Source organism: Cellvibrio sp. 25HG11W-0 (assembly GCF_057815475.1).
This window is the reverse complement of the sequence record NZ_CM174230.1, coordinates 461370-1384115: the sequence shown is the minus strand read 5'-3', so window position 1 is coordinate 1384115 and position 922746 is coordinate 461370. Positions and strand designations below refer to the sequence as shown.

Below are 922746 nucleotides of genomic sequence, written 5' to 3'. Positions count from 1 at the left end.
AGCAAAAACGATGATTAGCACCGAAAACTGATCGAGATCATACCGCCTCTGGGGTTTTCTGGCACACTTGACCCACAGTATTCACCCAATGCATTTGGCTTAGAATCATTATTATCCCAACTGATGGATCCCACACAAGGCCGCTTATGCTCAACTCAATTGTGAAGTCTCATTGCGCAGGCCCATGCTTCATAGTATGCCTACTGCTCGCACTGGTTAGTTGCGGCCAACAAACCCAGAGCCTTGCTCTAGGCACCCTCGAGCGCGACCGTGTTTTATTAAAAGCTACCGCCGCGGAAATTATTACTCAATTACCGATACAGGAAGGGCGCGACCTGCAAGCGGGCGAGCTGGTGGTACAACTCGACAATTATCGCCAGCAAGCCATGGTAGCGAAGGCCGAAGCGCAACTCGCCAGCGCGCAAGCCAGCTTACAAAAACTCCAACATGGCGCCCGCCCCGAGGATATTGCCGCCCTGCGCGCCCAGCTCAGCGGCGCTCAGGCGCAATTGGTCGAGGCGCAAAAAGCCTTCGCCCGCGCGGAAACTTTGGTGCGTAAAAAACTGGTGGGAGCAGCGGAGTTAGATAGCGCCCGCGCTAAGCGTGACTCGGCCCAAGCAGCCGTAACACAAAGCGAAGAGAACTTGTTAGTGCTTACCAACGGCAGCCGCAGCGAAGACCTGCAACAAGCCGAAGCGCAGGTAGCACTAGCGCAGGCAAGCCTGACCCTTGAGCAGCAAAACCTGCGCGAGCTGAGTATCATCGCCACCCAAGCGGGGCGGCTAGATCAGCTACCCAAAAATCTGGGCGAGCGCAGTAGCCTAGGTGAAGTGGTCGCGGTCATCCTGAGCAACGCCGCGCCTTACGCCCGCGTCTATGTACCCGAAACTCATCGCCTCAGACTCAAAGCAGGGCAAAGCCTCGCGATTCATATCGATGGTATTAACGCACCGCTGCAAGGCACCCTGCGCTGGGTTTCCCAAGACCCCGCGTTCACCCCCTACTTTGCCCTCAATTCCAACGACCGCGCGCGGCTGATGTACCTAGCGGAAATCGATTTGCCCGCCAGTGCTGCCGAGCTACCGAGCGGCATTCCGGTGCAAGTAGAGCTGCCCCATGATTGAGTCGCCCAAAAGCGCTACGGCCAATACCTTCGCGCTTGAAACCCCGACCTTCGCAATTGAGACCCAAGGCCTCACCCGTCGCTTTGGCGATTTTGTGGCGGTGGACAACCTCGACTTACAAATTCCCGCCGGCAGTATTTACGGCTTTCTCGGCCCCAATGGCTGCGGTAAATCCACCAGCATGCGCCTTATAACGGGGTTGCTCACCCCTAGCTGTGGCAGCGTGAAAGTGCTGGGCATGGATATTCCCGCACAGGCCGAATCCCTGCGTCGCAGGCTTGGCTATATGACGCAAAAGTTTTCCCTCTATGAGGATCTTACCGTCGCGGAGAACCTGAGTTTTATGGCGCAAATTTACAACTTGGACAAACACCGCGCCAAGTCGGTTATCGCACAACAGCTCGACCGCTACGGTCTCGACCAGCGCCGCGACCGCCTGGCCGCCAGCCTTAGCGGTGGCCAACGCCAGCGTTTGGGGCTTGCCGCCGCCACGCTGCATGAGCCAGAGCTGCTTATTTTGGACGAGCCAACCTCAGCGGTTGACCCAGAAAACCGCCGCGACTTTTGGGAGAAACTATTCGACTTGTGCGACAGCGGCACTACAATTTTGGTCTCTACCCACTATATGGATGAAGCCGAGCGCTGCCATGGCCTGGCGATTTTAGAGGCGGGGCAAAAACGCGCCGATGGTGCCCCCGCACAACTTATGCAAGAACTCGGCGCCAAGGTCGTGGAAATCGACGGGGTGAATTTACGCCAACTCAAACAGCAGCTCGGTCAATTTAAAGAAGTAGTCTCCACGGCGCAGCTGGGCACCCATTTGCGTGTGCTGATCAGCGACACCATTGACGACCCAGAGCAGTGGTTGCGCGCCCAGCACGGCGAATTGATGCAAGAGCGCAATATCCACGCGGTACGCCCCAGCCTTGAAGATGTATTTGTTCACTGCACTGGCATCTCCGAGGACTTGCGCCAATGATGCCTCCTCACCAAAGTCGCTGGCGCAACAGTCTGCAGCGCATAGGTGCTATCGTTTTTAAGGAGCTGCGCCAGCTGCGTCGCGACCGCCCGACATTTGGCATGATTGTCATGGTGCCTTTAATCCAGCTGCTGTTATTTGGCTTTGCCATCAATACCAATGTGCGCGATTTGCCCGTGGGCGTGGTGGACTTAAGCCACAGCCAAATGGGGCGCAGCTTAATTGCCGACGTCACCGCAACTCAGGTCGTCAAATTCACCCATACCTATCTAACTCCCAGCGCAGCTGAAGATGCGATCCGCCAAGGCAAGGTACATGCGGCTTTAGTTATACCGGTCGACCTCGGTCAGCGCGCGCAAGACGTGCGGCCCCTCGCGCAGTGGCTGATCGACGGCTCCGACTCTATGGTGAGCAGCGCCCTACTCGCGCTACAAAACATGCCGATCACCCAAGGGCTAGGCAGCTCAGGGCTAGTCGGCTTCCAAAGCAAAGCCGCCGCAACCTTTGAGAACGCGCTGTTTTTTAACCCCGCGCGTCGCTCCGCGATCAATATAGTGCCCGGCCTCGTCGCCATAGTGCTCACCATGACCATGGTGATGTTCACCGCTGCCGCACTGGTACGTGAGCGCGAGCGCGGCAATTTAGAGCTGCTGATCACCACCCCCATTCACTCCACTGAAATCATGGTGGGCAAAATCGTGCCTTATGTGTTTGTTGGGCTCATTCAAGTGGTGATTATCCTCGGACTCGGCCACCTTATATTCGATGTGCCCATGAATGGTCGCTTGGATCAACTCACTCTCGGCGTGTTTGCCTTTATCAGTGCCAGCCTCACCCTCGGCCTGCTGGTGTCTACGGTCGCGAGAACACAATTGCAGGCCATGCAAATCACCATGTTTTTATTGATTCCCTCAATTCTGCTCTCAGGCTTTATGTTCCCCTATGACGGCATGCCGATTGCGGCCCAATGGATTGCCGAGGCGCTACCCGCCACCCACTTCATTCGCATGGTGCGTGCCATAGTGCTGCGCGGTGCCACACTGCTGGATTTGCTGCCCGACCTTTTGTGGCTACTGGGTTTTACTTGCCTAGGGGTAGTGGCTGCCGCTAAACGTTTCAAAAAGCGATTAGATTAGTACTAAAAAGTGCCTTAAACCCAAAACAAGCGATATTTAAACGCCATTTTGGGACTTATTTGAACAGAAAATGAATGAAATGGAATATTCAGTTCTTTTTTTATCCCTTATTTCTTGTACATTTCCGTTTGCCTGCCTACACTGACAACAGAAAATATGAGAACTGGGTCACACTATGAAATTACAGATATCCGCTTTGCGCATCACCCTAAGCCTTAGCGTTTGGATGCTCGCCGTGGGCGCTCAAGCCAGCAGTATCAACATCGATTTAGGTGCTGCAACGGGCTATAACCTCTTTATCAAAGACACCTTCACCCAACCTGGTGCTGACTCCCAAGGCAAAATTGCCATTGGTGGCAATGCCAACCTTGGCCAATATGATGTAGGCGTAAATTATGAGCCGGGCAGCCACCGCGATGGCCTGCAGTTTTGGAGCGACGCGCGCCGCTATGAAGATGTATTGGTCGTTGGCGGCAACCTCACCACTAGCCCGTGGAGCTGGGGCAACATCAAGGGCAATGCCATTATCGGCGGCGAATTGACGCTGGGCTCCAACAGCCACTCAATTCAAGGCACCACCACCAAGGGCGCCCCCATAGATTTCACCAGCGCCTTCGAGCAACTCGCGCAGTTGTCTTTAGACTTAGCCGACCTTACCAATACGGCGGGTATTGAATTTAAATACAACAACTGGCTCAAGCTTGATGGCACCAGTGTAGATGGCCTCTATGTCACCAATATCACTGGCACCCAGCTCTACAATGCGACCGACTTATCAGCGCCAGGATTAAAGCAGGACGACACCCTCATCATCAATGTGAGCGGCAAGAATGTTGTATTTGACTCGCTCAACTATGGCGCGCGCGAAAGTCTCGCAGCCTTAAATCTCTCACCGAGTCACATCCTCTATAACTTTTATGAGGCAGATAACATCATTTTCAGCGGTGGGATTAAAGGCAACATTCTCGCCCCCCAAGCCAACTTCACCTTCTTACAAGGCGACCTGAGCGGCCAAATTATTGCCAAATCTTGGATTGGCGGCTGGGGTGCGCAAGCAAACCTCTGGGATGGCTTCTTTGTACCACCGGTTTACGATGCACCTGTAATACCTAAAACGGCAGGCGTTGGTGAACCCTCCACTTTTATTCTGTTTTTCTTAGGCTTAGGTGCACTCCTGTTGGTTCGCCGCAAAAATAATCACAAGGCTTAAACCTTAAAGCCATTTAAATACCTAAACCTACATACCCACATCAAAGCCGCTTCCTGTTTAAGGAAGCGGCTTTTTTTATCGCCGGCATTCTGTACACTGTATTGGTGCTTTTTTTATCTCCCCCAGTGAAAAACTGGATAACCACTTTAACTACAGGGAATTCTATGAAAGTCGATAATATCCTCCACACTATTGGCAACACCCCCCATGTGCGCATTAACCGTCTATTTCGCAACGACATAGAAGTTTGGATGAAAGTTGAACGTTTCAACCCCGGCAGCAGCATCAAAGACCGCATTGCCCTCGCCATGATTGAAGATGCCGAAGCCAAAGGCCTTATCAATAAAGACACCGTGATTATTGAGCCCACCTCTGGCAACACCGGTATCGGCCTCGCCTTAGTCTGCGCCGTAAAAGGCTACAAACTCATTCTCACCATGCCCGAATCTATGTCCATAGAGCGCCGCAAAAACATGGCAGCCCTAGGTGCAGAGTTAGTCTTAACCCCCAAAGAACTCGGCATGGGCGGCACCATCGCCAAAGCCAACGAACTGCTCTCCGAGCACCCCAACAGTTGGATGCCGCAACAATTTAACAACCCCGCTAATGTCGACATACATCGCACCACCACCGCGCGCGAAATTCTGGTCGACTTCCCTGATGGATTGGATTACATGATCACCGGTGTCGGCACTGGCGGCCACATCACCGGCTGCAGCGAAATACTCAAACAGGCCTATCCCAACTTTAAAACCTTCGCCGTAGAACCCGAAAAATCCCCCGTTATCAGCGGCGGCGCTAAAGGCCTCCATCGGCTGCAAGGTATAGGCGCAGGTTTCATTCCCGGTGTTTTAAATAGAGATGCACTCGACGGTACAATTTTGGTGAACGAAGCAGACTCATTTGAAATGGCCCGCCAATGCGCCCTGCAAGAAGGGATTTTTGTCGGCATATCATCCGGCGCAACACTTGCAGCGCTCGCACAAAAGCAAAATGAAATGGCCGCTGGCAGCCGAGTGATAATTTTTAGTTATGACTCAGGCGAGCGATATTTGTCGATTGAGGATTTGTTTTAAACATTGCGGAGACCGCAAAGAAAACGGCAAGTGAAGGCTTTCACTTGCCGTTTTTCTCTAAACCCTAAACCCCGAGTACAGGGTTCAATTTGCACACACCCGTATTACAACGCCCCGCCATCCACTAAGCTAAATAACCGCGTAACACTTACTCTGCAGTGTTTTCAACCACAAATGCATTAGGTTAATGCTGTCATTGGTGGGTGTCCTCTATATTGCTTTTGCTCATTTACACATAACGCCCGTGTATGCGGACGGAGTTGAAACGCGAAGTATTGGAACTTAGTTCCGACATAAGGCGCTTGCTAGAAAACACTTTAAATGACTTGACCCATTTGAAAAATAGGTAAGTACATAGCCACATAAAACAGAACGAAGCACAATATAGCGAGGTAAAAATTGTATTTAATTACTCTGAGACCTCTCTGAACGTACTGTTTTGAGAATAAATTTACAATTAAAAATGATGCCGGCGCAACGCTAGCCAGTGAAATCCAGAGGAATACTCCACTAAAACTCACAAAAAAATATGTGATTGCAGGAAGTTTAGTATTAAACGAATGGAACGTGATAGCGAATTGAGGGGCAAGATAATAAATGGCCCTATAGAGAATAGAGGTAATAACTACCATTAGAATTAATATAGCCTTTCGTTTAAATGGGACATTACCATTTTTTAAAATGCTTTTCCCTTCACTATTCATTTATGATTTTCTTCCTAATTGCTTTCTAACGAATGATATGGACCCACCCCTCTTAACAGCCAGCCCTGTGCTGGCGTAGAGTCTCGGTGCTGTCATAACCGCCGAGCTGGGGGAATAGGGTCGCGTCTTGACTTTTGCCCTTACAATTTAAATTATTCGCCTCTCCGGTAAAACACCCGCATTCCCAAGCCCACCCACGAGGCTAAGTGACGGTGCAACACCTACTCTGCCGTGTCTTCAACCACAAGCGCATCCAGTTCATTGTGAATAGCATGATGTACGAACATCAACTTATTGCGCACCGATTGGGTTAACACAAAGGGGTAGGCATCGGGCAAGCCCATGCTGCGGTTGAGCGAATTCAACATGATGGAGAAACTCACCCAGGCGTCAATAATACTGTGAAAGGATGTTTGGAAAATAAAGTTCTCTTGGTGCTGTGGCAAATTCAAACCACTGACCTCACTACCGCAGTGCGCCGTTTCGTTTTCTGTGAGCGTCATACCGTAATTCTTAGCCGTTTCGAGCGTATCAATAATGTGCATGTAGTGCGCCCAGGTTTCAGCCCAATCTTCCCAGGGGTGCATGCTGGCGTACTCGCTAATAAATTGTTCAGACCAGTCTTTAGGCGCACCATTTTTGTAATGCTTGTCCAATGCATCTTTGTAGCTGAGTTCGTGGTCACCGAAGTATTGCTTGCAGAGTTCGTTTTTTTCGGGATCATTTGCGATGAGTTGATCAAAATAATAGTGACCTAACTCATGGCGAAAATGCCCTAACAGAGTTCGGTAACGTTCGCCCATCGCCAAGCGTGTGACGGAGCGCGCTACATCATCGGCCTCTGAAAGATTCACGGTAATATGTCCACAATTGTGGCCCGTCATCACTGCAGGCTGGTCTTTTATTTTGGTGGCAAAATGATCTTTTACATCGCGGTCAGTGGTGAAGCTAAAACTTAACCCTGTTTCTGGATCCTGATCTAAATTTTTCAGCGGCAAAGGCAATGCGTTGAGGGTGTAGAGCGCGCGTCTTTTCGCGACTTCCACCTTTTTCCACAGCGGCAAATGGCCTTTTACGTTCAGATCGGGAATCACATCATTAAACCGGCACGCAAAACATAAAACATCATTTTCCACCTTCCCCGTGGATTTTTCAGACTTGATAGGTTCGGCAGAAGCAGCCTCATTCACATTAACTTCCACCATGCCGTTACACGCGTTGTGCAACTCATAGTTATGGCACTTTTTGTAGTATTTAAGCGGGTGCTCGGCCTGAGTGAAATGGCCTGTCGCGCTATCCACATCAAAAGTTTGCAGCAACTTAAAATCATCAATAAAACCTGTAACACGTTCACAGGCGAGACAACTAATATTTTCAAAGAATAAGGCGGGTTGCCCAGTACAAGTGCATTTAAAGGTTTTCATAGGCGTTCAAGTATCTAATTAAAAGGTGAGCCAGCAGCAAAGCGTTGCGATATAACTCAGCAGCTTAGCACGCCCGCTTAAGGTGCATTGTATTTTGATTACAAAGCCTAAATAACAGCTAAGCTCGATCTATAATGCCCTTGGGTAGCTAATTGGTGCATTGTCGTTAAATTAGGCATACGTTCAAAAGCCACCAAAAGCCAGAGCAAAGCGCCCAGCTCACTACAAAGCCTTCGCCAACCAACAACTCTTTAAATACCAAAAAACCTGTAAATCTTTACTTATTTTGTCTAAAAAACCGCCTGCTATTGCCTTGTGTTCCAATCTTGCAAAGTTTACCCTCAGACAACTTGCACACAAGTATGCAAAGGCAAGGTTGTATATTTTGGGTGCGGCTTAACCCCCCCCCCCAAAAAAATATAGCCGATAAAAAAATGACAATAAAAATCACAACACGAAGACTGGGAACATGAAACAAAAAATAATCACCGCACTAATGCGGCAAGGCGCTATTTTCTTGCTCTCCAGCGCAGTCTTGGGCTGCGGCAGTTCCGGCAGTAAACCTAATGCGAGTAGCCTGCCTGCAAGCTCTGTCAGCAGCACTGTTTCAGGTACTGTTATATCAAGCCAAACATCAAGCTCCGCGAGCAGCGGTGCAGGGCCTGCGTTAATTCTCGCGGTGAATGTAGGAGCTTATGCAGCGGCAAGTTATAAAGGTATTGAATACGAAAAGGATCGCCTCTCAACCGGCGGTGCACCCAATTCAACCAACAACGCAATTACCGGCGACCCTGAAGGCTCGCTATTTAAGACTGAGCGTTACGGATCCTATAGCTACCAAATTCCCGTCACGCAAGGCAGTTACGATGTTGAATTACACTTTGTAGAAATGTTTCAAACCAGTGTAGGCAAACGTTCCTTTGGTGTTTTAGTGGAAGATAAAACCCTATTTAATGCGCTCGATTTATTTGCCACTGCAGGACACAACAATGCCTACTCCCGCACCCTAAATGACGTTAAGGTCACCGACGGCTCTCTCACCATTACACTAGAATCTCTAATCGATAACGGCACCCTGAGCGGCTTTGCGATTTATTCCCGCGATGGAAAATTTATCCCACCCACTGTGGTTGAACCCGGCCCCGTAACACCGGGCGAGCCGGGCATCGCCAGCGCCGAAAATAAGGGCGCAGATTGCCCTGTACCCACGCTCGCGGATGCCAGTAAATTGCCCGCCAACACTAAACTGCCAGATCCCTTCACGACCGCAGCAGGTACGCGTATTACCACCAAAGATCAGTGGCGCTGCTTGCGGCAGGAAACCAACCTTGCATTACAACACTATGAAACAGGCACCAAACCCCCTAAGCCCGCGACTGTTGCCGGAAGCGTAACCACTCAAGCCATTACGGTAAATGTGGAGCATCAAGGCAAACAAATCAGTTTCAGCGCAACCGTCACCCTCCCCACGGCAGGCACAGCGCCCTACCCCGCGATCATCGGTGTAGGCGGCTCAAACCTCAATAACGCTTACCTCGCCAGTCAAGGCATTGCGGTGATTAATTTCAATAACAACCAGATGGGTGCGCAAGCCGGTGGCAATTCGCGCGGCACTGGGTTGTTCTTTGACCTCTATGGCCGCGATGCCTCTGCTAGTTCTATCACAGCATGGGCATGGGGTATTAGTCGTTTAATTGATGTGATCGATGCGGATAAGAATCTACTCATAGATGCAACCCGGCTCGGCGTTACCGGCTGCTCACGCAACGGCAAAGGCGCGCTGCTCGCAGGTGCAATGGATGAGCGAATTGCGCTGACGATTCCACAAGAATCTGGCGCAGGTGGTGCGGTAAGCTGGCGCGTCGCGCAGGTGTTGTCCGACAGCGGAATAGAAACACAAACCCTCGGTAGCGCTGCTGGCGAACAACCCTGGTTTCGCGCATCCTTCGGCCAAACCTTTGGCGGCCCAGTCAATGTTACCCACCTTCCGTTTGATCACCATCAATTATTGGGCATGGTAGCGCCGCGCGGCTTGCTGGTACTCGATAACGATATTGGCTGGCTCGGCCCACTGCCTGCGTTTATCGCCACTTCCGCAGCCAAAGAAATTTACCGCGCACTCGGCGTGCCGCAAAATATCGCCTATTCAGAAAATGGCAATCACGGCCACTGCCAATTCCCCGAGCATCAGCTCGATGTATTGAGTGCATTTGTGCAGCGCTTCTTACTCGGCAAGCAGGGTAATACCGAGGTGATGCGTTCGACCAAAGGTATGGCCAACGATGTGGAAAAATGGATAGATTGGAGCGCGCCTGTTTTGCAGTGATGAATTGCCACCAGTCAGGTTCGCTTGTCAGTGGCAAAATATTTAAATTTATAGGGCGCTAAAATAGAGAAGTCGCTATAGTACCCGCGAATAAGAGTATTAATTACTTACGAAGCAATGAAGGAATATCAATCACGCACCATGAATCAATCTCAACAACTTTTTGGCGCGCCTGCCGAACGCCCACGCAATAAAGTCCGGCCATTTATGCTGCCGTGGATTCAAGCGTTTATTCAACAGTCTCCCTTTATGGTGATGGCAACCAGCAATACGACAGGCCAGTGCGATGCTTCACCCAAAGGTGGCAAGCCGGGCTTTGTAAAAGTGCTAGATGACCGTCATTTGCTCATTCCCGATATAGCCGGTAATAAACTTTTCCAAAGCTATGAAAATATAGAGAGCAATCCGCAATTAGGATTGGTATTTTTTATACCCGCGATAGATGCTACGGCACGCGTGAATGGACGCGTGAAAGTGCTGCGCCAGGGTGACGATGAGTTTGAACGCTTAAGCCTTGACGTGTTTGATCAGGATGAAAAGGCGATTCTGCTCCAAGCTATTCTGCTCGAAGTAGAAGAATCATATAGCCACTGCCCGCGCGCCTTGAAATTTTCACAGCTATGGAATGAACAGACAATTGCGCAAAACCGACTAAATCCGCCCGTAGAAAAATGGGTAGCGGGGACTTAATTTGCCGGAGATTGGTGCATGCTCGGCATATTGGCATCGCGGCTGTATGAATAACTAGGCGCTTTCATCACTCCAATTGTCCTCAATGTGGGATAGATCAGCCCCCTCACACTAAGAACAAAAGTCGTCATACCCAACATCATTGCCAGCAAACTTAATGTAAAGATATATCGACACAACTCACTTGACATAACTGCAAGCCGAATACAGTTCGTCTTTAAAACGCCAATCGCCGCCTGAGTCGATACGCTCAGCATATCTCTACAGAAGCTATGCATATCGTAGTGGGCACAACCCATAAGCCCACCAAGCGAATACCATGCTACGAAGCCAGATAAAATGCTAAGGAGAAAATAGAATACTTGCCGCCTTGTAATCTTCAATTCTTGCCGCCTGCATTCCCTAAATATAATTTATTGCAACATCACTCAAGCAATAGGAAGATTCCAAACTCCTATTGCTTATCTTGCAGCCTTACCGCTCTGCTCTAACGCCCATTGATATAAAAAGTTCTTTTTCAAACCCGTCAACTTCGCGCCCATGGCCGCAGCCTGTTTGATCGGCAAGTCTTCCAACAAAATATGCATGACGCGAACTTGCTCTAGGGTTATGTCACCCACTTCTTGCGCGGCAGCGCCGTGTACTAACAGCACAATTTCACCGCGCTGTTGATTGCTATCGCCTTCAACCCACTCAGCAAGCTTGGCAACTTCATCGCCTTTTATGGTTTCAAAGGTTTTGCTTAGCTCGCGCGCCATGACTACTTCACGCTCAGGGCCAAATACCTTGGCCATATCCTGCAAGGTTTCGAGTATACGGTGAGGTGCCTCATAAAAAATGAGGGTGCGGGGGTCATTGGCGAGGCTTTGCAATTGGGTGCAGCGCGCGGTTTCTTTTGCGGGCAAAAAACCTTCAAAGGCGAAGCGATCTGACGGCAGGCCTGCGGCACTTAACGCGGCGATCAGAGCGCAGGCACCTGGGATGGGGATGACCTGCACGCCGGCCTGACGCGCACTGCGCACAAGGCGATAACCTGGGTCGGATACCAGTGGCGTACCCGCATCCGATATGAGTGCGATGGATTCACCTGCTTGCAAGCGCGCAATTAATTGCGCGGTGCGCTGCTCATCGCTGTGATCGTGATAGGCTACACAGGGTGTTTTGATGTCGAAGTGCGATAATAGACGCGCCGAGTGACGGGTATCTTCCGCTGCTATGAGCGCAACTGTTTGTAGTGTTTCTACCGCACGCGGTACCATATCGCCCAAATTGCCAATGGGCGTCGCCACGACATAGAGAATGCCGGGTGTTGTTCCTGAATGTGTCATACCGCTTTCCAAGAAATTTGAACGGAGCATGCGCTCCATAAACATGAAACGCGGCTAATTTATAAACTAATTTTCTGTGTGATGATTGAGGTTTTTATGTTTTACCGGCACCTTTTGCGCGGCTCATTATACCCTTCTTTTGTGGGCACAAACCTCCTGCGCTTAGCCCTCGCGGCGGCACTGAGTGTAACGCTAAGCAGTTGCGGCACCGCACCGACTAAAACCGAGCAAGCTCAGGCCAGCCAAAAGGCGCCGAGTATTAGCGCGGTGAAACTATTGAAAATGGCGGCGCAAGCGACGTCTCCCGAGCGCGAAAGCCTTGTACTCCAAGCGGCACAAGCCTATTTAGATACCGGTAAACTAAGCCGAGCGCGTTCGCTCTTAGGCACTATGGATGCGGATTATCTGCCCGACCATGCCTTTATCAAGCACACCGACCTACTCAGTACCATCGCCCTTAAGGATGAAGCTAACTTTTTAGCCTACAGCCTACTCACTAAGCCGCGCCTAGATGGCCTATGGCAACAAATGGAACCCGCCACGGAAATCAGCTTGCGCGAAAAGCGCGCGCGAGTATTTTCATTGCTGGGTGAAGCCGAGCGCGGCGTTAACGAACGCATCAACCTCTCTAGTTTGATCACGCAGGAAAAGCTCGACAACACCAATCAAGCAGCGCTCTGGCAAGATCTTATGAGCCTTCCGGTCAGCAAGCTCGAAACGCTCGCCGAAGAGCAACCCACCGACACAGCACGCGGCTGGTATAGCCTGGCGGCTCTGGCAAAAAACAACCAGAGCGATTTGGAGCATCAACAAAATCAATTGCAAGACTGGATGTACCGCTGGCCGCAACACCCTGCCCACGACAATCTGCCGAGTGACCTGCGCCTGTTGCAAAGCCTGATTGCCAAGCAGCCCAGAAAAATCGCGCTTTTACTCCCTATGGAGGGCAAGCTCGCCGAAGCGGGAGAGGCGGTGCGCGATGGTTTCTTCTCAGCTTATTACCAAGCCATGAAAAAGGGCCGCAACCTGCCCGAAGTGCGCCAATACGACAGCAGTGAAGACACCCTAAATGCATACAACCAAGCGGTTGCCGATGGTGCCGATTTAATTATTGGCCCCCTAGACAAAGAAAAAGTATCTGAACTGAGCTTATTACCCTCACTACCCGTGCCCTTACTCAGCCTAAATTATGCCGATTCCCCGCCTCCCAAACCCCTTAAGGGCTTCTACCAATTTGGCTTAGCTGTTGAAGATGAAGCGCGCCAAGTCGCCCGCCAAGGCTACCTTGAAGGCCATCGCCAAGCGATGATCATTATTCCCAACCAAGAGTGGAGCCAGCGCAGCGCGCGTGCCTTTAGTGAAGAATGGGAGCATTTAGGTGGCACCGTGGTGGCACTCAAAGAATTTAAGCCCAACACCAACTATTCAAGCTTGATCAAAGAAGCCATGCTGATTGAGCCCAGTTTGCAGCGCTCGCGTGAATTACAGGACTTTTTAGGTATCAAACTGGAAACGTCACCTCATAGACGCGCCGATGTGGACATGATTTTTTTAATCGCCAACCCCGCGCAAGCGCGCCAGATCAAACCCACCTTTGCCTTCCACTATGCGGGCAATATTCCCGTGTACGCGACCAGCCAAATTTATTCAGGCGAACCCAACGCCACCGCCGACCGCGACCTAAATGGCATTCGCTTTAACGGCATGCCCTGGATATTTGAAAGCAACCCAGAAAAAGAGGCGATTGCGCAATATACAAAATCCGCCGCTGTCTACGGCCGCCTGCACGCCCTGGGTGCCGATGCTTTCCGCCTTTACGCCCGCTTACCGCAACTAGCACAGGTGCCACAAATGCGTATTTACGGCGCAACGGGTTCACTCAAGATGCAGGCAGATGGACGTATAGAACGCGAACAAACCTGGGCGCGCTTTCGCAATGGCCTCGCCCAAGCACTGCCCACGGTTATTAATCAAAGCGACTTAGATCAATAAGGTTTAATTTACGCTAGGAGTGCAGACAAGATCATGTGGTTTAAACACAGCAAGGACGTTAACACCCCCACTAGGGGCGCAAGGGCAGAGGCACTTGCCGAGCAATATTTAACGTCCCAAGGCTTAGTCGCGCGCGCAAAAAACTATCGCTGTAAAGCCGGTGAAATTGATTTAATAATGTCTGAAGGCATGACCTTGGTATTTGTAGAAGTGCGCTTACGCAGCAATAGCCACTTCAGCTCCGCTGCCGAGTCAGTGAATTATCACAAGCAGCAAAAAATTATTAAGACGGCGCAGCAATTTTTATTGGATATGAATTTGATCGACAAGGTCGCCTGCCGCTTTGATGTGATTGCACTGGATCACTTAGCGAGTCAAGCCGGTGACGCCAAGCCCGACTGGATTAAGAACGCTTTCGGTGCTTAAGGACTTCATATTTAACAGGGCGCACAGCGCTTATTGAATACCTATAACTTGTCACACATATCATTTCTAATACGTTTTACCGTCTATAAATAGAAGCCATTGTTAGGCTCTCGCGCCTATTAATAGCAACAAATAGTAGCAACAAATAATAGCAACAAATAATAGCAACAAATATATAGCTGTCTGAACAAATCGACAGCAATCATTTACTGATATCACCTACTGACATCATTACAGGAATCACTTATGGACCAGCGGGTCATCACCCTGTTTCACGAAAGCATTGAAGCTAAAATGCACGTAGGCGAACAACTCGCACCACTCATTGCCAGTGCCAGCCAAATGATTGTGCAAGCACTCCTAAATGAAAAAAAAGTATTGAGCTGCGGCAATGGCATTAGCGCAGCGCAAGCGCAAATTTTTACCGCTAGCCTTATGACCCGCTTTGAACAAGAGCGCCCCAGTCTGCCCGCGCTCACATTAGGCACCGACTTCGCCACTCAAACCGCCATTGCCAGCGAAACCAGTTTTAGTGACATCTTCGCCAAGCAAATTCGCACCCTCGGCCAAGCAGGCGATGTACTGCTATTGCTCACCAGCAGTGGCAAAGCCAGTAACCTACTGCAAGCTATTAGCGCGGCACACGACAAAGAAATGCACGTTATTGCCTTCACCGCTGGCGATGGTGGCGACATTTCCGCACTGCTTGACACTCATGACCTTGAACTCCGCATTCCCTTAAGAGTCAAACCTCGCATTCACGAAGTGCATTTGTTAAGTTTATTTTGCATTTGCGATCTTATCGATCAACAACTCTTTGGAGGTTACTGTTAATGCACCGTGTTCTCACGCGCGCAGGTTTTAGCTGCTGGTTAGTGTTACTCATCTGCAGCCTGCAGCTACTTGGCTGCGCACAAATTATTAACGTCACCACCAGTGAACCGATTCAACTCAGCCCCTATAAACGTTCACTCGGCACTAAAATTGACGACATACAACTCGCCACGGTTGCACGCGTCAACCTAAAAAAGGCCAGCGATGAACTCGCTGAGGCGCGCATTAATATCGATTGCTTTAATGGCTATCTATTGTTAACCGGACAAGTGCCCAGTGTAGAACTGCGCGAACTGGCTACTACCACGCTGAGCACCATTCATGGTTTGCGTGAATTGCACAATCACTTGAGCGTCGCCCCCGACGTTAAAATAACCACCCTCAGCTACGACACTTGGCTCACCACCAAATTAAAAACCAAACTTATGGTCAACCGCCAAATTGACTCAGGCAGAATTCGCATAGTCACCGAGGCGAAAACGGTTTTTCTTATGGGGCTGGTATCACGCTATCAAGCTGAGCGCATCACGGAGATTGCGAGCACCACACGCGGCGTGGGTGCCGTGGTTAAGGTATTCGAATATGTAGATTAACAAGCCCTAGGATAAGGGCTCTGACATTTCCAATGATTGCTGCTAGTATTCCTTACTTCATCTTTCATCCTTAAAGGAATTGCGACTATGATTTCTACGATTGTGTTGCTCGTCATCATTGCCCTTGTAGTGCTCTATGTCATCGGTATTTACAACCAACTCGTCACCCTGCGCAATCGCTACCAAAATGCGTTTGCACAAATCGAAGTTCAACTAAAACGTCGCTATGACTTGATTCCCAATTTAGTCGAAACCGCAAAAGGCTATATCAAACACGAGCGCGAAACCCTTGAAGCGGTTATTAGTGCGCGCAACCAAGCCATGAATGGTTTGCAAACAGCAGCAGCGAACCCCGGTAACGCAGCGGCCATGAGTCAACTCGGCGGCGCCGAAGGTGCACTGACCAGTGCATTGGGCCGGTTAAATGTGGTGATGGAAGCCTACCCCGATTTAAAAGCATCGCAAAATATGCTGCAGGTTTCAGAAGAGCTTACCAGTACTGAAAATAAAGTCGCCTTCGCACGCCAGGCGTTCAACGATGGTGTCACCGCATACAACACCTACAAACAAAGCTTCCCGCCAGTATTTTTTGCCGCAAGTTTTGGCCACTCAAAAGACGCGAGCCTGCTCGAGTTTGCTGACAGCGCCGCCATTCAAGCAGCACCTAAAGTTCAGTTCTAATCTCTTCGCCTTGCACCAGCAACTACCTTGCTGGTGCAAGGCCTTTGCGCCGCGTCAGGATGCTCTATGAATTTTTTTGAACAACAGGATCAAGCTAAGCGCAACACCACACGCTTAATTTTACTGCTGGTGCTAGCAGTGTGTTCGCTCATTGCCATTACCACTCTGTTGTTTGCATTCTTCTTTTATTACCTACGCGAAAATTCTACTGGCCAACTCTACGAGCAAAATACTAGCGGGCTCTGGGCGGGGCTGCTGCAATCAGTGCCGCTTGAAACACTCGGTTGGGTTTCACTGGCAATCTGCACAGTCGTTCTTCTGGGCAGCGGCTATAAATATTTACAGCTGCAATCAGGCGGGCGGGCTGTCGCTCAAGCCATGGGAGGGCATTTACTTTTAGGCAATACCCAAGATGCCGACGAGCGCAAAATTCTCAATGTGGTAGAAGAAATGGCCATAGCCTCGGGCACCAGTGTGCCGTCGGTGTATGTGATTGAAGATCAAGCCATCAATGCCTTTGCCGCAGGCTTCACGCCACAAAATGCGGTTATAGGTATCACCCGCGGCTGCATCCAGCTACTCAACCGCGATGAACTACAGGGCGTAATCGCCCACGAATTCAGCCATATCTTTCACGGCGACATGCGCATTAATATGCGCTTAGTCGCCATATTGCACGGCATATTACTCCTGGGACTTATCGGAGAGTTTTTACTCTATTCGAATAGCCGGCGCGGCATGATTAGCAGCAATAAAAAAAATTCTCAGGGGGCCATTATGGGTTTTGGCCTTGGTTTAATCGTCGTTGGCTATGCGGGCACTTTCTTCGGCAATCTCATTAAATCCGCCGTCAGCCGTCAACGTGAATTTCTTGCTGACGCCTCAGCGGTGCAATTTACCCGCAACCCTGCGGGCATTAGCGGCGCCTTACAAAAAATTGGCGCTCACAGCCAAGGCTCAAAGCTATCGAATAACCATGCGGCAGAGTTTAGCCACATGTATTTCGGCCAAGGTATTTCTAGCGTCTTTCAACTCATGGCAACTCATCCACCACTGGCGACGCGCATTAAGCGCATTGATCCGCGCTGGGATGGTAGTTTTCCGGAAATTAAAATTGATAGCTATATAAAGGAAGAAGGATTATCGGCCGACACGAATGCAGCACAACAAAAAGCCAAGCAGGATGCAGCACTTGCCATAACAACCGCTGCAACCGTTTTAGCTGGCTCAGTAGGAAATTACTCAGCACAAACCACGCCTTATCAAAATGCTACTGCATTAGCATCTGAAAATATTACTGAGGATCAACTGGTCGACTCAGTGGCGACTCCCACACACGCGCACTTGGAATACGCGCGCGCGCGCTTGGAAGAAATTACACCTGAGTTAAAACTTGCGGCTCAACAACCACTTAAAGCGCGCGCTTTGGCATGGGGGCTATTGCTCGACCGCTCCACCGAGGCACAAACACATCAACTAAAACTACTCGAACAAAAATTGGGCTCTATGGAATTTGAGGCATCCACAGAAATTATGACCGCAGCAGCCAATGCAGCTGACAAATTGCGCCTACCGCTAATAGAGCTAGCCATTCCCTCACTCAAAACCTTAGCACCTGCGGTACTGACACAATTTTTACAATGTGTACAACTGCTGATTCGCGCGGATGACAAAATTAGCCTAAGCGAATGGGCCATTTACAGTATTTTGCTGCACAACACCACCAAGCCGGAGCGCCACTCCCGCCACAAAAAATTACACAGCCTGCAAAGTGAGAGCCATCTATTAGTGTCATTACTTGCACAAGCCGGTGCGGACAACAGCGCAGCAGCAACTCAAGCATTCGCACAAGCGCAAAGCATTCTTCAGTTTGAAAATACCAAAATACTGGCTAAGCGCGACATTAGTTTGGTACAGCTCGATAAAGCACTCATACAGCTCAACCAATTGGCGCCCTTACAAAAACCAAAATTACTTAAAGCCCTAGGGACGTGCGTGATAGCCGATGGCAAAATCACACTGGCAGAAGCGGAATTGTTGCGCGCTATTGCCGACTGTCTTGATTGCCCTATGCCGCCACTGCTAACAGCTAACAGCTAACGACACAGCGACAAGATCATAAAAACTTCACAGTGAAAATACTCGGGTAACCCGCTATAATAGCGCGCGCCTAATCCCGCCGATGTAATCTGTGCCAGTCCCAAAGGACTAGCTAAACAGATTAATAGACCACTCAAGCTTCAGATACAGCTTAATTTATTCGTTCACTAACCTAGATTGAGGTACTCGCTTTGCAACTGAATAACGCTTCAGCAGATCAATTGCGCCAATGGGAAAGCCAACTGGCCGCCGAATATCAAACTATTCTTGCCAAAAAACTCAATCTGGATGTGACCCGTGGCAAGCCTTCCGCCGAACAGCTAAACCTGTCCGATAAATTAGACGGCCTGCTGCAGGGAAACTACATCGCCGCCGATGGCACCGACACGCGCAACTATGGCGGCCTGGATGGTTTACCCGAAGCCAAACAACTGGGTGCCAATATTATGAGCGTGCCCGCAGCCAATGTATTGGTTGGCGGCAACAGCAGTTTAACGCTGATGTTTCAAGTCATGCTCGCCGCTTATCAATTCGGTTTGAAAGATGCAGCAAGCGCATGGAAAAATGAAGGCGAAGTGAAATTCCTTTGCCCCGTTCCCGGCTACGACCGCCACTACACCGTATGCGAACAACTCGGCATTAAAATGGTGACTGTTCCCATGACGGCGACCGGCCCAGACATGGATGCCGTTGAAGCCATGGTAAAAGCCGACACATCCATTAAAGGTATGTGGTGCGTTCCCAAGTATTCCAACCCTACCGGTGTGGTATACAGCAATGAAACGGTTGAACGTATTGCGCAGCTCGGAAAAATTGCCGGCGCTAACTTCCGCGTCTTCTGGGATAACGCCTATTCGGTACATGACTTAATTGCCAACCCACCGGTATTGGCCAGCATTCTTGAAGCGACCCAGCGTCACGGCACTGAAGATTCAGTGGTGCAATTTGCATCTACATCAAAAATTACCCACGCTGGTTCAGGCGTTGCCTTTATAGCCGCAAGCGCCGCCAACTTGGCAGGTATTAAAAAATTCTTAAATGCCTGCACAATCGGCCCAGATAAAGTGAATCAAATTCGTCACACACGCTTCCTGCCTGATCAAGCAGCACTTATGAGCCACATGGCAAAACATGCAGAGCTATTGAACCCACGCTTTGAGGCCGTATTGTCTGCACTGAGCAAAGCCTTTGATGGAACGGATCTGGGTGCTTGGGAAAAACCTGTAGGCGGCTACTTTGTCTCTTTCGACACCCGTGCCAATTGCGCAAAAGAAACTGTGCGTTTAGCTGCTGAAGCAGGCGTAAAATTAACACCTGCTGGCGCAACTTATCCCTACGGCAAAGATCCTGAAGATCGCAATATTCGCATTGCGCCTTCGGTCCCAACCGTACCTGAAGTGGTTGGTGCCATGGAAGTATTTGTTGTTTGCGTTAAATTAGCATCTGTTAGACAACAATTAGCAAATATTGGTTAATTGCATTAATTGCTATAAACACCATAAAAAATGCCGCTAACGTAGCGGCATTTTTTATGGTCGATCAACAAATAGAAAAATCTCTCATACCCAAGCATTCTAATAATGTAAGCGTCTAACCAACCACACCTAGATTTACTTGCCAAGGCATCAAATCTTCAAGTCCATCATCTGTATTGCGCTTAGGGATTTCTGTCAGCAAATGCTCAACATACTTTACCGGATTCAGACCATTTGCCTTAGCCGTTTCGATAATCGAATATAAAATCGCGCTGGCTCTCGCACCGCTGGCGGTGTTGCTAAACAGCCAGTTTTTGCGGCCGATCACAAAGGGTTTTACGGCGCGCTCCGCGCGATTATTGTCGATGCACAGTTGTCCGTGTTGTGTGTAGGTAGTGAGCTTTCTCCATTGTCGCAGCGTGTATGCGACCGCATGACCTAATGTGGATTTAGGGGGCGTCTGTTCCACTGATTTATCGAGCCATGCTTTAAATTCAGTGAGCAGCGGTACAGCATGCAACTGCCGCAGGGTATATTTTTCTTCCGGTGTTTTGTCGTTCAGTAGCGCTTCCACACGGTAGAGTTTCTGAATGTGCGCCACTGCCCAATCAGCACGGCCTACTTTGCCCTTTGGTTGTACTTTTTGCGCATCGGTAAATTTCCGGCGTGCATGAGCCATACAACCAGCCAGTGTTGCTTGAGTGCTTTCGTAAGCCGCATAACCATCAACCTGTAAATAGCCTTTATAGCCGCTTAGAAATTCTTTCGGGCAAGCAGCTGCGCGACTGGGTTGATAGTCGTAAATCACAATGTTGTTCGCGGAGCTGTTCGGATCAGGAGAATCTCTGCCGCTACAGTAGACCCACATGTAATTTTTTTTGTCATCCTGAAGCACTGTCACTGGCGTTTCATCTGCATGGATGGCGGTTTGTGTTAGCAGCGTTATTGTTAATCGCTGCAATAGCCTTTCAAGAACATCCGCACTACGCATTATCCAGTTGGACAGGGTGTTGCGATTGAGGTCGATATTCAGTTGCTTAAAAATAATTTCCTGGCGATACAGCGGCAGTGCCAATTGGTATTTATTGCCGATAATGTGTGCCAGCAAGCTGGGCGTGGCCATACTTTTGGGAATGGGGCTGGCTGGCACAGGGGCGATCACAATCGGCGTATTCGTATGGTTCTTTTCGCACTGACGACAGGCGTATTTCAGGCGCAGGGTTTCAATGACTTTTAAACTGGCGGGAATGTATTCTAGTTGTTCACTTTTTTCTTCGCCGATTTTGTGTAAGTCGCCATTACAGCAAGGGCACATTTTTTCTGTATCAGCGATATCAATTATGCGTGTTTCACGCGGCAAATCGGCGGGCAATGGTTTACGGCCGGTTTTCTTTTTAGTTGAAGTGGCGGCAGATGTGATATCCGCCGCTGTAGCGTCTGTTGTTATCTCTGCGTCACTGTCTGCACGGATTTCGTCTACTATTACTTCCGCTTCGTTAAATAACCAATCAAGTTGATCTGGGGATTTTTCTGAAGACGTGCCAAATTGGCGGCTTTGCGCCAGCTTGAATTGCTCACGCAGAAAACGAATTTCTTGCTCCAATATTTTATTTCGCTCTTTAAGCGAATCAATTTCGACAAGTAATTTATGAGAGTTTGGCATGGCCGTATTTTACTACGACCACCGAGGTTACATCAAAATAATTAACTGGCTTGCTGAAAAAATACCGGTTGATGCCCAATCACATCATAACCGCCTAGCAGCCACTGTAATTGTTGTTCACTCAAGGTAAGTGTTGCAGTTTGAATTTGTGTTGGCCACTTAAAGCGGGATTTTTCCAAACGTTTGTACCAGAGTACAAAGCCTGTAGCATCCCAATAAAGAATTTTCAGTTTATCGCGCGAGCGATTACAAAATACATACAGCGCAGGCTCAAATGCCGAGCGCTCCAACGCTTGCTCTATCACTACGACGAGGCCATTGATGGATTTGCGAAAATCGATAGCATCCTTGTACAGAAAAATAGCAGGCGGATCAACAAAGCAGCGCATTATGCAAGCGCCTTAATAACGTCCGCTAACCATTGCGCCGATACTCCCGTGGGCATACGCAGCTGTGTGGCACCGATGTGAAGCTGAATACTTTGGTTTTCGAGGGGTTTTGTCGTTATCGCAACAAAGCGATTTTCTGCGGGTTGCGTCGCCAATTGCTTTTTGCGTGTACTGAAATATTTATTATCAATCTCGCGCTCTGCGCAAAATGCCTTCGCGGTTTGTCCTGAGGCGGCTTGCTCCTTAATCAGTGCTCGCCATTGCTCTTGTGTTAATCTGGCCATCATCATTCCTCTGTTGAAAAAGGATTAGGCTAATGATTGGTGGCCAAAATGGGAATGTGTGCTTTATTGGACGCTTACCTAATAATCACAAAGCTATTCCAAAACTCTCGGTTTGTTACGTCAAATTCAACCTATACTCAGTAAGTGATGGTCATCTCGACACCACAAAACCCTCTTTGATTGGATTCAATTATTACATACAGGTAGTGTTTAACCCCTTTCTCTGCGCACTGCGCAACTGGAGACTTTTTATGGGCGTTGCTGCAACTGTAGAACGATATTTAAAAGCGAAACAAATCCAATTCACCTTACTGGAGCACGAATACTGCGAAGGCACCTACAACACCGCCAAAGTCGCGAAAATAGATGATCACTGCCTTGCTAAAGGCGTACTACTACGCGATGAAGATTTCCACTACGTCCTCTGCCTACTCCCCACTCGCAATAAAATTCTACGGCGCACGCTCAACGAAATATTTGACCGTCACATGGAATTAGTTGCCGAAGAAGAACTAGCCGAAATCTTTCAAGACTGTGCCACAGGCGCTATTCCCGCCCTAGGCGAGGCCTATGGCCTAGATATCATTTGGGATGATGCGCTATCAGGGGCCGAATCTGTTTATATTGAAGCAGGCGATCATCGTCATCTTATCTGTCTTAACCAACCTGACTTTGCACAATTGATGCAAAATAAACTTCACGAACATTTTAGCGCGGAGCGAACCCGCCAAAGCCGTTTACCTCGTAAATACCAACGACAAGAGTACGAACTCTAGACCTTGAGTTATGCCCACCCTCGCACTTACAGGCCTTAGATTCACAATCAGTAATTACAATCAGTAACTAAGGCCCATAAAAAAAGCCGCCAAGACATCAATCAAGGCGGCTTTTAAATACGCATACTACCTATTTATCGCTAGGAATCATCACCACATTAGGTGCAGCAGCCTGGCGTGCGGCATCAGCCACAGCAACGTAAGTACCGGTATTAGCCTTCACACTTGCTTGGATAATAACAGCTGCCTTAGGCAATTCAGCACGTTGACGCTCAATATTTGAACGAATAGCGCGAGCATCCACACGGCGCTCACCCTCTTTCTCCATAACCCAAATTTGATTATCAGCAGAAATACGCACCAAAATATTCTGTGGGGCTTCATCTGGTGGAGGATTCTTGTTGGGTTCAGGTACGTTAGGGTTGATACCTATCTCTTTTACAAATGATGCCGTAACAATAAAGAAGATCAACATGATAAACACAACGTCCAACATGGGCGTCAAATCGATCTCGTTGCCATCATCAGCACTATAGCCTTTTTTTCTGCGACTCACCCTGGGCACTCCTCTATGTTATATAACGTTCTGATAAGGGTAGTATAAAGCAGGCGATTCTAACAGTTTTGCGCGCCGAAAGACCAATGCTTTATTGGTATCATTTTAGCGATTTTATACCCCCAAACAAACTCACCCACAGAAAACAGCTCACTTATTAACCCACATAGAACAATTTAAGGTATGGGATATAACTCACTATTCCGCTTTTACGCCGAATTCATACCCCACCAAAGGCCATGCAGATACCACCATAAACGCTTTTCATGACCAAACATATCAACCACGCGCCCATATCAGGTCATAGATTCTGGCATCTCGACATTCCCAACATCGACAGAGCTACTAGGGCGACAATTTTTCTTGCTTGCAAGGTCGCATATACTGTCACTTAGTTTTTTGCATCCAATCTTAGTACGCCCTCTTACCCACAAAAGAAGCCACTCAATTAAAAAGATCCAATTGCACAAATGCCCTATCCTCACGTAAATCTACAAAGCGAACACCAACACCAAGGAGTCGCACAGGCAAATTAACCCGTTTAAATGCTTCAGCACATAATTCCTGTAAATCTTCCACCACCACATCGGACGCACTCCGCTCTATAGTGGTGGATGTAAAATTAGTGAACTTCATTTTAACAAACAGCTTTATTACACTGTAACCCTCTTCAAGTCGATGCAAGCGCGCGCTTAATTCTTTAGCCAACTCTGGTAGCCGCAACACACATTCAGCCACACCCGGAAGATCCTGCGGAAAAGTATGTTCGACACTCAAGGATTTTCGCCTGCGCCCAGCAACTACTTCGCGGTCATCCACACCTCGACTCAGCTCAAATAATCGCTTACCCATTTGCCCAAAACGCTGACTCAACTCAAATATGGAAAATTTTTGTAAGTCAGCGCACGTCTCCACCCCCAATTCACTCAGGCGCGCACTCAACGCTTGGCCGACGCCATAAATTTTTTTAACTGGCAACCGCGCCACAAATTCAGAAACATGACTTGGGGTTACTACGCACAACCCGTCCGGCTTATTCCAATCGCTCGCTATTTTGGCGATAAACTTATTCGGAGCTACACCCGCAGAAACACTTATTCCCACTTCACGCCGAATACGTGTACGAATTTCTTTTGCGATGAGTGTGGCGCTCCCCTGAAATACACAGGCATCACTCACATCCAAAAAAGCTTCATCAAGTGAAAGCGGCTCCACCAAATCTGTGAATTCATAAAAAATATGGCGCATTCTCAAAGATGCATCGCGATAAGCATCCATTCGATGCGGTAAAAGAATCAAGCCTGGGCACAACCGCTGTGCCGTTATCGCTGGCATAGCCGAGCGCACACCAAAACGACGAGCTTCATAGTTACACGTAGAAATAACCCCGCGCGCTGTAGCGCTGCCACCAACGGCAATTGGGCGCCCTCGCAGAGAAGTATCATCTCGCATCTCTACTGCAGCAAAGAAACAATCTGCATCACAATGAATTATTTTTCTCATAAACACACCAGCTGTATATGCAGACAGTATATCTACTTTGCAGACCATCTCAACCAAAGCCCCCAACTTTTGAAAAGAAACTGCCATGCAAAGCAAGCAACAACCAGAAAATGACAAAGTAAGCGAACAATAAAATCAATCAATCGCTAGGCGGTGCGTTTTTGCTGCTAACAATCTCACTTTGGATCAGCGCTTATTTGTTAGCCCTTAGTGATTACTAGAAATAGAGTGCAATACATTCATTACCTATAACCATTGCATATCCATCATAAAACGATGGAAAACCACAATTGTCCAATCTGTTATGTGTTGTACCATCCGCTTATTGAGTGACATATTCCCCAATGATAATCACCCATAAATACCTCTCGCTCACGAAGGCAGCCTCATCACGACCTAAAGATTAAAAATTGAAAAGCATTTCCCCTCCACCTAAATGACACTGCCACAAAAACTACCTGCACTTAGCGATCCTGACTCTAGCTATAACCACCCACTTAAAATCATTTACTTTGATTATCAAATTACTCATTATCGGCCACCACCTTCCCCTTTTAATAATTCATAAACTCATTATTTCAATCAACCAAAACTTAAAATGACAATTTTTTAAGGGCGCCAATAAAATGCGAATGCAGGATGTTTTTCTAGAAAAATTGTGTAAAAGACAATTTTCGATAGTTTTTTGTTAAAAACAACAAAAAAAACAGGTTTTTATTAAGTATTTGACGCAAAAAACTTGAATTTTTTTCATAAAGTTTTAACGTATACATGTTGGACTTTTAATCCATTTTTATACCTTTCAAAAATCATAAAGGAAGCACACCATGGCTGCACGTAAACAAACCTCAGTTAATCCTGTTGCAAGCTTGGAACAGCAATTGGCTCAACTTAAAACTCAACTGGCAAAAGCACGCGTAGCTCAATCTGCAGAAGCGGCTAAAGTAATCGCTGGCCTAGCTAAAGATGCGGCTAAAGCTGGCGCAACATTAAAAGCGGCACAAAGCAAATTAGCTGCAGCTGCCAAAAAGAAAACCCCAGCTGCAGCTAAACAAACTGCTGCTGCTAAAGTAGTTGTAGCAAGCGCTAAAAAAGTAGCTGACGCTGCAAAAGCAGCTGTTGCTTCCGCCAAAAAAGAAGCTGCAGCAGTTAAAGCAGCTAACAAACTTGCCGCGGCACACGACAAAGCCGTTGCAAAAGCAGAAGCTGCTGTCGCTAAGCGCCTGAAGGCTGCCGCCAAGAAAACTGCAGCAAAAGCTAAAGTCGCAGAGAAAAAAGCAGCACTCCGCGCTAAGCTAGCAGCCAAGAAGGCATCTTTGAGAGCTAAGCTTGCAGCCAAAAAAGCAGCTACCCGCGCTAAATTGGCAGCAAAAAAAGCAGCACTGAAAAAAAGAGCAACAGAGAAGAAGGCCGCAGCTAAAGCAAAAGTAGCCGCTAAAAAAGCAACTTTGAAAGCAAAAGCAGCCGCTAAAAAAACCGCTGTAGCAGCCAAGAAAGCAACCGCTAAAAAACCTGCCGCAGTTAAAAAGGCTCCAGTAGCCAAAAAAGCCCCTGCAAAAAAAGCAGCAGCCAAACCTGCCGCTAAAAAAGTAGCGCGCAAGCCAGCAGCTAAGAAGCCTGCCGGTACTGCAGCAACTAAACGTGGTCGCAAACCTAAGGCTCCAGCAGCAGTTACTGCCGTTTAACCCTTTCGCACCACCGACAATAAAAAAGAGGCGCCCAAAGGCGCCTCTTTTTTATTGTCGGTGGTTAACACTCTGTTCAATTTGGCCTTTAAACTCAAGCCCTCTATCCACCATTCAGGCATTAACTCTAAAAATAGCTAAAGTAAAATACACCTTAACGCCTTGCCATAAAATAAGCCTGTAATACTCATCTGCGAAGAACGAACCAATAACTGCATCAATTCAAAGAAATGAACATACCTTACGCCGCATGATCACACCGACCCGATTCCTGTAGGAGCCACCTCCGTCGACAACACACCAAACTCTTTATTCCACTCCAATAGAAGTAACGCAAGGGCTTGAGCTTGCTCATAAAGCGAAGACAGCTCACCAAAGGTATCCTTCGGGCCAGCATAAAGACGTACTTGCCGATGCTTACTCGCCAATTCATGATTCAAGTGTTGCGAGCGATAAACCTCTAACTTCCAACGCAAGTTATGAACCATATTTCGATAATAAATTAGCTTGGTTTGAAGGGAGATAGGGCTAACAGAGTTTAGCTGCCCGAATACAGTAAAATCTAACGATAGTACCAACGACTCCCGCGCGCTAGCATCAGCCGTAACGGTGGCTGTACGAGCTTGCCCTACCAACTGGGCAATATCACCAAAAACCTCACCTGGCGTTACATAGTTAACCAAATCACCTTTTGACGGATGATCAACATAAACAGCCAAGCGACCTTTTAATAAAAAAAACAGCCAATTGCCGCTATCCCCCTTTTGCAAAACAACTTCATCGGGCTTATAAGCGATAATTTTAGAAGCGTTGAGCAATAATTCCAGCTGCCGAAGATCTTGCTGCTTAACTGTTTTAAAAAAAGGGATACCCGCTAATAGGTGCTCCAGTGTATCTCGAGGGATTTTATGCAGCGATTTTGTTTCCATAGTCTACCCATAGGGATATTGTGTATAGAATTTAACAACTGAACTCGATAGAGTATGGCTTAAGCCCGCTAATACGATGCTAATTATTAAATTTATTATGGTCTATCCAATTAATTGTACTATGTTAGCAGATTTGAGCGATGCTATAAGCAATAGGTTCAATGGCTATTCAATGTCACACGTTCTATATTATATTCTGTACCATATTCAACGATAACTCTAAACCATATCACAGGGCGACTATTGCCTTGTACAGATGAGAGCAGCTTATATATGCAGGTTTACACTAATACCAAACGTCTTTTAGGGCTCGTTTTTTTTCTATGCTCTTTCCACGTGACGGCAGCCACTATGCTAAATGGCATAGGCATACACAAAGAGTTAGGCCAGGAATTATTCATGGGAGCACTCTATTCAGACTCTTTAAGTAATGATGCCAATACCCTAATGAGCTCTAAATTACCCATGCGCATGGAAATCAAAGTGCTGGCACACGATGGTATCGCGACTCGACGCTTTAGTCGCATGTGGATTGAAAGTATGGCTATTAACAGTAAAGCCGACTTTCTTACTGCCCAAGCCGACAATATGGTTACATTCGACAGCTTCTTCAAAGGACGAATTTTACCAAACGATCATATTGTCTTTACATCAAATCCAGGAAATGGCGTTGACGTATCTATCAACGGGGTAACCTTAGGCAATATTAAAGACAATCAATTTTTTACGATGCTCCTTTCGACGTGGATTGGCAGGGTTCCTTTAGCTGCAGACTTTAAAGATGATTTACTTAAAATGGGCGATGTAAATGCTAATTTACGCGCTCGTTACGAGCAGTTGCAAGCCAGTAGTTCACGCACCAAAGAAATCAATAACTGGGCATCTAAAACTGTTATTGCAGAAGAGACCAAAACACCACCTAAAAAAGAAGCTGAAAAAGTAGCTGCCATAAAAAATGAGCGCGAAGCCATAGCCAAAACCACTATCAAACCTGAATTGCCAGACCTTGCGCTCAATACACCTAAGATTGAAAGACCGAGCTTAGATGTCCCTAGACTGACCAACACGACAAAAGAAGCAGTTCCGCAGGCAAGCAGTACACCTATAGCTCAGCAACCTATACCGACAGCTAAGATTGCGCCATCTACGCCAGTTATTGCACATGAAGATGATGAAGACGACGAAGCGGGCCCTGCTCTTACGACTCAAAGCCTTCTCGCACGTCAATTTTATGTTTCTGATGCCCTGAAAAAGGTAACCGCAAAAATTAAATATCCGCAACGTGCACAAAGTCGAGGACAGGAAGGCAGTGTACGTATTGGCGTAGTGATTGATAGACAAGGTAATGTGCTGAGCACCAGCAGAGTGGAAGAAAGTAAGTATGAGGCTTTAACTAAAGAAGCTGAAAATGCAGTGAAACGCGCTGAGCCATTCCCTCCACTTCCTGCCGCGATTGCAGGAACAAAGTTTCAATTTACTATTCCGGTGAGATTCAACCTTTCATCAAGATAAGCATTACCTGTGCCCTAGGTTAATGACCTTGGGCACAGTATCATTTTTACTTTAGTGTACTAAGACGCTGCTCCACCACAGATTTTATCCCACTACGATCTAACACTGAATGATCCGTGAGCCGGTCCAGCAAGACCGCATGTAAATGCAAGCAAGGTGTACTCGCATTAAGCTCGCGCAAATCCCCCTTCATCAAAACCGGTAGAAAAGGCTTATTGGCTGGGCGCTGCTGTCGCACTATAGTAAGCCCCATTTGTAAGGGCACTGTTCTATATTTCACAGTACCGCTACGAAATGGAATACGCAGAAATAAGCAGGCTTTGTCTTTAAATATGCCGGGAATGATTTCCATACCGGTGGGAACAACTGCATTGGTGCTAATACCATTATAGGTGTCATGAGGCATATAGGGATTAGGAAGTATGACCAGCTTGCGTGCTTCTTCTTTTGGAAAAAATATATTGTAATTGGTATAGAGCTGATCGACCGAGCCGGAGTAGACACAAAGCTTATTCTCAAAGCCTAATACAAAATCTACCGCACGCTGTCGCTGATTAAAGGCATCCAGATCCCATATCAAATCCTTATTGTCTGATGCTGAAGTCACTGTAGCCCCTAGTTTTTATAAAAAGTGAAATAACCTATGCTGAGTATAGCCAGCCGCTGGGATTCAATCATCCAGTTTTTCAAGATCACCTAAGAGCGCTCGAATAGCCTCCAAACCCTTTTCCGTAAATAAGTAACCAGAGTTCGAGTGCCCGAGATACTCACAATCATCAAGGGCGATGCAGGCTTGTCGAATTTCTTCTAGATCCAATCTATGGCGAAATGAAGAGCCGAGAAAAATAGCCCAATCATTTTCACTGGCTTGCCCCACCAAGACATTCTGCAATAACTGACTGACTTCCGCCTTGGCAGGCATGTAATGGGGGGTACGCACCCATAACAATACCCCTAGCACGCCCACAAACATCAATAATGTAAATACAAAAACCAACAACACACTAGTGCTCACGCGTTGCACGAAAAACCACATCGGGGTGCCGCTCTTGTGTCAGCGACAAGTTCACACGCGAAGGAGCCAAATAGGTAAGGTGGCCGCCGCCATCAAGTGCTAGGTTTTCACCGCACTTATTTTTAAACTCTTCCAACTTTTTGCTATCTTTGCAATCACACCAACGTGCTGTAGTGACGCTCACTGGCTCGTATATAGCTTCAACCTTGTATTCATCTTTCAACCGATAGGTCACCACTTCAAACTGCAATACACCCACAGCCCCTACCACAATATCGTTGTTGTTGACGGGAAAGAAAACTTGTGTTGACCCTTCTTCTGAAAGCTGCTGCAAACCTTTCTGCAGCTGCTTCATTTTGAGCGGGTCTTTTAAACGAATACGCCGAAATAATTCAGGGGCAAAATGCGGGATACCCGTGAATTTCAAGTTCTCGCCTTCTGTAAAAGTATCGCCAATTTGAATGGTGCCGTGATTGTGTAAGCCGATAATATCGCCAGCCATTGCTTCTTCTACTGCACTGCGATCACCCGCCATAAAGGTCACGGCATCAGCAATTTTTATATCCTTACCAAGTCGCACATGACGCATTTTCATCCCTTGGGTATAAACCCCAGAGCAGACACGCATGAACGCAATGCGATCGCGATGCTTAGGATCCATGTTTGCCTGTATTTTAAAAATAAAACCGCTGAACTTAGTCTCGCTCGGTTTTACTTCGCGCTCATGCGTAGCCCTTGCGCGCGGCGTTGGTGCCCACTCCACAAAGCCATCGAGCATTTCGCGCACACCAAAGTTACCTAATGCCGTACCAAAAAATACCGGCGTCATACGCCCAGCCAAATATTCTTCTAAATTGAATTGATTCGTGGCGCCACGCACAAACTCAATTTCATCTCGCACATCACTCGCATAGCTGCCCAGCAACTTAGTCGCTTCCTCGCTCGCCAAGCCTTTAATTTGAATATCATCTGGGATGGTATGCCCCATACCCGATTGATACACATGAATTACATCAGTATAAAAGTTGTATACGCCAACAAAGTCTTTACCTGTGCCCAAAGGCCAGTTTATCGGTGCTGCATTGATTTTTAATACGCTTTCAATTTCATCTAGCAGCTCAACCGTGTCGCGACTTTCACGATCCATTTTGTTGAGGAACGTTAAAATAGGGGTATCCCGCAGACGGCAAACTTCCATTAGTTTGATGGTGCGATCTTCCACACCTTTTGCACCATCGATCATCATCAAGACCGAATCCACAGCGGTCAAGGTACGATAGGTATCTTCCGAAAAGTCTTCGTGGCCGGGAGTATCGAGCAAATTTACAACTCGCCCTTTATAGGGAAACTGCATTACCGAAGAGGTTACCGAAATCCCCCGCTCCTGCTCCATGCTCATCCAGTCAGATTTGGCATGAGGGCCACGCTTCCCTTTGACCGAACCAGCCAACTGAATCGCATTACCCCACAGCAACAATTTTTCAGTAACAGTCGTTTTACCCGCATCTGGGTGAGAAATAATGGCGAAGGTACGACGCTTGGCCAGTTCAGCAGTTAAATTAATCATAAACTTCAACAAAGTAAGATAATAAAAACTCCCCGTGAAGATCACAGGGAGCAAAGTAAATAACGCACAATTATACCTAAGCTAACACACCAGCCTCAGAGCACAGAGTTTCTAAGGAGAGCAGCTTGAGGTGCACTCTGGGCCAAATGTTTTTTGAGCCATAGCCACGCCCACAAACCCAAGCCTATATTTGCCAAGGCTGTGGCGACAAACAACCCCGTTAAACCCCACCAATGCTGGCCCAGCCACGCCAAAGGAAGATAAACATAGAGCACACGCCCGGCCGATAAAATCATCGCTGGCCAAGGGCGCCCCAACCCATTAAATGCCGCGTTAACTGACATAACTAGGCCATAGGCCCCATAACTTATAGGCACTATAGCTAAATAGGTTACGGCCACCTCAATCACTTGACCGTGATTACCGAAAACGCTGGCGATTTCGCGTCCAAACACCCCGAGTAACAAAGCAATGAGCACACCAAACACCAAGCAAAACCAGGTTAGATCGCGCTGCGCTTCATGCAAACGATCAAACTTAGTCGCCCCAAAATTTTGTCCAAAAAACGGCCCTATAACGCCGGATAAGGCATAAAACACTATAAGAGCTAATGGTTCTATACGCATAGCTATTCCTAGGCCTGCTACCGCATCTGTGCCATAACCGGCGGCCATGGCAACCACTATGGCGCTGGCAAATGGGATTATGACATTAGCAAACATGGCTGGTAAGCCGACCTCAACAATTCTGGCCCATGACACACGCAGCAGTGTCCAAGAGACAAATGGGTTGACCAACATGCGCACTCGGTAATGCAAAATATAAAGAGCGACCAGCAACATAAGCACACGGGTTAGCAGTGTCGCCAAGGCCGCGCCTTGTAGCCCTAACGCAGGAAATCCCCACAGACCAAAAATCAACAAGGGATCCAATGCGACATTTAGCAGCGCAGCGCCCCCCATCAAGTAACCCTGTACTTGGCTCATCCCCATCGCGCGCAATGCTGACAGACACACCATAGGCACCATAAGACAAGGCGCGCTGAAAAACCAAATTTCCATATAAGAGCGAATTAATGGCAGTAGCTCAGGTGTAGCGCCAAGCAATAAGAATAATGGCTCTAAGCACAACCAACCCAATATGCACACGCTGGCGGAAATTATAAACGTGAGACTCATGGCATCGGTCGCCAATCGGCGTGCTTTTTGTGCATCGCCCTCGCCTATAGCGCGCGCTACTGCTGAAGATGTTCCTGCTCCCATTCCAATACCAAGGCTGGTCAACACCATGATGACGGGGAACGTAAAACTCAGCGCCGTTAAGGGCGCGCGCCCCAATTGGGCGATAAAAAAAGTCTCTACGGCGTTGAGCGACATAGTCGCCATAAGCCCCCAGACTAAAGGCAGCGCTAAACTTTTCAGCTGAGAGGAGACTTTGCCCTCAATCAGAGTCGGTTCCAAAGAATGCGCCATAAGCCTGCAAAAAATCCGTTCAAAAAAAGGGCTGCAGTATACACCAGAGACAGCTCTCTTCCGGCGAAATCTACCTCAGGTGTGCGACAAAGTGTCGCACACTGGAAAAGCTCTTGGCCTCCATCCATTCGCATAACATGGCTATAATCGCCATTCATTTAAGGGTTATACCAATTATGTTCATCCCAGCCCCTTTTAGCTTGGCGACACACACACAGCACCTCAGCTACTGGGTTGTAATTCGCACCCTTGTGTTGCTCTGTCTTTGCAGCGCAACGCTTGGCTGCCTCTGGCAAGGAGCAATCAAATTACCCTACCAACCTATTCTCATAACACTTAGCCTAATGGCCGCGCTGAATTGGCTTACCTTTATTCGACTAAAACAGCCCTTGGCCGTAAGTTCGTTAGAATTTCTAATTCAGCTGGTGTTGGATATACTTGCCCTCAGTGTTCTTTTTTACTTTAGTGGCGGCGCTAACAATCCTTTTATTTCCTATTTTTTGGTTCCTATTTGTGTTGCTGCGGCAACGCTGAGCGGGCGCGCCACATTGCTCATTACTGCTATAGCTGCGGTGAGTTACTCCCTATTATTATTTTTCAATACCCCCCTTCCAGTACTCTCCCCTCACGCAGAACACATGCATAAGGCCTTAAGCCCACACATTCTCGGCATGTGGTTAAACTTTTTTATCAGCGCCGGCTTAATAACTTTCTTTGTTGTACGTATGGCGCGCGACCTCCGCGCACAAGAAGCGATTATTACGCGCAAACGGGAAGATGAGCTGCGCGATGAACAACTTATGGCAGTTGCCACACTTGCTGCTGGCACGGCCCATGAATTAGGTACGCCTCTCTCAACTATGAAGCTTTTACTTGGAGAGCTGCGCGATGAACACCAAGAACAAGCTAATTTACAGGCCGATTTAATATTACTAACGCAACAAGTTGAACAATGCGCAAGCATTTTGCGCAAACTTGTAAATAAAGCAGAGCAGACAAAAGATGGGCTAATCGCTGAAAAAACATTGCTCGATTACTGCAATGTTCTACTTGAAGGCTGGCAGATTTTGCGACCTGAGGTTAATGCGAAAATTCAATTCGATACACAATCACCCAGCACTCTCTGCCACTTTCATCCGACTATCGCACAGGCGTTAATCAACCTGCTGAACAACGCCGCTGACGCCAACCCAAACCACCTTGGTATCGAAATATCTTGGAGTAGTAATGAGCTCACATGGATTATTACCGACCAAGGGCATGGTATCCCTGAAGAAATAAATCCATATCTCGGCAAAAAAATTATCGAGAATAGACCTCAGGGTTTAGGTATTGGATTATTTCTTACCCAGGCCACAATCACACGTTATGGTGGTCAGGTTGAATACAGCAATGGCGTGCCTAAGGGCACAATTACCCGTGTTAGCCTTCCGTTAAGGTGTAATTGATGAAACGAGCTGTCATGGCATCACAACTTGATTTCTTAATTGTTGATGATGATCGAGTACACACGCAAATATTGGAACGCGCACTAACTCGGAGAGGCTTTAGTGTACAAACAGCTGCTGATTTAACTGAGGCTAAAGAATTAGCCCAGCGCTACAATTTTGCAAAAGCGATTGTCGACCTGAAGTTAGGTAGTGATTCTGGCTTGGCGTTAATTCACACACTCAAAACCCTACAGCCGGAATTACTTATTGTGATGCTTACCGGTTACTCCAGTATTTCTACTGCAGTTGATGCAATCAAGCTCGGCGCCACTCACTATCTGTGTAAACCTGCAGATGCAGATGAAATCCTTGCAGCGTTCTCTCATACACAGCAAGATGAAATCACTACAGCTGACTACACACCTATTTCGGTGGGGCGTTTAGAATGGGAACATATCCAAAAAATACTACAAGAAAATAATGGCAATATTTCAGCAACTGCCCGTAGTTTAGGTATGCACAGGCGCACGCTCCAGCGAAAACTGCAAAAGCGCCCGGTGCGAAATTAGCAGGGATTTTAAACGAATAGATCTTTAAGGCTTAAAGCTGCGCGGCCATTAAAATTGCATCTTCACGGCCATTCACCGTTGGATAGTAGTTTTTACGCACACCAAGTTCGAAAAAACCTTCTTTAGAATAAAGCTCAATCGCTTTGCGATTAGATTCACGTACCTCTAGAAAAAGCATATCAGCTTTATCTTTCACACAGGTTATCGCATGCTGGACTAAACAACTGCCAATGCCCTTACGCTGATACTTAGGTGCAACTGATATATTTAACAACTCTGAATCGCCACCACCCTGAGTCACCACCACATAGCCAACCAATATATTCCCATACTCAGCGAGCCAACACTTTTGTCGCCCCTTCAAGCAGTCTTCGAAGCTCGATTGACGCCAAGGGTGAGAATGCGCGCTGCGCTCCACTGCCATAACCAGCGGAATATCCTGTTCTTTCAGTAAACGCAGGGACAGTTCAAGCCCAGACTCACAGGTAATTGTCACTGCAGCTGTCTCAATTGTACTTAGAAAGTTAGTCATAAGATTTAAACATGCCGAATAAAAAAATTAACGCACGCAAGACCAAAGTTTCGCTTTTAGCAAAGGTGTCTGTAGTAGCTCATTTAAGCTGGGTAAAATAATGGCATTCAGTTGAGTATTAATCGATACCCCTTGCCAACGCAGCTCTTGCGGGCTTTGATCTGCGGCTAAAAAATAACGTGCTGCATTATCCCCCATCAACCAAAGTCTATTAATAGGACGCAATTCCGCTTCCACCGCCAACCAAGTTTGCAATTCACTACGTGCATCTTCAGCAGTTCGCGATACAAAACGATTCTCCACCATCGGCCAACTCAACACTTCTTCCGCCGGCCGAGCTTGTACGTCTTTGAATAAAACTCGCATTAGGTTGGATAGCAACATATCAGTAGGCAAGGCCAAGCGTGTATTGCGCGAATCAATAATTAAAAAGCCAGGTAAAGGTCGCCAAATACTCAATGAAAATGACGCTAATGCGACAACCTTTGGAGGAGTTTCAAACTGTTGAAGGATTGAAGCCGCAGAAATTGGCGCAGCCGTCACCGAGCTTACTTTAGGCGACCCCACCAAATCCGCCAATACATTCATGGCCGCTACAGGACTTGGAGTGCTTGATTGAATATTTCCCAGCACATCATCAGAGCGAATAACGGTATTAGAAACAATTCCCCTCGCTTTGCTTAATGAATCAGTCGCAACCAATTCCGGCATTTCACATGCAAAAGATTCTGGCGCTATAGGTAAGCGCCAGCGCGGCATATAATTTTCTATACCAAAAGCGGAAAGATAAGCTTGCCGATTCAATTCATGCATTAGATGTTAAATACCGCCGTGCTGTGGATGCGATTTGCTCGCGCGCGAAGCCAGTAAATTTAATGCGTGCAAATAAGCCTTAGCTGAAGCAGTCACTATATCGGTATCCGCCCCGACCCCATTCACTATGTGCCCATCTTTCTCCAAACGCACAGTGACATCACCGAGAGAATCCGTTCCCTTAGTAATAGCATTAACGGAATAGAGCAGTAAATTCGCTCCGCTTTGCGCGATAGTTTCAATCGCCTTAAACGTTGCATCCACTGGGCCAGAGCCTATGGCTTCGGCCTGCTTTTTCTCTCCATGATGACTTAATTCTATTTTTGCAAACGGACTCTGGCCCGTTTTACAAGCAACTTCCATTGCGCCTAAGGTATAAGCTTCGACAAATGTATGTGCATGGCTAACCAATGACTGTAAGTCCTCATCAAAAATCTCATGCTTTTTATCGGCTAAATCTTTAAATTTTGCAAAAGCTTCATTGAGCGCATTAGCATCTGCAAAAATTATCCCTAAAGCTTCAAAGCGCGCTTTAACCGCTGCGCGCCCAGAATGCTTACCCAAGACAAGCTTATTGGTATTCCAGCCGACATCTTCAGCGCGCATAATTTCATAGGTTTCGCGATGCTTAAGAATACCGTCCTGGTGAATACCTGATTCATGTGCAAAAGCATTAGCACCTACAATAGCTTTATTAGGCTGCACAGGAAAACCCGTAATACTCGATACCAAACGCGATGTAGGTACTATATGGCTGGTATCGATATAGGTCTCAACTGGCATAAGATCCTTGCGCGTCTTAACAGCCATCACAATCTCTTCTAGCGCTGCATTGCCCGCGCGCTCGCCCAATCCATTGATAGTACATTCGACTTGTCGCGCACCATGCATAACCGCCGATAAAGAGTTGGCTACTGCTAAACCTAAGTCGTTATGACAGTGAGTGGAGAAAATCGCTTTATCCGCGTTAGGAACATTTTCAATAAGGCGACGAAACATCAGGCCATACTCGCCGGGTTCGCCATAACCTACGGTATCAGGCAAGTTAATTGTGCGCGCTCCTGCGTCAATAACCGACTCAATAATACGGCACATAAATTCAAACTCAGAACGGCTAGCATCCTCAAGTGAAAACTCTACGTCGTCGGTAAAATTACGCGCGAGTTTAATGGCTGCTATCGCCTGCTCTAAAACTTTCGGTGGTTCCATTTGCAACTTGTACTTCATGTGAATTGGTGAAGTCGCAATGAACGTGTGAATTCGACCAGAGTTCGCAGGCTTTATAGCCTCTGCTGCACGCTCTATATCGCCTTTAACAGCACGAGCTAAACTACATACCGTCGAATCTTTAATGACCGAAGCTACAGCACGTATTGATTCAAAATCGCCTTGGCTCGCAATTGCAAAACCGGCTTCAATAACATCGACACGCATCTTTTCAAGCATCTTCGCAATACGCACCTTTTCATCCAGCGTCATTGACGCTCCAGGACTTTGTTCTCCATCGCGTAGCGTCGTATCAAAGATGACTAATTTGTCTTTCTGGCTCATGGTCATTACCCAATAAAAAAATATGCGCGAATTATAAAACAAGCAGATGAAAGAAAAGTGGTTTAAAACGAATTAATCAGACTAGCAACGGAAAAAGAGCATAAAAAAACGCCCTGCTGATGCCAGCAGGGCGTTTAGAGTTTAAGAGCTTGACGATGACCTACTCTCACATGGGGAAACCCCACACTACCATCGGCGCTAAGTCGTTTCACTTCTGAGTTCGGTATGGGATCAGGTGGTTCCAACTCGCTATGGTCGTCAAGCAATTCTGTATGTGTTCGGAGGTCTTAGGATGTTGTATGAACATCGGCCTCGATTGACACAAATAGGGTGGTGGCATGTAAAGTTAATATGGGTGGTACTTGCTGTATGAATGCCTGTGTTATCTGGACACAAAGTCCGGCAAACCTTTAACCGTAAACAGTCGATTCTGTTATATGGTCAAGCCGCACGAGCAATTAGTATTGGTTAGCTCAACGCATCGCTGCGCTTCCACACCCAACCTATCAACGTCGTAGTCTTCAACGGCTCTTTAGGGGACTTAAAGTCCCAGGGAGATCTCATCTTGAAGGAGGCTTCCCGCTTAGATGCTTTCAGCGGTTATCCCGTCCGAACATAGCTACCGGGCAGTGCCATTGGCATGACAACCCGAACACCAGAGGTTCGTTCATTCCGGTCCTCTCGTACTAGGAACAACTCTTCTCAAATCTCCAACGCCCACGGCAGATAGGGACCGAACTGTCTCACGACGTTCTAAACCCAGCTCGCGTACCACTTTAAATGGCGAACAGCCATACCCTTGGGACCGGCTTCAGCCCCAGGATGTGATGAGCCGACATCGAGGTGCCAAACACCGCCGTCGATGTGAACTCTTGGGCGGTATCAGCCTGTTATCCCCGGAGTACCTTTTATCCGTTGAGCGATGGCCCTTCCATACAGAACCACCGGATCACTAAGACCTACTTTCGTACCTGCTCGACATGTCTGTCTCGCAGTCAAGCGTGCTTTTGCCTTTACACTAACCTCATGATTTCCGACCATGATTAGCACACCTTCGTGCTCCTCCGTTACTCTTTGGGAGGAGACCGCCCCAGTCAAACTACCCACCATACACTGTCCGCAACCCCGATAAGGGGCCGGCGTTAGAACCTCAAATATACCAGGGTGGTATTTCAAGGACGGCTCCATCAAGACTAGCGTCATGACTTCAAAGCCTCCCACCTATCCTACACAGATAGATTCAAAGTTCAGTGCAAAGCTATAGTAAAGGTTCACGGGGTCTTTCCGTCTAGCCGCGGGTACACGGCATCTTAACCGCGATTTCAATTTCACTGAGTCTCGGGTGGAGACAGCGCCCCCATCATTACGCCATTCGTGCAGGTCGGAACTTACCCGACAAGGAATTTCGCTACCTTAGGACCGTTATAGTTACGGCCGCCGTTTACCGGGGCTTCGATCAAGAGCTTCGCTTACGCTAACCCCATCAATTAACCTTCCGGCACCGGGCAGGCGTCACACCCTATACGTCCACTTACGTGTTTGCAGAGTGCTGTGTTTTTAATAAACAGTTGCAGGGGCCTGGTATCTTCGACCGCCCTCAGCTTAGGGAGTAAATCCCATCACCAAAGGCGGTGCACCTTCTCCCGAAGTTACGGTGCCATTTTGCCTAGTTCCTTCACCCGAGTTCTCTCAAGCGCCTTGGTATTCTCTACCTGATCACCTGTGTCGGTTTGGAGTACGGTCTCTTTTTACCTGAAGCTTAGAGGCTTTTCTTGGAAGCATGGCATCAAGCACTTCATGTTCCGAGGAACACTCGTCATCAGTTCTCAGCCTTAGGCGCCCGGATTTACCTAAGCACCCAGCCTACGACCTTAAACACGGACAACCAACGCCGTGCTGCTCTAGCCTTCTCCGTCCCCCCATCGCAGTAAAAAGCGGTACAGGAATATTAACCTGTTTTCCATCGACTACGCGTTTCCGCCTCGCCTTAGGGGCCGACTAACCCTGTCCCGATTAACGTTGGACAGGAAACCTTGATCTTCCGGCGGGGGAGTTTTTCACTCCCCTTATCGTTACTCATGTCAGCATTCGCACTTCTGATACCTCCAGCAAGCTTCTCAACTCACCTTCAACGGCTTACAGAACGCTCCCCTACCATGCACAAAGTGCATCCGCAGCTTCGGTTGCTAGTTTTAGCCCCGTTACATCTTCCGCGCAGGCCGACTCGACTAGTGAGCTATTACGCTTTCTTTAAAGGGTGGCTGCTTCTAAGCCAACCTCCTAGCTGTCTAAGCCTTCCCACATCGTTTCCCACTTAACTAGCATTTGGGACCTTAGCTGGCGGTCTGGGTTGTTGCCCTCTTGACAACGGACGTTAGCACCCGCTGTCTGTCTGCCATGATTGCACTCCGCGGTATTCGTAGTTTGCATGGGGTTGGTAAGTCGGGATGACCCCCTAGCCCAAACAGTGCTCTACCCCCGCGGGTGAGACATGACGCACTACCTAAATAGTTTTCGGGGAGAACCAGCTATCTCCCGGCTTGATTAGCCTTTCACCCCTATCCACAAGTCATCCCCTAATTTTTCAACATTAGTGGGTTCGGACCTCCAGTCAGTGTTACCTAACCTTCATCCTGCCCATGGATAGATCGCCGGGTTTCGGGTCTATTGCCAGCGACTAGACGCCCTATTAAGACTCGCTTTCGCTACGGCTCCCCTATACGGTTAACCTTGCCACTGACAATAAGTCGCTGACCCATTATACAAAAGGTACGCAGTCACAGAACAAGTCTGCTCCTACTGCTTGTACGCACACGGTTTCAGGATCTATTTCACTCCCCTCACAGGGGTTCTTTTCGCCTTTCCCTCACGGTACTGGTTCACTATCGGTCAGTTGGGAGTATTTAGCCTTGGAGGATGGTCCCCCCATGTTCAAACAGGATATCACGTGTCCCGTCCTACTCGATTTCACTTATAAGGCCTTTTCGTGTACGGGGCTATCACCCTGTATCGCCGCACTTTCCAGAGCGTTCCACTAAAACCAAATAAGCTTAAGGGCTGCTCCCCTTTCGCTCGCCGCTACTAAGGGAATCTCGGTTGATTTCTTTTCCTCCGGGTACTTAGATGTTTCAGTTCCCCGGGTTCGCTTCGCATAGCTATGTATTCACTATGCGATACCTACCTTACGGTAAGTGGGTTTCCCCATTCGGACATGTTAGGATCAAAGCGTGTTTGCCAGCTCCCCTAACCTTTTCGCAGGCTCCTACGTCCTTCATCGCCTCCAACTGCCTAGGCATCCACCGTGTGCGCTTAGTCGCTTGACCATATAACACAAGCGACTGCTTTACGATTAACACTTAGTTCGATTTATCCCCGATAAAAGAATAAATCTCATGAGTATGATTCGCCGGACTTTTGTGTAGAGATACACAAGACATCCATAAATCAGCAATTATTAACTTTACATTCCACCTTGTTAAAGAGCATCTGGCGTAAAAACCAGTCAACTAAGTTCTTTCTTTTCTTTTTTTGCCTCAGACCTTTAGTGCATTCTTCTTTCGAAGTGCGGACCAAAGAGTCCAAAAAAAGAAAAAAATCAGTTGACTGACTTCTTCTAAATAACAGTGAAATTGGTGGAGCTATGCGGGATCGAACCGCAGACCTCCTGCGTGCAAGGCAGGCGCTCTCCCAGCTGAGCTATAACCCCGTGTTTGTAGAGATTGGTAGGCCTGGGCAGACTTGAACTGCCGACCTCACCCTTATCAGGGGTGCGCTCTAACCAGCTGAGCTACAGGCCTATAATCAGTAAGCGACAAGTTTAGCCTCAAGGTTGCTTGAGCTCCGCTTGTAGCTTATGGCTTGTAGCTTGCAGATGTTTTCACTGCTATTCCAGTTGATCAAGCAATGCGTGTGAGCACTTACAGAGATGTTGGCGAATCGTTTAAGGAGGTGATCCAGCCCCAGGTTCCCCTAGGGCTACCTTGTTACGACTTCACCCCAGTCATGAATCACACCGTGGTAACCGTCCCCCTTGCGGTTAGACTAGCTACTTCTGGTGCAACCCACTCCCATGGTGTGACGGGCGGTGTGTACAAGGCCCGGGAACGTATTCACCGTAACGTTCTGATTTACGATTACTAGCGATTCCGACTTCATGGAGTCGAGTTGCAGACTCCAATCCGGACTACGAGACGTTTTATGGGATTAGCTCCACCTCGCGGCTTGGCAACCCTTTGTACGCCCCATTGTAGCACGTGTGTAGCCCAGGTCGTAAGGGCCATGATGACTTGACGTCATCCCCACCTTCCTCCGGTTTGTCACCGGCAGTCCCCTTAGAGTTCCCGACATTACTCGCTGGCAACTAAGGGCAAGGGTTGCGCTCGTTACGGGACTTAACCCAACATCTCACGACACGAGCTGACGACAGCCATGCAGCACCTGTCTTAGAGTTCCCGAAGGCACCAATCCATCTCTGGAAAGTTCTCTAGATGTCAAGACCTGGTAAGGTTCTTCGCGTTGCGTCGAATTAAACCACATGCTCCACCGCTTGTGCGGGCCCCCGTCAATTCATTTGAGTTTTAATCTTGCGACCGTACTCCCCAGGCGGTCTACTTAGTGCGTTAGCTGCGCCACTAAGAGCTCAAGGCTCCCAACGGCTAGTAGACATCGTTTACGGCGTGGACTACCAGGGTATCTAATCCTGTTTGCTCCCCACGCTTTCGTACCTCAGTGTCAGTATGAGTCCAGGGTGTCGCCTTCGCCACTGATGTTCCTCCAGATATCTACGCATTTCACCGCTACACCTGGAATTCCACACCCCTCTACCCTACTCTAGCTTGCCAGTTCTAACTGCAATTCCCAGGTTGAGCCCGGGGATTTCACAGCTAGCTTAACAAACCACCTACGTACGCTTTACGCCCAGTAATTCCGATTAACGCTTGCACCCCTCGTATTACCGCGGCTGCTGGCACGAAGTTAGCCGGTGCTTCTTCTGTGGGTAACATCAATTGATTCACGTATTAAGTGAACCACCTTTCTCCCCACTGAAAGTGCTTTACAACCCTAAGGCCTTCTTCACACACGCGGCATGGCTGGATCAGGCTTGCGCCCATTGTCCAATATTCCCCACTGCTGCCTCCCGTAGGAGTCTGGACCGTGTCTCAGTTCCAGTGTGACTGATCATCCTCTCAGACCAGTTACGGATCGTAGCCTTGGTAGGCCTTTACCCCACCAACTAGCTAATCCGACGCGGGCTCATCCAATAGCGAGAGGTCCGAAGATCCCCCCCTTTCCCCCGTAGGGCGTATGCGGTATTAGCAGTCGTTTCCGACTGTTGTCCCCCACTACTGGGCAGATTCCCACGCGTTACTCACCCGTCCGCCGCTTTACTCAGTCCGAAAACCTTTCGCGCTCGACTTGCATGTGTTAGGCCTGCCGCCAGCGTTCAATCTGAGCCATGATCAAACTCTTCAGTTTAAAATCATTTGTTATCTTCTAGGCGAACCTATTAGACAACTAAAACTTTGCTCAGATGCTGACTCTCAAATTTACATTACTGTTTGTTTGCGAGCACTACATCTGATAATTGGTTCTCACCAATCACCTCCGCAAGTGCCCACACGCATTGCTTGATCTAGCTGTTAAAGAACCGGTGAGCGCTTGGCTCGAACCGTGGGAGGCGCATTCTACAGCATTCCTTCCCCTTGGCAAGCAGAATCTTCGATTCTTTTTGCTGCCACCCTTGATCAAAATCATAGGGTTACACTAATAGAAAAGCCCCACCAGCAGTCGCTGATGGGGCTTTAGAGTTTAAGAGCTTGACGATGACCTACTCTCACATGGGGAAACCCCACACTACCATCGGCGCTAAGTCGTTTCACTTCTGAGTTCGGTATGGGATCAGGTGGTTCCAACTCGCTATGGTCGTCAAGCAATTCTGTATGTGTTCGGAGGTCTTAGGATGTTGTATGAACATCGGCCTCGATTGACACAAATAGGGTGGTGGCATGTAAAGTTAATATGGGTGGTACTTGCTGTATGAATGCCTGTGTTATCTGGACACAAAGTCCGGCAAACCTTTAACCGTAAACAGTCGATTCTGTTATATGGTCAAGCCGCACGAGCAATTAGTATTGGTTAGCTCAACGCATCGCTGCGCTTCCACACCCAACCTATCAACGTCGTAGTCTTCAACGGCTCTTTAGGGGACTTAAAGTCCCAGGGAGATCTCATCTTGAAGGAGGCTTCCCGCTTAGATGCTTTCAGCGGTTATCCCGTCCGAACATAGCTACCGGGCAGTGCCATTGGCATGACAACCCGAACACCAGAGGTTCGTTCATTCCGGTCCTCTCGTACTAGGAACAACTCTTCTCAAATCTCCAACGCCCACGGCAGATAGGGACCGAACTGTCTCACGACGTTCTAAACCCAGCTCGCGTACCACTTTAAATGGCGAACAGCCATACCCTTGGGACCGGCTTCAGCCCCAGGATGTGATGAGCCGACATCGAGGTGCCAAACACCGCCGTCGATGTGAACTCTTGGGCGGTATCAGCCTGTTATCCCCGGAGTACCTTTTATCCGTTGAGCGATGGCCCTTCCATACAGAACCACCGGATCACTAAGACCTACTTTCGTACCTGCTCGACATGTCTGTCTCGCAGTCAAGCGTGCTTTTGCCTTTACACTAACCTCATGATTTCCGACCATGATTAGCACACCTTCGTGCTCCTCCGTTACTCTTTGGGAGGAGACCGCCCCAGTCAAACTACCCACCATACACTGTCCGCAACCCCGATAAGGGGCCGGCGTTAGAACCTCAAATATACCAGGGTGGTATTTCAAGGACGGCTCCATCAAGACTAGCGTCATGACTTCAAAGCCTCCCACCTATCCTACACAGATAGATTCAAAGTTCAGTGCAAAGCTATAGTAAAGGTTCACGGGGTCTTTCCGTCTAGCCGCGGGTACACGGCATCTTAACCGCGATTTCAATTTCACTGAGTCTCGGGTGGAGACAGCGCCCCCATCATTACGCCATTCGTGCAGGTCGGAACTTACCCGACAAGGAATTTCGCTACCTTAGGACCGTTATAGTTACGGCCGCCGTTTACCGGGGCTTCGATCAAGAGCTTCGCTTACGCTAACCCCATCAATTAACCTTCCGGCACCGGGCAGGCGTCACACCCTATACGTCCACTTACGTGTTTGCAGAGTGCTGTGTTTTTAATAAACAGTTGCAGGGGCCTGGTATCTTCGACCGCCCTCAGCTTAGGGAGTAAATCCCATCACCAAAGGCGGTGCACCTTCTCCCGAAGTTACGGTGCCATTTTGCCTAGTTCCTTCACCCGAGTTCTCTCAAGCGCCTTGGTATTCTCTACCTGATCACCTGTGTCGGTTTGGAGTACGGTCTCTTTTTACCTGAAGCTTAGAGGCTTTTCTTGGAAGCATGGCATCAAGCACTTCATGTTCCGAGGAACACTCGTCATCAGTTCTCAGCCTTAGGCGCCCGGATTTACCTAAGCACCCAGCCTACGACCTTAAACACGGACAACCAACGCCGTGCTGCTCTAGCCTTCTCCGTCCCCCCATCGCAGTAAAAAGCGGTACAGGAATATTAACCTGTTTTCCATCGACTACGCGTTTCCGCCTCGCCTTAGGGGCCGACTAACCCTGTCCCGATTAACGTTGGACAGGAAACCTTGATCTTCCGGCGGGGGAGTTTTTCACTCCCCTTATCGTTACTCATGTCAGCATTCGCACTTCTGATACCTCCAGCAAGCTTCTCAACTCACCTTCAACGGCTTACAGAACGCTCCCCTACCATGCACAAAGTGCATCCGCAGCTTCGGTTGCTAGTTTTAGCCCCGTTACATCTTCCGCGCAGGCCGACTCGACTAGTGAGCTATTACGCTTTCTTTAAAGGGTGGCTGCTTCTAAGCCAACCTCCTAGCTGTCTAAGCCTTCCCACATCGTTTCCCACTTAACTAGCATTTGGGACCTTAGCTGGCGGTCTGGGTTGTTGCCCTCTTGACAACGGACGTTAGCACCCGCTGTCTGTCTGCCATGATTGCACTCCGCGGTATTCGTAGTTTGCATGGGGTTGGTAAGTCGGGATGACCCCCTAGCCCAAACAGTGCTCTACCCCCGCGGGTGAGACATGACGCACTACCTAAATAGTTTTCGGGGAGAACCAGCTATCTCCCGGCTTGATTAGCCTTTCACCCCTATCCACAAGTCATCCCCTAATTTTTCAACATTAGTGGGTTCGGACCTCCAGTCAGTGTTACCTAACCTTCATCCTGCCCATGGATAGATCGCCGGGTTTCGGGTCTATTGCCAGCGACTAGACGCCCTATTAAGACTCGCTTTCGCTACGGCTCCCCTATACGGTTAACCTTGCCACTGACAATAAGTCGCTGACCCATTATACAAAAGGTACGCAGTCACAGAACAAGTCTGCTCCTACTGCTTGTACGCACACGGTTTCAGGATCTATTTCACTCCCCTCACAGGGGTTCTTTTCGCCTTTCCCTCACGGTACTGGTTCACTATCGGTCAGTTGGGAGTATTTAGCCTTGGAGGATGGTCCCCCCATGTTCAAACAGGATATCACGTGTCCCGTCCTACTCGATTTCACTTATAAGGCCTTTTCGTGTACGGGGCTATCACCCTGTATCGCCGCACTTTCCAGAGCGTTCCACTAAAACCAAATAAGCTTAAGGGCTGCTCCCCTTTCGCTCGCCGCTACTAAGGGAATCTCGGTTGATTTCTTTTCCTCCGGGTACTTAGATGTTTCAGTTCCCCGGGTTCGCTTCGCATAGCTATGTATTCACTATGCGATACCTACCTTACGGTAAGTGGGTTTCCCCATTCGGACATGTTAGGATCAAAGCGTGTTTGCCAGCTCCCCTAACCTTTTCGCAGGCTCCTACGTCCTTCATCGCCTCCAACTGCCTAGGCATCCACCGTGTGCGCTTAGTCGCTTGACCATATAACACAAGCGACTGCTTTACGATTAACACTTAGTTCGATTTATCCCCGATAAAAGAATAAATCTCATGAGTATGATTCGCCGGACTTTTGTGTAGAGATACACAAGACATCCATAAATCAGCAATTATTAACTTTACATTCCACCTTGTTAAAGAGCATCTGGCGTAAAAACCAGTCAACTAAGTTCTTTCTTTTCTTTTTTTGCCTCAGACCTTTAGTGCATTCTTCTTTCGAAGTGCGGACCAAAGAGTCCAAAAAAAGAAAAAAATCAGTTGACTGACTTCTTCTAAATAACAGTGAAATTGGTGGAGCTATGCGGGATCGAACCGCAGACCTCCTGCGTGCAAGGCAGGCGCTCTCCCAGCTGAGCTATAACCCCGTGTTTGTAGAGATTGGTAGGCCTGGGCAGACTTGAACTGCCGACCTCACCCTTATCAGGGGTGCGCTCTAACCAGCTGAGCTACAGGCCTATAATCAGTAAGCGACAAGTTTAGCCTCAAGGTTGCTTGAGCTCCGCTTGTAGCTTATGGCTTGTAGCTTGCAGATGTTTTCACTGCTATTCCAGTTGATCAAGCAATGCGTGTGAGCACTTACAGAGATGTTGGCGAATCGTTTAAGGAGGTGATCCAGCCCCAGGTTCCCCTAGGGCTACCTTGTTACGACTTCACCCCAGTCATGAATCACACCGTGGTAACCGTCCCCCTTGCGGTTAGACTAGCTACTTCTGGTGCAACCCACTCCCATGGTGTGACGGGCGGTGTGTACAAGGCCCGGGAACGTATTCACCGTAACGTTCTGATTTACGATTACTAGCGATTCCGACTTCATGGAGTCGAGTTGCAGACTCCAATCCGGACTACGAGACGTTTTATGGGATTAGCTCCACCTCGCGGCTTGGCAACCCTTTGTACGCCCCATTGTAGCACGTGTGTAGCCCAGGTCGTAAGGGCCATGATGACTTGACGTCATCCCCACCTTCCTCCGGTTTGTCACCGGCAGTCCCCTTAGAGTTCCCGACATTACTCGCTGGCAACTAAGGGCAAGGGTTGCGCTCGTTACGGGACTTAACCCAACATCTCACGACACGAGCTGACGACAGCCATGCAGCACCTGTCTTAGAGTTCCCGAAGGCACCAATCCATCTCTGGAAAGTTCTCTAGATGTCAAGACCTGGTAAGGTTCTTCGCGTTGCGTCGAATTAAACCACATGCTCCACCGCTTGTGCGGGCCCCCGTCAATTCATTTGAGTTTTAATCTTGCGACCGTACTCCCCAGGCGGTCTACTTAGTGCGTTAGCTGCGCCACTAAGAGCTCAAGGCTCCCAACGGCTAGTAGACATCGTTTACGGCGTGGACTACCAGGGTATCTAATCCTGTTTGCTCCCCACGCTTTCGTACCTCAGTGTCAGTATGAGTCCAGGGTGTCGCCTTCGCCACTGATGTTCCTCCAGATATCTACGCATTTCACCGCTACACCTGGAATTCCACACCCCTCTACCCTACTCTAGCTTGCCAGTTCTAACTGCAATTCCCAGGTTGAGCCCGGGGATTTCACAGCTAGCTTAACAAACCACCTACGTACGCTTTACGCCCAGTAATTCCGATTAACGCTTGCACCCCTCGTATTACCGCGGCTGCTGGCACGAAGTTAGCCGGTGCTTCTTCTGTGGGTAACATCAATTGATTCACGTATTAAGTGAACCACCTTTCTCCCCACTGAAAGTGCTTTACAACCCTAAGGCCTTCTTCACACACGCGGCATGGCTGGATCAGGCTTGCGCCCATTGTCCAATATTCCCCACTGCTGCCTCCCGTAGGAGTCTGGACCGTGTCTCAGTTCCAGTGTGACTGATCATCCTCTCAGACCAGTTACGGATCGTAGCCTTGGTAGGCCTTTACCCCACCAACTAGCTAATCCGACGCGGGCTCATCCAATAGCGAGAGGTCCGAAGATCCCCCCCTTTCCCCCGTAGGGCGTATGCGGTATTAGCAGTCGTTTCCGACTGTTGTCCCCCACTACTGGGCAGATTCCCACGCGTTACTCACCCGTCCGCCGCTTTACTCAGTCCGAAAACCTTTCGCGCTCGACTTGCATGTGTTAGGCCTGCCGCCAGCGTTCAATCTGAGCCATGATCAAACTCTTCAGTTTAAAATCATTTGTTATCTTCTAGGCGAACCTATTAGACAACTAAAACTTTGCTCAGATGCTGACTCTCAAATTTACATTACTGTTTGTTTGCGAGCACTACATCTGATAATTGGTTCTCACCAATCACCTCCGCAAGTGCCCACACGCATTGCTTGATCTAGCTGTTAAAGAACCGGTGAGCGCTTGGCTCGAACCGTGGGAGGCGCATTCTACAGCATTCCTTCCCCTTGGCAAGCAGAATCTTCGATTCTTTTTGCTGCCACCCTTGATCAAAATCATAGGGTTACACTAATAGAAAAGCCCCACCAGCAGTCGCTGATGGGGCTTTAGAGTTTAAGAGCTTGACGATGACCTACTCTCACATGGGGAAACCCCACACTACCATCGGCGCTAAGTCGTTTCACTTCTGAGTTCGGTATGGGATCAGGTGGTTCCAACTCGCTATGGTCGTCAAGCAATTCTGTATGTGTTCGGAGGTCTTAGGATGTTGTATGAACATCGGCCTCGATTGACACAAATAGGGTGGTGGCATGTAAAGTTAATATGGGTGGTACTTGCTGTATGAATGCCTGTGTTATCTGGACACAAAGTCCGGCAAACCTTTAACCGTAAACAGTCGATTCTGTTATATGGTCAAGCCGCACGAGCAATTAGTATTGGTTAGCTCAACGCATCGCTGCGCTTCCACACCCAACCTATCAACGTCGTAGTCTTCAACGGCTCTTTAGGGGACTTAAAGTCCCAGGGAGATCTCATCTTGAAGGAGGCTTCCCGCTTAGATGCTTTCAGCGGTTATCCCGTCCGAACATAGCTACCGGGCAGTGCCATTGGCATGACAACCCGAACACCAGAGGTTCGTTCATTCCGGTCCTCTCGTACTAGGAACAACTCTTCTCAAATCTCCAACGCCCACGGCAGATAGGGACCGAACTGTCTCACGACGTTCTAAACCCAGCTCGCGTACCACTTTAAATGGCGAACAGCCATACCCTTGGGACCGGCTTCAGCCCCAGGATGTGATGAGCCGACATCGAGGTGCCAAACACCGCCGTCGATGTGAACTCTTGGGCGGTATCAGCCTGTTATCCCCGGAGTACCTTTTATCCGTTGAGCGATGGCCCTTCCATACAGAACCACCGGATCACTAAGACCTACTTTCGTACCTGCTCGACATGTCTGTCTCGCAGTCAAGCGTGCTTTTGCCTTTACACTAACCTCATGATTTCCGACCATGATTAGCACACCTTCGTGCTCCTCCGTTACTCTTTGGGAGGAGACCGCCCCAGTCAAACTACCCACCATACACTGTCCGCAACCCCGATAAGGGGCCGGCGTTAGAACCTCAAATATACCAGGGTGGTATTTCAAGGACGGCTCCATCAAGACTAGCGTCATGACTTCAAAGCCTCCCACCTATCCTACACAGATAGATTCAAAGTTCAGTGCAAAGCTATAGTAAAGGTTCACGGGGTCTTTCCGTCTAGCCGCGGGTACACGGCATCTTAACCGCGATTTCAATTTCACTGAGTCTCGGGTGGAGACAGCGCCCCCATCATTACGCCATTCGTGCAGGTCGGAACTTACCCGACAAGGAATTTCGCTACCTTAGGACCGTTATAGTTACGGCCGCCGTTTACCGGGGCTTCGATCAAGAGCTTCGCTTACGCTAACCCCATCAATTAACCTTCCGGCACCGGGCAGGCGTCACACCCTATACGTCCACTTACGTGTTTGCAGAGTGCTGTGTTTTTAATAAACAGTTGCAGGGGCCTGGTATCTTCGACCGCCCTCAGCTTAGGGAGTAAATCCCATCACCAAAGGCGGTGCACCTTCTCCCGAAGTTACGGTGCCATTTTGCCTAGTTCCTTCACCCGAGTTCTCTCAAGCGCCTTGGTATTCTCTACCTGATCACCTGTGTCGGTTTGGAGTACGGTCTCTTTTTACCTGAAGCTTAGAGGCTTTTCTTGGAAGCATGGCATCAAGCACTTCATGTTCCGAGGAACACTCGTCATCAGTTCTCAGCCTTAGGCGCCCGGATTTACCTAAGCACCCAGCCTACGACCTTAAACACGGACAACCAACGCCGTGCTGCTCTAGCCTTCTCCGTCCCCCCATCGCAGTAAAAAGCGGTACAGGAATATTAACCTGTTTTCCATCGACTACGCGTTTCCGCCTCGCCTTAGGGGCCGACTAACCCTGTCCCGATTAACGTTGGACAGGAAACCTTGATCTTCCGGCGGGGGAGTTTTTCACTCCCCTTATCGTTACTCATGTCAGCATTCGCACTTCTGATACCTCCAGCAAGCTTCTCAACTCACCTTCAACGGCTTACAGAACGCTCCCCTACCATGCACAAAGTGCATCCGCAGCTTCGGTTGCTAGTTTTAGCCCCGTTACATCTTCCGCGCAGGCCGACTCGACTAGTGAGCTATTACGCTTTCTTTAAAGGGTGGCTGCTTCTAAGCCAACCTCCTAGCTGTCTAAGCCTTCCCACATCGTTTCCCACTTAACTAGCATTTGGGACCTTAGCTGGCGGTCTGGGTTGTTGCCCTCTTGACAACGGACGTTAGCACCCGCTGTCTGTCTGCCATGATTGCACTCCGCGGTATTCGTAGTTTGCATGGGGTTGGTAAGTCGGGATGACCCCCTAGCCCAAACAGTGCTCTACCCCCGCGGGTGAGACATGACGCACTACCTAAATAGTTTTCGGGGAGAACCAGCTATCTCCCGGCTTGATTAGCCTTTCACCCCTATCCACAAGTCATCCCCTAATTTTTCAACATTAGTGGGTTCGGACCTCCAGTCAGTGTTACCTAACCTTCATCCTGCCCATGGATAGATCGCCGGGTTTCGGGTCTATTGCCAGCGACTAGACGCCCTATTAAGACTCGCTTTCGCTACGGCTCCCCTATACGGTTAACCTTGCCACTGACAATAAGTCGCTGACCCATTATACAAAAGGTACGCAGTCACAGAACAAGTCTGCTCCTACTGCTTGTACGCACACGGTTTCAGGATCTATTTCACTCCCCTCACAGGGGTTCTTTTCGCCTTTCCCTCACGGTACTGGTTCACTATCGGTCAGTTGGGAGTATTTAGCCTTGGAGGATGGTCCCCCCATGTTCAAACAGGATATCACGTGTCCCGTCCTACTCGATTTCACTTATAAGGCCTTTTCGTGTACGGGGCTATCACCCTGTATCGCCGCACTTTCCAGAGCGTTCCACTAAAACCAAATAAGCTTAAGGGCTGCTCCCCTTTCGCTCGCCGCTACTAAGGGAATCTCGGTTGATTTCTTTTCCTCCGGGTACTTAGATGTTTCAGTTCCCCGGGTTCGCTTCGCATAGCTATGTATTCACTATGCGATACCTACCTTACGGTAAGTGGGTTTCCCCATTCGGACATGTTAGGATCAAAGCGTGTTTGCCAGCTCCCCTAACCTTTTCGCAGGCTCCTACGTCCTTCATCGCCTCCAACTGCCTAGGCATCCACCGTGTGCGCTTAGTCGCTTGACCATATAACACAAGCGACTGCTTTACGATTAACACTTAGTTCGATTTATCCCCGATAAAAGAATAAATCTCATGAGTATGATTCGCCGGACTTTTGTGTAGAGATACACAAGACATCCATAAATCAGCAATTATTAACTTTACATTCCACCTTGTTAAAGAGCATCTGGCGTAAAAACCAGTCAACTAAGTTCTTTCTTTTCTTTTTTTGCCTCAGACCTTTAGTGCATTCTTCTTTCGAAGTGCGGACCAAAGAGTCCAAAAAAAGAAAAAAATCAGTTGACTGACTTCTTCTAAATAACAGTGAAATTGGTGGAGCTATGCGGGATCGAACCGCAGACCTCCTGCGTGCAAGGCAGGCGCTCTCCCAGCTGAGCTATAACCCCGTGTTTGTAGAGATTGGTAGGCCTGGGCAGACTTGAACTGCCGACCTCACCCTTATCAGGGGTGCGCTCTAACCAGCTGAGCTACAGGCCTATAATCAGTAAGCGACAAGTTTAGCCTCAAGGTTGCTTGAGCTCCGCTTGTAGCTTATGGCTTGTAGCTTGCAGATGTTTTCACTGCTATTCCAGTTGATCAAGCAATGCGTGTGAGCACTTACAGAGATGTTGGCGAATCGTTTAAGGAGGTGATCCAGCCCCAGGTTCCCCTAGGGCTACCTTGTTACGACTTCACCCCAGTCATGAATCACACCGTGGTAACCGTCCCCCTTGCGGTTAGACTAGCTACTTCTGGTGCAACCCACTCCCATGGTGTGACGGGCGGTGTGTACAAGGCCCGGGAACGTATTCACCGTAACGTTCTGATTTACGATTACTAGCGATTCCGACTTCATGGAGTCGAGTTGCAGACTCCAATCCGGACTACGAGACGTTTTATGGGATTAGCTCCACCTCGCGGCTTGGCAACCCTTTGTACGCCCCATTGTAGCACGTGTGTAGCCCAGGTCGTAAGGGCCATGATGACTTGACGTCATCCCCACCTTCCTCCGGTTTGTCACCGGCAGTCCCCTTAGAGTTCCCGACATTACTCGCTGGCAACTAAGGGCAAGGGTTGCGCTCGTTACGGGACTTAACCCAACATCTCACGACACGAGCTGACGACAGCCATGCAGCACCTGTCTTAGAGTTCCCGAAGGCACCAATCCATCTCTGGAAAGTTCTCTAGATGTCAAGACCTGGTAAGGTTCTTCGCGTTGCGTCGAATTAAACCACATGCTCCACCGCTTGTGCGGGCCCCCGTCAATTCATTTGAGTTTTAATCTTGCGACCGTACTCCCCAGGCGGTCTACTTAGTGCGTTAGCTGCGCCACTAAGAGCTCAAGGCTCCCAACGGCTAGTAGACATCGTTTACGGCGTGGACTACCAGGGTATCTAATCCTGTTTGCTCCCCACGCTTTCGTACCTCAGTGTCAGTATGAGTCCAGGGTGTCGCCTTCGCCACTGATGTTCCTCCAGATATCTACGCATTTCACCGCTACACCTGGAATTCCACACCCCTCTACCCTACTCTAGCTTGCCAGTTCTAACTGCAATTCCCAGGTTGAGCCCGGGGATTTCACAGCTAGCTTAACAAACCACCTACGTACGCTTTACGCCCAGTAATTCCGATTAACGCTTGCACCCCTCGTATTACCGCGGCTGCTGGCACGAAGTTAGCCGGTGCTTCTTCTGTGGGTAACATCAATTGATTCACGTATTAAGTGAACCACCTTTCTCCCCACTGAAAGTGCTTTACAACCCTAAGGCCTTCTTCACACACGCGGCATGGCTGGATCAGGCTTGCGCCCATTGTCCAATATTCCCCACTGCTGCCTCCCGTAGGAGTCTGGACCGTGTCTCAGTTCCAGTGTGACTGATCATCCTCTCAGACCAGTTACGGATCGTAGCCTTGGTAGGCCTTTACCCCACCAACTAGCTAATCCGACGCGGGCTCATCCAATAGCGAGAGGTCCGAAGATCCCCCCCTTTCCCCCGTAGGGCGTATGCGGTATTAGCAGTCGTTTCCGACTGTTGTCCCCCACTACTGGGCAGATTCCCACGCGTTACTCACCCGTCCGCCGCTTTACTCAGTCCGAAAACCTTTCGCGCTCGACTTGCATGTGTTAGGCCTGCCGCCAGCGTTCAATCTGAGCCATGATCAAACTCTTCAGTTTAAAATCATTTGTTATCTTCTAGGCGAACCTATTAGACAACTAAAACTTTGCTCAGATGCTGACTCTCAAATTTACATTACTGTTTGTTTGCGAGCACTACATCTGATAATTGGTTCTCACCAATCACCTCCGCAAGTGCCCACACGCATTGCTTGATCTAGCTGTTAAAGAACCGGTGAGCGCTTGGCTCGAACCGTGGGAGGCGCATTCTACAGCATTCCTTCCCCTTGGCAAGCAGAATCTTCGATTCTTTTCGGCTTGCCGGTGAGTCATTATAGGCCGATAACCACAGCTACCTTTCTCTTCTGACTCACCCCTCACCCTTAGGCGAGGCGCGCATTATACGTATTTTTTTCTGCCTGTAAACACTTAATTTCATTCAGTTTTTACAGCTTTCTCACCAAACCCAGATCTTTCGATCCACCTGCTCGGCGAGGGCGCGAACTATAGGGCCACCCCCTCCTTCTAGCAAGCTTTTTCGTAAGATTTTTAGCTTTAAATGCCAATCAGTACAGCGAACAAACAGGGCGCCTAAAAATCAGACCGCACTGAACAAGTGATACTTCTTTTTGCCGAGCTTGACCAAAAAATAACAGCCATGAAAAGCATTTTCAGCCGCAAAACACTCCACCGCCTTCATGTTGTCATCCATAGATTTGGCAACGCCGTTGATAAACACTGCACTGCGCACCAAAGCATCCTTTATTTGCTTACCAGATGCCGCCATCCCCACATCAGCCAATATTTGCGTGAGCGGAAGCTCTTTTACATCAGCTAACGTCAGGGATGATGAGGGCAAACCATCTTGACTCAGCTGCCCGAAGTCGTTTTGACTTAAGCCCGCCAGCTCATCACTAAATAAAGCCTCGGTAATTCTCTGTGCCGCAGATAACCCCGCATCACCATGAACAAGGCGAGTCACCTCTTCTGCCAATATGCGCTGCGCTTCGGGCTTACCTTGACAAGCAGCATCTTCAGCTTCGATTTGCTTGATGCGATCAACGCTCAAGAAGGTAAAATAACCTAAAAATTTGTAGGCATCCGCATCAGACGTATTTAGCCAGAATTGATAGAAAGCATAGGGCGATGTCTTATTGGCATCAAGCCAAACGGTCCCCGTCTCTGTTTTACCAAACTTGGTGCCGTCGGACTTAGTCACTAAAGGCATGGTGAGACCAAAAACATGACCGCCTTTACTGCGTCGCGCTAACTCGATACCGCCAGTAATATTACCCCACTGATCACTACCGCCAATCTGCAAGCTACAGCCATTGCGCGCATACAGCTCAGCAAAGTCATAGGACTGCAGCAGCATATAGGTGAACTCGGTGAAAGAGATTCCCTCGCCCTCTCGCTCAATACGCTGCTTCACTGACTCCTTGTTAATCATATTGTTGATAGAGAAGTGCTTACCCACATCGCGCAGGAAGCTGAGTACATCCATATTGCCAACCCAGTCGAGATTGTTAACCACCTCAGCCGATAGCGGCCCGCAATCGAAATCAATAAACTGACTGACCTGAGCCCTCAACTTTTCAACCCAGTTAGCCACCACATCCGAGGTATTTAGCTTACGCTCCTGAGCCTTAAAGCTTGGATCACCGATTAAGCCCGTCGCGCCACCCACCAAAGCAATTGGTTTATGGCCTGCCAACTGAAAACGCTTAAGCATTAATAGCGGCACCAAACTTCCTATATGCAAGCTATCCGCAGTTGGATCAAATCCACAATAAAGAGTACGACTACCAGAATTGAGATGCTCGGCCAACGTCTCACCGCCCGTCATCTGCGCTATTAATCCGCGATCTTGCAACTCTTGTAGGAAATCTGTGTCAATAGACGTCATAAAGCACCAACTAAGCCATTTTAAAATTATGTCGATAAGTAATAAAAAGGCCGCAAAGATACCGGATCTTGTCTCAAATACAAGGCAAAAAGGCCAACATATGACAGTCGAGTGAATTTTGGGGTGTTAATGGCACTTTTTTCTGCTATAAATACTGGCTGTTGGAACACATATATATAAGTCGGGCATATCTCCCTATGGGATCCATAAAAAATTATTACCAATTCGTGCAGTCTGCTGTATTAGAGAATCTGCCACGCGGTCATTTGATCGCTATAGGTTCACTGGCCGCAGGCCTAGTGATCGCATCTTATGTAGGCACTGACTCCAAGCAAATTGCTAATACTGATGTAGGCGAAAGCGCTCAAATCATTGAGCCATTATCTATTCCAGGATTACAGCCAAGCGGCAGCGAGAATCAGAACCCCATAGCCGCGATACCAGGTGTCACCACCGCAACTAGCAAGCCACAAACGACTCGCTCTCAAGAAACCCAAGAACCAAAATCCCTGTGGAAAGACTTTACCGTGCAATCTGGCGATAACCTGTCGCTCATTTTCAAACGAGCAGGGTTAAATGATCGCGACATCTATGAATTATTTAGCGATGCGAAAGACGCCAAAGATCTTCGCAATATTCGCCCCGGACAAAAAATATCTTTTCTAGTTGAGAATAATAAACTGCAAGGCCTGACCTACGTCATTAGCAAACTTGATAGTGTGGAATTTGCGCGCACATCAAAAGGCTTTAACAGCAAGGAGATTTCCTTAGAGCCCGATATTAAAACCGCATTTCGCGAAGCCACTATCGACAGCTCACTATATATGGCAGCCAAACGCGCCGGTATATCCGGTTCGCTCACCATGGAGCTGGCCAATATTTTTGGTTGGGACATAGATTTCGCTCTCGACATTCACAAAGGCGACACCTTTAAAGTCATGTACGAAGAGCAGCATCTTGACGGCAAAAAAATCGGTACCGGCAAGATACTCGCAGCAGAATTCACCAACGGCGGCAAGACCTTCCAAGCCGTTCGCTATATGGATAAAGATGGCGTAGGCCGCTACTACACCCCAGACGGGCGCGGCATGCACAAAGCATTCTTACGCACCCCCATCGAATTTGCACGCATCAGCTCACATTTTAGCCTGAGCCGCAAACACCCCGTACTTCATATCATTCGCGCCCATAAGGGCACCGACTATGCAGCCAAAAAAGGTACCCCCATTCGCGCTACCGGCTCTGGCAAGATTGCCTTTGCAGGGCGGCGCGGCGGTTACGGTAATTGCGTTGTGATTAACCACGGACAAGGCTATGAAACACTCTATGGGCATATGAATGCCTTTGCGAAAGGCATGAGGAGCGGCAGCCGCGTTAGCCAAGGCGATATTATTGGTTATGTTGGCATGACCGGCTTGGCCTCTGGTCCTCACCTCCACTACGAATTTCATATGAATGGTCAGGTACGCAACCCTGTTACCGTGCCCCTGCCAAAAGCAATGGGCGTAGATAAAACAGAAATGGCTGCGTTTATGAGTAGCACCAAGCCATTAATCGCCAAACTTGATCAATTTAATTCAAATACTCGCTTAGCCTTGGCTAAAAGCGGCACAAAAAGCAACTAGCAGTCCTCGATGTCCAACACATCCTATTACATCGGCCTGATGTCAGGCACCAGTGCCGATGCAATAGATGCAGTTCTTGTTGATCTGTCACAACAGCCAAAACTCCTCGCACAGCACAGCCTTAAGCTATCTACTGATCTGCGCACCAGAATTCATGCGCTCTGCCTCCCCGGTGACAACGAAATTGAACGTATGGGCGCGCTTGATGTAGAGCTAGGGGAGCTTTTTGCTCAGGCTACACAGGAGCTGCTCGCATCCACAGCCATGCCACCTCAAAATATTATCGCCATCGGCAGTCACGGCCAAACCATTCGCCATAGACCACCAGGCACAAGCCTAGATACCCAGCGCCACTTTAGCCTACAAATTGGCGACCCCAATATCATTGCTCAGCAAACCGGTATCACCACAGTCGCAGATTTTCGCCGGCGCGACATGGCCGCAGGTGGTCAAGGGGCACCGCTAGTGCCTGCATTTCATCGCGCCATCTTCGCCCAACCTCAAGTAAATCGCGTCATTGTGAATATTGGTGGCATGGCTAACATTACTTGGCTCCCAAAAGAAGGGATTGCCTTGGGCTTTGATACTGGTCCGGGCAATGTGCTCATGGATAGCTGGATTCAAACCCACCTTGGGCTTGGATATGACAAGCAGGGCGACTGGGCAAAGAGCGGAAATTCAGATTCGGCGCTTGTCAAAACAATGCTGCAACATCCATTTTTCGCACAACAGGCCCCCAAAAGTACGGGGAGAGAAGCATTTAATGCAGAATGGTTACACGAAAACCTAATGCTATTAGAGCGCAGCCTTGCACCTGCAGATGTCCAAGCCAGCTTACTGGAACTCAGCGCGCAATCTATCGCTCAGGCAATCAACGGTTTGAGCACCGAACCTAAAGAGGTTTTAGTTTGTGGCGGGGGCGCTTACAACCAAGCGTTAATGTTGCGACTTGAACAGTGCCTAAACCGCGCGACGCTTGCGTCAACGGCCAGCTTGGGAATAGCACCAGAATGGATTGAGGCAATGGCTTTTGCGTGGTTGGCGCAGCAAACGCTGGCGCGTCAACCCGGCAATTTAGCCGCAGTGACAGGCGCGGCAAAAGAAGTGATACTCGGCGGCGTTTATTACGCCGGATGATGAATACAACTCACTGATTATAAAGAAATATTACATCGAGAAGGAAGAGCCACAACCACAGGTGCTGGCAGCATTGGGGTTTTGAATCACAAACTTAGAACCCTGCAAACCCTCTTCATAATCCACCTTGGCACCTACGAGATAGGGATAGCTCATGGCGTCTACAACAACTTTTACCCCTTCACGCTCCACCACTGAATCATCTTCAGCAACCGCCTCATCGAAGGTGAACCCATACTGAAAGCCGGAGCAACCGCCGCCAGTAACATAAACACGCAGCTTCAAATCCGCATTGCCTTCCTCTTCAACCAGACTCTTTACCTTGGCAATAGCGCTATCGCTAACCAGTACAACTTGGGGGATATAAACTTCAGCGGTAGACATACTTACTCCAAAAACGCAGACGCCTGCAACTGCAGGCGTCCTCATTATCTCTTTACCCAAGTAAAACAGTCAACTATTAGCCTTCGACATTCGCCTTTGAGTTGATACCTGTCGCACTGGCGACCACTGCTAAATCCGGAGCTTTGTTGCCAATCATATTGCCGTTCACTTGCGCACCTTTCACCATTTCAATAGATTCATAGTGCACCACGCCATTCACAACACCCTTGGCAGCCAACTCTAAATGCTTGGCGGAGTGTATGTTACCGAATATTTTGCCGTTAACGACGATCACAGGCGCGCGGATTTCGCCCTCAACTATGCCCGTATCCTCAATCACCACTTTTGCATCTTTGCCCTCTTCGGCAAAAATATTCCCTGTTACCTTACCCGCCACATAAAGCTCACCGGTGAAATGAACATCGCCCACGATCTTAGTTGCGCGCGAAATAAGCGTATTATTGTTTGAAAATGCCATAGTGAACTCCTGCCACAAATGTAAGCTAAGGGTGAATTATTTGGTCTCGGGCCAAGACAGCTGCCCGTCAATGACAGTGACATTGGGCTTAGCCTTAGTCGCAATGCGCAACTCCACGCGCAGGGGGCTAAAGTCGTCAGGTAAATGCAAGCTGGTTTCAATCTGTTGAAAAAACTTGAACTGCAGTGGAATTTTTTCAGCCAGCGCAGGCGCATCACCTTCCGTTACTGCCACTTGCTGTAAGGGGATTTTTTCCTCTTTACCCGCGCGCGTGCCCACAATATTAAACTCCAGCTGTCCGGAAAACTCCTTGTCGCCCTCCGCTAGTTTTTGCACGCTGAGTTTGAGCTTATAGGTAGCACTTGCCTCATCTGCCGTCACCGAGAAAACCCCAAAGCCAATACCCATAGGGTTGTTGTTGTTTTTGGAGGTCATCATCCGGTAGACGGCAACATCGCGCTTTAAAGCATCTATTTTTTGTCGCTGTGCCAGTGCCTGCTCACGAATATCTTTGCTCGCTTCGCGATCAACCTGAAGCGTGACTTCATATTTGGCGACCTGCTGACGCAACTCTTCTGCTTGCGCTTTAGCTTGCGCCATTTCAGCGCGCAACTGTGTCGCCTGATCGGGGCTCAGCATGATTTGCGCTGCTTGATGCAACGCAAAAAAGTAGCTGCCCGCTACAGCGGCGGCGGCAAGTGCAATCAATAAAGTATAAATAGCGAGCTTGCGTAGGGGGCGATGGGGCACCACAATCATGCGGTACTGGGGAGAACCTTTAACTTTAACCTTTTCCATATAGCCATCTTATTGTTGATTGTTATTAGGGTTATGGCTGCACAGCCGCCTGAAAGCCAAGCGTTGAACAGCCCAAAGTGTTAAAGCCTCCCTGCACCTTAAAATTGTAAAAGCCTAGCGCACCGCTAGGCGCCTACACGAATTAAGGGAGCAGCGCCACTACATCCAAACCAGCGGTTTCATCAAAACCAAACATGATATTCATGTTTTGAATCGCCTGACCTGACGCACCTTTAGTGAGGTTATCAATCACCGACAGTACCACGACAGTATCGCGCGCCTGCGGTTGGAAAACCGAGATGCGACAAACATTTGAGCCTTTTACTGTACGTGTTTGCGGAATGTCACCTGCTGGCAACACATCCACAAATGGCTCGTTGGCATAACGTTGTTCGTACAGCGCCTGCAGGTTTAGCGGCGCATTCACATCCAATAAGGTCGCATAGAGCGTCGCATGAATGCCGCGAATAATGGGCAGTAAATGCGGCACAAAGGTGAGCGACGCAGGTGTAACGCCTGCCGCTTGACGGTCGCGCAAGCCTTGCTCAATTTCCGGCAAGTGTCTGTGGCCAGCGACGCCATAAGCTTTAAAGCTGTCGCTGATTTCGGTAAGTAAATTGTCGATCTTACCCTGACGACCGGCACCACTCGCACCGCTGGCGGCATTTGCAATCAGACGCGCAGGGTCAACGAGGTTGTTTTCGATTAAAGGCAACAACCCCAATTGCGTTGCCGTGGGGTAACATCCTGGGCAAGCGATTAATTTTGCCGTGCGAATTGCGGCGCGATTGGTTTCGGGCAAACCGTATACTGCTTGAGGCACCAGCTCGGGGGCACCGTGAGTTTGGCCGTACCATTTCTCCCAGAGCGCGATGTCGCGAATTCTAAAATCTGCCGACAAATCGATAATACGGGTTTGGGTTTTCATCAAGGCGGGCATCATGTTTTGCGCTACGCCATGAGGCGTGGCAAAAAAGACGACATCCAACTCACCTAAAAGCGCTACATCGGGTTCAGTAAATGCCAAATCAATGTGGCCGCGCAGGCTGGGATAAAGCTCAGCCACCTTGACGCCCGCTTCAGCGCGCGACGTAATGACCGCCACTTCAACCTGTGGATGCTTAGACAGAAGGCGCAATAACTCAACGCCGGTATAACCTGTACCACCTACAATGCCTGCTCTAATCACGTCTATTCCCCTTTGCTAATTGCTTCATCTAGGCTGGCTGGGTATGGTGGGCAACCACAACCAACATGCATAATTCAAATCCTGCATCATTATTGCATCGCCAAGCTAAAGGCTTAGCAACGAATGAAGGATACGCACATAAGCTTCTAGTGAGCTAAGCCCACCAAAACCGCTGCGAAAGGCCGCTATCATAAAAGCCTTATTCATAAACCGAAAGGAAAAGCTGCCCCTAATATGAGCGAGATGCGCAATCCACTTCCCCCACTGAGTGCAATAAGCCCTAAATCTGCGCGTTTACTCGGGCGTCTGCGCCACTATGCGCAGCAGCAGGCAGAACATTGGCGCGACCAACTAGCGCAAGTTGAAGCCCTGCCGCAACTGACGCTGCTCGGCCTTATCACTGGCATTATGTCGGGGCTGATCATAGTGTTGTTTCGCTGGGTGGTAGAGATCCCCCTCGACTTATTGCTGCCCCATGATTTTGAATCTTTTGAGGCTATTAGCCGTAACACTCACTTTTGGCTGCCATTTATTGGCGCAAGCCTGCTCGGCCTAGCGATGCATTTTATCGACAAGCGCCACCACGCCACCGGTATCAGCCATGTCATAGACCGACTTGAAAACCACCAAGGGCGCATGCCCTTGGGGAATGTCATCAACCAGTTTGTAGGTGGGGCTGCATGCCTGTTGACCGGGCAATCTGTTGGCCGTGAAGGCCCCTCTGCACACATGGGCGCCGCGAGCGGTAGCTTGCTCGGCCAGTGGTTGCGCCTACCCAACAACAGCCTGCGCCCTCTTGCAGGTTGCGGTGTAGCAGCGGCCATAGCCGCCTGCTTTAACACACCCTTAGCGGGAGTTATTTTCGCGATGGAAGTGGTGATGATGGAATACACCATCGCAGGCTTTATTCCCGTCACCCTCGCCGCCGTAACAGGTGCCGGCATTACTCGCATCGCCTTCGGCCCCGAGATCGCCTTTATGGATGCACAAGCCGTTGTGGGCAATTGGTTAGAGCTGCCAATCATGGCCCTCGTAGGCGTGGTAGTAGCGGTATTTGCTGCGGGCTATATTCGCCTGCAAAGTCTTAGCTGTCGCTACAGCTTAAAAGTTCCCATCGCCCTGCGCTTTGCAGCAGCAGGCTTAATCACAGGGCTCTGCGCCCTGCTCACCCCACAAATCATGGGCGTAGGTTACGACACTATCGCCAGCGCTATAGCGGGTGAAATTGGTTTAGGGTTACTGCTGTTTATCGCCATCACCAAATTGCTCGCCACTGGCTGTAGCCTTGGTTTGGGCATGCCCGGCGGGGTTGTGGGGCCACTACTGTTTATAGGTGCCTGCGTGGGCGGCGCGCTCGGCGTGGCCGCACAAACCATCATGCCCCACTCAGCCAGCGCCATAGGCTTTTACGTAATCCTTGGTATGGGCGCCATGATGGGCGCGACACTTAACGCACCGCTCGCCGCCATGATGGCGATTTTGGAGCTCACCTATAACCCCAATATAATTTTCCCGAGCATGCTAGTGGTCATTGCCGCCTGCCTTATGACACGCTGGGCATTCAAGTGCGAAGGCTTATTTCAAACCCTGCTGATAATCCAAGGCAAGCAGCGATTGCGCGGCAAACTGGAAAGTAGCGACATAGTTGCCCAAGCCCTAAGCCGCACCGGTATCCGCAGCATTATGGATCGCCACCTCGTCTACAGTAACAACCTTATTAGTCAAGCTGACGCCAGTAAACTCCTCAGCAAGCGCCCGCGCTGGATCTTTCTGAGCGAGGCCAATCAACTGCTGCAACCGGCAGATCTCGCCGCCTGCATACCTTCATCAAAAACCGATGTACCAGACAATAAAACCGACGACCTTCAAACCGCAGACACAGTCATCAACCTGCTAGAAATACCCGCGCGCCGCTTTGATTTAGTGCACATCAGCGCCGACGCCAACTTGTTTGAAGCACTGCAACTGATGAATAGCGCACAAGTGGACGCACTTTGGGTAGAATCCCTCAGCGACGACCAGCGACCGCTGGGCATTATCAGCCGCACCAAAATCGACAACTACTACCGGGTCTAAGCAACCCGCCAATCGGAATCACCATGCTCTGGATCAAAGCCTTTCACATCATCGCCGTTATCACCTGGTTTGCCGCGCTGTTCTATTTGCCGCGCCTATTCGTATACCACGCCATGAGCGAGGACAGCATCAGCCGCGAGCGCTTTAAAATCATGGAGCGCAAACTCCTGCGCGGTATCGCCAACCCCTCCATGATCGCCGTGTTTATTCTCGGCGGCTGGATGAGCTGGCTAGGCTGGAGCTACTATTCCACTCAAGGCTGGTACTGGTGCAAGCTCGCCTTAGTGGCGCTAGTGACCATTTATCACCACGTCTGCATCTACCATTTCAAACAATTCCGCGATGACAAAAACACCAAAGGCCATGTCTACTTCCGCTGGTTTAATGAATTTCCGGTAGTGCTCTTGATTGGGATAGTTATACTCGTCGTCGTAAGGCCTTTTTAAATTAATGAAAAAAACTATGCCACAGCTCTACGCCATTACCGACACCCAACTTATGCCCGACGAAAAATTATTCGAAGGCGTTTTAGCTGCGCTTAAAGGCGGCTGTAAGTTGGTGCAATATCGCGATAAATCCACCGACCAAGCACGCCGGATGAGCGACGCAAAAACCCTGCTTAACCTCTGCCAACAACACCAAGCGCAGCTGATCATTAACGATGATGTCGCACTCGCCCAGCAAATTGGCGCCCAGGGCGTACACCTTGGCCAAGGCGACACGAGTGCACTGGCCGCTCGCTTAATTCTTGGCAGCAGCGCCATCATAGGCGTCACCTGTCACGACTCTATCGCGCTCGCTCAACAAGCAATCAAAGACACCGCCAACTACGTCGCCTTCGGCCGCTTCTTTCCCTCCGCCACCAAACCGGACGCCCGCCCTGCCTCCATCGAGTTAATTGGCGAGGCACGCAAAATCATTGGCGATGTGCCTATTGCAGTGATTGGCGGGATAACATTGGAAAACGCTGGGGAAATAATTGCAGCGGGGGCGGATTATTTGGCGGTCTGTAATGATTTGTTTGCTGCGGAAGACATAACCGCACAGGCCAGAAAATTTATCGAATTGTAGGTTGGCGGTGAGGAACGAACCCCAACACGCCAATCTTGCAGCGCAAACCAAAAGCCTAATGAATATCCACTTAGGCTTTTACTCAAGTTGATGCGATGGGCATGTTGGGGTTCGTTCCTCACCGCCAACCTACGGATCAATTTACACATCTATTTTATTATTTAAGGAAACCCAATGACTCGCTCCGAAGAACTTTTTGCTCAAGCTCAAAAAACCATACCCGGTGGTGTTAACTCCCCCGTGCGCGCTTTTAAGGCAGTGGGCGGTACGCCGATATTTTTTGAAAAGGCCGCCGGTGCCTATGCTTGGGACGCCGATGGCAAACGCTACATAGATTACGTTCAATCCTGGGGCCCAATGGTGCTCGGTCACGCGCACCCAGACGTCATCAATACCGTGATAGAAACCGCCAAACACGGTTTGAGTTTTGGTGCGCCCACCGAGCGCGAAACCACCTTGGCAGAAAAGCTCTGCAACTTAATTCCCAATATGGATATGGTGCGCTTTGTGAGCTCGGGCACCGAGGCAACCATGAGCGCCATTCGTTTAGCGCGTGCGTTTACACAGCGCGACAACATTGTGAAATTTGAAGGCTGCTACCACGGTCACTCGGATTCGCTGCTGATTAAAGCCGGCTCCGGCGCACTCACTCTAGGCGTACCCAGCTCGCCGGGCGTGCCTGCGGTGTTGGCCGATCACACCATCACCCTGGATTACAACAACATCGACCAACTGCGCGAATTTTTCGCCTACCAGGGCCACAGCGTGGCCTGCATTATTGTGGAGCCAGTGGTAGGCAATATGAATTGCGTACCGCCAATACCCGGCTTTTTGGAAGCGCTGCGCGAGGTGTGTGATGCAGCGGGAAGCCTGTTAATTTTTGATGAGGTGATGACCGGTTTCCGCGTTGGCCATAAAGGCGCACAGGGTCACTACAATGTTAAGGCCGATATTATTACCTTGGGTAAAGTGATTGGCGGCGGCATGCCCGTAGGTGCCTTTGGTGGTCGCCGCGATGTGATGCAAATGATCGCGCCTTCAGGCCCCGTGTACCAAGCCGGAACGCTTTCTGGAAACCCTGTGGCTATGGCCGCCGGTTTAAAAACCCTAGAGCTATTAGAGCAACCCGAGGTGTACCCCAACTTAATTGCGCGCACCAATCAATTGGTGGAAGGCTTACAAAAATTAGCCGACGAAGCGGGCATTCCCTTCACCACCAATCATGTGGGCAGCATGTTCGGTTTCTTTTTTACCAGCGAGCCCAAAATCACCAACTTTAAACAAGTGATGGCCTGCGATATTCCGCGTTTCAATAAATTCTTTCACGGCATGCTGGAGCGCGGTATTTATTTAGCACCGGCATCTTACGAGGCGGGTTTTATGTCAGCCGCGCACACAGAAGATGATATTGCCAATACCCTAAAGGCAGCGGCAGAAGTCTTTGCAACACTGAAATAATAGAGTCGATTCATGCAAAAAAAGCGCCACAAACGAGTTAAGTTTGTGGCGCAAAGCACGAGAGTAGACTCTCAACAAAGGTTACCTATTAATAAACACGCAGCTTAAGGTAAGCGCAATTATTTCCCACACTATTGGTGAAACTTAAAGTGCTGCCAGAAAAATTAGTCGCCGCCACATAATTGCTATCTATAGCGGCACTGCCCGAACTATTCACCGAGGTAACCGCACCGCGGAAGTCGCAGGAGTGAGTGTCACTATCCCAAAACTGCAGTGTGCCGCCCGCGAGGTTGCGATTGAAACGCAGACAAGTCGATGGCGTTAGGCTCACCTCAGTACGTTGCCCCCAAACCACATCAATATAGTTTGCACAACCACTCGGAATACTAGGCGCTGATGATGCCGCCTTACTCGATGCAACCTGACTAGAGGCTACTTTGCTAGAAGCGACCAAACTAGATGCAGCTTTACTGGATACCGCTTTGCTAGACGCCGCCAAACTTGAGGCTGCCTTACTGGAAGATGCAACAGCCGCCGCCTTGATATTTACTGTGATACCCTCAGAGGTTAAGCGCTTTCCGTCACGGGTAATGGCAATGGTATCTATAGTGTATTGACCAGCCGCTGCTGGAACCCATTCAACTGTGTAAGGTGCGCTATTGGTTTGCTTCAAAAATCCACCGTTTATACGGAAGTTCACTTGCACCACATCGTTATAACGGCTGCTCACCTTAGCTGCCAACTCAATAGCTTGACCTAGGGTGAATGTGCTTTTGTCATTAGGTGCAGTCACTGCAACAGTAAAATTTTGTACATCCACATCCTTCAATACAATGGTGCTCATTGAAAGTTTGGGAAGGGTAATTTGCCCAGCACCATCCTTAATCGTTGTTAAGGGGTCGGCATTAAGTGGCAACACTCGCTCGGCACCCATCGAATTAAATGACATAGCTTTGTGGGTAAAAGACCCGCCGTAAACTGAACCATCCAACTTCACGGAAAATGGCACGGCTTTATCGGTTAGGTTCAATACAAACACAATAGTCTTGCCATCTTTTACCACTGCACGCGCACTGACCGCATCCACACCCGCCATTAAGTCTGGGCTGTTCATACTGCTACCTAGGAGTGTGCTGTCTTCAAATACGCTGCGAATAATTTCGTAGCTAGAACCAACAGCAGTTTTCTCTAAAGGATATTTAATACGCGGCCGCATAGCGCCACTTGGGCTTTTGTACTCCTCCCAGACTAAAAAGGAATTTAACTGGCCATTCACACTGAACCAGTTGGCTCGGTCATAAATTTTTTGATTTTCGCTCATGAAAATATAAGCGTCCGCCATACCCAAGACTGACACCGCATTTGGGCCACCAGATTTAACGCCCCACTCGCTCAGCCAAACTGGCTTGTTGGGCGCTACTTTTTGTGAGTAATCATTCACTGAAGCTGCCAAGTAATAGCGCGCCGTTAAGGCTGTGCCATAAGCACCTGCGGGACTGTTGGCATCGTCTGGGTCAGAACCAACGTAGGTATGCACAGTCACCGCATCAAAATAAGACAAGTCTTTGGTTAAGTCTTTATTCCAATTAGGGTTAACTGCACTACCTCTGCGCAACAGAGGTACAGATACGCGAATAGTCGGGTCTTTAGCTTTCAAAGCTGCCGACATGGATTTAGCGCGCGCAATGTAATCACTAGCATTTGGAATAATGGAGCTGCGTTGACCTGGATAGAAATTCTCGTTACCCAATTCAATATCTTTGACTTCAAAACCGCGCCCCACTAAATCTTTATAACGCGCGACAGTTTCGGGGCTGCCATTATTAAAATTGGTGCCGTCTGCGCTCATGTTAAAAGTCCACAACATGTCAAAACCAGCGCCGGTCGCATCCTTTTTCTTAAGATTTAAAAAGGTTAAACCTTCAATACCAATTTTTTTATTTGAGCTATCCATCTGCTTAATATTCGATAAGAAATCAAGTTCTACGCTGCGCAACTTACCACTTGCATGCATGTACTCGAAACTATCTTCTCCAAACACGCGCGTGCCGTCTGTTCTCCAGTCATACCAGTTGGCCCACAAGCCGTGTGGAAAACGAACCGTTATTGGGCTGTAGTGATTGATTAAAGCCTGCTCTACGGCAGAGCTATAGCCAAAAATATTAGTGCCCAGCTGCTTGTTGTTGTAAATCTCCTGCGCCGAGGTGTTGATGCTAAAAGTTGCTGTCACGGTTGAGGGCAAGGCAAAGGGGTATTCCTCTGCCTGCGCGAGCTGAGTCGTCGCCAAACCCATCGCAGAGATGAGTAAGATAAGTTTTTTATTCATAGGGTGCCGCCATTGTTATCGGTTATTTGAAAGCCTACAACGCACACTACAGCTAGGCAGTATCTCCTGCTATTTCACCGCCCTAGTGTCGTTCAGGCAGCAGTCTCGGCCAATACAGTATTGCCGTCAAGTGGCCATACCAATTCAAGAATCGTTTTGTGACCACACACAAGCTTTAGGCTTTAACTAGCTCTCGTTTATAGAAAAGTAAAAGTAGTTCCACAGGCCATAAAAAAACCCTGCAATGGTTACTACAGCGGGTTTATGTTTAGAGGTGTAGTTCTGGGCTAGCTTAGTTGGCGATAAGTGTTTCTGACTTTCTCACCCAACGGGCAGCTTAGATAGCAGAGGACTTGTCGATATTTTGCTTTGCGGGCCCTGATATGTTGTTTTAATTGGGTATAAAACCGAGCACCGCACCTAGGCTGAAAACACCCTCATACATTGTCTTGTGTACCATATGCAGCGCCATTCTCAGCAGAACAAGAATTATCGTAAAGTGGCCATACCAATATGGAGCGCAACATGTGATGAAATGCAAATTTCACACGAAATGAGCCTCGTTTATGGGGCTATTAATAAGGGGGAGAAGGGAATGTATAAGTAGGCTTTTGATTTTCTTCAGAAATAGAATATTCAACCTAATAAAAATGGGAAGCTGCGCACTAAAACCACAGAGAAGGATAGGCATGAAACCAGAGGATAAGCTCATGAAAACTCAACGGCGAAGCGCGATAAGTAAGCGCTCCGCCAGAAAACACCGCTGCTGAAGTGACAACCATTGGTTGCAAAACGATTGCGCAGGCGTTATTACATCATCCACCACACTGGCCTAGATTAACCGAGAGTATATGAAGGCCCAAATCCAAAACTCCAAATTAATACGGTCAGCGCCATAACCGCAACTAACATCACCATACCTACGGTTAATACAGAACTGGCATAGACAAAACCTTCGCCTTCAGGAATTTTCATGAAAATTGAAATGCCCGCATAAAGTAAATACACCGTGTAAAACACCGCAGCTATGATGACCAACATAGCCAACACCACGTTAGGATAAAGCGCGGTTAACCCCGCAAAAAATAATGGCGTAGCAGTGTAAGCGGCAAAAACAATACAACGACTTAAACCAGGAGATGAATCATAAACCCGTGACATCCAATGAATGAACGCACCCATTACACCAACACCCAACAACAGCGCAATGTACATAAGTCCACTCATCAGCAGTGCGCTCGAAGGTGTCAGCAATACCGGCGCCCCATGTCCAATAGTCCAACCAATGCGCGTGGTACCAAAAAACATTGAAACGGCAGGTATAAGCGCTAGGAACAATACGTGGGCTAAGTAGAGATGCGTAACGCTTTCTTCCGTATCGCGAATTTCTTCCCACTCTTGGTGGGGATGGGTAAAGAGTCCAGCCACATGAGAAATCATATAACGCCTCCGATAAGCTGCAAGAGCCATACTAAAATTTATTGTACTGATACGTTTATTGTTAAGCATTTAGATGCATTGCAAAATTAATTATAGGCCGCTTAACCCCAGATGAATTAGACCAATTGGGGCTCAAAAAGTGAATCCCCATAACTACGACGTCTAATATAAAAAAACTTTACCTTATTTAGTGCATTAACAAGCGCATATCACTGACAATAGCTTCAACATTATGGGGTGGCTCAAATGAGCCAATCAACTCCGCCTTTGGGTTTACAATAAAAATGCGTGATGAATGGTTAACCTGATAATCGTCACCCGCATTGTCTGGCAATGCAAAGCCAGCAGGCACATTAAAATAATCATCCCCTCGTTTAAATGTACGACTATAAGCCGCGCCAAAAAAATCAGCCACCTGTGCAAGCTCTTGATTACTGCCACTCAGACCAATAAGTTGCGGGTGAAAAAAATTAACATAGGTGGCGCGTACACTATTCGTATCGCGTTCGGGGTCAAGGCTAATAAAAATTAATTGTAAAGTGCTAGCGTCACCAAGCAGGCGCTTAACACGCGCCATTTTTTGTAGCGCCATGGGGCATAAGTCTGGGCAGGAACTAAATCCAAAATAAATAAGACTCCAATATTGTTGGAGATTTTGAGGGGTAAATTCATGTTCCCGCTGATCCTGCAGCAAAAACTTTTGGAGTGGCTTGGCTTGCGGCAAGAATCGAACCCATTCAGCGTCGGGCGCCCCAGCAAATAGGCGCACACTCATATAAGCTCCAGCGCCAAGGCATATCATAACCATGATCGCAAAGTGAACGCGTCCTATATTCATGCATACCTCTCAGTTATTCATGCCCGCCCTATTGCCGCTCTACTCTTCCACTGTCAGGTTGCCTATTTTCAAGCTGACTCTTTTTACTCATGAGTAATTATTGCTATCAAGTGACGGCCATTATTTATCATTCTGCTATTACTCACTCATCAGCACGCACAACAGGCACACTCACACTCTGCTGGCCAGCACTGAAGCTAAATCTAATCAACACACTATCGCCTTCAATCAATGGAACTTTTGGCCCCATCAACATTAGGTGCATTTTGCCCGGTATTAATGTCAACGTTTCACCTGGTGCAATAGTCAGCGGCACTACCTGCTCCATCCAAGCCTGATGATTTTCATAGCGCGTGCGATGAAACATCGCCATAGCACAACAATCAGCACTCACCTCAGTAATAATAATCGGCTGCAGTTGGTGATTATCAATCGTCATATAGGCAGCCAATGCTTTCGCCCCCGGCGGGGCCAAATGTATAACTGCTTGCGAAATCACTAAGTCACTTGCAAGGGCGCGAAACGAAATTAGGATGAGCAGAATGACACAATAAATTCTAAGCACCCAAGAAACTCCATTTAATATAGTGGTCAACCAATAACACCAGAAATAAAAGCATCAGGTGCACTATTGAAAAACGAAAAGTCGCCATAGCTGATTCGGGTGTTGGCTTGTATTTTAAACGCAATGCATGCCATAAAAATACAGCATTTAAATAGCAGCTTCCCACTAAATAAATCAACCCCGACATGGCGACCAAATAAGGTAAAAGACAAACTAAAAACAAGAGCACGCAGTAAAATAATACCGCGGTTTTAGTAAACTCAACACCGTGGGTGACAGGCAACATAGGCACGTTGACTTTAGCGTAGTCGTGGCGACGATGGATGGCTAGCGCCCAAAAATGCGGAGGCGTCCAGGTAAATACAATCATCACCAACAACAAAGCATGTGCACTAACCTCGCCGCTTATCGCCGTCCAGCCCAGTAGTGGTGGCAGCGCGCCTGCAAGCCCCCCTATAACAATATTTTGAGGCGTAGCACGCTTAAGCAAGATGGTATAAATAACGGCATAGCCTAACAAACCAAAGAGAGTTAGGACTGCGGTTAAGGTATTCACCCAATTCACTAAAATAAAAAACCCTACAACAGCAATCGCACTAGCAAAAGTTAATGCCTGTCGATTACTCAAGCGGCCTTTCGGCAATGGCCGCATATAAGTGCGCGCCATCTGCGCATCAATTTTTTGATCTAGCACATGGTTAAAGGCAGCTGCAGCCGAAGAGACTAAACCTATACCCAAGCTCGCCATAAACATTAAACTCAGGTCCGGCACGCGCGGGGTGGCTAACATCATGCCAACCCATGCAGTTAACACCAACAACGCAACTACCTTAGGCTTAGTGAGCTGATAGTAATCGCGACTACGCGCTAAAATATTTTCAAAATATAAACTCTTAGCCGATAAGGTTCTCGCAATTTCCATAGTGCCTCCTAACAAGCTTATACGTTTACGGGGGGCGAATCTGCACGGTACAGTCGATACACCCAGAGCCACAAGACCATCAATAAATTTGCAGCAACAAGATTGTGTGCAACGGCATTCCACAGGGGTAAGAGTGATAGTATATTTATCAACCCCAAGGTTATTTGCAAAAGCAGTAAAAATAGTAACAATAAAATTTGTCTGCGTAGTTGTCGCTGTTGGGTGCTCCGCCATGCAAAATATCCAAACAATACAATAGTACACAAGGTCAGCAGCGCGCCCATACGATGGAGAACATGCACCGACATACGCCCCTCATAAGGCATAACCCCATATTCATAGGTTTCGTGGCCGAGCGGCAGATGAACTGCGGCTGCAAGCGAAAATTTTTCTTCCCATCCGGCTTCGCAAAAAGGTAGTTGATGGCATACCAATGCCGCATAGTTTGCTGATGTCCAACCGCCCATTAAAATTTGCAGTAGTAACACCGCCAGCGCTACGCTTGCTAAGGGGCGTAAACGAACTAACTGCGGCTCATAAATAGACGCTATTTTTTTGTTCAGATTTAAGCGCAATGTCATTAAGAGTGCAAAAATACTAAACCCACCGAACAAGTGCGCCACAACAACTAAGGGCAATAAATTAAAAGTAACTGTCCACATACCTAATGCCGCTTGAAATATTACTAATAACAATAACGCGCTACTCAACCAACGTTGTTGTTGCAACCACAAACTTAGGAAAAATATCGCAGCGATACATAATCCGAGACTACCAGCCAAGTAGCGATGCAACATTTCATTGCGCGCTTTATGTAGCTCTAATACCGAATTGGGAAAGTTTACTTGCGCCGCGGCGATATGTGCCTCGCTATGAGGTATGGTTAATGAGCCATAACAACCCGGCCAATCAGGGCAACCAAGCCCCGCATCTGTTAAGCGCGTATAGGCACCCAGTGCAATTACCACCAGCGCTAATAAAGCACTAATATTAATCAGCAGTCTAAAGGGTTTCACATACTACTCCGATCATAATTCATCAGCCGCAATAGATCGCTGCGAATATCGCGGGCAAGCGCAGGAATTTGCCCTGGAATTGTTGTCGGTAAATAGCGTAATATGGCTACGCCCTGTTGGTTTAGTAACAATATTTGTCCTTTTACTTCCGTACTTTCTACACTGGCCGAGCGCCATTTCAACGCGGGATACTCGGTCAATTGTGGTGGCTGTACGGTGGCAACAAGCAGTGGTTGTAAGCCCATTTGTTTGCGCCCAAGACCACTATAAAGTTGCTGCAAAATATAGAGTGAATATTCACACTCTATGGTGCAAGTATCGCCCTGCACATAGGCCAAATACCAATGAGGTGCTGAAGAAGATTCAACACGAATCAACGGAAAATCATGTTCGAGCCAAACACCTTTATTTGTATCGCCCCCCTTAAACCAACCCAGCGACAAACTCACTTTTGCCGCGATTATAGGTATGAGCGCGCAACTTACAAATAACAGTAAAAATTTATTTTTACTCACTTGCTACCCCTTCATCAGTCACTTTTTATCACAACCCTACTTTTGATTTTCACGTTTCTTGTGCTGCACATCGCTTTCACAACCCGCAATAAGAGGAACAACAAACGGCATCCGCTTATGTGCACTCGCTAGCATCGCAATCACAACAAATGCAAATGCCAATAGCGCCCATTGCAACGCATAGGCTCTATGGCGCTCCGGCGGGAGCACTACGGCTTGATAATGTGGTTTAAAGGGCGACGCTTCCTGTTGATAAATTAATGCAGGAAAAATAGGTTGCACCAACAAGGGGGCAAGCAGCGTTAAATCCACTTGCTGTATACGCATAGGCCAGCGCAGATTATTCTCTGTATTTTGGCCAAGTAAAATCCCCTTAAACTCAGTACGCAACACGCCTTGAATATGTAATTTTTGCGGGATATTAAGGCGCGGTAATAGTTCTCGGCGTGCCGGCGCAGCCACCCAGCCTAAATTAACCAATAGGAGCTGTTGCTGTTGTGGCAGCTGTAGGGGTACCACTACGTCATAACCCACCTGACCTTGATAGGTTTGATTATCCAGCAGCCAAACGATAGGAGCCAACCAACGCCCGTGAACATCAACATGCACACCATCGACCTCAGTAAGCGGAAAGGTAAACAGCTGCTTAATATTCAATGCACCACCTTGTTGAACTTGTTGTAAACGTGCAAGTAATTCAGTTTTAGTTTCGGCCCGCTGCAGCTGCCACAAGGATAGAATAACCAATACACTAAAACACATTGTGCAAAAAACTACCCAAGGCCACCGAATTATCCAGTAGTGATTAAATCCTGTAATGGTCATACTGAACCCCGCGCTTGGAGTTGCTGGTTTTTAGGCTGCGATGAAGAGCTTCATACAGCCTGCTATACTTCCAAAACACACTATTTAACAACCAAATGTATAACCCTTGGCGAGGACACTTATGCTCATTAAAATAATTTTGATCATATTCTTAGCATTGGTGATATTTAATTTATTTCACGCGCTTGTCGTCATGTTGCAAAATCGCGAAAAATCACCACCCATGTCAATCATGCTTGGCCGCCGCCTTATTTTTTCGGTTTTGATTATCCTTTTTATTATCGTATTAATGCTCACCGGTGTGATTAGCCCACATGAACGACCTTTCTGACAATCTATTGCACTCGCACCATCTAAAACTGCGATAGCCTTAAAGAACATACACAAAAATAAAAAGATTGAGCCAAACTACATCGACAAAATGCCAATACCAAGCTGCCGCCTGAAAAGCAAAGTGTTTATCTGGGGTGAAATGATTTTTGAATAGGATGCGCAACAAAACCACACTGAGGAATATTGCACCAAGCGTGACATGCAAACCATGAAATCCGGTAAGTAAAAAAAACGTATTGCCGTACAACCCAGAACTAAGGGTTAAGCCCAATTCAGTGTATGCATGCCGATATTCATAGATTTGAAAACCTAAAAAACAAAAACCTAAAGCAATCGTTGCGATCAATCCTATTTTTAACTGCAGGCGCTTGCCCTGCTCTAGGCCTAGATGCGCAATTTGTAAGGTTATGGATGACGCCAACAAAATCAAGGTGTTGTAGAGTGGTATCCCATCCCAAGGCATGACTTCGGTTTCTACGCCTGCGGGAGTTTTCAACAGTGGCCATATGGCAGAAAAATTAGGCCAGAGTATCTCTGCGGTCATGGCATTATTACCCGCACCACCCAACCACGGCAGTGCAATGATGCGCGCATAAAAAAGCGCACCGAAAAAAGCCATAAAAAACATTACTTCAGAAAAAATAAACCAACTCATTCCCTGCCGAAAAGAGCGATCCATTTGAGCGCTGTAAAGCCCATCCATGGACTCAAAAATTACCGTTTTAAACCACCCCACTAACATGATAAGCAGCAACCCCACACCAATGGGCAGCATATATACGCCCAGCCCCAAGCTTTGACTTTCGGGTGTATTAATCCAATGGGCAGCACCATAACCCATAAAAAACAGTGCGACCGCACCAACGATAGGCCATGAACTCTGTTGTGGCACATAGTAGTGCTGATACGTGTTTACAGGGCTTGAGTGGGAGCTATGCATATCATGATCTCCTCGAAAAAAAGCAATAATTGCCTATCAATCAACCATCTATTAACTATCTATTTAGCGCGCACTCAATTGATGAGCAATAACGTATTCAAGTATACGTTCTTCTATTACTGTTACATGGCCTGCGCTTGTGTCGACTGCACTTGATACATGCGATAAGAGAGCGTAATTCTCGTAGCCTCTGTTGGCAGTGCGCGGTCGAGATAAAACTGCACCGGCATCTGCTTACTTTCATGCGCAGCTAAGGGCTGCTGAACAAAACAAAAACACTCAATTTTCTTGAAGTACTCAGCATACTGCCCCGGTGAAACCGACGGCACCGCCTGAGCCACAATAAACTGCTCGCTAAGATTTTCGGCCACAAAATTAACTATTTTCATCTCACCTGGGTGCAAGCTGATACGATCAACTTCCGCAGCAAATCGCAATGGAAACTGTTGGGTATTGGTGGCAATAAACTCCACCTCTATAAGGCGCGTTTTATCTATCTTGCCCGAGGCTATAGCGGCAACCTTGGCTGTTTTGCCATTAATGCCGGTATAGCGACAAAACACATCATAGAGAGGCACTAGTGCAAAGCCGAATAAAAACATAGCCACGCATATAGCGACTAATTTTTTAACTAAAATACTATTGGCATTCGCTGCACTCACTTCAGTCGCTCCTACTTAGGATTTATCTATCACCTCACCTTCGGTGGAGTTTGAAAGCTGTGATAAGGCGCTGGCGATGGTATTTCCCACTCTAAACCTTCAGCCCCCTCCCATACCTGCGCAGTTGCGGCCTCTCCTTTTCGCCTCATGCAACGCACTACTCCCCAAACAAAAAGTAGTTGCGATAAACCAAACAGCAATGCGCCTATGCTGATAAAGGCATTCATATCCGCAAATTGCAAGGCATAGTCGGGAATGCGCCTCGGCATACCCGCGAGACCGACAAAGTGCATAGGGAAAAACAACATATTAACGGAGACCAGTGAACACCAAAAATGCCACTGCCCAAGTCGTTCGCTGTACATCACCCCAGTCCACTTTGGAATCCAAAAATAGACGCCTGATATAATTCCAAATAAAGCCCCGGTTACCAGTACATAGTGAAAATGAGCCACCACAAAATAGGTATCTTGATATTGAAAATCGGCAGGGATAATCGCCAACATCAAACCGGATAAACCACCAATGGTAAAAAGCACTATAAATGCCAACGCAAACATCATGGGCGTTTCAAACGTCATGGAACCGCGCCACATAGTCGCCACCCAATTAAATACTTTTACCCCCGTGGGAACGGCAATGAGCATTGTGCTGTACATAAAAAATAATTCAGCAGCCACAGGCATTCCCGTGGTAAACATGTGGTGCGCCCACACAATAAAAGATAGAAAGGCGATGCTCGCAGTGGCGATCACCATAGAGTCGTAACCAAACAGGGGCTTGCGTGCAAAAGCGGGCACGATGCTGGAGATAATACCGAAGGCGGGCAAAATCATAATGTACACCTCAGGGTGACCAAAAAACCAAAAAATGTGCTGAAACATCACCGGATCACCGCCACCTGCCGCATCAAAAAAGCTTGTGCCAAAATATTTATCCGTTAGCACCATAGTGACCACACCCGCCAACACAGGCATAACAGCAATTAGTAGAAATGCTGTTATCAGCCAGGTCCACACGAACAAAGGCAATTTCATCCACGTCATACCAGGCGCGCGTAAATTAAAAATTGTGACGATAATATTCATCGCCCCCATGATGGATGAAATACCCAAGAGGTGAACGGCGAATACAAAATAGGCTGTGCTATTTCCGCTGTAGGTAGTAGAGAGAGGTGCGTAAAATGTCCAGCCCGCAGCAGGGCCTCCACCTTCCATAAACAAGGTAGACAGTAAGATAAAAAATGAGAATGGTAGTATCCAAAAGCTCCAATTATTCATGCGCGGCAGTGCCATATCCGGAGCGCCAATCATCAATGGCACCATCCAATTTGCAAGGCCGACAAAGGCGGGCATAATCGCGCCAAACACCATAACCAATCCATGTACCGTCGTCATTTGATTAAAGAAATGTGGCTCGACCAACTGTAACCCGGGCTGAAATAATTCAGCGCGAATCACCATAGCCAAACTTCCACCAATAAAGAACATGAGCAGTGAAAACAATAAGTAAAGCGTGCCTATATCTTTATGATTGGTAGTATAAAGCCAGCGAGTAATCCCCTTTGCTTTATGCTCTGAATGATGCGCTGCTGAATTACTTTGTGCAGAATCAACAGTCTCAATGGTAGAAGAGTTTTTATTCATAACCTACTCCTTAAGCTCAAGGGCAGCAGCTACATTCGCGGCCTGAACTAGGTCGCCAGTATTATTCCCCCACGCATTACGCTCGTAGGTCACCACGGCTGCAAGTTCCGCGCTGCTTAGCTGCTTGGCAAAAGCCTGCATGGCAGTGCCCGCTTTTCCATGAAGCACTATGTGCAAATGTGTAGCGACATCCCCCAAGGCAATTGCACTGCCTTTTATCCCGGGAATTACCCCCGGCAAACCTTCACCTGAAACTTGATGGCAGGCGGCACAACGCGTGTCATAGACTTTTTTACCTGCTGCAATCAGTTCATCTAACCCCAAGGGTTTTAACGCGGCTTCTGCAGCGCGAGCGTCAACCTGCAATTGTTGTTGCTCTAGAAGCCACACGTCAAAGTCTTGTGCTGTTTTGGCTTCAACTACTATTGGCATAAAGCCATGGTCCTTACCGCACAATTCCGCACACTGTCCGCGATAAATTCCCGGCTCATCCACTTTGGTCCAAGTCTCATTGATAAAGCCTGGGTTCGCATCTTTTTTAATGGCAAAAGCAGGTACCCACCATGCGTGAATTACATCGTCGGAAGTCATAAGAAAGCGAATTTTTTTATCGATAGGAATGACCAGAGGGCGATCAACCTCACGTAAATAATGCTCGCCTTTTACATCCATATTATTTATTTGCTCACGCGGTGTGGCGAGCAGTGAGTAGAATTCAATCGGATATTCCAAATACTTGTAATGCCATTTCCACTGTGAACCTGTCACTAAAATAGTAAGATCTGCTTTTGATGCATCTTCCATGGCAATCAGTGTTTTACTGGCCGGAATAGCCATCACCACTAAAATTAATACCGGAATGGCAGTCCAGAGTATTTCTACTTTCAAGCTGCCATGAAATTGAGCGGGTATGGCTCCTTTGGATTTTCGATGACGTGCAATTGACCAAAACATCAAACCAAAAACCACTACGGCTATAGCACAACAAATGTAAAAAATCGTCATATGCAGGTGATAAACCTGATGACTAATATCAGTAACGCCTTGTGTCATATTCAACGAGGAACTCTGCGCCTGCACCCAGCCGCTCATGAAAAAAATCCCTGAGAAACCCAGCAATCGAGAAAGTAAAGTAGCCACGGGATAACTCCTTATTATTTGATACACACCAAATTCATGCAGAGTAATAATATTTTTTTGAGCATTTACAAAAAACAGCGACAGCCATCTAACAACTCAGAGAAGTTATAGACAATTGCATTCATCGCATCGGCATTGCCGATCAGAGATACCAGGTTTAATAGGCGCGACCTGATAAAGATAAGCTGATAAACAGCTCAATAGACTGGACTCACAAGCCAGAATACAGGACGTACCAGAACTAATGTAACCGGACCCTACATCTGAATCTAACGCCGCTTAAATGGCGCCAACATAGTTAACAACAGATTATGCCTTCAAAAGTGTTTTTAATAACCAAGTATCATTAAAGAACAACTCTAAACAAATCAGTAGCAGTAACTATAAACCCCAAGCGCTAAAAGGCAAACAAATAAGCCAAAGCACGTAAAGTTTAAACATGAATTTGAATCTTTACGCGCAATAATCCGCCAAGAGGTAAATCAGAATAAATCCACATCGCTGGAATATATTTCATTGTTCGCTAACTCGCCAGCTTCAGCGCAACATGAACCGCCCTGCATAATTTCCTGCGACATAAGCGCCTGACTTTCCTGCAATTGTACTAGTAAATCCTGCATAGATTGCAGTGCCTGCGGCAGTTGATTTTCTTGTGAAAGCTGCGCTATGCATTGCTCCTTGACGGCACTGACAAGCAATTGCTGCTGCGCTAAAGTGGCTTGAAGTTGGTGCTGATGGTTTAAAGCATAAACTTTTGCATCAGTAGCACCCAACACCCAAGGAATCGTATCTTTTATACGTCCATAGCGCTCAGGTTCATCTAATGGCATATTTTTTATTAACATAGAGACCAGTGAAAAATTGCAAAAAGTACGCTCACCATAATCGCAGAAGCGCCCTTCTTTATGACAGGCGATGAACATGGTTCTTTCCAAGGGTGAAATGGGAACACCTTTTTGGCCATAGAAAAGTTGCCCATTAGTACTCATAAACATAAGCGAAATACGCAAGCCGAACTCATTCATTGTCTGAATCAAACCCTCGGCCAATTTTTCAAAACTGGACATGGTATAGGTACGCTCGGCAAAGCGAAGCGAACGCCCCAAATCGGCACTTCCCGATAAAGCATCAAACGCGACAGCTTGGGCATTCTCTGCCAAAGCGCTTAACTGGTGGACCTGTTTAACCGCAGTTACGGCGCGCTGTATTTTAATTTTGAGCATATCGAGATTTTTAGACTTAAGCAGGTAATCTTCAGCACCTATTTCAAAACCAAATATTTTTTCTTCGAGTGAATCTTTGCCTGACAGAAAAATAATCGGTATTGCCGCAGTCGTTTCCGCCCCTTTGAGCTCACAACAAACGTCATAGCCATTTTTATCGGGCATAGCAATATCCAATAAAATGCAATCTGGGGCTTGAGTTTGAGCGAAGCGCAACCCTTCCGCACCATTTAGGGCAAATACAATCGAGGCAACATCTTCTAGGGCAACCGCCAAAAACTCACACCAACTACGATTGTCATCGATTACTAAAATATTGGGTTTCTTAGCTTCAGACTCCAGCGCCATAAATACTCCTCAGAAATAAGTGGCTACAAAACCTAAGTGTAGAAGGGAAGGCAGGAGCTGTAGAGAAGTTACTTAGAATTAGTTGAGGTAAGAATAAGCCCTTAAAGAAAAGGTGCGCCGGAGGTACAAGGCTTATGGATATGGCATCAAATGAGAGGCAAAAAAAAGCGGGCTAAAAAGCCCGCTAAAAATTCGGTGAGTTATCTAACCAATAGTCCGATTAAAGTTCACCATCACTCTTACACCCAGAGTTCCTATATTGACCCGAGAAGACTCGAGCCACAGGCAGCTAAATTGTTATGGTTTATGCCGCCTTAATTATTCTTATGTGGCGTCACTTAGCTGCTCACACGACTCAGTTACCTCTTGAGTCAAATCTATACTGATGGCTTATAGCACCCTCCCTAATTGCGCTGCACCCGCATAAAAACTGATAACGCAATCATAACACTCTCTCCAAATTAAAATCCACAACTTATACTAAAAAGACCTTATCTATTTTTAATAATGAGACACCTGTTCTATTTCGCCCAGGCTAATTCATGCATAAAAATAACAAAAAACTCAATAAAAACAATTAGATATAAAAAAACAATGAACCAAGAATTGTTAATGGCACGCTAAAGGACTACTGCAACTTCTATAACCATAAAGCAAAATTGTCGCCGCAAACATCATTTTTTGATCTATTTGGAATATTACAAAAGGATTCAATTACCTATAAAGATTGCGCTAACATAAAGTTAGCAACGCCACAGCGATCTCAACCATAAAACGAGGGATTTTTACAATAAATGTCGCCGGGATAGGAAAGTTAAAGCGGTATAAAACTAAGCAGAACTTAAAGTGAAGCGAAAAGAAAGTAAGCGGTCGCTTAGGCTCTTCGCCTCACTACAGCGCAGAAATATCACCAAAGCTGTGCAGGCTTATTAAGCCTCAACAAAGCCTCAGGCGAGACACTGACAGGAAAAGTAGGTTAAATCATCGAGGCGTAGCGCCGTTAATTCGCCACCCCATACACAACCGGTATCGAGTGCGTACACATTTGGGGTGCTGGTTTTGCCCTCCAAGGCAGCCCAGTGCCCGAAGAGTATTTTTTGATTCACGGTTTTCCGCTCAGGAAAAGAGAACCAAGGCGCATAACCTTCTGGAGCAGCGGCAGCGCTCTCTTTGGTTTGCAACTCAAGTTCGCCTTCAGCAGTGCAAAATCGCATACGGGTAAAATAGTTGGTAATCATGCGCAGGCGGTCATAACCAATCAATTTATTTTTCCACCGCTTAGGACTGTTGCCGTACATGTTGGTGAAAAAATCCTGCGCATATTGACTTTGCAATACCGCCTCAACTTCGCGTGCATAGGCTTGCGCCTGAACTAGGTCCCACTGCGGCGGTATGCCCGCATGAACCATGGTAAAACCTAAGGTAGCGTCGTGGTACAGCAGACGCTGCTGACACAACCAATGAACTAACTCCGCACAATCGGGAGCAGCTAAAAGCTCGTTTAAGGTGTCATATTGCCCAGGCTGACGCACACCGGCGGCTACCGCTAAAAAGTGTAAGTCGTGATTACCCAAAACCACACAGAGGGAATCGCGCATACCATAGAGAAAACGCAAAGTTGCAAGGGTATCGGGGCCGCGATTGATTAAATCACCAGCAAGCCAGAGCTTATCCCGAGCGGGGTCGAAGGCAATTTTGTCCAGTAGGCATTGCAGTGGCGCTAGGCAGCCCTGAATATCGCCGATTGCGTAAGTAGCCACTGCGCTTAGTGCATCGCGTGAGGTGGCACCAACGCGAAGGTTGGAATGGGTGCATCGAATAGCTCGCCATCATCTGCGCGCATTTGATAGGTGCCTTCCATCAGGCCCGTTTCCGTTTCTAATATAACGCCACTGGTGTAGGTATAACTTTCACCAGGGGCGATCAAGGGCTGCTCGCCAATAACGCCCATACCTTTTACTTCTTGCAAATGCTCATTGGCATCGGTAATGCGCCAATGGCGGCTAATAAGTTGTGCGGCCAGGTCACCCGCATTGGCAATAGTGATGGTGTAAGCATAGACATATCGCTGTTGCTGCGGAACGGATTGCGCAGCAACATAAGAAGTTTTAACACTGACAGCTATTGTTGACATAAATAACACAGAACTCTAATTAAAAATGGGTCAAAAAAGGCGTGTAAAAAGCAAATACTAGCGCTTACTTTTTACGCTTTGCTTTTGTTTTAAGCGCAGCTTGAACTTTCACTTCAGGCGCAATTTTTTGATAGTTATAAGCCCAGAAAAATACACCTGCGCCCACAAAAATCATTGGCAGGCTTAACATCTGCCCTGATGAAATAGTAATTCCCGCAAAACTCACCTCATAGTCAGGCGTGCGAAAGTATTCGGTAAAAAAACGTGCGCAGCCATAAAGCCCACAATAGAGTGCACCCACAGCCCAGCGCGGACGCTGCTTGCTGGCAAACAGCCACATGATGACAAACAACAAGAGTCCATCCACCAAAATTTGATAGATAGGTGATGGATGAACAAGATGATCTTCCCCTGGCCATCGCATAGCCCAAGGCAAGTCTGCACTAGCGATGCGCCCGGGCAGTTCGGCATTGATAAAGTTACCCAGACGACCTGCGGCATAACCTAGGGGTACCAGCGGTGCAATAAAATCGTAGACGTCGCCCAGATTTTTTTGCGCTTTGCGCGCCCAAAGCCACATGGCAATAACCACACCCAAAAAGCCGCCGTGATAAGACATGCCAGGGTGCCAGAGCATAAAAATTTCGAGCGGATTTGCAAAATAAAATTCTGGCCGATAAAAAAATACCTCGCCCAAGCGACCGCCGACAATAACGCCAATCATGCCGTAAAACACCATGTCGCCAACATGGTCCTTAGTCCAGCCTTGAGCCTGTAGGTGGGGCAGTTTAATGCGTTGATTGCCCAGCAGCATAAACTGCAAAAAAGCAAAACCATACATTAAGCCGTACCAGTGCACTGACCATGAGCCTATCGAAAAAGCCACGGGGTCTGGCATAGGATGAACAAGCATAAGAGTCCTTTGTGCCGATTAGTTAGTCGTTAAGTACGGGCGCGGCACCCGCACTTGGCAGGGTTAAATCGCCCAGTAAATTGCTGATTTCCACATACTCGCGCAAACTAATTTGCTCTGGGCGCAGCCCCAAATCAATGGGCAAACTTTCCAACTGCTCGAGCGTGAGCAATTGTTTCAGTGAATTGCGAATAGTTTTGCGGCGCTGTTGAAACGCCACATTTACTAACACCTCAAGGGTTTTAATATTGTTGGCGACAAAGGGCAAGGTTTTGTGGGGAATAAGACGCACTATGGCGGAATCGACTTTAGGTGCAGGGTCAAAGGCCGTAGGCGGCACTTCAAATAAATTTTCAACGGCGCAGTAGTACTGCACCATGATGCCTAAGCGTCCATAGGCGCTGTCGCCCGCCTGCGCTGCCATGCGTTTTACCACTTCTTTTTGCAACATGAAGTGCATGTCGCGCACCTGAGTTGAATAGCTCAGCAGGTGAAAAATAAGCGGCGTGGATATGTTGTAGGGCAAGTTGCCCACGATACGAATGGGCTGCTCGGCTTTAATCAACTGCGCAAAATCAAATTGCAACGCATCTGCTTGAAAGAGTTGAAAGTTGGCGTGACGCTCAAACTTCACTTTAAGCCAAGGCACTAAATCGCGATCCAACTCAATCACACTGATATTGTCACAGCTGTCGGCAAGCAGCTGAGTGATGGCGCCCTTGCCGGGGCCAATTTCAACAATTTGATCGTCGCGCTGCGGGTGAATGGAGCTCACTATGTCGCGAATAATGCCGTGATCGATTAAGAAGTTTTGGCCAAAACGCTTACGCGCTTTGTGTTGTGATTCTTGGTTCAACATTTTTTTCATAAATTTTTCAACAAATAGCGGCTCAGCGCTTAGGCTACTGAACAGAAAATAATAATTAACCGCGCGCGCTTTCTTTGGCGTGCACCATATCCAGGGCATAGGCCATAGCCGTGCGTAAACTACCCAAATCAGCGCGGCCCGTTCCCGCCAAATCGAGTGCAGTACCGTGATCGACCGAGGTGCGAATAATGGGCAAGCCCAAGGTGATATTTACCGCTTGACCAAAACCTTTGTATTTCAATACCGGCAAGCCCTGGTCGTGGTACATGGCCAAGACTGCATCAGCCTTATCTAAGTGTTTGGGGGTAAATAACGTATCTGCTGGCAGTGGGCCCACGAGATTCATACCCTCGGCGCGCAATATATTTAATACGGGTTCTATAGTCTCTATTTCTTCACGACCAAGATGCCCACCTTCACCTGCATGAGGATTCAAACCACACACCAAAATACGCGGCGCTGCTATGCCAAATTGCACTTGCATATCGCGCTGTAAAATACGAATAACTTGGGTTAATTCAGTGCGATTAATTGCCGCAGCCACATCTTTCAAGGGTAGATGTGTTGTCGCCAAGGCAACGCGCAAACCCTTGGTCGCCAACATCATCACAACCTTTTCAGTTGCCGTATGCTCAGCAAGGTATTCAGTGTGACCACTGAACGGAATGCCCGCATCGTTGATCACACTTTTTTGTACAGGGCCCGTCACCAGGGCCGCAAAATCGCCTTTCATGCAGCCTGCAATCGCCACATCTAGGGTTTGTAGAATATAGGAGGCATTCGCTGCATTAAGCTGCCCCGGCACTGAGGGCTGAGCCAATGGCACGGGCGCAATAGCTAACTCACCCGCCGCTAAGGGCTGTGGCGGGGCATTAAAATCCACCTTGCGCAAACGTAACTCCACACCGAGCAACTGGGCGCGGGCGCGCAATAATTCTGGGTCGGCTATAGCCACCAACTCATGGGCCTGCGCCTCTTGCACGAGCGCAATCAACAATTCAGGGCCTATACCAGCAGGTTCACCTGGGGTTATAGCAATTCTAAAGCAGGGGTTATTCATGGAGGACTCAAGTGGTGTTGATTTTCATGTATCACAAAGCACTGCGGCTAAAACCACTGGGGTTTTCACCCTCATGATTTTAGCCGCAGAGTTTACACCCTATAGAAAGGGCTCACTAGCAAAAGCCCAGCCAGCAGGCTGCTAGAGTTGAATTTCCACGTAGGCCTCTTCGCGAATTTGCGTCAACCACAGCTGAAACTCTTCATCAAAACGGCGCGAACGCAACATATTCGCAGCCTGATTGCGTTTCATTTTATCGCTCATATCTTCTTTGCGACGCTCTTGGACTTGCAAAATATGCCAACCGAACTGACTTTTAAAGGGGCGACTAACCGTGCCTATGGGCGTATTTGCCATAGCTTCTTCAAAAGCGGGTACAAACATTCCAGGCATGGACCAACCCAAATCGCCGCCGCCTAACATAGAGCCAGTATCCTCTGAGTTTTCGCGCGCGAGCTTGGCGAAGTCTTCACCTTTTTCTATGCGCGCTTTGAGCTTCAACAATTTTTCACGGGCCTGAGTGTCGTCCATAATTTCTGAGGTCTTCACCAAAATATGACGCGCATGGGTCTGCTCCACTAACTGTTCTCCGCCGCCGCGCTGCTCCATATTTTTAAGAATATGAAAACCAGCACCGCTGCGGAACGGCTTAGTCACCTGCCCCACACCTAAATCCAGCAGTTGATTGCCAAACAGTTCTGGCAACTGCGCCAATTTACGCCAGCCAATATCACCGCCCTCTAGCGCAGCTTGATCATTAGAGAAACTGATCGCCATTTGTGCGAAGTCTGAACCGGCTTTCAACTTCTTATAAACTTCATCGGCTTTTTTTTCTGCTGCGGCTACTGCATCCGCATCCGCTGAGCTCGATACTGCCAATAGAATATGGCCGATGTGGTAATCGGGAGAAGTAGCGTATTTGCCATCGCTGGATGCAAGGAAATTATCGATATCCTGCTCTGTGATTTTAATCCGGCCATTAACAACACCCTGCTGCAAACGATTGATTGCTAGGTCATTACGCAACTGCGTACGCAAGCCGCTAAGCCCCAAACCTTGGCGCACCAAATCGGCCTCTAGCGATGCTTGGCTCACATTATTTTTCTGCAAAATACGTTCAATGGCCTGATCGATTTCTGACTCATCAATCGCGATGTCATAGCGTTCAGCCATGGCCAGCTCAATGCGCTCCACGATCAACTGCTCAAGAATTTGTTTGTTGAGCACATCTTCCGGTGGCAATTGCTGATATTGGCCTTGTAGTCGCTCCAACACCGATGCCTTACGCGCACTTAATTCACTTTCCAGCACTACATCCTGATCCACAATCGCCACTACGCGATCCAGCGCTACCGTTTTAATCGGCACTTGCGCCATCGCCAGTTGACTACCCCACAGCACCAAACCACCAAGTATTAATGTCAAACTCAGCTGGGGCAAAGTGGATTTTTGCTTTCTCATACTCATAAGTCGGTTCACTGTTTTATTGTAAAGATTCTTCACGCTTGCTGAAGCCGTAAACGGCCTTATCCAGCAGACTGCTAATTCGTTGACTGATACTACCGAAGCCCTTGAGCTGCACCTCTAAAAAGATGCCGCGGTCATAATCATCGCTTTTTAAGTTTTGCAGGAAGTCAGCACTGAAATCGAAGTCGACCCACTGACGCGCCAATACCCGCACTCTATAGCAACAATCGTTGTATTCGAACCCAGCGAAAGCATCGAGTTCCGCATCAAAGTTAAAATCGTAATTCGCCCGCGCAATAAACGCCCATTGGCTCGCAAGCGGCCAAATTGTAGAAATATCAACCTGATTTAAGGTGGGCGCGACTACCGGGGTAGGATTTAGCGGGCTCAAGGATACAGGATCGCGGCTGTAGTGATAGCCCAAATTCAGAATCCTATACTGCTCATCCACATAGTGCAGGCTGCTGCTTAAACCATCGAGCCGCCCTTCGCGTTGGTCATAAAGCACATCATTGCTGAAGCGCAAATGATCGCCTACTTGCCCACTTACCTGCCCGGCTAAAGCGGAATTGCTGCGTGTGTTAGCAAAATCATCGGGGTTATTGAGAATGCTGACGGCGCGATCTTCAAAGTAAATAATTTGCCCGAGACTCAAACGCAAGCGCTCTATACCACTGCTACTGTCGACAAAACGACTCGACACACCCAGCGCGAGATGATTGGCATCATCAAGGCGATCGCCACCGGAAAAGCGCGAGTCGCGGAACAATTGCTGGTAGGTGAACTTCAAATCAGAGGTATCAAAATTTACATAGCTATTATTGGTCGTTAAGCCATACAAACTGCTTTGGTCCTCATGATCGCGATAGAGATAAAACGCCCGCGGCTCTAAGGTCTGGGTAAAGCTGCTGCCAAATCCCTGGGCTTCGCGTTCAAAATAGAGGCCCATATCCAGCGAGGCCTGCGGCGCAACAAAATGCGGATTACTCTCCGCATCTACTAGCAAGTTTGGCGCTTCCAGAGTGTAGCCAAGGGTTTTAACCGCCAAACCTGGTTTGATATAACCTGCTTGATATTCACGCGCCCATTCCACGCCGTAATCCGTGCGCAAGCGCTCACCGGTGATCAGGTTAGCTCTATCGCCCTCAAAGTAGCGATTGGCGCCAAAGTGGGTGTATTCATTGTCCAAATGCAACAGCCAGTCGCCAAGGCGATATTCACCATCGGCATGCAAGCGCGGCAATTCGCGATAGGGTAACTGGTTGCTGGTGAGCAAACGAAACTCTTCAGCCTTGGCCCCCAAATCCCAGTGCGGTGTATTGTAATTAGCGGCCACCATCTGGCGAATATACGCTTGGCGATTGATGTCGACCGAACCGCGGTCAATATCGCGAATGTAGTCGGTGTCGCTCACATCGGTATAGTCAATGCGTGTCGACCAGAGCTGATTGCGCCCGCCTTTTTGTGCAAAGTTATATTGCCAGCGATCCTCACCACGATAGGGATAGGCTTCAGCTTCGGTAATGGTTCCCGCTTCTAACTCGCGCTGTAGCTTTTCACTGATACCGCCGCGATCATTGCGCAGAGCGCTGCCACTAAAACGACTGTCGAAATATTCCGCCTTGTGGCGCAGCTCAGTTTCAAGCAGATAACCGTGATCAGCCAAATAACGCGGGGTGATAGTCGCGTCATAGTTGGGCGCAATGTTCCAGTAAAAAGGCAGTGAAAATTCGCCTATTCCTGAGCTGCTATCTAATCCCACCGAGGGGAAGAGAAAACCCGTGAGGCGATCTGGCCCTACGGGAAAGCGAAAATAAGGTGCATAGGCAACAGGCACATCTTTAATGTGTAAGCGCATATGGCGCGCAGTGCCATAGTGTTTATCGTTGTGAATGGTGATGTTGGCACCTTCAATCGACCAGGTATTATCGCCCGGTTCGCAGCCGCTGAACGAGCCGTTATCGAGGCTTACAATACTATCGCCAAACTTGCTTAAACTTTCAGCGCTGCCATGCACGCGCGTTTCATAGAGCGCAAAACGTGCATTATCTAAGCGCGCATCACCGGTATTAATATTGATGTGGGCCTTATCGGCTCGCAAAATAATCCCCGGCTCACGCACCTGAATATTGCCCGTTAACTCAGCTTCGCGCGTTTCCTTATCCAGAAAAAAACGGTCAGCACTGATGGTGCGGCGGCCCTGGATCAGGCGCACATCATCGGTCAGGGTGATTTTGGTTTGTTTTTCTGCCTCAGAATTATTGGCCGTACCAAACAGCTTGGCCTTTTCTGGATCGACATCGGCCTCGGCGTCATCGCGCGGAGGGGCGATGTAGGCACCGCAACAGGCAACCGGAATGGCTTGGCGCTGTTCCGGCGTTAACTCTTCCAGCGGCACCCAATCCAATTCACGCGCCTGAGTGGTATTGACCGACTCGGCCACAGCCATTGGCAACTGCAAGCCACCCACAAGGGCAAGGCTTAACAACTGTGCACGAATGGCAAGGGACAAGCGCGTGCGATTAAAAGTAGATGCCTTGACGCAGTGGCGGTGGGTAAAACTATCTGAAGCTGGGGGCATTAGTGGCAGCCATAAGTTGAAGTCATGAGCGAATCCCATCGACGGGTGTAGCCTTACAAAGGCTGACACCTAAAAAAGTGTAGCGATTCTACTGCAATCAGCCTGAGCAGGGAATGAATTGGGGTAAATGATTCAGCTAAGGTAGAATCGGTGCAGCGCCTTACTCTATAGGCACAGAATATTGACCTGTAACGCAGGCACCAGGCCTCGATGCATCATGAGCGAACACCGAAACACTGTATCGCTATAACAACCGTTTTTACTGAGTAGCTATTGCCTCCATGCATGACGACACCCGAAAGTTAGCACTTGCACACTGGATAAGCCAGATAGTGCAAGACCAACCGCAGCCCATCACCCTCACACCCATCGCCAGTGACGCGGGCTTTAGACGCTATTTCCGCTTCAGCGCCAGCACGCCCCTACTCGCCGTTGACGCACCTCCGCAAACCGAAGACACACGCCAATTTGTCGACTTAGCGCGCTTCTTCAGCACTCAAGGTATCAAAACACCCAACATCATTGCCTTTGATGAAGCGCAAGGTTTTCTGATCATTGAAGATTTTGGCGATTGCCAACTCTATAGTCAGCTGCAAAAGCCACCGACATCATTAGCGCAAGAAAATCCCTATAGTGCAGCGTTCAACACACTTTTAAGCCTGCAGCGCTGCAGCGATGAAGCGAGCCTCATTCCCCGCTACGACCGCGCACTGTTGCGCCGTGAATTAGCGATCTTCAGCGAATGGTTTGTGGGGGAAATGCTGGGCTGCACCCTCAACCCACAAGAGCAGGATCTGTTAAACAACGTCTTTGAACAGCTAGAAACCTCTGCCCTTGAGCAGCAGCAAACCTTAGTCCACCGCGACTTTCACTCGCGCAACCTCATGGTCTGCGCCAGTGGCGAATTAGGTGTTATTGATTTCCAAGGGGCACTTTGGGGCGCCGCCACTTACGATCTCGTCTCGCTCCTACGCGACTGCTACCTTCGCTGGCCAGCAGAACAGGTACGCAGCTGGGCACTCGATTATCACCACTTGGCGATAGCCAACAACCTGCTCCCAGACGTGAGTGAAACGCGCTTCTTGCGCTGGTTTGATTGGATGGGCCTGCAGCGCCACATCAAAGTGCTTGGCATATTTGCGCGCTTACAGTTGCGCGATGGCAAAAGCGGCTACCTCAAAGACCTGCCACTGGTTATCCGCTATTGCCTTGAGGTTGCCGAGCAATACCCTGAGCTGAGCGATTTTGCCGATTGGTTTAAAGCAACGCTGTTACCGCGCGCCGAAATGCAGCCTTGGTATAGCAACTATCGCCATGCGGGCGATTCACACATGCATCAAGGAGGATAAGCATGAAAGCCATGATTCTCGCCGCGGGGCTCGGCCAACGCATGCGCCCACTCACCGATCATCTGCCCAAGCCTATGCTGGCGGTGGGTGGCAAACCGCTGATGCAATATCACCTCGAAAACTTGCGCGCCGCCGCGATTGAAGAGGTGATTATCAACCTCGCCTATTTGGGCGATAAAATTCGTGAATTTGTGGGTGACGGCAGCCGCTTTGGGCTCAAGGTGAGCTACTCTCAAGAACCCGAGCCGCTAGAAACGGGCGGTGCACTCCTGCGCGCCCTGCCGCTGCTGGGCAATGAACCTTTCTTACTCCTAAATGGCGATGTCTGGTGCGACCTCGACCTAAAAAAATTCTGCCAACGCACCTTAAGCCAATGCGGCCATCTGCTATTGGTACCCAACCCCAGCTTTCACCCCCAGGGGGACTTTGCCTTAGCAGTCGCAGGGCAATTAGTAGAAGACAATGAAAAAAACCATCCTCATCGCTACACCTATGGCGGCATAGCCTTGCTGCATCCCGACATCATTCGGCTCTACCCAGAACAGCGCACCAAATTCCCCTTGGGCGAAGTACTCTTTAAAGCGGTAACTAAAAGAGAGTTATCCGGTGAAGTTTATGGCGGCCACTGGAGCGATGTGGGCACACCTGCGCGTTTGAATGATCTCGAATACTATTTACTAAGCCGCTAGTTTTATTGCATTCACAATTCATCATTAACACTTTCGATAATCACCTCAAAGGAACGGACCATGCTCTCGAACAACATCGCATCCCCCAACCCCATCAGCCTCACCAAGCTCATACCTGTAGGTATTATTCTGTTACTGCTCACGATTCTCTACGGCAGCTGGTACACCGTCGATCAAGGTGAGCGCGGCGTGCATTTGCGCAACGGAAAAATTGTTGGCACTGCAGCGCCAGGCTTGGGTTTTAAAATCCCCATTATTGATACGGTTGTAAAAATTTCCACGCAAACTCACACCACCAGCTACCAAGCACTGCAAGCCTACAGCCGCGACCAACAACCCGCGACCATTCGCGCCTCAGTTACGTTCAATGTACCCGCGGATAAAGTCGAAGAAGTCTATGAGAATTTTAAAAGTATTGACTCCATGATTGCGCGCTTGGTCGACCGCCAAGTGCCCACCCAAGTGGAAAACATTTTCGGAAAATACACCGCCATCTCAGTGGTACAGGAGCGGATCAAATTTGGCATAGATGTGACCGAGGCCATCACCAAAGCCATTAACGGCCCCATAGTGATTAACTCAGTACAAATTGAAAATATCGACTTTTCCGCCGCTTACGAAAAATCTGTAGAAGACCGCATGCGCGCCGAAGTAGAAGTGCAAACCCAAAAGCAAAACTTGGAAAAAGAGCGCGTCAGTGCCGACATAGCCGTCACCAAAGCGCAGGGTGAAGCCGACTCACAGCTGGCCCGCGCCAAAGCGGAAGCCGAAAGCATTCGCATTAAAGGCGATGCCGAAGCATCCGCCATTAAAAGCCGCGCTGAAGCCTTGGCGCAAAATCAAAACCTGATCGAACTCACCAAAGCCGAGCGCTGGGATGGAAAACTGCCTAGCACTATGTTGCCAAATAGCACCATACCTTTCTTGGATGTGAAAAAATAAACTGCAAACGGAAGCAATAAAAAGGGGAGCAAGCTGCTCCCCTTTTTATTAATCAAATTTTATGTGCAATTTAATTCAAGGCAACCAACTGATAACCCCCCAAAGACTCCACCTGCAACACCAACTGAATATCATTATTAGATGTTTCAGCGACCTGACCATTTAACAACAGCTCGGTTTTAATGGGATAAACGCCTTGGGGCAAACCCTCGGGTAAAGTGAAGGTGAACTCATTTTGATAGCGTCCACCGCTGGTGTTGTTTTTATTCACTTTTTTAGTAAGGCTTTTAAGCTCTTTGGTGTTGTCTTCATTATCAAAAATGGCCAAGCGCTCTTCGATCAAGGTTGTTTTACTTTGTGTACCTGGCACCACTACTATGTCCGACTGAATAACTACTTCTTGACCTGGCTCCACCACTTTTCCAGGCAGAGTATTCGTTGTGTATTCCGTCGCAAGAGGGTAGCGCGGCAAGGTTTTATTTTGCTTTTCGTAATCTGCAACCACCTGCTCTTCATCCACGACTTTCTTAGAACGCTGTTTTACCACCATATCGGCAATGAGCTTTACGGCCACGGCGACCGCCGCGATTTTGACAACTGCTTTAAGGTGTTCGCGATTCTTACAACCCTGATCACCTTTTTTACATTTATAGGACTTATCAAAAACCCGCGTCACATCGCCCAGCTTAAATGCCTGTGCCTGGGTCGCAAGTGCAAACGACAAAAGTAATATCACTATTTTTTTCATAGCCGTACTGCCTCATTTATTATTTGATGATCAAACCCGTTTCTTTAAGCTTGCGCTGCGTATCTTGCGCCTTTTGCTTAAGTGCGGCAGCGGCAATATTACCCGCATCCAAATCCAATGCCGATTCCGCCTTAGCCATGGCGCATGCATAATTCTTTTTACGCATACACTCATCGGCCTGCAGCAACAGCTTATCCACTTTACCCGCGAGAGTTTGGCGCTGCTGCTGCGCAAAGCTGGCGCGCTGTTTAATCTCTACCGCTTGCGCATTGGCTGCATCCAACCCTAATGCACGCACGGCTTGCGCACTGGCACAGGCAAAATCCTCGCGCGCTAAGCACGCTTGTGCTTGGGCCAGGTACGTATCCAATTCCCGCTGCTGCGCCTCTTCTAAACGGCGAGTTTGCTGCTGAGCCTGCTGCAATTTGCGTGCAAAGGCCTGGCCCTGTTCATTTTCTGGGTTAAGTTCATACACACGAAGGGCAAAACCCTGAGCACAATTAACATCACCTTGAGCGAAACAACTTTCACCCTGAGCCACTAGGGCCTGAATATTGCGTGCTTCTATGACCTGATTGGCTTGGGCCAACATATTTTTTGCATCGTTGTGCTGCGCGCTGAGGCTGATGACTTCGCGCGCTTTTACCTGCACACAAGCCCAATCTTCACTCAGGCTACACGCCTTAGCATCACGCATAAGTTGCACAATTTTTTCTTCGTCAGCGCGCTCTGCTTTGGCGATTTTGGCTTGCTGCAGCAATACTTGCGCTTGTTGATTCTCCGGCGCCATGTTAGCGGCAATTAAACTCTGCTCCAATGCGCAACTAAAATCGCTCTGCTGAAAACAAGCTTCGGCTGCCGCGAGTTTTTCCACCACTGCCTGCTGCCGCTCCTGTTCATTTTGGTATTCACTGTAACCAAACCAAGCCGCACCCAACAGCGACACCAAGGCCACCCCCAACGCGGCAGTAGCCAAGAGCGGATTGCGTTTGGGAAACAATTCATCGCAAAAAGCTTGAATGCTCGCTGTACGCTCAACCTTCCTCAGCGCCAAGGCATGCGATAAGGCTTTCCACTGGCGGTTGGTGAGCCCATCAATTTTTGCTGGTTTTAATTTTTGCTCGAACGCTTTTAACCCTGAACGATTATTAAAAGGATGGCGCCCCGTCAGCATTTCATAAACAACGCAGGCAAGTGCATAGACATCATCACTAAAACTTAAGGGTTCATCTTTGACCATTTCAATACTGGCGTAGGCCGGCGTCAACGCACCCAGTTGCCCCACATCGAACTTATGCTTTTGCGCCTCTTTTGAGGCGGCGCGAGCAATACCAAAATCCAACACCTTCGCACCAAACTCTTGGTTTATAAAAATATTGCCCGGTTTAAAGTCGGCGTGAATTAACTGCCGCTGATGGGCGTAAGCCAATGCCGCGCAGAGATCTTGGGTGATAGTCCACACCTGAGCCTGCGGCATGCCGTGCGGATATTTTTTTAACAAGGCATCAAGCGGCTCGCCTTCAAGCAGCTCCATGGTCATAAACAGGGTGTCACCGTCGCGATCAAAGTCATGCACGGTAACTATATTGGGGTGCGCTAAGGTCTGTGACTTCGCCGTTTCTTGTTGGAGCGTGACGAAGGCATCGGGGTGGTCTTTAAAATCTTGATTAAGCACCTTAGTGGCTATATAGGGATAGGGATCTTCCGCTTCCACCTTGCGTAAATCTTTGGTTTTATACACCGTACCCATGCCGCCGTGACCGAGCACTTCTTCCAACAAAAAACGTTTTTTTAACAATAAACCTTGCTCGCCCTTGAGCGACTGCTTCACCAGCGCCCGCGCTTGCGCAAATCCTGCAGAGTGATTGTGTCCGCCAGAGTACTGGGTAAATTGCGTGGCGGGGCTTACTGCTTGCACAGCGCTGTCGTGGCTTTCATCCCCCGCTAATAGCGTGGGCTGCTCTGCCGGTGTTGGTGCAGGGTGTTGGGAATTTTGTGGCAAGGCTTGTGGTGGATGCTCAGCTGCGCGTTGAACAGACAATTTTGAGGTGCCAGCGGGCGAATGCTCATGCACTTTGGTTTTTTTTATATCCTCTGAGTCAGTCACTGACCATTCCTCGTGAATTTATTATTCAACACAAGCCCTCGCCACTGTGACCCGTTCAATAGGGCCATACTCTATGGCGCATCGTAAAACGCGATCCTATCACGTTATGGCGCGTTTCGAAGTAAGCAGGGCCTTACAGCCGCATACTACACCTCGGCTCTTTCACGCCAGAGGCTCGACTCTCGTAGACTCCAACAACATCACACCTTTGGTTATCTTGCAGCAACACTTGTGCATGGGGTACGCCGAAGTTGGAGCAGCTGATAAACCGCTAAATTTTCGGCAAGCTGGCGACTTAGTGCACACAGCGGGTTGACAATTGAAAACAACAGGGCATAATGCTGCGTCCTTGAATCCGGTCAATTTCCGTCAGTTTTATACAGAATTAATATAGGAGCACCACGGTGGCAAACACACCCCAAGCTAAAAAACGCGCGCGTCAAAATGAAAAAGCTCGCAAGCACAACGCTAGCATGCGCTCTATGGGGCGTACCTACCTGAAGAAAGTGCTCAGCGCTATTCAAACAGGTGACAAAGCAACGGCTCAAACCGCTTATGTTTCAGCTGTATCTGTAATAGATCGCATTGCAGACAAAGGCCTTATTCATAAGAATAAAGCTGCTCGTCACAAGAGCCGTTTGAACGCTAAATTGAAAGCATTGAACACTGCCGCGTAATAGCAGCCTTCAATGCCGATTCTCGCCTAGTGCGAAAATCTAAAAACCGGCTTAGGCCGGTTTTTTTATGAGCGCTATTTGGCCATGAAAACTAAAAAATGGGCATAAAGCGTGTTTTTACACCTATACACTGTCACAAAAAGAGATTATCTTCGACACCAATTTCGCATCTATAGCTTCCGCATAAAAAGCACATAAGACGCGAAACATGGCCAAAAAGCGAACAAAACTACAAAAGAGTTCTCAGAAACCACCTGGGCCCAAGGATGTACAAAACTGCGACTGCCGCCATAACACTATGAACAGCGCCGCGAAATAGTTGTGCAACCCCCAAACCCGAGGACACAACATTCTAATAATGGAGATTGTCTATGTTGCCGCGCGAGCACTACTTGAAACAAAACTTTCAAGATAAAGCTAACTTTCCAGAAGGTTTTGAAAAAGGCGGACTGTCAGATATTCAGGCGCGACTGGTGCGCAAACAAGGCGCCCTTATCAGCGCGCTCATTATCGAAGAAGTATCCGACGCAACCCCAGACGACCTACATATCCTTAAGGTGATAAACAATCTAAGCGCCCCCAGAAGCCCCGCAGAACAAGCTTGGATGAAGTACCAGAGCATAGTCAAAGCCAAACAGGCTGCAGCCCCCGCCAAACCCACCAAGACACGCAGCGCTAAAGTCAAAACAACTGCCGACGAGCAATCCGACGCAACCACTGACACCCAAAAAAATGCGAAAACCGCAAAAGACAGCAAGCCAGTAAAAGAAGCTAAAACAGCCAAAGCAGGAACCACCAAGGCAACTACACCCGCAAAGAAAGCAGCCAAAAAAGTGAATGAAAAAGTCTAGTTTGCAAACATGTCAACCTAGGCCATCCACTTGCTCGCTGTTGTTCAGCAAGCGAAATCAACCCAAAAAAATGCCCCTTAGCAGCTCGCTAACGGGCATTTTTTGGTTAGAACTGACATATCTGTTAGGCAGGCAAAACCACCTCTAAGACATAATAACGCCCAGCCTCTATGTCTGTGACATGCTCGCCCGCCAACAACTGCCCATCGAGAGTCAGCGTTTTGCCAGCCACATCAGCACGCACAATGGTCACGTCAAAAGTTGCACCGCGGAACTGACGCACCGCTTTGGCCGATGGCCAGTGCGACGGCAGCTGCGGCGCCACATGCAAGCCCAAGGCATCGCCCTTAAGGCCGAATATACCCTCGATAACACAGCGATAGACCCAGGACACAGTGCCTGTATTGAACAACTGGCTTGAGCGCCCCGCCGTACGCGGATACTGATGATAAGCACCGCGATAATAATTAGGGATATAAACCGGCAACTGACCGCGCTGCAGATAATCCTGCTCATCCGGCCCCGGAATCATTTGGCGCAGCAATTTAAATGCGCGATCCTGCTCCGAAACGGTATAGAGGCTGTAAATATAGAACACCGCCGCATGGTTATAGACAGAACCATTTTCCGCCGAACCCGGGTGCTTTTGGGTTACACGCCCCACGTCGTCGCGCATGGCCGTAAACGCAGGCGCGAACATGGTAACGCCATAGGGGGTTTCCAATTGCTGCTCAATAGCTGCGAGCATCTGTGCGCGCTGCTGTTCATTAGCCGCACCACCCAAAATTGCCCAAGATTGCGGATTTAAGAAAATACGCCCTTCCTTATCCTTACTAATACCGAAAACAACATCATCATCGGTAATACCGCGCCCAAACCATTCGCCATCCCACAGGTACTTATTAACCGCAGCATTGACATGCCCAGCACCAGCGCGCAACTCCTGCTCCACATCAAGACGCGTTTGTTTGGCGCTGACATCAGCCCACAAATTAAGCGCGTAAGCGGTAGCCACGGACAACCAGCCAGATACACCCTTGCCCTTATAGCCCACCATATTCATCGGGTCGCACCAGTCGCCCTGCGCAATAAAGCTCAAGCCGCGATAGTCGCGCGCTTGCAACAGCCAACGCATGGCCGCCGTAATGCGCTCAAATACCGTCAAGACCTCACCGGAATCCGCATGGGCGACAGGTTCGTCGAGCAAGGCGTAATCATTGGTTTCATCAAGATAGGTTTTTAAACACACCGGCAACCACACACAGTGATCGGTGTGGGGGATTTGGTTGATGTACTTCAACTCTGCACCCTCGGCGAGCAAAATACCGTCAGGCATAGCACCTGAGGCTTCCTGCTGACTCAAGGCATGTAAAAAGGCCGCGCGGGTCACGCCGGGGCGAATAAACGTCATGCCCATATTATCTTGTAGATAATTGCGCGTTTGCGGATCGGTGGTTAAACGATTCACATCACCGTGATAGAACACTTGGCGCGGAAGCCAATTGTTGACGAAATTATCCAACTCGGGATCAGGAGTTTCTATTTGCAGACATCCGCTGCCTGCCGCCACATAGGCAGCGTATTCGGCTTTCGCCGCAGCAAAGCCTTCAGCACTGAGGAATTTTGCGCGCAGGTCTTTTATTTCTGCATCATCAAATGCGGGGCCAAAAATAAAACGATAATCACACTCGGCCTTGTCCAGCATTTCCACACGGTACTGCACTATGGCCGCAGGGGTTTCATAGCGGGCATCGCCGCCTGCCAAACTGTCTTCATGCAAAGCACTTGGGCTGTGCAATCCACCCTCGCCCTCAAACGTTTCCTGCTTGGCTTCCCACGCATCCGGCGCCTGCTCACACAAGAAAAAGGTCTTGTCTTTAAAGTTTTTGTTTTTGAAATGGTCCGCTACTTTCTGATAAGGCGTTACGCAGCTTGCAACTATGCCGCCCAAATCAGGGCGATATTCTGCCGACTGATTCATCCAAGACATATAACCTATGGGGAAGTAGGGATAAATACTCAGTTTGCGCGTGCGCCCAGAAACGTTGCGCACCTTACATTCCCATAACTCCACCACGTCTGCGGTGGGGAGCGATAAGGTTAAATCAACGTCAATGCCATTCCAACGCAAATGCCACTGCAAATCACTTTTGCCCACCGAGAAGGTGTAGCTCGATAACGCAGCGCGCACCGGCTCATAGGGCGCCGAAAAAAACTCACCCGTCTCTTCATCTTTAATATAAAAAAAACGACCTGGGTGATGAGCGTAATAGGGCTGCTCTGGCTGCATAAAGGTTTTAGCTTCTAGATTAGGCGCATAGGCGTACTTAGCGGGCTCTGGCTGCATAAATTGCGCAACTGCATAACCGCGGCAAGTGACCTGAATCATCATGCGCTGATTCCATAAAAAACCAGCTGCGCGCGGCATAGCCGTGGGAGAGTGCAAATCATAGCGTGCGCCAGCTTGGCTGGGGCTCAGTAAAGCGTGTGTCATGCAAGTGTCCTATGGATTAATCAAACCAGCTAGAAGTCAATAAAATAGAGATTAATAAAACAGTGGCGCCGCCAGACAGCGGCGCCGAGAGAGAGGAAAAATTAGGATTCGTAGCGCGCCTTAAGCTCCTGTTGCAACTGCTCCAGCTTGCTATCGCTGAGGTTATAAAAAATCAGCGTGAAGGCGGTAACCAGCGCAAACAAGCCGGGAATCAGTGTTTGCATATAGATAATACTATCGAGCGATGCACCATCCTGCATTTGCCCAGCCTGATAACCCATAGTTGCCAATACCGATAACATTAAGGCCGAGCCAGCCGCGCTGCCGATTTTCTGTGAAAAAGTCGTGGCGGCAAAGGTCATGCCCGTAGCGCGGCGACCATTTTTCCACTCGTTGTAGTCGGCAACATCTGCATACATAGACCAGGTGATGGGCGGCTTAAAGCCCAGCGCAATACTGATCAATATATTTAATGCAAACATCCAGATAATTTCTTTAGGTAGATCAGCACTGTCCTGCTGAGTGCCGTCGGCATGAGTGCGCACCACACTTAACAGCTCCCCCTTGGCATCATTCAATACCAAGTTCGCGCTGGTTTCCGCCAAGGGCACGCGATCTTCAATAATCCAGAAAATTTTCTCGTGGCGCAGCCATTCGTAGGTGTCGCCCTGTACATGAGGCTGACCGAGCAACTGGCTCGCATCCAGCTCAACACTGTCGCTGCTGATATCAAGCACGCCGTTGCTTTCCGGTTTAGGCACGAAGGTATAAGCGATAGACAAGGCGGCAACAAGACACAGCAACACCATCATCAGTTTGCGCTTATCAATGTATTTGGTGACGGTAGAGGCAAACATGGCGCCGACCATTAAGCCTGCCATTTGCAAACCTATGTAGTTGCCCAGCAAGTCAGGGCGCTCAACAAAGTAGCGGAAATAATAGGCGGATGAACTGCCACGCAGAGTCATAGTGGTCATAAACACCAGCGCCAACACAAATAGCACCAACCAAGGGCGACACACCAACAAGTCTTTTAGGTCATCCCATGGGTGAGTTTTCTCTTGCGATGCGGGCGGCTGAATACGCTCGCGGGTGGTTAAAAAAGTCACCAGAAACAGACAGGATGCAATACAGGCGTAGATCACCATAGTCATCTGCCAGCCGTGCGCACTGTAGCGATCGCCGTCACCGAAGTATTCCGCCAGCTCAGGCGTTGCGGCCCCCACTAAAATACTGCTCAAGTAAGCAAAGAAAAAACGCGTACTGTTAAGCTTGTTGCGCTCCTGGGTGTTAGCCGTCAATACCGCCGACAAGGAGTTATAGGGCATGTTAAGCAAGGTGTAACACAACATTAATAAGCTGTAGCTGGCATAGGCCCAAATCAGCTTACCCGTTTCATCCAAATCCGGCGTACTCATGGTAAGAATGCCCGCCCCCATCATCGGCAGCGCACCCCACAATAAATAGGGGCGGAATTTGCCCCAGCGCGTGCTAGTGCGATCTGCCATACCGCCAATAATAGGATCGGTAATCGCATCAATGACCTTGGTCACCGTAATCATGGTGGCGGCTGCGGCCGCACCTATACCAAAAACGTCGGTGTAAAAGAACACCAAGTAAGAACCAATAATTGCCCAGTAAAAATTAAAGCCTGCATCGCCTAAACCATAGCCGATACGTTCGCGCCAGCTGAGCTTGGCTAAACGATCATTATTATTCGTCACGCGGTTTACCTCTTAGAATTTTTATTATTTTGCACTAGTGGATTGGCGTACTTTAATTTCATAACCCAAATCGACAACTTTAGATTCAATTGGCCGATCTTTAAGCACACTGATGATCATCTCCGAGGCTTTTACCCCCATCGCATAACGCCCCACATAAACACTACTGAGAGATGGATTCACAAAAGCAGATGCCTCAATATCATTGAAGCCGCAAATAGCCAGATCCTCTGGCACGCGAATATTCATCCGCTGACTCTCAAACAACGCCCCCAAAGCCAAGTCGTCATTGACACAAAACACCGCATCTATGCTGCCGTTGGTAGACGCCATCAAGCTCTTAAACAACTCACCACCCAGCTCTATCGAGGAGGGCTCTGGGGTTGTCACCATCAGATTTTTATCGAATTTATCTAATTGCTCCAAGGCCAATTTATAGCCCTGCATACGCTGCTGCACCCGTGGATCCATGCGCGCACCGATAAAACCAATGCGCTCATAACCCTGCTCGATTAAATGTTTCACCACATCGTAGCCAGCGCGGCCATGCGCAAAGCCCACATTCATGTCGATGGGCTCAGCCAAAAGCTCCATCATCTGTACGATTGGAATATTCGCCTTGTGTAAAAAGTTTTGGCAGGCTTTGGTTTGGCTACCACCGGTAATGATCATGCCTTCAGGGGACTGACTCAGCAGCGTGCGAATCATCTTCTCTTCTTCTAAGGGTGAATAGTGGGTATCCACCAAGAGCACCTTGTAGCCCGCCGCCCCCATCACATCGTATATGCCGCGCAAAACATCACTAAAAACGATATTAGAAAGAGATGGGATTGCGACGCCAATAACATTAGACTTAGCAGATGCCAGCGAACTGGCATGTTGATTGGGGATATAGCCCAGCGCATCGACAGTTTTTTGCACCTGTTGACGTAATGCTTCGGACACTTTCTCTGGCTGATTGATAACGCGCGATACGGTAATAGCGCTAACACCAGCAGCCAGCGCAACATCCACCAGCGTTACCTTGCGGTCAGCGCCGCGCTTTTTTGCTTTTTTCATGTTCCCATCTCGCGGTCATTCGTCGTAAATTGGCACCTTATCATAGGTAAAATGATTGCGCTATCATTAATCAGCATGTTATGCTTCGGTTACTATTGCAGCAATCAAAGAGCTAATTGATATGCCCATGAAACGTGCCATCTCCAATCCGGGCGCCAATACCAACCTCATAATTGTAATGGGTGTGTCTGGTAGCGGCAAATCGACCGTGGCGCGCGCATTGGCGGAACGCTACGATTACCTCTATCTCGATGGCGACGATTTCCACAGCCAAGCATCGCGCGACCATATGGCAAAAGGGCTTCCCCTCACTGATGGCATGCGCCAGCCGTGGGTGATCAATATTCGCGACTACTTACGCATCGCCGCTAACAACAAACAAGATTGTGTTCTCGCCTTTTCTGGCCTCAAGCAACCGCATCGCAATGAACTTCGCAACGCGGGCTTACGCACCATTGTTTTACATCTACTGGGCGACAAAAACACTATTCAAGACCGCGTCAACAAACGTCCCGGCCACTTTATGGCCCCCTCATTGGTAGATAGCCAATTTGATAGCCTGCAGGACCCCAGTTTTGAGGCAGATGTGTTTGCGATCGATGTACGCCACAGTTTGGATCAAGTATTACATCTAGCAGCTGAACTCATAGACACTCACCTGCTGCTCGAAGACATCAAGATTCAAGCCTAAACTTTCCACCCCGCAAAGACCCTGCATACCTCACACAAGGCAACACTGCCTCACCTTTAATTTACCCAGAAGAATTATAATTACTAAAATTCGAACTTTTGCATAGCAAGACAATCCTAAACTCAAGAACGCGAACACGACGGCAAGCCGCTGGCGTCATATTTAACCTCGCGATTAGTTAATGCCATGAGCCTGCACCTAGGTTATGCTTTCTATCAACCCTGCCATAGAATACGTAAAACCGCAGAGGTAAATACCAAACTGTATCCATAACACCCACTGCGTAACTAAGTTCATTTTTAGAGGTTTAACATGCACCTGACTCGCACAACAACGAAATCTATTCTTTCATTCGCCGCATTGAGTTTCTTAGTGCTCGGCCTAAGTGCCTGCGCGGGCAAAACACAATTTCGCAGCGCTTGCGATAAAGAGCTTGATTCCGCCTGGAGTGAATTATCGATTGCCAAAGCAGATGGTTTTAGCGGCACTATCAGCTACACCAAGGCGCTCAGTTTAATTACCGCCGCGCGCACCATGCAAACCATTGAAAATTTTGACAGCTGCTACAATCAAGCAAAAGATGCGCGTTTTTACATTCGTCAGTCGCGTCAGGGGCAATAAACCGGTTCAACGCCCAATAAAAAACTCGCACACTTGGCGAATTTTTTATTGGGCGATATGCTCCCCCTAAATTAATTATTCGAAACCCAGTGACCGACCGTTATTGATGGATTGGTACTGACAACTTACTCGATACACCTAAGTTAAGCGCCTTGCGAATATCTCGCCAGGCAACGTATTTAAAATTCTGTGGTGTCTCAGGCATGACCTTGTGTCCATCCTGAACCACCAGCATCCCCTCCACGAAAGCGCCGCCAAAATTAAATGCACTCACATCCAATCCATCCGTTTCAGACACGCCATCTATACCCTTAACCGCATCTAAACCTACACGTACAACACCGCGCGCTTGGTAGGGCGCTTCAGCATCAACTATCAGATACGAATTATTACCTTGGCTAGAAATAATCAGATAAGGACTTTTTTCATCCTGATAAATAGCCAAGCCCTCAACATCATCTACCAGCGCAGCACCCAATTTGGCAATTAACTGCAATTTATCCGTCGCATCCGGCTCTGCACCAATGGTCCATACACCGACATCCTCCTCACCGACAAATAAACGCTGACGCAGATCATCCGCCACACAGCCCTCAGGTTGAGAGGCCACAGCAAAACGACGCACAAGCTCACCATGCCAAAGCCACTTATTTTTTTGCAGTGGATTCACTTGCGCACTGATACGAATTTGATGGAAGCTACCATCTTTACTATTGGCAATAGCGTAGAGTCCAGTGCTAGATTGATACATACAGAAGCCATAAATATCCTCAAGCTCCGTTGCTATAGCACCAATATATTCTACTTTTCCAGAGCGTGAATCTATGCTGTAAAGCACCAAGCTATTGTCATCGCGCCTGGTAGCAATGGCCAAATCCACGGTAGCCGCACCAAGGACAACACCCTGCCGAACATCCACGTTATTGAGCCTTCCTGAATTAAAATGCTGTACTTCTCGGCCCTGCATATCATAAACAAACAGACCCTGTTTTTTATTTGTACCTAAAACTAAACTTTTGCGTGTATTCTTTTTGTTAACCCAAATTGCCGGATCATCCGCTGCATCGCCAAAGCGTGCCATCACATCTGTCTGCACCTCAGGCTTCACCCACACAGTAGGCAGTAAAGCAGTGTTCACGACAGACTGCGCTGCTGAGGGCAATGACCAAGGTATTTGCACAGTAAAATGTTTTCCCTGAGCATCATCGAAAATAACTAACTGAATTACGCGAGTACCAACGTTATAAACCGCATGGATTGCCTCAGGCTTTTTAAGTGGCGCTAGTGATATACGCTGTATTAACTGCGCTGCATTTTTTTCAGTCGTGTAGATCAAGAGCTCCTTAGATTTTGGCACTACCGCCAGCAGTCCCTGTGGAACTAATGCTATAGCTTCAGCACCTGCGGCCAAATCACCAAAAGGCGCCACTAAATCGACCGGCTTACGCCCCGGCGCAGCCTCCATAGAGGCCGAGTAGCGCCAAATACCAACCGATTCTTCAACAATAAAAAGTGCCTCTTGTGCATCATCCACTTGGCAAGCTTTACTATTCGGCGGAATTGGCAAACGGCGCAAGAACTTTGCATGCGGCTGACCTGCCGCATCTAACAGCAGCCAATGCTCCGCGGTACCGCGCTCATCCAATAGATACAGCGACACATTATTCTCACCATCCCGACTCAAACAAATATTCTCAAGCGTAAAATCACGCACAGGCACTCGCACCAATTCAGTTGCGAGGTGCTGCGTTGGTGACAAACTTAATAACACGACCTGTTGCTCTGGCAATAACTGAGTAGCGACCAGTAAATTATTATTTTTATCAAGACGCCAATCTAAAAGCTCAGCGCCCTGTGAAAACTGTGCCAAAGTATCTCCAACACTATCTACCCATTTTATTCCCTGTGCCGCACTAACAATGAGCAAAGAACCATCTGGGAGATTAATCGGCGCCAAAGAATCTGCCATAAAAACTACGGCCTCTTGCACAGACAGCTGCTGCAATGTCGATCCAAAAAGCATTTTCTCCTTCTCATTTGCGAGCACCGACACAGTCAAAAAAATAAAACATATGAAACCAATCAATTTTGAAAAAAATATCTTCATATCATAAAACCGCTCTAAAATTCTAATTACATTGAGCGCTGAAAAACTGTAGCGCTCCTTTTCAATATTCGATCAAATAGGTACTGAACCCTCTCATTCAGATTAAAAATTCACCAATGTAATACCCAATTTATAGGTTGAACCGTAACTTTCATATTGGGCGTTGTAGCGAGGGCTGTAGATATAGGTGTAATAGACTTCGTTAGTCAAATTGAGCACCTCAAAGTGCAACTTAATGGCATCACTTATGTAATAGCGTAGAGAAAAATCTAGCTGCATTTGATCATCAACATAGGTGTCATAGTTGACTTCAAGCGGATTATCGACCTCTAACAAATACTCAGACTTATAATTAGCGGAAAGTCGCATACTAATCGCCTCAGTCTCATAGCCCAGCATTAAATTTGCAGACAAATCCGATTGACTCGGCATTGGTATATCACGCGCCTCAAACTCTCCATCGTCATAGCCGCCAATCTCTGCTGCAGAATCTACCAAAGTTGCATTGGCTCCTAGCAGTAAACCATCCCAAGGCGCAGGTAATTGCGTGAACTGTTTAGATGCGGCAAGCTCTAGTCCATATATTTTTGCCTGAGCGCCATTAACATAGGTCTCGGCTTTTTTAAATGTCTCATACCCTGAAGTCTCACCCAAATCTGTTTTATACACAAAGTTGTCAATTGACTTATGGAACAAGAAAGCCGATAGCACACTTGCCACACCTGGGTAATGTTCAATGCCCAAATCAATATTGCTCGACTCTAAAGATTTAAGCGCAGGATTACCAAATTCAGCTTCTATATCACCATCATCCTCTTCAAGCAAACGACCCGGTGAAAGCTGGCCAAAACTAGGACGCACGACAGAGTTGGTCCAAGCGGCGCGCAGCTGTGTTTTTTCATTAATGCTATAACGTAGATGAAGAGCTGGCAAAAAGTAATCATCAGAATTATCAAATATTTGTGCAGTCACTGTTTCAGCATCCGCATCAAAAGCAAAGCCATGAGCGCTAAAATCAGTTTTCTCATAGCGTACCCCTGCCATTATTCGCAGCGCATCAACATCTATACTGCCCATAACATAAGCTGCGCTGGTGTCTTCATTTATCAAAAAATCATTAATGCTGCTTTCTTCCACATCGAGTTCAGGCTGAGCTACTAGAGCCAGGACAGCGGCGGTATTTATTTCTTGTCCGAAATTTCCGAAGATATAATCCACACTGTTACCAGAAAAATTACTGAGCGAGGTAGCGTCCTCAAAATCTTCAGTAATAAAAATCTCAGTGTCATTGTCTTTTTCGCGTTCAGTACGTTTTATACCAAACTTAACTTTTGATGCGCGTCCCGACCAATCAAAATCGCGGGTTAAATCCAGCTTTAGGCTGGCACTTTTATCATTGGTGTTATTAGTCGCTAACTCCACTTCATCAAGCTTATAACTAGCAGCCTGATAATATGCGGTGGGCGCAACAAGGCTAATTTTTTTGCTGTTGCTATAAGCCAAATCAAGTAACTCATCGGCGACCACATCATCATCCAATTTGAATACTGCGGCGCCAAGGTGCTGCGGCTCATCCTCACCAGATTTGCTATAGGCCACACTGTAATCGAAGGTCCAGCGCTCAAAATGACTCTGTCCGCCAAGATTAGTAGAGAGGATTTTCTGTGTTTCAGTACGATTTTTTAATTCTCTCTGCACCTCTGCTGCACCCATCTCACCTTCGAGTAGCGCATCTTCAAACTCTATGACATTAGCCAATCTCACCTCAGCATCAGTATATTCACTGTAGAGGTTCCGCCAGTAAAGATCGGTGTTATCACTCGGTTTGTAATCTACATTTAAGGTAACTCCAAAGCGCTCTCGACGAATGCGGTAATCGCGCTGCTCTAATTCCTCCAAGCGTGCTGGTTCGTCAGCGCTGTCATCTTCAAACTGCCAGTGACCACCGGTCTCTACATTGTCAGAACCAAACTCACGCTTAAACGAACTGACGCCCGCTGCCACGCCAACATTATTTTCTCCTTCTCCCACACTAAATTGCTGGCTAGCAGTAGCGGCCAACTTAGGGCTTGTTTCTCCTGTATTGTCGTCGCGGCTTGCCTCAGCAGTAAATTGATAAAAAAAGCCATCGCGATCAAAAGCAGACAAGCTCTGCACATCAATACTGCCACCTAGTGAATTAGCATCCATATCTGGCGTCAAACTTTTGGTCACCACCAAACTTTCTAGCAAATCTGAAGGAATTACATCCAACGCCACTGCACGACGGTCGGCATCGGGACCGGGAACGCCTACACCATTAATAGTGACCGCATTAAAATCCGGCCCTATACCACGCACACGAACATAGCGCCCTTCACCTTGATCTCGCTCAATTGACAAGCCCGGCAAGCGCTGAAGCGATTCAGACACATTGGTATCGGGAAACTGACCAATAGCGTCAGCAGATACTGCCGTAATAATATTATCTGCCGCGCGCTGCTTATTAAGCGCCTTATTAATTCCTGCAGCCTGTCCAATTACAATAATATTTTCCACTTCGCCGGAAACGCCAACCAATTGGAAATTAGCTTTTGTCGTTTTTTCATCGCGAATTTCAATTTTTCGCCTGATCGCATCTGCACCGATATAGCTGGTCACTAAGGTATAGCTACCCGCTTTTACATCGAGAAATACATAACCACCGTCGCGCTGACTCACCGCTTCTCGCTGCAGCTCTTGAATACGTAAGCGCACCCCCTGAAGTGCAACGCCTTTTTCTGTGGCGGTAACTTCCCCTTCAAGGCGCCCCTCTGCAACTGCCTGTGCCGTTATAGCGGTTAAGGCCAGCGCGAATGTCGTGCGTGTAAAACAAGGTGAGGTTAGCGTACGAGCAATCGCTGATGCGCGCATTAAAACTGAATTCTTCACTGGTATTCCCCACAGAGGCTAGGCTAAATAGTCTGCAAGCACATCATTGTTAGACGACAGCTTGCGTTTCAAGGTCGCCAACCTAGTAGGTCTAAATGACAAAAATATGACGCATTATTTTCGTTGCGAAAATTTGCGCTATAGAGACAGAAAACAACACGAGTAACCACTTATATTGAGCCAAAATGACTCTTGCATATCGAAAAAAAAGTGGCTACAGAATATCTATTACGGACTAAATACAGCATTAAAATAACTTCAGTATGTCGCAATCGCGTTCTAAATAAAAAAGTCGCGTTTTTATTAAATTTTACGGAAATTACCCTGAGCTAATTTGCCCTTCCTATACGCGACTGAGGTGCAATAGGTAAATATAGCCAATTCACATAACTGTCACATTAAGCTGCTAAGAGTGCTTGCCTTGCACACCTCATTTCGCACTGGAAAACACAGATGCTTAGATTGCACAAATGGAAACTTATTCTTCTGGGACTATCTGCGAATTTTATTCTGCTGATTAATCTAGCCTCAGGCCAACTCAAACCACATGAGATACTCAATTGGCTAGATATATTCAGTGAGTGGGGTGCAGCGCTTCTGGTATTGGTTTGGCTATTACTGATTTTACAAAGCCGCCCCTCAGGGCGTGTCACGCAATTTTTAAGCCTAGGTCTAAGTGGGATTTTTTTAGCGAGCTTTCAAGATGGGCTTGATGAGTTCATCAAGCTGCCAGACACCATTGCGTGGGATCACTGGATAGAGTCAGGTTTCATGCCGCTTGGCTTAATGTTACTAACGGTGGGAATTTATCACTGGCATAAAGAGCAGCTTATTATTTCGCGTCAAATGCGCAAACGCGAACGATTATTTCGCGACCATAAAGCCATGGATTTTACCACCCCATTAAGCGATGCAACTTATTTACGCAAGCAACTTGCGCAGGCGCTAGCGAGTCATCGGGCTCAGTCCGAGCCCTTGGCGTTTCTGTTAATTGATATCAACGACTTCAGCGGTATTAATCGTCGCTATGGCTCCATAGAAGCAGATCGCTTGCTGGCAGCACTGAGCGAACTATTGCTGCTGAATATTCGCCACAAAGATTTACTCTGCCGCTACGCAGGGGATCGCTTTGCGCTTCTACTGCCTAACACCAACAAACTCAGCGCCGAAGGTATTGTCCACGAACTTAACAACGCTGTACGCAACTTTGCCTTTAAAACACAAGCACAAGGCGAAAGCCTATTCCATTCAGTTAGTATCGGCCTTGCACTTGCGCAAAATGACAATCCTGAAAGTTTGCTGGTACGTGCTAACAGTGCGCTACTGCTCGCCAAGGAAACTTCTCAACACAATATTCATCTGGCGGCTTAACGATGCACAAGCCCGCAGATAATGAACATTATTTACCAAAAAGATATTTTGAAATTGACAACGCTTTCATCGCTGCTCACAACTGGCCTGCTACCCTCATTGATTTGGCCTTGAATCGCGGTGCTGAAGAGCATACATTACTACGTGGTACCGGCATTTTTTATGCAGACCTATTGACCGGAAAGCAATTACTCAGCCCAGCTCAATGCCTGCGCTTAATTGACAATATCCAACACAAAGTGACGAGCAAGGACTTAAGCTTTTTATTGGGGCAACGACTTTATGCTGGCAATCAGCAGATGGCCAACAGCGCACTGATTCACGCGCGCGATTTGCGCGAAGCGCTGGATATTCTCTGTCAATTTCAAGTTCAATTAGCACCCTTGCTAAGCCCCAAAATTTCCTACCAAGATGAAAAAATTATTATTTACTGGCTGCCCAACTGCAGTGCATTGCAGCCAGCGCAAGAAATATTTTTAGTGGAAATGATGAGCTCTGCCTTAAACTCATTGTGCCGTTGGCTACAAGGCAAACAACTGCCTTGGACATTTTACTTTCGCCATACGCAACCAAATTATCCTGAGCAGTATCAGGTACACCTTAAAAGCACGACCAACTTTAATTGCCAGCACCATGCGATGGCTATTGCGCGTGAACATCTACACAGTATTTGGCAACTACACTCACCCAGCACACTAGCGCGTGCGCGACTGTGCGCAGAGCAAGAGTTAATCCAGTTGGACTTTACTCAGGGTTTTGTGCGCGAAGTTTATGAATACCTCGCACGCAACATCAACCACAACCCTAATCTTGAACGAACAGCCTGTGACTTTGCCATGAGCACCGCAAGCTTTAAGCGAAAACTACAAAAACACGGAACCAATTTTCAAGCACAATATGATGATGTGCGCCGCGATCTAGCGCTGCAATGGCTGCACGTACCCGATATCACCAACGAGCAAATAGCGACCCGCCTACACTTTCACGATGCCGCAAATCTACGCCGAGCGTTTAAAAAATGGACGGGATTAACACCCAGTGCTACGCGCAATGAATTTCTGCTTGGTCAAAAATAATACTATCTAAGAAGCCAATTATCACAAACATATATAAGCGCCGTTTAACATTCGTTTACACCCACTATGGCAACCGTCATTGACGTTAGTATCTTTTTATACCACCTACTCATACACCCAATAGCACCCAAGGTATAAATTTAACCGGCATCTCGCTGAAATACGCTACCCTAGGGACCATGATTAACACATTCAGAACATCAAACAGGAGATGACAATGAAAACTGCATTAATTACCGGTGCCAATCGCGGGATTGGCCTAGCACTTACTGAAGTCTATTTGAACCAAGGCTGGCAGGTTATTGCTGTTTGTCGCAGCAGCTCTATAAAGCTCAGCGCCACTAGCGCCGAAGTAATTGAGGGGATTGATGTCGCTAAACCCGAAGACGTAAAAATGCTCTGCTCAAAACTAGGTAACCGCACTATAGATTTATTGATTAACAACGCAGGGATTTTGCGTGGAGATCATCTCGGCAACATCAATTATGAGGATGTCACTCAACAACTAGAGATAAATGCTGTTGCCCCTATACGCATCGCTGAGGCGCTTCTAGACAATCTCGGCAAGGGCGGAAAAATTGCGCTGATCACCAGTCGCATGGGGTCGATTAGCGACAATAGCTCGGGCGGTTATTATGGTTATCGCATGTCTAAAGCAGCACTTAATGCAGGTGCCACATCACTCGCACTTGATGTAAAAAAACACGATATAGCCGTGGCCATTTTACACCCCGGTTATGTTCAAACAGCAATGGTGGGATTTGGCGGTGACATTACAGCCACCGAGGCAGCCACACGTTTAAGCCAGCGTATTGCAGAATTAAACATGCAAAATACCGGTGGCTTTTGGCACTCCAATGGCGAACAATTACCTTGGTAACCTTAGCCCCAAAGAAAACCTCTAAGAAACTGTAATCAACAAAGAACAGCCATTAAAAAAGGGGCCACAAAAAATAATTTTTTAGTGGCCCTTTTTATTGTCTAGCTCAAAGGTAATAGTCGCCTATTTTGAATAAATAACTCAGCTTCAAGCTCCCACTATATCTCTGAAGGAAACTGCAACATGCCAAGCACCCTTAAATACCTAATGCCCAGCTTATTATTCGCCAGCGTGTTAATGGCTTGCTCCCCTGCATCTGTTCCCCACCAAGAAGTCGCGAATGAATTAACCCACACAGAAATATGGAGCCTTAATTCTTTAACATCCCTCAATGGTTATAGTGTCAATGCATTCGGCAATCCAACACAAAAAAATACCAAGCTAGGTAATGTTGTTCACTTCGATGGTGACGGCGATCGCCTGTTGGTACATAACAATCCACTGGGGGCATCCACACGTTTTACGATTGAGGTTTTATTGAACCCTGCAGATGTGTTCCCCAACAATTGGGAGCCTCGTTTTTTTCATATAGAGGCTCTAGATAATCCCAATCGCCGCGTCACCATTGAGTTGCGCTTAAATGATCAGCAACAATGGTACTTAGATGCCTACATCAAATCAGAGCAAGGTCAGCTTGCGCTAATTGATTCCACCAAGGTTCACCCGGTCAACCAATGGGCCCATGTTGCTATCACTTACTCAGAAGGTGTTTTAACGACCTTTGTTAATGGTCGAAAAGAATTAAGCGGCGCCGTGGAGTACCTACCAATAGATACTCTTGCATTAACGTCAATCGGCGCAAGAATGAATCAAGTACATTGGTTTAATGGCGATATAGCGCAAATGGCCATAACACATAAGGCACTGAGACCAGAATATTTCAATTTATTACCAAAATTGTCGCAATAACAATAATTCGTACTGGGCTGAGCACGCCCTACACGTAAAAAATAATAAAAAACCCAGCAGCAAGCTACAGGGTATTAAGTGCATTCGTTCGCTTCGCATAGCTCAATAGCTTCTATCGTCCCAAGGGGCGGGGAATTAAATCCTTAACGATTAGAGACTATTACAGACGTAGGTACTAACGGGGATTACACCTTATTGCTAGCCTCTCTCCTTTTACTAGCTTCTCTCCTTTCAGCGCCCGAGTTGCTGAACGGCTTAAAGAATCGCTTAAAAGGCCCGGCACGAAGCCGGGCAAACCTCTAATGACATCAACTTACTTTTAGATTAAAACTGGCTAATAAATTTCCACGCCTCTTGTGGAATCCAACTTTCTGGTTGGCCTGCATCATGCTGTGACGGCCAGTGGCCACCATCAAATGCGCACCAACGTACTGGATAGCCTGTAGTACAATTTTGATAAGAAGTACAAATATGTGTGCCGCTGCCTCGTGCAGGTTCTAATGGATTTTGTGCGGTGCACTTGTTGTTTCTTACCGCACGATCCCGCAGTGAGCGACCTAGAGAAATACCCAATACATCATCGCCCAAACCGTGTGCTGCAAAAAATGGAATGGGCGCTGTACCACCATCGCAACCACTGAGTTGTGCACCCGAGTAAAGTGCTACACCGCGAAATACATTTGCGCGCGCGCAGGCTACCGCGTTGGACATACCGGCACCATAACTAAAACCGGTGGCGAAAATCCGGCTTTTGTCGATACAAAAATTGGATTGGACTTGGTTGAGAATGGAGTCAGTTAGTGCGAGATCGCGACCGCCGGAATTCGCCCAGCCTTTATCAATCCCTTCAGGGGCGATAAAGATGGTGCTGTTTTGTGCAAGATTCCAAAGACCGTAATATGGAGTTTCCGTTGCCGAACCATTACCACCATTAGCGACTTGTGCTGCGTCACCATTCAACCAGTGATAACCAACAATCAAGCGGTAGGGGTTTTGATTATTGTAATTGTCGGGCACACGCAAAATGTACGAGCGATTTAATCCATTTACATTAAGATTAATCCGGCCATTTTGCAAACTGCGTGCTTTACCACAACCGTCACTCGGCACCGCACCGTTAGGGTTTGTTGGTGTGGTGGGCGAATCAATCACACCGCTGTAGGGACCAATGTGAATCCAATCCAAATCGGCATAATCCGTTGCACCTACCGTCACGCGAATTTTTTGATACCCAGGTTTTAAACGCACTTTACCGGCTGAGTAAGTTTTAAATTCTCCCCAGGTAGTTACGCTTGGCACCTGAAAGGATTCAATCAGCGTGGTATTGCACTGTGAAATTTTAAATGTGCGCCCTGTGCCTACCGCGCCAGAGCGAATGGTTACATCGTAATCGCCTTCGGTTTCTACATAGACGGTATATTCCAACCACTCACCCGCCGTCATCCAACCCACTGCGTTGCCGTTGGTAATAGTTTTAATATCTACACCAGTATCGGTGCGATAAGCGTTGCCTTCATTTGCGCTAGTGCTATCGGAATAACCGGCGGGATCAAAATCTTCAGCTTGGATGCTGGCTGGAATTCGTGGCACCAGCATTTGGTACGCGTTTTCAACTCGGCTAGGACATGCATTAGTTGCAGCACTAGAGGCTACCGATGATGACAACTGAGAAGAGGATGAACTCACTCTTGATGATGAACTCACAATCACGGACGAACTTATACTGGATGACGAATTAATTTTTGAAGATGAAACAACAGCAGCCGATGAGCTGGAGCGAGCCGAGCTCACGGGCGGAGTTGTTCCACCACAGATGCTGCCGCTAATGGTTGGGCGCTCTGCACTGCCGCTATTTTTTTCACCTTGCAAACCAAATGAAACTGATTGGCCAACAGCAATATTTCCATTCCACGACATATTGGTTGCAGAGTAAGGATTACTGCCAGAAAAATTAGCATTCCAACCACCGCTCATACGGTTACTGGCATATTGCCAATTTACATTCCAATTATTAATCGGCGCACCTGTATCATTTTTAATTGTGATGCTGGCAGTAAAACCGTTTGGCCACTCACTATCAATTGTATAGCTACAACTGGCTGACGCTGTTTGTGCAACGGTTGCGAGCAAAAGTGCAGAACCTAAAAAAATTGCCGATTTTTGTAGCCTCGCAATTCGATTGAGGGAAGAATTTATTTTATACATTATTCACATCCTTAGTAGTGTATGAAAAATGCCGCCAACACTGTTGATGACTGACGGCACGCTCGGTGGCTTATTAATTTTCTTATTTTAAATTGCTAACGTTGAAAACGTATTTTTAATCAAGGTTTAGTCACGTCAAAAGAACTGATTCGCACCGAACCGCCTAATGATTGGGTTGTGTAATTGAGAATACCAAAGCGATATCCCAGGAAATAATTCCACTCACGTTTCATCGTGAATGTGCCACCCAATTGAGTAAAATGCGTGCCGTTAGTGCTGTAATAGAAACGCGCAGTACCACCACCATTGGTGGTGCGAACATCGGCATCAATACGCAACCAAATTTTTCCACCACTGATTGCTGCACTTGCAGACTCTGCTCCAACATTGCTGGTATTCCAACTTGAATCCAGCGTTGCACCGGTTGTGGTAACAACGCGTGTGGAACCGTTCGCCTTCTTCACACCAATCCACGCGGATGAATCGCGCAGTGCTGCCAAGCCACTTGCATCACCGTTTTGCATCGCGCTGTAATCCAATTCAATGGTGGCGATTGAACGCGGGCCTTCAATACGACGAGTAAGCGTATTGCGTGCGGCATATAAATCATTAGTAATGGTTGCCGTGCGCAGGATCAAACCGTTGCCAGCTGACCATTTGCTGTTGTCAGGATTGTGGTTCCATTCCCAGGCAGGATTAAGCGTGGCGCTGGTAAAAACATCTTTTACATTGCGTGGTTTTACTTTATCAGCACCGCAGGGCAAATTCGGAAAGGGATAAGAAGCGCCCCACTGACCATTGACTAATGTCACTGAAGGCCAACCGTTACTCCATGTCATAGGCGCCATTACTGGTAAACGCCCAGCGGGAAATGCATCATTAAAGGCGATATAATACCAATCGCCATTTTGTGTTTGTACTATGCCGCCTTGATGCGGCGCGCCACCAGAACCTACACCGGCATAAGGCAATTTAACGGCGAAGGGACGAATTTCATAAGGACCGAAGGGACCATTGGTAGAGCGCGCAACATATTCACCATTAGCGTATTGCGTCATGAAAATATAATAGTTTCCATTAATTTTATAGAAGCGCGAACCTTCGAGTGGGCCGGAAATATTGGCTGGAGTTTTAAATACTTCTTGCCGACGAACTTCGCGCAGTCCATCTGCACTCAGCTCTGCCACATTGATGGAATTATTGCCCCAAGCCACATACATTTTGTCGGTGTCTTTATCAACCAATAAACCCATATCGTAATAACACGCTTGGCTGTAATTTTTAGTCCAAGGGCCTTCCGGCGATTTGGCGGTAAATACATAACCACCGCCTTTATTGTGCATGCAGCCCATCCAATAAAATGTTTTATTGCTTTCGCGATACTGCAATGAAGAAGCCCAAATACCATTGACGTAGGAGCGGCTGCCGTTAAGGCTGTAGGAGCTATCAAAATCCAGCACGGGCACTGAGTGCGAAATGTATTCCCAATTCACTAAATCATAGGAGCGCAATACGGGTGCGCCGGGAGAGTGATGAAAAGTTGATGCGGTGTAGTAATAGGCATCTCCTACGCGAATCACTTCAGAATCCGGTAAGTCTTCCCACATCAAAGGATTTGAATAAGTGGATGGACAGGTCGATGTAGTGGGTGGCGGATTATCAGTGACGTTGCAATTACCCGTTGTCACATCTGCGCCCGATACAGTTAATGAATCTATATTTGGCAAGCCCTCCGCAGTTAATGCAGACAATTGCACAACATTATTGCCCTGCACTAAATCCACATCGATGGATGCCGTTTGCCAATTTGTCCAACTGCCAGTAGTCGGCAAACTTAAGGTGTAATTACCGTTGCTACCACCATTAATGACCAGCGTACCATTTCTATTCGTTGCCCCACCATTAGCAAAACGAAAACTCAAGGTTTGGCGGTTACTAGTTGAAGACTCCAATGCCCAAACAACGGCATTTCCCACTGCATTATTGGTGTTTGCAAATCCTGCTCCGGTAAACCCGGTATTGTTGCTATCGATAGTTCCATCAACACGACAGAATCCCGCTTGTGATTCCTGAATTAATAGAGAAAACGGTGCTGAAATACTTGAGCGAGATGATGAACTGATTACGGTGAGCGCAGATGAACTAGCGCGCGAAGAACTAACAACTGGTGGAGCGGACGAACTTGAACGCGCAGAGCTTGTAGGTGTTGTAGTTCCGCCACAAGCAGCCCCATTTATTATTGGGCGCTCTGCGGCAGCGCCATTTTTTTCACCTTGCACACCAAATGAAACCGATTGGCCCGCCGCAATACTCGCGTTCCAATTCATATTAGTGGCGGAGTATGGATTAGCGCCGGAAAAATTAGCATTCCAACCGCTCGTCATACGGTTACTGGCGTATTGCCAATTGACATTCCAATTATTAATTGGTGCATCAGTATCATTTTTAATGGTGACACTCGAGGTAAAACCATTCGACCATTCGCTATCGATGCTGTAAGTGCACGCTGCCATAGATGACGATGAAGCAAGAGCAATGAATGCGCTTAACCCCAAGCTAGCGCTCAGGAATTTTGAATTAAATGGGTTTGTGTTTGGCAACTTTTTATTTTTCATTATTATTTCCTCATCAAACATTAAGGTAATACTTAAGTGTTCTAGCGAAAAAAAGCCCAGTATTACACTAGGCTGAATCAAGGTATCCATGACTGCAGGGGACTTGCAAAATCAGCAGTGGCACAGTGAAGCCACTGCTGAGTTATTCCGCCAAGCTATTCGCATAGCAACTCGGCGGATTTTTAGCCGAAATTATTTTTTCAAACGCAGCAAACCTAGCTTATATGGAATGGTGTTGTAGTCAGAACTGGTGCCCGCTTGACCTTGATAGAGGAACTCTAGATTACAAGGATCAACAGTTAACCGCTCATCAAAACCCGAACGAACCAATTCACCATGGCTAATACCATCTGCCCATTTACCGCTCGGCCATTCCACATTGTTATTACCTGCAAATGGGTTGTCATTGGTGTCGGCTAATGGACTCCACGGGCCGTCTAAACTACTAGATGTCCATGAGCGGAACATACGTGGACCATTTGGATAAGCCTCAACCATTAACAAATATTTATTTTGTCCGTCCAATTTATAAACATTGGGAGCTTCAAATAAATATTGGTTGCCATTGCCGCGGTGATCTTCCATCACGATGGAGTAACCCGAGAAGTTGGGGAAATTTCCGATGGTGGTTTTGGATACATACAAAACACCGTCGTCACGCGAGAAATACAAGTAGCAGTGAGTCGCGTTACAAATCACCCAGAAATCTAACGAGTTAGTTGGCTCACCTTGCAGCAATTTCTTTTTAGCTGACCAGTTTGGCCTGCTAATATCATCAGTCGTTGCGTAGGCGCCGCCCCATTGTGTAATCAAATACCATTTGTTGTGCGGGCGGAAATAGAACACTTGTGGCGCAACGGCATTGCCCACTGTAGTTCCATTCATGGACGTGTGCGGAGCCTGCTGTGCGCTGTTCCAATCAGTAAAACTTGTGTACATCGATTTGTAGGAAGTATCGTAATAAGTTGCGTACACATGATAAGTGCCGTTGTATTTCACCACAGAAGGATCTTTAATCGATTTCCAATTTGAGTTTTTGGGGCTGATCAAGGGTCCGGTAGAGGTCCACTTCAAGGGTGCCTTAAGCTCACAGGTTTGCGGTACGCTTGACGATGAACTACTAGAAGAGTTGGAAACAGGCGCCTGCCCACCAATAGAAAAATCATCCGCGTAATAACTTATGCTGGCATCGGTAGCTTCGATAATAAAATGTTGAAATGCTGTTGAGCCTGACTGAGTGTAATACCCTTGCAGCAAACGCCATTCATTAGCAGATGCCGTAGCGGTAGCAACTTGCGTGTATTCATTGTAGGTAGAGGTATCGCTATCCTCCTGACGCTTAGCGGTTAGTTGAATAACACTATCCGGTGTACCAGGTGCGAGCTTTATCCACACAGCAACATCGTATTGGCTGCCACTCACGAGCGAACCAGTGCTGAACGTCAAACCATTCCAACTGCCTGTGCGCCCAGTAATTAAGGCGCTGGCAGAACCGCTGCGCTTATCTTGAGTTGAACGAGTAATCGTTGCGGCAGTTGTCGACCAGTTAGTCAATCCATTTTCTACCCCACCATTCTGTGCAAAATTATTGGCAGGCACTGTATAACCGCTGGATGACGAAGAGCGACTACTAGAGCCAATAAAGCTTGAACGCGGTACCGAGCTGGGTGCAAGACTCGAACTAAGTACAGAACTTGCTACGGAGTTTGCAACAACACTGGCGCCGACAGAACTTACTGGAATGGTGCCGCCACAAGCAGCTCCGCTTATTACCGGACGCTCAGCGACACCGCCATTTTTTTCTCCTTGAAACCCAAACGATACTGACTGGCCGACAGCAATATTACCGTTCCAAGCTATATTGGTTGCGGTATATGGATTGGAACCTGAAACGTTGGCATTCCATGTACCGCTTATACGGTTGGCAGAATATTGCCAATTTACGCTCCACCCATTAATAGGCGCAGCGGTATCATTTTTAATAGTGATATTGGCAACAAAGCCATTTGGCCACTCGCTGTCAACCGAGTAAGTACAGGTTGCAAATGCTGAGTGAGACAACACTGCCAAGGCAGCACTAGCACCAACCAACCAGCAAGTACGTTTAAGTACTTGAGCAAGAATGGTGGGAGAATTTTTATCATTAAACATTTTAATTGTCTCCGTTAATAAATGAATTCATATTTATTTTTAATATCATGAAGTTTCATAAATAGAAGTGAGTTTTTCTAGAGAGAAAAGGAGTAACTCATAAAAATCCTTATTTATGAGTTACCAAAAGACGCGTTACTTGTTGATGTAATTATTCAACAGCCAGGTCATTGCGGGGCGTGGCGTGCCATTGTCTTGCATCAAGCCGGATCCATCGATCCAGGTTCTGCCATTCACGTAGCCCCAGATGGTAATACCCTTAACGTGCGGGTGATCCCAGAACACGGGGAAATGAGCTTGGAAGTTCTGCAATTGCACTTGATCATTGGTATCACCAATATCGTATTCAGAAATATAAATGGGCTTACCCACTTGATTCCAAATATTATCGATCGCCGTTTTAACTTGCGCACCGGTCATACCCTTCAACTCGTGAGACTGCAGGCCAACCGCATCTATATAGCCGCCTTGCGCCAAAGGCTTAGCGAGCGCAATAAATTCATTGTGCTGCCAACGGATGTTGTTGTAGTCGTTCAAAATTAGGATTGAGTTAGGGCAATATTGGCGCGCCAATTGAAACACCTTCTGAATCCAGTTATTACCATAGGCTTTTTGCGCATAACCCGCTGGTTGATGGCCAGGTACAGCTTCGTTAACTACGTCGATCATTGCTGTATCGGGATAACGAGCACAGTAATCGCGAATCCACTCTTCAATTTCAGCAGCCGTTTCAGACGCGCTCAAGTTGTTGATCCAGGACGGTGACTGTGCACCCCACACAAACGTATGTGCTTTTACCGGGATATTGTTAGCACGGGCGTATGCATAGATGCGATCAACCGGCGCCCAGTTGTATACATCACGAGTGCCTTCAACTGATCCCCATTTACCTTCATTTTCGCCGGTGATTTGATTCCAGTAACGATTGAAATCAGACCGTACTGCGCCACCGGTAGTAATGTTACCAATAAACTTTTTGGCAGCAGGAGCACTGCTTGATGAGCGCACAGAAGAACTGTTGGCAACCGGAGCCTGGCCACCGATAGAAAAATCATCGGCGTAGTAGCTTATGGTTGCGTCGGTTGCTTCGATAATGAAATGTTGGAATGCAGTTGATCCCGATTGGGTGTAATAACCTTGCAATAAACGCCACTCAGTAGACGATGCAGTAACCGTCGCAACTTGTGTGTATTCATTGTAGGTAGATGTGTCGCTATCTTCTTGACGTTTGCCAGTGAGTTGCACAACGCTATCTGGCGTACCTGGTGCAAGTTTTACCCAAACTGCCACATCGTATTGGCTGCCGTTAACCAGTGAACCAGGATTGAATGTCAAACCGTTCCAGCTGCCTGTGCGGCCAGTAATTAAGGCACTGGCAGAACCGCTGCGCTTGTCTTGCGTTGAACGCGCAACAGTGCCAGCCGTTGTTGACCAGTTGGTCAATCCATTTTCCACCCCACCATTTTGTGCAAAATTATTGGCAGGTACGGTATAGCCACTGGAGGAAGAAGAAACGCTTCTAGAGCTAACAGGTTGCGAGCTTGGCGTCACACTTGAGCGAGGCACTGAACTCGGTGCAACACTAGAGCGTGGCTGCGAGCTGGCAGAAACGACTGCGCCACAGGCAACACCATTTACAACTGGGCGCTCAGCTGCACCGCCATTTTTATCTCCTTGAAAACCAAAAGAGACCGACTGTCCCGCCGCAATGTTGCCATTCCAAGACACGTTAGACGCTGAGTAGGGATTCGAGCCAGAGAAATTGGCATTCCACGTACCTGTTATACGGTTGGTGGCATAACCCCAATTCACACTCCAATTGTTGATAGCTGCAGCCGTATCATTTTTGATGGTGATATTGGCGACAAAACCAGTGCCCCATTCACTATCAATATTGTAAGTACACGCAGCCATTGCTGAGTGAGAGAGAACCGCCAAGGCGGCACTAGCACCCACCACACTACAGGTGCGTTTAAGCACCTGAGCAAGAGGGTGAACTGAATATTTTGATACATGCATGATGCAAATCTCCGCTTATATTTATTGGATAAAGTATTGGTACTGTTAGATTAAAAACATCGCCCTCTTAAGCCTTGATCAAACACAAACAGACAAAAAACAACCATTGCTATTTTCAGGTGCTGTTCGTGGCTACCAAGACTTATGAATCGTCAGGATTTATATTATTGTTATAGCGTCAACCTGCTGAGAGAGGCTGAGTGGCAGGGTGGAAAATAACCCAACAAACGGAGGACTTTTTGCAGTTTTGAGGGAGTCTTTATAAAATTATTAAAAATTGAAGGTTTTATGTAATAAGTTGAATCCATTTTGTCACGCTAAAGCACAGAGCGTGATGCAGCTCACTTAAATAGTCATCTACATATGAATTGAAAATAAGGCTGAATATTTTTAACTGCTTTAGGTGTTCATTACTGTTGAGCAATAAAAAAGGCCAAGTGTGATGCACTTGGCCTTTTGCTTTTTCATCAATACTTAAACAATTTCTTGAGTCTGACACAAGGTCTTAAACGTTTTAGGTGCGCAACCATATTCATTCTTAAACAGCTTATTGAAGTAAGAAACATTGTTGTAGCCTACAGAATAGGCAATCTCCGAAATATTGGCCGCCTCATTTTCTGTTAAAAGGCGCGCGGCTTCTGTTAAGCGTAATTTATTCAAGTAAGCGCTGAACGTGAGGCTTAGTTCCCCTTTTAAGATTTCGTTTATTTTTGTTCTATTTATCCCAAGCACTGCCGCCGCCTCATCTAGGTTTAAATCTGGGTTGGCATATTCCGTGGCAATATAGCGCAGCAGCGTACTTTTTTCTTTGTCTTTTTGAGGTTCAATAGTTAATTGCCGATACGCCATAAGCGGCTGATCTTGCTTAACTTTGAACTTGAGTTGCGCAGTTAGCGCCAGCACGTAGAAGCGCAGTGCGCAGATTATAAACAGCACCCACAGACATACACTCACCGCAACCGCGATATAAACATAAGCTGCATTAAACCCGCGTAAGCTTACGTCCGTAAGCTTCACATTAGAAGGTGTATTTAGAGGACTCTGTAAGGAGTTCACCCAGGCAAAGCCCATAACCTTATTCAACTGAAACCCTTGATCGCTGATCTCATACCCATAGCGCCCCAACCACCAGTGGGGAGTCATTAAATCGCTAAAAGGAATCGTGATGTCAGCCCAGTGACTATCGCAGGAAAATGCAGTGGACGAAACACGACGTGTATCCATGTTTTTATAGTCAGTCACTTTTTCATCAAAACTAAACAACACCAAAAGCAATACATTTTTAGGATCACAAATCATCCTAAAAGACAGGCTATCAAAAGCAGTGAGATCCACTTGCTTATGGGGTTGAACAGGATCAATAAAATAGAAAGAGTAATGCGTATAGGGGTAGGCGCCATTTGGGTCTAGAAAAAAATCATAGTCAATTGCACCTACATCACTATTAAGCCTTAGCTTAGTTTTCCCCATGGGCTTTTTCGGCTCTATAGCGGGAGCCCACAAAAAATTGCTGTCACGCCCCGGAAATAGCGAAACATTTAACGTCGCCTTGGCCACCCCCACATAGATTAGTAGCCCTGTAAGCACCAATAATGCCGATAACCCTATTACAAGATTTTTATAAAACTTCAACATCTAAGCTTTGACCTACCAGCAGGAATGAATACAACACAAACAAAACGTTTGTTAGCGCAAACTCCATAAAGCCATATTTTGTATGCAGTACGAGGTACGAGCCTCTTTGTGATGGCGTAAATGAGCACTGCGTGAAAAACTATCGGTTTATATGATTATTTTTATCTAAACCCAAGGGAGGAAGAAACCCACGATATATCAGCGCTCAGGTTCTTCTATAGCGACTCATCACGGTAGAGTCTGGTTTATTTGGCTGATACTCTCACCAGACCAAAAACCACAGAAAACCTACAATAACAACTTAAATACGTCTTTTCGGCCTCATCTTCTGAGAAAAGCAAGAAGCTTTGAGCGATTTTCCTGCTGACATAATGACATGCCGAACGTTTGAAGCACAAGAATCCATTAAATAATGATGTGACTCCAACAATCTAGAAATGCCAACCACCTCACTTTTCCATAGATACTAAGTCTAAAAACTCGATAAACCGACAGAATATGTATTACTTATATAGAAACTTGACCAGATACCGGAAACCAATTTCACTAATAAAAACAGCTATTGGTATAAATATTATTTATTAGGCAACCTAAAGCGATACAGCATCACAAATTCGGCAGGAGAAGCCGAAATTAACCACCATCCCAACCCTCGCACTAAATATCAAATAATAGTAGCGAGGACGTTCACTCAACTGACAAACAGCACCCCCTAGCCAGCTGACAACATGCTTATTAATGAGTCATTTTATCGTCACTTAAGCTGTTGAGTTATGTTATGGGCTATGTGTCCTGCAACAAAATCCACTACACTCTAGCCACTCAGTTAACTAACTGATATCCACATCACGACTAAAACCATTCGCTTCGACTCGCAAACAACTGCCTATATATCAGGGCAAAAAGGATCACCCATGAACAAAATCCGCTGGGGGGTGTTGAGCACCGCTAATATTGGCCGCACCAAGGTTATTCCTGCACTGCAAAGCTCCACCTACAATCAAGTTGTCGCCATCTGCTCGCGCGATCAAGCTAACGCCCGCAAAGTCGCCGATGAGCTTTCAATAGAGCGCGCCTACGGCAGCTATGAAGCTCTGCTCGCAGACCCCGACATAGACGCCATATACAACCCGCTGCCCAATCATCTACATGTAGATTGGTCGATTAAAGCACTCGAAGCAGGCAAACATGTGCTCTGCGAAAAACCTATTGGCCTCGACTGTGCAGACACTCAGCGCCTACTCGATGCCGCCGCTGCCCATCCTCAGTTAAAAGTGATGGAGGCGTTTATGTATCGCTTTCACCCGCAATGGGAGCGCGCCAAAGAACTCGTGAACACTAAGATCGGCAAACTGCGCCAAGTACATTCGCACTTCGCCTACAACAATCGCGATACAGGTAATATTCGCAACCTAAAATCCATGGGCGGCGGCGCTTTAATGGATATTGGTTGCTACTCTATTTCAGTATCGCGTTGGCTCTTCAATGCCGAGCCACTGCGCGTCATGGCGCAAATAACTCCGTTCGAAGGACAAGAAGTGGATTGCCAAGTGTCAGCCATTATGGAATTTGCCGAAGGCAGTGCCAGCTTTACCGCGGCCACTAAAATTGAATGGATGCAATATATGGAAGCCTTTGGCGAAGAAGGCAGTGTATTTTTACCCCTGCCCTTCAGCCCTATCGCCGACAAAACCACCCAAGTGTTGCACAAGCGCGACAACGAACAGCAAAGTTACGAAATTGCGCCGAGCGATCACTACCGCGATATGGGCGATGCATTTGCACTCAGCATTATTAACAACACACCAGTGCCAACGTCGCTGAGTGATGCTATGGCGAATATGAAAGTCATTGATGCACTGTTTAAAAGCGCAGAAGAAGCGCGCTGGATTACGCTGTAACACGAGCGTGAATCCAGTGCAGACACTACCGAAGCAGCCATTGTAAAATGACTCGCATTAAAAGCCACCACCAGAGTGGCTCACACAACTCACACCCACCTAATTTTTGCAAACACGAGTTAACCATGCAAACACCTTCTAGCAGTAAACCGCGTATTGTTATTGTCGGCGGCGGCGCCGGCGGATTAGAACTCGCCACCAAACTTGGACAAAAACTCGGCCGCAAAGGCAAAGCGGAAGTTACTCTGATTGACCGCAACACAACACACTTGTGGAAACCATTACTGCACGAAATTGCCGTAGGGACCATGGATGAAGGTGTAGATGCCGTAAGCTATCGCGGCCACGCTATAGCTCACGGTTTTTTCTTTCGCGTAGGGGCCATGATGGACCTCAAGCGCGAGTCCCGTCAGGTCGTGCTTGCCCCCATAAAAGATGAAGACGGCACCGAAGTATTGCCCTCAACGACCATTCCCTACGACTACCTCGTTATAGCGCTCGGCTCAGTCTCTAACGACTTTAATACACCAGGTATTAAAGAGAACTGCATCTTTCTCGACAGCCCTGGGCAAGCGCATAAATTTCGCAACAAAATGCTCAATAAGTTTTTGCGCATTCAACGCCTCGCAGGCGAAGATGATCATGTGCGTATCGCCATAGTCGGCGCGGGCGCTACTGGCGTAGAGCTTTCGGCTGAACTGCATCACGCCGTGCATGAAATTCACAACTATGGCTTCCCTGCAGTTTCCAACGAACATCTCAATGTCACCCTTATTGAAGCAGGGCCGCGTATATTGCCGCCATTGCCCGAACGCATCTCTGCCGCGGCCCACGCCGAACTGATAAAAATCGGAGTGGACATCAAACTCAACACCAAAGTCGTTTCCGCCTCTAAAGAAGGGCTGCACACTGGCGATGGCCAACTGATTGCCGCTGACCTCATGGTCTGGGCTGCAGGCATAAAAGTGCCAGATTTTATGGCCAATATTGCGGGGCTGGAAACCAATCGCATCAATCAACTACACGTCAATGAATTTTTACAAACTACGCGCGACGAAACGATTTTTGCGATAGGCGACTGCGCTCAATTTATTTCACCGGATGGCAGCCGGGTACCTCCGCGCGCGCAATCAGCACACCAAATGGCCAGTGCCTGTTACACCAATTTAATGGCCACCCTCAACCACAAACCGCTCAAAGTATATAAGTACACCGACTACGGCTCACTCATCTCCCTCGCGAACTATTCCACCGTTGGCAACCTTATGGGCAACCTCAATACGGGCAGCTTGTTTATTGAGGGACGCCTCGCGCGGCTGGTGTATGTATCCCTGTATCGCATGCATCAAATTGCAATTCACGGTTTTATTAAAACTGGACTGGTCATGCTGGCGGGGCGTATTAATCGCTGGTTGAAACCGAGGTTGAAATTACACTAAGTTGTTCTGCTCGGCTGCTCTACTAGGCTATTCAGCGTCAATACTGAATAGCCCACTCATACTCACCAGAGGCATTAGGACATGAAACAACGCACTATTACTCTCGCTATGACCGGTGCCTCGGGCGCACAGTACGGCTTACGTTTGCTGCAATGCTTGCTAGCGGCGGACTGCAAGGTTTATGTCATGCTCTCCAGTGCCGCTGCGGTGGTCATTCGCACCGAAACAGATTTAGATTTGCCGGAAACACTAGAAGAACAGCAGCTTTTTTTAAACGAATACTACGGTGCCGATGATGAGCAATTACAGCTATTAGCGAAAGACGATTGGTTTTCGCCGGTAGCTTCAGGCTCTAGCTCCCCCAGCTCCATGATTGTATGCCCTGCCAGTGGCGGCACCCTATCAGCCATAGCCTATGGCGCGAGCAATAACTTGATCGAACGCGCTGCCGATGTGGCGCTAAAAGAACGCCGCCAGTTAATTTTAGTCCCGCGCGAAGCGCCCTATTCACAAATTCATTTAGAAAATATGCTCAAACTCACTAAGATGGGAGCATTGATTATCCCCGCTAGCCCCGGCTTTTATATGCAACCACAGACTATTAATGAACTGATCGACTTCATCGTGGCACGCATTCTCGATCAATTAGGGCTAGAGCAAGATTTGATGCCGCGCTGGGGCGAAGATTAACCCCCTTTACCTATTCGCTATCTCGCGGTTTTCGCCTAGTATTAACACATTAACCTTGTTCCGATTGATGAGTTCAAATGGCGCTTGCAGATTCACTCCCCTGCATATTATTTACCTTTACAGGTGCTCTCGGGCACGGGTGTAAGCTGTGCTATTGCAATCACAACCTTGTGGATTTATTTGGTATAGAGACTGCGGATCTGATTGAAGAAAGCAGATTGCCCTTCACAAAGCTCAGTGATCTTGATCAACTGCGCATAACGGAGTTACTACAAGAACTGATTCAAGGCCAGCATCCAACAGTAACTGCTCGCTTCTGTATACCCCACAATCAACAAAACCACTGGTTTGAATTGCATGCATCACCAGAAGATAGCGAGTCACCACTCACTATAGAACACCAACCTACAAGCCCTCACGCGACCAAATTCCAGGCCACAATTTATCAAATCACTCAGCAATATGCGGAACAGCAACGAACACTGGAGTCTGCAGGCTTCTTCTTAAATATCCTCGACCAACTACCCGACCGTTTCTATTACAAAGATGCCCAATCACGTTACCAAGGTGGCAATAAAGCTTGGCGTGAGTTTCGCGGCATTGCCAACATGGCACAGTGGATTGGCAAGACCGATCTCGACTCCACTGAGTTTGATCACGAGTTTAGCCAGCGCCTCTTCAATGAAGAACAAGAGATGTTACGCACCGGCATGCCTATTAGAAGCCGAGAAACCCTGGAACATCGCGATGGCAGAGTTACTTATTCTGACTCAATAAAAAGCCCACTCTATGATTCAAACAAAAAAGTTATTGGTTTAGTAGGCTTAACTCGAGACATTACGGAACAAGTAAAAATTGAACAGGCACTAGCCCAAGCCAAAATGGCCGCAGAAGCCGCCGTCAAGGCAAAAAGTGCTTTTTTGGCGATTATGAGTCATGAAATTCGCACACCAATGAATGGCGTTATTGGCTGCGCCTCACTGCTCACCGATACACCTTTAAATGAAGAGCAGCAACAGCTCGTGCACACCATACAATCCTGTGGCGAAGGCCTACTTGTTATCATCAATGACATACTCGACTACTCCAAAATAGAGGCTGATCAATTCTCCCTAGATTCACACAGTTTTCACCTACGCGAGCTTGTTGAAGACACCTTTGATTTATTTTGTAAAAGTGCAGATGACAAAGACATAGAAATTAATTACTACCTTGAACCAGAAATCCCCTTAATGCTTATCAGCGACTCTTCGCGTATTCGACAAGTACTGATCAATCTTTTGGGCAATGCCATTAAATTTACTCAGCAGGGTGAAGTAACGCTCTGCGCAACGTTGCACGCTGTTAATAAGAAAGAGCACACATGCAGCATACGCTTTGAAATTAACGACAGCGGTATAGGCATACCAGAAAGCAGTAAAGCTAGCCTCTTTGAAGCTTTCACCCAAGCAGATGCATCGACCACACGCAAATTTGGTGGTACTGGCTTAGGTCTAGCGATCTGTAAAAAAATTGTGACCGCACTCGGTGGCGACATTGGCTTTAATAGCCAAGAGGGCAAGGGTAGCTCCTTTTTCTTTACCCTACCACTCAGTTATAGCCCGCATAGCGGCAACCATCAAAGCTTAGACACAAGCCTACTAAAAGGCTTTAATGCCCTGATTGTGGATGACAACGCCACCAATCGAAAAATTCTTTCCACCACACTTAAATACTGGGGAATGGAATGTACAAGTTTTTCCAGCCCTGAAAATGCATTGGAAAACTTTTCTCTCGGTCACAAGTACGACATTGCTATATTGGATCAGTGCATGCCTTCCATTCAGGGGACCGAACTCGCACAACACCTACAAAACATTGACCCACGCCATCCCATACCGGTCATTATTTTAAGCAGCGCGGCAGAGCGCATTAGCCTTGCAAACTCGACGTTTCAATACCTACAAAAACCCGCACACAACTCACAACTTATTCGCACGCTGTTTCGGCTCTTAAAACTAGGCACACAGCAGCTGCCTATAGCGCACACTAACACCACAACAATAAAAAAAGAGATGCGCATACTCATCGTGGAAGACAATGCAGTTAATCAAATGGTCATCTCCAAAATGTTAGCGAAACTCGGCTATCAAAAAGTTACTGCGGTAGCCGATGGCACCGAAGCCGTTGATATTTGCAAAAAAATGGAAGTGGATGTCATTTTAATGGATGTGCAAATGCGCCACATGGATGGCTACACCGCAACACGTAAAATTCGCGCCCACAAAAAACATTCATTTTATCCTTGGATAATCGCACTCACCGCGGGCGTACAGAAGGAGGATGCCGAGCGCGCACTCGCCTGCGGCATGAACGACTTCGCCACCAAACCCATTCAGCTTGAGAAAATTCGCGAACTGCTTGAGAAAGCAGAAGAGCAAATGCCAACATCAAAGCCCAAACTATAAAGCTACAGCTAACAGCACACGAAACCCGCAGCGCTGTATAGCAAGCCTCTGCATCTGTTAAACTTTGCACTCCACCCTACCTCCTCGTTAATACACCTATTTAAGCCTATGAATTTACCTTCTAAAGTTCGTATTGTTGAAGTCGGGCCACGCGATGGCCTACAAAACGAAAAACAAACTATTGCCGCCGCGACCAAAATTCAATTAATCGAGAATTTAGTCGCAGCGGGATTGACCTACGTTGAGGCGGGCAGCTTTGTAAATCCCAAATGGGTGCCGCAAATGGCTGACAGCAGCGCAGTATTTAGCGGTATTCGCCGAACGCCAGGCGTGACCTATGCCGCACTCATCCCCAACTTACAAGGGTTTGAACGCGCTATAGGCGCAAACGCCAATGAAGTCGCAATTTTCGCCGCTGCGTCTGAAGACTTCAGCCAAAAAAATGTAAACTGTTCCATCAGCGAAAGCATCGCGCGTTTTGTGCCTCTTGTCACCGCAGCCCAAGCACAGAGAGTACCTGTACGCGGCTATATCTCTTGTGTTGTCGGCTGCCCCTACTCTGGCGCAGTGGATACTCATCAAGTCGTTACTATTGCACAAGAGTTGTTAGCGATGGGCTGCTACGAAATCTCGTTAGGCGATACCATTGGCGTGGGCACACCCGGACAAATTAAACAGCTCATCGAATTGCTTACACGCCAAATCCCCATAGAAAAACTTGCCGTGCACATGCACGATACTTACGGCCAAGCCTTGGTGAATATTTATGCTGCGCTGGAAATGGGCGTGAGCGTCGTAGACTCATCCGTTGCTGGCTTGGGCGGCTGCCCCTACGCCCTTGGCGCCACAGGGAATGTTGCAACAGAAGATCTAGTGTATTTATTAAACGGCTTGGGGATTACTCACGGCGTAGATTTAGAAAAATTAATTTACGCAGGCAACACAATAAGCGCAGCACTACACAAACAAAACAATTCAAAAGTCGCCAGAGCCAAGAGCCAATAACCGACTCAATTTGCGTTAAAAGAATATTGATACGATTAAAAATATAGAAACAGTTAGGAACAACTCATGAACAACGAAATTGAACAGGAAATAAATTTACAAACCGCACAAATTCACTGGCATGATCTGCAGCGTTTTTTTGCCAGCGGTAATGCCATTGCCGTAGACGCCAGCCTCGATTTAACACATGTAGCAGCAGAAATTGTTGCCGATAACGCTGCACAAATTAAAACATGGATGGATGCCAACCTAGTCGATGTAGTTACCGATGCTCAAGCTCAAGCTTGGTATGAGCAAAACTCTCTCGTCTGGGCTGTCGTTATAAAACCCTGGGTCGTTGTACAAGCAATAAAGGCAATACACTAGTGCGTATTATTCGCCCCGCCACTCCTATGGATGTAGACGCGATAAACACGCTCTACCAAGATTTAGTAACAGGCTCACATATTAACGTGCTCCCTGAGCGCATTGCAGCTATAGCTGCAGATGCGAATAATCACCTGTGGGTTTGTAGTGATAAGGATGAAGTTATAGCAACGGCGTTACTCAGTCTGTGTATGGATGCCATGTTCCAACATCAACCCTTCGCCATCATTGAAAACTTTATAGTAGCCGCTCAGGTTCAACGCAACGGTGTCGGTAAGTTTTTCATGGACTTTTTAGAAGAGTTTTGTAAAGCGCAAGATTGTTCCAAAATCATGCTACTCACCAAAAGCGAAAATCGCTCGGCGCGAGATTTTTACCGCGCCATGGGCTATGACCCAGATGCCAAGATCGGATTTATAAAGTATCGAAAATATTTTTCAGTGTAATATAACAACAACACTCATACCTCGGAGACTACTCATGACCCTCACTTCATCCGGCATTGCACTGCGCATGCTCTTCGCACTGCTATTAGTGCTGCTCACTTACAACCCCAGTGGCTATTCGTATTTTCATTGGGTATACAACACTTGGAGCGATGTAACGCCCTATATTGCAATCGCTGGATTGTTGTTGTTAATCGGCTGGGGGATTTATGCCAACGCCACCTTTAATTCACTCGGCTTAATTGGCATTTTGTTATTAAGCGCGCTCTTCGCCAGCTTGATATGGCTATTTATTTTTTGGGGCTGGTTAAGTGTCGATAACGTCTCGGCTATGGCATGGGTGATTGAGGTGCTACTCGCGATCGTGCTCGGCGTGGGCATTTGCTGGTCGCACATCACCCGTCGCCTGAGCGGACAGGTAGATGTGGATGAAATTGAAACTTAGTACCGCGCTAGAAAAGTAACCATTATACAAACCTCCAAGGCAATTACTTGGGGGTTTGTATTCTTAACGCACCATCATTTCATTACCACCATCTAATTTATTTCTACTCCCTGCTTTATTACACGTTCACTTACTACAAACAAAAACAGCAATTCATTTACCCTAGCTTACCGAGAAAAAAGTAACCTCATGTAGAGAGACTCAAAACTTAACGATAAGAACATCAAGATAGCACCAAAAAAAAGCCCCGAGCTATTGGCTCAGGGCTTTTTTGAACAGCGATTATTATTAAAGTATTACGCTTTAACTTTACGGCGTGCCGCACCCAAACCTAACAAACCCAAGCCCATCAATAACAAGCTAGAAGGTTCTGGAACGGTGCTGGTGTTTTTCAGCTTTATAGAAGTATCAATACGAAAGTTCGATTGACTGGTGTGGCGCTCAGCAAAAAACAGATCAAACGAGTAGTCATTACCCAAAGTCAAACCCAAGGCATCCAAATTCACAGACTGCGACATGGCGGAATGCACGCCACCTAAGTCAATAACCAACTGATTATTAATAAACACCCATACGTCATCGTCACCGGTAAAACTGAAGGTCTCACCACCTTGATAGGTAAACTCAGAATTCATACGGAAGGTGAAGTGATAGTTATGCGAGTAACCTTGGTTACCGCCTAATTGACCATCCAGCGGGAAAAATGAATTGCTTGAATAGCTATATACATTGGGATTGGCGGTAAGAGTATTATCCAAGCTTAAGGTCAACGACTGCTCACCCAAATGGTTAGCACCTGTTGAATACCAATCAGAAAAATTAGCAGCATTCGTTAAAGCGGCACCACCATCAAATACCGGAGTACCATCGACACCTAGGGTGTTTTTAACCAAACCAGTTTCAGAACCACAGCACCAGGCTTCAAAGTCTGGGTGTGCAGTACTCATATCGCGCAAAGTACCAGTTAAATCAATAGTGGCTGCCGAAGCACCCGCTGCAATCAGCAAACTAGCAGCAGCAAAAGTCATTTTTATAAACTGTTTCATGAGTATTCCCTAGTAAATAAGATAAATAGCCAGAGTTTGTGATGCGGTTCTCACAACTCGGTGCCCAGTGATAAGCATATATCATACCAAAAAGTAAAAGCGCAGATAATACAAGCCCTGCACCCATGCTCTGTACGAACAAGAATATAAAAACGTAAAGAAAACCGACAAATATCAGCTGCCACCTCAGCGAGGCAGGTCATTACACGTACAAAAAACACTAGTGGCCACCAATCTTTAGGCTTAGCTCCTGCAGCTTCTCCCGCATAAGCTCGTCTACTTCGTGCGGCTTAATGCGCGCAACAATATTGCGCAATACTCGTATTTCATTTTGATCGATAACACCATCTTTCTCAGCTATTGCCATTATTTTGCCAAGCTCACCCGCATCTAATTTTCCATCATTGGAAAAACACCAAATAGAATGAAATGACATTTCTAAATAATCACGTGACTCGCTCATCAATACATCCTCTGTAAGGTTAAATTTCGGGGTTAATCGCTATAAATTGCTTCATAGCTTCTTTTTGCGGATGATGATAAAGCCACTGCTTAAAGGTATTGAGCGTAGCGAAATCATCGGCTCCCAATAATTTTTCATAGCGATCTTGCAATGCCAACTCTTGACGCGCTTTGCGAATGTTACGCTGCCATGCCTCAGTAAATATTTTTGGCAGCTTACCCTGCAAATCCAACTGTTTTAATAATTGCCATTCGCCTTTATCTAACCAAGCCTCATCGCAGCCAGCACAAAGGTCGAGCTTATGCTCAGAAGCGGCACCCATTTGATACTTAGTCATCAAGCGAGTGCATTTAGGACAGGCACGCACACCGGGCAATTCATCTGGCACTTCAGCCTTCGCGTCCGCCTGTACAAAAGCGGCGCCCATGTTGTCCAACCAATAGCGGTAGTTCATTAAAGACACCAAAGCGCCAGAGCACTCTGAACATACCGCCGCGATTAATCCAGGCTCTAGCTCCTTGGGCTCCAAATGACTTTGTTTACAGCTCACACACAACATAAAAACTCCTTAGTTTTTGCTTTCATTATTAGTCACTTTCAAACTCAAGCCACAGGCTCTCAAACTCTTCAAGATAAGCAGCTACCAACAGAGGCTCATTGGTCACTAAAATATTTTCCTGATTATAGTCCGATGCTGAACGCGTCCAGTTAAAGCTACCGTTCACCAGCGTGTGACGATCAACAAGCGCGAATTTATGATGCATATGGGCACTAGAGCTGTCCGTACGCACGTTTAGACCTGCGGCAATAAGCGCCTCAATATCACTACCGGCATCATGAATTTTTTCGTCATCGGTAATAATACGCACGCTTACACCGCGCCTATGCGCAGCCATAATGGCATCAGACAAACGATTATCGGAAATAGTGAATACGCTAATATCAAGCGAACTACGGGAGCCCACACAGAGATCAAGTAACTTACGCCTACAGTCATCACCAGGGCTAAAATGTGCGGAGTTAAGGCTCGCTGTGCCTGCAACACGATGGCTGTCAATATTCTTTACTATTTTCTCCAGCCAAATAAGCGTCGCGACAGCACTATCCCCACCGAGCAGGACCTGATCACGCGCCAATAAAAAAGCCTGATTACGCACATAGGCCATCTCATCGTTTTTTAATTGCGGTAATAACTCACGCAACTCTAACACTTCGGAATGACTCAATTTAAAATCTAACAGTGTTCCCACTAGCCACTCGCCAATATGTTGGTTTTGCATGTTTATTTTTCCCAAACGAATTACAACAATAAAATATTATTCATAGCGGAGCGATTCTATAGGGTCAAGGTTAGCAGCTTTGGCAGCGGGGACTATGCCGAACACCACGCCGATTAATGCAGAAAATCCTACAGAAATACCTACCGCCCACAAAGGCACATGTGCAGGCGGAAAATTGGGAATCATAGCGGCTAGCCCCATCCCCAATAAATAGCCTATTAACAATCCTATTAACCCACCCAATAAACAGAGCAATAGTGACTCCATTAAAAACTGTAGCAAAATAAAATGGCGCTTAGCGCCTATAGCTTTACAAATACCAATTTCACGAGTGCGCTCGGTAACCGACACCAACATAATATTCATAATACCTATGCCCCCCACCAATAGCGAAATACTGACTATTCCACCCATGACCAAGGTGATGGAAGACGTAATTTTTGAAAAAGAAGCCTTCAGTTGCTCAGAAGATTGAATTTTAAAATCATCATTCTCGCCCTTAATATGATGGGCCTTGCGCAATATTTTTCTTATCTTGTCGGTAACATCGTCCATTTCATCTACATTTTTTACCGTCAATTGGATTTGTATATCTACCTGAGCCTGATTGCCATTGAGACTCTGCATACTAGAATAAGGTAAGAGCACAATGTCATCTTGCTTAAAGCCAAGCATTTCTCCCTTAGACTCAGTCATACCGATAATTTTTATCCATTCTGAATTTACTTCGATAAATTCACCTACAGGATTTTCCGGCAGCTCCAAATTGTCGCGCACTTGCGGACCGATAACACATACACGCCGACGGGTTTGATTGTCGCTATCCGACAAAAAACGCCCCACATCGATAAATGTTTGATTCGTCTGTTGGTAGGTGCGAGTCGTTCCAATAACGCGCCCTGTAGTAGATTTGGCCCCATAGCGCACCACACTGGCAAAGCGAGAGCCGAGTGTCGGTGTAATAGACTCAATGCCATCCGTATGATCTTCAATAAGCTGTAGATCATTGGCCGTAATACGACCGAAGCGTCCTCTCATTTGATCCTCAAAAGAAGTGTAGGAATACACTGACAAACTATTTGCCCCCAAACCTTCAAATTGCTGACCAATGCTATAGCTTAACCCCTGCACTATGGAAACGGTCGCAATGACTGATGCCACACCTATAATAATGCCAAGAGTCGTTAACAGACTGCGAAAACCGTGCGCTCGAATTGAGATAAGTGCAGAGCGAAAACATTCGTTAAACGTAAACACAGGCTAATCCTTGTTTAAATAGTCTTGTGCGACTTTGCCATCTTGCATGCGCACAACCCTATGACAGTGACGCGCAATTTCCGGTTCATGAGTCACCATCAATATGGTGTTGCCTTCGCGATGGAGTTCGTCAAATAATTTCATGATGTCAGCGGTTGTCGCTGAATCGAGATTACCGGTAGGTTCATCGGCCAATAAAATAGCAGGTTGAGTAACTAACGCGCGTGCAATAGCAACACGCTGACGCTGACCACCAGACAATTGATTTGGAAGGTGATGCAAACGATCTGCAAGGTTTACCCGCGCCAAAACGTCTTTTGCTGCCTGCTCGCGCGCTTTAAGCCCAATACCGCGATAAATTAATGGCTGCATGACATTGCCTAAGGCAGAGAGCCTCGGCAACAAATTAAAGCTTTGAAAGATAAAACCGACTTCGTGATTGCGAATATCAGCAAGGGTGTCCTGATTCAGGTGGCTCAGGTCGCGGCCTTTCAATAAATAACTACCGCTGCTCGGTTTATCAAGCGCGCCCAGTATATTCATCATAGTGGACTTACCCGAACCCGAAGAACCAGTAAATGCCAAGTATTCGTTGGCTTCTATAGTTAAACTTACGCCATCCAGCGCCTTGACAGTATCTTGCCCCATGACGTAATGCTTTACAATATTATCGAGCACTATGAGCGACATAATTAATGTGCGTCCTTTGCAAGGGAGTGATCGTCACTCACCTCTACCGATTCACCATCCTTTAAAAAGCGCAAGATTCTATCTGGCCCCAATATAATCTTGTCGCCTATTTTTAGCTGCTCCGGTTTAACAGCTGAAATTTCCTGATATTCATCATCCGACAGCCCCAGATTTACAGCCACTCGCTGTGCTTTTCCGTCAACCACAATAAAAACATAATGGTCCGTCGCTTTGCTTTTTGATTTTTCACTGCTTTGTTCTGCCTTATTTTTTACGTCACTTTTTTCTTTTTCGTTGGCAGTAGATTTAGAGCTATTTTCTCCAGTCTCGGTCACTATTGCCTGCATAGGCACAGCTACTTTGGTCGCGTCTTTACTGGTGAATATTTCCGCCCGCGCCGTCATGCCAGGCCAAAGCTTGATTTGTGGATTATTGGCAAAACGAATTTTTACCGCAAAACTTAAACCGGTACGCCCTAGCGCCACGACCGCTGATTCAGCAATAAACTCTACTACACCCTCAATCGGTTGCTCTGAGTGAGCTATAGCAACCACCTCAGCTCGCTGTCCCGGCGCGACATTTGCAATATCCGCTTCATCAACATTAACTTCGGCCTGCAAGCTTTCAGGATTAGCAATGGTCATTAAACCTGAGGCGGCAAAGTTCATGGTCCCCGCTATTGCTGTCTCCCCCACCTTTATGGTCAAGGAAGTAACTACACCGCCAATCGGTGAATAGGCGCGAGTTTTAGCGAGATTATTTTCTGCTTGTGCTAACTGGGCTTCTGCTTGAATCAATTGCTCCCGTCCAGACTTTACTTGATATTCGGCTGATGACAGTTCTAAGCTGGCTGCGTCGTAAGATTGCTGATCCAAGAGTTTTCTCTCATAGAGAACGTTCTTACGCTGCCACTGCGAAAATAAATTTTTAGTATTGGCTTGCAAATGTTCAATCGATAATTTCTGCATACGCACCGCGGCTTGAGCTTGTTCAGTCGCAGACACATAAGCCTCATCATCAATTTGCAGTAATAGCTGGCCTTTTTTGACACTATCACCCTCTTTTACAAAAATGGCCTTAACCTTACCAATAACTTCAGTGCTCAACTGCACCTTCTCTTCATGGTTTAAATTACCAGACGCAATAATAGACGCTTTAATTTCATGATTCTGCAAAGTATCAATCTGCACCTGCTTAGTTGCATCTTCGCCAAATACCTTTTTTAGCACCGGGATGCCCACCACCAAAAAAAGTATAGAAATTACTACAATAGATTTTTTCATAAATCAAACCAGTTTAGTAAACTGAAATGAGCCAGCTTGATTGCCAGCTCACTGCGGTAGGAAAACTACCTCAAAGCGAAAGCAATCCAAGCTCCATATATCACCAATGTTGGCGCAAGCACTATAGCTGTGGATTTAGCGATTGATTTTTGCATCCACTGTTGGTAGCCAATAACAAGCAGCACTGTGCTCCAAATGACCATAGGGTCCCATGAGCTTAATGGGCCAAAAAGTGGGTCGGCAGGCGTGAGGTGAAAAAATAAATTATTAAAGCTAATAGGGTTTAAATGTTCTAATGAAAGCTGCCCACTATCTGCCAATAAGAAATTAACAAATGAAGCAAGTGACGTGAAGATTGCGGGAATTGACGACCAGCACACCAAACTATACCAATGTTTAAATCCCAAAGCTTCTTCGTCAAAAGTCTTATTAACCAATAAAAAATAGACCGCATATATAGCAAAGACGATAGGTGCACCCAACAGTGCGCCCACCAATGTACTACCACCCATTATCATCGGAGAAAGATTGCTCATACCCTTCCGAATTGCCTCAGCTTCTTCCGCACTCTTTCCAACTGACTGATTGGAAATCATTGAATCAATCAACCAAGGAAAATCAACATTCAAAAAATAATAGAGCATCCAAAGCGAAGCTGTTGCAACAATCAGCAGCAGAGCGAGCAAAACCCTAGGCTGTTCTTTTATCGCCGCAAAAGCCAACCGAGGGGAAGTTAGTAAATTCGTAAAATTTGAAATGAAAGAATGGGACTGTCTCATATTTAATTCCTTTATATATTTTAAATTAATGTAGTACCGCGCGCCAAAACTTAAGCCCACAATAAAAATTTAATGCCGACGAGTTAGACTCGTTCCTCGACTGTTAATATACGCACAACATATACCCGCGATTACGCCAAAAAAATGTGACTCAAACGAAATTCGGGGGTCACTCGGCAAGACACCGAAAATCAAACCACCATAAAAAACAATAACAAATAACGCGATTAAAATATTGCGCATGCGGCGCTCATACCAAGCGGTGGCGATACACAGGCTCCATAAGCCAAAGACCCAACCACTTGCGCCTATGTGTACAGCATCGCGCCCAAACAACCACACCAGGAGACCGGTGATGGTAATAATTAAAAAGCTGCTATACACATAGCGCTGAATCGAGTGCACTAAATACAGCAAACTAAAAATACCCAACCCAACAAGGTTGTTGAGTAGATGATAGATGCTAGCGTGCAGAAAGGGTGCCGTATAAATTGCCCAAATTGTTTCTATGTGTCGGGGCAGAATACCAAACTGATTAAGCCCCATGCCCAACAAACTATTTAAAACATGCACGACTGTCATCAGCAAACACAGCGTGAACACCAATCTGAACTTGCTAATAGTGCGCAACACAACGCTTAGCCCTGTGGATTGGCGTTCGGTTTCTTCACCAAGTCCGCTTCCAATTGGCGCAGCTGATTAGAAATATCCTGCATTTTTTCATGGTTGCGTAAATCAATATCCAACTTCTTATCCATATTGCGCACCAGCGGTAGAATACTGCCTTCAATAGTTTCGGCGAGCACCCTCAATATTTTATCCATCCCCGGTAGCGGCTGATTGACGACCTCTACTTTGGTTTGATTGGCGGTAATTGTTTTACCCAATTGCGCAATCATAATTGAGATATTTTTGAGCAGTGCATCTACATCTATACCCGCTTTTTCTTGCTCAACGACGGGTTGCTGCGTGTTGACTCGCTGCTCGGCAGTTTTCACTAAATTATTAATACCCTCCACCATGTCAGTGAGCTGCACTACCACTCTGCCACCCACATCGGCACCATCACCGCCCATGGCTTTGTTGCGCAAAAAGTCTTTCTTGATCTGTGCCCAGCGCTCCGCTTGCTCCTGGGTCATATTACCGCGCAACTCGGCCAATTTAAGCAAATTGCTCTCGGCGCCGGTGGTGAGCATTTGCGCCTCCCCTAAATAATGGTCGGCGATCATTTGCATCAATTCAGTATCATTCATTACTGCAGATACTTTTTCTGCCATCTTATTCATATTGCGATAACTGCCTTGCAATTTGAAGGATGGTTCTAAACGGTATTTATCATCCTGCGCGGCAGAGGCAATGTATTGCTGATTAATTTTCAGCACCACTTGCTGCACCACGAATAATTTTCTCAGCACCGCAACAATTTCATTCACTTCGGCCCCTGAGTACTGATGGCTCAAGTCAGTAGTGGCAACCTCTTCACCTTTAGCCATGGCGATTAGTTTGTACACATCTTGCATTTCACGTAAAGCCAAAGGTGCTAGCACCGCATTAGAGGTAAGCGCATTTTCAATGTAACTCAGCGCGAACTGCTCTTCCATGCCGCCGAGAATATCGCCGAGATTGTAAATATCCGCACGGTTAGCAAGCATATCGGGCACTTTGAATGCATCACCCGACTCAGTGTAGGGATTACCCGCCATGCACACACAGAACTTGCGCCCGCGCATGTCGTAGGTTTTGGTTTGCCCGCGCCACACACCTTCAATCCGCCGTGTACCATCACACAGCGAAATAAATTTCTGTAAAAACTCAGGGTGAGTATGCTGAATATCATCTAAATAAAGCATGACATTATTGCCCATCTCTAGGGCTAGGTTGAGTTTCATCAACTCCTGTTTAGCAGTTGCATTGGGCGCTTGCTCTGGGTCAAGCGACAGCACATCGTGACCGAGTGATGGGCAATTGATTTTCATAAAAATCAAACCCAAACGATTCGCCACATATTCCATCAGCGTCGTTTTACCGTAACCCGGTGGCGAGATCATCATCAACATACCCATTAAATCGGTACGTTTGGTCGCGCCCAACGAACCCATTTGTTTGGCGAGGTTATCACCAATTAATGGTAAGTAGGATTCATTAATTAAACGGTTGCGCACAAAGGAGCTAAGTGGTTTAGCTTTAAATTCAGCCAGGCGTAATTGCTTACGCTCCTGCTCCATAATGGCTTGGCGCACCTGCAAGTAGCGTTGAAATTGCGGCACCACCACTTGCCGATGTTGTGCTAGGCGCTGCACGAAGGTATCCACGGCAAATGACAAGCTGCGCTCTTTAATAAGTGGATGCTCACCCATTAAGCCCTGCACCTGCACCTGCAATTCAACCTGAGTAAAACGGCGATCAATACGCTGATCTGTTTTAAGAAGTGCTACCGCCTCCGGTACATAGTGCGCCAAATGCGCATAACGTTCATCTTTCACCAAGGCGTGCAACCAGACGCTGGCGAGATTCCAACGCTCTGCAGGCCAACCCTGCATTTTATCGGACACATCTTGATAGTGGCGTAAGGTGCTTTCATCTAGCGATTGTTTGAACGCCTCTACCAACTCCACGGCATACTTACTGGTAATAAACTCCAAGCGATCACGCGCTAACTCCTCTACCAAGTATTCCGTTGCCCGGCGAACATCCAACTCAGTAACGGCAATAGGATGACGCTGAATAAACTCATTGAAGGTAGTTAAAACTTCTTCGACCAAAATTTTCTTAGCATCAAGACTGCCAAATAAACGCTGCATATGCAGAGCCGAAATCGCGCGATAACTCCAAGTCTCAAATGAAAGCGAAGCACCCTGAGCTTTTGATTTAATCGAAAAACTTTGCATATTGGCCCAAAACACTTGTGCTAAAGCACGGCACAGGGGGTCAAAACGCAACAGTTCAGCGCGATCTAAAGCGGGCACCAACTCTTTTAAAATCAGCACTGCATCTTGATCATGAATGCCTTTTTGATATGCCTCTTTATAACGCGGCGCAGCAAAATCACGCACGAGCTTGGTTAACTTTTCGTCATCTACCAGCGCAGCGCGTAGCAGATCTACTGTTAAGTCACTGCACTGTAATTCAGCAGCTTCAATAATCAGAGCCGCCAAGTATTCTGCACGATAAACCTGCGGAGTTTCCGACTCTTGCGACATAGACCAGTATTCACTCAAGGCAACCAGCTCAGGCTGCACCACAGGCTCGTAATAATCCGTACCTGTTAGGTGAATACTGAGTGCTCCTTCGCGCGGAATAATGGTGAGATCCAGCTCTTGGGTGTTCACGCTGAACTTATGGCGCGGCCCCAATTTAATAACGTTACCGCCCTCTTCAAATATATCCGTTTTATCACGTAGCGAGCGCAGCGCTTGACCGCGAATAGCTTTAAAACGCGCGTCTATATCATCCGCTTTTACGGCATTGTCCAGCTGCTGTAATTGCGCAATTAAATCCTGCACCTTCATAACCAATGCATCAGAGGCAAAGTAGGTATTAAGCTCCTCTGCTTTACTGATCGACAGCGAGCGTTTTTCGATACTGCTTAATATACGTGCCGCTGCATCGGTAATACTCTGCGCCTTCTTCTGACGCTCATCTAATAGGCGCTGTTTGTGCTCTTGAAAAGATTCATAAATCTCTTCGCGCTTGGCCATGATGTCATTTAGAAACTGATCAAAGTCACTGAACTGCCCTTCTAACTCTTCCAAGCGCACTAAGGATTTAGAGAGCTGCTCATCGCACTTTTCTGGATTCGTTGCCAAGCCTAGGGCATGGGCAATACTTTGCGAGAACAATTTAAACTGAGCACCAAACTGGGCAACAGCTTCGGTAGATCCAAAGTTTTTTTGCTTATGCTTCGCATTCGCGCGGCTTTGATTCAGTTTGGCGTAGACTTCTGAAATCGCATCCACAATACGCGTGCGCAAAGTGGCGTCGGCTACCTTCAATGTACCCATTAATTCTGAGAGTAAATCTAAACCCTCTGCGGTTTTTTCAATCGCAGCAATAACAGGGGCAACTTCAGCATTGGTTTGTGCAGCCTCTATCTCTTGATTAAATTGCGCGAGCTTAATGGCATAGGGTGCCAAGGCTTTTTCATCGGCGAGGAATTCAACAGTTTGCTCACTGAGCTTATTAGCGGTATCCGCTAAAATCTGATCCAACTGCGCTATGCGCGCCAAGTCGATATAGCGAAATTCTTTAATCGTCGCCAAATGACCGCGCTGTTCACGCAGACGTCGCAAGGCATCGACATAATCTTCCGCTGTCTCCCAATTATCAGGGCGGGCATTTTGCAAAATTAATTCTTGGGTGTGCTCTGCTTCCTGCATTGCCTTAGCAGACTGTAGACGTATAGCTTCTACTTTTTCAAACTCGTCAATCACAAGCTCAGCGGTAGCGCCTACGTCTTTAAGCACAGTTGCGATTGCTTGTGTTTCGCCTTCACTCAGCCAGTAGTAGGCATCAAATACTTTTTTGGCAGCGACACTCAGCTCTTCATAGAGGCGCGCCGACACTGCCTGATTGGCAATTAAACGGACGATACTGTAAAAGTCAGAAATACCGCGCACCAGATCATTATTACCGATACGACCGTAAAAATTTTGGCGCGGTGGAGCCTTGCTGGCGAATTCTATACTTTCGTAAGGTGTTTCCCAGATTTGCATGGGGTGTACACGCGTAGGCTCAGCTTCTGCCGAAAAAATAACAATTTCACCGTTATCCGCTAACGCATAACCATTGCCGTAAATAGGGTTCTGTAACTTTTTCTCAATCAGATTGTAAGCAAGTAAACCTATAACACCATTTTCAGGTTCATAAAACACATAGAGAACATCTTCACCATTAGGTGAACGAATCATACGTTTAAAACGAAAAGCACTATTATCTTCGTCAAAATTTTTGGTATCGCCAGTATTTAAATAGTAACCACCAGGAAATATAACGCCGTGATTTTCTGGCAGCTGCACGCAAGATTGACCAATTTGATCAACGCGCAACACCTCACGGGTAAGGCAATTAAAAATAAGGTAACGCCACTCCTCTTCACGATAGGGGCGAATTTTTAAGAGAATGAGATTGCCCACTTCGGCATAGGCTACGCTGGCATCATCAAGCGATTGGGTTTTGTCTTCCACGTCCTCGCGGTAAATACCCAAACCATCTTCGGTATTATTTTCAATCTTAATGGTGAGATCGCCACCGACGGTCTCGACAAAAACCTTGTCGAGAATATTCAAGTGCGGGTGACGACCATGCACAGCGTTTTCACGCGTAGCCGTAATCCATTCAAAATCATAGGCGGGTGGCAACTGAATATCACGCTCACCGCGATTATCCATATATTTAACGCTTTTGCCGTCAGCAGATATGGACCAGCGAAAGACACGCAAGTCCTCTAAACGCTCACCTATTTGAAAGCCTGCGAGCAGCTTGCCGTTATTAATCGTCAACTCGACCAAACGCGTATTTTTGTAGTAGCGATAGAGTTCATCAAAGTCATTAACGAAACTGGTTTCCGCTAAAAAACTAGAAGCGAGCGCAACTGACTCTAATTCATAACCTGAATCGATTGGCTTTTTAATAAAAAGGGAAAATACATCTTCAACTTTGGTTTCTTTTTTTAAACCGATAAAGACGTTGTAGCCGAACAGCAAAAAGTCGCCTACTTGCACTATATCTCGTGGCACACAATTATTTTCTGTGCGCACGCGGGTGCGACCAATCACGCTCATGGCAGAGCTACCAAATTCCGCCAACCGCGCTTCATTCAACTCGCGCACTTTTTGGGTGAGCAATTGGCCTTGATCGACTAGGCGCTTGCGAATAATTTCATAGGCACCACCTTCAGCGACGGCGGTATCCACCAGCGCATTGGCATCCGTTTTCGAGGCGTCAACTTGAGTAGGCGTAGCGTGCTGCACCATGAGTATTTCCTTTTTTGCTCAGCGGAGGGATAAAGACAGGAGGTGAAATCAACAAGAGCCAAGCGCGGTCGGCTCTTGTTGCAGGTCTAACTTAGTTATCGACGACTTCCGTAGCGTCTGCTTTATTAAACTTTTCTGGTGCAGCTGGCTTAGGCGCCATGAATTTTTCCATAACCGCCTGAATCACGCCGCTTTTGCTGGCCAAGCCATCGATAGCCTTGCCAATTGAAAGAGACTTGGCAAAGTTATCAAAGAATTGAGCTTCACCACCCACTATATCGATATGCGCTTTTTGCAAGGCAATCGCCAATATCTCGGCATTTTCTTTGGCAATTTCTTTACCCGCCGCAATACCAGCCAAGGTTTCTTTGAGCGCAGTTTCCAAGCCCATACGGAACTCTTCATGCTCGCGCGCCTTATCGCTCATGGCATTCATTGCTTCGAACTTCTCAGTTAAGCCCGCTGCTTCTGCTTTAAATTGTTCGCGGGTAACTTCTGCACCCACCAAACCAATTTCTTTCTTAGCGCTGGCTTCCGAGGTCCCTTTATTGGCGATAACTTCCGCCTCTGCATTACCCTTAGCCGCAATCACTTCAGCTTCTGCTTTACCTGCATCAGCGTTGGCGGTGCCCTTGGCGCGAATGACGGTCGCCTCAGCTGCGCCTTCTTTCTCTAAGGCTATGGCGCGCGCTTCTTGTACTTTCGCATCGGCAAGCCCAGGTGCGGCGCGCTCTGCTTGGGTACCTTCGGCCATTTTCTTCATGGCTTCTGCTTCTTTTGATGAAGCATCCAATTTTGCTTGTGCCAGCGTAATAATTTCTGATGCTTTGTGCTTCGCAGACAAGTCATCTGCTTCCGCCGCCTTCACTTGCTTCACTTTAATTTCTTCTGCAGTCGCCTCAGCTGCAAGCACCTGCACTTGCTTTTTACGATCCGCGTCTGAAACTTCACGCACTTCTTTAATGCGCTCTTCTTCAATGGCTACCGTCTTATCAACCACGACACGCTCGCGAATTACATTGGCGATTTCTTTCTTCTGCAATTCAATGGCTTTTTCGGCCTCAATCGTTTGCAGCTCGACTTCGCGCTTGCGCGACACTATTTCCAAATCGCGCGCACGGGTGACTTTTTCTTCTTCAATGGCTACCGCACGCAGGCGGTTTTGCGCAGCAACTTCAATTTCACGCTGCTGATTTTCAGTTTGTACCGCTAGATCTTGTGCAACCTGAATTGATGTCTGCTCGTATTTTCGACGTTCTTCTTCCTGTACTTTTTTAGTCTCTGCCTGTTCGCGCGCTTGAATGGTTGCTATCTCACGTTTTTGACGCGCTTCAGCATCGGCCTGTTGGCGCTCAAGCTCCAGCATGGCCTCAATAGTTTCTACATTCTTCTTTTTGATCGCCAGCTCTTCATCGCGCTCCAAAATATTGGTGCGTACATTCTGCGCAGCGGTTAACTCGGTAATTTTCTTGATACCTTCGGCATCGAGAATATTGTTAGGGTCGAGCGATGAGCGCGGGGTTTGCTCTATGTAATCAATGGCGACATCTTCTAATACATAGCCATTCAGATCATCGCCGATAACTTCCACAATTTTTTCACGGAACTGCAAGCGGTTTTCAAACAACTGAATAAATTCAATTTGTTTACCCACGGTTTTTAAGGCTTCTGAGAACTTTGCGGCGAAGAGCAGCTCTACGGCGTCCTTATCAGAGGCACGATCAGCGCCAATGGCCTTAGCCACACGCAATACATCGGCAGCGGTTTCGTTTACACGAAGATAGAATGCAACCGTAATGTCGGCACGCATATTATCTTTGCAGATCAAACCATCGCGGCCGCGACGGTCCACTTCAAGGGTAATTAATGAAACATTCATCAATTCCTTTTTATGGATAATGGGATAGACCAATGCACCCGTGAAGTGAACTTTAGGCGTTGCAGTCATGTCATTGACGATAAGCGCGGTGCCCTGTGCAACCTTGTAATAGAAGGCTTTGAATAAAGCCGCCAAGCCCAAAAGAATGGCGAAGAAAATCACACCACCCCAAATGATCGGCATAAGCATTTCTGCATTTAACATTGTTGCTACTCCTTTTAACCCTAATTAATTAACTATTGTTTTCGTTGCCTAAAAACTCTTTTTCCGATATTACCCTATAACAGTTTTCTACACTTAAATGCTCCAGCAACACCACTCTGTCACCGCGCCCAAAAACCTGCTCACCTATGGCGCGCGCCTTTAATATCATGCCTGCGCCACCATCATCAAAATTTACTTCACCAAACTCTTTATCTACCCGCGATGAGCGCACTACTGCCACTTGCCCAAGAATTTTCTTAACCGTCATCTGCTCTGCTTTAGCAAAAAGAGTGCGCAGCGGCTTGATGATTTGTGCGGTAAACATAATTGCAATATAAAAAGCAGCAAGAAAAACAGGAATGCCCGTAATAAACCGCAACCAACCAAAGCCGAGAAAGCTCGCAAAAAAATAGCTCGCATAGTAACTCAAGAGCCAACCAACGAGCGCTATGAGCGAAAACACTACCGTGACCGGCACACCATTGAGGCCAAGACGCATTAGCAAACCAGAAAAGATTTCACCAAACGAATGTTCTGTGTTGCCATTTAGACTCATCTGCCCATCTAACTCTGGCATATCTACATCAAATGCATCTATCTCAACAAAGCCAAACATAGCAAATAGCCAGTACAGCAAGGTCAAGAACAGCATAAAGGTAAATATTACCGTGGGAAAACTGGCGATAATGTGGAAAAAAGTTTCCATAGTCACAGATCCATCAGTGAGCGAGGCGAGCAACCGCCTCGCATGTGATTAAGCAACAAGGCTCCACTTGACCAACTAAGCGGGCTTATTTTTATTTTTCAAGCGCGCAAGAATATCATCAGCAGCAATTTTATTACCAGCGATTCCGGCCGCTTCTAATTTTGCTTTAAGTGAATCATCCACTGCATCAGCTTGCGCCATTTCACTCGCTGCGCTTATTTGCGCATCTTTGAGCGCCTGGCGCTCTTTTATACGCTCTAAGGATTCCATCGCATTGCGCATTTTAGAATTGGAGCCGCTGTGACGCTCGGCAACAGCCGCCTGGGCTTTTTGCACGTTATCAGTCGCTTTCACCGTATCGACTTGCTGTTTCAAGCGCTTAATATTTTGCTCCGCTTGTTTTATCGCCGTGCGTAATTTTTCAGCACTGGCTTTGAAGCCGCTAAACGCTTCCTGCTCTACTGTTAAATGCTGTTCAAACTCCGCAATGCGCTCGGCAACTTCCATTGCCAAGGCTTCATCGCCCTTATCTAAGGCCTTGATGGCATAGCCTTCATGCTCCTCAACTGCCTTTTGTACTTGTTTGCATTTTTCTTCTGCCAGTTTTTGGCGGGCCATAATTTCCGCAAGGCTATCTTTGGAGTGCTTCAGTTCTTCACCGGCTTCACGCACCTCTTGATCGAGAATACGTAGCGCTTGGCTATCCACTACCGCTTCGCCCGCTTCATTAACACCACCGCGCAATGCGGTTAACATTTTTGACCAAACGTTCATGTTGCTCACCTCAATTGTTGTGGTTTATCCAGCTAGAGCCGCATTGGATTCCGTAAAAAACTCTGCATAGGCTTCAGTTGCTTGAATCACATTGGAAGCCAATATTTCTATTTCATGCACGACATTAAGCAAGCTCGATTGGGAGCTGAGTGCACCAAACATGTGGTAGCAGTCATCGCCATCAATTTTGTCGAGACTGATGGTAGAGAGTGGGAAATATTTGTGAGTACGCAAGATAGCTTCATTAAAGGCGGCTTCATTTTTTACGTCATCTACCGACCAAAGCAATGCTTCCGCTAATATTTGCTCACCTGCCACGGTTAAAAATACCGGCAAATCGCCAAATTCATTCATAACGATGTGAAGCGCTGGCGATACACCATCAATTAATTCGATTTCCGCACGACCGCTGGTAAATAAGGGAACCAACTGCAGCGCGTCGTATAAAGCGGTAGTAGTCCACGGGGCATTCATATCTGTCATTCGACCATCTCCTTTTTCCTGCATTAGACCAACGGATTTTGCTGTATTAACGGCCGCCCTAACGGCGAGCGACAAACGCAATTCTTGCTCGTAAAGCGCCAGTTGCCGCGCATGCTCCGGCAGAATCCAGACCTCTTTTTTAACAAGGCCCTGTTCGCGTAAGCGTTTGCGGTATTCGCGCTGATAATGTGCTGATGATTTTGGTTGCATGGGTTCAATCTATTGCATTACATGTAACATGTCAAATATTACATGTAATAGTAAAATATGCACAAATTAGCCTAAGAGAGAATCGCAACACACTGAAAAACATGACATTTATATCTAACCGCTAAAGACATGCCCTCAAAAACACATAGCTCCCCTGCCCTTGCATTCAAAAAAGATCTAAAAAAATACCCCAAGACCGCTTGAGCCTTGAGGTATTCCATAAAACCCACCTTAGATACACCACATCAAACTTAACGCTTATTGTGCAACTCCCAGGTTTCCTGTTTTTTCTTTTCGCTTTTCTTGAGCAGCACATAGGTGGCGCCGCTGGCCCCGTGGCGCTTTTGCGCGGAGTGAAAGGCGAGCACCGCGTCGAACTGTGGCAGCCAGTGGGCGATACAGCTTTTGAGTTGCGCGGGCTGCGCGCGACCCTCACTTTTGCCGTGGGTGAGCAGCGCACAGCGTATGTCGTGATTCATGCAGTCATGCAAAAATTGAAAAACCGCGCTGCGCGCCTGCTCCACGGTCATATTATGCAGATCCAAGCGCGCATCAATTTGATACTTACCCATGCGCAAATTCTTATAAACGCCGTTTTGCACCCCAGGGCGACGGAACTCCAAAATCGCCAAGGCATCCACTGGCTCTATATATTCACCAGAAAGAAAGTTCTTGTCCTGCACCAACTCTTCAGTGGCGGCACGGCGGCGCTTTTCGACATTAATAGCGGCGTTATCGCCCTTGGCGAGCGCCACCTTGGGTTCAATTTTTAGCGGAGTAACGCCTTGCACCAACTGGGCAAACAGGTCGTCTTCGGGAGCCTTAGAGGTCATGGAAATACAGCACTAACTAAATAAAAGAGGGTGAATTGTGCAGGATTTACAAGATTGAGGGTACCCCTGAGATAAAAAAGAGTCACCACCTAGATTGCACAAAGCTTTCACTTTCCCTAGCGAATTATTGACTACCCTATTAATAGCACCTTTCTTTAATCCGCCCAAATCCCTATCGAGAGACATTACGATGAAATACTTTCATTTACTCATTGCGAGCAGCCTCCTAAGTAGCTGCGGTGGCGGTGGTTCGACTTCCGCACCATCGCCCAGCTCGCCAGCGCAGCTCAACTCAAGCACCCCATCCTCAGTAGCGAATAGCTCAGCTGCTATCAGTAGCGCCTCATCTACACACAACTCATCGGCACAGCAAACCTCATCAAGCACCAGTGTGGTGGCGAACAAAACCAATGTGTTGTTGATCATTGCCGATGATCTCGGCTTGGATTCATCGAATCAATACAGCGTATCGCAGCAGCGCCCCGCAACCCCCACGCTCGATGGCTTGGCTGCACAAGGGATAGTGTTTGATAACACCTGGGCGACACCTGCTTGCACCACTACGCGCGGCAGTATTATTACTGGTCAGCATGGGGTGAACAGTGGGATAAGTTTTGTGCCTGCGATTCTCGATCCGCAAACTCAAACATTGCAGCGTTATTTGCACAGCCAAAGCGCCAGTGCTGATTATAAAACTGCAGTGATTGGTAAATGGCATCTCGGTGGTGCCGCGCCTGCCAATACACACCCAACCGATAGCGGTGTGGATTACTACAGTGGCAACATTGCTGGCGTGCTGCCAAGTTATTTTAATTGGCCATTAATTACCAATGGCATTAGTGCAACCAGCACCGAGTATCACACCACTAAAGTCACTGATCTGGCGATCGATTGGATGGCGCAACAACAGCAGCCCTGGTTTTTGTGGTTGGCATACTCCGCACCTCACTCACCGTTTCATCTCCCGCCGCAAAATTTACTTAAGCGCACCGAATTAACCGGCACGGCGGACGATATAGCAGCGCATCGTCGCGAGTATTATTTGGCGATGATCGAGGCGATGGATACTGAAATTGGCCGTTTGTTAGCGACGATGAGTGAGAGCCAGCGCGCCAATACAGTGATCATTTTTATTGGCGATAACGGCACACCGGCAACAGTTGTGGATGAAACGGTATTTAGCTCCAGTCATGCAAAAAACAGTTTATACGAAGGCGGTATTCGGGTGCCGATGATTGTATCGGGCAAGGGTGTTACGCGCAGCGCTAGTCGCGAAGCGGCACTTATTAATACCACCGATTTTTTCGCTACTATCGCCAGCATTGCGGGAAATTCTGTCACCAACATAAATGACAGTTATAATTTTTCGGGCTTATTTACCGCCAGCGCCACAACGACTGCACCGCGCAGTTACAATTATTCTGAATTTGAAAGTGCCGAGGTACAGGGTTGGACGGTGCGCAATCAGCAATACAAATACATTCAGTTTCTCAACGGTACCCAAGAACTGTATGACCTAAGTGTGGATCTTGGCGAGAAAAATAATTTATTAAAAACCACAGGGGATTATTCACAAGTAGTGGCTGCGTTAAAAGCCCAGGGCGATTTAATCCGTAAAACCAACCCAACGGCAGTGATAGATCTCACCGATAAAACGCTGGTTAACCGCAGTGCAAATTGCGCTGATTATGCCGCGAGTTATCGTGCAGATGCGCTCGATGTAAAAAACAATACCGCGTTTCAAGGTGATTTAAAAATCAGCGTGTCGGGTGAAAAATGTATCTTTACCACCAACGAAATTCCCAATCACGATTTTAATGATGGTGCGCAAAAATTTGCCAACAATGTGAGCGCACAAAATACGGTATTTGAAATCACCAGCATGCCTGCGTTTGCCGCAACCAGCACCGAGATTAGTTTGTTGGTGGATAATGCGATTTTATTAAATGGCGTGAAAGTCGATTTGCTCGCGGCCGGTTGCTATAACGTGGGCGATGGCAAAATAGGTTGTAATAATATGGCGCAGTCTTGGCGTTATGACCCTTTGTTTGCCGGCAGCGGTTTTGTGGTAGATAGTCATCATGCGCACGCTCAACCAGACGGCACCTACCACTATCACGGCGCCCCCAATGCATTTTACCCCCCGGAAGCCGGTGAAAATGAATCGCCACTGGTAGGCTTTGCCGCCGATGGTTATCCTATTTACGGCCCTTACATTAGTAAAAATGAGGTGTTGCGCAAAGCCGTACCCAGCTATCGCCTGAAGACGGGAGCACGCCCCACTGGCAATGGTAACCCCGGCGGGACTTACGACGGCCAATTCCGTGACGATTATGAATATGTGGCGGACTTAGGTGATTTGGATGAATGCAATGGCATGCTGCACAACGGCGTGTACGGCTACTACATTACCGATGGTTTCCCCTACATTGTAAAATGCTTTAAAGGCACACCGGATAGCTCGTTTAATAAATGAGCCGTTGAAAATAACTGACGCGGAAATTTATACTCATAAAAAAGGGCGCCACGTGGGCGCCCTCATCACACTTATACCCACTTATTTATTCGCGCGATTTTCAATCAGCTCAGTCACTACCGCGGGGTCCGCAAGGGTTGAGGTATCGCCCAAGCTGTCGATTTCATTGGCGGCGATTTTACGCAGTATGCGGCGCATGATTTTGCCCGAGCGAGTTTTGGGCAAACCTGGTGCCCATTGAATAATATCTGGCCGCGCGATAGCACCAATCTCCTGTACGCAAAGCCCTACCAACTCTTTCTTCAAGGCATCACTCGGCTCTGCCCCGCTCATTAGCGTGACATAGGCATAGATACCCTGCCCTTTAATGTCGTGGGGATAGCCCACCACCGCCGCTTCGGCCACATGGTCATGCAAGACCAAGGCAGACTCAACTTCGGCAGTGCCCATGCGATGGCCGGATACATTTAATACATCGTCAACGCGGCCGGTAATCCAGTAGTAGCCATCAGCATCGCGACGCGCGCCGTCGCCAGTAAAGTAGTAGCCCGGATAGGTGCTGTAGTAGGTGTCGATACAGCGCTGGTGATCGCCATAAATCGTGCGAATTTGGCTGGGCCAAGCGGCTTTTATACAGAGATTGCCTTCGCCAGCACCGATAACTTCTTTGCCTTCGGTATCCACCAATACTGGCTGTACACCGAAGAAAGGCACAGTGGCGGAGCCTGGCTTGAGATCAATAGCACCCGGAAGTGGCGCAAGCATGTGCGCGCCAGTTTCAGTTTGCCACCAAGTATCCATAATCGGGCAGCGAGCTTCACCCACTACGCGGTGATACCACTCCCAAGCCTCAGGGTTAATGGGCTCACCCACGGTACCTAATACCCGCAAGCTAGCGCGCGAGGTGTTAGTCACAAAGTCATCGCCCGCCCCCATTAAGGCGCGAATTGCGGTAGGCGCGGTATAGAAAATATTAACTTGATGCTTATCAACCACCTGCCAGCAACGCGAAGCATCGGGATAGGTGGGCACGCCTTCAAACATCAAAGTAGTGGCGCCATTAGTAAGCGGGCCGTAAACAATATAGCTGTGGCCAGTTACCCAACCTACGTCAGCGGTGCACCAGTAGATGTCGCCTTCGCGATAATCGAAGACATACTTGTGAGTCATGGCCGCCTGCAACAAATAGCCTGCAGTTGTGTGCAACACCCCCTTGGGTTTACCGGTAGAACCCGAGGTGTAAAGGATAAAGAGCGGATCTTCCGCATCCATGATTTCTGGCTCGCAGCTATCGGCTTGCGTCGCCACTAAAGCCTCATACCAGAGGTCGCGCCCTTCCACCCAGGCAACATCTCCGCCGGTGCGCCTCACCACAATGTTGGTATGCACACCTGGGCACTGTGCCAAGGCCTTATCCACATTCGCTTTTAAAGGAACGCGCTTGCTTCCGCGCAAGCCTTCGTCGGCGGTGATAACGACTTGGCAATCGGCGTCCTGAATGCGGTCTTTAAGCGCATCGGGCGAAAAGCCACCAAACACTACCGAGTGCACCGCACCTATGCGCGCGCAGGCAAGCATCGCATAGCTGGCTTCGGGAATCATAGGCATATAGATGCAGACACGATCGCCTTTTTTAACACCGCGCGCGCGCAGAGCATTTGCAAGGCGACAAACTTGGTCGTGTAACTCTTGATAGGTAATAGATTTGTCTTCTTCTGGATTATCTCCTTCCCAGATTATCGCCGTTTGTGCAGCGCGCGCTGGCAGGTGACGATCAATACAATTCACACTGACATTCAGCTTGCCGCCGATAAACCAAGCCACTTCACCCTTGTGCAAATTACTCTCGGTGACCTTCGACCAAGGCTGCTGCCAGGTTAAAAATTCTTTAGCGCGCTCAGCCCAAAATACATCGGGGGCTGTTATCGACTGCTCATACATAGCGGTATAACGCGCCAAATCGATGCTGGCCTCTACTTTAAATTGTGGAGAGACGGGAAATAAATGCACTTCTGACATAAACAAATCTCACTGGCGTTATTTTGTTATTGGCCTGGGTTAAGTTGGATCTCGCGCCACTGTGTACGCTGAGCTCAGAGGCTTCATAAATCCAAGGCCATAGCTTAGCAGCTAGCGCGACAAAACCACAATGACAACGTTGTCCACGGGTTGCGAAGATAGTGAGAAATCCGCACACTGCGCGAGCTGGCACAGCACAGCGCTATCAGCTATTCAGTTATGGTTCATTCCCTTTAATGCACCATTCATATGCCTGAAAGATCGAGCTTGTAATCTGCTTATTCGTTTGAACTTTAAAGCCCCGCCGAGCGCAATAAACCGCGTCGGCTGGGCCAATCAAAAATACAAAACACACACACATGCTTTATGGAGAACTCATGATCACTAAACACTCAAAATTACTCACACTATCTGCTGCTATTGCCGCTGTTATTTCTGGCGCCGCGATTGCAGACGATCACAAATTTGAAGCACAAGCCAATGTTGGCCGCATCTTTTTTGATGATCCTATCGAAGACAGCAACACATGGGGCTTGGGCCTTGGCTATGTACTTAACGAAAACTGGACATTGGAAGCTATTGCTAGCCAATACGATACTGAAACATCACAAGGCGCTATCGACCTAGACGGTAGCCAATACCGCTTGGATATGGTTTACAACGTATCTACTGAGAGCCAATGGCGCCCTTATGTTGCCTTCGGTGTAGGCGATCAAAAGCGTGAATTTAACGCGGCGAACGCTTGGTCTGAGCGCGACACCTTGTTAAACCTTGGCGTAGGCGTTAAACACAGCTTGGGTGGCAATTGGGAATTCCGCAGTGATATTCGCGCCTTCAACAGCTTGGACAACGAATACACCGACTTAACCCTTAATGCCGGTATCGCCTACCTGTTTGGTAAAACCTCTGCACCGGTAAAAGCAGCTCCTGCTCCTGCTCCGGTAAAAGAAATAGATAGCGACGGCGACGGCGTGTTTGACTCAAAAGATCAATGCCCAGACACCGCTAGACAATACAAAGTTGACGCTGTTGGTTGCCCAATGGAATTGACTGAAACTGTTTCGATAAACTTGGCCGTTAAGTTTGATAGCGCTAAATCTATCGTGAAAGATGAATACTTGTCAGACATCAAAAGCTTGGCTGATTTCATGAACCAATACGCTAACACCATCGTGACCGTTGAAGGCCACACGGATAGCCAAGGTTCTGATGCTTACAACCAAAAGCTGTCACAAAGCCGTGCAGAAGCCGTTAAAGCAACGTTGATCACCAAGTTTGGTATTGAAGCTGACCGCGTTAAAGCCGTTGGTTTTGGCGAATCAAAACCTGTTGCTGACAACATGAATGCTGCAGGTCGTGAGACCAACCGTCGCGTTGTAGGCGCTGTATCTACCGACGTAACCAAGAAACAAACTCGCAATTAATATTTAGTAGCGAGTCACAAAGAAAAGGGGCGAATCATTCGCCCCTTTTTTTATTTTTGATTACGCCTTATCAGCGGCATCACAGCTCAGTCACTTCTTTTTTAATGTGGGCCCTTCGCGATCAAGACGATCCAGCTCTTTCTTATACGCCTCCATATCTTCCCAATCAAACGCGGTGCCCGCATTTAATCCAGTTGGATTTTGCGCTCGCGCCTTAGCATTTTCCTGCAAGCTATGCTCTTTCTCCGAAGCCTCTTCCTGCTCTGTTTGCTGCAAGGATTCAAACCGCTTTAACACTTCTTCAGCTTTTGATGACATAACAACCTCGATTAATGAGCGCAACCACAGCATATAAAAAAGGCCGCAAATGCGACCTTAGAAAACCACTCAAGCAACCTGCATGGCAATGGTATTAGACGTCCGCTCCACTTTATTGTCTACATCTAAATAGACCAGTTTAGGCTTGTGGCTAACCATTTCCGCTTCGGTAAACTGACCATAGGTTGCGATAATGACACGATCGCCCACCGCCACTTTACGCGCGGCAGCACCATTCATCGAGAAGGTGCCAGAACCCGCCTCCGCTAAAATAATATAGGTATGAAAGCGCTCACCGTTGGTGACATTGTAAATATCGATTTGCTCGAATTCACGCATCCCCGCCAGCGCCACCAAGTCGGCGTCAATCGCACAGGAGCCGTCATACCAAAGCTCGGCTTGTGTTACTTTTGCCATGTGCAGCTTGGCTTTAAGCATATTTGAAAGCATGAAATTCCTCCGGGGGAGATTCAGGTCTGCGCTGGCTCGCTATCTTAGCTCAAGCTCACAGAAACATTGTCGATAAGTCGAGCGCCTTGCGTGAACATAGCGCCGAGTATGGTGATCTCCCGATCGTCGTGTGCCGCCATATCCAAGGTGCGGCTATTGCAAATATTGATGTAATCCACCTTAAAGCCCACCGCCTCTATCTGGCTGCGAGCATCAAGCATCAACTGCGTAAAATCCCGGCTACCCTGCTCTATTTGCTGCTTAATCGCATTCAAACTGCGATTAAGAACCGCGACCCTAGGGCGCTCGTCAGTAGTAATAAAGCCATTGCGCGAACTCATGGCCAAACCATCAGGCTCGCGAAATATTTCGCCAGCGGTGATTTTAACAGGAATACACAGGTCTTCCACCATTCGACGTATTACCGCCAGTTGCTGAAAGTCCTTGATACCGAATACAGCCTCATCGGGCTGCACAATATTGAATAGCTTGGTGACGACCGTTGTTACCCCTTCAAAATGACCGGGGCGGCTCGCTCCGCAGAGTACATCGGTCATAGTCGGCACTATTACCCGTGTCTGCTCTGCCATGCCATTGGGGTAAATTTCCTTCTCGTCCGGGCAAAACAAATAATCACACTTGACCGCCTCCAACTTAGCAGAATCGGCTGCAAGAGTGCGCGGATACTTATCCCAGTCTTCGTTGAGGCCAAACTGAAGAGGATTAACAAAAATGCTCGTCACCACGAGGTCACAGTTGCGCTGGGCAATTTTCACCAACTCAATATGCGCGGCATGTAGGTTACCCATTGTGGGCACAAACCCAATGCGCTTTCCGGCCCGACGCTCAGCATTTAGCGCATCCCGCAGGGAACTCACATGATGTAAAACCTGCATCTCTTCCTACCTCACCTGTTCCAAAATCCACTTTACCCATTTCTAAGCAAAAAACGCCAAAAATCGCCTTAAATGCCCCTAAAAACAGGCAGCTCTTCGGGCGCGCGATAATACACGCTTGCATACTTCATGTACATTTTTGCGACATCCACGCCAGTTAAATTAACACAACACCCATAAACGACACCCTAAATATATAGGTTAAATAACGCAAAAAAGCCCCAAAGCTACAGGGCTTTGGGGCTTTTAACGACAATACTACTACCGTTATAACTATTAACGGATACTGGCGCCCTTATCTTGATTCAATACCAATTCGCCATTTTTTAACGGGATACTTGAACCTGGATCATAGGTCATTCTTACTACCGCATCTTTATCATCAATGCGATAAGTGACATCGTAGGCTACAACCTCTTCTTTGGTTTCGTAGGTGGTTTTACAAACGGTTTCCATCGTAGTGTAGGTATCCTTTTTTTGCATATCGTCTTGCACTCGATCACCCGCATAACCACCTGCTACGGCACCCGCAACTGTCGCTACTTTTTTGCCATTACCACCGCCAACTTGATGACCCAAAACACCACCAATAACTGCACCTATGGCCTTACCTGCTACACGATTCGGATCTTTTACTTCCTTTTGATGAACTACTGCATGCTCTGCGCAAACCTCATGTGGAATTTTCACTTTTTTCGTTACCGCGAGGGTTTTAACAACTTCCGCAGAATTAGATTCTTTTAGCATTTGATAGCCCGCATAGGTTCCACCTGCGGTAGCCACACCGGCACCCAATACCACACCAATAATCATTGATCTATTCATCGCAATCCAACCTCTCACTACAGAGCCATTTACTGGCCGATGCGGCAGTGTACGCGCTTAACAGCTGAACAACAGATTAATGATGTTTAGCTGAGCAGCGCTCTGTGAATCAGCTAACACTGAATTCGCAAATAGCTTCAACATTAAATGCCTAGGCATTGGTGAAAAGCCGCAAATGAAGCAGCCAACTGAAGGGGAAAGGAGGGAGGCCAAAGCTGAAGGAACGGTACGCAATACACACAATTACTCACCAGCGGGCAGCAAAGTCACTAGATCACCCATCGCAATCACCCCACTTTTAATGACTTTCGCGCACAAACCACCATAACCGAACATGGCCGCCGCTGCACCTGCACCCAAGGCTTCATTCATGCGCGAACATGGATCGCAAAGCGCTGCAGTTTCAAAAATTGCAGTGCCAATTTGCAACCGTTGGAAACGCAGTAAATTCATATTCATACCGGAGATAACCAGATTGCGGCGCAGCAGTACGGGGTCGATAAACGCCATGCCCAGTTGCTGGGCAATTTGAGCAATATATTCGCGACTAATAATAGTAACCTGCCGCCCCGAACCGGGACTTTTTAAGCAGCGATGATCGCCAGCTAAACCCAAGCTTAACAGCGCTTCAGCGCGCTCAACAATTAGAATGTCGCCGCGACGCTCGCTACGTAAACCTATCCACTCCAGTTTGCCGGGCACCATTTCACGGCGCAACCCCTCCAGAAAACCCGTTTGTCGCAGCATAACCCTAGGCTCTTAGTTAATAGCCATCATTCTGAAAATACTCCGGCGCCAAATTATCAAAGCGGGTGTATTTGCCGATAAAGGCGGCGCGGCAGGTGCCGATTTCGCCGTTACGCTGCTTGCCGATGATGAGTTCGGCCATGCCTTTGTCTTGGCTATCTTCGTTGTAATATTCGTCGCGGTAAATAAACAGAATAACGTCGGCGTCCTGCTCGATGGCGCCCGATTCACGCAGGTCCGAGTTCATGGGGCGCTTGTTGGGGCGCTGTTCTACACCACGGTTGAGCTGCGAAAGCGCGATCATAGGGCATTCAAATTCTTTGGCGATACCTTTGAGCGAGCGCGAGATCTCCGAAATTTCTTGGGTTCTGCCATCGCCGCCGCCGGCGACTGTCATCAACTGTAAGTAGTCGACCATGATCATGCCGGGGTTACCGTGCTCACGCACTATGCGGCGAATACGCGCACGCATTTCTTGAGGGTTGAGGCCGCCAGTGTCATCGATAAATAACAGCTTATCTTTCATTTTGGCCACGGCCGAGGAGAGCTTGGGCCAATCCTCTTCGGTAAGCTTACCGTTGCGCATCTTGCCTTGGTCGATGCGCCCGAGCGACGACATCATCCGCATCACCAGCGCCGCCGAGGGCATCTCCATACTGAAAACCAGTACCGGTTTGGGCTGACTGAAGAGCGCGCCTTCCACAAAGTTGAGTGCCAGCGCGGTTTTCCCCATGGAGGGGCGCGCGGCCAAGACTATTAGCTCGCCCGGCTGCCAGCCCGACGTGCGTTGATCTAGATCGGTAATGCCCGAGGGCACACCGGTAATGTCGCTGCCGGAGCGAAACAGCTCATCGATACGCTCTACGGCTTTTTTAAGCAGACCATTTACACCTTCGAGACCACCCTCTTTGGGGCGATCTTCGGCGATTTCCGCAACACGTTTTTCGGCCAGCTGTAGCAGGTCATCGGAATCCAGCCCGGCTGGGTTCATGCTGGACTTGCCAATTTCCGAGGCGGCGGCTATCAGCTGACGTAAGGTCGAACGCTCGCGCACAATTTTGGCGTAGGCGACTATGTTGGCGGCGCTAGGGGTATTGTTGGCCATTTCGACCAGATAGCCAAAACCGCCTACCCGCTCTAGGTCATCATGCTTGTGTAGCTCTTCGGAGAGGGTGATGACATCAAGCGGCTGATTATCTTCCTGCAACTTGACCATCATGCGGAAAATAAGGCGGTGATCTTCGCGGAAGAAGTCAGATTCCGAGAGCGCCTCCTGCACGACATCGAGGCGATTATTGTCCAGCATTAAGCCGCCCAGCACCGACTGCTCAGCTTCTACCGAGTGCGGGAGTGAGGTATTGGCGGCGAGCTGACTCGCTAGGGATTCTTCAAAGGAGGTATCAGACATAGTCAGGCAAATCACTATCAACAGCTAGAACACAAAATGAAGGCAAAAAAATCGGGCACTTCTTCAACCGATTTGTTAAACCAAAAAGGTTGTCGATAGTGCCCGATTTTTAGGGTGTTGTCAGTAATTTAGCGACAGCTGAAAGCATTGCTAAATTACGCAGCCAAAGTATTACTCTGGAACAACAGCCAATTTAACCACTTGAATCACTTCAGCGTGCAGTTGAACGTCGATCTCATATTGACCGATTTCACGCAGCACACCTTCTGGCAAGCGTACTTCTGACTTAGCCACAGCAACACCAGCAGCAGTAATTGCATCAGCGATATCGCGGGTGCCGATAGAACCGAACAAACGGCCTTCGTCGCCAGCGTTAGCAGCAATAGTCACTTCTAGTGCGGCAAGCTTCTCAGCACGTACATTTGCAGCAGCGATTTTGGCAGCGGCAGCAGCTTCAAGGCCAGCGCGACGCTCTTCAAAATCAGCGATGTTTTTTGCAGTAGCAGCAACAGCTTTGCCTTGTGGCAACAGGAAATTGCGGCCATAACCAGACTTAACGGAAACTTTGTCACCGATTGCGCCTAATTTACCTACTTTATCGAGCAGAATAACTTCCATCTCAATTACCCCTTACTCGTGGCTGTCAGTGTATGGAATCAAAGCCAAGAAACGTGCACGCTTAATGGCAGTAGCCAATTGACGTTGATATCTCGCTTTGGTGCCAGTGATACGGCTTGGAACGATCTTGCCAGTTTCGGTGATGTAAGCTTTCAGCGTTTCAACATCTTTATAGTCGATTTGCTTAGTGCCTTCAGCGGTGAAACGGCAGAATTTACGACGACGGAAAAAACGTGCCATGGTTACACCTCCTGCTCTTCATCAAGTTCATCGGCATCAACATCGTCTTCATCAGACGCGTCATCTGCATCATCATCACGACGCTCAGCGCGTGGTGGACGAGCTTTACGCTCACGGCCTTCTTTTTCAGCCTTGAGAATGAAAGACTCTTCGGTGATGGCTTCATCTTCACGAATAACAAGGTTACGCAAGATAGCGTCGTTGTAACGGAAGTTGGTGGTCAACTCGTCCAAAATGGCATCGCTACATTCAATGTTCATCATGATGTAGTGGGCTTTGTGGATTTTGTTGATGGAGTAAGCCAATTGGCGACGGCCCCAGTCTTCCATACGGTGTACTTGGCCACCGCTGGCTTTAACAGTAGAGGTATAACGCTCTACCATGGCTGGAACTTGTTCGCTTTGGTCTGGATGAACCAAAAAAACGATTTCGTAATGACGCATTTATAGCTCCTTACGGGTGATAGTCTCCTGCATCGTTGATACATTGCAGTGAGACAAGGAGAGGTCAAAATTGCTCTTGACCAGTTTGGGGCGCGAATTCTACGGGTTTAACCCATGGCATGCAAGGACAATAATTAGCCAGCGACTCGTGCACCCCACATCTGCGCTCATTACTGGAGAACGACCTAGCTGTTACATAAATGACAGCGCTGTCTAAAGCTTTTTTCAAGCATCAAATACTTTTTACTTGCAATATAAAACCCTCGCTTTATAGCCCAATCTTTACACATCTATGCAAAACTCTTTCTTTTCCTATCAATAATGTGCGCTTCACCGCCAGTTGCGCAAACCCTCTTTGTATACTTGTAGCCAGTTCTCCCTGTACACCACCGCTTCATTTCGATAGCACCGAGGGGGAACCAGTAAAAAAATAATAATTAGCACGTCTTCACGCAAGAACACGCTCAATAACAAAATAACTAGAGATCCGATGATGAAAAATAATCACTTATTTTCTCCTGCGAAAGCTATTACCAGCAAAATGCCTACTTTTTTAGCCCCCCTAGCGCTCGGCCTTTTCTTGGCAGGCAGCATGGGTGTCGCTATGGCAGATGTTGCACCAGTCTCCACGCAAGGCAATAAAGTGCTCTTTGGCGGCCAACAAGGCAGCGTAGCGGGCATGAGTATGTTTTGGAGTAACACCGGCTGGGGCGCAGAAAAGTTCTACAGCGCGCAAACCGTTAGCTGGCTCAAATCTGACTGGAACGCCAAGCTTGTCCGCGCCGCTATGGGCGTTGAAGATAACGGTGGCTATATTACTGACGCCACCAACAAAGCGCGCGCGATTGCAGTTGCCGATGCCGCCATTGCCAACGATATGTATGTAATTATCGATTGGCACACGCACAAAGCCGAACTCAATAAGGCCGCCGCGATTAGCTTCTTTAGCGAAATGGCGACCAAATACGGCAACAAAAACAACGTGATCTATGAGATCTACAATGAGCCGCTGCAAGTATCTTGGAGCAATGTCATCAAACCCTACGCGGTTGATGTGATCAAAGCGATTCGCGCCATTGACCCAGACAACCTCATCATTGTGGGTACACCCACGTGGTCACAGGACGTAGATGTCGCGGCGCAAGACCCCATTACTGGCTATAACAATATCGCCTACACCCTGCACTTTTATGCGGGCACCCATGGCGCATCGCTGCGCAGCAAAGCACAAACAGCACTCAACCGAGGCATTCCACTTTTTGTGACCGAGTGGGGTTCTGTGAATGCTGATGGTGATGGCGGCGTTGCTAACAGTGAAACCAATGCCTGGATGGACTTTTTGCGCACCAATAAAATCAGCCATGCCAACTGGTCTTTAACCGACAAGGCTGAAGGTGCTGCGGCACTCACTCCTGGCAGCGGCGCCAGCGGCTGGACCAGCAATCAGCTGACAGCATCAGGTGCGCTCGCCAAAAGCTTAATCGGTGGCTGGCCTGCACTCACCAGCGGCGGCAACACCAGTTCGACCCCTGTTGTATCCAGCAAATCGAGCGTTGCGCCTTCATCTACCCCGCGCAGCAGCACGCCCACTGTTAGCTCTGCAGCTACCGGCGGCGGCCAGCAGTGCAATTGGTACGGCACGCTTTATCCATCGTGCACCACCACCACTAGCGGCTGGGGCTGGGAAAACAACAAAAGCTGTATTGGCCCGGCCACCTGTAGTGGTCAGCCTGCGCCCTATGGCTTAGTCGGTGGTAACACACCTGCTAGCTCAGTAGCGCCAAGCTCTACTGCAACGCCGAGTTCAACACCGCGCTCAAGTGTTGCACCAAGTTCAACACCACGCTCTAGCGTAGCGCCTAGCTCAACCCCTGTTGCAAGCTCAACGCCAAGCACCAGCGGCGGTAAATGTGTACAGGTGATTGGCAACGAGTGGAATACCGGCTTCACCGGTTCCGTTCGTATCACCAACACGGGCAGCAGCAGCATTAATGGCTGGAGCTTAGGTATGAGCTACAGCGATGGCACCCGCATCACCAGCAGCTGGAATGTCAATCTCAGCGGTAGCAACCCTTACAACGCTAGCAACATCAGCTGGAACGGCACCATTCAACCCGGTCAATCGGTTGAATTTGGTTTCCAAGCCACCAAGGGCGGCAACACCGCAAGCGCACCAAGCTTTAGCGGTAGCCTTTGTAACTAAGCTCTACCGCAGAACCTAAGTTACAACGCATTACCTAAATTTCACTGCAGTACCTAAACCAAAAATGCCAGCTCAATTTTGAGCTGGCATTTTTGTTGGTGCACCTAAAAAAATATCCAAAAAAAATCATCAGCGTAGATTTTTATAGCGCCTGCAACTTGTTGTTTAACCGCCATCTCGCTTATCTTAAACGCCTCAAATTTTCAGCAGAAAAATCGTAAGGTTACCAATGGATATGCACATGATGGACGAAGGCTACACGGCAGAACTTGAACAATTACAAACACTCTATGATCAAGATCGCTTCAGTGACGCATGGCACCAAGGCTGTGAATGGTTTGGCGCAACAACCTGGCCCTCGCCCTCACTAATACTCTTGGCGGCGCGCATTCTGCTGCACCTAGGCAACATGCGCAAAGCCGACGCAATTATGCTGCGCCTGTGGCGACAACACCCAGGCTTACCCAAGCTTGCTCACTTTATTGCTACTACGATTAATCGCAGGCGCGGCCCATTAGCCGCACTGCGATTATTGCCACAATTAGAACAAGAAGCGCAGGCTAACGACCATGACCTGGCAGACTTGCGTGTCGCTAAAGCTGAAATTCTCATGTGCTTTCGCGACTTTTCTGCAGCGGAAGACTGCCTAAAAGATCCTCACGATCAGGAAAAAAAATGGCTGCAACTGGCTAAAGCCGAAATAAAATATGCGCAAGATGACTATGCACAAGCACTTGCACAGGTCGAAAACATCTTGGCAGCAGATGGGCGTTATCGCCCAGGGATACAATTTAAAGCCAGTATTCTACAACTGCAAAATGATCTTAGTGGTGCGATAGAACTACTCGATGACTTTTGGCAAACATCGCAATCTTTTTGGGTAGGCCGACAACTATGCGGCCTCTATATCGAAAACAAGCAATACCCTCAGGCGTATCAAGCCCTAGAGCGCCTGGACAAAATCCCTCTGCCCGATCAAAAAGATAGCCTGCGCATGTTGCACGCACTGCGCGCAGACTTACTCTGCGCAGAACAGCGCTATGAGGAAGCACTGGAATTTATCGAACAAAAAAACTTTTACGGTAAATCGGTCGTTGATGCGATTAAACGCGCACCCGACTCATCGCGCCGCAAGCTACTGGACTTACCTTTTGTACGACAACACCATATGACTTGCGCGCCCGCGAGCCTCACGTCAATCGCCAATTATTGGGGCGTCAACATCAGCCAAAGCGAGGTGGTTGATGCCATTTGCTACGGCGGCACCCAAGCCGTTGATGAGCGCAAATGGGCACAGGCCAACAACTGGTTTGTACAAGAGTTTGAACTGACGTTTGCAGCGCTAAAAACACTCATCGATCACGACATTCCCGTACTGCTTTCCACGGTTGAACCGGGTAGTGCCCACCTGCAAATTATTGTGGGCTATGACGAGGTTATGGGCACTTATTTGTTGCGCGACCCCTACTATCGTCGTCTGCAGGAAATGTTGATTGAAGGTTGCCACAAACATTACGCCGCCAGTGGCCCGCGCTGCATGGTGGTCGCCCCCAAGGACTATGCCGAGCGCATTGCCGCCATGAACCTACCCTGCCGCGAACTTTATGATCAGCTTTATAAAGTGTACTTGGCACTCGACAACAATCAGCGAGATGATGCCCAAGAAGCACTGACTCAAGCGCGCGCGCTCGATCCCAACCATAGAATCACCATCAGCTGCGCGCGTGCACTCGCTTTTTATGACAGCGATGAACCGCGCGGACTTGAACATACCGAGCAGTTATTAGCACTGTTTCCCGAGGACGTTAACCTACAGCTGAGCAAAGTCGGATCACTCGCCGCATTTAGCTCTGCGACAATTACACGCGACTATCTCGACACCATTGCGAAGCAACCCAACAGTCACTTTCTCATTCGCAGCCGGCTCGCCGACAACCTACGCTGGGATCAGCGCGAACAGGTGCAAGTGACTGCATTATTTCAGCAGCTGCTCAACGAGAACCCGCTCCACACTGCATCGCTTTACGCCTACGCAGGCTTTCTATGGGATCAAGAAAACTATCGCGAAAGTTTTCAACTCTATCGCTTTGCCACCTGCCTCGATGATAAAAATGAGCACTATGCCGAGAGCTTTTTTAAGGCAGCGCGCTATCACAAACAAACTGAACAGGGTTTAACTTTTTTGCGCGACCGCTTCGCGCGTTTCGGCAAAAAATCATCAGGCCCCGCGATTTCGTTGTACAACGCGTTAGATAGCTTGGAGCGTGCACCTGAAGGTCTAAAAATGCTCGATGAGGCCATAGCATTGCGCCCTGAGGATGGCTGGTTAATGCTTTTTGCCGCGCGCAAATTTTTATATTTACAGCGCGCGGCCCATGCGCAAACCCTGCTCGCAAACGCCCAACCGTTTGTGAACGCGGTGCGCTACTTTGAACTGGCAGCAGAAATACATGAGTTTAATCAAGAAACTGATCTGGCCGTTGAATGCATAGAACAAGTCCTCACACTTGAACCCCTAAGCTACAAAGCTAACAGCACCAAAATGCGTCTTTTAGTTGAGGCGGGACAGCGCACCGAGGCTCAGGTATTTATCGCCAACCAACTCACTCAATTCCCCGGCAACGCCATGTTGCTGCGTCTGCAGATTGAATGGCTTGATGAAACCGACCATCAAGCCCATGCGCGCAGCTATCAAGCATTTATCGAGCAACATCCTACCGATGCTTGGGCGCATCGCGGCTTAGGTATGGCACTGCTGGCATTAGCACGCCCCCAAGAAGCGCTACAACATATACAGGCAGCCATCGCCATAGAGCCCACCACCAGCGTCAATCACGCACGTTTGGGCGATATTTACCTCTATCAACAAGAGCGCAGCTTAGCGCGCGCTAGCTTGCGCAAAGCCATAGAGCTTAACTGTGACTACACCTACGCCTATGGCAAACTCATGGAGTGCGGTTTAAATCACGAGGCACAACAACAAGATCTCGCTTTTATCTATGCGCAACTTATGGCGCAAGTTAGCTATGGCGATGGCATTTTGGAATATCAAAAAATTGCGTGGCAATTGTTGTCTGCCAGCGAAATTATTCATTTTTTACAACATGCATTAGATGCACGCCCCGACCTCTGGCAGTCATGGGTTGCACTGGCATTGGCCAAGCGCAATCAGGGCGAGAATGAAGCCGCATTGACACTCTTGGATGCAGCCGCAGAGCGCTTCCCACTACTGCCGCGAATTTTTTTAGAGCGTGCCGAAACCCAACAGGTGATGAACCTTAATAGCGCCGCGGAGGAAAGTTATCGGCAAGTATTAGCACTCGCGCCGGGCTGGACCCTCGCCGCTAATAACCTGTGCGAATTACTTGAGCGTCAGCATCGTCCAGAGGAGGCCATCGCCCTCCAGCGCAGTATGATTGCTCGCAATCCCTTGGCCTCCTCGCCCTATGGCTATCTCGCCGATTTATTGATGCGCAATCAGCAAACGCCAGCAGCTATTGAGGCACTCGAGCAGGCGGTTGCGCGCGACCCGCATTACTACTGGGCGTGGCGACTGCTCTCTAAACTTTTAGCGGAAGCCGATCGCACAGATGAATTCCAACAAAAAATTCACCAGGTGCGCGCGCACTTTCCCAACAATGCCGACTTGGTATTGGTACAGGTCAATGCACTTTCCGAACCCGAGCAAGCCATTCAAATACTGGGCGATTTTTTGGCGCTCCACCCTCATAACGCCGAGATCTGCGAAGACTACATCACCCGTTTAGCCGAGCAAAAACACCTAGAGCGCGCGCTGAACTTTGCGAGTGAACACTATTGGAATGGCCATAGGCCAAACAATATTCTCGCGATAGAAGCATGGGTCTACGCGCAGCAAGGCGATCTACGCGGCGCTGTTGCGCACATGGAAAAAGTCGCCACCATCAACCCCAATTTTTACGAAGCGTGGCGTTTGCTTACGCGCTGGTATGTGGAGTTAAAAGATAAAGACAACAGCCTGCGCGCCATAGATCAGTGCCAGCGTTTATACCCCAATGACCCCGTGGTGCTCTGCTACGTCGCGGAAAAACTCGAAGCAATTGACGGTGACAAAGAGCGCATAGGTATGCTCTTGCGCCGCGCGTTCGAGCTGAACCCCATTAACCAATACAACGGTTTAACCTACATCGATTACGCCCTAGAACAACGCGACTATGAGCAGGCGAGCCAAGCACTCAACCTGTTGCACAAACATAAACGCGATACCTACACCCGCTATCGCGAATTGCGTTTAGCACTCGCTCAAGAACAAACCGCAGCAGCACTTGAGGTTTATCTTGAAATACTGCAAGACCACGATGCGAGCGAGTGGTTTGTCATCAACGGCTGGGAACAATTGGAAGAGGCAAAAATGGCCGCCACCGCCACCGAACGTGTGAATCAATTACGCGCGACGCAAGCATGGCTTTCACCCTATGTGGGGCGCTGCTTAGCAAACTATGAATTCAGCCAACAAAAACCCGCTAGCTTTGAACAGAGCTTAATGCGCAAAATATTGGATGACGACTTTGGCCACCGCTACTTGGAGGGATATGTGCGCAGCCTGATTAGCCTTAAACGCGAGCTGCCCTGGAACCTGCTAGAACGGTTTAACGCCCAGCTATCTCAGGATATTGAAAACTGGGGGTTGGTGGGTTATTTGAAGGTTATTTTGGGCCAATGGAACGGCGCGACCAACTGGCTAGAGCGTCAATACCCACGGCCCGATGCCAAAGCTTGGATGTTGTATTTTTACAGCATAGCGCTGCGCGAAACCGGACACTGGGAGCTAGCCAAACAGGTCACTGCCGAGGCATTCACCAAAGAGCCCGACAACTATCGCGAAGACATTCTCGTCTGGCACAGCCTCGACTGCCTGCTCGACAATAAAACAGTCTCCTTTAACGAGTTGGAATACATGGACTCAGACAATTTGGCCGGCCTGAGCCAATATCCACTTGCTGTGGTTAACTACTTACGCGCATTGGATGGCCGTACCTTTATAGAAGGTTTTGCGGACACCACAGCAACGCTCGCGGCATGCCGTGCACAATGGCAAGAACACCACGACTCGGTTGCCTGTCGATACGCTAAAAAACGCACACGCACTCACCTTAGCCACACTATCGATCAACCTTGGCTTAAAAAACTGCAGTGGACTTGGCGCCTCGCCCAAAGTTTTTAATGCTCCCTACTGTCGTTTGAGTAGCGCTGAGATGTCTCCGTTGTAATGGAGAACACTCAGCGCACTCAGCCTGGACTTTTCATAATTCAAAAATATGTTTATCGGCGATGAACTCATCTCACACCACCACTCACAGCCTGAGGCAGCGCCAAGGTTTACGTTTATTTGCAGACCAAAGCCAACCCAATGCAGCATGAAGCCTTATAGTGTGCGGCTGGGAAAATAAAAAATCATGCAAATAATAGTGAGAAATCCATGAACAGCCTAAGACGCCATTGCACCATCCTAAGCACAGCCTTGCTACTAAGCGCATCAGCTATCAGCAGCTACGCCGATGTCGCTCCCATCACCACCCAAGGCAACAAAGTATTATTTGGCGGCCAAGTCGGCAGCATCGCCGGCAATAGTTTATTTTGGAGCAACACGGGCTGGGGCGGTGAAAAATACTACACGGCAGGCACCGTAAACTGGCTTAAAACCGACTGGAAAGCCGGCCTCGTGCGCGCCGCTATGGGCGTGGATGACAACGGTGGCTACCTAAGTGACGCCAGCAACAAAGCCAAAGTTAAGACAGTGGTCGACGCGGCTATTGCCAATGACATCTATGTGATTATCGATTGGCACAGTCACCACGCCGAAGACTACAGAGCCGAGGCTATCGCCTTCTTTAAAGAGATGGCAACCACCTACGGCACCAACAATCATGTGATCTACGAGATTTACAACGAGCCACTGAACCTCAATTGGAATACCGTACTTAAGCCCTACGCGGAAGCGGTTATTGCCGAAATTCGCGCCATAGACCCAGACAACCTGATAATTGTGGGCACCCCCAACTGGTCGCAGGACGTCGATATAGCCGCCAATAACCCCATCACTGGCTACGCCAATATTGCCTACACCCTGCACTTTTATGCGGGCACCCACAAACAAAGCCTGCGCGACAAAGCGCAAACCGCGCTTAATAAAGGCATTCCTTTATTTGTGACCGAATGGGGCACAGTAAGCGCCAGCGGGGACGGTGCGGTGGCTATAAGTGAAACCAATGCCTGGATGGAGTTTTTGCGCACTAACAATATCAGCCACGCCAACTGGGCTCTCAATGACAAAACCGAAGGTGCCTCTGCCTTGGTGGCGGGCGCTAGCCCCACAGGTGGCTGGATTAGCTCGCAACTTACCGCATCGGGTGCACTGACCAAAGATTACATGCTCAACTGGCCTGCACTAACAGCCACCTCGAGCGCGTCATCGACCAGCAGCACTCTAGCGAGCAGCGCTGGCGTTTCATCAATGCCAAGCAGTGTCGCGACTACATCTGCAGCCTTAAGCAGCATGGCTGCCAGTAGTATTGCGCCCTCAAGCGCAGCGGCAGTAAGCAGTGCAGTAACCGCGTCTACGGCAACAGCCAGCTCGAAAAAAAGCAGCAGTGGCGGTGGTGGTGGTGGCAGCAGCTCCCTTTGGCAGCTGATCGGGCTTTTAGGTTTTGCCCTGCTCGCACGCCTGCGGAAATAAGCAATTCACACCCTTCAGTCAAGCCCAGCCATCGCTGGGCTTTTTATTGTTCGTTTAAGTCACCCGCATCCTGTTCAATTAGGCTTAATAGACTCCCAGCCTGTGCATTTACCATAAAAGTAGCTATTCCCACTTTCAGATTTGAACCGCTAAAAGTGACACCCCATGGCTTTCAGGAAATGGCTAAAGTAGCCAGAACACCCATCACACACCCTTGTTTGTTACCCCCCACCCCAAATTTCGCCCTTAATCTAACGCACCAATACCCACTTTAGGCTGAGGCAGAAAGTAGATAGAGCCTCGCCTCACCCCCTAGGTTTAATAGCTTTATCTTCCGCGGGAAGATAAAGGCAAAAAATATTGCCATGCACAAACACGCGACACATTTACTTACAGCACAGACATTTTTACTTACAACACAACAGGTATCCAATAATGAACAATAAGAGACAACCTAAAACCTACCTCACCTATTTACTCGGCGGCCTCGTCAGCAGCCTGCTCTTTGCACAGGTTGCCAGCGCCGATGTAGCCCCCATATCCACCCAGGGCAATAAAGTGCTCTTTGGCGGTCAACCCGGCAGCATTTCGGGCAATAGCCTGTTTTGGAGCAACAACGGTTGGGGCGGCGAAAAGTTCTACAATGCCAATGCCATTAGCTGGCTCAAAAATGACTGGAACAGCAAGCTGGTGCGCGCTGCTATGGGCGTAGATGAAGGCGGTGGCTACTTACAAGACAAAGTCGGCAATAAGAACAAAGTAAAAGCGGTTGTGGATGCGGCTATCGCCAACGACATCTACGTGATTATCGACTGGCACACCCACCACGCCGAGAACTACCAACAGGACGCTGTCGCCTTCTTCCGCGAAATGGCGCAAACCTACGGCCAAAACAACCATGTTATTTACGAGATTTACAACGAACCGCTCAATGTCTCTTGGGGTGGCACCATTAAGCCCTATGCAGAAGCGGTGATTAACGCCATTCGCGCGGTCGACCCCGACAACCTCATCATTGTAGGCACGCCCAACTGGTCACAAGACGTAGACCAAGCCGCCAATAACCCTATCACCGGCAAAGGTAATATTGCCTATACCTTGCACTTTTATGCCAATGGACATCGCCAAGGCCTGCGCGACAAAGCCGCCTATGCATTAAGCCGCGGCCTTCCGTTGTTTGTCACCGAATGGGGCAGTGTTGAACCCAGCGGTGCAGGTAATGTCGACGCCAACGAAACCTGGGCCTGGGTCGATTTCATGAAGGCGAATGGCATCAGCAATGCCAACTGGTCGATCAATGACAAGGCTGAAGGCGCATCCGCACTCACACCCGGTGCGAGCGCTAACGGCGGCTGGACCAAAAACCAACTGACCACATCAGGCGCGTTATCCAAAGACATCACCTACGGCTGGCCCGCTCTCATTGACGGTGGCGACTCAGGTACCGGTACTTGCGCTGAAACTGGCCTAAACAGCCTGATTCAAGCTGAAGACTACTGCCGCATGTCAGGCATTCAAACTGAAACCACCAGCGACACCGGCGGCGGTAAAAATGTGGGCTGGATCGACCTAAACGACTGGATGACCTATTCCATTAATGTGCCCACCGCTGGCAACTACAAAGTCAGCTACCGCGTAGCCTCTAAAACTGAAAGCGGCTATATCCAGCTGGAATCAGAAGGCGGCGCGCAAACCTACGGCACCCTACAGTTTGCCGCCACCGGCGACTGGCAGTCTTGGGCGACCGCTTCCCACACAGTGAACCTACCCGCAGGCAAACAAAAAATCGGCCTTAAAGCACTCAGCGGCGGCTGGAACATTAACTGGATCAAAATTGAAGCGACCGGCAGTAGCTCAAGCAGTTCAAGCAGCTCAAGCAGCTCATCGAGCGCGTCACTCACTCCCATAGTGACCATGCAAGCGGAAAACTACAGCTACATGAGCGGCATTCAAGTTGAAAATACCAGCGATGTCGGCGGCGGCCAAAATGTGGGCTGGATAGATGCGGGCGACTGGCTCTCCTACGTCAACTCAGCGGTAAACATTCCTAGCACCGGCACCTACGAAATCGAATACCGCGTAGCCAGCCAAGGCAGCGGTGGCAGCCTGAACCTTGAAGAGGCCGGCGGCGCAGTACACGGCACCATCAGCTTCCCAGCAACGGGCGGCTGGCAGACCTGGAGCAGCGTAAAACACCGCGTAACCCTCAGCGCCGGCAGCCATAAGTTTGGCCTTAAAGCCAACACCGGCGGCTTCAACATCAACTGGTTCAAGATCAGCAAAGTTAACTAATTTCATGCAGTAAGCCTTTGGCCGCCTTAGGGCGGCTTTTTTATGCGCGCCTATAAAGTTCAAATTCAACGCCACTCCAGCTACTTCAAGCTAACTGTCATTTCCCCCAAGCCCTGCCCTCGCCCCTTTATTTAAAAACCTAACAACGCCATACCAAAAACCCATCACATTGATTTTATTGTGTTTTTTATTCTATCCCGCATCCCACTTATGCAACGACACAAGTGAGAAGCCTCAGTTTTGTGGGATATGTAAAAAACTGGAAGAGGGAAAGCTGCGCCAAAGGGATAGTAGTGGTGTTGCATTACACCTATGCAATAAGGCACCACCACTCTTATCGAATAATAAATAATTCCCTGGAGGAACTATGAGAACCAAACCGCTTGCACTCGCGCTGTTAACGCTGAGTGTTGCCTCTACATCGGCCATGGCCCTTGATTACAACGATGCCTACTGGAGCACCCCAAACTCAAACACTGACTTTGTGGATCACTTCAACGGCAACGCCCTCAACCGCAGCAAATGGTTAGTGGAAAAAGACATTTTCGTAAATGGCGAAGATCAGGACTACCAGGACGTGGAATACCCCGCCGCCGACTGGACTCTTCGCACGGGCCAAGACGACGCCGGTGCCCTTGACGGCAAAGTGCTCAACCTAAAAGCGCGCTATATGGACGGCCAAATTCAAAACTACTACGGTGGCACCGCCGGTCAAGGCAAGCCGCTGTTCATACGCGCTGGCCGTATAGAATCGCAAATAGCCGATGACTCCACCTTTGTGTACGGCAAGTTTGAAGCGCGCATAAAAATGCCCCCCGCGCGCAATGCCGAATTCCCCGCATGGTGGTTGTTAGGTAACTTCCCCGATGTCGGCTGGACCGCCTGCCAAGAGCTGGACATTATTGAGTTCACCGGCAACAACGCAGCAAAAGCACCGCAAACCCACTGGTCTGGTCCCTACCCTGCCTATGGCGGCAACCCCAACGGCACCACCTTTGCGCAGCTAGGCCTTAACCCTAGCAATCAATATGTCACCTATGGCGTGGTGAAAACCCCCGAGGCCGTAGACTTTTATGTGGATGGGATAAAAACCTACAGCTGGACCAAAGCCGATCGCGGCGACCAGCCCTGGCCCTACCTCACGCCTATGCGCATGATTTTGAACCACGCCATTACCCACACCGAATGGCCCGATGTCGGCAACTACAACAAGTTCAGCACCAATGCCAACATCGCCAATAAAACCGGCTACACCCGCGTAACCAATGGCGTTACTGAGTACGAATATATAGATACCGCCGCCATGGCTACCAATATCGGCCGCGCGGGCACCGACTTCTTGGTGGACTATGTGGCCCACTGGCCGCTACCCAGCTCTGACCCACTGCAAAAATATGTGGATGAAACCAAGAAAAGCTTCTTCCGCACCAGCAACAACACCAAGGGCTTCTATTCGCTAAAAGGCTGGATGGCGCCAGTTGCCGTTACCGCTGATGCCTACCTGCAAGAAGGCGACAACGCCCTGCGCGACAACAGCGCCAAAAATGCCGCCGATGGCTATGTAGGCTCTAAGTGGGCAACCCCGCGCGACGACAATATGCACTCGGTCACTATCGACTATGGCATGGACAAACCCATTAAATACTTCTGGATTGAGTGGGCCTGGAATTTGCCAAAGTCTTACGACATCTACGGCAAAACAGCATCCGGCAACTGGGAATATATTCTCAGCTCTGAGCAAAAAGCCGTGGGTTGGGCAACCCATACCTTTGATATCAACAAAAGCTATCGCTATGTAAAACTCGTCACCAAAGGTCGCATCGACAAATCAGAACCTATCTGGCTGCTCGAATTTAAAGCTTTTGAAGATGTCGCCAATGTCTACCCAAAACCGGCGGGCACACCAGTGGTTGACCGCGCGGTAAATGTGCTGGGCAATGGCAACTTTAGCGATGGCCTCAACGGCTGGAAAGGCGAAAACTACGATGGCGCCGGCGCCGCCTATGCAGTAGTAAATGGTGAAGCTCAGGTTACGGCGGCGGCACCGGGCACCGGCATTGGCTCCTATCAACTGCACACCCAAGGCTTCGGTTTACAGCGCAACTATCGCTACCAGGTTTCCTTCCGTGCGCGCGCCGCCAGTGCCCGCAACATCCAACTGCGGCTGTCAGAAGATCAACTAAACCCATCGGCGGCAGGCACCTATTTGCTGCAAACAGTTGCGCTTGGCACCAGCATGAGCAACTACAGCTTTAACCTGGATTTCACCGCTGGCGACAATGCTGGGCGCTTAGCATTTTTGTTCGGCACCATGGGCAATGCGAGCGTTACGCTCGACGATGTGGTGATTAAAGAAATCGCCTACATAGGCACCGGTGAACCTCTAGTGCCCGCTATTTCTGCCACTAATCTCAGTGGCGCAAGTGCCGGTTGGGAAACCGAATGGTGGGGTGTAGCGGCGCGCGCGGTGGACGGCTCAACCGGCAACAAAGCCAGCGGTAACGACGGCGAATCGGAAGGAAAAGATTTGTGGGTAAGCGTGCACATTGACGCCAACTATGAAGTGAAAGAAGTGCTTATTGCCGGCGATAAATCAGCGCCGCGCAGCCTCGATCAATTCAAAGTGGAATACGGCACCAACAACACCCCCCTCATGAATTGGACCAACAGCAATGCCGATGGCAGCTACGAAAGCTTCACTAACTTCAGCAGCCTACCGCCCGCCAATGAGCGCAACTTCCGCTTCTGGTTCCGCCCGCCAGCGGGTCAACTGGTCGAAGTCGCCGACGTGCAATTGATGGCCGTGGATTTAAAACCCCATCGCATTTACACCATCAACTTAGATGGCGCAGGCAGCATCGCACCGGCGGGCACCATTCGCTACAGCAAAAACAATAGTGACTCGGCGACTTACACTTTCACACCACCCGCAGGTCAACAAGTAGCTAATGTGATTGTGGACGGCGTTTCACTGGGCGCGATGAACAGCTACAGCTTCAACGCGATTGCCGCGAGCCACACCATTGCGGTGTCCTTCACTGGTTCAGTGCCAGCCTCATCGGTGGCCAGCTCCAGTGCACCATCCTCAACGCCATCTAGCCTAAGCAGCTCTAGCGCACCGGCGTCGGTACTGGTATCACAAGGTCGTCCGGTTACCGCCAGCACCAGTATTATGCCGGCCACCAACGCGGTCGATGGCAATGCCGGAACTCGCTGGGAATCCAACCACGGCGTAAGCCCGAGTTGGATCATGGTGGACTTAGGTTCCAATCGCAACCTGACCCAAGTCGTTATCGATTGGGAAGCAGCAAACGCGGCGGATTATCAAATTCAAGGCAGCACCAACGGCACCAGCTGGACGAATTTGAAAACCATCACCGGCGGCACCTTTGGCAACCGCACCGATACCAACGCAGTGAGTGGCAGTTATCGCTATGTGCGCGTTTACGCCACCGCGCGCAGTGAGGGCAACAACTGGGGCTATTCGATTTTTGAAGTGAAAGTCTTCGCCCAAAGCGCAGCAGCCAGCAGCAGTTCTTTATCCAGCACCGCAACGCCCGCACTCTTAACACCAGTGAGCGCAAACGCGAGCACGGCGTTAACGGCAGCAAGCAATGCGATTGATAAAAACGCGGGAACTCGTTGGGAATCGGCGCACGCCATTGACCCAAGTTGGATTAGCTTAGATTTAGGCAGCGCAAAAACTCTGACCAAAATTGCCATCGATTGGGAAGCAGCCAACGCGGCGGCCTACACGGTGCAGGGTTCAAATGACAATGCCAATTGGACCAACATCGCCAGCAAAACCGACGGCACCTTTGGCACCCGCACCGACAGCCTCACACTAAACGGCAACTACCGCTATGTGCGCATTAACGCCACCGCGCGCAGTGCAGGCAACCAATGGGGTTATTCAATTTGGGAGGTGAGAGTTACGGGGAACTAGATAAACGAACCCACGTCAGTTACCGAGTCATCATCACTCCTGCTGTTACTGCTCGGTATCGCCGGAGTTTTAGTAGGCCGAAAAACCAAAAAAGCCTGATTGCCAGCAATTAGAACGCCCCAGCTTTGCCGCCACCAAGCGATTGGTAGCGGCGTTTTTGTTTTTGGGGTAGATTGCGCTACCCAATAACGTAGGCAGCGTGTGAGCCTGCAACCCACAGCATGACCATATCGTAGCAAAATAGACTTTATCAAGCAGGGCTTAGGAACGAGATAGGCATTCCCCTAACTGCGCCGAAGACTGCCAAACTAAAGGTAAATTAAAGAAACTTGCCCACGCTTCAATCCGGCAGATACAATCTATCTACCTAATAACTGGTTAGCAGCCAAAAAGGCTCACCTACAGTTAAACCGCTAAGCAACTTTGGTTGAATAATGACAGACCAGCAAAACACTCACCTACACAGAGTCAAAATCAAGGGCTTCAAATCAATAAAGCAGCTCGACTTGACTATGGGTTCCATTAACATCTTGATAGGTGCAAATGGAGCGGGAAAATCAAATTTCATTTCTATTTTTACATTTTTACGCCAGTTGTCTGACGGTAAACTTCAGTCTTATATAGAGAGAAATGGATTTGCGAATACCTTTTTCCATTTTGGAGCAAAAAAAACTCCTAAAATGATGATAGAACTAGACATAGGAAATAATGGTTATCATGTCGAATTTGTGCATGGAGAGACAAATGACGCCCTAGTTTTTGACAATGAACATTGCACATTCACCGGCTCATCGAGATTATTTAAAGTTAAAGGAAAACTTGGTGAAAGCGGACTAAGACCAGATGCCGAAGCAGATAGCTTGTATGTGAAAAAATACACTCGTCAATATATGCAAAAATGTCGTGTATACCACTTTCACGATACAAGTCCTACAGCAGGATTCAAACAAGCACAAAAACTAAGTTCAAGCTTTTCGCTCCTTTCTGACGCCAGTAATCTGGCGCCATTTTTGAAATATTTAAAAACTCATCACGCTACAAGCTATGAAGAAATCGTTTCTGCCATCCAAACAGTAACTCCATTTTTTCATGATTTTTACCTAGAACCTCAAGGCGAAGAAGGTGATGAATCAGTTTTGCTTCGATGGCTCCATCGAGAGCATGATGCACCCTTTTCCGCAAATCAATTATCCGACGGCACTGCACGCTTTATCTGTATGGCTACATTATTTCTCCAGCCAGACTCGAGCAAACCTAGCACAATTGTATTAGATGAACCTGAGCTAGGTTTACACCCTGCAGCTTTAGATGTGCTAGCCGAAATAATAAAATCCGTATCCAAAAAAACGCAGGTAATTTGTTCAACGCAATCTGTTGCATTCGCGAATCGATTCGAACCTGAGGATTTCATTGTGGTTGATCAAAAAGACGGCGCATCCACTTTCAAAAAACTAGAAAGGCAAGCACTTGAACACTGGCTGGAAGATTATGGCATGGGCGACATATGGACTAAAAACCTCATCGGAGGAAGACCAGAATGGTAAGAATAGGGATTTCCGTAGAAGGAGCAACTGAAGAGCGTTTTGTTAAAGTAGTTCTGGAACCACATTTATCAGCCAAAGGAATATATGTCACGCCCGTCTCCCTCAGCGGCAACATAAGCGTGGATAGGGTCAAACATGAACTCAAGCATTTAGTGCATAGTTTTGATTATACAAGTACCTTCTATGACTTCTATGGTTTTAAGCATAAAGAAGCTTTAGAAACAAAAGTAACTTTAGAACAGAAAATTCATAGCGCAGTTGATGAAAAACACAAACACAAACTTATCCCTTATATACAAATGTATGAGTTTGAAGGGCTTTTATTTTCCTCGCCAGAAGCTATTGCCGCCCAATTACAGGACGAAAAGTTGCATGAATGGGCTAGCGCCATATTACTAGAATTTAATAACAATCCCGAATCAGTCAACAACTCAAAAGAAACGGCGCCATCAAAACGACTAGAAGCCAATACAATTTACAGAAAAACTACTCATGGCCCCAATATCGCTAAAGAAATCGGCCTTGATAAAATGAGAGCAATGTGTGCGGGCTTTAATGAATGGCTATCCAAGATCGAAACTCTGAGCTAGTTAACCCCCAAATTATTTGGATTTAGTGCCCATCGTTATACCAAAAGCAATATTGGTCTCTATGTAATTGCAAACTCAGCAAACCAGATGAGGAATTTAAAAATACTGTTTTCAGAAAGCAGTATATTAGAATGGGAAATTGGCTCTGTAGGCTATAAAAAAAACTATATTTTATATTTTATATTTTATATTTTATGGGCTATGGTAAATCCATATTTAGCCACCAGGAAACATCAAGACAAACAGTTAATTTTAAGAAAAACATTTAAGCGATATGTGTATAGCGTTGCAGAAGAGCAAGAAACCCTAACACCCACTAAACCTTACCGGCTGCCAATTTCGCAGTAATTTTGATTCAGTCGTTCACGCTCAAAAATAATAGGTATGCCAATTATCTACCAAGGCAACTGCCATTGCGGCGCGATAAGATTTGAAATGGAAGCACCGGGCGAAGTGGAGGTCGAGAACTGCAATTGTTCGATTTGCAATATGACCGGCTTTTTGCATTTGATTGTGCCGCAGCGCAACTTTCTGCTGATCAGTGATAAAGACAATCTCACCACTTACACCTTCAATACCGGTGTAGCAAAACACAAATTCTGCAAAATCTACGGCATAAAACCCTTTTACATTCCGCGCTCAAATCCAGACGGGGTAGATGTCAATTTACGCTGCTTAACCACACAACCCAAAACGGTAAAAATTGTGGGCTTTGATGGGAAAAATTGGGAGCAACACGCGCACACCATTGCGCATAAGAGCAAGTAGGTTGGGCCGGGCCGCGTAGGCTGAGCGCAGCGATGCCCAACATGACCATCTTGCAGCCACATCACAAAGCAACAATAAGCATCGCCAAACAGAGCTGGGCCGCATAGGCTTAAGCACGCCTAGCCAAAATCCGCGCGCGTTAACATGCAAACACAACATCAAAAAGATTTTACTTGTGCTTCGCCTTCCACGCCTGAAACTCCGATGGGCGCAAACCATAACGGGCTAATACGCCTTCATGCAGGCGTCGCAACTCATCCAGAATCAAGGCTCTTACACTACCCCTATCTTCTTTTTTAACCTCTTTCACTACTAAGGCATCCACCAATACCAGTGGATCTTTCTTGGGTTGCTTAACCACAGCTTGCATGGCTTGTTTTATTAATTCGCGATGCGCCAACCGCAGCGGGTCAGGTTCAGATAAATTTTGTTTAATGGCCAAATATTCTTGCGTAGAGCGCTCGTAAGCCCACACATACAAATCGCGCAACAATTCCACGCGCGTCATTTCATAAACACCAATAGTCGCGCGACTATAAGCTTGTTCTGGCACATCCAAAAATGTGAGCGGGCATAGGTTAGCGCGAAACAATGGCAAGTTGGCAGCGAGGCGGGATGTGCGCTTGTTTATATCGGCAAAAGGCTGCAAATAAGGTAAATGCACCATCACAAAAAAAGACTGCTCAAAGGGATCGGTAATTTTATTGACCTTATCTAATATCACATCCAACAATTCATCGATTTGTTGCGGTGCCGATAAAGGGCGATAAACACTCAAACCAATATCCACCGCATGCTGGCGAATACGCCCTTCATCAGCAGGGTTAGACAGTAAATTTTCCGACAAAGAGCTGTGTAAATTCATTAACAGATAACGGTTTAATTTTAGCTCTCCGGCATTTTCCACCAGCAATTCAATGGCGGTTTTATGATTGAGAATCATCTGGGTTTCAAGCGCCGCTTTACCTTGTGCCGCATGACCTTTTTCAATTAACTCAACCGTATCCAAACGCGAATAGGTATTCCCCTCTAAATGACTGGATGCCCAAGACAGATCGATCAAGAGGCGATTTAAAATAGCGCGGCTATAAGTACCTGCGGGCGCAGCCATATCAATAGTATTACCCATGCGATGCAACTGCCTGCGCAGCGCTGCAGAAAGGTAGTGGGTTTTATTAGGTTTGTAGGCCAGCAAAAAATCTCGCTCATAGCCTACTGGCTTGCGCGCGCTCAATGGCTGGTTTATGTAGGCAAGAATATCGCGACTATCCGCCGACAACGGAATATGCGCGGGGAACACATCCGCATCGACAAGGCGAGCGCCTACAGCCAAATAGCGCCGCCCACGCCCCTCGCCCACTGGCGCAATTCGCCCTTCATCAATTAATTGCGCCAACCACCGCTGCACTGAACGCCGCGCCAAATCGGGGTAATCCTGCAGAAAAGCCGCTATATTCAGGCCACTTTCGGATTTCTCAATGGATTCGAACAGCTTTTCTATAGTAGACATGGCGCAATTACGCTCTCAGAGTGAAAATATTTGGCGCAATTATGGCGCAATTAACCTAATTGCGCCAACATTTGGCGCAATTAGGTTAACCCGCAATAGCATCCCCCAAGGGTAATAGATTCACCCCTACCCCCCCCAGCGATGCCACTGCGATTTGCGCCATTTATAATCACTAACTCGAACACAGGGCGATTACTTTTGAAGAAGTGCCGCTCAGCGTTACACAAATGCAAGAGCCTATTGGTTTCACTCAAGTTGCACACTTTATAGGCGTAGGCAGAAAGTTCGATCGTTGGTTTGATGTGGGCTATTGGCAGAAAGCCTTATAAAGGGCTACTCGCCCCTCTGCCTAAACTCAGTCGGGGTAATGCCCACCATGCGTTTAAAAAACCTATGGAAAGCCGAGGGGCTGTTAAAGCCCGCCTTGTAGATAATTTCTAAAATTGTTTCGTCTTTATATTCAGGTGAAAGCAGCAGGCGTTTAGCCTCTTCTACTCGGTAGCGGTTAATAAATTCAAAAAAGTTGGACTGATAATGCATTTTCAAAATGGCCGAAATATCGCGCGGTTTTAACCCTACCAACTCTGCAAAACGTTCCAAGTTAACATTGCTCTCCAAGTAGATTTTTTTGTCGCTCATGGCCTTATCAATAATCTCAACCTTGTAATCCATCTTACTGGGCTGCACCGCCTTAGCCGCAGGAATCACCTGATCGCTGAGCAGCTGGCGGGTGTTGATCAAGCCAAACACAAACAGGCCATTCACCAGTACCACGGTCAGGTAATTATCAATAATCCCTAAGGTATCGCTCACCGAGGCGCTCACAAAGCCCTCCAACAAATAGGCCAAAAGCGACCAGAGCCAATGCACGCAAAAGCCGGCCAGCACCGCATCCGCCAATTTAATTTCAGACTCGGCAATAGAGGAGTAATGATGTTTCAAGTTTGCGCGCAGACGATACTCCGCCACCACGCAGGCAATGATATAAGCCAAGGGCGACAGCTTTACCAAGGCCCACACAAACGCGACGGCCATTTCTCCCGCTCCAGTCATATGGTTTGATGGCTGCCAGGCAACACTGCTGACCTGAAAAAACAGCAGCACCGCAAGGGCGCTCAACGCGGGCACAAGATGCGCAAGGTTCACCCAGCGCAGGACGTTTATCTGTTGCGAGAGCGAGCGCAAATAAAAATAGAGCACCGGCCCCTGCAGCAGTAAACAGCAGGCAAGCACTACCACCACTATGGGCGTTTGGTTGAGCGCAACGGTTTGTAAATCGCCGTTCCATACAATCAAGGTACTGGTTAACACCAGCGCAATTAGCACAAAAAAAGCTGACAGAATTCGCCGCGGCTGAAGCTGCTTAGCGGGCAACAGATTCAATAACACTGCAAGACAACAACACTCTAAGGCGGTTAATACCAACACCAGATCGTGAATATTGAGAAAATTTGTTTTCATTATGGCTTTCTCATTTGGATGCGCATCCAAGAACCCGTTAAATCTACAGCATTATTTAATGCCCGAGCGCCGCATTAAGTACACAGTACAGATTCACCCGCGCCGTAAAAAACCGCAGTAAAAACGTTGCAGGACTTGAGTGGAATTATTAATTTTCAATTGGCTCAAGGACTTAGCCAAGTGATGAAGATTATACTAGCAGAGAATAAACATGGCGGACTTAATTGCTAGGTAAAGGAATATTAAGCCAGCAGATCAAGCCCCACTTTAATGAACGCCTCCAAACGAGCGCAGATTACAATTAGGCTAAATCTACCAAATCCTGCCAAAAGTAAATTTTGCCCGCCAAATCCGTCCCACAATGCCCTCAGAACACCAATAAAAGTGCAACTACACAGGAGCAAAGCTCCTACTTTACCCAATAACGCAAACTGACTAAGCAGCCACTTGCGCAAGCAGTTATGTTGAGACTACTTAGCACCGCAGCTGTGAACTTACAGGCAGACGCTATAACACCAATAATTGCCTGAATGTTTACCCCATTGGCGTCACCCCGCCGCCTGTGAGCGCTCGCTAAGTAGCTTACCCAACTAATAACTAACCGCTTTTAACTCTGGAGGCTTCCATGCCACTCGCTGTTAACCACCCTATACGCCTAATCTATTCGCTCTTACTCAGCGGCGGCTTAGCCCTAGCCTCCGCCTCGGGTTCTGCCGCCATTTTCCAAGCCGAAGACTATTCCGCCGCCTTTGATACCACACCCGGCAACGCGGGCAATGTGTATCGCAGCCAAAATGTAGACATTCAAGCCTGCAGCGACAGCGGCGGGGGCTATAACGTCGGCTGGATCGAAGCCAGCGAGTGGCTCAGCTTTAACAACCTCGTTATTCCCACCAGCGGCGACTATATGATTAAGGCGCGGGTTGCCAGCCCCACTGGCAGCGCCATGACCGTAGACTTAAATGCCGGCGCGATAAAACTCGCAGACCTAACCCTGCCCAGCACCGGCGGCTGGCAAACATGGAACACGGTTACCAAGGTCGTTAAAATTGATGCGGGCACCTACAACCTTGGCGTTTACGCCACTAGCGGCGGTTGGAACTTCAACTGGATAGAGATCGTTTCCTGCCAAAACGCCGACTGCGGCCTAGCGGTTCCCGGGCGAGTGGAAGCCGAACAGTACAGTCGCTTTTTTGATACCACTAGCGGCAACACCGGCGGCGCCCTGCGCACTGACAATGTCGATATTGAAGTCACCTCCGACTCCGGCGGCGGTTACAACGTGGGCTGGATAGCACCCACCGAAACCCTCGGCTACAACATCAATGTAGCCATGAGCGGGCGCTACAAAATCACCGCGCGCACCGCCACCCCCAACGCGGGCAAGTTCTTTCGCCTAAAACTCGACGGCAATGATCTAGGCCAGCGCCTTGAGCTGCCCAATAGCGGCGCTTGGCAAAACTGGCGCGATACCAGCATAGAGGCGCCGCTCACTCAGGGTGTGCACCAGCTGGAAGCCTATTTCGACACTGGCGACTTCAACCTCAACTACGTGGATTTTGACTACCTAGGCCCGATTGAACCGCCCTCTGACTGGAAACTGGTGTGGTCCGACGAGTTCAGCGGCAACCAATTAGATTTGAGCAAGTGGAGCAGAACCATAAGCGGCGCCGGGGGCGGCAATAGTGAGCTGCAGTACTACACCGACCGCACGCAAAACAGCTATGTCTCTAACGGCAGCCTAAAACTGGTTGCGCTGAAAGAGACTTACACCGGCCCCGATGGCACCAAGGCCTATACCTCCAGCCGTTTAGATTCGCGCAACAAAGGCGACTGGGCCTATGGCCGCTTGGAAGTCAGCGCTCGCTTACCCTACGGCCAAGGCTTATGGCCCGCCATTTGGATGCTGCCCACGGACAACGTCTATGGCAGCTGGGCCGCCAGTGGCGAGATCGATATTATGGAAGCAGTAAATACCCGCGCCGCCGGTGGCAACGATGTGCACGGCACCCTGCACTACGGCGGTGTTTGGCCCAACAATACCCACACTGGCCAGCCCTACACCCCCACTAGCTCCATAGTGGATAACTTCCATCAATATGCGGTGGAGTGGGAGCCGGGCGAAATTCGCTGGTATGTGGACGGCAAACTCTATCAAACCCAAAACGCCTGGCACTCCGGTAATGCCAATGCCAAATACCCAGCCCCCTTCGACCAGCGCTTCTACATGATTTTGAATCTAGCCGTGGGCGGCAACTGGCCGGGCAACCCCAATAGCGCCACCCAGTTTCCGCAAACCATGGAGGTGGATTATGTGCGGGTATTCCAAAAAACGACCGGCGCGAGTTCTAGTGCTGCCAGCTCCTCCAGCGCAAGCAGTTCCAGCCCCAGCGCGAATCCAGTATTGAAGGTGATGAGTTATAACGTGCGCACCACCCCCGCAGGAGATGAGGGCGAGCGTTTTTGGGACAATCGCAAAGCCGAACTGGTGCGCGCTATCCAAACTCAAACACCTGAAATCATTGGTTTGCAAGAAGCCACCAGCGAGCAACACGACTACATAAAAGCCGGGCTTGGCGGCAACTGGGGTTCCTCGCCCTTACGCCAAATTGTCTATCGCCGCGACCTGTTTGAAGTGGCGCAAAGTGGCGTTGTTGAACTGGTGGCCGATGTTTGGGGTAAGCGCAGCAGCGAGTGGCTAAAACTGCGCCGCAACAGCGATAAGCGCGAGTTTTTGTTCTTCAATAATCACTGGGGTGTAGACGGCAACTCACAGCAGGGCTCCGCCAATATTTTGCGCGATAAAGTGGGCGGCATTAACCAAAACTGGGCGCTACCCACGATTTTACTAGGCGATTTAAATGCGCCCCCGGGCAGCGGCCCCATCAACACCCTTGCCAACCAAACCCCACTGCAAAGCCAGTTTAGCGGCAACACCTTTAACGGCTGGAACACCAGCGCCAATGTACAGTTGGATCATGTGTTCACCAGCAAATTGACTAAAATCAGTTGCAATGCAATCAGCTATCGCGAGGGCACCACACCGCCGTCAGATCACTTCCCCTTAAGCTGTGAGCTAAAGCTGCAATAGGTTTTAATCGCACAAGATAAATGCTCAAAGAAAGCGAGGTTCGTTCATGAACTCTCGCTTTTTGCGTGGCCGCGACACAGGGTAAAGGGTGATGATATTAATACTCAACCATCTATCGCCATGATGTAAGCACTATTTAACCAAATGTGTTTTGCGGTATTCGGTGGGAGTCACACCCTCCAATCGTTTAAAAAAACGATGAAATGCAGACTGACTGTTAAAGCCCGAGCGATAAATAATATCTAAAATTGTATCCTGTGCGCACTCAGGTGAAGCTAAAAGACGCTTGGCCTCATTGACTCTGTGACCATTAATAAACTCAAAAAAGTTTTGCTTATAATGGTTATTAAGCAGCGCCGACAAGTCGCGCGGTTTTAAGTTGATCTGTTCTGCAAAACGCTCCAAGTTCACCTGACTTTCAAGATGCAGCCGTTGCTCGGTTATACCTCGCTCGATGAGCTTTAATTTAACCTGTTGATCTGACTGCTCAGGCTTTTTTGCATCCTCTGTATCCGGCGCCCCCATGGCCCCTTCAAACAATTCACGCGTATTGTAAAGCGCAAATAAAAACAAACCATTCACCAAAACAACCGTAAAGTAATTATTAAGGATCCCCATTAAATCATTCATGGTTGGGCTAAGATAATCACCTAACACATACCCCACAAACGACCAGATCCAATGCACAAAAAAGCCGCCTAGAATAATCTCAGCCCAGAGCAATTCCCGAGTCGAAAGCGTTGCATAATGCTGTTTCAACTGCTGACGCAAACGGAATTCCGCATAAAAGCACGCCAGCACATAAACTAAAGGCAAGCACTTTACCAATGCCCAAACCCATTGCAGTGCCAGTAATTGTGCAGGGGGTAAGCTTGCCCAGTTCCACGGCAGCCAAACAGTCACATCAATCCCAAAACCTACAATCAGCCCTGCAACCAACATAGACGGCAACAAATGAATCAGGTTGCGCCAGTGCAACAATCGCAGCTCCATTGAAAGGGAGCGCAAATATAAATAAAGTACAGGCCCTTGCAACAACAAACACACAGATAAAATCAAAGGCAACATAACCCAATGCGCGGGCGCTAACGTTTGTAAGTAACTATTCCAAATCATCAGCGTAGTTGCCAATGTCCCCACAACAAGCATAAAAAAAAGTGCTAATAGCTTACGTGGCTGCGCGCGACTACGCGGCAGGAGTAAAAGTGCTGCACACAAAAAAAGTGTTTCTACTATGGTAAGTAAAAGTACTATTTCATGTAGATTTAAAAATGTTGATTTCATTATTGTGATCTCACTACCGCACACGACCAACATGCGGTTACCGTAGATAAACGAAGGCAGACACTATACGCTATCCGCATAAGTGCAATATCTACTACTTACCATAGCTTACCCATTATCTTTTCATAAAAAGCTTGCGCATGAACAGCTATCACATGAACAATTTTTATATAAATGACTTTTCGATCTTCACGTCATAGGATTGAAATTACGGCAATACAACCAACATCAACACGAAGATCGAAACCCATACAAATATGAGGCCAGCTCAATCGCGAAAAAACTTACTTACTTTTTCTAAAGACACAATTTTTTGCATATTCGCTCGCATCATTCATCGTCCAATCCCCCTTAGGGGTTGCATCCATCTTTTCACACCATTCAGGACTACCCACCTTAGGCGCACACGCCTGCAACACCAAACAAGCTGCGCCCAACACTACTAATTTCTTTAATTGCCCCATCATCTCACTCACCCTTTATCACTATGTAAACAGCCAAATTCCAGTCAGTAAAACTAACACAATCGCAGCCAAGCCCCAACTCGAAGGATTCGTGTAAGTAACTAATGTTTAACAAAATATAAAAAAACTCCACTTTTTAGGTGGAGTTTTTTTATTCATTTAACCGCGACTTGAAGTAGTTGGTGTGTGCTCACACCTGCACTAGCTTAATCCCAATTAAATGCAGAGGCACTAGCACCAACTCCCGCAGGAACCGTCAATAACGGAGAAACTGCATACATTTTAGCGAGGCCGACGCAACCTACTCCACCATATAAGCCACCAAGGCCCATAGTAGCTGAGGTTCGTGAGGTATACCCACAGCCATCGGTGGCGGCATCCGTACCACCTAATGTGTCATCATTTACACCCATACTGTTTCCTAAAGAGTCTGCCCCTGTGTATACCTGAGTTGGTCCAGCTGAAACCCCGGCTTCATCGTAAGCAATAGCCGTTGAAAGGGTGCCGTCTAATAAATCAGCGCGGTTATTGGCGAGAAGGTCGCCGTTGGTGTTGTAAATGGGACGGGTCGTATCTGCAAATAATGACAGTGTTTGTACGGTACCGTCATCATGAGCAAGCCAGGCTTGCCAAGTAAGGGTAGGGTTGTCAGTACCCTTAATGGAGCTAAGATCGGCGGCAGTATTTACAAAGCTATTAAAGCCCGCTACCGATAGATTGCCGGGGGTGGTAGTTGATGTGGCAAAGATAATATAGAACTGACTGCCCGGTGCTAAGCCTGCCGGTATAAGGGCTGCAGGAGCATCTAGCGCCTGTGCCATTGGAGCCAATACAAGACAGGCAATACTGAGTAATTTTTTCATGCTTGAAACCTTTTTATGATGAATTATGTGATTTTTGTGGGCTACCAGATAAAAATTTGCAAACCTTACGTGAGTATTTAATGGGTTACTAGCAGCAAGATATTACGCAACGCAGGCATACATACATACATACATACAAGCACACTAAACGAATAAACTCACCTTGCTTAACCTGCCGTCGCGTAGATATGCGCGGCAACAAACCCAGTGTTGTACAACGCACCTTCCCCCCCCTAGAACAGCTCACTTTTCCACTCAAACATGGAAAGGTGCAAAACTTACCCGAACTATAGGCCAGATCCATGCCACCAGCAGCAACCAAGCTAAATAAATATAGCGTTATTGAAAATATGTCCGCAAACCTGCCGAAAAGTGAATAATTAACCAACCGCAGCCATACACAAGAAACAAAAAAATGCCGAAGCTAACAACTAGCTTCGGCATTTTTTACGGCAAGGTCTAACTAAATATTAGCTGTTGCGCTGGCGCACCGCTTCAAACAAACAAACACCCGTCGCTACCGACACATTCAAACTGCTAACGGTACCCGCCATAGGAATATTGATAAGGTGGTCGCAGGTATCTTGCGTTAAGCGCCGTAAACCATCGCCTTCTGCGCCCATTAAAATGGCGATAGGTCCGGTGAGATTCGCTTGGTAAACCGATTGCTCTGCTTCACCCGCCGCACCAAACAACCAAATGCCTTGATCTTGTAATTTTTTCAAGGTGCGCGCCAAATTTGTAACCGGCACCAAGGGTAAAACCTCCGCAGCACCGCAGGCAACTTTACGTGCAACAGGCGTGAGGCCCGCCGACTTATCCTTAGGCATTATCACGGCGTGCACACCTGCCGCCTCAGCCGAGCGCATACAGGCGCCCAAATTATGGGGGTCGGTAACGCCATCAAGAATCAACAAAAAGGGGGGGACATTAAGACCTTCAATGAGCTGAAATAAAAATGCTTCATCATGAGTCTCGCCTGGTTTACATATGGCCACAACACCCTGGTGATTTTCATCACCCGCCATTTCATCGAGTTTGCTGCGGCTCAACACTTGGCAGTGAATGTCATTCACTTCCGCGCCATTAATGATTTTTTGCAGACGCTGATCGGTGCGCCCCTGCAGAATAAAAATTTCTAAAATGCGCTGAGGCGCACTCTTAAGTAATGCCTGTACTGAATGCAGGCCAAAAATATTTTCACGCTTCAACTCATCAACCCTTCGAATCTATACAACAATAATGTTAACGTAAAAAAACCACCCTAGTCTTTTACCGCTCCGAAGGGAGCGACTTAGCTGCAGATGCCGCCACCTCTTCCGCACGCTCTACGCGCACCTCGGCCATAAGCTCGCCCTGCAACCAGCGATTAATCCGATTGCGTAGGCTTAACCACCTTTCTTTTAGCAGTAACCTTCGGCGCTGGAGTGACAGGCGATTTCTTTGTAGATTTCGCCGCTGTTGGTTGTACTGTTGTTGGCGTTGTTTTGCCTGCATCTTTTTTACCTTTAGGGGCATTTATATCACCTGCTACTGCCGCTGTGGCTTTTACTTTTACGTTCGGCTGTGCCGGAGCTTTTGTTTTGATTTGTTGTTTTTGTGTGGTTTCATTGGCTGCTTTACGCGCTGCACGCGACAGCTTAGGTGCGGGGACCGCGACCTTAGCCGCGCCAACTTTAGCTGCCGATTTTACTCCTGCTTTAGCCGGAGCTTTTGCAGCAACCTTTTGGGCAACCTTAACTACTGCCGCTTTAGGCGAAGCAGAAGCCTGAGTGCGCACCGCCTTATCCACCGCCGCCTTTGCCGCTGCTAGTTTTTTCTCTGCCGAGCTAAGTGTTGCAGCTGGTTTTTTACTGGCTGCAGTTATCACCTTAGGTGAGGCAACTTTTCCTGCCGCTTTAACCGCTTGCACTTTTTTAGCAGCAGGCTTTTTAACATCTGCAGCTTTACTGACAGCAGCTGATTTAACAGCAGTAACTTTAGCTGCGCTTGCTGTAGGCGCTGCTGTTTTAGATACGATTGACTTTGATGCAACCGCTTTTGCCTTAGAAGATGCCGCTTGCGATTTTGGTAAAGCAGCTTTTAGCGCGGGTGCTTTTATTGCTGTACCCACTGCCTTTTTAGCCTTAACCGTTTCTACAACCTTAGCCGCAGCATCAGCCAAGGGCGGCAGTAGTGGTACTTGCTTCGTCATGGGCGCATTGGCATGTTTCGGTGCATTCTTACCGCCCGTTTTACGCCCACCTTTACCGCGTGCAGCCGCTTTAGGCTTAACAGATGATTTGGGCTTGCGTACAGCGCCCACACCTTCCAATTCAAAATCAATTTTTCGATTATCTAAATCAACACGTACAACACGCACTACCAACTCATCGCCCAAACCAAATACTTTACGCGTGCGCTCGCCCACAAGGCGATGCTGCGCAGGCTCAAAACGATAGTAATCATGGGGCAGTGCGGTGATATGAATCAAACCTTCAACATATAAGTCATTGAGCTCAACGAACAAACCAAAACCGGTTACCGAACTGATATGACCATCAAAAATAGCGCCCACTTGATCGCGCAGGTATTCACACTTCAGCCAACTCACCACATCGCGTGTAGCCTCATCGGCGCGGCGTTCAGTACGCGAACATTGCTCGCCAATAGTAACGACATCATTCACTGAGTAAGGATAAATTTTACGCAGCGGAATTGGCTTAGCAGTATCAACACGGCGCACATGTGTACTCGGAGTTTCACTGCGAATGACCGAGCGAATCGCACGATGTACCATCAAGTCGGGGTAGCGGCGAATAGGCGAGGTAAAGTGAGTATAGGCTTCGTAACCTAAACCAAAGTGGCCATGATTTTCTACTTGGTACATCGCTTGACGCAAGCTGCGCAGCATCACGGTTTGAATCATATTGGAATCGGCGCGCCCTTGAATCGACTGCATCAATTGCTGGTAATCACCCGAACTGGGTTTATCGCCACCGGCCAAACCCAAACCCAATTCAGATAAGAGAGCGCGTAAATTCGTTAGCTTTTGATCCGTAGGGCCTTCATGCACACGATAGAGGCCAACTAAATTGTGTTTCTCTAAAAATTTAGCCGCGCTCACGTTTGCACAGAGCATGCACTCTTCAATCAACTTGTGCGCATCATTGCGTTTTACGGGCACTATGCGTTCAATTTTGCGTTCATCGTTAAATTGAATACGCGTTTCTACGGTTTCAAAATCAATCGCACCGCGTTCATCGCGCGCTATACGCAAACATTTATACAACTTATGCAACAATTCAAGCTGTGGCACCACAGCAGAATATTCAGCGCGCAATGCCTCTGACTCAGTGCCGCTACCGGTAAGAATTTCACCCACTTTGGTATAAGTAAGTCGTGCATGTGAGTACATCACGCCTTCATAGAATTGGTAGCCAGTAATGCGCCCCGCATCACTAATGTTCATTTCACACACCATACACAGGCGGTCGAGATGAGGGTTGAGCGAACAGAGGCCGTTAGACAGAGCTTCAGGCAACATAGGCACAACATAATCGGGGAAGTACACCGAGTTGCCGCGCGCGCGCGCTTCAATATCTAAGGCGCTTTCAACTTGTACATAGTGCGACACGTCGGCAATCGCCACATATAAGCGCCATCCACCTTTGCGTCTTTCACAGAGCACCGCATCATCGAAGTCGCGCGCATCCTCACCGTCAATCGTCACAAACGGCAAGTGACGCACATCTACGCGATGCAATTTATCCTTCGCCAACACCTCGGGCGCAATTTTTGAAGCTTCGATAGAAACGTCTTCTGGCCACTCATAGGGAATAGAGTGGGCCTGAATCGCCAACTCTATTTCCATGCCGGGCGCCATGTGATCACCCAACACTTGGAGCACGCGACCCATTGGCGGGCGATTTTTATCTGGCTGCTGGGTAATCTCAGCTACGACTATCTGACCGTGCGCCGCGCCGCCATAGCTGCCGAAAGGAATCATTATATCTTGGGTAATGCGCGCATTCTCGGGGCGCACAAACTGCAGGCCGTCTTCATTAAAAAAGCGCCCTGCTAACTGCTGCGTGTTGCGCTGTAATACTTCAACAATAGCGCCCTCTTCCTTACCGCGATACTGCTCGCCCGAAAGGCGCACCAGCACCTCATCGCCATCAAACACCTTGCGCATCTGGCGATTGTGCAAATAAATATCATCTTCGCCATCAGGGCGAATCACAAAACCAAAACCATCGCGATGCCCTTGCACTCTGCCCCGCACTACCGCAATTTTATCCAAACGCACATAAGCATCGCGGCGATTACTAATTAACTGGCCATCGCGCGCCATGGCGATCAAACGGCGGCGCAGTGCCTCGACTTGATCTTCATCGCTCAGCTTGAGCATCTCGCACATCTGTACATGAGTGATCGGCTGGTCGGCCGTATCGAGCAAATCCAAAATGAATTCGCGACTGGGGATAGGGTTTTCGTATTTTTCGGCCTCACGGGCCGCGAAGGGATCGCGCTGCGGGGATCGTTTTTTGCTCAAAATAAGTGTCCTTTAAGGGAAATTGGTGTGCGGAAAACCTCCGCAATGGCGCAATTATAGGGCAGCGCGCATGACAAACCCACTAATACCCTGTTTAGCCATAAAATAAAATAGCTTTATCCACAACTAGCCGTTGACAAGCCAAAGGCCGATATTTATAGTGCGCGGCCTCAGCTACCGCTGATTATGCCCAGATGGTGAAATTGGTAGACACGCCAGCTTCAGGTGTTGGTGACGCAAGTCGTGGAGGTTCAAGTCCTCTTCTGGGCACCAAAGATTTAGAATTCGCGCTCCAACGGCCTTATAGACCGTTTAGAGCGCGAATACTCTAATAACCCGCTCTACTTTCCCCAAGTTCTTTGTTAGGTGTGACACTTTGGTGTGTATCCCAAAGGGATTCGCACATGCCTGCACCAACCTACTTAGCTATAGATAGACATGGCGGATTCTTATTCCGCATTAAGATACCGATCCACCTTCTCCCTCTGTTTGCTGGGAAAAAGGCGATCACAAAATCCCTTAAAACCTATCATCGCCCCACTGCATTAAAACTTGCCAGACGCTATGCATCTCAGGCTGATGACCTTTTTACTAAGCTACAAATGAAACCAAACTAGAGCTTATTAATGGTGTCTTAGAAGGGGCACAGATTCGCACCTTACAAGCGATAGCTAAAGCGTTTACCGACACCGGCAAGGTTCGCTTTGATGGCCATGATGGGGTTTTTGCGGTAGGTGTTTAAACTCGGTCAAACTTGGGATCTAGTTCTCTAGGCCAGAAGAAACCTTTAATGCAATTGGAATTGCGGATAGCAATTTGAATATGAGATTTTTCACGGAAGCCTGCCCCAGGGTATGCCTCCTCTCCCTCTTGGAATACTCCTCTCACCGAGTCAAAAGGCTGCATTTCATCGACGCTTTCATTTAGATGATGATGCAACTCAATAATTGCCCGATCTAAATGGCGCTTTAGTTTGTCGGCACCTACAGTGTTTTGCGGGAGAGGGGTTCCTGTAATCTCCATCAGATTTACAAGAAGAGGGTAGGTGTTCTTTAGGTTATCAATGTGATGCTTCTCAAGCAGATTAAAGCAATGACCAAGGTCTAGTACTGCACCTACAACAGCCGGGTTATCTTTTATATCGTGTCTTTTAATGTGCTCTTGTACGTATTCAAGGGCTCGTTCTGGGTTGTTTTCCCAAAAGTACATGCCTGAACCAAGCCAGTCATAGTTATTGCTACTAGCTTTAAATTTCATTCCACCAGAAACCAAAGCTTCTGCCCTAGTTTTTGTGCAACCGTGAAAGCCTATTAGTAGTGCGGGATATGAGCGGTACACCGAGCGGATTACTCGGTGCGATATGGTTTGGCCAGTTTGCCATTAGCAGCAAGGATGCCTGCTCGCTTAAGTATCTTGATCGCTTCAGCTTTGGTGCCTTCAGCTTTGAATCGCTTAACCTCTGCACGTATAGACTTACCTAAAGCTTCTGCTTGACGTTGTTCGGTGCTTTTAAGAGTACGTGTAAGAGTACGTGCGTTCATATAAGTATCCAGTAGGGCTGTAGCAGTGCAAAAGGTGCAACTGAATCTATTCGTGCAAATCTGTAAGTTAAGAGTCTAAAACTTGCCGTAAGTTTAATGTTTCACAGAGCCAAGACTTATAGCGTTATGACATCGTGTAAGTTGGCCCATCTGCAAGGTAGTATAACTATAGAGTAATGTATCTTTTATGAGTAGCAAATGCTATAGGATTACATTGGACGCTAATAGATTTAGTAGTACAGCATGCAGGGCTATAGTGGTACAGCATTCTGTACCATGATGTCCCCTTCTATTGGGTGTAGCAGGGGAACAGTATTTGGGGAACTTTTAGCAACTTAATGTTATATAAATCAACAGCTTGAAAATCGTCCTCCACATTCCCCACGTAAAAAAGCAGGTAGCTGGTATCCGCCCTAAATATAACTAATCCCCCCGCCCCCTAATGGGGTGCTATTGGCGCGCTATGTTCCACGGTATAGCGAGAGCAAAAGATGGCTAACAGATTTATAGTGATTAGCTTTTTTTGAAAGTTAAGTTGGCTTCGAGTTGTTCCAATTACCTGGCATTAGTCCACGTGGGGTGGGGTGGGTTTAAACCTTGGAGGGGATTAACTGGACACCGCACCCTCAGGCATATTTTTACGTGAGATGAATTGAAAGGAAATTCACCACCTAGGGAGGGGTGGGTAAATATCTAGGGCTGCTATGGGCCTGACCGCCGCTTTAGTCCCGCGTTTACGACAGGTGAAATTTTAGAGGGGGGAGGGTAACTTATATTGGGGTTTAGCGCACTAAAAAGGCGATGGCCTGTTTTAATTATTCCTATCTAAAGATATTAGTCCGATGCTCTTAATGCTGCCCTGCAGCTACCAGGGGGGCGTGCTAGCTGTGAGGATGAATGCCAGCCCTGACCGCACCCTATCTCACGCGCAGAAAATCTCCCTATTAACGGATTTTGTTAAGTGTAGGTGTTAACTGATTAACTAAATGCAAGGAGGTACCCCCACCCTTTAGGTTCTTCCCCGTGGGTTTCAACTTACGGAGCCGCCGCCCGCACAAAAGCGCCAAAGATGATCAGCTATAGGGGGTTGTAGTGGTAGTTGGGAGATAAGCGTCTCAAAAGCGGCTGAATATGAAAATAATTAAAAATATTTTTCATGGCGTTTACTAAGCACCCCCAGATAGGGGGGTAGCGCAATACACTTGACGGTATCAGTGGCGGTATCCATCTAAAACAGCAATATAATTATTATTTATAATCAACAAGTTATTAATGAATTTCAAGTCCTCTTCTGACCATTTATAGGTATGAGCTAGTCTCACACAGTCCGAGAACCCGCTAATTTAGCGGGTTTTTGCGTTTTTAGACTCCAATGATGTCCAGCTAAGCCTCTTTCAATCCCACTTTTTTGTTGGTATCAAGATTTAACCTCGAACACCGAATGCTGGCAACTTGCTTTGCGACTCATAAAAAAACAAAAACTTTGGGCGTAGGCGTTTTCCGCGTCTTAGTTTAAAACAAGCCAGAATTGCCCGCGATGACACCAAAGAAAAACCCGCCAAAAAAATTAAACCTATCACTCGATAAAAAAAGAAAATTCAAACAATAATTAACCGCTGTCAACACCATTAAAGCCATCAGAGAAAAGATACGCATTTTACGCTGCAATAAACTGGACCATTCGCACAGTTCAACCGCAAAGATATTTCAAATTGTTTTAGGTAAACATAAAGTTTTGTTTTGGATGATCGAGGAAAGGAACCTCGCACACACTTTCATGGGGTAATCGGGGCATTTAAAAATCGTAAATTCGCATATCAGTGAAGCTTACCAAGCCAAAGGTTATACCACCAAAAAGAAGTAAAGCCAGTGGTCTCCGGCGCGGTTCCTTATGCAGACAATCAAGGAACCTGCCTTACTATCCGCTTCACTCAACATCACAACCATCAATTTCTACAAGTACATAAAGCCGACTTTATATAAAAAGTGGTCGTTTAAAAAGCAGTCTCGCTACAAACAAGGTATCAGCGCTAATCCACTAATTCCGCAGATATCTTATCCACTGCAACCCGTAAACGTTCCAACACACGCTCGGGGGTCACGGAGTGAGATTTGATGAAAATAAAGGGTACTATTACTACCGCTATGGCACCCTGATTGCCCATGATGGGCATACAGAAATCCGTTACCCCATCAACAAAATCGCTCGGCTGTTGCACTGAGCCCATTTCCGCAGCCTTGCGCGACTTCATTAAAAAGCGCTCGATGCGTTCCAAATCTTCTCCCGCTGAAAGCACAGGCAACCAACTGGCTTGCACCTCAGGCTTAGACAAGCCGTAAAGCAGAGTGCCCGAATGGGTGTCAATTAGGCGACGGCGATAGCCGATACGCACTGAAAAGCCTAAATCCATGGGGCTTTCCAAACGCGCCACCACCACAATTTGATCGCCCGAGGGAACGGTTAAATGACAGGATTGACCCAGCTCTCGGCTCAGTTCTTTCATCACTGGCAAGGCAATTTCTAGTAGGGTTTTTGCCGAACCCTGCGCTATCCCCAAGGTGAACAGTTTGCTAGTTAACACATAGCCATCGCGGCCATCGGGGGATGGCGCTATATAGCCGCGAAACTCCAGCGCCAATACCATGCGGAATAGCTCGCTCACTGAGCGCCCTAACGTTGCCGCCATTTGTGATGTGGTCATTGGGTTTGGGCTGCGCGCTAATAGTTCTAGTACGTCCAGGCCTTTTTCGAGGGCCGGGGCGCGATATTTACGCTCAGCCTCATCAGTATTTTCACTATCTTTTGTCGGTAAATCGGTCTTTGCGGGGGAAGTCATTGCGCCTCTCTTATTAAACCTATTGTTGTGTTACATGTTGTATTTCTTATTGTTTGTCGCAAGTTTATTAATTCATTGTCGCTAGCTACAGCTCTTATTTACCCTTAGTTGAGTGCCTTTTTACCTCGCATTATTTATAGGCCTAGTTTTCAGTCTTGTTGAAATTAGGTTATCGTGTATTTATAAGATTTTTTGTCACCAGTAAAAATAACAGCTAGCGCCCAGCACCAAAAAATGAATTTAGGTGCCACCCAGAGATTATCATCCGATGAATCCAAGCAAATAACAATCATTCATAGGTAAAAACACTCAGGATTCTACGCCAATAACTCACCTTGGCTATTGCCTCTTTACCCAACTTGATAAAAATTTAGGCAGGTTTCACCAAAAATAGCGCGCACGTCTTGATGGCTAAGAGTGTGATTACCACTCAACACCGCTAGCGATGCGCTCAACCAAGCCTCATAGCTCGCAAAAGCAGTGTTGGCGGCCAAGTGCACTACCGGCCAATCACTGCCCCACATCAAGCGCTCAGCGCCGAAAACACGGTACAAATATGTGATGTAAGGCGTTAAGTCTGCCTCAGCTTGATGTGCCGCCGCCTCAGTTATCAACCCTGACAGCTTGCAATAGACTTGCGGCAAACCTGCCAAACGCACCATCTCCTGCTGCCATTGGGCAAACTGCTGCGCAGATTGAGCCGCTATATTTGGTTTAGCACCATGGTCTATGACTATCCGCAAGTTGGGGTAGCGCTGCGCAAATGCATATAGCGCAGGGAGATGACGCGCCGTGACCAGCGCATCAAAACACAAGCCATGCTCCACCATGGCGGATATAGCTGGCGCCAGATCATCACCCAGCATCCAGTTGCTGTCGGGGATGGCCTGCAACATAGGGCGTAAGCCACGCAACTTAGGTTGCAGCGCCAACTGAGCAATACGTGCTGGAGCTGTCTCAGCGATCAAATCCACCCAACCGACTACCGCTTTTACAAAATCAGTTTGCGCTGCAATAGCCAGCAAATAATCCGTATCCCTATCACTTTCTTGCGACTGGACGAGCACAGAACCCATCACACCCGCAGCACGCGCGAGGGGAACAAACTCGTCTAGCGCAGCATCGCGATAAATAGGAACCAAGTCGGCGGTAGGCCAAACACAGTCGTTACGACCTAATTGCCAGCAATGATGGTGCGCATCTATCACGAAGAGGCAGCCTCTTCGCTCTTGGTAGCGAGCGTTGCTTGCACTCCCAGCTGTGCTGCGGCAACTTGGGCCTTATCGCGCACGCGTGCGTAGGCTGCAATCACCACAAAGCACAGCAGTGGCACCAGTACCGCACTATGGATTGAGCTCACATCAGACACCCAGCCCATCAGCGCAGTTAATACCGCGCCGCCTATAATCGCCATAACTAATAAGGAGGAACCCGCTTTTGCCTGACCGCCCAAATCTTTCAACGCCAGAGCAAAAATAGTGGGGAACATTAAGGACATAAAGAAACTGGTGGCGACCAAGGCCAAGAGACCCATGTAACTAGGCACAAACGCGGCATAGGCACAGAGCCCTATGTTCGCAAGGGCATAGACCCACATAAGCCACGCGGCGCGCACCCGACTCATCAGCGCGGTGGCGACAAAGCGCCCCAACATAAAAATCACCAAGGCTGCCATTAAATAGTTAGCTAGGATCTTTTCGCCCGTACCGGGTACAGCCTCTTGCCCATAGCGAATCATGAAACTCCACAGGCAAACCTGCGCGCCCACATAAAAAAACTGCGCTGTGACACCGAACATAAAACGACCATTGCGCAGCAGGGATTTGTAATCAGCCCAGCTCGCCTGCTCTTCTGCAGAAGAAGCCTGAGTCGCCAAGGCAGGAAAGCGCACGCAATAAACCAGCAGCGCCCATAACAATACCAATGCGCCCACGGCCAGATAAGGCCCCTGAACTGTTTGGGATTCAAGCTGATAAAAATGCTCCAGCTCGGTTGCGGTCATAGCCGCCAGCTCTGCGGCGGTTGGCTCATGGCCCGATAGAATAAATTCGCGCCCGATAAAAATGCCGGCGATGCACCCAAACGGGTTAAAGGATTGCGCAAAGTTCAAGCGTCGCTCAGCGCCCGCCGGGTCGCCCATCGCCACAATCAAGGGATTGGCTGAGGTTTCCAAAAAGGCGAGGCCACTGGCGATAATAAATAAAGCCCCTAAAAACAAACTGTACTCACGCGCTTCAGCCGCGGGATAAAACATGAAGGCGCCCAGCGCATAGAGCAACAACCCGAACACCACCGCCGCCTTGTAACCAAAACGCTTCATCCACAAAGCTGCAGGAATAGAAAAGACAAAGTAACCCGTATAAAACGCAGACTGCACTAAACCCGCCTTTAAGTCAGACAGGGTAAAAACCTTTTTAAACTGGGTGATCAAAATATCATTGAGGTTATTGGCCATGCCCCAGAGAAAGAAGAGGCTGATAATCAGAACAAGCGGCGCGAGCGCGCCGACGGGCTTAGGGTTAGAATTCATTGTAACTCCATGGACACAGCATTAAGACTGAGCTCTGTTTTTCATTATTAGGATGGAGAATCATTGCGCTGAGCGCGTAAGTTATGCAGAACCGCACACATCCCTCACCGATAGTCACAAATAATACTGGCCTTGAATACAGACTAGCACCTCGCTCAATCTACAGCGCAAAACTTCACTTGTAAAATATAGTTTATCCATAAAAGATGCTAGCATGGAGTCAGATAAACTATAACGCACCACAACAACCCCATTCGCTGAGCATAAATCACCATGATTCTCGCCAATATCGACGACTATCGCTTACTCGCACACAAACGCTTACCGCACTTTTTATTCGAATATATTGATGGGGGCGCCTTCAGCGAAACCACCCTGCGCAACAACCAGTTGGACATGCAGAAGATAGCGCTGCGCCAGCGGGTCCTGCGCGACATATCTCAAGTATCGACCAAAACCCATCTTTTTGGCCAAGACATGGCACTCCCCCTCGGTCTTTCACCCGTTGGCATCGCAGGCCTTAATGCACGCCGCGGTGAAGTACAAGCCGCGCAGGCTGCCGAAGAGGCTGGCGTTCCCTTTTGCTTATCGACTGTTTCTGCCTGCGCCATTGATGAGGTACGCGCGGGCGTCACTCAGCCTATTTGGTTTCAGTTGTACATGATGCGCGACCGCGGCTTCCTGCGCGAAGTACTCGCGCGCGCCAAAGCGGCGGGCACCACCACGCTCCTATTCACCGTTGACATGCCCGTGCCCGCCACCCGCTATCGCGATATGCGCTCAGGGCTTTCCGGCGGCAGCCTCTGGCAACGCAAATTGACCCGTATGGCACAAGTCATCACAAAACCTCATTGGGCGTGGGATGTAGGCCTTTTAGGCCGCCCGCACAGCCTTGGTAACATAGAACCCATCTTGGGCGACAAAGCGGGTATCGATGAGTTCTGGACCTGGCTGAGCAATAACTTTGATCCTACCGTCACCTGGAAAGATATAGACGCTATTCGCGCCGAATGGGATGGGCACTTCATTATCAAAGGGATTTTGGATGCGGAAGATGCGCGCCAAGCAGTCACCATCGGCTGCGATGGCCTCATAGTCTCCAACCACGGTGGTCGTCAGCTCGACGGTGCCCTCTCATCAATCAAAGCCTTGCCCCGCATTGCCGACGCCATAGGCGATGATCTCAGTCTTATTCTCGACTCGGGTGTACGCACAGGTGTAGACATAGTGCGCGCCTTGGCGCTGGGCGCAAAAATGGTGATGATTGGGCGCCCCTGGGTTTATGCCCTAGCCGCGCGCCAAAAGTGCGGAGTGAAGGAAATATTGGACATTTTTGCGAAAGAACTGCGGGTAGCCATGGCCTTATCGGGTTGCAACAAAATCGAGGACATTAATATGCAGACGCTTGAGCGCTAAACTGGCCGAAAAAACGAGAGATAAAATGTAAAAAGCGCGCGATTAATTACAGTAAATTAATCGCGCGCTGCTAATGAATTGCTGTGTTGGCGAGCTTATAGCTATAACACTACGCCAATACCAAAAATTAATGTGCAGCAGCAACTACAGCTTTCAACATAACATTTGTTGCGGCTTCATCAACTATAGCTGGAAGCTCATGGGGAGCCCCAGCAGCATCACCTAAGGTTTTAATATCAAGCCATAATTCGGGGCGATCAACTGGTGTTTCCTTCGGTAAGGTAGGGTTACTTAAATCAAAGACCAAACGATTACTAAGATTTGCTTTATCCAATACATCTTTCACCATAGGGTCGTTTAAAAATATTTGATCGAAGCTACCATCGGCTATAGCGATGTTTAAGCCTTGCTCCAAATCACGCGCCAAGGCTTTATTTTGTTTACTCACAAACAAATAAAATGGCATGCGATAAACCAACATAATGTGTTTTTCAACCGACAACGACAGCGTTGGGTGACTTACCAACTCCTGCCAAGGCTCCTGCACACCGCGCGGAAATGCATCAAAACGCCCGCCATCAACCATATAAAATAAGCTTTGATATTTATTGGCCTTAACCACTTTTAAGCCATTTTTTGCCAAAATAGCGGCATCCGCCCAAGTGTTTCCCTGGCCGAAACTAAAGGACTTAAGATCATTGAAATTTTTTACTTGCTCAAAGCGACGTTGCGAGGCGGGATTAATAATAAAAATACGATGACCGAGCAAACCTTTGTAGAGCGGAATGCGAATAGGCAGCAGAACATCTTCAGTCTCTTGATTGGTTGCCGCCCAAAGTAGATCAGATTTACCCGACGCCACGTCATCAATATTGCGCGCTTGTGTCACCTCAGCGAGATCACTGACAATTTTGTACTTGGTGTCAATCTTACTCAGCGCTAACTTAACCATCGCCATGGCATAGCGGCCATTGCCATCGGTAGCTTCATTCACTCTAATTACGCCCTCTGCCGCCTGAACACCGAGGCTCGCACTCAGTATGGCAACAAAGATCCAACATTCGATTTGAGTTTTAATACTAGGCTTCATATCACACCTGCATTTGTCTCTAATGCGTAAGGTGAATCACGCATCACAAGACGAAATAGTTGCTGTTTAATGTTCGCCTTAACTTTCACCTTCCTGCAATCAGTATAGCAGTTGAATTATGCGCCAAAAACATAACTAATCATTCTTTACATCACCACAGCCTTAATCGCCAAAAACATGACACACATAAGCCACCCCTCCAGCAAGTGACTCGCCAAGTCAAAGAAACAAAGAAACAAAGAAACAAAGAAACAAAGAAACACCGCAGGCATTACACCTTCATATGGTGAGAATAAATCTATAAGTCTTTGCGCCATATAAAAACAAAAAAAGCCCCTTGGAATCGCTTCACAAGGGGCTCATAGCTCGCAAGATTAGTTGCGTGTCACGCTCAACTCGTCGCCCTTATACTGCAGGGTCTGCACATTTTTGGTATCAAAGTTTGCTGCATCTTTATCCGCGCCGCTGATAAAGCGCACACTAATGCTTCGCTCCTGCGCCATCGCAGGGAAACTACCGATGCGGTTGCCTATAGTGACAGTGCCGCTCGTCTCGTCATAGGTAACTGGAATACGCGACCACTCGCCTTTTTCATAACCCACTGAGCGGCCATCATCTTCATAGATATCAAAATGACCATCAGCGCCCGTGTAGACATTAATTAACAGCGCTGCATTCAAGCCTTCGTCGGTAAATTGAATCGCGGGGCCCGTCGGTACAATTGAACCTGCTTTAACAAACATCGGCATTTGCGCCAAAGGAGCATCCGCTTTAATAGTTTGGCCACCCGCTAATTTTTCACCGGTGAAGAAGTTGTACCACTCAGTACCTTCAGGCAAATAAACATCGCGTGTACGCGCCTTGTCTTCGTACACAGGGTTTACCAAAAGCGCAGGGCCAAACATATACTGGCTATTAATATCCCACGCCTTACGATCATTCGGGAAGTCCATCGCCAAGCCGCGCATCATGGTGCCGTCTTTATGGAAAGTATCGCCAGCCAAAGTATAAATATAAGGCATTAAGCGATAGCGCAACTTAATGTAGGATTCCAAGGTTTTATAGGCGTCTGTACCTTCGTTAGCGAGGCTGTAAATTTCACGGAAAGGATATTGACCGTGAGCGCGAAAGAGCGGCACAAATGCACCGAACTGGAACCAGCGAATATTCAGCTCTTGCCAATCCGCCACCAACTCGGGTTTAAGATCATTTACATTGAACGCTTCGCCACCATTTTTATTACCCCAGCGATACTTGTCTTCAGGGGTAAAACCGCCAATATCGAAACTCCAATTAGGCATACCCGCCATACCAGTACCTACACCTGCAGCTATCTGCTCTTTCAAGTTCTCCCAGCGCGACGATGTATCTCCGCTCCAAATCGCAGAGCCTGTACGCTGAATCCCACCGAAACCTGACCGAGTCAAAATAAATGAACGCTTTTCCGGTGATTCTTTACGCCAACCATCATAAACCGCCGTTGCATTAGGTATTGCATAAGAATTGAAATACTCAGCACCTGAACCTATACCACCCTCACGGCTCATGATTTCTTTGCGCTTGGTGAAGGATAAATTGGAATGAATATCTGGCTCAGCCGCATCTAACCAATAGGCATCGAAACCTTTTGAATTAATTTTTTCACTGATTTGCTTCCAAAATATTTCTTGGGCTTCTTTAGGGTAGGGATCATAAAAAGCATTCAAGTAGCCCTTGCCAATCCAATCGAGATTCTCTTCTTTCAAATTTCCATTGAACATATAACCTTTAGCATTCAACTCTTTGTAGTTGTCAGTGGTCGGATAAAATTTTGGCCAAACGGAGATCATAATATTGCCGTTCATCGCATGAATTTTATCGGTCATTGCTTTTGGATCAGGGAAAAACTTGCTATTAAAGTCGTGGCTGCCCCAAGCATTTTCGGGCCAGTAGGACCAATCCAGCACTATATTGTCGATAGGAATTTTATGGTCGCGGTAATATTTGAAGGTATCTACAATTTCTGCTTGCGATTTATAGCGCTCGCGGCTTTGCCAAAAACCATAAACCCACTTAGGCAACATAACGGCTTTGCCCGTAAGGTGGCGATAACCGGCTATCACCTCGTCTTTGTTTTGACCCAACACAAAATAATAGTCAATCGCTTTACCCGTATCAGATGTTAAGGATAACTCGTGCTGCTCAGCATCTGGCATAGGCTCGAGGTGCGTCAAACGGAAATAGCCACCGCCGGGAGTCCAGTCCACTTTTATGGCTCGTTTCTCACCTGCTTTCATGGTCATATCATAGGTGTGATACCAAGGGTTCCAGTTCATGCGCCAGCGATCTAATACTTTCTCGCCATCAACAAAGAGTTTTGCGTAACCCGATGAGTACATTTTAAAGTGATGTGTACCCGCCACATCCGAGGCAATACTGCCTTCCCACTCAATGCGTAAGTTTTTAGCATCTGCAACTTCCGCGGGGAAGGGAACTTCACGCACTGAATTGTTCGCTAAAAATTGATAGTTAAGGTCAGCTTCAACGCGCGTCAGTTTCAACTCATCGCCATCGTAATAGCGCGCAGTTAAACCACCCTCTTTGCCTTCTGCATCAAATAACTGCAGGGCAGCATTGAGCGGTTGCGTTTCGCTAGGGTTACCAAAGCGTGTTACGGAATTATTATCCCAAAGTACGCCATAGTTACGGCTAGACACTACATAGGGGATTGAAATAACAAGATTGTAAGTGGTGAGCTCAACATTTTCGCCCGCGAAGTTCACCTGACCGTTTTGATGCTGCCCTAAACCAAAGAAACCCTCATCAGTACCGCGATTAAACTCCTGACGAATCGCATAAGAATTTTCTGCAGGCTGAATAGGATCAGCGGTAACAGGGTCAAAACTGCCGCGCCCTTCTTCATTCAACAACACCTTGCCCGCCGCATCGCGAAAACTAACAGTGCCGTCCAGCAAAGACACATCTGCAGACACTTGCGCTGTTTTCAAACTCAGCTTGTCACCGTGGGATTCAACGGTAAAGGGGGTATCCACAGCTGGCTGTGCAACCACTTGAATGGAGCTGGGTACCACACCAAAATCATCCCCAGGCAATGCAGTTACACGGATGATTTTTTCTGACATGACTTGCAGACGAACTTTTTTAACCTCGCCTTTCGGCAAGGTAATAATTACACCTTCTGCTGTGCGCTCAACCTGCGCTAAAGTTTGTACCTGCGCAGCAGCGGTTGTCACTGTTGATTCAGGTTCCGTAGATTTCGAACAAGCTTGCAAGAGAGTGACAGCCGCCACTCCCATAATGCATTGCTTAATTCTATTTTTTGCCATTAGCATTTTATTATCCTCACACGAGTTTTAAATTTAATGTCTTAATCTTCTACTTTTCTTAATTCGTGGTATAGCTCGCCATTTTCACTTTTAGAGTATGGGCGCGCTCCGTAAAGTTCAAACCCCAATCGGTTTGGTCACCATTCCACACGCGCTCCATGATCCACTTACTTTGCTCGAAATGACCTTCTTCTATGCGCTCTATCATGTATTTTTTATCTTTCAGCTCTGCCGACGGTTTAAATTCTACCCGCGCTTTATGGGCCGTCACCAAATATTCGTTGTCGCCTAGCTGAGCAATGAGTGCGCCACCTGCCGCAGGGTCATTACCCACTGGCGGATCTATCCAGAACATATAGCGGCCATAGGTCACCTCCACATCCCACAAACCAAGATCTTCAGTTTGCGTCAGCATTTTGGCCTTTTCTTGCGCCTCTTTTTTTGCACCTTGTGCTTGTTCTTCTGGTGTTGCTTCCGCATTCCAAATTTTTTGCTTACTGCTGGTATCAACGGGCTCCGCAAAACCCCAGCTATTATTTTCAAACAACAGTTTTGCCCAAGCGCGCATGTTCGGCGCTATGGCTCTATAGTGCTGCGCAAATTGTTCAATGGTTTGATCGTTATACACTTTTGCCCCTAAGGGGTAGTTAGTGTAATCAGTATCGTCCATACCAAAAGGCGAAAAACCAATGCCACCCTTCCCAAGGGTGGAGTAAAGATAGCGCGCATAGGGCTGATCATTACCAATCTCTGCCACAAAGAGCGCATTGTCTGGACGAGTATAAATATCTAATACTTTGGTAACGGTTTTGTGGTCGCGAAAATAAATATCTGGGGCAATTAAATCAATGGCCGGGGCCGCAGCCTTCCAAATATGCAATACATTATCTGTACCACCACCACTCGAGTACTGACCAGGCAACCCAGGATGGTAAGGATTGCGCAGCGCCACATTCACATACATGGGCAAAGGCATAATGGCTTTACCGGCTGCCGTAATTTCATTGCAATACTTTGCGATGTAATAGGCATGAAAAAACTCATCCGCATCTTTGCCGAATACCTTTTCCCAATTACCTTGAGGCAATTTAAGTGCATTCAGCAAGTCATCCGGCACAGGGGCAGTGAATCGCTGTTGCGCGGCGGGGGAAAAATCACGCACGGTGCCATAGCTACCCACTTCGTTTTCAACTTGAACCATGATGACAGTATGGTCTTTATCAACTTTTTTAAGGTGCTTAATTAATTCTACAAATGCTTTTTTATCAGCTGCAAGGGTGTTCTTACCCAGCGGCGACATAGAGTTTAAGGTGTCGCCATCTTGTTTCACTACGCGCGGAAAGCGTTTGTTATCCAACTTAACCCAAGCAGGTGCATAGTGAGGCGCATTGTTTTTCCAAGTAGCGAACCACAACAGCACTACTTTTACATCGCGCACTCGCGCTTGCTTAAGCAATACATCCACATAGGAAAAATCGAACTTTCCTTCAATCGGTTCAACCTGCTCCCAGGCCACAGGAATACTCAGTGTATTAGCGTGCATTTTTTCAACCGATGGCCACACGTCTTTTAAAGCCGCAGGGTAATTACTGGAGTTATTGCTTTGCGCTCCCAGCATTAAATAGGGTGCTCCATCTACCATGAGGGCATGCTTGCCATTTTCAGACACCAATTGCGGCAAATCGCTGCCAGCAGTCGCCCCACAAGTGATAAAAGCTGTGAAGAAAATAGCGCTTAAACTAACTTTATTAACAAAACATTGAATCAAATTACTCTTTAGAAACTTCATATAGAACCCCAAAATAAATTCTTAGCGCGTGACGTATATATATGATTTATTTTAATGGAAATTGCCTTTCGGTGCTTGCGTCTAATCGGCCATTTACTCAGGTTTACACAGTTTTTATAGCGGCATAAAAAACGAAAATGCCTTGCACCACATTCGTGATGCAAGGCTAATTCAACGTAAAGCTCAATAGCGTTAGAAGTTGGCGCGCAAGGTTAACGCATAGCGCGAGTCATTAACAAAATAGGAAGTATAATGATCACCAGCACCATTTTGTTTCATGATTGTGCGTGTTTCCGAGTTTGACAAATTATTTGCCTCAAGCGAAGCCGTAATATTGTCAGTAATTTTATAGGATATCGATGCATCCAACTGCCCATAGGCATCGTTATATACGGGTAGCTTCCAAGTAATCCCCTTATCAGTACCATTAAACCCATTAGCACCAACTGACATCAAGAACTCACTACGCCAGTTGTAAGCCATACGTGTAGACCAATCGCCTTTTTCAAACATAACAACAAAATTATATGAATCGCGCGACAAGCCTTCATACGGCATAGTGCCATAACTAGAACCGTCGGTATCTGAAGGGGCAACATCACCACTCACCTTCGTTGAACTGTCGATATAGGTATAGTTAGTTTCTATACCAAAGCCATCGAAAGGCGCAGGCAAGAAGTCAAAGAACTGCTTATAACCCAACTCAAAACCTGTAATGTCAGCAGAACCGGTGTTAACCGGACGGGTAACTGTGTACTCGTAGTCACCATAGGTTTCAAGTACAACTTGATTTCGTACAAAATCTTTTATATTTTTGCTAAAGGCATTGATGTGCGCCATACCGCCGTGCTGATTGAAGTACCACTCCAAAGTGAGATCCATTTGATTTGAAACCAGTGGTTTTAACCAAGGATTTGAGTATGAACTTGAAGTAAAGTTTACGTCATCTATTGTAGGTACTTCACCTTCAGTTAAAGTCACTCCGTCTTTCAGGCTTGCCGATAATATCTGATATGCAGCGAGTTGATTAAAGGCTGGCCTGGTCATCGCTTTACCCACAGCAAAGCGCGCAAACAAATCATCGCGCAATTTCCAACGAAGATTGAGCGAAGGCAGTACATTGGTGTATGAGTTTTGTGCCTCAATAGGCTCTGACTCAGCATTGCCATAGCCATTTAGACTCGGATAAATTAAATGTCCAGAGGCAGTAGAGTCAGTTTGCACTATACGCACACCAAAATTACCGTCTATTGGCATTTCCATATCATCAAACGCAAAGCTTGTCATGATATAGGCAGCAGCGGTATTTTCACTTTGGATGTTTTGATACTTATCTTGGGTAATATCGGTAGGTGAATAGACGTCATCACAACACAAATACACCGCATCGTCGTGCAATTGCTGATAGCTGTTAGGATAGTTTAGAGCCAAATCTAATATTGGCGCATATACACCTGACGGCTGAGCTGTCGCCCCTTTAAAGAAATTGTCAAAAGTATTCAGGTGCAATTGACTGTCATCACTTATCGTTGGCATAGCGCCGCCAGGAATTTTCCACCACTGCATCCAGGTTTGATAAATAGCGACCCAATTGTAACCAGTATCAATATTGTGCGCACTGCGATCGGTTAAGCGAACACCCGTTTTAACGGATGTAATAATCGAATCGTCAATAAGGTATTTTGCATTCAGACTAAATGCTTTTTGATCGGCATCATTGTCATCCTGATGGTCCATCGTGAAACCAAAATAGTAATTTTGGGCATTCGCAAGGAACGCTGAATCACTGGTAACATTCGGATGATTGCCCGACAGGTCAACATCGATAAAAGGAACGTTCACACCCGTTGCAACAGTTGAGTCAAGGCTATCCGTTTTCGCTTTAGTGTACTGAATATCAACATCAAACTCCCAATGATCATCCGGAGTCCACTTAACACCCAAATCATAATCTGTGGTGCTAGATGTACGTGTCGCGGCACGAATATCCGCGCCCATAGGGATGCCATCAGTCGCCGTTAAACGGCCCGATTGAAACACACCATCCGCATCATATACAGAATCCGCAGAAGGAATAACGCCATAAGGGTCATTGGATACGAAGATTGCATCTTCATCCCAGCCCATAGTGTATTTAGAATTAAATATTGTCAGATGAACTTCAGTGTCTTCATTTGGCGCCCACTGAAATGCAGCATAAGAACCCGTACGCTCGCGATTAAAATTCATAGAGCGCCAATCGGCACCACGCGGAACCCAAACAGTGCTACCTTCATGACCAGCAGCATCATCACGGGGAAAGAAAGGACGTGTAAACATACCATCCGTGCGAGTAGATAATTCTGAATAGGCCACATCGATAAGAACACCGAACTCACCTGCGTCAGTATCCCAACGATTTGAATAGAGGCCCGAGTATGATGGCTTAGTTTCTTTGATAAAATCGCCGTAATTAGCACCGACACTTAAACCTATAACTTGGCCATCAGCATCAAATGGCATGCGTGTGCGCAAATTTACTGTACCGCCAACACCACCTTCAATCATGTCAGCGGTTGGGTTTTTGTACACATCAACGCCCGCCATCAATTCTGCTGGTACATCTTCAAAGCTGAGGTTGCGGCCGCCATTGGCGGTGAAACTATCGCGACCATTTAATTCTGAGCGCACTTGCGTCATACCGCGCACCGCTACACCACTACCCTCTGCCGAGAAATGTTCTGGATCACCCAGAGACATAAAATGGTCAATGGTAATGCCCGGTACGCGCTGCAACGCTTCAGTAATACTGCGATCAGGCAGCTTACCAATATCATCGGCCACAATGGAATCGACGATGCGATCAGAGTTTTGTTTAATCAACTGCGCAGATTCAATACTCTTGCGCTGTCCCGTTACGGTAACCTCTTCCACCTGCTCTGCATTTTGCTGATCTGCAGCAAATGCCATAGGCGCCATGCTTGCTGCACCCGCCATCAAGGTTAAACCTGATGCCACGCTGATATATAGGGGTAGTTTTTTCTTCAAGAATAGAAGTTTATTATTCGTCATCATGCCTTCTCCAGTTGTAATTATGTAGTGCCCTTAAATCAATATATTTTTTTCTATTGCTATTGTTGCAATTTAAACATCGCGAAAAATCCTTATTTTTCCTCTCCTATAGTTTTTACATTTTTATAACCGCTTTTTATTTTCTTCAGCAGTACAATGCAGTTGGTAAACTCGGCCTGCGTGCAAGTCAAACTGAATAGATGTGCCATGACGCACATAAGGTATTACTGCATTTTCTTCGTCACTCAAATGTACAGAGCTACAAAAATAATCACTTTGTACTGTAATTTTTTGACTATGCTTGGCGCTGATGCTAAAGCCCACCAACTGACGTTTTTCCCAAGATAAATCAACCGTTAGCCCTGTGCGTGCGCGCAACCCACTCACAGAGCCTGTAGACCATACATCCGGTAATGCAGGCAATAAGCGCATGACTCCCGTGTGACTCTGTACGAACATTTCAGCCATGCCTGCCGTTGCGCCAAAATTACCGTCAATTTGAAAGGGTGGATGGGTATCCCAAAGATTATTGAGGGTGCTGTGCTGTAATTGTTCAGCCAGCAATTTGTGCGCACGATTTCCGTCACCCAAGCGCGCCCAGAGATTTACCTTCCACGCCTTAGACCAGCCAGTACCTCCATCGCCACGAGCATTAAGACTGACGGCTGCCGCTTTAAATAATGCAGGTGTTTTTTGTTCATCAATGTCGCGCCCTGGGTGCAAAGCAAATAACTGAGAGATATGACGGTGCTCATTGCTGGCGTCATCTACATCTTCCTTCCACTCTTGAAGCTGACCCCACTTTCCTATGCGCAAACCTTTATCTAATCCAACTAACTTTTCTTGCACAATGGTTGCAAATTTTTTATCACCCAGCAGCTCTGCAGCTTCTAAGGTGTTGCGCAGCAAATCAAACACTATCTGCTGTGACATGGCCGCGCCAGCGGTAAATCCGCCCTGCTCGGGGGAAAAGCTCGGCGTCACGACCCATTGATTATCGCGAGGGTCACGCATCAGAAAATCCAACCAAAATTGCGCAGCCTCTTTCATCACAGGGTAAGCACGCTTAGCTAAAAATTCTTTATCACCCGAGAACAAGTAATGCTCGTAATAGTGTTGAGCCATCCAAGCGCCCGCTTCTGGCTGCCAAAAAGCGGTCGGCCAATCAATTACGCCGGTAAAACCCCAAATATTGGTATTAAGGAAGAGCGTCCAGCCATTAGCGCCAGTAATTTTTTGTGCAGAGATTTTGCCCGGCTTAACCAAGCTGTCGATAAAATTAAATAGCGGAGCCGTTGTCTCGGCCAAATTGGTTGTTTCCGCCAACCAATAATTCATTTGTAAATTAATATTTACGTGATAGTCCGCATTCCATGGCGGAGTTGTTGAGTTGTTCCATACACCCTGCAAGTTAGCGGGTAAAGAACCCGAACGCGAAGAGGCTATTAATAGATAACGGCCAAATTGAAAATAGGTTGCCTCTAGAGTACGTCGCTCTAAATTCTGATTTTTTACTGAAATTTTATTCACGTCGAGTGACACGGGCTTATGTTTATAGGCAAGCAAAAGCTCACTCGTCGTTTTTGTAGATGACTGCTGCCCAAGATTTAATACAACGCGATTAAACAGCGCACTGTAATCGGAGATATGTGCCGCAAGTAATTTCCCCCAGGATTGATGCTGTGCTTGCTTCACACGAGCACTGAGTTCAGCGTGCGGGTTACGACCGCGATAGCGAGGATAATTCTGCGAATAATCTGTAGCGGCGCCCAATAAAAGAACGACTGAATCAGCACCTTTTACCAGTAGCTGCCGCCCCTCAAAACTGGAGACCTTGCCACCTTGTGCGTCAATTTGCAGCTGTGCTTCATAGCGCAAGTTGTTGTCTTTAAGCTCTCCACTAAGCGTAAGGCGATTTGCTTTAATATGATTTTTTTGCGTGCGATTATCAGGTGCAACCAGATCAGCACTAAAACTTATACGTCCAGGCTTATCTGCACTTAACTTGACAACAATAAGGCCTGCTGGATAGCTAGCAAAGTATTCACGTTTGTAACTGACGCCTGCCAAGCGATAAGTTACCGTGACCAAGGCATTATCTAGCGACAGCTCACGTCGATAATCAGTTATATCCCCGTGGTGATCACCCATGGTCAAAACAAGATCACCAAAGGTTTGGTAGTCGCCATAACCCTTAATTTTATGACCTAGCAGCTCAGCGGCGGCCTCAGGCGAAATCGAACCTTGCTCAGCGATTAACTGCCGCGCCTTAGTTAATGACGCAGATCTATCTTGATCAGGAAGCCCAAAGTCATAGCCCTGCTTTGCACCAGGCCCACCAGTCCACAAACTCTTCTCATTAAATTGCAATAGGTCACGCTGAGGGTCGCCACTCACAACCGCCCCCATAGCACCATTACCTATAGGTAAGCCCTCGGCCTCCCAGGATGCAGCGGGGTGATCAAACCAAACACTGAGCGGCTGCTTGTCTCCTGCTAAAGCAGCTTCACTACCCATAGCCGCCATTAAAATCACAGCAACATATCGAGTAAAAGCAGGCAAGCGCGCCCAAAATCGACACCTTGAGATAAATTCGGCTATAGACAACACGTTTATAACTCTCACTTTTTATGGCATCAGATGAGAACCAAAAATTTAATATGGTATATCTGACAATTAGCGGAAATCCTAAGGCAATATTTTTATCTGTGCAAGCGTTATCACCTATGACCACAAAATAGGAGCCAAAATTGATACAGAAAGAAACACAATCGAGTCGCTTAAACACTCTGGCTGCAACCTCCATTGCAGCCTTTTAACATTTACACTCAGCTCACTACTCCCACCCAAAGCACAGAGGCCACAAAATGCGAATAGGCTGATATCAATCTCACTTGTGCAGGCTTTGAGCTTAGATGGCGTAGCTTTTGCTGTAACACCCACATAACCCCAAATTAAAGGCCTACTAACGCCTGAACCCACCAAGCAATTGGATTTTGACGCCGTGGAGTGATATTCGTATGGTACAAAGCACCATTAACACACAGGGATTCGAGCAAAGTGCACCATTGCACAGCAAAAATACTGCACAGTTTGCGCACTTCTGTAACCTTTATCAGGAAAGGCTAGATGCCCTGACACTAATTAAACAGCTAATCCAAATGATTAAAGCTGTACAGCGTCATCGCGGTATGAGCATGGGTATGCTTGGCGGTAACCAACTATTTCGCACCGAGCTGAAGCAATTACAAACCCAACTGGAACGACGCCTTTATCTATTGCAGGCATTTGCGGCGCGCGGAGACCATTTGCTGAGTGAGCGCGATCAAGAAAACCTTAACCATGCGTGGATAACAATTAGCCACGACTGGCAAGAAGATAGTGTGATAGACAACTATGAACTGCACTGCCATCTCATCGAGCAATTGCTGTCCATGGTGGCTGCCCTCGGCAAACATATAGAACAGCCAACATCCAGCCTAATGCCGGAGCATAACGAGCCCAAAATTATCAATGCCGATGGTGCACACTTCCCTAATCGTTTTAAGTATTTGGAAGTTTTGCACTTTGCTACGCGCTTAATGCCCTCTGTTGCTGAGCAAATTGGCCGAATCAGAGCACTCGCGACCTATGCCGCCGCTATAGGCCGGAGCGATAGTGATTTCAATAGTAAGCTACGTTATGTCATTCAATGCACACGGGTAAACAATGAAAAGCTCCGCCATCAAACCAAACGACTGGAGGGGCTACTGACGCAAGACCTTAGCTTGCTACATCAACTTAAGAGCTATGAAATCAAGCTGGACTTTTTGTTAAATATGGTCGAAAGCGACGTCGCCAGCAAAGAGGAAGTACACGCAGACAGTAATCGCCTGTTTAATTTGGCGACCGATGTTATTGATGTGTATCTCAAGGTAGTTGAAGAGGGGGTTGATTTACTTGCTCTCTGGCACGAGCAAGACATTGAAGTTTGGATTCAGACTCAATGACATTACAGAGTGCACGTGCAGCCAATCACGTTCACTCTGATTTAATGGGGGCGAAAAAAGCTTTAGCCTCCCCGCGCAACAACAGAGCGTTAGTGAAAATCAAAATGCGATAGACTTAAAAAAACAGGGCTTACTAAACACATGGAAAAATGAGGTGGCCGTGCAAAATTTGAAGAGCATGGTCAAAAGCCGTAGCTAGCAGATTGTTAAATAACTATCTGCGTTGTCGCTGCATCGCAAACGTTTTCAACAGCCTGCTAGCGAGCCTCCCCCAAATGGGCAATTAGGGCGTTAATATTTTCTACAGCATCAACTGAAGCATCAATAATAGTAAACCCAGTCCAAAACTTACCGCTTAAGTCTGCGTCCCGCGCCCACAAACAGTCCACACCAATTTGAATTACACTAGGCGCTCGCTGCATGGACTCGGGCAAATGTAAATCCAGCGTGTATAGTCGATCCTCCTCTAACGCCAAGTCTCCTACAACCATCAAACCTTGCGCGTGAATATTAACCAAACGGCCAAGATAGAGATCGCGCAAACTATCGTAGACATCAATATCGCCACCAATATTGACGCGCTCTAACTCACGATCATGTTCACGACTGCAGGAATGGGTCATTATGAAGTCCCCGTTTTGAGATGTTCCGAACGTTCGCTGAGTGTGTGATAAATATTTTCTAAGGCGCGCTCAAAGAAGGGTTTAGTACTGCCAGCAATAATGCGCGCACGCCCTGCTAACATATCTCGCGCTAACTGCACGCCGCCCGCCAAGGATACTTTGCGGCCCTGTTGGTCGACCAACATATAGTGCTGCGTCTTTTTGTTATACCAGGCTACTTTTAAGCGTTTGCCACCATCAAACTCAAACCAAGTACCAAATTCCACCATCTTTAAACTATCGACAATTTTGGCTTCCTCTGCAGTAACGGGTTGCGCTTCAGCTGCTGATGTACCCGCCTTCTCTGCCGCCATAGTCTCAAGCTTAGTACGCATAGGTTCAGGCGCAGCCTCCACTTTACGGCTTTGTAATGCCATACGCTGCAGCGATATCACTGCATCCAAGAGTTTGCGCCCTTTGGCTTGTTCATAGCCAATAGTCTCGAAACCACGCTCAAGAGCAGCCAATAGCTGCCCTTGCAACTCCATCAATAAACTTTTATCGGCATTGGTAGCCTTGGGCTCCAACGACCAGAGCAATTTATCAATGACATCTAAGGCAGACCTCCAACTGTCAGACTTCTCGCCGTAACGCAAAATCACGAACGACAAATAATCAGACCAAGGCTGCAAGAGCAACAACAGAATTGCAGATGGCATTTCACGATTATCAGTTCTACTGCGCACCTCAGTATTCACCTGGATCTTGGCTTCGCGCAGTTTTTCCTCACCCTGCGCTTTCTCTAAAGCTCTACGCTCCATTAGCTCCTGACGGCGCGCGACATTATGGGTATAGGCATTAAACTCAATAAGCAGCTCGGCAAAAAGACGCACATCATTTTTAAACTCTTGCAGCAGTCGAAAAACCGTCGTTTTGATTTTTACAAAAATATCGTATTGATCGCTGCCATCGTTGCCAACCCAGCGCACACCAGCTTCCGCCAAACTGTTTAATAAAACTCGCGCGGGATGCTCAGGTTGCTCGAAAAAGTTTTTATCAATAAAGGCAATTTTCAAAAAAGGTGTATGCAGATAACTGAGTAAAGCCTTAACAGAATCAGGCAAATGATCGTCAGAGAGCATGTACTCAAACAGCATGCCCACCAAATCGATGGTCTGCATATCACCTGGCTCTACCGCACCATCTTTTGATTCACTGGCAATTTGCTCCATCATTTGACGATTCACGTCTGCAACAGTTTGTGGTACTAGCTGCACAGTGCCCGTTTGATGACCAGCCAAGGCCTGCTGAGTTGAACCTAGTGCGCGCTCTTGCATTTGCTCCAAAACCCCTACCAACTGGCTTTGGGAATAAACGGCTAATGGCTGCCCAGCAGCTGGAGCAGACGAGCCTACAGCAGACATTGCTGCTTGCTGTAACACAGGCGCTTTTGCTGTGCCAGCGGTGGCCACAGACTGCAAATATTGGGTCGCAGGTAATGCAGGCAACTGCGTGGTGACATGTGTCTGCAACAGGCGAATAGCACCTAGGAGACTATTTTGATATTGAATATCATTAGGATTAAGCGCCCCACTGAGCAGACGATCGCTGGCTCGGCGCTGAAACTGCTGTTGTGCGGCTTCAGCCTCGGCCTCGGTTTCTTCCGGCGGTGGTGCCACTTGGTCCAACGGATCTTGTTCTGCAACAGACGCCGCGCGCGCCGCACCTTTGCTCTTATCCCCTTCATTCCCCGGAACAAAGCGTAAATTCGGCAAAAGATTTTGGCGGACAAGATAATCATTTACATCAGCGTAGAGACTCTCTAGCTGACCAATTACATCCTGATCAAAAATTTTGTAGCCGACAATTTTGGTTTTAACATCAACTTCGATACTGCTAAGCACCTTGCGTAGCGCTTCACAAAACTGCACAGGACTGAGCGGATTCCCCGGCTCATCTATTTTCTCACCATTATTCAATAGCGCTAATCGCTGCTGTAAGCCCCACAGGGGTTCAGCAAAAAAGTTATCTGCTCTATGGGTAATGGAAGTTATGGCAATGGTTTCTTCAAGATCTGAGTGTTCCACCAGCGAAAGTATGTCGCCGCTAAAACGCTCCTCACCCGTAAGCGTATTAAGGGTTTTATTTTTAAACTTCACAAAGCCATTAGCCAGGTGCTGAGCAAACTCTTGCTCAGCAGCCTCCCGTACTGCAACCAAGAGGTTTTGCGTTTCAAACAGCGCAACCTGATCTTTATTAGACTTGGCAGCCTCGGCCACCTCAAGTATCTGCTTACACCACTGACGCCAAAAATTAGCGAAAGCATGACTGACAAAGCCACGCGTTATGTCGCGGCACTGCTTGAGGTGCTGAATAATCAGTTGTTCTGACATAGCTACACCAGCGTAATGCGAATGCTTATTGCCATCGCTGCCTGGTAAATCTGTTTTTTGCATAGTGATTCCATGCTTATCCATGATACTCAATGTTCCTTAGCTCGACCCTAATAAGCCTGAAAGTCGGTGCTAGCGAATACAGACAAAATTTCTATTTTAATAATAGACTTAGACTTCAATCTTAACAGTTTACTTGATATCTTCCAGTCAACAAGAAAGCAACCTACTCTGACTTATTAATTTAGCACTAAGACAGAGGATAACCTGTATTGGTTAGAATGTGTACGCATCCTGAGTAACGTCTTCCCATTGTGCATAGAATATTTAAGCGTCAAACAACGCATAGGCTTAGGATATACCATTCGTCGCTTAAAACATCAAAACAAAATCGCACCAAAATACAGCAATACCTATAAGCAAAGGCACCAAATCTACACATTTTAGATCTTCGTGGCACCTGAAAAACAACAAAACACCTGCTAATTCAACAGGTTGAAGAATTGGTACTCATATTGCTCTATGCACCAAGTAATAACTGATTCGCACTCTGGGTGCTTTTAGCGATTCAACAAATATAAATAGAAGGCTAGGGTTCCGATCATCCGCACAGCTGTGACAGGATGATGACTGGTCCGAGAGCTTTCGACCTCCGCTCCCCTAGGGGTTGCAAGGTTACACGGCGGGATAAAAGCCCGGGAGATAAATGGCACTAATGCCAGAGTGCTCCCTATTCCTAAACACCGATGTAATCTAAAACCGCTGGAGGTTTGCCATGTTGCGCCATTCTCGCCTAATAAAGCCATTACTCGCCCTTACACTATCCCTCTCCGCCGCATTTGCCAGTGCCGAACCGTTTAAGGTTTGCTGGTCGATTTACGTAGGCTGGATGCCCTGGGGCTATGGCGCCGAGCAAAAAATCGTCGACAAATGGGCCAAAAAATACGGCATTGAAATCGAAGTCGTACAAATCAACGATTACATCGAATCCATTAACCAATATACCACCGGGCAATTTGACGGTTGCGTCATGACCAATATGGACGCACTCACGATTCCCGCTGCTGGCGGCGTAGACTCTACCGCCCTCATCGTAGGTGACTTTTCGAATGGTAACGATGGTGTAGTCTTAAAGGGTGAAGGTAAAACCCTCAAAGATATTAAGGGCCAAAAAGTTAACCTCGTAGAATTGAGCGTTTCTCATTACCTTTTGGCGCGCGCGCTAGAAACCGTTGGTATGAAAGAAGCTGATGTGACTGTTGTTAATACCTCCGATGCCGACATGGTGGCCGTTTTTGGCACCAAAGACGTCAGCGCAGTGACGACCTGGAACCCACTGCTCAGTGAAATACTCAGCCAACCAAAAAGCACCAAGGTATTCGACTCGTCGCAAATCCCCGGTGAAATTATGGATCTGATGGTAGTGAACACCGCCACCCTCAACAAAAACCCCGCCTTAGGTAAAGCCTTAGTCGGCGCTTGGTATGAAATCATGACCACCATGAGCGCTGGCGACAAAGCCGCAACCGCCGCTAAAACCACTATGGCGACTGCCTCTGGCACCGACCTTGCGGGTTTCGAATCACAGCTGGCCAGCACCAAAATGTTTTACACCCCCGCTGCTGCACTTGAGCTAGTTAACAGCGGCAAGTTGCTTAATACCATGCAAAAAGTTGCCGAGTTCTCCTTTGATCACGGCCTACTCGGCGATGGCGCGCCCGATGCTGGTTTTATTGGTGTTGAAGGCCCCAAAGGCATCTATGGCAACAAGAAAAATGTGAAGCTACGTTTTGATACGCGCTATATGCAAATGGCCGCCGATAAAAAGCTTTAACAACACAGTTCAATTTAGATAAATAGCAGCTCTCTGCCGTCAAGTTCGGCGACAGAGAACTGCTACAAAATAAGAGCTGCGACAAAAATAAAAAGCACATCAAGCCATTAGCCTTTTACTCGCTCAAAGAGCACGGCGACGCCACTATGAAACGACTGATTAATTTAACACCCGCCAAACCCGGCAGACTACTGCTGGGAATTTTGCCTTTTGCCTTACTATTGGTGATGTATTTAATCGCCTCAGATGCACGCCTCGCCGACAACGCCGCCGACAAGCTGCTACCCAGCTTTGAACAAATGGGCAAAGCTATAGGCAACCTCGCCTTGGAGCCAAGCAAACGCAGTGGCGATTATTTGTTTTGGCAAGATACACTCAGTAGTCTTTCACGCTTAGGGTTAGGCATTTTAATTGCCGCCGCTATTGGCTTCACTATAGGTTTACTCACGGGCGCCATACCAACGCTTTATGCACCCTTAGCCCCGCTCCTCACGGTAATTTCATTGGTGCCGCCCATGGCGCTTCTCCCCATTCTCTTTATTGTGTTTGGCTTGGGCGAGCTTTCCAAGGTTGCACTTATTGTTATAGGTGTTGCACCTTTTATTGCACGGGATATTCAGCGCTGCACCTTAGAAATTCCGCCCGAGCAATTAATCAAAGCACAAACCTTAGGCGCGTCCACCTGGCAAATTTTAGTACGCGTATTAATTCCACAATTGCTGCCGCGCTTAATTAATGCGGTGCGCTTATCGCTCGGCGCTGGCTGGCTATTTTTAATTGCCGCCGAAGCCATAGCCTCTACCGATGGCCTCGGCTATCGCATCTTTCTGGTGCGCCGCTATTTGTCGATGGATGTAATCTTGCCCTATGTAGCGTGGATTACCTTTCTCGCATTTTTGGTGGACTGGCTGCTCGCTAAAACAAGCAAGGTTTGTTTTCCTTGGCACTATGTTGGCAATAGCAAATAACAACTTGTAGCAAGCACCCTATGACTGTCATTCCCTTTGATCGACAAATTTTAAACGCGAAGCGAGCCAAAGCTATGCCCATGATTCAAGCCAAAAACCTCTGGAAAACCTACGGCGACAACATAGTGCTAGAGCGCTTAAATATTAAGGTAAATGCCGGTGAATTCATTACCATGGTGGGTACCTCAGGCTGTGGCAAAAGCACTTTTTTGAAGATGCTCCTTGGCATGGAGTCGCCCAGCTCAGGCGATTTATTACTGGATGGAATGCCAATACCCGACGAGCCGGATCAGTCACGCGGCATAGTGTTTCAACAGTACTCAGTGTTCCCACATTTAACCGTGCTAGAAAATGTGGTCATAGCGCGCGAGTTCGAACACTCGCCCTTACTGGGGAAATTATTCGGCAGCGCAAAACGCAAAGTGATTGAAGAGGCCAAGGCGCTGTTAGAGTCAGTTGGTTTAACACCCGCCGCCGCGCGCTACCCTCATGAATTATCCGGTGGCATGAAACAGCGCTTAGCCATTGCGCAGGCGCTGATTCGTCGCCCGCGCATACTCTTACTGGATGAACCCTTCGGCGCACTAGACCCTGGCATTCGCGCCGACATGCACCAATTAATTTTAAAACTCTGGCGCGAACATGAGCTCACTGTGTTTATGGTGACTCACGACCTCAGCGAAGGTTTTTATTTAGGTACGCGCCTCTGGGTGTTCGACAAATTGCGCCGCGACAATCAAGCACCCACCGCTTACGGCGCCAGCATCACTTACGACTTACCCGTAACGCGCCGCCCTAGTGAAATTCCCAACGCATTACAAGCACTCAATACTGAAGTACAGGAACACTAAGATGAGCAAGATTTTTTACTCTACCAGCATTCCCGGCAATGGCCACTGGTCACTAGAAATAAAACGCGGCACCCTCATGCGCATTACCGACACCGAAGGCGGCGCAAACCTTGGCATGTTGTTTTACAACCCACGCAATTTATTAGAGCGCTACAACGCACCTGACACACTCAAATGCCAGCACACCTTTAAATTGCAAAAAGGTAACTGCCTCTATTCCGACATGGGCAGAATTTTCGCCTCCATTGTAGAAGACACATCCGTAAACGGCGCCGGCAACTGGCACGATACGATTTGTGGCACCAGCAACGCGGCACAAATAGACGCGCGCTGGGGGAAACGCGACTATCAAAAAAATCGCAATGACTGGCTACAAAACGGCACTGACGCTTTTTTAGTCGAACTGGCTAAATACGGCTTAAGCCGCGCCGACATGGCCGCCAATGTTAATTGGTTCAGCAAAGTAGTGGTTGATGCAGAAGGCAACGTGCAGCTGGACAGCGGCAATCAGGCTGCAGGCAACTCCGTTGCTCTGCGTTTTGAAATGGACACTCTGGTCGTCATGCACGCCTGTCCACACCCGTTAAATAGCGCTGAAGCTTATCCTTTTAAACCAGTACAAATTGAATTGGGCGAAGCGGCAGCCGTCACTGACGACGACTACTGCAAAAATTTTCGCCCCGAAAATCAGCGCGGCTTTCAAAACAATGCGCTCTACGCTTTAGCAAATCATCAGTGAGGAATACCAGCATGTCTCTCGTTACCAGTTCTTTGGATCCAAAAGACAGCTGCGCGCGCCACTGGGTGGGTGCTGGCGATTATTTTTTAGGTACGATTAAGCAGGGCCAAACATTTCGCATTGTGGACCTAGAGGGAAATCAAGCGGCCGATGTTTTATTTTTTAACGCAGCCGATACCAGCGAACGCTACAGCGCTATGGACACCATTCGCACGCAAGGCAATTTGTATTTGAGCGCTGGCACCAAATTAATATCCAACGCTAATCGCGAACTGTTAGAAATTGTCGCCGACACCTGCGGCCGCCACGACACCATTGGCGGCGCCTGCGCCACCGAAAGCAATACCGTACGCTACAGCTTAGAAAAACGCTGCATGCACGCCTGCCGCGACAGCTGGATGCTGGCCATAGCCGAGCACCCAGAGTTTGGCATTAGCAAGCGCGACATAACCCACAATATTAATTTCTTTATGAATGTGCCCGTTACCCCCGAAGGCGGTCTCACCTTTGAAGACGGCATATCTGCACCGGGAAAATATGTAGAGCTGACCGCAAAAATGGATATACACATGCTGATATCCAATTGCCCACAGCTTAACAACCCTTGCAATGGCTACAACCCCACACCGATTAAAGTTATTGTGTGGAATTAATTTCTCGTTTGAGCACACCCTAGGTTGGCGGTGAGGCACGAACTCCAACATAATCATGTTGCTCTGAGTGTTGGGGTTCGTGCCTCACCACCAACCTACATCAACCCTTTTCTATCATGCCTCAGTGGACGACCACTGTTGTAAATATTACCAGCAGGACGACCCGCCGGAGCCGAGATGTTTACTAAAGTTCTCATAGCCAATCGCGGTGCTATAGCTACGCGCATTATTCGCACCCTTAAAAAACTCAATATAAAATCTGTCGCCATCTATGCCGAGGCAGATGCAGAATCACTGCACGTTCGCCTCGCCGATGAGTCCTTTTGTTTGGGTGAAGGCGGCGCGGCACAAACCTATTTAGATCGCCAAAAAATCATTGCCATAGCCCAACAAACTGGCGCCCAAGCGATTCACCCCGGCTATGGCTTCTTAAGTGAAAACGCTATCTTTGTGGCCGAGTGCGAAGCGGCGGGCATCGCCTTTATTGGCCCCACCGCGGCGCAGATGCAAACCTTTGGCTTAAAACACAAAGCGCGCGAGCTTGCACAGGCCGCTCAAGTTCCGCTCTGCCCCGGCACCGATTTATTAAGTGACCTAGCCGCAGCAATAAAGGCAGCGGCCGAAATCGGCTACCCGATTATGCTGAAAAGTACGGCGGGCGGTGGCGGCATAGGCATGCAGTTGTGCGACTCCGAAGCAGATCTCATCGCCGCCTTTGATTCAGTAAAACGCTTGGGTAAAAATAACTTTGCCGACGACGGCGTCTTCCTCGAAAAATTTATCGCCGCCGCGCGCCATATTGAGGTGCAGGTATTTGGCGACGGCACCGGCAAAGCGGTTGCCATTGGCGAGCGCGACTGCTCTAGCCAAAGGCGCAACCAAAAAGTGGTGGAAGAGTGCCCCGCCCCCAATTTACCCGAGGCGCAGCGCCAAGCTATGCAGCGCACCGCCGAACAGCTACTTTCCTCGGTCAGCTATCGCAACGCGGGTACAGTAGAATTTATTTACGACGCGCAGGATGAAAAATTTTATTTCCTAGAAGTAAACACCCGCCTGCAAGTTGAACACGGCGTTACCGAAGAAGTCTGGGGCGTTGATTTAGTGGAGTGGATGCTGCGCCTTGCCAGCGGCGATTTGGGCGATATTACCCAACTGCGCGCGCAGCTCAGCCCGAGCGGCCACGCCATTCAAGTGCGCGTTTATGCGGAAGACCCAGCGCGCAATTTTCAACCCTGTGCAGGCTTGCTAAGCAAGGTCAGCTTCCCCGCTGCACAGGAAAATTTACGCATAGATCACTGGCTAGAATGCGGTATAGAAGTGCCCGCTTTTTTTGACCCTATGCTCGCCAAAATAATTGTGCGCGGTGCAGATCGCCAGCAAGCCTTGGCAAATTTAGATCAGGCGCTTGCGCAGACTTATCTCTACGGTATAGAAACCAATCTCGGTTATTTGCGCGCGCTATTGCAAGACCCAACCTTGCGCGAAGGCCGCATGACCACGCGCTATTTAAATAGCTTTCGCTATGCGCCCGCGCGCATTGATGTGCTGCAAGGTGGCACTCAAACCACAGTGCAAGACTATCCCGGGCGCGCCGGTTACTGGCATGTGGGCGTGCCCACCTCTGGCCCCTTTGACAGCTACTCGTTTCGGCTCGGCAATCGCCTGCTCAACAATGCTGCGGATGCCGCCGGTTTAGAAATCACCCTGCAAGGGCCAACACTGAAATTCGGCTGCGCCACTAAAATTGTACTCAGCGGTGCCGCTATAGACGCGAAACTCGATGGCCAGATTATTGCGCAAAATTGCATCCTAGAAATTCAAGCAGGGCAAGAATTACATTTAGGTCGCATTAAAGATCAAGGTGCGCGCAGCTATTTATGTGTGGCGGGCGGCATTCAATGCCCCGACTATTTAGGCGCAAAAAGTACTTTTACCCTCGGGCAATTTGGCGGCCACAACGGTCGCGCCTTGCGCGCGGGCGATGTGCTTGCGCTCAGTGCAGAGAGCTGTAACCCCAGCCTAGCATCTGCCGAATTACCAGCCGAACTTATAGCGCCAATTGGCAACCACTGGCAGTTACGAGTGATTTACGGCCCTCACGGCGCGCCCGATTTTTTCACCGACGACGACATTAAAACTTTTTTCGCAACCGACTGGGAAGTGCACTACAACTCCAGCCGCACTGGGGTGCGCTTGATCGGCCCCAAACCAACATGGGCGCGCGAATCTGGCGGCGAGGCGGGTATGCACCCCTCCAACATTCACGATAACGCCTATGCCTTTGGCACGGTGGATTTCACTGGCGACATGCCCGTTATTCTCGGTCCCGACGGCCCCTCCCTGGGTGGATTTGTGTGCCCTGCAACTGTCATTAGTGCTGACCTTTGGCAATTGGGGCAAGTGCGCGCTGGCGATAAAATTCGCTTTGTGCCAGTCACCATTGCCGATGCTGTTGCGATTGAAAAAAATCAAACGGATACTATTGATCAACTTGGTTTACAAAACCATTCATGGCAGCCAGCGCCCTTAACATCGCCCATTGTAAAAATCTTGGCCGCCGCCGAGTTTGGCGAAAATATTGTTTATCGCGCGGCGGGTGATCACTTTTTATTAGTGGAATACGGTGCACTGGAGCTGGACATTAAATTGCGTTTTCGCGCCCACGCACTCATGCAATGGCTAGAGCAAAATTCACTCACGGGCTTGCGCGAACTAACCCCCGGCATTCGCTCGCTGCAAATTCATTACAACAGCCAAGTGCTATCGCTTGCGCAATTACTCGCACACTTAGAGACCGCCGAACGCGCACTCAGTCAACAACTCGCGGCACTCAGTGTGCCTTCGCGCATAGTGCACATTCCCTTAAGTTGGGACGACGAAGCCTGTCAGTTGGCGATCCAAAAGTATCAGCAGTCAGTGCGCGCCAATGCGCCTTGGTGTCCGAGTAATTTAGAATTTATTCGGCGTATTAATGGTTTGGATTCCATTGCCGATGTGAAAGAAATTTTATTCAGTGCCTCCTATTTAGTCATGGGCTTGGGCGATGTTTATCTCGGCGCACCTGTCGCCACACCGGTAGACCCGCGCCACCGTTTAGTCACTACTAAATACAACCCTGCGCGCACCTGGACGGCAGAAAACTCCGTGGGCATCGGCGGTTCTTATTTGTGCGTGTACGGCATGGAAGGCCCCGGTGGCTATCAATTTGTGGGGCGCACTCTGCAAATGTGGAATCGCTATCGCCAAACTAAAGAATTTGATCAACCTTGGCTATTGAACTTTTTCGATCAAATTCGTTTTTATGAAGTTAGCAACAGCGAGCTACAACAGATTCGCCGCGACTTTCCTCAGGGACGCTATCCGATAAAAATTGAAGAGAGCCACTTTAGCCTGAGCGAATACCAGACATTTATAGAGAGCAACACGGAATCGATTGCACAATTTACAGAGCAACGCGAGCAAGCATTTGCAGAAGAATTAGCGCGCTGGCATGCGGATGGTCAATTCAACTATGTGCAGGAGGAAGCAAAGCCTGAAAGCGCCGAATTTGAATTGCCAGAGGATGCAATCCGAGTCGACAGTTCAGTCTCCGGCAGCGTATGGCAAACTCAGGTAAAAGTGGGTCAAAGGGTTAATGCGGGCGATGTACTGTTAATTTTGGAGTCTATGAAAATGGAGATTAACATCAGCGCACCCTGTGCTGGTGTAATCACACATCTATTAAAAACTGATGGCGCGCGCGTGCAGGCAGGCCAAACACTGGTAGTTCTTGAACATAGTTAACCTGCCCTCAAATGCCAATTTATAGATGCTCAAAATTGACAAATGCCAGTCAACATAATTGACTGGCATTTGTCACAATAGCGAGGTTTTTAGCTTTCAGCATCCAATTAAGAAATGCACGATTAATTAAGACTGCGCTGATCCCTTAGGTTACCTATTACGGCCTCTAATGCACGATCAAACAACATGCCGTCATCGAGAATAGTGAGTCGCTTATTCTGCAAGGCAATCGCTAAACTCTCACGACTCTCCTCTGCCACTTTCATACCAGAGCGATTGACAAATATATACTTACCGACCGAGCGAATAATCGCAGCTAAACGACAGCGATATTTTTCGCCAGCTTCACCTTGCATTTCAAACCATGTTCCCTGGGTTATATTGTTCACTAAAGCTAAGTGTTGTGGATCTGCCTGCTGCGCTTGCACAACGATAGGCACATCTACCTCTTCTGCTTCCGCCTCTATCTCAACGGTAGCGGGTATCTCCGCATCTATAACCTTAGCGGCTTCAACAACAACTACTTCGCTTGGAACTGCCGTTAATAGAGAGGAGTTTTCTGTCTCACTTAAAGGTTTTGATGCAGCATTCGCATTTTCAATCGACGTCATGTTTTGAGCCGCAACAGGTTCAACCACTGAGGTTTCAGCTTCTCTCACCACAGTCAACAACTGAGTCGGCGCCTCAGCAACAGCTACATTGGGTTTTGCAACTGGCTTGGTAATACCCGTAGAGGTTGCACGTTTTTGTGCATTCTGTTCTGCCATCAGCTGTGCTTTTGCTGCTAGCGCATCAGATCCAGAAATCGCCGCTGTAGGCGCAGCTTTTTGCTCTGCATCGCCACGCAAGCGAGCTAAGTGGACAGTTTCTAACTGCTTAAAAAGCTGTGTCGTTTCAAAAGGGCTAAAAGAAATGCTTTCCAATCCAGAGCGTAACTTCTGCAATAACTCAGGCACTAATTTCAGCAATTTTTGACGATTATCTTTATCCATAGGTGCGCAGACGCTCCACACCAACTGCTGGGCAGTGATAGAAGCATTCAACCATTCTTGGCTATCGACACCACGCTTAAGCGACGTAATGAACATGACATTTGCCCAAGCCTCACGAAGTAATTTCGCAACGGCCAAGGGAAGTTCACGTCCCTTGCACACGCGGGTCAACTCAGCATCAACTTGTGCCCTTGCACGCTCCGATTTGGCCTTTCCATCTTCTGCATCAATGGTGCGCTGCTCAAGGATTTGAGCGCGACGCTTCTCTTTGTCCAAAAACGCACGAAAATCAACTAATAAGCGCTCGAACAAGCTCATATCAGTTTCAAAGTCAGCAAGCACCGCTTGCACAGTCTCTTCCATTTTACTGAAGAGACCATCTTTACGCTGATTGTCGTTTACAGACTCTTGCCAGCCTAAACAAGCCATCGCCATTTCGTTCAATAAACGACGCGCGGGATGCCCGCCCTTACTGAAAAAACTTTTGTCGGCAATTGCCACTTTTACCATGGGAATCTGCAAGCGACCAATAAGCGCCTTCATGGGCGCCGCTAAATTGCGATCATCCAAAATAAATTCAAACATCATGCTCACCAAATTGATGACATCATCATCCACTTGGTTAATCGCAACAGCCGCTTTCTCTTCCGTGCGCAAGAGCTCATTTAACATTTGACGCAAGCTGACCGGAGCGCCCTGCGCAGCAGGCTGATGCTGAACCTGCGACAATACTTTTAATAAGTTATGGGTCGTGATTTCTTCGCCAGCAGCAGGCGCAGACGAGCGACTATTTGAACCAAGTAAGTCGCGCAAATTAAGCAACACTTGATTGGTTTGCTCGTCATAATTCAAACCACCCGTGTCACTCGCAACACGATTAACATCACCATTAAAGCCCGCACTTAATCCTGCACCATAGTGATCGCCCACCAAATTTGAGGTGTTCTTTTTATTAGGCTTTTGCAACTCCTGCTTCAAAGACGGCAACACATTCGCTTCAACAAGTGTTTTATTTAAGCTATCAAATAGCTGACCTAGTTTACGCATCACTAAATTATCAAATAACTTAAAGAGCACTAGCTTCGCTTTAACATCTATCTGCAAAATTTGTGTAGCTTCGGTAAAGGCATTACAAATTACTTCGACACCCAGCGGGTTGTTTTTTTGATAGACCTTAATGGGCACTAACTGATCGATTCGCAGGGTCAGATGCTGAATCGCTTCCGCAAACTGCTCCCCCGCCTTATTGACCATAGACTCAGTGGCGACCATTTCCTCTAGCTCATCATTCTTCACCAATGACAAGTCATCTAAAGACACAGGCTTATCAATCGCTTGAGATTCTTCACGATAGGCGTTGTGATCAAGAAGTTGGGCAAAACTTATGTCAATTCTGCGAAAGAAGGTTGTCTCCATGGCACGACGGCGAATTCGCACTTCGCGCATAGAGTCAAAATATATGTTTTGATCATGATTATTATTGGCCTTATCAGCCAACTCAAACATCGCATCATCCACGCGCTCAAACAGCTCGCGTAGCAACACCTGTAGAAGCTGACGCGACTTGTCGCGTAAAGTATGCATGGCGGCAGGCAGGCGCGCCAAAGCAATTTGAGACTGCGCATTGGAGTTGCGCTCTACGTTGAGCTGTACAACCTTTTTGGGGTCGGATTTACTCGCTTCGCTCATGATCAATTTACCAATAGGGGGTAACTTAGGTAATTGAAGTATAACCAAGAGCAAGACATATCTAGGAAGCAAATGATAAGATCGAGAGGCATATCACAAATAGCAATAACTGAGTTTTATTCTTAGTATTTTTTAATCATTTTTTGGAATTAGTGCTCTTATTTTTCTCTATCAACATCCGAATTCCATCCATATTTGTATAACCAGGTCAGCCCAATGCAACTCATCGCCCACTCAATTTCAAACCTTGAACAAGATATCGTCAGCAGTGTCACGGCAGCTTTAGCAGAAGATGTAGGCTCAGGCGACATTACCGCACAACTCATTCCCGCAGAACAGCAGGCGGACGCCAAAATTATTACGCGCGAACCCGGTATTTTTTGTGGTCAAGCTTGGGTAACTGAAGTTTTTAGGCAATTAGATCCTCACGTTAGCATCGAATGGCATGTACAAGACGGCGATCAATTATCAGCCAGCGAGTTACTATTTACACTAAAAGGTAATGCGCGCAGTTTGTTAACAGGTGAAAGAAGCGCCCTGAATTTTGTTCAAACCCTTTCAGGCACCGCCACTACAACTCACCAATACACGCAGTTAATTGCACACACAAACGTAAAACTTTTGGATACACGCAAAACCATTCCAGGGTTACGCAGTGCACAAAAATACGCAGTGCTCTGCGGCGGCGGAAAAAACCATCGCATTGGTTTGTATGATGCCTTTTTAATCAAAGAAAACCACATAGCCGCCTGTGGTGGAATTGCACAAGCAATAGCACAAGCACGCGAGGTGGCGCCCAACAAACCGATAGAAGTTGAAGTGGAAAACTTAGAGGAATTCGCTCAGGCACTGAATGCGCAAGCCGATATTATTATGCTCGATGAATTGTCGCTGGAAGACATGCGCACTGCAGTTTCGCTAAGCAATGGCAAAGCAAAATTAGAGGCCTCAGGCAACATCACAAAAGAAAACCTGATAACAGTTGCCGAAACGGGGGTAGATTATATTTCTATAGGCTCGCTGACGAAACACTGTAAAGCGATGGATTTATCGATGCGGATTGTCATATAACACCTTACTTACATTCACTCGGAGCATACTTTGCTGGCAATGTTCCTAATGGGCGATTTGTCAAACCTCGCGCGGTTGCGGTTGTTACCGTAGAGCTGCCGCAAGCCCAATCAATTGCACCAACAGATGAAGGAATAGGAACAACACCCTGTACATTCGGTGAAAAAGTCAGAGTGGTACCGTTAAGCGTAGTGGGTATTCCATTAGCCGCAGTTGCGAGCACAAAAACAGATATTGTCCAAGGAGTACCTTCCACAACCCTAAGGTCAGCAATATATTTTGATTGTCTTTCAGTAATAGCACTGGCGTTATACCTTGTGGCAGCGGCTGTCATGCCAATAGTGCTGTCTGTTTGATACGCTTCACTCATTAGTGCTTTTACTGCAGAAGCAGCAATCAGCCCCTCACCTAATTTTGCTCGAACGGTATAGTCTTGATATGCAGGCAACGCTATTGCAGCCAGAATCCCAATGATTGCCACTACAATCATTAACTCGATCAATGTAAACCCATCATCTTTTTGCTTCACTATATTCACCCTCTATAATTTTTAGCATCCCTTCCTATTCAGCAAAAAAAATGCCACATCGACTTTATTTGTTTTATTGCATTACTTTTTTACATCTCTCGCAAAAATTCCCCCCAACGGTTTTAATTTGCTTATTTTTAAAATCTTTGAATTATTAGCATCAACAAATACCGTCAAATCATGGGCCCTTCCAATTAAGGGGATGTACCCAATTTCGTCACATTTGGACGCGCACAGTCCAATAAACTCATCCAACTCAGACTGAATGTTTTCTCCATTGAGCCTGCGTAATTGATCTAACCCCCTAAGTTGCTGCTTTACATCCTGCTCTATTTCATCATATTCCACATAATATTCCGGGATGTTTTGTACATCGCGCCCCCCAGACACTGCCGCCAAGACAATATCCCGTGCCTCCTGTTCATTTTCAGGCAGCCTTGCCCCTATGACTTTCGGGCCGAATAGAGGCAACCTTTTAAATTCTGGCTTAGTAACAGCCAGCAAATCTTCCTTTGTTATTTCATTCGCATATACAACATCAAACCTGTCTGCGTTAAACACCAAATAAACAGGCCGCGCGAGAAACAACACCACCACACCATAAAACAAAGCACCCAATTGAATTAGTACCACAAACATCATGTCTCGTTTTAATTCGCGCTTTTTAGGGTTAAAAATAATGAGCGTGATAAGCGGCCCCAATACCCAGTCAACCAAAAGCAATAATACAAAGATCTCATAAACACCACTCGCGTAGGCCAGTAACCCAGGATACCAGAGCAAAAAAACTAGCGCCGCAACCAGCCCAACAACTCCAATGGAGGCCAGTAGATGCATAAAAGACGCTTGATATCTATTTAACGCCAAAATAGAAATCATAAAAAATTCTCCAAAAAAAACGCCCGCAAGCGGGCGTCATTAAATCTAATGTTTAATTATCTAACAAATTAACGACACTCAGACGGCGCATACTTTGCTGGCATAGTACCCACTGCACGACTTGCCAATAAACGAGCTGTCGCGGTCTGAACGGTTGCACTACCGCACGCCCAATCAACAGCACCCGCAGATGCCGCAGTAGGGGCAGCACCTTGCACATTAGGTGTGAATGTTAATGTTGTAAGATTCAGACCGGTTGGAATACCATTTTCGGCCGTCGCACGCAAAACGACAGTAATAGTCCAAGGCGTAGCTGTCTGAATTGTTACATCTTGTACATACTTAGATTGTCTTTCTGCCAGAGCGGTGGCATTGAAGCCTGTAGCTGCAGCAGTCAAGCCGGTAATACCGTCAGTTTGAAACGCTTCACTCATCAGGCCTTTTGCAGCAGAACCAGCAATAATTGCCTCGCCCACTTTGGCGCGAACGGTATAGTCTTGGTACGCAGGCAACGCAATTGCAGCCAAAATACCGATAATCGCAACAACGATCATCAATTCAATCAGGGTAAAACCACTTTGCATTGTTTTTTTCATAGAAATCTCCGAGGATTAAGAACGACTAAATTACGTTTTTTGGAAACACAATAAGGAAAGAGCAATCACCGTGCCAACTACCAAGTAACGCTGTCTTCATTTAGCGCACACCAACAATCTAAAGCTTGAAATCAAAACTCACGCTCCAAATCCAAAACTTGCTGCGCATGCTTACAACCGCCCTTGTGACAATTTTTGTCATCAAGTGACAAAATCAAATCAAATAATACACACAGCTACAATCAATTAGCGTAACTAGCCCCTTGTATTCATATTAAGAGATGCAATACTAGATCACATAAGATTTGCTGCTCAAAGAGCAGCTATTTTGGATGCACTCTGCCAGCGCCTCCAAATTCCCACCCAACCTCAGGTAATTCGTTGTATGAACTCCCCAGCCGTCACCCTGAATGGTTTAGCGCGCCGCCTCGTAGCGGATAACTTATTGGATCTGGAGCTTGCACGCAAAGCAACGCTACAGGCAACAAAAGACAAGGTTCCATTTGTACAGCATCTTGTTGTGCATTCTATTCTTGATGCACGCACTATAGCCCAAGTCGCCGCCGAAGAGTTTGGCTCCCCGATATTCGATTTAGATGCGCTTATTCGCGAGGGAATACCGCAGAAACTAGTCGACGATAAACTCATCAAAAAGCATCACACCCTACCTTTAGCGCGCCGCGGCAATCGCCTTTTTCTGGCCGTTACTGACCCCACCGACCTACATGCGCTCGATGAGATAAAATTTAACACCGGAATCAATACCGAGGCAGTTCTCGTCGAGGCAGACAAGCTTAAAGTTGCCATTGAAAAGTACCTGAATGCACAAGAAGAGACTCTCGGAGACGCACTAGGAGGGCTCGATGATGATCTCGATGATATGGACGTTGAGACTATTGATAACAACCACCCAGCCGAGGATAAGGATGGCCTTGAAGCTGACGAAGCGCCAATCGTTAAATATATAAACAAAGTCCTGCTCGATGCAATCAAAGGAGGCGCTTCTGACATCCACTTTGAGCCCTATGAGAAATCTTATCGAATTCGCTTCCGTACTGATGGCGTTTTACACGAAGTGTCGCGCCCACCCGTAAATCTTGCATTCCGCATGGCAGCTCGCTTAAAAGTTATGTCGCAAATGGATATTTCTGAGCGCCGAGTTCCTCAAGACGGCCGCATAAAACTGAAGGTATCAAAAACTCGCGCCATCGATTTTCGTGTCAACACTCTACCCACACTCTTTGGCGAAAAGATTGTACTGCGTATTCTGGACCCCAGCTCCGCAAAATTAGGTATTGATGCCTTAGGCTACGAAGATGTTCAGAAAAAGCTCTTTATGGATGCTCTGGCTCAGTCGCAGGGTATGATTTTAGTGACTGGCCCAACCGGTAGCGGTAAAACCGTCTCACTCTATACGGGCCTTAACATTCTTAATACTCCTGAGTTAAATATTTCGACCGCAGAAGACCCCGTCGAAATAAACCTTGAGGGAATTAACCAAGTTCAAATGAATACCAAAGTCGGGCTTACCTTTGCGGAAGCCTTGCGCTCCTTCTTACGCCAAGACCCCGACATAGTGATGGTAGGGGAAATCCGTGACCTAGAAACCGCAGAAATTGCCATTAAAGCTGCGCAAACAGGTCACTTGGTGCTTTCTACCCTTCACACCAATAGCGCCCCTGAAACATTGACCCGCTTGATGAATATGGGGGTTCCTGCGTTTAATATTGCAACCAGTGTGAGCTTGATTATTGCTCAACGCCTTGCACGACGCCTCTGCCCTAGCTGCAAAAAAGTCGCCACAGACATTCCTGCCGACATACTTACACAGGAAGGCTTTGATGAAATTGGCATTCCACGCGAAGAGTTTCAACTTTTTCACGCCGTAGGCTGTGAAAAATGCACGGGAGGCTATCGCGGCAGGGTGGGCGTTTATGAAGTGGTTCGCATTACCCCCACAATCGCCAACCTTATAATGGAGGGCGGCAATTCGCTCCAAATTGCGCGCGCCGCGAAAGAAGCAGGCTTTAATAATTTACGTGTTTCCGCATTGCGCAAAGTAGCAATGGGAATGACCAGCCTTGAAGAGGCTAATCGAGTTACCAAGGATTAACCTATGGCAAGTATTACAGCAACCAAAACGAAATCTACGACAAAAGCTAAGCAACAGCCAACATCGAATACCTATGTATATAAGGGCACGGATAAACGTGGCAATAAAATCCAAGGCGAGACCAATGGTACCAGCCCTGCAATTGTTAAAGCACTCCTGTTAAAGCAAGGCATTAATGTAAAATCTGTCAGCAAAAAATCAAAGCCTCTTTTTGGCACTGGTGGTAAGGCCATTAAACCTGCTGACATAGCCGTTTTCTCTCGCCAAATGGCCACCATGATGAAAGCGGGCGTCCCTCTAGTACAAGCTTTCGATATAGTAGCCGATGGTTTAGACAACCCTAATTTGCGTAAACTAGTGCTCACTATTCGCGATAGTGTCGCAGCAGGTGGTGGTTTCGCGAACTCATTAAAAGAGCATCCAAAATATTTTGACGACCTATTTTGTAATCTCGTAGATGCAGGCGAACAGTCTGGCGCACTTGAAACCATGCTCGACAGAATCGCCACCTACAAAGAAAAAACTGAATCCCTCAAAGCAAAAATTAAAAAAGCACTTAGCTACCCTATAGCTGTAGTCGTTGTTGCCATAGTCGTTACTGGAATATTACTGGTAAAAGTCGTGCCTCAATTTGCATCTACATTTAGCAGCTTTGGAGCGGAGTTACCCGCATTTACCTTATTTGTTTTAAACCTTTCAGAGCTGGCTCAAGCTTATTGGTTTATGATTTTAATAGGCATGATCACGAGCTTTTTTCTATTTAAAGAGGCAGTTCGTCGATCTCCAAAATTTGAGTACTTAGTAGACAAATACATGCTTAAGGCACCCATTATTGGTCAAATACTATATCTATCGGTAATGGCCCGCTTTGCGCGTACTCTTGCAACAACGTTTGCTGCAGGTGTCCCTTTAATTGATGCGCTGACGTCTGTTGCGGGCGCCGCGGGCAACAAAATATACACCGAAGCGATTATTAGAGTACGCGAGGATGTATCTACTGGCCTTCAGTTGAACACCGCACTAAAAAGTAGGAATATTTTCCCTACCCTTCTTATACAGATGGCTGCTATCGGCGAGGAGTCAGGCGCGCTAGACGCCATGCTCGATAAAGTTGCCGTTTACTATGAGGAAGCCGTCGACAACATGGTCGACAGCCTTACGTCTTTGTTGGAGCCTTTAATTATGTCTGTATTAGGGGTACTAGTTGGCGGCCTAATGATTGCCATGTATATGCCTATTTTCCAACTTGGCGCGGTTGTTTAATGACTATTATTGAAACTGTTTTTATTGGCCATGAAATTTTTCTAGTAGTTTGCGCTCTTGTACTTGGTTTATTAGTCGGCAGCTTTTTAAATGTTGTTATCTATCGCCTCCCTAAAATGATGGAGAAGGACTGGCGAGATCAATGCGAAGAATTTTTAACGACTGACGATAATTTGGGGGGCATTCCGACCCCTCAGGCATCAACCGCTAGCAGCAAGGAACCCTTTAACCTTATGGTTCCTGCTTCTACATGTCCCCACTGTGGGCATAAAATTAGAGCATGGGAGAACATTCCCATTATTAGCTATGTGTTTTTAAAAGGTAACTGTTCCAGTTGTAAATCTGGAATTTCAATCCGCTATCCTATTATTGAACTTGTTACCGGCCTACTATCGGCAGTGATTATTTATCTATATGGCCCCACCCTTACTGGCTTGGCAGCACTGGCATTTACGTGGTGCCTAATCGCCTTAACCATGATTGATATTGATACCTATTTACTGCCAGACGACATAACCTTACCACTGCTTTGGTTAGGACTCATTTGTAATAGCTTCGGATTATTTACTAGTTTGAGTAGCGCGCTTTGGGGAGCAATTTTTGGATATCTGTCACTTTGGTCTTTTTATAAGTTGTTTAAACTTATAACGGGTAAAGAAGGCATGGGCTATGGGGACTTTAAATTGCTCGCCGCGCTCGGAGCTTGGATGGGGTGGCAATTTTTACTACAAATTATTTTACTGTCCTCCATTGTCGGCGCGATCATTGGTATATCGATGATATTAATTCGCGGTCGCGATAAGAACATTCCCATTCCTTTTGGTCCCTATCTCGCCATAGCAGGCTGGATTGCATTGGTATGGGGAAAAGAGATTAACCAGATTTATTTGGGATTGTTTGTGTATGCGTGACAGCGACAGCTCACCACTGCTAGTAGGCCTGACGGGGGGCATAGGCAGCGGCAAAACTACGGTAAGCGATAGATTCAAATCTTTTGGCATTCAAGTAATTGACGCAGATATTGTAGCAAGACAAGTAGTTGAGCCAGGTAGTGAAGCTTTAATTGCTATCGCCAAACATTTCGGCACCGCTCTACTTACAGCAGAAGGCACCCTAGATAGAGCAAGCTTACGTCAAATTATTTTCAGTAATGAACAAGAAAAATCTTGGCTAGAACAGCTGCTGCATCCATTAATTAATACCGAAATTCGCTCGTTGCTATCACAGGCCTCCAGTGCCTACGCAATTTTATCATCACCTTTACTACTCGAAACACAGCAGTATGAGTTGGTGGATCGCATACTTGTCGTAGATACCAGTGAGCAATTACAGATTGAACGCGCCAGCGCTCGTGACAATGCCGATCCGATCCAAACTCAGGCCATAATTGCAAGCCAAATGTCTCGTATGGAACGCTGTAACAGAGCCAACGATATTATCCAAAACTACGACGGTTTGAATGAGCTCTACCAGCAGACGGATAAACTACATCAACTCTATCTCGAAATAGCTGCCACACAAGATTAGACACCATATTAATGACATTACATCCACTTAAAATACGCAAGGCCACCAACCACCTATGCAAACAAATACGCCCATTACCTTGAAATGCCCATGTTGCACCAAAGAAATTGTGTGGAGTGATGACTTTCCAGAACGCCCTTTTTGCAGCGAGCGCTGCCGCTTAATTGATTTAGGCGAGTGGGCAAGTGAAGGCCATAAGATTCCTGGCGCGCCCCTCAATACAGTACCTAACATTGAAGATGAAGACTTTTAAAGTGGCTAATATTTTAGGTGTCAGCAATCCAAGTAAAACTGCCGTTGAAAGTTAGCGCAACCTAGCACCTACCGCATCCACCAACAACGAATCGCAGCAACCCCTTGAGCACCTGCCTCAAGAGCATCACATCTATCAAGATGACTCAACCCACCTAAGGCATACACAGGAATATTTACGCCTTTAACCAAGGCTGTAAATTCCTCCCACCCAAGTGACTCTGCCTCGGGATGCGATTGAGTCACCCTTACCGGAGACAACAAGACGTAATCCATTCCCAACGTCTGAGCATGAGCCAATTCGCTCGCATCGTGACAAGATGCGCTGCATAAAAACCGCGAGGATATTGGACGACTAGACGATGCCATTAACAAATGACGATTAAGATGCAATCCAAGGTTGCTATGGGGGTATTGCTCGACAATTAAGGTATAAGTATCAACGCTACAATTAAGTATGAGTCGTGCTCCAGACTGCTTTGTTAGCTCAATTGCATGGCTTATATATGAAGCATGCAAAGATAAATTCAAATCCTTAATTCGCAATTGAATTAGCTTAATGTTTTGCGCCAAAGCTGATTGCAGCTTCAGAGAGAAATCCTCAAATGAAGAAAACTCACCCGTGATGCACAAATACTCCGGTAGGCCTAATGCTTGAAGAATGGGGGTATTGGCTGCAGGGAATTCGTAATCACGCAACTCATCTATAGTGACCCAGCGGATTGGCTGCCCTTCGTTACCGCTAGCCAGCCCGCTGAAAGAAGTGACGCGGTGAACGTCAAGCAACACAGATTTATCACCATAGTGGTGACGGATTTGAATTAAAGGAATATGAGCAAGCACATCAATCGCCAACTCCTCCTTCAGCTCACGCAGCAAGGCTTGCACAACCGATTCGCCAGCATCAACCTTACCGCCCGGGAACTCCCATAACCCACCTTGGTGGGCGGCGGCGGCACGCTTTGCTATGAGCACCTTACCGTCGGTATTAATAATAACGCCAACGGCAACATGCACTAACTGGCTCACAATCTAAAACTCATCAACTAAGAGCGATAATCAGCATTAATCCGCACGTACTCATAAGACAAATCCGTCGTCCAAACGGTTTCCGCAAAACTACCGCGCCCCAAGTCTATATTAATAGTGATCTCAGCCTGACTCATGACGGCCTGCCCTTGTGCCTCAGTATAAGTACTTGCACGCCCACCTTTTTCAACGATTAGAACATCATTGAGATGGACAACAACTTTAGTTGCATCAAGGTCGTTTAAACCTGCATATCCAATCGCAGCTACTATTCGACCCCAGTTTGGATCTGACGCAAACAATGCAGTTTTAATAAGGGGAGAGTGCGCAACCGCATAGGCCACATCTAGGCATTCATCACGATTGGCTCCGCCACTTACAGCAACAGTAACAAACTTAGTAGCCCCTTCACCATCGCTCACGATACTTTTAGCTAAATGAATATATGCGGCCAGAATGACTTCGCGCAATTTTTGATAGAGTTCATCGCCAGCGTCAGTGACTTCCACAACACCTGAGCCACCTGTAGCAATCAAGATACAAGAATCATTCGTCGAGGTATCTCCATCAATCGTAATGCGATTGAAAGACCTGTCTGCTGCTTCGCGTGAGAGCTGCTGCAGCAAAGCCGGAGAAACTTTGGCATCGGTCGCGATATAACCCAACATCGTCGCCATATTAGGTTTAATCATTCCGGCACCCTTAGAGATGCCGTTTACGGTAATCACGTGCCCTTGGTGTTCAAATTGCGTGCTAAAACCCTTAGGGCGAGTATCCGTGGTCATAATACCTGCGGCGGCATCATCCCAACCCAATTCAGTAGCATTACTGATTGCCTCAGGTATTACCGCGATGATTTTTGCAACGGGCAATGGCTCCCCAATAACACCCGTAGAGAATGGTAAGACCTGCTCAGGCTGCACACCTGTTATTTCCGCAATAGCGGAACAGGTTGCCTTAGCATCAAGCAAACCCTGCTCCCCAGTGCATGCATTAGCATTTCCAGAATTAATAACCAAGTAGCGGATAGCTGCGGTGTGTGCCAAATGTGCGCGACATAATGTTACAGGTGCCGCACAAAACGCATTTTTAGTAAAAACGCCCGCAACACAACTTCCTTCTGCCAGCTCAAATAGCACCACATCGCGGCGCCCAACTTTTTTAATACCTGCGCTTACCGCTGTAAGCTTTACCCCTTTTACAGGATGCATTGTTGGAAAAGGATATTCGCCTACTGCCATGATTTTTTAACCTTAAATCTTAATGTTGATAATTGTTTTAATCACGTTAATTATTCAAGTTGCCCGTGGCAGCTCTTAAACTTCTTTCCTGACCCACAGGGACACGGATCATTGCGGCCAACCTTACGACCTTCACGTACCATAGGGGTCGCCTGGCGATTACTCGGTGCTGCAACTTCTGGTGCACCTAAGGCAGATAATTCATCGTGACGTAATTGCATTTTTTGACGAGCCAATTCCTCGCGGCGGCGATTTTCCATCTCATCCATTTGCTCACGCGTTATGGGTTCGACGCGCGCCATTAAATGCACTGTTTCACGCTTAACGGAAATTAGCAGCTGCTGAAACATTTCAAATGCTTCGCGTTTATATTCTTGCTTCGGATTCTTTTGCGCATAAGAACGCAAATTAATCCCTTGGCGCAAGTGATCCATTGACGCCAAGTGCTCCTTCCAAGCATTGTCCAATACTTGCAGCATTACCTGTTTTTCAATTTCGAAGAGAATTTCACCTATTCGCTCACACTTGGTTTCGTAAGCAGCCTGCACCTCTTCTAATACTTTTTTGCGTAGACTTTCCTCATGCAAGCGTGTGTCTTCTTCTAACCATTTAGCTATGGGTAGACGCAAACCAAAATCGGTTTCGACTTGTTTCTCAAGACCCGGAATATCCCACTGATCTTCAATCGACTGCGGGGGGACAAAACCATTGATTAGCTCTTCTACAACCTCTTCTCGAATTGCATTAACTGTGTCGCGAATAGAATCAGCATCTAGCAGCTCATTACGCTGATGATAAATAATTTGACGCTGATCATTTGAAACATCGTCAAACTCCAATAGTTGCTTACGAATATCAAAGTTGCGCCCTTCTACCTTGCGCTGCGCTTTTTCAATCGCGTTATTAACCATTCGATGTTCAATCGCCTCACCCTTCTCCATCCCCAAAGCTTGCATGAAGCTGCGCACTCGCTCAGAGGCAAAAATACGCATGAGGTTATCTTCAAGCGATAAATAGAAGCAGGTTAAACCTGGGTCACCCTGACGGCCGGCACGACCGCGTAACTGGTTATCAATACGACGCGATTCGTGACGTTCAGTACCAATGATATGTAAGCCGCCAGCTGCCTGCACAACCTCGTGACGTTTTTTCCACTCAGCCTTTATTTCAGAAATCTGTTCCGGCGTAGGATTCTGTAGCTTTTCTATATCCGATTCCCAGCGTCCACCCAAAACAATATCGGTACCACGTCCGGCCATATTGGTCGCAATAGTCACAGCCCCGGGACGCCCAGCTTGCGCAATAATTTCTGCCTCCTGCGCGTGAAACTTAGCATTCAAAACTTGATGGACTATACCTGCGGCAGCTAAGCGGCGCGACATTTCTTCCGACGTTTCAATCGAGGCCGTACCCACTAAAATAGGCGCGTTCAATGCCTGAAATGCCTTAACATCATCAACAATTGCCGCATATTTTTCTTCCAAGGATAAAAACACCTTGTCATTCATGTCTTGGCGCTGCTTAGGTTTATTCGTTGGTATTACTACTACATCCAAACCATAAATTTCACGGAATTCAAATGCTTCTGTATCGGCAGTACCAGTCATACCCGACAGAGTTGGGTAGAGGCGGAAATAGTTTTGAAAGGTCGTCGACGCCAAAGTTTGACTCTCACTTTGAATTTCAACACCTTCTTTTGCTTCTAGCGCCTGATGTAAACCTTCAGATAGACGACGACCGTGCATGGTACGTCCAGTATGCTCATCAATTAAAACAACCTGACCTTCTTGTACAATATATTCAACATCAAGATGAAAAAGCGCATGGGCACGCAGTGCAGAGTTAACGTGATGCAGTAGTGTAAGATTGTTTGCCGCATAAAGATTTTGATCCGCCTGCAAAAGTTTGGCATCAATCAAAAGCTCTTCAACACGCTGATGCCCATCTTCTGTCAGTTCAACTTGACGTGACTTTTCATCTACCGTGTAATCGCCCGCTTTCGTGATAACCTTTCGATCACCATCTTCACCATTGTCAATTTGCAAGGTCAACTTCATAACCAGTTGATTCATACGCTTATATAATTCTGAGCTATTTTCTGCAGCCCCTGAAATTACTAGTGGCGTACGCGCCTCATCTATAAGAATAGAATCCACTTCATCTACTACAGCAAAGTTTAAAGGGCGCTGCACTTTATCGCGTTTGCTTAAAGCCATATTATCTCGCAGATAATCAAAGCCATATTCATTGTTAGTACCATAGGTAATGTCGGAGAGATAAGCTTCGCGCTTCACATTTGGCGCCTGCATAGATTGAATAATGCCGACCGACAAACCCAGAAATTCATACACAGGGCGCATCCAATTTGCGTCGCGACTAGCAAGATAATCGTTCACCGTCACAATATGCACGCCTTTACCTGCAAGAGCATGTAAATAGCTAGGTAAAGTGGACACAAGAGTTTTACCTTCACCTGTGCGCATCTCAGCAATACGCCCTTCATGCAGCGCCATACCACCCATTAACTGCACATCAAAATGACGCATTCCCATTACTCTACGACTTGCTTCACGAACTGTCGCAAATGCCTCAGGTAATAATTGATCAAGAGTCTCTCCTTGAGCAAAACGCGTACGATATTCTTCCGTTTTCGCCTTTAATGCGTCATCCGAAAGTTTTTCAAAATCGGCCTCTAATGCATTAACACGCACAACCAGCTTGCCCATTCGTTTTAATTCGCGTTCATTTTTTGAACCAAATAATGCCTTGATTAACTTACCGATCATTTTCTATACCGTAATAAACATAAATTCAGAGTAATTTGCACAGTAAAAGCAGCGAAATTAAAGATATTCACCGATTTTTAGAGCTGGCAAGTAAATAGGAAGGAGCGAACGAAAGCAAGCAAGAAGCCGCTTAAGTTGCAAAGATTCTAGATTTAGCGAATGGTGCGGCGGATGTATGTAGAGGGGTCGACAACACGACCGTTTTGATAAACTTCGAAATGCACGTGAGGTGCTGTAGAGCGACCAGTAGAGCCTGACAAGGCAATAACCTGACCCTTTTTCACCACATCACCCGCTTTTACTAAATTGGTTTTGTTGTGAGCATAACGCGTAACCAAGCCCGCAGTATGTTTGATTTCAACCATATTGCCGTATTCAGGATGCCGGCCGGACCAATTCACCACGCCAGCGGCGACGCTACTGACTTCACTGCCTGAACGCGCAGTAAAATCTATACCCGAGTGAAATGCTTTTTTGCCGGTAAACGGGTCCGTTCTATAACCAAAGGGAGAGGTAATCCATGCATTGGGAACTGGCGCGCCTGCGACAAAAGCCTGCTGTTTTAGGTCGCGACTAGAAAGCAGCGCATCTATAGTGCTTAACTGCTGTTCACGGCTATCTAATTGATCGGAAAAGTGATCTAAAGCCGCAAAAAAATCAGGCTTTTCATAAGCTTCATCGGGAGCCGCCTGCGATGGCCCACCATAGGCAGGCACTTGATTGAAATCGAACTCACCCTCATCTAGATTAGCAGCGGATGTTAATTTCTCACCTAATGCATCCAAACGCATGAGGCGCGCCTGTAACTCTGCCATTTTACTTGTAAGCGCTTCAATTTTAGCTTCCGAGGTACGTCGCTCTTCTTCTATGTCTGAAACATCTGATTCCCGCGCTGAAAGTATTTCGCTCCACGCCTTGGTGTCTGCACTAAATAATTCACCCTTCTCTGCCGAGACTAACCAACTATAGCCCCAAGCCCCCACCACAGTGGGAATCCCCAACAAACACACAGACAGAAACGCACGCGTCCACCCACCGAGGGTAATACTGCGAGCCTGTGCATGATTTTTGTTGACGATAATAATTTTCATTCAGAAATCTACTCTTGGGCCCATATATTATTATGAGGGCACATTATACTCGTGAAGCAAACCCATAGGATTTACACCAAAAAGCGTCGAATTTCAGAGATTGACTTTAGTATCCTAGACCAAACACTGATACCTTGCGTTAAAAAATGGTAATAAGTGTTTATATTCAAGCAGTTACACATTGTTTTGCGGGGAAACTCGCTGTGTAAATATCCTTTGCCGAACGTAAAAAAGAACGATCAACTGGAATATCTCACAATTGGGAATCGATTAACAAGTAAAAAGATGCCTTGGTTTAAAAAATGATCACTCTATCAATGTTTTTTTACGCCGCAGCAAGCGACGGGATATAAGCAATGGGGGGAGCCGAACCTTCGTCAAACGTCACAAGCTCCCACGCATCAGGCTGATCAATCAGTTGGCGCAAAACGCGATTGTTGAGTGAATGGCCCGACTTATGTGCGCGAAATTCCCCAATAATACTGTTACCTAAAAGATAGAGGTCGCCTATCGCATCCAATACTTTGTGCTTTACAAACTCATCATCGAATCTCAGTCCATCCTCATTAAGGATTCGATAATCATCTACAACAATCGCATTATCCATACTGCCGCCACGGGCTAAACCTTTAGAGCGTAGATACTCTATTTCGTGCATAAAACCAAAAGTGCGAGCGCGACTTATATCTTTAACAAAAGACGCGCTGGAGAAATCCATCTCTGTATGCAAGCTCCGCCCCTTAAATACCGGATGATCAAAAGCGATAGAAAAAGAAATTTTAAATCCATCAAACGGAACAAAACTTGCCACTTTATCGCCATCAACCAAGACTACATCCTTGAGAATCCGCACGAATTTTTTACGCGCACTTTGCTCCAGCACACCTGCCGACTGCAACAAAAAGACAAAAGGGCTAGCGCTACCATCCATAATAGGAATTTCCGGCGCATCCAACTCAACAATTGCGTTGTCGATACCTAAGCCAGCCATTGCCGACATCAAATGTTCAATCGTAGACACGCGAACATCACCGGCAACCAAGCAAGTCGATAGTGTAGTTTCACCCACATTTTTAGCAGTTGCCTTAATCTCCACCACTGGATCGAGATCAACACGACGAAAAACAACTCCCGAATTAACGGGGGCTGGCTTTAGGGTTAAGTGAATCATCTGTCCCGTATGCAAGCCCACACCCGCTGTATGGATAGTGTTTTTTAGTGTCCGCTGATTGCTCATCTTGTAGCGCTACCCTTTGAGAATTATTGCAGTGCATGAAATTGATCTGATTGAATAATCGGCCACACCTAACACCAAGGTTAAATACAGCCATAAAAAATATAATATATTCAACACATTAGGAGCGCAGGCTCCATTAAGCGCATGCGCCCCCGAAACCAAATACTATCAACTCACTCACTCTCGAACCAGTTACTTAGTACAATCAACATCATAGCAAAAGCCTTTGAAGGCTATTTATCAATCAGCCTGACGACGTAAAAAAGCGGGAATATCCAAATATTCTAACTCTTTGTCACCCAATGGCGCAGCCAAAGCAGCAGCACTGGCAGATTGCGCGTTAGCACGCAAATGTGCGGGACGATCTAGGGTCGCATAGTCAACAGGTGGAGCTGCACGACGAGTATTATCCACCACAACTTTAGTCGCAGCTGCCTTAGTGTCTTTAGTGGTTGTAGACTTTCTAATCAATCCCAAACCCGTTGCCACAACCGTTACACGCAGTTCATTGCTCATTTCTGGATCGATAACTGTTCCTACCACCACCGTAGCATCTGCTGATGCGAATTCTTCGATGGTGTCACCTACCTCAGAATACTCACCCAAAGACAAATCTATACCGGCGGTAATATTTACCAAAATTCCGCGCGCGCCTTGCAGATCCACATCTTCCAACAACGGACTGCGAATGGCAGCTTCAGCGGCTTCGCGCGCGCGATGCTCTCCGGTTGCGCGACCCGTTCCCATCATGGCCATACCCATTTCACCCATAACCGTGCGCACATCTGCAAAATCTACGTTGATCATACCGGGACGAATAATTAAATCGGCAATGCCCTGAACAGCGCCAAGTAAAACATTGTTGGCAGCCTTAAAGGCATCCAACAGGCTGGTTGATTTCCCCAAAACAGACAATAACTTTTCATTTGGAATCGTAATAAGTGAGTCAACCCGCTCGCCCAACTCTAATATGCCAGCTTCGGCAATTGCCATACGCTTGCGCCCTTCAAAAGGAAAGGGCTTAGTAACCACAGCAACCGTCAATATCCCCAAATCACGAGCTACTTCAGCCACGATTGGCGCGGCACCTGTACCTGTACCGCCCCCCATACCCGCAGCGATAAACACCATATCGGCACCACGCAATACTTCTGCAATTCGTTCGCGATCTTCCATTGCAGCCTGACGACCCACTTCTGGATTGGCGCCAGCACCCAATCCTTTGGTCATGGTATTACCTAACTGCAACACTGTGCGCGCATCTATGTCTTTCAATGCTTGGGCATCAGTATTCGCGCAGATAAACTCCACACCTTCAATGTTACTGGCGATCATGTGCTTAACCGCGTTGCCGCCGCCACCACCCACACCGATCACTTTGATTACTGCGTTTTGATGGATACTATCGACTAATTCAAACATGGCCACACCCCTTTTGTCCTTGAATCAAACTAAGAAAAATAAATTTGGTTTACTTTGCAACGGTACAAAACAATAAAATACAAATAACGCTAAAAGCTGCTTTGAAAAATCTTTTTAATTTTGCTAAAAATAGACCCTTGAGACTCTTTAGTGTTCTGTGTTGAACGCCCACCGGTTTGCTGTTGCTTCATGGCATAAATCAACAAACCAACACCTGTGGAATAAATAGGGTTATTCACTATGTCCGACAAACCACGAATATTCTGTGGGGCACCTAAACGCACGGGCATATGAAAAATTTCTTCCGCGAGTTCAATAACACCTTCCATTTTGGAAGTACCCCCGGTCAGCACTATGCCGGCTGCAATTAAATCTTCAAAACCACTACGGCGTAATTCAGCTTGCACCAAGGTAAAGAGTTCGTCATAACGAGGCTCTACCACTTCGGCCAACGCCTGCCGTGATAGATCACGCGGCTGACGATCACCTACGCTAGGCACTTTGATAGTTTCATCTGGGCTGGTCAACTTCGCCAACGCACAGGCATATTTGATTTTTATCTCTTCCGCATTCGGTGTAGGCGTACGTAATGCCATAGCAATATCGTTGGTGACCTGATCACCCGCAATCGGAATAACACCCGTATGACGAATTGCACCATCTTTAAAAATAGCTATGTCAGTGGTGCCGCCACCGATATCAACTACGCATACACCTAATTCTTTTTCATCGTCAGTCAAGACGGCATAACTAGAGGCCAACTGCTCCAAAATAATATCTTCAACTTCTAGACCACAGCGACGAATACACTTTTCAATATTTTGTGCCGCATTTACCGCACAGGTTACCAAATGGACTTTAGCTTCCAAACGAACACCCGACATTCCCAGCGGTTCTTTAACACCGTCTTGATCATCGATCAAAAATTCCTGCGGTAATATGTGCAGAATTTTTTGATCTGCCGGTATCGCCACAGCCTGCGCAGCATCTATTACTCGCTCCAAATCCTGAGCAAACACTTCACGATCTCGAATTGCCACAATGCCATGAGAGTTCAGGCTACGAATATGGCTACCAGCAATACCCGCATACACTGAATGAATTTGACATCCAGCCATTAATTCAGCTTCTTCGATTGCGCGCTGAATGGATAAAACTGTCGACTCTATATTGACCACTACACCTTTTTTCAGCCCGCTGGATTTATGCGAGCCTATGCCCACAATTTCCAACTGTCCTTCTAGGTTGATAGCACCAACGATAGCCACAACCTTGGATGTCCCTATATCCAGGCCGACAATCATTTTGTTGTCACTAACGTTTGCCATGCATTAACCTCATTATCCCGCTTTGCTTCAGTCACTTCAGTCTTCTAGCTCACTGAGAGCATCCTGATTTGAATATCTGTTTTATGCCTATACCACCCAATTTTGGGGCGCTATTTACTTACTACATGATTCTTAATGTGCTTTTTTGCCATCTCTGAATCTTCCACCCAACGCACCGCAACACCATTTGTGTAACGCACATCAATTGTATTTACATCGCTCCAGACCGCACTCAGATAATTGTCGTATACAGTAACAAATCTACGCATTTTTTCCATCACCTGATCGCGCCCAATTGCGATTTCTACAGCATTTTTTATCGTTAATCGCCAAGATTTTTTGTTGTCACACTTTAAAGCCACAACTTCTAGACCACGAGAGCGTAAAAGCTGGGATAGATCTTGGTATTGCTGCAAAATCTCGACACTATCTGCTTCATTTCCTTGTAGCCATGGCAACCCAACAAGGCGCTCTAACTTTTCCACTTTAACAATTTCACCGCGCTGATTTAAAAAACCATCCCCCCAACGCGCTATGGGTTTTTGCTCTGCAATTTTAACCACTAAGGTATCTGGCCAACGGCGATTTAAGCTTACCGACTCAACCCAAGAATCTTCCATCAAAGCGCGTTTCAGCCGCATTAAATCAAGCTGTAAAAAATCACCATCAATTTCGCGTTCAAGCAACTCTGTTGCACGTTGTTTAGAGATAAAGTGAAACTCTCCCTCAACGACCACACTTTTAATGGGCCGCTCCAACAATTTCGCTATGGGCTCACTTACCCAATAAAGTGCCAAAACCAAAACACTGAGCAGCATCGTTATTGCAAACTTACGGCTCAACAAGTTCACCCACCAACGCGGCGCGCCCCCCTTTGCATTGGAGCGCTGAATTCGTTCTCCGCGTGGAGACACCTGTGAATATCCTTGCTCACGCTTAGTGATTGCACCTGCTCCGCGCGTTGCTCGCGGTGGCGGTGACTCCAGCAACACATCCCGACTAGCGCCCGATGCACCCACATCAGCTTTTTTTCGCCCTGATTTAATCTGCTGATTTGAGCTGCGATGATCATCACGCAAGCCCGTAGCAACAAGCGGCTCATCGGCAAAAATTGCGTCATCAGCACCGCGCTTGCCCAATCCTTTTAGGTCACGCATATCAACTACAACTTAACCTTGAGACTTGCAGATAGTATGGAGCTTACCAATTCAGCAAATGACAACCCTACAGCCTTGGCGGCCATAGGAACCAAGCTGTGACTGGTCATACCTGGTGCAGTATTGACTTCGAGCAGATAAAAATTCTGTTGCGCATCCGCCATTACATCTACACGCCCCCACCCACGACACCCCACCGCATTAAATGCCTTCAAGGCTAAATTTTTTAATTCCTGTTCTTTCTCTGCACTCAGACCACAAGGACAGAGATAGCGGGTATCTTCCGCGATATACTTGGCATCAAAGTCATAAAAGCTATGATCGGTTTCCAGTTTAATCGCAGGCAGTGCAACGCCATCTAAAATAGCAACCGTATATTCTGCACCAACAATAAGGCGCTCAACCAACACACTGCCTTGATAGTCTTTTGCTTTATCAAAAGCATCTTCAAGTTCACTTGCCGTATGCGCCCGCGACATCCCAATACTGGAACCTTCATTGGCAGGCTTTACGATCACCTCCCCGCCCAATTGTGCGAGCACGGAAGCGAAATCTGAATCGCGATTCAATACTGCGAACTCTGGTGTCGGTAAACCTTGTACACCATTAATATTGACGCCACGCCAAAGCTGCTTAGTACGCAACTTATCCATTGCCAGCGCAGAAGACTGCACATCGCTGCCGGTGTAAGGAATTTTCAAAAATTCTAAAAGTGCCTGAATCCGCCCATCTTCACCACCAGGGCCATGAAGTGCGAGAAAAGCACGATCAATTTTTGCCGCTTGCAGATCCGCAATAACATTTTCACTCACATCTATTGCGACATGATCAATTCCCGCTTCCGCCAATGCCGCGATCACCGCAGCACCACTTTGCAATGACACCTCACGTTCAGCTGAGAGCCCACCTAAGAGCACGCCAACGCGTCCAATTTTTTGTTTTAGGGCTGCATCAAGTGGCAGTTTTACAGCTTGCATATTTCGATAAACCTCTAGCGCAAGTTACGCTTTGCTAATTCAGGAGAGAGCACGCCTACATTGCCGGCGCCCTGAGTAATTACGATATCACCAGCGCGCACTATGTCTTTAACTATATCCGGCACACCCTCAACACTCTCAACAAAAATGGGTTCGATCACTCCGCGTGCACGAATACTGCGACACAGATGCCGACTATCAGCACCGGGAATTGCATCTTCACCCGCGCTATAAACCTCTAGCAGCACTAAAGCATCAACAGTTGACAACACATCAACAAAATCTTCATACAAGTCGCGCGTACGTGTATACCTATGTGGCTGATAAATCATCACTAATCGACGCTCTGGCCAACCATCGCGTACAGCCTTAATGACCGCTGCCACTTCTCGGGGGTGATGACCGTAATCATCCACCAACATCGCCTCACCTTCCGCGATCGGGAAATTACCATAGACCTCAAAACGACGCCCAACCCCTTGAAAATTCTCAAGCCCAGATTGAATGGCTTCATTACTAATTTTTTCATCGCTTGCAACTGCAATCACTGCCAATGCGTTTAGCACATTGTGAATACCTGGGATATTGATGCGGATATGAAGCAGATCATCACTGCCTGGACGCACCACATCAAATTCAGAGTGCATCTTGTCTTGCTTAACATTTAGCGCACGAAAATCACAATGCTCTGCCAAACCATAGGTCAAAATTGGGCGTGCTATATCAGGGATAATCTCACTGATTATCGGATCATCGCCGCACAGAACTGCTAAACCATAAAAAGGTAGGTTGTGTAAAAACTCTACGAAGGTCTTTTTCAACTTTGAAAAATCACCACCATAGGTCTCCATATGATCAGCATCAATATTGGTCACTATGGCAACCATAGGCTGCAAATGTAAAAACGATGCATCGCTCTCATCGGCTTCAGCGACTAAATAACGGCTTGCACCTAACTGCGCATTAGTACCCGTACTATTAACCAATCCACCAATAATAAAGGTAGGATCTTGCTTAGCGGCAGCGAGAATAGACGCAAGCAAACTTGTCGTTGTTGTTTTTCCATGAGTACCCGCAACTGCAATACCATGGCGATAGCGCATTAATTCTCCGAGCATTTCTGCACGGCGCACAATAGGAATACGCAACTCACGCGCACCAACCATTTCAGGATTGGTGGCATGTACTGCACTGGAGTTCACGACTACATCTGCGCCTTTAACATTGTCCTTGGTGTGACCGATAAAAATAATAGCGCCCTTACGGGCCAAGCGCTCAGTTACACTTGATGCTTTAATATCAGAGCCGGAAATTTCATACCCCTGATTAATTAAAACCTCAGCAATACCACTCATACCAGCGCCGCCGATACCAATAAAATGAATGCGACGAATACGACGCATCTCAGGAACGCAATAAAATCCTATGGATTCATCAAGGGGTTTATCCAAGGGCCACCTCCACACAGCTATCTGCTACTTGCGCGGCTGAATTAGCTTGCGCTAACTCCCGGGCTTTTTCCGCCATCACCATCAAATGATCGCGGTCAGCGAATTGAGTTAATAAAAGTGCAGCCAATTTGGCTGCCGACAAATCAGCTTGAGCGACAGCAATACCGGCTCCCGCTTCCGTTAAATTTTTTGCATTCCACGTTTGATGATCATCAATTGCACTGGGCAGCGGAATTAATATCGATGCGACACCTGCCATCATAATTTCAGAAACAGTTAGAGCGCCGGCACGACAAATCACCATGTCAGCCCAATCGTAAGCTGAGGCCATATCGTCAATAAAAGCCTCAACCTTCCCCTCAACTTTATAGTGTGCATAACCCGCAGCAGTGCCTTCTTGATGACTGGTACCCGTTTGATGCCACACCTCAGGCCGATTATCTGGCGCCAACTCGGCTAATGCCTGAGGTACTAATTCATTAATCGCTTTGGCCCCCAAACTGCCACCTAAAACCAATAAATGTAATGGTGCTTTTTGCGCAGCGCGCGCAGCGTAACGAACATTGACCAAGGGTAAATCCTGTATCGCCTTTCGCACCGGGTTACCAACAACCGCAGATACCGCAACACGCCCTTTTTTAAACGCATGAGGAAATGCACAAAGCACACGCTGTGCAAATTTAGCGAGCAAACGATTTGTGGTGCCCGCCACCGCATTCTGCTCATGAATCACCAAAGGAATGGCCAATACTTTCGCAGCCAAACCACCTGGGCCAGAGGCAAACCCCCCAAAACCTATGACGACCTGAGGCTTAATCTGGCGCAATAACTTTACCGCCTGAAATACTGCAAAGCTCACGAGAAAGGGCGCTTTAATTAAACCTAATATGCCGCGACCACGAACACCTTCTACCTTAAGTAAATGCAACGGAATATTGGCTGCAGGCACCAAGCGATTTTCAATGCCGCGCTCTGTCCCCAGCCAATCAACTACAGCACCGCGTTCACGCAACTCTTCTGCAACGGACAAAGCAGGAAATACATGGCCGCCAGTACCGCCCGCCATAATTAATACACGTAAGTTATTCGCCATCGCATTCGTCATGCCGCTGCCTCCAGCATACTGGTGCGTACTGGTTTTCGCGCTGCGGGAACAACTGGCGAATGCCCCGCCAATTCCCAATGTGCGCGCATAACGAATGCCATTAATAAACAACAAATCAATAGACTACTACCGCCATAGCTAATAAATGGCAAAGTCAAACCCTTAGTAGGCAGCAATCCAGAAGACACACCTATATTGACGAATACTTGAAAGCTAAACAAAATGGCAATACCAAATGTCGCCAAGGCTGGGAACATTCTACCTTCAGCCAAATTATGTTTGGCGAGCAAAAGAATGCGTACAATCAACGCTGCAAATAATCCAATAATAACGGCCGCTCCGAGCAGGCCGAATTCTTCTGCAATAATGGCAAAAATAAAATCGGTATGAGCCTCAGGCAAAAAGAACAGCTTTTGCAAACTATTACCTAAGCCCAACCCCACCCATTCACCGCGACCAAAACCAATCAAAGACTGCGTCAATTGATAACCGGTATTAAATTGATCTGCCCAGGGGTCAAGAAAGGTAATTAGGCGCTGCATGCGATAGGGCGACAAAATAGCAACAGAGGCCAAGCCGCCTACACCAATCATAATCAACAATAGAAAGTGCCAAATACGCACGCCTGCAATAAACATCATGGCAAACACAGTCACGCTCAATACCACCGAACTACCAAAATCTGGCTCCAAAAGCAGCAACCCAACAAATACACCCACGATTAATAACGGTTTGAGAAAACCCTGCCAGCCAAAGTGTAATTCTTGATAACGACGCGCAAAGAAACTGGCAAAAAATACCACTGCACAAAATTTTGCAATTTCTGATACCTGTATCGAAATGATCCCCAACCCAAACCACCGCTGGCTACCATTTACCTTTTTGCCGATACCCGGTATTAACACCACAACCAATAGAAACAATGTAATTAACAATAAATGCCCAGCATAGCGCTGCCAAAAACTCATAGGTACGCAGACAACAAATGCAGCGAGCGCTAAGCCCATTAAAATATAAACACCATGGCGCTTAGCAAAAAACCACGCGTCATTATAATTGGCGGCAGCAAATGCAACCGAGGCCGATGACACCATCACCAATCCAATTGACATCAAGACCAACCAGAGACACAACATGGTCCAATCCATGCGCATACTCAGCGTCAATTGATGATTTGGCGTAGCAGATTGGCTCATGGTTTATTAACCTCCTGCGCCAAAGCCGCTACAGCTGAGCAAAATTGCTCGCCGCGATCTTCATAATTTTTAAACATATCGAAGCTCGCACAGGCAGGCGAGAGCAACACGGCATCACCGGGAGCCGCTAAATTAAATGCATCTTTTATGGCGTCCGACATTGTTTCTGCAAAAGATAGTGCAACGTCTGAACCTACAGCTGCAGCAATGACCGGCGCATCGCGACCTATGAGCACTAAACGGCAATTCACTTGTGCAAAGATCGCGCATAACTCAGAAAAATTTTGTTCTTTACCTTCACCGCCCATAATCACAATCAATTGCTGCGGGTTGCGCGCCAAGCCTTTAATCGCGGCAAGGGTTGCACCTATATTGGTACCTTTAGAATCGTTATAAAACTCCACACCTTTTATTTGCGCAACAAACTCACAGCGATGACGCAAACCACTGAAAGTTTTTAATGTGGCTAGCATTGCCTCCATAGAAATGCCTGCTGCGTCCCCTAAGGCCAGCGCAGCCAGTGCATTATCTACATTGTGTGTACCACGAATTTTCAGCTCAGATGCGGGCATGAGACGCGTAAGATTTTTCGCTAAATAACTTACACCCTCGTCATCAATCACGCCAAAACTGCCAAAGTCTGCTTTACCACCAAAAAAAATCGGCTTGGCTCCGGCAGCTAAAGGCGGCTGACTGAGCGGGTCATTGCGATTAACAACAATTTTTTCAGCACCGAAATAGACTCGCAACTTCGCTAACACATATGCACGCATATCGTTGTAGCGATCCATATGATCGGCGCTAATATTCAAAATAGTCGCCACTTTTGCATTGAGCTTACTCACAGTCTCCAATTGAAAACTGGACAGTTCCATAACATAGAGTTCGATATCATCTGCAAGCAATTCAAGCGCTGGCGTACCGAGGTTGCCGCCCACTGCCACCTTAATTCCGGCGTGAGCTGCCATTTCACCCACGAGCGTGGTCACAGTACTTTTTGCATTGGATCCTGTAATGGCCACAATAGGCGCCTTGGCATAACGTACAAATAATTCAATGTCGCCAATCACAGGAACACCTGCGGCTTGCGCCTGCACTAACACGGGAGTTGCCAAGGCAATTCCTGGGCTTACAATAATTTCATCGCAGGCCAAAAGTGTTTCAATATTTAGATCCCCACATTCAATCGTACTCAGCGGAAATTCTTGCTGCACCTTCGCTAGATTAGGCGGCGTCGCACGGGTATCAAGCAATACAAATGCCTGTTGTTGACTCGTCAAAAAGCGCGCCACAGACAACCCGGTAATACCGGTGCCGATAATGGCTTTTAGCTTGCTTGTGGCGATCAACTGGGACACAAAATATTTCCTATAAAGAAATTATGATTAACGAATTTTTAAGGTCGCTAAACCTATCAAGACCAACATCAGGGTAATAATCCAAAAACGCACAATGACGCGCGGTTCGGGCCAACCTTTTAACTCGAAATGGTGATGTATTGGGGCCATACGAAAAATACGACGTCCAGTTAATTTAAACGAGGCAACCTGCAAAATCACCGACACGGTTTCCAGTACAAAAATGCCACCCATAATAAAAAGCACGATTTCATGACGAACAATAACCGCCACCAGCCCTAGTGCTGCACCTAAAGCCAAAGCACCGACATCGCCCATAAACACCTGTGCGGGATAGGTGTTAAACCAAAGAAATCCCAAACCCGCCCCGACCAGCGCGCAACAAAACACCACTAGTTCACCAGCACCGGGGATATAAGCAATATGCAAATATTGCGAGAACTGAGAGTTACCTGCGAGATAGGCAATTAAACCCAAGGCTGCCGCCACCATGACGCTCGGCATAATTGCCAAGCCATCTAAACCATCCGTAAGGTTGACGGCGTTACTAGTGCCCACTATTACAAAGTAGGTAAAAATGATGTAAAACAAGCCCATATCGAGCGCGACATTTTTAAAGAACGGAATAAAGAGTTGCGTCTCTGCAGGGCTCTGCGCGGTGTAATACAAAAAAATGGCAGCACCAAAACCTGCGATGGATTGCCAAAAATATTTCCAGCGACCCGGCAAACCACGTGAATCACGTTTGGCGACTTTGCGATAATCGTCCACCCAACCCACAGCGCCAAATACACCCGTCACAATCAACACGGTCCATACATAGCGATTACTCAAATCAGACCAGAGTAAGGTGCTGGCAAAAATGGCCGCTAGAATTAAGGCACCGCCCATAGTAGGTGTGCCCGATTTACTTAAGTGAGACTGTGGCCCATCAGTGCGTACCGATTGCCCAATACGCATTTCAGTCAAACGGCGAATAAACCAAGGACCAAGCAGTAGAGAAATCCCGAGCGCCGTCAACACACCTAAAATGGCACGCACGGTTAAATATTGAAACACCGCAAAACTGCGCAGATATTCTTGTAGGTATTCTGATAGCCAATACAGCATCAGTGAGTTTCTCCTGCCAGGTCACAGAGCTCGCGCACCACCAATTCCATCTTGGCGCTGCGCGACCCTTTAATTAAAAAAGTTGTTTTCGTATCGGCAATTGCTTTGAGTGCAGCAACTAGCGCTTCGCGCTGCTGAAAATGCTCGGCATTGGCACCAAAGGCTTGGCTAGCATTTTCACTCAGCACACCCAAGGTAAATAGCTTGTAAACACTTTTACTGCGCGCGTAGCTGCCTAACTCTGCGTGCATCTGTGCGGCATCTTCGCCTAGCTCACCCAAATCTCCCAAAACTAAAATGCCACACTCCGCTTGACTCAACACATCTATAGCTGCGCGCACAGAACCTGGGTTAGCGTTATAACTGTCATCGATAATTGTTGCCTGCTGATAACCACGCTGACGACTCATGCGACCGGCAACCGGTGCAAAATTTTCCAAACCACGCTGCACATGTTGCAAGTTCGCACCGACAGCTACTGCACAAGCTGCTGCCATTAATCCATTGCGTACACTGTGCTCGCCTTGAGCGTTCAAAAACATTGCTGCACTGGTGTTATTAATATGCAAGGTAAATTCTAAACCATCATTTTTTGTCACTATATTTTGTGCATAACAATCAGCACCAGTATCATGGAGTGAAACTTTAATCACTTGCTGTGCAGTAAAGTCTTGCTGTGCAAGCTGCTGTAACCACTGTGCAGCAAATACATCATCCAGATTTACCACCGCTTTAGCCGATGCAGCCTTAGCCAAACCGGAATAAATTTCTCCCTTAGCACGCGCAACGCCTTCAATAGATCCGAAACCAGCAATATGTGCGGGCATCACATTGTTGATCATGGCAACCTGAGGTTTTGCGAGACTGCAGAGGTAGGCAATTTCATCTGGGCCACTTGCGCCCATTTCAATTACCGCAAATTGATGCTGAGCATCAAGCTGCAATAAAGTTAGCGGCACACCAATGTGATTATTGAAGTTGCCCTTAGTCGCGTGAGTTGCACCCATTTCATTTAAAATGGAAGCCACCAGAGTTTTTACGGTGGTTTTACCGCTGCTGCCAGTAATAGCAATAAGCGGCCCAGTAAATAAGCTGCGATTAAATGCCGCTATTTGACCCAACGCCAAGAGGCTATCGCTTACTACTAATTGCGGTACGCTGATCTCCGGATAGTAATTTTCAACAACCAACGCACAGGGCTGCTTAGCTAAGGCATCGGCCAAAAAATCATGGGCATCATATTTATCACCACGCAGAGCGATAAATAGCTCGCCTTGTTGCAGGCTGCGTGTATCTGTACTCACCGCTGTAAATTCGCTATCGCCATGTTGCAATTGCGCGCCCAAAGAGTTTTCACTGGCGCGAACAAACCCTAGAATTTCGCGTAAAAATACCGGCCGAATCATACCTGGCCTCCAGATTTATCACTACTTACTGTATGGCCAGCTTCACGCTTGGCAATACGGCGCTGCAACGCTAAGCGCGCCTGCTTAATATCACTGAAGGGCAAGGATTGATTTGCAAAAATTTGATAGTCTTCATGCCCCTTGCCCGCCACTAAAATAATGTCGCCAGCCTTAGCTTGTTGCACAGCAAAATCAATCGCTTGAGCGCGATCGGCCAACACCAAACAGCGATTAGGGTTTTTCATACCAGCAACTATATCGGCAGCAATTACTGCGGGATCTTCTGAACGCGGGTTATCATTGGTGACTATGACGCAATCGCTTAGACGCTCCGCTATTCGCCCCATCAACGGACGCTTAGCTTTATCGCGGTCACCGCCACAACCAAATAGCGTCCAGACTTGTCCTGCTTTATGTTCATGCAGCGCCTTCAAAGTGTTTTCCAGCGCATCAGGCGTGTGCGCGTAATCAACAATAACCTGCACTTCTTGCAAGGCTTCATCAACAATTACCGATTGCATACGGCCAGGTGCCGGCTCTAGTTTTTCCACCAAGGGTAGAACCTGCTCCAGACTAAAGCCCTGCACACAGACACTGGCGATAACGGCTAATAAATTACTTAAATTAAATTCACCCAAAAGCGGCGACTTAAGTTCACCCTGTCCCCAAGGGGTAATAATATTGGCGCGCACGCCACTTGCATGTAACTGTATGTTTTCTACGTAAACATCAGCCTTAGTTTGTATTGAATAACTTATTGCTGTAATTGATGCAGGTATTTGTGCGAGCAAGCCCTTGGCCCAAGCATCATCAATATTCACGATTACATGCTGTAAACCCTGAGCCTGTAACAACTCTGCTTTCGCCTTGCCATAGGCCACAAGATCGCCGTGATAGTCCAAATGATCTTGTGTGAGATTGGTAAATACTGCTGCTGTAAAATGCACGCCTGCAACACGCTTTTGCTGCAAGCTGTGAGAGGAAACTTCAAGTGCAACTGATTTAGCTCCAGCGTGGAGCAAGCCAGCAAGAATGCGCTGCAAGGCAATGGGATCAGGCGTGGTTAAGCCGGTCGATTGCAGCAGTGAAATTTGTTGCGCAATAGGCGCAATGGATTGCGCATCAACCACACCGAAACCTATGGTGCCGACCACCGCTGATTTTTGTTGTAAGTGCGCCAACAATTGTGCAGCCAAAAGGCTGCAGGTGGTTTTACCATTAGTGCCAGTAATACCAATGAGCGACATTTTTTTGCTCGGCTCAGCATAAAAACGGCCCGCAATTTCGCTGACGATTGTCGCCAAGCGTTCAATAGCAATAACAGGCACAGCGCCTAGCCAAGCAACTCCCTGCCACTCTTTATCGGCCTCAACCAATATGGCGACAGCACCCATCTCTATCGCTTTAGCGATAAATTTTCGCCCATCTATTTGAGCACCAACCAACGCAATAAAAATATCGCCAGTTTTTAATTGGCGACTATCGAGGCACAAGTTGCGCCCCTGAATTGCAGCTGCCTCACCTAAATCTAGGCTTGGTATCAAATTGGCCAGTGTGAAAGTGTGCGTTTGATAATGAGCAGCCATCACGTTGCAGACCTCGCGGTAAGCGCAGGTATATCGCTATTAGTTTTAACGCGATGTAATTCATTGGCCGCTGATTTAGGATCAACCTTAACGCGCGGCTTAGTTACAACCTGAGCATCAGGCTTGGTGATTGCGTCAGGCGGAACCTGCAACATACGTAGCGCATCCTCAGCCACTTTCGAAAACGCGGGCGCCGCAACATAACCACCATTGCCATACATGCCGCTACCCTTAGGTTCATCAATAACAACCATGGCCACTATGCGCGGATTTTCAACCGGCGCCATACCCACAAAAGAACCAATTTGTAAGCTCGAATATTTTCCACCGACAGCCTTGAACGCAGTGCCTGTTTTACCTGCCACCGAGTAGGAAATTGCTTTAGCACGACTGCCGGTACCCTCTGCACTGACTACGCGCGTCAGCATTTCTTTAACTTGCTGTGCGTGTATTTTTTCAACAACGCGCTCACCTTCGGGGGACACATCTACTTTCAATAGAGAAATAGGGCGTTTTATTCCGCCAGTAGCTATAACACCGTAAGCTTGCACAGCTTGGAGCACTGTCATATTCATGGCGTAACCAAACGCAATATTCGCGCGCTCAATTTTTTGGGCCGGTTTAAAATAAGGTAAATTACCTGCAGCCTCACCGGGAAAGCCCGTACCAATTGGCTTACCTACACCAAGCAGCGCGTACATATCACGCACGGTATTGGTATCCAGTGCAAAGGAAATTTTAGTCATGGCGATATTGCTCGACTTTGCAATTGCCATGGCCAAGTCCATCACCCCGTAATTTTGGTGATCTTTAATGGGCTTACGGCCCACCATGAAATAGCCAGGGTTAGTATCAATCACATCAGAAGGTTTAAATTTCCCACTCTCTAATGCAGCCAAAACCACCCAAGGCTTAACCGTTGAACCAGGCTCGTATAAATCGGTAATAGCACGATTGCGCAAACCCGCACCGCGGGCATGATTACGATCATTAGGGTTATAAGTAGGAAGATTAGACATGGCGAGCACTTCGCCAGTGAGTACATCCAAAATCACAATCGATCCTGCAACCGCACCACTTTCCTCGACCGCTTTTTTCAATTCGCGATGCGCCAAATACTGCAGACGCAAATCGATGCTTAAGGTGAGATTGCGACCGGGGCTGGCAGCCTTGACCAAACGCAATTCTTTTACCGTGCGCAAGCGACGGTCTTTTAAGACTTCTTTTGCGCCGCTTTCACCGGTTAACCACGCATCGTAAGCCAGCTCCATTCCCTCTTGACCACGATCATCCACATCAGTCATACCCACTAAATGCGCAGCCACCTCGCCCGCAGGGTAATAGCGATGATATTCAATTTGTTGGTATACACCGGGAATCTCCAAGGCCAAAATTGCTTGCGCGGCCTCAGGAGACATTTGCCGCTGCAAATACATAAACTCTTTTGTACCATAACGCGCTAAACGCGCCTCTAGCTCAGCGCGATTAGCATTGAGCGCTTGCGCCAATTCCGCCCAGCGAGTGGGTGCCTCCAACAATTCTTTTGGGTTAGCCCAGAGGCTTGATACTGGGGTGCTAACAGCTAAAGGGTCGCCATTACGATCGGTAATTACACCGCGATAAGCGGGAATGACTTCCGTACGCAAGGTGCGCGACTCACCTTGCCCTTGCAAAAATTCAAAGCCTTTGTCGGTATTCGGCAAAACTTGCAGGCTTGCAACATGCACCAATAACAGCACAACCAATAGCGCCATCACCAAGCCAACACAATAAAAGCGCCAACGGGCAACCTTTAGTGGCGTTTGCTTGCTGGGCGCAAGTGGGCGCGCTGAACGCGGCTCTAAGGCAGGCGAGCGACTCATTGCGCGCCCTCATTCGTAGAATGAACTAGCTCATCACCCATAATCATGAGCATATCTTCTGGCGTAGGCGCCATCATATTTAGCTCTGAGAGCGCGGCCGCCTCAACACGTCCATAAGCCGCCCAAGTACTCTGCTCCAGTAGATATTGCCCCCACTGTACCTGTAGCTGGCCCGCTTCACGGCGCAATACTTCAAGTTCATTTACATCGCGCCTAACCACTTGGGTTGACGCCACTACAGCAAGCGCTGAACCTATAACTCCCAGCCATAAAATGGCCACAACCAGCAACAAGGCTGGCGATAGTGGCTTTTTATGGCGAGGATGAACTGGCTTCATAATGACTCTTATTAATGGATCGAATTTTTGACGTCAGACAATACTGACAACGGCTACAACTTCTCTGCCACTCGCATAACGGCACTGCGCGAACGAATATTGGCTTCCACCTCTGCGGCACTGGCTTTAATCGCTTTGCCACAAGAGCGCATGCGTTTATTGAGCTGTTCATCGCGCACCGGCACCCCCATCGGCAGTTGGTCACCCTGCTCTTGACGGCGAATAAAACGCTTCACCACACGGTCTTCGAGCGAGTGAAAGCTGATGACCACTAAGCGACCGCCGGGAGCCAATACCGCCAAGGCCTGCGCCAACACCGATTCAAGATCGGTTAATTCGCTGTTGACTTGAATACGAATAGCCTGAAAAGCGCGTGTTGCCGGGTGTTTGCCTTTTTCCCACGCTGGGTTCGCCTCTTTGATCACCTCAGCCAAATGCTTAGTGCGGGCAAAAGGCTTTATCGCGCGCTCAGCGATGATGGCGCGCGCCATACGCCTGGCAAACCGCTCTTCGCCGTATTCGCGCAACACCCTAATAATTTCATCTTCGCTCGCACTGTTAACCCAGTCAGCAGCACTTTGACCGGAACTCTGGTCCATACGCATATCGAGCGGGCCGTCATTCATAAAGCTAAAACCACGCTCAGCTTCATCCAACTGAGGTGAAGAAACCCCCAAATCCAGCAACACACCGGCCACTTTCCCCGTCATACCGCGCGCTTCTATTAAGCTGGCTAATTCGGCAAACGACCCCTGTGCTATTTCAAAACGGGCTTCGGCACCAAAACGCGCATTTGCCGTGGCAATAGCCGCTTGGTCCTTGTCTATCCCCATTAGGCGCCCTTCGGCGGATAACTGCTGCAAGGCTAAAGCACTGTGGCCGCCGCGCCCGAAGGTGCCATCGACATAGAAGCCGGCGGGATCGGTAATAAGCGCCGCAACCGCCTCGTTTAAAAGTACGGTGATATGTTGAAAGTCAGACACGCCAGCTCCTAGAAAGACAGGGATTGTAATTCGGCTGGCATATCTCCCACGGCAGGTTCGTTCATCAGGGCATTCCAGCTGTCTTCATCCCACAGCTCTAATTTATTGCCCAGACCAACCAGCATGAGTTTTTTGTCCAGATGCGCGAAATTGCGCAGGGTGGGGGGAACTAGCACGCGACCATTGCCGTCCAGCTCAAGATTGACAGCCTGCCCCATAAAACGGCGCTGAATCTTGCGGACTTGTTCGTTGCCAGCGGGTAAAGCTTGAACTTTGGCCAGAACGGGTTCCCATTCTGGCTCGGAATATACAAGTAGGCAGCGTTCATACATATGCGCAGTAATCCACACACGACCGGCGCATGCCTCTACCAAAGCGTCGCGTATGCGCGCTGGTATCGCCATGCGACCCTTAGGGTCCATGCTGATGGAATAACTACCTGTGAACACTTTTCACCACTTTTTGAATTTATTTTCCACAAAAAACCACTAAAACCCACTTTTCCCCACGATGCTCACTATAAATCGGGGCGAAGTAAAGTCAAGCAACCATTGCGGAAAACCCAGAGAAATACCGGCGAAAAGTAAGGGAAAAGTTGCGAACAGGTAGGTAAAATGAAAAAACGAAGCGGTCAAAAAACCAACTTAACAAGCAAAAACAATACAATAGAGCGCAAACCTAATGTAATACATTAAGTTTGAAACTATTTAGGCTTGAAAAGAGTGAATTTATAGAAGAAAAAGCGCTAAGGACAGCGTGAAATCAAGGAAGATAGCAACTTGGCAAGTAGCAGACCACACAGAGCTAACCACAAAATCTGGTGCGCAGACTAACCCAGAGCAAGCCTTGCAGCAAGAGCCCTTGATCAATTTATCAGCGGGCACCGAAACTGACGCAGCGCGCCCGAGATCGACGATAAGTCATAATAACCACCAAAAGTACTCGCACCGCACAAGCAACGTCTTAGTTCACACAAACTACAAGCTGCAGGGAAAACGCTCGCACCAACTGTGATAGCAACAAAATATATGCTAGCGTGGCGAACCTAAAAGAAGACTAAGATGGAACGGCAGCCCCCAGAGCAACATAAATTATGTTTTTACGCCGTATTTTTTATTCGCCATCAACGGCATTCAAATTCACATCACCTCAACACCCGCTAGCTGACTCGCCTCGCAGATCCAACTGCCGAAGGAACACCGCTATTGTTATATCTGGAGCCTCACACCAATGACCCAAACTCAACCACCACTCGCAAAACGTTATCTACTTCTAGCTATACCATTTATCGCTATAAACACTATTTTCATTTTAGGTGTCACCTTTGGCATACCTTTGAGCGATGAATGGCGCTGGATCAAAGAATTATTGATGCCACTCATGCAGGGCGATATTTCATTTGGGCAATACCTGAGAGGCGAGTATTCATTTTTGGGGCATTCGCACTATCTCGCTATTTTCTTTTTGTATCTGGATTATCGTTTCTTACAGCTAGACATGAATTACTTTACCTATGTTGGGCTTTTATTTTATCTTCTAGGCTATGCACTCATACTTAGCTACGCCAAATCATTTCTACATGTAGATACCAAGCAAAACATTGCAGCCTTACTCATAGGATCGGTCGGCTATTTCTGTATCACGAGCGACTTCCCTTGGCTGCTAGTGGTCTTTGAGTATGTTTACTTTTTTATTACCATTGCCACACTCATCGCACTCGATCTCTACCTGCGCGGTAAAATTCGCTTCCGTTCATTTCTTGGCTGCGCAATATTCTGCTTATTATTTGCTGACTCTATCGGTATGGCCGCCGTTTTTATGTGCATTGTCGCCCTAACGTGTCACGCATTTTTCAGCAAGAACTACAAACCACTCGCCATTCTTATTGCAGTCATCGCAGTAATTTTTGCTACGCAATATTTTCTATTAGGAAAAGGCGTTCCTATTGGCGGGCATTCCCGCTTAGAAACACTTAAGGCAATTTTGGCAAATCCCATTGATATCCTCATTTCCTTCATCTCTATTTTTAGCCAACCGCTCATTGATAAATCTATACTTCACGACACCCTTGGAGAAAAAAACGCCCCTATCCTGCAGTTCGGCTTGGGGCTCGTCGGATTCATATTTGTGTGCGGTGTATTGCTTGCCTATCACCTCAATAAAGGTTGGCAAAAAACCAAATTACCGCTTTTACTTATTGGCTATGGATTGCTCAACTGGGCACTGATATTCGTTTCGCGCTATTTAGATTTTGGGGCAGGAGTGATGAATGAACAACGCTATGTGCGCTTATTCACCTTGATCTATGTGGGTACAGGTATGGCAATTGTTTGCACTGACTTGCACCGCATTGCCTTTCGTTTTGTTGCCGCTGCAGCTGCCTGTTTTGTTCTGACCTACGCCATCACAACATCCTATAAGTTTTGGCAGGATCAATACATTCAAGCCTATTTTGAGAACGCCAAAGTCGAGCTGGTAAATGACAATACAGAAACTTCAACGCTAGCCAATTACATAGGCCGCTGCACCAATGATTACTGCAAAGAAGCCATTGATTTCATGAAAGAGGAAAAACTGAGTATTTTCAACGCGCCAGAAAAATAAACTGACGCATGAAGGGAATAAGCAAGGGGCCTAACGAGCCACAATGAACTTGTAGCGTTTTTTGTAGCAATCCGAGCTGAAGGGGTAAACACCCCTTCAGCTCGGACAATTCAATAGGTCGGAGTCGGCCTGTAAGCCGGGTTCTGTCGAGGACAGTCATTCATCTGGGATGTGCGTCACCGCACACCTCAAGCAACCTACCCGCCTCCGATACGGGCCGTACCAATGGAGGCCTATTTGGTCTTGCTCCGAGCGGGGTTTACCATGCCACGAACTGTTACCAGTCGCGCGGTGCGCTCTTACCGCACCCTTTCACCCTTACCGTTGCTCTTGCGAACACTTAGGCGGTCTGCTCTCTGCTGCACTTTCCGTAAGCTCACGCCTCCCAGGCGTTACCTGGCGCTCTGCCCTATGGAGCCCGGACTTTCCTCCCCAATGCACCAAACAACACGCGAACGAGTTGCCCAGTTAACACCAGAGCGACTGCCGAGCCGACTCCGAGGCGGCACACTAACGCCAGCTAAGCAAAAGCGCAAGATTAAATGCCAAACAATTACACGGCTCCGCCTACACTTTTTGTCACCTAAAGCAACACAATAGAAAAAGCATCAGGTAAAGAGTCCAATAAACTGGTATTTTTACTGCCTTAAGCTATTAATTAATAAAGATTTAACATCCCCAAATTCATTAGCAGCTCCACACTTCCTGCCCTTTCGAATAAAAATATGGAGAAGATCTTGAAAGTTCACACAATGAAACTCTTGACGCTCGCTATTGCAAGCGCGTGCATCAACCCTACTTTTGCACAAAGCTCTCCCGCACTGGAGGAGATGCTAGTGACTGCACAAAAGCGAGTTCAAAGCCTGCGCGATGTCCCTGTATCAGTAAATGCAGTAACAAATGAAAAAATAGAATCTGCTGGCCTGACAAATATTGAACGACTGGCGGATTATATTCCCAGCTTTAACATGACCCAAACCGGCATAGGCACCAACATCGCCATTCGCGGTATAAGCTCTGGAGTTAATCAGGGGTTTGAGCAGTCGACTGCACAGTTTGTAGACGGAGTGCATTATGGACGAGCTCAATTAGCACGAGCTCCTTTTTTAGACGTAGCGCAAATTGAAGTTCTACGTGGGCCCCAAAGTATTCTTTTTGGCAAAAACTCAACGGCAGGCGCAGTAAGTATTACTACGGCGAAGCCAACTGACGATCCAGAAGGCAAGCTAACACTTTTGTACGAGCCAGAGCACGGAGAACAAGACGTGCGCTTAGTACTCTCCGGCCCTATCACTGACACCCTTAGCGGTCGCTTCGCCATATTGCAAAGCAGTATTGATGGCTTCATGGAGAACACCACTCTTGAACGCGATGAGTCCCATGATAAAAACCGCGTAGTACGCGGAACCCTGCAATGGAAGCCTACAGCCGACTGGAACATCACCTTAAAAGTAGAAGATGGAGCCTTCGATAGTGATGGGCGAAATATAGAAGTCATAAAACCCGTCACAAACCCCGATGACAAAGGGCAATTCACCCCCTATGCAAATGCCTTAAAGTTTCTAACGCAGGGGGCCTACAACTTGGATACCAGCCACGATTGGAAACGGCAATCTAATGGCGACTACAGCTACAACGACACTGAAAATGTCACGCTTACTATTGAGCGCAACTTGGGAGAGCACACACTCACCGCTGTAACTGGCTACAACGCCTACGACTATAAAGAACTATGCGATTGTGACTTTACCGGTGCACCTGGCTTTAATATTGCCTCTACTGAAGACTATAACCAGTTCAGTCAGGAGCTGCGCTTGGCTTCGCCAGAAGACGATACGTTCAGCTACATGGGCGGGCTATTTTTCCAATCTAGCGAACTCGGTTTTCACGATGAAATTCAAGTTCCTACCGATAGCTTTATTCCAACAGCATTTGCCTCACGTATAGGCGCTGCACGCTCCAATTTATTAAGAGGTGCTTCTACCCAGCGCGATTTCCAGCAAGACACTGACCTCGCCGCCATCTTCTTTCAAGGAACGTGGAACTTTACAGACCTATCGCGCGTAACCATTGGCGCTCGCTATACCGAAGAAAATAAAAATGCCATGCGCCATCAGTATCACATCAGCGCCGACAATCAACTACAAGCGGTAGGCACCCCAGGCGATGACTACAATGTCATATGGGGGCTGTTTAATGTCGAGCCCTACGACCCAATCTACGGTGATCGCAAAGAGTCGGAAGTCACACCATCCATCACATTCCAACACGACCTTAACAGCACTGACATGCTGTACATTAGTTACACCACTGGCTTTAAATCAGGCGGCTTTGATGTTCGCGCCAATTCAAATCCAGATGCCAAGGTTAACAATGCCTATGACTTTACTGTCCCTACAGCGCCCACTCCCATTAAAGGCACCTTTGAGTTTGAGGATGAGCATGTTACCAATTACGAAATTGGGGGGAAATTTGTACTGGCCGAAGGCTCAGCAGAATTAAACCTCGCCTTATTTCGCTCCGAATTCCAAGACATGCAAACCAGCCAGTTTGATGGCAAGCTAAGCTTCAATGTGGGCAACGCAGGCGAAGCCGTAGTACAAGGCCTTGAAGCAGATGGACGCTGGGCAGTAACCGACAATATATTACTGCGCGGCGGCATGGCCTATATAGATTTTGAATACACCAACTTCCCCACCTCCCAGTGTTACTTTGGCCAAGTGGATAACATAGGTGCAGTAGGCGACGGCGTATGCGATGCGACTGGCCAACGCCGTGAGTTCACCCCTGAATACCAAGGCAATGTGGGCGTGGATTACACAATTGAATTCAGCAATGGCATGAAGCTCGTCAACACGCTCGACTTAATTTACAGCGCGGACTACTTAACCACACCATCACTTGACCCGCGCATGAAGCAAGATGCCTACACCAAAGTAAATGCTCGCATAGCCCTAAGCGATACCGATGACGCGTGGGAAGTGGCATTAATTGGCAAAAACCTCACTGATCAATCCATCGTGAGCTACGCCAACGGCTTGCCCGTTGCCAGTACAGTGACTAACGGTACGGGCTCTGGCTACTACGCTTTTTATGAGCGCCCCATGAGTATCGCGCTGCAGGGGACATTCCGCTTTTAATCTTTAACAAGTTGAGCACAATCAAAAACCGGCCCAAAGCCGGTTCAGGTTGCCCACAAACCCCCAGTCAAAAACTGGGGTTTTTTATTTAATGGCACAAGTACTTTTCGCGCAAACTGCGATGTTTAAAAATCCATTCCCGCGCCAAGATACACTAGCAGCAACAGCGCTTAAGCCGCGCGATCCGTCGACAATCTGCTGCGTAAATACGTGATAGTGTTAAAGCCCGTCACAATCACAACCAGCCATCACTGCTCCTTATGATGGAATTAGCATAAAAAGTTACTTATGAGACCTTAATGCCTTTATAGTCACTCCCTTGAGCCGCTGATTTCTAACTGAACAAATGCCCGCTCTAGATAGCGGGCATTCAATTAAGACCACCCAATAATTAAGGCCAACCAAGGTTTTCAATTCTTTATCGCGCCAATACTGGCTCTACCCCGACAGAATTACAACAAGGGTTAGATGGCATGCTTAAGTGGTTGCTGCCGAACCAAATGTCACTCACAACAAAAATTTGTTTCTGCCCCAATAGACTACCTTAAGCCAATGATCGAACCGGACCTACGCTATCCAAGCGATTGAATCGAAATTCACGACCTATATTTTTTATATAAGGGAGCATTGGATATTTAATGGTCTCAATAACACCTCAATCAAAGGCTACACATGTCAAAAACTATAAACAAAAACACCGAACTCCCCAGCCCCAAGCTAAATCACATTCTCGCACTCCTCCCCGCGAAAGACTTAGAGCGAATCCTGCCCGGCCTTAAACTTATCGAGATGCCCCTGGGTTGGACCATGTCAGAATCTGGCGACCATATTGATTTTCTGGATTTTCCGATTTCAGGAATTGTTTCCTTAATGTACTCACTCGAAGATGGCTCAACCAGTGAGACAGCACTGGTAGGTAGCGAAGGCATGGTTGGGATATCAATTTATATGGGCGGAGAGAGCATGCCGTCGAGCACGGAAGTTCAAACAGCCGGGCAAGCCTATCGTTTAAGCCGCAGGCTCATGAAGCAGGAGTTTGCCCTGGGTGGAAAGTTGCAACACCTTTCGCTGCTCTTTGCACAAGCCCTTATTTGTCAAACATCGCAAACAGCCGTTTGCAATCAACATCACTCTGTTGAACAACAAATGTGCCGCTGGCTATTAATGTCAATCGATAGACTGAAGGTAGATGAACTCTTGATTACCCAAGAAGCCATTGGCAGATTGCTCGGCGTAAGGCGTGAAAGCGTCACCCAAACAGTGGGGCAACTACAAAAAGACAATTTGATCGAGCGAGGTCGTGGGCGTATCAAAATTTTGGATCGCGTTAAACTGGAAAAGCGCTCGTGTGAATGTTACGCAGCGGTAAGAGATGAGTACGAACGTTTACTGCCAGGTAGCTTGGCATAATAAAAGACACATAAACATGCCCGAGACATTTTCTATTTTAAAGTAGAGGCGCCCTTTATCAGAACACCTCTACGTCAAAAATATTTAGCAATAAAATACTTTTCCTAAAACTTTCTGCGTATTGCTAAGAGTGCACCGCCGACAAAAATGAACGCAATCCCAGCCCAGATTGGAATATTGACATGTTCCTTTTCTGAAAACGACATGTGTAACGGACCCACATCTGCTTTATGCACATCGCTCGTATAAGTAAACCCACCGTAAGCGAGGCCAATAACACCTGCCAGAATAAGGATAATCCCAACGACTTTTTGAATATTCATGTTACAACTTCCTGCCTTGTATCACTCGGATAACCAATGACACTATGGCCACCACGATGAGAATATGAATAAAACCGCCCATGGTATAAGACGACACCAAACCCAGTATCCAAAGCACAATTAAAATAACCGCAATAGTTTCTAACATGTATTTCTCCTACCCGATGATATATAAAATTTTTCACATGCTAGGAGATTACCCGACAGACTTAGTCATGGTCTGTGCGCCAGAGAACATAGATCTAAAATATGATTTACATGTATTGCAATCACTCGCTTAAGGACTCATTGGCAGCAGACAAAAATTCATCGATCTCTCCTGCGGTAGCGCGCGCACTGCGGCCAACACCAATCAAGGTCGCCGAGGCCAAACCAGTCCATTCACCGTAACCCACCAACCACAAACGCGGCTGGTGAATGGCATGCGTTTCAGTAATATCGATGCGGCCCTCGGCATTAAAAATATTCAACCCGCGTAAATGTGCCAATGCAGGTCGAAAGCCAGTACACCAAATCACTGTATCAATGGCCGACTCGGAGCCATCGCTCCACTGAACACCATCAGGCGTAAAAGTCTTAAACGGACGCACCGCATGCAACACATCGCGTGCACGCGCCTCCAGCACCGGCGGCACCATCACTATGTCACCTAGGCCACCTACTGGCTCATCAATTACACGCCCTTCTTTATGAGCTTGCCAGCGCTCAGTGGCGCGCGCAAATAAAACACGACCATCCACATCATCCGGTAAAAAAATGGGGTCTTTCGGTGTAACCCAAATACAATTCGCCACCCGAGATACTTCAGCCAGAATTTGCGCACCAGAATTGCCCCCACCCACAACCAATACGTTTTGTTTGGCAAAAGGTTTGGCATCAACATAGCGGGCAGAATGAAGCTGCGTACCGCAAAATAATTCAGCATTAGCATATGCAGGAATATACGGATTACGCCAAGTACCCGTTGCACTCACCACCGCCTTAGCCCGCCAGCTTTTATTGGCACTGATGACACGCAAGCCGCCGTCACAGGCCTCAACATCTTGTACTAATACAGGGCGCTCAATAGGAGATTTATAATGCGCCTCGTAGCGCGCCAAATAACTCACGACATGATCGCGACTGGGATAGGCTTCATTTACAGCGGGCATTTGCCAACCAGAAAGCGAGCTCCACGTAGAAGGTGAAAAAAGTCGCAATGAATTCCACCCATGCAGCCAAGCGCCGCCGGGCGCAATTTCTGCATCGAGAATTACAAAACTGTGTGCTGTTTTCCGTAAAAAATACGCAACCGAAAGCGCCGCTTGCCCACCGCCGATAATAACGACATCGACCTGAATGTCTGTATTCGAACTCATATCCCTCCCCCACTTTTAACCCCGCGCCAACTAAAGTCCTAGCCGGCCAATCCTTAATTATCCACGATGAATAGACCGAGGTTGATGACCTGTATCAACAACGAACCACTAAGATATGAAAGATTCATAATGGGTGCGGCTCACTTCTAGTCGCCACAAAAGGAGCTAATGGGAGCCAATGAAAGGCATTAAAGTTGCCAACACCACTAAAGTGATACCATTAATAAAAAGCTAATCATGAAATATCGCAAAAATATACTTCCCTGTAAGCACAACCAAAAGAACAGATGACTTGCGGGAATAATAGGCAGACTATAGTGTCTAAGAACTCGCAGTATGCAGAAGACTTTGCGACAACAACAAGGTCAATCGAACACCACCTCAGTCGCACAACCACACTGTTTCATGGTGCTCACAGTCATCAAGCCGCACCACGCGGCTCCCATACGCAAACAAAGGAGCAGGTCTACACATGAATGAGAAATGGATCAAAGGTGCTCATGACAACGCCAATACCGCAAGCCAGTCCACCTCAAAACCAGTAGCATCAGATGCGTTGGTATTATTTGGGGTAACGGGAGATCTCGCCTACAAGAAAATATTTCCCGCACTTTATGGCATGGTTAAACGCGGCGCGCTGAATATCCCCGTGGTAGGTGTTGCCAGTTCAGATTGGGATATTACTCAGCTGCGCAAACGCGTCGCCGACAGCATAACCGAATTTGCTTTGGATAAAAAAAACAGCGATAACCCAACGATACTCGAACACCTACTCTCACTATTTCAATATGTACAAGGCAATTACAAAGAAGCCACCACCTTCACCGCCCTCAAGCAAGCTCTCGGAGGTGCACAATATCCCGCGCACTACCTCGCCATCCCACCCGCACTCTTTGCCACGGTTATTCAAGGCTTGGGCGCCGCGGGGCTTGCAGACAACGCGCGCGTAATAGTAGAAAAACCTTTTGGCCGCGACCTAGCCTCCGCGCGCGAACTGAATAGCGTGGCGCGATCTGCATTTCCTGAGGAAGCGATTTTTCGTATCGATCACTTTCTCGCAAAAGAAGCGATCATGAACATTCTTTATTTTCGCTTCGCCAACAGTTTTTTTGAACCCATTTGGAATCGCAACTATATCGCCAGCGTGCAAGTCACCTTGGCAGAAAATTTTGGTGTTGAACAGCGCGGTGCTTTTTATGAAACCGCCGGTTGTTTACGCGATGTAATTCAAAATCATCTATTTCAAATTGTAGCGCTCTTAGCCATGGAAGCCCCCAGCCACAGAGGCTATGGCGCAGTACAATCAGCCGCGACCAATGTGTTTCATGCCATGCGCCCACTGCAAGCTGATGACATAGTGCGCGGGCAATACGAAGGCTATCGCCAAGAGGCAGGCGTAGCAGAAGACTCTGATGTAGAAACTTTTTGCGCCCTGCGTTTACACATAGACTCTTGGCGCTGGGGCGGCGTGCCCTGGTATTTGCGCTCGGGTAAACATTTAGCCGCATCCACTGCCGAAGTAACGCTCTGGCTAAAACCACCGCCGCTCGCACTGTTTGCCGATGCAATGCCCGACGCAGCCCAGCCCAACTATATTCGCTTTCGCCTTTCACCCAACGCCGCCATTATGCTCGCCACGCGGGTAAAACATCCGGGCAAAGAGTTTGTTGGCGATCAACGCGAACTCGCGTTTGTAGATGAGCGCCCACAAGAAGAAACACCCTACGAACGCCTACTGGGCGATGCCCTCGCCGGAAACTCCGCATTATTTACCTGCGAAGAAGCCGTAGAAGCAGCTTGGGCCGTGGTTGAACCCGTACTGCAAAACCACCCACCGGTAAGCACTTACCCGCGCGGCAGTTGGGGGCCAGAAGAAGCGAATAATTTAATTGCAGGGGAAGAGCGGTGGCACAATCCATCGCTCGACGAGTGATGAATCAGTCATAAAAAGCTGATGGAAAATAGCTGCTTCTCTGTTATAGAGAAGCAGTGTTTATATATTATTTTTTAAAAGTGACAGTAGATAAGACGAAGGTAGCGGGCTTAATAGACCCTCAGGTTTGTAAAATATTAAAGGGTAGTTAATTCACCGACACTATCGGCCAAGAGTGGACTTTACTATGGGGCATCTAACTCTAAGGCCAACTGTCTTATCCTTGCAGCAAAACGTCGTGACAAGGGTCTATCAGCACAGATAGCCTTCGCATTAGCAAGCCATCTACGCGCAAGATATTTACGCCCTTGACGCAAATGCCAACGCCCTCGGAATAACGAGACCGATGCTGTGCAAACATCCCCAGATATTTTACTGCATCGCCGATTTAGGGCAATAATGCTTCGGCGATACGACGAGGAATCATCTTTATCGATTGCCAAAGAAACTTGTTCTTCGTAAAAAGAGAAGAGAATTTCTGGCGATTGAACATAAGGAAAAATTGTATTTAATGCATCTAAATAGACTGTAAGCTCTGTATCACCAACTCGATTTTTAGTTAAGATTAACAATCTTAAAGTATCAAATGCATCATCAATAAAACCACAACGTAAGGCATAGTAGATTGCTTCAGTTTGTCGCACCAATACTTTGCGCAGCAAGCTGCGCTGCTGTGCGCCCGACTTATGTAGCGCGACATCTAATTCATATTTCGCCAAAAGCTGCTGTGATTGCACCAAAGCCCACGCGCAACCTCGTGCTCGCGCAAGATGTTCAACTGCCAGTACTGTATCTGTGGCATTCGCCAGGTCGAGGTCATTAAACATATACTCGGCAAATTCTAACTTAGCCTTTAATCGGGCCTCAAAAGTATAGTAGGTATCATCGCCATCAAAGATTTCTTCAATTGTTGCAAGTGCTTGTACAAAGCTTCGGGCATCTAACAATTGCCCAACTTTTTCCCAGTTGCGCTCCAACGCTTCGTCGGAATCGTCAAAGTCAAAGGTTTCGCCCACAACTACATCACTCATTTGTCCATAAGATTCATCCAGCAGCGCATTGCAAATAAACGATCTTTTTCGTACATCAAGAGATCGCTGTGCGAGTGCTGTATCTAAAGCACTCAGGTTATCGTTAATGCAAGAAGAAGATAAATCGCCCTGTGTTGGAAGGCTTTTGCCTGCTATACCAAGCAGCAAACTCGCAGTTGGACCACTACGAATAATTACTTCTTCTTTAGCACTTTTGGCTAGCATATTCAAACAAAGTATATCTAGTGGTTGATCAAACAGAACCTGCTCCCCAAACACTCCAGCTGCCTGAGGATCCAACTCAAGATCTGGTTTAGCTTCTTTATCATGGCGCAACCAAATCACTGAGTGCCATGGCAATTTTTCAATCATCGGTGTGACATCAAAACTATCTGATGCGCTATAACCGGCTACAATCAACGTTCGACCTGCACAACATTTCTCTAAGTGTTTTCGTAGGCCTCTTTGTGAGCTAAACGCCAAACCAAAACGAGCTATCTGTGTCAATGTCGCAATTGGTTTTCCTGTAGCAGCGCGAAAATGTGGATGAGAAAAGCTGCCATGCAACTTAATCAATTGTGTGTTGGATTTTAACTTAGATATTGGCTGGCCAATTACGAATCGATGTAGTTCTAATTGGCTATCAAGCGCTGCCTGCTCTATTCGACAATCGAAGTTTGTTGTTAATACTAAGGCACCAGCATTTGCTTGGTCGGCCAAAAATTTATGCATCGCGTTGGGGCGCCCATAAGTTTCGAGTTTGGCTAAGGTCGAAAAAATCGATGGTTCAATATCAGATATTCGCTCAATCAAGCCTTCAAACCGTAAAAAATTAGTTCTCGAACGCCCATGTTTGCGAGTTTCCTCGGGATCGGCATAATCTCTAAGTGCTTTCTCAGTAGATGCATCAGTCGAAACATATTTAATGAGTCGATGCAAAATCGGTGCACCTGGTGGAATTCCCGATGGAGAATCGATACTGATCCCTGCACCGACGAGGTAAACATATTTTTCTGCATTCATTGCTTAAACCAATTATCTAGACGGGCACCCTCTTCTCCGCAGTTCGGCCAATAACGGAAATTAACACCGTATTTAACGGCTCGTCCGTTGTAATGCTTTTTAACTTTAGGTGTCTAACATATCCCCATTCGTCACCTAACACCCAACGCAGTGCCGATAACTTGCCATTGATCATCCCCCACTCGAAGTCACTCCATGGACCTATGTCTTCATATTTTCCTTCCACGCGTTCGGCTGACTTGATAGCACCTTTGAGGATATGCTCATGAATTACATCTGAGCCGTAGCGTTCGGTTCCTTCAAGTATGACTTCAATTTCACCATGTTCGATACTCCACATACGATTTTGGTGGCGGTTGTACCAGACTTTATCAACCAGCCCATCCATAGCGTCCAATATTTCTCTCAAACCTCTAGTTTCTTCTGTAAAATCGTGTTCAAACTCGAATTCAGCGAGCAAGTCTGGATCAATGTGATCAATAGCTGAAGCTAGATTGTTGAAATATAAAGAGTTCGAGATTGAGAAAATCTCGTCAAAATCTGCATGCGGCTTTCGATGATCTTTCGAAGAAAAGTCGTTGTGATTATGGGTAACAAAAATACAAGTATCATAGTTACTGTCGAGGCTGCTCACAAATTCAAAAAATTGCTCAATGATGACAGCGTCCGCGACTGAGTTTTTGCTGATATGAAAAGGAGCTCTTTTTTCCAGTCCACGTTGAACGGCGGCGATTTTAGAACGGTCACTAATTGAAATGATCTTTGCCGATTCAATTAACCTTTCAACTCTATGGATCGTCGCGTAGCTCGCTTCAGTCAAAAGCGGCAATCTTGCATTGATATCATTTAGAACTTCCATGGTCTCGGCTTGCTTTTCTCCCGCAAACTCATTTACTACTGCTTTGACTTGCTTGAATTCTTGAGACAATCTTTGAGCTGTTTTTTTCGCCACACTCTCTTTATTTCGCTCATATTCTTCAACAACCAGATCAGCTAAGACCAATTTCACATTACTTGAGCCCACCAGTTCCTCTAGCGCAGATACGAGGGGGAGATCACTCCTCTTTGTAGAAACGTCCAGCAAGACACATGTATCGAGGAAAATGTAGTTCATATATTCCTTGCATTTTATCTTTTATGATTAAAAACAGTATTTTAAGTTTTATCATTAATATATTTAGCAACCCAGGGCTGCATCGAACTTCCACTTTGGGCACATAGCAGCCCCCTACACTTCCAGCTCCGGCGCCACCCACTGCAATTAATCTACCCAATAGTTTTAAAACACCGCAATCATAGGCGCCTTTCTTCAACCTGCGCAACCACTCATTTCCCCTTGCACATTTATGAAAATTAATCCATTACAGCCTATTACCACCAGACTGTAACGAGCGGTAATTTTATTTTTGGTATTTTATACTAGCCTTTGCACAGCAACGCATCTAACCAAAAAAAGGTTACACCGCGCACCGGCTAATTACTCCTTTCAATTTCTGTAAACCATTGCGCTGTGATGTTAGACTCCTGCCATTGCCGTACTGCATTGCCTGCCTATGTTGTTTGGCAATAAATGCCTGTTAGTGAATACCCATAATAATATGTAAAACCTTTGCCTATTTAGGTGCGCGCACTCCACACAAAAAGAATTTTAAGCGACACAATAATAAGTACGGCAACTTCAACTTACCACCAGCAAAACCTTTCCCCAAAGGAATAACCACCATGAGCGATAACCTTAAGACTGAGAAGTTTCAAGCGGAAGTATTCCCCCTGGAGCTAGAAGATATTGCGGCACGGCGCGCTAATTGTGCGGAAGAAGCACAGGCAGCGCCCCCACAGAATGCCTTTACCACTCAAAATAATTTGGTAGGGCTGGCGTGTTCAGGCGGGGGGATTCGCTCGGCATCTTTTTGCCTTGGGGTTATTCAGTACCTTATTGACCATAAACTGTTTTCTAAAATCGATTACCTTTCTACGGTTTCTGGGGGCGGCTATATTGGCAGCTGCGTGAGCGCGCTCGCCAAAGATGATGCGGAAAACCTGAAGCTATTAACTGAAAAGAAAGATCGCCATGAGCCGGATGCACTCAACCATATTCGCAACTACAGCGAATATTTGCGCGCTAGCGGTTTTATGCGCGGCCTTAGAATTCCTATTTTATTTATGGAAGGTGTACTGCGCAGTGTTTTAACCTTTTTCCCGATGGTTATTTTCGCTGTTTTTTTAACCGAGTTATTCTTGGAAGTTATTGGGCGGTTTAGCGCGGAGATTCAATTTTTCTTTCCGCTGATGATGGGTGTTATCCCGCTGCTTGCTGGTTTTATACTGCGACCTATGTTTAAAGAGCGACTGAGTTGGCTGGGGCGGGACAACGCCGATAATCGGTTTGTGATTTATAGTGTGGTCGCACTCGTCTCCATACTATCCATTCCTTTATTGCATTTTTTACGCAAGGTCGTTGGCTACAACGCCACCACCTTGTTAATCGACATTAACAGCCTTATAACCAATCACGCCAATAGCATCGCCATTGCAGGTTGCGCCTTGGTTGTAGCATTGGTTGTGGGTTATATGATGCTGCGCGCAAAATTAATTTTGGTTGTAAGCAGCCTATTCGCGCCCTTATTGTTGGTATTAATGTATCTGTTCTTTTGTATAGAAGCGGTTAACTCACCATTTAGCTATGACCTAAGTGATACGTCTAGAGCTGCACTGAAAGTACAACACACCAGCGACGCCTCAGAAGTGCTGAATTATTACAGCGACATTCTTGAACAAAAGGCCAGCGCGCCTGAACAGGCTTTAGCCAGCCAAGCCTATGAATTGGACAAGGCTGTTGCAGCCAACCTTCAGGCACTACTAGTACCTATTCTTAACACCAAATATATTGATACTGGCAGCTGCACCATTACGTCTTACCTCAACAATAATATTCACTTTGAGTGCCCTGCTTTACGGGATAGCAGCTTTTTAACCACGGACGAAAATGCCCGTATAGATGTCGCTATAGTAGATGAGTTTAGTGTTGGGTTTTTATTGCGCGCGGCAGGCGCGCATGAGCTGGCTACAGCGTTACATTTAAGACCAAACCGCAAGATGCTGCGTGTTAGTCAATTACAGTTGTCGCGCGGCAATGCTGAGTGGTGGATTTATTTAATGGGATTAGCCGTTTGGCTGTACAATTATTTTTTCATTAGCATTAACCGCTTTTCCCTACACCCCTTTTATCGCGACCGCTTGAGCCGCACATTTTTAATTACAGCGAAAGACGGCAAGCTCGCTCACGCTGACACCCTAAAAATGAGCGAACTTAACGGTACCAAGAGCAGCGCGCCTTACCACATCATCAATACCACCTTAAACCTACAGGGCAGCAGCAACCCACAATTGCGCTCGCGGCGCTCCATACCCTTTATTTTAACCAAACGTTTTTGCGGCAGTGACTTTACCGGCTACAGCCCCACTATCGCAGTAGAGGCTGCTGATAAGCATTTTAATTTCGCCACTGCCATGGCTATTTCTGCGGCAGCGGTATCGCCCAACATGGGCGTAGGCACCATTAACCCGCTGCGATTTTTATTGACGCTGTTAAATATGCGCTTAAATTATTGGTTGCCTAACCCCAGTAAATTCACCAAAAATGATACTAAGTATAATTTCCGTTTTAGACCACCAGGACTGCCCTATTTAATAAGAGAAGCCTTTGGCTCGGCCAGTGAGCGAACGCCTTATATTAATTGTTCAGATGGTGGGCACCTGGAAAACCTAGGCGTGTATGAACTGCTCAAACGCCAATGTAAAACTATTATTTGTATTGATGCTGAAGCAGATGAAACCCTTACGTTTGGCGGGCTTATAACCCTGCAGCGTTACGCAGCGATTGACTTTGGTATTACCATTACTCTGAATGTCGCAGACATTCGGCCGGCAAACACACTGTCGCCTAGTAATTTTGCTGAAGGGGTAATTGAATACTCCAATGGGGAGATTGGGCGGTTCCTCTATTTGAAGCTGGCCTTTACCGGTAAAGAGCCCGAGTATTTACATTATTATCGCAGCGCGAACAGCAAATATCCCCACGAGGACACCAGCGATCAATATTTTGATGAAACACAATTTGAAGTCTATCGCGCACTTGGCAATTTCACGGCGAACACCGCTGGGGACAATCTAAAAAACCTACTGCGTTAAATATAAAAAGGCCTCTGGTATTATACAGAGGCCTTTTTTAACAATGGCGGTAGCCCATTGATAATCAGCATAGCGCTTTACAAGATCGCTTCTTACCGCACAATTTCATACTGTATTGATTAAACTCTATTGTTGTTAATTAGTATCCACGAAAAAGCCAGCACCTTGGCACTAAGCGTGTTTTAAATCGCTTCGCGCCAAGGCTGCTTAGCCTTGTAGGATGCGATTCGTTTATCGATATGCGTGAGCGGAAGGTCTAAGCTTTTTGCATCTGAACGCGTTTTTTGCTCCCATTTTAATGCTTGTTTAAAATCGCCTTTTTCAGCGGCTACAGCAGCGCGAACTTGATAGAGCGTTTGCTTATCATAAATACTGTCTTCATCTATTTTTGCGAGGCTTTCCTCTGCCTCTGCAAGGTTGCGCATTTTTTCATCGGGGTTGGTGGTGAGCAACCATGCCAAACGCATTTGTGCCGCCGTATTAACCCGCGCCGCTTTGCGCATCCAATAAAAGCCTTTGTTAATATCTTTTTCAAAACGCGCGCCGCTCAGTGCCTCTAGCGCGAGCGCATATTGAGCATTGGTGAGATTTTGATGGGCCGCTTTTAGTAGCCACCCCATACCCTTATGAGAGTCGGCCGTGCACATAGTCCCATAGAGAACATTACGGCCTAACAGATAGCTCGCAATAGAGCTGCCGGAGCTGGCTGATTTTTCGTACCACTCATTGGGGTTATCTTCTGGTACGAACTCATCGGTAAATGACGGTATTGAATCGATAAGATAGGCATATTCTAATTGCTTACGTGCATCACCCTTCTCAGCCTCCGCTTTCAGCTCAGCTGTGATCGATTTTAATTTTTTAATGTTATATTTTCCGCCCTCCATATAAAACTGGAAGCGATTCTTAAGGCCATTCACTATTTTCGGCTTACCATCTACCACCAGCGGTTGGTACTGCCATTGGCGCAAGGCATCTATCGCCTCCCGCTCAAAGGCCTTGTCGGATGCATAATAAACAATAAAGTCTCGCGTTGTGCCGTCTTCACCAACACTATAAAAAACATCAACAAAGCCAGATCTGCCAACTCGCAACATACTTATTGGATACTCTGGAATAACTTTCTTTAACGCACGGAACTGTTCCGTTAATTCGCTTCCGCCGGTAAAGATAGGCGTAAGGCTGCGCTCAACATTTGCATCGCTGTATTTTTCCATTAGCTGTGCCAGTATTGCATCTGCTTCGGCTTTTTGTTGGTCAGTAAAACGCGCGTAAACTCGCTTGGCAAGATCACCCGACGTAAGTGTTGGGTCTTGCGCGGACACACTAAACCACGCATAGGCCTGTAAGGCATCTTTCGCGACCTCTTCCCCGCGATAATACATTGCACCTACATTGTATTGCGCCTGATGGTCGCCAAAGCTTGCCGCCTCAAGAAATTCACGATGGGCCTTAGCCATTTCACCCTTGGTGTAATAGCTCATCGCCAAATCAAAATCTGCTCGCGCAGGATTTAGGAGCAAAAAACTAGTGCCCAAACAAAAGGTAATGCTGCTTAATATTTTTAAGAATTTCATTTTCATAGATACTTCCTTGATCAGTTATATTATTTTTTAAATTACTCAGGTACTTGCTGATTGAAACTCATACTTTCAATATGAATAGGTTTAGGACCACTGGTGATGGCAAGAAAGCGAAAATTCGTTTTCTCAAGGGATATTTCCTTTGTCTCTTTATTCACTGTTGCACGAACAGTGTTAGGATCTTGCCAGGCTATATCTACCTGCACGCTCTTACCCCATGGCACAAGCTCATCAAAATAAACTGAACGCAGTATGTTTTCGCTTTCGTAATAACTAATTCTCACTCGGTGACCGCCAGAACAGTCTTTATCCGAGAACTCCAGATAAAACAACTCGTTGACGTGAGGCTTCTTCTTAGGGTTACTTTCGGTAAATGTTATATAAGCGCGAGTATCGACACCTAATACTGCTTTTAAGTGAAGTTGTTTCTGGCGGCTACTCACAGGAGCGACCCAATCATTCACATCGCTAGGAAACTCGAAATTTTCAGCCGCGCGAGATGCAGAATATTGAGTACTGCAAGCGCTCAAGACCACCATCGAACCCAAGGCAATTAATTTTGCAACACTAATTTTTGCCCAGGCAACATTTTCCCCATCAGAAAAAATAAGACTGCGATATACCATTGAGAATAGATTCATATAAGCTCCATTAAATAATTGATCCGTTTAACCATTAATAACTACTATTTACTGCGCATCGTAGACTTTAGTTGCCCGATCAAGAGCGGCAAAAGCCTCCTTTTGATTATTAAACTTGAACACTTGGCGAATATTACAGCTGTCATCGCTCACATACACCTTACTGACACCACCACCGCAAATTTCTCCCGAAAAACCCCCAAAGGCAGCATGCCAGGACACTTGCAAGTCATTGCACCCCGGCAAAAACGTCACCAGATAATACCGGTTGCCCGCATTCACTGACATGACATCATGATCTAGCGTACCGAAACCGCGAACATCCGTTTGATAGAAGCATGCTCGCCCATTCTGACCCGTGGTATCCGCCAGGGTTTTATAGAAGTTGACCTTGGGCTTTTCGCCTGAGGTGCTGCAACCACTGAGAGCTGCAATCGATAAGCTAAGAAATATACCTAGGTAAGCGTTCATTTTTTTCCTCGGATAAAGTGATCGGCGCGTTAATGCACGAAATTCTGGCGTGTATGAGGCTGTCTGCTAAGTCTAATATTTTTTTGCGTAAGAGGAGCCGCTATTTTTTATCGGATTAAGCAAAATATTTAACCCATCGTGCAGATGCAATGTCAAATCGCTACGACCACCCATTCTGATGACCGCACTGGGCTTGAGTGCCATTGCCCTAGGCGTCACAAACTGCACGCAATCCAGCCTAGGTTTAGCCTAATTCATTGACGCTCGCAAGGGGCGCGGGTAGACTCCGGCTAGATGTTTTCGCTCAGCCAATAAGCCCTGCCGCCCTGTATTCATCGCTAATTTATTATTTGGCAACGCCCAATGATTTAGTGCAAATGCGGCCATTTAATAATTCAACACTGACGACAACTCACAATTTCAAGCGCATAGCGCGCCGTGCAGGCTTACACCCAAGCTGCAACATTTACTTTCAGCCAGATGTTCGCTTATGAGTCAGCTTGTCGCCCCACCTTCAACGACCACATCTACTAGCCTCGGCACTCTGCCTGTACCACTCCATCAACAATTGGAGACTTGGCTTGCACAGCGCCAACAAGAATTCTACCTGCACCAACAGGCTGGTACGACGAATACAAAAGCACTGCGCCCTTTTGTGACACTGAGCTACGCCCAGAGTTTGGACGGCAGTATCAGTATGAACTCACAAGAAGCCTTAGCTTTAAGCGGTAGCGAATCCAGTCAATTGACACACCAACTGCGCAGTTTTCATCAAGGCATTTTAGTGGGCATAGGCACCGTACTAGCCGATGACCCGCTACTCACCGTACGCCACTGCACAGGAACTAGCCCTCAACCGATTGTGCTCGACAGCCAACTGCGCATTCCACCCAGCGCGCGCCTATGCCAGCGCAGCGATGCACGCTGTTGGGTGTTAACAACTCAAGTAGATAGCGGGAAGCTTGGTGCTAACGTCGAAGTGCTGACACTCGATGGAAACGGCCGCGTTAACTTAAGGGATGCACTGGCGTTGCTTTGGCAGCGTGGTATTCGTTCACTGATGGTGGAAGGCGGCGGCGAAGTGATTACTTCATTTTTACAACAGCAAATGGCCGATGCCATAGTGCTGACTGTTGCCCCTACGCTGGTGGGCGGCTATAAGAGCGTTGGCGATCTCGGCAAAACCTGCAAGAGCCAATTACCGCGCATTAAGGCGCTGCAGTCTCAAGCGCTGGGCGGTGATTTAATGGTGTGGGGCGATTTGCACTACCAAGCGCCCGCGCATTCGTGACCCCGAATTTTTCAGTCCTCTGCAGCTTTTTCCTATTGTAACCAGTATTCCAAAAAATGAGCCCTCGATAATAATTTTATGACAATTACTGATTCCGTACAGGCGCAACAACTTTGGTTTACCGCGCCGGGCCACATTGATATTCGCACCCAGACTTTGGCGCAGCTCAGCGCCCATGAAGTGCGTGTGGCGAGCATTGCCTCAGGTATTAGTGCAGGTACAGAACTCTTGGTTTATCGCGGCCAGCTGCCCGATAATTTAGCACTAGATGCAACCTTAGCAAGCCTCAGTCACGCGGCGAATTATCCACTACAGTATGGTTACGCGTGCGTCGGGCGCGTTGAAGCACTCGGTGCAGAAGTGGAGAAAGAGTGGCTGGGGAAAATCGTATTTGCTTTTCAACCCCATGCGAGCTACTTCCACAGCTCGGTGGAATGTTTAATTCCGGTGCCCGATGACATAAGCCCCGAGGCTGCCATTTTTTTAGCGAATATGGAAACCGCCGTCAACCTCATGTTGGATGCTAAACCATTGCTGGGGGAGCGCGTTATTGTTCTCGGCCAAGGTGTTGTAGGTTTACTGGCAACGCAACTTTTAGCTCAGTTCCCACTCGCCAATTTAATCGCTGCCGATATGTATGGCATGCGCTGTAAACGCGCCAGTGAATTGGGCGCCCATTCAACCTTTAACCCTGCTGACACTACGGCCATCGCCCGCGTGCGCACGAACCTTGGCGACTTGGGTGCCGACCTTATTCTCGAACTCAGTGGCGCCCCCCAAGCGGTTAATCTCGCGATAGAACTTAGCGGCTACAGCTCACGAATTGTACTGGGTAGCTGGTACGGCAACAAAACAGCCACCATTCATCTCGGCGGCAGCGCTCATCGCAACCGCCTGCACATTACCACCAGCCAGGTCAGTAGCATTGCACCGGAGTTGATGGGCCGCTGGGATAAGGCGCGGCGCTTTGATTGCACCTGGGATATGATTCGCCGCACCCAACCGCAACAACTTATTAGCCATAGAGTGCCACTTGCAGACGCGGCTGTTATTTATCAACAACTCGATCAAGCACCGCAGGATATTTTGCAGGCGATTATTCACTACTAAGTTGTGCTAATTATTTTTGCGATATTAATTTCAATTAATTTTTTTTAAAGAGAGCACATTATGTATAGCTTGGGTGTTAGCCGTGACTTTATTGCCAACCACTATTTAATTGGCGGCGACTGGGGCAGCGAAAATTCGCCCCATGCACATCACTACGTATTAGAAGTGTGTATTGAAGCACTGCAATTGGATCAACACGGGTACCTAGTAGATATAGTCGCGGTAGAAGCGGCGCTGGATAAAATCATCGGCCAATTTCGCGATGCAATGCTTAATGACCAGCCTGAATTTTCGGGAATCAATCCCAGCATCGAACACTTCAGCCGCATTCTGTGCGAGAAATTGCTCGCGGCCATTTGCCCTCCAGGTAAGGGCACGCTTAAAATAAAACTGTGGGAAAATACCACCTGCTGGGCTGGTTACACTCAAGCCTACTGATTACCCGCGAACTAACTACTATGAAAATCGGCCTGCTGATTTACGGTGACATGAATGATCTAAGCGGCGGTTATTTGTATAACCGCCTACTGGTAGATTATTTACGGCGCAACGGCGATGAGGTAAGTGTTTTCACCATGCCTCACGCCAGCTATTGGCTGCATGTAAAAAATCAGCTGGGGCGGAAACTTTTTGCACAAATTTGCGCCGCCAAATTGGATATTTTAATTCAGGATGAATTGACCCATCCCTCCTTGGCATTTAGCAATCAGCGCCTCGCGCACCGCTGTAAATTGCCACTCATTAGCTTGGTGCATTTATTTACTAGCTTCGACCATCACCCATGGTATAGCGGTTGGTTGGTACGCGCCCTGGAGCACCGCTACTTAGGCTCGGTGCAGGGATTTATTCTTAACAGCCGCACCACTCAAGCTCAAGCGCGACAACTATTGGACAACCAATTGCCGCCCCACTGTATTGCTGTACCGGCAGGTAATCATTTCACCATGGCACCGCCAGCCACTGCACACAACCCAACTCCCACAGCGCCTGTATTGCGCATAGATAAAGAGTCTATACACCAGCGCATGACGGCACCGGGGCCGCTGCGCATTTTAGCGGTGGGAAATATCATTCGCCGCAAAGCGACGCATCTAATTCTTGAAGCACTCAGCTACTTAGATGTGGAAGACTATGAGGTAACACTAGTAGGCCGCGTGGACATGGAGCCGGATTACGTTGCAGAATTAAATTCGATGATTGAAAAAAGCCACTTGCGCCATTGCGTAAAAATAGTGGGACCACTCAGCGGTAAACCACTAATTCAGCGCTACCAAGAACATCATGTAATGGTGTTACCTTCAGCATTTGAAAGCTACGGCATTGTCTATGTGGAGGCGCAGCAATTTGGCCTACCCGTAATAGGTACACGCGCTGGTGCGGCCCACGAAATTATTCAGCAGGGCGAAAACGGCTATTTAATTCCACCGGGCGATGCCCATGCACTCGCGATGGATTTACAGTTTCTACACCAGCATCGCGGCACCCTCTGGAGCATGAGCCAACATGCGCTAGCTGCCTTTGCCGCGCATCCCACATGGGATCAGAGCAACGAAATCACTCGCCAGTTTTTACGCGGCTTTGTTAATAAAAAAACTGCCTGACAAAAAAATCTTGTCATGCCCTGAATATGAATCGAAAAAAAACGAAATGACCATAAGATGAAACAAGAGAACTTCGACTACAGCCAATATCTCGCCGATAAAAAAGCGCTCGACGATCAAAGCCTAAACCAAGAGGTTTGGGCGGCGCTCGCGCAATGGTGCGGCCAGCGACCAGCGCAAACGCCGCTGCGCGTTATTGAACTCGGCGCTGGTATAGGCACTATGATTGAGCGGCTACTGGATGCAAAGCTGCTTGGCCACTGTCACTATACCGCCATAGAAATACAACCGGAGTTTTGCGCCGCTGCCGCTGCGCGCCTTAATCACTGGTGCGAAAAGAATGCGGCTCACTTTGATCAAGTTACCCCTACTCACTGGCAAATCAGCACTGGATCAAACTCGATAGATATTCACTGGCACTGCGCTGATGCACTTAATATTCACGCAGGTTTTTCACCTGCAAGCTTTGACTTAATGATCGGCCACGCGGTTGTGGATTTACTGCCAGTGCCCCTAGCCCTACCCCAACTGCTCAATTTACTCGACACCAAAGGCGCGTTTTATTTCAGCCTCAACTATGCTGGTACCACCACGTTCAAACCCGCACACGACTTGGATGAAATTATTTTTAATGCTTACCACGCCGACATGAATAGCCGCTTCCCTGATCTCGACTGGGAGCCTAGCCGCACTGGCGCACTGCTCGGAAATTGGTTACAACAACAATGTTATGCGCTCATTGCACAGGGTGATTCCCACTGGCAACTACAACCCAATAGCGCAACCGATTCACAAGGGCGTTTTGTCGCCAATATTTTAGCGACGATTGAAAGCGCTCTACCGCAGATTGCAGGCATTGCCGAATGGCTCGCAGTACGGCACGCGCAATTAGCCGCTGGGGAGTTGAATTTTGTCGCAGAGAATAGCGATTGCTTTGGAATAAAATAAAATCGATCAGTATGGTTTAGTACGCAGCGCTGCGGCTAGGAACCTGCAGCCGCCGCAAACACCAAAGCCCCAACAGCAATACCGCAGCATCGCGCAAGCGCATGAGCGCCAGCACGCCTACTGCTGCACCAACAGGCAAGTCAAGGCTGTGAAATGCCCAGAGCAATGCGGCTTCGAGAGTGCCTATAGCACCGGGCAACGGCAATAAAAAAGACAAGCGCATAGCAACCAGAATCACTAAAAATTGTGTGCCGCTCACGTCTAAACTAAAAAAATGTAGCAATACATAGAGTTCGCCCAATAAACCCAGCCACGCCAGCAGTGAGAGCAACAAAGCATTTAACAAACTGCTTTTTTGCTGCACCAACAGTTGCTTAAACCTTGCACTGAGTTGCTGCCATTGGGTGTCTATAGTGGCTAAACGCTGATCTTGCTGCCAGTGTCGCGCAATCCGCTCTAGCCAGTTAAAAATACCTGCAGGGCGTTGCAATGCCCAGCTGATACAAACCATCATCGCCACTAACACCAACGCGAGTGCTAAAGCGACATTTGACCAAGCAGCAAGCTGAGTTGCCGGCGATGCGAGCAGTAACAACACGCAAATTAATAAGAGGCTGAAGTTGATCCAAAATTCATAGAATCGATCCACGCCTAACACCAATAGCGCATCGGCTAGCGGAATTTTTCCTCGCTGCCACAGCCACAAGAGTTGCAATGGTTCACCACCAAATTGCGGCCCGGGAGTAATAAAGCTAATGCACTGCCCCGCTTGGCGAATGAACAGCAAACGCTGGAAACTGAGCGGTAATTGCAACGCGCGACCGAGCAGCCACCAGCGCGCGTTAAGCACGAGAATAATCGCAGCATTTAAGCTCAACCAAAATATCCATTGCCCAATACTGAGCTGCGCAAGATTCGCACGTAAATCTGCAAACGGCAGTTGACTGAGAATAGCGCCCACCATTAGCAAGGCCACAAGCCATAATATTTTCGGTAGGTATTTACGCCAAGCGGCGTGCGCGACTGTCATTTAGCGCGCGTCTTTGTGGTTGGCACTGGCGTGAGTCGCCGACTGTGCAGCACCATCGTAGCGCTGGACCCAGTGATCATCCCACTGCCAAACGCTAAATCGCCCCGTGCCCAACAGCAAAATCCAACTACTTAAAAATACTGCGCACTGGAGTGCGAAGCTCGCGCTGTAGGCCGTTGCTTCTAAGGCTACAATCACTAATAACAGCAATGCACCAAGGCGACCGAGGCAACCGAAAACGACAGCTAAAAGGCCCGAGAGTGCGAGATAAAAGCTGACAGTAGAAACCTGTATTGTTGTGTACAAAACGCCAAGAGCAATGACCAAACCAAAGCGCATGAGCGGCTGTAAAACGGTAAAACTGAATTGCTCAAGTTGCTCAAACTGGCGCTGCGTTTGCGCCAGCTGCGAATTAATTCGTCCAGACACCACCAGCCAATCCACCACAAACCCCACGAGTATCGGCAGAGTAAACGCCACGCCTACCAGTTGCGTCATGGCTGCAGGAAAAATTGGCCAGAGCGCCAGCGCGACAAAACCCATCTGAAACCCAGCAAGGCTGCGCCGCAAAAAATTGGGCATGAGTTCATAGCAAGGCAAACCCAAACGCCCACGCCGGCGCAGTGCCCAGATAAAAATATAATAGGCCACACTTACCAATAAAAAGGAAAGGTGCAGTTTATTCAGCAGCACCGCGAGCAAGGGTGCCACGAGCAAACCCAAAGCATCAAAGGCGGTATCCAACTCACTGCCCAGCAAGCTTTCACGCTCGGTGCGACGCGCAACAAAACCATCAATACGATCGAGCGCAGCGGCGATGCTGTAAAAAATGGCAGGCCACAATGCCCAGCGCTCATCCACCACTATAAAACCTGCAGTAGCCGCGATGAGCCCACCGCGCAACAGCGTAAGACGATTCGCCCAACCCAGATTGGAGTAAAGTGCTGTAGCAGCTTGAACACAATTCAGCGCAAGGCGTAAGTGCGCACAGCGATAAACATAGCCCCACACCAAGGCCGCCAATAATAGCCAGCGCCCCGCAACCAGCCAAGTGCTGTGCTGCGCAAAAACAACGCTGGCCATTAACAGCGCTAAAACACCAAACAGACCTATGCCGTTAAGTTCGCGCTCTAGGCTGCGCAGCGGCTCATTCTGCAATCCATCACTGTGCATGAGGATCCACTTGCCGCTCAACTTTAGATGTGTGAGTGCTGCTATTCGAAACGGCAGTTAAAATAGGCGCGGGCCACAAGCCTTCATCCGAGAAAGCACGAATGAAATGATCGCGCAATTCACTCATGGGCCACACCGGCGCATTTACAGCGGGCAACATACCTTCCGTCCACCGCCAGTCGGCTATAGCGTCAATAATTGCAGGGTCGCGCGCGATGAGATGAATGGGAACATCGCGATTGTCAGTTTCGCCCGTGACTATGGGTGCAGGCTGGTGGTCGCCCAATACCAGAATCACCAAATTGTCATCGCCATAGGTAGCCGCGTAAGAGGCAATATTCGCCAGTGCATATTCCACTGACAGCGCATATTGCGCCCGAATGCGCGCAGGGTCTTTCCATACTTCCTCAGGGCTTGCACCTGAACTGGCTTGGTCATTAAAAATGCGACCATCGCCAACCTTCGTCCAATCCACCAAATGCGGGATAGGCGTCCAGGGCGCGTGCGAGGAAATAAGCGCTAACTCGCCAAAAACAGGGGGGTGATGGGGCTGACGTTCAAGCCGCTCAAATGCCGAAAGCACATATTGATCAGGCATTGTCACCCAGTTAAAGGCTTGCCCCGCATAACCCAAATCCTTGGCGGCATAGACTTGGTCATAACCAAAATAAGCGCCTTCCGGCCAAGGGATCGTGTGCGCTGGCTTGAGCGCCACAGAACGCCAGCCAGCACGCTTGAATAATGCATTGAAAGACAGACGCTGGCTCATAATGAGCCCGTCGTAGCGAACTTGGCTATCGATCCACAGACCCGACGCAACTGTACCGTGAGCCAGCCAGCTCAAACCGCCCATCGTCGGCGAACGCAAAAAACCACTGCGCGACTGCAGGCCACTGGCCGCCAAGGTTTGATTTGCTTGGCGCAAGGCAGCAGCACCTTGAGCAGCAAACTCAGGCTTATCGAGCAGAGTGCGACCATAGGATTCAATAAAAACCAACAGCACATCCTTCCCCTGCAACTTGCTAAAAAAACGCTCACGGGGCACATCACGGTAGGGGTCTTGCTCAAGCAACAGAGTAAAGCGACTTAGCTCGGTCATACTTTTTAGAGTGGAGTCCATATGCATGGACATAAGATCATAAAAATAGGTAGACATGCGCGACACGCCGGTCCAACTCAAAAGCCCCCACAGCAGCAGCGCTACTGTCAAACCCGCACCCGCAGCGCGCGGCCGATACTGTACGAGTTGCTGCACGCGCCCAAGCGCCCCGTATACAACCCAAAAAATAACGCACACCGCAGCCAGCAATAGCACTACCACAGCATAAGCACCAGGCCGCCCCAGCGTCCCCTGCAACAACTGCACGCCATTGCCAAGCAAGTAGGCATCAAAAATAGGGTTAAACGGGCGCGCATAAATTTGATAGCAGCCCATATCCGCCAACTTGACCAGCAACCCAACACCTAAAACCAAGGTCGCCAAGGCGCGCATAAACAGCCCGAGGCGCCTAGGTAGCATCAAGAGCAAACCTAAGAGCAACAATTCCAATGGGAAATACAGGAGCGACAGCGGTGTAATCCAGCTCAGACGATTGGGCAGCACTAGCACCAAAAACAAGAACACACATGCCAATAGGCTAAGTGATAGCTGCCATTTGTTACGCCACGGCGACGTATTGCTAAGAGAGTTGAAAAACATGAGGGGTTCCCAATAGAGGCTATAGCAGCATCGCAAAACCGAACTGCTCGCAAGGTCGCATTATTATTAGTGTTTTAAGCCGCCATTCTAACAAACAAATCATCTAAGACCGCAATTTCAGGCTATGCACCAAGTGTTTTTAGGATCGAACAGCTATACCTGTCCCCACACAACTGCAATACTCATCCAGTAAAACGTAAGCATGCCACCTTGTTAATCAGGTGATTAAAGGTAGTTCGTTACCACAGCGGCCTAATCAGGAGGGCAGGAGCACAAAAGCAGGCAGTGTAAGAGAAATAAAAAAACGTAAAGGCCTAATAGCTCTTGCACCAATAAATAATTTTTTTTGAAAAACAAAAGGCACTCAAAAAGCGCAACTTAAGCTCAACTTAATATTCTCCACGCAAAATAGGTGCAAAGTCCTTAGGGCCATAAGAGCGACCAAAAAAACCATTAAAAAATCTATAAAAAACGAGAGATAGTTATCAATTATTTTTCAATTAACCTACACTCGAACTATGCAAGAGGAGAAAACGTAATGAAAAGCATCCCCAACACTATTCGCACACTTATAATGCCCGCACTCATTGGTGCCGCGATTATATTTACCATGGAAAGCTTTGTTTTGGTCAGCGAGACAACAACACACCTAAATTTTGCATTAAGTTTATTTGATTCAGGCCGTATAACCTCAAGCTACTAAGATTAAGGCCCAAGTTGCGCAATTGCTTTCCTCTATAGATATATAGCGGCAACTTATGAAGTGATTGAAGTTGTTTTTAGTTGTTTTAGTTACGTATATTTACCTAGTTAAAATTCATCCGCATAGAGTTCACAACAAAATCACATACATCGCCGCTACTAATGCGAACATCACTACAGCAGCCCATAGTGATTGCGCTACCAGCGTTCAGTACCACATCACTTGGCCGTAGCTACAAGCCTCCTCCCCCACTCCCTCATTTAACACTTATTTACCCAAAATAACGCCACAAGCAAAATACCCACGTGCAAATCGTACTAAAATCCCTGCAACTACCAAACAACAATAACGTCATAAGGACTCACCTATGCACTATCTACGCATCTGTTGCGGACTGCTCGCACTACTTAACCTTAACAGCGTTGCCAGCGACCTCAATATTCAGTCATACAACCGCCCGGCTACATCACTCAATGGCAACTGGAGCTATATTGTTGACCCCTATGACAATGGCTTTTACAACTATCGCTATGAAGCCTTTGACCAACAGGACGCACCGTCAAAAAATGCATTTTTCACCGATAGCAAACCCCAATCACCTTCAGATTTAATTGAGTATGACTTTGATAAGGCCGACCAACTGCAAGTGCCCGGCGATTGGAATACGCAAAAAGAAAAACTGTATTACTACGAAGGTAGCATTTGGTATCGCAAAAAATTTGATGCCCCTAGCACCCATAAAGAAGAGCGAACATTTTTATATTTTGGTGCGGTGAACTACAGTGCGGATATCTATCTCAACGGTAAAAAATTAGGTACACATATTGGCGGCTTCACACCGTTTCAATTCGACGTGAGCGGGAAACTGTTACCAAAAGACAACTCTTTAATTCTACGGGTTAACAACAATCGTCACGCCGATGCCGTTCCCACGTTAAATACTGACTGGTGGAATTACGGAGGCATCACACGCGAAGTAAAACTGTTCGTCACGCCGAAACTGTTTATTCGCGATTACCAACTGCAGCTGGATTCAGCCAGCAGTAAAACAATAAGCGGAAAAGTCTATTTAGAAGGCGCTAAGGGCGGCGAGAAAATTACGCTGCGCCTGCCTGAATTAAACATACAACAAACACTGCGCGCGGATAACAACGGGATTGCGACCTTCACACTTGCAGCAACCGCTGCAGAACTATGGTCTCCCGCAAGCCCCAAGCTCTATAGTGTTGAACTGCGCGCTGGAAAAGATAAAATTACCGACCAAATTGGCCTGCGCACAATTCGCACCAGCGGCAAGCAATTACTGCTTAATGACAAACCCATTTTTTTACGCGGTATTTCTGTTCACGAAGAATATTCTGCCGAGGGCGGTGGACGCGTGCGCAATGCGCAAGAAGCAAAAAAACTATTAGAGTGGGCCAAATCGCTCAATGCCAATATGGTTCGCCTCGCGCACTACCCCCACAGCGAAGATATGGTCCGCCTCGCCGATCAAATGGGCATTTTAGTCTGGTCGGAAGTACCCGTGTATTGGACAATCGCATGGAAGAATCCAAAAACCTATAACAATGCCGAAGCCCAACTAAGCGCTATGATTGAACGAGACAAAAATCGTGCGGCTATTATCATTTGGTCGCTGGCCAATGAAACCCCTGTATCTACCCTGCGCACTGAATTTCTCACGCGCCTAGCGCACAAAGCGCGCAGCCTCGACAGTACCCGTTTACTCAGCGCAGCGATGGAAAAACACTATAGAAGCGATAACGCTAATATCGCAGTAGTAGAGGACCCTCTCGCCGAGGTGGTGGACATGGTGAGCTTTAATCAATACATAGGTTGGTACGATGGCCTGCCAGAAAAAGCCGATCAAGTTCGCTGGGAAATCGCCTACAACAAGCCCGTCTTCATCAGCGAGTTTGGTGGCGGGGCGCGCCAAGGCTATCATGGGACAACAGATCAAATTTTTACGGAGGAATTCCAAGAAGATCTTTATCAAAGATCTGTAAAAATGATCGATAAAATTGATGGTTTGGTTGGCACCTCGCCCTGGATATTGGCAGACTTTCGCTCACCGCGCCGCCAACTAAGCGGCATCCAAGACGACTACAATCGCAAAGGGCTTTTGTCAGAAAAAGGAACGCCAAAAAAAGCGTTTTATGTTCTTAAAAAATACTATGACTACAAACAAGATATCTATGAGAAAAAGTACACAGTACAAGAGGCCGACATACGAAACGCACCAAAACAAGACACAGCAAAACAAGACATAGCAAAAAAAGATCCCCCCCAATAAAATACTTAAACCAAGACGCTCTCACGAAAGGAACAGAACATGAAACACAAGGCGAGTAGCTACGTGCTTTGAGACGCCGAATTTAGCTCAATCCATCACAAGATTCACTCATCGCAGCCATTAAGAGACGCTTGCTGCGATGAGTCATTCCACGTACTTCGACAGCCCCTAACGCAACTGCTATATTTAACGTCGTCAGCAGATAGCGCAATGACAAACATTTTATTTTTGCTCAACAACTCGCACTGAACTTATTGAAGACCCCCTCTTCCAGATGCTTGCATGGAAAGTACATCATGATTGGATATCAACCACAGCATCACCCATTACGACTGCGCGTGTCGCAATGCGCCTGCCACCGCGTTAATGTATTTGTGTTGAGCAACACAAATACCGCTGGCGAGGCATCAGTATGCTAAACAAAACGCCCAATGAGTTACTGGAGCTGCGTCAACTAGCAGAAGCGCTACTTAAAAACCCATCAAACCAAACACTTATACATCACGAGCGAGAACAAGAATTTCAAAGTCGCCAATTAGATATATACCGCATGGCGCTCGAACTACTTCAGGAGGAACTGCGCACCACTAAACGCATGCTTGAAACCTCACAAGCTATCGCAAAGGTCGGTAGTGTTGAATTTGATATAGCGACAAAGCAGCTTTATTGGAGCCCAGAAACATATCGCATTCACGATACCAACCCCAAAGAATATTCGCCCTCGCTGCTCGATAGCTTGGATCATTATGCCGAAAAAGATCGCAACGCCCTCGCCACCGCATTGAAGCGCGCGCAAACACACGGCGAATTATTTGACCTAGAAGTACAAAAGAAAACATTTAAAGGGCGCCTAATTGATTTACGCACCACCTGCACTATAACGCTAGAGAATGGTAAGCCCACTAAATTAACCGGCATCTACCAGGATATTACCGAGCGCAAACAAGCGGAACGACGCCAGCAACACCATAACTGTATTTTTGAAATGCTGCTAAACCGCATTCCACTAGTTCAGATACTCGATACCATCACCCGCGATGTCGAACACATAAACCCCTCTATGCTCTGCAGCATTGTATTACTGGATGAGGATGGCATTCACTTGCGCCACGGCGCCGCCCCAAGCCTCCCCTCAGATTACATACAAGCCATCAACGGTGCCGCTATAGGCCCCAGCGCCGGCTCTTGCGGTAGCGCAATTTATAGCGGCCAAAGGGTCATAGTGGAAGATATTAAGACGCACCCTTATTGGGCTGATTATCGTCACTTAGCTAAAGCAGCTAATTTACAATCCTGTTGGTCGCAACCGATATTATCCCCACTTGGCAAGGTGCTGGGCTCTTTTGCTGTTTATCATCGCACCCCCTGCACGCCCACGGATGCCGATTTAGCCCTTATTGAAAGTGAAGCCCAATTGACCGCATTGGCGATTGAAAAAAATCACACCGATGCCCGCTTACGTATGGCCGCAAGTGTTTTTACCCACGCGCGTGAAGGCATTATGATTACCAACGCTCAAGGTATGATTGTTGAGGTAAACAAAACTTTTAGTCAAATTACTGGCTATACCCGCGCCGACGTTCTTGGTAAAAATCCACGTATCCTAAAATCCAATGAGCACTCCACAGAATTTTTTCAACACATGTGGCGCGACCTTATTCAAGATGATTTTTGGAGTGGAGAGCTTTGGAATAAACGTAAAGATGGCACGCACTTCGCCGCGATGATGACCATCAGCGCCGTAAAAAATAACAATGGCACCACACGCAATTACGTTAATTTATTTACCGACATAACGCCACTCAAGGAACATCAACAACAACTTGAATACATTGCACACTACGATGCGCTAACCCAACTCCCCAATCGCGTATTACTTGCTGACAGACTAAAACAAGCTATTGCGCACAGCCATCGCAGCGGATCATCGCTCGCAGTGCTCTATTTAGATTTAGATGGTTTTAAAACCGTTAATGACAACCACGGCCACAGCGTGGGCGATCAACTCCTCGTCTGTCTAGCGCAAAGCCTGAAAGCCGCATTGCGTGAAGGCGATACACTCGCGCGCATTGGTGGCGATGAGTTTGTCATAGTGCTAGCAAATTTAACTGACACTGATGACTACCTCCCCATAGTGAAGCGCCTGCTTGATACTGCGGACGAAATACATATTATTGACAATCACCCCCTGCGCATTTCGGCCAGCATAGGTATAACGCTTTACCCACATGATAAAGCAGAAGCCGATCTTCTTATGCGTCATGCAGATCAAGCAATGTACCTCGCCAAACAAGCGGGTAAAAATTGTTACCACCTGTTTGACGTAGCCCAAGATGTAGCCACTAAAAGTCAACACGAAAGCATTGAACGTATTCGTACAGCCTTTAATCACAACGAATTTGTGCTCTATTACCAGCCCAAAATAAACATGCTCAACAATGAAGTTATAGGCGCAGAAGCATTAATTCGCTGGCAACACCCCGAGCGCGGCTTGCTCGCTCCTGCAGCGTTTCTACCTACAATAGAAAATCACAGTTTTAGTATTGAATTGGGCGAGTGGGTCATTGCCAGCGCACTGCAGCAAATACTTGACTGGCGCGATGCAGGGTTGGATTTACCCGTGAGCGTCAATGTAGGTGCACTGCAGCTACAACAACCGCACTTTGCTATTCAGCTGGGGAAAATTTTAGCAAAATATCCGAGCGTTAACCCCGCACTCTTATTATTGGAGATTTTAGAAACCAGTGCACTGGAAGACATCAATGAAGTAGCATTACTGATGCAAAACTGTACTCGTCTAGGCGTTAACTTCGCGGTAGATGATTTTGGAACTGGCTATTCATCACTCACTTATTTAAAACGCTTGCCAGCACAAATGCTTAAAATTGATCAAAGCTTTGTGCGCGACATGCTCGACGACACCAATGATCTCGCCATCATCAAGGGTATCATCGGCTTAGCAGACGCCTTCCATCGTCAAGTAATTGCTGAGGGCGTAGAAACCCTCGCACACGGTAAATTACTGATGTCACTCGGCTGCGACTTAGCCCAAGGCTATGGCATAGCGCGACCTATGCCGGCCACCGCCATGCCGAAATGGGTTGCCCAATGGCAGTCACAACCCAATTGGATTGAAGTGCCAGATAAAAAATAATCTCCTCGTAATATAATTGGGGCAGCTATGTATCAGAATTTTTCTGCCAGTTTGTTACAACTTGGTTAAAAAATTATTAGCACACCATTACTACTGTGCAACAAATTTGACGAGCCCTGTGATTACACTAAAAACTGACTTGCAATTTGAACCATGCGCCCCAAGGTTAGTTGAAGGAGCTATAGCCCCGCTCCACCCCAACGTATAAGAATCGCTATGAACAATGTAAATTTAATCTATTCTCCAACAGCAAGTTATTGATGTAACCTCGTTACAATTCTATTTAACAGTTGTATCAACCTAGGATGCTATTTATGAAAACCGTTCCCAATGTGACGTTTAAAACTCGCGTACGCGATGAAAGTATTAAACACGAAAATCCCTTTCGCTGGCAGGATGTCACCACTGCAGATGTTTTCGCAAACAAAAGTGTCATTATTGTAGCGCTCCCTGGGGCCTTCACGCCGACATGTTCTAGCACCCACCTGCCTGGCTACGAAGCTAAGTACGATGAACTCAAAGCCCTAGGTATTGATGACATTTACTGCTTGAGCGTGAACGATGCGTTTACTATGTTTCAATGGAGCAAAAATTTAGGTATTAATCACATCAAAATGTTACCTGATGGCAATGGTGAGTTTACCCGCGGTATGGGTATGTTGGTGAAAAAAGAAAATCTAGGTTTCGGTAGTCGCTCTTGGCGTTATAGCATGCATGTCGTCAATGGCGAAATTCAGGCGCAGTTTATTGAGCCCGGTTTAGTTGATAACTGTCCAGAAGACCCTTTTGAAGTTAGCGACGTAGATACTATGCTGAACTATTTAAAAAAACGCGCCTAATCGAATGCGCTAAGCAACAATACTAGAAGCACCCCTACATCATAAGTACCAGCCCTACATTGAGGCGGTACTTATCCTTCATCGCTTCAGCCATTAACTTTCCCCCAAGGATTTACCCATGACGTACGACTTCGACTTATTTGTGATAGGCGCTGGCTCCGGTGGAGTGCGCGCTGCGCGCATGTCAGCAGGCTTTGGGGCAAAGGTCGCTATTTGTGAAGATCGCTACATGGGCGGAACCTGTGTCAATGTCGGCTGTGTCCCCAAAAAGCTGTATGTCTATGCATCGGAATATTCCAAGCAAGTCAAGAATGCAAAGGGGTTCGGTTGGTCGACACCAGCACCTAGCTTTGATTGGACAGTACTGCGCGACAATAAAAAAGATGAGATTAAACGACTTAATGGTATTTACGAAAATTTGCTCAAAAATGCCAATGTCACCACATTTGATGGTCGCGGAAAAATTATTGATGCGCATCATGTTCAAGTCAATGATGTCATTTACAGCTGCGAGCGCATTCTTATCGCCGTAGGGGGCTGGCCTTTTGTGCCGGACGTCCCTGGCCGCGAACACGCCCTTACCTCCAACGAAATATTTGACCTTGAAATATTCCCGAAAGACATCCTCGTCGTCGGCGGCGGTTATATTGCCGTAGAATTTGCAGGTATCTTTAACGGCCTCGGTGCCAAAGTTACACAACTCTATCGTGGCGATTTATTTTTACGCGGCTTTGACGAAGAGGTGCGGCATTTTTCCGCACAAGAAATTGCCAAGCAAGGCGTTACACTACGATTCAATACAGATGTCAGCTCTATAACCAAGGGCACGGATAATAGACTGGTCGTTACTTTAACCGATGGCAGTATATTGAATGTCGATACGGTGCTCTACGCTACTGGGCGCAAGCCACAATTAGATCAACTACTTGAAGCGGGGGTGGAAATAGCACTCAACGAAAGTGGCCACATTCAGGTAAATGATAAATTCCAAACCTCGATACCCAGCATTCTCGCAGTGGGGGATGTTACTGGCGGTATGGAACTGACGCCGGTTGCACTCGAAGAAGGGATGACGCTCGCGCGCCACTATTACCATCAGCAACCCTGCGAAATGGATTACAGCAATATCGCCACAGCCGTGTTTTGCCAACCGAATATTGGCACTATAGGCATGACCGAAGAACAAGCGCGCAAGAAATATCCTAATGTGAAAAAATTTCGCAGCGAATTCCGCGCACTAAAACACACATTGAGCGGCTCCGATGAGCGCACATTAATGAAACTGCTGGTGGATGGCGATACCGATAAAGTAGTAGGGGCGCACATGGTCGGCCCTGATGCAGGAGAGATTATGCAAGGCCTAGCCATTGCAATAAAAGCGGGCGCCACTAAAGCCATGTTTGATGCAACCATTGGCATTCACCCCACCGCTGCGGAAGAGTTCGTCACCATGCGCACGCCGGTGTGATCTTTAGACGTCTACATGAGCTATCAACAGAAGAAACAAACCGGAAAAAATTTTATGACAGATACTGCAGGCGAAAATAGTACCAGCCTAAATTCGCCCTGCATTCGCAACTGCTGCCTTGACGAGCAGGATATTTGTTTGGGTTGCTATAGAAGCATTGAAGAAATTACCGGCTGGTACAAGGCTAGCGATATGAATAAGCATGAAATTTTAGCCCGCTGCGCGCACCGCAAAGCGGCTAAAGCACAGAGTAGAAGCTGGCGCTAACTATTGTGAGCAATAATGATTAGAGAAAATAGTTATTTACTATGTCATGCACCTCAAGCACATCGACACCGGCCATACCCGCACTAGCTGCGGCCTGCAAACCCAATTTGGAATCTTCAAATACCACACAGTTTTCTGCTTTAGCACCGAGCAATTGCGCACAGCGCAAAAAGGTGTCTGGTGCTGGCTTAGGATTAATAACTTGATCTGCACCGACGATAGCACCCATCAAGCGATCAAGATTACAGAGTTTTAAAATCGTCTGAGCTTCAAGTGTGTTAGCGCCTGTACCTATGGCCATGGGCTTTTTACCTTGATAGGCCAACGCAATTTCCATCAGCGCCGTTGGCTTTACGAATTTATGCATATTTTCGTGCACATATTGCTCCTTGAAATCATTCATATCGTCGATACTAGCACTCACCTCACACTGAAATTTTTCAATCAAAATTTCAAGAGTACCCTTCGTCGGCACACCGGCAAGAGAGCGCATTAACGGACGATCTATGGGAATCCCATAATTAATCAAGGTAGCAGACCAAGCGTGCTCATGGAGCTGACCGCTATCCACGAGAGTACCGTCCATATCAAAAATCAAGGCATCATAGCTATCGTACATAAACCACTCACTTATCAGGCATATTTAATTAACCGAATTAGAGCATATTTCCTGCAACGATAGTTAAGCCTAAGCACAACTTTACGACACCTGGCTCTTACACCCACTCGCAGCTGTAGGTGCCTTACCTGCAATGGTAGGCACTTATAAATAGACCCGCGCAATCTTTGCATACCCACCTTAACATCAGCTATTAACCGCAACGAAAAAAAGCACAGAGTATTACCTTCGCCAAAATTCAATAAAATCTACACATGAAATTTAGTCGCGATAAACCATTGATGTCGATGGCGAAGAAAAATCTGTCACTTCAAAAAAGGCTGGCGCTTTAGCAGCATCAATACGCGCAGCTAATTCACCTAAATGGCGGGTTGGCACAGCGGGAAAGAGATGATGCTCAGCATGGTAGAACATGCCGCACGTTAAAAAATTTAACAATGCATAACGACAAGAGCGCGCATTGGTAGGTGCGTGTTCGCAATCGTGATGCACTCCCCAAATACCCACCATTGGGGCCAACACATTGGCCGCCACCATCATTAAGGTATAAAGCATAAACACAGGCGATTCGAACCAAACCCAAATCACGCTCTGCATCAATAAACTGACCACAAGCTCAGCCATTACCCAGCGCTTTTGTGCCCAAGGTGCATCCCGCAAGGCAGCAATGTGAATATAAATTGGATAGATGGGGCTTTTTAGCAGCGCGCGAAAAAAAGATAATGTGGCAAGCTCACCCTCAATATCACCCTTTTGCATGCAGTGTTTGTGATGGTACATATGGGTGTAATTGATAGCGTGTGACGAACCCAACATGATAAAGCTAATAGCAAACATCACGAGATGATCACCCCAGCGCGACAAGCCCAAGGTGCCATGGAAAGAATTGTGCGCCACCCGCAAGCCCAACATGAACACATAGACAACACAGATACCCATTCCGACATTCCAGCCCTGTAGCCCACAATAGAAAGCTCCGACCAACCAAGGCAGGGGCAGGCAAAGCTCACGCAGGGTTTCAAAGCGATGGTGAACAACAAGATCTTTCCACGGCACGGTTTTGTAATTGAAATTGGGGGCAAGATGATCGCAATGATTATTCATGATGACCGCCTTCACAGACATCAGCCTCACAACCGCGTGACTTAAATGCACCTGGACGCAAGCGGGTAAATAATCGATACCAGTGATCACCGAATCTTACGAGTCGCGGATGGCGATCAAGCAGCGCCGCCAGATGCCGATAGCCGGGCAGGTAAGCCCACATCACCCGGTGCCCAGCTAGACCTACATGAAGCTTACCATCGGCATCCAGTACATGAAGCAGCTCCATAGCAGCAGCAAAATCAATCCCCATATCTGCTGCTAACGGGCGCTGACTGCGCAGGTCAACCCAATTGATTCGCTGATCTTTATCCAGCCTTTTACAAAACCGTACTTCCCGGCGACAAATGGGACAGTCGTTGTCAAAAAATACCGTGATACTTGCAATAGAGTTTGATGATGTAAGCATGGCAGCCTCCTAATTAGCGCTTAATGCGCTGGGAATGACTGCACTTTAGGGCAGCAAAAGCCGGTAGACTTCCGCTTTTATAAGACAGGGATAGAAAAATGAATTTTAATTTTTAAGCCTTTAAAATCAAATACTTAAAAAACAACAAAATGATAAAAGAGAATAAAATTACAGAAAGTAACCAGCAATGGTTCGATGCAAGCATGAATTTACACACAGCAATGTTGAGCAACGTCATAGCGCTCAAGGCTCCTCATTAACCACAAAATGCCACTTCAATGTTTAAGTGCTTTTCTAAACCCGCCAGGGGTAACACCTTCGATTTCCTTAAAGGCACTATAAAAATTAGACTGCGACGCAAAGCCCACCGATAAGCCGATTGCCAACACTGAAGCCTCAGGCTCATCTTGGAGCATACGCTTGGCTTCATCGACACGATATTTACGCAGTAATTGCGAAAACCCCATCTCTAGCTCATGGTTTACCAATTCCGACAATTGATGGGTGCTTAAGCCCAGCTGCGTGGCGACTTGACTCATAGTAAGGCCGCTTTCCAAAAACGCTTTTTCAGTCCCCATAAATAAGTGCAGGCGCGCGAGCATGGCGGGCTTATCTACCCCCGCTAAGGTGGTACTGGCGTAACTGGTGCGGGCAGCCTCTTCTGTATCGGTAATAAAATAGGGGAATTTAAGCACCAGCAGGTGCATTGAAAATACACTCCCCCCCACCAACAGTGCATAGCTCGCCAGTAACCATTGCACGCTATAAAACGCACTCGCCACTGCTGCAATTAAGAGTACAACTGCCATTACCACAAACAGGGCATACATAATTAGCTCTAAACTCTGACGCTTATAATGTTTGCGGCTTTGCAGTACAAAGGCCATAAAGTAAGTCGCGTAAGCAACACCAACACCAAACGAAAGGGGCACTATCCAGCGGTTTTCAAGCCATGGGTTAATCCCAATCAAGGTTGCCTGCACAACCAGTAAACCACTTAAATAACGTTTACTGGCCAACAACTCGCGGCTGAATAGAAAAAAGCCTAAGGCGCTGAACAACAACGCATAAGAATATAATTTGGAAGCAAACAGATATTCGGGTGAGGTCAGGTAAAGTAACTGTAGCGTTTGCGATGTCACCATTCCGCCCAACAAGCATATCAACCCGAGCTTGGCGAGTGGCGGATGATCAAAAGGATACACCCAAAAATATGCCAGTAAAAACACCACGCACGCCACTAGGGTATAGCCACAGATAATTGTCAGTAAGAGATCGGACATAAACAGCCTTAGCATGATTAAAAGGACAGGCAAACATTTACCACTATGGAGCAAGAGATGCACGAGAGAATTAGAGTGCGCAATCAACAATCCCTACAAAACCAGGACCATATAGCACACCAAGCTCCCGAACACCCAACAAATGACCAATCGCCTCAAAAACCTCACACCGATTGACACCGCGATGACCCACCGAGAATACCCGCGATGGCAGACGTAGATCATTCGAATACAAGGCAAACTGTATCGCAACTTGAGCATTACTTTTGCGCATTAAAGAACAATCATTGCACAATGCCAGTTACACTGTTAAATCAAAAGGATTGGGTTACTTGCCCACTAAAAATAACTATACCGCAGAGGAATTTATGAAAATTATTATCATTATCGGGATTTTGTTAACTTGCATCTATTTTTGGAATAGCCGTTCCAATACTGCCAACACCTCTATTTCTGCAAGTCAATGCGCGAGCATGGGCGGAAAACTCACCGAACATGGCTGTGAAACTCCTATGACAAAAGAGGGATGCGAATCGCTAGGCGGCACACTTCGTGACGGTAGCTGCCAAGTGAGTATGTCTGCAGCTGAATGTTCAAATATAGGCGGCACACTTTCTTCAGATGGAAACTGCCTGCGTTAATCCTGCTTTTTACTGCCTAATTGCTAATTTATGGTTCGCGGTAAACCGAGGGAAGAGCATTTCCTTCCCTCGTCAATATGGTTTCAAGCTAGACATTAAAGGCATTCACCATCGCCCTCTCAGTCGTCACACAAACTCAGCCCCTCCCTTCCCCACAAAAATTCAGAAAGCCGCATTCCAATGTTCGCTGCTCGCGAGCAATCTACATACTTGTAGACTATTGGTAGCAGGTCTAAATATCCTAATAATATTATCAATACACTTCTGAAAAATCACATACAAATGTTATTTTATATATAAAAACATATCGCTCGTTTACGTATATTAACACTCAATAAAATAGACAATTTGGCGACACTGTGAAATCAGCACCAGTTTTTACATTGAAAAACACCAAATTCACTCGGTATTATGGCTGTTCAATGCAGTCTTACCAATTAAAATAATTGAACTGACAGTAATGGTTTATAAAACTATTTATGCCACACAATGTTTAGCTAGAGAAATGACAACGCAAACATACCAAAGAGAAAAAGAAATAATGATACGCAGGGCAACAACCATGCACAGTACAAATTGTTCATAGGCTCACTAAAACTGCCCTAGCTTAATTGAGACCACACGCTAACGAAAACAGCCTAATAGAAAAAATAAGTAAAGCTATCTATCCATTAAAAAATATCCATGCACACGTGAGCATTACCGCCAAACCTATTTACAAATTAAAAAAACAATTAAAAAAATAAGCGAAATATGTAGATATACGCTGACGGAATTATGTCGCACCTACTCTTAGCGAACCTTACTCTTAGCGCACCTTACTCTTAGTGACCATTAGGATTCAGGCTGTTTTACCATGCAGGCAGGGTGATCTCACCACAAAAAGGCTATATCTTCACACTAGTAATAACGCTTTATTTTTATAAATAAAATTAAAAAAATAATAAAATTAAATTTTAATAACAATTATTTCGCGCACAAAATAAAAAATAAAATCACAGCCAGATACATTGAATGCGCCATCAACAAAAAGAATCTAATCATCAGCAAAAGAATAGCCGTCATTTTATACCCAGAGATGACTGCAGCGTTTAAACCCTAAACCACAAGCGGAAACAATAATGATATTTAATCAGTTAAACACAACCAAACGAGCCAGATGCTCTTTCATGATGGCCAGCCTAGCACTAACCATGTCGCCCCATGTGTGGGCAGACTGCAGCTATACCATCACCAACAATTGGGGCTCAGGCTTTACGGGCGAGATTACCGTCACGAACAATACCAACCAGACCGTAAATGGCTGGTCTGTTAACTGGAAAGACTCAGCCACGATTACTAACTCATGGAATGCCAACCTTAGTGGCAGCAACCCTTACACAGCAACCTCAATGGGCTGGAATGGCACCTTGGCCCCCAACGCATCGGCCAGCTTTGGCTTTCAGGGCGCGGGCAATGCGAGTGTTGCACAAGTAAACGGTAGCCTCTGCGGCCCAGCGACACCATCAACAAGCTCCAAAGCGCCCAGCTCAATAATAGCTAGCGCTACACCAGCAAGCTCAGCAGCTGCTAGCTCTACCCCAGCTAGCTCCAAACCCGTATTAAGCTCCTCAGCACCAAGCTCCAAACCCGTATTAAGCTCCGCAGCACCAAGCTCCAAACCACTCGCAGGCAGTTCATCTAGTGCACCCAATAACTCCGTGCTGATTTTGCAAGAAGAGCAGGCTGGCTTCTGCAGCGTCGATGGCTCAATTGACAACAACAATAGCGGCTTTACAGGTAACGGATTCGCCAATACGGACAACGCACAGAGTACCGCAATCACGTGGGCTGTTAATGCCTCCAACAGCAGCCGCTATACCCTGATTATTCGCTTTGCTAATGGCGGAACTGGCAATAGAAACGGTTCATTGGTTATTAACGGCGGCAGCAACGGTAACTACACAGTAGAGCTTCCCACAACAGGTAGTTGGACCAATTGGCAAACCGTTTCTATCGATGTGGATTTGGTGCAGGGTAACAACAGTTTGCAGCTAACCGCACTCACTGCAGATGGCTTAGCAAATATAGATTCTCTAACGACTCAGGGCCCACAAGCCAGTGCAGGCACTTGTGGCGCGGTTGCCAGCAGTGCAGTAGCAAGCAGCAAGGCTACAGCAAGCTCTGCCCCCGCAAGTTCCAAAGCCAGCTCGTCTACCACAACAGGTGGCACAGCAGACTGCAACAGCATTAACAATCAACCAATCATAACGGTTGCAGCTGATGGTTCGGGCCAATTCAAAACTGTACAAGCTGCACTCGATAGCATTTCTAGCTCGAATAAAACCCAAACACAACTTCGCATTAAACCTGGTATTTACCGAGAAAAATTAGAAGTAACCAAACCCTTCGTAACTTTTTGCGGCCAATTAGGAAAAGAGACATCTACAGTTTTAACTTATAACGACGGCGCCAGCACCATCGGCTCTAACGGCGCTGCGATAGGTACTTCTGGAAGCGGCAGCGTAACCATTAAAGCCAATGATATTTCTGTAGAAAACATTACGATTGAAAACACGCGAGGCCAAGGCACTCAAGCAGTAGCACTCTACGCGCGCGGTGATCGCTTGCAATTTCGCAACTGCCGCCTGCTGGGTTTCCAAGATACGCTTTATGTAAACGGTGGCACTCAGTACTACCGCAACTGCCACATTGAAGGCAGCGTTGATTTTATTTTTGGTGCTGCAACGGCCGTGTTTGAAAACAACACCATCCACAGTGTTGCTAGCGGCACCTCACTTACCGCCCCCTCAACTGCCCAAGGAACAAACTACGGCATAGTGTTTCTTGGTGGAAAGGTGACTGCAGTTTCTAGCATCAGTAAGGGCTCTGTGGCTTTAGGGCGCAACTGGGGCGCCTATGGCGCAGCAACCTATATTCGCACTGACCTAGGCCAGCACATTTCACCTTTAGGCTGGGTAAAAATGAGTTCGAACACCCTCGACACCGCTAGATTTTCTGAGTACCAAACTACGGGGGCAGGCGCCAACCCATCAGCGCGCGCGCCGCAAGCCACGCAACTCTCTTCATCACAAGCTGCAGCTTATACAGTGAGTAACATCTTCGGGTCTTGGGCACCAAGCTTTAGCAAATAGTAAAAAATATTCATATTTACTATTTAATTTTCAAAAGGAATGGAGGCTTCGGTCTCCAAATCGCATAGCGTTTAAAACAACAGCTAGGACAAAAAGTCGGGCAGGCATTTAAGCAGTGCAAAAAATAGCGGTAACCTTCGCCAAAAGGTTGCCACGAAAATATACACACCATCACACAGTGAGCAATACATAATGAAAAACAATCGACTAACTTCTACAAAGCGAAAAGGGTGTTCGTTCATTCTGGCTGGTTTGTCGCTTGCAATTTCGTCTCATACTTGGGCGAGCTGCAGCTATACAATTACCAACAACTGGGGCTCAGGTTATACCGGCGAAATTACGGTTACCAACAACACCAACCAAACAGTCACCGGCTGGGCGGTAAGCTGGAAAGACGCAGGCACCATTTCTAACTCATGGAATGCCAATCTTTCCGGTTCAAATCCCTATAACGCAACTTCTATGAGCTGGAACGGTACCTTGGCCCCAAATGGCTCTGCAAGTTTTGGCTTTCAAGGTAACGGGAGCGCAAGTGCAGCTGTCGTGAGCGGCAGCCTCTGCGCTGCTGCAGCCTCATCAGCGTCGAGCACTATTGCGCCAACCTCCGTCGTACCTAGCTCTAAACCAGCCAGCTCCATTGCGCTCAGCTCTGCAGCACTCAGTTCAAAACCACTCAGCTCCATGACACCAAGCTCAAGACCTCTCAGCTCAAAAGCAGCGAGTTCCTCAAGTGCAGCTGCTCAAACCACGTTTGTGATTCAAGAAGAACAACCAGGCTTCTGCAGTGTTGATGGCTCGATCGACAACAATAACAGCGGCTTCATCGGCAGCGGCTTTGCCAACACAGACAATACGCAAGGCGCGGCAATTAAGTGGACCGTGAATGCATCCAACAGCAGCCGTTACACAGTCACTATCCGCTTTGCAAATGGCGGCAGCGGCAACAGAAATGGTTCTCTGCTAGTTAATGGTGGCAGCAATGGTAACTACACCGTTGCACTGCCTTCTACCAATAGTTGGACCAGCTGGCAAACTGCATCGGTAGATGTAGATTTAGTACAGGGCAACAACAACCTGCAACTCACTGCGCTCAGCGCCGATGGATTAGCGAACATAGACTCTATAACACTACAGGGCCCGCAAGCCAGCGCAGGAACCTGTGGCACTGTTGTAAGCAGTGCAGTAGCGAGCAGCAAACCCGCTGCCAGCAGTACACCTGTAGCTAGCAGCGCACCTGCTGCCAGCTCCACACCAAAAAGCTCTTCATCAATGGCTGCATCCAGCGCACCTGTGATCGGCAACGGAAATATGCTGTCGCAAGATGGTAACCCCGTGCACTCACGCTACAACAAGTACAAAACCGAATGGCCGCAAAGCAGCGCTGACATTATTTTGTCTCATCAATACACCAATGGTGGATGGCCAAAAAATCAGGCTTATGACGCTGCAGGTTCAGGTGGCGATGGCTTAGGTACATTTGACAATGGCGCAACCACTCTGGAAATGACGTTTTTAGCGGATGTATATCGCAACAATAAAAATGTTAAGTACCGTGATTCAGTGCGTAAAGCTATGGACTACACCCTCAAGGCGCAATACTCCTCAGGTGGCTGGCCACAGTTTTACCCGCTAAAAGGCGGCTATGCAGATCATGTTACGTTTAATGATAACGCCATGTCGCGCGTCCTCACTGTGTTACAACATATTGTGCAAAAAGACGCTCCCTATGACACCGACGTGATCACCGACGATCAACGCGCAAAAGCACGAGTAGCGGTAGAAAAAGGCGTTGACTACATCATCAAGTCACAATGGAAGCAAAACGGTAAGCTCACCGTATGGTGCGCGCAACACGGTAAAGATGACTATTTACCAAAAGCTGCGCGTGCTTACGAGCTGGAATCATTGAGCGGCAGCGAATCAATAGAAGTGATTGCCTTCCTAATGACTCAACCGCAAACCACGGCTGTAACCACAGCAGTAAAAGCGGGCTTAGCTTGGTTCAAAAGCCCCAATACTTATCTTGCTAACTACACCTACGACAAGACCATTGAAGAAAAAATTGTTCCGAAAGCTGGCAGTAAAATGTGGTACCGATTCTACAAGCTCGACACCAATCGCGGCTTCTTTAGCGATCGCGACGGCGGCACCTACTACGACATTATGCAAATTTCTGCAGAGCGTCGTAACGGTTACAGCTGGGGCGGAGACTACGCCAGCAACTTAATTAACTATGCGGCGAGTGTAGGTTACTAAACCAAATTAAACTCAGAAAGCCCACCAAAAAAAGGCAGCTAGTTACAAACTAGCTGCCTTTCATTTTTAAAAACACTACACCTACTTAAACCTGCCACAATATAAATTTCTAACAAAACCCGCTTGTTGCTATCTACAGAAAATCTACCACAAAGTACTTATTCCCTATTCCCTCAGGCCTACCCTAGCATTGCAAACTTAAGCATTTAACACCCAATTAGATCCCCGCTATAGATCATACAGCCTCCATCTGCTCGACAAGGTTAGAAATCTCCCCATCAATAGCATCACCGCTTTCAAGTAAAAGCGTCATTCTCATTTCAAATTCATTGATAGCATTGTCAAACACAACCACACCGGGGCCCTTCAGCTCTAATATAGCGTAGGCGCGTCTTAGTTCCGAAATAAAATTCTCGAAGGTCTTACGATTTTCATCCAGCTGAAAGGCATAGCGAATATTTAAGTTATTAAGCATATTTTTTATACTTTTCTTTTTTTCGACAAATTCCGATACATCATTATTTTCAAGCTCAACACCACCGAGATACTTAAGACGCTCACTAGCAACCTCAATAACCATTTTAAAATTTGTATCAAGCATTGCCGGTGTATCGCTAAGATTAGCACTAGAGGTCATAGCGCGAATATTGGGATACACAAATAAAGTGCCATCCTCAACATGCACCACAGGCTCAATACTATCTGATGATATTAGTTTCTGCCTCTGCTGCTCGTTAAACTTATTGGCAGGAATATATTCCTTTTCCCCCGCGGCACAATCAATATAAAAGGCTACTTGGATATTAAAACTTTCAATAAAGCCCACCAATGTTTGAACCAGATCATCAAATGCATTGCACTGCACCAACGATAAAAAGGTATTATTAATAGCGTACACATGTTGGTAATTGACCGCTGTTTTTTCTAACTCCTGCAAGAGCAACTCAATTTCATCACTGATAGCAGGCTGCTCACTTTCAGCGCCCCCTCCAGCACCCTCATTATTTTCATGCGCGGGCAATTTTAGTTGCGTGCGCTCCAGCTGGGCAGTCTCTTCTTGTAGGCGAAAATAGAGACTATCCACTTCGCTCTCTAAAATTTCAATACAGCCCTGGCATTCTTTAACGAGCCGCTCTAAGCGATTAATCTCCTGTTCTTTTTGCTTATTTACGTCTGTAGAATCTTCAACATTAATGGATTCCTTCAGGGTTGTAATTTCACCCTCTAAGTCGTGCATAGTCTCATGCTGCACATTATTACTTTCTTTCAAGTGGTTAATTTCAGCAATAATGGAATCGGGATCATTTACATCTTTAGGCGCCATTCGGCTCATGATATTTTCATACATAGAGTCGAGATCACCTACAGGAGGTTTTTCTTTAAGCATTAACTCATAATTGGCAAGTTGTAATTTTGCCCGCCTTAGCTGCTGCTTAAGACCATTGACATGGTTATCTGATTTAAACAGTTCCACTTCAAGCTTATTGACTTGGCTGTCGATGCGCTTTCTCTGCTCGGGGCTATAGCTAAATTGAGAGCTTTTTATTTCTTGTAAAAGCCCTTTGAGATTATTGTTTTGCGCGTCACTCGCGCCGCCAAATCCATCCACATAGGCATCATCCAGAGAGCTGGTATACCCTGGCAGCTCGTCCATCGGCTCACGCTGAGCAACTCTTAATTTTCGTAACGTATGCTGAAGATGGCTAATCACTGCAGAGCTTTCAGTATTATTACTTTCAAGCTTGCTCTGCTCTCTTTTAAGGTCTCGCAAAGCTCGCTGCAACTCTTCATTATTATGTTGTTGCTTAGCGAGTCCGTCACTACGCTCTTGCAGTTGACTCTCTAAGTCTTCAATTTTCTGTTTGAGGTGATCCGTACTCTGATTATTCCACTTGAGTATTTCTCCGAGCCTGCGCTCCAGCAGGCCCCAACCAGCATGGGTAATACCGCGTTCGGCGTATAACTCATATTCCGCACTTAAGTACAAATGTCGCAGCGCTGCAATTTTTCCACTAAACGGATCATCATTATTAAATGTAGGCTGCACATTGCCGGTAGATCGCTCAAAGCGTTGCGAAGCGTCCTCGATAGCGCGGCTAAAATAGTCCTCTAAAGAGCTTTTAACGGCTGCCGCCTTACTTTTATTGTAGAAGGCCTCGCTACTCTTACTTTCCTCAACCGTGGCATTAAGCTTTTCGAACATTTTTGCGATGATTTTTTTCTGGCGCAGTATGTGTGCAATTGAAAATGCCAATACCACCATAAGAACGAGACTGAGCTCACCCAATACGATAGAGGCTATAGAAAATTTAATATTCATATGAATAATATGCAGTGGCGGTTTTGCCTTAAGATTAGCACAGGCATCAGAAGCCGAAAGTAGCTACGTTGGAGCAGGTCTCACTTTGGAATATAGGGGTTTATTTTAATTAGAAAAAAACCCTATTTTTTGGCAATCCATCCAGAAGAATAATACTTCATCGCCCCATCAAAAGCTTTTCGACATATCTATTGGGTTTGCATCTAGACTAAGTTGGTTTTTTCGCGCCAATAGGCTTTAACTCCCTCTTCACCCTTCCCCTGTGCCCAGCGGGTCAACTGTTCGCGCTCTTCCACATAATCGAAAAAAGGTACCGCCATTCCACAAGAGCTCTGCACCAAATCAATGCGCACATCAAAAATTTGTCGCGCACCAGGCAGAGGATTGAATTCAGCATAGAGTTCAGCCCAGGCATCATCTTGTGGCTGTACACAGCGCGCATGACCATAAAGCCGCAAAATAATTGGATTACCTTCAAAAGCAGCAAACATGATGGTCATGCGCGAATGGCTTTGTAGGTGCGCCGCCGTTTCATTACCGCTACCTGTTACATTGAGCCAAACAACACGATTGGCATTCAATACCCGCAATGAGTCCATTCCCTTGGGAGAAATATTTACGCGACTATCGTCTGTAGCCGTACCGACAAAAAAAAGTTTTTGCTGTGCGATAAAATCTTGGTGCTCTAGTGAAATACTATCAAAGCGCTTGCCCATCAAAGGCTCCTTTTTATTATGCAAGAAAAGACTTGCAACATGAGAAATGAATATTCGGCATTCTTTATAAAATATTTTGAGTTGCAGGTGTTCTATTTATTGCGTGCAGTTAGGCGCAACAACATAGCATCGCGGTCTATTACAAAATCGTAACGCCCAAGTATATCTATTCCAAGCAAACCATCAAACTGAGTCATATCACCCATAGGTAAGCGGGCCAACATATGGCGCTGAAACAACAGCGAGCCCATAGCTAAGCTGTCTACGCCAAACAAATAGCTTTCCACCACACCACTCGCCGTATTCAACTGAATTGGCTTTGTGGCCCCCACAATATAGGGATACTTAGCAATAAATTGAGTAGACACACCACTAATAGATGCGCCAGTATCCAAGAGTAATTTGGCATTATTACCATTGATAGACACAGCCACCAAATATTGATCACCAAAATGGGCAAGCGGTATAGCAACCTCATCTGTTACTTCAGCGCCACCGCCCAACTTAGATAAAATAGCTTCCGCTTGGGATTGTACTGCGGGGTCATTGGCTGCCATGAGTGCGTGATATTGCGCTTGATATTCATCGCCCGCCTGCAACTGTAAGTCTGCCAACATGAGGTGTAGTGCGCCATCATCGGCGGTACTCTTCACCAGCGTATCAAGCTGTGCAATTAACCAACTGGGGCCTGCTCCATTGGGCAATTGAAATAGTTTATCTTGATAAAGTGCAACCAAATAAGCTTTGATTTGGGACAAGGCCTGCTCGCGCAAATTCACATCAACTTCTACATCCAAATAACGAAACCAAGCTTCCAAAGCTAAAGTTGGTTTATGTTGTTGTTGATAAATTTGCGCTAAATATAACCATGCCTGAGCTGAACCGCTGTGCGTTTTCACATAAGCCTGCAGCAACCGCTCTGCTGCGGCCACATCGTTGACCGCTAACAGCTGCTGAATACGCGCCCAAGAAAATAACTCAGCATGAGGTGCCGCATCGGGCTCTAATATAGCGAGAGCTGTTGTAGAAGGGTCTGTTGTAGATGGTGCTGTTAAAACCTGAGCATGCTGCTGGCGCACATCTGTGGTGCCATCGATGTTAATAGCACTGTGAATGGCGTCACTCGCAGCACCTAGCCCATGGCGATATTCATTCACCGCCATGCCTGCCACAAAGGCACACCCCATCATCGTTATTATTGTCAGCGATTTCATATGAGTAACTTATCAAAATTTTTCTTCTAGGATATCCAGTGACCTTAAAAAATAACTAAAGTGCACACACAGCTACCAAAGCATAATACCAAAGCGACGCACCAATAAACCGAAAAGACCAAATGATGCTAAAGTGATCGCTACCGAGGCCAAAAGACTTGGCCAAAAGCCCCAGCGGGCCAGCATCCAGGGAAACACTAAAAACATCGGTAAGGTTGGCACTACATACCAAAAGGTGTACCACGCATGGTTGGCAATCTTGGTGGTCGGTTGATTTTCTACATAAAGCCAGATCAAGGTCAATACCGTTACCATCGGCAGTGCTGCAACTAAACCGCCGAGTTTATCGCTGCGTTTAGCCACTTCAGAAATCAATACGACCAAAGCAGCCGTTATAAGGTATTTCGTTATTATCCAATTCATGTTTCTTTACTCGATCAAATCATGATACGCAAAGTTTATTTATTTTTTTGTGCAGCTATTATTGGCACACAATCTAAACCCATCACGCAATAAAACGCTGCCATGGTCTAGATGTTAACTCCCTGAGTTACCCCAAGGCCGCCACTATGTCATCCTCTAGCGCCTCAGGTTTTGTGATGCTCGCATAGCGCTTAATAGGCACGCCATCGCGACCAATCAAAAACTTGGTGAAGTTCCATTTTATGGCTTCTCCCAAAAATCCCGGTTTGTCTTGCTTTAGCCATTGGTAGATAGGATGTGCTTCGGCGCCATTCACATCTATCTTGGCGAACATTGGAAAACTCACCCCATAATTAAGCTGACAAAGTTGCGAGATGTCATCCGCAGTACCAGGCTCTTGGCCACCAAATTGATTGCAGGGAAAGCCGAGAATTACCAGCCCCTGCGCAGCATATTTTTTATTGAGCGCTTCTAGACCCGCATATTGTGGTGTAAAGCCGCATTGACTGGCGGTGTTAACCACTAATACAACTTTGTTGGCGTAGTCCGCCATGGGCTGTGGTTCACCGGCCAAGCGGTTAGCGCTGAATTGATAAAATTCACTCATACTTTGCTCCTCATTCATTTGTGGGCTTACCTATGCATTGACTGCAGAGCTATATGCATTGACTGCGGAGCTATACATTGACTGCGGCAATATTTTTACAGAACTGGGCGTGCCAGTGAAAACCGAGTTGCCGTTGTAGTGTATTCATTACCACCCATTTTCCCGATAGTATTTAATAAATCGGCTGAAATTTTTTCATCAACTACAACCGCATCGTTAACATAGATAGCCACAACATCCAAAAACATCATAGTGCCCGCCATAGGCCCCTCACCAATCGTTTTGAGTTCCCGCAGCGTACATTCATAGCGAACACCTGCTGCCGCTATGCCCGCAGGCTTAACCTGCAGACTTGGTGCAGTGACAATGGCGAGCGCATCGACTTCTGAAACGTCCGCCGGATACTCAGCGCAACTCGCGTTCATCTGCTCGGCCAATTCACGGCTGACAATGTTAACGACGCATTCACCGGTGGTGCGCAGATTATGCAAGGTGTCTTTTTCCAGACGATTGCGCGGATTCACTTGCGTCACACTTAACACCGGAGGATAGCAGCTCGCCACCGTAAAAAATGAGTAGGGCGCTAGGTTTAAGACCCCTGTCGCACTGAGGCTGGTAATCCAAGCTATAGGCCTCGGCGTTATAGCACCTACAAGCAATTGGTAAGCGGCTTGCGCTGATAAGTCTTGCGCCCTGAAATTCATAATTAATAATCAGCCGCAGGTTTAGTTAAGGATTGTATTTTAATATTGCGATAAAAAACCTCAGCACCTTCTGACTGAATCTGCAGATGCCCACGCATAAGCGGCACACGCTCACCTGCGACAGTTTGCTGGGAATTAAATGCACGCAAAACCTCATGACCATTTACCTTGTGAATCAAGGTTTCACCGTCGGCAATAATTTCCATGGTATCCCACTGACCGCGCGGTTTCTCATAGAGGCCCAGCTTTAAAATGCGCGCGGCAATATTATCTTTGCGTGGCAACTCAGGCGCGTAGCGATAGAATTTCCAATCACCTTCATGGGCATCACCCACGTGTGCATTTACAGTCACGCCATCTAAACTGTGATAGTCGCCGCTGTCGCCCTCTTGAATTTGAAATTCATGACTGCGCATCCAATGCTCACTCTGGGCACCTTGAGGCCCCACAGCAAAATACAGCATGCCGCTATCGCGCACCACGTCTAAGCGCGGCGGCCACTTTTTGTCGCCCCATTTGATCTCAAAGCTGAGATGAAAATTATCAAACTCAGCAAGGCTGGTTAAGCCACCCCACTCCTCACCTGACACACGCAGAATGCCATCTACCACACTAAACACTTTTTTAGGATCGTCATTAACGCCGCGCGGTTGATGCTTGGACTTTAAGTTGTACTCATTTGTTTCGGGCTGATAGCTTACATAGGGTTCCCAGCCACTTAAGTCTTTACCATTAAACAGAGTTTGCCAGGCCTGACCTTCCTTTGATGCTAGGGGCGAATCTGTCGCTAGCAGCTGCGCAGCCAATAACGGTGACGATAACAAGATAAAACTCATGAAGCGTAAAAAGGATTTCATATGGCGCTCTTAAATGTGATGGACGTTAATTATTGTGACTGCACTATGCCGCCATAGTTAGCAGTTGGGGGGATTGTTGATATCTACACAAGCATTCTTACAGTCCTTTACCTTTTTAAAACGCGACTAAGGTTAATACTCAAGCTCAGTAGCACCACCATCAATACTTCAACTTCAATATTCGGCACAACTTGCGCCACATTATCATGCAAGTAACCCGAACAACACTCGCGCCCCTCGGCAAGGGCGCCCAATGATCGTTTTTGTCCCTTTCGGCGTAACACACCCTAACATCTAACAGTTTAAAGTTGGTAAACATGAAACTTCTTTCGGTCACCCTACTCATGACATTTCTCTGTTCCTGCAGCCACCAATCCATCGAGGAATACAGCCAAAACAAACCGGCCTTTGACGTTGAAGCGTTTTTTGCAGGCGAGCTAGAAGCACATGGCGTGATTAAAAATCGTTCTGGCAAGGTTACGCGTTATTTTACCGCGAATATTTCAGCTAATTGGGTTGATGGAGTCGGCACGCTGGAAGAAATTTTTCATTTTAATGATGGCGAGTTGCAACAACGTACCTGGACACTGACGCCATTTGAACGAGGATATAAAGCAGCAGCCAATGATGTAATTGGCCAAAATATTGCCTTGGTTGAAGGTAATGCCATGCAACTAAACTATCGCCTAACGATCACCTATAAAGGAAAACCGCTGGAACTGAGCGTGGAGGATTGGATGTGGCGTATTGATCACAGTACTGTTTTAAATGAGTCCACATTGCGCAAGTGGGGCTTTAAAGTTGGCAGCATCCAGTTGGTCATTCGCAAAAAAGCCGTGCCTTAGCATTAAAAATGCCAAACAGCTCAATCAACTGGCTGAGCGCTGGTGATCATCCAACTTTCTACGCATCTGTTTTATCTTTTTGGAATTACCCAGCTTCGTATAGATGTCTAAAGCAAATTCATAAAACAATGCCTCCTGTGGCAATTTTTTTATCGCGGCCTCAATCCTTCGTGCCGCCTCATCTAAATTACCTTGCGCCAATTGCTCTTGTGCACGCATATAAAGGAAGTAAGGGTTGGCCTTGCGATGGTCACTCACCTGCACCGCAAAAAATTGGGCGCGCGCTTGATCGCCCATGTCTTCATAAAGGCTAGCCAAGTTGTGCATTATGGTAAGGTCTTTTGGGTTATAACTTAGCCCTTTTAAATAAAGCGCCTCAGCTTCTGGCATCATTTGCTGCCGCTGATAAAGGCTGCCGATGTTACTCCATAGATAACTCAGATCTCCCGCTAAGAGCAACGCCTTGCGCAGGTGTAGGAAGCTCTGCCGTGCATCACCCTTTGCGACCAAATCCAACGCCCGATTACTGTAAAACTGCGCAGCAATCGCGGTGCGTGAAATCGGGTATTGGGTGTAGTCCTCACGATAGCGACGCATTTCCAAATCCACCACTATATCGCGCTGATCCACTCTCCCCATATCTCTACCCCATGCCCCCCAGAGCGCATGCGAAAAAACCACCCGCGCATTAACGTGCCGCATAAAGATGAAGGTGTCATTATCACGCATACTCCAAGAGGGCGGTAAAATAACCTCGTTATAACGCGCATCCAAATCCAAATAGCGCGCCAGCTCCACATACAGCAAGGTGTAACTAAGGCAATTAGCCTTAGCTTGCTGGAATGCCTCAGCTCCTGTAATGGTGGTGCGCGCACTGTAAGTAAGCCCACGGCCTCCCGCAGTTTGCGGCAATATTAACTGCTGATGTAGCAGCTCCGCGCGACGACGGCTACGTGGTTCGCGCATTGCAATTTGGTCTGCAAAGGCTTTCATAGCTGGGGTTAGGCTGAAGAGGTCAATTTCTGGCAACTCCTCATCCTCATAACTGTGCCCCAAAATTAAGTCGCCACCCAGCGCGCGCGCTAAACTGCTCGGATCGGGCGAATATTGAGATTTTTGCACCAGCGATGCACAACCACACAGCACGGTCAGGCAAAAAAATAGCAAAAGTCGGATGAACTTCATGGCTTATTGGCTCTTAGGATTCAAAAATTAACGTTAGTATAGATCTAAATTCGCCGTCTTCCCTTAGCGCCTGAAACCCCTAAGCCCCAGAAAAATATAGTGATTTTTCGAAAAGTACACACCCAACCAACTACATGGATAGACGCCAAGGCCGTCTATGTGGCGTCAATAGCCTCGCCTGCGCAAAAAAAGTGCGCAGCATCACCATCACCGACATTAAAAATGCACATCCCCATATCAATTTTAGGTACTAAAAAAGCGCACTGCTTTTTTTCGTGTATCAGCACTGTGCAAAACGAAGCAAAGCACTGTTTTAACGGCAACAATCTGCACTCTTATGGCGTTTTACATTAATTGGCACAGTGTTTGAATACACCTATTTGTGAACATTCAAAAAAAGACTTTTTAAGGATCGTTAAATACAAACGCTTTAATTAATTTTTAAAACCGTTTGCAGAAAATAAAAAAGTCGCTCAAGCACTATCAAAAGCATTGCCATTTTTACTACTTAATTTTTATCAGCCAGGAGCAGTTTATGTGTGATACCGCAAAACACGCGTCAGTAAGAAATATCAGCGGCGTAAAAAAAATTCTTAGTCAATTTATTCAAGCCAGCGCAGGCATTATTACTGCACTGGCCTTGGCAAGCAGCGCGCAAGCGGCAACTGGCCCAGCTGAAAAAGAAAGTTTGAAATTTGGTTTTATTAAGCTCACTGACATGGTGCCACTCGCGGTAGCTTACGAAAACGGCTACTTCGAAGATGAAGGCTTAGATGTTGAATTGGAAGCGCAGGCAAACTGGAAAGTAGTTCTCGACCGAGTGATTACCGGCGAGCTTGATGGATCACACATGTTGGCAGGCCAACCTATTGGTTCTACCATTGGTTTCGGTACTAGCGCGGACATAGTGACTGCGTTCACCATGGATCTAAACGGAAATGGATTGACCGTAGCCAACGACGTTTGGAAACAAATGAAGAAAAATGTACCCCTAGGTGCAGATGGAAAGCCGGTTCACCCCATTAAAGCTGACGCATTAAAACCAATCATTGAAAAAGCAAAAAATGCTGGGCAAACCTTCCCTATGGGAATGGTATTCCCCGTATCGACCCACAACTATGAAATTCGCTATTGGTTAGCCGCCGCAGGTATACATCCCGGTTTTTATTCACCGGCCACTGGCGATATCACCGGGCAACTTAAAGCCGATGTACTCTTATCGGTAACACCACCACCACAAATGCCCGCCACCTTAGAAGCTGGCACCATTAAAGGCTATATGGTGGGCGAGCCGTGGAATCAACAAGCAGTTTTTCGTGGCATAGGTGTACCCATCGTCACCAACCGCGATATTCACAGCAACCTAACCGAAAAAGTATTTGGGGTTTCAAAAGACTGGGCCACCAAAAACCCTAACACGCACATCCACGTAGTAAAGGCTTTAATTCGTGCTGCAAAATGGCTCGATGAAAACAACAATGCTAACCGTGCAGCGGCGGCAAAAATGATTTCTGCCGGTCACTATGTAGGTGCTGATTACAAAGTCATTGCTAACTCTATGCTCGGTAAATTTGAGTACGATCGCGGTGACTTGCGTAACGAACCAGATTTCAACGTATTCTTTCGCTACAACGCCACCTACCCCTACTACTCAGATGCAATTTGGTATTTAACGCAAATGCGTCGCTGGGGCCAAATTGGTGAAGCCAAGCCAGACAGCTGGTATCTAGAAACGGCTAAAAAAGTTTTCTTGCCTGATGTTTATCGCCAAGCCGTTGCCGACTTGATCGAAGAAAAGAAAATGTCTGCCGCAGACTTCCCGGACTTAGACAAAACCACTGGCTTCCGCGCACCTGAGGACACCAAGTTTATCGACGGCGTGCAATTTGATGCAACCAAACCCAATGAGTACCTCACCAAGTTTGCAATAGGTTTAAAAGCCGACGAAAAAATGTAAGGCAGATTTCACCCGCCTTATATAACAATCAAAATAGCGATAACTGCAGTAGCGCCACAAGCGCTGCTGCAGGCACAGAGGAAAATGTCATGAGCATTGCATTAACACAACTTAAAAATGTAAAAATAGAAATACCTTCAAGTGAAAAAATTCGCAATATAATTTTATCCACTCTGACGCCACTCATTGGCCTATTGTGCTTCCTCGCATTCTGGAGCCTGAGCGCGCCCCATGTTAAAACGTCACTCGGCGATTTCCCTGGACCAACTCAGGTTTACACCCAGTGGAACAACTTAATTGATGAACATGTCGCAGAGAAGCAGCGCGCCACCGATTTCTATATACGTCAAGACAAACGCAATGCAGCGCTCTTGGCGAAAGACCCCAATGCAGAAATAAGAGTGCGCAACTTTACCGGACGCCCGACCTTTTTTGACAAGATCACTACTAGTTTAATCACAGTGCTGTGTGGCTTCATTGCCGCCACGATTATTGCAATCCCTATTGGCATTGTGATCGGATTGAACCAACGTCTCTACCAAGCCTTTAATCCTCTCATTCAAATATTTAAACCCGTATCACCACTGGCATGGCTGCCACTTATCACACTGGTTGTGAGCGCCGTCTACACATCGGAATCACCTTTGTTTTCTAAATCTTTTGTAATCTCCATGTTTACCGTCACCCTCTGCTCCCTCTGGCCCACCATGATCAATACCGCGGTAGGTGTTGCAGGCGTGAGCAAAGATTTGATTAACGTTAGCCGTGTATTACGTCTGGGCTGGTTTACACACGTCATTAAAATTGTATTGCCATCGGCAATTCCCATGATGTTTACCGGCTTGCGTATATCACTTGGCATCGCGTGGATGGTACTGATTGCTGCTGAGATGCTGGCGCAAAACCCAGGCTTAGGAAAATTTGTGTGGGATGAATTTCAAAATGGATCGTCCGACTCTCTCAGCCGCATCTGTGTCGCCGTACTGGTTATCGGCGTCATAGGCTTCATGTTGGATCGCGCCATACTGTTGCTGCAAACCTGGTTGAACTGGGACAAAACAGCCATTGTCCGTTAATACCCATAGCGAGATGGTGTAGCCGCGCGCTTTTTCAGCCCTGCTAACACCACCCTAAATAGCAATACAGAGGAAAAAATTATGAGCCACGCACATTTAGAACTGACTCAAGTCGGTATAGATTTCCCCACCGCTAAAGGTCCTTTTTGCGCCCTACAAAATGTAAATTTAAAAATTGCCAAAGGCGAATTTGTCTCACTTATTGGCCACTCAGGCTGTGGCAAATCTACCGTTCTCAACATAGTTGCCGGGCTCTACCAGGCCACTTACGGCGGCGTGGTGCTTAACGGTAAAGAAGTGAATGAACCTGGCCCCGAACGTGCTGTCGTCTTTCAAAATCACTCGCTGCTACCTTGGTTAACGGCTTATGAAAATGTCGAACTTGGGGTGAAGCGGGTATTTAAAGGCAAAAAAACCAGAGCAGAAATGCGTGAATGGATTGAGCACAATCTTGCCTTAGTACACATGACTCACGCCATGCACAAGCGCCCCGATGAAATATCCGGCGGCATGAAGCAGCGCGTTGGTATTGCCCGCGCGCTCGCGATGGAACCCCAAGTATTATTAATGGATGAGCCTTTTGGTGCACTTGATGCATTAACCCGCGCCCATCTACAAGATTCGCTTATGGAAATCCAAAATGAATTAGGCAACACCGTGATTATGATTACCCACGATGTTGACGAAGCTGTCTTGCTGTCCGACCGTATTGTGATGATGACCAATGGTCCCTCTGCCACCATTGGTGAAATTCTCGATGTGAAATTGGAGCGCCCCCGCAATCGTTTAGATTTAGCAGACGATCCAACCTACAACGGCTATCGCTCGGCGGTGTTGCGTTTCCTTTACGAAAAACAACGCAAAGTCGAACCTATTGAAGCAAAGCGCCAAACTAAACCGAGTGAAAACAATGAGCGCGAAAAATCTAAAAGCGTTGCCTAGATAACACTCAAGCAGACAATAGCTATTTAGCTTTATGACGCCGTGAACCCTGCGGCCAACCATCCTCTGTTGCCTCTGCTTGCAGGGGCTTTTTTATGTCTGCAATATTGCTAGCTAATGCATAACCGATAAGATTGATATATCTATAACCCATAATATTTGTCACCTAAAACCCATTCCGCAACAAACATCTACTACACTCAAAGCAATCAAATATCCCTCATCACATCTCTGTATTGTACTGGCTACGACCAATGGAGCTCCTATGCCGAAAAAAATCCATATGACTCCTGAGAGCAACCAACATGGGCCTCTAAGCCTAATCAAAAGCCGGAGTACCTACGCCGACCTTATCGTGGACTATTTAGCACACCTCGGTATTGACACTGTTTTTGGTGTTCCCGGCGGCGCCATAGAGCCACTCTTAAATGCCCTCGCACGTAGCGAGCGCAAAAATGGCCCACGCTTAGTCGTTGCTCGCCACGAATGCGGTGCCGCGTTTATGGCCGATGGTTATTATCGTGAAACTGGCAAGATGAGTGTGGTGTGTAGTACCACCGGCCCAGGCGCGACCAACTTAATCACTGGCGTAGCCTCAGCGCAATTGGAAGACATCCCCATGCTCGTCATTACCGCACAAACGCCACTGCCAAAATTTGGCAAGCGCGCGCTGCAGGAGTCGAGCTGCACTGCCGTAGATACTGTCGGCATGTTTCGCTATGTCACGCGCTATAACACACTCGTGTCTCACGCTGAGCAACTTGAGGGTAAATTAGTCGCCGCCATTATGGCTGCCCACCGCGAGCCTAATAGCCCTTGCCACATCAGCATTCCCGCCGATATTTTGCGCGAAGCCTCAAGCGTTCACGCACCGCTGCCCAGTAAAATATTAGACCATCAATTTTCTCTGGCCGATGACAACACTATTGCCCAGCTTTTTCGGAAAATTGCCGCGGCCAAAAACATCACAATTTATATTGGTAAAAATGCAGGATCAGCCAGCAAACAAATAATGGAGTTTGTTGAATTAACCCATGCCGCCTTTGTTACTAACCCTATGGGTAAAGCTTGGGTCAACGAATCACATCCACTTTACTGCGGTGTCTATGGCTTTGCGGGCCATGACAGCGCGAAAGAAATATTCCAACACCCCGATATAGATTTGATTCTAGCGGTAGGCGACGCCCTCGGTGAGCTGGGCACCAGCGGTTGGAGCAGCGATTTACTCAACGATAAATTGGTGCACATAGATTCCGCTATAGAACACTTTACCCGCTCACCTATGGCCAGCTTTCATGTCTTTGGGGATTTAAACTTAATCTTTGAACGACTTTTAACACCCTTGCGTAAACTTCATCAACAAGGGCGACGCTGGGAGAATCTAATCCCCGAGCGCAGCCAAAATTGCAATGGCGGTTACATACCATTTAACGAGCCTGAAAAATGTAAGTCCAGCTCAATCCCGCTCAAGCCTCAACGTTTAATGTGTTACTTAGCCCAGCAGCTACCAGAAGATACGCGTATCTATGTAGATGCCGGCAATGGCTGGTCTTGGGCGACACACTATTTAACACGCACCAACAGCTGCGGCAATTATCGTATTGCTATGGGCTATGGGGCTATGGCTTGGGCCATAGGCGCTGCCATAGGGTCGGCACTGGCAAATCCGCGCGCACCCACGGTTTGCATCGTTGGCGATGGCTCCTACTTAATGAGCGCGCAAGAAATTAGCGTGGCAGTTCAAGAAAAGCTGTGCATTATTTTTTTAGTATTAAATGATTCGGCGCTCGGCATGGTAAAACATGGGCAGGCGCTAGGACGACAAGAATCCATAGGCTGGCAACTTAATCAAATAAACTTTGCGATGATGGCGCAAGCGATGGATGTAGAGGGCATTATTATTCGCTCACCATTAGATTTGGTCGCACTGGATTTAACGCGACTATTAAATAAAGATGGGCCCACATTATTAGATGTGCGAATTGATGGGACAGAAATTCCGCCCATGGGTGAACGCGTAAAGGGCCTCGCCGCCACACATCATTCGACGACATCATCAAACGCGCCTGATTCAGCCACTCCTGGCGGGTAAATCAACATAAATTTTAAAAATGCACACCCATAGTACAAATTCAAAATAATACTTCTATGCTAATCTTAACCTCATACCAATGAGGAGAGCGATGAGTGTCATCCAATTCAACAATACCAACCAGTGCTGCAACACTCAATATCCTCATAGTCAATCAGGATGAATCGGCACTCGACCAAATTTTTGCACACTTAACCAACGCAGGCTGCACCCAGCTCACCATGGTTAACTCTGCCAACAAAGCGCTGCGCGCGCTGCGCAAACTTCATGTAGATTTGCTTATCCTCGATGTCGACACTCAAGACATGGATGGGTGGCGTCTCGCGCGCTTAGTGCGCAGCGGAATTCTTGAGTGTCGCGCCGACATGCCGATCATCATCATGACCAGCACATGGTGCGAGCGCATTGCCGAAATCACCGCACGCGAATACGGTATTAACTTTTTATTAGCGCTCAATCAGCTTGAAAAATTGCCCGCAATGGTGGAGCAACTTTGTATCGAGCCCAAAAGTGGTATAACTAAACCGCGACTATTAATTATTGAAGACGAGCCCGATACAGCCGATTTAATCCGCCGGCTCTTATCTGCTGCATTTGACATAGAAATTGCGGGCGACGGTATTGCAGGCATTAAGGCCTGGGAGGCCGGACAACAAGACTTAGTACTGCTTGATGTGATGCTACCGCACCTATCAGGGCGCGAAGTGTTAATAGAGATTCAACGCATCAACCCCAATCAACCTGTCGTTATTATGACGGCGCACGCAGCCATTGATCAGGCAGAAGAATTGATGCTCTTAGGTGCGGTTGATTTTCTTCCCAAACCTTTTCGCGCAGATCAATTACGAAAAGTATGCGACATAGCGCTACGCCGAGATGACTACCTCGTTAGCAACGCTCAATTTGCTGAGCGCGCAAAATCCCTACAGGAGCGCGAACAAGCATTTCGCCGCCTCTATGAAAGCCACCACCAACTATTAGACACCTTACAAACGGTTGTGATGGAACTGGATGACGACTTGACGATTTGCTTTCTCAACCGTGCATGGGAAAAACTTATGGGGTTTAATCCCCAGTCCTCGATGGGGCGCCCATTAGAAGATTTTATCGCGCTTGAAGATGCGCACCCACTATGGTTATTTAAAGAGCGCATGAGCGCGCTACGACAACACAGCGAACAGCATATTGACGTAGACTTATGCCTAACGAACCAGCAGCAAAAAAAATTATGGGTGCAACTGCAAGTCAGCATGCTACATAACAATGGGGATGACACCCTCGATAGACCCAGACGCTTTTCGGTCTGTTTAAACGATGTTACCGCACAGCGCACAGCGCAAGAAAAACTTAAATTTTTTGCCTCTCACGACTCTTTGACCAAACTTTATAATCGTCATCATTTCGAGCAATCCCTCGAAAAGTTAACGCGCGAAGCGCTGCAACAGCATACGCATCACTGGTTGATTTATATAGATTTAGACCACTTCAAAATCATCAATGACACTCACGGTCATCAAAAAGGTGATGAAGTACTGCACGATGTAGCTCAGTTACTGAATCGAATCATTCGTAAACCCAATATTTTTTGTCGCCTAGGGGGCGATGAATTTGCGCTCCTGCTGCGCAATATTACCAGCGAAGAAGCGCTTGCCTGTGCCCAACATATTCAACGCAACATTAGTGATTTCAGCGTGGAGCTACAGTCACAGCGAATTAACTTGGGCTGTAGTATCGGCATGACACTCATAGACAGCAGCGTTGATAGCCCACAGGAACACTTGCGCCGTGCGGATATAGCGCTTTACGTCGCCAAGGGGCGCGGACGCAATTTAATTCATCAATTTAGCCCCGCTGATAATGACAGCGATGAGCTGCGCCTGCGCCTCGATCAGGCTCAACGCGTGCGTAAAGCTATTACCGAAGATCGCATGCTGCTCTACTTTCAACCTATTTTTGATGTAACCAAAAATGAAATTTCCTACTATGAGGCGCTCATCCGAATGCGCGATCTCGATGGGAAGATTGTCGGCCCTCATGAGTTCATTCCCGCACTCGAAGCCTCGGGAGAAATGCACTTTTTGGATCGCCGCGTGATCAACTTAGCCACGCGCGCGCTACAGCAGCAGCCCGCACTTAAGCACATTGCCATCAACTTATCTGCACAGGCGTTTAAGGATGAAAACTTGGTGCCTATCATTGTGCAAAACCTGCAGGAAACCCAGGTTAAACCACACTGCATAACATTCGAACTCACCGAGAGTGCCAGCCTATTCAATATGCAAATAACCCAGCGGGTTATTGCCGATCTACATGCCCTAGGCTGCAGTTTTTCGGTCGATGATTTTGGCTCAGGTTTTAGTAGTTTCACCTACTTAAAAGAGCTACCCGCAGATTTTATTAAGCTCGATGGTTCCTTTATTCAGAACCTACATCGCGACAAGGTTGATCAAAAACTGGTGCGTTCCATTATTCAAGTTATTCAAGCATTAGGGAAAAAGGCTGTTGCAGAATATGTGGAAAACGAAGAAATACTAGACCTGTTAATAGAGATGAAAATTGATTTTGTGCAGGGCTATCACATAGGTCGCCCTCAACCGCTGGAGGAATTATTCCCCGCCCCACCCACTCAAATGCAACAACAACGGCGACCATAAGTATTGAATCGCAACATTAAATACTTAATCACAACCATAAGCCTTACTGCGTGGAAAGCACAAAAGCAAGAACGAGCCCTCACCGCCCGTTAAAAAGCATAGTGAGGCTATTAGTTTTTCAAGGGTAAAGCGCGGGCAGGAGGCCCCAGATAATCAATGTCAGTGCAGCGCAAAGGGAGAAATGCCCCTGCCGGCTGATTATAGGCATCGCGATAACAGGCGGTAACGCCACTGGCGACCAAAAGTGCAAACATTTGATACAGCTCTTGTCCCTCAAACCCCTGATCAGCCATAAAAGCTGAACCATAGCCGTTAATATTCATCCCTTCATCGTAGTCGCGCCGCAACACCTGCTCTATTTTGTATGCCAGCGCCAAATGCGGCCCTTCAACAAATCCAAGCTTATGCCCCACTCGCTCCATCGCGGCAATGCGCTCATCACCTTTGGCAATAGGGCGCTTGTAGCCGACGATGACTGGCTTAGCATTGCGCTTTGGGATCGAGGCTAACACTATTTCTTCTGGGGTCATGCCGCCCTCATGTTGCGCGAGCGCAGTCTGAATAAAAGCCACACCTTCCACAATCGGTAGCGCGCCATAGGTGCGTGAATCCGCAGCTAGTGCACCTAATGCGGTTGCGGCTACGACCGAGCAGCGCGAAGTTCCCGCCAGAGCGCCAATTTGATTGCACCAAATACGTGGATCAGGCCAGCTGAGACAGCCATAAATTGCTTCAATCCAAGCCCCTAAAGGTGCATCAACAAGCCGTCCTGTTGCCTGCAATACCAGCAGCTGCATATAGGTTTTTTCACCAACCAATTCATCCAATAATGAATAACCATGGGTAAATACACCCTTGCCAGGAAACCATCCCCCCGTGTGACTCACAATTTTTCCGCGACGCTGCTCCAGAAAATCAATTTCATCGCGCTGTTTCTTGTTGGCTGCCTGTCGCAGTTGCTCTAAATGTAATGCCTCTTGAGTTAATGCTTCCGGATGTAAGGCTGCAGAATTTAGCTGATCAAGATTTGAGGACATAATTTTCATCCTTTACAAAAGGCATGGCGGTAATAGGCTTATTCGCCATCTCTAAACCCTGCGCCAATAACCCAGGAGCGCAGAGTAACTGCATGAGGGCGCCGCCTGCGCGCGGCTGAAAACCCAAATCGCAGAAGGCTGCAGCGGCAACACCCACATTTAGCCAGCCCTGATTGTGCGGCTCCAATTGTTCGTGCATTACCTGCCCCCAGCGCAGCGCAGCGCCAGCCGCGGGCAAGGTTAATAAGTTTTGTGCAATCTGGACACTAAGTTGATCAATCCCTGCATAAATTTGCCCAAAGCCGGGTATCTGATTTTCAGGTTGTGCGATCAAATCCAGCGCCATAGCAGCGGGATCCGACATCAAATTTTTACGCAAGAAACGCATAGTACTTTCAACTGCACCGGCACCCAAATATTGCCCGCCCATCACTCCAGTCGCTATAGGTAAAATATGCAAAGGGTCAGTTTTGCCGACAGCGGCATTCATGGCTGCTCGCGCCGCTGGATGGCGCGGCCCTGGGTGTATAAAACCTATCATTAAGGCTTCCAATAACTCCGCAACGTCTGGTTCTGGCAGTTCGCCGCGCAGTAGCAAATAAAAAACATCAACATAACTACGCCCTTGCATCAATGCCGAGAGATCGTAACCATAGCAGCGCGCACTTTGCGCAATATAGGGGTTTTCTTCACTGGGCTGCTCATGCCAAATACGCGTAGCCGCACGCTCTGCAAATGCATCATTACGGCTGCGTACGGGCTCATGGTCTCGTACTGGGATTGAAACATTAACAGCGGAAGGATCTTCTGAGACTGCATTTGTTGGTGTGACATCTGCTGCAGCAACACTCTGCACAGCAAACGGTAGAGAATCATCAGGCATAATCATTCCAAGCGTGAGTCAAACAAGGTTTAAAAATAGGTATTTATTTGCAGCCAGATACTGCGTTCTTCGAGCGGATAGTCCTCGCGTAATATTCCACTGCTGGGCTCGCGTGCATCAGTATTCGTGAAGTTACGCAGCCGTATGCTCATATCAACATTAGGCAAAATATTTTTACGCCGTAAATTCATATCAAACAACATATAATCTGCCACAGCCGCGCGCGGTGGCCCTAACGGGCTTACATCATTCTTAGCGCGCGGACGATCGCCCACCCAATTTAACTGTCCGTACCAACTCCAGCTCGGCGCAAACTCCCAATGCCCCATAAGCATAAATTGCTGCCTAGGCGCATCTACAATTTTCTCACCTGTAACGCTATCGCGCGCATTCTGCAAAGAATAATTAGCGCTCAAACGCCAGCTGGTATCGGGTTTCCAATTTAATTCCCACTCTAGCCCCTGGCCGTCTTGATCCAGCGCATTGCGCGCCGTTGCTATACCGCTATTGGGATTGGTCACAAATGCAATCATGTCTTTGGCTTGATAATCAAACAGTGTCAATGTTGTTTGCCAATGGCTATTCGAACGATAATTCAACGACCACTCAACGCTTTCCAGACGCTCTGGTCGCAAATCAGGATTACCCAAAGACACTGGATTATTTTGAAAATATTGTTCCGAAAAAGAAGCGGGACGAAAGGCGCTGCCATACAACAGTTTACTGGTGAGCTTTTCAGTTGCCGACCAGACCAAAGCAAGGCGTGGGTTACTGGTAGAGCCCACATCAGAGTAGTCGTCATAACGCAGGCCACCGGTCAACTGTAAATCGCGTGTCAGTTGCCACTCGTCTTGTAACGACAGGTAGTGTAAGTTGCGCTGGCTATCAGGAATAAATACATAGGGTGTACTACTGACATCTGTGAGCTGCCCATTGGCTACAGCAACAGAACTATCGAGCACACCCGGCCCATAATTTTTACGCTCCCCCGCATCTAATTCCTGCCGTTTAACCCCCAAGGCTAAACGCAATCTATGCCGTTCCCAGCCAGAAAAAAGCCCCACATATTCCAACTGACTATCGTCCGTACTGCCCATGAGATTTGCAATCATCCCCTCTGGGAAAAAGACAATACCGGCAGGGTTGAGGGGACTAAAATTTCCTGTTTGATCTATGGGCAACAGACTACCAGCAGGAAATAAGTTGAAATGGGTTTTCAGCTCATAGTGTAAGTGACTCACCCTGATGGTGTTTTGCCAAACATCATCGGGCTGATTTAGATGATAGCTGCCGTCAAACATCAGTATATTGCCGTCGTCGCGCCCTTCTGGATCTAGCGTTTGCGCCGCGCCTGCACCTATGCCCGCATCGCGCGATATCCAACTCCAAAAATTGAGCTGCAACTGTTCACGGGTAAAAGCGACATGGGTATCGAGCAGCTTATAGCGTGTCGCCAATGCACTCGGCGCGCGCGAGGCATTCACATCAAATAGGCCATCAAAAAAAGTTTGGAAATCCTGATTAATTCGACGCGAACTATCGCCATCGCTCTCTTGATAAGACATTGACAGCGACACCCCCCAGTCAGGCTGATTATTTGCAGCTTGAAGCCAAAGATCGCGCTCGCCAAAACTGCCCATACCAATCCCTAACTGCGACTCCGTTGTGCCGGGGCTGCGAGTAATAACATTAATCACCCCAGCAAAAGCATCTGCACCATAAATAGCAGAGCCTGGGCCACGAATAACCTCAACACGCTCAATGCTGGTTACGGGCAAACGCAATAGTGTTGGGCGCCCACCCTGCAAGCTAAATTGCACAGGCACCCCATTAAGTAGAAGCAGCACTTGAGAGTTAAAACCAGTGTGTATACCGCGCATAGAATAAACCGCATCAAGGCGGCTTAAGGAGGAGAGAGAAACATGAAGCCCCGGTACAGTTTCGAGCACATCATTAAGATTACGTGCACCCATAGCCGCAATTTCTGCTGCATAGATAACACTTGCCGTCGCGGGCGCCTTATCGAGAGTAATACTATTGCCTGTAGCAATAGAGATTTTAACCTGCCCTAGCTCACTTAATGACAGATTAAAAAAGTCGTCAACAGCCCGCAGCTCTGCATTAGCCGAGCAATAATAAGGAAACAGTAAACTTAAACAAATAAGCGCTTTAGCGCGCCAAACTGTAAACCCCTTAGCACTCATGATGACAACCTTTTACAAAAAACGGCGTCATTCCGCTGACTTTATCTTTCTAAAAAATAGAAACCCGCCATTATGACAGTATCAAATACGCTAAAATTAACATTTCAATAGCCAGTTAATTTCTATTTAATCTAAACACATTAAATCACAACACCTCAATCAATTTCATTAACCATAGTTGACGCTTACCGATTCGCCAGTGTCAGCCTGGTAAGCAGTTAGATTAAATGAGTAAAAATTAGCGTTCGTCTTATGCACGAACATTAACACGCATCATTCTTTGTATTTATAGATTTGGTAAAGCGATCATGAGGGGCACTGGCATTGAGCGCCGACTGCTTTGGTACTATTGGCAATGGCAATTCAACAATAAAAGTAGCGCCTGCGCCCAATTGACTTTCAACACGAATATTACCACCCATCATTTCGCAAAAATGACGAGAAATGGACAACCCTAGGCCGCTTCCTTGGAACTTACGGGTACTACTACTATCCACTTGTAAAAAAGGATCAAAAATTTGTCGTTGCTGCTGCTCGGATAAACCTATACCAGTATCGCTAACACGCAGCTCTATCAGGTTGGGCAGATGCTCTGCACTGACACTCACCTCGCCCCCATGGGCAAATTTACAGGCGTTTCCTAAAAGATTAATGAGAATATGCACTAATTTTTCTGGATCTGCCGTAGGCAAATGAGGCCCATCTTTCACCGCGACACTGAGCTTTATAGCATTACGTTCAAACAAAGGGCGTAAATTATCTAACGCCTCATCCACCAAGCTCGATAATTTCACTTCAGTCAAATCTAGCCCCATATGGCCAGACTCAATTTTTGCCATATCCAATACACCATTAATTAAACGCAGTAATCGCTCTGCATTATTGATTACGCGCATTAAATCTTGTACATGTTCATCGTCATCCTGCGATTTCAACTCCTCCATTACAACTTCGCTATAACCAATAATAGATTGTAAGGGTGTGCGTAACTCATGGCTCATTAAAGACAAAAAATCACTTTTAGCTTGGCTGGCAGCCTCAGCTTTTCGTTTCGCAATCGCTAGGCGGTCTTTAGCCAACTGCAACTCTTGACTGTGCTCGGCAAGCCGTTTATTTGCTCTCTGCTTCATAATATAGGCAGCGAAAATAGTAATCAGCAACAACAGACCCAGCAGCACCAAACCCCACAAATAACGCAATACGGTTTGCTGTGCATCAACGGTTTCATCCAAGCCAAATATGGCATTTTTTTGCTGATCTATTTCGCGCTCCTGCAACGCAATAGTGTCGTTAAGTTCAGAGAGTCTCCGCTCGCGTTTATCAATGGCCGCACCAATTTCCGTTAACTGTACTTGCTGCACATCCAGTTCGCGAGTACGTACATCAACCTCTTGCTGCAAGCGCGCGCGCTCACCATTGCTGCGAATAATTCGCTCACGCTGCTCCTCTAGCTCGGCATTTTGCTGCGCTATAAGGCTATCACTCTGCTTAATATTTACATTTAACTGCTTAAGCTCTTGGCGCAAATTTTCATTAAGTGATTCTTGAGACTGAATAGTGCCTGACAATTCATGCAATAATTTTTCACGCGCGCCGAGCTGCTTCTGTAAACTGACCAAAGAAGCCTGACCTTCACGATAAAGTTTCGCCACGTCAATTTCACTACCCCCATTTAAAATTAGCTCTGGCAGCGGTTTAAGCCCGTGATTGATAATATTGGAATTATTGACCTCGAACTGCATTCGATCATCTTTTGTCTGCGTCAAATCAATCATTACCCACTGCTTCATCAGGTTACCCTCAGTAACCACCAAAATAGCCCGGCCTTCGATAGCACTATAAATATCTGCTAGCGCAGCATTGCTGACTCGCCCAACATAAACCAAATCATAATCGCCCATAGCTTTAATGCTATTAAGATGAGTCACCCTAACCGGCAAGCGACGTAAACGAAGCTTATCCTGCAGTGCTGCTAGCTCAGCATAGACGCCTTGATTGTCGCTGCCATAGATCGCCATATCAAATGAGTTTTTGGTAGCTTCGTTAGGCCATATAATATTTCTAGAGAAATTATATAAATAAGATGCCGTCACCTTATTTTTATTTACGACATCAGCGGCCACTGACACAGATAGGAATAAACCACAAATAAGTAAAAAAATACTCACTCGCCGTAAAAAATGACTGGGCTCTACTTTTATCGTCATATATTTCCCATGTGAAAATGGCAACTTAACCAATATTTTAGACCAATACGTTAAACCAATAGCCGAGCCCCGCATTTAACCTCCGTAATCACCAAGAGATTTAGAATTCGGGTATTCCTCTCGCTAAAGTATTTTAGCTTAGTTGCCTAAGGCGCATTTGGGTAGTTTTAGGCGGTCCAGAATGACACACGAGAACGCGAAAAAGACGATTCATTAAGAGAAGGCTTGCCCTCAGGCCTTTAGATAACAAAAGGTTGGGCAGAAGAATACTACTGCGCAAAAGTAGTAATTATGAAGATAAGCAACACAACCAAACTCGACCAGTTTTACAGCATCGTAAAACTGGTCGAGCAGCTGATCTAGTGCACGTAAACTGCAACCGAATCAAACCTTGCCAGGCCTAGCGGATTAAAAAGAGGGTTACCTAATGACTGAGCTAAACCTAATGACTAAGCAGACGCAAGGCATCGATTTCTTTATAGGCCGACTGCAACCACATCTTTATTCGCTGACGCTCCAGCAAGCTCAACGCATTATCACTTTGAGTATCTTTATGGGTTGCTGCCCAAAAACTATAACTATTGCTATCAATTTTTGTCATCACTGGCGCATGTAAGCGTTTAAGCGTCATGATCTGCGCGCCGAGCGATAGGACACGTTCCTTGATACCGGAATTCTCCAAAATTGAAAAACTCTCATCGCGCAATTGATTAAGTACCAACACATAGTTCAAACGATTACCGTACTGATCCAACAAACGCCCCAACAAATCAACAGAATCTTTCCCGGAATCCATTACATTCCAATAGTAAATACGCACACCCAACTCTTCTGACAGCTCTAATACACCCGACTCATCGATCCATTTTGCCAGCGGATGATGCGTTTGCGCCGCCAAATCAACCAACACATGTTGCTCAGGATTTTCTGCCGCTATTTCCACTATGGCATCAAGGCTTTGATAGTCGTCAATAATAGTGGGGGCAGCAAAATCGCTGTAGTAACGCAAAAGAGCACCATGAGATCTATCAGTATCAAACCCCACAAAAGGCATATTATGATCAATCATGTACTGAGCCAATAAGCGCGCCACAACGGATTTACCTACACCGCCTTTTTCTCCGCCAATAAAATGAATACTTGCCATGCTTACTCCTTAGATATGTATGTTAGCTCGCAAGTTGTTACTCGCGGCTAAAGTAGATGATTGGCACATTGGCCGCAGCCTAACGCAAAATTATTGCAAGTTGATGGATACTAACCTTTTTTGACGGGAGGGTCGACTGGCTATTTTGGTGCAAGCAAGATAAATAAAGGAAACGAAATACCGCGATATATTTTTTGAATAATATCTACACCATAGCGCCAGAAGAGCTTTAAGAAAAAACTGCAACAAAAAAGGGCGCCTTTGCAAGCGCCCTCCTTCTAGAAAAAAATATTGTATAAAAACTTTACCCACACACATAAACATTACTGCTATTGTCGAGCACGTTCTACTTTTTTGGCTTTTTTTGCCTCCTGCTTTTCTTTAGTGGTTTTAGTAGCGGGCTTCTTGCTTTCCTTTTTACTGTCCTGACTTTTGGCCATGATATAATTTCCGTAGTTAGGTTAATAAACTGACTAATCTAGTGAAGCCAGACCAGCCCGATTCACCCTTAGCTTGCAATACCCCGCCGGCTAAGTTGTGTGCTTCCTGCTTACATATAAGCCTTGGCAAAAGCCGCTTTAGACTCTTGAATATAGCTGCGCACTGTAACCGCATGGCTCTCCCATATTTTGCGATCTTTCGCATTGCTGAAGGGGTTTTGATCCTTGGCAACCGAGCGGCTGAATTTATCGTAAAACGTAATGACCGATGAAGCAATTTGATTGAAGCGCTCCTTAAATACTTGCGACTCTTCGATATTGCTGGTGGCGCGCATCATGAATTGTACGAACTGGGTATTAGAGCTTGATTGATTCTGGTAGCTTTCCGCTTGCACCATAAAGTAATCAGTTATTTCTTGCAGTGCCGCATTGCGTATAGGCTCATCTTTACTAAGCACACGATTATAGTTTTCTTGCCCTCGACCTAAACCGCCATCAATCAAAGAATCCTTTAGGTGCTTATCTAAATCTTTACGGTATTTATTAACCTCGCGCTGAATATCGAGCAGGTCTTTATCCAAAGAATTAACCATTGCCAATTCTTTTTCAATTTCGGTCATAAAGCCTTCAGCCTGCAAAAAGGTTTTTAAACCATTAGACTCTGCAAACTTGCGTGCGCTGCGATTAATGCCTGCATTTTCATAGGAGGCCTTATCAAAGGCCGTTGCCACTATAGATTTAAAGGGCTCAGCAAATGCTGAAAAGGCGCCCTGAGTTACCACATTTAAGGTCGCCGTTGCCATATCGCCAAAGGGACGCAAGAGCGAATCCATGCGTGCCTTTTGCAGCGGTGATGCCACCAATTTTACATTTTCAACAACACCCTTAAAGGTTTCATAGGCGAGAGGATTGGCCATTTTACTGCGTTCAGAGGTCGCCAACACCAAGGTGACACTGGCATAAATACCATTGGCATACTCTAAGTATTGGCGCTGCACATCAATTTGCGCGGCATAGTTCTTACCTAGCGCACGCAGGGCATCTGCTTGCACTTGATAGCCTTTGTCTTCACGCAGCCTATCCAGTACTTCGGTAATGACTTTTTGTTGATTTTTTTGCAGCGCAGTATCCAAAAGAATTTTCTCTACGCTCACGTCGTCTACCCAAAGCTGACCATTCTCAACACTGAAATCGAGACGCAAATATTTCTTGCCGGGATCGTCAATGGATATGCGTTTAGCATGGTATTCGCTCGAGGCATTACTGCCCACAATCTGCCCGACCGACTGCCAGGCAGAATCTAGATTTTGGTTGGGTGCCACCAACACATTGATTTTATACTGCGTCGCGGGCGATGAAGTTTTTATCCACAGCTCCAAGGTGCCCTGCTCGCTCAAGTTGGTGCGCGTGCGAATCGACGCCTCACCCTGTTCAACTTGGAGCGCACTTGTAGTGGCGCGCCCTTGCTGATCTACCGTTTGCGCGCCATACATAATCGCCCACTTTTTCAGATCGCTGCCGGAGTCAAAATTATTTTTAAAAATGATAGTTTTCTGTTGCGCCAATACGGGGGCAACTGCGCCCAATAGCGTCAACAATAAGCAGATACTACCTAACTTAACTACCCGAGCTTTACACATAAGACCTCAAATCATTAACACAATATAAAATGAAACATCCAGCCCTACTAGGGCATAAGTGCCGGAATAGCGTGCTGAATATAGGTATCCGCTTGCGCTTTGCGCGCGCCCAGCAAGCGCGGATAGGCAACAGGTTCATCGCCCAGTCCCGTAATAGAATTCATATAACCATTGCCGCCAAAACCACTGGATAATAAGGGGTTCGCAACAGGATCGCTAAAGGCACGCTCAGCCGCCAAGAGCGTCCAATGCTCCGACTCTAAACGCTCCACCAGCGCTGCAATAAAATAAGCAGCCAAATCATTTTCCTGCAGCACTAACACTTGTCGTGGTGAATAGCCCAACATCATATAAGCTTGGGCATCTTCCGCATTAAGCGAGCGCACTAAAAAGTCTACATAGGCATGCTCTAATGCAACTATATCCACTTTTCGATTGGCGCGAATTTTAGCCTGATAAAGTTGATCTAAGTAAGCATCAACGCCGCGCATTTTATTTACACCTATAAACGTCGGCTGGTAATTTCGTTTACGTAAGAATTCACGCAAGCCCTGCTGTACATTTTTATCACCAAATTCATTGAGATATGAAAAGTGCACATGTTGCTTATAGCCGGTGTATTGTGCCAACAATCTATCGGCTTTCAGAATACCAATTTCAAATACATAGAGATCTGCTTTGGTCACAAGATTGTGATAGTAGCCGCTATTAACCAGCAAGTGCCCTGCATCACTGTAAAGTCCAAGACGCTCTTTATCTTTGCTGTTTATACCGCGTGTTTGAATCAGAAACAACGCTTGGGGAACGCCCCCATTGGCCATGTTGCGCACTAACATTTGCGAGCGCGCCTTACCATCAAGCGAGCTAGATGGCTGTAAGGTATTTTCAAACGCTATAACGACTTCGCGCCCATGAGCACTTGCCGTCAACCATAATAAAAATAATCCCATTAGGTATTTTTGTAGCGGCATATTAACTTAGCCTCAAAAAACTACGTTAGCTTATCAAGCGTTTCGAATTAACTAGGTCGTCGCTTCATACAATTCAAGCGGCAAATCATCGGGATCTTTAAAAAAGGTAAAACGCTTTAAGGTAAATTCATCAACACGCACTGGCTCTACCGCAACATCATTCGCTAACAACCACGCAATACTTGCATCAAGATCATCAACTGCGAACGCCAAATGACGTAAGCCGCAGGCTTCTGGTTGCGAGGGACGCGCAGGCGGTTGAGGAAATGAAAAAAGCTCCAACTGCACACCATTTGCGAGTGCGAGATCTAGTTTATAAGAGCCACGTTCCGCGCGATAGTTTTCAGCAACTATGCGCAGGCCTAAAATATCACTGTAAAAATGTTTCGATTTGGCATAGTCAGAACAAATTAAAGCTACATGGTGCACAGCCTTGAGTTGTATTGCCTGAGGATTAACCATAGCCTATACCTCTGCTTTACCGGCAAGAAATGTTGGATGCAGGCCATAGTATCCAAGAATAACGAGGGCCGCTGAAGTATTGCGTCAGGTTACCGCAAAATGAGGCAGCTTAAACATTGCAGCTGTATCCCGGATGAATCAGCCGCCAATTCCCCTAAGTATTGGGCGAAAAAAAACCGCGGAATTCCGCGGTTTTTTTATGATACGGCGATCAGCCTGTGTTACGCATACCCGCCGAAATACCGGCCATGGTCACCTTAAGCGCACGCTCAAGGTCAGGACTGATGACTTCACTGCTGCGATAACGCTTGAGCAATTCCGCCTGTAAATAGTTAAGCGGGTCCACATAAGGCTTGCGCACTTCCAGCGATTGACGCAGTACGGGATCATCTGCCAAGAGTACATCTTGCTTCTTGAGCTTATTGATCAGTATCTCCAACGCAGCCAAGTCACCGCGCAACTGCTCACCCAAACCACGGACTTCTTTAGGTACTAACTGCTGCTCGTAGTAGGAGCAGATGGGGCCATCTGCCTTTCCGATTACCATCTCTAACAGATCAAGGAAGCTGGAGAAGAAGGGCCAGTTACTCACCATGTCCTCCAGAAGTGCAGGATCATGTTCCAACGCATATTCCAGCGCCTGACGCGTGCCCAACCAAGCGGGCATATTCAAGCGCACCTGCGTCCAAGCAAACACCCAAGGAATCGCACGCAAACTTTCTACGCCACCCGTGGATTTACGCTTAGCAGGGCGACTACCTAAGGCCAAGAGGCTCAGCTCTTGCTCTGGCGTCAGGCTGCGGAAATAAGGCACAAAATCAGGATGCTCTTGTACCACACTGCGATAGGCTTTCAAGCTTGCTTGACCCATACGCTCGATGAGGTCACGCCACTCTGCCTTAGGAGCATCATTGGGGGAAATAGTTGCGCGCAGGGTTGCCGCCACATAAGAAGACAAACTGCTAAAGGCAACGCGCGGCAAACCAAACTTGTAGCGAATCATTTCACCTTGCTCAGTCACACGAATACGGCCTTTAACCGAACCCGGTGGCTGCGATGCCATTGCTTTTTCTACGGGGCCACCGCCACGACCTACAGTACCGCCACGGCCATGGAACAAAACTAAGGAGACCGCATTGCTCTCCGCCAAGGCGACGAGTTTTTCCTGCGCCTTGTATTGCGCCCAAGTCGCCGCAAATTTACCAGCATCTTTTGCAGAATCCGAATAGCCAATCATCACAGTTTGCTGTTGCGATGAATATTGCTTATACCAATCCAAACTCCACAAACGCTCCATTACCACCGGAGCGCGATCTAAATCATCGAGGGTTTCAAAGAGCGGCACTATCGGCATATTCCAAGTCATGCCCGACTCTTTCAGCAGCAGCGCTACAGCCAAAACATCAGACGGCTGTTGCGCCATTGAAATAATATAGTGAGACAAAATTTCACGCGGCTCATTGGCGACAACCTTACAGGTTGCCAAAACTTCCGCCGTGTCATCGCTCATAGGCCAGCTTAATGGCAAGAGTGGACGCTTACTTTCAAGCTGTTCCAATAAAAACGCTTGGCGCTCTTGCTCCGACCAGTTTTTATAATCGCCCAAACCCAAATATTGCACCACTTCATCAATCGCTTTAACGTGACGTTCACCGTCTTGGCGAATGTCGAGCGGCACCAGATTGATACCAAAGCAATGAATGCGGCGAATGGTGTCCATTAAAGGGCCGTTGGCAATGTGTGGCAGGCCAACATCTTGCAATGACTTATGGCACAGCATTAGCGGGCCTAACAAGTCATCACGGCTCACGATCAAATCAACTGGCGCTTCTATACTGCGGCCCTGTAAGCGCGCTTCTGCCCACTCTAAGGTTGTTTGAATACGCTTGCGCAAGGCATACATTGCATCGCGATAGGGTGTAGTGCTCTGTGGGTAGAGCGCCTGCAACTCTTCATTGGCTTCGCTCATACTCAGGTCGCCGCCCAAGCTGTAAACATCGCGCGCATAAAGTTCTGCGGCCATCCAACGACCTAGCAACAACACTTCGCGGGTAATTTTGTGGGTGACATTAGGGTTACCGTCACGGTCGCCCCCCATCCAGGAGTAAAACTTAAAGGGACGTAAATCAATTGGTAAAGCCTGTCCCAAATGACGCGTGCAAAGTCGATCTAAATGACGAATAAAATCGGGCACAGATTGCCAGAGGCTGTTTTCTATCACTGCGAAGCCCCACTTGGCCTCATCCACCGCTGTTGGGCGGGTGGTGCGAATCTCGTCAGTGCTCCAAATTTCTTCAACCAAGCGATGCAGGCGACCGCGCAGCTTATCTTGCTCGAAACCGAGTAGGCTGCCATTTTGACCATCGGCGAGGGTATCAACAATTTGATCGTACTTGCGAATCAAGGTACGGCGCGTAACCTCAGTAGGATGTGCAGTCAGCACTAATTCAATACGTAACTGACCAATGACTTCAGCCAAGGCATCTTTGCCGTAGGTATCCGCAAATTGCACGATGGTATTTTGCAAGCCGTCTTGACGATCAGCCTCTGCACTTGAGAAGAACTCTTGATCGGCGATATTCGCCAAATTTAGGAACTGATTGAACGCGCGCACTATAGGCAGAATATCCGCATCATTTAGCGCACTCAACATGGCAACCAGCGGGGCAGAATCGCCATTTTCGGCTTTATTAATCGCTTTACCCAGTTTGCGAATCCCCTCCACCTTGGTAAAGAGTTCAGCGCCTTCATGGGCGTGAATTGTCTCTCCTAACAGCTCCCCCAGCAGGCGTACATTCTCGCGCAGGGTTTCAGGCAGCATTAGCATGGGCATTCTCCAATCAATCAAATAAAATAGAGGCTCGGTGGAGCCACACATAAAACAAGGCGGCATTCTACGTTAAAGCAGCCGAGCAAGGATAGGCAGCAGCAACGACAAATACGCGCAATTTACACTGCATTTAGCGATCACAGCGCACATTAAACGCATTAAAAAAACAATTTGGAAAATGGGGCGCAGCATACAAAACAGCAGCTTACGGCCTACATAGCCACAGTATGAGCAATAGCCGTCGCAAGGTAGCTCTCAACCTTGCGCCAAACAATATCCTAGAGCAAATACTGTGCCCACCGCTCAATGTAGAGCCACATGCCCCCAATCATGACATAGCAACCAAGGCCCTATTGAAGCATCCGCGCGGAACGCACCAATAGGCAGCGCGTATTATCAAGGACGCGCCTTAGCAGCACTAAAACAACACCCAGCAATCCCAACAGCAGCTCAATCGAGCGCACTTTACCTATGTTTGCTTCAGCAGATAACTCACGTAAAAAATGGCTGTATAGTAGCGTCCCAAGCAATAAATAAGATAAACATACATCAGGTAGCCCTTTATGAAATTCTTGCGCCAACTTATAGCCCTATCACTCGTCATCAGCCCGCTGCTCATTCACAGCCCATTGACGCAAGCAAAAGAGCTGCCGCAGCTCATCCAACAGAATCATCAACAACTTCTTACGCTGGATGGAAAACCATTTTTCATGCTAGGGGGCGAACTCGGGAATTCCAGCGCATCTAACATGGATTACATGAAAGATATTTGGCCCAAACTAAAAGCCATGAACCTCAACACCCTGCTCGCGCCGGTGTACTGGGAATTGATTGAACCAAAAGAGGGAGAATTCGATTTCAGCCTTGTCGACCAACTGCTAAAAGAGGCGCAAAAAGAACAGATAAAACTCGTCATCCTGTGGTTTGGCAGCTGGAAAAATTCCATGTCGTGCTATGTACCTGCGTGGGTGAAACGCGATCAACAACGCTTCCCACGTGCCAAAGACAGCCAAGGTCGCAGTCAAGAAATACTCACACCCTTCAGTGACGCGAACCTCATGGCTGACCTCAAGGCCTACAGTGCACTCATGGATTACTTGCATAAAAAAGATAAGCAGCACACCGTGATCATGATGCAAGTAGAGAATGAAATCGGCATGCTGCCCAGCGCGCGCGACTACCATCCAGACGCCAACAAAGCTTTCGCTGCCGCCGTACCCACCGAGCTCATGCAATACCTCACGCAGCATCAAGCACAGCTCGCCCCTGAACTACTGCAGCGCTGGCAAGCTCAAGGCAACCCCACCCAGGGCAGCTGGGAAGATGTATTCGGCAAAAGCCTTGCAACCGACGAAATTTTTATGGCGTGGCACTTTGCGCGCTTCACCAATACCATAGCCGCTGCCGGCAAAGCCTTACACCCCATTCCCGCCTATGTGAACGCAGCACTCAATCGCCCCAACGTAAAACCAGGCGACTACCCCAGTGCAGGCCCACTGCCGCAGGTGATGGATATTTGGCAAGCAGGCGCACCGGCAATTGATATTTTTGCACCCGACTTTTACAACCCAGACTTTAAAGCATGGAATGATCTCTACACCCGCAATAACAAAGCGCTATTTATTCCCGAGCACCGTTTTGACGAAACCCTAGCTGCCAAGGCCTTCTTTGCTTTCGGCCAATACAACACCCTCGGCTTCTCGCCCTTCTCAATCGAGTCCGTCGAGGACGCAGCTAACGAGCCGCTCGGTAAAACCTATCGCACGCTTAATCAACTCACCAACTTATTGGTGCAATACCCCGCCAAAACCCATCGTGCCGGCGTCCTGCTCGACAAACAAAACAGTGAGCAAAAAGTTATCTTGGGCGACTACGAATTCACCTTCCGCCACGACTACACCCTCGGTTGGTCGCCCGCCGCCAAAGAGGACGAATGGCCAACTGCAGGCGCTCTCATTATTCAAACTGGCGCAGAAGAATATGTCGTCGCAGGTACCGGCATAGTTGTAACATTCAAAAACCGTAACGCCGATAAAATTGCAGGTATCGATCGCATCGAAGAAGGTAATTATGTGAAGGGAAAATGGCAGCGCGGGCGCGTCATGAACGGAGATCAAGATCATCAGGGCAGACATTTACGTATCGAAGTCGGCAACTACGGTATTCAGCAACTCAAGCTCTATAGCTACGAATAAATCACGCCAACCCCAAAGCGGCAGCTACCTCGCTGCCGCTTATCCACAGAACCTGTGAATAAGTCTGTGCATGAGCCCTTGGTAAGCCGCCACAGCCACCATTCAGGCTTGCTGAGCGGCAGCTGTTCAATTCATGCACGCCACTGCAGCTCCATTCAAACGACAGCTAGCAGCTACAAAAAAGGGCGCCCCAGCGCCCCAATCAACAACTGTTCACCTAGCACCACACGCGCCGCCTAAGTCATAACCTAGCCCACACCTGTTTAAGCCCTATTAAATGCACCATACCGAATGCAAAAACAATTGCCGAGGAGCAATACCAAAATAATGGACTATTTTCTGGAAAGTAGTGCGTAATAAACGGAAAGGCTAGGCCTCTGATCAAATACGCCAGCGCGACACCCACCAACACAAAACGCAACAAGGGCAACCGACGAATAACCCCTGCCCCCGACAATGCATAGGCTGACCAGACACCCAAAACACCCGCCAAAAACAAACATGCCATTATCGGGTGTAAATAATGGCCAGACTCATACATTCTAGCCATAGCCTCAGTGCCCAAAAACCTAAACAAGGGCGCACCAAAATACAAACAAGCAAGATGTAACACTGCGGCAATTCCACTGAGCCCAGCCCCTACGATAAGAAACTTATTCTTTTTTTCATCCATAATAATCTCCCTAATCATTTTCATAGTCTTGAGCACGGTAGCAAATAGGCTGAGCGCAAAAAAAGCAACAATACTCTAGCGCACTAGGTATCCCAAACAGAATTACTCGCTTAGCCATTATTTACCAAACCCACGAACTAATAACAAAATAATATTTTATTTTTAAAAGCGTATGAGCACTCAGCGCGATGCAGTGGCCGTAGGAACAACTAGCTACTTAGATTGCTTAACCTGCGCCATAATCGCACTATAGCTAGCACCGTTTTTCACTCGGGTGTACCCCACCCATGTGGCGGGGTAGCCGGCGATACCCATAGTCTGGAGCAGTTGGTTTTTATCGCCACCCCTTTCAACATCAACATCTTCAAAGCTCACGTGATGCGCATTGAGCTCTTTGCGTAAAGTTGCGCAATGTGGGCACCAGTCAGTGCCATAAAGCACGATACGCGGTGAACCATCAGTATTAAAATGTGCGTTAAAATACCGCCGCTCGTTGTGTGTGAGATAGGCATCACCAAATGTTTTACCCAAGAGGCTTGCCATATCGGGCACATAGAAACCGGTCATCCTCTGCTCACCCATAACCAAAAGCGGAAAGCTATTGCCTGTACCGTAGCCTTGCCAGAGTTTAAAATCTGGCTCATCGCGGCGTTCAGGGCTAATCACCTTCTCTGCAAATGGCACATTGCGCTTACGCAACTCACGCACAGCGTCTGCACAAGAGTCACCACAGCCATCAAAGGTAAAAATCCACGCAATGGGTTTACCTGCTGCATCCACCGCCGCCACACCAGCGGAGCCAAACGGAAATTTGCCATGGTTCCATTGCCAATAGCCGCCAATGAGCAAAGCAAAAATAATAAATTTTTTCATGGTAGTCCTTTAAATAATCTCACATCATAAAAATACAAAAGCCGAAAAGCACTGCGTAGGTTGGAAGAGCGCAGCGACTTCCGACAACACCACCGCCCCATCAACACACAATAAAAACACACCACCTAAATCAAAAAAGCGGAGCGGATTCTCTAAAACATTTTAAAAAATAGAGCCCAAGATATTTCGGGGCTGAATCCACCATTTAAAAAAATACTGGCATGGCGTACAAACATGCCGCAATGCACACATATCGGAAGTCGCTGAGCTCTTCCAACCTACAATTTTTAACCCAAGTTACGCATTGGGCTGAAAAATAGAGTTCGTTAGTAACTTATGTTTTCAGTCGGTTGTTAGCTAGGCTAAATCACCCCCTCACTAACCAAAAGGCCTCTTGGAATGGACTTTCTTAAATCTAACTGGCTGGATTGATCAATATCCATGTTAAGCGCAAAAAAATATACCTCAGTGCCTTTAATGACCCAACCGACAAACCACCCTATACCTGGGTTTTCTTTGGTGCCGAAGCCAGAAAAACCCGTTTTTGAATACATAACATACTCTGCTGTAGCCTCTGAAACTAAGGCTCCTTTTACTATGAGCTGGTTTTCTTTTGAGGCAGAAAGTCGATTTAAATAAAGTGACTCTAAAAATTGAATTTGCTTAAAGGCTGATATTCTCAATTGGCCACTTAGCCAAAATGTGTCTATGCCCCCTTCTATATTTGCATTACCGTAAGAAAAATCCTTTACATATTGTTGCATGCGCTTTTCACCAATTTGCCGAGCAATTTCTTGAAAGACGGGAAGCGCAGAGAGCTGTATCGCCTCCCTCAATGTTAAATCCTGCTCCCACTGCTTCATTGCTCTAGGGCGACCATCCCATTTAAAAATCTGAAGCTCATCATTAATAACTCCTGTTTCTAGCGCGATAAGAGCATTGGCGATTTTAAAGGTTGATGCAGGAATATAGGCAGTAGTGGCTCTGGTAAGATTGTTAGTGGTGCAGGAGCTACTGCTGCCCTTACAAAGCAAAAAAACGCCTCGACTTGATTTACGTACAAACTCTTTATCCCAATCAGCATTTAGCTCTATAGACTCGGAAACTGCCGGCGAAATAGATTCGGAGACTGCAGGTAAGATAGATCCGGAGAGTGGAGGGGTGACAGCCTCGGGAAAGGCTAGCGAAGACATAAGCGATACAGCCACAAGCACTAACATGTTATTCATAGATTCCTTTTAACCAAACAGTTATACCCCAAGATCAACGATCAGCTCCCCAGGGGCAAGATATTCCAGTAAGTTTTTCGGCAACATAAGCTGAAACACCACCCCCGTCAATTACCGAAGATTACCCAGCATAAGTTATTGACTTTCCTCGCATTTTATCGGCCGAACCGCCGCATTGTAGGCCACGCTTTCTGCCATTTATCCACAGAAGCTGTGAATAAGTCTGTGCATGAACCTTTGGTAAGCGGCTGCAGGCGCCATTCAGGCTTGCTTGGGGGGAGCTGTTCAATTCATGCACTTGCTTACGCTACTGTTCAACGTAAAAACAGCTGCCACAAAAAAGGCGCCGAAGCGCCTTAGGGGTTTGAACAGCGAGCGGTTAGTTAGTAGACATCGCGCAGGTAGCGTTTGTCCATATTGAGCTTGCGCATGTAGTTGACAGTTTCTGGCTCGTCGAACTTACCGTAGGTTTGAATGATGTCCCGCAGGGTTTGGTCTACGTCTTTGGCCATGCGGCTGGCGTCGCCACACACATAAAAGTTAGCACCCTCTTCCAGCCATTGCCAAATTTGTGCGCCCTGCTCGCGCATGCGGTCTTGCACGTAGATTTTTTGCGCTTGATCGCGCGAGAAGGCGAGGCTTAATTCGGTGAGCAGGCCATCTTTTTGGAACTGCTCAAGCTCATCTTGGTAGTAGTAGTCGCTAGCGGCGTGTTGCTCGCCAAAGAACAGCCAGTTTTTGCCGCTATCGCCACGCGCTTGGCGCTCCTGCAGGAAGCCGCGAAAGGGAGCAACCCCAGTGCCAGGGCCAACCATGATCATGGGCACAGCGCCGTTATCGGGCACGTGAAAGTGTTTGCTTGGCTGCACAAAAATGGGAACGCTTTCGCCCTCGGCGCGATCGGCCAAGTAGGTAGAGGTGACGCCTTTGCGGTGCTTTATACCCTGATGGAAACGCTCGTAGCGCACCGCCGATACGGTGAGGTGAATTTGCTGCTCGAATGCTTTTGAGCTGGAGGCGATGGAGTAGAGGCGCGGCTGTAGTCGTTTTAGCAACGGCATAAATTCGTCGAGGCTGGCGCGCACCGGAAACTCTTGCAGTATGTCGACCAGCTGGCGACCGTAGAGCCAATCCTGCAGTTCTTTTTTGTGATCGGCGTCGAGCAGGGTTTGTAATTCTTTGCTGCCCGAGCGCTCAGCTATGAAGTTCAATGCCTCTAGGTTCGGGCGGCAAATTTCATAGCTTTCGATTAAGGCGCTATGGAGCGATTTCTCGTGGGTGTCCACTACCACAGGTGCATCGGCATTGAGTTTGAGCGCCTGCTCTAATTCAAACACATAGTCGGGGCAGTTTTTCGGCCAAACGCCGAGCGCATCGCCCGCCTCGTAATGGATACCTGAATCGCCCAAATCAAACCCGAATTGGCGAATGTCTTTTTTAGAGGTAACAGCATTTAACCGCTGGTTGATCACCAAACGTGAGCCATAGGGATTGGTTTTAGTGTAGCTTTCGGCAGATTGAGCACTGCTAACAGTATTGGTCGATGACATAGATAACCCAGTAGCGGCTGCGGGTTGCAGCGCAGCGAGACTTTCGCTTAGCTTAGCAAACCAAGCGGCGGCGGGCGCGTCAAAGTCGGCATCGCAATCCACACGCTCAATGAAGGCTTTAGCACCCAAGGCCTGTAAGCGGGCAAACAACTTTTTACCGTGACCACAAAACTGATCGTAGTTAGAGTCACCCAAAGCTAGGAGAGCAAACTCTAGGCCGTCCAAACGCGGGGCCGCCTCATCGTTTAACAGCGACCAGAAATCACCGCCGGTATCGGGAGCATCGCCATCACCAAAGGTGCTGGTGATAAAAATAACAGGCTGCCCAGCCTTAAGTTGTTCGGGTGTTAGGTCATTCATGGCCTGCAGGTTTACAGCCCAATTATGCGCCGTTAATTGCGCGGCGAATTTTTCTGCCAGTGCTTCGGCATTACCGGTTTGCGATGCCCACAATAGCGTGAGCGGCAAGGCGGTTGAGGCTTGCGCAACGGCGCTCACCCCCATAGGTAATACGCGGCTAAACATGCCCGCGAGTAATCCATTAACCCAAAGACAATGTTCGCGCGCTATGGGCGCATCCAAGGGCAGTGTGGGCACAGCTTGCATCGCATTAGCCGTGGCCTGCATTCCGGCAATGTAACCACCTAAATAATTGCGCTCTGCCGGAGTAAAGTCTGGCGCCGCTGTCGCGCTTAGGCCGAGTTTATCGGCAAAATTCGCCATCAAACCTAAGGCGATATCTTCAGCCACGGGGGCAAATGCTAAGTTGGTTGCTGACGCTGTAAGTGCAGGCTGCAACACAGTGCTGGTATTAGTGCTGCTGGCAACAGAATCTTCCGCAAACACTTCAACGCGTTTCAAGATGACAGCGGCAATTTTTAATTCTGGCTGCTGAGAAATCGCATCCACCTTGTCGCTGGTGACGGCATTGATACAGAGATTGTCACCATAGACATCATTCCAATGAATCGGCGCAAAACAATTGCCTGGCTGCACACGATCAGTGACCAAGGCTGGCAAGATGGCATAGCCGCGGCGCGAGCGAATTTCAATTTTGTCTTTATTTTTAACACCCAACTCGGCAGCGTCCTGCGGGTTAATTTCTACAAAGGTGCCCGGGTTGAGTTTATTGAGCGTGGGGATTTTTCCGGTTTTAGTGAGCGTGTGCCATTGGTGCTGCAAGCGCCCAGTATTGAGCAACATAGGGTAATCGGCACAGGGCATTTCTGCGGGGGCCACATGGGGGCGAGGGTGAAATACCGCGCGACCCGAGGGGGTGGCGAACAGGTATTTTGGTTGCGAATTATCATCAGTTACCTTTAACAACTGATGCACACCTTGATTCAAATAGCGAATGGGGTTGCGCGGCTGTTGCGCATCAGCACAGGGCCATTGCATCGGCTGAGCGCGCAGCGCTTCATAGTCAATCCCGCGCAAGTCATAACCCGTTTGCGCGTTGTAGCTGCGCTTAATTTCTTCGAACACTTCCGCGGCAGTGGTGAAATTAAAGCCTTGGGTAAAGCCCATCGCCTGTGCGACCCGCGCAATAATTTCCCAGTCGGCCATGGCTTCGCCCGGCGGGCTTACGGCCTCTTGCATGAGCGTTAAGTTGCGCTCGGAGTTAATCATCACGCCCTCTGCTTCGGCCCAGAGTGCGCCAGGCAATAGAATGTCGGCGTAGCGATTGGTTTCGGTATCGAGGAAGGCATCTTGCGCAATCACCAACTCGGCTTTTTGCAAGCCCTCAATCACGGTTTTGCGATTGGGCACACTGGCGACAGGATTGGTGCAAATAATCCAGCAAGCTTTGATATCGCCCGCGGCCATGCGCTCAAACATATCCACAGTACCTTTACCCACCTTGGTACTGATGCTACCTGGGGCTATATCCCACATGGCTTCAATAAAGTGGCGATCCGCCTCTACCAACAAACTGCGCTGCCCAGGCAAGCCGGGGCCCATATAGCCCATTTCGCGTCCGCCCATAGCATTGGGTTGACCCGTTAAGGAAAAAGGGCCACTGCCAATGCGACAAATTTTGCCCGTCGCCAAGTGAAGATTACAGATGGCATTGGTATTCCAGGTGCCGTGAGTACTTTGGTTGAGCCCCATGGTCCAGCAGGTCATAAAGTCAGGGGCGGCGGCGATCAGTTCGGCAGTTTGAATGATGTCATCTTCGCTCAAGCCCGTTATGGCGCTGACCTTTTCTGGCGTGTAGTCCGCCAAGAACGCGGGCATAGCCTCCCAGCCTTGGGTGTATTGAGCCACGAATTCAGCATCGACCTTATTATTTTGCAACAACAAATACAGCAGCCCATTGAGCAGCGCTAAATCGGTACCGGCTTTGATGGGTAAGTATAAGCTGGCTTTATCTGCCGTAAGGCTGCGACGCGGGTCTACCACAATGAGTTTTGCACCGGCTTTCACGCGGTCCATCATGCGCAGATACAAAATGGGGTGACAGTCCGCCATGTTGGCGCCTATCACCAAGAACAAATCGGCGTGATCAAAATCGTCGTAAGAACCCGGCGGCGCGTCTGAACCGAGCGACAGCTTATAACCTGCACCAGCACTAGCCATACAAAGGCGCGAGTTAGACTCTATGTTGTTAGTGCCCACAAAGCCCTTGGCGAGTTTGTTAATTAGGTATTGGGATTCAATCGACATTTGCCCCGACACATAAAATGCAAGCGCATCTGGGCCGTGCTCATCCACAATGGCGCGCAGGCGCTGAGCGGTGGCGCTAATCGCCTCTGCCATGGAGGTTTTGATAGGGTCGCGCTGACGCTCGCGGCGCACGAATGCAGACTCCATGCGGCCTGAATTGGTCAGTGCTTGAGCACTCGTCTGGCCCTTGGTACACAAGCGACCAAAATTGGTGGGATGGGTTTTATCGCCCGCCACCTTTATAACGCGCTGGCCGTCGGTTTCTAATAAAAGACCACAGCCAACCCCGCAGTAGGGGCAGACACTTTTAACGGTTTTGGGGGAAGCACTTACTACAGAATCAGACATGGGCTTAATAACTCCTCGATAGAGGAGGTTTAGCAAGGCCTGTGCCAGCCAATAGCAGCACCCGCTAATCCCGCTTAAAAAGCCTAAAAACACACTAAGGAATTAGAGAACTGCAGGCAAACATCTGATTTAAAAAGAATATTTAATTAAAAAATAAACTAAGCAAGCACTTACAATTACTCTACCTTCCATACCAAGATGAAATACAAAAAGATAAATGCATCAAAATAAGGCATTTTTACACCTAGCGTGCACACCACAGCACAATCAACAAGCAAAACAACTTAAGCTCATAGCCACTTACTTTCACTAACAAGAAGAAATTTGCACCATATTAATGCAATAATCACCCACTACACACCCAATACTTGGCCAGAAAAATGCCTGTAATTTGATGATATGTACATTTAAGCCAAACCCAGCCAAGATCGTCTATATTAAACAGAACATATTCAATCGACTATTTATAACCAATCAACGTCAGACGGTGGTTATCCCTAATGGCACTGGAACCCAGGCTTTTAGCGTTAATTAATAAACTCGTAATGCCCGAGCAAGATTTGGCAACTTTGAGCTTTTGCGGCGGTAGCCGCGACGCCCAGGTACAGCGCTGGCTACAAAACCTACCCTTAACCCAAGTACAGCAAATCAGCGGCATTTTTTATAGCGCACTTCCTGACATTGGCCGCTTAAAAACCAGCCCAGAAAATCGCCTCGCCATCTTAGAAAGATTGCGCACACCTATACATCAGTGCCTTGAAGGGCTATCGCGCTTCTATTTAAATCAGCCTTTAATCCTGCCCCAAGCCGCACTCAAAACGGCCACGATTGCCCAAGCAATTCAAAAGCATTTACTTAACGCCTATTTAGTTAGCGTGCGCGACTTATGCACCGCAGCCAAAAAGGAGACTGCCCAACAACAAGCTCTGGCCATTCAGCGCTCACTTTGGGCGCTAGGCATGTTAGTGCTGCGCAGTTATCAATTGTACATTCCCATCAATGGCCAAATTTGGTGCGAAATTCACAGCCTGTACCAGCTTGCTTGCGGCTTACAATTGGAGCATGAGCACATTGCCGAGCCCTTAGACTCTCAGCATACAGCCCACAGTATCCACACTGTCTACTTGCGAACGCTCTTACTCGCCACGGCGCGCCCCAATCAAATGCGCCAAGAAGAAGTCGATGCCAGCTATAAAGCCCTTGATCAGCTGGCACCCTTAGCAGAGCTAGAAACTTACACGCCCGATGGCAAAGAGAATCTTTTTGTCGTATTGCCTAGCAGCCAACGCCCTCCTTTTTATAAGTCACACCTCACCCCCGAACTTATTAGCGCCAATGAAGGCCTTATATTTGAGTTGCGCACCAATCGGTTGGTGGCCCAGCTGGTAAATAGCACCCCCAAAGAGGAAGACGTCGAAAACAACAATACCTTTGGCTTGACTCCGGCACTCAATCAGCACTTAACAGCCGCGTGGAATCACATCGCCCTGCGCAGCTTCGAACGGATAGATGTGAATGCAGAAATCGAGATCACCGTTGGCCTCACCAATATTCATTTTCACCTCGCCGAACAGCAACCCTTTAATTTATTTTTAAACCAAGCCAATGCCCTTGCGCCCAACAGCGAAAAAGATATTTTTAAAAAGCACAATGCCAAACTCAAAGAAAACCCAAAGGCGACCCTCAAAGAAGACAGCCCTTGGGATGACTCATTTGAAATGACGGATACACTATTGCTAGGTAATTCACTGCCCAGCTTTAATATAGAAAAGCGCATTGGTACTGCAGAAAAAGCCACCTATACGGGTCAACACCCTATTTTCAAGGTGCCACTTCTCGACCGCAGCCCCGGTGGGTACGGCGTTGAGTGGCGCGATGAGATTCCAGCGCAAGTCAAAGCGGGCGAAGTGTTAGGGCTGCGCGAATATGGCCGTAACAAGTGGGCAATTGGCGTAGTGCGCTGGGTGCATCAAATTAAAGGAGCTACCCAATTAGGCATCCAGGTTCTCGCCCCCACGGCTATTCCTATTGGCATAGCCATAATCCACAAAACAGGGGGTTATTCAGAATACTTACGTGCGCTGCAAATTCCCGAACTACGCGCTATCAATCAGCCGCCCAGTGTCATTACCAATGCCATTTCATTTCATGAATACAACAAGGCACGGGTCTATTACCGCCCGCAAGAAAATGTGAGTCACGCCGGTGATCACACTATTCAATTAACTCGCCGAATATTTGCTACAGGCGCGCTAAGCCAATTTGGCTATCGCCAGCTACTCGACACAAAGGCAGCCAGCGCGAGTGCAAAAGACGATTTCAATTCAGTATGGGAATAGGATTGCAGCGAATCACGGTAAAAAATCAGCAAAGAAACCAACGCCTTAGCGCCAAAAGCGACGACTACTTCGCATAAATCAGCCATTAAGTTGAGCCAATGCACAAATCCAGTAATATAGCTTTTCTGCGAGAAGCCCAAACAATTTGGCATGACGCAAGTATTGGTCGACACAAGGTGTTATTTTCCACTCAAACGGACAGGGCCAGCACCAAAGCCTCATAGATATAACAACACACTATGGCAAATTGACTCCTTGAGCGGCGAAATCAGGCTATATTCAACAGACGACTCACCTCGCTGATATAACTAACCGCCAGTTTTACATTCATACCTATGATCGAACGCTATAACGATCACACAAGAAGTAAATCTATGACTAGCAATGACACCTTTAGACTTTTGATTCTTAACAATTCGCGCTCCGAAGTAGAGCGCTTGATCAGTATGTTGCACGCGTCTAATCGCCCATGCCGCGCCCAACATGTTGAAAATGAAGAGATTTTGGTAAAACTCCTCGAAGAACAAATTTGGGACCTGCTCATTGCCAATGACACCACCACCAATCTCACTCCCGCCAATGCGCTCAAACAAATTCGCAGGCTCAATAAAGACGTACCCGTCGTTCTCCTCAATGACGATGAAAACCCCTCCGCCACGATTGAGGGCATGAAGCTCGGTGCGGTTGATGTTATAGATCTCGACGATGACCAACATTTGTTACTCGTCATAGAGCGCGAACTCACCAACCGCGAGCACCGCCAAGCGCGTCGCACTGCCGATCGCCGCTTTCGCGAAGCTGAGCGCCGCAGCCAACAGTTACTCGACAGCTCGCGCGATGCCATAGCCTATGTGCAAGATGGCCTCTACCTTTATGCCAATGATTCCTTTGCCGAACTCTTTGCCTACGCAGACAGAGATGATATTGAAGCCATGCCGATTATGGACATGGTGGTTGCGGCAGATCAGGCGCGCCTCAAAAGTTTCCTTAAAGACTTCACCTTTAAGGGCGACGAGGCAGGCGCAAAAACCTTTGCCTTCAAAGGCATTACCCAAACTGGCGATGAAACACACATCAGCCTTGAAGTATCCATGGTCACCTACGACGAAGAACCTTGCCTGCAGTTCTTAGTGCGCGCGTCGCAAGCGGCTGTAGCACAGGTTCAAAATGAAGAACTGGAAGCTCAGCTCAAACAAATCAAATGGCAAGATTTGGTTACCGGCGTTTACAACCGCCAATATTTGCTGAATGAATTAGAGCGTGTTGTTAACGAGGCCGATGAAAAGCAAACCTATTGCCTGTTCTATATTGAGCTAGATCACTTTGATGAACGCGTTAAGAACACCTTTGGCGTAGCGGGCGCTGACATGGCCCTTGGCGACGTTGCTGCACTGCTGCGCGCCAAGGCCAACACCAGCGACACCATCGCGCGCTTAGGCGATACCACCTTTGCACTCATTGTCCCTCACATCAAGGCTGACATCGCCATTCAGCGCGCCAAGCAGCTGTGCAAAGACATTGAAGTTCATATTATCGACATCGATAACAAAACCCTGCAAATAACCTGCAGTATTGGTTTGTCGCTTATCAACGAAAACTCCACCAATGCCAATACTGTTCTAGAGCAAGCGCGCACAGGCATGGAGAGAGTACGCGCAGAACAGGGGAATGATGCAGCACTCTTTGAACCAGAAGTATCCAAAAAAGTGCTTAAAGTTGATACAGTCGCGGCCGTACAACAGGCGCTGGATAACAACCGCTTCCACCTGCTGTTTCAACCGATCATCAGCCTGCGCGGCTCCGATGAAGAGTATTATGAGATTTATCTGCGCATGCGCGATGAGCAGGGGCAAGTTATTGTGCCGCAGCAATTTTTAGAGGCTGCTGCCATTATTGGCGCCTGCAATAAAATTGATCGCTGGGTTATTTTAGAGTCTATTAAAATGCTCTCTGAGCACCGCGCCAAGGGCAATAAAACCAAACTCATTGTCAACATCAGCCGCCAATCACTGTGCGATGAAACCCTTGTGCCCTGGCTTGGTGTCGCTTTTAAAGCAGCCAAACTCCCCACCGATGCGATTATTTTTCAAGCGCAAGAAATTGATGTTACCAACCACCTCAACGCCACCAAAGCCTTTGCTGAAGGCCTCGAGAAAATTAAAACCAACTTCTCCATCAGCAACTTTGGCTGCGCGCTCAATCCTTTCAACGCACTGCAACACGTGCGCGCCAGCATGATTAAAATCGACGGCTCTTTCACCAAAGACATACAGTCCAACAACGAAAGCCCCGAAACACTGATTAACATGATTGAACAGCTCAACAGTGAAAACAAAATTACACTGGTGCCCTTTGTAGAAAATGCCAGTGTATTGTCCACGCTCTGGCAAGCAGGTGCCCATTATATTCAAGGACACTATTTGCAAGAACCCGCTACCGACATGAATTTTGATTTTAATTTAGAAACCTAATCAGCCAACTCAATTAGCGAATCTTTGCCATAAAAAAACCGGAGCTTTTTACTCCGGTTTTTTATAGTGAGATAGCGAGCACGATAAAATTCAGTGCAATGCGCTGGCCTTACAGCAACTTATCGCGCTCTCTAAAGCCCAGCAAATACAAGATCGCATCTAACCCCAAATTAGAAATGGCATGTTCCGCCGAGGCTTTTACCAAGGGCTTCGCACGAAACGCAACGCCGAGGCCCGCAACACTCAGCATAGGCAAGTCGTTGGCGCCATCGCCCACCGCAATAACCTGCTCGAGCGCTATGCCTTCCTGCTGCGCGAGCATCGTCAGCAATTCTGCTTTGCGCTTGCCATCTACCACTATGCCTTTGACTTCGCCGGTTACCTTGCCATCCACAATATCCAGCTCATTGGCATAAACATAATCTATGCCGAGTTTGGCCTGTAGATAATGGCCAAAATAATTAAAGCCGCCGGACAAAATCGCCGTTTTGTAACCCAGCTTTTTAAGTGAAGAAATTAATTTTTCCGCGCCTTCAGTAATGCGCAGCTGGGCCGCAATACCCGCTAATACCGATTCATCTAAACCTTTCAATAGTGCCATTCGACGCGCAAAACTCTGCGTAAAATCCAACTCGCCACGCATAGCCGCCTCGGTAATTTCCGCTACCTGCTCACCTACACCCGCCGCCTTGGCCAGCTCATCAATCACTTCTGCCTCGATCAAGGTGGAGTCCATATCGAAGCACACCAACCGACGGTTGCGGCGGTAAACAGTATCGCGCTGAAAGGCAACATCTATATTCAAGCGGCCCGACAGCTCCATAAAGTCCGCACGCAGCGCTTGTAAGTCAGCGGGCATACCGCGCACAGAAAATTCAACACAGGCACTACCACCACCTTCGGCAGCCACCATTTGCTCCAATGAAACTCGCCCAGAAAGACGATTGACTGTATCTATATTCAATCCATGCCGAGTAATAATCGCCGTCAATTCCTGCAAATGAACTGCGCTAATATGGCGCGCTAAAAGCGTAATAATGTGGCGAGTTTTACCCTGCTGCTCAACCCATTGCGCATAATCTTCAGGGGCGATACTGTGAAAATTCACCTGCACACCCTGCTCTGCCGCAGCGGTATTGATAGTGGCGCGCAACGCGCTGTGCGCCGCCGCTTCCAAGGTCAACTCCACCAAAATACCCAGCGCCAAGGTATCGTGAATCACCGCCTGACCAATATCGAGAATCTGCGCATCCCACTGCGCCAGCGCACTGGTAATAGCGAGGGTGACACCAGGTTTGTCTTGCCCCGATACATTGATCAATAGAATCTCTTTCACCGTGCCTCTCTTGTTTGATCTTTGCTGTTGAGCTGTGTGATGGATGGGTACCGCAGAAGCGTGAAGCTTAAGTGCCGCACCCATAAAATAGAGCGCGCATTCTAACGGAATTCACCCAAGGGCTGCAGCTGCCTGTGCGAATAAAAACCTCGGGGCAGCGCCAACAACAGCTAAACTGTTGTGTATATTTTCCGATGTATTAGCGACCATCCAGCATCACGCCAAACAATTAAGGGCTAAATCTGTGCAAAACCTGCTAGATCACTTAGAACTGTGTCGCGACTTACGCTAGAATGCGACTCTTAGCGACAAAACGTGAAGCGCTCATACAAACACTGAAACATTACCAAATTCAAACACTGAAGCGCCAAAACACCAAAACAACAACCTCACGCACTCGCCATTGGTAAATGCCAATACAAAGTCGCCACTCGCCGCCTAGGATAGGGGGCATTATTCAAAAACACCGCTCGAGCGAGCACGGAACTGCACTCATGGCACTAATGACAATCTACCGCAAACATTCACAGCTTATTTTTTGCAGCCTGTTACTGCTCCTCCTCGGCATACTGGGCTGCTGGCTCTATTTACAAAGTAGCGTCCAGCGCCAACATGAAAGTGTAAATGCCTACGGCAAAGTCTTGGCGAGCAGCGCCGCTCGCCAAGCAGTGGATGCAACCCTACAACAAGATCTGGTGAGCCTGCAGGCAATACTAAAAGAAGTTGAGCTTTACCCTAGCGTGGTCGGTGCCACCATCCACAACATTGAAAATCAGCTCTTAGTACAGAGCGGCTTTAACCCCAATCGCGCTATCGTAGGCCAGCGCTACAGTTTCTCCGCCCCCATTGCGCTGCACAATAATGTTGCTGGCTACTTAGGCGTAACCTTAGAAGTCGCGCGCTTTGACAGCCGCGACCAGAGTGCGCTGCTCATTTGGCTCGCCGCCGTGCTAGGTTCCATAGTGTTAATTGGCTGGTCTATCCATCGCCAGTGGTGGAGCCAACTCAAAGAAAAAATACCCAGCGCCGAAGCCTTGGTCACTGCCGTGGTGGACAAGCTCCCCAATATTGCTGAAGCACCCGAGCCAACCCCTACTGCCCCCACTTTGGTGGCCGTGCGCTTAAGCTTGCAAATCACCAATATTGCCAAGCTCTATCAACAGCTCAACAGCGATGGTTTTGCTGCGCTGTTGCGCCGTTTTGAAGGCCAACTACAAGGTGTGCTCACGCTCTATAACGGTCAGCGCCAAATGCTCGCCGACGACACACTGCTCATCGACTTTACCAGCGATAGTTTTCACGATTGTAGTTTTCGCGCCAGCTGCGCGGCCCAGCTCATCAGCAACATAGCCGCCAGCAATCCCAGCCCACGCTTAAGTTTTGCTTGCAGTGTGCATGAGCTCTCCGCACCTATGAGCCCAACGAAATCACTCCTGCGCGACTTCATTATTCAGCACAACAACCAACTCAAGCCCAGTAAAGGTGAAATTTTAATTAGCCAACGCCTGCTTGAACCGGAATTGCTAGAGCATCTGGATATCGACATCGACAGCGGTAAACTGCTCAGCTTCAAAGCCCCCTACAGCGATTTACTGCACAAGCAGCAAGATCAGCTCAACCCGATTGCTATCAGTAACAACAACCCAATCAACAGTTCAAGTAATAACGCAACGAATTCTTAACCAAACGACACAACCAACAGCATTACGAACTACAGCGGCAACCGCTGCGCCCCGTGGCTGACACAAATCTGTAACCGCTTTATCATGATTCCGTCACAGCAGCATCACCGTTTTGTCATCGATCAGTCATAACCTTGCAGGAAACCACCTCGCAGGTTATGACTATCATGCTCAATATCGAACAATCTATTACCGACAAATTTCCTGGTTTCACCAACCAAGCACCCATCATTCGCAACTCGACTTTGAGCATTTTGCGCAAGCTCACACGCGAGACAGAAATCAACGCATTTCTACGCGAGCATCAGGGCAATCGCGGCATAGATTTTATTGAGCGAATTTTCGAATACTTTAATTTCAGCTACAGCATCTCCCAGCGCGAACGCAACAATATTCCCGCTCATGGGCGCGTGGTAATTATCGCCAACCACCCCATAGGCTCGCTCGATGGCCTCGCCCTACTGCGCCTCGTTAGCGAAGTGCGCAAAGATGTAAAAATCATCGCCAATGACATGCTCATGGCATTCGAGCCGCTGCACGATCTACTCTTGCCCCTCGACAACTTTACTCGCGGCGCCTACAAGCAAAGTTACAAAAACATTATCAGCGCACTCAATAACGACGAAGCCGTCATAGTATTCCCAGCGGGCGAAGTATCCCGCGCCAGCCCAACCGGCATCAAAGATGGAAAGTGGGCCGCAGGCTTCTTACACTTTGCACGTAAAACTAAATCGCCCCTGCTGCCCATTTTTGTATCGGCAAAAAACTCCATGCTGTTCTACAGCGCGTCGATGATTTTTAAACCCTTGGCGACCGCACTGCTCGCCCATGAAATGTTTAACAAACACTCGGCAGAAATAAAATTTCGCGTGGGTGAAGTCATCCCACACCACGCGCTCGAAACCAACAAGCTCGCCGACAAAGCCTTGATTAAGCGCCTCAAGAAACACGTTTATAAAATTGGCAAAACCAGCTTTTTAAAAAAGAAACGCACAGCCGTTTTTATTACTGAGAAAACCATTGCGCACCCAGAAGACCGTGCCGCGCTCAAAAAAGAATTAGCCACCGCTCAACTCATCGGCAACACCCGCGACAATCACCGCATCTATATGTGCGACTACGACCAGCACCCTTGCGTACTGCGCGAAATTGGCCGCCTGCGCGAACAAACCTTTCGCCTTGTTGGCGAAGGCACTGGCAGCCGCCGCGACCTAGACAAATATGATCACTACTATCGCCACCTTGTGCTTTGGGACGAAGACAAGCTCTGTATCGCAGGCGCCTACCGTATGGGTGAAGCTCACAAAATCGTCGAGAAAAAAGGCGAGCGCGCGCTCTACACCTCAGAGCTGTTTGACTTCCAACCGTCACTCAGCCCCTATTTAAAAGAAGGTTTAGAATTAGGCCGCAGCTTTGTCCACCCAGACTACTGGGGCAAAGCCAGCCTCGATTACTTATGGCAGGGTTTGGGCGCTTATTTAAATCATCACCCAGAAGTGCGCTACGTATTTGGCCCCGTCAGCATGAGTGCGCAATATCCAAAATCGCTGCGCGACTTATTAGTGTTTTATTATGAACGCTTCTACAAAAAAATAGACACCGCCAGCGCCGACACACTGGCAGAAGGCAGGCATGCTCATCACATCAATGAGGATGATTTAATCGAACTGCAACACCGCTTCGCCAAGCTCGATCGTGAGCAAGGCTTCGCCATACTGCAAGAAGAGTTCAATAAACTCGACTGCAAAATTCCCGTTCTGTTCAAACAGTATGCAGCACTCTACGAGGACGGCGGCTACAAACTGCTCGCCTTCAGTGTGGATTCGGAATTTGGTAACTGTGTCGATGGATTATTTATGGCAGACTTAACCTACATGAAAGCAGCAAAACGAGCACGCTACCTAAACACTTAATCTTCTAGCTCTAATATTTCCTCGCGTTGAATCCAATAACGCGAGTTATTAACGTCTATAGTTTCCGGCAAGAAAGGGTTAGGAATATCAAAAATCAATGCGGGCCTAACCTTTTCCTGCAGTGGGAACACATGACGCATTAACGAGTGACTTTGCATAAACTGCTGAAACTCACCGGTATCGATCATATTTTCCAAGCCACTTGTAATCCATTTGGCTAAGTCTTCGTTGTCTGGGCCAACAAAAAAATAAACGGCAAATGGATAATGGATTAACACGCGCTCATATATTTGCAAACTAGGGTAACGCACCCTCCTCTGCTCCATCTCAGGAAAAGCCTCGAAAAGGCCACGCGGAAAATAATCACATCGGCCAGCGACCAACTGCCGATACAATCCCTCAAAACCGCTAGACTCCTTAACACTAAAATCACTGGCACGCAAAATCTCAACATCAGGCCAACCCAAGCCCTGACATGCCACTAATTTTTTTAAATCCTCGGCTGTTTCTATTTTATTAAATACCGATAATTTATCTTTGCGAATAATCAACTCGCGAAAGCCCAGCAAGCCGCGATCGAGAGGAATAGGAATTATCTTTAAATTGCGCTCACGCGCTATATCTATTCCCATCCAGTACACATCAACTAATTTGTGACGACGTAATTCCAAGGTCGCTCGATCCTGTTCCATGGGTGTGGTCTCACGAATTTCAGGCAACTGCTTACCCGCACCACCAGCTACCAGCGCCAAACGCAAAAGTTGCAAATAATAGTTTTTTGCAACCTCCGAGTCCAACTGAGGTTTTGGTACACGGAGCATCAAAGGCTCGGCAAACGAACCAATAGACACCAAACAAAAAAGCCCCAATAACAGAACATATATCCTTACCATCGCAAGACTCCAAATCATCAATGCAATTGTTGGCCGAGCGGCTGTTGCAATCTTCAGTAAAGTATAGGTTAATCGCTACAATCATCTCCCCCGACCAACCGATCACTTATTGAGCTAACAATGCATATCCATATTCTCGGCATCTGCGGCACCTTTATGGGCAGCCTCGCACAACTTGCCAAACAACTCGGTCACCGCGTTACCGGCAGCGACGCCAATGTTTATCCACCAATGAGCACCCAGCTGGAACAAGCAGGCATAGAACTCATTCAAGGCTTCGACCCAGTGTATTTACAAGCACCGCACATGGCAACCGCGCCCGATCTCGTCATCATTGGCAATGCCATGAGTCGCGGCAACCCCAGTGTCGAATACGTACTCAACCAAGGTATCGCCTACACCTCCGGCCCTCAGTGGCTGCGCGATCACGTATTGCAAGGCAAATGGGTGCTCGCCGTTGCAGGCACTCACGGTAAAACCACCACATCGTCCATGCTCGCCTGGATTTTGGAATACGCAGGCATGGAGCCAGGTTATTTAATTGGCGGCGTCACTAAAAACTTTCCCACCTCTGCACGCCTAGGCGGCACACCTTTTTTCGTCGTAGAAGCCGACGAATACGACAGTGCTTTTTTTGACAAGCGCTCCAAATTTGTTCACTACAACGCGCGCACCGTGATTTTAAATAATCTCGAATTTGATCACGCCGACATCTTTCCCGACCTCGCCGCGATTCAAAAACAATTTCATCATCTGGTGCGCACTGTGCCGGGCAATGGCCTAATCATTGCGCCCAGCAATGATCAAGCACTCGCCGAAGTAATCGCCAAAGGCTGCTGGACACCGCAACAACAATTCGCGGTAAATAGCGAAGACAAAACCACACCCGAATGGCAAGCCACATTAATTAGCGCCGACGGTTCAGAATTCTCCGTTTTTCACCAAGGCGAAGAGGTCGCGCAGGTGCGCTGGGATCAAACCGGCATTCACAGCGTCAACAACGGCCTCGCGGCCATGATCGCCGCGCGCCATGTGGGCGTAGCGCCAGAGCACGCAGCCAAAGCACTCGAACAATTCGCCGGTGTAAAACGCCGCATGGAATGCCTAGCCGACGTACACAGCATAAAAGTCTACGACGACTTCGCCCACCACCCCACCGCCATCAAAACCACCCTCGCAGGTTTGCGCGCAAAAGTTGGCAGCGAAAAAATTATCGCTATCATAGAGCCGCGCTCTAACACCATGCGCATGGGCGTACATAAAGACGCCCTCAACAAAAGCGTCACCGACGCCGACGACGTGCTCTGGTACCAACCCGCCAACAGCGACTGGGCAATGGATGAAGTCGTCAACAAAAGCCCCGTACCCGCAAAACTACTGCGCGACCTAGACGAACTAATTCACTGCGCAATTTCTATTTGCGAATCGAATACGCATATTGTGATTATGAGTAATGGTGGGTTTGGAGGTGTGCATCAGAGGTTGATTGAGAAGCTGAAGAAGCAGGCATTGTGATTTTGTAGGAAAGGTGGAAAGCAGCGATGCCCACCAGCTATTTACAACGTAGGGCTGCATCTTAAATTTTAAGATTGGAACGCCTGCCGCGGGCCTTACTTTTCTTTGCTTCGCCGAAAGAAAAGTAAGCAAAAGAAAGGCGACCCGCGAATTTCTGATCCTGCGCTTCTCAGGTGCCTACGGGTCGTCTTGATGGGACGTCCCTGTCCCATCAAGACTAAATTGGGCGTCCTGCCCAATTTCCCCTAGCACCTTGCGATGTTCGGGAAATTCTCATGGGAATGAACAGCTGTGCCATAAAAGAATATATAAAAGGAATACCAACAATGACTGAACAATCAAAAAAAAATCGTATTCAAACAACAAAATCATGGTTTAGCGAACGATATAAAAAACCCTGCTTTTTGTTGAAAGCCATTAGCTATAGCGTGATTAGTTTATTGGTGATTTTAGGGCTATTCAGCCTCATCAACTTTGCACTAGCTAATTTTACCGATGCCATTTCTTATACCTACATGGCGCCCGAACGACTTGGACAACTTGGGGATTTTTTGGGAGGTACGCTTAATCCAATTTTTGGGTTTATAACAATAGTTATACTTTTAACATCTCTAATTTTTCAAAAAAAATCCAACAAACAGCAACTTCAGTTATTTAAAAGCGAACAAAAAATAAAACAACTGGAAGAAATAATAGAAAAGACCCTATTCATGACACGGAATTTATTTCAAGCGGACCTTCCCGAACAATTAAAATATCTGCATCGACATGGCGCGATTGCACTAACAATAGATGGAGAACCTAACGGATATACAACTAGCCATTTAAAAACCCTAAAGGATATATATGATTTATTTAAGAACAAATACCTCCCCGGTAATACTGAGAAATTTAAGCCTGCACAAGCAAAGATAAGAGAATTGCTGGGAAATGAAAACACAAAACCTCAAACACCAGAGCACTACAATAGAAAACATCTACTTACAATAAAGACAACATTTGAATTACTAATTGATGCCATTGAAAAACTTTCAGAAGAAACAAAAACAGACCTAACTTTACGGCTATATCGCATAGAAATAGAGGAAGCCCTTGAACTGCAGAAAATTACAGGATTAATTTGCGATACTGAACATCTAAAATTCACCACAAGGTTAGCCGATATAGCTAAGCATGATGAAATCACCAAATAAAAAACCTGCTCCCTGCGCCCAACAGAATACGTTTATGATTACTTCAAAATACCTAGGAATTCTGATTGTTATCACCCTCACCCTTGCCTGCTTCCAAATGGCATTTCTAATGCCCGAGGGTATAGTAGGTGCAGGAAACACGGCGGCGGAACGGGTTGCGTTTATTCAAAACAATTTAACTTTGTGGCAACTTGGCTGGATAAATTGGATGCTGGCGGCTTTGGGGTTGCTTACCTTTTGCGTGATGCTACTGCCTTATATTCCTAGAAGTGAATGGCGCTTGTTGGGTATTCTGTTGGTCGGTTTAGGCATAGTGCCGGACTTGAGTGCGGAGATGATTTTTGCGTTTGTGATTCCTCACAGTCATATAGTCGACCCAAGTTTAGTCGCCATGCAAATCCTAGAGCAGGTGGCAGTGCAATTGACGGGCACACTGGGCAACGGCCTCTATAATATCGGCGGTTTAATATTAAATGTGCTTTTGCTAAACAACCCACAATTGCCGCGCCGATTAATAATAGCGGGTATTCCCGCTTGGTTTTTTGGGCTGGGCCTGAGTGTGGCTTGCGCAATTCAAGCCTTAGATGCTGCGAAGGTTTTTACTGCCGTAGCTATGGTGTGGAGCACATTGTGGATACTAACAATCACCTTAAAAATATTCCCCCACGCAGTGCGCTTTAGAGTTGCAGAATAATATGTCCATTGCAGATGCGTTCATTGCACTAAAAATATTGCACCTAGGCTCGCTGGTTTTTTGGCTGGGGCCAAGCTTAGGCGCGTGGATATTGTTAATGGCACTGCGTAAGCATCAGGGCGAATTTACCGCAGCGACTCACCTGGGTTACAAAATTTTTATTCAGCTACTCATTGTTGAGCATGTCGCATTCGTATGTTTGCTCGCATCAGGAGTGGGCATGGCGGCGTTAGCATTTGGCTTTCAACAGGCGTGGCTGCAATGGAAACTACTGATTATCCTGCTCGCCATTATCCCACTGGAAATTGCCGACATTTGGTACGGCAATATAAAACTACCCGCAATTTTTTCTAAACTAAACAGCCAAGGGTACGGCGCACAAGCCACCAAAACACTGTACATCTACCACACCTATGTGACACGCATTGCGATTGCCGTTATTCCGCTCAGCGTTCTTACAATTATGTGGCTCGTTATTGCAAAACCCAGCTTATCTACTCCGCTATAAATCACCTCGCATAGAAACAAGCGCTAGCGCTTAACCCGCCTTGATCGCCGCATTCACTGAAGAATCACAATCTATTCATATGTATTCTCGTACTTGTAGCGTATAAGTAGAGCACGGGCACACACCTCAGCCCGTTTAATACAATGGATACTCGATTATGTGGTTACGAACCAGCTGTGAAATATCCTTTGAACTAGCCGTGCCAACACCTTTTGTTTTAATGCTGCGCATTCGCAGTGGCGCCCAGCAGTGGGTGGCAAAAGAGGAATACAGACTAACACCGAGTGTTCCCGCCATCGAGTTCACCGATGAATACGGCAACCTATGCCAACGCCTTATTGCAACGCCACCACTGTTTTCAATCTATACCTGTGCAGAAGTGCGCACAGCGGATTATGTCGATAGAGCACCGGGGGCAGCTTTTGTTGAAATTAACAATTTACCCGATGGCGTACTCAGTTATTTATTGCCGAGCCGCTACTGCGAATCAGATCGCTTTTGCCAAATGGCTTCATCTATTACGGCAGGCTTTGCCTTAGGTTACGACCAAGTAGATGCCATTACGCGCTGGGTGCACACCAATATCCAATACAAACCTGGGCAAAGCTTTAACCCAGTATCGGCAACCGAAGTCAATGAAAGAAAATGGGGCGTATGCAGAGATTTGTCGCACCTCGGCATTGCGCTCTGCCGCAGCATCAGCATTCCGGCGCGCTTAGTGGTGGGTTATTTACACGCATTAGAACCTATGGATTTACACGCATGGTTTGAAGCTTTTATAGGCGACCGCTGGTACACATTCGACGGCACCACCGATCAGTTACGCGGAGGCTATGTCGCCATTGGTTATGGCCGCGATGCAGCCGATGTGGCAGTTTACAATCAGTTTGGGCCCGCAGTAACACCGGTTAAACAGCTGGTGAGTGTAGAGCAGATAAACGAAAGTCAACGCTAGTGGTCACTCAGGCAATCTCTCTGCTGCCTTTAGTTTCTTAACTATTGGGCACCTCCGAAAAGAGCTGTTAGCTCAAAGCTCTACTTTCGGCGGTGCCCATAGTTATTTCACCTAGAGATACAGCGCTATCACCTACCCCCTTCACATTTCCAGTGCCAAAACCAACCAGTAATACAACGACCAAAACCGATAAAATTTTAAATATACTCAGGTATAAATCGCCGTTATAGTTTTTAAAAAATCCCAACCGAAAACTTAAAAATAGACATACTATTTATTTTTTGCATCTGTAGACTCTTGACGCAACTTTTGCAAATACTGCAGCTCATTAAGCGCACCCTTGTCATTTGCATCTAGCGCTATGCACTCTTTTAATTTACTTTCCGCCTCATCAAACTTACCCAACTCAATAAGGTTAAAGCTGACGCCGCGTTTAGCGCGCGCTAACTCTTTATTTTTTACGCCCTCGGGCGAGAAACTTTCAGCGGCCTCTTCAGATTTTTTAAACATACGGAGCGCTTCTGCCCATTGTTGCTTCGTCTGGTGAATGTGGCCCAACTCCGATAAATAGAGTGAGTTAGATGGTGCCATGTCTACCGCCTGCTGAATATAATCTTGTGCTAATTCGATATCGCCGAAATCTAACGCGGTATAGCCTCTAAAATATAAGGCGTCAGAACAGCTGGAATCTACCGCTATTGCATCTTGCTCTGTCACGGCAGCGGTGATCATATAACTCAAGCTTTCTGCCGCGCCGCGCGAAGCATAGACACGCTTTTTACCCTTGGGGTATAACTTCTGGCAATGAGTTATAGCCGCATCAAAGGATTCAATCGCTTGCTTAGGGCTGCCATGAGTTAGCGACTGGTAGCCCTTTTCAACCAAATCTGCGGGAGAACTATTCTGTTCCGCCGATGCTGTTTTTTGCTGTGGCCTTGTGCACAACCTGCGAGGAATACGATGGCTGCTACGATAATTACATTGAATTTCATATTTGTCTTCCTTACGAATATTAAAAAAGAGAACGATTGAAAAATAATTTCTGCGCGGCGAAACGCTAAGTATTTATTTATAAAATAGCCCAGTAGATATTTCTAAAAAGCCAAGTAATATTGATAGAAAGAAAATATTTCCAGTATTAATTTCGCGCCAATTCATACACACAAATATTCACCGCCGACGCGAGGTTAAGCGATTCAATAGCGCCACTGCCAGCAATGGTGAAAGGTTTAGCTTTGAGCGCGACCAGTTGCTCGCGCGGCACACCGCGTGCTTCATTTCCAAACACATAGCAATCGAATGTATTAAAGCTGGGGCTACTGGGGCTTTCGCCCTGCATATCAAGGCAGGCGATGGTGGCGTAGCGCGCTGCGAGCGCGTCGAGCGAAACATCCAATTCCATAGGCACATGAAAAATAGCCCCCATACTCGAACGCACGACCTTAGGGTTGTAAGGATCAACAGAACCGGGGCTGAGCAGGCAGCGAAAGCTGCCGAACCACGCAAGGCTGCGCAAAATGGTGCCTAAATTCCCAGGATCTTGAATTTCATGCAAGTAGATAGCACGCTCTTTGGCGTCGAGCTTATTCGCACTCTGCGGATGCGATAACAGCGGCGCTACGGCCACAATACCCTGCGGAGTTTTTGTATCGGATATTTGCGCCATTTGCTTTTCGCTTACCAAGTGCTTATTAAAGCGGCTGGCGAAGTGTTCATAGGCTTCAGTGACATACAACTCGCAGGTTTGCAGCGCAAGATTTTGCTGCGCGGCCTTTTCCAGCTCTAACACTAAATGTTCGCCCTCTACTAAATAGTGGCCGAATTCTGCGCGATATTTTTTTTGATGCAGTTTTTTTATTTCATCAATTTTTAAATGCATCAGCTTAATCCTGTAAGTCAGCAAGCATGGCTTTGGCGAGCGCTTCCGCTACTTTAATGCCATCTACACCCGCGGAGAGAATGCCGCCCGCATAGCCTGCCCCTTCACCCGCCGGATAGAGCCCACGCGTATTCAAACTTTGCAGGTTGTCGTTGTCGCGGGTGATACGAATAGGCGAAGAGGTGCGCGTCTCAATGCCGGTAAGAATAGCGTCGGGCCGATCAAAACCGCGAATTTGTTTGCCAAAAGCAGGCAATGCTTCGCGAATGGCTTCAATAACATAATCGGGTAATGAGGGCGCTAAATCGCCCAAGAGCACACCGGGTTTGTAGGAGGGTTCCACCTCGCCAAATTCGCGCGAGGCTTTGCCGCGAATAAAATCTCCCACCAATTGCCCTGGTGCGCAGTAGTCACTGCCACCAAGAATATAGGCATGCGACTCTAATTTTTCTTGCAGCTCAACACCCGCAAGCGGGCCGCCAGGGAAATCCTGCTCGGGATTAATGCCCACCACTATGCCCGCATTGGCGTTGCGCTCGTTCCGCGAATACTGGCTCATACCGTTCGTGACCACGCGCTCCGGTTCAGAGGTGGCGGCGACAACTGTGCCGCCGGGGCACATACAAAAACTGTATACCGCGCGGCCATTTTTCGCGTGATACACCAACTTATAATCCGCGGCACCCAAGTCGGGGTGACCTGCGTATTTACCCAGCCGAGCCGCATCAATTATCGATTGCGGGTGCTCAATGCGAAAGCCTACCGCAAAAGGTTTTGCCTCAATAAAGACACCTTGGCGATGCAGCATGCGAAAGGTATCGCGCGCGCTGTGGCCCAGCGCCAACACCACATAGCGGCTGCGCAACACTTCACCGTCTGCTAGCACCACACCTTCGATGCGTTCATTCTCTAACATAAAGTCAGTGACTTTTGCCTCAAAGCGCACCTCACCGCCGAGCGCGCGAATTTCTTCGCGCATTGCCGCTACCACACCGGTTAAGCGAAAGGTACCTATGTGTGGTTTACTCACATACATGATTTCTTCTGGCGCACCGGCGCGCACAAATTCATGCATGACTTTGCGCCCGTAAAATTTGGGGTCTTTGATTTGACTGTAAAGTTTTCCATCGGAAAACAGCCCTGCACCACCTTCACCAAACTGTACATTCGATTCTGGTGTGAGTACTTTTTTGCGCCAAAGCGCCCAGGTATCTTTCGTGCGCGTGCGCACATCGCGCCCGCGCTCCAACACAATGGGTTTAAAACCCATCTGCGCCAAGGTTAATGCTGCAAATAAACCACAGGGGCCAAAGCCAATCACGATTGGGCGCTCGGTTAGGGTCGCAGGCGCTTGCGCTACAGGGTAGTACTGAGTATCAGGTGAAGGGCGAATGTGAATATCATCGGCGAATCGCGCCAGCACACGCGCCTCATCCTGTACCTCTAGGTCGACAATATAGACAAACTTAATTTCTGAATTCTTTTTGCGCGCATCATAGCTGCGCTTAAAAACAGTAATGCTGTGCAGCTCAGCATCTTTAATTTTAAGCCGCGCCACTATAGCGCTGCGCAATGCTTCTGCGGGGTGATCTAAAGAAAGTTGTAGTTCATTGATGCGAATCATGGCGCGCTCCTGGCCGGTGACTCCGGCAAAGGTAAGTAGAGAAAAAATAAATAGATATTCGGAATGAACAAACCGAAACGCCAAGGCAATTAAGAGCGCGGCGCTTACATTCAAAGGCGCGAATTGTAGCGCGCCTGCAGCGCCCTGTCAGTCGAGACATAGGCAATACCAGATTCCGGGCGAATTACGACGGGTTTCAGGCTACAATAGCCGCTATTTTAACGATTACCGCCCCTAAACCTTCAGATTTAGAACATTTCCCATGGCCAGATCCAAAAGCAGCAACCGTTGGTTGGAAGAACACGTCAACGACCCCTTCGTTAAACAAGCCCAAATAGACGGCTATCGTGCACGGGCCGCCTATAAACTATTGGAGCTAAACGATAAGGATAAATTGATTCGCCCCGGCATGCTGGTCGTGGACTTGGGTTCCGCGCCCGGGAGCTGGTCGCAAATTGCAGGACGCTTAGTGGGCGTAAAGGGGCGCGTTATTGCCTCAGATATTTTGCCCATGGACTCCCTCGAACAAGTCGATTTCATCCAAGGCGACTTCACCGAAGCGAGTGTCTTTGATCAAATCATGGAAAAGCTTGGCACAGACGGCGCCGATTTGGTGATCTCGGACATGGCTCCCAATATCAGCGGTGTCGATGCCGCCGATCAAGCCTCTTCAATGTACCTCGTCGAACTCGCGCTAGACATGGCCCGCCAAGTGCTCAAACCTAAAGGTAATTTTGTTGCCAAGGTTTTCCATGGTGAAGGTTATGACGACTACCTAAAAGATGTACGCACTTCGTTTGAAAAAGTGGTAATCCGCAAACCCGAATCATCGCGCGCTCGCTCGCGTGAAGTCTACGTCGTAGGCAAAGGCTTTAGAGGTTAAAGAATTCAACAATACGACAGATAAAAAAAGCCCCTATGTTACCGCTGAAACATAGGGGCTTTTTTATTGGCAATGTTATTGCCGACCACATCACGCAATAGTAACAGGCCAAATAAAGCCGCCTAAAAAGCCCTATATATAGGAGGTGTTGCATAACCACAAATTTTTTAATGCCAAAATACGACAAAGCACTACAATAAATAGCGGCAAGCTAACGCGCCAATCCAAAAAATAATAACGTAAAAAAACACTCATGAAATTATTCACCACAATCATATATTTGGCACTAAAATTAGAACACTCACCTGCAAGAAGTACACTATCTAGTGATTTCGCCAATAGGATGATCGGCTCATGAATGGTATTGATGGCATCAGTTTAAAAAGCTTACTTGAAAACGCCCACATTGGCGTCGTTATTCATCGCTGGGATAGCTCTATCGTCTACGCCAACCCCACAGCACTTAAACTTTTACGCCTAAGCCATGAGCAAATCATCGGAAAAGACATGATGGACCCGCAGTGGAACTTTATTGATGACGGCAATCGTGTTTTGCACCACAGCGAATATCCAGTCAATAAGGTCAAACGATTTAAGAGCCCTATTTCCAATGAAATAATCGGTGTTATAGACAGCAACCGCAAGGGCGCCACATGGTTTTTAGTCAATGCGTATATGGATCAAGCAGACAAACTTGAAGACAGTTTTATTATTGCCACGTTCTCTGATATCAGTGAGAGTAAGAATTTATTTTCCCACGAAAACATATTAAAAAATACACAAGATATTGTGATTGTTACAGAGGCCAAAGATTTAGATGCACCTACGGGACCAAAAATAATTTATGTGAATACGGCATTCGAAAAACTGACAGGCTATAGCGCGCAAGAAGTAATTGGAGAAACACCAAGAATTTTACAAGGAAAGCATACTGATCAAGACACAATACAACGAATTAGAACGGCCCTATTAAACAAAGAGCCCGTAAGAGAACAACTCCTTAATTACTCTAAAACAGGCCACCCCTACTGGCTCGACATTAATATAATGCCGCTCACAAATCGCTATGGTGAAGTCACTCATTTCGCCGCCATTCAGCGCGACATTACTGAGCAGATATATCATGCAGAACAATTGGAAAAGCGAAATAGCGACTTAAAGCTTTTAAAAGAAAATTTGGAACAACTCGTCTCTCAGCGAACCGACCAACTACAACTCGCCAACCAACAGCTAGAGCGGCTTGCGTATTATGATTCACTCACAAACCTACCCAATAGACGCAGCTTTAACCATCACGCTGCCAAACAAATAAACCGCTGCCAACGTACCCAATCTATTTTGTTAACAGGCATTTTAGACATAGATAACTTCAAAGACATCAATGACACTCACGGGCACAACACTGGCGACAAGGTAATAGTTAGCTGCGCGGAATGCATTATGCAATTCTTTCGGCAAGAAGATGTGTATGGGCGAATTGGGGGCGAAGAATTTGCATTTTCTATTATTATTAGCGATGCAAATAATGCGCAACAAATCTGTGAGCGACTGCTCGCCAGCTTGCGTGAAAAGAGCATTGCCATTGACGGTGAAAACAACATCTCTTTTACGGTCAGTATTGGCTATAGCCTAGCCGAACCCAATGAGAATATATCGTTTGATGAGGAGTTAAACAAAGCCGACCAAGCAATGTATACCGCAAAAAAATCAGGTCGAAACCGTGCGGTTCTATTTCATACAAATTAGCCGCTATCATCTAATTTTATATTCTCAATGATCTAAATGCACCGCAATATCGTAGCAACAAAATACGCCAGAACGAGCGCGCAAAATTAGGCTGCGAGCACAGTTAATAAGCACCTGATTACATGCCACTGAAGAGCGCCACCCATCAAATACTGCAGCAAACATTCGCCTATCTGCTAGCCTTAAGAGCAGGCTACACCCGCGAAACTTTAAATCATCAACAGGCAACCTATGAATACCAGCCGTACCAATTCACTTAGCGAATCCGTAATTCATTATCGTGACTACATTGACAACGTCATGCTCTGGGCAACACTAGGTGCATGGCTAATGTCGATGCTCTATGCTGGAACCCACAACACATGGTTACTCTCCTTGGTCGTCGGTGGGCTTTTCACCCTAACAAACCTCTTCGCAATCAAAGTAATAAAACATGAAGTACTGACACCTATTATTATTGGCATAGTATTTATGTGCTTTGTCTCGCTACATGTTCATCAGCTGCACGGAATGATTGAAGCCCACTTTGGTTATTTTGTTTTTCTTGCAGCACTGTTCACTTATCTAAGCTGGTACCCACTTATAGCCGCAGCACTGTCAGCAGCGGTATTACATGTTGTCATTCACCTTATGCAAATGGCCGGCATGGAAATTTATCTATTCCCCGATCACATGCACTCATGGGCAATTGTGGCAATGCACGCTTTCTATGTGATCATTGAGACAGCTGTGCTGATGGTTCTGGTTAAATTAGCCAGCCGCTTACTTGTTGTCGCACAAGAAGTTGTGCAACTCACAGAAACCATGACCGAAAAAAGCCCTAAAATTAATCTCAAAGCGCGCACTAATGCATCCAAAAATGAAATTTTAGAAAAACTAAACTGGCTAATGGAGAGCATTCACCAAGCTATCGATAGCGCCTTGCTGGCACAATCTCATACCGATAATAATATGCACTCACTCGCCGGTAATAGTACACAGCTGGTTAATATCGCAGGAGAAATGCATAAATCTGCCGATGTAATTGGCACCTCTATAGACAATATGCATAAATCATTTATTCAAGTTGCACAGCAAACACATCGTGCCGCCGACCTTGCCAAGGATACCGCTAAAGCCCAAGCAGAAGGGAAAGTAGCCGTGAGCGAATCGCGCGCCGGCATTGCCGACCTTGCGCAGATATTAACGAATTGCGCCCAAGCCATTGATAGCTTGGCACAAGATTGCACCGCCGTAACGGCAACACTTAGCGAGATCCAGGGCATCGCAGAACAAACCAATTTATTAGCACTTAACGCGGCCATCGAAGCGGCTCGGGCAGGTGAGCAAGGGCGCGGGTTTGCCGTTGTTGCTGACGAAGTGCGTGCACTGGCACGACGCACCCATGACTCTACCGAGAATATAAAAGTGATAGTGGACAGACTCATACTCGGCTCTAACAATTCAGTTCAAGCCATGCGAGATAGCCAAAAACGTGTCTCACAAAATGTCACGCAGTCAGAATCGGTAGAGCGTGTCTTTGGAAAAATCGCCATTGCGATTGAGGAAATAAACGCCATTAGCCAGCAGATTGCGAGCACAACGGAAGAGCAAACCAATGCTTCGCAAGATGTCATTACTCAAATAACCAATTTAAATACTTATAGCAATAAAACCACATCCATTGTGGCACAGAACAATTCGGTTATCGCCGACTTAGAAGCAGCTTTTACCAACCTTAAGAAGGCACTAACTCACTTTCATTGATCAATTCATATGAAAAATTTACAGAGCTGATTGATTTCACACCCCTAGGTTAAACGAACGTATTTTGCCACCCTGCGCTCAAGAAGCCTAACGAGCGCAGGCTCCATTCGCTCGTAATTATCCGCGACATCCAAACAGATTAACTTTTTATCTTTGAGTAAATCCTTAAATTTTTTGGATACCTTATTCCTGTGGGCTTGCTCCATCACAAATACAATATCGGCCCACTCAATCAAATCACCACTAAGTGGCGTCTCGGCATCAGCGTTCGTGCCACAGCCAATAGCATTCACCCCCTCATAGCGAGAAAAAACCTCTTCACCCGTGGGACTCCTCAACTTATTTTCACTGCATACAAATAAAATATTCATTTATTACTCAAATAGTTTCAAGACATTTTTTTATTTCTGTCACTACCGTTTTCACTCTATTGGGTGTAAAGCTATTTTTATGCGCACCTAGATATAGCGTTTCACTAACTCCGTTCGCGAGTGAATGTATTTGTATTTTTTTAGGCTTATTAAATGCACCTACCGCATGCCGAGGCAACACGGTAAAACCAATGCCCATACTTATAGGCTCTAGAATTAAATTAATTTGGTTTGAAAAGCCCACCCGCCGAAATTGATTGCTACTTTGAAATTCAGGGAAGTTAACACTCAACAACTGTCCCGCATGATAAGCACCGTCAGGATGATCCATAAAACCCAGTGCCATCAACTGATCCCAGCTAGGGGTTGAACTATCAAACGGCATGATCAATAAAAGTGTTTCTTCTGCAATAGGCTCAAGACTAATTTCATCCATTGTGGATAAACGGGTCATTAAGCCTATATCAATTTTATGCTCGGCAATTAAACGTTCGATTTCGCAATTAGGTGCAAAGCGATATTCAATGACCAAATTGGGGTGGCGCTGTTGTAAATTCAGTAAATAAGGATAGAGCTTGAGCCCAACACTGCCCGGTGATGCCACAGTGACGGAACCCTCATAAGCAGGATCAAGCCCTACTCGCGCCTCAAGATTCGCTAAAGAAATAATTAACTGATGGCCCTCTTGGTACAACTGGTTACCAGCGCTGGTTAGATTAAATTTTTTACCGTGGCGAATAAGTAGCTGTTGGCCCAACTGCTCCTCAAGCTTACGCACATGCTGGCTAACGCCTGACTGTGTCATATGCAACTTTTCCGCTGTGCGGGTGAAGTGACCAACCTCAACCAAAGTACAAAAGCTGCGCAACCACACTGGATTAATCATTACAATTTGTACTCATCATTACTTCAAATGATAATTTTACTTAATCCACCTCACTTTGTAATCTACTTATACCCCTTATTACAGAGTAAATGACTATGAGCAGCACCTATCCTCGCAACTTTTCACATATAGGCATATCCGTTCCCGATCTAGACGCGGCAGTAAAATTTTATACCGACGTAATGGGGTGGTATTTGATAATGAAGCCTACGGACATAGTCGAAGATAACAGCCCAATCGGTGAAATGTGTAGCGATGTATTTGGCAGCAATTGGGACAGCTTCCGTATTGCACACCTATCAACAGGTGATCGCATTGGTGTAGAACTTTTCGAGTTTAAAGGGCAAGTTAATCCCGAAAATAATTTTGAATATTGGAAAACTGGTGTGTTCCATTTTTGTGTTCAAGATCCAAATCTTGAAGAGTTAGCGGAAAAAATTGTCGCAGCTGGCGGTAAAAAACGTATGGCGAATCCTCGCTATTACTACCCAGGCAAAAAACCTTATCGCATGATTTATATGGAAGACCCCTTCGGCAACATACTAGAGATCTACAGCCATAGCTACGAGCTTATCTACAGCGAAGGGGCCTACTAAACAAACTGGGGTCCAGAAGTCATACACTGCTCGGGCCCACCTACTGAATGCATGCCTGCTTACACTAGCTTACGGCAGAGTTAACTCTGCCGTAAAAAGTTGTGCCTTGTCACGATTTTTTATCCATTTAAAAAGTATTTCAGTTTCTTGCGATACCGTATCGTTAAAAATAGTCTCACCATTTAAAACAACCACAATAGGCTGACTAAAATCGACCTCATCAGGGTTGAGCAAGAGTGTGAAGCGCGAAACATGCTCGGTCAAAACAGCAAACCTATTGCCTTTTCTACGCGCTGAAATCCAGCCAAGGCTTTTCCGCTGTTCAAGTTTATCAACCCTCAACCAATGAATGCGCGCATACCTATCTACGCGGTCCGTTATCCATCTTACCTTTTCTGGCAGAGGGTCACGTAGATGCTGGGCCTTAAAAGCCAAGATGGTTGGCTGCAGGCTATCAAACCATTTTATGTCATGTCCACCATTTGGAATGAGGGTAAAAACATGGTCTATTTTCGATTTTTCAAGAATGCTAATAAACGGAGCAACAGATTTTGCAGGGTATACCGAGTCCTTTTCACCATTGACAATAAACAAAGCTGAGTTCATTAGATTCTCAATATCTATGTTTCCAACTCGCACTTCATCCTTAAGGGTAAGCACGGCCATGTGACCGATATAAGGTAAAAATGCGGCCCATTCAGAGGGTTGTTTAAAAGCAAAAAAATACGTGCCAGTGCCACCATCAGAAACACCGGAAAGATAAACTCTATTATCATCAATATTGTAAGTCGACTTTAGCGTTCGCAATATGCCTGTAAGATTATCAGCTTGATCCTCACTCCACCAAACAGCATCGCGCCACGCGGCAGGAAAAACACTTATCTGGTCGCGCTGTAAATATTCTTCATAATGAGCCCCCTTGCCCCACCACTTGCCACCCGCATGCCAACGCGCTCGACTCACTGCACCATGCAGCATGAATTCAACAGCAATGGGTTTACGCGCATCATAGCTTTCTGGCACTACTAGAACATAAGGGAATCGAACGCCCCCCTTCACAATATTGTACTGCTCAAGAATGCCACACGGGACATCCGTGGTGTAAGCCGGCCCCTGCTTGAGCCATTTGTACAAGGTGCTCACATCATTTTTAGCAGCACTGATAAGCTGTGTTTTAATTTTATCGCCTGAGCCATCTGCTTTCCAATAAGCGGTGACAAGCCCCCTGCTTGCAATGTTTTCATGACCCTCATGGAGGGACAATGCATTTACCCGCGCATTAAAGGCGACGCAAAACAACATCCACAAGACAACTGTTTTCATAGCTAACTTTCTCGAGCGGAACACGAATAAAAAAACCTTACTGCAAAGAACTGATATCCAATAATCCAAAGCGAAACAAGATGAATAAAATCACCCAGACATAGATAGAAAAAATATCAATCGCTTTTATGCTTAAATAAATTTACTGTATTTAAACAAAAAATCCGGGAATAAATTCCCGGATTTTTCGTTAACTACTACAAAATTTTAATTAAAACTTATAGCTTGCACCGAAGGTAATACGACGATCGGTAAGGCCTTGGTAGCACAAGAGCGCGCCGCCATTAACACAGTATTGACGGGTGTCATCGCGCAGTAAGTTGATAGCTTCAACACCAATATTCAGGGCGTCAGTTACATCATAGTTCACGCTGGCATTAAGCTGCCCTCTGGCTTCTTGAACTGCGTAGAAGCCCCAGGGATCACCACCGCTGCCGTAATTGTTGGTGCTAAACTCATCGCGCCAGGTGTAACGTACGCGCGCAGACACATCGTATTTTTCGTAGTAGGCCGTTATGTTGTAGGCGTTCTCAGAAAGATTAAGTAATGCAGCACGTATACTTACATCGGGGTGACCTAGCGACGTAAATACCTGGTCAGCACGACTAACCGGCTCTTTGAAAGTATCGCCACCAGAGAACTGCTGGTAGGTGTAGTTGGTCACAAAACCAAATCCAGATGCCCAACCAATAGCATCTTCAAACTCGCTTAAGTCATATTGAAATGCGAGCTCAATACCTTTTTGAGTGGTTTCACCGCCCCCATTAACTTTCGCTGTTGTAGGAACGCAAAGACCTTGTATGTTTTGCTCTGCATCTGGTCTCAATCTGTTGCGCACAGCAATCGGGTTCCACAGACCGCCACCTTTACAAGCAGGATCAATTTCACGATATCCATTTGCATCAATAGCCGCATCGTAGGTTTGGTCCACATGCAAACCAGTACGCACCTTATGGAAAACACCCGCGCTCAATACGCTTGAAGGTGCAAAATACCATTCAGCAGAGAGGTCAAATGAAGTCACTTCTTCTGGCTTCAAATTTGGATTACCAATCGCAACTGCCGAATTTTCAGTGGTTTGAAATGCATAGGAGGTTGAAAGGTCATCAAAGTCTGGGCGACGAATATCTTTACCCCAACCGGCACGAAGAACCAAATCTTCTCTCAAATCTGCAACAAGGTTCAAGCGCGGCAACAAGAAACTATAACTACCTGTCTTCACGTTTGGTGTCGCCACACCGTTAACAACACTGTTACCAAGCGAGCTAACTTCAGTTTCCAAGTAACGTAAACCCGCATTACCTCGGAAAATACCGTACTCAAAATTTGCCTGTGCGTAGAGGGAATTTGTGTCCTCTGAAATATCAAAAAATGAAGCAGCAGTCGATGTTGGGCTGTCAATAGTAGGAGTGTTGCGATTATTCGCGGTATTGTCAGCAATAATTGCCGCGTTCAATACGCTCAATACACCCTCTGGATTAGAAAATGACATGGCAGGATCAACTAACAAAAAGTCTTTGATGTACAAGCTTCTGCCATCAGCAGCATTAAAATTATCGGCACCTGGCGAAAGGATACTAGCGAAGAGGCTGCCACTTGGTGAGAAGTAGGTTTCGTTTTTCGCAGCACCCTGCTTAGTTTTGTATGAGAACGTGTTGTTTTGAGTTTTTACATCTTTGAGACTGGAACTTTCATTAAATCGATAGCCAAAATCGATAGAGGTAATACCTGCCATGTCTAGGTTGTAACTAAAATCAACACGGAAAGCATCTTCCTTATTGTCTACAAAATTATCGCTCTGATTTACAGAAGCCAGCTTATAGTTGGCGGGATCAAGCAGCATTGCCGAGGTGGGTGTGGTAGCCAAGCCCTGTGCAATACCAAAAGCTAAGGAACCGCCAGTTAGATCAAACTCAAAAGGTACACCATTATCAATACTAGTCGCGGTGGAGAAAGAGTTGGGGTTAATAAAGTTAAGCGTAGTACTAAAGTTCGGGGTATTGCTTTGAGATGTAGAAGTTGAAACCTCTATGCGTGTAGTAAGCTTATCGCCCGTCCATTCGCCACCCAACCTAAAGATATTACTATCGGTCACGCGCGCATTAGTATCAGTTGAGTTACGTAAATTTGGATCTACAGAGCCAGACTGCATGGGCAGAAGTACACCCTGAGTTACCGCGAGTATACTACCAATATTTTGAGAGCCTATTTGGCTGTCGACTGTCCCAAAATCAACTGTTTCATGGCCGGTGATGAGCGCAGTATTCTTAACTGCATCCGCACTTACACCTGAAGCCTGCAGCCTGTAACTTTCTTGTCGACGCTCTTGATTATTCATGACCGCATCAAAATAGAGTTTGCTACCGTCAGTGGGTGCCCACTCAAATGCAGCTGAAACATTTTTTGTTTCATACTTAAAGTTGTCGTAATCTTGCTGCAGGAACTGAATTGGCAAATGCGCCTCAGTAAAATTAGGGTTTACACCTGCTTCAACTAAGTTATCGCGATCAACGCGAGGACGGAAGTCGCTAACATTCATCTCTGCGTAGCTAGCACTGATTACCGCGCCGAACTCACCCGCGTTAGTCGACCAGTTGTCACCGTAGGTACCTGATATTCTTGGGGTCAAGCCGCCTTCCGCTGCAAGGTCGCTTTGCTCAGCTTGAACACGAACAGACCCTAAGGTTTCTTTTAGTTCAAGCGGGCGAATAGTACGCAGGTTGATAGTGCCGCCTACCGAGCCTTCAATTGTTTTTGCTTCCGGTGCTTTAGTTACCTCAACCGCTGCGATCATAGAGGCTGAAACGTCATCAAAGCTTATACCCGTGCGACCTGAGCCAGAGCCGACGGTTGAAACACCGTTGATTTCAGTCCGATTTGCATCCGTACCACGAATTTGAACACCAACACCGACACCACCCTCACGAACAATCTGGACGCCAGTAATGTTCTCTAGAACTTCAGCAAGGTTTTGGTCAGGCAGCTTGCCAATATCTTCCGACTGAATAACCTCGATCAGATTAGTTGCCGCTCTCTTTTCCTGTATAGCATTCTGCAACGAGGCGCGAATACCGGTAACCATCACCTCTTCCACTCCGTCTGCTTTGTCTTGCGCATATGCCATAGATGTCACGGCAGAAATTGCCAGAGACAAGGTACAAACCTTCGTGCGTAATTTCATCATCGTCTTACTCCCAGTAACCTTTATTTTAAGTTATCTATCAAATCGGTGTGCTAATGTCGTTGACCGATACTGCAAGCTAACACAACCAGATTAACATACCAAATACTCTTAACAAAATTACCAAAATTATTACCAATTATGTGTACATTGGTAATTATAAATCACTAAAAAGTAACAGATAATGAGCCCAAGAGCCCTACAACCTAACCCATCAAGGATGGGCATTTAGACAATAGACCCAAACACCGATGTATGCAAAATCACCTACTGAAACTAAAAACTATAGTTTTTGGTTGATTTTAAGCAATAAAAGCCTCAGAAAAGGGCGCACCACCCTTCCGCTCAATAGCGACTGGAGACTACATAGGTAAACATAGAGGACTGCTTGAGTTCGATACTGAGATAGGAAGGTCGGACTACTTAGGACTAAAAATACCTCTATGGTGATATGAACTCACTTCAACTGATTGCAAGAGACAGGGTTAAACAGCCAATGGTAAGTTTAGAGGTATGGCGAGCCGAGGTATCAAGCAACTGGATTGGCATGACATCTAAACCCACAATCATTTACCACTTACAAGCTTAGCGTCATAGCGAAAGCCCCAGCACCGCGCACCAAAAAAGGCAGGACATCACATAGATATCCCGCCTTTTATTAAGGCACCCAATCATTGACTTGGATTTAATCAGCGCTGCACGAAGCAGTGATCCCCCTATAGACACCCTCGCACTAAGGAGCTAATTGCAGAACCCTCTCTTCAATACACTCATAAGAACCCATTTCAAACTCTCGACAAATCAGGGGTCTATTTTCATAAATAGAACACAAATGGGTTCCACGATCTAAGGCCGCACACCAACCATCATCCAAGCGAAGCATTGTCTCACCACCCCATTCATCCACCGCCACATACCGACTCGGGACACCAGTGTCAGTAATAATCATGACCTCTAAGCGGCAGCAGCATGCCTGACAATTAGCACAGGTCACTGCGGGTTCTGAAGTGTTTTTAGTGTCGATAATCACTGATATCCTATATTAGAAAGGTGTTTGATCTTATGCGGGAATTTGCTTTTACCACAGTCGCTTGTTAGCCTTTTCTCTACCAAAAAAAACAAAATGTATTTCAAGTGAGTGTAAATACATACGACAAAAATATAAGATAATGCTTTCAGCTCTAGACGATGATGCATGAATGACCAGCTACTACCTGCCAACCACTTGCGTTTTTACTCCAAACTCTTGTGAAACGAAATCTACCTGCAGTTGGTTGCCCATTATAGCTGCCAGAAATGTCTGCTTGTGTGGTAACAACTGCGCTATCACCCAAATTAATAACTTCCTGATTTGATAGGCTTACTGAGCTTATAACAAATATTCTTTTTCTGTGGGAATCGAGGTCCTCAAATTTCGATACTACCTGACCGAGATGATTAGTGAAAATTAAATTGTCAGAAAGTAAATCATCCAGTGCATCTATATCAGAATTGCACATAGCTAACCTTAACCGCTCTTCTAATTCCAATATTTTAGAATTCATAGATTTTCTCGTTACTTGGATAGCCTAACGTTGCGCTCACCTGCGGATTCTAAATAGCGCGTGCGGTAAACTTAGCGTAGCGATATTGCATAAGTGCTAGTCGGGCACCCAATGGGCGCAGCTTGCCATCCGACTTGGCTATGTCTACACGCTTTACCAATGGTGCCATGTAGCTGCCTGAACTCATGCGATTCCAGAGTTTATACAACTCATTCTTCTCATGTTGTTCAAACAGCTCGATGCTGACATTGTCGGCACCCGCTGCACCACCCTTTGCCTTCACCTTCAGCCAAGCTGCATACACCAAGTGCTTCGATATACTGTAACTGTGCATTGATTGTTGAGTCCTACCTTGCGGTTGTTGTTTCAATCACTGCTGGCCTTTCATTCAAATCGAGTGGCACCGTCCCTTCGCTCCATTGCCATTACAGCAACTTCATCACTACTAAAGACGATTCCGCCACTGTGCGCTGCATTAATACTCTCACCTTACGGGGTCACCGCTTTCGGCTTCTCTCTTAACATCAGCACGACAGCTTCCCGAGTTCCTCACAAAAGCCTGATAAACGGTCATTCGCCGCATCCTTGCGGCTCACCCTGCGGGCAGCTCCGCTGTGCAAATTGTTCCTACAATTTGTCACGCCTTCTTTACGCCGGTTGCCATCGAGTCAGCAAGCAGTTTTCTTCTCGATTTCTCTCAGCAGTTTTAAGGGCCACTGATTTTGACAACAGTTAGGGACATCACGACGCCTCATCAAAGATTCACTTGCGTTCGCCTCCGTTTATCGTACCTGCCGAATTTACTCTCGACGTTTCTTCAACGCTCACGACAATGACTCTTTATCAATGCCGCTTGAAGTGGTTTGCATTCTCTTACTGCAAAGCGAATGCGGTGGGCCTACCACCATCTCTTGCGAAGTTACGTAAATAGTTTCATCGCTACGCGATTAAACTATTTACTCTCGGCACACCTTAAAAACTGTCCAGCACACAAAGTGTGCGGTGCTTGAGCGATTTGTTATATTAGCTTTTGAGGCCACTACGCCAAAGTAATAATGCGAATTTACGCACCTTAGAATTGCACAATAAAAATTAGTCAGCAGTTACGGCTTCGCCATTTCTCATGGTCAGCTCAACCCAAACCAATTTTTTATTTTCAGTGAGGTTTTCACCATAAGCCTTTACGCAACGATAGAACTTACCATGTTGTTCTATGATAGCGCCGCGAGAATTCACTAAACCTTTAGAGTCAGTGCAAAAAGTACCCTTCTCTATACCTTTTTGAATGTCTTCTTTTGATAGGGCTGGCGCTTGCCCAATAGGTTTGGATTCTTTAACCACAGATTCACTAGCATGAACACCTAAAGAAAAAACCATTGCGGAAACAGATAGAAATGACAGAACATAACTTTTCATAATACATCCTTTAATATTTACGATTATTTTAAATTTTACGCCCAATATAACGTTGCGATAACCGGTGGGTTTTAAGTAGCACTTTTGCCGTAAAATGAAGCGAAGCGGAATGGCAAAAGTGCTAGTCGAGTAGACCAACGGAACCTCCCCATCAGCCCCTCACAGAACCGTACGTGACACTCTCGCGTCATACGGCTCTTGTTATTCCAATTATCAGCAATTCATTACCAGTGCGCAAACAGGGTCGGTCGCCACTGTTTGATTTGTTTTAACCATGAGTAGGCTTTCAGTCGTCGGCTGCGCTGCTGCGGATATTTACCTTTTACCCATTTTGTTAAGCGGCATTCAATTGCTTCGCGAATGCCTTGCAGTGCCGAGGGATAAAAGGCGCCATAGTAGTTTAGCCAACCTCTGATTTGTGGATTGAGTCTTTTGCTGAGTGTTACTATCGATAGCCTACTCAACCGCCTCACATTCCACTCTCTCATAGTCATTACAATCGCTTTTTTAGCTTTGTTGCTGATGGCCGGTACAAAACCAGGAGCCAGTTTGCCATCTTTGCGTTTCACGGTTCTTCGCCGGAAGGTGAAGCCGAGAAAATCGAATGATTGCGCTTTGGTTCTTTCTATTTTGCGCCTTCCACAGTATACGATTTTGGTTTTTTTCAGGGTGTAGCGTTAAATCAAAGCGCTGCATCCGCTGCGAAATAGTACCGAGTAGCTGCTCGGCTTCACGCTCGCTTCGACAATGGCAAACAATGTCGTCAGCATAGCGCTCGAACGGATTTTGTGGAAAATATTTTTGCATCCAACTATCAAACACCTTGTGCAGATAGAGGTTCGCCAACAAGGGACTGATGACGCCACCCTGCGGCGTTCCTTTTTCTGACTGTTGAATGTCACCGCTTGGCATTTGCACACCGGCTGTGACCCAGCGTTTGACATAGAGGTTGCACCATGGGTTATCTGTTGCTTGTGCAACAAATTGTTGTAGTTGATCGTGATTCAAATTATCAAAGAATCCTTTGATATCCAGATCAATCACCCATGTGTATTTCCAGCAATTGCTTCTCGCTGCTTGTACGGCTTGATGTGCGCTGCGCTTTGGACGATACCCGAATGAAGATGAGTGAAATTTACCATCCCATTCCGGCTCCAGTGTCATCTTGACCACCATTTGCGCAGCGCGATCAGCCACCGTAGGTATACCCAGTGGACGCAGCTTGCCGTCCGACTTGGCTATGTCTACACGCTTTACCAGTGGTGCCATGTAACTGCCTGAACTCATGCGATTCCAGAGTTTGTACAACTCATCCTTCTCATGTTGTTCAAACATGTCGATGCTGACATTGTCCGCACCCGCCGCACCACCTTTTGCCTTCACCTTCAGCCAAGCTGCGTAAACCAAGTGTTTCGATATACTGTAACTGTGCATTGACCGTTGAATCCTACCTTGCGGTTGTTGGTTCAATCACTGCTGAATAACGCCACCCCTTCGCTCCATTGCCATTACAGCAACTTCAACACTACTACGAGTGACTCCGCCACTGTGCGCTGCATCGATACTCTCACCTTACGGGTTTCCCGCTTTCGGCTTCTCTCTTAACATCAGCACGACAGCTTCCCGAGTTCCTCACAAAAGCCTGATAAACGGTCACGCCTTCTTTACGCCGGTTGCCATCGAGTCAGTAAGCAGTTTTCTTCTCGATTTCTCTCAGCAGTTTTAAGGGCCACTGATTTTGACAACAGTTAGGGACATCACGACGCCTCATCAAAGATTCACTTGCGTTCGCCTCCGTTTATCGTACCTGCCGAATTTACTTTCGACGTTTCTTCAACGCTCACGACAATGACTCTTTATCAATGCCACTTGAAGTGGTTTGCACTCTCTTACTGCAAAGCGAATGCGGTGGGCCTACCACCATCTCTTGCGAAGTTACGTAAATAGTTTCATCGCTACGCGATTAAACTATTTACTCTCGGCACACCTTACAAACTGTCCAGCGCACGCAGTGCGCGGGTTGCAGCACTTTGTTAGAAATTATATTTGCTTATTGATGCATCCTGATAGCGTTCCGAACTCAATAAACTCTACTAATTGGCTTAATTTTGATTTCACTTTTTTTACTTCTCTGACAGATAGAAAGTTGGGCCAGAGCTTGGTAGGCCAATACCAAGGCTTGCACCAGATATGATAATACTCCGATTTATTGGAAACCAACCTTGCCGACCTAATAAATTCATTACCTTTAATTTTTTTGCGGCGGATTAAACCGATATGAAAAGCTGGACTACGATATTTGTTAAATGAGATTGAAAGCGTGTCCACACTTTCTTCGTTAACACGTTCAAGATTAATTTCATTACCTGAAACCACCCATTCGGAATCATGATATGAAACCGAAACCCACGAAAACCCAGATCCAATAAAAAAAGGAACGACTTCAGATTCAATAAGGCTACACATATGCCTAGTTTGCTGTGGGCATAACCTCTTCCATTTTTCGTACTTTCTTTTGTGAATGTCCATGCTCATTTTTTCTAACGTTGCGTTCACCTGACGAATTGTAAGTAGCGCGCTGGAATAAACTTCGCGCAGCGATATTTCAAAAGCGCTAGTCGAGTAGACCAACGGAACCTCCCCACCAGCCCCTCACAGAACCGTACGTGACACTCTCGCGTCATACGGCTCTTGTTATTCCAATTATCAGCAATTCATTACCAGTGCGCAAACAGGGTCGGTCGCCACTGTTTGATTTGTTTTAACCATGAGTAGGCTTTCAGTCGTCGGCTGCGCTGCTGCGGATATTTACCTTTTACCCATTTTGTTAAGCGGCATTCAATTGCTTCGCGAATGCCTTGCAGTGCCGAGGGATAAAAGGCGCCATAGTAGTTTAGCCAACCTCTGATTTGTGGATTGAGTCTTTTGCTGAGTGTTACTATCGATAGCCTACTCAACCGCCTCACATTCCACTCTCTCATAGTCATTACAATCGCTTTTTTAGCTTTGTTGCTGATGGCCGGTACAAAACCAGGAGCCAGTTTGCCATCTTTGCGTTTCACGGTTCTTCGCCGGAAGGTGAAGCCGAGAAAATCGAATGATTGCGCTTTGGTTCTTTCTATTTTGCGCCTTCCACAGTATACGATTTTGGTTTTTTCAGGGTGTAGCGTTAAATCAAAGCGCTGCATCCGCTGCGAAATAGTACCGAGTAGCTGCTCGGCTTCACGCTCGCTTCGACAATGGCAAACAATGTCGTCAGCATAGCGCTCGAACGGATTTTGTGGAAAATATTTTTGCATCCAACTATCAAACACCTTGTGCAGATAGAGGTTCGCCAACAAGGGACTGATGACGCCACCCTGCGGCGTTCCTTTTTCTGACTGTTGAATGTCACCGCTTGGCATTTGCACACCGGCTGTGACCCAGCGTTTGACATAGAGGTTGCACCATGGGTTATCTGTTGCTTGTGCAACAAATTGTTGTAGTTGATCGTGATTCAAATTATCAAAGAATCCTTTGATATCCAGATCAATCACCCATGCATATTTCCAGCAATTGATTTTCGCCGCTTGCACCGCATGATGGGCACTGCGCTTGGGGCGATAGCCGAACGAGGACGAGTGAAACTTAGCATCCCACTCCGGCTCCAGTGTCATCTTGACCACCATTTGCGCCACGCGATCTGCCACCGTGGGTATCCCGAGTGGGCGCAGCTTGCCATCCGACTTAGCGATTTCTACACGCTTTACCGCTGGCGCCATGTAGCTGCCCGAACTCATTCGATTCCAGAGTTTGTATAACTCATTCGTCAAATTCTGTTCAAACATCCCGATGCTGATGTTATCCGCACCCGCTACACCGGCATTCGCTTTTACTTTCAGCCACGCCCTGTGCACTAACTGCTTCGGTATACTGTAACTGTGCATTGATTGTTGAGTCCTACCTTGCGGTTGTTGGTTCAATCACTGCTGAATAACATCGCCCCTTCGCTCCATTGTCATTACAACAACTTCATCACTACTACGAACGATTCCGCCACTGTGCGCTGCATTGATACTCTCGCCTTACGGGGTCACCGCTTTCGGCTTCTCTCTTAACATCAGCACGACAGCTTCCCGAGTTCCTCACAAAAGCCTGATAAACGGTCACGCCTTCTTTACGCCGGTTGCCATCGAGTCAGTAAGCAGTTTTCTTCTCGATTTCTCTCAGCAATTGTAAGGGTCGCTGATTTTGACAACGGGTTAGACATCACGACGCCTCATCAAAGGTTCACTTGCGTTCGTCTCCGTTTACCTTACCTGCCGAATTAAATTCGACTTTTCTTCAACGCTCACGACAAAGACTCTTAATCAATGCCGCTTGAAGTGGTTTGCATTCTCCTACTGCAAAGCGAATGCGGTGGGCCTACCACCATCTCTTGCGAAGTTACGTAAATAGTTTGGACGCTACGCGACCCCACCATTTACTCTCGGCACACCTTACAATTCGTCAGGTGCAACGCTTTGTTAACTAGTTTGTAAGTAATTTAATATTCGATTTTGATTTGGCAATTATGGCACATTGCTCATTTGTTGATGATGAAGTTACGTTTAACGCCTGACCGTTGTCTACCCTCATGACGAAAATTGAACATGGGCTTCCGTCTATTTTATATGAGGCGGAATATTTTGCTCCAGCTTCTGGAGTAAATGTTATAAATGCTTCACATAATGCGTTTTCAGCAGCAACTCTTTCTACTCCCTTAAAGAACATTTCCATAACTGAGTCGTCACGTGGTATTCCTGCATAGACAGATAGCGTTATAGGCTCTCCAGCTTTTATTGTTGTTTCTGTACTATCTTTTGTGTCGTTTCCAATCATCTTAGATTGTAAAAGATTAACAAGCTGTCCTGGGTAATCACTGCAGTCTTTTGAGTTAAATATTCTAACTTGCTGGTTAACGGTGCCTAATGTTTTTGTGGTTACAGTTAAATGTGCAACTTTTTCTCCTGATGGTAATTTGTATGTCGAAGATACACATCCAATTAATATGAATGGAAAAAATAAATAAATCTTACGCATAACATTTTTCTCGATTGTGGTTAGTTAACGTTGTGTTCAACCGCAGTTTATAAGTAGCGCATTTACGAAAAACTTCGCGCAGCGATTCGCTAAATGCGCTAGTCGAGTAGACCAACGGAACCTCCCCGCCAGCCCCTCACAGAACCGTACGTGACACTCTCGCGTCATACGGCTCTTGTTATTCCAATTGTCAGCAGTTTTATCACCAGTGCGCAAACAGCTTCGGCCTCCACTGCTTGATTTGTTTTAACCATGAGTAGGCTTTCGTGCGGCTGGCGCGCTTCTGCGGGTATTTGCCTTTCACCCATTTGTACAAGCGGCATTCAATTGCTTCGCGAATGCCGTGTAATGCCGATGGATAAAATGCCCCGTAGTAGTTTAACCAACCTCTGATTTGTGGATTGAGTTTTTTGCTGAGTGTTACTATCGTTAGCAAACTCAATCGCCTCACATTCCACTCTCTCATCGTTTTGACAATCGCTTTCTTGGCTTTGTTGCTGATGGCCGGCGCAAAACCCGGAGCCAGTTTGCCATCTTTGCGTTTCACGGTTCTTCGCCTAAAGGTGAAGCCCAAAAAATCAAATGTCTGCGCTCTAGCTCTCTCAATTTTGCGTCGCCCACAGTATACGATTTTTGTTTTCTCAGGGTGCAGCGTTAAATCAAAGCGCTGCATCCGCTGCGAAATAGTACCGAGTAGCTGCTCGGCTTCACGCTCGCTTCGACAATGGCAAACAATGTCGTCAGCATAGCGCTCGAACGGATTTTGTGGAAAATATTTTTGCATCCAACTATCAAACACCTTGTGCAGATAGAGGTTCGCCAACAAGGGACTGATGACGCCACCCTGCGGCGTTCCTTTTTCTGACTGTTGAATGTCACCGCTTGGCATTTGCACACCGGCTGTGACCCAGCGTTTGACATAGAGGTTGCACCATGGGTTATCTGTTGCTTGTGCAACAAATTGTTGTAGTTGATCGTGATTCAAATTATCAAAGAATCCTTTGATATCCAGATCAATCACCCATGCATATTTCCAGCAATTGATTTTCGCCGCTTGCACCGCATGATGGGCACTGCGCTTGGGGCGATAGCCGAACGAGGACGAGTGAAACTTAGCATCCCACTCCGGCTCCAGTGTCATCTTGACCACCATTTGCGCCACGCGATCTGCCACCGTGGGTATCCCGAGTGGGCGCAGCTTGCCATCCGACTTAGCGATTTCTACACGCTTTACCGCTGGCGCCATGTAGCTGCCCGAACTCATTCGATTCCAGAGTTTGTATAACTCATTCGTCAAATTCTGTTCAAACATCCCGATGCTGATGTTATCCGCACCCGCTACACCGGCATTCGCTTTTACTTTCAGCCACGCCCTGTGCACTAACTGCTTCGGTATACTGTAACTGTGCATTGATTGTTGAGTCCTACCTTGCGGTTGTTGGTTCAATCACTGCTGGCCTTTCATTCAAATCGAGTGGCACCGTCCCTTCGCTCCATTGCCATTACAGCAACTTCAACACTACTACGAACGATTCCGCCACTGTGCGCTGCATTGATACTCTCGCCTTACGGGGTCACCGCTTTCGGCTTCTCTCTTAACATCAGCACGACAGCTTCCCGAGTTCCTCACAAAAGCCTGATAAACTGTCACGCCTTCTTTACGCCGGTTGCCATCGAGTCAGTAAGCAGTTTTCTTCTCGATTTCTCTCAGCAGTTTTAAGGGCCACTGATTTTGACAACAGTTAGGGACATCACGACGCCTCATCAAAGATTCACTTGCGTTCGCCTCCGTTTATCGTACCTGCCGAATTTACTCTCGACGTTTCTTCAACGCTCACGACAATGACTCTTTATCAATGCCGCTTGAAGTGGTTTGCATTCTCTTACTGCAAAGCGAATGCGGTGGGCCTCCCACCATCTCTTGCGAAGTTACGTAAATAGTTTCATCGCTACGCGATAAAACTATTTACTCTCGGCACACCTTAAAAACCATCCGGTTGATTGCTTTGTTGAACGAAGCCGCTACGCGGCAGATTCAGCTATAGCGCAGGTAGCGTCATAATCCCACGTCCGTTATAAACAATACTTTCTCTACACGCCCAAGCCGGAGCGTGACGACTAGAGGAAGATTGTTATGAACAAAGCACAGCAACTCAAATTTGAATCACTGTACCAAGAGCATATTAACGCATTGCGGCGGCAAGGCAAGGCGGCTACGACTATCGATGTCTATGCCCGCGCTGTGCGCCGAATTACCGCGTTTTATGATCGCTGCCCAGATCGTCTTAGCCAAGAACACCTGAAGGAGTATTTTAGCGCTTTGGTGCAAAGCCATTCGTGGAGTACGGTCAAGGTGGATCGCAATGGCTTGCAGTTTTTCTACAAACACATTCTCAATAAAACCTGGGTATGGGTGGATATCGTTAAACCACCGCAGAAGAAAGTCTTGCCCGATATTCTTACACGCAGCGAGATCGAGCGACTGATTAACGGTGCGCGCGAGCTGCGTTATCAAACCTTTATCCTCACCGCCTACAGCATGGGTTTGCGCTTAGGTGAAGTGTTGAGCTTACAGCCGGGCGATATTGATAGTGCGCGCATGAAAGTCCATGTGCGCCAAGGCAAAGGTAAAAAAGATCGTTTTGTTACCTTACCTACTGCAAGCCTGCTGGCGCTGCGCAAGTATTGGGTCACCCACCGCAATCCACAGTGGCTGTTCCCCGCTGGTAAAAACCCCGAAGCTCGTCATAGCGCAGAGCGCAGCATGGATCGCGGCGGGCTGCAAAATGCATTTAAGGTGATAGTAAAAGACTGCGGCATTCACAAAGCCATTACACCGCACAGCTTGCGCCATTGTTACGGTGCACATTTGGTGGAAGCGGGTTTAAATTTACGCGCAATACAACAGGAGATGGGGCATGAATGCCCCAAGACAACGGCGCTTTATACCCAGCTGAGCGACACCGCCAATCAACACACGGATAGCCTGATTAATACACTCATGGATGGCTTAACGTTGACGCTTGATGGTGAGGTGTAGCATGAAGCTAGCAGCAATCTGTCAGCGCTACCTGTGCGCGTTTAAAGCCCGCCATGGGCACCACACTACGACTGATGAATGGTCGGCACTCAACGCCATCCTCGGCTGCCGCACGGGGCAATACGGTCATCTTGTTCTGTCCTGTAACGGCTGCCATCAACCGGCGCTGTGCTATCAATCCTGCGGCCATCGCGCCTGCAATCAATGTCAGCATCACAGCGCCAGCCAATGGCTGGCCCGGCAGCAACGCAAATTATTACCGGTAGATTATTTTATGGCGACCTTCACCCTGCCCAGTGAGCTGCGTGAACTCGCCAAGGCAAATCCTAAAAAAATCTACGCACTGTTGTTTGACTGTGCCGTCAGTACGCTCAAGGATTTTGGTTTGAATAAAAAATCCTTTGCAGCGGAATTGGCGATGACCGCCGTATTACACACCCACACGCGACGACTCGACTATCACCCGCATGTACACATCATTATTCCCGGCGGCGGCGTTCAGGCAGAAGGCGCAACGGCACTGTGGAAAACCATCAACAAACACTACCTGTTTAATGGCCGCGCGCTCGCGCATGTCTTTCGTGCGCGCTTACTAGCCGCGCTTCGCACCGGCGGGTTTAGGGTTCCCGACACACCTGAAAAATGGGTGGTGCAATGTCAAGCGGTGGGGCGAGGCTTACCCGCACTGCAATATCTTTCGCGCTATCTCTACCGGGGCGTCATCAGCGACCAGAATATTCTTAGCAATGATGGCGAGACAGTGACCTTTCAATATAAGGACAGCAACACTGGAAAGATGCAAACACGAAAGCTGCGTGGCGAAGACTTTATGGCGCTAGTGCTGCAACACACCTTGCCCAAAGGCTTTCGCCGTGCACGCGACTACGGTTTTCTACACGGCAATGCCAAACGTTTGTTGCAGCGCGTGCAGTGGGCACTAAACGTTAGGATTCCTACTCTCGTACCCAAACCAAGACCACACTTCACCTGCACGAAATGCCAAAGTGTGATGTCGATTGTGAGCTTTATCCGGCCGCGACCTGCGCCGCAATAAAACCGGGCGCAGCAAACACAGCCATTCATGTAACGCGGAGGGAAGAAAAAAGACTTATGGGATAGTGTAAATTTTTATCGTCGACACAGGCGAGGCAAATACTCGCCCATCAAAAATGCGAGCTGTGACCAGCTCGCTCCTTCCGCTGAAAACCCAAGAATATATTTCCTATAGAGAGACGAACGAGACCGGGCTTGTTCAACAATGGGATAGGTCGCGGCTGCGCGCGACATATCCTTATTTGTTAGGCATTTTTTTCAAATTCAGCTGCCAATAATGCCATGGTTTTTAGGGTTTCGTGTACTTGTTTGTAGATGCTTTTTTCTTGCTCAATATTCATGGCAGGCAATGTTGCAAATAAAACATTACCTCGCTGCTCGATATTCTCGCTAAGCTTTGGATAGCTCAGCATAAATAATGGTTGTTTTTTTAGTTTGGCGTATAGAGATATATGGTATGAGCAATAGATATAATTAAAAGGTACAAGGGCTATAGATATTTTGTAGCCATTAAAATAGCCGCTTACGGACGTATTTTTACACTCTTCCCATTGAACCTCTGATTCCAATTTTTTAGTTATATTCGATAGGTCTTTTTTAGGTTCTGAGTTAATTTTATTAATAAATTTAAAGCATAAAAAGCCGATTAAAATAGATAGCAGTGCAACTATTGAAATGGCCAAAATTTCGTTCATAAGATTGCCTAACAGTTTATTCAACGGCCCGGGCCGTATATCTCCGGGTGCCGGTGAAAATTATGGGCGACATAGCCCTTCCAAAACAAGGGCTTATGCTACCACTAAAAATATATTTGTAGATATACGGTTCAATAAATTCGGAGATATACGGCCGACAAAATGCTTGCTGTTTGCAACTCTGGTGCTATATTCCACCTAAAGGATTACTACGCTTAGGTGCATTATGGAAAATGTTAAAGTCCCTCTCCCGCCAAAACCCACAAAATTCTTGGATCAATTCCGCGCCTTTATTCGCTTAGATGGCAAAAGTTATGCCACAGAGAACACTTACGTCTATTGGGTTCATTAATACATTTTGTTCAACAAAAAGGAACATCCTTCCAATATGGGACCCCGACATATCGAGGCCTATTTAACCCACCTTGCGTTGACTGCGAACAATGCACCGAATACGCAGAAAACGGCCTTAAACGCCATCATGTTTCTCTATAATCGCTTTTTGAAACAGCCTGTTGAAGCACTTAATTTTAAATACGCCAAAAAGCCACAAAGAATTCCCACCGCAATAAATTGGTGGCTGTCCTTATTTGCTTTTGTCCTTATTTGCTTTTGTCCTTATTTGCTTCGATTGGCCGAAAAGCCACCAGCACTGCTCCAGACGTCGAATGACGTGTTCGCATATCACCATGGCGCTATCACAAATCGATGCTTTTTCTTTTCCCATAAAAAATCCCGCGTACTTTTCAATACGCGGGATTTTTTTTACCGGTAGAGACTGAACTAAACGTCTGGCTTGTCTTTCTTGGCACTCAACTGACCAAAAAGTTGTTTTGTTTTTTGGGCCGCCTTTTGCCAAATTGGTTGGCGCGTCACAGCAACAACATTCACTTCGGTAGGTGCAGGTACATTTTTGGCGATGACATCCATGCGGTCTGCGGGAGACTGGGAAATGGAGTTTAGTGCGCGGTCTACTAAGTCTACGCTTGAGCTTGCCTCCGTATCCGCCTCTGCACTGCCACCTTGTGGCTGAGCTGTCGATATGTTTTCACTCGCACTTACGGGCGCCGTTACGCTTTTAGCTGGCTCCTCTTCGTCTGGCAAATCAAGCTGCAGCGCTTCCGTTTCTTCTACAACGGCTGCTTGCTCATCAGCAACTGTCTTTTCATTAATCCCTTCTGACTCAAGTTCTATTTTCTCTGCGTCTTTATTTTTTGCGCTCTCTATTTCAGCTTCATCATCTTCTGGCAGCTCATGTTCTTCATGGAACAATTGATTGGCGGGCTTTTCTGGTTTTTTCTCTGCCTTCTTTTCCGATTTCTTTTCAGGCTTCTTATCGGATTTATTTTCAGGTTTTTGGTCGGTTTTCTTTTCCACTTTTTTATCAGTATCCGGCTCAGACTTTTCTTGCGGCGTTTCAGCGGCGTTTAATTCCGTAGCAGTAGCGGCTGATTCAGTGTTGTTAGCCACGGCTTCAGAATTTTGAACCGAGCTATCACCCTTGGCGATTACCTCTTCTTTTTTATTTTTTATGATTTGCGTGGGCGATACCAAGCCTATGGCGACTTGATCTTCTTGGTTTTCCTCTGTTGGAGTTTCGTTTTTGCCTGTCTCCTCTTTTGCCACACCCTCTTTTACAGCTCCTGAATTTACATCTTCAGACTTCACTGCGTCGTTTTTGTCGCCTTTAGTGTTGGTGACAGCCAATGCTGCCGCAGCTGCACTTAAGGGCGCCACATTTTCCGCTACCAACCTTGACGCTGTAGTCTCTGCAGGCGTTTGAGTATCTGTCGTGTGCGCTATGCGCCGAGCAGAATCGTCCTCTTCGTCTTGCTCTGCCTCTTCATCAGAACTTTCATCATCAGCGTCTTCATCATCTGGACCTTCATTGGCCTCACCTGCAAAGCGGAAGGCGAAGGTGGCAATGGGCGGGCCCATGGTTTCAAATACGGCAACAGCGCCGAGCACTATGGCACTGATCATACTGGCGTGCTCGGGAAACATGTTGCTGGCGGTGAGCGCCAAACCAATGGCCAAACCCGCCATAGGTATGAGCAACATACCGCTCGCGATTCCCTTGCGCAGCGGGCGACGGTAGAGCGCCGTTATACCAGCTACACCGAGTACTTTTGCCAAGCTGCGGGCTACAACCAAGGCCAATACCAAGGGCGCAAAATCGAGCAGCTCTTTCATATGCAAGCCTGCACCGGCGAACACGAAAAGTACGATAAAGAATAATTCGAACGAGGGACCGAATTGGATATCAGACACCATGGATTCGCGTTCAATACTTTTTACGACTATGCCAATGACCAGGGCGCAAAACAGCATGGAGAGTTTTAATTCATTGGCCAAGCCTATTGCGACCATGATGGTGCCTATAACGAGAGCTAACTTATATTGCGTGGCGGAGTGCGTGCGCTGGGCTATGGCATGCAGACTTAGGCCTAACACTATACCGAGCACGGTTGAACCAAGCAGTGTGTAAAGCGGCTGAAAAAATACGGTAGACCAGTTAAAGCCAGACGAGTAAAGCAGCATCGATAAGGCGGCAGAGAAGGCGACAAACGATAATAGATTGTTGAGTGCTACCAGTGTTTTGCCGGTTTCTGTTGCTACGCCCTTAGCACCCACTTCGTGGGCAACGTGCAAGAGCACCGCTGGCGATGAGGAAATGCTAATGGCGGCGATGAGTACACACAGCACCGTGGGAATTCCAAAGAGTGTTAGCAAATAAAACACCACCCCAAAGGTGGCCAAGCTTTCCAACAGGGACGCAAAGATTAACCCGGGGGAGCGCCAGAGCATTTTGAGGTCGAGCGATAAGCCTAAGCGATAGAGAATGAGGGCGAGGGCTATGTCGATAAGAATACGGGCCTCACTGATCATGTGATAGCTGAGCAAACCCAAACCGCTGGGGCCAGCCAAAAAACCGACCAACATGAAACCGGTAATACTCGGCAGCCAAGAAATTTTATGGGCGGCATAGCCACCTATGGAGCCAATAATTAACATCAAGCCAAAGGCGATGTGAGGGGTGATATCGAGGGGCCAAACGGGTAAATAATTCATAATTTCACTCAAAATATTTTTGTTCTAGTGTTGCGCTTAAACATTGCGGATTAAACATTGCCGCTTAAAAATTGTTACTAAAATTGTCGGGTTTAAATAGCGTTAATTAAGTACAGAACCGCCAATAACGATAAGGTTCACAGGAAGGCGACATCACACCTGTAAACCAAACAATTTTGCCAGCACAGGCGTTATTTCAGCCTCCGCCAAGTGTCGCTCGGTAACTGCGCCGTATTCTATCTGCTTTAGCTTGTCACCGACCAATATATTGCGCCCTGCTGGCGTGTGTAATACGACCAATAACTTTTGTACAAAGATAGTGTCGGGATGGGTGGAATTCATATAGTTGACCGGCATGAAGTCAATCCACTCCTGCGGATACAGGTCAAAACTGAACTGATTCACCCAAGCATTATCCATCCAAGCTTGTACCACATAGTCGCGGCCATTAGGTTGCAGCAACTGAAAACGATCGTCATCTTGCTGCAAAATTTGCTGGCATTGGTGCAGGCCTATGGGGGCTCTTATCCCATAGCTACCAAAGCCTAGATCACAAATCCACTCTTCACCTTCCAGCTTTACCAGTAGCACCATGTGTGTTTTGGGGCGGCGACTGGGATAAAACATGGGCCTTGCGCCCAGCAGTTCATAGTCAATACCGAGGGCTGCGAGCGCCATGGCAAAGAGCCCATTGACTTCGTAGCAATAACCACCGCGCCCTTGGTAGACAATCTTTTCAACTATGTCTTCAGGCACCAGTGAAACGATTTTACCCGCCTGCACATCGAGGTTTTCGAAAGGCACACTAAAGAGCTGAGCGCGCATAAGCTCACGCAAACTGGCGACATCGGCTCGGGCTTCGCCCACAAATCCTATACGCGCTAGATAATCCTTAAATATAAAGTTAATTGCTTGCATGTTATTTGCCTCATCAAAGCCATTTCTTTAAATTGCACCCCGATATGACGCACCTACCATTCCGGCAGAATAAGCGGCAGGGGTACTAACGGCAGCGAGCTTCCATTACATCTAGCCTGTGCACTATATTCACACCCATGTTGGCAGCAAGGGCATATAACGCCCGCGCAAAATCGTTGTAATACTAGGTTCGACCAACGTTTTTCAGCACACAATAAAAAAAGGGTGACCTGCAGTCACCCTTTTTCCATTATTGATCACTCTCAGATTATTTATACAAATCGGGCAATTCATTTTCAAACATTACACGATCACTTTGATAAAACTTAATAAAATCATCCGCTAATGGATGCCCTTTGTAAGGTGCGAAGAATTCGTCTTTACCCTCGCGTGCTTTGTACGGATTCCGCCAGACCAATAAGTACGCAATACGCTTTGCATCGGGGTCCGCCTGCAATGGATTTAGCATGCGCTCAGTCCACCAATTCTCAATAGTTTGGTTCATATTACCGGTTTCGGTAAGCGCTGGGACCTTTCCTTTCTTTTCTGCCAATTGCACAACATTGCGAATACTGGTCACCATATTTGCTATTTGCACTTCCGTAGGCTCTTTGTTCCAAGTGCTGCCCACGTCCCAATAGTTATCAAGGCCAAGAATATCAACATAACCATCGCCCGGATAACCCCACTCATAATCGTGCTGGAAATTAGCGAGGTCGATGCGGCTGCGGTCGGGTGAATATGCATAAATTAAATTATGTATACCTTTTTGATCACGGAGATACTCAACGGTAAAGCGGAACATAGCACGATAATCCTCTTCACTGGCGTTGCCCTTACCCCACCAAAACCAGTCGCCTGTTTGTTCGTGCCAAGGGCGAAAAATAATCGGAATAGGATGAGTTTGACCATTGGCATCTGTATGCACTAAGTCTTTAACAAATGGGACAAACGTGTCCAAATATTGTTTAAATAACTCATGCTTAGCACCGCCGGGGATAATATCATGCACCGTGGCGGTTTTATCCCACGAGTTGCCGCCCGAAACTGGGCTGTACATGTGCCAACTGATGCTAATCACCGCACCGCGCGCATATCCCGCCTTAATCCAACCTTTCATTTTTTCAAAGTTAACCGCATCCAAATTAGCTTCGTGCCCCAACTCTAAACCACCCAATTCCCAGCCATACACGGCAGGATTAGAGCCAGTTACATCGCGTATATCGGAGCGATCCATATCGCCCTCCCACTCATAACCATAGGCTAGGGAGTCTTCATGCCCAAACAAAATATGCGTTTCACGCAAGGTATTAAGGTTATTGTAAAGTGCGCGAGTTTCTGGTGTGGCCTGTGGGTCTACCATACTTAATAAAGCCGGCACTGGGACAACCTCCACCGCTGGTGCGGGAACAACTGGCGCGGGTGCCTGTGCGATAGCTTCTTTTTTATTGCAGCCCGCAAAGAGGCCTACAACCAAGAAAAGGCCCACCACAAGGGCCGACTGACGATAAACTTTAAACATTGAGTGCTCCTGTAATTACATAAAAATTTACTAAATGTGCGTTAATACTAGCAGTAATTTTTTTACGGCCTGAGTTTTTGACACTTCTTGGGAGTTTTCGAACAGTTGGTGCCACAAATATGGAGCAGAATTCTACCTTTGTCGATAATTCACCCATCAAGTCGAAATTTTCACCGACCAGTTTTAGCTTTCTCAGCATTTATATTGAATGGCGCCAGACACTTCTTACTTGGCGGTTACATTACATTGCTGAAATCAATATCCTGAGCACCTAGTATTTTGCGCGAGGCTTTTTCTATGCAATCCCCCCTATTTATCTGGCTGATGGTTATCGCCAGCACCTTCTTTTGGGGCAGCAACTTTAATGCGGGCCACGCGGTAGCTGATGCGGTTAGCCCCTTAACGGCGGCTGCGGAGCGCTTTGCCTTGGCAGTGGTGATGTTTTTAGTGCTGCGTGCAGTTCACGGTAAGGCGGAATCACAACTTCAGTGGCGCGATGGCTTGGTATTGGGAGCGCTTGGTGTCGGCGGTGTGTTTGGCTTTAACTTTGGCTTTTTTACTGCACTGCACACCACCTCTGCCCTCAACGCGGCCTTGATTATGGCGCTCTCCCCCATGCTCTCACTGTTATTTTCCGTGTGGTTGCTGGGTACCCGCATTCGCGGCTTTCAGTATGTAGGTATAGCGCTGGCCTTTGCGGGCGTAAGTTTGGTGATTACGGGCGGCGATTTTAGCCAACTAAAAGTTGCGATTGGCGATGCTTGGATGCTGGGCGCCTGTGTGGTCTGGAGCCTTTACAGCGTGGCCACCAAAAAGTTCGCCAGCCACATTCCCTCGCTGCAGTTTGCCCGCTGGACCGTGAGTATAGGCGCGCTCGCCTTGGCGCTCGCTGCACTCTTATTGGAGCAACCGCTGCAGGCGATCCCTCAACTCAGCTGGGAGACCCACGGCATTCTCTTGTATATGTCGCTGTGCGGAACCTTTTTGGCCTATATTTTTTGGCTCAAGGGCGTTTACTTTTTAGGCCCAGACAAGTCCGCCATCGCCTTTAATTTGGTGCCGGTATTTACCCTGATCGTGAGCATCATGCTCGGCACCTTGCCCAATGGCATTCAAATAATGGGGATGCTCTTGGTGTTGGCGGGCGTCTTTACCTCAAGCGGATGGAAGCCTTCCGTCGCGCGCTTTGCGCCAGTGAAAAGCAGGATCTAGCAATGCAAATGCGAAACACCATCAAGATCACATCATAAAAAAAGCCAAGCCTCTTCATAGAGGCTTGGCTTTTTTACTGGGGCCGAAACACAGCCCCAGTGCTTATCAATAATATTTAGTGCTGAATAATTTTACTCTGGGTCCAGCCGATATCTAAGGCTAAACCTGGTTCGCCATTTTCCAATTCAGCAGCAGGTTGAACGGTTTTTTGAGCGCTCGCCGTTACGCCACAGCTGCCAGAGGTGCGATAAGCCAGTGCCGCTTTGAGCAGGCGCTCTTGAGTATCACCCAAGTCATGATTGAGGTCGTCTTCTAGCAGGCAACCCTTTACCTTGTCTTTGCCATTGTCGCTGGCGCTGGGAATAAAGCCATCGCTGTAGTCACCAAAACCCTTAGCGTTTATACCGCTAAATTGAATGGTGGAATAGGTGGTGCCGCAGTTGTCCGTAGAATAGAAACCATAGGGCTTACCGCAGGTTTGACCACCGATCAAAATCACTTCCACCCCAATACCACGCAATCCATTAATAATGGATTCACTCGCCGAACAGGTAGAACTGGTAGTGAGGATAAAAACGCGGCTCAGGTTCAAGGTCGGCAGGTTTAGCAAGCGGGTTGAACCATAGACACCAGCCGATTGGAAGTTAAATGGATCATCGGGTGAGAACTTGTCGTTAAACACCAGCTGTTCAAATACCTTACCCTTAGATTTACTGCCGGCGATCATATAGCCCAATTCAGCGGCAATTTGCAGCAAACCGCCACCGTTGTAGCGCATATCTAACACCAAGTCGCTCACACCTACCGCCGCGAAGTAATCAACAGCGTTGTAAAGCTGCGTTTCTGCCAATTGAATATGGCTATTAAACACCACATAACCGACATCGCTTGCGCCTACCGTTATCAGCCTGCTCATGTGAACGGGGCTGGTAGTCACATCGGCTGACTGCAGGGTTACTGTTTTGCGGATACCGGTTAAGCTTTCAATACCAAAAGTATGAACTTCGCCAATATCACTGGGGAAAAGCCCGCTGTTTAACGTATCTATACCGTTGCTCGTATTGTCGCTCACCAGATCAACACCATCGACGCTAACGATTTTTATTCCGCGCGTCAAACCAGCATTTTCCGCAGGCGAGTTTGGCTCCACATAGCCTAAACGCAGCTCGCGCGGCGGGGTATTTTTCACAAAGCGCAGCCCTAGGCCATAACCAAACACGCTGCCGCCTATGTACTCTGCCTCTACCTCTGCAGTTGGGCGAGTGTAGTGATACTTGTCCTTGCGTTGACCGTTAGAGGTTAAGTCGAAGGTGACGAGGTTTTCAAAATAATCCTGCGGCGATAAAGAATTGTTGGGGTTGGTGTCTTTAATTTCCTTGTACCAAAGATAGGTTTCATTGCTCCAAGAGCGCAGCCAATTTTTCTCATCGAGCCAGGTGCCTTTTCTGTCGGGATAAGGAATAGAGGTCACTGGGCTTTGTCCGACGCGCGGCTTTAAGCAAAGATTTTTGAACTCATCAGAGTCTTTGAATACACCTGATTTCCAGCTGTTGGTAGTTGCGCCACCTGAGCCGCTAGTGACTAAATTGTTGATTGAGCTACCGCCACTCCCACCTCCGCCACCACAGGCAGAAAGTGCGCCCATGCAGAGTGCAAGCGACCAGTATCCAAATGATTTACGCACTGTTTGGCACGCGCGTATTGCCGAGGGGATTTTTTTTGCTGAAGACAGAGTTTTCACAGAGGGTTCCTTTTTTATACATTCCACTTTATTTATGCCTGTTTGTGCATTTGCTATGCACTCACCTGAAGCCTAAGGCTTGGCGAAATACGCCGATTATACATCCACAAAGACGAAGCAAAGTGCCTTACGGAGTCTGGACAAGAATAATACACAGGAGCGACTAAAGCCATGAACCCTTAGGCGCAAATGCCAAAACGCCTATGATTGGTGAGCGGCATGGGGATTGAGCGCATGCGGCTCAGGGATAAGATGATATTAGAGTTATATTTTGGGGCTGTGTTAACTATATCGAGATACCCTACAATCAAACCCGTCGTTATAGCCACATGGGTGGTGTTAGTCCAGAGGTGCTTGAGCGTGCCTCAAGATGAACTCTGGGTTTACCTATAAAACATAGGAAGCCCAAGAAGGCTCCTTCTCTAAACAACTCAAATGATAATTATTGCTTTCGATCTTCATAGCCCTCCTGTTTCCCGACGGGTCAATATGAGTAATAGTGCCTCCCTCATGACCGAACCTGGCTGATGGTTTTTCTGCAACAACAGACGCTCGAGTCACTTTAAAACTCACAACAATAAACTGGTAGAGCGCTAAAAAACAATTCTGTAGATTGCGTCGGCAACAGAAATTGTTTTGAAGGTAGATGTTTCTATTATAATTTTTTCGGTAAAAACAAAACCATTTTTTCGCTCTTCCCGAAAAATAGTTGTTATTCTTGCGCGGATATAGGAATTTGTTTTTAACGGCTGTAAAAATCTTACGTTGTTAATGCCGGTGTTGATAATGAGCCTCGGTTTAGCTGTGCAAAGGTCATGTATATTTCGCTGCGCACTGAGCAATGGGATAAGCGACAAGATTAAAAAACCATGGGCTACCGTCGAATGATAGGGTGATTCAATGGCAGCGCGGGATGGGTCAGTGTGAATCCATTGTTCATCCCCAGTTACCGAAGCAAATGCATTTACCATTTCTTGCGACACAAGCATCCATTCACTAACAAAAATATTGGGATCAACTTCACATTCCGACACAGCATTTTTAGCATTAATTAGTTCAGGCTCGAGAACCCGTGGGGCCGCAACAAAAAACCTACTTCTGTAACTTTCAAAATCAAAAATATTATTGCGAGTATTTTCCACAATTAAAGATCTATAGTTTTTTATTTGGTGCGATAAATATTCTTCAAAATCAAGCTTTTGTTTGGCAAGCCTGTTTTTTGTCATGATTAATTGCTCTATGACGCGCATTTCAAATCTCCAATTTATCTCGTCTCGTAAAACTCAGTGCATAATTCACGTTAGCTCCAGCTCTGGCACATTGAGAGCAGCAGAACCTTTAGCGGGCTCCTTTTCTACAATACGACCCTGCTCTAATTTTAATAACCGATCACAACAGCTGAAGTAACGGTCATCGTGGCTAATAGCAATGACGAGTTTATTTTTTCTCTTTAAATCAGGTAATATTTTTGTGTAAAAATAATGTCTAAAATGGGCATCCTGGTCTGCGGCCCATTCATCAAAAATACAAATGGGTGAGTCTTCCAAATAGGTATGCAGTAGTGCCAAACGTTTTCTCTGTCCATGCGACAAACGAATCGTAGATAGCGTCCCTTCCGTCGAGCTTACTTTTTTGTCAAGCTCCAGCTGAGTCAGGTGCGTCAATATATCGTCATCACTTGCGAGCGAGCCAGTACCATCGAGCACTTGTTTAAAAAGATAGAAGTCAGAAAATATAGTGGAAAACAACTGGCGATAATCGCTAACATCAGCGCTATAATCAATTTGCTGGTCGTCGACAAAAATTTTACCTGCACTGGGCGTATAAAGTCCCGTCAACAGTTTTGCAAACGTAGATTTTCCGCTGCCATTACCACCGGTAATAAAAATAATTTCTCCACGCTTGAGGGTCGCACTAAATGGGCCTACAGCGAAATTGCCATATTCATCCGACTGTGTCGGTGCGTAGCGGTAGTATATATCGCTAAGTGTTATCGATTGCCAATTGCTGTTGATTTTCTTGTTCTCGCGGTGTATTGACTCATTAAATGCCAGAGACTTGTCAGTGGTTTCACCCAATATATTTTCAAACGTGGCGACACCTTTGTAACCCACACTAGCATCAGCGAGACTACTGAACGAATCGATAACAAACCCCAATGGTCCTACCATAAAAATAAAAACTAGCATCACACTGACTAAGGTTTCAATTTTTAGTTCTGGGAGCAGCCAGCTTGCAAAAAACATCAAGCTCACCATTGCCATAAAAATAAAAGCATTACTAATATTGGATAAGAATGCAAAATTCAACTGACTTTTTATGCTGTTATTTTTAGCCAAGGAAATAATTGGGAGCAATAGGGTCCGATAGAAGAATTGTTTACGATAGACACGAATATTCAATTCCTTGCTGCCTTCCACTAATGTTTGGTAATGATCAAATAACTCGTCATCATTTTTTCGCAGCGCGCTGAGGAATTTCGATGCTCGCTGCAACAGTATCCGCACAATAAAAATCGCGGCCGTAATGACAACCATTAACAGCCCCAATAGTTGAACGGAAAGATAACCAATGTAACTCAGACATAAAAAAACCAAAGATATGTTGTAAGCATATTCAGGCAAGACAGCTATGCCTCTGCTGATGCGAGCAATATCACCGGTGAGGGTAGCGTAAATCCGATGCCCCCCAATGCGTTCTAGGCCTTCAAAATCCGCCTGCAAAATCCGGCCTGTGAGGTTCTCCCGCAGTGTGGCAACCACATTAGCGCTCAGTCTAGCCAATAAGTATTGAGCCAAAATCCCAACAGAAACCATTGCAACTATGAGACTCAACAACAACAAAAACTCATCCAACGGTGGGCGAAATTTATTAAATGATTCAATTTGCCGGTTCAATAACGCCAACACACTTATACCGAGTGCAGCACCTGCCAAGCTAAATAAACAGGCCGCAATCAACATTAACCGATAACGTTTTATTACTAAAAATACCATGCTGTTTTCCCTACGCGGTTAACGGTTCTTCAGTGGCATAGACAAATCCCAGTGCGTCTTTTCCTGAGTCGACGGGATTCCCTGCCAGCGAATAAAAATATTGCAAAACTTCAAATTCGCGATCGCCGGCCGCATCATTCGCGAGATAATCAAAATACTGCCTGGCTCCCGCGCTGTGAACAAAATTCCAAGTAACCGATATTGAATCTTCTGTCACTACCACATCATGTAGCCAGCCATGCGGGATAAAGAGCATCTCGCCAGGCGAAATGGTCCCCGAAAAGTCTGGCACTGCACTGACTCTCCCGACATCGTTTTCTCTTATGTCAATGAATCCGCCGAACGAACTACCATCTTTATTTCTAGTCAACTCAGCGGAACGCTCGGGTTTAAAAAGCGCAAACTCCTTCACACCGTAAAACTGATTTACAATTGCATCACTGCAAAACGGATCCCGATGTAGGCGCGTTCGCGCGCCTTTTGCCGCAATCAGGATACCCCGGTAGGGAAACACGTCATTAACTGGATCGTATTGTTGTTGCGCGTCGCCGATAGGCACTAGGAGATTATTCTTAGGAATACAGCTCGGCAAGGACCAATACGGACTCATTCGCTTAAAAGCTTCATCGCCCCAAGCAAAATCTACGTCTTTCAGGCGGTTATACCAACGCACATAAGGAACGTTTTGGTTTTTGGGTAACTGTTTCCCGAAATGTTTGTTGAAGTAACTGCTTAGGCTATCAATGTCCTGCAGATCAAACAGCGCATCATATATTTGGGCTGACAAGTCCCCGACAATATTTTTGAGCGAGTGCGGTGTCCAGGCCTCTTCATTAAAATCAGTATGTTTGATAATACATGGTTGATTGCCTGCTATATGTTCTTCAATAAATACTGCTTGGGATAAGTCGTTACTTTCATAAATTTTCATAGCGATTCTTTCTTTTTTAAGGATTAGTTGGTTGGGAGCAGCATGACAACTCGCTCAATTTCTTTCGGGGCATTGGAGCGCTGACCAACAAACACAGAAATTTTTTCCATGAGCTGACGAGTATTAACGGGAAATAACATCGAGTAGTGATTACCCACAACCTCAGCACTCAATACCTGGCCCTGGCTCAAATAAGTGAGAGAAGCTGGTCGTGTTAGGGTGTTATCGGCCGCGTACAACAGCAGTACATCATTGATCAGCGGCGCAGAAAACACATAATTTTGAGACAGATGTGCGTGGTGCAGATAAACGGATTCCAATCGTTCACGCAATTTTCCACCGACACCTTCTAATTGTAGATATTGTTCAATTTTTTCAATAATTAGCTGAATATCGTCGTCTATTGAAATCTGATCTTGTTGCGCACCAGCTCGAATGGCAGAAGGACTTTGTCCCGCGTCGCACTGAGGAAACTGGCTATCTAGTGCAATCAAATAAGCGCTTTCGCCAGAGGCTTCTAATCTGCGAACAATTTCATAGGCAACTTTCGCACCCATCGAGTGACCGACAATGAAATAGGGGCCCTCAGTTTGCTCCTGTATGATTTCTTTTTTCATACACTCAGCCATTTGCTCAATGCTTTCATGGGGTGATTTACTATTAAAAACGCCCAAATGATCAAAAGCAAAAATTGTTAAATTGCTATTATGTTCAATGAGCCCCATAAATGAGAGGGCGCTGCCCAAGGCCCCAGGAATACAAAATAATCTTGTACCTGTAATACCTGCCTGATGGAGTGTGGACATCAATGTCGGGGCAGTTGTGGTGCCAGCCTGAATCTTTTCAGCGAGCAACTGGATAGTAGGGTGCAAAAAAACATCTCGCACTGTCAACTCAACACCAAATTGTTGTGCGATTTTAACAATCATGCGGATGGTCAAAATAGAATGACCTCCGAGTTCAAAAAAATTACGTTTAATGCACATGTCATGAATAGTTGTTTCAAACAGATCGGCCCATAACTTGGCTAGTTGTATTTCCAGATCAGTTGCTGGTAGCGTTATCCCATTCAAAAGCGAATGCATTGGTTGAGGCAAATGTTTCACATCTACTTTTCCGTTGGTGGTTAACGGAAATTTATCCAGCACCTCAATCGTCTCCGGCACCATGTAATCCGGTAGTAATTCACGCAATTGCCGGAGCACATCAAGCTTGGTTTTTTCGCGATAATTATCGACAACTCTGAGTTCAACATTTGCCAGAGTGACATAAGCTATCAAGCGCGACCGGCCCAATTCACTTTTGTTGACGACGACAATAGCATTATCGACTTCTGTAAGTTTCGAAATCTGGTATTCCACTTCCCCAGGCTCGACTCGGTACCCATTGATTTTCACCTGACTGTCTGCACGCCCGATGAATTCAAGCTCCTTCCGATTGGCGTGTTCGCAATCTGCCCAGCGCACCCAATCCCCAGTGCGATACAATCTGTCGCTATCACAGGTCACACCATTTAAAAAACGTTCGTTGGTTTGTTGTTCGTTGTATAGATAACCTTGCGCAACACCGGGCCCGCCAATGTATAACTCGCCAACCGCAGCTATAGGTGCAAGTGATTGATCAGGGGCTAAAACCACAAGCTCACAATGATCAAGAGCAACACCGATCGGTATACTGCCATTGAGATAATGGGCTGGATCACCGGATACTGTATGGATGGTTGCGGCGACGGTTGTTTCGGTGGGGCCATAGGTATTAACCAAGCGTATGTTGGTGCTGGCAACTTGTCGCCACAGCGTAACCGCTTCGGCAGATAAACGTTCGCCACCTAAAATAACTAATTTCAACCCGTTTATTTTATCGCTATATGTTGGCAGCAATTCACGGCTTAATTGGTGCCAGAACGCTGTCGGCAACGACACCACCGTAACTCCTAATGCGGAAATTTTTGACCAAAAATATTCCCCCCCTCCTAACATGTGCTCATCACGTATAACCAGACATGCACCAGACAATAAAGAAACAGTCATTTCTTCTATAAAAATATCAAAAGAAATAGATGAAAATTGCAGCACCTTGTCGCTGGCATCAATTGCATATTCTCGCAACACGGCCTGAGCATAGGCCATCAAATTAGCATGGGATACTGCAACGCCTTTGGGACGTCCGGTGGAGCCAGACGTATACATAACATAAGCAATTTGTGAGGAAGCTGAAGGCCGCTCAGTCGTGAAGGAATCTGGTGAGCATTCTGCTACACGGTTCTGTGTTACGTCTTCATCTATTACGACTAATGTAATATCTAGCTGAGCGATCATGGCTTGCTGTGCAGTGTGGGTGACACAAAATCGTGACTTGCTGCTACGCAACTGATCGAGTATCCGTTCGTGTGGATAATGGATATCCACCGTCATATAAGTGGCACCTGCACGCATAATCGCCAATATACTCACCACCAGATCAATCGAACGATCAAGCAATACAGCAACTACATCATTATGACGGACACCTTTTTGCTTTAAATAATGGGACAGTTGATTAACACGAACATTGAGCTGACTATAGGTAACTATCTTGCCGCCGAATTCAAGCGCCGGTCGGTGCGGGTATTCAAGTGCGCGGCATTCAAATTGCTGGTCAAAATACACTTGCTGGGCATCGTGCGCTGCTGGCCGCGAATTGCGGAGCACCCCAATTATAGATAGCTCATCAGTCGACAAGTGATTTATGTTACGTAACACGCTGTGAGGCATCCGAGCGATGCTGGTAAGTAGCCTGATGAAATCAGTAGCAAAATTTTGGATACGTGCTTTGGAGAAGATGTCGGTGTTATATTGAAAGTTAAAGAAATATCCATCTGCCAGCGCGGTAGCATCCACGGTTAATTCAAACTTGGAAACGAATTCCTGATGAAACTCTGGCGAAAACTGTAAGTCATCTATGGTTGTTGGTGTGGACACTTCGTCATCCAGTGTCAACATAATTTGAAACAAGGGGGAATATTTGATGCTACGCTGTGGATTTATCCGTTCAACCACTTGCTCGAAGGCTACATCCTGATTTGACTGTGCCGCAAGATTAGTTTCGCGGACCTGCTGCAATAAATCTACGAAGGTCATGGTAGGATTTAATTGCGTGCGAAGCACGAGCGTGTTTACGAAAAATCCGATCAAAGGTTCAAGTGACGCATGTAACCGATTAGCCACGGGGGTACCGATAACAATGTCATTGCAATTGCTGTGACGGCATAACAATAGCGAAAAAGCAGCGTGCAACACCATAAACAAACTACAAGAATTTTGTTGCGCAATAATTCTCAATTGATCGACAACCGTTTGTTCAAGCACTGCACTGACACCACTGCCATTGAAGGTGCGGTTTTCTGGTCGCGGGGCATCTAATGGCAGGCTGTGCAGCTCAGGCAAATTGGCGAGTTGAGTTTGCCAATATATTAATTGCGCTTCCATCCGCTCGTCTTTGAGCCAAGTGCGTTGCCATTCGGCGAAATCAGAATATTGAAGTGCAAGCGGTGGCCGCTGGGGTATGCTGGAGTTCTGCGCCAAATGTCTATAGTTTTCGCTGAACTCCCGCATCAGCACTCGCATCGACCAACCGTCCGAGGCAATGTGATGCATGTTAAATATCAATTTACCCGACGATGCGGAGAGTCGGACAAAATGGGCGCGGATTGGCAGGTCTTCCGCTAAATTAAATATTCGCTCTACGTCTGCTTGCATGATATCGCTGAGGCGCTGCCGTTGCTCCGCGCCAGCTATCGCTGACAAATCGGTGTCGCCCAATAAAAAAGTCGCCTGCGCTTTAATCTCTTGGTAAACCTGTTCACCGCGCATGATATAAACACTGCGCAAAATACTGTGGCGGTTAACAATTTCTTGGAAACTTTGCTGCGCAATGTCGATGCGAAAATTTCCGTCAACATGCATGACTGCCGGCATATTATAATGTTTGCTGCCGCGCTCCATTAAATCAATAAACCAGATCAATTGCTGCCCATATGATAAAGCATATCGGTCTGCTGGTTTGGCGACTTCAATTGTTGGCAGCGCTGACGGCTGTTGCGATAAGCTTGCGATAAGCGCAGCCAAATCCAGAAGACAAGGATTATCGAAAATATCGCGGATCGATATCTCCACCTTTAAATTTTCCCTCACTTCCGCAGCTAAGCGAATCGCCAGCAATGAGTGGCCACCCAACACAAAAAAATCTGAACGAACGCCGATTGATTGAGGGTCAAGGTTCAATAACCGGGTCCAGAGCTTGTGCAGTACTATTTCGGTATCAGTGTGAGGCGCTATTATTTCCGCTGAAATATCGGTATCGGGCAACGGCAAGGCACGACGATCAATCTTGCCGTTCGAGGTCAGCGGCCAAACATCCATTACTAGCCAATAACGGGGAATCATGTGCGCTGGAAGTACTTCGGCAATCGCGGATACAGCTGCTTTTTCGTCGAAATTTACAGACGTATCAGCGGGAAATTTTAGGTAGGCAATTAACTCTCCGACATTGGAATCCGACGTAGATAACACCTTGACCACTGCGGATTCTGCAGCGACATGGCTCAAGATTGTTTGCTCTATTTCGCCCAGCTCAATACGAAATCCCCTGATTTTTACTTGATCATCTAGACGCCCTAAAAATACAAGATCGCCCTCGGCATTCTCCCGAGCCCAATCGCCGGTGCGATAAGTTCTGACCGGTTCGCCACAAGCCGCAGGCGTTTCGCTGATGTACCTTTGGTGGGTAAGCTCAGCTTGATTGAGGTAGCCCCGTGCTACACCGGGACCTGAAATGTACAACTCGCCAGGCGCACCCGTAGGCGCCGGGTTGCCATAACGATCGCGAAGACTGCAAAGGCCATGTAAGAATGGTTTTCCGATAGGGACGTCTGCATTATTTTTAAAATCCAACGGGTAGGTGCAACAGCCGATGGTTATTTCAGTTGGGCCATAATGGTTGATGAACTGGCATCCATGCCGACCCTGCTCGCGTTGCAGCGCTTGGTACAATTGCAGCGGAATAATCTCACCACCTAGAAAAACGTACTTCAATTTGGACAACAGACTATCAAAGTCACTACTTGCAAGGACACAAAAATGGCTCGGTGTCAGTTTGATGACGTGAATGTCGCGCGCCTGAATGAAGCGATTGAATGCGTAAACATCCATTGCAGTCTGGCGGGCGGGAATATGTAATGTACCGCCCCGAGTCAGCGATAAAAACAACACGGTATTGCCAAGGTCGGTTGCTATAGTGCTGAGTACCGCATAGTTCAAGCCGATTGGTATCTCGTGCTTTCCTGCCACACCCTGGACGTAATGAGACAAGCCGCGATGCTCCACCATCACACCCTTGGGCTTGCCAGTCGAACCTGACGTGTATATGACGTAAGCTAGATGCCGCTGAACATCGCCTCCAACGGGGGCCTTGTCTTTCGGATAGCCACCCAACAGCGCCTCGATTGCAATCCCATCCAGAGCAACACACTCCACATGAACTTGCAAAAGCGGCACATTTTTCTCAAGGGTTAGCACGCATCTGACTGCGCTGTCTGCAAGTATAAATTTAAGTCTTTCGAGGGGATAATCTGCTTCGAGCGGCAAGTAAGCTGCGCCCGCTTTCAAAATCCCCAGTAAGCCCAGAAGCGTGTGCGCCGACCAGTCGCTCGTGAGTCCTACGAGCGTATCGGCTGCAACCCCCTGATTGCGTAAATAGTGCGCCAGCTGGTTAGCTTTTGCATTTAACTCGCCATAGGTGAAGCTATGCAGCTCATCTTTTACAGCCAACTGGTGAGGAAATTTTTCAGCATACTCGGCAAACAGCTCGTGCAGTGGCCGTTGGTCATACGTTGGCAGCATGGCTAGCCGACGACTGTGTTCGCGCTGCGGCGCGATTGGGTCAAAGGTAGATAGAGCGGTAATTGGCCGATTGCAATCCGCCACACAATTGCGTAACAAGTTAATAAAACCAGTTCCCAGCTGTTCAATATAATGCTGATCAAAAAGGGAGCGCTTGAAGTTAAAGGTGAACTCTAGTCCACTGGAAGTTTCATTGGCATAAAGGGTAAGGTCATACTTCGCCGTATCGTCAATTCGTGCAACTGGGGATAGAGTTTCACCACCCAAATCAAAAGTCGCATGTTCGTTATTATCCATGACCAATAAAATCTGGAAAAAGGGACTTACCCCGGCCGAACGCGATGGTTTTAGTTTCTCCACTAAGTAACTGAAAGGGATAAATTGGTTGTCCTGAGCGGCAAGATTGATCTGTTTAATCTGCGCTAGAAAATCGGCCAACAACTGGTTTTCGTTGCAATGGGATCGCAACACCAGTGTATTCACAAAAAAACCGATGAGGGGCTCCAAGTCAGTAGTGACCCGGTTGGCTACGGGCGTACCTATAACGATATCGTCACTATTGGAATGGCGCGACAGTAAAATTGTCAGGACCCCGTGCAAAAGCATAAACAAGGTTACCTGATTATCGTTTGCCAACTTAATTAATTGGTTGGTCAAATTGATGTCTGCGGTCAAGGAAATATTTGCAGCGAGATTACTTGTTAGCTCGGCGCCCCTGCGGTTAATCGGCAGAGAATGGTAGGCCGGTGCGTTTGAAAGTTGTGCGCGCCAATATTCGAGTTGCCGATCACATGCAGGGCTGGTCATCCATTGTCTTTGCCAGTAGGCGTAATCACGGTACTGAAACAAAAGCGGAGGTAGCTCACCATGCTGCTGTCGCTGGAGCGCGTTATAAAAAAATACAAATTCATTGATCAGCAATCCTTCCGACCAGCCATCGGAAACGATGTGTGGCATGCAGATTGACAGGCATGATTGCGCGCCTTCAACTGCAATAAACAGCACATCCAGCATAATGAATTGATCAAGGTCAAAGCTGAGCCGACTGTGCTCGTCCAACAAACTGTCCACACTAGCGGCCTCGCGCGCTTCCAAGCACAGTTCTCGGATCTTGAAATGGGGAGCGCCGTGCACCTGCTGCATGACCTGCGTGCCACTGTAGAAAACCGTCGTACGCAGAGACTCATGACGCTGGATAACGGCGGCAAATGCACGCTCCGCTAAGCCCACATCAAATTCAGGTCCTACGAGAAAGGCGCCGTGAATATTGTAAGCGTGACTCTCCACTGACAATTGTTGCGTGAGCCATAAACGCTCCTGAGCAAAAGACGCGGGCGAGAGATTTACCGAGCGATCTACCGCGACTAAGGGCGGCATTTCGCCAAGATTGTCGCACGGCTGGATCTGCTGGAAATAAATTAGCAGCTGAAACTTCTGGTCGGCAATCATTTGTTTTAAATCATCAGGCAGCCCGCCTTTACCGGCACGCGCTTTCAGTTTGCCGGCAGCGACAAAGATTTCTACGCCGTTATCCGCCGCTACTTTCAAAACAGCGCGCACTGCAGATTGCTGTTTAGCGGACAGTCCAGTTGCGGCGGAAATTTCGTTTTCTATCGAACAAGCTTTCATTAAAATTCCACCTCTTCAACTGCATCCGCAGATAGTGATTGCAACCTTGCAGCAGTCGTTTTCTGGGCCGACAACAAATCTATATGATTGGCCAGCGCGTTCAGTTCGCGGTAATCAAATATGTCACGTACGGGCAGTTGAACGGCAAACGTTTGTTTTATCGCAGACACTACACGTACCGCCAGTAGTGAATGGCCGCCACAGGCGAAAAAATCACTATCCGCGTGTATATCAGGCGCAGGAATAGCGAGTAATGTTGCCCAGAGAGAGGCCAAGGCTACTTCCGTTGCAGTACTTGGTGGTGACTTGCGGTCATGGTCATCCTGCATCGGAACTAAAACGCTCAATGCGTTCCTATCGATTTTGCCATTTGCATTGAGCGGTAGCGCGGACAATTGGATGAACCTGTCAGGCACCATATAACCGGGTAAGCTTTTAGCAAGTTCCTGGCGCAGTTGGTGCCGGTCAATGTCTGCCTGTTCATTCACGACAAACGCAAGTAATTGCGCTTGTCTGCCTGGAGGCGTGTGGGCAATGACAGCGGCTGCGCTGACCTCCGCGCACGCCCGCAAGCGGCTTTCGATCTCCCCCAACTCTATGCGCAAGCCTCTTATTTTTACTTGGTGATCAACGCGGCCGATATACTCGATTTTGCCTTTGGCGCTGCGACGCCCCAAATCACCGGTTAAGTACATGCGAGTATCGAACTCGTTCTGGCAAAAGGGATTAGCAATAAAAGCCGCCTCTGTTAGGGCCGGCTGATGGAGATAGCCCAACCCTACAACCGGGCCTGAGACCGCTATCTCACCGATGACTCCGATAGGGACAAGCTGCCTTTGGCTATCGAGAATATGTACCCGCGCATTCGCAACCGGCGTACCGATCCAGATACGTTCAATTGCTCTGTGCTCAATTTTTTCCATTGTCACGTCATCAGAACATTCGGCAGGACCGTACACATTAAACAAAGGAATGTGGGGATAGCAGGTAAACCACGCACGGGCAAGATCCAGAGTTAAAGCTTCACCTGTGGGTAGCAAGCAGCGTAAGGCAGGTAGAGGTAGAGGATTATCAAGCACCGCCCGCAGCATCGAGGGTACCGGCTCCCAGATTGTGACCTTCGCTTCGGCGAGATGATTCAGCAATGCGTCGGGATCACTGATGACAGCTGCCGTAATAATTTCCGTAGTTGCGCCCAGCAGCAGTGCGGTCAATAACTGCCAGACGGATATATCGAAACATTGAGATGCGGTCTGTGCAATAACGTCCCCCGCTGTTAAATCCAGAGGGTCCACTTTAGCGAGCATGTTATTAACCATTCCTTTATGCGGAACCATGACGCCCTTCGGTGTGCCGGTTGAACCCGAGGTAAAAATAACATAGGCAAGGTCGTCGGCTTCGGGGAATGGCAGACTGTTTTCAAGCTCATCTAGGGCATCCATAGTGGACCTAAGCCCCGACGCGCCCAACACTAACAAACGTGCAGTGTCCCAGGTTTCGCGCAGTTGCAGACGGGTTGCGTCCTGCCCCCCATCCATCAGCAGCAGGTCGGGTTTAGTTTGCTCCAGCACCGTTAATATACGCGCAGTCGGATGCTCAGGATCCAATGGCAAATATGCCGCACCCGAACGCAAAATAGCCACCACACTCACAAGCCAATCAATATTGCGCTCTGTAAGTAGCGCGACAATGCATTGTTTACCAATTGACCGCTGCCGCAGTTGCGTAACAAGATGGCGCGACCGCTGTTCCAACTGATAATAGCTAATGATCTCGTTGCCACAGCGTGCGGCTATCGCATCTGGAGTGCGCAATACTTGCTGTGCAAACAGCTCGGGCCACGTATTTTTAAGCAGATCTGGTTGATGAGTGTCATTGAATTGAGTCAACAACTGTGTGCGCTCACTATCATCCAGCAACGATAACTTGCTGATTTCGGTGTGCACATTCTCACAGGCTGCCAACAGCAATAATTGAAAATGTTGCGCCATACGTTCGATGGTGGCTGCTTCGAACAGGTCAGTCGCATAATTCCAGGTGAGTTCAAGGCCGTGATCACCCTCCTTCACATCCAGACTCAAATCAAATTGCGAAGGCAAGGTATCAGGCTCAATGACTCGACAGTCCACGTCGGACAAAGACCATTTTTCCGTAGTCTTACTTTCAAGAGTCAACATAATCTGAAACAGTGGATTGTAAGAGCTGCAACGCGCCGGTTGCAGCGCATCTACCAGCATTTCAAAAGGCATCTGTTGATTAGCGTAACTATCGAGAGCATTTTGCTTACATTGCGCTAGCAGCTCGTTAAAGCCCATGCTGCCAGTAACTCGATTGCGGTATACCAAGGTGTTCACAAAAAAACCGACCAGGTCGGATATTTCAGTCTGTTCGCGGTTAGCAACCGGTGATCCAATCACCACATCATTATCACCGCTGTAACGATGCAACAGGCTCGAGAAAACTGCCATCAACACCATGAACAGTGTGACTTCCTGTGTTTCGAGTAGGGTATACATTTGCTGCAGGGACGATCTATCAATCTGCGTATATAACATTCCCCCGCGATGCGTTTGCTGTACAGGGCGGGCAAAATCCAACGGTAAATTATGCACACTTGGCAAATCCTGCAATTGTCCCAGCCAGTAATCGCGCTGTTGATCCAATCGCTCCCCTACCAGCCAAGTACGTTGCCAATATGCGTAATCACAGTATTGGATTGGCAAGTCCGGCAACACTGGCGCAATACCATTAGCCCAATAATCATAAAAAGCGGCAATTTCGCGCATCATGATCAGCTGCGACCAGCCATCCGAGGCAATATGGTGGACGGCCATCAAAAGCACCCATTCATCTGCGGCCAGACGAACAAGGTTACAACGCACCATAGCATCCTGCGCCAAATTAAAAGGCATATTGTTGTTGTTTTCGCGCGCCTGCGAGAGCAGACGCTGACGCTCTTCCACCACTAAATCACTGACATCAGTGACGGTTACAATATCGCGCGGGACTGCGCGGATTTGTTGATAAGCCTGTTCATCATCGCTCAGGTAATTTGTCCTGAGCACGGAGTGGCGCTGGAGCAGGTCAAAGAAAGCGCGCTCAAATGCCACAACATTAACGGCTCCGCTTAAATGAACTTCAACACTCGCATTGTATTCACAGCCATCGGGTTCAAGTTGGTCAATAAACCAGATGCGCTGTTGCGCATAGGATAATGGGAACCTATCCAGCTCTGGCGCAGGGGTGATGAGTACTACTGCTTTTTTTTGTGCTGCTTCAATAAACGCCACCTGCGCCGAAAATGTCGGATTAGCAAATGCGTGGCGGATTTCCATATCAATCTGCCAAGTAGATTTTATCGCCGCCACCAGCCGCACAGCTGTTAAAGAATGACCGCCAATGGTAAAAAAGTGTGCCTGACGCGTTATGCTTGGTAGCGGAATATTCATCAAGGAGGCCCACAAGTCTGCAAGCCATATTTCAATTTCACTATCCATTGGTTCCAGCACATTTTCTTCGTATTGCTGGCCAAGGTTGCTGAGCTCCATCGACTCTAGTGCTTTACGGTCTATTTTATCCGCAGCATTACGCGGCATTTGACCGAGAATAACTAAATTCGCGGGAACCATATAATCGGGCAGCCTGCCGGCAATGTAATTGCGCAATTCAGCGGGCGAAGCTGACGCATCAGGCTTGATAGTGACAAAAGCTAGCAGGCGTAAATCGGATTCCGCGTCCAAGTAGGTAATGACAGCTACATCACTAATGGCAGGGTGTTCGGCAATACAGACCTCAATATCCCCCAGCTCCACCCGATAGCCCATGATTTTTACTTGGTTGTCGGCGCGGCCAATAAAATCTAGCGTTCCATCAATGCTCCATTTCGCTAGATCACCGGAGAGATACATCAGGTTGCCTGGGATTCCTGACTCCTGCGCAAAGGGGTTTGGAACGAATTTTTCTGCAGTTTTCTGCGCACTGTTCCAATAACCCAAACCCACGCCTGCACCGGCAATACACAGCTCTCCTGCAACTCCCACAGGCAATAACTGAGCATTTTCATTAAGTATCAGAATAGAAGTATTCGCAATCGGTCGACCAATCGACACGCCTGCTTGGTGCGCTGGGAGCGGCTGACGGATGATATCTATAGTCACATCATCCGACGTTTCACTAGGGCCATAGGCATTGATAATAGGAACATGAGGCAACCGCTCTAACCAGTCATTTACCAGTGCCACCGATAAGGTGTCACCGGTCGCCATCATCCAGCGCAGACTGGGTAACAATAGTTGCGCTTGCGCACCACTATCGAGATGTTCAAGCAACAATCGGATAACTACTGGAACGCATTCCATAAGTTCAACATTTTCGCGCACCACGGTGTCGACTAATACCGGCATATCAGACATCTGGTCGAGGATGACCGTTATGCCGCCACTAATTAAAGGCGCCATAAACTGCCATAACGAAATATCCGAAGATGCAGCGGCGCTTTGTAGCATCGTAACCGGCTGCCGCACACCGTTCTTGATCAAGCCCAATTCATCAAACATGGCATCAATATGATGTACTGCTCCACCATGATGAACCAATGCGCCCTTCGGACGCCCAGTTGAACCGGAGGTGTAAATCAAATAGGCGGGGTCTTCAGGAGTGATGTCGTTACTGTAGCCAGTATCTGAATTGAGACTGCTGTAATCTGCGCTCGCGTCAATATCGTCAAACGAAATCAATTTCCCAGCATAAGCTTGCGGAAAATTTCCCCGCAAATCTTGGTCGACAAAAACTATGGCCGGGCTAGCATCGCCAAGCATGTATTCAATCCGCTCAGGCGGGTTTTTCGGATCCAGCGGTACATATACTGCTCCCGTTTTCCAAATAGCTAGCATGGCCGCTAAGAAATGAACGCTGCGATTGGCGTGTATGGCAACTATCTGGCCCTTGCTCACCGCGTGTTGTCGCAGGTGATAGGCGATACGATTAGCATAGGCGTCAAGCTCGCCATAACTGGTGCGCACGCCTCGATGGGAAACCGCAGTTCGCTCGCTGGCTATATTCACTTGCTCAGCAAAACAAGATGAAAATGTTCTTTCTCCGGGATAATCGCGCTGCTTACCGGCGAACGTTTGCAAAATTAACTGCCGCTCGACAGGAGGCAAAAAATCAATATCTCCGATGCTCGTATTAGCAGAAATTTCAGTCAATTGCTTAAGGATGTAATTAATGCGCTGAGCAAAAAGCAGCGCTTCCTTTTCATCCATTAAGGTTTTGTGCACGCTCACATAAATGGCTAGAGGTTGCACCTCGTCAAAATCAATAATGCGCACATGTAGTGGCACTGGTTCGGCGCCACTGAATAAGTAATGCGGAATCATTTCTTCATCATTAAATAAATAATTGTCTCCACATTTTTCATAATTGAACACCACATCAAATAAATCATTACGGCCAATAGTGGCCTGGTTAAGTTTGCGCAGCAGATGTGATTGTGGATAGCCTGCATAGCGATAATTACTGCGTAGCTCACGGGAGATCTGCTGGAGTAAATCCGCCAACGTTTGGTTGAGATCCCCATTAAAGCAACAAGGGATATCACCGGCCATGGTACCGATTGTTCTTTTTTGACGATAGGTTTTACGCCGATGCACCGGGACACCAATAAGTATGTCCGTCATTTTATGGACGCTGGAAAAATAAATAATTAATGCCGCTAGACCGATATGCTGTAAGCTGGTTTTTGTTTCCTGAACCAACGCTCGTAATCGTTTGGCGGAGGTATGCTCAACGTTGGCGCGAACATGCAATGAATTTGCAAGTTTGGTGTCGTTTACCCAAATTTGTTGCGGGAACGCAAGTTCTGGTGGCTGCCGTAATTTCTCCAGCCAAAATTTTTCATCCTGATGATATTTGTCAGAGTTCAGATACTCCAGGTCGGAGGCTATCTCTTCCTTAAACTCGAACATGTCGGCAAGTTCTGTAGCCTCAACACCCTTCATAACCTCTAAATATGCGGGCCAGAGCAAGCGAGTTAAAGTCGCTACACCATACCCATCCAAGATGATGTGATGGCTTTTGATAACAATAAAATGTTGTTGTTCATGGATACGATAAAGGCTCACCGCCAGTAGCTGATCCTGTAGTAAATTAAACGCCTGCCGATAATCATCATCAATGCGCGCTCGAGCACTTTCTACGGCATTTTCATCAGCCGATAAGTCTACATAAAAAAACTCTAACGGCTTGGGCGCGTCAAATTGCTGGAGCACCCCAGCATCCGCGTCGACAACCAAGCCCATTGATAAAATATCAAGCTTCTGTGAGAGCAACCCAATTGCTTCTTTCAAAACTAATGGGTCGACATGCGTAAAAGTTTCAAGAATTACACCAACGTTGTAACGCAGATTTGATGGATCACGCAATTGATCAAAGTAAATTCCCGTCTGCATTGCTGTAAGAGGCCTAAACATGACTACCCCTCTTTAACTGCACAATAATTTTTAAAGAATCTATCGCGTTACTACAGTTGTATTTATGTATAACCATTTTCATGCTACCGCCTCTTCCTTAACAGTTGCGAAAGCATGCACACTGTTGGATAATATTTTTATACCTTCTTGCAAAATAGTGATTGGGATGTTGAGAGCTGGCAACAGCTTGATCACTTCGCCGCGGGGACCGCAAGTTTCAATAATGAGTCCGTCTTTGAAAGAGTTTTTCGCGATTAAGTCAGCGATTTCACTTGATGGGCATGCCAAACCTTGAATCAATCCTTTACCGCGAACTGAAAAACCTTCGCCGCACAAACGCTGTATATTGGCTAACCCCATTGTGACTGCCTGAGCGTTGCGGTGGATGCCGCTGACAAAATCTGCCGACCGCCAAAATTGTAGCGCTTGTTCTGCGGCAACAAACGCTAAGCTGTTCCCCCGGAAGGTGCCGTTATGTTGGCCCGGCAAAAACACATCGTATTCCGGCATCATTAATACCAATGACATTGGCAGACCAAAACCGCTAATGGATTTAGACAAACAAATAATATCTGGAGAAATTTCCATTTCTTCGAAACTAAAAAAGCTTCCGGTGCGACCGCACCCTACTTGGATATCATCCACAATAATCAAACTGCCAATTCTTTTGGCCAGATGAGTTAATTGGCGCAGCCATTCAGGGCGTGCGACATTAATCCCGCCTTCCGCCTGTACAGTTTCAAGCAGGAATGCTGCCGGCGGTTCGTACCCGCTGCTGGGATCTTTCAATAAATGCTCGATCATATCGACGGTATTAAATCCGCTGCCAAAATAGCCATCGTATGGATATCTGTCGACATTCGGTAGCGTAGTGCCGGCACCGGCACGGCCGTATTTATTGCCTGTAGCGGCCAGCGCCCCCAACGTCATTCCATGGAAGCCATTAGTGAATGCAGCAATTTTTTCGCGTCCAGTTACAAGACGAGCAATCTTCATTGCGGCCTCAACTGCGTTAGTTCCCGTAGGACCAGCAAACATAACTTTATGTGACATGCGTCTTGGTTTTAATATTATTTCTTCAAAGCTATTGAGAAATCCTCTTTTAGCACAGGTATGAAAATCAAGAGCGTGGCTGATTGAATCTTGCATGAGATACTCAACCATTTTGTCGCGAATTATCGGATGGTTGTGTCCGTAATTAAGCGCACCAGCACCAGAGAAGAAGTCGATGTACTGCCGACCACCCTCATCCCAGATATGGGACCCACTTGCTTTATCAAAAACAACCGGAAAAGAGCGGCAATAACTACGTACATTGGACTCTCTGCGAACAAAAATACTATTGGCTTCTGACATCATGTCAGCTCCTTGGGGTTTCCCCGCTTATAAACTTTGCGTTAATGATTTTTTAAACGACTGAAGAAAATGGCTAAAAACCATGATTAATGTTTGATAAAAACACAAATGAATTACGGTTAAATGACATGAACTTAAATGAAACACGCATAACTAAAAAATAATTAAAAAACACTATCTATAATTGATGTTAAGCTTGTATTGATACCAAAGCTATAGTGAGTTTTGGCTATTGATAATCGACTTAAATTGTGTATTTTTTTTCTTAACAATCCTCGCAACTCGAATTATTGATAGTAGCTCGCTCCCGAACGAGCAATATTAATTATCAACTGTCGCCTCATGCATCTTATTAAAAAAATATTCTCAGGCATAATTGCTACACAGAAATTATAATTTTCTGCGAAGCCCGTTGAAAGTGGCGCCACAAATTCGACCCACATATCTTTAATGTAAATAATAAAATTAACAAAACAGCGGGATTTTTATGAATAGCGCAGCGTTTGATCAACTAAGATTTTGCGAAGTTAAGACTTATGCAGAAAAGGGCAATACATATAGTGCCAGTAACGGAATCTCTCGAATTACTGATATAGTGCAAAACCTTCTTGTCGCGAAAAGTTTCCAAGACATTCACACTCAATGCCTCTTAATTTGCGAGAGTTACGGGTTCGACTTTTTTAGTATTATTGAATATGTTGTTAGGCCAAACCTCCCACCATTGCTATACCGTATGTTGCAACATGTTGATAGCTTCGCAGCACATTATGAAAAGCATTCCTTAATTTTCGATGACCCGTGCATTAAAATTGCTACCCAGTCTATTCTCCCTTATGTGATATCCGAAGATTTATGTGGGTATATATTTACGCCAAACGAATTAAACGTTATTCATACTGCGGTAGACTTTGGATTACGACAAGTTTTCAATGCGCCATTTCACAACCACGTTGGCGGCTGGGGTTTAGTAAGATTCTTCCACAGAGAAAATGGCAGAACATCCCTCAAAGAGTCAGGTAACTTATTTACTATCCACGCAGAGTTATTTTTATTATCGAGCTATATTCATGCATCATTATCTCGACTATTGCGTTCGGGAGAGCCGAGTGAAGTTCTAAGTGAACGCGAGAAGCACGTACTCCAGTGGATAGCTGTCGGCGCCAGCGCTGCTCGGGTCGGCGACTTCCTGAAGATCTCAGAAAACACAGTGAATAATCATCTTAAGAATATTAGGATTAAACTCGGGGCAAAAAATACCCCACATGCTGTAGCTAAAGCTCTCACGGAAAGAGTAATTACAATTTGATTCATACCTACCGCCTGCCCATCTAGTCGTTTCTCGCGGCGCTCCAACAACTAAATCATCGCTGCAGATAAGCACTTATTTTTTTGAGACCTTTGTACGAACCAAAACACCAAACATCAGAAATCACCACATGAGAAAATAGCGCATTCCACAAAAGGCTCACACCATGACCAGGAAGAACACAAAAAAATTGAGCCTGGCAGATACTCTCGCTCATGAACAAGCAACGCTCAACGTATTGGATGACCCACATGAATTAATTGGAATCGAATTGACGGCATATTTCCCTGTATTTACGCCAGCAACAAAGGCGAACAGGCGCGGCCACCCTGATCATGCTTAAAGCCATACTGTTGCAATTCTGCTGCAGTTTGAGCGACCCTAAGTTAGAAGCAGCACTCGCCCGCGACATTGTAGTTCGTCGTTTAGTTAGATTAGAGATAGCAGACTCTGCGCCAGATCACAGCACGCCATGGCGTTTTCGCAATCATCCCTCCATGAAAAAGCTACAAGACACCTTACTGCTAAACATTAACGAGCAATTAGCCGAAAAAAACTTACACGTTAAAACGGGAGTAATTAGCATCGTGGATGCGAGCATTATCCAAGCGCAGCGCAATCGCCAAAGAAAAATAAAGCGGGTAATAACACGCAAAATCCGGAAGCAGGTTACAGCGTAAACATGGGCTCTGAAGGTAAACAAAAAACCACTTACGGCTTCAAGGCACATGTTAATACTAATGTGGATGGCTTCGTGAAAGTAATGGTGTTAGCCACAGGGAATGTGCATGACTCACAAGTATTTACCGAGCTATTAAGCGGCGATGAAGAAAAGGGGTTTGTAGATAGCGCCTATGCCAGCGAGAAAAAACGAACACTTGGTTAGCCGAAAGGGTTATCGAAAATGGTGTGTTAGCGCGAGCCTAACGCAATAAGAAATTAACGGACGAACAAAAGAAGTTTAACAAACTGTTATCACGCACACGCTACATTGTTGAGCGTTTTTTGAATTGCAACGCTGTATTATGGAATAAGTAAAGCGCGCCATCTTGGGCGGAAGAGAAATAAAATGTGGGTAGCGATGACACGCATGACACGCAATATTAAACGAGGCATGTCATTGCAACGTGAGCTTGATGAAGCACAGGAGAGTTATACCTGCTAAATGAGAATGGAGAGAAAAATCCCTCTCCAAGCATGATTTTCAGCCGATGTTTCGTCTCAATCAGCTGAAAATTACGAATATCTTTTTTACCATTTTGATGGACTCACCTGAAAAAGCTTTTTAGGCGAATCGTGCAAACGTTTCATAAAGAATAATGAAGGAAGTACAAGGCTGGAATTTGCGTTCCAACCTTGTTGCCATACTTACAAACAACCCGCATTTCCACGACTGATGAGGGCCGCGCGACTGTCTGCCAAGGGCGAGTTATAAGGCTCAGCGCCGTACTTACCCGCAGTTGCATTGGTGTAGTCCACCAAGTCTTGGCCCGCGACAAAACCTTGGTTCAGAATAAGGTCGCGCGATGTTTGCGAATATTCTGTTTTCAGGTCGCGCGCGCTGCTGCCAATCACGGGCGGCAACCCACCTTGATAGCTGCTGTCGATGCGGCAGTTGCTGTCGGCAAAAGTCACCAAGTCATTTAAACTGGAGAAGTAACCACCGCCAAAATCGTCTTTGGTGAGATAGCTTAACCATTCATTGAAGCTTGCCGATGCTGTGCTTTTTGCGGTTTGCATTACGGGGCCACCGAGGAAAATATTATCCTCTAACAACAGGGTGCCGCCCACACGTACTGAGGCAAAGTTTTTGCGGTAGTTGTAAAACACATTGTTAAACAAGTGCGCACTGCCGCGACGCAAGAGTGGCACACGGCGCGCAGTATTATTGGCGGCATGCGGCCCACTAAAGAATTCATCACTGGTGATGAAAAAGTTATTGTGCATGGTGGTGCGAATTTGCGCATTGATGGTGCGACTATCACTTGAACCATGCAGCGATGCGCGCAACACATCCTCTAAACGGTTGTAAGACATGGTGATGCCATAGGCGCCTACCTTCACATCAAACGCTGAGTCGCCAGTATTTTTGAAGGTGTTTTTATGAATCCAAATATCGTGCGACTCACCGGTAGAGCGAATCATATCTGGGTCCAAATAATGGTCTTCTACATGGCCTGCACCTTCAAACATCAAGTGCGTTAAGATCACGCTTTCAGCTTTATAGGTTGATACACCGCTGTCATCGGCACCAATTTTAAAACCGTTAAAGAGGAAGCGCGCCTTAGTGCCGCGACCATCAATGGTGGTGTTGGACTTGATTAATTCATTGCGAATAATCAGCGCGCTATTGTTCAACCGTTTGTTAAAGAAGGTATCACCACAACTCGCATTGCTAACACCGCGATTGCTACACCATAGATTGTGATCTAAACACTCTGCCGTGCTGGCATTATCCAGCGCCGCCAACACCCCTGCGTTGCCGCAATAGAGGCGATACATGGCCAGGTCACCGCCATTGGCGTAATCGTTTTTATCAAACACAATCCAGTTGTGCGCTTCGCTGCTAATGGCGTTAAGTACTTGTTGCTCAGGTAACACGCTGGTGTTTTTGGTAATGACCACCAGCTGGCTCGCACCGGCCGCATCATAACCACCACGCGCTTTTTCACCAAAACCAATCGCCGTGCCAAGGGTTTTTGCTAAGCACTCAACAATTTCTTGATCAGTTTGCAAGGCGCTTTCACGCCAGTTAACGCTGGCGTTGCTCACCAAACTATTACAGGCCGCGCTGATATCTCCCACTGCAACAGCACTACTATTAGTCGCCGATGAACTCGTTATTGCTGAGTTATTACTTGACGCTATTGCGGAAGAAGGAACAGCCGAGGCCGCAACAGAAGACGCGATCACAGAAGTGCTAGTTACCGAAGAGAGACTTGCTGCCCTGCTGTTTACGGCGCTGTTATTTACGGCATTACTGCTCAGCGCACCACCAGACGAACCCCCAAGACCATCGGTATATTCAAGGGTCAAATTATCGATTACCACACTGGCGGAACTTTCTGTGCGTATAGCAATAAATGAGGTCGCGGTGCCCAAGCTGCTGTTAATTTCTATATGCTGCCCCGCCGTTAAATTGCTAGCGACAGATTCAAATACACGCGAGCTGGCGCCGTGAATGGAGTTACCCGAACTAGTGGTGCTGTTATCGATAAACACCTGCACTTTGCCCGCGCCTGATGCCGCGATCACATCGAAGCTGATGCGATAAGGGCGCGTCAAATCAAAGTCGCCATTGGCACTGGTATCGCTGGCCGTGGTGCTGGTGCGCGGCGGGCGATGACCAATTGTGAAGCGACCGCCTACAATCGACAATTGATTATCTACCACTGTCATGCCCGAGCCACCACCGGTAATGTAATAACGCGCTGCGTTTGCATCGGTTGATATCGCTTGGTAAGCCGCGCTAAACAGCGTTGCTTTATCGATATCAAACGCTTCGGCGAATACCACAGAATTGATTGCCGCTATAGAGCTGTTGGCAGCACTGCTTAGGTTGACTTCACTGCTCGCACTCGCGTCACTGCTGCTTAATGCCACTGCACTTGATTCAGCGACTGAACTTGCGGGCACCGATGACGCTGTCGCCGATGAAACAGAAGCTGTTGAACGTTCAACCGATGACGCAACGGAAGAAGACACCGCAGTACCGCGGTCCAACTTACCCACACCAGCATTCGCCATCACAATGGCAGGCACGTCTGCCGACGCATCCATCACAACGCTATAGGGCACATTCACCGAACAGGTCGATTGCAACTGACCATCTACTACCTCGGGAATTACCAAGGCACCATTACCAACGGTACGGCTGTAGTAAATCGACGGCACTATGGTATTTTCGCCTGTTTGCCAGCAGCCAGGTTGCGCGGAGTCATCCGATGCGATTAAAGGGTTATTCACATTTTCAAAGTAATTACTCTCCACCAATACTTTTGCACCCATGCGCGAGTTAATCGCATGGAACATGTAATCAATTTTGGGATTTGACCAGTAGTTGTTGTACATATGCACCAAGGCATGACGAATCAGCGGCGTGCGCTGTTCGATATTTTTGTACCAGTTATGGTGGAAGGTTATGTTGGTATTGGCGGCATCGCTATCGCTCGAACCAATTAATCCAGCACGGCTTGAGTCGTTATACAAGTTGTAAGAAACGGTCACGTTAGTTACACCAGCCTTCATATCCAACAATGAGTCATAACCATCTTTTTCACCGCCAGACGCTTCGAGCCAATTGTGGTCAATCCACACACGATCAACGCGCGTTTCCATGCCTATGGCATCGCCGCCATTTGAAATAGGCGAACCGCTTTTCTTCACGTTGCGGATATGCACATTCTGAATAATGATGTTGGACGCATCGCGCACATGAATACCGATTTGATCAAAGAGTGCGTTAGTGCCTACACCAATAATGGACACATTACTCATCTGCTTAATTTCAATCACGTCCGCTTGGGTGTTGCAGCCTTGCGCACTGGTATTGCCGTGATTAATCGTGCCATTCACCTTAATGATGATTGGGTCAGTTTTGTTCGCACGACTGCAGAGTGCCGCGTTCAATTCAGTTCCCGTTGTCACAATCACTTCAGGGCCACCCTGCCCACCGGTAACACCAGCATGGGCGCCAAAGCCTTCCAATTTTGCAGGGCGAATCGCGGCGATAACCGAACTGGCCGCCGATGACATGGCGCTCGCGCTTGTAGGAATAGACGCTGGGACAGAACTTGCTGGAACCGAGGTAGGCTCGGAGCTGGGCGCGATCGATGCAGGTATGGAGCTAGGCAAAGCAACAGAGCTGGGCGCAACAGAACTAGCCGGTGAACTTGCCACGCTAGATACTGCAGAAGAAGACACGAGATTAATCAAACCATAGGGCGCGGGCTGTGTGCTGCAGGTTTTCACCGAAACACAGGACTTCAACGACTCCCAGCCCCAGCCGTCTTGCGCTACCACACAGGCAGGATAAACAGTGCCCCACCAGTTACAGGCTTGTGCAGGTGCCGCTACCGAACTGGCCGATGATGCTCCGCCTTCAATGCCATAGGGTGCCGGCTGTGAATTACAGGCTTTAACTGAAATACAGGATGCAGACGCCTCCCAACCCCAACCATCTTGGGCGACCTTACAGGCGGGATAGCGACTGCCCCACCAGTTACAGGTTTGCGCTGGCGCAGAACCCAGTGCGACTGAACTCACCGACGAGGCGCCACCCACTACACCATAGGGCGCGGGCTGAGCATTACAGGCTTTAACCGAGATACAGTTTTTAGAATTCTCCCAGCCCCAACCCTCTTGCGCTAGCGCACAAGCCGGGTAAAAAGTGCCCCACCAATTACACTGTAACGGCGTCGCGGCGACCGAACTGGGCGCGAGGCTTGCTGCAGTTGCGCTAGAGGAATCTGCAGCGGAAGAAAGTGGCGCTGATGACGCCGCAGCAGATGACGCGGGTACGGAACTGGCGACATCGCTTAGGTTATACACTTCAATTTCTGCCATAGCGGGTGCGCTGTCCGCATTCACCACTAAATTGATCTTTTTCGAACTAACCGCACCCAAGCTGAGCTGCAACTCGGCACCTATATTCGCACCCGTTGCTAAAACAACACCTGAGGCATTATCGACTAATTGCCAACTGGTGACGTTGTCGCCCGCTTCGCGCAACACCACGGTATTGAAATTAACCTCGCTCGCCCACTTCACTGAAATGCGCTGATTGGCGGTGCCGCTGGCATAGCTTGCGGTGCTTAAGTCGCCATCGCGCACCAACTTGGTATTACTAAAACCAGAACCGTCGGCACCGGCGCCCGAACCCGTTATCGCCAGGTTATCCCCTAGGGTTTGCGCCGCGAGCGACCCACTAAACAAGGCATTAACCATTAAGAGTGCCGCGCAACTGCCCAGCTGCCGCTTTAGTTTTTTGATGTTCATCTATTGACCTTTATTATTGAAATTATTAACTGCATCCCGAATTCCCCGCACACGCAAACACCATGAAACCGACAACAATTGCCAACCTCACAGAACCTGCCTGCAACGAGCTACCGCCTTGATTTATGTGTGAAACATTTGATATGTGAAACGAAAGAAACGACTACGACGTTAAAAACTCGTGCATTGAAAATGGCGAGAGCCCCACTCACAGCTCCTCTCAATACTCTTCTAAAAGCCCTTTTCGAAGCCCTACGGATGACCTGCTCGCTTCGATTTGTGTAGTAGTTGCAGTAACGACTGGGTATACCCGCCTGCAATCTATACACAAAAGCACCACTTTCAACGCAGAGATTTAACAACCTATAAGACCTGCTCGAACACCTTGAACTGTTATTTTTTTAATGGCTTTTCCCTTCGCCATATCCAACTGGGTTCATTTTTGAGCAGAAGATAATCGTGCCATGAAGTATGACCAAAATCAACATATTAATCTGCCACTGGTAATACCAAAATGGATTATCCAGCAACCACCAAATAGCCAAACACCCTAATTTCAAAAAAACCTGCCTAAGGCACACACAAAAAAGCCCCTGCGTTACCGCAGGGGCTTATTAACAACGATCTATCGTTTATTGCTTAAATTACATCCCTACAAGCATGACGCCTTGCCGAGATTAATCGTGGCCGAGCGGCTGGCCGCCAGCGGCGAGTTATAGGGCTCAGCGCCGTATTTGCCCGCCGTTGCATTGGTGTAGTCCACCAAGTCTTGGCCAGCCGTGAAGCGATTGTTGCTAATGGTATTGCGCGAGGTTTGCGAGTATTCAGTTTTCAAATCGCGCGCACTGTTGGCAATAACCGAGGGTAACTGCCCCTGATAACTGCTATCGATACGGCAGGTACTGTTAGCAAAAGTGACCAAGCCATTCACACTGGAGAAGTAACCGCCATCGAAATCATCTTTGGTGAGATAGGTTAACCACTCATCAAAACTCGCCGCGGTAGAACTTTTCACAGTTTGCATAACCGTGCCACCGAGGAACACGTTGTCTTCCATTAAGAGCGTGCCGCCTACGCGCACTGAGGCAAAGTTTTTGCGATAGTTGTAGAACACATTGTTAAACATGTGCGCGCTGCCACGACGTAAAAGCGGTACACGGCGAGCGGTGTTGTCGCCCGAGTGAGGGCCGCTGAAGAAAGCATCGCTGGTGATGAAAAAATTGTTGTGCAAGGTGGTGCGAATTTGTGAGTTGATGGTGCGACTATCACTTGAACCATGCAGTGATGCGCGCAGCACATCCTCTAAACGGTTGTACGAAATAGTAATGCCATAGGCGCCCACTTTCACATCAAACGCTGAATCACCAGTATTCTTGAAGGTGTTTTGGTGAATCCAAATATCATGTGACTCACCGGTAGAGCGGATCATATCTGGGTCTAAATAATGGTCTTCAACATGGCCTGCACCTTCAAATTGCAAGTGGGTCAAAATCACATTTTCAGACACGTGGGTTGAGTTACCTGAATCATCGGCACCAATTTTAAAGCCGTTGAACAGGAAGCGCGCTTTGGTGCCGCGACCATCGATGGTGGTGTTAGAGTCGATCATTTGATTGCGAATAGCCAAGTTCTTGTCATTCAAACGATCGTTAAAGAAAGTCTCTGCACAACTTGCTGTGCTTACACCGTGATTTTTACACCAGAGGTTGTGATCCAAACACTCCGCCCTAGTGGCGTTATTTAAATCAGCCAATACCGCACTGTCATTACAGCTGAGGCGGTACATAGCAAGGTCGCCGCCGTTGGCGTAATCTTTTTTATCGAACACAATCCAGTTGTAGTCGGGTGAGCTAATCGCATTCAACACTTGCTGCTCGGGTAACACGCTAGAGCTTTTGGTAATTACTACTAACTTGCTACCGCCATTCGCATTGAAACCGCCGCGCGCTTTTTCACCGAAGCCCACCGCAGTACCCAGGGTTTTCGACAAACAAGCCACAATGTCTTGATCCGATTGCAACGAACTTTCACGCCAGTTGACATTAGGATTGCTTACCAAACTATTACAGGCTGCGCTGATACCGCCTACGGCAGGCGAACTGCTCGCAGCAGCTGATGCAGGTTTAGAGCTTGCAGCAACAGAGGCAGGCGTGGAGCTAGCTGCTACGGATGTAGGCAAAGACGAACCACCACTCACTTGTAAATAATCTACATTAGGCCCGCCCGTTGAAGATGCCGACGCAAGACGAATCACATTGGTACCGGCTTTCAAATTAAGACTAATGGTTTGCACTGCCCAAGTGTCCCAGTTGCTGGTGGCATTAAAGGCTAAAGAGGAATTAACCACAGCACCATTCACACTGACAGACATAGGGCGACTTGCCGCTGAACCATTTGAATAGCGAATGCTTAAGGTAGCCGTGCCCGCAACGGATTGTGATAGCGTCCAGTCACCATAGCTGGTAGCAACATTGTCAAAGTTTACAAAACCCGAACCGCTAAAACCGGTGTGATCGGTATCAATCGATGATTGATAAAGGCTGCCCGACTCTGCTTCATAGGTGACGGTTTGCGTCGCCGCTGAACTTGCGGCAACCGAAGCAGGTGTTGATGACTTGGGCGTAGAACTTGGCGCTACAGAGGCAGGCGTTGCACTTGCTGGCGTGCTTGAGGCTGCAACCGAAGACGTAGGTACATAAGTACCACCCAATTTACCGATACCGGCATTGGCCATAACGATAGCGGGTACATTCGACGAGTGGTCCATAACCACTGAGTAAGGAACATTCACCGAGCAGGTTGATTGCAACTGACCGTTAACAACTTGTGGAATGACTAAAGCACCATCACCTACCGAGCGGCTGTAGTAAATTTCCGGCACTATAGTATTTTCGCCAGTCTGCCAGCAGCCAGGCTGCGAAGAATCATCCGAGGCAATCAAGGGATTGTTTACATTGTCGAAGTAATTGCTTTCCACCAATACTTTTGCACCCATGCGTGAATTAATGGCATGGAACATGTAATCAATTTTTGGGTTAGACCAATAGTTGTTGTACATGTGCACTAAAGCGTGACGAATGAGCGGCGTGCGCTGTTCAATATTTTTGTACCAGTTGTGGTGAAAGGTGATGTTGTTATTGGCATCATCACTATCACTTGAACCGATTAAACCTGCGCGGCTTGAATCGTTGTACATATTGTAAGAAACGGTGACGTTAGTAACGCCTGCTTTCATATCCAGCAGTGAGTCATAACCATCTTTTTCACCACCTGAGGCTTCCAACCAGTTGTGGTCGATCCACACGCGATCAACACTGGTTTCCATACCTATTGCATCGCCGCCATTCGAGGTTGGTGAGCCACTCTTTTTAACATTGCGAATATGCACGTTTTGAATAATCACGTTAGATGCATCGCGCACATGAATACCGATTTCATCAAAGAGTGCGTTGGTGCCCACACCGATAATAGAAACGTTACTCATTTTTTTAATTTCAATCACATCGTCTTGGGTATTGCAGCCCTGTGACGTAGTGTTGCCGTGATTGATAGTGCCATTCACCTTGATGATGATGGGGTCCGTCATAGAGCCGCGATTACACAGCGCTGCATTCAATTGGGTACCGGTAGATACCGTCACCACTGAACCACCCTGACCGCCCGTCACACCCGCATAGGCACCGAAACCTTCTAACTTAGGCGCGCGAACACTGACATTGGGAGGCGTAGAACTGGCTGCTGCTGATGCAGGCTTAGAGCTGGCGGCAACCGACGCGGGAGTCGAGCTGGGTGCTACCGACGCAGGGGTAGAGCTAGCCGCTACCGATGCTGGCTTAGAGCTAGCGGCGACTGACGCAGGTGTAGATGATACGGGAGTAGTCGTACCCACGATGCCATAGGGTGCTGGCTGTGTTTTACAGGTTTTCACCGAAATACAAGATGTTGAGTTCTCCCAGCCCCAGCCATCCAGTGTTACCACGCACGCAGGATAAAGCGTGCCCCACCAGTTACATTGTTGTGCACCAGTCACGGGGGTAGAGCTAGCCGCTACCGAAGCAGGCGCTGAACTTGCAGCAACAGACGCGGGGGTAGAGCTTGCGATGACCGCACCATTCGCGTTGTAAACTTCAATCTCAGCAATACCAGGCGCACTGGTTGCATTGACGATTAAATTGATTTTTTTCGATGTGGTTGCGCCTAAATTAACTTGTTTTTGCGCACCTATTCCGGTGCCGCTGGCCAAGACCGCGCCCGAGTCATTGTCGACTAATTGCCAGGTGGTAACCTTGCTACCCTCTTCACGCAAAATAACCGTATTGAACGCAATTTCAGTGTCCCACTTTACTGACACACGCTGATTAGACGTACCACTTCCGTAGGTAACCGTGCTGGTGTCGCCATCGCGCACCAACTTGGTATTACTAAAACCTGAACCATCGGCGCCTGCGCCAGAACCGGTAAGGGCGAGATTACTGCCGAGTGTTTGCGCGTGAACTGCGCTCATGAGCAAGACATTGGCGGCAACGAGCGTTGCACAGTAGCCAATGTGGCGAGTTAATTTTTTTACTTTCATTTTTTATACCTTATTTGTTGAAAAGTTAGTAACGCGACAAATTACTGGTTGAACAATAATTCATGGCACTAGCTAAAACACCGCTGACATCCTTTTGGTTTTCACTATGAACAAGACAGTTACCAACAACAATTTCTGGCCCATTATTAACGACATAGCTCTATCGATTAGCACAGCGAAATAAATACCACTACCGCGTATAACTACCGATACTGATGTTCAGGGTGGATGATGGATTGACCTTTTTTTGGTATGGCGCTCTTTTGAACCGCGAGCTTGCAATGTGAAATTGTAAGTAGCTGAGCCATACCCAAGTACTGATGACGAAGCATCAACGTTAAACACTGCGCCCCACATGAGGCGGTTTTATTTTTAGGATCTCAAATGCCTATGCGCATCCTGCGTATAGATGAACTAATAAGGTTTCACTAAAACCTTTACTAGCGCCGCATTGCGACTCACCCTAATTTATTATTTTTATCATCAATAAAGCCCGTGCCTCTTTGTAAAAAACCCTAAGGCTTAAAACGTAAGGAGAAAGCACCTAAAAGAGTCTGCCACACAAGTATGACCAAAATCAACCAACAATCTGCCACTGGTAATACCAAAATTGGTATTTATGACTACCATCACACCTGTAAGCACACACAAAAGGAATAAGCGGCCAGACAAGACTCAGCTGCGGAGGGAAGTGATTTCTAGCGTTATCAAGCAAAATGGAGTGGCGCGCCCAGGAACAGCAGAAAAGCACTTAAAACGAGGAAATATACGAAAACGGCAGGGGCGAAAGGCATAAAAAAACCGCAGCGAGCTTCACTCGGTGCGGCTTTAAAACAACATATGGGCTGCTTAGTACGTTTAAATCCTAGTGTACGTTAGCAGGTGTCAGATAAACCTTGTGCTGACTAACATCTACCTCTTTACCCACAACAGCCACTTCGCCCTGCAAACGAATATCGGCTGAAGATGAACCTAGCATCAGGTTTATTTTGCCCGGCTCCAACGCAAACTTCATGGCGCGATTATAAAAAGCCAATTGATTGGCCGAAAGCGTGAAAGTGACTTGCTTAGATTCTTTAGGCGCGAGGCTTACACGCTTAAAGCCCTTAAGCACTTTAACGGACTGGGGAATCGTAGCAACAGGGTCATTAATATACAGCTGCACCACTTCATCACCTGCGCGCGCGCCGGTATTGGTAAGCGTCATGGTGATATCAACCTGCTCGCCCGCTTTGAGCTGGGTTTTACTCAGGGTCAAATCACTGTAACCAAACTGGGTATAACTCAAACCAAAACCAAACGGAAAGAGCGCACTGGTTTCACCAAACGCATAACCGCGTTTAGCGGTAGGTTTGTGATTGTAATAAACCGGCAGGTGCCCTACAGAACGCGCAAAACTGACAGGCAATTTCCCGCTGGGGTTCACATCGCCAAACAATACGCGCGCCACGGCACGGCCGGTTTCTTGGCCGAGATACCAACCCTCAATAATGGCTGGCGCTGTTTGCGCAATTTTAGTAATTGCCAAGGGGCGACCGCCAATCAACAGCACAACCGTGGGCTTGCCTGTGGCTAAAATCGCATCGACCAGTTCTTGCTGCTCACCCAGTAAATCAAGGCTAGTGCGATCACCTAAATGACTCTCCGCCCAGGCTTCGCGCGAGGTTGCTTCGTTGTCGCCGACAACAACTATAGCCACATCACTTTTTTGCGCCGCCGCTACTGCTTTTTCAATCATGCCTTTGGTATCAGCTTTAGTAGCTAATTTCACTACATCAGTATTCCAGCGCTCTTTTGACTGGGTATTGGCTGCTTTAGCATCTGCATTTTCGGCAAACGCTTCAATGGTTAAGAGTGTGCCTTTTTCGTAATTGATCGCCACTTTGTTACCGAGATATTCTTGCAAGCCCTGCAGAATACTGACCGTTTGTTTAGGCACATCGCTATAGCCACCCAAAAGGGTTTCATGAACATGGGGGCCAATGAGCGCAATAGATTTAAGTTTATCGCGATTCAATGGCAACAAATTGTTCTCATTTTTCAACAAGACCATGGCTTGCTCAGCGGTTTTTTGTGAAAGGGCGCGATGGGCATCATTGCCAATAAATGCTTCTACACCCGCAGGGTCGGTATAGGGGTTTTCAAACAAACCCAATAAAAACTTTTCATGCAGTACGCGTGCAACAGCAGTATCCAATACTTTTTGACTTAGCTTTTTATCCTTAACCATTTGCGCCAACGTTTTGTAAGCGTCTACATCTGGGGTTTCTACATCCACACCCGCCGCCAAGGCCAACAAACCGGCCTCTTCTTTCGACTCAGTTAAATGGTGACGCGACATCAGCTCGGTAATTGCATAGTAATCACTGACAACAACGCCCTTAAAGCCCCACTCACCGCGCAAAATATTTTGCAAAAGATCCACATTAGAATGGGAGGGAATGCCATCAATCTCGTTATAGGAAGCCATCACACTGCGTGCGCCGCCCACTTTTACGGCAGCTTCAAACGGGGGTAAAAATATTTCGCGCAGACCGCGCTCACCAATGGGCGTGGGCGCAATATTCAAACCGCCCGTTGGTTCGCCGTGACCAGCTAAATGCTTAAGCGTAGCGATAACACCATCTTTAGCGATACCCTCACCATCGCCTTGAAAACCCTTAACACTCGCAACACCTAAGGCCGAAATTAAATAGGGATCTTCACCCATAGTTTCTTCAATACGACCCCAACGCGGGTCGCGCGCCACGTCGAGAATAGGGGTAAGCGCCTGATGCGCACCACGCGCGCGCACTTCTTGCGCCGCCACACGATACACATCGTGAATTAGTTCTGGATTCCAGGTACTGGCCATGCCAATTGCCTGAGGGAAGCTGGTGGCATTGCGCCCAGCATGACCGTGCAGTGCCTCTTCGTGAAAAATAGCGGGGATACCTAAGCGCGTATTTTCAACCAGCCATTTTTGTACGGCATTGGTAAATTCAACGGTTTGTAACGGCAGTTTGTTCGGGGTGATTTGCATTTTGTTTTCAGCTGGACGCGCTACTTGTCCAATACCTACACCCAGCAACTCTTTCGCCTTCGCATCGGTAAATACACCAGCATCTGTTTCAAGGTTCTGCCGTTCAGCCCAAATTGTTTGCAGCTGTGCTGCCTTTTCTTCTAGCGTCATGCGCTTGAGCAAATCTTTTACGCGCGCGTCTATGGACTTAGTAGAATCTTTGTAGGCTGGCTCTGCCGCTAAGACTAGGTTGGCGGCCATGAGTAGGCCCGCCCCTAGCAATAGAGACTTAATACTCAAGGATGTAAAACATTTCATTCTTATGACCTCATTTGTCGCTGTTGTAGTTTTTAGCTGTCTTTTTAAATAGACTTGTTTTTTTAAATAACACGCTGAAGTTTAGTTGTTATAGTCACTACAACCATCTTTTTTACACTTATTTTCCTAATGAACATATCTCAAAAAAAGCCCAAAAAAAAGGCCGCCATTTATTCCTGTAAATTGCATAAAACAATTGACAGAAACATTTAGCGACCGAGGCTTTGCACGGGTTAAAACACACTACAGCAAGAACAACACCCTAGCTGTAGTGCTTAATTAGTACTGATTAACGGATGTAGCGATTGATTACATTTTCGTAAAGCTCTTGGCGACCGCTGCTTAAGGGCACTTCACCATTTGCATTGCCGATTGCCGCCAACTGTTCAAGAGTCAAGCCACCCTTCTCATAAGAAGCGCCATTGCCTGCATCAAATGATGCGTAACGATCGCGACGCATAGTCTCTAGCGGAGAGTTTTGAATCAAACTATCGGCAATTAACAGTGCGCGTGCGAATACATCCATACCGCCAATATGGCCGTAGAACAAATCGATAAAGTCAGGTGAGTTACGACGTGCTTTAGCATCGAAGTTTACACCACCGCCCTGCAAGCCGCCGCTGCGCAATAACACCAACATCATTTCAACGGTTTCGTTGATGTTGTAAGGGAACTGATCAGTATCCCACGCATTTTGGTAGTCGCCGCGGTTAGCGTCGAGGCTGCCCAACATGCCAGCATTTGCTGCTGCTTGCATATCGTGACACATAGTGTGGCCAGCCAAGGTGGCGTGGTTAGTTTCCAAGTTCAATTTGAAATCTTTATCTAAACCGTGGTGACGCAAAAAACCAATGACAGTTTCAGCATCGTAATCATATTGATGCTTAGACGGCTCCATGGGCTTAGGCTCAATGAAGAAGTAACCTTTAAAGCCTTGGCCGCGTGCATAGTCGCGCGCCATGGTCAGGAAACGCGCCATGTGTTCTTGTTCGCGTTTCATGTCGGTGTTGAGCAAGCTCATGTAGCCTTCACGACCGCCCCAGAACACATAGTTTTCGCCATCGAGTGCAATGGTTGCATCCAAGGCATCTTTCAATTGCGCGCCAGCGTAGGCAAGTACACCAAAATCTGGGCTGGTAGAAGCGCCGTTCATGTAGCGTGGGTTAGAGAAAAGATTCGCCGTGCCCCACAACAACTTAACACCTGATGCAGCTTGTTTTTGCTTGGCGTATTCAACAATCGTTTGTAAACGCTTGCTAGTTTCAGCGCGAGTTGGACCCTCATCGATCAAATCTATGTCGTGGAAGCAGTAGTATGGGGTGCCCAACTTAGTAATAAATTCAAACGCCGCATCCATTTTTTCATGGGCACGTGCCACAACATCAGTGGTAGAAGACCAAGGGAAAATTTTAGTGCCTGGACCAAAAGGATCGTGGCCCGCACCATTGAATGAATGCCAATAGCAGGTAGCAAAACGGAAGTGCTCCTTCATGGTTTTGCCCGCTACTACGCGATTTTCATCGTAGTATTTAAACGCGAGTGGATTATCAGAATCCGCGCCTTCAAAACCAATTTTTCCTACACCGGGAAAGTACTCTTTACCACCGAGAACAATACTCATAAATTTCACCTTGTTGATGTCTTTGACCTAAAAAATAACTCGTTTAGCGCTCTGCCTATTGAGGCAGTAACGCCGTCCATGCCTGATAGGCGTCTTGATACTCTGCAAACTTTTCAGCCTGCGGCTCAATCACATGTAAGCGGCTCAAGCCACCAAATGCTTCTTTCGCCGAAGCGTAATAACCACAACCCAAAGCTGCCGCGCGCGCGGCACCTTCGGCGCCATCTGTCTCAAATAATTCAACGGCTGCTTGCGTGGTATTGGCAAAGGTTTGTGCGAACACATCGCTCAAAAACATATTGCCCTTACCCGCACGCACCACGTCGCAACTGCCGCCCAAGGATTTCAACACATCAAAACCTTGATTGAGGGAGAAGACAATACCCTCTTGTGCAGCGCGCACCATATGACCTAAACCATGACGATTAAAATCTAAGTTGCGCAATTGCGCGCCTAAATTTTTATTTTGGAAAATTCGCTCAGCACCATTACCGAAGGGGTGAAACAGTAGGCCGTCACTCCCCACAGGCACAGCCTGCGCCAAATCATTCAGCAGCGGATATGAGGGCGCACTACCCGCCGCGCTCAAGGTTTGACGCAACCAAGAGTAAAGACGGCCGCAGCCGTTCACGCAAACCAATACACCATTGCGCGGCTGCTCAGGGCTGCTGGTGACATGTAAGAAGGTATTTACGCGTGAATCCATATCCGCCGCCGCTACATCCGTTACACCGTAGATTACACCTGAGGTGCCCGCTGTCGCCGCTACTTCACCCGGCTCAAGTACATTCAAACTAAATGCATTGTTGGGCTGATCGCCGCCGCGGTAACAAATTTTAACGCCAGCACGCAAGCCTAAACTCGCGGCCACCTTATCGGTCACATGCGCTTGTACACCAAAGCTAGGCACTACCGCAGGAATTAAATCGTGGCTTATACCCCAGTGATCGAGCAATTCTGTCGCCACGCGCTGCTCTTTGAAATCCCACAAGGTGCCTTCCGACAAACCAGAAGCAGTTGTGGTTATCTCACCCGATAATTTCATCGCGATGTAATCGCCCGGCAGCATAACTTTATGAATACGACTAAATAATTCAGGTTGGTTTTGTTGCACCCAGCGCAATTTTGCCGCCGTAAAGTTACCCGGTGAATTCAACAGGTGGCCGAAACAATAATCGCCGCCCATTTCCATCAATGCGGCATTACCCAAGGGTACAGCGCGGCTATCACACCAAATAATGGCGGGGCGCAAAACGGCTTGCAGCGCATCGACCATCACCAAGCCGTGCATTTGGTAAGAGATACCTATGGCATCAATTTGCTGTGGGTCAAAAGTGCCGCGTGCAAACAGGCGCGCACAACCCTGCTCTATGGCATCCCACCACACCTGTGGATCTTGCTCAGCAAAACCCGGAGCTGGGCTGACAATAGCCAACTCCGTTTCAGGATGAGACAACGCCCCCAAACATTTACCGGTCTGACCATCTAGCACTGACAGCTTGACGGAGGAGCTTCCAACATCAATTCCAAGAAACAACATAGATAATCACTCTAAATAAGAGATAAACAAAATTCGCAGCGCCAAATTAATGAGCACGATATTAATTCTGGTATTACACAGATTAGCTGTCTTTCACTCAAGCCGACTAGACTTCTTTATTGGCCTGACACTTACACCAACTGAAAAGGCGCTTTACTTCATCCACTAAAGTAAATCACCTACAGCCAGCATTACCTCTGAGGGCTTCTTAATTGCGGCCCCATACACCCAATTACCATTAGATTATCTTACCTTATTGTCCGTCAGACCACAAGATTCGTTTGCACTAGAATCCCAGCCCTCCCTTTGCAGATTCATCTTCTATAACTGTGTGTAATTAACCCACACACTACAGACAAACCTACAAACTCAGTCAAAATACTGCACACCTTAAGTCCATTTTCCTTGCAACCGACCCGCAATATAGTTAACGTTAACACAATGACTACCAACAGATAAAGTCATTCAGACTAAAAATATTCAAAAGTGCATGGCAAGATAAAAGACTATTACGACTATCTCCAAATTAACCATGTCTCCCGAATGGAAACTATTATGCAAAGCACCTAAGCGAGATAACCACTCGACCATTTGCAACCTTACTTATACAATGTCAGCTTTTAGCGCCATTTGTAGTCAAACCAACAATAACTTTAGCGTAAAAGCTATACATTGAGGTTAAACCTGTGCCCAGCGAGCATTCCCCCCAAAGCCACGTAGAGCCCTTACAGACGCCGCCGGATGTCCTAAAACCCATCACTATCGACAACCTTATCTTTGGCTTAGATGAGGGTGAACTTAAGATATTGCTGGTTAGACACACCAATCCTTTGCACAACGGACGCTGGGCTCTCCCCGGTGGCTGGATTCGTGTTGATGAGAATCTGCGCGATGCGGCCTATCGCTTGCTGGAAGATTTAACCGGTATAAAACAACTTTATTTGGAGCAACTAAAGGCCTTCGGCCGCGTCGATCGATTCCCCTCTGAGCGAATAGTGACTATCGCCTACTTCGCCTTAGTAAGCGCAGAAAACTACTCGCTAGCCGCCGGCCAGACGGCTGCCGACGTCAGCTGGCACAGCGCTAACAGCTTACCCGGACTGGTTTACGACCACGCCGAAATCATCGAGTACGGCTTAAAAGTCCTGCGCCACAAGGTCTGCCACCAACCTATTGGCTTCAACCTGCTGCCTGAAAAATTCACGCTGCTGCAACTGCAGGCGCTCTACGAGGCCATCCTTAATACCAAGTTGGATAAGCCTAACTTTCGCCGCAAGATCATGAAAATGAATTTGCTCAGCCCCTGCAATGAAAAACAGCAGGGCGTACCGCACCGCGCCGCCAGCCTTTACACGTTTGATGCCGATGCCTATGAGCACTTGAGCGAAAGCGGCTTCTCATTTGAAATTTAATGTAATATCAGCCAGCAGATATAGTCAAACAAACCATATAGGTTTAGTATCCGCTGGCGTATTAGATCGCACAATTGTTCAACACCCTGCTCAGTTGTGCGCAGCGGCTAAAGCTCACAAACCCCAAGTGTGCTAAGGTCGCCTAGCTAGTCAACATACCCCGCCATGACTAGCACCCGGAACAATATCAACAACAAAAACAATAAGGCCGCACCCATCATTTTCGGCACGGCCGCAGAACCGCAATCTCAATAGCAGAATCATAATTTCAATAACAGGTATAACCATGAACGAGACATCCAGCTCTAACCAAGCGAATAACTCCTTTATTGTCCTCATCAGCGTGATCGCCACTATCGGTGGATTTCTGTTTGGTTTTGACAGCGGCGTTATTAACGGCACCGTAAAAGGCCTTCAATCTGCATTTCAAATCAATACCGCTGGCTTTGAAGTATCTTCAATGCTACTGGGTTGTGCGCTAGGCGCTTTTTTTGCGGGCACCCTCGCCGACAAATATGGCCGTAAAGCCTTATTACTGGTTTCTGCCGCTTTGTTTATTATTTCTGCCTGGGGCTCGGGTGTCGCTACCGGCTCGATAGAATTCATTATCTATCGTATTTTGGGCGGTTTAGCTGTGGGCGCGGCGAGCGTTATGTGCCCCGCCTATATCAGTGAAGTTGCTCCTGCCGCCTATCGCGGCAAGCTTAGCTCTGTGCAACAAGTTGCTATCATCAGCGGCCTGACCGCTGCCTTCGTGAGCAACTACTTCCTTGCCGACATTGCAGGCTCATCACTGAGCATTTTTTGGCTTGGTTTTGAAACCTGGCGCTGGATGTTTTGGATGGAATTAATTCCCGCCATTATCTTTTTTGTCGCACTGCTATTTATTCCCGAAAGCCCTCGCTTCCTGATGGCCTCCGGCCAAACTGAAAAAGCACGCGGCGTGTTGGTTAAACTCTATGGCACCACCGATGGCAATGCCAAGGTGAGCGAAATTGGTGGCACCCTCGCTGCAGACCACAAACCACGCCTATCCGATTTGATTGACAAAACCACCAAACGCATTCGCCCTATCATGTGGATCGGTATTGGCCTCGCAGTACTGCAACAATTCGTCGGCATTAATGTGGTGTTTTATTACGGCGCGGTACTCTGGGAAGCAGCGGGCTTTTCTGAATCAGACGCCCTGTTAATAAACGTTGTTTCCGGTGTTGTCAGTATTGGTGCCTGCTTTATTACTTTCTTTGTAGTGGATAAAATCGGCCGTAAACCGCTGCTGTGGATTGGCTCTGTGGGCATGACCATAACACTCTCAATGGTTGCCAGCGCTTTTGCCGGTGCACCTTTGGATGAAAGTGGCAAACTCATTCTGTCAAGTAATATGGGTACGCTTGCCCTAGTAGCTGCCAATCTCTACGTGGTTTTCTTCAACGTATCCTGGGGTCCGGTTATGTGGATCATGTTGGGCGAGATGTTCCCCAATCAGATTCGCGGTTCTGGCCTTGCAGTCGCAGGCTTGGCACAGTGGGGCGCCAACTTCCTCATCACCTTTACCTTCCCCTACTTGCTGGCATCGTCACTGGGCTTAACCGGCGCCTATGGCATCTATGCGTTCTTCTCCGCGATTTCGGTAGTCTTTGTTATCAAGCTAGTCAAAGAAACCAAAGGTAAAGAGCTGGAGCAAATGGAGGGCTAAAAAGCCTTTACCCAAAAACCACCTTAGGGTGGTTTTTTTTGCACTATCACTTTTGCGACTTACATATATTTACGCTCATATATGAAGCGAAAGCCGTTAGAACCTGTACATCACCAGACACCTTATGGTTTAATTGACCACAAGAATAATCTGCAACCCAGGATCAATTATGAATAAGCACCTACAACTTATATCGATTTCTCTCGCCGCACTTGGCCTTGCTGCCTGTGGTGGCAGTGGTGGCGGTGGCGGAAGTAAATCATCCGCAGCAGCAAGCTCTAAACCGGCAAGCTCTATGGCTGCCAGCCTAGCGAGCAGCGTCGCAGCCTCTAGCACACCTGCATCAGTTGCCGCTTCAAGCATGCCCGCCTCGAGCGCTTACTCTGCCAATGTTGCCAATCTAAAGGCTCTCGCCACCTTCCCCATTGGTGTGGCTGTTTCTAACAATGACTCACCCGCATACAACCTACTGACCAACGCCTCCGAACAACAAGTAGCGACACGTCATTTTAGTCAAATGACTGCGGGTAACATCATGAAGGTAAGCTATATGCACCCTTCAGAAACCACTTTTAGCTTCGCTAACGCGGATGCATTTGTAGACTTCGCCAAAACCAACAACATGGACATTCACGGCCATGCGTTAATTTGGCACTCCGACTACCAAGTACCGGGCTTTATGAAAAATTGGGCAGGCACGTCTACCGACTTCCTCACCATGCTCGATACCCATGTCACCACCATCGTTGATCACTTTGAGACCAAGACTAATTTGGTTAGCTGGGATGTAGTCAACGAAGCGTTAACTGACGGATCCCCATCAAATTTCCGCACAGATTCTGCGTTCTATATCAAAAGCGGCAATAGTCCCGTGTACATTGAACGCGCCTTCAAAGCGGCTCGCTTAGCCGACCCCGATGTCGACCTTTATTACAATGATTACAACACCGAACAAAACAACGCAAAAACAACCAAGCTTATAGAAATGGTGACCGACTTTCAGGCGCGCGACATCCCCATAAGTGGCGTTGGTTTCCAAATGCATGTCTGTCTGCGTTACCCACCGGCGGCGACTATAGCGGCGGCCATGAAAAAAGTTGTCGACAAGGGCCTAAAAGTAAAAATCTCTGAGCTAGATGTTGCCGTTAATCAACCCTATTGCGATGGCTTCCCAGCCAACAAAATATCAACTTTCACCCCTGCCGTTGCGCAAGAGCAAAGAAAACGCTACTGCGAAATTGTTAAAGCCTATTTGGATACAGTGCCTGCCAACTTGCGCGGTGGTATAACTGTTTGGGGTGTAACAGATGCAAACACTTGGATTGACGATCTTTACAAGGGTCCGACTCAATTTAACGGTGAAAAGATTTCTTGGCCGCTGTTGTTTGACAACAACTACAACGACAAGCCCGCGCTGCGTGGCTTCGCCGATGCACTCTTAGGCACCGCCTGCAATAACCCCTAAATTCTACTAACCTGTAATGCAGGTTTAGTTTCTACACCCAAAGGCTCAGCTAACAACTGGGCCTTTATTTTTTAGCGCACGCATTTGTATTATTTGGATGGGAATACCCTATGAATTGGCAAAAATCACTATTAAGCACTGTCGCTAGCTTACTGTTCGCCGCATCGGCGATAAGCGCTACACCCCCACCCTCTCAGGTCGACTTTTATCAGTTCGACTACCAAGGCAGAGACAAGGTCTTTGCGCAGAAGCCTGCCCAAGGCGAGTTTCAAAACCCCATTATTAGCGGCTTTTACCCCGACCCCAGCATTACGCGCAAGGGCGACGATTATTACCTCGCCAACTCCTCGTTTTCTTACAGCCCCGGCGTACCTATCTTTCACAGCAAGGACTTGGTGCACTGGAAATCGCTCGGCTATGCACTCACTCGCCCCAGCCAGTTGCCACTCGCCCAGCAGCAAACCTCACGCGGTATTTATGCCCCCACGCTGCGCTACCATGAGGGCACGTTTTATCTGATTACTACCCAGGTCGATGTGCGCGGCAACTTTATCGTCACTGCCACCGATCCTGCTGGCCCTTGGTCTGAACCCATTTTATTACCAGAAGTAGGCGGTATAGATCCCGACCTGTTTTTTGACGACGACGGCCGTGTGTACATAGCCCATAACGATGGCCCTGTGGGCGAACCCCTGTACCAAGGCCATCGCGCTATTTGGCTGCGCGAGTTCGACCCCAAAACCCAAAAAATCGTCAAGGATTCAGGGCGCGTCATAGTTAACGGCGGCAGCGATCTCAGCAAAAAACCGGTGTGGGTCGAAGGGCCGCATATCTACAAAATTAATGGCTGGTACTATCTGATTTGTGCCGAGGGTGGCACCAGCCTTGACCACTCGCAGGTCGTGTTTCGCACCAAAAGCCTGAGCGAACCATTCGTACCCTATGCTGGCAACCCGATCCTTACCCAGCGCGACCTAAACATAGAGCGCGCCAACCCCATTACCAGCGCAGGTCACGCAGATTTAATCCAAACCGCTGAGGGCGAATGGTGGGCCGTATTCCTCGCCACCCGCGCCTACGATAAAACTGCTTACAACACCGGGCGCGAAACCTTTTTGCTCCCCGTCACCTGGAAAGACGGATGGCCGATTATCTTGTCCCAAGACAAGCAAATCCCCTGGCAATTGCCCGCCCCTAAAATCAATGCAAACACCAAAACCTTCAAAGCCGATCCACTCACGGGCAACTTCAGCTGGCGCGATAATTTCAAACAGCCCACGCTGAGCTTTCCTTGGGTCATGCTGCGCACCGCCCCAACGGCGTTTTATCACCTCAAAAAGGGAACGCTGAGTTTGGATGCGCTAAAGGTGAGCCTTGATAAACTCGAACAACCTGCGTTTTTAGGCCGCCGCCAGCAACACACTTCCTTTAGTGCCAGCGCGCAAATGGCACTGCCGCCCGTTAATACCTCAGGCGGCATAGTCGCACTGCAAAATGAAACCTCACACTATTACGCGGGTATTAAAAATAGTGCAGGCAGTTACACACTATTTGTTGAACAAGCCAACCACACGCCACCTAAGGTGATTTTTAGCCAAGCCCTTAGCGCACAGGCGCTGCCTAAAAAACTCACCCTTGGAATGGAGGGCGATGCGGGGAACATCAGTTTTTACTATCTCGATAAAAAACGTCACAAGCAGTACCTGCTAAAAAATGCTGACGCCAAGATACTCAGCACCGACGTCGCTGGCGGCTTTGTGGGCACCATGCTCGGCGTGCACGCGCGCCAAGAATAGCCCGTTTAACATTTGTAGCACCGGCCTGTTAGCACAGGCCGACTCCCTCAACATTAGTGGAACTTATTATGACTAACCACCAATGCACGCGTCAGACGCTGAAAAAAACCACCCGCTTATTTATTGCCTCAACACTCTTAGTGTCATCTGCCCACAGCCTCGCACTGGGTGAAAAAACCTGGTTGAGCAACGGCAAAAATACAGCGGATTTACGGCTCGTAAACCAACAGCAGCAGGCGCAGATTTATGTGGATGCGGCCGACTTCTCCGGCGTAGCGCGCGCCACCAAAAACCTGCAAAGCGATATTGAAAAAGTCAGCGGTAAAAAATTAGCGTTACTTAATCAGTTCAGCGCGGCCAATGATAAAACCAGCATCGACAATGCGGTGATCATCGGCACCCTCGACCATAGCGCACTTATCGCCGAATTAATCGCGGCGAAAAAAATAGATGTAAGCGGGATCAAAGATCAGTGGGACGCCTATCAAGTACAAGTAGTGCAACATCCCACGGCACACATTAAGCGCGCCCTCGTTATTGTGGGCGCCAACAAACGCGGCACCAGCTACGGTATTTATAGCCTCAGCCAACAAATCGGTGTCTCGCCTTGGTACTGGTGGGCCGATGTGCCGGTTAAACAAAAAAGTGAGATTTTCATCGCACACAACACCAAGGTTATTGAAATCCCTAAGGTGAAATATCGCGGTATTTTTCTGAACGACGAAGCGCCTGCACTCACCAATTGGGTGACGGAAAAATACGGCAACTACAACGCTAAATTTTATGAAAATGTGTTTGAGTTGTTGCTGCGCCTAAAAGCCAATTTTTTATGGCCCGCGATGTGGAACAATGCCTTTGCCGATGATGATCCGCAAAATATGATCCTCGCCGACGACTACGGCATTGTCATGAGCACCTCCCACCACGAACCTATGATGCGTGCCGATAAAGAGTGGAATCGCTACGGCAAAGGCCCTTGGGAATATTCTAAAAACCCCGAAAACCTCTATAAGTTTTGGCAGGCTGGCGCCGAGCGCAATAAGCCCTATGAAAGTATCTACACTCTCGGCATGCGCGGCCAAGCCGACACCCCCATGAGCGAAGGCGAAAATATCAGCCTGCTAGAAAAAGTGGTTAAAGATCAGCGACAAATTCTCAGCGATGTGTTCGGCAAAGACAAAGTGCATGAAGTACCGCAGGTTTGGGCGCTCTACAAAGAAGTACAGGGTTTTTATGAGCGCGGCATGCGCGTACCAGACGATGTGATACTGCTGTGGTGCGATGATAACTGGGGCAACATTCGCCGCCTACCCACGCCCGCAGAGCGCACGCGCAGCGGCGGTGCCGGCGTTTACTACCACTTTGATTATGTTGGCGGCCCGCGCTCCTATCGTTGGATCAACACCATCACCATCGCCAAAATCTGGGAGCAAATGCAACTTGCCTACGCCTATGACGCCAACAAAATTTGGCTCGTAAACGTGGGCGATTTAAAGCCTATGGAATACCCCATAGAATTCTTTTTGAATATGGCGTGGAACCCCGAAGTCTGGCCTAAAGAGCGCATCCCTGAATTCGGCAAACTCTGGGCTGAACGCGAATTTGGCGCGCAGCACGCCGATGACATAGCCCAAATCATGACCGGCTATACACGTCACAATTTGCGCCGCAAACCAGAGCTGCAAGACGCCACTACCTATAGCCAAATAAATTACCGCGAAGCTGAGCGTGTCACCGCCAACATCAATGCATTAGCAGAAAAAGCAGAAAAGATTTATCAGCAATTGCCAGCAGAGATGCGCCCTGCTTTTTATCAACTGGTGTTATTCCCCACTCAGGCGAGCGCCAATATAACCGCCATGTACAACGCCCAGGCGAAAAACCAGCTCTACGCCAACCAAGGGCGCGCCAGCAGCCAAGACTACGCGCAGCAAGTTAAAAAACTGTTTGCACGCGATGAGGAATTAACGCAGGAATATCACAGCCTGCTCAATGGCAAGTGGAACCATATGATGAGCCAACCGCATATTGGCTACAGTTATTGGAACAATCCTGCTGCCAATACCATGCCACTCACCTATGACTATGTACCCCATGCACACGCTGAAATGGGCATAGCGATTGAAGGGCAAAGCAATGCTTGGCCAACGCCGGGGGACTATGAGTTACCGCGTTTTGACCCCTATGGCCAACAGCAGCGCACCATAGAAATCTTCAACAAAGGCAAAGAATCCTTCACCGCCACTGCCCAAACCAGTGCCCCATGGATTATACTAAGCCATACTAGTATACAAGTTAAGCAGGAAGCGCAAATCAAGGTGGGTATTGACTGGCGAAAAGCCCCCAAAGGCTTGGCGTCAGGCAGCATTCAAATCAGCGGTCCCAGCTGGGGCAGTGCGAGTATCACGCTCAGCAGTTTTAACCCCGAGGTAAAAAATACTAAGGTTAAAGGCTTTGTTGAAGCGGATGGCTACATCGCCCTAGAAGCGGCAGATTATGCGCGACGACAAGCCGCAGGCAATTTGCGCTGGGAAGAAATTCCCGAGCATGGTCGCAGTCGCTCATCCATGTCGGTTTATCCACTCACCAACAAACATTTTGAGTCTGCCACAGGCGCACCTTATCTGGAGTATGAGTTCTATAGTTTCAGCACTGGCGAGTGGCAACTCGATGCGCAGTTTGCACCCAGCTGGCCGTTTTTTCCCAAGCAATCGCTGCGCTATGGCATCAGCATTGACGACGCGCCCGTGCAAATCGTGGATTTAACCGCAGATATGAGCAGCGCAACCTGGGATGAAACGGTGCGCAGTGATATTCGCCAAAGCTTTAGCACCCACCAGGTAAAAGCCGCCGGCCCTCACAAGCTGCGGGTTTACAGCCTAGACCCAGGCCTGAGCTTGGAGCGTTTAATTATTAATACCGGTGGCCTCGCACCCAGTTACCTGGGGCCGCCCGCAAGCCCCAAGCGTTAATTGTTTAGCGCTCTGCAAGGGGCGCTAACATTTCAAGTAGTCGAGATATGATTGAATGAAAATTGTTGATGCAAAAGTGATTGTCACCTGCCCCGGCAGAAACTTTGTCACCTTAAAAATCACCACCGATCAAGGCGTTTACGGCATAGGCGATGCCACCCTCAATGGGCGCGAAAAAGCCGTGGTGTCTTATCTAGAAGATTATTTAATTCCCTCACTGATCGGTCGCGACCCCCAGCGCATTGAAGATATTTGGCAATTCTTTTATCGCGGCGCTTACTGGCGTCGCGGCCCCATCGGCATGACCGCTCTCGCCGCGATTGATGTAGCACTCTGGGACATTAAAGCTAAGCTGGCGAATATGCCCCTCTATCAACTTTTGGGTGGCAAAAGTCGCGAGCGCATACTCACCTACACCCACGCTAACGGCAAAGATTTAGAATCTACTCTCGCCGCCGTTGCTAAAGCCAAAGCACAAGGCTACAAGGCGATACGCGTGCAATGCGGCATTCCCGGCATTGAGAAAACCTACGGTGTTGCCAAAGGCGATAAAAGCTATGAACCCGCTGATGCCGATCTGCCCTCAGAAGAATCTTGGTCCACAGAAAAGTATTTGAATTTTATTCCTGAGGTCTTCGCCGCTGTGCGCAAAGAGTTTGGGCGCGACCTACACCTGCTTCACGATGTCCATCATCGCCTCACACCGATTGAGGCCGCGCGTTTAGGTAAAGACCTAGAACCCTATCACCTGTTTTGGCTGGAAGATGCGGTAGCGGCGGAAAATCAGGAATCCTTTAAACTCATTCGCCAACACACCACCACGCCCCTGGCTGTAGGCGAAGTGTTTAATTCCATTCACGACTGTCGCGAACTGATTCAAAACCAGCTCATCGACTATATTCGTACCACCATTGTTCATGCAGGCGGTATCACCCACGTGCGTCGTATCGCAGATTTTGCCAGCCTGTTCAACGTGCGCACTGGTTTTCACGGTGCCACCGACTTATCGCCTGTCTGCATGGGTGCAGCCTTGCACTTCGACTTCTGGGCGCCCAACTTCGGGATTCAGGAACACATGGCCCACAGCCCTCAAATGGATGAGGTATTTCCTCACGCCTACCGCTTTGACGACGGCTACTTCACCCCCGGTGAAACACCCGGTCACGGTGTGGATATCGATGAAAAACTCGCCGCCAAATATCCCTATAAGCGCGCCTGTTTACCGGTAAATCGCCTAGAAGATGGCACACTCTGGCATTGGTAACTAAGCTGTTATACTCAGCCGAATTACTAATAACGAGGAATACTTTATGTCACAGACCCAAGCACTGCTTGCTGCAGGCCTTTTCAGCAGCGCCCTGCTCATTTCTGGCTGCCAAGAAAAAGCGGAAGCACCAACAACAACGCCAGCCGTAGCAGCAACCAGTTCAGTTGCTGCCATTACCGTACCCACACCAGCGCCAAGTGAACAATTCATCGGCGAGCCACTGGTTACCAATATTTATACAGCAGACCCTTCTGCCCATGTTTTCAATGGCAAGCTCTATATCTATCCTTCTCATGATATTGAAGCAGGCATTCCCATGAGCGATTCCGGCGACCACTTCGCCATGCGCGACTATCATGTTCTCTCGATGGATGATGTAGGCGGCCCAGTTACTGACAACGGCGTAGCCTTGGACATCAAAGACATTCCTTGGGCTGGCCGCCAACTTTGGGCCCCTGATGCTGCGGAAAAAGATGGCACCTACTACCTGTACTTCCCCGTTAAAGATAAAACAGACATTTTCCGTATGGGCGTAGCAACCAGCGATTCCCCTACAGGCCCCTTTAAGCCAGAAGCAGAACCAATCAAAAATAGTTTTAGTATTGATCCCTCGGTATTTAAGGATGACGACGGCGCTTACTACATGTACTTCGGTGGCATTTGGGGTGGACAACTACAAAACTGGACAACTGGCACCTATAACTCTACAGACATCTACCCCGCCAGCGATGAACCCGCACTGCGCCCAAAAATCGCGCGCATGAGCGATGATATGCTGCAATTTGCTGAAGAGCCTAAAGATATAGTCTTGCTAGATGGCGGCGGCGTCCCCTTACTCGGCACTGATAATAACCGTCGCTTTTTTGAAGCGGCTTGGGTGCACAAATACAACGGCAAATATTATTTCTCCTACTCTACCGGTGACACTCATTACATCGCCTACGGAATGGGTGACTCACCCTATGGCCCCTTCACCTACAAAGGTGTAGTACTTACACCTGTACTGGGCTGGACCAATCACCACTCCATCGTTGAATTCAACGGCAAGTGGTATTTGTTCTACCACGACTCCTCACTCTCTGGCGGCCAAACCCATCTTCGCAGCGTAAAAATGACCGAGCTAAAATACAACGAAGACGGCACCATTCAAACGATTGATGCTTATCTCGACTAGCAGTTTATGTATTGATAAAACATAACCCCCGCCAGATATTATCCGGTGGGGGTTATGTTTGAAAAACAAAGGTGAAGTTTGGCGCTTAGTATTCCTAAGCGAAGATTATTTGTACACACCAATCAATAGCCGTATCTTTCTTATGAAACGAGCCACTAATAAAAAACAGCATGGATACGTCTAACTTTTTTGCTTCAAACAACCCTAGTGTTGAGCTAGGTCATTTAAAGTCTTTCTTGCTCCCATCACGGCACCAATAATCTAAGAAGGATTAATACTTAAGGCTCACCCAGCTTTACAGTTATCAGCTATGTACTTTGAATGTGCAGGCATAAAATCAACACATTTATTAATAATCTGCTCATAAGATTGAAACTTTTTTTCTAACTCTGTCAAGAGCCATGAATCCACCGCTGGATGATATTCTTCCGCCTGAATACCCTGCCCCTCAAATACAGACAACCAACTCGGGACGCTAAACAGCTCCTCATTTTCTCGATAGATTCGCCCAGTGGAAACATAAAGCTTGATTTTCTCAAGCAAATATTCTGGCACATCCATATCACGGCAATAATTCCAAAAATCAGAGTCTGAGCGTTCAGTAGCTTTATAATGCAATATTAAAAAATCACGGATTCGCTCATATTCAAAAATCGTGTTTTTGTTATAGAGCTCTGCACCATCCTCCATAAAACGCCGCGACGGAAACAAATTAATCAACTTGGAAATTGCTGTTTGTATTAAATGAATACTGGTAGATTCCAACGGTTCCAAAAAGCCACTGGAAAGACCGATAGCAACACAATTTTTATTCCAAAATTTCTGACGGCGCCCGGTTTTAAAGCGAATCACACGAGGGTCCGCAATAACGGCGCCATCTAAATTTTTTAGCAGAATTCCTGTAGCTTCGTCATCACTCATATACTGGCTTGAATAAACATGCCCATTTCCAGTTCTATGCTGTAAGGGTATGCGCCACTGCCATCCTGCCGAGTGAGCAGTTGCGCGCGTATAAGGAATTGGCTCTTCAATTTTTTCACATGGCGCAGCTACCGCACTATTACAAGGGAGCCAGTGCGACCAGTCCTCAAATCCGGTTTTCAACGCACCTTCAATTAGCAGAGCACGAATACCGGTACAGTCAATAAAGAAGTCCCCTTCAATGACTACTCCACCGGCAAGCGTCAGCGACTTGATATACCCATTATTTTCGCAAAGCTCGACCGAAGCAATCCTTCCCTCCGTGCGAGTCACACCACGAACCTCAGCGTAGTCTCGCAAAAAATGAGCATAACGGCCAGCATCAAACTGAAATGCATAGCCAAAATCTGACAAGGGAGAACCATTGATATTAAGTGGTCGAGTAAATTTTTTATGGCGCGCAGCCATAATAGCAATAGAGTATTTCTCCAAACTAGAAGCTAATCCGCAGCTTTTCAGTTTTAGCCAGTACTGATGAAATGAAAAAGCATTTATATCTTCGCCATAAGAGCCAAAAGGGTGGACGTAACTATGGCCAATTTTCTTCCAATTAATGAATTCAATACCCAATTTAAATGTTGCTTGAGTTTTTTTCATGAACTCATTTTCGTCAATTTCCAGAATTTGATTAAATTTCTGGAGGTGAGGAATCGTTGCTTCTCCCACGCCAATAGTTCCAATCTCTTCTGACTCGACTAAATGCACCTCATAATTAGTACATCCCAGCACTTTGCTAAGCGCCGCTGCAGTCATCCAACCGGCTGTACCACCACCGGCAATGACTATTTTTTTAATTTTATTATCATTCATAATATCCACACTGAAATCCAGAGTATTGGTAGTTACTTTAGCATTGCGTATTTAGCTAATATTTCGTCCTCATTAGAAAGCTGGGTAACAAGATGAGAATTTACCATGCGCATTTGACTCAAACGCTTAACAACCAATTCCAAATTGCAGCCATTTAAAAGAACATCATGTTTTTCAGGCCAATAATCATTCCCCAATAGCAACGATATCCATGCACCAGGCAACCAGGTTTCATACTCCTCGAACGCCAGCTTACCTCGCGCTTTAAATAAATTAAGTTTTCGCTTTAACTCAGTAGTGAGTGGCATTTCACTTATGCCAGACCAGAAATCAGATGACCCCGAGGCGTTTAGCAATAAATTGAGTTGTTGATAATCCAGTACGCGAGCATATTCATCAGACGTCAGCTGATTGTATTGCTGTGCAGAAAAATAATTCTCACCTGAAGCCGAATACAAATCAATAAACCGCAAAACTCCACTTTGCACATGGTGCAAATAGGAAAAGGTAAGATCGGTAAAATTACCTGCAGCGGCACCAATTGCAAGGCAGTTGTTTAACCAAAACTTTTCCCGTCGGCCAGGTACAGTGTTAGATGGCTGCACAGCCTCCGATAGACCAACGCAGCCGAAACTCATTGCAGCGGCTATGGCATCCTCATCAGACTCAAACTCACTACTATAGGTTAGCGAGAACAAGGTTTTATCTCTCAGCGGAATCGATTTTAACCAACCACCAGAATGCACCGACAACTCAGTACACAATCCCGACTTAGGCGCCAAGTCAGCCACAATATTGATCTGTTTATCAACAGGTAACTCTTTGTTCCATCTTAAAAACTTGTCCTCTTGCAACTGCCTTATTAAAACTGAATCACTGCCACTACAATCAAAAAAGAAATCTCCGCTAACGACTTCGCCAGAATTCAGCACAACCGTTTGAATATTGCCATCAGCATCGATAGTTAAATGATCTAACCGCCCACGAATCACATCCAACTGCTTTTTCAAAGCAAACGATTGCATAAACTGGCTGTATTGAGCGAGATCAACATGCAAGGAGTAATCTAAATTAAAGCCCTTCTCAAGCAAGTCTTTATTGAGAAATCCAAATTTTTTTGATCTGACTGATTGTGCCGCTAAGGAATATGCATCGAAAGAAGTTTTATCTCCGCATTGATGCAACAAAACTGCGTATTGATGAAAATCAATGCCGTCCAGCATGCTGCCATAATTACCAAAAGCATGAATAAAGTTTTGATCCGAGTTGGACCAACTTTTATATTTCGTCCCCACCTTAAAAGTGGCGGAAGTTTGACTCATGAGTTCACGTTCAGAAATGCGCATATTGATATGAAAGCGGCGCAAAGAGGTGAACCCCGAGTCAGCAATCGAAGGCTCATTCGTGACCACATCGGGATCGATTAGCACAACCTGTAGAATATCTCGCGGATAGGCATTTGTAAGTGCGGCAGCCGTAACCCAAGCGCTCACCCCTCCACCATAGATAACAAGCCGATGCGAAGTCATTGGCGACCCCCATATAAGCTCATTAATGCTTTTGGACGTCCATCTGCGTTAGCTTGATGCTGCTCTAGAAACAATTGATGTGCAGGCATTTGCATAGCAGCGCGATCAATCAGCGCCTCTATTTCTACCATAGTTTTTTCAAGCTGTTGATTACTCATCCAATTAACACGAGGATCATAAGCTCTAGGCACCACTCCCTGCCCAAGGTAAACGGCAATCCAACTAGGCTCCAAAAATAATCCGCCCTGATAATCAACCACATGCCCTCGCTCACGAAACAGAGCCATTTTATGGGCAAGCTCATCGGGAATAGACATATTCCGGCAATAATCCCAAAAAGGTGCATCATTTCGTTGTGTGGCATGGTAGTGAAGAATAAGAAAATCCCTGACTCGTAAATACTCGATATCCATCAAGCGGTTAAACTCATCAACTCCAGCCGAATCAAATGTTTTATCTGGAAAAAACTCAATCAACTTCATGATTGCAATTTGAATTAAGTATATACTCGTCGACTCAAGTGGCTCAAGGAATCCACCCGATAAGCCAATCGCCACACAGTTTTTATTCCACGTTTTTTTTCGCTTCCCCGTGGTGAATTGTAAAAACTTAGGATCTGTAATTAACTTCCCATCGATATTACTCACCAACGTATCGCAAGCATCTTGATCACTCATGAACTCGCTGCAATATACGTGACCGTTGCCAGTGCGATGCCTAAGCGGTATACGCCAGCGCCAACCAGCAACTTGTGCAATGGATTTGGTGTAAGGCAATAGCGCTCCCTGCAATTCAGAAGGCGCAGCAACAGCTCTATTACACGGCAACCAATGGCTCCAATTCTCGTAGCCTGTTTTAAGTGCTTGCTCAATAAGAACTCCGCGAAAGCCAGAACAGTCAATGAAGAAATCACCATCGATTATCACGCCACTTTCAAGCTGTACCGAGCTAATCTCGCCATTATCGCGTTGGTTAACCGCAACGACTTTTCCCTCTTCCCTGCTGACGCCAAGATTTTCACTGTATTTTCTAAGGTAGAATGCATACATACCGGCATCTATATGGAAAGCATAAGAGTAGGTTGAAAAAACCGACCGCTCATCACTCATGGGGAACATAAACTTTTGCTGTGCTGCAGCAACAACAGGAAGCGAATAATAATCAATAGATTTACCCAATCCTTGATGATACTGCTTTAACCAATAATGGTGAAACGCAATGCCACTAATCTCCTTACCGTACTCTCCAAAAGGGTGGATATAAGCATCACCCATCTTTCCCCAGTTAGAAAATTCAATGCCCATTTTATAGGTTGCATTTGTTGCCACCATAAACTCAGCTTCATCAATTCCGAGGGTCTGGTTAAAAAAGCGCAAATGTGGCAGTGTTGCCTCACCCACTCCGACCGTCCCAATTGCCTCAGATTCGATTAATGTAATAGCGTAGCCTTTATTTTTTAGACAGTGCGCGAGCGCAGCCGCTGTCATCCAGCCTGATGTCCCTCCACCAACAATTACAATCTTTTTTATTTTTTCTTCGTGCATAAACTAACCCCACTAAAGAATTGTTACAAGCAAAAAAAATGCACACGGCAATAACGCCGTGTGCATCCTTAGCTATCAATATCAACAATCCTGAATTAGAACTGACCCTTCAAGACAATTGAGAAACGACGGTCATTGATAAAGTAATTACGAGGAATTACCGAACCTTCTTGATTAACCTGCATTTTGGTCCAGGTTACTTCATCCATCAAGTTTGAACCTTCCAAACCGATTTTGAAGTTGTCATTGATGGTATAGAAAATCGAACCATCTAACTGACCAGACGCCTGAGCATAAATTGGCAACTTGGTAATAACATCACGAGTAGTCAACAAATAATCTGAGCGCCAGTTGTACGCCAAACGAACAGACACATTATCTTTCTCATACATACCCACGATGTTATAGGTAGTCTCAGACATCCCCTGTAACGGCAAATCAGTATAGGTAGGAGTAAAGCCAGCATCATCACTACCTGGTGGGTTCGCCGGATCAATATTGCTGTTAGGTGAAGTACCACTGACATCCAACAAAGTTAAGTTCACCTGCAAACCTAAACCATCAAATGGCTCAGGTAGCATATCGTAGAACTGTTGATACCCAGCTTCAAAACCGGCTATAGATGCATTTACACTTTTGTTAACAGGCAAATCCATCAAAACGGTGCGAGTCACACCGTTATTTGTTACCGTGGTATTTACGGCCTCATTAGCAAAGAAATTACTCATGTCTTTATAGAAAAGACCCGTAAACACAGAGCCTGCATCCGCAAAATACCATTCAACCGCAACGTCGTAATTAGTAGACTCCATCGGTTGAAGGTTAGGGTTACCACCGCTACCCCGATACTCGAAGGTTACGTTTGTTGGTGCTGCATCTTCAGTAGGACGAGTCAATGTTGGCTGTGAGCTAATAGAAGTGTAGTTTCGTAAATTACCGATGTCCGCAAAAGCGATCGCCTTAGACACAGCAAAACGTGCTTGCACATCATCAGTAACCAGATAGCGCAAATTGAGGCTAGGTAGTGTCTTGGTAAACGACCCCGTGACAGAACTTATATTTAAAGCGCCATTGGCAAATTTCTGATCTTCAGCCAACTTCACAGTATCACAGCTAACACAGTCAGCAATTGCGTCAGCTAAATTAGCATCCCACACTTCAGGGTATGCATTACCGCCAACTGACTCTGTTTCAACCTTAACAAATCGCACGCCCACATTACCAGTTAAGCGCTCCTCACTATCGGCAAAGTTAAACTGCACATAGGCTGCTTGATTGGTCTCTGTAGTGTTAGTCAGTTCTGCTAGGGTGTAAAGTCCGCCATCATAGGCAGTATCTCTATAACCTGCAGGCTGATAACCAAAGGGTCTGGTAGCCGCCACGAAGTTAGCGTAGTTTGTGATTAGCCCTTCAGATGCTGCTAAGAAATTACCGCCCTCTACGCCGCTCTTATTACCCTTACGGAAGTGACCACCGGCATAGGAGAACTGGTCAAATGCGATGTTGTTTTCGTAGGGGATGCCATTTTTGCTGTCACCATCCCATGGAGTATTGTCCTGCAAGCCAGAGAAATACTTCCGACCATCACCTGCCCAATTCTCAGAGAGGTTACCCCAATTGTATTGTGACCATTTAACGTTTTGCTCACGTTCTGAGAAACGCACACCCGCCTCAACAGACTGCAACCAGCCATTATCAACTTGATATTCAGCATCCAACTTAATTGCAAATTCATCACCTTCGCTGTCCTCAAGGTGATCCATTGCTGAACGCCAGTAGTAGTTAGCAGGATCAACAAAGAAGTCTTCGGAACTCACACCTGCATCGGGAGAGGTCAGGAGCACAGTAGGGCGATCAGATGTGAAATCGAATTGTGTGTCGGCACGCACACCTGTCTGAATACTCATATCGATTGAGTCGGTGGATGCTTTTACATACTGCACATCTCCAACCAATTTCAACTCATCTGACGGAGTGAATTCAAGACGGAACGAGAAGTCTTCAACTTTAGAATTAGTGTCTGAAAAACGCGAAGTAGTAGTGTAGGAATCAACGTTATTGACTTCACCACTAGTTACGTAGAGACCATTCGCTGTGAGATCTGAATAAGTACCAATTTTATCGTCTGACTCGATGTTGTGCTCTAACCAATTGCGGCCAGAATCAGAGTAGACATACTCAACGGTAGCAAGCAAGGTGTCATCAGGATTACGCCATTGCCCAACCAGCGATCCACCATTGCGCTCACGCTCTTGAATTGCAGACGTAATGCGGCCATTGATAGGAGCAAAACGTTTTACTGTCTGGCCATCCACCATCACATTGGTATTTTGAAATCTTTCTTCTGCCGTTAATTCACCATTGCCATCAATGTTGTTACCCACTTGCCCATAAGCAACCCCATCAGTACGACTGGTTAACTCTGACGTAGCCAAGCTAATCAAGAAACCGAACTCACCTGCACCAGTATCCCATCTGTCGCTATACAACCCTGAAATACTTGGTTTGGTTTCTTCTGAAAGATCAGCATAGTTAGCTGCAGCGCTAAAAGCCAACTGACGATCCGATGAATCAAAAGGTTTGCGAGTATTAAGATTGATAGTACCTGAAATACCGCCTTCAACCATTTTCGCGCTTTGGCTTTTAAAAACTTCAACTTTTGCCATTAGTTCTGGAGGAACATCTTGAAAGCTAAGACCGCGTCCGCTGTTAGCGGAAAATGAATCGCGACCGTTAAATTCGCTGCGAGTTTGAGGCAGACCACGAAGAGTCACGCCACTACCTTCGATAGAAAAGTGATCCGGATCGTTTCTGCCAGCAAAACGCTCAATAGACACACCAGGTACACGCTGCAACGACTCCAAAACACTCTTGTCAGGCAAGGAGCCAATATCTGATGCCGAGATAGCGTCAACAACAGTCGATGACTCACGTTTTATATCCTGAGCATTCTGCAAACTAGCGCGAACACCAGTAACAAGCACCTCTTCAGCAACTTCACCATTTGTTGAAGCATCTTGCGCAAATACAGGAGCTCCAATAGCCATAATACAAACGGCCAAGATAGACTTTTTGAATTTTTTGCCTTGCTGAATTTGTGTTTTTAACTCTTTGTTATGGAAAACCATAGCCAACCCCTTTCTTAACATTATGATGTAGGTGATTATTATTAATTGCCCTTACGTGACCAACCTGGACAAAAAATCTCGCCTTGCTTTGTTTTACGTTAATTATTTCTCTGCACCCTGACCACAGCCCACAGGCATGGCAAGGTCTCCCAATACTAGCTCAAACAAAATCTTTTTGTCAATTTGACCATAACAATATAAGCGACATAAGGGTATCTTTTTTTAGTTAAATGATAGCGCTACCAACTAACATAGCGCATTTTTCATCACCCGCAATTTGTTTTTTTGTAAATAAAAAAGCCCGCGGATTAGGCGGGCTTTTTTAGGCGACAAATATGACTATTTATTCATCAAATGGATGGCGTAAAACAATCGTTTCAACACGATCAGGCCCCGTTGAAATGATATCAATCGGCGCCTTCACCAATACCTCTAAGCGCTCTATGTAAGCGCGCGCATTGGCAGGCAATTCCGCCAAGGTTTTAGCGCCCACAGTAGATTCACTCCAACCTGGCATTTCTTCATATATAGGCTGTACATTTTCCCAGCCTTCCGCATCAAACGGAATACCAATACTCTCACCTTGCTGATTTTGATAGCCAATACAGATTTTTACGGATTTAAGCCCATCCAATACATCAAGTTTGGTCAGGCAAATTCCGGTCACGCTGTTGATACGATTAGCATGGTGTACAGCAACCGCATCAAACCAACCACAGCGACGCTTACGACCAGTAGTTGCGCCAAACTCATGACCTTTCTCACCTAAATAGGCACCAACTTCACAATCCAACTCAGTAGGAAAAGGACCCGAGCCTACGCGAGTGGTATAAGCCTTGGTGATGCCCAGCACATAATCCAAATACAGCGGCCCAAAACCTGAACCCGTCGCCGTGCCACCAGCGGTGGTATTGGACGAGGTCACAAACGGATAGGTTCCGTGATCAATATCCAGCAAGGAGCCCTGCGCACCTTCAAACAAAATACTTTGCCCTTGCTCACGCGCCGTGTGCAACAAGTCAGTCACATCGGAGATCATGGGGATCAACTGATCGGCCCAAGCCGTGCAGTCAGCCATTACCTTGTCAAAATCAACCGCTTCAACCTTGTAGTAATGAGTAAGCATATAGTTGTGATACGCGAGAATTTCTTTCAACTTTACCGCAAACGACTTCAAGTCCAACAGATCGCTCAAGCGCAAACCGCGACGCGCAACCTTGTCTTCGTAAGCCGGGCCAATTCCGCGCCCCGTGGTACCAATTTTTGCATCGCCACGCGCCAATTCACGCGCTTGATCCAAGGCAACGTGATAAGGAAGAATGAGCGGACAAGCAGGAGAAAGGCGCAAACGCGAGCGAACAGGCACCCCTGTAGCTTCTAACTCAGCAATTTCTTTGAATAGCGCTTCAGGCGAAAGTACGACACCATTGCCAATAAGACAAGTAACACCTTCGCGCAAAATGCCCGAGGGAATTAAGTGCAGTACGGTTTTTTTACCGTCAATGACTAACGTATGGCCGGCGTTATGGCCGCCTTGAAAACGAGCCACCAAAGATACTTGATCCGTTAATAAATCAACGATCTTACCCTTGCCTTCATCACCCCATTGGTTGCCCAATATCACAACGTTCTTGCCCATGACTGGTTTAACTCTCTGTGCTAAAAAAATGGAAAAACTGTTTGACCATATGCATCGACACCTAAGCCGACACTAGGACTTCGACCTGATAGCTATCGCCCACCAATACCAACTGGCGCTCACACCCCAACTCATCGAAATCTGCTGCTTGCGCGACACTGATGACGCGCTCCCCTTGAGCGCGCAGCGCTTGCACCGCACGCCACTGCAGCGGATCAGTGCTATCAACCACACCTATAGCACCTACAGAATGATGAGCGAGTAAACCTAATTTACTGATAGCGGTAATATCTACCGCAAAACCCGTAGCTGGGCGCGCGCGACCAAACACTTCGCCAATATGATCGTAACGACCACCACTGGCGATGGGATTACCAAAACCGGGGGCAAATGCCGCAAACACCAAACCGGTTAGATAGTGATAACCGCGCAATTCACCCAAATCAAAATAGAGTTCAGCAGCCGGATAGCGCTGCGCAACCACATCAGCCACAACTTCAAGCTGGTGAACTGCAGCAATGGCATCATCCAATCCCGCAAAAAGACTGCGCGCTTGCTGTAAAACGTCTTTATTTCCCGCTAAATTAGGCAGCGCTAAAAAACGCTGAGCCTGAACGGCATCTTTAATATGTTCGGCAACCCAAACGCGAATTTCCGTTGTTGCTTTACGCTGTAGCAACTCAAAAAAAGCTTCTTCTTGCGCGCGACTTAGGCCTGCATCCCGCGCTATAGCGCGATAAATCCCTACATGTCCAAGGTCGATATGTAAACTCGGCAGGCCAGCAATCATTAGCGACTCTAACAACAGCGAGACAACCTCAATATCAGCCGTCACACTGGGTTCACCGTAAAATTCTAGCCCTGCCTGAATCGGCGTGCGCGTAGCCAAAGGGCTTTTAGGACGGGTGTGTACCACATGACCGGCATAGCACAGGCGATTGGCGCCGGCACGATGAAAACTATGCGCATCCATACGCGCGGTTTGCGGGGTAATGTCCGCGCGAATGCCAAGCGTTCGCCCCGTTAATTGATCAGTTACTTTGAAGGTCAGCAAATCGACATCGCGACCCAAACCTATAAGCAGTGAATCGGTATATTCCAACAATGGCGGAATCACCAGATCATAACCCCAGGTGCTGTAAACATCGAGTAAACGGCGGCGCAAACCATCAATAGCTTTGGCTTCTGCAGGAAGTATCTCTTCCACCCCATCGGGTAATAACCAGCGATCTGCGTAAGTCATGTTTGAATTGAAGATTCCCGTTATTGAATTAGGTATAAAAGGCCGGCGCCCAAGAGCATGGAGCCCAGACCTATAAAGCGCAGCTGGCGATCATTGATCACAGCCAAGCTGGCAACCAGACGACGCCAGCGCGTCGGGTATAAAAAGGGAATAACGCCCTCCAAAACCAGCATTAGGCAAAAGGCTTTAGCAAACTCTTCCCACATAAAAACCTCTGTGCCAGAGCGAAAATCCGAAGCCCACACATAAAAAAACCGAGCGATGGGCTCGGTTGCGGCATTTTAACACTGTTTCGACGGGGAGTTGTAGGCAAAATTTCAGCAATTACATCCCGCGATGAATTACTCGACTGCCAACACCTAAGCGACAGTCGAGCACCTGTGTTATTTTTTGCCTTTAGGGCTCTTAAGGTATTGAAAGAAGTCACTGTCGGGGTCAACCACCAACAAGTCATCTTTAGAGCTAAAACCGCTGCGATATGCATTGAGACTGCGCACAAAAGCATAAAACTCAGGGTCTTTACTGTAAGCCGCCGCATAGATAGCAGCTGCTTTAGCATCGCCTTCACCGCGAATACGCTCAGCATCGCGGAAAGCATTTGCCTCCAGCACCGCCTTTTGACGATCAGCATCAGCGGAAATCACTTCTGCCTGCTCTTTACCCTGAGAGCGATATTCACGCGCTTCTTTTTCACGGTCTGCAGACATACGATCAAATACCGAACGACTAACTTCAGACGGGAAATCAACACGCTTTACGCGAATATCTTTAACTTCAACACCCAGTAACTCCATGGCATCTTGGTTGATGCTATGCGTGATCTCACTCATCAACTCATCGCGCTTGCCCGACACTACATCATGCAAGGTGCGACGACCAAACTGGTTACGCAAACCATCAGCAACACGCTGCGTCAAACGGTTTTCCGCTGTAGCCTCATCACCCCCAGTTGCCTTGTAGTATGCCTCGACATCTTTCACACGCCATTTGATGTAGGAGTCAACTAACAGACGCTTATTCTCAACGGTAAAAAAGCTTTCCGTTGCCATATCCGCCGTTAACAAACGGCCATCAAACTTACGTACTTTTTCTGCAAAGGGAATCTTTATGTGCAAGCCCGGCGGCACATCAGCTTGCACCATACGACCAAAACGCAAGACGACTGCGCGCTCCATCTCAGTGACCACATAAAGACTATTGAGCATTATGACCAAGCCTAAAGCGAGAACAGCTAGGAAAAAAGAATTTTTAGTAGACATTAGCGTACCTCCCTGCGCACTGCAGGTCTGTTGGCTTCCACCGCTTGATTAGCGCGATTGGTATAAGCTTCTGCGGGTGTCATTTGCGTGCTGGTATCAACTGCCGCTCGGTTACCCATTTTATCCAATGGTAAATACAACATATTGTTGCCGCCTTTGACATCCACCATCACCTTGGAAGAGCGAGTCATGACACTCTCCATTGTATCGAGATACAAACGTTGACGCGTCACTTCGGGGGCACGCTTGTATTCCGTTAAGAGGCTTTCAAAACGATCAGCCTCACCATCGGCGCGGGCGACCACTTCAGCTTTATAGGCTTCAGACTCTTCGATTAAGCGCTGCGACTTACCGCGCGCCTCAGGGATAATGCCGTTAGCATAAGCCTGCGCCTGATTCTTCAAGCGGGTCTCATCTTCTTTCGCTTTAATCACATCATCAAAAGCAGCGCGCACTTCTTCTGGCGGGCGAGCCTCTTGAATATTCACGTTAATCACCTGAATACCAGACTTATAAGAGCGCAAATAATCCTGCAAGCGCTGTTTCACTTCCGCCGCAATTGCTTCGCGGCCTTCAGATAGCACTTGACTCAATTCTGTCGAACCCACCACGTGACGCACAGCGGAATCAGTCGCGTGACGCAAGCTCGCCTCTGGGTCGCGCACGTTAAGTACGAATTCTTTCACCTCATCGACGTTGTACTGCACAGTAATGGGCAACTCAACAATACTTTCGTCTTGCGTCAGCATCAAACCTTTCGATTGGTATTGACGTGCGGCCGTGACGTTAACGATCGATACTTGCTCAGCCAAAGGCCAGCGCCAATTCAAACCAGCACCCTTAATTTCAGAGAAGGCACCGAAACGTAGCACCACTGCACGCTCTTTGGTATCAACCTGATAAAAGCCCACGCCCGCATAAATAAAGGCCAAAACTACCAAAGCAATGGCAAACAAGGGCCCCAAGCTGCCACCACCGGAGGAAGAACCACCGCCGGAACCACCACCAAAAATACCACTAAGCTTGTCTTGAAACTTTTTAAAGGCCTCATCTAAATCTGGCGGGCCATCGTTGCTATTGCCGCCACCGCGACCGCCCCATGGGTCTTTATCTTTTCCCGGTTCATTCCAGGCCATAATCGTTCTCCAGCGCTAAAGTTAATAATATATTGGGGATCATTCTGGCGTTTGCAACTCTCTAGGCGGCAAGTCTTCTGCCCACTCGAGCTGCTCAGCAGCGAGTGATGCGGTGCTGAGAATACGCAAAAAATCACTTTGCGGCACTCGCAGCTGCAACAAGCTAGCGCCATCGGCCCGATAATCTTCGTGAACAATTGCCTGCTGCGCATAAAGCATGGCGCGCAAGCGCCCCAATTCAGGGGCCAATATCAGTGTACCTGCAACAATTTCTTTGCCGAGTAATTCGGAAACTGCCTGTGCCAACAATTCGCAACCAGCGCCTGTTTGCGCCGACAGCCAAACTGCAGTGGGCTTTCCGCTCTCATCGCGCTCTACATGCGGGACGGTATCTTCAAGCAAATCAACCTTGTTGTATACCTTCAGTTGCGGCAACTCTGCAGCGCCAATTTCAGCCAACACCAAGTCCACTTGCTCAATGTTATACAAGCGCTCTTCCGCTGCGGCATCAATAATGTGCAGAAGCAAGGTTGAGTTACTCGCCTCTTCTAGGGTTGCGCGAAACGCCTCTACCAACCGATGCGGCAAATGACTGATAAAACCTACCGTGTCAGCCATCACCACAGCGCCGACATCCGCCAACTCAATGCGGCGCATGGTCGGGTCGAGGGTCGCAAACAATTGATTTTCAGCGTAGACATCCGCGCCAGTTAAAAAATTAAACAGCGTCGACTTACCCGCATTGGTATAACCCACGAGGGATACCGTTGGTATGGCAGCGCGCTGACGCGAACGCCGCCCCTGCTCGCGCTGGGAGCGCACTTTTTCCAAGCGCTGCTCAATTTGAACTATACGTCCGCGCAGCAAACGACGATCTGTTTCTAGTTGAGTTTCACCTGGGCCGCGCATACCTATGCCGCCTTTTTGGCGCTCTAGATGCGTCCATCCGCGAATCAAACGCGTAGCGCTGTGGCGCAACTGCGCCAACTCAACTTGCAGCTTGCCTTCAAAGGTGCGCGCGCGCTGTGCGAATATATCGAGAATTAAGCCCGTCCGATCAAGCACGCGGCATTGCAGAACCGCTTCAAGATTGCGCTCCTGACTTGGAGTAAGTGTGTGATTAAAAATCACTAATTCGGCGTGATGTTCAGCCACTGCTTGTTGCAGCTCTTGCAACTTGCCTGTGCTGATAAAAAATTTAGCGGTGGGTTTGGCGCGCTGTGCCGTTATAAAAGCCACAGGGTCGCCGCCAGCGGATAACACCAGCTCTTCGAATTCACGGGGATCTTCGGCATCTTGGCCGTAAGCTAAATTCAGGTGAACTAGCACAGCCAGTTCACCTGATTCGGGACGATCAAAAAACAATTAGCGACCTCGAGGTAGTATCAATGTTTTGATAGATTACTCGGCCTGATCGTCTTCTTCGCTTTCGGTGCCGTCAGCTTCATTCAACAGCGGAACACGTACCGCACGAGAGGGGACTACTGTGGAGATAGCATGCTTGTAAACCATTTGGCTTACGGTGTTTTTCAACAGCACGACAAACTGATCAAATGACTCAACCTGACCCTGTAACTTGATGCCATTTACTAAATAAATGGAAACAGGCACGCGCTCTTTGCGCAGGACGTTCAGGTAAGGGTCTTGTAAACTATGCCCTTTTGACATGTTTATTCTCCTCGGGACAATAAAAAACTACAAAGTTTACCCACCTAAGTCTCCTTTTACTTCCGAAGGAGGGGGTGGAACAAAAGCATGAAAAACTGACTAGGTATCTCACTATGGCATTATATGGCCCTAGCGCCTATAAAATTCAAGGCACAAAGCACAATTTCTTCCTTTGTGAGCGAAATACCCTGCTCATTTTCCGTGTATACCCATTGTAGATCACTATTTGCACTTGTCGACCAACCGCGCAACCACGTAAATTGACGTTTAGCTAATTGGCGCGTGGCGATAATCCCGCGCTCAATCATCTCCTCGTAACTTAATGCGCCATTTAAATATTCCCACGCTTGACGATAACCCACTGCGCGGATCGCAGGCAAGGCGTCATGCAAATCGTGACGACTATGGAGTAACTTCACCTCGTCAATAAAACCTGCTGCCAGCATATTGTGAAATCTCTGCGCGATACGCTCGTGCAAAATGGTGCGATCGCGCGGTGCAATCGCCAACTGACAAACATTAAAACGATCGGTAAAAGGCTGAGGCTGACTTTGCGTCTGCTGCGCCCGCAACTGCGCCATGGTGACGCCACTGACGCGATAAACCTCTAAGGCACGACTTAAACGCTGCGAGTGATTGGGGTGAATTTCTGCTGCCGTTTGCGGGTCAACCTCAGCCAACAGTTGATGAATATGAGGCCAGCCATGCTCTGCAGCCTCTGCTTCAATTTGTGCGCGCACGTCGGCATTTGCTTCAGGCATTTGCGCTAAACCTTCGAGCAAGGCTTTGAAATAGAGCATGGTGCCGCCCACCAAGAGCGGAATCTTACCCGCGGTGTGAATAGCGGCGATCTCACGCTCCGCATCCGCGCAAAAATCTGCAGCCGAATAGGGCTGCGCAGGATCGCGAATATCCAGCAGTCTATGAGGCGCGGCGGCCTGCTCTGCAGCGGTAGGTTTAGCCGAACCTATATCCATGCCGCGATACACCAGCGCAGAATCGACACTGATGATCTTCAATGGCAGCTGTTGGCACAAGGCAATCGCCAAATCGGTTTTGCCTGCAGCGGTAGGGCCCATTAAAAAAATAACCCTTGGCCGATGATTGCTCACTAACACCTCTGTTAAGGCCTAGCCTTAAAAATAAAAGACGGAAATGATAGCACTTACCACCTAATCGCGCTTAGTGGATAGCTTTGTGACGGTGCACATGCGGTAGCGCAATCAGTACACCTTGCCAGCTAGTACGCCAAAGCCTAGACCCTGCGCGATGGTATTGGTGGCATGCTCAACTAGCAGCGGTCGAGCCAAGAGTGTGCCAATGGTTGACGCCCTTAGGCGGTTGTTAGTTGTGCCCTGGCCCCGCCATAACGAAGTCAGCAGTGGCTGGATATATCCAACGCTACTGCGCAGCTAATGAAGCCGAACACAGTACACAGGGGGCGACGAACAACAATGCTTAGAGCAAGGGAATTCACATGGGCTGACACAAGCTCAGCTGCTGACAATCAAGCAGCTCTCACAGTCATATCAGGCTTAAATCAGTAGCTCACAGGCGACGCGCTAAATATCTAGGTGCCGTGAGTCATTGCTGCTAAAAATACAACCCACCTTCCCCCCGGGCGATGCAAGTTTCCCCGGGGGCTTTTTGTTGACGGAGGCTAATTTTGTTTGTACAAAACGTCGTAATGCGTCTCGGCAATCATGGAACTTTTCACCTGAAGCTACTTGATATGGTGCTAATGTGGGCTAAAGTTTGTAAACGGTTTCCTTGGTTGCGCCAAGGCTTGCGACTGCGGTGATTATTTTGGTTCTTGAGAGGACTGCTGCGGTCTAGCATTGGTTTTTCAATGTATTCATATCGTATGTGTTTTATTTTGGGTTGTTATTAAGGATACCTGCTTCCCCCCATAGACTATTTAACTGGGCTATTTCATGTTCTCTCCTCGATTCTATTGTTTAATCCGCGCGCTGTTATTTGCCTTGTTATCTTGGCCGCTTTCTTTGACGGCGGCGGTCACCGGGGAAATCACCTTTTACGTCAATCGTGTCGATTTGGTCGCCAATGGCAACTACGCGCGCTGGGCCAAAGAGTTTCAGGCGCAGCACCCGGGGGCTAGCGTAAAGGTGCAGGGTATCGCCGATTATGAAGTAAGTATGCCCAAGCGTTTTGAAGCGCGCAGCTATGGCGATGTGATGTTGGTGCCGCGCGACATGCCCAAACAAACCTACCCAAAATATTTTGTTCCGCTCAATGATTTAGCCTTAGGTGAGAGTATTTATTTTGCTAAAAACTGGGAGTACGAAACTCAGCAGTACGCTTATACACAGGGCGTTATCGCTGAGGGGTTGGTGTACAATAAAAAAATATTTGACGATGCAGGCATTAACAACCTACCCAAAACTCTTAATGAACTTTTGGCAGTGGCGCAGCAATTAAAAACCAAAGGCAAGGTACCCATAGCACTTAATTTGGGAGCCGCTTGGCCACTGCAACAGTGGGATAAGTCAGTGATGGCGCTGGCCAATGACGGCGATTACTTTGCCAAAATGATTACCGATGCCCAACCCTTTTCGGCGGGAAAACCCTATTATCAATCCCTAAGTATTGCGCATAAATTATTTTCCTCTGGTTACAGCGAAGCCGACTTCATTGGCAACAATTGGGAGGCATCCAAACAGAATTTTATTAAAAATAAAACCGCTATGTTTTATTTAGGCAACTGGGTTATTCCACAGTTAATCGAGTCAGGGATGCGCTCTCAAGACATAGGTTTCATTCCATTCCCACTCGACAATGCCAGCCCCACTAAAGCAGTACTTAATTTTGATTGGGGGATGGCGGTAAGTCGCTACTCCAAAAATCAGGAGACGGCTAAGGCCTGGATAAAATTCATTATCACCCAGTCAGATTTTGCCGATGTGGCGGGTTTTATTCCCACAGCCAAGGAGCGCTCATCCAGCCTGCCGCAGTTAAAAGAATATATGTCTTTTGAACCATTAATGATTCAAGCCGCGCCCGAGAGCAATGACTTTATTCGCATGGCAAATAAGGCGGGCATGGATTACATGAGCGGTAACTACATTCGCAATATTCTGCTCAGCCCTGACTTTGCGGGCAGTATGAATTATTGGAACAAGCGCTGGCGTCAGGCGAAAGAAAATTTTAGGAGCGGGCAATAACATGAACTTAAAACTTTCTATAGTCACACAGGTTATTTTTGGCTTTGCCATTTTGCTATTACTGCAATTGGTGTTGGCGGGATTTAGTGTTAGTAGCCAAAAGCATTTGTCGGGCAATATGGAATTATCGGCGGGCATGGTGGCGCCGCTGTTACAATCCAGCGCACTGCTCACCCAAAATTTACAGGGCGCTGCTCAAGCGGTTAGCCAGCACGCTGCCGAGCATGATTTAGGGCGCTTAAAGACGATTGAAAGCAAATACAACGACTATAAAGACGCCTACCACAAAGAGGTCAAGTGGGCCGAAGAGTTGGCCGAAGACACCAAAGTTATTGCGGGCATGATGAGCTCCCTCAAAGGTGCTACGGAAAAAACCTTTGAGTTGTCGGCGGCGCATTTAATCGCTCACAAAAAATTATTGGAAACGGTGGAGGCGGAATATCAAGCACTACGTCAGTTTGAAGATAAGTGGCAATACTTTCCGGCGGAAATGAAAGACATTCGCTTCAACATGGCCGATGCGGATATGAATTCCCAGTGGCTCCTGGCTTCGCTTGAGCAGGACGCCAATGAAGCCTCGGCCGCGCTTAGCCGCGTACCCGCTATTCGCGATGAGCAAAGCCTACAGGAAGTGGAACAGGAGCTGCACTATTTCTGGGTCAATATCGACAAAAAGTTCTCTATATTGGCGAGTCTATTTCCCGCCGTAGCCAAACCCTTAGCCGCTTCGGTTGACATTCTGAAATACCATATCACGGGCGGCAGCGGCGTATTAACCCAGCAACAGGAACGCTTAAAAGCGGAAACTGAAAGTCGTAAACTCTTGCAAGAGCTGGTGTCATATTTGGATGGCAGCATGCAAAAACTTGCGCAGCTCAATAATCACTTAAAGGGTCTATCAGACAACTCAAACGAAACCACAAAGGCAGCGCTTAGTAGCGGCGGCAATACCATTTGGACTGTATTTTTTATCTCTCTTATTGTGGGCATAGGCGTAGCCGCCAAGGTAGTTGCTGGGGTGCGCAAGCCAATGGTACAGCTGGTGCGCCGCCTTGAAGCTTTAGCCGATAATAATTTAACTGATCGCTTCGAACGTTGCGAAGAGGGCGAGTTTGGCGAAATCTCTCACTCCCTCGATAAAGTAGTAAAAAGTTTAACCACCGTTATTCGCGAGTTAAAAAATCAGGGGCAAGGGCTTTTGGTAATGGCGGGAGACGCCAACCGAATTAGCGGTAACTCGCGCCATCAAATTGATGAGCAAAAAGCGCAGGCCGAAAGTCTTGCCTCAGCAGTCACCGAAATGGAACAAACCGCCCACGCGGTTGCTGGCAATGCGCGCGATACTAACTCGGTCGTGGGTGAAATCTACACCTCTACCAAAGAGGGACAGCTGGTGGTTAATCGCAATAAAGAATTAATTGGCGACCTAAATAACGAGCTAAATGAAGCGGGGCGAGTAGTGAATAGCTTGCGCCAAAGTTCCGACGGTATAGGCACCATAGTTTCAGTTATTAATGGAATAGCTCAGCAGACTAATTTGTTGGCGCTCAATGCGGCTATTGAGGCGGCGCGAGCAGGCGAGCAAGGTCGCGGGTTTGCGGTAGTGGCCGACGAAGTGCGCACCCTGGCTACTCAGACGCAAAAATCTACCGCAGAAATTTCTGACATGATTGAAAGCCTACAAGCCAGCGCGGTAAAAGCTACCAATATCATGGTGCGCAACCGCGAAGTGGCTAACGCCTGTGTGGAACAATCAGATTTAGCCAGCAATTCATTGCAGGGCATAGCCACAGGTTTGGATCGCATTAAAGACATGACCTCCGCCATTGCCCAAGCGGTGAGTGAACAGAGCAATGTTGCAACAGAATTGGCGCGCGGCGTAGTAAACATGTCTGATATTGCCGATCAAGTGCAGCGCGGAGCGATAGAGCTTGAGTCCTCTAGCAGCAAGTTGAATCAAATGGCTAAAGCCCAAGAGGGGCTTACGAAAACTTTTGTACTTAGCTAGATTAAATTTAAAGCAGTCACCGCAGGTGCACCTGCGTTTAAGCACATCACAAGACTGAAGTCACCAAAACCTCAACCTTATGATGTGCGACCTCCGTTTCAATTTGAGCAAGCACCTCGGTATCAGCTTCAGGCATTTGCGCCAAACCTTCGAGCAAGGCTTTGAAATAGAGCATGGTGCCGCCCACCAAGAGCGGAATCTTACCCGCGGCATGAATAGCGGCGATTTCACGCTCCGCATCCGCGCAAAAATCTGCAGCGGAATAGGGCTGCGCTGGATCGCGAATATCCAGCAGTCTATGAGGCGCGGCGGCCTGCTCTGCGGCGCTAGGCTTAGCCGAACCTATATCCATGCCGCGATACACCAGCGCGGAATCCACACTGATAATGTCTGCCGGCAAACGCTGGCAAAGGGCTATCGCCAAATCTGTTTTACCAGAGGCAGTGGGGCCCATTAAAAAAATGACAGAAGGTTTTTTTGGCGTGGATGTATTCGTGGTTACCGACATAATTTATTGACCGCGCATAAACATTTTGTCGAGTTCATCCAACGACTGCAGCAGCCAAGTAGGTCGCCCGTGATTACACTGACCGCTGCGCTCGGTGGCCTCCATGTCGCGCAACAGACCATTCATTTCAGGAATAGTGAGGCGACGATTGGCGCGCACCGAGCCGTGACAGGCCATAGTCCCGAGAATTTCATTGATGTGATGCTGAATGCGCTCACTGGTGCCGTGTTCAATTAAGTCCGAGAGCACATCGCGCACCAGCTGTTCGACTTTAGCGCGATTCAGCACTACCGGCACTTGACGAATCAATAACGTCTCCGGCCCTGCGCGCTGCAATTCAAAACCAAGGCTTTTAAAAATATCGGAAAAACTTTCTGCGCAGTCTGCTTCTTTTTCACTAAGTGCAACCGACTCAGGCACCAGCAGTGGTTGCGTTTGGATACCGCCACTGGCAAAGGATTCTTTCATACGCTCATAAGTGATGCGCTCGTGGGCAGCGTGCATATCCACGAGAATTAAGCCTTGGGCATTTTCCGCCAGAATATAAATCCCTTTAAGCTGTGCCAGCGCAAAACCGAGCGGTGGAATATCGTCACTCGCCGTTTCCGGCAGAGCTTGCGTAGAGTTGTGCAACTCGCCGTAGACCGCCAACTGCTCGCGCACTGTGTTTGGCTCAATACTGCGCGGTTGATAGCTGCTGCCATAACCGCCCTGAGAAAAACTATTTCCTGAAGCGTGACTTGCACCTTGAGATGGACGAAAACCGATGCTCTCCTGCCCCTTGAACTCACCCGCCGCCAAACCCTGCACGCTAGGTGTAGCCGCTAGGCTAAGCGCCGTAGGTTGTGGAGCATCGAGCAATTCACCCCCAGCGCCGATTTGCTGCCGAGCCAAGGTGTCCTCTGGGCGCACCTGCGCAAGGGCGCGATGCAAACTTGAATAGATAAAATCGTGCACGCTGCGACCATCGCGAAAACGCACTTCATGTTTGGTCGGGTGCACGTTCACATCAACTGTTGCTGGGTCGACTTCGAGATAAAGCACAAAAGCGGGATGACGACCGTGGTAGAGCACATCCTGATAGGCTTGCCGTACCGCATGGCCGACCAGCTTGTCGCGAATGGCGCGACCGTTTACATAAAAGTGTTGCAGGTCTGCCTGGCTGCGCGAAAACGTCGGCTGTGACACCCAGCCCCATAAGCGCAAGTTGCCGCGTTCAATATCCAAATGCAGCGCATTTTCCATAAATGCAGGGCCGCAGACTTGTGCTACGCGACGCTCCTGCTCCAGCTGCGTGTCGCCTGCGCGCCACGCGTGAATGGCGCGGCCGTTGTGGCGCAAGTTAAAGGCAACATCAAAGCGCGACAAGGCTAAGCGTTTTACGACATCTTCAAGATGGGTGTATTCAGTTTTTTCCGTGCGCAAAAATTTGCGGCGCGCAGGCGTGTTGAAAAATAAATCGCGCACCTCTACCGTTGTACCGCGCGGATGGGGCGCAGGGCTGAGTTGCGTTTCCATATCGCGCCCTTCGGCAACCACTTGCCAACCGGCGCTCTCTTCGTTGGTGCTGCTAATGAGCGCCAAGCGCGCCACTGAGCTGATACTTGCTAAGGCTTCGCCGCGAAAACCGAGCGTAGCGACGGCTTCTAAGTCATCTAATTCATAAATTTTACTGGTGGCGTGGCGACTGAGTGCCAGCGGGAGATCATCTTGTTCTATGCCGCCGCCGTTATCGCGCACGCGCATCAGCTTAATACCGCCCTCTTCCACATCGATATCCAACCGGGTCGCACCCGCATCCAAACTGTTTTCCAACAATTCTTTAATAACGGAAGATGGCCGCTCCACCACCTCACCGGCAGCTATCTGGTTGGCGAGGCGGGGGCTGAGTAATTTGATTTTGGACATGAGAAAAAAGTATCGCTGATAAATTAGGAAGCAGGAATTTTGATGGTTTGGCCGACTTTCACCACTGAGTTACTCATTCCATTGTGGCGCTGCAGCTGGACAACGCTTACGCCATAGCGGCTGGCAATAGCCGATAGGGTATCACCAGAGGAGACGCGATGCTCGCGCACCAGATTTTTAATGGTGCCCGATGCGACCTGCGCCGCAAAGAAAGTGCCTGCCGGCGGGTGCTGCACAAAGTATTGGCGCACACCCTGAAACACGGACTGGGCCATTTGCCGACGATAGGCAGGCGTGGCGAGTTTGCGCGACTCATCAGGGTTAGAGATAAACCCCGTTTCTACCAAGATAGAAGGCACGTCCGGCGACTTAAGCACCATAAAGCCGGCCTGCTCCACATGACGTTTATGCAGTGTCGCCACGCCGCTAATGGAACCCAGTACGTGGCTGGCGACTTGCAAGCTGGAGTTGAGCGTGGCGGTCATGGAGAGATCGACCAACACACCTGCCAATACCTGATCTTTATCGTCGAGGCTAATACTACCCACACCGCCAATTAAATCGGATTCATTTTCGCGCTGCGCCAAAAAGCGCGCGGTCTCGGAGGTGGCACCATTGCGCGAGAGTGCAAAAACCGAGGCCCCGCGCGCGCTGGGTTTGGTAAACGCATCTGCGTGAATAGAGATAAACAAATCAGCTTTCATGGCACGCGCAATATCGCGGCGCTTTTTCAAGGGAATAAAATAATCGCCACTGCGGGTAAGCTTGCCACTAAAACCGGGCTGCGCATTGATCGCAGCGATTAAGTCTTTGGCGATGGCGAGCGTCACTTCTTTTTCACGCAGACGATTAGGCCCCATGGCACCAGGGTCTTCACCACCGTGACCCGCATCTACCGCGATAACAATGGTGCGCTTTCCGGCATAATCAGATGCCGATTGCGTCGGCGTCGTCGCGCGCGCGTTAGCCATGGGCTCCATTTTCGCCCCAGTATTATTAGCCGCAATTGCACCACCCGTTTGCGCTATGACGGCAGTGGTGTTTGCCGCAACCTGCGCGCCAGTTAACGGCTGAGCGGTAGCGACGCTAGGCGCAGCCGCTAAGCGGGTAGATGGCTGGGGCTTGGAATCCGTAACGGTCGTATTCGCAGTGTTATTAGAGTTAGACGCAGCGGCGGGCACCTCATCATAAAGATCCAACACCAAACGATCATGTATGCCATTGCCCGCTTTAAGCGCAAAGCTATTGGGCGATACGCGGGTTTTTAAATCCAACACTAAGCGAAAATCATTGCCGTTTTGCACTGCGTGTCGCAGCGCACTAATGGGCGTATCCGCCAGTGGCAAGCTATTGAGCAACGCGGGGTTCAAGCTGGCATTTTTGATGTCGAGCACTATGCGCTCTGGGCTGGCGATTTGGATGAGGCTGTGCTGCACAGGGCCATCCAAGTCCAGCACTATGCGCGTGTGATCAGGCGCGCGCCAAACCCGCACACCATTGACCGTAGTCGCCTGCGCCGTGGCTGCGCCAAGTAACTCAATACTCAGCAGCAGGGCCAAACTTAATAGCACAGAAAACATGCGGGTTAATTGCATAGTCAAACTCAGTAACATGGTTGCAAACGGCTTAGCGCTGTTATTTATTGTAGACAAAGGTCACATATTTCCAGATTAAGTACGCACTCTACCTTAAAGGGCGCTTTTCACTCCACCACAATTGCCACCTTAGGGCCATCCAGCAGGGCTATATACTATGAAACAAGAGGCGACATCGGAGCCGCAGGGGGCAATCTATAGCATCAGCCGCCTGAACACAGACCAAAGCTAGTTCGATTAATGTGTTTATTGCGTCCGAAACTGTGAAACTGCCAAACTTATGCCAAGCTCAATGGTGTCATGATTCACCGCTATAAACGACTCACCCCTGTTCTTAATCCCTACTTTGGATCTCTGCATGCCGGCTTCCACCTTACAGCACCCTAAACGCCCTCGCTTTTTTGCCCATCACTTGAGCCTCGCCATCAATGGCCTATTGCTCGGCACTGCTTTAAGTGTACCGGCACAGGCGATTAGCTACGGCATTTACGATTCGCGCGGCCTTGCCATGGGCGGCGCAGCTGCAGCGGTGGGCACGCCCGCTCAGGCGGCCTTTTACAACCCCGCCCTGCTCTCTTTTCACGATGGAGAAGAGGAGGATTCACGGGATGGCCGCGTCTACGTACCCAATATTGTGGGACAAATTTCTAGTGCGTCAGAATCTGCCATAAACGCCATTGACGATGAGCTCGACTTGCAGCTCAGCAGCGCCGTGAATGAGTTCAATATCACCAACAGCACCGCGGCGGCGGGATCGGTATCCAACACATCCAAAGACCTGCGCGATATTCTTGATGACATTGCCAACCAAGATCTGCGCGTCGATAGTTTTATCGGCTTCAATATCAGTGAGCCCAGCCAGCGTGAAGGCGGTGCCTTTTATGTTGGGGTACGTCTTATAGGTGCGGGGCGCGCCAATGTCAGCGCTGAAGATCACGCGCTTCTCGATACCTACATTAGTGCAATGGACAGCTATGTTGCCAGCGGCGACTTAGCGCAAGTGAGCACCCAGTATCCAGGCTTAATCAACAGCGCGGGACAATTGATAGACCCTACCGACCAACTAAACTCCAATGCCGATATCAGCGCCCTCGTCATCAGCGAATGGGGCATGGCCATGGCCAAAGAATGGACCTTTTGGGGTCAAGGCATCTCCTTTGGCGTCACCCCCAAACTCATGCGTGTCGATGCGTTTCGCGATACGGCCGATTTCAACAGTTCCATCGATTCCGTCGATGCCGGCATCAATGAATTTGAAGACTCACAGCAAACCCACTACAGCTTTAACGCCGACCTCGGCATAGCCGCAACCATTGCCGAGCACTACCGCATTAGCTTTTCGCTCAAGGACGCCTTTGCCAAAACCTTCACCACTCACCAAGAGCCGGACCCCATCACCGGCATAGCGCCCCCCGATCTCAGCCTAAAGCTCAGCTCGCGCTCACGCATGGGCCTAGCCTATGTGCGCGAGGGCTTTAGCCTCGGGCTGGACTACGACCTCAGTGCCGCCGCGCCCATGGCGAACGAAGCTGAAACCCAAGAGCTAAGTTTTGGCGCTGAATACACAATATTGAGAGGCTTGGCATTGCGCGCTGGCTATCGCCAAGATCAAGTCGGCAATAGCGGTGCCATTAGCTCCTTTGGTATCGGCTATCAATGGCGGCGCATGGTGGTGGATATCGCCTACGCCAGCGGTAGTGAAGTGAAAGCGGGCGGGCTGCAATTAGGTTGGACATTTTAGCGCTTGGGATTTGCGCTGAAAGGAACAAAAGTGAAAGTGAACAAAGGCGCGCCTACTCGCACTTTTAAAACGTAGGCGCTTAGGCAATCAATTTGCCTATACCCCATCGACCGCATTTTCACGCCAGCTGTACACCAGTTTAAAGCTGCCCAAATTCGCGGCAGCTTGCTGCAAAATCGCGACATCTTGCTCGCCGCGCATACCACTAAACGCCAACACCAAACGCTCACCACTGGCGGTTTGGGCTTCCACACCGCCCAACCAACCAATATATTCTGGGCGCTGCAAGCCAATAGACTCTTCGTCAACTTGGCCGCTGTAGGCGAGGGTTTCATAGGTGCCGGTGGCATAACCGGTGAGCCATACTTGATGAGCTTTCTTCCACACTATCTGCGCTGTTTCACGCTGGCGCGGGGCATAGTCGCCAAAGAGACGCCCTGCCGAGTCGCCCGCCGCATTCATCATCGCCAGCGCACAGTTGCCGCGCGCTATCGCAAAGTCTTCAGGAACCAGAAGGTATTCAGGCAGCAACCGCGCTACCTCAGCAGCAATAGCGTGACTCAGTATTTGAAAATCAGTCGACATAAGTAGTCTCACGGTAGGCGAAGCCAAGGCTAAAAAGCCACATTGGACGCAAGTATGGCGCGACTCACTAAAAAACTGGCGACTATTAACATAACTTTTAACATGATGATGCCGCGCACTAGGTCGCGCTTAAAAACGACATGACAAACACCAAAGAGCAAATATCACCGGCCACAGAAAGAAAGTTAACCTAAGGGCTTATGTATTAACCGCTGGCGTTACCGTATTTAATGCAGAGGCCGCTAGCAGGCGGGCACCTAACACACCCGCGCGGCCATGAAGGCTGGTGGCAACGATAAAGTCTTGTACATTGTCAAGCACAGCCGCTGGCCCATAGCCCTGTAGCAGCTCCAAAAATTGTTGCTGAATCATGCCCAGCAGGCGCGGTTGCTGCATCACGCCCCCGCCTAAGACAATCTTTTCCGGTGCAAAACACTGGGTTAAATTAACGCAAAGTGCCGCCGCATAATAAGCCTGCATTAGCCAAGCGCAATGATCGGCAGGCAGTTTACTGGGCACCTGTTGCCAGCGCTGGGTTAATGCAGTCCCCGACGCTAAACCCTCCGCGCAGTTGCCGTGAAACGGGCAGCAACCCGCAAAACTATCCTGAGCCAAGGGAGGGATGAGTAAATGCCCGACTTCCGGGTGCGCGCGCCCCTGTAGTAGTTTTCCATCAACATAAATGCCCGCACCAATACCTGTACCAAAAGTGATATAGATTGCATGCTGACAACCTTGCGCGGCACCTTCAGCCAACTCTCCTAAAAGCGCGGCGTTCACGTCGGTTTCAAAACCGATGGGCACACCAAACTCGCGTGTAAAAAAATCCACTATGGGCGTATCGCGCCAACCCGCTTTAGGTGTGTGAGTGATGCAACCATAATTAGCCGCCGCAGGATTTAACTCCACCGGCCCAAAGCTGCCAATACCCATGGCAGCAAAAGCACCATGACGCGCACTGGCGGCGTTAAAAAAATCGCTGACCTGCGCCAGCGTGATGTTGGGTGCCTGCGTCGAAATCACTGCCTGCTCCAACACCGTTCCTGCACCTGTGACCAGCTCGCAATTAAACTTGGTGCCACCGGCTTCTATAACCGCTAGGAGCGGTGCAGTGGGGGATATTTTCGACATAGGACTACCTTTTACTCATGCCGCCATTGACGGCTTTCGATAACAAAAAAGCAAAAAAAAAGCAAAAAAAAGCCGCATAGACTTGGGGTAACCCCAAGCGTATGCGGCAAACTGCTAGAAACTATAACGCAGGCCTACCGACATAGAACGACCACTCACCGGACGAGCGCGAATCATGCTGCCTACTACCGCACTACCCTCTTCTGATTCAGTAATCACAAATTCATCAGTGAGATTATTCACATTCAGATTAGCGACCAATTGATCGCTGATTTCCCAGCTGCTGTAAAGGTTGATCAGGTTGTAACCTTTTTGCTTGAGGTCGTTGTTATCCTGCAGATAAAAATCAGTAGAACCTTGCAGTGCAACACCCAGGGTTAAACGATCGCGCTGAAACTCAGGGGAGATAGTCCAAATCAAGTCTGCTTGACGACGCGGCGTATTGCCAATCACGCTGGCATTTACTTGATCGGCGGTGATTTCCGCCTTCGACCAGGTTGCATTACCGCGCAGCGAGAAGTAATCGTTGATGGTGTACTTACCTTCAAACTCGATACCCGTCGCTTCGTATTCACGAATGAAGGTTTCGCCCGAGGTCACTTCCGCATTGGTTTCTTCGGTCACGGTATTGAACAGCGTGGCAAAGAATGACCAATCGCTCGCCAGCAGTTTGTAGCCCACTTCTACCTGAGTAACATTGTCATAACCATCGGTGGTTGAGCTTAGGCTGCCGTCGGCATTGAGTGAACCGGCCACTTGAGTTAAGCGATCCGCCACTGCGCGGCCACCATCGCTGTAACGCGCAAACACTGAAGAGTCATCATTCAACAAGAAAGTACCGCCCACAGAATAGGAGGTGTTATTTGCATCGTAGTTAACGCGCTGTACCGCTGCATTTTGCTCATTCAAAGCACGCACACCGCCGTTAATAAATCCGGCTGACGTGGCCTTGGCATTTTCCATTAAGGCATCCGAATCCAAACGGGTGATCACCCCATTTGCCACGCTGAAACTACCTATATTGCCATCGCCATTAAGGTCGCTAGACACATTGCCACCACAGCAACCGTCCATACGCTGACCGCGTGCCTGCACTTGGTCATAACGGGCGCTCACATCAAACGAGAACCGATCATTCACGTCCATCGCGACATTGATATAGGGTGCGCTGGTGGTGTACTCCAAATCCCAATCCCACGCGAGGAAACTCTGCGAGAGCGCGCCATTGTCGGCAAGTACCACATCAACCGTGTTGCCATTGGCATCTATGCCCGCACCATTGGCAACGTAATTAATATTCTCGCCACCGCTCAAGGTTTGCATGCGCGCATGCCAGCTTTCCCAGGCGGTATCTATGCTTTGCTGCGAGAAGTAATAACCGCCGGTGACGGTCACAGCATCAAACTGTTTAGACAGACGCAAGTCGTTAACTGTTAAACCCAAGTCTTCAAATTTGGTATCAAACTGTAAGTTGGTAAACGCTAGTTGATTCGGATTAGCAGCCGTGCCATTAACCATTGCAGTGACGCCGCCACTGCAATTAAGGCTTACGCCACCCACGCTCGCGCCATCGCAAAGTGCTGCGCCCTTGGCCGCGATAGTGTTTGTGCCACCGGCAAAGCCATCAGTAAAGGGGGAAATAAACCCGCCGCTCACACTAGAGGTGCGGAATTTATTGTTGATGAACACGCCATCCGCCAATTCTTGATCAAATTCAAAACCATAGGCGCGCACCTTAGACACTATACCGTCGCTGACAGAGCGTTCATGAGGCGTGCCATAGGCATCAAAGGTGGTGATATTAGCCGAGGCCGCACTTTGCAGGCCATCTTTACTCGCATCAAAACCCTCAACAGCACCATAGGAGCCGCCGCCGTTAACGCGCACCGGCGCTGGCAAATAGGTGGTCATTTTGTCATCGAGGTTTTTGACATAAACACGAAAGAAACCATTATCCAATTCTTTGGTGAGATTGAATTTAATCTGACCGCCGTCATCGCCATTAAAACCGGTTTCGCGCACGCCTTCGCCATTGCGATAAAAACCGCCGACATGGTAATAAATACTGTCAGTCAGCGAGCCGCCGTATTCAAAATCAGTGCGGAACTCGTTGTAATCAACCCCGGTAGAAACACCAAAACTACCGCCCTCTTCGCGCCCGGTTTTACTCAAAATATTGATAATACCGCCGGGGGAGTTACTGGCGAGAGTAGACGCCGAACCGCCGCGCACCGATTCAATCCGATTGACCGTAGCGTCAAAGCGCACAAAGTTATCCGCATTGCCGAAATTAATATCGCCGTATTCCAATACTGGCAAACCATCTTCGTGAATCTGCATGTATTTAGAACCCCCCGTCGCCAGCGGAATACCGCGAATGGTGATATTGGCATTGCCGCCACCGCCGGAGGATTCAGCGCGAATACCTGGCAAGGCGCGAAATACTTCGCCAATGGAGCGCGGGGCGACCTTTTCCACTTCTGCGGAGGGCATGGCACTCACTGAAATACTGGCGTTGATTTTATTGACTTGCTTACCGACCACACCGGTAACAATCATCTCTTCAGCCGCACCGGCCTCGTTCGCGAAGCTGGGTGCAGCCCAATAGCTAAAACCGGCAATCGCCAGCGCTAAGGGAGCTTTCAATAGTTGCTTGGAAGTTATACGCATCGTGTCTCTCCGGGTTATTGCTGTTATGAGTTCTGCGATCAAGTATTGCGTCTTGACTGGCACTAATTAAAGCACTGTGAATTAATAAGAGCAAGAGAAAATCGCATCACATTTAAATCCTTTAGGTATAAAAAGCGTTTTTTTGACAAGACCGGCTAGAAAAACCTCGATATGGCCCATTAGAACCATAGGCGATTCAAACTGAAATTGCCTATTTTAAAGCCAAAAAAAGAGGGGCAAGCCCCTCTTCTCATCGTCTTCAACCACAAGCTTAGAGCGACAAACTGCCATCTGCAGCCTGCATCAGCCGTATAGGGTCGCTAATGCTGCCGATGAATTGCCCTTGCGCATCGGTATTGAGAAAGCCCAGCAGATACCAATGGTCATCCGGCCCCTGCACCACGCGGCTGGCGTAGAGCCCAGCGCCCGCATGCCCTGCAACAAAGCCATTACCCAGCGTCTCCCAAGGGCCGAACATGGTGTCGGCAACAAAATAGGTTAAACCGGTTTGCGCCTCGCATTGAGGGTCAGCTAAACGTGCGGCTGAATGGAAACGCGTCGATACCGAGCAGAAGAGATAGTAGCGCCCGCCAATGTACTCAACCTGCGGCACCTCCATTTCACCAAACCAGCCCGGCGCCAAGAAGGGCTTTTGCACATCCCAATCGAGGAGGTTGCGCGACGTGGCATGGCCAATAGCGCCGCGCCCGTCAGGTGCGCCAGCATTGGTGCGGCAGGTGACCAGCATGTGGTAGAGATCCAGCGCGGGGTCTTTAAATACCCAGGGGTCACGCCAAGAGGCGTCGTGCCAGTAGGCCAGTTTGAGCCCGTCATACCAGCGCGAGTCCAGCTCCACATGGGGGTTATGGGCGCTCTTCTCCCACTGTATTAAATCTTTGGATGTGGCTTTGCAAACCCGCTGCACCAAACCTTTTTCGGCGCGCATGGTACCGGTGTAATACATGATCCATTCGTCTTGATGGCGGACAACACAGCCCGTCCAGGTGGTGTAGGAGTCCGGCGCCTCATCATTGCCAACACTGGGCGCCAGGGCGTCGGGCAAGATTTGCCAGCTGCGCAAATCCTGTGACACCGCATGACCGACGGACACATTCCAGTGGCGTAAATCGGGGTCACCTAGGGACTTATTCGCCTGCAGAAAAAACATGTGGTAGTCGGCACCGTCGCGCGCCAGCCAAAAATCCCACACCCATTTATCCTGAAGTTGCAGCATAGTCTTACCTCTTTATTTATTGATCGCCGCCGGTGAGCATGACGGCCTTGTCGGGTGAAAAGTGGGTGTAGAACGGCAGTATGGCGCCGCCCATTGCGCGCGCATCTACGCCAATTTTGCCGGGTAGAATCTCCGGTACAAATACCCCATTGGGCGGCAGGGCGGCAACGCTGAGCGCCACCGCATTCACTAGCTGCTTGCGCACGGCCGCAGGCAGGTTGCCATCGATAACCACAGCTTCCAAATCGAGCACACCTGTGGCCGAAAAAATCGCCATGCTGAGTGCATAGGCGCAATCAGCAATCCATTCATCCACCCATGCCTGAGCTGCCGGCAGCAGCTCAGGCAATTGCGAGATATTGGTAATCGCAAAACCATTGGCATTGAGATGACGGCGCAACACATAAATCGAAGCGCGGTCGGCAAGCGTCGTAAAACTGCCACTCAACGCGGGCGCAGAACTCAATTGCGAAGGGCTAACGGGCATGGACGCAAGCGCACCGGCATTGCCGTGCACACCCCGCTCTAGCTGCCCGTGGAGCACCACGCCGCCACCCACAAAGGTGCCCACAAAAATATAGAGGAAGTTGTTGATGCTCTTGCCCTGTCCAAATTGCAGCTCGGCAATCGCCGCGGCAGAGCAGTCATTTTCTAAGGCTATGGGCAAGTCGGTGCGCTGCGCTAATAGTTCTTCAAAGCGAATGCTATTCCAGCGCTCGGCCAAGGCGTCACTCATGTTGAGTTCGCGCGTCCAAGCACCCATAAACCAAGGCATAGCCAAACCCACGCCGAGCAGCCGCGAACGCTGTTCTAGCGACAGAGAAGCGCGCAAATAATCAATGCCCTGTTCGATTTTATCGAGTAAAAAATCTGGCTCAGGCACGGTGAACTCATGGGCGACTTTCCCAATAACGGTACCGCCAAAATCCATGAGCAATAACTGCACATCGCTGCGCCCTACATTGGCACCAATCGAATAGGCACCTTCAGGATTGATCGCGTACATAGTCGAGGGCTGGCCTAGACCGCGCTGCACCTTACCCATTTGCTGCACCAGCCCCGCCGCCTCCAAATCATCCACAATTCGCGTTACCGCTTGTGGGGTGAGCTGCGCTAAACGCGCCAACTCCAACTTAGAGGCCTGACCCAAACGGCGCAAAAAATCAATCAATACCCGCTCGTTGTAGCGGCGCAAACCGCTCGAATTACTGCCTTTACTCATAGGTCTTCACTCTATTATGTCCATAGTTGGGCAACCAAACACCTTGGGCAAATACTTACACCCACCCCTGCGCGCCTTACGATAAGTTTCTGTCACCGTCGGGAATCCACGGGAGCAACTTGCCGCACTTATATTATGCACAGATAAGCTTGACTTAATTAAACCACTGTGATTAATTAAGTCAAGCAGTTTTTAGCGCAAGTAACGGGCTAAAGCCCGCAAACAGAAGTTTACCGCGCCATAATAATCCCTGCGCCACAGAATAATCACGGAGACGTTTATGCCCAATAGCCCTCAACAACCCGTTGGCGCCCACAACCTAAAGCTCATTCGCTGGTTGACGTTTTTTATGTTCACCCTGTTTGCGCTCACGACGGATGCCGTCGGCGTGATTATTCCAGAGCTTATCAAGCTTTATGACCTGAACCTGACCCAAGCCAGCGCCTTTCACTATGCGCCCATGCTCGCCATAGCTTTCAGCGGCATAGCGCTCGGTTTTCTCGCCGACAGGATTGGGCGCAAGCGCACCATCATGCTGGGCTTAGGGCTTTTTGCACTGGCGTGCTTTCTGTTTTCTCAAGGCGACACCTTTGGCTTTTTTGTCTGCTTACTGCTGGTATCCGGCTGCGCCATCGGCATTTTTAAAACAGGTGCACTAGCATTGATTGGCGACATATCGACCAACACCCGCGAGCACACCGGCACCATGAATACGGTCGAGGGCTTTTTTGGCCTTGGCGCCATTATCGGCCCCGCCATAGTCACCTACTTACTCGCGCAAAATGTATCTTGGACCTATTTATACATAATCGCCGGTAGCCTCAGCTTGATTCTCATCGCCCTTGCCAGCCAAGTTGAATACCCACAAACGCTGAAAACTGCACCCACAGAAAAAGCCAGCCTCGGGCGCAGCCTTGCCATGCTTAAAAACCCCTATGCCCTGGGCTTCTCGCTAACAATCGCGCTCTATGTTGCCACTGAGGTGGCGATTTACGTGTGGATGCCAAGCTATTTACAAGACTATCAAGGCAGCTATGTCTGGCTTTCGGCCTACGCACTTTCGATCTTTTTTATATTGCGTGCGGGCGGCCGGTTTTTAGGCAGCTGGGTATTACAGCGCTATGATTGGACCAGCGTCATGCTCTGCTTCAGCGCTGCTATTTTTCTCTGCTTTCTTGGTAGCGCCATTTGGGGTGTTGATGCTGCAATCTATTTGCTGCCCGCGTCAGGCCTGTTTATGTCAATGATCTACCCTACCCTCAACTCCAAAGGCATAAGTTGTTTTGCGAAACATGAACACGGTACTGTGGCGGGAGTTATTTTATTCTTCACTGCGATAGCTGCCGCCCTAGGCCCATTGCTGATGGGGTTGGTGGGCGACTGGCTGGGCCATGTGCGCTACGGCTTTTACCTGGCGACCGGTTTTGCGGCGCTGCTCATGCTGGCGATGCTGTACAACTACTGGGCACACCCTGCCGCGCAGCGCTTGGCGGATCTGGATAATCAATAACACTGCAATAAAACAGCCTCCTCAAACGTCTATACAACGCTTATACCTTGCACTTGCCATAAGACTGCCTATCAATTGGCAGTCGCCACCAATCCAACATTCACACAATCACCACTCAGACAATATAGCGCCGGAGCGAGCCCCTCCCTCACCTCCTAAGCAGGTCTCAAAAGGCGAACATTTATTGACTCTTTAATACTCAAACCTTCAATTTGACACGCCCAACTGCTACATTGAGTGACATAAAAAAGACGAATGGGTCCTAACGACACAAATGACGATATACGAATAGCTAGCCTATTCGAAACTAGAAATATCACCCATTTAAGAGTTTTTATTTATGAACCAGATTAAAAACACACAAGCAGGTAGTTTATTAAGCAAGCCACACCATAAAAAATCCTTACTTACCCTTGTGATCATGACAGCAATGACGCCTGCGTTTGCTGCCAATAATCCTAAGTCAAGCGACATGGTAGAAGAAGTCGTGGTCCAGGGAACACGCGCAAGCCTATTAAATGCCCAAGACATGAAGCGCTCTGCCGACACAGTAATGGATGCTATCTCCGCATCAGACATAGGCTCACTACCTGATAAAAGCGTACTCGAATCTCTGCAACGCGTTCCCGGTATATCCATTGAGCGCTATGCCGCCGCTGGCGACCCCGATCACTTCTCCATTGAAGGTAGCGCCATTACCCTGCGCGGCCTGAGCCAAACTCGCAGTGAATTTAATGGGCGTGACAGCTTCTCCGCCAATAGCGGCAGAGGCCTAAGCTTCCAAGATGTACCACCAGAACTCATGAGCAAGGTTGAAGTATTCAAAAACCAAACAGCTGACATGATCGAAGGGGGCATCGCAGGTACCGTAAACTTAGTAACACGCAAACCTTTTGATTCAAAAAATCGGATAGTTGCCTTTACTGCAGCAGCTGACTATGCCGACTTATCGGAAGAAACAGAGCCTAGTATTTCAGGCCTTTACAGCGACACATGGGAAACCAATTCAGGGGAATTTGGATTTTTAATCAGTCTCTCAGACTCAAAATTAACCACACAGACAGATGGCTATGGCATTGGCGTACACACGCTCACCGACATAGCAGGAACGGGTGAGCGCTGGGTGCCGCACAACGCCGCCCTTCGCACGACTACACAAGAGCGCGACCGCAAAGGCGCATCACTCGTTGGTCAGTGGCAAGACTTAGAAGGGACTTGGGCATCGACTATCGAGTATGTGCGCTCTGACGCCTCGCTGGTATGGAATGAGCATGTAATGGATGAATACAGCTATGCGGGTACACCATCCAGCGACTCAGTCTATAACGACCTATCATTTATCAGCGGTACACTCAACAATGTAGACCCCTACTTGGTATCAACTCGCCGCAACGACAAGAACTCTTTGGTAGAAGATTTCTCAATAAATCTTGCATACACACCCAGCGATGAACTCAGCATCACCGCCGATGCGCAATACACCAAAGGCTCAACCAAAGTTGTTGACCTATCGATTTTCGGCGGCGTAAAGGCCTCGACCTACATTGATATGAGTTCCGACACACCTGATGTGGTCATGTTAGCGCCTACCACCAGCACCCAAACTGGCGCCGAGTATTTTGCCGACCCTGCAAACTATTTTTACCGCTCAGCAATGGATCATCTCGAAGACAGCGATGGCGATGAGATGGCCCTAAAGTTAGATCTAAAATACGAACTTAACGCGGGCTTATTGAGCTCAGTAGAAACCGGTTTGCGCGTTGCCAAGCGCGAGCAGATTACACGCTGGTCGAAATACAACTGGGGTGAGTCATCAAACTACAAAGGTGGTAGCTTTTTCTACTTCAATGGAAAAACAACCACTACCAACCCTAGCAGCCAATACGATGCGCCCGCATCAGAAGCATTTGTATTTGACTCCTTCTTTGGCGGTAATAACGAGGTAGTTACTGGCGGGAAAATTTTAGTGCCGAGTGAATCTTTAGTCGCCAATTACAACAGCTTTTTAGCCGCTACAGACACCTTCGGTTTCATCAACGCCGCAGCACGAGGCGACGGCAGCAGTCCTTACCTACCCAGTGAAATCAATGATACAACCGAGCAAAATACTGCCATTTACGGCAAGCTAAATTTTGCCAGCAGCAATGAAAACCTAACAGGCAACATTGGCGTTCGCTTAGTCGAAGTTAATACAAAAGCGAACAGCGGCGGAACTCTCTACGCAACTGCATTGGCTGGAATGTCAGCAGACGATCGCGCCTTTAGCTCCGGTAAAGACGAAGCCAGCAATGCACTGGACAATTCAGTTACTGCAGCCTTGCCCAGCCTGAATATCAACTATCAGTTCACACCTGAACTCATCGGCCGCTTCTCCGCATCCAAAGCAATCAGCTTTGCGGACATGGGCAACATGCGCAACTACACCACGCTGTATGCAGTACAAAAAGTCGAAAACAATCAAACCGGCTTTGAGTATCGCGCCTATGCCGGCAACACCCAATTAGAGCCAACTGAAGCGACTAATTTAGACCTATCTGTAGAGTGGTACTTTGCAGAAGTTGGTTCAGTAAGCGCAGGTCTATTTTACAAAGATCTCAGCAACCTCATAGCCAGTGGCACAGAGTTAACTGAGTTCACTCATGCAGGTGTAACGCGCAATGTCTGGGTAGAAAAACCCATCAACAACGGCAATGCTGAAGTGTCTGGTATTGAACTAGCCTACAGCCAGTTTTTTGACAAACTACCTGCACCTTTTGACGGCCTAGGCTTACAAGCTAACCTCACACTCCTAGACCAATCAAATGATGCGACTAACAGCAACTTAGACTCATCAACACCACCTCGCGGCGAAGCGAACTTGTTGCCTGTAGGCGAGTTCTCAAACCTCCCACTACAAGGCCTTTCGGATACCACCTACAATCTTGTAGCTATGTACGAAAAAGGTGCCGTATCCGCGCGTATCGCTTACAACTGGCGCTCAGAGTATTTGCTTACAACGCGCGATGTCATCACTAAATTGCCCGTTTACAGCCAAGCGATGGGGCAAGTTGACGCCTCATTTATGTACGCGGTTACCGACTACCTAAAAATGGGCTTTGAAGGCGCGAATCTATTTAACGAAGTAACTTGGACCAAAGTGCAAGTAAATGGCAATGACGACAAACTCAATCGAAATTATTTCGTAAATGATCGTCGCATTTCATTTATTGTTAAGTCGGTTTTTTAATTACAAAACGACAACCTAAATAACGCTTCGCACAGAAATGTGCGGAGCGTTTTTTTATTTTTTAAATTTATTAAAAAACATCAGAAGCGACAGCTAATTTATATCGCAAAAAATAAAATAATCTTTATAACAACACAGTTGGCATAATTAGGTTTATTGACTAGTTACTAAAATGTAACTACTTCTTAAGGCAAGTCAATTACCCTATACTCGGTTTTTTATAAGCCAAGGAGCAACAAAATTGAAAAATATTTCTCTCATACCACTATTAGGTTTACTTTCTTTTTCTGCAAATAGTTTTGCAGAAACAAAATTCTATATAGAGACTGATCCTGCAACATTTTTGATGAGTGGGGACTCATTGCACTTAAAATTTTCAAATACTGCAATGCCCAACTGGCGCTTAGGAATAGGAACCTATTCATTAGAGATGCCTGACCTTCTTGTAGACATCAACAAAGCCAACAAAGATAAAAACTGGAACGTAGAGATCACACGAGGAATAGGATTTTTTGCAGAGTACTATTTCAATCCAGACCTAACGGGCTGGATGGTAGGAGCACAACTTTCAGAGCAAAAAATGGAAGTAAACAGACTCCAAAATACCGTTTCAGCAGAGTTTAAAAACGGCATGGCAATGGCGAGTCTCGGCTACAGATACCGTCCATTTGATTCATCTTTTTATATTCTACCTTGGGTAGGTATGGGTTATACAAAAACCACAGAAGGAAAATCTGAACGACTTGCGGCAGGATATGATGTTGATCCGTGGGTAGGATTTATGACATTGCATATTGGTTATGAATTTTAATCATTCATAACCAAAAAAATGTTCGCTCTTGCATAATCAATTGGCACGTTCAGTTGGCACAACACAAGGGCGAGCATCAACTTAAGCAGTAGCCTCACCTAAGGCTTTACGCGCTTCATCATCTGGATACATATCGTTGGCTTCCATCAGCAACTTTCCAACATGATCCATGGCGCGAATAACAACCTCAAGTTCATAGCCTATTTCCGACAGTTCATACTCACTGGTCGGCGGAACCGTCGCGTAGAGACGCTTAACAACTAATTGTTTGGATTCCAGCTCTCGCAACCGCTCACTCAGAATTTTTGTACTAATTGAACCCAGCGACTTAATCAGTTCTGAAAAGCGCTTTTTCCCGCCAAGCAACTCTCTAATAATAAGCGTTGCCCATTTGTGCTCCAAAATATCTGCAGTCACGCGCACAGGGCAGGTAGTGAGGCAAGGTGATCCGGCAATCTTTTTCATACTGATACTCACAGATTTAAAATGTCGTTACATTGTAAAGACATGTTACCTATCAGAAAAGACAAATGAGTTAAATGCCATACTTTAGATTAGAAAGAACAGAAAACAAGAACAAAAAAAACAAGCACATAAATGTAGGTAAAAAATAGCCACAAAACAAACAAAAATGATTTAAGCGACAACCAAATGCACACATCACAGCCGATTCACTGCCCACCCCACCGCTAACATGCTAATCACCACTGAGGCTCCCGTTAATACAAACTTGGGATACCAGGCATAACGCCTTAAAAAAATGAAGAGCGGTAAGGTGATCCCCAAAATCAATAGCTGACCAAACTCCACACCCAAATTAAATGAAAACAGTGATAGTAATTTTTGCTCATGATCCAGGCCAAGCTCAGATAATGCACCCGCAAACCCCATACCGTGAACCAAGCCAAAACAAAAAACTAATAATTTTGAATTGGACAAAAATGGAGCAATATTATTTATCGCGGCAACAGCAACGGTTAATGCAATACCCACCTCAACCCAGTGCGATGGCGCATATATCCACCCCAACATACTCGCCGTCAATGTTAGTGAGTGCGCCAAGGTGAATGAAGTAACAATCCACAACGCCTCGCGAAATATTGAACTAACATTAGGGATAGCCGTCCAGTATCCTTTTTGACGAATAAGAACAGCACCTAAAAGTAACGTAATTAAAAAAACAATATGATCGTATCCGGAAAGAATATGGAAAAAACCTTTATCTAAGAAATCTACAAATACATCCATCTGATGGTGGGATGTTTTGAAAACCATAAAGTTATTTGAAAAACTTAGAATACTGCTGTTTACACGTCCCTGATCTCGGATTAACACTTCTAATTCATGATGGCTTTCATCAACGCCAACATAAACTAATTTAAAATCCCCTTCCGGTAGACAACCAAACACAACAGGCACCAATAGATAGTTAGCGCCTGCAATTTCTTTAAATGACCAATCACTCAATATAGTGAATGAGCAAGCTTTTCCCGCCCTTGAAGCTGCAAGACTAGTTTTAATATATACACCAATCACTGGCGCATTATTTTTTAATTCATTCTTAGAAATACTGCCATTACCATCTTTATCAAGTAATACCCGCTCAGCTAAAGCGTCAAACTCTAAAGCATAGGTTGCACTAATTGCTCCAGTAGGCTCAACATCTCCGTTTAAGTAATCACTTAAACGATCACTTGCGCTCACACTGAGTGAAATAAATACAGTTAGAAAAAATGGAGCACCCCTTAGGCTGCTCCTTAATAAATCAATTAACACAAAGAGTCCCTTCTAATAACGGAACCTGAACAGGCTTAGACGGATCCGCTTTCGATACTGACATGCCAAACTTTACTGTTTTATTTGGCGCTATAGTTTTATTCCAGGCTAGGTTAGAAACAGCGTAGGGATTTTCACCTACTAGAGCTCCATTCCAAACACTTTTAACGCGTGTTGAGCCGTCAGTAAAAATCCAGTTAACTCGCCAATCCGACACAGCGGAAGATGTCGTATTAGTAATAGACACTTCAACATTAGCACCTGAACCCCACTCATTCAGTACCTTGAACTTACAGCTTCCTGCATTAGAGTTGGAATTACTTGGGAAAGGAGGGAAATCTAAGATGTCATAATCCCAAGAATTTGCACCAAAGACGCCTACGATATTGACAATAGATGTACCAATATTTTGAAAAGCATGGGGAGTCATAGGTGGGATATGAACAATATAAGGCGCATTTACCACAAAAACCTTATCTTTCATAAAGTAACGCATAGACCCTTTAAGTACGACATGCGCCTCTTCACCCACATGTGTATGCAATGGCGCACCGTTCCCAGGCAAGGTATTTGTAATCGAAATGGTCATATTATTAAAGCCATGTCGCTGACCTTCCATAACATGAATTATTTCTTCGCCACCCGGATTAATAACCACCATTTTATTCGGTGTTATTACGTATTTATCAACCGAGTCCAATACCGGCGGTGTAAAAAGTGGCGGAATTATCGCATTTACTATGGCGATATAATCATGGCTTTGCAGATGCAAAGCAAAACGTTCGGGTGTAACAGGCGAATAACTTTCACCGCTTGGCGCAATAGGATACATCGGAGTCGAATCGGCAGGGCCATAGGTAATGGTAGGATTCAAAGGCATGAATGAACCATTATTACCTATTGCGCTATTACCCCAGTCAGAATTGCTCACGTGAGCCAACGTCAGGCTTGATGACATAGCCATAACAAAAAATGTAGATACCAATGAAAAAGCTTTCATAATATGACCCATTAAAAAATGAATATAACAGTAGACGCACTAACAAGATAAATAAGGGATATTAGAAGTGTTTTCATAATATCCCCGGCATGTCTTACATAGCCTCTGCAGTTTCTAACTGACTCACCATTTTCATGGAAGATTTTTTGCGAGAATCTTTTAGATAATTAATTAATGGATTTATATGCTCAGGTTCAACCCAGTTAGCCTCAAGATCCTCAATCACATCATGACGACTAATAAGTTCGCCACCTGCATAATGACGCACTACTGGATGTAAAAACTGACTGCGTTGTGCTTGTTCGGTATTCGTTCTATGGATTCGCTCCACATTAAAGGGGTCACCTTCGATAGGATCACCAAACTCCAGATTAAGCGTAAAATAATCGCCTACAGGAAAGTTCTCCATAACATAGGGTTTAGGCATCTCTTGAAAATGCGCAACGCCCATTTCCCCCACCAAAAACACATCGGTCATAAATTCAGCTTGCTGCCAAATACCCGCAGCATGATTTATGCGATCAAGCATCTTCTGCGCTAAGATATCAGGATTATTTTCTAAAACTTGGCTTGGATAACTAACGCCTAATATTCTTTCATTCAAAACATTAAACAAAAAACGACAGTTATAACGGAAGCCATGAATAAAGCCTGAGGTGGACTTTCTGTAATCCAAAGAGTGTGTAATAGTTCCCGCAAAATACATATTAGAATTGTTTACTGACTCAAAATTTGATTTTATCGCCGGAAACTTATCGTTATAGCAAAGCTCAGGCAAAATACTCTCATCAAAAATACTTTGGTCAAACTTAAATCCAGTACACACAAGAACAAAGTCGTAGCGCAAAACTTCAACCTCACCTTCTGCGTGCCCGTATTTTACCGTAACATCTAATTGGCCATTATCGAGCTTGCTAATATTGAGAATGTCTGCATCAAGAACAGCATTTTGCGACTTCAATTGATATGTATCGAGTAAATTATTATTTACCGCACGCAAATTACCTACATAATGCGTCTTCCAAGCCATTTTTATAGGGTTAGGGCTGGCAACATGAATCAGTGCAGCAGATGCAATTAAATGATCAGCCGTTTCGAATCCTGAATTCCCCTTACCGAGCACTAGTACACGCTTATTTTCGTACTGTTTAGTATCAAGCTTAATATCAACATAATTAACACTATGCTCAATACCCGGAATATTTGGGATCATAGGCTTTTTAAAGCCCGTCGCCACAACCAAGTTAGTCGCGTAATAAACAATGCCATCAGTGCTTTTAACCGCATAGACGCCATCTTCATGTCGGGTAACAGAAGCCACTTTAGTATTGTAATTAATATTCAACTTATACTGCTTTGCATAGTCTGAAATATACTTAACAAAACTATCAGCATGAGGGAAGAACTTCTGATCGTAGGATGTAAATTTAATTAAATTATCATCCGTCAGGAGCGAGTTCCAATCATGACGCATATTGAATTCAGGACAGTCGCTTCCAGTAAATCGTTTATTAATAGAAATCAAGGTTCTATGCACAGGGAAGGACTTAAAGGTTTCACCGGCAGAGCTACCGGCCTCTAATATTAGATATTTTGCAGATGTTTTCTGCAAATAGTAGCCTAGCTGTACGCCCGCAGGGCCTGCTCCAACAATCAACACATCCAATAAATTTTCATATTCTTTCATGATGAATTTTCCTTAATAAGAGATAATTAATCTAAGCTAAAACAATACGTTTTGCTTTAGCGTCGCCAGTATTTATGACCGTGCCAAAAGCAGAAACCTGCAACAATTCAACATCAGCTTTTATTTTATTGATATTGGCCTCCAACCTTGCTTCGGCTAAATTTTCATATAGAAAATTAGAATCCCCTACTTTCAGTAAATAGCCAGGAGAAAAGTTAAATGCCAACTGATAGCGATGGGATACTGATTCGCCTTCAATCAACTTCCACTCAACTACATTCTCGCCAAATGTCTTTTGGATAGCACTATCCAATTGCATCTCATAAAAATATGTACCACCGAGAGCAACGCAATTTTTTGATCTTCCCAACACACTAATAGTGATTCCGGTACCGTTTTCATTTTTATGAACTTGAATAACATCACCAATTCTGTAGCGCAACAAAGGCAATGATTCACGCGATAAGTCAGAGATGATAATCTCGCCAATTTCACCATCAGCAACCTCATCTATACTGATAGCTTTCGGAGAATATTGTGCATCCTGCATCTCCTTTATAAATTCAGACTCCGGTATAAACTCGAAGTAGAGGCGCTCGCTCATCAACTCCATCCTGCCCGGTTGGTCGGTGCACTCTGTGGCGACTACATCAGCCTCTACCGTACCGTACAAGCTAAAAACCTTATCTATGCCCCACAAACTTTTAATAAATTTGCGCATGCTATCAGGCAGAACATCACCAAAAATGATGGCTGTATCCATATTCGGAAATACGTTAATCAGTTCGCCAAACTCTTGCTCAATCGCAAGCCCAATCTCTTTTACAACTAAAGGAGTACCTATAACAATGTTTACGTCTCCCTCTTTCTTCATATCAAAAATAGAGTCGTAGTCAACTTGCGAACTGTTAATAGCCATAGCACCAAGTGCATCGCTACCATTAACAATTGCCCACCCTGAAATACTCGGCAGCGGTGCACCTAGAGACATAACACCTTGCCCGGCCTTCATCCCTAGCTTTCGCAATGCAATAGCCTCATGAACTCTCTGCCGCTCCAAATCCGCATCAGAAAAAGGGATTTTTTTAGAACGATTGGTAGTTCCAGAGGTATTGAAAAAACAAGTTGGACAAATCTCCAAACTAGTATTCCCCTCAGACAGATCATTATCATTTGTGTAATCAGCAAGCGTTGCCGGCATTAAATAGGGTAAATCCTCAAACCGCTCCGCTGTACCATATAGAGAGTGGTCAGCAAGAGGAAATATGGATTTCATTAACGCTAAATGATCGCAAGGCTCAAGACTTGAGTTTTTACGGGTGGTTGACATAACTTCTCTCCTTAAAAAGGTAACAAAATATTTATCGCCGATACTCGGCAACAACCTGCTTAATGCCCACATCGAAAGATGGGTGGATAGGCTCCCAATCAAAAGCCTTTTTAACGCGATGATTTTTTACACGATAGGACCCCACTAACATTTCCGATAGAGCCTTTCCTGCAAATAAACTTACTAGCCAAGCAGGAACAGAGGAATGCTTACCGCCACCCATCGCCCCCAAAAGAGACTGAGCCATATCTTTCATTTTGATGGGGTTATCATCAACAACATTAATAACGTTTAAGCCAGTATGCGTGCTCGTTGCCACAGCAACATAGGCTTTAGCTAAATCATCAATGTGAATAAAAGGAATGAAATTTTCACCATTCCCAGGGAACTGGTACTTACCTTTGGCTGCAACATCAAGGAAGAACTTTTTGAATGTTCCACCATTGCCGTACACCATCCCTGGACGTATGCTTAATGCAGAAACACCTTGATCTACAGCACCACTGATTATCTTCTCGCCACCGAGATGATAATTTCCCAACGCCGAATAATTAGGTATCGTCATCTCATCAATAACTTTATCGCCATGATTACCATGAGCAATCATCCCTGAGGTATATATCAAAGTCTTTACTGAAGGATTCACTTTCATCATTTTTACAATGGCATTCAAACAGGTATCGCGCAGCTCGGTAGACCGCTTAAGCCAAGCAGAAGATAGGCGCATTCCTGCTCGTAGATGGGCAGCATGAACGATGACATCGGCAGTGGCGGCCTTGCTCATCCAAGTATTGGGGTTACCCATATCTCCAACCACAGCGTTTATGCCTTGCTCAATCAGCTTTTTTTCACTCTCAAGACTATTGCACAGTCCTATTACCTCGTGCCCCTCTTTCGCGAAAGCTCGCGCTACGGCATTGCCAATATACCCACTTGCGCCAACCACAAATATTTTCATTGTGCTACTCCCGATGAGAATGAGTTACGCGTTTGATTCTTCGCGTAGTATTTTTTCGATATTGAATTGTTGCGATGAAATAAATGTTTTATGCGTATACCGCCCTTCACTATTCAATTTATAGTGGGCACAATATTCCTCTTTATTGTTGATGATTTGAGATATCGCATAGATCAAAAAGCGCGCATCCTGCAAAGTGTTATAAAGAGCCAAACTTACTCGCACCATTCCTTTTTTTGCCTCTATCTCTTCAAGTGACAAGTCAGGATCTAAATCCCACAGATCTTTTAAAATCATTTCTCGCACATAGGGATGAGCACAAAAACATTGATTTCTAACCGCAATGTTAAAATAATCATTTAAAATTAAAGCGGTCAATTCGTGGTCAAGATTGTCAATATTGAATGAGATAGTCGCCGTTCTATCTATATTGGTCATGCCGTAGATTTTAACTTCGTCAATACCCCTCATTGAAGTAAGCAAGAAATCTACTAATTCTTGCTCGTGACGCTGAATATTTTCAAACCCAAAATTCATAAGGTTATGAAGCGTTCCACCCAGTAATGCAGCACCAAAAATATTCGGCGTTCCCGCCTCCTCTCTATCAGGGAATTCCCTATTAATTACAAAATCATTTACAAATACAGCATCAACCATTCCGCCGCCTACCTCAGTTGGGCTGGCGAGCATAGCCAATGATTTTTTAATAATGAGAACACCAGGGGAGCCAGGGGAATACAATTTGTGCCCGGAAAAACAAAGAGCATCAATACTGCGAAGATCAGAACCGTCATCTGACATAACGACTTGTCGGTGCGCGATTAGTTGGGACGCATCAACCAGTATAAGCGCACCAAATTCATGTGCCAGCTCAGCTATATCGTAAATAGGGTTCACAATTCCTGTAACATTACTCGCACCAGTAACCGCTATATAATTCACATTCCCCGCATGCTCTTCGAGAAGAGATCTTAAGCGCGTCAAACAAACCTGCCCGAGCTCACCATCCCTCAACTCGCAGGGAAAATGTATATAGTCAGCGTGACTTATACGATGCGGCAAATCGTTTGAATGGTGCTCCATCAACGAAATAAGAACCATTTTTTTGTCAGGGCGAATAGAGGTAAAAATGCTGGCGGTGCGATTAATTGCGGCAGTGGATCCGCTGCCTAAAAAAATTGACGTGTATTCATCAGCGGAGGCGGAGACAAACTCTAATGCTTTCTTGTGCGACCATGCATAGATTTGCGTCGATATAGCCGCCGAGAAGTGCGTTTCACTATGAGTATTCGAATAGTGCTGCAAATATTCCTCTGCAGCCTTTAGCGCTGGTGCATACATCAGACAAGAAGCTGCAGAATCCATATGAATTCTCCGAGAAAACTCACCGCTTACGGTTCTGTAACGAGTATTACTACCAATAAATTTATCAGGCTCCATGGAAACCAACGATGGCTGCTTAGTTATGCTTTCTCTCTCACAGATCAATTCCATTTTCACTCACCACCACTAATGTCGAAAATAAAGTATTCTTCATTTTCTTGTACATTTATCGTGTAGCCCTTGATTCTTACGTATTCATTAAAGTCCTTTACCGAATCGGGATCCGTGGACAAAACACGAACAGACCACACACCAACTATTGTTTTTACATGTTTTTTAAACTTCAAAACAGGTACTGGGCACCTAAAACCACGCAAATCAAGTTCGCAAGGTGCATCCTCTACGGTCAAACATTCAACAACTTTCATTTTTAGTACCCAGAGTTAGTCACCAACATCTTGGAAACATATTCTTATAAAACAACCTGATATGTAGGGGCTCACGAAAGCGGGGATATGTATTTATTGCGATGATTGACGAGGAGGAAAATGCATAGCATCTAGATCCTTTAAATCCAAACAACGCAAAATCCCTTTTTAGGTAAAACCTTTGATAATCAAAATATCATTGAAAATCTAATTACATTTTTGACTTTAAAAAAATATCGGTCAAGAACTTTTTTTACAAAAAAAATGTGAATATTACCTTTTTACAAAACATGCCAAGGTGTAATTTTTAAACGACCAATAGAATTATGGCTCCATAGTACCGTAATTGCTGATGGTTACTTTTTGGTAACAGACATAGATAACCATTTAGTAACTAATAAAAAAACACTAAAAATAGAGGAAAATAATTTTTACCAGGGTAGACCATAAACTTTAACGGACACAGACGCTATCAAGTTAATTTTTAAGGTATAGTGTCGCCTCGAAATAATTTGACTGGGGTTAGCCCAAGGAAGATATAGTCATGTATAAGACTGCAATATACACACTAATGATTTTCAATCGACCAAAATTATTCAATATGTTAATGAATCAGTTTTGGTACAAAGATTCACTCCACCAGTGGATTGATTCATTAAACTGCAACAACAATAGTGCAATAGAATTAGGCTGTGGACCTGGTGCACTATTACCTCACTTAGCCACAAAATTTAGCGATGTGACTGGTGTAGATAGCTCGCGCAGCATGCTAAATTTTTTCAAAAAAATAAATGAAAAAAACACAATAAAAACAATTTTAGGCGACGCACTTGATCCCGTATCATTCAATAATAAAAAATATGATTTAATTGTAGGTGCCTCGTTAATCAATGTCGTAAAAAACAAAGAAGAACTCATCATAAACTGCATCAACCATCTAGAAAAAAATGGCATTATTAGCTTCTTCTACCCAACAGAAAAAATGAATGAAGCTAATGTAAAAAGCTACATAGAGAAGAACAAACCGTCAAAATATTCCGCCGAGCTACTTCACACATGGGCAAAAAACTCATCGAAAAAGTCAAGCAGTGAAGTTAAAAAATACTTCCCTGAAGAGTTTCGGGGAAAGTTGATTTTTACTTCATATTTAAGTGAAATGACCCAAAGCGTGAGCCTTAAAATTTAACCTTCATTGGAGAAGTGCAGTGACTAATATTTTATTTTTTCATATCTTATCATTTGCAGTATGGATTGGAGCGGCCTGCACGCTACCATTCTGGGGAAACAGAATGAATAGGGCAGATCATCTTCATACTGTTCTAGGCATTATTGATACGGTCTTTATTATTAAATGTGTGTTTATTATGGGCGGTCTCTTTGCAACCATTATTACTGGGCTAATGCTCTCATCAACCTACGGATTTAATCTTTTACCGTGGAGAAATGATGGATGGCTAATGTTCTCAGAATACATTGCACTTTTAATTTTCATAAATTCATGGATCATTTTTTTCTATTTATTCTATGGAAGAAAAGGCCATAGAACACTTATGCGAAAGGTTCCGGCAATTGGCTATACCAATATTTTTCTTATCGCGCTTGTAGCCTATTTGATGACAGCAAAACCCTCAGGTATCACTTTGTATTCAGTGACAGGAACATGGCTTGGGATAATTTTATTCGCCAACCTAATTAACATTATTATAAAAATAAACATCAAATCAAAACTCACCAAGATGCCTGGAGAGCAGTACGCCAATAATTACTTCGGCCTGTTAAACGCTGAAAAAATGACTGACATGTTAAAACTTTTTCACGATGACATCGTCTTCAAAGACCCGTTTGCAACCGCAACGATCAAAGGAATTATTCCTTTAGAAAAGTTCTTCCAAAAGTTAGGCGATCAATTCGACACCATAAAAATTGAGCCTGTAACAATACGCGAAGAAGGAGAGGATATTCATATTGAGTGGGTTGCCGCAGGTCTTACAAAAAATGGCGAGCGACTCGAAAACCTTAGGGGAACCAATAAAATGACACGAGTCAACGGAAAAATTAAGCAAGTACTCATTGACTTTAATATCAAGGACTTACCTAAACTTCAATTAGTTACCATTTAACCAGCACTAGTAGGGATGCATCATGATTAGAATACCTGAACATATTTCAAACCTTCCTAGGTTTTATTCTGCAAAACTTACGAAAAAAGATGCGAGAGAATGCATCGCACTCGACAGTAATGAGTCTTATCGCACTACTTTTTCTTCATTGATAGAAGTGCACCTCGATCTCTGCGCAACAGCTAACCGATATCCTGACTCAAACTGCACGGAGCTTAGACAACTCCTATCTATTGATGTGACAGGTGACATCAACAATGTCATTGTCGGCAATGGATCTGAAGGTATTTTGAGTTATATTTTTAAAGCGTTTTGCGAAAAAGAAGACGAACTTTTAACCTCAAATGGAACCTTTGTTGGGATCTATATACTGGCAAAGTCATTTAACATTAGATGCTCAAAAGTACCCCTTACTTACGATTATGAATTCGATCTTGAACTTATTCTTCAGGCTATTTCAACTAACACTAAAGTTATTTATATCTCCAACCCCAACAACCCTACCGGTTCATTTATTAACCCACATAAGCTTGAAGCTTTTTTAAAGAGAGTACCTGAGCACATCATAGTGATACTGGATGAAGCTTACTATGAGTATGCGACCGCATTGTGCAAAGAATATAAAGACTTCAATTATCTCGCCTATAAAAATCTTATCACCTTACGAACGTTCTCTAAAGCATTCGGGCTGGCAAGTATTCGCCTAGGATATGGATTTGCATCACAAGAGTTAATTGATGCTTTAATGCGGGTAAAACTTACTTTTGAACCGAGCGGCCTGACGCAACACATTGGCATACTAGCTAAAAGCAATGCATTTTTAATTGACAACATAGTAAATGAGACAATTTCACACCTGCCTATTTACTATGCGCTATTCACAAAACTACACATTAGATTCAAAGAGTCGTTTGCCAATTTCATTATGATTGATCTTGAAAGCAGCAACACAGCGAAAGCTATTCACGCAGAACTTTTAACAAGAAATATAAAAACATCTTACCTGGCTCCATTTGGCCTATCTACTTGTTTAAGAATCACAATGGGTAGCCAACAAGAGAACGAGGCATTCTGCAGTGAATTTTCAATGATTTATTCAGCGCTAGCAACTGATAACGCACTAGTTGAAGCAGTCGCTGAATAGCAGCCACCCATTAAATTTATAACTTTCCGAGTTTTATCATGCCTATAAAAAATATTGATTTTAGCCAATTCCCATCTAGCGATGGACACTTCGGCAGCTATGGAGGGCAATTTGTTTCAGAAACGCTCATGTATGCCCTAGCTGAACTTAATAGTATTTATTTGAAACTTAAAGACGATCAAGATTTTATTGCCTCATTTGATAAGGACCTTGCACATTATGTAGGGCGCCCTTCTCCGTTATATTTTGCTGAGCGCTGGAGTCGTGAACTAGGCGGAGCCCAAATCTATCTAAAACGCGAAGATTTAAATCACACCGGTGCGCACAAAATAAACAACACCATTGGCCAAGCATTGCTCGCAAAATTTACGGGAAAATCAAGAATAATTGCCGAAACAGGTGCGGGACAACATGGCGTAGCAACAGCTACTGTAGCTGCCAGACTAGGACTGCAGTGTCGCGTCTATATGGGTGCAGAGGATATAAAACGCCAAGCACTCAATGTTTACCGCATGAAGTTACTTGGAGCAGAAGTATTCCCCGTAACCTCAGGCTCACGCACACTTAAAGATGCGATGAACGAAGCTATGCGCGACTGGGCGACCAATGTAGATAATACTTTTTATATTATTGGTACAGCCGCTGGCCCACACCCCTACCCTCAACTAGTACGAGACTTCCAGTCGGTTATAGGCCGCGAAGCAAAACGACAAGCTCTAGCACAAACAGGAAAATTACCTACCGCACTTGTAGCATGTGTTGGCGGAGGCTCCAATGCGATAGGTCTATTTCACCCTTTCCTAGCCGATGAAAGTGTTGCCATGTATGGCGTCGAAGCTGGCGGCCTTGGCCTAGAGAGCGGTCAACATGCAGCACCCTTAAGTGTTGGTAAACCAGGCGTTCTACATGGCAACCGAACTTATTTGATGCAAGATGAAAATGGCCAAATAATCGAAACGCACTCAGTCTCTGCAGGACTGGACTACCCCGGTGTCGGGCCTGAACACGCCTGGCTTAAAGATATTGGCAGAGTAAAATACGTCGCCATAAATGATGATGAAGCATTAAGTGCTTTTAGAAAACTTACACTGACTGAGGGAATCATGCCTGCCCTGGAGTCAAGTCACGCCATAGCATTTGCTGAAAAACTTGCACCGACGATGGCTAAAGAAGAGATGATCATCGTTAATCTTTCCGGTCGAGGAGATAAAGATATTCTCACCGTGGCCGCCATCGACAACATATCCATTTAATTATTTTATTGGGACTTCTCATGAATCGCCTATCAACATGCTTAGACAACGCAAAGGAAAACAACCATAAACTGCTGGCAGCCTATATCGTTAATGGCGACCCAAATCCGCATACCACCTTAATCACCATGCACGAAATGGTTGCAAATGGGGTTGATATCATCGAACTAGGCGTTCCATTTTCAGACCCTATGGCTGAAGGCCCCGTCATTCAATTAGGGCACGAACGTGCGTTAACACACAACACAAGCTTGAAAGATACGCTTGCGACTGTCAGTCAATTTAGAACTGAAAATACCACTACACCTATTATTTTAATGGGGTACGCCAACCCAATAGAATGCCTTGGCTATGCCAACTTTTCCGAAGCTGCAGCAAGCGCTGGAGTAGATGGCATAATTACCGTCGATTTACCACCTGAAGAACTAGGCGCACTTAAGTTGGAATTAGATAAAGTCGATATCAAAAATATTTTCTTGCTCGCCCCTACCACCACACTTGATCGCGCCAAAACTATTGTCGCCGAAGCGAGCGGCTTTCTTTACTATGTTTCCCTCAAAGGCGTAACAGGAGCAGGCCACATAGATGTTGATGAAGTTAAATCAAAATATACAGCGCTAAAATCACTAACAGACACTCCAATATTTGTTGGTTTTGGAATAAAAGAAGCGGCCACAGCCAAAGCATTGACCCAATTTGCTGACGGAATAGTAATTGGCAGCCTACTGGTGAATGCAATGGGAGAAATGGAAAACGAATCACCAATAGATATAGCTAAAAATATTGGACACATCATTTTTGATATTCGCAGCGGCATCGACTCGAATATTTAGATTTCTTACTTTAATTTTCAACCCTCGGTTTTCAAAAGGATATTAATCGTGAACACTACCGAAATTTTTTTAATCGCCATGCTCATTATTTTCACAGTTCCATTTCTTATTTGGCGATTGGGAAATACTGATTACTATGCTCCCCTCGTGGTTGTACAGATCATTACCGGTATTATTCTCGGCCCAGGAATACTGGGCTCTATATATCCAGACTACTATACATTTGTCTTCAACCAACCAGTTGTGCAATCACTCAACGGCATAGCTTGGTGGGCAGTCATGATCTTTGTGATGATTGCTGGGATAGAGCTGGACCTTAAAAAAACATGGCAGCACAAATACGAAAGCGGCATTACTGCCGGCTTCGCCCTAGGTACACCGTTTGTTTTTGGCTGCGTTGCTGCCCTCATTCTATTAACAATTAGCAAAGGATGGATGGGGCCCAAAGCAGCTGAGTGGCAGTTTATTTTTGGCATAGGCATGTCTTGTGCCGTAACAGCACTACCCATACTTATTTTGTTAATGGATAAGCTCGATATTTTACGCAAACCTATTGGTCAACGAATCCTCCGCTATGCCAGTTTGGATGACATCGCCATCTGGGCTGTTTTAGCCGTTATTCTTTTAGATTGGGAGCGCTTTGGTCGTCAGGCTTTATTCCTAGGTGGGTTTATGGTTATGGCCTATGCAATGCGCAAACTCATGGTTAAATTGTCTGAGTCCGACCGCTGGTATGTTTTATTTATTTGGTTGGCCGCTTGCGGTTATTGTGCAGACTGGTGTGGTTTGCATTTCATGGTGGGCGCATTTCTCGCCGGAGCAGTCATAGACTCCGATTGGTTCAACCAAGAAGACATGGACAAGTTACGCCATTTTGTTCTGTTGATCGTTATGCCCGTGTTCTTTTTAAGCACTGGCTTACGAACCAACTGGCAAGTAGGTGGTTATGCTGTGTTTTTTGCTGCTTTTGTACTCTTAATTGCGTCAATCGCAGGAAAATTAGCCGGCGTCAAAATAGCGGGAAAAATTTTACGATGGCGCGAAGGAGAAGCCGACATTATCGGTTGGCTTTTGCAAACCAAGGCATTGATCATGATTATTTTTGCCAACATCCTGCTAGATAAGCAAATCATAACGAGTGAAACCTTTACCGCGCTGTTGCTAATGGCCGTTGCGAGCACAATGCTCACCACGCCCATCGTGGCCCCTAAACTAAAGAAGACGAAAAGCAACGAATGTCGTGAAGCGCTAGAGTTATCTTAACCGCTAGAGACTGTATTTCGCTCAATAAAAAACCGCGCGTTTCTTGATGAAATCGCGCGGTTTTTTATTACTCACACAAAGTGAACACTTACTTGAGGCTTTGGAACACCAGCGTTGCGTTAGTGCCGCCGAAGCCAAAGCTGTTAGACATGACACGCTTAAGCTTCACGTTATCTTGACGCTTGAGCACAATAGGCATGCCCTGCGCTTCATCATCAAGGGTTTCGATATTGGCAGACGCACAGATGAAGTCATTATTCATCATCAACAGGCTGTATATAGCCTCCTGCACACCGGTAGCACCAAGACTGTGGCCTGTAAGAGACTTAGTCGAGCTGATCGCAGGAATCTTGTCACCAAAGGTAGCCTTGATCGCCTTGAGTTCTGCCAAATCACCCACGGGTGTTGAGGTGCCGTGAGAGTTGATGTAATCAATCTCACCCTCAACCGTGGCCAACGCTTGCTTCATACAGCGGATCGCGCCTTCACCTGAAGGGGCAACCATGTCGTAGCCGTCAGAGTTGGCCCCATAGCCGACGATTTCGCCGTATATTTTCGCGCCGCGCGCTTTGGCGTGCTCGTATTCTTCAATCACCAAGCAACCGCCGCCGCCTGCAATCACAAAACCATCGCGGTTAGCGTCATAGGCACGTGAAGCTTGGTCGGGAGTTTCATTGTATTTAGTGGAGAGCGCACCCATGGCATCAAACAAGCAGGTTAGGGTCCAATGCTCTTCTTCACCGCCGCCCGCAAAAACGATGTCCTGCTTACCGAGTTGAATTTGTTCTACAGCAACGCCGATACAGTGGGCACTGGTAGCACACGCAGAGGATATGGAGTAATTAACGCCTTTAATCTTAAAGGGAGTTGCCAAACAAGCTGAGGTGGTACTGCCCATGGTTTGGGTAACGCGATAAGGCCCAACACGCTTTAAGCCTTTTTCGCGCAGTATATCGGCCGCTTCTATAAGGTTCTTGGAGGACGCACCACCAGAGCCCATTACAATACCTGTGCGCTCATTAGAGACCTGCTCTTCAGTGAGGCCCGCATCGGCAATAGATTGCTGCATGGAAATATAAGCATAGGCCGCAGCATCACCCATAAAGCGCAATACTTTACGGTCAATCAATTCAGTCAAATTAATATCAATCGAACCTGCAACATGGCTGCGAAACCCCATTTCTTTGTAGGTTTCTTGGAATTTGATACCTGAGCGACCGGTGCGCAAGGCATCCAATACTGTCTCTTGATCATTGCCCAAGCAGGACACAATTCCCATACCGGTAACAACAACGCGCTTCATAGGCTACCTCTCTTAATATTTTTTTGCAGCGCCTGAACAGCAATCTTGGAGCAGAAGGTTTGGCGTGACGTGATAATAGGGCTGCATTATGCCATACAACCTATGGCTGCAGCCCTATAGGATTAGAAACTATCGGTATTTTGGAACAGACCAACACGTAAATCAGAGGCGAAATAGATGTCTTTGCCATCGCAAGAAACGCGACCATCGGCGATGCCCATAATCAGCTTGCGCTCTATGACACGCTTAAGATTGATGTGATAAGTGATCTTTTTAGCGGTAGGCAGAATTTGACCCGTAAACTTCACTTCGCCACATCCAAGCGCGCGACCGCGACCAGCGTTGCCCTTCCAACCGAGAAAGAAACCCACCAACTGCCACATAGCATCAAGGCCCAAGCAGCCTGGCATCACAGGGTCACCCGGAAAATGGCAGGCGAAGAACCAAAGGTCAGGATTAATATCCAACTCCGCCACAATTTCACCCTTACCGAATTCACCGCCGGTTTGGCTGATGTGTACTACGCGGTCAAGCATAAGCATATTGGGCACAGGCAATTGTGCATTACCTGGGCCAAACAAACGGCCATTACCGCACTCAATGAGTTCTTCGCGGCTGTAGGAACTTTGGGGTTCAAAGGTGAAAGTCATGGAATTCACTCAATAGTTAAGATGCGAGTGCGACGGACAATCCGCCGCGCAAAGGGCGCCATTCTAACCGCTGTGGCTGAGTTGTCCAGCCTGAGGGGCAATTGGTCAGAGCTGTGCGCCGCAGATGTAACCTTTAGAAGCTATACGCTCGTGAAAATCAAAAACTGCGCGCCAAGGAAAACTCGGCCAATTCTTTCATCGCAGCGGTGTAGCGGTTATCCGGCAGGCAGGCCAGCTGCACAATAGCATCGGCGACCTGCTGCTTAGCGCAATCGAGGGTGTAAGTCATGCCGCCCGTGGCTTGCACTATCGCCAATATAGCCGGCAACTGGCTTGCATCGCCATTGCGTATGGCTGTGGCGATCAACTCTGCTTGCTCGGGAGTGCCGGTGCGCATAGCGTGGATTAAGGGTAGCGTGGGCTTGCCTTCGGCCAAGTCGTCACCCACATTTTTACCGAGAGTAGCGGCATCACCAGTGTAATCCAACGCATCATCCACCAGCTGAAAGGCAACGCCCACATGTTGACCGTAGCGGCGTAGCGCCTCGCGCTGCGCAGGGTTTGCACCGCAAGCCACGGCGGCCACTTCACAGGCGGCAGCAAAGAGAATGGCCGTTTTTTTGTCGATAACCTGAAAGTAGTTAGCTTCCGATATTTCTGGATTCTTGGCATTCACCAGCTGCTGCACTTCGCCTTCGGCGATCACATTGGTGGTAGTACTCATAATCGCCATAACATCCATGCTGCCAATGCTGACCATCATTTGAAAAGCGCGCGAGTAAAGGAAGTCGCCCACCAAAACACTGGGGGCGTTGCCCCACTGGGCGTTGGCCGTCGGGCGGCCGCGCCTCAGGCTCGACACATCCACCACATCATCGTGCAGCAGTGTGGCGGTATGAATGAATTCGATGATAGTCGCCAGCTCTTGATGTTGCTTGCCGCTGTAACCCAAGGCATTAGCCGTGAGCAATACCAACAGCGGGCGCAAGCGTTTGCCGCCCGCCTCAACCAAGTAGTGGCCGATGTTTTCTACCAGATCCACATCCGAGTGAAGCTTATCGATGATCAATTGATTGACGGCAGCGAAGTCGTCTTTAACGGCGTGATGAAATGGCAGCATGGTCGGTTCTTATTAGTGAGATAGCAGTTAAAAGAAAGTGGGCGCAATCCTAGCAGTGAGGGCCTGAGAGTCAAGGAAAAACGACCCTGAACCTTGCCGTCACCTTAACTGAAAAGCAACTCGTTGGCGTTTAACCAATGCAGCGTGAGCGGCTGAGCGTGACCAGCCTGCTCATTATTAACACTGACAGCCAAGGCACACTCGTAGCTGCCCGCAACGCGGGTTTGCACAAATTGCCAAGCAGCAGAAGTCTGGTTAAGCTCGGGCGCAAAGCTTACCGCAACATCGGTAGACTCTGGCTTCAGCGTAAAGCATGCTCGCTCTAACCCCATAACAATCCCACCGCCAAGAGCCTTGAAAAACGCCTCCTTGAGGGTCCAGAGGCGAAAAAATTCGCAGGCCATTTGCGCCTCATTCAATCGACGGAGATAGGCAAACTCCGCGGGATGATAATAACGTTCAGCCAGATCCAACAACTCACGCGGCCGTTCTCCCCCCTCTATATCAACCCCCAGCAGCGGCTGCAGACCAATCGCCAAGATCGCAAGTTTGCCACTATGGCTTAGGTTAAATGCCAGCGGCTGCCCCCTATAATCGCCCAGCGCCAAGGATGGTTTACCCGCTGCGCTGATCACAAAACACAAAGCGGCGGGATCAATACCCGTGTAATAACTCAGCGCGCGCCGCAGCAAAATACGCGTAGCGACATGTTCGCGGTCGCCGCGCACAAACCGCCGTGCCCGCGCCATCTCATCTGCAGTTAGCAACGCACGCTGAGCATCAAGTTGCGCATCATCAATGGCCGCCATATCCAACAACCACAGTTGCACAGCACCCGCAGTGAGGGGCACTAAAGGCATAAATTCGGGGGGATCAAGGTTAAACATAGCGGCAATCTATCGAGAACGTGCGTCTAGTCTAGCGATTATTCGGCACAGTTCCTATTTCGGCTTTGCCTCTATGGGTTAAATCAGCGACAATCCGCGCCCTTAAATTTTTTCAACATCCCATTCAACTTAACATTCGAGATCGAACTCAAGTTTGAATTCAAATATCCAGCGGAGCCACTATGCACGTTTCTCAAGATACCGTTGTCAGTTTTCACTACCGCCTAAGCGAAACCGGCGGTGAGTTACTCGAAGACTCTCACGACACAGAACCCACGCTCTATTTGCACGGCCACAACAACTTGCTTGCTGCTTTAGAAGATGCACTAAACGGCAAGCAAGTCGGCGACAAAACCACTATCAGCCTAACGCCAGAACAAGGCTACGGTTTACGCAAAGAAGGCGCAGTACAGCGTATCCCGCTGAAGCATTTGGTGGACTACAGCAAAATCAAAAACAAACTTAAGCCAGGCATGCAAGTTTCCGTGAACACATCTAACGGCCCTTGGAATGCAATCGTACTGAAAGTGGGTAAATTTAATGTCGACATCGACAGCAATCACCCTCTTGCTGGCAAAAGCCTTGATTTCGAATTAGACGTAATCGACGTGCGCGATGCCACAGCAGAAGAGCTAGCCCACGGCCACGCCCACGGCGCTGGCGGCCATCACCACGACTAAGCGCTGTACACCGAGCCAAAATAAAAACGCCGCTGCGCTTAATGCCTGCGGCGTTTTTTGTGAGCAGTGATTAAGCCCTTCTGAATAGCCAGCCTTAAGACTTCCCTAATAATGGATTAAGCCCGCTCTAAGCCTAGAGCTGCATCATGGTGCCAACTTACACTCAATGAGCAATCCATCATGCTAAAAGATTCCACCGTTACGGGAGCGAACTGCTCGCCCAGCTTGATCAACAAAGTCGCAGAAGTTAGCGCTGTCTTTTGGATCATCAAAATACTCTCCACCACCATGGGTGAAACCGGCGCAGATTATTTAATTTTTAAATTGCATTGGGGGCTGTGGCTCACTTCGACGTTTATGGGCACGCTCTTAGTCGTGGCACTCATCGCACAATTACACAGCAAGCGCTATCACCACTGGCTCTACTGGCTGACCGTCGTCTTGGTAAGTATTTTTGGAACGCTCATTACTGACAACCTAACCGACCACCTGCATGTACCGCTCTGGCTCTCGTCGCTGGCATTTAGCCTGCTGCTGATGGCAACGTTTTATATTTGGCATCAACAAGAGCACACCCTTTCTATCGCCACGATTAACACCCGTCGCCGCGAAATATTTTATTGGCTCGCTATTCTTACCACCTTCGCACTGGGCACAGCGGTGGGTGACTGGGTCGCTGAAGACATGGATTGGGGCTACAAGATTGCGGCTTACCTATTTGGCTTGTTAATTTTTCTCACCGCTATAGCGCGCGTTGGTTTTAAAGCGAATGCCGTTCTGTGTTTTTGGGCTGCCTACATACTTACACGGCCGCTGGGCGCTTCGCTAGGGGATTATCTATCCCACTCAGTCAAGAAGGGCGGCATGGGTTTCGGCACCACGAATACCAGCTTAATATTTTTAATGATTATTATTGTGCTCGTTACATACCTAACCATGAAAGATAAACATCTCGTCACGACGCCGCTAAAACCCTAAACCACATAACAAAAAATCCCGCAGGAATACAGCTGCGGGATTTTTTGAATAAGCCAAGATTAGACCTTGCGGGACGTCGGATCAAGGCTATACCAATGTTCAAGCTTCAAACCAATCAAACGATAAATTGCCTCAGGCAAATCGCCGCGCACCTTTTCAATATCGCGCGTGACGCGAGCGTGACTAATCGCTCCCTGCACATACTGCTGCATTAAACGCGCTAGCTGCTCAGCATCTTTTACCGGATGCAAATAACCGCCACCTTCCAAATTGCGCACCAAGGCTAAATTGTACTTGGCACCGCGCTCCGTCATGAGCTGCAAGGTTTCCGTGATACGCACATCGCCGCAGCCTGATTGCATTCCCGCATTAAAAAAAGCACACCCGGGAATTCGATCTTTATCAGTGCCAATTTTGTTGGAGTAGATAAATTGAATCCAATTTTCTAACTGCTCCAGCGGTGTGTTCATGGGCGATAACAAGGCATCAACTTCTTGGCGAATATTTTCCCAGTGGTAATCGGTCGCCTCACAAAACAGCTCAGCCTTGGATTCAAAATGGTGATAAAAACTGCCCTTAGTCACCCCCGCCTGCTTGCAGATCTCGTTAACACCGATGGAGTTGTAATTACTGTTCCAAATCAGCTCAAGGGCGGTCTGCAAAAGCAATGTGCGGGTATCTGTCGGTGACATGTTTGGGGCAATCTCTCAAAGTTTGTGTGGGCATTATGATACCGCTTGGTATGTTTATCAATCGGCGAGAACGCGACCTATGTTTAAAACCATGATTATTCGCCCTTCAGCGGCACCGCACAATAATACGGAAGCCGTTGATTTCATTAGCGTCCAAGCCGATACACAGCCTGTTTAATTCGCCGTCATAAAAACGCCACAAAAAATCCATTGACCGGCATACCGACCGGTATGTATAGTTCGACCCACAGCTGAGCACTAAGTTCATAGCGTTCAATTCAACCCTATTCCGTTCTTTGCCATTGCCCTGACCACGCAAGGGAACACTTTAATTATTGCCTTATCTCAAGGCAGCAGGAGATTTACATGACCTCGCTTCGTTTATCCCGCTTCAATTCACGCGCCCTGCACTACAGCACTGTCGCCATACTCATTGGTTTGGCGAGTTTTTATTACACGCGCCCTGCAGATGCCGCTGCGCCGGCCGCCGTACCACCTGCGCCCGCAGTAGATGTGATGGTGGTTACCCCGCAAACCATACGTACCTGGGTGAGCTTTTCTGGGCGCCTCACCCCCGTGGAGAGCGCGGCTATTAAACCCTTGGCGAGCGGCGCGATTCAGCAAGTATTGTTTACCGAAGGCCAGCAGGTTAAAAAAGGACAGGCATTATTTCTGATCGACCCACGCGCGCATCAAGCGTCGGTGGCGCGCGCGCAAGCACAGTTGGCGACAGCGCAATCGCGCGCCAAGCTAGCGGATGATGAGCTAAATCGTTCGCGTCAATTGATCAGCGCTAAGCTCATTTCCCAAAGTATCTTTGACTCAGCATTAAGTGCCCAGCAAGTGGCCGCAGCGGAGATTAAGCAAGCCCAAGCCGCATTGAGCCAAGCGCAGTTAGATTTAGAGTATGCCCATATCAGTGCGCCCATCAGCGGTCGCGTGAGTCGCGCTGAGCTGACGACAGGCAACGTAGTGGAAGCGGGAGCCAATGCACCACTGCTGACTGAAATTGTCGCCACCGACAAACTCTATGCAGAATTTAATGTTGATGAAGCGACCTATATCGACGTTGTGCGCAACACCCCGAACACTCAAGCCATGCCCGTGGAACTCAGCCTAGCAAGTGAAGCCAGTGTGACTTACGAAGGACACATTACCGCTTTTGATAATCGCCTCGATACCAACAGCGGCACCATTCGTGCGCGCGCGCTGTTCGACAACCGCGACGGAGCCCTAACCGCTGGAATGTTTGCCACTGTGCGCATGGGGTCTGCCGAAAAAGTAGAAGCGCTATTAGTACCTGAGCGCGCTATAGGCACCAATCAAAGTAAAAAATATGTCCTTGTGGTGGATGACAAAAATACTGCCAACTATCGCGAAATCACCTTAGGCGATCACTATCAAGGTCAGCGTTTGGTCCTGAGCGGTATTCAAGCGGGCGATAAAGTCGTGGTGAATGGTTTATCGCATGTGCGGCCCAATTCCGTGGTCAACCCCAGTGTTGCGCAGCTCGACACCAACGGTAAAACCATTGCCGCCAATCTTTAAACCCAGCAGCATTTATCACCAAAAGCATCTAGCACAAGCTACATCCCTAAACACATTGTTACGACTCAGTCAGTGCCGCGTGGCACTGACTGGCTCCACGCTCATCTTTGCTTTTTTATTATTTATTAACAGCGCCATTTTTTAAGCAGGCTCATCATGAACATATCCAAATTTTTTGTGGATCGCCCTATCTTCGCCGGCGTTATTTCTCTGCTAATTTTCATTGCAGGATTTATCGCCATGTTTCAATTACCCATTTCAGAATATCCCGAGGTGTCGCCGCCCTCCGTGGTAGTCAATGCATCCTACCCCGGCGCTAACCCCAAGGTAATTGCAGAAACCGTTGCAACGCCCTTGGAAGAACAACTCGCCGGCACTGAAAACATGCTCTACATGTTTTCACAAGCGACGACAGACGGCCGCCTTACTCTAACGGTGACCTTTAAAATTGGCACCAATGCCGATCTCGCGCAACAGATGGTACAGAATCGCATTTCCCAAGCCTTACCGCGCCTGCCAGAAGTTACGCGTCAACGCGGCGTGACCGTGGTAAAAAGTTCGCCCGATTTAACCATGGTGGTGCATTTAATTTCGCCCGACAAAACCTACGACGAACTTTATCTGCGCAACTACGCACTCATGAATATCAAAGATGAATTAGCAAAGGTACCCGGTGTGGGCATGGTGCGGCTGTTCGGCTCGGGCGACTATGCCATGCGCATTTGGATGAACCCTGAAAAAATTGCCGAAAAAAATCTCACCGCAAATGATGTAGTCAGCGCAATTCGCGAACAAAATGTGCAGGTTGCCGCAGGTATGATCGGCGGCGCACCGGTCACAAATTTGGTTGATGTACAACTGCCGATTAACGCGAAAGGTCGCTTAGACAACCCCGAAGAATTTGGCGAAATTATCATTCGCGCCGGTCGCAACGGTGAAATAACTCGCCTAAAAGATGTCGCACGTATAGAGCTTGGGGCATCAGAATTTAGCTTGAATTCGATGCTCGACGGTCAACCCGCGGTGGCGATTCCCATCTTTCAAGCACCCGGTGCCAATGCTATTCAAATTTCGGACAATGTGCGCGCCACCATGGCGGAGCTGAAAGACCGCTTCCCCGCCGGCGTTGATTATCATGTTGTTTACGACCCGACCATTTTTGTAAAAAGCTCCATTAAAGCCGTTATCAAAACGCTACTGGAAGCACTGGCATTGGTCGTGCTAGTAGTGATTTTGTTTTTGCAAACCTGGCGCGCCTCGATCATTCCACTGCTCGCAGTACCCGTTTCGATTGTGGGCACCTTTTCCCTGATGTGGGCCTTTGGCTTCTCGATAAATACCCTCTCGCTATTTGGCTTGGTATTGGCTATCGGCATAGTGGTGGATGACGCAATCGTCGTGGTCGAAAATGTTGAGCGCAATATTGAAGATGGACTCACCCCTTTAGAAGCCACTTACAAAGCCATGCGCGAAGTAAGCGGGCCGATCATTGCCATTTCACTCACGCTGATTGCCGTCTTTGTACCCATTGCCTTTGTCAGTGGTTTAACGGGGCAATTTTACAAACAGTTTGCACTCACAATTGCAATTTCAACAGTCATCTCGGCAATAAACTCTTTAACACTCAGCCCCGCACTGGCCGCACTCCTACTAAAAAGCCACGACGCACCTAAAGACCGTTTGACGCGCATTATGGATAAACTCTTTGGCCGCTTTTTTGCGTGGTTTAATCGCAGTTTTAAACGCGCCTCAGGCAACTATTCCACCAAAGTCGGCAAGTTGCTGGGCCGTAAAACAGCAGGCCTTGTGGTTTACGCCTTACTACTGGGTATTGCGGCGGTGGAGTTTAATATTATCCCCAAAGGTTTTGTGCCCGCGCAGGACAAACAATATCTCATCGCCTTTGCACAGCTACCCGATGGCGCAACCCTTAAGCGCACTGAAGATGTCATTCGCGAAATGGGCGCTATAGGTTTGGCTGAGGCAGGCGTTGAAAATGCCGTACAGTTTCCCGGTTTGAGCATCAATGGCTTTACCAATAGCTCCAGTGCGGGCATTGTTTTCTTTCCGCTTAAATCCTTTGAAGAACGCACCAGTAAAGATCTCTCAGCCGGTGCAATTGCGCATAAATTACAAATGAAATTCGGCGGCATTGAAGAGGCATTTATCGCAATATTCCCACCGCCGCCCGTACGCGGTTTGGGCACCACCGGTGGATTTAAGTTACAAATAGAAGATCGCGCAGGCTTGGGTTATGAAAAGCTGGCAGAGGTTGTGCAACAAGTGCAACAAAAAGCGATGCAGCGACCTGAACTCGCCAGTGTTTTTTCCAACTATAAAATTAATGTGCCGCAGCTCTATGCCGATTTAGATCGAACCAAAGCCAAACAACTTGGGCTGAATATCAAAGACGTATTCGATACCATGCAAATTTATTTGGGTTCGCTTTACGTCAATGATTTCAATCAATTTGGCCGCACCTACCAAGTCATTGCGCAAGCAGATGCCGAATATCGCAACACACCTGCCGATGCGCTGAATTTAAAAGTGCGCAACACCCAAGGCGATATGGTGCCGCTCGGCGCAGTATTGAGCATTGAAGAAAGCTACGGCCCTGAAAGCGCAGCCCATTACAACGGCTATTTGGCGGCGGATTTAAACGGCAATGCCGCACCCGGTTATTCCAGCGGTCAAGCGCAGGATGCCATCACCGAAATTCTGGAAGAAACACTGCCAAGCGGCATCGTATTTGAGTGGACGGATTTAACCTACCAAGAAGTTCTTGCAGGCAATACCGCCATGTATATCTTGCCGCTGTGTTTACTGTTGGTATTTTTAGTGCTCGCGGCGCAGTACGAAAGCCTCGCGCTACCGCTGGTAGTGGTAACCATAGTGCCGCTGTCCATTTTGGCCGCACTGTTTGGAGTTTGGATCAGCAAGGGCGACAATAATATTTTTACCCAGGTGAGTTTGTTTGTACTCGCTGGGCTCGCCAGTAAAAATGCAATTTTAATTGTGGAGTTTGCGCGCGAATTAGAACAGCGCGGCATGGCCACCTATGAAGCGGCTATCACCGCCAGCCGTATGCGTTTACGTCCAATTTTGATGACATCCTTCGCGTTTATTATGGGTGTACTGCCCATGGTGTTCGCTACTGGTGCGGGCGCAGAGATGCGCAGCGTTATGGGCATCGCGGTCTTCTCGGGCATGCTCGGCGTCACCTTCTTTGGCTTGTTTTTCACCCCGATGTTTTATGTGTTACTGCGTAAGCTGGAAGGTAAGCGCGTTTATAAAGTTGAAGGTAAAAATGCTTTTGTAGAAGGCGGAGTAGATATGCCAGTGCCTAACGAGACCGCAAAGAGCGAGAGCCATAAGGAGCTATCACTGTGAAAAACACCATGAAATTTGTCGGCGTATTCAGCCTTGCGCTGATGCCACTGCTGATCACAGGTTGCAGTAATTTTAAAAGTGCTGCAGCGCTGCGCGCCGGTGCGCAGCTACCAGAAACACCTACCGAATTTGTGCTGCCAAATTCTGCACAACAGCAGCAGCCAGTCATTGAATGGTGGGCACAATTTAATGATGCTCAACTTAATGGTTTGGTGAAACAATCGCTCATGCACAATCGCACCATTCATATTGCGCAAGCGTCACTAGCCGAGTCGCGCGCTTATGTACGCACCAGCAAATTGGATTTTTACCCCACCGTAGACGCCAACCTCAGTGCAACACGCCAACGGCAGAGTGGCGATATTAGCGGCACAACAAATGCGCGCATCAGTGAAAGTTACCAAACGGGGTTTGATGCAAGCTGGGAACTAGATGTATTTGGTCGGGTGCGCAATGGCGTGCGCCTAAGCCGCGCACAAGAAGCCGCACGCCATGCCGACCTACAAGCGGCACAACTGAGTGTGGGCGCTGAAGTAGCCGCAGCCTATATCAGCTTGCGCGGTTATCAATATCTCTTAGCCGTGGCCGAGCAAAATGCTCACAACCAATTAGAAAGTTTACAATTGGCGCAGCGCTTTGCCGATGTGGGTCGCGGCGATCAATTAGATGTAGCGCGCGCACAGGCGCAGCTGGAGTTAACGCGCGCAACCGTGCCGAGTATTTCAGCTCAAGTAAATACCGCACTCAATCGTCTCAGCGTGTTAACCGGAAGCGCAACACCAGCATTAAAAACCTCATTGGCACAAGCGCAGCCGCTGCCCAACCTACCCGCTTCTTTCGCGGTAGGTGCGCCGCGTGATATGTTGCAGCGGCGGCCCGATATTCGCCGCGCAGAACAAGCTCTCATAGCGGCTACCGCCGATTACAATATTCGCGTGGCAGATTTGTACCCCAGCATCAGCTTTAGCGGCGGCCTCGGTTATCTCTCCAGCGACTGGACTCGTTTGGGCGATGCCAATACCGATACTTTTTTATTCGCTCCAAAAATTCATTGGGCGGCGTTTAATCTAGGCCGTGTTAACGCGCAAATCGCCGCCGCTGACGCACGTACTCAGGTGCGCATTGCAGAGTTTGAACAACAGGTGCTCATTGCCTTAGAAGAAGCAGATAATAGCCTGCAAAATTTCACCCGCGAAGAGCAGCGCCGCGCTGGTTTACAATTGGCGGCAAAAGCCAGTCATCAGGCGGCGGAAATAGCGCGCAAAAAGTTTGAGCTCGGCAGCAGCGATTTCCTCAGCGTATTAGATGCCGAGCGCGCGCAATTAGACATCAGCGCTCAGCTCGCCCAAAGCGATATGCAGGTGCTGTTAAATTTAGTCGCTATTTATAAAGCCTTAGGCGGCGGATGGGAGCTAGCAGCACAAGAGCAGGTTTCAGCGCGCAACTAGCACCCGCTCGACTCTCTTTTTGTTTACGACTGCCCGACACAGCTTTCACTGCAGTGCTCGGGCTTTTTGATTTACGCTATTTAGCATTTCTTTGTATTAAAATGCCCAGACACTTACAGGAGCTACTATGAGCAGCACACAAATTAATTGCCCCCACTGCTTTTCTACTAATCGCCTGCCAACGGATCGTTTGAGCGACAAACCACAATGCGGCAAATGTAAAAAGTCGCTCTTTGTAGGCAAGCCAATCGTATTGAACCCAGGCAACGTAAACCCTACCTTGGATAAAAATGAGATTCCGGTGCTAGTCGATTGCTGGGCGCCTTGGTGCGGCCCCTGTAAAAGTTTTGCTCCCGTATTTGAACAGGCAGCCGCCGCATTTGAGCCTAAATTACGCTTGGCAAAACTGGATACTGAGGCCGTGCCTAGCATTGCGCAGCGCTGGAATATTCGCAGTATTCCCACATTGATTTTATTTAAGGGCGGCAAAGAAGTGCAGCGGGTGTCGGGGGCTATGTCACTGCCGCAATTACAACAGTGGCTAAAGCAGCAAGGTGTTCTCTAGACAAACGGCCACTGAATAAAGTGGCCGTTGTTATTGGGTAGGGATTAACACAGGCTATCGCAAAAACCGCATCAAAACCTGGCAGTAACCGCTAATTCAATGCAGGCAATTGAATATTAAAACAGGTGCCCGCCTCAGGGCTGGACGTGACTGCCATCTGGCCCTGATGATGCTCCGTGACGATGAAGAAGGAATATGACATACGCTGCTCTGCTGGGCAGCCATCGGGGCTTGCGGCCAAAGCGAAGTATGGTTCGAAAATATCTTGCTGCTGCGCTGCGCTAAGCGCTATGCCATTGTGCTGCACCTTAATCCACGGCGATCCATAAAAGTCGCCAATTTGAATTTTAATCGCAGGGCTGACAACTGCGTGATGATTCAGCGCATGGAACGCCTGACGCAGCAAGCGCAAAAAAACTTGCTGCAATTCAGACGCAACACAGGGCACAGCGGGAATATTCGCTGAGTAGTCGCGACTAATGCTGATTTTCTCAAAGCTCAGCCCTTCTGCATCGGTAAAGAGACTCGCCGCCAACTCAATACTCTGATCCATAATCTGCGGCAATTCTGCCGGTTGTTTTTTCTCGCGATGACTATTCGCCAAAGCCAAAAGATTATTGATGATGCGTGAGGCTTGCGATCCACTCTCTTGAAAGATACTGAGCGCAGCTAGAATCTCATCTTTGGTAACACCCAACTCACGCGCCCGCAACTGCTGCTCGGCATTGTGCAAGGAGGTCATAATTGACTGCAGGGGCAAATTTATATCGTAAGCCATAGCAGAGGTTAACTCGCCCATAGCGGAGAGTTTGTCGCGCTCAGCCAATTTGTTTTCCGCTTTAATTTGCTTGGTGACATCGTTCACCAAGATCACCAAGCCGCCATCATTTTTATCTTTTAGCGCATACACCGTAATATCAAAATAATACTGACCGCGCTGGCTGTGCTTAAAGGTCAGGGTTTCGCCCGTTGCTAATACTTGCTCAAGCTGCTCTTGGGTGAGGGTAATAGCAGGATAAGCCTGCCAAATTTTTTGCCCCAAAATACTCGCGATAGGACGACCCGTGATCGTTTCCGCCATGCGATTCCACTGAGTGATTTCCAATTTACTATTAAGCCCCATCAACATCAGCGGCATAGAATTCACAATGCTGGCGATATAGGCCTCGCGGCTTTGCAGCTGCGCCGATGCCTCTTCTAAGGATGCCGTACGGCGGGCAACACGCTCTTCCAGCGTATTTTTAATATCGGTGAGTTCGCGATTTGAGCGCGTGGCGCGGCGATTGGCGAACCACAGCATGAGCGCAACGATTAACAGCAAAATAATAAATATACTGGCCGAAAAGTTGGCGATGTGCTGCCACTTGGTACTGCCATCAGGATTTTTGAACGGAGGAGGATTGGCGCCTAGGGCATGCAGGCTAAGCAGAGCCTGAGTAACAATAATCAATAAAATGGCGGAGATTTTTTTCATAGAAGTCAGGTCGCTTAGCGATATTCGAGGCGTGATAACAAGCTAGCGCCGCTAGCAGGTTGCTCAGTTTACACCGAAATAGGCCCGCAGCAGCTGAAAAGTATGGCAACAATAAATAGTGGTGCCATCCGCGCGCGCGCCAAGCTATTCCAAGCATTGCCAATATAATTGATTTCATGGCGATCTTTGCATTTCTTAGCGCAACTGTCAGGCCGAAACACTCACTTTTGGTTGCCACATGGCAGCATGCATGCTTAAATCTGGTAATACCAAAAAAAAGAAAGCGGTTAGACGATTAAGTTAAACGCCAGAATAAGGAAGGTACACATCAGTACCAAGGTATAACACCTGCGTTCATCGATTAACTGCGCGAATCACCTATTACTTTATCAGCCAGACAGACTATGCCTACAGCTAAGCAATATTGTCGCGCCACCCACTGTCTTCTCAGTTTTCGCTGGGTATTACTGGCTGCCGTTTGGCTTTTATCAGCACTGTCACCCTCTTCCAGCGCCTGCGTACCTAGCGATTACAGCCTCGACAAAACACTGCAAAAGCTCAAACCCGACTTTCCCTTTATTCATCCTATACGAACTGAGGCAACCCTTGATGTGCGCCACTGGCCCGAAAGAACCTACAGCACGCGCGGCAAGTATAAACTCGCACTGGACGTTTTTGCGCCCTTGAAAGCAGCCTCAAACAAACCCTTGCCAGGTGTCATTTTGGTTCACGGAGGTGGCTGGTGCGCGGGCAGTCGCACACTGATGCTGCCCTTAGCACAACAACTGGCTCAACGCGGCTACGTGGTTGCCGCAGTAAATTACAGCCTCACTGCGCAAGCACCCTATCCTGCGGCTATAGAGGATGTGCAGGTGGCACTCGTTTACTTTCGCAAGCACGCCGCCAACTGGGGTTTAGACCCAAAAGTCATCGCGCTCGCGGGGGCTTCTTCTGGCGGTCAAATTGCGAGCCTAGCGGCACTGACACTGAGTAAACACAATCTCGATACCGTGCAGGCAATTATCAATATCGATGGCCTGTCAGACTTCACTACTCCCTTGGCGCTGCGCTATGAAAATGACCCCGCACGCGCATCTACAGTCGCAGGCCAATGGCTGGGTGGACGCTACGAAGAGCAGCCCGAGCGCTGGCGTCATGCCTCACCCATTACGCATCTAACAGCAGCTGCGCCGCCGATGCTATTCATCACCGGTGAGGCACCGCGCTTTAGCGCAGGCGTTGAGGCCATGCAAGCGCAATTAGATTTATGGCACATTGCCAACAAGCGTGAACACTTCGCCAAAGCGCCCCACAGCTTTTGGTTATTTGATCCATGGTTTACGCCCACACTCATGGCAATTGATAATTTTTTACGCCAACAACCTGGCTTTAACACAGCACTTAGCCCTGTCACGCCGGAATTGAGTGCGACAGGTGCGGCTTTATCTATACCTAAATCTACCCCTAAAACAACACCAAGCTCACCCCTTACACCCACCACCCATAAGTGATCCATTATGTTTAGACCCTTAATTTCTGCATTGGCTCTCGCCGGTGCACTGCTAATCCTAAGCACAGCTGCAACGGCGGAATCCACCATTAATGCCAGCACGCCTGAGTGGAAAGCCTACATTGAAACCTCTCAAACCTTGCGCGCCTTAGATCAAGCAGCCATGGCGTCCGAGTTAAAAAAAGTCGGCGCTAAAAAGGCCACAAAACCTGAACACACCAAAGACTTTGGCTTTAATGACGATGAGCCTGTGGCATTTTATAAAACTCTCGAAGGTCAACGTATTGCCAATATAGTTCTCAGCTTCCAAACCCCCTCAGGGGGCTGGTCTAAGCGTACCGACATGAGTTTAGAACCGCGCAAAGTAGGCCAAGCTTGGGGTGTTGAAAATAGCTACCAACCCACTTTCGATAACTATGCCACCAGTACCCACATGCGCCTTTTGGGCAAAGCCTACGCGGCTAAGGCCAATCAAGATTACAGCGCAAGTTTTTTACGCGGTTTGCACTTAATTTTGGCCGCGCAAATGCCCAATGGCGGCTGGCCGCAAAGTTTTCCGCTCGATGGCGGCTATCACGACTTACTGACCTTCAACGACAAATCCATGGTAAATATTTTGGAGTTGTTGCGCGAAATTACGCGCGGCGACTATGCGTTTGTAAGCGTGAAAGATAAGCAGGCAGCACAGGCTGCGATAGATAGAGGCATTGAATGCTTTATCGCATCGCAAGTTAAAATTGCTGGGGCGCTGACAATTTGGGGAGCACAGCACAACCCTATGAACCTGCAATCAGCCGCAGCACGCGCTTATGAACCTGCATCTTTAGCGTCGCAAGAAAGTGCGGAAATCCTCGCGTTTTTAATGCAGCAACCTGAACCATCAGACCAATTGCAGCAAACCATTCAAGCCGCCATGGCCTGGTTCAAGGCAACCCAAATTAATGGCAAGCGCTACGACCGCAACCTAGGCGCCTTAGTGGACGATGCAAAAGCAAAACCTACTTGGTCGCGCTTTTACAGCCTTGATGATAATAAGCCACTCTTTGGCGATCGCGATGGCAAGGTGTACCGCCAGGTAACTGAAATAAGTTTGGAGCGCCGTCAAGGTTATGCATGGTATGGCACTGGGCCGGCGAAATTGGACAAGCAATATCAGCAGTGGCAAAAAAGATGGATGGGTAATCAAGGGTCATCTGCGCCCAACAAAAAATAACTGCGCGGCGTTATTAATTATTTAATTCAATTAGGAGCGTGTCAGCCTTCAATAAAGATTTACCGAAGGCAAACGCCGGCTCACCTAGAAACAGCTCATCTAGGCTGCCGTCTACTTGCGCAAGGTGTAACCCACGCTCGATGCGCGCCGCCAATGCTTCATCCTCTTTGCGCACAAAAAAGCCATAGTGAATGGGGTGTTCATAGTGCAGCATCACGGCAGAAGATACCGCGAGGTCATAGTCCTTAAAAATCTCCAAATCTAAGGCCACTTCATGCAAACCGCGTGTAATAAAATCAATACGGCTGGCGCGCAGCATTTTAATTAACAGGGAAAAATCAACCGCAGTGGCGAGGTTAAATTGATTTTTCCTCAGTATGCCTGTATCAGTCCAGTGAGTACCATTACCTGCGCGCAGTGCTTTTAATTGCGCGAGACGGGTCACTTTTTTAAAGTGGGAAAGGCTCTCTTTTCTAATCAGTAAGGCGCGATAATTATTTAAATTTTGTAAAAGATCCACAGGGATATAGCGCATACCGGCCTTACGCTCGTCAGTCGCACTTCCCCACAGAACATCAACACCGACATTATTAATTAACATCGACTTAATACGATCTACACTGGGAATAAATGGGGCATGCTCGATAATGAACTCCCCCTCTTGCGCGCGCGTTTTTTCCAGCGCAAGCCTTAAGGCTTTTTCGTAATAACCAGTCGGGTCAAACTTACTGGCAGATGGTGACTCAACAATCTTTATGTGCAGTGGGCCGCCAAGCACTAATGAAGAATAAAAGCACAACCCTAGAATAGGCAGAAATAAGGCCAACATGCGGCTATAGGTCGTCAGTGCGTACATCTTAACTACTCGATGAAGTTGGCGATGCTAAAAAAGAGAAATGTAAAGGCTAGCAACAATATAGTTCAACACTGAGCTTATCGCCCAAGAAAGCGGCCCTAAATCAAATCAGCATCAATATTGGAATCAAATATGAAGATAGAACACCTTGCTTTTAATGTCACAGACCCACTTGCTGTTGCAGACTGGTACTGCACCCATCTTGGCTTTAGCGTAAAAGTGAAGATGGAGCGCGCTCATACACACTTTTTGGCTGACAGTTCAGGTCAGGTCATGATTGAGATTTATTGCAATCCGCCTGAGGAAGTACCAAATTATGACGCCATGAATCCACTGCAATTACACCTCGCGTTTGTCTCTAGCGATCCTGTCGCCGATGCTGAGCGTTTATGCGCAGCAGGTGCGCGCGAAGTCGACGATGTGCAGCTGCCTGATGGTTCGCACTTGAAAATGCTCAAAGACCCCTGGGGATTTTCCATACAACTCTGTAAACGCGGAACGCCTATGATTTAGCAAAAATACTTAACTACTTTATATGATCACCAGCCACTTTGAGTTGCCTCTATGAAAATTATTGTCGCGCGCTGTTTGCTGTTAAGCCTTATTGTTACCACCCATAGTTTTGCCGCAGATCTCACCTCTGTTACCGGTTTTGGCATGAGTACACACGGCGGCATGGCAGCGCCAGATATACGTATCCTCAAGGTGGTCAACACCCACTCCGATGGTGAAGGTTCACTGCGCTGGGCGCTGGCACAAAAAGGCCCGCGCCTCGTTATATTTGAGGTGGGTGGCGTAGTAAATCTCGCAAAGAATGGTATTACCATTAGCGAACCCTTTGTCACTATCGCCGGTGAAACGGCACCCAAACCCGGTATCACGCTTATTCGCGGTGGCATTACCGTGAGAACACACGATGTACAAATTCGCCACCTCATGGTGCGCCCCGGCGACAACAATGAAAAGCGTCGCTCCGGCTGGGAGTCTGACGGCATTTCTGTCTCGGGTGCCGATGCCTATGATGTGCATATCGATCACTGCTCCCTCACCTGGGCTATTGATGAAAATGCCTCAGCCTCTGGCCCACGCGATAAAGGCCATGACGCCACCTCCCAGCGCATCACTTTTAGCAACTCGATCATCGCCGAAGGTCTCGACAATTCCACCCACATCAAAGGAAAACACAGCAAGGGTTTATTAGTGCACGACTATGTGCGCGACGTTGCTATTGTCGGTAATTTATTTGCACACAACGACCGCCGCAACCCCTACTTTAAAGGCCACACCAATGGCGTAGTGGTAAACAATTTACTCTACGACATAGGCAATGCTGCAGTGCAATTAGGCTACGTAGACGATGAATATGCCATCAGCGGTTTAACACCCGCCAACCCCATAGTATCCGTGGTGGGCAATGTGCTTATTTATGGCACCGACAGCTATTCTGATTTGCCGCTTGTAGCCTATCAGGGCGATGCTTTTCTAGAAGACAATCAGGTCATAAATTTACGCAACCTACCCATGCCACAAGTCTATGGCGATGTAAAACGCTTAACCACTCGCACACGTTGGCCAGAGGGCTTAACCCCAATTGCATCCTCTGATGTAGAAAAATCCGTGCTTAAAAATGTCGGCGCACGCCCTTGGCAGCGAGATCCTATAGATCAACGGATTATAAATTCAGTAATAAAACGCACTGGCGGAATTATTAACTCGCAAAATGATGTGGGCGGATATCCGCGCTATAAAACCACTCACCGCACTCTGAATCCTCCCACGACAGAGCTGGACAAATGGTTAGCACAATTTTCAATCGTCGATTAATGTAATGTTAACGATGGTAGGCGCTAGAAGCCTAAAGGAATTACGGGTAGGCTGCGCGCACATAAAAACCATTTGGACTCCCCCATGCGCCACTTAAAAAACATTATTTTACTTTTCGCACTCTTGTTCAACAGCTACACCCTTGCTCAGCAAGCCAAAAGCTCAATATCACTTACACACTCAAGCGCGGAATCCTCGATGGGGACGCGCGAGGTGTTACTGGATAATGAACGTGTGATGGTCGTGCGTCTCGTCTATCCCGCCGGCGCAGAATCAGGCATGCACACCCACGCCTACGCCACACGCACCGCCTATTTTGAAAAGGGTGGGTTGCTCGAAATTCACGCCGAAAACCATGACATCAAACAAATGCACATTGCCGATGGCCAAGCGCTTTATTTGCCTGCAGCAACGCACAATATAAAAAATGTGGGCACAACTGAGATTGTCATTATTGAACAAGAACTGAAGTAAGGCTTGCTCAGCTGCAAGCCTATTTTTGAGGCGAGGGAGGCTAGTAGGCTGCTAGATAAATAGATAAATAGATAAATAGATAAATAGATAAATAGATAAATAGATAAATATGCAATATTTTTCTGCCCACTCGCCGAAAAACGAAAAACGCACCTAAAGAAAAGTAGGCACAGCGATTACTTTAATACAACTTCCTGAAAATTCGTCCACCCCGTTAAACATGCCTGCCACTCGCCAACCTGACATGCACTTGCCTCGCGGCGCTGCAGCGCAAACACCTGCGCTCTTGCTAAGCCCGCCTGAGCATAGGCTTCAAAATCGGTAGTGGAATCACCAAAAGCATAATCCAAGCTCCAACCCTGCGCAACAAAGTCACTCAGCACCTTCACTTTAAAGGTGACGGGATCTTTAGCCTCAGCCTCAGTTTGCGGAACATAAAGCAAACCTACCGGAAACGTATTCGCATCCATCCATTTAGGAATGGTTCGCTGAAAAGCAATCTGGCGAGCGCTTAAGTAAATGATTTGATAACCCTTGTCAGCAAAGTACTTAACCGCTGCTGCGGCATCTTTACGTACGCCTAAAATAGCCGTAGTCGTTGGGGTAAGTGTGCCATCTATATCGAATACAACGGCATGCTTAAGACTTGCACTTGGCGCAGGCGTAGCAGGATTTTTCATAGCCACGCATCCGCCTAAAACAATCAATAAAAACGTTAACATAATTCGCATTGCGATCTCCCGTTAATTAGCACCTTAAACCCAAGGCGCTGATAGTAAACCAAAACGATACAACTGTACTGACTTAAGTGACACCTCGGTCTGTTTAAGGATTTTGATGGCTCACATGGAGAGAACGGTTGGAATCAATAGACCCCTATATAAATATCTTATATCTCCAAGATCCTACCCCCAGCTCTCACGTTAGCCCCTATACTTGATGCCAATAGAGCACAATCTAATACCATAAAACCGTATCTATTCACCATACGAATGATCGCAGCACAGACGCTAAACATTATGAAATACACGCCCAAAAAACTCTGGTCTCAAATCGTCATCCTATTGCTCGGCTGCATATGTAATGCGTGGGCCGCAGAGCCTACAGTCAAAGACATCATCATTCGCCAATCCAAAACGCAAGATATAACCAGTGAAGACTACTACTTCTATCGCTTGCTTGAGCTGACACTGCGCAAAACGGATGCAGACTGGGGCAAGGCATCTATCAAACAGCTGTCCTATAGGGCTGAAGACAAACGACTTCACGCAGCCTTAATTCAAGGAAAAGTTGATATTTTATGGGCGCCTACGAGCGAACACTTAGAGCAAAAAATGCTGCCGGTGCGGATCTCGCTTCTAAAAGATCTTAACAATTATAGATTGCTCTTAATTCGCAAACACGACCAGCCGCGCTTCTCTGCCGTACACAACCTTGATGACCTGCGCAAACTAACTGGCGGCATGAGCTCACAGTGGGTCGACGCCGATATTATGACGCACAACAAGCTACCGCTTGTACAAGCAGTCGGCTATGGAAAACTGTTTAAAATGCTCGCCGCGAAACGATTTGATTACTACTCGCGCGGCCTCTATCAAATCCAATCAGAAGTAGACTTTTACCCAGAACTTGAGTTGGAAATAGAACAAGATATTATGCTCAGCTACCCCAATTATGTTTATTTTTTTGTACATAAAAATAACAACACACTCGCTGAGCGCATCACCCAAGGACTCAAGATTGCACAACAAGATGGCAGCTTTGACCAGCTTTTCAACAGTATCCCACGCTACCAGTGGGGCCTGAATGTATTGCAACATCATCAACGTAAAATATTTAAACTACAGCCATTACCACAACATACAATGCATGATTTATAAAATAGACAACACTTTTTTTTAATATCATTACCGTGAAACGAGTTTATGACCAGACCGAAAATTAAATACACAGAACTCCTTAAGGTTGCATTTGCAAGCAAAAACCTGTTAATTTTCCCATCCCGCCGAATGGGAAAATTAATTTAATATCAAAGGAATTCACCTGTATGAAATTATCACTTCACACCACACTCTTGGTTTCTGCTATTTTGGCCGCCACCGCTGCACATGCCAAAACCTTCAAATATGAACTGACCGACATAAACTCTAACAATGGCGTTATTCAATATCCAGGTCTGGACTTTAATGGTGCAACTGCTGCGACACTAACCGTGGAGCAAGATGCACCAGGAGCTGAGCCACAGATAAAATCATTAGTCATCGAATTCCCTCACGCCAACAATTTAGTCGTACGTGACTTTAAACATGATGGCGGAGAATATCGCGCGCTAGTAAACAATGCGTGGATCTATCGCCAAGTTGCAGTCACATTGCACAGCCCAGACTTGAATCCCTACAACCATGCACCTGTAAATATTGACGTGAGCGTATCGGAACAAGAAGGTTTTATTAATAATGGCAGCGGCAGCGCACAACCAGCTCAGCCCTTGCTCATGACGTTTGGAATGCTTACCGATATTACGCCCGCCAAAACTGTCGATACTGCATCAGTAGTGATTGGCGGCAAACGCCTCAACTTGGCATTGCGTAGTAATCTAAGCACGCCTGCGCCCTTTAGCGGCAGTGGCGAAGGTGGTTTTGTAGTAGAAGCAAACTGGATGGGCAAAGGTGCACAAACCCTTTATGTGCCAAGTAGTGTTCCGAGCGAGGCCTTTGGTTTTATTAGCCCGATCAGTTTGCAATTGGACGCACTTGAAGGCCCCAACGGTACCGAATACATGCTGAGCATCACCGCTAAAGATCACAATGGTGTTGAAATGCCCAGTCAAATATTCCCATTGAATGACTTGCTCACTCAAGCCTACGGCCCTCAGTTCTAAGTTCATCCTCTATTTTTACAACAGCACAAATAAAAAAGGCGCTCAGTGAGCGCCTTTTTTATTTTTTTGAATTAAATTATTGCTGCTCACGATTATGCAACCACTGTTTTACCAGCGGCAACAAACTGGGCCGCCAAGAGCGCGCCTGTATACCAAAATAATCGCGCAGACGGCGACAACCGAGAATGGCACTTACAGGTTCATTAATGGGGTCGTGCTCTACCACACTGAGGCTTGGCTCAGCCGTCAGTAATTGCTGCTGTATCAGTAGCTGCAACACCTGTTCAGCAAATTCTTCTTGGCTGCAGGCATCGCCCGCGCAGTAATGCATCACGCCCCAATTGTCAGCGCCACAATTAATTTGCTTAACCAGCGCTACTGCAACGCGCGCAGCATCGGACAAGGCTGTTGGTGCACCGCGCAAACGACGATTTACGTCAAGCGCTGCACCCGCCATAAATCCACTTAACAAACGCGTAAGTATATTGTCGCCATAGGCGCCAATCACCCAACTCAGGCGCACAATAATATGCTTCGCTAGTTTGGCAATTTCTGTTTCGGCGGCGACTAGCGCCTCGCCAATTTCATTGAGTGGGGCAACGGCATCTTTCTCGCTATGCGTCACTTTATTTTCCGCGCCAAACACTTCATAGCTGGAGAAGTGGATGAGGGGAATATCGAGTTCGCCACATACGTTTGCTAAATGTGCGGCAGCTTCAATAAAGTATTGACGCCCCTGCACATCGCCCAACTGCTCCCAGGCGCGGCAGTTAATCACGAGATCGGGGCGCTGCTTGCGCAGGTAGGCGCTAACCAAGGATGCATCAGCCCAATCCACATCGGTATCTGCAGGCAACAAAAGGTTGAACTGCTCGCGTTCCAGTTCGTGTTCGAGTGCGCCGCCCAGCGCCGACTCTCTTTGGGTGAGTAATAATTTCAAAGACATAAATCCAAGGTTTGCGAAAAAACTGCCCCATATTAACAGCAGAATCACTCAGTGCGACAAGAGTAATTCGCGCGCTAAAACCTTATACTGCGTCTCTTTTTTATATTATCTAGCCTGAAGAGCCTGCCTATGAAGCCCAAACCAATACGCATTGATTTGGATATTGCCATTATTGGCGGCGGTGTCGCAGGCCTTTGGCTCACGAATCGCTGCGTTGCAGAAGGCTATTCTGCGGCACTCTTCGAAGCCAAAGCACTGGGCAGCGACCAAAGTCTTGCCTCTCAAGGCATGATTCACGGCGGTATGAAATACACTCTCGCGGGCGCACTCACAGGCGCCTCTGAAGCCATTGCAGACATGCCCAAGCACTGGCGCGCCTGCCTGTGCGGCGCAGGCGATGTGGACCTGCGCCACACCCGCATTCTCAGCGACCATTTCTTTTTATGGTCGAGCGACAGCCTTGCGTCCAAGCTCACCAACTTTTTAGCGAGTAAAATCACCCGTGGCCGCGTGGAAGCCGTGCACCCAGATCGTCGCCCACCCCTGCTGCGCCGTCACGATTTCAAAGGCAGCCTTTATCGTCTTGAAGACATTGTGATAGATACACCCAGCCTCATTGCCAACCTCGCCAACAATGTTGAAGCCAACTGCTTTCAGCTAGATTGGACCCAAGCGCGCCTCAAGAAAGATGCCCAAGGCACGCTATCGCTCGCTATTGAAAATCCCGAACAACCGGTTGAGATTCACGCTCAGCGCTTTGTGTTTACCGCAGGCAAAGGCAATGGCGAACTCATGCAGCAACTGGATCTCGCGCAGCCTGCTATGCAGCTGCGCCCCTTGCAGCAGGTGATGGTAAAGCACCACTACCCTTTCGATTTTTACGGCCACTGCCTAGGTGCAGAGACCACACCGCGCCTGACTATTTCCAGCCATCGCCTGCCCGATGGCGCGCGCATTTGGTATTTGGGCGGCAGCTTGGCAGAAAAAGGCGCAACCATGGATCCAGCCGCACTGATTGAACTCGCCAAAACCGAATTGGCAGAACTTATACCCTGGATTAATTTGAATAATGCCGATTGGGCCACCTTGCCTATAGCACGCGCAGAACCAGAGCAGCCCGGCTTTGCACGCCCCGATAATGCCTTTATTCAACATGTTGAAGGCACCGCCAACCTTTTACTCGGCTGGCCCACCAAACTAACACTGGCCCCCAACCTCGCCAATGAAGCACTTAAGCTCTTTAGCGAAGCAAAGCTGGCCAAAACTTGCGCGCCCCTCAGCGCAGCGCAAGCAACGAGAAAAGGCGCAGTGAACGCAACGGAGAAAAACGTCGGACTCAAGCAACTGCGTGAGCACTTAGCCTTACCCTCGCTCGCCAAAACTCCGTGGGAATTGGCCTTTCCTCCCGCCATGAGCCCAGAAGAGGTTTTGGAGCTGCGCTTCAGACACGAACTCTATGAGGATTATGAAATCGAGGTGGAGGTGAATACCAAGAACAACAAGGAGAACACTTGATGCTGCCGCTCAATCAACTTGGCCACACGGATATCCGCGTGAGCAGCATGGGTTTAGGCACCGTCAAATTCGGTCGCAACCAAGGCTTAAAGCACCCGATTCCTTTTGATTTACCAAGCGATGAGCAGATTCGCAGGCTGCTCGACTGCGCGCGCGACTTTGGCGTCAACCTACTGGATACCGCGCCCGCCTACGGCTACAGCGAAGAGCGCTTGGGCGATTTACTGCGCAAAGAACGCAAAGACTGGATCATATCCACCAAAACTGGCGAAGAGTTCACGCACGACAAATTTTCAGATCAGGGGAAATCTAGCTTTGATTTCAGCCCCAAGCACACCCGTATGAGCGTCGAACGCAGCCTGCGGCGCCTGCGCACCGACTATCTCGACATAGTGCTCATTCATTCTGATGGCAATGATATTGAAATACTGGAGCGCTCAGGTGCCCTGCAAACGCTCGGGCAACTCAAGCAAGAAGGCTGGATTCGCGCCTTTGGCATATCCACTAAAACCTTGGCCGGTGGCCTCGCCGCTGCGCCACTGTGTGATGTTCTCATGCCCGCATTCAACATCAACTACACCGATGAAGAAGGCGTTATTGATGAAGCTGCGCGCCTCGGCACCGGCGTTTTACTAAAAAAAGTTCTCGCCAGCGGCCATATCTGCCATGATGCGCCTCCAGAATTGGCATCTCATTCTGCGGGCGAAAATGCAGCTGAAAAAGACCCTATTCAAACCGCGTTAAATTTTGCCTACAGCAAAACCGGCGTTACCAGCGCCATCATAGGTACACTGAACGAACACCACCTGCGCGACAATTTGCTCAAAGCACTGCGCGCGCACCATCAGTAATAAACAGAATCAGTGATAAACAACATCGACAACACATTGGACATACCATGACTGACTGGCTCGACCAAATACACTGGAATAGCGATGGCCTCGTGCCCGCCATAGCGCAAGATGCCGACAGCGGCCGCATTTTGATGATGGCCTGGATGAACCGCGAAGCACTAAAACTCTCATCTGAGCTGGGCCATGCGGTATACTGGTCGCGCTCGCGCAACAAACTCTGGCACAAAGGCGAGTCATCAGGACACGTGCAAAAACTCCACGAAATTCGCCTGGACTGCGACGAAGATGTAATCGTGCTCCAGGTAGAGCAAGTTGGCGGCATCGCCTGCCATACGGGGCGCGAATCCTGTTTTTACCGGGTACTGCGCGATGGTGATTGGCAAATAGTAGAGCCCGTCATCAAAGACCCCAGCGAAATTTACTGATCACCAAAACAACAAGAGTCCCCTCCGCTATGAATAACGACGTCCTCAAACAACTGACGATTATTCTCGAAGCGCGCAAAAATAGCGCCGATGCCGAATCCTCCTATGTTGCCAGCCTGCATAAAAAAGGGCTTAATAAGATTCTGGAAAAAGTCGGTGAGGAATGCACCGAAACGATTTTAGCCGCAAAGGATGCTCAAACCAGCGGCAACCACGACGACCTCATCTACGAAACTGCCGATCTTTGGTTTCACAGCTTGGTCATGCTCTCGCATTTCGGCGAAAATGCCGATGCGGTCCTAAACGAATTAGCGCGTCGCTTTGATGTCTCAGGACACGATGAAAAAGCCACGCGCAATATCAATCCCCACTAAACGCGACTAATAAGAGGAAATAATCATGGACGCAGGTAATTTTGCAGGTAATTTCGGCAGCCCCACACAGCTCATCATCATTTTGGTGATTGTGCTGATTCTTTTTGGCGGCAAACGCTTGCGCAGTCTCGGCAGCGACCTTGGCAATGCCATCAAAGGTTTTAAAAACTCCATGAGCACACCGGAAGACGCTGAGAAAGAAGAGCAGCAAAAAACCGAAGCCCAAAAACTGGAACAGCAGGCAAAAACACCCGACGCCAGCACAGTTAATGAAAAATCCGAACACAAACAACAATAAGGTTTAAGCCGTGTTTGATATTGGATTCACAGAGTTACTTATCTGCTTGGTAGTCGCGCTGGTGGTCATTGGCCCCGAGCGCCTGCCTGAAACAGTGCGCACGGTCAGCCTCTGGATTGGCCGCCTCAAGCGTAGCCTGCGCGAAACGCGCAGTGAAATTGAGCGGCAAATTGGCGCCGATGACATTCGTCGCCAGCTTCATAATGAAGAAATTATGGAGAATATCGAGAAAGCCCGCTTAGACATGGAAACCACCTACAACAATATGCTCGCGGATACCCGCGCGGCGCTGGATTCAGATTCCAAGCCGCAAGCGCAAACCTACGAGCATGAAGAACTACCCGACCATGCGCACGGCCCAGATCACCAAGCGCCTCCCGCTGCAGAAATCGCATCCACTACCGATACCGATAGTAATGCGACCGTCATTAGCGACGCCCCTGTAGCAAGCAACGCCGATAACAATAACGCCGACACCACCAAACAGGGTCAGTCATGATCCGCGACAAGGTCTAATAATAAGCCCTATGAGCAACGAATCTAGCGATAAAGAATTACCACTGGTACAGCATCTGCTCGAATTGCGCGACCGCTTGCTGCATTTAATTTATTTTTTAGTGATTACTTTTTTCTGTCTCTTTCCTTTCTCCGCCAAAATTTATGGATTGGTATCTAAGCCGCTATTAGCGGTTTTACCGGCAGGCGCCAGCATGATCGCCACCGATGTCGCCTCGCCTTTTTTAACGCCCATGAAACTCACCTTTTTTGTGGCCATGCTTATTTCTGTGCCCTTTATTCTCTACCAAATCTGGTCATTCATTTCACCAGGCCTCTATAAGCACGAACAGCGTCTGGCGCTCCCACTATTAGTATCCAGCGTTCTGTTATTTTTTCTCGGCATGGCCTTCGCCTACTTTTTAGTATTCCCAACCATCTTCCGCTTTATGGCGGGCATAGGTTTGGAGGGCGTCACCACCATGACGGATATCACCAAATACTTGGATTTTGTGCTCCACATGTTCTTCGCCTTTGGCTTTGCATTTGAAATCCCCATAGCCACATTGCTGCTGATTCACGCGGGTGTAACCACCCCTGACAACCTCGCCAAAAAGCGCCCCTACATAATTGTGGGCTGCTTTGTGGTGGGCATGATGCTCACCCCACCTGATGTAATGTCGCAACTCATGCTCGCCGTGCCCATGTGGTTATTGTTTGAGGCAGGCCTATTCTTCGGTCGACTCATCGCCAAACCCGCGGACGAAGACGAGAATGAAGCCGAAATCGTTGAAAAAGATAAGTAGTTGAGACCTCGCGTAATACATCAAAACGTATAGCGATAAAAAACCTCCTTAAGCGCTAGCCTAAGGAGGTTTTTTATAGTGAAGAAACTAAGCCAAAATATTTTAGCTAGAGCTAAACGCTATTGGCAAACACCTCTTCCAACACCGCTTTATTCGCCTGCAGCTTCTGCCACCCCAGATCGTGAAAATAGTAAGCCATAGTATTAATTGCTGGCTCTACCAAGGCCATAGTACCGCCGACCAGCACGCTGCCGGTAAAGGCATAGCCCACTGAGAAGGCAACAGTGAAGTGAATTGCAGCGAAAGAAGCGGTCTTAGCCATAATCTTGTCCTCTGGTTGTTTGTTAGCGCCATACTACCAACCCGAGAAAATACTTAAAGGCAATTAACCGAATACCATTAATAGATTAAAACTATTTAATAAAGTAAATCGCTACCATCGAACATAGGGTAAGGCGATCAAATTGGAGTTGTAGTAACGCGCATCTTCAGTCACCTCATCTCCCACCCAATTCGGTTTCGCGAATGGGGTATCTGCTGCGGGTAACTCAATCTCAGCGACCACAAGCCCTTGGTTTTCCCCCAAAAACTCATCCACTTCCCACACAAAACCATCATAAGTAATCTTGCGGCGATATTTTTCAATCAGCGGCTGCTCGCACAACAACAATAATTCGCGCGCATCCGCGAGCGGTATTTCGTACTCAAACTCGGCGCGGCTCGCACCTTGGGTTTTACCTTTAATAGTAAGAAAAGCCTGCTCGCCGGCAATACGCACCCGCACTGTGCGCTCCGGCACCCGGCTTAAATATCCCTGAGAGTAAAACACAGCAGACGCAGTGCGCCAGTCATCGCCAACCACTAAAAATTTTCGCTCAATTTCTATCGCCATAGTAAAAATCACCTAGTTGCAGACTTGATTTAAAATACCTTTTCGTCAATCTCGTGCATGTTTACCACAGAAGCTGCCATCTTCATTTAGATCCGCAACAAGATTTACCGCTTACTTTTTCTTGCTCATGCCTAACAGCGGCTAAACACTGAGTTTCCGCTGGCTTTAAATAAACTCTAATTGCTTGCTCTGCCTTTTCGATTCGAGCAATCGGATACTGAGACGTTAATTCGTCTTGGTATTCTACAATTACATCAGCATTTTTTAAGTTGGGTAATTTATCCAACACAACATTGCTATGGCTTAGTATTTTTAATACTCCTGCAGCATTTAAACGATGATCAATGTCTTTGCCAAGCCATAATTGAATTTGCACAAAAGACTCATCTCTTACTTGAGCACCGCAATCAATAAAATAACGAAAAACACTGCCAACATCCGTCAAATGAAAATATTCAGGTATTGGATTGCCATTGGGTAAATAGAACTCCACTGAAAACTGAGGGTACTTACACAGGCTGTCTATAAGTTGCTGATATTTAATAGTCATAATCGTCTCTTGCGTGAAGTTATAAAAATAGTTTCATTACACTTCTATAGACGCAGACTAAAGAGAAAGGACGCAAAAAAATTAAACTTAACAAAACTGACAGGACTGGTGCTTCTCCTCGTAAGATATCACTTGCTGTTTAGGGTTAACCTCAAATCGACAGCACTCATACAGCATCCCTTTTAATAAAGCCCGCCCTCGTTGAATTCTTGATTTCGCACCCGATATTGATATTCCCTCCTGCTCGGCCACCTCTTTTTGAGTTTTATTGTCAATATCGGACAGCTGAACTGCATTGCGGTACTTTTCCGGCAACACTTTAATTATGGGTTCAAGGCATGCAGATAATTCTTTTATGATCATTTCTGCGTCTTCACGCTGAGGTTGCTCTATCCAATCAGATAACTGCTCACTTGCCCGCCGTGAGCGATAATGATCAATTATGGTGTTTCTCGTTATCTGATAAACCCAGCTTTCAAGTTTTTCATCGTCCTTCAAAGAACCAATCCGAGTATGAATTTTTAAAAACACATCCTGAAGAAGATCATCTACCACCTCTTCAGCAACTTTGCGCCGAATAAAGGCGGCTAGCTTTATATGGAATTCGCCCCAAATATCTTTCGCTGTATTCACGCTGATTCCCTTTGTGCCCTATGGATAATATGCCCCACTCAATAACTAGCCCCGCGCGGACGTAAAGTATTGCGATACAACGGCTATCAGGGGAGCGCCAGCAAGAATACTACAACAATTTCTTTTGATTTAGTGAAACCCTCCTTTAGTCCCCCACCGCACAGGCCAACATTCATAGCCATAAAAATCTCAGCCATAAAAAAACACGCCAGTAAGATTACTGGCGTGTTTTAGGTTGCAACCGGCGCTAGCGCCAGGCGTTATACTTTACGTTTAGCCATGGGCACAGCCCAGAATCCAACCAATAACAGCAATAAAAATAGAGAACTAGAGCCGCCACCTTTTTTGGGCTTAGCAGGTTCGGTTGGTGTTGGCTCGGTTGGCTCGACTACCGCGGGTTTTTGAGTGGCTACAAATACCGCCATGGTGCGCGCGGGCACAGTAAACTCGCCTTTGGCTTTGTCCATAGCGGCGGTTTTTACGCGGCTATCACTTGAGGCTTGCTGCACCGCGTGCAGTGAAAAATCCCAGCCTTTGTAGTCGGCAATCGCCAAGGTTTGACTGGTGGTGTTGGCATTGTAAATAACCACTATGGCTTCAGCATTTGGATCTAGGTTGGCGTCGCTGTCTTTGAGAGCCATGGCAATTACGCCAGGTTTTTGCGCGGCACCGGTATTATAAAAAGCCACCTGCTGTTGAATTTGCGCTGCGGTTTCTAAACGGAATAATTTAGAACTGCGACGAATTTTTAACAGCTCAGTCATGTGCTCACGAGTGCGCGCTATGTCGGCAGCTGTAGGCATAAGTGCCGCATTCGCTAACAGGGGTTTAGTAATGGCCCAGTTTTGCTCATTGTCTGCTTTTAACGGCAGGCCTTTACCCCAGCCATTATGCTGATAGGTGTAGTCAATAGCGTTAAACCAATCGCCCGCGTCGTAACTGTTGCGGTCGGTTGATTTTGAGCGCAGCATGTCTTGCCCTGCGTGAACAAATGGAATGCCCTGCGCCAAAATTACAATTGAATTACCCAAGTTTTGCATGCGCACACGCTCGGCCATACTGGTTGCCAGCGGTGCCTTGTACTGAATCATATCGAACAGAGTTTCGTTGTCGTGAGCTTCAATGTAGTTAATAGTTTCCTGTGGGTCTTGGGTGTAACCCGCGCCCTCAATCGTCGAGGCTTTTTTGTTGGCGCCAGTGCGATCCACCAAGGAGTAGTCCGCCAAGCTGCCCGCTAATACCACACGCAATACATCACTCTGCTTTAACAGCTCCGCTTTGCTGTCTGCATTGGCCGTATTTTCGGCGTTGGGGTCCAGGTAGAGACCATTGATAAAACTTTGCGTTTTAACATGATCAATACCTAAATCAAAAGGCCCGCCGCCGCGCACCGCATCGCGAATAAAATTATTAAAGGTGCCTACACCGGTGCCGCTCATATTGCCAAGGGTTGCCTGAGTAAAGCGCGCATTGTTTTGCACCTCGCCAAAGTTCCAACCCTCGCCGTAAAAATAAATCTTGCTGCCATCAACGCCGTCGTTTGCGGGCGTGAGTGCTTGCACGGCATTTTTAATATTGAGGATATTGTCTTTGGTGTGATGACCCATGATGTCGTAGCGGAAGCCATCAACCTTGTAGGCAGTTGCCCAGGTTTTGATGGAGTCGGCCATGAGTTTTTCCATCATGTTATTTTCACTGGCGGTGTTGGCGCAACAGGTGCTGGTTTCAATATCACCCTTGGCGTTTAGGCGGTGATAGTAGCTCGGAACAACTTTATCCAAGACTGAATTCTCACCCAATAGTGAACCACTGGTGTGGTTGTAAACTACGTCCATCACCACGCGCAAACCCATTTTATTAAGTGATGCCACCATGCTGCGGAATTCGCGAATACGCGCGGTGCCGTCTGGTGTGGTGGCGTAGCTGCCATCAGGTACCGTGTAGTGATGCGGGTCATAACACCAGTTAAAACCATCCTGCCCACGAATCGCCTCTACTGCCGCCTGTTGCGCTTCACTGTCGGGTGCGTAGGTGGCAAGGTTATCGAGAATTGTTTTTTGCTCAGCTTTGTTTTCATTAATCGTGGCGCAATCAAACACCGGCAGCAAATGAATATGCGTCATACCCGCATCCGCTAGCGCCTGCAAATGCTTCATGCCGTTAGAGGTGGTTTCAGTAAAGGCGGCAAAGGTACCGCGCTCGGTGCTCGGCACAGTTTCGTCGGCAATACTAAAGTCGCGCACATGCAATTCATAAATGGCCATGTCTTCTGGCGCAGCAAAGGCGGGCTTAGCTTGGTTATCCCAACCGTCTGGCTTCAGGTCTGCATCATTCAAATTAATAAACTGACTGCGCTTACCATTGGCCGAGGTACTTAAACTGTAGGGATCTGTGGCGATATTTTTTTCTATTTTTCCGGTGTGACGCACAAACACATTCACTTCAAATAAATAGTATTGACGGTTCCAGGATGCGTTCCCCTCAAGGCTCCATACACCGGTAGCGGCGTCAAATGTCATAGGCACAACAGTCGCTGTAGTGCTGGCATCAGCGTCGGCAAACACATGTAAATTAACTTGCTGCGCGGTGGGCGCCCAAAGTTTTACACTGGCTACTGAACCGGCATAGGTAACACCTAGACTGCCGCTATAGGTAAAGAGATCGTCCAGTACACCCGCAAACTGCAGGCCCGTAGCTTCAACTAAATTACCATTGAGGTTAGTGGCTGACACCGCAATTTGTTGCTGCAAAATACTGGGCACCAATGCAAGGTCTGATGCAGAAATTTTAAAGGCCGCTAGATTGTTTAAATGGCGATACTTGGTTTTTATCGCATCGCTCAAACCTGCCGCGTCATAACTCAACGAGATAGTTTGGCCACCTGAAACACCCGCAGGACTCGTGGTAAGGCTAGCGTCGGTAGAATAGTGCAACTTAACATTTACCGCTGCCGCAACTTCTTGCGTCAAATCTAGTGCGATGGTATCGCGCGATAACCAATAGGCTTTGGCAGTTTTTAAATCGCCAGCTACTACCTCATCGCCCACGTAGACTTTTTTATTGACCGCATCAAAGGTGAAGACAACTTTTTGATTTGCTGTAGTGACTGCAAATTCAATATTGCCACCATTGTTGCCATAGCTTTCATCCCAAGCTTCGTTTAGTGCTACTTTTACACTGTAGTCGCCAATGGCCAAAGCGGTTGTTGAAAAGGTGTAGAGACCATTGCCATCTGGGTCCTGCAACCAAGTACGCAAACAATCCGGCTGCCAGTCGCCACTGCAACCCAATTGGCTTTGGAAGTTGCCCACTGCCGTGGCTATAACTGCATTGGCATCGGACGTTACCCAGTGAGTTTTATGGCTGTAATAGAACTTAACATCGGTAGCCGCCGCTAAACTCAAGGCTATATTGCTACCGCCAGCGCTGGCATTAGCGCCGTAATTTTCGGCCCAGCCACCATTTAAAGTAGCTTTAAAATTCCAATTGCCTGCGGGTACCGACAGGGTTTGCTGCCAAACGCCGTCTAGGGTCTCTAAACTTAATTGCGTGGCACTGCATACTGGCAACCAATCGCCACTGCAACCCAGTGCCGCCTGTAGATCGCCGGCAATGACCACTGAGTCAGGCTGTGGATCAACCGGCGCAACACCCCCCGCTTGGGAGTCGTCGGTAATTTCGTGGGTAACTTCATTAAAGGTAAACGTCACCAATTTCTCGGCCGCTAAGGCAAAGCTGATATTGTCGCCATCTTTAACTTTATTAGCGCCGTAGTTTTCAGTCCAGGCGCCATCAAGTGCCATTTTATATTGCCAGGAACCAGCGGGCACCGTAAAAGCCCCAGTCCAGAGGTCGCCATTTTTTTGTAAAAAAGTTGTGCTACAAGATGGCTGCCAATCGGCACTGCAACCCAGCTCTGATTGCAGTGAACCCGCAAGGGTTACACTTGCGGGGGCAGCCTGCGCCACCGACATAGTTAGGAGCGAAATGCCAAAGCAAGTCCCCAAGGAAATTAAAGTGTTTTTCATGGTAAGTCTCTTGTTATCAAGCGCGTTATTTTTTATTAGAAAAAATGCGCAGCTAGGCTGCGCCAGATGTATCAAGGTGACGTAAAAAGGAGAGGATAAAACGACAAGCAAAAAAACAATGCGTGTTCAAGCCATTGCATAGAACTGATACTACGAGTTTAACAAGGCGACAAACAAGCGCCTACATACGTATTCATAAAACCAAACCCACTACATACGTATGCAGAACACTTAGTTGAATTAGAGAATTAATTCAAGAACGACCGAAGACAATGGGGCCAACTGTAACTGCAGCTGGCCGCCGTCACTACTAAGCGTTAATTCCATGGGTTTTTCAGTTGGATGCAGTCGATCCTGCAATAAATATTTGGATTTTTTTAAATGCCATTCCGAAACAATCTGAGGCGACAGCTTCAGTGAAATGACATGGCGACTTTGAGCATCAAAATTACTAACCACAATCCATCGTGTTTTATCAGTAGCTCGCGAAAAAGAAAATATTTTTTTCAGATCCTCGCTGGGCTGATCATATTCACCAATGGGCAGCATACTATAGCCACCCTTGGCGACAACGTCCTCTCTCGATAAATTAAGAAGTTGTCGATAAAAATCACGCAACTCCTTTTCATCTTGCGTTGATTGGCCACCATCAAACTTTCCGTCATTCATCCAGCGCTGATGCGCAGGCACGCCAGCATAATCAAAAATACTGGTGCGTGATGGGTCGCCAAAACCGGAATCCAGAGCGCCTGTTTCACCTACCTCTTGACCAAAATACAGCATGGTAGGCGAACGACTAATAAGCGTGGACACCACCATAGCGGGCATTGCTTTTTCTGCTTTACCTGCAAACTCGGGGCTGGCGATACGCTGCTCATCGTGGTTCTCTAAAAAGTGCAGCATATGCTCTTCTATATCCATCATGCCCGCCTGCACCTTGGCGATTGCGCTGGCGTTTTCTTTACCCTGTATAATAGCTTTAAGCGTATCGTACATTTCTACCTTGTCGTAGAGGTAGTCCATTTTCCCTAGGCGAATATAATTGCGATACTCCGCAGGGTTATAAACTTCGGCCAATAAAAATGCATTGGGGTTAGTGGTTTTAATTGCCGAATTTAAATAGCTCCAAAATTCTACCGGCACCATTTCCGCCATGTCGTAACGAAAACCATCTACCCCCTTAGTCTGCCAGTAGGCCGCAATTTGACGAAATTTAATCCAAGAATTTGGAACGCTTTTTTCCTGCCAAAAATCTGCATGCTCAGCCACCGTTTTTTGTGCATAGTCTTCAGACAGCAGAGGAAAATCCTTAGTGCCATCGGGGCGAACACCGTAATTTATTTTCACCGTTTCGTACCAATCATCAAACTTAGGTTGCGCTAAACGCGAACCATTGCCGGTCCACTTTGCTGGCTGCTCATCAAACACACCATCGCTAAGCGGGTGCGGCTCACCACCTAATGGCTTATAACCACCCTGCGCAACTGGCACCTTAAAGTTTTCGTTAGGCACATAATAGAAATTATTGTCACGCGCGTACTCAAGGGTTTTATCGTCTGTTGCACCAAAGTCGATAACACCCACGGGCAAGCTTAGCGAGTGGTAAGCGCGCGCCACATGGTTGGGCACTATATCTATAATGACCTTCATGCCCGCCGCGTGGGTGCGCGCAATTAGGGCTTCAAATTCGGCGAGCCGCTGCGCTGGGTCTACCGCTAAATCTGGGTTTACGTTGTAATAGTCCTTAACCGCGTAGGGCGAACCTGCGCGCCCCTTAACTACGTCTGGGTCGTCATTGCTAATACCGTAAGCCGTGTAGTCCCCAATAAGCGCATGGTGCGGAACACCCGTGTACCAGACATGAGTCACGCCTAGGCTTTTCATGTCTGCCAGTGCGCGTGCATCTATATCATTAAACTTACCTACACCATTTTCAGCCTTGGTTCCCCAAGGTTTATTGGTCGTTTTAGTATTGCCGTACAGGCGAGTAAATATTTGATAGACCACGGGCTTGCCAGTGCTAGATGAATCGCTAGGTGTATTCATGTCGATAGGCTTCTCCACTGCAGTGGTGGCAAGTATTTTTTCACTCTTAGGTGAACAGCCCAGAGCACCAAGCGCCAGCAGGGTCACAACTACAAGTGAACGCAAAGAATAGGTATGCATTAGCTTTCGCCTCTTAAAAAATGTAAAAAAAATGCAGCGACTGAGTCGCTGCATTCTGTAGCCATGCTTAATTAAGGTAAGAGCTTAAACCTTACCGCCGCACCACCGCTGGTTCCCAGCGGGAAGCTCAAGCTGTCTGCTGCACTAACTACTTTCTTCTCTATGAGTAAATCGTAAGGGTTGCTGCGCCACTCAGCTTTTTTACCATCGCGATAAATTTGTGCTTCATAGCGTTTGTCTTTATCAAGAAAACTTAAGGGCACAGCTATAACCCGCGCACTTTCATCGGTAATAGCACCCAAGAACCAATCGCCACCAGCGCGTGCTTTGCGCGCTATTACCACATAGTCACCCACGCTACCGGCCAGCGCGCGGCTCTCTTCCCAGTCGGTTGGCACATCGCGAATAAATTGAAAGCCCGGCTTTAAAGTGATGCCATCGGTTTCAAAATAATGTTCAATCACATCCGCTGCCATTTGGATGGGACTATAGATAATCACATAGAGCGCCAACTCTTTAGCGAGTGTTGACTGCACACGATTTTCCGCATCCAAGCCATAGGGCGCCAAATTAAATACGCCCGGCGTATAGTCCATGGGGCCAGCCAACATGCGCGTAAAGGGCAGCATAACCGTGTGCTCCGGCGGGTTGGGCGGTGAGCCCCAGGCGTTGTACTCTTGACCACGTGCACCCTCGCGCGCTATCCAGTTGGGATAGGTTCGGCGCAGGCCGGTATCTTTTATAGGCTCATGGGTATTAATACTGATATGACGCTTAGCCGCTTCGGTGACTGAGCGCAAATATTCACCCACCATAAATTGGCCGTCGTGCCATTCGTTGCGCGCTATGCCATTTTCATCAATGCGCTTTATTTTTCCAGCATCCGCTACATAACCGGTTTTAACCTGAGTGACGCCGTTGCGCTTATAGAAATCAAAGGCCGCCGCCATTTGATTTTTATAGTTGGTCACGGCCCCTGAGGTTTCATGGTGGCCAATAAGCCGTACACCTAGGGTTTTACCATAGGCGCTAATCGCAGCCATATCAAAATCTGCATAGGGCTTGGTGAAATTAAATATATCGCCGTTATAGTACCAATCGCCGTCCCAGCCCTCATTCCAACCTTCAACTAAAACACCATCAAAACCATAGTGCGCGGCAAAGTCCATATAGCGCTTAGTATTTTCAGTGGTAGCGCCGTGAATTGGGCCCGAACCCCAGGTATTTTTTTGGATATGCATACCCCACCAAATACCAACGTATTTACCGGGTTTTACCCAGCTCACATCGCCGAGTTTGTTAGGTTCATTTAAATTTAAAATAAGCGATGAATTAATAAGGCCTGCCGCATCTGCCGCCACTTGAATAGTGCGCCATGGGGTTTTAAAACCCAGAGTAGTTTTAACTTTTATACCGTCCGACCAAGGCGTTAAGTCAGCTTTTAAAATTCCGGGACGCTGTTGGTCAAGCGTCATGGCCGCATAATCAGTTAAAGCCGCCTCATGGATACTCATGTGTACACCCGAGGGCAAACGAAAGGTAAAGGGTGTGTGGGCGCGATCTAAGGCACTTAAGGGCGTAGTCTTGTACACATACTCATAGCGATTCCAATTGCGTGCGGGAATCCACCAAGCGGTAGTCTGCTCTGGAGTAGGCACACTGAACTCGGTTTTTTCATCAATAATTTCCACCGGCTGATTGGCCTTTTTCAGCCAGCCTTTTTGTTCGGGTACCTCATAGCGAAAACCCAAACCATCGTTAAACACGCGCACACGCAAATTCATTAGCTTTTTAGCATTGTGAATACCGGTAAAACTTACCAGCAATTCATTGTGCTGATCGCGAATCAAACGCTGCTCGCCCCAGGGCTGCTCCCAAGTGCTGTCACTGCTTGAATTTTGATGCTGGCTGATTTTCAAATCGCGTACAAATGCATCGACTGTCTTAAATTCTAAACCCAGTGTGGAGCTAGCAATAACACTTTGGCCCTGATAACCCACTTGATAATGAGGCACACCGTTAGTGTCACTGAGGCTAAAAGTAATTTTTCCGTCCGGCGAGCTAATAGTTAGCGTCTCGGCCTGAGCGAATATACTCAGGAAAACTCCGAGTAAGCTTAACCAAAAGACTATCTTGGTGAATAAATTCATAATAATTTCCTCGTATAACAGCGATAAATAGCCATCCAGTTACCGCGCAATGATTGGCCTACTGCTACGCAGCTTTATATGTTGATACAATAGGATTTTAGCTACTTACTCAATAATGCTAACTGCTCGGAGTGAGGTTTAAAATTTAGCGCGCAGCCTTTGATATATTTTTGAAGTTTTTCAATACTGTATTTATTAGCCAGTTCGTTGCCTTTTACTAGCTGCTCCTGCATTGGGTAAATACCTTTGCCAGCCAGCAGACAATTCCAGGAAACATTAGGGAAATAGACATCCAGTTTTTGCTGCTCTAATTCATCGGTGAGATTTTTACCTGCCACCCAGCCACTTAAAATTGAACGCAATGAAAGTGATATTTTGTCGTTGCTGGCATTAGCGCGCCAGAACTCAGTATCACTGCGGCTACTAATGCGGTAGTGACAGACGATATAATCGCGCACTGCATCAAAACGCGAATTAATACGCGCGTTAAAAGCCTGCCGATCTTTATCGCTATAGTCACCTTTGTTATAGGCTTCGATAAATCGCACTACAGTTTCCTGCACCATATCCAGTGCGGTAGCTTCGAGAGGCTCAATAAAGCCTTGCGACAATCCGACGGCCAAACAATTTTTGGCCCAGTGCTCTGCAACACGCCCCACCTTAAATTGTAAATGACGCGCCTCTACATCTACCCCAACCAAACCTAGGTGTTCGCGAAACTCTTGCTCTGCCTCTTCTTTGCTGCAAAAACGTGAACTGTAGACATAGCCATTGCCAATGCGATTAGTAAGCGGAATAGTCCAAGCCCAGCCGTTTTTCATCGCGGTAGCGATGGTTTGCACCTCGGGAGTGCCAATTTGTGGCGTGGGAAATACCACCGCTGAATCACTAAATAGACTATCAGCACAACTGATAAATGGAACCTTTAGTGCCTGCTGTAATAACTGGCTGCGAAAGCCAGAACAGTCCACATAGAAATCAGCTTTAATAATTTCTCCATTGCTTGCTATCAGTGAATCTATATTGCCATCAGCGGTTAAACTCACATGCTCAATAGTAGTCTGTTGATATTTAACACCTTTAGCTGCGGCTTTGCGTGCGAGAAACTTCCCCAGCAAACCGGAATCGAAGTGATAGCCGTAGTTAATTTCAAAGGGAAAGTTATCCGGTGCTACTGGCGCCAATTTTTGCTTGGCTAATTCGGTAGCGAGAAAAAAATGATCGGGATGCCCATCCAAATCGATTCCTTTACGGCGTAAAAAACTGTTGTGAAAAAACGCGGGGGCACTGAATTCATCGGGTTGCGATAAAAAGGGATGAAAGTAGTGGCTAAAGCCCGGCTTGGTTGACCAATCTTTAAAGTTGATGCCTACCTTATAGGTGGCGTTGCATTCATGCATCCACTCAGATTCTTCCACCCCTATGACATTCATAAAGCCGCGCAGCGGTGGAGTGGAGCCCTCACCGACACCGATAATGCCGATGTCAGGGGACTCCACTAAAGTTATGTCAAAACCCTGCCCCTCCCAGTGGGTAGCCATGAGATTGGCTGCGATCCAACCGGCAGTTCCGCCACCCAAAATGACAATATTTTTATTATTCATACTTTTCTCGCAAACGGAAAATACAATTAAATTTAGTCAGCTCTTGCTAAAACAGCGAGCATTTTTGATAAATAAAACGCCCGACAAGTATGACTTGCCGGGCGTTATATTAGGCCACCTCACCCAAATTGCTGAGGCATCAATTAGCATTAGAACTTGTAGTTAACACCCAGCGTGTACTGGCGACCATACTCTTTGTATTCGCCTAAAGCGCTGTCTTCGCCGTAGGAGGCAATATTAGGCTCATCCGTTAAGTTGTTGATCGAGAATACAACATCGAAACCATTATCGAACGCATAAGAGGCTTGTGCGTCAACTGTGGTGTACTCTTTGTAAAGCGCCGGCGTGGTTCCTCCTGGTACCAGCAAGTTGCTGATGTAAGGATCGCGGTAGCGTACATTCACATGAGAACTAAAGCTGCCAATATCCCAGAAGCCAGTCACACTCCACACATTGCGCGACAAACCTTGCAGAGGCAGAGTTTTTCCATAGAGGCTACCACCAGCAATTTTGGTTTCACTTTCAGTGTAAGAATAACTTGCCGTTACACCCATACCAGAGAAAATACCTGGCAATTCAGAAAAAGTATCGGTAATGGCTAATTCAGCACCGCGAATATAACCACCGTTTTTGTTGTTGACGTAGGTTTGGAAAATACCGGCAACTTGCCCCTCTGGAATTTCAATGCCCAGCGCTGCGAAACCATCAGCACCTGGATTAGTAGATTGCTGTTCAATCAAACTTTCAATATCTTTCCAGAAGACAGCGGCAGTAATCGCATCACCTTCATCAAAGTAGTGCTCGTAAGACAAGTCAAATTGAGTGGCGCGGAATGGATCCAAGTAGGGTGAGCCTTTGGTCCAAACGTTGTATTCAACCTCACCATTATTGTTAGTGCTGTTCCATGATCCTGCACCACCTTTAAGTTGACCTACCGGTGGACGCCCCATCACTTTTGCAGCGGCAAAACGTAAGGTATCGGAATCAGTAAGGGCGAAGTTCAAGTTAATCTCTGGTAGAGTGTCAGTGTACTCTGGGCCGTATTTAACATAGTCAAATGCATCCGACGTAAAGCCCAAGTCATCGGTAATAGTAATGCCGTTACCAGAACCTACATTTTGAACACCGCTGGCCTTCTCATCAGTTTGTACAATGCGTACACCAACGTTACCGGTTACGGCTACATTGCCCATTTCAGTAGCAATATTTGCCATCAAATAATAGGAATTAACTTTTTCTTCCAGCAAGCCGGATTCAACAAAAGTCCAGTCGCGGCTGAATACTTGTTTACCCAAATAATTACCAGCACCGAAAATACTCGAGGCCAATCCATCCATGTTGGTTACAACCAGATGATCAGGCACACCGGGCAATGATTCAACTGATACAAAACCATTAAGCTCTTGCGGCATACAAGCAACAAAGGTACTGTCGCCTTCCGATCCAGTCATATTATCTGCGCAGTAGCTGCTATCAGTATCGCCAAATTGACCATCGCGCGAACCGTAAAGGAATGCGCCGCGTTTGGAGTTAAATTCGCGTTGTGAAATACGCACACCAGCTTCAATTGAGGTAATAAAGTTAGTATCCAGCTCCAGCTTATAATCAAGTTTGAAACTATCAACTTTATCCGTATAGCGGTGTGGATATTCTTCGTAGCGCGACAAGCGCATAGTATCTAAATCGGTAAAATCTACGCCACTAAAACTCACGCTTGGCATACCATCGTCACTACTCATATAAGTGAACGATTGACCGGCTTTTTCCTGCCACGACGTTAAGCTACCACTGGTATCAGTGGTCAGATCGTAAGCGTGCATAGACACCAAACGGTCTTTGCGCGTTTTGGTACCTTCGCTGCTCGCAATATCCAGGGTCAAAGTATTACTTTCGTCAATATTCCATTCGAAGTTTAAACCGTAGCTATCGGTATCGGCTTTAGTGGATTGATCTTCAGTACGCGCTTCAAACCAAGGGCTAGAATCGTAAGTTGTTGCTGGATCAGTAATAGAAACTGTGCCACCGGTGACTAAGCCGTTTACAACACTGGTATTGCTAAAATCATAGGCGCTGGTGTTGTCCAATGCACTCACGGTAATACCATGACGTTCATCGGTGCGATCAAAGACAGATTTGAAGTAATCAAATTGCGCTTTAAAGTTATCAGCTGGTTGGAACACAACAGTGGCCAAATAGCCATCGCGTGTATCTGAACCCGTGCCCGCCTGCCATTGGAACGCACGTGCACGTGAATCATTCGTGCCATCATTGTTTACATCGACATCAGACTTGTAACCAACAAATGAGTCTGCGCCAGCACGTGCACCTACAAAGCTATTAGGCTGATCCAGATGCGAGTAACCGACTGCAACACCGAGGGTGTCGTCCATAAACTTGCCGAGGTAAGAGACGCTGAAGCGATTGCCGAATTCATCCGCGCCTACATCCGCAGCAGAGTCATTGAAAGAACTACGGGCGCTAATATTAAAGCTATTGTCTTGTTGTGCAGTGAGCGGGTTAACTGTTTTTAAATCTACCAAACCAGCCACGCCACCTTCAATGTGTGACGCCTTAGGTGATTTATACACTGCAGCTTGAGTAATTAATTCAGCAGGATATTGATCGAATGCCATCCAGCGAGTGCTTTCGGTATAACCAGAAGTTGATGCTTGCTCGCGACCATTCAAGGTGGTTTGAATAAAGTCACCATTCATACCGCGGATATTAAGTTGAGAAGACTGACCTGAATCGCGCACAGTGGTCACACCAGGGATACGACCCAAGGCGTCGGCGATAGATTGATCCGGCAGCGAAGACAAGACACCAGCATCGACAACATCGGCAATAGTGTCGGAGTTACGCTTCGCGTCTAGTGCGTTTACCACTGTACTGCGAAAGCCAGTAACAGTGACCTCCTCTACTTCTTTAGCATCAGTTTTAGCTTGTGAATTTTGTTGTGCATAAACGGCCTGAGATCCAGCCATTAACGCCATTGTTGAAAGCAGAGCTAGCATTGGGTTAAAAGTGTGTTTTTTCATGTTTTTCTCTCCGCAGAGACATCGCTATTATTAAGAGTTACTTTTATTGTGAAGTTTTGCTTAGCCACTTAATTGCTTAGTTTATTTATCGCCGCGTTACCTTGCGGCTTAATCACTTAGCTATTTACTTACCTAGCTACAACACAAGCTTAGCCAAACAGATAACCAAAAACAGAAATCTAGGGGATGGAATAGATTGCTTCTGTCCTGTGAAAGATACTAGGCCGAATCACGCGCCACTCCAAGCGTGTGCATACGTATTCAATGAACCAATTTGGTCAAAACACCTCCGCATACGTATGCATTAATTGTTATTTAATCGGGTTACATCGACATTCTCTAAAGCCTAGCCTATATGCATTAAAACAACCGACAAAATAACCTTAATAAATGCTATTTAAATGGCAATTAACTCTATAAAAAGCCAAAAAAAAAGGGCGCCTAAGCGCCCCCAAAACTCCATACCACAACAGCAAAAACAACCATTAATTAACACCCGAAGATACCACTCAAGAAAATCGTTTAAATATTGTATCGCTATTTAACAGTAGCTAATAAACTACCCCAAGGCACCAAGTCAAGATGAGTCGACGCGCCGCGTTGTGTACAACAATAACGAAGACTAACAGCGTTTAATTCAAAGGCCTGCGGTAACTCGATACGCTGAGTTTGCGCAGAAAAATTAAACGCACATAAGAGCGTTTGCTGTGCAACCTGACGCACAAACACGACATAATCTTTGCTATCGGCAATAAAACGAATATCACCTAACTGCAATGCCGGCTGCTGTTTGCGCCAATGCATAAATTCGCGATAAGCCTGCAGCACTGAAGTATCTTGCTGCTCCTGCTGTTCCACCGCCGCAGCAGCATGCTCCGCAGGAATAGGGAGCCACGGCTGTGCCGTTGAAAAGCCACCATGAGCGCCTCCTTTAGTCCAGGGCATGGGCGTGCGACAACCATCGCGACCTTTAAATTGCGGCCAAAAAGTAATGCCATAGGGGTCTTGCAGTTGATGATGTTGTATTTCAACTTCCGTTAAACCCAGCTCCTCGCCCTGATAAGAACAAACACTGCCACGCAAGCAAAGTAACAGTGTGTTCAGGGTTTTTGCCAACTCCGGCGATTGCGCTGTGCCACCCCAGCGCGACATAACACGCACTACATCATGGTTGCCGATTGACCAGCAGGGCCAACCTTCTCCCAAGCTTTTTTCAAGCGTTTCGACTGTGTGGCGAATATAACTACCGGAAAGTTCATCGACCAATAACTCAAAACTGTAGGCCATGTGCAAACGGCTATCGCCACTGGTGTATTCCGCCATAGTTTTCAGCGAATCTTCCGAGGAGATTTCACCGAGAGTTACGCTGCCGGGATAGCGATTCATGAGTGCACGCAACGACTCTAAAAAGGCGAGATTTTCTGGGCGGGTATTGTCGTAAATATGCTTTTGAAATGCGTAGGGATTATCTTCTTTAAAACCGCGCCCCTTGCGCTCAGCCTCAGGTTTAAAGGGATTTGAACGCAACGCTTGATCGTGAAAACAAAAGTTGATCGCGTCGAGACGCAGGCCATCTACGCCGCGTTTCAACCAAAATTCTACTTCATCTAAAATTTGCGCGCGTACAGCAGCGCAATGAAAATTCACATCTGGCTGAGACTTTAAAAAATTATGTAAATAGTATTGGCAACGGCGCGGCTCCCACTCCCACGCAGAGCCGCCAAAAATAGACAGCCAATTATTAGGTGGCGTACCATCCGCTTGCGGGTCAGCCCACACATACCAATCTGCTTTAGGATTAGTGCGCGATTCGCGACTTTCTTGAAACCAAGCATGTTGATCCGAGGTATGACTTAACACCTGATCAATGATAATTTTTATATTGCGCTGATGTGCCTGCGCAATTAACGCATCAAAATCTTCTAGCGTGCCAAAGATTGGATCAATTTGGCGGTAGTCGCTGATGTCATAACCAAAGTCTTTCATCGGCGACTTAAAAAATGGCGACACCCAAATGGCATCAACACCCAGACTGGCAATGTAATCCAGCTTGCTGATTATTCCGGGGATATCCCCTATTCCATCGCCATTAGCATCCATCATGCTGCGCGGATACACCTGATAGATAACTGCGCCGCGCCACCAGGGTGTGGATTGATGAGCAGACGAATCGGCGAGATGAACAGAGGATTGCATAAAATCTTTTCAACCTTTTGAGAAGGGTACATTTTTATAGGAGTGCGCTTTTATATAGGGCATAGATTTAAGCGAGCATGCTTAAGTAAAGCATAGCGCTATAAAAGCACATATTGAGAACGCGATTTAAAGCATAAGGCCTAAGTATTTTCATCCCTAATGCTCACGCACAAATCATTGATTAATAACATACGCCAGAGTCATTGATTCGCCAAGTAACTACATACGTATGCAGCCTGAATACGTATGCACAGCCTTGTGGTGCTGCTGGCTAGCCTCTAATGTTAGCCAAGGACAAAACTATCTCTTTGGCTATACTCAAAGCCAGTGGAAAATTACACCTCTAAACGATAATTACACTTAAAACTCACCTTTGCGTTAAGAACTAACAACTCTAAGAACTTGCAATAGTTGAACTAACACTGTGGTAACTCCTATGAAAATTCAAAAACCTTTATTTGTAAGCCTATGCTCGCTATCACTTGGCAGCCTGATAATGCTCAGCGCCTGCAGCGATAAGTCGTCCAGTTCGACGGCCCCAGCGAAACCAAACCTAGCCGCCCCCAAGCTTAGTACGCATGAGTTAATTGCGCCCGGCGCACCTGGTCAAGCTTCTTATTGGGCTTACGCCGGAAAAACCGGTATAGGAACTGCCTACGAAACCTATAGCCAAGGGCAATATGCCGATACAGGTACCAGCGGTACCATTTCTAAGGTTTGGTTTTCACTGGCGCAGGGAATTGTGACTGAAACCATGTTTGGGCTCATTCACCAAGCTCAGCTGCAAGAGATGCAATTTTTTATTCAAGGCGAAAACTTTGTAGACGAAGAAAGAACGGCGACAGATTCGCACATCGAATACATTAAAACCGATACGCAGGGACGCCCCCTATCACTCGCCTACAAAATTACCAATAGCGATAAAGAACAACAGTATCGAATAGAAAAATTAATTTTTACTGACCCTGACACTCAAGCGCTCATGATGCGCGTGGAACTACACGCGCTCGCCGACGGCATAACACCTTATCTTTATGTGAATCCTGCCATTGGCAATACAGGTAGCAACGACAACGCCAGCTATGCAAACAATCTGTGGAGTGCGAGCGAAGGCAATACCAGCATGACGCTTGCTACAGACGCCAAGGTTGTAAATTCGTGCGTAGGTTTTGAAGGCGTATCCGATGGCATCAGTGAATTAAAACAAAGCGGCACTTTCACCCAACACTACACCAGCACCGGCACCACCCCAGGCAATGTTGCCTTTAGCTTGCAACTGCCGGTCATGCATAAAGGTGAAAGCGCGCAGTGGCAGTTTGTGCTTGGCTTTGGCCACAGCCAAAAAGAGAGCACGGCAGCGGCGCAAGCAACACTAAACAAAGGTTATGAACAAGTCCTTGCCGCCTATAATGGTGAGGGTGATGCAATCGGTTGGGAAGATTATTTACAATCGCTACCCGCACTGGAAAAACTTTCCATCACAGCAACTGATGGAGGCAAGCTGCTTTACACCAGCGCCATGGTATTAAAAGCGCAAGAAGACAAAACTCATGCAGGCGCATTTATCGCATCGCTGTCCAACCCATGGGGTGATATTAAATCGGCAGAAAAATCAGGTACAGGCTACAAAGCTGTGTGGCCGCGTGATTTTTATCAAGTTGCAATGGCCATGCTCGCATTGGGTGACACCCAATCGCCACGCGTTGCCTTTGAATATTTAGAACAGGTTCAAGCTAAAAGCACTACGCCCGGCTATAGCGGCACACCCGGTTGGTTTTTGCAAAAGACTCACGTCGACGGCGAAGTAGAATGGGTGGGCGTACAGCTTGATCAAACCGCAATGCCCATCATGCTCGGCTGGCGCTTATGGCAAGAAGGCGTACTCAGCGACAGCGATATCAGCAGCTGGTATGCAAAAATGCTCAAGCCTGCCGCAGATTTTTTGGTTGATGGCGGCAAGGTAAAAGTTCTATGGAATGACACCAACATTACCCCGCCATTCACACAACAAGAGCGCTGGGAAGAACAGCAAGGCTACTCACCTTCCACTACCGCCGCGATTATTGCAGGCCTAGTATCCGCAGCAGATATAGCGACTCATGCAGGCGACGATACAAATGCTGTACGCTATCTAGCGGCGGCAGACAAATACTCCAATAGTTTAGAAAAATTAACCTACACCACTAAGGGTTCACTGCAAGGCAGCGAAGGTAATGGTAAATATTATTTACGGATGAATGCCAACCAAAACCCGAATGATCATTCGCCCTTAGGCACCAGTAACGGTCAAGTCATCGCCGATGAATCGAAAGTGATCGATGGCGGTTTTTTAGAGTTAGTTCGCTACGGCGTGCGCGCAGCAAACTCAGCAGAAATAATTGAAACACTCCCCGAGTACGATAATCAGCAACTCCCCGATTTATTGCGCACCAAATATGAATTCAGTTTTCCTGGCAATGAAGGTAAATTCCCCGGCTGGCGTCGCTATGGTATTGATGGTTACGGTGAAGACACTCTCAACGGTGCTGGCTATGCAGCCGTTAATGACACCAACACAGCCACCCAGCGCGGCCGCGTCTGGCCCTTCTTTACCGGCGAGCGCGGCCACTATGAATTAGCACTCGCCAACCGTGTACAAGCTAAAGATAAAAACAGTCAAAGCGACAATACATCGCTGCGCAACACCTATGTGAAAGCGATGGAATTATTCGCGAATGAGGGCATGATGCTACCCGAGCAAGTGTGGGATGGTGTAGGCAACAATGACACTTACCACTATACCCTCGGCGAAGGCACTAACTCAGCCACGCCCTTAGCATGGACTCATGCAGAGTACATAAAATTATTGCGCAGCTATAGCGACAATAAAGTCTGGGATAATAATGCCAGCACTGCAGCTCGCTACGTTCAATAAACTCAACGTAAAAACTCAAATTCAATCCGCAACCGCGCGATTGAATTTGAGCGTTACGTTTTAAACACTGTCTTTTTAAATATGCGCCAATGAGCGCTCATTGCCACAGAAATACTTGCAGCTAGCATATTAAATCCTTGCACACCACATAGTGCTTTCCATATGAAAACAATAAATGAATAACACAGGCAGCAACACCATGAAACAACCCGCCCTTCCCTTTTGGCAAGTATGGAACGTCAGCTTTGGCTTTCTCGGCGTACAGCTGGGCTTTGCATTACAAAATGCCAACGTCAGTCGCGTGCTTTCCGATCTCGGTGCCGACTTACATTCACTCTCATTATTTTGGCTAGCGGCTCCCATTATGGGTTTGCTCGTGCAACCCATTGTTGGCGCCGCGTCAGATCGCACTTGGAATCGCTTTGGCCGCCGTCGCCCCTTTATTTTAGGCGGTGCCATTGCCGCCGCACTGGGTATGCTGCTAATGCCCAATGCCTCGCTCTTTGTCGCCTTTTTAGCGCCCATGATTTTTGGGGGCATGATGCTCGCACTCATGGACGGCGCATTTAATGTCACCATGCAACCCTTTCGCGCATTGGTTGCAGACATGCTTCCCAGTGAACAGCGCACGCTCGGTTACTCCATTCAAGCGCTACTCATTAACATAGGCGCTGTTATAGGTTCCATACTGCCCTTTGTGCTCACTAATGTAATTGGTTTAGATAACACAGCTGCAAAAGGCGAGGTCGCGTCCAGCGTGTCTTGGGCATTTTATATAGGCGCAACAGCACTCTTCGGCACTGTGCTCTGGACGGTCATTCGCACCAAAGAATATCCTCCCGAAGAGTACAACCGCTACAAAGGCTTAAGCGCCGCAGCGACACCCCGAGTTAAAACATCTATCACCACCAGTCTTGGTAATTTTTGGCAGTTGTTTATCAATATGCCCAAGACCATGCGCCAACTAGCCCTAGTGCAATTTTTTTCCTGGTTTTCATTGTTCATTATGTGGGTCTACACCACACCGGCCATCACCCAATATATTTGGGGCATAGATGCAAAATGGTTTGATGCTAGCTACCTGCATTCTGTGGGCGGCATTCCGGCCGATATAGCTGCCGCAAAAGGTGCCGCAGGTGATTGGGTGGGAATTATGTTCGCGGCCTATTCACTTTTTGCGGCAATTTTTTCCATAGCACTCACGCGCATTGCAAATAAATTTGGGCGCAAGCTCACCTACTCGCTTTCACTGCTCGCAGGTGGTATCGGCTACATGAGTTTTATGTTGTTTCAAAATACGGAGATAGTACATGTGAATTTGTGGATCACCGAAGTTGATATACCGCAAGGCGCCCTTAATTTATTAGTGCCTATGATCGGTGTCGGCATAGCTTGGGCGGCCATACTTGCCATGCCTTACGCAATTCTATCTAACTCATTGCCCGCCGATAAAACGGGCGTTTACATGGGGATTTTTAACTTCACCATAGCAGCGCCGCAAATCGTATCAGGCCTAGTTGCCGGACAAATTTTAAAGTACGTTTTTGATAATCAAGCCATTTACATTATTCTTCTCGCGGGAGCATTTATGATACTCGGCGCAGCCTCAGTGTACTTTGTACAGGATACCGAGGAACAGCCTCAGCACTAGCACCTAACATCTAGCACCTAGCACCTAGCCACAAGGTGCTGGTGCTGGTGCTATAACTTACAACGCGCGATGACCTAGGGGAACTCAGACCAGAGAACAAGCAACATTTAAGTGTGCTCTGGTTTTGAATGCCCGCGCTGAGGTTTACCCAAACTTGCCCCCGCAAAAACCTTTAATACTCCCTTAAGCTCCCCTTAATATTTTGTTAAGGTTCAAGCGTTCCCCATAACATCTCCCTCGCCGTTACTATTTTATTTTTCTCATACATCCCGCTCACATTTACTGCACCAAGAGACTAACACTCAAAATTTTATACCCATGGCTCTACTTAGCTAAGATAGCCTTAATTATCCCAGCGTAGATTGGGCTCATCAGTATTGGCTTAGGTCTCGACAGTTAAACGCGCTCACAATCGAAAAACCAAAAGCCACACCAAAGACAACCTGAGGCCATGTAATTTTATTTACACCACGCCAGTAAATTTCATCTTAGACATTTGGTAAATAATTAATGAAAGAACAATCTGTTTTCATCAGGCTCTTGTTTATTACTATGTCAATTGCCCTTACATTTGGTAACGGCTATACCTACGCCCAAGATAAAAAAACAGACTGCTCGCTTACAGTTTCTAATGCACAATATGACTCACAGGTTGAAGCACCCTTAGAAATTAACTCACCTACTGATACTTGCACACCTGCCAATCCCCGCGAAAAAACGGACAAAATAAATATACATATCCACCCGCTGTTTGATGAAAAAAATCCAGCAGAAGATCATTATATTTTCCGACTCGCAAATCGCCTGCACATCGAAACCCATGAAAACGTTATTAAGCGCGACCTCCTAGTTAAGGAAGGGGATTATATAGACCCGAATTTACTCGCCGAAAGCGAACGTATATTGCGCACGCGCCGCTATTTTAATCGCGCAACAGTCGCCGCAACAGAAAATAATCAGGTCGATGTCGACGTATATCAAGTATGGACACTGGTACCAGCCCTGAGCTATTCCCGTGCGGGAGGAAACACCACCAGCAGCATAGGCCTGCATGACTCAAACTTTTTGGGATTAGGCAAGGTTGTCAACATACTTCACAACGCCAATGCCGAGCGCTCTGGCGACACCTTTGAATACCTAGACCCTAATACCGGCTGGCATCAAACGACACTCGGTTTAGCCTATGAAAATAATTCTGACGGTACTCGCCGTTACGCTGAGTTTATTCGCCCCTACTTTGCCTTAGACACTGTCAATGCTGGCGGGTTTACCTACGAAACCTTTGAGCAGGAAGACGCTCTATATGATGCGGGTAAAAAGGTAAGCACCTATGCCGAGAATGCAGATAAGCATGAATTTTTTTATGGCTCTAAAATAAATATTGGCAACAAAAAAAGCATTCATCGCTGGAACATTGGCTACACCCAAGACGACCATGAATTTTTATCCTTACCCGACGCACTGGTGACGCCCATTCCGAGTAGCAGAAACCTGCATACCACCTGGCTGGAATACACCTTCATTCAAGATGGATTTATCAAGCTGCGCAATATTCAGCAAATTAATCGCGATGAAGATATAAACCTTGGCTTGCAGCTACGCACGCGCCTTGGCAGAACGCAATCGCTCAATCCCGAGCATGACAAGAGCTTTCAACTCAGCGGCGAAATCAGTAAAGGCTTGTCGTTAAGTGAGAACAATTTAGTGCTCGCCAAAGTTGAATATGATGCACGTTACAATCAAAACAGTTGGTACAACTCGGTTATTAGCGGCCAGCTCAATTATCACTGGAAAAACCTCAAGCACGGGCAATTCTATTTATCGCTCGAGGGCGCGCGTGGGCAGCACTTATTTGGCGATCAATCATTTGATTTAGGTGGAGATACCGGCTTGCGCGGCTATCCCGCATTTTACCAATCAGGCGACAAACGCTACCTACTCACGGTAGAACAGCGTTTCTTTGGCGAACACGAGTGGTTTTCATTATTTCATCTAGGCTATGCCGCATTTTATGATCAAGGCCGCGCGTGGGGCGATAGTTTAATACCCCAATCACAAACAGAAACACTGCGCGACCTCGGTGTAGGGCTGCGCATATCGGGTACGCGCAATGGCAACCGCGACGCAGGCGGACACAATGTGCTGCATATAGATGTAGCCACGCCACTCGATGGCGACTCAGACATATCTAACCTGCAGTGGTTAGTGAAAGTACGCAACTCATTTTGATTTTATTGTGCAGCAATCTTTAACAAAAAACATTAATCACAATTAACACTGAACAGTAGAAGGACACAGCATGTTAACCACTAACGCCGCCACATCCACGCAAGTGCTCGCCAAGGTTCCCGAAATCACGCTGATGTTTTGGATTATAAAGATAGCCGCTACTACACTAGGCGAAACCGGTGGCGATGCCGTGTCCATGTCAATGGATTTAGGTTATCTCGTTGGCACAGCTATTTTTGCAGCCATTTTTCTTGTGGCCGTATTCGCGCAAATTAAAGCCAACAAGTTTCACCCTCTTCTTTATTGGGCAACCATTATTGCCACCACAACGGTAGGTACCACCTTAGCTGATTTTGTCACACGCTCGCTGGGTATTGGCTATGAAGGTGGCTCATCGCTGTTAGTTATTCTATTAATGGGCTCATTGTTCTTGTGGTATCGCGCCCTCGGCAGCGTATCCGTTGCAACAGTGAGCACACCAAAAGCAGAAATGTTTTATTGGATAACCATAATGTTTTCACAAACCCTTGGCACAGCGCTCGGCGACTGGACCGCCGACACCCAAGGCTTTGGTTACAGCGGCAGCGCTTTGCTTTTTGGCGCGCTCTTAGGGCTTATAGCTGCCGCCTACTACTGGTCAAAGCTGTCGCACACACTCTTGTTTTGGGCTGCATTCATTCTCACTCGCCCACTGGGTGCCGTGGTCGGCGATCTCCTCGATAAACCACTTGCCAGTGGCGGCCTCGCACTAAGTCGTTATAGCGCATCAGCAGCGCTCTTTATTTTTATAGTGGCGTGCATCTTTCTTGTTAAACAACGCGCAGCGACTCAACAACATTAATGTACAAAAAAACATTAACGGTCTTTAGTGAGAATATTTATATGCGCACGTGGCTAACTTTATTAAGCTTTTTGGGTGCGTCCTTGGCTTTTGCCGGACCACCCTATCGCACCGATGACCCTGAGCCCACGCCTTATCAGCATTATGAAATATTTTTTGCCAGCCAATTCACGCGCACAGCTGATGGCGAAAGCGGAACCCTACCTCATATAGAAATTAATTATGGGGCAACACCAAGAATTCAAATGGGTATTCGCCTTCCTTATGCGTTTAATCAAGCGCAAGGAGACGCTCGCCAGTATGGTTTAGGCGATATAGAGCTAGGGCTGAAATATCGTCTTTTAGATGAAACCGATACACGACCTATGGTTAGCTTTTTCCCTTCGATGAAAACCCACACGGGCAATGAAGAAACTGGCTTGGGTGATGGGGCTAACAGTTACTTGCTGCCAATTTGGCTCGGCAAAAGCTGGGGCGGCTGGAGCACCTATGGTGGTGCCGGCTATAAAATCAATCGAGGATTTGGGGCACAAAATTCATGGTCGATGGGCTGGCTCCTTCAGCGCAAAATATCCGCGCCACTCAGCATAGGCCTAGAAGTTTTTCGCGAAACAGCGCAAGCAGCCGGTGAAAGTACGAGCAGTGGTTTTAATATCGGCGGAATTTACGATCTCGATCAATATCAGCATCTCATGTTTTCGGCGGGCAAAGGTGTGGAAGCAACTCAACAAACCAATCAACTCTCGACCTTTTTTGCATACTTGCTTACGTTTTAATTATCAGCACCAAGACCCTGAGCATGGCGAAATATCTCATAAAAGAAACTACCCGTGAAACACATTTGTGAAGAACATAATAGATCGCGGGTACTTATTCTTATTAACGCACCGGCGATATATCTTTTTTAGCAACAATCAAACAACATCATGAAATAACACGTTCAATTCGTTTATCGGGTACTAGCCACATAAGCGCGACCGCAACATATATTGCTATAGCAATCCACTGGGATACGAATGCCAAACCTATCCCGCTAAGATACAAGAGCGGTGACACTTTTCCCTTCCAGTCATTGCCTATAGCATTTTTTAACAGTGAATCATCGCCTTGCAACGCAATAATACACTGCTGCAATATCCAGTAAGCAATGGCGGCCATCAAAAGCACAAAACCATAAAGCGCTGCTGGCTGCTTAGAAAAGTGATTCTCTCCCATCCAACCCGTCGTAAAAGGGATAAGTGACAACCAAAAAAGCAGATGAAGATTGGCCCACAATATTGACCCATTTACCTGCTTGCAGGCATGCAGCATGTGATGATGATTGTTCCAATAAATCCCCAAGTAAATAAAACTCAGAATATAACTAAATACCACAGGCATTAACGGCTGCAAGGTTTCAATACTATCGCCGTGGGGGATTTTCATTTCCAATACCATAATGGTAATGATGATCGCCAACACCCCATCAAAAAACGCCTCAAGCCTATTTTTTCCCATCACAGTACGTTCCATTTTGAAAATCTCATTGAGAAATATTACGACAATCACAAGAAGCATCTGAGGAGCGAAACCAACTTACGGGCTTTTACCAAGATCGCACGAACCAGCTAATAATCCCATCGTCATATTGCGCTTAAGGGATTCCACCAGATAGGTTGCACCACAACTCGATTAATCACCTAGCACCACTCGCTTCAAATATTCAAAACAACAAAGGCGCTGATATTACCCCAGAAAAAAGGCCAACTTCATATTAACTTTAACGTCACAGGAAAAATTTTTTATTAAAAAACAAAGCGGTAAGGTGCCATCAACTTTATATTGATTTATGTACTCATGAAAGCAGAGCATTGCCCTCCACCGTGAGTAGCACTCTGCTTTCAGCCTGAAATACTTACTAAAAAAATCGACATTGGCTCTTAAGTTCGCATAGATAGTAACTAGCAAATCATACTTAACTTTCTCAATTAATGGACACGCCTCATCACCTCAATCAAAAAATTTATAATCCTGCGCAGCGAAGTAAGCGCCATTTGCGCCCTTGTCGGCCAGCAGCACCGGAGCTAACATACCCGGCAACACTGACTCTACCGCGTCCCACGCATCAGGGCCGCCTAGGGCAGTGCGAATCCAGCCGGGGTCTATGGCGTTTACGCGTACACAGGTGTCTTTAAACTCGAAGGCTAAATCCTTAGTCCACTTATCGACCGCCGCCTTAGAAACGCTGTAGGGCGCCAAGTTGGGTTGATCGGCAATACCCGAGGACAGATTAACAATGCGCCCCCAGTTACGCGCTTTCATGCCTGGGCCAAAGGCGTTACACAGCTGCACCATCGCCAGCACATTCACCTGAAACACTTGCTGCCATGCAGCTTGTGCGAACTCAAACACTGGCGTAGACACGCAATTGATAGCGGCATTGTTGTAGAGAATATCCACTTGCGGCGCAGCGGCATTAATCTGTTGAATCAAGGCAGCAACAGCTGCTTCAGAGTCCAGCTCCCCCGCCACGGCTTTTATTTGTATTGGAAATTGCTCAAGCAATTCGCAGGTCTGTGCTGTGTTGCCAAGCTGGCGCCCGTGCACAATAAGATTGCAGCCGCGCTCTGCTAATCCCAACGCGATTTGCTGACCTATACCGCGGCTAGACCCTGTTACCAGTGCCCATTTATTATCGAGTCGTTGTTTCATGGAGTTTTCCTATGAGGTTATCTTGCCGAAGCATTTATTATGAGGGCGGGATTCTAACACTCTGAGGCGGCGACTCCCTTTGGCGAGCCCAAGGCGACGAGTAAAAATCAGTAAATCTCAACCGCGCTCTTGGCGGCAAACCCTTAGCAGCCCGGCGGCACATCCGCAGCGGCGCAGCACTCAGACGTCGATCTTTCCACCCCGTCGATTAATGAGTTTGCTACACTGCGGGCACTTTTAGCGCCGCAGCGGTTGAATCACGCTCTTTCACTGTGCGGTGGCCTTCAATAACTCCAACTAGCCAGCCTCTATGAACGAAAAAAATTTCGCCCGCCTGCAGCAGATGATTCCCCAGCACGCACTCTCCCGCGTCGTCGGCAAAATCGCCAGCAGCCAAAACACGCTGATTAAAAATACTTTTATCAGCTGGTTTGTTAAACGTTACCAAGTAGACATGTCACTCGCGCTGGAAGAAAACCCCCTCGCCTACGCCAGCTTCAATGACTTTTTTACCCGCGCTCTAAAGGCAGATGCACGCCCCATCGCAAGCGCCCAAAACGCCATAGTGTGCCCCGCCGATGGCGCCATCAGCCAACTCGGCGCGATCCGCGATGGACGCATTTTTCAAGCAAAAGGACAGGAATACACCGCCTTAGAATTACTCGGTGGCGACGAAGCGCTGGCGGCAGAGTTTGACGAGGGCAATTTTGCAACGGTATACCTTTCACCGCGCGATTATCACCGCGTGCACATGCCCTACAGGGGCAAGCTGCGCAGCATGATCAGTGTGCCCGGCGAACTCTTTTCAGTGAATACCGCCACCGCCAACCAAGTACCGCGCTTGTTCGCACGCAATGAACGCGCCGTCGCCATTTTCGATACGGATATAGGCCCCATGGCCGTGGTACTGGTCGGCGCCATGATTGTGGCTGGAATAGAAACCGTATGGGATGGCACCATTGCCCCTTTCGCCAGCCGCGAAATAGAAACCTCGCTTTACCCCTACCAGAATTTAACCTTGGAAAAGGGTGCGGAAATGGGACGCTTTAAACTCGGCTCCACCGCGATTGTTTTATTTGCTAAAGATAAGATGAACTGGACGGAAGACTATCAAGCGGGAACGCCAACCAAGATGGGTGAGGTGATGGGCGAAGCTAACAGCTAACTAGCACCTTAAATTCAAACTAATAAAAAGCCCGCACTTTTAACAAGTTGCGGTCTTTTTGTTGGGCACGAATTGATAAGTGAAATTAACTCAACACCAAGTTGTCGCGATGGATTAACTCTTTATCATCTTGATAACCCAATATCTTGATGATTTCACTACTGGGCTTACCGATAATTTTACGTGCTTCGTCGGCGTGGTAATTGACGAGACCGCGTGCGATTTCGCGGCCATCTTTATCGGCGCAAATGACCATGTCGCCGCGCGTAAAATCTCCACGCACTTCTTTCACCCCCACAGGCAATAAACTCTTGCCCTGCTCGCGCAGCACCTTGGCGGCACCGTCATCTAACAGCAGCATACCGCGGGTTTGTAGGTGACCTGAAAGCCAGCGTTTACGCGCTTGTTGTGGCTGCTGTTCGGCCCACAAGAAAGTCCCGAGATCTTCGCCTTCAGCGATGCGCAATAAGGCATTTTCGATGCGCCCACCGACGATCACAGTATCTGCACCGGAGCGCGCTGCAACGCGCGCTGCGCGCACCTTGGTGAGCATGCCGCCGCGCCCGAGCGCACCGCCTGAACCACCCGCCATTTGCTCCAAACGCGGATCGCTTGCCGCAATTTCGCTGAGCAATTGCGCATTAGGGTTATTGCGCGGGTCGCTGTCGTACATGCCTTTTTGATCGGTAAGAATGACCAGTAAATCCGCTTCAATTAGATTGGCGACCAGCGCACCGAGGGTGTCGTTATCGCCAAAACGAATCTCATCGGTTACGACAGTGTCGTTTTCATTGATTACAGGTACGACGCGTAAACCTATAAGGGTTTTTAAAGTAGAGCGCGCATTGAGATAGCGCTGGCGAGAGGAGAGGTCGTCGTGATCGAGTAGCACTTGCGCAGTGTGCAAACCGTAGCGCTGGAATTCCACTTCGTAGTTTTGAATCAAGCTCATTTGGCCAACAGCGGCGGCGGCTTGCAACTGATGAATTTCGGTGGGGCGACTGCTCCAACCCAACTTGCGCATACCCGCTGCCACCGCACCGGATGACACCAACACCAGCTCTATACCGCGCAGACGCAGCTGCGCCATTTGCTCAACCCAACCGGCAATAGCGACAGCATCCAACCCCTTGCCATCATCGGTTAAGAGGGCGCTGCCGATTTTAACGACCCAACGTTGAGCCTGAGGAATATGTGCTCTTTTGCTCATGAAAGCGATGCACTCAAGATAGTAATGTGGATTTTTTATTGGGTAAATATGCTTACTGCAAGGGCCTCCACGCTAGCGCATGAAAGCCCCGCAAAGCCTTAGTGTCCGACGTAAATAACCTCAACATCATAGTCATCTTCATTGAACTTATCATCGTCATCAATTTCACCGCGCGCCAAACGCGCTTCGCGGGCAAGGATACGCAGCTCTTCAATACGCTCGCGCGCCTCCGCAGCCATTTGCTGCTGCAGCTCAAACTCTTGCTCACGCAATTCGGAATTGGTTTTTTCCTCCGCCCAAATTGCTTCGAGGTGATCCATAATGCGACCGATTAACGGAGTTGTACCTTCGCGATGCAGCGCAGACACCCTGAATACCGGGCCAGTCCATTCAAGCGCATCGACTACCGCTTGGCATTTTGCGTCTACTTCTTCTGGGTCGAGCAAATCGATTTTATTGAGCACTAACCAACGATCGCGCTTAGCCAATGTCGGGCTGAATTTTTGCAATTCTTGCGCGATGATTTTGACGTTTTCAACCGGATCCGTATCATCCACCGGCGCCATATCCACTGCGTGCAACATCAAACGGCAGCGCGTTAAATGCTTGAGGAAGCGCACCCCCAAACCAGCGCCTTCTGCAGCGCCTTCGATAATGCCGGGAATATCTGCGATCACAAAACTGCGGTGTTGCTGTACTTTTACCACACCAAGGTTAGGTACCAAGGTCGTAAAGGGATAGTCGGCAACCTTGGGTTTAGCCGAGCTTACCGCGCGAATAAAACTGGATTTACCTGCATTGGGCATACCCAACATGCCCACATCGGCGAGCACTTTTAATTCGAGCTTAAGATTGCGGCTTTCGCCTTCGCTGCCCGGCGATGTTTTGCGCGGGGTGCGGTTGGTACTGGATTTAAAACGCGTGTTACCCAGGCCGTGAAAACCACCCTGAGCCACTTTTAATTTTTGACCGTGTTCGGTCAGATCGCCGAAGACTTCCTCGGTGTCGGTATCCAACACCGTTGTGCCTACAGGTACCGGCAACACCAAATCATCACCCTTGGCGCCAGTACAGTCCTTACTGCCACCTTTTTTACCGCTTTCGGCGCGATACTTGGGCACAAAACGGTAGTCGATCAGCGTGTTTAAATTCTCATCGGCAATTAAATAAACACTGCCGCCATCGCCGCCATCGCCGCCATCGGGGCCGCCCTTAGAGATAAATTTCTCCCGGCGGAAACTCATAAAGCCATTGCCTCCATTACCGGCTTCGACGTAGATCGGGGCTTCATCAACAAATTTCACAGCAAACTCCAGAAAAAATTATTCGCTAAAGGCTTTAGCGAAATCACACCAATAATTAAACAAACGAAAACCATATAAAACAATACAGAGCATAGGGACCCGCTAAAAACGCGGCCTACATATAAAAAAGCCCTATCGATGTCGACAGGGCTTTTTTATTATTCTCCGCCCGCTGCTAGCAGCAGGCTGGGCTTACTTTAGCGCAATATCAAATAGCAGCTATCTGCTATTAAACAGCAACAGGAACGATGCTGACGTATTGACGGCCAAAAGCGCCTTTAATTTCAAACTTAACGTGACCATCAGCCTTGGCGAACAAGGTGTGATCTTTGCCCAAACCAACGTTAACGCCAGCGTGGAATTTGGTGCCGCGTTGACGAACGATGATGCTGCCAGCAGGGATCAATTGACCACCAAATGCTTTAACACCAAGGCGTTTCGCTTCTGAATCGCGACCGTTACGAGTACTACCACCAGCTTTCTTGTGAGCCATTTTCTAGCCTCCTATTAACCTTTGATTGCAGTGATTTTAACTTCAGTAAACCACTGACGGTGACCTTGACGCTTCATGTGATGCTTACGACGACGGAACTTGATAATTTTTACTTTATCAGCACGGCCGTGAGCAACAACTTCAGCAGTGATAGAAGCGCCTTCAACAACTGGGGCACCGATTTTAACGTCTGCACCGTCGGCAATCAGGTAAACCTTGTTGAATTCAACAGTGCCACCGGTGGCGAAATCGATTTTTTCGAGTTTAAGGGTTTCGCCTACAACTACACGGTGTTGTTTGCCACCGCTTTCAAAAATTGCGTACATATTTATGCTCCAATAAAACACTTGGACGACACGAAGTAGCTTAGCGACATGCTTAGGCGTTTGGGACTAGCGTCGTATACAGGTTTTCAGGGGCGGCGATTGTATGCCAAGGAGGCCAGTCATCGCAAGTAAAAACAGCCCTAAAAGCGAGATATTTGTCTATTTAATAAGCTGATTTTGCCGCAACCAAGGCTCCAGCGCCTGCGGCCAGCCAGAGATACTGCCCTGCCCCTGGATCATACCCACGCCATGAATAGTACTTTGGTAGATATGCAGTTCGGATTGCTTGTTGTATTTGTGCAGCGCAGCAAAGAACTCAAGACTGTGCGCCACAGGCACAGCGCCATCGGCAACCCCGTGAAACATAAACACGGGCGGCACAGCAGGAGGCACATGATGCTTGAGCGAACAGGCGTGCAATAGCTCAACCGCGGGCTCTTCGCCGAGTAGCGCGCGCCGGGAGCCGACATGTGAATCAGCGTCTTCCATACTAATCACCGGATAACCTAATAGGGCAAAATCGGGGCGCGCACTGATGGAGGCATAAGGATCAACCACAGGATTCAATGCCGCAGGCACCGACTGCATCAGCGCCAAGCTCGCCGCCAGATGCCCGCCCGCCGAAAACCCCACAGCGCCAATTTTATGCGCGTCCAGCTGCCACGCCTGACCATGAGCGCGCACTAACCGCAGCGCTCGCTGCGCATCCAATAAAGGCGCCGGATACCCGTATTCCTGCAGGCGATACTTCACCACAAATGCGGCCACACCGCGTGCGCAAAACCAATGAGCTATGTCGATACCCTCGTGCTTAAGCGCAAGGCGACTGTAGCCACCGCCGGGAAAGATTACTACCGAGCTGCCATTTGCAACCTCGGCATAGGGCCAAAAAGGCACCATGGCTGGATTATCCACCGCATGAACCCGCTGATCTTTTACATGCTCACGATCTGGCACAACGCGCAGTCGCTCAGGCCAAAGCGCTATAGGCTCCGCCTCCAAAGGACGCGAGCTGGCCAGACACAAACCACAACCCTCGACCGCGCAGTACTGAGCAGACTCTGCCGCTTGCTCAACTAAACTTTCACTCACCGCTATCTCCCACGCGCGCACATTAATCGGATGCCAAAATCCACTCACACTACAGTACAACAAACTAAAAAATAGACTTTCGGATGATTACTGATACATTGCCGCTGGTTTTCAAAAAAATCACAGATACCCCCCCCGACATAAACCAATAATTTTCCACCTTTTATAAGGACTTAATCGGCCATGACCGCATCCATTTTGCGCCAGCTCGCCCTAACCGTTACCCTTTGTTTCGTATCCCTTAGCAGCTTCGCAAGCCCCAGCTTAAAAGATTACGGCGCATTGCCCGAAATACAGATGATGGCCATTTCCCCTAATGGCGGCCTCGTCGCCTATCGTAAAGTCACTCTCGAACAAGATCGCATCGTCATTTATTCTTTTGCCGAGAAAAAAGCACTGGCCGCTATCGATGTGACGGCCATACAGCCGAATGGCATTTATTTTATTAATAATGAGCAGTTGATTTTACGTGTTTCAACCATGACGCGGGTGAGCGGCTTTAGAGGTCGCTTTGAAGTAAGCACCGCTTACGCCTATGACATTAAAACAGGCTCCACCCGTCAGCTGCTCATTCCCGGCGACGGCCCTATATATCGAGGCCAATCTGGCCTAGGCAGTGTTGTCGGCCTATCTCCCGATGGCGACTATGCCTACATGCCCGCTTATGTCGGCGAAGACTGGGTGGAAAGCCCCGCCTATTCACTGCTTAAGATCTCGCTCAAAAAAAAGCGCACACCTAAAGTTTTTAGCAAGGGACACAATGCAACCAGCGATTTTTTCCTCAACCGTAAAGGAGAGGTGCTCGCGCGCGAGTCCTACGACAACAAAAAGAATTTGCACACCATTGAAAAATATCAAAACGGCAAATGGATCGATATTTTCAAAGAGGAGACACCCTATCGCAGCAAAGAGTTTGTTGGCCTTACATCCGACTTTAAAGCCTTGGTGATGTTGGAAACCGACGAAAAAACAGAGCGCAGAGCCTTTTATAATCTCGCGCTAAGTGATGGCACTATTACCGGCCCACTCTATGTTCGGCCCGATGCAGATATTGACAATGTAATCAGCGACTTCCAACGCGTGGTATATGGTGTTCGCTATCAGAGTTTTATCCCAAGCTATGAGTTTTTTGATAAAAAGCTCGACCAGCGCGTAAAGGATATCCAAGCACAGTTCCCTGACCACTCGGTGAATCTTGTCGACTGGACGCCCGACTGGAAACACATCATTTTTAATATTGAAGGCTCCGATTTCCCCAGCGATTACCTGTTGTTCTCTGAGGGCAAAGCACCCACTCGCCTTGCAAGTTCGCGCCCACAAATCACGGCTGACGATCTACACCCCATCGGCAAGGTGAACTTTAAAGCGCGCGACGGGCTGCTCATTCCAACCTTGCTGACCATCCCTAAAGGCCAAGTGAGCACCCTCAAAAACCTGCCCGCTGTGATCATGCCGCACGGCGGTCCTGAGTCCCACGACACTATCGGCTTTGACTGGGAGGCGCAGGCACTCGCCAACCAAGGCTATCTGGTTATACAGCCACAATTTCGCGGCTCTGATGGCTTTGGCTTGAGCCACATTTTGGCCGGACGCGGCGAATGGGGCAAAAAAATGCAAGATGACCTCACCGATACCGTCAACTTCTTTGTCCACCAAGAAATGATCGACCCTACGCGAGTCTGCATCGCCGGTGGTAGCTACGGCGGCTATGCAGCCTTGGCTGGCGGCGCATTTACTCCCAGCCTTTATAAGTGCGTGGTATCCATCAATGGTATTGGCAACATTAACGATATGCTCGCATCTGATAAGCGAGAGCACGGCAAAGACAGCTGGATTGTGAGCTATATGGAAGAGCAATTCACCCAAGGTGAAGGCGGCAAAGCTGCCATGAAAGCCATATCGCCCGAGGAGTTTGCAGACAAATTCACCGCCCCTGTTCTGTTGATTCATGCAACGGCAGACAAGCGCGTACCCTTTGCGCAATCGAAGCAAATGTTCAAGGCACTCAAAAAGGCTAAAAAAGAAGTGGAGTTAGTAGAGCTCAAAGGCGAGAGCCATAGCCTGCAGGAAGGAACAACACGCTTGCAGTCACTGACCGAGATGGTGACATTTATCAATAAGCATATTGGCACTGCAAAAAAATAACCTCGGTTTAACCGACACCAGATATACCGATGCACAACGAAAAGAGGGGCGGCAATTGCGATTGCCGCCCCCGCTCACTTAGGATCTAATGAAACTGCGCTTCATCGTCACCCCACCAGTGGGTGCGCTGCCACTCTACGCGAGTCGGGTCGGCGGCACTCAACAGCAGCTCTCCTGCCGTTAACTCCCAGCTCGTCAAGCCATCCTTAAGATCGTGCCAAAAATGACTGGCATCTTCACTCAAGTAAGCTTGAGCCAATTGGGCTTCATTGCGCAGCATTTCCTCTGCGGTCAATTCCAGCTGTACCAACCCCTCCACTTCCTGCTTAAGCCCATCGCGCAACACTTTGAGCGTACCCACCTCGTGATAATCGAACTGAATACGAGCAGGCTCGCCTGGCGCGGCGTCAGATGTTGGTTCGTTGATTGTTTTCATAAGGATACTCCGGTTGGACGTTTAAGTAGCACCACGGAGGTAATCAGAACGGGCATTACCCCAGATATTTGCAAGCTTTTTACCCAATTAAGCGATACAGCCTCTATAATCACCGCCTTTCTTAAAAACTCCACCTTCAGTATAGGCCGTCCAATCCAAATGCAAGAGCGCCAAATGCAAGAGCACACAATGGAAGAACAATACACCCCCGCCAACGTCGAAGCCCAAGCCCAGCAGTACTGGGATGAGCACCAGAGCTTCAAAGTAGTTGAAGACCGCAGTAAAGAAAAATTCTACTGCCTCGCCATGTTCCCCTACCCCAGCGGCAAGCTGCATATGGGCCATGTGCGCAACTACACCCTCACCGACGTAATTGCACGCTATCAGCGCATGCAAGGCAAAAATGTATTGCACCCCATGGGTTGGGACGCCTTTGGTCTGCCAGCGGAAAACGCCGCGCTCAAGCACCAAACCGCACCGGCGGCCTGGACTTACTCCAACACCGACCATATGCGCAGCCAACTTAAGCAGCTAGGCTTTGGCTTTGACTGGTCGCGCGAGCTCACCACCTGCAAGCCCGAATACTACAAGTGGGAGCAGTGGTTCTTTACCCGCCTCTACGAAAAAGGCATGGTTTACAAGAAGATGTCCACGGTCAACTGGGATCCAGTGGATCAAACCGTACTGGCCAACGAACAGGTTATCGACGGCCGCGGCTGGCGCTCCGGCGAATTGGTAGAGCGCAAAGAGATTCCGCAATGGTTTATCAAAATCACCGCCTACGCCGAAGAGCTAATTAACGATTTAGACAAACTGCCCAACTGGCCCGAGCAGGTTAAAACCATGCAGCGCAATTGGATCGGCAAAAGTCGCGGCTTGGATATGCGCTTTGACTTGGCCAACGCAGTGGGTGAATTTAGCGGTTTCGACGTTTACACCACCCGCCCCGATACCATTATGGGCGTGACCTATGTGAGCCTTGCGGCGGAACACCCCATCGCCAAACTCATTGCTGAAACTAACCCGGCGTTGGCTCAATTTATTGCCGACTGCAAAGTGCAATCCGTGGCTGAAGCCGATATGGCGACCATGGAAAAAGCGGGTATGGACACCGGTATTAAAGCCCTTCACCCCATTACCGGCGAGCCAGTTTCTGTGTGGGTCGCCAACTATGTACTTATGGATTACGGCTCAGGCGCCGTTATGGCAGTGCCAGCGCACGATCAACGCGACTATGAATTCGCGCAAAAATACGGCATTGGTATAGCTCAGGTTATTGCTCCAGCTAACGACGAAGAGATTGACCTTAGCAAAGCCGCCTTCACTGAAAAAGGCGTGTTGGTCAACTCCGGCGAATACGATGGCCTCGACTTCAACGCCGCCTTCGACGCTATCGCCAGCACTTTAGAAATGGCCAACAAAGGCGCGGTAAAAACCAACTATCGCCTGCGCGATTGGGGTGTATCCCGCCAGCGCTACTGGGGCTCGCCTATCCCTATGTACAACCTGCCCGAAGGCGGCGAAATCCCTGTACCGGCGCACAAGTTGCCAGTATTGCTACCCGAAGATGTAATCATGAACGGCGTTCACTCGCCGATTAAAGCCGACCTTGAGTGGCGCAAAGACACCCTCGACGGCAGAGCGGTAGAAAAAGAAACCGATACCTTCGATACCTTTATGGAATCCAGCTGGTACTACGCGCGCTACACCTGCCCCAACTTTGAAGGCGGCATGTTAGATAAAGAAGCAGCTGACTATTGGCTACCGGTGGATCAGTATGTAGGCGGCATCGAACACGCCATTCTTCACTTGTTGTACGCGCGTTTCTTCCACAAGCTGATGCGCGACGAAGGCCTAGTCACCTGCGACGAGCCCTTTGAACGCCTGCTGTGCCAAGGCATGGTATTGAAAGACGGCACCAAGATGAGCAAATCCAAGGGCAACACCGTTGACCCAGAAGAACTCATCAACCAATACGGCGCCGATACCGTGCGCCTCTTCTCTATGTTCGCGGCACCGCCAGAGCAAAGCATGGAGTGGAGCGATTCCGGCGTTGAAGGCGCGCACCGCTTCTTGCGTCGTTTGTGGAAAGCGGTGGAAGGCCACATCAATGCCGGTACGCCTGGCGTAATGGACGTTGCGAGCCTGCCCCAAGCGCAAAAAGACCTGCGTCGCAAAACCCACGAAACCATTCAAAAGGTGAGCGATGACTTTGGCCGCCGCCAAACTTTTAACACCGCCATTGCCGCCACTATGGAATTGCTCAACGACACGAGCAAGCTTTCTGACCGCGCCAACCCACAAGGTTTAGCCGTTGAACGCGAAGCCTTGGAAACTGCGATATTAGTGCTGGCGCCAATCGTGCCGCACATTACCCAAAGCCTGTGGAATGCCCTTGGTCACACCAGTATTCCACTCAATGAAAGCTGGCCAACACTCGATGAAAGCGCATTAACCCGCTCCACTATCGAAGTAGTGGTGCAAGTAAATGGCAAGGTGCGCAGCAAGTTAGATGCACCGGTTGATGCCGCCAAAGAGAGCCTAGAACAAATGGCCATGGCGCAGGAAAACGTGCAAAAGTTTCTCGACGGGCTCACGGTGCGCAAGGTCATAGTCGTGCCCAATAAGCTCGTGAGCATTGTGGCTAACTAAAAAATGATTATCAAACAACAAACACAAGGAATAAACATGATTAAGTACACATTAATTATTGCAATGCTCACGTCTTTAGTTGCCTGTGGAGGCATCGGACAGGTTAGACCCGTTGACACCAAGTCTGGCTACTTTAGTACCACCAAAGGCGGCATGGCAAAAGCAGCAACAATCACCACCAACAAACCCTTGGATTTAGATAGCCGCAAAGCACTTATTTTGGTGCCTACAGGTGACTTCACTGGCAGCATGGTGAAAAACATTGGTTATTTTGATGAGGTGATTAACTTCGACGATCTTGAAAAGGCACTTATTCAAAACAATTTAACTGATGAGATACCTTCATTGAACGGAAAAATTGCAATGAACAAAGCCGCTAAAAAATACAAACCCTTCCTCTGGCTGCATTGGGATACCCGCAAAGACGGCAACAAAAACTATCAACAACTTATTTTATCTGACCCTATTACACTCGAAGATTACTTTGTGTCCGAAACATATCTCGATTATGTATGGGCAGGTGTAAGCGACCAGGCAAATGCGTACCCAGCGTTCAATGCATTAATTGACTACATCAAAGCCAACTCAAAAACCTATAAATAAAGTAACTCAATTATGCAAAAAATAATCCTCGCCCTACTCATCATCACAACCTCTGCCTGCGGCTGGCAGTTGCGCGGCTCGACGGCGGGCGAGGACAAACTATCACTCGCGAAGCCCATCAACCTTGTCATCACCACTCAGGATGATCACAGCCCGCTGATCAACAGCCTGCGCCAAGCGCTGCCAAGCTACAAGATCACGGAAGTCGCCAACCCAAGTGCGGCTGATTACGCATTGAGTATCGGCATAGAAAACCAAGATAAGCGCACAGCTGGCGTCGGCAGCGATGCGCTCACCAGCGCTTACGAAATTATCATGACAGTGGATTACAGCATCAGCCGCGGCGCAGTGCCTTTGACCGCACTGGATACCAAAGCCAGCCTGACACGCACCTACAATTACAACGTCAACAACGCCAATGGTGCCGCGCAAGAAGAGGCATTGATTATTCGTGAGATGCGTCGCGAATTAGCGCAACAGCTGCTGCGCCGCTTGAAAGCCTTAAGCAGCACTAGCACCACCAAGACCGAACCCCATGCCCAAACTACGCCCTGAACAACTGGGCGCAGCGCTCAACAAACAGCTCGCCTCAATTTATCTCGTTTCGGGCGACGAACCGCTGGTTATCCAAGAGATCTGCGACCAAATTCGCGCCGCAGCACGCAAGAAGGGCTTTAGCGAGCGAGAGCTCTACCACTGCGACGCCCATTTCGATTGGGGCCAAGTGCTCACTGCCGCCAATAGCCTCTCACTGTTTGCTGAACAAAAAATTATCGAGTTGCGCCTCCCCTCCGGCAAGCCAGGCGATAAAGGCGGCAAAGTCCTGCAAGAATATGCGCAGTCGCCCGCACCCGATAATTTGCTGCTGATCATCACCGAAAAGCTCGACGGCTCTGCGCAAAAAAGTAAATGGTTTAAAGCGATTGAAGACGCCGGCCAGCACATTCAAGTCTGGCCTATTGGCCTCGCCCAATTGCCGCGCTGGATTGGCCAGCGCCTCCAGCAGGCAGGCCTGAGCGCCGAGAGCAACGCCATTGACCTTTTAGCCTCGCGCATTGAAGGTAACCTGCTCGCTGCCGCCCAAGAAATTGAGAAGCTCAAGCTGCTCGCTAAGGACAATCACATCAGCTATGAACTTATGGCGTCCGTGGTGGCCGATAGTGCGCGCTACGATGTTTTTGGGCTCACCGACAAAGCCCTCCACGGCGATGCGCGCGCGGCGGTAAAAACCCTGCAAGGCTTAAAAACCGAAGGCACTGATGCGATTAATGTGCTTTGGGCCATCACTCGTGAAATTCGCGCACTGGTACAAATTTCACAATCTGTGGCGCAGGGTAAAGCCTTTGAATCTGCCGCCAAACAAGCGGGGGTGTGGGACAAGCGACAAGCGCTTATTCAAGGCGCGCTGCGCCGCCTCAAGCCAGCACAATTACAACAGCTTCTGCGCAAAGCAAACGGAATTGATAAAGCCATAAAGGGAATGCGTAACGCCGAACCTTGGGATGAACTGCTGGATTTGATTCTCAATATTGCGGGCGTACAAAGCTTGAATCTCGTTAATGAGCGACTAAGCTTGAAAAACTAAATTGATTGGCGGCCTGACTGCCAACATCACAATAAGCCACAGCGGATGCGGCCCACAAAACACAGCACACCACAAACTCATGTAGCCTATCAGCTCAGCTGAATAGGCTTTAGGCAGATAGCACCGCTGCCGTCATGAATTCAACCCCCATAAAACGTTATCTGTATAAGTCCGCGCCTATAAATTTGCGTCTATCAATAAGGAATCTAGTCTATGAAATTATCAAATTTTATTGCCGCCCTGCTGTGCTTGAGCTTCAGCCTGAGCGCATACGCAGAACCCCAAAACGCCACCATAACCCCTTCAGCCACTACCCCCACCCCACGCACGATTGAATACGACTGGATGTCAGTCGCCGCGTGGGACCGTATGCACGCCGAAGATGTATTAATCGCCGACCACGATCAGGTGGATTTACTTTTTGTGGGCGATTCCATTACCGCGGGCTGGGATTGGCAAATTTGGGAGAAACACTTTAAACCGCTCAAGGCCGCCAACTTCGGTATTGGCGGCGACCACACCGGCAATGTTCTCTGGCGCTTGCAGCACGGAGATATAGGCAACATTCACCCCAAAGCAATAGTGCTCTTAATCGGCGTGAATAATTTTGGTCACCTGAACGAGACGCCAGCCCAAGTTTTTGAGGGTGTAAAAGCCGTAGTCGCACAACTGCAACTGGCTTTTCCTAGCAGCAAGATATTATTGAACGCCGTATTTCCCTTCGAGCAAGATGCCAAGTCGCCCAAGCGCGCCATGGTAAAAGAGCTCAACAAAAAAATAGCGACCTTGGGTAACAACAAAACTGTTTTCTACAAAGATTACGGCAATTTGTTTTTAGAAAAAGACGGCAGTATCTCTAAGGAAATTTTGGGTGACTATCTACACCCCACCGCCAAAGGCTACCAAATTTGGGCGAATGCCATGCAACCCAGTATCGCTGAATTATTAAAATAACCAAATAACGATAGAGTAGAGAAAGCCCATGATGAACACCATGAATGCTCCAAAATACGCCATAGCTGCACTGGCACTTAGTGCCAGCCTGCTGCTCGGTGCCTGCAGCAACACACACAAGGAACAGCTCGTGATCGCCATTCCCGCTGTCGACAAACATATAAGCGTTATGGGCCGCACGCTCAGCAACCCGGATAAAAGCTTAAGCTTCGGCTACCCCGGCGTCAGTTTGAGCATGGAAATACTGGGCTCAGCACTGAGCATGGAAGCTCAGAGCACCAGCGATAACTCTTATCTGGATATCACGGTAGATGAGGTGATGCAAACCATAAAGCTCAGCAGCAAATTGGAAACCATCCCCATTTTTACGGCGAGCAAACCTGCCAAACATAGCATTGAAATCGTCCATCGTTCGGAAACCTGGCACGGCCAAGTCACCATCAACCAGTTCAAATTAACTGGCAGTAAGTTTCTCGCAGCACCTAAATTACCCAAACGCAAAATACTGGTACTAGGCGATTCAGTTACCTGCGGCGAAGCTATAGACCGCCAAGCCGGCGAAGCGAAAAACACGCGCTGGTGGAACCCTCGCCACTCTTACGGCATGCTTACAGCCAAAAAACTCAATGCTCAAGTACAACTGGTTTGCTACGGCGGGCGCGGTTTGATCCGCAGTTGGAACGGCAAGACAGACGAACTAAACCTACCAGACTTCTACCCACTTACCATCGCCGATGCACAGCACCCAATCCAGTGGAAGCAAGCAGACTACAAACCAGACCTAGTCGTGAGCGCTATAGGCACCAACGACTTCAGCCAAGGGATTCCCGATCGTGAAACCTACATTAAGGCCTATGTAAAGCTGATCCAGCAACTCCTGACAGATCACCCCAAAGCCAAAATCGCGGTAACCGAAGGCGCCATTCTCAATGGTGAAAGCAAAACGGCCATGATTGAATATCTCGCGGAAACCCTCAACCGAATCAACAACCCAAGAGTGTACAGAGTAGATTCTAACTACTACCCTGGCGACGCCACCGATGCTCACCCCACCGACGAACAGCACAGCGACATGGCGAATGATCTAACACCTCAACTTAAAGCCATTATGAACTGGTAAGGTCTTCCTCCTCACAACAGCCACCCATACCCTAGTGGTGGCTGTTGTCTACACTTGATACAGATTTATTCACCACATCAAAATCAACTTATGGTCATACAGAATAAAACTGTGCTATGTTTCATGCTACCTGCTTACCTAAGAGTGAGTTCTAGCGTGCCTAGAATAAACTTTAAGAGTAGGCTGGCCAAAAAATAATTAATTTTTACCAATAAAACTATCTGTGTGCTCCCAGCCCCTTGCCCATTCGGAGATTTACCTATGTTCAAACAGCTTTCGATGGTAGTACTTGTATCTGCCGCTTTAACCGCATGCGGTGGCAGCGATAACAAAAAAAGCAGCTCAAGCGCAGCCGCCTCATCCATGCCCGCCTCTGTTGCGGCAAGCTCCATGCCCGCCTCAGTTGCTGCAAGCTCTACCCCTGCCTCAGTTGCTGCCAGCTCCATGCCCGCCTCGGTTGCTGCTAGTTCTACGCCGGCATCAGTAGCGGCTAGCTCCATGGCCGCAAGCAGTGCTGCAAGCAATATAGTCTCTGTAGCTGACTTTGAAGGCGTAGTAGCAGGCACTACCTACGCAAGTGCAGGCTGGGCACCTGACGCCGCTGTATCTACAGTCGTCAGTATTGCCTCTGTTATCGCAGGCTCAGGCCTCCCCGCTAATGGCAACTCCGTCAATGTACTGCGTGTAGTGGTTACTGATTACAATTCTAGCCCTGTTTTTAATGTCACCATACCCGCAGGTAAAACACTGGCCGACTACAACGTAAAAGTTGATGCTTACTTCCCCTACAGTACACTTGGGCTAACTACAGAGGCGGGCAACTACTACAAAGACTTTTTATTGATTGCAACAACAACTATTACCGGTGCACTAGCGGATTCAAATGCAAACTTTCAATCTAAATTCGGCACTGAATTTGGCGATGTCGACGTATGGAAAACTTTCACTCTAAGCGTAGATGCGACTAAGGGTGCGGCTCTCACAGGCGCAATTCAAATTGGACTTGGCATCAACAGACCAAAATCCACCGAGGCTACTGCCTATTACTTTGACAATGTTCGTTTAGAAGCAAAATAGATAAATTTTTCGGCTTCAATATGCAATAAAAAGGGCGCTCATTGAGCGCCCTTTTTATTGGAGTTTTTAATTTATCTCACATTCTCCGCCGCACAAAATACAGCGTCATATCACTCATACTTTACTCAGTACTTATTCTTTCAGGCCCCAGCGGGTGCATCATTAAAATAAGTTTTGGCAAGAGCGTCAGCGATCCTAAAATTGCCATCAGCATGGCAAAAGCAGTTAGCACGCCAAAATAAATAGAGGGTATAAACTCTGACAACATCAAAATAGAGAAGCCCACAATAATAGTCACAGAGGTGTAATACATAGCGCGGCCGATAGATTCATGTGAACGATGCATGGCATTGATGTAGTTGCCATCCAACGCGAATTCTTGACGGAAGCGATAGAAATATTGAATAGCCTGATCTACACCAACACCCACCACAATAGCCGCAATAGTAGTGGTCATCATATCGAGCGGAATGCCCGCCAGCCCCATAGCACCTAATACTGTGCTCGCAGCCAACATATTGGGCACTATGGCGATGAATGCAATTTTGAGCGAGCGAAAGAGCACTAGCATCATCAGCATGATGGAAATAAACACGACACCAATGGTGGCGATTTGCGATTTAAATAGGCTTTGCAGCATGTTGTTGTAGAGTATTAACATACCGGTGAAGTGAACCTGCTCTTGCTTTAAGCCCACCTTGTTTACAGCGAAGTCATTAATTTTCTTCACCAGCTCCGCGCGCTTTAAGTTGGGCGTAGTTTCAATAACACGCAAGGTAATACGGGTTTGCTGATTGGCGTCAGACAAATAAGGCGTGATCATAAAATCAGTGATGTCTTGCGATAACATATTGCGCATCACATTCAATTCAAAGTCATTTAATTTGCCTTTGTTAATATCGCGCGCCAATTGATACACAATTGCCAAAGACTGCACCTTGCCTACTTCCGGCAAGCTTTCTAGGTAGTCTTGCAACTGCTTAACCTGATCCAAACCATTGCGACTAAACCAGTAACTCGGCACCTTAGGGGCTGCAGACTCTGCACCTGGCTCAGCAAAAGGATCTTCGTCAGTTGAGTCGGTTATTTCGCCAAAAGGGTCATCACCGAATTCGTCGCTCCCAGTAGCTTTATCGCCAGGGCTTAGCTCACCTTGCACTTCTGCAAAAGGATCATCCTCTTCGGTGGCATCAACTTGCACATCACTGATATCAGCATCCAGAATGATATCTAAGGTTACAGTTCCACCTAACTGCTGGTCGATCACGCTCAAACCTTGGTGAATCTCACTACTGTCTTTAAAGTAGTCCACAAAACGGTTTTCAACTTCTAGCTTGCTAATCCCCCAAACGCTGAGCAATAACGCAGCTAACGCAATCAATAAAATTTTATTGCCGTGAAATTCTGCGAGGCGTGAAAACACCACCGTTGCCGCCGCCGACTTGTCGCCGCGATCTCTTGGTTCGCCTTTCTTTAGCACCATTAAGCCTGCGGGCAAAATAACAAAGGTCAACACAAACCCTACCGCCAAACCAATGGTCATCATCCAGCCAAAATCGATGACAGGGCGTATACCGCTCATCACCAGTGACATAAAAGCAACAATGGTGGTTAAGGCAGAATACAAACAGGGAATAACCATGGCCGATACCGTTTCTAACACCAACTCTGTTTGGCTAGCATCCGGCTTGGCGGCATGAATTTCGCGATAGCGCACTACGACATAAATCGTAAACGCAAAAACCATAATCAATAAGAGCGCGACGAAATTGGAGGAGATGACGGTCATGCGCCAGTCAATCCAACTGAGCCAACCCACCATCAACAATACAGACATTGAACAGGCCACGAGCGGCAATACAATAAAGCGCCACTGGCGAAATAAAACCGCCAGCATAAAAATAATAAATGCCAGCAATGCACCGCCAAACACCACCAAGTCACTCTTGATATAAGACACCATGTCCGTGGTGATCATACTTACGCCACCGAGAAATATTTGCGCACGATCTCGATATTTGGCAACAACTTCACGCACCACTTCCACCCGCGCCGCATCCTCTTCAGCGGTTTTGGTGCGGTAATCTAAAAATGCTTGGGCGACGGTTTTCAGTTCGCGCTCTTCGTCTGCGCTTAAACCGCTCGCATCGCGTTTTGCACGCAGCGCATCGCGATGACGCGCCAATTCAATGTATTCATTATTAACTTGCAGGTTGAGCAAAATGGCCGATGTTTTGCCATCGGGGCTGAGCATCATATGGCGATAAATAGGACTGGTTAAAAATTCCTTTTTCACCATCGCTCGATCAACATCAGGCGTGAGCAGCGTGCGAGTCGACTCCTGTTGTTCCGCTAAAGAGCGCATAGGGCTGTAGAGCAGAGGCACATCAATCATGGAGAAGACGCTCGCCACACCGTCAATTTTAGCGAGCTCATCACGCAAGGCTTTGAGCGTGTCGATGGACTCATCTGAAAACATCTCAGCCTGAGGTGAATAGGTGAGTACTAAAAAATCACCGTGCTGATAGCGCTGTGAAATCTCTCGGAAATAATCGATGGAGTTATCGTGCTCGAGGGTAAGCGAGTCGGCGGAGGCATCTAACTTAAAGTTTTTTAATCCCATTGCCGCCACGACAGTTAACAGCAGCATAAAAATCAACACCAAGCGCGGGCGTTGAATTACCAAAGAGCGGTAGAGCGTGGAGATAAAATGCATGAAATAACCCGACGTGTGGAAAGCAAAGAATAATATGGAGGACGCACCAGCCGCATAAAAAGGGCTTAGCCGCGAGAAAGAGCACCATTATGCCAGCTGAACAAGGCGAAAACAGTAAAAACCCCGCAAGCCATTAAGGGATCGTCGACTTGCTTACAAAAGTCAGTCTGATTTTTTATGACCATCGCTATGGCCCAGAGAGCGCTCAGGGCAAAGTAGATCGCGCACTCGCTGCTTTAGTTCCTTAGCCTCGGGGAAGCCATCATCGGCAACCCTATCCCAGATCAGCTGATCGTTGAGCCACACTTGAAAAATGCCACCGGTGCCAGGATGCAGCGCCACCTCATCTAGTTCACCATCGAAGGTACCCAATAGCTCCTGCGCCAACCATGCCGAGCGCAGCATCCAACGGCACATGTTGCAGTAGTGGATCACCACCTTCTGTGTCGCCTGCGGCGGCAATAATTTTTCGGATGTAGTTATAGTCATTTTAATACTCAGAAATATGATGTGAAAACTGTGATGGCATGCAGCCTTAATTGTTAAATAACGACAAAAATGGGCAATTTACTTTGGCATCAAGGATCACAACAGTTATGATCTAGGATCATTTAGCTGCTAACACCTATGTCGCCTAAAAGCTACTGAATTGCACTCAATTAGCTTTTCAGTGGGCATAACGAAGAAAGGCCACCTCCTTTGCTGTGGCCAAACTTGCCTCTACGGATTGCGCTCATGCTTAAACTTCATTTTAAGGACAACCGCTACCCACCCTTATGGGTTGTAGAGAAGATCTATTCAATCGGCAGTGCCGCCGATAATCAGCTAGTAATAGAAGACGCAACCATTGATTCTATACACGCCAAACTGATCAAAGAAGATGGCAAGACATTCATCAAAGACAACAACAGCAACAGCGGCAGTTTTGTTAACGGCCAGCGCATCACCCAAAAAGAGATTTTGCCCGGCGACATTCTACGCATTGGCAAGGTTGAAATCATAGTACTTGACCCACGCAGCCTCGCCGACAAACCGAAAGACAGCTATTCCGCACCCTGGCGCTTGGTGGCTGATGGCAACTGGCTTGCAGGCAAGCAGTTTATTATAGGCGCAGACAAAAGCTGGATTATCGGACGCGGAAAAGAGTGCGATGTTGTCATTCCCGGAACCCATCTGTCGCGCCGCCATGCAGAAGTTAGCATCGAAGGCAATCATCTGCGCATCAAAGACCTCTCATCCGCCAACGGTACCTATCTCAATGAGCTACGGGTAGACAACACCACTGCCAACAATGGTGATCGACTGCGTATGGATGTTTACACCTTCCGCATAGTGGCGCCCGACACAGATGACAACAAAACCCGCCTGCGCAAGCCTATCGAAGAACTCAGTAAACCCGTTGAACGCAAACAACTAAGCCAAGAGCCCAAGCGCTGGATAACGCGCCCCACGTCCCCAGGCAACCGCATCGAACAACCCAGCTTCAACCCGCGCAAAAACTATGGCTGGCTGCTCGGCCTCGCCGCTGTCATTGCGCTCGGCATTATTGTCACGCTGTTGTTATGGTAGAATCCGCGCTGTTTTTTTAACTCCACCCTCAATAATACCCATCAGGAAAATACCATGAGCTTTGAATTAGTTCCTGCGGGCAAAAGCCTGCCCGACGATTTTAACGTTGTAATCGAAATCCCCCTAGACAGCTCCATCAAATATGAAATCGACAAGGACTCCAACGCCCTGTTTGTCGATCGCCTTGTCAGCACCCCCATGCACTACCCCGCCAACTACGGCTATATTCCTCACACCTTGTGTGGCGATGGCGATGCGGCTGACGTATTGGTACTTTTCCCGCAGCCCGTTCAAGCAGGCTCAGTGATTCGCTGCCGTCCAATTGGCGTGCTAAAAATGAGCGACGAAGCCGGCCAAGATGCCAAAATCCTCGCCGTCCCCCACGACAAGCTCACCACCCTGTACAGCAACGTACAAAAATTGGCCGACTTGCCGCCCGTTGTGCTCCAACAAATTGAACACTTCTTCACGCACTACAAAGATTTAGAAAAAGGTAAGTGGGTAAAAGTGGAAGGCTGGGGCGATGTAGACGAAGCACGCGCTGAAATCCTGCAAGCAGCTGAAACCTATAACGCCGGTAAATAAGTCGCAATCGACTGGCCCCAGCTAAAGACAAGCGCCAGCTCAAAGGTTAAGCTGGGCGCCACGACAAGCGACAATCCCAACCCAAGGTGCTCCAACTCCTTGAGTTGGGTGTGTCGTAATAGAGCGCCAGAAGTCGTAAATACCATAGCAACAAATAACTGATACAAGATTAACAATAAATAAAGACCAGCGAGCAAACCGCTAAAGTCATGAGTAACGCCCGCACTTGGCCCCACAGCGCTGGAGTTACCACAAAAAAAACAGCGAATACAATAAAAAAGGTAAACCCCAATGACGCCTGCTAACAAGATTAAACACCCACTGCTCTGGGTACCGTCCGGCTACTTCACCATGGCACTGACCTATATGACACTGACCAGTGTCACCGCCATTATGTTTAAAAACCTCGGCATGAGTAATGCCCAGGCCGCCGAATACGCCAGCTACCTGATTTTGGCTTACACCATAAAACCTATCTTCGCGCCCTTTGTGGAGATGTATAAAACCAAGAAGTTTTTCGTACTGTTGATGCAAACCACTCTCGGCCTCGGCTTTGCCGGTGTGGCGCTGGCGATGAACCTCCCCAATTACATGTTCGTGCTGATGATTATCTTCTGGCTACTCTCCTTTGTGGGCGCCACCCAAGATATCGCCAGCGACGGCGTATACGTCACCTCGCTCGACAGCAAGCGACAATCGCTCTACTGCGGCGTTCAAAGCCTCAGCTGGAATTTAGGCCCCATAGTCGCCACCGGCGGCCTGGTTATCCTCAGCGGTTACCTGCACGAATCAGTATTCAAACACGACCCCACAGTATTTGACAGCAACTGGATAGACGCCTGGCGCGTAGTAATGTTCTTAGTGGCGGGCACCAACCTGCTCATGGCACTTTGGCACTATAAATTTATGCCCGATGGCGCCCGCGCTGAGAACACCCCTACCAGCATAAAAGAAGCGGGCGGCGTGCTCAGCGACTCCTTCATCACCTTTTTCCAAAAACGCGACATCTGGTTGATGATCGCCTTCGCCTTTCTATTCCGCCTCAGCATTGGCTTTTTGGAAAAAATTGGCCCCTTCTTTATGCTCGACAGCCACGACACCGGCGGCCTCGGCCTTACCAATCAACAACTTGGCCTTATTTTCGGCACCTATGGCTTGGGCGCGGTATTGCTTGGCTCACTCCTAGGCGGCTGGTTTATTGCCGCGCGCGGCCTGCAAAATACCCTGTTCATTCTCTGCTGCGCCGTCAACATCCCCAATGTCACCTTCTTGATCATGTCTATTTACCAGCCTGAAAACATGTGGCTAATTACCCTTGGGGTAGCGGTTGAGAAGTTCTTCTTCGGCTTTGGCTCCGTGGGCTTCATGATCTACCTAATGCAGCAAATGGCACCCGGCAAATACACCACCAGCCACTACGCCTTTGGTACTGGGCTTATGGGTCTGTGCATGATGGTTACCGGCATACTCAGCGGTCACCTGCAGCAAATGCTGGGCTACATCCACTACTTCATTTTCGTGATGATAGCCACCATCCCCTCTTTTATCGTCTGCTGGCTCGCGCCCTTCCACATCAAGGAAGACGACATCAAAGCTACATAACAGCCTAGAGCAAACATAAAAAAACCGGCCTAGTGCCGGTTTTTTTATCGCTTAAGTTAACCTTTACAACTCCTTTTCCTCGCCATTAAAGCCCGCGGCAAACTTTCCTATCCACTCCAGCGCCGCCGCCTCCCCACTTAGCATTCGCCCAAGCTCCAGTTGCTGCTGGCGATAGGCCTCTATCTGGCACACCTGTTCCGCCATACGCACACGGAAATACTCATCGTTGCTGGTAAAGCGCAACCCCACCTCAAACAGCTGAGGCGCCTGCTCGCGCCGCCACACCACCACACCTTCACCGTGATAATTAGGCTGTACCGACGGAATCGAAAACTCCACCAAAGAACCCACCCGCATCGCCCGCTCGGTCACAAAACACAATCCACCCGAACTGAGATTTTGCACTGCCATAGGCCAGGGCACTGTATCGCCCGCACATACTTGTATAGGAATTGAGGTAGGGTGGCGAATATAGCTGCGCATACAATCTCTCCAGCGACGCAATTAAGCATCTAACAACAAGCTTAATTGCAGTATAGGACGCCAAACCACATATAACAGCAAAGCTACCGACCACATCGCAATCAAACCAAAAGCCACTTAGAACGCTAGGCACTAAGCCGCCCGAAAGAAACCACTAGCTCTCGGCCGCTGGTTCACCCTTATCTTCAAGATCGCCGCGCAACTTCAACTGCAACCCGCGCAAAAAATTACGCAATACTTGCGTCTGACATTCGCGGTAATTGTGATGATCCGCCTTGCGGAAAAAAGCGCTCAGCTCATGCTTACTCAAGGGGAATTCAGCCAAATCCATCACCCCGAGCACATCATCGTCTTTAAAATCCAAGGCGATTTTCAACTTACGCAGGATAATATTATTGTTCAAGCGCGACTCCGCCACTGGAATACCACCCTCGCGTGCGCCGCGCAGCTTCACAATCAAACCATTCAAAAACGTCGCCAACAACCTATCGTTCAGCTCCACAAAATCCGGCTTATCATCCTGCTTCAACCACGCACTCACCTGCTCGCGGGTAGCGCGCTCGCCACCCAAACTAAACAGCTCCATCATGCGGCTATCGTTGCAATCAAACACAAAACGCAAACGGCGAAGAATATCGTTATTGGTCATAAAAGGCTCCTAACACACTCAAAAAAATTGCGCGCACCATAGCATGAACCAGCCAAAAGCGCTGGGCGCGTTATGCCGCCGCATGCACCGCCTGATGCACGCGCTCCAGCGCATCCAGCGGCTGTACCACCTCGCGGTTCGTAAAGGGCAGCACCCGCAAGCCGCGCTCGAATGCCCTTAATCCACACCTTCACGTTCACTTTGCCTATTCAACTGCCGGCATAATTACACATTCAACCCACGCAAAAACTCCAAATATTCTGCTTCGTGCGCTGGGTGATGATTTTCCATACCCGGCTTAGTCAGACAACCTTTGGGCGCCACATAACTGTCAATGCGCTTATCGGGCCGCTCGTGCCAGCCAATATTGAAAGCGGCCAATTTGGGGAAGAAGTACATGTGGGAGTAACCGGGGATATTGTCGTGAATCCACCACGCAAGTGCCTGCCAATCCTTAGTGGCTTCGTAATAGGGAAGAAAGCGGGTAACGACAATACAGGCCGTTGCGCCCATGCAACCATCCGCATCGCGCATATCCCATATATGACCGGCATAGTTCGCCTCATTGCGCGAGCAGTTATATTGGTTTTTATTCTCTGCCCCTTTGGCATTTACCGCACAAGAGCGATAGGCAGAGCGAATCGCAATTCGACCTAATACATCCTGTATAGGCTCCAACACGTTTTCGCAGAGGGCTTTACCTGCAGCTATAGCCAAATCAGGGTCGTCGGGAATATTAGGGATTTGTTCGATTTGCGATATATCGGAATACAAAAAATCGCGCATGAAAAATGATTTGGATAATTGGACGCGGCCAAATTCTTCTAGGGTTTTAACGGAGGTTGGCGGTTTCATATTGTATGCCCTAAGAATTTTTCATTGAATGTATTATTTGCTCAAGCACAGCTTCAACCTGCAGCATTACATCTTGATTAGTAAAGCGTAAAACACTAAGACCTAAACCGTTTATAAACTCATCGCGCACACGATCATAAGCCTGCGCACCCTCTGCATAATGGCTATCGCCATCCAGCTCAATCACCAGCTGCTGTTCTGCGCAATAAAAATCAACGATATAACGCCCAACACCATGCTGCCGCCGAAACTTAACCCCAAGCTGTTTATTGCGCAGCCGCGCCCACAGGCGCCGCTCCGGCTCAGTTTGGTTACTGCGCAACGCACGGCGAAATAGTTTTTGTTCGGGAGGATTAAAAATTTTCATAGCAATTCCTTTTACTGAGATGAGTAACCCTAGCACAAAGCAACCCCTCCCTAGCCCTCCAGCTACGCGCCCCGCCTAAAACAAGGGAGGGGACTGGAATGCGCTGCGCACACAGCCCATCGCACTGGGAGTCAGTCCCTCCCTCTGGAACAGGGGGAGGTTAGGACGACTGCATGGATGCAGGAGGTAGAGTAACGCAGGAGCAGTTACCGAGGGGGTGCCCTTGATCTTGCCCCTCCCCTTATTTAAGGGGGAGGCCGGAAGGGGGTCATGCTTTGGCTTCACCGCCGCTTCCCGCGCGGCCTTGATCCTCTCCAACAAAGCAACCCCTCCCTAACCCTCCAGCTACGCGCCCCGCCTAAAACAAGTGAGGGGACTGGAATGCGCTGCGCACAAAGTCCATCGCACTGGGAATCAGTCCCTCCCCCTGGAACAGGGGGAGGTTAGGAGGGGGTGCCTTTGATCTTGCCCCTTCCCCTTATTTAAGGGGGAGGCTGGAAGGGGGTCATGCTTTTGCTTTACGCTTTGGTTTTGTATTTGCCTCCCGCTCCGCCTTTATCCGCTCCAACAACGCCGCCGCCGAATTCTCCCCCGAAATTAATTCCGAATTTTGCGCGCGCCAGTCGGCGGTTAATTCACCGCGAAAGGCTTTGGCTAAAATGCTTTGAGTTAAATGATTCACCCGAGCTTGGGCCTCTTTTACGCGTTGTTCGATTTGGTCGGCGTAGGTGAAGAACTGTTCTACGCGGCGGACGATTTCGGTTTGTTCCTCAATCGAAGGCAAAGGAATTTTCAAATTACTCACGTCTCCGACACGATAATGCTTCACCCCCGTTCCGACAGAATTCTTTTCTGAGTTTTCACGAAATACTGGGTTCATGAGACATAGCATTAGGAATTTAGCCAAGCAAAATTTCTCCACTGGCCTAAAAAGCATTGTTCTCTGACCAAGACAAACTTTTATATTGTTTGGAATTATTGCTACCTCTCCCATTGGCGCCTCTCTTGTAAACACAAGATCGCCAGCTTCGGGCTTGCATCGCTTTGACCAAAAGTCATAGGTTGGCTCATCTACATACTTCAAGTCAGACCACACAAATCTTCCATCTCGAATATTAGGCGTTCTAATTAGTGGAATTCCAGATTCAACATATGGAGCTGTTTTATTGTGGCAATCAACAACCATAAGCACACAATCTTCAAGCTTTGCGTTAACCCACCCTTGCATATCTAACTGAATAGTATCCTTATCCCAATTGAATGCATCGGCTCGCTTTTTTACCCTTGCCACCTCATTATGAGTTTTATTTTCTTTTAACCATTCAAGCTTATGCTTTTGAATTTCAACGAGTGGCGTTTTCAAAAGAACCCCTAAACCAGCCCTCCATTCCTCCGTCAGCCTCCCACTAACCGCTGCCGCAAGCACCGATTGGCGGAAGCGTTTTAGGATTTTGGGGATGGCGTCGAGGCGGGTTTTTAGGGTGTCTACCTGCGCGAGAAGCTCATCGAGTTTTTGGGCAATTTGTTGTTGTTCGGCGAGGGAAGGTAAAGCAATATCATGTTCTTTAATTAAAGCTTGTGAAATATTGGGTTGCGCTCCGCCTTTGCCTTTTGCAATAAAATTATCTTTTTCATTGCAAAGCATGTAATACAAAAACTCTGTAAAAGTAACTCCATTTATTGGATTACCCACACCACAAGCTTGGTTAGTCGTGGCATCAATTCCCAATATAGAAGTTTTACCAATAGTTGCACCGTACATTGCGATTGCAACTGATCCTTTTGGAAAAAATTTCGCACTAGAGTTGGCAACAGCTTGCTCGGTAATAAACTCACTTGCTTGAGTTAAAACTTTTGACCCTAAGTCTCCAGTTTTTACCCAAGGAATGGTGCCTCCATAATAACTTTCGGTTTTTCTTGATGGCGTACCACCAGAACCCCAATCCGCAATTTCACCGAGCGAAGTTAGCAACCACTCCTCCGGCAGATTACCTCGTTGACTCGCATCATCCTGATGCTCGGCCTTGTCCAAATTTTTTCCCGAAAAATTTGTCACACCCCTTCCCCCAAACCCAAAACCTCAGCCAACATATCCTTCTGCACCTTCGCTTGATCCCCCGCGCCCAAGGCCGCCATCAAACCATCCAGCTCTCTCAGTGCCTCCGTCAATTCACTCATCGCTTCCGCCGCCAAAATATCTGGCTCCGGCAAGCTTGCGGCATCTACCGAGTCGTTGTCTTTTAACCATGAAATATCGAGCGAGTCAGATTTGGTATCGCGAATATAGTCGCGGGTGAACACGCGCCAGCGGGAATTGTCTAGATTTTTTTCGATGGCATCATCCATGAATGACCATTCGCCTTCGCATCGTTTCCCCTCACCCCGGCCCTCTCCCCCAAGGGGAGAGGGGGCAAAAGCAGCGGCTTCAAAGGGCGTTAAATGCTGAGGGCCAAAGGGGGTGCGCTTACCAAAGTTGCTCATGTTGGTGCGCAGGTCATAGACCCAAACATTTTTAGTACAGCCCTCTTCTTGCTGGGGGTTTTTCTCGGTGCCTTTGGTAAAAAACAGCACGTTGGTTTTTACACCCGCCGCGTAAAAAATACCGGTGGGTAAACGCAAGATTGTGTGCAGGTTGCATTTGTCCATTAGGTCGCGGCGAATATCGCTGCCTTGGCCAGCTTCAAACAATACGTTGTCTGGCAGTACCACGGCGGCGCGACCACCGGGCTTAAGAGTGCGGTAAATGTGTTGCAAAAACGCCAGCTGTTTGTTGCTGGTTTTGTAGGTTAAATCATCACGGGTAATTGAGGCTTCGCCACCTTTGGCGGTGCCGAAGGGTGGGTTGGCAAGTACTACATCCACCTTGTGTAAACTTTTGCCTACATCGCCCAGGGCATTACCTAAATGCACCACGCCTTCGCTGTCGCCTTCCATGCCGTGCAACAAACAGTTCATCAGTGCAAGGCGGCGGGTGCTGGGCACTAGCTCTACGCCGATGAAGGCATTATTTAATTGAAAGTTGCGTTGCTTTTGGGTGAGGTCAAATAAATTATCGGTGGCGTCTTTGATGTATTTGTCGGCGGCGATTAAGAAGCCTGCGGTGCCTGCCGCTGGGTCTTGTATGGTTTCGCCCGCTTGGGGTTTTACGCAGCGCACTATGCTGTCGATAAGTGCCCTTGGGGTAAAGTATTGGCCCGCGCCGGATTTGGTTTCGTTGGCGTTTTTCTCTAACAAGCCTTCGTATAAATCACCAAGGCCATCTTTTTGTGCGCTGAACCAGTCAATGCCATCCAACGTTTTTATCAGCTGCTCTAAATGGCGCGGTTCGCGCAAGCGGGTTTGAGCATCGTTGTAAATCGCTAAAATCAGTGGGTCAGTCACTACCGGATTATTTTCCAAATCCTTACCGGTAGACAGGGTGAGCAAAATGCGTTTGTAGTCGTTTAATAAATTTAAACCGGACTTTGCATTCAAATCGCCCCAACGGCAGCCCTCGGGCAGTTTGTGTTTATTGAGCAAACCCGCTTCGGTATTTTCAAATTCCATTTTGATAAATAACAGCAAGACTAGTTCGGTAACGTAATCGCTGTAGTTGATGCCGTCGTCGCGCAGTACGTCGCACAGGTTCCAGAGTTTTTGCACTATGTCGTTGTTGGTCATATTTATCTCGTTAGTTGTTTTAGAACCCCCTCCCAACCTCCCCCTTAAAAAGGGGGAGGAGCAAGAGCTGCCCCCGCGCGGCCTTCCCAGCTACGCGCCCCGCCTAAAAAGCGGGGAGGAGTTAGAGCACCCCCTCCTAGCCTCCCCCTTAAATAAGGGGGAGGAGTAAGAGCGCCCCCTCGGTACCTGCTCCTGCGTTACTCTACCTCCCCCTATTCCAGGGGGAGGACTGATTCCCAGTGCGATAAGCTTTGGGCACCGCGCGCTCCAGCCCCCTCCCGCTTTTTAGGCGGGGCGCGTAGCTGGGAGGGTTAGGGTGGGGTTTGTTTTACTCAGTAAACAGCGCGAATAAGGGTTGGTTAATGTAGTAGTTTGCGCGGCCAATTTTTTCTTTTTTAATTAAGCCAATGGATACTAGCTGCTCTAAATATTTGGTTGCTGTTAAGCGGCTTACGTGCAAATCATTCATTACAAATTCTATTTTTGTGTAGGGGTGGCTAAACAAATTATTTAGCAACTCTTGGCTATAAATTTTTGGCAACTGCTCACGCAAAGTATTTTTATAGCCTTGCATAAGGGTTTTGATGTTTTTTACCAGCGCAATAGTTTCTTGAGCCGTCTGCACTACGCCTTCTAACATGTAGAGCACCCAGGCTTCCCAGTTATTGGTTTCTCGCACAGCTTGTAATTGGCGGTAATAATCCGACTTAGTGTTAATTAAGTAACGGCTGAGGTAGAGAATGGGTAAATCCAATAAACCTTGGGCTACCAGGTAGAGCATATTTAAAATGCGCCCCGTGCGGCCATTGCCATCATAAAACGGATGAATACTTTCAAACTGATGATGAATTAAGGCCATTTTCACCAAAGGGTCTGCATCGCACACTGAATTATCGTTTATGTAACTCACTAGGTTTTGCATTAACCGTTCAATATCGTCGGGGTGCTGTGGCGGTGTATATACCACCTTTCCGGTCTGAGCATTTTTTAACTCTGTGCCGGGCAACTTACGAAAACCAGCGTTATTTTTTTCGAGGGTTTGCTGCACAAAAAGTATGTCTGATAAGCGAATCAGCCCGGTAGACCTTACGGAGACAAAGCCTTCCCTTAAGGCAAGGGCATAGTCCTGAACCTCTTTCGCTGCAGGGTTTACCGGCATGTCGTTAAACAGCTCTGCTTTGTACATTTCATCATGCGTGGTCACTATATTTTCAATGGCAGAGCTGTGCTTGGCTTCTTGTAGTGACAAGGTGCTGATTAGTATGGCTTCGTTAGGAATGGTGCTGCCAACCCCTTTTAACTCGGCCAGATAACGATTTGCTTCAGCGACTTTCTTAAGAACGGCGCGAGTTTCTATTTGGTCTATATCGGCAAAGGGTAAGTCGCGCAGGGGGAAACTGGTCATTTATTGGTCTTCATGGTTAAAAATGGCATTTCTTTATGTGTATCCGACCCATTATGTATAGAAAACTGCAAAAATCTATACATATAAGACACCACATACATAGAAAACGTAAAAAAATATACATATAGGTATTGTTATGTATAGAAAATGACGTTGTGCAGATACAAAATCCCCTCCCAACCTCCCCCTCCGCGAAGGGGAGGAGCTAAAACGGGCTTCGCTCAACACTTATCACACTGGGAGTGAGCTCCTCCCCGCTTTTTAGGCGGGGCGCGTAGCTGGGAGGCTGGGAGGCTGGGAGGGGGTTTTACTCTCCCTACGGTTCACGATGAGGGGTTAGCTCGCTTCACCCCACAAACCATCGGCGAGGGTGTTAAGCACTTCATCCAATTGGTTATCCAACAGTTTATCTACCCGCTTGGCGCCGCCCTCTTGGGCGAAGGCGTTGTTAACGAAGTTGTGGTCGATGATGACTTCATGCACTAGCTGCTTACCTAAGCGCTCTATACATTTGCGCTGCGCGGGCAGCCAGGCGTGCAGGGCGTAGATTTTTTGCAGGGCATGGTGTACCCGCTGATCGAAGGGGATGAGCGGTTCACCGAGCGCGGCTTGGCGAATGTGGCCGATAATGCTGGCGGCGATTTCCTGGTTGGTGCTGTTGCGCCATGCGGCCTTGAGTTTGGTTTCGGTGTAGCCGTTGTTGTCGAGCAGCAATTTAATTTCTTTAAGCTGTTCGCGTGTGAGATCTTTAGGCTTGTTAATAACCACCGCAAGCGCAGCCGATTGGTTGATATTGTTTTTAATGAAATCGTTAAAACTTTCTAAATAGTCGGCGGGTTTTTCTTTAATGCCAAAGCCTTGGCTGCGCTCGATAAATTCATCGGCGCCTTCGTAAATGAGCGGCATGCGCTCGCTGCCGAGAATCAGTTTGATTTCATTCAGGTGATTAAGTAGGCCGCCCGTACGCTGAATAAAGTGCGCGGCCTGCTTAGGGCCTAGGTCGTGCAAATGTTGGTGAAGTTTTGCGGGCGCCACTCCCCAAAGGCCTTCTAGCTCGTCTAACTTATTTTTGAGCACCGGTTTGCGTTCTGCCACTTTGGCGGCTTTGCGCATCACGCGCATGATTTTTTGGCTAAGCTCGGCAAGCACGTCATCGGCATGGCTGGAGCCCAAGTGCAGGCCGCTGGCATCTAAGCTTCCCGCCAATATTTCAGGGTCATTCAACTCATCAACCAGCTGCTCAAGGGTGACATTCGGGTCGCGCACCAAAGGTTTCATGGTGCTTACGTCTTGCAAAGCGGCGTATATGTCGACCGGATCGTAAATTTTAAAGACGGTTTTACCAATGTCATCGCAACGGCGTGTGGCGCGGCCAATCATTTGCTCGTAGAGAATGCGCGACTTAACGCGGCGCATAAAGACGATATGACAAATCCTTTTTACATCTATTCCAGTGGTCAACAAGTCCACTGTGATAGCAATATTAGGGTAGCGTTCATTTTTGTAGTGACTAATCAACTGCTCAACTTTATCGCTCTTACCGGTAATTTTGCGCACGGCGGCTTCGTTGTAACTGTCACCGTAAATTTCTTTGAAGGTCTCGTCCAACAAGCGCTTAACCATATCGGCGTGCAAATCCGTAGCGCAGAAGATCATGGTTTTTTCATCGCCGAGGGGATCTAATTCTTTGGCTAGCTGCTCGCAAATAACTTTGTTAAAGCCTTCGGTAATCACGGTGCGGTTAAAGGACTCCACCTCATAATTAACCTCATCCTCCAGCTCAGCGGTTTCAATTTCGCCGGTTTGAGTATTGATGGCACTGACATTTGCGCCTTTTTCAAAATGAATGCCCTTGGTATTTAATAGGGTTTGATAGCGAATAGGCGGCTCGTGGTCGATTAACCAATCGTCGGCAACGGCTTCTCGGTAGGAATAGGTGTACACCGGTTTGCCGAAAATTTCTGTGGTGTGTTTTGCGGGCGTTGCGGTTAGCCCGATTTTTACCGCATCGAAATAATCCAACACGCGGCGATAGCTAGAAAGGTATTGCGCTGTGTCGCGGTGCAGCAGCTCGCCTTCTGTCATTTCTTGGTCGAGGGTATAACCGCGGTGCGCCTCGTCAACAATAATGCAGTCGTAGGTGTCGATAGTGGGCGGGTTATCGGAGGCAAATAATCGCTTTACCATAGCCTGTACAGTGGCAACCTGCACGCGGGTTTCCGCCTCGGCGGCCATATCGCCCAGCTCGGCAATGTTGTAGTTAACCCAGAGCGTTTTATTTTCTTCCAGCTGCGCCTCTTTAAAAGAATCCAAGGCTTGATTGCCGAGGGAGGTGCGATCTACTAAAAACAAAATGCGCTTAAAGCGCTCCGCTTTTAAGAATCGATACATTAGGCCAATAATTGTGCGAGTCTTACCAGTACCAGTTGCCATCGCCAAGAGGCAATTTTTTTGATTGCTCGCCAGCGCCAGCTCAACGGCAGAAATAGCTTTTTGTTGGTACTCGCGCAGCTTTAAATACTCAAACCCTTCAGCTTGTAATTTTTGCTCTGCCGCTTCACGGCTGCGCTTTAATCTGTCGAGCAACCCTTCGGGCGAGTGGAATTGTTCGTGAGGCTCGGCAATATTGGAGGCCTCGCGCAGATCGCGAAACCATGTGCCCGACTGCTCCTTGAGCTGCTTTACAAAAGGGCGACCATTGCAGGAGTACACAAAGGGAATCACGAAGTGACCATCTTCCGCATCGGCCCAAGCGATAGTTCTGCCCTGCGCAACCCAGGCTGCCTGCATGGGTTTAGTAACCTTAAAGCCGCGCGCGTAGCGCTCTGCCTGTGGAATTTTGCCCGCTACATTTTCGTTTTCACGTTTTGCCTCTACTACGGCTATGGGAATCAAACCAGCAAACAACACATAGTCAGCCGCCTGCTTGCCTATAGTCGGCCACTCGGCAATGGCTTTGTTTTGGCCTTTTTCTGGGCGCGCACCTTTTTGGTAAGTGAGTTCTTGGGTGTCCGCTTGCCAACCAGTATCTATTAAGTGCTGGTCGATAATAATGCGGGTAAGCTCTTCATTCAGCGTAACTTTCGAGCTGGCTTTTTGCGTTTTCTGGCTGAGCTGGGCTATTTGTTGCTGCAGAATTTTTTTATTTTCTTCGGCTTTCTGAACAAGTTCGGCCTGTATATTTTTTAACTGCTCTTCGAACACTTGCTGCTGTGCAATTAGCTTTTGTTCGCTTGCCTTGGCCTGCTGCTCAAATTTTTTCGCCTCGGCATCCATTTGATAGGCGAGCACTTCGTACTCTTCTTTTTCGCGCACCACTAGCGCCGCTAGCTGCGAGTTGTCATCGCCCTGCTGACTGGCTTGGTGAAGTTCAATCTTTAGGTTTTCAATTTGCGCCTGTAAGTCGCGCAGTTCTTTGGACGGGTCTTGCGGTGGCAAATAGGGCCCGGGCTTAAAACTGGCGCCCTGTTTACCAAAGGCGCGGTGATACCAAAGGGTTAATTCACGGGCGAAGATTAAACCCTTAATAGCTTCTTTGTGCTGAGTTTTGAATTGATGAGTGGCTTTATTCCCCTCCACACGCAACACATGAAAGAGATCGAGCGTGCTTTGCTCAAGGCGAATCTCATGGCGAATTTGATGGAGTAAATCCAACTGACTAGTGCGCGCATCAAACTTAATGGCGCAACGGGCGGCAAGATCCTGTGCAATGGCTTCGCCCAACTGCCGCAACTTAATAAGCGTCGTGTTAGGGTCGCTAATAAATGAGCGCTCAGCAGCGGCCGCCAATTGATGAAATATGGGGTCGTGTTCTTTGAGGTAATCGAAATTGGTGGTATCGGCCATGTGGCTACTCGGCTCCCTAGAGTAATTATGCTGAGGGATACTAACCAAGCCCACCGCTAAAGACCATCAATTACTGATGTAGAAATTTTAGGCAATAAAAAACCCGAAGTTCTTGCGAACTTCGGGTTTTAATATGGTGCCCGGTCCCGGAATCGAACCAGGGACACGAGGATTTTCAATCCACTGCTCTACCGACTGAGCTAACCGGGCGTGTCTAGATCTTACTGCTGGCTGGTGTTAGCGCTGGGCTGCAAGAGGCGCGTATTAAACCCGCTTGGGGCTTTTGAGTCAATAGACTTTCTAAAAAAAATCTCTTTTTTATCAACGACTAATCAAGACTCGCGCAAACTGATTGGTTCTTGTGCAATGGGCCCGGTTTTATCCTTATTCCTGTGCGGCGGGCGGTACATAACCGTCGGCCTGGTCGTAGGCATCGCCGGAGAGAAACTTGAGCATTTGCTCATTGAGATACACCTTGGTACCCATGTCCATCATGCTCAGGCGCTTTTCGTTGATAAGCATGGTTTGGTGTGCCATCCACTCCTGCCAGGCTTTTTTAGAGATGTTGTCGTAGATATCCTGCCCCTTGGCACCGGGGTAGGGAGGCATGTCGAGACCTTCTAGTTCTTGTTGATATTTGCGGCAAAGTACCATGCGAGCCATAAATAATTCCTGCCTTGCGAATAATGAGGATTCAATTGAAAAGTAACTAGCGCGCAGTTTAACAGCGCTAGCGCGCCGGTGTTAACAGCTTGCCCCCTAAGCGCGCGGATCAAGCTGCGCGAGCTTTTCCAGCAGCTTTTTAACCGGTGCCGCTAAACCTAAATTTGACGGCTCGTGGGGGTTGTACCAGTGGCTGCCGCCCTCGCCTATCACATTGGGCGTGCGCGCCAGCTGCAGGAGCACTGGGGTGATGTCGAGATGGTAATGACTAAAGGTGTGCCTGTAGCTATTCCACTGCTCTAGCGATTCCACCTTGCCGAAGTGATCTTCCGCATAGATTTGCGCATCAGCGTCTAGCGCCAATTCTGGAAAGCTCCAAAGCCCGCCCCAGATACCCTGCGCGGGGCGCTGCTGCAACAGCAGGTCACCGGCGGGGTTGCGCAACATCAATAGTTGCACGGTTTTTTCTGGCAGGATTTTCTTCGGCTTTTTGCCGGGGTAATCTTGCGGGTTGCCCTGCGCATAGGCAACGCAGCCGCCCTGCAGTGGGCAGCTGTCGCACTTGGGCTTGGTGCGCGTGCAAAGTGTTGCACCCATATCCATCATGGCTTGGGTGTAGTCATTGCAGCGCTTCGCCGGCGTGTATTGTTCGGCGATGTCCCACAGCTGCTTAAGAGTGTCGCTCTGCCCCGGCCAGCCTTCCACCGCATGGTAACGCGCTAATACCCGCTTAACATTGCCGTCCAAAATTGCCGCGCGCTGCTGAAAGGCGATGCTCACAATCGCACCCGCAGTAGAGCGACCTATACCCGGCAATTCAGCCAGCGCCTCTACCGTGGCGGGGAAGTGACCGTCATATTGGGCAACTACCCTTTGCGCGCACTTATGTAGGTTGCGGGCGCGAGCGTAGTAACCCAAACCCGTCCAGAGGTGCAGCACCTCATCGATGGGCGCGGCGGCAAGTGCCTGCACATCAGGGAAGCGCGCGGTAAAGCGTTCAAAATAAGGAATCACCGTTGCAACTTGAGTTTGCTGCAGCATGATTTCTGATAACCATACGCGGTAGGCGTTGATATTTTGCTGCCAAGGCAGATGCTTGCGCCCATGCTGATCAAACCAGCGCAGCACTGCTGTGGAAAACTGTTTCGCCATGAATAGATTCAACTCACCAAAAAATACGGTACCGGCACCAAAAACTATAATGCCCGCAAAGGCGGGCATTATAGGCGGTTTAGTTAGCATTGGTGACTCTCTTAATGAGAGCTTGGTGAATGAGAGCTTTGTGAATCGAACTTAGCTCAGCTTAACTAAGTTTTACCAAGACCAAGCTCGCACTCATGCTACACCCAATATTGCTATTCAGCTTTAGGCTCAACCACCTCAGTCTTAGTTTCAGCGGTAGCGCCCTCAACGTCAGTGGCAGCTACAGATGAAGTAACCGCTGATGAGGCCGCACTAGATTCGCCACCGAGTTTTTTCTTGAGGAAATTATTGAGCAGGTCCTTTGGCTTTTTCACCTCGCCTTCACCGCCAATTTTCTCCTGCAGTTTCTGCAATGCTTCTTGCTTTTTGACTTCTACTTTTTCTTTAAGCTCTTCTTTTTTCTCTTCAATTTTTGCACCGTGCTTTTCACGCAACTTAAATTCGGCGAAGTCTTTGGTGAGTTCGGCTAAGGCTTTTTTATCCGGCCCGCAATCTTTAAGTGGATCCAAACCGGAGAAGGAACCTGTGCAGCGCAACAGTGAAATACTGCGCTGCAACCAATAACTCGAGGTGAGATTGCCGAGGCAGCTGTGTACATCGGCGCTGGTCTGTTGGGCTTCAATCAATTGAAACGGCAGCGCAAAATCATATTTATCTGTCGCTAAATTGATTTGCCCGGTGGAGCCAATTTGCAACTGCTTAACACCTGCTTTAAAGGTTTCAATATTAATGATTTGGTTTTGCCATTTTATCGCACCGGCCAGCTCGCGCATTTCTGTGTACTCATTCCAGTTTTGCGCGGTGCCATCAGCTTGTTGCACCAAATTCACTACTTTGCAAATTTGCTGCTCTATATTGATGGGCGATACGCGCATTTGTGCGCCGGAAAAACTTGCACTGCTGTCCATAGCGACGAACAGCTGATCAACACTTACCCCTTGTGTCGTACCCTGAGTTTTAGCCTGTAGCGCGCCACTCAAACCCACCTTAGCTTTTAAGGCTAATGCATCCAATAAAGGCGCCAACTCAAGGCCAGTTACCGCACCGTCAAATTTCACTTGGGCTTGTGCTGGGCGCGCGTCTAAAACGCTGTTAAATACAATATCACCCTGATAAGCATTGGCGGTGAAGGCCTGCTGTAACTGGCCATTTTTAGCCTTGAGCTGAAGTTTTAAATTGCTTACATTCAATTTTTTAAGGGTCGCCTGCGCCAGCTCAATCCGCGCATTCAGGTTGAGTGCGCGCAAGGCTTCAAGTGGCAGCGGTGTATCTACCGGGGTCGCTGCAGGTGTCGTCGCAGCTGTTTCGATTGGCACAGGTAGATAGTGATCAATGTTAATACTGTCGCCCTGCAGCTGAATATCATAAATAGCCTTGGCGATATCCTTAAGCGCAAAGCTACCGCTGAATTGCGTTTGATCGAGTTTGAGCTGCAAATTATTAAGCGCGAGCTGATTCGTATCGCCTTCAAAATCCGCCGCAAAGGTTAGATCACTGAGCGCGCCCATATCGGCGGTATCGAGGCTCACATCCATAGCTGCCAATAACTTGCGTGCATTCAATTCAGTGAGTTGTAACTTGCCTTTATAGCTGAGATTTTTTTGTACATCCTTGAGTATCAACGCGTATTTCAAGCGCAGGGATGCATTCGTTTTTGCGCGCACTTCGAATTCAGCTTCACCGCCATCGAGCTGTACCTGCGTAAAAGTTTCATCCAGCGTGACAAGGTTGCTCAAGCTACCGGCAAGGCCCATAGGCTCAGCACCCGCTTGCGCTAAATCTAACACCCACGACAACTCCACCTTAAAGGGCGCGCCCTGGGTATTAACCTCGGCAAGCATTAAATTGAGGTCATGCACCTTGAAGGTTTGGCCCGACTGCGCATCGCTGTAGTTAAGCGAACTATTGGTGAGACTAATTTGTTGCGCATTGAGTTTGAAACTCTGCGCCTTGGCTTTATCAGCCGGATCGGGCTGCGGTTTTTGCGCTGCCGGCTTGGGCTTGGTTAATGCCTCCCAATTCCCGTGGCCCTTGGCATCGACGGCTAAGTTGATATCAACGCCATCTAATTTGATGTGATCAACCCGAAACTCGCCTGAGAACAACGGCATAAGTTCTAGCAACAAACTGGCACGCTGCAATTTCGCGATGGGCTCGGCGGGCGCCGCCAAAGCAGCGAGACTCAGATCATTAACGTAGACGCCAATACTGGGCCAAAAACTCCAGCCCAAATTGCCGTTAATCTGCAGTGCTATCCCCTGATCCTTCGCCGCGGCCTCTATGCGCGGTTTAAAACTGTTGGCATCTACCAATAACACCAGAGCTACAAAGGCGACGAGTAACAACACCATCACCGACACAAGGCCTTTAAGCAAAATTTTCATACAAGCTCCTTAGAAAAACACGATATTGCAAGCCGCCAACGAGAGACGCAAACAAACGAATAGGTGCAATTGAACAAGGCCATTTAGCAACAACACAATCACCCAAGACTCGAACACAGAGAATAAGTCGACACTAAAAACGGACCTTGTTCGCACCATTTGGTGCCACTTATTTAGTGGAACACTTTGAATACAATCACTTTGACCATTCATACAAAGTGGGGTGCATAAAAAGCAACTGGCGTCGATAGTCTCAGCGTCAAGCCTCTTTTGGCCCGAAGGCTAGGCTCAAGACCAACAGCAACTACTACACCCCCATAATGAATAAACAAGGTGATGCTATGAATTTTTACGCTATCTTCGCTCAATACGGGCGCAAGCTTTATCAACTCACAACACTTATAACCCTTACCGCAGCCTGCTTAGCCATTCACACCGCACAGGCCCAGAGCAACACTATACCAGCTGGAGAGCGCATTCTGATGGGCGCCTTTGTCGACCGCGATTGGACTGCGGCCAATCCCTGCGGCGACAAGATCACAAAGGCGAGCGAATGGCAGGACAACAAACAGTGGTACGGCAATGCAGCGCCCTACTTCGGCAAAATTTTCCCTGAAGTGTTCCGTCCAGATGGCAGTAAAAACTGGTATTACCTCTGGAAGCCGGAAATAGAGACGATCAAAGCTCAGGGCCGCACCCCCTACATCAACTTGGAATTTCACGGAGAGTTAGCCCTACACGACAACAGCAAATGCTGGTGGCGCACAGCGGCTAACAATCAGCGCGTCGACCGCAATGTAATTGCGCAAATCTTAAATGGCGAACACAACGATATTATCGACAACATCGCCCATGGCCTCAAAGCCGAAAAGGTACCGGTAGTTATCGATCTCTTCCACGAGGCGAACGGCAACTGGTATGACTGGTCCCCCTGCAAACACAATGAAACCTGGGGGCGTTTTCGCGATGCCTATAAGCACGTAGTCAACCGCTTTCGCGCTGTAGGCGCAACCAATGTCAGTTTTGCGCACTCTATTTGGGCTGTAAATTGGGGCTGTAATAGCACCCAAGCGGGCGACCCAAACATTAATGACCTTTATATTCCCGGTTACATGGACTGGATGGGCATAGATATCTATTCCGGCGATGGCGGCAGCTTTGCCGCTGAGATGAGCCATTGGTATGACGCCTTGGCCAGCACGGGTCGCCCGCTCGTTATAGGTGAAATGGGGGTCGCAAGCGGCGCCAATAAACTTAACTGGATGACTCACTTCCGCGATGACCTGCTGAGTAAATTTCCCGCCGTTAAAGCCTTTAACTGGTTTGACATCAATAAACAGGGCGAGGCAAATTGGCGTATTGATAGCGAAGCTACAAGTGGCGCTCACTTCTCCAGCCTGATGCAAGACCCACATTTTGTCGGCGGTTTCGGCAGCTATGAAATCAAACATAAAGCGAGCGGAAAATGCTTGGACATTACCGGTGCCAGCAATGCCAATGGCGCCGCACTACAGGTTTACACCTGCAATGGCACCCATGCCCAGACCTTTACGCTCACCGACCTCACCGCCTACAACATGGAATTGCGCGCGCTCAATAGTGGCAAGTGTGTCGATGTCAAAGCCGCTAACACCGCAGACGGCAGCCTAGTGCAGCAATACAGTTGCAACGCCACGAAAGCGCAAATCTGGACCATGAAAGTGATCACCTGGAGCCCGCTAGAAGTAGAGTTCGCTGCTGCGCACTCAGGAAAATGCCTTGATGTAGACATGGGTATTGGCCCGAAAGTGCAGCAATGGTGGTGCACCGGCGGCAGTGCTCAGCGCTTTATCCTCACCAAACGTTAATTCTCTCGTTGATGACCTGTGCCCACCACTAGCCACAAAGCTAGCTCGGCGGCGACAGGTCATCCTCCCCCTATTTTTAAAAGGAATACTTAGCATGCTCAAACATATACTTCGTTATTCATCGCTCAGCCTCGCCTTGTGGACCACAGGCGCGCTTGCCCAACCAACGCCCGCTCAATTGGAATACACCAAATTCAAAACGCAGAACCTTGGCGAAATCCAACTGGAAACAGGTACTCGCCTCGCTTATGAAATTATGCGACGTGAAACCAAGGGCACCATAGAGGTCATCACCGCAAAATTGCTTGATCCCTATGCGGGCGACTTGCCGCGCTATCAAAACTTAGTAATTACACTCGATAGCAACAGCCAGCAGCTACAAGCCTTTGCTGAAACCAGTGAAGGGCACTTCCACCTCAACAATGGCGCCGAAGACCCGACTCGCCTATGGCAAAAAGACGCCGCACCCGCGCAATTGGACTCGCTGGTATTGCCCCCCAAAACCAGTGCGCGCACCACCAAATCACTCAAAACCAGTTCAATCGCGCCACTTATTGAGGCGGCACCCTTAGCCCTTGGTGAAAAAGACGCGTCTGGACGCTATGTGATTGACGTTTTTATCGGTTTCTCTACAGCGGCGGCGGCCTATGTCGGCAATCTCGATGCCACCGCCCAAATGTATATAGAAACGGTGAATGCTGCGCTCACCAACAGCAAGGTCGACAACGTTTATTTACGCCTTGTGGGTACCGGTGTATCACCGCAAAACCCCGGCGTTATCACCTCGGTATTAAGCGATGGCAAAGTGTGGTTTAAAGACGATATTGAGCGCACGGCACCGGATTTGCTCGGGCTTATTCAAATGCCGACCAATGCCGAAGGCAGCGCGGGAGGCTGGGCAGGCGTGGGGGGCGACAGCCATGTCATTGCTGCCACCTTGCCCAGCGCTTATCGCCATGAAGTGGGCCACAATGTTGGCGGCGTTCACTGCAAAGGGCCAAATGATACGGGCTATCACTTTGGCTTTAGTGTCCGCCAGGGCCGCGGAACCGCACAATGCGGCAACGATCTCGCCTTTTATTCATCTCCCCTTATTAAAGACGATGAAGGCAATGTGTTGGGTACCGAGCACTCCCAAGATATGGCCAGAAAATGGCGTGAGCGCGCGGCAGAAATGTCAGCGAATCGCATACACAAAATCCCCTTTCCCAGCGACAACCATGTTGCCATCACCTTACAAGCAGAGGACTACACCGGGTTTAGCGATACAACCGTCGGCAATACTGGCGCTGCCTATCGCAATGACAATGTTGATATTCAAACCACCAGCGATACCGGCGGTGGCCATAATGTCGGTTGGATAGAAAAAGGCGAATGGCTGGCCTACAAGGTCACCATCCCCAATGCGGGCAAGTATGAAGTGTCTTACCGCGTGGCGAGCCTTAACAGCCAAGGGCGTATTCAGCTTGAGCAACAGGGCGGAAGCAAAATCTACGGGACCATAGACTTGCCCATAACGGGTGGCTGGCAAAACTGGACAACCCTTAGTCATGAGGTGGAGCTGAGTGCGGGTGAGCAGTATATTGCGCTCGCAATTAAAGCTGGCAACTTTAACCTCAACTGGATAAAACTTGAAAAAGTGGCGACCAGCCTCGGCACCTACCGCCTGCAAAACGTTTGGCAACCCACGCAGTTTATTCACATTGAAAAGGGAACGGTTGAAGCGGGGGATGTGCCAGCGGGTTATTGGAGTTCGCAGTGGAATATTATGCCGGTTACCGGCACCCAATATGTGCGCATGAGCAATATCTGGAAACCAACCCAATACTTGTATATTCACAATGGAGCACTGGCATCTGGCGCCACTGGCACCGACAATCAAAGCAGTCATTGGGCACTAGAGAAAGTCGATACAGACGTCTACCGCCTCCGGAATCGTCAGCTACCTGACCAATACATCAACATGGAAAACAATCGACTCCAGGTAAGCACTGCTCAACCCGGCTGGTGGAGTGCGCACTGGAAATTCATAACAGCACAATAGTTAACAGCTACCTGTAAATAGTTACCTGCAAGCACTAAAAAGCCCGCCATTGAATAAGTACAATGGCGGGCTTTTTTACGCAGGAAAAACGCTGCTTTATTTGAGCTTGTGGTGCGATCAAGACTGATATTTAGGTGTTTATACCCATGTCAGATCCAACAACTAATTAGAATCCGCCAAGCGTAAGCCACTGATATCCGGATTAAGCGGTTTGACTGCAGCTTTAAGCTGCCCCAAATCACTCCCCGCTGGCGCCAAGCCAAAATCGTTCGCAACCACCGTAGGAATAGGCGCTTTAGGTCGCTCGTCTGGCGTTAATAAATCGCTGCCCGCGGCGGCTATTTCCCAATCCTCAAGAGTAATTTCCATTAAGGGGAGTTCATGTTTTTCTTCTGCGGTTATTAAAGAGGCACCCAGCTCGGCAACACCAAAATCAGGCGCAGGTACCCGCGCCACTTCCGGACGGTTTTGTTCACTGGTATCAATCAAATTACCCTCTGCCGGACGCAGGCTTATAGCGCTCACATCGACAACCACAGGCGTAGTCACGGAACGTTCTGTAGCATTCAGTAAATCAGCCCCTGCCGCGGCAAGTGACCAGCTGGGCGAGGAGGAAGCGGATTTAAATGATTCAGCAACTACAGGCGCACTGGCTGCGGAAGAAGGTGTAATAGGTTCAGGCTGTGCAGGTGCGGCGGCAGCCAATCGCTCTGCCAGCGTTTTAGGTGCAGCAGGGCTAGGCGTAGCTACTTGCGCGGCAGCAGCGACTTCACCGCCAAGCTGCGGCGCAGGCTCATCGCCAGACTTCAATTCAACCATAGCACCCGCTTGCATAAGCGCAGCGCGATATTTTTGCGCCGTAGCTTCATCTAGCCCACGTTTAAGCGGCACCGGGCGACCACTAAAGAGCGCATCTACCTTAGCGGCATCGGTTTTAAATAACTGTTGCAGCTTTAGTTTTACATCGGCCATCTGATGGCCTAAGACTATGTCACCACGAAAAATAATATCGAATTTGGGAGAGTTCATAAATCGCCTCACGCTGTGTGTGCCACAGACAAATCAAAGTAGCCTTAGCAATGCCATTCAACAGAAAAGCCCGTATTACATGCCCTCATCGGCAAAAGTCACTATTAATAGCCAACACATATAAAACACCACGTAATATGCTCAGCATAGCAGTATTTAAGTACGATCTTTTTTAGCCTTATGTTGCAGCCTTAAGGCACCTAAAAATCAACATAAGCCGACAATGCAATAAGCGCGTACAGAGTTGTAACTTTTTAGTCTTAAGCCTTCATGGTCAAGACCTCAACCTCCGACCATAATTAAGCGTAACTAGCCTAACGTAAGGGACTTTAGGATGCTGCCGCAGTTTCCACAACAAACCAATGAGCACAGCCTGCTAGAAAATGGCAGTTTTAAAAACATCAGTGAAGCAAGAGAAAAAGTAGCGCAAGACATTGCTTTTTTGCGCGACAAAATTCAAGTGGTGCAAGCCTACACAAAACCGAACCGACTATTAATAGAACACTATAGCGCCATGCTTAAAAGCCGCGAATCGGTGCTGAGTTGGTTACTGCATAGCAGCGAAGATGTCACACCCAGCACGCACGACGTCCAAAAAAACATGTAGCGAATAGGAATTAAACTTCGTCATCGCTCAAACGATGATTCATTTCCAATGCAGGTGCCTTAACCTTAGGCGCGCCAACTAAGCGCGCAGGTACCCCAGCCACTGTCGTATGCGCCGCGACTGACTCTAGCACTACACTGCCTGCACCAATTTTTGCCCCCTCACCAATATCAATATTGCCGAGAATTTTAGCCCCTACCCCAATCAAAACACCGCGTCTAATTGTGGGGTGCCGCTGGGTTTTCGTGCAGCCACTGCCACCCAGAGTAACGCCGTGGAGCATGGAAACATCATCTTCGATAATGGTCGTTTCACCGATCACAACGCCCGTGGCGTGATCGATCATTATTCCCTTGCCGATAGTTGCACCGGGGTGAATATCCACATCAAAATGCTGCGAAATTTGGTTTTGAAAGTAAAGCGCCAGTGAATTGCGCCCCCGCTGCCAAAGCCAGTGCGCAACACGCCAAGACTGCAGCGCGTGATAGCCCTTAAAAAATAAGAAGGGCATAAAAGAATGGCTGCAGGCGGGATCGCGCTCGCGGTGCGCACAAATATCGCGGCACATGGCCAGCTCAATATTGGGGTCGCACTGCATGGCTTCTACAAACACTTCGCGAATAATCATCGCCGGCAACGCCTGGCTGTCTAATTTATTCGCCAAGTGAAAACTAATAGCCGCCATAAACGTTTGATGATTTAAAATAGTGGCGTGATAAAAACTGGCCAACATAGGCTCAGCAGTGCTAGCCGCGCGCGCCTCTGCGCTGATCAGCTGCCACACTTGCGCGGGCGTTGCACTCGCTAAGTCAATATATGGCAATGGGTTAGTCGACAGTAATTCAGTCATAGTTATTTATACCTCCCGCAGCAACAGCGGTATTAATTCATCCATCGAATAAAAACACTCAGCACCGAGTGCGCGCATATCCATTAACAACACATTATCACTACCATCTGCATCAGGCGGGCAATAGGCCAAGGGCCGCATACCGGCAGCCAGTGCTGCCTGCACGCCAGTTAACGAGTCTTCTACAACAACTGTATCTGCGGTGGCAGCACCCAAAGTTTTTGCCGCGTGCAAAAATAAATCAGGCGCTGGTTTGCCGCGGCTTACATCTTCAAAACTAAACACTCGCCCTTCTACAAATCTCAGTAAATCGGTTTTTACCAGCGTCTTAGCCATCTTTTCATGTTTGCCATTAGAGCCAACACAAAACGGAATACGCATTGTTTGCAAGGTTTCCAACACCTTAACCACGCCCGCCACCGGTTCCAAACCTGCATCGCAAGCAACGAGTGTTTGCAGCTGTATGTGTCGCCACAACGCAGCGCCGCGTGTAGCTCGCTCCTCTTCATCAAAGCCCTGCCATGAAGGTTCTTGCGCCAGCCGTTCGGTGAGCAAGCGAATACAATCGGCAACAGATTTACCGCGGTAGCGCTCCAATATTTCACGCTCGCTGATAATCACGCCCTGCTCAGCCAAGCAGGTGCAGGACACCTGCGCCGAAATAATTTCACTGTCAACTAACACACCATCACAATCAAAAATTACCAGCATTAAAACCTCAATTTACAAAAAATCAAAAATAGTAGAAAAATTACGCACGCGGCGCTTGTAGCTTAGACTTAGGTAACTCAGGCACAGGTAAGTTAGGTACGCGCAATAGCAGCGCGAAACCCAGCACCAGAAAAATCAATAGCGCCGCCATACCTGCGCGCGCGGAATCGGTATAAAGCGTTACGCTCGCCACCGCCATAGGAGCCAAAAATGCCGTAGCGCGGCCTGAAAGCGCATAGACTCCAAAGTAGCGCCCGGTTTCATCGACACTAAGATTACTGGCCAAATAGGCGCGCGATGATGCCTGCACTGGACCGAATGCGACACCGATTAACAGCCCAAATGCGATGTAGGCTTTTTCTGCTGCGGTACCAAACAAAGCGCCGCTATCTACCGCTGAAAAAGCGACTAAACCAAATAAACTATACCCGGGGCCGGTTGAAATAATGCCTAGGGTCGCGATAGTCAGGCAACCCAAGCACAGCAAAATCACACTTTTTGAACCTAAACGCGCGTCGAGCCGGCTCGCATACCAGCAACCGCCAATGGCAACCACCAACAGCAGTATGCCGTAAATTCCCATCTCAATCGTCTGCCAACCAAACATGCCCGCCGCAAAAGTGCCGCCCAACGCCAACAAACCATTCACGCCATCTTGATAACTCATGCGCGCAATTAAAAACCAGAAAATGTTACGCCGCTCGCGCAGTTCGCGCAGAGTGTGGACCAACTGCGCAACGCCTGCGCGCACAGCTGGCGCCCAAGGCAAGCCGCGCGCGGAGTCGGGGGTAAAATAAAACATCGGCAAAATAAAGATGAAATACCAGAGCGCCGAAAAAGGCCCCGTGATGCGCGCATCCTCACCTAACAGCGGGTCGAGATTAAACAGCGGCGCAATGCCTAGCAGAGTTTTTCCTGTCGTAGGATTCGCCGCTAACAACAGCAGCACACAAAACAACACCACCAAGCCACCAGCATAACCCAAGCCCCAAGCGAGATTAGATACCCGCCCAAGTTCTTGCGCGGGAATTAAGCGCGGCATCATGGAATCGTTAAACACTATGGAAAATTCCGCGGCGACTGTCGCGCAAATAACACAGAGCATGGGCAACCAAAGCGCACTGCCCGGCGCAGCCCACCACAGCAAACAAAGTGAGATAATTTTTATCAACGCAAAAAAAGCAATCCAGTGTTTGCGCCCGCCAGTCGCATCAGCAATTGCACCGAGCACCGGCGCCAAGAGTGCAATCACCAGCCCCGAGAGCATAATGGTATAGCCCCAAGCCGCCTGCCCTTGCACTGGATCATCGGCTAAGCGCGCAACAAAATAGGGGCCAAATATAAAGGTAATAACCACCGTAAAAAAAGGCTGGGCTGCCCAATCAAACAACATCCAGCCGCGAATGGCCGCGGGGGATACAGGTGCAGCCTGCGCAGTTTCAGTAGCAATACTCACAATAAATTTCTCTTATTGAATGTTCAGGAACGAATATTGAGGGGCAATTATTGACGAACAAAAAATGCGCGCGAAAGACCAAAACGGCTTACAAACTTACCGTTCATTACAGACAAAGCGCGCAATAATTTCATCTAGATTAGCGAGAATAGTAGCTTTCAAAGCTATATCCGTCTGCTGTAATTGTGTGCGTAAACTATCTGCAGAAAATTGCTGTGCGAAATCCTGCGCGAGCGGTGCATAACTTAGGTGCCAAGGCTCAGGTGCAACGCCGCCGCTATCGAGCGCATAAGGGCGATAGAAACCTGTCGTTTGCGTATCCAGCCAAGGCGTGAGCCACTGGTAAAAAGCAGCAAAAGGCCCTCCCGCTTGCGTCTCTGCCACGGTTAATTGCAAGGCGTAATGTTCTGGCATGCGCGACTTATCATACACGTCTATGTCGGTTCCCCAGTGATGGCGCGATGCGCCCGGCAGCGCCGACCAGCGCAGAATCGCAAACACAATTTCACGCTCCGTTAAGGTGCACACATCTAATGCTACACCCGCACTGTCGAGCAGCGGCCGGGCGCCACGCGCTTTAGCATTCCAAATATGTAATTGCCGGTCAAAACTGCGATAGCTGCTTGCAACTGCCAAGTCAAACTCAGCGCGAGCTGCCTCTGCCGCCAGCGTCATAAGTGGTTGCACTAAGCCATGATGCACTCTGCATTTAAGCTCGGGAACCTCAACGAGCAAACCCTCGTCTAAACCCAGTATTATTTTTGTGGTTAACGCACTCATGGTTTGTAATCACGCCTTATTTTAAATTCAACCATTATCATGGTTTAACGGAACTCTTATTACCATTACGGAACTTATTACCATTTTTTCCACTGTGACGCTGTTAAATTGCAACAAAACAATTGCGAATTACATCTAAGCAGGTAAGATAACTGCGCTGTAAATGGAGTTTCTTTAAACGACACCCTAATAATCATAATAAATGGAGATAGTAAGTCATGACTAGCAATCACAGTGAATTACTGCAATTAAAAAATCTCGGTATGGCCTCAGTAAATATTCTACGCGCAATTGGTATTAACACCTTCGCCGACTTACAACGCACCGGCGCAGTGGATGCCTACAAACGAATACGCGCACGCGACATCAATGTTTCCAAAGTAATGCTCTATGCACTCCAAGGCGCATTGATGGATACCCACTGGAACGATTTACCTGCCCCCTTAAAAGCACAGCTCGTTGCCGACGCGGAAGCCCCAGCCTGCAATGAATACCTACAGGCTCGCGCCTAAACGCAAAGCGATTATCCTTGCGCAAAAACAGCTACGCCCGTTTTTTACAATCGAGCATAAACTAGCGCAAGTATAAAATATCTCTGTGCCCTAATAGACCGCTAATTACTGCGGTCTATTAGGCGTTTTTTTTGCGCTTTCCAGCTACACTAAACCCATTGTGCCAATGATGTAGTGTATCGAGGAAAGCGCCCGCTATGTATGTAGCCACCAAACAAACTGATTCGATGATTGAGCTAAGCGTTAAATTGCAGAATTTAACGGAATTGCTGTGCAGCGATCTATCAACATCCAGCCCCGATATTCACATAGAACCTTGCACCAGTATTTTTGCCGAACTCCCGCCCACCCAACTGCTGCGCATTGCAGCAGGGCGCGTCGAATATCGCATCAATGGCAAGCTTATACTCGTCTTTGAAGAAGGTGACTTACTCGGCTTAACCCGCTCACTCAGCCTGCCCAACGGGCTATACAGCTGCAGCGCCCCTCTGAGCGTGCACGCCTATGAACGCGACTCACTCCTCGCCCACGCCAATAGCAGCCTGGCCTTGCAACGTCATTGGGCACACCTACTGCTCTGCAACCAAAGTCTTTATGAACTCGCTCTAACCCAAGAGCTGCGCGGCGAATACAAGCCTGCCGCCGGATTCCTTCACTTCCAGCAAGGCGAAACTATTATCCAACAAGGCAATAGCGCCGACCGGGTTTATACCCTGCTTGAAGGTGAGGCCATCGCCGAGTGCGATGGGGTAAAGGTAGGCGAGATTCACACCCATGAAATTTTTGGGGCACTCGCCGTATTCACCCGCCAACCGCGTATGGCCTCTGTTATTGCCGCCAGCGACTGCACGGTACTTGCGGTGCGCAAAGAGGAGTTTATCGACATGATCGATCACCAACCTCAAATTTGCCTAGAGCTTATTGAAGACATGGCGACCAAGATAGATCAGCTCAACAACCAGTTGTTACAGCTCAAATCAACAACGACTTAACCTCTGCACAACCATATCAGCTGACGATGAGGCCGCCCGTAGGAGCGGCCTTTTTCGTTTCTTAACAGCCCCATACATTGAAATCTGCCGCGGCGCACACATATAGACTCAGTAGCCAGCGGGGCTACGCACTATTGACGTTTTGGAGAGATTACCGTGTTACGCATAGGCCTATTTTTACTGACCAACCTCGCCGTGCTTGTAGTCGCAGGCGTGGTGCTTAATATTCTGGGGGTTGGGCGCTATATGGATCAATCCGGTGCAATCAACTTGCAGACCTTGTTGATTTTTTGTGCCGTTTTTGGTTTTACCGGCTCGTTTATTTCCCTGTTTCTGTCTAAATTCATGGCGAAAAAATCCATGGGCGTGCAGCTCATCGATCAACCGCGCAATGCCGATGAGCAGTGGCTGGTAAATACCGTTACTGAATTGTCGCGTAAAGCGGGCATCAAAACCCCTGAAATCGGTGTTTTCGCCGCGCAGGAATCCAACGCCTTCGCTACCGGCTGGAACCGCAATAATGCCCTCGTCGCGGTGAGCCTTGGGTTGCTGAATCGCTTTGAGCGCGATGAAGTAGAGGCGGTACTCGCCCATGAAATTGGTCACGTTGCCAATGGCGATATGATTACCCTGACCCTGATCCAAGGGGTGGTAAATACCTTTGTGATGTTCTTTGCGCGCATTATTGGCCACACCATCGACCGCGCCATATCGGGCAACCGCGAAAGCCACAGCCCAGGCATCGCCTTCTTTTTGATTACCATGGTGGCGGAAATGGTCTTAGGCTTTTTAGCCTCGATGATTGTCGCGGCCTTTTCGCGCCACCGCGAATTCCGCGCCGATGCCGCCGGTGCGCAGTTCGCCAGCCGTGGCGGCATGATTCGCGCATTGCAACGTCTGCAGGCCGAGTCCAATGCCGGGGTTGAAAGTGTTATGCCCGCGAGTATGAAAGCCTTTGCCATCAGCGCTGGACGCGCCAACCTGTTTGCCACTCACCCGCCGCTGGAAGTGCGTATTCAAGCGCTGCGCGACGCCGCGTAATTATTTGTTTTTTGCACGAGGATTGCTCATGAAACTATGGCGTTGGCTAGCCTTTACTCTCTTTGCAAGCGGCAGTGTCAGCGCCGCACCCGCCTTAAACTCAGCGATAGATTTCGCAACAGATGACGAGCGCAATACTATTGAAGTATTTGAAAGTGCGCGCCCCAGCGTAGTGTTTGTGACCAACCAACAGCTCACACGCGACCCCTATTCGTTTGACCTTGTGTCAGTGCCGCGCGGGTCAGGCACCGGGTTTGTGTGGAGCGACAAGGGCTATATAGTCACCAACTTTCACGTGGTGGAAGGCGCCAATAAAATCATGATCACCCTGCAAGACCAGTCTAATTGGCCTGCAGAAGTGGTGGGCCTCGCGCCCGAGCGCGACATTGCGGTACTTAAAATTGCCGCCCCCAAAGATCAGCTCCATGCGCTGCCACTGGGCGATTCGGCGCAGTTAAATGTAGGGCGAAAGGTCTTGGCGATAGGCAACCCCTTTGGGCTGGATGCCACCTTGACGACGGGCGTAGTGAGTGCCTTAGGGCGTGAAATTGAATCACCGAATAAGCGCAAAATCACCAATGTCATTCAAACTGATGCGGCCATCAACCCTGGTAACTCCGGCGGCCCCTTGCTCAGCTCACAGGGGCGCTTAATCGGTGTGAATACCATGATTTACAGCCCGAGCGGTGCCAGCGCCGGTATCGGCTTTGCCATTCCCGTAAATACTGTAAAAGAAGTGGTGCCCGAGCTGATTGAACACGGTCGCTTAGTTAGACCCGTAATGGGCATTGCCGTAGCACCACAGCATTGGGCGCAGCAGATTGGCATAGACGGCGTGCCCATTTTACGGGTAGAACCGAATTCGCCCGCCCAAGCCGCGGGCTTAATGGGCGCAATGCGCAACACTTGGGGGCAGATCTCCCTTGGCGATGTCATAGTAGCGATAGATGACAAACCCACCCCCAATGATGATCAGCTGCTCAGCGCCTTGGAACACTACAAACCCGGCGACATCGTAACCGTAAGCGTCGCGCGCAACAGCAAACTCATCACCGTCAATATTAAGCTCATTGCACCTAAATAAGCGTTAACCCAGCCTACCGCGAGAATGCCTTTTTATGAGCGATACCCAACGCCTTTGCGCCCTAGACGACATCCCCGAAGGGGCGAGCAAAGGCTTTACCCTCGCACAACAGAAGGTATTTGTGCTGAAAAAGCAGGGCATGATCTTCGTCTATCGCAATGCCTGCCCACACCTAGGCATTCCTTTGGAGTGGGTTGAAGACCAGTTTTTGGATAGCAGCGCGAGCATGATTCAATGCGCCAATCACGGCGCACTCTTTGTGATAGAAACAGGTAAATGTGTGTCTGGCCCCTGTTCAGGGCAAAAGCTACAGACGCTCAAACACCAGATTATCGATGGCGACATCTACCTTTAAAGCAAGGCATAGCCGCACACGACATCACCGCGTTTAGGGGTCACAAATAACCCAGACACGTTCCCACAAACATACCGCTAGAGGTTTGCTCGTCATGCAAAATTTTACCTTTCACAACCCCACCCGCATTGTTTTTGGCGAGGGCCAAATCAAAGAGTTGGCCACACTTATCCCTGCCGGCGCCCGTATTTTATTGACCTACGGTGGCGGTTCTATCAAAAAAAATGGTATCTATGAGCAGGTCGTGAAAGCACTTGAGGGCAAAACCTTTTTCGAATTTGGTGGCATTGAACCCAACCCCCACTACGAAACCCTTATGTGCGCGGTGGAAATGGTAAAACGGGAGAAGATCGACTTTCTACTGCCGGTAGGCGGCGGCAGCGTGATAGACGGCACCAAACTGATCGCAGCGGCGGTAAATTTTGAAGGCGAGCCGTGGGATGCGATTGCGAAAAACCTACCATTCCACAGCGCGCTGCCCATTGGCTGCGTACTCACACTGCCCGCCACCGGCACAGAGAGCAATGGCAACTCCGTCATCACCAAAGCCTCCACCCATGAGAAGCTCGCGTTCGGCAGCCCCTTTGTCTACCCCCAGTTCGCCATTCTCGACCCCACCTGCACCTATAGCTTGCCGCCGCGCCAAGTGGCCAATGGCGCCGTCGATGCATTTGTCCATACCATGGAGCAATACCTTACCTATCCAGTAGATGCCAAGGTGCAAGATCGCTTTGCTGAAGGCCTGTTAATGACCCTGATTGAAGAAGGCCCGCGCTCCTTAAGCGAACCCACTAACTACGCGGTGCGCTCAAATGTAATGTGGGCCGCGACTATGGCGCTAAACGGCTTAATTGGGGTGGGAGTTCCACAAGACTGGGCGACCCATATGATTGGCCACGAACTCACGGCCATGCACGGCTTAGATCACGCGCAAACCCTCGCTGTGGTCTTGCCTGCTGTGATGCAACATCAGCGCGCTGCCAAACGCGCCAAATTATTGCAGTATGGGCGCCGTGTATGGAATTTAAATCACACCGATGAAGATGAGCTGATTGATGCCGCTATAGCCGCAACCCGCGACTTTTTTGAGCGCATGGGCACGCCGACAAGACTCAGTGGTTATGGCGTAGGGCGCGACTCTATCCCCAAGTTGGTAGATATGCTCATTAAACACAAACTATTAAAGCTTGGGGAGCACGGTGCCATTACACCGGAAGTATCGCGTGAAATTTTGGAGTTGGCGGCTTAAGACGACGAAAACCTTTCTTCTAAAATGTGCCGTTCCGGCATAAGGGCACATTTTGATGAAAGTAGATTTTGCACAGCGCTGAAGATTGAAATAGCGCAAATTGCGATGGGAATAGTAGTTTTTGGTGTAGATCTTTTTGCTCAATTGTTTAATTCCTTTTAAAACAGATTGAGCAAAAGTCAGCGCGCACTCATTGATATTTAATTTTATTCACGATGGATGTAGTTGAGCAATTTTCATAAAAGCTCAGCACCTTTACTGCACCACCATAGGTTTTCACAAAAAAACTGCCGACAACCTGATCCTCGCGGTAATCGCCACCTTTCACCAAAACCTCGGGCTTTACGCGGCGCAAAAGGCGCTCGGGGGTATCGTCTTCAAAAGCAACTACCCAGTCCACAGCCTCTAAACCCGCTAATACCGCCATGCGTCTATCGACAGGATTAATCGGGCGCCCTTCACCTTTCAAACGATTAATTGAGGCATCGCTATTCACCGCCACCACTAAGCGGTCGCCCTGCTTGCGCGCCTCTTCTAAATAGCCCACATGGCCAGCATGAATAATGTCGAAACAACCATTGGTAAAGACGATGCGCTCACCACTGGCGCGCGCATCCTCCAAAGCCATGAGTAATTGTTCTTCGGTGACCACACCGCGCTCTGAACCCTGCTCTGCGATAATTGCGCGCCGCAGCTCTGGTGCACTCACAGTCGCAGTACCCAGCTTGCCGACGACTATACCCGCCGCCAAATTCGCCATGGCTGTGGCCTCAGGCAGCGATTGCCCTGCGCCTATAGCGGCTGCAAGTGTCGCAATTACTGTATCGCCCGCGCCGGTCACATCAAACACTTCGCGCGCGCGCGCGGGCAGATGTAATTCAGGCATATCGGGGCGCAGCAGCGTCATGCCTTGCTCACCGCGGGTAATCAGTAGCGCTTTCAAATCCAGCTCGGCCATTAACGCCGCGCCTTTTAGTTCTATATCTTGCTCGGAGCTACATTTGCCGACAACGGCTTCAAACTCTACGTAATTTGGCGTTAAGACACTGGCGCCTCTGTAGCGGGAAAAGTCACTGCCTTTGGGATCCACTAACACTGGAACGCCCGCAGTGGCCGCGAGTTGAATCAAGGCTTGGCAATCCTGCAGGCTGCCCTTGGCATAATCTGACAACACCAATACATTGGCATTGGCCAACATAGCGCGCACCTTACCGACAAACTCGGAACTATCGTCGGCATCAAATTTTTCTTCAAAGTCCATACGCAATAATTGCTGATGGCGACTGATGACACGCAGCTTGGTGATGGTGGGCTTATTTTCTGAAATTTGAAAACGTGTATCTATTGCCGCTGCCGCGAGACGCTGCTGCAACAACTGACCCGCCTCGTCATCCCCTATGACACCAACCAAAGCCACTAAACTACCCAGTGCGGCCATGTTGAGCGCCACGTTACCTGCGCCACCTGGACGATCTTCAGCCTGGCTGACCTTCACCACAGGCACAGGGGCTTCAGGGGAGATGCGCGAACTCGAGCCGTGCCAATAGCGGTCGAGCATCACATCGCCAACCACCAAGACTCGGGCATGATCAAAATAAGGCATGGTCAAATGCATAGATATTCCTGATTTCTACAATAGTCCGTTGTTTGTAACAAAGATGCACAGCACCTTCTCACTTGTTCAGCATCAACAATCATTACGATCAACACCTGCGAACCTCAATACCCATTGCGCTCAGCGTTAGTTTCCGTCAGCAACAGTCGTTGCTGACGGAGGCAGATCTTCAATAAAATTCTTAGAGTGCAAGCGCGCATAGTGGCCATCAAGCGCTAAGAGTTCTGTATGCGTGCCCTGCTCCACTATTTCACCCTCGGCCATCACAATAATGCGATCCGCACTTTCAATGGTCGACAGGCGATGAGCCACCACAAAAGTGGTGCGGCCTTTCATCACCGTTTCCAAGGCCGCTTGGATAAAGTGCTCTGATTCATTATCAAGCGCAGAGGTCGCTTCATCCAAAATTAGGATAGGAGCGTCTTTTAAAATTGCTCGCGCTATCGCAAGACGCTGACGCTGACCGCCAGAGAGGCGCGTACCTGCCTCGCCGATTAAGGTATCGAAACCCTGCGGCAAAGCTTCAATAAATTCAGTGGCATAAGCAGCATCAGCTGCGCGCCGAACAGCGGCCATATCCAAGGTTTGCAAGCTGCCGTAGGCAATATTGCCCGCAACCGTATCGTTAAACAAGGTCACCTGTTGGTTCACCAGAGCAATTTGGTTGCGCAAACTGCTCAGGGTGTAATCCTTGATCTCTACGCCATCAATCAAAATGGCGCCTGCGGTAGTATCGTAAAAACGGTTAAGTAGGCTTACAAGCGAGGATTTACCGCTACCTGAGCGTCCAACCAGCGCAATGACCTCGCCCGCTTTCACATCCAAATTCACATTCTTCAGTGCGGGGCGATCTTGATTGGCGTAACAAAATATTACATTTTTGAGGCTCACATCGCCCTTAACACGCGCCACTTGATGGCGTCCTTCATCGACTTCTGGCGCAGAATCTAACAAGGTAAACACACTGTCGGCTGCGGCTACACCTTTTAGAATCACCGGACCCACTTCGCCCAGGCGACGCGCTGCTGGCAACATGGCACCCGCAGCCATCATGTAAGCGACAAACTGCGCGGGGTCATCAATTTTCATAAAGCTTAATGCCACAAAAATTAAGCCCGCCATAGCTGCTGCGACGATCATTTGAATTAACGGCGTATTAGCCGCCGACGTCATGACAATTTTCATGTTCTGCTGAAAGTTGCGCCTGCTCGCCGCCTCGAAACGTTGTTTTTCATAATCCTCACCTCCGAAGCTACGCATTACCCTGTAGCCATTAATCATTTCGCCCGTAACCTGAGTGATATCGCCTACAGTATCCTGCACCCTGTTACTCAAGCGTCGCAGGCGCTTACTCACAATAGAAACTAACAGACCGATCAACGGTGTAATCAAAACAAACACCATCGTCAGCTGCCAATCAAGTTGCAGCAAGGTAATAAATAATACGAGCGCCGTCAGGCCATCGCGCAGAACAATTTTCAAGGCATCCGTCGCTGCTGCAGTAACGCCGTTGATGTTGTAGGTAATTATGGAGATGAGATGACCCGAACTACTTTGATCAAAGCGATTATTGGGCAGCTGCGTCATATGATTAAATACCTGCACGCGCAGATTATGAATCACATTAAAAGCAATTTTAGAAATCAGATACGCGCCCACAAAAGAACCCACGCTGCGTAGCAAAGTTACGCCCATCACTTGCATTGGCACTAGGTAGCGATCTGCGGGATCATTGGCGGAGATCACATTGATCAGATCCTTGAGGATGTGTACAAATAAATTGCTGGAATAACCATAAAGCCCGTAGCCAATAAAACCCAACAAAAACATCCACCAATAGGGTTTGATGTAGCCCAACAGGCGCAAATAAACTTGTAGTGCAGATGTATCACCCAAAACCTTGCTGGGTGCAGGTAGCGAACTAGACATAAAAATTACCGGCCAGAATGAGTAGTGCGGATAGACGTGCGAGTAACAACTGCGGCAATTAAACCTGCAGGCACCCACATACAAAACCACTTAGGGTCGAGTTGCCAAAAAAATCCGCGCGCATCGAAAAAACAATAAATACAGCCATAGCTTAGCCATAAATACAGAGGAAATAATTCCGGCGACCTAAAGACGCCACGACCAACAAAAAGGCTGCGATAGACATAGGCGAGATAGGCCACACTCAAGAGCAAGCCTACCAAGCCGGTGCGATACCAAGTATCCAACCACGCGTTGTGCGCATGATTAAACACCCCCAAATCGCCAATCACTATGCGCCCCTCTTTTTCCAACCCCGTCCCCAGCAACATGGGGCCAGACTGAATAGACTGCCAGACTTCGCTCCAAATGCTGTCGCGCAAACTTGCTCCACGCTCCAGTAACACGCCTTCGGTCACCAGCGGGTATAACGCAAACAACACCAAGGCACCAACAATTAAACCTAACTGCAACCACAGTTTTGCGGCACTTGGTTTAGCCCAATAACATGCCACTGGCGCCAAGAGCGCGAACGCTAAAAAATTCGCGCGAGATTGCGAGGCTAAGAGCGACAAACCAATAACCGCCAACAAGCCAAAGGCAATAAAACTTTCTGTGCGCCCCTTCGCCTGCAGCCAGGCAATATAGGCCAGCAAAGTCACGATACCAAACACGGAACCTATGTTATTGGCGTTGCGATTCACCGTGATTCCCTCAAGGCGTACCAAGGGCTCGTGGCTTGCATAAAACCAAAAGAGATTTAAGAGGGAGCTTGCGGCGGCCATCCAAATTAACAGCCGCAGCAATGTCGCTATATCCAAGCGCTGGTGATAGGCAACCCAGCTACTGCCACACAACCATGTGGCCAAAATACACCACTGCAACCCAAAAAAAGCGGTGTCGTGCGTCGTCGACCAAATACTGCTGAGCGCACCGTAGCCGCCATAAAGTAACGCCAATAAAGTGAACGCCCCGCCGAATTCAGCCACGCTCAACCTTCGCCAAGAAGCAGAGCTGAGCTTAGAAATAAATAACAGCACCATGGGAATGAAAAATGTGAGCGCATAAATGCCCTCTAATCCGTCGCGCGACGGCGCCCAGATGAAGGCCGATACGAATACCAACAAACCCACCGACAGCCAGTTAAGTAGTTTTTGCTCGCGCACATGTTTATTAATTAAGAGATTCGACATTATAAAGAATCATTAAAAGTAAATGAACGACGTGGCAAATGACCAAAATCGCGTTTATAGGTGCGCAGAGCTTTACGTGTTACGGCGCGCAGCAAAGCACCCTGCTCACGCATTATGTCGCGCAAGCTGCCAGCAAAATAAACACGTAAAAAACGATAATAATCGCGCGCACTAAAGGATAAATTCATACTCGAAAAATACAGGCCACTGAGATCCTTCACCAACCAGCGATAGGGCACCTGGGCGCGGCACTGGGCGCGGTGCAGATCCATCACATACAGTTCTGGCCGCCATTCGTCCTGCGCACTAACCTCTAGCAAGGTGCCGCACGACGTCACCTTCAACATAAAGTGACATAAATAAAAATCGCGATGATTGATACCCGCCTGATGCACGCCGCGCGCGACCTCGGCCAAGCGGCGGATTATGGCGCGTCGCTGCTGAACACTAGGTGACTGCTGCTCAAAGAAATGATCCAACTGGATCACGCCTTCAAGTTCGCGTGTGACGATAAACGACTCTTGCCGCGCAGGGTTTGCACCACGCCGACCAAACGCAAGCGGCATTAAACTGGGCACACCGAGCGCCTGCAATCGATTGAGCGCATCCCATTCATTTTGCGCGCCGAGCACCGGCAACCGCAGCTGGAGCAAATTTTTAAATATTTCGCCCCAGCCTACGCCGCGATGAAGCTTGCGATAGTAACCGCATCCATTCATCTCAAAACGCAGGGTCTGGCGATCGACCATCTCCCGCGCTATGGGGCCCTGCAAGGCTTTAACCAACGCAAAGACATCTTGACCGTGCCACTGCTCTGCTAACTCTGCGCGCAAGATAACCTGTTCGCGCTCATTCTTGTGTGGAGAATTTATTACCGACTTAGCTTGTGATTCATCCTTACTTGAAGCATTCAAAAACAAACCTTCCACATAATCCACAGCGCGTTGGGGCCGTGCAAACACCTCATCGCTCAGGGCAAAAGCCTGCGCCCGCTCAGCTAACAATGCGCGATCCGCGGTCAGCCAAGTTAACAACTGCTGCGCTGCTGGCTCCACATCAAAAGGCTCTGTAATCAAATCGCCCATATTCTGCTCGACCACGTAGTGACCATAGCCACACACCGAGGTCGCCAGTACCGGCAAGCCCGCGAGCATAGCTTCGAGCAATACATTGCCAGCCACTTCACGATAGGCGCAGTGCAACAGCATATCGGCGGCGGCGTAGATCGCCGCCATATCGGTGCGCGCACCTAAAAATTTTACCTCTGCCGCAATGCCTAGGCGTTGCGCGAGTGCACTATAGGTTTGCGTATCGCCCTGCCCCACCACCCAGAGTTGCATAACCTGCGGCGCAAGTCGGCGCGCTTGCGCAAAGACTTCAAGGCTGCGATTTAAACCCTTGGTCTTAAAACCCGAACCCACGCAGAGCACCACCTTTGCCGCGGCAGGGGCATTCAGTTCTGCGCGAATATCATGGCGCGCACTGGTAGGATTTAGCGCGAGTGCATGAGTGCGCCCAATGCCCGGCGGCAGTAAGGTAAAGCGCGCTTGCTGGGTAGCGTAATACTTGGCAAAGAGATTGCGCTCCGCGCTGGAGACTTCCAATATTTGCGTCGCGGCATCAACGTCAAAAAGGGCGCGCTCATAGGCCAAATAAAGACGCGCGCGCGGCGTTAACCGATACAGCCAAGAGCGTTCGCCATAGGCTTTTTGCGCAAAGCAAGAATCGCCACAAAAATAAACATCCAAGCCCGGCATTTTGTTAAAGCCGAGCAGCACATCAAAATCGCTGCGAACAAAGTGTTGCTGAAAACCCACCACAAATTGCTGAATACCTGCCGTGTTAAATAACGAACGTCCAGCACAGCGCACCACCTCAATACCCTCTGGCACTGCCCCCTGCCAGTCGCCACAAAATACCGTAACGCTGTGCCCGCGTGCATAAGCTTCTTCGGCGATGGCCAACATATCGCGCTGCAAACCGCCAAAGGGGAAATAGCGAAAAATGGCAATGGCGAGTTTCATGGGTGGGTATTTCCCGCAAGATAGAGCGTATCTACCAACAATGCATTCAAAGCGCTTAGCACCTGTTGCGGCATAAGTTCGCGCAAACATTTGTGATGCTGTAAGGGACACTCTCGTTCAAAGCACGGCGAACAATCCAACTGATTACTGACAATTTTTACCGCGTGATTTAAAGGCGGTGTGTGCTCCGGCGATGTAGAGCCGTAGACCACCACCAGAGGTTTTTGCAAGGCGGCAGCAATATGCATTAAGCCCGAATCATTGGTGAGCACCGCATCCGCGCAAGCCATTAAGGCGATAGCTTCATCCAACTGGGTGTTGCCTGCTAGGTTGTGAGCATGCACTCGCTCCGTGTCTGACAACAAACTGCGAATTGCTTCTGCGACGGGTCGATCCTTCGCGGAACCTTGCAGCCAAACCTGCCAACCCGCACGAATTTTTTCTGCCGCCACCTCAGCAAAATAGTGTTCTGGCCAGCGCTTGGCAGGGCCGTATTCAGCGCCGGGGCAGAGTATCAGGAGCGGGCGCGCAAGCGACAACTGGAACTTTGTTAATAATTGTGGCTGAGTGCTTTTATCCACCACCAGTTCAGGATAGGGAAAGGTAGTTAAAACCTCGGCCTGTGCAGGCAAACCCAAGGCGAGATAACGCTGCACCATGAGCGGGTATGTGGCTTTATCCAAGACGCGCACGTCATTGAGTAAGCCATAGCGCATTTCGCCGCGCCAACCGGTGCGCAGTGGAATCTTCGCGAACAAAGGCACCAATGCAGACTTGAAGGAATTGGGCAGCAATATCGCTTGCTCATAGCCAGAATGCGCAAGGGATTTACCGAGACGATAGCGGGTTTTAATATCCACAACGCCATGGCCCAGCGGCATTTCGATCACCTGATTAATTTCAGGCATGAGGGCGAGCAAGGCGCGCGTCCAACCAGAGGCGAGCACATCTAGTTGCACCTGTGGATTGCGCAATTTGAGCAACTTAAACAGCGACTGCGCCATCATCATGTCGCCAATCCAAGCGGGGCCCACAATCAAAATTTTTTGAATTTTGGTGAGTTCAGGCGGGAAATCCAGAGCTGTTATCATCTATGGAATAAATAGCAAAAGTGAAAAAAGCAACGGAGCCTTGTGGCTCCGCTGCGAGGAACAACTTATTTGGCTACAGGTGCTAGCCAATTGGTATGAGTGGGTAACTCGCCGCGCACCGCTTTAAAGTAAAGCGCTTGCAATTCCGTCGTCACTGGGCCACGACGACCCGCGCCAATCATACGGCCATCCAATTCGCGAATCGGCAAGACTTCAGCGGCGGTGCCGGTGAAGAAAGCTTCGTCGGCAATATAGACTTCATCGCGCGTTAAACGTTTTTCTTTAATGGTGTAGCCGCAATCTGCCGCCAATTGGAAAATAGTGTTGCGGGTGATGCCGTCCAAGCAAGAGGTCAGCTCAGGCGTGTAGATAATGCCGTCGCGCACCAAGAAAAAGTTCTCGCCGCTGCCTTCTGCTACATAGCCTTCCGCATCCAACAACAGGGCTTCTTCACAACCGCAATCCAGCGCTTCTTGCAAGGCTAGCAGTGAGTTGATGTAGTGACCGTTAGCCTTAGCCTTACACATGGAGATGTTCACATGGTGGCGGGTGTAGCTAGAGGTGCGCACCTTGATGCCGATATCGCGCGCTTCCGGCGACATGTAAGACGGCCAGTTCCAGGCGGCGACCATGATGTGCGCCTTGAGGTTGTCCGCACGCAAACCCATACCTTCCGAACCGTAAAAGGCCATAGGGCGCAAATAGGCTTCGGTAAGATTGTTCTCGCGTACCACCATTTTTTGCGCTTCGTTAATCAGCTCTTTCTCAAACGGGAGCTTCATGCGCATGATGTGCGCCGAGCGGAACAGACGATCAGTGTGTTCCTGCATGCGGAAAATACTGGTGCCCATGGTGCTGCTGTTGTAAGCGCGCACGCCTTCAAACACGCCCATGCCGTAGTGTAATGTGTGGGTCAAAACATGAACCTTAGCATCGCGCCAAGGAACCAATTCGCCATCCAGCCAAATTACGCCGTCACGATCGGCAAATGACATAGCCAACTCCTAAAAAATTCTGTGTGATCGAGGGTTAGAGCCGCCTGCAAAGTGCAAGGTCAGCCGCTAACATTCAGGGCAATTCCGTTAAGGTGCTTCATCTTCCGCTAAGAGCTGTCGCCAAAGTGCAGTGACTTCTTGACGCTCCTGAATGAAGTGCTGCTCACCTTCTAGTACCGCATCTTGGCGCTGTAGCGCAAGGCGGTGCCCGGTGGATCGATAGGCTTTGTAAGCGGCGATCAAGTGGGCCACGGATTCGGCATCGAGTAAACCTGCCGCCTCCAGTGCTCCGAGTATGCGAATGTTATCCGTGTACTGGATGATCTCGGGCGCTGTAGATGCCCAAGCCAAGGCCGCGTATTGAACCATAAATTCAATATCCACGATACCTCCGGCATCCTGTTTCAAATTAAATAACGCAATATTTTGCGCCTTGGCTTTAGCCGCGCTCCCCAATTGTGCACGCATTTTCTGGCGCATCTCGCGCACATCGATTTGCAATTGTGGCAAGTCGCGCGGCTGCATCAAAATTTGGCGTCGCACCTCCACAAAAGCATTGGTTAATTTTTCCGCACCTGCCACCACCCGCGCGCGCACCAAGGCTTGATGCTCCCAAGTCCAGGCTTCATTGCGCTGATACTTTTCAAAGGCGGCAAGCGATGTCACCAAGAGCCCTGAATTGCCCGAAGGCCGCAAGCGCATGTCGACCTCATAGAGGCGGCCCGACGCGGTATTGGTACTCAGAATATGGATAATGCGCTGCCCCAAGCGCGTATAAAACGTGAGATTGTCGATAGAGGTCAAACCGTCGCTGCTCAGACTCGCATCGCTGTTGTGAATAAACACTAAATCCAAGTCCGAGCCGTGGCCCAACTCTATGCCACCCAACTTACCGTAGCCGACAATCACAAAGTCTGGTGCCAGATCCACGCCGCCATCTGCCTGTTGCGGGCGACCGTGGCGCTCAACCATGTACTCCCATGACAGCTGCAGCACATGCTCTAAAATCACCTCGGCAATGAAGGTGAGATAGTCGCTCACCTTCATCAGCGGCAAGGTGCCACTCACTTCACTCGCCGCCACGCGCAAGGCATGGGCCGAGCGGAAATAACGCAGGGTTTCCATGTGACCTTCAAGGTCGTCCCAGCTCAAACGCAACACTTCGCGGCGCAGCTCATCGCGCAACTGGCCTTTATCCGGCGGCGCATAGAGGCTTTCGGGTGTGAGCAGCTCATCCAAGAGCGCGGGATAGAGCGCGAGCTGATCAGCAATCCAAGGGCTCGCGCCGCACAGCTTCACTAGCTGATCCAACGCCGTGGGGTTCTCCACCAACAACACCAAATAGGCGCTGCGGCGGGCGATAGACTCTATTAAAGGCACTATGCGCGCAAAGGTGGCAGCTATAGTGAGCGGCAGCGCTCCGCGCTCCGCGTGATTCACCAAGGTAAAGAGCAAGCGGGGAATAAAGCCATCCAACCGGCTGCGGCTGCTCGCCTGCATGGAAAGCACCGCGCGCCCTTCGCGCAGATCGCGCAGGTTTTTTAACAACTGCTCGCCGCCTTCAATAGCGCGCGCCGCGAGTATCTGCTCCGCACCCTCTTCATCGATACTGCCATCCCAAAGTCCGCGCCAATTGGCAATGCGCTTCTCCTCCTGCGTTTGGTCCACTTCAGGGGCGGCAATAACAGCTTTAAATTCAGTTTTAACTTGGCTGCGATAGATATCTAACTGCGCAAAAAAAGTCTCCCAATCGGCAAAGCCCATTACCCATGCAAGCCGCTGCTGGCCGAGTTCATCAATGGGCAGAGCTTGTGTTTGCTTATCTTGAAAACCCTGAATGGCGTGCTCGGTATTGCGCAAAAATACATAGGCCTCAAGCAAGGTGCTGCCCGCACCGGGCGGTAAATAGTTTTCCTGCTCCAAATAAGGCAAGAGCGTACAGACTTTACGCTTGCGCAACTGGGCGTCGCGCCCACCGCGAATCAGCTGAAAAACCTGCACCACAAATTCCACTTCGCGAATACCACCCTCGCCCAGCTTCACATCCAAATGCATGCCTTTGCGCTGCACTTGGCGCGCAATAAGGCTTTTCATTTCGCGCAGGGATTCAATCGCACTGAAGTCTATGTACTGGCGATAGGTAAAAGGCTGCAAGAGTTTGCGCAACTGAATGCGCATTTTTTTAGCGTAGGCCGCCGCGGCCTCATCCTCTGGTGCATCCGCCCCTAGCACCACCGCCACGGTGCGCGCCTTGATCATGGCGTAGCGCTCCCACTCGCGCCCTTGGGTTTGGTAATAATCCTCCAAACCGGCAAAGCTCATGGCGAGGGCACCGCTTTGGCCGTGAGGGCGCAAACGCATATCCACGCGGAACACAAAGCCATCAACGGTCATGGTATCCAAGCTTTTAATCAGGCGCTGGCCGAGCTTAATAAAGAACTCTTGATTGCTCACCGAGCGCGACTCGTGTCCTGCGCCACCCTTATTGAAGAGAGTATCGCCGCGCACTGGGTAGGTAAAAATCAGGTCGATATCCGAAGAGACATTCAGCTCCCCCGCACCCAACTTCCCCATACCCAACACCATAAACGGCTGAGGCTCTTGCGCATCCGGCGACATAGGCGTGCCGTGCAACAGTTCGAGCCCGCGATAATGGTAAGCCGCCGTGAATTGAATAGCGGCATCAGCAAAGCGCGACAATTCAGCGGTAATGGTTTGCATGGAGGAAAGGCGATTCAAGTCGCGCCAAATAATACGCACCATCGCCTTATTGCGATGGCGCCGCAGGCAGGCATCCAGCTCAGCATCGCGCGTGCATTGGCGAATATCCTGCGCCAATTGCGCGATAGATTCGGCAAGCAAAGGGGTAAACAGTTCGCCGGATGAAATAAGGTCAAGCAGATAGCGCGGGTACTTAGCGCAGGTTTTGCCAATGTACTCACTGCCCACAAAAGCGCGGGTCAGCTGCCGCGAAAACTCCTCAGGGCTAATGCCTTGGGGCAAAAGTGCGCGCGGATGTTCTAGCGCTTGCGCCGCTAGGTTCTTTTCAAACTCATCCCAATAGCGCTGGGCGGAGGCATGTAATTCGGCGGGTACATCGGAAAAATTCAGCATAAACACCTGACTCGTTAAACAATAAAAGACTCAGGGGCAATAGTAGCAGTTCAGATTCGCCTGCTTTGCGCTTATCGAACAAAACGCCTAACCAAGTACACACAGCTCACATCAAAAGAACTGCCATAAACCAGGAGCGCAGCCACACATAAGCGTTATTTTTCCACGGAGACGCGAAAGGCTTTTACCCACGCAAGACCAGAACCACTCATAATTTCCATCCCTAACTCCACATCGGCGAAATAAAAATCATCGGGTAATATTTTTTGTTCAACGGCGTAATCCGTCAATTGAACAAGATCGAATGCGGATTTGAGAGAATAGGTTTTGGCGCGAAAGGTCAGGTTCACCCACTTATTCGCGTTAACACCAGACGCATCGCCCCAGTTTTTTTCAGCCCAGAGTTCCCATTGCACGCCACCTATATCCACATCGCCCACATGTTTACCCGCGGGATTCATATGCTGCGCGGTGGCATAGGTCCAAATCATTAGCTCTGCCACAATAAGCTCCGGCACAGGCTTTTCACCTGTAACCTCAGAACGGGTCAGCCACGCAGTCGTCGCGACATTATGTTCACTCGCGCCCAACAGCTCGAGTTCATAACTAACCAGTAATGCGCTTATATTGGCGCGCCGAGCAGGAATATCAGTGCGGAGATTTGGCGTAGGTGCCCAGGGCGAGGCACCGACTTTAATTTGAGGATAGGCAAAAATATCGCGGCTTTTCGTTGGCCACACCCAAGACCAACCATAAAAACCAGTCGCCGCATCTTTTTCTAAACACTGCCGCCAATCAAAATTGCCAGCAGCGCCTTTGTTCCACACATTGTTATAGAGAACACCATCAACACTGGCCTCAGTCACATACTCTGCACAACTAATGGTTTCCGTGGGCGGCAGCACCCAAGGCGATGTATCTGGAGCATCCCTAGTACAGGCTGAGATCGCACCACAAGCAATCAAGAGCAGAAGTGTTGTGTAAGCACGCATTACGTTTCCCTTTGTTGGTCTTATTTGTTGGTCTTATTTGTTGGTCTTATTTATTAGTCTTTCTAGCAGTTAGAAGAAAGGCTAGGTTACGCAAGTACGCGTTTGATTCATCGCCAGGACTCCAAGGAGGTGCAGAATTCAGCAAAGTCAGCCATATTGAACTAAATAGCATTCTGAAACCATTACACAATAAACCCAGAAAATGTCTACACCATCAAACACCCTACGCAGTTTTCCGGGCTGCGGGTGGCATGCATACTGATTGAAATGTGGCGTAAAGTAGAATTCCCTCCGCAGCCTTGACCAGCACCTATCGCTGAGCATCAATCGAGGCATTTCGAACTCGTATTGGGGTTGCGTGAGAACCACAGCACTAGGCGTTTCTCGTATTAATAAATAGTCTGGATTCGATCGCCAACAGGCTCTAGCGATTTCCTTTAATTATTAGCAATTACCTTCGTGATGAAGGCAATTGCCCAGTGGTCACAATTTCCTCTACCTCATCCACACTTAAACGTTTGCTATCTGCATTTTTTACCCATTTCGGCAAACGCCCTGTTATAGCAATTTGATTAACTTCTTCGGCAGTTAGATTTCTTTGGTCGCTATCGCTACTTGCGATAGAGCTTACGGGCGGCGCTGTAGGTAATTGCCTAATGCTTTGGTGACGTTCAGTGCGCTGCTCTCTATAAGCCTGCGCTTTTTGTGCTTTTGAGTATTGGTTGTGATTTTTGTAGATGCCATGAAAAACCACCCAGAGCAGGCAGAAAATTATTAGTAGCGCGATATTTCGTATTGCCAGTGAGTTCATGTGGCCACCCTAAAGTTTGCGCATTTTAATGTGCGTAATTGCTATAACAATGCCACCCAAGAGAAACAATATTCCGCCAATACGCAGGCTGGTAAAGAGCATTAGGCTTGCAGTGTTATCCGGTACGGTTTCTGTTATTAAACTCAAAAATGCTAAACCCATAATCAGCAACTCGGCTGTTCTAGTATGGGCATTTAGCAAGGCCTGCTCGCTGCGCAAATTTTCTTCTGTTTCAAAAACCATCTCTTTATCAATATCTGGATTGATCATAATTAAACGTTGAAACGTCATTTTAATTGCTGCAAGGCTGCCGCTCAGCGTTAAGAAAGCGGCATACCAGTAATAGATATCATCATCAAAAAGGGGGTGTTCGGGCACAATAATAGAAAGTGCGGTTGGCATTGCCACACCCAGTAGCAACAATACCAAGGGTAAGTAGAGCTCATGCGTGATGATTTTTTTCATCTTATAGCTCCTCAATCGCGGTAGTCACGTTGGCAGGTTTCCAGTTCGCTAGCACATAAAAAATAATCATGTGCATGGCGCCCAACATGAGAGTGACTAGACCTAGGTTTAAGCTAAGAAAGTGAATAACCGCATTAATATCTTCAACTTCATTGGTGCTGCTGAGGTTGAGTACGAGCAAAATGTAACCCGTATTAATGAGGTAGTAGCCAATCAGTAAGAGGCTATTGATAGCGGTAGCGAGACGCTTGTTGCCGCCAAGATGACTGGTTAAAAACACCAAACCATTTTGGTTTAGGGTTTTGCCAACAGCGAAGGTTATATAGGCGCTGATGGCCAAGTAGATAAAGTAAGTAAGGGGGTTCAGCATCATTCTCTCCAAGGGGTTGCATGAAACATCGTTATTAGCCAGTGCAATATGCGCCTGCACTGGCAGTGATTGAATAGTGTCGATATTTGTATGCGGTGGCTTCTGCTTTTATCTTTTAGGAATAGTTATTAATGATTTATTTTATTTTTCATAAAAATCAATAGGTTGGCGAACTACCGAATGATAAAAAGAGAAGTAAGAGGAGGTTTTTGAAGGTTAGCTATCGGCTGCGTCGCCACTCACACCCTGTGTGTTTCTACCTGTGTAGGTGCCCGCCCCAAGATTTCGTGAAATGCGTGTAATCGTTGGATTGCAAGACAATGCCAACACTCACCAGTAGACAGGCAATCGCATCGACTTGGCGTAGCACATGTATGGAACAGAGCAGAACTGCTATTTCTCCAAAAACATCTCTAAAGATTGGGCTAAGGAAGCAACCCGAATGATAGGCGCTCTTAGACGTATTGCTGGGTAATTAAGCAGCCATAGTTCAAGCGCTTAATTACCCTATCACGCCATGGGTACTTATCAATGAAAGGCTGACGGTAACAACCACATACAAAAAGCGGTATCGAAAATCCATCGCACATTAAAAACCCAGCTTCCTTTATTTAACTGCCGCCTCAAGTGCTGCTATATCAATTTTTGTCATGTCCATCATCGCCTCAAAGGCACGTTTAGCGAGGTCTTGGTCTGAGCTTGTGGTCAAATCAAGTAGCAGCCTAGGTGTGATCTGCCAAGAGAATCCCCAGCGATCTTTACACCAGCCGCAGGCATTCTCGCTACCGCCGCTGTTAAGAATCGCATTCCAATAGCGGTCGGTTTCCTCTTGTGTTTCGGTAACAACCATAAAGCTCACCGCTTCATTGGGTGTGAAGTTTGGCCCGCCATTCAGGCCGACAAACTTACGCCCGAGCAAGGTAAATTCAACTGTCAATTCACTGCCTTGCGTTCCGCCGGGAAAATCACTGGGCGCTGCATTCACGCGGCCTAGGTGACTATCGGGAAAAGTTGCCGCATAAAATTCAGCTGCTTTGCTAGCTTCGCCGTGGTCAAACCACACACAGGTTACAAGTTCGGTCATGTCATTCTCCTTATTTGATTGCGATAGGTTTTGTAATTATTCAGGAAGACTTGTCAATTATTTCACTGGCAACCAAACTTCTATGCCACCCACACCAACATCCGGACAAAAATCTGCACCATAGCGCTCAAAAAAATGAATCGATTGGGCATTATGAGTACAGCCAGACGCTGGCAACCATTGCTCAAACACCCAATCAATAGTGTCTTTCATGTGAGTCACATGCTGTTCATGAATAAACACAGCATATCGACATGCAGGAATAATTAATGGACTTAAGGCTGCAGGTAAATCTGCAAACTCACTCACACCACAAGCTGCCATATAATAATCGCCATTACTACTCGCATTGCTGCGCACACATAGACCATAGGCACCCGCATCTTGCTGATGGGGTATATGGCCAATATAAGGCGCGAACTTCTGCCACAACACGGGAATAGTGTGCGGGCTTTGTTCACTCAAAGGCTCACGCATCCCCGCTAATAATAAGGGCGAAAGCTCAACAAATCGTGGAGTTAAAATCATGCGTTAAATTTCCTGGTAAAGTTCCCGATAAATTGAGTTAACCATAGACATCACACTAAGAATTATTGGGATGAAATAAAGCGTTCATCTTTAGCAGGGTCCAACTCACGAACAGGTCTAATTTCAATGCAACCTAAACGCGCCGGCGGAATTTTACTGGCAAGCTGTATGGCTTCATTTAAATCGCGCGCTTCTAACATATAAAATCCCGCCAGCTGCTCTTTGGTTTCTGCAAAGGGGCCATCGGTGATTATCGGTTTTCCATCGCGCAAGCGCACACTGGTTGCCGTTGTTACTGAATGCAGCGCATTGCCACCAATCATATAACCACTTTCACGCAAATCTTCACCGCAAGCAACGCATTCATTGTTCAGCGATTGCCATTCAGCTTGCGTCATCGCATTAATAGTTTTTTCTTCGTAATACACCAAAGCAAGATATTTCATTAGGCATACCTCTTATTGAACATGACTCGGTTCCATGTAAGAAAGCTCCCACAGATGACCATCCAAATCTTCAAACCCGTGACCGTACATAAAGCCATGATCCTGCAGCTCATTGTAAACCCGCCCACCCGCTGCAACCGCCTTACGCACCATATCATCTACCGCCGCACGACTTTCTGCAGACAAGCACACCAACACTTCAGTAGATTTTTTCGCATCCACCAATTCTTTACTGGTGAACTGTTTGAAAAATGGCTCAGTTAAAAGCATGACGTAAATACTATCGTTAATCACCATACAAGCGGCAACGTCATTGCTGAACTGCGGATTGAAACTGTAGCCTAGGGCTGCAAAAAAGGTTTTTGCTTTAGGTAAATCTTTTACTGCAAGGTTTACAAAAATTTTGGTCGTCATGTCACACTCCTGAATAATTAAATATCGTCAACATCTAGCCTTCAGCTGGAATATTTGGTTCAACCAGCTGCGCCAAAAGCGTTAAAGATTCCTGCCAACCCAAGTAACAAAACTCTACAGGAATAAGCGCAGGAATTCCTGCTTGCACAATACTTAACTCAGTACCGCAAAGCACAGGCTTTAGCTCAACTCTCACCTGCATTTCACCCGGTAGATTAGGGTCATCAAATGTATTGGCATAGCAAATAAGTTCGTTGATTTTCAGCTCTACATAAGTAGCACTGAAGCTGTGACTTTTTTCGGCACTAAAATTAGTAAATGACATCTGATAGCCACCGCCAACATGTGCATCCAGATGATCTATCTTGCCGGTAAAGCCGTGAGGTGGGAGCCATTTAACCAGCGCATCGGCATTGAGAAATGCGCGGTAAATACGGTCTGGGGTGGCGCGTAGCACGCGGTGGAGATGTACGCTATTGGACATAACACAGTCTCTCAAGTCATGGATTGAACGAAGATTAAAGTCTAGCAACAGCAATAAGACGCGCTGTTACTTAATAGTCGTTCCAAACAGCATAAAATCGACAGGTATTTTTATTATTCTTAAAAAATTAAGTCGCTACCTTAAAGAGCGGCCAACTTGCGCAACAAAAACCTCCGCTCCGGCTCTTGCTGAGTCAGCGACAAAGCCTTCTCGTAAGCTTGCTTAGCTAGAGTTAACTGCCCTAACTGGCAATGAAAATCGGCCCGCGCTGCATACAACAAGTAATAATCGTGTAATTCACCGCGCGCACTTATGGCATCCACAATCGCCAAACCTGCACTGGCACCATCACGCATGGCGAGTGCCACAGCGCGATTTAGCGCTATAACGGGTGACGGGCTTAGGTGCAATAACAAATCATAGAGCCCTAGTATTTCCGTCCAATCCGTATCGATATAACTAGGTGCTTCTGCATGTACTGCAGCAATTGCAGCTTGCACTGAATAAATACCAAAGCCACCCATGCTCAACGCGCGCTGAATCAATTGAGATCCCTCATCAATTTGCGCATGATTCCATAGGCTGCGGTCTTGCAGCTCCAGCGTGATTAAATCGCCCTGTGCATTGGTACGCGCAAGGCTGCGTGACTCTTGCACCAACATGAGCCCCAGCAACCCCATCACCTCAGCTTGCGGCAATAAGGCCAACAGCAAACGCCCAAGCCGAATGGCTTCCTGGGTGAGGTGTTGCCGCGTTAATGATTGCCCAAAGGATGCCGAATAGCCCTCATTAAATAGGAGATAAAGCGTATGCAAGACCGCAGCAATGCGCGCAGGAAATTCATGGGCTGACGGAATTTCATAAGGAATTCCCGCGTCGCGAATTTTGCTTTTTGCGCGAACGATACGCTGGGCGATGGCTGATGGCGTGGCTAAAAAAGCGCGGGCGATTTCTTCAGTGGTTAAACCGCACACTTCGCGTAGCGTTAAAGCAAGCTGCGCTTCAATGGAGAGACTGGGATGACAACAGATGAAGATTAATTTTAATTGATCATCTTCAATAGATTCGTTCAACCAATCATCGCTATCACTGACCGCGGCTTCAAGCTCTTGCGCAATACCCGCAAGAGATTTGTTAAACAATGCGCGGCGGCGAAGATGATCAATAGCTTTGAAGCGGCCGGCAGAAACTAACCATGCACGAGGATTGCGCGGAACCCCCTCACTTGGCCACTGCGCCAATGCGGCGCTAAAAGCATCGTGCAAGGCCTCTTCAGCCAAATCAAAATCGCGCAGCAAACGAATTAATGTTGCCAATACGCGGCGCGATTCCTGCCTGTAAATATCGCTAATCCGTTGTCGCGTTGGTGACTGATTTGCATCCATACCTTTATTCCACTGTATTCTTCTTTATGCCATTTTAAGCAGATTGAAAATAAATACCAAGACACGACTTAGCACCACGCAACAATGCCAACTCAGAACCCAATTAAAACAATGTCGTAAATTGATTATGAAAAATAGAGTCATATATGGTCCACCTCGCATTGCACGCTGAAAGTGTTCGAAATTGTAAAAAAGATTGCTTCCTTATATCCGGCCTTGAGGTGAGACAATTAAGTGATGGCCTAAAAAAGCAAAATTTAACGAGCCAAGATTGAGGACAATAAAGAGGGCACATCACCATGGACAGTGAGTTTTTTACAAGGAGACTATGCATCAATAGGCCAAATAAAGAACATAGAAAACAACAGGACCGGAAAAGCAACAAGCAAAGTCCAGACACCTGACTCAACATCATTGACAGAAGAAAGCAGCCTATAACGTCGTATTACCACCTAGCACCACTGACACTGAGATACAGCTCCCACTGAAACACCTACCTTCGGTTATAAGCATCTAACTAATAAGCATTGGTCAATCCATTGCGCGACTGCTAGTCTGCGCGGCTAGTTGGGGTTGGGCCCCATCAATATGCGAGCTATTCGCACCTCTTAGATTTTGCGCGCCTTGTACGCTGCACCACTGGGTATCGAAAGAATTATGGATTTTCAAATTGCTTATATAGTTGCCGGCCTGTTTGTGGGGTTTGTGGTGGGCATGACCGGTGTGGGTGGCGGTTCGCTGATGACGCCAATTTTGCTTTATTTTGGGGTGCCGCCCGCGAGTGCGGTGGGTACAGATTTACTTTATGCCGCTATCACCAAGGCGGGCGGCGTGCATGTGCACCACAAAAAACGCAATATTGATTGGCGTATTACCGGTGAGCTGGCGCTGGGCAGTGTGCCCGCCGCGCTGCTAACCCTCTGGGCGTTACACAGCATCAGCATGGATATTAATGTGCTGAATAGTTTTATCAAATTAATGCTTGGCTACGCGCTGATCGTTACCGCTGTTGCCATTTTATTTAAACGCAAGATTTTTAATTACAGCCGCAAGAACGACATGTGGATTACCCGCATGTCACGCAGACAGCAGGCCGTCTCCACCGTTATTACCGGTGCTATTCTGGGCGCGATAGTGACTATTACCTCTATTGGTGCAGGCGCTTTGGGTACTGTTGCCCTCTTCCTGCTCTACCCACTGTTGCCGACGGTGCGTTTGGTAGGCACTGAAATCGCACACGCTGTACCCCTCACGCTTGTCGCGGGTTTAGGCCATGCAGGCATGGGCAATGTGGACTGGCATTTATTGCTGAACCTATTGATTGGCTCGCTGCCAGGCATTTACTTAGGCAGCCACTTGGCCAACCGTGTTGCTGACCATTATCTGCGCCCTGCTCTAGCCGTTATGCTGTTGTTTGTGGGTAGCAGACTGGTATTTTAATTGCCTAACTGACAAAATTTTAAGCCATAAAAAAACGCCCCCGATGAACTTCATCGGGGGCGTTTTTATGTGCGCTAGCGCATTTGCGTATAATTAAGGGGAATCCATTGATAGGAAGTTGTCAGCTTTTTCAGGTGCCCTAAACCGGGAAATTGTAAATGAGCCGCACCTATTAAAATCCCATCCTTTGCAATTTCATCAAACATGGTTGTGCGCGCAATAGCCGCTGCTTTTTGATCGCTATCGAAGGCTATGGTGATTTCAGGGTGATCAAACTGTACCGCCCCCACATGAATTAGATCGCCAATTAATATGAGCTTTTGGCCTTCACTTTCAACCAAATAACTGCTGTGACCCGCCGTGTGACCATAGGTTGCCAAGGCTTTGATACCGGCAGACAATGGCGTTTTAGCATCAAAAGGGACAAACTTTTTAGCGGCGCTGTAAGGTGCAATTGCATTCATGGCCCCCTGAAAATAGCCCTTCTTATCTTCCGGTGCCTGTTCCATATTGGCCTTACTCAACCAATAATCTGCTTCGGCTTTATCGGCGTAGACATTGGCATTTGGGAAGGCGCGCGCATTGCTCAATGTCAGGCCGCCCAAATGGTCGCCGTGAAAGTGAGTAATGTAGACCGCATCCACTTGCTCAGGGCTATAGCCTGATGCCTTAAGGTTTTTGAGTAAATTGCCCAAGGTGGGACCAAAAAGCGTACCGGCACCCACATCTACCAATAAGAGCTGGCTGCCGGTATTGATGAGATAAGCATTAACCGAGGTTTCCAAGGGTGCTTTGAGGAAGGCTTGCGTGAGAGTTTTGTTGGTATCCGCTTCGGGCGCAGTTAATAATTTGTCTACAGGTAAATCCACAGTGCCGTCGCTGAGCGCGGTAATCTCAAAAGCGCCCAACATGATGCGAAAGTATCCCGGCGCCGGTGTTTTCGCCATAGGAGCAGCTGCATAGACCGAGCTGGCGCCCAGCGAAGCACATAAACTTGCAGCCAATAGCACAGCAGCAGAGAGCCGTTGAATGATCGATAGATTAAGCATATACAGTCCTTTTATAAAAGGTAGAGAGATGAGAGCGAAGGAGTCTAGTCGGCTACCTTCACGGCGACAACACACGATAGTGCAAGCTACGATTACCTAAATGAACTCAAAAATAGTGATCTAAAATACTGGACACTTAGCCCCTATCGCTAAATAGTTAAAGAACTTCTAGCACCGAGACATTCCTAGGCATAAATACTAGGCGGCGCTAACCCACCTTCTCCGGCGGCGGCGCCACGCGCAGTACCTCTTCCAATGTCGTCAAACCTGCCGCGACTTTTTGTGCGCCTGATAAGCGCAGCGTGCGCATACCTTCTTTCATTGCTTGACGGCGCATCTCTAACAGATTGCAATCACTGGTGACCTTCTCTTTTAGGGTTTCAGAGACCATCAGAATCTCGTACAAACCCTGGCGCCCAAGGTAGCCGGTGTTGCGACACTCAAGGCAACCAACGGGGCGATAAACCTTGGCGGGCACCGTGACTTTCCACGGCGCGACCAATTGCTGCCAGTCATCGGCGCTAATCTGCCCTTCTTCTTTACAGTGCGGGCAGAGCGTGCGCACCAAACGCTGCGCCATAACGCCGAGTAGCGTGGCGTTAATTAGGTAGGAGGGAATACCCAAATCGAGCAAACGCGCAACGGTGGAGGGAGCGTCATTGGTGTGCACGGTGGATAACACCAAGTGACCGGTGAGCGCCGCCTGCACCGCCATTTGTGCGGTTTCCAAATCGCGGATCTCGCCCACCATGATGACATCGGGATCTTGCCGCATAAGGCTGCGAATACCCGCCGCAAAATCGAGCCCAATTTTGTGATGCACTTGGGTTTGGTTAAAAGCCTCTTCCACCATTTCTATGGGGTCTTCGATGGTGCTGACATTCACTTCAGAGGTGGCGATTTGGCGCAGCGAAGAATAAAGCGTGGTGGTTTTACCCGAGCCAGTCGGGCCCGTGACCAAGACAATGCCATTGGGACGGTCAAGCATGGCGCGCCAGCGGGTGAAGTCGTCGCCCACCAAGCCCAAGTCAGTGAAGCTGCGCAGCAATACTTCGGGGTCGAAAATCCGCATCACCAGCTTTTCACCAAAGGCGGTGGGCAGGGTCGACATTCGCAACTCAACTTCGCTGCCATCGCTGCGACGAGTTTTTATACGACCATCTTGCGGCTTGCGCTTTTCCGCAATATCCATGCGCGCCAAGACCTTAAACCGACTGGTAACAGCGGTAGCAACATTGGCGGGCAACTCGTACACATAGTGCAGAACACCGTCGATGCGGAAGCGAATACGCCCCACTTCTCGGCGCGGCTCAATGTGGATATCGCTGGCGCGCTGGTCGTAGGCGTATTGCAAAAGCCAATCGACAATCTTAACGATGTGTTGATCGTTGGCATCTGGGTCGGTGGATTTACCCAGTTCTACCAGCTGCTCAAAGTTAGTCACTGCCGATGCGGCTGAAGCACCGCTGGCACCGGATACCGAGCGCGCCAAGGTGTAAAACTCCACCATGAAACGCTCGATGTCGGCGGGGTTGGCGATAACGCGCTTCACTTTGCGCCGCGCCACCTGCTCTACTTGCGGCTCCCAACCTTCCATAAACGGCTGGGTGCAGGCGATGACCACATAGTCGGCATTAACTTGCACACAGAGTATGCCGTGGCGCTTGGCGAAGGCGTAACTCATCACCTCGGTGGCTTTGGCAACATCAATTTTCATGGGGTCTATGTGAAACAGCGGCAGGCGCGCTTTGTTTGCCAGCCACTCGGTGAGCACATCGGCGTCCAGGGTTTTACCGGGGCGCTTGATGTCGTCGAGGCTTTGCGTGGCAATGTAACTAAGCGGGTGCATGATGGCTTGTTCGCGGCTGCGCGAAGCACCGAGCATGACATTGGCGTCGCCCTGGGTTAAGCGGCCATCGGCGACCAAATCGCTGATTAAGCCGCGTAAATCCAACACTCGGTCCAAAATCTGCGCCATTCTTTAATTCCTATTATGTAGTTAGGTGTTGATCTTGTATTGATTCAGTGCGGCTAAACATACCTTACGGCGGCAAACACAATGACTCGCTCAGCAATCTCGTCGCAGAATTGTAGCGGCTCTCTGCTAAAGAATCTGCCTATTGGCCGAGGATTCCCTTAATTCAGACCAGAACAAGGGACAACTGCTAAGCTTAAAACGTTTAATTTCAGCAACTTAAGCTCTAGCTTCTGCTTTTTCGGTGCTTATTCCTAGCAAAAAGACATCTAAATTGCACTATAAAGCCGTCATAAAAATGTAATAAAGCTGCGTGACCTGAGCGACATTAGTTTTTATACTGCGCACACTTTTAATCGGAGGGGCTCCTATGCCTTTTGCAAACCTATCCAATCTGTTCGGCCGTTCACCTATAAAGCCCATGCAAGAACATATGGCTGCGGCAGTAAAAGCCGCCACCGAACTGGTCAGCTTTTTTGATGCAGTCACCGACAACGACTGGGAGAAAGCACACCTGATCCATAAACAAGTTGTGCAGTATGAGCACGAAGCCGATGAGATTAAAAAGCAACTGCGCCTGCACTTGCCCAAAAGCTTATTCCTACCGGTACCGCGCACCGACTTGCTCGAACTGCTCACGATGCAGGACCGCATTCCCAATCGCGCTAAAGATATTGCGGGCATCATGATGGGTCGCAAAATGACCATCCCCGCGAGTATGAAAGAGCAGATGCTCGGCTTTGTGCGCGCCAGTGTTGCCGCCGCAGAGCAGGCTCTCACCGCCATTAACGAACTCGACGAGCTGTTGGAAACTGGCTTTAGCGGACGCGAGTTGACCGTGGTGGAGAACATGATTCAAGAACTGGATGAGCTAGAAGAGAAAGCTGACCAACTGGAAATTGGCGTACGCACCTCACTGTTTGCGTTGGAGGCACAATTGCCCCCCGTAGACGTGATGTTTCTTTACAACATTATTGACTGGATTGGTGATTTGGCGAACCGTGCCCACGACGTCGGTGGCCGCTTGCAACTCTTGCTCGCACAATAATTACTGAAAATCTGGGGTATAGAAAATGACTTTATTTGCTGAATACGGCCACGTGCTGTTTATTATGGCCTGTGTTTTTGGCCTGTTTATGGCTTGGGGTATTGGTGCCAATGATGTGGCCAACGCCATGGGCACCTCAGTGGGCTCACGCGCACTGACCATGAAACAGGCGATTATAGTCGCTATGGTGTTCGAATTTTTAGGCGCCTACCTTGCTGGCGGCCAGGTCACAGAAACCATTCGCAGCGGCATAGTAGACCCAGCGGTAATGGCCGACCGGCCCGATTTATTTGTCTACGGTATGCTCGCCTCACTCCTAGCGGCAGGCACCTGGCTACTCATCGCCAGCATACTCGGCTGGCCCGTATCCACCACCCACTCCATCGTCGGTGCCATTATCGGCTTCGCTGCAGTGGGCATTTCCGCTGATGCGGTACACTGGAGCATGGTTTGGACCATAGTTGCTAGCTGGGTTACCTCACCGCTCATCGCAGGTTTCATCTCCTTTTGGATCTTCCGCTCAGTCCAACACCTAATCCTGAATACCGAAGACCCCTTCAGCAACGCCAAGCGCTACATCCCCTTTTATATGTTTGCGGTGGGCTTTTTCCTCGCCATGGTAACCATCCTCAAAGGCTTAAAATTCGTCCTTAAGGAACACGGTATCAGCTTCAACTTTGGGGAAGCCATGATAATTGCGACTGCTGTAGGTGTGGTAGTGGCGGGAGTAGGCATGTATTTACTCAGCCGCATCAGCCAAGACAAGGTCGCCGATAAAGGCAATCGTTTCTCCTCTGTGGAGCGCGTCTTTGCAGTATTAATGGTGTTTACCGCCTGTGCCATGGCCTTCGCCCACGGCTCGAATGACGTTGCCAACGCGGTGGGACCAATGGCGGCGGTTATTGGCGTGATCAAGTCCGGCGCGGTTACGGCACAATCAGCCGTAGAACCCTGGATTTTGTTACTCGGCGGCGCCGGTATAGTGGTTGGCCTCGCCACCTATGGCTATAAAGTAATGGTAACTATTGGTAAAAAGATTACCGAACTGACACCTAGCCGTGGCTTTGCGGCAGAAATGGCGGCGGCGGCTACCGTAGTTATTGCCTCAGGCATTGGCTTGCCTGTTTCTACTACGCACACCTTAGTGGGTGCAGTATTAGGGGTAGGCTTAGCGCGTGGTATTGGCGCCCTGAATTTGAGCGTAATCGGCAGTATCTTCGCCTCTTGGATTATCACTCTCCCTGCCGGTGCTGGCTTATCGATTCTGTTCTTCTTTTTCTTTAAGGGCGTGTTCGGCTAAGTGACTCTTCTCAAAAAAGCCCAGATCATCACGATGATCTGGGCTTTTTTTTGCGCTGCACATAGTGAGCAAGATACAGATTAAAGCACCAAGGTCGTGCTCTTCGCCGAAGCGCGCTATGATGTATCACACTACATCTAACCAAGGTGCACACAGACAGAAAATGGACGCCAACTCACTGTTAATCGGCCTCGTCTTTAGCTCTATTGGGGTCGGCTATATGATTTATGGTCGCAAACAAAAGCACAAAGTCGTATTTTGGGCGGGCATTGCGCTTTGCATACTTCCCTTTTTTATCGAATCCAACTTAGGGTTGAGCGCCGCATCACTCGCGGCAATGGCGGCGCCAAAATTTATTACACTCTGAGATACAGAACCTTCAAAAACAGCGTGCCGCGCTGCATTTGGCGCGGCCCTCATTAGCTTTATGCAAAAAGGAACTCCTATGGCCTATCAACCCAAACTCTATCGCGACCAACTCGCACAATTGGTGGCCTCGCCGTCGGTGAGTTGTGCTGTAGCAGACTGGGACATGTCGAACATTAACGTCATAGAGCTGCTGGCCAATTGGTTTGGCGAGTCGGGATTTAAAACCCAAATCCTGCACCTAGAACAGGAAGGCAAAGCCAACCTTATCGCCACCCTTGGCAGCGGCGACGGTGGTTTAGTCCTCGCAGGTCACAGCGATACAGTGCCCTATGATGCCGACAGCTGGAGCAGCGATCCCTTTACGCTCACAGAAAAAGACGGCAAGTTGTTCGGCTTGGGCGCCACTGATATGAAAGGATTTTTCCCCGTTATATTGGCGGCAGTGCAACCCTACCTTCACGCAGAGTTTAAGCATCCTTTAATCGTACTCGCCACCGCCGATGAAGAGAGCAGTATGAATGGCGCGCGTGCATTGGCAAAAAATGGCTTAGGCGGTGCCAGCCCCCGCTATGCCGTGATCGGTGAACCTACCGAATTGGTGCCGATTCACATGCACAAGGGCATTATGATGGAAGCAATTCGCGTGCGCGGCAAAAGCGGCCACTCATCCGACCCCTCTCTCGGCAACAACGCACTCGAAGCAATGAACCAAGTGATGAGCGAGCTCATCAAGCTGCGCGGGGAATTGCAACTGAACTATCGCAACCCCGGTTTTGCGGTGCAATCGCCTACCCTCAACCTCGGCTGCATTCACGGTGGCGATGGTGCCAATCGCATTTGTGCCGAGTGCGAATTACATTTTGACTTACGCCTATTGCCCGGCATGGATAACGACGCGGTGCGCGCAGCCATTCAACAGCGGCTAACCCCTATCGCCGAAACTAGCGGTACCGATATAGTATTCTCCTCACTATTTGAAGGCGTAGCGCCATTTGGTGAAGATGAAAATAGTGAGTTAGTGAAAGCCTGCGAACAACTGACTGGCCAGCGCGCCGAGAGCGTCGCCTTCGCCACTGAGGCGCCCTTTATGCAACAATTGGGCATGCAAACCCTCGTGCTCGGCCCAGGCTCTATTAATCAGGCCCATCAGCCCGATGAATTTATTCCCCTCGACCAAATTGAACCGGCCGTTAAAATTTTACGCGGCCTGATAGAGCGTTATTGCTTAACCTAAAGTCACAAATTTTTAACAGGGCCATGTTCGCTATTGATAAACATGTACAACACCTGTTTTGGATACTAGGCCAGCGCCAGTAACTGTTTGTTTAACACTAAAAGCAATCCGTACAAAAACAGAACGCGCGCCTGAATAAAAAATATTAGCGAGATTCACTATGACCTCCAACCAAGACACACCTGAGTATGTAAAGTGGTTTCGCCACTCGTCACCCTACATCAACAAACACAGAGGTAAAACCTTTGTGATGATGCTGCCGGGCGAAGCCATTAGCCACGCGAACTTTTACAACATCATTCACGATATAGCGTTGCTTTCTAGCCTCGGGGTACGTTTAGTGTTGGTTCACGGCGCGCGCTCGCAAATCGATGCGCGGCTCGAACTCGCCGACACCTTCAGCCGCTTCCATAACAATTTGCGCATCACCGATGAAGAAAGCCTAAGCCTCGTAATTCAAGCAATTGGCGAAGCACGTACTGCAGTGGAAGCCGCACTCTCAACGGGACTACCCAATTCCCCCATGCACGGTGCAGACATGCAGGTCATTAGCGGCAACTTCACTGTCGCCATGCCCCACGGCGTACTCGACGGCGTTGATCTTCAACATACCGGTAAGGTGCGTAGAATTAATACCCGCGCACTCCAAACTGCGCTGGATTCAGGTGCCATAGTTCTGCTCTCATCCATGGGCTACTCCCCCACTGGCGAAGTATTTAATTTGTCATTTAGCGATGTAGCCACCCACGCGGCCAGCGCGCTCAAAGCAGACAAGCTCATCGCCTTTGTGGAAGGCGCGGGTATTACGGACACAGAAGGCCAATTAATTCGTCAGTTATCCCTGCAGGAATGTAAGGATTTACTCAGCCATCGCGGCGAAGATTTAACGCAAGAACTGCAGCAAGTTGTCAACGCCTGCTACCTCACCTGCCTGCAAGGTGTACCGCGCGCGCAGCTGGTCAGCTATAGCACCGATGGCGCCCTGCTAACCGAGCTATTCACTCGCGATGGGCTCGGCACCATGATTTACTCGGGGCAATATGAACAGCTCCGTGTTGCCAGCATCGACGATGTCGGCGGAATAATTGAGTTGATTGAACCGCTCGAACAACAGGGAATTTTAGTGCGTCGCTCACGGGAAGTATTAGAAACTGAAATTACTAAGTTTCATGTGATGGAAAAAGAAGGCACCATCATCGCCTGTGCGGCACTCTACCCCTACGGTGATATGGCAGAGCTTTCCTGCGTTGCCACTCACCCCGATTATCGCAAAGGCGGCCGCGCTGCCGTGCTCCTGCAACAGATGGAAGCGCAAGCGCGCAAACGCAAAATTCGCCAGCTTTTTTTACTCACTACACAAACCGCCCATTGGTTTGTAGAGCAAGGTTTTGTGCAAGGGAAAATAGAAGACCTGCCCATCGCCAGACAAGAGCTTTATAATTTTCAACGCAATTCAAAAATATTTATGAAGGAGCTGGCATGAGTGAGCAAGTGACAACCACAAGCGAAAGCACCTCGAGCATGGGCCACAATCCTGTAGGCTGGTTTGAAATTTATGTCGATGATATGAATCGTGCCAAAGCTTTTTATGAAGGCGTATTTTCCTGCAAACTAGAAAAACTCAACTCCCTCGACATTGATATGCAGGCCTTTCCTATGGACATGGCTAAATCGGGGGCTTCTGGCGCACTGGTATGTATGCCCGGCTTTTCTCCTGGTCGCAATAGCGTCATTATTTACTTCAGCTGTGCCGATTGCGCAGTCGAAGCAGCGCGCATCGCCCAGTTCGGCGGGCGCATTGAAAAAAATAAATTTCCCATCGGCGAATACGGCTTTATCGCCCTCGGTTACGACACCGAAGGCAATATGATAGGTCTGCACTCTCTTCAATAAAACGTCTACACATTGAGGGCGGCGAGCCAGTCCAAAATTGTCGAACTGCCCGAATATCCTCAAACACCACTGCGTGTTCATCGCCGTAATAGGCGCTTTTCTGTTATTCTAATCCCCTTAAAATTTCATTGATTCCATGCCTCTGGGCCCAGCCCAGTGGCGTCAAGAGGTCTGACCTATGCCTGTTTATCGCTCTAAAACCACCACCGCCGGCCGCAATATGGCGGGCGCCCGCGCACTTTGGCGCGCCACTGGCATGAAAGATGGTGACTTCGATAAGCCCATCATCGCGATTGCCAACTCCTTCACCCAATTCGTGCCCGGCCATGTCCACCTCAAAGATCTGGGCCAACTGGTCGCGCGCGAAATTGAAAGGGTCGGCGGCGTCGCCAAAGAATTCAACACCATCGCGGTAGATGACGGTATCGCCATGGGTCACGACGGCATGCTCTACAGCTTGCCTTCTCGCGACATCATCGCCGACTCGGTCGAGTATATGGTGAACGCTCACTGTGCTGATGCGATTGTGTGTATATCCAACTGCGACAAAATCACCCCTGGAATGTTGATGGCTGCGATGCGCCTTAACGTCCCCGTGATTTTCGTTTCTGGCGGCCCCATGGAAGCGGGGAAAACCAAACTCTCTGAGCATAAGCTCGACCTAGTAGATGCCATGGTAATTGCGGTAGACGACAACGCCAGCGACGAAACAGTCGCTGAGTATGAGCGCTCAGCATGCCCCACTTGCGGCTCTTGCTCAGGCATGTTCACCGCTAACTCCATGAACTGCTTGACCGAAGCACTGGGCTTGTCGCTGCCGGGCAACGGCTCACTCTTGGCGACTCACTCCGACCGCGAACAACTCTTTCTTGAAGCTGGCCGTCGCATCGTTGAAATCACCAAACGTCACTACGAACAAGATGACTACAGCGTTTTGCCACGCTCTATCGCCTGCTTTGATGCCTTTGAAAATGCCATGGCACTAGACATCGCCATGGGCGGCTCGACCAATACCATTTTGCATTTACTCGCTGCCGCGCAGGAGGGCGATGTCCCCTTCACCATGTTTGACGTTGATCGCATGAGCCGTAAAATCCCACAACTCTGTAAGGTTGCGCCCAATACGCCCAAGTACCATATGGAAGATGTGCATCGCGCTGGTGGCGTTATGAGTATTTTGGCAGAGCTGAATCGCGGCGGTTTGTTCCATAACAAGCTGCCTACAGTGCACAGTAAAACCTTCCAGGAAGCTCTGGATAAGTGGGACATTATAAGTACCGGCTCTGAGGCAGTAGCGACCTTCTACAAAGCTGGCCCCGCTGGTATCCCCACCCAAGTTGCGTTCAGCCAATCTACCCGCTGGCCAACATTGGATGGCGATCGCACTGACGGCTGTATTCGCTCAGTTAAGCACGCTTACAGCAAAGAAGGCGGGTTGGCGGTTCTCAAAGGCAATATCGCTATCGATGGCTGCGTGGTAAAAACCTCAGGTGTAGACGAAAGCTGCTGGGTATTTGAGGGCAAGGCCTATGTGGTAGAAAGCCAAGACAAAGCCGTTGCCGATATTCTTGATGGCAAAGTAAAAGAGGGCGATGTGGTCGTAATTCGCTACGAAGGCCCCAAAGGCGGCCCCGGCATGCAGGAAATGCTCTACCCTACAAGCTATTTAAAATCCAAGGGCTTAGGCAAAGCCTGCGCACTACTAACGGATGGACGTTTTTCCGGTGGCACCTCAGGCTTGTCTATTGGTCACGTATCACCTGAGGCTGCTGCTGGCGGTGCGATAGGCCTCGTTCGTACTGGCGATATCATTCATATTGATATCCCCCAACGCAGCATTAATGTCCTGTTAAGCGATGAGGAATTAGACACTCGTCGAGCTGCAGAAAATGCCAAGGGTGCACTTGCCTGGAAACCCACCGAAGTTCGTCCACGCAAAATTTCTGCATCTCTAAAAGCCTACGCTATGCTTGCAACCAGTGCCGATAAAGGTGCTGTGAGAGACTTATCCAAACTGGATTAAAACCATAACGCCAAACCTAGAATCAATCTAAGAATTCTAGGTTTAGCGTTCCTCGCTCACATCTTTCCGTTTTTTAGCGCCTTGCTATAGTCAATTTCCTACACCACATTCAGAGTTTGACGTCTTTAACTTAAAGTAGGCGCTGGTAGAATAACAAACACAAGGACGTCAGCCGTTATAGGAAATTTAGGTTGAAGGGAGAAATACTCAGGATGAGTTGGTAAAACGGAAGCAAGTAGGGATTGGGCAGGAAGCCAATGCGGTTAGGATGATCGCTTACCCATGTGGGACGCTAGGGGCTAGCAGGATGCGACGCTCCTTTTTTATTTTCACTCAATTATTATGCTCGACATATAAAGCCACTAAAGAAATTAAAAACGTTTAAACCGCAATCCTCCATCCCCCTTCTTCGTTCTACCAAAATAGTTGTTTGGCGTCCATTAAACCCATTAAAAAGCTATGTGGCGCCCACGCCCCTTTCCCATAAATACATAAACCAAAACAAACCTACTCCTACTCCCGATCAAGCAATTGATAAAAAAAATGCCAGTCAATATTAACTGACTGGCATTATCACTATTATCAAACCTTAAACCACAAGGCAAAGAATAATCTTACTCATCTGTTTTAGCTAATGCGTACTTAGCTTTTTCGCGCTCAGCAAAAGCCACCCACTGACCAGCAGTTTTGGTGCTTCGCTTATCTTTACCCGCAGCCTTGAAGAATTTAATGGCTTCATCAAAGTTTTTAAGTTCGAATTCAGACTGAGCAATAATAAAATTAGCTTGATCTTCGCGCTTAACCTTACCTTTATTTAAAGCAACTCGACCCCACTTGCTAGCCTCTTTAAACTTATCGTTTGCCAAATAGGCACCCGCCAAGCCAATAATCAGCTCACCATCTTGGGATTTCTCTGCAGCTTTCTCATACTCAACCAAAGATTCTTTAGCATCTTGCGATAAACGCAATGCATCAGCTAAAAGCTTAAGATTTTTTGCAGTAGGCTCGATAATCTTATCTTTATAAATACCCTGTTTAAGAACCTTAGTAGCCTTAAATGGCGTTTCAGCGTCCAAGTAGAAGTACGATAAAGTGAGCAGATCTTTCTCGGTAGTCAATCCACCTTGAAGATAACAAGTTTCCAACGCGTACAAAGAATCCTTATCACGATTCATCACACGATAAACTTGAGAGGCATTTTTCCAATAAACTGTTTTAGGATAATACTTCATGAGTTTTTCAAGTGGGATAAGACCATTCTTATAGTCTTCTTTATCGAAATAAAGTCCACGCTGTAGGATGTACCAAGACTCACTCGGAATTTTACCGTCTGACTCCTGGTTCTTGATTGCTTCATTTATATTCGCCAAAGCATTTCTATTATCTTCGAGCTGATAATAAAGTGATGCGAATAAATAAGACTGATCAGGTTTCAGTTCATCAACATATTGAGTCCAACGCAATAGAGTCTCCAATGCCTTCTTGGGATTATCTTCTGCCGAATAGAGCTGACCCATGGTGTAAAGTGTTTGCGCTTCGGTAGCTACGGGAAGGTTAGGTGTTTGCCCCAATACGCGGTTGAAATACTCAATCGCCTTCTTGTAGTTTTCCTGAGCTAAATAAGAATAACCATAGTATTGATACAACAGCACCATTTCATAGGCGTTATATTTAGCTTTATTCAGCTCCAGCGCTGCCAAAACCTCCATTGCTTTTCTGGGGTCTGGCTTTTGCTTACTTTCTTCTGGCGGCTGTAAAAAAGCAGCAGCTTCCTGAATTTTCTTACCAAATGATTCAGTTACATTAGGAAACTTTCGCTGTTCATCTTTGTGCTTGTTATTCGCCTTGACCTGAGCCTGCGCCAAACCAACACTAAAAAAACTCTGCTCAGGCGCGATACTCACAACTGCCTGCCCAATTAATATCGGAGAAACAGCAAGAACAGCAGCAACTAATGTCTTATTAAGAGCAACTGAAACGGCAGGAAATACTTGTCTCATTTCATTACTCCTTACTTTTGCATTACGTAGGTAAACTTATTTTTAACGCCAGAGACTTCAACTGGCTTACCATCGACGACTTTAGGCTTGTATTTAAACTTTAAAGCAGCCTTAACAGAAGCACGATTGAACACCGATGTTGTCTTACCTTCTTTCGTTGTACATTCACTTTCAATGGGCACCGGATCTCGTGTAGTACCTGTTTCAGTCACTGTATATTCAACAGTACAAAAACCTTCGATTCCACGCGACAAAGCACTGCTCGGATACTCTGGAGGAACCTTTACAATAGGAAGATACTCACCTTCACTAAATGCCAAAGATCCACCATTCATATTCAGATCAGCCTTTGCTAAAGGAGCCTTCATATTTAGGCCATCATTAGCAATTTCAGGAGCCTCAAAGTCAGGCTCCGGCAAATCTGGTGGAGGCGCTTCAGGCTCTTCCGGTTTATCCGGCTTAGCTTCTTCATACCGGGTTTCAATTTTCGTATTCGGCATACGTATATCGGGGATTTTAACCGAATCTTTTTGGTCGGCCTCACCCAGATCGTTGTTAACCAAACTGTTCATTAGAAACAGGAGCCCGAGAGTCGTAATGACCCCCAAGACACCCGCTAGTATTACTTTTATAGGGTTCATAGCTGCCTATTTCTTTGAGGTAGATACGGTAACATCGGTAATGCCAGCTTCGCGTGCAGCATTAGCAACATCCACTACAAACTTAATATCTGACTCTGTATCGGCTTGAATTGAAACATCACCCTTTGGGTTATCCAAACGCATACGCTCAATCGCAGGACGGATAGCGCGCGGATCAATTCTTTTCTTGTCGATCCAGATTTCATTGTCGGCACCAACTGCAATCAAAATGCTCGCATTGGGCTTAGGATCACCTGTAGTGGCATCTGGCCTAACAACTTCTTTACCGGTCTCTTTGATGAAAGTCGCAGTAACAATGAAGAAGATCAACATAATAAACACAACGTCCAACATGGGCGTTAAGTCGATTGCTTGAGCCTCTTCCTGGGGTTTAACATTTTTCCTGCTCATGAGACATCTCTTCTGTACAGGTTAAATTTATGGCGACTAACAATGGATCACTTAGTGATCCATTGTTAAATGGTCTGCAAACAAAGATTTTTCGTCTTCTGCTATTCTTGAGAGATAGGTATTCGCAAAAACACCAGAAATAGCCGCAACCATACCCGCCATAGTAGGAATCGTAGCCTTAGATACGCCACCCGCCATAGATTTTGCATCACCACCACCAGATGTTGCGAGAACTTGGAACACCTCGATCATCCCAGTAACAGTACCTAGCAAACCCATTAATGGACATATAGCGACCAATGTAGTGATCATGTCCATATTGGCGTTAATTTTCTCGTTCATACGGGAAACCATTCCCGAACGAATTTGGTGAGCATTCCAAGACTTACGCTCTTTGCGCGACTCCCACTCTGAGAGTGATAGCTGCACATCGCCCCTAAGACCACCCTTAAAATACATGATGCGCTCAAATATAAGCACCCACATACACAGGGTAATAGCGGCTATTCCGTACATTAGGAAGCCACCTTGGTCCATAAAGGCTCCAAGGGCAGCAAAAGCGTCCGTTAAAGCCATGTCTTATCTCCTACTTACGCGAATTGCGCTCAGCATTTGCAGCGATTATACCGGTGCTTTGCTCTTCAAGAACGTGAGTTACCGCTTTTGCGCGACCATTTACCAAGGTGTGCATTAACACAACAGGAATTGCCACCAAGAGCCCTTGCACTGTAGTAACCAAAGCTGAAGAAATACCACCAGCCATATTTTTAGGGTCGCCAGCACCGAAAATAGTAATCGCTTGGAAGGTTGCAATCATACCGGTAACGGTACCTAGCAAACCCAATAGAGGAGCTACTGCAGCGATAATTTTCAGAATGGATAGACCACTTTCAATTGAAGGACGCTCTTTCAATACAGCCTCTTCCAACTTCAGCTCTAAGGTCTCGGTATCAACTGCAGAATTTTCTTCAGCAACTTTCAATACGCGACCTAATGGGTTGTTAGTATTTGCTTTTTCAGACTTAAGCTGTGCACTAACTTTGCCGCTCATTGCGAACAATACTAATATGCGCCAGAAGCCCAACAAAATACCGAAAATACCTACACCAACAATAACGTACCCAACTTTTCCGCCTTGGTTCAGGCGTTCAAGCATGTCAGGCTCTTGCACCAAAGCACCCAGCAATTGACCACCTTGTGGGCCAGTAGGATCTATACCTACTTCAACCATGCCTGAAGTAGCATTTTGTAGAGCCGTAGCTGCAGCAAGCAAATCTGAGCCAGGTTGACGCGGTAACTCTTCCATTTTTCTACCGTCAAATGACAAGTAGTTACCATTAGAAAGTAGGTTATATGAACCGACACGAACAACTTCTTGATCGCTAGACTCACCACTCGCTTTAGCAACAGATCCAGTAAATTTAACTACGCGGCCAGTTTCAACCATTTCACGCTGTACTTCATACCAAAGACGCTCGATTTCTTCAATATCAGGCAATTTAGTACTGCCATTCATTTTCTCAATCAAACCGTCAAGGAAGTCACCGCGCCCAGGAAATTGTGCACTAACCAAAGAGGTCTCTAAGGTTGCGCGTAAATCACCAGCAGTTGAAGTCAAATGACCAAACAATTCGCGCATAGAACCTAAGCGCTCATTTAACTGAGCTCTTTTTTGCGCAACCAACACTTGTTGATCCGCATATTTTTTCTCAAGCGCTTGTGAACGATTTTCTTCTGCCTGGCGGGTAGCCTTGGCCTGCGCCAACAGGTTAGCTTGGTTGGCCTTATCGCGGGCGAATTCAGCTTCACGTTGCTTATGCTCAGCAGATTCGCTGATTTGAGATTTTTTAACCATGGACAACAATTGATCCAAGGTTTGAGCTTTTTCAGACTGTGCCATTGCAAAACTAGCGCTCAAGAGCCCAGCAGTAGCAATCATCAGGCAGCTTTTAACAAACTTCATTTTCATTGTGCTACCTCCGGCGCTTGAACATTCAGGAGCAAGATATCCTTAGTCGCTTGATCGCGGGCAATTTTTAAGCCTTTGAGAATACGGCTATTGTAAGAACTATCTAAAGCAACCCATTGACTCTGTGCTACATCCCAATAACCGCAAGATTTAGCATCAGATGTTTGGTACATCAATGAAATACGGCCTACACGCAGAATACTCACTTCGCGATCAGCACCATCAATTGGTAAGGTGCTTTTATAAGCTTCTAGAGTGCCACCGTAAGCTGACTCAATTTTGTATGCTTCGAGCACTTGGCGGAATTTTTCTGATACAGAAATATCAGCGCGATCCTGATTGGCGCGCAACATTTCTATACGCCCTTGACGCTCTTCCAATTGGAACGGTTTATCAAGAGATACAAATTGCTCCAAACCATCAAGCATGCGGAAAATCAACGGTTGAATTTGACGCTCAATAACGGTGACCTTCTCAATTGACTGCTCCAAATCGGTCACAACTTCCAATTGCTTGGCAACTTGCTTCTCCATTTGAGCGTTGAAAACACGCAGGTCTTCGATCAATTTATTTTGTGCTTTAAAACTTTGGGTCAGATCGTCAGTTTCCTGAGCCAATCTATCAATACGTTTTTGAGAGTCTTGCGCCAAAGTGGTTTTGGCTTGACCTACCTTGAGTACTGCATCCAAGGTTTGATCTGCCATAGCTACGCTACCCATTAGCGCGCCGGCAGACAGCACGGTGGACAGAGCCACGGCCTTCAATCGCTGCTTTTTCATATTTCCCCCAACTCGGGTGTTCAATCAAGTGAGTTTGCGACAGCAAGCTGCCACAGACGCGTTATCCACGTAGCCTCTAAAGAGGCGGCTAAGAACGGCGGCATTGTAATAAGCGCCACGGCTTAGTTTCAATGTTTTATCCATAAGCCTTTTACGTGTGTATTTAGGTATCACACCGGTAACATAAAAATGTACTTAATAAGTGCACCGGTAACACAAAAATAAATTTTTCTCTTTTAACCCCAAAAGCCTTATTCGCATAAGAACATTTAGTTTTTCACACCCACCTAGCGAATAATGCGCTCGTAAGTTAAGAACCTATGCGCATATTGCGCGTCATGATCGCCACCTTTTTCGGCCGAGAGACACCAAACATTGGGATCAAGCTCAGGAAAGAATGCATCGCCATCAATATCAGCATTAATAGCCGTTAAATATACACGATCAGCACAAGGCAATGCCGCCGCATATAATTCCGATCCGCCGATAACCATAGCCTCATCTGCTTGATTAACCAAGCTAATCAACACATTTTCCGCAAGTTTTTGAGCCTCACCGAACTCATGCGCAACCAAAACACCTTCTGGCGCCACCCAATCAGCACTACGTGTAACGACTATATTAGTGCGCCCAGGAAGAGGCCGACCAATGGACTCGTAGGTCTTGCGACCCATAATAATGGGTTTGCCTAGTGTTTGGACTTTAAAGTATTTGAGGTCCTGCGGAAGATGCCAGGGCAGCCTATTGTTGACGCCAATAACACCGTTATTGGCAACAGCCACAATAATTGCTAATTTCATGCAGTAAGCTCGCCTTATCCTAAGGTTTTAGTGTTATGCCTAAACAGCTATAGGTGCCGTTATGCGCGGATAAGGCTCGTAACCTTCAAACTCAAAATCATCCAACTCATACTCGAAGATCGATGCAGGCTTGCGCCGCATGCTAAGTCTAGGCAATTTTTTCGGTGTTCGTGTTAATTGTTCGTAAACTATATCTGGAACAACATGATTGTTATATAGATGACAGTCACCGAAGGTATGCACGAACTCACCAACATCAAGGCCACATTGCTGCGCAACCATATGCGTTAAGAGCGCATAGCTCGCGATATTAAACGGCACACCTAGAAATAAATCTGCGCTGCGTTGATATAGCTGACAAGACAACTTACCCTCTGCCACATAAAATTGGAACAGTGTATGGCATGCAGCCAAAGCCATCCGCCCCTCAGCTACATTTGCTTGAGGACTTAGGCGCTCATCAGGCAAGTCTGCTGGATTCCAGGCACTGACCAGCAGGCGTCGCGAATAGGGATTGATTTTAATTTGTTGGATCACTTGTTCAATCTGATCAATCGTGGAGCCATCAGGACATGCCCAGCTGCGCCACTGCTTGCCGTACACAGGTCCCAGATCACCTTCGGCGCTTGCCCACTCATTCCAAATTTTACAGCCTCTTTCTTGCAGCCACGCAACATCAGTGCGCCCCTGCAAAAACCATAGCAACTCCACTATAACGCTTTTGAGATGCACCGCCTTCGTCGTAACGAGTGGAAAGCCTTCATTTAGATCAAAACGCAACTGGCGCCCAAATACCGAGCGTGTGCCGGTGCCGGTGCGATCACCGCGCACCACGCCGTTTTCAACCACGTCGCGCATCAATTCAAGATATTGTTTCATGCATAGCCTTATCTGTGTTTATAAGCCTTCTAGACCTTCGCTTTTTTTGGCGCAATCAATAAATAAGAGTAGGCCAATAAGCCCACACCCAATGCAAACATGGGCACGCAAAGAAGTTGACCGCGAGTCATCCACCCCAGTAAATCAAAGCCTATGCCCTGATCCGGCTCGCGTACAAATTCAACCCCGAAACGGAAAATTGCGTAAAAAATCAGAAATACACCCGACACGGCGCCACGCGGGCGAGGACTGCGAGAAAACCAAAAGACAATGAGAAATAAAATCAACCCCTCGAAAAAAGCCTGATATAGCTGACTAGGGTGGCGTGCGATTCCAGCTGCATCCATTGCCTTGGGGAAATTCATTGCCCAAGGCACATCACTCACACGCCCCCAAAGCTCCTGCCCAATAAAATTCCCCAAGCGCCCAAAACCCAAGCCAAGCGGCACTGCAGGCGCAACGAAATCCATGACGGAGATAAATGGCTTATGTATGCGATTAGCGTAAATGATCATCGCCACTATGACGCCAAGTAAACCGCCATGAAAAGACATACCGCCTTCCCAAATACGAAACAACCAGAGCGGGTCGCGCATCCAGTAATCAAAATTATAAAACATGACATATCCGAAACGCCCACCCAATATGACCCCGAAAGCACCGTAGGTTATGAGGTTTTCCACTTGAGCGGTATTCACTGCTGCATTCGGCGCCTTGGCTCGATACATAGCAATAAGCCAAGCACTGACAAAGGCACAGAGATACATAACACCATACCAATGGACATTGAACGGCCCTAGCACTGTGTCACCGAGGGTTAGCGGCCCCAAGGAAAGCGCTATTGGATTTAAGTCGGGGTATTGCAACATAAGCAGGAAACCTTAAGTAAACAAAAGCCTTACAGCCTTAAAGTGGCGTGTATTATGGCACAGGCATATGACTTACTTACGTCAAGTATTATTAATTTTCATCGGATGTGGCAGGGCGAATTAAACGCGTAAGCCCTGCATCGCGCAATTCACGCTCTACTCTTTGTCGAATCTCTTCACCATTAGACATGCGCATAACATCAGAAAGCAGCTGCTTAGCATAGGTTAGTGTTATACCGCGAATCACTGACTTCACCTTGGGCAGGTTGGTGGCATTCATCGATAACATATCAAACCCCATAGCCATCAACAAAATCGCAGCGCCAGGGTCACCCGCCAGCTCCCCGCAAATACTTACACTGACCCCTGCATCGTGGGCCGCATAAACAATGTATTGTAGAGCGCGCAGCACCGCTGGGTGATAGGCCTGATATAGGTCAGCCACTTGCGCATTATTGCGATCGACAGCCAGTAAGTATTGCGTGAGATCATTACTCCCTACCGACAGAAAATCCACACTACGCGACAGCTCTGGCGCCAAATAGACCGCTGCAGGCACCTCGATCATGGCACCAATGGACGGCATTCGCACCTTATGACCTTCTTCTAACAGTTCTTTATACACGCGACGAATCAGCGCCTTAGACGCATCGACTTCCTGCATATTAGTGATCATTGGCAGCAGTATACGCAGGTTATCCAAACCCTCACTGGCCTTAATCATGGCGCGGATCTGCGACAGAAAAATCTCGGGGTGATCGAGGGTTACACGAATACCGCGCCACCCCAAAAAGGGGTTGTCCTCTGCAATAGGAAAGTAAGGTAGCGCTTTATCTCCACCAATATCCAAAGTACGCATGGTGACGGGATGAGGCGCAAAAGCTTCCAGCTGCTCGCGGTAGATTTGACGCTGCTCCTCCTCACTGGGGAAGCGATCACGCAACAAGAAGGGCACTTCTGTGCGATAGAGGCCAACACCTTCTGCACCGCGCTCTAAGGAACGCAGCACATCCACCATAAGCCCAGTATTCACATGTAAAGGGACGCGATATTTATCGAGGGTCTGACAAGGCAGATGCTTGAGCGCTTCAAGCCCTTTTACCAGCTCTTGCTCCTCTAAAAAGATGGCCTTGTATTGCGCGCGCAAGGGTTTGCTTGGGTCCGAGTAAACCGTACCCTTGTATCCATCGACAATAATGGCGCGACCACTTAGCTGCTTAAACGGTAGATCAACCGCGCCCATTACCGTGGGTATATCCATAGCGCGGGCTAAAATAGCCACGTGGGAATTGCTCGAACCAAAGACAGACACGAGACCCGCCAACTTTTCCTTAGGCACTTCACCCAGCATTGAGGCCGTTAACTCTTCGCCAATAAGAATTGTTTTATCGGGATACACGCGGGTTTTTTGGTTGGACTCCTGCAAGTAAGCCAACACACGCCGCCCTAAATCACGCAGGTCTGTCGCCCGCTCGCGCAAGTAAGGGTCATTCATGCTATTAAAGATATCTTCGTGGGCAATAATGACCTCGCTCCACGCCGAGGGCGCATTAGCCCCTTTGCGAATACGCTCTATTACTTCGCCGCCGAGTGACGCATCGTCCAACATTGCCAAATAGGCGTCGAACAGCGCCTGCTCCTCGCGATTTATACGCTCCTTAAGCTGCTCTCCCAGCGCCTTAATATCCTCACGCACAGACATTAAACAACGTTGAAAAAATGCAATTTCAGCATCTACATCTTTGCAGGTCTGATAGGGTACCGAGCGTAAATCTGCCGCCGGCGCAATGACCACAGCCTCCCCCAAAGCAATGCCGGGCGCGCCTATCACACCGATAAACTTCGCTTGGTTCGCCTTTTCGCCCAAGGGAACTACGACCCCAGTAGCCTCCGCATGGGCGATAACACCCGCAAGCTGAGCAGACATCGTTACAAGAAATGCCTCTTCGCCCTCATCAAAGCGGCGCTGTAGAGCCTGCTGCACCACCAACACACCCAACACCTTGCGATGGTGAATGATAGGGACGCCGAGAAAAGACCTATAGCGCTCTTCGCCAGTCTCAGGGAAATATTGATAGCTTGGATGAGCCTCTGCATGCTCAAGATTGACTGGCTCTTCGCGCACCACAACACGCCCAACAAGACCTTCACCCGCAGCAAGACGCACTACACCTACCGCATCCTGATTCAAACCGTCAGTCGCCATCAGTACATAGGAACCGCTGGCATCGCGCAGGTACACCGAACACACCTGGGTTTTCATGACCTGCTTTACACGTGTCACAATAATCGCCAGTGCGGTTTTCATGTCCCGCGCAGCGTTAACTTCCTGAACTATATTTCTAAGTGAATTCAGCATCTGGGTCTACTAGTTATGTGAGCGTTATAAAGGTTCAACCGCGCAGACCCTGTTCGTAATAACCCAGTGAATGACTCTCTGCATCCTCTAATTGTGCATGGGCAAGCGAGAGTTCTTTAAGTGCGCGCCTATAAACATCGCGCTTAAAAGACACTACCTTGCCCAGCGGGTACCAATAACTAACCCAGCGCCAATTATCAAATTCAGCGCGGCCACCATTATTCAGGCACACTTTTCTATCTTCACTGAGCATACGTAACAAAAACCATTTTTGCTTTTGTCCAACGCAGAGTGGAACAGAATTGTGACGCAGCAACCGCTGCGGCAGGCGGTAACGCAGCCAACCGCGCGTGCAGGCGAGAATTTCCACATCAGCTGGACGCAAGCCCACTTCTTCATGCAACTCGCGATAAAGTGCCTGCTCAGGACTCTCATGCGAGTTGATGCCACCCTGGGGGAACTGCCACGCATCTTGACCGCCAACACGGCGCGCCCAGAGCAATTGCCCCTCATCATTCGTTAAAATAATGCCCACATTAGGGCGAAATCCATCGGAGTCTATCACGGGGAATATTCCATATAAGGGCCAATAGCGGGCCATACAATTGGGTATCGACTGCGGGAGTCTCAGCAGCGCAAACGCCGTGAATCAAGCCAAAAAGTGACCATCCACAAAACCGTCTTTTCCGCACTATATCAGGCTTCCCCAAAGCCGCAACCCTAGAGATAACTATGTTTCACGCAGATGTTACGCCAAGCCTCAAACGCTACCGAAAAACCCTATTCGTGCTTACGCATTGAGCCGCAGCAAGGCAATGGGTATCCTAGCGCCACTGAACTCCCCGAATCCGAACATCAATACCAAGAAGGTAAACTGTGACTCTGGCAATTTTTGATCTCGACAACACCCTCATCGCAGGTGATAGCGACCATAGCTGGGGCGAATTTCTCGTCGCTAAAAAACTGGTCAATGCGGAACTCTATCGCCATGCCAACGATCAATTCTACGAGGCCTACAAAGAGGGCACACTTGATATTCGCGCCTATCTCAAATTCTCACTAGCACCATTAACTCAGTACCCCATGGAAACACTTGAGCAACTACACCGCGAGTTCATGGCAACTTACATTAACCCTATGCTGCTACCCAAAGCGGCAGCCTTGCTCGCACATCACCGCGCACAAGGTCATTTTTTACTGATTATTACCGCCACCAATGGTTTCGTAACTCGACCGATCGGGCAACTTTTGGGCGTCGACGATTTATTGGCAACCGATCCTGAGATTATTGATGGGCAATTTTCAGGTGATTTTGTGGGGACGCCCTGCTTTCAGGCCGGCAAGGTAACTCGATTGCAGGAATGGCTCGCAACCAACAAGCAAACCTTAGCAGGTGCGTATTTTTACAGCGACTCCATCAATGATTTACCGCTGCTAGAAGGCGTAGAGAATCCAATAGCAGTAGACCCTGATGCGCGCCTAGAGGCTATTGCACGCGAACGTAACTGGAGCGTTATCAGCCTGCGTGATTAATAAATACGACAAGCCTATAAAAGCACGCAAAAATTGAGTGCTTTTATAGGGCGGAACTCACAAGCAGTTTTTCTTTTCTGCCTCAAAATACAATTTGCCTAGGGCAAATAAACTCGCGCAAATACGGCCTTGAGATAATCTGTTTCTGGAATAGCTGGATGCACTGGATGATCCGGCCCCTGACCACCCTGACCAATAATTTGCACATGGCGATCTAAGTGACGCCCCGCCGCACGCACTATTTCCACCAAGGTATCTTTACCTAAATGCATAGAGCAAGACGCCGACACCAAAATGCCATCGCGTCCGAGCAAGCGCATACCCAGCTCATTTATGTGGCGATAAGCAGCTTCGCCCGCCTTTTGGTCTTTTCGCTTTTTAATAAATGCAGGCGGATCCAGCACCACCACATCAAAACGTTCATCAGCTGCAATCAACTGTTTCAACGCATCAATCGCCTTGCCATGCAGGGTTTGCACGCGATCTGCTACGCCATTTAATTCAGCATTTATCGCCACACCCGCCAACGCCGACTCCGATGCATCAAGACAAATAACTTCGCGCGCACCCGCCACGGCCGCCTCGACACCCCAACCGCCTATATAAGAAAACACATCCAGTACGCGCTTTCCTTTCACATATTGCTGCAACTGCGCACGATTGATGCGGTGATCATAAAACCAACCGGTTTTCTGGCCGCTTTGCACTGGCGCAAGAAAACGCGCACCGTTTTCAATTAACTCAACTGATTCAGGCACCTCACCATAAGCCACTTGCGTATACTCAGGTAAACCCTCCAATACGCGCGAACTGTGCTCATTGGCAAGCAATACTCCGCGGGGCTTGATGACTTGCACCAAAGCCTCAACGATCTCATCTTTGACCAGCTCCATGCCGGCGCCAGCAATTTGCACAACCAAATAATCACCAAATCGATCCACCACCAAGCCAGGCAATAAATCCGCATCGCCGTAGACCAAACGATAATAAGGCTCAGTAAAGGTCAACTCCCGCAACGCTAAAGACTGCTTAATGCGATGCACCAATAATGATTTAGTGAGCGGATGACTTTCGTCGCGGTTAATTACACGCCCACAGATCAATCCATTAGGATTCATTAAGGCGATCCCCAAAGGCTTGCCCGCCTGAGTCGTCACCAAAGCCTGCTGCCCCATAGAAAACATCTTCAGAGGAGACTTGTCGGTATCGACTTCATTGCTGAAAATCCAAAGGTGACCGAGCTTTAAACGGCGATCGGCTTGTGACTTTAAAACGAGTACAGGCAAAGACATGCTGAAATCCAACCAGAAGTGAATAAATAGAAGATGGCGATTATAACGGCTAGCAACACATCGCAGCGAAATAGATGTGCGCGCCCACTCAAAACCAGCCAGCAAATTAGCTCATCTTCTGCAGTATACCTACAGGCAAGTTGCCAGCCACCGCACAAATATGTAAGGTTACCCTCAAACTAGTTGCTTTTTTGTCCAATAGGCACTTTATCATTGGGCGGATATACGCTAACGTAAGCTGTGGCGATAAGTTCTAATAAGGTCAATGCCTTAGCAAGGCTTCTTTATCCCGTTTATATCATTGATATTCGAACATAAAGTCAGTTTTAGATCCCCAGTGCACGCATCCCAGCAGGGGCAGAAAGGTAACTTAGGAAGAAACCATGAAAACTCAAATTACACAGCTATTAGGTGCGTCATTAATCAGCGTAATGATCACCGCCTGCGGCGGAGCGGACACATCGCTTCTTAATCCCCCAAGTTCCTCTGTTGCGGCTATAGCAAGCTCACTAGCAGCTTCATCAAAAGCAGCTGACACCTCCGCCGCTTTCAGCAGTGTCGACTCTACTTCACCTAAAAAGCTAGGTAAGGGTTATGGCGATAATTTTGTTGAAGGTGAAATCGCCACTAACATTACCAGCGGAACCCTCTCCGCCGGCGGTACGACAATACTCACTATAAATGTTGTAAGCGACTCAAAGACATTGGTGACAACACCCATTGGGATAACTTTCAACTCCCCATGTATTGCCGCAGGTGAAGCTATTCTCAGCGTCGGCACAACAATGACCAATAAAGTCAGCGCTGACAATGGCGAAGCATCCATTTTATACACCGCCAATGGCTGTGTTGGCAGCGATCAAGTCACTGCCAGCGCCTCCATTGATGACAAGATTGTCAATGCACAGCTGATACTGACAGTAGAGCCCGATACAGTTCAATCAGTAACATTTATCGACGCAAGCCCCACACTCATTAGCATAAAAGGCACGGGGGGAGGCGAAACCTCACTTGTACGCTTTAAAGTTGTAGGTAGCTCTAAAGCACCAATCAAAGGGGTAGATGTCGATTTTACGCTAAGCACCTCAGCAGGAGGCCTTAAGCTAGCGAACGCCACAGCAAAAACAGATAAAAACGGATATGCCAACACTACAGTACAAGCTGGCTCTATTCTCACATCTGTGCGAGTGACCGCTATAGCGCGAGATACCGGCATTTCCACAACCTCAAGCCAGTTGATTGTTTCGACTGGCATCCCCGATCAGGACAGTATGTCGCTCGCCGCTACAGATACCCATCCTATCGGCTGGGACATACAAGGTGTTGAATCAATACTGACAGTACGGCTCGCGGATGCGTTCAACACCCCCCCACCAATTAACACCGCAATTGCCTTTACCACAGAAGGTGGATCAATTGGCTCAAGCTGCACAACCAATGCAGAGGGTGCATGTACCGTAAAATGGATCAGCCAAAACCCCAAACCTAATCGCAACAGTAACGACGAAAGTGTAGATCGCAGACTATGCGTTAAGACTGATGGAAGCTGGGTTGATGATTTCTCTGCCTGCGTTATTGAGCGTGCAGGGCGCGTAAAAGTCCTCGCCACGGCAATTGGCAATGAAAGCTTTATTGATGCCGACGGCTCGGGTTATTACGAAAAAGATAAAGACATTTTCCGCAATCAAAGTGCCGGCGGCAATTGCGCGCCAAATGTACCGGCACTATCTGGCGAAACGCCAGCCAACTCCGGCACCATTCCTTGTGATGACCTATCCGAAGCTTATTTAGATAAAAATGAAAACAACATTCACGACAATGATGAAGAGTTTATAGATTTCACGCCAAAAGTACCTGACAACGCCTACTCAGCAGGCAACGGAATTTATAACGGTATACTGTGCTCTGCAGCCGACAAAGCTTTAGGCAATTGCTCTACAGAGCAAATCACTATTCGCCGCGACATGAATCTCATCATGACCAGCCGAGATATACTTCTTAGAAATGGTTCATTTCCTTTCGTGGCGACGTCCCTGCCCCTTGGCTTCAAACCCAGTTTAACTAGCACTTCATTTTTACTTGCCGACATTAATGGCCACGGCATAGGAGCTGGTAGCACCATCGCTATAGATTCTGGCAACCTCAGCAATGCTACCGCCGGACTAAGCTACAAGGGACCATTTCCTGCGTCTGACAATGGTCAGTGGATAGGCGTTACCATTAAGGCAACTAGCGACACTGAGCGGCCAGCCGGATCGTTCAATATTGTTGTAACAACACCCACGATACTAGGGCCACGCCTTACCTCACAAACTATTACGATTAACTAAGTACCAACAACTCTAAAAGCCTCGCCTGCCGAGGCTTTTAGAGTTGTCTATTTCAATAACCATTAAACGACTCAACGATTAATCCCCCGCACAACCCTCGCCTCAGCAACTAATATACACTGCAACACAGCCATGAAGAGCTAGCCCCCACAACAGAAAACGACATAAGGAATTTGTCATGAAAATAGCACCAGTCCTCATTCTCTTTATTTTTGCCGCTAGCGCTAGCGCCCAAGACTGCAGCCGCCACAGCACCGCAATTAATAACCTTGAGCGGCAAATGCGCAATGGTGGTAGCGCCCACCAAATAAGCAATTGGAAAAAACGACTAAAATTACATCAAGATGCATCACAGCAATGCAAAAGACTTAATGGTGATGGTGAAAGAATACGTGTTGCGTCTGGCAGCACTCAATATAAAAAAACAAAATATCGCTCCGAAAAGCAGTACAAAAGTAAATTATCAAACCCACAACTACAACAATTGATAAAAACCTGTAACTTTTGGATAGCCGAACATAACAAAAACCCTTCGCCAGAAAACAGAGCATTTAAAGACAACGCCTGTCGCGATGCTCGAACCATGGAGACAGAGCTCATAAACCCAACAGAAAAAGTAGTTTACACTCAGGTAAAAAGGGTTAAAGACTGCATAAAACCCAATAACACATTAGATAATGAGGTAAGAGCATGTATGGAGGGAAAACTAATCCCCTATTGGAAGGTTAAATAAGGACATAGCGAAACTGCTTGGCTTTTAGCATTAACTTTGTACAATGTGTCGCAAAATAAATGCGAACTGAGTAGAAGACCAAGGCAACTAAGGGAGTTTTACAATGAAGTTTTTCTTAAAACACAAACTATGGATTGGCGCTGGCAGCATTGCCGCAATATCACTTGTAGCCATTGTTACACTCGGCTTCAACCCCAAATCAGCAGCGCCCCTCACCGCCACAACAGAGAGCGCACCAACACCTGCAATTGATTCCCCGCCAGAAACTAGTGCCCCAGCGCCTGACTTCTACCGCGAAGCGCAAGAGCGGCGCGCCAGAATGCTAGCAGAAAAAGAAAATCTCGAAGAATTCAAAAAACGTCAGCTTGCCAAAGAGCACAGTGTTGAATGTCGTTTTTGGAAACAGCAGCAAGAGCTGGGCAAGTCTGACAAGGCGAATGATAAAGTTATTGAGCACTGCCAGCTGCCGATATCTGCAGAACTCAATGCTGCACTTGCTGACAATGAAATAAATGAGGAAGGTATTGAGAATAAAGAAGAAATGGAACCCAACAACATAACTCCTAGCAATGTCAGCCAAACTAATTCTATTCAGCAAGGCAATATCAACTAGTTAAAACGATTCCAATTCAATAACACCAAAAAGTTATGAGCCAAACATTAGAGTCCTTATTAAATTGCTTACCCCAAACTGGCCAAGTACGCTGGATTGGGGTACGCCCGCCACATCACAAATTAGCGAGCGGTAAAGTAGAGAAATCGCCAATGCACATTGTAGATGCGGTCGAGGCACGCCGTGATTGCGGCTTAATGGGTGATCGCTACAAAAGCAGCAGCGGTAAACGTCATGTCACGCTCATTCAATGGGAACACTTTGCGGTAATGGCCGAGCTTTTAGGTCGAGCCAATATTACACCTGAATTATTACGCCGTAATATTGCCGTTAGTGGCATCAATCTCCTTGCACTCAAACATAAGCACTTTCGCATAGGCACAGCCATATTAGAGTACACAGGCCTAGCCGATCCTTGCTCCGCCATGGAAAGCACCTTCGGGCCCGGTGGATACAACGCAGTACGCGGCCACGGTGGCATCACCGCCCGCATAGTGGAATCAGGTATTATTCGCCTAAACGATACCCTCAACGCACTAGCACCTAAAGAAACGTAAGCATCCTGCCTCAATCCGACCATTAAGTCGCCAGCAAACCCGCTACACCTTCATAACTAAGCTTTATTCCCGCCAAAAATAAAAAACCGTAACTCAACCAATAAAATATTTGGTCTGATACCCGCTTATGCAAATAAACACCAAGTAAAACCCCCAAAGGTGCTAGCGGCAAAAGTATCAATGAAATTTTAAAGGAGCTGGCACTAATCTGGCCCAGCCATACATAAGGGATGAGTTTTATAAAATTGATAATGGAAAAAAACAAAATGGTGGTGCCAGCAAAAACAGATTTTGGCAATTGTTGCGGCAACAAGTAGATGGCAATCGGCGGACCGCCTGCATGTGCAATATAACTAACATAGCCTGCTACGGCGCCCCAAAAAGTTCCCGCTACAGGGCTAGCTTGGCGCCGACGTAGGCTTACTAGAAACTGGCGCCCCCAGAGATAGTGCAAAACAAAGTAAATTGATAAAAACCCAACAATCACTCGCACCGCATCTGCATTGGTCAGTTGAAAGGTGAGTGCACCTGCTAAGGTGCCCAAAAGTGCGCCTGGCAACAAAATCCTTAAATTTAACTTATCCCAAGTACCACGAAAACTCCACAAGCTCACCGCATCCATGCCGCAAAGTATCGGCAACATAACCGCTGCAGCCAAACGAGGATCGATCATCAATGAAAGCAAAGGTACGGCAAGCGTGCCAAAGCCTCCACCAAAGCCGCCCTTAGACATACCCACTAAAATTACCACTGGCACTGCGAGCCAGTAAAAAGCTAGATCATTCATGCACATTCACAACACAATAAAAGCGTGCAGCATGACGCCTTCAGGTGGAGATATCCAGCCAACTTACACAGCTAAACACGAACTGCAAATTACTCCATGGCAACAGGGTGATAATCATATTCACAATAATTCGAGTCCAAGTCGCAAACCTCCATCAACAGATAAAGAGGTTCTGGAAAATGCCCTGTGAACAAAGGGGCTATATCCGCCTCACTGGATGAATTATCGCAAGACATGTAGAAGTCGGTCGTATATTCACACAGAAGATTTCCGCGCTGATCGCACCAACGGCCAGCCCCGCAAACTTCCGAGTGAACAACTATAGCGCCATTAAAATCAGGACGGTCATTAATACTAAGAGTAACGCTGTAATCCTCCAGACTATTTACTCTCCAAAAAACCTCGAAATATCCATAATCAATATAGGGGCTTAAAGCAAGGGGAGGATGTTGTGGTATTGCGGTGTCAGTTTGATAGGAGTCAATCATATCGAACGCGCGTAAGGTGGGGACGTAATTCTCATAAGGATCTGGTTGCAGCGCGACACTTTCGCCACCACAAGCCGACAAACCAAACCAACAAGCCATTAAAAGCGAAAAAAGCGATATGCGATTCATAATAACAACTCCTCTAGTCATTACACGATACTAGGAGCCGACAACTGAATCACAACTGAACTACACCATCTCACTACACAATCAAATACGCAGCACAAAAAACTAGCCGACATTTTTCAGACTGAACCTCGAGTACTGATCTTTTTTGTCAGGCTTAAGCACGCAAACCTATTTTCGCCTTTTGGTTAACTGCCCCATCATCTTCTAACAGCGCGTACTGTGAATGGTCGGGGTGATGCACCACAACTACCGGTTCCATAAATAAAGGCCGACGCACGAATGCCAACTGCCACCCAAACCCCTCTAAACTCTGCAGCGCTAGCAATTGCGCTTCATTAAGGTATCGCCCTACATCCACAGGCACCGCACGTTGCACGCCACGTTTATCATTCTCTAAATAGTGTAAGCGTTCAGAAAGTGAAGGCGATGTTGCGCCGGGAGAGATATGATGCAAATTGCTTGCTAAAGTACGCATTTCACTGCCTCCAATACTTTCATGAAATCAATAACACTAAAATACGGATAACATCTAATACACTCTCGGCCCAACACAGCAGTGAGACATCACGTCGATGAAGAGCGATGACCCACAGCCGAGCTATTGGCAACAAGCCACTGCTCAACCTTCATTCACGGCAAGTATTTTTCAGTTGAGCCATTCAATGATTCTATTTGACGATACACTGCACCTATTCTCGCGCCATCTGAAGTTGCTGTCCAAAACCCTATTGATATATCAATTTTTTTTGACAGCAGACATTAAACTATTCCAACGTTTTAATACCCCTATAGAATATAAGCACCTGCTCTATATTTAATAATCGTCAATACCCCCAAGGAATTCACAATGAAACTTTATGGTAGTTATACGTCCCCCTTTGTGCGCCACTGCCGCATAGCGCTGTTGGAAACACAACTCAAGTGTGATTTTATCGAAACCGACACCTTGGCCAGCGCACAGCTATCGCCAACACAGCGGGTGCCATTTTTACAAGATGAGGATGTATTTCTAACGGACTCATGCTCTATTATTAAATATCTGCGCGAAAAATCTGGTCAGACTTTTTGTGCGAATGTAAAAGAGCTAGACAACTTCTGCCTTGTGAGCACTGCGATGGACGCCACCGTAAATCTATTTTTTATAGCACGTGATGGCGTTGATACAACACAAATACCTTACCTGCAACGACAAGCCGCGCGAATTCAATCCACCTTAGCTGAACTCAATCAACTTGAATTTTCGCCGCTAGCTCTACCGCAGGACAGACTTTTTAATGATGCGCAATTACGCTTAGCGTGCTTTATGGGCTGGGCAAAATTTCGCCAGCAATTAGACTTTTCTGAATTTGAAAATCTAGAAAAACTCTATCAAAATGCGCAGGGCTACAACCATTTCATTGCCACCCAGCCGCCCCAAGCCTAGATACACAAGAGAGCATCTAGGTTGGCAATTATCAATCTAGATGCCATAAACAATTTTAGGTTTACGCAATTGCTTGGCTGTATACACCAACATCAAGGCAGCACAGACCAATGACACCAGCCATATATAAACATAATTAATTGGCGCTGAATCGCCGCCCAGTAATAGCTCTTTAATTATGACTTGATGACTTAACACTGGCACCCAGCGAAACCATTCAAAATACGCACTCGGATTAAACATGGTATAAAACAACGGAACCATAGGAATAAATACCATCAAACCCATGTAGGTTTGCGCATCTTTAAAACTGCGTGCGAAAATTGAAATTAAAAATTGTAAGCTAGTTGCCATAAGGGCCAATGACGCAAGAACGACAAATACACCAACCAGATCCAAAGGCGTTACATTCACACGCAGCCCCAGTTCATCGAATGGCACATAGGCAAAAGCGACCGCGAATAAACTCAGCTCAACTAACAACACCAACAGCGTGAGCGAAAAACTCGTCAACCATTTTCCCAGTAACAACATAGCAGAGCTTATTGGTGTAATTAACAGGGACTCAAGTGAACGCCGTTCGCGCTCGCCCGCCGTCATATCCGCACTAAACCCTACACTCCCCATAAATGCCGTTAAGATTAATAACATGGGTAAACTTGCCATGACAAAAAATCCCATTTTTTCATCACTGGCAACATTTAAGTCACGAATAAGCACCGGATTCACAATACCTGGCGCAATGCCGCGAGCCAGCACTCTTAAGCTGCCCATACGACCATTCCAACCCCAAATTTGTTGGCGAACAAAATTCAAACTGCCTTGAATCTTGTTATTAGTTGCATCGAAAACTAAAGCCAACTCGATAGACTCACCTGTCGCAAATTTTTCGCTAGCATCCTCTGGAATAATAAGCGCATAGCCTAATTTACCCTGCTCAACTTGGCGATAAGCATCTTCGCCCACAGCCTCCACCTTTACACCGCGCTCTTCCAACCAATCAATAAGCTGAGGCAATTCACTTGCGCCCATCACCGCCAACTGAATAGGGTCCTGAATTGTTGCCCGCGACTGATTGCTCATATGAATGATAAATAATGATGAAGCAACAAATACCACGACAAAATATACCGGCATTAAAAACACCATGCGCAAGCTCTTTTTATCACGCAAGCAGTCTCGCCATTCCTTACGTAATACTATCGATATTTTTTCCCAAGCGTTAAACATGACGCAACTCCTTGGCTGACGCTGCAAGCTCTTGATCGGACACCAAATTAATAAATGCATCCTCTAAATTGTTGGCACTGCCTGCCGCCATGACAGCATCCAAATCTCCATCTGCTACAATTTTCCCTTGGGCTATTACAATAATGCGATCACAGAGCCCACTCACCTCATGCATTAAATGGCTAGAAAAAATAACGCAGCGCCCCTGGGCTTTTAGCTCGTGCAACAAATGACGCACAGCACGCGTGGTAATAACATCCAGGCCATTAGTAGGTTCATCCAATAAAACATGTTGTGGCTGATGGACTATAGCGCGCGCCAATGCCGTTTTCATTCGCTCACCCAAAGAGAAACCTTCAGCGCGGCGTTCAGCAATTGAGGCCATGCCCAGCCATGAAATCAGCTGCTCAATCGACGCTTCTAAAGCAGCACCTTTCAGGCCTTGCAGTTCGCCAAAATAGCGAATATTTTCTCGCGCCGTTAATCGTTTATAGAGCCCCGTATCATCAGGCAAAACACCAAGCTGTTGGCGTGCGGCATTGGGCTCTTTACTCACGTGAAATTCATTAACCCAAACATCACCACTCGTAGGCTGCAACAAGCCATAGATCAAACGCATCAAGGTTGATTTCCCGGCGCCATTCAACCCCAACAGCCCCGTAATTTCCCCATCGCGCAAGGTGAAACTGACATCATCCAACGCGGTAATGATTTGCGGTGTGGTGCGCTTACCCATAGGCAACCAAGGCTTAGCCGTTGCAACTGCGCCAAATTTTTTAGTGAGGTTTTCAATGCGAATCATGGCTGCAAACTCCCTGCAGATGAACTGCTACTTATCATGTCGGCTGAAGAAACTGAGGAGGCTGCAGACGACATGGACCCAGCCGATGAGGATTTTCGTTGATTGGCACCCAACACCAATGGCAGAGGTTTTATTTTAGCCACGCAGTCGGTATTGGTATTCTGCAAATTCCCCTGCTCAACAAACTGGGCAATTACTTGAGGTATACAGCCCTCACTCGACACACCGTGATTGCCACCAGCTGCACGTAATTTTATTGCATTTGGTAACGAATTAGCGACCAACTCTGCCCATGCAACCGGTGTAACAGGATCGTGCGCACCCGACAACAAGAGTGCAGGCACATCGCTAACGATTGGCTCCCAATAATCATCAGGCAAACTAGCCTTAGGCCAAAATTCACAAACAGTGGCCATTTCCTGCATAAAGTGTTTACCTAAAAACTCATCGTCCGTTACGGCCTCTAGTGCTTTATTAAAATGCCAATCCTCATTACACACGACAGAATAATGCATAGCTTCTGCCAAATTCATCTGCTGGCTTTGCTCTGCCGAGAGCGCCGCTAAGGCCGCCAGCAATTGATAATTCTCCTGCTCAGCCTCACTGATAGCGCGCGGTAGGAGCACGGTTAAATCCCGCGAGTAAAGCGCCATGAAAATAAGCTGCGAAAAGGTATTTGGGGTTAAGTGTATGGTTTCGGGTTGCTGATGGCGCGGATGCGGCGCAGTAACAACCAAGGTTTCTTCTGCTGCTTGCGCCTGCGCTAAACGCTGTGCCACTCGCTGCGCCTTTTCCACTATATCGCCAAAAATAGCCGCGCAATCTGGCTGCTGCGCGCACTCATCATTCACCGCCTTAAGTGCTGCCATAGTGTCGCGTGCGAAAAAACGTGGCAGCGCAATTGCTACCGGCGCCACGCCATCTAAAATGATAGTTCGCGTCGCCAGAGGATAACGGCGCGCATACTCCAAGGCGACGCGGGTGCCATAGGAGCCGCCCCATAAGTTAATCTTTGTATAACCCAGCGCCTGACGTACCGCATCTAAATCCTGCACGGCAAACGGTGTAGTATAAAATTCAGCTTCGCTTTTATGCTGCTCTGCACAACGCATTAAACGTAGGCGATTTTTGCGCAACTGTTCCGCTTCTGGCAGCAAGTTGTCGTCGCTATTAGGTGCTTCACAACGCAAGGCATTCGATTTACCTGTTCCGCGTTGATCCACAAAAATTAAATCGCGATTCTTCCGCACTTCCGCAAAGTTAGCGTGGAGAAAATTGGCCATCTCAATTGAGGATCCACCTGGGCCGCCCTGAATTAAAAAGAGCGGGTCACCTTTAACAACGGGGCTAATAGAGGGTAAGCGCAAAACAGCAACCTCTATCTTACGGCTGTTCGCGTCGGCAGGATTTTCAGCGAGGCTTAATGCTCCACATTGCGCGCCATACACCAAAGGCGCCTTACCCGTTTCTTCAAACCCGGGGCAGGCACTCAAAAAACTTTGCTCTTGCGCGGTATCAGTCGCCTTTTGGCTGCAAGCTGTGAGCAAGAATAGCGCGATAGCAGCAACTGCTGGTAGCACACCACGCCTTAGGGTAACTTTCTTCACCCGTAAGTCGGGCGAGGCAAATAATATCTTCATAAATAGATTCCACTCCTTAGTAAATCATGTGGGTGTGCGCGTTAATAATTCGCGCAATTCCGCCAATAGTTGCTTATCGGAAATTTCTAATTGGCGCGCTGCTAGCACTAGCTGCTGCAATTGAGGCTGCAAGTGCTGTATACGCATAGCATCCGATTGTATCGCATTTTTTCGCGCGGCTACGCGCATCGGTTTTCCGCGCTGCCGCTCAAGCTGCCCCTCGGTCTCCAAGAGGCTGTAGGCCTTAGAGATGGTCATGGGGTTTACCGCATGTTCTAACGCAAGCTCTCGCACCGAGGGCAGCTCATCACCCGGCTGCAATTGCCCACCGGCAATCATGCGCCGCAACTGCTCGACTAATTGACGATAGATGGGAATACCTGATTGGGGATTGAGGCTAAACATTAGCTCTTTACTCCCACAAAATTAATTCTATTCCACCGTTTTCTAGCCCAACTACGCATTGTATAAACCAACATAAACCCTATAGTAGCAATAAGACCTAACCACACCTGAGAACGGAACGAGTCATCACTATAAAACCAAAAAGTCACCCCCCAAAGTGCCATTGCCGCCGACGTCAAAAGACCCGGAGCCCAAGCCAACCACATCAAACTAGGACCTTTTAGTGCATAGAAAACCAAATTCATGTAAAAACAGGTAAAACCAAATACTCCACCAAAAAGTGTTGACCAAATAAATTGCAACGGACTAAAAGACAAATGTTCCAAGCTCAATACAACTACCAGCCCGGCTGCCAAAGGAATGATTGACGTTAACATTGCCGCGCGATAGTTAAGCATTTCGATTCTATTAAACACTTCGGTACGCGTTTCGGGAAAATAGATCCACAACGCCTTAACATTGCGAAATACGTGAACCGCAAGATAATTACAACTACCCAGTATTACCAACAACACTATTTGACTTGCCCACAATTTCTTTAATGCCGATGGCTCAGCACTAAATCCAAAAAAAATATTGACACCTAAATAAGCCAATGAAAGGACTAACACAATCCAAAAGCCACGCAAAAATACTGATAGTTTGCTATCAGCCCCACCAAGCAAAAAAGAATCTATGATATTTTTAGGCTGTGTAAAAAAACTGAACGTTCTATTAATTTTGACACCAATAAAGGGATCTCTCTTAAGCATCTCAGATTGAGATAGCGCCATAACATTGGTAAAGAAGCTTTTTGGCTTCCAACGAAACCACCAATGCGCAAACAACCCCCAAATTAAAACCAAAGGAAAAAGCAAAATCGGCCAAGGCAGATCGATCAACGCTTTTACAAGTGGAGTAATCCCCATAATGGGAAGAAATATCACCCAATAAGCATTTGACCAGAGAGATAGAAGATAGATAAGGCCGAAAACAAAGCAGGAAGCGATAAGGAATGACAACAAGCTAATCGAAACCAGGTCAGTAGCTCCTCCTTTCATAAGGACAGCCACTGGAATCATGCTAGCGGCCAAGGTTATAAAAATTACTAGAACTATAAATAATGACCGACGTAAATAGGACAGCATAGAAAACTGCTTACTCGTCACCATGGTAAGTATGGTTGCGGGAGACATAAAAACCAACAAAAACAAATAGAGCACTACAAGCGAAGTGCTGAGCGCCATAAGCACGGGATTATCAAAAAAATAGATTGCCACCAGCCCTAATATAAACAGCACCCCACAGGCGTAAAGTAGCCACTTCACTATCCCAACAGGCAGCGCCAAAAGTCTTAGTAAAACCCAGAAGTGCTTGAAGTGAGTGGCCCTTTTCATGAATTCATCTCCACGAAAATTTCTTCTAGCGACAGGAACTCTATTTGCACCTCAGCGTCAAATTCCCCTGCCAGTTGTTGCTGCATCTCTGGCCGCCAAGGCATGACAGTTGCCGACATATGGCTGCCTTGCTGGCGCTGACGAATGGCATTAGGAATTTTATAGTTTTGCAGCAATTCAGGCGCCGCCGTAAAGCTGATACGCGCAACACTCTCTTTCAGTTGATCTAGACCGCCCTGATAATTTAACTCGCCATCGCGCAGCATCCAAACCTGATTGGCGAGGCGCTCCACATCAGAGACGATGTGCGTAGAAAATATTACCGCGCGGCTTTCGTCAGCGGCCACATCCACTAGCTGCTGTAAAAACTGACGGCGCGCTATAGGGTCGAGACTCGCCACGGGTTCATCTAATACCAACAATTCCGGTTCGTGTGCCAGCGCTAATAGAATTGATAGTTTTTGTCGCTGCCCTACCGACATTTTATTGAGCAGCACATCCATAGGTACCATCCACTCGGCAATTAATCGATCGACTAAGTCCTGATTCCATTTAGGGCGAAAGGCTGCAAACAGCTCAACGTGCTCCCTCCCCGTGAGGCTGCCCATCAATTCATCTTGCTGAGGTACAAAGCCAATACGCTGTTTTGTTGCATCTTTAATATCGGTGGCCGCCACATCCCAAAGCCTTACTTCGCCACAAGACGGATAACCAAAACCCAAAATAGTTTCTAGTAAGGTCGTTTTACCCGCGCCATTTTTACCCAAGAGCGCAATGACTTGGCCTGATTCAACCTGTGCATTTATACCTTTGAGTACGGTTACGCCATCAAAACTGCGCTGTAATTTTTCAATCATGATCATTATGATTCTCCTATTTTCTCTCACGTCTGAACCCTACTTAAAAGTCCATCCCCAAATAAACAATGGTTACCACCGAGAGCAAGTTATTAATGCCGTGCAATAAAATCGGCAGTAGCAAAGAGCCCGATTTTTCGCGTGCGAAACCGAGTATTAACGAGAACACAAATAGCATCGCTAATATTGGCCAGGCATATTGACCATAATGCAGGAGCGTAAATAAGAGCGAGGTAAGCAGCAGCGTTCCGCTAAAACCTAAGCGGGTATTGCGCCAGGCTTTAAACAGATAACCACGGAAAATAGTTTCTTCCATAATCGGGGCGAGCAGACTTATAACTAAGGCGACTCCAAGGTGCTGGCTGCCTTGTACCATTTTTATGACGTCGCCCCCGTCCAATGTAAAGGCATAGGTGAGCAGTGTTTCAACGATTAGGTACAGCGCGAGAATCCCCGTATAGCGTTTGAGTAATGCCATGCGAACAGGATTAACCGCTAAGGTTTGACGCCACGATTGCTGAGGGAAATTTGCCGCCCAATAGATGACTGGCATAATGCATATGAACTGGAATAGATACATGCCCGCCAAGCCTGCAGGCGTATTGAATGCTGCCTGCACCGCAGCACCAATCACCTCTGGATTTATAGCGGTATTGCCCGCGCGGGCAGCATTAAACCCTTCCACCGCGCCCAAATAGATACCAAACCCCATAGAACCCAGTAGGTAAGCCACCACTATTGCCAGCAGCCACCCAAAACTCGGCTTTAGCTGCGGCAAGTTGATAGAGACAGGCGGGGATTCTTGATAATTATTGTTTGATTCGGGTGATAATTCAGGCATAGCGCCATCGCTCCATGAAGATAATGAATATTGAGAAAAAATTAACATGCTGCAGCAACAACATCTTTGACGTATTGCCACTTAGCCTTACACACAGAAAGAAAAACGAGTTTAAATTCCGCCCCAAAACCATGTGTATTACTACACTAATACACAATCGAATAAATAACAATATTTTGGCAAAAAAAAGCCCGGCAAAAGTGCCGGGCTGACCATCAATAAAACTCCGTACAATACTTAACTAGGGGGCTAAGCCATCAAGACCTATTACACCTAGTGGTGTTGTGAGGTTAATGCCGTCGCGCGCTACAGCGGTATACACTTCCCCCGCACTCAGAGACAGCGTTGCCTTAATGGCCTCTATGCTCGCCTGACCCGCGGGAGTAATGATCACATCGTAGCTACCCGCAGCGAGAGAGACATAACCGGTAGATGCCTTGAATGGAACATCGGCAAACGCCGGGGTTTGATTAGCCGTGCCGCTGCCGGGCGCAACCACATAGATATCCACATTGCCTGCGAGTGTCGATGCATGCACCAAACGAACCTTGGCTTCTGTGGCGACTTTACGGTTGTTATCCTCAAGCAGTAGGGGCTCTATAGTCGCCAAAGTTCCAACGGCTAATAGGCTGTACTCTTTTCCATTTACCAGCGGCACATCTGCGTCAATTACCGCAGGGGTAAGGGTTCTGGCTGGCGTGACTTTGAAATTGTACGTCGCGGCAGGCAGATTCAGATACGCTGTGCTCATTGGAAATGCAAGGTTACTGATTGCAGGGCTAGTGCCGTTGTTGGCGAGTACATCTACCGCTGGAGCATCTGCCGACGCATGCACTACACGCAAGTTAGCACCCGCAGATTTATCGTAAACCACCCCTACACTTGCGCCATCGAGCACGGCCAAATTAATCGGTGAAGCACCTGCGCCCACATTGCTGACTGCACCTATCAAGAGGTTTTTACCCGCCGCGAGATTAAGGGTGCCTGAATCAAACACCAGGGTGCCGTCCATTAAGGTCACGCGCACCTGATAGTCGCCTGCGGCAACCTCTACTGGCCCCAGGCTCCCTTTAAAAGCAAAGCTGCCCAATGCGCTCGCTCCGGCCAAGTCAGCGCCTGGCGCTGTTACAAACACTTTCACTTCAGGCGCACCTGCCGCCAAGTGGGCAACGCGCACACGGACTTTGGTTGCATCACTCAAGCTGCCAGTATCCGCAAGTATCAATGGCTCTATATCGACTACAGTATTCACCGCGATCACATCGTAAGCAGTTTTCCCTGCAAGGCTCAAGTCAACGGGACCAATTACTGTCACATTGCCACTGGGTACAATTCCTTCCACCGCAATATTGTAAGTGCCCTCATTCAAGTTCAGATAGCCGGTGGATTTTTGGTAATCAAGCCCCGATGCGGCGACCGAACCGTTAACCCACAGATTGACTTTGGGTGCATCGGGTGAAGCGTGAAATACCCGCACCATCGCCTGATCGGGCGGCACGACTGTCACGGTCGCAGTCGCCATACGCTTGGGGTCGTCATTGCTGGTCGCAGTCACATGATAGGTACCGGCAGTCATAGGTGCGGTATAGACACCGGCACTGGTGATTACGCCACCCATGGCTTCAGTCACAGCCCAGGTCACGGCGGTGTTTTTAGTGCCGGTTACGGTCGCGCTAAAGTTTTGCGACGCGCCCACTTTCAAGGTGGCCGTCACAGGGTCCAGTGTTACAGCAACATTCTTTTTATCATCGCTACCGCAGGCGGCCACAATCAAACCGAACAAACCAATTATCATAATTTTTAAAAATTTCATTGTCCTTTCCTCTTAGTAAGAAGCCTCTTACAAGCGACACTGTCGCTATAAAAATGGGCAGAATTTTAACTACGCGGCACGTTTGACCTATTCAGGGCTGTTGCTAGGAAGAATGCGCCTGTCAGGGAAATCGTGCCTGCCGTTGATACAACGGAAATTTCTACGCGCCGCTATGCAAGCAGGATCAACTAGGTCGGTAAATTTTTTGATCAACACTCCTTAAAACGCAAAAAGTCACAAGAACAGAAAATAATCTCCAGGGCGCTGATCCCTAGCCGTCGCACCAACGTAAACATGGGTTGGAATTAGCTTAACAAGCTATGAATATATGATCTTTCGGCCATAATGAGGCACTGAGTAATGACTTACGCAAGGGCAAGATCAATGAGTGGCGTGAAATCAACAGAGAGCAATGACCCCGATTGGGGCGCACTGTTAGAGCGAGTAGCCGAGGCGGATGACAAATTAGCCTTCAAACAGATCTACACCCACTTCGCACCACGTATAAAGGCATATGCCATTAACCAAGGCTTTAGCCAACACGCTGAAGTGCTCGTACAAGAAGTTATGATTAACGTGTGGCGCAATGCGGGTAAGTACTCCGCCGCGCTCGCCTCGGTATCGACGTGGATATTCACCATAGCGCGCAACCAGCGCATCGACATGCTGCGCAAAATGAATCGCAGCCGCGCTGAAATTGTGATAGAAACCGAAGAGTTGTGGCAGATACCCACAGAGGACACAACGATATTTTCGATACAAAATCTCTCCACCGAGAAATTTGTAAAAGGCCATATCGACCAACTACCTGAAGAGCAAATGATCGCATTGCGCAAAGTTTACTTTGAAGGTAAAACCCACGAAGAAGTAGCAGCGGAGCTAAAGATTCCTTTAGGCACGGTCAAAGGCCGCCTGCGCTTGTCACTGCAAAAATTGCGCGTAATGTTTGAGGTAAATGAATAATGAGCGCCCATCACCCTGACGATATGAACTTACTAAATTACACGGCAGGCAACCTCAGTGCGGCGCAAGCATTGGCAGTGTCAATGCACCTATGCGCTTGTCACAACTGCCGAACTCACATTAAAAAACTAAACAATGTGGGTGGTGCGCTGCTCGACAAGATTACTCCTGCGAGCAACTCTGATGCTGAGTTTGATGCGCTGTTAGATCGCCTGGAGCCCCATGCGACTTACGCTCAGCAACCTCAGGTAGGAACAATGAGCGATCGCAACAACAGCCACGCGCTCGATGGAAAAAGTGATGTAGCGACGGAAGCAGCAAGCACTACAGAATATCGCAACCCCTTGACTCGCTTCCTACCTGCGCCACTTAAGGATTTGCCTTGGCAACGTCAATCGAGTGAAATCAGCATGTTTGATCTCAGCAGCTTGATTAACGACAAGGGTTTTCAAGTGCGCTTACAAAAAATCAACGCTGGTGCACGGGTACCCAAGCACACCCATAAGGGTTTTGAGTACACCGTTATTTTAGCTGGGGGGTTTTCTGATGAGCTGGGTGTATATCACAGCGGTGATTTCATTGAGCGCGACAGCCAGCACTACCACAGCCCTACGGCACTGCAAAATGAAGACTGTATTTGCTTAACGGTATTAAATGCGCCGCTCAAATTTACGGGCTGGCAGCGCATTTTTAATCCATTTATGGCGTGGCACTAAATAAACTAGCCGAGGCATAAAAAGCTAATGGCTTTACTTACCCTCGGCCATAAACCCCGTTTCTAAACTACTGGGCATCTTGGGCGTAATATCCTGCCAGGCCCATATCAAACCGTGCACATAGCCCTCGCCTTTTACACTGGTATGACGCAAGCCTTGCATTTGATAATTTTGAAGCGCCAAGCCGTGGTAGCGGCGCTTTTTGATTTGCTTTTGTAGCTGCGCGATTGGCAGAGAGAAGGGTTTGTACTCCGCAGTCCCATAGGATATAAACGCGCGTGCAGGCAAGGCTTTGTGCTGTTTCGCATAATCCGCATCGAGCTTTAGCAAATAGCCATTATCCCAACCCGCCGCAGGGCTTATGGCAATATAGCGATCAAAAAAACTGGGCTCTTGATACATGGCATAGAGCGCAAACAAACCGCCGAGCGACGACCCAGACAGCGCGCGCTGTGCGGGATCGGCGCGATACGTCTGCTCAATCAAAGGCACTACCGACGCTTTAATGAACTGCAAAAAAGCAGCGCCGCCGCCGGAAGGCATTTTGCGCCCGGCCTCAACACTCGGCGTAAAATCGCGCTGACGCTCCACACCATAATCTGCCGCCCCGGGGTAAGAAAAACCCACCATTATAAATTCGGGTGCAACCTTGTCGTACATAAGGTTACCGTAGGTCGCACTCAAAAGTGGTTGGTCCCAATAGCCGTCTAAAAAATACAGCACCGGGTATTTTTTTGTGGGGTTTGTCGCGTAGCTTTCCGGCAGCGAAATAATTAACTCGTGATCATGCCCTGTTTGCACTGAATGCAACTGCAGGTAATGGGTATTTTGAATACTGAAGTGCCGTTCTGACTCAGCAGCAAATGCAGCTGCGGATGTAAATACCACTATGACAAGAATGGTTCGCGCAATAATACCTAACATAGATATGGCCTCTGCTTAAAACGACATGGTGCATGCGTTTTTAGTCTATCGGGCAATCATTATGACGGGCGCAGGGATTTAATCATGTTGAAGAGTGTTTATTTTAGTTAATCATCGGCCTTTTCAGACTTTCGCCCAGCACGCGGATGCGCTTGATCATAAACCTTGGCAAGATGTTGAAAATCGAGATGGGTGTAAATCTGCGTGGTGGAGATATTGGCGTGGCCTAATAGCTCTTGTACTAAGCGCAAATCGCCGCTGGATTCGAGCATATGGCTCGCAAAGGAGTGACGCAGCATATGTGGATGCACGGGGTTATCCATGCCCTGTTTAACACTGAGTTGCTGCAAGCGCATTTGTACGGCGCGATGGCTAATACGCGAGCCGCGCTGAGTGGTAAATAATGCGTGCTCATCGGGCTGCGTATAAAGTTTTCGCTCAGGCAGCCAATGTTTAAGCGCCGCAAGCGCTTGCGAACCTACGGGCAAGTCGCGCATTTTACTGCCCTTACCCGTCACCCGCAGCATAGCCTCAGTCCAATCTATATCTTGCACATTTAGACTGACGACTTCGGCCAAACGCAAACCCGACGAATAAATTAACTCCAAGAGTGCGCGATCGCGGCGCGCCATAAAATCATCGCCATCCAATTCAACAAATTGCGCGGCTTGATCAACATCGAGTGTTTTGGGTAATGCTTTCGGCGATTTAGGCGCGCTTATGCCATCGGCGGGGTTCACTGTCATCCAACCACGCTTAATACAAAACTGCATAAAGCTGCGCAGCGATGACAGCCAGCGCTGCAGGCTTTTTCCGCCCAACCCTTGGCGATGCAAGCTCGCGACGGCAGTGCGCACATGGCGAACCTCAATGGCGGCAAGATCACGTAATTGATTTTCTGCACAGAGTGTTTGAAATTTTTCGAGATCGCGCAGATAGCTTTTTTGAGTATGCACAGACAATTGCTTTTCACTGCGCATATAAGTGAAAAAAGCGGCAAGCTCCTGCACAAAGGGAAGGGTATCAGTCATGAGCGGCCCTGAATGGCAATGGAGTGAGAAAGCATGAAGTAAAACGCCAGTAGCGAAATATTTATCGCACCTTAGCGCGGTAAATACTTTGGCAACAAACGATTAAGTACTTCTGCAATATAGCCTAAAAACAAGGTACCCATACTGGAGCGATAGTAATTAGGGTCGCGATTGCCAATGGCCAGCAGACCAAATACGCTGCCGTGCATCAGTGGCACAGTTGCTACAGAGCCTATTTCAGCAGCTTGCTCGCCAAAGACAAAGGCCATTTCTTTTGCGCCGAGCGTACCGCAGATCGCACGGTGCGATTTCATCAGCGCGCCGATTTGGTCACGCGCTTGCGCAATGGCAACCACACGCGCTTGGCTACTGGGAATTTTTTCCACATTGCCGAATAAAATTACACGGGTGTGATGTATGCCAAAATCCTTATCAAAACTGTAATGCAGGGCGTCAAGTATATCGCCCATATCTTGCCCCTCGATAAGGCTCAAGACCAAGCGTTTGGTTTTATCGAACAGCTTGTCGTTATCGCGCGCGTTATCTAATAACTTGCTGAGACGGTTGCGCATATCGATATTGCGCTCGCGCAGTATCGACACTTGACGTTCGACCAAAGACACGGCTGAACCGGTCTCGTGGGGAAGTGTTAACTCAGCCAACAATGCAGGCTGGGCCACAAAGAAATCTGGGTGCGCCTCCAAGTAGGCAACGATCTGTTCAGGTTCTAGCGGATCAGCAAGTGTGGGGGACTGAGTATCATTCATAGGCTTATATTTTTATTTGTCCGTGAAATACTGTAACGGCAGGCCCAGTCATAATGACCGCGTGATCTTGGCCAGCCCAACTAATCTGTAAACTGCCGCCGGGTAAATTAACTTTTACGTGTTCGTCAAGCAGGCCGCGCAAACGCCCAGCGACAACAGCCGCACAGGCACCCGTACCGCAGGCAAGTGTCTCGCCCACGCCGCGCTCAAACACGCGCAAATTAATTTCCGCAGGCGATAACACCTGCATAAAACCGACATTAACACGCGCCGGAAAACGCTCATGGCGTTCAACCACTGGCCCAACTTCAAGTACGGGCGCAGCCTTGGAATCATTTACCAAAATAACGGCATGGGGGTTACCCATAGAAACGGCCGAGATCTCTAGCGCAGTTCCTGCGAGATCAATGCTGTAGGTAGCGGCTTGTTCAGTCGCCACAAAAGGAATACTTGCGGGCACTAAGCGCGGCGCGCCCATATCAACACTGACCAATTCATTTTGCTCTGAGTCTTGCTGCACGCGCAGCTCAATAATACCGCCTGCGGTTTCAACCCGAATTAAACTTTTGCCAGTCAGCCTGCGCTCGCGCACAAACACTGCAAAACAGCGCGCGCCATTACCGCAATTTTCTACTTCGCTACCATCGCAATTAAAAATACGATAGCGAAAATCCACATCGGGATTTTCGGGAATTTCGACCAAGAGAATTTGATCGCAGCCCACACCAAAATTGCGATCGGCGATATAGCGAATCTTCTCCGGCGTCAGGCGCACGCTTTGGCTAACGCCATCGATCACGACGAAGTCATTGCCCAAACCGTGCATTTTGCTAAAACGTAACCGCATTGATCAATCCGCTTTGAAATAATACTTTAGCAATACCTTACGCACTGCTCGTCGTCCAACCGTCTAAACCGGAGTGTAACGGAATAGCCGCCAGCTACGGGTAAAAATTTACACTGGGAGTGCTAACAAGACACCCACCAAGCAAGAGTTCGCGGCTATTCTGGCAGGACCGCTTCGCCGCGCACCATGTCTTCAAAATTTTCACGCGCACGCACAAGGTGCATAGTATCGCCATCGACAATCACTTCGGCGGCGCGCCCACGGGTGTTGTAGTTAGAACTCATACTAAAACCATAAGCACCCGCCGACATTACCGCGAGAAAATCACCCGCCTCAAGTGCAAGCGCGCGATCCTTACCTAAAAAGTCGCTGGTTTCACAAATTGGCCCTACTAAGTCCCACTGCATAGTGGCACCTGCGCGCGGTTTTAATGGCTGAATATCCTGCCAGGCTTGATAGAGTGAAGGGCGAATATTGTCATTCATCGCGGCGTCTATCACCGCAAAGTTTTTGTGCTCAGTCGGTTTTAAAAACATAACTTGAGTAAGCAGCACACCCGAATTGGCAGAAATAGAGCGGCCAGGCTCAAACATCAGCGCCAATTTACGCGCGCCCAGTTTGGCTTTAATCGCTGCCATGTAATCTGCTACTGGCGGCGGCGTTTCATCGCGATAGGTCACACCCAAACCACCACCCAAATCCAAATGGGATATTTCAATACCCGCCGCCGCCAGTTGGTCAACTAAACCCAAAAGACGATCAAGCGCATCCAAGAAAGGGGTAAGCTGTGTGAGCTGCGAACCTATGTGGCAATCCAAGCCTTTAATGACCAAGCTGGGCAACTGCTGCGCACGCGCATAAACCGCCGGTGCACGCTCTATGGCGATACCAAATTTATTCTCTTTTAAACCCGTGGAAATATAGGGGTGGGTGTTAGCATCCACATCGGGATTCACTCGCAAAGACACATGCGCAACCTTGCCTTTTTCTGCCGCGACTGTCGCAAGCAATTCCAGCTCAGCTTCAGATTCCACATTAAAACAAAAAATGCCAACATCTAAGGCGCGCGCCATTTCTGCAGGCGTTTTACCCACACCGGAAAACACAATGCGCGCAGGGTTGCCACCAGCGCGCAGCACTCGCTCCAGCTCGCCGCCGGAGACTATGTCAAAACCCGCACCCAATTTAGCAAGGAGGTTAAGCACCCCCAGATTAGAGTTAGCCTTGATGGCATAGCAAATCATACCGGGGTGCTCACCGAGCGCCTGCGCGTAGGATAAATATTGCTGGGTAAACGCGGCGCGGCTGTAAACATAACAGGGCGTACCGAAGCGCTCGGCAACAGCACTTAAGGGAGTATCTTCAACGTAAAGTTCGCCATTGCGTGGGGTAAAATGTTGCATAAATCACTCTTTATTAAATAGATAAAAGCGCCTGAGACACTATTGGCTCGCGCGCGTTTTTAGTCTTGGCTGTTGGTTTCTGCAGCGGGGCTCTCGCGCTTAGCCGGAACAGATGATGCTGCAGCTCGATTCGCTTGCGGCGACACTTGCGATTCCACCTTGGCGGCGCCCGCATTCGGCTGTTGCGATTGAGGCAAATACAGCGGCCCTTTTTGACCACAGGCACTCAAGCCAAGACTCAACGATAGCAATACTGCGGCGAATTTCATGTTCACACCCCTAGCGGCCCCTGCACGGAGCGAGGCGATTAAAAAGACGGGCAAGTATAACCTTGCACCCGCGCCCTCACAACAAAGCAAGCATTACGACCAATCCAAGACAGTAATTCACCCTGTGCCGCTCGAACCATTGCATTCGAGATGAAACAGCCCAAAACGAACTTAATGAAAAACCACATATTTAATTGAAAGGGAGAAGGGGAAGATAGAAAGCAGTATGCCAATTGTGGCAACAGGCGCAGCGCAGCCCTCAAGCGGCCACAATTTTAAAAGGAAATATCCATCGTGAAGAAAAACAATTCGCATGCAGAACCGCACACCAAAAGGCGAGAGCCAACCAACAGGATGGGAGATGCAAAAGGAATAAAAAGATGATGAGCTGAGCCCACCAGCTAAGGTTAGGCCGCACAGCTATTACAACGACACACATAAAGAAAAACAGTTGCTGCGAACATTTACGCAGCCCTCGCACAACAAACTTCATACCGCGAGCGGCTTAGAGCGAGTTTTCTCAACAAGCTAATACGACAATTTTCATAAAGCCCTAGGCCGAAATCACACTAAACAAAAGCGACTCGTTTATGGTGCCCTTATCTGCCACCAGCGCCAAACGCTGTATGAGCTGTCGGAGCTGCTCAACATTATTCTGCCACTCCAAAGCCTCGAGCATCCGCCAAGCATCTTCGGTGAAATCCAATTTAGTATCCTGCGCATGTTCACGCCAAAAAAAGTGCACCAAGTCGCGCAAATCCGGCAGGCGCTCTGTAAGGCTAGGCAAATAAAGTTCCGCGCAATCGCGCGCAATCCAATCGCCAAGCTCTCTGCTTACCACGCCATTGCGCTGGCCGAGGCTCAACAACAAATCAACTTGGCGCGCAGCTCCCATATACATGCAGTCTCGATGATCCTTATCCCAAAACTCACGCACCACCTTTAAACTTGCTGGTGAAAGTCTATCCACGTTGCGTAAATACAGGCTGCCACCACGCGCATAGCTATAGAGCGCATTCATAACACTCAAGGCAGCGCCCTCTTCCCATTCGTTACAGGAGGATTCAATAAAAGCCACCATATCACTGTGACGCGCACAATGGAGTGAGCGCGCCGCAATCACTTTGCCGGTACCCTTGTCGCCCCGAATGACTACCGGAGCCGCCGCCTGTGCTAGCTTGTTAATACGCTGATCTAATAAGCGAAGCGCTTCGCTATGCCCCACCCAATAAGCTTGGTCGCCATAAATGTAGATTGCTCTGTGGCGAGTTTGATAGCGCTGTATTACCCCCAATAGCTCATCGATAACTGCGCCCAAGCTGTCGCTCAGCTGCACAATATCTGTCGACACATCGGAGCGCGGCATGGCATGCAGATAACCTAGGCGCTGCTGCCGATAGTTAATCGATACAGTAACCGCCTCAGCAACATCTAAACGCTCGCACACGGGGCTCATGGGCATGGCCGCTTCCGTCGAGATGATAAATTCTTCTACGCGCCCCACTGCCGCCAACTGAAGCGAGTCGTCATGGCTAACTAATACCAAGTGGCGATAACCCTGATGATTGACACAACGCAAGGTCACCGCCAAATTAGCCAAACCCAAGCGTTCAACAGTTGCACGTAAAATGATCTGCGTAAGAGTTTGAAAGCTTTTGTTAATGGGAACCCATTTAGATAGCGAAGATGCGCTAAATTGGTGTACCGCTTTTGCCAAAGGCCTGCGATTAGCAGGGGTTTTAAACTGATCGCTCATATAAATCACCCAAACTCCGTACCACCGAGTCGCAATGGGTGAAACCCATCGCCTATTGTGGCAATCTATAGGTTCGCGCGATAGCTGCCCATTACGAGCTATTACACGCCTATGTGGGATCACGCTAAGTGAACAACGGAGTAGACCAGGGAAGCCTCCAGCATAAGCGCCAGTTCCTGACCCTAAACCTGGAAGATTTATGGCATTTTTATTTGATGCGAACACTGAGAACTATGTTCCCTTAGCCCCGCACCACACCATTGGTCGGCTTGCCAGCATTGTTGATACGCACCTAGACAAACCTTATATATCCAAACTACACGCCACAATTGAATGGCGCGACCAGCGCTGGCACCTGAAAAATCTTGGGCTCAATGGCACTCACCTTAATGGGGAGCTACTGCAGCAGGGCGACACTCGTCCGCTCACCTTGGGCGACAAGATTCATCTCGCCGAGCTCAATGACCCCGCTTTCAGCGTCATAGACCTAACCCCGCCAGCGGATATGCTTTGGCCCTTGGAGCAGAACCAAGTGCCGCAGCCCATAGTATTGAATCGCTATAACTTATTACCCGACGAGCAAACACCCGAACTGGCGCTCTTTATTCAAGACAACCAATGGCACCAAGAGCCGCTCTCGCAGCATGAAGAACAACAATCGCACCCACTGCAAACGGGCGACCTCGTACAATTTAACAACAGCCACTGGCAGCTTATTCGCGCGCAAATTTACGGTCCCACCGAGGCGCGCGTGCACACCGCAGACACCATAGCCAAATTCGAGTTTGTGTTTGATTTAAGCTTGGATGAGGAAAGCACGCAGCTGTGCCTACAACACGACCAACAGAAGATCGACCTAGGTGTGCGCAGCCATCACTATCTATTGCTGCAGCTCGCGCGCCATCGCGCGGAGGACATAGAGCGCGACCTCGACAGCCACAGCCAAGGCTGGGTCTATGCCAGTCAACTGGCCGCCGAACTCGGTATGGACAACACCCACATGAACATCCATATTTTTCGCGCGCGCAAACAGCTCGCCGATGCGCTGCCACACGCACAAATGCAGACCTGCCTGCTGGAGCGACGCGGTGGTAAACTCCGCTTTGGCTGCGACAAGTTCAAAATTTACAAAGGTGGTAACGTGATCAGCCAAGCGCCGCTCACCGATTTAAACTGCCCACAGGAATTGAGTTCATAACATAAGTTGAACGCGCCACTATGAATTCAACCACACCTCATACACTTCCATTCAGCCAACTGGGCCACTACGAGATACTCTCGACCCTCGGCCGTGGCGGTATGGGTTTGGTATACCTAGCGCGCGACACGCGACTGGAGCGCGAGGTCGCTATCAAATGTTTGCGCAGCGAACTCTTTGAAGCCCACTACATAGAGCGCTTCAAACGCGAGGCCTTACTGCTCGCCAAGCTCAACCACCCGCACATAGTGCAAATTTACGACTTTGTAGAAACGCCCGAGCAACTGGCGCTGGTGATGGAGTATGTAGAGGGGCAAAATCTGCAACAACACCTGCGCGAGCACCTAGCGCCCTTTGCACAGCGCATGCGCTGGCTCACACAAATTACCCAAGGGCTCGCCGTCGCCCACGACTCAGGTATCATTCACCGCGATTTAAAAGCCGAAAACATTCTTATCGACAAACGCGGGCAAGCCAAGATTTCTGACTTGGGTATCGCCAAGTCGCAAGACTTTAGCGCCACCCTCACTGACCACGTAACTGGCAGCTACTGCTCCATGTCGCCCGAGCAGGCCATGGGCGAAGCGCTGGACTTTAAAAGTGATTTATTTTCCTTCGGCATACTCGCCTATCAACTATTGTGCGGCGCTCACCCCTTTGGCGAAACCGAAAACAAACTGCAATTAATGCAGCGGATTATTTCGCACCCACCGATTGCACCGGGCAAACACAATCCCAATTTACCGCCCCAAATTAATGACCTGCTCGGCCAACTGCTCAGCAAAGATCCGGAGAAACGCCCGGGCAATACTCACTGGGTCGCTGCGCAGCTTGAAGCACTGAGCCACTTACAACTCGCCAATGATTTTGTTAGCGATGAGACACAAGCACTTATCCCCAATGGCAGCGCAGCGAATCAAACGAATGTAAAATATACCGGTATTAATCGTGCCGTAAAAACGCAAGACCACCCGACGTTTGAAACCCGCTTTGTTGCGATTAGTACCGCGCCGAAAAAATCGCGCTGGTTGCCGATTACAAATTATCTGCTTGAAAATAAAATCAGTGTGAGTTTTGGGTTATTCAGCGTATTGCTTCTTGCGGCGGTTGCAGTTTGGCAATTGCAGCCTAAACCACCGAAGTATATCGCGGTAATTCCACCCAAATTGACAGCAGAGGGAATGCAGGAATCGCAGCAGGAACTGATTAAAGGTGCAGTTTATGATGCGATTCAGCAGGGCGTGATTCAGTTGGATGGGTATTATTTAATTCCGCGTGAAGAGATTGCGGATGCAAATGGAGATACAGAAGCCATTCGCAAAGCCACAGCAGCGGATGAGTTAATTACGGCCGAGATTCTCTGTAAAACTGATACTTGTGCAATTAACTTAACCAAATTAAGAGCATCAACGGATCTCCGGTTAAGAATCGCAAACACCACAACGATTGATGTGCTGACTGATGACTACGCCGCTATCGCAGAAGCACTAAAGAGCAGCATGGGGACCATGTACGATACCCAGCTACCCAATACAAGCGATTGGGATTCCCCCATCAATTACACCACTTTTCTTGAGATCGGCATTCAATACAAAAAACTGGGGGCGACCCAAGCTCAGCTGGATGAACTGGACAACCTCCATCCAACAGCACTGCGCAGCCTTTCCCTGCAAAGCCTCTACACCGAAATCGCACTGGATTTATATTATGAACAAGGTGATGCGGTCATATTAACGAGACTGGAGCGGCGACTTACACCTATTTCCAGCAATAATCAAAATCCAGAATCACTCTACAACCATTTTTTCTTAATGGTGGCACAGCAAGACTTCATTCGCGCCAAGGCCATTTTGACCACGTTAAAACCGCCACATATCAGGCTCTCCGCCTATCATGAATTACAGGGCTACAGCGCGCTTGCCGCACGAAATTTTACGCAGGCAATTCAACACTATCAAAATGCAATCGCATCCAAGGCAACAGCAAAAAACTACTATTACCTCGCACTTACGTATTGGAATGCAGGGGATACAAAACAAGCACAGACGTATCTTGATAAATCCCTTTTACTCTCACCCAATTTTTTTAAAGCCCATGCCCTTTATGGCGCAATCGCGATATATCAAGGCGACATGCAGAAAGCAAAAAATGCAGCCAGTTATGCATTAGCACAAAGACCTGACGACCCTTTTAACATCAACAACCTTGGTCTGAGTTATCTATTAACCCGAAGCTATCCGCTAGCAAATAAAAACTTCGCCACCGCCTGCCAGCTAGCGCCGTTCAACACCTCGCTATGTTTAAACCTTGCAGACACGGAAAACCTGCTCGGTAAAGATGAAGATGCAATAAAACGCTATGAAGCAATCATTCACCAGCTCGACAAAAAAGATCCTTCTGCAGAAGAATTATCTAATCTTGCCCAAGCGTATGCACATACAGGAAAGATATCTGACGCACTCGGAATACTTAAAAAACTAGAGCAACAAGATACGCAAAACGCGCAAACAACCTATACAGCAGCACTCGTACACACCATTGCCTTGAACCAGGCATCGGCTATTTTTAACATTGAGGCTTCGCTTAACAATGGGCTGAATAAGATTTGGTTTGAACTTCCCTGGTTCGACCGGTTATGCCAAGACGCAAAATTCACAGAACTACTGAAAAAACATGGTGCGCCTGAGCGCTGCACGCACCATTAACCAAGCGACCTGCCGCTATTTTCACACCATGACAGAGCTTACATGTTGATTAAGGACGACCAACGACAACTCTAGGGTCAGGCTCAGTGTAAGTAACACCATTTAAAGTCGCCTTAATGCCATAACTTAAATGCCCTCCCTGACCTTCGCTCATCGCCACGATGCGATACGCCAGATCGGTTGTGATCGAGTCACCCGCAACCAGACCATCCTCATACACCACAACCGAGGGAATAAATTGCCACTTGGCAGCCTGCGCACTGGCACTCAGGGTAACCAAAATGAGGGCATACTCCTCAGCCATTTCTGCAGGAGTTGAGTCCTCGGAAAAACTGACTGTTAAGGTAGATACAGATGTGCGCTTGCCATTCTTATTGATGTAAATTAATTCCCAAGGATTATCACAAGAGTTAAGCGTATTAGGGGTTAACTCAAAATTAAATGCTTTATTCCCACCTTCGGGCACCCGAATGACTTTTGGTTGTGGAGCCTGATGATTTTCTGTTGCCATTGTTTTATTCCCATTGTTAATTCAGTGTTTCCCTTAATGATTAAGATATCAATTGTTCAAGCAGCCTATTAAGCCCTCACTCGAAGATTGACGCCCAGTCATTCTCATCCCAAAGAATAACGAAAAATTGAATCCACTAGAGCCTAGACTAAAAAAACAGCGCCTGTCGGATCACTACAGACCACTCCAGACGCAGGCAATTTATACTAATAATGATAAGTAGCAGAGAGGCCAACAGTACGCGGGCGCGTTATGTATTCGAACTTGCCTTGCTCACCGTACCACTCATTAGTGCGCTTGCCAGTAATGCCGCGACTGTTAGCAATATTATTCACAAAAGCACCCAAACGCCAATTACGCAGTGTTACACCAACGCGCGCATTAGCCGTGGTAAAAGCATCCAACTGTTCATAGTTAAAAAATTCAGGGTTAAGCGCAGTAGTAAGCTTACCCATGCGACTGAGGTTAATACTCGCATCCAAAGTGGCCGTATTTATGGCAGTAGTGTAGTCCAACCCAATATTCCAACTACTGCGCGGAGAGCCGGGCAGGCGATCACCATCGTAGGCGTTATAATCACCGCCACTGATCCCCAAGACCGTTTCAGTAATTTCAGCACGAGAATAAGTGTAGTTAGCGGACAAGCTAAACTCATCGCTAAGCTGCGCACTCAAATCAAACTCTACGCCTTCTGATTGCGCCTTGCCGGCGTTGGACCAAACACTGCGAAGATCTTCTGACAGGGTTTGCACTTGCAAATTATCCCAGTCAATCACATAGAGCGCTGCATTTAGTGTCAAGCGCTCCTTCAACCAACTACTGTGCGTACCCAGTTCATAGTTAGTTGCGCTATCTGGGGCGTAAAAACGATTGAAGGTTGAATCTGGTGGCGCGGTGTTAGCACCGCCACGTCTATAGCCTTGCGCCACTGTAAAATAAATAATTTGCTGCTTGTTAAATTTGTAGCGAGTACTGAATTTTCCCAAGCTATCCTGACTATCGTCATCGCCATTTTCGCAGTTGAGTCCACCTGCTGTTGGATAAAGTGCGTAGCAAGAATCAAGCGTATCTTTATAGCGAAAATGCCGCGCGCCGAGGGTCATTTCCCACTGAGGGGTTAAATCGTAACTGACCTCCCCGTAGACTGAGTATTCATCCAAGATTTCAGTTTGGGTGCCGAGATAATCCAAATCATTAGGGCGATCCTCACCTGCAAACGCCGCAAAGCCAGGTACATAATCACCGATTGACACATCGAGATCATCACGACTATAAAAAGCCCCTAACAGCCAACGCAGAGGTTGATCATCCGCTGAAACCCAGCGCAACTCCGCACTGTCTTTTTTTACGGTGACATCACCTGCGGTGTAAGCAGAAAAATTATCGTATGTGGTGTAGTAGCTGTTGTCGTAATAGAACTCGTCGAGCAGTACAAGATAATCGGTTTGATCCGCGCGCTCATGTTGATCATAGCCATAGTGGTTAACACTGGCCGTTAGTGTGGAGCCATTGATATTGTAGGTGGCATCCACACTGGCAAGCTGCAGTGTGCCCTCCATCGGCTGGAGATAACGGCTCGATGCGCTGTAATCGTCACCCGTAAAACTAGGATTAACAGCCTGACGATCGCCCACATTGATTTTTTGGTAGTGATAGCTGCTCGCAAGAGAGAAATCCTCGGTCGCCTGCCAGAGCAAGCTGATACGCGCCTGACGGGTTTTATCGTCGTTAATATCCTGTTGCGCGCCCGTGAGCAAATAGTCGTTGTCGATAAACCCCTGATTCTCTGTCTTTCCCAAAAGCAAGCGCAGGCCAAGGCTGTCACTTATCAGCGGGATATTAACGACCAAATCGCTATCGTAATTGAGATCATCGCTCTCTTGTGTTTGCGAAATCTTGGCACTGGTGGTGACTGAATATTTCGATAAATCCGGCTTGGCCGTCACATAGCGCACCAAGCCACCGATGGAGCTATTACCGTAAAGAGTGCCTTGCGGGCCGCGCACTACTTCAATTTGTTGCAAATCTTTCAGACTAAACGCCGGCGGTACAAAGTAGCCCTGCAGGGGAATATTATCCACGTAGCTAGTAACACTGGCTCCATCACCGCCAAAATCATTGGCCCCTACCTCATCCATCCGCAAGCCGCGCATAATTAAGCCTGTAGGGTTGCGTGGCCCAGCATCCAAAACAGACAAGCCTGGTACCTGCCCCGCTAAATCACTCAAATTATTGAGCATACTGAACTCATTGATCACGCTCACTGACCCAGTGAAATCCTGCAGCCGCTGTTCACGCTTGGCAGCAGTGACGAGCACCTCTTCCACTGTTGCCTCCGAAGATACGGCCAATGCTGTCGCACTTAATTGCGGTAAAAAGACACAGGCAAGTGCCAGTGTTGAATATCGAAAGCCTATGCAATCTTTCATGATCATGAGCAGAACACCTAAGTAGTTTATGAATGCTATTAATTTTTATAGGGTATAAGTTGTGAAAGCCTAAAGACTACCAGCTTTTAATGAAAAACATACACCGACAATTTGACGAAAAAATAAACAGCAGCCTATATTTAGGCTTACCGCATTCATCTAACGGCTAAAACATGTGGCTACTCAGCGTTTTTGCGGCACATTAAATAATTAGAATGCGTGCTATTTGAACAATACGCTCAACAATCCATTACGCAATTTACGAGAATTGCCCGGTACTTTTTAACACAAGTACAAAAGAGCGCAACCCACATTCAGGCAGCTTGCCGAGCAGCCTGAACATAGCTTGGCTACGGAATAGCATCTATTTTTTTACGTTCCTATTCAAAAATAATTGCTCAAAAGCCCCCACTAAAAAACAAATTCCCACCAAAAACCACGTAGGGCTAGCAACCATCTCCCACAGATCAAACGAGTGCGAAAGCAAATAGGGAAGAGCAATTAACGCGCGTGCCAAACAAATAAGCGCAATAACGACAAGGGCCGTTTTGAGTAGGGGAATTTTTTTAATTAAGCCCGCGCCCGAAAAGGCATAGGCCGTGCAAGTGAGCATTAAGCTCGCAATCACCACGGCACCCATTGGCGCCAACAGGGTTCCCGCCGCCGCGGATTCCACCACCACACGCGGCGCGCGTGCAAACGCATACCAACTAGGGCCGCCGACAATACACAGCAGATGCCACACGGCGGTAAGCGCCGCAATGATGCCGCCAAGTACCAAGAATTTTGATTTGTAGGTCAATGCATAGTTTCCACATTTATATTTTTTGCACAATCTTGAAGCGTCATGCTGCAGCTAGCCTCATTCATGTGATTGCCCTACCTAAACCTGCTTACGGTATTCAGAGGGGGTACGGCCGACTATTTTTTTAAAAAATGCATTGAATACAGACTTGCTGTTGAAGCCAACCGCTAAATAGATGTCGGTAATCGTTTTGTTTTTATACACAGGGTCTTGCAAGCAGCGCTGCGCCGCTTCAATACGATAGCCATTTACAAATTCATAAAAATTAATTTGGTAGTGGCGATTGATGATCATCGACAAGTCTTTGGCGGGCATAGCGAGTTGCTCTGCGAGCATATCCAGCGTTAAGTCTGGGTTTAGGTAGGTTTGTTGGCTGCGCATTAGGCTGTCGATTTTTTCAGCGCACTCAGGATTGAATGGCTTTTCCTGCGCTGGCTTTTTAACGGGTTCTTTCTCGTCTTTTTGTTTAACCGCCTCAAAGTTACTGAAGTAGCGCATGCTGGTAAAGACAAGCGTACAGACCAAGAAAAAAAGCGCGTAGTAGCCACTTAAACCTATGTATTCGATGAGGTTTCCGTCTGGGTCTGGGTGCAAAAAATCGTAGGCGGTAAACAGCCCTATTACCTTGCAGAATGAGAGAAAGCCCTCCATGCAGGTGACCAGGGTAAAACCCACCACTAAAATCTTTAGCCAGAGAATATCCAGCTTTTCTATATTGGAGTGGGTGTTTTTGAGTATGTCTTTGTACTTGAAAATAAGCAGGAAACCCGCCAAGCAATAGCCAATACGCAGGCATTTAATCAACAAGTCCATACCTATATAACCGGTGCTATAGGCAAATGTTTCGGTATTAATCCATTCCAAACGGGTCGCTGCCGGGTACCTATAAAAAGCAAAAAACATAAACAGCGCAAAGAGCACGAAAGGAAGCAGGTGTAGATAATCTTTACGGCGCAACTGAAAATCGCGGAACACCAGTGACTTCACATAGAAGTAGAGCAATACCGCATCTAGGTAATAGGCAAAGGCACCCACAAAATAGATTTGCGGCAAGTGTGCGCGCACGCTCAATTTAAATTCTGCGCCCCATAAAATTAGCTCGTGTAAAGGGATGCATGCATGGGCAATCAAAAAGGCGGCAAGAAAGTAGTTACTGATATTTTTAGGGGGATTGGTAAGGATCAACAGCAACGCAAAAAAAGCGCAGAGCATAGCGGTCATCAATAGAATGACGTCGTGAAAATTAAACACTACCTGATTCATTCCTCCCCCTTCGGCTAAGCGCCTTCTTTTATTCTTCTATTTTCGCGCGCCGATAGCGGTGCCTTGCACAGGGATACTATAGAAGATGCATCCATGGGGCTAGCAGGCCCCAGAAAAACCAACACCCTCTTGTTTGGGCCGCCACTATGCGAACTCGGCATTTTAGGCGTAGATTCGAGCAAAACCACTTCCCAGTTTCCGCAAAACGCAAACTGAAACGACCGCATAAGCTTACTCGGGCGCATACTCTGGTCGCTCGGGTCAGGCTACTTGGGGCGCGCACCAACAGCGCCACTAATAATAAGCCCCCATATAAATAAGAGACTTTGCTATGACCCATCGCAACGCGAAACAGCCTTTCAAACATTTTAAAACCGGCCTACTCAGCTGCTGTATTCTCAGCCTTGTCGCCTGCGGCGGCAGTGGCTCCGGTGACGGCGGCACCAAATCATCCAGCCCGCTCAGCTCTGCGGCTGCATCAGTGGCGCCTTCTTCTGCTAGCGCGGTCAGTAGCAGCGCACCCGCAGAGGGCATGACCCAACTTAAAACCCAAGGCACCCAGTGGGTGAAAGCGAGCGGCACGCCAATATTGCTGAAGGGCACCAACCTCGGCAATTGGCTGGTGCAGGAGTATTGGATGATGGGCCAAGGCGGCAATGGTGTTGTTGACCAGTGTACGCTGGAGAGCACCCTGACCGAGCGCTTCGGCTACGCCGAAAAAGAGCGCTTGGTTAAATTGTTCCGCGACAACTGGATAAAAGAGCGCGACTGGGATCAGCTGCAAGCCTTCGGATTCAATGTTGTACGCCTGCCCATATTGTGGAGCGTGATCGAGGACGAAAAAAATCCACGCACTCTGCGCGCCGATGCTTGGCACTACTTGGATTGGTCAATCGCCGAAGCGAAAAAACGCGGTATCTATGTGATTTTGGATTTACACGGCGCACTCGGCGGCCAAACACCTAACGACCACACTGGCTGCTCAGGGCAAAACCAATACTGGACTAACGCCGAATACCAAGACCGCACCAAGTGGTTGTGGGAGCAAATAGCCACCAAATATAAGGATGAACCCGCCGTTGCCGCCTATGACCCGCTCAATGAGCCCTGGGGTTCAACCGCCCAAGACATGGCCACGCGCGTGACTGAACTCTACGAGACTATTCGCAAGATCGACAGCAAACACATAGTGATGCTGCCCAGCCACTATGGCGATATCGAGGTTTATGGCGACCCAGTGGCCAAGGGTATGACCAATGTCGCCTTTGAGCTGCACCCCTACCCCGGCCTGTTTGGCGATAGACCCGGCGACAGCCACTTTGATATTCACCGCGACTGGCTCAAGTGTGGCGCTAGCGGCACCAGTGGTGTCTGCGACTGGGACAACAAACTCACCGCGCTCAAAACCCCTATGCTTATGGGCGAATTCCAACCCTGGCAATCGGCCGGTTTAGAGCTGGGCGGCAAAATTGGGCGCGCCACCTATGATACCTACGCCAGCTATAACTGGGCCTCTACCAGCTGGTCCTACAAACTAGTCAGTATTGCGGGCGGCCAGGGCAAGGGCACCTGGGGTATGGTCACCAATGAGATCAATACCAGCTTGGACACCGGCCTAGGTCTTATCACCAAAGCCAGCACCTGGGACTGCAACAACTGGGACAGCAGCTTCGCCGAGGCCTGCGCCAAAAAAGCGGGCACCATTACCACCAGCGGCACCGGCAGCAAAAACTATTACCTAGTGATCAAAACCGGCGCGCTCGATGGCGCCTACCCAGATGTGAGCTACGACAGCATCAGCCTGAAAAACACCGCCACTGACGAAGAGGTCGTCGTCAATGGCGGCTTCGGCAGCAACAGCGGCTGGACCGAGCTGAGCATTAGTGGCGCCGTAGATTACAACTACAATGCGCTCGATAGCAGCAAAGCCCCCAGCGGCAGCCAGGGTGCCCACCTGCACATCAGCCGCCCGGCGGGCGTAACTGGCGAGATCAATGGTGCTATCTACCAGCAAATCACCCTAGCCGGAGGCCAAAGCTACGCCTTCAACGGCGTCTTTAAAGGCAATAGCAGCCTGAACACCTGGGCCGAAATCTATTTGCTAGAAACAGCCCCCCAAGCCAATAAAGATGTGGTGGATAGCGCCGGTAAAGTGGACTTTAGCAGCGCCCCCATCGCCGAGATTGAGGCCCTGTTCACTAGCTACGGCCAAGTTGGCTACGATGTTAATAGCGGCCTAGCCAAGTGGTTAGTCACCAGCGAGCACAACAATGTGTTTGATTACCCCGCGCGCCCCGCTAAACCCACACTGGTGCAAAGCGGTAGCAATGTCACCCTAAGTTGGCTGCCGCTCGCGGGCGCCGACCTCAGCTACAGCGTTTACCGCGCGACCACCCCGGGCGCCAAGGGCACACTGCTAGCAGAGGGCTTAAGTACAACCAGCTATACCGATACCGGCATTAGCCTGGAGGAAACCTACTACTACTCAGTGACCGCCAAAAATGCGATTGCCGAGGGCTATGCCAGCGAACCCGCCAACACCCAGCTACTGTTCGTGTCGGTGCCCGCCAAAATCGAGGCAGAAAAATTCACCGCCATGAGCGGCGTGCAAACCGAGACCACAGGCGATAGCGGCGGCGGGCTCAATGTAGGTCATTTTGAAGCGGGCGATTTTATCGAGTTCAGCATTAAGGCGGTAACCGCGGGCAATTACACCATTGATTATCGCCTTGCCAGCCAAAATGGCAGCAGCGGTTTTGAGGTGTTAATTGATGATCTGGTGGTAGACACCCAAACCCTGGCCGTAACCGGCGGCTGGCAAACCTACATCACCAAAACCAGCGCCGTGTTTGCGTTGAGTGCGGGCAACCATCAACTGCGCTTTCGCTCTATAGGCAAGGAGTGGAACTTCAACTGGTTCGAGATTAAAAAGCAGTAAGCCAAAAATATTCGGGCTGCCAAGCAGCCCGAATAGCAACAAACCAAAAAAACAGAGAGACTAACTATGAGCCACAGACTAAAAGAATTGATCGTCGCGCTGGCAATAACTGGGGCTGGCGGAGTGTTGCAGGCAGCAGAAAGTAAACACTTAAGCGTTTACACCACCGCCAAAGACACAGAGCAGCGCCTCAGTTTAACTAACACACTTATTTTCAAAAAAGCACAACAGATGCCTGAAACTGACATTGCAATTTATGTAAACACAGCCAAGCAATATCAATTGTTTTTAGGCATGGGCGGCGCCATTACCGATGCCAGCGCCGAGACCTTTGCCAAATTAAATCGCACCAAAAAAGCAGAACTCTTACGCGCCTATTACGATAAAAAAGACGGCATAGGTTACAGCTTGCTGCGCACCACTATTCACAGCTCAGACTTTGCCAGCGGCAGCCACACCTACATTGACGAAGGCGATAAAGAGTTAAAAACCTTTAACATCAAACACGATAAAAAATATCGCATCCCCATGATTAAGGCGGCCATTAAAGCCGCGGGTGGAAACATCACCACCTACGCCAGCCCCTGGAGCGCACCGGCGTTTATGAAAGACAGCAACAATATGCTGCAAGGTGGAAAACTACTGCCAGAATACAACCATGCCTGGGCGACCTATTACACTAAATTCATCAAAGCCTATGAACAGGCGGGCATACCTATTTGGGGTATTACCATTCAAAACGAACCCATGGCCAAACAAACCTGGGAGTCGATGATTTACACCGCCGCCGAAGAGCGCGACTTTTTAAAAAATCACCTAGGCCCCGTCATGGCTAAAGAGGGACTAGGCGATAAAAAAATTATCGTCTGGGATCACAACCGCGATTTATTAGTAGACCGCGCCAATACTATTCTGGGCGACCCAGAGGCCGCAAAATATGTATGGGGTGTAGGCTTCCACTGGTACGAAACCTGGACCGGCGGCAAACCCATGTACAACAATGTAGCTGAAGTGGCCAAGGCCTACCCCAAGGTAAACCTATTGCTTACCGAAGCCACCGTAGAAAAATTTGACCCCACGCGCTTTCAATACTGGCCCAACGCCGAGCGCTATGGCGACTCTATAATCAACGACTTTAACGCCGGCGCCGTGGCCTGGACCGACTGGAATATTTTGCTCAACAACACCGGCGGCCCCAATCACGTCGGCAACTTTTGCTTTGCACCTATCCATGAAAACAACGGCGAACTAATTTACACCCCAACTTATTATTACTTGGGTCATTTCTCTAAATTCATTCACCCCAACGCAAAACGCGTAAGCGCCGCCAGCAGCCGCAGCGTGCTACAAACCACCTCTTGGCTAAACACCGACAACAGCCTCGCCACGGTAGTCATGAACAGCAGCGATGCCGCCGTAAACTACCGCTTTCATATAGGCAACGAAGAAACGACTATTACTATTCCTGCACATGCTATGCAGACGTTGGTGTACTAACAATTCACAAGCCAGATAAAATTACGTTTTACTTTGCATAAAAAATGCCCCTCGTCATAAACGAGGGGCATTTTTGTTTACTAAGAACCGCTGTATAAAAACTGCTAAATTCGCAGCTCGCTGTATTTACACAGCCACTACGCCAAGATAAAACCTAAGCGCAGTGGTGTTTACAGCATGCTACAGCGTTTTATTCTGGTGCAGTTTCAGTCACTTCAGGGGCATAGAATCTCAAGCCACCTTTACCGTGCACTATGTCTTCACCGCGTTCGGTTAAGGCCATTGCATCATCCACTGCTTTGGTCATATCCCAAGCGGCATTTTCTGATGAGTTGCCATACCATGACCAAGCCAACCAACTGAAGCCTTTGCTGCGCAATTCCGGTGAGCCTGTCGCATTTAAATCTTCTGGCAGAATCACACCTTCGGTGTAATCAACCATCAGCTCTTCAAAGTGACGTGAGTAGAAGAAATCAACTTGTGCTTTGACCACTTCTTCTTTCTCTACCGGTATTAAACCTTCAAATACAATCTCGTCAATTTTGATAGGATCAGTTTTAGACATTGCTGGACCTTCGACAGCGCCATCAAGACTGGTCGCAAAACTAAAGCCCATGTTCTTAGGCAACGCATTGCGCTCAAAACCTTCGGGGAAAGCAACCACAACCTCAATATCATTCCAGTCGCCTATCACTAGATCATCATAGGTTTTATTAACTACATCAAAGTGATGTGAGTAGTTCGCATCCTGCAAATAAAACTGCATGGTTAAGGTAGTCAGGCCACGATAATACTCAGGAATAAATACGCGGGTTTTGAAAGTAAAGGGATCGTTAAAATTCAAGCCTTCAATTTTCGCGGGGTTCTTGTGCTGAACATCAATACGATCCGCAAAATCTTTCGCGGTAATGTTCAATGTGCCATCTGTTGCAACTACGTTAGCCGAATCGCCCCAGCTATACGCAACCCAGTTATCTTCATCTATATCAAAGGTGCCTTTATAGATAGTGCCGAGTTCAAACGCGTTGTTGGCAGCAACACCACTGATCACCAAGTCTTTAATGATAACTGCACCATAAAAATCTGGATTGGCCGTAGCATCACCGACGCCTAAATTACCCACTTGAATACCCAATGAGCTAAGCCCTGCACCTGCAGCGCCAAAATCAGCCGTGACGATCATTTCATTCCACGCACCGTAGGTAATATTGCCTAGATCGCTGGTGGTCATCCACTCACCTTCACTGTTAAAAAGTTTGCCATAGGCCCAAGAGCCGGCATAACCCGCAGGGAAATAAATATTAGCGGTGATTTGAATCGGCTTAGTGAAATCTACTCCGGTAATACCTTTGTAAATAGCTACAATTTGATCTTTACCGGTAGCGCGCGTTAAACCAACACCTTCGCCCGCCACCAAGGCAACGCCGGTACCTTCCCACGCGGTTTCCCAACCACCAATATCACTTTCAAAGTTTGCGTTCAACAATTCTGTCGCGCCGCTGCCTTCAATCACTTTAAAGTTATCAAATTTAATGGCACCTACAACACTGGGCACCTTGCCATTTGATATTAACTCCAAGCCGATTTTAGTTACACGCTGCATATTGAATGCGTCACTCGCCCAGCCGAAAGAACCTTTGTTTTTAACAGTTGCACTGATGCGATTCCACGCGTTAGGTGTTTGCCCGCCCACACCATTCCAACCGAGGTTGGCATACTCACCATTCTCATCGCGCAGGTATACTTGGAAACCCATGTTGCCATCGGTGACATAGGCTTGATCAAACCACACATCAAAACTAATATCGGTATTGCTGACATCGATAGGGCCGTCGAAAGGTACATTTAAGGCAACTTTATCGGCGGCATCTTTCCAGGGAACAGTAACGGTGAATGCATAGTCACCTGCAGCTTTTTCCAAAATCTCTTTATGCTTAACAGGCTTTTCACCAACACCAGAACCGCCAAACTCAGTCATGATGATAGGCATTTTTTGCTTGCGCAGTACTGCAAATGCATTGTCTATTTTGGCACTGGTATTCCAGTAAGAACCGTAGGCATGCACTGCTAACACAAGGTTTTTCTCTGTATCAGCCGCCAACAACTCCTTACCGCGATCCGAATCAAAGGCGTAGTAGTCTGAGCCACAGGGCGCATCTATCACTAGCGGCACTTGAAAGCCCGCTTTACGGAACGCGCGAATAGCGGTTTTGTAGTTGTCTATATAGGTTTTGTAACCAACGCTGGTCGCGTTGAATATGTCCTTAGGGCCCCAACCGCTGGCGATGTTGATCATGAGATTGTTTTGAAAACGATCCTGATAGATCACCGGCAAAAAGGTTTTCAGCCAAGTGGTTTGAACAGCACTTGAAAAAAGTGCGTCATCATCACTGCAGTTCATCGCTGGGTCAGACAAGCTCAGAATTACAAACAGATTGTTAGATGTAGCCGACACTAAAGCCGCTTCCAACTCATCTGGTGTAGTAGTAGGCAAAAGCGATATACGAATAATATTCGAACCTGTTTCGCTAATCGCCTTTATGCCACTAAAGCGATTAAGTGCATCTTCGGCATACTGTAAATTAATACCGTGGAAAGTTGTCACATTACCGTTAGATGTAATCTCGCCGCCACTTGCACGCAACACGGGCAAACCTGCCGTGGGGCGCAGGGGGTTTGGATCTTCAGTGACCACGTCAGGGGTGAGCTTGTAGTCTTCCGCATCAGAGGTGCCGAGCATACTGCCGCCACCGCATCCGTATAAGAACCCAGCACTGGTAATCAGCGCCAATAGCGTAAATTTGTTTTTCATTTCATTCTCCACAATTTTATTATTCGCACCGCACTGCTTGGGCAGTGCGTCTGGCTATTCAAATGTATTCAACGGACTAGAAGGACAGATTCACACCTGCGCTGTAGCGTGTTTCCTGCACCCACAATGAAGCAAATTGATCTTGATACTGCGAATAGCTTTTTCTGCTTTGCTCAGTCAAGTTAGTGCCATTCAGGAAGAAGCTAACATTGTCGTTAAGCCAATAGCTGATAGACAAATCTAAGTAGCCAACAGGCTCTGCCCAGTTCGCCATTTGCATCACAGCCACATTGGTGGTTACACCTTTACGCTCAGTAAATTCAGCACTTCTATAGTTGTAAGCAAGACGAACATTCAAACCAGCGCGGTCGTACCAGAGAATCAAGTTGGTTTGATTTTGTGAGTTAGACGGCAGTGGCAAATAGTTGCCCATGATGTCCTGCTCAGATGTTTCGCTGTGGGAATAGGTATAGTTAAATTCAATACCGGTTGAGCTAAGGAACTCACCCGGCAGGAAAGTGAAGGGTTGCTTGTAGCCGAACTCAATACCATACAAATCGGAGGCGCCAACATTGCGCGTGGTGTAAATATTGGCGATACGGCCGCGATCTATACCATCGAGATCCAAGAAGCTACGCGCCTCTTGATATTTTTCTACAGCAGAATCCACTTGTATCAGGAACATGCCCACGCCGAGAATTGCGCTTTCATCGAAATACCATTCCACGGAGCTGTTATAGACAGTCGACAACCAAGGTTTAATATCAACTCTGCCTCTGTCGTCACCACCACCAATACAACCCACTTGAGCCTGACGCGCCTGTCCATTGGATGGATCAATGACCATTACGGCCTCACCATTTTCATCAGTTTTATTACATTGGCTGTACCATAGCGCCATGCTTGAACCGACTTCATCCAAATCGTTGCGGGTCATGGTTTTTGCAACGCCAAAACGTGCAACTACATCATCTGCAGGGAAGAAGTTAATATTGAATGAAGGCAAGGCTTCTGTGCTGCTATTTTCAGTAGTAGCAGTCTCAGATACGTAGGCAATTTTTTGCCAATCGTCGTAGCCAATTGAATTAAAGGAATCCAAAACATCTGGCACGACACTCTTATCGACTGAACGATCGGTCTTCACGACTTGCAGACCAAGATTGCCCTTGTAGGGGATACCAAACAAACCCGTAGATTCATCGCCAAAATTAACTTGCGCATAGGCGCTGGTAGACGTTTCTTCTACACCATAGGTATAGCCTGGGTCATTAACAGTACGCGTTCCAGGATAGAGGCGATTCATAAAGGCATAGGGATTATCCCAAGCGGCTGGGTTCAACGAGGCTACGCCTTTTTCAAAGCCTTTAATTGGGCCAAAATCGGTGAAGGGCATAGCATCTGCTGCAGAGAAACCATTGTCTTGCAAGCCACCAATATCGATCAAACTTGGATTAGTTTCCGCATAGTTAAATTTCATCCAGTTAGGAAACTTCTGCCAAATCAAGTTGCCAGGCAATAATTTATAGCGCTTATCAACAGGAACGCGCGAGTCTTCCCAGTCGGTGTAGCGACCAGTTGGGGTCACATAGTAAAATTTATTGTGATTAGCTTCACGTACGGAGTAACGCAAACCGCCTTCGACCGACTCTACAAAGCCACCATCGAAGCTAAATTTAGCATCGCCGCGCAATACATTTAATTCTGCGTCAGTATTGGTACCTTCCGCAAAACCTTGATACTGTTTCAACAAGTCTGCGCTCGACAAGTCGTCGGTATAACTAAAGCTAGGATATTCACCGGTGTAGTCAACGGTTACATGGTAGCCATCTACCGGGTCTTTACCAGAGATCTCATCTTCATCAACCCACAACCAAGCAGGTGTACCTTGCTGGAAAGTCGCCTTGCGATATTGTTTTTCTGCCTCGGCATGAATAACGCGTACGCTGGCTTCTAGATTTTCGTTGTTGGTGTAGTTCAATTGGAAATTACTGTTCAAGGCAGCTGTTTTTTCAATTTCACTAGAAGAGGTGGTTTGGAAATCTGCAGCCCAAACATTGGCTACTTTGGTTGCATGTATGTTCACAGTTTGTGCAACACCATTGCTGTCGGTATAGCTGAATGGATGGCCTTCACCCACAACACTACCGGCTTGCAACACATCAAAGATTTGCTCGTTATGCAATGCGCCTACACCGTTAACTTGGAACGAGTTAGGCGTGTGCTTACCATTAAAACCAGCACCTACACCGCGATCGTATTTATCCATCTCGGTATAGAACACATCAGCGCGTGCCGACCAGTTTTCATTAAAATCATACTTCGCCGTTAAGGAGCCGCCGTTGCGATCGCGTTCCACAAAACTACTTTTCGCTCCAAATTCATTGGGAACCAAGTACCAATCATTGACCACATAGTTGGGGTCGCGAATCATCTTGGTGGCATCATTTGGATCGGCAATCATTTTGCCGTAGGGGTTTTCTAAATCGCCATTGGGCTTGCCGCCTTGGCTATCGAGAAAGCCTAAGTTTTGCTCTTCCCACATAGAGTAATTCGCCGCATAAGAATTAGCGGTATAGAGGTTGCCGAGAATAGAAAAATTGTCACCATTATTAAAACCCAGCACTAATGCCAAGCTGTAGTCAGGGCTGCGTGAACCTGTGGTGCCATCAAGGTTGTATTCTTCTGTTGAACGCGAGCCCATGCCACCTTCAGCGCGCAAGCGTGAGGTAAAGCCTTCTTCTAAGGTTGATGGATCTAAGGTTTTGAGATCTACAACACCCGAAATACCGCCTGCCAAATTGTTAGCCGCTTGCGACTTATATACATCCACACCGCTAATCATGCTCGCGGGCACGTCGGAAAAGTTTGCTTGAATGCCAGTGATTGACCAAGGGCTTAAAAATTGTTCACCATTCAGCGTAGTCAGTACTTGTGGCATACCGCGGATATTGAGCGTGGTGCCCTCACCTGCTTCGCGCTTAATCTGAATGCCGGTAACGCGCTGCAAAGAATCGGTAATCGTTGTATCTGGCAGCTTGCCGATGTCTTCAGCCACAATGGAGTCAACCACTACGGAAGATTGACGTTTAATATCAATCGCCTTGGCTTGCGATCCACGAACACCGAGTACCAGAACCTCTTCAGTAACTTCATCCGTCGCATCGGTGGCCGCAGGCGCTTGTGCATAAAGATTGCCACTGGCTAAAACGCAACTAATCGCTAAGGCCAAGCGATTTCTAGCGGTATTTAAGTGAATGTTTTTGAACATACCTAGCTTCCTCATTTTTTTACCTAATTATTTTAAATAGTGAAATTTCTTATTTTTAAAAGAGTGAAAGAGCAGCGCAAAACCTCATCGCAGGCTTAGGGCAAATGATTCATTGCGCCAAATAATTTAGTTACACGACTTGCTATTACATTGTTGTTATTTATGGGTTCAATAAGGGCCTTGATCCGCTAATCAAAAACAGCAACGCCAAGCACTGCCACCGAGCACTAAGCCCGACCTAATTAGAACGTTCAAGACCAAATAAGCTCAAGACAGGCCCACTCCCGAACCAGTTCAAACAATAAATGTAATCGGTAACATTAGGGATAACCAAAAATACAGTAATTAACACAAAAAACAACTTTATTTACCTAGGCTGATTAGTAAGCAAGCACCAACAACCAGCTAAAACACATCACTGAAGCCAAATAAAACCAATTAAAATCAATAGGATAGATGGAATACACCAAACAAAAGGTACATTCGAAAAGTTCCATTAAGGACAAAACAATTTATAAGATTTATCCACTTTGTTACCATTGGAATCATTAATAGGTGTAAATGCAGCCAATTTAGGGACATAAGCAAACTAGGAGGTAAAGCAAAAAGGCAGCGTCTAAAGTAATAGAAGAGAAGTGAAGAGAAAGCAATAAATGCGGAAAGAAAGCTGAAAGAGTAACAATGAGGGAGCGCAGGAAATGAAGGTGTTCCACTGACTATTGCCCGCCACAGTTAGAACCTCATCGAATGAGATGCCAACTGAGCGAGCAGCTAAAAGAGGTGCTAGAGCAAGGTTTCAATCGCCGCAGCAAGCTCAGGCGAATCCGGCTTGGTCATGCTGCCGAAATACTCCACCAGCTTGCCATCCTTACCCACCAAATACTTATTGAAGTTCCACTTTGGCGGTTTGGATTGCTCGGCAAGCGCTTTAAACAGTGGGTTTGCTTCCTCGCCTTTTACATGGGTTGGCGAGAGCATGGTAAAGGTCACACCGTAGTTTAAAAAGCAAATACCAGCTGCCTCTTCCTCATCTTTGGCTTCTTGCTTAAAGTCATCGCTGGCAAAACCCACAATAACCAAACCTTGGTCTTTGTATTTTTTATGCAGGGCTTCTAGCTCCTTAAATTGCGAAGTAAAGCCGCAGTGGCTGGCGGTATTCACCACCAATACCGCTTTATTTTCCATGAGCTGGCAAAGGTTTACCGACTCTTTTGAGTGCAACTTGCGGTATTCGCCCTTGATGTAGTCAGGGCAAGCACTGGCCGCAAGGCTACAAAAGCCTACAGCGACAAATGTAGCTATTTTAATGAGCGGGTTTAAGAGTTTCACAATTCACCTCGATATTGGTGTTAGATTCAGGACGTAATAGAGTTTCGACTAGGACTATATGCTAAAGATGATAATTTGGATCACTTGTGGCTATTTCAAGGCCAACCCAAGTATTAAGACAATGTAAACACTAAAGCCCTGTGCGGGCCTTAGGCTGATGTAGTTTTAACTTAAGGGCGACGAGTTAAAACCAAAAGGAGAGATAAAAGCGAATAACGTCCGCTTGCAAACTATAAAGCGGCTCAGTACCTGGGCTGAAATCTGTCGCAGCCACACGCGCATCGCGGAAGTCATCGTACTGAATATCAAACCTATCCCAATATAAATTGGCGGTGCTCTTATCAAACCAAGGGATGAAGCCCGCAGGTAACTTATAGGTCACTCCCAAGCCAATCGTGGTGGATGAAAAAGGGCTCAGCTCTTTATCTCGCGCTAAAAAGTTTTGCGCATCGCGATAGGGGTATAGGTCGCTGTAAAAATCTGCCGCTGTTTGGCTATAAATGCGGTACTTAGCTTCAAAAACCCAATGATCGCTGTAGAGATGCACATATTTAATTTGCGCGTTTTTCGCTTCTATGCCCCAGCTATCGGTAAATTTTCGCAGCTCCGTTTGAATGGTCGCGCTATAGGGCAAGTGGTAGGAGGCGCGCAAGCCGAGGGCGTCGCTGCTGCGGGTATGTGGGTACATTTCCGCCTGATAGGAATAGCCCCCAGACTGATCCAAAAAGCGCACTGAGCGATAGGGATTGTTTAAACAGCTTTCATCATCGCGAATATTGAGACATGCATCCGTCGCGCTATCAAAACTAATCGAGGCCAACAGATTTTTGGTGATGATTTGCGATGCGTTAATGCTGTACTTGCGGCGTTGCAAATCTAATTTAAAGTCAGGGTCTGGTACGCCTTTTATGTTACGCCCTACTATATCTGACCCAAAGCTCACGCCGAAACCCAAGGTGGTGAGATCACCGAAAAAACTCTGGTCAATGCCCAAACTATAAGTTTTGGCCGCGTAGTCATTCTCATTGCTCGCAGTATAACCAAGGCTAATAGTGGAGCGATCAATCATGTATTGAGCGGTAAAGCCCTGCTCTTTGCGCTCTTCGGTATAGGGGCTAGCCGTCGCTTCTACATCGATAGACGCACTGGACACCATGTCCACATAATAATTGGCAGAGACAGATACCGAGGTGCCGAGATTTTTACGTACAAGAATTGAAGGGCCGTCAATTTGCGCACCGCCGCCATCATAGCCGTGGTAGAGCATATCGATACGCTCATCAGGCAAGACTGCAGCCAATAGGCTGCAACTCACACTGCTCAAGATAAAGCTGCGCAGTAAAATTCCCGTTAGATACTTAGTTACAGCCACAGCCACCTCCCGATGCGCCATCACCACCGCGCGCCGCTTCGCGCGCATCGTACACGTGATGCAAATAAGAACTGGCAACAGGGTCGCGCTCAAAACTCATTAACTCATCCGCAATATTTTGGCGTTCATAGGGCTTCACCCAAGGTTTAATAGGGCTACACGCGGCCAAGCCCAACAACGGCAAGAGCAAACCTACAACGAAGAGGCGACGCGCTTTCATTCGCGAATAAGCTCCCGAATTTGATCGCGGTATTTGTTTTCATCACCCGCTTTGTAACCGCGATTCACATAGCGAATTTGACCTTTTTTATCGATCAACACAGTCGTCGGCATAGCATCTACACCGTAAAGTTGACTCGCTTTACTTTCCGGATCAAACAATACCGGGAAGCTCACCCCCAAATCTTTTATGAGCTTTTTGGCATCGCTATTATCTTCTTCCACATTGACGCCATAAAACTGCAAGCCAGCGCTGCTATAGCGTTTGTGCATGGCATCGAGTAAAGGCATTTCTTGACGACAAGGGCCGCACCACGATGCCCAGAAATTTAACATCACCACCTTGCCGCGCTGTTCAGCCAAGCGCACATTTTCACCGGTACTACTTTGCAGTGTAAAATCGGGCGCTGGCTCAGCCACTGCAACCAAGGCCATTGTACTTAGCAGTGCACCCATGCCGAGCGCGATACTTTTTTTAACGAAAGAGGATATAAACTTCATCACTATAACTCCACGCGATTCAACCAAAGAAACAGAGCGTTTATTCAACAAAGAGTAGACTTCACCAACATTGAAAACCCAACCAAAAAAACTAAACAGCTAGAAAAATAACGTCAAACCAAAGCGCGACTCCAAATTATCCACGGTTTTGCTCTCACCAAAGAGCTCATGGGTAAAGTGATGGTTGCGCATGCTCAAATCAAAAGCCAGCCAGTCAGTCGCAAAAAAGCGTACGCCAGCACCTACATTGGTGGTGAAATATTGCTTGGCAGCAAAATCAGTATTGCCTGCACCAGCAATCAAATAAAAGTGCGTATTGAACGTCCATTTATCAGAAATATATATTTGCCCCGGGAAAAAGTTGTAGCCGAGCGAGAGATTGTAATAGCTGATATCGCGCTCGTCATCGGTGAGCAACTCAACGCCGCCACTCAATAATTCATAGCTGGTTTTATCCGCGCGACTCAAGGCATAAACTGCCTCGACAAAAAAATCTTCGGTTATGTGATAAGCGAAACTAATCCCTTGCACGGGATTACTGCCAAAATCTTCCACACTCAAAATACCGTAAAAAGCACCCATCTCGAAGTTTTCACTATCGAGATCGTCTTCTTTAATATGACGGCGTTTAATATCGGGCGTAATGATTTGCTCAAGCTCGTCATCATCGGCATCGTCTTGCGCCTGTGCGGGCACGACCAACAGGCAAGCTGCAGCCAAGAGCGCGCTTAAAAAAAGATGTTGAATCCGACTTTCCATTCATTAACCTCTTCATTGGTATTGCGACTAGTAAGAATATAGTGATTAGCATATTCCACGCGCATAAATAAACGCCCCTTGATGTGCACATAAGCACCCAAACTGGCTTGTAATAAATTATCTTTACGGTCTTCGGTTTGCACCAAGGTCGCACTGGGGAGGGTAGTAATTTTGCCGCCGCCAATACTGAAGTAAGGCGAAACGCGCCATTGCGGAAAAGGCTGAAACAACACCGCTGCCGCGACAATTTGGCTGTCGGAAAACTGGCCCGTGTTATCGTCTAGGCGCACTTCCGCCGACAAGTTTTTGGTGAAACGATAACCGAGATTAAACGCGAGACCATCGGCACCGGCGAAATCGCCGTAGGCCATTCCCAGCTCCCAGCGATCCACTAAGTAATCGCCGCGCCCAGGTGTGGGGAAATCAGGTTTGCTGCCATCGAGAGCAAGAGTAAATTGCATGTCGCTGCGCTTAATCCAGCCCACAATACCGCGCTTCGTTTTAACTTTTATCCAGTCTGTGCGGCGCTTTATCAGGGTGATAATTTCATCGCGCTCAACCACATGAAAAATTGGGTAACCGCGCCCAGGGCCGCTGTGCATATTGATGAAAGCATCATCAATACTTACTTGCAGGGGCTCGTCGGGGCTAAACCAACCTGCGCTGACATTGAGGCTCAGGCACATCAACAGCGCCAACGCCGCGCAGAACCCCTGCCAAGAATTCGCGCCGCGTCGCCAGAGACGTCTTGATGACAAACTTAAGGACATGCAGGCTCTCTTTATTCTAATCGTTAGTTTTGAATAGCCATTTCAAACGGGTTGGTATAGTAGCGCCCGCCTGTATCTAACCATTCCGACAGCAACTTTAATTCGCTGTTATTAAGAAAACCCGCGTGGCTTCCATTGACGGCAAACTTATCGAAAAAACGACCGCTATTGCGCGCGCTGCCGCGCTGCATACTAGCCCTAACTGGCACAGTAACCAAGACAGGATCGGTACAGACGCCATTTGCATCGACTATGGGGTTGCCATCGATATCGACATTACACTCTCCCGTTTCAACGAGTTCATCTTCTAACAAGCCCGTTTCATCGTTGAGTATTTGTTTATTGTCCCCTTGGGTCAGCTCAGTATAGGAGGTCATTGCACGGTTGGCCGCCACTTTTAGGCGTGTTAAATCCAGTTGGCCATCGGGCACCTTGGTGACACTCACGCCCATCACGTCAGCCGTCGGCGCGTGGCAGGCGATGCACTGCGTCGCCGTCGCCGTATCTATCGTCATGGGCGGCCGCTCCCGCTCCCAAAAATATTGGATATGGTATTCGTAATTAATGACAACACGGCAATTGGCATTCCAGCCGTCATCTTCGCGGCAGGAGGTCGGCGTTGGTGCAGGAATATCATCAGGTAAGCTACCGGGCACTAATTGATTGTATCTATAAGCGAAGGCAGGTGTTTTTGCGACGCTCGGGGCGCTCCACTCATCGCGATAGACTAAGTCCATCACCGGTGTGCGCAGATTGCGCTCTTGCCCAGGCCCCGCCATAGGGTAGCAGCTACCGCCATCGCTCGGGTCTTCGCAATAGGTTGAGCGCTCGGCAAATTCCGCCATTGTCTGCCCCATATTGGGCGCTAAGGGCGCACCTAGCGCATCATAACGTTGGGTATTAGGGAATGAGGCTGCCGTTGCCGCACCGGCATTGATCGACTGCGGTGCCAGCCCGCGACGACCATGTACTACTTCTGGCTTTTTAGCATCGTGACAACCGTTGCATTCAAGGGTTTCGCCGGGGCGCAACTGCAACCAATTGGTGTGATTAGCGCTAATTTGCTTGCCATCTTTATCTAAAATCTCAAATGCGAAGGCCACATCGGCTGGGACTTTTACCTTGACGGAACCGTCCGGCTCAACGGGCGCGTAGCCCAAAATCTCTTGAATGCCGCGATTGCCGTTCATGAGGTTACCGTAAATATTATCGTCTTGATCATCCAATATCTGGTCATTCGGCACGCTCACCGCTTTCACTAAGCGAATAAAGCGCGCTGGCCGCTGACTCGCGGGCGCTGCCGCCATAGCCGCAAGGTTCGCTGGCACATTGCGGAAACCTAGGTTGCTGAAGGCTCCATCCAAATCATAAACGCTGCGAATATGCAGCATGCCGACATTTTCCCGCGCTAAATCCACATCCACCGAGGAGGGAATATACGCGGGCGGAGTGATAAGTTTTTCGAGTGCAATCGCCTCAGTAAATAACTTGCCGTCCTGCGCCAAAACCACCGGTAATTGAGTTTGATTTACCGTGTCGTAAATCCAAATGCCATATAGCGGCGGCGCCTCTTGGTAACCCGCGACAGGGACACCATCGACTAAGTAAGCGGGCAAACAGGGCACCAACTTCAAGGTTTCTATCAACTGTAAGCGACATTGACTCCAGCTTACCAAAAGACGATTGGTGCCATCATAAAGAGGTGCAAGGGATGCAAAACGACCGTGCAGAGAAACTGCGTCAATCGCAATATCGACAGGCTTAATGGAAATGGAACTGGGCTCGCCTTCGGCAGTGTCACGGCCATCGAGCAGCACCATATCTCCGCCTAACTGGGTTTCATTCTGCATATATATAGCGGCAATACGATCATCGGGCATTAATAAAGGGCGAAACAAGCGCGGCGTCGTTTGCATGGCATCCGCAGGTTCTAGATTCAAACTGAAATAACCAAAGTAGCGCTGCGCATCAGTACCATCAGGGTTGGCGGTGTAAAAACTGAGATGCTCACCTTCCCAGCGTAAAAATAACAAACGACCATCGAGCATGACCGTGGGCGCTATATCGTGGCTTTGATTGAAGCTGAGCTGCTGAATATCCGAGCCATCTTCTTTTACGCTGTGCAGTAACAGGCTGGTGATATCGCCATCCTGTGTAGTAGTAGCGCCAAACTGAGGTTTGCCTTCGTCGAGCAGTATTTCTTTGCTGCGCTTTTGGCGATTAGAGGTGAATACAATCCGCCCATCAGATGAGTAGTGCGGGCTAAGGTCGTCGCCTTTTTCCGCCTCAAAATTGGAGCTGATAACGCGGCGCAAAATTTTGGTTTTTAGGTGATATTCCCAAATATTCCAGGTGGGTTGCTCATCGTCATCAAGATCTGGGTCCGCTGGCGCACGTAGGGAAAAGATAATCCGGGTGCCATCAGGATGGGCCGAAACATCGCGCACATCATAATTGGGCGCCGCCGGGGTGAAGTTAGGGTCATTGGCAAATACATCGCGGGTCACATTAATAGTCGCCGCTTGTGCCGTAGCGCGCTCTTTAATGATTAGCTCCGCGCCAGGATTAAAGCCGTAGGGTTCGAATACATTGGGAAAAACCGCCACCCCATCTTCATCGAGCGGAATGGGGCGCTGTACATAGGCGATAGGTAAGTCAGCTACTACGGGATCTGGGGCCTGGCCCGCGTTACTGCCGCTGTTGGCACCACCGCCACTGCTGCCACCACCACAAGCCGCCAACATAAACGCACCGACAAAACATGTGCCCACCGTTAGGGCGTTTTTTCGAACGAGCGTTCCGAGCAACCAAGAAACCCAAGATGCGTGCTGCATAGCCTAACGCCTTTTAAAAACAATAATCGGTAATGGAGATAGAGAGCCTAGCAGCTCATGATAATGACAGCCGTCACTCTGAGCTAACTCATTGAGCATCTAAGTTAACACACCGCCAAAAGAGCATTACATTGTCTGGGAATCACGCCCGTTAATCTCTCGATTTAGTCACGCTTCATCGGTTGACCCAGACGCCAAGCCTACCTACATAAGCGCCAAAAAGTTGAGGGCGATGCCAAACTCATCGATATTGCTCATTAAAGCTGATATCTGCTCTAAAAAACCAAAAATTGATACCGATTAAACATTATGTGACCCAGTCGACAAGCCAAGGGGCTAAGCCCGCATAGGTTTAAACGGCTAAGCTACCTATACTTAGCCACCTATATTGATTTTTTTGGATTAACTCACTTTTAAGCCGCACCGAGCCTTGCACACGTCAGGCGTGGAACTGCATTCCCACTACAGTCGGAATACATTCCTTCATAAGCGGCAGTCGAATCACCAGCCCACTGACCAGCAGTAATACTGCGCGGGAGCAAACGTGAACCAACAGCTATTTATCTATTTTCGCCAGACGCTATTGCGCCCAGCCTGTGCGCTCACTCTGAGCCTGCTTGCCATGCAAACCTTCGCTGGCACGCGCGAACAGGCGCTGCAAATTCACAACCGCATTGCAGGTGTACCGCCGAGCGAGGCAGTGCTGCTGCAAATGACAGCCAAAATTGACGCAGGGCAAACGGCCGATGCGGTGTCTATCGCCATGGAGAACGAGGCATTTTACAGTGTAACGCTCAAAAATCTGGCGACACCTTGGACCAACCGCGACCGCACTATTTTCGCTCCGCTCAATGACTACACCGCCACGGTGATAGGTTTGGTACGCGACAATGCCGACTTTCGCAGCCTGCTCTATGGCGATGTGCTCTACACCAGCAATGCCAGTGGTTTGCCCGCCTATTCCACCAGTGACAACAAGCATTATGAAGCGCTTGAAACCCAAGGCCTGAGCCTTAAAAACACCCTGCAAGCTGTCAATCAAACTGCACTGAATGGCCTGCCCGCAGACGCCACCTCAGGCGTAGTCACCAGCCGCGCAGCCGCCAAGGCCTTCTTTATTGATGGCACCAACCGCGCCATGTTCCGCTTCACCTTAATTAACCACCTCTGCCGCGACTTAGAACAGGTACACGATGTCACCCGCGTACCTGACTTTATTCGCCAAGATGTAAGCCGCAGCCCCGGTGGCGACAGCCGGGTCTACCTCAACAACTGCATCGGCTGTCACAACGGCATGGACCCTATGGCCAAGGCCTATGCCTATTATGATTTTGAACACGATATAGACGCAGACCCAACGGGCGAATCAGGCAGCTTGCATTACAACGCTGCAGGCACCTTAGACCCCATCACTAACAGTCGCGTTGAGAAGAAATATCTGCAAAACAGCACCACCTTCAAACCCGGCTATGTCACCACCAATGACGACTGGCAAAACTATTGGCGCGCCGGTATTAACAGCCATCTCGGCTGGGATACCAGCCTTAACGGCGCGGGCACTGGCGCCAAAACCATGAATATGGAACTGGCCCACAGCCATGCCTTTGCCAGCTGCCAAGTTGAGAAGGTGTTTGACAACGTTTGTCTACGCAAGCCAGCAGATGCCGCAGATCGCAGCAAAATAGCCGAATTTACGACTAAATTTGCCAGCAGCGGCTACCACTTAAAGCAAGTGTTCATCGACACTGCCGACTATTGCAAGGGTGAATAAGATGACCACACAGCTCATGAAAAAAACACCAACACGCACCTTGGCTAACCTAAACCTAAAGGGTGCAGCGCTGCTACTTAATAGCTGTATTTTGCTCGGTGCCAGCCTGTTGCTCAGCGCCTGCGGCTCCGGCAGTAGCGCCAAGGTAGAGCCCAATAACCCTCCGCCGCCCGTCAGCGGCAGCGACAACTTTGTTTACAAAGGTGAAAAGCCAGCGGGAACCTCGGATATCACCAAGTTTCAAACCGAGCTTTGGGTCAACATCGCGCGCCCTGATCGCTGTGGTGGCTGCCACACCACACAAGCCCCCGCCTTTGCACGCGCCGATGATATTAACCTCGCCTATGCCGCGGTCATTGATAATGGTTTAGTCACTTTGTCCGACCCCGCCCAATCGCGCCTCGTTACCAAGGTTGCCAGCGGCCACAACTGCTGGACCTCAGACCCTGTCGCCTGCGGCGATATTATGGCGGGCTGGATCAGTAAATGGAGCGGGCCGAGCACCACCAGTGCCAACGATGTCACCCTTAAGGCACCCGCCGACAAAGAAATTGCCAACAGCAAAAGCTTCCCTGTGGATAGTGGCAACTTCGCCGCTACCGTGCACCCAGTACTAACCGAATACTGCTCTGGTTGCCACTCGGAAACAGCTATCACCAAACAACAACCCTACTTCGCCAGCAGCGATATTAACGCCGCCTACCAAGCGGCGCGCAGCAAAATTCGCCTCGACAACCCCGCCGCGTCGCGCCTCGTACAGCGCTTGCGTACCGATTTCCACAACTGCTGGGATGACTGCGCCGCTAACGCCAATGAAATGCAGGCCGCGATTGTGAGCTTTGCCAACAATATCAGCACCGTTGAGGTAGACCCCGAACTCGTTGTAAGCAAGGCCGTGGGCCTTGGTGATGCCTTTGTACTCACCAGCGGTGGGCGCGTCGATACCGACATCATCGCCAAATACGAATTTAAACAGGGCAAGGGCACAGTAGCCTTGGACACCAGCGGTATTGATCCCGTTGCCGATCTAAACCTTATCGGCAATGTTGCTTGGAGCAGCGCTTGGGGTATTAAAATCGCCAACAATGGCCGCGCGCAAGCCACCACCGTGGGCAGCAAAAAGCTCTACGATTTAATTCGCGGCTCAGGCGAATACACCATCGAGACTTGGGTGATTCCAGACAATGTCGATCAGGGCATGAACGACAACGATCCCGCCCGTATTGTCAGCTACTCCGGCGGCACTACCGAGCGCAACTTCACCCTCGGTCAGTACGAATACAACTACAGCATCTTAAACCGCACCAATAAAAGCGATGCCAACGGCGAAAAAGAGCTACACACCAAGGACAACGATGAACGCGTACAGGCCTCACTGCAACATGTGGTGGTGACCTTCGATCCGGTCAATGGCCGCAAAGTCTATGTGAATGGCGAATTCACTGGCGACATGGACCCTGACAAAGGCGCGGTGCTAAAAGACTGGGACAGCGGCTATGCGCTCGTCGTCGGCAATGAAGTTTCAGGCAATCGCCTCTGGCTTGGCAGCGTGCGTTTCCTCGCCATTCACAAACGCGCCATGAGCCCTGTGGACATTAAAACCAACTTCGATGTCGGCGTAGGCGCGCGCTACTTGCTGCTCTTTAACATCTCGCAGCTGATTAATTTGGAGCAAAGTTACTTGGTATTTGAAGTGCAGCAACTGGACGACTACGGCTACCAATTCAGTGCGCCCTTCTTCACCAATTTGGCGGGTACCACTCCCAGCACGGACATAACCCTTAAAGGTATTCGTATAGGTGTAAATGGTGCGGAGGCGCATAGTGGGCAAGTGTTCGCTAACCTCAACACCACCATAAACGCTAACGCCATAGTCGATGGACGCCAAGTCTTGTCGCCACTCGGCACTGTGGTAGAAGCCAAAGCTGGCCCCGAAGATGATGTATTTTTCCTTACCTTCGACCAAATTGGCAGCAACGACTACGCGCGCACCGAACCCGTTACAGCACCACCGGCAGCCGCTGCTGACATCGCCGACCAACCCAACTTGGGCCTGCGCGATTTCGCAGAAATTAACGCCAGCCTCGCCGCTATGACCGGTGTGCCGCCTACGACCAACCTCGTCGCCAGCACCTACGCCAAAGTGAGACAACAGCTGCCCACACTCACCAACCTGGACGGTTTCCTCGCTGCCCATCAAATGGGGGTAACCCAGTTAACGGTTGCCTATTGCAATGCTTTAGTTGGCAATAGCAGCGCAGCCAACAGCCTGCGCGATTCATTCTTTAGCGGCTTTAATTTTGCGGGCACACCCGCCAGCGCGTTCAGCACCAATGGCCGCAGCCAAATTATTGAACCTTTATTGCAGCGCTTACTGGCCGATGAGGTGCAAAACAGCAGCGGCCCCGATAGCGCCTTAACCAATCAAGCCAATCCCGCTGCGCTGCGCTTAGAGCTAAATCAATTGATCGACGGCATGACCAGCTGTGTTGCCAGCAACAACTGCAGCAGCGATCGCACCCTCACCACCGTGAAAGCCACCTGTGCCGCGGCACTGGGCAGCGCTGTCATGTTGTTGCAATAGCACTGAATATTTGAGCGAGAAACCATTATGGCTAAGAACAAACAACCTCTGCATCCCGATGCTCCGCTACTGCTCAACAACCATCGCCGCCCCATGACCCGCCGCGAGCTTATCGCTCAGGGCTTTAAACTGGGGGGCGGCACGCTGGTCGGCGGTTCGCTGCTGAGCATGCTCAACCCCGCCATGGCTGCCAGTGTTAGCCTCTCAACCGACGTCGCGGCAGCGCGCACGGCATGCGGCATACTGTCGCAAGGCGCGGGCAAAATTCCGTTTATTTGCTTTGATTTGGCCGGCGGTGCCAATATCGCGGGCTCTAACGTTTTGATTGGCCAAAAAGGCGGCCAACTCGACTTTCTAAGTGCAGCGGGCTACAGCAAACAGGGGCTGCCGGCAGATATGGCACCCACAACCTCAACCGCTGGCACCCAAGTGAATACCAGCCTTGGGCTCGCCTTTCACAGCGACAGCGCACTGCTGCGCGGCATTACCAGCAAGATAAACCCAACAACGGCGACCACGACCAATGGCGCAGTAATCGCTGCACGCTCAGAAAATGATACTGGCAACAACCCTCACAACCCCATGTATGGTATTAACCGTGTGGGCGCCAACGGCTCGCTGTTGGCGCTCATAGGTTCGCGCGCCAGTGACTCAGGTGGCAACTCTATGGCTCCCTCATCGCTGATCAATCTAGAAGTGCGCCCTACCAAGGTCGACAACCCTAACGATGTGACCGGTTTGGTGGATGTGGGCGATTTGGTTAACTTGATGTCGCAAGAAGACACCGTCAAGGTGATGGAATCCATTTACCGCATCAGCGATAAAAAACTCGATAGCCTCAGCGATTTCGGCACCAGCCGCGATGCAAAGCTCAAAGAGTTGGTGCGCTGCGGCTATGTGAAAAGTGCCGATCTCGCCGCGCGCTTCGGTAACCCTGCCGATATAGATCCGAAACAAGATACTGACTTAGTCGGCGCCAATGGCGTATTCAGCCTTGCCGAAGTACTCAGCGATGGCGAATTCAGCAAAACCGCCTCAATCGCCAAGCTAGTGGTAAATGGCTATGCCGGCGCAGGCACCATTACCATGGGTGGTTTTGACTATCACACCGGTGACCGCTCCACCGGTGAACAGCGCGATGAACGCGCGGGTAAATGTATCGGCGCCTGCCTCGAATACGCCGCGCGTAAAGGCGTGCCGATTATGATCTACGTGTATAGCGACGGCTCCGTATTCAGCAACGGCATGATGGACAACTCCGCCATGGGCCGCGGCAAAGGCGTTTGGACTGGCGATGACCAGCAGACTGGCTCTGCCTTTTTCCTCGTTTACAACCCCACGCGCCGCGCCGTACTCATGGAGGGCACCAGCAGCGACCCGGCCACCATTAGCGACACGCAGCGCAAGCATCAACAAATCGGCTATATGCGCGCCAGCGGCGACGTAGAGACATCCTCAAGCCCTGCCGGCAACAACGTCAATTTACTGGTGGAAACGGTCATACTCAATTACATGGCGCTCCACAATCAACAGGGGCAAATGCGCAACCTATTCCCCGGTACGGGTTTGGGTTCCGCCACCATGATTGACCGCCTCACGGCATTTCAACCTATATGCAATGGAACTATTGGCTTCCCTAGCTAGTCAGAGTTATAACAGTTCTCCTCTGTGATTAACCAAACCCCTTCAGCCGATAGACATCTATCGGCTTTTTTATTTTCGCATTCCCCCATAGCGCTAAGCCATGCATAATCCCCGCAACAAAAATCAATACAATAATAAACAAGAGCCTTAACCATGAAAAAAAACCTATTTGCAGCGAGCCTTTTATGCTCCGGCCTTTTTTGCTCCGCCTTTAGCATCAATGCTCAAGCCAAAATTCTCTGGCAAGGCGATTTTGAAACAGGTGATCTTAGCCAATGGCACAATCTCCTCAACCCGCGGGTAATCAGCATCAATAGCCAATGCAGCTTTGACGGCAAATATGCAGGGCAAGTGAGTTTGAGTGGTGACGAAGATTTATTGTGGAAGGGGCGCAAGGATTTAAACCGCAGCGAATTTCATTACACCCCCGTTACCGGTTCAACCAGCGAGGGAAAAGACACCTATTTCAGTTTCAGTTTTTATTTGCCCAAAGCGCTGGACAAAGGCCGCAATGAATTAGGCTATTGGGAGTCGGATAAAACCTGGCAACAGATGTTGCGCTTTAATATCAGCGGCACTGATTTTAGCTTTCAAGAAACCGCAGCCGCAGCACCTGCTTGGACGATCAAGAAAGGGGCGAAGCCCGGCCAATGGCACAAGGTCGCCATGCATATTCACTGGTCTACCGATGCGAACAAAGGCTCAACACAAGTTTGGTTTGATGGCAAAGACATGGGCAAACAACAATTCAAAACACGCTATGCAGCAGACTCACAGATGTTCACCCAAATGGGCATACTGCGCAATCAACAAAAAAATGTCGATGTGATTTTAATTGATGCAGCCATGGAGGCAGACAACCTTACTGAGCTGCTAGAGCGCAATCAGGATAAGATCGGCAAAAAATGTCGATCGCTATAATCCTTTAAAAAAAGCAAAAAAAACGCAGTGCCCATATGGGCACCGCGTTTTTTTACACCTGAAAATACTTAAGATTTTTGCTTAAGTAAATCGCGAATTTCAGTAAGCAGCAGCTCTTCTTTTGTCGGCACAGGCTCTGCCGCAGGTGCTGCAGGCGCCGCCTCTTCTTTGCGTTTCATTTTATTGAGCCCCTTAATCACCATAAAAATGGCAAAGGCAACAATGGTGAAATCCAATATGGTTTGTAAGAATTTTCCGTAGGCGATTGTGACGGCATCTTTGCCTTCTATGATCGCCGGTAAGGCAACAGCCAAATCAGAGAAGTCTACGCCACCAATCATCCAGCCAATTGGGGGCATAATGACATCAGCCACCAAAGAGCTAACGATTTTGCCAAAGGCTGCACCGATAATAATACCGACCGCCATATCTACCACATTACCCTTTACCGCAAACTCTCTAAACTCTTTCATGAAGCTCATACAAATCCCCTTTTATGGCTATATTTTTACAATAAAAACACTACGAAAATTCGTATTGTTTAACTTATACCTTAATAAATTGCATAAACCAAGAACATAAATCTCATCTAAGCACAGAGAAGCACCTAATCATCTTCACGCTGCGCATATACCTGCACATCTTCTTCCGCAATTTGAACATTGATAATAATGGGCTGACAACACACTTGACAGTCCTCGGTGTAGCTCTGCTCGGCGCAAGAGCAATCAACTAAGATACTGATGCGCTCACCACAATAAGGGCAAGAAATACTGTGTTCTTGTAAAAGATTCATACACATGTCTCCAGTATCAATAGACGCTAAACAGCATTAATAAGCGCTCGGGTTATCAATACCCAGCTCATCCCAAATACTGTTAATTTTATCAGTCACAGTCGTGTCCATCACAATTGGCGTGCCCCATTCACGCGTAGTCTCACCGGGCCATTTATTGGTTGCATCAAAACCCATTTTAGAGCCCAAGCCAGATACCGGCGAAGCGAAATCCAAATAATCGATGGGGGTATTTTCGATCATCACGGTATCGCGCACGGGATCCATACGTGTGGTCATGGCCCAAATCACATCTTTCCAATCGCGCGCGTTCACATCATCGTCAGTCACTATGACAAATTTGGTGTACATAAACTGCCGCAGAAAACTCCACACCCCCATCATTACCCGCTTGGCGTGACCGGGATATTGTTTCTTAATAGTCACAACGGCCATGCGGTAGGAGCAGCCTTCCGGTGGCAGATAAAAATCCACAATTTCGGGAAATTGCTTTTGCAAAATCGGCACAAAAACTTCATTGAGCGCAACACCAAGAATGGCTGGTTCATCCGGCGGACGGCCAGTGTAAGTGCTGTGGTAAATCGGATCACGGCGGTGCGTAATGCGCTCAACCGTAAACACCGGAAAATTATCGACTTCGTTGTAATAACCCGTGTGGTCACCAAAAGGGCCTTCGGGTGCCATATCACCAGGCGCTATATAACCTTCTAAAATAAACTCAGCGGACGCGGGTACTTGTAAATCATTGCCGATACATTTTATGACTTCAGTTTTACCGCCGCGCAACAATCCGGCGAAACCGTATTCCGACAGCGTATCCGGTACGGGTGTTACTGCACCGAGAATGGTGGCGGGATCAGCACCTAAGGCAACAGCTACCGGAAAGTTTTTACCAGGGTTTTGAATTTGAAACTCACGAAAATCTAAGGCGCCACCGCGATGACTGAGCCAGCGCATAATCAGCCGATTTTTGCCGATTTTTTGCATGCGATAGATGCCGAGATTTTGCCGTTCTTTGTGTGGCCCGCGCGTGACGACTAAGGGCCAGGTCACCAATGGGCCTGCATCACCTGGCCAGCAAGTTTGAATCGGCAACAAATCCAAATTGACCGCATCACCCTCTAATACCACTTCTTGGCTTTGCGCTTTACTCAGCACCTTGGGCGCCATATTTAACACTTGTTTGAATACTGGCAGCTTATCCCATGCATCCCTAAAACCTTTGGGCGGCTCTGGTTCTTTTAAAAAGGCTAAGAGTTTGCCCACGTCGCGCAGCGCTTCAACCGATTCCTGCCCCATACCCAAGGCAACGCGCTCGGGTGTACCAAACAAATTCGCAAGCACGGGAATGGTGTAGCCTTTAGGATTTTCAAATAGCAGTGCGGGGCCACCTGCACGCAGTGTGCGGTCGCAAATTTCGGTCATTTCTAAATTGGGATCAATCTCGTGAGTAATGCGCTTAAGCAAGCCGCGAGTTTCGAGCAGGGCGATAAAATCGCGCAGATCTTTATATTTCATGGAAAAAAACCACTGGGGCGGAAATGCAAAACGCCTTCCGCCATTTAATGTCATAGCGGAAGGCGCTTCTCGTTTCCGCCCCAAAAATCAAGCCAGTAAACTATTTCACTGAATATTATTTACGTTTCATTGACTGGAAGAATTCGTCGTTGTTTTTGAAGTCTTTCAATTTATCTATCAAGAACTCCGTTGCCGCAACATCTTCCATATCGTTGAGCAAACGACGCAGGATCCACGCGCGCTGCAACTCATCTTCTTTCATTAGTAAGTCTTCGCGGCGAGTACCGGAGCGACGCACATTGATTGCAGGGTAAATACGTTTCTCTGCAATTTTACGATCAAGATGAAGCTCTAAGTTACCGGTACCTTTAAACTCTTCGTAGATAACCTCGTCCATTTTGGAACCCGTATCTACCAGCGCGGTAGCGATAATACTCAGGCTACCGCCCTCTTCAATATTACGCGCAGCACCGAAGAAACGCTTTGGACGCTCAAGTGCATGTGCATCCACACCACCGGTTAATACTTTACCCGAGGAGGGAATTACGGTGTTGTAAGCACGCGCCAAACGCGTGATAGAGTCGAGCAGAATGATCACATCTTTTTTGTGTTCAACCAAACGCTTGGCGCGTTCAATAACCATATCCGCAACCTGTACGTGACGCGCAGGCGGCTCATCAAAGGTAGAGGCAACCACTTCGCCGCGCACCGAGCGTTGCATTTCAGTTACTTCTTCAGGGCGCTCATCAATCAGCAATACAATCAAGTGACATTCGGGGTTATTGCGCGTAATCGCCTGCGCAATATTTTGCATCATGATGGTTTTACCCGCTTTAGGCGGCGCGACAATCAAACCGCGCTGACCTTTACCTATGGGGGCAATCAAATCGATGATACGGCCGGTGAGATCTTCAGTAGAGCCGTTTCCCGCTTCGAGCACTAAACGCTCATCGGGGAAAAGAGGGGTAAGGTTTTCAAACAGAATTTTGTTGCGCGAGTTTTCAGGCTTGTCGAAGTTAATTTCATTAACTTTCAAGAGCGCAAAGTAACGCTCGCCTTCTTTTGGTGGGCGAATCTTGCCCGAAATAGTATCGCCAGTACGTAGGTTAAAGCGGCGAATTTGGCTGGGCGAGACATAAATGTCATCGGGGCCGGCCAGATAGGAACTGTCTGCAGAGCGCAAAAAGCCAAACCCATCAACCAAAATTTCCAGTACGCCATCACCTGAAATATCCTCACCACTTTTCGCGTGACGCTTGAGGATATTAAAAATAATGTCCTGTTTGCGCGACCGCGCAAGACTTTCAAGCCCCATTTCACGGGCTATATCAATGAGTTCTTCAATGGGTTTTGTTTTTAGGTCGGTAAGATTCATAAGAAAGACTTTGTGGATGAGTGAGAGTAATGCAGATGTATGCCAATTGGCGGATTTAGGTTTACAGAAAGACTCTTTGTTGAAGAGGATAGTGGCGTTTTTTGCTCTTATTAGTCGCTAATTAGGCTACGATTTTTAAAATTTAATGCTTTTGCAAGCGGGTAATTACTAGGCTGCTTGCGCTTCGACAAACTCGGCTGGGTGTTTCTGGGTCTGAACAACGAAAGTACAGGGAAGAAAACAGCAGGGAGTTAGAGCTACTTGGCCATTTATGCAGAATCAGGCGGGTGATTCAAGGCGACACAAGTATCAGATGGTTCGAGTATAGCGGCAAATATTCAGCAGTGCAAAAACAAATTGGGCCATATTGCTATGGCCCATGCTTTTTATAGCGCAGCTTTAATAAATTCAACGAGTTGCGTTTTAGTCAAAGCGCCCACTTTAGTGGCGTGCGCAGCGCCATTTTTAAAGATGATCAAGGTTGGAATGCCGCGAATACCGAATTTGCTGGGAGTTTCTTTATTGGCATCGACATCAACCTTAGCGATTTTAATTTGACCCTCAAATTGCTCTGCCAAGTCATCTAATATAGGTGCAATCATTTTACAGGGGCCACACCATGCCGCCCAGAAATCAACCAGAACAGGTACATCAGCACTCAACACTTTTTCCGCAAAATCTGCATCACTTACGTGAATAATCGCGTCACTACTCATAACAACTCCAGGCTCTAGGCTTTAAAATGGAGGGAACTTGATCCCAAAGAATGCCTGCAATCATAAGGATTGGAAGCAAGGCAAGCAAGGAGAAAAAAGCAATGAGAGCTATAAAGGTCCACTATTCGCACCTTTAAATATCTAACCCCGTGTAGGCTTTCCGTGCGAGCCCAACCGCATCAAAGGCGCTATAGAGCCCCTTAAAGGTGATGGGTTTAGAAAGGTAGTAATCCATCCCACTGGCAAACACCGCATCGCGATGCTCCTGCAAGGCATGGGCAGTAAGCGCAATAATTGGTACTGGCTGCCATCCCATGCGCAACTCAAACGCACGAATACTCAACGTTGTTTCAAAGCCATCCATTTCAGGCATTTCACAATCCATCAAAACCAAGTCAAATCGATGTTCGCCATTCTCTACTGCATGACAGGCCTCTACGCCGTTTTCTGCAAATACAGGAATAATGTGTAATTTACCCAGCAACCCCTTAATGACCATGCGATTCACAGGATTATCTTCAGCCACCAAAACATGCAGATGCGCAAAGCGGTCTAAATCTAAAGGAGCTCGCTCCGCCTCTTGAATCGGTACCCGGCCATGGCTTAGCTGTGCAATTAATTCTTGGCGCAAGTTGTTAATGGATATGGGCTTGCGCAATAGTGCGCGAATGCCGAGCCGCTGCAATTGATGCTGGTCGTGATATACGTCACCACCCGTAAACATAAACAACGCTAATTGATTAAATTCTGGAACCTCTTTCAACCACTGCGCTAGTTCAAAGCCTGTGGCATCGGGTAGCGAGTAATCAAATACTATAAAATCAAAGGGCTCGCCCGAGTGCATAGCCTGTTTAAGTTTCGCGAGAGCCGCCTTAGCGGTAGGTGTAGCCTCAAGCTCAACGCCCCAACTGCGACAATGTCCCGTCATAAACTCCATCAGCTTTTCGCTGGTTTCCACCAACAGCAACTTCTTCGACTGCAGCAGCGCAGAATGACGATCAAGATCCCCACCGCTCCAATCACAGACATCCACCACCTGCATTTGTGCGGTAAACCAAAAGGTTGCGCCCTGCCCTTTGAGACTATCGACACCTATTTGCCCATCCATCAGCTCCACTAAACTTTTACTAATGGCTAAGCCCAAGCCGGTACCGCCGTATTTGCGTGTCGTGGATGCATCAGCTTGATTAAAAGAGTCAAACAAATTTGGAACGCTCGCCACATCTATACCAATACCGCTATCCTGCAGCTGAAAACGCAACAGCACAGTATCTTGCTTTGTCTCTTCCAGCAGCTGCACTTCTAGGGAGACAAAACCCTGGGTGGTAAATTTAAAGGCGTTGCCCAGTAAGTTCATTATGACTTGACGCAGGCGCGTTGGATCGCCCTTGAGCCACTTGGGAACATTCGGACTCAAGCCTCCGAACAACTCTATTTGACGTTTATTGGCAGTAGGGCCAAACAACTGAATACAATTTTCCACCAACTCACTCAGGTCGAAGGTGGTTTCCTCCAACTGCATTTTTCCCGCTTCAATTTTGGAGTAATCGAGAATGTCATTAATAATGGCAAGCAGGGTTTCCCCAGAGCGGTGAATTACATCTATATAGTGTTTTTGATTTTCATCAAGCGGAGTGTCACGCAGCATCTCCAGCATGCCAATAACACCGTTCATCGGCGTTCTAATCTCATGACTCATAGTCGCGAGAAACTGGCTTTTTGCGCGACTGGCATCTTCTGCCAGATTTTTTTGGCGACGCGTTTCTAGCTTTTCTTCTTTTTCTGACAGTAGTGCCAGCTCAATAGCGTGACGCTGCTCAATATCATCCAGCAGGGTTTCACGCATGTGATTAATCGCATTAACAACATTATCCAGCTCATCTGCCGTACTGTTAATTTTCATGCGCCGAAGTTTAAGTGGTTTGGTCAAACTTTCTAAATTCAGATGGCGGGCATAATTGGCGATTGCGTGCATATGACGAGTGAGCAACGTATGCACCAGCCACACAATAAACAAGGCGATAATAAGTGTTTTTGTGCCCTGCACCAGCGCGATGAAAAATGCGCGCTCCCAGAGCTTGTCATAAATACTATTGAGACTAGCGGTGATAGTGAGCAGCCCCAGATCTTGCGCCGAAGTGCTGTCATCTTCATAAACTAGAGGGTAGGTGCGAATGAGAAACTGGCTTTTTTTGGTTTCCAGATCTTTGGCATTGTAATTTTTATTGCTAGCAACCAGCGTCTGTTTAGCGTTATTCCAGTCATGCCATACCACGCTGACCTGCACGACATCTTCAACGTCCAACACGCTGTTGATTTGAATATTGAGTTGTTCTTGATCGAAGCCCCAGAGACTTTTGGTGATGCTTGCCAGGGTACTAATGCGCACCTGATCAAGCCGCTTCTCTAAGGCCGCGACATCGTCATTAAAGCTACTGTGCAATTGCAGTAAAATTGCCAGCAGCGTAATCACTGAGCTACTGATGATGATCAGGCCCAGCAAGCGCGCGGCTATGGGATTTTCACGCATATAGCGTCTGATGTTGAGCATCTCTACTGGCCATTCCTAGCGCTAAGAAGAATTAATTTACTGCTTTTGAGTGTAGCAGCAAATAACCGGATTCCCCTAGCTGATAAGAGCAGAAAATACACCACTACTCCTCTCGGCAAGCAAAGACGCAAACACTACGTCGTCTAAACCCAACCAACAACTCAGTTAACGAAACCTGAGCGCAACTGCAGCAACAAATATTCAGCTTCTTCGTTAAATTGACGCTGATCATCTGAACTGGCCAGTTGCGCTCGCAGTGCGTAGACATAACGCCGCAGCGCGGATGGGCCGGTTTTACCTGCTTGAATCCACTGTTTGTATATTTCACGCACCAAGCCGACCCCAGACGGGCCGCTATAGCTGAGAAAAATCTCATCAAGTTGCTGTATCGCTCGCGCCACCACGGGCAATATAGCCTTGTGCGGAATAGCATAGGTTTCTCGTATTGGACTTGGCATGATCTGCTCCTTTATGACCGCTTCCTTAATTGACGCAGCGCGGTTTAACAACAGCGCTGCGTCCTCTCAAAAGATCAAATAATCTTGCTCCTAAGTTAAGCCTATTTATCTCAAGGTCATAAGATCATTTACCTCTAACGACACAGCATTTAATAAGTCAGATATAAAGCCTGTCGGAATGATGTTTTCATACCTCAGGTGAACCTATTAAAGGTTTTATCCCCTCTCCACCAAGAACAATCTCGGCTTAGGAAATAATTCTTTTTCGTGTGCCCACACCTAAGTCTATTTTTTCACAATAGATGGTTTACAATGCCGCCGTTTCCGCTGTAGCGTGCAAGTCGTTGTGCAGCGGAGCACTCCCTTCCCTTTTCCTTTGCTCTCCATCGCCAACACTCACGCTTAGCGCACCTAGCAACGCGGGCAAGTTGCGGCCCAAGCAGAGGAAAACGCTGTGTAGCCTGTTGCGTTTAGACGGCCCACAAGAGTTGTTCATTAGTCGCCACACCTTTGGAGCAAAAATATGTATCGCTTTACCCCGCGTCTAATTAAGCAGTTCGCGCAGCTGAGCCTCAGAACATTATTCGCACTTAGTTGCCTGATGCTAAGCCTGGCCGCGCAGGCGCAGTCATCCACGCCAGCTGCGACGCCAGTCGCTATTGCGGCTATGACTGACATAGGTCAGCCCGCATTGTTTGATGCCATCGCCTCGCGCGCCAAACTGCTCGCCAAACGCGACTATAAAGCGGTGGAAGCGCATATTCCTGAAGCCCTTGCGAAGATGGATTACGACCAATATCGCTCTATTCGCTTTCGCCCTGAAGCCTCGCTCTGGCACAACGAAGCCTTATTCGAAATTCAGCTATTTCACGCGGGTTTTCTTTATCACGAACCCATTATTTTGCACATGGCAACCGATGGCGCCGACTCTGCGCTGCAATTTAAACAAGAATTTTTTAACTACGATGGCCCCGCCGCACCACTTGCTGGCGTTGCGCCCGACAACATTGGTTTTGCTGGGTTTCGCATTCACTACCCGCTTAACAGCAACGAATACAAAGATGAATTTGTGGTATTTCAAGGCGCGTCTTACTTCCGCATGGTCGGCCCAGGCTTGGCGTATGGCTTGTCTGCGCGCGGCTTAGCCATAGATACCGCCGAATCCAGCGGCGAAGAATTCCCTGTATTCCGTGAATTTTGGATGGTAAAACCAGAACCAAATGCGACGCATATGGTGATGTACGCACTGCTCGACAGTCCTTCAATCACGGGCGCCTATCGCTTCGAAATCATGCCTGGCGCACCGACCGAAATGAGTATCGAAGCGCGTATTTTTGCGCGTAAAGATATTAAAAAACTGGGTATAGCACCGCTTACCAGCATGTATATGTTCGGTGAAAATCACACGCGTTATGTAGACGACTTCCGTCCTGAGGTGCATGACTCTGACGGTTTGCTGATGGCGGCATCGAATGGCGAGTGGATTTGGCGTCCGATTAGTAATCATCGCCAACTGCACGTTTCATCGCTGTCTGACATCAACCCAAAAGGTTTTGGGCTGCTGCAGCGCGACCGCGACTTCAACAATTACCTCGACATGGAAGCCAACTATGAGCGCCGCCCCAGCATGTGGGTAACGCCTGAAGGCGACTGGGGTAAAGGCCGCGCCGAATTGGTTGAGATCCCCAGCGACAGCGAAGCCAATGACAACATTGTGGCCTACTGGGTACCCGAGAAATCATTAAAAAGCGGCGAATCTCGCACCTATAAATATCGACTGCGCAGCTTTGATGACCACGTTGCCGAACAACTGGGCGCACGCGTTATTCGCACCCGTATTGGCTGGGGTGCCAACCCGGCACAAGCCAATCCACCACCGCGCAGCAAGCGTAAATTTATAGTGGACTATCGCGGTGGCGAGCTGGAAAACTTCTCGGCGGATGCGCCCCTGCTCGCCGAAATGCAAAACAGTTCAGGCACCATCACCGAATTGAAGGTCAACCAATTACCTGATAAACGCACCTGGCGCGTATCCTTCAAGCTTGAGCCCGAGGGCGACAAGCCGACCGACATGCGTCTCTTCATAAAATTACGCGATCAACGTTTAAGTGAGGTTTGGAGTTATGTCTGGTACCCAGATGCCATCTAATGCCATGACAGAATCCACCCCAAATACCACCATAGCGCTACCCGCAAAATCCTTGCGGCGCTATGTGTTTTGCATACTCAGTGTGATTACCGCGCTCAGCGGTATGAACATCATGTATCAAATCCTTAGCGCCAATGGGCTTACCGCTCTAGAAGCGGTGATTCTGGTTTTATTTGCGATCAGCTTTTGCTGGATCAGTGTCGCCTTTTGGAGCGGGCTATTTGGCTTTGTATTGCAGATGCTCAAAATAGATCCGCTCACACTGCGCTCTACTCGTAGCATCACCGCCAACCCATCACCGCTGCGCAGCCGCACGGCGGTGATAATGCCTATTTACAACGAAGATACGCACCGTGTAATCGCGGGTTTTGAAGCGACCTTACGCTCGCTCGAACTCACCGGCGAAATAGCGCATTTTGATTTTTTTATGCTGAGCGATACCACCAAGCTCGATGTTGCGCAGGCTGAACTTAACGCTTGGCAGCAATTGACTGAGCGCTTGGGGCCACTCAGTGCGCAGGTTTTTTATCGCCGCCGCGCCAAAAACATCAGCCGCAAGGTGGGCAACATCGCCGAGTTTTGCCAGCGCTGGGGTGCTAACTATGAAAGCATGATAGTGCTGGATGCTGACAGCATCATGAATGGCGAGTGCCTGTTAAAAATGACCCGCGCTATGGAAGCCAACCCGCGCACAGGCTTGATTCAAACCATTCCTATACCTGTGCGACAAACCACTTTTTTTGGGCGTTTCGTGCAATTCGCCGCCGTGCTCTACAGCCCCATGCTCGCCACTGGCCTCGCCTTTTGGCAAACCGATGCAGCCAACTACTGGGGGCACAACGCCATCATTCGCGTTAAAGCCTTTATGGGTCATTGCGGCCTGCCCAGCATTGAAGGCAAAGCGCCCTTTGGGGGCGACATTCTCAGCCACGACTTTGTAGAAGCGGCACTCTTACGCCGTGCGGGTTGGGATGTGTTTTTATTAGCGGAGCTAGAGGGCAGCTATGAAGAAGTGCCCTGCAATATTATCGATTACGCCACCCGCGACCGCCGCTGGGTACAGGGCAATATTCAGCATTTAGGTATTCTGGATACAAAAGCTCTTCACCCGATCAGTCGCCTGCACTTTTTACTCGGCGCCACCGCCTATATCACCTCCTTAATATGGCTGCTGATGCTGGTGCTCAGCACCGCCGATGCGGTAGTGCGCGCACTCAATAGCAATGTGTACTTTAGCGAAGCCTATCAACTCTACCCCGATTGGCCCATCGCCAAAACAGGGCTGATTATTGCGCTCATACTGCTCACCACCCTCTTGCTCATGGGCCCCAAACTGCTTGGTGTGGTACTTGCGCTGACCCACAGACGCAAACAATTTGGCGGCACCAAGGCCATTATCAAAGGCGCCGCCATTGAGACCCTGTTTGCAGTGTTAATCGCACCGGTGATGATGATCTATCACGCCTATTTTGTAATTTCCGTATTGCTCGGTTTTAAAGTGAGCTGGGATGCACAGGATCGCGAAGGTCGGCTACTCAGTTGGGGCGAAGCCATAGCGCGCACCTCGCGTATGACCATTGCAGCGCTTGCTTGGGGCATAATGACGTATATGTACGCGCCCATTTTTTTCTGGTGGTTATTGCCAGTCTTAACCGGCTTAGTGTTGAGTGCACCTATAGTGCGCTACTCCAGCAGCTTGGATTTAGGCAGCAAAGCGCGTGCGCACCAGATCTTCATTAGCCCCGATGAAACCAGCGAAGACCCTGTGCTAACACACCTGCGCGAATTACTGGCCGCTGAGCACGCCGCACCCGAGGTTCCCGCTACGGCGCCGACCTTACCGCCCGACAACTGGAGCCATATGGAGCACAATGACCTCGATAAATATGTTGAAGCGCAACATTAACCTAGTGTGACCTAAGATTAACTAGTGCGACCTAAGATTAACTTGTTGCGACAAACCTTAGCCACGGGGCTAAAAAAGTAGACTAGATAAGCGAGTTCGGCTTTCTCGTTCGCCACCATAAGTACACCACTCCCACTGCCAAGCCAGCTACACCACCGGTGTAGCTGGCATTGTGCATAAAACCGGCCTGCACAAAGGCAACGGGATCGAGCGCACCGCTTACCACCCACGCCCGGTAATCATCAATCGTCGCAAGCGTTACCGCGCGCTGTGCCGACCACAAGCCCCACAGGCCCACAGCCAGTGCAGTCACGAGCACTAGAGTAAAACTCTGTGCGAGCAAGCGCGCCATACGCGCAGTGTCTTTACTGCGCAACCCAACCAAACCCAAGACTGCCGCTAACAACAAACCCATCCACCAGCTTGCCATCACGCCAACCCATGCAGCCCCTAAACGCGGCTGTTCATAGGCCCACGGCAGGTTGAATTGTTTGAATTTAAAGAGGGTGAAGTACTCAGATGAAACGCTGTAGCTAATTTGATTATGCAGTGCGCCATAGCAGCCTCCCACTATGCTACCGACGACCAAAGCTAATAAATAAATCATCCATTTAGACGATAAAAAACTCACAACGAGCCCCCTTCAAACATTTTCTCGACGAAGATTATCGAGATTTATATGCCAAGACAGGTCAATTAGCTTGCCTCGGCCCAGTGATTTGATTAGATTGGCGCCATGAATCAGACGCCACCCCTTATAAGCCAAATTCACGCGCGCCGCCATGGCCTGCGCAGATGGCTATGGGCGGCACTTGGTATTTTATTGCTGAGCGGATTACTCCAGCTCAGCCATAACCACGAATCCCACGCAACCAAGCAAGACGTTCATGAGTGTGTTATCTGCCAACACTCAGCGCAACTGGATAAGATATTACCGAGCAGTATCGCCCTTGTTGCAGTACTCCTATTGCTGCTGGAGCTGGTCTTACCGGCGCGCATAGCCCAGCGCAAACTTGCCCGTCTACACACATCCATTCGCGCGCCCCCTTCACAACTCCACGACTAAATTCACCTTTACTTTGAATTTTTCGCCAGAGCCTAGCCTCTGGTCTTTGGCTTTGCTGCGCGCACAGCCTATGGAGTTTCTATGAGCAATTTTCAATTAAAAAAATCATTACCTCTCGTTATCGCCAGCTTTGTTCAATTAAGCGTAGCGACCGCAAGCTATGCCGACACAACATCAACACCCAAGCATGCAACGAACATAGAAGAAGTCATTGTCAGCGCATCGCCGCTCGATAAAAATCGCGATGCGATCAATCAACCTGTGGCTGCACTTAGCGGTGAGGCACTACACCAAGCAGCGGCCTCCACCCTCGGTGAAACGCTACAGGGAACTCTGGGGGTAAGCACCGCCAGTTTTGGCCCAGGCGTAGGCTTGCCAGTCATTCGCGGTCAAAGCGACAACCGCGTGAAAGTCATGCAAGACTCTATCGGGACTATGGATGCCGCCAGCGCCAGCCCCGACCATGCTATTACGGTCGAGCCCCTACTCGCCAAACGCATTGAAGTATTACGCGGCCCCGCCGCACTGCGCTACGGCAGCGGCGCCATAGGGGGCGTCGTTAATGTGCTAGACAATCGCATCCCAGAGCAATTGCCTGACACTCTTGAAGGCGGTGCTGAACTGCGCCACAACAGCGTCAATGACGAAACCGCAGGCGTCGCAACGCTCACAGGTGCGGCAGGCGCTGTCGCTTGGCATTTGGATACCAGCCGGCGCAACAGCAATGACTTAGAGATTCCTGGCGCAGCCGCATTAGGCGTAGACGACCCCAGTGAAACAACCCAAGGCTATATCGCCAATACCGATGCGAAGTCCACCAGCAATACCCTTGGCCTCTCTTATATTGGCAGCGATGGATTTATCGGCATAGCCGTTAATCAACTCGATAACAACTACGGTATCCCCGCGGCAGCCCATGAACATGAGCACCATGAAGAACCGGAGATAGGTGCGGAGGAAGAGGCCGAATTAGTCCGGATAGACATGCAGCAAACGCGCATCGACCTCAAGGGCGAACTCAATGATCCTATGGTAGGCCTAGAAAAAATCAGCGCGCGCCTAGGTCATAACGACTATGAACACACCGAAATGGAAAATGGTGCGCCGGGCACTCGCTTCACCAATAAAGCCTGGGAAGGGCGCATCGAAGCCATTCACGCACCCTTCGCCGACTGGCGCGGCGCGCTCGGTTTACAGGCGGCCACACGCCGCTTTGCCGCCATAGGGGACGAAGCCTTCATACCTCAATCCGATATTGGCAACCTAGGCGTATTTTTTGTGGAGGAAACTAACCGCGGCGACTGGACCTTTGAACTGGGCGCACGTGCAGAAACCCAGCAAATAGATGCCGATACCGGCGCGCAGCTGCAGCATCACAGCCTAAACCTATCCAGCTCAGCGCTTTGGCACTTCAGCCCTGCACAGCGGATCAGTATTGGTTTGGCGCAATCTCAGCGCGCGCCCAGCGTAGAGGAGTTGCTCGCCAATGGCGCCCATCCGGCCACCAGCAGCTATCTCGTCGGCAGTGAAAATCTGCAGGAGGAAACCAGTCGCAATCTTGAACTGGGCTATCACTGGCACAGCGATTGGGTACAAGCGTCTATCAATGTTTTTTACAATAACATCGGCGACTTTATCTACGCCCGCGCCAGCGGCGCCGAGCAAGATGGACTCGCTGAATACCTGTACACCCAAGCCGACGCCACCTTCAAAGGCTATGAAGCAGAGCTCAACATTCCCTTCAACAGTAATTGGCGCTGGCGTGTGTTTAGCGATGCAGTCGATGCGCAGTTAGATAACCTTACCGGTGAAGCAAAATATCTACCGCGCATTCCCCCACAGCGCGTCGGTACTGGACTGAGCTATGAAGATGATCTATGGAATGGCAATCTCACCTACAGCTACAGCAGCGCGCAAAACCACCCCGGCGAACATGAGCTGGCGAGCGCAGGCTTTACCCGCGTTGATGCAAACCTCAGCTACAAACTTGCAGGCGGCGAGCTCGACTCCGTTATTTTCATCAAGGCCACCAACCTGTTGAATGCAGAAATTCGCACTGCAGCGTCGTTTTTACGTGCACAAGCACCCGAGGCTGGGCGCGGCATTCAAGTCGGTATTCGCTTCGCGCTCTAACCCAGCGGCAATTCACCTCAACGCAGGCGTCTATCCGTTGCTTTTCGTGGAACGGATAGACGCCCTGCTCGTGCGCACCATCGCATTCCCGTCCGTGTTCTCTTGCTACTATGAATCATCACCGATTCTCTTACACCTACACGAAACACTGGAGCCACCTATGAAAGCCATTCACGGGCTTAAATACTCCGCGCTGCTGATTGCAGCAACCCTATTAATCGCCTGCGGAGGCGGCTCTTCCGGCGCTAGCGGAAGTGGTGCCACTAGCACTAAAAGCGCAAACTCTCAGGCCAATGCCAGCGCTCTTGCACCCTTGAGCAGTAATGCAGTGAGCAGTAAAACCTTAAGCAGCGCGAACTTAAGCAGCACATCTCTAAGTAGTGCTTCTTTAAATAGCGCGTCTTTAAGTAGTGCGCCTTTGAGTAGTGCGCCAAAGCTCAGCAGCTCACTCGCCAGCAGCACCGCTGCAAATTCCTCCAACGCAGCCACCATTGCAGCACCACAAAATCTACAAATAACAGCGGGCAACGGTTCGGTGAGCTTAAATTGGAATGCTGTTGCAGGCGCCAGCGGTTACAACCTTTACTACGCCACAGACGCCAATATTGTTCCCGCCAATATCGCCAGCTTTGCCGAAGGTACGCAACGACAAAATGTCACATCACCCCTTAATATCACCTCCTTATCCAAAGATAAGCTCTATTATTTTGTGGTCACCGCGCGCAGCGCAGCCGCAGAATCTGCTGCGAGCAATGAAGTCAGTGCGATTCCTGCTGCGGTAACCTTGAGCTTGCAACCTAATGCACAAGAAACACTCGTGGTAGAACTGGTGAATCGCGCGCGCGCCAATCCCGATGCAGAAGCCATGCGCTACGCAATAGGCTTAAATGATGGCATTAGCGGCACGCCGATTTCCTCTACACCTAAAGCGCCGCTCACCCACAATCTCCTACTACTTGCTGCCGCGCGCAGCCACTCCCAATGGATGTTGGATACCGATATTTTTTCACATACCGGCATTAACAATTCCACACCAGGGGAGCGAATGGCCACCGCGGGCTACGCGTTCACGGGCAGTTGGAGTAACGGGGAAAACATTGCCTGGGGCGGCACCACTGGCAGCAGTATTAATTTAACAACCTATGCGGCGAGCCAGCATGAAGACTTGTTTAAATCACCGGGGCACAGAGTCAATATTTTAGGCGAGAGCTTTCGCGAACTGGGCGTAGGGCAACTGCAGGGTTATTTTACCTACGAAGGGAAAGACTATTTGTCGTCCATGATGAGCCAAGAGTTTGCGAAATCCGGCTCGAGCTATTTTATAACGGGGGTTGCCTATCAAGATCTCAACAACAATAATTTTTATGACGTAGGCGAAGGCCTAAACGGCATTCGCATTAAGCTAAACAACAAATATTATCTGGCCTTCGAGAGCGGTGCTTACAGTATTCCCGTTACCAATGGCAGCTACCGACTCGAGTTTTTTGGCGCCGCACTCAGTAGTTCAGCAGTTGCCAATATTTCAGTCAACAACGCCAACCTGAAACAAGATGTCATTAAAGCAACGAATGGCGCTGTGCGGCTAACGCCCTAACCGCCAAAGCGCGAATGATCAAACGCGAATGATAAAAAAAGAAAAGCAGCCTAAATACGAAGACTAAAAATAAAGCGCCACGCAGAAAGCAACAAACAATCCAGCAGATAGGAACTGCCAAAAGCGCACAGGATTTTTTTCGAGCAACAGGCTGCGATACTGCTGTTTATATTTGGGGTTGGGGTGTTGCAGTTCATGCAAAAACTCAGATACATCCGCATGGCGGCGCTCCGGTTCAAAACGCAGCCCTTTGCGAATGGCGCCATCAATCCAAAAAGGCACCAATGGATTGAGCTCGTAACTTGGGGTATAGCGCGTAGCTAAGTAGGCTTTCTGGGTGCGGCAACTGCCGAGCTTTCCCTCAAAGGGCGCGCGCCCGCCGGTGAGCAACTCAAACAAAATAATTGTCAGTGAAAATATATCTGACTGCTCGCTGTTTAACCCCGCCAAAATACTTTCCGGTGCTGAATATTCAGCCGTGCCCAACAGCGTATCACGCACTATGGGCGAACTGATCTCGGCAATACCTTTTACCAAACAGGATCCAAAATCAATGATTTTAATTTCGCCATTGCGGTCCACCATGATATTGGCAGGGCGCAAATCTTGGTGCAGGGTTTCACGTCTATGCAACTGGCGCAGGCCTTTACAAATCTGCTCCATCAAATACACAACGTCTTGTACCGAGGGCGCAGGATGCTCCTTAATCCACTGGCTAAGAGTGATTCCCTCGACATATTCCATTAGATAGTAGAGACAGGTTTTTGGCTTATGCTGACCAACAATTTTTACCACGTGACTCGAATGAATCCGGCTGCCAATCCAGCTCTCCAAAATAAACCGCTCAAGGTATGCAGGATCATCGGCAAAGTTTAACGAAGGGGTTTTCATACAGTAGCGCTGATCCGTTTCCAAGTCGCGCACCACATAAACTTGGCTGCGACTGCTCGCATGCAACTCTTTTTCAATGCTATATCCATCCAACACCATGCCGGGGCGCAGGTGTGGAGGGAAGGCAAGTTTGGATAATTGCTGGCAGGCGTCGTCTACATTTTGCGCGGGCATGGAATCCACGCGCAACAGCTGGCAGCTGATATTGTCGTTACTGTTATTGGCAAGCGCTTGCGCTACAAAATGCTGGCACAGCTCGTCGAGATTATCCGTCGCTTGATTTAATTGCGATTCCAATTGTGTGCTGCTAATAAAATCGTGCAAGCCATCGGTGCTAAGCAAATAGATATCGCCCGCCGCCAAGTCCAGTGTTTTGCAATCGACATCGAGCGAAACATCCAAACCCATGGCGCGCACTAAGTAGGATTGCTCATCGCTAATAATGGTGCGGTGATCGCGGGTGAGCTGCTCTAGCTTGCCTGCACGCAAGCGATAGATACGCGAGTCGCCCACATGAAAAATGTACGCGCGATGGGATTTAAAAATAATACTGCTAAAGGTGCTAACGTAACCTTTTTTGGCTTCGTTAAATTCGCGCCCGCGCGCGTAGAGCCAGCGGTTGAGTGCAATCAATACCTGCGAGGTGGATTTTTTTACCGTCCAGGTATCGGGCGTTGAAAAATAATCCACCAAAAAATTGCGCACACAGGTTTCGCTCGCCTCCTTGCCCGCTTCTGCTGCACTCACACCATCGGCGATCACCGCACAGGCGCCTTTGGTGTCAAGCAACATACCTTCAGGCACACGAATACCTATGGCATCTTCATTAACGCTCTTAATACCCGCCGAAGAGCACTGGCCGAGAGTGAATGTAAGTTTGCTCTGCAGGTGCCATTCCGTCATGTGTTGCCTTTTATAGGTAGCGAGCTTGTTATTACAGTCGCGAATAAATTAATGCACATCAACCATTTGTACAGTGCCATCGGGCAGCACTTCAAACATAGCGCTCTTAGGTTCATCCAACCACATGGCAGCAGCAGCCACTACGCCTATAGCTGCCGCAATAGTTAAAAAGAACGTAGATGTGCTCACAAATGAAAATACCGTAAGAAACAAAACTGCACCAATATTGCCGTAAGCGCCCACTATGCCCGCAATTTGCCCTGTAAGGCTGCGACGAATTAAGGGGACTACGGCAAACACACAACCCGCGGCCGAACCCAAAAAGAGTGAGCAGAGCATCATGGCTGCAACAGCAAGCCCTATAGGCCAGCTTGCGCCAATGGTCGACAAGAGTAAAAAGCCGAGTGCTGCACCGGAGAGCAATAACACCAGCGAACGCTTGCGTCCAAATTTATCGCTAATCCAACCACCGGAAGGACAAGAGAGAATATCAACAGCCGCAAAGCAGGCACCAAACAACCCCGCCAAGGCAACGGGCACCGCAAAGGTGCTTTGGAAAAACATCGGCAACATAGACACTACCGCCAGCTCAGCGCCAAAGGTGACGGCGTAGGCGAGGCTGAGAATGAGCACTTGCTTGAATTTGTATTGCTGTGATTTATCAACGGGCTTGGCTAACATCTGGCGATTGAGCGAAAATATTTTTGCGCTTTGCAGTAAAAAAATAATCGCTAGCACCACACAAATACTGGTGTGTGCCATCGCAGAGATCAGCCCTAAAAGCGACACCTTCCAACTCAAGAGCGCAAGTGCGCCATACATAGGAATGTTCACCGCCAAGTACATGATCAAATCGCCCTTAGAAGTCACCTCTAAACCGCCCGATTTATTGGGGCGAAAATAGGTGGAGCCTGCAGGGGTATCGGTTACCGAGAAGTAATAAACAAATGCGTAGATCAACGCAATGCAACCGGTAATCCCCGTGGCATAGCGCCAGCCATCATCGCCGCCGAACATTACCGCTAAGGTCGGCAAGGTAATGGCCGCCGCCGCTGAGCCTATATTGCCCAAACCTTTATAGATGCCTTCCGCCAAACCCATTTGGCGCGCGGGAAACCATTCGCTGATCATGCGAATGCCAATCACAAAACCCGCACCGGCAAAACCCAACAGAAAACGCGCCAGTGCCAGCATCTCAAAACTTTGCGCGAGGGCGAAAAAGAAACAGAAAGCACTGGTGATGATTAGCAGCAGCGAATAAATTTTGCGTGGGCCAAAGACATCCACCAACATGCCCACCACTATGCGCGCAGGAATGGTGAGCGCCACATTGAGAATCAACAGTGTTTTAACCTGTTGATCCGTCAAACCAAAGCTCACTTGAATAGCCATCAATAATGGTGCGTGGTTAAACCACACCAAAAAGGTAATGAAAAATGCCATCCAGGTGAGATGCAAAATTTTTGTTTTGCCGATAAAGGATAGAAAATGTAGATCCGCACCAGTCTTGCTCATCAATCACTCCAGAATGTTTTAATCTGAAGCACAGAGAGCAATTTCTAAGCCAAATAATAATTTTTTAAACTTTTGATCAAAAAAAAGATGCACCAGCATAAAACTAGCACGGATTTTTTTACTTTTTGCACAACAATGAATCATATGACACACGCAAAAATCACAAAATGATTCAGCGAATAACACATCAAACGCACAGTTTTACAGCACTCAGTGCGTTAAAAACTCTAGTGTTCACCAAAAACCATGAAAATTCGCCAATTTCACTCTAGCCGATCTAGGCATCAATCCAAAAGTGCCAACGCTCTATTGAAAAATCTAAACATTGGATACAGCGCACCTAAGCGCGCAATAATTTGCACCACCAAAATACACGCTGCACATTTTTAGCATTTGTTTGGCGCACAGCGCGCACCATTGCGTGCACCACAGACAGTCATATTCACGCCTTTTACCCGTTTAAGGGTGCATAAAACGTATTGGCATAGTGGTTGCTATTACCTTTACAGCGTGAGGCGAAAGCCCAATCGCACCACCAAGCATTCTTTGCAACTCACTGCCCGGACTATTTGTTATGAGCTCCCATAAAATAAACTTGCTGGATTTTTCTAATCCCTCTATACGCACACTGCACATTACCTGGTTTGCGTTTTTCTTATCCTTTGTGGTGTGGTTTAGTCATGCGCCGTTGAAGCCATTAATTATTGAAGCCTTTAACATGACCGAGGCGCAGTGGAAGGCGCTGCTGATATTGAACGTTGCGCTCACGATTCCCGCGCGTATTGCTATTGGTATTTTGGTGGATAAATACGGCCCACGTATTACTTACTCCAGTCTGCTATTTGTGTCAGGCTTATTGTGTCTTGGCTTTGCTACCGCACAAACTTACGAACAGCTTGCACTCTTTCGCTTTTTACTCGGTTTTGTCGGCGCCGGTTTTGTCATCGGGATTCGCTTAGTAGGCGAGTGGTTCCCTGCGCGTCAAGTAGGTTTGGCAGAAGGCATTTACGGTGGCTGGGGTAACTTTGGTTCGGCCGCAGCTGCTTTCCTCCTACCCTTTTTGGCCATATCAGTGTTTGGCGGCATCGGCGGCTGGCGTTATGCGATTGCCTGCACCGGTATCATCGCCATGATTTACTCGCTGTTTTTCTACTGGCGCGCGCGCAACACCCCAAAAGGCTCTACCTATTTCAAACCTAAAAAATCGGGCGGCCTAGAAGTCAGCAGCAAACGCGATTTCTGGATTTATATTGCCATGAACATTCCTATGTATGCCATTCTTGCGGTACTCGCATGGAAATTGTCGCCCACCAATATCGGCTTGCTGAGCGCAACCACCACCAATTTACTCTACGGTTTTCTAGTCGTACTGTTTGTGTTTCAATTCAGCCAAATTTATCGTGTTAACAAAGACATGCTGAGAAATGGCGCGCCTGAGCACGACAAATACAAATTCAAACAAGTCGCCATTCTCAACTGGTCTTACTTCGTTACCTTCGGCTCTGAATTAGCCGTGGTGTCTATGTTGCCCGCGTTCTTTTTAGAAACCTTTACCCAACTGACGCTGGTGCAAGCCGGTATGCTCGGCTCGGCGTTCGCCTTTATGAACTTAGTTGCGCGCCCCGGTGGCGGTTGGATTAGCGATCGTTTTGGTCGCCGTAAAACCATGTCTATCTTTATCGCAGGCTTGGCTATTGGCTACATGGTAATGTCGCAAATTACCGGCACCTGGCCTGTTGTCGGCGCAGTTATCGCGGTTATGTGCTGCTCGTTCTTCGTGCAGGGTGGTGAAGGTGCGGTATTTGCAATGGTGCCACTGATTAAGCGTCGCATGACTGGACAAATTGCGGGTATGGCAGGCGCTTACGGCAATGTGGGCGGCGTAACCTTCTTAACGATTTACAGCTTTGTGGATACCACAGCGTTCTTTATGTTGATCTCCGCCTGTGCCGCTGCCGTATTTGTGCTGGTGCAGTTTTTGGAAGAACCTAAAGGACACATGGTTGAAATGGCTGAAGACGGCAGCTTGCAAAAAATTGAACTTACTTAAAATTGAACTGGCTTAAAACTGAACTGGCCTAAAATGGACTTTACCTAAGCACTTCGCCCGCCAATACCTTTTTGGTTGCGGCTAAGAGCCTGCACAAATGTTCTAAGCTACGCATTGCCCAGCTCCTCGGAGCTGGGCATTTTATTTTTAATACGACTATTTCACGCGTGTACGTTATCCTGTTTGGACTTGCACTCGGCTCATGCCTTCGTCTTGCTCATTAAAAAGTGCCTTAATTTATGGAACATTTGCAATCACAATTACAGATTCGTTTCGCCCAAAAAAGTGAAGCGGGACGCAAACCAGAAAATCAAGACACCCTCGGCGCACGCCTGCCGGAAGGCAATACGCTCACCATTAAAGGTATTGCCATTGCCATTGCCGACGGTGTGAGCAGCAGTAAAGCCGCACGCGAAGCAAGTCAAACAGCCATTACCGGTTTCCTCAGCGATTATTACGCTACACCAGATACTTGGCGCACCCAGCAATCGGCCATTCGCGTTATTCAATCCCTTAACGCCAGCCTCTGGGGGCGCAGCCAAAACTCTATTTATGGCGAGGGCTATCTGACCACATTTTCTGCGCTCATTTTAAAAGGCGATACCGCGTTTATTTTTCACGTGGGTGACACCCGCGTTTACCGTCTGCGCGACGGCAGCCTTGAGCAAATCACCCGCGACCACACCCAGCGCATCGACCGCCACACCACTCATTTGAGCCGCGCCATGGGCGCCGACCCCTATCTCGATGTCGATATGCACAACGTGGAATTACAGCGCGGCGATATGTTTATTTTATCCAGCGACGGTATACACGAAGCCATTCCGCCCGCAGAATTTAAAGCGCTGATTCAAGCGCACCAAGACAATCTCGATGGCTTAGTCGATGCCGCACTGACACAGGCACTCAGCCATCAAAGCCAAGACAACCTCAGCATTCAAGCATTGGTCGTCGAGCAGCTGGGCACCGCGGGGCAAGACGATGCGGTGCAGGTACTATCGCGCCTGCCCTTCCCCCCGATACTCTCGCCGGAGCAAACACTCGATGGCTTGCGCGTAAAAAAAATCATGCACGAATCGACGCGCAGCCAAGTTTATTTGGTCGAAGATGAGCGCAAAAATCTACTGGTGATGAAAACACCTTCGGTGATTTTTCAAGATGACAAAGCCTACATAGAGCGCTTTGTGATGGAGGCATGGATCGGCGCGCGCATTCAAAGCCCCGGCGTGGTGCGGGTCATAGCGGCAACAGAATCGCGCTCTTGCCTCTACTACCTAACGGAATACATCAAAGGTCCCACACTCACGCAACTGTTAAAGGAACGCGGCCTGCTAGGTATTGGCGATGCGGTGGAATTAACCGAGGGATTAATTCGCGGCATACGCGCCTTTCATCGCAAAGAAACCCTGCACCAAGACATAAAGCCCGACAATATCGTCATCAGCGCCAAAGGCCCTATGATCGTAGACTTTGGCTCTTGCTGGGTCGCCAATATCGCTGAGGCAGGCACCCCCTTCACCCGCGACCTGATATTGGGAACCTTGGACTATTCAGCCCCAGAATATCGCTACGGTGGCAAAATTAGCCCCGCGTCCGATCAGTTTTCGCTGGCGGTATTACTCTACGAAATGCTCACCGGCAAGCTGCCCTATGGCAGCGGCTACGGCAAAGCGATGGATTTAAAAAGTTTTCAGCGGCTCAAATACATCTCTGCCATGAAGCACAATCCGCTGGTACCCTACTGGCTCGACAAAGCCCTTGAAAAAGCCCTAAGCATTCACCCTCATGGCCGCTACGAGGCGCTCTCAGAGTGGCTGCAAGACCTAAAGCGCCCTAACCCCAACTGGCTCAGCCCGCGCGCTCAGCCATTGCTAGAGAGGCACCCAGACAGCCTATGGAAATTTCTCGCACTCAGCGGCTGGCTCTGCGCTCTAGCGGTTTATCTTTCCCACTAGGGCAAGAGTTTTTTGCAGCCAGCACAGCGCTAGAGCGCTTATTCCTAAAACATATAGTAAAGCTGTGATTTACGTTGGCGTGATTTTATCGGTTTTCTGGTAACCTGCACAAATAACGAACACTCACGGAACCGAAACCATGTCGAATAAACGCGCTCTCATCGTCGACGACTCCAGCACCGCACAATATCGCCTCAAAAAAATGTTGCGCCCGTTTAATCTCGCTATCGACATAGTCGACTCCGGCGAAGCAGCACTGCGTTATCTTGCCAGCAATGCCCCCGACGTCGTGTTTATGGATCATCTCATGCCCGGCATGGATGGCTTTCGCGCCCTGCAAATTATTAAATCTCACCCTGAAACTGCGATGATCCCCGTGATTATGTACACCTCCCGCAGCGGCGATGTATACACCGGCCAAGCACGCGCTTTAGGCGCACTGGACGTAGTCAGCAAAGATACCATCAATGCCGCCGACCTATCCAAGGTAATGGCCGCAATTCATATTTACCCTATAGCAGAAGAGCCTGAGTCACCACCGCCCATTGAGTCTGCAGAATTTGTCGCCGCCGCCAATCAAGCTAGCGATATGGAAGCCTTTAAAATTGAGCGGCGCACAGCCTCAACTGCAAGCGTTGAACAAGCGCGCAATCTTGAGTTACGCCTCAGCCACTTAGAGCACACCCTCGAAGACAATCGTCGCTTCATCACCTCACGGGTGGTGCGTGAACTTCAAGGTTTGCGCCAATCAATGAAGCAAGAGTTCAGCGATATTATCGCAGCTCAAGCAGCCCCTAAACTCAACGCACCAGCAACAGAAAACGTAGAGTTGCCCCCAACGGAAAGTGAATCAAGCGGTTTCTGGTCATGGACGGGGAAACTACTGGTAGTTCTAGCCACGCTCTGCGTTCTATTTTTCCTCGCAAAAATCGCCACCAGTATTGACGACACCCAAGAACAGCAAATGATTTTGGGCAAACAAATAAGCTCTATCGCGCGCGAACTCAAAAGCGAACCAGACATGCCCTCACCTGCACTGGTTAACGCCACAAAGCAAAATGATTTACTCGAACAAAAATATGCGGATGACGCCTATCTCGCTGATATTGCTTGGGCATTCAACCAAAGTGGCAGCCTCAGCTTCAATCAAAACACCATAGATCCCAAGGCAGTTATTCGCATTTACGAATTGCTCAATCGCTTAATTAGCAACGGTTTTCGCGGCAGCGCTTGGGTCGATGTCTATGTAGGAAACTACTGTATCGGCATCAACAGTTTCGGCCAAACACAATTACCCGCCGAAGGAGCAACCCTCGGTGATTGCATGCTCTCCAGCGAAATGTACGGTATGGAGCAAGTCATGCAGGACTACAGCCGCGAACTCAATTCCGCCTTTAACAACCTCAGCCGCGGCCAAGTTAAAGTGGTCAATATAATTGTTAGCGCCAAACAGGGTGAAGAAACCTACCCAGAGCGCCTGCCTACACTAGAAGCCCAGAAATGGAACGAAGTAGCACAGCGCAACAACTATATCGAACTGCGTTTGGAGTCTGGCAGCGGCTATTAATTACGAGCAATCAACCGACCATCACCAATCAGCACCAAAGTAAATAGCCAACCGAATAAATGTGGTGAAACTAATTATTGGGTGAATATTAATATAGGCAAATCAATATCGAGCTTGAACCGAGAGAAAATAAGCCCTTCATGAAGTACAAACCACCCTTAAACTATATGCATTTTATGTTGACAACAAACAAGCCTATAGATGAGTAGCACAAATAAAAAGTCTTTATATCTCTTTTCTTCATTTCAAGTATGAGTTATAGTTTTAGGCAATAAAGTTCAATAAGCTCGATTTGCGCCATGGTAGGTGCTTTCAGGAAGATGTTTGCGCAATCAGCGCCATAGGAATCGATGAATAGTTCAGTTTCTCCGCCTAAAACACCACTTTTTCGAACCCAGGTGACAGAGCAGAAAACAGACCGTTTACACGGCGATGTTCTGCTCCTGCCGCGTGTGCGCCACTCCGTGTTAATTGCCCTTTTACTCGCTTGGTTAGTGGCTGTAGCTATATGGCTTTCCACTAGCACCTATGCACGCAAAGAAACTGTGGTGGGGTGGCTTGAATCTCCCGCCGGTGTGGTTCGCCTGTACCCTGAAACATCTGGTCAAATAAAACAAATCCTCGTCAAAGAAGGCGATAAAGTCGTAGCAAACCAGCCTTTAATCATTATCAACGGTGACAAAACCCTAGCGGATGGCGATAAACTTGAAGGTCGCCTGTTAGAAGAGTTTGAAAGCCAGCGCAGCTTGCTCACGGAGCAAATAGAGCGTGCAGGTCCGGCGCAACAGCAGCGCGAGGGCAGCCTGCAACGGCAGATTGAGTCTATCGAGCACAACCTAGGCTTGATGAACGAACAGCTGACTACGCTGGATGCTCGCCACACTCTGATAAAAAACCAACTAAAACGCTACAGCACCAAGGTTGAGGCTGGATATATATCGCGCATGGAATTCGACAATGTGCGCTCGCAAGAACTATCTGTACGCAGCGATAGGCAAGGACTGCTACTGGAGATCGGCAATCAGCGCGATTTACTATCTCAGCGGCGCACCGATCTTCAATTGCTTCCCCAGGACGCAGCCAACAACCTAGACCAATTACAATCGCGGCTAAGTGAACTTGCGCAGCAAATTGCACAGCTGCAAGGTCAACGCTCTCATGTCATCACCGCCACGCGCGCCGGTATCGTAAATAACCTGCAGGCTCGCGAAGGGCAATTTGTCTCATCGACAAGCTCGGTGCCTCTGTTAACGCTGGCCGATAGTGCCAGCCCTCTTGTAGCGCATTTGTTAGTGCCAGTGCGGGCTGCAGGGTTTATTGCACCTGGGCAACGTTTAGATATTCGCTATGACGCCTTTTCCTACCAAAAATTTGGCATTTATCAGGGTGAAATTGTAAGTGTTGCAAAAACGCCGCTATTACCAGGCGAACTGCTAAACACTCCGGTCAAGCTGCAAGAACCTGTGTATCTCGTTGAGGCGCGTGTCAATGAGCAAGGCGTAAGCGCCTATGGTCAAACAATCCCCCTACGATCTGGTATGACCTTAACTGCAGATGTGGAGCTGTCCGAGCGCCGTCTATGGCAATGGCTATTAGAACCCATCTACAGCTTGAGAGGGCGCCTGTAATGTTGTCATCGGAACAAAGCGCACGGCAAAAAGTAACACGACCAGATCAGCTACTCAATTTTAGTGGCGCTCGCCGCCTGCCAGTGATTCATCAAACCGAAGCGGCTGAATGCGGATTGGCCTGCTTGGCGATGATTGCTAGTTTTCACGGTTATGAAACCGACCTCGCACATCTCAGGCAACGGATTCAGGTCTCTAGTCATGGCACCAACCTTAAAAGCCTCATTGATATGGCTGCGCGCTTGCATCTGGCCGCCCGCCCATTAAAACTGGATTCGGATTCAGTGGGTGGGCTTCAGTTGCCCTGCATACTCCATTGGGATCTAAGTCACTTTGTCGTACTCAAAGCGGTAAAAAGTCGCAAAGCGATTATTCATGATCCCGCCAGTGGTGAGCGAGTCTTAACCAAAGAAGAATTCGACAAGCATTTCACGGGTATTGCGCTGGAGCTAACTCCTACGAACAATTTTGAAGTGGCCGACACGCGAAAGCGCCTGGGGTTTCGTCACTTTTGGTCGCGTATTACTGGCTTAAAGCGCAGCCTGGTACAAATACTTTTGCTATCACTTTTGTTGCAAGTGTTTGCCACTATTAGCCCTTTCTATATGCAAACGGTGGTCGATGACGTAATTCTCAGAAACGATGACAACCTGCTACTGGTTCTGGCGATGGGCTTTGCGCTATTGCTATTAATTGAAACTGGTACTCATGTGTTGCGGCAGTGGGTCATGCTCTATTTATCTAGCCGCCTGAATATACAGATGGCGGCAAACCTGTTTCGTCATCTGATCCGCCTGCCAATGAGCTACTTTTCTACCCGCCACATGGGCGATGTAGTCTCGCGTTTTGGCTCTTTGCAAAATGTGCGAGACCTGCTTACTACCAGCCTGGTAGCGGCAGTAGTGGATGGGATTATGGCCATCATAACTCTCGCGGTAATGTTCTTTTACAGCATCAAGCTCACTTTGATAGTGATTTTTGTGGTGCTGCTTTATGCCGCCCTGCGCCTAGCGCTGTACAGACCCTTAAGGCTGCTGACCGAAGAGCAGATTATTGCCCAGGCCAAGCACGACTCCCACTTTATGGAATCTGTACGCGCGATTCAAACCATCAAATTGTTTCAGCGTGAGAGCGACCGCCAAGGTCAATGGCAAAATCGTTTGGCAGACACCATTAACCAAGGTATTAAGATTGCGCGCTGGAATATCGGTTACGACACTATCAATCGTTTGCTGTTTGGTTTTGAAAATTTATTGGTGATTTACTTTGCTGCTAGCGCGGTTATGGGCAACCTATTTTCAGTGGGTATGCTCTACGCTTTTCTCAGCTACAAAAACCGCTTTGTGGGATCTATGGATACCTTAATCGCTACATGGATTGAGCTCAAAATGTTGGGGCTGCATCTGGACCGCTTATCTGACATGGTCTTCACCGAGACAGAAGAACAGGATGAGCTGCTCTTGGGCCAATTATCTACGCAACCGCTGATCGGAAAAATTGAGGTGCGCAACCTCAGCTTTCAGTATGGCGAAACCGAGGGGCCGTCCTTCCAAAACCTGAATTTTACCATAGAGCCAGGTGAAACTGTCGCCATCACCGGCCCCAGCGGCTGTGGTAAAACCACGCTACTTAAATGTCTTATGGGGTTATTGAAACCCACGGAAGGCGAAATCCTAATTGACGACCGCCCCATCAAACAAGTGCGTGAATACCGCAGCCAAATTGCCGGTGTTATGCAAGACGATCAGCTGTTAGCAGGCTCCATCGCTGACAATATTGCCTGCTTTGAGCCGCAAATTGACTTTGAGCGCATTGTTCAGTGCGCCCAAATGGCCTGCATTCACGATGAGGTTTCCAAAATGCCCATGCAGTACAACACTCTCGTGGGTGATATGGGCAATAGCCTCAGTGGCGGCCAAAAGCAAAGAATTGTATTGGCGCGCGCGCTCTACCGCGCACCACGTATCCTATTCATGGATGAAGCCACCAGCCATCTGGATGTGGCAAATGAATCCTTGGTGAATAACCACATCAAGGCACTTGCCATAACCAGAGTGTTGGTGGCGCACAGACCGGAAACGGTCAAATCTGCAGGACGGCAGATATCACTTTAACTTAAATAATCAGGAAATTATTGTATGAAAACTTTTGCTTTGGATAAAAACTACAGCCAATTTAACTTTGATGAAATTTCTGTTGATGAGCTGGAAATCATTTCTGGCGGAACAGGGGTGGCAAGTGCAAATGATAGTATTTTGTCGCACTACTCTAGCTATTACTCTGTTACGGCAATCACTACAAATGGTGTTACCCAAAACAATTCCAATAAGGTTACTTATTCTTATAGTTATGTTTCTACTAGTGGTCAAACTATACAAGGTGGCGGTACCGCCTATGCCTAATCAATTTTTCCATGGGTAAAACCACCAAATATCTGGATACTGCAAACGAGTGATAGGTGAAAAACATATCAGGCGGCTTGCCACTATCTGGATGTAGGTGGGAAAAATAGAGTGCGCTCATTGGCACTCTATTTTTCCCAATTAGGTTAGGCTTAGGGGCTACATGAACACATCTCTTGGTAAGAAAATTGGTCATATTTTTCGACCGTTTTGTTACAGCGGTTGTTGTTGCTTTCATCCCCCAGTTAAACACCGATAAATTATTTAGCAATGGTAGATGTTTGTGAATTTCAAGAGGCGCAAACGAGTGCTCTTTATAGATAATCAATCGATGGTGGGTGATGGGTAATTTGCAAGAGTTCGATATGCAATCGACGGCTCCGTTTTGGTGGTACTGTCGGACTAGGCACCCATTTATTTTTGTCATACTTCAGTTAATTAGCTTTTAAAACCTATGGACTATTTACTTTATTCTCTCGGCACAACAGGAGATGCGCTCCCATTTATCAAACTAGCCGCATCGTTAAATGCAAAAGGAGCCAGAACAGCTTTTATTAGCAACGAAAAATTTGCACCCCTTGCAAACCAGATGGGGGTTGAGTGTTTGCCAGTCTCATCCAAAGCCGCCTATGAAAAAACCTATAGTAATCCTCTAACTTGGTCGACTCATCACGCTCAAAACCACTACAGTGAATTTCATTTTCCAGCTATCAAGCCTACTTTCAAGCTTATCCAAAAAATAGTTGAACAGGGGCATCGCCCTCTGATTGTTTATCAAGATCCTTTGTCTGGTGCTCGGATGGCGGCAGAGGAATTTGGTCTAAAGTCCTGCCTGCTAGTGCTTGCCCCATCTACGATTGGTTCCTTGCTGAGTCCATCCTATCCCATTCGTAGGCAGGTTGAGGAGAATCTGTGGGGTGAAATATTACCGCAAATCCGAAAAAAAGTGAAAAAGGATAGCTTTGATAAACTGATCAGACCATTAATAAATCCAGTGCGAAAAGAACTCGGATTATCAGAGTGGGCGCTTCAGGAGCTGCCTGGGATTGAATCTAGTCCTTCGGTGTTAGCTTTATTTCCTGATTGGTTTAAGCCGAACCCTGGAGACTGGCCTAAACAATTGATCAATACCGGTTTTATTTTAGGGGACACCCAAGACAATCACAACGATACCCAGCTAGATGAATTTATAAATCAGTACGGCTCCCCTCTGGTTTTTACCTTCGGTACTGGAATTCCCGTGACCAGTTTGTTAATTGATAAAATCAGGCATCTCTGTCGTGTAGTTGGCAGGCCGGGCGTATTTGTTGCACACTCGCAAAAGAATAGATTTATAGAAAACGGCGAGTGCCCTGTATTAACCCTCTCTTCGGTTTCTTTTAGTTATCTGTTTGCTCGATCAGCGCTGGTTATCCACCATGGCGGCATAGGTACATGCGCGCAAGCACTTGCTGCTGGCGTGCCACAAATTGTATCGCCCTACACCTTTGATCAGCCTGATAATGCTTTTTTGCTTTGGCAATTGGGTATTAGCAATTCTGTAAACTTCTTAAACGACTCAGTGGATGAAATAAGGAATGTTGTTGAAGATCTCATGTTATCGGACAGTTTGAGAAAAAAAGTGAAGGAGTACCAGTCGCTCACAGTGGATGCAACTGAATCCTCAGCGGAGTTTCTCCTGTCGCTAAAAAATAAGGATTATAGTTATGTTAATTGAATTAGCCGCTGCCTTTAATCACCTTCCCGTTGAAGTAAATAAAGTTTCGGGTACGCGTTTGTTGTGGCGAAATAAATCTGGCAGTGAGTCGGCCAATGAAAGTAACGAGATGTCAGATGAGCAGTTTGTAGATGCTTACTCATGGGTGACGAAAAACAATTTCTTTACTGACGATTCAACAAGCCACTCGGGCATCATACAAACGATGTTTGCAGAACGCTATGGCGGGTTTGGTATAGGTACAAATGGTGGTGGTGCCAGAGTTGTTAATTCTAATAACGCTCAAATAAAGGGAGTCGGGGCCAACGCATTGGCTGGAGAGGGAGCACTAAAGTCCCACTCCTATGGTGGGCTGGATATACAGGGAGCAGTAAAGGAGATCATCTATTCGAGATTGCTAAATAAAATATCTCCCGTTGGGGTGCAAGAAATCACTGGCTTGATTTTACTAGACGAGACCTCTGCCCTACATAATGATACTAAGGCGCCCAGTGTGCTTATGGTAAGAGAGCTGGTGGCAAGGCCGAGCCACTTTTTGCCCTGTTTTAACTTTAGGCTTAAACCTGAGTATCGCAAGCTCATGCGATCAGATTACTCTCGGGTACTTGGCATATATAAAAGTATCGGCAAGCAGGGGTTGCTCACAGAGTTTTATACACTGATACAGCATTTTTTAGATAAGTGTGCAGACCAGCTGTCCTTTTTTAGGATGGCGAGATTATCTCACAATGCATTGACTCCTTCCAATATCGGTATGGATGGTCGCGTGCTGGATACGGCGCTGTGTAGTTTTATTGTGTCTGGCAGTAATTATGGGCAGGTTACTTGCTACTTCGAGGAGCCTTCTATACCGGCTCAAGTGGCAAAAGAATGGTTCTATTTAGTCAATAAATTCCTACCGGATAAGCCTGTTGAAGAATATTTTTTAAAGCTTTATGAAAACAAGTTTAACCAGTATGCCTGTGTCAATATGGGATTTATATTCGGACTAGACCGGGAAATGTCTACCAAGTTTTCCAGCACTCAAGAGTGGGGGAAGGTAGCATCAATCATGCTTTCATTGTTGTCTACAGGATCTCTTACAAAAACTAGCGCCGCCCCTAGCGCAAATGCAGCTGATTTCATCAATGACATCCTGACTGCGAGCTTTTATTCCATATTGCATAATTGCAAAACAGATAAAACTACAGGATTCTTAGCTGAATTTATCGATGACCTTATCTCGTTAATCAATATTATTGAGCATTCCCTAAACTGGCAAGATCAAAATTTGCAAAGCTTCAATAAAACGTTTGCCATACAGACCATAAAGAGAGCCATTCTTAGCAGCTATTTTTTTATAACCCATATTAGCGGTTCAGTCGATGATTTTTGTGCGGCTGGTCATATTGACCGGACGGCTGAAATTATTAGTGAACATGACCATACCGCTGGCTGGATATACGAAAATTTATTTTCTGAATACTGCACAATATTTTCTGGTAATGGAGTGACTATAGAGTATAGCAATGCAGCAGATGAGTTTCACTATCGTAACAAAGACGGGTTCGAAAATTGCACTAGAGACATTCGTGTATTGAGGTACATTATAGATATTAATAAGAATGACTATACCGTACAGAATTATAATTTTTACCCCTATTTAAGACGCCTTTTTGCCTTCTTAGATGGGGATGCTAAAAACAGCTTTAACGGAGTGAAAAATGTATTTTGTTGAGCAGCAAGGCGCAGATCTATTAAATGAGGCAATAGCACTTCGCGCGATGAATGAGTCCGGAATTGATGCTAGCCAGCTACGACATTTGCTGGAGGCCAGTAAACACCGGCAGATAATAATGGCTAAAACGGAAAAGGACGAGCCCTTGGCCAGCATTGCTTTCGCAAAAATTTCAAAATTTACATTAAAGTTGCTTGTCGCTAACCCCGAGCATGTTTTACGGCCCTATGAATATAGCGAAGGAAAAATATTGTTTATACTTGATGGCTTTTTCAGAAAAAATAACTTCAAAAAATCTATGGCCCTATTGCTTCCTCAGCTTAAACAATACCGTTTAATTGCCTATGTAAAAAAAGGAAAATTAAGTGCTTTCTATAACAACAAGGGTTCAATGAAGACTCTTAAATTAGATATCGAATAGCTTAGATGCGGTGCATCAGCAACTAAATGAGGGTTACCGATTCTTAACCCCCTACATAAGTTTTCGTCCAAAATGAACCTATCAAGTAATATCCTCTCCCTATCAATAAAGCCTGAATGTGAAATCAGCCAACTCACATGTACCTTAATATATCAATCAATAGCTCCCAAAAAAACTACAGATAGCTGCGCTGGGTGTGCCTGTCTCTTTTCTTTAAAAAGGCGGCTATCGCGCCAACACCTGACTATCAACCGAAAGATAAACCCAACATCATTTACGCTTCATCAATATCATACATATGATCGATAACAAATCTCGCCTTGGGCAACAAACCATTGTCTTGGGTTTTACTGTAAAACGCTTGCCAATGATTAACACCACTCCAAAACGCCTCCGGCGATGACAGGCCCTGATTAACACCAGGCGCCAAATCAAAACCCTGTGCACCATAGAGTTGACTTAACATCATCGCCGAGGGAAAACCTATAGACTGCATCAATGGGTTATTGGCATTGCCCGCGCCCCACACATAAGCCAGCCAAGGCAATATATTTTCCACAGCATCGTAGCTTACCCGCGCATCTTGATACTCCTTAAGTGCGGCAAGAATTTTTGCCTGAGCGACTGGAATCGCTAACAATGCCAAGTTCGGAATATCTTTTTGGGTTTGCAATTTTTTTAAAGGCAATTCGACTAGACCGTTGCGGCGCGGCGCATAGCTGGCTGTTGCAGGTTGCAAGAGCGGCAAGTTAAACAGGCTCGCGCCTTCAAAATTTTTGCCGTCCAAACCACGCTCTTCCACTTTTAAGAGTGCGCAGTCAGACCAATAGGAGGGCAGCATATCGCGCCGCAGATGTGACTGTGCAACCCGAATACGAAAGGCGGCAACATCCTTTGCACCCGCGAGCACCACAAAACTCCACTGCGTTAAATCTACTATTGCAAAATCACTCAGCGCGCGCGCCAGCCATTGCAAATTGGGCTCGCGCTTAATACGCTCCAAACGTTTTACATCGCGGTCGACAAAAACCTGATTTGACAGTGTTTGCTTAATCATAATCCTTCCTCACAGACTCTTTAGGCTATAGGGGCCACAGGACAGCGTAAATTCACGCCGTTTCTTATCATTGGCATCGGTACAAATATAATCCACATAGAACTCCACGCCGCCAGGAATGGCATTAAAACGCAAGAGTGCGACATGATCACCTTGTTGGCGATGACAAATAGTCAATCGCAAGTTGGCAAATTTTAATTGATCGACGGGCTGCGCATCGGGGTGCATAGGAAAAGGCTTTGGTTGACCAAACAGCCCACGCAAATTATTTTTAACATTATTAAGTTGATCGCTACCGAGGGTATCTAATAACCGCGATGGCGATGCTATGACCTCGTAAAAAAGTGTTTGACCACGCTGATTTTTACCTTCTACCACCCGCCCCCAGTGCACATCACCCGTGATATAAAGAACTGGAATTTCTGCCGCAAACAACTCTGCTATTATTTTCTGCAGTGGTGCAAAATCATCATAGTTCACCATTTCCATATCCGCGACGTGACGATCCCAGCGCCCTGGCTTTTCCATTAAGAGCGCCTGCCCCGAACTAAGTAAACCTACTGCTGCCAAGCCCTGCTGCTTGCGACTTAATAAATCCTGCTGCCACTCAACCAGCGCAACCATAGTCGCTGCGCTAAACATTTGTCGGCCCTCGGCATCGCGCTCGGTGCGACTATCAAGAAACAGCATGCTTAAGGGTGCTATATCCTGTCGAAAAAAACCGGGCACTTGGGCGGGGGAGCGCTGGTAGCGCTCATATAAACGATTGGCAATGGCGCGCCAGTTATCACGGTCTTTTTTATAGTGAGTATTTTCCAACTGCGCCTGAAACACTGGAAAGTTATTCCAAAACTCGTGGTCGTCGGGAATGCACAGCACGGGGCCGTGACGCAATATGTCAGCCAAGCCAGGCTGTTGCATATCCTTAGAAAACCAATTGGCTTGATACTTTTTACCTAAGGTTTGCGCGAGCTTTTGAGTTTGGGTAGGCAGGTTTTGCAGGGAAGGTAAATCGAGGTAAACCTGATCACCCGCCAAAAGCGTAAAGTCAGGCGCGGGTTTTATAGTGCCGATCACACTACTTAAGGCTTGCGCCTTGTCATTGGGCTGGTAGTAACAAGAAGAGAGCAATAGATTAAAACTGGGAAGATGTTTCGCTGGAAGCTGCGACGGTGGCCGCTTAGTTGTGAGAGTCACCACTTCCGCTGCAGCGCGCACCACAACAGTAAAACGCTCGGCGGTTGCAGGCCACGCCAAACAAAAAAGTGCACGCTGATTCAACGGGCGACTATAACAATCCTCAACTTCATCGCCCAAAGGTTCAAAACCGGGCGCCACTAATTGCGCCGCTACTGTTTGCTGTGCGATTTCAAAAGTTACAGTAGGCGGCACCGCCTCGCCCAAAATCCCGACCCAAATCAATAACTCATGGGGCCGACCAATTGGATTGTACGCAAAAAGCTGCACACGATTTCTCCTTAATAGCAAAGCATTGCGAACACTATAACCCATGTAGCCGCGAGCCATTCATAACGAGAGCGATTAATAAAAACTCTATTAATCCTAAAACCCTATAGCGCTATAAATTTGCTTGCCAACCCCATGCTGCACCTGAGATGCAACACTTAATGTTACGCTAGAAAAAACACTACGCAAAAACACGCTGTGCCCAAACGCCAAGCCCTGTCGCCACACTGCCAAAGTGATCGCCATCAACCAGCGGAATTTCTTCACCCAAGAGCCTGCGAATGGCCTGTTGAATCAAAGGCGATTTCGCGCTGCCGCCAGTGAGATACACCAAATCGGGCGTGGTACCGGCTTGGTTCATAGCATCTGCAATCAGCGTCGTGATTTTCTGCAAAAGCATATCGCTCGCCACAGCAAAACGCTCTGCACTGCAATGAATACTAAAATCAGTTTCAATAAAACCTAAATCGGCCGCCACACTCGCTGCAGACGACAGTGCAATTTTGGTATCTTCGGCCAAACGCACTACTGCAAAATTTTGTTTTGCTGTACGCATAGCGCTAAAGCGCTTCAGTAACGCAGGTTCAGTGGTATCACGGCTTAAACGTTCCAGCAGCAGCTGGGTTTTTAAATCATAAAATTCGGTTTGTGCGCCTAAGTCATTCACCGCCACGCCATTCACAAAAGGCATAAGTGGCATAGGCAAACCTGATTTCAACGGCGAAAGCATGCCGAACTCGGGCATAAATAATTGTTGCGCACACTGAATATCAAAATCATTGCCGCCAATTCGCTCACCGGTGTGACCGAGAAAATCCTGCGCGCGGCTGAGCTGCTTAATATGTGCAGGCCCCATGAGTACCATAGAGCAGTCAGTAGTACCACCGCCCACGTCCACCACCAACACCCGTTTATTTTCACGCAGGCGCGTTTCGAAATCGAAGCCAGCGGCCAACGGCTCAAAGAGAAACTCAACATTGCGAAAACCAACACGCGTTGCCGCCGCCAACAAAATCTCTTGCGCTTGACGATTACTCTCCTCAGCATTGATACCCTGAAAGTTAACAGGGCGCCCAATCACTGCCTGAGTAATATCCCGCCCCAGATGTTGCTCGGCGCGCGCCTTAACGTTGAGCATCATAGCGGCGACTAGGTCTTCAAAGAAATCAATCGACTGCTGGCGCAAACCACTCGCGCCCAAAAACGATTTGGGCGATTTTATAAAGTAACCTTCACTAGGCGCGTCTATATAGTGAGCTATAGCTTCAGCACCGAAAAATAAACCCTCGCTTGCCGACACCAGCTCATGCTCTATTTTATCCGCGCGCGCCTTGGACAATAATGCCGCGCGACTTTGTCCATAGGTAACACGCTCGTTGGCATCCGTCAGATGTTGCGCAACATAATCGGCGATAAAAGAACGCTCTACTGCATACAAGGTAGAAGGTACAAATGCATTATCCGCATAGAGCGGAATCAATGCCGCCTTACCCTGATCAACCCAAGAGACGGCACAGTTAGAGGTACCGTAATCAAATCCCACAAACATACATCATGCTTCCAAAAAATCGCGTCACTTACCCGAAGGAGGAAAGTAACGATTACAAAGATAAATAACGCTGTTCAACATGCCGCTTAAAATACTGCGCATTTAATGGCTCACCAGTAGCCGCCGTCATCAGATCTTGAGTGGCTAAAAAACTACCCTTTGACCAAATATGGGTATTGAGCCACGCAAACAGCTCCTCTAAATCGCCCGCTGCAATTTTTCCATCAAATGTGGGGATTGCACGCTTAGCCGCCGAAAACTCTTGCGCCGCATAGAGTGCGCCCAAGGTATAAGATGGAAAATAACCAAAAAGCCCCAACGCCCAATGAATATCCTGCATGCAACCATCGCTATAATTGCCTTCAGTAGACAAGCCTAAATAGGCCTGCATTTTTTCATTCCAGAGGGCCGGAATATCATCCACCTCAATCTCGCCATCAATTAGGGCGCGTTCAATTTCATAGCGCAAAATAACATGGGCTGGGTAGCTTAGCTCATCCGCATTCACGCGAATGTAACCGCGTTTTACACGGGTATTAAATTGGTAGAGGTTATCCGTGGTGAATGCGGGATCATCCTCGCGCTGTAATATTTTCGCGGCCAAGGGCGCCAACAACTGTGTGAATTCTGGAGAGCGCGCCAGCTGCATTTCAAATAACAAGCTTTGGCTTTCGTGAATACCCGTTGAGCGCGCCTCGGCCACAGGCAACCCCGTCCAGGCTTTAGGTAAATTTTGTTCATAGCGCGCATGGCCCGTTTCATGGATCACACCTAACAAGGCTTTCATGAAATCCGCCTCATCATAGCGTGTCGTAATGCGCACATCGCTAGGTACACCGCCACAAAAAGGATGATTGCTCACATCTAAGCGGCCATGCTCAAAATCAAACCCCAACAATTTCATCGCTGCCTCGCCCAAGGCTTTTTGCTGTTCTATTGAAAAAGGACCTGTGGGCGTAATGATATTTTTTGCCGTCTGCAATTGTTCCGCACGCTGAATATAGTCAGGCAACCAAGTTTTTACATCACCAAATAATTCATCTAATTGTGCGCAATTAATACCTGGCTCATAAAGTTCAAGCATGGCGTCATAGCGACTCACACCTGATGCTGCCGCACGGATACTCGCCTCCTCACGCGCCAGCTCTACCACCTTAACGAGGTTAGGTTTAAATGATTCCCAATCATTCTTTTTGCGCTGTTCGCGCCATGCATGTTCGCAGGTTGAGGTGGCGAGCGACTGCGCCAACACCAAAGTCTCGGGCAACTGATTGGCCTGCTGCCAACGGCGTTTCATTGCCGCAAGGCTCGTTTGCTCTTCTACTCTCAAAGCCTCTTTCTCTGCCGATTCTATCCATCCAGCCAATTGCCCAGCAGTCGTCTGCTGATGGATCAACACCGAAAGCTCGGCCAGCGCTGCGCTGCGCGCCTCATTGCCACCTGATGGCATCATAGCGGCCTGATCCCAATTACAGATTGCAGAAAGATGATTCAAATGTGCAATTTTTAAAAAGTGCTTATGTAACTGTGCGTAAGACATAGCCGAACTCCTGATAAAAAATGCATGATGTAAATTGTACTGAAAATAAAAAACCGCACTAGCGTTAGACTCTATTCTCGCGCACTAATCTACGAGAATCTTAACTAAACACCCATGCGGTTTATTGTAAACATTGAATTACTTTTTTGATGCTGCCGATCGTTAATTTAACCTACCCAAAAACTAATGAGCCTCAGGGATCGACTCCATCAAGTTGGCAATCACATCAGGCACAAAAGGGCGGCCGCGCTCATTAACCGACGTGCCGGTCACTTTTGCCTCAAGCATTAGTTTGCCATCTGACTTGCGAATTACTTTTTGTAAAAAATCAAAGCGCACGCGCGATGCTTTGGCCAAGACCACTTCTACAAAAAATGCGTCGCCGCTTGTCAGGGGAGCTTTATAATCCAACTCTGCGCGCAGCACCACCAAATTAATTTTTTGGCGTGCTAGCTCTGCGAAATTAATATTGTTCGATAACAAAAATTCGTGGCGCGCATGTTCCAAATAATTTTGGTACACACTGTTATTGACTATACCTTGCATATCGCATTCGTAGTCGCGCACTTTGAAATCAACCTGAAATGCACCTTGAACAGTAACCTTATCCATTAACTTACAACCGCGCCGAATACATCAAAATAAGTAGGGAACGTCTTAGCAGTACACTTGGGATCATTAATGCGCACAGGTACACCACCAAACGTCGCCAATGAGAAACACATCGCCATGCGATGATCGTCATAAGTATCTATAGCGGCATTAGGCACCAAAGTAGCAACGGGCGTGATCTTCAACCAATCCTCGCCCTCCTCCACAATCGCGCCAAGCTTGCGTAACTCAGTCGCCATAGCCGCAATACGATCCGTTTCCTTTACACGCCAACTCGCAATATTGGTCAAGCGTGAAGGACCATCGCAAAACAAGGCCACTACTGCCAGCGTCATAGCCGCATCGGGAATGTGATTAAAATCGCGATCAAAAGCCTTAAGCGGCAAGCCATTAGGTGCAGAAGCCTCAATCCAATTGTCGCCGCGCGTAATGGTTACGCCTATGGCTTCCAGCGCTTCTGCAAATGCCACATCGCCTTGAATACTGCTAACGCCCACGCCTTGTACACGCAAGGGGCCGCCACCCAGTGCGCCCGCCGCCAAAAAGTAAGACGCCGAAGACGCATCGCCTTCCACATATATTTTGCCCGGTGCGCTATAACCCGCCGCTGCCGGCACGGTGAAGGACTCCCAGCCAGAACGGGTGACATTCACACCGAACTGCGCCATGAGCTTCAAGGTGATTTCAATGTAGGGCTTAGAAATAAGCTCACTCACCAATTGAATTTGTGTCTCCTTGCCGGTCATGGGCAAGGCCATCAATAATGCGGTTAAGAACTGACTGGATACATCACCGCGAATATTAATCACACCCTGCGCCGCAATTGTCGCGGGCTTAATCAATAGCGGTGGAAAACCTTCCTCGCCCAAATAGGTAATATCCGCGCCGATTTGGCGCAGTGCATCCACCAAGTCGCCAATGGGGCGCTCATGCATGCGCGCTACCCCGTGCAGCTTATAGGTGCCGCCACTCAACGCCAGGGCCGCAGTAAGCGGCCGAAACGCAGTACCTGCATTGCCTAGGTACAAATCGGCTTCCTTGCCCGGAAAATTGCCGCCAGTGCCTACTACGCGGTAATCATTCTCACCGATCTGTGTCACCGACACCCCAAGCGAAGCCAAAGCCTCCAGCATGCGATCGGTATCATCGGACTTCAGTAAATCGCGAATCTCCGTGGTGCCTTGAGCCAAGGCCGCCAACAAAAGCGTGCGATTAGAGATACTTTTGGAACCGGGTAAGTGCACCAAGCCGTTAGCTTGAGTGACTGGCTGCAAATCAAGAAATTCCATGACAGACCTACTTAAATCAACGAGAGCATTCCCCGCATAAGAAGCACCAAAAGCACTCCTATCGAGCTGAACGCGAAAAAAGAAAGTGCGCATAATATACGGAAAGACCGCAGGATTACATGAAAGCGAGCGAATTAACCGACATTCAGCAAGATGCTGCGCTATTACCCCACTCAAGCGCGAAAGCGCAGGAAAACTCAGCCCCGAAAGGCAATACTCGCCATGTAATTATCACGAAAGCGCACTTTCAGGGTTGACATTACACACCACTATCGCCAAAATGCGCGCCTCTTTATGGCTAGATAGCTCAGCTGGTTAGAGCACAGCACTCATAATGCTGGGGTCGGCGGTTCAAGTCCGCCTCTAGCTACCATATTTAGAAAGGGTTTGCAGGTTAGCGCTTGCAAACCTTTTTTTATGACTTACCAAAAACTTACCAACTTCTCTTAAAAACAAATCCCCGAAGTAAAAGCAGCTTGAGTGCACACCCGTGATAGGTGATTGCCACCCTTTGCCGTGTGGACAAAACGCGATAGACCACCAGAGCCGGAAACACCGTGTTGCGTTGTTGACCACACTACCCGCGCTCACGCGCCCTTACGTCCTAACCGGACGCCCACATCAGCAATAAAAATCAAATGGGGGAAAGGTCGCGAACTTTTGCCATGTAGTCAGGGGCCAAGTGAGCATAACGCATAGTGACTTTCAGGTCAGAGTGACCGAGAACTCTTTGCAGGGCGAGAATATCCCCACCATTGATCAAGAAATGACTTGCGAAGGTATGCCGGAGAACGTGGGTAAGTTGACCATCAGGCAAGACAATACCGGAGCGTTCGACAGCTTTCCTAAAAGCCCCCTTACAGCTTGTAAACAAACGAGAACCCACCGGAAAAGCCACCGCACGAAGCTGCAAGACCAACTCAGGTTTAAGCGGCACCACACGCACACGACCGTTTTTAGTGTCCGAGTAAATCACGCGATCAGCGAGCAAATTGGCAGGCGAAAGATTGTTTGCCTCACTCCAACGGGCACCCGTAGCCAGACACAACCGCGCAACCGCCCCACAGTGATTATTGGTAGATTTATCGCACTCAGCCAAGAGCAAAGGTATTTGTTCGACAGAGAGAAAAGACAGCTCCCTTTCACGCTCCGCAAAAGTGCGAATGTTAGCGAGAGGATTAGCACCGTGAAATTGCTCCAGGCGAATAAGCTCAGCAAAAACAGCCCGAAGATAACGAGTTTCATGATTGACCGTAGAAACAGAAACCTCAGTTAAACGCTTTTCACGATAGCGAGAAAACAACGCAGCCGAAAACTTATCAACCGCAGGATCACCCAAAGCCTCACAAATAGCGAGCGTGCGAGAAAGGCGATATTTTGCATCACGAAGCGTAGCACCATGCACCGAATACCAAAGGTTCACTAAGTCAGATAAACGCCGACGATCAACCGTAAAGCGATCAGGTGCGGCCTGATAATCAAGCTCATACTTAGCCTGCAAGATTTTTAGTTCTTGTTTAGTAGCGCGGACACGGACAATACGAGGGCCAGAAGAACCCGCAGGATAAAAATCTAAACGATAGCGACCATTAGACAAACGCTTAATCATGCAGCAACACCGCCAAGAGTTAGTAAACGCATTTTTTCAGAAACGAAGTGATGCAAAACTTCAGCAAGTAAATCAGATTCACCAAAAAGCCGAACACTGAAATAATCAGAAAGCTCAGCTTCTAGACCACAAGAAAGAATTTTAGAAACGACGAAATCAGCGGTATAACGCTTGCGAGCATAGAGCCGGATCTGATTACCCAGCCAGAAAGCAACATTGCGACGGGTATTTTGAGAAGGCGGCTTAGGTTGACGACGATAATCAAGATCAGGCACCGGACAAAAAAACTCGACATCTTCGATCAGAGCTTGCCACACAGGGTCGATATAGCTGGTGGAGTGCTGCAGCCTAAAGTTATTTAACGCGTACTGCCAAAGCGCGGTAAGGTGAGGCGCCAAATCAGCATAGGTTTTAATAACAATATTTTTTCCATCAGCAGCTTTAGTGCCCCAACAAAATTGATTTACAACCGAGTGATGAAAACGAGCCTCAATCCGGTGAACCGTATCCACAGTGGAATATTCAGACATGGAATCAAGATTGGAAAAGTCACCGTTAAAATCTGAAGAAGGAACCTTAGACCAAATACCCGACCAGAAATCCAGCTTGTCAGACTTCAAAGCCTCAGCCGTTTTATCGTAAATACAAAACTGCAAAGCACCCGCAGAGCCAAAGGTATAAGACTGCCCCGCCCCATAGATCACTGCAGTTTCGTTAAGCTGCAATTGAGCCTCAGAGATCGAATTAAATCTGTATTGACGCTTAGCCTTAGCCACTAACCGAGATTCCAAATCTGCAGGCACCTGAAAGCCTTTTACATCGACAGCAATATGACAAGACACCCCAGAAGGAACGAGCTGTAAACAGAAGAGAGAAGCTATAGCGTTAATTTCAGCAGTGAGCGAGCTAGGCGAATGCTGAGAAATTAATTGAGGCGTACATTCAATCTTTAAGTGAGAACCGCTTAAATCCTCTTCAGCATAAAAAGACTTCAGCAGCACAACAAAGCCAAGATCAAGATTTTTCAAAATGAACTGATAGCCCGAGGACTTACTAGAGCGCGTCAGGAGCCAATCGATATCGCCGATAGTCATGTATTGCGCCGTAGAGTCATAGGCAGACTGAACGAGCTTCAATACATCAGGTTTGATGATGCAATTATAAAGCTGCTTAATCGTATCGACACCGGAGTGAAGATATTTTAAGCCGGAAAGATCAACCGTTTGAGACTGGTTTATAAATTGGGAACCGTGCCGATTCCAAAACTTGTTTTCATAACGCATTGTGCGGATTCCTTAAAAAAGCGGTTTAAGAAAAAGAGCAAATTTGTGTTGGTTTGTGGTTCTGTGTGTCGATGCACCCCCCTTATTATTAACGTGTTACAGAGACGTCAGAGGGTCGCCGCAAGGGCGCGGGGCAAGCCCTGATCGCGCCCTTTTGCGGCTGAGCCCTCCTGAGAGGAACCATCGGAGTTGTAGTTATCAGGTTTGGTGTAGTCAAAATATCCGTGGTTTACATAACGATTACAGGCGGCTTCTGAAATGGCTAAGGGTGTGGCCTGTTGAGTGAAGCACTTGCACACGGGTGGACGCTCAAAACCTCGGTTAAAGCGAATGCATTGCGGCCGAGGAAATGATTTAGGGGCGGTTAAGCCATCATAGACAGGCGCCGACCAAGGAACATCAGGCAGCCTCGGAGTATGGAGCGCGATGTATTGCTCTGTGGTGATATGTTCAGCCGATCCAGACTTGAAGCTTTGCAGGTTGGAACCAGTGCCGGCTATATCAGCAACAGACGGCATTGAGGGTAATGACGAGGCGATATCATCCACATGACCGCGATCACGCCACGACGAGACAAAGTGAACGATTAAGCCGATTAGGACAATCAAGGCGATAAAGGGAATAAAAACCTTGAGCGGAATTTTTTGTTTATGGGTGTGCACTTCTGCTGATTTGTAGGTCCCGAAGTATTTCTTATCGAACCCTACCCGCTTAATCACCGCTTCTTTGCGTTTGAAATGATCATCAACATCAGTAACGCACTTTTCCCACGTAAGCCACTTGGCAGACTCCATGCCGAAGATTCTTTCTATGTGGGTGTGGCGGCCTACAAAGCGCCGAAAACCCGCATCAAGCAGGTTTGGGGATTGGGTCATAAAGACTAAGTCGAAGCCCTTATGACGATGCTCCGACATTTTGAGAATCCATTCAGGGATAGGTTTACGCGGATCACGTACCGGAATTAAATACTGGGCCTCATCGACCACCAGCACCGAACCATCAGGCAAGGTATCCCATTCCTTAACCTCGGATTCATCCAGACTGATCCACGGCAGTTTTAGCTCTTTAATGCGGTGATAATAAATCGTGCGATCTTTAAAGGTTTTATCTTCTGATATCAACTTAATGACATTGAGTGTTTTAGAAGAACCAGGCGCACCCGTAAATAGATAAATCATTTAGGCCTCCCATGGAGAGCCGGGCTTTTTCCAGACCACGGTTGTTGATTTAAAGGCGAGTTTTAACCCTATGGCAATGGTCATGGCCGTGAGCATGATTTTAAAACCTGCATCTAATTTCATGATCAAAAATATTTGCAGCATATCGGCAGGCAGGCCGTTGAGTTTTGACAAAATAAAATCAGAGAGCTTATCGACCACCACGGAAACGCCCGCATAGGACACCACCGAGAAGCCCAATAAGTTAATGACCTTCTCCACCGCGAAGGGCAGCAGCCATGCGAAAAATATCGCCAAGCGGGAAAAGAACTGACCGAAGAACGGCAGAATTAAGGCGTAGAGGTAACGAATAGCATTCAGGATAAAACCAAAGACAGGCAGCATAAAATCACCACTCGATTGCGCGATAAATAATGACGGAGCCTAAATAGGAGAAAATCAGAATCACAAGACCTGATATCTGGCCCGCAAAATCGCATAGGGGTTGATAAGAAATATTGTAAGTACCGAGGGCCAAGGTAATAGAGCGATCTGAAGGACAAGTACCACCCGCACCCGAGGCCGCCGCACCATCCAATCCAGAAAAATCGAAGGCACTACCGGAGCAGGTATCACCATCACAACTTCCATCACCATTACCCGAGCCATCACCACCACCGCTGCCGGAAGAACCGAGCGCGGTTAATTGACCGTTAGCATCCGTAGTGGGACTGGGGGAATTTACAACGGCTTCAAAGTTGGCTTGAATTTGTTGGTTGTCGTTAACAGGGTTATTGGTGTTGGTATCATCAAAGCCTTTGCAGTTGTTTAACCACAGCTGCGTGAGAATGGCGCACTGCACAGGGTCGCCATCACATGCAGGATTGGTAGAACAATCGGCAGCGGTAGCCGAGCCATCACCATCGCCCTGCTCTCCTGTACCCGAGCCAGAACCAACAGAGGAAGACGCCGCAGAGGTATTGCCCGACCCCGACCCATCGCCAACACCTGTACCCGTACCATTGCCAGACCCGCTACCAGAACCCGAGCCGGAGCCGTTATCGTTTGATCCATCACCCGAACCTGATGACGTGTTAGAACCTGCAGAGGTGTTAGACGGGGCCGAACCATTAGAGGGTGAAGAGGAAGGTGGATCATCGGTAGGTGGCGAGTTATCACCACACACATTCCACGAACCATTTGCCGTGGTATAGACAGAGGCATTTTGTCCGGCAGAGCAACCACCGTTACCGCAAATAAAACCACCACCTACTGCAATAGCCGTGGAGTACGTCGAGCCGCAATCATCAGGGGAATCCTCAGGATCACGGCAAAAGCCCTCGTACATAACTTGGGGGGGATTACACTCATCAGGTTCAGGAGGCTCATCATCAATACAGGATGTTTGAGTAGTGCCGCTGCCTGTGATAATCGTGTTTAAGTGTTGACCCTCAGGACATGAGCAAGTGGACACCACCGCGCACTCAACACGTGCCTGATCAGGATTATTAAGATTTATGCCATATTCACGATTAATTTCTACAGAGCCGGGCAAAACGGTAGCGCAAGAGTAACCAGAATTACTATAAATAGCGGCTCTTTTAAGGCACGTAGGCGCAGCAGAATGAGACAGTGACGAAAAAGCAATGGATGCTAAAAATGTCAGCACAAGAACAATAATTTTCATAAGCCACCTATACCGCATCAGCTAAGAGAAATAACGCGACCAAGTAAACCCAGAGTAGAAACGCGTAAGGATCAAAAAACATGTTCGAACCCTCTTAAAAAGAAAAGGGAGCCGAAGCTCCCAGCAGAACGAAGCCACAAGGGCTATTAACCGAAGAAAGTGGCCTTAACCCATTTAATGCCCACGGCCACAACGGCCAAGCCAATTAAGGCACCGCCAACGGTGGTGATATCACTGCTAACAGAATCCATATCCGCACCGAAAGTTGTAGGCAAAACACTGGCGGCATTGGCACTTGCAGTCAGTGTTAAAGCCGATACAGCAGCACCGAACTTGACACCTTTAGAACGAAGTAAAACAAACGCATTTTTCATGGCTATTCACCTTTAGTAATGGAAGAGTTAAACAACTTTAATAAAACACGAATACCGATCACGGTAATCATGATTGCCGTGACGCCGCCGCCCAGTGTCCAAAAATCCTCTTGGGTGAGGATGGAGGAACGAACAACAGCGCCAAGCAATTCATCCTCAGAAACGGTTTGCCATGCGGAGCAAGAAGGGGAACCGTCAACAATGACAATTCCCGTTTCGCACCTGAGATATTCAGCCACGACTAATCACCCTTAGCTTTTAGTCGGAGCTGATGAAGAAGAATCCGCGCGCATAGAGGCCATGCTGCGTGGTGTGATAGCAACGCAGTGTTGCCCCATACGACCGCCAGCCGCTTTTTTGAGTCGTACTTGAATATCAACAGAAGCGGGATATTTAGGAAGTCGCAGGCTTTCATATACAGAAGGGTCGCAAGGCAATTTCATAACAACGATACCCTTCGCACCCTCTTCATCTTCATCAAGCACTTGCTGGCCAACATAAAGAGAGGCGTATTTTTTACCGTCAACATCAGCGAGAGAGGCACCATAAAGTTCAACAGACATAGTTTGATTCATTGCATTCACCATTAAGTCAAAGAGCTGGCAGTTAAGTTAATCCCACGCCCCAGCTTGTCAGCGCAGAAATCGAGAATAAAAGGGGACACAAACCCACAGGCAGTCCGCATACCGCCGCTTACGTGGGTAGTGTCCAAGGGAGTAACGCCGAAGAGTCCGGCGGGAAGGAAAGCGACAGTGCAGGCATGAGTGTTTTGATACACGGACACACAAGCCATCAAGAACATGAAGACCAAAAACAAAATGAAAACAGTCAGGAGTTGTTTGCTAGTCATTGCTGTAATCCCCACGCGTAAAAACGGTTTTACCCGCTTGCAGGTCAGCAACAAACTTAATGACATTGATGAAACGTTGACGCCCAATTTTTACATGCGGTAAAGCGTCAGTTTCTACAAGGCCACGCACCGTATCTTTTGTAGTGCCCATGAAGGATGCAAATTGTGCTTGTGACGACACAGGCGGCAAAGCAGTTAGGGAAACAATGGTTTGATGATCCAGAGACATTAAGCGGCTTCCTTAGCAAGAGTGAAGGCATCGACTTCAACCAAAAATTGTTTGAATTTTGGGAGTTCAGCGATTGGAAAAATCAGAAAGGCATTAGCCAGAAACAAAGTGAAATCTTTTTCACCAAGATTGACCGCGTGAGTGCAACTAGACGACGACAGAAATACAGGAAGGAGGACTTCATAAGGGCGAGCAAGGAAAACACCGGAATTAAAGGTCAACAGGAAGGCAAACCCGCAACCAGTAGACAAAGAGACAGACGGAATAGACATAGCAAGCACCCTTTTGTGTTTAGGTTCAGGGCTTGGCTTTTAAACCACGGTGAGCCACAATGAACCACAAATCGCGAGAATCTATATTACTATGCAATAGTAGAATCTTAATATTACCATGTAAAATTGATGTTAGCTATTGCTATGGAAATAGAAGATAGAATTAAACTAATAATCGAAGGCGAGGGAATGACGCGCGAAAAGTTCGCCTTGAAGGTAGGGATCCCCTATACCCGCATCACAAACATTTTTTCCGGTAGAGCAAAAGTCAGACACGAAGAAATAGAGGCTATAGGAACCACATACCCAGAATTTATGGTGTGGCTTGCCTATGAAAAAGAAATAGCCGAAGCGGGCCAAATAAGCCCGATGACAAAGTCCGCCCTGAGTGAATTAAGAACACAAGGGAAGGCCTAATTATTGCGGCCAAGGTTGCCAGTAGATGGAGGAAGGGAAATGGGAGGGAAAATCACTCTTAAAATTAAGAAATTAAAAGAAATTAGTGGATATCGAAAGGGACACATCATAATTTCGATATTAACTATCACTTTAAGCGTCATATTTCACAATTACTTTTTGAATGAGCATTCCACAGCACTCGAAAAGCTGTCTTATTATGGAACAATAACAACTTTCATTGGCGTAGTAATCGCAGCACTAGAAATTTTTCATAGCGTTAGTATATCGACCAGTATTCGCGATGAATCGCAAAAGTTACTAAACAGGTATAAAGCTCTCAATAAAGCATCAACTTCTAGTGAATGCCTCTTAATTTTGGATGAAGCACATAGAGAGTACACAAAAGGAGACTATGAGACGGCCTTAAGATGCTTTCAATATTTTCGGAGGTTGTATTTAACAATCGGCTATGCAGAAATTGAACTAAAGAACGGAAACATACTAGACCACTGCGAGACGTTCCTACATCAAATTCAACACACAAATATCGATGCACCAATGTCCGAAACAAGAAAGAAGAAATTCCGGGATGCCATCTCAACACTAAAAGCCAGTACTGAAAAAATAAAACACTCAAAAGAGGAATAATTCTATGTGGCCAGAAAAAATTAAAAGTTTTGTTAAAGATATTATTGCAAAAACGGAAGGGGGAACATTTAGTTGGTTGTTTGATTACGCGAATGATTCCGTAACCCTAAAGGGACAAGACTTTCAAGTAGTATTGAAATACTCCTATGACTCAGAAACTTGCATAGGAGCATTTACTCTTTATTATAATGAAAAGAACGGGCAGAATTATCAATTTTATACCAATCAAGAATGGAACGATTACAACCTAGCTCAAAGACTATACGCCTCAGCCCAAGCATCTAATTTACAGCTGCCATTTTAACAAGAAAATAGAGGCAGCTTTAAAATGAAGTATCCATGATGGAATTAAGCTATTTAAAACACTGGAAGGCATCAGCTACGTAGAGCTATGCGAAAGGACAGGAATAGAAAAAAGCGGCTTGAAAACGTAATAAGCGAAAAAGCAAAAATCAGACATGAAGAAATCGAAGCCATTGGCAAAGCTTGGCCGGAATACAGGCTATGGTTTGCCTATGGGGATGAGATACCAGAAGCGTAAGCGTCCAATAAAGCACACATTCCCATTTTGGCCACCAATCATTAGCCTAATCCTTTTTCAACAGAGGAATGATGATGGCCAGATTAACACAAGAGCAATGGCGAGCACTGATTAAGGAGCAAGCCGCCTCAGGACAAACCGCGAAGGCATTTTGCGCAGAGCGCGAGATTGATAATAAATATTTCAGTACACGCAAAAAGCAATTGGCGACGCAACCCGCAGAAAATCGCTTTGTTGCGATAACGACAAAACCCCTCGAAAACCAAAGTATTCAGCTTCACATCGGTGCCACACAGCTGCGTATGCCCACGGGAGTATCGGCGCAATGGTTAGCGGACGTTATTAAGGCGCTTGCATAATGCGCTGCTTTGTTGATCCGCCTGCTATTTTTCTGTACAAGGATGCTATCGATTTTCGCAAATCCATCAATGGCCTCGTCGTAGTGATAGAGCAAGCGTTGGAGCGCTCGGCATTTGAGCCTGCGCTGTATGTATTTTGTAATCGCTCGCGCGATAAACTGAAAATTCTTTATTGGGATGCTACAGGCTTTGTACTCTGGTACAAACGTTTGGAAAAATCCCGCTTTAAGTGGCCAACACAAATTCAAACTGCAACACTTACCTTGAGTGAACAACAATTACAGTGGCTGCTAGGCGGTTATGATGTGATTGGGCATCAACCGGTATTTTTTCAGCAAGCCAGTTAATTATTTTGATGTAACCTCGGTGGTCGTAGTAAAATACGGCCATGCCAAACTCTCATAAATTACTTGTCGAAATTGATTCGCTTAAAGAGCGAAATAAAATATTGGAGCAAGAAATTCGTTTTCTGCGTGAGCAATTCAAGCTGGCGCAAAGCCGCCAATTTGGCACGTCTTCAGAAAAATCCCCAGATCAACTTGATTGGTTATTTAACGAAGCGGAAGTAATAGTAGACGAAATCCGTGCAGACAGTGACGCAGAGATAACAACAGACGCTACAGCGGCGGATATCACATCTGCCGCCACTTCAACTAAAAAGAAAACCGGCCGTAAACCATTGCCCGCCGATTTGCCGCGTGAAACACGCATAATTGATATCGCTGATACAGAAAAAATGTGCCCTTGCTGTAATGGCGACTTACACAAAATCGGCGAAGAAAAAAGTGAACAACTAGAATACATTCCCGCCAGTTTAAAAGTCATTGAAACCCTGCGCCTGAAATACGCCTGTCGTCAGTGCGAAAAGAACCATACGAATACGCCGATTGTGATCGCCCCTGTGCCAGCCAGCCCCATTCCCAAAAGTATGGCCACGCCCAGCTTGCTGGCACACATTATCGGCAATAAATACCAATTGGCACTGCCGCTGTATCGCCAGGAAATTATTTTTAAGCAACTGAATATCGACCTCAATCGCAACACCCTGTCCAACTGGATAATGCGTAGTGCGGATGTTCTTGAAAGGCTATTGCAGCGATTAACAATAACGCTGCTAACACAAACCGCCATCCATGCAGATGAAACGCCAGTGACAGTGCTTCAGGATGACAAAAAAAATTACATGTGGGTCTACTGTAGCGGCAGAGATTCTCCTGATCCGAACAGCTCCGCGAACAACATTGTGATTTACGACTATCAACCCAGTCGCGCAGCTGCTTGCCCGAAAGAATTTCTAAGCGGCTATAAAGGCTATTTACAGGTTGATGGTTATGCGGCTTACGAAAGCACTCAAGCAACACTGGCTGGTTGTATGGCTCATGCACGCCGGAAATTTACCGATGCGCAAAAAGTACAACCAAAGGGCAAAGTAGGCCGTGCTGATTGGGCAGTGGCGCACATTCAGAAACTCTACCGTGTGGAAGCGCTACTGAACGACAAAACACCGGAAGAAAAATATACCCTGCGGCAGTTGCATGCTGTACCGCTGCTCACTGAATTTAAAGCATGGCTCGATAAATCAGTGGAACAGACGCCCCCTAAATCCACATTAGGTCATGCGGTCGCATACACGCTGCGACAATGGAGAAAGCTCACTACCTACACACAACACGGACAACTGTGCATCGACAATAATCGCGCGGAGCGCGCCGTAAAACCCTTTGTGATCGGCCGCAAAAACTGGCTGTTTAGCAACACCGCCAGCGGTGCGAGAGCCAGCGCGATTTTATATTCGATTATCGAAACGGCTAAGGCAAATGGTCTGAATCCGGTAAAGTATGTTGAGCATTTGCTGACAGAAATCCCTAAGCGCAATACAGATGATGGACTTGAAGATTTGATGCCTTGGCAAGTAAATCTAGGTGTGGTTGGTTAGACGCTTACCCAGAAGCAGGGCAAATAAGCCCAATGACAAAGAAAACAATGAGTGAATTAAGAACTCAAGGGAAGGCCTAAAAATAGCGGCCAAGGTTGCCACTCGATGGAGGAAGGGAAGTTGGAAAAAATGATCAATAACAATACTTACAATAAAACAATGAAGCCATTGAAGAGCTGGCATGACCTACTTTTAAAAAAGTGAAAAATAAACGAATCAATTCAGAGAAATCGACATCAGGAAAACAGCGAAATAAAAAATTAACTAATGATGAATTATAAGTCAAAATTATCAGAAAGATAATAAAGCAAAGAAATTAAAACTCAACAAACACCACTAGTATAACTTTAAAAAATCTACTCAATAAAGCTCCACATGTCGGAAAATAGGAAATGATCAAAGGTCTTTATATGATCCCTTAAGATTGGCTCAGTAATCATATTTGGACGAATATCACAATAGTACACACCATCCAAAGGATTTAGTTTTACGGTATAACCTTTAAAATGCCCAGGTAGAAAAGTTGCACTAATTCCATACTTACCCTCCTGACCTTTTCTTTGAACATCATTCAAAAAAACTGCAAAATGAGGCGTAGCTTTTTCAGTAAGTCTGTTATATAAAAACTTATCAATGAAGACTTTATCTAAGCGATCCTTACTCGATGTTTTAACCGAACCAATGGCCATTACTTCCCCATCTTTGATTAAGTTAAGATCATGCTGATAATTCATCTTAAAAGCTTCTTGCCCATCGACTTCAACTGGAACACGAATAGTTCCTTCAGTTACCTCAAGGCCACATCGCTCAATAATTAAACGTATAAACCTTTCAAACAAATCACCATTTAGTTTACGAGCAGTATTTGACTGATTCGCAGGAAGAGCATCCAAACAAGCGCCAATAGATTGCTGGGATGAATAAACCAACCGATTTATCAACTCCCTATTTTCAGCCGTATCAAAGTCTTGCTCCCTTATATTTCCAATTAAATCCTTAAACTTAAGTGACTGAACTTCAAACTCCTCGAAGGAATAAAACAAATTTGAATTAATTGGCCTTGTTACATTATAAGTTCCATCACTTTTATACTGAAGAAAACGATAGTGATTTTCGTTTTTAGAGACAATTACAGCCTGTAAGTTTTCCTTTATAAACTCAAGATAGAACTTCGGAAAATCTAAAAAGTCCTCAATACTCAAAAAATTGTCTTTGTTAAGCGTATGTGAAACCAATTGCTTCAAATTCATCTAATTGAATTCCTTCTTTTGTCATTTAGTCGATCAAATTCGATCCACTGATCTTTGGTCCTATAAACAACTCTATCAAGCCTGTCCATAGCCCACTTATTATATTCAGGCTCAATATCACAAGCCGCCCAAGACCTTCCTAACTGTTCAGCAACAGCAGCCGTTGTGCCTGAACCTGAAAAGGGATCAATTACAAGATCCCCCTCATTAGAAGAAGCCAAAATAAATTTACGAACCAACTCTTCAGGTTTTTGAGTAGGATGTTCTGTTTTTTCTCCCATACCGTTACAAGTAGTTGGAACCTCAAGTACATCTCTAGGTTTAGCCCCTCTTGGATGAGGAGTCCAAACATCGACTCTCTTCCCTCCATTATTATACTGACTCGTTTCAGCTTGCGGATGTGAAGGATATTTCAGGGTATGCCCGCTATATGGAATTCTCACATCATCCACATTAAAAACTTGCTTTTTTGACTTACGCAAATGAAGAATACTTTCATGAGACCGCCCCCAGTCATTACCTAAATTCGCTTTATTTTTATAGTGCCAAATAAGCCAACGACAAGTTTTAAAATATTTCATCGACGGATGTTTAATATCAGCCAATATCTCTGAAAAGCCGCAAACATACAAAGTTCCTTCTTTTTTAAGCACTCTATAAGCTTCAGATATCCACTGCATGGACCATTCAATATACTTCTCTTGAGTTTCAAACTTATCCCAGTCAGCCTTATTAATATTATAAGGTGGATCCGCAAAAATAAGATCTACTGACTCCGTTTCAAGAGTTTTGAGCCATTCTATTGAGTCACCTTCGAATAAAGTTCCATTTTTACGCTCATAAACTGGAGAAAACAAACTACCTTTCTTTCTCTTTCGTCTTTTACCTTTAAGCTCCTTTTCAAAGAAATTATCTTGCTCGACTAATTGTCCGCTAGACACTATTGCTCTCCTGATTCCAGCTGCCGAGATAATTTATCTTCAGCCGCTTCTATTAACCAAGCAGAAAGAGACAACCCTGCAAATTTAGCAGCGTCTTTATATGTGTCTTTTTGCGATGGAGTTACACGAACAGGAGGTAGTACTTCGGAAGCACTATCTAGCTTTCGAGGCCTACCACGTTTCGATGGGGATGATTTAATCATGGGGCGCATTATTGTATATACATAATATATTATCAAGCTTGAGCTAAAAAATAGAATGCCTACCCAACTATCGAAAAGATTAACCACACTAATAGCTATAATTTGCTTATTTTTATGTTTTAGTAAGTTTTAGCATGGAATTAAGCCATTGATTTACAAGGAGTTGAGGTTGAGTGTGGGTAGGTTATCCGCTCTCATAATGCTGGGGTCGGCGGTTCAAGTCCGCCTCTAGCTACCATATTTAGAAAGGGTTTGCAGGTTAGCGCTTGCAAACCTTTTTTTATGACTTACCAAAAACTTACCAACTTCTCTTAAAAACAAATCCCCGAAGTAAAAGCAGCTTGAGTGCACACCCGTGATAGGTGATTGCCACCCTTTGCCGTGTGGACAAAACGCGATAGACCACCAGAGCCGGAAACACCGTGTTGCGTTGTTGACCACACTACCCGCGCTCACGCGCCCTTACGTCCTAACCGGACGCCCACATCAGCAATAAAAATCAAATGGGGGAAAGGTCGCGAACTTTTGCCATGTAGTCAGGGGCCAAGTGAGCATAACGCATAGTGACTTTCAGGTCAGAGTGACCGAGAACTCTTTGCAGGGCGAGAATATCCCCACCATTGATCAAGAAATGACTTGCGAAGGTATGCCGGAGAACGTGGGTAAGTTGACCATCAGGCAAGACAATACCGGAGCGTTCGACAGCTTTCCTAAAAGCCCCCTTACAGCTTGTAAACAAACGAGAACCCACCGGAAAAGCCACCGCACGAAGCTGCAAGACCAACTCAGGTTTAAGCGGCACCACACGCACACGACCGTTTTTAGTGTCCGAGTAAATCACGCGATCAGCGAGCAAATTGGCAGGCGAAAGATTGTTTGCCTCACTCCAACGGGCACCCGTAGCCAGACACAACCGCGCAACCGCCCCACAGTGATTATTGGTAGATTTATCGCACTCAGCCAAGAGCAAAGGTATTTGTTCGACAGAGAGAAAAGACAGCTCCCTTTCACGCTCCGCAAAAGTGCGAATGTTAGCGAGAGGATTAGCACCGTGAAATTGCTCCAGGCGAATAAGCTCAGCAAAAACAGCCCGAAGATAACGAGTTTCATGATTGACCGTAGAAACAGAAACCTCAGTTAAACGCTTTTCACGATAGCGAGAAAACAACGCAGCCGAAAACTTATCAACCGCAGGATCACCCAAAGCCTCACAAATAGCGAGCGTGCGAGAAAGGCGATATTTTGCATCACGAAGCGTAGCACCATGCACCGAATACCAAAGGTTCACTAAGTCAGATAAACGCCGACGATCAACCGTAAAGCGATCAGGTGCGGCCTGATAATCAAGCTCATACTTAGCCTGCAAGATTTTTAGTTCTTGTTTAGTAGCGCGGACACGGACAATACGAGGGCCAGAAGAACCCGCAGGATAAAAATCTAAACGATAGCGACCATTAGACAAACGCTTAATCATGCAGCAACACCGCCAAGAGTTAGTAAACGCATTTTTTCAGAAACGAAGTGATGCAAAACTTCAGCAAGTAAATCAGATTCACCAAAAAGCCGAACACTGAAATAATCAGAAAGCTCAGCTTCTAGACCACAAGAAAGAATTTTAGAAACGACGAAATCAGCGGTATAACGCTTGCGAGCATAGAGCCGGATCTGATTACCCAGCCAGAAAGCAACATTGCGACGGGTATTTTGAGAAGGCGGCTTAGGTTGACGACGATAATCAAGATCAGGCACCGGACAAAAAAACTCGACATCTTCGATCAGAGCTTGCCACACAGGGTCGATATAGCTGGTGGAGTGCTGCAGCCTAAAGTTATTTAACGCGTACTGCCAAAGCGCGGTAAGGTGAGGCGCCAAATCAGCATAGGTTTTAATAACAATATTTTTTCCATCAGCAGCTTTAGTGCCCCAACAAAATTGATTTACAACCGAGTGATGAAAACGAGCCTCAATCCGGTGAACCGTATCCACAGTGGAATATTCAGACATGGAATCAAGATTGGAAAAGTCACCGTTAAAATCTGAAGAAGGAACCTTAGACCAAATACCCGACCAGAAATCCAGCTTGTCAGACTTCAAAGCCTCAGCCGTTTTATCGTAAATACAAAACTGCAAAGCACCCGCAGAGCCAAAGGTATAAGACTGCCCCGCCCCATAGATCACTGCAGTTTCGTTAAGCTGCAATTGAGCCTCAGAGATCGAATTAAATCTGTATTGACGCTTAGCCTTAGCCACTAACCGAGATTCCAAATCTGCAGGCACCTGAAAGCCTTTTACATCGACAGCAATATGACAAGACACCCCAGAAGGAACGAGCTGTAAACAGAAGAGAGAAGCTATAGCGTTAATTTCAGCAGTGAGCGAGCTAGGCGAATGCTGAGAAATTAATTGAGGCGTACATTCAATCTTTAAGTGAGAACCGCTTAAATCCTCTTCAGCATAAAAAGACTTCAGCAGCACAACAAAGCCAAGATCAAGATTTTTCAAAATGAACTGATAGCCCGAGGACTTACTAGAGCGCGTCAGGAGCCAATCGATATCGCCGATAGTCATGTATTGCGCCGTAGAGTCATAGGCAGACTGAACGAGCTTCAATACATCAGGTTTGATGATGCAATTATAAAGCTGCTTAATCGTATCGACACCGGAGTGAAGATATTTTAAGCCGGAAAGATCAACCGTTTGAGACTGGTTTATAAATTGGGAACCGTGCCGATTCCAAAACTTGTTTTCATAACGCATTGTGCGGATTCCTTAAAAAAGCGGTTTAAGAAAAAGAGCAAATTTGTGTTGGTTTGTGGTTCTGTGTGTCGATGCACCCCCCTTATTATTAACGTGTTACAGAGACGTCAGAGGGTCGCCGCAAGGGCGCGGGGCAAGCCCTGATCGCGCCCTTTTGCGGCTGAGCCCTCCTGAGAGGAACCATCGGAGTTGTAGTTATCAGGTTTGGTGTAGTCAAAATATCCGTGGTTTACATAACGATTACAGGCGGCTTCTGAAATGGCTAAGGGTGTGGCCTGTTGAGTGAAGCACTTGCACACGGGTGGACGCTCAAAACCTCGGTTAAAGCGAATGCATTGCGGCCGAGGAAATGATTTAGGGGCGGTTAAGCCATCATAGACAGGCGCCGACCAAGGAACATCAGGCAGCCTCGGAGTATGGAGCGCGATGTATTGCTCTGTGGTGATATGTTCAGCCGATCCAGACTTGAAGCTTTGCAGGTTGGAACCAGTGCCGGCTATATCAGCAACAGACGGCATTGAGGGTAATGACGAGGCGATATCATCCACATGACCGCGATCACGCCACGACGAGACAAAGTGAACGATTAAGCCGATTAGGACAATCAAGGCGATAAAGGGAATAAAAACCTTGAGCGGAATTTTTTGTTTATGGGTGTGCACTTCTGCTGATTTGTAGGTCCCGAAGTATTTCTTATCGAACCCTACCCGCTTAATCACCGCTTCTTTGCGTTTGAAATGATCATCAACATCAGTAACGCACTTTTCCCACGTAAGCCACTTGGCAGACTCCATGCCGAAGATTCTTTCTATGTGGGTGTGGCGGCCTACAAAGCGCCGAAAACCCGCATCAAGCAGGTTTGGGGATTGGGTCATAAAGACTAAGTCGAAGCCCTTATGACGATGCTCCGACATTTTGAGAATCCATTCAGGGATAGGTTTACGCGGATCACGTACCGGAATTAAATACTGGGCCTCATCGACCACCAGCACCGAACCATCAGGCAAGGTATCCCATTCCTTAACCTCGGATTCATCCAGACTGATCCACGGCAGTTTTAGCTCTTTAATGCGGTGATAATAAATCGTGCGATCTTTAAAGGTTTTATCTTCTGATATCAACTTAATGACATTGAGTGTTTTAGAAGAACCAGGCGCACCCGTAAATAGATAAATCATTTAGGCCTCCCATGGAGAGCCGGGCTTTTTCCAGACCACGGTTGTTGATTTAAAGGCGAGTTTTAACCCTATGGCAATGGTCATGGCCGTGAGCATGATTTTAAAACCTGCATCTAATTTCATGATCAAAAATATTTGCAGCATATCGGCAGGCAGGCCGTTGAGTTTTGACAAAATAAAATCAGAGAGCTTATCGACCACCACGGAAACGCCCGCATAGGACACCACCGAGAAGCCCAATAAGTTAATGACCTTCTCCACCGCGAAGGGCAGCAGCCATGCGAAAAATATCGCCAAGCGGGAAAAGAACTGACCGAAGAACGGCAGAATTAAGGCGTAGAGGTAACGAATAGCATTCAGGATAAAACCAAAGACAGGCAGCATAAAATCACCACTCGATTGCGCGATAAATAATGACGGAGCCTAAATAGGAGAAAATCAGAATCACAAGACCTGATATCTGGCCCGCAAAATCGCATAGGGGTTGATAAGAAATATTGTAAGTACCGAGGGCCAAGGTAATAGAGCGATCTGAAGGACAAGTACCACCCGCACCCGAGGCCGCCGCACCATCCAATCCAGAAAAATCGAAGGCACTACCGGAGCAGGTATCACCATCACAACTTCCATCACCATTACCCGAGCCATCACCACCACCGCTGCCGGAAGAACCGAGCGCGGTTAATTGACCGTTAGCATCCGTAGTGGGACTGGGGGAATTTACAACGGCTTCAAAGTTGGCTTGAATTTGTTGGTTGTCGTTAACAGGGTTATTGGTGTTGGTATCATCAAAGCCTTTGCAGTTGTTTAACCACAGCTGCGTGAGAATGGCGCACTGCACAGGGTCGCCATCACATGCAGGATTGGTAGAACAATCGGCAGCGGTAGCCGAGCCATCACCATCGCCCTGCTCTCCTGTACCCGAGCCAGAACCAACAGAGGAAGACGCCGCAGAGGTATTGCCCGACCCCGACCCATCGCCAACACCTGTACCCGTACCATTGCCAGACCCGCTACCAGAACCCGAGCCGGAGCCGTTATCGTTTGATCCATCACCCGAACCTGATGACGTGTTAGAACCTGCAGAGGTGTTAGACGGGGCCGAACCATTAGAGGGTGAAGAGGAAGGTGGATCATCGGTAGGTGGCGAGTTATCACCACACACATTCCACGAACCATTTGCCGTGGTATAGACAGAGGCATTTTGTCCGGCAGAGCAACCACCGTTACCGCAAATAAAACCACCACCTACTGCAATAGCCGTGGAGTACGTCGAGCCGCAATCATCAGGGGAATCCTCAGGATCACGGCAAAAGCCCTCGTACATAACTTGGGGGGGATTACACTCATCAGGTTCAGGAGGCTCATCATCAATACAGGATGTTTGAGTAGTGCCGCTGCCTGTGATAATCGTGTTTAAGTGTTGACCCTCAGGACATGAGCAAGTGGACACCACCGCGCACTCAACACGTGCCTGATCAGGATTATTAAGATTTATGCCATATTCACGATTAATTTCTACAGAGCCGGGCAAAACGGTAGCGCAAGAGTAACCAGAATTACTATAAATAGCGGCTCTTTTAAGGCACGTAGGCGCAGCAGAATGAGACAGTGACGAAAAAGCAATGGATGCTAAAAATGTCAGCACAAGAACAATAATTTTCATAAGCCACCTATACCGCATCAGCTAAGAGAAATAACGCGACCAAGTAAACCCAGAGTAGAAACGCGTAAGGATCAAAAAACATGTTCGAACCCTCTTAAAAAGAAAAGGGAGCCGAAGCTCCCAGCAGAACGAAGCCACAAGGGCTATTAACCGAAGAAAGTGGCCTTAACCCATTTAATGCCCACGGCCACAACGGCCAAGCCAATTAAGGCACCGCCAACGGTGGTGATATCACTGCTAACAGAATCCATATCCGCACCGAAAGTTGTAGGCAAAACACTGGCGGCATTGGCACTTGCAGTCAGTGTTAAAGCCGATACAGCAGCACCGAACTTGACACCTTTAGAACGAAGTAAAACAAACGCATTTTTCATGGCTATTCACCTTTAGTAATGGAAGAGTTAAACAACTTTAATAAAACACGAATACCGATCACGGTAATCATGATTGCCGTGACGCCGCCGCCCAGTGTCCAAAAATCCTCTTGGGTGAGGATGGAGGAACGAACAACAGCGCCAAGCAATTCATCCTCAGAAACGGTTTGCCATGCGGAGCAAGAAGGGGAACCGTCAACAATGACAATTCCCGTTTCGCACCTGAGATATTCAGCCACGACTAATCACCCTTAGCTTTTAGTCGGAGCTGATGAAGAAGAATCCGCGCGCATAGAGGCCATGCTGCGTGGTGTGATAGCAACGCAGTGTTGCCCCATACGACCGCCAGCCGCTTTTTTGAGTCGTACTTGAATATCAACAGAAGCGGGATATTTAGGAAGTCGCAGGCTTTCATATACAGAAGGGTCGCAAGGCAATTTCATAACAACGATACCCTTCGCACCCTCTTCATCTTCATCAAGCACTTGCTGGCCAACATAAAGAGAGGCGTATTTTTTACCGTCAACATCAGCGAGAGAGGCACCATAAAGTTCAACAGACATAGTTTGATTCATTGCATTCACCATTAAGTCAAAGAGCTGGCAGTTAAGTTAATCCCACGCCCCAGCTTGTCAGCGCAGAAATCGAGAATAAAAGGGGACACAAACCCACAGGCAGTCCGCATACCGCCGCTTACGTGGGTAGTGTCCAAGGGAGTAACGCCGAAGAGTCCGGCGGGAAGGAAAGCGACAGTGCAGGCATGAGTGTTTTGATACACGGACACACAAGCCATCAAGAACATGAAGACCAAAAACAAAATGAAAACAGTCAGGAGTTGTTTGCTAGTCATTGCTGTAATCCCCACGCGTAAAAACGGTTTTACCCGCTTGCAGGTCAGCAACAAACTTAATGACATTGATGAAACGTTGACGCCCAATTTTTACATGCGGTAAAGCGTCAGTTTCTACAAGGCCACGCACCGTATCTTTTGTAGTGCCCATGAAGGATGCAAATTGTGCTTGTGACGACACAGGCGGCAAAGCAGTTAGGGAAACAATGGTTTGATGATCCAGAGACATTAAGCGGCTTCCTTAGCAAGAGTGAAGGCATCGACTTCAACCAAAAATTGTTTGAATTTTGGGAGTTCAGCGATTGGAAAAATCAGAAAGGCATTAGCCAGAAACAAAGTGAAATCTTTTTCACCAAGATTGACCGCGTGAGTGCAACTAGACGACGACAGAAATACAGGAAGGAGGACTTCATAAGGGCGAGCAAGGAAAACACCGGAATTAAAGGTCAACAGGAAGGCAAACCCGCAACCAGTAGACAAAGAGACAGACGGAATAGACATAGCAAGCACCCTTTTGTGTTTAGGTTCAGGGCTTGGCTTTTAAACCACGGTGAGCCACAATGAACCACAAATCGCGAGAATCTATATTACTATGTAATAGTAGAATCTTAATATTACCATGTAAAATTGATGTTAGCTATTGCTATGGAAATAGAAGATAGAATTAAACTAATAATCGAAGGCGAGGGAATGACGCGCGAAAAGTTCGCCTTGAAGGTAGGGATCCCCTATACCCGCATCACAAACATTTTTTCCGGTAGAGCAAAAGTCAGACACGAAGAAATAGAGGCTATAGGAACCACATACCCAGAATTTATGGTGTGGCTTGCCTATGAAAAAGAAATAGCCGAAGCGGGCCAAATAAGCCCGATGACAAAGTCCGCCCTGAGTGAATTAAGAACACAAGGGAAGGCCTAATTATTGCGGCCAAGGTTGCCAGTAGATGGAGGAAGGGAAATGGGAGGGAAAATCACTCTTAAAATTAAGAAATTAAAAGAAATTAGTGGATATCGAAAGGGACACATCATAATTTCGATATTAACTATCACTTTAAGCGTCATATTTCACAATTACTTTTTGAATGAGCATTCCACAGCACTCGAAAAGCTGTCTTATTATGGAACAATAACAACTTTCATTGGCGTAGTAATCGCAGCACTAGAAATTTTTCATAGCGTTAGTATATCGACCAGTATTCGCGATGAATCGCAAAAGTTACTAAACAGGTATAAAGCTCTCAATAAAGCATCAACTTCTAGTGAATGCCTCTTAATTTTGGATGAAGCACATAGAGAGTACACAAAAGGAGACTATGAGACGGCCTTAAGATGCTTTCAATATTTTCGGAGGTTGTATTTAACAATCGGCTATGCAGAAATTGAACTAAAGAACGGAAACATACTAGACCACTGCGAGACGTTCCTACATCAAATTCAACACACAAATATCGATGCACCAATGTCCGAAACAAGAAAGAAGAAATTCCGGGATGCCATCTCAACACTAAAAGCCAGTACTGAAAAAATAAAACACTCAAAAGAGGAATAATTCTATGTGGCCAGAAAAAATTAAAAGTTTTGTTAAAGATATTATTGCAAAAACGGAAGGGGGAACATTTAGTTGGTTGTTTGATTACGCGAATGATTCCGTAACCCTAAAGGGACAAGACTTTCAAGTAGTATTGAAATACTCCTATGACTCAGAAACTTGCATAGGAGCATTTACTCTTTATTATAATGAAAAGAACGGGCAGAATTATCAATTTTATACCAATCAAGAATGGAACGATTACAACCTAGCTCAAAGACTATACGCCTCAGCCCAAGCATCTAATTTACAGCTGCCATTTTAACAAGAAAATAGAGGCAGCTTTAAAATGAAGTATCCATGATGGAATTAAGCTATTTAAAACACTGGAAGGCATCAGCTACGTAGAGCTATGCGAAAGGACAGGAATAGAAAAAAGCGGCTTGAAAACGTAATAAGCGAAAAAGCAAAAATCAGACATGAAGAAATCGAAGCCATTGGCAAAGCTTGGCCGGAATACAGGCTATGGTTTGCCTATGGGGATGAGATACCAGAAGCGTAAGCGTCCAATAAAGCACACATTCCCATTTTGGCCACCAATCATTAGCCTAATCCTTTTTCAACAGAGGAATGATGATGGCCAGATTAACACAAGAGCAATGGCGAGCACTGATTAAGGAGCAAGCCGCCTCAGGACAAACCGCGAAGGCATTTTGCGCAGAGCGCGAGATTGATAATAAATATTTCAGTACACGCAAAAAGCAATTGGCGACGCAACCCGCAGAAAATCGCTTTGTTGCGATAACGACAAAACCCCTCGAAAACCAAAGTATTCAGCTTCACATCGGTGCCACACAGCTGCGTATGCCCACGGGAGTATCGGCGCAATGGTTAGCGGACGTTATTAAGGCGCTTGCATAATGCGCTGCTTTGTTGATCCGCCTGCTATTTTTCTGTACAAGGATGCTATCGATTTTCGCAAATCCATCAATGGCCTCGTCGTAGTGATAGAGCAAGCGTTGGAGCGCTCGGCATTTGAGCCTGCGCTGTATGTATTTTGTAATCGCTCGCGCGATAAACTGAAAATTCTTTATTGGGATGCTACAGGCTTTGTACTCTGGTACAAACGTTTGGAAAAATCCCGCTTTAAGTGGCCAACACAAATTCAAACTGCAACACTTACCTTGAGTGAACAACAATTACAGTGGCTGCTAGGCGGTTATGATGTGATTGGGCATCAACCGGTATTTTTTCAGCAAGCCAGTTAATTATTTTGATGTAACCTCGGTGGTCGTAGTAAAATACGGCCATGCCAAACTCTCATAAATTACTTGTCGAAATTGATTCGCTTAAAGAGCGAAATAAAATATTGGAGCAAGAAATTCGTTTTCTGCGTGAGCAATTCAAGCTGGCGCAAAGCCGCCAATTTGGCACGTCTTCAGAAAAATCCCCAGATCAACTTGATTGGTTATTTAACGAAGCGGAAGTAATAGTAGACGAAATCCGTGCAGACAGTGACGCAGAGATAACAACAGACGCTACAGCGGCGGATATCACATCTGCCGCCACTTCAACTAAAAAGAAAACCGGCCGTAAACCATTGCCCGCCGATTTGCCGCGTGAAACACGCATAATTGATATCGCTGATACAGAAAAAATGTGCCCTTGCTGTAATGGCGACTTACACAAAATCGGCGAAGAAAAAAGTGAACAACTAGAATACATTCCCGCCAGTTTAAAAGTCATTGAAACCCTGCGCCTGAAATACGCCTGTCGTCAGTGCGAAAAGAACCATACGAATACGCCGATTGTGATCGCCCCTGTGCCAGCCAGCCCCATTCCCAAAAGTATGGCCACGCCCAGCTTGCTGGCACACATTATCGGCAATAAATACCAATTGGCACTGCCGCTGTATCGCCAGGAAATTATTTTTAAGCAACTGAATATCGACCTCAATCGCAACACCCTGTCCAACTGGATAATGCGTAGTGCGGATGTTCTTGAAAGGCTATTGCAGCGATTAACAATAACGCTGCTAACACAAACCGCCATCCATGCAGATGAAACGCCAGTGACAGTGCTTCAGGATGACAAAAAAAATTACATGTGGGTCTACTGTAGCGGCAGAGATTCTCCTGATCCGAACAGCTCCGCGAACAACATTGTGATTTACGACTATCAACCCAGTCGCGCAGCTGCTTGCCCGAAAGAATTTCTAAGCGGCTATAAAGGCTATTTACAGGTTGATGGTTATGCGGCTTACGAAAGCACTCAAGCAACACTGGCTGGTTGTATGGCTCATGCACGCCGGAAATTTACCGATGCGCAAAAAGTACAACCAAAGGGCAAAGTAGGCCGTGCTGATTGGGCAGTGGCGCACATTCAGAAACTCTACCGTGTGGAAGCGCTACTGAACGACAAAACACCGGAAGAAAAATATACCCTGCGGCAGTTGCATGCTGTACCGCTGCTCACTGAATTTAAAGCATGGCTCGATAAATCAGTGGAACAGACGCCCCCTAAATCCACATTAGGTCATGCGGTCGCATACACGCTGCGACAATGGAGAAAGCTCACTACCTACACACAACACGGACAACTGTGCATCGACAATAATCGCGCGGAGCGCGCCGTAAAACCCTTTGTGATCGGCCGCAAAAACTGGCTGTTTAGCAACACCGCCAGCGGTGCGAGAGCCAGCGCGATTTTATATTCGATTATCGAAACGGCTAAGGCAAATGGTCTGAATCCGGTAAAGTATGTTGAGCATTTGCTGACAGAAATCCCTAAGCGCAATACAGATGATGGACTTGAAGATTTGATGCCTTGGCAAGTAAATCTAGGTGTGGTTGGTTAGACGCTTACCCAGAAGCAGGGCAAATAAGCCCAATGACAAAGAAAACAATGAGTGAATTAAGAACTCAAGGGAAGGCCTAAAAATAGCGGCCAAGGTTGCCACTCGATGGAGGAAGGGAAGTTGGAAAAAATGATCAATAACAATACTTACAATAAAACAATGAAGCCATTGAAGAGCTGGCATGACCTACTTTTAAAAAAGTGAAAAATAAACGAATCAATTCAGAGAAATCGACATCAGGAAAACAGCGAAATAAAAAATTAACTAATGATGAATTATAAGTCAAAATTATCAGAAAGATAATAAAGCAAAGAAATTAAAACTCAACAAACACCACTAGTATAACTTTAAAAAATCTACTCAATAAAGCTCCACATGTCGGAAAATAGGAAATGATCAAAGGTCTTTATATGATCCCTTAAGATTGGCTCAGTAATCATATTTGGACGAATATCACAATAGTACACACCATCCAAAGGATTTAGTTTTACGGTATAACCTTTAAAATGCCCAGGTAGAAAAGTTGCACTAATTCCATACTTACCCTCCTGACCTTTTCTTTGAACATCATTCAAAAAAACTGCAAAATGAGGCGTAGCTTTTTCAGTAAGTCTGTTATATAAAAACTTATCAATGAAGACTTTATCTAAGCGATCCTTACTCGATGTTTTAACCGAACCAATGGCCATTACTTCCCCATCTTTGATTAAGTTAAGATCATGCTGATAATTCATCTTAAAAGCTTCTTGCCCATCGACTTCAACTGGAACACGAATAGTTCCTTCAGTTACCTCAAGGCCACATCGCTCAATAATTAAACGTATAAACCTTTCAAACAAATCACCATTTAGTTTACGAGCAGTATTTGACTGATTCGCAGGAAGAGCATCCAAACAAGCGCCAATAGATTGCTGGGATGAATAAACCAACCGATTTATCAACTCCCTATTTTCAGCCGTATCAAAGTCTTGCTCCCTTATATTTCCAATTAAATCCTTAAACTTAAGTGACTGAACTTCAAACTCCTCGAAGGAATAAAACAAATTTGAATTAATTGGCCTTGTTACATTATAAGTTCCATCACTTTTATACTGAAGAAAACGATAGTGATTTTCGTTTTTAGAGACAATTACAGCCTGTAAGTTTTCCTTTATAAACTCAAGATAGAACTTCGGAAAATCTAAAAAGTCCTCAATACTCAAAAAATTGTCTTTGTTAAGCGTATGTGAAACCAATTGCTTCAAATTCATCTAATTGAATTCCTTCTTTTGTCATTTAGTCGATCAAATTCGATCCACTGATCTTTGGTCCTATAAACAACTCTATCAAGCCTGTCCATAGCCCACTTATTATATTCAGGCTCAATATCACAAGCCGCCCAAGACCTTCCTAACTGTTCAGCAACAGCAGCCGTTGTGCCTGAACCTGAAAAGGGATCAATTACAAGATCCCCCTCATTAGAAGAAGCCAAAATAAATTTACGAACCAACTCTTCAGGTTTTTGAGTAGGATGTTCTGTTTTTTCTCCCATACCGTTACAAGTAGTTGGAACCTCAAGTACATCTCTAGGTTTAGCCCCTCTTGGATGAGGAGTCCAAACATCGACTCTCTTCCCTCCATTATTATACTGACTCGTTTCAGCTTGCGGATGTGAAGGATATTTCAGGGTATGCCCGCTATATGGAATTCTCACATCATCCACATTAAAAACTTGCTTTTTTGACTTACGCAAATGAAGAATACTTTCATGAGACCGCCCCCAGTCATTACCTAAATTCGCTTTATTTTTATAGTGCCAAATAAGCCAACGACAAGTTTTAAAATATTTCATCGACGGATGTTTAATATCAGCCAATATCTCTGAAAAGCCGCAAACATACAAAGTTCCTTCTTTTTTAAGCACTCTATAAGCTTCAGATATCCACTGCATGGACCATTCAATATACTTCTCTTGAGTTTCAAACTTATCCCAGTCAGCCTTATTAATATTATAAGGTGGATCCGCAAAAATAAGATCTACTGACTCCGTTTCAAGAGTTTTGAGCCATTCTATTGAGTCACCTTCGAATAAAGTTCCATTTTTACGCTCATAAACTGGAGAAAACAAACTACCTTTCTTTCTCTTTCGTCTTTTACCTTTAAGCTCCTTTTCAAAGAAATTATCTTGCTCGACTAATTGTCCGCTAGACACTATTGCTCTCCTGATTCCAGCTGCCGAGATAATTTATCTTCAGCCGCTTCTATTAACCAAGCAGAAAGAGACAACCCTGCAAATTTAGCAGCGTCTTTATATGTGTCTTTTTGCGATGGAGTTACACGAACAGGAGGTAGTACTTCGGAAGCACTATCTAGCTTTCGAGGCCTACCACGTTTCGATGGGGATGATTTAATCATGGGGCGCATTATTGTATATACATAATATATTATCAAGCTTGAGCTAAAAAATAGAATGCCTACCCAACTATCGAAAAGATTAACCACACTAATAGCTATAATTTGCTTATTTTTATGTTTTAGTAAGTTTTAGCATGGAATTAAGCCATTGATTTACAAGGAGTTGAGGTTGAGTGTGGGTAGGTTATCCGCTCTCATAATGCTGGGGTCGGCGGTTCAAGTCCGCCTCTAGCTACCATATTTAGAAAGGGTTTGCAGGTTAGCGCTTGCAAACCTTTTTTTATGGGTCACTATAAAAAATCCATAACCTCACAAAATCTATTCCCCCCAAATAAAAACACTTAGGTGCACACCTGCGATAGATGGCTGCCATCGAAAGCACATGAGCAACGCGCGCGCTCGCGCGATTAACCGGACACCCACCTCAGAGATAAGAATCAAACTGGGAAAGATCGCGAACCCTTGCCTGCGGCCATGAGGCAAAGCGAGCACCGCGCATGGCGACGCCCAGAGCAGAGTACCCCGACCTCCACCTTGCAAGCTTTGATTGCTAAAGCTTAGCGAACCATATTGAAGTGCCATGCTATATTCCCCATGTTCAATAGGGCCACACCAGATCACAACACCCAAAAAAATAATAAATAAGGTTTATACAATGAAGCAGCATTTCACCCAGATATTGTTCGCATATTTACTGGGCATATGTTCAGTGTGCAACGCACAAAATCCACTTAACCTTGGCAGCGATATATTAACTGCAGACCCATCAGCGCATGTGTGGAATGATGGAAAAGTGTATCTTTACACTTCACACGATGAAGAGTGCCAAGAAGATTTTCATATGAAAGATTGGCATACTTTTTCATCCGGCGATTTGGTGCACTGGACCGATCATGGACCAAGTATGTCGGTTGATGGCTTAAATTGGGCCGACAACTATGCATGGGCACCAGATGCCGCTTATAAAAACGGCAAGTACTATTTGATTATTCCTGTCGGTACGGGGATCAAAGATCGCGTCAACCCCGAGAAAAGCACCAAGTGGATGGGCATAGGTGTAGCTGAAAGCAATTCACCTACCGGCCCCTTTAAAGACATGATTGGTGGCCCCTTGTGGAAAGATGCCTACGCCAATGATCCGAGCCTTTTTATCGACGATGATGGCAAAGCCTACCTCTATGTTCACGGTGCAAATCTAGACTATACCGTGGTAGAAATGGCCGATGATATGCGCAGCATTAAAGGTGATTTTGTTAAAATGGATATGGGGGGCTATGAACCAAAAATGGAAGGCCCTTGGATTTTTAAACGCAATGGCATTTACTACTATTCCATGCCTGAAAATAATAGCTCGCTTGCTTACTTCACCAGCAAGTCCCCTAAAGGACCCTGGAAATATCAGGGTATATTTATGGATGAAGAGATTGGTAACAACCATCATTCAATTGTTGAATACAAAGGCCGATGGATTTTGTTTTATCACCGCTGGCTAAAAACGAAATCGGCGTGCGAGAAACCTCAACGCCATGTTGCGGCGGAATACATACATTTTAATGCCGATGGTACTATTAAAACGGTGAAGCGCACCCAAAAGGGTGTCAGTGATTTTCCAGGTAAAATAACTAAGCAAAAATAGTTTTCGCTAAAATAATATAACCGAAATAAGCTGCGCTCTTTCATAAAGGGCGCAGCTTATTTCTGCAATTAATTTGCACTCAATCCCAGCCAACTACGCAACACTGAAATTCGTCGCAGCACTGTAAATTCCAACAATAATAAAGCAAGAATAGAAAATGCCAACACAGGCAAGAAGACCGCAAGCAGCAGCGTAATTGCCAACACGCCAGCACCTAATGTTGTCGATTGCGCAGGGGGTGCACCCAAGCAGGCTGCAGGTTTACGCTTTCGCCATAAAATGAAGCCGCTTACACTCATCAGTATTAAACCTGCACAGGTTAGTACCCCTAGCATCAGATTAAACCAACCGAATAGCGCACCTTCGTGAGCCGCTATACCGAAGCCTATAGCGCGGTCCAACAACAATTTTTGCGCAAAATCGCTGCGTTTTTGCAACGAACCATCGCTATTAACCCACGCATCGACGCGCGCTGGGCGATTTTGTGTTTGCGATGAGACCTTCCAAATACCTTGCTGCGCATCAGCCACACTCAACTCTACTGGCGCAGCTAATTTTAATTGCTGTGTAGCCGCGACTATTGCTGGCGTGAGATTAACATAATCGCTAGCTTGAGCGCGCCAAGCTTGATGCTCTTGATGACTGCTTTGCGTCCAATCCTGCTGCACAGACGCTACATTAATCGCACGCACCTCTTTTAAAGCAGCACCCCATACTAACGCCCAAGGCAAACCGGTAATCAATAAAAAGAGCGCGAAGCTTGAAAGCCAAATGCCCGTAACTGCATGAAGATCGCGCCAAAAAATACGGCTGCCCTGCTGCAGGCGCGGGTAGACTACACCAGCAAGCCCGCTCGCATTACGCGGCCACCAGAGGTAGAGCCCCGTAACAATTAATACTATGGCCCAACAAGCCGCTAGCTCAACGAGAATAGAACCTAGGTTGCCTAGCAATAACTCTCCGTGAATTGTTTTAACCGCATTCATCAGCTGACGATCTTTTCGTTGCTTACTCAAGAGTGCGCCAGTATAGGGATTGATATACACCATCCACACCTCTGCCGCCTGCACACTTATTAGTATCGCCTCATCCGCTGCTTGTGGCAGGCGATAACTTAATAACTTGCCACCTTCCACACTGGCAAGTGCCACGGATATTTGCTCATTGGGAGAGAGCGCCGCTCCAGTAATTTGCAAGCCACGGTAATCGCGCTCCTGCCAGTGTTCATAACAGGGTTTGAATAGATAAATAGCGCCGGTGAGTGCGAGCAATATCACAAAGGGAATACAAAATATTCCCGCGTAAAAATGCCAGCGCCAAAGAGTACGGTAAAGTACTTTAGTGTAATTATTCGTCTGATTGGTTTCATTTTTTTCGTTCATTGTAACTACAACCCTATCCACATCATTTTATTGCAGCTGAGTGCGCCTTCCGAAAAATATAACCACAAAAATAGTGCCTGAACACAACTTAAAGATCGTAGGCAAGATTCAAGTAAAGCGTCCTACCCGGCCAAGGATGCGCCACGTAGCTAATTTCATTTGTCAGGTTGTCTAGGCCCATGCCTAGCTTAAATTGGTCATTCAATTGATAGGTGGTTTTAACGCCTAAACGGGTGTAGCCGTCTTGCGCGCCCATCACCTGCTCGGCAGTGTCTTTGTTATCTAAGCGACCAAAACTTTTATCGGCGTATTGCAGATTGCCGCTAATATCCCACGCATCGTTCATATGGTACGTCAGCATAATATTGCTGCGCCAACGTGGCATGCGCGGGAAATCATTGCCCTCAAAACTGCTAGCGGGATTAGCACCTTCCGCACTGCTATTATCGACAATCTTCGACTTGGTGTAAGCGAGATTAAAACGTAAATCTAACTGCGGCACTAATATTCCGTAGCGATTTAGCACCAACTCCACACCTTGCGTTTCCACTTCATCAATCGCAGAAAATGTGGTGAGCGAACTACCGCCTGGTAAAATCGTAGACTGAGACTCGATCGCATCCTGAATTGTTTCTGCAAATACATTGATACGCGCATAGCCGCCATCCAACTGCTTTTCTAACATCACATTGTGATGCAAACCATTTTCAGGTTTTAAATCAGGCGTCGCAATGCTGGTACTGTTGTAGGCAGAGCTTTGCATAAATAGCTCCTCCACAATGGGAAAACGATAGGCGCGCGCAAGTGAGTAGCGCACCAGCCAAGATACTTGTGGCACAAACCCAAGGGAAAATTTCGGAGAGAATTGGCTGCGCTGCGCATCGGGAACCTTGATTAAATCAAACTCAGGCGTTGCTGTTTTATCGGCACTAAAATAACCACTGTGACTCTCCCATTGTTCGTAGCGCCCACCGAGTGCAAGATTCCAACGGGTATTAATATCCCAATTAAATTGCGCAAAAGCGGCACTGATATGGGTGTCGCCACCGCTGCGGCTGCTATAACCCGCATTGTCAGCTGCGCGCCAGTTGGTCGCATTAAACACGTCTACATTTAATTGATAGGCTTCATAGCGCGCCCCCGCTATCAACTCTGCGCCAGCAAGTGCTAGATTGCTAAAAATAAACTTGCCTTCTACAGTTTGCCAACCGGTATCACCATAATCTGTCACCTGCCCTGCATTTTTAAATGCAGGGTCAGCAAGATTATGACTGGAGGTTAGCGTAGTGTCTTTCAGTATGCGGAAGTCGCTGAGGTTCGCTTCAAAGCGCGCGCTTGCATTTAAGTCACCTTTTAAACGAAAGCCCGATGAGAGACTTTTACGCGTTAGCTCGCTCGCATTTAAACGGCTAGGCGCAACATTAATACCCTCACTATTTTGCACGGCATCGCCCGACCACAGCGACTCGCCATTGACTGTGCGCAAATAGCTGTTTGCAGTCAGCCGCTCGGTTGTACGATCTTCATAGGCGATATTGATTAAACTCGTCCAATCACCAAAATCGTAACCTACTTTTATTTTGAAATTGTCCGTTACGGCTTGCTCTATACCGGTATCGCCAAAGTAATTGACATTATTACCGTAAATATCAGCATCCTTAAGCGCTCCCGTTACCGCAACTGCATTAGCTGCAGGCGTACGTTTATCGTAGTAATAGGACTGTGGCTGGCTATCGTTGGTTAAGTGGTTGAAAGAAACATAAAGACTTACATCGCCAATTTTATCCCCATAGGAAATAAATGTTTTAAAGCCGCTGAGCTGATCGTTAAAACCATAAGCGGAAAAATCCTGCGCAAAATAATCCAGGTCCAGGTGTACTTGGCGCTCTTGAGGAATTGCCGTTTCAATTAATACCACTCCGCCCATGGCATTGCCGCTGTATTCAGCCGAGAAAGGCCCATAGAGAATTTCCACCTGCGCAATTTCGCTGGCACTCACCATAGTCCAGCGCGGCGCACCGCTCCAGCGCGACTGCAAAAAATAATGCAGTGGCACTCCATCAGCAAATACCATAGAGCGCGAGGTGGCAAACATATTGGAACCGCGCAAACCGAGAGTGCCATTGGAATCTCCAATATAGCGGCGGCGAATTACAATACTCGGCTCGTATTTCACAAGGTCTTCGGTGGTGGCCACATTGATACTGACCATATCTTCTTGTGTCAGCAAACTGGTGGGATTGGTATAACTAGCGGCAGCACTGGTGCGTACTTCGCCCCAGACTTTAACTTCTTCAGCTTTTACGGGCGTTTTTTTACCAGAGTTGCGGTCCGCTGTTTTCGCCGCCTCATGGGCTGAGGCGCCGCTAGCGAGGCATTGCAGTATGACAATGATAATAGTGTGCGTTAGGAGAGTTTTATACACGGACAAGGCTCGACTTCTATATTACAAAGCTGAGCAGCATAGATATTTTAGCAGCGCGCGAACAGTGACAAATTGTCGCAGGGGGAAGAGCCAGCGCCAAGAATAATGCTCCTTGGGGCTGGCGTTAACAAACTAATTGAATCAGATTTTTTTGCTCTCTATGGCAAAGCCCTTATGCCCCGCAAACCCGAACAGGCGCGCCAATACATAAATAATAACGCTGACACCTAGTGCAGGCACGCCGACATAGATGGCACCACTCATACCCCAGAGATGCAAACACAACACTGTCGCGCAGCCGCCGAGCATAAATGCCAAGGCTAAACCTTGCGACAATGGCTGGCGCAACACCAACACCAAAATCAAGGGCACAAAGCAGGCCCCTAACATCGACCACGAGAATATCACCAGCGCAAATACGCTTTCGCGATTAAGTAACGCCCAAGCCAAAGCCGCCAAGGTAACCGCAATGGTCGCGAGCTTATTGCGCAAGTTGTTGTGAAAGAATTCAGGGACTAAGTCTTGAGTAATAAATGCAGAGCAACTTAATAACAGTGAATCCGCCGTAGACATGGTAGCGGCGAAAATACCGGCAAGCACCAAGCCCACCAAAAAGCTAGGCAGGAGCTGCACCGCCATGGTCGGCAAGGCCAACTCGGCATCAAAGCCTGCATTGCCGAAGAGTAAACTTTCGGGCAAATAAATTCGCGCCAGTAAACCAACACCGGTTGCCATAAGATAAAAAATAATAAACCACAAATAATACCAAGCACGGGTTTGCAGCATACCTTTGGTAGAGTTTAAGGTCATAAAGCGCACCATAATATGCGGCTGTGCTATGACAGAAAAACCTGCGACCAACCAACCCACGATAAATACCAGCAATCCACCGACTCCCGGCAACCATAGATCACTGCCGATGGGATCTAAAAAGCCATCCACTGCTGACATTTTATCGATCACCATAGTCACGCCGCCAAGGGCATCTACTGCCACAAAGAGCATCATGCCCATCGCTAAGATCATCACCAGCGATTGCGCCGCATCAGTCCAAATAGAGGCGCGAATACCACCCGCAAAACAATATAGCATCACCAATACTGCACCTAAGATTGCGCCCCACCACTGCGGCCATTGGAGCAGTACCTGCAGCGCTTTACCGCCCGCCACCAACTGCGCACCGGCATAGGCCAGTAGAAATATCAGCGATAATAATGCGGCAACACGCTGAAAGGTTTTCCCACCAAAGCCCGCCCACGCATTTAAGGCGCCAATGTAACTCGATTGGTTTTTTGCCAGCGCAACACTGCGCAAGCGCGCGTGCACAAAAAGTGAGGCGAGAAAGTCACCCAGAATCCATCCCAGCATCAACCAAGCAGCAGACATACCGGCGGTGTAGGTATAACCGATTACCCCGATAAACATGTAGCCACTATTATTTGTCGCTACCGCCGAGAGCCCCACCAACCAAGGTGGCACACTGCGGCTGGCAAGATAGTAATCGCTGGTGGTGTTTTTACGCTGCCATGCTGACGCGAGACCAACCATCAAGAAGAGACTAAGACAGAGAATAAAACTTAACGTCATCATTATTTTTTTAAATACAATCCAACATGGCAAAAAAAACTCCCGCCGCAGCGAGAGTTAATTTAGGTTTAAACAGATACTGCATTCACATCTAACAGGGCCTGAAAGCCAGGTAGGTGGTGCAACGGTTTGAGGGCGGGATCTTGCTCAAAATCCGTCAGTCGCGCATCACCGTGCTCTAAAGCTTTGGTGAGAAAACTAAGCGCCTCATCAACATGGTTGAGTGCGGAGTGAGCACAGGCCAATTGGTAAAAGGCATGTGCATTGACAGGATCTAAATCCAACGCCCGCTGGCAGAGGTTAATTGCCCACTGCGGCTCATTAGATTCAAGTACAGCATCCGCTTTATAAGTCAGCGCTTCGCTATCGAGCGGATTTAATTTCAGTATTTGGTCATAAATACTGATTTTATTGGCTGACGAATTTTCTTGGCCTGCGCGCAGCCAGAGCGCATGAATATCTTTAGTGCGCTCAATCGCGTCGCGGTTCTCATCAATAAATGCGGATTTTTCGCGCAACTGCTGCTCAATTTCGCGCAGGCGATCCTCATAGGCACCAATAAGTTTGCGCAACTCTTTATCCGCAAGATTACCCATTTTGTCTTTCATTTCACGAATGGACGTCCAGCCGATAATCACCAACACCGAACTGACTGCAGCAATAATGTAGAAAAAATTGGATACCGTGCTCGTGGCATAGCTTACTGTTTTATCCACCGCGTCGATTTGACGGTCAGTAATTTGCTGAATAAATTCCACGCGCTGCGCCGCAATTTCGGTACGCAGTGCTTTTAATTCATCCAGCACATAGCGCTCAGTAAAAGCGCTATAGAGTGGTTTATCGAGCTGCTCGACAGTGACTGCCGCTTTTTCGGCGGCGCTAAGCGCAGGTTTTTCCACCGCAGCAATCTCACTCTGCTGAGCACTGCCGGCGTCTTGCGCCAGTAGATTGCCACTGAAACTCAGCGCGATCATCAGACAAACGAGAAGTGATAAGGGAAAGTAAATTTTCCGCAAGCTTTGTTCAAAGTGCATTAACTATCCTCTTAACAGTTTAAAGGCTGAAGTAATACAGAAAAATATCTGTATTAAATGGCTTCAGCTTCTAGCTCATAGGCGCCTTCGGCGTTATGAACTTCTTTGCCATGCAAAGGAGGATTGAAAACACAGGCCATTTTCATTTCTTCGCTAGCGCGCAGTATGTGCTTATCGTTTTTATCTAAGATATAGATAGTGCCCGGCGCTATAGGGTGTAGCTCGCCCGTGGCAATATCTTTGATATCGCCTTTACCGCTAATGCAGTACACAGATTCGATATGATTTTGATAGTGCAAATGAAGCTCTGCATCTTTATAGATAGTGGTAATGTGAAACGAAAACCCTGCGCCATCATCTTTGAGCAGCAGACGAGTACTATCCCACCCCTCAGATTTTATGACTCGGCCTTGCTGCTCTGCATCTGCTAATTTTCTTACAATCATTCATATACCCTTGCAATTTATGAATAGGTTTTTCAAACCGCGTTAAGGTGTAGCGCTAAACAGCCACACCCATTCATTTAGCTCAATTAGGCGCTTTTTAATTCTGCATATTCTTTTGCAACGTAGGCAAAGCTCGCCTCCAATGTCTGCAGACCTTCATACAAGTCCTGCTCGGATATCGTCAGTGGGCAAAATACCTTAACAACTTGACCGCGATTACCTGCGGTCTCAATAATCAAGCCACGCGTGAATGCTTGACGGCAAATTGCCTCGGCGATTTCACCATCCACACACTCTATACCCTGCATTAAGCCACGACCTTTTACGCGCACCGCAGGCGGGCCGTAGCTAGTCAGCATAGATTTAAGCGAGCGTGTAACCAGCTCCGCTTTGCGACCAATTTCCTGCTCAAACTTCTCATTAGACCAGTAGTATTCAATTGCGGCAGCTGCCGTTACAAAAGCATGATTGTTGCCGCGAAAGGTGCCATTGTGCTCGCCAGGTAACCACTGATCCAAGGCAGGGTTAAGCAACACAATTGAGAAAGGCAAGCCAAAACCGCTGAGGGATTTAGATAGGGTGATGATATCTGGCTTGATGCCACTCGATTCAAAACTAAAGAACGAACCGGTGCGACCACAACCAGCCTGAATATCATCAACAATAAGCAGCATGTCATGCTTACGACACAGTTTTTGCAACGCTTTCAGCCACGTATCCGTAGCAACATTTAAACCGCCCTCGCCTTGTACTACTTCAACAATCACTGCCGCGGGCTTATCAACACCACTTGAAGGATCGGTGAGCAATTTATCCATCATTTTAATACTGTCGGTATCACGACCGTGATAACCGCAGTAAGGCATGCGCTCTATATCATTTAAGCTAACACCCGCACCACCGCGGTGATGCTGGTTGCCAGTGGCAGCTACCGAGCCAAGCGACACCCCATGAAAGCCATTAGTGAAGGCAATAATATTGGTGCGACCTTTAATTTTACGCGCAAGCTTAAGCGCAGCCTCTACCGCATTGGTTCCTGTAGGGCCAGTAAACTGCACGCGATAATCCAGATCGCGCGGCACCAAAATATTGTCACGCAATACTTGCAAGAAGTGCGACTTTGCTTTGGTGTGCATATCCAAACCATGAGCTATACCATCGCTATCGATATAGTCCATGAGTGCTTTTTTCAGCAGCGGATTATTATGGCCATAGTTAAGCGAGCCTGCGCCGGCTAAAAAGTCTATGTAACCCTTATCGTTTTCATCAAATAAGTGGCTGCCGCGTGCGCGGTCAAAAACCACGGGGAACGAGCGCGAATAAGAGCGAACCTCAGATTCCATTTCATTAAAAATTTGCATACTGTTTTCCTCAAAAAATTAAACAAAAAGCGAATCAAAGTATAAAAATACCGAGCCGATCATCTACATCGACACCAAAACGGATTCACCACAAGATATTGGAGTTAATCTATCCAGCGCTTACTACTGGGGGTACGCATACCGCTACGCGACTCATCGATATTAAAGTGCGTAGGTTTATACTCGCGCTGGGGCAAGGGCGCTATGCGCAACAGATATTCGTCATCGTGCTGGCCAGCGAAGTGTTGATCGCGCTTAAATAAGACTGCATCACTCGGCGCAACGCCAAATTCACGTGCGAGACCATTAAACAGTGCCCATGACGCCTTGTTATCGCGTGTGATTGTCGTAGTCATGGCGGTTAATTCGGTACAGGCAGGCAAATCGACCAAGTAGCGCAACATGCGCTTGGCCAACCCCATACCGCGCGCCTTTTCTGCGACAACAACTTGCCACACAAAAAGAGTATCTGGTTGCGAAGGGGGGATATAAGCCGAAACATGCCCCACCAACTCGCCGTCTAGGCAAGCCGCCACTGAGGTTTCAGCAAAATGCGTCGCCTGCAACAAATTGCAGTAGACAGAATTGGTGTCCAGCGGCGGGCTCGCTGCCACCAACTGGTTTAGAGGATGTCCATCGGCGGTCACGGGGGGCCGCAGCTCTAGGTGTACAAGATCGTTTCTGGTGTTCACTAAACCTCCATAGCGCGTCTTCATATCGCCTAGCACTACAAATACAACTTACAGTACTAACTAATAATTCATCACGAAAACTAAAAATAACGAAAAAATATTACCTTTTAATGACTTAATGTGCGAAAAAAGGTAAAAAATGCTAAATCCTTGGGCAAACTAAATACTTAGTGCACTAAGCAAGTGCGACACCATACAGGAATAGGCTTTTAATATCCAGCCGATAACGGGTAAAAAAGTAACACTCGCTCACAAATCAACCAAAAAAAACATCGCCTGTAACCATTTAACCGCCACGAATAATATTTTTAACGCTCTACGGGCTTTTAACTGATTGCTACGCGCGCATTGCGATGAGAGAGACCGACGCCCGAATAAATATTGTTTTTATTATGATTTTTGCGCCACCTTATGTAGACTTGTCGTTAATTAGTTGCGATCTAAGATTATTAATTCATAAAAAAACTAAAAAAATAATATTTACCTACTTCCCATTTTTTATTGCTTACTTAAGGTGGCGATACAAAAACACATAAGGAAATAAAATGCTGGATTTTGCTGCAAGCCCCAAACTACTACTTGCATTGGCAATCGCAAACCTGCCGCTTTATTACTTTATTGGTAAAAGTTTTTACAATACCTGGGCCGACTTTACCGATGCGCTTAGGTACTTCTTTCAGCCCGGCTGGCTCTCTGCCGTGCGCGGTGAATTTACTGAAGACTTCTGGGAAACCTTAAAACTCTATCTCTATGTGGCCACCTGTGCCGCCTTTGTGATTATTCAATATAAAATATTTTCATAAGACTCAAACACATAAAACGTGTGCCTTTTAATTCATATATTCACAAGGAACCCACATGGGTATTGTAATCGCAGGGCTTTTCGTCGTTATTTTTTGTATCTACCCCGTTATGTTTGCCGCAAAAAAACTCGGCGCAGAAAAACACGATCTTGTAGATTGCTTAGTCGCCATCATAGTTGCCTCTCTTGCGGTTAGCCTCTTAGCAACATCACTGCCTGGCGCGAGCACCAGCGCAGCCTTGAGCTATTTCTACAGTTTCTTTATTACTGGCTTGGTTTTTAAATTTATGTTGAAAGCTGATTATATTAGTAGCGTGCTTATTGCACTGCTATCCACCCTTATTCGCTATATTGCTTTAGCCATAGTGGCTGCCATTTTGCCCAACACCTAACTGTTCACACCCACACCCAAGGCATAAACAATTGTCAGAAATTTTTTACATAGAAAAGGATAAAAATAATGAGTAAGTATTTAATTATAATTGCCGTCGTCATTGCGGGTTATTTCTTTTTGAAAGACCCAGCTCCCAGTCAGGTTTACATCAATGGCCAAGAATATGGGCCCAAGCTATTAGACAAAACCAATGACAGCCTAAGCAAAATTTTTAACTACCGAAACAAAGCCGCCAACAGCGAAGACTATGTGGCCATTCTATACCGCGACAGTGGCACAAGTGATTTACTGAGTTGGTCAGAAACATTTTCAAACTATTTCACCCAGCAAGGTTTTGTTTTTGAAAACTCGGGCGCAAATAAAAAAGGCATTAAAGGCAGTACGGCTATTTTTATTGTGCCGCACTACGAACAAGATGTATTACTTATGTATATTTCGCCCGACATAAGCAAAATAAGCATCCCCACAGACTCAAGCGCCTTTGATATCATCAGCAAGATCAGCATGAAATAATGACAAACCAGTAACCGTTAAGTCACTCACTCAGCGCTTACCACTGGCAACAAAAAAATAGACCCCGAGCCACGAAAGAATCTGTCGGTACTTAGCGCATTCGGGTAAAGTCCACTGACGCCCATCCATTTAATGCGACCGACTTACACTGCGCAGCCTCAGAGGCCACATGAACTCTATCGAACAGGTTTTAACCTCCCTGCGCCGCGTTATTCGCGCCATTGAACTCCACTCCCAACAGCTGGTTAAAACCTTGAGCGTTACCGGCCCGCAGCTGCGCCTGTTGCAGCTGATTAAAAGCCAACCCAATACCAGCCTGCGTGAGCTGGCCAATGCTATGAGCCTGAGCCAAGCAACAGTGACCAGCATTATGGATCGCCTGGAAAAGCGTGAACTTATCGCGCGCATACGCTCGGAGCTCGATAAACGTAAAATTCACCCGCAACTAACCCTTGCGGGCAAAACCATAGTTGAAAAAGCACCTGCCCCGCTGCAGGATAGTTTTGTACGCAAATTTGAGCAGCTGCAGGATTGGGAACAGCACATGATTATTGCATCGCTGCAACGCGTAGCCGAAATGATGGATGCCAGCGAAATAGACGCGGCACCATTTCTAGATGTGGGTATGCTGGATAAGGGCGCAGATGAATACTGAGCCGCCGCATACGAGACATTAATTTTATTGCCGTCCTGTTTTTCCCATAACTTCGCCTTAAACAGCTACCGCCTGCACAGGGTTATTGCGCCTTGACGCCCAACCTTCGCAGTCACAAAAACATCATCTAAACGTCTAACTCCCGCCACGGATCAGTAACATTCTCCCCCTAAGCTGCGCAGCGACCCGATCCACTTGCGATCACCCCCATCAAGGAGCAGCTATGACTATTTTCGAGCGCCTAAAATCCCCCCTGGCAATTGCCTGTACCCTCGGCGCACTCAGCGCTTTTCCGGCGAGCGCAGCCGTTTACTTTTCTGAATACATTGAAGGCAGCAGCAATAACAAAGCGCTGGAAATTTATAACAGCGGCACTCAGGCCATAGATTTAAGTGGCTACAAAATCGAGATGTATTCCAACGGCAATAGCACGGCCAGTGTGACTATTGCGATGACGGGGAGCATTCCTGCGCTGGGCGTATGGGTCGTCGCTCATGGCAGTGCCGACAGCAGCATTGTGGCAGTCGCCAATCAAACCAACAGTTCGGGCTGGTATAACGGCAATGATGCTGTAGTACTTAAAAACGGCACCAGTATTTTGGATGTTATCGGCCAAGTGGGTTACAACCCAGGTACAGAGTGGGGCACAGGCCTTACCAGCACAGCCGATAATACCTTGCGCCGCAAAACCTCAGTCACCAGCGGCGACACCAATCCCGCGGATGCTTTCGACCCCGCCCTTGAGTGGGAAGGCTATGCCACCAACACCTTTGATGGTTTAGGCAGTTATCAAGGCAGCAGTAATGGTGGCGGAAGTAACGGCGGTAATGGCGATGGAGGAACAGTGCCAAGTAGCGCTTGCGGTACCAGCAGCACCTTAATCTCCAGCATTCAAGGCAGTGGTAGTGCCAGCCCCTTAGTTGGCACCAACGTATCGATAGAAGCCATTGTGGTCGCCAACTTCCAAGGCGCCAATCAACTGGGTGGCTTCTTCCTGCAGCAAAGTGATGCACGCGCGGATGACAACCCGCTCACCTCTGAAGGGATTTTTGTTGTCAGCACTACGCCCGTCGCACTGGGCGATAAAGTGCGCGTTAGCGGCACTGTTGCTGAGACCTTCGGCCTCACGCAGATGACTGCCGCGCAAGTTTCAGTGTGCGCAAGCAACCAAAGCCTGCCAACGCCCGCAACTATCAGCCTGCCGATTGCCAGCTTGGATGCATTTGAAGCTATCGAAGGCATGAGCACCTTGATCAGCCAAACCCTCACCGTCAGCGAAACCTATGGCTTAGGTCGCTACGGCCAACTAGTATTGTCAAACGGGCGCTTGCAACAACCGACCAATGTCGTAACGCCGGGCGCTGCCGCCAATGCACTGCAAGCACAAAACAATTTGAACCAACTGCTCTTGGATGATGCGAGCAATACACAAAACCCTGATCCTATCCCCTTCCCCGCAGGCGGCCTGTCGGCTAATAATCCTGTGCGCAGCGGCGATACGGTTGCTAATTTGCGCGGCGTGATTTCTTACGACTTTGGCGAATACCGCTTGCTACCCACCAGCACTCCTAACTTTAGCCAAAGCAACCCACGCCCTGCCGCGCCAACGGCAGATAGCAGTGCAAACTTAAAAGTCGCCAGCTTTAACGTGCTCAATTTTTTTAATGGCGATGGCCTAGGCGGCGGCTTCCCCACCGCGCGCGGCGCCAATAATGCCGCCGAATTTGCCCGCCAAAAGGCGAAGATTGTAAGCGCGTTAAAAGGTTTAGATGCGGATGTAATCGGCTTGCTAGAAATTGAAAACGATGGCTATGACAATTACAGCGCTATCGCCGAGTTAACCATTGCCTTGCGCGCAGCAACGGGCAACAACAGCTGGACCTACATTAACCCCGGCCTGAGCAAAATTGGCACCGACGAAATCGCCGTGGGCTTTATCTATCGCGGCGATCGCGCCACCGCCATAGGTACCAGTGCTATTTTGGATTCATCGATTGAACCGCTGTTTATCGACACCAAAAACCGCCCAGCACTGGCGCAGAGCTTCCGCGCCATGCAAGGTCGCGGCGTTATTACGCTCGCCATTAACCACCTAAAATCCAAAGGTTCCGACTGCAATGACCTAGGCGATAGCGACACCGGCGACGGCCAGGGCAACTGCAACCTAACCCGTACCCAAGCTGCGCAAGCATTGGCCAATTGGTTGAGCCGCGACCCCACGCAAGTAGGCGATAGCGATTACTTGATCATCGGCGATCTCAATGCCTATGCCAAAGAAGATCCCATTAGCACGCTCACTAACGCTGGCTTCACTGACTTGATCGCCCGCTTTGGCGGCAGTAGCGCCTACTCCTATGTATTCGATGGCCAAGCCGGTTACTTGGATCACGGCCTCGCTAGTCGCTCGCTCAACCCGCAAGTGTTACTCGCCGCCGACTGGCATATAAATGCCGATGAAGCCATCAGCCTCGACTACAACACCGAATACAAATCCGTCGCGCAAATTAATAACCTCTACGCACCCAACGCCTACAGATCGTCCGACCACGACCCGCTATTAATCTCGCTTAAATTAATTATCGATTTAGATGGCGACGGCGATGTAGACAAAAACGATCTGCTCGTAGTTACCCGCGCACGCGGCATCACCCCAACCGCCTTGGATCAGCGCGATGTAAATGGCGACGGTACGATTGATGTGCTGGATGCCCGCGCCCTGAGCTTGCAGTGCACGCGCCCTGGCTGCGCACTTTAATCAATCTTATGCGCAGGCTTGCCTTCAAGCCTGCCACTTCATTACGGAGTTTATTATGAAAAAAATTATCGCAAATTTGCTAGCACTAAGCTTTTGCTGCGCCTTCAACGCCCAGGCTATTAGCATCGACCTGATCCCCCAACACAACAATATTCAACTCGGCAACACAGTAGATGTTGAAGCGCGCATTAGCGGCTTAGATGCAGGCAGTGCTGCTTCACTCGGCAGCTATGAACTCAACCTGCATTATGACGCGAGTTTGTTTAGCTTCAGCTCGATTCAATGGGGCGATAATCTTGTGGGCAACCAACTGGATTTACTCGGTTTTGGTAGTCTGCAAGATGCAAACTCAGCCACCAGCGGATTGCTCCAACTATTTGAGGTATCCATAGATTCAGCTGATGACCTAAATCTGCTGCAAGCCGGTAGTTTCACCCTGTTCAAACTGGTGTTTAACACTGTCGCAGTGGGCGCAGCCGATTTCTCCATCAGCAATTTAGTGCTGGGCGACGCCTATGGCTTGACCCTGAACGCAGACAGCATCACAGGCAACCGCGTCACAGTAAGCACAAGCACTGAATTGCCAGAACCTGCGAGCTGGCTACTATTGCTCGGCTTATTGGCGGTAGTCGTGTTGCGCTATAGAGTTCACCAACATTCGAAATAAAACGATTGCAGCAAAAACAAAAGGCCGATCACTGATCGGCCTTTTGTTTTTTAGTGAGCGATCAAATTACTCGCGCTTACTCACATCTTGCTCACTAAACTCTTTGCGCAACTGCAGCGGCTTTTCCGTCGTCTTACGCATTTTGATGTTAATCATCTCAACGCCTAAGGAGAACGCCATGGCGAAATAAATATAGCCCTTAGGCACATGCACCCCAAAGCCTTCGACCATGAGGGTAAAACCGACGATGACTAAAAATGACAGCGCTAAAATTTTAATGGTAGGGTGGCTATCCACAAAATCGCCAATCGCTTTGGCCGCAAATAACATCACGCCCACGGCAATAATAATCGCCGTTGCCATAATCGGCACCTGGCTCACCAAGCCTACCGCCGTGATTACCGAATCGAGTGAAAAAACGATATCGAGAATGGCAATTTGCGCCAGTACCATAGCCAAGCCATTGGCCGTCACATTCGGCGCTTCATCTTCTGCCCCCTCTAAGCTGTTGTGAATTTCATGAGTCGCTTTGGCGATAAGAAACAGGCCGCCGCCAATTAAAATAATGTCGCGCCCCGATACCGCGTATTGAAATACACTGAATAATGGATCGGTTAAGCCCATCACCCAAGCCAATGAAAACAACAGCGCGAGGCGTGTCAGCATTGCCAAACCCAAACCGGCATTGCGCGCAAAGCGGCGCTGCTGTTCGGGCAAGCGGCCCACCAAAATAGAAATGAAAATAATATTGTCGATGCCCAGTACAATTTCTAGGGCAGTAAGCGTTGCCAAAGCAACCCAAGCTTCAGGGCTAGCGATCCATTCAAACATCATAGGTTCTCGTTAAAAAATAGGTAGACACGGTGTCGGTGTGAGGTTATTCAACTACCAAACACGTATTGCTCACAAAAGCCACACGACTGCTATCGGGCGACCAAGAAGGGACGTTGATTGTACCCTGCCCGCCGTAGACATAGGCGATAACCTGCGGCTCAGCGGCATCTTCTTTTAAGCTCAAACTACGTAAATAGACGTGCTGATAATAGGGATGCTTATCGGCCTGCATTTCCGGCAGGTAGGATAAAAACACCAAGCACTGGCCATCGGGCGACACATGAGGGAACCAGTTCTGGTAATCATCAAAGGTGAGCTGGGTTGGCGCACTGCCATCGGCGTTCATACGCCACAACTGCATGGTGCCAGTGCGCGCAGAATTAAAATAAATGTACAGGCCATCGGGCGAATATTCCGAACCATCATCCAGCGCCGGTTGATTGGTTAACTGGGTTTCAACCCCTGAGCCCTGAGTATCGGTGCGATAGATATCGAACTGCCCATTGCGCTCAGCCGTGTAAATCACAAACTGATTGTCGGGCGACCAACCGTGTAAATAAGAGGGCCCTTGGCTTGTTAACTGCACTGGCGCGCCACCGCTTGCGGGTAACTTATAAATGATCGACTTGCCCTGATGCTCCGCAGAGTGATGACTGATAGCCAGCTGCTGGCCATCGAAACTCAATACATGATCGTTATTGTTTTTTAGCGCAAAGCCCGTGTCGAGCGCGCTAACCGTTTGCGTCGCCAGGTCAAAACTAAATAGGCACCCTGCGGAGTTGTAAATTAAGGTGCGACCATCAGGCGTCCAGTTGGGCGCTTCTATACCAGCACTGGTAGAGTAAACTATTTGGCGCGCGCCTGTTGTCACATCAAGTATTTCTAGATGACTGCCGAGATAATCCGTATAAGGAACCAACCCTTCCCACGCCGGAATACTCAGGCGAAGATTATAAAAATCGACGCTGCAGGCGTGTGTATCTGTGCGCACATATAAGCCTATCGCCAACGCCGCTTCAGTCTCATCTAATGGCAGCAAATCTAGAGCTAAGCTGCTGAGGCAATCGCCAAACTGTGCATAGGAAAACACCAACTGATTGCCTTTACGCTCTACTTGCAACACATCCGCCGCTCCTAGATCGCTACAGCTAAGCTGCGTGCCATCAACATGTGAAATAACAAGCTCAGCCAGCCCCTGAGCATTTAGCGCCAATTGCCAGCAATGGTTACTAGAGCGCAACTCTAAACCTGCACTCGTTGCAGCAGCTAAAGCACGCAGCTGGGTGTTGATAATAAAATCTCCCTCCAGCTTCACATAGAGCCATGGCGCGCAGCTACTGTTCGCGCTCAAACGATAAGTCTGCGCGCTGTGGTCATAGGTGTAAGCGCTGGCAGCGCCTTCATAGCAGCTAAACATTCCTAGCCTAGCGTTTATACGGCAGACATCTTTATTCATGGCCTGATTCTCTCTTTGTTATGTGTTTTTTGGGGACATAGCGCGTGGAACAGCGAATAGCGATGCAGACTTAGCCTCCTCATCCAATTAGGAAACCACTGCCAATAAAAAAGCCACTGCCGATTAATCGACAATGGCTTGGAAAACAGCAACCTAAAAGTAAATTAGCTTTTAGTCGTAAGGCGACTCAAGAGCGCCATAAGGCCTTTTTTCTCAGTACGCATGAGATAGTGATCGCGAATTGCAGTGATATCAACATCGAAACTGCCGGGTTCAAGATCTCGTGCAATTTCGATTTTTTCAATTTCATAACGGGTTTTTTTACCCGAATCTAACAGCTCTTGTTTACGCCTGTCGTCTTCCGACAAATCCAACAGTAAATACTCATCGAGCGGCGACTTTATTGCATCGAGCACCACTATCACCTTGGGCTTTAAGCGGCGTTCAAAATTTTGCTCTACCACAACGGCCACTTCACCCGTACTCAACTCCACCAAAGTTCCCGTAGGATAAAGACCAATGGCGCGAATGAACTCTACAACCAACTCTTCTTGAAATTGTAAATTGCGCAACTCGTACAGCTTACCTACCGCCTTGGAGGGCGCTATAGGATGGCGCGAACCGCGCGGATTGGTGACATGATCATAGTAGGTGACTATACCGGCAATCTTGCCTAACAGAGGTATCTTGTCCCCTGATAAGCCCTGCGGGAAACCGCTGCCATTTAAACGCTCGCAGTGGGTTTTCACGACACTGATCACCCGCGGCTCTACGCCAGGCGTCTTGCGCAGAATATCAGCACCCAATTCCACAAAACTTTCGTAAACACGCTCTTCTTCTGCGGTCCGTTCAAGTTTCGCAAGAAGCTTGGTATCGAGCATGACCTTGCCCACATCCTTAAGCAAAACCCCCATAGCCAATACATCCAACTCGCGTTTGGGTAAGCCGATATGACGCCCAAACAAAATCGCCCACACCGATGAGCGCACAGCATGGCTATAGGTATATTCATCTTTTTCTTGTACCCGCGACAACCAGGTAAAGGCATCGGGGTTGCGCAATACGCTGTCGACCATTTCACTGGCAACGCGTTTCGTTTCGCCTAGCGAAGTACCATCGAGCTGATTGTGCTCCAGCTGCTCTACCATCTCCGAAACAGCGCCGTATACTTTTTGATGTAATTGCCGAGCTTTTTTGACTTCTTTTTGGAGCGGCTCTACTTCGCGATAGAGACCGCGCTGAATTTTTAAGGGTGCAACCGTTTCATTAAAGGTACCCGAGCGCTCGCGAGGATTAGTCGCCTTTTTACCGCTGGGGCCTATGGCTTTTAAGTTAGCAGCTATAGGTCCACGCCCTTTTTCTACGTCGATATAAACGTAGTTACAGAGGCTTTTAAGTTGATTGATTTCACCAAGGTCGCGTAGGTAAAAGCCCTGCAGCGGAAAGGGAGTTTGCGACCAAGGCCGATCCAAGCCCGACACATACATGCCGATACTTAATTCATTGACATCAATCTTTACCTGCTTGATTCCCACAACAACTCCCATGTTGCCACTCTGGGTGGCGAGCTAGATCAGCGAACTTTACCAGATATAGATGCACACTTATCGTCAAATTAACTAATTTGCGGCACACATCTAAATTGGCATGCACCGAACAAACGTAAGACACTTGTGGCGAGTGTAATCAAGATAGTTGGCAAGCACCAGAGCCCTAAGACCAAAGTGCCTAAATCAGCGACGACCTACTGATGATACTGGGCCGACAGCTCGTGTATGGACTCAATAAAAGCCCCCGCATGAGCGGGATCAACCTCGGGCGTTATACCGTGCCCCAGATTAAATACGTGCCCAGAGCCTGCACCGTAGGCTGCCAAAATAGAGGCTACCTCTGTGCGAATGCGCTCAGGTGAAGCATAGAGAATGGTCGGGTCCATATTGCCCTGCAAGGCGACTTGCTTGCCAACGCGCGCGCGCGCCTGGCCAATATCCGTCGTCCAATCCAAGCCCAATGCTGTTGCACCTGTAGCCGCCATAGCTTCAAGCCACTGACCGCCACCTTTGGTGAACAGAATGACTGGCACTTGGCGACCTTCATTTTCGCGAATCAAGCCCGCCACAATTTTTTGCATATATTTAAGCGAAAACTCTTGGTAGGCCGCATGCGACAGAGCGCCGCCCCAGGTATCAAATATTTGTACCGCTTGCGCACCGGCAAGAATTTGCGCATTCAGGTAAGCGATAACTGAATCAGCCAATACATCCAACAACTGATGCATGAGTTGCGGTTGGTTGTAGAGCATTTCTTTAGCGCGACGGAAGTCGCGGCTGGAGCCACCTTCAATCATATAGGTCGCAAGCGTCCAAGGGCTGCCGGAGAAGCCAATCAAAGGCACACGGCCATTGAGTTCGCGACGAATGGTTTTTACCGCGTTGACCACGTAGGGCAAGTCCTGCTCCGGTTTAATGACTTGCAGGGCAGTTATATCCGCCTCGGTGCGCACTGGCTTGCGAAATTTGGGGCCTTCACCGGTTTCAAAATACAAACCCAAGCCCATGGCATCGGGAATAGTGAGAATATCGGAAAACAATATCGCAGCATCTAAGCTTGGGTAGCGATCGAGTGGCTGCAGCGTAACTTCGCAGGCCATTTCAGGGTTGGTACAAAGCCCCATAAAGTCACCCGCGCGCGCGCGACTAGCGCGGTACTCAGGCAGGTAGCGACCCGCTTGGCGCATCATCCATACAGGGGTAGCATCTACAGGTTGTTTTAGCAGTGCACGCAGGAAGCGATCATTTTTTAAGTCGGTCATTATTATTTCCTCGATGCCAGTATTGCACTGGCAGCTAGCCAAAAACTGGCGATTGCCGTAAAAACCCCGGCCAGATAGCACTAGCCCCGCACAAAGCGGGGCTAGTTAAGTTAACTAAGCAATGGAATTCTACCCCAATTAAACTTGCAGGTAATCCAAAATACCTTCAGCTGCTTCGCGCCCCTCCCAAATCGCCGTAACCACCAAGTCCGAGCCGCGCACCATGTCGCCACCCGCAAACACCTTAGGGTTAGAAGTTTGGAACTTGAACTGCTGCTTTTCAGCGGCAACCACGCCACCCCAATCATTGGTCTTCACGCCATTGGTTGCAAACCAAGGCTGTGGATTAGGACGGAAACCGAAGGCGATCAGCACTACGTCGGCAGGCAGAATTTCTTCTGAGCCGGGCACTACTTCTGGACGGCTGCGCCCCTTATCGTCAGGTGCACCCATCTTAGTGGTCACTACTTTAACGCCTTCAACTTTGTCGTTGCCTACAATCGCAACAGGCTGACGGTTGAATAAAAACTCTACGCCTTCTTCGCGTGCATTGGCCACTTCGCGCTTGGAACCGGGCATATTCTCTTCGTCGCGACGATAGGCACAGCTCACACTGCTGGCGCTTTGACGAATTGAGGTGCGATTGCAATCCATAGCGGTATCACCACCACCGAGCACAACCACTTTTTTACCTTTTACGCTGATGAAATCGGCCGCGTCTTTTTCAAAACCGAGGTTGCGGTTTACGTTAGACACCAGGAACGGCAAGGCATCGTAAACACCGGGTAACTCTTCACCGGGGAAACCGCCTTTCATGTAGGTGTAAGTACCCATACCCATGAATACTGCATCGTAATCGCGCAGCAAGTCTTCCATGGTGATGTCGGTACCCACTTCGGTATTCAAACGGAATTCGATACCCATTTCGGTAAAGATTTCACGGCGACGTGACATGACCGATTTTTCTAACTTGAACTCAGGAATACCAAAGGTCAGCAAGCCACCGATTTCCGGGTACTTATCAAACACCACCGGCTTAACGCCGCTGCGCACTAAAATATCCGCACAGCCAAGGCCCGCAGGGCCAGCGCCAATAATGGCGACTTTCTTGTCAGTCCAGGTCACCTTAGACATGTCTGGTTTCCAGCCCATGGCGAAAGCAGTATCGGTAATGTACTTTTCAGCATTGCCGATAGTCACCGCACCAAAGCCATCGTTCAGGGTGCAAGCACCTTCACAGAGACGATCCTGTGGGCACACGCGACCACAAACTTCGGGCAGCGTATTGGTTTGGTGACTCAGCTCTGCCGCTTCAAAAATATTGCCTTCAGAAATAAGCTTCAACCAGTTGGGAATGAAGTTGTGCACTGGGCACTTCCACTCGCAATAGGGGTTGCCACATTCCAGACAGCGATGGGCTTGACCCGCCACTTCATCTTTGGTGTAGGGCTGGTAGATCTCCACAAACTGGTGTCTGCGAGTGTTCATGTCTTTCTTGGACGGGTCTTGACGACTCACATCCTGAAATTGAAATACGTTACTTAAGCGTGCGGCCATTTGTTCTGCCTCTCATAAATCCACAAGGGTAATTTGCCTAGATGACTGAGCAATCCGCGGTTATTCGCCGCGCTGCTTAAAGCTCACCAAGAGACTGCCCAGGCTCGCCGCCTTGGGTTTTACCAACCAGAATTTGCCAATGTAATCATCGAAGTTATCGAGCAACTCCTGCCCCCAAGCACTGCCGGTTTCACGCGTAAACTCGTCGATGACGCTGCGCAAATGGTTGCGATGGGCTTCCAGAGTTTCATTGTTAATGCGGTGAATATCTACCAACTCGTGGTTATATCTGTCCACGAAGTCATTGGCCTCATCCAATACATAGGCGAAACCGCCGGTCATACCCGCGCCGAAGTTCAGGCCCGTTTGGCCCAACACCGTCACCACACCACCGGTCATGTATTCGCAGCAGTGATCGCCTGCACCTTCAACCACAACATGAGCGCCGGAGTTGCGCACACCACAGCGTTCACCCGCCGTACCTGCAGCAAACAACTTACCACCGGTCGCACCGTACAAACAGGTGTTACCCATAATGCTGGTTTTATTCGACTTGAATTCAGAGGCGCGCGGTGGACGCAATACTAACTTACCGCCCGCCATGCCCTTACCAACGTAGTCGTTGGCATCTCCTTCCAAATACATGTCCAAGCCGCCGGCATTCCACACACCAAAGCTCTGACCGCCGATACCGGTCAACTTCAAGGTAATTGGCTTATCGGCCATGCCTTGGTTGCCGTAGCGTTTAGCAATTTCACCACTGATACGCGCGCCAATGGAGCGGTCGCAGTTGGTGATATGGAAACTAAACTCACCACCGGTTTTGGCTTCAATAGCGGGCAATAGCTCACGCACCATGGCTTCTGCTTTAGCGCCCTCATCGAAGGGAAGGTTGCGCGCCACACCGCACACTTGTGGCTTGGTCGCCAAGAAGTCATCGGTATGAATAATCGGGCTCAAATCCAGCTGCTGTTGCTTGGTGGTTTCGCCCTGCAAGACTTCCAGCAGATCCACGCGGCCAACCAATTCACCCAAGCTACGCACACCCAAGCGGGCCAGCCATTCACGAGTTTCTTCGGCCACGAACTTGAAGTAGTTCATCGCCATTTCAACGGTGCCAATGTAGTGATCTTTACGCAGTTTATCTTGTTGAGTAGCAACACCCGTCGCGCAGTTATTGAGATGGCAGATACGCAAGTACTTACATCCCAAGGCCACCATAGGGCCAGTACCAAAGCCGAAGCTCTCGGCGCCAAGCATGGCCGCTTTAACCACGTCCAAGCCAGTTTTCAAACCGCCGTCAGCCTGTACCCGCACTTTATCGCGCAAGTCGTTAGCACGCAGGGTTTGATGGGTTTCAGACAACCCTAATTCCCACGGCGAACCCGCGTATTTGATCGACGTCATTGGACTTGCTGCAGTGCCGCCGTCGTAGCCGGAGATAGTAATCAAATCCGCATAGGCCTTAGCCACACCGGCAGCAATAGTACCTACACCTGGGCGCGATACCAGCTTCACGGATACCAGCGCTTCGGGGTTGACTTGCTTCAAGTCAAAAATCAGCTGCGCCAAGTCTTCGATCGAATAAATATCGTGATGCGGAGGTGGCGAAATCAGGGTTACGCCAGGTACTGAGTAACGCAAACGAGCAATCAGTTCGTTTACTTTACCGCCAGGCAACTGACCACCTTCACCGGGCTTAGCACCCTGAGCAACTTTAATTTGCAATACTTCAGCATTAACCAAGTAAGCGGGGGTCACGCCGAAACGGCCAGAAGCCACCTGCTTAATTTTGGAGGTTTTGATGGTGCCATAGCGCAGCGGATCTTCACCGCCCTCGCCTGAGTTAGAGCGGCCACCCAAACGGTTCATGGCTTCGGCTAAGGATTCATGCGCCTCAGGTGACAAGGCACCGAGGGACATACCCGCCGAATCAAAACGCTTAAAGATAGTTTCCGCAGCCTCTACCTCGGACAGAGGAATAGGCTTGCAGTCAGCGCGAATCGCCAGCAAATCGCGCAGCATGGAGACTGGGCGTTTGTTGACCAAATCGGCATAGTCACGCCAAATGGCATAGTTACCGGTTTGCACTGCTTTTTGTAAGGTTTGCACCACATCGGGGTTGTAAGCGTGATATTCAGAGTTGTGCACATACTTGAGCAAACCACCCTGAACAATCGATTTGCGCTCCAACCAAGCTGTTTGCGCCAAGGCTTTTTGATCGACTTCTAGATCTTCAAAGCGCGCACCGCCCACCCGTGAAGGCGTGCTTTCAAAACAGATGCTCACAATCTCGTCCGACAAACCAATGGCTTCGAACAATTGCGCGCCGCGATAAGACGTAATGGTAGAAATACCCATTTTCGACAAAATTTTGAGCAAGCCCTTGTCGATACCCTTGCGGTAATTTTTATAGGCGCTATCCACATCGCTCAGCAGCTCGCCCGACTCAATCAAATCATTGAGCACGTAGTAGCTGAGGAAGGGATAAACCGCCGTTGCGCCATAGCCGATCAAAGCCGCAATTTGGTGTGGATCGCGCGCGCTACCGGTTTCAATGATGATATTGGCATCGCAACGGAGGCCAACATTGGTGAGATGCTGATGCACCGCACCTACCGCCAAGAGTGCTTGAATTGGCAATAAACCTTTTTGAAAGTCGTTATCGCTCAGCACCAAAAGCACAGCACCGCCTTTAACGGCAGCTTCGGTATCAGCACAGAGTTTGGCCAAGGCCGTTTTCAAATTGCTCGCCGCAGGGTCGTAGTGCAGCGAGAATTGCACCAAGGGATAACCTGGGCGATTCAACGCCAACAAGCCGCGGAATTTAGCGGGCGACAACACCGGCGAACTTAAGATGATGCGATCAGCGTGTTCTGGCAGCTCGTCATAAACCGGTAATTCGCGGCCCAAACAGGTTTCCAGCGACATCACAATCGCTTCGCGCAGCGGGTCAATCGGAGGATTGGTAACCTGTGCGAACTGCTGACGGAAGTAGTCGTAAAGTGAGCGCTCTTGACGCGACAACACCGCCATAGGGGTATCGTCACCCATGGAGCCAACCGCTTCCTGACCACCTTCAGCCAGCGGGCGCAATAACAGATCGCGCTCCTCATTGCTGACTTGATACATTTTCATGTTGGCTTTGAGTGCCAAGCCGGTTAGGCCATTTTCTTTAGCATCGGTGTTGAGTGTGGATTCAACACGCAGGGCGCGCTCTTTCAGCCACTTTTTATAGGGCTGAGTCATTTTCAATTGATTGTCGATATCGGCTGTACTGTGCAGGGTGCCGGTTTGGGTGTCTATCGACATGATTTGGCCTGGGCCAAGGCGCCCTTTAGCCACTACATCTGCAGGCTCGTAGGCGTACACACCCACTTCTGAGGCCACGGTAATAATGTCGTCTTTGGTGATAACCCAACGCGAAGGGCGCAGACCATTGCGATCGAGCGTACAAACCGCATAGCGACCATCGGTGATTACCAAACCAGCGGGACCGTCCCACGGCTCTACGTGCATAGAGTTGTATTCGTAGAAGGCGCGCAGATCTGGGTCCATATTTTCAATATTTTGCCAGGCAGGCGGCACCAGCATACGAATCGCACGGTGCAATTCCATACCGCCCAGCATCAAGACTTCGAGCATATTATCGAGGCTAGAGGAGTCAGAACCAGTGCGGTTTACCAGCGGTTTAACACTTTGCAAATCAGGCAGCAAAGGGGTAATAAATTTGGGGGTACGCGCTACCGACCAGTTGCGGTTGCCCACTACTGTATTGATTTCACCGTTGTGCGCCAACATACGGAACGGCTGCGCCAAGGGCCACTGCGGAGTAGTGTTAGTCGAAAAGCGCTGATGAAATACACAGATAGCCGTTTCCAAACGCGGATCGGCCAAGTCGGCAAAAAAGCGCGGCAAATCAACAGGCATCATCAATCCTTTGTAGGAGATGACACCGGTATTCAAGCTGGCCACATAAAACGCTTTGTCGCTTGCGAGGCGCAATTCGGCTTTGCGGCGCGCCATAAACAAGCGGGCATTCACTTGCTCTAAGGGCAGATCGCTGCTGTTGACAAACACATGGCTAAACAGCGGCAGAGACTTGAGCGCTATAGGGCCAAGGCAGCTTGGATCTACCGGCAGATCGCGCCAGCCAGCAACGACTAAGCCCTGAGCAACAAGTTCTTCGCCTAGCACCTTGCGTGCCTGCTCCGCTTGCGCGGTATCGCGGCTCAGCATCACCGAACCTACACCGTAAATGGGTGTCAATTCCGCCACACCTGCCTCTTTGGCAACAGTGCGCATAAAGCTGTCGGGCTTCTGCAATAGCAGACCACAACCGTCACCGGTTTTACCGTCGGCAGCAATACCGCCGCGGTGGGTCATACAGGTCAGCGCTTCAATAGCGGTGCTAAGTAGACGATGGCTGGTTTTGCCCTTCAAATGGGCAATCAAACCAAACCCGCAGTTATCTTTGAACTCGTCTATCCGGTAAAGGCCAGTGGTCATAGGCTGCTTCTCAACAATAATCAGTCTCAAGGGAATAGGATTTATAGGCCTAAAGCTACTTTATAATACAAAAGCCGCGCCAGATCCTACCCCAGACAAAAAAGCCCCTAGGGTGAAGGGGCTATGGACAAATGGGCGCAGGATATTACCCGCTTAAAGGTTCATTAGCAAGCTAGGCACCCCTAGGGCAAGTTGAAAATGCCGCCACCCCATCACAGCTAAACACTCACCATTGCCGCCTCACAAAAGCTACTTGGATGCTTTCCAGTCGGCAGCGGTCAGGCTCTGCTGGGTGCCGAAACGCTGCTGATCAGCAGCCGTCGCCGCCTCCTTACATTCACCGCGAATCCATAGCTGGTAGCGGGATATACGCCTATCCAGCTCAAAAAAGCCTTCGCGACAATAGCCTGATTGAGCGACAACGTAAGCTGCATTTTCCTGCAGGCGCTCATAGGTGCCACGGCTCACATCAACTCCGCCGCGCTTGGGCTCGCCAGCAAAACCACCCTCGCGCGCCAAACGCACATTGCTGGGAATTTCCCCTTCCGGCCATATCAGTTTGTAAGTAAACATCTTGCTGGTATTAGGGCGAATCTCAACATCCAAGGTTTCCACCATACGCGTTTCCACATAACTACGCCCCGTAGTGCCGCAGGCGCTCAGCAAGCCCCCCAAAAGCGCACCAATTACAAGCAGCACCCAAGGCTTTGGCGATAAGCACCCTGCATATCCATTCATGACATTAACCTCATTTATTTGCTTGCTCTTCGACATCTACCGACCACCCCAACAAAAATACCTGGCGGCCACTATACCCCTCTTCAGACATCTCATCATGCCCACTCTTCCTGCACCCAGCAACAGACAAGATGCTAGAGCTTCAATCTATAACGCACCCACCCAACAGCCATGCATAGCCACATCAGTTCACCGATAACATCCGGCTAATTGACCCGTACACGACAATAGAGTTCGCGCGAGCAGCACCACAAAGAAGGCGGCAAACAACCTAAGGGCAATTCGCTACCCCCCTAATCCCCTCAAATAAACCCAACTTAAACACCTAAGAATGAGGAAAATTGATTAATTTAGTTCTATCAAAAACAATAATTGACGCGACAAAAGAATAAAAACCTACCGCTGGTCGAATACCTCTCAAAGACAAAATATTCAGATTCACAAAACACAAAGTATTCACTAACATTCATCGGCTGTATCTACACCAATCCAGACGACAACATCACTCCCACCTAAAATGGAAGCATCATCAACTTCGCATAGGACTCACCATCATGCGTACCATCAGCTCACTTTTTATCATGCTCATCGCAGGCCTAAGCCTTAACGCTTTTGCCAGCCCAATTAATATTAATTTGGCGCCGAATACCATCGTCAACGGCTCCTATGCCAATCAGCTCAATTACACCAGCGGCACCACTAATCTCGCGGTGACAGGCTGGTCTAACGGCACCATCACCACCAAAACCTGCACCCAATACAAAAAAAATGGCAGCTGTAAAACCTGGACCAACATCACATCGGTTGATCCCAAAATAGAGCAGAGCGTTATGGGCAAGTGGGTTGGCCTAGGCGTAGAGCAAGCCAACTCGCCTAACCATGCTATAGACAACGAAAAGGGCGACTATGACATGCTGCTGCTGTCCTTCAATCAGATCGTAAGCCTCATGAGCTTGGATATTGGCTGGTTTCAAACAGATGCTGACGTTTCTGTCCTAGCCTTTACAGGCACCAGCTTTAGCGGTTCACTCGTCGGAAAAACCTGGGCCAGCCTATTGGGCGACTGGAGTGTTGTAGGCAATTACGACCGCAATGGCACTGGCAGCTTTGCCATTAACAACGCGGGGCTGACCTCGCAATACTGGCTTGTAGGCGCTTACAATTCAGCCTTTGGTGGGAATCTCTCCGTGAATAATGACTACTTTAAACTGCGCGGGCTCAGCTTCGAGCTACCCGTACGCAAAGTGTCTGAACCTGGCTCCCTCCTACTTTTGTTGGTGGGCCTAGTCGGTATCGCAAGCCTGCGCCGTCGCGCGCACTAAACACAAAACTTAACACTAAAAAGGGCGCTTCGGCGCCCTTTTTTATTGTTCAATGGGCGAGTATTACTTAGAGAACTACTTTGATAGAACACCGCGCTGATTCATTGGCGCAAACTAACGTCAAGGCAACCAGAGCCAAAGAGCCCCCCGCCCTGTCACCGCAATCCATAAGCGACAATAAAAAGGTAAAAACTATGCGCAGCAGACTTACATTACTGTTAATCGTGTTCAGCTGGCTTGGCAGCCTTAGCCTCAGCGCTAAAGCCGAGCAATTTAACGTGCTCTTATTTACTAAAACCAACGGCTGGCATCACGAATCTATTAATGAGGGGGTCACTGCCATGCGCGCCATGGCACTGCGTCATCACTTCACCCTCGACTGGCACGAAGACCCGAGCATATTTAGCGATGAGAAACTGCAAAAATACCAAGCGGTCGTTTTCCTGCTCACCACCGGCGATATACTCAATGACGAGCAGCAGGCGGCTATGGAACGCTTTATTCGTGCAGGCAAAGGTTATGTCGGCATACACAGCGCATCCGACACCGAATACGACTGGGATTGGTACACCAAAATGGTGGGGCGTACATTTCACATTCACCCGCTCATTCAAACGGCAGAGTTGAGCGTCATCGACCGCAAGTTCCCCGGTGTGGAGCGTATGCCCAACCAGTTTTTATGGACCGATGAGTGGTACGAATTTGGCGCAGAGCGCATCAAAGGCATGAACTACATTCTCAGTGTCGATGAAAAAACCTATGATCCCGCTGCCGACTGGGGCACAAAAAAAGGCACTGGCATGGGCAAGTTTCACCCCATCGCCTGGTATCACGCGTATGATGGCGGCCGCGCTTTCTACACCGCACTTGGGCATTTGCCGGCAACCTATAGCGACCCGCTGTTTTTAGAACACATCTATGGTGGCCTCTACTGGGCGGCGACGGGCAAGGGCATACACAAGTAAGGCGTTCGTCAAATCAGCGAATTAGTCATTGATCGAAAACGGCGACTAGGGTTTACTAGGCGCCGCATTAAAAAATCATAATAACAACGCAGTAGTTATAACAATTTACTAATTGGCTCCCTGCCAATTCAATATCACAAAAAAATAAGCACGCATTATGAAAACATTTCTCAAGACTAACTCTCGTTTTCTCTACCCGCTCGTCGTACTGCTGCTCTCCATCAGCATTTATTTCCCCTTCTACGGCAGCCCTCAATCGATGTTTTGGGATGAGAACTACCACGTGCCCAATTCGCAAAAATACATCGACGGCGTCATGTATATGGAGCCACACCCGCCGCTGGGCAAATTACTCATGGCCGTGGGTGAAGTATTCTTTGGCGGCAACGAAAAAATCGACAAGTCGGCGCTCGACAACACCGACTACCTCACCGGTGACGCTGCCCCCAAAGACATGTCTTACAAGGGTTTTCGCTGGCCGTCTGTCGTTTTGATGATGATATCGGTGCTGTTCTTTTACGGCATACTTAAGCGCATCACCCAGCGCGAATGGCTTGCTGCAGCCTTCACCTCCATGGTTATTTTTGACAATGCGCTGGTGATTCACACCCGCGCCGTGCACCTCGATGGCATTCAGATATTTTTTATGCTGGGCGCCCTTTACTACTTCACGCGCACAGTCACCAATTTTATACAGCAGCAAATCGCCATCAAGTGGCAGCACTACGCCATTCTCGGCGCGTTAATTGGCTTGGGTATCACCGTCAAGGCAACCGCCGCCATATTACTGTTGCTGTTTGTAATGCTCTATGGGGTCGATCAATGGGCCAACATCAAAGCGTGGAACTGGCAGGCACTGGCCAAACGCCTTGCACTCACAGTGCCCGCAGGTGTTATCCCGGTCGCACTGGTATTTTTTAGCGTGTTTTATATGCACATTGGCCTAGGCTCTAAGGTCATGCCCGGCCACACCTACAAGGCATCGCCAGAATATTTAAACCTTATTCGTAGCGGCAAAAGCTGGGCACCCCAAACCTTTTTCATTGGCATGGCAGACAACTGGAAATTCATGTCTGAATACGCTGATGGCGTGCCCCATTTGGATGTCTGCAAAGCCGATGAAAACGGCAGCTTTGTCACCGGCTGGCCCTTGAGCAAAAAAACCATTAGCTACCGTTGGGATCGCAATGTAGTCGACGGCCAAGTTATCGTTAATTACAAATACCTCGTGGGTAACCCCATAGTGTGGTTCTCAGTACTGGGCGGCATTTTGCTTTCGGCAGGCTTAATCTTAGGTCGCTTTGTGTATGGCAACCCCATCAAAGATGAACCCCTTTTTCTGTGGATATGCGCCTTCACCAGCCTGTACATTTGCTACATGATTGGCATTTTACAAATTGATAGGGTGATGTACCTCTACCACTATTTGGTGCCATTAATATTTGGGGCACTCAACTTAGCACTGGTATTTACCTATATCTTCCGCGACGAGGTTATCGCCAACAACAAACACACCATAATCAATGTTAGCTTGTTCGCCTTGTTAGTTATCGGCGTCTTTGCATTTTTCTCCCCCTTCACCTACGGCTTTGGTCTCACTGAAGATCAATTTGAATTGCGCAATTGGTTCAGCTTTTGGAAATTACAGGTGGTGAGATAATCATGAAACTAGTCGTCAATAAAAATAGCGTTTTCTCCGCACTCCTCGCCGTCACTGTTGTGCTTATAGGCGTGCGCATCACCCCGATTCATGTGGATCAGGTGGTAAAAGTCATCATCAGTAAGAATGGCTCCAGCATTGGCAACATCTATCAAGAGCGCAATATCACCAGCACCAAAGAGGTGATGGTCGACAATTTAAATCTTTTAGAAAAGGGTCGCTTTGGCCACGCCAAGCTGGGCAACATTGCCGATGCCTCAGAAGACTTTTTTGTCGATGTAGATCACAGCATCACTGTCACCAAAGCAGACAACTATCGCTTTATGCTCGGCAGTGATGACGGTTTCTCGCTGGTGATAGACAACAAATTACTCTGCGATCACACCATCGACCGCCCCTTCACAGTACAGCCCTGCTTAATTTATCTGAGCGAAGGTAAACACCAAGTTCACATTTCCTATTTCCAAGGTTATGGCAACTCTGGCTTTACAGTTGAATACGCGCGCGGCGATGAAAAACAACACTGGTTTGGTGACGACTCCGACAGCGTGAAATTCTAATCAAACACAAATAACGTTTAGATCTTAACAATAAGCCTGCGCGCGCTGCGCGCAGGTGCCTCAAAAAATTCCCCCGCACAACTTACAATCCCGCCGCACTACAATAAATTGTGATGATCATTCACGGCGATCTCGCGCGCATCACTTTCATCTTTTAATACCACGCCACTGGCTCCTATGCGCATAGCCGCCTGCGCCAGCCAGATTAATTTTTTTGCTGCGGCGGCGTAACTCAAACCCTGCGGCCTTATATTAGAAATACAATTGCGGTCCGCGTCGCTACAGCCAGCGTGCGGTTGGTAGGTGAGATAAATACCCAAGCTATCGGGCGAACTCAACCCTGGCCGCTCGCCAATTAATATCGCTACCATTTTAGCCTTGAGTATTTCAGCAATAGGATCGCCCAGCGCGACCCGCGCCTGAGTTGCTATAACGATGGGGCCGAGCGACCAATGGGCGGGCAGTTGCTGTTGAATTTCTGCAATCAATGGTGCGGCGTGATGCCCTATGGCGAGCGCCGAAAGACCGTCACCCACCACGATTAAAAAATCTATTGGCCCCTGCTGATACTGCTGCAAATCAACTCTGCTCGCATCACTTAATTTGCGCCCGTAATCGGGGCGCAACAAATAGGTGGCGCGATCATGCACCTGGCTGGTGACACAAACACTCGCTAAACCCTGTGCCCGCAGTTGTTCCATGAGCCGATCAGTATCCAGCGCGAGGTGCACCGCATCGCGCGCCATGGCATGAGCCATTCCAAATGCTAAGACTTCTGCTGTCGGCAGGCTGCTACCCACTCGCCCCAGCGCAATGCGCGCATCGGTAAATCGTTTTAAGGATTGCCAAGGATCCTGCACGACCGTTTCATTTGGCGCTGTTTTTGGCGCTGTTTTTGGCGATAGATTTTTCTGTGTCGTTGCCGCGCCTACATCAATTTGAGCAGCTGTGGCGGTAGGCTCTGCAGCATGGGGTGTTGCGCGGGAATCGCTTGCACCTTGCCCTGCGCATCCATAATGTTCATTTTTTTCAACCATTGTTCAAACTCCGGCGCGGCTTTTAAGCCGAGTAATTTGCGCAAATAGAGAGTGTCGTGAAATGAGGTGGTTTGATAGTTGAGCATAATATCGTCGGCGCCGGGAATGCCCATTAAAAAAGTAAGGCCAGCACTGGCGAGCAGTGTCATCAATGTATCCATATCATCTTGATCAGCTTCGGCGTGATTGGTGTAGCAAACATCGCAGCCGAGCGGCAAGCCTAATAATTTTCCGCAGAAGTGATCCTCAAGGCCTGCGCGAATAATTTGTTTACCGTCATACAAATATTCGGGGCCGATAAAACCCACCACAGTATTGGTTAGCAGCGGCGAGAGATGACGCGCAACGGCATAGGCGCGCGCCTCGCAGGTTTGCTGGTCAACGCCATGATTCGCCTTAGCCGAGAGCGCTGAGCCCTGCCCCGTTTCAAAATACATGACGTTGTTGCCAACCGTGCCACGTTTAAGTGATAGCGCTGCGGCGCGCGCCTCTTCCAAAAGTGCAATATCGATTCCAAAGGTTTTGTTCGCCGCCTCGGTGCCCGCAATAGATTGAAACACCAAATCCACTGGCGCACCCTTTTCAATTAATTGAATCTGATTGGTGACGTGAGTGAGTATGCAAGACTGTGTCGGTATAGCGTAGTGCTCAATAACCTCATCCACCAAATGATAGAGATCCATGAGCGCAGGCAAGCTGTCAGTCGCGGGGTTAATCCCAATCACCGCATCGCCTGAACCATAGAGCAAACCATCCACGAGGGATGCAGCGATACCGCGCGGGTCATCGGTGGGGTGGTTGGGCTGCAAGCGGCTGGAAATATGCCCCGGCAATCCAATCGTGTTGCGAAACGCGGTAATCACTGAACATTTTTTGGCGACCAATATTAGATCTTGATTGCGCATCAGCTTGCTCACCGCTGCCGCCATTTCTGGGGTTATGCCCGCGGCGACGCGCGTGAGTGTAGCGGTGTCGGTAGTATCGAGCAGCAGCCAGTTGCGAAAATCGCCTACCGTTAAGGCGCTGATTTCGCTAAAGGCCTGAGCATTGTGGCTGTCGATAATTAAGCGGGTCACTTCATCGTGTTCGTAGGGAATAAGCACGTCTTGCAAAAATGTTTTGAGCGGCACCTCTGCCAAACACATGCGCGCTGCCATGCGCTCGGCGTAGGTTTCCGCCGCCAAACCCGCGAGAAAATCACCCGAGCGCGCGGGCGTCGCCTTAGCCAGCAACACTCTAAGGCTTTTAAAGTGGTAGGTGTGCGAGCCAATGGAATGTTGATAGGCCATGAGGGTTCCTAGCGCGACGTCGCTGTGAATCGTAACAATAACTATATCTGGAAAAGCATCTGTAATTGAAATATCTGGGACTGGTAAAACACCAGCCCCAGTCTAGAGGGTTTAGGCAGCCGGTGTAATGAGATTATCCAACGATGCCGCACGCTTGTGCGACGTCATACTGAAATAAATAAAGGCCAGCACCATTAAACCAAAAAACATCAGCGCTACTTGCAGGTTGAAATAAACCATAGTCACCAAACTAATAGCCGCTAGCGTCAAGGCGATAGCGGGGAAAACAGGGAACCCCCAGGCGACGAAGGGGCGCTCTAAGTTGGGCTCCTTTTTGCGCAGCGCGAACAAACTCAGCATAGACACTATGTACATCACAATTGCGCCGAATACTGCCATGGTGATGAGGTTGGCGGTGAGGGTCATGCCGTTTAATTGCACATCATCGCTGAGAATGGCCGCTATACCCACCAGGGCGCCGGCGATAATCGCGCGGTGCGGTGTGTGAAATTTTTCATTCACGGCACTGAAATAGCTGGGCATAAAGCCCGCGCGCGCGAGTGCAAAAATTTGACGTGAATAGCCTAAAATAATGCCGTGAAAAGACGCGACCAAACCAAATAGACCAATCCACACCAGCATATGCAACCAACCACTGTTGTCACCCACAATCATTTTCATGGCCTGCGGCAAGGGGTCATTAATATTAGAGAGCGCTTTCCAGTCACCCGCACCGCCTGCAAAAATCATCACCCCAAGCGCTAAAACCACCAGCGTTAATATACCGGCGATATAGGCGCGCGGAATAGTGGTGCGCGGGTCCTTTGCTTCTTCGGCGGCCATAGCAACACCTTCAATCGCCAGAAAAAACCAAATCGCAAAGGGTATGGCAGCCACTATGCCGGAAATGGTGGCACGGCTAAATTCAGTTTCCCCCGCCCAGCCATCGGCAACAAAATTCGCCATAGAAAAACCGGGCGCTACCACGCCCATAAAAACTAATAACTCGGCGATCGCAATCACCGTCACAAACAGTTCGAAGGTGGCTGCTATGCGCACGCCAACAATGTTGAGCCCCACAAAAATAGCGTAGGCACCTATGGCAAAAGATTTGGGGTTAACATCGGGAAACTGCACATTGAGGTAGGCACCTATGGCCATGGCAATCGCAGGCGGGGCAAATACAAACTCAATCAGCGTGGCGAAACCGGCCAAAAATGCCATCTTGGGGCCGAAGGCGCGGCGCGCATAGGCAAAGGGGCCACCGGCATGAGGAATTGCGGTGGTCAATTCCGTAAAGCTAAAAATAAAGGTGGTATACATCAGCGCGATAATCAGTGTGGTGACCAAAAAACCGAGCGTACCGGCAGTCGCCCAGCCGTAACTCCAACCAAAATATTCCCCTGAAATAACCAAGCCAACGGCCAGGCCCCACAGGTGCCAGGTATTCAATGAAGATTTCAAACTGCTCATAGCCTTACCCTCTGTATACGTCGTTTGAATGGGTCAATCCGGTTGCGATGATCGCTGCTGGTGCAGCTGATGGAGTACAGCATCTTCTATACCAAAGGTTTGAAAAAGACTTATGCGACGAGAGAGGATGTAAAAAAAACTTACATAAGAATGAACAGAGATTACAACCAATTGATTTGATTATAAAAAGAAGAATGGTGCAGCGCAGTTCACAGCAAACTTTTCTGACCTCATCTTCAGCTTTAATAGCCGTTGATTTTCGCCATGCGGGAATTGCCAAGCGGTAAAGCACCAAGTTGGCACCTGCATTATCTTTTCACATTAAATAACTGCGCCAAAAAGAGTAGATACTTTCCATTATGGGAGCGTCTAACGACAGGTTTATATGATGTTCTCTTCTTTTATCACGCGGTGCTTTTGAGTAAAGCTATTGATCAATACTATTTAACAGAGCGATTAGACAGATCTATTACACGCTCTATTAAAAACCACATCTTCCAACTACTTTTGTGACCCACCGCGCCGGAAATCACTTTATGCCATGACAAGCAAACCGCCGTAGATTATTATGTGACCAGCTTGCACACTAGCAGGCTAGCTGGGCAGTCGCACGGATTTGGATTGGGCACAAAAAATGCCATAGCTACAAGACAGTCATTTGATAGCTACAGAATAATTACAGCGGCCAACCAACCTCCCCTGCCAACAAACATCCCCTAACAATAACCTCTAACAATAAAGAGAATCACTTCATGAAATTTCTATTTCAGTGGCAAGGTATTAAACACGCCCCGCGCAAACTGGTGCTGGGTACACTTATCGCGTTTGGCGCGCTGAGCAGTATTAACGCTCAGGCGCAAATGGCCAATGGTCAACAAAAGTTCCTCGGCAATGTGATTGCAGGCTCCGTGCCGAGCAGCTTTTCTACGTACTGGAATCAAGTGACGCCGGAAAACTCCGGCAAATGGGGCTCGGTGGAATCCACGCGCGGCACCATGAACTGGTCGCAACTGGACACCGCCTATAACTTTGCGCGCAGCAACGGCTACACCTTCAAGCACCACACCTTTGTGTGGGGTTCGCAAGAGCCAAGCTGGATTGGCTCGGTAAGCCAAAGCGAGCAAAAAGCAGAAATCGAAGACTATATGAAGCAGGTCTGTACCCGTTACCCGCAAATCGATTTTATCGATGTGGTTAACGAGCCATTACATGCCCCTGCGTCTTACCGCGCAGCGCTGGGCGGCGACGGCAGCACCGGCTGGGATTGGATTATTTGGTCATTCCAAAAAGCGCGCGAGCTGTGCCCAAGTGCCAAGCTGTTAATTAATGAGTACGGCATTATCAATGATGCCAACGCACTCAATAACTACAAAAAAATCATCAGCTTGCTGCAAACTCGCGGCTTAATTGATGGTGTCGGTATTCAGTGTCACCAATTCAATGTGGACACCTTGGCGGCTTCCACCATTAAAACCAACCTCGACAGCCTAGCCGCTACGGGCCTACCGGTTTATGTGTCAGAGCTGGATATTACCGGCGACGACCAAACACAACTGGCGCGCTACCAAGAGAAATTCCCCATTTTTTGGACTCACCCCGGCGTAAAAGGCGTGACCCTGTGGGGCTATGTTCAAGGCCAAACTTGGAAAGACAATACGCACCTGTACAACACCAATGGCACTGAACGCCCCGCGCTGACCTGGATGAAGGGCTATGTGGCAGGCACTGCATCGAGCGCCAGCAGCGCGGTACGCAGCAGCATCGCACCGAGCAGTGTACCCGCCTCTAGCATTGCGCCAAGCAGCACACCGCTTAGCTCGGCAAGAAGCAGCGTCGCACCAAGCAGCACCCCCAGCTCCACCGCCAGCGGCACCCAATGTAATTGGTATGGCACGCTTTACCCGCTGTGCGCCAACAGCGCGAGCGGCTGGGGCTGGGAAAGCAACAAAAGCTGTATCGGCAGCACTACTTGCAGCGGCCAACCAGCGCCTTACGGCATAGTAGGCTCGGCAGCATCCGCTGCCAGCAGCATTGCACCTTCATCGTCTAGCCGCAGCTCTGTTGCACCTTCAAGCACGCCCGCGTCAAGCATGCCTGCATCAAGTGCGCCCGCGTCCAGTAAACCAGCATCAAGCAGCCCAGCCAGTTCAGCAGCGAGCAGCGCAGCAAGTTCGGTGGCGAGCACCGGCGGCGCCTGTAGCTACGTGGTAACTAATGAGTGGAACGGTGGCTTTACTGGCGCGATTCGCGTGAAGAACAACGGCACCAGCGCAATCAATGGCTGGAACCTGAGCTGGAGCTATAGTGATGGCAGCAAAATCACTAACTCATGGAATGCGACTGTAAGCGGCTCTAACCCTTACACCGCCAGCAACTTCGGCTGGAATGGCACCATTCCGCCAGGCCAAACGGTTGAGTTCGGCTTCCAAGGCACCAAGGGTTCTGGGGCAGCATCGCAACCCACCGTCACCGGCGCCGCCTGTAACTAAGTTTCATCAGGCCTAAATGCAAAAAGCCAAGACCGCGAGGTCTTGGCTTTTTTATTATCGCGTGAGCGATCACCTAGTAGCTTTCGATACCCTGACTGCGCAAATACTCTTCGTAGTTGCCGTGGAAGTCGATCAAACCACTCGGCTGCATATCGATCACACGGGTTGCCAACGAGGATACAAACTCGCGGTCATGGCTGACAAAAATCAAGGTGCCGGGGTAGTTTTCCAGCGCAAGGTTGAGCGCCTCAATGGATTCCATATCCAAGTGGTTGGTCGGCTCATCCATCAACATGACATTGGGGTTGATCAGGCTTAGCTTGCCGAACAACATACGCCCCTGCTCACCGCCGGAAATCACCTTCACCGATTTTTTTACGTCATCGTTGGAGAACAGCATACGACCGAGAGCGCCGCGCACCAATTGCTCATCGCCCTTAGTCCACTGCTTCATCCAGTCGAACAGGTTGCTGTCATCGTTAAAGTCTTCGGTGTGATCCTGACCAAAGTAGCCAATCTCTGCTTGTTCAGCCCACTTTATGGTGCCAGCATCGACAGCCAAATCGCCATAAATACAGCGCAACAAAGTGGTTTTACCGGCGCCGTTAGGGCCAATAATCGCAATGCGCTCACCTGCCTCAACCTGCATGTTCAGGCCTTTAAACAGGGTGCGATCAAAACCCTTGCTCACCTCTTCCAAGGTCACCGCCTGACGGTGCAGCTTTTTGTTTTGGGTAAAGCGAATATAGGGGCTGACACGGCTCGAAGGCTTAACGTCATCCAATTGAATCTTGTCGATTTGCTTGGCGCGCGAGGTCGCCTGCTTGGCTTTAGAGGCGTTGGCCGAAAAGCGGCTCACGAAGGTTTGCAGCTCGGCAATTTGTGCTTTCTTCTTGGCGTTCTCACCCAGTAAACGCTCGCGCGCCTGAGTCGATGCGATCATGTAGTCGTCGTAGTTGCCCGGGTATACACGCAGCTCGCCGTAATCCAAATCTGCCATATGGGTACACACAGAATTCAAAAAGTGACGATCATGGGAAATGATTATGATGGTGGAGTTGCGCTGGGTGAGCATGCCTTCCAACCAGCGAATGGTGTTGATATCGAGGTTGTTGGTCGGTTCGTCGAGCAGCAGCACTTCTGGGTCAGAAAACAATGCCTGCGCCAAGAGCACACGCAGCTTCCAGCCCGGCGCCACCGCGCTCATCAAACCAAAATGCTGCTCAACGGGAATATCCAAACCCAGCAACAGCTCACCGGCGCGCGCCTCGGCGGTGTAGCCGTCCATTTCGGCGAACTCTACTTCTAACTCAGCCACCGCCATGCCGTCAGCTTCCGTCATGTCAGGCAAGCTGTAAATACGGTCGCGCTCGGCCTTAACACGCCACAATTCGGTATGGCCCATGATCACGGTGTCGATAACCGTAAACTCTTCGAAGGCAAACTGATCCTGCTTCAACTTACCCAAACGCACGTTAGGTTCGAGCATTACCTGCCCCGCCGACTGCTCCAAATCGCCGCCAAGAATTTTCATAAAGGTGGATTTACCGCAGCCATTGGCACCAATTAAGCCGTAGCGATTGCCGTTGTTAAACTTGACGGAGACGTTTTCAAAAAGCGGCTTGGCACCAAATTGCATGGTGATATTAGCGGTAGAAATCACAATAAATTCTCAGGTAATGGGCAGAAACAGAAAAATAAGGGCAGAAAAAGCGCGGCAGTTTAACGAATTTTGCCCTGTTTAGATAACCTTAATTGCCTTTTTTCCGGTAATTCGCTGCAACTTTTTAGGGCAAGCAAGCACTGAGCGCGCAGACTGCAACAGAAAAAAGCTCGCCGCCGTGCAATGAACTACACTTTTGACACACCTATAAATCGGCTAAGACGGGTAGCACTTCACCGCTAACGACTATGGCAGGGAAACCAACTCCATGACCATCAACACAAGATATTTAGCGTGGCTCATTCTTTTCTACGCGAGCCTATCAAACCCTGTATTGGCAGAACCCGAACTCCTCGATCTATCGCTCGAGGAATTAATGCAGGTCAAACTCACGGCCCAGAAGCGCGAACAGTCGTGGTTTGAAATCCCCCTCAGCGTCGATGTCTATGACGGACGCCAATTGCGCGAGAACAACATCCACCAGTTGCGCGAGCTAGCACAAGCTGCCCCAGGGCTGATCTACGGGCGCATAGGCAGCACCCTCAACCTCTATATTCGCGGTATAGGTAGCGACTTACTGAGTATCGCCGCCGACTCGAGCACCGCCGTGTATATGGATGATGTCTACTTAGCGCGGCCAGAAATGGCGCTCATGCACTTCTGGGACACCGACCGCGTAGAACTATTAAAAGGCCCGCAAGGGGCGCTCTATGGCCGCAACGCCACCAGCGGTGCAATCAATGTCATTCGCAACCGCGCAAACTTCGAGCAAACTGATGGCTATGCACGAATCAATGCCGGGAGCTTTAACAATCGCCAGCTAGAGGCCGCTATTGGCGGACCCATTAATGATTCACTGGCCGTGCGCGCCAGCGTCTTTGCCATCAGCGATGACGGCTACACCCAAGACCTCGATCCAGCAGGCGGTACGCATATCGACAATACCCAGGTTGGCGCTGGCCGAGTGGAATTACGCTGGCGCTTAGGTGAGCGCTGGGAGACCAGCCTGACCGCCATGCGCTATCGCAACAACAACGACGGCCCAAGCGTTAAGCCCAGCGACGACAAAGGGTTAGCGCAAGCGCTGGGCGCTCGGCCGATCGTCGACTTACATCAGGTAGCCAACAACCTGACCAGCTACAGCAATTTCGACAGCAAAAACCTCAACTGGCATTGGCAATGGCGCGGTGAACGCAGTGAGTTTTTAAGTATTAGCGCTCTCCACAGTCTCGATACTAGCTATCACTACAATACCGATGGCACCGAAATAGCCGTGAGCGAAGCCCAAATTGCTTTGCGACTGGATCAGCGCAGCCAAGAGTTTCGCTGGCTGTCCACGGCCGACAGCGACTGGCAGTGGCTCGTCGGCGCCACCTGGCTGGAGGAAACGCCAGAGTTGGATTTGGGGCTAATTCGCCATCTGCAGGCAACCTCTACGGTGATAGATGCATACGCGAAAACGAAGGCCTGGGGCGTTTATGGTGAACTAAGCTGGCGCTTCAAACCCGCCTGGCAACTAAAGCTAGGGCTGCGCAATACCAATGAAAGCCGCGATGGCGGCAATCAACTCTGGAGTACCCATGATCTTAGTGGATTGGATTCAACCAGACAGCAGGCAACCGCCATAGGCAATTCGCGACACAATGACAATTTTGAGCACTTGTCTCCGCAGCTAGTGCTCAGCTATACACCAACACTCAAAGATGCCCAAGGGCTGTGGTATCTCAGCGCCACCGAAGGCTACAAGTCAGGTGGCGCCAACTCACTCACCACCGGCCCCGCGTTTGACCCAGAAGAAGTACTCAGTATTGAAAGCGGCTATAAAGTCAGCCACAAGCACTATCAGTGGCAACTCGCACTCTTTAACTATGACTACCGCGACCTGCAGGTAGTGAGCTATGAAAAAGGGATCACAGCGATTACCAATGCCACCTCGGCAAGCATTCACGGGCTTGATGCTCAGCTGCGTAAAACGCTCACGCCCCATTGGAGCTGGCAAGTTGGGGCCACATTACTTAATGCCCATTACGATCGGTTCATCACCTCAGAAGCTGGCGCGGCGCGCGATGTATCCGGCAACCCTATGCCCTATGCGCCCGACTGGGATTTGAATCAATCCCTGAATTATCAAGTCCCCATTGCTCAAGGAAATGTCTCGGCTTCAGTCCAGCATCACTATCAAAGTAAAACCTACTTCAATCAATTTGCCGATGAAGACGTCGCAACAGCTGCGCAGCATATTTTCAACCTCAATGTACTTTGGCGTATTGATACACAGTGGAGTTTGGGCGCCTCTATCTACAATCTTACCGATCGCGATTACTTCCAAAATATTGCCCGTTTTTCGACTACCAGCCTTCCCAGCGAGCCCGCGGGCAATGCCATGGGAGTAGCAGCGCCAGGGCGTCAGTGGTTGATTAATCTCAACTACCAATACTAGTCACAGCATCTAGTGCTGGCGGTTGCGCTTTACGATGATTACTTATGTTGGTTTTTAGCCTCAATCCACTGCCCCATATATTGCGTACTTTTATGGGAGTGGTGACGCAGCATCTGGCCGATGAAATTTTGCTGCCGCTCTGCATCTAGGCTCTCGCGCAATGAGCGCAATCGGCGCAGCAGCTCGCTGGCAAAATCCACCCGCGCAAACTGGCTGTGCGATATCAAGCTGCCCTGCTGCTGCGCCTGCAACCACAGCGTTTCATCTTGATACAAAGCCACAGCAGCTTGGGCAATATCTTCTGCGCTATTTTTCACTGCACCGCCCCATGGCAGGCCGCCACTCATCCCCTCTGTACCTATGTCAGTGGTCACGCTCGGCGTGCCGCAGTGCATGGCATCCATCAGCTTGCCTTTAATGCCCGCGCCAAAACGCAGCGGCGCCAAACAAACTCGCGCACTGCGCATCACTGTTTGCGCATCTTCCGCCCAACCTTTTACTGAAAACCCTTCTTTGGCATTGTGTAACTGGGTTGCTTTCGGTGGTGGATAGGCGCCGTAAATATGCAGCTCCGCCTGGGGTAATTGCGCGCGAATTAGCGGCCAGAGCTGATGCTTTAACCAAAGCACCGCGTCCCAATTGGGCTCGTGACGAAAGTTACCGATGGAAATAAACGCGCTGCGCTGCTTAAAACCCGGCAGCGTGTCCGGCGCTGAAATATTACGCGCACTTAATAATGGCAAATAAAACAACAGCGGCGCGGGCACAGAAAAATAGCGCTGCAACAATTCCATTTCAAATTCAGAAATCATCAGCGCGAGATCGCAGCGAAAAATTGCCGCAATTTCCCGCTGCGCCATATCATCGCTGCACATCTGCTGATACAGCTCAGGCGCAGAGGCCAACACAGGAGCCACAGATTGACGCAGCTTTTCTGTGGGCTGCAATTTCTGTTCAGCTTTTAACAGTTGCCAACGCGCGTGCCGCAGGCTGTGCAGATCTTCAGTATCTAAAATGCGCAGCGCTTGCGGGCAGTGCTTTTCCACGCGCCAACCAAATTGCTCCTCGGTAAAAAAGCGGTCGAACAATACCAACTCTGGTTGATAAGCCTGCACAAATTCGTCAAAGCTGCTGCAGTTGAGCGCGATGCTTTGCTCGCGCACACCAAGGCTCGTTACATCAAACCGATGCTCAGAGAGTGCCGCCGCCGAGGCGAACACCAACTCCCAACCCTGCGCGATACAAAGCTGAATTAACTCCAACATGCGGCTGCCCGCCGCCGAGGATTTTGGCTCGGGCCAAACGTAGCCAATAAATAACGCGCGCATCAGTTCTGCTCTCGCAAATAATTCACCACACCCTGTCCCGCTGCACGCCCGGTTGCAAAACACGCGGTGAGCAAGTAGCCGCCAGTAGGCGCTTCCCAGTCGAGCATTTCACCCACGCAAAATACGCCAGGTAATTTATGTAGCATCAAGTCAGCGGTTAATTCGTCAAAAGCCACTCCACCTGCGGTACTAATGGCTTCATCAAGCGGGCGCGTTGCAGTTAAGGTTAGGGGTAAGGCTTTAAGTTTTTTTATCAGTTGCTCAGTAGTTTCAAACTCGGCTTTGCTCAGGCATTCCCGTAAAAGCGCCATTTTTACCGGTGGGAGATTGAGCTGTTTACGTAAAAAGTTGCTGAGAGAATTTTTACCGCGCGGTTTGCTTAACAGTTGGCGGATTTTTTCGGCAGCAAAGTCGGGCAACAAATCCAATGTGAGCGTCGCACTGCCGCGCGCAAGTATCTGTTCGCGCAATAACGCTGAGAGCGCATAGACCGCACTGCCTTCAATGCCCTGCGCGGTGATGATCGCCTCACCGCGCAGCGCTTGATTGTGCCCAATTTGATCCTGCGCCGAAAACACCACGGCGGATAGCTGCGCACCGGCATGAGTCGCGCGCATTAGCTCGCTCCAATTACATTCAAAGCCGCAGTTGCTGGGCAAAAGTGTATTCACTTGAATGCCATGCGCGGCTAACAACGGCAGCCAAGCACCATTGGAACCCAACCGCTGCCAACTGGCACCGCCCAAGGCGAGCACACAGGCGCGGGCCTGTAGTTGTACTATTTCTCCGGCGGGGTTTTGTATTTGCAGGGCACCATCTTCCGCCCAACCTAACCAGCGGTGGCGCGGGTGAATTTTTACGCCCAAGTCGCGCAGGCGATGCAACCAAGCGCGCAACAGCGGCGCCGCTTTCATATCCGTTGGAAATACGCGCCCCGAGCTACCCACAAACGTATCTAGCCCTAAACCCTGCACCCAAGCGCGCAGTGCAACGGCGTCAAAGGTTTCTATAAAGGGCGCGAGCGAGCTGCTGGCCTGAGCATAGCGAGCAAGGAATTTATCGGCAGCTTCAGCGTGGGTAATGTTCATACCGCCGACACCGGCAAGTAAAAACTTTCGACCTACCGAGGGCATAGCATCGTAGAGATCAACAGCAAAACCCGCGCGCGCGATCACCTCCGCCGCCATAAGGCCAGCAGGGCCGCCGCCAACAATAGCGATGTTCAGTGAGTTAATAGTTTGCGGAGAAGATGAATTCAAGAGAGCACCGGTGCGAGAAAATTACCCGCACCGGTGAAAAAGCAGCGTCAAGCTTAGTGAGCGACTTGAGCCTCAAACGGCGATGCGGGCAGACCGGCGCTATTATACAGATTTGCACCTGCAGGGTTGTCCGCCCAGCCGTATCTTACCCAGCGCGGCTCGCTCACGCCTTCGGCACTCAAGCTTAACAGGTCTTTTTTAACGGTCGCCGTAGCCCATACAAACTTTTTATCGGCGCCCGCAATAGCCACTTCTTTTAGGCTATCGCCATGCACAGCCAAGCCTTTACCTACGTCGGTGAATTTCACCAACAGCTGATTACCTTTGGCTTTAACCGATTTAACCCGCGGCCCCGAGGCGAGCAACGATTTTTTACCGTAGGCCAACTTCAAGGCACCCAACGCCAAACGCTCACCTACATCTTGCTTGTTGAGCGGGTGAATATCATTCCACTCGCCGATGTCGATAATCACCGCCAGCGCCGTATTTTTCACCGCGAGCGTTTTGCGTTGCGCTTCGCGCAATTCGGCCCAAGCGCTATCGCCCGGCTCGGTTTTGGCGGGCAGGAAATTAGCCAGCTGCACCATCAAGAAAGGGAAGTCGCCCTGCTTAAACTGCACACGCCAATCAGCAATCATATCCGCCATGATGGTTTTATATTCCTCAGCGCGGCCCACGTTGGATTCGCCTTGATACCAAAGCGCGCCCTTGATGCCCATAAAAAAGGCGGGCGCCAACTTGGCGTTATAGAGTGCTGCGGGCAAATAATGCAGCGTCGTGGTAGGTTCCATAGCACCGGCGCGCGCGGCGATTTGGTAGCGCCAGTCACCGGCAAGTTGAATTTCTTCGTCGCCCAAATCTAACGCGTAGCGCTTCTCGCTCACGAAGCCTGGGTTGCCGGTATAGCTGGTAATGCGAATGCTGATACTGTTCTCACCCGCTTTTAAAACATTTGCCGGCAACGCATAAATGCGCGGTGGATATTGATAATAGGTTTGTCCGACTTGCGTTCCATTCACAAACACTTGGTCGCCATCGACAATAACACCCATCCACAAAGTCGCGGCTTTTTTCGCCTGAGCTTCGGTCAAATTAAACGTCTTGCGCACCCAAAAAGCACCGTTAACCAAATCAATGCCCTGCTTCTGTAAAAAGCCAGGCACTTGCAAGGTTTTCCAATCATCGGTGGTGAGCGTGGCTTGCGACCACTGCTTTTTAAAGCCTATATCTGCCGCGCCCAAATCGCTAAACCACTTATCGCCATTGGCTTTTTCTTTAGCGATGAGCGCGTCTACATAGGCATCATCTTTGAAGGGTTTTAACTTTTCCAAATACTTTGGGTAGTTTTTAAGCGTGGCTTCACTCACCCATGCCTCAGCGGGCGAGCCGCCCACGGGAATCATAATCATGCCCACTGGCACCTTGGTTTCTGCATAAATTTTTTGCGCAAAGAAAAAACCCACCGCGGAAAAGTTAGCGAGATTTTCCGGCGTGGCTGTTTTCCATTCACCCTGGGTGTAATCACTCTGCGGGCCTTTAAAGGAATAAATCACGGGCACATTAAATTCCCGAATGTCGGGCAACTGTGTCGTTTTAATCAAATTCGGGTAGCGCGGCTGAACGCGACGCAGCGGCAGCTCCATATTCGATTGCCCTGCGGCCAACCAAACATCACCGATCAGAATATTTTTCACCGTCAGCTGATTTTTGCCCTTAATGGTCATGGTCAGCGCGCCATTAATGGTCATGGTCAGCGCGCCATTTTTGGCGGCAGACGCCTTAAGTGCGGGGAATTTCAACGCCCAGCGGCCATCTTTAGTTTGGGTTTGCAACTCCTTACCCGCAAAGCTCACCGTCACCTGCTCGCCTTCATCGGCCCAGCCCCACAGGTTAATCGGTTTATCGCGCTGCAACACCAGCCCATCGCTAATCAAGCGCGGCAGGCGCACATCTGCCAGGGAGGGAAGTGCTATCAAACAGCTAACAAGGAGGGAGGTGACAAGAGAGGAACAGCGCAACAGGCGCGAACGGGAATAAAGCATAGTGTTTACCCTAAGGTTAAAGTTATTTTGACCAGAAGAAGTCTAGGCCAGCACGGCAGGCAGGGCAAATAACTTGATGAAACATTACCGAGCGGTTTTTACCGCGATCAACTCAATCTCCAGCAAATGATCGGCACTATAAAGCCGCTCAACTTGCACCCAGGTCGCCGCAGGATAGGCCGTACCATAAAAAACTTTACGTGCAGGTATCTGCTGTTTAAGCACCTCTATGTCGGCCGCGTAAATATTCTCTTTCACAATATTCCCAGCGCCTAACTTAAATTTAGCCAAGATTTCACCCAATTCGTGATAACAGCTAGCGACCGCCGCGGCATAGTCAGCGCCTGCGCAGGCGACACCCGATATGTAAAAAGTATCGCCCACCTGCACCACTTGGCTGTAACCAATATCGGCTTCCCAAGTATTGAGTTGATAACGCGTTACTGCTGTAGGGGGAATAGATTTCGCCGCACTGCAAGCCACCAAACCACAAGCCACGCAACATAAACTCAAAATCACTAACGCATTGACTCGGATCATGAAGCACAACTCCATTTTTAATAGGTTTTCTGAATCTCAGATTTTCCTAAACCCAACTCCGGCGTCACTCGAAGCAACATAAAAGTTCCTGCCCGTTAATTAGGTTATAGAGTCTTAATTCCACAAACCTGAACTAATTCAGCATTGTCGCCATGAATGTAAATATCAAATTTACTTTGTAGATTGCCCCATTCACTGCTGTAAATTTTATTGTCGTAAATAAATAACATGCCATTTCCTAACAATGACAAATAGCTATACTTGTTGTACGAATATTTCTTAATGTTTTCAACGGTTATTTTTTTTCAAAAACATAATAAAATGTTGCATACAAACAACGATCAGGTTTTTGTCCGCTTGTACGTTCGACTGACTCTTTATAAATAATCTCATTTTTACCATCTTTGTCGAAATCAAAATGAGTCACATAAAATTTTGATTTACCGGAATCTATTCTCAACTTAGTATCTCTCCAAACACGCTGATGGCTAGCGGAGCCTATCTCGCTCGCGCGAGCTACCCACAACGCTACAGCCTTAGCCATGACCTTTTCTATTTCCTTTTTATCGGTTATTTCAGCCCATTGAACTGGTTTAAATCGATCAAACTCCGGCAACAACTTACGCTCACAGGTTGGGTACTCCCTATAGTGTGATTTATTCAGCATATCGACAAAAGGCTGACAAATAGGGTAGGAATTCCCCGACATTAACTTAAATGTCAAAGGCAACGTTTGATTTTCAATGCGTTTACTAGCTGGCAGCTGCCAGGCCGATGCCTCAGGCACTGCCGAAGCAGATAATTTGGACGAATTTTTAGCGAATTGATTGGTAACAGCTTTGTTATTCAAAGCCGATATACGACTTTGGTATACTTGGGCAAGACAGCTAGTATCCTTACAACTATTATTTCGCTCTTTAAGCCATACGCGCTGCGCCTGCTTAACGGCTGGCTTGTCCTCTGCACGCTCCATCACCCCTCTATAGGCTTGTGCCAATTGCTCATCTAGCTGTGAAACCTTGGTGTCCGCACAAATCATTTTTTCAATTTTGGTAGATGCCTTTGCACAGTCAAAACTTGCGGCCAGTAAAGGCCATGACATTACTGAAACACCAACTATAGCGATCATATTGATAACTGTTTTTTTCAATGTTGAATAATGCATCCATTTCTCCTTTTGTGATTTTGGCTAAGGCCAAAAAACAAGATATTTATACTTAACAGCAAATCACCCATTAAACCGAATAGTCGCTTTTCGCTTTAAAGTAGAGCGCCTATCTATTAAAGACTGACCAGTTGGGCTTAATTCCCCCTCTCCACCTACGCGTGTTTTAACCGTTCAAACTTACGTATCGTGTGCCCGTTTTTTGGGGAAAATGATGTTGGCCTTGGCATACCTTGGTCTGCCGCACAAAAGGTGAAAGTGTTGGCGGTTAAGGTGTAGATTGAAAGGAATGTTTTGCCTAGATCTGGCCCAATGGTATCCGTCCAGTCGATGTGCGGCAGTGCGTCGTTTTGATTAAGTGTGTACAGGCCTTTCAACAGCAGCTCGCCACTGGATAACCGAACACTAAAATTGCCATTATCAAACTCAGTGACAAGGCCTACGGCGGTTGGATGCTCTGCACAATCTTCATTGAGGTAGGTCTGCGCCCACTGCCCATTTAATCCTTCGCGATCATTCATCTGCAGGCACCTCAACAACTGAACTTATTGGTAACGGCGAAAGCAACTAATCGCGAAATGCTTTTAGGCGTTCCTGAGTGGCTGGGTGCGAGGAAAAATAATCGAGCCATTCCCCATGCTCTGTGTCATTGGCTGTTGCTGCGCTGACGAGGGTTGCGCATTCTTGTGCGCGCGCCTTGACGGCGGCCTGCCAAACTTCTTCGGTGACTGGCGCTTTAGCGTCTGCATCCGCAGTTGATGATTCAGGTGTGATTTTAGTTTTACGCACACTAAGGTCTACATCGACATCCGCATCCGCATCCGCATCCGCATCCGCATCCGCATCCGCATCCGCATCCGCATCCGCATCCGCTAAAAGCATAGTGCAGTGCGCATCTTGCTGTAAGCGCTCCATAAGGTGAATGAAGTGATGACGTTTGATGTGATGTTTGTCGAGGAAGACAAGTGAGTAGCTGTCTGCTTCTCGCTCAAAATCGCGCGAGTAGGACATGGTGGTTAAAATTAATGGTAAGGCTGCCAGTAAATTGCCACTGGTGGAGAGATCGCCCGTGAGCATGGCGACGGCAAAGCTGAGCGCTGAGCCTTGAATCGCCGCGCGCAAACTGTGGCGATATTTAACATGGCCGATTTCGTGCGCCAATACCGCGAGGAGTTCGTCGTCATCTTGTGCGAGGCCGACAATTTCATCGGTGAATACAAGGGTGCCATCCGGTAGCGCAAACGCATTTGCACCTATGTCGCCCCCTTGGCGAAACACGACGCGAATATTTAAGCTGGGGTCTTCTGCGATTGCAGGTGCAAAATGTTCAAGCACCCGCGCCTGTACTGAGGGCGGTAATTGTGTGGGTGAAAAATGGAGCTTATCTAATAGCTGTAGGGTTTCAGTGGCAGCGCGATCCATCACTTGCGCAGGCAGCACCTGGGCAATAAAGCGCGCTGCTGCTGGCACGCCGTATTGCATGGCCGACCAGCTGATCAAGACAACCGCAACCAGTGTCACCAATACAAATTGCAGGTGACTTTCTAGCCGATGGGCCAAGGTGTTAAACACCGAGGGCCTATAGCGTTGGAGCAATTCATCCACCACGTCTTGGCTCGTGGTTTCCAACTTTTCGCCATTGGGAAAATAAATGTAGCGCGGGGTATTACCGACCCGCGCCGAAACTTCTAGGCTATTAAAATGACACTGCAATTGCAGGGACTGATCGGGCTCAGTGTAAACAGAAACTAAACCCTGATCATCAACCCTGAGCACCACCGTGGAGTGCGCGGAGGTGTTTCCATCAAACCAATTACCCTGCAACTGCATCATGACGCTATCCCTAATGATGATTAAATACTGATATCCACATCGAACAAATCATTCACACCTTCACCCAAGGCACCCACTTGTTCTTTTTCTGCTGCGACAAAATCGTTGAGATCGCCCTGCGCAACAAACTGGGTATGAGCCGCTTTATAAGCCGCAATACGCACCTTAGCGAAGGGGATAAATAAACCCAAGGTTAGCAGTATGCACAGCGTGTTCACGAACAACAACAACGCATAAGAACCCACACGCCAATTAGCAGTGAAGCGATGCTGCGCCAAGCCGGTACCATTTAGTTGGATGTTGGCCATGGCAACGATAAAATAGGCGGAGACCGCCAAATAGAAAACCACGTAAAGCAGCATCATAGGTAACATCGCCATTAACGCACCTGCACCTACATTCCCCGCACTTAATGCCGCTATATCGAAGAAACTATAAAGCACGCCCGCAAACACCAGCCCGCCTGCCAGAATAACGCCAATGACCTTGTAATATTCGATTACGTTTACATCAAAATTAAAGGCTGAGCGACCATAGCTGTGATTGGCAATTATGTAGTGTGTTTGCTTTTTCCACGCAAAGGGAAAGAGCAAACCAAGACTGATTATTCCCAACAAAGGCCAGAGAATAAATGCCTTTAACGCCCCAAACAGACTGCCGCTAAAGCGAAAAGAAATATTGCGATAGGATGTGTTGCGCGCATTAAAGCGCAGTGATGCCACCACAATCCACGGCAGCGCAATTAAAAACAACACCGCCAACACCAAGGAAAATACTGGCGACACCTTCGCCAGCACGGTGTAGCCCACAAAAAATGCAAATGCAATTAAGCGCCCTTTAAGAATTTGTAGGGGCTTCGCGGTGTATTCAAAGGTGGTGTTATTGAGATGGGTATTACCGTAAAAATATTGGTGATTGCGCACCTTAGCCCACGCGGAATAAATACCTAGGGTAATAATACTCAGCAGGATATTGACGATCCAGATTTTGAAATACTCAAAACCTTTGCCGGTAAATTCAAAGGGCAATATTTTTTCTGCACGGCTTGAAGTGCCAGTGCCTGCACCTACTTCTGCACCATCTCCTCCTGCACTACTCGCTGCGGCTGCAAATTCCGCCGATGGGCGCATAGAATGAGCAGGTTTAGCTTCAACGTGATCGTTTGCACTGGCGGCTTGAGGTGTAGATATTGGTTGCGGTGCTGACAACGCCTCTGCCGTTGTTTGCGCAACAGCCTCCGCCTGAACGCCTATAGCGGCCAAGCGCGCGACAAACTGATTCGCCGCCAATTCCGTTACATTACTTTTTAACTTGGCTTGCTGAGCGGAAAACAATCTGCTCACCTTGGCTGAATCCAAGGAGAACAGCTGGGCGAACTTCGCCTGAACCTGCTCTACATCAAAGCCCGCGACCACGCCGCGAAACACCACATCAAATTGTACGTCAGACATAAAATCTCCATTTCGTTGTTATTTATTTAATCCTGCAGCCTAAGCCTACTGCAATTCATACCGAAGGAACCTCTGATCAATGTTCCCGAGCGGGGCAAGATTAGCAGCTTGTAAATTTTGACGCCAATAACTTATCCACTAATTGACTTCTAGCAAACGGAGTCAACGTTGAACCTATTTTGGCCCACACACAGAACAGCGCGCATCTTTTGCTAATTTTAATTCGCGCCATTGACCGTGGCGGCCGTCATAGAGCTGCACGCGGCCCGTTAGGCTGGTGCCGAAATCGCAAATTAATTTTATGGTTTCGAGCGCCTGCATTGAACCTATCACCCCCACCAAAGGCGCCAATACACCGTTGGCGGCGCAGCTGAGTTCATCGTCACTTTGCTCATACAGGCAGGCGTAGCAGGGGCTGGTATCGGCGCGCAAATCAAACACGGAAATTTGCCCTTCTAAACGAATTGCGGCGCCCGACACTAAGGGTTTTTTATGCGCGACGCAGGCGGCATTAATAGCAAAGCGAGTTTGAAAATTATCGGTGCAATCCACCACTACACTGGCTGCGGCAACTTGCTGCGCGAGTGCAGCTTCATCCAATAGCGTTTCAATAACACTGATACCAACATCAGGATTTAACGCGCGCAAACTCTGCGCCGCCGATTGCGCTTTGTTAATACCTATGCGCTCCGTTGTGTGCACAATTTGCCGCTGTAAATTACTTAAATCTACTCCATCAAAATCAGCCAAGACTAAATGGCCCACACCGGCGGCGGCTAAATACATGGCGACCGGGGAACCCAAACCGCCCAAACCAATAATCAGCACGCGCGCGGCGAGTAACTTTTCTTGGCCATCGATATCTACATCGGGCAGCATAATGTGGCGCGAGTAGCGCAGCAGTTGATTGTCGTCCATTATTCGCCTCGCCATTGTCCGAGCGTAATGCGCTCGTTGCCGCCGTAATCGCGGCGGGAGTGTACCTGCGTAAAGTGTTGCGCGTTTAAGAGTGCACGCACTGCTTCCCCTTGATCGTAACCATGCTCTAACAACAGATAGCCGCCCGCCGTTAAATAGCGCGGTGCCTGCGCAATAATATGCTCTATATCGGCCATGCCTTTATTGCCCGCAATTAACGCCGAGCGCGGTTCAAAGCGCACATCGCCCTGCTCAAGGTGCGGGTCTTGGGGATCTATATAGGGCGGGTTACTCACAATCACATCAAATTGCTGTGCGGGGATTTGTGCAAACCAATTGCTTTGCTGAACGTGCACATGATCAAAACCCAAGTTCGAGCGATTCTCCTGTGCGAGCGCAACCGCATCCGCTGAAAAATCTACCGCGCGTATTTGCCAATGTTTTTTCTCGCTGGCGATGGCGAGCGCAATCGCGCCCGTACCTGTGCCTAAATCCAAACAGTTGCGCGGCTGAGCTGTATCATCCTGCGCGAACAGTTCCACTACAATTTCAATCATTAATTCAGTATCGGGGCGCGGAATTAAAGTGGAGTTATTAACCTTAAGCGGCAGCGACCAAAACTCGCGCTGCCCGAGAATATGCGCAATCGGCTCACCGGCTTTGCGCCGCGCAAACAGTTGTTGAAATTGCTCAAGCTCGGCGGCGCTTAGGGTTTTATCAGACCAGGTAAAAAGCCAAGTGCGATTTTTTTGCAGTAGATGACAAAGAATTAATTCAAGATCCAAGCGCGGCGAGTCGCTGAGTGTTTGCAACTCCGCGGACTGCTGTAGACATTGTGCGATAGTGCGCGTCATGACGCCGCAGCAGAGAACTGCGCCGTAGGATGCGCTATACCGCCATCGCCATAGGCGCGCAGTACCTGCGCAATAATAACTTGATAGCCATTCAGCCAGTTCGCCTGTGCACGCTTAGCCGCTTGATGCGCGGGGTGCGCAATCAACTGCTGCAGCGCCTCCATGGTTTCCCAATAATATACATTGGAAAACCGCCCCGTTTCGGGATTCTCCCAGGCCTCTTCCCCTAAGTAGCCGGGAATATCTTTGGCAACCTGTGCAATCACCTGATCCAAACGTTGGAATTCTTCGTCGAATTGTTTTTTATCGAACATAAAAGTCGAAGAGTACATAGGCATTCCCTCGCGAAAATTAATCCGCAATTGCGGCTAATTGATCTGCTTGGAATTCATTGGAGAGCGGTTGCACTATGCCGTTCAAATCGCCCTGCATGACTGCATCCAACGAATAAAGGGTGAGGTTAATGCGGTGATCGGTGACGCGGCCTTGGGGATAGTTGTAGGTGCGAATACGCTCAGAGCGATCGCCGCTACCGACCAAACTACGGCGTTCATCGGCCATGGATTTATGGGCGGCGTCTTCTTGCAGTGCCTTTAAACGCGAGGCCAATACACTGAGTGCGCGCGCGCGATTTTTGTGTTGCGAGCGCTCGTCCTGACATTCAACCACCAAGCCGGTAGGCAAATGCACAATACGAATGGCTGAGTCAGTTTTGTTAACGTGTTGACCGCCCGCCCCCGATGAGCGGAAGGTATCAATGCGCAAATCAGCTTTGTTGATGTTAATTTCTTCCATCTCATCCGCTTCGGGCATAACCGCTACCGTGCACGCGGAGGTGTGAATACGGCCTTGAGTTTCGGTGGCAGGCACACGCTGCACCCGATGCGCGCCCGATTCAAATTTCATTTTTGAATAGACGCCCGCCCCGGTTACCAAGGTAATAATTTCTTTAAAGCCGCCATGTTCACCTTCGCTTTGGCTGAGCACTTCTACCCGCCAACCCTGCGACTCGGCGTATTTAGAGTACATGCGAAATAAATCGCCCGAGAAAATCGCCGCTTCATCACCACCGGTGCCGGCGCGAATCTCCAAGTAACAGTTCTTTTCATCGTTGGGGTCTTTCGGCAGCAGCAAGCGCTGTAATTCCAACTGCAAAGGGTCGAGCCGCGCCTGGCAATCTTCCAGCTCTTCTTCCGCCATTTCTTTCATGTCGGCATCGCCGCTGGCGATGAGATGTTTAGCTTCGGCTATATTGCCCAGCAATTGCTGATAGCCGCTGTAGGCCTGAACCACGGGCTCAAGTTCGGCATACTCTTTGGAGAGTTCGCGAAAGCGATTTTGATTGGAAATAATATCCGACTCGGACAAGAGCGCACTGACTTCCTCATAGCGCTCGCGCAGGCGATCCAGTTTTTCTAAAATTGACGCTTTCATTATTGCTCGCTTGAATCATCGCCACTTTGGACGATATCGTTTACAGAAATTTCAAATAATTCTTGCGCCACTTGAATCACATCGTGGCGATTATTGGCGCTGGCTTCTTTTAGCACCTTGGTCGGCGCATGCAGTAGCTTATTGGTGAGGTTGCGCGCTAACTGCTGCATTGCCTGCTCAGGGTTAGCGCCTGTTTGCAGCGCGCGTAAGGCTTTGTTCAATTCGCCATCGCGCAGCGCTTCCGCTTTTTGGCGATAGGCTTTTACCGTGGCGACGGCGTTGAGGGCGCGCTGCTGCCGCATAAATAATTCAACGCCCTGCGCAATAATATCTTCCGCTTGATCCGCTGCTGCTACCCGCGATTTTTTATTTTCATCAATAACCGCGTGCAAATCATCCACGGTATAGAGATACACATCATCTAGCTCGCCCACTTGCTCTTCAATATCGCGCGGTACCGCGATATCCAACATAAACATGGGCTTGTGTTTGCGTTTTTTCAGTGCCGATTCCACCGCGCCTTTCCCCAATAAAGGCAATTGACTGGCGGTGGAGGAAATGACGATGTCGGCGCGATGCAAATACTCAGGAATTTCCGCGAGCAAGATTGCCTCGCCGTTAAATTCGCGCGCTAACCGCTGGGCGCGATCCAAGGTGCGGTTGGCAACAATAATTCCCTTAATGCCCTGCTCAACTAAATGGCGCGCGACCAATTCGATGGTTTCACCCGCACCAATAAGCAGCGCCGTGTCCTGCTTTAAATTGGAAAATATCTGCTGCGCTAAATTTACCGCTGCATAAGCGACCGAAACGGGGTTTTCGCCAATTGCAGTTTCAGTGCGCACACGCTTGGCAATACTGAAAACCTGCTGAAATGTGGCGTGCAGCTCACCCCCAAGGGTGCCCGCTTCACGCGCAGCAGCAAAGGCAGACTTCATTTGGCCCAATATTTGCGGTTCACCTAATACCAGCGAGTCCAAGCCGCCCGCCACCTTCATCATATGGCGCACCGCTTCATGGTCTTGATAGCAGTAGTAACTTTTGGCGAGATCTTCCGCACTAATGGCGGTATGCGCTACCAGCCACGCCTGCAGTGCGGCCACATCGGACTCACTCGCCGCATAAATTTCGGTGCGGTTGCAGGTTGAGAGTATGGCAACTTCCGCGAGGCACGCATGTTCACAGGCCTCACGCAGGGCAGCATCGAGCTGCTCCGGCGCAAAGGCGACCCGCTCGCGCAGGGCAAGAGGGGCAGTGGTGTGATTGATACCAAAAGCGAGCAGCGTCATGAAGATCAGTTATTGGAGGAAAGGGCGGTATTGTCCGGCCCACAGCCGTGCCTGACAAGAGGCAAGGATGATAAAGCTGTAATTTAACCAGGCTATTGATAGCCGCCTTGAGTATATAAGCCGAGCAACTCGCGGCGCGCGCCCTATACTCCAGATTATGACCTAGGATTTTTTCATGCGTAAACCCGAGCGCCCCTGCATTATCGATATAGAAGCTTCCGGCTTTGGCTCCCACAGTTATCCCATCGAAATTGGGGTGATCAACGCCAAGGGCGAACGCTATTGCGCGCTCATAAAACCCGAAGCTGACTGGACTCACTGGAACCCAGAGGCCGAAAAAATTCACGGCATATCCCGCGAGCTGCTTGCCACCTGCGGCCGCCCACCCGCGCAAATCTGCCTTGAACTTAACGCGTTTTTACAGGGCAACAACGCCTATAGCGATGCATGGAGCCACGACAGCCCCTGGCTCAATCGCCTATTTTACGCGGGCCGCATCAAAGCCAACTTTTTCCTGAGCGCCATAGAGCTAATCGCCACTGAAGCGCAGCTCATGCTCTGGGACAAAACCAAAAGCCACTTGGCGAAGAGCCTGAAAATTCAGCGCCATAGAGCCAGTGGCGATGCGTTCCTCATTCAGCAGACCTATATCGCAACCCGCCTAGCGACTACGGTTACCTCTCAGGCTTTCGCCTATATCGATACAGATCTATCCACACCTGCGCACCAGATAACCAGCAACACACCCCAAATCTCAACCTCAAAAGACACTTCTGCACCAGAGAAAACCCTGGATTTGCCCCGCAACCAAGGTCGTCACAAGCATTAGACTGTTATCCGCCTCTCGCCGTGGGTGCCAATTAGCGCTTTTTATCTGTTGCAGCCAAGGGTTATGATGGCAGGCCATTCAACTCGGCAACGCGCACGACCTAACCTCTGCCCAGTTGTTGCAGCATTTAACCTAAGGCCATTATTTGACCATGATCGTTTACCGCTTTCTGTCCGCGCGCAATGCCGCCCTATGGCTAGCGGGCAATACTATCCTCTGGTCGCTAAGCGGTTGCAGTCTTCTTTCGAGCCAACCCGCCACCATAAACTCCCCGCCGCCCAATGTCGCAGCAATTGACGCTGCGGCTGTCATGCCCCCCTCGCCATCAGAGGCGCAAGACGCGGTGCTGTTGAATACAGAAAATTCGCCCTCTAAACCCTTTAGCCCAGATACGCTCTATTCGCTGCTAACAGCCGAAATCGCCGGCAGCCGCGACCACTATGAATTGGCGCTAGACAACTATGTACAGCAGAGCCGCGAAACCCGCGACCCTCAAATCGCCGAGCGCGCCACTCTTATAGCCCGCTATTTGAATAAAACCGATAGCGCATTGGAAACAGCACTCATCTGGCTGGATGCAGCCCCCAATAGCAGCGATGCCTTGAGCAATGTCGCCAATGCTTATTTGCAGTTAGGGCAATTGAACAACGCATTTGCGCTTTCTGTGCGCCTGCAAGACCAAGGCAATGAAGTCCTTTTTCAAAACATTGCAGCCAATGCACACACACTCAAGAAGGATGCGCACGCCCAACTCCTCCAGCAGTTTCAACAGCGCCTCACCACTCACCCTCAAGATGAACAACTATTAGTTGGCAGCGGCTTACTCCTGCAACAAGAGCAGCAATACACCGCCGCCATGACGCTCGCACAGCAGGCGCTCAAGCTACACCCGAAAAGCTTTGGCGCCGCCGCTCTTGAAGCCAATCTGCTCAGCCAACTCGGCCAAAACCAAGAGGCCCTCGACAAGACCGCGCAACTGCTTGAGTCTTACCCCCACAACACTGCGCTGCGCAAAGAGTACGCGCGCATGCTGATGCACACGGATCTCGCCCTTGCCCAGCAACAATTCAGTATTTTGACCTTACAGACACCCAGCGATGGCGACGCGCGCTTTGCCTTGGGCGTTATAGCGCTTGAGCGCGAAGACGTCACCACGGCGCGCGCAGCCTTTGAAGAGCTGCTCAATCAAGACCAACACATCGCCAGCGCCCATTATTATTTGGGTCGCCTCGCCGAGAATAGTGCCGACTCAACCACCGCCATACTCCATTATCTGCAGGTTGACGAAGGCAAAGAACTGCTCCCCGCCACGCACAATCTATTAGATATTTTTATTAGCCAAGGCGACCTACTCAGCGCCGAGCAGCAACTGGAGCGCATGCGCGCCCACTTTCCTGCGCACAGCGAAGCACTCTATTTGCTGCACGCACGAATTCTGCTTCAGCACCAACAAACGCAAGCCGCTGAAGATGTAATGAGCCAGGGATTAGCGACCCACAGCAACAGCAGCGAACTTAGATTCACCCGCGCTATGTACTACTTTGAACGCAAAAAATTTGATGCAGCCGAACAAGACCTGCAATTTATTATTAAGCGCGACCCCGAACACGTAATGGCCCTCAACTCACTTGGCTATCTCCTCGCCGACCAGACTCAGCGCTTTGACGAGGCCGATGCACTACTTACCCGCGCGCTAAAACTCGCCCCCAACGACCCCTCCATTTTGGACTCTATGGGCTGGCTACGCTTTCGCACTGGTGCTTATCCAGAGGCACTCAAATATCTACGCCGAGCCATCGCAGGCACCTCCAACGCTGAAATCAACGCACATCTAGGCGAACTACTCTGGGAAATGGGGCGCAAAGACGAAGCCCGTCAAACTTGGCAGGAGGGGCTAAAACTTAACCCGCGCGACCCCACTTTAGAAGCGACATTACTGCGCCTTAAGGCTGAGCTATGAACCCCATCAACAAGCAAAAGATAATGTATGTAAACACGCCGTTTTATAAGGCACTGCTGTTAGTAGTAGCACTACTTATCGGTGCCTGCGCCCAGCAACCGCGCATTACCCCTCCCGCCAGCCTTATTGCTCACCAGCAACAATTGCAAGCTATTAACAATTGGCAACTTAGCGGTAAATTGGGCTTGCGCGCGCCAAGCCAGAGCGGCAGCACGAGTATTAAATGGTCACAAGAGGCGCAGAATTACGAGATCGATCTAAGCGGCCCCCTCGGCCAAGGGCGCATGCAGATTCACGGCAAACCCAACAAGGTCACCCTTGAGCAAGCAGGCAAGCCACCGCTCAGCGCACGCAATGCCGAAGCACTCATTAAAAAGGCCAGCGGCTGGACTCTACCGGTTCAGCAACTCGCCTTTTGGGTGCGCGGTGCGCCAGACCCACAACTTAACATCACCCAACTTACTCAAAACAATTTGGGTTTAGCCGAGAGCTTCGAGCAGGGCGGCTGGACTATTAGTTACAGCAACTACAAGGATCAACCCCTAGGTCTGGGCAGCTTACCCCTGCCATCCAAAATTATTGCGGAACACCACGACATTCGCCTAACCCTGATTATTCGCAACTGGCAACTAGAAGAAGGTACGCATTGAGCTCATCGATAGAACACCGGGAGCGCAGCGCCTCACACAACAGCCTAGAACTGCTCTCGCCCGCCAAGCTCAACCTGTTTCTACATATCAATGGGCGGCGCGCTGACGGTTATCATCAACTGCAAACCCTGTTTCAACTTTTAGACTACGGTGACTTGATGCGTTTTAGCCTGCGCACAGACAACCGCATTGAACTGCAGCCAGCGCTGCCAGGTGTCGCCTTTGAAGACAACCTCATCACCAGAGCTGCGCGCCTGCTCGAACCCTTCAAAACCCTAGCGGCAGGCGTCGACATCCATCTCGAAAAACGCCTCCCCATGGGCGGCGGTATAGGGGGCGGAAGCAGCAATGCCGCTACCACCTTAGTGGCACTTAACCACCTATGGCAGTGCAAACGCAGTAAAAAACAACTACTCGCGCTCGGTTTACAGCTCGGCGCCGACGTGCCAGTGTTCGTAAATGCCCAAACCGCATGGGCAGAAGGGGTAGGCGAAACACTCCAACCCCTTGAATTAACTGAACAATGGTTCTTAATTGTGCAACCTGACTGCCATGTATCCACTGCTAAAATATTTTCACACAAAGATTTGACAAGAGACACGCCTGCCATTAAAGTGGCGGCCTTCCTTGAGCAGGGTGGTAAAAATGACTGCCAAGCACTGGTGAGAAGGCTCTATCCGCAAGTCGATACAGCGCTCAACATGCTTGAAATGTTAGTACCTCATGCACAGATGACGGGAACAGGCGCATGCATATTTGCAGCGTTTGATAAGGTAGAAGAAGCACATAGCGTGCAGGCGAAATTGCCGAAAGACCTACCGAGTTTTGTAGCTAAAGGTGTCAATCAAACTCCGCTCTACGAACTTCTTCCCAACGACTGAATCAAGATTTACAGGGGCGTCGCCAAGCGGTAAGGCACCAGGTTTTGATCCTGGCATGCGTTGGTTCGAATCCAGCCGCCCCTGCCATATTTCTAGTCATTGTTTAATTATTGCACCCACCTCAGACAATGACCTTATATTCCCCCCATAGCTCTTTCGCCATACGCGCAAATTCCCTGCCCAACCTAAGGGTAAAAACACCTGCTTTGTGCTTAAACGCCTGCACTGCACTGCGCCACACAGCATCAGTATTTACCTATTTAGCACACCTACACCTGGCAATTACACTACACCCGGCTTTTACAAAAGGTATCCGACGTGACTGACTTGATGGTTTTTACCGGCAATGCAAACCCAGATCTCGCTAAGAAAATTGTGGATTATCTGGGCATGCCACTGGGTGATGTGTCTGTGTCACAATTTTCTGATGGCGAAATTGCCATAGAACTCAACGTCAATGTACGCGGTCGCGACGTATTTGTGGTGCAACCCACGTGCGCGCCCACCAATGACAACCTGATGGAATTGATCATCATGGTCGACGCCCTACGTCGCGCATCGGCAGGCCGCATAACCGCAGTAGTGCCCTACTTTGGTTATGCCCGCCAAGACCGCCGCGTACGCTCAGCGCGCGTACCTATTACCGCTAAGGTAGTAGCCGATATGATGGTTGGCGTAGGTGTTGACCGCGTATTAACCGTAGACTTACACGCCGAGCAGATTCAAGGCTTCTTTGATGTCCCCGTTGATAACGTTTACGGCTCGCCAGTACTGCTAGAAGATATTGAACAGCAAAAATTTGAAAACCTGATTGTGGTATCGCCCGACATAGGCGGCGTAGTGCGCGCCCGCGCTGTAGCCAAACAACTCGGTGTTGATTTGGCGATTATCGATAAGCGCCGGCCCCAAGCTGGCGTTGCTGAAGTCATGAATATTATTGGTGAAGTGGAAAACCGCACCTGCTTACTCGTAGATGACATGGTCGACACTGCAGGCACCCTGTGCAATGCCGCTAAAGCGCTTAAAGCCCACGGCGCCAAACGCGTTGTCGCCTACGCCACTCATCCAGTGCTATCGGGTAAAGCCATAGAAAACTTAAACAACTCAGTGTTAGATGAATTGGTCGTTACCGACTCCATCCCCCTGAGCGACGCGGTTAAGGCTTGTGCAAAAGTGCGTCAATTAACCTTATCCAAAATGCTCGGCGAGTGCATGCGCCGCCTGAGCAATGAAGAATCCTTGAGCGCAATGTTTCGCTAAACGCGTAAACATTGCGCTCAAACAACCGCCCAGCCTCGCAAGAGCACACTGGGCATTTAGCAACCTGCTAGGTTCTGGTCGCGGATCTAGCAGAATATTGAGGAAGTACCCATGTCTCAAGAAGACTTTAAAATTGATGCAACAGCCCGTAACGACTTAGGGAAAGGTGCGAGCCGCCGCCTACGCCGTTTGGCTGGCCAAGTTCCCGGCGTAGTTTACGGCGGCAACAAAGACCCAATCAGCATTAGCACTTCACACAATGAATTGCTGAAGCATTTGGAACACGAAGCGTTTTTCTCACACATCATCAGCTTGAATGTTGACGGCGTTGAACAAGACGTAATTCTGAAAGATTTGCAACGTCACCCTTCTAAGCCAGTGGTTTTGCACGCTGACTTTTTGCGTATCGACAAATCTACTCGCTTGACCACTCACGTACCTTTGCACTTCATCAATGAAGCGTTCTCCAAAGGCGTGAAAGTTCAAGGCGGTAAAGTGGTTCATAACTTGACGCAAATCGACGTGTCCTGCTTACCACACAACTTGCCAGCGTTTATTACTGTTGACTTGGCTAACGCTGAAATCGGCACCATCATCCACATTTCTGATCTTAAACTGCCAAGCGGCGTAACCTCGGTTGCTCTGTCTCACGGCGCAGATCACGATTTGGCGGTTGCCACTGTTGTTAAGCCTAAGGGCGCAGCAGCTGACGAAGAAGTTGCAGCAGCAGAGTAATTTTTACTCTCTGACACGCCACTTGGTAGTCGCACATAGTAGTTACAAAAAGGGGCTGGCGTTTATCGCCCGCCCCTTTTTCGTTGCATTCACAGCCCCCTTAAAGATCAATCTACACAACACCTCATATCGAGCCAACCCTATACTGACTGGCCTAGAGTGCGTCAATCAAGGATAATCCCGCCCCCAGCTTAGCATCCAAGGCCTGCCCACAACCGCAGCCCATAACGTAAAGACAGAGGCAACCTGTGACCACCACCCACATTCAATTAATTGTTGGCCTCGGCAATCCCGGCGGCGAATACGAGCGCACTCGGCACAATGCTGGCGCTGATTTTGTCACTGAGCTGGCGTATAAGGCAGGCGCGCAACTCAATGCAGACCCTAAATATTTCGGCCTAACCGCACGCCTAAGCTATGAAGGCCAAGACCTGCGCCTGCTGATTCCCACCACCTACATGAATCGCAGCGGGCAGTCCGTTGGCGCACTGGCCAACTTCTTTAAGATCGACCCCGCCGCCATACTCGTGGCCCACGACGAACTCGACCTAGCGCCCGGCACCGCGCGCTTTAAACAGGGCGGCGGCCACGGCGGCCACAATGGTTTGCGCGACATCATCAGCGCTCTGGGCAACAACCAAAATTTTCCGCGCCTGCGCATCGGCATAGGCCACCCCGGCAGCGCCGCGCAGGTTGCCAATTTTGTACTCAAACGCGCGCCCTCAAGCGAGCAGGAATTGATTGATGACGCCATCCACCGCGCCACTCAGAGCCTGCCAGAGGCAGTAAAAGGCGACTGGAACAGCGCCATGAAAAAGCTCCACACCGAACCCAAGCGCCCCGCCTAAGCAGCTTCGCTCATAAGGCCGATTCGCGCTTGTACAAAAACCACACTTCGTCTAAAGCGCGGGAGCATGTATAATCCCGCCCTTCATTTTTTGACTTACCACTACTCCACTTGGATACAGCATCATGGGTTTTAACTGCGGCATAGTCGGCCTGCCCAACGTCGGCAAATCAACACTGTTCAATGCACTCACTAACGCGGGCATCAGCGCCGAAAACTTTCCCTTCTGCACCATTGAACCCAATGCGGGCATAGTGACAGTGCCGGACCCACGCCAAGACAAGCTGGCCGAAATTGTAAAACCCGAGCGCGTTGTCGCCACTACCATGGAATTTATCGACATCGCCGGAATCGTTGCCGGCGCCTCGCGCGGTGAAGGCTTGGGCAACAAGTTCCTCGCCAACATTCGCGAAACCGACGCCATCGCCCACGTAGTGCGCTGCTTTGACGACGACAATGTGATTCACGTAGCCAACGCGGTAAATCCCGCTGCCGATATCGAAATTATCAATACCGAACTCGCACTTGCTGATTTAGAGGCCGTTGATAAAGCGATTTTTCGCTATGCAAAATCAGCCAAAGGCCAAGACAAACACGCCATGGCGATGAAAGTGGTGCTGGAAAAAATTCAACCGCACTTAAATGAAGCCAAACCACTGCGCTCTTTTGCGCTAGATAAAGACGAATTGGCGCTGCTGAAAGAAATTAACCTGCTCACCCTCAAGCCCACCATGTATATCGCCAACGTCGCGGAAGATGGTTTTGAAAATAATCCACATTTGGATGTGGTGCGCAAAATCGCCGAGGAAGAAAAATCGGTCGTAGTGCCCATCTGCAACAAACTGGAAGCAGACATCGCCGAACTAGAAGGTGAAGACAAACAAGAGTTTCTCGATGAAATGGGCATGGAAGAGCCAGGCCTAAACCGCGTGATTCGCGCCGGTTACCAACTGCTCGGCTTGCAAACCTACTTCACCGCTGGCGTAAAAGAAGTGCGCGCCTGGACCGTTAAAGTAGGCGCCACCGCACCCCAAGCCGCCGGTGTTATCCACACCGACTTCGAAAAAGGCTTCATCCGCGCTGAAACTATCGCCTATGAAGACTTCGTGCAATTCAAAGGCGAGCAAGGCGCAAAAAATGCAGGGAAATCACGCAAAGAAGGGAAAGAATATATTGTGAAAGATGGCGACGTACTGCACTTCCTCTTTAACGTGTAACTGTTACTAAGCCGTTTTAAGCAAACTAAAAAGCCACTACAATTCAGTGGCTTTTTAGTTTGTATTGGCAGTTACGTAGAAAAATTTACAGGCTCTATATACTTTCTCAGCAGAACCAATTGCAAAACCAACATCAAAAGAATTCATTTCACACACCTTCCTTAAGAATGCCTAATACATTAATTAACGAATTTGACAGCGACGGATAAACCAATGCGGTTCTATTTTTCTTAACGCGCAACCATTTTTTCCGCGCGGAAATGAATTTAATGAATTCAACACTTTATGTCCCTGAATTTTAGCTGGACCTTGGGGCTCTCTAGGTAATACTAAGTGGCCACTTTCAACCATAGGATCTACAGGGTAATAAAAATAGTCCTTCCACTTATTGCCATAATAAAGAGTGTATTCTCCGTAACCTTTAGCGACTGGCATCTTAATCATTAACTGCTTCCTATTTTTAAATTGACCCCATAACTTTTCATCGTCCATTTTTTTCAACTTTTCAGCGGCCTCAGGCGAGTATGGATTTTCAAACCAATAACCAGGGCCATCGGCTATATGTTCTACGCCAGTAATTCGTTTCAACTCAATCACTCTCGGAATAGCTCGCCAAATCATTTGTTTTTGGCCATCCTTGTAATACGAAGCAACCAGCTCTTGGAAAGCAGCTCGGTTACTCTTGAAGTTTTCAATCATTTTTTCATCAGAAACCAATGAATCAGAAAGGGCAATGAATCCGAGCACAGAAATAGAAAGTAGCGAAAAAATAGTTATCGCTGATATCTTTTTTGATTTTGAAAACTTCCATGCAATAAAGCCCGACATGAAAATTAAAGAAATCCAAATAAAGAGATAGACGATATTAATTAGAGATAAAAACATAAATATTCCTTTGTTTGACCAGAAAGAAGGGAATCAGGTCTTTGATTTATGATTATTGAGAATCCCGCTGATGATTCATTTTCAACACAAATGACCTACTGCCTAAAAACTTGAATTCGTAGTGACCCCATGGCGACAACCTTTCTCGATCTACTGCTCTACAGCTCTACAGCTCTACAGCTCTACAGCTCTACAGCTCTGCTGCTTATGGAATTCCAATATTTTAGGTTTTCATCGGGGGAAATTATCTTCCTGTAAAGAGCCGAGCGCTTAAATACTCTCAGCACAGCCTTTAGGCAAAAGGCAAGACGCGACCCCATTACGGCTACACCCACCGCATTGGTGTAATTGATGGTGAAGGTACTGCCTAACAACAAATTCCAATTATCTCTCACCGTTTCGTTAGCAATAATTCTTACTGCTGAATACTTACTAACAAATGCACCACCAATATCAGGAACGCCGGTGAACTCCATCAACCCCGCCAGCTCTTGCCCAATCGGGTCCTCTCCGACACCTTGGCGTGTTGCAATCCCGAGCAAACTATTACCGATATGAGTCAAAAAATGCGTATCGGTTAATACACCATTACCCACTTGATAGATACCAACATAGGTCGCACCCGCATTAGTAGTATAACTGCTGTCGTTTTCCATCCAGCCGAGCGCATCTAAAAATTCAAGCCAACCATTGCCGGTAACATTGCTAGCAATGATAGAAGATTTATTAGTGTAAAACGTAGTTGATTGTGTCCAATTAACAGCTGCCATGTCATTTCCCTATTGAGTTGAAAGTTCAGTTAAGTTGCAATCAGTATTTAAAAAATAGTCTTTTCCATCAGTTGTTAAATCTTCCCCAGAATAATCATATATTTTACATGCCACATCAGTATGCTTAACCCCAAAGACATAATAATACTTTCCTTTACCATCCATTTCATGGCTCAATTTAGTAATTAATTTATAGCCTTCTGGCGTAGAAAAAAACACCGAAAAGTGAATAATATAATCCTCAAAACCATCATTGTTTATATCAATTACACCGCGACCCATCAAATACTCTGCTGTCATGGTGGAAAAGTTCTCTGCTACTTTTTTTGCTTTTTCTTCGATTTGTTGTGTATCAAAAATATTTTCCGGAAATCGCACTTCCACTAACCAGGCGCGTTGATTGTCTGGATAAACAATGCAGACATTTTGATGATTCTCCGCATAGGTTCCATAGAGGTAGTCATGGCGAAAAAAATTAGCTCGAAACCCTTGATACTCCACATAGGGAACTAGAGATTCACTGGAAGGAACCTTATTTCCTTTTTTAATAGCTTCCATTACTTTTCCGAACTCATCAGGAAAATGCCTATTGAGATCAATCATGTGTTCGACTTGCTTGCCATGAATATAGATGAGTGATTTTTTTGGAGGCAATAGCTTTCCATTAAAATACAGATCGTGCTCTAGATAACCGTAACCATTTTCTTTATCCAACCATTCCACATTTAAAAAATCGTCACACATAGGAAACTTTGCAATGAATTCCGGAGAAGGATTTTTATCAAATCCGCAGTTTGGTAGCTTATTTACCCTACCCAGGTAATTAACATTTGCTGGTAAAAAGGCTTTAGAACTAACCGCGTTTTCAGTGGGCAACATTTTAGAAGAATAAGCCGCCGGCTCATTGGCGGCCGACGCGCAGGCCGAAATCAAAAATAAACTGGCTGCCAGTAAAGGCCCTGACATCACTGAAACCCCAATAATACTGATCGTATTGATAACTGCTTTTTTCAATGCCATATAATTCATCGTATCCCCTAAGAGTTTTAATCATTCCCCTAATCGAATACATTCGGAGGGGATGTAATATTGAATAAAATATGAGCTGACACTATCGCACGCTCGTTTATACATCTCGTTGACCTTAGCTAGCCCTATAATTTAATCGCTCATTTGTTTTTTTAAACCATTAATAAGAGAATCCATAACTCAAGTGAGACTAACAAACACATTATGTATCGCGATCTGTACGGAAGATCGCAGCTTCATTGCCATATTAAACCTAATACACTGCCCCTCTATAGTACCCAGCCTTTCAGTGCATCAAAGGGCCAGCAGCAAAAAAATGGGGGTTAAATGGGAATCAGGCTTCTCTAAAAACAATGAGTACGAATTGACTTACACAAAGTGGAAAGCGGCAAAGCGAGGGCTAAATAGGAAATATTGTATATAGAATACGGGGAGAGGATCATTGACTTAATTTCCTTTTTAACTTCGCTGCAGCCTGCAGTTTCGATGAAACCATTCATTGAGTGTACGTAAGGAGTGGAAATTAAAGCGCTAAGTTCTTTAAGTCAACCAACAAAACGAATTTAGTGACATTTAAACAGTGCGTAGACTGAACCACAGGGTGCTCAATCAAACAAAGCAGCGCATTGTTTTCACTTTTTTGATTGCCCTTGGCATTCAGGCCACGCCTCAACCTCTTACCTGAATGCTAATTTTTCTGTGGGCATGGGTAAATATGCCTTTTAAGCCCATTTAACACAGGCTTTCTCTACGCAAAAAAAACGGCGCCCTAAGGCGCCGTGTTTAATTGCTTTTTTCGCATTTAATTACTGCGGTGTTAAACGCAATACCACTACGGCGTGTGCGGGGATATTGAGTGTAAGAATATCTTTAGTGCTGCCTTGATTTTTACCAGCGGCAGCGCCGCCCCATACATCGGTCCAATTAAATGATTGCTTGTCGAAAAATATTTCGTGCTTGCTTATATCGTCCTTCATGTAGGTAAAGGCCCAGTCGTGGGTGTAATTAACGGCGGTGTCTGCGCGGTTGAGGAACATGACGGCATAGTCACCTTTCGCGAGCGGTTTAATAAAAATTTCTACGTCACCATCGTCGACCCATTTCATGGCCTGCACGCCTAGCGGGTCTTGATTAATGGCCAGCATGCCCTTGTTGGTTAAAATGTTGCGCGTTGCATCTGACATGCTGCGCAAGTCATTACCCGCGATAAGTGGCGATGCCATCATGGCCCAGATGGAGAAGTGGGCGCGGTCTTCGCTTTCGCTCATGCCATTACCTACTTCCATCATGTCCATGTCATTCCAGTGACCTGGGCCTGCATATTTACGCAGCCCTTCTTGTTTATCCAAAATACGCAACACACCCCACGACGACCAAGAGCCGTGATTATGTTCGCAGTTCCAGCAGGGGTCTATGTCGCCAGTGGTGCGCCAGGAGTGACCGAGATCCTGTGCCCATTCCCACGGTTTGTTGTCACCCCATTCACAAATACTGAACAGCATAGGGCGGCCTGCCGAGTGAATGGCATCGCGCATGGTTTTGTAGGCACTTTTGGGGTTGATGTCCGTTGTATCGCACCAGTCGTATTTAACGTAATCGATACCCCAGCTGGCGTAGGTGATGGCGTCTTGATATTCGTGGCCACGACTGCCTGGGCGCCCACCGCAGGTTGTTGCGCCGGCATCGGAGTAGATGCCTAATTTCAAACCCTTTTTGTGTACATAGTCAGAAAGCGCTTTCATGCCCGAAGGAAAATGTTTTTTGTGCGCTTGAATAAAGCCTTTTGCATCGCGCTCGCCATGCCAGCAGTCATCGATATTAATGTATTCATAGCCTGCGTCTTTCATGCCGGTTTTGACCATGGCATCGGCCATGTCGCGAATCATTTTTTCATCGATTTCACAGGCGAAGGTGTTCCAACTATTCCAACCCAGCTGCGGCGTTTTACCTAGCTCATCAAACTTTTGGGCATGTGCTTGCACAGCCATTAAGAGTGCAGAGGCGACTAACCCCACACCGATCATTATTTTTTTAATCATGACGATTACCTGTTGTAAAAAAATTGGAAAAACTAAATTGTGCTTAAAAAATTAACATAAGACATATCATACAAATTAAAAGAGTGAGAAAAAAACTGCAATGAAGATTGCAGTTTTTTACGGTCGCACTTGTAGCTTATTTGTTTTGTAATGCTTGTAAGCGTTGATTCATAGTGCGAATAATCGCAATGGTCGAGGCATCTGAATCAAACACACCATACATGCCCTGCTCTTCTTGTGGCGGGTCACCCATAAAGTCATCCCCTTGTTGCCACCAGTAGTCGCTGCGTTGCGTGCGCGCCGCACCATTCCACGCCCAAAAATTATAGCCCGCAATCGCATCGCCCGCTTCTGCGCGCACCGCTAATACATTAAATACCTCGCGGTAAAATTTATCGCGATAGACCGTGGTCGATTTAATATCATAAGAGCCCATGTCGCGATCTAAACCAAACTCTTCCAGCACTAAAGGCTTGTTAAGTTTGTTGGCAACATCAATGTGCGAATGTAAATAGGCAGCACCTTTTTTCCATGCGGCATCCCAGGTTTCTGCTGGCTTGTGTTTATCGAACCAGCCCCAGTTGCGAATCCACATGTGGTAGGTTAAATAATCTATCGAGGGCAGCGCATGGGTTGCAGCATATAAATCCATGTCTACCGCCGAACCCATCTCGCCCTCACTACCCGTGCTAACGAGATGCTGCTTATCGAGGCTGTGAATATAGGTTGCGGTTTGGTCCACCCAATTCAAATAGATCTTCTTTTCTGCAGCGGTTGTTTTCGAATTGCCGGGGCGAGGTTCATTTGCCAACTGCCAGGACATGATGGTTGTGTCGTCACCATAGGCTTGACCGCTAATGGTATTCACACGGGTAACGAGCTTGTGAATGGTTTTACGGTATTCTGTTTGCGCTTGTTCGCTTTGATAAAAGCTGGCCGACTTAGCTTGAAAACCTTCCCAGTCGCCGGTGACATTAGGGTCGGCAACTGAACCGCCGTCGATCCACGCCATGTATTGCGTCATCCCACCAGACCACTGCCAAAAATTATTTAAATAGAGCACCGCCGTCATATCGCGTTTGGCCATTTCCACCAGTAAATAATCCAAACCTTGCAGCAGCGATTCATCATAACCGCCAAAACCATTAGTCGTCGCAGGCTTAACCGCAGAATTAATTTCACTGCGCTCAGACACTGCCAAGACACGCAAATTATTAACACCCAGTCCTTTAAGCTGGTCCAACTCTTTTGCCAAACGCGCGCGGTCGCCCACAGCATTGGGGGCGCCGAGATAACCGCCGTACCACATATTGGCGCCCGCAATATAATATGGCCTGTCGCCACGCATAAACTGCTTACCAGTAACTGTTACAAAGGCTGATGCCGTCGTGGTCCCGTCGTGGTTCACTGAATGACAGGCGACCACACTTAAAACTAGTACTAGTGCGGCGAAAATAAGGTTTACTTTTTTTATCAAATACATCACATATCCAAAATGACAATGCCCTCTAACGGCTTTTATAGCTATTAGTGGGCATGATTTATAACGACTTCGCGATCTAGATTACGCGATATGCGTAATTTTTATTGCACTTTATTAATTACTTAATGCTGCATTCGCATGGCGCCCCGCAGACTCCAAGTATCGTGCGGCCTCGATCATTGCACGCCCATTGTGATAGGGGCACTTCCAGAAGCCCAACTTATAGTAAATCTCAGTGTGCGGCTTATCCAAAAAAGCCAGCCAATGCCACTCACCGGTTTTTCCATCAATTTGATACTGCTTAATAAATTTCCACACATTTTCTGCTGTATGCAAAAAGCCAGCATCTCCGCTTACACTGTAGGCATAGAGAAAACCCACCAAGGCTTCTGCCTGTACCCACCAAATACTGTCACTGCTCACCGCACCGGATGCAAAATTATAGGCATCCATGACTTGACCATAACTACCGATAGCCTCGCGCTGGGTTACCGCTGCAATTTTCAGCAAGTCTGGCGTTAAAGCCGCGGTGTATTTTGCATCGCCCAGCGACTCTAATGCCTGCGCAATTAACCAGCTCGCTTCTATATCGTGGCCGTAGGTAAAACCCGGCGAAAAATCTTGCCAATCCAAGTCCATAAACATACGCAGATGATAGGTTTCCCGATCGATCATGTAGTCGTCAAACATGCGGATGCTGTAGTGTAAAGCGGCACTGATGCGCGGTGTGGAATGAATTTTATTAAGGCAGGTATAGGCCTCTAAAATGTGCAAATGCGTATTTTGCGATTTGGGATAATTTAGATCTTTCTCGCTGAGACGCAGGTCATCAAGCTCGCCCCAACTGCGGGTAAATGCTTCAAGATAACCTTCGCGCGCATAATCAATAGCATGGGTTTCCAGCAATTCAAAACAAACCAAAGCCTGAGCCAAGGCTTGGTCGTCGCGCGAGAGCTTGTAATAGGCGCTTAATGCGTATATTACAAACGCTTGAGCATAAACTTGCTTTTTGGTATTGAGTGGCTGGCCCTGTGCATCCAACTCCCAAAAAAAACCGCCGTGCTCTCTATCTAAAAAATGCTCCAATAGATACGCATAAGCTCGCTGCGCGCAAGCGCGATACTCTGGTTTATTGAGCACAGATTTATCAAGCAGCAGTGCTGTTTCACTAAAAAACCAAAGAATGCGCGCATTTAAAACAACACCCTTAGACGCATTTTTATTAGGTTGATTATTGGAACCCACTTCACCGTAAAAACCACCTTGCTGCTGGTCGACGCTATGCGCGGCCCACCAGTCAGCAATGGCAATTAGTTCTGCGCGGAACTCTTGCTGCAGATCGGCAACAGGTAAGGAAAGACTGACTGATTTCATGGAATTACGCCAGATCCTTCATTAGCATTAAATTCGCGCGGATCAACTCATTGCGTACCGCCACCGATGCCGCAGAACGCAAGCCATCCTCTGGAGTGTTTTTACAATAGTCGATCAACTGTTCAACGCTGGCTGTCGCCACATGCATGCGCGTATCGGAAGAGGCGTAGTAAATAAACACTTCATTTTTTTCGTTTAAAATCCAACCGTTGGAAAAAGCCACATTGGATACATCGCCTACACGCTCGTCACCATGAGGCGCAATAAAATGTCCCGCAGGGCTGTGAGTAACGATCCAGGGCCGCGCGAGTTCGGTCATGAACATGTAGAGCACATAGCGCAAACCTGCGGCGGTATTGCGCACACCGTGCGCTAAATTCAGCCAACCTTCTGGGGTTTTGATGGGCGCGGGGCCCTGACCATTTTTTACTTCTTTGATGGTGTGATAAACCTTGCCATCGACAATGACTTCGGATTTCACTTCGGCGCGGGTCATATCTTCGACCAAGCCCCAACCAATACCGCCGCCACCGCCAACACTGATGAAACCATCTTGTGGGCGGGTGAACAATCCGTATTTACCATCAATAAATTCTGGGTGCAAGACCACATTGCGTTGCTGCCCTGAGTAGGTAATTAAATCGGGCAAGCGCTCCCAGGTAATTAGATCTTTGGTGCGTGCGATGCCGCATTGCGCTTCTGCTGCAGAGGTATCATTTGGCTTATTTAAATCTTTGCGCTCGGTGCAAAATAATCCATAAATATAGCCATCCTCATGAGCAGTTAAACGCATGTCATACACATTGGTATCCGGGCGCTCGGTTTCCGGCAGGGTGATGGGGTAATCCCAAAAGCGGAAGTTATCTATACCGTTAGGGCTTTCGGCAATAGCAAAAAAGGATTTGCGATCTACACCCTCAACGCGCACAGCGAGAATATATTTACCCTGCCAAAAAAGCGCACCAGAGTTGAACGCGGCGTTAACGCCTTGGCGCTCCATCAGGAAGGGATTGGTAGCTTCGTTTAAATCGTAACGCCAAATAATCGGTGTATGTTCGGCAGTGAGAATAGGATTTTCATAGCAGCTATAAATACCATTACCCTGAGCTTTGGGCGCATTTTTTTGGGTAATTAACGCTTCGTGCTGCTGCAACAACGCCTGCGCTTTTTGTTTAAATTGACTCATAACTTTTAACTCCAGATTTTCTACGCATTCACATTAATTGATGGATTTGTTAAGCAGCGCGGCATCCACTGTGCCCGCCAAAATTTCTGGCGGCGTATCCACTGGATAGTCCTCCAGTTTTTTATACCAGTTAAACCACAAAAATATTCCGGTCACCAAAGCAACCACCATAGCGGCAGCAAATTCTTGCCAATGTTTAATAACCATATAGATGGGCGCGGCCACTAGTGAGGTTTGCCAGATAATGCCAACCACTACATTGAGCGCATCGCGACGAAAGTTTTTATTACCACCTAGGGCGGGGAACTCTTGCTGAGCTGCAGCCAATACCGGCCCCCAAAAACCCCAGGGACGAACTTTTATATAAAAGCGTTTAAGCACTTCCATATCGTCCGGTTCGGTTAACAGCGAACCCGCCACACAGGCGAGGATGCAAGCCACAAACATGAAGGGGAAGGCATTGATGGGCGACACATCGGTAAAGATGAGCGGAAAGGCGATGGCAAAGCCGGTGAACATACCCCAGAAATAACCGTGACCATTAAAGCGCCACCAATACCACTTAAGTACATTGGAGGCGGTGTAGCCGCCGTAGAGCGCACTCACTAACCACTGAATGACTTGGTTTAAAGTGGGAATAAAGAAGCCTATCGCGACCCCCAAAACCACAAACACCACAGAGACGATATAACTCATATACACATAGGTTTTGTCGGCGGCATTGGGGTTGATATAGCGCTTGTAAATATCATTAACCACATAAGCTGGCGCCGCATTGACCGTGGCCGCAAAGGTGGACATAAAAGCCGCCAGTAAACCCGCAATCAACAAACCTAATAGCCCGCTAGGCAGTATTTCGCCCGCCAGCACCATGGGCAGTATCTGTTCAAAATCCACTGAGGAACCCTTGGCGTTGAGATCCCCCATAAACAGCCCCAGCGCCAATACCGTTAGGCCTGCGATCAACATGTAGCGCGGGAACATCAATACCACAGTCACCAGTCCACTCATTTTGGCGGCGTCCTTAGGGGTTTTTGCCGAGAGCACGCGCTGCATGTCATAGGTTGGCTGAGGCCCAGCCATGGATTGCAGCACACCCTTAAAGAGCATCAACATAAAGAAGATGGTGAACATGGAGTAACCATCGGCGCTGATTTTTTCATTGGCCGCAGCCAACTTCTCCGACCAGTCCAGATGCAGCTCCCAGCCAAAGACAATATTGGACCAGCCCTCGGGCACGGCGGCATTAAGCATCTCGGGAGAGACGCGCTGCATAGCGATAATGCCCACGGCGATACAGGCAATCGTCATCATGAAAAATTGCAGCACTTCGGTAAACACTACGCTGAACATGCCGCCTTTAACCACATAGAGCGTTGTGATAGCGGTAATAATTAAGCCGTAGTAGACATCGTTAATATGGCTGTCGGGCGACAGCTGCCAGGGCATAAACACCGCGGCAAACTTACCTATGCCGATAAAGCCATAGGCGATAAAGCCGATCACATTCACCAGCGCAAAAGCCACCACTATCATGTGCGAAAGACGCGCACCCTTGCCCTCGCCAAAACGAAAGGTAATCCACTCGGCGCCAGTCATAACCCCAGAGCGGCGCAGCCAGGTAGAGATAAATATCATCAAAAAGATTTGGTTGAACACCGGCCAGAGCCAGGGAATAAATACGCTGGTTAAGCCGTACACAAAGAGCAAATACACCAACCACATGGTGCCAGAAATATCAAACATGCCCGAGGCATTGGACAGCCCCAGTTGCCACCAAGACAGCTTATTGCCACCTAGGAAATAACTCTTAATGTCTTTAGAGGCCTGCTTGGACATCCAAAACCCGACTAACAGGGTCGCGACTATGTAAGTGAGGATGATGGCAATATCGAGGAATGGTAGACTCATGAATAATCCCAATTAAGGTGTAAGGCGAATCGCGTGATCGCTCATCATTATTGTGTGTTAACGTCAGAATTGTGTGTTGACGTCAGAACTAAGCCACTGAGGGCTGAGGGCCCTGCAAATAGCCCTCAACACAGTCTAGCAGCTCATTAGCTCGCCCGCGCAAAGCGAGTACAGTTGGACAATGTAATCGTTTACATACTTTTTTTCTAGTCTCTTTACCCTAGCTGTAGTAAATTTTCCTGCAATAACGATGATCCACTTTATAAATCAAGCCTATTCATCGCCGATTCACCGCCCGAAACCTCATGGTTACCCTATGTCCAATATTCGCGATGTTGCTCTCCTCGCTGGCGTTTCCGTCGCCACCGTTTCCCGCTCACTCAGCGCACCCGAGAAAGTATCACCTGAGAGCCTCGCTAAGGTCCATGCGGCCATTGCTCAGGTTGGCTACAAGCCCAACATGCTGGCGCGCAACTTCCGCTCAGCGCGCGCATACGCGGTTGTAGTGCTAGTGCCAGACATATCCAATCCGTTCTACTCCCTCTTTATTCGCGCCCTTGAAGATCGCGCCCAGCAAAAAGGTTATGCAGTTCTATTGGGCGACACCCGCGGCACCCTCGAACGCGAACAAGAATACATTCGCCGCGTCGAAACTCGTCTAGCAGACGGCATCATTCAGCTGCGCCCCGGCACCGAGAAAAGCCAAAACAATATCCCCGCCGACATTCCCTGCGTTAACGCCTGTGGCTGCGAATACACCACTGGGCCCGCGATTCGCATCGACAACCGCGGCGCCGCTAAAACCATGGTGGATTATTTGATTTCCCTCGGGCATAAACGCATTGGGGTAATTTCTGGATTGAAGGACAACCCACACACTATTGATCGCTTAGAAGGTTATAAAGAAAGCTTGGCCCAAGCGGGCATTCCGTTTGAGAAGGAACTGGTATCCGAAGGCGACTTCACCATGTGGTCCGGCCTTAATGCCGCCTACCAGTTTTGCACCATGAAAAACCGCCCTACCGCCGTCTTCTCCATGAACGATGAAATGGCCATAGGCGCCATGCAAACCCTCAAAGCGCAGGGCGTGCGTATCCCCGAAGACATGTCAGTCACCGGCTTTGATGACATAGCCTACGCCAAATACTGCGACCCCAGCCTCACCACCATTTCACAACCCGCCGAAGAGATGGGCAAGATGGCCATGGACATGCTGCTGAAAATTATTGAAGGCGAGCCCTTAAGCCAACGCGAGTGCGTACTCCCTACCGAGTTTATTATTCGCAAAAGCACGGCGCCTGCGCCCAAGCCGTAAAAATAAGGCGGCCATAAAAAAACCGAGCCACTGAAAGCTCGGTTTTTTTATGGTTCAAACACTCATTAAGCTATTTAAGCAACTGCCGAATTAACGTGATCACTCAATTCCGTTGCCGCCACTATTAAATGATAGAGCGTGCTGGCAGGCGCCATGTCCATTACCACCTCATCATTGGCGCCACGCTGATCTACATAGGCGCCCGGTGTCGATGCACAGAGGTAATACTGAAATAAATCATCTACCGCTTTAATGGCGATGGATTCAGCGGCAGGATTGCCCATGCGAATCTGCACCAAACTTGCCTTAATTAATTCCGTAATACCCCAGCAACGCTTATTAGCATCCAACACCCGACCATCGGCGGCAACCGCATCAAAAAGCAAGCCAGAGGGCGCCATGCCCAATTGCAACCCGCGGTTATAAAGTTGCTCGATGTAGCGCGCCACAGGGCGCCCGCTGCGGCGACTATACCAATCGAGCAACCAAACCCACTCCATCATATGCCCGGGCTCTACTATCTCACCCTTGGCGCCCTGCAGGCGGCTCCAGTCATCATTAAAAAACTCAAACAACACGCCCTGCTTCGCATCAAAAAAACGATTTTGAAAAAGTGCGAACAATTCACCTACACGCGCCAAATATTTTGCATTGCCGGTGGCATCATAGAGCGCGAGAAACGCCTCAAATAAGTGCATATGAGGATTTTGGCGGCGACAACTGTAGGCGTAGTCGCCTTCAAGCCACCCGCCTTCAGCCGAGCCGAAACAAGTGTCGAGATGCGCAATCAGCGCATCCGCTTCACGCAAATAAGCTTCATCGCCAAAGGCGCGATAACACCACGCATTGGCCAGTAGAAAAAAGGCGTGGTCATAGAGGTCTTGCTTGATATCAACGACCTTGAATTGTGGGTCGAGCAAGTGGGTATAACCGCCCGCCGCACTAGGGTGGCGCGCACGTTGATCTACAAAGGCCAACAACCCCTGCGCAATCTCTTTACCCTGAGGGCACCAACCGCGGTCATAACTCAACGCGAAGAAAAAGGCTTGGCGCGCCTGCACGCGAACACGTGTGCTCGCGCTAAAGTCGGGATAACCAGCGGGTGTTAGGCGTTCATAATTTAGCCCCAGTTCCGGCACCAACCCCCGCGCCTGCCACAAGGGCAGCGCATCCTGACGAATCCAATTTTCCAAACGGCTTGCGGCCGCACGCAATGCTTCAGACATAACAATGACCCTTTAATCCCTAGATTCAATTACCTACATGCACCTATATGGGAGCAACTTCTTAAAATGTAAGGCCACTTAAACAAGCGGCGCGGTGAAATTCAAAGCAAACCTAAGGCCAGCTCGAGCAAATGCATCGGCTACGCCATAAAAACAGAAGGAGTGAACAGCTTGCGAGGTTATTCTGCGCGCGCAGATTCTAGAGCGCAAATAAAAAACCCCGGGAGACCCGGGGCAAAAAAACACAACAGCGGGCTTAGGGCTATGAATTACCACCACTTCAGTTAACAGCCAAACCACAAGAGCCTGCAACCGTTTACTAGAGTAATAACCAATAAATAGTGCCTTAGCGGGGCCTATTATGCATATAAATGTAACCGATTACAAATAGATTTTCTGCCGCCGATGCAGCGCATTAAACAGAACCCACAAATACACACGCCGGACATTGATACTCACAGTAGACTCACCAAAAACAACAAAAGCCCACGAGGGGCTTTCGGTGTGTTCAATAACACGCGGTAGTTACTGCGGTAAGAAGTCGAAGGTTTGATTGATCGTTGTACGCGCCACACTCGATGCAGGGAAGCTAATTAGACGAATGCGCTGAAGAATTTTTGACTCCAAATCCTTATCGCCCAATTCACTCGACACCAAACTTGCCTCCACAATTCGCCCTGAAGGATCTATTACAATTTTCACCACCATCTTGCCCTGCAGCGCAGCATTCTGCCGCAGCGCGCGATTATAAATGGAATAGATAGCGCCCTTATGTTGCTCCATGACTTTGCGAATTTCTTCCTCGCTGCGCGCTGCAGCTCCCTGACCATTGCTATTGCCCGCAGTAGCCTGCTTGGTTTTATTCCCCGCCTCTGCTAAGCCGCTTTTCACTTTGGTTGTTTCACGCCCAGACAGCGCAACCCCACCGGTATCGCGGCTGAGTGCAGCAGTGTTAATGCCGCCACTGGCAACCTTGGCACCACTGGTAATCATCGCCCTATCAATTTGCGCCGCATCGGCAGTATTGTTCGTCACGGTAGTTGCCGCCGTTTCTACTGCAGAGGTTTGCAGCATATCGCGCATTTCGGCGAGGTCATCTTTAAATTGCATAACGCCGCTGTTCGCTGCTTTTTCACGCGCCTTCTCTAGCACATCCTTAGGTGGCGCCTTTACGGGCTCCTTAGGCTTTTCGACCGGCTTAGGTTCGGGTTTTTTCTCTTCTGGTTTAGGCTCTGGCTTCTTTTCCTCGACCTTAGGCGGCTCGATCGGCTTAGGCGGTGGCAACTCTTGCTTCTCTAGCACCACGCGCGCCAGTTGCGGCGGCAGCTTTTCTTTTTCTGCCCGCTCAAGCTCGGGCAAATTAATTAAACTCACCACCAAACTCAGCACTAAAAGCACCGCAAAAGAAATAACCAGGAGCCGATTAAAGCGCTTGTCATCTTCTATCGATGAGCTCCAAGGCAACACCAAATGAGGCATTAATAGGATGGCCATATCAACCCTCCCCATCGGCGTCGGCCGCTGTATCTTTTTGCGTTACCGCAAGCGAGATAGCGCGATATTCAGCTCCGGCACAGGTAGCCATGACTTTTTTCAGCACTTGATAGGGGATTTTCTGATCGGCCATAATGGTGACGGGCCTTCCAGTCAATTCGTCTGCAGCTTTTAAGGGGCCCGCTTTTTGCGCTTGATATTTTAATTCCTTCGCGAGCGGTTCAAAGTTATCCGTGGGCGCGGCAATTAAATCCGCCACCTTACCCACACTCTGCCCTGCCACAACTATATCGGTCGCATTCACTAACACCAATAAATTGGTTTCGGGAACTTGATCCGAGACTGACGCGGGTAACTTAATGCTTTTATCCGTTTGCAAAACCTCTACATCACCGGAATTCACCAACAGAAAAAATACCAAAATGGTAAAAATATCCATCAGTGAAACTAAATTAAGCTTGGAGGCTTGATTCAAACGGCGATGGTGTTTGGCCATACGTTTGGCGCGCAGCGACTGCTTCATTGCGCACCTCCTGCGGAGCCACTAACCGCCTGGGTTTGTCCGCCCGGCGCAGGGGCATCGCCCAGTGATATTTCAGGAAATAATTCCGCATCCACCACACTGGCTGCCACCACGGCTTTAAATGAACGAGCCGTGTCCATAGTGCTGACCAGCGTTTGATAGTCTGTGTCTTTTTCAGAGAGAATATAAATATCTTTTTTCTCAATACTCTTATCCTGCAATAGGCGCTTAGTTTCTTGCAGCACTGTTGCAAGCAAGGCGAAGTCGTAGTCGCCCGCTGGGGTTTTCTCTACCCACTTGAGTTTTATACCGGCGGGATAATTTACTTCAAACTTATCCGCGCGAATAATTAACTCCAACTGCTGCGGAGGCTCTTCTGTTTGCGGCGTGTTAGCATCCGCCATATCCGGTAATTTTAAATCCAGCACCGTAGTGCGCGAGAGCACCATACTCATCAACAAGACCGGCACCAATATGATCATAAGATTCATAAAGGAGGTAATGTCGAGATCTGGATCCTCTTTGTGTCGCCGTTTAATGCGCATAGCCTTAAACCCTAATCATTAGCTCAAACTCGGTTCATGAAACACTCACGAATATCTCACTGCTACAGCACACTTAACGTGGTGCGCGTGCAGCTTCACTCTCAGCGGCGCGCGCGCGTGCCACATCCTGTAAGTGCGCAATAATGTTGAGGCATTTAACACCCGCCATTTCCAAGCTATCGATAATTTCTGTGGTTTTACTTTGCAGCATGGAGTGAATAAGCAGCAAAGGGATTGCCGCGATCAAACCAAACGCAGTGGTATTCATGGCGACCGCAATTGATGATGAAAGCAGAGCCGCTTTCTCCGCCGGATCAGCACTTGCTACCGCTGTAAATGCGGCGATCAAACCAATAATGGTACCCAAGAGACCGAGGAGCGTAGAGATATTGGCCAAGGTAGCCAAGTAAGCGGTACGTTTTTCCAAACGCGGCATTGCTTCCATCACGCCCTCTTCCATCGCCAGCTCAATATCATCGCGACGTGGCGATTGCGCCATACGCGCCACACCTGCAGCAATGATTCGCGCTATAGGCGCATCGGTCGATTTGCTGTAATTAATAATGCCGGCGTAATCCCTTTTTTGCAGCAGTGGCAAAATACTATTAAACGCTTGGCGATTTTTACCTTTCGCTGCGGTAAGCACCATCCAGCGCTCAAGCGCTATGGCCAAGCCAACAAACAAGACTATGGCAATGGGATACATAAAAGTGCCGCCATCTTGAAAAAAGCGAATGATGGTATCCATAACGTACGACCTCGATATAAATGAAAGATAAAAAAATGAAGTTAAAAGTAATGTTTGGCTACTGCTAATAACACCGCAACCACTCAAGGTAAAAATTATTTTTCTGACTGATCCATTGCGCCTGCTGCTTCCAAGCTGCGCTGTAATTCTTCGCGTTCCAAATGTCCGAAAACGGCATCCTGCTGGCTGTTCAGCATTTCAATACCCAACTCTGGGCTCTCCGGTGACTGCCAAGGCAAAATATAGAGCACGCGCGGTTGCTCCTGATTACCGGTTACGGTTGTTTGTAAATTTATTGTTGCACTTTGTATCTGTGCTGGCTCAGTCTTTTTTGTCGAAGCAGGGCTTTTCGTTGGCGCTATTTTATTCTGCGCAGGCACAACCGTAGCGGGGTTTTCTTCCGCCGCAACTGGCTGCTCTGCATCCGCTTGCGCTCTAGCCAAGTTACTCATCAGCACTAGCGCCAACACCTGAGCAAGTGCTAAGCAAATTTTATTCATTGGTCACCTCTGCGTCCGTTTGTACATCAGCAGCGGGCACAGCGGCTTCAACGCTAGGCTTCGCCTTGGGTTTTGCAACTATCCCCAAACGGCGCTGCAAGTCAGCGATCCAACTGAGTGCTTGTTTATCTGCGCCGCCCATTAATTCTAAATAAGCTTCGTAGTGTGGCAGCGCCAACTCGGGCTTATTCAAATAAAGGTCATAGAGTATGGCGATATTTTTATGGGATTGAGGATGAAAACCCCAGTGTTGCAGCGCAGCTAAATAGAGTTTTTCAGCTGCGTCAAATTCACCTGCTTCACGTTTTGCAATCGCCAATTGATTGTATGCATCCAGATTATTGGGATTAGCGGCGAGCGCCGCATTAAACGATTTTTCGGCAGCCGCAAGCTCCCCTTGCGCACTATAGACTAAACCCAAATTCAAATGCGCCCCCGACAAACTAGGATCAGCAGCAATAATACTTTGCAGCAAGGTCTGTGCTTGTGACCACTGCTTATTGCTCATAGCCTGGGTGGCAGCGGTAAATTTTAGGGTGAGCGGTGCGCTTACATTGACGCGTTGTTGCAAATAAGGATTAGGGGTTTTCGGTCCGGCAGGCAATGCACTCGCTCCTACAGCGGGTGCTGTAACGTCTACATTTGCTGCAGATTTATGCTGCTTGGTGGCCTGCGTTGAGCAACCATCTAAAAACAGACTTGATGCACTAACGAATAGCACTATCGCCAGCCGGTATCGCCAACCCATGATCAGCCGCAAGCAATTAGTGAATATCATGAGTCACCTCTATTCGCGCTTCCGCCTTGTTATAACGTGCGGGCAAAAGTTTAGCGAGCGCGGCATAGCTGTGTTTAACCCACATGTCATAGTTACCCGTCCAACTGCGACGCGCATTGGCCTCATGAATTTCTATAGCTTTTTCCTCAAAAGGATAGGCCTGCTCTTCAAGCAAAATATCGTATTGCTCTAACGCTAAAATATCGAGATCCTTCGGGCGCTGAGATTTAAGTAAATCGCGGCTGAGCTGCGCGTAAATTTCGCCAATGGTAAAACTCGCTTGGGTGGTAAATTCGCTCACGCCATAAGCCAACACTTGCTCTTGCGCTTTTAAGGCTTTGGCTAAAGCTGCGCGCTTGCGCTGTAAGCTTGCCTTTAAGGGCAGCGTTAGCTTAATGCATTCAAACTCTTCGTAACTTGGTTGCGCCAATTCAGCTTGCGCAGCGGCGGCCAAGTAGAGCGAGCGGTCTGATTTTTCGCCGCCTGCGCGCTGATGACTATCAATAATTTTTTGCAGCCAATAATTGCGCTTATCGGTTTCGCGATTAGCCCCATAGAGTTCCGCCAATTTAAATTGCGCCTCTAAATTGTTCGCAAAAGGACGTAAATATTCGGTAGCGTAACGACGATATTGCTCAATGGCTAGGGCGCGCTTACCCGATTTTTCATAGAGTTCAGCACCCATATAAAGCGACTGACGCTTAACTTCTGGATCTTTACTGTTGCGTTCCATGACCACCAATTCATCGGCGGCCTGCTGCCATTTACTTTGATTTTGATAAATCAATACCATCTTCGCGGGCAAGCTTGCCGCCAAAACATGTTGTGGATATTTTGCGCGAAACCCCAGATAAACATTTTCCGCTTGCGACCACTTTTCTTGTTCCATCAAGTAAAGCCCCGCATCGAACTGCGCTTTCGCGGCTATCTCGGTATCAGGTGTTACCTGGGTAATGCGCAGTAACTGCGCGATGGCAGTATCTTTATCGCCAAACTCTAAACTTGCTTCCGCCTGTTTATAAATACTGGCGGCGATGCGCTCGCGCACCTGAGGCGCGCTCGGCGCTCCCGGTGTTTTACCGTAAGCGGGCAAGAGCTGTAATACCTTGGCATAGGCTTGCTCCGCCGCGGCATATTCTTTTAATTCAAAGCGACTGTGACCCAACACCAGCCAACTGGTAAATAGCATTTGGCCTTCTGGGGTGGGTTGCCACGCAATAATGCGCTCCGCCACGGCTTTAGCTTCGACATAGCGGTTGCGCGCTAAGAGTTCGGTACTTACTTCCGTGAGGACCGGCAAGACGCGCTTATCTTGTGGATAGGTTTCAGCAAAACGCAGTGCATTTTCAATTTTACGCTCGCGCCACTCATCCAAGCGCGCATCGGGAATACTTAGCGCAGATTGAATTAATTGTTGCGGTAAAAGTATCGCAGCATAGGCGGAATCGGCACCGCGAATTTTATCTTGGTAACCATAAGCTACTTGCTCATACGCATTTAACGCCGCCGGAAGATCGCGTGCTTCATTGAGACACTCAGCGAGCAAGAAGGTCATTTCAGCGGCTTGCGGATCTTGCTCAAAGGTTTGTACAAATTCGCGATACCACTTAGCGGCACGACTAAACGCCGAGGTCGCTTCCGTCGTTTTTTTCGCGGCACTTAAGGTTTGCGCTTGCGCATGTTCGTATTGCGCTAATTCCTGCAGTGACTGGTGCAAATAGGCGAGCGCGCTGCTGCCAATGGCACCTTTGCGATCAGTCCAGTATTGGCCGCTAATACCATAGCGCTGCACAAAGTCTTGCTTGGCCGGCAGGATTAAACTGGGAAAGTCGCCCTGCAGATAAACATCAATAACTTTTATGCTAAAGCTAGGCGAGAAATCTGACGTGGGATTGTGCTCCACAAAATGCTGGTAGGTCGCGGCGCTATCGGTGTAGCGCTTTTGCTCTAAATACAGTTGCCCCAACTGCTGATAAAGCAAATAAGAATAGGCGCGGCTGCCACCCAATTCTGTTTCCAAATCGGTAATGGACTTGGCGCCATCAAGATAAGAGAGTGACAACCCTATAACGCGCAGCGTGTCTTTAACTAAATTTGCCTTTGATGAACCTATGTCCGTCAAAGCTTGGTCAACATCTGCCGGTGTTTGCGCTCCGCTCAGTAACTGATCCATCACCAAGGCAAATGACTTAAGCGCAAGATCATAGTCGCCGCGCTTAAATTGCGCCCAACCTTTCATATAGAGCGCATTTTGTTGCAGCGCAGGATTATCGCCTTTAACAACAGCAGCATAGTTGCGTTCAGCGGCGGCATAATCGCCATCGGCAAATGCTTTTTCCGCGCGACGGAATTGTGTCTCCGCCATAAAGGGCGCTGCCGTATCGCTAGTCGCCAATTCATCTAACACTTGCGCAGCTTCTTCAGTGCGACCATCAAGCGAAAGCGCTTTCGCCAACTTGTAACGCAATTGATCCGCACTAGCCGGTTTTAACGGCTGCTCCGCTTGCGTTAGTAGCTGGCGATAAAGTGCAACTGGCTTATCGTAAAATTTCACCACATCATTGGCATTGAGCTGAGTCTGCTCACTGCGCATCATTTCCAAATCCGCTAAGCGCATTTGAATTTGTTGGCGCAATTCTGGTTTTTCGGCAGCGGCAAGTGCAGCGCGATAACTTTGCTCAATACGCGCCATATCAACAACAGCAATGGACTTTTTTGTGTCGGGCAAAGTTGCTTTCGGCAAGTCGGCAAGAGTGCGTCCGCGCCCATCGTCCCCACTCATAAAGCTACAGCCACCCATGAGCGCACACAAACTCAGAACAGCGAATGACTGCCCCAGTAAACGACCATTGCGCGCTCTAGCCGCAGGGGATTTATGCTCTAAGCGCTTCATTCGACTTGCTTCCTAAATTCCGCATCGTAAAGACGCGCGACCGCCAAATGAGCCTGTGCCAAATAATTATTAAGGCGCTGCTCGTGACGCGCGAGTTGGGCGTCCACCTGCTGGCGCAATGCCGCACCTTGACGCGCGATAAGTGCATCGGTCTGCTGCAACTTCTCAGTGGTTTCTTGTGCTGCATCCTGCGCACGCACGAGCAATGGTTGTATATCTAAACTGGTTGCAACCACTACATCCATGCGCGCTTTGGTAGCCTGAATTTCTGCTAGCTGCTCATTGACTACGTTCAACTGGGCTTGCAAATCAGCCGTGCGCGCGGGGAATTCTTGCGCTGCATTCCACAATAAAATACCGCCAAACATCTTGGCGCGAACGACATAGTCTTGTGTGTTCTCGCCCGCCGCATCTAGACGCGCTATGGTTTGCCGCGCCTGCAGCACACGCTCATATAGTTCACGCGCATTTTCATCGGCAAGCGCCATGTAATCATCCGCAGCGGTTAACGATTGCCATTGCGCTTGCAAATGATCGCGCTGCGCAGTCAAGGTGGCGATTTGGGTGCGTAAACTTTCTTGGTTGAGATACTGTTCTTGGCGTTCGCGATTAGCTTGCTTAGCCATTAACAGATCTTGATAGATGTCTAACTTGGGGAGCCAAGCGCGCAGTAATTTTTGCAGGCGCAATAGGTCGCGCAAATCCAGCACGGCGGTTTGAAAACGATTTTGCGCAAACAATTCGCTCAAATAGGCTGAACGCGTTTTGATGATGCTGGTGCTATCCAGTTTCAACCAGTTTTGACCGTCATCAGTAACCGCTACTGTCAGTGTTCCCGGCGCATCGTTGTTTTCGGCATGCGCTTTTAATTCTTCATCGGTTACCGGTTCACTTGCAACTATGGTGAGCAATTCCGCGTCTGTGAGCGTTGCGCGCATATCGCGGATTAACGTAATTTCACGCTCTAACAATTCCTCAGCAGATTGATAGGCATTCATTGCCTCGCCTTTAGCGCCGAGTTTTTCATAGGCAAACGGTAAGGCGAGTAGCGACTCCTGCACTTCAGGGTAAATCAAGCTGCGCTTGCGCAACATCTGCCAAGGATTAAGTGCTTGAGTGTAATCCTCTTGCGCAATAGCTGCCCAACCGTAGCCCAGCAAAGCCTGATTAGCGAAGAGGCCATCTAAGCGCACATGTGTGAATTGCTTGATGGCGGCACCATAGCTCTTTTGCGCAAGATAACTGTAGCCCATGGCCGTGTAGGCTTTGTCTTGCAACGCCCACTGCTCGGTGCGTTGCTTACTCGACTCAGGCGCAGATCTATCCGCTAAGGCAGAAAAAAATTCTTGCGCCGTTTTGAAATCGCCCTTGCGTGCATAAGCAGCGCCAAGATTATAAAGCGAATAGGGAACCCATTGACGCAGCTGCTTTTCGTTGAGCTGTTCCGCTTGGTATTGGGTGAAGTTGTCTTGATGTATGTCGCTATTGATTTGCAGTGAGGCCATTTGAGCCCGCAGTGATGGCTTAAAATCTGCACTCACGCGCGCAAAACTTTGCTCTGCGGCAACCCAATCGCCGCGCAGATAATGAAGCTTACCCAAATAGAACCAAGCCGCATCACGCGCACTCTGAGGGCGCGTCTTATCGCTGAGAATTTCATTGAACAGCGCTTCAGCATGGCGTTGCATGCCAAACGCTAAGCTGACCCCGCCCGCTATCAATTCTGGATTATTACCATGGCCTTGAATGCCATCGCGGCTATCTGCCACCATCAGCTCACTCAAGGAAGCGAGATAATCCTGCTGGTAATAGTGATAAAGCGCTACGCCATAGCGCAAGTCGGCTACGGCTGATTTAGGCTTAGGTTTTGCCCAAGGGACGGTCCAACCTTTCCCCCAAGATGCCGCCATGGCAATCTGCGGCAGACTTAAACTCAAGCCAAGCGCAAGCACAGAGGATATAAGCCAAGGTGTTATGGATTGACGCAGGCGACCATTATTCAACGCACGCAAAATTACATCTGCCATTGTTTAATGTTAAACACAGGCTGCAACTGGGCTTCCGAATCAATAATTTGCAACTCTAGCACCAGTGGTTCTGCCGTTTTACCTACCACTAATTTTGCCCCGCGCTTGTAGTCCCGCTGAGGGCCACGGCCAGTAAAAATAGCACTGAATTCATGTTCGCCCGCTTTGAGGTTGCCTATATACAAGCGCTGAACACCACCGCGAAACAAGGCTTTGGTCTGCTTATCACTATAGAGTTCACTTGCAACAAGCTTGTTGTCGATCTCCAACTTGACTGCATCGAGCTGAAAGAACGCCCCCAAGTCCATAGAGACATAAATCGCTACTTGGCTACTGGCAGGGTAAAGCAGTTCTTCTTCTAAAATTAAGAGGTCGCGATTGAGGGTTAATACTGATTCTTTTAGCGATTCCACTTGCGGCGCAATATTTTCAGGCGCTGCAGCTGTTTGGGCCAGCGCACTGGCGCTCGCCAGCCAGTATCCCGCAGCAATAAAGATGGCCAGTGTATGGCGCAGAATTTTCATGAGCTACTCCGTAATCAAGCGCTATGCGCATACATCTCAGGCCAAAATGGCCGAGCTAATTCTAGAAGCCGTAGCGGCTTACAAATGTGACTCAAGACACACTTGGTGGCGCGGTAGGATTTATTTTTCGCGCAAAACAAAGCAAAGAGTGCGATTTTAGGCCTAGCAGCATAAAGAACAGCCTAACAAGCTATTAAGCGACAAACGCCATCCAGCCAGAGTATGACGCGCGCCACACCAACAATACTAGCCGCAAAACTCAGCTGACTTGGTGAATTCTTAAAGTCTTTGGTAGAAAAACGAATTGGCTCACAGCTTTGGCGTTAAATTCTTCTTTTTTTGAAGAGTAGCATAACCTCCAATAAAAACGCCGGAACCTCTCAACAAGGTTCCGGCGTTGATAACGACACAATGCTAACTTTCTTAATAAATGCGAATTGTATCCAATTGAATAAAAGTACTGGCACTGGCAGGTTTACCATTAGCAAAAAAACGAATGCCCAGTTTGCGCACATCCGCCGCATCAAAACCACCCAAGAAACTATTGCCAATACTCCAAGACACTTCTGACCACTCATTGGCTAAGAGTGCATTTGAGGAAATATAAGGTGTTTCCGCCACTCGTCCATTGCCATCTTTTGCGATCAACTGAAACTCAATACTAGAGCCGTATGAGTCCATTTGCATACGATCGATAAAAATCTGCAGGCTAGCTTGTTTATTTTTAATCGTTATAGCCTTCGCCAGACTAGTTTCAAGTGACCAGAGATCATAGGAACTGCCCCAGCTGGGGATCAGAATGATCCCCTCAGACAGAAATTTAGCGCCACTGATTTGCCCACTCGCACCATCGTAATAGACATAACTCCATGCGTCGGCTGATGCACGCGTATTAAAATGTTCCTCGAAAACTGCAGTGCTCGCGGCGGGCAAAGGCGCGGTGCCCTTTTTCCATTCGATATTGTCGAGCTGGAAGCTCACACCGTTTTGAGGAGAACTTACACCATTTTGTGGGGGGCTCAGGGGGCGGATAATAAAGGAAGAGTCAACTTTGGTAAGATCCAATCCCGTGCGCACCATATCCGCAACTAAAATCTCTACGTGCTGCCAATTATTGCGCGTAGACACTGGCACTATTGCCGAATGACTACTACAGGGCCAGCTACATTCAACGCGTACATCAAATACCATATTGCCCGCTAAACTATTGTAGGCACCGCCAAATTCTAAGACATTAATGTCAAACGACAGGGTTCCCGTACCATAGGTAGACAGATTGAGCGGCGTAGCACTTATGACTTGAAACTGCGTTGATACATTCGCTTTTTGGCCGTAATTAACTTGCACAACTTGGTTGTGCCCTGCAGCGGCAGCAGTGACAAGCTGCCACTGAACATTGCCAGCGTTAGTAGGGGTTAAATATTCATCACCTAGACCAGTTTCAGTACTTTGCTCCCAGGTTTTAAATAAGCCCCAACTACTATTTATACATTCCGCAAAAATAGTGCCCGCACTACCACAGGCACCAGTTGCTACACTGCTGGTTGCTGAGCTGCTGCCAACAGAGCTGTTTCCAACAGAATTACCGCCTGAGTTACCGCCTCCTCCACCGCCGCAGGCGGCCAAGGTTAAGGCGGCTAGCACTCCAATTATTGCTTTCATATTTATATCCCTGCATAAAAAAACTCTCGACAAAACTGCCGAGAGTTCGAAATTGTTAAGTTGGTTATTGTCTGCGTCGCTTGTCAGCATCAATGCACGCGCATCTTCCGCTAAAGATTAAGGCGGTGTCAAACCTTTGCTGTAAAGCACCTTGCCGGTACTAGTGATAATCACCGCATCAAAGCCTGGCAGAGAGTTGATTAAAGCCAAACCTTTTTCGGGCCCCAATACAAATACAGTGGTGGACAGTGGATCGGTATCGAAACCTAAGGGGCCAATAATTGAAACGCTATTAACCCCCTGCGTTGACTTTCCTGTGCGTGGGTTAATGATGTGATGCACTCGTTCGCCAGCATCATTAATAAAGTAGCGCTCGTAGTCGCCCGAGGTTGAGATAGCTACATTTTCCAGCGGCAGCGTAATTGCGACGGCATCTTCTGCGCGCGGATTTTTAATCCCCACCATCCAAGGGCGCCCCAACTTATCGCCCATGACGCGACTATCGCCACCAGCACTAACACTGGCGTGCGTCACCCCGAATGTTTTTAATATGTCTATAGCGCGATCCACCGCATAGCCTTTGGCAACACCACCCAGGTCAACATAAACCTGCGGGTGTTCGTACCAAATAGTGCGCGCTTTTTTATCGAGGTGTAAGAAGTGATAATTAATTGAAGGGAGGAGCGCCAAACGCTCCTGCTCGCTAGGGCTCAGCTTTGCGCGGTAGTCGTAGTAGCGACCAATAGAAGCAAAGGTGATGTCGAATGCGCCTTCACTAATGCGACTGTAATAGAGGGACTTATCAATAATCTTGGTTAATTCAGCCGAGATGCTCAGCGGTTTTTTTGCGCTGGCTTTGGGCGCTAATTGATTCGCGCGGGATAACTCGCTGGTTTCTATGTAGGGACTAAAATGCTGATCTATACGGCGCATTTCATCCATCACTGCGACTATTGCGGCCTCTGCTTTGACGTCATCTTCTAGCCAGAGCGTAACGCTTACGCGCGTTCCCATAATGCTCTGGGTATCGCCATGCCAAGCCGCTTGCGCGCTTAGCGTCACACACAAGAAAAAACCTATCAGGTAGCGCACAGCAGCCATTTCCTACTTTAATAAAAATAAAATACTAGCGCATTGCACGCGAATACTTATAGATTGAAATCCACCCTGTAGTGCGCATTACCTTGCTCATCATCCGCATCTCGCTGCGAAAAAAGTGCTAACACCTCATCCGCACCCGTAGACGTAATAAAACCACTTGGTGCCGCAAGAGTGCCTTTAATTTGACCGCCACTCGGCGCTGTTAGCTCTACCGCCAAATCAACATCCAACGGCCCTGCCAAGTCAAATAATTTAGCTTTGATTCCGTTATTGCCATTGTCTTGAAACTCAACGGCAAAATTACCGAGATCAATCCAACGCGCACCGCTATTGGCTTTAGCGCCCATCCAGCTAAGATTACCTTTCATTTTTAACAGTACGTTGCCGCGCAGCGCCAGCTCATCAAAATGCATAGACAACTGCCCTTCAATCGGAAAAGGAATATGCTGCTGCGCCATAACCGCTGGCACATCTACCATAGCATCCTGCAGTTGCAGAGAATTACCACCGCTACACACAGTCCCTTCAAATTTTTGGCTCGCTAAATTAGTAGTCACATAAGCACAAGGCTTGAAGGTGAGAAATGACCAAGGCTTTAAACTCCAGGTCATAGCACCCAGTGAATAGTCGCGGCCATCAACATGCAAACTAGCCAGACTTGCGCGACCATTCCAAAAACTGCCAGTCACACCATTCATACCAAGGCCAGTACCCTTAGTCAGAAAAGAAGCTGCTACTTGTGCAGGCACATTGCTGAGCACCAAACTCACAAAGACGATGGCACCCAAACTAATCCAGAGTTTTTTATTGGCAACTGAGATATTTAACAAACGGCTCATATAAGGTGCTTTCTTGTTGGGGAGACTTTTTACAATCTACATAAAATCACAAAAAAATTAATTTGCTTTGCGTAGACGCAGGGATACAGATACCTGCCCTGGATCATTGAGCGCTGCAATAGTGACATCTAATACGCTAATGCCATGCTTAAATTCAATTTCATACAGCCACTGCAATAGCGGCTGATAGCTCGCGGTATCTAAACGCACGCGCACTTCGCCCGCTGCGCCAGGCTGAAAACTGGTCATAGCCAAACCATTGCCGCGCAAACTGCTGTCGATCACGGAGTTAATATTTTCACCCGAACCCACTGCAGCACCATCACTGCGACGCTGCTGAATTTGCGCCGCCATTATTTGTACACGACCCAGAGTTTGGGTTGCCGCGACATTCGCCAAGGCCAGCTGATTGCGTTTGGCACTAATGGGCACTAATACCAGCATCCACAATAGAAAAATCACCACCAAGACCGCCATGGACATAAGCAGCATTTGCTCGCGGCGGTTATAGCGGTTTAACAACATAAATAACTGATTCATAGCAACGATTCCGGCCTTAGCGTTTGCGAATATTCAAGCGCGCTGATTGCACATTACCCTGAGCATTGATGCTGCCCAGCTCGGCACTTAAGCCCATCTCTTCGAGTTTTTGACGAATGGATTCGAAAGTGGCAAAACTATCTGCCTGGACGTTAATACTGAGATCGCCTGTTTCCGCTGTAAATGCAATACCGCGAATATTAGCGCTAGGTACAGCGGCAAATTGTGGCAACACCTGCCCCAACAATTCCATCACACTGCTGGATTGTCCTGCGGGCTGCATTTGTTTTAATAACAAAGTTAATTGTTTTTCCGCATCAACTAAGCGTCCTTGAGGAATAACGCTGCGCGCCTGCGCTTCAATTTGCTGACGCAGCACCAAGTTTTCGCGATTGAGCTTATGAATTTCAAAGAAGGATGCGCCGAGGTACACCAGTGCACACACACCCGCAAAAATGGCAACCGAGCGCCAGAGTTTCCACCAGCGCTCTATCGGCAAGCGCCGTGAAAATTCGCCCTGACACAAGTCGATTGAATTATTGCTGTAATCAAGCGCCCACTCGGTATTACTCTCGCGTGCCACAACCTGCTCTTGCAACTCTGGCGGCAGCAAGGCGACTAATTCATCCAGCGCCTGCTCGCTGTCGGCCAACAAATGTAAGTTAGGCAGATTGTCAGCGCGCTCTTGTGCCTTAAGCAACATGTGAATCGCCATAGGCGCATGCTTACCGGATACACTAAACCCTAGCTGCTTTCCGTATCGCACCAGCACATGGCCTCTGCGATAACTCAGCGTCCAGTCATCGAAATCACTGACCGCATTAGTTTGGGTCAAGGGCAATATTAGGGCTTCGGACCAGCAGCGCTGTACCTCAACCCCGAGCGCGGCGAGTTCGGCAAATACGCCCTGCAACCACAGCTTATCGGCATAGGCGACCGCAACCTTGCCATCCGTAGGCGTAGCCAACGCAAAGTGTAAATCATCAATATCGCCCACCACGCTGTCTTCCAACTGAAATGGCAGGAGATTGCGCAGATGCTTTTTTTCTTTTTCCGTGTATTCCAGCTGCCGAGTGGTGACCTGACTACCGGGCAAAATCACCCATGCAGAACAGGGCGACTCAGCGCGTTCGCTTAGCGCAGCGCGCAAGGCATCACGATTGCCATTGGCCGCTGCGTCGGTTACAGAACCGTCAGCCGCGAGCCAGCACCAGCGAAAATAATCGGCAAGACTTTTGCCGTCTTCAGACTTCTTGACAGAGAGCACCAGTTGAGTAGACATATTTGGCTCTTAAGTACCTTATAAAATTGTGCTAATGACAGCCTGCACCAAGGGCAGATTGCTGCGACTACTTACGTTTTTTATCTTTTTTAGGCTGCACAACTGTGGGCAGCTCGAACATATCATCGCGCTGAATGACCTTCAGCCCAGTGCTAAAGACATCACCTTGCGCCGCGCCGCGCCAGAGCAGGCTGCGCATGCTGCGGCGCTGATCAACCAGCTGCACGCTGGACTCTAACCAAAAAAAATCGGTTTTAACATTGAGCCCCGTAATATCTATAGGCCTACCCGCGAACAGCCTATTCCAAGTGTCAGTGATGGCCCCTGTATCGCTAAAACCGGTCTCGGGGCGCTCAGCGATTAAGCGCTGCGCATCCATTGGGTTGAGTGGTTCCAGCTCGCTCACACCGTTAATACACAGCCACAAATGATTAATATTGAGCGCTGGGTCGCGATAGCGGCCATCATCTGGCTGCGATGCCCAATTTGGGCTTTCCAGTGTGAGCGTATTGATATTCAGGCCCACATCAGCAAAGGGCAATACCGTTAAATAGGGCAGTAATTGCGCCACCAATAATGGCATTTCATTAAAGCCGCGAATCAAGCGCAGCTCATCCAAGCTCTTAAACTTGTCGTTAGCTGCCATATAGGGCTCAGGCAAACCCATATAGTAATTTGACTCGGCTCCGCCTTGCCCGGACTCCACATCGTTATCGTCAGCCCAATCTATAACTGCCTCTAGCAGCGCAGCTGCTTCATCAGATCGAAGCGGAAACTCGGGAAACGTCTGCAATAAACGAATAAACCGGCGCTGCTGCTCGCTGTAACGATCTGGCGTATTCAGTGGTTTCGACGCATCAGCCAGCGCCCTCGTTATATCATTCAAATTTAACTTGGCGGTGGCATCCACCAACTTCGCAGAACCTGTGACACCCTCATCTTCGATGGGGACTTCGTTGCTCCAAGGTTCGCCCAAGTAATCGGTCTTAGGGTCAAAATCGGCGGTGGGGAACAACAGCTTAGTCACCTCCTCCGTGCCCAATAAAAACGCCCGTGCTTGAGCGCCGTGCCAACGGCTTTCGGCCCGCGCCAAACCCAGCTGATACTGGCTCGCAAACTTAATGCTGAGCGCAGACACCAAGGCGACTATAAGCAATACCATTATTAATATGGCACCCTGCTCGCGCGCGCGACTACTGTTCGGGGAAGTTAAAGAGGCGCGCACTGGGGCCTACTCCTTTCAGCGTAATGCTAACTTCAACGGCCAAAGGCAAACCGGTTGTGCCTTGCTGGGTAGTATCTGGCCAGGTTTCCAACCACTTTTTGGTAAATTCGGTACCTTGCAGTGCGCTCTTGCCTTCACTGGTAATGATGCCAAGGTGGAGAAAGCGCAATTGCACATCCTCAACATCCTCTAGCAGCAGCTGATGGTAAGCATCATCTTCCATGTCAATTCGCGCGAGCTCACGATTAAAATCCGGCATAAAGTCGCGCCACAATTTACCTTCGGCTAAGCGATAGCTCACCAGCTGTAAATCACTGCGCGGCAAGTTGGAAAAATTCACCCAGCCACGGCGCTTAAAAAGCAATAACATCTGGTCAGCATCGCCGCCTGCGGCCTGTAAGCTATCCCCTTGAAATACGGTGTTGCGTCCGTCGGGCTGCAGCACGTTGCGCATATCAGTGCCAATAATTTGCCAGGCGCGATCAATGCGATTGATCTCTTCGAAAGCATCATTGGTACGCTCAGCGCCGCGAGTAGCACCATCGAGCGCTTGATAAGCCATGAGCGCAATCAGCGCGGAAATAACCATCGCCAACAAGACTTCTAGCAGCGTAAAACCCTGCAGGCGAATACGCACCGCTCGGTGCACAGTTCGGCAGTTAACGGGGCTGTCTTTCAGGATCACTGATATACCCCGTTAAGCGCGCTAGCGCTGGTTCATCTTCATCAATTCGCGTGGTGCTGCCCATGGCAACGCCTTTGGCCACCCCGAGCAAACGAACACTGATTTCGACCCGCTTAAATCCGGGAATAGGCAAACTTTCCATCGCAATGGTCTTCATTTGCCACTGCCAACGCAGGCCCGCTAACATTTCTATACCCGCATCTTTTTCGGGCAATTTATAGTTGCCTATTTTTTGCTGCATTTTTAATTGCTGCAGTAAATTCAACCGTGTTAACTGATTTTCGGCGACCCAATAGGCATAGGTTTTATCGCGAATACTTGCGGCGCCGTCTAATTGCGTCATCACTAGGGTGAGCAATGCGGGCAGCGCCACAGCCACAATCATCAGTGCAATCATGGCCTCCAATAGTGTGAAGCCGCGGCAGCGCGCTGCACCTTTCATTTGTTTCAGCATTGGCATTAAGCGCGTGCGTTTCATCGCCCTGCCTTGTATTGCTTGATGCGCTCTTCTTCGTTGCGCCAAACCAATTCGCCCATGATGCTCAGATCTATACGCTCGATGTCATCACCTGCGTTTTTGCCTTCCATGTAGATCGACACTTCCACTTCACCCGAGCCATCTCCGCTGGGATAAAAACCCATAACAGGGTCTTGGTATTCCAATTCAGGATCGTATTTCCAAAGTTTGTCGTCTATTACAAACTCTATTTTCATGCCTTCAGGCAGGCAGCGCTGCTGTAATTCTGGCAGGTCTTGCCATTGGCGATCGCGCACCCTTCGCCACTGGTAGCAATAACCCTGCTTGTTATCAAAGGTTATCTCCGTCGCGTCGCGCACTACGACAAATAAGCCGTGGGTTTCTCCTTTTAATACCGATTGCTCGGCGATGTAATTGCCCTGCAACATAAACTCTTCTGTCTCTTTGCGAGTGAGCTCTGCATCGCTATTGCCGCCGATGGAGAAGGACACCATGCCCACCGATATGCCGATAACAAAGACCACGATCATGATCTCGATCAGCGTAAAGCCCTGTTGTTGGCGCATCACGTTTTAGCTCGCACAGACAGAAGATTAAATGGCAAAGAAGGCTTAATTATTCCGCTTGATCCCAAACACTGATATCCGCTGCCAAGCCTTCGCCGCCGCTCACACCATCGGCACCTAAGCTGTAGATATCAAATTCATGACCTTCACCAGGGCTCATGTATTGGTAATCATTGCCCCATGGATCTTTAGACAATGAGTCCAAGTAGCCACCGGACTTCCAATTGCGCGGTACTGGCGCGATAGAGGGCTGGCTCACCAAGGCTTCAAGACCCTGCTCAGTGCTGGGATAAACATAGTTATCAATACGATAAAGCTTGAGCGCAGTTTGCAATGCCGTGAAGTCGGCGCGCGCCTTAGAGATACTCGCCTTGTCGCGGCTGTCCATCACGTTGGGCACCACGATTCCGGCGAGCATCCCGATGATCACAATCACCACCATAATTTCGATCAGGGTAAAACCCTGTTGCGCAAAAGGGCGCGCTTTTATTGTTGTTTTCATGGAGTTCTCCTCGAACACTTGGTCTTAAGTTAATTTCGTCATTTCAAAGATTGGGGTGAGAATAGCCATCACAATCAAGAGCACCGCTCCCCCCATAAAAATAATTGTCGCCGGCTCAAGTAGCCCCATAGCAACGCCCAGCATCATCTCTAGCTCGCGCTCTTGATCCTTAGCGGCGTTATCCAGCTGCTGCGGCAAGGTGCCGTTCGTCTCGCCGGAAGCCACCAACTGCACTAACAGCGGCGGAAAGGCACCAGTATTGTCCATGGCGCGGCTGAGGCTGGTACCTTCGCGCACGGCATTCGACACTACATCACAAGATTCCTGCAAAATTTTATTGGTCATCACCTGACCCGAAATGCTCAAGGCCTGTAACAAAGGCACACCACTGGCAGACAACAAACTGAGAGTGGCAGCAAAGCGCGCCGAATTAATTTGTCGCACTAAATCGCCGAACACCGGCAGCTTCAACTGCACCACATGCCAGGCGCGCAAACGTTTGGGGTCACGCATTAAGCGCTTCACAAAAAACACTAAACCGACGATAGCCATTAATAAAAACACGCCGTAATTCATCAGGAAATCGCTCATGGCGATCAAACCCTTGGTGAGTGTTGGCAGCTCATGCTTACTCTGTTCAAATATTTTGACCAGCTTAGGTACCACGAAGACCATCAGCGACACAATCACCGAAATACTCACTAGCAGCATGACTATGGGGTAGATCATGGCCATTTTGATGCGCTGTTGCAAAATCTGGCTGGTTTGAGTGTAGTCTGCAAGCCGCTCCAATACTGGGCTGAGAAAACCCGAGCCTTCACCGGCGCGCACCAGTGCGCGATACATATCATTAAAGGCAACGGGATTATCACCCAGCGCTTGCGCCAAACTAAAACCCTCAAGCACTTTAGTGCGCACCTGCAAGACAACCCGCTTGATATTGGCTTTTTGCGATTGCTTTGCAGTTGCGTGGAGCGCTTCGTCTAAGGGCAAACCCGATTTAACCAGCGACGCAAGCTGGCGGGTAATCATACTCAACTCGCGGGTATTTAATTTAGTGGGGCGCTTCATGCCCAAGCTAAATAAACCGCCGCCCGCACTGCTTTTAGTCGTGACGCTTTCGCCCGCTGCGCTAATGACCTCTAGAGGTTTTAATTTTTTCGCACGCAACTGATTGCGGATATGGCGCTCGGAATCGCCCTCAAGGATACCCTTGACGGACTTGCCTTCCTCAGTCAGCGCTTTATAACTATATGCACCCATAATTCGCCTTTAGAGCTGGGTGGTAACACGCAGCACTTCTTCTATGCTGGTGATGCCATCGAGTACGCACTGGCGGCCGTCATCACTGATGGACGGACTGTGCTTACGCGCTTCGGCCAGCATTTCTTGCTCGCCCGCTTGTTCGTGAATAAGGTGGCGCAATCGCTCGTTGATTTCAATCAATTCGTAAATACCTTTACGACCGCGATAACCTTGGTTATTACAATGCTTACAGCCTACAGGGCGACATACAGAAACGCCCACCGGCAACTTCAACATGTCGCGTTCGGATTCAACTGGCTCGTATTCTTCTTTACAGTGAGTACAAAGCACACGCACCAAACGCTGCGCCATCACCACTTCTAATGAGGAAGCCAAGAGGAAAGGTTCGACGCCCATGTCTTTCAACCGTAATACTGCGCCTATGGCAGTATTGGTATGGAGTGTGGAAAGTACCAAGTGACCTGTGAGCGAGGCTTGAATCGCAATTTCAGCGGTTTCGCCATCACGGATTTCACCGATCATTACTACATCCGGATCTTGACGCAAAATAGCGCGCAAACCACGGGCAAAGGTCATGTCGACTTTGGTATTAACTTGCGTTTGACCAATGCCGGGCAACAAATATTCCACCGGATCTTCGATGGTCATAATGTTGCGGCTGCGCGTGTTGATATGGCTTAAACCCGCATAAAGCGTAGTGGTTTTACCCGAACCTGTAGGGCCGGTTACCAGCACAATGCCGTGGGGTTTGAGCAGCGTTTTGGCAAGTCGATCGTGAACATGCTGAGGCATTTTTAATTGCTCCAGCTTCAGCTGGCCCGCCGCCTGATCGAGCAGACGCAATACAATACGCTCACCGAAAGCAGATGGAAGTGTGGATACCCGTATATCCACCGCGTGCCCCGCAAGGCGAACGGTAATACGACCATCTTGCGGTAAACGCTTCTCGGCGATATCCAAGCGCGCCATAACCTTTAAACGCGAGACCAATACCGGCGCCAATTCTGGCTTGGGCGATAACACCTCAGTCAAAATACCATCGACACGGAAACGCACCGACACGCGATCTTCAAAGGGTTCAAGGTGGATATCCGACGCACCTTCGCGCACCGCTTGCGACAAAATCGCATTGATTAAACGAATAATGGGGGCATCGTCATCGCCCGCGAGCAAATCGGTGCGGTCGGCTAGGTCGTCAGCCATGGAGGACAAGTCAAACTCATTGCCCAAGTCTTCTGCGGCGCGTTGAGCCGCGCCATCGCCGCTTTGGTATTCTTTGGTTAAGCGCTTTTGGAAATCTTCCGCAGGCAATTCCTCCAAAACAAAATCAGTGCCGAAGAAGCGTTGCAGCTCAAGCAGCACTTCTAAGGTCATACCAGGGCGACACAGAATACGCGTTTCATCCGCTTCAGAATCACCCAACATAACCCCATGGTTTGACGCAAAACTAAAAGGCAGCCGCTCTGTAAAAGGAATCTGCGCCTCAGTCTCCAAATCGTCCAGATCAGTGACCATCTGGGCATCGGGCAATGTGTTTAAAACTTCCTCAGTCACAACCTACTCCCCAGTGGCAGTAGCAGGTACAGGGGCGGGCTGTACGGGCAAAGTGCTTTCCCACTCGGGCAATACCGGAATCTCACTCTGCCTCATCAACAAACCACGGTTGTGTTGCTGATCTAGCTGATTTTCACGAATTAAACGATATTTAGAAGCTGTAGCGCCGGTCATGACCTTGTCGTCATGAATAATGGTGGCGCGAATAAATACCAACAGGTTGGTTTTGGTTTTGCGCGAGGTTTCACTGCGGAACAAGTGCCCCAAAATAGGAATACTGCCTAGTACCGGCACGCGGCGCTCGCCAGTCTGCACATCATCTTTAATCAAACCGCCAAGCACCACAGTCGCGCCATCGGCCGTTAAAATTTGCGTTTCAATTTCGCGCTTATTTGTAATCAAACCATCGGGTGATTGCGTCCCTAAACTGGAAATTTCATTTTTAATGTCCAGCACCATGCTGTCGCCATCATTGATATGCGGGGTCACTTCCAGTTTCAAACCAACATCTTCACGGTTAATCGTGGTAAAAGGGCTGCTAAAACCTGTACTACCCGTACCACCCGTACCGCCTGCACCAGTAAACGAACCCGTTTGAAAAGGCACCTGCTGACCAACTGAGATAGTTGCTGTATTGTTATCGGTAGTCATAATATTGGGCGTGGAAAGAATGTTAGTTTTGCTGCTGGATTGCAGCATTTTAATCAAACTAAAGAAGTCCGTGCGAGTGCCCAAGCGTCCCACCCCAAACAACTGCCCGGGAACTTGAGCTACGCCAGACGCAATGCTCAGTAATGATGCATTGCGATCATCAGTTGAGGCAGTTTTATCACTAGCGGATAACGCTGCCACACCCAAGCCAAAAGCGCCAGTACTGCCATTGTTGGAGCTGCCAAAGCCGTAATCATCATCGCGGTACATCCATTCGATACCCAACTCTTTGTTACCGCCCTCTTCAATTTCTACCACAATGGCTTCCACTAATACTTGCTGACGGCGAATATCGAGACTGTCGATAATAGAGAGCATGGTATCCATGGCATCAACATCGGCGGTAATTAACACCGAGTTAGTCGCTTCATCCGCCTGCACAGCTGGCTGCGTTGAGTTGGTGGCGCCGCCGCCCTCTGCACCCTTGCCTTGCGACAAGCTTTGCATCATGCCCGACAACACCTTGGCTACATCAGGCGCCTTAGCGTATTTGAGATAAACCACGCGCACATTGCTGTTGCGCGTTTGCGGACGATCGAGGTCGTCGATTAACAATTTCAAGCGCTGGCGCGACATATCATCGCCGCTGATAACTATGGCGTTAATGCGCTTGTCTGCCACTATGACCGGCGGCGTAGTAGTAGCGCCACGGTTTGGGTCCGGCTTTTCTAATTGCGTCAGCATGGCAACAACGTCGTTGGCATTGGCGTAGCGCAGGGGAATCACATCGGTATTAGTACCGCCAATTTTATCCAGCTGCACCACCAATTCATTCATCCGCGCTACGTTGGCGCGGGTATCGGTAATAATCAGCGCATTGCTGGGTTCATAGGTGGTGAGGTGACCATACTGCGGCACCAAGGGGCGCAGCGCAGCGAGAATTTTGGCGGCGCTGGTGTTTTTAAGCGGAATCACCTGCGTGATATAAAGGTCATCGCGGGTTTTGGTGTTGTTCTCGGTGGGAATAGGCAGGTTACGCGCATCGCGGTTGGCAACAATACGTACAATATTACCGCTATCTACTGCCGTGAAACCATAGACATCCAAGGATGCCAAAAACAATTCATAAAGCTCTTTGGCATTGAGCGGGCGACTGTTAATCACCTTAATCGGCCCGCGCACCTTAGGGTCAATGATTATTGTTTTGCCAGTCGCACCGGCAATAAACTTGATCACTTCCTGCACATCGGAATCGTTGAAATTCACTGTCCAGGTCTGTTCGCCCTGAGCATTAGGGCTCTGCGCCTCTACCTGAGCAGAGAGGGGAGCACTTATACCAACTAAGGCTGCCAGCAGAAGACCACCGATAATATTATTGTTACGACCATTAAACCGGTTCACTAGACAACCTCACTCATTTAAGCACTACGTCAAGGTTAACAATACTACCACTGCGCTTAATTTCTAAGTTCGCGGAGGTGGCGCTACCCATACTTTTATAGATATCCATAATTTTGCCAGGGCTGCTAAGCGGTACACCATTTACCGCCATGACGATATCGTCAGCTTGCAAACCCAAAGAGAAAAACACATCCGCATTACGGCCAGGGCGAATTTTATAACCCACCACCTTGCCTTCTTCACGATAGATACTCATAGCCACAACATCAGCCAAAGACTGTGCGGTAGGCGCCCCCGATGCTCGCACCGGCGCCATTTCTGGCCCGCGGTCAACAGGTGCCGGCGAGCCTTGATACGGCGTAGCGGTTGCTTGAGCTGGCGACCAGTTGCTCGCCGGAGGGGTATAGCTTGGTCCAGTATAGGCAGTCGCTAATTTGGGGGCGTTGGGGTCTTCTTTATACAACCACAGCGTTTCAAAACGGCCACCATTATTAAGGATGACACGATCATCCAGCACCTTGGCCAGGGTGACATTACTGCCAATCGGCAAGGTGTCGCCTACGGCATAAACATCGGCCTTATCGCTCACCACTATAACCGCACGACCACCGGTCTCGACATTACTCGCTACCACACCACGCAAAACTAAGTTCAACTGGGTATCGGCAGCATCGTCAGCCACAGGCATCTGAACTTCAGCCTCAGCTGGAGCGGCAACCACAGTGTTATCACCAAAAGGGGTAAGGTCTTTTAACTGTTCGATATTCACATTGTTGGCCGCAGCAGGCAAATTTGCAGGCTGGCTCGCCACGGTAATTTCATTCGACGCTGGCGTCACATCAGGCATAGGTACTATTAGCCAAAATAGACGAGCCAAGCTGTGGCTAACCCAGAGCACCAATAGCAGCATAATTAACGCCTGCCAGCGACTCAGCGATATGAGCTTTAACCGCCCCAAGGCACGCTGCCCAAACTGCTCAGCCTGTGCAAGGCGCTGCTCAACAGCAGCTCTATTAGAAACAGATGATATTTGCATGAAGTTGCGTTATTCCTGTGCACTGAAAGTGCGGCAGAGAGGATTTTGACGCCATTGGCGTAACCTAATCCTATCAAATGCTTAGTGCGTTATGGTTATCAAAGCTGGCAAATTGTACTCTATTCGTTCTACAAATGCTAAAAGCGACGCCAAGAGTGATACCTAGATAACGCTTCTGTCGAGTTGCGGCGCAATTAACTCAATTAACGCCTGAGCAATAACGCACAATTACTTTAAGTAGCACCCGTATATGCTTGATGCACAATAACTTATTAACTGACAAAAGCCCGAGTAAACAATAGAGCCAGACTAGAAGGTAATGAATCCGATTGCAATACACCGCAGGAGTGCCCACGCGCAAATTGCGACGAAAATCTTGATTTGGCACCTAAAACACCAGCATCCACCGACCTAGAAGCCCCCGCTCAAATCCGCAGCTGCTCTATAACACCCAACAGGCTTGCACCCTGCAACCACCACGCCACCCACCCAAGTAGACTACGTTGCTTTACCCTAGAGGAAAAATGAACAAATATGGAAGCGCCTTTTTATAGCCACAGGCACCTGGTATAGGTCCTGATTATAAGAGCTGACCTAGCGCCGAGAACTCACCGCGCCCAACCCAAAAAAGAAAAACCCCGACTGCAGGGGGATGCAATCAGGGTTTTTACAGGATGAATCGCCTTACCTTAGGCCAAATGTGCGCGTGATCCTATGCTCCTTGCCTATAACTCGTCCCGAGCCATTTCCTTAGTACACCGCCATTATTGTGGAATTAGGCGTCACAGACTAGTGGCGCATCTCTCTATGTTTTGTAGGAGATATCGCACAAACCTAACCGCCAACAACAGGCGAAAGACCTGCAGAATCCGCCGTACGGGTTTATAATCGCGCCCCACGACTAACTCGAACGAGAAAATGGCTATGGCCGCCAAGAAAAAAGCGATTGATTTTGAGCAGTCACTCAATGCACTAGAAAACCTTGTAACCCGCATGGAACAAGGCGACATGTCACTTGAAGAATCGCTACAGGCGTTTGAGACTGGTATCGCCCTAACGCGCGAATGCCAAACCCGTCTCGCCGCCGCCGAGCAACAGGTGACCAAATTGATCGAGCAGCAGGGCGAGATCAAACTGGAGCCGTTCGCCGAAGGCGATGACGTATGAGCCAAGGCTTTAAAGAGTTTGCCCACAGCTGTCATCTGCGCGTCGATACCGCGTTAGACAAGCGCTTTCCCCTCAGCGAAGATCCCACCCGATTGCGCGCCGCCATGCGCTATAGCCTATTTAATGGCGGCAAGCGCGTGCGCCCGACCCTCGCCTATGCCGTCGCACTCGCCGTAAACCCACAAATCAGCTTGGATAAAATAGACAGCATCGCCTGCGCCCTGGAATGCCTTCACTCCTATAGCTTGGTTCACGACGACCTGCCCGCTATGGACGACGACGACCTGCGGCGCGGCAAACCGACTTGTCACATCGCCTTTAATGAAGCCACCGCTATTCTGGCGGGCGACGGCTTGCAAACGCTTGCGTTTGAACTGCTACTGCAAAACGACTTCAGCGCTGAGGTGCAAGTCCAGCTCATCCGCCAGTTAACCTCAGGTGCTGGCGCGCAAGGCATGATCCTAGGCCAAGCTATAGACCTAGCCGCTGTGGATAAACAGCTCAATCTCGCGCAGCTGGAAACCATGCATCAACACAAAACCGGCGCCCTTATTCGCGCCAGTGCGTCCATGGGTGCCATAGCCGCTGGGGCAAATGCCCATCAGCTCAGTCAAATAGACAGCTATGCCCAAGCCATTGGCCTTGCCTTTCAAGTACAAGACGATATTCTGGACGTCACAGCGGACACGGCAACCCTCGGTAAGCAACAAGGGGCCGACATAGCGCGCAACAAACCCACCTATGTTTCGCTTTTGGGGCTTGAAGCCGCGCGCCAAAAATTGCACGACCTGCATCAAGACGCACTAAGCGCCATCAAGGATTTTGACTCCAGCGCTGATCTGTTGCGCTCGCTCGCTGCTTATATAGTGGAGCGCAGCTATTGATCCTATTGCACAGCTGTTAATGAACGCACCTGCAGGCTAATTGGGCGCACATCCATTAACGTAAAAGCACAAGAGCACCAACCAAACAGCAACCTCTAGGTATTTATCGCCTCGCCACCTACAATGCCAGGCCGCCGATAAAAAAACACATAATGAAAACTGAGCTGATAACGCCCAATGCTGAATGAAATCCCCACTTGCCGCCCACTTACGCCCCTGCTCGATAGTATCGACAGCCCCGCAGATTTGCGCGCCCTTAATGAAAAGCAATTACCCCTGCTCGCCGATGAATTGCGTGCGTTCCTACTCTTTACCGTAGGGCAAACGGGCGGCCACTTTGGCGCAGGCTTAGGCGTGGTGGAGCTGACCATTGCGCTGCATTATGTGTATGAAACACCGAGCGACCGCCTAGTATGGGATGTGGGCCACCAAACCTATCCCCACAAAATTCTCACCTCGCGCCGCGAGCGCATGAACTCCATTCGCCAAAAAGATGGACTCTCCGGTTTCCCCAAACGCGAAGAAAGTGAATACGACACCTTCGGCGTTGGCCACTCCAGTACCTCTATCAGTGCCGCTCAAGGTATGGCCATCGGCGCCAAAATGTCCGGCATCGAGCGCAAAGTTGCCGCGGTAATAGGCGATGGCGCCCTCACCGCCGGCATGGCGTTTGAAGCCCTAAACCACGCCGCCCACTGCGAAACCGATATGCTGGTGGTGCTCAACGACAACAACATGTCCATCTCCCCCAATGTAGGCGGGCTATCGACCTACCTCTCCAAAATTTGGGCGAGCAAGTTTTACAACTCGCTGCGCGAAGGCAGCAAGCAAGTGCTAGGCAAAATCCCGCCCGCATGGGAATTTGCACGCCGCACCGAGGAACACTTTAAAGGCTTCTGGTCGCCCGGCACCCTGTTCGAAGAAATGGGCTTTAACTATGTAGGGCCAATTAGCGGCCATGACTTGGGCGATTTAGTGCGCTGCTTACGCAGCCTGCGCGAAGTGAAAGGCCCCAAGCTACTGCACATCATCACCAAAAAAGGTAAAGGCTTTGAGCCCGCCGAAAATGACCCTGTGGGCTATCACGCACTCAATAAGCTGGAGCCGACCAAAACCCCCGCCAGCCCTAAAAAAATCAAGTATCAAGATGTGTTCGGCCAGTGGCTGTGCGATATGGCGGCGCAAGATGAACAGCTAGTCGCCATCACCCCCGCCATGTGCGAAGGCTCCGGCATGGTGGAGTTCTCTCAAACTTATCCCGAGCGCTTTTACGATGTCGCCATCGCCGAGCAGCACGCGGTAACCCTCGCCGCCGGTATGGCCTGCGAAGGGCAAAAACCCGTAGTTGCCATCTACTCCACCTTTTTACAACGTGCCTACGACCAGCTAGTACACGATGTTGCCCTGCAAAATCTCGATGTGCTCTTTGCGATAGATCGCGCAGGCCTAGTCGGCGAAGACGGGCCCACTCATGCGGGCAGTTTTGATATCAGCTTTTTGCGCTGCATTCCCAACATGATCATTGCCGCACCCAGCGACGAAAACGAATGCCGACAACTACTTTATACCGCCTATCAGCACCAAGGCCCCGCCGCCGTGCGCTACCCGCGCGGCACCGGCACCGGCGTAGCAATTGAGCACACCATGCAATTATTACCGCTGGGTAAGGGCCTAGAAAAACGTAGCGGCAGCCGTGTGGCAATCCTCTGTTTCGGCACACTATTACCCGCCGCACTTGCCGCCGCAGAAGAACTTGGCGCCAGCGTCTGCGACATGCGTTTTGTAAAACCCTTAGATGCAGAATTAGTAGAGCGCATGGCCAAAGACCATGAGCTATTAGTAACGCTCGAAGAAAATGCCATAGCGGGCGGTGCTGGCAGTGCCGTAAGCGAACACCTCAACCAACAGGGGCTGGTCATACCTTTGCTGCAATTAGGTTTTAGCGACAGTTTTATCGATCACGACAGCCAAAAACGGCAACTAGCCAAACTCGGCCTCGATGCCGCCGGCATAGTCACCAGTATTCGTCAGCGCCTTGGGCTGCTCGGCATTCACTAACACGCGTTAAAAAGGAGCCACCATGCAGGGTCAAATTACCAAGGTATCTCATCAGGTTTTTTTCTGGCTCAAAAATCCCGAGTCCAAAGAAGACTTAGCACAATTGTTAAAAGGCATTCAGGGTTTAACCGCAATTAAAACCATTCGCGGCGCACACATAGGCGTACCCGCCGCCACCGAATCGCGCGATGTCATCGACAGCAGTTACAGCGCGTCAGAGTTATTATTTTTTGATTCGATAGAAGATGAACAAGCCTACCAAGTAGACCCGCTGCATTTAAAATTTATTGAAGACAACAGCCATTTATGGAGTAAGGTTGTGGTCTACGATTCCATCAGTCACAGCGCAATTTAAGGCACAGTAAAAACAATAAACCCCGTAGCAACGCGGGGGTTTTTACATGCTACATGCAGCAACAATTTCAATCAAAAAATTAATCCTGACACCCAGAAAATAAATGCGTCATGAAGAAAAATTACAAGACCTACCTCTTAGCAGTAGTCTTAATACTTTGGTGCTATAGCAACATTTATATAGCTCTTCCTATATCTGGTGTTGTAGTTGACGCAACTACTGAGATGCCAGTTTCTGGAGCCGTAGTTGTCGCCAAATGGACATCGGAAAGCCCCGGCTTTCATTCTGCAGGCAATGAATTATTTGAATTTCAAGAGGCTGTAACTGACCTAGAGGGAAAGTTTACGATTGAAGGATGGTATATAAAATTTTTATTTAGGTTATGGGCGTCGATCTCCATTAGGCAGCCCTACTTACTTGTCTATAAATATACTTACGAACCTGTTGAATTTTGGAATGCTTATCCCTCCGATAGTCGCTTCAGACATAGCCATGGAACACTTATCCGGTGGAATTCAGATACCCTATTAAAAATTCAACCTCTAATGGGAAGCAGAATCGAAAAAATACAACAGTTCAAATTTCATGAACAAAAACTCAATTTAATTTACAGTTGTGAATTAGACAAAATAAAAATGCTGCTATTAGAGGTCGACAAGCAGTTTTTAGATATGGAGTTAGGCGCTTTTGAAAAATCTGCTTTGCCACGCGACTTAAAGCCTTGGTACACCAATGGCACCTATCCGAAGGATGATGAAAAATGCACAGGGGTAATACAATATTTGACGGATGCTAGAAAAAAAACGAATTTACATAAAAAGATAACTCCCATGCGAGATCCCCAGTATTGGTTTTTAAATTGACTGCAAACCCTACATTGCCAGCTTAACCAGCTAAAAGGTTTATTTTTTTAGTAAGCCAACCTTAAGACTAAGAGCGCGATGCAGTGTTGGATTTCCATTTTTCAATAGTGCGCGCACTTTATCTCTAAACAGAGCAAGATGCTCTGGCCAGCCTGCTAACTTCGCATAAGTCTCTTTATTCGGCCACTTTGCATATGCAATAAAGCAACCATTTTCAGCGCTGTGCAATCGAGAACCAAGGCTACCGCGACTTTCATAAATAACTTTCGTACATTCACTCCAAACCGAAAAAATTCTCTTCCATTCCTGCAACGGGTTAATGTTCTTGAATTTTTTATAGCAATTTTTTATCTCCGCTTATTCGCCACCTTAAATCACTAGTGTAACGACTAGTATCCCAAGCGTTGATGTTGCAATTGCAAACGCTGCGCATCGTCCTGCCGCCGCGCCAGTGAATAGCTTTCATCATCCAGCTGCAGCTGTAAATTATTTATTTGATCGCGCAGGTTTTTTATCGTATCCAAATGTTCGCGGCGCTGTTTCGAGCTGCTATTCGAGTCGACAATTGCCTGCTCGTGATCTTTAATATCTTGCTGCATAGCATTCAAATCATGTTGAAACCGGCTAATGCGCGCTTGACTATTTTGCACATCGCGATTGATCGCAAAAAGCGCCTGACCAGCCCGATAGGCGTTTAGAAAATTTTGCTCCAAATCAGCGGGGCACACACCGTAATAGGCGCCGCCACTAACCCCAGCTTGATAGGCGATATTTTTCACACAATATTTGCGCGCGCCCTCTTTGTGCCCCAGCTGATAGCGCCCCAAATCGGGCACCACATTGACCTTGGCGCAATCCTTACGGTAATTGCCAATGCCGGATTCAGGCTTACCCTGACTGCCGTCTTCAAAACCAATCAACCTCCACTCCGCATTCAGACACTCTTTTTCATTCATAGACGCGCAGCTAGCCAACAAGCCAGTAATTAGTATTAACAGAACATTATTTTTCATGGCGGAACCCTTATTCTGAGATAGGCAGTAACTCGACAATTAATATCGATGATTCATTTAATAAGGCAGGACATCTAATACTGTAATTTTTGTACATTGAATTGATTGTAGTTTTCGCCCGCTGACAAGTCACTTCTCTTTGCTTCGACGAAAGAAAAGTGACCAACTTTTTGGCGCTTGCTGACATCGACCATGCGCGAAGAACTGCAATCATTGATTTTCTGTGATCAATAGTTTTCACTCATTCTAGTCATGAAATTGGTGTGCGAGTTTAACAAACGCGCTGACATAATCTATGTCGATATCGGCTTCGCGAATGCCGAGGAAAATTTGTTTGTGTATGCCTAATTTACCCAGCGGTATTGGAACCACATCAAGCTTACTGGCGTACTCTTCCACAAGCCAGCGAGGCAGTGCGGCTACTCCTCGGCCGCTGGCAACCATTTGCAGCATGATGTCGGTGGTCTCTATGGGTTTGTGTCTTTTGGGGCTGATCCCGGCGGGCAGCAGGAATTGGTTGTAGATATCCAAGCGTTCAAGTGTGACTGGGTAAGTAATTAATACTTCTGTGCGCAATTGTTCAGGCTTTACATATTTTACTTTGGCGAGGGGGTGGGCTCCATTCACCACCAGTACTTGCTCATAATCAAAAACAGGTTCGAAGCGTAAGCCTGGTTTGTAGAGCGGGTCTGGCGTTACCAGCAAATCTATTTCATAACCAAACAAGGCGCCTATGCCACCAAATTGGAATTTCTGTTTAACGTCAACATCCACATTGGGCCAGGCAGAAAGAAACGGAGAGACCAATTTAAGTAGCCACTGATAGCAAGGGTGGCACTCCATACCAATGCGCAAAGCCCCGCATTCGCCCTGGGCATACTGCCGGAGCCGCTCTTGTGCATAGTCCAGCTGTGGTAGTACGCGATTAGCAACTGCCAGTAAATACTCGCCCGCCTGGGTGAGCTTCAGGCTGCGCCCCTCGCGCCGCCATATCTCAATGCCTAGGTTTTGCTCCAGTTTTTTTACCGTATGGCTGATGGCTGACTGAGTCAGGTGTAAGGCATCGGCGGCGGCGGTTAAAGAACCTTGGCGTTCAATTTCCCGCACTACAGCTAAATGGTTGCGTTCAAGCATCTTGAATCTCGAAAAGTCACATGAATGTGGTTAATGGATTTTTAAAAAAGTACCATTTAAATTCATAAATGAACAGGCTTAGGGGGCTGGTGTAACTAGGCAAGATTAAAAGCCTAAAACTTGCATCAGCATGCGGCTACCGCTGATCAATAGAAAAATTGCAAATACGCGTTTGAGCATCAGCGAATCCAGCTTGGAGCCGAGCCATGCACCTGTGGGCGCGAGCAGTACTGTAAGCGGCACTATGCAGAGAAAGCCGGGCCAATTGACCATGCCGATCATGCCCTCAGGTGCGTCTGCCGGCGCCTGTGCAAACAGCATTGCCAGTGCCCCAGGTACAGCGATAAGCATGCCAAATACCGCGGCTGTGCCCACGGCTCTATGGGGGGAATAATTACAGGCGGTGAGCAGTGGCACGCCGACAGTGCCGCCACCAATGCCCATAATCACCGAGAAAAACCCTATGAATCCCGCCATCGCCCCCTGACCTTTCATGCCGGGTAACTGCTGGGCGATGGGCGCTGCTGTTGCGCGCAACAACATATTGGCCGCGACCAAAAGCGCCACCACACCGAAGATGGCACTGGCGGCAATGCCTCGCGTCTGGAGCGCAAATGAACTGCCCAGCACTACGCCAAGTAACATATAGGGCCACCAGCGCTGCACCAACAGCCAATCCACATTGCCGCGTTTATGATGCGCGCGAACGGAGGAAATACTGGTAGGTACAATTGTTAAGAGCGATGTTGCGGTAGCCACCAAGATCGCCGTTGCGGGGCTAACACCTGCAGCCTGCAAGATAAAATAGAGTACGGGTACTATAACAATGCCGCCGCCCACACCGAGCAGGCCCGCTAAAATTCCCGCAAAAGCGCCAGTGATAAGCATGGCAATAATCGTAGGCAACCATTGGCTCAAGAATTCGCTCATGACTGAGCTCCACTCACCAGCTTGGCACCATAGTTGTGTAGGTCACTTTCAGTCGCTTGCCCCACAGGATGATAAGCGCGATTAAAATAAACCAAACCTTGATCCTGTTGCGTTTGTTGAATGGCGACAACCCGACAAATAAAAATATCGTGTGTGCCGACGGTTTGAATTTGCTCAATCTGACAATCAAAACTCACTAAAGAATCCTCTAAGACGGGGGCGCCTGTTACTAATTTTGTCCAGGCGCCATGCTTAAACCGTTCTTCAGAATTTATAGCGGACGAAAACACCTTGGAAATAGGCTGATGCTGCGCGCCCAACACATTCACGCTTAAAATTTTATTTTCTATAAAATGTGTATGGGAGTAGGCCGCTTTATTCATACAGACTAATAATGTTGGCGGGGTGTCGGTGACACTGCATACAGCGGATGCCGTGAAGCCATAGCGACCAGACGCACCGGTTGTGGTAACAACATTTACCGCAGCGGTTAACAAAGACATTGCATTTTTAAAGTCTGTTGCTTCAATCATTTTCTGTTCCTACATTGAACGATAGAATTTTTCTTAAGAAGAATTAGGTTGTGAGCTCTCTGCGCAGGATGTCCGCGCCTGCACTTAAGGCCTTTAGCTTGGCTCTTGCGACTCCTCGCGCTAAGGGGGTCATGCCGCAGTTGGTGCAAGGGTAGAGGTTTTCTGCATCGACAAATTTAAGTGCTTTTCTTAAGGTGTTGGCGACTTCCTCTGGTGTTTCAATGGTGTTGGTGGCTACATCAATGGCCCCTAGCATCACTTTTTTACCGCGAATGAGTTCAAGTAGATCCATGGGCACATGAGAGTTTTGACACTCAAGTGAAATTATATCTATGTTAGATTTCTGCAGTTTGGGGAATATTTCTTCATATTGCCGCCACTCTGAACCCAAGGTTTTTTTCCATTCGGTATTGGCTTTTATGCCATAGCCATAGCAAATATGCACCGCCGTTTCACATTTAAGCCCTTCAATGGCTTTTTCTAAGGTGGCAATCCCCCAGTCATTTACCTCGTCAAAAAATACATTAAAGGCCGGCTCATCAAATTGAATAATATCAACGCCCGCCGCCTCTAATTCTCTGGCTTCTTGGTTGAGAATTTTGGCGAATTCCCAGGCCAGTTTTTCGCGACTTTTATAGTGGCTGTCATAGAGCGTATCTATCATCGTCATGGGGCCTGGCAGCGCCCATTTTATGGGTTGATTAGTTTGCTGGCGTAAAAACTTGGCATCTTCAACAAAAACGGGTTTCTGCCGCGAAACCGCACCAACGACTGTAGGTACGCTTGCATCATAGCGGTCGCGAATTCTAACCGTCTCGCGCTGCTCAAAATTAACGCCGTCGAGGTGCTCAATAAACGTAGTGACAAAGTGTTGGCGCGATTGCTCGCCATCGCCAACAATATCAATGCCTGCTTGTTGTTGTTCGTGCAAGGACAGGCGTAGCGCATCTTGCTTGCCGGCAATTAATTCTTCGCCTTGCAGTTTCCACGGCGACCAAAGCGTTTCAGGTTGTGCCAGCCAAGAGGGTTTGGGTAGGCTGCCTGCCGTTGAGGTGGGTAATAATTTTTTCATAATAAGTGATCTTGTGTAATGTGATTAATTAAAGCGCGTAATTGGCGGACCATTGTTCAAGAATAGTTTTATAGGGTTTGATGAAGTGCTCCTCAACAAACTTGCCCTGCTCAATCGCCAGTCGACTGCGCTCTTCTCGATCATAAACAATGCGCGTTAATGAATAATCCTGATTGCTCAAGCTTGGCTGATAGGATTTTCCTGCGGCAGAATTCGCATTATAAATCTCTGGTCGGTAAATTTTTTGGAAGGTATCCATGGTGCTGATGGTGCTGATCAGCTCAAGATTAGTGTAATCGCCCAGCAAATCGCCGGAAAAATAAAACGCCAAAGGTGCAACACTATTTTGCGGCATGAAATAGCGAACCTTAAGCCCCATTTTTTTAAAATATTCATCCGTTAAAGAATATTCATCCTGCTGGTATTCAATGCCCAGTACCGGATGCTGATTTTCAGTCCTATGATAATTCTTGCTGCTCGAAACACTTAGGCATATCACCGGCGGTTTATTAAAATGCTCTTTGTAGGTGCTTGAATTCACGAAGTACTTAAATAGCTTTCCGTGCAGATCACCAAAATTATCAGGCGTGCTAAATGTTGGCTGATTCTTATTGTGCCCAAGCAACAGCACGCTAAAATCATAGTCCCGTAGGTAAGAGGAAAAATTATTCCCTACAATGCCCTCAATGCGCTCATTGGTTTTCCGATCAAAAATTTTCGGTTTCAATATTTCAATCAGGGGAAGCGCATTACTGCTGTTTTCAATATCAACATTCATCTCAACGGAAATGATGTCAAGCTCGACGGCATAGCGATCGCCTTTGGGGTTATCCCAATGCGCCAAGGCATTGAAACGATTGTCGATCATCCTTAAAGTGTTGCGTAGGTTCTCCTGGCGGCTCGCCCCTCTCGCCAAATTGGCAAAGTTGGTAGTGATGCGCGTACTTTCGGCGGGATGATAGTTTTCGTCGAAACTAATGCTCTTAAGCGTGAAGGTAAATTTTTTGCTCATGGTGATCTGGCTCCCTAATTTCTGAGATAAAACCTGAATGTATTTGTTGCTCTTTCTGGGCTATTTATGTCCCGTCCAATTTTCTTTTCCGCTGTATCCACCGCTAGTCGGCACAATCTTTTTTGGATTTGTGGCTCATGGACTCAGTTAAAGTCAGCTGACATATCGCCTGTCGTTAAGCGCAGAGTGTGTTTTATACTTGAATCACCACATGAATAAAAATGATTTTATTTCACCAATCCATGAGCTTTTCTCATGTGGCGGCGTAATCTGACACACTTATTTGAAATGTATCCGCACTAGCAGGTGTACTTTCCTTGCGATATTCGGGAACTTTTCATGGGTGATGGCGGGTGCCATTAACGAGATTTTTAAAACAAGGCTGGCGTAGATCAATCTGAAGCGTGAAGGGAAATTAGAAAAGGCAGTCGGTTGCTGGAAGATTGGAGAGGAAGGACACCTAAGATTGAGGACACCCACTATTTAACACGCAGCACCTTAACTCTTCACGCTTGAAAACCGCGCTTCAGGGACCCAAGATTACTGTACGTTAATACAGAACACTAAATCAGGAAGATAACTATGACTCGGCCTCGTCGCGAGCTTATAGCCTTGGAGGCAACCCCTTACTATCATTGCATGAGTCGTTGTGTGCGACGAGCATTTTTGCGATAGATGTCACCGCCCATGCAGTCATGTCTAACCACTATCATCTAGTGCTGCGTATTCATTCCGAACTTTCTGCCCAATGGTCTAACCGTGAAATTATTGCTCGCTGGACTCAGCTTTATAAAGCCCCCGTATTAATTGAGCGCTACCAACTACAGCCGCAACTTTCTAAGGCTGAACTCGATGTTGTAGAGGAGATCATAAGATTGAGGACACCCACTATTTAACACGCAGCACCTTAACTCTTCATGCTTGACAACTGCGTTTCAGGGACCCATGATTACTGTACGTTAATACAGCACCCTAAATCAGGACGATAATTATGACTCGGCCTCGTCGCGAGCTTATAGCCTTGGAGGCAACCCCTTACTATCACTGCGTGAGTCGTTGTGTGCGACGAGCATTTTTGTGCGGGAGCGAGGGCGAGTTTAACTTTGAACACAGGCGCGGCTGGATTGTTACACGAATTCAAGAGCTTGCCAGCATTTTTGCGATAGATGTCGCCGCCTATGCCGTTATGTCTAACCACTATCATCTAGTGCTGCGTATTCATTCCGAACTTTCTGCCCAATGGTCTAACCGTGAAATTATTACTCGCTGGACTCAGCTTTATAAAGCCCCCGTATTAATTGAGCGCTACCAACTACAGCCGCAACTTTCTAAGGCTGAACTCGATGTTGTAGAGGAGATTATTCATTGTTGGCGGCAGCGCTTAAGTGACATCAGCTGGTTTATGCGCTGCTTAAACGAACCTGTCGCGCGCATGGCTAATGCTGAGGACAAGTGCACGGGGCGATTTTGGGAAGGGCGCTTCAAATCTCAAGCGTTATTGGACGATGCCGCAGTCTTAAGTTGTATGGCCTACGTGGATTTAAACCCTATTCGCGCCGCCATGGCGAACACACCTGAAAATTCTGATTACACCAGCATTCAAGAGCGATTGGGTATTGCTCCTAGCATAGTTCCCACCAAGGACACGACTGAACCCTTATCTCAAGCCACCACCAATCCATCAATTTCCCGGGCACCGTTGCTCGCCTTTGCGGGTGATGAACATCAAAATAATTCCTCCATTCACATTCCTTTTCACTTTACCGACTATCTCGAACTCGTCGATTGGACGGGGCGCATATTGCGCAGTGATAAACGCGGCGCCATTCACCATGCACTGCCACCCATTCTCACACGCCTTGGCATATGCTCTGAACGCTGGCTGCACAACTGCAATCATATGGGTAAAGACTTTCACCGCGCCATAGGCCCGATTGCTAAGCTTGAACAGCTCTGCGAAAAACTCAATCAACGCTGGCTCAAAGGAGCCAGCGCCTGCCGATTGCTTTACTCGGCTTAACCATATTCCTTTACTTACCACCTAACCTAGATTTTAGGCATTAAAACTCGCCTGCAGCCTGGTGAGATTACGCCAAAATTATCAACTCGATTTATTCATTGTGCCTTCGCTCAAAAAAATCACTACCTATGGAAAAGATTAGCGCTTGAGAGAGCTATTTGAGACCAAATGGCTGTGCACTTTTTAATTGGTGGGTGTCCTCATTTTGCTGCGATAAACGCGGCGCCATTCACCATGCACTGCCACCCATTCTCACACGCCTCGGCATATGCCCTGAACGCTGGCTGCACAACTGCAATCATTTAGGTAAAGACTTTCACCGCGCCATAGGCCCGATTGCCAAGCTTGAACAGCTCTGCGAAAAGCTTAATCAGCACTGGCTCAAAGGAGCCAGCGCCTGCCGATTGCTTTACTCGGCTTAACCATACTCCTTCACTTACCATCTAACCTAGATTTTAGGCATTAAAACTCGCCTGCGGCCTGGTGAGCTTACGCCAAAATTATCAACTCGATTTATTCGTTGTGCCTTCGCTCAAAAAAATCACTATCTATGGAAAAGACATGGCTTTTGAGAGAGCTATTTGAGGTCAAGTGGTTGTGCACTTTTTAATTGGTGGGTGTCCTCATTTTTCGGCCCAATATTTTGGCTTAATTTTAAAATTAGTGATTTTACCCCAAGGCATTTCCATTTCACGTAGCTTGTATTCAATAGAGGTAATTTCATTTACTCCAAGAATACTAGCTGAATTTTGCGAGCGCTTTAAATTACTACATAAAACAATATTACAGCTTTTAGCAATTTCAATGGATTCAAATTTAGGTTTCAGGTCTTCACAAAGCTCTGCACAATTATAAGACTCAACCCAATGCTTAAACTCTATCGAAGTGACGGGTTTTTGAGGGGAAAGTGAAGGCTTTCCATGCCTCATTAAAATTACGCGCATTTCTTCATTCCTAGAACAGCATAACGAGGCTGTAGAAAAATTAAGTTTAAAAACACAAAATCCTTCCCAGCGCGTGGTTGTTTTAAATTGACGACTATTTGAACAGCTTTTCTTGCAATCGACAAGATGCAATATAAAACTGAACTAATAAGTCATTTATCGGTTAAAAATGATCGCATTTGGCCTATAAAAGCACTTCAGTGCTCTTTTACCCCCACTATGTCCCATATCTCCAGAGCTTTTCCACATTGTGCACCATGCAGTATAACTGCCATTGGGCAGTTACCTTTTGTTCGCCGCGTAAGCTTAGTTTGTTGAGCCTTTTATTGCTGCATATATTGCCAAACACCGGCTCAATGGTGTGCATGCGTTTGCTGTAAATTCTTTTGCCATCCTCGCTGTCAATTATTTTCTTCATCCGGTCGAGATGAGTGACTTTTCGTTGGCTTTCAATTAATACGGAGATTTGTCGTCCTTGGGCTTTTACATCATTTTTCATGCACTGCTTGTTGAGTGGGCATTCGCGACAATCTTTTAGTTCGCCCCTGAAACGCATATGTGGGCCGCTTGGGGTTTTAAAATAATCTCCTAGGTAGAGCATCTTCTTTCCGTTGGGGCATACTGCTTCTTTATTGTCGGCATCCACAACAAAGTCTTTGCTGGAAAATATCGCGCGGGTCTTTTTATTGTCTTTACGTGTGGCCTGGCGTTTTTCTTTATGTTTTAAAAAACTTTCCGAACCCGAAAATACAGGGTCTCTTAATCGGAATTGGTTGTCGGGAATAACGGCCGTAATTTGTTGCTCATGCAAAAAAGCCAAGTTGTCTTCACTGCAATAACCCGTATCAGCCGTAATAATGCAGCCATCTTGAAAAAGGCTGTCATCAAAATGGGTTTTGATGTTTTCGATCATGGGCTTTAATGTAATTTGTTCTTGGCCAACACCAAAGGCTTGCGCCTCTACAATAATTTGATGCTTATCATCTGCCGCCGTGACGCAGGTCATACCCTGAATAGTGCCTTTGCTGGTGGTCATTTTGCACGATTCGTTATCGGTGATATTACTTTGAACTTCACGTTTATTGCGCGAGTGCCCAATACGCGGTTTATGGGTGGCCAAGAAGCTGTCTATTTTTTTTGCGTTGCGCAAGAGGGTTTCAATAGTTTGCTGTTCCTTTTGATAATGTCCGCTTTTATCATTTTTTGCGGAATCAGAGGCTACGTGCTTGGCCACTATGCGCTCGGCGCGAGCACGCATTTTTTCAGATTTCTTTTTGAGTTCGGCGTGGGTGCCGCTCCATTGCTTAGAGGCATCCGTAGGCAACTTGCAACCATCGATGGCGAAATGCTCTTTGCCAATCAACCCGCTCTCATCACAAATAAGCAGTACACGATGAAACAAGCCTTTAATCGCCTCGCTGTTACTGGAAACAAAATTAGCGATAGTGGTGAAAAGTGGCTTAGTGCCCACCGCTAAGGCCATAAATTTCAAATCGGTTTCGCACAAACTGGCCATGACGCGGCTGGAGGTTATCCCCCGGTAATAGGCACAAAAGATAATACGCAATAACAATTCAGGCGGATAAGCCTTACGCCCTACGATTTGATTTTTGTAGCGCCCCAAAAAGTCATCGAGAATATTCGTTTGATTTAGGAGGGAGTAAAGATAAAAATCGAAATTGTTTTTACCCAGCTGATCGAGATAATTAATATCCATCAGCACGGTTTGATTTATGTTGGTATTAATAAAATTAGCCATATCCGCCTCACTAAACTGCAATAGCGGAATTTTACTATGAAGAAGGGGGAAAAACGCGGGGTATTTTCATTTTTCTACAGCTTGAACGAGGCTGTAGAAAAATTAAGTTTAAAAACACAAAATCCTTCCCAGCGCGTGGTTGTTTTAAATTGACGACTATTTGAACAGCTTTTCTTGCAATCGACAAGATGCAATATAAAACTGAACTAATAAGTCATTTATCGGTTAAAAATGATCGCATTTGGCCTATAAAAGCACTTCGGTGCTCTTTTACCCCCACTATGTCCCATATCTCCAGAGCTTTTCCACATTGTGCACCATGCAGTATAACTGCCATTGGGCAGTTACCTTTTGTTCGCCGCGTAAGCTTAGTTTGTTGAGCCTTTTATTGCTGCATATATTGCCAAACACCGGCTCAATGGTGTGCATGCGTTTGCTGTAAATTCTTTTGCCATCCTCGCTGTCAATTATTTTCTTCATCCGGTCGAGATGAGTGACTTTTCGTTGGCTTTCAATTAATACGGAGATTTGTCGTCCTTGGGCTTTTACATCATTTTTCATGCACTGCTTGTTGAGTGGGCATTCGCGACAATCTTTTAGTTCGCCCCTGAAACGCACATGTGGGCCACTTGGGGTTTTAAAATAATCTCCTAGGTAGAGCATCTTCTTTCCGTTGGGGCATACTGCTTCTTTATTGTCGGTATCCACAACAAAGTCTTTGCTGGAAAATATCGCGCGGGTCTTTTTATTGTCTTTACGTGTGGCCTGGCGTTTTTCTTTATGTTTTAAAAAACTTTCCGAACCCGAAAATACAGGGTCTCTTAATCGGAATTGGTTGTCGGGAATAACGGCCGTAATTTGTTGCTCATGCAAAAAAGCCAAGTTGTCTTCACTGCAATAACCCGTATCAGCCGTAATAATGCAGCCATCTTGAAAAAGGCTGTCATCAAAATGGGTTTTGATGTTTTCGATCATGGGCTTTAATGTAATTTGTTCTTGGCCAACACCAAAGGCTTGCGCCTCTACAATAATTTGATGCTTATCATCTGCCGCCGTGACGCAGGTCATACCCTGAATAGTGCCTTTGCTGGTGGTCATTTTGCACGATTCGTTATCGGTGATATTACTTTGAACTTCACGTTTATTGCGCGAGTGCCCAATACGCGGTTTATGGGTGGCCAAGAAGCTGTCTATTTTTTTTGCGTTGCGCAAGAGGGTTTCAATAGTTTGCTGTTCCTTTTGATAATGTCCGCTTTTATCATTTTTTGCGGAATCAGAGGCTACGTGCTTGGCCACTATGCGCTCGGCGCGAGCACGCATTTTTTCAGATTTCTTTTTGAGTTCGGCGTGGGTGCCGCTCCATTGCTTAGAGGCATCCGTAGGCAACTTGCAACCATCGATGGCGAAATGCTCTTTGCCAATCAACCCGCTCTCATCACAAATAAGCAGTACACGATGAAACAAGCCTTTAATCGCCTCGCTGTTACTGGAAACAAAATTAGCGATAGTGGTGAAATGTGGCTTAGTGCCCACCGCTAAGGCCATAAATTTCAAATCGGTTTCGCACAAACTGGCCATGACGCGGCTGGAGGTTATCCCCCGGTAATAGGCACAAAAGATAATACGCAATAACAATTCAGGCGGATAAGCCTTACGCCCTACGGTTTGATTTTTGTAGCGCCCCAAAAAGTCATCGAGAATATTCGTTTGATTTAGGAGGGAGTAAAGATAAAAATCGAAATTGTTTTTACCCAGCTGATCGAGATAATTAATATCCATCAGCACGGTTTGGTTTATGTTGGTATTAATAAAATTAGCCATATCCGCCTCACTAAACTGCAATAGCGGAATTTTACTATGAAGAAGGGGGAAAAACGCGGGGTATTTTCATTTTTCTACAGCTTGAACGCCGCGATAAGCGGTGGTTTTTAAGTTGTAGTTTTGCCATAAAATGAAGCGCAGCGAAATGGCAAAAATACAAGTCGAGTAGACCAACGGAACCTCCCCATCAGCCCCCCACAGAACCGTACGTGACACTCTCGCGTCATACGGCTCTTGTTATTCCAATTGTCAGCAGTTTTATCACCAGTGTGCAAACAGCTTCGGCCTCCACTGCTTGATTTGTTTTAACCATGAGTAGGCTTTCGTGCGGCTGGCGCGCTTCTGCGGGTATTTGCCTTTCACCCATTTGTACAAGCGGCATTCAATTGCTTCGCGAATGCCGTGCAATGCCGATGGATAAAATGCCCCGTAGTAGTTTAACCAACCTCTGATTTGTGGATTGAGTTTTTTGCTGAGTGTTACTATCGTTAGCAAACTCAATCGCCTCACATTCCACTCTCTCATCGTTTTGACAATCGCTTTCTTGGCTTTGTTGCTGATGGCCGGCGCAAAACCGGGAGCCAGTTTGCCATCTTTGCGTTTCACGGTTCTTCGCCGGAAGGTGAAGCCCAGAAAATCAAACGACTGCGCTCTAGCTCTTTCAATTTTGCGCCGACCACAGTACACGATTTTGGTTTTATCAGGGTGCAGTGTTAAATCAAAGCGCTGCATTCTTTGTGAAATAGCACTGAGTAGCTGCTCGGCTTCACGCTCGCTTCGACAATGGCAAACAATGTCGTCAGCATAGCGCTCGAACGGATTTTGTGGAAAATATTTTTGCATCCAACTATCAAACACCTTGTGCAGATAGAGGTTCGCCAACAAGGGACTGATGACGCCACCCTGCGGCGTTCCTTTTTCTGACTGTTGAATGTCACCGCTTGGCATTTGCACACCGGCTGTGACCCAGCGTTTGACATAGAGGTTGCACCATGGGTTATCTGTTGCTTGTGCAACAAATTGTTGTAGTTGATCGTGATTCAAATTATCAAAGAATCCTTTGATATCCAGATCAATCACCCATGCATATTTCCAGCAATTGATTTTCGCCGCTTGCACCGCATGATGGGCACTGCGCTTGGGGCGATAGCCGAACGAGGACGAGTGAAACTTAGCATCCCACTCCGGCTCCAGTGTCATCTTGACCACCATTTGCGCCACGCGATCTGCCACCGTGGGTATCCCGAGTGGGCGCAGCTTGCCATCCGACTTAGCGATTTCTACACGCTTTACCGCTGGCGCCATGTAGCTGCCCGAACTCATTCGATTCCAGAGTTTGTATAACTCATTCGTCAAATTCTGTTCAAACATCCCGATGCTGATGTTATCCGCACCCGCTACACCGGCATTCGCTTTTACTTTCAGCCACGCCCTGTGCACTAACTGCTTCGGTATACTGTAACTGTGCATTGATTGTTGAGTCCTACCTTGCGGTTGTTGGTTCAATCACTGCTGAATAACATCGCCCCTTCGCTCCATTGTCATTACAACAACTTCATCACTACTACGAACGATTCCGCCACTGTGCGCTGCATTGATACTCTCGCCTTACGGGGTCACCGCTTTCGGCTTCTCTCTTAACATCAGCACGACAGCTTCCCGAGTTCCTCACAAAAGCCTGATAAACGGTCACGCCTTCTTTACGCCGGTTGCCATCGAGTCAGTAAGCAGTTTTCTTCTCGATTTCTCTCAGCAGTTTTAAGGGCCACTGATTTTGACAACAGTTAGGGACATCACGACGCCTCATCAAAGGTTCACTTGCGTTCGTCTCCGTTTATCGTACCTGCCGAATTTACTCTCGACGTTTCTTCAACGCTCACGACAATGACTCTTTATCAATGCCGCTTGAAGTGGTTTGCATTCTCTTACTGCAAAGCGAATGCGGTGGGCCTACCACCATCTCTTGCGAAGTTACGTAAATAGTTTCATCGCTACGCGATTAAACTATTTACTCTCGGCACACCTTAAAAACTGTCCAAGGAGCGTAGCGACTGGTGCTTGAGCGACTTGTTATGGATGTTTAAATTCAAACCCAGACTCTGTCAGAACCACTAATTTTTTTTCTTCAACACTAGGACAACACTGTGGATCATCTTCACCGTACTTAAAGCCTTTAAGAGTAATTATATTATCTTGAATTTCAAAGTCGTTTGCAGAGAAGCCACCACGCTTTCCTACTTCGAAAGGAGGTAAAGTTTTACCATTTACAATACCTGTTAAGTACCTGAAATGCATATTTCCACAGTTTCCATTCTTTCCTTTTCTGTTAAAGCAAGGCCCTTCAATAGAATATAGAGCAACCTCCACTCCTTTGGATGAAACAATCTTTCTGTACTCACAATATTCAGCCCCTTTAATTTCTTGAGCATGGACTTTTATTAAGCCAGACAACTCATTACTAGTAATCGGACAGCCATCAGCGAATACAGTATTAGCAAAAAAACAAAATAGAAATGCATATTTTTTCATTCTAGGGTTCCATAACAGTTTATTCAACGGCCCCGGCCGTACATCTCCGGAAGCCAGTAAAGTTTACGGGCTATATAGCCCTTCCAAAACAAAGACTTATGCTACCACTAAAAATATAAATGTAGATATACGGTTTAATAAATCTGGAGATATACGGCCCGTCAATCATTATCTCAATCTCCGCCTTGACCTTGGCCGCTCCATTAGTTATGGCTTTGGCTCCTGCAATTGCCCTTCACAACTCAAGCCGTCACAAACAAAAAAGCCAACATCACCTAAGCAATGTTGGCTTTCTAAAATCAGTCACAGCATCCCTGCTGTAAAAAAACCTTAATTCAAGGTAGGCGTACTCCAATCCACCCAGTCGTTCATATTCGCGGTTGCATTTGAACGCGCATTTATACCACCCGTAGTCGCTGATTCCTTTTTCAAGAAGCGGCGAATGTTGGCTTGCAGTGGCGCTTTAAACTCGGGGCGAATGGCGCAGTGTGAGCCGTCCGCTATGTTGGAGAGATAAGTGATAGAACTGGTTGCGCCCAGGGCTTTATACACTTCGGCACCAGCCAGTGCGGCGGCGTGTGCAGATTTTGGGCCTAGGTTGGAGATGTGTGGGTTGTCCATAATGTACAAACCACGCGGGGCTACCAACGCAATAATTTCGTGGGTATCAACCGGCAATCTTCTTACATCGGAAACATAAGTGTTGAAGGCATCGCCCAACCAATAGGTTTCACCGTAGGCACTGCTTGCACTTTGCGCGCCTTCACCGGCTATGCCACGCCAAATAGGTACGCCGCCGCTGCCTGATTCAATCGGCATGGTTAAGGCGATACGTTGATCGAGCGCGCCGATAGCGAAAGCTCCTTTACCAAAGCGTGAACAACCGGTGACACCAATTGCATCTGCCTTTAATACCGTAGTGCCGGATTGCTCCAGTACGTCGATGATGCGGCTTACGCCCCAACCCCATGCGGCTAACAAACCTGTGGTGCTGTTGTTGCCGTAGATGCTGTAGTAAGCGCCGGTTTTATTGCTGCGGCTGCCAGACTCGGCACCCACTACATAAGGATCATAAGTAATTACGGCTACGCCTTCTGCTTTAATGGTTGCTGTGTCTGCACCAAAACCACCGAGTACCACTACTGCAGGTACTGGGCCGCTGACATTGCTGGGCATTTCTATTTTGGCAGTAAAGCTGGCGCTTTTACCTTGATGCTGAACATTCACGGTAATTAGACTTTGCGTAACTGTGCCGGTTACCTGCGCCGGTTTTGGTTGCTTGGTGCCATAAATAGACGCTTCAACCTGCTTCAAAATTTCTTGACGCTGACAGCGCCAATCCGCTTTGCTGGTGATGCGTGCGCCGTTATATTTTTTGAAAGGATCGGGCAGTTTTGCGTTGCTGGTTGTCGCGGGTGGATTACCCAGCACACAGTCAGCGCCTTCATTTTCTTTACTGGAAGAACCGGGATTAATCGGGGGAGTAACTTCCACCAGCTTGCCGCCGGTTGATGAGTAAATCGCAAAACCTGCGAGGGTTGCGTTATCGACCAGTGTCGCCAAATCAATGTTCAACTTGCCGTCAGTGACTTGAACGTTATTCACTGTGTAGGTGTAAGCCGCATTAGCACCGATCAACGAATAGAGATCAACTTGGAACATTTCCTGTTTGCCTTCAACCGATACATTGAACGAACGCTGGCCCACTGTAGTTTGATAAATTTCAGCAAATTGTAATTCGATAGAGTAGGTCGAATTGGTTACCGGAATTTCATAACCATAGGTACCGTAACGCTCGCTTTGGAAGAGCGCGCCTTCAGCAACGTTGGTGATGTTGTTAGTTGTAGTGTGCGCCGTGCCGCCAGTGCTGTATTGATCCGCTTTATATTGCACACCGCTGTAACTCACTTGCGCACCGCCAGCATTAATCGCTACCACCAATTGTGCCGTGTTCGATATAACGGAGCTTGAACTGGATGAGCGCAGCGAACTTGAAGGCGCAATCACAACACTGCTGGAGGTTGATGAGGGCACACGACTAGAGATAGAACTTGGTACCGCCACAGATGACGGGCTCGATTTAGATGAAACGGGAATCGAGCTAGGCACCGAGCTTTGGCTTGAGGGCGTTGCCGTTGCGATGTAATTCATCAACCAGGTCATGGCGGGGCGAGGTGCGCCATTGTCTTGAATAAGGCCAGTGCCATCGCGCCAGGTTTTGCCCACTACATAACCCCACAAGGTAATACCTTTCACCGATGCATGGTTATAAAACAACGGGAATTGCTGTTGCATTACTTGCAGCTGCTCTTGGTCGTTAGTTTTTTCGATGTCGTATTCAGAAATATAAATCGGTAAACCCAAGGCGGCGATTTGATTCAGCTTTGTCGTAGTCTCAGACAATGGACGATCTGCAAGGCCGTGGGCCTGCATGCCCAACGCGTCAACTACACCAGCATTGATTGCTGGGGTTGCCATGGCAATAAACTCGCTGGTATTCCAGCTAAGCACATTGTAATCGTTAAGAATCAGGGTCGCATTAGGGCAATACTTGCGCGCCAGCTGGAAGGATTTAATCACCCAGTCATTGCCAAACGCATTTTGTGCATAAGCGGCAGGTGCGTGGCCCGGCGTAGCTTCATTAACCACATCGATCATAGCGGTGTCAGGGTAGCGCGCACAGTAGTCGCGAATCCATTCTTCAATTTCTGCCGCTTGTTCGCTAGCACTCAAATTATTTATCCAGTTTGGAAATTGACTGCCCCACACAAGGGTGTGCGCTTTTACTGGAATATTATGTTCGCGTGCATAGGCGTAGATGCGATCCAAGGGCGCCCAGTTATAGACATCGCGGGTCGCCTCAACTGAACCCCACTTGCCTTCATTTTCAGGCGTGATTTGATTCCAATAATTACTAAAGTCTGACCGCACCGCACCCGAGGTAGTGATGTTGCCCACAAATTTGCGCGCGGGTGCTGCAACAGAGGATTTGCTGCTTGAACTAGGGGCGATTGAACTGGGAGGAGTGGAGCTAGGCGCAATCGAACTAGGTGGAACTGAGCTAGGTGCGCGCGAGCTGGGCGCAACACTTGATGGGGCTATTGATGAGGGCGCAGTTGATGAAGGGGCAATCGAAGACGGAGCTGTCGAAGAAGGTACGACCGAAGAGACTGCTCCACCGCCACACACAGTGCCATTTATGGTTGGACGCTCAGCGGCTCCTGAACCCTTGGTGCCTTGAAACCCAAAAGACACTGACTGCCCTGCAGCAATGCTGCCATTCCAAGCAAGATTGGACGCCGTGTAAGGGCTAGAGCCAGAGACATTGGCATTCCAAGAATTAGTTATGCGATTGCCGGAATAATTCCAATTAAGGCTCCAACCATTTATCGCGGCGCCTGTGTCATTTTTAATTGTGATACTGGCGACAAAGCCGTTGTTCCATTCATTATCGACATTGTATGCACAAGCCGCCGATGCGCCTTGCGCTGTGATTGCGAGCACCGCCCCAGCAGCAACTAAACTGCGAGTTCGTTTAAGTGCCTGAGCGACAAGCCCAGGAAGAGGTTTTAGGTTATGCATTATTCTAATCTCCGAAATAGAGTGGCATGGAAGTGGCACAAAGCATTTCAGCCAACTGTTGCTGGCATACCGCTGGGAGTAAGAAGTGAATGTTGAGCGAAACTAAAATTATTATTTATTTTTATTGTTCTATTTTATTGAGCGCACTTATTTATTAAGCGTATTTACTGGTTTAAGCACTCACCATGAGGCGGGTGATCAGGCGAGGAAAATAGCGGGATTCATCAACAAATATTTCCATTTTTCGCACAACCTCTGTCAGCGTGCGAAAAATGAAAGCTTTAATGCATATATTACAAAGGAGCCAGACCGTCACACACCGAACAGAAGCTGCCCAATGAAATGAAAATCACCCATAAAATCACAATGTGTCTTTTGACTGAGCCTGATAAAGCGCCTTAAACGTTTTTGGCGCGCAGCCGTATTCCTGTTTAAATAATTTATTGAAGTAAGGCACATTGTTATAACCTACCGCGTAGGCGATTTCCGAGACGTTAATCTGGGTGCTTTCGGTTAACAGCCGTGCGGCTTCGGTCAGGCGCAGCTTGTTGAGATAGGTTGTGAAAGTTAACCCCAGCTCTTCCTTTAGAATCTCATTTATTTTATTGCGATTAATGTTGAGCGATCCGATGGCGGTTTCGAGGCTTAAATCGTGATTGGTATATTCCGTTGCCATATAGCGTAGCAGTGCGCCCTTTTCCTTATCCTTTTGCGGCTCAATCGACAGCTTTTTATAAGCGATAAGCGGTTGATCACCTTTAACTCTGGCTCTTATTGCCAGCGTCAATGCCGCACCATAGGCGCGCAGCTGTAGGATAAAAAAGAAAACCCATAAACACACAGACACCAAACTGGCCGCATAAATATAGCGAGGCTCTGAGCCCAATAACTGTATCTCTGTCAGCTTCACATTGGAGGGCGTATCTGCTGGGCTTTGCAGTGAATTAGTCCACGCAAAGCCCATAGTTTTACTGAGCTGATAACCCTTTTCACTGTAGTCGAACCCGTACTTGCTTAACCACCACTGCGGGGTATCGAGATCATCAAGCGCTATAGCGACTTTTTGCCAGCCCTGCGTACATGAAAATGCCGAGGACGACACTCGCCGCGTCACCAGATTACTGAGATCTGTCACCTTGTCATCGAAACTAAATAACGCAAACAAGAGCACATTCTTGGGGTCGCAAGCGACTTTAAAAGACACCTCTTGGTAGCGCGTTAGATCGACTTGCAACGCTGACTGGATGGCATCGACAAAATAGAGCGAATAGTGAACATAGGGAAATTGCTGCGCAGAATCGAGAAAAAAATCGTACTCAAGATTGCCTAGTTCATTTTTTAACTGAAGTTGCGTCCTGCCTTTTGGCTGCTCCGGCTCTATCGCCGTTTTCCAAGCCAACCCTTGATCGCGCACCGGAAACAAGGAAATTGCCAGCTGAGACTTTTTATAGCCCGCATAAATAATGGACGCGCTAAGGATCACCATCATGAAGGATCCAATAGCAACATTCCGGTAAAACTTTATCATGGATGAAAAACCAGATTAGATGACTATTTATTGTATTTATCTTATTGTATTTATCTACTTTGTATACTTGTATACATGCACCATCCGGCAATGTCAAATGAATCTCTAGGTGACACCCAGCAGCCCATTAGCTGCCACTAGCCTTGTCACGTCTTTTCTTAGTGCTAACCTCTTAATGCTAACCTTGGCGCTATTTGAATTCAGCAGTACTCAGTAATACATCAAGGCAGCACACTGCAATCATTAAGAATGAGCAGCGCATTTTGGCAGAACCGACACACCCGCTATAAAAAGTTATTCCTCAAAAAAACTTCCAAAGAATTATCCTGAACCACGGAATTAATTTCACCCACTATGTCCACCCATCACCTCCCCCGCCATAAATATTAGGATGATAACTATCCCGTCAATTACACCTACCCCCGCCATAAAATTTAACCACCTGCTCGTCGTGAAAAAATATTGAAATATAGAACCTAACAATTCTGTCGCATCAATAGATAAAAATGAAATCTTACGCGACGTTTTTCTAAAAAAAACATGAATGTAATGCTGTGTAATAGAAAAGTGTTCTTTACTAGGAGCAGTATGTTCATATAACGATTACTAACAGAAAATAGTTAACGCCAGTTTCTACTTATTTAACAATTATCTACTGTAATTTTTTAACAAAAAAATGTTTAAACACTGTTAAGCACAAAAGGTATCTATGAAAAATATTTTAAGCTTACTGTTGGTGCCATTACTTGCTGTGAATGGCGCGCAGGCAGGCGACACTTCCGCTGCCATTACTAATATTGAAGGAACCTATCAATGCAGTGGTGAATGTGTCATCACCGCCACAAACGGAGGAAAAGCATTGATTTCCGTCACCGGTGAAGTTGACAAGATCGCGCGCTGGAAAGATTCCAAATATGGCATTTATAAAATAGATATTACCGGCAGCAATAATTTTAAAGAACAAGAAATTGGCAGTTTAGTCGGACATCAGATGCAAACAGCTACCGCAAACGTATCTGATGCGCAGTACCCTGTACTTGAGCAATACATTTTCCAAGGAAATCCCAGCGGCCAAGCCACTCGGTACACCAAAACAGTATTAAACCCCAGCAACAATAATTTCAAAGCCTGCTCCATCGTTTGCAACAAACAATAGTTACCGCTAAAAAATATGCAGGCCAAGTCACTGGGCTAACCAGCAGCAATCGTTAAACAATAAAAACAGCCAGGAAACAACTATGAAAAATTATGCGCTAACGGCGATAGTAGCAATAACGGCTATTGTTTTTTTTGTCTCATGTTCACCTAAAAAAGTAGCTGAAAGCGGCTATATGCCCTTCCCTACAGGGTTTGGCTATATGGAAGAACTTAACAAATTACAAACCGCTACCGACAATGGTAATAAAGCCGTTATTCGCGATCATGCATGGAAACTCTGGGCGGGAATTATGCAGCCAGATGACAAAACCGGTTGGCCCCTATGGTTTAGCTGGAAAAACACCACCGCCGCATTTTCTGCATCCACCAGCGATCCAACACAAAAACCAGCCGCGCCATTTGTAGCCAAAACACTGCGCGCCCACAACACTAAAAACACCCCCGGTGTCGACACTAAATCACCTATTTATTGCGTACCCAATGAAGTGCAAATTCTCTACCCTAAAGCAATAACATTGGACGCACATAAGCAACCGACAATTGGTGACGGCAAAAATTTTCAGAATAATGGCGACATTATGATTGCCACAGAATCACTCAGCAGAGAAGCCTACAACAGCATTCGCGACCAAAAACTCTATTTGCAATCCACCCTAGATAAAAAATATCAAGATAAAAAAGACGTGAACGTAGCTCAGGGCTCCATAGTGACCAAGCACATGTATTGGCCAGTGAAGGCTACGGGATTAACCGCACTACCCGTTTGGAAAAATCAAATTAAACCGAGCAACCCTAACTATGCTGGCTATGAAATTTGGAATAGCTTAGTTGCCATAGATCCCTCTGGGGAAAAAATTGGGCAGCGCGCGGAGGTTGAGTTTTTATATGGGGTAAGAAACCATCAACAAGACTGGTACTGCCCCTCTGGCAGCATTGATCCAGTCGGTGCTCCTACGATGATGCCAAGCGTAACAATGAACGCGCCTATCTATGGGCTTAATGATTTTTATTTTCATAAAGTCACCAAAGCCGACTGGGAAACGTTTAATGATAGTGACAAGGCCATCATTACTGCTTCTAGTTACTGGGCAAATAATCAGCCGTTTAATGTAGGCGACTATTTAGTGACAGTAGCCATGCACGTAAATACGAAAGAACTACCCAGCTGGACCTTACAAAGTGTGTGGTGGGCCGATGATGAAGAGCTAAATATCGCTGAGAACCCCTATGCTAAAAATAGACCCGTGCTACCCAATGCGCAGGGCCCTTGGCAACATTACTTACTAACCGACTCTTATGCGGTGCCACCAAACGATAAAGGCGAAATGGATATCGCTGTTAACCCCTATATTGAAGGTGTAACTCACCCAATCGCGACCAGCTGTCGCAACTGTCATGTGCGCGCGGGCTGGCCTACAGCGCTAGGGCATCCTGCCGGCACCGCAAGCTACCAAAATCCAGATTGCCCGCTGCTATTAGCCTATCTCACGCCAGAGACTCCCTGCCTCAAAACACTAAGTCGCTCAGATTATTTGTGGATCATCCCCGATCGCGCGCTTGATCATTAAATATCTTATGTTTTTTTAGGTAAAACCAATCCAACACAATAAATTTTTCGCTGAGTAAATTTTATGTCTAACTATAAAAGTTTTTTTACCTCTAACAATGACAGCAACGATGTAGCAAAAGATGCCTCTGGCGCGCCTCCCAACAATAGCGGTTATCCACACCCCGGCCCGCAGAATGCTACCGCCGAGCAAATTGCCAGCAGTGCATTTTTTGCAAAGCCCGACGCATGGCCAAGCATACAAACAGCAGAATTTAATTTTATTGTGATAGGTACTGGGCCAACGGCAGTTGCATTTATTGAACAAACACTGAAGTGCAACGCGCATGCAAAAATTCTGATTTTAGAGCGAGGAGGATATTGGTTGCCGACTCACTATCAAATGTTGTCAACGGCGTTTCAGGTAACGACGGGCACACCAACCACAACCTACCCCTGGTCGCGCACTAAAAAAATGGCAACCGAAGGCAATGAATTTTTTCAAGCTGGCTATATCCCGCAATTAGGCGGTCGCTCAACCTATTGGAGCGCATGGTGCCCAACGCCAACGCCGGCTCAACTGCGGGATTGGCCAGCACAATTAATTGCGGTAACCCAACAGAAAAATTTTTGGCAGCGCGCCCAGAATTTCTTACATGTCACCGCTACCGATGAAATTCAAAACGGTATCTATGGTGCATTGCAACAACAGATAACTAAAAATTTGCGCAGCAATTTAGGCTCTGTCCCATCGGCAACAGAGGCATTTTCAGCACCTATTGCGGTAGGAAAAACCGATTGGCAAGGTGTTAAATTTTATAAATACTCGACGGTGGGCACACTTCTCGAATTACAACAAAAGCAACTTCTGCTGGAGAAAGCAGGGTCAGGTTCGGCACTAACACTAGTGGATCGCTGTGTCGTAGATCGCTTAGCACACGACAGTAAGGGTACAGTTACCCATATTCATACCAGTCGCGGCGCAATCGCAGTGGGCAGCGCAAAAATCATATTGGGCATGGGCACCATTCCGCCAGCCACGTTATTAATGAACTCTTTTGCCGATACTGATTTATTACAGAATGCAGGTAAGCGCTATACCGGGCATTTTATGTCGCATGTCATCGCCCGCATTAAGCGTTCAGCCTTTACGTCTTTAGAAAATTTAGAAATTGGTGCAACTTATTTAGCCGGTACCGACAGTAAATCAGGCTTGCAGTATCACGTACAAAGCAGTGCATTCACGTCTGTAAACCCTGATGCAGATGCGGGAACTATTGCACGCGAAGCGCCAGACGCGGCAGCCGTTGCATCACCAGAACAATTGCACGGCTCCGAAAATTACGTTGTATTTGTGTGTGCAACTCTCGGGGAAGTAAGTGAAAAGAATCCTGACAATTGGATCAAATTAAATGATGACCGCGACCCAACTACTAATATCTCTTTGCAATTAGACCTTAGTAAAGCAGACCAAGAATTGTGGGATGTTTTGGATGAGGCTACCTTTCAAACAATTTCTGCTATGACGCCAGAAAACCATAGCGCCGATATGGAATATTGGGTTGATGGCAATGGCTGGCAATCAGCGCGCCCCACGGCAGCGGATATACGCTTACCGATTATTGTGCACGAAGCTTCACCGCTGTGGATTGGCACTGATGCGGCCACATCTGTCGTTGGTTTAGATTATCGGCCCCACGGTGTAAAAAATCTCTATGTGACCGGAGGTTCACTATTTCCCTCTTCCGGCTCATGGAATCCAACACTCACTATGTGCGGTTTCGCACAAGACTTAGCAGAAAAATTAAATTCTTAGATTTATCTCAAGACCTACACCTTTTGCTTTCACGCAAAAGGAATATCAAACGGTTTCACTACCAAAACCCTGTTGAAAGGATATTACTATGAAAAAGATGAAAGTCGCCTTTAGTGCATCGCTTTGCCTTAGTTTGGCAATGAGTTGCGGCAGTTATGCTGAACCAACGCACCGCGCTAAGATTGAAGCTATTGCCGCGAGCGTTGCTACGCCATTTCAAAATAACAATGGACAACTACCCACTCCACAGCAATATTCCGGGCCTTTATTTAAAGGCAGTTTTGATTGGCAGAAAAAGGCACTACCACCCTTAAAGAACTCGCCCTGGCAAGCGGCCATTAAAGGCCAAAAGATAAATACTAAAAACGCGGGTGCTTATGCTTTAGCACTGCGTAAATATGTGAGTAAAAATGCGGAAAATTTAATTTTGCATTATCCCACCTGGAATGCAGGAAAATCTGGTTGGTACAACGAACCTTGGCTAGGCAGTCAGCGCGAAGCAATTCGCGGCACTTACCCTGCGGGTGAATTTGGCCCAGCAATTTTTCCTGGCACAGGTTTACGAGCCACCTTTAATACCCACGTATTAACCTATTACGATAAGCGCGCTGCGTACACACTTACTAAGTTGTGGGGCGCTTCAGCAATGAAGCCTGATATTAAAACCCACAATAGCCAATTTGAAGAGGGGGCGATAATTGTAAAAGCAGCTGTATTTGCCTCTACTGACCCAACGCAAAAAACCGATTGGTGGGATGCCATGAAAGGTGCGGCAGAATGGTCGCTGTTTATCGATCAGTCTGGTGATAAACAACCACAGGTTTGGCCTGGCTACGTAGCCCAGTTCGATATTATTGTTAAGGATTCAAAATCATCGCCCATCACTGGCTGGGTTTTTACTACCTTGGTGTATGACAGCTCTTTACCGGGCAACGCTTGGGACAAAATGATTCCTCTCGGCGCCCAATGGGGTAATGACCCACAGGCGACAAAACCTGGCCAGCCGTTGGTAGAAAATTGGATCAACCCCAAAGCACCCAAATACTCAACGCAAACCCTGGGTTGGGGTGATCGTCTTTCTGGCCCGAATGATGGAGCGCGCAATAATATTGCCGTTAATGGCAAGGTTGAGATTAACGCGCCCGACTCATCTTGTATGAGCTGTCACAGTACCGCCCAATGGAATGTCGCACAGAATAAAATGGAATCCTTTTTGCTGCCTTCATTCCCGCAAAAAGCACCACCGGGCTTCCAACTCTGTGGCGACGATGGAAAACCTAATGCCAATGGCCAAAATATCTGCTCGCCAGCTCCGGCAACACCCGCGTGGATGAAGTGGTTTACCAACCGTTTGGGCACACAGCCTATGGATAAAAATTCGGTCGCAATGGATTTCGATTTAGTGTTTTCATTCAAAGCGCTACCACTATGGTATAGCGCCACCCACCAAGGCGTGAGCGAAACCCCCAATAGTTTTCACTCTATTATTCAAAAAGCTCGCTTCAATCAATACACGGGAGCACCATTGAATAACGCCGATGAAACAACAAAATAATGTCCTGGTAGTTACGTAACAACAGGATAAGAATAAGGGTAAAAATCCCTATGTTTCAAATAATCCCCGCCCTAAACGGCGGGGATTTTTTTACGGCTAATAAACGTGTTTTAAAGGAGAAATTGTTGACATCCGCCATTCGTCGTTTTATCAAAATGACGACATACTGTTTTTTGTTGCTATATCTGCTTCTTGCCGATAAATAGCACAACAACACAGTAATAATAATGGCCATTACTGAAAAGCTCTCCGGTAATAAAGCCACCTGCAGAGGATACTTTGGCAGGAAAAGTGAGATCTAACCCAACCAAAGGACCGCCAACACTAACTCCTCGCCCCGTTACTGGCATGTCTTTTGTAACAATCCTCACAAAGTCATCGTTTTCAGACAATTCCTTGCCGGCACTGATTATGACACTAATAGAATCTTCATCAGGTATCCCTGATTTAAAAGACGGGACTACTAAAGCTTCAAAACTACGCCCTAAAAACTTTTGAACTTCTGTTCCTCCAACGTCTTCACTCGATGCTCTTAGTGATTCCCCGTCATCTCGAAGGAGAGTGATCGAGGCATCGACTGTTGATAAAGACTTAAATTCATTTGAGCCTGAACGTTTTCCTGCTTTCGACCAACGGTCTGCTAAAATTTCTCTGATGCCCATTTTATATTCCTTAACGTAGTGTGGATTGGCTTGGTTATTGGCGGAAGCGCTGCAATCCGTTCAGCAAATTCGCCTAACGCTGCTACAACCAGCTCCAAATTACTCCGCTTTTTTTGTGTAACAATGTGCGCAGCACATGTACAAGAACGCGGAGTAATTTGGGTCAGCTTTACAGCTTTGTTACAAGCCCGTAACACCCAGTTAAGTGCGCAGACCTGTAAAATAAAAATAACAGTGGGCATAAACACCGCAGCTAAAAAATACCGCCGCAAAAAGTAAAAACCCACCATCAACCATGTTTATTTTCCGCAATACCTTTTGACCGTCGCTACTGCGTTGTGCGCACTTCGCTTTGGTCGATAACCCGCTATCATTTGCGCCAGATACCGGTATAAACCGAACCGCAATACCACCAACCAGTTCTGGTATAACCTTGTGAAGCCAGTTGATCAGACTTGGCAATAAAGCTAGAAACATTCATCCCGAAGTAGGCATACCAAGAACCGCTACTGGGAATCCAAGTACTGTTGTAAATCTGACCACCGGAACTGCAAGGCAAGGTGTCAATCATTTCGCCCGAGTCGGCCATATGGTTGAACCAATTTTGGAAGTGCTCGTCGGGAATATTGTTTACCGTCCAGTTACCTACTGAATGCGGTGCCCAAATCAAAACCTTGCCATTGGGTAGCGCATTTCCCGCCAACTTAGTCCAAGGGCCTGCGACCGAGGCGTTGCTGTTGGTGTAAGGCGTGGTCATACCATGGGCAAATTTCATCACTATCGGTGAACCGTTTTTCTCCGCATGTACATGCAAGTGTGGTCCAGTGGAATTGCCGCTGTTACCTACAATACCGAGCACTTGACCTGCATTCACTCGAACGCCGTTGGTCACCTTGCCATCCTCAGTCCAAGGGTTGAACGATGGGCTGCTGAGATAGGTCGCATTATGCGGGCAGAGACTGCTAGGCACTGTGCCAGGTTGAGCATGAGCGTAGAGCACATAGACGCCGTCGTCCTGCAAAATCCACACATGGTTGCCGCCGCGGCCAATGTAACCATCCTCTACTTTTTGCAGTTTGCTTTTGGCAACGTTTTCGGGCGAAT

713 protein-coding genes, 10 tRNA genes, 9 rRNA genes, 1 other RNA gene, 5 pseudogenes and 1 riboswitch (1 of these 739 cut by a window edge) are annotated in these 922746 nt (G+C 48.0%); of the genes and pseudogenes, 275 read left to right on the top strand and 463 right to left on the bottom strand.

Annotation, left to right across the window (positions count from 1 at the left end; all coding sequences use genetic code 11):
- Positions 1 to 146 precede the first annotated feature (146 nt).
- The 5 genes from AC0KUT_RS05715 to cysK all read left to right on the top strand — a co-directional run bounded on the left by AC0KUT_RS05715 (position 147) and on the right by cysK (position 5525).
- A complete protein-coding gene (locus AC0KUT_RS05715; protein ID WP_488834226.1) occupies positions 147 to 1124 on the top strand; it encodes an HlyD family secretion protein in 978 nt (325 codons plus the stop codon).
- On the top strand, positions 1117 to 2103 hold the full coding sequence (locus AC0KUT_RS05710; protein WP_488834224.1) for an ABC transporter ATP-binding protein: 987 nt from the start codon (positions 1117 to 1119) through the stop codon (positions 2101 to 2103). Before AC0KUT_RS05715 ends, AC0KUT_RS05710 begins: the two co-directional genes overlap by 8 nt.
- Complete coding sequence (locus tag AC0KUT_RS05705) at positions 2100 to 3239, top strand: ABC transporter permease (protein ID WP_488834223.1); 1140 nt, start codon at positions 2100 to 2102, stop codon at positions 3237 to 3239. The genes AC0KUT_RS05710 and AC0KUT_RS05705 overlap by 4 nt, the downstream gene beginning before the upstream one ends.
- Positions 3240 to 3414: 175 nt before the next feature.
- Positions 3415 to 4449, top strand: a complete 1035-nt coding sequence (locus AC0KUT_RS05700) for a choice-of-anchor A family protein (RefSeq protein ID WP_488834221.1) — start codon at positions 3415 to 3417, stop codon at positions 4447 to 4449.
- 164 nt (positions 4450 to 4613) lie between these two features.
- Complete coding sequence (gene cysK, locus AC0KUT_RS05695) at positions 4614 to 5525, top strand: cysteine synthase A (protein ID WP_488834220.1); 912 nt, start codon at positions 4614 to 4616, stop codon at positions 5523 to 5525.
- Between the two features lie 925 nt (positions 5526 to 6450).
- Here cysK and AC0KUT_RS05690 read toward each other — a convergent pair.
- A complete protein-coding gene (locus AC0KUT_RS05690; RefSeq protein WP_488834218.1) occupies positions 6451 to 7653 on the bottom strand; it encodes a zinc-binding metallopeptidase family protein in 1203 nt (400 codons plus the stop codon).
- 469 nt (positions 7654 to 8122) lie between these two features.
- Here AC0KUT_RS05690 and AC0KUT_RS05685 point away from each other — a divergent pair, with 469 nt between their 5' ends.
- Both AC0KUT_RS05685 and AC0KUT_RS05680 read left to right on the top strand, forming a co-directional pair.
- Entirely contained in the window at positions 8123 to 9979 is a 1857-nt protein-coding gene (locus AC0KUT_RS05685) for a glucuronyl esterase domain-containing protein (protein WP_488834217.1), read from the top strand.
- A gap of 141 nt (positions 9980 to 10120) precedes the next feature.
- Positions 10121 to 10669, top strand: coding sequence for a pyridoxamine 5'-phosphate oxidase family protein (locus AC0KUT_RS05680; protein ID WP_488834216.1), 549 nt, complete (start codon positions 10121 to 10123; stop codon positions 10667 to 10669).
- A 461-nt stretch (positions 10670 to 11130) separates the two neighbouring features.
- Here AC0KUT_RS05680 and rsmI read toward each other — a convergent pair whose 3' ends face one another.
- The gene (gene rsmI, locus AC0KUT_RS05675; RefSeq protein ID WP_488834214.1) at positions 11131 to 11997 is read right to left on the bottom strand and encodes a 16S rRNA (cytidine(1402)-2'-O)-methyltransferase; all 867 of its coding nucleotides are present in this window, start codon (positions 11995 to 11997) and stop codon (positions 11131 to 11133) included.
- Between the two features lie 114 nt (positions 11998 to 12111).
- Here rsmI and AC0KUT_RS05670 point away from each other — a divergent pair, with 114 nt between their 5' ends.
- From AC0KUT_RS05670 to AC0KUT_RS05640, 7 genes are all read left to right on the top strand, one after another.
- Positions 12112 to 13989: a penicillin-binding protein activator gene (locus AC0KUT_RS05670; protein ID WP_488834212.1), complete on the top strand. Its 1878-nt coding sequence runs from the start codon at positions 12112 to 12114 to the stop codon at positions 13987 to 13989.
- A gap of 33 nt (positions 13990 to 14022) precedes the next feature.
- Positions 14023 to 14415, top strand: coding sequence for a YraN family protein (locus AC0KUT_RS05665; RefSeq protein ID WP_488834210.1), 393 nt, complete (start codon positions 14023 to 14025; stop codon positions 14413 to 14415).
- A 246-nt stretch (positions 14416 to 14661) separates the two neighbouring features.
- Positions 14662 to 15249: an SIS domain-containing protein gene (locus tag AC0KUT_RS05660; protein WP_488834208.1), complete on the top strand. Its 588-nt coding sequence runs from the start codon at positions 14662 to 14664 to the stop codon at positions 15247 to 15249.
- Complete coding sequence (locus AC0KUT_RS05655; protein ID WP_488834206.1) at positions 15249 to 15842, top strand: BON domain-containing protein; 594 nt, start codon at positions 15249 to 15251, stop codon at positions 15840 to 15842. The genes AC0KUT_RS05660 and AC0KUT_RS05655 overlap by 1 nt, the downstream gene beginning before the upstream one ends.
- Positions 15843 to 15929: 87 nt before the next feature.
- Positions 15930 to 16523 carry a LemA family protein gene (locus AC0KUT_RS05650; protein WP_488834204.1) on the top strand — a complete coding sequence of 198 codons (594 nt, stop codon included), beginning with the start codon at positions 15930 to 15932 and terminating at the stop codon, positions 16521 to 16523.
- A 66-nt stretch (positions 16524 to 16589) separates the two neighbouring features.
- Positions 16590 to 18623: a M48 family metallopeptidase gene (locus AC0KUT_RS05645; RefSeq protein ID WP_488834203.1), complete on the top strand. Its 2034-nt coding sequence runs from the start codon at positions 16590 to 16592 to the stop codon at positions 18621 to 18623.
- Between the two features lie 191 nt (positions 18624 to 18814).
- Entirely contained in the window at positions 18815 to 20098 is a 1284-nt protein-coding gene (locus AC0KUT_RS05640) for an aspartate aminotransferase type Ic (RefSeq protein WP_488834202.1), read from the top strand.
- 115 nt (positions 20099 to 20213) lie between these two features.
- Here AC0KUT_RS05640 and tnpC (AC0KUT_RS05635) read toward each other — a convergent pair whose 3' ends face one another.
- From tnpC (AC0KUT_RS05635) to tnpA (AC0KUT_RS05625), 3 genes are read right to left on the bottom strand one after another with little or no spacing between them, the layout of a single operon-like run.
- A complete protein-coding gene (tnpC, locus tag AC0KUT_RS05635) occupies positions 20214 to 21761 on the bottom strand; it encodes an IS66 family transposase (protein WP_488829883.1) in 1548 nt (515 codons plus the stop codon).
- Between the two features lie 41 nt (positions 21762 to 21802).
- Entirely contained in the window at positions 21803 to 22150 is a 348-nt protein-coding gene (tnpB, locus tag AC0KUT_RS05630; protein ID WP_488829882.1) for an IS66 family insertion sequence element accessory protein TnpB, read from the bottom strand.
- Positions 22150 to 22440 carry an IS66 family insertion sequence element accessory protein TnpA gene (gene tnpA, locus AC0KUT_RS05625; protein WP_488829881.1) on the bottom strand — a complete coding sequence of 97 codons (291 nt, stop codon included), beginning with the start codon at positions 22438 to 22440 and terminating at the stop codon, positions 22150 to 22152. Before tnpA (AC0KUT_RS05625) ends, tnpB (AC0KUT_RS05630) begins: the two co-directional genes overlap by 1 nt.
- 26 nt (positions 22441 to 22466) lie before the next feature.
- On the opposite strand from tnpA (AC0KUT_RS05625), the gene AC0KUT_RS05620 reads away from it, so the two are divergent.
- Complete coding sequence (locus tag AC0KUT_RS05620; protein WP_488834201.1) at positions 22467 to 23210, top strand: aminoacyl-tRNA deacylase; 744 nt, start codon at positions 22467 to 22469, stop codon at positions 23208 to 23210.
- A 130-nt stretch (positions 23211 to 23340) separates the two neighbouring features.
- Here AC0KUT_RS05620 and AC0KUT_RS05615 read toward each other — a convergent pair whose 3' ends face one another.
- Positions 23341 to 23766 (bottom strand): ExbD/TolR family protein, encoded by a 426-nt coding sequence (locus AC0KUT_RS05615; protein ID WP_488834200.1) that lies wholly within the window; start codon positions 23764 to 23766, stop codon positions 23341 to 23343.
- 444 nt (positions 23767 to 24210) lie between these two features.
- Positions 24211 to 25269 carry a DNA polymerase IV gene (dinB, locus tag AC0KUT_RS05610; RefSeq protein ID WP_488834199.1) on the bottom strand — a complete coding sequence of 353 codons (1059 nt, stop codon included), beginning with the start codon at positions 25267 to 25269 and terminating at the stop codon, positions 24211 to 24213.
- A gap of 827 nt (positions 25270 to 26096) precedes the next feature.
- Here dinB and AC0KUT_RS05605 point away from each other — a divergent pair.
- Complete coding sequence (locus tag AC0KUT_RS05605) at positions 26097 to 26954, top strand: hypothetical protein (RefSeq protein ID WP_488834197.1); 858 nt, start codon at positions 26097 to 26099, stop codon at positions 26952 to 26954.
- A 254-nt stretch (positions 26955 to 27208) separates the two neighbouring features.
- Here AC0KUT_RS05605 and AC0KUT_RS05600 read toward each other — a convergent pair whose 3' ends face one another.
- The gene (locus tag AC0KUT_RS05600; protein WP_488834194.1) at positions 27209 to 27883 is read right to left on the bottom strand and encodes a cyclic nucleotide-binding domain-containing protein; all 675 of its coding nucleotides are present in this window, start codon (positions 27881 to 27883) and stop codon (positions 27209 to 27211) included.
- A 399-nt stretch (positions 27884 to 28282) separates the two neighbouring features.
- On the opposite strand from AC0KUT_RS05600, the gene AC0KUT_RS05595 reads away from it, so the two are divergent.
- Positions 28283 to 29395 carry a TonB family protein gene (locus AC0KUT_RS05595; RefSeq protein ID WP_488834192.1) on the top strand — a complete coding sequence of 371 codons (1113 nt, stop codon included), beginning with the start codon at positions 28283 to 28285 and terminating at the stop codon, positions 29393 to 29395.
- Between the two features lie 46 nt (positions 29396 to 29441).
- On the opposite strand, the gene AC0KUT_RS05590 is transcribed toward AC0KUT_RS05595, so the two are convergent.
- The 4 genes from AC0KUT_RS05590 to AC0KUT_RS05575 all read right to left on the bottom strand — a co-directional run bounded on the left by AC0KUT_RS05590 (position 29442) and on the right by AC0KUT_RS05575 (position 33437).
- The gene (locus AC0KUT_RS05590) at positions 29442 to 30002 is read right to left on the bottom strand and encodes a hypothetical protein (protein ID WP_488834190.1); all 561 of its coding nucleotides are present in this window, start codon (positions 30000 to 30002) and stop codon (positions 29442 to 29444) included.
- A 63-nt stretch (positions 30003 to 30065) separates the two neighbouring features.
- Positions 30066 to 30398 carry a hypothetical protein gene (locus AC0KUT_RS05585; RefSeq protein WP_488834189.1) on the bottom strand — a complete coding sequence of 111 codons (333 nt, stop codon included), beginning with the start codon at positions 30396 to 30398 and terminating at the stop codon, positions 30066 to 30068.
- Between the two features lies 1 nt (position 30399).
- Positions 30400 to 31977, bottom strand: a complete 1578-nt coding sequence (locus AC0KUT_RS05580; RefSeq protein WP_488834188.1) for a peptide chain release factor 3 — start codon at positions 31975 to 31977, stop codon at positions 30400 to 30402.
- A 95-nt stretch (positions 31978 to 32072) separates the two neighbouring features.
- The gene (locus AC0KUT_RS05575; RefSeq protein ID WP_488834186.1) at positions 32073 to 33437 is read right to left on the bottom strand and encodes an MATE family efflux transporter; all 1365 of its coding nucleotides are present in this window, start codon (positions 33435 to 33437) and stop codon (positions 32073 to 32075) included.
- A 188-nt stretch (positions 33438 to 33625) separates the two neighbouring features.
- Between AC0KUT_RS05575 and AC0KUT_RS05570 the strand changes: the two genes are divergently transcribed.
- Complete coding sequence (locus AC0KUT_RS05570; protein ID WP_488834185.1) at positions 33626 to 34897, top strand: ATP-binding protein; 1272 nt, start codon at positions 33626 to 33628, stop codon at positions 34895 to 34897.
- A complete protein-coding gene (locus AC0KUT_RS05565; protein WP_488834184.1) occupies positions 34897 to 35448 on the top strand; it encodes a response regulator transcription factor in 552 nt (183 codons plus the stop codon). The genes AC0KUT_RS05570 and AC0KUT_RS05565 overlap by 1 nt, the downstream gene beginning before the upstream one ends.
- A 31-nt stretch (positions 35449 to 35479) precedes the next feature.
- Here the strand turns inward: AC0KUT_RS05565 and rimI are convergent, their stop codons facing one another.
- From rimI to tyrS, 19 genes are all read right to left on the bottom strand, one after another.
- Entirely contained in the window at positions 35480 to 35980 is a 501-nt protein-coding gene (rimI, locus tag AC0KUT_RS05560) for a ribosomal protein S18-alanine N-acetyltransferase (RefSeq protein ID WP_488834183.1), read from the bottom strand.
- A 27-nt stretch (positions 35981 to 36007) separates the two neighbouring features.
- Positions 36008 to 36739 carry a hypothetical protein gene (locus tag AC0KUT_RS05555; protein WP_488834181.1) on the bottom strand — a complete coding sequence of 244 codons (732 nt, stop codon included), beginning with the start codon at positions 36737 to 36739 and terminating at the stop codon, positions 36008 to 36010.
- Positions 36740 to 36799: 60 nt separating this feature from the next.
- Complete coding sequence (locus AC0KUT_RS05550; protein WP_488834180.1) at positions 36800 to 38344, bottom strand: 2-isopropylmalate synthase; 1545 nt, start codon at positions 38342 to 38344, stop codon at positions 36800 to 36802.
- Between the two features lie 147 nt (positions 38345 to 38491).
- Positions 38492 to 38607: ribosomal RNA gene (gene rrf, locus AC0KUT_RS05545) — 5S ribosomal RNA — on the bottom strand.
- 174 nt (positions 38608 to 38781) lie between these two features.
- Positions 38782 to 41667 (bottom strand): 23S ribosomal RNA (locus tag AC0KUT_RS05540).
- 307 nt (positions 41668 to 41974) lie between these two features.
- Positions 41975 to 42050 (bottom strand) — tRNA-Ala (locus AC0KUT_RS05535).
- Between the two features lie 14 nt (positions 42051 to 42064).
- Positions 42065 to 42141, bottom strand: a tRNA-Ile gene (locus AC0KUT_RS05530).
- 144 nt (positions 42142 to 42285) lie between these two features.
- Positions 42286 to 43819: ribosomal RNA gene (locus tag AC0KUT_RS05525) — 16S ribosomal RNA — on the bottom strand.
- Between the two features lie 339 nt (positions 43820 to 44158).
- A 5S ribosomal RNA gene (gene rrf, locus AC0KUT_RS05520) occupies positions 44159 to 44274 on the bottom strand.
- 174 nt (positions 44275 to 44448) lie between these two features.
- Positions 44449 to 47334, bottom strand: a 23S ribosomal RNA gene (locus tag AC0KUT_RS05515).
- A 307-nt stretch (positions 47335 to 47641) separates the two neighbouring features.
- Positions 47642 to 47717: transfer RNA gene (locus AC0KUT_RS05510), tRNA-Ala, on the bottom strand.
- 14 nt (positions 47718 to 47731) lie between these two features.
- Positions 47732 to 47808, bottom strand: a tRNA-Ile gene (locus tag AC0KUT_RS05505).
- A gap of 144 nt (positions 47809 to 47952) precedes the next feature.
- Positions 47953 to 49486, bottom strand: a 16S ribosomal RNA gene (locus AC0KUT_RS05500).
- 339 nt (positions 49487 to 49825) lie between these two features.
- Positions 49826 to 49941: ribosomal RNA gene (rrf, locus tag AC0KUT_RS05495) — 5S ribosomal RNA — on the bottom strand.
- A 174-nt stretch (positions 49942 to 50115) separates the two neighbouring features.
- Positions 50116 to 53001 (bottom strand): 23S ribosomal RNA (locus AC0KUT_RS05490).
- A 307-nt stretch (positions 53002 to 53308) separates the two neighbouring features.
- Positions 53309 to 53384: transfer RNA gene (locus AC0KUT_RS05485), tRNA-Ala, on the bottom strand.
- Between the two features lie 14 nt (positions 53385 to 53398).
- Positions 53399 to 53475 (bottom strand) — tRNA-Ile (locus AC0KUT_RS05480).
- 144 nt (positions 53476 to 53619) lie between these two features.
- A 16S ribosomal RNA gene (locus tag AC0KUT_RS05475) occupies positions 53620 to 55153 on the bottom strand.
- The 16S, 23S and 5S rRNA genes sit together here with 6 tRNA genes alongside, the layout of an rRNA operon.
- Positions 55154 to 55691: 538 nt before the next feature.
- Positions 55692 to 56999 (bottom strand): tyrosine--tRNA ligase, encoded by a 1308-nt coding sequence (tyrS, locus tag AC0KUT_RS05470; protein ID WP_488834177.1) that lies wholly within the window; start codon positions 56997 to 56999, stop codon positions 55692 to 55694.
- A gap of 197 nt (positions 57000 to 57196) precedes the next feature.
- Between tyrS and AC0KUT_RS05465 the strand changes: the two genes are divergently transcribed.
- Together AC0KUT_RS05465 and AC0KUT_RS05460 are read left to right on the top strand one after the other, a co-directional pair.
- Positions 57197 to 58624, top strand: a complete 1428-nt coding sequence (locus tag AC0KUT_RS05465; RefSeq protein ID WP_488834176.1) for a peptidoglycan DD-metalloendopeptidase family protein — start codon at positions 57197 to 57199, stop codon at positions 58622 to 58624.
- Between the two features lie 9 nt (positions 58625 to 58633).
- Entirely contained in the window at positions 58634 to 59761 is a 1128-nt protein-coding gene (locus AC0KUT_RS05460) for an anhydro-N-acetylmuramic acid kinase (protein WP_488834175.1), read from the top strand.
- Positions 59762 to 59791: 30 nt separating this feature from the next.
- Here the strand turns inward: AC0KUT_RS05460 and erpA are convergent, their stop codons facing one another.
- From erpA to argC, 4 genes are all read right to left on the bottom strand, one after another.
- Positions 59792 to 60145 (bottom strand): iron-sulfur cluster insertion protein ErpA, encoded by a 354-nt coding sequence (gene erpA / locus AC0KUT_RS05455; RefSeq protein WP_488834174.1) that lies wholly within the window; start codon positions 60143 to 60145, stop codon positions 59792 to 59794.
- Between the two features lie 76 nt (positions 60146 to 60221).
- Entirely contained in the window at positions 60222 to 60623 is a 402-nt protein-coding gene (locus tag AC0KUT_RS05450) for a bactofilin family protein (protein ID WP_488834172.1), read from the bottom strand.
- A gap of 36 nt (positions 60624 to 60659) precedes the next feature.
- Positions 60660 to 61421 (bottom strand): DUF6776 family protein, encoded by a 762-nt coding sequence (locus AC0KUT_RS05445; RefSeq protein ID WP_488834171.1) that lies wholly within the window; start codon positions 61419 to 61421, stop codon positions 60660 to 60662.
- 142 nt (positions 61422 to 61563) lie between these two features.
- The gene (gene argC / locus AC0KUT_RS05440; protein WP_488834170.1) at positions 61564 to 62610 is read right to left on the bottom strand and encodes an N-acetyl-gamma-glutamyl-phosphate reductase; all 1047 of its coding nucleotides are present in this window, start codon (positions 62608 to 62610) and stop codon (positions 61564 to 61566) included.
- A 234-nt stretch (positions 62611 to 62844) separates the two neighbouring features.
- On the opposite strand from argC, the gene AC0KUT_RS05435 reads away from it, so the two are divergent.
- The 4 genes from AC0KUT_RS05435 (at position 62845) to hemL (ending at position 67215) form a co-directional block, all read left to right on the top strand.
- Positions 62845 to 64686 (top strand): chloride channel protein, encoded by a 1842-nt coding sequence (locus AC0KUT_RS05435; protein ID WP_488834169.1) that lies wholly within the window; start codon positions 62845 to 62847, stop codon positions 64684 to 64686.
- Between the two features lie 23 nt (positions 64687 to 64709).
- Positions 64710 to 65132: a CopD family protein gene (locus tag AC0KUT_RS05430; protein WP_488834168.1), complete on the top strand. Its 423-nt coding sequence runs from the start codon at positions 64710 to 64712 to the stop codon at positions 65130 to 65132.
- A gap of 4 nt (positions 65133 to 65136) precedes the next feature.
- Entirely contained in the window at positions 65137 to 65757 is a 621-nt protein-coding gene (gene thiE / locus AC0KUT_RS05425; protein ID WP_488834166.1) for a thiamine phosphate synthase, read from the top strand.
- Between the two features lie 174 nt (positions 65758 to 65931).
- Entirely contained in the window at positions 65932 to 67215 is a 1284-nt protein-coding gene (gene hemL, locus AC0KUT_RS05420; protein WP_488834165.1) for a glutamate-1-semialdehyde 2,1-aminomutase, read from the top strand.
- 88 nt (positions 67216 to 67303) lie between these two features.
- On the opposite strand, the gene AC0KUT_RS05415 is transcribed toward hemL, so the two are convergent.
- From AC0KUT_RS05415 to AC0KUT_RS05380, 8 genes are all read right to left on the bottom strand, one after another.
- The gene (locus tag AC0KUT_RS05415) at positions 67304 to 69541 is read right to left on the bottom strand and encodes an Ig-like domain-containing protein (protein ID WP_488834162.1); all 2238 of its coding nucleotides are present in this window, start codon (positions 69539 to 69541) and stop codon (positions 67304 to 67306) included.
- Positions 69542 to 70378: 837 nt separating this feature from the next.
- On the bottom strand, positions 70379 to 70981 hold the full coding sequence (locus AC0KUT_RS05410) for a Yip1 family protein (RefSeq protein WP_488834160.1): 603 nt from the start codon (positions 70979 to 70981) through the stop codon (positions 70379 to 70381).
- 187 nt (positions 70982 to 71168) lie between these two features.
- Positions 71169 to 71819 carry an SCO family protein gene (locus AC0KUT_RS05405; protein ID WP_488834158.1) on the bottom strand — a complete coding sequence of 217 codons (651 nt, stop codon included), beginning with the start codon at positions 71817 to 71819 and terminating at the stop codon, positions 71169 to 71171.
- A gap of 142 nt (positions 71820 to 71961) precedes the next feature.
- The gene (locus AC0KUT_RS05400) at positions 71962 to 72258 is read right to left on the bottom strand and encodes a copper chaperone PCu(A)C (protein ID WP_488834156.1); all 297 of its coding nucleotides are present in this window, start codon (positions 72256 to 72258) and stop codon (positions 71962 to 71964) included.
- 118 nt (positions 72259 to 72376) lie between these two features.
- Positions 72377 to 73306, bottom strand: coding sequence for a heme o synthase (gene cyoE, locus AC0KUT_RS05395; RefSeq protein ID WP_488834155.1), 930 nt, complete (start codon positions 73304 to 73306; stop codon positions 72377 to 72379).
- 17 nt (positions 73307 to 73323) lie between these two features.
- Entirely contained in the window at positions 73324 to 74322 is a 999-nt protein-coding gene (locus tag AC0KUT_RS05390) for a COX15/CtaA family protein (RefSeq protein ID WP_488834153.1), read from the bottom strand.
- Positions 74319 to 74837, bottom strand: a complete 519-nt coding sequence (locus AC0KUT_RS05385; RefSeq protein ID WP_488834152.1) for a hypothetical protein — start codon at positions 74835 to 74837, stop codon at positions 74319 to 74321. The genes AC0KUT_RS05390 and AC0KUT_RS05385 overlap by 4 nt, the downstream gene beginning before the upstream one ends.
- A 36-nt stretch (positions 74838 to 74873) precedes the next feature.
- Positions 74874 to 75584, bottom strand: coding sequence for an SURF1 family protein (locus AC0KUT_RS05380; RefSeq protein ID WP_488834151.1), 711 nt, complete (start codon positions 75582 to 75584; stop codon positions 74874 to 74876).
- 199 nt (positions 75585 to 75783) lie between these two features.
- Here AC0KUT_RS05380 and AC0KUT_RS05375 point away from each other — a divergent pair, with 199 nt between their 5' ends.
- A complete protein-coding gene (locus AC0KUT_RS05375) occupies positions 75784 to 75993 on the top strand; it encodes a DUF2909 domain-containing protein (protein WP_488834149.1) in 210 nt (69 codons plus the stop codon).
- Positions 75994 to 76032: 39 nt separating this feature from the next.
- On the opposite strand, the gene AC0KUT_RS05370 is transcribed toward AC0KUT_RS05375, so the two are convergent.
- From AC0KUT_RS05370 to pdxA, 10 genes are all read right to left on the bottom strand, one after another.
- On the bottom strand, positions 76033 to 76935 hold the full coding sequence (locus AC0KUT_RS05370) for a cytochrome c oxidase subunit 3 (RefSeq protein ID WP_488834148.1): 903 nt from the start codon (positions 76933 to 76935) through the stop codon (positions 76033 to 76035).
- Between the two features lie 122 nt (positions 76936 to 77057).
- Entirely contained in the window at positions 77058 to 77597 is a 540-nt protein-coding gene (locus AC0KUT_RS05365) for a cytochrome c oxidase assembly protein (protein ID WP_488834147.1), read from the bottom strand.
- Between the two features lie 29 nt (positions 77598 to 77626).
- Positions 77627 to 79243: a cytochrome c oxidase subunit I gene (gene ctaD / locus AC0KUT_RS05360; RefSeq protein ID WP_488834145.1), complete on the bottom strand. Its 1617-nt coding sequence runs from the start codon at positions 79241 to 79243 to the stop codon at positions 77627 to 77629.
- Between the two features lie 3 nt (positions 79244 to 79246).
- Positions 79247 to 80383, bottom strand: coding sequence for a cytochrome c oxidase subunit II (coxB, locus tag AC0KUT_RS05355; RefSeq protein WP_488834143.1), 1137 nt, complete (start codon positions 80381 to 80383; stop codon positions 79247 to 79249).
- 482 nt (positions 80384 to 80865) lie between these two features.
- Positions 80866 to 81954, bottom strand: a complete 1089-nt coding sequence (locus AC0KUT_RS05350; RefSeq protein ID WP_488834141.1) for a response regulator transcription factor — start codon at positions 81952 to 81954, stop codon at positions 80866 to 80868.
- Between the two features lie 947 nt (positions 81955 to 82901).
- Positions 82902 to 83714, bottom strand: a complete 813-nt coding sequence (locus AC0KUT_RS05345; protein WP_488834138.1) for a symmetrical bis(5'-nucleosyl)-tetraphosphatase — start codon at positions 83712 to 83714, stop codon at positions 82902 to 82904.
- Between the two features lie 5 nt (positions 83715 to 83719).
- Positions 83720 to 84088 (bottom strand): Co2+/Mg2+ efflux protein ApaG, encoded by a 369-nt coding sequence (gene apaG, locus AC0KUT_RS05340; protein WP_488834137.1) that lies wholly within the window; start codon positions 84086 to 84088, stop codon positions 83720 to 83722.
- 64 nt (positions 84089 to 84152) lie between these two features.
- Complete coding sequence (lgt, locus tag AC0KUT_RS05335) at positions 84153 to 85001, bottom strand: prolipoprotein diacylglyceryl transferase (RefSeq protein ID WP_488834136.1); 849 nt, start codon at positions 84999 to 85001, stop codon at positions 84153 to 84155.
- A gap of 22 nt (positions 85002 to 85023) precedes the next feature.
- Complete coding sequence (rsmA, locus tag AC0KUT_RS05330) at positions 85024 to 85869, bottom strand: 16S rRNA (adenine(1518)-N(6)/adenine(1519)-N(6))-dimethyltransferase RsmA (protein WP_488834134.1); 846 nt, start codon at positions 85867 to 85869, stop codon at positions 85024 to 85026.
- Positions 85870 to 85924: 55 nt separating this feature from the next.
- On the bottom strand, positions 85925 to 86929 hold the full coding sequence (pdxA, locus tag AC0KUT_RS05325; protein WP_488834132.1) for a 4-hydroxythreonine-4-phosphate dehydrogenase PdxA: 1005 nt from the start codon (positions 86927 to 86929) through the stop codon (positions 85925 to 85927).
- Here pdxA and AC0KUT_RS05320 point away from each other — a divergent pair.
- Entirely contained in the window at positions 86928 to 87074 is a 147-nt protein-coding gene (locus AC0KUT_RS05320) for a hypothetical protein (RefSeq protein WP_488834130.1), read from the top strand. The two genes, pdxA and AC0KUT_RS05320, sit on opposite strands and share 2 nt — an antisense overlap.
- On the opposite strand, the gene AC0KUT_RS05315 is transcribed toward AC0KUT_RS05320, so the two are convergent.
- Together AC0KUT_RS05315 and AC0KUT_RS05310 are read right to left on the bottom strand one after the other, a co-directional pair.
- Positions 87071 to 88396 carry a peptidylprolyl isomerase gene (locus AC0KUT_RS05315; RefSeq protein WP_488834128.1) on the bottom strand — a complete coding sequence of 442 codons (1326 nt, stop codon included), beginning with the start codon at positions 88394 to 88396 and terminating at the stop codon, positions 87071 to 87073. The genes AC0KUT_RS05320 and AC0KUT_RS05315 overlap by 4 nt on opposite strands.
- A gap of 16 nt (positions 88397 to 88412) precedes the next feature.
- A complete protein-coding gene (locus AC0KUT_RS05310; RefSeq protein ID WP_488834127.1) occupies positions 88413 to 90977 on the bottom strand; it encodes an LPS-assembly protein LptD in 2565 nt (854 codons plus the stop codon).
- 281 nt (positions 90978 to 91258) lie between these two features.
- Between AC0KUT_RS05310 and AC0KUT_RS05305 the strand changes: the two genes are divergently transcribed.
- The 3 genes from AC0KUT_RS05305 to AC0KUT_RS05295 are packed head-to-tail and all read left to right on the top strand — an operon-like array spanning position 91259 to position 93957.
- Positions 91259 to 92326 carry an aminoglycoside phosphotransferase family protein gene (locus tag AC0KUT_RS05305; protein ID WP_488834125.1) on the top strand — a complete coding sequence of 356 codons (1068 nt, stop codon included), beginning with the start codon at positions 91259 to 91261 and terminating at the stop codon, positions 92324 to 92326.
- 2 nt (positions 92327 to 92328) lie between these two features.
- The gene (murU, locus tag AC0KUT_RS05300) at positions 92329 to 93015 is read left to right on the top strand and encodes an N-acetylmuramate alpha-1-phosphate uridylyltransferase MurU (protein ID WP_488834124.1); all 687 of its coding nucleotides are present in this window, start codon (positions 92329 to 92331) and stop codon (positions 93013 to 93015) included.
- A gap of 60 nt (positions 93016 to 93075) precedes the next feature.
- On the top strand, positions 93076 to 93957 hold the full coding sequence (locus AC0KUT_RS05295; RefSeq protein WP_488834122.1) for a prohibitin family protein: 882 nt from the start codon (positions 93076 to 93078) through the stop codon (positions 93955 to 93957).
- A gap of 70 nt (positions 93958 to 94027) precedes the next feature.
- Here AC0KUT_RS05295 and AC0KUT_RS05290 read toward each other — a convergent pair whose 3' ends face one another.
- Together AC0KUT_RS05290 and AC0KUT_RS05285 are read right to left on the bottom strand one after the other, a co-directional pair.
- Entirely contained in the window at positions 94028 to 94705 is a 678-nt protein-coding gene (locus AC0KUT_RS05290) for a hypothetical protein (RefSeq protein ID WP_488834121.1), read from the bottom strand.
- Positions 94706 to 94724: 19 nt separating this feature from the next.
- Positions 94725 to 96812: a serine/threonine-protein kinase gene (locus AC0KUT_RS05285; protein WP_488834120.1), complete on the bottom strand. Its 2088-nt coding sequence runs from the start codon at positions 96810 to 96812 to the stop codon at positions 94725 to 94727.
- A gap of 404 nt (positions 96813 to 97216) precedes the next feature.
- Between AC0KUT_RS05285 and rpsT the strand changes: the two genes are divergently transcribed.
- Positions 97217 to 97489: a 30S ribosomal protein S20 gene (gene rpsT, locus AC0KUT_RS05280; protein WP_488834118.1), complete on the top strand. Its 273-nt coding sequence runs from the start codon at positions 97217 to 97219 to the stop codon at positions 97487 to 97489.
- 371 nt (positions 97490 to 97860) lie between these two features.
- Complete coding sequence (gene maoP, locus AC0KUT_RS05275) at positions 97861 to 98340, top strand: DUF413 domain-containing protein (RefSeq protein WP_488834115.1); 480 nt, start codon at positions 97861 to 97863, stop codon at positions 98338 to 98340.
- Between the two features lie 124 nt (positions 98341 to 98464).
- On the opposite strand, the gene AC0KUT_RS05270 is transcribed toward maoP, so the two are convergent.
- The 3 genes from AC0KUT_RS05270 to gntR all read right to left on the bottom strand — a co-directional run bounded on the left by AC0KUT_RS05270 (position 98465) and on the right by gntR (position 103617).
- Positions 98465 to 100834: a GH36-type glycosyl hydrolase domain-containing protein gene (locus AC0KUT_RS05270; RefSeq protein WP_488834113.1), complete on the bottom strand. Its 2370-nt coding sequence runs from the start codon at positions 100832 to 100834 to the stop codon at positions 98465 to 98467.
- 101 nt (positions 100835 to 100935) lie between these two features.
- Positions 100936 to 102558, bottom strand: coding sequence for an MFS transporter (locus AC0KUT_RS05265; RefSeq protein ID WP_488834111.1), 1623 nt, complete (start codon positions 102556 to 102558; stop codon positions 100936 to 100938).
- A 24-nt stretch (positions 102559 to 102582) separates the two neighbouring features.
- Positions 102583 to 103617, bottom strand: a complete 1035-nt coding sequence (gene gntR, locus AC0KUT_RS05260; protein ID WP_488834109.1) for an HTH-type transcriptional regulator GntR — start codon at positions 103615 to 103617, stop codon at positions 102583 to 102585.
- A gap of 121 nt (positions 103618 to 103738) precedes the next feature.
- Here gntR and AC0KUT_RS05255 point away from each other — a divergent pair, with 121 nt between their 5' ends.
- Both AC0KUT_RS05255 and AC0KUT_RS05250 read left to right on the top strand, forming a co-directional pair.
- Positions 103739 to 104308, top strand: a complete 570-nt coding sequence (locus AC0KUT_RS05255) for a gluconokinase (RefSeq protein WP_488834107.1) — start codon at positions 103739 to 103741, stop codon at positions 104306 to 104308.
- Between the two features lie 312 nt (positions 104309 to 104620).
- Entirely contained in the window at positions 104621 to 104929 is a 309-nt protein-coding gene (locus tag AC0KUT_RS05250; protein WP_488834106.1) for a hypothetical protein, read from the top strand.
- 100 nt (positions 104930 to 105029) lie between these two features.
- Here AC0KUT_RS05250 and AC0KUT_RS05245 read toward each other — a convergent pair whose 3' ends face one another.
- Both AC0KUT_RS05245 and AC0KUT_RS05240 read right to left on the bottom strand, forming a co-directional pair.
- Positions 105030 to 106952 (bottom strand): phytase, encoded by a 1923-nt coding sequence (locus AC0KUT_RS05245; protein ID WP_488834104.1) that lies wholly within the window; start codon positions 106950 to 106952, stop codon positions 105030 to 105032.
- A gap of 186 nt (positions 106953 to 107138) precedes the next feature.
- The gene (locus tag AC0KUT_RS05240) at positions 107139 to 109946 is read right to left on the bottom strand and encodes a TonB-dependent receptor (RefSeq protein ID WP_488834103.1); all 2808 of its coding nucleotides are present in this window, start codon (positions 109944 to 109946) and stop codon (positions 107139 to 107141) included.
- A gap of 453 nt (positions 109947 to 110399) precedes the next feature.
- On the opposite strand from AC0KUT_RS05240, the gene AC0KUT_RS05235 reads away from it, so the two are divergent.
- From AC0KUT_RS05235 to AC0KUT_RS05220, 4 genes are all read left to right on the top strand, one after another.
- Complete coding sequence (locus AC0KUT_RS05235) at positions 110400 to 111317, top strand: GGDEF domain-containing protein (protein WP_488834101.1); 918 nt, start codon at positions 110400 to 110402, stop codon at positions 111315 to 111317.
- 2 nt (positions 111318 to 111319) lie between these two features.
- Positions 111320 to 112393: an AraC family transcriptional regulator gene (locus AC0KUT_RS05230; protein WP_488834099.1), complete on the top strand. Its 1074-nt coding sequence runs from the start codon at positions 111320 to 111322 to the stop codon at positions 112391 to 112393.
- 217 nt (positions 112394 to 112610) lie between these two features.
- Complete coding sequence (locus tag AC0KUT_RS05225) at positions 112611 to 113273, top strand: SDR family oxidoreductase (protein ID WP_488834096.1); 663 nt, start codon at positions 112611 to 112613, stop codon at positions 113271 to 113273.
- 183 nt (positions 113274 to 113456) lie between these two features.
- Entirely contained in the window at positions 113457 to 114182 is a 726-nt protein-coding gene (locus AC0KUT_RS05220) for a LamG domain-containing protein (protein ID WP_488834094.1), read from the top strand.
- A gap of 324 nt (positions 114183 to 114506) precedes the next feature.
- Here the strand turns inward: AC0KUT_RS05220 and AC0KUT_RS05215 are convergent, their stop codons facing one another.
- The 5 genes from AC0KUT_RS05215 to AC0KUT_RS05195 all read right to left on the bottom strand — a co-directional run bounded on the left by AC0KUT_RS05215 (position 114507) and on the right by AC0KUT_RS05195 (position 124807).
- Positions 114507 to 116387, bottom strand: a complete 1881-nt coding sequence (locus tag AC0KUT_RS05215; protein ID WP_488834093.1) for a cellulose binding domain-containing protein — start codon at positions 116385 to 116387, stop codon at positions 114507 to 114509.
- A gap of 119 nt (positions 116388 to 116506) precedes the next feature.
- Entirely contained in the window at positions 116507 to 119002 is a 2496-nt protein-coding gene (locus tag AC0KUT_RS05210; RefSeq protein WP_488834091.1) for a family 43 glycosylhydrolase, read from the bottom strand.
- Positions 119003 to 119194: 192 nt separating this feature from the next.
- Positions 119195 to 121153 carry a non-reducing end alpha-L-arabinofuranosidase family hydrolase gene (locus tag AC0KUT_RS05205; RefSeq protein ID WP_488834089.1) on the bottom strand — a complete coding sequence of 653 codons (1959 nt, stop codon included), beginning with the start codon at positions 121151 to 121153 and terminating at the stop codon, positions 119195 to 119197.
- Between the two features lie 135 nt (positions 121154 to 121288).
- The gene (locus tag AC0KUT_RS05200; RefSeq protein WP_488834087.1) at positions 121289 to 123172 is read right to left on the bottom strand and encodes an endo-1,4-beta-xylanase; all 1884 of its coding nucleotides are present in this window, start codon (positions 123170 to 123172) and stop codon (positions 121289 to 121291) included.
- Between the two features lie 474 nt (positions 123173 to 123646).
- Complete coding sequence (locus AC0KUT_RS05195) at positions 123647 to 124807, bottom strand: helix-turn-helix domain-containing protein (RefSeq protein ID WP_488834086.1); 1161 nt, start codon at positions 124805 to 124807, stop codon at positions 123647 to 123649.
- Between the two features lie 914 nt (positions 124808 to 125721).
- Here AC0KUT_RS05195 and AC0KUT_RS05190 point away from each other — a divergent pair.
- The 8 genes from AC0KUT_RS05190 (at position 125722) to AC0KUT_RS05155 (ending at position 133546) form a co-directional block, all read left to right on the top strand.
- Positions 125722 to 126708: a Gfo/Idh/MocA family protein gene (locus tag AC0KUT_RS05190; protein ID WP_488834084.1), complete on the top strand. Its 987-nt coding sequence runs from the start codon at positions 125722 to 125724 to the stop codon at positions 126706 to 126708.
- A gap of 125 nt (positions 126709 to 126833) precedes the next feature.
- Positions 126834 to 128147: an NAD(P)/FAD-dependent oxidoreductase gene (locus tag AC0KUT_RS05185; RefSeq protein ID WP_488834082.1), complete on the top strand. Its 1314-nt coding sequence runs from the start codon at positions 126834 to 126836 to the stop codon at positions 128145 to 128147.
- Positions 128148 to 128228: 81 nt separating this feature from the next.
- Entirely contained in the window at positions 128229 to 128837 is a 609-nt protein-coding gene (locus AC0KUT_RS05180; protein WP_488834080.1) for a flavin prenyltransferase UbiX, read from the top strand.
- 170 nt (positions 128838 to 129007) lie between these two features.
- A complete protein-coding gene (locus tag AC0KUT_RS05175) occupies positions 129008 to 131284 on the top strand; it encodes a hybrid sensor histidine kinase/response regulator (protein WP_488834079.1) in 2277 nt (758 codons plus the stop codon).
- A 108-nt stretch (positions 131285 to 131392) separates the two neighbouring features.
- Positions 131393 to 132289, top strand: a complete 897-nt coding sequence (locus AC0KUT_RS05170) for a hydroxymethylglutaryl-CoA lyase (RefSeq protein WP_488834077.1) — start codon at positions 131393 to 131395, stop codon at positions 132287 to 132289.
- Between the two features lie 66 nt (positions 132290 to 132355).
- Positions 132356 to 132655, top strand: coding sequence for a DUF2288 domain-containing protein (locus tag AC0KUT_RS05165; RefSeq protein ID WP_488834076.1), 300 nt, complete (start codon positions 132356 to 132358; stop codon positions 132653 to 132655).
- Positions 132655 to 133101 carry a GNAT family N-acetyltransferase gene (locus tag AC0KUT_RS05160; protein ID WP_488834074.1) on the top strand — a complete coding sequence of 149 codons (447 nt, stop codon included), beginning with the start codon at positions 132655 to 132657 and terminating at the stop codon, positions 133099 to 133101. Before AC0KUT_RS05165 ends, AC0KUT_RS05160 begins: the two co-directional genes overlap by 1 nt.
- Positions 133102 to 133135: 34 nt before the next feature.
- A complete protein-coding gene (locus tag AC0KUT_RS05155; RefSeq protein ID WP_488834072.1) occupies positions 133136 to 133546 on the top strand; it encodes a DUF6524 family protein in 411 nt (136 codons plus the stop codon).
- A gap of 296 nt (positions 133547 to 133842) precedes the next feature.
- Here AC0KUT_RS05155 and AC0KUT_RS05150 read toward each other — a convergent pair whose 3' ends face one another.
- The 15 genes from AC0KUT_RS05150 to smrA all read right to left on the bottom strand — a co-directional run bounded on the left by AC0KUT_RS05150 (position 133843) and on the right by smrA (position 151405).
- Positions 133843 to 134592: a fibro-slime domain-containing protein gene (locus tag AC0KUT_RS05150; RefSeq protein ID WP_488834070.1), complete on the bottom strand. Its 750-nt coding sequence runs from the start codon at positions 134590 to 134592 to the stop codon at positions 133843 to 133845.
- 220 nt (positions 134593 to 134812) lie between these two features.
- Positions 134813 to 135055 (bottom strand): hypothetical protein, encoded by a 243-nt coding sequence (locus AC0KUT_RS05145; RefSeq protein ID WP_488834068.1) that lies wholly within the window; start codon positions 135053 to 135055, stop codon positions 134813 to 134815.
- Between the two features lie 19 nt (positions 135056 to 135074).
- Entirely contained in the window at positions 135075 to 135605 is a 531-nt protein-coding gene (locus AC0KUT_RS05140) for a TFIIB-type zinc ribbon-containing protein (RefSeq protein WP_488834065.1), read from the bottom strand.
- A 37-nt stretch (positions 135606 to 135642) separates the two neighbouring features.
- Positions 135643 to 136335 (bottom strand): phospholipase D-like domain-containing protein, encoded by a 693-nt coding sequence (locus AC0KUT_RS05135; protein WP_488834063.1) that lies wholly within the window; start codon positions 136333 to 136335, stop codon positions 135643 to 135645.
- A 36-nt stretch (positions 136336 to 136371) separates the two neighbouring features.
- A complete protein-coding gene (locus tag AC0KUT_RS05130; RefSeq protein WP_488834061.1) occupies positions 136372 to 137592 on the bottom strand; it encodes an ABC transporter permease in 1221 nt (406 codons plus the stop codon).
- Between the two features lie 3 nt (positions 137593 to 137595).
- On the bottom strand, positions 137596 to 138282 hold the full coding sequence (locus AC0KUT_RS05125; protein WP_488834059.1) for an ABC transporter ATP-binding protein: 687 nt from the start codon (positions 138280 to 138282) through the stop codon (positions 137596 to 137598).
- Positions 138283 to 138284: 2 nt separating this feature from the next.
- Entirely contained in the window at positions 138285 to 139565 is a 1281-nt protein-coding gene (locus AC0KUT_RS05120) for an efflux RND transporter periplasmic adaptor subunit (protein WP_488834057.1), read from the bottom strand.
- A 65-nt stretch (positions 139566 to 139630) separates the two neighbouring features.
- Positions 139631 to 140344 carry a YIP1 family protein gene (locus AC0KUT_RS05115; protein WP_488834055.1) on the bottom strand — a complete coding sequence of 238 codons (714 nt, stop codon included), beginning with the start codon at positions 140342 to 140344 and terminating at the stop codon, positions 139631 to 139633.
- 69 nt (positions 140345 to 140413) lie between these two features.
- Complete coding sequence (locus tag AC0KUT_RS05110) at positions 140414 to 140977, bottom strand: rhomboid family intramembrane serine protease (protein ID WP_488834053.1); 564 nt, start codon at positions 140975 to 140977, stop codon at positions 140414 to 140416.
- Positions 140978 to 140982: 5 nt separating this feature from the next.
- On the bottom strand, positions 140983 to 146316 hold the full coding sequence (locus tag AC0KUT_RS05105) for a DNA repair ATPase (RefSeq protein WP_488834051.1): 5334 nt from the start codon (positions 146314 to 146316) through the stop codon (positions 140983 to 140985).
- A gap of 91 nt (positions 146317 to 146407) precedes the next feature.
- On the bottom strand, positions 146408 to 148399 hold the full coding sequence (locus tag AC0KUT_RS05100) for a hypothetical protein (RefSeq protein ID WP_488834050.1): 1992 nt from the start codon (positions 148397 to 148399) through the stop codon (positions 146408 to 146410).
- A gap of 28 nt (positions 148400 to 148427) precedes the next feature.
- Complete coding sequence (locus AC0KUT_RS05095; RefSeq protein ID WP_488834048.1) at positions 148428 to 149105, bottom strand: DUF1449 domain-containing protein; 678 nt, start codon at positions 149103 to 149105, stop codon at positions 148428 to 148430.
- Between the two features lie 75 nt (positions 149106 to 149180).
- Complete coding sequence (locus AC0KUT_RS05090; RefSeq protein WP_488834047.1) at positions 149181 to 149879, bottom strand: PspA/IM30 family protein; 699 nt, start codon at positions 149877 to 149879, stop codon at positions 149181 to 149183.
- Between the two features lie 24 nt (positions 149880 to 149903).
- Entirely contained in the window at positions 149904 to 150572 is a 669-nt protein-coding gene (locus AC0KUT_RS05085) for a YjfI family protein (RefSeq protein ID WP_488834044.1), read from the bottom strand.
- Positions 150573 to 150823: 251 nt separating this feature from the next.
- Entirely contained in the window at positions 150824 to 151405 is a 582-nt protein-coding gene (gene smrA, locus AC0KUT_RS05080) for a DNA endonuclease SmrA (RefSeq protein WP_488834043.1), read from the bottom strand.
- A 190-nt stretch (positions 151406 to 151595) separates the two neighbouring features.
- Between smrA and AC0KUT_RS05075 the strand changes: the two genes are divergently transcribed.
- Positions 151596 to 153881 (top strand): YHYH protein, encoded by a 2286-nt coding sequence (locus AC0KUT_RS05075; RefSeq protein WP_488834041.1) that lies wholly within the window; start codon positions 151596 to 151598, stop codon positions 153879 to 153881.
- Positions 153882 to 153962: 81 nt separating this feature from the next.
- Here the strand turns inward: AC0KUT_RS05075 and acs are convergent, their stop codons facing one another.
- Positions 153963 to 155900, bottom strand: coding sequence for an acetate--CoA ligase (gene acs / locus AC0KUT_RS05070; protein WP_488834040.1), 1938 nt, complete (start codon positions 155898 to 155900; stop codon positions 153963 to 153965).
- 377 nt (positions 155901 to 156277) lie between these two features.
- Between acs and AC0KUT_RS05065 the strand changes: the two genes are divergently transcribed.
- Positions 156278 to 157324, top strand: a complete 1047-nt coding sequence (locus AC0KUT_RS05065) for an OmpA family protein (protein WP_488834038.1) — start codon at positions 156278 to 156280, stop codon at positions 157322 to 157324.
- 90 nt (positions 157325 to 157414) lie between these two features.
- On the opposite strand, the gene AC0KUT_RS05060 is transcribed toward AC0KUT_RS05065, so the two are convergent.
- The 9 genes from AC0KUT_RS05060 to rpsF all read right to left on the bottom strand — a co-directional run bounded on the left by AC0KUT_RS05060 (position 157415) and on the right by rpsF (position 163269).
- A complete protein-coding gene (locus tag AC0KUT_RS05060; RefSeq protein ID WP_488834035.1) occupies positions 157415 to 157642 on the bottom strand; it encodes a hypothetical protein in 228 nt (75 codons plus the stop codon).
- 69 nt (positions 157643 to 157711) lie between these two features.
- Entirely contained in the window at positions 157712 to 158092 is a 381-nt protein-coding gene (panD, locus tag AC0KUT_RS05055; protein ID WP_488834034.1) for an aspartate 1-decarboxylase, read from the bottom strand.
- A 44-nt stretch (positions 158093 to 158136) separates the two neighbouring features.
- Positions 158137 to 158988: a pantoate--beta-alanine ligase gene (panC, locus tag AC0KUT_RS05050; protein WP_488834032.1), complete on the bottom strand. Its 852-nt coding sequence runs from the start codon at positions 158986 to 158988 to the stop codon at positions 158137 to 158139.
- 276 nt (positions 158989 to 159264) lie between these two features.
- Positions 159265 to 159813, bottom strand: coding sequence for a glycine zipper 2TM domain-containing protein (locus tag AC0KUT_RS05045; RefSeq protein WP_488834031.1), 549 nt, complete (start codon positions 159811 to 159813; stop codon positions 159265 to 159267).
- Between the two features lie 243 nt (positions 159814 to 160056).
- A complete protein-coding gene (locus AC0KUT_RS05040) occupies positions 160057 to 160560 on the bottom strand; it encodes an MOSC domain-containing protein (RefSeq protein WP_488834029.1) in 504 nt (167 codons plus the stop codon).
- Positions 160561 to 160576: 16 nt separating this feature from the next.
- Positions 160577 to 161968, bottom strand: a complete 1392-nt coding sequence (gene dnaB, locus AC0KUT_RS05035; protein WP_488834027.1) for a replicative DNA helicase — start codon at positions 161966 to 161968, stop codon at positions 160577 to 160579.
- 171 nt (positions 161969 to 162139) lie between these two features.
- A complete protein-coding gene (gene rplI, locus AC0KUT_RS05030; RefSeq protein WP_488834025.1) occupies positions 162140 to 162586 on the bottom strand; it encodes a 50S ribosomal protein L9 in 447 nt (148 codons plus the stop codon).
- 12 nt (positions 162587 to 162598) lie between these two features.
- Positions 162599 to 162826 (bottom strand): 30S ribosomal protein S18, encoded by a 228-nt coding sequence (rpsR, locus tag AC0KUT_RS05025; RefSeq protein ID WP_488834023.1) that lies wholly within the window; start codon positions 162824 to 162826, stop codon positions 162599 to 162601.
- Between the two features lie 2 nt (positions 162827 to 162828).
- Positions 162829 to 163269, bottom strand: a complete 441-nt coding sequence (rpsF, locus tag AC0KUT_RS05020) for a 30S ribosomal protein S6 (protein WP_488834021.1) — start codon at positions 163267 to 163269, stop codon at positions 162829 to 162831.
- Between the two features lie 490 nt (positions 163270 to 163759).
- Between rpsF and AC0KUT_RS05015 the strand changes: the two genes are divergently transcribed.
- From AC0KUT_RS05015 to AC0KUT_RS04975, 9 genes are all read left to right on the top strand, one after another.
- The gene (locus tag AC0KUT_RS05015) at positions 163760 to 165472 is read left to right on the top strand and encodes a cellulase family glycosylhydrolase (RefSeq protein WP_488834019.1); all 1713 of its coding nucleotides are present in this window, start codon (positions 163760 to 163762) and stop codon (positions 165470 to 165472) included.
- Between the two features lie 229 nt (positions 165473 to 165701).
- Positions 165702 to 170675 carry a tetratricopeptide repeat protein gene (locus AC0KUT_RS05010; RefSeq protein WP_488834018.1) on the top strand — a complete coding sequence of 1658 codons (4974 nt, stop codon included), beginning with the start codon at positions 165702 to 165704 and terminating at the stop codon, positions 170673 to 170675.
- Positions 170676 to 170930: 255 nt separating this feature from the next.
- Positions 170931 to 172187, top strand: a complete 1257-nt coding sequence (locus AC0KUT_RS05005) for a glycoside hydrolase family 5 protein (protein WP_488834017.1) — start codon at positions 170931 to 170933, stop codon at positions 172185 to 172187.
- A gap of 435 nt (positions 172188 to 172622) precedes the next feature.
- Positions 172623 to 174479 carry a carbohydrate-binding protein gene (locus AC0KUT_RS05000; RefSeq protein ID WP_488834016.1) on the top strand — a complete coding sequence of 619 codons (1857 nt, stop codon included), beginning with the start codon at positions 172623 to 172625 and terminating at the stop codon, positions 174477 to 174479.
- Positions 174480 to 174846: 367 nt separating this feature from the next.
- On the top strand, positions 174847 to 178425 hold the full coding sequence (locus AC0KUT_RS04995; protein WP_488834015.1) for a discoidin domain-containing protein: 3579 nt from the start codon (positions 174847 to 174849) through the stop codon (positions 178423 to 178425).
- Positions 178426 to 178524 (top strand): PEP-CTERM sorting domain-containing protein, encoded by a 99-nt coding sequence (locus AC0KUT_RS04990; protein ID WP_488835650.1) that lies wholly within the window; start codon positions 178426 to 178428, stop codon positions 178522 to 178524. It abuts the gene before it with no gap.
- 335 nt (positions 178525 to 178859) lie between these two features.
- On the top strand, positions 178860 to 179969 hold the full coding sequence (locus AC0KUT_RS04985) for an AAA family ATPase (protein WP_488834014.1): 1110 nt from the start codon (positions 178860 to 178862) through the stop codon (positions 179967 to 179969).
- Complete coding sequence (locus AC0KUT_RS04980) at positions 179963 to 180559, top strand: DUF4276 family protein (RefSeq protein WP_488834013.1); 597 nt, start codon at positions 179963 to 179965, stop codon at positions 180557 to 180559. The genes AC0KUT_RS04985 and AC0KUT_RS04980 overlap by 7 nt, the downstream gene beginning before the upstream one ends.
- Positions 180560 to 180943: 384 nt before the next feature.
- Positions 180944 to 181327 (top strand): GFA family protein, encoded by a 384-nt coding sequence (locus AC0KUT_RS04975; RefSeq protein ID WP_488834012.1) that lies wholly within the window; start codon positions 180944 to 180946, stop codon positions 181325 to 181327.
- Positions 181328 to 181496: 169 nt separating this feature from the next.
- On the opposite strand, the gene AC0KUT_RS04970 is transcribed toward AC0KUT_RS04975, so the two are convergent.
- Positions 181497 to 182837 (bottom strand): Fic family protein, encoded by a 1341-nt coding sequence (locus tag AC0KUT_RS04970; protein WP_488834010.1) that lies wholly within the window; start codon positions 182835 to 182837, stop codon positions 181497 to 181499.
- 333 nt (positions 182838 to 183170) lie between these two features.
- A complete protein-coding gene (locus AC0KUT_RS04965; protein ID WP_488834008.1) occupies positions 183171 to 184298 on the bottom strand; it encodes an AraC family transcriptional regulator in 1128 nt (375 codons plus the stop codon).
- A gap of 625 nt (positions 184299 to 184923) precedes the next feature.
- Between AC0KUT_RS04965 and AC0KUT_RS04960 the strand changes: the two genes are divergently transcribed.
- The gene (locus AC0KUT_RS04960) at positions 184924 to 187389 is read left to right on the top strand and encodes a carbohydrate-binding protein (protein WP_488834006.1); all 2466 of its coding nucleotides are present in this window, start codon (positions 184924 to 184926) and stop codon (positions 187387 to 187389) included.
- Between the two features lie 132 nt (positions 187390 to 187521).
- On the opposite strand, the gene AC0KUT_RS04955 is transcribed toward AC0KUT_RS04960, so the two are convergent.
- The 5 genes and pseudogenes from AC0KUT_RS04955 to rnr form a co-directional block, all read right to left on the bottom strand.
- Positions 187522 to 188673, bottom strand: coding sequence for an AraC family transcriptional regulator (locus AC0KUT_RS04955; protein ID WP_488834004.1), 1152 nt, complete (start codon positions 188671 to 188673; stop codon positions 187522 to 187524).
- Between the two features lie 284 nt (positions 188674 to 188957).
- Entirely contained in the window at positions 188958 to 189140 is a 183-nt protein-coding gene (locus AC0KUT_RS04950) for a DUF3012 domain-containing protein (RefSeq protein WP_488834002.1), read from the bottom strand.
- A 203-nt stretch (positions 189141 to 189343) separates the two neighbouring features.
- On the bottom strand, positions 189344 to 190000 hold the full coding sequence (locus tag AC0KUT_RS04945) for a hypothetical protein (protein WP_488834001.1): 657 nt from the start codon (positions 189998 to 190000) through the stop codon (positions 189344 to 189346).
- A gap of 470 nt (positions 190001 to 190470) precedes the next feature.
- Entirely contained in the window at positions 190471 to 191211 is a 741-nt protein-coding gene (rlmB, locus tag AC0KUT_RS04940; protein ID WP_488833999.1) for a 23S rRNA (guanosine(2251)-2'-O)-methyltransferase RlmB, read from the bottom strand.
- Positions 191212 to 191960: 749 nt separating this feature from the next.
- A pseudogene (gene rnr, locus AC0KUT_RS04935) lies at positions 191961 to 194534 on the bottom strand (ribonuclease R); the annotation flags it as partial.
- 188 nt (positions 194535 to 194722) lie between these two features.
- Between rnr and AC0KUT_RS04930 the strand changes: the two are divergent.
- Positions 194723 to 194807 (top strand) — tRNA-Leu (locus tag AC0KUT_RS04930).
- A gap of 131 nt (positions 194808 to 194938) precedes the next feature.
- Positions 194939 to 195151, top strand: coding sequence for a DUF6538 domain-containing protein (locus AC0KUT_RS04925; RefSeq protein WP_488833998.1), 213 nt, complete (start codon positions 194939 to 194941; stop codon positions 195149 to 195151).
- Positions 195152 to 195272: 121 nt separating this feature from the next.
- Here AC0KUT_RS04925 and AC0KUT_RS04920 read toward each other — a convergent pair whose 3' ends face one another.
- From AC0KUT_RS04920 to fucP, 5 genes are all read right to left on the bottom strand, one after another.
- Positions 195273 to 195791: a hypothetical protein gene (locus tag AC0KUT_RS04920; RefSeq protein ID WP_488833997.1), complete on the bottom strand. Its 519-nt coding sequence runs from the start codon at positions 195789 to 195791 to the stop codon at positions 195273 to 195275.
- 89 nt (positions 195792 to 195880) lie between these two features.
- Entirely contained in the window at positions 195881 to 196075 is a 195-nt protein-coding gene (locus AC0KUT_RS04915) for a hypothetical protein (RefSeq protein WP_488833996.1), read from the bottom strand.
- A 2030-nt stretch (positions 196076 to 198105) separates the two neighbouring features.
- The gene (locus AC0KUT_RS04910) at positions 198106 to 198912 is read right to left on the bottom strand and encodes an IclR family transcriptional regulator (RefSeq protein ID WP_488833995.1); all 807 of its coding nucleotides are present in this window, start codon (positions 198910 to 198912) and stop codon (positions 198106 to 198108) included.
- A gap of 350 nt (positions 198913 to 199262) precedes the next feature.
- Positions 199263 to 200120 (bottom strand): amidohydrolase family protein, encoded by an 858-nt coding sequence (locus AC0KUT_RS04905; protein ID WP_488833993.1) that lies wholly within the window; start codon positions 200118 to 200120, stop codon positions 199263 to 199265.
- Positions 200117 to 201442: an L-fucose:H+ symporter permease gene (gene fucP, locus AC0KUT_RS04900; protein ID WP_488833991.1), complete on the bottom strand. Its 1326-nt coding sequence runs from the start codon at positions 201440 to 201442 to the stop codon at positions 200117 to 200119. Before fucP ends, AC0KUT_RS04905 begins: the two co-directional genes overlap by 4 nt.
- Before the next feature lie 273 nt (positions 201443 to 201715).
- Between fucP and AC0KUT_RS04895 the strand changes: the two genes are divergently transcribed.
- On the top strand, positions 201716 to 202858 hold the full coding sequence (locus AC0KUT_RS04895; RefSeq protein WP_488833989.1) for an L-lactate dehydrogenase: 1143 nt from the start codon (positions 201716 to 201718) through the stop codon (positions 202856 to 202858).
- A 127-nt stretch (positions 202859 to 202985) separates the two neighbouring features.
- Here the strand turns inward: AC0KUT_RS04895 and AC0KUT_RS04890 are convergent, their stop codons facing one another.
- The 5 genes from AC0KUT_RS04890 to AC0KUT_RS04870 all read right to left on the bottom strand — a co-directional run bounded on the left by AC0KUT_RS04890 (position 202986) and on the right by AC0KUT_RS04870 (position 214640).
- On the bottom strand, positions 202986 to 203948 hold the full coding sequence (locus AC0KUT_RS04890) for a diguanylate cyclase (RefSeq protein ID WP_488833987.1): 963 nt from the start codon (positions 203946 to 203948) through the stop codon (positions 202986 to 202988).
- Between the two features lie 374 nt (positions 203949 to 204322).
- On the bottom strand, positions 204323 to 207280 hold the full coding sequence (locus tag AC0KUT_RS04885) for a TIM-barrel domain-containing protein (protein ID WP_488833985.1): 2958 nt from the start codon (positions 207278 to 207280) through the stop codon (positions 204323 to 204325).
- 52 nt (positions 207281 to 207332) lie between these two features.
- Positions 207333 to 209063, bottom strand: coding sequence for a DUF5597 domain-containing protein (locus AC0KUT_RS04880; RefSeq protein WP_488833983.1), 1731 nt, complete (start codon positions 209061 to 209063; stop codon positions 207333 to 207335).
- Between the two features lie 192 nt (positions 209064 to 209255).
- A complete protein-coding gene (locus tag AC0KUT_RS04875; protein WP_488833981.1) occupies positions 209256 to 212117 on the bottom strand; it encodes a TonB-dependent receptor in 2862 nt (953 codons plus the stop codon).
- Between the two features lie 120 nt (positions 212118 to 212237).
- On the bottom strand, positions 212238 to 214640 hold the full coding sequence (locus tag AC0KUT_RS04870) for a glycoside hydrolase family 95 protein (protein ID WP_488835648.1): 2403 nt from the start codon (positions 214638 to 214640) through the stop codon (positions 212238 to 212240).
- Positions 214641 to 215275: 635 nt separating this feature from the next.
- On the opposite strand from AC0KUT_RS04870, the gene AC0KUT_RS04865 reads away from it, so the two are divergent.
- Complete coding sequence (locus tag AC0KUT_RS04865) at positions 215276 to 216103, top strand: hypothetical protein (protein ID WP_488833980.1); 828 nt, start codon at positions 215276 to 215278, stop codon at positions 216101 to 216103.
- A 257-nt stretch (positions 216104 to 216360) separates the two neighbouring features.
- On the opposite strand, the gene AC0KUT_RS04860 is transcribed toward AC0KUT_RS04865, so the two are convergent.
- Together AC0KUT_RS04860 and AC0KUT_RS04855 are read right to left on the bottom strand one after the other, a co-directional pair.
- Positions 216361 to 216726: a PilZ domain-containing protein gene (locus tag AC0KUT_RS04860; protein WP_488833979.1), complete on the bottom strand. Its 366-nt coding sequence runs from the start codon at positions 216724 to 216726 to the stop codon at positions 216361 to 216363.
- Positions 216726 to 219182 carry a DUF1631 family protein gene (locus AC0KUT_RS04855; RefSeq protein ID WP_488833977.1) on the bottom strand — a complete coding sequence of 819 codons (2457 nt, stop codon included), beginning with the start codon at positions 219180 to 219182 and terminating at the stop codon, positions 216726 to 216728. The genes AC0KUT_RS04860 and AC0KUT_RS04855 overlap by 1 nt, the downstream gene beginning before the upstream one ends.
- Positions 219183 to 219676: 494 nt before the next feature.
- A riboswitch (guanidine-I (ykkC/yxkD leader) is annotated at positions 219677 to 219802 on the top strand.
- Positions 219803 to 219873: 71 nt separating this feature from the next.
- Between AC0KUT_RS04855 and AC0KUT_RS04850 the strand changes: the two genes are divergently transcribed.
- The 6 genes from AC0KUT_RS04850 (at position 219874) to uca (ending at position 227926) form a co-directional block, all read left to right on the top strand.
- Positions 219874 to 220932 carry a putative urea ABC transporter substrate-binding protein gene (locus AC0KUT_RS04850; protein ID WP_488833975.1) on the top strand — a complete coding sequence of 353 codons (1059 nt, stop codon included), beginning with the start codon at positions 219874 to 219876 and terminating at the stop codon, positions 220930 to 220932.
- 146 nt (positions 220933 to 221078) lie between these two features.
- Positions 221079 to 221900, top strand: a complete 822-nt coding sequence (locus AC0KUT_RS04845; RefSeq protein WP_488833973.1) for an ABC transporter permease — start codon at positions 221079 to 221081, stop codon at positions 221898 to 221900.
- A 74-nt stretch (positions 221901 to 221974) separates the two neighbouring features.
- On the top strand, positions 221975 to 222751 hold the full coding sequence (locus AC0KUT_RS04840; protein WP_488835646.1) for an ABC transporter ATP-binding protein: 777 nt from the start codon (positions 221975 to 221977) through the stop codon (positions 222749 to 222751).
- Between the two features lies 1 nt (position 222752).
- On the top strand, positions 222753 to 223490 hold the full coding sequence (locus AC0KUT_RS04835; RefSeq protein WP_488833971.1) for an urea amidolyase associated protein UAAP1: 738 nt from the start codon (positions 222753 to 222755) through the stop codon (positions 223488 to 223490).
- Positions 223491 to 223501: 11 nt separating this feature from the next.
- Positions 223502 to 224143 carry an urea amidolyase associated protein UAAP2 gene (locus AC0KUT_RS04830; RefSeq protein ID WP_488833968.1) on the top strand — a complete coding sequence of 214 codons (642 nt, stop codon included), beginning with the start codon at positions 223502 to 223504 and terminating at the stop codon, positions 224141 to 224143.
- 177 nt (positions 224144 to 224320) lie between these two features.
- Positions 224321 to 227926, top strand: coding sequence for an urea carboxylase (gene uca, locus AC0KUT_RS04825; RefSeq protein ID WP_488833966.1), 3606 nt, complete (start codon positions 224321 to 224323; stop codon positions 227924 to 227926).
- A 122-nt stretch (positions 227927 to 228048) separates the two neighbouring features.
- On the opposite strand, the gene AC0KUT_RS04820 is transcribed toward uca, so the two are convergent.
- Positions 228049 to 230607, bottom strand: coding sequence for a DUF1631 domain-containing protein (locus AC0KUT_RS04820; protein ID WP_488833963.1), 2559 nt, complete (start codon positions 230605 to 230607; stop codon positions 228049 to 228051).
- Between the two features lie 216 nt (positions 230608 to 230823).
- Here AC0KUT_RS04820 and nadC point away from each other — a divergent pair, with 216 nt between their 5' ends.
- Entirely contained in the window at positions 230824 to 231678 is an 855-nt protein-coding gene (gene nadC, locus AC0KUT_RS04815) for a carboxylating nicotinate-nucleotide diphosphorylase (RefSeq protein ID WP_488833961.1), read from the top strand.
- A 4-nt stretch (positions 231679 to 231682) separates the two neighbouring features.
- On the opposite strand, the gene AC0KUT_RS04810 is transcribed toward nadC, so the two are convergent.
- The 3 genes from AC0KUT_RS04810 to AC0KUT_RS04800 form a co-directional block, all read right to left on the bottom strand.
- Positions 231683 to 232168, bottom strand: a complete 486-nt coding sequence (locus AC0KUT_RS04810; protein ID WP_488835644.1) for a pilin — start codon at positions 232166 to 232168, stop codon at positions 231683 to 231685.
- Between the two features lie 120 nt (positions 232169 to 232288).
- Positions 232289 to 233044, bottom strand: coding sequence for a TfpX/TfpZ family type IV pilin accessory protein (gene tfpZ, locus AC0KUT_RS04805; RefSeq protein WP_488835642.1), 756 nt, complete (start codon positions 233042 to 233044; stop codon positions 232289 to 232291).
- Positions 233045 to 233154: 110 nt separating this feature from the next.
- A complete protein-coding gene (locus tag AC0KUT_RS04800; protein ID WP_488833960.1) occupies positions 233155 to 233682 on the bottom strand; it encodes a pilin in 528 nt (175 codons plus the stop codon).
- Between the two features lie 385 nt (positions 233683 to 234067).
- On the opposite strand from AC0KUT_RS04800, the gene pilB reads away from it, so the two are divergent.
- Genes pilB through AC0KUT_RS04775 form a run of 5 tightly spaced genes read left to right on the top strand, consistent with a single transcriptional unit; the run spans position 234068 to position 238838 of the window.
- A complete protein-coding gene (pilB, locus tag AC0KUT_RS04795) occupies positions 234068 to 235795 on the top strand; it encodes a type IV-A pilus assembly ATPase PilB (protein WP_488833958.1) in 1728 nt (575 codons plus the stop codon).
- Between the two features lie 3 nt (positions 235796 to 235798).
- Positions 235799 to 237058 (top strand): type II secretion system F family protein, encoded by a 1260-nt coding sequence (locus AC0KUT_RS04790; RefSeq protein ID WP_488833954.1) that lies wholly within the window; start codon positions 235799 to 235801, stop codon positions 237056 to 237058.
- A complete protein-coding gene (locus tag AC0KUT_RS04785; RefSeq protein ID WP_488833952.1) occupies positions 237058 to 237969 on the top strand; it encodes a prepilin peptidase in 912 nt (303 codons plus the stop codon). Before AC0KUT_RS04790 ends, AC0KUT_RS04785 begins: the two co-directional genes overlap by 1 nt.
- Positions 237962 to 238585 carry a dephospho-CoA kinase gene (gene coaE / locus AC0KUT_RS04780; protein ID WP_488833949.1) on the top strand — a complete coding sequence of 208 codons (624 nt, stop codon included), beginning with the start codon at positions 237962 to 237964 and terminating at the stop codon, positions 238583 to 238585. Before AC0KUT_RS04785 ends, coaE begins: the two co-directional genes overlap by 8 nt.
- A 55-nt stretch (positions 238586 to 238640) precedes the next feature.
- The gene (locus AC0KUT_RS04775; RefSeq protein WP_488833948.1) at positions 238641 to 238838 is read left to right on the top strand and encodes a DNA gyrase inhibitor YacG; all 198 of its coding nucleotides are present in this window, start codon (positions 238641 to 238643) and stop codon (positions 238836 to 238838) included.
- A gap of 68 nt (positions 238839 to 238906) precedes the next feature.
- Here AC0KUT_RS04775 and AC0KUT_RS04770 read toward each other — a convergent pair whose 3' ends face one another.
- The 20 genes from AC0KUT_RS04770 to mraZ form a co-directional block, all read right to left on the bottom strand.
- Positions 238907 to 239866, bottom strand: coding sequence for a Nudix family hydrolase (locus AC0KUT_RS04770; protein WP_488833946.1), 960 nt, complete (start codon positions 239864 to 239866; stop codon positions 238907 to 238909).
- Between the two features lie 17 nt (positions 239867 to 239883).
- Positions 239884 to 241107 (bottom strand): bifunctional glutamate N-acetyltransferase/amino-acid acetyltransferase ArgJ, encoded by a 1224-nt coding sequence (gene argJ / locus AC0KUT_RS04765; RefSeq protein ID WP_488833944.1) that lies wholly within the window; start codon positions 241105 to 241107, stop codon positions 239884 to 239886.
- Positions 241108 to 241157: 50 nt separating this feature from the next.
- The gene (gene secA, locus AC0KUT_RS04760; protein WP_488833942.1) at positions 241158 to 243893 is read right to left on the bottom strand and encodes a preprotein translocase subunit SecA; all 2736 of its coding nucleotides are present in this window, start codon (positions 243891 to 243893) and stop codon (positions 241158 to 241160) included.
- Positions 243894 to 244045: 152 nt separating this feature from the next.
- Positions 244046 to 244984, bottom strand: coding sequence for a M23 family metallopeptidase (locus tag AC0KUT_RS04755; protein ID WP_488833941.1), 939 nt, complete (start codon positions 244982 to 244984; stop codon positions 244046 to 244048).
- A gap of 325 nt (positions 244985 to 245309) precedes the next feature.
- A complete protein-coding gene (gene lpxC, locus AC0KUT_RS04750; protein WP_488833939.1) occupies positions 245310 to 246221 on the bottom strand; it encodes a UDP-3-O-acyl-N-acetylglucosamine deacetylase in 912 nt (303 codons plus the stop codon).
- A gap of 240 nt (positions 246222 to 246461) precedes the next feature.
- Positions 246462 to 247643, bottom strand: a complete 1182-nt coding sequence (gene ftsZ / locus AC0KUT_RS04745) for a cell division protein FtsZ (protein ID WP_488833937.1) — start codon at positions 247641 to 247643, stop codon at positions 246462 to 246464.
- Between the two features lie 89 nt (positions 247644 to 247732).
- A complete protein-coding gene (ftsA, locus tag AC0KUT_RS04740) occupies positions 247733 to 248971 on the bottom strand; it encodes a cell division protein FtsA (RefSeq protein ID WP_488833936.1) in 1239 nt (412 codons plus the stop codon).
- Between the two features lie 110 nt (positions 248972 to 249081).
- Complete coding sequence (locus tag AC0KUT_RS04735; protein ID WP_488833934.1) at positions 249082 to 250128, bottom strand: cell division protein FtsQ/DivIB; 1047 nt, start codon at positions 250126 to 250128, stop codon at positions 249082 to 249084.
- A 5-nt stretch (positions 250129 to 250133) separates the two neighbouring features.
- Positions 250134 to 251105, bottom strand: a complete 972-nt coding sequence (locus AC0KUT_RS04730) for a D-alanine--D-alanine ligase (protein WP_488833932.1) — start codon at positions 251103 to 251105, stop codon at positions 250134 to 250136.
- 14 nt (positions 251106 to 251119) lie between these two features.
- Positions 251120 to 252508 (bottom strand): UDP-N-acetylmuramate--L-alanine ligase, encoded by a 1389-nt coding sequence (gene murC, locus AC0KUT_RS04725; RefSeq protein WP_488835640.1) that lies wholly within the window; start codon positions 252506 to 252508, stop codon positions 251120 to 251122.
- 40 nt (positions 252509 to 252548) lie between these two features.
- Positions 252549 to 253661, bottom strand: coding sequence for an undecaprenyldiphospho-muramoylpentapeptide beta-N-acetylglucosaminyltransferase (murG, locus tag AC0KUT_RS04720; protein WP_488833930.1), 1113 nt, complete (start codon positions 253659 to 253661; stop codon positions 252549 to 252551).
- Positions 253658 to 254857, bottom strand: coding sequence for a putative lipid II flippase FtsW (gene ftsW / locus AC0KUT_RS04715; protein WP_488833929.1), 1200 nt, complete (start codon positions 254855 to 254857; stop codon positions 253658 to 253660). The genes murG and ftsW overlap by 4 nt, the downstream gene beginning before the upstream one ends.
- Complete coding sequence (gene murD, locus AC0KUT_RS04710; RefSeq protein WP_488833927.1) at positions 254854 to 256215, bottom strand: UDP-N-acetylmuramoyl-L-alanine--D-glutamate ligase; 1362 nt, start codon at positions 256213 to 256215, stop codon at positions 254854 to 254856. Before murD ends, ftsW begins: the two co-directional genes overlap by 4 nt.
- A 27-nt stretch (positions 256216 to 256242) precedes the next feature.
- Positions 256243 to 257325 carry a phospho-N-acetylmuramoyl-pentapeptide-transferase gene (mraY, locus tag AC0KUT_RS04705; RefSeq protein ID WP_488833926.1) on the bottom strand — a complete coding sequence of 361 codons (1083 nt, stop codon included), beginning with the start codon at positions 257323 to 257325 and terminating at the stop codon, positions 256243 to 256245.
- On the bottom strand, positions 257325 to 258731 hold the full coding sequence (locus tag AC0KUT_RS04700) for a UDP-N-acetylmuramoyl-tripeptide--D-alanyl-D-alanine ligase (RefSeq protein WP_488833924.1): 1407 nt from the start codon (positions 258729 to 258731) through the stop codon (positions 257325 to 257327). The genes mraY and AC0KUT_RS04700 overlap by 1 nt, the downstream gene beginning before the upstream one ends.
- Positions 258728 to 260317 carry a UDP-N-acetylmuramoyl-L-alanyl-D-glutamate--2,6-diaminopimelate ligase gene (locus tag AC0KUT_RS04695; RefSeq protein WP_488835638.1) on the bottom strand — a complete coding sequence of 530 codons (1590 nt, stop codon included), beginning with the start codon at positions 260315 to 260317 and terminating at the stop codon, positions 258728 to 258730. The genes AC0KUT_RS04700 and AC0KUT_RS04695 overlap by 4 nt, the downstream gene beginning before the upstream one ends.
- A complete protein-coding gene (locus AC0KUT_RS04690; RefSeq protein ID WP_488833923.1) occupies positions 260317 to 262179 on the bottom strand; it encodes a peptidoglycan D,D-transpeptidase FtsI family protein in 1863 nt (620 codons plus the stop codon). The genes AC0KUT_RS04695 and AC0KUT_RS04690 overlap by 1 nt, the downstream gene beginning before the upstream one ends.
- Positions 262176 to 262517, bottom strand: a complete 342-nt coding sequence (gene ftsL, locus AC0KUT_RS04685; protein WP_488833921.1) for a cell division protein FtsL — start codon at positions 262515 to 262517, stop codon at positions 262176 to 262178. Before ftsL ends, AC0KUT_RS04690 begins: the two co-directional genes overlap by 4 nt.
- A gap of 53 nt (positions 262518 to 262570) precedes the next feature.
- Positions 262571 to 263500, bottom strand: coding sequence for a 16S rRNA (cytosine(1402)-N(4))-methyltransferase RsmH (rsmH, locus tag AC0KUT_RS04680; protein WP_488833920.1), 930 nt, complete (start codon positions 263498 to 263500; stop codon positions 262571 to 262573).
- Between the two features lie 8 nt (positions 263501 to 263508).
- Entirely contained in the window at positions 263509 to 263949 is a 441-nt protein-coding gene (gene mraZ, locus AC0KUT_RS04675; protein WP_488833919.1) for a division/cell wall cluster transcriptional repressor MraZ, read from the bottom strand.
- Positions 263950 to 264730: 781 nt separating this feature from the next.
- Here mraZ and AC0KUT_RS04670 point away from each other — a divergent pair.
- On the top strand, positions 264731 to 266104 hold the full coding sequence (locus tag AC0KUT_RS04670) for a hypothetical protein (protein ID WP_488833918.1): 1374 nt from the start codon (positions 264731 to 264733) through the stop codon (positions 266102 to 266104).
- Between the two features lie 116 nt (positions 266105 to 266220).
- Here the strand turns inward: AC0KUT_RS04670 and rnpB are convergent.
- Positions 266221 to 266603: RNase P RNA component class A (rnpB, locus tag AC0KUT_RS04665), an RNA gene on the bottom strand.
- Positions 266604 to 266841: 238 nt separating this feature from the next.
- On the opposite strand from rnpB, the gene AC0KUT_RS04660 reads away from it, so the two are divergent.
- Together AC0KUT_RS04660 and AC0KUT_RS04655 are read left to right on the top strand one after the other, a co-directional pair.
- Positions 266842 to 269244, top strand: a complete 2403-nt coding sequence (locus AC0KUT_RS04660) for a TonB-dependent receptor (protein WP_488833917.1) — start codon at positions 266842 to 266844, stop codon at positions 269242 to 269244.
- Between the two features lie 672 nt (positions 269245 to 269916).
- Positions 269917 to 270654: a Crp/Fnr family transcriptional regulator gene (locus AC0KUT_RS04655; RefSeq protein ID WP_488833916.1), complete on the top strand. Its 738-nt coding sequence runs from the start codon at positions 269917 to 269919 to the stop codon at positions 270652 to 270654.
- A gap of 104 nt (positions 270655 to 270758) precedes the next feature.
- Here the strand turns inward: AC0KUT_RS04655 and AC0KUT_RS04650 are convergent, their stop codons facing one another.
- The 3 genes from AC0KUT_RS04650 to AC0KUT_RS04640 all read right to left on the bottom strand — a co-directional run bounded on the left by AC0KUT_RS04650 (position 270759) and on the right by AC0KUT_RS04640 (position 272335).
- Positions 270759 to 270977 carry a hypothetical protein gene (locus AC0KUT_RS04650; protein ID WP_488833914.1) on the bottom strand — a complete coding sequence of 73 codons (219 nt, stop codon included), beginning with the start codon at positions 270975 to 270977 and terminating at the stop codon, positions 270759 to 270761.
- A 1-nt stretch (position 270978) separates the two neighbouring features.
- Positions 270979 to 271125 (bottom strand): lmo0937 family membrane protein, encoded by a 147-nt coding sequence (locus AC0KUT_RS04645; protein ID WP_488833913.1) that lies wholly within the window; start codon positions 271123 to 271125, stop codon positions 270979 to 270981.
- A 121-nt stretch (positions 271126 to 271246) separates the two neighbouring features.
- A complete protein-coding gene (locus tag AC0KUT_RS04640) occupies positions 271247 to 272335 on the bottom strand; it encodes an ArsO family NAD(P)H-dependent flavin-containing monooxygenase (protein ID WP_488833912.1) in 1089 nt (362 codons plus the stop codon).
- A gap of 472 nt (positions 272336 to 272807) precedes the next feature.
- On the opposite strand from AC0KUT_RS04640, the gene zwf reads away from it, so the two are divergent.
- Positions 272808 to 274268 carry a glucose-6-phosphate dehydrogenase gene (gene zwf, locus AC0KUT_RS04635; protein ID WP_488833911.1) on the top strand — a complete coding sequence of 487 codons (1461 nt, stop codon included), beginning with the start codon at positions 272808 to 272810 and terminating at the stop codon, positions 274266 to 274268.
- Between the two features lie 185 nt (positions 274269 to 274453).
- Here the strand turns inward: zwf and AC0KUT_RS04630 are convergent, their stop codons facing one another.
- Together AC0KUT_RS04630 and AC0KUT_RS04625 are read right to left on the bottom strand one after the other, a co-directional pair.
- Complete coding sequence (locus tag AC0KUT_RS04630; protein ID WP_488833909.1) at positions 274454 to 276322, bottom strand: SIR2 family protein; 1869 nt, start codon at positions 276320 to 276322, stop codon at positions 274454 to 274456.
- Positions 276323 to 276338: 16 nt separating this feature from the next.
- The gene (locus tag AC0KUT_RS04625; protein WP_488833908.1) at positions 276339 to 277436 is read right to left on the bottom strand and encodes a PIN domain-containing protein; all 1098 of its coding nucleotides are present in this window, start codon (positions 277434 to 277436) and stop codon (positions 276339 to 276341) included.
- A 608-nt stretch (positions 277437 to 278044) separates the two neighbouring features.
- Here AC0KUT_RS04625 and AC0KUT_RS04620 point away from each other — a divergent pair.
- Positions 278045 to 280513, top strand: coding sequence for a patatin-like phospholipase family protein (locus AC0KUT_RS04620; RefSeq protein WP_488833907.1), 2469 nt, complete (start codon positions 278045 to 278047; stop codon positions 280511 to 280513).
- A 182-nt stretch (positions 280514 to 280695) separates the two neighbouring features.
- Here the strand turns inward: AC0KUT_RS04620 and AC0KUT_RS04615 are convergent, their stop codons facing one another.
- From AC0KUT_RS04615 to AC0KUT_RS04605, 3 genes are read right to left on the bottom strand one after another with little or no spacing between them, the layout of a single operon-like run.
- Positions 280696 to 282096, bottom strand: a complete 1401-nt coding sequence (locus AC0KUT_RS04615; RefSeq protein WP_488833905.1) for a TonB family protein — start codon at positions 282094 to 282096, stop codon at positions 280696 to 280698.
- Positions 282097 to 282131: 35 nt separating this feature from the next.
- Complete coding sequence (locus tag AC0KUT_RS04610) at positions 282132 to 282737, bottom strand: hypothetical protein (protein ID WP_488833903.1); 606 nt, start codon at positions 282735 to 282737, stop codon at positions 282132 to 282134.
- Positions 282738 to 282785: 48 nt separating this feature from the next.
- A complete protein-coding gene (locus tag AC0KUT_RS04605; protein ID WP_488833902.1) occupies positions 282786 to 283208 on the bottom strand; it encodes a DUF6491 family protein in 423 nt (140 codons plus the stop codon).
- Between the two features lie 490 nt (positions 283209 to 283698).
- Here AC0KUT_RS04605 and AC0KUT_RS04600 point away from each other — a divergent pair, with 490 nt between their 5' ends.
- From AC0KUT_RS04600 to AC0KUT_RS04580, 5 genes are all read left to right on the top strand, one after another.
- Positions 283699 to 284499, top strand: coding sequence for a RibD family protein (locus tag AC0KUT_RS04600; protein WP_488833901.1), 801 nt, complete (start codon positions 283699 to 283701; stop codon positions 284497 to 284499).
- Positions 284500 to 284577: 78 nt separating this feature from the next.
- Positions 284578 to 285609, top strand: coding sequence for a zinc-dependent alcohol dehydrogenase (locus tag AC0KUT_RS04595; protein WP_488833900.1), 1032 nt, complete (start codon positions 284578 to 284580; stop codon positions 285607 to 285609).
- A 60-nt stretch (positions 285610 to 285669) separates the two neighbouring features.
- On the top strand, positions 285670 to 286047 hold the full coding sequence (locus tag AC0KUT_RS04590) for a 6-pyruvoyl trahydropterin synthase family protein (RefSeq protein WP_488833898.1): 378 nt from the start codon (positions 285670 to 285672) through the stop codon (positions 286045 to 286047).
- A 20-nt stretch (positions 286048 to 286067) separates the two neighbouring features.
- Complete coding sequence (locus AC0KUT_RS04585) at positions 286068 to 287210, top strand: glycosyltransferase family 4 protein (protein WP_488833897.1); 1143 nt, start codon at positions 286068 to 286070, stop codon at positions 287208 to 287210.
- Positions 287211 to 287267: 57 nt separating this feature from the next.
- Positions 287268 to 288158, top strand: coding sequence for a class I SAM-dependent methyltransferase (locus AC0KUT_RS04580; RefSeq protein WP_488833896.1), 891 nt, complete (start codon positions 287268 to 287270; stop codon positions 288156 to 288158).
- Positions 288159 to 288174: 16 nt separating this feature from the next.
- On the opposite strand, the gene AC0KUT_RS04575 is transcribed toward AC0KUT_RS04580, so the two are convergent.
- From AC0KUT_RS04575 to AC0KUT_RS04565, 3 genes are read right to left on the bottom strand one after another with little or no spacing between them, the layout of a single operon-like run.
- On the bottom strand, positions 288175 to 289188 hold the full coding sequence (locus tag AC0KUT_RS04575; protein ID WP_488833895.1) for a lysylphosphatidylglycerol synthase transmembrane domain-containing protein: 1014 nt from the start codon (positions 289186 to 289188) through the stop codon (positions 288175 to 288177).
- Positions 289189 to 290361, bottom strand: coding sequence for a CDP-alcohol phosphatidyltransferase family protein (locus AC0KUT_RS04570; RefSeq protein WP_488833893.1), 1173 nt, complete (start codon positions 290359 to 290361; stop codon positions 289189 to 289191).
- Complete coding sequence (locus AC0KUT_RS04565; protein ID WP_488833891.1) at positions 290351 to 292060, bottom strand: alkaline phosphatase family protein; 1710 nt, start codon at positions 292058 to 292060, stop codon at positions 290351 to 290353. Before AC0KUT_RS04565 ends, AC0KUT_RS04570 begins: the two co-directional genes overlap by 11 nt.
- A gap of 538 nt (positions 292061 to 292598) precedes the next feature.
- Between AC0KUT_RS04565 and AC0KUT_RS04560 the strand changes: the two genes are divergently transcribed.
- From AC0KUT_RS04560 to AC0KUT_RS04535, 6 genes are all read left to right on the top strand, one after another.
- The gene (locus AC0KUT_RS04560; RefSeq protein ID WP_488833888.1) at positions 292599 to 292763 is read left to right on the top strand and encodes a hypothetical protein; all 165 of its coding nucleotides are present in this window, start codon (positions 292599 to 292601) and stop codon (positions 292761 to 292763) included.
- A 367-nt stretch (positions 292764 to 293130) separates the two neighbouring features.
- The gene (locus AC0KUT_RS04555) at positions 293131 to 295056 is read left to right on the top strand and encodes a glycoside hydrolase family 2 protein (protein WP_488833885.1); all 1926 of its coding nucleotides are present in this window, start codon (positions 293131 to 293133) and stop codon (positions 295054 to 295056) included.
- A 412-nt stretch (positions 295057 to 295468) separates the two neighbouring features.
- Positions 295469 to 298210 carry a sensor domain-containing protein gene (locus AC0KUT_RS04550; protein ID WP_488833884.1) on the top strand — a complete coding sequence of 914 codons (2742 nt, stop codon included), beginning with the start codon at positions 295469 to 295471 and terminating at the stop codon, positions 298208 to 298210.
- A gap of 314 nt (positions 298211 to 298524) precedes the next feature.
- The gene (locus AC0KUT_RS04545) at positions 298525 to 299049 is read left to right on the top strand and encodes a peroxiredoxin (RefSeq protein WP_488833882.1); all 525 of its coding nucleotides are present in this window, start codon (positions 298525 to 298527) and stop codon (positions 299047 to 299049) included.
- 118 nt (positions 299050 to 299167) lie between these two features.
- Positions 299168 to 300517, top strand: a complete 1350-nt coding sequence (gene gorA, locus AC0KUT_RS04540; RefSeq protein ID WP_488833880.1) for a glutathione-disulfide reductase — start codon at positions 299168 to 299170, stop codon at positions 300515 to 300517.
- A gap of 15 nt (positions 300518 to 300532) precedes the next feature.
- Positions 300533 to 300784 (top strand): DUF1289 domain-containing protein, encoded by a 252-nt coding sequence (locus AC0KUT_RS04535; protein WP_488833879.1) that lies wholly within the window; start codon positions 300533 to 300535, stop codon positions 300782 to 300784.
- A gap of 19 nt (positions 300785 to 300803) precedes the next feature.
- Here AC0KUT_RS04535 and AC0KUT_RS04530 read toward each other — a convergent pair whose 3' ends face one another.
- The 4 genes from AC0KUT_RS04530 to AC0KUT_RS04515 form a co-directional block, all read right to left on the bottom strand.
- The gene (locus AC0KUT_RS04530; RefSeq protein WP_488833878.1) at positions 300804 to 301403 is read right to left on the bottom strand and encodes a beta-phosphoglucomutase family hydrolase; all 600 of its coding nucleotides are present in this window, start codon (positions 301401 to 301403) and stop codon (positions 300804 to 300806) included.
- 261 nt (positions 301404 to 301664) lie between these two features.
- Complete coding sequence (locus tag AC0KUT_RS04525) at positions 301665 to 302507, bottom strand: fatty acid desaturase family protein (protein WP_488833876.1); 843 nt, start codon at positions 302505 to 302507, stop codon at positions 301665 to 301667.
- Positions 302500 to 302916 carry a thiol-disulfide oxidoreductase DCC family protein gene (locus AC0KUT_RS04520; RefSeq protein WP_488833873.1) on the bottom strand — a complete coding sequence of 139 codons (417 nt, stop codon included), beginning with the start codon at positions 302914 to 302916 and terminating at the stop codon, positions 302500 to 302502. Before AC0KUT_RS04520 ends, AC0KUT_RS04525 begins: the two co-directional genes overlap by 8 nt.
- Before the next feature lie 275 nt (positions 302917 to 303191).
- Positions 303192 to 304199, bottom strand: coding sequence for an AraC family transcriptional regulator (locus AC0KUT_RS04515; RefSeq protein WP_488833872.1), 1008 nt, complete (start codon positions 304197 to 304199; stop codon positions 303192 to 303194).
- Positions 304200 to 304465: 266 nt separating this feature from the next.
- On the opposite strand from AC0KUT_RS04515, the gene AC0KUT_RS04510 reads away from it, so the two are divergent.
- The 3 genes from AC0KUT_RS04510 (at position 304466) to pelA (AC0KUT_RS04500) (ending at position 310230) form a co-directional block, all read left to right on the top strand.
- Positions 304466 to 304840, top strand: a complete 375-nt coding sequence (locus AC0KUT_RS04510; protein ID WP_488833871.1) for a hypothetical protein — start codon at positions 304466 to 304468, stop codon at positions 304838 to 304840.
- A gap of 1169 nt (positions 304841 to 306009) precedes the next feature.
- Positions 306010 to 307974, top strand: coding sequence for a pectinesterase family protein (locus tag AC0KUT_RS04505; protein WP_488833869.1), 1965 nt, complete (start codon positions 306010 to 306012; stop codon positions 307972 to 307974).
- Between the two features lie 192 nt (positions 307975 to 308166).
- The gene (gene pelA, locus AC0KUT_RS04500) at positions 308167 to 310230 is read left to right on the top strand and encodes a pectate lyase (protein ID WP_488833868.1); all 2064 of its coding nucleotides are present in this window, start codon (positions 308167 to 308169) and stop codon (positions 310228 to 310230) included.
- Positions 310231 to 310465: 235 nt separating this feature from the next.
- On the opposite strand, the gene AC0KUT_RS04495 is transcribed toward pelA (AC0KUT_RS04500), so the two are convergent.
- The 7 genes from AC0KUT_RS04495 to AC0KUT_RS04465 form a co-directional block, all read right to left on the bottom strand.
- Positions 310466 to 312277: a hypothetical protein gene (locus AC0KUT_RS04495; protein WP_488833867.1), complete on the bottom strand. Its 1812-nt coding sequence runs from the start codon at positions 312275 to 312277 to the stop codon at positions 310466 to 310468.
- A 476-nt stretch (positions 312278 to 312753) separates the two neighbouring features.
- Positions 312754 to 313266 (bottom strand): pyridoxamine 5'-phosphate oxidase family protein, encoded by a 513-nt coding sequence (locus AC0KUT_RS04490; protein WP_488833866.1) that lies wholly within the window; start codon positions 313264 to 313266, stop codon positions 312754 to 312756.
- A gap of 92 nt (positions 313267 to 313358) precedes the next feature.
- Positions 313359 to 314480 (bottom strand): retroviral-like aspartic protease family protein, encoded by a 1122-nt coding sequence (locus tag AC0KUT_RS04485; protein WP_488833863.1) that lies wholly within the window; start codon positions 314478 to 314480, stop codon positions 313359 to 313361.
- A gap of 72 nt (positions 314481 to 314552) precedes the next feature.
- Positions 314553 to 314903: a DUF3147 family protein gene (locus tag AC0KUT_RS04480; RefSeq protein WP_488833861.1), complete on the bottom strand. Its 351-nt coding sequence runs from the start codon at positions 314901 to 314903 to the stop codon at positions 314553 to 314555.
- 127 nt (positions 314904 to 315030) lie between these two features.
- Complete coding sequence (locus AC0KUT_RS04475; RefSeq protein WP_488833859.1) at positions 315031 to 315510, bottom strand: glutathione peroxidase; 480 nt, start codon at positions 315508 to 315510, stop codon at positions 315031 to 315033.
- 95 nt (positions 315511 to 315605) lie between these two features.
- Positions 315606 to 316214 carry a flavin reductase family protein gene (locus tag AC0KUT_RS04470; RefSeq protein ID WP_488833856.1) on the bottom strand — a complete coding sequence of 203 codons (609 nt, stop codon included), beginning with the start codon at positions 316212 to 316214 and terminating at the stop codon, positions 315606 to 315608.
- Between the two features lie 2 nt (positions 316215 to 316216).
- A complete protein-coding gene (locus AC0KUT_RS04465) occupies positions 316217 to 317071 on the bottom strand; it encodes a 3-keto-disaccharide hydrolase (RefSeq protein WP_488833854.1) in 855 nt (284 codons plus the stop codon).
- 317 nt (positions 317072 to 317388) lie between these two features.
- Between AC0KUT_RS04465 and AC0KUT_RS04460 the strand changes: the two genes are divergently transcribed.
- A complete protein-coding gene (locus AC0KUT_RS04460; protein ID WP_488833852.1) occupies positions 317389 to 317916 on the top strand; it encodes a DUF3833 domain-containing protein in 528 nt (175 codons plus the stop codon).
- A 24-nt stretch (positions 317917 to 317940) separates the two neighbouring features.
- On the opposite strand, the gene AC0KUT_RS04455 is transcribed toward AC0KUT_RS04460, so the two are convergent.
- On the bottom strand, positions 317941 to 319101 hold the full coding sequence (locus AC0KUT_RS04455; RefSeq protein WP_488833850.1) for a hypothetical protein: 1161 nt from the start codon (positions 319099 to 319101) through the stop codon (positions 317941 to 317943).
- 535 nt (positions 319102 to 319636) lie between these two features.
- Here AC0KUT_RS04455 and AC0KUT_RS04450 point away from each other — a divergent pair.
- From AC0KUT_RS04450 to AC0KUT_RS04430, 5 genes are all read left to right on the top strand, one after another.
- Positions 319637 to 321058, top strand: coding sequence for a CmpA/NrtA family ABC transporter substrate-binding protein (locus AC0KUT_RS04450; protein ID WP_488833849.1), 1422 nt, complete (start codon positions 319637 to 319639; stop codon positions 321056 to 321058).
- Between the two features lie 89 nt (positions 321059 to 321147).
- On the top strand, positions 321148 to 322134 hold the full coding sequence (locus AC0KUT_RS04445; protein ID WP_488833848.1) for an ABC transporter permease: 987 nt from the start codon (positions 321148 to 321150) through the stop codon (positions 322132 to 322134).
- Between the two features lie 81 nt (positions 322135 to 322215).
- Positions 322216 to 323076 carry an ABC transporter ATP-binding protein gene (locus AC0KUT_RS04440; protein WP_488833847.1) on the top strand — a complete coding sequence of 287 codons (861 nt, stop codon included), beginning with the start codon at positions 322216 to 322218 and terminating at the stop codon, positions 323074 to 323076.
- Positions 323077 to 323341: 265 nt separating this feature from the next.
- Positions 323342 to 325168, top strand: coding sequence for a thiamine pyrophosphate-binding protein (locus tag AC0KUT_RS04435; RefSeq protein ID WP_488833846.1), 1827 nt, complete (start codon positions 323342 to 323344; stop codon positions 325166 to 325168).
- A gap of 95 nt (positions 325169 to 325263) precedes the next feature.
- Positions 325264 to 327822 carry a two-component system response regulator gene (locus tag AC0KUT_RS04430; RefSeq protein WP_488833845.1) on the top strand — a complete coding sequence of 853 codons (2559 nt, stop codon included), beginning with the start codon at positions 325264 to 325266 and terminating at the stop codon, positions 327820 to 327822.
- Between the two features lie 110 nt (positions 327823 to 327932).
- On the opposite strand, the gene AC0KUT_RS04425 is transcribed toward AC0KUT_RS04430, so the two are convergent.
- The 9 genes from AC0KUT_RS04425 to ppc form a co-directional block, all read right to left on the bottom strand.
- Positions 327933 to 328859 (bottom strand): citrate synthase family protein, encoded by a 927-nt coding sequence (locus AC0KUT_RS04425; protein WP_488833843.1) that lies wholly within the window; start codon positions 328857 to 328859, stop codon positions 327933 to 327935.
- The gene (locus AC0KUT_RS04420) at positions 328843 to 329742 is read right to left on the bottom strand and encodes a citrate synthase family protein (protein ID WP_488833842.1); all 900 of its coding nucleotides are present in this window, start codon (positions 329740 to 329742) and stop codon (positions 328843 to 328845) included. The genes AC0KUT_RS04425 and AC0KUT_RS04420 overlap by 17 nt, the downstream gene beginning before the upstream one ends.
- A gap of 29 nt (positions 329743 to 329771) precedes the next feature.
- Positions 329772 to 331946 (bottom strand): TonB-dependent receptor plug domain-containing protein, encoded by a 2175-nt coding sequence (locus AC0KUT_RS04415; RefSeq protein WP_488833841.1) that lies wholly within the window; start codon positions 331944 to 331946, stop codon positions 329772 to 329774.
- A 263-nt stretch (positions 331947 to 332209) separates the two neighbouring features.
- The gene (locus AC0KUT_RS04410) at positions 332210 to 334153 is read right to left on the bottom strand and encodes a YfiR/HmsC family protein (protein WP_488833839.1); all 1944 of its coding nucleotides are present in this window, start codon (positions 334151 to 334153) and stop codon (positions 332210 to 332212) included.
- Positions 334154 to 334595: 442 nt separating this feature from the next.
- Positions 334596 to 335300 carry a P-loop NTPase family protein gene (locus AC0KUT_RS04405; protein ID WP_488833838.1) on the bottom strand — a complete coding sequence of 235 codons (705 nt, stop codon included), beginning with the start codon at positions 335298 to 335300 and terminating at the stop codon, positions 334596 to 334598.
- Positions 335301 to 335850: 550 nt separating this feature from the next.
- Entirely contained in the window at positions 335851 to 337380 is a 1530-nt protein-coding gene (gene bdpA, locus AC0KUT_RS04400) for a BAR domain-like protein A BdpA (RefSeq protein ID WP_488833835.1), read from the bottom strand.
- 47 nt (positions 337381 to 337427) lie between these two features.
- Positions 337428 to 338351 carry a polysaccharide deacetylase family protein gene (locus AC0KUT_RS04395; RefSeq protein WP_488833833.1) on the bottom strand — a complete coding sequence of 308 codons (924 nt, stop codon included), beginning with the start codon at positions 338349 to 338351 and terminating at the stop codon, positions 337428 to 337430.
- A gap of 51 nt (positions 338352 to 338402) precedes the next feature.
- The gene (gene gloA2 / locus AC0KUT_RS04390) at positions 338403 to 338813 is read right to left on the bottom strand and encodes an SMU1112c/YaeR family gloxylase I-like metalloprotein (RefSeq protein WP_488833830.1); all 411 of its coding nucleotides are present in this window, start codon (positions 338811 to 338813) and stop codon (positions 338403 to 338405) included.
- 211 nt (positions 338814 to 339024) lie between these two features.
- Positions 339025 to 341640 (bottom strand): phosphoenolpyruvate carboxylase, encoded by a 2616-nt coding sequence (gene ppc, locus AC0KUT_RS04385; protein WP_488833828.1) that lies wholly within the window; start codon positions 341638 to 341640, stop codon positions 339025 to 339027.
- A gap of 566 nt (positions 341641 to 342206) precedes the next feature.
- Between ppc and AC0KUT_RS04380 the strand changes: the two genes are divergently transcribed.
- Complete coding sequence (locus tag AC0KUT_RS04380) at positions 342207 to 343838, top strand: GH35 family beta-galactosidase (protein ID WP_488833825.1); 1632 nt, start codon at positions 342207 to 342209, stop codon at positions 343836 to 343838.
- 54 nt (positions 343839 to 343892) lie between these two features.
- A complete protein-coding gene (locus tag AC0KUT_RS04375; protein ID WP_488833823.1) occupies positions 343893 to 344078 on the top strand; it encodes a hypothetical protein in 186 nt (61 codons plus the stop codon).
- A 1-nt stretch (position 344079) separates the two neighbouring features.
- Here the strand turns inward: AC0KUT_RS04375 and AC0KUT_RS04370 are convergent, their stop codons facing one another.
- From AC0KUT_RS04370 to AC0KUT_RS04355, 4 genes are all read right to left on the bottom strand, one after another.
- Positions 344080 to 344511 carry a hypothetical protein gene (locus AC0KUT_RS04370; protein WP_488833821.1) on the bottom strand — a complete coding sequence of 144 codons (432 nt, stop codon included), beginning with the start codon at positions 344509 to 344511 and terminating at the stop codon, positions 344080 to 344082.
- 213 nt (positions 344512 to 344724) lie between these two features.
- Positions 344725 to 345384 (bottom strand): glutaredoxin domain-containing protein, encoded by a 660-nt coding sequence (locus AC0KUT_RS04365; protein WP_488833819.1) that lies wholly within the window; start codon positions 345382 to 345384, stop codon positions 344725 to 344727.
- Positions 345385 to 345746: 362 nt separating this feature from the next.
- Positions 345747 to 346613 (bottom strand): class D beta-lactamase, encoded by an 867-nt coding sequence (blaOXA, locus tag AC0KUT_RS04360; protein ID WP_488833816.1) that lies wholly within the window; start codon positions 346611 to 346613, stop codon positions 345747 to 345749.
- Between the two features lie 383 nt (positions 346614 to 346996).
- Positions 346997 to 351178 carry a bifunctional nitrate reductase/sulfite reductase flavoprotein subunit alpha gene (locus tag AC0KUT_RS04355; RefSeq protein ID WP_488833815.1) on the bottom strand — a complete coding sequence of 1394 codons (4182 nt, stop codon included), beginning with the start codon at positions 351176 to 351178 and terminating at the stop codon, positions 346997 to 346999.
- Between the two features lie 500 nt (positions 351179 to 351678).
- Here AC0KUT_RS04355 and AC0KUT_RS04350 point away from each other — a divergent pair, with 500 nt between their 5' ends.
- Positions 351679 to 353517, top strand: coding sequence for a hypothetical protein (locus tag AC0KUT_RS04350; protein ID WP_488833813.1), 1839 nt, complete (start codon positions 351679 to 351681; stop codon positions 353515 to 353517).
- 374 nt (positions 353518 to 353891) lie between these two features.
- Positions 353892 to 355988: an EAL domain-containing response regulator gene (locus tag AC0KUT_RS04345; RefSeq protein ID WP_488833811.1), complete on the top strand. Its 2097-nt coding sequence runs from the start codon at positions 353892 to 353894 to the stop codon at positions 355986 to 355988.
- A 109-nt stretch (positions 355989 to 356097) separates the two neighbouring features.
- On the opposite strand, the gene serB is transcribed toward AC0KUT_RS04345, so the two are convergent.
- The gene (gene serB, locus AC0KUT_RS04340) at positions 356098 to 357324 is read right to left on the bottom strand and encodes a phosphoserine phosphatase SerB (protein ID WP_488833809.1); all 1227 of its coding nucleotides are present in this window, start codon (positions 357322 to 357324) and stop codon (positions 356098 to 356100) included.
- A gap of 494 nt (positions 357325 to 357818) precedes the next feature.
- Here serB and AC0KUT_RS04335 point away from each other — a divergent pair, with 494 nt between their 5' ends.
- Complete coding sequence (locus tag AC0KUT_RS04335; RefSeq protein WP_488833807.1) at positions 357819 to 359006, top strand: hypothetical protein; 1188 nt, start codon at positions 357819 to 357821, stop codon at positions 359004 to 359006.
- Positions 359007 to 359173: 167 nt separating this feature from the next.
- Positions 359174 to 360919, top strand: a complete 1746-nt coding sequence (gene olsF, locus AC0KUT_RS04330) for a bifunctional ornithine lipid synthase OlsF (RefSeq protein WP_488835836.1) — start codon at positions 359174 to 359176, stop codon at positions 360917 to 360919.
- On the opposite strand, the gene AC0KUT_RS04325 is transcribed toward olsF, so the two are convergent.
- The gene (locus AC0KUT_RS04325; protein WP_488833805.1) at positions 360916 to 361812 is read right to left on the bottom strand and encodes a hypothetical protein; all 897 of its coding nucleotides are present in this window, start codon (positions 361810 to 361812) and stop codon (positions 360916 to 360918) included. The genes olsF and AC0KUT_RS04325 overlap by 4 nt on opposite strands.
- Before the next feature lie 120 nt (positions 361813 to 361932).
- On the opposite strand from AC0KUT_RS04325, the gene mpl reads away from it, so the two are divergent.
- The 5 genes from mpl to AC0KUT_RS04300 all read left to right on the top strand — a co-directional run bounded on the left by mpl (position 361933) and on the right by AC0KUT_RS04300 (position 366677).
- Positions 361933 to 363327, top strand: a complete 1395-nt coding sequence (mpl, locus tag AC0KUT_RS04320; RefSeq protein ID WP_488833803.1) for a UDP-N-acetylmuramate:L-alanyl-gamma-D-glutamyl-meso-diaminopimelate ligase — start codon at positions 361933 to 361935, stop codon at positions 363325 to 363327.
- Positions 363328 to 363602: 275 nt separating this feature from the next.
- Complete coding sequence (locus AC0KUT_RS04315; RefSeq protein WP_488833801.1) at positions 363603 to 364520, top strand: hypothetical protein; 918 nt, start codon at positions 363603 to 363605, stop codon at positions 364518 to 364520.
- Positions 364521 to 364554: 34 nt separating this feature from the next.
- A complete protein-coding gene (locus tag AC0KUT_RS04310; protein ID WP_488833799.1) occupies positions 364555 to 365214 on the top strand; it encodes a hypothetical protein in 660 nt (219 codons plus the stop codon).
- 1 nt (position 365215) lies between these two features.
- Positions 365216 to 365722, top strand: coding sequence for a hypothetical protein (locus AC0KUT_RS04305; protein ID WP_488833797.1), 507 nt, complete (start codon positions 365216 to 365218; stop codon positions 365720 to 365722).
- Positions 365723 to 365879: 157 nt separating this feature from the next.
- Complete coding sequence (locus AC0KUT_RS04300; protein WP_488833796.1) at positions 365880 to 366677, top strand: transglutaminase-like domain-containing protein; 798 nt, start codon at positions 365880 to 365882, stop codon at positions 366675 to 366677.
- Between the two features lie 270 nt (positions 366678 to 366947).
- Here AC0KUT_RS04300 and AC0KUT_RS04295 read toward each other — a convergent pair whose 3' ends face one another.
- From AC0KUT_RS04295 to AC0KUT_RS04285, 3 genes are all read right to left on the bottom strand, one after another.
- Entirely contained in the window at positions 366948 to 367562 is a 615-nt protein-coding gene (locus tag AC0KUT_RS04295; RefSeq protein WP_488833794.1) for a tetratricopeptide repeat protein, read from the bottom strand.
- Between the two features lie 253 nt (positions 367563 to 367815).
- The gene (locus AC0KUT_RS04290; RefSeq protein ID WP_488833792.1) at positions 367816 to 368556 is read right to left on the bottom strand and encodes a TrmH family RNA methyltransferase; all 741 of its coding nucleotides are present in this window, start codon (positions 368554 to 368556) and stop codon (positions 367816 to 367818) included.
- A gap of 4 nt (positions 368557 to 368560) precedes the next feature.
- A complete protein-coding gene (locus AC0KUT_RS04285) occupies positions 368561 to 370180 on the bottom strand; it encodes an NAD(P)/FAD-dependent oxidoreductase (protein ID WP_488833790.1) in 1620 nt (539 codons plus the stop codon).
- Positions 370181 to 370442: 262 nt separating this feature from the next.
- Between AC0KUT_RS04285 and rlmE the strand changes: the two genes are divergently transcribed.
- The 3 genes from rlmE to AC0KUT_RS04270 all read left to right on the top strand — a co-directional run bounded on the left by rlmE (position 370443) and on the right by AC0KUT_RS04270 (position 374555).
- On the top strand, positions 370443 to 371063 hold the full coding sequence (gene rlmE, locus AC0KUT_RS04280; protein WP_488833788.1) for a 23S rRNA (uridine(2552)-2'-O)-methyltransferase RlmE: 621 nt from the start codon (positions 370443 to 370445) through the stop codon (positions 371061 to 371063).
- Positions 371064 to 371417: 354 nt separating this feature from the next.
- Positions 371418 to 372809, top strand: a complete 1392-nt coding sequence (locus tag AC0KUT_RS04275) for a diguanylate cyclase (RefSeq protein ID WP_488833786.1) — start codon at positions 371418 to 371420, stop codon at positions 372807 to 372809.
- A gap of 231 nt (positions 372810 to 373040) precedes the next feature.
- Complete coding sequence (locus tag AC0KUT_RS04270) at positions 373041 to 374555, top strand: methyl-accepting chemotaxis protein (RefSeq protein ID WP_488833784.1); 1515 nt, start codon at positions 373041 to 373043, stop codon at positions 374553 to 374555.
- Between the two features lie 44 nt (positions 374556 to 374599).
- On the opposite strand, the gene AC0KUT_RS04265 is transcribed toward AC0KUT_RS04270, so the two are convergent.
- Together AC0KUT_RS04265 and AC0KUT_RS04260 are read right to left on the bottom strand one after the other, a co-directional pair.
- Positions 374600 to 374926, bottom strand: coding sequence for a low molecular weight protein tyrosine phosphatase family protein (locus tag AC0KUT_RS04265; RefSeq protein ID WP_488833783.1), 327 nt, complete (start codon positions 374924 to 374926; stop codon positions 374600 to 374602).
- 7 nt (positions 374927 to 374933) lie between these two features.
- Positions 374934 to 375812 (bottom strand): LysR family transcriptional regulator, encoded by an 879-nt coding sequence (locus AC0KUT_RS04260; protein WP_488833781.1) that lies wholly within the window; start codon positions 375810 to 375812, stop codon positions 374934 to 374936.
- A 95-nt stretch (positions 375813 to 375907) separates the two neighbouring features.
- Here AC0KUT_RS04260 and AC0KUT_RS04255 point away from each other — a divergent pair, with 95 nt between their 5' ends.
- The gene (locus tag AC0KUT_RS04255; RefSeq protein WP_488833780.1) at positions 375908 to 376408 is read left to right on the top strand and encodes a lactoylglutathione lyase family protein; all 501 of its coding nucleotides are present in this window, start codon (positions 375908 to 375910) and stop codon (positions 376406 to 376408) included.
- A 69-nt stretch (positions 376409 to 376477) separates the two neighbouring features.
- On the opposite strand, the gene AC0KUT_RS04250 is transcribed toward AC0KUT_RS04255, so the two are convergent.
- The 12 genes from AC0KUT_RS04250 to ltrA (AC0KUT_RS04195) all read right to left on the bottom strand — a co-directional run bounded on the left by AC0KUT_RS04250 (position 376478) and on the right by ltrA (AC0KUT_RS04195) (position 390344).
- Positions 376478 to 377731 carry a hypothetical protein gene (locus AC0KUT_RS04250; RefSeq protein WP_488833778.1) on the bottom strand — a complete coding sequence of 418 codons (1254 nt, stop codon included), beginning with the start codon at positions 377729 to 377731 and terminating at the stop codon, positions 376478 to 376480.
- A gap of 211 nt (positions 377732 to 377942) precedes the next feature.
- Positions 377943 to 380915, bottom strand: a complete 2973-nt coding sequence (locus tag AC0KUT_RS04245; protein ID WP_488833777.1) for a TonB-dependent receptor — start codon at positions 380913 to 380915, stop codon at positions 377943 to 377945.
- A gap of 730 nt (positions 380916 to 381645) precedes the next feature.
- Positions 381646 to 381861 carry a YkgJ family cysteine cluster protein gene (locus AC0KUT_RS04240; protein ID WP_488833775.1) on the bottom strand — a complete coding sequence of 72 codons (216 nt, stop codon included), beginning with the start codon at positions 381859 to 381861 and terminating at the stop codon, positions 381646 to 381648.
- Positions 381862 to 382093: 232 nt separating this feature from the next.
- Entirely contained in the window at positions 382094 to 382456 is a 363-nt protein-coding gene (locus tag AC0KUT_RS04235; protein WP_488833773.1) for a nuclear transport factor 2 family protein, read from the bottom strand.
- 49 nt (positions 382457 to 382505) lie between these two features.
- Positions 382506 to 382790, bottom strand: a complete 285-nt coding sequence (locus tag AC0KUT_RS04230) for a hypothetical protein (protein WP_488833771.1) — start codon at positions 382788 to 382790, stop codon at positions 382506 to 382508.
- A 758-nt stretch (positions 382791 to 383548) separates the two neighbouring features.
- Positions 383549 to 383872 carry a hypothetical protein gene (locus AC0KUT_RS04225; RefSeq protein ID WP_488833769.1) on the bottom strand — a complete coding sequence of 108 codons (324 nt, stop codon included), beginning with the start codon at positions 383870 to 383872 and terminating at the stop codon, positions 383549 to 383551.
- Between the two features lie 224 nt (positions 383873 to 384096).
- Complete coding sequence (locus tag AC0KUT_RS04220) at positions 384097 to 384366, bottom strand: group II intron maturase-specific domain-containing protein (protein ID WP_488833766.1); 270 nt, start codon at positions 384364 to 384366, stop codon at positions 384097 to 384099.
- A 13-nt stretch (positions 384367 to 384379) separates the two neighbouring features.
- Positions 384380 to 385306 (bottom strand): group II intron reverse transcriptase/maturase, encoded by a 927-nt coding sequence (ltrA, locus tag AC0KUT_RS04215; RefSeq protein ID WP_488833764.1) that lies wholly within the window; start codon positions 385304 to 385306, stop codon positions 384380 to 384382.
- 606 nt (positions 385307 to 385912) lie between these two features.
- Positions 385913 to 386401, bottom strand: a complete 489-nt coding sequence (locus tag AC0KUT_RS04210; RefSeq protein ID WP_488833762.1) for a hypothetical protein — start codon at positions 386399 to 386401, stop codon at positions 385913 to 385915.
- 188 nt (positions 386402 to 386589) lie between these two features.
- The gene (ltrA, locus tag AC0KUT_RS04205) at positions 386590 to 387798 is read right to left on the bottom strand and encodes a group II intron reverse transcriptase/maturase (RefSeq protein WP_488832150.1); all 1209 of its coding nucleotides are present in this window, start codon (positions 387796 to 387798) and stop codon (positions 386590 to 386592) included.
- Positions 387799 to 388381: 583 nt separating this feature from the next.
- Entirely contained in the window at positions 388382 to 388933 is a 552-nt protein-coding gene (locus tag AC0KUT_RS04200; RefSeq protein WP_488833760.1) for a hypothetical protein, read from the bottom strand.
- Positions 388934 to 389135: 202 nt separating this feature from the next.
- The gene (gene ltrA / locus AC0KUT_RS04195; protein ID WP_488833758.1) at positions 389136 to 390344 is read right to left on the bottom strand and encodes a group II intron reverse transcriptase/maturase; all 1209 of its coding nucleotides are present in this window, start codon (positions 390342 to 390344) and stop codon (positions 389136 to 389138) included.
- A 723-nt stretch (positions 390345 to 391067) separates the two neighbouring features.
- Here ltrA (AC0KUT_RS04195) and AC0KUT_RS04190 point away from each other — a divergent pair.
- Entirely contained in the window at positions 391068 to 391973 is a 906-nt protein-coding gene (locus AC0KUT_RS04190; protein ID WP_488833756.1) for a tyrosine-type recombinase/integrase, read from the top strand.
- A 1-nt stretch (position 391974) separates the two neighbouring features.
- The gene (locus tag AC0KUT_RS04185) at positions 391975 to 393027 is read left to right on the top strand and encodes an IS91 family transposase (protein WP_488833754.1); all 1053 of its coding nucleotides are present in this window, start codon (positions 391975 to 391977) and stop codon (positions 393025 to 393027) included.
- A 244-nt stretch (positions 393028 to 393271) separates the two neighbouring features.
- Here AC0KUT_RS04185 and AC0KUT_RS04180 read toward each other — a convergent pair whose 3' ends face one another.
- Positions 393272 to 393721 (bottom strand): hypothetical protein, encoded by a 450-nt coding sequence (locus AC0KUT_RS04180; RefSeq protein ID WP_488833752.1) that lies wholly within the window; start codon positions 393719 to 393721, stop codon positions 393272 to 393274.
- Between the two features lie 388 nt (positions 393722 to 394109).
- Here AC0KUT_RS04180 and AC0KUT_RS04175 point away from each other — a divergent pair, with 388 nt between their 5' ends.
- Positions 394110 to 394496, top strand: a complete 387-nt coding sequence (locus AC0KUT_RS04175) for a phage integrase N-terminal SAM-like domain-containing protein (protein WP_488833750.1) — start codon at positions 394110 to 394112, stop codon at positions 394494 to 394496.
- A gap of 8 nt (positions 394497 to 394504) precedes the next feature.
- On the opposite strand, the gene AC0KUT_RS04170 is transcribed toward AC0KUT_RS04175, so the two are convergent.
- The 3 genes from AC0KUT_RS04170 to AC0KUT_RS04160 form a co-directional block, all read right to left on the bottom strand.
- Positions 394505 to 396793: a cation:proton antiporter gene (locus tag AC0KUT_RS04170; RefSeq protein ID WP_488833748.1), complete on the bottom strand. Its 2289-nt coding sequence runs from the start codon at positions 396791 to 396793 to the stop codon at positions 394505 to 394507.
- 153 nt (positions 396794 to 396946) lie between these two features.
- The gene (locus AC0KUT_RS04165; protein ID WP_488833746.1) at positions 396947 to 397711 is read right to left on the bottom strand and encodes an arylamine N-acetyltransferase family protein; all 765 of its coding nucleotides are present in this window, start codon (positions 397709 to 397711) and stop codon (positions 396947 to 396949) included.
- A gap of 268 nt (positions 397712 to 397979) precedes the next feature.
- Positions 397980 to 399233: a glycoside hydrolase family 26 protein gene (locus tag AC0KUT_RS04160; RefSeq protein ID WP_488833744.1), complete on the bottom strand. Its 1254-nt coding sequence runs from the start codon at positions 399231 to 399233 to the stop codon at positions 397980 to 397982.
- 297 nt (positions 399234 to 399530) lie between these two features.
- Between AC0KUT_RS04160 and AC0KUT_RS04155 the strand changes: the two genes are divergently transcribed.
- Positions 399531 to 400445, top strand: a complete 915-nt coding sequence (locus AC0KUT_RS04155; RefSeq protein ID WP_488833743.1) for a DMT family transporter — start codon at positions 399531 to 399533, stop codon at positions 400443 to 400445.
- A 115-nt stretch (positions 400446 to 400560) separates the two neighbouring features.
- Here the strand turns inward: AC0KUT_RS04155 and AC0KUT_RS04150 are convergent, their stop codons facing one another.
- The 7 genes from AC0KUT_RS04150 to ectB (AC0KUT_RS04120) form a co-directional block, all read right to left on the bottom strand.
- Complete coding sequence (locus AC0KUT_RS04150; RefSeq protein ID WP_488833742.1) at positions 400561 to 402186, bottom strand: S41 family peptidase; 1626 nt, start codon at positions 402184 to 402186, stop codon at positions 400561 to 400563.
- 593 nt (positions 402187 to 402779) lie between these two features.
- A complete protein-coding gene (locus AC0KUT_RS04145; RefSeq protein ID WP_488833740.1) occupies positions 402780 to 403436 on the bottom strand; it encodes a MaoC/PaaZ C-terminal domain-containing protein in 657 nt (218 codons plus the stop codon).
- Between the two features lie 45 nt (positions 403437 to 403481).
- Positions 403482 to 405182 carry a cyclic peptide export ABC transporter gene (locus AC0KUT_RS04140; protein ID WP_488833738.1) on the bottom strand — a complete coding sequence of 567 codons (1701 nt, stop codon included), beginning with the start codon at positions 405180 to 405182 and terminating at the stop codon, positions 403482 to 403484.
- A 10-nt stretch (positions 405183 to 405192) separates the two neighbouring features.
- The gene (locus AC0KUT_RS04135) at positions 405193 to 406113 is read right to left on the bottom strand and encodes a cupin-like domain-containing protein (protein WP_488833737.1); all 921 of its coding nucleotides are present in this window, start codon (positions 406111 to 406113) and stop codon (positions 405193 to 405195) included.
- 23 nt (positions 406114 to 406136) lie between these two features.
- On the bottom strand, positions 406137 to 413621 hold the full coding sequence (locus AC0KUT_RS04130; RefSeq protein ID WP_488833735.1) for an amino acid adenylation domain-containing protein: 7485 nt from the start codon (positions 413619 to 413621) through the stop codon (positions 406137 to 406139).
- Positions 413621 to 420091, bottom strand: coding sequence for an amino acid adenylation domain-containing protein (locus AC0KUT_RS04125; RefSeq protein WP_488833734.1), 6471 nt, complete (start codon positions 420089 to 420091; stop codon positions 413621 to 413623). The genes AC0KUT_RS04130 and AC0KUT_RS04125 overlap by 1 nt, the downstream gene beginning before the upstream one ends.
- Positions 420092 to 420169: 78 nt before the next feature.
- Positions 420170 to 421450, bottom strand: coding sequence for a diaminobutyrate--2-oxoglutarate transaminase (gene ectB / locus AC0KUT_RS04120; RefSeq protein WP_488833732.1), 1281 nt, complete (start codon positions 421448 to 421450; stop codon positions 420170 to 420172).
- A gap of 484 nt (positions 421451 to 421934) precedes the next feature.
- On the opposite strand from ectB (AC0KUT_RS04120), the gene AC0KUT_RS04115 reads away from it, so the two are divergent.
- The 4 genes from AC0KUT_RS04115 to AC0KUT_RS04100 all read left to right on the top strand — a co-directional run bounded on the left by AC0KUT_RS04115 (position 421935) and on the right by AC0KUT_RS04100 (position 423639).
- Complete coding sequence (locus AC0KUT_RS04115; RefSeq protein WP_488833731.1) at positions 421935 to 422753, top strand: LuxR C-terminal-related transcriptional regulator; 819 nt, start codon at positions 421935 to 421937, stop codon at positions 422751 to 422753.
- A 166-nt stretch (positions 422754 to 422919) separates the two neighbouring features.
- Positions 422920 to 423096, top strand: a complete 177-nt coding sequence (locus AC0KUT_RS04110) for a hypothetical protein (protein ID WP_488833729.1) — start codon at positions 422920 to 422922, stop codon at positions 423094 to 423096.
- Positions 423089 to 423433 (top strand): transposase, encoded by a 345-nt coding sequence (locus tag AC0KUT_RS04105; protein WP_488833728.1) that lies wholly within the window; start codon positions 423089 to 423091, stop codon positions 423431 to 423433. Before AC0KUT_RS04110 ends, AC0KUT_RS04105 begins: the two co-directional genes overlap by 8 nt.
- 2 nt (positions 423434 to 423435) lie before the next feature.
- Positions 423436 to 423639, top strand: coding sequence for a transposase (locus AC0KUT_RS04100; RefSeq protein WP_488833727.1), 204 nt, complete (start codon positions 423436 to 423438; stop codon positions 423637 to 423639).
- Positions 423640 to 424121: 482 nt separating this feature from the next.
- Here AC0KUT_RS04100 and AC0KUT_RS04095 read toward each other — a convergent pair whose 3' ends face one another.
- From AC0KUT_RS04095 to AC0KUT_RS04075, 5 genes are all read right to left on the bottom strand, one after another.
- Positions 424122 to 428750, bottom strand: a complete 4629-nt coding sequence (locus tag AC0KUT_RS04095; RefSeq protein WP_488833725.1) for a pectate lyase family protein — start codon at positions 428748 to 428750, stop codon at positions 424122 to 424124.
- Positions 428751 to 429402: 652 nt separating this feature from the next.
- A complete protein-coding gene (locus tag AC0KUT_RS04090) occupies positions 429403 to 433323 on the bottom strand; it encodes a pectate lyase family protein (RefSeq protein ID WP_488833723.1) in 3921 nt (1306 codons plus the stop codon).
- 865 nt (positions 433324 to 434188) lie between these two features.
- Entirely contained in the window at positions 434189 to 436642 is a 2454-nt protein-coding gene (locus tag AC0KUT_RS04085) for a glycoside hydrolase family 3 N-terminal domain-containing protein (protein WP_488833722.1), read from the bottom strand.
- A gap of 289 nt (positions 436643 to 436931) precedes the next feature.
- Positions 436932 to 438263 (bottom strand): xylose isomerase, encoded by a 1332-nt coding sequence (gene xylA / locus AC0KUT_RS04080; protein ID WP_488833720.1) that lies wholly within the window; start codon positions 438261 to 438263, stop codon positions 436932 to 436934.
- A gap of 55 nt (positions 438264 to 438318) precedes the next feature.
- Positions 438319 to 439803, bottom strand: coding sequence for a xylulokinase (locus tag AC0KUT_RS04075; RefSeq protein WP_488833718.1), 1485 nt, complete (start codon positions 439801 to 439803; stop codon positions 438319 to 438321).
- A 686-nt stretch (positions 439804 to 440489) separates the two neighbouring features.
- Here AC0KUT_RS04075 and AC0KUT_RS04070 point away from each other — a divergent pair.
- The 7 genes from AC0KUT_RS04070 to AC0KUT_RS04040 all read left to right on the top strand — a co-directional run bounded on the left by AC0KUT_RS04070 (position 440490) and on the right by AC0KUT_RS04040 (position 451585).
- Complete coding sequence (locus AC0KUT_RS04070) at positions 440490 to 441215, top strand: NUDIX hydrolase (protein ID WP_488833717.1); 726 nt, start codon at positions 440490 to 440492, stop codon at positions 441213 to 441215.
- 286 nt (positions 441216 to 441501) lie between these two features.
- Positions 441502 to 442911 (top strand): sugar porter family MFS transporter, encoded by a 1410-nt coding sequence (locus AC0KUT_RS04065; RefSeq protein WP_488833716.1) that lies wholly within the window; start codon positions 441502 to 441504, stop codon positions 442909 to 442911.
- Between the two features lie 169 nt (positions 442912 to 443080).
- Positions 443081 to 444376, top strand: a complete 1296-nt coding sequence (locus AC0KUT_RS04060; protein ID WP_488833715.1) for a glycoside hydrolase family 10 protein — start codon at positions 443081 to 443083, stop codon at positions 444374 to 444376.
- Between the two features lie 110 nt (positions 444377 to 444486).
- Positions 444487 to 446172 (top strand): glycoside hydrolase family 43 protein, encoded by a 1686-nt coding sequence (locus AC0KUT_RS04055; RefSeq protein WP_488833713.1) that lies wholly within the window; start codon positions 444487 to 444489, stop codon positions 446170 to 446172.
- A 68-nt stretch (positions 446173 to 446240) separates the two neighbouring features.
- Positions 446241 to 449144, top strand: a complete 2904-nt coding sequence (locus AC0KUT_RS04050; protein WP_488833711.1) for a glycosyl hydrolase 115 family protein — start codon at positions 446241 to 446243, stop codon at positions 449142 to 449144.
- A 55-nt stretch (positions 449145 to 449199) separates the two neighbouring features.
- Positions 449200 to 450408, top strand: coding sequence for a D-mannonate dehydratase ManD (manD, locus tag AC0KUT_RS04045; protein WP_488833709.1), 1209 nt, complete (start codon positions 449200 to 449202; stop codon positions 450406 to 450408).
- A 46-nt stretch (positions 450409 to 450454) separates the two neighbouring features.
- Positions 450455 to 451585 carry a glycoside hydrolase family 43 protein gene (locus tag AC0KUT_RS04040; RefSeq protein ID WP_488833707.1) on the top strand — a complete coding sequence of 377 codons (1131 nt, stop codon included), beginning with the start codon at positions 450455 to 450457 and terminating at the stop codon, positions 451583 to 451585.
- Positions 451586 to 451870: 285 nt separating this feature from the next.
- On the opposite strand, the gene AC0KUT_RS04035 is transcribed toward AC0KUT_RS04040, so the two are convergent.
- From AC0KUT_RS04035 to miaA (AC0KUT_RS03980), 12 genes are all read right to left on the bottom strand, one after another.
- Positions 451871 to 453376 carry a tryptophan halogenase family protein gene (locus tag AC0KUT_RS04035; RefSeq protein WP_488835834.1) on the bottom strand — a complete coding sequence of 502 codons (1506 nt, stop codon included), beginning with the start codon at positions 453374 to 453376 and terminating at the stop codon, positions 451871 to 451873.
- A gap of 32 nt (positions 453377 to 453408) precedes the next feature.
- A complete protein-coding gene (locus AC0KUT_RS04030; RefSeq protein WP_488833705.1) occupies positions 453409 to 454905 on the bottom strand; it encodes a tryptophan 7-halogenase in 1497 nt (498 codons plus the stop codon).
- On the bottom strand, positions 454902 to 456449 hold the full coding sequence (locus AC0KUT_RS04025) for a tryptophan halogenase family protein (protein WP_488833702.1): 1548 nt from the start codon (positions 456447 to 456449) through the stop codon (positions 454902 to 454904). Before AC0KUT_RS04025 ends, AC0KUT_RS04030 begins: the two co-directional genes overlap by 4 nt.
- A 95-nt stretch (positions 456450 to 456544) precedes the next feature.
- Positions 456545 to 459577, bottom strand: a complete 3033-nt coding sequence (locus tag AC0KUT_RS04020) for a TonB-dependent receptor (RefSeq protein WP_488833699.1) — start codon at positions 459575 to 459577, stop codon at positions 456545 to 456547.
- A gap of 343 nt (positions 459578 to 459920) precedes the next feature.
- Complete coding sequence (locus tag AC0KUT_RS04015) at positions 459921 to 461216, bottom strand: adenylosuccinate synthase (RefSeq protein WP_488833697.1); 1296 nt, start codon at positions 461214 to 461216, stop codon at positions 459921 to 459923.
- A gap of 61 nt (positions 461217 to 461277) precedes the next feature.
- A complete protein-coding gene (locus AC0KUT_RS04010) occupies positions 461278 to 462459 on the bottom strand; it encodes an ATP phosphoribosyltransferase regulatory subunit (protein ID WP_488833695.1) in 1182 nt (393 codons plus the stop codon).
- A gap of 20 nt (positions 462460 to 462479) precedes the next feature.
- Entirely contained in the window at positions 462480 to 462665 is a 186-nt protein-coding gene (locus AC0KUT_RS04005; RefSeq protein WP_488833693.1) for a DUF2065 domain-containing protein, read from the bottom strand.
- A 177-nt stretch (positions 462666 to 462842) separates the two neighbouring features.
- Positions 462843 to 463718 carry a protease modulator HflC gene (hflC, locus tag AC0KUT_RS04000; RefSeq protein WP_488833692.1) on the bottom strand — a complete coding sequence of 292 codons (876 nt, stop codon included), beginning with the start codon at positions 463716 to 463718 and terminating at the stop codon, positions 462843 to 462845.
- Positions 463718 to 464854 (bottom strand): FtsH protease activity modulator HflK, encoded by a 1137-nt coding sequence (gene hflK, locus AC0KUT_RS03995; protein ID WP_488833690.1) that lies wholly within the window; start codon positions 464852 to 464854, stop codon positions 463718 to 463720. Before hflK ends, hflC begins: the two co-directional genes overlap by 1 nt.
- Positions 464855 to 464893: 39 nt before the next feature.
- Complete coding sequence (gene hflX / locus AC0KUT_RS03990; protein ID WP_488833689.1) at positions 464894 to 466219, bottom strand: ribosome rescue GTPase HflX; 1326 nt, start codon at positions 466217 to 466219, stop codon at positions 464894 to 464896.
- A gap of 36 nt (positions 466220 to 466255) precedes the next feature.
- On the bottom strand, positions 466256 to 466522 hold the full coding sequence (gene hfq, locus AC0KUT_RS03985; RefSeq protein ID WP_488833687.1) for an RNA chaperone Hfq: 267 nt from the start codon (positions 466520 to 466522) through the stop codon (positions 466256 to 466258).
- A 119-nt stretch (positions 466523 to 466641) separates the two neighbouring features.
- Positions 466642 to 467601: a tRNA (adenosine(37)-N6)-dimethylallyltransferase MiaA gene (gene miaA / locus AC0KUT_RS03980; protein ID WP_488833686.1), complete on the bottom strand. Its 960-nt coding sequence runs from the start codon at positions 467599 to 467601 to the stop codon at positions 466642 to 466644.
- Between the two features lie 855 nt (positions 467602 to 468456).
- Between miaA (AC0KUT_RS03980) and AC0KUT_RS03975 the strand changes: the two genes are divergently transcribed.
- Complete coding sequence (locus tag AC0KUT_RS03975; protein WP_488833684.1) at positions 468457 to 469704, top strand: ABC transporter substrate-binding protein; 1248 nt, start codon at positions 468457 to 468459, stop codon at positions 469702 to 469704.
- 1 nt (position 469705) lies between these two features.
- Positions 469706 to 471712 (top strand): methyl-accepting chemotaxis protein, encoded by a 2007-nt coding sequence (locus AC0KUT_RS03970; protein ID WP_488833682.1) that lies wholly within the window; start codon positions 469706 to 469708, stop codon positions 471710 to 471712.
- 91 nt (positions 471713 to 471803) lie between these two features.
- On the opposite strand, the pseudogene miaA (AC0KUT_RS03965) reads toward AC0KUT_RS03970, so the two are convergent.
- From miaA (AC0KUT_RS03965) to AC0KUT_RS03955, 3 genes and pseudogenes are all read right to left on the bottom strand, one after another.
- Positions 471804 to 472220 (bottom strand): annotated as a pseudogene (gene miaA / locus AC0KUT_RS03965) (tRNA (adenosine(37)-N6)-dimethylallyltransferase MiaA); the annotation flags it as partial.
- A 3-nt stretch (positions 472221 to 472223) separates the two neighbouring features.
- Positions 472224 to 474128, bottom strand: coding sequence for a DNA mismatch repair endonuclease MutL (gene mutL, locus AC0KUT_RS03960; RefSeq protein ID WP_488833680.1), 1905 nt, complete (start codon positions 474126 to 474128; stop codon positions 472224 to 472226).
- 23 nt (positions 474129 to 474151) lie between these two features.
- Entirely contained in the window at positions 474152 to 475723 is a 1572-nt protein-coding gene (locus AC0KUT_RS03955) for an N-acetylmuramoyl-L-alanine amidase (RefSeq protein ID WP_488833678.1), read from the bottom strand.
- 358 nt (positions 475724 to 476081) lie between these two features.
- Between AC0KUT_RS03955 and traF the strand changes: the two genes are divergently transcribed.
- Positions 476082 to 477464, top strand: coding sequence for a conjugal transfer protein TraF (traF, locus tag AC0KUT_RS03950; protein WP_488833676.1), 1383 nt, complete (start codon positions 476082 to 476084; stop codon positions 477462 to 477464).
- Positions 477465 to 477560: 96 nt separating this feature from the next.
- On the opposite strand, the gene AC0KUT_RS03945 is transcribed toward traF, so the two are convergent.
- The 5 genes from AC0KUT_RS03945 to AC0KUT_RS03925 form a co-directional block, all read right to left on the bottom strand.
- On the bottom strand, positions 477561 to 478049 hold the full coding sequence (locus AC0KUT_RS03945; RefSeq protein WP_488833675.1) for a hypothetical protein: 489 nt from the start codon (positions 478047 to 478049) through the stop codon (positions 477561 to 477563).
- Positions 478050 to 478247: 198 nt separating this feature from the next.
- Positions 478248 to 479180, bottom strand: coding sequence for an ROK family protein (locus tag AC0KUT_RS03940; RefSeq protein WP_488833674.1), 933 nt, complete (start codon positions 479178 to 479180; stop codon positions 478248 to 478250).
- A 114-nt stretch (positions 479181 to 479294) separates the two neighbouring features.
- The gene (locus AC0KUT_RS03935) at positions 479295 to 481850 is read right to left on the bottom strand and encodes a TonB-dependent receptor domain-containing protein (protein WP_488833672.1); all 2556 of its coding nucleotides are present in this window, start codon (positions 481848 to 481850) and stop codon (positions 479295 to 479297) included.
- A 271-nt stretch (positions 481851 to 482121) separates the two neighbouring features.
- Positions 482122 to 483084, bottom strand: coding sequence for a hypothetical protein (locus AC0KUT_RS03930; RefSeq protein WP_488833671.1), 963 nt, complete (start codon positions 483082 to 483084; stop codon positions 482122 to 482124).
- Between the two features lie 16 nt (positions 483085 to 483100).
- Complete coding sequence (locus AC0KUT_RS03925; RefSeq protein WP_488833670.1) at positions 483101 to 484306, bottom strand: ROK family protein; 1206 nt, start codon at positions 484304 to 484306, stop codon at positions 483101 to 483103.
- Positions 484307 to 484586: 280 nt separating this feature from the next.
- On the opposite strand from AC0KUT_RS03925, the gene AC0KUT_RS03920 reads away from it, so the two are divergent.
- From AC0KUT_RS03920 to AC0KUT_RS03910, 3 genes are all read left to right on the top strand, one after another.
- Complete coding sequence (locus tag AC0KUT_RS03920) at positions 484587 to 485816, top strand: MFS transporter (RefSeq protein ID WP_488833669.1); 1230 nt, start codon at positions 484587 to 484589, stop codon at positions 485814 to 485816.
- Between the two features lie 340 nt (positions 485817 to 486156).
- Complete coding sequence (locus tag AC0KUT_RS03915; protein WP_488833668.1) at positions 486157 to 489042, top strand: TonB-dependent receptor; 2886 nt, start codon at positions 486157 to 486159, stop codon at positions 489040 to 489042.
- Between the two features lie 241 nt (positions 489043 to 489283).
- Positions 489284 to 489853 carry an outer membrane beta-barrel protein gene (locus AC0KUT_RS03910; protein ID WP_488833667.1) on the top strand — a complete coding sequence of 190 codons (570 nt, stop codon included), beginning with the start codon at positions 489284 to 489286 and terminating at the stop codon, positions 489851 to 489853.
- Between the two features lie 81 nt (positions 489854 to 489934).
- Here AC0KUT_RS03910 and AC0KUT_RS03905 read toward each other — a convergent pair whose 3' ends face one another.
- From AC0KUT_RS03905 to AC0KUT_RS03870, 8 genes are all read right to left on the bottom strand, one after another.
- On the bottom strand, positions 489935 to 490318 hold the full coding sequence (locus AC0KUT_RS03905; protein WP_488833665.1) for a winged helix-turn-helix transcriptional regulator: 384 nt from the start codon (positions 490316 to 490318) through the stop codon (positions 489935 to 489937).
- Positions 490319 to 490513: 195 nt separating this feature from the next.
- Positions 490514 to 491629, bottom strand: a complete 1116-nt coding sequence (locus AC0KUT_RS03900; protein WP_488833664.1) for a HupE/UreJ family protein — start codon at positions 491627 to 491629, stop codon at positions 490514 to 490516.
- Positions 491619 to 492629: a cellulose binding domain-containing protein gene (locus AC0KUT_RS03895; RefSeq protein WP_488833662.1), complete on the bottom strand. Its 1011-nt coding sequence runs from the start codon at positions 492627 to 492629 to the stop codon at positions 491619 to 491621. The genes AC0KUT_RS03900 and AC0KUT_RS03895 overlap by 11 nt, the downstream gene beginning before the upstream one ends.
- Before the next feature lie 94 nt (positions 492630 to 492723).
- Positions 492724 to 494316: an NAD(P)-binding domain-containing protein gene (locus tag AC0KUT_RS03890; protein WP_488833660.1), complete on the bottom strand. Its 1593-nt coding sequence runs from the start codon at positions 494314 to 494316 to the stop codon at positions 492724 to 492726.
- A 31-nt stretch (positions 494317 to 494347) separates the two neighbouring features.
- Positions 494348 to 495646 (bottom strand): phenylacetate--CoA ligase family protein, encoded by a 1299-nt coding sequence (locus tag AC0KUT_RS03885; protein WP_488833658.1) that lies wholly within the window; start codon positions 495644 to 495646, stop codon positions 494348 to 494350.
- Between the two features lie 31 nt (positions 495647 to 495677).
- A complete protein-coding gene (locus AC0KUT_RS03880; RefSeq protein WP_488833655.1) occupies positions 495678 to 496604 on the bottom strand; it encodes an NAD-dependent epimerase/dehydratase family protein in 927 nt (308 codons plus the stop codon).
- Between the two features lie 24 nt (positions 496605 to 496628).
- Complete coding sequence (locus AC0KUT_RS03875) at positions 496629 to 498098, bottom strand: aminotransferase class V-fold PLP-dependent enzyme (RefSeq protein ID WP_488835832.1); 1470 nt, start codon at positions 498096 to 498098, stop codon at positions 496629 to 496631.
- 2 nt (positions 498099 to 498100) lie between these two features.
- A complete protein-coding gene (locus tag AC0KUT_RS03870) occupies positions 498101 to 498355 on the bottom strand; it encodes a sulfurtransferase TusA family protein (protein ID WP_488833654.1) in 255 nt (84 codons plus the stop codon).
- 607 nt (positions 498356 to 498962) lie between these two features.
- On the opposite strand from AC0KUT_RS03870, the gene AC0KUT_RS03865 reads away from it, so the two are divergent.
- From AC0KUT_RS03865 to AC0KUT_RS03840, 6 genes are read left to right on the top strand one after another with little or no spacing between them, the layout of a single operon-like run.
- Positions 498963 to 499541 carry a class I SAM-dependent methyltransferase gene (locus AC0KUT_RS03865; RefSeq protein ID WP_488833652.1) on the top strand — a complete coding sequence of 193 codons (579 nt, stop codon included), beginning with the start codon at positions 498963 to 498965 and terminating at the stop codon, positions 499539 to 499541.
- Positions 499542 to 499560: 19 nt separating this feature from the next.
- Complete coding sequence (locus AC0KUT_RS03860) at positions 499561 to 500475, top strand: nuclear transport factor 2 family protein (protein ID WP_488833650.1); 915 nt, start codon at positions 499561 to 499563, stop codon at positions 500473 to 500475.
- 22 nt (positions 500476 to 500497) lie between these two features.
- Positions 500498 to 501619 carry a pyridoxal phosphate-dependent aminotransferase gene (locus tag AC0KUT_RS03855; RefSeq protein ID WP_488833647.1) on the top strand — a complete coding sequence of 374 codons (1122 nt, stop codon included), beginning with the start codon at positions 500498 to 500500 and terminating at the stop codon, positions 501617 to 501619.
- A gap of 38 nt (positions 501620 to 501657) precedes the next feature.
- Entirely contained in the window at positions 501658 to 502872 is a 1215-nt protein-coding gene (gene trpB, locus AC0KUT_RS03850; protein ID WP_488833645.1) for a tryptophan synthase subunit beta, read from the top strand.
- A gap of 20 nt (positions 502873 to 502892) precedes the next feature.
- Entirely contained in the window at positions 502893 to 503705 is an 813-nt protein-coding gene (gene trpA / locus AC0KUT_RS03845; protein WP_488833643.1) for a tryptophan synthase subunit alpha, read from the top strand.
- Positions 503706 to 503753: 48 nt separating this feature from the next.
- Positions 503754 to 504968, top strand: coding sequence for a cation:proton antiporter (locus tag AC0KUT_RS03840; RefSeq protein ID WP_488833640.1), 1215 nt, complete (start codon positions 503754 to 503756; stop codon positions 504966 to 504968).
- An 88-nt stretch (positions 504969 to 505056) separates the two neighbouring features.
- Here AC0KUT_RS03840 and fabB read toward each other — a convergent pair whose 3' ends face one another.
- The 4 genes from fabB to AC0KUT_RS03820 all read right to left on the bottom strand — a co-directional run bounded on the left by fabB (position 505057) and on the right by AC0KUT_RS03820 (position 508928).
- Positions 505057 to 506271 carry a beta-ketoacyl-ACP synthase I gene (fabB, locus tag AC0KUT_RS03835; protein ID WP_488833638.1) on the bottom strand — a complete coding sequence of 405 codons (1215 nt, stop codon included), beginning with the start codon at positions 506269 to 506271 and terminating at the stop codon, positions 505057 to 505059.
- Positions 506272 to 506393: 122 nt separating this feature from the next.
- The gene (gene fabA, locus AC0KUT_RS03830; protein WP_488833636.1) at positions 506394 to 506921 is read right to left on the bottom strand and encodes a 3-hydroxyacyl-[acyl-carrier-protein] dehydratase FabA; all 528 of its coding nucleotides are present in this window, start codon (positions 506919 to 506921) and stop codon (positions 506394 to 506396) included.
- Between the two features lie 157 nt (positions 506922 to 507078).
- On the bottom strand, positions 507079 to 508041 hold the full coding sequence (locus AC0KUT_RS03825) for a polyprenyl synthetase family protein (RefSeq protein ID WP_488833634.1): 963 nt from the start codon (positions 508039 to 508041) through the stop codon (positions 507079 to 507081).
- Between the two features lie 104 nt (positions 508042 to 508145).
- Positions 508146 to 508928: a 4'-phosphopantetheinyl transferase family protein gene (locus tag AC0KUT_RS03820; RefSeq protein WP_488833632.1), complete on the bottom strand. Its 783-nt coding sequence runs from the start codon at positions 508926 to 508928 to the stop codon at positions 508146 to 508148.
- Positions 508929 to 509110: 182 nt separating this feature from the next.
- On the opposite strand from AC0KUT_RS03820, the gene AC0KUT_RS03815 reads away from it, so the two are divergent.
- A complete protein-coding gene (locus AC0KUT_RS03815; RefSeq protein ID WP_488833630.1) occupies positions 509111 to 509608 on the top strand; it encodes an FKBP-type peptidyl-prolyl cis-trans isomerase in 498 nt (165 codons plus the stop codon).
- Between the two features lie 180 nt (positions 509609 to 509788).
- Entirely contained in the window at positions 509789 to 510586 is a 798-nt protein-coding gene (locus AC0KUT_RS03810; RefSeq protein WP_488833627.1) for a COG4705 family protein, read from the top strand.
- A 59-nt stretch (positions 510587 to 510645) separates the two neighbouring features.
- Here the strand turns inward: AC0KUT_RS03810 and AC0KUT_RS03805 are convergent, their stop codons facing one another.
- Positions 510646 to 511278, bottom strand: coding sequence for a TetR/AcrR family transcriptional regulator (locus AC0KUT_RS03805; RefSeq protein WP_488833625.1), 633 nt, complete (start codon positions 511276 to 511278; stop codon positions 510646 to 510648).
- A 366-nt stretch (positions 511279 to 511644) separates the two neighbouring features.
- On the opposite strand from AC0KUT_RS03805, the gene AC0KUT_RS03800 reads away from it, so the two are divergent.
- From AC0KUT_RS03800 to trxC, 4 genes are all read left to right on the top strand, one after another.
- Entirely contained in the window at positions 511645 to 512826 is a 1182-nt protein-coding gene (locus AC0KUT_RS03800) for an efflux RND transporter periplasmic adaptor subunit (RefSeq protein WP_488833624.1), read from the top strand.
- A gap of 156 nt (positions 512827 to 512982) precedes the next feature.
- Complete coding sequence (locus AC0KUT_RS03795) at positions 512983 to 516216, top strand: efflux RND transporter permease subunit (protein ID WP_488833622.1); 3234 nt, start codon at positions 512983 to 512985, stop codon at positions 516214 to 516216.
- Positions 516213 to 517664 (top strand): efflux transporter outer membrane subunit, encoded by a 1452-nt coding sequence (locus AC0KUT_RS03790; RefSeq protein WP_488833620.1) that lies wholly within the window; start codon positions 516213 to 516215, stop codon positions 517662 to 517664. Before AC0KUT_RS03795 ends, AC0KUT_RS03790 begins: the two co-directional genes overlap by 4 nt.
- 127 nt (positions 517665 to 517791) lie before the next feature.
- Positions 517792 to 518229 (top strand): thioredoxin TrxC, encoded by a 438-nt coding sequence (trxC, locus tag AC0KUT_RS03785; RefSeq protein WP_488833618.1) that lies wholly within the window; start codon positions 517792 to 517794, stop codon positions 518227 to 518229.
- 91 nt (positions 518230 to 518320) lie between these two features.
- On the opposite strand, the gene AC0KUT_RS03780 is transcribed toward trxC, so the two are convergent.
- Positions 518321 to 519703 carry a two-component system sensor histidine kinase NtrB gene (locus AC0KUT_RS03780; protein ID WP_488833616.1) on the bottom strand — a complete coding sequence of 461 codons (1383 nt, stop codon included), beginning with the start codon at positions 519701 to 519703 and terminating at the stop codon, positions 518321 to 518323.
- Positions 519704 to 520107: 404 nt separating this feature from the next.
- Between AC0KUT_RS03780 and AC0KUT_RS03775 the strand changes: the two genes are divergently transcribed.
- Both AC0KUT_RS03775 and pelA (AC0KUT_RS03770) read left to right on the top strand, forming a co-directional pair.
- Positions 520108 to 521214: an alpha/beta hydrolase fold domain-containing protein gene (locus AC0KUT_RS03775; RefSeq protein ID WP_488833615.1), complete on the top strand. Its 1107-nt coding sequence runs from the start codon at positions 520108 to 520110 to the stop codon at positions 521212 to 521214.
- A gap of 6 nt (positions 521215 to 521220) precedes the next feature.
- Positions 521221 to 522426 (top strand): pectate lyase, encoded by a 1206-nt coding sequence (gene pelA, locus AC0KUT_RS03770; RefSeq protein WP_488833614.1) that lies wholly within the window; start codon positions 521221 to 521223, stop codon positions 522424 to 522426.
- Between the two features lie 13 nt (positions 522427 to 522439).
- Here pelA (AC0KUT_RS03770) and AC0KUT_RS03765 read toward each other — a convergent pair whose 3' ends face one another.
- Positions 522440 to 523282, bottom strand: coding sequence for a hypothetical protein (locus tag AC0KUT_RS03765; protein ID WP_488833612.1), 843 nt, complete (start codon positions 523280 to 523282; stop codon positions 522440 to 522442).
- Between the two features lie 132 nt (positions 523283 to 523414).
- On the opposite strand from AC0KUT_RS03765, the gene AC0KUT_RS03760 reads away from it, so the two are divergent.
- From AC0KUT_RS03760 to AC0KUT_RS03750, 3 genes are all read left to right on the top strand, one after another.
- Positions 523415 to 523795, top strand: a complete 381-nt coding sequence (locus AC0KUT_RS03760) for a VOC family protein (RefSeq protein WP_488833610.1) — start codon at positions 523415 to 523417, stop codon at positions 523793 to 523795.
- 51 nt (positions 523796 to 523846) lie between these two features.
- Positions 523847 to 525106, top strand: coding sequence for a right-handed parallel beta-helix repeat-containing protein (locus AC0KUT_RS03755; protein ID WP_488833608.1), 1260 nt, complete (start codon positions 523847 to 523849; stop codon positions 525104 to 525106).
- 84 nt (positions 525107 to 525190) lie between these two features.
- Entirely contained in the window at positions 525191 to 525580 is a 390-nt protein-coding gene (locus AC0KUT_RS03750) for a cupin domain-containing protein (protein WP_488833607.1), read from the top strand.
- Between the two features lie 176 nt (positions 525581 to 525756).
- Here AC0KUT_RS03750 and AC0KUT_RS03745 read toward each other — a convergent pair whose 3' ends face one another.
- Positions 525757 to 526260 (bottom strand): LNS2 domain-containing protein, encoded by a 504-nt coding sequence (locus AC0KUT_RS03745; protein WP_488833605.1) that lies wholly within the window; start codon positions 526258 to 526260, stop codon positions 525757 to 525759.
- A gap of 339 nt (positions 526261 to 526599) precedes the next feature.
- On the opposite strand from AC0KUT_RS03745, the gene AC0KUT_RS03740 reads away from it, so the two are divergent.
- Both AC0KUT_RS03740 and AC0KUT_RS03735 read left to right on the top strand, forming a co-directional pair.
- Positions 526600 to 527460: a substrate-binding periplasmic protein gene (locus tag AC0KUT_RS03740; RefSeq protein WP_488833604.1), complete on the top strand. Its 861-nt coding sequence runs from the start codon at positions 526600 to 526602 to the stop codon at positions 527458 to 527460.
- 167 nt (positions 527461 to 527627) lie between these two features.
- On the top strand, positions 527628 to 528461 hold the full coding sequence (locus tag AC0KUT_RS03735; protein ID WP_488833602.1) for a hypothetical protein: 834 nt from the start codon (positions 527628 to 527630) through the stop codon (positions 528459 to 528461).
- A gap of 76 nt (positions 528462 to 528537) precedes the next feature.
- Here AC0KUT_RS03735 and AC0KUT_RS03730 read toward each other — a convergent pair whose 3' ends face one another.
- Positions 528538 to 529407: an SDR family oxidoreductase gene (locus tag AC0KUT_RS03730; protein ID WP_488833600.1), complete on the bottom strand. Its 870-nt coding sequence runs from the start codon at positions 529405 to 529407 to the stop codon at positions 528538 to 528540.
- Positions 529408 to 529536: 129 nt separating this feature from the next.
- Between AC0KUT_RS03730 and AC0KUT_RS03725 the strand changes: the two genes are divergently transcribed.
- The 7 genes from AC0KUT_RS03725 to tatC are packed head-to-tail and all read left to right on the top strand — an operon-like array spanning position 529537 to position 534174.
- Complete coding sequence (locus tag AC0KUT_RS03725; protein ID WP_488833597.1) at positions 529537 to 530922, top strand: FAD-dependent oxidoreductase; 1386 nt, start codon at positions 529537 to 529539, stop codon at positions 530920 to 530922.
- Complete coding sequence (locus tag AC0KUT_RS03720) at positions 530922 to 531773, top strand: aldo/keto reductase (protein WP_488833594.1); 852 nt, start codon at positions 530922 to 530924, stop codon at positions 531771 to 531773. Before AC0KUT_RS03725 ends, AC0KUT_RS03720 begins: the two co-directional genes overlap by 1 nt.
- A 47-nt stretch (positions 531774 to 531820) precedes the next feature.
- A complete protein-coding gene (gene hisI, locus AC0KUT_RS03715) occupies positions 531821 to 532201 on the top strand; it encodes a phosphoribosyl-AMP cyclohydrolase (RefSeq protein WP_488833591.1) in 381 nt (126 codons plus the stop codon).
- A 29-nt stretch (positions 532202 to 532230) separates the two neighbouring features.
- Positions 532231 to 532575, top strand: coding sequence for a phosphoribosyl-ATP diphosphatase (locus tag AC0KUT_RS03710; RefSeq protein ID WP_488833588.1), 345 nt, complete (start codon positions 532231 to 532233; stop codon positions 532573 to 532575).
- Positions 532576 to 532600: 25 nt separating this feature from the next.
- Positions 532601 to 532873: a twin-arginine translocase TatA/TatE family subunit gene (tatA, locus tag AC0KUT_RS03705; RefSeq protein WP_488833586.1), complete on the top strand. Its 273-nt coding sequence runs from the start codon at positions 532601 to 532603 to the stop codon at positions 532871 to 532873.
- Between the two features lie 10 nt (positions 532874 to 532883).
- The gene (gene tatB / locus AC0KUT_RS03700) at positions 532884 to 533372 is read left to right on the top strand and encodes a Sec-independent protein translocase protein TatB (protein ID WP_488833585.1); all 489 of its coding nucleotides are present in this window, start codon (positions 532884 to 532886) and stop codon (positions 533370 to 533372) included.
- A 28-nt stretch (positions 533373 to 533400) separates the two neighbouring features.
- Positions 533401 to 534174 carry a twin-arginine translocase subunit TatC gene (gene tatC, locus AC0KUT_RS03695; protein WP_488833583.1) on the top strand — a complete coding sequence of 258 codons (774 nt, stop codon included), beginning with the start codon at positions 533401 to 533403 and terminating at the stop codon, positions 534172 to 534174.
- 112 nt (positions 534175 to 534286) lie between these two features.
- On the opposite strand, the gene AC0KUT_RS03690 is transcribed toward tatC, so the two are convergent.
- From AC0KUT_RS03690 to AC0KUT_RS03645, 10 genes are all read right to left on the bottom strand, one after another.
- Positions 534287 to 534496 carry a DUF2061 domain-containing protein gene (locus AC0KUT_RS03690; protein ID WP_488833582.1) on the bottom strand — a complete coding sequence of 70 codons (210 nt, stop codon included), beginning with the start codon at positions 534494 to 534496 and terminating at the stop codon, positions 534287 to 534289.
- A 111-nt stretch (positions 534497 to 534607) separates the two neighbouring features.
- A complete protein-coding gene (locus AC0KUT_RS03685; protein WP_488833579.1) occupies positions 534608 to 535066 on the bottom strand; it encodes a CYTH domain-containing protein in 459 nt (152 codons plus the stop codon).
- A gap of 82 nt (positions 535067 to 535148) precedes the next feature.
- Positions 535149 to 535616 (bottom strand): DUF6428 family protein, encoded by a 468-nt coding sequence (locus AC0KUT_RS03680; protein WP_488833578.1) that lies wholly within the window; start codon positions 535614 to 535616, stop codon positions 535149 to 535151.
- An 87-nt stretch (positions 535617 to 535703) separates the two neighbouring features.
- Positions 535704 to 536249 carry an RNA polymerase sigma factor SigZ gene (gene sigZ / locus AC0KUT_RS03675; RefSeq protein WP_488833576.1) on the bottom strand — a complete coding sequence of 182 codons (546 nt, stop codon included), beginning with the start codon at positions 536247 to 536249 and terminating at the stop codon, positions 535704 to 535706.
- A 260-nt stretch (positions 536250 to 536509) separates the two neighbouring features.
- The gene (pulA, locus tag AC0KUT_RS03670; protein ID WP_488833574.1) at positions 536510 to 540277 is read right to left on the bottom strand and encodes a pullulanase-type alpha-1,6-glucosidase; all 3768 of its coding nucleotides are present in this window, start codon (positions 540275 to 540277) and stop codon (positions 536510 to 536512) included.
- Between the two features lie 240 nt (positions 540278 to 540517).
- Positions 540518 to 542443, bottom strand: a complete 1926-nt coding sequence (locus AC0KUT_RS03665; RefSeq protein WP_488833572.1) for an alpha-amylase family protein — start codon at positions 542441 to 542443, stop codon at positions 540518 to 540520.
- Between the two features lie 71 nt (positions 542444 to 542514).
- Positions 542515 to 544593, bottom strand: coding sequence for a glycoside hydrolase family 97 protein (locus AC0KUT_RS03660; protein ID WP_488833570.1), 2079 nt, complete (start codon positions 544591 to 544593; stop codon positions 542515 to 542517).
- A 101-nt stretch (positions 544594 to 544694) separates the two neighbouring features.
- Positions 544695 to 546197, bottom strand: a complete 1503-nt coding sequence (locus tag AC0KUT_RS03655; protein WP_488833569.1) for a tryptophan halogenase family protein — start codon at positions 546195 to 546197, stop codon at positions 544695 to 544697.
- 149 nt (positions 546198 to 546346) lie between these two features.
- Positions 546347 to 549235: a TonB-dependent receptor gene (locus AC0KUT_RS03650; RefSeq protein ID WP_488833567.1), complete on the bottom strand. Its 2889-nt coding sequence runs from the start codon at positions 549233 to 549235 to the stop codon at positions 546347 to 546349.
- 537 nt (positions 549236 to 549772) lie between these two features.
- Positions 549773 to 551431 (bottom strand): alpha-glucosidase, encoded by a 1659-nt coding sequence (locus tag AC0KUT_RS03645; RefSeq protein WP_488833565.1) that lies wholly within the window; start codon positions 551429 to 551431, stop codon positions 549773 to 549775.
- A 436-nt stretch (positions 551432 to 551867) separates the two neighbouring features.
- Between AC0KUT_RS03645 and AC0KUT_RS03640 the strand changes: the two genes are divergently transcribed.
- The 5 genes from AC0KUT_RS03640 (at position 551868) to AC0KUT_RS03620 (ending at position 559842) form a co-directional block, all read left to right on the top strand.
- Positions 551868 to 554345, top strand: a complete 2478-nt coding sequence (locus tag AC0KUT_RS03640) for a glucan 1,4-alpha-glucosidase (RefSeq protein WP_488833563.1) — start codon at positions 551868 to 551870, stop codon at positions 554343 to 554345.
- A 199-nt stretch (positions 554346 to 554544) separates the two neighbouring features.
- On the top strand, positions 554545 to 555996 hold the full coding sequence (locus AC0KUT_RS03635; RefSeq protein WP_488833562.1) for an MFS transporter: 1452 nt from the start codon (positions 554545 to 554547) through the stop codon (positions 555994 to 555996).
- Between the two features lie 552 nt (positions 555997 to 556548).
- Positions 556549 to 558225 (top strand): BamA/TamA family outer membrane protein, encoded by a 1677-nt coding sequence (locus AC0KUT_RS03630; protein WP_488833560.1) that lies wholly within the window; start codon positions 556549 to 556551, stop codon positions 558223 to 558225.
- A gap of 70 nt (positions 558226 to 558295) precedes the next feature.
- On the top strand, positions 558296 to 559066 hold the full coding sequence (locus tag AC0KUT_RS03625) for a COG4705 family protein (RefSeq protein ID WP_488833558.1): 771 nt from the start codon (positions 558296 to 558298) through the stop codon (positions 559064 to 559066).
- A 41-nt stretch (positions 559067 to 559107) separates the two neighbouring features.
- The gene (locus AC0KUT_RS03620) at positions 559108 to 559842 is read left to right on the top strand and encodes a transporter (RefSeq protein ID WP_488833556.1); all 735 of its coding nucleotides are present in this window, start codon (positions 559108 to 559110) and stop codon (positions 559840 to 559842) included.
- Between the two features lie 148 nt (positions 559843 to 559990).
- Here the strand turns inward: AC0KUT_RS03620 and AC0KUT_RS03615 are convergent, their stop codons facing one another.
- Positions 559991 to 560578, bottom strand: a complete 588-nt coding sequence (locus AC0KUT_RS03615; protein WP_488833554.1) for a TMEM175 family protein — start codon at positions 560576 to 560578, stop codon at positions 559991 to 559993.
- A gap of 477 nt (positions 560579 to 561055) precedes the next feature.
- The gene (locus tag AC0KUT_RS03610; protein WP_488833551.1) at positions 561056 to 561757 is read right to left on the bottom strand and encodes an SDR family NAD(P)-dependent oxidoreductase; all 702 of its coding nucleotides are present in this window, start codon (positions 561755 to 561757) and stop codon (positions 561056 to 561058) included.
- Between the two features lie 310 nt (positions 561758 to 562067).
- On the opposite strand from AC0KUT_RS03610, the gene asd reads away from it, so the two are divergent.
- Positions 562068 to 562922 (top strand): archaetidylserine decarboxylase, encoded by an 855-nt coding sequence (gene asd / locus AC0KUT_RS03605; protein ID WP_488833549.1) that lies wholly within the window; start codon positions 562068 to 562070, stop codon positions 562920 to 562922.
- A gap of 85 nt (positions 562923 to 563007) precedes the next feature.
- Here asd and proB read toward each other — a convergent pair whose 3' ends face one another.
- The 5 genes from proB to AC0KUT_RS03580 form a co-directional block, all read right to left on the bottom strand.
- Complete coding sequence (gene proB, locus AC0KUT_RS03600; RefSeq protein WP_488833548.1) at positions 563008 to 564132, bottom strand: glutamate 5-kinase; 1125 nt, start codon at positions 564130 to 564132, stop codon at positions 563008 to 563010.
- Between the two features lie 98 nt (positions 564133 to 564230).
- The gene (cgtA, locus tag AC0KUT_RS03595; RefSeq protein WP_488833546.1) at positions 564231 to 565436 is read right to left on the bottom strand and encodes an Obg family GTPase CgtA; all 1206 of its coding nucleotides are present in this window, start codon (positions 565434 to 565436) and stop codon (positions 564231 to 564233) included.
- 229 nt (positions 565437 to 565665) lie between these two features.
- Positions 565666 to 565929 (bottom strand): 50S ribosomal protein L27, encoded by a 264-nt coding sequence (gene rpmA, locus AC0KUT_RS03590; protein ID WP_488833545.1) that lies wholly within the window; start codon positions 565927 to 565929, stop codon positions 565666 to 565668.
- A gap of 14 nt (positions 565930 to 565943) precedes the next feature.
- Complete coding sequence (gene rplU, locus AC0KUT_RS03585; protein WP_488833544.1) at positions 565944 to 566255, bottom strand: 50S ribosomal protein L21; 312 nt, start codon at positions 566253 to 566255, stop codon at positions 565944 to 565946.
- A gap of 159 nt (positions 566256 to 566414) precedes the next feature.
- On the bottom strand, positions 566415 to 567347 hold the full coding sequence (locus AC0KUT_RS03580; protein WP_488833542.1) for an alpha/beta hydrolase: 933 nt from the start codon (positions 567345 to 567347) through the stop codon (positions 566415 to 566417).
- A gap of 183 nt (positions 567348 to 567530) precedes the next feature.
- Between AC0KUT_RS03580 and AC0KUT_RS03575 the strand changes: the two genes are divergently transcribed.
- The gene (locus tag AC0KUT_RS03575; RefSeq protein WP_488833540.1) at positions 567531 to 569492 is read left to right on the top strand and encodes an alpha/beta hydrolase family protein; all 1962 of its coding nucleotides are present in this window, start codon (positions 567531 to 567533) and stop codon (positions 569490 to 569492) included.
- 85 nt (positions 569493 to 569577) lie between these two features.
- On the opposite strand, the gene AC0KUT_RS03570 is transcribed toward AC0KUT_RS03575, so the two are convergent.
- Positions 569578 to 569928, bottom strand: a complete 351-nt coding sequence (locus tag AC0KUT_RS03570; RefSeq protein WP_488833539.1) for a zinc ribbon-containing protein — start codon at positions 569926 to 569928, stop codon at positions 569578 to 569580.
- Positions 569929 to 570117: 189 nt separating this feature from the next.
- Between AC0KUT_RS03570 and leuS the strand changes: the two genes are divergently transcribed.
- The 7 genes from leuS to AC0KUT_RS03535 all read left to right on the top strand — a co-directional run bounded on the left by leuS (position 570118) and on the right by AC0KUT_RS03535 (position 577919).
- The gene (gene leuS, locus AC0KUT_RS03565) at positions 570118 to 572580 is read left to right on the top strand and encodes a leucine--tRNA ligase (protein ID WP_488835831.1); all 2463 of its coding nucleotides are present in this window, start codon (positions 570118 to 570120) and stop codon (positions 572578 to 572580) included.
- A 36-nt stretch (positions 572581 to 572616) separates the two neighbouring features.
- A complete protein-coding gene (locus tag AC0KUT_RS03560; RefSeq protein ID WP_488833538.1) occupies positions 572617 to 573183 on the top strand; it encodes a hypothetical protein in 567 nt (188 codons plus the stop codon).
- Positions 573184 to 573195: 12 nt separating this feature from the next.
- Positions 573196 to 573738, top strand: a complete 543-nt coding sequence (locus AC0KUT_RS03555; protein ID WP_488833537.1) for an LPS-assembly lipoprotein LptE — start codon at positions 573196 to 573198, stop codon at positions 573736 to 573738.
- Positions 573719 to 574768 carry a DNA polymerase III subunit delta gene (gene holA / locus AC0KUT_RS03550; RefSeq protein ID WP_488833535.1) on the top strand — a complete coding sequence of 350 codons (1050 nt, stop codon included), beginning with the start codon at positions 573719 to 573721 and terminating at the stop codon, positions 574766 to 574768. Before AC0KUT_RS03555 ends, holA begins: the two co-directional genes overlap by 20 nt.
- Before the next feature lie 213 nt (positions 574769 to 574981).
- Positions 574982 to 575722 (top strand): GDSL-type esterase/lipase family protein, encoded by a 741-nt coding sequence (locus AC0KUT_RS03545; RefSeq protein WP_488833533.1) that lies wholly within the window; start codon positions 574982 to 574984, stop codon positions 575720 to 575722.
- Between the two features lie 28 nt (positions 575723 to 575750).
- Positions 575751 to 576842 (top strand): bifunctional acetylxylan esterase/glucomannan deacetylase AxeC2, encoded by a 1092-nt coding sequence (gene axe2C, locus AC0KUT_RS03540; protein WP_488833532.1) that lies wholly within the window; start codon positions 575751 to 575753, stop codon positions 576840 to 576842.
- Positions 576843 to 577103: 261 nt separating this feature from the next.
- A complete protein-coding gene (locus AC0KUT_RS03535; RefSeq protein ID WP_488833531.1) occupies positions 577104 to 577919 on the top strand; it encodes a hypothetical protein in 816 nt (271 codons plus the stop codon).
- 121 nt (positions 577920 to 578040) lie between these two features.
- Here the strand turns inward: AC0KUT_RS03535 and AC0KUT_RS03530 are convergent, their stop codons facing one another.
- Together AC0KUT_RS03530 and AC0KUT_RS03525 are read right to left on the bottom strand one after the other, a co-directional pair.
- Entirely contained in the window at positions 578041 to 580635 is a 2595-nt protein-coding gene (locus tag AC0KUT_RS03530; RefSeq protein WP_488833529.1) for an efflux RND transporter permease subunit, read from the bottom strand.
- Positions 580636 to 580797: 162 nt separating this feature from the next.
- Positions 580798 to 581124, bottom strand: coding sequence for an Rdx family protein (locus tag AC0KUT_RS03525; protein ID WP_488833528.1), 327 nt, complete (start codon positions 581122 to 581124; stop codon positions 580798 to 580800).
- A 246-nt stretch (positions 581125 to 581370) separates the two neighbouring features.
- On the opposite strand from AC0KUT_RS03525, the gene AC0KUT_RS03520 reads away from it, so the two are divergent.
- The 3 genes from AC0KUT_RS03520 to AC0KUT_RS03510 all read left to right on the top strand — a co-directional run bounded on the left by AC0KUT_RS03520 (position 581371) and on the right by AC0KUT_RS03510 (position 584391).
- Positions 581371 to 582204, top strand: coding sequence for an FHA domain-containing protein (locus tag AC0KUT_RS03520; protein WP_488833526.1), 834 nt, complete (start codon positions 581371 to 581373; stop codon positions 582202 to 582204).
- 54 nt (positions 582205 to 582258) lie between these two features.
- Positions 582259 to 582789: an inorganic diphosphatase gene (gene ppa / locus AC0KUT_RS03515; protein ID WP_488833525.1), complete on the top strand. Its 531-nt coding sequence runs from the start codon at positions 582259 to 582261 to the stop codon at positions 582787 to 582789.
- Positions 582790 to 583080: 291 nt separating this feature from the next.
- Positions 583081 to 584391 (top strand): MFS transporter, encoded by a 1311-nt coding sequence (locus tag AC0KUT_RS03510; RefSeq protein ID WP_488833524.1) that lies wholly within the window; start codon positions 583081 to 583083, stop codon positions 584389 to 584391.
- Between the two features lie 63 nt (positions 584392 to 584454).
- Here AC0KUT_RS03510 and AC0KUT_RS03505 read toward each other — a convergent pair whose 3' ends face one another.
- Positions 584455 to 584874: a PilZ domain-containing protein gene (locus AC0KUT_RS03505; RefSeq protein WP_488833522.1), complete on the bottom strand. Its 420-nt coding sequence runs from the start codon at positions 584872 to 584874 to the stop codon at positions 584455 to 584457.
- A 154-nt stretch (positions 584875 to 585028) separates the two neighbouring features.
- Positions 585029 to 585523: a YehS family protein gene (locus tag AC0KUT_RS03500; protein ID WP_488833521.1), complete on the bottom strand. Its 495-nt coding sequence runs from the start codon at positions 585521 to 585523 to the stop codon at positions 585029 to 585031.
- A 43-nt stretch (positions 585524 to 585566) separates the two neighbouring features.
- Between AC0KUT_RS03500 and AC0KUT_RS03495 the strand changes: the two genes are divergently transcribed.
- On the top strand, positions 585567 to 585704 hold the full coding sequence (locus tag AC0KUT_RS03495) for a hypothetical protein (RefSeq protein WP_488833520.1): 138 nt from the start codon (positions 585567 to 585569) through the stop codon (positions 585702 to 585704).
- Positions 585705 to 585748: 44 nt separating this feature from the next.
- On the opposite strand, the gene AC0KUT_RS03490 is transcribed toward AC0KUT_RS03495, so the two are convergent.
- The 10 genes from AC0KUT_RS03490 to AC0KUT_RS03445 all read right to left on the bottom strand — a co-directional run bounded on the left by AC0KUT_RS03490 (position 585749) and on the right by AC0KUT_RS03445 (position 599906).
- Positions 585749 to 586378, bottom strand: a complete 630-nt coding sequence (locus AC0KUT_RS03490; RefSeq protein WP_488833518.1) for a hypothetical protein — start codon at positions 586376 to 586378, stop codon at positions 585749 to 585751.
- Between the two features lie 10 nt (positions 586379 to 586388).
- On the bottom strand, positions 586389 to 586745 hold the full coding sequence (locus AC0KUT_RS03485) for an endonuclease domain-containing protein (protein ID WP_488833516.1): 357 nt from the start codon (positions 586743 to 586745) through the stop codon (positions 586389 to 586391).
- Positions 586746 to 587250: 505 nt separating this feature from the next.
- Positions 587251 to 588801, bottom strand: a complete 1551-nt coding sequence (locus tag AC0KUT_RS03480; protein WP_488833515.1) for a restriction endonuclease subunit S — start codon at positions 588799 to 588801, stop codon at positions 587251 to 587253.
- Positions 588798 to 590405, bottom strand: coding sequence for a class I SAM-dependent DNA methyltransferase (locus AC0KUT_RS03475; RefSeq protein WP_488833513.1), 1608 nt, complete (start codon positions 590403 to 590405; stop codon positions 588798 to 588800). Before AC0KUT_RS03475 ends, AC0KUT_RS03480 begins: the two co-directional genes overlap by 4 nt.
- A gap of 328 nt (positions 590406 to 590733) precedes the next feature.
- On the bottom strand, positions 590734 to 591810 hold the full coding sequence (locus tag AC0KUT_RS03470; protein WP_488833512.1) for a Fic family protein: 1077 nt from the start codon (positions 591808 to 591810) through the stop codon (positions 590734 to 590736).
- 336 nt (positions 591811 to 592146) lie between these two features.
- Positions 592147 to 595656, bottom strand: a complete 3510-nt coding sequence (hsdR, locus tag AC0KUT_RS03465) for a type I restriction-modification system endonuclease (RefSeq protein ID WP_488833510.1) — start codon at positions 595654 to 595656, stop codon at positions 592147 to 592149.
- A 134-nt stretch (positions 595657 to 595790) separates the two neighbouring features.
- Positions 595791 to 595866 (bottom strand) — tRNA-Phe (locus AC0KUT_RS03460).
- A 174-nt stretch (positions 595867 to 596040) separates the two neighbouring features.
- Positions 596041 to 596319 carry an oxidative damage protection protein gene (locus AC0KUT_RS03455; protein WP_488833509.1) on the bottom strand — a complete coding sequence of 93 codons (279 nt, stop codon included), beginning with the start codon at positions 596317 to 596319 and terminating at the stop codon, positions 596041 to 596043.
- Positions 596320 to 596415: 96 nt separating this feature from the next.
- The gene (gene mutY / locus AC0KUT_RS03450) at positions 596416 to 597471 is read right to left on the bottom strand and encodes an A/G-specific adenine glycosylase (RefSeq protein WP_488835829.1); all 1056 of its coding nucleotides are present in this window, start codon (positions 597469 to 597471) and stop codon (positions 596416 to 596418) included.
- 203 nt (positions 597472 to 597674) lie between these two features.
- On the bottom strand, positions 597675 to 599906 hold the full coding sequence (locus tag AC0KUT_RS03445) for an AsmA family protein (RefSeq protein ID WP_488833508.1): 2232 nt from the start codon (positions 599904 to 599906) through the stop codon (positions 597675 to 597677).
- Positions 599907 to 600247: 341 nt separating this feature from the next.
- Between AC0KUT_RS03445 and AC0KUT_RS03440 the strand changes: the two genes are divergently transcribed.
- Both AC0KUT_RS03440 and AC0KUT_RS03435 read left to right on the top strand, forming a co-directional pair.
- Positions 600248 to 601753 carry an RICIN domain-containing protein gene (locus AC0KUT_RS03440; protein ID WP_488833506.1) on the top strand — a complete coding sequence of 502 codons (1506 nt, stop codon included), beginning with the start codon at positions 600248 to 600250 and terminating at the stop codon, positions 601751 to 601753.
- Positions 601754 to 601847: 94 nt separating this feature from the next.
- Positions 601848 to 603797, top strand: coding sequence for a carbohydrate-binding protein (locus AC0KUT_RS03435; RefSeq protein ID WP_488833504.1), 1950 nt, complete (start codon positions 601848 to 601850; stop codon positions 603795 to 603797).
- Between the two features lie 162 nt (positions 603798 to 603959).
- On the opposite strand, the gene AC0KUT_RS03430 is transcribed toward AC0KUT_RS03435, so the two are convergent.
- A complete protein-coding gene (locus tag AC0KUT_RS03430; RefSeq protein WP_488833502.1) occupies positions 603960 to 604826 on the bottom strand; it encodes a hypothetical protein in 867 nt (288 codons plus the stop codon).
- 334 nt (positions 604827 to 605160) lie between these two features.
- On the opposite strand from AC0KUT_RS03430, the gene AC0KUT_RS03425 reads away from it, so the two are divergent.
- The gene (locus AC0KUT_RS03425; protein ID WP_488833500.1) at positions 605161 to 605433 is read left to right on the top strand and encodes a hypothetical protein; all 273 of its coding nucleotides are present in this window, start codon (positions 605161 to 605163) and stop codon (positions 605431 to 605433) included.
- Between the two features lie 10 nt (positions 605434 to 605443).
- On the opposite strand, the gene cysE is transcribed toward AC0KUT_RS03425, so the two are convergent.
- The 4 genes from cysE to AC0KUT_RS03405 form a co-directional block, all read right to left on the bottom strand.
- Positions 605444 to 606283 (bottom strand): serine O-acetyltransferase, encoded by an 840-nt coding sequence (gene cysE, locus AC0KUT_RS03420; protein ID WP_488833498.1) that lies wholly within the window; start codon positions 606281 to 606283, stop codon positions 605444 to 605446.
- 6 nt (positions 606284 to 606289) lie between these two features.
- Positions 606290 to 606994: an HAD family hydrolase gene (locus AC0KUT_RS03415; RefSeq protein WP_488833496.1), complete on the bottom strand. Its 705-nt coding sequence runs from the start codon at positions 606992 to 606994 to the stop codon at positions 606290 to 606292.
- 40 nt (positions 606995 to 607034) lie between these two features.
- The gene (locus AC0KUT_RS03410) at positions 607035 to 608450 is read right to left on the bottom strand and encodes an MFS transporter (RefSeq protein WP_488833495.1); all 1416 of its coding nucleotides are present in this window, start codon (positions 608448 to 608450) and stop codon (positions 607035 to 607037) included.
- Between the two features lie 96 nt (positions 608451 to 608546).
- Entirely contained in the window at positions 608547 to 609230 is a 684-nt protein-coding gene (locus AC0KUT_RS03405; protein WP_488833493.1) for a M15 family metallopeptidase, read from the bottom strand.
- 218 nt (positions 609231 to 609448) lie between these two features.
- On the opposite strand from AC0KUT_RS03405, the gene AC0KUT_RS03400 reads away from it, so the two are divergent.
- The 6 genes from AC0KUT_RS03400 to AC0KUT_RS03375 all read left to right on the top strand — a co-directional run bounded on the left by AC0KUT_RS03400 (position 609449) and on the right by AC0KUT_RS03375 (position 614463).
- On the top strand, positions 609449 to 609742 hold the full coding sequence (locus AC0KUT_RS03400; RefSeq protein ID WP_488833492.1) for a TfoX/Sxy family protein: 294 nt from the start codon (positions 609449 to 609451) through the stop codon (positions 609740 to 609742).
- Positions 609743 to 609939: 197 nt separating this feature from the next.
- Positions 609940 to 610734, top strand: coding sequence for a Crp/Fnr family transcriptional regulator (locus AC0KUT_RS03395; RefSeq protein ID WP_488833491.1), 795 nt, complete (start codon positions 609940 to 609942; stop codon positions 610732 to 610734).
- A 156-nt stretch (positions 610735 to 610890) separates the two neighbouring features.
- Positions 610891 to 611775 carry a protease HtpX gene (htpX, locus tag AC0KUT_RS03390; RefSeq protein ID WP_488833490.1) on the top strand — a complete coding sequence of 295 codons (885 nt, stop codon included), beginning with the start codon at positions 610891 to 610893 and terminating at the stop codon, positions 611773 to 611775.
- Between the two features lie 28 nt (positions 611776 to 611803).
- Positions 611804 to 612859 (top strand): S1C family serine protease, encoded by a 1056-nt coding sequence (locus AC0KUT_RS03385; protein WP_488833488.1) that lies wholly within the window; start codon positions 611804 to 611806, stop codon positions 612857 to 612859.
- A 34-nt stretch (positions 612860 to 612893) separates the two neighbouring features.
- The gene (locus tag AC0KUT_RS03380; protein ID WP_488833487.1) at positions 612894 to 613214 is read left to right on the top strand and encodes a Rieske (2Fe-2S) protein; all 321 of its coding nucleotides are present in this window, start codon (positions 612894 to 612896) and stop codon (positions 613212 to 613214) included.
- Between the two features lie 94 nt (positions 613215 to 613308).
- On the top strand, positions 613309 to 614463 hold the full coding sequence (locus AC0KUT_RS03375; protein WP_488833485.1) for an iron-containing alcohol dehydrogenase: 1155 nt from the start codon (positions 613309 to 613311) through the stop codon (positions 614461 to 614463).
- Between the two features lie 190 nt (positions 614464 to 614653).
- Here AC0KUT_RS03375 and hldE read toward each other — a convergent pair whose 3' ends face one another.
- The 17 genes from hldE to AC0KUT_RS03290 form a co-directional block, all read right to left on the bottom strand.
- On the bottom strand, positions 614654 to 616078 hold the full coding sequence (gene hldE, locus AC0KUT_RS03370) for a bifunctional D-glycero-beta-D-manno-heptose-7-phosphate kinase/D-glycero-beta-D-manno-heptose 1-phosphate adenylyltransferase HldE (RefSeq protein ID WP_488833483.1): 1425 nt from the start codon (positions 616076 to 616078) through the stop codon (positions 614654 to 614656).
- Between the two features lie 126 nt (positions 616079 to 616204).
- On the bottom strand, positions 616205 to 618007 hold the full coding sequence (gene msbA / locus AC0KUT_RS03365) for a lipid A export permease/ATP-binding protein MsbA (protein WP_488833482.1): 1803 nt from the start codon (positions 618005 to 618007) through the stop codon (positions 616205 to 616207).
- A gap of 5 nt (positions 618008 to 618012) precedes the next feature.
- Positions 618013 to 619239: an O-antigen ligase family protein gene (locus AC0KUT_RS03360; RefSeq protein WP_488833481.1), complete on the bottom strand. Its 1227-nt coding sequence runs from the start codon at positions 619237 to 619239 to the stop codon at positions 618013 to 618015.
- Positions 619239 to 621263 carry a lipopolysaccharide core heptose(I) kinase RfaP gene (gene rfaP, locus AC0KUT_RS03355; RefSeq protein ID WP_488833479.1) on the bottom strand — a complete coding sequence of 675 codons (2025 nt, stop codon included), beginning with the start codon at positions 621261 to 621263 and terminating at the stop codon, positions 619239 to 619241. Before rfaP ends, AC0KUT_RS03360 begins: the two co-directional genes overlap by 1 nt.
- Positions 621260 to 622354 (bottom strand): lipopolysaccharide heptosyltransferase II, encoded by a 1095-nt coding sequence (gene waaF / locus AC0KUT_RS03350; protein ID WP_488833478.1) that lies wholly within the window; start codon positions 622352 to 622354, stop codon positions 621260 to 621262. The genes rfaP and waaF overlap by 4 nt, the downstream gene beginning before the upstream one ends.
- Before the next feature lie 65 nt (positions 622355 to 622419).
- Positions 622420 to 623349: a branched-chain amino acid transaminase gene (locus AC0KUT_RS03345; RefSeq protein WP_488833476.1), complete on the bottom strand. Its 930-nt coding sequence runs from the start codon at positions 623347 to 623349 to the stop codon at positions 622420 to 622422.
- A gap of 87 nt (positions 623350 to 623436) precedes the next feature.
- Positions 623437 to 626463, bottom strand: a complete 3027-nt coding sequence (gene glnE, locus AC0KUT_RS03340) for a bifunctional [glutamate--ammonia ligase]-adenylyl-L-tyrosine phosphorylase/[glutamate--ammonia-ligase] adenylyltransferase (protein ID WP_488833475.1) — start codon at positions 626461 to 626463, stop codon at positions 623437 to 623439.
- A 155-nt stretch (positions 626464 to 626618) separates the two neighbouring features.
- A complete protein-coding gene (locus AC0KUT_RS03335; RefSeq protein WP_488833474.1) occupies positions 626619 to 627455 on the bottom strand; it encodes a GH12 family glycosyl hydrolase domain-containing protein in 837 nt (278 codons plus the stop codon).
- A gap of 451 nt (positions 627456 to 627906) precedes the next feature.
- Positions 627907 to 628266, bottom strand: a complete 360-nt coding sequence (locus tag AC0KUT_RS03330) for a hypothetical protein (RefSeq protein ID WP_488833473.1) — start codon at positions 628264 to 628266, stop codon at positions 627907 to 627909.
- Between the two features lie 9 nt (positions 628267 to 628275).
- Positions 628276 to 628731, bottom strand: coding sequence for a hypothetical protein (locus AC0KUT_RS03325; RefSeq protein ID WP_488833472.1), 456 nt, complete (start codon positions 628729 to 628731; stop codon positions 628276 to 628278).
- A gap of 1 nt (position 628732) precedes the next feature.
- Complete coding sequence (locus tag AC0KUT_RS03320) at positions 628733 to 629104, bottom strand: hypothetical protein (RefSeq protein WP_488833471.1); 372 nt, start codon at positions 629102 to 629104, stop codon at positions 628733 to 628735.
- A 604-nt stretch (positions 629105 to 629708) separates the two neighbouring features.
- A complete protein-coding gene (locus AC0KUT_RS03315) occupies positions 629709 to 630185 on the bottom strand; it encodes a VOC family protein (protein WP_488833470.1) in 477 nt (158 codons plus the stop codon).
- A gap of 57 nt (positions 630186 to 630242) precedes the next feature.
- Positions 630243 to 630713: a GyrI-like domain-containing protein gene (locus tag AC0KUT_RS03310; protein WP_488833469.1), complete on the bottom strand. Its 471-nt coding sequence runs from the start codon at positions 630711 to 630713 to the stop codon at positions 630243 to 630245.
- A gap of 62 nt (positions 630714 to 630775) precedes the next feature.
- Positions 630776 to 631159: a YciI family protein gene (locus AC0KUT_RS03305; protein ID WP_488833468.1), complete on the bottom strand. Its 384-nt coding sequence runs from the start codon at positions 631157 to 631159 to the stop codon at positions 630776 to 630778.
- A gap of 12 nt (positions 631160 to 631171) precedes the next feature.
- Complete coding sequence (locus AC0KUT_RS03300) at positions 631172 to 631573, bottom strand: VOC family protein (RefSeq protein WP_488833467.1); 402 nt, start codon at positions 631571 to 631573, stop codon at positions 631172 to 631174.
- A gap of 34 nt (positions 631574 to 631607) precedes the next feature.
- Entirely contained in the window at positions 631608 to 632057 is a 450-nt protein-coding gene (locus AC0KUT_RS03295) for an SRPBCC family protein (protein ID WP_488833466.1), read from the bottom strand.
- 140 nt (positions 632058 to 632197) lie between these two features.
- Positions 632198 to 633442 (bottom strand): RNA polymerase sigma factor, encoded by a 1245-nt coding sequence (locus tag AC0KUT_RS03290; protein ID WP_488833465.1) that lies wholly within the window; start codon positions 633440 to 633442, stop codon positions 632198 to 632200.
- A 657-nt stretch (positions 633443 to 634099) separates the two neighbouring features.
- On the opposite strand from AC0KUT_RS03290, the gene AC0KUT_RS03285 reads away from it, so the two are divergent.
- On the top strand, positions 634100 to 634882 hold the full coding sequence (locus AC0KUT_RS03285) for a sulfite exporter TauE/SafE family protein (RefSeq protein ID WP_488833464.1): 783 nt from the start codon (positions 634100 to 634102) through the stop codon (positions 634880 to 634882).
- A 74-nt stretch (positions 634883 to 634956) separates the two neighbouring features.
- Here AC0KUT_RS03285 and AC0KUT_RS03280 read toward each other — a convergent pair whose 3' ends face one another.
- Positions 634957 to 635931 (bottom strand): MBL fold metallo-hydrolase, encoded by a 975-nt coding sequence (locus AC0KUT_RS03280; RefSeq protein ID WP_488833463.1) that lies wholly within the window; start codon positions 635929 to 635931, stop codon positions 634957 to 634959.
- Between the two features lie 208 nt (positions 635932 to 636139).
- Complete coding sequence (gene tfpB, locus AC0KUT_RS03275; protein ID WP_488833462.1) at positions 636140 to 637909, bottom strand: type IV pilus assembly ATPase TfpB; 1770 nt, start codon at positions 637907 to 637909, stop codon at positions 636140 to 636142.
- Positions 637910 to 638276: 367 nt separating this feature from the next.
- On the opposite strand from tfpB, the gene AC0KUT_RS03270 reads away from it, so the two are divergent.
- The 7 genes from AC0KUT_RS03270 (at position 638277) to ilvD (ending at position 645773) form a co-directional block, all read left to right on the top strand.
- Positions 638277 to 638954, top strand: coding sequence for a TIGR00153 family protein (locus AC0KUT_RS03270; RefSeq protein ID WP_488833461.1), 678 nt, complete (start codon positions 638277 to 638279; stop codon positions 638952 to 638954).
- 25 nt (positions 638955 to 638979) lie between these two features.
- Entirely contained in the window at positions 638980 to 640254 is a 1275-nt protein-coding gene (locus AC0KUT_RS03265; protein WP_488833460.1) for an inorganic phosphate transporter, read from the top strand.
- A gap of 118 nt (positions 640255 to 640372) precedes the next feature.
- The gene (locus tag AC0KUT_RS03260) at positions 640373 to 640621 is read left to right on the top strand and encodes a hypothetical protein (protein WP_488833459.1); all 249 of its coding nucleotides are present in this window, start codon (positions 640373 to 640375) and stop codon (positions 640619 to 640621) included.
- Positions 640622 to 640699: 78 nt separating this feature from the next.
- Positions 640700 to 641857, top strand: coding sequence for an acetylornithine deacetylase (argE, locus tag AC0KUT_RS03255; RefSeq protein WP_488833458.1), 1158 nt, complete (start codon positions 640700 to 640702; stop codon positions 641855 to 641857).
- A 160-nt stretch (positions 641858 to 642017) separates the two neighbouring features.
- Positions 642018 to 643340 carry an amino-acid N-acetyltransferase gene (gene argA, locus AC0KUT_RS03250; RefSeq protein WP_488833457.1) on the top strand — a complete coding sequence of 441 codons (1323 nt, stop codon included), beginning with the start codon at positions 642018 to 642020 and terminating at the stop codon, positions 643338 to 643340.
- Positions 643337 to 643750, top strand: coding sequence for a VOC family protein (locus AC0KUT_RS03245; RefSeq protein WP_488833456.1), 414 nt, complete (start codon positions 643337 to 643339; stop codon positions 643748 to 643750). The genes argA and AC0KUT_RS03245 overlap by 4 nt, the downstream gene beginning before the upstream one ends.
- 178 nt (positions 643751 to 643928) lie before the next feature.
- Entirely contained in the window at positions 643929 to 645773 is a 1845-nt protein-coding gene (gene ilvD, locus AC0KUT_RS03240; RefSeq protein ID WP_488833455.1) for a dihydroxy-acid dehydratase, read from the top strand.
- A 614-nt stretch (positions 645774 to 646387) separates the two neighbouring features.
- On the opposite strand, the gene AC0KUT_RS03235 is transcribed toward ilvD, so the two are convergent.
- The 11 genes from AC0KUT_RS03235 to AC0KUT_RS03185 form a co-directional block, all read right to left on the bottom strand.
- A complete protein-coding gene (locus AC0KUT_RS03235) occupies positions 646388 to 647773 on the bottom strand; it encodes a tetratricopeptide repeat protein (RefSeq protein ID WP_488833454.1) in 1386 nt (461 codons plus the stop codon).
- 11 nt (positions 647774 to 647784) lie between these two features.
- Complete coding sequence (locus AC0KUT_RS03230) at positions 647785 to 648414, bottom strand: energy transducer TonB (protein WP_488833453.1); 630 nt, start codon at positions 648412 to 648414, stop codon at positions 647785 to 647787.
- A 6-nt stretch (positions 648415 to 648420) separates the two neighbouring features.
- Positions 648421 to 648825, bottom strand: coding sequence for an ExbD/TolR family protein (locus tag AC0KUT_RS03225; protein ID WP_488833452.1), 405 nt, complete (start codon positions 648823 to 648825; stop codon positions 648421 to 648423).
- 51 nt (positions 648826 to 648876) lie between these two features.
- On the bottom strand, positions 648877 to 649401 hold the full coding sequence (locus AC0KUT_RS03220) for a MotA/TolQ/ExbB proton channel family protein (RefSeq protein ID WP_488833451.1): 525 nt from the start codon (positions 649399 to 649401) through the stop codon (positions 648877 to 648879).
- 10 nt (positions 649402 to 649411) lie between these two features.
- Positions 649412 to 650794 (bottom strand): MotA/TolQ/ExbB proton channel family protein, encoded by a 1383-nt coding sequence (locus AC0KUT_RS03215; RefSeq protein ID WP_488833450.1) that lies wholly within the window; start codon positions 650792 to 650794, stop codon positions 649412 to 649414.
- Positions 650791 to 651573, bottom strand: a complete 783-nt coding sequence (locus tag AC0KUT_RS03210) for a DUF3450 domain-containing protein (RefSeq protein WP_488833449.1) — start codon at positions 651571 to 651573, stop codon at positions 650791 to 650793. The genes AC0KUT_RS03215 and AC0KUT_RS03210 overlap by 4 nt, the downstream gene beginning before the upstream one ends.
- Before the next feature lie 287 nt (positions 651574 to 651860).
- Positions 651861 to 652373, bottom strand: a complete 513-nt coding sequence (locus AC0KUT_RS03205; protein ID WP_488833448.1) for a dihydrofolate reductase — start codon at positions 652371 to 652373, stop codon at positions 651861 to 651863.
- Between the two features lie 39 nt (positions 652374 to 652412).
- Positions 652413 to 653252, bottom strand: a complete 840-nt coding sequence (locus AC0KUT_RS03200) for a thymidylate synthase (protein WP_488833447.1) — start codon at positions 653250 to 653252, stop codon at positions 652413 to 652415.
- A gap of 29 nt (positions 653253 to 653281) precedes the next feature.
- Positions 653282 to 654121 (bottom strand): prolipoprotein diacylglyceryl transferase, encoded by an 840-nt coding sequence (lgt, locus tag AC0KUT_RS03195; RefSeq protein ID WP_488833446.1) that lies wholly within the window; start codon positions 654119 to 654121, stop codon positions 653282 to 653284.
- Between the two features lie 91 nt (positions 654122 to 654212).
- Positions 654213 to 656480: a phosphoenolpyruvate--protein phosphotransferase gene (gene ptsP, locus AC0KUT_RS03190; protein ID WP_488833445.1), complete on the bottom strand. Its 2268-nt coding sequence runs from the start codon at positions 656478 to 656480 to the stop codon at positions 654213 to 654215.
- Positions 656481 to 656514: 34 nt separating this feature from the next.
- A complete protein-coding gene (locus AC0KUT_RS03185) occupies positions 656515 to 657045 on the bottom strand; it encodes an RNA pyrophosphohydrolase (protein WP_488833444.1) in 531 nt (176 codons plus the stop codon).
- Between the two features lie 311 nt (positions 657046 to 657356).
- Here AC0KUT_RS03185 and AC0KUT_RS03180 point away from each other — a divergent pair, with 311 nt between their 5' ends.
- The gene (locus AC0KUT_RS03180) at positions 657357 to 658013 is read left to right on the top strand and encodes a histidinol-phosphatase (RefSeq protein WP_488833442.1); all 657 of its coding nucleotides are present in this window, start codon (positions 657357 to 657359) and stop codon (positions 658011 to 658013) included.
- A 98-nt stretch (positions 658014 to 658111) separates the two neighbouring features.
- Here AC0KUT_RS03180 and AC0KUT_RS03175 read toward each other — a convergent pair whose 3' ends face one another.
- Positions 658112 to 659305 carry a class I SAM-dependent rRNA methyltransferase gene (locus AC0KUT_RS03175; RefSeq protein WP_488833441.1) on the bottom strand — a complete coding sequence of 398 codons (1194 nt, stop codon included), beginning with the start codon at positions 659303 to 659305 and terminating at the stop codon, positions 658112 to 658114.
- 383 nt (positions 659306 to 659688) lie between these two features.
- Here AC0KUT_RS03175 and AC0KUT_RS03170 point away from each other — a divergent pair, with 383 nt between their 5' ends.
- The 4 genes from AC0KUT_RS03170 (at position 659689) to AC0KUT_RS03155 (ending at position 663538) form a co-directional block, all read left to right on the top strand.
- A complete protein-coding gene (locus tag AC0KUT_RS03170; protein WP_488833440.1) occupies positions 659689 to 661635 on the top strand; it encodes a hypothetical protein in 1947 nt (648 codons plus the stop codon).
- A gap of 280 nt (positions 661636 to 661915) precedes the next feature.
- Complete coding sequence (locus AC0KUT_RS03165) at positions 661916 to 662368, top strand: hypothetical protein (RefSeq protein WP_488833439.1); 453 nt, start codon at positions 661916 to 661918, stop codon at positions 662366 to 662368.
- Between the two features lie 103 nt (positions 662369 to 662471).
- A complete protein-coding gene (locus AC0KUT_RS03160; RefSeq protein ID WP_488833438.1) occupies positions 662472 to 662981 on the top strand; it encodes a hypothetical protein in 510 nt (169 codons plus the stop codon).
- A gap of 35 nt (positions 662982 to 663016) precedes the next feature.
- A complete protein-coding gene (locus AC0KUT_RS03155) occupies positions 663017 to 663538 on the top strand; it encodes an MOSC domain-containing protein (RefSeq protein ID WP_488833437.1) in 522 nt (173 codons plus the stop codon).
- A gap of 22 nt (positions 663539 to 663560) precedes the next feature.
- Here AC0KUT_RS03155 and AC0KUT_RS03150 read toward each other — a convergent pair whose 3' ends face one another.
- The 3 genes from AC0KUT_RS03150 to AC0KUT_RS03140 all read right to left on the bottom strand — a co-directional run bounded on the left by AC0KUT_RS03150 (position 663561) and on the right by AC0KUT_RS03140 (position 665417).
- Complete coding sequence (locus AC0KUT_RS03150) at positions 663561 to 664325, bottom strand: sulfite exporter TauE/SafE family protein (RefSeq protein WP_488833436.1); 765 nt, start codon at positions 664323 to 664325, stop codon at positions 663561 to 663563.
- An 89-nt stretch (positions 664326 to 664414) separates the two neighbouring features.
- Positions 664415 to 664942 (bottom strand): hypothetical protein, encoded by a 528-nt coding sequence (locus AC0KUT_RS03145; RefSeq protein ID WP_488833435.1) that lies wholly within the window; start codon positions 664940 to 664942, stop codon positions 664415 to 664417.
- Between the two features lie 154 nt (positions 664943 to 665096).
- Entirely contained in the window at positions 665097 to 665417 is a 321-nt protein-coding gene (locus AC0KUT_RS03140; RefSeq protein ID WP_488833434.1) for a hypothetical protein, read from the bottom strand.
- Between the two features lie 372 nt (positions 665418 to 665789).
- Between AC0KUT_RS03140 and AC0KUT_RS03135 the strand changes: the two genes are divergently transcribed.
- Entirely contained in the window at positions 665790 to 666365 is a 576-nt protein-coding gene (locus AC0KUT_RS03135; protein WP_488833433.1) for a glutathione S-transferase family protein, read from the top strand.
- 36 nt (positions 666366 to 666401) lie between these two features.
- On the opposite strand, the gene AC0KUT_RS03130 is transcribed toward AC0KUT_RS03135, so the two are convergent.
- The 8 genes from AC0KUT_RS03130 to AC0KUT_RS03095 form a co-directional block, all read right to left on the bottom strand.
- Entirely contained in the window at positions 666402 to 667595 is a 1194-nt protein-coding gene (locus tag AC0KUT_RS03130) for an ABC transporter permease (RefSeq protein ID WP_488833432.1), read from the bottom strand.
- Positions 667588 to 668397, bottom strand: coding sequence for an ABC transporter ATP-binding protein (locus tag AC0KUT_RS03125; RefSeq protein ID WP_488833431.1), 810 nt, complete (start codon positions 668395 to 668397; stop codon positions 667588 to 667590). The genes AC0KUT_RS03130 and AC0KUT_RS03125 overlap by 8 nt, the downstream gene beginning before the upstream one ends.
- Positions 668394 to 670037 (bottom strand): alpha/beta fold hydrolase, encoded by a 1644-nt coding sequence (locus AC0KUT_RS03120; protein ID WP_488833430.1) that lies wholly within the window; start codon positions 670035 to 670037, stop codon positions 668394 to 668396. The genes AC0KUT_RS03125 and AC0KUT_RS03120 overlap by 4 nt, the downstream gene beginning before the upstream one ends.
- Positions 670038 to 670061: 24 nt before the next feature.
- Positions 670062 to 670442: a GntR family transcriptional regulator gene (locus AC0KUT_RS03115; protein ID WP_488833429.1), complete on the bottom strand. Its 381-nt coding sequence runs from the start codon at positions 670440 to 670442 to the stop codon at positions 670062 to 670064.
- The gene (locus tag AC0KUT_RS03110) at positions 670442 to 671818 is read right to left on the bottom strand and encodes a hypothetical protein (protein WP_488833428.1); all 1377 of its coding nucleotides are present in this window, start codon (positions 671816 to 671818) and stop codon (positions 670442 to 670444) included. The genes AC0KUT_RS03115 and AC0KUT_RS03110 overlap by 1 nt, the downstream gene beginning before the upstream one ends.
- Complete coding sequence (locus tag AC0KUT_RS03105; protein ID WP_488833426.1) at positions 671815 to 672681, bottom strand: ABC transporter ATP-binding protein; 867 nt, start codon at positions 672679 to 672681, stop codon at positions 671815 to 671817. Before AC0KUT_RS03105 ends, AC0KUT_RS03110 begins: the two co-directional genes overlap by 4 nt.
- Positions 672682 to 672718: 37 nt before the next feature.
- Positions 672719 to 673516, bottom strand: a complete 798-nt coding sequence (locus AC0KUT_RS03100; RefSeq protein WP_488833425.1) for a CPBP family intramembrane glutamic endopeptidase — start codon at positions 673514 to 673516, stop codon at positions 672719 to 672721.
- A gap of 241 nt (positions 673517 to 673757) precedes the next feature.
- A complete protein-coding gene (locus AC0KUT_RS03095) occupies positions 673758 to 675329 on the bottom strand; it encodes a DUF4397 domain-containing protein (RefSeq protein WP_488833424.1) in 1572 nt (523 codons plus the stop codon).
- A 384-nt stretch (positions 675330 to 675713) separates the two neighbouring features.
- Between AC0KUT_RS03095 and AC0KUT_RS03090 the strand changes: the two genes are divergently transcribed.
- On the top strand, positions 675714 to 676292 hold the full coding sequence (locus AC0KUT_RS03090) for a sigma-70 family RNA polymerase sigma factor (protein ID WP_488833423.1): 579 nt from the start codon (positions 675714 to 675716) through the stop codon (positions 676290 to 676292).
- Positions 676292 to 677008, top strand: coding sequence for a ChrR family anti-sigma-E factor (locus AC0KUT_RS03085; RefSeq protein WP_488833422.1), 717 nt, complete (start codon positions 676292 to 676294; stop codon positions 677006 to 677008). Before AC0KUT_RS03090 ends, AC0KUT_RS03085 begins: the two co-directional genes overlap by 1 nt.
- Positions 677009 to 677041: 33 nt before the next feature.
- Here the strand turns inward: AC0KUT_RS03085 and AC0KUT_RS03080 are convergent, their stop codons facing one another.
- The 7 genes from AC0KUT_RS03080 to AC0KUT_RS03050 all read right to left on the bottom strand — a co-directional run bounded on the left by AC0KUT_RS03080 (position 677042) and on the right by AC0KUT_RS03050 (position 684005).
- Entirely contained in the window at positions 677042 to 677932 is an 891-nt protein-coding gene (locus AC0KUT_RS03080; protein WP_488833420.1) for an alpha/beta hydrolase, read from the bottom strand.
- Positions 677933 to 678039: 107 nt separating this feature from the next.
- Positions 678040 to 678963: a tyrosine recombinase XerC gene (gene xerC, locus AC0KUT_RS03075; RefSeq protein ID WP_488833419.1), complete on the bottom strand. Its 924-nt coding sequence runs from the start codon at positions 678961 to 678963 to the stop codon at positions 678040 to 678042.
- A 71-nt stretch (positions 678964 to 679034) separates the two neighbouring features.
- Entirely contained in the window at positions 679035 to 679730 is a 696-nt protein-coding gene (locus AC0KUT_RS03070) for a DUF484 family protein (RefSeq protein WP_488833416.1), read from the bottom strand.
- A 4-nt stretch (positions 679731 to 679734) separates the two neighbouring features.
- A complete protein-coding gene (gene dapF, locus AC0KUT_RS03065) occupies positions 679735 to 680577 on the bottom strand; it encodes a diaminopimelate epimerase (protein ID WP_488833413.1) in 843 nt (280 codons plus the stop codon).
- Positions 680578 to 680732: 155 nt separating this feature from the next.
- Positions 680733 to 681980, bottom strand: coding sequence for a diaminopimelate decarboxylase (lysA, locus tag AC0KUT_RS03060; RefSeq protein WP_488833410.1), 1248 nt, complete (start codon positions 681978 to 681980; stop codon positions 680733 to 680735).
- 59 nt (positions 681981 to 682039) lie between these two features.
- Positions 682040 to 682249: an LPS translocon maturation chaperone LptM gene (lptM, locus tag AC0KUT_RS03055; RefSeq protein ID WP_488833408.1), complete on the bottom strand. Its 210-nt coding sequence runs from the start codon at positions 682247 to 682249 to the stop codon at positions 682040 to 682042.
- Between the two features lie 553 nt (positions 682250 to 682802).
- Entirely contained in the window at positions 682803 to 684005 is a 1203-nt protein-coding gene (locus AC0KUT_RS03050) for an AAA-type ATPase lid domain-containing protein (protein WP_488833405.1), read from the bottom strand.
- A gap of 199 nt (positions 684006 to 684204) precedes the next feature.
- Here AC0KUT_RS03050 and AC0KUT_RS03045 point away from each other — a divergent pair, with 199 nt between their 5' ends.
- Positions 684205 to 685203 (top strand): FHA domain-containing protein, encoded by a 999-nt coding sequence (locus AC0KUT_RS03045; protein ID WP_488833403.1) that lies wholly within the window; start codon positions 684205 to 684207, stop codon positions 685201 to 685203.
- Positions 685204 to 685223: 20 nt separating this feature from the next.
- Entirely contained in the window at positions 685224 to 687908 is a 2685-nt protein-coding gene (locus tag AC0KUT_RS03040; RefSeq protein ID WP_488833402.1) for a protein kinase domain-containing protein, read from the top strand.
- Between the two features lie 49 nt (positions 687909 to 687957).
- Here AC0KUT_RS03040 and AC0KUT_RS03035 read toward each other — a convergent pair whose 3' ends face one another.
- The 4 genes from AC0KUT_RS03035 to AC0KUT_RS03020 form a co-directional block, all read right to left on the bottom strand.
- Entirely contained in the window at positions 687958 to 688419 is a 462-nt protein-coding gene (locus AC0KUT_RS03035; protein ID WP_488833400.1) for a hypothetical protein, read from the bottom strand.
- Positions 688420 to 688625: 206 nt separating this feature from the next.
- Positions 688626 to 690854, bottom strand: coding sequence for a TonB-dependent receptor (locus AC0KUT_RS03030; protein WP_488833398.1), 2229 nt, complete (start codon positions 690852 to 690854; stop codon positions 688626 to 688628).
- Between the two features lie 358 nt (positions 690855 to 691212).
- Positions 691213 to 691650 carry a hypothetical protein gene (locus AC0KUT_RS03025; protein WP_488833397.1) on the bottom strand — a complete coding sequence of 146 codons (438 nt, stop codon included), beginning with the start codon at positions 691648 to 691650 and terminating at the stop codon, positions 691213 to 691215.
- 81 nt (positions 691651 to 691731) lie between these two features.
- Entirely contained in the window at positions 691732 to 692916 is a 1185-nt protein-coding gene (locus tag AC0KUT_RS03020; protein ID WP_488833395.1) for a helix-turn-helix domain-containing protein, read from the bottom strand.
- A gap of 331 nt (positions 692917 to 693247) precedes the next feature.
- Here AC0KUT_RS03020 and AC0KUT_RS03015 point away from each other — a divergent pair, with 331 nt between their 5' ends.
- Together AC0KUT_RS03015 and AC0KUT_RS03010 are read left to right on the top strand one after the other, a co-directional pair.
- Entirely contained in the window at positions 693248 to 695854 is a 2607-nt protein-coding gene (locus tag AC0KUT_RS03015; protein WP_488833394.1) for a cellulase family glycosylhydrolase, read from the top strand.
- Between the two features lie 66 nt (positions 695855 to 695920).
- The gene (locus AC0KUT_RS03010) at positions 695921 to 697351 is read left to right on the top strand and encodes a glycoside hydrolase family 30 protein (RefSeq protein WP_488833390.1); all 1431 of its coding nucleotides are present in this window, start codon (positions 695921 to 695923) and stop codon (positions 697349 to 697351) included.
- A gap of 190 nt (positions 697352 to 697541) precedes the next feature.
- On the opposite strand, the gene AC0KUT_RS03005 is transcribed toward AC0KUT_RS03010, so the two are convergent.
- The 9 genes from AC0KUT_RS03005 to AC0KUT_RS02965 all read right to left on the bottom strand — a co-directional run bounded on the left by AC0KUT_RS03005 (position 697542) and on the right by AC0KUT_RS02965 (position 711215).
- On the bottom strand, positions 697542 to 700163 hold the full coding sequence (locus tag AC0KUT_RS03005; RefSeq protein ID WP_488833389.1) for a cellulase family glycosylhydrolase: 2622 nt from the start codon (positions 700161 to 700163) through the stop codon (positions 697542 to 697544).
- Between the two features lie 76 nt (positions 700164 to 700239).
- Entirely contained in the window at positions 700240 to 703431 is a 3192-nt protein-coding gene (locus AC0KUT_RS03000; RefSeq protein WP_488833387.1) for a TonB-dependent receptor, read from the bottom strand.
- A gap of 783 nt (positions 703432 to 704214) precedes the next feature.
- A complete protein-coding gene (locus tag AC0KUT_RS02995) occupies positions 704215 to 704760 on the bottom strand; it encodes a glutathione peroxidase (protein WP_488833386.1) in 546 nt (181 codons plus the stop codon).
- Positions 704761 to 704944: 184 nt separating this feature from the next.
- Positions 704945 to 706132: a DUF3570 domain-containing protein gene (locus AC0KUT_RS02990; protein WP_488833385.1), complete on the bottom strand. Its 1188-nt coding sequence runs from the start codon at positions 706130 to 706132 to the stop codon at positions 704945 to 704947.
- Entirely contained in the window at positions 706119 to 706352 is a 234-nt protein-coding gene (locus AC0KUT_RS02985; RefSeq protein WP_488833383.1) for a DUF4266 domain-containing protein, read from the bottom strand. The genes AC0KUT_RS02990 and AC0KUT_RS02985 overlap by 14 nt, the downstream gene beginning before the upstream one ends.
- Entirely contained in the window at positions 706349 to 706807 is a 459-nt protein-coding gene (locus AC0KUT_RS02980) for a TlpA family protein disulfide reductase (protein ID WP_488835827.1), read from the bottom strand. The genes AC0KUT_RS02985 and AC0KUT_RS02980 overlap by 4 nt, the downstream gene beginning before the upstream one ends.
- 144 nt (positions 706808 to 706951) lie before the next feature.
- The gene (locus AC0KUT_RS02975; RefSeq protein ID WP_488833382.1) at positions 706952 to 707611 is read right to left on the bottom strand and encodes an outer membrane beta-barrel domain-containing protein; all 660 of its coding nucleotides are present in this window, start codon (positions 707609 to 707611) and stop codon (positions 706952 to 706954) included.
- On the bottom strand, positions 707581 to 708381 hold the full coding sequence (locus AC0KUT_RS02970; protein WP_488833381.1) for an SH3 domain-containing protein: 801 nt from the start codon (positions 708379 to 708381) through the stop codon (positions 707581 to 707583). Before AC0KUT_RS02970 ends, AC0KUT_RS02975 begins: the two co-directional genes overlap by 31 nt.
- A 23-nt stretch (positions 708382 to 708404) precedes the next feature.
- On the bottom strand, positions 708405 to 711215 hold the full coding sequence (locus tag AC0KUT_RS02965) for an HzsA-related protein (protein ID WP_488833380.1): 2811 nt from the start codon (positions 711213 to 711215) through the stop codon (positions 708405 to 708407).
- A gap of 622 nt (positions 711216 to 711837) precedes the next feature.
- On the opposite strand from AC0KUT_RS02965, the gene AC0KUT_RS02960 reads away from it, so the two are divergent.
- The 4 genes from AC0KUT_RS02960 (at position 711838) to AC0KUT_RS02945 (ending at position 718135) form a co-directional block, all read left to right on the top strand.
- Positions 711838 to 712986 (top strand): hypothetical protein, encoded by a 1149-nt coding sequence (locus AC0KUT_RS02960; protein WP_488835825.1) that lies wholly within the window; start codon positions 711838 to 711840, stop codon positions 712984 to 712986.
- A 1-nt stretch (position 712987) separates the two neighbouring features.
- On the top strand, positions 712988 to 715570 hold the full coding sequence (locus AC0KUT_RS02955; RefSeq protein ID WP_488833377.1) for a LamG-like jellyroll fold domain-containing protein: 2583 nt from the start codon (positions 712988 to 712990) through the stop codon (positions 715568 to 715570).
- Positions 715571 to 715597: 27 nt separating this feature from the next.
- The gene (locus AC0KUT_RS02950; RefSeq protein WP_488833376.1) at positions 715598 to 717214 is read left to right on the top strand and encodes a hypothetical protein; all 1617 of its coding nucleotides are present in this window, start codon (positions 715598 to 715600) and stop codon (positions 717212 to 717214) included.
- Positions 717215 to 717367: 153 nt separating this feature from the next.
- On the top strand, positions 717368 to 718135 hold the full coding sequence (locus AC0KUT_RS02945) for a polysaccharide lyase family 20 protein (RefSeq protein ID WP_488833375.1): 768 nt from the start codon (positions 717368 to 717370) through the stop codon (positions 718133 to 718135).
- Between the two features lie 68 nt (positions 718136 to 718203).
- Here the strand turns inward: AC0KUT_RS02945 and mscL are convergent, their stop codons facing one another.
- The 7 genes from mscL to AC0KUT_RS02910 all read right to left on the bottom strand — a co-directional run bounded on the left by mscL (position 718204) and on the right by AC0KUT_RS02910 (position 725549).
- Entirely contained in the window at positions 718204 to 718617 is a 414-nt protein-coding gene (gene mscL / locus AC0KUT_RS02940; protein ID WP_488833372.1) for a large-conductance mechanosensitive channel protein MscL, read from the bottom strand.
- Positions 718618 to 718742: 125 nt separating this feature from the next.
- Positions 718743 to 718931 (bottom strand): CPXCG motif-containing cysteine-rich protein, encoded by a 189-nt coding sequence (locus tag AC0KUT_RS02935; RefSeq protein ID WP_488833370.1) that lies wholly within the window; start codon positions 718929 to 718931, stop codon positions 718743 to 718745.
- Positions 718932 to 718967: 36 nt separating this feature from the next.
- Positions 718968 to 720449, bottom strand: a complete 1482-nt coding sequence (gene ubiD, locus AC0KUT_RS02930) for a 4-hydroxy-3-polyprenylbenzoate decarboxylase (RefSeq protein ID WP_488833369.1) — start codon at positions 720447 to 720449, stop codon at positions 718968 to 718970.
- Between the two features lie 115 nt (positions 720450 to 720564).
- Complete coding sequence (gene rho, locus AC0KUT_RS02925; protein ID WP_488833368.1) at positions 720565 to 721824, bottom strand: transcription termination factor Rho; 1260 nt, start codon at positions 721822 to 721824, stop codon at positions 720565 to 720567.
- 386 nt (positions 721825 to 722210) lie between these two features.
- Positions 722211 to 722540, bottom strand: a complete 330-nt coding sequence (trxA, locus tag AC0KUT_RS02920; protein WP_488833366.1) for a thioredoxin TrxA — start codon at positions 722538 to 722540, stop codon at positions 722211 to 722213.
- Positions 722541 to 722673: 133 nt separating this feature from the next.
- A complete protein-coding gene (locus tag AC0KUT_RS02915) occupies positions 722674 to 725091 on the bottom strand; it encodes a response regulator (protein ID WP_488833364.1) in 2418 nt (805 codons plus the stop codon).
- A gap of 161 nt (positions 725092 to 725252) precedes the next feature.
- Positions 725253 to 725549 carry a hypothetical protein gene (locus AC0KUT_RS02910; RefSeq protein ID WP_488833363.1) on the bottom strand — a complete coding sequence of 99 codons (297 nt, stop codon included), beginning with the start codon at positions 725547 to 725549 and terminating at the stop codon, positions 725253 to 725255.
- 523 nt (positions 725550 to 726072) lie between these two features.
- Here AC0KUT_RS02910 and AC0KUT_RS02905 point away from each other — a divergent pair.
- Both AC0KUT_RS02905 and mdoH read left to right on the top strand, forming a co-directional pair.
- On the top strand, positions 726073 to 727698 hold the full coding sequence (locus tag AC0KUT_RS02905) for an OpgD/OpgG family glucan biosynthesis protein (protein WP_488833362.1): 1626 nt from the start codon (positions 726073 to 726075) through the stop codon (positions 727696 to 727698).
- Positions 727673 to 729604, top strand: coding sequence for a glucans biosynthesis glucosyltransferase MdoH (gene mdoH, locus AC0KUT_RS02900; RefSeq protein ID WP_488833361.1), 1932 nt, complete (start codon positions 727673 to 727675; stop codon positions 729602 to 729604). The genes AC0KUT_RS02905 and mdoH overlap by 26 nt, the downstream gene beginning before the upstream one ends.
- 82 nt (positions 729605 to 729686) lie before the next feature.
- Here the strand turns inward: mdoH and AC0KUT_RS02895 are convergent, their stop codons facing one another.
- Positions 729687 to 730235 carry a signal peptide-containing protein gene (locus AC0KUT_RS02895; protein WP_488833360.1) on the bottom strand — a complete coding sequence of 183 codons (549 nt, stop codon included), beginning with the start codon at positions 730233 to 730235 and terminating at the stop codon, positions 729687 to 729689.
- A 105-nt stretch (positions 730236 to 730340) separates the two neighbouring features.
- On the opposite strand from AC0KUT_RS02895, the gene AC0KUT_RS02890 reads away from it, so the two are divergent.
- The 3 genes from AC0KUT_RS02890 to AC0KUT_RS02880 all read left to right on the top strand — a co-directional run bounded on the left by AC0KUT_RS02890 (position 730341) and on the right by AC0KUT_RS02880 (position 734397).
- On the top strand, positions 730341 to 730670 hold the full coding sequence (locus tag AC0KUT_RS02890) for a hypothetical protein (protein ID WP_488833358.1): 330 nt from the start codon (positions 730341 to 730343) through the stop codon (positions 730668 to 730670).
- An 81-nt stretch (positions 730671 to 730751) separates the two neighbouring features.
- Complete coding sequence (locus AC0KUT_RS02885) at positions 730752 to 732803, top strand: TonB-dependent receptor (protein ID WP_488833356.1); 2052 nt, start codon at positions 730752 to 730754, stop codon at positions 732801 to 732803.
- The gene (locus AC0KUT_RS02880) at positions 732712 to 734397 is read left to right on the top strand and encodes a CAP domain-containing protein (protein ID WP_488833354.1); all 1686 of its coding nucleotides are present in this window, start codon (positions 732712 to 732714) and stop codon (positions 734395 to 734397) included. Before AC0KUT_RS02885 ends, AC0KUT_RS02880 begins: the two co-directional genes overlap by 92 nt.
- A gap of 63 nt (positions 734398 to 734460) precedes the next feature.
- Here the strand turns inward: AC0KUT_RS02880 and AC0KUT_RS02875 are convergent, their stop codons facing one another.
- Positions 734461 to 736191, bottom strand: coding sequence for a bifunctional protein-serine/threonine kinase/phosphatase (locus AC0KUT_RS02875; RefSeq protein WP_488833352.1), 1731 nt, complete (start codon positions 736189 to 736191; stop codon positions 734461 to 734463).
- A 48-nt stretch (positions 736192 to 736239) separates the two neighbouring features.
- Complete coding sequence (locus AC0KUT_RS02870) at positions 736240 to 737706, bottom strand: MFS transporter (RefSeq protein ID WP_488833350.1); 1467 nt, start codon at positions 737704 to 737706, stop codon at positions 736240 to 736242.
- A gap of 574 nt (positions 737707 to 738280) precedes the next feature.
- Between AC0KUT_RS02870 and AC0KUT_RS02865 the strand changes: the two genes are divergently transcribed.
- The 9 genes from AC0KUT_RS02865 to AC0KUT_RS02825 all read left to right on the top strand — a co-directional run bounded on the left by AC0KUT_RS02865 (position 738281) and on the right by AC0KUT_RS02825 (position 751163).
- Entirely contained in the window at positions 738281 to 739756 is a 1476-nt protein-coding gene (locus AC0KUT_RS02865) for a NarK family nitrate/nitrite MFS transporter (protein WP_488833348.1), read from the top strand.
- 239 nt (positions 739757 to 739995) lie between these two features.
- On the top strand, positions 739996 to 741711 hold the full coding sequence (locus tag AC0KUT_RS02860; RefSeq protein WP_488833347.1) for a bifunctional protein-serine/threonine kinase/phosphatase: 1716 nt from the start codon (positions 739996 to 739998) through the stop codon (positions 741709 to 741711).
- 139 nt (positions 741712 to 741850) lie between these two features.
- Positions 741851 to 743278, top strand: coding sequence for a response regulator (locus AC0KUT_RS02855; RefSeq protein ID WP_488833344.1), 1428 nt, complete (start codon positions 741851 to 741853; stop codon positions 743276 to 743278).
- 350 nt (positions 743279 to 743628) lie between these two features.
- The gene (locus AC0KUT_RS02850) at positions 743629 to 744906 is read left to right on the top strand and encodes an HlyD family secretion protein (protein ID WP_488833343.1); all 1278 of its coding nucleotides are present in this window, start codon (positions 743629 to 743631) and stop codon (positions 744904 to 744906) included.
- Positions 744906 to 747020 (top strand): peptidase domain-containing ABC transporter, encoded by a 2115-nt coding sequence (locus tag AC0KUT_RS02845; protein WP_488833342.1) that lies wholly within the window; start codon positions 744906 to 744908, stop codon positions 747018 to 747020. Before AC0KUT_RS02850 ends, AC0KUT_RS02845 begins: the two co-directional genes overlap by 1 nt.
- Before the next feature lie 24 nt (positions 747021 to 747044).
- Entirely contained in the window at positions 747045 to 747308 is a 264-nt protein-coding gene (locus tag AC0KUT_RS02840; protein WP_488833340.1) for a hypothetical protein, read from the top strand.
- A 454-nt stretch (positions 747309 to 747762) separates the two neighbouring features.
- Positions 747763 to 749025 carry a glycosyltransferase gene (locus tag AC0KUT_RS02835; protein WP_488833339.1) on the top strand — a complete coding sequence of 421 codons (1263 nt, stop codon included), beginning with the start codon at positions 747763 to 747765 and terminating at the stop codon, positions 749023 to 749025.
- Complete coding sequence (locus tag AC0KUT_RS02830) at positions 749015 to 750742, top strand: hypothetical protein (RefSeq protein ID WP_488833336.1); 1728 nt, start codon at positions 749015 to 749017, stop codon at positions 750740 to 750742. Before AC0KUT_RS02835 ends, AC0KUT_RS02830 begins: the two co-directional genes overlap by 11 nt.
- A complete protein-coding gene (locus AC0KUT_RS02825; RefSeq protein WP_488833335.1) occupies positions 750729 to 751163 on the top strand; it encodes a hypothetical protein in 435 nt (144 codons plus the stop codon). The genes AC0KUT_RS02830 and AC0KUT_RS02825 overlap by 14 nt, the downstream gene beginning before the upstream one ends.
- 274 nt (positions 751164 to 751437) lie before the next feature.
- Here AC0KUT_RS02825 and AC0KUT_RS02820 read toward each other — a convergent pair whose 3' ends face one another.
- From AC0KUT_RS02820 to aroA, 6 genes are all read right to left on the bottom strand, one after another.
- Positions 751438 to 752220, bottom strand: coding sequence for a hypothetical protein (locus AC0KUT_RS02820; RefSeq protein ID WP_488833334.1), 783 nt, complete (start codon positions 752218 to 752220; stop codon positions 751438 to 751440).
- 9 nt (positions 752221 to 752229) lie between these two features.
- Entirely contained in the window at positions 752230 to 753687 is a 1458-nt protein-coding gene (locus tag AC0KUT_RS02815) for a metallophosphoesterase family protein (RefSeq protein WP_488833333.1), read from the bottom strand.
- 181 nt (positions 753688 to 753868) lie between these two features.
- On the bottom strand, positions 753869 to 755236 hold the full coding sequence (yegD, locus tag AC0KUT_RS02810) for a molecular chaperone (protein ID WP_488833332.1): 1368 nt from the start codon (positions 755234 to 755236) through the stop codon (positions 753869 to 753871).
- Between the two features lie 52 nt (positions 755237 to 755288).
- Positions 755289 to 756776 carry a carboxypeptidase M32 gene (locus tag AC0KUT_RS02805; protein ID WP_488833331.1) on the bottom strand — a complete coding sequence of 496 codons (1488 nt, stop codon included), beginning with the start codon at positions 756774 to 756776 and terminating at the stop codon, positions 755289 to 755291.
- A gap of 183 nt (positions 756777 to 756959) precedes the next feature.
- Positions 756960 to 757388, bottom strand: a complete 429-nt coding sequence (locus AC0KUT_RS02800; protein WP_488833330.1) for an acyl-CoA thioesterase — start codon at positions 757386 to 757388, stop codon at positions 756960 to 756962.
- Positions 757388 to 758677, bottom strand: coding sequence for a 3-phosphoshikimate 1-carboxyvinyltransferase (gene aroA / locus AC0KUT_RS02795; RefSeq protein WP_488833329.1), 1290 nt, complete (start codon positions 758675 to 758677; stop codon positions 757388 to 757390). The genes AC0KUT_RS02800 and aroA overlap by 1 nt, the downstream gene beginning before the upstream one ends.
- A gap of 119 nt (positions 758678 to 758796) precedes the next feature.
- Between aroA and AC0KUT_RS02790 the strand changes: the two genes are divergently transcribed.
- A complete protein-coding gene (locus AC0KUT_RS02790; RefSeq protein WP_488833327.1) occupies positions 758797 to 758934 on the top strand; it encodes a hypothetical protein in 138 nt (45 codons plus the stop codon).
- Between the two features lie 39 nt (positions 758935 to 758973).
- Positions 758974 to 759050: transfer RNA gene (locus tag AC0KUT_RS02785), tRNA-Met, on the top strand.
- A gap of 261 nt (positions 759051 to 759311) precedes the next feature.
- On the opposite strand, the gene AC0KUT_RS02780 is transcribed toward AC0KUT_RS02785, so the two are convergent.
- The 10 genes from AC0KUT_RS02780 to AC0KUT_RS02735 form a co-directional block, all read right to left on the bottom strand.
- Positions 759312 to 760286, bottom strand: coding sequence for a phage integrase (locus AC0KUT_RS02780; RefSeq protein WP_488833325.1), 975 nt, complete (start codon positions 760284 to 760286; stop codon positions 759312 to 759314).
- Positions 760283 to 761569 carry a hypothetical protein gene (locus tag AC0KUT_RS02775; RefSeq protein ID WP_488833324.1) on the bottom strand — a complete coding sequence of 429 codons (1287 nt, stop codon included), beginning with the start codon at positions 761567 to 761569 and terminating at the stop codon, positions 760283 to 760285. Before AC0KUT_RS02775 ends, AC0KUT_RS02780 begins: the two co-directional genes overlap by 4 nt.
- 107 nt (positions 761570 to 761676) lie before the next feature.
- The gene (locus tag AC0KUT_RS02770; RefSeq protein WP_488833323.1) at positions 761677 to 762747 is read right to left on the bottom strand and encodes a zonular occludens toxin domain-containing protein; all 1071 of its coding nucleotides are present in this window, start codon (positions 762745 to 762747) and stop codon (positions 761677 to 761679) included.
- Positions 762748 to 763131, bottom strand: coding sequence for a DUF2523 domain-containing protein (locus AC0KUT_RS02765; RefSeq protein ID WP_488833321.1), 384 nt, complete (start codon positions 763129 to 763131; stop codon positions 762748 to 762750). It abuts the gene before it with no gap.
- A gap of 4 nt (positions 763132 to 763135) precedes the next feature.
- Positions 763136 to 764413 carry a virulence factor TspB C-terminal domain-related protein gene (locus AC0KUT_RS02760; protein WP_488833320.1) on the bottom strand — a complete coding sequence of 426 codons (1278 nt, stop codon included), beginning with the start codon at positions 764411 to 764413 and terminating at the stop codon, positions 763136 to 763138.
- A 146-nt stretch (positions 764414 to 764559) separates the two neighbouring features.
- The gene (locus AC0KUT_RS02755; RefSeq protein WP_488833318.1) at positions 764560 to 764787 is read right to left on the bottom strand and encodes a major capsid protein; all 228 of its coding nucleotides are present in this window, start codon (positions 764785 to 764787) and stop codon (positions 764560 to 764562) included.
- A 2-nt stretch (positions 764788 to 764789) separates the two neighbouring features.
- Positions 764790 to 765026, bottom strand: coding sequence for a hypothetical protein (locus tag AC0KUT_RS02750; protein WP_488833316.1), 237 nt, complete (start codon positions 765024 to 765026; stop codon positions 764790 to 764792).
- Between the two features lie 12 nt (positions 765027 to 765038).
- The gene (locus AC0KUT_RS02745; protein ID WP_488833315.1) at positions 765039 to 765362 is read right to left on the bottom strand and encodes a hypothetical protein; all 324 of its coding nucleotides are present in this window, start codon (positions 765360 to 765362) and stop codon (positions 765039 to 765041) included.
- 267 nt (positions 765363 to 765629) lie between these two features.
- Positions 765630 to 765866: a MerR family transcriptional regulator gene (locus tag AC0KUT_RS02740; protein WP_488833313.1), complete on the bottom strand. Its 237-nt coding sequence runs from the start codon at positions 765864 to 765866 to the stop codon at positions 765630 to 765632.
- Positions 765866 to 766138 (bottom strand): hypothetical protein, encoded by a 273-nt coding sequence (locus AC0KUT_RS02735; RefSeq protein WP_488833311.1) that lies wholly within the window; start codon positions 766136 to 766138, stop codon positions 765866 to 765868. Before AC0KUT_RS02735 ends, AC0KUT_RS02740 begins: the two co-directional genes overlap by 1 nt.
- A gap of 144 nt (positions 766139 to 766282) precedes the next feature.
- Here AC0KUT_RS02735 and AC0KUT_RS02730 point away from each other — a divergent pair, with 144 nt between their 5' ends.
- The 6 genes from AC0KUT_RS02730 (at position 766283) to tnpC (AC0KUT_RS02705) (ending at position 770021) form a co-directional block, all read left to right on the top strand.
- Positions 766283 to 766555, top strand: coding sequence for a helix-turn-helix domain-containing protein (locus AC0KUT_RS02730; protein WP_488833309.1), 273 nt, complete (start codon positions 766283 to 766285; stop codon positions 766553 to 766555).
- A gap of 39 nt (positions 766556 to 766594) precedes the next feature.
- On the top strand, positions 766595 to 767185 hold the full coding sequence (locus AC0KUT_RS02725; protein ID WP_488833307.1) for a hypothetical protein: 591 nt from the start codon (positions 766595 to 766597) through the stop codon (positions 767183 to 767185).
- 4 nt (positions 767186 to 767189) lie between these two features.
- Positions 767190 to 767489 (top strand): hypothetical protein, encoded by a 300-nt coding sequence (locus AC0KUT_RS02720; RefSeq protein ID WP_488833305.1) that lies wholly within the window; start codon positions 767190 to 767192, stop codon positions 767487 to 767489.
- A gap of 305 nt (positions 767490 to 767794) precedes the next feature.
- The gene (gene tnpA, locus AC0KUT_RS02715) at positions 767795 to 768085 is read left to right on the top strand and encodes an IS66 family insertion sequence element accessory protein TnpA (RefSeq protein ID WP_488829881.1); all 291 of its coding nucleotides are present in this window, start codon (positions 767795 to 767797) and stop codon (positions 768083 to 768085) included.
- A complete protein-coding gene (gene tnpB, locus AC0KUT_RS02710; RefSeq protein ID WP_488829882.1) occupies positions 768085 to 768432 on the top strand; it encodes an IS66 family insertion sequence element accessory protein TnpB in 348 nt (115 codons plus the stop codon). The genes tnpA (AC0KUT_RS02715) and tnpB (AC0KUT_RS02710) overlap by 1 nt, the downstream gene beginning before the upstream one ends.
- 41 nt (positions 768433 to 768473) lie before the next feature.
- Positions 768474 to 770021 (top strand): IS66 family transposase, encoded by a 1548-nt coding sequence (gene tnpC / locus AC0KUT_RS02705; RefSeq protein ID WP_488829883.1) that lies wholly within the window; start codon positions 768474 to 768476, stop codon positions 770019 to 770021.
- 356 nt (positions 770022 to 770377) lie between these two features.
- Here tnpC (AC0KUT_RS02705) and AC0KUT_RS02700 read toward each other — a convergent pair whose 3' ends face one another.
- The 12 genes from AC0KUT_RS02700 to AC0KUT_RS02645 form a co-directional block, all read right to left on the bottom strand.
- On the bottom strand, positions 770378 to 771271 hold the full coding sequence (locus AC0KUT_RS02700; RefSeq protein ID WP_488833304.1) for a hypothetical protein: 894 nt from the start codon (positions 771269 to 771271) through the stop codon (positions 770378 to 770380).
- Positions 771268 to 772212 carry a DNA-methyltransferase gene (locus tag AC0KUT_RS02695; RefSeq protein ID WP_488833302.1) on the bottom strand — a complete coding sequence of 315 codons (945 nt, stop codon included), beginning with the start codon at positions 772210 to 772212 and terminating at the stop codon, positions 771268 to 771270. Before AC0KUT_RS02695 ends, AC0KUT_RS02700 begins: the two co-directional genes overlap by 4 nt.
- A 702-nt stretch (positions 772213 to 772914) precedes the next feature.
- On the bottom strand, positions 772915 to 773889 hold the full coding sequence (locus AC0KUT_RS02690) for a phage integrase (protein WP_488833325.1): 975 nt from the start codon (positions 773887 to 773889) through the stop codon (positions 772915 to 772917).
- Positions 773886 to 775172: a hypothetical protein gene (locus tag AC0KUT_RS02685; protein ID WP_488833324.1), complete on the bottom strand. Its 1287-nt coding sequence runs from the start codon at positions 775170 to 775172 to the stop codon at positions 773886 to 773888. The genes AC0KUT_RS02690 and AC0KUT_RS02685 overlap by 4 nt, the downstream gene beginning before the upstream one ends.
- A 107-nt stretch (positions 775173 to 775279) precedes the next feature.
- On the bottom strand, positions 775280 to 776350 hold the full coding sequence (locus AC0KUT_RS02680) for a zonular occludens toxin domain-containing protein (protein WP_488833323.1): 1071 nt from the start codon (positions 776348 to 776350) through the stop codon (positions 775280 to 775282).
- Positions 776351 to 776734, bottom strand: a complete 384-nt coding sequence (locus tag AC0KUT_RS02675; RefSeq protein ID WP_488833321.1) for a DUF2523 domain-containing protein — start codon at positions 776732 to 776734, stop codon at positions 776351 to 776353.
- A gap of 4 nt (positions 776735 to 776738) precedes the next feature.
- Positions 776739 to 778016, bottom strand: a complete 1278-nt coding sequence (locus AC0KUT_RS02670) for a virulence factor TspB C-terminal domain-related protein (protein ID WP_488833320.1) — start codon at positions 778014 to 778016, stop codon at positions 776739 to 776741.
- Between the two features lie 146 nt (positions 778017 to 778162).
- Entirely contained in the window at positions 778163 to 778390 is a 228-nt protein-coding gene (locus AC0KUT_RS02665) for a major capsid protein (protein ID WP_488833318.1), read from the bottom strand.
- 2 nt (positions 778391 to 778392) lie between these two features.
- Positions 778393 to 778629 (bottom strand): hypothetical protein, encoded by a 237-nt coding sequence (locus tag AC0KUT_RS02660; RefSeq protein ID WP_488833316.1) that lies wholly within the window; start codon positions 778627 to 778629, stop codon positions 778393 to 778395.
- Between the two features lie 12 nt (positions 778630 to 778641).
- Complete coding sequence (locus tag AC0KUT_RS02655) at positions 778642 to 778965, bottom strand: hypothetical protein (RefSeq protein ID WP_488833315.1); 324 nt, start codon at positions 778963 to 778965, stop codon at positions 778642 to 778644.
- Between the two features lie 267 nt (positions 778966 to 779232).
- Positions 779233 to 779469 carry a MerR family transcriptional regulator gene (locus AC0KUT_RS02650; protein ID WP_488833313.1) on the bottom strand — a complete coding sequence of 79 codons (237 nt, stop codon included), beginning with the start codon at positions 779467 to 779469 and terminating at the stop codon, positions 779233 to 779235.
- Positions 779469 to 779741 carry a hypothetical protein gene (locus AC0KUT_RS02645; RefSeq protein ID WP_488833311.1) on the bottom strand — a complete coding sequence of 91 codons (273 nt, stop codon included), beginning with the start codon at positions 779739 to 779741 and terminating at the stop codon, positions 779469 to 779471. The genes AC0KUT_RS02650 and AC0KUT_RS02645 overlap by 1 nt, the downstream gene beginning before the upstream one ends.
- 144 nt (positions 779742 to 779885) lie before the next feature.
- Between AC0KUT_RS02645 and AC0KUT_RS02640 the strand changes: the two genes are divergently transcribed.
- From AC0KUT_RS02640 to tnpC (AC0KUT_RS02615), 6 genes are all read left to right on the top strand, one after another.
- The gene (locus tag AC0KUT_RS02640; RefSeq protein ID WP_488833309.1) at positions 779886 to 780158 is read left to right on the top strand and encodes a helix-turn-helix domain-containing protein; all 273 of its coding nucleotides are present in this window, start codon (positions 779886 to 779888) and stop codon (positions 780156 to 780158) included.
- A gap of 39 nt (positions 780159 to 780197) precedes the next feature.
- Positions 780198 to 780788 carry a hypothetical protein gene (locus AC0KUT_RS02635; RefSeq protein WP_488833307.1) on the top strand — a complete coding sequence of 197 codons (591 nt, stop codon included), beginning with the start codon at positions 780198 to 780200 and terminating at the stop codon, positions 780786 to 780788.
- A 4-nt stretch (positions 780789 to 780792) separates the two neighbouring features.
- Entirely contained in the window at positions 780793 to 781092 is a 300-nt protein-coding gene (locus AC0KUT_RS02630; RefSeq protein WP_488833305.1) for a hypothetical protein, read from the top strand.
- A gap of 305 nt (positions 781093 to 781397) precedes the next feature.
- A complete protein-coding gene (tnpA, locus tag AC0KUT_RS02625; RefSeq protein ID WP_488829881.1) occupies positions 781398 to 781688 on the top strand; it encodes an IS66 family insertion sequence element accessory protein TnpA in 291 nt (96 codons plus the stop codon).
- Positions 781688 to 782035 carry an IS66 family insertion sequence element accessory protein TnpB gene (tnpB, locus tag AC0KUT_RS02620; RefSeq protein WP_488829882.1) on the top strand — a complete coding sequence of 116 codons (348 nt, stop codon included), beginning with the start codon at positions 781688 to 781690 and terminating at the stop codon, positions 782033 to 782035. Before tnpA (AC0KUT_RS02625) ends, tnpB (AC0KUT_RS02620) begins: the two co-directional genes overlap by 1 nt.
- A 41-nt stretch (positions 782036 to 782076) precedes the next feature.
- Positions 782077 to 783624: an IS66 family transposase gene (tnpC, locus tag AC0KUT_RS02615; protein WP_488829883.1), complete on the top strand. Its 1548-nt coding sequence runs from the start codon at positions 782077 to 782079 to the stop codon at positions 783622 to 783624.
- A 356-nt stretch (positions 783625 to 783980) separates the two neighbouring features.
- On the opposite strand, the gene AC0KUT_RS02610 is transcribed toward tnpC (AC0KUT_RS02615), so the two are convergent.
- Positions 783981 to 784874 (bottom strand): hypothetical protein, encoded by an 894-nt coding sequence (locus tag AC0KUT_RS02610; protein ID WP_488833304.1) that lies wholly within the window; start codon positions 784872 to 784874, stop codon positions 783981 to 783983.
- Entirely contained in the window at positions 784871 to 785815 is a 945-nt protein-coding gene (locus tag AC0KUT_RS02605) for a DNA-methyltransferase (RefSeq protein ID WP_488833302.1), read from the bottom strand. Before AC0KUT_RS02605 ends, AC0KUT_RS02610 begins: the two co-directional genes overlap by 4 nt.
- 858 nt (positions 785816 to 786673) lie before the next feature.
- On the opposite strand from AC0KUT_RS02605, the gene AC0KUT_RS02600 reads away from it, so the two are divergent.
- Complete coding sequence (locus AC0KUT_RS02600; protein WP_488833301.1) at positions 786674 to 787654, top strand: family 43 glycosylhydrolase; 981 nt, start codon at positions 786674 to 786676, stop codon at positions 787652 to 787654.
- A gap of 68 nt (positions 787655 to 787722) precedes the next feature.
- Here AC0KUT_RS02600 and AC0KUT_RS02595 read toward each other — a convergent pair whose 3' ends face one another.
- The 7 genes from AC0KUT_RS02595 to ectA all read right to left on the bottom strand — a co-directional run bounded on the left by AC0KUT_RS02595 (position 787723) and on the right by ectA (position 796581).
- Positions 787723 to 789036, bottom strand: a complete 1314-nt coding sequence (locus AC0KUT_RS02595; protein WP_488833299.1) for a PepSY-associated TM helix domain-containing protein — start codon at positions 789034 to 789036, stop codon at positions 787723 to 787725.
- A gap of 88 nt (positions 789037 to 789124) precedes the next feature.
- Positions 789125 to 791461, bottom strand: coding sequence for a TonB-dependent receptor (locus AC0KUT_RS02590; protein ID WP_488833297.1), 2337 nt, complete (start codon positions 791459 to 791461; stop codon positions 789125 to 789127).
- A 141-nt stretch (positions 791462 to 791602) separates the two neighbouring features.
- The gene (locus AC0KUT_RS02585) at positions 791603 to 793048 is read right to left on the bottom strand and encodes a sodium/proline symporter (protein ID WP_488835823.1); all 1446 of its coding nucleotides are present in this window, start codon (positions 793046 to 793048) and stop codon (positions 791603 to 791605) included.
- 68 nt (positions 793049 to 793116) lie between these two features.
- Positions 793117 to 794082, bottom strand: coding sequence for a TPR end-of-group domain-containing protein (locus AC0KUT_RS02580; protein WP_488833296.1), 966 nt, complete (start codon positions 794080 to 794082; stop codon positions 793117 to 793119).
- A gap of 53 nt (positions 794083 to 794135) precedes the next feature.
- Positions 794136 to 794528, bottom strand: coding sequence for an ectoine synthase (locus AC0KUT_RS02575; RefSeq protein ID WP_488833294.1), 393 nt, complete (start codon positions 794526 to 794528; stop codon positions 794136 to 794138).
- A gap of 86 nt (positions 794529 to 794614) precedes the next feature.
- Positions 794615 to 795889, bottom strand: a complete 1275-nt coding sequence (gene ectB / locus AC0KUT_RS02570; protein ID WP_488833293.1) for a diaminobutyrate--2-oxoglutarate transaminase — start codon at positions 795887 to 795889, stop codon at positions 794615 to 794617.
- A 104-nt stretch (positions 795890 to 795993) separates the two neighbouring features.
- Positions 795994 to 796581, bottom strand: a complete 588-nt coding sequence (ectA, locus tag AC0KUT_RS02565; protein WP_488833291.1) for a diaminobutyrate acetyltransferase — start codon at positions 796579 to 796581, stop codon at positions 795994 to 795996.
- A 545-nt stretch (positions 796582 to 797126) separates the two neighbouring features.
- Between ectA and AC0KUT_RS02560 the strand changes: the two genes are divergently transcribed.
- The 6 genes from AC0KUT_RS02560 (at position 797127) to AC0KUT_RS02535 (ending at position 802367) form a co-directional block, all read left to right on the top strand.
- Positions 797127 to 797384: a hypothetical protein gene (locus AC0KUT_RS02560; protein WP_488833289.1), complete on the top strand. Its 258-nt coding sequence runs from the start codon at positions 797127 to 797129 to the stop codon at positions 797382 to 797384.
- Positions 797385 to 797439: 55 nt separating this feature from the next.
- Positions 797440 to 797775 (top strand): hypothetical protein, encoded by a 336-nt coding sequence (locus AC0KUT_RS02555; RefSeq protein WP_488833287.1) that lies wholly within the window; start codon positions 797440 to 797442, stop codon positions 797773 to 797775.
- A 68-nt stretch (positions 797776 to 797843) separates the two neighbouring features.
- Positions 797844 to 798290 carry a hypothetical protein gene (locus AC0KUT_RS02550; protein ID WP_488833285.1) on the top strand — a complete coding sequence of 149 codons (447 nt, stop codon included), beginning with the start codon at positions 797844 to 797846 and terminating at the stop codon, positions 798288 to 798290.
- A gap of 169 nt (positions 798291 to 798459) precedes the next feature.
- Positions 798460 to 798945 (top strand): MarR family winged helix-turn-helix transcriptional regulator, encoded by a 486-nt coding sequence (locus AC0KUT_RS02545; protein ID WP_488833284.1) that lies wholly within the window; start codon positions 798460 to 798462, stop codon positions 798943 to 798945.
- Positions 798946 to 799168: 223 nt separating this feature from the next.
- Positions 799169 to 801700: an ExeM/NucH family extracellular endonuclease gene (locus AC0KUT_RS02540; RefSeq protein ID WP_488833283.1), complete on the top strand. Its 2532-nt coding sequence runs from the start codon at positions 799169 to 799171 to the stop codon at positions 801698 to 801700.
- Positions 801701 to 801755: 55 nt separating this feature from the next.
- A complete protein-coding gene (locus AC0KUT_RS02535; protein WP_488833281.1) occupies positions 801756 to 802367 on the top strand; it encodes a cohesin domain-containing protein in 612 nt (203 codons plus the stop codon).
- Positions 802368 to 802433: 66 nt separating this feature from the next.
- Here the strand turns inward: AC0KUT_RS02535 and AC0KUT_RS02530 are convergent, their stop codons facing one another.
- From AC0KUT_RS02530 to AC0KUT_RS02500, 7 genes are all read right to left on the bottom strand, one after another.
- Positions 802434 to 803201, bottom strand: a complete 768-nt coding sequence (locus tag AC0KUT_RS02530; RefSeq protein WP_488833279.1) for a TerC family protein — start codon at positions 803199 to 803201, stop codon at positions 802434 to 802436.
- 43 nt (positions 803202 to 803244) lie between these two features.
- Entirely contained in the window at positions 803245 to 804657 is a 1413-nt protein-coding gene (locus AC0KUT_RS02525) for a TolB family protein (RefSeq protein ID WP_488833277.1), read from the bottom strand.
- 164 nt (positions 804658 to 804821) lie between these two features.
- The gene (locus AC0KUT_RS02520; protein WP_488833276.1) at positions 804822 to 806204 is read right to left on the bottom strand and encodes a cyclic di-GMP phosphodiesterase; all 1383 of its coding nucleotides are present in this window, start codon (positions 806202 to 806204) and stop codon (positions 804822 to 804824) included.
- 197 nt (positions 806205 to 806401) lie between these two features.
- On the bottom strand, positions 806402 to 807469 hold the full coding sequence (gene hemE, locus AC0KUT_RS02515; RefSeq protein ID WP_488833275.1) for a uroporphyrinogen decarboxylase: 1068 nt from the start codon (positions 807467 to 807469) through the stop codon (positions 806402 to 806404).
- A gap of 138 nt (positions 807470 to 807607) precedes the next feature.
- Complete coding sequence (locus AC0KUT_RS02510; RefSeq protein ID WP_488833274.1) at positions 807608 to 809026, bottom strand: FAD-dependent oxidoreductase; 1419 nt, start codon at positions 809024 to 809026, stop codon at positions 807608 to 807610.
- A gap of 60 nt (positions 809027 to 809086) precedes the next feature.
- Positions 809087 to 813535, bottom strand: a complete 4449-nt coding sequence (gene gltB, locus AC0KUT_RS02505; protein ID WP_488833271.1) for a glutamate synthase large subunit — start codon at positions 813533 to 813535, stop codon at positions 809087 to 809089.
- 249 nt (positions 813536 to 813784) lie between these two features.
- Complete coding sequence (locus AC0KUT_RS02500) at positions 813785 to 814273, bottom strand: hypothetical protein (RefSeq protein WP_488833270.1); 489 nt, start codon at positions 814271 to 814273, stop codon at positions 813785 to 813787.
- Between the two features lie 554 nt (positions 814274 to 814827).
- Between AC0KUT_RS02500 and xdp1 the strand changes: the two genes are divergently transcribed.
- The 4 genes from xdp1 to AC0KUT_RS02480 all read left to right on the top strand — a co-directional run bounded on the left by xdp1 (position 814828) and on the right by AC0KUT_RS02480 (position 818780).
- Entirely contained in the window at positions 814828 to 815595 is a 768-nt protein-coding gene (xdp1, locus tag AC0KUT_RS02495; protein WP_488833268.1) for an exosortase-dependent surface protein XDP1, read from the top strand.
- Positions 815596 to 815789: 194 nt separating this feature from the next.
- Entirely contained in the window at positions 815790 to 816560 is a 771-nt protein-coding gene (locus AC0KUT_RS02490) for a ThuA domain-containing protein (protein ID WP_488833267.1), read from the top strand.
- 157 nt (positions 816561 to 816717) lie between these two features.
- Positions 816718 to 818220 carry a phospholipid carrier-dependent glycosyltransferase gene (locus tag AC0KUT_RS02485; RefSeq protein WP_488833266.1) on the top strand — a complete coding sequence of 501 codons (1503 nt, stop codon included), beginning with the start codon at positions 816718 to 816720 and terminating at the stop codon, positions 818218 to 818220.
- 2 nt (positions 818221 to 818222) lie between these two features.
- Positions 818223 to 818780: a PA14 domain-containing protein gene (locus tag AC0KUT_RS02480; RefSeq protein WP_488833264.1), complete on the top strand. Its 558-nt coding sequence runs from the start codon at positions 818223 to 818225 to the stop codon at positions 818778 to 818780.
- A gap of 98 nt (positions 818781 to 818878) precedes the next feature.
- Here the strand turns inward: AC0KUT_RS02480 and eutC are convergent, their stop codons facing one another.
- From eutC to eat, 3 genes are all read right to left on the bottom strand, one after another.
- On the bottom strand, positions 818879 to 819817 hold the full coding sequence (eutC, locus tag AC0KUT_RS02475) for an ethanolamine ammonia-lyase subunit EutC (protein ID WP_488833263.1): 939 nt from the start codon (positions 819815 to 819817) through the stop codon (positions 818879 to 818881).
- Positions 819709 to 821106, bottom strand: coding sequence for an ethanolamine ammonia-lyase subunit EutB (locus AC0KUT_RS02470; RefSeq protein ID WP_488833262.1), 1398 nt, complete (start codon positions 821104 to 821106; stop codon positions 819709 to 819711). The genes eutC and AC0KUT_RS02470 overlap by 109 nt, the downstream gene beginning before the upstream one ends.
- A 111-nt stretch (positions 821107 to 821217) precedes the next feature.
- Positions 821218 to 822579, bottom strand: coding sequence for an ethanolamine permease (gene eat / locus AC0KUT_RS02465; protein ID WP_488833260.1), 1362 nt, complete (start codon positions 822577 to 822579; stop codon positions 821218 to 821220).
- 752 nt (positions 822580 to 823331) lie between these two features.
- Between eat and AC0KUT_RS02460 the strand changes: the two genes are divergently transcribed.
- Entirely contained in the window at positions 823332 to 825068 is a 1737-nt protein-coding gene (locus AC0KUT_RS02460) for an endo-1,4-beta-xylanase (protein ID WP_488833259.1), read from the top strand.
- Positions 825069 to 825141: 73 nt separating this feature from the next.
- On the opposite strand, the gene AC0KUT_RS02455 is transcribed toward AC0KUT_RS02460, so the two are convergent.
- Entirely contained in the window at positions 825142 to 826731 is a 1590-nt protein-coding gene (locus tag AC0KUT_RS02455; protein ID WP_488833257.1) for an ABC-F family ATPase, read from the bottom strand.
- Between the two features lie 268 nt (positions 826732 to 826999).
- Here AC0KUT_RS02455 and AC0KUT_RS02450 point away from each other — a divergent pair, with 268 nt between their 5' ends.
- On the top strand, positions 827000 to 829171 hold the full coding sequence (locus AC0KUT_RS02450; protein WP_488833255.1) for a TonB-dependent receptor: 2172 nt from the start codon (positions 827000 to 827002) through the stop codon (positions 829169 to 829171).
- Between the two features lie 38 nt (positions 829172 to 829209).
- On the opposite strand, the gene AC0KUT_RS02445 is transcribed toward AC0KUT_RS02450, so the two are convergent.
- The 13 genes from AC0KUT_RS02445 to hemA form a co-directional block, all read right to left on the bottom strand.
- Positions 829210 to 830499: a glycosyltransferase gene (locus AC0KUT_RS02445; RefSeq protein WP_488833254.1), complete on the bottom strand. Its 1290-nt coding sequence runs from the start codon at positions 830497 to 830499 to the stop codon at positions 829210 to 829212.
- A complete protein-coding gene (locus AC0KUT_RS02440; protein WP_488833253.1) occupies positions 830499 to 831758 on the bottom strand; it encodes a TIGR03862 family flavoprotein in 1260 nt (419 codons plus the stop codon). Before AC0KUT_RS02440 ends, AC0KUT_RS02445 begins: the two co-directional genes overlap by 1 nt.
- Positions 831759 to 831811: 53 nt before the next feature.
- Positions 831812 to 833800: a sialate O-acetylesterase gene (locus AC0KUT_RS02435; RefSeq protein ID WP_488833251.1), complete on the bottom strand. Its 1989-nt coding sequence runs from the start codon at positions 833798 to 833800 to the stop codon at positions 831812 to 831814.
- 84 nt (positions 833801 to 833884) lie between these two features.
- The gene (locus AC0KUT_RS02430) at positions 833885 to 834340 is read right to left on the bottom strand and encodes a RidA family protein (protein WP_488833250.1); all 456 of its coding nucleotides are present in this window, start codon (positions 834338 to 834340) and stop codon (positions 833885 to 833887) included.
- 295 nt (positions 834341 to 834635) lie between these two features.
- Complete coding sequence (locus AC0KUT_RS02425; protein ID WP_488833249.1) at positions 834636 to 835505, bottom strand: lysozyme inhibitor LprI family protein; 870 nt, start codon at positions 835503 to 835505, stop codon at positions 834636 to 834638.
- Positions 835506 to 835660: 155 nt separating this feature from the next.
- Positions 835661 to 836026, bottom strand: coding sequence for a TIGR03067 domain-containing protein (locus tag AC0KUT_RS02420; protein WP_488833247.1), 366 nt, complete (start codon positions 836024 to 836026; stop codon positions 835661 to 835663).
- A gap of 46 nt (positions 836027 to 836072) precedes the next feature.
- Positions 836073 to 837338: a M48 family metallopeptidase gene (locus AC0KUT_RS02415; RefSeq protein ID WP_488833245.1), complete on the bottom strand. Its 1266-nt coding sequence runs from the start codon at positions 837336 to 837338 to the stop codon at positions 836073 to 836075.
- A gap of 20 nt (positions 837339 to 837358) precedes the next feature.
- On the bottom strand, positions 837359 to 838789 hold the full coding sequence (locus AC0KUT_RS02410; RefSeq protein WP_488833243.1) for a YjgN family protein: 1431 nt from the start codon (positions 838787 to 838789) through the stop codon (positions 837359 to 837361).
- 174 nt (positions 838790 to 838963) lie between these two features.
- Positions 838964 to 839707, bottom strand: a complete 744-nt coding sequence (locus AC0KUT_RS02405; RefSeq protein WP_488833241.1) for a HesA/MoeB/ThiF family protein — start codon at positions 839705 to 839707, stop codon at positions 838964 to 838966.
- Positions 839707 to 840561 carry a peptide chain release factor N(5)-glutamine methyltransferase gene (gene prmC / locus AC0KUT_RS02400; protein WP_488833240.1) on the bottom strand — a complete coding sequence of 285 codons (855 nt, stop codon included), beginning with the start codon at positions 840559 to 840561 and terminating at the stop codon, positions 839707 to 839709. The genes AC0KUT_RS02405 and prmC overlap by 1 nt, the downstream gene beginning before the upstream one ends.
- Entirely contained in the window at positions 840558 to 840893 is a 336-nt protein-coding gene (locus tag AC0KUT_RS02395) for an antibiotic biosynthesis monooxygenase (protein WP_488833238.1), read from the bottom strand. The genes prmC and AC0KUT_RS02395 overlap by 4 nt, the downstream gene beginning before the upstream one ends.
- A gap of 19 nt (positions 840894 to 840912) precedes the next feature.
- Positions 840913 to 841995 carry a peptide chain release factor 1 gene (prfA, locus tag AC0KUT_RS02390; protein WP_488833236.1) on the bottom strand — a complete coding sequence of 361 codons (1083 nt, stop codon included), beginning with the start codon at positions 841993 to 841995 and terminating at the stop codon, positions 840913 to 840915.
- The gene (gene hemA, locus AC0KUT_RS02385) at positions 841995 to 843284 is read right to left on the bottom strand and encodes a glutamyl-tRNA reductase (RefSeq protein ID WP_488833234.1); all 1290 of its coding nucleotides are present in this window, start codon (positions 843282 to 843284) and stop codon (positions 841995 to 841997) included. Before hemA ends, prfA begins: the two co-directional genes overlap by 1 nt.
- Before the next feature lie 175 nt (positions 843285 to 843459).
- On the opposite strand from hemA, the gene AC0KUT_RS02380 reads away from it, so the two are divergent.
- The 9 genes from AC0KUT_RS02380 to ychF all read left to right on the top strand — a co-directional run bounded on the left by AC0KUT_RS02380 (position 843460) and on the right by ychF (position 851663).
- The gene (locus AC0KUT_RS02380) at positions 843460 to 844113 is read left to right on the top strand and encodes a 3'-5' exonuclease (protein WP_488833233.1); all 654 of its coding nucleotides are present in this window, start codon (positions 843460 to 843462) and stop codon (positions 844111 to 844113) included.
- A gap of 151 nt (positions 844114 to 844264) precedes the next feature.
- Entirely contained in the window at positions 844265 to 846073 is a 1809-nt protein-coding gene (locus tag AC0KUT_RS02375; protein WP_488835821.1) for a tetratricopeptide repeat protein, read from the top strand.
- Positions 846070 to 846723, top strand: a complete 654-nt coding sequence (gene lolB / locus AC0KUT_RS02370) for a lipoprotein insertase outer membrane protein LolB (protein WP_488833232.1) — start codon at positions 846070 to 846072, stop codon at positions 846721 to 846723. Before AC0KUT_RS02375 ends, lolB begins: the two co-directional genes overlap by 4 nt.
- Positions 846720 to 847604 carry a 4-(cytidine 5'-diphospho)-2-C-methyl-D-erythritol kinase gene (gene ispE / locus AC0KUT_RS02365; RefSeq protein ID WP_488833230.1) on the top strand — a complete coding sequence of 295 codons (885 nt, stop codon included), beginning with the start codon at positions 846720 to 846722 and terminating at the stop codon, positions 847602 to 847604. Before lolB ends, ispE begins: the two co-directional genes overlap by 4 nt.
- Positions 847605 to 847616: 12 nt before the next feature.
- A tRNA-Gln gene (locus AC0KUT_RS02360) sits at positions 847617 to 847691 on the top strand.
- A 243-nt stretch (positions 847692 to 847934) separates the two neighbouring features.
- Positions 847935 to 848864, top strand: coding sequence for a ribose-phosphate pyrophosphokinase (locus AC0KUT_RS02355; RefSeq protein WP_488835819.1), 930 nt, complete (start codon positions 847935 to 847937; stop codon positions 848862 to 848864).
- 111 nt (positions 848865 to 848975) lie between these two features.
- On the top strand, positions 848976 to 849599 hold the full coding sequence (locus tag AC0KUT_RS02350) for a 50S ribosomal protein L25/general stress protein Ctc (RefSeq protein WP_488833229.1): 624 nt from the start codon (positions 848976 to 848978) through the stop codon (positions 849597 to 849599).
- Between the two features lie 248 nt (positions 849600 to 849847).
- Positions 849848 to 850447, top strand: a complete 600-nt coding sequence (gene pth / locus AC0KUT_RS02345; RefSeq protein WP_488833228.1) for an aminoacyl-tRNA hydrolase — start codon at positions 849848 to 849850, stop codon at positions 850445 to 850447.
- Between the two features lie 124 nt (positions 850448 to 850571).
- The gene (ychF, locus tag AC0KUT_RS02340) at positions 850572 to 851663 is read left to right on the top strand and encodes a redox-regulated ATPase YchF (protein WP_488833226.1); all 1092 of its coding nucleotides are present in this window, start codon (positions 850572 to 850574) and stop codon (positions 851661 to 851663) included.
- A gap of 183 nt (positions 851664 to 851846) precedes the next feature.
- On the opposite strand, the gene AC0KUT_RS02335 is transcribed toward ychF, so the two are convergent.
- The 8 genes from AC0KUT_RS02335 to AC0KUT_RS02300 form a co-directional block, all read right to left on the bottom strand.
- Positions 851847 to 852548 (bottom strand): hypothetical protein, encoded by a 702-nt coding sequence (locus tag AC0KUT_RS02335; RefSeq protein ID WP_488833224.1) that lies wholly within the window; start codon positions 852546 to 852548, stop codon positions 851847 to 851849.
- Positions 852549 to 852730: 182 nt separating this feature from the next.
- Positions 852731 to 853318, bottom strand: coding sequence for a hypothetical protein (locus AC0KUT_RS02330; RefSeq protein ID WP_488833223.1), 588 nt, complete (start codon positions 853316 to 853318; stop codon positions 852731 to 852733).
- A gap of 9 nt (positions 853319 to 853327) precedes the next feature.
- Entirely contained in the window at positions 853328 to 854347 is a 1020-nt protein-coding gene (locus AC0KUT_RS02325) for a hypothetical protein (protein WP_488833220.1), read from the bottom strand.
- Between the two features lie 806 nt (positions 854348 to 855153).
- Positions 855154 to 856386 (bottom strand): alpha-galactosidase Aga27, encoded by a 1233-nt coding sequence (gene aga27, locus AC0KUT_RS02320; protein WP_488833219.1) that lies wholly within the window; start codon positions 856384 to 856386, stop codon positions 855154 to 855156.
- A gap of 136 nt (positions 856387 to 856522) precedes the next feature.
- Positions 856523 to 857869, bottom strand: coding sequence for a glycoside hydrolase 5 family protein (locus tag AC0KUT_RS02315; RefSeq protein WP_488833218.1), 1347 nt, complete (start codon positions 857867 to 857869; stop codon positions 856523 to 856525).
- 114 nt (positions 857870 to 857983) lie between these two features.
- Positions 857984 to 859243, bottom strand: a complete 1260-nt coding sequence (locus AC0KUT_RS02310) for an AGE family epimerase/isomerase (RefSeq protein WP_488833216.1) — start codon at positions 859241 to 859243, stop codon at positions 857984 to 857986.
- A 4-nt stretch (positions 859244 to 859247) separates the two neighbouring features.
- Entirely contained in the window at positions 859248 to 860429 is a 1182-nt protein-coding gene (mgp130, locus tag AC0KUT_RS02305) for a 4-O-beta-d-mannosyl-d-glucose phosphorylase Mgp130 (protein WP_488833215.1), read from the bottom strand.
- Positions 860430 to 860462: 33 nt separating this feature from the next.
- Positions 860463 to 862340: a sodium:solute symporter family protein gene (locus AC0KUT_RS02300; RefSeq protein ID WP_488833213.1), complete on the bottom strand. Its 1878-nt coding sequence runs from the start codon at positions 862338 to 862340 to the stop codon at positions 860463 to 860465.
- A 316-nt stretch (positions 862341 to 862656) separates the two neighbouring features.
- Here AC0KUT_RS02300 and AC0KUT_RS02295 point away from each other — a divergent pair, with 316 nt between their 5' ends.
- A complete protein-coding gene (locus AC0KUT_RS02295) occupies positions 862657 to 863655 on the top strand; it encodes a LacI family DNA-binding transcriptional regulator (protein WP_488833211.1) in 999 nt (332 codons plus the stop codon).
- A 74-nt stretch (positions 863656 to 863729) separates the two neighbouring features.
- Here AC0KUT_RS02295 and AC0KUT_RS02290 read toward each other — a convergent pair whose 3' ends face one another.
- The 24 genes from AC0KUT_RS02290 to gspC form a co-directional block, all read right to left on the bottom strand.
- Positions 863730 to 864881, bottom strand: coding sequence for an AGE family epimerase/isomerase (locus AC0KUT_RS02290; RefSeq protein WP_488833209.1), 1152 nt, complete (start codon positions 864879 to 864881; stop codon positions 863730 to 863732).
- Between the two features lie 525 nt (positions 864882 to 865406).
- Positions 865407 to 866375: a TonB family protein gene (locus tag AC0KUT_RS02285; protein WP_488833207.1), complete on the bottom strand. Its 969-nt coding sequence runs from the start codon at positions 866373 to 866375 to the stop codon at positions 865407 to 865409.
- 1 nt (position 866376) lies between these two features.
- Positions 866377 to 866898, bottom strand: a complete 522-nt coding sequence (locus AC0KUT_RS02280; protein ID WP_488833205.1) for an ExbD/TolR family protein — start codon at positions 866896 to 866898, stop codon at positions 866377 to 866379.
- A complete protein-coding gene (locus tag AC0KUT_RS02275; protein WP_488833203.1) occupies positions 866895 to 867443 on the bottom strand; it encodes an ExbD/TolR family protein in 549 nt (182 codons plus the stop codon). Before AC0KUT_RS02275 ends, AC0KUT_RS02280 begins: the two co-directional genes overlap by 4 nt.
- A 73-nt stretch (positions 867444 to 867516) precedes the next feature.
- Positions 867517 to 868191 carry a MotA/TolQ/ExbB proton channel family protein gene (locus AC0KUT_RS02270; protein WP_488833202.1) on the bottom strand — a complete coding sequence of 225 codons (675 nt, stop codon included), beginning with the start codon at positions 868189 to 868191 and terminating at the stop codon, positions 867517 to 867519.
- Positions 868192 to 868286: 95 nt separating this feature from the next.
- Complete coding sequence (locus AC0KUT_RS02265; RefSeq protein WP_488833201.1) at positions 868287 to 868691, bottom strand: hypothetical protein; 405 nt, start codon at positions 868689 to 868691, stop codon at positions 868287 to 868289.
- Positions 868684 to 869469: a tetratricopeptide repeat protein gene (locus tag AC0KUT_RS02260; protein WP_488833200.1), complete on the bottom strand. Its 786-nt coding sequence runs from the start codon at positions 869467 to 869469 to the stop codon at positions 868684 to 868686. Before AC0KUT_RS02260 ends, AC0KUT_RS02265 begins: the two co-directional genes overlap by 8 nt.
- Positions 869456 to 872362: a tetratricopeptide repeat protein gene (locus AC0KUT_RS02255; RefSeq protein ID WP_488833198.1), complete on the bottom strand. Its 2907-nt coding sequence runs from the start codon at positions 872360 to 872362 to the stop codon at positions 869456 to 869458. Before AC0KUT_RS02255 ends, AC0KUT_RS02260 begins: the two co-directional genes overlap by 14 nt.
- Positions 872359 to 874389, bottom strand: a complete 2031-nt coding sequence (locus AC0KUT_RS02250; protein WP_488833197.1) for a tetratricopeptide repeat protein — start codon at positions 874387 to 874389, stop codon at positions 872359 to 872361. The genes AC0KUT_RS02255 and AC0KUT_RS02250 overlap by 4 nt, the downstream gene beginning before the upstream one ends.
- Positions 874377 to 874913, bottom strand: a complete 537-nt coding sequence (locus tag AC0KUT_RS02245; protein WP_488833195.1) for an AraC family transcriptional regulator — start codon at positions 874911 to 874913, stop codon at positions 874377 to 874379. Before AC0KUT_RS02245 ends, AC0KUT_RS02250 begins: the two co-directional genes overlap by 13 nt.
- Before the next feature lie 423 nt (positions 874914 to 875336).
- Positions 875337 to 876575 (bottom strand): hypothetical protein, encoded by a 1239-nt coding sequence (locus AC0KUT_RS02240; RefSeq protein ID WP_488833193.1) that lies wholly within the window; start codon positions 876573 to 876575, stop codon positions 875337 to 875339.
- 117 nt (positions 876576 to 876692) lie between these two features.
- Positions 876693 to 877676, bottom strand: a complete 984-nt coding sequence (locus tag AC0KUT_RS02235) for an FAD:protein FMN transferase (RefSeq protein WP_488833192.1) — start codon at positions 877674 to 877676, stop codon at positions 876693 to 876695.
- 47 nt (positions 877677 to 877723) lie between these two features.
- A complete protein-coding gene (locus AC0KUT_RS02230; protein WP_488833190.1) occupies positions 877724 to 878515 on the bottom strand; it encodes a type II secretion system protein N in 792 nt (263 codons plus the stop codon).
- A gap of 57 nt (positions 878516 to 878572) precedes the next feature.
- A complete protein-coding gene (locus tag AC0KUT_RS02225; protein ID WP_488833188.1) occupies positions 878573 to 879055 on the bottom strand; it encodes a type II secretion system protein M in 483 nt (160 codons plus the stop codon).
- Positions 879056 to 879071: 16 nt separating this feature from the next.
- Complete coding sequence (gspL, locus tag AC0KUT_RS02220; RefSeq protein ID WP_488833185.1) at positions 879072 to 880337, bottom strand: type II secretion system protein GspL; 1266 nt, start codon at positions 880335 to 880337, stop codon at positions 879072 to 879074.
- Between the two features lie 67 nt (positions 880338 to 880404).
- Complete coding sequence (gene gspK, locus AC0KUT_RS02215) at positions 880405 to 881562, bottom strand: type II secretion system minor pseudopilin GspK (protein ID WP_488833183.1); 1158 nt, start codon at positions 881560 to 881562, stop codon at positions 880405 to 880407.
- A complete protein-coding gene (gene gspJ / locus AC0KUT_RS02210; protein WP_488833182.1) occupies positions 881531 to 882247 on the bottom strand; it encodes a type II secretion system minor pseudopilin GspJ in 717 nt (238 codons plus the stop codon). The genes gspK and gspJ overlap by 32 nt, the downstream gene beginning before the upstream one ends.
- Positions 882222 to 882725, bottom strand: coding sequence for a type II secretion system minor pseudopilin GspI (gspI, locus tag AC0KUT_RS02205; RefSeq protein ID WP_488833180.1), 504 nt, complete (start codon positions 882723 to 882725; stop codon positions 882222 to 882224). The genes gspJ and gspI overlap by 26 nt, the downstream gene beginning before the upstream one ends.
- Positions 882722 to 883291: a prepilin-type N-terminal cleavage/methylation domain-containing protein gene (locus tag AC0KUT_RS02200; RefSeq protein WP_488835817.1), complete on the bottom strand. Its 570-nt coding sequence runs from the start codon at positions 883289 to 883291 to the stop codon at positions 882722 to 882724. Before AC0KUT_RS02200 ends, gspI begins: the two co-directional genes overlap by 4 nt.
- Positions 883292 to 883340: 49 nt before the next feature.
- On the bottom strand, positions 883341 to 883793 hold the full coding sequence (gene gspG / locus AC0KUT_RS02195; RefSeq protein WP_488833178.1) for a type II secretion system major pseudopilin GspG: 453 nt from the start codon (positions 883791 to 883793) through the stop codon (positions 883341 to 883343).
- Between the two features lie 24 nt (positions 883794 to 883817).
- Entirely contained in the window at positions 883818 to 885056 is a 1239-nt protein-coding gene (gene gspF, locus AC0KUT_RS02190) for a type II secretion system inner membrane protein GspF (protein WP_488833176.1), read from the bottom strand.
- 9 nt (positions 885057 to 885065) lie between these two features.
- Entirely contained in the window at positions 885066 to 886574 is a 1509-nt protein-coding gene (gspE, locus tag AC0KUT_RS02185; protein WP_488835815.1) for a type II secretion system ATPase GspE, read from the bottom strand.
- A gap of 42 nt (positions 886575 to 886616) precedes the next feature.
- A complete protein-coding gene (gene gspD, locus AC0KUT_RS02180; RefSeq protein WP_488833174.1) occupies positions 886617 to 888665 on the bottom strand; it encodes a type II secretion system secretin GspD in 2049 nt (682 codons plus the stop codon).
- Between the two features lie 13 nt (positions 888666 to 888678).
- Complete coding sequence (gspC, locus tag AC0KUT_RS02175) at positions 888679 to 889701, bottom strand: type II secretion system protein GspC (RefSeq protein ID WP_488833172.1); 1023 nt, start codon at positions 889699 to 889701, stop codon at positions 888679 to 888681.
- A 924-nt stretch (positions 889702 to 890625) separates the two neighbouring features.
- Between gspC and AC0KUT_RS02170 the strand changes: the two genes are divergently transcribed.
- The 5 genes from AC0KUT_RS02170 to AC0KUT_RS02150 all read left to right on the top strand — a co-directional run bounded on the left by AC0KUT_RS02170 (position 890626) and on the right by AC0KUT_RS02150 (position 895028).
- On the top strand, positions 890626 to 890868 hold the full coding sequence (locus AC0KUT_RS02170) for an exodeoxyribonuclease VII small subunit (RefSeq protein ID WP_488835813.1): 243 nt from the start codon (positions 890626 to 890628) through the stop codon (positions 890866 to 890868).
- Complete coding sequence (locus AC0KUT_RS02165) at positions 890865 to 891752, top strand: polyprenyl synthetase family protein (RefSeq protein WP_488833170.1); 888 nt, start codon at positions 890865 to 890867, stop codon at positions 891750 to 891752. The genes AC0KUT_RS02170 and AC0KUT_RS02165 overlap by 4 nt, the downstream gene beginning before the upstream one ends.
- 177 nt (positions 891753 to 891929) lie before the next feature.
- Entirely contained in the window at positions 891930 to 893810 is a 1881-nt protein-coding gene (gene dxs / locus AC0KUT_RS02160) for a 1-deoxy-D-xylulose-5-phosphate synthase (RefSeq protein WP_488833169.1), read from the top strand.
- 22 nt (positions 893811 to 893832) lie between these two features.
- The gene (locus AC0KUT_RS02155) at positions 893833 to 894165 is read left to right on the top strand and encodes a Dabb family protein (RefSeq protein ID WP_488833168.1); all 333 of its coding nucleotides are present in this window, start codon (positions 893833 to 893835) and stop codon (positions 894163 to 894165) included.
- 110 nt (positions 894166 to 894275) lie between these two features.
- Entirely contained in the window at positions 894276 to 895028 is a 753-nt protein-coding gene (locus AC0KUT_RS02150; protein WP_488833167.1) for a peptidase associated/transthyretin-like domain-containing protein, read from the top strand.
- A gap of 389 nt (positions 895029 to 895417) precedes the next feature.
- Here AC0KUT_RS02150 and AC0KUT_RS02145 read toward each other — a convergent pair whose 3' ends face one another.
- From AC0KUT_RS02145 to AC0KUT_RS02120, 6 genes are all read right to left on the bottom strand, one after another.
- The gene (locus AC0KUT_RS02145) at positions 895418 to 896041 is read right to left on the bottom strand and encodes a DUF2799 domain-containing protein (protein ID WP_488833166.1); all 624 of its coding nucleotides are present in this window, start codon (positions 896039 to 896041) and stop codon (positions 895418 to 895420) included.
- Between the two features lie 246 nt (positions 896042 to 896287).
- On the bottom strand, positions 896288 to 897175 hold the full coding sequence (locus AC0KUT_RS02140) for a LysR family transcriptional regulator (protein WP_488833164.1): 888 nt from the start codon (positions 897173 to 897175) through the stop codon (positions 896288 to 896290).
- A gap of 105 nt (positions 897176 to 897280) precedes the next feature.
- A complete protein-coding gene (locus tag AC0KUT_RS02135; RefSeq protein ID WP_488833163.1) occupies positions 897281 to 898105 on the bottom strand; it encodes a sulfite exporter TauE/SafE family protein in 825 nt (274 codons plus the stop codon).
- The gene (locus tag AC0KUT_RS02130; protein ID WP_488833161.1) at positions 898102 to 898638 is read right to left on the bottom strand and encodes a flavin reductase; all 537 of its coding nucleotides are present in this window, start codon (positions 898636 to 898638) and stop codon (positions 898102 to 898104) included. The genes AC0KUT_RS02135 and AC0KUT_RS02130 overlap by 4 nt, the downstream gene beginning before the upstream one ends.
- A 43-nt stretch (positions 898639 to 898681) precedes the next feature.
- Complete coding sequence (locus tag AC0KUT_RS02125) at positions 898682 to 899710, bottom strand: methionine synthase (protein ID WP_488833159.1); 1029 nt, start codon at positions 899708 to 899710, stop codon at positions 898682 to 898684.
- Between the two features lie 28 nt (positions 899711 to 899738).
- Complete coding sequence (locus AC0KUT_RS02120) at positions 899739 to 900722, bottom strand: DUF1852 domain-containing protein (protein WP_488833158.1); 984 nt, start codon at positions 900720 to 900722, stop codon at positions 899739 to 899741.
- A 695-nt stretch (positions 900723 to 901417) separates the two neighbouring features.
- Here AC0KUT_RS02120 and AC0KUT_RS02115 point away from each other — a divergent pair.
- The 3 genes from AC0KUT_RS02115 (at position 901418) to AC0KUT_RS02105 (ending at position 903164) form a co-directional block, all read left to right on the top strand.
- The gene (locus tag AC0KUT_RS02115; RefSeq protein WP_488833156.1) at positions 901418 to 901618 is read left to right on the top strand and encodes a hypothetical protein; all 201 of its coding nucleotides are present in this window, start codon (positions 901418 to 901420) and stop codon (positions 901616 to 901618) included.
- Between the two features lie 95 nt (positions 901619 to 901713).
- A complete protein-coding gene (locus AC0KUT_RS02110; RefSeq protein ID WP_488833154.1) occupies positions 901714 to 902742 on the top strand; it encodes a transposase in 1029 nt (342 codons plus the stop codon).
- Positions 902743 to 902900: 158 nt separating this feature from the next.
- Complete coding sequence (locus tag AC0KUT_RS02105; RefSeq protein WP_488833152.1) at positions 902901 to 903164, top strand: hypothetical protein; 264 nt, start codon at positions 902901 to 902903, stop codon at positions 903162 to 903164.
- Between the two features lie 201 nt (positions 903165 to 903365).
- Here AC0KUT_RS02105 and AC0KUT_RS02100 read toward each other — a convergent pair whose 3' ends face one another.
- The 9 genes and pseudogenes from AC0KUT_RS02100 to AC0KUT_RS02060 form a co-directional block, all read right to left on the bottom strand.
- Positions 903366 to 903686: a hypothetical protein gene (locus AC0KUT_RS02100; protein ID WP_488833151.1), complete on the bottom strand. Its 321-nt coding sequence runs from the start codon at positions 903684 to 903686 to the stop codon at positions 903366 to 903368.
- Positions 903687 to 903903: 217 nt separating this feature from the next.
- Positions 903904 to 905445: an IS1182 family transposase gene (locus AC0KUT_RS02095; protein WP_488833149.1), complete on the bottom strand. Its 1542-nt coding sequence runs from the start codon at positions 905443 to 905445 to the stop codon at positions 903904 to 903906.
- 279 nt (positions 905446 to 905724) lie between these two features.
- Positions 905725 to 907266 (bottom strand): IS1182 family transposase, encoded by a 1542-nt coding sequence (locus tag AC0KUT_RS02090; protein WP_488831526.1) that lies wholly within the window; start codon positions 907264 to 907266, stop codon positions 905725 to 905727.
- A 261-nt stretch (positions 907267 to 907527) separates the two neighbouring features.
- A complete protein-coding gene (gene ltrA / locus AC0KUT_RS02085; RefSeq protein ID WP_488833148.1) occupies positions 907528 to 908736 on the bottom strand; it encodes a group II intron reverse transcriptase/maturase in 1209 nt (402 codons plus the stop codon).
- A 600-nt stretch (positions 908737 to 909336) separates the two neighbouring features.
- Entirely contained in the window at positions 909337 to 909795 is a 459-nt protein-coding gene (locus AC0KUT_RS02080; RefSeq protein ID WP_488833147.1) for a hypothetical protein, read from the bottom strand.
- Between the two features lie 330 nt (positions 909796 to 910125).
- A pseudogene (locus tag AC0KUT_RS02075) lies at positions 910126 to 911673 on the bottom strand (glucuronyl esterase domain-containing protein); the annotation flags it as partial.
- A 261-nt stretch (positions 911674 to 911934) separates the two neighbouring features.
- A pseudogene (locus AC0KUT_RS02070) lies at positions 911935 to 912828 on the bottom strand (endo-1,4-beta-xylanase); the annotation flags it as partial.
- A 210-nt stretch (positions 912829 to 913038) separates the two neighbouring features.
- A pseudogene (locus AC0KUT_RS02065) lies at positions 913039 to 913377 on the bottom strand (cellulose binding domain-containing protein); the annotation flags it as partial.
- A gap of 361 nt (positions 913378 to 913738) precedes the next feature.
- On the bottom strand, positions 913739 to 914866 hold the full coding sequence (locus tag AC0KUT_RS02060) for a helix-turn-helix domain-containing protein (protein ID WP_488833145.1): 1128 nt from the start codon (positions 914864 to 914866) through the stop codon (positions 913739 to 913741).
- A gap of 748 nt (positions 914867 to 915614) precedes the next feature.
- Between AC0KUT_RS02060 and AC0KUT_RS02055 the strand changes: the two genes are divergently transcribed.
- The 4 genes from AC0KUT_RS02055 to AC0KUT_RS02040 all read left to right on the top strand — a co-directional run bounded on the left by AC0KUT_RS02055 (position 915615) and on the right by AC0KUT_RS02040 (position 920980).
- On the top strand, positions 915615 to 916061 hold the full coding sequence (locus tag AC0KUT_RS02055; protein ID WP_488833143.1) for a hypothetical protein: 447 nt from the start codon (positions 915615 to 915617) through the stop codon (positions 916059 to 916061).
- An 82-nt stretch (positions 916062 to 916143) separates the two neighbouring features.
- Positions 916144 to 917631 (top strand): hypothetical protein, encoded by a 1488-nt coding sequence (locus AC0KUT_RS02050; protein WP_488833141.1) that lies wholly within the window; start codon positions 916144 to 916146, stop codon positions 917629 to 917631.
- A gap of 63 nt (positions 917632 to 917694) precedes the next feature.
- Positions 917695 to 919425, top strand: a complete 1731-nt coding sequence (locus tag AC0KUT_RS02045) for a GMC oxidoreductase (protein WP_488833140.1) — start codon at positions 917695 to 917697, stop codon at positions 919423 to 919425.
- Positions 919426 to 919513: 88 nt separating this feature from the next.
- Positions 919514 to 920980, top strand: coding sequence for a hypothetical protein (locus tag AC0KUT_RS02040; RefSeq protein ID WP_488833139.1), 1467 nt, complete (start codon positions 919514 to 919516; stop codon positions 920978 to 920980).
- A 179-nt stretch (positions 920981 to 921159) separates the two neighbouring features.
- On the opposite strand, the gene AC0KUT_RS02035 is transcribed toward AC0KUT_RS02040, so the two are convergent.
- Together AC0KUT_RS02035 and AC0KUT_RS02030 are read right to left on the bottom strand one after the other, a co-directional pair.
- A complete protein-coding gene (locus AC0KUT_RS02035; protein WP_488833137.1) occupies positions 921160 to 921642 on the bottom strand; it encodes a hypothetical protein in 483 nt (160 codons plus the stop codon).
- A 370-nt stretch (positions 921643 to 922012) separates the two neighbouring features.
- Positions 922013 to 922746, bottom strand: the 3' portion of a protein-coding gene (locus tag AC0KUT_RS02030) for a M23 family metallopeptidase (RefSeq protein WP_488833136.1). Its footprint extends 316 nt past the window's final position; only the last 734 of its 1050 coding nucleotides appear in the window; its start codon lies beyond the right edge, outside the window; the stop codon is at positions 922013 to 922015.

Excerpts from the sequence above, each read along its gene's own strand:
- AC0KUT_RS03520 (WP_488833526.1), top strand. The coding sequence starts at position 581,371 with ATGCTTAAACTTCATTTTAAGGACAACCGCTACCCACCCTTATGGGTT.
- ctaD (WP_488834145.1), bottom strand. The coding sequence starts at position 79,243 with ATGAATAAAAACTCTTCTACCATTGAGACTGTTGATTCTGCACAAAGT.
- AC0KUT_RS03325 (WP_488833472.1), bottom strand. The coding sequence starts at position 628,731 with ATGAAAAAAATCATCACGCATGAGCTCTACTTACCCTTGGTATTGTTG.
- AC0KUT_RS02285 (WP_488833207.1), bottom strand. The coding sequence starts at position 866,375 with ATGGCCATCCTATTAATGCCTCATTTGGTGTTGCCTTGGAGCTCATCG.
- AC0KUT_RS02980 (WP_488835827.1), bottom strand. The coding sequence starts at position 706,807 with ATGGGTGCACTGCTAAGTACAATGGCCTTGGTTGCAGTGGCTGAGCCA.
- AC0KUT_RS03740 (WP_488833604.1), top strand. The coding sequence starts at position 526,600 with ATGAAATACACGCCCAAAAAACTCTGGTCTCAAATCGTCATCCTATTG.
- AC0KUT_RS04010 (WP_488833695.1), bottom strand. The coding sequence starts at position 462,459 with ATGACTTACGCAGATCGCTGGTTATTACCCGATGGGGTGGAAGAGATA.
- AC0KUT_RS03510 (WP_488833524.1), top strand. The coding sequence starts at position 583,081 with ATGACGCCTGCTAACAAGATTAAACACCCACTGCTCTGGGTACCGTCC.
- AC0KUT_RS03090 (WP_488833423.1), top strand. The coding sequence starts at position 675,714 with ATGAGTGGCGTGAAATCAACAGAGAGCAATGACCCCGATTGGGGCGCA.
- AC0KUT_RS02650 (WP_488833313.1), bottom strand. The coding sequence starts at position 779,469 with ATGTCTCTGGATCATCAAACCATTGTTTCCCTAACTGCTTTGCCGCCT.
- AC0KUT_RS03820 (WP_488833632.1), bottom strand. The coding sequence starts at position 508,928 with ATGTTTAACCTTGATCCCCCCGAATTTATGCCTTTAGTGCCCCTCACT.
- AC0KUT_RS03680 (WP_488833578.1), bottom strand. The coding sequence starts at position 535,616 with ATGACTATTAAATATCAGCAACTTATAGACAGCCTGTGTAAGTACCCT.
- AC0KUT_RS04230 (WP_488833771.1), bottom strand. The coding sequence starts at position 382,790 with ATGCACAGTTACAGTATATCGAAGCACTTGGTGTATGCAGCTTGGCTG.
- AC0KUT_RS05705 (WP_488834223.1), top strand. The coding sequence starts at position 2,100 with ATGATGCCTCCTCACCAAAGTCGCTGGCGCAACAGTCTGCAGCGCATA.
- AC0KUT_RS03290 (WP_488833465.1), bottom strand. The coding sequence starts at position 633,442 with ATGGATGCAAATCAGTCACCAACGCGACAACGGATTAGCGATATTTAC.
- AC0KUT_RS05715 (WP_488834226.1), top strand. The coding sequence starts at position 147 with ATGCTCAACTCAATTGTGAAGTCTCATTGCGCAGGCCCATGCTTCATA.
- AC0KUT_RS03125 (WP_488833431.1), bottom strand. The coding sequence starts at position 668,397 with ATGATTCGCATTGAAAACCTCACTAAAAAATTTGGCGCAGTTGCAACG.
- AC0KUT_RS02525 (WP_488833277.1), bottom strand. The coding sequence starts at position 804,657 with ATGAATAAAGATGTCTGCCGTATAAACGCTAGGCTAGGAATGTTTAGC.
- rpsR (WP_488834023.1), bottom strand. The coding sequence starts at position 162,826 with ATGGCACGTTTTTTCCGTCGTCGTAAATTCTGCCGTTTCACCGCTGAA.
- AC0KUT_RS04910 (WP_488833995.1), bottom strand. The coding sequence starts at position 198,912 with ATGACTTCCCCCGCAAAGACCGATTTACCGACAAAAGATAGTGAAAAT.
- acs (WP_488834040.1), bottom strand. The coding sequence starts at position 155,900 with ATGTCAGAAGTGCATTTATTTCCCGTCTCTCCACAATTTAAAGTAGAG.
- AC0KUT_RS04325 (WP_488833805.1), bottom strand. The coding sequence starts at position 361,812 with ATGGTAAGGATATATGTTCTGTTATTGGGGCTTTTTTGTTTGGTGTCT.
- tfpB (WP_488833462.1), bottom strand. The coding sequence starts at position 637,909 with ATGGCGCAGATTTTGGACCGAGTGTTGGATTTACGCGGCTTAATCAGC.
- gorA (WP_488833880.1), top strand. The coding sequence starts at position 299,168 with ATGACGTACGACTTCGACTTATTTGTGATAGGCGCTGGCTCCGGTGGA.
- AC0KUT_RS04095 (WP_488833725.1), bottom strand. The coding sequence starts at position 428,750 with ATGAACATCAAAAAACTAAAGCGGCAGCTGGGCAGTTGCGCGGCACTC.
- mdoH (WP_488833361.1), top strand. The coding sequence starts at position 727,673 with ATGTCTGGTACCCAGATGCCATCTAATGCCATGACAGAATCCACCCCA.
- AC0KUT_RS03925 (WP_488833670.1), bottom strand. The coding sequence starts at position 484,306 with ATGAGTAAAGGCAGTAATTCGAGCGGTTTGCGCCGCTACAACGAGCGG.
- AC0KUT_RS02585 (WP_488835823.1), bottom strand. The coding sequence starts at position 793,048 with ATGACGTTAAGTTTTATTCTCTGTCTTAGTCTCTTCTTGATGGTTGGT.
- AC0KUT_RS04595 (WP_488833900.1), top strand. The coding sequence starts at position 284,578 with ATGACAATTACTGATTCCGTACAGGCGCAACAACTTTGGTTTACCGCG.
- AC0KUT_RS05060 (WP_488834035.1), bottom strand. The coding sequence starts at position 157,642 with ATGTCATCAAAAGCTGAAGAAGTGTTAAAGCGGTTTGAATCCTTGCAG.
- AC0KUT_RS02790 (WP_488833327.1), top strand. The coding sequence starts at position 758,797 with ATGAAAGCGAGCGAATTAACCGACATTCAGCAAGATGCTGCGCTATTA.
- AC0KUT_RS03215 (WP_488833450.1), bottom strand. The coding sequence starts at position 650,794 with ATGAAAATGAAGTTTGTTAAAAGCTGCCTGATGATTGCTACTGCTGGG.
- AC0KUT_RS04895 (WP_488833989.1), top strand. The coding sequence starts at position 201,716 with ATGATTCTCGCCAATATCGACGACTATCGCTTACTCGCACACAAACGC.
- fucP (WP_488833991.1), bottom strand. The coding sequence starts at position 201,442 with ATGAATTCTAACCCTAAGCCCGTCGGCGCGCTCGCGCCGCTTGTTCTG.
- AC0KUT_RS02950 (WP_488833376.1), top strand. The coding sequence starts at position 715,598 with ATGGCTAAGAACAAACAACCTCTGCATCCCGATGCTCCGCTACTGCTC.
- AC0KUT_RS04955 (WP_488834004.1), bottom strand. The coding sequence starts at position 188,673 with ATGAAATCAACATTTTTAAATCTACATGAAATAGTACTTTTACTTACC.
- AC0KUT_RS04690 (WP_488833923.1), bottom strand. The coding sequence starts at position 262,179 with ATGAGTCGCTCGCCTGCCTTAGAGCCGCGTTCAGCGCGCCCACTTGCG.
- AC0KUT_RS04505 (WP_488833869.1), top strand. The coding sequence starts at position 306,010 with ATGATGGCCAGCCTAGCACTAACCATGTCGCCCCATGTGTGGGCAGAC.
- AC0KUT_RS03630 (WP_488833560.1), top strand. The coding sequence starts at position 556,549 with ATGTCAATTGCCCTTACATTTGGTAACGGCTATACCTACGCCCAAGAT.
- AC0KUT_RS05185 (WP_488834082.1), top strand. The coding sequence starts at position 126,834 with ATGCAAACACCTTCTAGCAGTAAACCGCGTATTGTTATTGTCGGCGGC.
- AC0KUT_RS04155 (WP_488833743.1), top strand. The coding sequence starts at position 399,531 with ATGCAATCCCCCCTATTTATCTGGCTGATGGTTATCGCCAGCACCTTC.
- AC0KUT_RS02155 (WP_488833168.1), top strand. The coding sequence starts at position 893,833 with ATGCAGGGTCAAATTACCAAGGTATCTCATCAGGTTTTTTTCTGGCTC.
- holA (WP_488833535.1), top strand. The coding sequence starts at position 573,719 with ATGCCCAAACTACGCCCTGAACAACTGGGCGCAGCGCTCAACAAACAG.
- msbA (WP_488833482.1), bottom strand. The coding sequence starts at position 618,007 with ATGTCTAGTTCGCTACCTGCACCCAGCAAGGTTTTGGGTGATACATCT.
- ftsL (WP_488833921.1), bottom strand. The coding sequence starts at position 262,517 with ATGAAGCCAGTTCATCCTCGCCATAAAAAGCCACTATCGCCAGCCTTG.
- AC0KUT_RS02550 (WP_488833285.1), top strand. The coding sequence starts at position 797,844 with ATGAGTAAGTATTTAATTATAATTGCCGTCGTCATTGCGGGTTATTTC.
- AC0KUT_RS05180 (WP_488834080.1), top strand. The coding sequence starts at position 128,229 with ATGAAACAACGCACTATTACTCTCGCTATGACCGGTGCCTCGGGCGCA.
- AC0KUT_RS05555 (WP_488834181.1), bottom strand. The coding sequence starts at position 36,739 with ATGCCGCGCTGGCGCTTACCTATAGCGCCAGAATCTTTTGCATGTGAA.
- AC0KUT_RS02865 (WP_488833348.1), top strand. The coding sequence starts at position 738,281 with ATGAGCTCCCATAAAATAAACTTGCTGGATTTTTCTAATCCCTCTATA.
- AC0KUT_RS04440 (WP_488833847.1), top strand. The coding sequence starts at position 322,216 with ATGAGCCACGCACATTTAGAACTGACTCAAGTCGGTATAGATTTCCCC.
- trpA (WP_488833643.1), top strand. The coding sequence starts at position 502,893 with ATGAATCGCCTATCAACATGCTTAGACAACGCAAAGGAAAACAACCAT.
- AC0KUT_RS05195 (WP_488834086.1), bottom strand. The coding sequence starts at position 124,807 with ATGTTGAAGTTTTATAAAAATCTTGTAATAGGGTTATCGGCATTATTG.
- proB (WP_488833548.1), bottom strand. The coding sequence starts at position 564,132 with ATGAGCAAAAGAGCACATATTCCTCAGGCTCAACGTTGGGTCGTTAAA.
- AC0KUT_RS02520 (WP_488833276.1), bottom strand. The coding sequence starts at position 806,204 with ATGGGAGTTGTTGTGGGAATCAAGCAGGTAAAGATTGATGTCAATGAA.
- AC0KUT_RS02135 (WP_488833163.1), bottom strand. The coding sequence starts at position 898,105 with ATGAGCGAATTCTTGAGCCAATGGTTGCCTACGATTATTGCCATGCTT.
- AC0KUT_RS04005 (WP_488833693.1), bottom strand. The coding sequence starts at position 462,665 with ATGTGGGAAGAGTTTGCTAAAGCCTTTTGCCTAATGCTGGTTTTGGAG.
- AC0KUT_RS05350 (WP_488834141.1), bottom strand. The coding sequence starts at position 81,954 with ATGGCGCTGGAGTCTGAAGCTAAGAAACCCAATATTTTAGTAATCGAT.
- aga27 (WP_488833219.1), bottom strand. The coding sequence starts at position 856,386 with ATGATTAAAAAAATAATGATCGGTGTGGGGTTAGTCGCCTCTGCACTC.
- AC0KUT_RS02870 (WP_488833350.1), bottom strand. The coding sequence starts at position 737,706 with ATGAGCAAGACTGGTGCGGATCTACATTTTCTATCCTTTATCGGCAAA.
- AC0KUT_RS04915 (WP_488833996.1), bottom strand. The coding sequence starts at position 196,075 with ATGAACGCACGTACTCTTACACGTACTCTTAAAAGCACCGAACAACGT.
- AC0KUT_RS04695 (WP_488835638.1), bottom strand. The coding sequence starts at position 260,317 with ATGGCTGCTCATTATCAAACGCACACTTTCACACTGGCCAATTTGATA.
- AC0KUT_RS04130 (WP_488833735.1), bottom strand. The coding sequence starts at position 413,621 with ATGAAAGCTTGTTCGATAGAAAACGAAATTTCCGCCGCAACTGGACTG.
- ltrA (WP_488833758.1), bottom strand. The coding sequence starts at position 390,344 with ATGCACAGTTACAGTATACCGAAGCAGTTAGTGCACAGGGCGTGGCTG.
- AC0KUT_RS04835 (WP_488833971.1), top strand. The coding sequence starts at position 222,753 with ATGAGCAAGATTTTTTACTCTACCAGCATTCCCGGCAATGGCCACTGG.
- AC0KUT_RS02965 (WP_488833380.1), bottom strand. The coding sequence starts at position 711,215 with ATGCAGCACGCATCTTGGGTTTCTTGGTTGCTCGGAACGCTCGTTCGA.
- hflC (WP_488833692.1), bottom strand. The coding sequence starts at position 463,718 with ATGTCTACTAAAAATTCTTTTTTCCTAGCTGTTCTCGCTTTAGGCTTG.
- AC0KUT_RS03045 (WP_488833403.1), top strand. The coding sequence starts at position 684,205 with ATGGCATTTTTATTTGATGCGAACACTGAGAACTATGTTCCCTTAGCC.
- AC0KUT_RS05290 (WP_488834121.1), bottom strand. The coding sequence starts at position 94,705 with ATGAAAAAAATAGTGATATTACTTTTGTCGTTTGCACTTGCGACCCAG.
- AC0KUT_RS03625 (WP_488833558.1), top strand. The coding sequence starts at position 558,296 with ATGTTAACCACTAACGCCGCCACATCCACGCAAGTGCTCGCCAAGGTT.
- AC0KUT_RS02545 (WP_488833284.1), top strand. The coding sequence starts at position 798,460 with ATGAACTCTATCGAACAGGTTTTAACCTCCCTGCGCCGCGTTATTCGC.
- AC0KUT_RS04610 (WP_488833903.1), bottom strand. The coding sequence starts at position 282,737 with ATGAATCTATTCTCAATGGTATATCGCAGTCTTATTTTTTCTGATGGG.
- AC0KUT_RS03940 (WP_488833674.1), bottom strand. The coding sequence starts at position 479,180 with ATGTCGAAAATATCCCCCACTGCACCGCTCCTAGCGGTTATAGAAGCC.
- rho (WP_488833368.1), bottom strand. The coding sequence starts at position 721,824 with ATGAATCTTACCGACCTAAAAACAAAACCCATTGAAGAACTCATTGAT.
- AC0KUT_RS05210 (WP_488834091.1), bottom strand. The coding sequence starts at position 119,002 with ATGAAAAATAAAAAGTTGCCAAACACAAACCCATTTAATTCAAAATTC.
- AC0KUT_RS02510 (WP_488833274.1), bottom strand. The coding sequence starts at position 809,026 with ATGGCCGCACGCTTAAGTAACGTATTTCAATTTCAGGATGTGAGTCGT.
- AC0KUT_RS02540 (WP_488833283.1), top strand. The coding sequence starts at position 799,169 with ATGACTATTTTCGAGCGCCTAAAATCCCCCCTGGCAATTGCCTGTACC.
- AC0KUT_RS02740 (WP_488833313.1), bottom strand. The coding sequence starts at position 765,866 with ATGTCTCTGGATCATCAAACCATTGTTTCCCTAACTGCTTTGCCGCCT.
- AC0KUT_RS03230 (WP_488833453.1), bottom strand. The coding sequence starts at position 648,414 with ATGAACCCTATAAAAGTAATACTAGCGGGTGTCTTGGGGGTCATTACG.
- AC0KUT_RS03200 (WP_488833447.1), bottom strand. The coding sequence starts at position 653,252 with ATGAAACAATATCTTGAATTGATGCGCGACGTGGTTGAAAACGGCGTG.
- maoP (WP_488834115.1), top strand. The coding sequence starts at position 97,861 with ATGTTGCCGCGCGAGCACTACTTGAAACAAAACTTTCAAGATAAAGCT.
- AC0KUT_RS04925 (WP_488833998.1), top strand. The coding sequence starts at position 194,939 with ATGCCTGCACCAACCTACTTAGCTATAGATAGACATGGCGGATTCTTA.
- AC0KUT_RS03655 (WP_488833569.1), bottom strand. The coding sequence starts at position 546,197 with ATGAATAATAAAAATATTGTCATTTTGGGTGGCGGAACTGCCGGTTGG.
- tnpA (WP_488829881.1), top strand. The coding sequence starts at position 781,398 with ATGATGATGGCCAGATTAACACAAGAGCAATGGCGAGCACTGATTAAG.
- AC0KUT_RS02415 (WP_488833245.1), bottom strand. The coding sequence starts at position 837,338 with ATGATGCAGTTGCAGGGTAATTGGTTTGATGGAAACACCTCCGCGCAC.
- AC0KUT_RS04535 (WP_488833879.1), top strand. The coding sequence starts at position 300,533 with ATGAGCTATCAACAGAAGAAACAAACCGGAAAAAATTTTATGACAGAT.
- AC0KUT_RS02885 (WP_488833356.1), top strand. The coding sequence starts at position 730,752 with ATGAGCAATTTTCAATTAAAAAAATCATTACCTCTCGTTATCGCCAGC.
- AC0KUT_RS05305 (WP_488834125.1), top strand. The coding sequence starts at position 91,259 with ATGCATGACGACACCCGAAAGTTAGCACTTGCACACTGGATAAGCCAG.
- AC0KUT_RS02875 (WP_488833352.1), bottom strand. The coding sequence starts at position 736,191 with ATGACGGAATGGCACCTGCAGAGCAAACTTACATTCACTCTCGGCCAG.
- AC0KUT_RS05700 (WP_488834221.1), top strand. The coding sequence starts at position 3,415 with ATGAAATTACAGATATCCGCTTTGCGCATCACCCTAAGCCTTAGCGTT.
- AC0KUT_RS04515 (WP_488833872.1), bottom strand. The coding sequence starts at position 304,199 with ATGTCCGATCTCTTACTGACAATTATCTGTGGCTATACCCTAGTGGCG.
- AC0KUT_RS02095 (WP_488833149.1), bottom strand. The coding sequence starts at position 905,445 with ATGGCTAATTTTATTAATACCAACATAAATCAAACCGTGCTGATGGAT.
- AC0KUT_RS04885 (WP_488833985.1), bottom strand. The coding sequence starts at position 207,280 with ATGCTAATGGCAAAAAATAGAATTAAGCAATGCATTATGGGAGTGGCG.
- AC0KUT_RS05600 (WP_488834194.1), bottom strand. The coding sequence starts at position 27,883 with ATGGAAACAAAATCGCTGCATAAAATCCCTCGAGATACACTGGAGCAC.
- AC0KUT_RS04210 (WP_488833762.1), bottom strand. The coding sequence starts at position 386,401 with ATGGACATTCACAAAAGAAAGTACGAAAAATGGAAGAGGTTATGCCCA.
- AC0KUT_RS04590 (WP_488833898.1), top strand. The coding sequence starts at position 285,670 with ATGTATAGCTTGGGTGTTAGCCGTGACTTTATTGCCAACCACTATTTA.
- AC0KUT_RS04225 (WP_488833769.1), bottom strand. The coding sequence starts at position 383,872 with ATGAAAAGTTATGTTCTGTCATTTCTATCTGTTTCCGCAATGGTTTTT.
- mgp130 (WP_488833215.1), bottom strand. The coding sequence starts at position 860,429 with ATGAGTCAATTTAAACAAAAAGCGCAGGCGTTGTTGCAGCAGCACGAA.
- AC0KUT_RS02300 (WP_488833213.1), bottom strand. The coding sequence starts at position 862,340 with ATGAGTCTACCATTCCTCGATATTGCCATCATCCTCACTTACATAGTC.
- AC0KUT_RS02315 (WP_488833218.1), bottom strand. The coding sequence starts at position 857,869 with ATGTATTTGATAAAAAAAGTAAACCTTATTTTCGCCGCACTAGTACTA.
- AC0KUT_RS04065 (WP_488833716.1), top strand. The coding sequence starts at position 441,502 with ATGAACGAGACATCCAGCTCTAACCAAGCGAATAACTCCTTTATTGTC.
- AC0KUT_RS05650 (WP_488834204.1), top strand. The coding sequence starts at position 15,930 with ATGATTTCTACGATTGTGTTGCTCGTCATCATTGCCCTTGTAGTGCTC.
- bdpA (WP_488833835.1), bottom strand. The coding sequence starts at position 337,380 with ATGTGTAAAGCTCGGGTAGTTAAGTTAGGTAGTATCTGCTTATTGTTG.
- AC0KUT_RS05010 (WP_488834018.1), top strand. The coding sequence starts at position 165,702 with ATGGATATGCACATGATGGACGAAGGCTACACGGCAGAACTTGAACAA.
- AC0KUT_RS02775 (WP_488833324.1), bottom strand. The coding sequence starts at position 761,569 with ATGCGTTATGAAAACAAGTTTTGGAATCGGCACGGTTCCCAATTTATA.
- AC0KUT_RS03140 (WP_488833434.1), bottom strand. The coding sequence starts at position 665,417 with ATGCGTACTTTAGCAAGCAATTTGCATCATATCTCTCCCGGCGCAACA.
- ppc (WP_488833828.1), bottom strand. The coding sequence starts at position 341,640 with ATGCTAATGCTGCCTGAAACCCTGCGCGAGAATGTACGCCTGCTGGGG.
- AC0KUT_RS02450 (WP_488833255.1), top strand. The coding sequence starts at position 827,000 with ATGACCATCAACACAAGATATTTAGCGTGGCTCATTCTTTTCTACGCG.
- AC0KUT_RS04035 (WP_488835834.1), bottom strand. The coding sequence starts at position 453,376 with ATGAATGATAATAAAATTAAAAAAATAGTCATTGCCGGTGGTGGTACA.
- AC0KUT_RS05620 (WP_488834201.1), top strand. The coding sequence starts at position 22,467 with ATGATTGGTGGCCAAAATGGGAATGTGTGCTTTATTGGACGCTTACCT.
- AC0KUT_RS05000 (WP_488834016.1), top strand. The coding sequence starts at position 172,623 with ATGAACAATAAGAGACAACCTAAAACCTACCTCACCTATTTACTCGGC.
- AC0KUT_RS02700 (WP_488833304.1), bottom strand. The coding sequence starts at position 771,271 with ATGAATTTGAAGCAATTGGTTTCACATACGCTTAACAAAGACAATTTT.
- dinB (WP_488834199.1), bottom strand. The coding sequence starts at position 25,269 with ATGAGAAAAATAATTCATTGTGATGCAGATTGTTTCTTTGCTGCAGTA.
- secA (WP_488833942.1), bottom strand. The coding sequence starts at position 243,893 with ATGATCGGTAAGTTAATCAAGGCATTATTTGGTTCAAAAAATGAACGC.
- AC0KUT_RS04135 (WP_488833737.1), bottom strand. The coding sequence starts at position 406,113 with ATGAAAATTTATGAAAGTAACGACTTATCCCAAGCAGTATTTATTGAA.
- AC0KUT_RS03865 (WP_488833652.1), top strand. The coding sequence starts at position 498,963 with ATGAATCAGTTTTGGTACAAAGATTCACTCCACCAGTGGATTGATTCA.
- AC0KUT_RS04490 (WP_488833866.1), bottom strand. The coding sequence starts at position 313,266 with ATGGGCAAGCGCTTTGATAGTATTTCACTAGAGCACCAAGATTTTATC.
- AC0KUT_RS03750 (WP_488833607.1), top strand. The coding sequence starts at position 525,191 with ATGCGCCACTTAAAAAACATTATTTTACTTTTCGCACTCTTGTTCAAC.
- AC0KUT_RS04985 (WP_488834014.1), top strand. The coding sequence starts at position 178,860 with ATGACAGACCAGCAAAACACTCACCTACACAGAGTCAAAATCAAGGGC.
- AC0KUT_RS03285 (WP_488833464.1), top strand. The coding sequence starts at position 634,100 with ATGGATTTTCAAATTGCTTATATAGTTGCCGGCCTGTTTGTGGGGTTT.
- AC0KUT_RS03110 (WP_488833428.1), bottom strand. The coding sequence starts at position 671,818 with ATGAAAAGGGCCACTCACTTCAAGCACTTCTGGGTTTTACTAAGACTT.
- AC0KUT_RS04275 (WP_488833786.1), top strand. The coding sequence starts at position 371,418 with ATGAATGGTATTGATGGCATCAGTTTAAAAAGCTTACTTGAAAACGCC.
- AC0KUT_RS04310 (WP_488833799.1), top strand. The coding sequence starts at position 364,555 with ATGATTACTTCAAAATACCTAGGAATTCTGATTGTTATCACCCTCACC.
- AC0KUT_RS05430 (WP_488834168.1), top strand. The coding sequence starts at position 64,710 with ATGCTCTGGATCAAAGCCTTTCACATCATCGCCGTTATCACCTGGTTT.
- AC0KUT_RS03455 (WP_488833509.1), bottom strand. The coding sequence starts at position 596,319 with ATGGCTCGCATGGTACTTTGCCGCAAATATCAACAAGAACTAGAAGGT.
- AC0KUT_RS03905 (WP_488833665.1), bottom strand. The coding sequence starts at position 490,318 with ATGAAAAAGATTGCCGGATCACCTTGCCTCACTACCTGCCCTGTGCGC.
- AC0KUT_RS04315 (WP_488833801.1), top strand. The coding sequence starts at position 363,603 with ATGGGAATGAACAGCTGTGCCATAAAAGAATATATAAAAGGAATACCA.
- eutC (WP_488833263.1), bottom strand. The coding sequence starts at position 819,817 with ATGGTTGAAAAAAATGAACATTATGGATGCGCAGGGCAAGGTGCAAGC.
- AC0KUT_RS02090 (WP_488831526.1), bottom strand. The coding sequence starts at position 907,266 with ATGGCTAATTTTATTAATACCAACATAAACCAAACCGTGCTGATGGAT.
- AC0KUT_RS03070 (WP_488833416.1), bottom strand. The coding sequence starts at position 679,730 with ATGAATGATACTCAGTCCCCCACACTTGCTGATCCGCTAGAACCTGAA.
- AC0KUT_RS04450 (WP_488833849.1), top strand. The coding sequence starts at position 319,637 with ATGTGTGATACCGCAAAACACGCGTCAGTAAGAAATATCAGCGGCGTA.
- AC0KUT_RS03615 (WP_488833554.1), bottom strand. The coding sequence starts at position 560,578 with ATGGAACGTACTGTGATGGGAAAAAATAGGCTTGAGGCGTTTTTTGAT.
- AC0KUT_RS02945 (WP_488833375.1), top strand. The coding sequence starts at position 717,368 with ATGAAAAAAAACCTATTTGCAGCGAGCCTTTTATGCTCCGGCCTTTTT.
- AC0KUT_RS04165 (WP_488833746.1), bottom strand. The coding sequence starts at position 397,711 with ATGCAAGCAATTAACTTTATATTTAAGGATTATCTAGCGCGTATAGGA.
- lgt (WP_488833446.1), bottom strand. The coding sequence starts at position 654,121 with ATGTTGCAATACCCCGACTTAAATCCAATAGCGCTTTCCTTGGGGCCG.
- AC0KUT_RS02635 (WP_488833307.1), top strand. The coding sequence starts at position 780,198 with ATGGGAGGGAAAATCACTCTTAAAATTAAGAAATTAAAAGAAATTAGT.
- AC0KUT_RS03620 (WP_488833556.1), top strand. The coding sequence starts at position 559,108 with ATGCGCACGTGGCTAACTTTATTAAGCTTTTTGGGTGCGTCCTTGGCT.
- mutL (WP_488833680.1), bottom strand. The coding sequence starts at position 474,128 with ATGTCCAAAATCAAATTACTCAGCCCCCGCCTCGCCAACCAGATAGCT.
- AC0KUT_RS04110 (WP_488833729.1), top strand. The coding sequence starts at position 422,920 with ATGACCAGGAAGAACACAAAAAAATTGAGCCTGGCAGATACTCTCGCT.
- murU (WP_488834124.1), top strand. The coding sequence starts at position 92,329 with ATGAAAGCCATGATTCTCGCCGCGGGGCTCGGCCAACGCATGCGCCCA.
- AC0KUT_RS02720 (WP_488833305.1), top strand. The coding sequence starts at position 767,190 with ATGTGGCCAGAAAAAATTAAAAGTTTTGTTAAAGATATTATTGCAAAA.
- smrA (WP_488834043.1), bottom strand. The coding sequence starts at position 151,405 with ATGACCTCTAAGGCTCCCGAAGACGACCTGTTTGCCCAGTTGGTGCAA.
- AC0KUT_RS04755 (WP_488833941.1), bottom strand. The coding sequence starts at position 244,984 with ATGAAAATTATTATCGTCAACAAAAATCATGCACAGGCTCGCAGTATT.
- AC0KUT_RS05230 (WP_488834099.1), top strand. The coding sequence starts at position 111,320 with ATGCACAAGCCCGCAGATAATGAACATTATTTACCAAAAAGATATTTT.
- pelA (WP_488833614.1), top strand. The coding sequence starts at position 521,221 with ATGTTTAGACCCTTAATTTCTGCATTGGCTCTCGCCGGTGCACTGCTA.
- AC0KUT_RS02800 (WP_488833330.1), bottom strand. The coding sequence starts at position 757,388 with ATGGATAAGGTTACTGTTCAAGGTGCATTTCAGGTTGATTTCAAAGTG.
- AC0KUT_RS03535 (WP_488833531.1), top strand. The coding sequence starts at position 577,104 with ATGTTCAAACAGCTTTCGATGGTAGTACTTGTATCTGCCGCTTTAACC.
- AC0KUT_RS02600 (WP_488833301.1), top strand. The coding sequence starts at position 786,674 with ATGAAGCAGCATTTCACCCAGATATTGTTCGCATATTTACTGGGCATA.
- AC0KUT_RS05570 (WP_488834185.1), top strand. The coding sequence starts at position 33,626 with ATGTTCATCCCAGCCCCTTTTAGCTTGGCGACACACACACAGCACCTC.
- AC0KUT_RS03710 (WP_488833588.1), top strand. The coding sequence starts at position 532,231 with ATGAATAACGACGTCCTCAAACAACTGACGATTATTCTCGAAGCGCGC.
- AC0KUT_RS02325 (WP_488833220.1), bottom strand. The coding sequence starts at position 854,347 with ATGAATTATATGGCATTGAAAAAAGCAGTTATCAATACGATCAGTATT.
- xerC (WP_488833419.1), bottom strand. The coding sequence starts at position 678,963 with ATGACTGATACCCTTCCCTTTGTGCAGGAGCTTGCCGCTTTTTTCACT.
- AC0KUT_RS04485 (WP_488833863.1), bottom strand. The coding sequence starts at position 314,480 with ATGAAATCGCTGACAATAATAACGATGATGGGGTGTGCCTTTGTGGCA.
- AC0KUT_RS03400 (WP_488833492.1), top strand. The coding sequence starts at position 609,449 with ATGACTAGCAATCACAGTGAATTACTGCAATTAAAAAATCTCGGTATG.
- AC0KUT_RS04270 (WP_488833784.1), top strand. The coding sequence starts at position 373,041 with ATGAATACCAGCCGTACCAATTCACTTAGCGAATCCGTAATTCATTAT.
- AC0KUT_RS03505 (WP_488833522.1), bottom strand. The coding sequence starts at position 584,874 with ATGCGCAGCTATATTCGCCACCCTACCTCAATTCCTATACAAGTATGT.
- AC0KUT_RS04455 (WP_488833850.1), bottom strand. The coding sequence starts at position 319,101 with ATGAAGTTCATCCGACTTTTGCTATTTTTTTGCCTGACCGTGCTGTGT.
- ftsA (WP_488833936.1), bottom strand. The coding sequence starts at position 248,971 with ATGGCAAACGTTAGTGACAACAAAATGATTGTCGGCCTGGATATAGGG.
- AC0KUT_RS04650 (WP_488833914.1), bottom strand. The coding sequence starts at position 270,977 with ATGAATATTCAAAAAGTCGTTGGGATTATCCTTATTCTGGCAGGTGTT.
- AC0KUT_RS03690 (WP_488833582.1), bottom strand. The coding sequence starts at position 534,496 with ATGGCTAAGACCGCTTCTTTCGCTGCAATTCACTTCACTGTTGCCTTC.
- AC0KUT_RS02745 (WP_488833315.1), bottom strand. The coding sequence starts at position 765,362 with ATGAATCAAACTATGTCTGTTGAACTTTATGGTGCCTCTCTCGCTGAT.
- blaOXA (WP_488833816.1), bottom strand. The coding sequence starts at position 346,613 with ATGAATAACATGTTAGTGCTTGTGGCTGTATCGCTTATGTCTTCGCTA.
- AC0KUT_RS02275 (WP_488833203.1), bottom strand. The coding sequence starts at position 867,443 with ATGCGCATTAAACGGCGACACAAAGAGGATCCAGATCTCGACATTACC.
- AC0KUT_RS03500 (WP_488833521.1), bottom strand. The coding sequence starts at position 585,523 with ATGACCAATAACGATATTCTTCGCCGTTTGCGTTTTGTGTTTGATTGC.
- AC0KUT_RS03650 (WP_488833567.1), bottom strand. The coding sequence starts at position 549,235 with ATGAAAAAACACACTTTTAACCCAATGCTAGCTCTGCTTTCAACAATG.
- AC0KUT_RS02655 (WP_488833315.1), bottom strand. The coding sequence starts at position 778,965 with ATGAATCAAACTATGTCTGTTGAACTTTATGGTGCCTCTCTCGCTGAT.
- AC0KUT_RS04465 (WP_488833854.1), bottom strand. The coding sequence starts at position 317,071 with ATGAAATCCTTTTTACGCTTCATGAGTTTTATCTTGTTATCGTCACCG.
- AC0KUT_RS02725 (WP_488833307.1), top strand. The coding sequence starts at position 766,595 with ATGGGAGGGAAAATCACTCTTAAAATTAAGAAATTAAAAGAAATTAGT.
- AC0KUT_RS03765 (WP_488833612.1), bottom strand. The coding sequence starts at position 523,282 with ATGTACGCACTGACGACCTATAGCCGCATGTTGGCCTTATTTCTGCCT.
- AC0KUT_RS04565 (WP_488833891.1), bottom strand. The coding sequence starts at position 292,060 with ATGTTTTTCAACTCTCTTAGCAATACGTCGCCGTGGCGTAACAAATGG.
- pilB (WP_488833958.1), top strand. The coding sequence starts at position 234,068 with ATGAACTCCCCAGCCGTCACCCTGAATGGTTTAGCGCGCCGCCTCGTA.
- ychF (WP_488833226.1), top strand. The coding sequence starts at position 850,572 with ATGGGTTTTAACTGCGGCATAGTCGGCCTGCCCAACGTCGGCAAATCA.
- AC0KUT_RS02685 (WP_488833324.1), bottom strand. The coding sequence starts at position 775,172 with ATGCGTTATGAAAACAAGTTTTGGAATCGGCACGGTTCCCAATTTATA.
- AC0KUT_RS05235 (WP_488834101.1), top strand. The coding sequence starts at position 110,400 with ATGCTTAGATTGCACAAATGGAAACTTATTCTTCTGGGACTATCTGCG.
- AC0KUT_RS03010 (WP_488833390.1), top strand. The coding sequence starts at position 695,921 with ATGAGCCACAGACTAAAAGAATTGATCGTCGCGCTGGCAATAACTGGG.
- AC0KUT_RS04345 (WP_488833811.1), top strand. The coding sequence starts at position 353,892 with ATGACTAGCAATGACACCTTTAGACTTTTGATTCTTAACAATTCGCGC.
- AC0KUT_RS03955 (WP_488833678.1), bottom strand. The coding sequence starts at position 475,723 with ATGCAATTAACCCGCATGTTTTCTGTGCTATTAAGTTTGGCCCTGCTG.
- AC0KUT_RS03435 (WP_488833504.1), top strand. The coding sequence starts at position 601,848 with ATGCTCAAACATATACTTCGTTATTCATCGCTCAGCCTCGCCTTGTGG.
- ectB (WP_488833293.1), bottom strand. The coding sequence starts at position 795,889 with ATGCAAATTTTTAATGAAATGGAATCTGAGGTTCGCTCTTATTCGCGC.
- AC0KUT_RS02240 (WP_488833193.1), bottom strand. The coding sequence starts at position 876,575 with ATGAAAGCAATAATTGGAGTGCTAGCCGCCTTAACCTTGGCCGCCTGC.
- hflK (WP_488833690.1), bottom strand. The coding sequence starts at position 464,854 with ATGGCCTGGAATGAACCGGGAAAAGATAAAGACCCATGGGGCGGTCGC.
- hemA (WP_488833234.1), bottom strand. The coding sequence starts at position 843,284 with ATGACGCTGCTCGCTTTTGGTATCAATCACACCACTGCCCCTCTTGCC.
- AC0KUT_RS04545 (WP_488833882.1), top strand. The coding sequence starts at position 298,525 with ATGAAAACCGTTCCCAATGTGACGTTTAAAACTCGCGTACGCGATGAA.
- AC0KUT_RS04250 (WP_488833778.1), bottom strand. The coding sequence starts at position 377,731 with ATGAAAACAGTTGTCTTGTGGATGTTGTTTTGCGTCGCCTTTAATGCG.
- lpxC (WP_488833939.1), bottom strand. The coding sequence starts at position 246,221 with ATGAGCAATCAGCGGACACTAAAAAACACTATCCATACAGCGGGTGTG.
- AC0KUT_RS03120 (WP_488833430.1), bottom strand. The coding sequence starts at position 670,037 with ATGAAGATATTATTTGCCTCGCCCGACTTACGGGTGAAGAAAGTTACC.
- AC0KUT_RS02200 (WP_488835817.1), bottom strand. The coding sequence starts at position 883,291 with ATGCGCCAACAACAGGGCTTTACGCTGATCGAGATCATGATCGTGGTC.
- AC0KUT_RS04300 (WP_488833796.1), top strand. The coding sequence starts at position 365,880 with ATGTGGTTACGAACCAGCTGTGAAATATCCTTTGAACTAGCCGTGCCA.
- AC0KUT_RS03245 (WP_488833456.1), top strand. The coding sequence starts at position 643,337 with ATGAGTGAGCAAGTGACAACCACAAGCGAAAGCACCTCGAGCATGGGC.
- hisI (WP_488833591.1), top strand. The coding sequence starts at position 531,821 with ATGACTGACTGGCTCGACCAAATACACTGGAATAGCGATGGCCTCGTG.
- AC0KUT_RS02835 (WP_488833339.1), top strand. The coding sequence starts at position 747,763 with ATGGACTATTTACTTTATTCTCTCGGCACAACAGGAGATGCGCTCCCA.
- AC0KUT_RS03050 (WP_488833405.1), bottom strand. The coding sequence starts at position 684,005 with ATGAGCGATCAGTTTAAAACCCCTGCTAATCGCAGGCCTTTGGCAAAA.
- AC0KUT_RS05460 (WP_488834175.1), top strand. The coding sequence starts at position 58,634 with ATGTCCAACACATCCTATTACATCGGCCTGATGTCAGGCACCAGTGCC.
- tyrS (WP_488834177.1), bottom strand. The coding sequence starts at position 56,999 with ATGACGTCTATTGACACAGATTTCCTACAAGAGTTGCAAGATCGCGGA.
- AC0KUT_RS03235 (WP_488833454.1), bottom strand. The coding sequence starts at position 647,773 with ATGAGACAAGTATTTCCTGCCGTTTCAGTTGCTCTTAATAAGACATTA.
- AC0KUT_RS03000 (WP_488833387.1), bottom strand. The coding sequence starts at position 703,431 with ATGTTCAAAAACATTCACTTAAATACCGCTAGAAATCGCTTGGCCTTA.
- AC0KUT_RS05605 (WP_488834197.1), top strand. The coding sequence starts at position 26,097 with ATGGCTGCACGTAAACAAACCTCAGTTAATCCTGTTGCAAGCTTGGAA.
- AC0KUT_RS04600 (WP_488833901.1), top strand. The coding sequence starts at position 283,699 with ATGAGTCAGCTTGTCGCCCCACCTTCAACGACCACATCTACTAGCCTC.
- AC0KUT_RS02470 (WP_488833262.1), bottom strand. The coding sequence starts at position 821,106 with ATGGCCTATCAACATTCCATTGGCTCGCACACCTACCACTTTAAAAGC.
- AC0KUT_RS03755 (WP_488833608.1), top strand. The coding sequence starts at position 523,847 with ATGAAAATTATTGTCGCGCGCTGTTTGCTGTTAAGCCTTATTGTTACC.
- AC0KUT_RS04350 (WP_488833813.1), top strand. The coding sequence starts at position 351,679 with ATGGCACTGGAACCCAGGCTTTTAGCGTTAATTAATAAACTCGTAATG.
- gspG (WP_488833178.1), bottom strand. The coding sequence starts at position 883,793 with ATGAAAACAACAATAAAAGCGCGCCCTTTTGCGCAACAGGGTTTTACC.
- AC0KUT_RS05550 (WP_488834180.1), bottom strand. The coding sequence starts at position 38,344 with ATGAGCCAGAAAGACAAATTAGTCATCTTTGATACGACGCTACGCGAT.
- AC0KUT_RS05150 (WP_488834070.1), bottom strand. The coding sequence starts at position 134,592 with ATGAAACAGTTTATAAAAATGACTTTTGCTGCTGCTAGTTTGCTGATT.
- AC0KUT_RS02840 (WP_488833340.1), top strand. The coding sequence starts at position 747,045 with ATGAAAACTTTTGCTTTGGATAAAAACTACAGCCAATTTAACTTTGAT.
- yegD (WP_488833332.1), bottom strand. The coding sequence starts at position 755,236 with ATGTTTGTGGGATTTGATTACGGTACCTCTAACTGTGCCGTCTCTTGG.
- AC0KUT_RS05580 (WP_488834188.1), bottom strand. The coding sequence starts at position 31,977 with ATGATTAATTTAACTGCTGAACTGGCCAAGCGTCGTACCTTCGCCATT.
- AC0KUT_RS03095 (WP_488833424.1), bottom strand. The coding sequence starts at position 675,329 with ATGAAATTTTTAAAAATTATGATAATTGGTTTGTTCGGTTTGATTGTG.
- AC0KUT_RS02845 (WP_488833342.1), top strand. The coding sequence starts at position 744,906 with ATGTTGTCATCGGAACAAAGCGCACGGCAAAAAGTAACACGACCAGAT.
- AC0KUT_RS04655 (WP_488833916.1), top strand. The coding sequence starts at position 269,917 with ATGTCAAAAACTATAAACAAAAACACCGAACTCCCCAGCCCCAAGCTA.
- ltrA (WP_488833764.1), bottom strand. The coding sequence starts at position 385,306 with ATGCACAGTTACAGTATATCGAAACACTTGGTTTACGCAGCTTGGCTG.
- AC0KUT_RS03885 (WP_488833658.1), bottom strand. The coding sequence starts at position 495,646 with ATGTCAACCACCCGTAAAAACTCAAGTCTTGAGCCTTGCGATCATTTA.
- AC0KUT_RS02680 (WP_488833323.1), bottom strand. The coding sequence starts at position 776,350 with ATGATTTATCTATTTACGGGTGCGCCTGGTTCTTCTAAAACACTCAAT.
- AC0KUT_RS04640 (WP_488833912.1), bottom strand. The coding sequence starts at position 272,335 with ATGAGTTCGAATACAGACATTCAGGTCGATGTCGTTATTATCGGCGGT.
- AC0KUT_RS03730 (WP_488833600.1), bottom strand. The coding sequence starts at position 529,407 with ATGTCTTTGAAATTATTACTCACCCAAAGAGAGTCGGCGCTGGGCGGC.
- lgt (WP_488834136.1), bottom strand. The coding sequence starts at position 85,001 with ATGCTTGTTCATCCTATGCCAGACCCCGTGGCTTTTTCGATAGGCTCA.
- AC0KUT_RS02530 (WP_488833279.1), bottom strand. The coding sequence starts at position 803,201 with ATGATGTTTGAATGGATCGCTAGCCCTGAAGCTTGGGTTGCTTTGGCA.
- AC0KUT_RS05465 (WP_488834176.1), top strand. The coding sequence starts at position 57,197 with ATGGGATCCATAAAAAATTATTACCAATTCGTGCAGTCTGCTGTATTA.
- AC0KUT_RS02425 (WP_488833249.1), bottom strand. The coding sequence starts at position 835,505 with ATGCATTATTCAACATTGAAAAAAACAGTTATCAATATGATCGCTATA.
- argE (WP_488833458.1), top strand. The coding sequence starts at position 640,700 with ATGGCCTATCAACCCAAACTCTATCGCGACCAACTCGCACAATTGGTG.
- miaA (WP_488833686.1), bottom strand. The coding sequence starts at position 467,601 with ATGGGCCCTACCGCTGCAGGCAAAACCGATTTGGCGATTGCCTTGTGC.
- AC0KUT_RS03220 (WP_488833451.1), bottom strand. The coding sequence starts at position 649,401 with ATGGCTTTAACGGACGCTTTTGCTGCCCTTGGAGCCTTTATGGACCAA.
- AC0KUT_RS04620 (WP_488833907.1), top strand. The coding sequence starts at position 278,045 with ATGAGCGATAACCTTAAGACTGAGAAGTTTCAAGCGGAAGTATTCCCC.
- AC0KUT_RS04480 (WP_488833861.1), bottom strand. The coding sequence starts at position 314,903 with ATGAATTGGATAATAACGAAATACCTTATAACGGCTGCTTTGGTCGTA.
- AC0KUT_RS02335 (WP_488833224.1), bottom strand. The coding sequence starts at position 852,548 with ATGTTTTTATCTCTAATTAATATCGTCTATCTCTTTATTTGGATTTCT.
- AC0KUT_RS05100 (WP_488834050.1), bottom strand. The coding sequence starts at position 148,399 with ATGTTAAATGCAGAAATGCTTATGCCGATCATTTGGGGTGGTGTGATT.
- AC0KUT_RS02280 (WP_488833205.1), bottom strand. The coding sequence starts at position 866,898 with ATGAAGCAGTCGCTGCGCGCCAAACGTATGGCCAAACACCATCGCCGT.
- AC0KUT_RS04060 (WP_488833715.1), top strand. The coding sequence starts at position 443,081 with ATGAATAAGCACCTACAACTTATATCGATTTCTCTCGCCGCACTTGGC.
- AC0KUT_RS03870 (WP_488833654.1), bottom strand. The coding sequence starts at position 498,355 with ATGAAAGTTGTTGAATGTTTGACCGTAGAGGATGCACCTTGCGAACTT.
- gntR (WP_488834109.1), bottom strand. The coding sequence starts at position 103,617 with ATGAAAAAAGCAAAAAAGCGCGGCGCTGACCGCAAGGTAACGCTGGTG.
- AC0KUT_RS02665 (WP_488833318.1), bottom strand. The coding sequence starts at position 778,390 with ATGAAAAATGCGTTTGTTTTACTTCGTTCTAAAGGTGTCAAGTTCGGT.
- waaF (WP_488833478.1), bottom strand. The coding sequence starts at position 622,354 with ATGATAACAGCTCTGGATTTCCCGCCTGAACTCACCAAAATTCAAAAA.
- AC0KUT_RS02610 (WP_488833304.1), bottom strand. The coding sequence starts at position 784,874 with ATGAATTTGAAGCAATTGGTTTCACATACGCTTAACAAAGACAATTTT.
- AC0KUT_RS02230 (WP_488833190.1), bottom strand. The coding sequence starts at position 878,515 with ATGAGCCGTTTGTTAAATATCTCAGTTGCCAATAAAAAACTCTGGATT.
- AC0KUT_RS04625 (WP_488833908.1), bottom strand. The coding sequence starts at position 277,436 with ATGAACTACATTTTCCTCGATACATGTGTCTTGCTGGACGTTTCTACA.
- AC0KUT_RS04085 (WP_488833722.1), bottom strand. The coding sequence starts at position 436,642 with ATGAAATGTTTTACATCCTTGAGTATTAAGTCTCTATTGCTAGGGGCG.
- AC0KUT_RS03470 (WP_488833512.1), bottom strand. The coding sequence starts at position 591,810 with ATGACCAGTTTCCCCCTGCGCGACTTACCCTTTGCCGATATAGACCAA.
- AC0KUT_RS04645 (WP_488833913.1), bottom strand. The coding sequence starts at position 271,125 with ATGTTAGAAACTATTGCGGTTATTTTAATTGTGCTTTGGATACTGGGT.
- AC0KUT_RS02770 (WP_488833323.1), bottom strand. The coding sequence starts at position 762,747 with ATGATTTATCTATTTACGGGTGCGCCTGGTTCTTCTAAAACACTCAAT.
- AC0KUT_RS03525 (WP_488833528.1), bottom strand. The coding sequence starts at position 581,124 with ATGACTATAACTACATCCGAAAAATTATTGCCGCCGCAGGCGACACAG.
- AC0KUT_RS05310 (WP_488834127.1), bottom strand. The coding sequence starts at position 90,977 with ATGCCCCCAGCTTCAGATAGTTTTACCCACCGCCACTGCGTCAAGGCA.
- murG (WP_488833930.1), bottom strand. The coding sequence starts at position 253,661 with ATGACGAATGCGATGGCGAATAACTTACGTGTATTAATTATGGCGGGC.
- AC0KUT_RS04920 (WP_488833997.1), bottom strand. The coding sequence starts at position 195,791 with ATGAAATTTAAAGCTAGTAGCAATAACTATGACTGGCTTGGTTCAGGC.
- AC0KUT_RS03725 (WP_488833597.1), top strand. The coding sequence starts at position 529,537 with ATGAAGCCCAAACCAATACGCATTGATTTGGATATTGCCATTATTGGC.
- AC0KUT_RS02970 (WP_488833381.1), bottom strand. The coding sequence starts at position 708,381 with ATGTCCTTAAGTTTGTCATCAAGACGTCTCTGGCGACGCGGCGCGAAT.
- AC0KUT_RS04100 (WP_488833727.1), top strand. The coding sequence starts at position 423,436 with ATGGGCTCTGAAGGTAAACAAAAAACCACTTACGGCTTCAAGGCACAT.
- AC0KUT_RS04890 (WP_488833987.1), bottom strand. The coding sequence starts at position 203,948 with ATGAAGCCTAGTATTAAAACTCAAATCGAATGTTGGATCTTTGTTGCC.
- AC0KUT_RS03395 (WP_488833491.1), top strand. The coding sequence starts at position 609,940 with ATGTATGTAGCCACCAAACAAACTGATTCGATGATTGAGCTAAGCGTT.
- AC0KUT_RS04475 (WP_488833859.1), bottom strand. The coding sequence starts at position 315,510 with ATGAGTGAATTTTATCAATTCAGCGCTAACCGCTTGGCCGGTGAACCA.
- AC0KUT_RS02825 (WP_488833335.1), top strand. The coding sequence starts at position 750,729 with ATGTATTTTGTTGAGCAGCAAGGCGCAGATCTATTAAATGAGGCAATA.
- AC0KUT_RS05220 (WP_488834094.1), top strand. The coding sequence starts at position 113,457 with ATGCCAAGCACCCTTAAATACCTAATGCCCAGCTTATTATTCGCCAGC.
- asd (WP_488833549.1), top strand. The coding sequence starts at position 562,068 with ATGAACGAAAAAAATTTCGCCCGCCTGCAGCAGATGATTCCCCAGCAC.
- AC0KUT_RS02820 (WP_488833334.1), bottom strand. The coding sequence starts at position 752,220 with ATGATTAAGCAAACACTGTCAAATCAGGTTTTTGTCGACCGCGATGTA.
- AC0KUT_RS04235 (WP_488833773.1), bottom strand. The coding sequence starts at position 382,456 with ATGAATTCTAAAATATTGGAATTAGAAGAGCGGTTAAGGTTAGCTATG.
- AC0KUT_RS03145 (WP_488833435.1), bottom strand. The coding sequence starts at position 664,942 with ATGAATCGCATATCGCTTTTTTCGCTTTTAATGGCTTGTTGGTTTGGT.
- AC0KUT_RS02310 (WP_488833216.1), bottom strand. The coding sequence starts at position 859,243 with ATGAAATCAGTCAGTCTTTCCTTACCTGTTGCCGATCTGCAGCAAGAG.
- AC0KUT_RS04855 (WP_488833977.1), bottom strand. The coding sequence starts at position 219,182 with ATGGATAAGCATGGAATCACTATGCAAAAAACAGATTTACCAGGCAGC.
- AC0KUT_RS04115 (WP_488833731.1), top strand. The coding sequence starts at position 421,935 with ATGAATAGCGCAGCGTTTGATCAACTAAGATTTTGCGAAGTTAAGACT.
- AC0KUT_RS02580 (WP_488833296.1), bottom strand. The coding sequence starts at position 794,082 with ATGCACTTTGAACAAAGCTTGCGGAAAATTTACTTTCCCTTATCACTT.
- AC0KUT_RS03735 (WP_488833602.1), top strand. The coding sequence starts at position 527,628 with ATGAAATTATCACTTCACACCACACTCTTGGTTTCTGCTATTTTGGCC.
- AC0KUT_RS02910 (WP_488833363.1), bottom strand. The coding sequence starts at position 725,549 with ATGCCAAGTCCAATACGAGAAACCTATGCTATTCCGCACAAGGCTATA.
- AC0KUT_RS03890 (WP_488833660.1), bottom strand. The coding sequence starts at position 494,316 with ATGAAAGAATATGAAAATTTATTGGATGTGTTGATTGTTGGAGCAGGC.
- cysK (WP_488834220.1), top strand. The coding sequence starts at position 4,614 with ATGAAAGTCGATAATATCCTCCACACTATTGGCAACACCCCCCATGTG.
- AC0KUT_RS04170 (WP_488833748.1), bottom strand. The coding sequence starts at position 396,793 with ATGAATTATTTACCCGTTTGGCCCCTCGATATCACCCCTCACATCGCC.
- AC0KUT_RS03135 (WP_488833433.1), top strand. The coding sequence starts at position 665,790 with ATGAAACTTTATGGTAGTTATACGTCCCCCTTTGTGCGCCACTGCCGC.
- AC0KUT_RS03485 (WP_488833516.1), bottom strand. The coding sequence starts at position 586,745 with ATGAAAATTTTTAATCCTCCCGAACAAAAACTATTTCGCCGTGCGTTG.
- AC0KUT_RS05065 (WP_488834038.1), top strand. The coding sequence starts at position 156,278 with ATGATCACTAAACACTCAAAATTACTCACACTATCTGCTGCTATTGCC.
- AC0KUT_RS03155 (WP_488833437.1), top strand. The coding sequence starts at position 663,017 with ATGAGCCAAACATTAGAGTCCTTATTAAATTGCTTACCCCAAACTGGC.
- AC0KUT_RS02380 (WP_488833233.1), top strand. The coding sequence starts at position 843,460 with ATGCGTAAACCCGAGCGCCCCTGCATTATCGATATAGAAGCTTCCGGC.
- AC0KUT_RS04030 (WP_488833705.1), bottom strand. The coding sequence starts at position 454,905 with ATGACTTCGCATCGGCTTGTTATCTATGGTGGAGGGGTGAGCGCTTGG.
- AC0KUT_RS03930 (WP_488833671.1), bottom strand. The coding sequence starts at position 483,084 with ATGCTGCAACTTCAGGATAAATGGGTGTGGGATTTTTGGCTGGCGCGC.
- AC0KUT_RS02500 (WP_488833270.1), bottom strand. The coding sequence starts at position 814,273 with ATGAATGGATATGCAGGGTGCTTATCGCCAAAGCCTTGGGTGCTGCTT.
- AC0KUT_RS05170 (WP_488834077.1), top strand. The coding sequence starts at position 131,393 with ATGAATTTACCTTCTAAAGTTCGTATTGTTGAAGTCGGGCCACGCGAT.
- AC0KUT_RS03300 (WP_488833467.1), bottom strand. The coding sequence starts at position 631,573 with ATGACGACCAAAATTTTTGTAAACCTTGCAGTAAAAGATTTACCTAAA.
- AC0KUT_RS02145 (WP_488833166.1), bottom strand. The coding sequence starts at position 896,041 with ATGAAAAATAATGTTCTGTTAATACTAATTACTGGCTTGTTGGCTAGC.
- AC0KUT_RS04025 (WP_488833702.1), bottom strand. The coding sequence starts at position 456,449 with ATGCACGAAGAAAAAATAAAAAAGATTGTAATTGTTGGTGGAGGGACA.
- ftsW (WP_488833929.1), bottom strand. The coding sequence starts at position 254,857 with ATGAGCCAATCTGCTACGCCAAATCATCAATTGACGCTGAGTATGCGC.
- AC0KUT_RS05315 (WP_488834128.1), bottom strand. The coding sequence starts at position 88,396 with ATGAGTATGAGAAAGCAAAAATCCACTTTGCCCCAGCTGAGTTTGACA.
- AC0KUT_RS03225 (WP_488833452.1), bottom strand. The coding sequence starts at position 648,825 with ATGAGCAGGAAAAATGTTAAACCCCAGGAAGAGGCTCAAGCAATCGAC.
- ppa (WP_488833525.1), top strand. The coding sequence starts at position 582,259 with ATGAGCTTTGAATTAGTTCCTGCGGGCAAAAGCCTGCCCGACGATTTT.
- uca (WP_488833966.1), top strand. The coding sequence starts at position 224,321 with ATGTTTACTAAAGTTCTCATAGCCAATCGCGGTGCTATAGCTACGCGC.
- AC0KUT_RS03295 (WP_488833466.1), bottom strand. The coding sequence starts at position 632,057 with ATGTCCAATAGCGTACATCTCCACCGCGTGCTACGCGCCACCCCAGAC.
- AC0KUT_RS02485 (WP_488833266.1), top strand. The coding sequence starts at position 816,718 with ATGAAAACATTTCTCAAGACTAACTCTCGTTTTCTCTACCCGCTCGTC.
- pelA (WP_488833868.1), top strand. The coding sequence starts at position 308,167 with ATGAAAAACAATCGACTAACTTCTACAAAGCGAAAAGGGTGTTCGTTC.
- AC0KUT_RS02045 (WP_488833140.1), top strand. The coding sequence starts at position 917,695 with ATGTCTAACTATAAAAGTTTTTTTACCTCTAACAATGACAGCAACGAT.
- AC0KUT_RS03310 (WP_488833469.1), bottom strand. The coding sequence starts at position 630,713 with ATGATTTTAACTCCACGATTTGTTGAGCTTTCGCCCTTATTATTAGCG.
- AC0KUT_RS04055 (WP_488833713.1), top strand. The coding sequence starts at position 444,487 with ATGAATTGGCAAAAATCACTATTAAGCACTGTCGCTAGCTTACTGTTC.
- AC0KUT_RS05710 (WP_488834224.1), top strand. The coding sequence starts at position 1,117 with ATGATTGAGTCGCCCAAAAGCGCTACGGCCAATACCTTCGCGCTTGAA.
- AC0KUT_RS04245 (WP_488833777.1), bottom strand. The coding sequence starts at position 380,915 with ATGATGAAATTACGCACGAAGGTTTGTACCTTGTCTCTGGCAATTTCT.
- tnpB (WP_488829882.1), top strand. The coding sequence starts at position 768,085 with ATGCGCTGCTTTGTTGATCCGCCTGCTATTTTTCTGTACAAGGATGCT.
- prmC (WP_488833240.1), bottom strand. The coding sequence starts at position 840,561 with ATGACGCGCACTATCGCACAATGTCTACAGCAGTCCGCGGAGTTGCAA.
- panC (WP_488834032.1), bottom strand. The coding sequence starts at position 158,988 with ATGCAGGTTTTACATCATGTGAGTTCCCTGCGGGATGCGCTAAATGCT.
- AC0KUT_RS03335 (WP_488833474.1), bottom strand. The coding sequence starts at position 627,455 with ATGCGTGCTTACACAACACTTCTGCTCTTGATTGCTTGTGGTGCGATC.
- hldE (WP_488833483.1), bottom strand. The coding sequence starts at position 616,078 with ATGCATTTGACCATGCCTTATTTTGATCATGCCCGAGTCTTGGTGGTT.
- argJ (WP_488833944.1), bottom strand. The coding sequence starts at position 241,107 with ATGGCAGTAGGCGAATATCCTTTTCCAACAATGCATCCTGTAAAAGGG.
- AC0KUT_RS05295 (WP_488834122.1), top strand. The coding sequence starts at position 93,076 with ATGCTCTCGAACAACATCGCATCCCCCAACCCCATCAGCCTCACCAAG.
- AC0KUT_RS05095 (WP_488834048.1), bottom strand. The coding sequence starts at position 149,105 with ATGGAAACTTTTTTCCACATTATCGCCAGTTTTCCCACGGTAATATTT.
- AC0KUT_RS02890 (WP_488833358.1), top strand. The coding sequence starts at position 730,341 with ATGAATCAGACGCCACCCCTTATAAGCCAAATTCACGCGCGCCGCCAT.
- panD (WP_488834034.1), bottom strand. The coding sequence starts at position 158,092 with ATGCTTTCAAATATGCTTAAAGCCAAGCTGCACATGGCAAAAGTAACA.
- AC0KUT_RS04380 (WP_488833825.1), top strand. The coding sequence starts at position 342,207 with ATGAAATTCTTGCGCCAACTTATAGCCCTATCACTCGTCATCAGCCCG.
- AC0KUT_RS05245 (WP_488834104.1), bottom strand. The coding sequence starts at position 106,952 with ATGCTTTTTGGATCGACATTGCAGCAGCTGTCTGTGCAAGAGGCCGTA.
- AC0KUT_RS03665 (WP_488833572.1), bottom strand. The coding sequence starts at position 542,443 with ATGCATACCTATTCTTTGCGTTCACTTGTAGTTGTGACCCTGCTGGCG.
- AC0KUT_RS02805 (WP_488833331.1), bottom strand. The coding sequence starts at position 756,776 with ATGTCTTACGCACAGTTACATAAGCACTTTTTAAAAATTGCACATTTG.
- manD (WP_488833709.1), top strand. The coding sequence starts at position 449,200 with ATGAAAATTGTTGATGCAAAAGTGATTGTCACCTGCCCCGGCAGAAAC.
- AC0KUT_RS02535 (WP_488833281.1), top strand. The coding sequence starts at position 801,756 with ATGAAAAAAATTATCGCAAATTTGCTAGCACTAAGCTTTTGCTGCGCC.
- AC0KUT_RS02430 (WP_488833250.1), bottom strand. The coding sequence starts at position 834,340 with ATGATCCGAGTCAATGCGTTAGTGATTTTGAGTTTATGTTGCGTGGCT.
- AC0KUT_RS02490 (WP_488833267.1), top strand. The coding sequence starts at position 815,790 with ATGCGCAGCAGACTTACATTACTGTTAATCGTGTTCAGCTGGCTTGGC.
- AC0KUT_RS02225 (WP_488833188.1), bottom strand. The coding sequence starts at position 879,055 with ATGAATCAGTTATTTATGTTGTTAAACCGCTATAACCGCCGCGAGCAA.
- AC0KUT_RS04015 (WP_488833697.1), bottom strand. The coding sequence starts at position 461,216 with ATGGGCAAGAACGTTGTGATATTGGGCAACCAATGGGGTGATGAAGGC.
- AC0KUT_RS03380 (WP_488833487.1), top strand. The coding sequence starts at position 612,894 with ATGAGCGATACCCAACGCCTTTGCGCCCTAGACGACATCCCCGAAGGG.
- AC0KUT_RS03345 (WP_488833476.1), bottom strand. The coding sequence starts at position 623,349 with ATGTCATTTGCCGATCGTGACGGCGTAATTTGGCTGGATGGCGAATTG.
- AC0KUT_RS03825 (WP_488833634.1), bottom strand. The coding sequence starts at position 508,041 with ATGCTGCCATTTCATCACGCCGTTAAAGACGACTTCGCTGCCGTCAAT.
- AC0KUT_RS04090 (WP_488833723.1), bottom strand. The coding sequence starts at position 433,323 with ATGAAAGTAAAAAAATTAACTCGCCACATTGGCTACTGTGCAACGCTC.
- AC0KUT_RS04580 (WP_488833896.1), top strand. The coding sequence starts at position 287,268 with ATGAAACAAGAGAACTTCGACTACAGCCAATATCTCGCCGATAAAAAA.
- cyoE (WP_488834155.1), bottom strand. The coding sequence starts at position 73,306 with ATGGAAATTGCGAGAACCTTATCGGCTAAGAGTTTATATTTTGAAAAT.
- tnpC (WP_488829883.1), bottom strand. The coding sequence starts at position 21,761 with ATGCCAAACTCTCATAAATTACTTGTCGAAATTGATTCGCTTAAAGAG.
- AC0KUT_RS02445 (WP_488833254.1), bottom strand. The coding sequence starts at position 830,499 with ATGCGCGCGTTATTTATTGGCTACGTTTGGCCCGAGCCAAAATCCTCG.
- AC0KUT_RS05145 (WP_488834068.1), bottom strand. The coding sequence starts at position 135,055 with ATGAGCGAGTCACGTGATTATTTAGAAATGTCATTTCATTCTATTTGG.
- argA (WP_488833457.1), top strand. The coding sequence starts at position 642,018 with ATGACCTCCAACCAAGACACACCTGAGTATGTAAAGTGGTTTCGCCAC.
- AC0KUT_RS04820 (WP_488833963.1), bottom strand. The coding sequence starts at position 230,607 with ATGAGCGAAGCGAGTAAATCCGACCCCAAAAAGGTTGTACAGCTCAAC.
- fabB (WP_488833638.1), bottom strand. The coding sequence starts at position 506,271 with ATGAAGCGCGTTGTTGTTACCGGTATGGGAATTGTGTCCTGCTTGGGC.
- gloA2 (WP_488833830.1), bottom strand. The coding sequence starts at position 338,813 with ATGGTTAATCCTCAGGCAATACAACTCAAGGCTGTGCACCATGTAGCT.
- AC0KUT_RS04265 (WP_488833783.1), bottom strand. The coding sequence starts at position 374,926 with ATGAATATTTTATTTGTATGCAGTGAAAATAAGTTGAGGAGTCCCACG.
- ubiD (WP_488833369.1), bottom strand. The coding sequence starts at position 720,449 with ATGAAATATAAAGATCTGCGCGATTTTATCGCCCTGCTCGAAACTCGC.
- AC0KUT_RS04075 (WP_488833718.1), bottom strand. The coding sequence starts at position 439,803 with ATGTTGTTTCTTGGAATTGATGTTGGAAGCTCCTCCGTCAAGCTGTCA.
- AC0KUT_RS02270 (WP_488833202.1), bottom strand. The coding sequence starts at position 868,191 with ATGGATACCATCATTCGCTTTTTTCAAGATGGCGGCACTTTTATGTAT.
- hemE (WP_488833275.1), bottom strand. The coding sequence starts at position 807,469 with ATGACCGACTTAAAAAATGATCGCTTCCTGCGTGCACTGCTAAAACAA.
- AC0KUT_RS04800 (WP_488833960.1), bottom strand. The coding sequence starts at position 233,682 with ATGAAAAAAACAATGCAAAGTGGTTTTACCCTGATTGAATTGATGATC.
- AC0KUT_RS04240 (WP_488833775.1), bottom strand. The coding sequence starts at position 381,861 with ATGATTATTACTGACACTGGTGTCCCGAGTCGGTATGTGGCGGTGGAT.
- AC0KUT_RS04525 (WP_488833876.1), bottom strand. The coding sequence starts at position 302,507 with ATGAATAATCATTGCGATCATCTTGCCCCCAATTTCAATTACAAAACC.
- AC0KUT_RS02410 (WP_488833243.1), bottom strand. The coding sequence starts at position 838,789 with ATGTCTGACGTACAATTTGATGTGGTGTTTCGCGGCGTGGTCGCGGGC.
- AC0KUT_RS03915 (WP_488833668.1), top strand. The coding sequence starts at position 486,157 with ATGAACCAGATTAAAAACACACAAGCAGGTAGTTTATTAAGCAAGCCA.
- AC0KUT_RS03265 (WP_488833460.1), top strand. The coding sequence starts at position 638,980 with ATGACTTTATTTGCTGAATACGGCCACGTGCTGTTTATTATGGCCTGT.
- AC0KUT_RS03545 (WP_488833533.1), top strand. The coding sequence starts at position 574,982 with ATGAAATTATCAAATTTTATTGCCGCCCTGCTGTGCTTGAGCTTCAGC.
- AC0KUT_RS03040 (WP_488833402.1), top strand. The coding sequence starts at position 685,224 with ATGAATTCAACCACACCTCATACACTTCCATTCAGCCAACTGGGCCAC.
- AC0KUT_RS04435 (WP_488833846.1), top strand. The coding sequence starts at position 323,342 with ATGCCGAAAAAAATCCATATGACTCCTGAGAGCAACCAACATGGGCCT.
- AC0KUT_RS03795 (WP_488833622.1), top strand. The coding sequence starts at position 512,983 with ATGAACATATCCAAATTTTTTGTGGATCGCCCTATCTTCGCCGGCGTT.
- AC0KUT_RS02050 (WP_488833141.1), top strand. The coding sequence starts at position 916,144 with ATGAAAAATTATGCGCTAACGGCGATAGTAGCAATAACGGCTATTGTT.
- AC0KUT_RS03115 (WP_488833429.1), bottom strand. The coding sequence starts at position 670,442 with ATGTTTAGCCTCAATCCCCAATCAGGTATTCCCATCTATCGTCAATTA.
- AC0KUT_RS04550 (WP_488833884.1), top strand. The coding sequence starts at position 295,469 with ATGCTAAACAAAACGCCCAATGAGTTACTGGAGCTGCGTCAACTAGCA.
- AC0KUT_RS02735 (WP_488833311.1), bottom strand. The coding sequence starts at position 766,138 with ATGTCTATTCCGTCTGTCTCTTTGTCTACTGGTTGCGGGTTTGCCTTC.
- AC0KUT_RS02905 (WP_488833362.1), top strand. The coding sequence starts at position 726,073 with ATGTATCGCTTTACCCCGCGTCTAATTAAGCAGTTCGCGCAGCTGAGC.
- leuS (WP_488835831.1), top strand. The coding sequence starts at position 570,118 with ATGGAAGAACAATACACCCCCGCCAACGTCGAAGCCCAAGCCCAGCAG.
- AC0KUT_RS04970 (WP_488834010.1), bottom strand. The coding sequence starts at position 182,837 with ATGTCTACTATAGAAAAGCTGTTCGAATCCATTGAGAAATCCGAAAGT.
- AC0KUT_RS03440 (WP_488833506.1), top strand. The coding sequence starts at position 600,248 with ATGAATTTTTACGCTATCTTCGCTCAATACGGGCGCAAGCTTTATCAA.
- AC0KUT_RS02560 (WP_488833289.1), top strand. The coding sequence starts at position 797,127 with ATGCTGGATTTTGCTGCAAGCCCCAAACTACTACTTGCATTGGCAATC.
- AC0KUT_RS03490 (WP_488833518.1), bottom strand. The coding sequence starts at position 586,378 with ATGAAACCGCCAACCTCCGTTAAAACCCTAGAAGAATTTGGCCGCGTC.
- AC0KUT_RS03745 (WP_488833605.1), bottom strand. The coding sequence starts at position 526,260 with ATGAAAAATCCTGCTACGCCTGCGCCAAGTGCAAGTCTTAAGCATGCC.
- AC0KUT_RS02100 (WP_488833151.1), bottom strand. The coding sequence starts at position 903,686 with ATGCGCGTAATTTTAATGAGGCATGGAAAGCCTTCACTTTCCCCTCAA.
- AC0KUT_RS04880 (WP_488833983.1), bottom strand. The coding sequence starts at position 209,063 with ATGAAGTTTCTAAAGAGTAATTTGATTCAATGTTTTGTTAATAAAGTT.
- AC0KUT_RS02760 (WP_488833320.1), bottom strand. The coding sequence starts at position 764,413 with ATGAAAATTATTGTTCTTGTGCTGACATTTTTAGCATCCATTGCTTTT.
- AC0KUT_RS05445 (WP_488834171.1), bottom strand. The coding sequence starts at position 61,421 with ATGGAAAAGGTTAAAGTTAAAGGTTCTCCCCAGTACCGCATGATTGTG.
- AC0KUT_RS05400 (WP_488834156.1), bottom strand. The coding sequence starts at position 72,258 with ATGACGATTGATAATCACCAACTGCAGCCGATTATTATTACTGAGGTG.
- AC0KUT_RS05045 (WP_488834031.1), bottom strand. The coding sequence starts at position 159,813 with ATGAATAGATCAATGATTATTGGTGTGGTATTGGGTGCCGGTGTGGCT.
- apaG (WP_488834137.1), bottom strand. The coding sequence starts at position 84,088 with ATGTCAACAATAGCTGTCAGTGTTAAAACTTCTTATGTTGCTGCGCAA.
- AC0KUT_RS04810 (WP_488835644.1), bottom strand. The coding sequence starts at position 232,168 with ATGATTGTAGTGGCAATCATTGGGATTCTGGCTGCAATAGCGTTGCCT.
- AC0KUT_RS03875 (WP_488835832.1), bottom strand. The coding sequence starts at position 498,098 with ATGGAATTGATCTGTGAGAGAGAAAGCATAACTAAGCAGCCATCGTTG.
- AC0KUT_RS03645 (WP_488833565.1), bottom strand. The coding sequence starts at position 551,431 with ATGCAATCCTCTGTTCATCTCGCCGATTCGTCTGCTCATCAATCCACA.
- AC0KUT_RS03305 (WP_488833468.1), bottom strand. The coding sequence starts at position 631,159 with ATGAAATATCTTGCTTTGGTGTATTACGAAGAAAAAACTATTAATGCG.
- AC0KUT_RS04865 (WP_488833980.1), top strand. The coding sequence starts at position 215,276 with ATGATTAAAGCTGTACAGCGTCATCGCGGTATGAGCATGGGTATGCTT.
- AC0KUT_RS02860 (WP_488833347.1), top strand. The coding sequence starts at position 739,996 with ATGGAACATTTGCAATCACAATTACAGATTCGTTTCGCCCAAAAAAGT.
- AC0KUT_RS04285 (WP_488833790.1), bottom strand. The coding sequence starts at position 370,180 with ATGATTCGCATCAATGAACTACAACTTTCTTTAGATCACCCCGCAGAA.
- AC0KUT_RS02035 (WP_488833137.1), bottom strand. The coding sequence starts at position 921,642 with ATGGGCATCAGAGAAATTTTAGCAGACCGTTGGTCGAAAGCAGGAAAA.
- AC0KUT_RS04575 (WP_488833895.1), bottom strand. The coding sequence starts at position 289,188 with ATGACAGTCGCGCACGCCGCTTGGCGTAAATACCTACCGAAAATATTA.
- AC0KUT_RS02480 (WP_488833264.1), top strand. The coding sequence starts at position 818,223 with ATGAAACTAGTCGTCAATAAAAATAGCGTTTTCTCCGCACTCCTCGCC.
- AC0KUT_RS02675 (WP_488833321.1), bottom strand. The coding sequence starts at position 776,734 with ATGCTGCCTGTCTTTGGTTTTATCCTGAATGCTATTCGTTACCTCTAC.
- gspC (WP_488833172.1), bottom strand. The coding sequence starts at position 889,701 with ATGCAAATATCATCTGTTTCTAATAGAGCTGCTGTTGAGCAGCGCCTT.
- mraY (WP_488833926.1), bottom strand. The coding sequence starts at position 257,325 with ATGCTGTATTGGCTATCAGAATACCTACAAGAATATCTGCGCAGTTTT.
- AC0KUT_RS04290 (WP_488833792.1), bottom strand. The coding sequence starts at position 368,556 with ATGCATTTAAAAATTGATGAAATAAAAAAACTGCATCAAAAAAAATAT.
- AC0KUT_RS03165 (WP_488833439.1), top strand. The coding sequence starts at position 661,916 with ATGCGCAATGGTGGTAGCGCCCACCAAATAAGCAATTGGAAAAAACGA.
- AC0KUT_RS05565 (WP_488834184.1), top strand. The coding sequence starts at position 34,897 with ATGAAACGAGCTGTCATGGCATCACAACTTGATTTCTTAATTGTTGAT.
- fabA (WP_488833636.1), bottom strand. The coding sequence starts at position 506,921 with ATGACTTTCACCTTTGAACCCCAAAGTTCCTACAGCCGCGAAGAACTC.
- tnpC (WP_488829883.1), top strand. The coding sequence starts at position 768,474 with ATGCCAAACTCTCATAAATTACTTGTCGAAATTGATTCGCTTAAAGAG.
- AC0KUT_RS03430 (WP_488833502.1), bottom strand. The coding sequence starts at position 604,826 with ATGAACTCTCCCAAATTCGATATTATTTTTCGTGGTGACATAGTCTTA.
- AC0KUT_RS02690 (WP_488833325.1), bottom strand. The coding sequence starts at position 773,889 with ATGATTAAGCGTTTGTCTAATGGTCGCTATCGTTTAGATTTTTATCCT.
- AC0KUT_RS05115 (WP_488834055.1), bottom strand. The coding sequence starts at position 140,344 with ATGAGACAGTCCCATTCTTTCATTTCAAATTTTACGAATTTACTAACT.
- murC (WP_488835640.1), bottom strand. The coding sequence starts at position 252,508 with ATGCGTCGTATTCGTCGCATTCATTTTATTGGTATCGGCGGCGCTGGT.
- AC0KUT_RS03260 (WP_488833459.1), top strand. The coding sequence starts at position 640,373 with ATGATGTATCACACTACATCTAACCAAGGTGCACACAGACAGAAAATG.
- AC0KUT_RS02765 (WP_488833321.1), bottom strand. The coding sequence starts at position 763,131 with ATGCTGCCTGTCTTTGGTTTTATCCTGAATGCTATTCGTTACCTCTAC.
- AC0KUT_RS04305 (WP_488833797.1), top strand. The coding sequence starts at position 365,216 with ATGTCCATTGCAGATGCGTTCATTGCACTAAAAATATTGCACCTAGGC.
- AC0KUT_RS04415 (WP_488833841.1), bottom strand. The coding sequence starts at position 331,946 with ATGAGTGCTAAGGGGTTTACAGTTTGGCGCGCTAAAGCGCTTATTTGT.
- mutY (WP_488835829.1), bottom strand. The coding sequence starts at position 597,471 with ATGGCGAAACAGTTTTCCACAGCAGTGCTGCGCTGGTTTGATCAGCAT.
- AC0KUT_RS04370 (WP_488833821.1), bottom strand. The coding sequence starts at position 344,511 with ATGGATGAAAAAAAGAATAAGTTTCTTATCGTAGGGGCTGGGCTCAGT.
- AC0KUT_RS03780 (WP_488833616.1), bottom strand. The coding sequence starts at position 519,703 with ATGAAAAAAATCTCCGCCATTTTATTGATTATTGTTACTCAGGCTCTG.
- AC0KUT_RS04175 (WP_488833750.1), top strand. The coding sequence starts at position 394,110 with ATGGGACCCCGACATATCGAGGCCTATTTAACCCACCTTGCGTTGACT.
- AC0KUT_RS02245 (WP_488833195.1), bottom strand. The coding sequence starts at position 874,913 with ATGAAAATTCTGCGCCATACACTGGCCATCTTTATTGCTGCGGGATAC.
- rplU (WP_488833544.1), bottom strand. The coding sequence starts at position 566,255 with ATGTACGCAATTTTTGAAAGCGGTGGCAAACAACACCGTGTAGTTGTA.
- AC0KUT_RS04040 (WP_488833707.1), top strand. The coding sequence starts at position 450,455 with ATGTCACAGACCCAAGCACTGCTTGCTGCAGGCCTTTTCAGCAGCGCC.
- AC0KUT_RS03445 (WP_488833508.1), bottom strand. The coding sequence starts at position 599,906 with ATGAAAATTTTGCTTAAAGGCCTTGTGTCGGTGATGGTGTTGTTACTC.
- AC0KUT_RS05595 (WP_488834192.1), top strand. The coding sequence starts at position 28,283 with ATGGGAGCACTCTATTCAGACTCTTTAAGTAATGATGCCAATACCCTA.
- AC0KUT_RS02355 (WP_488835819.1), top strand. The coding sequence starts at position 847,935 with ATGGTTTTTACCGGCAATGCAAACCCAGATCTCGCTAAGAAAATTGTG.
- ltrA (WP_488833148.1), bottom strand. The coding sequence starts at position 908,736 with ATGCACAGTTACAGTATACCGAAGCAGTTAGTGCACAGGGCGTGGCTG.
- AC0KUT_RS03160 (WP_488833438.1), top strand. The coding sequence starts at position 662,472 with ATGAAGTTTTTCTTAAAACACAAACTATGGATTGGCGCTGGCAGCATT.
- AC0KUT_RS05005 (WP_488834017.1), top strand. The coding sequence starts at position 170,931 with ATGAACAGCCTAAGACGCCATTGCACCATCCTAAGCACAGCCTTGCTA.
- AC0KUT_RS05135 (WP_488834063.1), bottom strand. The coding sequence starts at position 136,335 with ATGCAAAACCAACATATTGGCGAGTGGCTAGTGGGAACACTGTTAGAT.
- AC0KUT_RS04700 (WP_488833924.1), bottom strand. The coding sequence starts at position 258,731 with ATGATTCGGCCGGTATTTTTACGCGAAATTCTAGGGTTTGTTCGCGCC.
- AC0KUT_RS02295 (WP_488833211.1), top strand. The coding sequence starts at position 862,657 with ATGTCCAATATTCGCGATGTTGCTCTCCTCGCTGGCGTTTCCGTCGCC.
- AC0KUT_RS02855 (WP_488833344.1), top strand. The coding sequence starts at position 741,851 with ATGTCGAATAAACGCGCTCTCATCGTCGACGACTCCAGCACCGCACAA.
- AC0KUT_RS04260 (WP_488833781.1), bottom strand. The coding sequence starts at position 375,812 with ATGATTAATCCAGTGTGGTTGCGCAGCTTTTGTACTTTGGTTGAGGTT.
- AC0KUT_RS03210 (WP_488833449.1), bottom strand. The coding sequence starts at position 651,573 with ATGAAAAAGCAGCGATTGAAGGCCGTGGCTCTGTCCACCGTGCTGTCT.
- AC0KUT_RS03385 (WP_488833488.1), top strand. The coding sequence starts at position 611,804 with ATGAAACTATGGCGTTGGCTAGCCTTTACTCTCTTTGCAAGCGGCAGT.
- AC0KUT_RS05040 (WP_488834029.1), bottom strand. The coding sequence starts at position 160,560 with ATGCTGCGACAAACGGGTTTTCTGGAGGGGTTGCGCCGTGAAATGGTG.
- AC0KUT_RS03760 (WP_488833610.1), top strand. The coding sequence starts at position 523,415 with ATGAAGATAGAACACCTTGCTTTTAATGTCACAGACCCACTTGCTGTT.
- AC0KUT_RS04960 (WP_488834006.1), top strand. The coding sequence starts at position 184,924 with ATGCCACTCGCTGTTAACCACCCTATACGCCTAATCTATTCGCTCTTA.
- AC0KUT_RS03855 (WP_488833647.1), top strand. The coding sequence starts at position 500,498 with ATGATTAGAATACCTGAACATATTTCAAACCTTCCTAGGTTTTATTCT.
- AC0KUT_RS02055 (WP_488833143.1), top strand. The coding sequence starts at position 915,615 with ATGAAAAATATTTTAAGCTTACTGTTGGTGCCATTACTTGCTGTGAAT.
- traF (WP_488833676.1), top strand. The coding sequence starts at position 476,082 with ATGCCGGCTTCCACCTTACAGCACCCTAAACGCCCTCGCTTTTTTGCC.
- AC0KUT_RS04850 (WP_488833975.1), top strand. The coding sequence starts at position 219,874 with ATGTTGCGCCATTCTCGCCTAATAAAGCCATTACTCGCCCTTACACTA.
- rplI (WP_488834025.1), bottom strand. The coding sequence starts at position 162,586 with ATGGAAGTTATTCTGCTCGATAAAGTAGGTAAATTAGGCGCAATCGGT.
- AC0KUT_RS03935 (WP_488833672.1), bottom strand. The coding sequence starts at position 481,850 with ATGCGTATAACTTCCAAGCAACTATTGAAAGCTCCCTTAGCGCTGGCG.
- AC0KUT_RS02040 (WP_488833139.1), top strand. The coding sequence starts at position 919,514 with ATGAAAAAGATGAAAGTCGCCTTTAGTGCATCGCTTTGCCTTAGTTTG.
- AC0KUT_RS04255 (WP_488833780.1), top strand. The coding sequence starts at position 375,908 with ATGAGCAGCACCTATCCTCGCAACTTTTCACATATAGGCATATCCGTT.
- AC0KUT_RS04335 (WP_488833807.1), top strand. The coding sequence starts at position 357,819 with ATGGCACTAATGACAATCTACCGCAAACATTCACAGCTTATTTTTTGC.
- AC0KUT_RS04555 (WP_488833885.1), top strand. The coding sequence starts at position 293,131 with ATGCACTATCTACGCATCTGTTGCGGACTGCTCGCACTACTTAACCTT.
- tnpA (WP_488829881.1), bottom strand. The coding sequence starts at position 22,440 with ATGATGATGGCCAGATTAACACAAGAGCAATGGCGAGCACTGATTAAG.
- AC0KUT_RS02250 (WP_488833197.1), bottom strand. The coding sequence starts at position 874,389 with ATGGCAGATGTAATTTTGCGTGCGTTGAATAATGGTCGCCTGCGTCAA.
- AC0KUT_RS02555 (WP_488833287.1), top strand. The coding sequence starts at position 797,440 with ATGGGTATTGTAATCGCAGGGCTTTTCGTCGTTATTTTTTGTATCTAC.
- AC0KUT_RS04980 (WP_488834013.1), top strand. The coding sequence starts at position 179,963 with ATGGTAAGAATAGGGATTTCCGTAGAAGGAGCAACTGAAGAGCGTTTT.
- AC0KUT_RS03105 (WP_488833426.1), bottom strand. The coding sequence starts at position 672,681 with ATGATCATGATTGAAAAATTACAGCGCAGTTTTGATGGCGTAACCGTA.
- AC0KUT_RS05655 (WP_488834206.1), top strand. The coding sequence starts at position 15,249 with ATGCACCGTGTTCTCACGCGCGCAGGTTTTAGCTGCTGGTTAGTGTTA.
- AC0KUT_RS04630 (WP_488833909.1), bottom strand. The coding sequence starts at position 276,322 with ATGAATGCAGAAAAATATGTTTACCTCGTCGGTGCAGGGATCAGTATC.
- AC0KUT_RS05375 (WP_488834149.1), top strand. The coding sequence starts at position 75,784 with ATGCTCATTAAAATAATTTTGATCATATTCTTAGCATTGGTGATATTT.
- trxA (WP_488833366.1), bottom strand. The coding sequence starts at position 722,540 with ATGAGTAGTGACGCGATTATTCACGTAAGTGATGCAGATTTTGCGGAA.
- AC0KUT_RS04355 (WP_488833815.1), bottom strand. The coding sequence starts at position 351,178 with ATGTCTGATTCTGTAGTAAGTGCTTCCCCCAAAACCGTTAAAAGTGTC.
- AC0KUT_RS05125 (WP_488834059.1), bottom strand. The coding sequence starts at position 138,282 with ATGTCGCTCATAGTGCTCGATAATATTGTAAAGCATTACGTCATGGGG.
- AC0KUT_RS05105 (WP_488834051.1), bottom strand. The coding sequence starts at position 146,316 with ATGGTGCAGCACGCTACGCCTACTCAAGTTGACGCCTCGAAAACGGAT.
- AC0KUT_RS03555 (WP_488833537.1), top strand. The coding sequence starts at position 573,196 with ATGCAAAAAATAATCCTCGCCCTACTCATCATCACAACCTCTGCCTGC.
- AC0KUT_RS05645 (WP_488834203.1), top strand. The coding sequence starts at position 16,590 with ATGAATTTTTTTGAACAACAGGATCAAGCTAAGCGCAACACCACACGC.
- AC0KUT_RS02115 (WP_488833156.1), top strand. The coding sequence starts at position 901,418 with ATGTCTAACCACTATCATCTAGTGCTGCGTATTCATTCCGAACTTTCT.
- AC0KUT_RS02460 (WP_488833259.1), top strand. The coding sequence starts at position 823,332 with ATGAAATTTCTATTTCAGTGGCAAGGTATTAAACACGCCCCGCGCAAA.
- AC0KUT_RS03175 (WP_488833441.1), bottom strand. The coding sequence starts at position 659,305 with ATGTCTTTGCCTGTACTCGTTTTAAAGTCACAAGCCGATCGCCGTTTA.
- AC0KUT_RS04605 (WP_488833902.1), bottom strand. The coding sequence starts at position 283,208 with ATGAACGCTTACCTAGGTATATTTCTTAGCTTATCGATTGCAGCTCTC.
- AC0KUT_RS02165 (WP_488833170.1), top strand. The coding sequence starts at position 890,865 with ATGAGCCAAGGCTTTAAAGAGTTTGCCCACAGCTGTCATCTGCGCGTC.
- AC0KUT_RS04220 (WP_488833766.1), bottom strand. The coding sequence starts at position 384,366 with ATGACTATGAGAGAGTGGAATGTGAGGCGGTTGAGTAGGCTATCGATA.
- AC0KUT_RS02290 (WP_488833209.1), bottom strand. The coding sequence starts at position 864,881 with ATGTCTGAAGCATTGCGTGCGGCCGCAAGCCGTTTGGAAAATTGGATT.
- rfaP (WP_488833479.1), bottom strand. The coding sequence starts at position 621,263 with ATGAAACTCGCCATTGCCATTTTTCGCTATTTCCCCTTTGGCGGTTTG.
- AC0KUT_RS04950 (WP_488834002.1), bottom strand. The coding sequence starts at position 189,140 with ATGATGGGGCAATTAAAGAAATTAGTAGTGTTGGGCGCAGCTTGTTTG.
- AC0KUT_RS03320 (WP_488833471.1), bottom strand. The coding sequence starts at position 629,104 with ATGATGCTGAACCCCCTTACTTACTTTATCTACTTGGCCATCAGCGCC.
- rsmI (WP_488834214.1), bottom strand. The coding sequence starts at position 11,997 with ATGACACATTCAGGAACAACACCCGGCATTCTCTATGTCGTGGCGACG.
- AC0KUT_RS04870 (WP_488835648.1), bottom strand. The coding sequence starts at position 214,640 with ATGGCGGCTATGGGTAGTGAAGCTGCTTTAGCAGGAGACAAGCAGCCG.
- AC0KUT_RS04365 (WP_488833819.1), bottom strand. The coding sequence starts at position 345,384 with ATGAAAAAATTTATTATTTTTGCTTTGCTCATTGGCGGCTATTGGCAA.
- AC0KUT_RS05270 (WP_488834113.1), bottom strand. The coding sequence starts at position 100,834 with ATGACACACGCTTTACTGAGCCCCAGCCAAGCTGGCGCACGCTATGAT.
- AC0KUT_RS02140 (WP_488833164.1), bottom strand. The coding sequence starts at position 897,175 with ATGCTTGAACGCAACCATTTAGCTGTAGTGCGGGAAATTGAACGCCAA.
- AC0KUT_RS04560 (WP_488833888.1), top strand. The coding sequence starts at position 292,599 with ATGAAAAGCATCCCCAACACTATTCGCACACTTATAATGCCCGCACTC.
- AC0KUT_RS03970 (WP_488833682.1), top strand. The coding sequence starts at position 469,706 with ATGAACTTAAAACTTTCTATAGTCACACAGGTTATTTTTGGCTTTGCC.
- ectB (WP_488833732.1), bottom strand. The coding sequence starts at position 421,450 with ATGATGTCAGAAGCCAATAGTATTTTTGTTCGCAGAGAGTCCAATGTA.
- AC0KUT_RS02120 (WP_488833158.1), bottom strand. The coding sequence starts at position 900,722 with ATGAGCAAAAAATTTACCTTCACGCTTAAGAGCATTAGTTTCGACGAA.
- AC0KUT_RS04460 (WP_488833852.1), top strand. The coding sequence starts at position 317,389 with ATGAAACTTCTTTCGGTCACCCTACTCATGACATTTCTCTGTTCCTGC.
- AC0KUT_RS04945 (WP_488834001.1), bottom strand. The coding sequence starts at position 190,000 with ATGAAAAAATTACTCAGTATTGCCTGTCTTGTATTGGCTCCAATGGCA.
- AC0KUT_RS02420 (WP_488833247.1), bottom strand. The coding sequence starts at position 836,026 with ATGAATGATCGCGAAGGATTAAATGGGCAGTGGGCGCAGACCTACCTC.
- AC0KUT_RS03495 (WP_488833520.1), top strand. The coding sequence starts at position 585,567 with ATGAACCAGCCAAAAGCGCTGGGCGCGTTATGCCGCCGCATGCACCGC.
- AC0KUT_RS04840 (WP_488835646.1), top strand. The coding sequence starts at position 221,975 with ATGCCCATGATTCAAGCCAAAAACCTCTGGAAAACCTACGGCGACAAC.
- AC0KUT_RS04975 (WP_488834012.1), top strand. The coding sequence starts at position 180,944 with ATGCCAATTATCTACCAAGGCAACTGCCATTGCGGCGCGATAAGATTT.
- gltB (WP_488833271.1), bottom strand. The coding sequence starts at position 813,535 with ATGACCACTGGCCTTTACCGGATAGACGAGTTCAAAGATAACTGCGGG.
- AC0KUT_RS03945 (WP_488833675.1), bottom strand. The coding sequence starts at position 478,049 with ATGTCGACTGATTTTCAAATACTGAGTCACGCTATTGCTGCTGAGGTA.
- pdxA (WP_488834132.1), bottom strand. The coding sequence starts at position 86,929 with ATGAATAACCCCTGCTTTAGAATTGCTATAACCCCAGGTGAACCTGCT.
- AC0KUT_RS02255 (WP_488833198.1), bottom strand. The coding sequence starts at position 872,362 with ATGAAGCGCTTAGAGCATAAATCCCCTGCGGCTAGAGCGCGCAATGGT.
- dapF (WP_488833413.1), bottom strand. The coding sequence starts at position 680,577 with ATGCGGTTACGTTTTAGCAAAATGCACGGTTTGGGCAATGACTTCGTC.
- AC0KUT_RS02375 (WP_488835821.1), top strand. The coding sequence starts at position 844,265 with ATGATCGTTTACCGCTTTCTGTCCGCGCGCAATGCCGCCCTATGGCTA.
- AC0KUT_RS04420 (WP_488833842.1), bottom strand. The coding sequence starts at position 329,742 with ATGCCTGATGATTCTCTACCGTTTGCTGTGCAGAGTGTTGCTGCAGCA.
- AC0KUT_RS04730 (WP_488833932.1), bottom strand. The coding sequence starts at position 251,105 with ATGCAAGCTGTAAAACTGCCACTTGATGCAGCCCTAAAACAAAAAATT.
- mscL (WP_488833372.1), bottom strand. The coding sequence starts at position 718,617 with ATGAGCTTCATGAAAGAGTTTAGAGAGTTTGCGGTAAAGGGTAATGTG.
- AC0KUT_RS04530 (WP_488833878.1), bottom strand. The coding sequence starts at position 301,403 with ATGTACGATAGCTATGATGCCTTGATTTTTGATATGGACGGTACTCTC.
- erpA (WP_488834174.1), bottom strand. The coding sequence starts at position 60,145 with ATGTCTACCGCTGAAGTTTATATCCCCCAAGTTGTACTGGTTAGCGAT.
- AC0KUT_RS03660 (WP_488833570.1), bottom strand. The coding sequence starts at position 544,593 with ATGAATTTATTCACCAAGATAGTCTTTTGGTTAAGCTTACTCGGAGTT.
- AC0KUT_RS05215 (WP_488834093.1), bottom strand. The coding sequence starts at position 116,387 with ATGTATAAAATAAATTCTTCCCTCAATCGAATTGCGAGGCTACAAAAA.
- AC0KUT_RS04520 (WP_488833873.1), bottom strand. The coding sequence starts at position 302,916 with ATGCTTACATCATCAAACTCTATTGCAAGTATCACGGTATTTTTTGAC.
- AC0KUT_RS05200 (WP_488834087.1), bottom strand. The coding sequence starts at position 123,172 with ATGCATGTATCAAAATATTCAGTTCACCCTCTTGCTCAGGTGCTTAAA.
- AC0KUT_RS03975 (WP_488833684.1), top strand. The coding sequence starts at position 468,457 with ATGTTCTCTCCTCGATTCTATTGTTTAATCCGCGCGCTGTTATTTGCC.
- AC0KUT_RS03810 (WP_488833627.1), top strand. The coding sequence starts at position 509,789 with ATGCTAAAAGATTCCACCGTTACGGGAGCGAACTGCTCGCCCAGCTTG.
- AC0KUT_RS02330 (WP_488833223.1), bottom strand. The coding sequence starts at position 853,318 with ATGGCAGCTGTTAATTGGACACAATCAACTACGTTTTACACTAATAAA.
- glnE (WP_488833475.1), bottom strand. The coding sequence starts at position 626,463 with ATGCTGAATTTTTCCGATGTACCCGCCGAATTACATGCCTCCGCCCAG.
- AC0KUT_RS05120 (WP_488834057.1), bottom strand. The coding sequence starts at position 139,565 with ATGAAAAAATCTATTGTAGTAATTTCTATACTTTTTTTGGTGGTGGGC.
- tfpZ (WP_488835642.1), bottom strand. The coding sequence starts at position 233,044 with ATGCATCTACTGGCCTCCATTGGAGTTGTTGGGCTGGTTGCGGCGCTA.
- prfA (WP_488833236.1), bottom strand. The coding sequence starts at position 841,995 with ATGAAAGCGTCAATTTTAGAAAAACTGGATCGCCTGCGCGAGCGCTAT.
- AC0KUT_RS04160 (WP_488833744.1), bottom strand. The coding sequence starts at position 399,233 with ATGTTTAAAGTTTATCGTCAGTCGGCCCTTGTGGTGGGCCTTTTCTTG.
- rsmA (WP_488834134.1), bottom strand. The coding sequence starts at position 85,869 with ATGAAAAAAATGTTGAACCAAGAATCACAACACAAAGCGCGTAAGCGT.
- pulA (WP_488833574.1), bottom strand. The coding sequence starts at position 540,277 with ATGAAAAACACTTTAATTTCCTTGGGGACTTGCTTTGGCATTTCGCTC.
- AC0KUT_RS02960 (WP_488835825.1), top strand. The coding sequence starts at position 711,838 with ATGCAAACCTTCGCTGGCACGCGCGAACAGGCGCTGCAAATTCACAAC.
- AC0KUT_RS03635 (WP_488833562.1), top strand. The coding sequence starts at position 554,545 with ATGAAACAACCCGCCCTTCCCTTTTGGCAAGTATGGAACGTCAGCTTT.
- AC0KUT_RS04190 (WP_488833756.1), top strand. The coding sequence starts at position 391,068 with ATGAACAAAGCACAGCAACTCAAATTTGAATCACTGTACCAAGAGCAT.
- AC0KUT_RS03415 (WP_488833496.1), bottom strand. The coding sequence starts at position 606,994 with ATGCTGGTAATTTTTGATTGTGATGGTGTGTTAGTTGACAGTGAAATT.
- AC0KUT_RS02110 (WP_488833154.1), top strand. The coding sequence starts at position 901,714 with ATGACTCGGCCTCGTCGCGAGCTTATAGCCTTGGAGGCAACCCCTTAC.
- AC0KUT_RS04775 (WP_488833948.1), top strand. The coding sequence starts at position 238,641 with ATGCAAACAAATACGCCCATTACCTTGAAATGCCCATGTTGCACCAAA.
- aroA (WP_488833329.1), bottom strand. The coding sequence starts at position 758,677 with ATGGAATTTCTTGATTTGCAGCCAGTCACTCAAGCTAACGGCTTGGTG.
- AC0KUT_RS03805 (WP_488833625.1), bottom strand. The coding sequence starts at position 511,278 with ATGTCACCGACAGATACCCGCACATTGCTTTTGCAGACCGCCCTTGAG.
- AC0KUT_RS05165 (WP_488834076.1), top strand. The coding sequence starts at position 132,356 with ATGAACAACGAAATTGAACAGGAAATAAATTTACAAACCGCACAAATT.
- AC0KUT_RS04615 (WP_488833905.1), bottom strand. The coding sequence starts at position 282,096 with ATGAAAATGAAATTCTTAAAAATATTAAGCAGCATTACCTTTTGTTTG.
- AC0KUT_RS02880 (WP_488833354.1), top strand. The coding sequence starts at position 732,712 with ATGCAGAAATTCGCACTGCAGCGTCGTTTTTACGTGCACAAGCACCCG.
- AC0KUT_RS04395 (WP_488833833.1), bottom strand. The coding sequence starts at position 338,351 with ATGCCGCTACAAAAATACCTAATGGGATTATTTTTATTATGGTTGACG.
- AC0KUT_RS03280 (WP_488833463.1), bottom strand. The coding sequence starts at position 635,931 with ATGCTTAATCTATCGATCATTCAACGGCTCTCTGCTGCTGTGCTATTG.
- AC0KUT_RS02170 (WP_488835813.1), top strand. The coding sequence starts at position 890,626 with ATGGCCGCCAAGAAAAAAGCGATTGATTTTGAGCAGTCACTCAATGCA.
- AC0KUT_RS03775 (WP_488833615.1), top strand. The coding sequence starts at position 520,108 with ATGCCTACAGCTAAGCAATATTGTCGCGCCACCCACTGTCTTCTCAGT.
- AC0KUT_RS02640 (WP_488833309.1), top strand. The coding sequence starts at position 779,886 with ATGGAAATAGAAGATAGAATTAAACTAATAATCGAAGGCGAGGGAATG.
- ptsP (WP_488833445.1), bottom strand. The coding sequence starts at position 656,480 with ATGCTGAATTCACTTAGAAATATAGTTCAGGAAGTTAACGCTGCGCGG.
- axe2C (WP_488833532.1), top strand. The coding sequence starts at position 575,751 with ATGATGAACACCATGAATGCTCCAAAATACGCCATAGCTGCACTGGCA.
- AC0KUT_RS05205 (WP_488834089.1), bottom strand. The coding sequence starts at position 121,153 with ATGTTTAATGATAAAAATTCTCCCACCATTCTTGCTCAAGTACTTAAA.
- AC0KUT_RS03610 (WP_488833551.1), bottom strand. The coding sequence starts at position 561,757 with ATGAAACAACGACTCGATAATAAATGGGCACTGGTAACAGGGTCTAGC.
- AC0KUT_RS04735 (WP_488833934.1), bottom strand. The coding sequence starts at position 250,128 with ATGCGTGACCTAAAAGGATTGGGCAAGCGCGGTGCTGATGACGCAATT.
- AC0KUT_RS04860 (WP_488833979.1), bottom strand. The coding sequence starts at position 216,726 with ATGACCCATTCCTGCAGTCGTGAACATGATCGTGAGTTAGAGCGCGTC.
- AC0KUT_RS05190 (WP_488834084.1), top strand. The coding sequence starts at position 125,722 with ATGAACAAAATCCGCTGGGGGGTGTTGAGCACCGCTAATATTGGCCGC.
- AC0KUT_RS04020 (WP_488833699.1), bottom strand. The coding sequence starts at position 459,577 with ATGGTTTTCCATAACAAAGAGTTAAAAACACAAATTCAGCAAGGCAAA.
- AC0KUT_RS04185 (WP_488833754.1), top strand. The coding sequence starts at position 391,975 with ATGAAGCTAGCAGCAATCTGTCAGCGCTACCTGTGCGCGTTTAAAGCC.
- AC0KUT_RS05155 (WP_488834072.1), top strand. The coding sequence starts at position 133,136 with ATGACCCTCACTTCATCCGGCATTGCACTGCGCATGCTCTTCGCACTG.
- lptM (WP_488833408.1), bottom strand. The coding sequence starts at position 682,249 with ATGAAATTCGCCGCAGTATTGCTATCGTTGAGTCTTGGCTTGAGTGCC.
- AC0KUT_RS05255 (WP_488834107.1), top strand. The coding sequence starts at position 103,739 with ATGCCCATGAAACGTGCCATCTCCAATCCGGGCGCCAATACCAACCTC.
- AC0KUT_RS03530 (WP_488833529.1), bottom strand. The coding sequence starts at position 580,635 with ATGCATTTTATCTCCACGCTCTACCGCTCTTTGGTAATTCAACGCCCG.
- rpmA (WP_488833545.1), bottom strand. The coding sequence starts at position 565,929 with ATGGCTCACAAGAAAGCTGGTGGTAGTACTCGTAACGGTCGCGATTCA.
- AC0KUT_RS03880 (WP_488833655.1), bottom strand. The coding sequence starts at position 496,604 with ATGAAAATATTTGTGGTTGGCGCAAGTGGGTATATTGGCAATGCCGTA.
- gspF (WP_488833176.1), bottom strand. The coding sequence starts at position 885,056 with ATGGGTGCATATAGTTATAAAGCGCTGACTGAGGAAGGCAAGTCCGTC.
- AC0KUT_RS03080 (WP_488833420.1), bottom strand. The coding sequence starts at position 677,932 with ATGTTAGGTATTATTGCGCGAACCATTCTTGTCATAGTGGTATTTACA.
- AC0KUT_RS04405 (WP_488833838.1), bottom strand. The coding sequence starts at position 335,300 with ATGGCAAGTATTCATTTTATTGGCGGAGAAAAAGGCGGTGTAGGTAAA.
- AC0KUT_RS05435 (WP_488834169.1), top strand. The coding sequence starts at position 62,845 with ATGAGCGAGATGCGCAATCCACTTCCCCCACTGAGTGCAATAAGCCCT.
- AC0KUT_RS02935 (WP_488833370.1), bottom strand. The coding sequence starts at position 718,931 with ATGAATCTTTTACAAGAACACAGTATTTCTTGCCCTTATTGTGGTGAG.
- hemL (WP_488834165.1), top strand. The coding sequence starts at position 65,932 with ATGACTCGCTCCGAAGAACTTTTTGCTCAAGCTCAAAAAACCATACCC.
- AC0KUT_RS02755 (WP_488833318.1), bottom strand. The coding sequence starts at position 764,787 with ATGAAAAATGCGTTTGTTTTACTTCGTTCTAAAGGTGTCAAGTTCGGT.
- AC0KUT_RS04785 (WP_488833952.1), top strand. The coding sequence starts at position 237,058 with ATGACTATTATTGAAACTGTTTTTATTGGCCATGAAATTTTTCTAGTA.
- AC0KUT_RS04470 (WP_488833856.1), bottom strand. The coding sequence starts at position 316,214 with ATGAATTTCAGGGCGCAAGACTTATCAGCGCAAGCCGCTTACCAATTG.
- AC0KUT_RS04200 (WP_488833760.1), bottom strand. The coding sequence starts at position 388,933 with ATGCGTAAGATTTATTTATTTTTTCCATTCATATTAATTGGATGTGTA.
- hfq (WP_488833687.1), bottom strand. The coding sequence starts at position 466,522 with ATGTCAAAAGGGCATAGTTTACAAGACCCTTACCTGAACGTCCTGCGC.
- AC0KUT_RS04180 (WP_488833752.1), bottom strand. The coding sequence starts at position 393,721 with ATGAACGAAATTTTGGCCATTTCAATAGTTGCACTGCTATCTATTTTA.
- AC0KUT_RS03030 (WP_488833398.1), bottom strand. The coding sequence starts at position 690,854 with ATGATCATGAAAGATTGCATAGGCTTTCGATATTCAACACTGGCACTT.
- trpB (WP_488833645.1), top strand. The coding sequence starts at position 501,658 with ATGCCTATAAAAAATATTGATTTTAGCCAATTCCCATCTAGCGATGGA.
- AC0KUT_RS03800 (WP_488833624.1), top strand. The coding sequence starts at position 511,645 with ATGACCTCGCTTCGTTTATCCCGCTTCAATTCACGCGCCCTGCACTAC.
- AC0KUT_RS04995 (WP_488834015.1), top strand. The coding sequence starts at position 174,847 with ATGAGAACCAAACCGCTTGCACTCGCGCTGTTAACGCTGAGTGTTGCC.
- rpsF (WP_488834021.1), bottom strand. The coding sequence starts at position 163,269 with ATGCGTCATTACGAAATCGTTTTTTTGGTTCATCCAGACCAAAGCGAA.
- tnpC (WP_488829883.1), top strand. The coding sequence starts at position 782,077 with ATGCCAAACTCTCATAAATTACTTGTCGAAATTGATTCGCTTAAAGAG.
- AC0KUT_RS04845 (WP_488833973.1), top strand. The coding sequence starts at position 221,079 with ATGAAACGACTGATTAATTTAACACCCGCCAAACCCGGCAGACTACTG.
- AC0KUT_RS03015 (WP_488833394.1), top strand. The coding sequence starts at position 693,248 with ATGACCCATCGCAACGCGAAACAGCCTTTCAAACATTTTAAAACCGGC.
- AC0KUT_RS05075 (WP_488834041.1), top strand. The coding sequence starts at position 151,596 with ATGAAATACTTTCATTTACTCATTGCGAGCAGCCTCCTAAGTAGCTGC.
- tnpB (WP_488829882.1), top strand. The coding sequence starts at position 781,688 with ATGCGCTGCTTTGTTGATCCGCCTGCTATTTTTCTGTACAAGGATGCT.
- AC0KUT_RS03170 (WP_488833440.1), top strand. The coding sequence starts at position 659,689 with ATGAAAACTCAAATTACACAGCTATTAGGTGCGTCATTAATCAGCGTA.
- AC0KUT_RS03570 (WP_488833539.1), bottom strand. The coding sequence starts at position 569,928 with ATGAAAACAATCAACGAACCAACATCTGACGCCGCGCCAGGCGAGCCT.
- AC0KUT_RS04570 (WP_488833893.1), bottom strand. The coding sequence starts at position 290,361 with ATGCACAGTGATGGATTGCAGAATGAGCCGCTGCGCAGCCTAGAGCGC.
- AC0KUT_RS05085 (WP_488834044.1), bottom strand. The coding sequence starts at position 150,572 with ATGCAACCAAAATCATCAGCACATTATCAGCGCGAATACCGCAAACGC.
- AC0KUT_RS04830 (WP_488833968.1), top strand. The coding sequence starts at position 223,502 with ATGTCTCTCGTTACCAGTTCTTTGGATCCAAAAGACAGCTGCGCGCGC.
- AC0KUT_RS05660 (WP_488834208.1), top strand. The coding sequence starts at position 14,662 with ATGGACCAGCGGGTCATCACCCTGTTTCACGAAAGCATTGAAGCTAAA.
- AC0KUT_RS03005 (WP_488833389.1), bottom strand. The coding sequence starts at position 700,163 with ATGAAAAACAAATTTACGCTATTGGCGCTGATTACCAGTGCTGGGTTC.
- AC0KUT_RS03815 (WP_488833630.1), top strand. The coding sequence starts at position 509,111 with ATGCACGTTTCTCAAGATACCGTTGTCAGTTTTCACTACCGCCTAAGC.
- tatA (WP_488833586.1), top strand. The coding sequence starts at position 532,601 with ATGGACGCAGGTAATTTTGCAGGTAATTTCGGCAGCCCCACACAGCTC.
- AC0KUT_RS03270 (WP_488833461.1), top strand. The coding sequence starts at position 638,277 with ATGCCTTTTGCAAACCTATCCAATCTGTTCGGCCGTTCACCTATAAAG.
- AC0KUT_RS03330 (WP_488833473.1), bottom strand. The coding sequence starts at position 628,266 with ATGAACTCACTGGCAATACGAAATATCGCGCTACTAATAATTTTCTGC.
- AC0KUT_RS03560 (WP_488833538.1), top strand. The coding sequence starts at position 572,617 with ATGATTAAGTACACATTAATTATTGCAATGCTCACGTCTTTAGTTGCC.
- AC0KUT_RS05690 (WP_488834218.1), bottom strand. The coding sequence starts at position 7,653 with ATGAAAACCTTTAAATGCACTTGTACTGGGCAACCCGCCTTATTCTTT.
- AC0KUT_RS05225 (WP_488834096.1), top strand. The coding sequence starts at position 112,611 with ATGAAAACTGCATTAATTACCGGTGCCAATCGCGGGATTGGCCTAGCA.
- AC0KUT_RS03315 (WP_488833470.1), bottom strand. The coding sequence starts at position 630,185 with ATGACCGAACTTGTAACCTGTGTGTGGTTTGACCACGGCGAAGCTAGC.
- AC0KUT_RS03475 (WP_488833513.1), bottom strand. The coding sequence starts at position 590,405 with ATGACCAACAACGACATAGTGCAAAAACTCTGGAACCTGTGCGACGTA.
- AC0KUT_RS05405 (WP_488834158.1), bottom strand. The coding sequence starts at position 71,819 with ATGAATATAGGACGCGTTCACTTTGCGATCATGGTTATGATATGCCTT.
- trxC (WP_488833618.1), top strand. The coding sequence starts at position 517,792 with ATGAGCAGCACACAAATTAATTGCCCCCACTGCTTTTCTACTAATCGC.
- AC0KUT_RS04410 (WP_488833839.1), bottom strand. The coding sequence starts at position 334,153 with ATGACGATAAAAGTAGAGCCCAGTCATTTTTTACGGCGAGTGAGTATT.
- AC0KUT_RS05320 (WP_488834130.1), top strand. The coding sequence starts at position 86,928 with ATGGAGGACTCAAGTGGTGTTGATTTTCATGTATCACAAAGCACTGCG.
- AC0KUT_RS02730 (WP_488833309.1), top strand. The coding sequence starts at position 766,283 with ATGGAAATAGAAGATAGAATTAAACTAATAATCGAAGGCGAGGGAATG.
- AC0KUT_RS03360 (WP_488833481.1), bottom strand. The coding sequence starts at position 619,239 with ATGTCGAATCTCTTAATTAATAAACATGTGCGCGAGCAAAAACTACTT.
- AC0KUT_RS02670 (WP_488833320.1), bottom strand. The coding sequence starts at position 778,016 with ATGAAAATTATTGTTCTTGTGCTGACATTTTTAGCATCCATTGCTTTT.
- AC0KUT_RS04790 (WP_488833954.1), top strand. The coding sequence starts at position 235,799 with ATGGCAAGTATTACAGCAACCAAAACGAAATCTACGACAAAAGCTAAG.
- mpl (WP_488833803.1), top strand. The coding sequence starts at position 361,933 with ATGCATATCCATATTCTCGGCATCTGCGGCACCTTTATGGGCAGCCTC.
- AC0KUT_RS03100 (WP_488833425.1), bottom strand. The coding sequence starts at position 673,516 with ATGCCTGAATTATCACCCGAATCAAACAATAATTATCAAGAATCCCCG.
- AC0KUT_RS03575 (WP_488833540.1), top strand. The coding sequence starts at position 567,531 with ATGACCGCATCCATTTTGCGCCAGCTCGCCCTAACCGTTACCCTTTGT.
- AC0KUT_RS05090 (WP_488834047.1), bottom strand. The coding sequence starts at position 149,879 with ATGAACGTTTGGTCAAAAATGTTAACCGCATTGCGCGGTGGTGTTAAT.
- AC0KUT_RS02130 (WP_488833161.1), bottom strand. The coding sequence starts at position 898,638 with ATGATTGAAGCAACAGACTTTAAAAATGCAATGTCTTTGTTAACCGCT.
- AC0KUT_RS05015 (WP_488834019.1), top strand. The coding sequence starts at position 163,760 with ATGATGAAAAATAATCACTTATTTTCTCCTGCGAAAGCTATTACCAGC.
- AC0KUT_RS03640 (WP_488833563.1), top strand. The coding sequence starts at position 551,868 with ATGAAAATTCAAAAACCTTTATTTGTAAGCCTATGCTCGCTATCACTT.
- cysE (WP_488833498.1), bottom strand. The coding sequence starts at position 606,283 with ATGACTGAATTACTGTCGACTAACCCATTGCCATATATTGACTTAGCG.
- AC0KUT_RS04145 (WP_488833740.1), bottom strand. The coding sequence starts at position 403,436 with ATGCGCGTCATAGAGCAATTAATCATGACAAAAAACAGGCTTGCCAAA.
- AC0KUT_RS03150 (WP_488833436.1), bottom strand. The coding sequence starts at position 664,325 with ATGAATGATCTAGCTTTTTACTGGCTCGCAGTGCCAGTGGTAATTTTA.
- AC0KUT_RS02985 (WP_488833383.1), bottom strand. The coding sequence starts at position 706,352 with ATGAAAGCGCGTCGCCTCTTCGTTGTAGGTTTGCTCTTGCCGTTGTTG.
- AC0KUT_RS02150 (WP_488833167.1), top strand. The coding sequence starts at position 894,276 with ATGAAGAAAAATTACAAGACCTACCTCTTAGCAGTAGTCTTAATACTT.
- dnaB (WP_488834027.1), bottom strand. The coding sequence starts at position 161,968 with ATGTCTGATACCTCCTTTGAAGAATCCCTAGCGAGTCAGCTCGCCGCC.
- AC0KUT_RS03405 (WP_488833493.1), bottom strand. The coding sequence starts at position 609,230 with ATGAGTGCGTTAACCACAAAAATAATACTGGGTTTAGACGAGGGTTTG.
- zwf (WP_488833911.1), top strand. The coding sequence starts at position 272,808 with ATGAATGAGAAATGGATCAAAGGTGCTCATGACAACGCCAATACCGCA.
- AC0KUT_RS03895 (WP_488833662.1), bottom strand. The coding sequence starts at position 492,629 with ATGAAAGCTTTTTCATTGGTATCTACATTTTTTGTTATGGCTATGTCA.
- AC0KUT_RS02395 (WP_488833238.1), bottom strand. The coding sequence starts at position 840,893 with ATGTACTCTTCGACTTTTATGTTCGATAAAAAACAATTCGACGAAGAA.
- AC0KUT_RS02915 (WP_488833364.1), bottom strand. The coding sequence starts at position 725,091 with ATGCTCAACATCAGACGCTATATGCGTGAAAATCCCATAGCCGCGCGC.
- eat (WP_488833260.1), bottom strand. The coding sequence starts at position 822,579 with ATGAGCAGTTTGAAATCTTCATTGAATACCTGGCACCTGTGGGGCCTG.
- AC0KUT_RS04050 (WP_488833711.1), top strand. The coding sequence starts at position 446,241 with ATGACTAACCACCAATGCACGCGTCAGACGCTGAAAAAAACCACCCGC.
- ltrA (WP_488832150.1), bottom strand. The coding sequence starts at position 387,798 with ATGCACAGTTACAGTATACCGAAGCAGTTAGTGCACAGGGCGTGGCTG.
- nadC (WP_488833961.1), top strand. The coding sequence starts at position 230,824 with ATGCAACTCATCGCCCACTCAATTTCAAACCTTGAACAAGATATCGTC.
- hsdR (WP_488833510.1), bottom strand. The coding sequence starts at position 595,656 with ATGGCCGATACCACCAATTTCGATTACCTCAAAGAACACGACCCCATA.
- AC0KUT_RS02405 (WP_488833241.1), bottom strand. The coding sequence starts at position 839,707 with ATGGACGACAATCAACTGCTGCGCTACTCGCGCCACATTATGCTGCCC.
- AC0KUT_RS05250 (WP_488834106.1), top strand. The coding sequence starts at position 104,621 with ATGCACCTGACTCGCACAACAACGAAATCTATTCTTTCATTCGCCGCA.
- AC0KUT_RS03020 (WP_488833395.1), bottom strand. The coding sequence starts at position 692,916 with ATGAATCAGGTAGTGTTTAATTTTCACGACGTCATTCTATTGATGACC.
- AC0KUT_RS03205 (WP_488833448.1), bottom strand. The coding sequence starts at position 652,373 with ATGAAATTAGCAATTATTGTGGCTGTTGCCAATAACGGTGTTATTGGC.
- AC0KUT_RS05680 (WP_488834216.1), top strand. The coding sequence starts at position 10,121 with ATGAATCAATCTCAACAACTTTTTGGCGCGCCTGCCGAACGCCCACGC.
- ilvD (WP_488833455.1), top strand. The coding sequence starts at position 643,929 with ATGCCTGTTTATCGCTCTAAAACCACCACCGCCGGCCGCAATATGGCG.
- AC0KUT_RS02435 (WP_488833251.1), bottom strand. The coding sequence starts at position 833,800 with ATGCTTTATTCCCGTTCGCGCCTGTTGCGCTGTTCCTCTCTTGTCACC.
- coaE (WP_488833949.1), top strand. The coding sequence starts at position 237,962 with ATGCGTGACAGCGACAGCTCACCACTGCTAGTAGGCCTGACGGGGGGC.
- AC0KUT_RS04140 (WP_488833738.1), bottom strand. The coding sequence starts at position 405,182 with ATGGTATTTTTAGTAATAAAACGTTATCGGTTAATGTTGATTGCGGCC.
- rlmE (WP_488833788.1), top strand. The coding sequence starts at position 370,443 with ATGGCCAGATCCAAAAGCAGCAACCGTTGGTTGGAAGAACACGTCAAC.
- AC0KUT_RS04445 (WP_488833848.1), top strand. The coding sequence starts at position 321,148 with ATGAGCATTGCATTAACACAACTTAAAAATGTAAAAATAGAAATACCT.
- AC0KUT_RS03130 (WP_488833432.1), bottom strand. The coding sequence starts at position 667,595 with ATGTTTAACGCTTGGGAAAAAATATCGATAGTATTACGTAAGGAATGG.
- AC0KUT_RS02645 (WP_488833311.1), bottom strand. The coding sequence starts at position 779,741 with ATGTCTATTCCGTCTGTCTCTTTGTCTACTGGTTGCGGGTTTGCCTTC.
- AC0KUT_RS04105 (WP_488833728.1), top strand. The coding sequence starts at position 423,089 with ATGCTTAAAGCCATACTGTTGCAATTCTGCTGCAGTTTGAGCGACCCT.
- AC0KUT_RS02350 (WP_488833229.1), top strand. The coding sequence starts at position 848,976 with ATGTCTCAAGAAGACTTTAAAATTGATGCAACAGCCCGTAACGACTTA.
- AC0KUT_RS05370 (WP_488834148.1), bottom strand. The coding sequence starts at position 76,935 with ATGCATAGCTCCCACTCAAGCCCTGTAAACACGTATCAGCACTACTAT.
- dxs (WP_488833169.1), top strand. The coding sequence starts at position 891,930 with ATGCTGAATGAAATCCCCACTTGCCGCCCACTTACGCCCCTGCTCGAT.
- AC0KUT_RS03425 (WP_488833500.1), top strand. The coding sequence starts at position 605,161 with ATGCTGCCGCAGTTTCCACAACAAACCAATGAGCACAGCCTGCTAGAA.
- AC0KUT_RS03920 (WP_488833669.1), top strand. The coding sequence starts at position 484,587 with ATGCCCAATAGCCCTCAACAACCCGTTGGCGCCCACAACCTAAAGCTC.
- AC0KUT_RS04670 (WP_488833918.1), top strand. The coding sequence starts at position 264,731 with ATGACCCAAACTCAACCACCACTCGCAAAACGTTATCTACTTCTAGCT.
- AC0KUT_RS03085 (WP_488833422.1), top strand. The coding sequence starts at position 676,292 with ATGAGCGCCCATCACCCTGACGATATGAACTTACTAAATTACACGGCA.
- AC0KUT_RS02955 (WP_488833377.1), top strand. The coding sequence starts at position 712,988 with ATGACCACACAGCTCATGAAAAAAACACCAACACGCACCTTGGCTAAC.
- AC0KUT_RS02780 (WP_488833325.1), bottom strand. The coding sequence starts at position 760,286 with ATGATTAAGCGTTTGTCTAATGGTCGCTATCGTTTAGATTTTTATCCT.
- olsF (WP_488835836.1), top strand. The coding sequence starts at position 359,174 with ATGCTCAATATCGAACAATCTATTACCGACAAATTTCCTGGTTTCACC.
- AC0KUT_RS04425 (WP_488833843.1), bottom strand. The coding sequence starts at position 328,859 with ATGTCCTCAAATCTTGATCAGCTAAATTCTGCAGCCTTACATCCGGAA.
- AC0KUT_RS05450 (WP_488834172.1), bottom strand. The coding sequence starts at position 60,623 with ATGGCATTTTCAAACAATAATACGCTTATTTCGCGCGCAACTAAGATC.
- AC0KUT_RS05415 (WP_488834162.1), bottom strand. The coding sequence starts at position 69,541 with ATGAATAAAAAACTTATCTTACTCATCTCTGCGATGGGTTTGGCGACG.
- gspI (WP_488833180.1), bottom strand. The coding sequence starts at position 882,725 with ATGAAACGCACGCGCTTAATGCCAATGCTGAAACAAATGAAAGGTGCA.
- AC0KUT_RS03720 (WP_488833594.1), top strand. The coding sequence starts at position 530,922 with ATGCTGCCGCTCAATCAACTTGGCCACACGGATATCCGCGTGAGCAGC.
- xdp1 (WP_488833268.1), top strand. The coding sequence starts at position 814,828 with ATGCGTACCATCAGCTCACTTTTTATCATGCTCATCGCAGGCCTAAGC.
- AC0KUT_RS02850 (WP_488833343.1), top strand. The coding sequence starts at position 743,629 with ATGAATAGTTCAGTTTCTCCGCCTAAAACACCACTTTTTCGAACCCAG.
- AC0KUT_RS03035 (WP_488833400.1), bottom strand. The coding sequence starts at position 688,419 with ATGGCAACAGAAAATCATCAGGCTCCACAACCAAAAGTCATTCGGGTG.
- AC0KUT_RS05410 (WP_488834160.1), bottom strand. The coding sequence starts at position 70,981 with ATGATTTCTCATGTGGCTGGACTCTTTACCCATCCCCACCAAGAGTGG.
- AC0KUT_RS02975 (WP_488833382.1), bottom strand. The coding sequence starts at position 707,611 with ATGGAAAGTCGGATTCAACATCTTTTTTTAAGCGCGCTCTTGGCTGCA.
- gspE (WP_488835815.1), bottom strand. The coding sequence starts at position 886,574 with ATGGTCACTGATCTGGACGATTTGGAGACTGAGGCGCAGATTCCTTTT.
- AC0KUT_RS02060 (WP_488833145.1), bottom strand. The coding sequence starts at position 914,866 with ATGATGGTGATCCTTAGCGCGTCCATTATTTATGCGGGCTATAAAAAG.
- lysA (WP_488833410.1), bottom strand. The coding sequence starts at position 681,980 with ATGCAACATTTTACCCCACGCAATGGCGAACTTTACGTTGAAGATACT.
- AC0KUT_RS03685 (WP_488833579.1), bottom strand. The coding sequence starts at position 535,066 with ATGGCGATAGAAATTGAGCGAAAATTTTTAGTGGTTGGCGATGACTGG.
- AC0KUT_RS04965 (WP_488834008.1), bottom strand. The coding sequence starts at position 184,298 with ATGAAAACAAATTTTCTCAATATTCACGATCTGGTGTTGGTATTAACC.
- lolB (WP_488833232.1), top strand. The coding sequence starts at position 846,070 with ATGAACCCCATCAACAAGCAAAAGATAATGTATGTAAACACGCCGTTT.
- AC0KUT_RS02595 (WP_488833299.1), bottom strand. The coding sequence starts at position 789,036 with ATGAACGAAAAAAATGAAACCAATCAGACGAATAATTACACTAAAGTA.
- AC0KUT_RS04585 (WP_488833897.1), top strand. The coding sequence starts at position 286,068 with ATGAAAATCGGCCTGCTGATTTACGGTGACATGAATGATCTAAGCGGC.
- AC0KUT_RS05685 (WP_488834217.1), top strand. The coding sequence starts at position 8,123 with ATGAAACAAAAAATAATCACCGCACTAATGCGGCAAGGCGCTATTTTC.
- tnpA (WP_488829881.1), top strand. The coding sequence starts at position 767,795 with ATGATGATGGCCAGATTAACACAAGAGCAATGGCGAGCACTGATTAAG.
- AC0KUT_RS02125 (WP_488833159.1), bottom strand. The coding sequence starts at position 899,710 with ATGAAAAAATTATTACCCACCTCAACGGCAGGCAGCCTACCCAAACCC.
- AC0KUT_RS02830 (WP_488833336.1), top strand. The coding sequence starts at position 749,015 with ATGTTAATTGAATTAGCCGCTGCCTTTAATCACCTTCCCGTTGAAGTA.
- rimI (WP_488834183.1), bottom strand. The coding sequence starts at position 35,980 with ATGACTAACTTTCTAAGTACAATTGAGACAGCTGCAGTGACAATTACC.
- AC0KUT_RS03375 (WP_488833485.1), top strand. The coding sequence starts at position 613,309 with ATGCAAAATTTTACCTTTCACAACCCCACCCGCATTGTTTTTGGCGAG.
- gspL (WP_488833185.1), bottom strand. The coding sequence starts at position 880,337 with ATGTCTACTCAACTGGTGCTCTCTGTCAAGAAGTCTGAAGACGGCAAA.
- AC0KUT_RS02630 (WP_488833305.1), top strand. The coding sequence starts at position 780,793 with ATGTGGCCAGAAAAAATTAAAAGTTTTGTTAAAGATATTATTGCAAAA.
- AC0KUT_RS05665 (WP_488834210.1), top strand. The coding sequence starts at position 14,023 with ATGTGGTTTAAACACAGCAAGGACGTTAACACCCCCACTAGGGGCGCA.
- thiE (WP_488834166.1), top strand. The coding sequence starts at position 65,137 with ATGAAAAAAACTATGCCACAGCTCTACGCCATTACCGACACCCAACTT.
- AC0KUT_RS02260 (WP_488833200.1), bottom strand. The coding sequence starts at position 869,469 with ATGATATTCACTAATTGCTTGCGGCTGATCATGGGTTGGCGATACCGG.
- AC0KUT_RS02575 (WP_488833294.1), bottom strand. The coding sequence starts at position 794,528 with ATGATTGTAAGAAAATTAGCAGATGCAGAGCAGCAAGGCCGAGTCATA.
- AC0KUT_RS02080 (WP_488833147.1), bottom strand. The coding sequence starts at position 909,795 with ATGAAAAAATATGCATTTCTATTTTGTTTTTTTGCTAATACTGTATTC.
- ftsZ (WP_488833937.1), bottom strand. The coding sequence starts at position 247,643 with ATGTTTGAATTAGTCGATAGTATCCATCAAAACGCAGTAATCAAAGTG.
- tatC (WP_488833583.1), top strand. The coding sequence starts at position 533,401 with ATGAGCAACGAATCTAGCGATAAAGAATTACCACTGGTACAGCATCTG.
- xylA (WP_488833720.1), bottom strand. The coding sequence starts at position 438,263 with ATGAGTATTGTTCTCGGTGGTAAAGAGTACTTTCCCGGTGTAGGAAAA.
- tnpB (WP_488829882.1), bottom strand. The coding sequence starts at position 22,150 with ATGCGCTGCTTTGTTGATCCGCCTGCTATTTTTCTGTACAAGGATGCT.
- AC0KUT_RS04125 (WP_488833734.1), bottom strand. The coding sequence starts at position 420,091 with ATGTTTAGGCCTCTTACAGCAATGCAGACGGGAATTTACTTTGATCAA.
- AC0KUT_RS04875 (WP_488833981.1), bottom strand. The coding sequence starts at position 212,117 with ATGATGACGAATAATAAACTTCTATTCTTGAAGAAAAAACTACCCCTA.
- AC0KUT_RS02265 (WP_488833201.1), bottom strand. The coding sequence starts at position 868,691 with ATGAATAAAATTTGCTTAGCACTTGCTCAGGTGTTGGCGCTAGTGCTG.
- AC0KUT_RS02235 (WP_488833192.1), bottom strand. The coding sequence starts at position 877,676 with ATGGCTGCTGTGCGCTACCTGATAGGTTTTTTCTTGTGTGTGACGCTA.